The 922,746-nt window shown below is 43.9% G+C and carries 791 protein-coding genes, 14 tRNA genes, 6 rRNA genes, 2 other RNA genes, 37 pseudogenes and 3 riboswitches (1 of these 853 cut by a window edge); of the genes and pseudogenes, 476 read left to right on the forward strand and 374 right to left on the reverse strand.

Annotated elements, in window-relative coordinates:
• Nucleotides 1–2, reverse strand: partial view of a molybdenum cofactor guanylyltransferase MobA gene (gene mobA / locus AC5JQI_RS01505; protein WP_493913481.1) — a 2-nt sliver only. It extends 601 nt beyond the left edge of the window; a 2-nt sliver of its 603-nt coding sequence is all that appears in the window; the start codon is cut by the window's left edge — 2 of its three bases fall inside, at nt 1–2; the stop codon falls past the left edge of the window.
• Between the two features lie 174 nt (nt 3–176).
• Here mobA and AC5JQI_RS01510 point away from each other — a divergent pair, with 174 nt between their 5' ends.
• The 5 genes from AC5JQI_RS01510 (at nt 177) to spfP (ending at nt 5,794) form a co-directional block, all read left to right on the forward strand.
• Nucleotides 177–446, forward strand: a complete 270-nt coding sequence (locus tag AC5JQI_RS01510; RefSeq protein ID WP_493913482.1) for a YihD family protein — start codon at nt 177–179, stop codon at nt 444–446.
• Between the two features lie 48 nt (nt 447–494).
• Nucleotides 495–1,490, forward strand: coding sequence for a serine/threonine protein kinase (locus AC5JQI_RS01515; RefSeq protein ID WP_493914584.1), 996 nt, complete (start codon nt 495–497; stop codon nt 1,488–1,490).
• A 16-nt stretch (nt 1,491–1,506) separates the two neighbouring features.
• A complete protein-coding gene (gene dsbA / locus AC5JQI_RS01520; RefSeq protein ID WP_237387558.1) occupies nt 1,507–2,127 on the forward strand; it encodes a thiol:disulfide interchange protein DsbA in 621 nt (206 codons plus the stop codon).
• Nucleotides 2,128–2,567: 440 nt separating this feature from the next.
• Nucleotides 2,568–5,360: a DNA polymerase I gene (gene polA / locus AC5JQI_RS01525; protein WP_493913483.1), complete on the forward strand. Its 2,793-nt coding sequence runs from the start codon at nt 2,568–2,570 to the stop codon at nt 5,358–5,360.
• A 386-nt stretch (nt 5,361–5,746) separates the two neighbouring features.
• Entirely contained in the window at nt 5,747–5,794 is a 48-nt protein-coding gene (spfP, locus tag AC5JQI_RS01530; protein ID WP_438361642.1) for a small protein SpfP, read from the forward strand.
• Between the two features lie 144 nt (nt 5,795–5,938).
• On the opposite strand, the gene yihA is transcribed toward spfP, so the two are convergent.
• Complete coding sequence (gene yihA, locus AC5JQI_RS01535; RefSeq protein WP_493913484.1) at nt 5,939–6,568, reverse strand: ribosome biogenesis GTP-binding protein YihA/YsxC; 630 nt, start codon at nt 6,566–6,568, stop codon at nt 5,939–5,941.
• A 587-nt stretch (nt 6,569–7,155) separates the two neighbouring features.
• On the opposite strand from yihA, the gene ppiA reads away from it, so the two are divergent.
• The 3 genes from ppiA (at nt 7,156) to AC5JQI_RS01550 (ending at nt 9,198) form a co-directional block, all read left to right on the forward strand.
• Nucleotides 7,156–7,722 (forward strand): peptidylprolyl isomerase A, encoded by a 567-nt coding sequence (gene ppiA / locus AC5JQI_RS01540; protein WP_493913485.1) that lies wholly within the window; start codon nt 7,156–7,158, stop codon nt 7,720–7,722.
• A gap of 434 nt (nt 7,723–8,156) precedes the next feature.
• On the forward strand, nt 8,157–8,732 hold the full coding sequence (locus tag AC5JQI_RS01545; protein WP_092553477.1) for an aminodeoxychorismate synthase component II: 576 nt from the start codon (nt 8,157–8,159) through the stop codon (nt 8,730–8,732).
• Nucleotides 8,733–8,853: 121 nt separating this feature from the next.
• Nucleotides 8,854–9,198, forward strand: a complete 345-nt coding sequence (locus AC5JQI_RS01550) for an aminotransferase class III-fold pyridoxal phosphate-dependent enzyme (protein WP_493913486.1) — start codon at nt 8,854–8,856, stop codon at nt 9,196–9,198.
• Between the two features lie 107 nt (nt 9,199–9,305).
• Here AC5JQI_RS01550 and crp read toward each other — a convergent pair whose 3' ends face one another.
• The 3 genes from crp to AC5JQI_RS01565 form a co-directional block, all read right to left on the reverse strand.
• A complete protein-coding gene (gene crp / locus AC5JQI_RS01555) occupies nt 9,306–9,938 on the reverse strand; it encodes a cAMP-activated global transcriptional regulator CRP (protein WP_004240730.1) in 633 nt (210 codons plus the stop codon).
• Between the two features lie 514 nt (nt 9,939–10,452).
• Nucleotides 10,453–11,322, reverse strand: coding sequence for a phosphoribulokinase (locus tag AC5JQI_RS01560; RefSeq protein WP_493913487.1), 870 nt, complete (start codon nt 11,320–11,322; stop codon nt 10,453–10,455).
• A gap of 76 nt (nt 11,323–11,398) precedes the next feature.
• The gene (locus AC5JQI_RS01565; protein ID WP_323855014.1) at nt 11,399–11,617 is read right to left on the reverse strand and encodes a YheU family protein; all 219 of its coding nucleotides are present in this window, start codon (nt 11,615–11,617) and stop codon (nt 11,399–11,401) included.
• A 228-nt stretch (nt 11,618–11,845) separates the two neighbouring features.
• Here AC5JQI_RS01565 and AC5JQI_RS01570 point away from each other — a divergent pair, with 228 nt between their 5' ends.
• On the forward strand, nt 11,846–12,451 hold the full coding sequence (locus tag AC5JQI_RS01570) for a LysE family translocator (RefSeq protein WP_493913488.1): 606 nt from the start codon (nt 11,846–11,848) through the stop codon (nt 12,449–12,451).
• A gap of 15 nt (nt 12,452–12,466) precedes the next feature.
• Here AC5JQI_RS01570 and murP read toward each other — a convergent pair whose 3' ends face one another.
• Both murP and murQ read right to left on the reverse strand, forming a co-directional pair.
• Nucleotides 12,467–13,933 (reverse strand): PTS N-acetylmuramic acid transporter subunit IIBC, encoded by a 1,467-nt coding sequence (gene murP / locus AC5JQI_RS01575; protein WP_493913489.1) that lies wholly within the window; start codon nt 13,931–13,933, stop codon nt 12,467–12,469.
• Nucleotides 13,934–13,959: 26 nt separating this feature from the next.
• Nucleotides 13,960–14,868, reverse strand: coding sequence for an N-acetylmuramic acid 6-phosphate etherase (murQ, locus tag AC5JQI_RS01580; protein WP_493913490.1), 909 nt, complete (start codon nt 14,866–14,868; stop codon nt 13,960–13,962).
• A gap of 736 nt (nt 14,869–15,604) precedes the next feature.
• Between murQ and AC5JQI_RS01585 the strand changes: the two genes are divergently transcribed.
• The gene (locus AC5JQI_RS01585) at nt 15,605–18,958 is read left to right on the forward strand and encodes an inverse autotransporter beta domain-containing protein (protein WP_493913491.1); all 3,354 of its coding nucleotides are present in this window, start codon (nt 15,605–15,607) and stop codon (nt 18,956–18,958) included.
• Between the two features lie 1,292 nt (nt 18,959–20,250).
• A complete protein-coding gene (locus AC5JQI_RS01590) occupies nt 20,251–21,141 on the forward strand; it encodes a LysR family transcriptional regulator (protein ID WP_493913492.1) in 891 nt (296 codons plus the stop codon).
• A 333-nt stretch (nt 21,142–21,474) separates the two neighbouring features.
• On the opposite strand, the gene AC5JQI_RS01595 is transcribed toward AC5JQI_RS01590, so the two are convergent.
• The gene (locus tag AC5JQI_RS01595) at nt 21,475–23,430 is read right to left on the reverse strand and encodes an ABC transporter ATP-binding protein (RefSeq protein WP_493913493.1); all 1,956 of its coding nucleotides are present in this window, start codon (nt 23,428–23,430) and stop codon (nt 21,475–21,477) included.
• Nucleotides 23,431–23,676: 246 nt separating this feature from the next.
• On the opposite strand from AC5JQI_RS01595, the gene kefG reads away from it, so the two are divergent.
• The 4 genes from kefG (at nt 23,677) to slyD (ending at nt 27,062) form a co-directional block, all read left to right on the forward strand.
• Nucleotides 23,677–24,240, forward strand: coding sequence for a glutathione-regulated potassium-efflux system ancillary protein KefG (kefG, locus tag AC5JQI_RS01600; RefSeq protein WP_493913494.1), 564 nt, complete (start codon nt 23,677–23,679; stop codon nt 24,238–24,240).
• Nucleotides 24,241–24,242: 2 nt separating this feature from the next.
• Entirely contained in the window at nt 24,243–26,048 is a 1,806-nt protein-coding gene (gene kefB, locus AC5JQI_RS01605; protein WP_493913495.1) for a glutathione-regulated potassium-efflux system protein KefB, read from the forward strand.
• 14 nt (nt 26,049–26,062) lie between these two features.
• Entirely contained in the window at nt 26,063–26,266 is a 204-nt protein-coding gene (locus AC5JQI_RS01610) for a YheV family putative zinc ribbon protein (RefSeq protein WP_092554302.1), read from the forward strand.
• A 268-nt stretch (nt 26,267–26,534) separates the two neighbouring features.
• Nucleotides 26,535–27,062, forward strand: coding sequence for a peptidylprolyl isomerase (gene slyD / locus AC5JQI_RS01615; protein ID WP_493913496.1), 528 nt, complete (start codon nt 26,535–26,537; stop codon nt 27,060–27,062).
• Nucleotides 27,063–27,194: 132 nt separating this feature from the next.
• Here slyD and AC5JQI_RS01620 read toward each other — a convergent pair whose 3' ends face one another.
• Nucleotides 27,195–27,413, reverse strand: a complete 219-nt coding sequence (locus tag AC5JQI_RS01620; protein WP_237388293.1) for a SlyX family protein — start codon at nt 27,411–27,413, stop codon at nt 27,195–27,197.
• A 246-nt stretch (nt 27,414–27,659) separates the two neighbouring features.
• On the opposite strand from AC5JQI_RS01620, the gene fkpA reads away from it, so the two are divergent.
• From fkpA to AC5JQI_RS01710, 18 genes are all read left to right on the forward strand, one after another.
• Nucleotides 27,660–28,424 carry an FKBP-type peptidyl-prolyl cis-trans isomerase gene (fkpA, locus tag AC5JQI_RS01625; RefSeq protein WP_493913497.1) on the forward strand — a complete coding sequence of 255 codons (765 nt, stop codon included), beginning with the start codon at nt 27,660–27,662 and terminating at the stop codon, nt 28,422–28,424.
• A gap of 467 nt (nt 28,425–28,891) precedes the next feature.
• A complete protein-coding gene (locus AC5JQI_RS01630; RefSeq protein ID WP_237388295.1) occupies nt 28,892–29,614 on the forward strand; it encodes a helix-turn-helix transcriptional regulator in 723 nt (240 codons plus the stop codon).
• Nucleotides 29,614–30,009 (forward strand): sulfurtransferase complex subunit TusD, encoded by a 396-nt coding sequence (gene tusD, locus AC5JQI_RS01635; RefSeq protein WP_237388296.1) that lies wholly within the window; start codon nt 29,614–29,616, stop codon nt 30,007–30,009. The genes AC5JQI_RS01630 and tusD overlap by 1 nt, the downstream gene beginning before the upstream one ends.
• Before the next feature lie 73 nt (nt 30,010–30,082).
• A complete protein-coding gene (gene tusC / locus AC5JQI_RS01640; RefSeq protein WP_493913498.1) occupies nt 30,083–30,442 on the forward strand; it encodes a sulfurtransferase complex subunit TusC in 360 nt (119 codons plus the stop codon).
• Between the two features lie 19 nt (nt 30,443–30,461).
• A complete protein-coding gene (gene tusB / locus AC5JQI_RS01645; RefSeq protein ID WP_493913499.1) occupies nt 30,462–30,749 on the forward strand; it encodes a sulfurtransferase complex subunit TusB in 288 nt (95 codons plus the stop codon).
• A 166-nt stretch (nt 30,750–30,915) separates the two neighbouring features.
• On the forward strand, nt 30,916–31,290 hold the full coding sequence (rpsL, locus tag AC5JQI_RS01650) for a 30S ribosomal protein S12 (RefSeq protein ID WP_010848548.1): 375 nt from the start codon (nt 30,916–30,918) through the stop codon (nt 31,288–31,290).
• A 97-nt stretch (nt 31,291–31,387) separates the two neighbouring features.
• Entirely contained in the window at nt 31,388–31,858 is a 471-nt protein-coding gene (gene rpsG / locus AC5JQI_RS01655) for a 30S ribosomal protein S7 (RefSeq protein WP_092513454.1), read from the forward strand.
• A 93-nt stretch (nt 31,859–31,951) separates the two neighbouring features.
• Nucleotides 31,952–34,060 carry an elongation factor G gene (fusA, locus tag AC5JQI_RS01660; RefSeq protein ID WP_237388299.1) on the forward strand — a complete coding sequence of 703 codons (2,109 nt, stop codon included), beginning with the start codon at nt 31,952–31,954 and terminating at the stop codon, nt 34,058–34,060.
• 70 nt (nt 34,061–34,130) lie between these two features.
• Nucleotides 34,131–35,315, forward strand: a complete 1,185-nt coding sequence (gene tuf, locus AC5JQI_RS01665; protein ID WP_493913500.1) for an elongation factor Tu — start codon at nt 34,131–34,133, stop codon at nt 35,313–35,315.
• Nucleotides 35,316–35,713: 398 nt separating this feature from the next.
• Nucleotides 35,714–36,097, forward strand: a complete 384-nt coding sequence (gene secE / locus AC5JQI_RS01670) for a preprotein translocase subunit SecE (protein ID WP_092552024.1) — start codon at nt 35,714–35,716, stop codon at nt 36,095–36,097.
• Nucleotides 36,098–36,099: 2 nt separating this feature from the next.
• Nucleotides 36,100–36,645 (forward strand): transcription termination/antitermination protein NusG, encoded by a 546-nt coding sequence (gene nusG, locus AC5JQI_RS01675; protein WP_092552027.1) that lies wholly within the window; start codon nt 36,100–36,102, stop codon nt 36,643–36,645.
• Between the two features lie 210 nt (nt 36,646–36,855).
• A complete protein-coding gene (gene rplK / locus AC5JQI_RS01680) occupies nt 36,856–37,284 on the forward strand; it encodes a 50S ribosomal protein L11 (protein ID WP_038237931.1) in 429 nt (142 codons plus the stop codon).
• Between the two features lie 3 nt (nt 37,285–37,287).
• Entirely contained in the window at nt 37,288–37,992 is a 705-nt protein-coding gene (gene rplA / locus AC5JQI_RS01685; RefSeq protein WP_237386772.1) for a 50S ribosomal protein L1, read from the forward strand.
• Nucleotides 37,993–38,340: 348 nt separating this feature from the next.
• Nucleotides 38,341–38,838, forward strand: a complete 498-nt coding sequence (gene rplJ, locus AC5JQI_RS01690) for a 50S ribosomal protein L10 (protein WP_237386773.1) — start codon at nt 38,341–38,343, stop codon at nt 38,836–38,838.
• A 63-nt stretch (nt 38,839–38,901) separates the two neighbouring features.
• Nucleotides 38,902–39,267 carry a 50S ribosomal protein L7/L12 gene (gene rplL / locus AC5JQI_RS01695; protein ID WP_493913501.1) on the forward strand — a complete coding sequence of 122 codons (366 nt, stop codon included), beginning with the start codon at nt 38,902–38,904 and terminating at the stop codon, nt 39,265–39,267.
• A gap of 461 nt (nt 39,268–39,728) precedes the next feature.
• Nucleotides 39,729–43,757 (forward strand): DNA-directed RNA polymerase subunit beta, encoded by a 4,029-nt coding sequence (gene rpoB, locus AC5JQI_RS01700; RefSeq protein WP_493913502.1) that lies wholly within the window; start codon nt 39,729–39,731, stop codon nt 43,755–43,757.
• Between the two features lie 285 nt (nt 43,758–44,042).
• Nucleotides 44,043–48,266 (forward strand): DNA-directed RNA polymerase subunit beta', encoded by a 4,224-nt coding sequence (gene rpoC, locus AC5JQI_RS01705; protein ID WP_237386776.1) that lies wholly within the window; start codon nt 44,043–44,045, stop codon nt 48,264–48,266.
• A gap of 89 nt (nt 48,267–48,355) precedes the next feature.
• Nucleotides 48,356–49,651: a polysaccharide deacetylase family protein gene (locus AC5JQI_RS01710; protein ID WP_493913503.1), complete on the forward strand. Its 1,296-nt coding sequence runs from the start codon at nt 48,356–48,358 to the stop codon at nt 49,649–49,651.
• 494 nt (nt 49,652–50,145) lie between these two features.
• On the opposite strand, the gene malM is transcribed toward AC5JQI_RS01710, so the two are convergent.
• The 3 genes from malM to malK are packed head-to-tail and all read right to left on the reverse strand — an operon-like array spanning nt 50,146 to nt 53,520.
• Nucleotides 50,146–51,120, reverse strand: coding sequence for a maltose operon protein MalM (gene malM, locus AC5JQI_RS01715; RefSeq protein WP_493913504.1), 975 nt, complete (start codon nt 51,118–51,120; stop codon nt 50,146–50,148).
• Complete coding sequence (locus AC5JQI_RS01720; RefSeq protein ID WP_493913505.1) at nt 51,120–52,376, reverse strand: maltoporin; 1,257 nt, start codon at nt 52,374–52,376, stop codon at nt 51,120–51,122. The genes malM and AC5JQI_RS01720 overlap by 1 nt, the downstream gene beginning before the upstream one ends.
• Nucleotides 52,377–52,410: 34 nt before the next feature.
• Nucleotides 52,411–53,520: a maltose/maltodextrin ABC transporter ATP-binding protein MalK gene (gene malK / locus AC5JQI_RS01725; RefSeq protein ID WP_237386779.1), complete on the reverse strand. Its 1,110-nt coding sequence runs from the start codon at nt 53,518–53,520 to the stop codon at nt 52,411–52,413.
• Nucleotides 53,521–53,975: 455 nt separating this feature from the next.
• Here malK and malE point away from each other — a divergent pair, with 455 nt between their 5' ends.
• The 3 genes from malE to malG all read left to right on the forward strand — a co-directional run bounded on the left by malE (nt 53,976) and on the right by malG (nt 57,727).
• A complete protein-coding gene (gene malE, locus AC5JQI_RS01730) occupies nt 53,976–55,175 on the forward strand; it encodes a maltose/maltodextrin ABC transporter substrate-binding protein MalE (protein ID WP_493913506.1) in 1,200 nt (399 codons plus the stop codon).
• A gap of 92 nt (nt 55,176–55,267) precedes the next feature.
• Nucleotides 55,268–56,824, forward strand: coding sequence for a maltose ABC transporter permease MalF (gene malF / locus AC5JQI_RS01735; protein ID WP_493913507.1), 1,557 nt, complete (start codon nt 55,268–55,270; stop codon nt 56,822–56,824).
• Nucleotides 56,825–56,836: 12 nt separating this feature from the next.
• Nucleotides 56,837–57,727 carry a maltose ABC transporter permease MalG gene (gene malG / locus AC5JQI_RS01740; RefSeq protein ID WP_237386782.1) on the forward strand — a complete coding sequence of 297 codons (891 nt, stop codon included), beginning with the start codon at nt 56,837–56,839 and terminating at the stop codon, nt 57,725–57,727.
• Between the two features lie 179 nt (nt 57,728–57,906).
• On the opposite strand, the gene malQ is transcribed toward malG, so the two are convergent.
• Both malQ and malP read right to left on the reverse strand, forming a co-directional pair.
• Nucleotides 57,907–60,057, reverse strand: a complete 2,151-nt coding sequence (malQ, locus tag AC5JQI_RS01745; RefSeq protein ID WP_493913508.1) for a 4-alpha-glucanotransferase — start codon at nt 60,055–60,057, stop codon at nt 57,907–57,909.
• A 25-nt stretch (nt 60,058–60,082) separates the two neighbouring features.
• Nucleotides 60,083–62,530, reverse strand: coding sequence for a maltodextrin phosphorylase (malP, locus tag AC5JQI_RS01750; protein WP_493913509.1), 2,448 nt, complete (start codon nt 62,528–62,530; stop codon nt 60,083–60,085).
• 411 nt (nt 62,531–62,941) lie between these two features.
• Here malP and malT point away from each other — a divergent pair, with 411 nt between their 5' ends.
• From malT to AC5JQI_RS01780, 6 genes are all read left to right on the forward strand, one after another.
• Complete coding sequence (gene malT, locus AC5JQI_RS01755) at nt 62,942–65,656, forward strand: HTH-type transcriptional regulator MalT (RefSeq protein ID WP_493913510.1); 2,715 nt, start codon at nt 62,942–62,944, stop codon at nt 65,654–65,656.
• Between the two features lie 223 nt (nt 65,657–65,879).
• Nucleotides 65,880–67,130, forward strand: a complete 1,251-nt coding sequence (locus AC5JQI_RS01760) for an aspartate aminotransferase family protein (protein ID WP_493913511.1) — start codon at nt 65,880–65,882, stop codon at nt 67,128–67,130.
• Nucleotides 67,130–68,191, forward strand: coding sequence for a zinc-dependent alcohol dehydrogenase (locus AC5JQI_RS01765; protein WP_493913512.1), 1,062 nt, complete (start codon nt 67,130–67,132; stop codon nt 68,189–68,191). The genes AC5JQI_RS01760 and AC5JQI_RS01765 overlap by 1 nt, the downstream gene beginning before the upstream one ends.
• A gap of 24 nt (nt 68,192–68,215) precedes the next feature.
• The gene (locus AC5JQI_RS01770; protein WP_493913513.1) at nt 68,216–68,866 is read left to right on the forward strand and encodes an HAD family hydrolase; all 651 of its coding nucleotides are present in this window, start codon (nt 68,216–68,218) and stop codon (nt 68,864–68,866) included.
• Between the two features lie 192 nt (nt 68,867–69,058).
• On the forward strand, nt 69,059–70,168 hold the full coding sequence (locus tag AC5JQI_RS01775) for an MFS transporter (RefSeq protein WP_493914585.1): 1,110 nt from the start codon (nt 69,059–69,061) through the stop codon (nt 70,166–70,168).
• Between the two features lie 14 nt (nt 70,169–70,182).
• A complete protein-coding gene (locus tag AC5JQI_RS01780) occupies nt 70,183–70,779 on the forward strand; it encodes a DUF1349 domain-containing protein (RefSeq protein WP_493913514.1) in 597 nt (198 codons plus the stop codon).
• A gap of 158 nt (nt 70,780–70,937) precedes the next feature.
• Here the strand turns inward: AC5JQI_RS01780 and thiH are convergent, their stop codons facing one another.
• From thiH to AC5JQI_RS01815, 7 genes are all read right to left on the reverse strand, one after another.
• Complete coding sequence (thiH, locus tag AC5JQI_RS01785) at nt 70,938–72,062, reverse strand: 2-iminoacetate synthase ThiH (protein WP_493913515.1); 1,125 nt, start codon at nt 72,060–72,062, stop codon at nt 70,938–70,940.
• The gene (locus AC5JQI_RS01790; RefSeq protein WP_092552097.1) at nt 72,059–72,826 is read right to left on the reverse strand and encodes a thiazole synthase; all 768 of its coding nucleotides are present in this window, start codon (nt 72,824–72,826) and stop codon (nt 72,059–72,061) included. The genes thiH and AC5JQI_RS01790 overlap by 4 nt, the downstream gene beginning before the upstream one ends.
• Nucleotides 72,827–72,853: 27 nt before the next feature.
• Entirely contained in the window at nt 72,854–73,054 is a 201-nt protein-coding gene (gene thiS / locus AC5JQI_RS01795) for a sulfur carrier protein ThiS (RefSeq protein ID WP_237386793.1), read from the reverse strand.
• Entirely contained in the window at nt 73,051–73,875 is an 825-nt protein-coding gene (locus tag AC5JQI_RS01800) for a HesA/MoeB/ThiF family protein (protein WP_493913516.1), read from the reverse strand. Before AC5JQI_RS01800 ends, thiS begins: the two co-directional genes overlap by 4 nt.
• Entirely contained in the window at nt 73,869–74,543 is a 675-nt protein-coding gene (thiE, locus tag AC5JQI_RS01805) for a thiamine phosphate synthase (RefSeq protein WP_493913517.1), read from the reverse strand. The genes AC5JQI_RS01800 and thiE overlap by 7 nt, the downstream gene beginning before the upstream one ends.
• A complete protein-coding gene (thiC, locus tag AC5JQI_RS01810; RefSeq protein WP_493913518.1) occupies nt 74,527–76,518 on the reverse strand; it encodes a phosphomethylpyrimidine synthase ThiC in 1,992 nt (663 codons plus the stop codon). The genes thiE and thiC overlap by 17 nt, the downstream gene beginning before the upstream one ends.
• 148 nt (nt 76,519–76,666) lie before the next feature.
• Nucleotides 76,667–76,791: riboswitch (TPP riboswitch) on the reverse strand.
• A gap of 53 nt (nt 76,792–76,844) precedes the next feature.
• Nucleotides 76,845–77,516, reverse strand: a complete 672-nt coding sequence (locus AC5JQI_RS01815) for an HAD family hydrolase (RefSeq protein WP_493913519.1) — start codon at nt 77,514–77,516, stop codon at nt 76,845–76,847.
• A 243-nt stretch (nt 77,517–77,759) separates the two neighbouring features.
• Here AC5JQI_RS01815 and nudC point away from each other — a divergent pair, with 243 nt between their 5' ends.
• Nucleotides 77,760–78,536 (forward strand): NAD(+) diphosphatase, encoded by a 777-nt coding sequence (gene nudC, locus AC5JQI_RS01820; protein WP_493913520.1) that lies wholly within the window; start codon nt 77,760–77,762, stop codon nt 78,534–78,536.
• A 130-nt stretch (nt 78,537–78,666) separates the two neighbouring features.
• Here nudC and dcp read toward each other — a convergent pair whose 3' ends face one another.
• A complete protein-coding gene (gene dcp, locus AC5JQI_RS01825; protein ID WP_493914586.1) occupies nt 78,667–80,871 on the reverse strand; it encodes a peptidyl-dipeptidase Dcp in 2,205 nt (734 codons plus the stop codon).
• Nucleotides 80,872–81,313: 442 nt separating this feature from the next.
• Between dcp and hemE the strand changes: the two genes are divergently transcribed.
• From hemE to AC5JQI_RS01850, 5 genes are all read left to right on the forward strand, one after another.
• Nucleotides 81,314–82,378: a uroporphyrinogen decarboxylase gene (gene hemE, locus AC5JQI_RS01830; RefSeq protein WP_493913521.1), complete on the forward strand. Its 1,065-nt coding sequence runs from the start codon at nt 81,314–81,316 to the stop codon at nt 82,376–82,378.
• A 4-nt stretch (nt 82,379–82,382) separates the two neighbouring features.
• Nucleotides 82,383–83,060, forward strand: coding sequence for a deoxyribonuclease V (gene nfi, locus AC5JQI_RS01835; RefSeq protein WP_493913522.1), 678 nt, complete (start codon nt 82,383–82,385; stop codon nt 83,058–83,060).
• Nucleotides 83,061–83,136: 76 nt separating this feature from the next.
• Complete coding sequence (locus tag AC5JQI_RS01840) at nt 83,137–83,727, forward strand: YjaG family protein (RefSeq protein ID WP_493913523.1); 591 nt, start codon at nt 83,137–83,139, stop codon at nt 83,725–83,727.
• Between the two features lie 186 nt (nt 83,728–83,913).
• Complete coding sequence (gene hupA, locus AC5JQI_RS01845) at nt 83,914–84,186, forward strand: nucleoid-associated protein HU-alpha (protein ID WP_010848914.1); 273 nt, start codon at nt 83,914–83,916, stop codon at nt 84,184–84,186.
• Between the two features lie 17 nt (nt 84,187–84,203).
• Nucleotides 84,204–84,905: a DUF1481 domain-containing protein gene (locus AC5JQI_RS01850; RefSeq protein ID WP_493913524.1), complete on the forward strand. Its 702-nt coding sequence runs from the start codon at nt 84,204–84,206 to the stop codon at nt 84,903–84,905.
• Between the two features lie 30 nt (nt 84,906–84,935).
• On the opposite strand, the gene purD is transcribed toward AC5JQI_RS01850, so the two are convergent.
• Both purD and purH read right to left on the reverse strand, forming a co-directional pair.
• Complete coding sequence (gene purD / locus AC5JQI_RS01855) at nt 84,936–86,219, reverse strand: phosphoribosylamine--glycine ligase (protein ID WP_493913525.1); 1,284 nt, start codon at nt 86,217–86,219, stop codon at nt 84,936–84,938.
• A 31-nt stretch (nt 86,220–86,250) separates the two neighbouring features.
• Nucleotides 86,251–87,840 (reverse strand): bifunctional phosphoribosylaminoimidazolecarboxamide formyltransferase/IMP cyclohydrolase, encoded by a 1,590-nt coding sequence (gene purH, locus AC5JQI_RS01860; protein ID WP_493913526.1) that lies wholly within the window; start codon nt 87,838–87,840, stop codon nt 86,251–86,253.
• Between the two features lie 591 nt (nt 87,841–88,431).
• Between purH and AC5JQI_RS01865 the strand changes: the two genes are divergently transcribed.
• The 5 genes from AC5JQI_RS01865 (at nt 88,432) to rrf (AC5JQI_RS01885) (ending at nt 93,589) form a co-directional block, all read left to right on the forward strand.
• Nucleotides 88,432–89,974: ribosomal RNA gene (locus AC5JQI_RS01865) — 16S ribosomal RNA — on the forward strand.
• Nucleotides 89,975–90,042: 68 nt separating this feature from the next.
• Nucleotides 90,043–90,119: transfer RNA gene (locus tag AC5JQI_RS01870), tRNA-Ile, on the forward strand.
• 104 nt (nt 90,120–90,223) lie between these two features.
• Nucleotides 90,224–90,299 (forward strand) — tRNA-Ala (locus tag AC5JQI_RS01875).
• Nucleotides 90,300–90,471: 172 nt separating this feature from the next.
• Nucleotides 90,472–93,381 (forward strand): 23S ribosomal RNA (locus AC5JQI_RS01880).
• 92 nt (nt 93,382–93,473) lie between these two features.
• A 5S ribosomal RNA gene (gene rrf / locus AC5JQI_RS01885) occupies nt 93,474–93,589 on the forward strand.
• The 16S, 23S and 5S rRNA genes sit together here with 2 tRNA genes alongside, the layout of an rRNA operon.
• A gap of 132 nt (nt 93,590–93,721) precedes the next feature.
• Here rrf (AC5JQI_RS01885) and AC5JQI_RS01890 read toward each other — a convergent pair.
• Nucleotides 93,722–94,387 carry a GntR family transcriptional regulator gene (locus AC5JQI_RS01890; protein ID WP_493913527.1) on the reverse strand — a complete coding sequence of 222 codons (666 nt, stop codon included), beginning with the start codon at nt 94,385–94,387 and terminating at the stop codon, nt 93,722–93,724.
• Nucleotides 94,388–94,918: 531 nt separating this feature from the next.
• On the opposite strand from AC5JQI_RS01890, the gene AC5JQI_RS01895 reads away from it, so the two are divergent.
• From AC5JQI_RS01895 to AC5JQI_RS01910, 4 genes are all read left to right on the forward strand, one after another.
• Nucleotides 94,919–95,686, forward strand: a complete 768-nt coding sequence (locus tag AC5JQI_RS01895; protein ID WP_493913528.1) for a LamB/YcsF family protein — start codon at nt 94,919–94,921, stop codon at nt 95,684–95,686.
• A gap of 43 nt (nt 95,687–95,729) precedes the next feature.
• Nucleotides 95,730–97,328: a 5-oxoprolinase subunit B/C family protein gene (locus AC5JQI_RS01900; RefSeq protein WP_493913529.1), complete on the forward strand. Its 1,599-nt coding sequence runs from the start codon at nt 95,730–95,732 to the stop codon at nt 97,326–97,328.
• Nucleotides 97,325–99,109, forward strand: a complete 1,785-nt coding sequence (locus tag AC5JQI_RS01905; RefSeq protein ID WP_493913530.1) for an ATP-binding protein — start codon at nt 97,325–97,327, stop codon at nt 99,107–99,109. Before AC5JQI_RS01900 ends, AC5JQI_RS01905 begins: the two co-directional genes overlap by 4 nt.
• A gap of 154 nt (nt 99,110–99,263) precedes the next feature.
• Complete coding sequence (locus AC5JQI_RS01910; protein ID WP_493913531.1) at nt 99,264–101,324, forward strand: TonB-dependent receptor domain-containing protein; 2,061 nt, start codon at nt 99,264–99,266, stop codon at nt 101,322–101,324.
• 80 nt (nt 101,325–101,404) lie between these two features.
• Here the strand turns inward: AC5JQI_RS01910 and frdD are convergent, their stop codons facing one another.
• From frdD to frdA, 4 genes are read right to left on the reverse strand one after another with little or no spacing between them, the layout of a single operon-like run.
• On the reverse strand, nt 101,405–101,758 hold the full coding sequence (gene frdD / locus AC5JQI_RS01915; RefSeq protein WP_493913532.1) for a fumarate reductase subunit FrdD: 354 nt from the start codon (nt 101,756–101,758) through the stop codon (nt 101,405–101,407).
• Nucleotides 101,759–101,774: 16 nt separating this feature from the next.
• Nucleotides 101,775–102,170 (reverse strand): fumarate reductase subunit FrdC, encoded by a 396-nt coding sequence (gene frdC, locus AC5JQI_RS01920; RefSeq protein ID WP_493913533.1) that lies wholly within the window; start codon nt 102,168–102,170, stop codon nt 101,775–101,777.
• Between the two features lie 14 nt (nt 102,171–102,184).
• Entirely contained in the window at nt 102,185–102,919 is a 735-nt protein-coding gene (locus AC5JQI_RS01925; protein WP_493913534.1) for a succinate dehydrogenase/fumarate reductase iron-sulfur subunit, read from the reverse strand.
• Nucleotides 102,912–104,708 (reverse strand): fumarate reductase (quinol) flavoprotein subunit, encoded by a 1,797-nt coding sequence (gene frdA / locus AC5JQI_RS01930; protein ID WP_493913535.1) that lies wholly within the window; start codon nt 104,706–104,708, stop codon nt 102,912–102,914. Before frdA ends, AC5JQI_RS01925 begins: the two co-directional genes overlap by 8 nt.
• A gap of 847 nt (nt 104,709–105,555) precedes the next feature.
• On the opposite strand from frdA, the gene AC5JQI_RS01935 reads away from it, so the two are divergent.
• The 3 genes from AC5JQI_RS01935 (at nt 105,556) to epmA (ending at nt 107,524) form a co-directional block, all read left to right on the forward strand.
• Nucleotides 105,556–105,873: a hypothetical protein gene (locus tag AC5JQI_RS01935; RefSeq protein ID WP_493913536.1), complete on the forward strand. Its 318-nt coding sequence runs from the start codon at nt 105,556–105,558 to the stop codon at nt 105,871–105,873.
• A gap of 62 nt (nt 105,874–105,935) precedes the next feature.
• Nucleotides 105,936–106,283, forward strand: coding sequence for a hypothetical protein (locus tag AC5JQI_RS01940; RefSeq protein WP_493913537.1), 348 nt, complete (start codon nt 105,936–105,938; stop codon nt 106,281–106,283).
• A gap of 263 nt (nt 106,284–106,546) precedes the next feature.
• Entirely contained in the window at nt 106,547–107,524 is a 978-nt protein-coding gene (epmA, locus tag AC5JQI_RS01945) for an elongation factor P--(R)-beta-lysine ligase (RefSeq protein ID WP_493913538.1), read from the forward strand.
• A gap of 47 nt (nt 107,525–107,571) precedes the next feature.
• Here the strand turns inward: epmA and glpQ are convergent, their stop codons facing one another.
• Together glpQ and glpT are read right to left on the reverse strand one after the other, a co-directional pair.
• The gene (gene glpQ, locus AC5JQI_RS01950) at nt 107,572–108,651 is read right to left on the reverse strand and encodes a glycerophosphodiester phosphodiesterase (RefSeq protein WP_323854741.1); all 1,080 of its coding nucleotides are present in this window, start codon (nt 108,649–108,651) and stop codon (nt 107,572–107,574) included.
• A 775-nt stretch (nt 108,652–109,426) separates the two neighbouring features.
• Nucleotides 109,427–110,779 (reverse strand): glycerol-3-phosphate transporter, encoded by a 1,353-nt coding sequence (glpT, locus tag AC5JQI_RS01955; protein ID WP_493913539.1) that lies wholly within the window; start codon nt 110,777–110,779, stop codon nt 109,427–109,429.
• 981 nt (nt 110,780–111,760) lie between these two features.
• On the opposite strand from glpT, the gene AC5JQI_RS01960 reads away from it, so the two are divergent.
• From AC5JQI_RS01960 to AC5JQI_RS01970, 3 genes are all read left to right on the forward strand, one after another.
• Nucleotides 111,761–114,937: a thioester reductase domain-containing protein gene (locus AC5JQI_RS01960; RefSeq protein ID WP_493913540.1), complete on the forward strand. Its 3,177-nt coding sequence runs from the start codon at nt 111,761–111,763 to the stop codon at nt 114,935–114,937.
• Nucleotides 114,934–115,116 (forward strand): MbtH family NRPS accessory protein, encoded by a 183-nt coding sequence (locus tag AC5JQI_RS01965; RefSeq protein WP_237386980.1) that lies wholly within the window; start codon nt 114,934–114,936, stop codon nt 115,114–115,116. The genes AC5JQI_RS01960 and AC5JQI_RS01965 overlap by 4 nt, the downstream gene beginning before the upstream one ends.
• 157 nt (nt 115,117–115,273) lie before the next feature.
• The gene (locus tag AC5JQI_RS01970) at nt 115,274–115,477 is read left to right on the forward strand and encodes a hypothetical protein (RefSeq protein WP_493913541.1); all 204 of its coding nucleotides are present in this window, start codon (nt 115,274–115,276) and stop codon (nt 115,475–115,477) included.
• 24 nt (nt 115,478–115,501) lie between these two features.
• On the opposite strand, the gene AC5JQI_RS01975 is transcribed toward AC5JQI_RS01970, so the two are convergent.
• The 3 genes from AC5JQI_RS01975 to AC5JQI_RS01985 all read right to left on the reverse strand — a co-directional run bounded on the left by AC5JQI_RS01975 (nt 115,502) and on the right by AC5JQI_RS01985 (nt 120,203).
• A complete protein-coding gene (locus AC5JQI_RS01975; RefSeq protein ID WP_493913542.1) occupies nt 115,502–116,602 on the reverse strand; it encodes a glycerol dehydrogenase in 1,101 nt (366 codons plus the stop codon).
• Nucleotides 116,603–117,009: 407 nt separating this feature from the next.
• Entirely contained in the window at nt 117,010–118,758 is a 1,749-nt protein-coding gene (locus AC5JQI_RS01980; RefSeq protein WP_493913543.1) for an acyl-CoA dehydrogenase family protein, read from the reverse strand.
• Between the two features lie 779 nt (nt 118,759–119,537).
• Nucleotides 119,538–120,203: a 7-cyano-7-deazaguanine/7-aminomethyl-7-deazaguanine transporter gene (locus tag AC5JQI_RS01985; RefSeq protein WP_493913544.1), complete on the reverse strand. Its 666-nt coding sequence runs from the start codon at nt 120,201–120,203 to the stop codon at nt 119,538–119,540.
• Between the two features lie 170 nt (nt 120,204–120,373).
• Between AC5JQI_RS01985 and tusA the strand changes: the two genes are divergently transcribed.
• Nucleotides 120,374–120,628 carry a sulfurtransferase TusA gene (tusA, locus tag AC5JQI_RS01990; protein WP_493913545.1) on the forward strand — a complete coding sequence of 85 codons (255 nt, stop codon included), beginning with the start codon at nt 120,374–120,376 and terminating at the stop codon, nt 120,626–120,628.
• Nucleotides 120,629–120,837: 209 nt separating this feature from the next.
• On the opposite strand, the gene AC5JQI_RS01995 is transcribed toward tusA, so the two are convergent.
• From AC5JQI_RS01995 to rsmD, 4 genes are all read right to left on the reverse strand, one after another.
• Nucleotides 120,838–123,078 carry a zinc/cadmium/mercury/lead-transporting ATPase gene (locus AC5JQI_RS01995; protein WP_493913546.1) on the reverse strand — a complete coding sequence of 747 codons (2,241 nt, stop codon included), beginning with the start codon at nt 123,076–123,078 and terminating at the stop codon, nt 120,838–120,840.
• A gap of 193 nt (nt 123,079–123,271) precedes the next feature.
• Nucleotides 123,272–123,898, reverse strand: coding sequence for a lysoplasmalogenase (locus tag AC5JQI_RS02000; RefSeq protein ID WP_493913547.1), 627 nt, complete (start codon nt 123,896–123,898; stop codon nt 123,272–123,274).
• A gap of 226 nt (nt 123,899–124,124) precedes the next feature.
• A complete protein-coding gene (locus AC5JQI_RS02005; RefSeq protein WP_092548321.1) occupies nt 124,125–124,394 on the reverse strand; it encodes a DUF1145 family protein in 270 nt (89 codons plus the stop codon).
• A 29-nt stretch (nt 124,395–124,423) separates the two neighbouring features.
• Complete coding sequence (rsmD, locus tag AC5JQI_RS02010; protein WP_493913548.1) at nt 124,424–125,014, reverse strand: 16S rRNA (guanine(966)-N(2))-methyltransferase; 591 nt, start codon at nt 125,012–125,014, stop codon at nt 124,424–124,426.
• A gap of 231 nt (nt 125,015–125,245) precedes the next feature.
• Between rsmD and ftsY the strand changes: the two genes are divergently transcribed.
• From ftsY to AC5JQI_RS02040, 6 genes are all read left to right on the forward strand, one after another.
• Complete coding sequence (gene ftsY / locus AC5JQI_RS02015) at nt 125,246–126,691, forward strand: signal recognition particle-docking protein FtsY (RefSeq protein ID WP_493913549.1); 1,446 nt, start codon at nt 125,246–125,248, stop codon at nt 126,689–126,691.
• 6 nt (nt 126,692–126,697) lie between these two features.
• Nucleotides 126,698–127,363, forward strand: coding sequence for a cell division ATP-binding protein FtsE (ftsE, locus tag AC5JQI_RS02020; protein WP_493913550.1), 666 nt, complete (start codon nt 126,698–126,700; stop codon nt 127,361–127,363).
• Entirely contained in the window at nt 127,356–128,336 is a 981-nt protein-coding gene (ftsX, locus tag AC5JQI_RS02025; protein WP_493913551.1) for a permease-like cell division protein FtsX, read from the forward strand. The genes ftsE and ftsX overlap by 8 nt, the downstream gene beginning before the upstream one ends.
• Nucleotides 128,337–128,549: 213 nt before the next feature.
• Complete coding sequence (gene rpoH, locus AC5JQI_RS02030) at nt 128,550–129,404, forward strand: RNA polymerase sigma factor RpoH (RefSeq protein ID WP_237386991.1); 855 nt, start codon at nt 128,550–128,552, stop codon at nt 129,402–129,404.
• Between the two features lie 55 nt (nt 129,405–129,459).
• Nucleotides 129,460–129,654 carry a hypothetical protein gene (locus AC5JQI_RS02035; RefSeq protein WP_493913552.1) on the forward strand — a complete coding sequence of 65 codons (195 nt, stop codon included), beginning with the start codon at nt 129,460–129,462 and terminating at the stop codon, nt 129,652–129,654.
• Nucleotides 129,654–130,787, forward strand: coding sequence for a glycerate kinase (locus tag AC5JQI_RS02040; RefSeq protein ID WP_493913553.1), 1,134 nt, complete (start codon nt 129,654–129,656; stop codon nt 130,785–130,787). Before AC5JQI_RS02035 ends, AC5JQI_RS02040 begins: the two co-directional genes overlap by 1 nt.
• A 246-nt stretch (nt 130,788–131,033) precedes the next feature.
• On the opposite strand, the gene AC5JQI_RS02045 is transcribed toward AC5JQI_RS02040, so the two are convergent.
• Nucleotides 131,034–132,209: an MFS transporter gene (locus AC5JQI_RS02045; protein ID WP_493913554.1), complete on the reverse strand. Its 1,176-nt coding sequence runs from the start codon at nt 132,207–132,209 to the stop codon at nt 131,034–131,036.
• A 32-nt stretch (nt 132,210–132,241) separates the two neighbouring features.
• Here AC5JQI_RS02045 and AC5JQI_RS02050 point away from each other — a divergent pair, with 32 nt between their 5' ends.
• Nucleotides 132,242–132,868, forward strand: a complete 627-nt coding sequence (locus AC5JQI_RS02050; protein ID WP_493913555.1) for a MarR family transcriptional regulator — start codon at nt 132,242–132,244, stop codon at nt 132,866–132,868.
• Nucleotides 132,869–132,974: 106 nt separating this feature from the next.
• Here the strand turns inward: AC5JQI_RS02050 and AC5JQI_RS02055 are convergent, their stop codons facing one another.
• On the reverse strand, nt 132,975–133,277 hold the full coding sequence (locus tag AC5JQI_RS02055; RefSeq protein WP_493913556.1) for a helix-turn-helix domain-containing protein: 303 nt from the start codon (nt 133,275–133,277) through the stop codon (nt 132,975–132,977).
• A 1,595-nt stretch (nt 133,278–134,872) separates the two neighbouring features.
• Here AC5JQI_RS02055 and AC5JQI_RS02060 point away from each other — a divergent pair.
• Nucleotides 134,873–135,460: pseudogene (locus tag AC5JQI_RS02060) on the forward strand (terminase TerL endonuclease subunit); the annotation flags it as partial.
• A 238-nt stretch (nt 135,461–135,698) separates the two neighbouring features.
• Here AC5JQI_RS02060 and AC5JQI_RS02065 read toward each other — a convergent pair.
• The 3 genes and pseudogenes from AC5JQI_RS02065 to AC5JQI_RS02075 form a co-directional block, all read right to left on the reverse strand.
• Nucleotides 135,699–135,950 (reverse strand): annotated as a pseudogene (locus tag AC5JQI_RS02065) (thiolase family protein); the annotation flags it as partial.
• A 387-nt stretch (nt 135,951–136,337) separates the two neighbouring features.
• Complete coding sequence (locus AC5JQI_RS02070) at nt 136,338–137,264, reverse strand: DMT family transporter (RefSeq protein WP_493913557.1); 927 nt, start codon at nt 137,262–137,264, stop codon at nt 136,338–136,340.
• A gap of 18 nt (nt 137,265–137,282) precedes the next feature.
• A complete protein-coding gene (locus AC5JQI_RS02075) occupies nt 137,283–138,002 on the reverse strand; it encodes an SDR family oxidoreductase (RefSeq protein ID WP_493913558.1) in 720 nt (239 codons plus the stop codon).
• Between the two features lie 272 nt (nt 138,003–138,274).
• On the opposite strand from AC5JQI_RS02075, the gene AC5JQI_RS02080 reads away from it, so the two are divergent.
• A complete protein-coding gene (locus AC5JQI_RS02080; protein WP_493913559.1) occupies nt 138,275–139,222 on the forward strand; it encodes a LysR family transcriptional regulator in 948 nt (315 codons plus the stop codon).
• A 351-nt stretch (nt 139,223–139,573) separates the two neighbouring features.
• On the opposite strand, the gene AC5JQI_RS02085 is transcribed toward AC5JQI_RS02080, so the two are convergent.
• The 10 genes from AC5JQI_RS02085 to AC5JQI_RS02130 form a co-directional block, all read right to left on the reverse strand.
• Nucleotides 139,574–140,140, reverse strand: a complete 567-nt coding sequence (locus tag AC5JQI_RS02085) for a LysR substrate-binding domain-containing protein (RefSeq protein WP_493913560.1) — start codon at nt 140,138–140,140, stop codon at nt 139,574–139,576.
• A 202-nt stretch (nt 140,141–140,342) separates the two neighbouring features.
• Nucleotides 140,343–140,639, reverse strand: coding sequence for a DNA-binding transcriptional regulator Fis (fis, locus tag AC5JQI_RS02090; RefSeq protein WP_010847912.1), 297 nt, complete (start codon nt 140,637–140,639; stop codon nt 140,343–140,345).
• Nucleotides 140,640–140,646: 7 nt separating this feature from the next.
• Complete coding sequence (gene dusB, locus AC5JQI_RS02095; protein ID WP_237386518.1) at nt 140,647–141,630, reverse strand: tRNA dihydrouridine synthase DusB; 984 nt, start codon at nt 141,628–141,630, stop codon at nt 140,647–140,649.
• Between the two features lie 283 nt (nt 141,631–141,913).
• Complete coding sequence (prmA, locus tag AC5JQI_RS02100) at nt 141,914–142,795, reverse strand: 50S ribosomal protein L11 methyltransferase (RefSeq protein WP_493913561.1); 882 nt, start codon at nt 142,793–142,795, stop codon at nt 141,914–141,916.
• 38 nt (nt 142,796–142,833) lie between these two features.
• Nucleotides 142,834–144,279: a sodium/pantothenate symporter gene (gene panF, locus AC5JQI_RS02105; protein WP_493913562.1), complete on the reverse strand. Its 1,446-nt coding sequence runs from the start codon at nt 144,277–144,279 to the stop codon at nt 142,834–142,836.
• Nucleotides 144,269–144,511, reverse strand: a complete 243-nt coding sequence (locus AC5JQI_RS02110; RefSeq protein WP_237386521.1) for a YhdT family protein — start codon at nt 144,509–144,511, stop codon at nt 144,269–144,271. Before AC5JQI_RS02110 ends, panF begins: the two co-directional genes overlap by 11 nt.
• 335 nt (nt 144,512–144,846) lie before the next feature.
• The gene (accC, locus tag AC5JQI_RS02115; protein ID WP_493913563.1) at nt 144,847–146,196 is read right to left on the reverse strand and encodes an acetyl-CoA carboxylase biotin carboxylase subunit; all 1,350 of its coding nucleotides are present in this window, start codon (nt 146,194–146,196) and stop codon (nt 144,847–144,849) included.
• A gap of 12 nt (nt 146,197–146,208) precedes the next feature.
• Nucleotides 146,209–146,655, reverse strand: coding sequence for an acetyl-CoA carboxylase biotin carboxyl carrier protein (accB, locus tag AC5JQI_RS02120; protein ID WP_237386523.1), 447 nt, complete (start codon nt 146,653–146,655; stop codon nt 146,209–146,211).
• Between the two features lie 27 nt (nt 146,656–146,682).
• Nucleotides 146,683–147,135 carry a type II 3-dehydroquinate dehydratase gene (gene aroQ / locus AC5JQI_RS02125; protein WP_493913564.1) on the reverse strand — a complete coding sequence of 151 codons (453 nt, stop codon included), beginning with the start codon at nt 147,133–147,135 and terminating at the stop codon, nt 146,683–146,685.
• Nucleotides 147,136–147,290: 155 nt separating this feature from the next.
• Nucleotides 147,291–148,265, reverse strand: a complete 975-nt coding sequence (locus tag AC5JQI_RS02130; RefSeq protein ID WP_493913565.1) for an MDR family oxidoreductase — start codon at nt 148,263–148,265, stop codon at nt 147,291–147,293.
• Between the two features lie 764 nt (nt 148,266–149,029).
• Between AC5JQI_RS02130 and mreB the strand changes: the two genes are divergently transcribed.
• From mreB to tldD, 8 genes are all read left to right on the forward strand, one after another.
• Nucleotides 149,030–150,073, forward strand: coding sequence for a rod shape-determining protein MreB (gene mreB, locus AC5JQI_RS02135; RefSeq protein WP_237386526.1), 1,044 nt, complete (start codon nt 149,030–149,032; stop codon nt 150,071–150,073).
• A 109-nt stretch (nt 150,074–150,182) separates the two neighbouring features.
• Nucleotides 150,183–151,232 (forward strand): rod shape-determining protein MreC, encoded by a 1,050-nt coding sequence (gene mreC, locus AC5JQI_RS02140; protein WP_493913566.1) that lies wholly within the window; start codon nt 150,183–150,185, stop codon nt 151,230–151,232.
• Nucleotides 151,232–151,720: a rod shape-determining protein MreD gene (gene mreD / locus AC5JQI_RS02145; RefSeq protein WP_092549227.1), complete on the forward strand. Its 489-nt coding sequence runs from the start codon at nt 151,232–151,234 to the stop codon at nt 151,718–151,720. Before mreC ends, mreD begins: the two co-directional genes overlap by 1 nt.
• Nucleotides 151,721–151,807: 87 nt before the next feature.
• A complete protein-coding gene (locus tag AC5JQI_RS02150; protein WP_493913567.1) occupies nt 151,808–152,395 on the forward strand; it encodes a Maf family protein in 588 nt (195 codons plus the stop codon).
• On the forward strand, nt 152,392–153,861 hold the full coding sequence (gene rng, locus AC5JQI_RS02155; RefSeq protein WP_493913568.1) for a ribonuclease G: 1,470 nt from the start codon (nt 152,392–152,394) through the stop codon (nt 153,859–153,861). Before AC5JQI_RS02150 ends, rng begins: the two co-directional genes overlap by 4 nt.
• A 90-nt stretch (nt 153,862–153,951) precedes the next feature.
• Entirely contained in the window at nt 153,952–157,770 is a 3,819-nt protein-coding gene (gene yhdP, locus AC5JQI_RS02160) for an AsmA2 domain-containing protein YhdP (RefSeq protein ID WP_493913569.1), read from the forward strand.
• Nucleotides 157,767–158,615 (forward strand): deaminated glutathione amidase, encoded by an 849-nt coding sequence (gene nit1 / locus AC5JQI_RS02165; RefSeq protein ID WP_493913570.1) that lies wholly within the window; start codon nt 157,767–157,769, stop codon nt 158,613–158,615. Before yhdP ends, nit1 begins: the two co-directional genes overlap by 4 nt.
• Before the next feature lie 17 nt (nt 158,616–158,632).
• Nucleotides 158,633–160,078 carry a metalloprotease TldD gene (gene tldD / locus AC5JQI_RS02170; RefSeq protein WP_493913571.1) on the forward strand — a complete coding sequence of 482 codons (1,446 nt, stop codon included), beginning with the start codon at nt 158,633–158,635 and terminating at the stop codon, nt 160,076–160,078.
• A 308-nt stretch (nt 160,079–160,386) separates the two neighbouring features.
• Here tldD and AC5JQI_RS02175 read toward each other — a convergent pair whose 3' ends face one another.
• Both AC5JQI_RS02175 and yjgA read right to left on the reverse strand, forming a co-directional pair.
• Entirely contained in the window at nt 160,387–161,292 is a 906-nt protein-coding gene (locus tag AC5JQI_RS02175; RefSeq protein WP_493914587.1) for a D-2-hydroxyacid dehydrogenase family protein, read from the reverse strand.
• Between the two features lie 255 nt (nt 161,293–161,547).
• The gene (gene yjgA, locus AC5JQI_RS02180) at nt 161,548–162,084 is read right to left on the reverse strand and encodes a ribosome biogenesis factor YjgA (RefSeq protein ID WP_092549209.1); all 537 of its coding nucleotides are present in this window, start codon (nt 162,082–162,084) and stop codon (nt 161,548–161,550) included.
• A gap of 198 nt (nt 162,085–162,282) precedes the next feature.
• Between yjgA and pmbA the strand changes: the two genes are divergently transcribed.
• The gene (pmbA, locus tag AC5JQI_RS02185) at nt 162,283–163,626 is read left to right on the forward strand and encodes a metalloprotease PmbA (protein ID WP_493913572.1); all 1,344 of its coding nucleotides are present in this window, start codon (nt 162,283–162,285) and stop codon (nt 163,624–163,626) included.
• A gap of 50 nt (nt 163,627–163,676) precedes the next feature.
• On the opposite strand, the gene rnk is transcribed toward pmbA, so the two are convergent.
• The 3 genes from rnk to cynR all read right to left on the reverse strand — a co-directional run bounded on the left by rnk (nt 163,677) and on the right by cynR (nt 166,823).
• Nucleotides 163,677–164,087, reverse strand: coding sequence for a nucleoside diphosphate kinase regulator (gene rnk / locus AC5JQI_RS02190; RefSeq protein WP_237386535.1), 411 nt, complete (start codon nt 164,085–164,087; stop codon nt 163,677–163,679).
• A 205-nt stretch (nt 164,088–164,292) separates the two neighbouring features.
• Nucleotides 164,293–165,525: an alanine racemase gene (alr, locus tag AC5JQI_RS02195; RefSeq protein WP_493913573.1), complete on the reverse strand. Its 1,233-nt coding sequence runs from the start codon at nt 165,523–165,525 to the stop codon at nt 164,293–164,295.
• Nucleotides 165,526–165,935: 410 nt separating this feature from the next.
• The gene (cynR, locus tag AC5JQI_RS02200) at nt 165,936–166,823 is read right to left on the reverse strand and encodes a transcriptional regulator CynR (RefSeq protein ID WP_493913574.1); all 888 of its coding nucleotides are present in this window, start codon (nt 166,821–166,823) and stop codon (nt 165,936–165,938) included.
• Between the two features lie 130 nt (nt 166,824–166,953).
• On the opposite strand from cynR, the gene cynS reads away from it, so the two are divergent.
• Nucleotides 166,954–167,424: a cyanase gene (gene cynS, locus AC5JQI_RS02205; protein WP_493913575.1), complete on the forward strand. Its 471-nt coding sequence runs from the start codon at nt 166,954–166,956 to the stop codon at nt 167,422–167,424.
• A 118-nt stretch (nt 167,425–167,542) separates the two neighbouring features.
• Here the strand turns inward: cynS and npr are convergent, their stop codons facing one another.
• The 11 genes from npr to AC5JQI_RS02260 form a co-directional block, all read right to left on the reverse strand.
• Nucleotides 167,543–167,815, reverse strand: a complete 273-nt coding sequence (npr, locus tag AC5JQI_RS02210; RefSeq protein WP_237386539.1) for a PTS phosphocarrier protein NPr — start codon at nt 167,813–167,815, stop codon at nt 167,543–167,545.
• A gap of 23 nt (nt 167,816–167,838) precedes the next feature.
• On the reverse strand, nt 167,839–168,690 hold the full coding sequence (rapZ, locus tag AC5JQI_RS02215; protein WP_493913576.1) for an RNase adapter RapZ: 852 nt from the start codon (nt 168,688–168,690) through the stop codon (nt 167,839–167,841).
• Nucleotides 168,691–168,729: 39 nt separating this feature from the next.
• Entirely contained in the window at nt 168,730–169,197 is a 468-nt protein-coding gene (gene ptsN / locus AC5JQI_RS02220; RefSeq protein ID WP_493913577.1) for a PTS IIA-like nitrogen regulatory protein PtsN, read from the reverse strand.
• A 114-nt stretch (nt 169,198–169,311) separates the two neighbouring features.
• Complete coding sequence (gene hpf / locus AC5JQI_RS02225) at nt 169,312–169,599, reverse strand: ribosome hibernation promoting factor (protein ID WP_237386542.1); 288 nt, start codon at nt 169,597–169,599, stop codon at nt 169,312–169,314.
• A 23-nt stretch (nt 169,600–169,622) separates the two neighbouring features.
• Entirely contained in the window at nt 169,623–171,062 is a 1,440-nt protein-coding gene (rpoN, locus tag AC5JQI_RS02230) for an RNA polymerase factor sigma-54 (protein ID WP_493913578.1), read from the reverse strand.
• Nucleotides 171,063–171,131: 69 nt separating this feature from the next.
• The gene (gene lptB, locus AC5JQI_RS02235; RefSeq protein WP_237386544.1) at nt 171,132–171,857 is read right to left on the reverse strand and encodes an LPS export ABC transporter ATP-binding protein; all 726 of its coding nucleotides are present in this window, start codon (nt 171,855–171,857) and stop codon (nt 171,132–171,134) included.
• 6 nt (nt 171,858–171,863) lie between these two features.
• Entirely contained in the window at nt 171,864–172,412 is a 549-nt protein-coding gene (gene lptA, locus AC5JQI_RS02240) for a lipopolysaccharide ABC transporter substrate-binding protein LptA (RefSeq protein ID WP_493913579.1), read from the reverse strand.
• Nucleotides 172,393–172,986 carry an LPS export ABC transporter periplasmic protein LptC gene (gene lptC, locus AC5JQI_RS02245; RefSeq protein ID WP_237386546.1) on the reverse strand — a complete coding sequence of 198 codons (594 nt, stop codon included), beginning with the start codon at nt 172,984–172,986 and terminating at the stop codon, nt 172,393–172,395. The genes lptA and lptC overlap by 20 nt, the downstream gene beginning before the upstream one ends.
• 17 nt (nt 172,987–173,003) lie before the next feature.
• Complete coding sequence (kdsC, locus tag AC5JQI_RS02250) at nt 173,004–173,567, reverse strand: 3-deoxy-manno-octulosonate-8-phosphatase KdsC (RefSeq protein ID WP_237386547.1); 564 nt, start codon at nt 173,565–173,567, stop codon at nt 173,004–173,006.
• Nucleotides 173,568–173,718: 151 nt separating this feature from the next.
• Nucleotides 173,719–174,687: an arabinose-5-phosphate isomerase KdsD gene (gene kdsD, locus AC5JQI_RS02255; RefSeq protein ID WP_493913580.1), complete on the reverse strand. Its 969-nt coding sequence runs from the start codon at nt 174,685–174,687 to the stop codon at nt 173,719–173,721.
• Between the two features lie 28 nt (nt 174,688–174,715).
• Complete coding sequence (locus AC5JQI_RS02260) at nt 174,716–175,702, reverse strand: calcium/sodium antiporter (RefSeq protein WP_493913581.1); 987 nt, start codon at nt 175,700–175,702, stop codon at nt 174,716–174,718.
• A 231-nt stretch (nt 175,703–175,933) separates the two neighbouring features.
• On the opposite strand from AC5JQI_RS02260, the gene mlaF reads away from it, so the two are divergent.
• The 7 genes from mlaF (at nt 175,934) to murA (ending at nt 180,753) form a co-directional block, all read left to right on the forward strand.
• Nucleotides 175,934–176,737 carry a phospholipid ABC transporter ATP-binding protein MlaF gene (gene mlaF / locus AC5JQI_RS02265; RefSeq protein ID WP_493913582.1) on the forward strand — a complete coding sequence of 268 codons (804 nt, stop codon included), beginning with the start codon at nt 175,934–175,936 and terminating at the stop codon, nt 176,735–176,737.
• A 10-nt stretch (nt 176,738–176,747) separates the two neighbouring features.
• Complete coding sequence (gene mlaE, locus AC5JQI_RS02270; protein WP_237386573.1) at nt 176,748–177,530, forward strand: lipid asymmetry maintenance ABC transporter permease subunit MlaE; 783 nt, start codon at nt 176,748–176,750, stop codon at nt 177,528–177,530.
• Between the two features lie 4 nt (nt 177,531–177,534).
• Nucleotides 177,535–178,047, forward strand: coding sequence for an outer membrane lipid asymmetry maintenance protein MlaD (gene mlaD, locus AC5JQI_RS02275; protein ID WP_323853875.1), 513 nt, complete (start codon nt 177,535–177,537; stop codon nt 178,045–178,047).
• A gap of 33 nt (nt 178,048–178,080) precedes the next feature.
• Nucleotides 178,081–178,710: a phospholipid-binding protein MlaC gene (gene mlaC / locus AC5JQI_RS02280; protein WP_493913583.1), complete on the forward strand. Its 630-nt coding sequence runs from the start codon at nt 178,081–178,083 to the stop codon at nt 178,708–178,710.
• A gap of 1 nt (nt 178,711) precedes the next feature.
• Nucleotides 178,712–179,047: a lipid asymmetry maintenance protein MlaB gene (gene mlaB, locus AC5JQI_RS02285; RefSeq protein WP_493913584.1), complete on the forward strand. Its 336-nt coding sequence runs from the start codon at nt 178,712–178,714 to the stop codon at nt 179,045–179,047.
• Nucleotides 179,048–179,178: 131 nt separating this feature from the next.
• Nucleotides 179,179–179,433: a BolA family iron metabolism protein IbaG gene (gene ibaG, locus AC5JQI_RS02290; RefSeq protein WP_493913585.1), complete on the forward strand. Its 255-nt coding sequence runs from the start codon at nt 179,179–179,181 to the stop codon at nt 179,431–179,433.
• A 57-nt stretch (nt 179,434–179,490) separates the two neighbouring features.
• Nucleotides 179,491–180,753 (forward strand): UDP-N-acetylglucosamine 1-carboxyvinyltransferase, encoded by a 1,263-nt coding sequence (gene murA, locus AC5JQI_RS02295; protein ID WP_493913586.1) that lies wholly within the window; start codon nt 179,491–179,493, stop codon nt 180,751–180,753.
• Nucleotides 180,754–180,892: 139 nt separating this feature from the next.
• On the opposite strand, the gene degS is transcribed toward murA, so the two are convergent.
• The 3 genes from degS to zapG form a co-directional block, all read right to left on the reverse strand.
• Nucleotides 180,893–181,954, reverse strand: a complete 1,062-nt coding sequence (gene degS / locus AC5JQI_RS02300) for an outer membrane-stress sensor serine endopeptidase DegS (protein ID WP_323853872.1) — start codon at nt 181,952–181,954, stop codon at nt 180,893–180,895.
• A gap of 155 nt (nt 181,955–182,109) precedes the next feature.
• Complete coding sequence (gene degQ / locus AC5JQI_RS02305) at nt 182,110–183,489, reverse strand: serine endoprotease DegQ (RefSeq protein WP_493913587.1); 1,380 nt, start codon at nt 183,487–183,489, stop codon at nt 182,110–182,112.
• Between the two features lie 296 nt (nt 183,490–183,785).
• Entirely contained in the window at nt 183,786–184,187 is a 402-nt protein-coding gene (zapG, locus tag AC5JQI_RS02310; RefSeq protein WP_493913588.1) for a Z-ring associated protein ZapG, read from the reverse strand.
• A 235-nt stretch (nt 184,188–184,422) separates the two neighbouring features.
• Between zapG and zapE the strand changes: the two genes are divergently transcribed.
• The 5 genes from zapE to sspB all read left to right on the forward strand — a co-directional run bounded on the left by zapE (nt 184,423) and on the right by sspB (nt 188,219).
• A complete protein-coding gene (gene zapE, locus AC5JQI_RS02315) occupies nt 184,423–185,550 on the forward strand; it encodes a cell division protein ZapE (protein ID WP_493913589.1) in 1,128 nt (375 codons plus the stop codon).
• Between the two features lie 273 nt (nt 185,551–185,823).
• A complete protein-coding gene (rplM, locus tag AC5JQI_RS02320) occupies nt 185,824–186,252 on the forward strand; it encodes a 50S ribosomal protein L13 (RefSeq protein ID WP_012990147.1) in 429 nt (142 codons plus the stop codon).
• 15 nt (nt 186,253–186,267) lie between these two features.
• Nucleotides 186,268–186,660: a 30S ribosomal protein S9 gene (rpsI, locus tag AC5JQI_RS02325; protein ID WP_010847761.1), complete on the forward strand. Its 393-nt coding sequence runs from the start codon at nt 186,268–186,270 to the stop codon at nt 186,658–186,660.
• Between the two features lie 425 nt (nt 186,661–187,085).
• Nucleotides 187,086–187,727, forward strand: coding sequence for a stringent starvation protein SspA (gene sspA, locus AC5JQI_RS02330; RefSeq protein WP_237386559.1), 642 nt, complete (start codon nt 187,086–187,088; stop codon nt 187,725–187,727).
• A gap of 3 nt (nt 187,728–187,730) precedes the next feature.
• Nucleotides 187,731–188,219: a ClpXP protease specificity-enhancing factor gene (gene sspB, locus AC5JQI_RS02335; protein WP_493913590.1), complete on the forward strand. Its 489-nt coding sequence runs from the start codon at nt 187,731–187,733 to the stop codon at nt 188,217–188,219.
• A 143-nt stretch (nt 188,220–188,362) separates the two neighbouring features.
• Here the strand turns inward: sspB and AC5JQI_RS02340 are convergent, their stop codons facing one another.
• The 3 genes from AC5JQI_RS02340 to gltB all read right to left on the reverse strand — a co-directional run bounded on the left by AC5JQI_RS02340 (nt 188,363) and on the right by gltB (nt 195,081).
• A complete protein-coding gene (locus AC5JQI_RS02340; RefSeq protein ID WP_493913591.1) occupies nt 188,363–188,872 on the reverse strand; it encodes a hypothetical protein in 510 nt (169 codons plus the stop codon).
• Between the two features lie 322 nt (nt 188,873–189,194).
• Entirely contained in the window at nt 189,195–190,613 is a 1,419-nt protein-coding gene (locus tag AC5JQI_RS02345) for an FAD-dependent oxidoreductase (protein ID WP_493913592.1), read from the reverse strand.
• 10 nt (nt 190,614–190,623) lie between these two features.
• Entirely contained in the window at nt 190,624–195,081 is a 4,458-nt protein-coding gene (gene gltB / locus AC5JQI_RS02350) for a glutamate synthase large subunit (protein ID WP_493913593.1), read from the reverse strand.
• Between the two features lie 679 nt (nt 195,082–195,760).
• Here gltB and arcB point away from each other — a divergent pair.
• The 3 genes and pseudogenes from arcB (at nt 195,761) to mtgA (ending at nt 199,723) form a co-directional block, all read left to right on the forward strand.
• Nucleotides 195,761–198,191 (forward strand): annotated as a pseudogene (arcB, locus tag AC5JQI_RS02355) (aerobic respiration two-component sensor histidine kinase ArcB).
• A 145-nt stretch (nt 198,192–198,336) separates the two neighbouring features.
• Nucleotides 198,337–198,990: an isoprenoid biosynthesis glyoxalase ElbB gene (gene elbB / locus AC5JQI_RS02360; protein ID WP_237386565.1), complete on the forward strand. Its 654-nt coding sequence runs from the start codon at nt 198,337–198,339 to the stop codon at nt 198,988–198,990.
• A gap of 4 nt (nt 198,991–198,994) precedes the next feature.
• A complete protein-coding gene (mtgA, locus tag AC5JQI_RS02365; protein ID WP_493913594.1) occupies nt 198,995–199,723 on the forward strand; it encodes a monofunctional biosynthetic peptidoglycan transglycosylase in 729 nt (242 codons plus the stop codon).
• An 82-nt stretch (nt 199,724–199,805) separates the two neighbouring features.
• Here the strand turns inward: mtgA and AC5JQI_RS02370 are convergent, their stop codons facing one another.
• The 7 genes from AC5JQI_RS02370 to AC5JQI_RS02400 all read right to left on the reverse strand — a co-directional run bounded on the left by AC5JQI_RS02370 (nt 199,806) and on the right by AC5JQI_RS02400 (nt 206,516).
• A complete protein-coding gene (locus AC5JQI_RS02370; RefSeq protein WP_493913595.1) occupies nt 199,806–200,018 on the reverse strand; it encodes a PAAR domain-containing protein in 213 nt (70 codons plus the stop codon).
• The gene (locus AC5JQI_RS02375; protein ID WP_493913596.1) at nt 200,012–200,716 is read right to left on the reverse strand and encodes a DUF2931 family protein; all 705 of its coding nucleotides are present in this window, start codon (nt 200,714–200,716) and stop codon (nt 200,012–200,014) included. Before AC5JQI_RS02375 ends, AC5JQI_RS02370 begins: the two co-directional genes overlap by 7 nt.
• Entirely contained in the window at nt 200,713–202,674 is a 1,962-nt protein-coding gene (locus AC5JQI_RS02380; RefSeq protein ID WP_493913597.1) for a T6SS phospholipase effector Tle1-like catalytic domain-containing protein, read from the reverse strand. The genes AC5JQI_RS02375 and AC5JQI_RS02380 overlap by 4 nt, the downstream gene beginning before the upstream one ends.
• A 329-nt stretch (nt 202,675–203,003) precedes the next feature.
• Nucleotides 203,004–203,579, reverse strand: coding sequence for a division/outer membrane stress-associated lipid-binding lipoprotein (dolP, locus tag AC5JQI_RS02385; protein WP_493913598.1), 576 nt, complete (start codon nt 203,577–203,579; stop codon nt 203,004–203,006).
• Nucleotides 203,580–203,590: 11 nt separating this feature from the next.
• Nucleotides 203,591–204,181: a DnaA initiator-associating protein DiaA gene (gene diaA, locus AC5JQI_RS02390; RefSeq protein WP_493913599.1), complete on the reverse strand. Its 591-nt coding sequence runs from the start codon at nt 204,179–204,181 to the stop codon at nt 203,591–203,593.
• Between the two features lie 51 nt (nt 204,182–204,232).
• Entirely contained in the window at nt 204,233–204,625 is a 393-nt protein-coding gene (locus AC5JQI_RS02395) for a YraN family protein (RefSeq protein ID WP_323853910.1), read from the reverse strand.
• Nucleotides 204,612–206,516 (reverse strand): penicillin-binding protein activator, encoded by a 1,905-nt coding sequence (locus AC5JQI_RS02400; protein ID WP_493913600.1) that lies wholly within the window; start codon nt 206,514–206,516, stop codon nt 204,612–204,614. The genes AC5JQI_RS02395 and AC5JQI_RS02400 overlap by 14 nt, the downstream gene beginning before the upstream one ends.
• A gap of 63 nt (nt 206,517–206,579) precedes the next feature.
• Between AC5JQI_RS02400 and rsmI the strand changes: the two genes are divergently transcribed.
• Both rsmI and rnpB read left to right on the forward strand, forming a co-directional pair.
• Complete coding sequence (rsmI, locus tag AC5JQI_RS02405) at nt 206,580–207,443, forward strand: 16S rRNA (cytidine(1402)-2'-O)-methyltransferase (RefSeq protein ID WP_323853859.1); 864 nt, start codon at nt 206,580–206,582, stop codon at nt 207,441–207,443.
• A gap of 82 nt (nt 207,444–207,525) precedes the next feature.
• Nucleotides 207,526–207,913, forward strand: an RNA gene (rnpB, locus tag AC5JQI_RS02410) — RNase P RNA component class A.
• Between the two features lie 93 nt (nt 207,914–208,006).
• Here rnpB and AC5JQI_RS02415 read toward each other — a convergent pair.
• Nucleotides 208,007–208,705 carry a pirin family protein gene (locus AC5JQI_RS02415; RefSeq protein WP_493913601.1) on the reverse strand — a complete coding sequence of 233 codons (699 nt, stop codon included), beginning with the start codon at nt 208,703–208,705 and terminating at the stop codon, nt 208,007–208,009.
• A 155-nt stretch (nt 208,706–208,860) separates the two neighbouring features.
• Here AC5JQI_RS02415 and AC5JQI_RS02420 point away from each other — a divergent pair, with 155 nt between their 5' ends.
• Nucleotides 208,861–209,757, forward strand: coding sequence for a LysR family transcriptional regulator (locus AC5JQI_RS02420; RefSeq protein WP_493913602.1), 897 nt, complete (start codon nt 208,861–208,863; stop codon nt 209,755–209,757).
• A gap of 87 nt (nt 209,758–209,844) precedes the next feature.
• On the opposite strand, the gene AC5JQI_RS02425 is transcribed toward AC5JQI_RS02420, so the two are convergent.
• The 5 genes from AC5JQI_RS02425 to AC5JQI_RS02445 form a co-directional block, all read right to left on the reverse strand.
• On the reverse strand, nt 209,845–210,240 hold the full coding sequence (locus AC5JQI_RS02425) for a DoxX family protein (protein ID WP_237387935.1): 396 nt from the start codon (nt 210,238–210,240) through the stop codon (nt 209,845–209,847).
• 299 nt (nt 210,241–210,539) lie between these two features.
• Entirely contained in the window at nt 210,540–210,809 is a 270-nt protein-coding gene (locus AC5JQI_RS02430; RefSeq protein ID WP_493913603.1) for a YqjK-like family protein, read from the reverse strand.
• Nucleotides 210,802–211,203, reverse strand: coding sequence for a phage holin family protein (locus AC5JQI_RS02435; protein WP_493913604.1), 402 nt, complete (start codon nt 211,201–211,203; stop codon nt 210,802–210,804). The genes AC5JQI_RS02430 and AC5JQI_RS02435 overlap by 8 nt, the downstream gene beginning before the upstream one ends.
• Before the next feature lies 1 nt (nt 211,204).
• Complete coding sequence (locus tag AC5JQI_RS02440; RefSeq protein WP_092554438.1) at nt 211,205–211,510, reverse strand: ElaB/YgaM/YqjD family protein; 306 nt, start codon at nt 211,508–211,510, stop codon at nt 211,205–211,207.
• A 222-nt stretch (nt 211,511–211,732) separates the two neighbouring features.
• Complete coding sequence (locus AC5JQI_RS02445) at nt 211,733–212,401, reverse strand: DedA family protein (RefSeq protein ID WP_237387931.1); 669 nt, start codon at nt 212,399–212,401, stop codon at nt 211,733–211,735.
• Nucleotides 212,402–213,092: 691 nt separating this feature from the next.
• Here AC5JQI_RS02445 and sstT point away from each other — a divergent pair.
• Nucleotides 213,093–214,334: a serine/threonine transporter SstT gene (gene sstT, locus AC5JQI_RS02450; protein WP_493913605.1), complete on the forward strand. Its 1,242-nt coding sequence runs from the start codon at nt 213,093–213,095 to the stop codon at nt 214,332–214,334.
• Between the two features lie 89 nt (nt 214,335–214,423).
• On the opposite strand, the gene AC5JQI_RS02455 is transcribed toward sstT, so the two are convergent.
• Complete coding sequence (locus AC5JQI_RS02455; protein ID WP_493913606.1) at nt 214,424–216,445, reverse strand: oxidoreductase; 2,022 nt, start codon at nt 216,443–216,445, stop codon at nt 214,424–214,426.
• Nucleotides 216,446–216,707: 262 nt separating this feature from the next.
• Here AC5JQI_RS02455 and AC5JQI_RS02460 point away from each other — a divergent pair, with 262 nt between their 5' ends.
• The gene (locus AC5JQI_RS02460) at nt 216,708–217,304 is read left to right on the forward strand and encodes a GNAT family N-acetyltransferase (protein WP_493913607.1); all 597 of its coding nucleotides are present in this window, start codon (nt 216,708–216,710) and stop codon (nt 217,302–217,304) included.
• A gap of 33 nt (nt 217,305–217,337) precedes the next feature.
• Here the strand turns inward: AC5JQI_RS02460 and AC5JQI_RS02465 are convergent, their stop codons facing one another.
• The 3 genes from AC5JQI_RS02465 to AC5JQI_RS02475 all read right to left on the reverse strand — a co-directional run bounded on the left by AC5JQI_RS02465 (nt 217,338) and on the right by AC5JQI_RS02475 (nt 220,308).
• Entirely contained in the window at nt 217,338–218,273 is a 936-nt protein-coding gene (locus tag AC5JQI_RS02465; RefSeq protein ID WP_493913608.1) for a VirK/YbjX family protein, read from the reverse strand.
• Between the two features lie 351 nt (nt 218,274–218,624).
• Nucleotides 218,625–219,059, reverse strand: coding sequence for a GNAT family N-acetyltransferase (locus AC5JQI_RS02470; protein WP_493913609.1), 435 nt, complete (start codon nt 219,057–219,059; stop codon nt 218,625–218,627).
• Nucleotides 219,060–219,138: 79 nt separating this feature from the next.
• Complete coding sequence (locus tag AC5JQI_RS02475) at nt 219,139–220,308, reverse strand: MFS transporter (RefSeq protein ID WP_493913610.1); 1,170 nt, start codon at nt 220,306–220,308, stop codon at nt 219,139–219,141.
• Between the two features lie 402 nt (nt 220,309–220,710).
• On the opposite strand from AC5JQI_RS02475, the gene AC5JQI_RS02480 reads away from it, so the two are divergent.
• The 18 genes from AC5JQI_RS02480 (at nt 220,711) to AC5JQI_RS02565 (ending at nt 235,596) form a co-directional block, all read left to right on the forward strand.
• Nucleotides 220,711–220,980: an Ogr/Delta-like zinc finger protein gene (locus tag AC5JQI_RS02480; protein WP_493913611.1), complete on the forward strand. Its 270-nt coding sequence runs from the start codon at nt 220,711–220,713 to the stop codon at nt 220,978–220,980.
• A gap of 171 nt (nt 220,981–221,151) precedes the next feature.
• Nucleotides 221,152–221,736, forward strand: coding sequence for a hypothetical protein (locus AC5JQI_RS02485; RefSeq protein WP_493913612.1), 585 nt, complete (start codon nt 221,152–221,154; stop codon nt 221,734–221,736).
• Nucleotides 221,737–222,097: 361 nt separating this feature from the next.
• Complete coding sequence (locus AC5JQI_RS02490) at nt 222,098–222,592, forward strand: phage tail protein (RefSeq protein WP_493913613.1); 495 nt, start codon at nt 222,098–222,100, stop codon at nt 222,590–222,592.
• 61 nt (nt 222,593–222,653) lie between these two features.
• A complete protein-coding gene (locus AC5JQI_RS02495; protein ID WP_493914588.1) occupies nt 222,654–223,769 on the forward strand; it encodes a DUF2586 domain-containing protein in 1,116 nt (371 codons plus the stop codon).
• Entirely contained in the window at nt 223,770–224,225 is a 456-nt protein-coding gene (locus AC5JQI_RS02500) for a DUF2597 family protein (protein ID WP_237387922.1), read from the forward strand. It abuts the gene before it with no gap.
• A gap of 131 nt (nt 224,226–224,356) precedes the next feature.
• Entirely contained in the window at nt 224,357–224,626 is a 270-nt protein-coding gene (locus AC5JQI_RS02505; protein WP_275375204.1) for a putative phage tail assembly chaperone, read from the forward strand.
• A 2-nt stretch (nt 224,627–224,628) separates the two neighbouring features.
• Nucleotides 224,629–224,817, forward strand: a complete 189-nt coding sequence (locus tag AC5JQI_RS02510; protein WP_493913614.1) for a DUF6890 family protein — start codon at nt 224,629–224,631, stop codon at nt 224,815–224,817.
• Nucleotides 224,814–227,138: a phage tail tape measure protein gene (locus AC5JQI_RS02515; RefSeq protein WP_493913615.1), complete on the forward strand. Its 2,325-nt coding sequence runs from the start codon at nt 224,814–224,816 to the stop codon at nt 227,136–227,138. Before AC5JQI_RS02510 ends, AC5JQI_RS02515 begins: the two co-directional genes overlap by 4 nt.
• Nucleotides 227,131–227,466: a DUF2590 family protein gene (locus tag AC5JQI_RS02520; protein WP_493913616.1), complete on the forward strand. Its 336-nt coding sequence runs from the start codon at nt 227,131–227,133 to the stop codon at nt 227,464–227,466. The genes AC5JQI_RS02515 and AC5JQI_RS02520 overlap by 8 nt, the downstream gene beginning before the upstream one ends.
• On the forward strand, nt 227,456–228,640 hold the full coding sequence (locus tag AC5JQI_RS02525) for a baseplate J/gp47 family protein (RefSeq protein ID WP_493913617.1): 1,185 nt from the start codon (nt 227,456–227,458) through the stop codon (nt 228,638–228,640). Before AC5JQI_RS02520 ends, AC5JQI_RS02525 begins: the two co-directional genes overlap by 11 nt.
• On the forward strand, nt 228,633–229,289 hold the full coding sequence (locus AC5JQI_RS02530) for a phage tail protein (RefSeq protein ID WP_493913618.1): 657 nt from the start codon (nt 228,633–228,635) through the stop codon (nt 229,287–229,289). The genes AC5JQI_RS02525 and AC5JQI_RS02530 overlap by 8 nt, the downstream gene beginning before the upstream one ends.
• 12 nt (nt 229,290–229,301) lie before the next feature.
• Complete coding sequence (locus AC5JQI_RS02535) at nt 229,302–231,146, forward strand: phage tail-collar fiber domain-containing protein (RefSeq protein ID WP_493913619.1); 1,845 nt, start codon at nt 229,302–229,304, stop codon at nt 231,144–231,146.
• Nucleotides 231,146–231,772: a tail fiber assembly protein gene (locus tag AC5JQI_RS02540; RefSeq protein ID WP_493913620.1), complete on the forward strand. Its 627-nt coding sequence runs from the start codon at nt 231,146–231,148 to the stop codon at nt 231,770–231,772. Before AC5JQI_RS02535 ends, AC5JQI_RS02540 begins: the two co-directional genes overlap by 1 nt.
• Nucleotides 231,772–232,500 (forward strand): hypothetical protein, encoded by a 729-nt coding sequence (locus AC5JQI_RS02545; RefSeq protein ID WP_493913621.1) that lies wholly within the window; start codon nt 231,772–231,774, stop codon nt 232,498–232,500. Before AC5JQI_RS02540 ends, AC5JQI_RS02545 begins: the two co-directional genes overlap by 1 nt.
• The gene (locus AC5JQI_RS02550; RefSeq protein WP_038186363.1) at nt 232,472–233,017 is read left to right on the forward strand and encodes a baseplate complex protein; all 546 of its coding nucleotides are present in this window, start codon (nt 232,472–232,474) and stop codon (nt 233,015–233,017) included. Before AC5JQI_RS02545 ends, AC5JQI_RS02550 begins: the two co-directional genes overlap by 29 nt.
• Nucleotides 233,004–234,653, forward strand: a complete 1,650-nt coding sequence (locus tag AC5JQI_RS02555; protein ID WP_493913622.1) for a type VI secretion system Vgr family protein — start codon at nt 233,004–233,006, stop codon at nt 234,651–234,653. The genes AC5JQI_RS02550 and AC5JQI_RS02555 overlap by 14 nt, the downstream gene beginning before the upstream one ends.
• 298 nt (nt 234,654–234,951) lie before the next feature.
• A complete protein-coding gene (locus AC5JQI_RS02560) occupies nt 234,952–235,125 on the forward strand; it encodes a type II toxin-antitoxin system HicA family toxin (protein ID WP_493913623.1) in 174 nt (57 codons plus the stop codon).
• A gap of 54 nt (nt 235,126–235,179) precedes the next feature.
• Nucleotides 235,180–235,596, forward strand: a complete 417-nt coding sequence (locus tag AC5JQI_RS02565) for a type II toxin-antitoxin system HicB family antitoxin (protein ID WP_493914589.1) — start codon at nt 235,180–235,182, stop codon at nt 235,594–235,596.
• Between the two features lie 706 nt (nt 235,597–236,302).
• On the opposite strand, the gene AC5JQI_RS02570 is transcribed toward AC5JQI_RS02565, so the two are convergent.
• Nucleotides 236,303–236,378: transfer RNA gene (locus tag AC5JQI_RS02570), tRNA-Ile, on the reverse strand.
• A 287-nt stretch (nt 236,379–236,665) separates the two neighbouring features.
• On the opposite strand from AC5JQI_RS02570, the gene AC5JQI_RS02575 reads away from it, so the two are divergent.
• Nucleotides 236,666–237,445: a GNAT family N-acetyltransferase gene (locus tag AC5JQI_RS02575; RefSeq protein ID WP_493913624.1), complete on the forward strand. Its 780-nt coding sequence runs from the start codon at nt 236,666–236,668 to the stop codon at nt 237,443–237,445.
• A gap of 70 nt (nt 237,446–237,515) precedes the next feature.
• On the opposite strand, the gene rpoD is transcribed toward AC5JQI_RS02575, so the two are convergent.
• The 3 genes from rpoD to rpsU form a co-directional block, all read right to left on the reverse strand.
• The gene (gene rpoD / locus AC5JQI_RS02580; protein WP_493913625.1) at nt 237,516–239,366 is read right to left on the reverse strand and encodes an RNA polymerase sigma factor RpoD; all 1,851 of its coding nucleotides are present in this window, start codon (nt 239,364–239,366) and stop codon (nt 237,516–237,518) included.
• A gap of 299 nt (nt 239,367–239,665) precedes the next feature.
• Nucleotides 239,666–241,414, reverse strand: coding sequence for a DNA primase (dnaG, locus tag AC5JQI_RS02585; RefSeq protein ID WP_493913626.1), 1,749 nt, complete (start codon nt 241,412–241,414; stop codon nt 239,666–239,668).
• Nucleotides 241,415–241,528: 114 nt separating this feature from the next.
• On the reverse strand, nt 241,529–241,744 hold the full coding sequence (gene rpsU / locus AC5JQI_RS02590) for a 30S ribosomal protein S21 (protein WP_001144069.1): 216 nt from the start codon (nt 241,742–241,744) through the stop codon (nt 241,529–241,531).
• Between the two features lie 431 nt (nt 241,745–242,175).
• Between rpsU and tsaD the strand changes: the two genes are divergently transcribed.
• Nucleotides 242,176–243,213, forward strand: a complete 1,038-nt coding sequence (gene tsaD, locus AC5JQI_RS02595; protein WP_493913627.1) for a tRNA (adenosine(37)-N6)-threonylcarbamoyltransferase complex transferase subunit TsaD — start codon at nt 242,176–242,178, stop codon at nt 243,211–243,213.
• 121 nt (nt 243,214–243,334) lie between these two features.
• On the opposite strand, the gene AC5JQI_RS02600 is transcribed toward tsaD, so the two are convergent.
• Nucleotides 243,335–244,375 (reverse strand): zinc-dependent alcohol dehydrogenase family protein, encoded by a 1,041-nt coding sequence (locus tag AC5JQI_RS02600; RefSeq protein WP_493913628.1) that lies wholly within the window; start codon nt 244,373–244,375, stop codon nt 243,335–243,337.
• A gap of 332 nt (nt 244,376–244,707) precedes the next feature.
• Nucleotides 244,708–245,361 carry a glycerol-3-phosphate 1-O-acyltransferase PlsY gene (plsY, locus tag AC5JQI_RS02605; RefSeq protein WP_493913629.1) on the reverse strand — a complete coding sequence of 218 codons (654 nt, stop codon included), beginning with the start codon at nt 245,359–245,361 and terminating at the stop codon, nt 244,708–244,710.
• A gap of 109 nt (nt 245,362–245,470) precedes the next feature.
• On the opposite strand from plsY, the gene folB reads away from it, so the two are divergent.
• Nucleotides 245,471–245,824, forward strand: a complete 354-nt coding sequence (gene folB, locus AC5JQI_RS02610; RefSeq protein ID WP_237386515.1) for a bifunctional dihydroneopterin aldolase/7,8-dihydroneopterin epimerase — start codon at nt 245,471–245,473, stop codon at nt 245,822–245,824.
• 82 nt (nt 245,825–245,906) lie between these two features.
• Here the strand turns inward: folB and AC5JQI_RS02615 are convergent, their stop codons facing one another.
• On the reverse strand, nt 245,907–247,085 hold the full coding sequence (locus AC5JQI_RS02615; protein WP_493913630.1) for a multifunctional CCA addition/repair protein: 1,179 nt from the start codon (nt 247,083–247,085) through the stop codon (nt 245,907–245,909).
• A gap of 27 nt (nt 247,086–247,112) precedes the next feature.
• The gene (locus AC5JQI_RS02620) at nt 247,113–247,733 is read right to left on the reverse strand and encodes a TIGR04211 family SH3 domain-containing protein (protein ID WP_493913631.1); all 621 of its coding nucleotides are present in this window, start codon (nt 247,731–247,733) and stop codon (nt 247,113–247,115) included.
• A gap of 303 nt (nt 247,734–248,036) precedes the next feature.
• Here AC5JQI_RS02620 and AC5JQI_RS02625 point away from each other — a divergent pair, with 303 nt between their 5' ends.
• From AC5JQI_RS02625 to hldE, 3 genes are all read left to right on the forward strand, one after another.
• A complete protein-coding gene (locus AC5JQI_RS02625; protein ID WP_493913632.1) occupies nt 248,037–249,011 on the forward strand; it encodes a CYTH domain-containing protein in 975 nt (324 codons plus the stop codon).
• 56 nt (nt 249,012–249,067) lie between these two features.
• Nucleotides 249,068–251,917, forward strand: coding sequence for a bifunctional [glutamate--ammonia ligase]-adenylyl-L-tyrosine phosphorylase/[glutamate--ammonia-ligase] adenylyltransferase (glnE, locus tag AC5JQI_RS02630; RefSeq protein ID WP_493913633.1), 2,850 nt, complete (start codon nt 249,068–249,070; stop codon nt 251,915–251,917).
• A gap of 99 nt (nt 251,918–252,016) precedes the next feature.
• On the forward strand, nt 252,017–253,444 hold the full coding sequence (gene hldE, locus AC5JQI_RS02635; RefSeq protein WP_493913634.1) for a bifunctional D-glycero-beta-D-manno-heptose-7-phosphate kinase/D-glycero-beta-D-manno-heptose 1-phosphate adenylyltransferase HldE: 1,428 nt from the start codon (nt 252,017–252,019) through the stop codon (nt 253,442–253,444).
• A 219-nt stretch (nt 253,445–253,663) separates the two neighbouring features.
• On the opposite strand, the gene ubiK is transcribed toward hldE, so the two are convergent.
• Nucleotides 253,664–253,939 carry a ubiquinone biosynthesis accessory factor UbiK gene (gene ubiK, locus AC5JQI_RS02640; RefSeq protein WP_493913635.1) on the reverse strand — a complete coding sequence of 92 codons (276 nt, stop codon included), beginning with the start codon at nt 253,937–253,939 and terminating at the stop codon, nt 253,664–253,666.
• A 153-nt stretch (nt 253,940–254,092) separates the two neighbouring features.
• Nucleotides 254,093–254,293: riboswitch (FMN riboswitch) on the forward strand.
• Between the two features lie 119 nt (nt 254,294–254,412).
• Here ubiK and ribB point away from each other — a divergent pair.
• Both ribB and ygiD read left to right on the forward strand, forming a co-directional pair.
• On the forward strand, nt 254,413–255,066 hold the full coding sequence (ribB, locus tag AC5JQI_RS02645; RefSeq protein ID WP_493913636.1) for a 3,4-dihydroxy-2-butanone-4-phosphate synthase: 654 nt from the start codon (nt 254,413–254,415) through the stop codon (nt 255,064–255,066).
• A 409-nt stretch (nt 255,067–255,475) separates the two neighbouring features.
• Nucleotides 255,476–256,252, forward strand: a complete 777-nt coding sequence (ygiD, locus tag AC5JQI_RS02650; RefSeq protein WP_493913637.1) for a 4,5-DOPA-extradiol-dioxygenase — start codon at nt 255,476–255,478, stop codon at nt 256,250–256,252.
• 5 nt (nt 256,253–256,257) lie between these two features.
• Here the strand turns inward: ygiD and AC5JQI_RS02655 are convergent, their stop codons facing one another.
• From AC5JQI_RS02655 to tolC, 3 genes are all read right to left on the reverse strand, one after another.
• The gene (locus AC5JQI_RS02655) at nt 256,258–257,418 is read right to left on the reverse strand and encodes a glutathionylspermidine synthase family protein (RefSeq protein WP_493913638.1); all 1,161 of its coding nucleotides are present in this window, start codon (nt 257,416–257,418) and stop codon (nt 256,258–256,260) included.
• Between the two features lie 6 nt (nt 257,419–257,424).
• A complete protein-coding gene (locus AC5JQI_RS02660; RefSeq protein ID WP_237386491.1) occupies nt 257,425–258,123 on the reverse strand; it encodes a DUF1190 family protein in 699 nt (232 codons plus the stop codon).
• Between the two features lie 182 nt (nt 258,124–258,305).
• Entirely contained in the window at nt 258,306–259,670 is a 1,365-nt protein-coding gene (tolC, locus tag AC5JQI_RS02665) for an outer membrane channel protein TolC (protein WP_493913639.1), read from the reverse strand.
• A 216-nt stretch (nt 259,671–259,886) separates the two neighbouring features.
• Here tolC and nudF point away from each other — a divergent pair, with 216 nt between their 5' ends.
• From nudF to folA, 8 genes are all read left to right on the forward strand, one after another.
• The gene (gene nudF, locus AC5JQI_RS02670) at nt 259,887–260,528 is read left to right on the forward strand and encodes an ADP-ribose diphosphatase (protein ID WP_493913640.1); all 642 of its coding nucleotides are present in this window, start codon (nt 259,887–259,889) and stop codon (nt 260,526–260,528) included.
• 97 nt (nt 260,529–260,625) lie between these two features.
• On the forward strand, nt 260,626–261,465 hold the full coding sequence (gene cpdA / locus AC5JQI_RS02675; protein ID WP_323854397.1) for a 3',5'-cyclic-AMP phosphodiesterase: 840 nt from the start codon (nt 260,626–260,628) through the stop codon (nt 261,463–261,465).
• On the forward strand, nt 261,465–262,073 hold the full coding sequence (gene yqiA, locus AC5JQI_RS02680) for an esterase YqiA (protein WP_493913641.1): 609 nt from the start codon (nt 261,465–261,467) through the stop codon (nt 262,071–262,073). Before cpdA ends, yqiA begins: the two co-directional genes overlap by 1 nt.
• 73 nt (nt 262,074–262,146) lie before the next feature.
• On the forward strand, nt 262,147–264,042 hold the full coding sequence (parE, locus tag AC5JQI_RS02685; RefSeq protein ID WP_237386487.1) for a DNA topoisomerase IV subunit B: 1,896 nt from the start codon (nt 262,147–262,149) through the stop codon (nt 264,040–264,042).
• A gap of 36 nt (nt 264,043–264,078) precedes the next feature.
• On the forward strand, nt 264,079–266,328 hold the full coding sequence (gene parC, locus AC5JQI_RS02690) for a DNA topoisomerase IV subunit A (protein ID WP_493913642.1): 2,250 nt from the start codon (nt 264,079–264,081) through the stop codon (nt 266,326–266,328).
• A gap of 137 nt (nt 266,329–266,465) precedes the next feature.
• A complete protein-coding gene (locus AC5JQI_RS02695; RefSeq protein WP_493913643.1) occupies nt 266,466–267,197 on the forward strand; it encodes a 1-acylglycerol-3-phosphate O-acyltransferase in 732 nt (243 codons plus the stop codon).
• Nucleotides 267,198–267,519: 322 nt separating this feature from the next.
• Nucleotides 267,520–268,941, forward strand: a complete 1,422-nt coding sequence (gene ftsP, locus AC5JQI_RS02700; RefSeq protein WP_493913644.1) for a cell division protein FtsP — start codon at nt 267,520–267,522, stop codon at nt 268,939–268,941.
• A 186-nt stretch (nt 268,942–269,127) separates the two neighbouring features.
• Entirely contained in the window at nt 269,128–269,613 is a 486-nt protein-coding gene (gene folA, locus AC5JQI_RS02705; protein ID WP_323854391.1) for a type 3 dihydrofolate reductase, read from the forward strand.
• 51 nt (nt 269,614–269,664) lie between these two features.
• Here the strand turns inward: folA and apaH are convergent, their stop codons facing one another.
• From apaH to lptD, 6 genes are all read right to left on the reverse strand, one after another.
• Nucleotides 269,665–270,492: a bis(5'-nucleosyl)-tetraphosphatase (symmetrical) ApaH gene (gene apaH / locus AC5JQI_RS02710; protein ID WP_237386482.1), complete on the reverse strand. Its 828-nt coding sequence runs from the start codon at nt 270,490–270,492 to the stop codon at nt 269,665–269,667.
• 3 nt (nt 270,493–270,495) lie between these two features.
• Nucleotides 270,496–270,873 (reverse strand): Co2+/Mg2+ efflux facilitator ApaG/CorD, encoded by a 378-nt coding sequence (gene apaG / locus AC5JQI_RS02715; protein WP_237386481.1) that lies wholly within the window; start codon nt 270,871–270,873, stop codon nt 270,496–270,498.
• A 28-nt stretch (nt 270,874–270,901) separates the two neighbouring features.
• A complete protein-coding gene (rsmA, locus tag AC5JQI_RS02720; protein ID WP_237386480.1) occupies nt 270,902–271,729 on the reverse strand; it encodes a 16S rRNA (adenine(1518)-N(6)/adenine(1519)-N(6))-dimethyltransferase RsmA in 828 nt (275 codons plus the stop codon).
• Nucleotides 271,722–272,723, reverse strand: a complete 1,002-nt coding sequence (gene pdxA, locus AC5JQI_RS02725) for a 4-hydroxythreonine-4-phosphate dehydrogenase PdxA (RefSeq protein ID WP_493913645.1) — start codon at nt 272,721–272,723, stop codon at nt 271,722–271,724. Before pdxA ends, rsmA begins: the two co-directional genes overlap by 8 nt.
• A complete protein-coding gene (surA, locus tag AC5JQI_RS02730) occupies nt 272,701–274,005 on the reverse strand; it encodes a peptidylprolyl isomerase SurA (protein WP_493913646.1) in 1,305 nt (434 codons plus the stop codon). The genes pdxA and surA overlap by 23 nt, the downstream gene beginning before the upstream one ends.
• Nucleotides 274,006–274,209: 204 nt before the next feature.
• Nucleotides 274,210–276,561, reverse strand: a complete 2,352-nt coding sequence (gene lptD, locus AC5JQI_RS02735) for an LPS assembly protein LptD (RefSeq protein WP_493913647.1) — start codon at nt 276,559–276,561, stop codon at nt 274,210–274,212.
• A 182-nt stretch (nt 276,562–276,743) separates the two neighbouring features.
• Between lptD and djlA the strand changes: the two genes are divergently transcribed.
• Entirely contained in the window at nt 276,744–277,568 is an 825-nt protein-coding gene (gene djlA / locus AC5JQI_RS02740) for a co-chaperone DjlA (protein WP_493913648.1), read from the forward strand.
• Nucleotides 277,569–277,642: 74 nt separating this feature from the next.
• On the opposite strand, the gene rluA is transcribed toward djlA, so the two are convergent.
• The 3 genes from rluA to AC5JQI_RS02755 all read right to left on the reverse strand — a co-directional run bounded on the left by rluA (nt 277,643) and on the right by AC5JQI_RS02755 (nt 283,936).
• Entirely contained in the window at nt 277,643–278,296 is a 654-nt protein-coding gene (gene rluA, locus AC5JQI_RS02745; RefSeq protein WP_237386475.1) for a bifunctional tRNA pseudouridine(32) synthase/23S rRNA pseudouridine(746) synthase RluA, read from the reverse strand.
• 149 nt (nt 278,297–278,445) lie between these two features.
• Nucleotides 278,446–281,355 (reverse strand): RNA polymerase-associated protein RapA, encoded by a 2,910-nt coding sequence (rapA, locus tag AC5JQI_RS02750; RefSeq protein ID WP_493913649.1) that lies wholly within the window; start codon nt 281,353–281,355, stop codon nt 278,446–278,448.
• Nucleotides 281,356–281,587: 232 nt separating this feature from the next.
• Nucleotides 281,588–283,936: a DNA polymerase II gene (locus tag AC5JQI_RS02755; RefSeq protein WP_493913650.1), complete on the reverse strand. Its 2,349-nt coding sequence runs from the start codon at nt 283,934–283,936 to the stop codon at nt 281,588–281,590.
• Nucleotides 283,937–284,172: 236 nt separating this feature from the next.
• Here AC5JQI_RS02755 and AC5JQI_RS02760 point away from each other — a divergent pair, with 236 nt between their 5' ends.
• Nucleotides 284,173–285,876, forward strand: coding sequence for an ArnT family glycosyltransferase (locus tag AC5JQI_RS02760; protein WP_493913651.1), 1,704 nt, complete (start codon nt 284,173–284,175; stop codon nt 285,874–285,876).
• 608 nt (nt 285,877–286,484) lie between these two features.
• Here AC5JQI_RS02760 and AC5JQI_RS02765 read toward each other — a convergent pair.
• The 5 genes from AC5JQI_RS02765 to thiB form a co-directional block, all read right to left on the reverse strand.
• Nucleotides 286,485–287,642: an SEL1-like repeat protein gene (locus AC5JQI_RS02765; RefSeq protein WP_493913652.1), complete on the reverse strand. Its 1,158-nt coding sequence runs from the start codon at nt 287,640–287,642 to the stop codon at nt 286,485–286,487.
• Between the two features lie 33 nt (nt 287,643–287,675).
• Entirely contained in the window at nt 287,676–289,124 is a 1,449-nt protein-coding gene (locus AC5JQI_RS02770; protein ID WP_493913653.1) for a tetratricopeptide repeat protein, read from the reverse strand.
• 184 nt (nt 289,125–289,308) lie between these two features.
• Entirely contained in the window at nt 289,309–290,010 is a 702-nt protein-coding gene (thiQ, locus tag AC5JQI_RS02775; protein ID WP_493913654.1) for a thiamine ABC transporter ATP-binding protein ThiQ, read from the reverse strand.
• Entirely contained in the window at nt 290,003–291,607 is a 1,605-nt protein-coding gene (thiP, locus tag AC5JQI_RS02780; protein WP_493913655.1) for a thiamine/thiamine pyrophosphate ABC transporter permease ThiP, read from the reverse strand. Before thiP ends, thiQ begins: the two co-directional genes overlap by 8 nt.
• Entirely contained in the window at nt 291,583–292,596 is a 1,014-nt protein-coding gene (gene thiB, locus AC5JQI_RS02785) for a thiamine ABC transporter substrate binding subunit (RefSeq protein WP_493913656.1), read from the reverse strand. The genes thiP and thiB overlap by 25 nt, the downstream gene beginning before the upstream one ends.
• Nucleotides 292,597–292,684: 88 nt before the next feature.
• Nucleotides 292,685–292,789: riboswitch (TPP riboswitch) on the reverse strand.
• 116 nt (nt 292,790–292,905) lie between these two features.
• Here thiB and rppH point away from each other — a divergent pair.
• The 9 genes and pseudogenes from rppH to AC5JQI_RS02830 form a co-directional block, all read left to right on the forward strand.
• Nucleotides 292,906–293,436: an RNA pyrophosphohydrolase gene (gene rppH, locus AC5JQI_RS02790; protein ID WP_237386468.1), complete on the forward strand. Its 531-nt coding sequence runs from the start codon at nt 292,906–292,908 to the stop codon at nt 293,434–293,436.
• A gap of 10 nt (nt 293,437–293,446) precedes the next feature.
• Nucleotides 293,447–295,693: a phosphoenolpyruvate--protein phosphotransferase gene (gene ptsP, locus AC5JQI_RS02795; protein WP_493913657.1), complete on the forward strand. Its 2,247-nt coding sequence runs from the start codon at nt 293,447–293,449 to the stop codon at nt 295,691–295,693.
• Nucleotides 295,694–295,901: 208 nt separating this feature from the next.
• Nucleotides 295,902–296,792: a prolipoprotein diacylglyceryl transferase gene (gene lgt, locus AC5JQI_RS02800; RefSeq protein ID WP_493913658.1), complete on the forward strand. Its 891-nt coding sequence runs from the start codon at nt 295,902–295,904 to the stop codon at nt 296,790–296,792.
• Nucleotides 296,789–297,583 carry a thymidylate synthase gene (gene thyA / locus AC5JQI_RS02805; RefSeq protein WP_493913659.1) on the forward strand — a complete coding sequence of 265 codons (795 nt, stop codon included), beginning with the start codon at nt 296,789–296,791 and terminating at the stop codon, nt 297,581–297,583. The genes lgt and thyA overlap by 4 nt, the downstream gene beginning before the upstream one ends.
• 136 nt (nt 297,584–297,719) lie before the next feature.
• Complete coding sequence (locus tag AC5JQI_RS02810; RefSeq protein ID WP_493913660.1) at nt 297,720–298,397, forward strand: prepilin peptidase-dependent protein; 678 nt, start codon at nt 297,720–297,722, stop codon at nt 298,395–298,397.
• Complete coding sequence (locus AC5JQI_RS02815; protein ID WP_493913661.1) at nt 298,394–299,005, forward strand: prepilin peptidase-dependent protein; 612 nt, start codon at nt 298,394–298,396, stop codon at nt 299,003–299,005. Before AC5JQI_RS02810 ends, AC5JQI_RS02815 begins: the two co-directional genes overlap by 4 nt.
• 5 nt (nt 299,006–299,010) lie before the next feature.
• Nucleotides 299,011–299,496, forward strand: coding sequence for a YgdB family protein (locus AC5JQI_RS02820; RefSeq protein ID WP_237386462.1), 486 nt, complete (start codon nt 299,011–299,013; stop codon nt 299,494–299,496).
• Nucleotides 299,493–299,909 carry a prepilin-type N-terminal cleavage/methylation domain-containing protein gene (locus tag AC5JQI_RS02825; RefSeq protein WP_493913662.1) on the forward strand — a complete coding sequence of 139 codons (417 nt, stop codon included), beginning with the start codon at nt 299,493–299,495 and terminating at the stop codon, nt 299,907–299,909. Before AC5JQI_RS02820 ends, AC5JQI_RS02825 begins: the two co-directional genes overlap by 4 nt.
• 125 nt (nt 299,910–300,034) lie before the next feature.
• Nucleotides 300,035–300,724, forward strand: a pseudogene (locus tag AC5JQI_RS02830) (tyrosine-type recombinase/integrase); the annotation flags it as partial.
• A 277-nt stretch (nt 300,725–301,001) separates the two neighbouring features.
• Here the strand turns inward: AC5JQI_RS02830 and AC5JQI_RS02835 are convergent.
• The 7 genes from AC5JQI_RS02835 to tssF all read right to left on the reverse strand — a co-directional run bounded on the left by AC5JQI_RS02835 (nt 301,002) and on the right by tssF (nt 308,516).
• Complete coding sequence (locus AC5JQI_RS02835) at nt 301,002–301,706, reverse strand: DUF2931 family protein (protein ID WP_493913663.1); 705 nt, start codon at nt 301,704–301,706, stop codon at nt 301,002–301,004.
• Complete coding sequence (locus tag AC5JQI_RS02840) at nt 301,703–301,873, reverse strand: hypothetical protein (RefSeq protein ID WP_493913664.1); 171 nt, start codon at nt 301,871–301,873, stop codon at nt 301,703–301,705. The genes AC5JQI_RS02835 and AC5JQI_RS02840 overlap by 4 nt, the downstream gene beginning before the upstream one ends.
• A 196-nt stretch (nt 301,874–302,069) precedes the next feature.
• Nucleotides 302,070–302,495, reverse strand: a complete 426-nt coding sequence (locus AC5JQI_RS02845) for a hypothetical protein (RefSeq protein ID WP_493913665.1) — start codon at nt 302,493–302,495, stop codon at nt 302,070–302,072.
• A gap of 1 nt (nt 302,496) precedes the next feature.
• A complete protein-coding gene (locus AC5JQI_RS02850) occupies nt 302,497–303,852 on the reverse strand; it encodes a glycoside hydrolase family 19 protein (protein ID WP_493913666.1) in 1,356 nt (451 codons plus the stop codon).
• 36 nt (nt 303,853–303,888) lie between these two features.
• Complete coding sequence (locus tag AC5JQI_RS02855; RefSeq protein WP_493913667.1) at nt 303,889–304,671, reverse strand: DUF4123 domain-containing protein; 783 nt, start codon at nt 304,669–304,671, stop codon at nt 303,889–303,891.
• A complete protein-coding gene (tssI, locus tag AC5JQI_RS02860) occupies nt 304,668–306,731 on the reverse strand; it encodes a type VI secretion system tip protein TssI/VgrG (protein WP_493913668.1) in 2,064 nt (687 codons plus the stop codon). The genes AC5JQI_RS02855 and tssI (AC5JQI_RS02860) overlap by 4 nt, the downstream gene beginning before the upstream one ends.
• Nucleotides 306,732–306,764: 33 nt before the next feature.
• The gene (gene tssF, locus AC5JQI_RS02865) at nt 306,765–308,516 is read right to left on the reverse strand and encodes a type VI secretion system baseplate subunit TssF (RefSeq protein ID WP_493913669.1); all 1,752 of its coding nucleotides are present in this window, start codon (nt 308,514–308,516) and stop codon (nt 306,765–306,767) included.
• 560 nt (nt 308,517–309,076) lie between these two features.
• Here tssF and AC5JQI_RS02870 point away from each other — a divergent pair.
• The 5 genes from AC5JQI_RS02870 (at nt 309,077) to AC5JQI_RS02890 (ending at nt 311,911) form a co-directional block, all read left to right on the forward strand.
• On the forward strand, nt 309,077–309,304 hold the full coding sequence (locus AC5JQI_RS02870; RefSeq protein ID WP_493913670.1) for a hypothetical protein: 228 nt from the start codon (nt 309,077–309,079) through the stop codon (nt 309,302–309,304).
• 207 nt (nt 309,305–309,511) lie between these two features.
• Nucleotides 309,512–310,387, forward strand: a complete 876-nt coding sequence (locus AC5JQI_RS02875) for an integrase domain-containing protein (RefSeq protein ID WP_493913671.1) — start codon at nt 309,512–309,514, stop codon at nt 310,385–310,387.
• 250 nt (nt 310,388–310,637) lie between these two features.
• A complete protein-coding gene (locus tag AC5JQI_RS02880) occupies nt 310,638–310,904 on the forward strand; it encodes a helix-turn-helix domain-containing protein (RefSeq protein WP_493913672.1) in 267 nt (88 codons plus the stop codon).
• A gap of 120 nt (nt 310,905–311,024) precedes the next feature.
• Entirely contained in the window at nt 311,025–311,306 is a 282-nt protein-coding gene (locus tag AC5JQI_RS02885) for a hypothetical protein (RefSeq protein WP_493913673.1), read from the forward strand.
• A gap of 275 nt (nt 311,307–311,581) precedes the next feature.
• Nucleotides 311,582–311,911 carry a hypothetical protein gene (locus tag AC5JQI_RS02890; protein WP_493913674.1) on the forward strand — a complete coding sequence of 110 codons (330 nt, stop codon included), beginning with the start codon at nt 311,582–311,584 and terminating at the stop codon, nt 311,909–311,911.
• Nucleotides 311,912–312,204: 293 nt separating this feature from the next.
• Here AC5JQI_RS02890 and AC5JQI_RS02895 read toward each other — a convergent pair.
• Nucleotides 312,205–313,194 (reverse strand): annotated as a pseudogene (locus tag AC5JQI_RS02895) (tyrosine-type recombinase/integrase); the annotation flags it as partial.
• A gap of 16 nt (nt 313,195–313,210) precedes the next feature.
• Entirely contained in the window at nt 313,211–314,041 is an 831-nt protein-coding gene (locus AC5JQI_RS02900) for an IS630 family transposase (protein WP_493913675.1), read from the reverse strand.
• An 84-nt stretch (nt 314,042–314,125) separates the two neighbouring features.
• Here AC5JQI_RS02900 and AC5JQI_RS02905 point away from each other — a divergent pair, with 84 nt between their 5' ends.
• The 9 genes and pseudogenes from AC5JQI_RS02905 to recD all read left to right on the forward strand — a co-directional run bounded on the left by AC5JQI_RS02905 (nt 314,126) and on the right by recD (nt 329,644).
• Nucleotides 314,126–314,545 (forward strand): thiamine pyrophosphate-dependent enzyme, encoded by a 420-nt coding sequence (locus tag AC5JQI_RS02905; RefSeq protein WP_493913676.1) that lies wholly within the window; start codon nt 314,126–314,128, stop codon nt 314,543–314,545.
• Nucleotides 314,546–314,558: 13 nt separating this feature from the next.
• Complete coding sequence (locus AC5JQI_RS02910) at nt 314,559–315,749, forward strand: Bcr/CflA family efflux MFS transporter (protein WP_493913677.1); 1,191 nt, start codon at nt 314,559–314,561, stop codon at nt 315,747–315,749.
• 51 nt (nt 315,750–315,800) lie between these two features.
• On the forward strand, nt 315,801–316,160 hold the full coding sequence (locus AC5JQI_RS02915) for an SDR family NAD(P)-dependent oxidoreductase (RefSeq protein WP_493913678.1): 360 nt from the start codon (nt 315,801–315,803) through the stop codon (nt 316,158–316,160).
• Nucleotides 316,112–316,588: an SDR family oxidoreductase gene (locus AC5JQI_RS02920; RefSeq protein WP_493914590.1), complete on the forward strand. Its 477-nt coding sequence runs from the start codon at nt 316,112–316,114 to the stop codon at nt 316,586–316,588. The genes AC5JQI_RS02915 and AC5JQI_RS02920 overlap by 49 nt, the downstream gene beginning before the upstream one ends.
• Before the next feature lie 379 nt (nt 316,589–316,967).
• A pseudogene (locus tag AC5JQI_RS02925) lies at nt 316,968–317,231 on the forward strand (helix-turn-helix domain-containing protein).
• A gap of 501 nt (nt 317,232–317,732) precedes the next feature.
• Nucleotides 317,733–321,140: an exodeoxyribonuclease V subunit gamma gene (gene recC / locus AC5JQI_RS02930; protein ID WP_493913679.1), complete on the forward strand. Its 3,408-nt coding sequence runs from the start codon at nt 317,733–317,735 to the stop codon at nt 321,138–321,140.
• Nucleotides 321,141–321,159: 19 nt separating this feature from the next.
• Complete coding sequence (ptrA, locus tag AC5JQI_RS02935) at nt 321,160–324,063, forward strand: pitrilysin (RefSeq protein ID WP_493913680.1); 2,904 nt, start codon at nt 321,160–321,162, stop codon at nt 324,061–324,063.
• Nucleotides 324,060–327,761 (forward strand): exodeoxyribonuclease V subunit beta, encoded by a 3,702-nt coding sequence (recB, locus tag AC5JQI_RS02940; protein WP_493913681.1) that lies wholly within the window; start codon nt 324,060–324,062, stop codon nt 327,759–327,761. Before ptrA ends, recB begins: the two co-directional genes overlap by 4 nt.
• Nucleotides 327,758–329,644, forward strand: a complete 1,887-nt coding sequence (recD, locus tag AC5JQI_RS02945) for an exodeoxyribonuclease V subunit alpha (protein ID WP_493913682.1) — start codon at nt 327,758–327,760, stop codon at nt 329,642–329,644. The genes recB and recD overlap by 4 nt, the downstream gene beginning before the upstream one ends.
• A gap of 6 nt (nt 329,645–329,650) precedes the next feature.
• On the opposite strand, the gene argA is transcribed toward recD, so the two are convergent.
• A complete protein-coding gene (gene argA / locus AC5JQI_RS02950) occupies nt 329,651–330,985 on the reverse strand; it encodes an amino-acid N-acetyltransferase (RefSeq protein ID WP_493913683.1) in 1,335 nt (444 codons plus the stop codon).
• A 239-nt stretch (nt 330,986–331,224) separates the two neighbouring features.
• On the opposite strand from argA, the gene amiC reads away from it, so the two are divergent.
• The gene (gene amiC / locus AC5JQI_RS02955; RefSeq protein WP_493913684.1) at nt 331,225–332,472 is read left to right on the forward strand and encodes an N-acetylmuramoyl-L-alanine amidase AmiC; all 1,248 of its coding nucleotides are present in this window, start codon (nt 331,225–331,227) and stop codon (nt 332,470–332,472) included.
• 161 nt (nt 332,473–332,633) lie between these two features.
• Here amiC and AC5JQI_RS02960 read toward each other — a convergent pair.
• The 3 genes from AC5JQI_RS02960 to AC5JQI_RS02970 all read right to left on the reverse strand — a co-directional run bounded on the left by AC5JQI_RS02960 (nt 332,634) and on the right by AC5JQI_RS02970 (nt 333,087).
• Nucleotides 332,634–332,710: transfer RNA gene (locus AC5JQI_RS02960), tRNA-Met, on the reverse strand.
• An 83-nt stretch (nt 332,711–332,793) separates the two neighbouring features.
• Nucleotides 332,794–332,870, reverse strand: a tRNA-Met gene (locus tag AC5JQI_RS02965).
• Nucleotides 332,871–333,010: 140 nt separating this feature from the next.
• A tRNA-Met gene (locus AC5JQI_RS02970) sits at nt 333,011–333,087 on the reverse strand.
• 226 nt (nt 333,088–333,313) lie between these two features.
• Here AC5JQI_RS02970 and mltA point away from each other — a divergent pair.
• Both mltA and tcdA read left to right on the forward strand, forming a co-directional pair.
• Complete coding sequence (gene mltA / locus AC5JQI_RS02975) at nt 333,314–334,408, forward strand: murein transglycosylase A (protein ID WP_493913685.1); 1,095 nt, start codon at nt 333,314–333,316, stop codon at nt 334,406–334,408.
• A 152-nt stretch (nt 334,409–334,560) separates the two neighbouring features.
• Nucleotides 334,561–335,373, forward strand: a complete 813-nt coding sequence (gene tcdA, locus AC5JQI_RS02980; RefSeq protein ID WP_493913686.1) for a tRNA cyclic N6-threonylcarbamoyladenosine(37) synthase TcdA — start codon at nt 334,561–334,563, stop codon at nt 335,371–335,373.
• Between the two features lie 148 nt (nt 335,374–335,521).
• Here the strand turns inward: tcdA and csdE are convergent, their stop codons facing one another.
• Nucleotides 335,522–335,980, reverse strand: coding sequence for a cysteine desulfurase sulfur acceptor subunit CsdE (gene csdE, locus AC5JQI_RS02985; RefSeq protein ID WP_493913687.1), 459 nt, complete (start codon nt 335,978–335,980; stop codon nt 335,522–335,524).
• Between the two features lie 61 nt (nt 335,981–336,041).
• Entirely contained in the window at nt 336,042–337,250 is a 1,209-nt protein-coding gene (gene csdA / locus AC5JQI_RS02990; RefSeq protein ID WP_493913688.1) for a cysteine desulfurase CsdA, read from the reverse strand.
• Between the two features lie 403 nt (nt 337,251–337,653).
• On the opposite strand from csdA, the gene AC5JQI_RS02995 reads away from it, so the two are divergent.
• The 8 genes from AC5JQI_RS02995 to AC5JQI_RS03030 all read left to right on the forward strand — a co-directional run bounded on the left by AC5JQI_RS02995 (nt 337,654) and on the right by AC5JQI_RS03030 (nt 347,007).
• Entirely contained in the window at nt 337,654–338,580 is a 927-nt protein-coding gene (locus tag AC5JQI_RS02995; RefSeq protein ID WP_237385910.1) for a transcriptional regulator GcvA, read from the forward strand.
• A gap of 21 nt (nt 338,581–338,601) precedes the next feature.
• Nucleotides 338,602–339,003: a DUF423 domain-containing protein gene (locus AC5JQI_RS03000; protein ID WP_493913689.1), complete on the forward strand. Its 402-nt coding sequence runs from the start codon at nt 338,602–338,604 to the stop codon at nt 339,001–339,003.
• Nucleotides 338,996–340,093, forward strand: a complete 1,098-nt coding sequence (gene rlmM / locus AC5JQI_RS03005; RefSeq protein WP_237385908.1) for a 23S rRNA (cytidine(2498)-2'-O)-methyltransferase RlmM — start codon at nt 338,996–338,998, stop codon at nt 340,091–340,093. Before AC5JQI_RS03000 ends, rlmM begins: the two co-directional genes overlap by 8 nt.
• A gap of 372 nt (nt 340,094–340,465) precedes the next feature.
• Nucleotides 340,466–341,905: a serralysin family metalloprotease gene (locus AC5JQI_RS03010; protein ID WP_493913690.1), complete on the forward strand. Its 1,440-nt coding sequence runs from the start codon at nt 340,466–340,468 to the stop codon at nt 341,903–341,905.
• A 184-nt stretch (nt 341,906–342,089) separates the two neighbouring features.
• Entirely contained in the window at nt 342,090–342,422 is a 333-nt protein-coding gene (locus tag AC5JQI_RS03015; RefSeq protein ID WP_237385906.1) for an AprI/Inh family metalloprotease inhibitor, read from the forward strand.
• A 20-nt stretch (nt 342,423–342,442) separates the two neighbouring features.
• On the forward strand, nt 342,443–344,215 hold the full coding sequence (locus AC5JQI_RS03020) for a type I secretion system permease/ATPase (RefSeq protein ID WP_493913691.1): 1,773 nt from the start codon (nt 342,443–342,445) through the stop codon (nt 344,213–344,215).
• 51 nt (nt 344,216–344,266) lie between these two features.
• Nucleotides 344,267–345,604: an HlyD family type I secretion periplasmic adaptor subunit gene (locus AC5JQI_RS03025; RefSeq protein ID WP_493913692.1), complete on the forward strand. Its 1,338-nt coding sequence runs from the start codon at nt 344,267–344,269 to the stop codon at nt 345,602–345,604.
• 5 nt (nt 345,605–345,609) lie between these two features.
• The gene (locus tag AC5JQI_RS03030) at nt 345,610–347,007 is read left to right on the forward strand and encodes a TolC family outer membrane protein (RefSeq protein ID WP_493913693.1); all 1,398 of its coding nucleotides are present in this window, start codon (nt 345,610–345,612) and stop codon (nt 347,005–347,007) included.
• Nucleotides 347,008–347,147: 140 nt separating this feature from the next.
• Here AC5JQI_RS03030 and AC5JQI_RS03035 read toward each other — a convergent pair.
• Together AC5JQI_RS03035 and AC5JQI_RS03040 are read right to left on the reverse strand one after the other, a co-directional pair.
• Nucleotides 347,148–347,294 (reverse strand): annotated as a pseudogene (locus AC5JQI_RS03035) (transposase domain-containing protein); the annotation flags it as partial.
• Nucleotides 347,285–347,413 (reverse strand): annotated as a pseudogene (locus AC5JQI_RS03040) (DUF4277 domain-containing protein); the annotation flags it as partial. The pseudogenes AC5JQI_RS03035 and AC5JQI_RS03040, both read right to left, overlap by 10 nt.
• Nucleotides 347,414–347,539: 126 nt before the next feature.
• Between AC5JQI_RS03040 and AC5JQI_RS03045 the strand changes: the two are divergent.
• The gene (locus AC5JQI_RS03045) at nt 347,540–348,292 is read left to right on the forward strand and encodes a methionyl-tRNA formyltransferase (RefSeq protein WP_493913694.1); all 753 of its coding nucleotides are present in this window, start codon (nt 347,540–347,542) and stop codon (nt 348,290–348,292) included.
• A gap of 150 nt (nt 348,293–348,442) precedes the next feature.
• Here the strand turns inward: AC5JQI_RS03045 and AC5JQI_RS03050 are convergent.
• Nucleotides 348,443–348,941 (reverse strand): annotated as a pseudogene (locus AC5JQI_RS03050) (transposase); the annotation flags it as partial.
• A 732-nt stretch (nt 348,942–349,673) separates the two neighbouring features.
• Between AC5JQI_RS03050 and rtxA the strand changes: the two are divergent.
• Nucleotides 349,674–360,257: an MARTX multifunctional-autoprocessing repeats-in-toxin holotoxin RtxA gene (gene rtxA, locus AC5JQI_RS03055; RefSeq protein WP_493913695.1), complete on the forward strand. Its 10,584-nt coding sequence runs from the start codon at nt 349,674–349,676 to the stop codon at nt 360,255–360,257.
• A gap of 233 nt (nt 360,258–360,490) precedes the next feature.
• Here the strand turns inward: rtxA and xni are convergent, their stop codons facing one another.
• The 3 genes from xni to AC5JQI_RS03070 all read right to left on the reverse strand — a co-directional run bounded on the left by xni (nt 360,491) and on the right by AC5JQI_RS03070 (nt 364,096).
• Nucleotides 360,491–361,249: a flap endonuclease Xni gene (xni, locus tag AC5JQI_RS03060; protein WP_493913696.1), complete on the reverse strand. Its 759-nt coding sequence runs from the start codon at nt 361,247–361,249 to the stop codon at nt 360,491–360,493.
• A gap of 73 nt (nt 361,250–361,322) precedes the next feature.
• A complete protein-coding gene (queF, locus tag AC5JQI_RS03065; RefSeq protein WP_493913697.1) occupies nt 361,323–362,168 on the reverse strand; it encodes an NADPH-dependent 7-cyano-7-deazaguanine reductase QueF in 846 nt (281 codons plus the stop codon).
• 236 nt (nt 362,169–362,404) lie between these two features.
• Complete coding sequence (locus AC5JQI_RS03070; protein WP_493913698.1) at nt 362,405–364,096, reverse strand: cholesterol oxidase substrate-binding domain-containing protein; 1,692 nt, start codon at nt 364,094–364,096, stop codon at nt 362,405–362,407.
• A 137-nt stretch (nt 364,097–364,233) separates the two neighbouring features.
• Here AC5JQI_RS03070 and AC5JQI_RS03075 point away from each other — a divergent pair.
• From AC5JQI_RS03075 to AC5JQI_RS03095, 5 genes and pseudogenes are all read left to right on the forward strand, one after another.
• A pseudogene (locus AC5JQI_RS03075) lies at nt 364,234–364,341 on the forward strand (IS1 family transposase); the annotation flags it as partial.
• A 104-nt stretch (nt 364,342–364,445) separates the two neighbouring features.
• A complete protein-coding gene (gene syd / locus AC5JQI_RS03080; protein ID WP_237385897.1) occupies nt 364,446–364,997 on the forward strand; it encodes a SecY-interacting protein in 552 nt (183 codons plus the stop codon).
• A gap of 604 nt (nt 364,998–365,601) precedes the next feature.
• Complete coding sequence (locus AC5JQI_RS03085) at nt 365,602–365,928, forward strand: YqcC family protein (protein WP_493913699.1); 327 nt, start codon at nt 365,602–365,604, stop codon at nt 365,926–365,928.
• 1 nt (nt 365,929) lies between these two features.
• Nucleotides 365,930–366,682: a tRNA pseudouridine(65) synthase TruC gene (gene truC / locus AC5JQI_RS03090; RefSeq protein ID WP_493913700.1), complete on the forward strand. Its 753-nt coding sequence runs from the start codon at nt 365,930–365,932 to the stop codon at nt 366,680–366,682.
• A 35-nt stretch (nt 366,683–366,717) separates the two neighbouring features.
• A complete protein-coding gene (locus AC5JQI_RS03095) occupies nt 366,718–367,164 on the forward strand; it encodes a flavodoxin (protein ID WP_337167775.1) in 447 nt (148 codons plus the stop codon).
• A gap of 82 nt (nt 367,165–367,246) precedes the next feature.
• Here the strand turns inward: AC5JQI_RS03095 and AC5JQI_RS03100 are convergent, their stop codons facing one another.
• The 4 genes from AC5JQI_RS03100 to map form a co-directional block, all read right to left on the reverse strand.
• Nucleotides 367,247–367,633: a DUF3461 family protein gene (locus tag AC5JQI_RS03100; RefSeq protein WP_237385893.1), complete on the reverse strand. Its 387-nt coding sequence runs from the start codon at nt 367,631–367,633 to the stop codon at nt 367,247–367,249.
• Between the two features lie 214 nt (nt 367,634–367,847).
• Complete coding sequence (gene dapD, locus AC5JQI_RS03105) at nt 367,848–368,672, reverse strand: 2,3,4,5-tetrahydropyridine-2,6-dicarboxylate N-succinyltransferase (protein ID WP_493913701.1); 825 nt, start codon at nt 368,670–368,672, stop codon at nt 367,848–367,850.
• Nucleotides 368,673–368,712: 40 nt separating this feature from the next.
• Nucleotides 368,713–371,367, reverse strand: a complete 2,655-nt coding sequence (gene glnD, locus AC5JQI_RS03110) for a bifunctional uridylyltransferase/uridylyl-removing protein GlnD (protein WP_493913702.1) — start codon at nt 371,365–371,367, stop codon at nt 368,713–368,715.
• A gap of 179 nt (nt 371,368–371,546) precedes the next feature.
• A complete protein-coding gene (map, locus tag AC5JQI_RS03115) occupies nt 371,547–372,344 on the reverse strand; it encodes a type I methionyl aminopeptidase (protein ID WP_237385890.1) in 798 nt (265 codons plus the stop codon).
• Between the two features lie 377 nt (nt 372,345–372,721).
• On the opposite strand from map, the gene rpsB reads away from it, so the two are divergent.
• From rpsB to tilS, 19 genes are all read left to right on the forward strand, one after another.
• Nucleotides 372,722–373,447: a 30S ribosomal protein S2 gene (gene rpsB, locus AC5JQI_RS03120; protein WP_237385889.1), complete on the forward strand. Its 726-nt coding sequence runs from the start codon at nt 372,722–372,724 to the stop codon at nt 373,445–373,447.
• Nucleotides 373,448–373,611: 164 nt separating this feature from the next.
• On the forward strand, nt 373,612–374,469 hold the full coding sequence (tsf, locus tag AC5JQI_RS03125; protein WP_237385888.1) for a translation elongation factor Ts: 858 nt from the start codon (nt 373,612–373,614) through the stop codon (nt 374,467–374,469).
• Between the two features lie 133 nt (nt 374,470–374,602).
• Nucleotides 374,603–375,331: a UMP kinase gene (pyrH, locus tag AC5JQI_RS03130; protein ID WP_237385887.1), complete on the forward strand. Its 729-nt coding sequence runs from the start codon at nt 374,603–374,605 to the stop codon at nt 375,329–375,331.
• A gap of 171 nt (nt 375,332–375,502) precedes the next feature.
• Entirely contained in the window at nt 375,503–376,060 is a 558-nt protein-coding gene (frr, locus tag AC5JQI_RS03135) for a ribosome recycling factor (protein WP_092548588.1), read from the forward strand.
• Nucleotides 376,061–376,217: 157 nt separating this feature from the next.
• The gene (gene ispC / locus AC5JQI_RS03140) at nt 376,218–377,414 is read left to right on the forward strand and encodes a 1-deoxy-D-xylulose-5-phosphate reductoisomerase (RefSeq protein WP_493913703.1); all 1,197 of its coding nucleotides are present in this window, start codon (nt 376,218–376,220) and stop codon (nt 377,412–377,414) included.
• A 324-nt stretch (nt 377,415–377,738) separates the two neighbouring features.
• Nucleotides 377,739–378,434 carry a polyprenyl diphosphate synthase gene (gene uppS / locus AC5JQI_RS03145; RefSeq protein ID WP_493914591.1) on the forward strand — a complete coding sequence of 232 codons (696 nt, stop codon included), beginning with the start codon at nt 377,739–377,741 and terminating at the stop codon, nt 378,432–378,434.
• 9 nt (nt 378,435–378,443) lie between these two features.
• Nucleotides 378,444–379,307, forward strand: a complete 864-nt coding sequence (cdsA, locus tag AC5JQI_RS03150; protein ID WP_493913704.1) for a phosphatidate cytidylyltransferase — start codon at nt 378,444–378,446, stop codon at nt 379,305–379,307.
• Nucleotides 379,308–379,313: 6 nt separating this feature from the next.
• Entirely contained in the window at nt 379,314–380,669 is a 1,356-nt protein-coding gene (gene rseP / locus AC5JQI_RS03155; RefSeq protein ID WP_493914592.1) for a sigma E protease regulator RseP, read from the forward strand.
• 34 nt (nt 380,670–380,703) lie between these two features.
• Nucleotides 380,704–383,085: an outer membrane protein assembly factor BamA gene (bamA, locus tag AC5JQI_RS03160; protein WP_493913705.1), complete on the forward strand. Its 2,382-nt coding sequence runs from the start codon at nt 380,704–380,706 to the stop codon at nt 383,083–383,085.
• A 105-nt stretch (nt 383,086–383,190) separates the two neighbouring features.
• Complete coding sequence (skp, locus tag AC5JQI_RS03165) at nt 383,191–383,688, forward strand: molecular chaperone Skp (RefSeq protein WP_493913706.1); 498 nt, start codon at nt 383,191–383,193, stop codon at nt 383,686–383,688.
• 4 nt (nt 383,689–383,692) lie between these two features.
• Entirely contained in the window at nt 383,693–384,721 is a 1,029-nt protein-coding gene (lpxD, locus tag AC5JQI_RS03170) for a UDP-3-O-(3-hydroxymyristoyl)glucosamine N-acyltransferase (RefSeq protein WP_493913707.1), read from the forward strand.
• Between the two features lie 137 nt (nt 384,722–384,858).
• Nucleotides 384,859–385,311, forward strand: coding sequence for a 3-hydroxyacyl-ACP dehydratase FabZ (gene fabZ / locus AC5JQI_RS03175; protein WP_237385881.1), 453 nt, complete (start codon nt 384,859–384,861; stop codon nt 385,309–385,311).
• 3 nt (nt 385,312–385,314) lie between these two features.
• Nucleotides 385,315–386,112, forward strand: a complete 798-nt coding sequence (gene lpxA, locus AC5JQI_RS03180; protein WP_237385880.1) for an acyl-ACP--UDP-N-acetylglucosamine O-acyltransferase — start codon at nt 385,315–385,317, stop codon at nt 386,110–386,112.
• A gap of 4 nt (nt 386,113–386,116) precedes the next feature.
• Nucleotides 386,117–387,301 (forward strand): lipid-A-disaccharide synthase, encoded by a 1,185-nt coding sequence (gene lpxB, locus AC5JQI_RS03185; RefSeq protein ID WP_493913708.1) that lies wholly within the window; start codon nt 386,117–386,119, stop codon nt 387,299–387,301.
• Complete coding sequence (rnhB, locus tag AC5JQI_RS03190; RefSeq protein WP_237385878.1) at nt 387,301–387,891, forward strand: ribonuclease HII; 591 nt, start codon at nt 387,301–387,303, stop codon at nt 387,889–387,891. Before lpxB ends, rnhB begins: the two co-directional genes overlap by 1 nt.
• 15 nt (nt 387,892–387,906) lie before the next feature.
• The gene (gene dnaE / locus AC5JQI_RS03195) at nt 387,907–391,389 is read left to right on the forward strand and encodes a DNA polymerase III subunit alpha (RefSeq protein ID WP_493913709.1); all 3,483 of its coding nucleotides are present in this window, start codon (nt 387,907–387,909) and stop codon (nt 391,387–391,389) included.
• A 12-nt stretch (nt 391,390–391,401) separates the two neighbouring features.
• Nucleotides 391,402–392,361 (forward strand): acetyl-CoA carboxylase carboxyl transferase subunit alpha, encoded by a 960-nt coding sequence (gene accA / locus AC5JQI_RS03200; RefSeq protein WP_237385876.1) that lies wholly within the window; start codon nt 391,402–391,404, stop codon nt 392,359–392,361.
• A gap of 333 nt (nt 392,362–392,694) precedes the next feature.
• The gene (locus AC5JQI_RS03205) at nt 392,695–393,612 is read left to right on the forward strand and encodes a DMT family transporter (protein WP_493913710.1); all 918 of its coding nucleotides are present in this window, start codon (nt 392,695–392,697) and stop codon (nt 393,610–393,612) included.
• A 33-nt stretch (nt 393,613–393,645) separates the two neighbouring features.
• A complete protein-coding gene (gene tilS, locus AC5JQI_RS03210; RefSeq protein WP_493913711.1) occupies nt 393,646–394,995 on the forward strand; it encodes a tRNA lysidine(34) synthetase TilS in 1,350 nt (449 codons plus the stop codon).
• Nucleotides 394,996–395,133: 138 nt separating this feature from the next.
• Here the strand turns inward: tilS and rof are convergent, their stop codons facing one another.
• Complete coding sequence (gene rof, locus AC5JQI_RS03215; RefSeq protein WP_237385873.1) at nt 395,134–395,403, reverse strand: Rho-binding antiterminator; 270 nt, start codon at nt 395,401–395,403, stop codon at nt 395,134–395,136.
• A 321-nt stretch (nt 395,404–395,724) separates the two neighbouring features.
• Here rof and nlpE point away from each other — a divergent pair, with 321 nt between their 5' ends.
• The gene (nlpE, locus tag AC5JQI_RS03220; protein ID WP_493913712.1) at nt 395,725–396,429 is read left to right on the forward strand and encodes an envelope stress response activation lipoprotein NlpE; all 705 of its coding nucleotides are present in this window, start codon (nt 395,725–395,727) and stop codon (nt 396,427–396,429) included.
• Nucleotides 396,430–396,518: 89 nt separating this feature from the next.
• Here the strand turns inward: nlpE and proS are convergent, their stop codons facing one another.
• From proS to metN, 6 genes are all read right to left on the reverse strand, one after another.
• Nucleotides 396,519–398,240: a proline--tRNA ligase gene (gene proS / locus AC5JQI_RS03225; RefSeq protein WP_493913713.1), complete on the reverse strand. Its 1,722-nt coding sequence runs from the start codon at nt 398,238–398,240 to the stop codon at nt 396,519–396,521.
• 113 nt (nt 398,241–398,353) lie between these two features.
• Nucleotides 398,354–399,061, reverse strand: coding sequence for a tRNA (N6-threonylcarbamoyladenosine(37)-N6)-methyltransferase TrmO (gene tsaA, locus AC5JQI_RS03230; RefSeq protein WP_493913714.1), 708 nt, complete (start codon nt 399,059–399,061; stop codon nt 398,354–398,356).
• 32 nt (nt 399,062–399,093) lie between these two features.
• Nucleotides 399,094–399,489 carry an Rcs stress response system protein RcsF gene (rcsF, locus tag AC5JQI_RS03235; protein WP_493913715.1) on the reverse strand — a complete coding sequence of 132 codons (396 nt, stop codon included), beginning with the start codon at nt 399,487–399,489 and terminating at the stop codon, nt 399,094–399,096.
• Between the two features lie 152 nt (nt 399,490–399,641).
• Nucleotides 399,642–400,457 carry a MetQ/NlpA family lipoprotein gene (locus tag AC5JQI_RS03240; protein ID WP_237385868.1) on the reverse strand — a complete coding sequence of 272 codons (816 nt, stop codon included), beginning with the start codon at nt 400,455–400,457 and terminating at the stop codon, nt 399,642–399,644.
• A gap of 133 nt (nt 400,458–400,590) precedes the next feature.
• On the reverse strand, nt 400,591–401,244 hold the full coding sequence (locus AC5JQI_RS03245) for a methionine ABC transporter permease MetI (RefSeq protein ID WP_237385867.1): 654 nt from the start codon (nt 401,242–401,244) through the stop codon (nt 400,591–400,593).
• The gene (gene metN, locus AC5JQI_RS03250; RefSeq protein ID WP_092554248.1) at nt 401,237–402,268 is read right to left on the reverse strand and encodes a methionine ABC transporter ATP-binding protein MetN; all 1,032 of its coding nucleotides are present in this window, start codon (nt 402,266–402,268) and stop codon (nt 401,237–401,239) included. Before metN ends, AC5JQI_RS03245 begins: the two co-directional genes overlap by 8 nt.
• A 188-nt stretch (nt 402,269–402,456) precedes the next feature.
• Between metN and gmhB the strand changes: the two genes are divergently transcribed.
• The 5 genes from gmhB to rrf (AC5JQI_RS03275) all read left to right on the forward strand — a co-directional run bounded on the left by gmhB (nt 402,457) and on the right by rrf (AC5JQI_RS03275) (nt 408,398).
• Nucleotides 402,457–403,023: a D-glycero-beta-D-manno-heptose 1,7-bisphosphate 7-phosphatase gene (gene gmhB / locus AC5JQI_RS03255; protein ID WP_493913716.1), complete on the forward strand. Its 567-nt coding sequence runs from the start codon at nt 402,457–402,459 to the stop codon at nt 403,021–403,023.
• Nucleotides 403,024–403,390: 367 nt separating this feature from the next.
• A 16S ribosomal RNA gene (locus AC5JQI_RS03260) occupies nt 403,391–404,933 on the forward strand.
• 84 nt (nt 404,934–405,017) lie between these two features.
• Nucleotides 405,018–405,093, forward strand: a tRNA-Glu gene (locus tag AC5JQI_RS03265).
• Between the two features lie 187 nt (nt 405,094–405,280).
• Nucleotides 405,281–408,190, forward strand: a 23S ribosomal RNA gene (locus AC5JQI_RS03270).
• 92 nt (nt 408,191–408,282) lie between these two features.
• Nucleotides 408,283–408,398 (forward strand): 5S ribosomal RNA (gene rrf, locus AC5JQI_RS03275).
• A gap of 87 nt (nt 408,399–408,485) precedes the next feature.
• On the opposite strand, the gene tnpC (AC5JQI_RS03280) is transcribed toward rrf (AC5JQI_RS03275), so the two are convergent.
• From tnpC (AC5JQI_RS03280) to tnpA (AC5JQI_RS03290), 3 genes are all read right to left on the reverse strand, one after another.
• Nucleotides 408,486–409,988: an IS66 family transposase gene (gene tnpC / locus AC5JQI_RS03280; RefSeq protein WP_493913462.1), complete on the reverse strand. Its 1,503-nt coding sequence runs from the start codon at nt 409,986–409,988 to the stop codon at nt 408,486–408,488.
• A gap of 70 nt (nt 409,989–410,058) precedes the next feature.
• Entirely contained in the window at nt 410,059–410,412 is a 354-nt protein-coding gene (gene tnpB, locus AC5JQI_RS03285) for an IS66 family insertion sequence element accessory protein TnpB (protein ID WP_275358884.1), read from the reverse strand.
• Nucleotides 410,409–410,738 carry an IS66 family insertion sequence element accessory protein TnpA gene (gene tnpA / locus AC5JQI_RS03290; RefSeq protein ID WP_493912782.1) on the reverse strand — a complete coding sequence of 110 codons (330 nt, stop codon included), beginning with the start codon at nt 410,736–410,738 and terminating at the stop codon, nt 410,409–410,411. Before tnpA (AC5JQI_RS03290) ends, tnpB (AC5JQI_RS03285) begins: the two co-directional genes overlap by 4 nt.
• A 252-nt stretch (nt 410,739–410,990) precedes the next feature.
• Between tnpA (AC5JQI_RS03290) and metA the strand changes: the two genes are divergently transcribed.
• Nucleotides 410,991–411,932 (forward strand): homoserine O-succinyltransferase MetA, encoded by a 942-nt coding sequence (gene metA / locus AC5JQI_RS03295; protein ID WP_493913717.1) that lies wholly within the window; start codon nt 410,991–410,993, stop codon nt 411,930–411,932.
• A 340-nt stretch (nt 411,933–412,272) separates the two neighbouring features.
• Here metA and AC5JQI_RS03300 read toward each other — a convergent pair whose 3' ends face one another.
• The 13 genes and pseudogenes from AC5JQI_RS03300 to AC5JQI_RS03360 form a co-directional block, all read right to left on the reverse strand.
• Nucleotides 412,273–412,530: a helix-turn-helix domain-containing protein gene (locus AC5JQI_RS03300; protein ID WP_041982358.1), complete on the reverse strand. Its 258-nt coding sequence runs from the start codon at nt 412,528–412,530 to the stop codon at nt 412,273–412,275.
• A gap of 278 nt (nt 412,531–412,808) precedes the next feature.
• Nucleotides 412,809–414,311 (reverse strand): annotated as a pseudogene (locus AC5JQI_RS03305) (terminase large subunit); the annotation flags it as partial.
• 18 nt (nt 414,312–414,329) lie between these two features.
• Nucleotides 414,330–414,686, reverse strand: a pseudogene (locus AC5JQI_RS03310) (HK97 family phage prohead protease); the annotation flags it as partial.
• A gap of 44 nt (nt 414,687–414,730) precedes the next feature.
• Nucleotides 414,731–415,885, reverse strand: coding sequence for a phage major capsid protein (locus AC5JQI_RS03315; protein WP_493913718.1), 1,155 nt, complete (start codon nt 415,883–415,885; stop codon nt 414,731–414,733).
• Nucleotides 415,886–416,112: 227 nt separating this feature from the next.
• Nucleotides 416,113–416,508, reverse strand: coding sequence for a DUF1240 domain-containing protein (locus tag AC5JQI_RS03320; RefSeq protein ID WP_493913719.1), 396 nt, complete (start codon nt 416,506–416,508; stop codon nt 416,113–416,115).
• Nucleotides 416,505–417,470 (reverse strand): hypothetical protein, encoded by a 966-nt coding sequence (locus tag AC5JQI_RS03325; RefSeq protein ID WP_493913720.1) that lies wholly within the window; start codon nt 417,468–417,470, stop codon nt 416,505–416,507. Before AC5JQI_RS03325 ends, AC5JQI_RS03320 begins: the two co-directional genes overlap by 4 nt.
• 504 nt (nt 417,471–417,974) lie before the next feature.
• A complete protein-coding gene (locus tag AC5JQI_RS03330; RefSeq protein WP_493914593.1) occupies nt 417,975–420,290 on the reverse strand; it encodes a primase-like DNA-binding domain-containing protein in 2,316 nt (771 codons plus the stop codon).
• A 96-nt stretch (nt 420,291–420,386) separates the two neighbouring features.
• The gene (locus tag AC5JQI_RS03335; protein WP_493913721.1) at nt 420,387–420,746 is read right to left on the reverse strand and encodes a hypothetical protein; all 360 of its coding nucleotides are present in this window, start codon (nt 420,744–420,746) and stop codon (nt 420,387–420,389) included.
• Nucleotides 420,739–421,647, reverse strand: coding sequence for a hypothetical protein (locus AC5JQI_RS03340; protein WP_493913722.1), 909 nt, complete (start codon nt 421,645–421,647; stop codon nt 420,739–420,741). The genes AC5JQI_RS03335 and AC5JQI_RS03340 overlap by 8 nt, the downstream gene beginning before the upstream one ends.
• 50 nt (nt 421,648–421,697) lie before the next feature.
• A complete protein-coding gene (locus tag AC5JQI_RS03345; protein WP_493913723.1) occupies nt 421,698–422,492 on the reverse strand; it encodes an antA/AntB antirepressor family protein in 795 nt (264 codons plus the stop codon).
• 18 nt (nt 422,493–422,510) lie between these two features.
• The gene (locus tag AC5JQI_RS03350; RefSeq protein WP_493913724.1) at nt 422,511–422,792 is read right to left on the reverse strand and encodes a helix-turn-helix transcriptional regulator; all 282 of its coding nucleotides are present in this window, start codon (nt 422,790–422,792) and stop codon (nt 422,511–422,513) included.
• 151 nt (nt 422,793–422,943) lie between these two features.
• Nucleotides 422,944–423,879 carry a hypothetical protein gene (locus tag AC5JQI_RS03355; protein ID WP_493913725.1) on the reverse strand — a complete coding sequence of 312 codons (936 nt, stop codon included), beginning with the start codon at nt 423,877–423,879 and terminating at the stop codon, nt 422,944–422,946.
• 90 nt (nt 423,880–423,969) lie between these two features.
• Nucleotides 423,970–425,190: a tyrosine-type recombinase/integrase gene (locus AC5JQI_RS03360; RefSeq protein WP_493913726.1), complete on the reverse strand. Its 1,221-nt coding sequence runs from the start codon at nt 425,188–425,190 to the stop codon at nt 423,970–423,972.
• A gap of 509 nt (nt 425,191–425,699) precedes the next feature.
• Between AC5JQI_RS03360 and aceB the strand changes: the two genes are divergently transcribed.
• The 3 genes from aceB to aceK all read left to right on the forward strand — a co-directional run bounded on the left by aceB (nt 425,700) and on the right by aceK (nt 430,470).
• Nucleotides 425,700–427,295 carry a malate synthase A gene (aceB, locus tag AC5JQI_RS03365; RefSeq protein ID WP_493913727.1) on the forward strand — a complete coding sequence of 532 codons (1,596 nt, stop codon included), beginning with the start codon at nt 425,700–425,702 and terminating at the stop codon, nt 427,293–427,295.
• A gap of 57 nt (nt 427,296–427,352) precedes the next feature.
• Nucleotides 427,353–428,660, forward strand: a complete 1,308-nt coding sequence (gene aceA / locus AC5JQI_RS03370; RefSeq protein WP_493913728.1) for an isocitrate lyase — start codon at nt 427,353–427,355, stop codon at nt 428,658–428,660.
• 85 nt (nt 428,661–428,745) lie between these two features.
• Nucleotides 428,746–430,470 (forward strand): bifunctional isocitrate dehydrogenase kinase/phosphatase, encoded by a 1,725-nt coding sequence (gene aceK, locus AC5JQI_RS03375; RefSeq protein WP_493913729.1) that lies wholly within the window; start codon nt 428,746–428,748, stop codon nt 430,468–430,470.
• 176 nt (nt 430,471–430,646) lie between these two features.
• Here aceK and AC5JQI_RS03380 read toward each other — a convergent pair whose 3' ends face one another.
• From AC5JQI_RS03380 to lysC, 5 genes are all read right to left on the reverse strand, one after another.
• A complete protein-coding gene (locus AC5JQI_RS03380) occupies nt 430,647–431,288 on the reverse strand; it encodes a bifunctional 4-hydroxy-2-oxoglutarate aldolase/2-dehydro-3-deoxy-phosphogluconate aldolase (protein ID WP_493913730.1) in 642 nt (213 codons plus the stop codon).
• A 190-nt stretch (nt 431,289–431,478) separates the two neighbouring features.
• Nucleotides 431,479–432,309 (reverse strand): glyoxylate bypass operon transcriptional repressor IclR, encoded by an 831-nt coding sequence (iclR, locus tag AC5JQI_RS03385; RefSeq protein ID WP_493913731.1) that lies wholly within the window; start codon nt 432,307–432,309, stop codon nt 431,479–431,481.
• Between the two features lie 152 nt (nt 432,310–432,461).
• On the reverse strand, nt 432,462–432,788 hold the full coding sequence (locus AC5JQI_RS03390) for a type II toxin-antitoxin system RelE/ParE family toxin (protein WP_493913732.1): 327 nt from the start codon (nt 432,786–432,788) through the stop codon (nt 432,462–432,464).
• Complete coding sequence (locus AC5JQI_RS03395; protein ID WP_493913733.1) at nt 432,766–432,993, reverse strand: TA system antitoxin ParD family protein; 228 nt, start codon at nt 432,991–432,993, stop codon at nt 432,766–432,768. Before AC5JQI_RS03395 ends, AC5JQI_RS03390 begins: the two co-directional genes overlap by 23 nt.
• 166 nt (nt 432,994–433,159) lie before the next feature.
• On the reverse strand, nt 433,160–434,533 hold the full coding sequence (gene lysC / locus AC5JQI_RS03400) for a lysine-sensitive aspartokinase 3 (RefSeq protein ID WP_493913734.1): 1,374 nt from the start codon (nt 434,531–434,533) through the stop codon (nt 433,160–433,162).
• Nucleotides 434,534–434,815: 282 nt separating this feature from the next.
• Here lysC and pgi point away from each other — a divergent pair, with 282 nt between their 5' ends.
• The 3 genes from pgi to ubiA all read left to right on the forward strand — a co-directional run bounded on the left by pgi (nt 434,816) and on the right by ubiA (nt 438,056).
• Nucleotides 434,816–436,462: a glucose-6-phosphate isomerase gene (pgi, locus tag AC5JQI_RS03405; RefSeq protein ID WP_493913735.1), complete on the forward strand. Its 1,647-nt coding sequence runs from the start codon at nt 434,816–434,818 to the stop codon at nt 436,460–436,462.
• A gap of 198 nt (nt 436,463–436,660) precedes the next feature.
• Complete coding sequence (gene ubiC, locus AC5JQI_RS03410; protein ID WP_493913736.1) at nt 436,661–437,188, forward strand: chorismate lyase; 528 nt, start codon at nt 436,661–436,663, stop codon at nt 437,186–437,188.
• A 13-nt stretch (nt 437,189–437,201) separates the two neighbouring features.
• Complete coding sequence (gene ubiA, locus AC5JQI_RS03415) at nt 437,202–438,056, forward strand: 4-hydroxybenzoate octaprenyltransferase (protein ID WP_237387725.1); 855 nt, start codon at nt 437,202–437,204, stop codon at nt 438,054–438,056.
• 69 nt (nt 438,057–438,125) lie between these two features.
• On the opposite strand, the gene plsB is transcribed toward ubiA, so the two are convergent.
• Nucleotides 438,126–440,591: a glycerol-3-phosphate 1-O-acyltransferase PlsB gene (plsB, locus tag AC5JQI_RS03420; protein WP_493913737.1), complete on the reverse strand. Its 2,466-nt coding sequence runs from the start codon at nt 440,589–440,591 to the stop codon at nt 438,126–438,128.
• Between the two features lie 136 nt (nt 440,592–440,727).
• On the opposite strand from plsB, the gene AC5JQI_RS03425 reads away from it, so the two are divergent.
• On the forward strand, nt 440,728–441,099 hold the full coding sequence (locus tag AC5JQI_RS03425) for a diacylglycerol kinase (RefSeq protein WP_092551853.1): 372 nt from the start codon (nt 440,728–440,730) through the stop codon (nt 441,097–441,099).
• A gap of 118 nt (nt 441,100–441,217) precedes the next feature.
• Nucleotides 441,218–441,835 carry a transcriptional repressor LexA gene (gene lexA, locus AC5JQI_RS03430; protein ID WP_493913738.1) on the forward strand — a complete coding sequence of 206 codons (618 nt, stop codon included), beginning with the start codon at nt 441,218–441,220 and terminating at the stop codon, nt 441,833–441,835.
• Between the two features lie 140 nt (nt 441,836–441,975).
• On the opposite strand, the gene zur is transcribed toward lexA, so the two are convergent.
• The 5 genes from zur to AC5JQI_RS03455 form a co-directional block, all read right to left on the reverse strand.
• Nucleotides 441,976–442,488 (reverse strand): zinc uptake transcriptional repressor Zur, encoded by a 513-nt coding sequence (zur, locus tag AC5JQI_RS03435; protein ID WP_237387721.1) that lies wholly within the window; start codon nt 442,486–442,488, stop codon nt 441,976–441,978.
• A gap of 278 nt (nt 442,489–442,766) precedes the next feature.
• Complete coding sequence (locus AC5JQI_RS03440; RefSeq protein WP_493913739.1) at nt 442,767–443,660, reverse strand: DMT family transporter; 894 nt, start codon at nt 443,658–443,660, stop codon at nt 442,767–442,769.
• Entirely contained in the window at nt 443,657–444,535 is an 879-nt protein-coding gene (locus AC5JQI_RS03445) for a DUF6024 family protein (protein ID WP_493913740.1), read from the reverse strand. Before AC5JQI_RS03445 ends, AC5JQI_RS03440 begins: the two co-directional genes overlap by 4 nt.
• Nucleotides 444,535–444,924, reverse strand: coding sequence for an NUDIX hydrolase (locus AC5JQI_RS03450; protein WP_493913741.1), 390 nt, complete (start codon nt 444,922–444,924; stop codon nt 444,535–444,537). Before AC5JQI_RS03450 ends, AC5JQI_RS03445 begins: the two co-directional genes overlap by 1 nt.
• A gap of 26 nt (nt 444,925–444,950) precedes the next feature.
• Nucleotides 444,951–445,634, reverse strand: a complete 684-nt coding sequence (locus AC5JQI_RS03455; RefSeq protein ID WP_237387717.1) for a hypothetical protein — start codon at nt 445,632–445,634, stop codon at nt 444,951–444,953.
• Nucleotides 445,635–446,138: 504 nt separating this feature from the next.
• Between AC5JQI_RS03455 and AC5JQI_RS03460 the strand changes: the two genes are divergently transcribed.
• The 4 genes from AC5JQI_RS03460 (at nt 446,139) to AC5JQI_RS03475 (ending at nt 454,575) form a co-directional block, all read left to right on the forward strand.
• Nucleotides 446,139–447,005, forward strand: coding sequence for a LysR family transcriptional regulator (locus AC5JQI_RS03460; RefSeq protein ID WP_493913742.1), 867 nt, complete (start codon nt 446,139–446,141; stop codon nt 447,003–447,005).
• A 508-nt stretch (nt 447,006–447,513) separates the two neighbouring features.
• Nucleotides 447,514–449,796: a type I restriction-modification system subunit M gene (locus AC5JQI_RS03465; protein WP_493913743.1), complete on the forward strand. Its 2,283-nt coding sequence runs from the start codon at nt 447,514–447,516 to the stop codon at nt 449,794–449,796.
• The gene (locus AC5JQI_RS03470) at nt 449,796–451,205 is read left to right on the forward strand and encodes a restriction endonuclease subunit S (protein ID WP_493913744.1); all 1,410 of its coding nucleotides are present in this window, start codon (nt 449,796–449,798) and stop codon (nt 451,203–451,205) included. The genes AC5JQI_RS03465 and AC5JQI_RS03470 overlap by 1 nt, the downstream gene beginning before the upstream one ends.
• Nucleotides 451,206–451,329: 124 nt before the next feature.
• Nucleotides 451,330–454,575, forward strand: a complete 3,246-nt coding sequence (locus tag AC5JQI_RS03475; RefSeq protein WP_493913745.1) for a type I restriction endonuclease subunit R — start codon at nt 451,330–451,332, stop codon at nt 454,573–454,575.
• Between the two features lie 81 nt (nt 454,576–454,656).
• Here the strand turns inward: AC5JQI_RS03475 and AC5JQI_RS03480 are convergent.
• The 3 genes and pseudogenes from AC5JQI_RS03480 to AC5JQI_RS03490 all read right to left on the reverse strand — a co-directional run.
• Nucleotides 454,657–454,913, reverse strand: a pseudogene (locus AC5JQI_RS03480) (transposase); the annotation flags it as partial.
• Nucleotides 454,914–455,141: 228 nt separating this feature from the next.
• On the reverse strand, nt 455,142–455,300 hold the full coding sequence (locus tag AC5JQI_RS03485) for a hypothetical protein (RefSeq protein WP_493914738.1): 159 nt from the start codon (nt 455,298–455,300) through the stop codon (nt 455,142–455,144).
• A 399-nt stretch (nt 455,301–455,699) separates the two neighbouring features.
• Entirely contained in the window at nt 455,700–456,893 is a 1,194-nt protein-coding gene (locus AC5JQI_RS03490) for an MFS transporter (protein WP_493913746.1), read from the reverse strand.
• A 132-nt stretch (nt 456,894–457,025) separates the two neighbouring features.
• Here AC5JQI_RS03490 and AC5JQI_RS03495 point away from each other — a divergent pair, with 132 nt between their 5' ends.
• Nucleotides 457,026–457,934, forward strand: coding sequence for a LysR family transcriptional regulator (locus AC5JQI_RS03495; protein WP_493913747.1), 909 nt, complete (start codon nt 457,026–457,028; stop codon nt 457,932–457,934).
• A gap of 48 nt (nt 457,935–457,982) precedes the next feature.
• Here AC5JQI_RS03495 and AC5JQI_RS03500 read toward each other — a convergent pair whose 3' ends face one another.
• Nucleotides 457,983–458,738 (reverse strand): SDR family NAD(P)-dependent oxidoreductase, encoded by a 756-nt coding sequence (locus tag AC5JQI_RS03500; RefSeq protein WP_493913748.1) that lies wholly within the window; start codon nt 458,736–458,738, stop codon nt 457,983–457,985.
• 14 nt (nt 458,739–458,752) lie between these two features.
• A protein-coding gene (locus tag AC5JQI_RS03505; protein ID WP_493913749.1) for an IS1 family transposase occupies nt 458,753–459,447 on the reverse strand; the annotation gives its coding sequence in 2 pieces (ribosomal slippage) (nt 458,753–459,198 and nt 459,198–459,447; 696 coding nt in all).
• A 204-nt stretch (nt 459,448–459,651) separates the two neighbouring features.
• Between AC5JQI_RS03505 and AC5JQI_RS03510 the strand changes: the two genes are divergently transcribed.
• The 5 genes from AC5JQI_RS03510 to AC5JQI_RS03530 all read left to right on the forward strand — a co-directional run bounded on the left by AC5JQI_RS03510 (nt 459,652) and on the right by AC5JQI_RS03530 (nt 461,797).
• On the forward strand, nt 459,652–460,185 hold the full coding sequence (locus tag AC5JQI_RS03510; protein WP_493913750.1) for a hypothetical protein: 534 nt from the start codon (nt 459,652–459,654) through the stop codon (nt 460,183–460,185).
• A gap of 148 nt (nt 460,186–460,333) precedes the next feature.
• Nucleotides 460,334–460,504: a hypothetical protein gene (locus AC5JQI_RS03515; protein ID WP_493913751.1), complete on the forward strand. Its 171-nt coding sequence runs from the start codon at nt 460,334–460,336 to the stop codon at nt 460,502–460,504.
• A 138-nt stretch (nt 460,505–460,642) separates the two neighbouring features.
• Nucleotides 460,643–460,801, forward strand: coding sequence for a hypothetical protein (locus tag AC5JQI_RS03520; RefSeq protein ID WP_493913752.1), 159 nt, complete (start codon nt 460,643–460,645; stop codon nt 460,799–460,801).
• Nucleotides 460,798–461,313 (forward strand): baseplate wedge 1 family protein, encoded by a 516-nt coding sequence (locus AC5JQI_RS03525; RefSeq protein WP_493914594.1) that lies wholly within the window; start codon nt 460,798–460,800, stop codon nt 461,311–461,313. The genes AC5JQI_RS03520 and AC5JQI_RS03525 overlap by 4 nt, the downstream gene beginning before the upstream one ends.
• A 37-nt stretch (nt 461,314–461,350) precedes the next feature.
• Entirely contained in the window at nt 461,351–461,797 is a 447-nt protein-coding gene (locus AC5JQI_RS03530) for a hypothetical protein (RefSeq protein ID WP_493913753.1), read from the forward strand.
• 13 nt (nt 461,798–461,810) lie between these two features.
• Here the strand turns inward: AC5JQI_RS03530 and AC5JQI_RS03535 are convergent, their stop codons facing one another.
• Nucleotides 461,811–462,848 (reverse strand): IS630 family transposase, encoded by a 1,038-nt coding sequence (locus AC5JQI_RS03535; RefSeq protein WP_337167755.1) that lies wholly within the window; start codon nt 462,846–462,848, stop codon nt 461,811–461,813.
• Between AC5JQI_RS03535 and AC5JQI_RS03540 the strand changes: the two genes are divergently transcribed.
• Nucleotides 462,837–463,094 (forward strand): hypothetical protein, encoded by a 258-nt coding sequence (locus AC5JQI_RS03540; protein ID WP_493913754.1) that lies wholly within the window; start codon nt 462,837–462,839, stop codon nt 463,092–463,094. The genes AC5JQI_RS03535 and AC5JQI_RS03540 overlap by 12 nt on opposite strands.
• A gap of 187 nt (nt 463,095–463,281) precedes the next feature.
• Here the strand turns inward: AC5JQI_RS03540 and ampG are convergent, their stop codons facing one another.
• Both ampG and AC5JQI_RS03550 read right to left on the reverse strand, forming a co-directional pair.
• Complete coding sequence (gene ampG / locus AC5JQI_RS03545) at nt 463,282–464,811, reverse strand: muropeptide MFS transporter AmpG (RefSeq protein WP_493913755.1); 1,530 nt, start codon at nt 464,809–464,811, stop codon at nt 463,282–463,284.
• A gap of 72 nt (nt 464,812–464,883) precedes the next feature.
• Nucleotides 464,884–465,471, reverse strand: coding sequence for a lipoprotein (locus AC5JQI_RS03550; RefSeq protein ID WP_493913756.1), 588 nt, complete (start codon nt 465,469–465,471; stop codon nt 464,884–464,886).
• Nucleotides 465,472–465,725: 254 nt separating this feature from the next.
• Between AC5JQI_RS03550 and bolA the strand changes: the two genes are divergently transcribed.
• The 9 genes from bolA (at nt 465,726) to AC5JQI_RS03595 (ending at nt 476,618) form a co-directional block, all read left to right on the forward strand.
• Nucleotides 465,726–466,049 (forward strand): transcriptional regulator BolA, encoded by a 324-nt coding sequence (bolA, locus tag AC5JQI_RS03555; protein WP_493913757.1) that lies wholly within the window; start codon nt 465,726–465,728, stop codon nt 466,047–466,049.
• Nucleotides 466,050–466,655: 606 nt separating this feature from the next.
• Nucleotides 466,656–467,960: a trigger factor gene (gene tig / locus AC5JQI_RS03560; RefSeq protein ID WP_493913758.1), complete on the forward strand. Its 1,305-nt coding sequence runs from the start codon at nt 466,656–466,658 to the stop codon at nt 467,958–467,960.
• 261 nt (nt 467,961–468,221) lie between these two features.
• A complete protein-coding gene (gene clpP / locus AC5JQI_RS03565; RefSeq protein WP_323854492.1) occupies nt 468,222–468,845 on the forward strand; it encodes an ATP-dependent Clp endopeptidase proteolytic subunit ClpP in 624 nt (207 codons plus the stop codon).
• 146 nt (nt 468,846–468,991) lie between these two features.
• Nucleotides 468,992–470,263, forward strand: a complete 1,272-nt coding sequence (gene clpX, locus AC5JQI_RS03570; RefSeq protein WP_493913759.1) for an ATP-dependent protease ATP-binding subunit ClpX — start codon at nt 468,992–468,994, stop codon at nt 470,261–470,263.
• A gap of 342 nt (nt 470,264–470,605) precedes the next feature.
• Entirely contained in the window at nt 470,606–472,960 is a 2,355-nt protein-coding gene (gene lon, locus AC5JQI_RS03575) for an endopeptidase La (RefSeq protein WP_237385535.1), read from the forward strand.
• A gap of 240 nt (nt 472,961–473,200) precedes the next feature.
• Nucleotides 473,201–473,476, forward strand: coding sequence for a nucleoid-associated protein HU-beta (hupB, locus tag AC5JQI_RS03580; RefSeq protein WP_493913760.1), 276 nt, complete (start codon nt 473,201–473,203; stop codon nt 473,474–473,476).
• Nucleotides 473,477–473,650: 174 nt separating this feature from the next.
• A complete protein-coding gene (gene ppiD / locus AC5JQI_RS03585) occupies nt 473,651–475,531 on the forward strand; it encodes a peptidylprolyl isomerase (protein ID WP_493913761.1) in 1,881 nt (626 codons plus the stop codon).
• A gap of 148 nt (nt 475,532–475,679) precedes the next feature.
• Entirely contained in the window at nt 475,680–476,072 is a 393-nt protein-coding gene (locus AC5JQI_RS03590) for a ComEA family DNA-binding protein (protein WP_493913762.1), read from the forward strand.
• Between the two features lie 147 nt (nt 476,073–476,219).
• Nucleotides 476,220–476,618, forward strand: coding sequence for an acyl-CoA thioesterase (locus tag AC5JQI_RS03595; protein WP_493913763.1), 399 nt, complete (start codon nt 476,220–476,222; stop codon nt 476,616–476,618).
• Between the two features lie 215 nt (nt 476,619–476,833).
• On the opposite strand, the gene queC is transcribed toward AC5JQI_RS03595, so the two are convergent.
• Together queC and AC5JQI_RS03605 are read right to left on the reverse strand one after the other, a co-directional pair.
• On the reverse strand, nt 476,834–477,532 hold the full coding sequence (gene queC / locus AC5JQI_RS03600) for a 7-cyano-7-deazaguanine synthase QueC (RefSeq protein ID WP_493913764.1): 699 nt from the start codon (nt 477,530–477,532) through the stop codon (nt 476,834–476,836).
• 32 nt (nt 477,533–477,564) lie between these two features.
• Entirely contained in the window at nt 477,565–478,617 is a 1,053-nt protein-coding gene (locus tag AC5JQI_RS03605) for a PLP-dependent cysteine synthase family protein (protein WP_237385529.1), read from the reverse strand.
• A 122-nt stretch (nt 478,618–478,739) separates the two neighbouring features.
• Here AC5JQI_RS03605 and AC5JQI_RS03610 point away from each other — a divergent pair, with 122 nt between their 5' ends.
• The 5 genes from AC5JQI_RS03610 to amtB all read left to right on the forward strand — a co-directional run bounded on the left by AC5JQI_RS03610 (nt 478,740) and on the right by amtB (nt 484,565).
• Nucleotides 478,740–479,210: an Lrp/AsnC family transcriptional regulator gene (locus AC5JQI_RS03610; protein ID WP_237385528.1), complete on the forward strand. Its 471-nt coding sequence runs from the start codon at nt 478,740–478,742 to the stop codon at nt 479,208–479,210.
• 56 nt (nt 479,211–479,266) lie between these two features.
• Complete coding sequence (locus AC5JQI_RS03615; protein ID WP_493913765.1) at nt 479,267–481,015, forward strand: SmdA family multidrug ABC transporter permease/ATP-binding protein; 1,749 nt, start codon at nt 479,267–479,269, stop codon at nt 481,013–481,015.
• Nucleotides 480,999–482,777 carry a SmdB family multidrug efflux ABC transporter permease/ATP-binding protein gene (locus tag AC5JQI_RS03620; protein WP_493913766.1) on the forward strand — a complete coding sequence of 593 codons (1,779 nt, stop codon included), beginning with the start codon at nt 480,999–481,001 and terminating at the stop codon, nt 482,775–482,777. The genes AC5JQI_RS03615 and AC5JQI_RS03620 overlap by 17 nt, the downstream gene beginning before the upstream one ends.
• Before the next feature lie 157 nt (nt 482,778–482,934).
• Nucleotides 482,935–483,273, forward strand: a complete 339-nt coding sequence (gene glnK, locus AC5JQI_RS03625; protein ID WP_237385525.1) for a P-II family nitrogen regulator — start codon at nt 482,935–482,937, stop codon at nt 483,271–483,273.
• Between the two features lie 11 nt (nt 483,274–483,284).
• Entirely contained in the window at nt 483,285–484,565 is a 1,281-nt protein-coding gene (gene amtB / locus AC5JQI_RS03630; protein WP_493913767.1) for an ammonium transporter AmtB, read from the forward strand.
• A 367-nt stretch (nt 484,566–484,932) separates the two neighbouring features.
• On the opposite strand, the gene tesB is transcribed toward amtB, so the two are convergent.
• Complete coding sequence (gene tesB / locus AC5JQI_RS03635) at nt 484,933–485,787, reverse strand: acyl-CoA thioesterase II (RefSeq protein WP_493913768.1); 855 nt, start codon at nt 485,785–485,787, stop codon at nt 484,933–484,935.
• A gap of 657 nt (nt 485,788–486,444) precedes the next feature.
• Here tesB and ffs point away from each other — a divergent pair.
• Nucleotides 486,445–486,541, forward strand: an RNA gene (gene ffs, locus AC5JQI_RS03640) — signal recognition particle sRNA small type.
• 88 nt (nt 486,542–486,629) lie between these two features.
• Here the strand turns inward: ffs and hha are convergent.
• The 4 genes from hha to AC5JQI_RS03660 all read right to left on the reverse strand — a co-directional run bounded on the left by hha (nt 486,630) and on the right by AC5JQI_RS03660 (nt 492,262).
• Nucleotides 486,630–486,833: a hemolysin expression-modulating protein Hha gene (hha, locus tag AC5JQI_RS03645; RefSeq protein ID WP_493913769.1), complete on the reverse strand. Its 204-nt coding sequence runs from the start codon at nt 486,831–486,833 to the stop codon at nt 486,630–486,632.
• 47 nt (nt 486,834–486,880) lie between these two features.
• On the reverse strand, nt 486,881–487,249 hold the full coding sequence (tomB, locus tag AC5JQI_RS03650; protein ID WP_237385522.1) for an Hha toxicity modulator TomB: 369 nt from the start codon (nt 487,247–487,249) through the stop codon (nt 486,881–486,883).
• 640 nt (nt 487,250–487,889) lie between these two features.
• On the reverse strand, nt 487,890–491,039 hold the full coding sequence (locus tag AC5JQI_RS03655) for an efflux RND transporter permease subunit (protein WP_493913770.1): 3,150 nt from the start codon (nt 491,037–491,039) through the stop codon (nt 487,890–487,892).
• A 14-nt stretch (nt 491,040–491,053) separates the two neighbouring features.
• Entirely contained in the window at nt 491,054–492,262 is a 1,209-nt protein-coding gene (locus tag AC5JQI_RS03660) for an efflux RND transporter periplasmic adaptor subunit (RefSeq protein WP_493913771.1), read from the reverse strand.
• Nucleotides 492,263–492,403: 141 nt separating this feature from the next.
• On the opposite strand from AC5JQI_RS03660, the gene acrR reads away from it, so the two are divergent.
• The 3 genes and pseudogenes from acrR to mscK all read left to right on the forward strand — a co-directional run bounded on the left by acrR (nt 492,404) and on the right by mscK (nt 496,735).
• Nucleotides 492,404–493,060 (forward strand): multidrug efflux transporter transcriptional repressor AcrR, encoded by a 657-nt coding sequence (gene acrR, locus AC5JQI_RS03665; RefSeq protein WP_493913772.1) that lies wholly within the window; start codon nt 492,404–492,406, stop codon nt 493,058–493,060.
• Nucleotides 493,057–493,269: pseudogene (locus AC5JQI_RS03670) on the forward strand (DsrE family protein); the annotation flags it as partial. The gene acrR and the pseudogene AC5JQI_RS03670, both read left to right, overlap by 4 nt.
• 34 nt (nt 493,270–493,303) lie before the next feature.
• Nucleotides 493,304–496,735 carry a mechanosensitive channel MscK gene (mscK, locus tag AC5JQI_RS03675; RefSeq protein ID WP_493913773.1) on the forward strand — a complete coding sequence of 1,144 codons (3,432 nt, stop codon included), beginning with the start codon at nt 493,304–493,306 and terminating at the stop codon, nt 496,733–496,735.
• Nucleotides 496,736–496,770: 35 nt separating this feature from the next.
• Here the strand turns inward: mscK and rsmS are convergent, their stop codons facing one another.
• Together rsmS and priC are read right to left on the reverse strand one after the other, a co-directional pair.
• Nucleotides 496,771–496,935, reverse strand: a complete 165-nt coding sequence (gene rsmS, locus AC5JQI_RS03680; protein ID WP_237385516.1) for a pleiotropic regulatory protein RsmS — start codon at nt 496,933–496,935, stop codon at nt 496,771–496,773.
• Nucleotides 496,936–496,957: 22 nt separating this feature from the next.
• On the reverse strand, nt 496,958–497,500 hold the full coding sequence (gene priC / locus AC5JQI_RS03685) for a primosomal replication protein PriC (RefSeq protein ID WP_493913774.1): 543 nt from the start codon (nt 497,498–497,500) through the stop codon (nt 496,958–496,960).
• A 209-nt stretch (nt 497,501–497,709) separates the two neighbouring features.
• Between priC and apt the strand changes: the two genes are divergently transcribed.
• From apt to AC5JQI_RS03730, 9 genes are all read left to right on the forward strand, one after another.
• Entirely contained in the window at nt 497,710–498,261 is a 552-nt protein-coding gene (gene apt / locus AC5JQI_RS03690) for an adenine phosphoribosyltransferase (protein ID WP_493913775.1), read from the forward strand.
• Between the two features lie 97 nt (nt 498,262–498,358).
• Nucleotides 498,359–500,317 (forward strand): DNA polymerase III subunit gamma/tau, encoded by a 1,959-nt coding sequence (gene dnaX / locus AC5JQI_RS03695; protein ID WP_493913776.1) that lies wholly within the window; start codon nt 498,359–498,361, stop codon nt 500,315–500,317.
• 48 nt (nt 500,318–500,365) lie between these two features.
• Nucleotides 500,366–500,695 carry a YbaB/EbfC family nucleoid-associated protein gene (locus AC5JQI_RS03700; RefSeq protein ID WP_237385513.1) on the forward strand — a complete coding sequence of 110 codons (330 nt, stop codon included), beginning with the start codon at nt 500,366–500,368 and terminating at the stop codon, nt 500,693–500,695.
• A complete protein-coding gene (gene recR / locus AC5JQI_RS03705) occupies nt 500,695–501,303 on the forward strand; it encodes a recombination mediator RecR (RefSeq protein WP_237385512.1) in 609 nt (202 codons plus the stop codon). The genes AC5JQI_RS03700 and recR overlap by 1 nt, the downstream gene beginning before the upstream one ends.
• Nucleotides 501,304–501,509: 206 nt before the next feature.
• A complete protein-coding gene (gene htpG, locus AC5JQI_RS03710) occupies nt 501,510–503,399 on the forward strand; it encodes a molecular chaperone HtpG (protein ID WP_493914595.1) in 1,890 nt (629 codons plus the stop codon).
• A gap of 172 nt (nt 503,400–503,571) precedes the next feature.
• Nucleotides 503,572–504,219 (forward strand): adenylate kinase, encoded by a 648-nt coding sequence (adk, locus tag AC5JQI_RS03715; protein WP_493913777.1) that lies wholly within the window; start codon nt 503,572–503,574, stop codon nt 504,217–504,219.
• Between the two features lie 159 nt (nt 504,220–504,378).
• The gene (gene hemH / locus AC5JQI_RS03720) at nt 504,379–505,344 is read left to right on the forward strand and encodes a ferrochelatase (RefSeq protein WP_493913778.1); all 966 of its coding nucleotides are present in this window, start codon (nt 504,379–504,381) and stop codon (nt 505,342–505,344) included.
• A gap of 162 nt (nt 505,345–505,506) precedes the next feature.
• Entirely contained in the window at nt 505,507–506,610 is a 1,104-nt protein-coding gene (gene wzz(fepE), locus AC5JQI_RS03725; RefSeq protein WP_493913779.1) for an LPS O-antigen length regulator Wzz(fepE), read from the forward strand.
• Nucleotides 506,611–506,781: 171 nt separating this feature from the next.
• The gene (locus tag AC5JQI_RS03730; RefSeq protein ID WP_493913780.1) at nt 506,782–508,092 is read left to right on the forward strand and encodes an inosine/guanosine kinase; all 1,311 of its coding nucleotides are present in this window, start codon (nt 506,782–506,784) and stop codon (nt 508,090–508,092) included.
• A gap of 80 nt (nt 508,093–508,172) precedes the next feature.
• On the opposite strand, the gene ybaL is transcribed toward AC5JQI_RS03730, so the two are convergent.
• Complete coding sequence (gene ybaL, locus AC5JQI_RS03735; protein WP_493913781.1) at nt 508,173–509,891, reverse strand: YbaL family putative K(+) efflux transporter; 1,719 nt, start codon at nt 509,889–509,891, stop codon at nt 508,173–508,175.
• 239 nt (nt 509,892–510,130) lie between these two features.
• Complete coding sequence (locus tag AC5JQI_RS03740; protein ID WP_493913782.1) at nt 510,131–511,348, reverse strand: MFS transporter; 1,218 nt, start codon at nt 511,346–511,348, stop codon at nt 510,131–510,133.
• Nucleotides 511,349–511,647: 299 nt separating this feature from the next.
• On the opposite strand from AC5JQI_RS03740, the gene ushA reads away from it, so the two are divergent.
• Nucleotides 511,648–513,306: a bifunctional UDP-sugar hydrolase/5'-nucleotidase UshA gene (ushA, locus tag AC5JQI_RS03745; RefSeq protein WP_493913783.1), complete on the forward strand. Its 1,659-nt coding sequence runs from the start codon at nt 511,648–511,650 to the stop codon at nt 513,304–513,306.
• 481 nt (nt 513,307–513,787) lie between these two features.
• Here the strand turns inward: ushA and ybaK are convergent, their stop codons facing one another.
• From ybaK to copA, 3 genes are read right to left on the reverse strand one after another with little or no spacing between them, the layout of a single operon-like run.
• Nucleotides 513,788–514,264 (reverse strand): Cys-tRNA(Pro)/Cys-tRNA(Cys) deacylase YbaK, encoded by a 477-nt coding sequence (gene ybaK / locus AC5JQI_RS03750; protein WP_237385505.1) that lies wholly within the window; start codon nt 514,262–514,264, stop codon nt 513,788–513,790.
• Nucleotides 514,265–514,309: 45 nt separating this feature from the next.
• Nucleotides 514,310–515,122, reverse strand: a complete 813-nt coding sequence (locus AC5JQI_RS03755) for a TraB/GumN family protein (RefSeq protein ID WP_493914596.1) — start codon at nt 515,120–515,122, stop codon at nt 514,310–514,312.
• A gap of 55 nt (nt 515,123–515,177) precedes the next feature.
• On the reverse strand, nt 515,178–517,982 hold the full coding sequence (copA, locus tag AC5JQI_RS03760) for a copper-exporting P-type ATPase CopA (RefSeq protein WP_493913784.1): 2,805 nt from the start codon (nt 517,980–517,982) through the stop codon (nt 515,178–515,180).
• 79 nt (nt 517,983–518,061) lie between these two features.
• Between copA and cueR the strand changes: the two genes are divergently transcribed.
• On the forward strand, nt 518,062–518,466 hold the full coding sequence (gene cueR / locus AC5JQI_RS03765; protein ID WP_493913785.1) for a Cu(I)-responsive transcriptional regulator: 405 nt from the start codon (nt 518,062–518,064) through the stop codon (nt 518,464–518,466).
• Here cueR and AC5JQI_RS03770 read toward each other — a convergent pair.
• The 5 genes from AC5JQI_RS03770 to tesA form a co-directional block, all read right to left on the reverse strand.
• Nucleotides 518,463–518,918 (reverse strand): NfeD family protein, encoded by a 456-nt coding sequence (locus AC5JQI_RS03770; RefSeq protein WP_493913786.1) that lies wholly within the window; start codon nt 518,916–518,918, stop codon nt 518,463–518,465. The genes cueR and AC5JQI_RS03770 overlap by 4 nt on opposite strands.
• 2 nt (nt 518,919–518,920) lie before the next feature.
• Nucleotides 518,921–519,850 (reverse strand): SPFH domain-containing protein, encoded by a 930-nt coding sequence (locus AC5JQI_RS03775; protein ID WP_237385501.1) that lies wholly within the window; start codon nt 519,848–519,850, stop codon nt 518,921–518,923.
• A 46-nt stretch (nt 519,851–519,896) separates the two neighbouring features.
• Complete coding sequence (locus tag AC5JQI_RS03780) at nt 519,897–520,817, reverse strand: co-chaperone YbbN (RefSeq protein WP_493914597.1); 921 nt, start codon at nt 520,815–520,817, stop codon at nt 519,897–519,899.
• 34 nt (nt 520,818–520,851) lie between these two features.
• Nucleotides 520,852–521,628: an SDR family oxidoreductase gene (locus AC5JQI_RS03785; RefSeq protein ID WP_493913787.1), complete on the reverse strand. Its 777-nt coding sequence runs from the start codon at nt 521,626–521,628 to the stop codon at nt 520,852–520,854.
• Between the two features lie 65 nt (nt 521,629–521,693).
• Nucleotides 521,694–522,326, reverse strand: a complete 633-nt coding sequence (gene tesA / locus AC5JQI_RS03790; protein ID WP_493913788.1) for a multifunctional acyl-CoA thioesterase I/protease I/lysophospholipase L1 — start codon at nt 522,324–522,326, stop codon at nt 521,694–521,696.
• Between tesA and ybbA the strand changes: the two genes are divergently transcribed.
• Nucleotides 522,297–522,983 carry a putative ABC transporter ATP-binding protein YbbA gene (gene ybbA / locus AC5JQI_RS03795; protein ID WP_493913789.1) on the forward strand — a complete coding sequence of 229 codons (687 nt, stop codon included), beginning with the start codon at nt 522,297–522,299 and terminating at the stop codon, nt 522,981–522,983. The genes tesA and ybbA overlap by 30 nt on opposite strands.
• Nucleotides 522,980–525,412, forward strand: coding sequence for a putative ABC transporter permease subunit YbbP (ybbP, locus tag AC5JQI_RS03800; RefSeq protein WP_493914598.1), 2,433 nt, complete (start codon nt 522,980–522,982; stop codon nt 525,410–525,412). The genes ybbA and ybbP overlap by 4 nt, the downstream gene beginning before the upstream one ends.
• 63 nt (nt 525,413–525,475) lie before the next feature.
• On the opposite strand, the gene AC5JQI_RS03805 is transcribed toward ybbP, so the two are convergent.
• From AC5JQI_RS03805 to ppiB, 7 genes are all read right to left on the reverse strand, one after another.
• A complete protein-coding gene (locus AC5JQI_RS03805; protein WP_493913790.1) occupies nt 525,476–526,531 on the reverse strand; it encodes an LLM class flavin-dependent oxidoreductase in 1,056 nt (351 codons plus the stop codon).
• A gap of 46 nt (nt 526,532–526,577) precedes the next feature.
• Nucleotides 526,578–527,855, reverse strand: a complete 1,278-nt coding sequence (locus tag AC5JQI_RS03810; RefSeq protein WP_493913791.1) for an MFS transporter — start codon at nt 527,853–527,855, stop codon at nt 526,578–526,580.
• A gap of 54 nt (nt 527,856–527,909) precedes the next feature.
• The gene (locus tag AC5JQI_RS03815) at nt 527,910–528,722 is read right to left on the reverse strand and encodes an outer membrane protein OmpK (protein ID WP_493913792.1); all 813 of its coding nucleotides are present in this window, start codon (nt 528,720–528,722) and stop codon (nt 527,910–527,912) included.
• A gap of 510 nt (nt 528,723–529,232) precedes the next feature.
• Nucleotides 529,233–530,300, reverse strand: coding sequence for a 5-(carboxyamino)imidazole ribonucleotide synthase (purK, locus tag AC5JQI_RS03820; protein WP_493913793.1), 1,068 nt, complete (start codon nt 530,298–530,300; stop codon nt 529,233–529,235).
• The gene (purE, locus tag AC5JQI_RS03825; RefSeq protein WP_493914599.1) at nt 530,297–530,836 is read right to left on the reverse strand and encodes a 5-(carboxyamino)imidazole ribonucleotide mutase; all 540 of its coding nucleotides are present in this window, start codon (nt 530,834–530,836) and stop codon (nt 530,297–530,299) included. The genes purK and purE overlap by 4 nt, the downstream gene beginning before the upstream one ends.
• Nucleotides 530,837–530,999: 163 nt before the next feature.
• On the reverse strand, nt 531,000–531,722 hold the full coding sequence (gene lpxH / locus AC5JQI_RS03830; RefSeq protein ID WP_493913794.1) for a UDP-2,3-diacylglucosamine diphosphatase: 723 nt from the start codon (nt 531,720–531,722) through the stop codon (nt 531,000–531,002).
• 18 nt (nt 531,723–531,740) lie between these two features.
• Nucleotides 531,741–532,235: a peptidylprolyl isomerase B gene (gene ppiB / locus AC5JQI_RS03835; protein ID WP_323853242.1), complete on the reverse strand. Its 495-nt coding sequence runs from the start codon at nt 532,233–532,235 to the stop codon at nt 531,741–531,743.
• A gap of 330 nt (nt 532,236–532,565) precedes the next feature.
• Between ppiB and cysS the strand changes: the two genes are divergently transcribed.
• A complete protein-coding gene (gene cysS, locus AC5JQI_RS03840) occupies nt 532,566–533,948 on the forward strand; it encodes a cysteine--tRNA ligase (RefSeq protein ID WP_493913795.1) in 1,383 nt (460 codons plus the stop codon).
• Between the two features lie 135 nt (nt 533,949–534,083).
• Here the strand turns inward: cysS and sra are convergent, their stop codons facing one another.
• Entirely contained in the window at nt 534,084–534,320 is a 237-nt protein-coding gene (sra, locus tag AC5JQI_RS03845; RefSeq protein ID WP_493913796.1) for a stationary-phase-induced ribosome-associated protein, read from the reverse strand.
• A gap of 147 nt (nt 534,321–534,467) precedes the next feature.
• Here sra and AC5JQI_RS03850 point away from each other — a divergent pair.
• Nucleotides 534,468–534,587 (forward strand): annotated as a pseudogene (locus tag AC5JQI_RS03850) (transposase); the annotation flags it as partial.
• A gap of 160 nt (nt 534,588–534,747) precedes the next feature.
• Here the strand turns inward: AC5JQI_RS03850 and AC5JQI_RS03855 are convergent.
• The 6 genes and pseudogenes from AC5JQI_RS03855 to xseB all read right to left on the reverse strand — a co-directional run bounded on the left by AC5JQI_RS03855 (nt 534,748) and on the right by xseB (nt 541,037).
• Nucleotides 534,748–535,974, reverse strand: coding sequence for an MFS transporter (locus AC5JQI_RS03855; protein WP_493913797.1), 1,227 nt, complete (start codon nt 535,972–535,974; stop codon nt 534,748–534,750).
• A gap of 5 nt (nt 535,975–535,979) precedes the next feature.
• Nucleotides 535,980–536,705 (reverse strand): annotated as a pseudogene (locus AC5JQI_RS03860) (2OG-Fe dioxygenase family protein).
• Between the two features lie 12 nt (nt 536,706–536,717).
• Nucleotides 536,718–537,521: a KamA family radical SAM protein gene (locus AC5JQI_RS03865; protein WP_493913798.1), complete on the reverse strand. Its 804-nt coding sequence runs from the start codon at nt 537,519–537,521 to the stop codon at nt 536,718–536,720.
• Nucleotides 537,522–537,749: 228 nt separating this feature from the next.
• The gene (dxs, locus tag AC5JQI_RS03870; RefSeq protein ID WP_493913799.1) at nt 537,750–539,615 is read right to left on the reverse strand and encodes a 1-deoxy-D-xylulose-5-phosphate synthase; all 1,866 of its coding nucleotides are present in this window, start codon (nt 539,613–539,615) and stop codon (nt 537,750–537,752) included.
• Nucleotides 539,616–539,857: 242 nt separating this feature from the next.
• Nucleotides 539,858–540,775 carry a (2E,6E)-farnesyl diphosphate synthase gene (ispA, locus tag AC5JQI_RS03875; RefSeq protein ID WP_493913800.1) on the reverse strand — a complete coding sequence of 306 codons (918 nt, stop codon included), beginning with the start codon at nt 540,773–540,775 and terminating at the stop codon, nt 539,858–539,860.
• Nucleotides 540,776–540,779: 4 nt separating this feature from the next.
• Nucleotides 540,780–541,037 carry an exodeoxyribonuclease VII small subunit gene (xseB, locus tag AC5JQI_RS03880; RefSeq protein WP_493913801.1) on the reverse strand — a complete coding sequence of 86 codons (258 nt, stop codon included), beginning with the start codon at nt 541,035–541,037 and terminating at the stop codon, nt 540,780–540,782.
• 242 nt (nt 541,038–541,279) lie between these two features.
• Here xseB and thiI point away from each other — a divergent pair, with 242 nt between their 5' ends.
• Nucleotides 541,280–542,728, forward strand: a complete 1,449-nt coding sequence (thiI, locus tag AC5JQI_RS03885; RefSeq protein WP_493913802.1) for a tRNA uracil 4-sulfurtransferase ThiI — start codon at nt 541,280–541,282, stop codon at nt 542,726–542,728.
• A gap of 54 nt (nt 542,729–542,782) precedes the next feature.
• On the opposite strand, the gene yajL is transcribed toward thiI, so the two are convergent.
• Together yajL and panE are read right to left on the reverse strand one after the other, a co-directional pair.
• Nucleotides 542,783–543,379 carry a protein deglycase YajL gene (yajL, locus tag AC5JQI_RS03890; RefSeq protein ID WP_493913803.1) on the reverse strand — a complete coding sequence of 199 codons (597 nt, stop codon included), beginning with the start codon at nt 543,377–543,379 and terminating at the stop codon, nt 542,783–542,785.
• Entirely contained in the window at nt 543,342–544,253 is a 912-nt protein-coding gene (panE, locus tag AC5JQI_RS03895) for a 2-dehydropantoate 2-reductase (protein WP_493913804.1), read from the reverse strand. Before panE ends, yajL begins: the two co-directional genes overlap by 38 nt.
• Before the next feature lie 172 nt (nt 544,254–544,425).
• Between panE and AC5JQI_RS03900 the strand changes: the two genes are divergently transcribed.
• Nucleotides 544,426–544,917: a YajQ family cyclic di-GMP-binding protein gene (locus AC5JQI_RS03900; RefSeq protein ID WP_323853254.1), complete on the forward strand. Its 492-nt coding sequence runs from the start codon at nt 544,426–544,428 to the stop codon at nt 544,915–544,917.
• Nucleotides 544,918–545,139: 222 nt separating this feature from the next.
• On the opposite strand, the gene AC5JQI_RS03905 is transcribed toward AC5JQI_RS03900, so the two are convergent.
• From AC5JQI_RS03905 to AC5JQI_RS03935, 7 genes are all read right to left on the reverse strand, one after another.
• A complete protein-coding gene (locus tag AC5JQI_RS03905) occupies nt 545,140–546,507 on the reverse strand; it encodes an MFS transporter (protein ID WP_493913805.1) in 1,368 nt (455 codons plus the stop codon).
• A 137-nt stretch (nt 546,508–546,644) separates the two neighbouring features.
• Nucleotides 546,645–547,529, reverse strand: a complete 885-nt coding sequence (gene cyoE / locus AC5JQI_RS03910) for a heme o synthase (protein ID WP_493913806.1) — start codon at nt 547,527–547,529, stop codon at nt 546,645–546,647.
• 12 nt (nt 547,530–547,541) lie between these two features.
• Nucleotides 547,542–547,874 (reverse strand): cytochrome o ubiquinol oxidase subunit IV, encoded by a 333-nt coding sequence (locus AC5JQI_RS03915; protein WP_092548292.1) that lies wholly within the window; start codon nt 547,872–547,874, stop codon nt 547,542–547,544.
• Nucleotides 547,874–548,485 (reverse strand): cytochrome o ubiquinol oxidase subunit III, encoded by a 612-nt coding sequence (locus tag AC5JQI_RS03920; protein WP_493913807.1) that lies wholly within the window; start codon nt 548,483–548,485, stop codon nt 547,874–547,876. The genes AC5JQI_RS03915 and AC5JQI_RS03920 overlap by 1 nt, the downstream gene beginning before the upstream one ends.
• Nucleotides 548,485–550,467 (reverse strand): cytochrome o ubiquinol oxidase subunit I, encoded by a 1,983-nt coding sequence (cyoB, locus tag AC5JQI_RS03925; protein ID WP_237385472.1) that lies wholly within the window; start codon nt 550,465–550,467, stop codon nt 548,485–548,487. The genes AC5JQI_RS03920 and cyoB overlap by 1 nt, the downstream gene beginning before the upstream one ends.
• 4 nt (nt 550,468–550,471) lie before the next feature.
• A complete protein-coding gene (gene cyoA / locus AC5JQI_RS03930; protein WP_237385471.1) occupies nt 550,472–551,452 on the reverse strand; it encodes a cytochrome o ubiquinol oxidase subunit II in 981 nt (326 codons plus the stop codon).
• 350 nt (nt 551,453–551,802) lie between these two features.
• Nucleotides 551,803–552,570, reverse strand: coding sequence for a nucleoside-specific channel-forming Tsx family protein (locus AC5JQI_RS03935; RefSeq protein ID WP_493913808.1), 768 nt, complete (start codon nt 552,568–552,570; stop codon nt 551,803–551,805).
• 417 nt (nt 552,571–552,987) lie between these two features.
• Here AC5JQI_RS03935 and AC5JQI_RS03940 point away from each other — a divergent pair.
• Nucleotides 552,988–553,185: pseudogene (locus tag AC5JQI_RS03940) on the forward strand (transposase); the annotation flags it as partial.
• 278 nt (nt 553,186–553,463) lie between these two features.
• On the opposite strand, the gene AC5JQI_RS03945 reads toward AC5JQI_RS03940, so the two are convergent.
• Nucleotides 553,464–554,456 (reverse strand): linear amide C-N hydrolase, encoded by a 993-nt coding sequence (locus AC5JQI_RS03945; protein ID WP_493913809.1) that lies wholly within the window; start codon nt 554,454–554,456, stop codon nt 553,464–553,466.
• Nucleotides 554,457–555,818: 1,362 nt separating this feature from the next.
• Here AC5JQI_RS03945 and AC5JQI_RS03950 point away from each other — a divergent pair.
• Genes AC5JQI_RS03950 through AC5JQI_RS03970 form a run of 5 tightly spaced genes read left to right on the forward strand, consistent with a single transcriptional unit; the run spans nt 555,819 to nt 564,652 of the window.
• Nucleotides 555,819–557,999 carry a type VI secretion system Vgr family protein gene (locus AC5JQI_RS03950; RefSeq protein ID WP_493913810.1) on the forward strand — a complete coding sequence of 727 codons (2,181 nt, stop codon included), beginning with the start codon at nt 555,819–555,821 and terminating at the stop codon, nt 557,997–557,999.
• Between the two features lie 15 nt (nt 558,000–558,014).
• Nucleotides 558,015–559,232 (forward strand): DUF2169 family type VI secretion system accessory protein, encoded by a 1,218-nt coding sequence (locus AC5JQI_RS03955; RefSeq protein ID WP_493913811.1) that lies wholly within the window; start codon nt 558,015–558,017, stop codon nt 559,230–559,232.
• A complete protein-coding gene (locus tag AC5JQI_RS03960) occupies nt 559,225–559,581 on the forward strand; it encodes a DUF4150 domain-containing protein (RefSeq protein WP_493913812.1) in 357 nt (118 codons plus the stop codon). Before AC5JQI_RS03955 ends, AC5JQI_RS03960 begins: the two co-directional genes overlap by 8 nt.
• 12 nt (nt 559,582–559,593) lie before the next feature.
• Nucleotides 559,594–564,297: an RHS repeat-associated core domain-containing protein gene (locus tag AC5JQI_RS03965; protein WP_493913813.1), complete on the forward strand. Its 4,704-nt coding sequence runs from the start codon at nt 559,594–559,596 to the stop codon at nt 564,295–564,297.
• 1 nt (nt 564,298) lies between these two features.
• Nucleotides 564,299–564,652, forward strand: coding sequence for a hypothetical protein (locus AC5JQI_RS03970; protein WP_493913814.1), 354 nt, complete (start codon nt 564,299–564,301; stop codon nt 564,650–564,652).
• A gap of 80 nt (nt 564,653–564,732) precedes the next feature.
• Here the strand turns inward: AC5JQI_RS03970 and AC5JQI_RS03975 are convergent, their stop codons facing one another.
• Both AC5JQI_RS03975 and AC5JQI_RS03980 read right to left on the reverse strand, forming a co-directional pair.
• The gene (locus AC5JQI_RS03975) at nt 564,733–565,053 is read right to left on the reverse strand and encodes a SymE family type I addiction module toxin (RefSeq protein ID WP_493913815.1); all 321 of its coding nucleotides are present in this window, start codon (nt 565,051–565,053) and stop codon (nt 564,733–564,735) included.
• A gap of 78 nt (nt 565,054–565,131) precedes the next feature.
• Entirely contained in the window at nt 565,132–565,533 is a 402-nt protein-coding gene (locus tag AC5JQI_RS03980) for a helix-turn-helix domain-containing protein (RefSeq protein ID WP_493913816.1), read from the reverse strand.
• A 103-nt stretch (nt 565,534–565,636) separates the two neighbouring features.
• Here AC5JQI_RS03980 and AC5JQI_RS03985 point away from each other — a divergent pair, with 103 nt between their 5' ends.
• A complete protein-coding gene (locus AC5JQI_RS03985) occupies nt 565,637–568,351 on the forward strand; it encodes a CHC2 zinc finger domain-containing protein (protein WP_493913817.1) in 2,715 nt (904 codons plus the stop codon).
• Nucleotides 568,352–568,437: 86 nt separating this feature from the next.
• The gene (xerC, locus tag AC5JQI_RS03990; protein ID WP_493913818.1) at nt 568,438–569,604 is read left to right on the forward strand and encodes a site-specific tyrosine recombinase XerC; all 1,167 of its coding nucleotides are present in this window, start codon (nt 568,438–568,440) and stop codon (nt 569,602–569,604) included.
• A 570-nt stretch (nt 569,605–570,174) separates the two neighbouring features.
• Here the strand turns inward: xerC (AC5JQI_RS03990) and AC5JQI_RS03995 are convergent.
• Nucleotides 570,175–570,453 carry a hypothetical protein gene (locus AC5JQI_RS03995; RefSeq protein WP_493913819.1) on the reverse strand — a complete coding sequence of 93 codons (279 nt, stop codon included), beginning with the start codon at nt 570,451–570,453 and terminating at the stop codon, nt 570,175–570,177.
• Between AC5JQI_RS03995 and AC5JQI_RS04000 the strand changes: the two are divergent.
• A pseudogene (locus AC5JQI_RS04000) lies at nt 570,452–571,714 on the forward strand (RHS repeat domain-containing protein); the annotation flags it as partial. The gene AC5JQI_RS03995 and the pseudogene AC5JQI_RS04000 sit on opposite strands and share 2 nt — an antisense overlap.
• Before the next feature lie 3 nt (nt 571,715–571,717).
• Nucleotides 571,718–572,245 (forward strand): SMI1/KNR4 family protein, encoded by a 528-nt coding sequence (locus tag AC5JQI_RS04005; protein ID WP_493913820.1) that lies wholly within the window; start codon nt 571,718–571,720, stop codon nt 572,243–572,245.
• A 45-nt stretch (nt 572,246–572,290) separates the two neighbouring features.
• Here AC5JQI_RS04005 and AC5JQI_RS04010 read toward each other — a convergent pair whose 3' ends face one another.
• Together AC5JQI_RS04010 and AC5JQI_RS04015 are read right to left on the reverse strand one after the other, a co-directional pair.
• Nucleotides 572,291–572,611 carry a SymE family type I addiction module toxin gene (locus AC5JQI_RS04010; protein ID WP_493913821.1) on the reverse strand — a complete coding sequence of 107 codons (321 nt, stop codon included), beginning with the start codon at nt 572,609–572,611 and terminating at the stop codon, nt 572,291–572,293.
• 78 nt (nt 572,612–572,689) lie between these two features.
• Nucleotides 572,690–573,091 carry a helix-turn-helix domain-containing protein gene (locus AC5JQI_RS04015; RefSeq protein WP_493913822.1) on the reverse strand — a complete coding sequence of 134 codons (402 nt, stop codon included), beginning with the start codon at nt 573,089–573,091 and terminating at the stop codon, nt 572,690–572,692.
• 103 nt (nt 573,092–573,194) lie between these two features.
• On the opposite strand from AC5JQI_RS04015, the gene AC5JQI_RS04020 reads away from it, so the two are divergent.
• Both AC5JQI_RS04020 and xerC (AC5JQI_RS04025) read left to right on the forward strand, forming a co-directional pair.
• Nucleotides 573,195–575,909 carry a CHC2 zinc finger domain-containing protein gene (locus tag AC5JQI_RS04020; RefSeq protein ID WP_493913823.1) on the forward strand — a complete coding sequence of 905 codons (2,715 nt, stop codon included), beginning with the start codon at nt 573,195–573,197 and terminating at the stop codon, nt 575,907–575,909.
• Between the two features lie 86 nt (nt 575,910–575,995).
• Nucleotides 575,996–577,162 (forward strand): site-specific tyrosine recombinase XerC, encoded by a 1,167-nt coding sequence (gene xerC, locus AC5JQI_RS04025; RefSeq protein ID WP_493913824.1) that lies wholly within the window; start codon nt 575,996–575,998, stop codon nt 577,160–577,162.
• 569 nt (nt 577,163–577,731) lie between these two features.
• Here xerC (AC5JQI_RS04025) and AC5JQI_RS04030 read toward each other — a convergent pair.
• Nucleotides 577,732–578,286, reverse strand: coding sequence for a YdaS family helix-turn-helix protein (locus AC5JQI_RS04030; protein WP_493913825.1), 555 nt, complete (start codon nt 578,284–578,286; stop codon nt 577,732–577,734).
• Between the two features lie 181 nt (nt 578,287–578,467).
• Here AC5JQI_RS04030 and AC5JQI_RS04035 point away from each other — a divergent pair, with 181 nt between their 5' ends.
• The 4 genes and pseudogenes from AC5JQI_RS04035 to AC5JQI_RS04050 form a co-directional block, all read left to right on the forward strand.
• Nucleotides 578,468–579,079, forward strand: coding sequence for a helix-turn-helix domain-containing protein (locus tag AC5JQI_RS04035; RefSeq protein WP_493913826.1), 612 nt, complete (start codon nt 578,468–578,470; stop codon nt 579,077–579,079).
• A 275-nt stretch (nt 579,080–579,354) separates the two neighbouring features.
• Entirely contained in the window at nt 579,355–579,753 is a 399-nt protein-coding gene (locus AC5JQI_RS04040) for a hypothetical protein (protein ID WP_275370493.1), read from the forward strand.
• 328 nt (nt 579,754–580,081) lie between these two features.
• Nucleotides 580,082–580,261, forward strand: coding sequence for a helix-turn-helix transcriptional regulator (locus AC5JQI_RS04045; RefSeq protein WP_046335935.1), 180 nt, complete (start codon nt 580,082–580,084; stop codon nt 580,259–580,261).
• A 301-nt stretch (nt 580,262–580,562) separates the two neighbouring features.
• A pseudogene (locus AC5JQI_RS04050) lies at nt 580,563–580,802 on the forward strand (IS5 family transposase); the annotation flags it as partial.
• Here the strand turns inward: AC5JQI_RS04050 and AC5JQI_RS04055 are convergent.
• Entirely contained in the window at nt 580,799–580,924 is a 126-nt protein-coding gene (locus AC5JQI_RS04055) for a hypothetical protein (RefSeq protein ID WP_493913827.1), read from the reverse strand. The pseudogene AC5JQI_RS04050 and the gene AC5JQI_RS04055 overlap by 4 nt on opposite strands.
• A 247-nt stretch (nt 580,925–581,171) precedes the next feature.
• Between AC5JQI_RS04055 and AC5JQI_RS04060 the strand changes: the two genes are divergently transcribed.
• Both AC5JQI_RS04060 and AC5JQI_RS04065 read left to right on the forward strand, forming a co-directional pair.
• Nucleotides 581,172–583,661: a DUF8727 domain-containing protein gene (locus AC5JQI_RS04060; protein ID WP_493913828.1), complete on the forward strand. Its 2,490-nt coding sequence runs from the start codon at nt 581,172–581,174 to the stop codon at nt 583,659–583,661.
• A gap of 15 nt (nt 583,662–583,676) precedes the next feature.
• The gene (locus AC5JQI_RS04065; RefSeq protein ID WP_493913829.1) at nt 583,677–585,515 is read left to right on the forward strand and encodes a hypothetical protein; all 1,839 of its coding nucleotides are present in this window, start codon (nt 583,677–583,679) and stop codon (nt 585,513–585,515) included.
• Between the two features lie 413 nt (nt 585,516–585,928).
• Here the strand turns inward: AC5JQI_RS04065 and AC5JQI_RS04070 are convergent.
• A protein-coding gene (locus tag AC5JQI_RS04070; protein WP_275387421.1) for an IS5 family transposase occupies nt 585,929–586,770 on the reverse strand; the annotation gives its coding sequence in 2 pieces (ribosomal slippage) (nt 585,929–586,428 and nt 586,428–586,770; 843 coding nt in all).
• 258 nt (nt 586,771–587,028) lie between these two features.
• On the opposite strand from AC5JQI_RS04070, the gene AC5JQI_RS04075 reads away from it, so the two are divergent.
• Nucleotides 587,029–587,658 carry a hypothetical protein gene (locus tag AC5JQI_RS04075; protein WP_275381937.1) on the forward strand — a complete coding sequence of 210 codons (630 nt, stop codon included), beginning with the start codon at nt 587,029–587,031 and terminating at the stop codon, nt 587,656–587,658.
• Between the two features lie 289 nt (nt 587,659–587,947).
• On the opposite strand, the gene AC5JQI_RS04080 is transcribed toward AC5JQI_RS04075, so the two are convergent.
• From AC5JQI_RS04080 to mblB, 3 genes are read right to left on the reverse strand one after another with little or no spacing between them, the layout of a single operon-like run.
• A complete protein-coding gene (locus AC5JQI_RS04080; protein WP_275381936.1) occupies nt 587,948–588,424 on the reverse strand; it encodes a Mov34/MPN/PAD-1 family protein in 477 nt (158 codons plus the stop codon).
• Nucleotides 588,414–590,288 carry a ThiF family adenylyltransferase gene (locus AC5JQI_RS04085; protein WP_275381935.1) on the reverse strand — a complete coding sequence of 625 codons (1,875 nt, stop codon included), beginning with the start codon at nt 590,286–590,288 and terminating at the stop codon, nt 588,414–588,416. Before AC5JQI_RS04085 ends, AC5JQI_RS04080 begins: the two co-directional genes overlap by 11 nt.
• Nucleotides 590,281–591,435, reverse strand: a complete 1,155-nt coding sequence (gene mblB / locus AC5JQI_RS04090; protein ID WP_275381934.1) for an anti-phage 6A-MBL system MBL-fold protein — start codon at nt 591,433–591,435, stop codon at nt 590,281–590,283. Before mblB ends, AC5JQI_RS04085 begins: the two co-directional genes overlap by 8 nt.
• 342 nt (nt 591,436–591,777) lie before the next feature.
• Between mblB and AC5JQI_RS04095 the strand changes: the two are divergent.
• Nucleotides 591,778–591,873 (forward strand): annotated as a pseudogene (locus AC5JQI_RS04095) (IS110 family transposase); the annotation flags it as partial.
• A 30-nt stretch (nt 591,874–591,903) separates the two neighbouring features.
• On the opposite strand, the pseudogene AC5JQI_RS04100 reads toward AC5JQI_RS04095, so the two are convergent.
• From AC5JQI_RS04100 to AC5JQI_RS04110, 3 genes and pseudogenes are all read right to left on the reverse strand, one after another.
• Nucleotides 591,904–593,000 (reverse strand): annotated as a pseudogene (locus AC5JQI_RS04100) (ISAs1 family transposase).
• Between the two features lie 511 nt (nt 593,001–593,511).
• On the reverse strand, nt 593,512–593,778 hold the full coding sequence (locus tag AC5JQI_RS04105; RefSeq protein ID WP_275382218.1) for a helix-turn-helix domain-containing protein: 267 nt from the start codon (nt 593,776–593,778) through the stop codon (nt 593,512–593,514).
• Between the two features lie 256 nt (nt 593,779–594,034).
• Complete coding sequence (locus AC5JQI_RS04110) at nt 594,035–594,904, reverse strand: integrase domain-containing protein (protein WP_493913830.1); 870 nt, start codon at nt 594,902–594,904, stop codon at nt 594,035–594,037.
• A 1,069-nt stretch (nt 594,905–595,973) separates the two neighbouring features.
• On the opposite strand from AC5JQI_RS04110, the gene AC5JQI_RS04115 reads away from it, so the two are divergent.
• From AC5JQI_RS04115 to AC5JQI_RS04155, 9 genes are all read left to right on the forward strand, one after another.
• The gene (locus tag AC5JQI_RS04115) at nt 595,974–596,294 is read left to right on the forward strand and encodes a type VI secretion system baseplate subunit TssF (protein WP_493913831.1); all 321 of its coding nucleotides are present in this window, start codon (nt 595,974–595,976) and stop codon (nt 596,292–596,294) included.
• A gap of 82 nt (nt 596,295–596,376) precedes the next feature.
• Entirely contained in the window at nt 596,377–597,219 is an 843-nt protein-coding gene (locus AC5JQI_RS04120; protein WP_493914600.1) for a type VI secretion system baseplate subunit TssF, read from the forward strand.
• A 75-nt stretch (nt 597,220–597,294) separates the two neighbouring features.
• Nucleotides 597,295–599,256, forward strand: a complete 1,962-nt coding sequence (locus tag AC5JQI_RS04125) for a type VI secretion system Vgr family protein (protein WP_493914601.1) — start codon at nt 597,295–597,297, stop codon at nt 599,254–599,256.
• A gap of 5 nt (nt 599,257–599,261) precedes the next feature.
• Entirely contained in the window at nt 599,262–600,068 is an 807-nt protein-coding gene (locus tag AC5JQI_RS04130) for a DUF4123 domain-containing protein (RefSeq protein WP_275374252.1), read from the forward strand.
• Nucleotides 600,058–601,527 (forward strand): DUF2515 family protein, encoded by a 1,470-nt coding sequence (locus tag AC5JQI_RS04135; RefSeq protein ID WP_493913832.1) that lies wholly within the window; start codon nt 600,058–600,060, stop codon nt 601,525–601,527. The genes AC5JQI_RS04130 and AC5JQI_RS04135 overlap by 11 nt, the downstream gene beginning before the upstream one ends.
• Nucleotides 601,524–602,147, forward strand: a complete 624-nt coding sequence (locus AC5JQI_RS04140) for a hypothetical protein (protein ID WP_275374254.1) — start codon at nt 601,524–601,526, stop codon at nt 602,145–602,147. The genes AC5JQI_RS04135 and AC5JQI_RS04140 overlap by 4 nt, the downstream gene beginning before the upstream one ends.
• Nucleotides 602,148–602,224: 77 nt before the next feature.
• On the forward strand, nt 602,225–602,866 hold the full coding sequence (locus AC5JQI_RS04145; RefSeq protein WP_493913833.1) for a hypothetical protein: 642 nt from the start codon (nt 602,225–602,227) through the stop codon (nt 602,864–602,866).
• 161 nt (nt 602,867–603,027) lie between these two features.
• Complete coding sequence (locus AC5JQI_RS04150) at nt 603,028–603,663, forward strand: hypothetical protein (protein WP_493913834.1); 636 nt, start codon at nt 603,028–603,030, stop codon at nt 603,661–603,663.
• Between the two features lie 157 nt (nt 603,664–603,820).
• Nucleotides 603,821–604,438 (forward strand): hypothetical protein, encoded by a 618-nt coding sequence (locus AC5JQI_RS04155; RefSeq protein WP_493913835.1) that lies wholly within the window; start codon nt 603,821–603,823, stop codon nt 604,436–604,438.
• A gap of 490 nt (nt 604,439–604,928) precedes the next feature.
• Here the strand turns inward: AC5JQI_RS04155 and AC5JQI_RS04160 are convergent, their stop codons facing one another.
• The 4 genes from AC5JQI_RS04160 to AC5JQI_RS04175 all read right to left on the reverse strand — a co-directional run bounded on the left by AC5JQI_RS04160 (nt 604,929) and on the right by AC5JQI_RS04175 (nt 609,825).
• The gene (locus tag AC5JQI_RS04160; protein WP_275387912.1) at nt 604,929–607,706 is read right to left on the reverse strand and encodes a DUF927 domain-containing protein; all 2,778 of its coding nucleotides are present in this window, start codon (nt 607,704–607,706) and stop codon (nt 604,929–604,931) included.
• Between the two features lie 105 nt (nt 607,707–607,811).
• Nucleotides 607,812–608,018 (reverse strand): helix-turn-helix transcriptional regulator, encoded by a 207-nt coding sequence (locus tag AC5JQI_RS04165; RefSeq protein WP_012987855.1) that lies wholly within the window; start codon nt 608,016–608,018, stop codon nt 607,812–607,814.
• A 350-nt stretch (nt 608,019–608,368) separates the two neighbouring features.
• The gene (locus AC5JQI_RS04170; RefSeq protein WP_275387911.1) at nt 608,369–609,583 is read right to left on the reverse strand and encodes a tyrosine-type recombinase/integrase; all 1,215 of its coding nucleotides are present in this window, start codon (nt 609,581–609,583) and stop codon (nt 608,369–608,371) included.
• A 165-nt stretch (nt 609,584–609,748) separates the two neighbouring features.
• Nucleotides 609,749–609,825: transfer RNA gene (locus AC5JQI_RS04175), tRNA-Arg, on the reverse strand.
• 189 nt (nt 609,826–610,014) lie between these two features.
• Between AC5JQI_RS04175 and folD the strand changes: the two genes are divergently transcribed.
• On the forward strand, nt 610,015–610,890 hold the full coding sequence (gene folD, locus AC5JQI_RS04180; RefSeq protein WP_493913836.1) for a bifunctional methylenetetrahydrofolate dehydrogenase/methenyltetrahydrofolate cyclohydrolase FolD: 876 nt from the start codon (nt 610,015–610,017) through the stop codon (nt 610,888–610,890).
• A complete protein-coding gene (gene ybcJ, locus AC5JQI_RS04185) occupies nt 610,890–611,102 on the forward strand; it encodes a ribosome-associated protein YbcJ (RefSeq protein ID WP_237388208.1) in 213 nt (70 codons plus the stop codon). Before folD ends, ybcJ begins: the two co-directional genes overlap by 1 nt.
• A gap of 182 nt (nt 611,103–611,284) precedes the next feature.
• Here ybcJ and AC5JQI_RS04190 read toward each other — a convergent pair whose 3' ends face one another.
• From AC5JQI_RS04190 to cobA, 6 genes are all read right to left on the reverse strand, one after another.
• The gene (locus tag AC5JQI_RS04190; RefSeq protein ID WP_493913837.1) at nt 611,285–612,379 is read right to left on the reverse strand and encodes a PfkB family carbohydrate kinase; all 1,095 of its coding nucleotides are present in this window, start codon (nt 612,377–612,379) and stop codon (nt 611,285–611,287) included.
• A 445-nt stretch (nt 612,380–612,824) separates the two neighbouring features.
• Nucleotides 612,825–614,111, reverse strand: coding sequence for a jacalin family lectin (locus AC5JQI_RS04195; RefSeq protein WP_493913838.1), 1,287 nt, complete (start codon nt 614,109–614,111; stop codon nt 612,825–612,827).
• A gap of 124 nt (nt 614,112–614,235) precedes the next feature.
• Entirely contained in the window at nt 614,236–614,643 is a 408-nt protein-coding gene (locus tag AC5JQI_RS04200; RefSeq protein WP_237387797.1) for a JHE-like toxin PirA, read from the reverse strand.
• A 575-nt stretch (nt 614,644–615,218) separates the two neighbouring features.
• Complete coding sequence (locus AC5JQI_RS04205) at nt 615,219–616,088, reverse strand: GHMP family kinase ATP-binding protein (protein ID WP_493913839.1); 870 nt, start codon at nt 616,086–616,088, stop codon at nt 615,219–615,221.
• Complete coding sequence (gene cobD, locus AC5JQI_RS04210; RefSeq protein ID WP_493913840.1) at nt 616,081–617,154, reverse strand: threonine-phosphate decarboxylase CobD; 1,074 nt, start codon at nt 617,152–617,154, stop codon at nt 616,081–616,083. Before cobD ends, AC5JQI_RS04205 begins: the two co-directional genes overlap by 8 nt.
• Nucleotides 617,155–617,169: 15 nt before the next feature.
• Nucleotides 617,170–617,955: a uroporphyrinogen-III C-methyltransferase gene (gene cobA, locus AC5JQI_RS04215; protein WP_493913841.1), complete on the reverse strand. Its 786-nt coding sequence runs from the start codon at nt 617,953–617,955 to the stop codon at nt 617,170–617,172.
• Between the two features lie 845 nt (nt 617,956–618,800).
• On the opposite strand from cobA, the gene AC5JQI_RS04220 reads away from it, so the two are divergent.
• The 17 genes from AC5JQI_RS04220 to cobT all read left to right on the forward strand — a co-directional run bounded on the left by AC5JQI_RS04220 (nt 618,801) and on the right by cobT (nt 633,841).
• On the forward strand, nt 618,801–620,201 hold the full coding sequence (locus AC5JQI_RS04220; protein WP_493913842.1) for a cobyrinic acid a,c-diamide synthase CobB: 1,401 nt from the start codon (nt 618,801–618,803) through the stop codon (nt 620,199–620,201).
• Nucleotides 620,198–621,175, forward strand: coding sequence for an adenosylcobinamide-phosphate synthase CbiB (cbiB, locus tag AC5JQI_RS04225; protein WP_493913843.1), 978 nt, complete (start codon nt 620,198–620,200; stop codon nt 621,173–621,175). The genes AC5JQI_RS04220 and cbiB overlap by 4 nt, the downstream gene beginning before the upstream one ends.
• A 14-nt stretch (nt 621,176–621,189) precedes the next feature.
• A complete protein-coding gene (locus AC5JQI_RS04230) occupies nt 621,190–621,831 on the forward strand; it encodes a cobalt-precorrin-8 methylmutase (protein ID WP_493913844.1) in 642 nt (213 codons plus the stop codon).
• A complete protein-coding gene (gene cbiD / locus AC5JQI_RS04235) occupies nt 621,824–622,975 on the forward strand; it encodes a cobalt-precorrin-5B (C(1))-methyltransferase CbiD (RefSeq protein WP_493913845.1) in 1,152 nt (383 codons plus the stop codon). The genes AC5JQI_RS04230 and cbiD overlap by 8 nt, the downstream gene beginning before the upstream one ends.
• Complete coding sequence (locus AC5JQI_RS04240) at nt 622,972–623,601, forward strand: cobalt-precorrin-7 (C(5))-methyltransferase (protein ID WP_237387789.1); 630 nt, start codon at nt 622,972–622,974, stop codon at nt 623,599–623,601. Before cbiD ends, AC5JQI_RS04240 begins: the two co-directional genes overlap by 4 nt.
• Nucleotides 623,591–624,190, forward strand: a complete 600-nt coding sequence (locus AC5JQI_RS04245; protein ID WP_493913846.1) for a decarboxylating cobalt-precorrin-6B (C(15))-methyltransferase — start codon at nt 623,591–623,593, stop codon at nt 624,188–624,190. Before AC5JQI_RS04240 ends, AC5JQI_RS04245 begins: the two co-directional genes overlap by 11 nt.
• Nucleotides 624,183–624,971, forward strand: a complete 789-nt coding sequence (locus AC5JQI_RS04250; protein ID WP_493914602.1) for a cobalt-precorrin-4 methyltransferase — start codon at nt 624,183–624,185, stop codon at nt 624,969–624,971. The genes AC5JQI_RS04245 and AC5JQI_RS04250 overlap by 8 nt, the downstream gene beginning before the upstream one ends.
• Nucleotides 624,952–626,031 (forward strand): cobalt-precorrin 5A hydrolase, encoded by a 1,080-nt coding sequence (cbiG, locus tag AC5JQI_RS04255; protein ID WP_493913847.1) that lies wholly within the window; start codon nt 624,952–624,954, stop codon nt 626,029–626,031. Before AC5JQI_RS04250 ends, cbiG begins: the two co-directional genes overlap by 20 nt.
• Complete coding sequence (locus AC5JQI_RS04260; RefSeq protein WP_493913848.1) at nt 626,025–626,750, forward strand: precorrin-3B C(17)-methyltransferase; 726 nt, start codon at nt 626,025–626,027, stop codon at nt 626,748–626,750. The genes cbiG and AC5JQI_RS04260 overlap by 7 nt, the downstream gene beginning before the upstream one ends.
• Entirely contained in the window at nt 626,747–627,538 is a 792-nt protein-coding gene (locus AC5JQI_RS04265) for a cobalt-precorrin-6A reductase (RefSeq protein ID WP_493913849.1), read from the forward strand. The genes AC5JQI_RS04260 and AC5JQI_RS04265 overlap by 4 nt, the downstream gene beginning before the upstream one ends.
• Before the next feature lie 44 nt (nt 627,539–627,582).
• Nucleotides 627,583–628,371, forward strand: coding sequence for a sirohydrochlorin cobaltochelatase (cbiK, locus tag AC5JQI_RS04270; protein ID WP_493913850.1), 789 nt, complete (start codon nt 627,583–627,585; stop codon nt 628,369–628,371).
• Nucleotides 628,371–629,108, forward strand: a complete 738-nt coding sequence (locus AC5JQI_RS04275) for a cobalt-factor II C(20)-methyltransferase (protein WP_493913851.1) — start codon at nt 628,371–628,373, stop codon at nt 629,106–629,108. Before cbiK ends, AC5JQI_RS04275 begins: the two co-directional genes overlap by 1 nt.
• Nucleotides 629,109–629,230: 122 nt before the next feature.
• Nucleotides 629,231–630,820: a cobyric acid synthase gene (locus AC5JQI_RS04280; protein WP_493913852.1), complete on the forward strand. Its 1,590-nt coding sequence runs from the start codon at nt 629,231–629,233 to the stop codon at nt 630,818–630,820.
• Nucleotides 630,817–631,362, forward strand: coding sequence for a bifunctional adenosylcobinamide kinase/adenosylcobinamide-phosphate guanylyltransferase (cobU, locus tag AC5JQI_RS04285; RefSeq protein ID WP_237387780.1), 546 nt, complete (start codon nt 630,817–630,819; stop codon nt 631,360–631,362). Before AC5JQI_RS04280 ends, cobU begins: the two co-directional genes overlap by 4 nt.
• Complete coding sequence (gene cobS, locus AC5JQI_RS04290; RefSeq protein ID WP_237387779.1) at nt 631,359–632,117, forward strand: adenosylcobinamide-GDP ribazoletransferase; 759 nt, start codon at nt 631,359–631,361, stop codon at nt 632,115–632,117. Before cobU ends, cobS begins: the two co-directional genes overlap by 4 nt.
• Before the next feature lie 19 nt (nt 632,118–632,136).
• Nucleotides 632,137–632,781 (forward strand): adenosylcobalamin/alpha-ribazole phosphatase, encoded by a 645-nt coding sequence (locus AC5JQI_RS04295; RefSeq protein ID WP_493913853.1) that lies wholly within the window; start codon nt 632,137–632,139, stop codon nt 632,779–632,781.
• A complete protein-coding gene (gene cobT / locus AC5JQI_RS04300; RefSeq protein WP_493913854.1) occupies nt 632,759–633,841 on the forward strand; it encodes a nicotinate-nucleotide--dimethylbenzimidazole phosphoribosyltransferase in 1,083 nt (360 codons plus the stop codon). The genes AC5JQI_RS04295 and cobT overlap by 23 nt, the downstream gene beginning before the upstream one ends.
• Nucleotides 633,842–633,869: 28 nt before the next feature.
• Here the strand turns inward: cobT and AC5JQI_RS04305 are convergent, their stop codons facing one another.
• Together AC5JQI_RS04305 and AC5JQI_RS04310 are read right to left on the reverse strand one after the other, a co-directional pair.
• Complete coding sequence (locus tag AC5JQI_RS04305; RefSeq protein ID WP_493913855.1) at nt 633,870–634,430, reverse strand: AidA/PixA family protein; 561 nt, start codon at nt 634,428–634,430, stop codon at nt 633,870–633,872.
• Between the two features lie 661 nt (nt 634,431–635,091).
• A complete protein-coding gene (locus tag AC5JQI_RS04310; RefSeq protein ID WP_493913856.1) occupies nt 635,092–636,699 on the reverse strand; it encodes an AMP-binding protein in 1,608 nt (535 codons plus the stop codon).
• 403 nt (nt 636,700–637,102) lie between these two features.
• On the opposite strand from AC5JQI_RS04310, the gene AC5JQI_RS04315 reads away from it, so the two are divergent.
• Nucleotides 637,103–637,852, forward strand: coding sequence for an SDR family oxidoreductase (locus tag AC5JQI_RS04315; RefSeq protein ID WP_493913857.1), 750 nt, complete (start codon nt 637,103–637,105; stop codon nt 637,850–637,852).
• A 122-nt stretch (nt 637,853–637,974) separates the two neighbouring features.
• On the forward strand, nt 637,975–638,655 hold the full coding sequence (locus tag AC5JQI_RS04320) for an epoxyqueuosine reductase QueH (RefSeq protein WP_237386207.1): 681 nt from the start codon (nt 637,975–637,977) through the stop codon (nt 638,653–638,655).
• 220 nt (nt 638,656–638,875) lie between these two features.
• Here AC5JQI_RS04320 and AC5JQI_RS04325 read toward each other — a convergent pair whose 3' ends face one another.
• Complete coding sequence (locus AC5JQI_RS04325; protein WP_323854034.1) at nt 638,876–639,691, reverse strand: helix-turn-helix transcriptional regulator; 816 nt, start codon at nt 639,689–639,691, stop codon at nt 638,876–638,878.
• A 1,365-nt stretch (nt 639,692–641,056) separates the two neighbouring features.
• Here AC5JQI_RS04325 and AC5JQI_RS04330 point away from each other — a divergent pair.
• Together AC5JQI_RS04330 and AC5JQI_RS04335 are read left to right on the forward strand one after the other, a co-directional pair.
• On the forward strand, nt 641,057–641,722 hold the full coding sequence (locus AC5JQI_RS04330) for a bactofilin family protein (RefSeq protein ID WP_493913858.1): 666 nt from the start codon (nt 641,057–641,059) through the stop codon (nt 641,720–641,722).
• Nucleotides 641,723–641,834: 112 nt separating this feature from the next.
• Nucleotides 641,835–642,374, forward strand: a complete 540-nt coding sequence (locus AC5JQI_RS04335; RefSeq protein WP_493913859.1) for a GNAT family N-acetyltransferase — start codon at nt 641,835–641,837, stop codon at nt 642,372–642,374.
• A gap of 137 nt (nt 642,375–642,511) precedes the next feature.
• Here AC5JQI_RS04335 and AC5JQI_RS04340 read toward each other — a convergent pair whose 3' ends face one another.
• On the reverse strand, nt 642,512–643,129 hold the full coding sequence (locus AC5JQI_RS04340) for a phage repressor protein CI (RefSeq protein ID WP_493913860.1): 618 nt from the start codon (nt 643,127–643,129) through the stop codon (nt 642,512–642,514).
• A 344-nt stretch (nt 643,130–643,473) separates the two neighbouring features.
• Between AC5JQI_RS04340 and AC5JQI_RS04345 the strand changes: the two are divergent.
• Nucleotides 643,474–643,926 (forward strand): annotated as a pseudogene (locus AC5JQI_RS04345) (transposase); the annotation flags it as partial.
• A 236-nt stretch (nt 643,927–644,162) separates the two neighbouring features.
• Nucleotides 644,163–645,191: an IS110 family RNA-guided transposase gene (locus AC5JQI_RS04350; RefSeq protein WP_493913861.1), complete on the forward strand. Its 1,029-nt coding sequence runs from the start codon at nt 644,163–644,165 to the stop codon at nt 645,189–645,191.
• A gap of 13 nt (nt 645,192–645,204) precedes the next feature.
• Here AC5JQI_RS04350 and tnpC (AC5JQI_RS04355) read toward each other — a convergent pair whose 3' ends face one another.
• The 4 genes from tnpC (AC5JQI_RS04355) to AC5JQI_RS04370 form a co-directional block, all read right to left on the reverse strand.
• Entirely contained in the window at nt 645,205–646,707 is a 1,503-nt protein-coding gene (gene tnpC / locus AC5JQI_RS04355) for an IS66 family transposase (RefSeq protein WP_493913862.1), read from the reverse strand.
• 70 nt (nt 646,708–646,777) lie between these two features.
• A complete protein-coding gene (tnpB, locus tag AC5JQI_RS04360) occupies nt 646,778–647,131 on the reverse strand; it encodes an IS66 family insertion sequence element accessory protein TnpB (protein WP_275358884.1) in 354 nt (117 codons plus the stop codon).
• Nucleotides 647,128–647,457, reverse strand: a complete 330-nt coding sequence (gene tnpA, locus AC5JQI_RS04365) for an IS66 family insertion sequence element accessory protein TnpA (RefSeq protein ID WP_493912782.1) — start codon at nt 647,455–647,457, stop codon at nt 647,128–647,130. The genes tnpB (AC5JQI_RS04360) and tnpA (AC5JQI_RS04365) overlap by 4 nt, the downstream gene beginning before the upstream one ends.
• 257 nt (nt 647,458–647,714) lie before the next feature.
• A complete protein-coding gene (locus AC5JQI_RS04370; RefSeq protein ID WP_038255197.1) occupies nt 647,715–647,999 on the reverse strand; it encodes a helix-turn-helix domain-containing protein in 285 nt (94 codons plus the stop codon).
• Between the two features lie 514 nt (nt 648,000–648,513).
• On the opposite strand from AC5JQI_RS04370, the gene AC5JQI_RS04375 reads away from it, so the two are divergent.
• Nucleotides 648,514–651,003, forward strand: a complete 2,490-nt coding sequence (locus AC5JQI_RS04375) for a BsuBI/PstI family type II restriction endonuclease (protein ID WP_493913863.1) — start codon at nt 648,514–648,516, stop codon at nt 651,001–651,003.
• 121 nt (nt 651,004–651,124) lie between these two features.
• Here AC5JQI_RS04375 and ssb read toward each other — a convergent pair whose 3' ends face one another.
• Entirely contained in the window at nt 651,125–651,637 is a 513-nt protein-coding gene (gene ssb, locus AC5JQI_RS04380) for a single-stranded DNA-binding protein (protein WP_038255199.1), read from the reverse strand.
• 17 nt (nt 651,638–651,654) lie between these two features.
• Nucleotides 651,655–651,861 (reverse strand): hypothetical protein, encoded by a 207-nt coding sequence (locus AC5JQI_RS04385; RefSeq protein ID WP_493913864.1) that lies wholly within the window; start codon nt 651,859–651,861, stop codon nt 651,655–651,657.
• 44 nt (nt 651,862–651,905) lie between these two features.
• Here AC5JQI_RS04385 and tnpA (AC5JQI_RS04390) point away from each other — a divergent pair, with 44 nt between their 5' ends.
• The 3 genes from tnpA (AC5JQI_RS04390) (at nt 651,906) to tnpC (AC5JQI_RS04400) (ending at nt 654,158) form a co-directional block, all read left to right on the forward strand.
• The gene (gene tnpA, locus AC5JQI_RS04390) at nt 651,906–652,235 is read left to right on the forward strand and encodes an IS66 family insertion sequence element accessory protein TnpA (RefSeq protein ID WP_493912782.1); all 330 of its coding nucleotides are present in this window, start codon (nt 651,906–651,908) and stop codon (nt 652,233–652,235) included.
• Entirely contained in the window at nt 652,232–652,585 is a 354-nt protein-coding gene (gene tnpB, locus AC5JQI_RS04395) for an IS66 family insertion sequence element accessory protein TnpB (RefSeq protein WP_275358884.1), read from the forward strand. The genes tnpA (AC5JQI_RS04390) and tnpB (AC5JQI_RS04395) overlap by 4 nt, the downstream gene beginning before the upstream one ends.
• Nucleotides 652,586–652,655: 70 nt before the next feature.
• Nucleotides 652,656–654,158, forward strand: coding sequence for an IS66 family transposase (tnpC, locus tag AC5JQI_RS04400; RefSeq protein WP_493913865.1), 1,503 nt, complete (start codon nt 652,656–652,658; stop codon nt 654,156–654,158).
• A 183-nt stretch (nt 654,159–654,341) separates the two neighbouring features.
• On the opposite strand, the gene AC5JQI_RS04405 is transcribed toward tnpC (AC5JQI_RS04400), so the two are convergent.
• Nucleotides 654,342–654,611 carry a helix-turn-helix domain-containing protein gene (locus AC5JQI_RS04405; protein ID WP_013185108.1) on the reverse strand — a complete coding sequence of 90 codons (270 nt, stop codon included), beginning with the start codon at nt 654,609–654,611 and terminating at the stop codon, nt 654,342–654,344.
• A gap of 317 nt (nt 654,612–654,928) precedes the next feature.
• Between AC5JQI_RS04405 and AC5JQI_RS04410 the strand changes: the two genes are divergently transcribed.
• The 8 genes from AC5JQI_RS04410 (at nt 654,929) to AC5JQI_RS04445 (ending at nt 663,479) form a co-directional block, all read left to right on the forward strand.
• Complete coding sequence (locus AC5JQI_RS04410) at nt 654,929–655,171, forward strand: hypothetical protein (RefSeq protein ID WP_013185109.1); 243 nt, start codon at nt 654,929–654,931, stop codon at nt 655,169–655,171.
• A gap of 123 nt (nt 655,172–655,294) precedes the next feature.
• Entirely contained in the window at nt 655,295–655,480 is a 186-nt protein-coding gene (locus tag AC5JQI_RS04415; RefSeq protein WP_162781333.1) for a hypothetical protein, read from the forward strand.
• A 186-nt stretch (nt 655,481–655,666) separates the two neighbouring features.
• A complete protein-coding gene (locus AC5JQI_RS04420; protein WP_493913866.1) occupies nt 655,667–655,927 on the forward strand; it encodes a hypothetical protein in 261 nt (86 codons plus the stop codon).
• Between the two features lie 107 nt (nt 655,928–656,034).
• A complete protein-coding gene (locus tag AC5JQI_RS04425; RefSeq protein WP_493913867.1) occupies nt 656,035–657,786 on the forward strand; it encodes a type VI secretion system baseplate subunit TssF in 1,752 nt (583 codons plus the stop codon).
• A 33-nt stretch (nt 657,787–657,819) separates the two neighbouring features.
• Nucleotides 657,820–659,883 carry a type VI secretion system tip protein TssI/VgrG gene (tssI, locus tag AC5JQI_RS04430; protein ID WP_493913868.1) on the forward strand — a complete coding sequence of 688 codons (2,064 nt, stop codon included), beginning with the start codon at nt 657,820–657,822 and terminating at the stop codon, nt 659,881–659,883.
• Nucleotides 659,883–660,662, forward strand: coding sequence for a DUF4123 domain-containing protein (locus tag AC5JQI_RS04435; RefSeq protein ID WP_275381555.1), 780 nt, complete (start codon nt 659,883–659,885; stop codon nt 660,660–660,662). Before tssI (AC5JQI_RS04430) ends, AC5JQI_RS04435 begins: the two co-directional genes overlap by 1 nt.
• 42 nt (nt 660,663–660,704) lie before the next feature.
• Nucleotides 660,705–662,561: a lipase family protein gene (locus AC5JQI_RS04440; RefSeq protein WP_275381556.1), complete on the forward strand. Its 1,857-nt coding sequence runs from the start codon at nt 660,705–660,707 to the stop codon at nt 662,559–662,561.
• 135 nt (nt 662,562–662,696) lie between these two features.
• Complete coding sequence (locus AC5JQI_RS04445; RefSeq protein ID WP_275381557.1) at nt 662,697–663,479, forward strand: hypothetical protein; 783 nt, start codon at nt 662,697–662,699, stop codon at nt 663,477–663,479.
• Nucleotides 663,480–663,999: 520 nt separating this feature from the next.
• Here AC5JQI_RS04445 and AC5JQI_RS04450 read toward each other — a convergent pair.
• The 3 genes from AC5JQI_RS04450 to AC5JQI_RS04460 form a co-directional block, all read right to left on the reverse strand.
• Entirely contained in the window at nt 664,000–665,994 is a 1,995-nt protein-coding gene (locus AC5JQI_RS04450; RefSeq protein ID WP_493914603.1) for an AAA family ATPase, read from the reverse strand.
• Nucleotides 665,995–666,064: 70 nt separating this feature from the next.
• On the reverse strand, nt 666,065–666,505 hold the full coding sequence (locus tag AC5JQI_RS04455) for a helix-turn-helix domain-containing protein (RefSeq protein WP_493913869.1): 441 nt from the start codon (nt 666,503–666,505) through the stop codon (nt 666,065–666,067).
• Between the two features lie 409 nt (nt 666,506–666,914).
• Nucleotides 666,915–667,379, reverse strand: coding sequence for a type II toxin-antitoxin system PemK/MazF family toxin (locus AC5JQI_RS04460; RefSeq protein WP_041982764.1), 465 nt, complete (start codon nt 667,377–667,379; stop codon nt 666,915–666,917).
• Between the two features lie 385 nt (nt 667,380–667,764).
• Here AC5JQI_RS04460 and AC5JQI_RS04465 point away from each other — a divergent pair, with 385 nt between their 5' ends.
• From AC5JQI_RS04465 to AC5JQI_RS04510, 10 genes are all read left to right on the forward strand, one after another.
• Nucleotides 667,765–668,025 (forward strand): hypothetical protein, encoded by a 261-nt coding sequence (locus AC5JQI_RS04465; RefSeq protein ID WP_493913870.1) that lies wholly within the window; start codon nt 667,765–667,767, stop codon nt 668,023–668,025.
• Nucleotides 668,026–668,250: 225 nt separating this feature from the next.
• Nucleotides 668,251–668,880, forward strand: coding sequence for a PFGI-1 class ICE element type IV pilus protein PilL2 (gene pilL2 / locus AC5JQI_RS04470; RefSeq protein ID WP_493914604.1), 630 nt, complete (start codon nt 668,251–668,253; stop codon nt 668,878–668,880).
• Nucleotides 668,877–669,581, forward strand: coding sequence for a hypothetical protein (locus tag AC5JQI_RS04475; RefSeq protein WP_493913871.1), 705 nt, complete (start codon nt 668,877–668,879; stop codon nt 669,579–669,581). Before pilL2 ends, AC5JQI_RS04475 begins: the two co-directional genes overlap by 4 nt.
• A gap of 69 nt (nt 669,582–669,650) precedes the next feature.
• Nucleotides 669,651–670,334, forward strand: a complete 684-nt coding sequence (locus tag AC5JQI_RS04480; protein ID WP_493914605.1) for a TIGR03759 family integrating conjugative element protein — start codon at nt 669,651–669,653, stop codon at nt 670,332–670,334.
• A gap of 143 nt (nt 670,335–670,477) precedes the next feature.
• Nucleotides 670,478–671,497, forward strand: coding sequence for an IS110 family RNA-guided transposase (locus AC5JQI_RS04485; protein WP_010848889.1), 1,020 nt, complete (start codon nt 670,478–670,480; stop codon nt 671,495–671,497).
• Between the two features lie 281 nt (nt 671,498–671,778).
• A complete protein-coding gene (locus tag AC5JQI_RS04490) occupies nt 671,779–672,351 on the forward strand; it encodes a transglycosylase SLT domain-containing protein (protein WP_493914606.1) in 573 nt (190 codons plus the stop codon).
• The gene (locus AC5JQI_RS04495; RefSeq protein WP_493913872.1) at nt 672,351–672,872 is read left to right on the forward strand and encodes an integrating conjugative element protein; all 522 of its coding nucleotides are present in this window, start codon (nt 672,351–672,353) and stop codon (nt 672,870–672,872) included. The genes AC5JQI_RS04490 and AC5JQI_RS04495 overlap by 1 nt, the downstream gene beginning before the upstream one ends.
• Nucleotides 672,872–673,102 (forward strand): hypothetical protein, encoded by a 231-nt coding sequence (locus AC5JQI_RS04500; RefSeq protein ID WP_493913873.1) that lies wholly within the window; start codon nt 672,872–672,874, stop codon nt 673,100–673,102. Before AC5JQI_RS04495 ends, AC5JQI_RS04500 begins: the two co-directional genes overlap by 1 nt.
• Nucleotides 673,095–675,233 (forward strand): type IV conjugative transfer system coupling protein TraD, encoded by a 2,139-nt coding sequence (traD, locus tag AC5JQI_RS04505; protein WP_041982770.1) that lies wholly within the window; start codon nt 673,095–673,097, stop codon nt 675,231–675,233. The genes AC5JQI_RS04500 and traD overlap by 8 nt, the downstream gene beginning before the upstream one ends.
• Entirely contained in the window at nt 675,214–675,972 is a 759-nt protein-coding gene (locus AC5JQI_RS04510; RefSeq protein ID WP_041982771.1) for a TIGR03747 family integrating conjugative element membrane protein, read from the forward strand. The genes traD and AC5JQI_RS04510 overlap by 20 nt, the downstream gene beginning before the upstream one ends.
• A 138-nt stretch (nt 675,973–676,110) precedes the next feature.
• Here AC5JQI_RS04510 and AC5JQI_RS04515 read toward each other — a convergent pair whose 3' ends face one another.
• The 6 genes from AC5JQI_RS04515 to AC5JQI_RS04540 form a co-directional block, all read right to left on the reverse strand.
• Nucleotides 676,111–676,413, reverse strand: coding sequence for a hypothetical protein (locus AC5JQI_RS04515; RefSeq protein WP_493913874.1), 303 nt, complete (start codon nt 676,411–676,413; stop codon nt 676,111–676,113).
• A 40-nt stretch (nt 676,414–676,453) separates the two neighbouring features.
• Entirely contained in the window at nt 676,454–676,711 is a 258-nt protein-coding gene (locus AC5JQI_RS04520) for a hypothetical protein (RefSeq protein ID WP_041981949.1), read from the reverse strand.
• Between the two features lie 68 nt (nt 676,712–676,779).
• Nucleotides 676,780–677,013, reverse strand: a complete 234-nt coding sequence (locus tag AC5JQI_RS04525; RefSeq protein WP_493913875.1) for a hypothetical protein — start codon at nt 677,011–677,013, stop codon at nt 676,780–676,782.
• Nucleotides 677,014–677,085: 72 nt separating this feature from the next.
• On the reverse strand, nt 677,086–677,403 hold the full coding sequence (locus tag AC5JQI_RS04530; protein WP_493913876.1) for a YmdA family protein: 318 nt from the start codon (nt 677,401–677,403) through the stop codon (nt 677,086–677,088).
• Between the two features lie 140 nt (nt 677,404–677,543).
• On the reverse strand, nt 677,544–677,714 hold the full coding sequence (locus tag AC5JQI_RS04535) for a hypothetical protein (protein WP_493913877.1): 171 nt from the start codon (nt 677,712–677,714) through the stop codon (nt 677,544–677,546).
• Between the two features lie 79 nt (nt 677,715–677,793).
• Nucleotides 677,794–677,982 carry a hypothetical protein gene (locus AC5JQI_RS04540; RefSeq protein WP_493913878.1) on the reverse strand — a complete coding sequence of 63 codons (189 nt, stop codon included), beginning with the start codon at nt 677,980–677,982 and terminating at the stop codon, nt 677,794–677,796.
• Between the two features lie 291 nt (nt 677,983–678,273).
• On the opposite strand from AC5JQI_RS04540, the pseudogene AC5JQI_RS04545 reads away from it, so the two are divergent.
• The 13 genes and pseudogenes from AC5JQI_RS04545 to AC5JQI_RS04605 all read left to right on the forward strand — a co-directional run.
• Nucleotides 678,274–678,632, forward strand: a pseudogene (locus AC5JQI_RS04545) (recombinase family protein); the annotation flags it as partial.
• Between the two features lie 78 nt (nt 678,633–678,710).
• Entirely contained in the window at nt 678,711–678,842 is a 132-nt protein-coding gene (locus AC5JQI_RS04550; protein ID WP_493914607.1) for a helix-turn-helix domain-containing protein, read from the forward strand.
• A gap of 306 nt (nt 678,843–679,148) precedes the next feature.
• Nucleotides 679,149–679,478: an integrative conjugative element protein, RAQPRD family gene (locus AC5JQI_RS04555; protein WP_041981953.1), complete on the forward strand. Its 330-nt coding sequence runs from the start codon at nt 679,149–679,151 to the stop codon at nt 679,476–679,478.
• Nucleotides 679,478–679,723 carry a TIGR03758 family integrating conjugative element protein gene (locus AC5JQI_RS04560; protein WP_041981954.1) on the forward strand — a complete coding sequence of 82 codons (246 nt, stop codon included), beginning with the start codon at nt 679,478–679,480 and terminating at the stop codon, nt 679,721–679,723. Before AC5JQI_RS04555 ends, AC5JQI_RS04560 begins: the two co-directional genes overlap by 1 nt.
• An 84-nt stretch (nt 679,724–679,807) precedes the next feature.
• Nucleotides 679,808–680,128, forward strand: coding sequence for a TIGR03745 family integrating conjugative element membrane protein (locus AC5JQI_RS04565; RefSeq protein WP_113967483.1), 321 nt, complete (start codon nt 679,808–679,810; stop codon nt 680,126–680,128).
• Nucleotides 680,129–680,140: 12 nt separating this feature from the next.
• On the forward strand, nt 680,141–680,506 hold the full coding sequence (locus tag AC5JQI_RS04570) for a TIGR03750 family conjugal transfer protein (protein WP_493913879.1): 366 nt from the start codon (nt 680,141–680,143) through the stop codon (nt 680,504–680,506).
• Entirely contained in the window at nt 680,503–681,153 is a 651-nt protein-coding gene (locus AC5JQI_RS04575; protein WP_493913880.1) for a PFL_4703 family integrating conjugative element protein, read from the forward strand. Before AC5JQI_RS04570 ends, AC5JQI_RS04575 begins: the two co-directional genes overlap by 4 nt.
• Nucleotides 681,154–682,068, forward strand: coding sequence for a TIGR03749 family integrating conjugative element protein (locus AC5JQI_RS04580; protein WP_493913881.1), 915 nt, complete (start codon nt 681,154–681,156; stop codon nt 682,066–682,068).
• The gene (locus tag AC5JQI_RS04585) at nt 682,065–683,570 is read left to right on the forward strand and encodes a TIGR03752 family integrating conjugative element protein (RefSeq protein WP_493913882.1); all 1,506 of its coding nucleotides are present in this window, start codon (nt 682,065–682,067) and stop codon (nt 683,568–683,570) included. The genes AC5JQI_RS04580 and AC5JQI_RS04585 overlap by 4 nt, the downstream gene beginning before the upstream one ends.
• 10 nt (nt 683,571–683,580) lie before the next feature.
• Nucleotides 683,581–683,994 (forward strand): TIGR03751 family conjugal transfer lipoprotein, encoded by a 414-nt coding sequence (locus AC5JQI_RS04590; RefSeq protein ID WP_092553217.1) that lies wholly within the window; start codon nt 683,581–683,583, stop codon nt 683,992–683,994.
• Nucleotides 683,994–686,810 carry a conjugative transfer ATPase gene (locus AC5JQI_RS04595; protein WP_493914608.1) on the forward strand — a complete coding sequence of 939 codons (2,817 nt, stop codon included), beginning with the start codon at nt 683,994–683,996 and terminating at the stop codon, nt 686,808–686,810. The genes AC5JQI_RS04590 and AC5JQI_RS04595 overlap by 1 nt, the downstream gene beginning before the upstream one ends.
• Before the next feature lies 1 nt (nt 686,811).
• Nucleotides 686,812–687,216, forward strand: a complete 405-nt coding sequence (locus AC5JQI_RS04600) for an acetyltransferase (protein WP_162781407.1) — start codon at nt 686,812–686,814, stop codon at nt 687,214–687,216.
• A 292-nt stretch (nt 687,217–687,508) separates the two neighbouring features.
• Nucleotides 687,509–689,443 carry a hypothetical protein gene (locus tag AC5JQI_RS04605; RefSeq protein WP_493913883.1) on the forward strand — a complete coding sequence of 645 codons (1,935 nt, stop codon included), beginning with the start codon at nt 687,509–687,511 and terminating at the stop codon, nt 689,441–689,443.
• Here the strand turns inward: AC5JQI_RS04605 and AC5JQI_RS04610 are convergent.
• The gene (locus AC5JQI_RS04610) at nt 689,400–690,437 is read right to left on the reverse strand and encodes an IS630 family transposase (protein ID WP_493913884.1); all 1,038 of its coding nucleotides are present in this window, start codon (nt 690,435–690,437) and stop codon (nt 689,400–689,402) included. The two genes, AC5JQI_RS04605 and AC5JQI_RS04610, sit on opposite strands and share 44 nt — an antisense overlap.
• On the opposite strand from AC5JQI_RS04610, the gene AC5JQI_RS04615 reads away from it, so the two are divergent.
• The 6 genes from AC5JQI_RS04615 to AC5JQI_RS04640 all read left to right on the forward strand — a co-directional run bounded on the left by AC5JQI_RS04615 (nt 690,426) and on the right by AC5JQI_RS04640 (nt 695,992).
• The gene (locus AC5JQI_RS04615; protein ID WP_493913885.1) at nt 690,426–691,190 is read left to right on the forward strand and encodes an autotransporter outer membrane beta-barrel domain-containing protein; all 765 of its coding nucleotides are present in this window, start codon (nt 690,426–690,428) and stop codon (nt 691,188–691,190) included. The two genes, AC5JQI_RS04610 and AC5JQI_RS04615, sit on opposite strands and share 12 nt — an antisense overlap.
• Nucleotides 691,191–691,334: 144 nt before the next feature.
• Entirely contained in the window at nt 691,335–691,760 is a 426-nt protein-coding gene (locus AC5JQI_RS04620) for a TIGR03757 family integrating conjugative element protein (protein WP_041982440.1), read from the forward strand.
• Nucleotides 691,754–692,725 (forward strand): TIGR03756 family integrating conjugative element protein, encoded by a 972-nt coding sequence (locus AC5JQI_RS04625; RefSeq protein WP_493913886.1) that lies wholly within the window; start codon nt 691,754–691,756, stop codon nt 692,723–692,725. The genes AC5JQI_RS04620 and AC5JQI_RS04625 overlap by 7 nt, the downstream gene beginning before the upstream one ends.
• 44 nt (nt 692,726–692,769) lie before the next feature.
• Complete coding sequence (locus AC5JQI_RS04630) at nt 692,770–694,170, forward strand: integrating conjugative element protein (protein WP_493914609.1); 1,401 nt, start codon at nt 692,770–692,772, stop codon at nt 694,168–694,170.
• Nucleotides 694,167–694,487, forward strand: coding sequence for a hypothetical protein (locus tag AC5JQI_RS04635; RefSeq protein ID WP_041982446.1), 321 nt, complete (start codon nt 694,167–694,169; stop codon nt 694,485–694,487). Before AC5JQI_RS04630 ends, AC5JQI_RS04635 begins: the two co-directional genes overlap by 4 nt.
• A complete protein-coding gene (locus AC5JQI_RS04640) occupies nt 694,484–695,992 on the forward strand; it encodes a conjugal transfer protein TraG N-terminal domain-containing protein (RefSeq protein ID WP_493913887.1) in 1,509 nt (502 codons plus the stop codon). The genes AC5JQI_RS04635 and AC5JQI_RS04640 overlap by 4 nt, the downstream gene beginning before the upstream one ends.
• Nucleotides 695,993–696,067: 75 nt before the next feature.
• Here AC5JQI_RS04640 and AC5JQI_RS04645 read toward each other — a convergent pair whose 3' ends face one another.
• A complete protein-coding gene (locus AC5JQI_RS04645) occupies nt 696,068–696,424 on the reverse strand; it encodes a hypothetical protein (protein WP_052453785.1) in 357 nt (118 codons plus the stop codon).
• A 231-nt stretch (nt 696,425–696,655) separates the two neighbouring features.
• Between AC5JQI_RS04645 and AC5JQI_RS04650 the strand changes: the two genes are divergently transcribed.
• Nucleotides 696,656–696,796 carry a hypothetical protein gene (locus tag AC5JQI_RS04650; RefSeq protein ID WP_493913888.1) on the forward strand — a complete coding sequence of 47 codons (141 nt, stop codon included), beginning with the start codon at nt 696,656–696,658 and terminating at the stop codon, nt 696,794–696,796.
• Between the two features lie 124 nt (nt 696,797–696,920).
• Entirely contained in the window at nt 696,921–702,770 is a 5,850-nt protein-coding gene (locus AC5JQI_RS04655) for an autotransporter outer membrane beta-barrel domain-containing protein (RefSeq protein ID WP_493913889.1), read from the forward strand.
• 92 nt (nt 702,771–702,862) lie between these two features.
• Here the strand turns inward: AC5JQI_RS04655 and AC5JQI_RS04660 are convergent, their stop codons facing one another.
• The 5 genes and pseudogenes from AC5JQI_RS04660 to AC5JQI_RS04680 all read right to left on the reverse strand — a co-directional run.
• Nucleotides 702,863–703,261, reverse strand: a complete 399-nt coding sequence (locus AC5JQI_RS04660) for a hypothetical protein (protein WP_041982127.1) — start codon at nt 703,259–703,261, stop codon at nt 702,863–702,865.
• 20 nt (nt 703,262–703,281) lie between these two features.
• Complete coding sequence (locus AC5JQI_RS04665; RefSeq protein ID WP_493913890.1) at nt 703,282–704,229, reverse strand: Ig-like domain-containing protein; 948 nt, start codon at nt 704,227–704,229, stop codon at nt 703,282–703,284.
• Between the two features lie 89 nt (nt 704,230–704,318).
• Nucleotides 704,319–705,815 (reverse strand): hypothetical protein, encoded by a 1,497-nt coding sequence (locus tag AC5JQI_RS04670; RefSeq protein WP_493913891.1) that lies wholly within the window; start codon nt 705,813–705,815, stop codon nt 704,319–704,321.
• A gap of 116 nt (nt 705,816–705,931) precedes the next feature.
• Nucleotides 705,932–707,431, reverse strand: a complete 1,500-nt coding sequence (locus tag AC5JQI_RS04675) for a hypothetical protein (RefSeq protein ID WP_493913892.1) — start codon at nt 707,429–707,431, stop codon at nt 705,932–705,934.
• A gap of 393 nt (nt 707,432–707,824) precedes the next feature.
• Nucleotides 707,825–707,953 (reverse strand): annotated as a pseudogene (locus AC5JQI_RS04680) (IS200/IS605 family transposase); the annotation flags it as partial.
• Nucleotides 707,954–708,774: 821 nt separating this feature from the next.
• On the opposite strand from AC5JQI_RS04680, the gene tnpA (AC5JQI_RS04685) reads away from it, so the two are divergent.
• The 4 genes from tnpA (AC5JQI_RS04685) to AC5JQI_RS04700 all read left to right on the forward strand — a co-directional run bounded on the left by tnpA (AC5JQI_RS04685) (nt 708,775) and on the right by AC5JQI_RS04700 (nt 711,367).
• On the forward strand, nt 708,775–709,104 hold the full coding sequence (tnpA, locus tag AC5JQI_RS04685) for an IS66 family insertion sequence element accessory protein TnpA (protein ID WP_493913893.1): 330 nt from the start codon (nt 708,775–708,777) through the stop codon (nt 709,102–709,104).
• Nucleotides 709,101–709,454 carry an IS66 family insertion sequence element accessory protein TnpB gene (gene tnpB, locus AC5JQI_RS04690; protein WP_493913894.1) on the forward strand — a complete coding sequence of 118 codons (354 nt, stop codon included), beginning with the start codon at nt 709,101–709,103 and terminating at the stop codon, nt 709,452–709,454. The genes tnpA (AC5JQI_RS04685) and tnpB (AC5JQI_RS04690) overlap by 4 nt, the downstream gene beginning before the upstream one ends.
• A gap of 70 nt (nt 709,455–709,524) precedes the next feature.
• A complete protein-coding gene (gene tnpC, locus AC5JQI_RS04695; RefSeq protein WP_493913895.1) occupies nt 709,525–711,027 on the forward strand; it encodes an IS66 family transposase in 1,503 nt (500 codons plus the stop codon).
• A gap of 19 nt (nt 711,028–711,046) precedes the next feature.
• On the forward strand, nt 711,047–711,367 hold the full coding sequence (locus AC5JQI_RS04700; protein WP_493914610.1) for a SymE family type I addiction module toxin: 321 nt from the start codon (nt 711,047–711,049) through the stop codon (nt 711,365–711,367).
• Nucleotides 711,368–711,447: 80 nt separating this feature from the next.
• Here AC5JQI_RS04700 and AC5JQI_RS04705 read toward each other — a convergent pair whose 3' ends face one another.
• The 3 genes and pseudogenes from AC5JQI_RS04705 to AC5JQI_RS04715 form a co-directional block, all read right to left on the reverse strand.
• Entirely contained in the window at nt 711,448–711,903 is a 456-nt protein-coding gene (locus AC5JQI_RS04705; RefSeq protein WP_493913896.1) for a hypothetical protein, read from the reverse strand.
• Nucleotides 711,903–712,121, reverse strand: coding sequence for a toxin C-terminal domain-containing protein (locus AC5JQI_RS04710; RefSeq protein ID WP_493914611.1), 219 nt, complete (start codon nt 712,119–712,121; stop codon nt 711,903–711,905). Before AC5JQI_RS04710 ends, AC5JQI_RS04705 begins: the two co-directional genes overlap by 1 nt.
• A pseudogene (locus AC5JQI_RS04715) lies at nt 712,119–712,574 on the reverse strand (RHS repeat domain-containing protein); the annotation flags it as partial. The gene AC5JQI_RS04710 and the pseudogene AC5JQI_RS04715, both read right to left, overlap by 3 nt.
• Before the next feature lie 522 nt (nt 712,575–713,096).
• Between AC5JQI_RS04715 and AC5JQI_RS04720 the strand changes: the two are divergent.
• Nucleotides 713,097–713,384 (forward strand): hypothetical protein, encoded by a 288-nt coding sequence (locus tag AC5JQI_RS04720; protein WP_493913897.1) that lies wholly within the window; start codon nt 713,097–713,099, stop codon nt 713,382–713,384.
• Between the two features lie 35 nt (nt 713,385–713,419).
• Nucleotides 713,420–713,554, forward strand: a complete 135-nt coding sequence (locus AC5JQI_RS04725) for a hypothetical protein (RefSeq protein ID WP_275389876.1) — start codon at nt 713,420–713,422, stop codon at nt 713,552–713,554.
• Between the two features lie 226 nt (nt 713,555–713,780).
• Here AC5JQI_RS04725 and xerC (AC5JQI_RS04730) read toward each other — a convergent pair whose 3' ends face one another.
• The 3 genes from xerC (AC5JQI_RS04730) to AC5JQI_RS04740 all read right to left on the reverse strand — a co-directional run bounded on the left by xerC (AC5JQI_RS04730) (nt 713,781) and on the right by AC5JQI_RS04740 (nt 718,143).
• Nucleotides 713,781–714,947 carry a site-specific tyrosine recombinase XerC gene (gene xerC, locus AC5JQI_RS04730; RefSeq protein ID WP_493913898.1) on the reverse strand — a complete coding sequence of 389 codons (1,167 nt, stop codon included), beginning with the start codon at nt 714,945–714,947 and terminating at the stop codon, nt 713,781–713,783.
• An 86-nt stretch (nt 714,948–715,033) separates the two neighbouring features.
• Complete coding sequence (locus AC5JQI_RS04735; RefSeq protein WP_493913899.1) at nt 715,034–715,342, reverse strand: hypothetical protein; 309 nt, start codon at nt 715,340–715,342, stop codon at nt 715,034–715,036.
• Nucleotides 715,343–715,428: 86 nt separating this feature from the next.
• Nucleotides 715,429–718,143: a CHC2 zinc finger domain-containing protein gene (locus AC5JQI_RS04740; protein ID WP_493913900.1), complete on the reverse strand. Its 2,715-nt coding sequence runs from the start codon at nt 718,141–718,143 to the stop codon at nt 715,429–715,431.
• Between the two features lie 131 nt (nt 718,144–718,274).
• Between AC5JQI_RS04740 and AC5JQI_RS04745 the strand changes: the two genes are divergently transcribed.
• A complete protein-coding gene (locus tag AC5JQI_RS04745; RefSeq protein ID WP_493914612.1) occupies nt 718,275–718,610 on the forward strand; it encodes a helix-turn-helix domain-containing protein in 336 nt (111 codons plus the stop codon).
• Nucleotides 718,611–718,694: 84 nt separating this feature from the next.
• Complete coding sequence (locus tag AC5JQI_RS04750) at nt 718,695–719,015, forward strand: SymE family type I addiction module toxin (protein ID WP_493914613.1); 321 nt, start codon at nt 718,695–718,697, stop codon at nt 719,013–719,015.
• A gap of 72 nt (nt 719,016–719,087) precedes the next feature.
• On the opposite strand, the gene AC5JQI_RS04755 is transcribed toward AC5JQI_RS04750, so the two are convergent.
• The 3 genes and pseudogenes from AC5JQI_RS04755 to AC5JQI_RS04765 form a co-directional block, all read right to left on the reverse strand.
• On the reverse strand, nt 719,088–719,468 hold the full coding sequence (locus tag AC5JQI_RS04755) for a hypothetical protein (protein ID WP_493913901.1): 381 nt from the start codon (nt 719,466–719,468) through the stop codon (nt 719,088–719,090).
• The gene (locus tag AC5JQI_RS04760; protein WP_493914614.1) at nt 719,428–719,838 is read right to left on the reverse strand and encodes an EndoU domain-containing protein; all 411 of its coding nucleotides are present in this window, start codon (nt 719,836–719,838) and stop codon (nt 719,428–719,430) included. Before AC5JQI_RS04760 ends, AC5JQI_RS04755 begins: the two co-directional genes overlap by 41 nt.
• Nucleotides 719,839–719,856: 18 nt before the next feature.
• Nucleotides 719,857–720,648, reverse strand: a pseudogene (locus tag AC5JQI_RS04765) (RHS repeat domain-containing protein); the annotation flags it as partial.
• Between the two features lie 37 nt (nt 720,649–720,685).
• Here AC5JQI_RS04765 and AC5JQI_RS04770 point away from each other — a divergent pair.
• Nucleotides 720,686–720,964, forward strand: a complete 279-nt coding sequence (locus tag AC5JQI_RS04770) for a hypothetical protein (protein ID WP_493913819.1) — start codon at nt 720,686–720,688, stop codon at nt 720,962–720,964.
• 570 nt (nt 720,965–721,534) lie between these two features.
• On the opposite strand, the gene xerC (AC5JQI_RS04775) is transcribed toward AC5JQI_RS04770, so the two are convergent.
• The 4 genes from xerC (AC5JQI_RS04775) to AC5JQI_RS04790 all read right to left on the reverse strand — a co-directional run bounded on the left by xerC (AC5JQI_RS04775) (nt 721,535) and on the right by AC5JQI_RS04790 (nt 726,292).
• Complete coding sequence (xerC, locus tag AC5JQI_RS04775) at nt 721,535–722,701, reverse strand: site-specific tyrosine recombinase XerC (protein ID WP_493913824.1); 1,167 nt, start codon at nt 722,699–722,701, stop codon at nt 721,535–721,537.
• Between the two features lie 86 nt (nt 722,702–722,787).
• On the reverse strand, nt 722,788–723,096 hold the full coding sequence (locus AC5JQI_RS04780) for a hypothetical protein (protein ID WP_493913899.1): 309 nt from the start codon (nt 723,094–723,096) through the stop codon (nt 722,788–722,790).
• An 86-nt stretch (nt 723,097–723,182) separates the two neighbouring features.
• Complete coding sequence (locus AC5JQI_RS04785) at nt 723,183–723,491, reverse strand: hypothetical protein (protein ID WP_493913899.1); 309 nt, start codon at nt 723,489–723,491, stop codon at nt 723,183–723,185.
• A gap of 86 nt (nt 723,492–723,577) precedes the next feature.
• Nucleotides 723,578–726,292, reverse strand: a complete 2,715-nt coding sequence (locus tag AC5JQI_RS04790; protein ID WP_493913900.1) for a CHC2 zinc finger domain-containing protein — start codon at nt 726,290–726,292, stop codon at nt 723,578–723,580.
• A gap of 131 nt (nt 726,293–726,423) precedes the next feature.
• Here AC5JQI_RS04790 and AC5JQI_RS04795 point away from each other — a divergent pair, with 131 nt between their 5' ends.
• Both AC5JQI_RS04795 and AC5JQI_RS04800 read left to right on the forward strand, forming a co-directional pair.
• Nucleotides 726,424–726,759: a helix-turn-helix domain-containing protein gene (locus AC5JQI_RS04795; RefSeq protein WP_493914612.1), complete on the forward strand. Its 336-nt coding sequence runs from the start codon at nt 726,424–726,426 to the stop codon at nt 726,757–726,759.
• Nucleotides 726,760–726,843: 84 nt separating this feature from the next.
• Complete coding sequence (locus tag AC5JQI_RS04800; protein WP_493914615.1) at nt 726,844–727,164, forward strand: SymE family type I addiction module toxin; 321 nt, start codon at nt 726,844–726,846, stop codon at nt 727,162–727,164.
• Between the two features lie 103 nt (nt 727,165–727,267).
• On the opposite strand, the gene AC5JQI_RS04805 is transcribed toward AC5JQI_RS04800, so the two are convergent.
• Together AC5JQI_RS04805 and AC5JQI_RS04810 are read right to left on the reverse strand one after the other, a co-directional pair.
• Nucleotides 727,268–727,708, reverse strand: a complete 441-nt coding sequence (locus AC5JQI_RS04805) for a hypothetical protein (protein ID WP_493913902.1) — start codon at nt 727,706–727,708, stop codon at nt 727,268–727,270.
• Nucleotides 727,709–728,217: 509 nt separating this feature from the next.
• A pseudogene (locus AC5JQI_RS04810) lies at nt 728,218–729,009 on the reverse strand (RHS repeat domain-containing protein); the annotation flags it as partial.
• A 34-nt stretch (nt 729,010–729,043) separates the two neighbouring features.
• Here AC5JQI_RS04810 and AC5JQI_RS04815 point away from each other — a divergent pair.
• The 4 genes and pseudogenes from AC5JQI_RS04815 to AC5JQI_RS04830 all read left to right on the forward strand — a co-directional run.
• Nucleotides 729,044–729,769, forward strand: a pseudogene (locus tag AC5JQI_RS04815) (DnaB-like helicase C-terminal domain-containing protein); the annotation flags it as partial.
• 18 nt (nt 729,770–729,787) lie between these two features.
• Entirely contained in the window at nt 729,788–730,192 is a 405-nt protein-coding gene (locus tag AC5JQI_RS04820) for an antiterminator Q family protein (RefSeq protein WP_275373914.1), read from the forward strand.
• Nucleotides 730,193–730,396: 204 nt separating this feature from the next.
• Nucleotides 730,397–730,597: a hypothetical protein gene (locus AC5JQI_RS04825; RefSeq protein WP_493913903.1), complete on the forward strand. Its 201-nt coding sequence runs from the start codon at nt 730,397–730,399 to the stop codon at nt 730,595–730,597.
• A gap of 100 nt (nt 730,598–730,697) precedes the next feature.
• On the forward strand, nt 730,698–731,735 hold the full coding sequence (locus tag AC5JQI_RS04830; RefSeq protein ID WP_493913904.1) for a DNA-methyltransferase: 1,038 nt from the start codon (nt 730,698–730,700) through the stop codon (nt 731,733–731,735).
• Nucleotides 731,736–731,805: 70 nt separating this feature from the next.
• On the opposite strand, the gene AC5JQI_RS04835 is transcribed toward AC5JQI_RS04830, so the two are convergent.
• Entirely contained in the window at nt 731,806–732,087 is a 282-nt protein-coding gene (locus AC5JQI_RS04835) for a HigA family addiction module antitoxin (protein WP_275385197.1), read from the reverse strand.
• Nucleotides 732,088–732,098: 11 nt separating this feature from the next.
• A complete protein-coding gene (locus AC5JQI_RS04840; RefSeq protein ID WP_493907979.1) occupies nt 732,099–732,380 on the reverse strand; it encodes a type II toxin-antitoxin system RelE/ParE family toxin in 282 nt (93 codons plus the stop codon).
• 161 nt (nt 732,381–732,541) lie between these two features.
• On the opposite strand from AC5JQI_RS04840, the gene AC5JQI_RS04845 reads away from it, so the two are divergent.
• The 24 genes from AC5JQI_RS04845 (at nt 732,542) to AC5JQI_RS04960 (ending at nt 754,184) form a co-directional block, all read left to right on the forward strand.
• Nucleotides 732,542–732,874 carry a phage holin, lambda family gene (locus AC5JQI_RS04845; protein WP_493914616.1) on the forward strand — a complete coding sequence of 111 codons (333 nt, stop codon included), beginning with the start codon at nt 732,542–732,544 and terminating at the stop codon, nt 732,872–732,874.
• Entirely contained in the window at nt 732,858–733,292 is a 435-nt protein-coding gene (locus AC5JQI_RS04850) for a lysozyme (protein WP_493913905.1), read from the forward strand. Before AC5JQI_RS04845 ends, AC5JQI_RS04850 begins: the two co-directional genes overlap by 17 nt.
• The gene (locus tag AC5JQI_RS04855) at nt 733,289–733,741 is read left to right on the forward strand and encodes a lysis protein (RefSeq protein WP_493913906.1); all 453 of its coding nucleotides are present in this window, start codon (nt 733,289–733,291) and stop codon (nt 733,739–733,741) included. The genes AC5JQI_RS04850 and AC5JQI_RS04855 overlap by 4 nt, the downstream gene beginning before the upstream one ends.
• Nucleotides 733,742–734,003: 262 nt before the next feature.
• Nucleotides 734,004–734,444, forward strand: a complete 441-nt coding sequence (locus AC5JQI_RS04860) for a hypothetical protein (protein ID WP_493913907.1) — start codon at nt 734,004–734,006, stop codon at nt 734,442–734,444.
• A 42-nt stretch (nt 734,445–734,486) separates the two neighbouring features.
• The gene (locus tag AC5JQI_RS04865) at nt 734,487–734,837 is read left to right on the forward strand and encodes an HNH endonuclease (protein ID WP_493913908.1); all 351 of its coding nucleotides are present in this window, start codon (nt 734,487–734,489) and stop codon (nt 734,835–734,837) included.
• Between the two features lie 197 nt (nt 734,838–735,034).
• Entirely contained in the window at nt 735,035–735,529 is a 495-nt protein-coding gene (locus tag AC5JQI_RS04870; protein ID WP_038255952.1) for a phage terminase small subunit P27 family, read from the forward strand.
• Nucleotides 735,526–737,256 carry a terminase large subunit gene (locus AC5JQI_RS04875; RefSeq protein WP_493913909.1) on the forward strand — a complete coding sequence of 577 codons (1,731 nt, stop codon included), beginning with the start codon at nt 735,526–735,528 and terminating at the stop codon, nt 737,254–737,256. The genes AC5JQI_RS04870 and AC5JQI_RS04875 overlap by 4 nt, the downstream gene beginning before the upstream one ends.
• Nucleotides 737,257–737,265: 9 nt before the next feature.
• Nucleotides 737,266–737,442: a hypothetical protein gene (locus AC5JQI_RS04880; protein WP_275362077.1), complete on the forward strand. Its 177-nt coding sequence runs from the start codon at nt 737,266–737,268 to the stop codon at nt 737,440–737,442.
• Nucleotides 737,442–738,680, forward strand: coding sequence for a phage portal protein (locus AC5JQI_RS04885; RefSeq protein ID WP_493913910.1), 1,239 nt, complete (start codon nt 737,442–737,444; stop codon nt 738,678–738,680). Before AC5JQI_RS04880 ends, AC5JQI_RS04885 begins: the two co-directional genes overlap by 1 nt.
• The gene (locus AC5JQI_RS04890; protein WP_275362100.1) at nt 738,658–739,308 is read left to right on the forward strand and encodes an HK97 family phage prohead protease; all 651 of its coding nucleotides are present in this window, start codon (nt 738,658–738,660) and stop codon (nt 739,306–739,308) included. Before AC5JQI_RS04885 ends, AC5JQI_RS04890 begins: the two co-directional genes overlap by 23 nt.
• Nucleotides 739,309–739,320: 12 nt before the next feature.
• Nucleotides 739,321–740,532: a phage major capsid protein gene (locus tag AC5JQI_RS04895; protein WP_275362079.1), complete on the forward strand. Its 1,212-nt coding sequence runs from the start codon at nt 739,321–739,323 to the stop codon at nt 740,530–740,532.
• A 23-nt stretch (nt 740,533–740,555) separates the two neighbouring features.
• Complete coding sequence (locus tag AC5JQI_RS04900; RefSeq protein WP_275362080.1) at nt 740,556–740,858, forward strand: head-tail connector protein; 303 nt, start codon at nt 740,556–740,558, stop codon at nt 740,856–740,858.
• Nucleotides 740,859–740,868: 10 nt separating this feature from the next.
• Nucleotides 740,869–741,195, forward strand: coding sequence for a phage head closure protein (locus AC5JQI_RS04905; RefSeq protein ID WP_275362081.1), 327 nt, complete (start codon nt 740,869–740,871; stop codon nt 741,193–741,195).
• Nucleotides 741,182–741,568: a hypothetical protein gene (locus tag AC5JQI_RS04910; protein ID WP_275362082.1), complete on the forward strand. Its 387-nt coding sequence runs from the start codon at nt 741,182–741,184 to the stop codon at nt 741,566–741,568. The genes AC5JQI_RS04905 and AC5JQI_RS04910 overlap by 14 nt, the downstream gene beginning before the upstream one ends.
• Complete coding sequence (locus AC5JQI_RS04915; RefSeq protein WP_275362083.1) at nt 741,565–741,969, forward strand: HK97-gp10 family putative phage morphogenesis protein; 405 nt, start codon at nt 741,565–741,567, stop codon at nt 741,967–741,969. The genes AC5JQI_RS04910 and AC5JQI_RS04915 overlap by 4 nt, the downstream gene beginning before the upstream one ends.
• Before the next feature lie 11 nt (nt 741,970–741,980).
• On the forward strand, nt 741,981–742,442 hold the full coding sequence (locus AC5JQI_RS04920) for a phage tail protein (protein WP_275362084.1): 462 nt from the start codon (nt 741,981–741,983) through the stop codon (nt 742,440–742,442).
• A gap of 47 nt (nt 742,443–742,489) precedes the next feature.
• Nucleotides 742,490–742,786: a phage tail protein gene (locus AC5JQI_RS04925; RefSeq protein ID WP_493913911.1), complete on the forward strand. Its 297-nt coding sequence runs from the start codon at nt 742,490–742,492 to the stop codon at nt 742,784–742,786.
• A gap of 227 nt (nt 742,787–743,013) precedes the next feature.
• Nucleotides 743,014–746,340, forward strand: a complete 3,327-nt coding sequence (locus AC5JQI_RS04930) for a phage tail tape measure protein (protein WP_493913912.1) — start codon at nt 743,014–743,016, stop codon at nt 746,338–746,340.
• Nucleotides 746,337–746,684 carry a phage tail protein gene (locus tag AC5JQI_RS04935; protein ID WP_493913913.1) on the forward strand — a complete coding sequence of 116 codons (348 nt, stop codon included), beginning with the start codon at nt 746,337–746,339 and terminating at the stop codon, nt 746,682–746,684. The genes AC5JQI_RS04930 and AC5JQI_RS04935 overlap by 4 nt, the downstream gene beginning before the upstream one ends.
• Nucleotides 746,684–747,421: a phage minor tail protein L gene (locus AC5JQI_RS04940; protein ID WP_493914617.1), complete on the forward strand. Its 738-nt coding sequence runs from the start codon at nt 746,684–746,686 to the stop codon at nt 747,419–747,421. The genes AC5JQI_RS04935 and AC5JQI_RS04940 overlap by 1 nt, the downstream gene beginning before the upstream one ends.
• A 2-nt stretch (nt 747,422–747,423) precedes the next feature.
• Nucleotides 747,424–748,155, forward strand: coding sequence for a C40 family peptidase (locus AC5JQI_RS04945; protein ID WP_493913914.1), 732 nt, complete (start codon nt 747,424–747,426; stop codon nt 748,153–748,155).
• 1 nt (nt 748,156) lies between these two features.
• Nucleotides 748,157–748,732 carry a tail assembly protein gene (locus tag AC5JQI_RS04950; RefSeq protein ID WP_493913915.1) on the forward strand — a complete coding sequence of 192 codons (576 nt, stop codon included), beginning with the start codon at nt 748,157–748,159 and terminating at the stop codon, nt 748,730–748,732.
• A 22-nt stretch (nt 748,733–748,754) separates the two neighbouring features.
• Nucleotides 748,755–751,394, forward strand: coding sequence for a TipJ family phage tail tip protein (locus AC5JQI_RS04955; protein WP_493913916.1), 2,640 nt, complete (start codon nt 748,755–748,757; stop codon nt 751,392–751,394).
• A 396-nt stretch (nt 751,395–751,790) separates the two neighbouring features.
• A complete protein-coding gene (locus AC5JQI_RS04960; RefSeq protein WP_493913917.1) occupies nt 751,791–754,184 on the forward strand; it encodes an AAA family ATPase in 2,394 nt (797 codons plus the stop codon).
• A gap of 192 nt (nt 754,185–754,376) precedes the next feature.
• Here the strand turns inward: AC5JQI_RS04960 and AC5JQI_RS04965 are convergent, their stop codons facing one another.
• On the reverse strand, nt 754,377–754,802 hold the full coding sequence (locus tag AC5JQI_RS04965; RefSeq protein ID WP_493913918.1) for a type II toxin-antitoxin system VapC family toxin: 426 nt from the start codon (nt 754,800–754,802) through the stop codon (nt 754,377–754,379).
• The gene (locus AC5JQI_RS04970) at nt 754,802–755,056 is read right to left on the reverse strand and encodes a type II toxin-antitoxin system Phd/YefM family antitoxin (RefSeq protein ID WP_493913919.1); all 255 of its coding nucleotides are present in this window, start codon (nt 755,054–755,056) and stop codon (nt 754,802–754,804) included. The genes AC5JQI_RS04965 and AC5JQI_RS04970 overlap by 1 nt, the downstream gene beginning before the upstream one ends.
• A 240-nt stretch (nt 755,057–755,296) precedes the next feature.
• Between AC5JQI_RS04970 and AC5JQI_RS04975 the strand changes: the two genes are divergently transcribed.
• From AC5JQI_RS04975 to AC5JQI_RS04990, 4 genes are all read left to right on the forward strand, one after another.
• Nucleotides 755,297–755,626, forward strand: a complete 330-nt coding sequence (locus AC5JQI_RS04975) for a SymE family type I addiction module toxin (protein ID WP_086955633.1) — start codon at nt 755,297–755,299, stop codon at nt 755,624–755,626.
• A 140-nt stretch (nt 755,627–755,766) separates the two neighbouring features.
• On the forward strand, nt 755,767–756,105 hold the full coding sequence (locus tag AC5JQI_RS04980; RefSeq protein WP_010846806.1) for a SymE family type I addiction module toxin: 339 nt from the start codon (nt 755,767–755,769) through the stop codon (nt 756,103–756,105).
• Nucleotides 756,106–756,207: 102 nt separating this feature from the next.
• Nucleotides 756,208–756,504, forward strand: coding sequence for a type II toxin-antitoxin system RelE/ParE family toxin (locus AC5JQI_RS04985; RefSeq protein WP_010846807.1), 297 nt, complete (start codon nt 756,208–756,210; stop codon nt 756,502–756,504).
• A 1-nt stretch (nt 756,505) separates the two neighbouring features.
• Nucleotides 756,506–756,790 carry an addiction module antidote protein gene (locus tag AC5JQI_RS04990; protein ID WP_010846808.1) on the forward strand — a complete coding sequence of 95 codons (285 nt, stop codon included), beginning with the start codon at nt 756,506–756,508 and terminating at the stop codon, nt 756,788–756,790.
• Nucleotides 756,791–756,872: 82 nt separating this feature from the next.
• Here the strand turns inward: AC5JQI_RS04990 and AC5JQI_RS04995 are convergent, their stop codons facing one another.
• From AC5JQI_RS04995 to AC5JQI_RS05030, 8 genes are all read right to left on the reverse strand, one after another.
• Entirely contained in the window at nt 756,873–757,202 is a 330-nt protein-coding gene (locus tag AC5JQI_RS04995; RefSeq protein WP_493913920.1) for a transposase, read from the reverse strand.
• Nucleotides 757,203–757,385: 183 nt separating this feature from the next.
• On the reverse strand, nt 757,386–757,802 hold the full coding sequence (locus tag AC5JQI_RS05000; protein WP_493913921.1) for a hypothetical protein: 417 nt from the start codon (nt 757,800–757,802) through the stop codon (nt 757,386–757,388).
• Nucleotides 757,803–758,119: 317 nt separating this feature from the next.
• Entirely contained in the window at nt 758,120–758,572 is a 453-nt protein-coding gene (locus tag AC5JQI_RS05005) for a hypothetical protein (protein WP_275374551.1), read from the reverse strand.
• The gene (locus AC5JQI_RS05010; RefSeq protein ID WP_493913922.1) at nt 758,569–763,197 is read right to left on the reverse strand and encodes an RHS repeat-associated core domain-containing protein; all 4,629 of its coding nucleotides are present in this window, start codon (nt 763,195–763,197) and stop codon (nt 758,569–758,571) included. Before AC5JQI_RS05010 ends, AC5JQI_RS05005 begins: the two co-directional genes overlap by 4 nt.
• Nucleotides 763,198–763,209: 12 nt before the next feature.
• Nucleotides 763,210–763,566 (reverse strand): DUF4150 domain-containing protein, encoded by a 357-nt coding sequence (locus AC5JQI_RS05015; protein WP_038253014.1) that lies wholly within the window; start codon nt 763,564–763,566, stop codon nt 763,210–763,212.
• Nucleotides 763,556–764,782: a DUF2169 family type VI secretion system accessory protein gene (locus AC5JQI_RS05020; RefSeq protein WP_493913923.1), complete on the reverse strand. Its 1,227-nt coding sequence runs from the start codon at nt 764,780–764,782 to the stop codon at nt 763,556–763,558. The genes AC5JQI_RS05015 and AC5JQI_RS05020 overlap by 11 nt, the downstream gene beginning before the upstream one ends.
• Nucleotides 764,783–764,795: 13 nt before the next feature.
• Complete coding sequence (locus AC5JQI_RS05025; RefSeq protein WP_493913924.1) at nt 764,796–766,982, reverse strand: type VI secretion system Vgr family protein; 2,187 nt, start codon at nt 766,980–766,982, stop codon at nt 764,796–764,798.
• 735 nt (nt 766,983–767,717) lie between these two features.
• Complete coding sequence (locus tag AC5JQI_RS05030; protein ID WP_493913925.1) at nt 767,718–768,935, reverse strand: tyrosine-type recombinase/integrase; 1,218 nt, start codon at nt 768,933–768,935, stop codon at nt 767,718–767,720.
• Nucleotides 768,936–769,301: 366 nt separating this feature from the next.
• Here AC5JQI_RS05030 and AC5JQI_RS05035 point away from each other — a divergent pair.
• Nucleotides 769,302–769,472 (forward strand): annotated as a pseudogene (locus tag AC5JQI_RS05035) (Arm DNA-binding domain-containing protein); the annotation flags it as partial.
• Nucleotides 769,473–769,484: 12 nt separating this feature from the next.
• On the opposite strand, the gene AC5JQI_RS05040 reads toward AC5JQI_RS05035, so the two are convergent.
• Nucleotides 769,485–770,606 carry an ISAs1 family transposase gene (locus tag AC5JQI_RS05040; protein ID WP_493913926.1) on the reverse strand — a complete coding sequence of 374 codons (1,122 nt, stop codon included), beginning with the start codon at nt 770,604–770,606 and terminating at the stop codon, nt 769,485–769,487.
• Between the two features lie 65 nt (nt 770,607–770,671).
• Here AC5JQI_RS05040 and AC5JQI_RS05045 point away from each other — a divergent pair.
• The 3 genes and pseudogenes from AC5JQI_RS05045 to AC5JQI_RS05055 form a co-directional block, all read left to right on the forward strand.
• Nucleotides 770,672–771,736: pseudogene (locus tag AC5JQI_RS05045) on the forward strand (tyrosine-type recombinase/integrase); the annotation flags it as partial.
• A gap of 266 nt (nt 771,737–772,002) precedes the next feature.
• Nucleotides 772,003–772,209, forward strand: a complete 207-nt coding sequence (locus AC5JQI_RS05050; RefSeq protein WP_012987855.1) for a helix-turn-helix transcriptional regulator — start codon at nt 772,003–772,005, stop codon at nt 772,207–772,209.
• Between the two features lie 100 nt (nt 772,210–772,309).
• Complete coding sequence (locus AC5JQI_RS05055; protein ID WP_493913927.1) at nt 772,310–772,555, forward strand: hypothetical protein; 246 nt, start codon at nt 772,310–772,312, stop codon at nt 772,553–772,555.
• A gap of 342 nt (nt 772,556–772,897) precedes the next feature.
• Here AC5JQI_RS05055 and AC5JQI_RS05060 read toward each other — a convergent pair whose 3' ends face one another.
• The 10 genes from AC5JQI_RS05060 to AC5JQI_RS05105 form a co-directional block, all read right to left on the reverse strand.
• Nucleotides 772,898–773,305 (reverse strand): transposase, encoded by a 408-nt coding sequence (locus AC5JQI_RS05060; RefSeq protein WP_493914618.1) that lies wholly within the window; start codon nt 773,303–773,305, stop codon nt 772,898–772,900.
• Between the two features lie 22 nt (nt 773,306–773,327).
• A complete protein-coding gene (locus AC5JQI_RS05065; RefSeq protein ID WP_493913928.1) occupies nt 773,328–773,651 on the reverse strand; it encodes an IS630 transposase-related protein in 324 nt (107 codons plus the stop codon).
• Nucleotides 773,652–773,828: 177 nt separating this feature from the next.
• Nucleotides 773,829–774,851 (reverse strand): HlyD family secretion protein, encoded by a 1,023-nt coding sequence (locus tag AC5JQI_RS05070; RefSeq protein WP_493913929.1) that lies wholly within the window; start codon nt 774,849–774,851, stop codon nt 773,829–773,831.
• Between the two features lie 66 nt (nt 774,852–774,917).
• On the reverse strand, nt 774,918–775,937 hold the full coding sequence (locus AC5JQI_RS05075; RefSeq protein ID WP_493913930.1) for an NADP-dependent oxidoreductase: 1,020 nt from the start codon (nt 775,935–775,937) through the stop codon (nt 774,918–774,920).
• A gap of 58 nt (nt 775,938–775,995) precedes the next feature.
• Entirely contained in the window at nt 775,996–776,619 is a 624-nt protein-coding gene (locus tag AC5JQI_RS05080) for a DUF3159 domain-containing protein (RefSeq protein ID WP_493913931.1), read from the reverse strand.
• A 1-nt stretch (nt 776,620) separates the two neighbouring features.
• Nucleotides 776,621–778,231, reverse strand: a complete 1,611-nt coding sequence (locus AC5JQI_RS05085; protein ID WP_493913932.1) for a DHA2 family efflux MFS transporter permease subunit — start codon at nt 778,229–778,231, stop codon at nt 776,621–776,623.
• A complete protein-coding gene (locus AC5JQI_RS05090; RefSeq protein WP_493913933.1) occupies nt 778,228–782,292 on the reverse strand; it encodes a non-ribosomal peptide synthetase in 4,065 nt (1,354 codons plus the stop codon). Before AC5JQI_RS05090 ends, AC5JQI_RS05085 begins: the two co-directional genes overlap by 4 nt.
• 65 nt (nt 782,293–782,357) lie before the next feature.
• Nucleotides 782,358–787,793, reverse strand: a complete 5,436-nt coding sequence (locus tag AC5JQI_RS05095; protein WP_493913934.1) for a type I polyketide synthase — start codon at nt 787,791–787,793, stop codon at nt 782,358–782,360.
• 20 nt (nt 787,794–787,813) lie between these two features.
• Nucleotides 787,814–789,190 carry a non-ribosomal peptide synthetase gene (locus AC5JQI_RS05100; protein WP_493913935.1) on the reverse strand — a complete coding sequence of 459 codons (1,377 nt, stop codon included), beginning with the start codon at nt 789,188–789,190 and terminating at the stop codon, nt 787,814–787,816.
• 3 nt (nt 789,191–789,193) lie between these two features.
• On the reverse strand, nt 789,194–789,640 hold the full coding sequence (locus tag AC5JQI_RS05105) for an AMP-binding protein (RefSeq protein WP_493913936.1): 447 nt from the start codon (nt 789,638–789,640) through the stop codon (nt 789,194–789,196).
• Nucleotides 789,641–789,853: 213 nt separating this feature from the next.
• On the opposite strand from AC5JQI_RS05105, the pseudogene AC5JQI_RS05110 reads away from it, so the two are divergent.
• The 3 genes and pseudogenes from AC5JQI_RS05110 to AC5JQI_RS05120 form a co-directional block, all read left to right on the forward strand.
• Nucleotides 789,854–790,178 (forward strand): annotated as a pseudogene (locus AC5JQI_RS05110) (DDE-type integrase/transposase/recombinase); the annotation flags it as partial.
• Nucleotides 790,179–790,467: 289 nt separating this feature from the next.
• A pseudogene (locus tag AC5JQI_RS05115) lies at nt 790,468–791,426 on the forward strand (AMP-binding protein); the annotation flags it as partial.
• A complete protein-coding gene (locus tag AC5JQI_RS05120; RefSeq protein WP_493914619.1) occupies nt 791,427–793,493 on the forward strand; it encodes a condensation domain-containing protein in 2,067 nt (688 codons plus the stop codon).
• 27 nt (nt 793,494–793,520) lie between these two features.
• On the opposite strand, the gene AC5JQI_RS05125 is transcribed toward AC5JQI_RS05120, so the two are convergent.
• The 4 genes and pseudogenes from AC5JQI_RS05125 to AC5JQI_RS05140 all read right to left on the reverse strand — a co-directional run bounded on the left by AC5JQI_RS05125 (nt 793,521) and on the right by AC5JQI_RS05140 (nt 796,128).
• A complete protein-coding gene (locus AC5JQI_RS05125) occupies nt 793,521–793,655 on the reverse strand; it encodes a transposase (protein WP_493913937.1) in 135 nt (44 codons plus the stop codon).
• A gap of 5 nt (nt 793,656–793,660) precedes the next feature.
• On the reverse strand, nt 793,661–793,936 hold the full coding sequence (locus AC5JQI_RS05130) for a hypothetical protein (RefSeq protein WP_493913938.1): 276 nt from the start codon (nt 793,934–793,936) through the stop codon (nt 793,661–793,663).
• A 305-nt stretch (nt 793,937–794,241) separates the two neighbouring features.
• Entirely contained in the window at nt 794,242–794,538 is a 297-nt protein-coding gene (locus AC5JQI_RS05135) for a type VI secretion system baseplate subunit TssF (RefSeq protein ID WP_493914620.1), read from the reverse strand.
• 585 nt (nt 794,539–795,123) lie between these two features.
• A pseudogene (locus AC5JQI_RS05140) lies at nt 795,124–796,128 on the reverse strand (IS110 family RNA-guided transposase).
• 178 nt (nt 796,129–796,306) lie between these two features.
• Between AC5JQI_RS05140 and AC5JQI_RS05145 the strand changes: the two are divergent.
• From AC5JQI_RS05145 to AC5JQI_RS05155, 3 genes are all read left to right on the forward strand, one after another.
• A complete protein-coding gene (locus AC5JQI_RS05145; RefSeq protein WP_493913939.1) occupies nt 796,307–796,573 on the forward strand; it encodes a hypothetical protein in 267 nt (88 codons plus the stop codon).
• 318 nt (nt 796,574–796,891) lie between these two features.
• Nucleotides 796,892–797,812 carry an integrase domain-containing protein gene (locus AC5JQI_RS05150; protein ID WP_493913940.1) on the forward strand — a complete coding sequence of 307 codons (921 nt, stop codon included), beginning with the start codon at nt 796,892–796,894 and terminating at the stop codon, nt 797,810–797,812.
• Nucleotides 797,813–798,300: 488 nt separating this feature from the next.
• Nucleotides 798,301–799,539 carry a multidrug effflux MFS transporter gene (locus AC5JQI_RS05155; RefSeq protein WP_493913941.1) on the forward strand — a complete coding sequence of 413 codons (1,239 nt, stop codon included), beginning with the start codon at nt 798,301–798,303 and terminating at the stop codon, nt 799,537–799,539.
• Nucleotides 799,540–799,706: 167 nt separating this feature from the next.
• Here AC5JQI_RS05155 and AC5JQI_RS05160 read toward each other — a convergent pair whose 3' ends face one another.
• The 4 genes from AC5JQI_RS05160 to AC5JQI_RS05175 form a co-directional block, all read right to left on the reverse strand.
• On the reverse strand, nt 799,707–801,722 hold the full coding sequence (locus tag AC5JQI_RS05160) for a chorismate-binding protein (RefSeq protein WP_493913942.1): 2,016 nt from the start codon (nt 801,720–801,722) through the stop codon (nt 799,707–799,709).
• A 125-nt stretch (nt 801,723–801,847) separates the two neighbouring features.
• A complete protein-coding gene (locus AC5JQI_RS05165; RefSeq protein WP_493913943.1) occupies nt 801,848–802,480 on the reverse strand; it encodes an isochorismatase family protein in 633 nt (210 codons plus the stop codon).
• A 29-nt stretch (nt 802,481–802,509) separates the two neighbouring features.
• Entirely contained in the window at nt 802,510–803,295 is a 786-nt protein-coding gene (locus AC5JQI_RS05170; RefSeq protein ID WP_493913944.1) for a 2,3-dihydro-2,3-dihydroxybenzoate dehydrogenase, read from the reverse strand.
• Entirely contained in the window at nt 803,292–804,461 is a 1,170-nt protein-coding gene (locus tag AC5JQI_RS05175; protein WP_493913945.1) for a 3-deoxy-7-phosphoheptulonate synthase, read from the reverse strand. Before AC5JQI_RS05175 ends, AC5JQI_RS05170 begins: the two co-directional genes overlap by 4 nt.
• Nucleotides 804,462–805,030: 569 nt before the next feature.
• Here AC5JQI_RS05175 and AC5JQI_RS05180 point away from each other — a divergent pair.
• The 3 genes from AC5JQI_RS05180 to AC5JQI_RS05190 are packed head-to-tail and all read left to right on the forward strand — an operon-like array spanning nt 805,031 to nt 811,722.
• On the forward strand, nt 805,031–806,884 hold the full coding sequence (locus tag AC5JQI_RS05180; protein ID WP_493913946.1) for an AMP-binding protein: 1,854 nt from the start codon (nt 805,031–805,033) through the stop codon (nt 806,882–806,884).
• Complete coding sequence (locus AC5JQI_RS05185; RefSeq protein WP_493913947.1) at nt 806,877–811,277, forward strand: non-ribosomal peptide synthetase family protein; 4,401 nt, start codon at nt 806,877–806,879, stop codon at nt 811,275–811,277. The genes AC5JQI_RS05180 and AC5JQI_RS05185 overlap by 8 nt, the downstream gene beginning before the upstream one ends.
• Nucleotides 811,278–811,323: 46 nt before the next feature.
• Nucleotides 811,324–811,722, forward strand: coding sequence for a nuclear transport factor 2 family protein (locus tag AC5JQI_RS05190; RefSeq protein ID WP_493913948.1), 399 nt, complete (start codon nt 811,324–811,326; stop codon nt 811,720–811,722).
• Between the two features lie 18 nt (nt 811,723–811,740).
• Here AC5JQI_RS05190 and AC5JQI_RS05195 read toward each other — a convergent pair.
• Nucleotides 811,741–812,064, reverse strand: a pseudogene (locus tag AC5JQI_RS05195) (transposase); the annotation flags it as partial.
• 87 nt (nt 812,065–812,151) lie between these two features.
• Between AC5JQI_RS05195 and tnpA (AC5JQI_RS05200) the strand changes: the two are divergent.
• The 3 genes from tnpA (AC5JQI_RS05200) to tnpC (AC5JQI_RS05210) all read left to right on the forward strand — a co-directional run bounded on the left by tnpA (AC5JQI_RS05200) (nt 812,152) and on the right by tnpC (AC5JQI_RS05210) (nt 814,404).
• Nucleotides 812,152–812,481 carry an IS66 family insertion sequence element accessory protein TnpA gene (gene tnpA, locus AC5JQI_RS05200; RefSeq protein ID WP_493912782.1) on the forward strand — a complete coding sequence of 110 codons (330 nt, stop codon included), beginning with the start codon at nt 812,152–812,154 and terminating at the stop codon, nt 812,479–812,481.
• Nucleotides 812,478–812,831, forward strand: coding sequence for an IS66 family insertion sequence element accessory protein TnpB (tnpB, locus tag AC5JQI_RS05205; protein WP_275358884.1), 354 nt, complete (start codon nt 812,478–812,480; stop codon nt 812,829–812,831). Before tnpA (AC5JQI_RS05200) ends, tnpB (AC5JQI_RS05205) begins: the two co-directional genes overlap by 4 nt.
• Before the next feature lie 70 nt (nt 812,832–812,901).
• Nucleotides 812,902–814,404 carry an IS66 family transposase gene (gene tnpC / locus AC5JQI_RS05210; protein WP_493913949.1) on the forward strand — a complete coding sequence of 501 codons (1,503 nt, stop codon included), beginning with the start codon at nt 812,902–812,904 and terminating at the stop codon, nt 814,402–814,404.
• 183 nt (nt 814,405–814,587) lie between these two features.
• Here the strand turns inward: tnpC (AC5JQI_RS05210) and AC5JQI_RS05215 are convergent, their stop codons facing one another.
• Complete coding sequence (locus tag AC5JQI_RS05215) at nt 814,588–814,857, reverse strand: helix-turn-helix domain-containing protein (RefSeq protein WP_493913950.1); 270 nt, start codon at nt 814,855–814,857, stop codon at nt 814,588–814,590.
• A 317-nt stretch (nt 814,858–815,174) separates the two neighbouring features.
• On the opposite strand from AC5JQI_RS05215, the gene AC5JQI_RS05220 reads away from it, so the two are divergent.
• The 7 genes from AC5JQI_RS05220 to AC5JQI_RS05250 all read left to right on the forward strand — a co-directional run bounded on the left by AC5JQI_RS05220 (nt 815,175) and on the right by AC5JQI_RS05250 (nt 821,208).
• Complete coding sequence (locus AC5JQI_RS05220; RefSeq protein ID WP_013185109.1) at nt 815,175–815,417, forward strand: hypothetical protein; 243 nt, start codon at nt 815,175–815,177, stop codon at nt 815,415–815,417.
• A 123-nt stretch (nt 815,418–815,540) separates the two neighbouring features.
• Nucleotides 815,541–815,726 carry a hypothetical protein gene (locus AC5JQI_RS05225; RefSeq protein WP_162781333.1) on the forward strand — a complete coding sequence of 62 codons (186 nt, stop codon included), beginning with the start codon at nt 815,541–815,543 and terminating at the stop codon, nt 815,724–815,726.
• Between the two features lie 186 nt (nt 815,727–815,912).
• Nucleotides 815,913–817,289 (forward strand): ISAs1 family transposase, encoded by a 1,377-nt coding sequence (locus tag AC5JQI_RS05230; RefSeq protein ID WP_493913951.1) that lies wholly within the window; start codon nt 815,913–815,915, stop codon nt 817,287–817,289.
• 211 nt (nt 817,290–817,500) lie between these two features.
• Nucleotides 817,501–817,719, forward strand: a complete 219-nt coding sequence (locus AC5JQI_RS05235; protein WP_493913952.1) for a type VI secretion system baseplate subunit TssF — start codon at nt 817,501–817,503, stop codon at nt 817,717–817,719.
• Nucleotides 817,720–817,785: 66 nt separating this feature from the next.
• Nucleotides 817,786–818,541, forward strand: a complete 756-nt coding sequence (locus AC5JQI_RS05240) for a DUF4123 domain-containing protein (protein WP_493913953.1) — start codon at nt 817,786–817,788, stop codon at nt 818,539–818,541.
• 10 nt (nt 818,542–818,551) lie between these two features.
• Nucleotides 818,552–820,504, forward strand: coding sequence for a phospholipase effector Tle1 domain-containing protein (locus AC5JQI_RS05245; protein ID WP_493913954.1), 1,953 nt, complete (start codon nt 818,552–818,554; stop codon nt 820,502–820,504).
• Entirely contained in the window at nt 820,501–821,208 is a 708-nt protein-coding gene (locus tag AC5JQI_RS05250) for a DUF2931 family protein (protein ID WP_493913955.1), read from the forward strand. Before AC5JQI_RS05245 ends, AC5JQI_RS05250 begins: the two co-directional genes overlap by 4 nt.
• Nucleotides 821,209–821,561: 353 nt before the next feature.
• Here AC5JQI_RS05250 and AC5JQI_RS05255 read toward each other — a convergent pair whose 3' ends face one another.
• The 7 genes from AC5JQI_RS05255 to mutY form a co-directional block, all read right to left on the reverse strand.
• The gene (locus tag AC5JQI_RS05255) at nt 821,562–823,667 is read right to left on the reverse strand and encodes an AAA family ATPase (protein ID WP_493913956.1); all 2,106 of its coding nucleotides are present in this window, start codon (nt 823,665–823,667) and stop codon (nt 821,562–821,564) included.
• A 233-nt stretch (nt 823,668–823,900) separates the two neighbouring features.
• The gene (locus AC5JQI_RS05260; protein WP_275381560.1) at nt 823,901–824,107 is read right to left on the reverse strand and encodes a helix-turn-helix transcriptional regulator; all 207 of its coding nucleotides are present in this window, start codon (nt 824,105–824,107) and stop codon (nt 823,901–823,903) included.
• A 142-nt stretch (nt 824,108–824,249) separates the two neighbouring features.
• On the reverse strand, nt 824,250–825,518 hold the full coding sequence (locus AC5JQI_RS05265) for a tyrosine-type recombinase/integrase (RefSeq protein WP_275381561.1): 1,269 nt from the start codon (nt 825,516–825,518) through the stop codon (nt 824,250–824,252).
• A 165-nt stretch (nt 825,519–825,683) separates the two neighbouring features.
• Nucleotides 825,684–825,759 (reverse strand) — tRNA-Phe (locus AC5JQI_RS05270).
• 168 nt (nt 825,760–825,927) lie between these two features.
• A complete protein-coding gene (mltC, locus tag AC5JQI_RS05275; protein ID WP_493913957.1) occupies nt 825,928–827,001 on the reverse strand; it encodes a membrane-bound lytic murein transglycosylase MltC in 1,074 nt (357 codons plus the stop codon).
• Between the two features lie 84 nt (nt 827,002–827,085).
• Nucleotides 827,086–827,358 (reverse strand): oxidative damage protection protein, encoded by a 273-nt coding sequence (locus AC5JQI_RS05280; RefSeq protein WP_493913958.1) that lies wholly within the window; start codon nt 827,356–827,358, stop codon nt 827,086–827,088.
• A 38-nt stretch (nt 827,359–827,396) separates the two neighbouring features.
• Complete coding sequence (gene mutY / locus AC5JQI_RS05285; protein WP_493914621.1) at nt 827,397–828,434, reverse strand: A/G-specific adenine glycosylase; 1,038 nt, start codon at nt 828,432–828,434, stop codon at nt 827,397–827,399.
• Between the two features lie 245 nt (nt 828,435–828,679).
• Between mutY and trmB the strand changes: the two genes are divergently transcribed.
• The 5 genes from trmB to AC5JQI_RS05310 all read left to right on the forward strand — a co-directional run bounded on the left by trmB (nt 828,680) and on the right by AC5JQI_RS05310 (nt 832,675).
• The gene (gene trmB / locus AC5JQI_RS05290) at nt 828,680–829,399 is read left to right on the forward strand and encodes a tRNA (guanosine(46)-N7)-methyltransferase TrmB (RefSeq protein WP_493913959.1); all 720 of its coding nucleotides are present in this window, start codon (nt 828,680–828,682) and stop codon (nt 829,397–829,399) included.
• Nucleotides 829,399–829,725 carry a YggL family protein gene (locus AC5JQI_RS05295; RefSeq protein ID WP_493913960.1) on the forward strand — a complete coding sequence of 109 codons (327 nt, stop codon included), beginning with the start codon at nt 829,399–829,401 and terminating at the stop codon, nt 829,723–829,725. Before trmB ends, AC5JQI_RS05295 begins: the two co-directional genes overlap by 1 nt.
• Before the next feature lie 153 nt (nt 829,726–829,878).
• Entirely contained in the window at nt 829,879–830,805 is a 927-nt protein-coding gene (gene glsB, locus AC5JQI_RS05300; protein WP_443089565.1) for a glutaminase B, read from the forward strand.
• Nucleotides 830,756–831,607 (forward strand): DUF2884 family protein, encoded by an 852-nt coding sequence (locus AC5JQI_RS05305; RefSeq protein WP_493913961.1) that lies wholly within the window; start codon nt 830,756–830,758, stop codon nt 831,605–831,607. Before glsB ends, AC5JQI_RS05305 begins: the two co-directional genes overlap by 50 nt.
• 123 nt (nt 831,608–831,730) lie before the next feature.
• Nucleotides 831,731–832,675, forward strand: coding sequence for a siderophore ABC transporter substrate-binding protein (locus tag AC5JQI_RS05310; protein ID WP_493913962.1), 945 nt, complete (start codon nt 831,731–831,733; stop codon nt 832,673–832,675).
• Between the two features lie 106 nt (nt 832,676–832,781).
• Here AC5JQI_RS05310 and AC5JQI_RS05315 read toward each other — a convergent pair whose 3' ends face one another.
• Nucleotides 832,782–832,916 (reverse strand): hypothetical protein, encoded by a 135-nt coding sequence (locus AC5JQI_RS05315; protein ID WP_493914622.1) that lies wholly within the window; start codon nt 832,914–832,916, stop codon nt 832,782–832,784.
• Nucleotides 832,917–833,403: 487 nt separating this feature from the next.
• On the opposite strand from AC5JQI_RS05315, the gene AC5JQI_RS05320 reads away from it, so the two are divergent.
• From AC5JQI_RS05320 to AC5JQI_RS05330, 3 genes are all read left to right on the forward strand, one after another.
• Nucleotides 833,404–834,222 (forward strand): IS5 family transposase, encoded by an 819-nt coding sequence (locus tag AC5JQI_RS05320; RefSeq protein WP_493913963.1) that lies wholly within the window; start codon nt 833,404–833,406, stop codon nt 834,220–834,222.
• Nucleotides 834,223–834,411: 189 nt separating this feature from the next.
• Nucleotides 834,412–834,900 (forward strand): YbhB/YbcL family Raf kinase inhibitor-like protein, encoded by a 489-nt coding sequence (locus tag AC5JQI_RS05325; RefSeq protein WP_493913964.1) that lies wholly within the window; start codon nt 834,412–834,414, stop codon nt 834,898–834,900.
• Between the two features lie 40 nt (nt 834,901–834,940).
• Nucleotides 834,941–835,720, forward strand: coding sequence for an L-threonylcarbamoyladenylate synthase (locus AC5JQI_RS05330; protein ID WP_237386199.1), 780 nt, complete (start codon nt 834,941–834,943; stop codon nt 835,718–835,720).
• Nucleotides 835,721–835,799: 79 nt separating this feature from the next.
• On the opposite strand, the gene AC5JQI_RS05335 is transcribed toward AC5JQI_RS05330, so the two are convergent.
• Nucleotides 835,800–836,717 (reverse strand): LysR family transcriptional regulator, encoded by a 918-nt coding sequence (locus tag AC5JQI_RS05335; RefSeq protein WP_493913965.1) that lies wholly within the window; start codon nt 836,715–836,717, stop codon nt 835,800–835,802.
• A 253-nt stretch (nt 836,718–836,970) separates the two neighbouring features.
• Here AC5JQI_RS05335 and AC5JQI_RS05340 point away from each other — a divergent pair, with 253 nt between their 5' ends.
• Nucleotides 836,971–838,269 carry a 3-isopropylmalate dehydratase large subunit gene (locus tag AC5JQI_RS05340; RefSeq protein WP_493913966.1) on the forward strand — a complete coding sequence of 433 codons (1,299 nt, stop codon included), beginning with the start codon at nt 836,971–836,973 and terminating at the stop codon, nt 838,267–838,269.
• Entirely contained in the window at nt 838,266–838,817 is a 552-nt protein-coding gene (locus AC5JQI_RS05345) for a LeuD/DmdB family oxidoreductase small subunit (RefSeq protein ID WP_493913967.1), read from the forward strand. The genes AC5JQI_RS05340 and AC5JQI_RS05345 overlap by 4 nt, the downstream gene beginning before the upstream one ends.
• A 73-nt stretch (nt 838,818–838,890) precedes the next feature.
• On the opposite strand, the gene hemW is transcribed toward AC5JQI_RS05345, so the two are convergent.
• From hemW to AC5JQI_RS05370, 5 genes are all read right to left on the reverse strand, one after another.
• The gene (gene hemW, locus AC5JQI_RS05350; protein WP_493913968.1) at nt 838,891–840,021 is read right to left on the reverse strand and encodes a radical SAM family heme chaperone HemW; all 1,131 of its coding nucleotides are present in this window, start codon (nt 840,019–840,021) and stop codon (nt 838,891–838,893) included.
• Nucleotides 840,014–840,607 (reverse strand): XTP/dITP diphosphatase, encoded by a 594-nt coding sequence (locus AC5JQI_RS05355; RefSeq protein WP_493914623.1) that lies wholly within the window; start codon nt 840,605–840,607, stop codon nt 840,014–840,016. The genes hemW and AC5JQI_RS05355 overlap by 8 nt, the downstream gene beginning before the upstream one ends.
• Before the next feature lie 44 nt (nt 840,608–840,651).
• Nucleotides 840,652–841,215: a YggT family protein gene (locus AC5JQI_RS05360; RefSeq protein ID WP_237386194.1), complete on the reverse strand. Its 564-nt coding sequence runs from the start codon at nt 841,213–841,215 to the stop codon at nt 840,652–840,654.
• A gap of 27 nt (nt 841,216–841,242) precedes the next feature.
• Nucleotides 841,243–842,064: a pyrroline-5-carboxylate reductase gene (proC, locus tag AC5JQI_RS05365; protein ID WP_493913969.1), complete on the reverse strand. Its 822-nt coding sequence runs from the start codon at nt 842,062–842,064 to the stop codon at nt 841,243–841,245.
• Between the two features lie 82 nt (nt 842,065–842,146).
• Entirely contained in the window at nt 842,147–842,842 is a 696-nt protein-coding gene (locus AC5JQI_RS05370) for a YggS family pyridoxal phosphate-dependent enzyme (RefSeq protein ID WP_493913970.1), read from the reverse strand.
• Between the two features lie 21 nt (nt 842,843–842,863).
• Here AC5JQI_RS05370 and AC5JQI_RS05375 point away from each other — a divergent pair, with 21 nt between their 5' ends.
• Entirely contained in the window at nt 842,864–843,865 is a 1,002-nt protein-coding gene (locus AC5JQI_RS05375; protein ID WP_493913971.1) for a type IV pilus twitching motility protein PilT, read from the forward strand.
• 115 nt (nt 843,866–843,980) lie between these two features.
• On the opposite strand, the gene ruvX is transcribed toward AC5JQI_RS05375, so the two are convergent.
• The 4 genes from ruvX to rsmE all read right to left on the reverse strand — a co-directional run bounded on the left by ruvX (nt 843,981) and on the right by rsmE (nt 846,776).
• The gene (gene ruvX, locus AC5JQI_RS05380) at nt 843,981–844,403 is read right to left on the reverse strand and encodes a Holliday junction resolvase RuvX (protein WP_237386190.1); all 423 of its coding nucleotides are present in this window, start codon (nt 844,401–844,403) and stop codon (nt 843,981–843,983) included.
• On the reverse strand, nt 844,403–844,966 hold the full coding sequence (locus AC5JQI_RS05385; protein ID WP_237386189.1) for a YqgE/AlgH family protein: 564 nt from the start codon (nt 844,964–844,966) through the stop codon (nt 844,403–844,405). Before AC5JQI_RS05385 ends, ruvX begins: the two co-directional genes overlap by 1 nt.
• 109 nt (nt 844,967–845,075) lie before the next feature.
• Nucleotides 845,076–846,035: a glutathione synthase gene (gene gshB, locus AC5JQI_RS05390; protein WP_493913972.1), complete on the reverse strand. Its 960-nt coding sequence runs from the start codon at nt 846,033–846,035 to the stop codon at nt 845,076–845,078.
• 9 nt (nt 846,036–846,044) lie between these two features.
• Entirely contained in the window at nt 846,045–846,776 is a 732-nt protein-coding gene (gene rsmE / locus AC5JQI_RS05395; RefSeq protein ID WP_237386144.1) for a 16S rRNA (uracil(1498)-N(3))-methyltransferase, read from the reverse strand.
• 361 nt (nt 846,777–847,137) lie between these two features.
• On the opposite strand from rsmE, the gene AC5JQI_RS05400 reads away from it, so the two are divergent.
• Nucleotides 847,138–847,593: a prepilin peptidase gene (locus AC5JQI_RS05400; protein ID WP_493913973.1), complete on the forward strand. Its 456-nt coding sequence runs from the start codon at nt 847,138–847,140 to the stop codon at nt 847,591–847,593.
• Between the two features lie 226 nt (nt 847,594–847,819).
• Here the strand turns inward: AC5JQI_RS05400 and AC5JQI_RS05405 are convergent, their stop codons facing one another.
• Nucleotides 847,820–848,704, reverse strand: a complete 885-nt coding sequence (locus AC5JQI_RS05405; RefSeq protein ID WP_493914624.1) for an MBL fold metallo-hydrolase — start codon at nt 848,702–848,704, stop codon at nt 847,820–847,822.
• A 140-nt stretch (nt 848,705–848,844) separates the two neighbouring features.
• Here AC5JQI_RS05405 and AC5JQI_RS05410 point away from each other — a divergent pair, with 140 nt between their 5' ends.
• Complete coding sequence (locus AC5JQI_RS05410) at nt 848,845–849,765, forward strand: LysR family transcriptional regulator (RefSeq protein WP_493913974.1); 921 nt, start codon at nt 848,845–848,847, stop codon at nt 849,763–849,765.
• Here AC5JQI_RS05410 and AC5JQI_RS05415 read toward each other — a convergent pair.
• Entirely contained in the window at nt 849,748–850,677 is a 930-nt protein-coding gene (locus AC5JQI_RS05415; protein WP_237386140.1) for a LysR family transcriptional regulator, read from the reverse strand. The two genes, AC5JQI_RS05410 and AC5JQI_RS05415, sit on opposite strands and share 18 nt — an antisense overlap.
• Before the next feature lie 206 nt (nt 850,678–850,883).
• On the opposite strand from AC5JQI_RS05415, the gene lysA reads away from it, so the two are divergent.
• A complete protein-coding gene (gene lysA / locus AC5JQI_RS05420) occupies nt 850,884–852,164 on the forward strand; it encodes a diaminopimelate decarboxylase (protein WP_493913975.1) in 1,281 nt (426 codons plus the stop codon).
• Between the two features lie 189 nt (nt 852,165–852,353).
• On the opposite strand, the gene fadE is transcribed toward lysA, so the two are convergent.
• Nucleotides 852,354–854,801 (reverse strand): acyl-CoA dehydrogenase FadE, encoded by a 2,448-nt coding sequence (gene fadE / locus AC5JQI_RS05425; protein WP_493913976.1) that lies wholly within the window; start codon nt 854,799–854,801, stop codon nt 852,354–852,356.
• A 251-nt stretch (nt 854,802–855,052) separates the two neighbouring features.
• On the opposite strand from fadE, the gene lpcA reads away from it, so the two are divergent.
• The gene (gene lpcA / locus AC5JQI_RS05430) at nt 855,053–855,634 is read left to right on the forward strand and encodes a D-sedoheptulose 7-phosphate isomerase (RefSeq protein ID WP_493913977.1); all 582 of its coding nucleotides are present in this window, start codon (nt 855,053–855,055) and stop codon (nt 855,632–855,634) included.
• 36 nt (nt 855,635–855,670) lie between these two features.
• The gene (locus tag AC5JQI_RS05435; protein ID WP_493913978.1) at nt 855,671–856,438 is read left to right on the forward strand and encodes a class II glutamine amidotransferase; all 768 of its coding nucleotides are present in this window, start codon (nt 855,671–855,673) and stop codon (nt 856,436–856,438) included.
• An 18-nt stretch (nt 856,439–856,456) separates the two neighbouring features.
• On the opposite strand, the gene AC5JQI_RS05440 is transcribed toward AC5JQI_RS05435, so the two are convergent.
• A complete protein-coding gene (locus AC5JQI_RS05440) occupies nt 856,457–857,173 on the reverse strand; it encodes a L,D-transpeptidase family protein (protein WP_493913979.1) in 717 nt (238 codons plus the stop codon).
• A gap of 457 nt (nt 857,174–857,630) precedes the next feature.
• Here AC5JQI_RS05440 and AC5JQI_RS05445 point away from each other — a divergent pair, with 457 nt between their 5' ends.
• From AC5JQI_RS05445 to nqrM, 8 genes are all read left to right on the forward strand, one after another.
• Nucleotides 857,631–858,974, forward strand: a complete 1,344-nt coding sequence (locus tag AC5JQI_RS05445; protein WP_493913980.1) for a Na(+)-translocating NADH-quinone reductase subunit A — start codon at nt 857,631–857,633, stop codon at nt 858,972–858,974.
• Between the two features lie 3 nt (nt 858,975–858,977).
• A complete protein-coding gene (locus AC5JQI_RS05450) occupies nt 858,978–860,216 on the forward strand; it encodes an NADH:ubiquinone reductase (Na(+)-transporting) subunit B (protein ID WP_237386133.1) in 1,239 nt (412 codons plus the stop codon).
• Nucleotides 860,209–861,003 (forward strand): Na(+)-translocating NADH-quinone reductase subunit C, encoded by a 795-nt coding sequence (locus tag AC5JQI_RS05455; protein ID WP_493913981.1) that lies wholly within the window; start codon nt 860,209–860,211, stop codon nt 861,001–861,003. Before AC5JQI_RS05450 ends, AC5JQI_RS05455 begins: the two co-directional genes overlap by 8 nt.
• Complete coding sequence (locus AC5JQI_RS05460) at nt 860,996–861,625, forward strand: NADH:ubiquinone reductase (Na(+)-transporting) subunit D (protein WP_493913982.1); 630 nt, start codon at nt 860,996–860,998, stop codon at nt 861,623–861,625. The genes AC5JQI_RS05455 and AC5JQI_RS05460 overlap by 8 nt, the downstream gene beginning before the upstream one ends.
• Before the next feature lie 8 nt (nt 861,626–861,633).
• Complete coding sequence (gene nqrE / locus AC5JQI_RS05465; protein WP_010846626.1) at nt 861,634–862,230, forward strand: NADH:ubiquinone reductase (Na(+)-transporting) subunit E; 597 nt, start codon at nt 861,634–861,636, stop codon at nt 862,228–862,230.
• A gap of 15 nt (nt 862,231–862,245) precedes the next feature.
• Complete coding sequence (gene nqrF / locus AC5JQI_RS05470) at nt 862,246–863,472, forward strand: NADH:ubiquinone reductase (Na(+)-transporting) subunit F (protein ID WP_493913983.1); 1,227 nt, start codon at nt 862,246–862,248, stop codon at nt 863,470–863,472.
• A gap of 114 nt (nt 863,473–863,586) precedes the next feature.
• Nucleotides 863,587–864,615: an FAD:protein FMN transferase gene (locus AC5JQI_RS05475; RefSeq protein ID WP_493913984.1), complete on the forward strand. Its 1,029-nt coding sequence runs from the start codon at nt 863,587–863,589 to the stop codon at nt 864,613–864,615.
• Between the two features lie 14 nt (nt 864,616–864,629).
• Nucleotides 864,630–864,854, forward strand: a complete 225-nt coding sequence (gene nqrM / locus AC5JQI_RS05480; RefSeq protein ID WP_237386128.1) for a (Na+)-NQR maturation NqrM — start codon at nt 864,630–864,632, stop codon at nt 864,852–864,854.
• A 46-nt stretch (nt 864,855–864,900) separates the two neighbouring features.
• On the opposite strand, the pseudogene AC5JQI_RS05485 reads toward nqrM, so the two are convergent.
• The 3 genes and pseudogenes from AC5JQI_RS05485 to AC5JQI_RS05495 form a co-directional block, all read right to left on the reverse strand.
• Nucleotides 864,901–865,026 (reverse strand): annotated as a pseudogene (locus AC5JQI_RS05485) (IS982 family transposase); the annotation flags it as partial.
• A gap of 137 nt (nt 865,027–865,163) precedes the next feature.
• Nucleotides 865,164–868,259, reverse strand: a complete 3,096-nt coding sequence (locus tag AC5JQI_RS05490; RefSeq protein ID WP_493913985.1) for a MexW/MexI family multidrug efflux RND transporter permease subunit — start codon at nt 868,257–868,259, stop codon at nt 865,164–865,166.
• Between the two features lie 13 nt (nt 868,260–868,272).
• Nucleotides 868,273–869,409: an efflux RND transporter periplasmic adaptor subunit gene (locus AC5JQI_RS05495; RefSeq protein ID WP_493914625.1), complete on the reverse strand. Its 1,137-nt coding sequence runs from the start codon at nt 869,407–869,409 to the stop codon at nt 868,273–868,275.
• 203 nt (nt 869,410–869,612) lie between these two features.
• Here AC5JQI_RS05495 and soxR point away from each other — a divergent pair, with 203 nt between their 5' ends.
• On the forward strand, nt 869,613–870,074 hold the full coding sequence (gene soxR / locus AC5JQI_RS05500; RefSeq protein ID WP_493913986.1) for a redox-sensitive transcriptional activator SoxR: 462 nt from the start codon (nt 869,613–869,615) through the stop codon (nt 870,072–870,074).
• A gap of 382 nt (nt 870,075–870,456) precedes the next feature.
• Here the strand turns inward: soxR and AC5JQI_RS05505 are convergent, their stop codons facing one another.
• Genes AC5JQI_RS05505 through sigJ form a run of 3 tightly spaced genes read right to left on the reverse strand, consistent with a single transcriptional unit; the run spans nt 870,457 to nt 874,225 of the window.
• Entirely contained in the window at nt 870,457–872,064 is a 1,608-nt protein-coding gene (locus tag AC5JQI_RS05505; protein ID WP_493913987.1) for a flavin-containing monooxygenase, read from the reverse strand.
• 57 nt (nt 872,065–872,121) lie between these two features.
• A complete protein-coding gene (locus AC5JQI_RS05510) occupies nt 872,122–873,288 on the reverse strand; it encodes an FAD-dependent monooxygenase (protein WP_493913988.1) in 1,167 nt (388 codons plus the stop codon).
• Nucleotides 873,289–873,316: 28 nt separating this feature from the next.
• On the reverse strand, nt 873,317–874,225 hold the full coding sequence (sigJ, locus tag AC5JQI_RS05515) for an RNA polymerase sigma factor SigJ (RefSeq protein WP_493913989.1): 909 nt from the start codon (nt 874,223–874,225) through the stop codon (nt 873,317–873,319).
• A gap of 525 nt (nt 874,226–874,750) precedes the next feature.
• On the opposite strand from sigJ, the gene AC5JQI_RS05520 reads away from it, so the two are divergent.
• Complete coding sequence (locus AC5JQI_RS05520) at nt 874,751–875,050, forward strand: antibiotic biosynthesis monooxygenase family protein (RefSeq protein ID WP_237386121.1); 300 nt, start codon at nt 874,751–874,753, stop codon at nt 875,048–875,050.
• A gap of 224 nt (nt 875,051–875,274) precedes the next feature.
• Here the strand turns inward: AC5JQI_RS05520 and AC5JQI_RS05525 are convergent.
• The 12 genes and pseudogenes from AC5JQI_RS05525 to AC5JQI_RS05580 all read right to left on the reverse strand — a co-directional run.
• Nucleotides 875,275–875,551 (reverse strand): annotated as a pseudogene (locus tag AC5JQI_RS05525) (transposase); the annotation flags it as partial.
• A gap of 3 nt (nt 875,552–875,554) precedes the next feature.
• Nucleotides 875,555–876,640: a 3-deoxy-7-phosphoheptulonate synthase gene (locus AC5JQI_RS05530; RefSeq protein WP_493913990.1), complete on the reverse strand. Its 1,086-nt coding sequence runs from the start codon at nt 876,638–876,640 to the stop codon at nt 875,555–875,557.
• A 669-nt stretch (nt 876,641–877,309) separates the two neighbouring features.
• The gene (locus AC5JQI_RS05535; protein ID WP_493913991.1) at nt 877,310–878,410 is read right to left on the reverse strand and encodes a phenazine antibiotic biosynthesis protein; all 1,101 of its coding nucleotides are present in this window, start codon (nt 878,408–878,410) and stop codon (nt 877,310–877,312) included.
• Nucleotides 878,364–878,993, reverse strand: coding sequence for a pyridoxine 5'-phosphate oxidase C-terminal domain-containing protein (locus tag AC5JQI_RS05540; protein WP_493913992.1), 630 nt, complete (start codon nt 878,991–878,993; stop codon nt 878,364–878,366). Before AC5JQI_RS05540 ends, AC5JQI_RS05535 begins: the two co-directional genes overlap by 47 nt.
• Nucleotides 878,994–879,037: 44 nt before the next feature.
• Entirely contained in the window at nt 879,038–879,889 is an 852-nt protein-coding gene (locus AC5JQI_RS05545) for a PhzF family phenazine biosynthesis protein (protein WP_493913993.1), read from the reverse strand.
• A complete protein-coding gene (locus AC5JQI_RS05550; RefSeq protein ID WP_493913994.1) occupies nt 879,882–881,789 on the reverse strand; it encodes an anthranilate synthase family protein in 1,908 nt (635 codons plus the stop codon). Before AC5JQI_RS05550 ends, AC5JQI_RS05545 begins: the two co-directional genes overlap by 8 nt.
• Nucleotides 881,782–882,411, reverse strand: a complete 630-nt coding sequence (locus tag AC5JQI_RS05555; protein ID WP_493913995.1) for an isochorismatase family protein — start codon at nt 882,409–882,411, stop codon at nt 881,782–881,784. The genes AC5JQI_RS05550 and AC5JQI_RS05555 overlap by 8 nt, the downstream gene beginning before the upstream one ends.
• A 140-nt stretch (nt 882,412–882,551) precedes the next feature.
• Nucleotides 882,552–883,028, reverse strand: a complete 477-nt coding sequence (locus tag AC5JQI_RS05560; RefSeq protein ID WP_323854643.1) for a PhzA/PhzB family protein — start codon at nt 883,026–883,028, stop codon at nt 882,552–882,554.
• A gap of 1,003 nt (nt 883,029–884,031) precedes the next feature.
• A pseudogene (locus AC5JQI_RS05565) lies at nt 884,032–884,160 on the reverse strand (IS5/IS1182 family transposase); the annotation flags it as partial.
• A gap of 45 nt (nt 884,161–884,205) precedes the next feature.
• Nucleotides 884,206–885,072 (reverse strand): DUF817 domain-containing protein, encoded by an 867-nt coding sequence (locus tag AC5JQI_RS05570; protein ID WP_493913996.1) that lies wholly within the window; start codon nt 885,070–885,072, stop codon nt 884,206–884,208.
• Nucleotides 885,073–885,197: 125 nt separating this feature from the next.
• Nucleotides 885,198–885,713: a sigma-70 family RNA polymerase sigma factor gene (locus AC5JQI_RS05575; RefSeq protein WP_493913997.1), complete on the reverse strand. Its 516-nt coding sequence runs from the start codon at nt 885,711–885,713 to the stop codon at nt 885,198–885,200.
• A 135-nt stretch (nt 885,714–885,848) separates the two neighbouring features.
• A complete protein-coding gene (locus AC5JQI_RS05580; protein WP_493913998.1) occupies nt 885,849–888,158 on the reverse strand; it encodes a TonB-dependent hemoglobin/transferrin/lactoferrin family receptor in 2,310 nt (769 codons plus the stop codon).
• Nucleotides 888,159–888,480: 322 nt separating this feature from the next.
• Between AC5JQI_RS05580 and AC5JQI_RS05585 the strand changes: the two genes are divergently transcribed.
• Both AC5JQI_RS05585 and AC5JQI_RS05590 read left to right on the forward strand, forming a co-directional pair.
• Nucleotides 888,481–889,002: a YtxH domain-containing protein gene (locus AC5JQI_RS05585; RefSeq protein ID WP_493913999.1), complete on the forward strand. Its 522-nt coding sequence runs from the start codon at nt 888,481–888,483 to the stop codon at nt 889,000–889,002.
• A gap of 184 nt (nt 889,003–889,186) precedes the next feature.
• Nucleotides 889,187–889,624: a GNAT family N-acetyltransferase gene (locus tag AC5JQI_RS05590; RefSeq protein ID WP_493914000.1), complete on the forward strand. Its 438-nt coding sequence runs from the start codon at nt 889,187–889,189 to the stop codon at nt 889,622–889,624.
• Between the two features lie 104 nt (nt 889,625–889,728).
• On the opposite strand, the gene betA is transcribed toward AC5JQI_RS05590, so the two are convergent.
• From betA to betI, 3 genes are read right to left on the reverse strand one after another with little or no spacing between them, the layout of a single operon-like run.
• Complete coding sequence (gene betA, locus AC5JQI_RS05595) at nt 889,729–891,414, reverse strand: choline dehydrogenase (RefSeq protein WP_493914001.1); 1,686 nt, start codon at nt 891,412–891,414, stop codon at nt 889,729–889,731.
• A gap of 27 nt (nt 891,415–891,441) precedes the next feature.
• A complete protein-coding gene (gene betB / locus AC5JQI_RS05600; protein WP_493914002.1) occupies nt 891,442–892,920 on the reverse strand; it encodes a betaine-aldehyde dehydrogenase in 1,479 nt (492 codons plus the stop codon).
• Between the two features lie 36 nt (nt 892,921–892,956).
• Nucleotides 892,957–893,553, reverse strand: coding sequence for a transcriptional regulator BetI (betI, locus tag AC5JQI_RS05605; protein WP_493914003.1), 597 nt, complete (start codon nt 893,551–893,553; stop codon nt 892,957–892,959).
• A 210-nt stretch (nt 893,554–893,763) separates the two neighbouring features.
• On the opposite strand from betI, the gene AC5JQI_RS05610 reads away from it, so the two are divergent.
• Nucleotides 893,764–895,800 carry a choline transporter gene (locus AC5JQI_RS05610; protein ID WP_493914004.1) on the forward strand — a complete coding sequence of 679 codons (2,037 nt, stop codon included), beginning with the start codon at nt 893,764–893,766 and terminating at the stop codon, nt 895,798–895,800.
• Nucleotides 895,801–895,878: 78 nt separating this feature from the next.
• Here AC5JQI_RS05610 and AC5JQI_RS05615 read toward each other — a convergent pair whose 3' ends face one another.
• Entirely contained in the window at nt 895,879–897,138 is a 1,260-nt protein-coding gene (locus tag AC5JQI_RS05615; RefSeq protein ID WP_493914005.1) for an MFS transporter, read from the reverse strand.
• Between the two features lie 342 nt (nt 897,139–897,480).
• The gene (pepD, locus tag AC5JQI_RS05620) at nt 897,481–898,941 is read right to left on the reverse strand and encodes a beta-Ala-His dipeptidase (protein ID WP_493914006.1); all 1,461 of its coding nucleotides are present in this window, start codon (nt 898,939–898,941) and stop codon (nt 897,481–897,483) included.
• A 260-nt stretch (nt 898,942–899,201) separates the two neighbouring features.
• Between pepD and gpt the strand changes: the two genes are divergently transcribed.
• The 19 genes from gpt (at nt 899,202) to luxS (ending at nt 916,761) form a co-directional block, all read left to right on the forward strand.
• Entirely contained in the window at nt 899,202–899,663 is a 462-nt protein-coding gene (gpt, locus tag AC5JQI_RS05625; protein WP_493914007.1) for a xanthine phosphoribosyltransferase, read from the forward strand.
• A 15-nt stretch (nt 899,664–899,678) separates the two neighbouring features.
• Entirely contained in the window at nt 899,679–900,926 is a 1,248-nt protein-coding gene (frsA, locus tag AC5JQI_RS05630) for an esterase FrsA (protein WP_493914008.1), read from the forward strand.
• Nucleotides 900,927–900,998: 72 nt separating this feature from the next.
• Nucleotides 900,999–901,400 carry a sigma factor-binding protein Crl gene (crl, locus tag AC5JQI_RS05635; protein WP_493914009.1) on the forward strand — a complete coding sequence of 134 codons (402 nt, stop codon included), beginning with the start codon at nt 900,999–901,001 and terminating at the stop codon, nt 901,398–901,400.
• Nucleotides 901,401–901,563: 163 nt separating this feature from the next.
• The gene (gene proB, locus AC5JQI_RS05640; protein WP_237386674.1) at nt 901,564–902,667 is read left to right on the forward strand and encodes a glutamate 5-kinase; all 1,104 of its coding nucleotides are present in this window, start codon (nt 901,564–901,566) and stop codon (nt 902,665–902,667) included.
• A gap of 29 nt (nt 902,668–902,696) precedes the next feature.
• Complete coding sequence (gene proA / locus AC5JQI_RS05645) at nt 902,697–903,950, forward strand: glutamate-5-semialdehyde dehydrogenase (protein ID WP_493914010.1); 1,254 nt, start codon at nt 902,697–902,699, stop codon at nt 903,948–903,950.
• 172 nt (nt 903,951–904,122) lie between these two features.
• The gene (gene aroL / locus AC5JQI_RS05650) at nt 904,123–904,653 is read left to right on the forward strand and encodes a shikimate kinase AroL (protein WP_237386649.1); all 531 of its coding nucleotides are present in this window, start codon (nt 904,123–904,125) and stop codon (nt 904,651–904,653) included.
• Between the two features lie 125 nt (nt 904,654–904,778).
• Complete coding sequence (gene aas / locus AC5JQI_RS05655; RefSeq protein WP_493914011.1) at nt 904,779–906,926, forward strand: bifunctional acyl-ACP--phospholipid O-acyltransferase/long-chain-fatty-acid--ACP ligase; 2,148 nt, start codon at nt 904,779–904,781, stop codon at nt 906,924–906,926.
• Nucleotides 906,927–906,930: 4 nt separating this feature from the next.
• Nucleotides 906,931–908,127 carry a lysophospholipid transporter LplT gene (gene lplT / locus AC5JQI_RS05660; RefSeq protein WP_493914012.1) on the forward strand — a complete coding sequence of 399 codons (1,197 nt, stop codon included), beginning with the start codon at nt 906,931–906,933 and terminating at the stop codon, nt 908,125–908,127.
• A 25-nt stretch (nt 908,128–908,152) separates the two neighbouring features.
• A complete protein-coding gene (pncC, locus tag AC5JQI_RS05665; RefSeq protein WP_493914013.1) occupies nt 908,153–908,656 on the forward strand; it encodes a nicotinamide-nucleotide amidase in 504 nt (167 codons plus the stop codon).
• A 103-nt stretch (nt 908,657–908,759) separates the two neighbouring features.
• Entirely contained in the window at nt 908,760–909,836 is a 1,077-nt protein-coding gene (gene recA, locus AC5JQI_RS05670) for a recombinase RecA (protein ID WP_237386645.1), read from the forward strand.
• Nucleotides 909,837–910,140: 304 nt separating this feature from the next.
• Nucleotides 910,141–912,768 (forward strand): alanine--tRNA ligase, encoded by a 2,628-nt coding sequence (alaS, locus tag AC5JQI_RS05675; RefSeq protein WP_493914014.1) that lies wholly within the window; start codon nt 910,141–910,143, stop codon nt 912,766–912,768.
• A gap of 246 nt (nt 912,769–913,014) precedes the next feature.
• Nucleotides 913,015–913,200, forward strand: a complete 186-nt coding sequence (csrA, locus tag AC5JQI_RS05680; protein WP_010845367.1) for a carbon storage regulator CsrA — start codon at nt 913,015–913,017, stop codon at nt 913,198–913,200.
• Nucleotides 913,201–913,655: 455 nt separating this feature from the next.
• Nucleotides 913,656–913,748 (forward strand) — tRNA-Ser (locus AC5JQI_RS05685).
• Between the two features lie 14 nt (nt 913,749–913,762).
• Nucleotides 913,763–913,839 (forward strand) — tRNA-Arg (locus tag AC5JQI_RS05690).
• 85 nt (nt 913,840–913,924) lie between these two features.
• Nucleotides 913,925–914,001 (forward strand) — tRNA-Arg (locus AC5JQI_RS05695).
• 85 nt (nt 914,002–914,086) lie between these two features.
• Nucleotides 914,087–914,163, forward strand: a tRNA-Arg gene (locus AC5JQI_RS05700).
• A gap of 85 nt (nt 914,164–914,248) precedes the next feature.
• Nucleotides 914,249–914,325, forward strand: a tRNA-Arg gene (locus AC5JQI_RS05705).
• Nucleotides 914,326–914,523: 198 nt separating this feature from the next.
• Complete coding sequence (gene gshA, locus AC5JQI_RS05710) at nt 914,524–916,083, forward strand: glutamate--cysteine ligase (RefSeq protein ID WP_493914015.1); 1,560 nt, start codon at nt 914,524–914,526, stop codon at nt 916,081–916,083.
• A 162-nt stretch (nt 916,084–916,245) separates the two neighbouring features.
• The gene (luxS, locus tag AC5JQI_RS05715; RefSeq protein ID WP_237386642.1) at nt 916,246–916,761 is read left to right on the forward strand and encodes an S-ribosylhomocysteine lyase; all 516 of its coding nucleotides are present in this window, start codon (nt 916,246–916,248) and stop codon (nt 916,759–916,761) included.
• Nucleotides 916,762–916,849: 88 nt separating this feature from the next.
• On the opposite strand, the gene AC5JQI_RS05720 is transcribed toward luxS, so the two are convergent.
• Together AC5JQI_RS05720 and AC5JQI_RS05725 are read right to left on the reverse strand one after the other, a co-directional pair.
• Entirely contained in the window at nt 916,850–918,124 is a 1,275-nt protein-coding gene (locus tag AC5JQI_RS05720) for an HlyC/CorC family transporter (protein WP_493914016.1), read from the reverse strand.
• Nucleotides 918,125–918,179: 55 nt separating this feature from the next.
• Nucleotides 918,180–918,971, reverse strand: a complete 792-nt coding sequence (locus tag AC5JQI_RS05725; RefSeq protein ID WP_493914017.1) for a cytochrome C assembly family protein — start codon at nt 918,969–918,971, stop codon at nt 918,180–918,182.
• 237 nt (nt 918,972–919,208) lie between these two features.
• On the opposite strand from AC5JQI_RS05725, the gene ffh reads away from it, so the two are divergent.
• From ffh to rplS, 5 genes are all read left to right on the forward strand, one after another.
• Nucleotides 919,209–920,570, forward strand: a complete 1,362-nt coding sequence (gene ffh, locus AC5JQI_RS05730) for a signal recognition particle protein (RefSeq protein WP_493914018.1) — start codon at nt 919,209–919,211, stop codon at nt 920,568–920,570.
• Between the two features lie 137 nt (nt 920,571–920,707).
• Complete coding sequence (gene rpsP, locus AC5JQI_RS05735) at nt 920,708–920,956, forward strand: 30S ribosomal protein S16 (protein WP_092551758.1); 249 nt, start codon at nt 920,708–920,710, stop codon at nt 920,954–920,956.
• A gap of 18 nt (nt 920,957–920,974) precedes the next feature.
• Complete coding sequence (gene rimM, locus AC5JQI_RS05740) at nt 920,975–921,523, forward strand: ribosome maturation factor RimM (RefSeq protein ID WP_237386638.1); 549 nt, start codon at nt 920,975–920,977, stop codon at nt 921,521–921,523.
• Nucleotides 921,524–921,560: 37 nt separating this feature from the next.
• On the forward strand, nt 921,561–922,301 hold the full coding sequence (gene trmD / locus AC5JQI_RS05745) for a tRNA (guanosine(37)-N1)-methyltransferase TrmD (RefSeq protein WP_237386637.1): 741 nt from the start codon (nt 921,561–921,563) through the stop codon (nt 922,299–922,301).
• Between the two features lie 76 nt (nt 922,302–922,377).
• The gene (rplS, locus tag AC5JQI_RS05750; protein WP_010845356.1) at nt 922,378–922,731 is read left to right on the forward strand and encodes a 50S ribosomal protein L19; all 354 of its coding nucleotides are present in this window, start codon (nt 922,378–922,380) and stop codon (nt 922,729–922,731) included.
• Nucleotides 922,732–922,746 lie beyond the last annotated feature (15 nt).

Raw genomic sequence — 922,746 nt, forward strand, 5'->3', positions numbered from 1 at the left:
ATGTTAAATTACCTGATATTGGGCAATGAAAGGTTAGGATATATATAGCCATTGTGAATCAATATCTAACGATGCTGCTTTGAGGTGGAGTATAACTTTACGCTGATTGACAGACCAATTCTTTCTCAGAAGCATTAACCCTGCTAATTTGTATAGTTATTTATAAGGAATTAGAAATGAGATGTCATCGCCTCAATGAAATTATCGAACTTTTGCACCCAGTATGGAAGAATGAGCCGGATTTAAATTTGATCGAACTTTTGCAAAAACTGGCTGGTGAAGCGGGTTTTACAGGGTCATTGACTGAACTTACAGATGATATTCTGATTTATCACTTGAAAATGCGCGGTACGGACAATCATGCTGAAATTCCGGGGTTAAAAAAAGATTATGAAGAAGATTTTAAGACTGCCCTGTTACGTGCCAGAGGCATTATTAAAGATTGATAAAGAGAGAATTGTGTTGTGACAAATTGTGTTGTGACAAATAGTGTTGTGACGGAAGCGAAAGCTTTTAATTTCCAGAATATTACGCCAGATTTAATCATGGATGCGTTGGTGCAGTCTGGCCTGTATATCGATTCCGGTTTGACTGAACTGAATAGTTACGAGAATCGTGTTTATCAGTTCATGGATGAAGATCGTAAGCGCTATGTCGTGAAATTCTATCGCCCCTTGCGTTGGAGTCAGCAGCAGATCCAAGAGGAGCATGATTTTACGCATGAATTACAGCAGGCAGACTTGCCCGTTGCGGCACCGCTGGTGTTTGATGGGCAAACGGTACTGAATTATGGCGGATTCCTTTTTGCCATTTTCCCAAGCGTCGGGGGACGTCAGTACGAATCAGACAATTTTGATCAATTGGAAGATGTTGGAAAATTACTGGGCAGAATGCATCAAATTGGCTGCAAAAAAACATTTTCTCACCGTCCGACGCTTAATATTGACGAATATTTGTATCAATCGCATCAATGTTTGTCTGAATGTGAACTAATTCCTGCTAGATATAAGAAAGGTTTTTTGGCCGCACTGGATGAATTGAACAAAGTGGTAGCTGAGCAATGGTGCGGGCATGGGAACTGGCAATCCCTGCGGCTGCACGGTGATTGCCATGCTGGTAATATTTTGTGGCGTGATGAAGCATGGTTTGTCGATCTTGATGATGCCCGCAATGGCCCCGCCGTGCAGGATTTGTGGATGTTACTTAATGGTTCACGGCAGGAACGTTTGGTTCAACTGGATATCCTGCTTGAATCATATGGTCAGTTTATGGACTTTGATCCAAAAACATTAGCGTTGGTCGAACCTCTGCGTGCGATGCGAATGGTCTATTATTTGGCTTGGGTCGCTCGTCGTTGGCAAGATCCTGCTTTCCCTAAAGCATTTCCGTGGATGGCTGACAGCGATTTTTGGTTTAAACAAATAAGTCTTTTTTCTGAACAAGTTAGGCTGTTACAGGAACCACCTTTACAACTCAATCCTATATATTAATTTTCTGGAGACCATTATGAAAAAGTTTTGGCTAGTATTGGTAGGAGCGTTGATGGCATTTAATGCGTTCGCCACTGGATTTTCTGAAGGAAAGCAGTATGTTGAATTAGAAAAGCCGGTTGCGAATCAGCCGCAGGTTTTAGATTTTTTCTCTTTTTATTGTCCCCATTGTTATCAGTTTGAAAATGTTTACCACGTTATTTCTACTGTTGAGAAAAATCTGCCGGCAGGGGTCACTCATGAGCGTTATCATGTTGATTTTCTAGGACCGTTGGGACAAGCTCTGACGGATGCCTGGGCTGTTGCCATCGTTATGAAAATTGAAGATAAAGTCACTCCAATTTTGTTTGATGGTATTCAGAAAAGCCACACTATCAATACTAAGGATGATATTCGTAATGCCTTTATCAAAGCGGGTGTCTCTGGTGAAGATTACGATGCCGCATTGAATAGCTTTATTGTACAATCTGTAGCAGCCAAAGAACGTCAGGCAGCCAAGGATTTGGGATTACGTAGTGTTCCGTCTGTTTTTGTTAATGGAAAATATCAGATTAATAATGGTGGAATTGAGGCTACCGCTCTGGATTATGCCCGAAAATACTCCGATGTTGTGAACTATCTGGTAACCAAAAAATAAGTCACATGATTATACTCATGCCATGGTTGTAATGCAAACGATGGCTGTAATGAAATAAGAACATTAAGTATTAATATAAAATAACATAGGTATTGGGCCAGCCATGATAAAGCTGGCACAATACTTGCTGAAAAGCCCCTTTCATAACATAAACTCCGGTAATATCCACAAGTCAGTGATTTTTAAGTAGTTGCAAGATTTCTTTAATATTCTCTGTAATTCATTGATTTTTACCTTCTGTTACGCACACTTTACAGTGATAAACATAAATCTGTTTTATATGCCATTTTTTTGTGCACAAAGTTATCCACAGAACATTGTTCAGGGTATTTGTCATAAAATGCACGTTATCACGAGAAAATTATCGCAAAATTCGTCTATAACGGCACAGTATGGCATTCTATTCTTTATTTATCCCACAGAATGACGAAGAAAATTTTATGGCACAGATAGCAGACAATCCCCTGATTTTGGTTGACGGTTCTTCATACCTTTACCGTGCATACCATGCGTTTCCTCCACTGACAAACAGTGCGGGAGAACCAACGGGCGCCATGTATGGCGTGCTGAACATGCTGCGCAGTTTAATCATGCAGTATAAACCGAGCCATGTGGCGGTCGTGTTTGATGCCAAGGGCAAAACGTTCCGTGATGAGCTATTTGCTGAATATAAATCTCATCGCCCTCCTATGCCGGATGATTTGCGTGCTCAGATCGAGCCGTTGCATAAAATGGTCAAAGCCATGGGACTGCCAATTTTGGTTGTACCGGGTGTCGAAGCTGATGATGTTATTGGCACATTGGCATTGCAGGCTGACCAAGAAGGCCGCTCTGTTCTGATAAGCACCGGCGATAAAGATATGGCTCAGTTGGTGACACCGAACATTACCCTGATTAATACTATGACCAATACTATTCTGGGGCCGGAAGAGGTCACGGAAAAATATGGTGTTCCTCCTGAACTGATTATCGATTTTCTTGCCCTGATGGGAGACTCTTCCGATAACATCCCGGGCGTTCCAGGCGTTGGTGAGAAAACCGCGTTGGGGCTATTGCAGGGTATTGGCGGTCTGGATGACATTTATTCCAGACTTGATGAGATTGCCACACTGAGCTTCCGTGGTGCTAAAACACTGGGCGGAAAAATGGAACTGCATAAAGAGGTGGCCTACCTCTCTTATCAATTGGCGACAATTAAAACTGACGTTGAATTGGATAGGGTTTGTATCGATCTTGCTGTTGTGCCACCAGATGTGGATGAATTGCTGGCTCTGTTCAATCATTATGAATTTAAGCGCTGGATAAATGACGTGCAGAATGGCAATTGGCTGGAAGGTAAAGGTCAGAAACCTGCCTCTGGCAGTACTAAATCAGACTCGATAGCGGCAGCGTCAACCTCCGTCAAAATTTCACCGGAAAGCTATCAAACCATCCTTGAGCGCCAATCTCTTGATGAGTGGATTGAGAAATTGAAACAGTCCCCGGCATTCTCTTTTGATACCGAAACTGATGGCCTTGATACCCTGACAGCCAATTTGGTGGGAATGTCCTTTGCCATTGTGGCGGGAGAATCAGAAATTGAAGCGGCTTATTTGCCATTGGGACATGATTATCTGGATGCACCACAGCAACTGGATCTGCATGAGGTTCTTGCAGCATTAAAACCACTGCTGGAAGATGCCAACCTGCCCAAAATTGGTCAGAACCTGAAATTTGATCGTGGCGTTCTGGCGCGTTATGACGTTGCTCTGGATGGTATTGTTTTTGATACCATGCTGGAGTCATATGTACTGAATAGCGTGGGAGGGCGACATGATATGGATAGTCTGGCAGAACGCTATCTGGGCTATAAAACCACGACATTTGAAGAAATTGCGGGCAAAGGCAAGAAACAGCTTACTTTCAATCAAATTCCGTTGGAGGAAGCCTCAAAATACGCAGCGGAAGATGCAGATGTGACTTTGCGACTGCATCTGGCAATGTATCCTCAGTTAGAGAGCGCTGAGACACTGAAAAAAGTGTTCCAAGGAATTGAAATGCCGTTGGTACAGGTGCTTTCCCGTATAGAAAGAACAGGTGTATTGATCAATTCCCAAACGTTGGCAGAACATTCACGGGAAATTACTGCGCGTTTAGATGAGCTGGAAAAATCCGCTTATGTGTTGGCGGATGAAGAGTTCAATCTGGCTTCGCCAAAGCAGCTGCAAGTCATTCTGTTTGAGAAAATGAACTTGCCTGTACTGAAAAAGACCCCAAATGGCGCGCCATCGACAAACGAAGAAGTGCTGGAAGAGCTGGCTGAACATCATGAGTTACCACGGGTTATTTTGGAGCATCGTGGTCTGGCCAAACTGAAATCTACCTATACCGATAAGCTGCCCCAGATGGTTAACCCGCTGACAAACCGCGTTCATACTTCCTATCATCAGGCTGTGACCGCAACCGGGCGCCTTTCTTCTCGTGATCCGAACCTACAAAACATTCCTGTCCGTAATGATGAGGGAAGACGTATTCGTCAGGCATTTATTGCGCCTGAAGGTTACCGCATTATGGCAGCAGATTATTCGCAGATAGAATTGCGTATTATGGCGCATTTATCACAGGACAAAGGATTGCTGGAGGCGTTCGCACAGGGCAAAGATATCCATCGGGCGACTGCCGCAGAAGTGTTCGGTGTGCCACTGGAACAAGTCACCAGTGAACAGCGCCGTAGTGCGAAAGCGATTAATTTTGGCTTGATTTATGGAATGAGTTCTTTTGGTTTATCCCGCCAGTTAGGTATTCCGCGTGGTGAATCACAACGCTACATGGATCTCTATTTTGAGCGCTATCCAGGGGTGCTGGCTTACATGGAGCGTACACGTCAACAAGCAGCTGAGCATGGGTTTGTTGAAACGTTGGAAGGTCGTCGGTTGTACTTGCCGGACATCAAATCACGTAATGCCATGCGTCGTAAGGCTTCAGAACGTGAAGCCATCAATGCACCAATGCAGGGCACGGCTGCGGACATCATCAAGTTGGCAATGATTACGGTAGATGATTGGATAGTCAGCGAAAAACCCGGTGTACGTATGATCATGCAGGTTCACGATGAATTGGTGTTTGAAGTACATGAATCTGAGTTGGAGATGGCAGAGCAGAAAATCAGAGAATTGATGGAAAAAAGTATGCAGCTTGATGTGCCATTAAAAGTTGATGTTGGGATTGGTGATGACTGGGATCAGGCACACTGATGAATCAATAAGGCAGATATTTTGCCAATCAAAAATCTGCTGAAGAAATCAAAGAACCGAATTTTTGCGGTTCTTTTTTTAGGCTTTTATCTTTGTGCAGAAATATTTTTTTATTGAATGATTTTTATGGAATCACAGTTTATTTAATCGACGAAGATTACCCCTATTACGCAGCGAAGAGGCTTGTAACAACAATTTCAGTTAGGTTTTATATTAGATCTGGATCTCACAAATATGTAATTAAACTACATTAAAGATAGTGTAAAACCTAATTTGATTAAAGAACAATGGCTGAATCGAGGCATTTGATGAAAATTAATTACAAAAAAATCTTTTTTTGATTGAAAGAATAGGGTAAAGTTGTCTGCGTAGGGTACAGAGGTAAGATGTTCTATCTTTCAGACCTTTTACTTCACGTAATCGGATTTAGCTGAATATTAGCTGCCCCAGTCATCTCTTTTGACTGGGGCGTTTTTTTATGTCCGATTTATACTCGTCATGTTTCAATTTGCAGCTAGCAAAGCAGCAAATTGAAATCGATTGGATTGAGTAGATGGGATGCGGTGAACGCAGGCGGATTACTCCACCTCAGTTTCAATGGCAGTCTGGTTGAACCAAATATCCAGCTTCTGTTCGAGTTTATCAACGCCGATTTTTTTCAGGGAAGAAAAGTATTCGATCTGAACATCGCCATCCAGATCCGCCAATGTCTGACGGACTTTCGCCAACTGGCTCTTACGGGCACCGGATGCCAGTTTGTCGGCTTTAGTCAGCAATATCATGACAGGGATTTGCATCACAACAGCCCATTCAATCATCTGCATATCCAGATCTTTCAGCGGATGACGAATATCCATCAAAACCACCAAACCCAGCAGGCATTCGCGTTTCTGGAGATATTCTCCCAAGGCTTTTTGCCACTTGCGCTTCATTTCTTCTGGCACTTCAGCGTAACCATAGCCCGGCAGATCCACCAGACGAATCCCTTCTTCTACTTCGAATAGGTTAATTAACTGAGTTCGGCCAGGAGTTTTACTAGTACGTGCAAGACTCTTTTGGCGGGTCAGTGCATTCAGGGCACTGGATTTACCCGCATTTGACCTACCGGCAAACGCGACCTCAATGCCCGTATCTTGAGGCAGGTGGCGAATGTCAGGTGCACTCGTGACAAAGTGGGTCATTTGATAGTTGTAGTGTTTGATGGTCAAAATGGTTATCTCCCAGAGGAATACGCAAAAAATAGCGCGGTGATTATACCGAGAGCGGCGGCTTGTGGACAGGCATAACTTAATGTCGATATTGTTGTCGCATTTTTCTGTAACAAGAGCCAATCGATCACTTGAATATCATGACTTAGGTTGTTTAATTAACTCTTCTCTATAATATTTTATTTTTCTCGGAATAACATACGATATCAACGAAATTCGCCACCGGGTAACGGGATGATTAGTCCTTTTTGATGTTACGGGAAACGGGTTGAATATTGATATTCGGAAACACCTCATACCATCCTATATTCAAATTTTTAATTAGCATCACTATATTGCCGAATCTTTATCCTCTGATAAATTATGTTCTTTGGTGCGGAAAGGGCATTAATATGGAGTTTATTCCCAAAATAGCTCTTCCAAAAATATGCGAATATAAAAATTACATAGATAGATTTTCTTCTAATCACCTAAAAATACTCGTAAATGTAGGTAAATATTTGGAACTTATCCCTATAGGGAATTACACTTAATGAGTTTTGTTGTTATGAGTTTTATTGTTGACCTCAAAAATAAAGGAACCATCAATGTTTAAACGTATTTTTGTGTCGCTTATGGCTGCATGTGCTATCGGTGTGATAGCTACTCCAGTATTGGCAGCTGAAACTCACGTGAAGCTGATGACATCAGCCGGAGAAATTGAACTTGAGTTGGATAGTAATAAAGCACCAATTACCACCAAGAATTTCGTTGAGTATGTCAATGAAGGGTTTTATAACAACACTATTTTTCATCGTGTGATTCCTGGCTTTATGATTCAGGGCGGCGGTTTTACAAAAGATATGAAGCAAAAAGCCACTAGGGAGCCAATCAAGAATGAGGCGGATAATGGCTTACGTAATCTTCGTGGCACAATCGCGATGGCGCGTACCGCAGATAAAGACAGTGCAACCAGCCAGTTTTTTATTAACGTTACCGATAATGCTTTCCTTGACCATGGTCAGCGTGATTTTGGTTATGCAGTCTTTGGCAAAGTGGTAAAAGGCATGGATGTGGTTGATAAAATTTCTCAGGTCAAGACAGAAAATGTTGGTCCTTATCAAAATGTACCAGCAAAGCCTATCGTGATCTTGTCAGCCAAGATCGAGCCTTAATCTGATATAAGCCTTCATCTTTCAAGTTGCTGTTTTGTAGGCTGCTCTCACTCACCCCAGTCACATAGCCGTCTATGTTTCTGGGGATTAATGAGAGGTTCCTGCCTCTCACCAAGGGACAGTCTTTGGCTGGACAAATTCGTTCCCGACGAACTTGTCGGTTCCTTTGCTGTCGCGCTGTCTCTTGAAATCCATTGGTTATAAGCCATAAGTAGATACTCGGATAATCGCCCTTAATTGTTTGGGTTGCACTTTCTTCTCTGAGTTTCCCTTCTCTGTCGCTACTATTCTAACAGTGCTTCTGTGGTATGATGAGTACTTCGTTGCCGTTAATAGTGTTTACCTGATTTTATTTTACCGTGATACATAATGCATAATACCCTAATGTGGGTAGGGTAACTTATAAAACTATAAAATCAGTAGGATATACTCCTATGTTATTAATAATAGATAATTACGACTCTTTTACATTCAATTTATATCAGTATTTTTGTGAGTTAGGGACAGAGGTTTTAGTTAAACGCAATGATGAGTTGCAGCTTGAAGATATCGAAAAGCTGGCACCCACGCATTTAGTGATTTCACCTGGGCCTTGTACGCCAAATGAAGCAGGGATCTCGCTGGAAGCGATTTCGCATTTTGCCGGAAAGTTACCTATTCTCGGTGTGTGTTTGGGGCATCAGGCGATAGGGCAAGCTTTTGGTGCGAGCATAGTCAAAGCCCGTGAAGTGATGCATGGAAAAACCAGTTTGCTTCATCATTGTCAGCAGGGGGTATTCAAGGGATTGGATCATCCATTGACCGTCACTCGTTATCACTCTTTGGTTATTGCTGCGGAAACCCTTCCGGCATCATTTGAAGTAACGGCATGGAGCCAACGCAATGGTGATGTGGATGAAATCATGGGGATACGCCACCGTACTTTGCCACTGGAAGGGGTGCAATTTCACCCAGAAAGTATTCTTAGTGAGCAAGGACATGAGTTGTTGAATAATTTTCTTAAATATTAATCTGGTAACACCAAACCCCTCACTCCACTGTTTTTTTATTTGCTATAATGTGGTTTTTTATTCATATTTAATGACTATTATTTCACTTAGATGTGGCAAACATAAAAACAAGGTGAGGGAAATGGTAGGAAATCCTCTGGCTTGTTCTGTTGGTTGTGCCGCTCTGGATATTATCAATACGCCAGAAGTATTGGCCGGAGTGGAAGAACGTCATGATATGATCATTTGCGCATTGGAGAATCTGAACCAAAAATATGGCATTTTTCAGAAAATTCGTGGAAAAGGGCTGCTTATCGGCGCTGTATTGAAAAAAGAGTATCAGAGTAAATCCAGAAATATATTGCAGAAAGCGGTTGAACAGGGGTTGATGTTATTGAGTGCAGGAGACGGTATTCTGCGTTTTACGCCGTCATTGGTGATTCCTGAGGATGATATAGCAGAAAAGGCATGGCACGGCTGGATATAGCGATAGCGCGGTGGTTAGATAAATAAGCTGGCAGCCAGATAAAGCAATAACAGAACAAAGAAGCCAGTGGGAATCTCGTAGATTACACTGGCCCGGTTTTTCAGGAACTAACGGGTCCCATAAACGACAATAGTTTTACCATGTGCAGAGATCAGGTTTTGATCTTCCAGCATTTTCAGAATGCGGCCAACTGTTTCACGTGAACAACCTACAATTTGTCCAATCTCCTGACGTGTGATTTTAATCTGCATACCATCAGGGTGAGTCATCGCATCAGGCTGCTTAGCCAGATTGAGTAATGTTTGGGCGATACGGCCTGTAACGTCCAGAAAGGCTAAGTTACCCACTTTTTCGGAAGTTGTTTGCAGGCGACTTGCCATCTGAGCAGATAAACGCATTAGAATGTCAGGATTAACCTGAATTAACTGACGGAATTTCTTGTAAGAAATTTCAGCCACTTCACAGGCGCTTTTAGCGCGCACCCATGCTGTACGTTCTTGCCCCTCTTCAAACAATCCAAGTTCACCAATGAAGTCTCCCTGATTTAAATAAGAGAGAATCATCTCTTTACCTTCTTCATCTTTTATTAGAACAGCAACTGAACCTTTAACAATGTAGTAAAGCGTTTCTGCTTTCTCGCCTTGATGAATAAGCGTGCTCTTGGATGGATATTTGTGAATATGGCAGTGTGACAAAAACCATTCAAGAGTAGGGTCTGTTTGTGGCTTGCCGAGAACCATTCGCTTTATCCTCTGTTGTTATTTCTGCCTTTATGAAGTGAGAAACAGGCCGTTTCTCTTAAGGCTAGTTTTATAAAGTCAATAGATTAACATATTAACTTGCTGAAAAACTGACAAACGAGAATTTTATATGGATTATAAAAATTTCAATATACAAGTGTATTGATCTTAACCCATATACCTTGCCAGTCTCGCATGTAGACTTGTTTGTAACACAGGAAAACGTTTCTGTCTTCTCTTGTATCGCTTCAGCATATTAAACTGGTTATCAGATTACCAGAAATTGGTCTAGAGACGTGGTCTTATTGATTTTATATTTATAATAACGAAAGATAATGCTGAATACTGTCCTTTTAGTGAAGTATTTCACGTTGTTTTTGCATGTATTAGCTTCTTCATGGTTATGATTTTTATCAGGCTGATTTATAGCCACATAAATCACTTATTTATTTTAATAAAACAGGCGGCATTATTTTTTGTTACCTGTTTTATTAAAAATAAAATGAAGCCTAGATCATGAGATCTTTTTACCTTCCAGTAATTGTTTGACGAGCGGTGCCATAATTAACTCCATAGCCAACCCCATTTTTCCACCCGGCACGACGATAGTATTTATACTGGAAATAAATGAACCCTGAAGCATTGCCAGTAAATAGGGAAAATCAATTTGGGTTAGACCTCGAAAACGAATCACGATAAAACTTTCGTCTAACGAAGGAATGGCCTTGGCAGAAAAAGGATTAGAGGTATCAACAGTGGGAACGCGCTGGAAGTTGATGTGTGTGCGTGAAAATTGAGGAGTGATATAGCGAATATAATCGTCCATTGAGCGAACAACAGAATCCATGACAGCTTCTTGAGAGTGTCCACGCTCGCTGGTATCACGGATCAGTTTTTGTATCCATTCCAGATTGACTATAGGTACAACACCAATCAGAAAGTCAACATAGCTGGCAACATTATGTTGTGGCGTGACAACACCGCCGTGCAGCCCTTCGTAAAACAGAATGTCGGTGTTTGACGGCAATGGTTCCCATGGTGTGAAAGTGCCTGGTACTTGGTTATAAGGAACAGCTTCATCATAGGTATGGAGGTATTTGCGGCAGCGACCACTGCCTGTTTCCCCGTAATCATAAAACGTCTTTTCCAGCATGCTGAAATCATTGGCTTCTGGCCCAAAGTAACTGATATGCCTGCCCTGCTCTTTCGCTTTTCGGATCTCAGCATCCATTTCTGGGCGAGTATAACGATGAAAACTATCTCCTTCAATGAGTGCAGCAGTTACATCAAGTTGTTGGAAAATCTTACGAAAAGCTACACTGGTAGTTGTCGTTCCTGCTCCACTGGAGCCAGTGATTGCAATAACAGGATACTTGGCAGACATGAACAGACTCCTTATCAATAAAAATTGGGATTATCTTTTTAATCAGTCTCTTATGATGAATAAAATGGGCCAAACCTTATGGGCGGAACATCTCTTTAGGCATGATATTGACAGTTTCATGTAATTCAGACCATACCAGCAGAACCTCACCTCGTTCAAGCTGACGTTTGACATCCTGTACTTTTTGTTCAAGTGTTTTTTCTTGATCACCGTAATCTGTGCCTTCACGTAAGACAAAACTTTCAATTAAGTTGAGTAGAGTATCGGTTTCAAGTTGTTGCCACGGTATCATCATTGTAATTGCTCCTGATGATGTTTTGATTGTTCTGAAATTAAGTGTTTTTCGGATAATTGTTTTAAATGAGATAGCCTTAAATAAGGCGCCAGCCAGTGTGGTTTATGGGGACAAAAATTCTCACTCATAATGAATTGATTTCATGATTAGTTATCTTGTGTGTGGAATAACATACTGCTATTTTTCTTGAAAGGAAATGTTGACCATTTGGGTGAGGGGAATCTACCCATGACTGTAAGTTTGTTATTCTCGCTTAGTACATTTATGTTTATTTCTGCTGTCACTCCGGGCCCAAACAACTTGCTGCTAACATCAGCGGGCGCTACTTTTGGTATCCGTCGCTCTGTACCACTTTGTTTGGGTATTGTATTGGGAATGCAGACAATTTTATTGCTGTCTGCCTTTGGTGTTGCTGCATTGCTGCTGATCTACCCTGCGATGCATACTGGTCTGAAAATACTCGGTAGCCTGTATTTGTTGTGGTTGGCTTGGAAAACGGCGACTTCACACTATAAGCAACTACGTACAGCGCAGGTGACAGGGACACCCATCAAGATTCATCAAGGCTGGTTACTGCAATTCCTGAACCCCAAAACATGGTTGATGGGATTGGGGGCAGTCAGCAGTTACAGTCTGCCCGGATCACTATATAACAATTCGATATTGGCTATCAGCGCAGTAATGTTAATCTCCAGTGCAATAGCTGGTGCAATCTGGCTTATGCTCGGCTCATTGATTGGCTGTTTATTAAGAAATCGCCATGCGTGGTTCATATTTAATATTGCGATGGGGCTGCTGACCGCCGCTTGCGTCCCTTTAATCTGGGTTAGCTAAAATTAGGGACTGGAGTCAATTCATGTCAATATTTTTACTGCCAAAGAATAATGTCAGTATAAAGCCTGATAGGTAAGCGACGAGCAATCCGGCACCATATACTGCCATGCCCGTGAAGATACCATTGTTGGAGGTCATCAGGGGCAGCGCGACCAAACCGGAAGGGCCGAAAACACTATTTAATCCGACTGGTAATCCCCACCAGGCAATCAGACCGATAAAAAAGCCGCCAACTGCACCACCGAGACAGGCGGTGACAAAGGGTTTTACGCGAGGCAGTGTTACGCCATAAATCAAGGGTTCCCCAATTCCCAGAAACCCCGGAATGATGGCACCTTTGATTTGAGTGCGCAACAAGGAACCCTTTTGAGCTTTCAGATATAACGCCAGCGCAGCACCCACCTGACCTGCTCCGCCCATTGCGAGAACAGGAAACAGGGAGTTGAAACCCTGTGCATCCATCAAGGCAAAATAGACGGGGACGAAGCCTTGATGCACACCAAACATTACAGCGATTAAGAACAAACCTGCCAGAATTGCTGTGCCGAATGGGTTGCCATTCAAGTTCATGAACAGCCATGACATCGTGGTAAATAAATAACTCCCGATGGGCATAATGATGATAAAAGCAACAGCACCCATGATAAGCAGAGTAATAGCAGAAGTCAGGATCATATCGAGGTCAGATGGCATGACTTTGCGGATTTGCTTTTCTACCCATGCCCCGAGAATACAGGCAATCAGTACACCGATGATGTTACCTCGAGGATCGATGGCGAATCCAAAGAAATTATTTATGCCGGAATAGAACCCGCTGTTGGCTTCGGCGTTATAACCCAATACGAATAAAGATGCGATAATTGCACCATTAACCCCTGATCCGCCAAAAGCTTTTTGCGCATTGTAGCCAATCAGGATGCTCAGAAAGCTGAACATGCCTTTGCTAAAGATTTTCATATAACCGATCATCTCGACCAAAGTCGCGTCGGGATGCACAGCGTCTTTGACAAAAATCTGCTCCAGCAGGGTAGCAAACCCCAATAACAGACCAACAGCAATAAATCCGGGGATTAAAGGCGTGAAGATGGTGGCAAATTTAGCCAGAAATTTATGGATTGGGCTGGTTTGTTTTTCTTTGAGATATTTTTTGTTTGAGGTGGCGATATCTTTTAGGTTTTCAGAATAGTGCTCAGTGACATGAAGTTTTGGTTCATTGGAGTTATATGATTCACTGAGCAGTGTATTCATGATATCTGCGGCTGTTTGAGCTTTACCGGGGCCAAGGACAATCTGAAGTTGGTCATCACTTTTTATGACGCCTAAGACGCCCGCGATTTTCTGCAATCTGATTTTATCGGCAAGTGAATCATTGCGTAAAGTCAGCCGCAATCGGGTCATACAATTACTACTGTGTGTAATATTACCTGTCCCGCCAATGGCGTTGAGTATTTCGAACAGCATTTCCCGACTAATTTTAGCCATTTATGCCCCCTTCCAAGAGGTAATGATTATCGGTCTTTTGAGATGCTTGGCCGGATAAGCCCTTGATGCTTTTTCAATAATTTTTTGGCTTTTTCGGCACTTATATCCGATAAAATCATCACAATTGCAGTTTTACAGTGACCACCACAGGCATTCAGGGTTTTTTCGGCGGTTTCCCTGCTGCACTCGGTGGCAGCCATAACAATATTTTTCTGACGTTCGATTAACTTGGCATTTGTGGCTTCCACATCTACCATCAAATTGCCATATATCTTGCCAATGCGGATCATGGCACCTGTCGTGATCATATTCAGCACCAGTTTTTGTGCTGTTCCGGCTTTCATGCGAGAAGAACCTGTCACAACTTCCGGCCCTACTACGGGCGTGATAGCAATGTCAGCCAATTGCGTCATCGGGCTAACAGGATTACAACTGATACAGGCTACGGTAGCGCCAACGGATTTAGCATATTCCATTGCACCTAATACATAGGGTGTCCTGCCACTGGCTGCGATCCCCACGAGGATATCCCGCTGATTAAAATGTAGTTCCTTAAGATCGCCTGTGCCTAACTTCCGGTTATCTTCCGCATTTTCGACCGCTTTCAGAATTGCCTGATGCCCACCCGCAATTAAACCGATCACCTGTTCTGGCTTTGTACCATAAGTTGGCGGACATTCACTGGCATCTAAAATACCCAAACGTCCAGAAGTTCCGGCTCCACTGTAAATTAAACGCCCTCCCTGACGAAACGCCTCTGCGACCTTATCAACTACTTTGGCAATTTGCGGGAGTGTTTTTTCAACGGCGATAGCTACTTTTTTATCTTCATCATTGATAACTCGCAGCATATCGAGTGTTGATAGTTGATCAATGTCGGAACTGGCGGGATTGCGACTTTCTGTCACCATATTGCTTAAGTCTATTTTCGTCATTTTTTGCCGTATGTTTATGGGGGATTAATGAGGTTAAATTACCGTATTGAGTGCTTGGTATAAAATATATCAATAGATTCAACTTTTGTGTAAGTTTAAATGAGAATCAATATATTAATCGAGAAGGTTTGTCAATATATAGGAAACTCTATATTTATATCGGCATAACTGGATATATTCGTGCAACTAAAAAAGGGGGGGTGGAAAGGATTTTTAATTTTAAAAATTAAGTTTTAATTAAAAAAAGAGGTGAAGGTAAAATAGTTTTTTGTGAAAGAGATATTTTACAACCAAATGATTATATTATCAATAAAGAAGTTCAATGAAGTTATCTTAAAGTAATAAGATAACTTTTTATTATCAGGTGATAATAATTTTTCATTATGCCCGATGATAAGAAAATTTTAAAATGGTAGGGGGTTTTTATTCTTTATCTTGATTAAATACACAGTTATTAAATTATAGTAATGGCTTATATTTTATAAGGCATCCATAAAATGAAAAAATATTTCTATTTTAATAAAATTAAAAATGAGAGTGATTCTGAATAGGTTTAGGGATAAGAGTGAGATTTTTATTTTTCTCTGGGTGGCTCTATTTAACGGGATTTGTCTTCCAGCTTTATGTCATCAAAGCAGGATGAAAATTTATAAGGTGTCGGTATATGAACTCATATTATTGTAAATATACTCGTTTTTTAGTTTTTTCAGTTATAACACTTGTTTTTTCCTCTTTGATGACAAACATATATGCAGAAGGAGTACTCTCAAAGGAAGAAATATATATTAAAAAAGAAAACAAAATTGGTTCAATAAATAGGCAGCCTGATAAAGATAATGAAAGACTTTCAGATATCAAAAATAATAAAGTTGATATAGTAGAGGGAAACAATAACTCTTCTGAATTGAATGCTCAGTATATCATTGCAAAAAATATTCAGGCAGCAGGGATTGTATTATCCTCCTCCCCATCTCAATTGACTGAACAAGCAGCATCCTACGCTTTGGGAAAATTAAATAGTACAGTATCCAGTGAAGTTCAAAAATGGTTATCTCAATTTGGTACAGCCCGAATTAATTTCTCCCTTGATAAAAAAGGCAAGTTAGATAATGGCTCTTTGGATTTATTGCTTCCGCTTTATGACAACAAAACAGATTGGTTGATTTTCTCCCAACTGGGTTATCGGAATAAAGATAGCCGACATACTCTTAACATCGGTTTAGGAGGACGTTATTTCACATCTAATTGGATGTATGGTTTAAATACTTTTTTCGATCATGATGTCACCGGACGGAATAAACGTCTGGGTATCGGGGGAGAAGCCTGGAGTGATTACGTTAAACTCTCGGCAAATACATATTGGCGTCTGAGCCAATGGCATCAATCTCCAAAAGAGATAGATTACGAAGAGCGCCCAGCTAATGGTTTTGATCTCACCGGGGAGTTTTTCCTACCCGCTTACCCACATTTCGGTGGCAAGTTGAATTATGAGCGGTACTTTGGTGCTCAGGTTTCTCTGTTCAATCGTGATACTAAACAGAAAAATCCCAGTCTTGCCAGATTTGGTCTGAATTATACACCTATTCCGCTGGTTACTATGGCGTTGGATTATAAACACGGAAGCGGTGGACGCAGCGAGGCCTTGTTCCAAACCAGTCTGAATTACCGATTTGGTGTACCTTTTAGTACCCAAATCTCACCTGGAAATGTGGCTTCCATGCGTACATTGGCTGGGAGCCGTTATGACTTGGTTGCAAGAAACAATAACATTGTTTTGGATTATAGAAAAAAACAGGAACTGCAAATCACTTTGCCTCACTCTATCAGTGGATATAGTACTCAGCCAAAATCAGTCGAAGTTCAAGTAACTTCCGATAAACCCGTCAAGCAGATTACATGGCGGGCAGATGAGGGGTTTATCCAAAATGGGGGAGCACTCCCGCATATAAGTAAAAATAACGCTATTGAAATTGTGCTACCAAAATATATCCGCCACGGCATAAATCGCTATCTGGTTTATGCCGTGGCGGAAGAAGAGGATGGCAGGCAATCCAAAACGGCGGAGATGTTCGTCATCGTTGAACCTTTTATCATTAAAGGCAAGCCTCAAAATATTATTGTAGATGGAAAAGCTGTTCATATATTGGCTGCGACTATCACGTACGGTCAGCAAAATAACGCCGCTCTTTCCAATGTTGTAATCCCAAGTGTTAAATGGACGGTTGAGCTTCCTGAGGGCAGTTCATCAGGAGAAAAAAATCCTATTGAATTTCAGGCTATATCCGATATAACCAATGATAAAGGGCAGTTAACGGCGACATTAAGTAGCACTGAGATTGTCAGGAATGCGTTGGTTTATCTCGAAATAGACGGAATGCCCAAGATAAAGATAGCGACCATCAGTTTCAATCATATTCAGCCTGAGTACTCAATTGACTCAATGACAGTTTCACCGGAAAGCCCTATTGCGCTAGGCAATGAGAATGACATTTATACCTTTGTGGCAACCATTTTGGGCACTGATGGTCAGCCATTGAAGAATAAAACCGTAAATGCGGGTTGGCGTGTAGATCCAGCGAATAACAATGTGAAATTGAAAGAGAGTGACACGACAGATGATGAAGGGCGTTTGATTGCGACGTTGAGTAATACATCCCAGAAACCTGCGGAAGTGAAGGTCGGACTTAAAATTGGACAGGGTAAAGAGAAGTTCTCGGAGCCAGTCGCTTTTGTGGCTGATGATAAGCAAACCATAAAAATTCAATCTTTGGTTATTGATTCTAATCAGGAATTAGAGGCAACGGGAGAAAATAAATTCACCTTCACGGCAATGCTGGCTGATGAGACGGGAAAGCCAATTAAAGACAGCACGCCCATTTTCCCTACATGGCAAATAGAGAAAGGAGTCTCCGGTATGAAATTAACCGTAGGATCGCTGAAGCCAAACAGCAAAGGAGAACTAGTGACAACGGTGACCAGCACACAAGAGATTAAAGACGCCCAAATCTCTTTATCAATTCAGGATGATATAAAAACATTATCGCCACTTTTTACCTTTATTCCGGCAAAATCCGTCAATATTCAATTAAGAGATGAAATAGAAGTTTCCCCAAGCGAGCCTATTTGGGGTAATGGACAAGATGCATATACCTATAAGGTTTTAGTTGTCGATCCGACAAATGGACAACCTATGCGTCACTGGAGTTTCGCGGAAGTAGAATGGAGTATTAAAAATAACAAATTGCCGGATGATTTAATTTTCAAGGATATTCAGAAAACGACGGATGCTGAAGGCTATTTAACGGTCTCATTAGTGAGCAAAGTGGGCGTGAATAAGATCACAGTCAAAATAGAGGTTAATAAAAAGCACACAAAGCGCGCGAAAACAAAGGTAAATTTCAAGGCAGTACCACAATTCGCAGGGCTTGAGCTTTCCGCTCAAAGCCACCATATAAATATACCGGCAACAGAGCAGGATAAACCTTATAATGTTCATAGCGATTTAGCTGTTAAATTGATAAAAGGATCATCTGCTTCTTCTGGATATATCGTTGGTGATAATGTCAAATATCACTCGTCAAGTGAGGTTGTAAAAGTATTTTCATCCGGAGATATTATTTTCCCTGCTGAACACTTCACCACATCCAAAGGACCAACCATCGTCACGGCAACAGTAACAGATCCTGATACAGAAGCTATATATGTCTATGAATATCGTTTTAACCCACAGAGATATGTTTTCAGCCCTGAGGTTGGTAATGATGGTCTGGTAAAACTGGGGGAAAATTCAGGAAACAGTATATGTGAAACCCTTGATTCCAAATACTCATGGGGACATCGTGCAAGTTCAATGACTGATCAAGATATTGGGATATCTGCATCAACAGAGACTAACCGTTCATTGCGGTATGAGTATCATCAATTCCCGGGTTACGGTCTGTTACCTTATCCATATGAACAAAACACGAATATAAAAGTTGCTGATAGTAATAATCCTTCATACTTCTTCTTATATGATTATGATAAAGGGAATAAAATAGACGCCGATCCTGATGATGAGGGTAGATTATTGTGTAAGCTATCGGATTAAAATAAAGGGAATAAAATTCAGGCTGGATTAATTCAATCCTGTGTTTTTTCTTTTTTTAAGAAGAATAAGTTATCATCTGATAACTATTGTTCATTATACATTTTTTTGACAACACTTACTGTTTGTTATATTTTTATTAAATAAATAGCATTCCAAAATTGTAGAAAACCGCCTTACTTCTCGCGCGGTCAGGAGTAAGAATGAGTGTGTTTATACTTCAGTATCAGTATATGATTATTGAGTACATGCTTATGAAACTGACAACCATAAAATACATCTGCTACAATACCAGCAATCTACAAATATGTTCTAAAAATCAATAGACTACAATGGATTATTATTCTTGGGGATAAATCAGAGTAACTGCTTTCCAGTACACACAAAAACCAACAGATGAACTCTATAAAAAAACATACTAATACAGAATGTTCCGATATAAAAAAGATCAAAAAATTGAAATAAGAATAGGTGTATTTTATCGATAAGGACACACTGCAAGATTTCCCATTCTCTATACCATTATTTATTGATGTGATATTTTATAGAATTATTTTACTCGTTTTATGATGATGAATATCATTATAGTTGTATTTAATGTAATGCTTTAAATTAAAATTCACCTTTATTAACACGTAATAAGCGTAAAAATCAGAATAGCCAAAAAAGTGAAGCATGGTTTATCTGGCAATAATATAATTCGTATGAATTATCTGTGGTTTGTTACATTATACGAGTAAGTCAGATATATATACTTTTCTTTATATTTAACAATTAAATTATTTATACAATAGTTTAGTAGTATGATATTTTAATTTTCATGGTTTTTGGTATTTCCTGAATGGGTTACCAATAAATGATAGTTATCAGCTGATAACTTGATGTTCATTATTTGATTCTTGGTGGTAATCCTAATTGTATGACATGTAAAATAATCATAATCAGATTGTTTATATGATGTATATCTAATCTATTTCAAGTTTTAGTTAAATCAATAAAGCTGTAATTTGAAAAATGAAAGAGGTGTTTAATCGTATGGATAACAGGGTTTCATCTTGTTTTGTATCGGTAACGCGTGAGTTCTTGTTAGTTTCTATTGAAATTATTTATTAATGTTATTAAGTCACAGTAATAATCAATCTTTTGCTTATTGTACCCTTATTAACTAACATTTTATTAGTTAACATTTTGACGGGTAGACCTGACAAAAGCTTTGGCAAAACACTAAGTTAAAATGCTATCACCATGAATCTGTAATGTTTTGTAGTTATTTAACAATCATTGGGCGAAAGAACATGGATATACGCAATCTTGAAGCTTTTATCGTTTTGGCTGAGACTCTGAATTATCATAAGGCTTCGGAGAGGCTTTATCTTTCTCAGCCTGCTTTGACGAAGAAAATACACGGGTTGGAAGACATTCTTGGTGCTTCACTATTTACAAGGGGGCCAAATGGAACAAGATTGACAGATTTTGGACATAAGACATTGGAAAATGCCAGAAATTTTTTAACTCATTATGAACGTTTTAAAAGTCAGGTTCATTTTGATTCAAAAGAAGATATGGTTAGGCATTTATATGTCGGCTCCTGTTTCCCCATTCATAACTATTCTCAAATAGAGAGACAGATTGCGGAGAAGAAAGGGGATATTGTACTGGCGTTGGTGACTGGACTGTCCGTTGAGCAGCAGATAAATTTATTGAATGCTGGGATGCTGCATGTCGCTGTGATGCCTTTGGCATCTATTGCACAGTTAGAACCCAAAAAGGTGTTTACGGAAAGACTGGTTTATATCTTTAAAAAAAGGAGTAATCTGATATCTAAATTTAGAACTGCTTTAAGTAAGTTCGGGAATGGGGTTTTTCCAAAAAATTCAGATGGAAAGAAAGAAGTAGCTGAATTAACTGATTGCCTTAATGTTTTCCCTATTTATACCGGTGACAATATGCATTTGTTATTAAAGACAAATGATATTATGTTAATTGTTGAAATGATTACGAAAAATAGCGCTTATACATGTGTTCCAAAACGAATTTTAGGTTCTATTCCTGAGTATTATATGGATTTTTTGGAAGTTGTTGAAACCGATAAAAAAATTGATCTTGGGGTGGTTTGGGCAAAATCAATAGATAATCATCTGATTGAAGATGTTGAAAACTTTTCTACATTGGTTGCTAATGTATAAGTCTATGAGTAATTATTGTTTTGATGGCGTATCTGTCATTTAATTTCTTATTAAAATAAGATTCGGGATATATTGTAATGATTCTCTTAATAAGGAGTGCAAAATGAGAATGAACACCTTAGATATTTTCCAATCATAGATAACCTGTCTACATAAATGAGTTGTCATTTTTTACGGTGAGTCACTTAGCTATTTTCATGCAGGTTTTTATTTTTGCCATGTAAACAGAGAACAATATTTTCAATGTTTGAGCAAGTGATGGGATAAGAAGATAAAAAGTAATCGGGCATTGAATAGCAATGCCCAATTTTATGCTAGATAATACCGGAAAGGTTAATTGGTTCCTTGACTTGCATGAAATGCTTCTGTCATTTGCTCAAGCTGTTCCTGAATATCCATCCATTCCATCTCGATGTTTTCCAGTCTAGACTTTGTTTGTGTTTGTTTATGCAGGCATTCCGTTAATTCAGCTTTGCGATCATTTTCGTAGAGCGTATTGTCTGATAATTTTTCTTCTAAATTTACCAATTCCGTACCCAGTTTTTCCATTTGGTTTTCAAGGGTTGTAAGTTGTTTGCGTAATGGTTGAGTCTGATTGCGGAATTCAGCTTCACGCCTTTTTTGGTCTTTACGCTCTTGGGCACTGTAATTTTGCGTGCTGTTCGCTATCGTTTCAGTTTCCGCTTTCTCTTTTTCCTGATGATCGCGCATCTGCTGTCGTTGCAGCTCAGACAGCCATTGTTGGTAATCGTCTAAATCACCCTTGAAAGATTCGACTTCACCATCATGCACCAGATAAAGTTCATCTGTAGTGGAACGCAGTAAGTGTCTATCATGCGATACCACAACCAGAGCACCTTCGAAATCGATGAGCGCTTCGGTTAATGCCTGTCTCATGTCAAGGTCAAGGTGGTTGGTCGGTTCATCAAGCAGCAGAAGATTAGGACGTTGCCAGACAATCAGAGCCAATACTAATCGGGCTTTTTCACCACCGGAAAAACGTCCGCTCGGATCTGTTACCTGATCGCCTTTAAAGCCAAACCCTCCCAAATAATCCCGAAGTTGTTGTTCCATCTCTTGTGGCGCTATTCGGGCTAAATGCTGTAACGGGGATTCATCTGCCCGCAGGTATTCCAGTTGGTGCTGTGCAAAGTATCCCAATCGGATGCCTTTTGATAGGGCGATCTCTCCTTGCTGCGGCGCAAGTTCTCCAGCCAACAGTTTGATCAGGGTAGATTTACCCGCGCCATTTCGACCTAATAACCCTATGCGTGAACCGGGCACCAAATTTAATTTGATCGAATTCAGAACAGTTTTTTCTCCATAGCCAGCGCTGATTTTTTCCATATTCAAAAGTGGATTTGGCAGGCTATCTGGTTGGCGAAAGCTGAATTGAAAGGGGTTATCAACATGGGCTGGAGCGATAAGTTCCATACGTTCCAACATTTTGATGCGGCTTTGTGCTTGTTTTGCTTTGGAGGCTTTGGCACGAAAACGATCAATGTAGCTTTGCAAATGCGTCACTTTTTCCTGCTGGCTTTGGTACAGCGCTTGCTGCTGAGCAAGTTTGGCGGCGCGTTGCCGTTCGAAGGAGGAATAGTTGCCGGTATATTCGTACAGACTCTGCTGTTCAATGTGCAGTACTTTATCAATGATTGGATCGAGGAAATCCCGATCGTGGGAAATCAGAATCAAAGTACCTGTATAATTTCGTAACCACTTTTCGAGCCAGATAACTGCGTCTAAATCAAGGTGGTTGGTTGGTTCATCGAGTAACAGTAAGTCAGAACGACAGATTAGCGCTTGTGCCAGATTGAGGCGCATGCGCCAACCGCCTGAAAATGAACGTACGGGTTGCTCCAACTGTACTTGGGAGAATCCTAAACCGTGCAGTAGGCTGGAAGCTCTGGAACGGATTGTCCATGCCTGAATTGTATCAAGCAGACCATGAAGATGGGCGATAGCGTGACCGTCATTTTGTTCGTTGGCGACTTTTAGCTTCTGTTCCAATTGTCGGAACTCGCGGTCGCCATCGATCACATATTCCAGAGCAGATGTTTCCAGAGCGGGTGTTTCCTGATTTACCCAAGCTAGTGCCCAGTTGCTGGGAAATGTGGCGGAACCCCCCTCTGCCTGAAGTTCATCTTTCAGTAATGCTAATAAGGTAGACTTACCACAGCCATTCTTGCCAACTAATCCTACTTTTTGGCCGGGATTGATGGTTGCGTTAGCATTGTCCAATAGGACACGAATGCCGCGGCGGATTTGCAGTGAAGAGAAAACAATCATAGATGTTGTCTGTATAAAATGTGTTAAGTTAATAAGTAGGTTATATCCTTTATCATTCAAATTGCTACTTTACTGGCGGTACTCATTCACTCCGGCCATGATAGTCTGGCCATATAGTTAGTTAGGTTCCTGAGATTTGTTCCCCCGCCGCAATTTGAAATCTATTGGGTATATCTCTATTCAGTTTGATAGCTTGGCGTGCATGGTAGCGGAAAATATGTGTCCTGACACGTCTTAGGGGGATTGATGTTGTCATTACCTAAAGAATTGCCGCCAAAAGTGTTGCTGTTGTATACCCATCCCGAACCTTTGAATTCAGTTGCGAATAAAGTGCTATTGCAGCGTGTGCAGGAATTGGATCATGTGACGGTTCACGATCTCTATAGTTGTTATCCCGATTTCTTCATTGATATTCCTTTCGAGCAGCAGTTGCTGCGTGAGCACAAGGTGATTGTTTTCCAGCACCCTTTGTATATTTATAGTTGTCCTGCTTTATTGAAAGAGTGGATGGATCGTGTGTTGAGCCGTGATTTCGTCAATGGCTCAGAGCAAGCCCTGAGAGGAAAATATTGGCGCTCGGTCATTACTACAGGCGAGCCGGAAGGTGCTTATCGGAGAGGTGGATATAACCGTTATCCGATGGAGGAAATTCTCCGACCTTTCGAATTGACGGCATTAATGTGCCAGATGCATTGGTTATCACCAATGATCATTTATTGGGCAAGGCGCCAAAAGCCAGAAGTACTTGCGAGCCATGCGGTAGCTTATCGGGAATGGCTGAAGGTACCTTTGTCTTTGGGAGGGTTGTGATCATGGAGACTTCAGCGCTGTTAAGCGCCGGAACATTGTTCTTGTTTGCTGCTGTTGTGGCTGTTCCTCTTGCCCAGAAATTCAATATCGGGGCTGTACTGGGTTATCTCATTGCAGGAATTGCACTTGGCCCGTGGGGCATGGGATTTATCAAAGATGTTGATGAAATCCTGCATTTCTCTGAACTTGGCGTTGTTTTCCTGATGTTCATCATCGGCCTTGAGTTGAATCCAACAAAACTTTGGCAACTCAGGCGTTCTATCTTTGGTACGGGTACGGCGCAGGTGATATTAACTGCGTCAGTTCTGACTTTATTTCTCTATTTAACTCATTTTTCATGGCCGGCCGCAGTTATTGGGGGAATTGGGCTGGCAATGTCATCTACCGCAATGGCGCTGCAACTGATGAAAGAGAAAGGGATGACGAGTAATGAAGGTGGGCAACTTGGTTTCTCTATCCTGTTGTTTCAGGATATGGCCGTCATTCCCGCTTTGGCTGTGATCCCGTTGCTGGCTGGCGGGACGGCATCCAGTGACTGGTATCGTATTGGGCTGAAAATTGTTGCCTTTGCCGGCATGTTGCTGGGAGGGCGATATCTGCTGCGTCCATTGTTTCGGTTGGTGGTGAAATCTGGTGTCAGAGAGGTATTTACAGCCGCTTCACTGTTGATTGTTCTGGGGGCTGCTATTTTCATGGAGAAGCTGGGCTTTTCAATGGCTCTCGGCACTTTCATTGCAGGTGTTTTGCTGGCTGACAGTGAATACCGTCATGAGTTAGAGATCTCTATTGAGCCATTCAAGGGGTTATTGCTGGGGTTATTTTTTATTTCTGTTGGTATGTCCCTAAATATGGGGGTATTGCTGGTTCATCTATTGAGTGTTTTGATAAGTGTCTTGGGGCTGGTGCTGATAAAAGGCGGCATACTTTATGCTATTGGTAGAATATCGGGTTTGCGAAAAGCGTCATGCTCGCAGTTTTCTGGAGTGTTAAGTCAGGGAGGAGAATTTGCATTTGTCTTATTTTCTGCCGCACTTGGGCAGAGGGTATTGGTACAGGAGCAGATGTCGCTTTTGTTGGTCGTAGTGACATTATCAATGATGACAACACCTGTGGTGATGCAATTAATTGAAAGTATGTTATCGCGTCGATATAACACACAAGAAGAACATGAAGAACAGCCGTTTGTAGAAGATAATGAGCCACAGGTAATTTTGGTAGGGTTTGGTCGTTTTGGGCAAGTGGTCGGGCGTTTGCTGATGGCAAATAAGATCAGCATCACGGTATTGGAACAAGATGTGAGTGCGATCAGCACCATGCGCCGTTATGGTTATAAGGTGTATTATGGTGATGCGAGTGAACTGGAATTGCTGCGCTCTGCGGGTGCGTCGAAAGCGAAGGCGATTGTTATTGCCAGTGATGATCCAGAGGATACGATGGCGATTGTGCACTTGTGCCAGAAACATTTTCCTCACTTAAATATTCTTGCCCGTGCCAGAGGGCGTCTGGAAGCCCACGAACTGTTGCAAAATGGTGTAAGGGATTTTAATCGAGAAACATTCTCCAGTGCATTGGAACTGGGACGTAAGGTATTAATCAGGTTAGGCATGCATCCACACCAAGCACATCGCGCGCAGCAACACTTCCGGCGCTTGGATATGCGAATGTTACGTGAACTCGTGCCTCAGTTGCATGGCGATATGGCGCAAATATCCCGTGTGAAAGAAGCTCGCCGGGAATTAGAAGAACTGTTTGAACGGGAAATGATTAATGAGCGTCGCCAACCGGAAGGATGGGATGAATATGAATAACATTGGGGTGAATTATGTCAGTCAGTCGTAAGCGTTTTATTGCGGGAGCTGTTTGTCCAAAATGTCAGTCACAGGATACGCTGGCAATGTGGCAGGAAAATAAAGTTGATATCGTTGAATGCGCTCATTGTGGTCACATACAGAGGCAGACTGATGAAGCTGTTACTTCTCATGTCAGGGAACAGGAACAGGTTATTGGTATTTTTACACCTCAATAAATATACCTTTCATCTTTGTTCGACCTGCCATTTTGTTGGCTGCTTTTATTGACTCCGGTCGGGTCGTTATCATTAACCATACTTTCCGGGAAAAGTTCTCTGCTGTAGCTTGAAATCGATTGGATATAAATGAACTAACAATAAATTGTGGATAAATTTTGCCGTCGCTGTACCTGGCGACGTAGAATTCCGTTACAATTGGCAGCATTTTTTTGAGCTGTAAAAATTTTTCCTTACGGGTTTTTCCCTCGGGTATGTAGGAGTAGTCATGAAAGTAGCAAAAGACTTGGTGGTCAGCCTGGCTTATCAAGTAAGAACAGAAGATGGTGTTTTAGTTGATGAGTCCTCGGTGAGCGCGCCGTTAGACTATCTGCATGGCCGTGGTTCTCTGATCAGCGGATTGGAAAAAGCACTGGAAGGCCGTGAGGCAGGTGAACGTTTTGATGTTAGCGTAGAAGCGAATGATGCATACGGTCAGTATGATGACAATCTGGTTCAGCGTGCGCCAAAAGATGTGTTTGTTGGTGTTGACGATCTTCAGGTTGGCATGCGTTTTCTGGCTGACACGGATCAAGGCCCTATCCCAGTTGAAATTACTGAGATTGAAGGTGATGAAGTTGTTGTTGATGCTAACCACATGCTGGCTGGTCAAAACCTGAAGTTCAATGTTGAAATTGTAGCAATCCGTGAAGCAACTGAAGAAGAACTGGCTCACGGTCATGTTCATGGTCAGGGTGGTTGCGATGATCACCATGAGCACGATGAACATGGGTGCTGCGGTGGTAGCTGCCACTAATCTGAGATCATTGACTAACTAAAAATTGTTAGTAATATGAAAAATCAGTCAGCAGAAGAAGGGAAGCACATAGTGCGCTTCCTTTTTTTATGTTTCTGCCTTCCTTGGCAGACATATTCCAAATAAGCGGTATCAGTAATGAGGGGGAGGTGTTTCTTCTGAAAGTGGTGCTATAATGGATGCCTGGTGAGTTTTTAGGCGATCAGCCATTAATCGCAGTTGTTCTTTCAGCTGTTCTGCCTCTATCTGCTGCTTTCTTACTTCTTGATTTAGCTCTTCAATGGTGGCTTCCTGATAGGCCAGTTTAGTTTCCAATTGTTCAAATCTTTGTTCAATGTCGGATAATTCCATTATCTTTCTCCTGCCTCTGGTCAGTTAATGACATGATGGAACGATTACTCTAACCAAGTGGCACTATAATATTCAAAACGTTCAATAGAAGAGGGGATAACGAAACCTCTTCACGTTAATGCTGTCTCAATGGTTTTTAGATCAAGGTATAGCAAATATTGTCATTGGTTTCCGCAGACGGTTATAGTACATGTTACGCGTAGCTTGAGCTGACGGTAAAACCGCCCAAATTTATTGGAGAATAGGATGAAATCATTGTTTAAAACAACCATACTGGCAACAACTCTGGCAGTAGTATTCAGTGTACCTCAGGTTTTGGCTGCTAATACAGAAGCTAAAGGTGAAGTAAAGCTGAATAGTGCATTTAAAACGGTAGAACAGCAAAATTCTTATGCTCTGGGTGCCTCTTTGGGTAGCTACATGGAAAATTCCTTGAAAGAGCAGAAAACACTCGGTATCAACTTAGAAAAAACACAGTTGTTGGTTGGTGTTGAAGATGCTTTAAATAATAAAAGCAAATTGACTGATCAAGAAATTCAGGACACTTTGTTGGCTTTTGAAAAAAAAGTGAAAGAGATGGCTCAGGCTAAGGCAGAGAAAGATGCTGGTGAAAATGGCGCAAAAGGTGATGAATACCGTAAAAAGTTCGCTAAGCAGGCTGGCGTAGTGGAAACCAAATCAGGTCTTCTTTACAAAATTGAAAAAGAAGGTACTGGCAAGACCCCTAAAGAAACTGACACTGTAGTTGTTAACTACAAAGGTTCTTTGATTGACGGGCAAGTTTTCGACAGTTCTTATGAACGTAAAGAACCTCTGTCAATTCGTCTGGACAGCGTGATTCCAGGTTGGAAAGAAGGCTTACAGAATGTGAAGAAAGGCGGAAAAATTACATTGGTTATTCCACCGAAGTTGGCTTATGACCAAGCAAGCCTGCCTAAAATTCCAGCTAATTCTACTTTAGTTTTTGATGTTGAATTACTGGATATTAAACCTGCTGCCAAGGCAAAATAATTCCGGTAATAATTGCGGGACAATACAGACAGGAGTTTAATCGCTCCTGTTTTATTATTTGTACCTTTCATTTTTTCATTTTCATCTTTCTTTCATCTTTCGGTTTGTTGATGATATTTACTTCATCTTTGATGAATAATAAGCATGAATAAAGAAAAATTGCATGTCTGCTTATTATTTCCTTCGGTATTAAATGAAATATCGTTTTCATATTTTAAGCGTATTAGGCATAAAGCTGTGATAAAACCCTGTGGTATCTTCAGCAAGGGCTTGACGTAAATTCAATGTAGTTTTAACGTCAACAGTGGTTTTAACGTCATTATTCCGAATAGAATATAGAACATTCTGCCTATAACAGTAGATGTTTACTGAGGTAGACTCTTGGTTGTAGTAATGTGATTTTATAATAAATCTCGCCTTAATATTTTGGTGAGGCAAAGTCTGAGCTTGAAGGATGGTGTATTAACATGTCTACCCCGCTATTAACTGGTGATAACAGTGATATTGATTTACTGGAAAACCAACCGTTTAATGAAACAGATCATGAAATTTTAAAATCTTACGAAGCTGCTGTTGATGGCCTGGCTATGTTGATAGGTGGGCATTGTGAAATAGTTCTTCATTCACTGGAAGATCTTAAATGTTCAGCTGTCAGAATAGCTAATGGGGAACATACTGGTCGTAAGATCGGTTCCCCGATTACAGATTTGGCGTTGCGGATGCTCCACGATATTACGGATGAAGACAGCAGTGTTTCTAAAGCGTATTTTACGCGGGCAAAAAGCGGTTCGTTGATGAAATCTATCACAATTGCTATTCGCAATCGCCAGCGTCGGGTTATTGGGCTGTTATGTATTAATATGAACCTTGATGTGCCTTTCTCTGAAATTATTCAGACCTTTATCCCAGAAAAAACCCACGAAGTTTCTTCGAACGTTAACTTTGCATCTTCTGTGGATGACCTGGTTGCACAAACTCTGGAATTTACTATTGAAGAAGTGAATGCCGACCGCAATGTTTCCAACAATGCGAAAAATAGGCAGGTAGTGTTAAATCTTTATGAGAAAGGCATTTTTGATATTAAGGATGCTATTAATCAGGTTGCTGACCGTTTGAATATTTCCAAGCATACGGTATACCTCTATATTCGCCAGTTTAAAAACGGCGAATGTGCCAGCCCGGAGAAGTAATGTCGTCACTGTCTTATTGTCTGCTGGTCACCGGGCCAGCTTATGGTACTCAACAAGCCAGCAGTGCCTATCAATTTGCTCAGGCGTTGATCGCCGCAGGACATACATTACATAGTATGTTCTTTTATCGTGAGGGTGTCCTAAACGGTAATCAACTGGTTGCTCCCGCCAATGATGAATTTGATCTGGTCAGGGCATGGCAGGCATTGGCAGTCCAGCATCGGTTCAATCTGTATATTTGCGTTGCCGCAGCATTGCGTCGCGGTGTAGTGGATGAGCAACAAGCCCAAGAATTAAATTTGCCTGTTGCTAATCTGGCAAATGGGTTTGAACTTAGCGGGTTGGGGGCGCTGGCAGAAGCTATGATGCTATGTGATCGTGTTATACAATTTTAAGCCTCGCAGTAAGCATTGATGAAATGTCAGTTTTGAGGAAATTATGTGGGCCTTAATGAAATAGTGGTTATCGATGAAAAAAATCGCCTTTGTTTTTACTGAAGCCCCTCATGGCTCTTCTGTAGGCCGGGAAGGGCTGGATGCCCTGCTTGCGACATCAGCCTTAACCGATCAAATTGGCATATTCTTTATTTCTGATGGAGTATTCCAATTACTGGCCAACCAACAGCCAGATAAAATTCTGACCCGTGACTATATTTCAACCTTTAAGATCTTGCCTCTTTATGACATTGATAAATGTTACGTTTGTCTTGATGATCTGCTCATTCGCGGAGGTAGTCCGGCAAGCAATTTTGTACTTAAGGCAGAATTTCTTTCTGCTGTGGCAATACGAAAACAGTTGGCAGATTATGATGTTGTGTTGAAATTTTAATCTATTACAGGTAAGTAACATGTTATATACTGTTAGGCGCTCACCTTACCATGATGACGTCAATGCAATGCTTGCTCTTGTATCTGAGACCGATGACGTTCTGTTAATTCAGAATGGCGTATTGTTCGGGATCAATGATAATCGCTACTTAGCTGAATTGATGCGTACAGGAGCTGGTATTTATGCCTTGCAGGAAGATCTGGATGCACGGGGGCTGACTGAACAGATTTCAGACCGTGTTAAGGTGATTGATTACGACGGTTTTGTGAGCTTAACGGTAAAACATCAGCAAAATTTTGCCTGGTAAATGAGAATTGTATATTTCCGCTATTTTACCAGTATAGAAAAACTGTATATTTCTTGACACCTCGTCAAGTCAGCAATAAAATTCCGCGTCCTCTCGTTTTGTCATCATGACTGCCAGAGGGTAAAATCCGTGTTTACGAAGCAAAAAACCAGGAGCTTTTTTAATAATGGCAACTATCAACCAGCTGGTGCGCAAATCTCGTAGCTCGAAAGTTGTGAAAAGCAACGTTCCTGCTCTGGAAGCTTGCCCGCAAAAACGTGGCGTATGTACTCGTGTATATACTACCACTCCTAAAAAACCAAACTCCGCACTGCGTAAAGTATGTCGTGTGCGTTTGACTAATGGTTACGAAGTTTCTTCCTACATCGGTGGTGAAGGCCACAACTTGCAGGAACACTCCGTTATTCTGATCCGTGGCGGTCGTGTTAAAGACTTGCCAGGTGTGCGTTACCACACTGTTCGCGGTGCACTGGACTGTGCCGGTGTTAAAGACCGTAAGCAAGGTCGTTCTAAGTACGGTGTGAAGAAGCCAAAGGCTTAATGGTTCTCCGTTAAGTAAGGCCAAACATTTTTCACTTTAATGTCAAAATAAACTCGTAGAGTTTTGGACAACCCTGAATTCGAAACGGAGTATTTCCATGCCACGTCGTCGTGTAATTGGTCAACGTAAAATTCTGCCAGATCCAAAGTTCGGATCTGAACTACTGGCAAAATTTGTTAATATCCTGATGGTAGATGGTAAGAAATCTACCGCAGAAGCAATTGTATATAGCGCGCTTGAGACCCTGGCTCAGCGTTCTAGTAAAGATCATCTGGAAGCATTCGAGCTGGCACTGGATAACGTGCGCCCGACTGTGGAAGTTAAGTCCCGCCGTGTTGGTGGTTCTACTTATCAGGTTCCAGTTGAAGTTCGTCCGGTTCGTCGCAATGCACTGGCAATGCGTTGGATCGTTGATGCTGCTCGTAAACGCGGTGATAAGTCGATGGCTCTGCGCCTGGCGAATGAATTATCTGATGCGGCTGAAAACAAAGGCGCTGCTGTGAAGAAACGTGAAGACGTTCATCGTATGGCAGAAGCTAACAAGGCGTTCGCACACTACCGTTGGTAATCCATTCGTTGGTAACCCATCGGCAGTGAATATGTTCTGGGTAGCTGTTCGGCTACCCGTTCTCTAAATTGAACGCCCACGAGAGAGGAAAAAATGGCTCGTAAAACACCTATAGCACGTTACCGTAATATCGGTATCAGTGCCCACATCGACGCCGGTAAAACCACGACAACTGAACGTATTCTGTTTTACACAGGTGTAAACCATAAAATTGGTGAAACTCACGAAGGTTCAGCAACAATGGACTGGATGGAGCAGGAGCAGGAACGTGGTATCACCATTACCTCTGCTGCGACTACTGCATTCTGGTCTGGTATGGCTAAACAGTTTGAACCACACCGCATCAACATCATCGACACCCCAGGACACGTTGATTTCACCATCGAAGTAGAACGTTCCATGCGTGTTCTTGACGGTGCAGTAATGGTTTACTGTGCAGTTGGTGGTGTTCAGCCTCAGTCTGAAACTGTATGGCGTCAGGCTAACAAATATAATGTTCCACGCATCGCGTTCGTTAACAAAATGGACCGTATGGGTGCGAACTTCCTGCGCGTTGTTGAGCAGATTAAAACTCGTCTGGCTGCTAACCCAGTTCCACTTCAACTGGCAATCGGTGCTGAAGATACCTTCACCGGTATTGTTGACCTGTTGAAAATGAAAGCAATCAACTGGAATGAAGCTGATCAGGGTACTACCTTCACTTATGAAGATATCCCAGCAGACATGGTTGAACTGGCTCAAGAATGGCATCAGAATCTGATTGAATCCGCAGCAGAAGCATCAGAAGAACTGATGGACAAATATCTGGGCGGTGAAGAGCTGACTGAAGAAGAAATCAAGGTAGCTCTGCGTAAGCGTGTTCTGACTGGCGAAATTATCCTGGTTACCTGTGGTTCTGCATTTAAGAACAAGGGTGTTCAGGCAATGTTGGATGCAGTTATTGAATATCTGCCGGCACCAACTGACGTTGAATCCATCAAAGGTATGCTGCCAGACGGTAAAGATACTCCAGCAGAACGTCATTCCAGCGATGACGAGCCATTCTCTGCGCTGGCGTTCAAAATCGCTACTGACCCATTCGTGGGTAACTTGACTTTCTTCCGCGTTTACTCTGGTGTTGTTAACTCTGGTGACACAGTACTGAACCCGATTAAAGACAAGAAAGAACGTTTTGGTCGTATCGTACAGATGCACGCCAACAAACGTGAAGAAATCAAAGAAGTCCGTGCAGGCGATATCGCTGCTGCAATCGGTCTTAAAGATGTAACTACAGGTGATACTCTGTGTGACATGGGCGCACCAATCATCCTGGAGCGCATGGAATTCCCAGAGCCAGTTATCTCTGTTGCTATCGAGCCAAAAACTAAAGCTGACCAAGAAAAAATGGGTATCGCTTTAGGCCGTCTGGCTCAGGAAGATCCATCATTCCGCGTAAGCAGTGATGAAGAGACTGGTCAGACCATCATCGCAGGTATGGGTGAGCTGCACCTCGACGTTCTGGTTGACCGTATGCGTCGTGAGTTCAACGTTGAAGCTAACGTAGGTAAACCTCAGGTTGCTTATCGTGAAACCATCCGTGCTTCTGTTGAGCAGGAAGGTAAACACGCTAAACAGTCCGGTGGTCGTGGTCAGTACGGTCACGTATGGCTACGTATTGAGCCTCTTGAAGCTGGCGGCGCTGGTTACGAATTCGCTAACGAAATCGTTGGTGGTGTTGTTCCTAAAGAATACATCCCGGGCGTTGATAAAGGCGTTCAGGAACAGCTGAAGAGCGGTGTTCTGGCTGGTTATCCAATCGTTGACGTTAAAGTTGCTCTGTTTGATGGTTCTTACCATGACGTTGACTCTTCAGAAATCGCCTTTAAAATTGCTGCATCCATGGCATTTAAAGAAGGCTTCATGAAAGCTAAACCAGTTCTCCTGGAGCCTATCATGAAAGTTGAAGTGGAAACACCAGAAGACTACATGGGTGACGTCATCGGTGACTTGAACCGTCGCCGTGGTATGATCGATGGTATGGATGATGTAGCTACGGGCAAAGTTGTTCGTGCACAGGTACCATTGTCTGAAATGTTTGGTTATGCTACTGACCTGCGTTCTCAGACCCAAGGTCGTGCTTCTTACTCCATGGAGTTCTTGAAGTACAACGAAGCGCCTAGCAACGTCGCTCAGGCTATTATCGAAGCTCGTAAATCTAGATAATTTTTCGAGTTTACTATCTTTTTAGCTCCCTCATTTTTGTGACGGGGGAGCGGTATTAAGGAATAGAGTCGTGTCTAAAGAAAAGTTTGAACGTTCAAAACCGCACGTTAACGTTGGTACTATCGGCCACGTTGACCACGGTAAAACTACCCTGACTGCTGCAATCACCACCGTTTTGGCAAAAACCTACGGCGGTAGCGCTCGTGCATTCGACCAGATCGATAACGCACCCGAAGAAAAAGCGCGTGGTATCACCATCTCTACTTCTCACGTAGAATACGATACCCCTACTCGCCACTACGCACACGTTGACTGCCCAGGCCACGCCGACTATGTGAAAAACATGATCACCGGTGCTGCGCAGATGGACGGCGCGATCCTGGTCGTTGCTGCAACTGATGGCCCAATGCCACAGACTCGTGAGCACATCCTGCTGGGTCGTCAGGTAGGCGTTCCTTACATCATCGTGTTCTTGAACAAGTGTGACATGGTTGATGACGAAGAGCTGCTGGAACTGGTAGAAATGGAAGTCCGTGAGCTGCTGTCTCAGTACGATTTCCCAGGCGACGACACACCAATCATCCGTGGTTCTGCTCTGAAAGCGCTGGAAGGCGAAGCCGAGTGGGAAGCGAAAATCATTGAACTGGCAGAAGCCCTGGATTCTTATATCCCAGAGCCAGAGCGTGACATTGACAAGCCATTCCTGCTGCCAATCGAAGACGTCTTCTCCATCTCCGGCCGCGGTACAGTAGTTACCGGCCGTGTTGAGCGTGGTATCGTTAAAGTGGGTGACGAAGTTGAAATCGTTGGTATCAAAGATACCACTAAAACAACGTGTACCGGCGTTGAAATGTTCCGTAAACTGCTGGACGAAGGCCGTGCAGGTGAGAACGTAGGTGTTCTGCTGCGTGGGACTAAGCGTGACGAAATCGAACGTGGTCAAGTATTGGCTAAACCAGGTTCAATCAAGCCACACACAACTTTCGAATCAGAAGTTTATATCCTGAGCAAAGATGAAGGTGGCCGTCATACTCCATTCTTCAAAGGTTACCGTCCACAGTTCTACTTCCGTACAACTGACGTAACCGGTACTATCGAACTGCCAGAAGGCGTAGAGATGGTCATGCCAGGTGACAACATCAACATGATCGTGACCCTGATTGCACCAATCGCAATGGACGAAGGTCTGCGTTTTGCAATCCGTGAAGGTGGTCGTACTGTAGGTGCTGGTGTTGTTGCTAAAGTGATCGCATAATTTTTTTTAATGTGTTCATTTTGGAAGGGCATCGATAGATGCCCTTTTTATACGTTGTCTTAAGAAGAACCTATCTCATCAATAGTTGTTCATTAAATCACTCTCCGATGGCAGACAAATCGCCGTTTGACAGTTATCCTTAATTGTTGGTGAGATAGGCTCTTGATACAACGGATAGGATTTGATATCGCTGAGATATATACTCAAGGGATTTCAAGAGGCAGCCGACAAAGCTGCAACTGAAAAGACGAAGAGTATAAAAGTCCTGCTGAATTATGGCGCCGAGTCAGATACAATTACAATTATCTTTGGGTTCGGTCTGATTTGTTTTGCTCTTGCGAGGCAAGCTGGCTATCTATTTACATCATAGTTACTTACATATAGTTACAGGTTGGTTTATGAGTGCGAATAGCGATGCTCAAGAAAGCGGGCGTGGTCTTGATATAGCAAAATGGCTATTGGTAGCTGTGCTGCTGGTAGCTGCTATAGTGGGTAATTATTATTACCGAGAGTATAACCTGCCTCTGCGTGCGATAGCCGTTGTGGCTATTGCTGCCTTTGCAGGAGCAGTTGCATTGTGGACAGTGAAAGGTAAAGCTGCATTAGCATTTGCCCGTGAAGCCCGCATTGAAATGCGTAAAGTCATTTGGCCAACTCGCCAGGAAGCTCTGCATACGACTTTGATTGTTGCAGCTGTAACCGCTGTCATGTCTCTGATCTTATGGGGACTGGACGGTATTCTGGTGCGTTTAGTTTCATTTATTACAGGCCTGAGGTTTTAAAAATGTCTGAATCCCCAAAAAAGCGTTGGTATGTCATACAGGCATTTTCTGGGTTTGAAGGTCGTGTTGCGCAATCTCTGCGTGAGCATATCAAATTACAAGATATGGAAGATTCTTTCGGCGAAGTAATGGTGCCGACAGAAGAAGTAGTTGAGATCCGCAGTGGCCAACGCCGTAAAAGCGAGCGTAAATTCTTCCCTGGTTATGTTTTGGTACAAATGGTAATGAACGATGCAACTTGGCATCTGGTTCGTAGTGTACCTCGCGTAATGGGTTTTATCGGTGGCACGTCTGACCGCCCGGCACCAATTAGCGATAAAGAAGTTGATGCGATTATGGATCGTCTTCAGCAAGTTGGTGATAAACCACGGCCAAAAACTCTGTTCGAGCCAGGCGAAATGGTTCGAGTCAGCGATGGTCCATTTGCAGACTTCAATGGTGTGGTAGAAGAAGTCGATTACGAGAAGAGCCGTTTGAAAGTATCGGTTTCTATCTTTGGTCGTGCTACTCCTGTTGAGCTGGACTTTAGTCAGGTGGAGAAAGTTTAATCTGACGATAAATCAAACAAGCTCACTTGCAAAGGGTGTGAAATTAGCATACAATTTCGCGCCTTTTGTTTTTATCTAGGCATTATTTTTTAATCATGTTTTCTAGATAACTTAGGTAAAAGTTTTAAGTGGTCTGGTCTTTATAGACGGGGCCTAAATTGTCAGGGGAGCCTCGCTTTGAGGCGATAAGACCCATATAGAGGAAATAAGATGGCTAAGAAAGTACAAGCCTACGTTAAGCTGCAAGTTGCGGCTGGTATGGCTAACCCAAGCCCACCAGTTGGCCCAGCACTGGGTCAGCAGGGTGTTAACATCATGGAATTCTGTAAAGCGTTCAATGCTAAAACTGAAAGCATTGAAAAAGGCCTGCCAATTCCAGTTGTTATTACTGTTTATGCGGACCGTTCTTTCACTTTCGTTACCAAAACCCCACCAGCGGCAGTTCTGCTGAAAAAAGCAGCGGGTGTCAAGTCTGGTTCCGGCAAGCCGAACAAAGACAAAGTTGGTAAAGTAACCAGCGCTCAGATTCGTGAGATTGCTGAAACTAAAGCTGCGGATATGACTGGTGCTGATGTTGACGCGATGATGCGTTCAATCGAAGGTACTGCTCGTTCCATGGGTCTGGTAGTGGAGGGTTAATCAATGGCTAAACTGACTAAGCGCATGCGCACTATCCGTGAAAAAGTTGATGCAACTAAACAATATGACATCAACGAAGCTGTTGCTCTGCTGAAAGAACTTGCTACCGCTAAATTTGTAGAAAGCGTTGACGTAGCTGTTAATCTTGGCATCGATGCTCGTAAATCTGACCAAAACGTTCGTGGTGCAACTGTGTTGCCACACGGTACCGGTCGTTCAGTACGTGTTGCTGTATTTACTCAGGGTGCAAATGCTGAAGCGGCTAAAGCTGCTGGCGCAGAACTGGTAGGTATGGAAGATCTGGCTGAACAGATTAAGAAAGGCGAGATGAACTTCGACGTAGTTATCGCATCTCCAGATGCAATGCGTGTTGTTGGTCAGCTGGGCCAAATCCTGGGTCCACGTGGCCTGATGCCAAACCCTAAAGTTGGTACTGTAACTCCTAACGTTGCTGAAGCGGTACAAAACGCTAAAGCTGGTCAGGTTCGTTACCGTAACGACAAGAACGGTATCATCCACACCACCATCGGTAAAGTTGACTTCGACGCTGACAAACTGCAAGAAAACCTGGAAGCTCTGTTGGTTGCGCTGAAAAAAGCCAAGCCATCTTCTGCTAAAGGCGTTTACATTAAGAAAGTTAGCCTGTCCACTACCATGGGTGCAGGTGTTGCGATCGACCAGTCTGGTCTGAACGCATCAGCAGCTTAATCATTATAAGCTGAGATAACGCTTTACCTTAGCGTCAGATTTGTCTAAAATCTGACGCTTAAAATTTGCCTGATTGTGTGTTTAATGACACATCACCTTTGAAAAATAAGGGGCTATCGGCAAATAACAAGTTTTCGGTTGGAGCTTGGCCTTAATCCAAGCCCCGTCCAAGACCGCAGGCGTAAGTACGTAGAAATTACTTACTTAATATCCTGCGTAGACGGTGACAGAGCCAAATGAAATTTATTTTCTGGATTCTGCTCACCGTGTTTTAGCGCTCAGGCACATCCTGTGCTTTGAGTGAAGTGAGTTCCGGGTTTTCCCGGTTAATCCAGGAGCAAGAAGCTAATGGCACTAAATCTTCAAGACAAACAAGCGATTGTTGCTGAAGTCAGCGAAGTAGCCAAAGGCGCGCTGTCTGCGGTTGTTGCGGATTCTCGCGGCGTTACCGTAGATAAAATGACTGAACTGCGTAAAGCATGCCGTGAAGCTGGTGTTAGCGTACGTGTTGTACGTAATACCCTGCTGCGTCGTGCTGTTGAAGGTACTGAATATGAGTGCCTGAAAGAAGCGTTTGTTGGTCCAACCTTGATTGCTTTCTCTTCTGAACATCCGGGCGCAGCTGCTCGTCTGTTCAAAGATTTCGCGAAAGCGAATCCAGCATTCGAGATTAAAGCGGCAGCCTTTGAAGGTGAGTTTATCCCAGGATCAAATATCGATCGTCTGGCGACACTCCCAACTTACGATGAAGCAATTGCACGCCTGATGGCAACCATGAAAGAAGCCTCCGCAGGCAAACTGGTTCGCACTCTGGCTGCGCTACGCGATCAGAAAGAAGCAGCTTAATTGGCTATTTCCTTCGTTGCTTTTTAACGTATAAACTTTTTCTGAATTTTAGGAACACTTGTTATGTCTATCACTAAAGAACAAATTCTGGACGCAGTTGCAGAAATGTCTGTAATGGACGTTGTTGAACTGATCAGCATGATGGAAGAAAAATTCGGCGTTTCTGCTGCTGCAGCTGTTGCTGTAGTTGGTGGTGCTGCTGAAGCAGTTGAAGAAAAAACTGAATTCGACGTAATCCTGACTGGCATTGGTGCTAACAAAGTTGCTGTAATCAAAGCAGTACGCGGCGCAACTGGCCTGGGTCTGAAAGAAGCTAAAGACCTGGTTGAAAGCGCACCAGCAGCACTGAAAGAAGGCATCAGCAAAGATGACGCTGAAGCTCTGAAAAAATCTCTGGAAGAAGCAGGTGCTTCTGTTGAGATCAAGTAAGATCAGTTTGAAGTTCGCAGCCTGATTTGTTAAGGCTGGCGGCTGGCGATTTTTTAATCGCCAGCCTTTTTGCGCTGTAAGGACATTGTTTGTAAGGTTTGTGGTTAATGGCCTTGTTTTAACAGCATTGTCTGAAAGCCAAATCATATTGCCTGCAAGATATATTGCCTGAAAGCAATATAACCTGAAAGGCGTTATGTAGGGAGTTAACAGCATTTCACACTGTTTAGCTGTTAATGAACCCAGAATACTTCTTTCTATTGACGACTTAATATACTGCGTTCTCAGCTACGATCCACTCGGGTAGCTCGGTAGTCAGGTAACGCAATGAAATGATTTAAGAGTAATGGCAATGAGTGTTACGGAAAATATTCTATTTTCTGTTCGAAAAAATAGTGTTGCAGAGAGCTGTCCTTAAGGGCGGGCAGAGTGGGTCACTTATCAGCGAGCTGAGGAACCCTATGGTTTACTCCTATACCGAGAAAAAACGTATTCGTAAGGATTTTGGTAAACGTCCACAAGTTTTGGATGTTCCATACCTTCTTTCTATCCAACTTGACTCGTTCCAGAAGTTTATCGAGCAAGATCCTGAAGGCCAGAATGGACTTGAAGCGGCCTTCCGTTCTGTGTTCCCAATTCAGAGCTATAGCGGCAATTCTGAGCTGCAATATGTAAGCTACCGTCTTGGCGAGCCTGTTTTTGATGTTCAAGAGTGTCAGATCCGTGGTGTTACTTATTCCGCACCGCTGCGCGTTAAACTGCGTCTGGTGATCTATGAGCGCGAAGCGCCAGAAGGCACAGTCAAAGACATCAAAGAGCAAGAAGTCTACATGGGTGAAATTCCACTCATGACTGATAACGGGACTTTCGTTATCAACGGTACTGAGCGCGTTATCGTATCTCAGTTGCATCGTAGCCCAGGCGTTTTCTTTGACAGTGATAAGGGTAAAACCCATTCATCCGGTAAGGTACTGTATAACGCACGTATCATCCCTTACCGTGGTTCATGGTTAGATTTCGAATTTGATCCAAAAGATAACTTGTTTGTACGTATCGACCGCCGTCGTAAATTACCGGCTTCGATTATTTTGCGCGCGATGAGTTACTCTACTGAAGAAATCCTGAACCTGTTCTTCAACAAAACCGTTTTCGAAATTCGCGACAACAAATTGCAGATGACTCTGGTTCCAGAACGTCTGCGTGGCGAGACCGCTTCATTTGATATCGAAGCGAATGGCAAGGTCTATGTTGAAAAAGGCCGCCGTATTACCGCTCGCCATATCCGCCAGTTAGAAAAAGATCAGGTAAACTGCATTGAGGTACCTGTTGAATATATCGCTGGTAAGGTTGTAGCAAAAGATTACATCGACCAGAACACAGGTGAAATCATCTGTGCTGCTAACATGGAACTCTCTTTGGATCTGCTGGCGCATCTTAGTCAGTCTGGTCACAAATCTATCGAGACCCTGTTTACCAACGATCTGGATCATGGTGCATACATTTCCGAAACTCTGCGTATTGACTCAACCAATGATCGCCTGAGCGCACTGGTTGAAATCTATCGTATGATGCGTCCGGGTGAACCACCGACACGTGAAGCTGCAGAGAATCTGTTTGAGAACCTGTTCTTCTCTGAAGATCGTTACGATCTGTCTGCGGTTGGCCGCATGAAATTCAACCGTTCACTGGATCGTGAAGAGGTTGAAGGTTCCGGTATCCTGAGCAAAGAAGACATCATTGACGTGATGAAGAAGCTCATCGATATCCGTAACGGTAAAGGTGAAGTCGACGATATCGACCATTTGGGCAACCGTCGTATCCGTTCCGTTGGCGAAATGGCTGAAAACCAGTTCCGTGTTGGTCTGGTACGTGTTGAGCGTGCAGTGAAAGAGCGTCTGTCTCTGGGCGATCTGGATACTTTGATGCCACAAGACATGATCAACGCGAAACCGATTTCTGCGGCGGTGAAAGAGTTCTTTGGTTCCAGCCAGTTGTCCCAGTTCATGGATCAGAACAACCCACTGTCTGAAATTACTCATAAACGCCGTATTTCTGCGTTGGGTCCAGGCGGTCTGACCCGTGAGCGTGCAGGCTTTGAAGTTCGAGACGTACACCCAACCCACTATGGTCGTGTATGTCCAATCGAAACGCCTGAAGGTCCGAACATCGGTCTGATTAACTCATTGTCCGTTTATGCGCGTACCAATGAGTACGGTTTCCTTGAAACCCCTTACCGTTTAGTTCGTGATGGTGTAGTGACCGATGAAATTCACTACCTGTCTGCGATCGAAGAAGGTAACTATGTTATTGCACAGGCTAACTCCGTATTGGATGAAGAAGGCCACTTCGTAGAAGAATTGGTCACTTGCCGTCATTACGATGAATCCAGCTTGTTCAACCGTGATCAAGTCCAGTACATGGACGTTTCGACACAACAGATCGTGTCCGTCGGTGCTTCCTTGATCCCATTCCTTGAACATGATGACGCCAACCGTGCCTTGATGGGTGCGAACATGCAACGTCAGGCAGTCCCGACTCTGCGCGCTGACAAGCCGTTGGTTGGTACAGGCATGGAACGTGCAGTAGCGGTTGACTCCGGTGTAACCTCTGTTGCTAAACGTGGTGGTGTGGTTCAGTACGTTGACGCATCCCGTATTGTAATCAAAGTTAACGAAGATGAAATGTACGCGGGTGAAGCGGGCATTGATATCTACAACCTGACCAAATATACCCGTTCTAACCAGAACACCTGCATCAATCAGATGCCATGTGTTTCTCTGGGCGAATTGGTAGAGCGTGGTGACGTACTGGCTGATGGTCCATCTACCGATTTAGGTGAGCTGGCACTGGGTCAGAACATGCGCGTGGCATTCATGCCATGGAATGGTTATAACTTCGAAGACTCCATCCTCGTATCTGAACGTGTTGTTCAGGAAGACCGTTTCACCACTATTCACATTCAGGAACTGGCTTGTGTGTCTCGTGACACCAAACTGGGACCAGAAGAGATCACAGCCGACATCCCTAACGTGGGTGAAGCTGCACTGTCTAAGCTGGACGAGTCCGGTATCGTTTATATCGGTGCGGAAGTGAAAGGCGGCGACATTCTGGTTGGTAAAGTGACACCGAAAGGCGAAACTCAGCTGACACCAGAAGAAAAACTGCTGCGTGCGATCTTCGGTGAGAAAGCATCTGATGTGAAAGATTCTTCACTGCGCGTACCAAACGGTGTTTCCGGTACGGTTATTGACGTACAGGTCTTTACTCGTGATGGCGTAGAGAAAGATAAGCGTGCGTTGGAAATCGAAGAGATGCAGCTGCGTCAGGCGAAAAAAGACCTGACGGAAGAACTGCAAATTTTCGAAGCTGGCCTGTTTGCCCGTATTAACTCCGTGCTGGTTTCCGGTGGGGTTGAAGCGGAAAAACTCAGTAAGCTGCCTCGTGGACGCTGGTTGGAGCTGGGCCTGGCTGATGAAGAAAAACAAAATCAGCTGGAGCAGCTGGCAGAACAGTATGACGAACTGAAAGCAGAGTTCGAGAAAAAACTGGATGCTAAACGCCGTAAGATCACACAAGGCGATGATTTGGCACCAGGCGTACTGAAAATTGTCAAAGTGTATCTGGCTGTGAAACGTCAGATACAGCCTGGTGACAAGATGGCTGGTCGTCACGGTAACAAGGGTGTTATCTCCAAAATTAACCCGATCGAAGACATGCCTTACGATGAAAACGGAACAGCGGTAGACATCGTATTGAACCCGCTGGGCGTACCATCACGTATGAACATCGGTCAGATTCTGGAAACTCACTTGGGTATGGCGGCAAAAGGCATTGGTGACAAGATCAATGCGATGCTGAAACAGCAGCAAGAAGTTGCCAAACTGCGTGAATTCATCCAGAAAGCTTATGATTTGGGTGACGATACTCGTCAGAAAGTTGATTTGAGCACTTTCACCGACGAAGAAGTGATGCGTTTGGCAGAAAACCTGAAAAAAGGTATGCCAATTGCAACGCCAGTCTTTGACGGTGCGAAAGAAACCGAAATTAAAGAGCTGTTGAAATTGGGTGGCTTGCCGACTTCTGGTCAGATCACACTGTTTGATGGTCGCACCGGTGAACAATTTGAGCGTCAAGTAACTGTTGGTTACATGTACATGCTGAAATTGAACCACTTGGTTGATGACAAGATGCACGCCCGTTCTACCGGTTCTTACAGTTTGGTTACTCAGCAGCCGCTGGGTGGTAAGGCACAGTTCGGTGGTCAGCGCTTCGGTGAGATGGAAGTGTGGGCATTGGAAGCATACGGTGCTGCGTACACCCTGCAAGAAATGCTCACAGTTAAATCCGACGATGTTAACGGTCGTACCAAGATGTATAAAAACATCGTGGATGGTAACCACCAGATGGAACCAGGCATGCCGGAATCTTTCAACGTATTGCTGAAAGAAATCCGTTCGTTGGGTATCAACATCGAGCTGGAAGACGAATAAACCGTTTTCCCGCCAGTGATTATATACCCAATGGATTTCAAGATGCAGCGCGACGGCAAGGGAATGACAAATTCGTCGGGAACGAATTTGCCCAGCCAAAGGCTGGCCTCCGGTGAAAGGCAGGAGCCTTTCATTAATCCCCTGGGAGCATAGATAACTATGTGACAGGGGTGAGTGAGCGCAGCCAACAAAGCTGCAACTTGAAAGACGAAGGGTATGCTGGTTATAGAGGTGAGTGGCATGGGCCGCTCACCTAACAGGTCTAACTCCGACAGGAGCTATTTCGTGAAAGACTTATTGAAGTTTCTGAAAGCGCAAACTAAGACCGAAGAGTTTGATGCGATCAAAATTGCTCTGGCCTCTCCAGATATGATCCGTTCATGGTCATTCGGGGAAGTAAAAAAGCCGGAAACTATTAACTACCGTACGTTCAAGCCTGAGCGTGACGGTCTTTTCTGCGCACGTATTTTCGGGCCAGTAAAAGATTATGAATGCTTGTGTGGTAAATATAAGCGTTTAAAACACCGTGGTGTGATTTGTGAGAAATGTGGCGTTGAAGTCACCCAGACTAAAGTTCGTCGTGAACGTATGGGTCACATCGAGCTGGCATCTCCAACCGCTCACATTTGGTTCCTGAAATCTCTGCCATCCCGCATCGGTTTATTGCTGGACATGCCTCTGCGCGATATTGAACGCGTATTGTACTTCGAATCCTATGTGGTTGTTGAAGGCGGCATGACCAATCTTGAGCGTAGACAGATCCTGACTGAAGAACAGTATCTGGATGCGTTGGAAGAGTTCGGTGATGAATTTGACGCAAAAATGGGCGCAGAAGCGATCCAGTCTTTGCTGAAAAACATGGATCTGGAAAACGAGTGTGAAACCCTGCGTGAAGAGTTGAACGAAACCAACTCTGAAACCAAGCGCAAGAAGCTGACCAAGCGTATTAAACTGCTGGAAGCTTTCATTCAGTCTGGTAACAAGCCAGAGTGGATGGTTCTGACCGTTCTGCCAGTTCTGCCACCGGATCTGCGTCCACTGGTTCCACTGGATGGCGGTCGTTTCGCAACTTCAGACCTGAACGATCTGTATCGCCGAGTTATTAACCGTAATAACCGTCTGAAACGCCTGCTGGATCTGGCTGCGCCAGACATCATCGTACGTAACGAAAAACGTATGTTGCAGGAAGCGGTTGATGCGCTGCTGGACAACGGCCGTCGCGGTCGTGCAATTACCGGTTCCAACAAACGTCCTCTGAAATCCTTGGCTGACATGATCAAGGGTAAACAAGGTCGTTTCCGTCAGAACCTTCTAGGTAAACGTGTTGACTACTCAGGTCGTTCTGTAATTACCGTAGGTCCATACCTGCGTCTGCATCAGTGTGGTCTTCCTAAGAAGATGGCTCTGGAGCTGTTCAAACCATTCATTTACGGCAAGCTGGAATTGCGTGGTCTGGCGACTACCATCAAAGCAGCCAAGAAAATGGTTGAGCGTGAAGAAGCCGTCGTATGGGATATCCTGGATGAAGTGATCCGTGAGCACCCGGTTCTGCTGAACCGTGCACCTACCCTTCACCGTTTGGGTATTCAGGCATTTGAACCTGTTCTGATCGAAGGTAAGGCTATCCAGTTGCACCCATTGGTGTGTGCGGCGTATAACGCCGACTTCGATGGTGACCAGATGGCTGTTCACGTACCGTTGACACTGGAAGCCCAGTTGGAAGCGCGTGCGTTGATGATGTCTACCAACAACATCCTGTCTCCAGCGAGCGGTGAACCAATCATCGTTCCATCTCAGGACGTTGTATTGGGTTTGTACTACATGACCCGTGACTGTGTTAACGCGAAAGGCGAAGGCATGGTTCTGAGTGGGCCTAAAGAAGCAGAGCGTGTTTACCGCGCAGGTCTGGCTTCTCTGCACGCTCGCGTTAAAGTTCGTATCACTGAAGAAGTGAGAGATGGCGAAGGCAATGTTACTGTTAATACAGGTTTGGTTGATACCACTATCGGTCGTGCCATCCTGTGGATGATCGTACCGAGAGGTCTGCCATATTCACTGATTAACCAAGCGCTGGGTAAAAAAGCAATTTCCAGAATGCTGAATACCTGTTACCGCATACTGGGCCTGAAACCAACAGTTATCTTAGCTGACCAGACCATGTATACCGGTTTTGCTTACGCTGCCCGTTCAGGGGTGTCTGTAGGTATCGATGACATGGTTATTCCTGAGAAGAAAGAAGGCATCATCGCTGAAGCGGAAGCTGAAGTGGCCGAAATTCAGGAACAGTTCCAGTCTGGTTTGGTAACTGCTGGCGAACGTTATAACAAGGTTATCGATATCTGGGCTGCGGCGAACGAACGTGTTGCTAAAGCGATGATGGAAAATCTGTCTACTGAAACTGTTATTAACCGTAACGGTGAAGAAGAACAGCAGGTTTCTTTCAACAACATCTTTATGATGGCCGATTCCGGTGCGCGTGGTTCTGCTGCTCAGATTCGTCAGTTGGCGGGTATGCGTGGCTTGATGGCAACTCCAGATGGTTCGATTATCGAAACACCAATCACCGCGAACTTCCGTGAAGGTCTGAACGTACTCCAGTACTTCATCTCAACCCACGGTGCTCGTAAAGGTCTTGCGGATACGGCATTGAAAACCGCGAACTCCGGTTACCTGACCCGTCGTCTGGTTGATGTTGCCCAAGATTTGGTCGTGACTGAAGATGATTGTGGCACTCACAACGGTATCCTGATGACTCCGGTTATCGAAGGTGGTGATGTTAAAGAACCACTGCGTGAGCGCGTATTGGGTCGTGTAACGGCTGAAGATGTTCTGAAACCAGGCACTGCGGACATTCTGGTAGAGCGTAATACTCTGCTGAACGAAAAATGGTGTGATCTGTTAGAAGAAAACTCCGTTGACAGTGTGAAAGTACGTTCCGTAGTAAGCTGTGAAACTGACTTCGGTGTTTGTGCGAACTGTTACGGTCGTGACCTTGCTCGTGGTCACCGTATCAACAAAGGTGAAGCTGTTGGTGTTATCGCGGCACAGTCAATCGGTGAGCCGGGTACACAGCTGACGATGCGTACGTTCCACATCGGTGGTGCGGCATCTCGTGCGGCAGCAGAATCCAGCATTCAGGTACGCAACAAAGGTCATCTGAAACTGAGCAACGCGAAATTCGTGACGAACTCAGCAGGCAAACTGGTTATTACTTCCCGTAATACCGAATTGCGCCTGATCGATGATTTCGGTCGTACGAAAGAAAGCTATAAAGTGCCTTACGGCTCGGTATTGGCGAAAGGTGATGGTGAGGCAGTAACCGGCGGTGAAACCGTTGCAAACTGGGATCCACATACCATGCCAGTCGTGAGTGAAGTGTCCGGTATCATCCAGTTCTACGACATGGTTGATGGCCAGACCATCACCCGTCAGACGGACGAATTGACCGGCCTGTCTTCACTGGTGGTTCTGGATAGTGCAGAGCGTACCGGTAGTGGTAAAGACCTGCGTCCGGCACTGAAAATCGTAGATGCTCAAGGTAACGACGTTCTGATCTCAGGTACAGATATGCCAGCTCAGTACTTCCTGCCGGGTAAAGCGATTGTTCAGCTGGAAGATGGCATCTCTATCTCTGCGGGTGATACGCTGGCACGTATTCCTCAGGAATCTGGCGGTACTAAAGATATCACCGGTGGTCTGCCACGCGTTGCAGATTTGTTCGAAGCTCGTCGCCCGAAAGAACCTGCTATTCTGGCAGAAATCAGCGGTATCGTTTCCTTCGGTAAAGAAACCAAAGGTAAACGTCGTCTGGTGATCAGCCCGCTGGATGGTAGTGACGCATATGAAGAGATGATCCCTAAATGGCGTCAGCTCAACGTGTTCGAAGGTGAGGTTGTTGAACGCGGTGATGTTATCTCCGATGGCCCAGAGTCTCCACATGACATTCTGCGCCTGCGTGGTGTTCATGCGGTTGCTCGTTACATCACCAATGAAGTGCAGGAAGTTTACCGTCTGCAAGGCGTTAAGATTAACGATAAACACATCGAAGTTATCGTTCGTCAGATGTTGCGTAAAGCAACTATCGCAAATGCGGGTAGCTCTGAATTCCTTGAAGGTGAGCAGGTTGAATACGCGCGAGTTAAAGTCGCGAACCGTAAGCTGGAGCAGGATGGTAAAGTACCTGCGACTTTCCAACGTGATCTGTTGGGTATCACCAAAGCATCACTGGCAACAGAATCCTTCATCTCTGCGGCTTCGTTCCAGGAAACAACCCGCGTACTGACTGAAGCTGCTGTTGCAGGTAAACGTGATGAGCTGCGTGGCCTGAAAGAGAACGTCATCGTTGGTCGTTTGATCCCTGCCGGTACAGGTTATGCCTACCATCAGGATCGTATCCGCCGCCGTCACGAAAATGAAGTGACCGAAGCGCCACAAGTTAGCGTTGATGAAGCAACCGCAAACCTTGCTGAATTGTTGAATGCAGGTTTCGGTAGCAGCAATAACGAGTAATATCGTGATGAGTAGCATACTCTATATGTATAGCTAATCGTGAAATGCCCTCTCTTAGTAGAGGGCATTTTTTTGGATGAAAAATAAAAATGAGACGAATCGTTCATGTGATTGCAATAGTTTCCTTACCGTTTTTGATGTGTTTTTCCAATCCGGTTTTAGCGCAACATCATAGCCAGCCAAGCTACCGTTATATGGAGATGATAAGAGATAGTGAAATCTATGCTTGGGTAGGTGAGCATGTTATTGAGGTTGGAGTAATCAAAAAAGGACAAATTTTACAAGCTATTAAAGAAACAGGAGAAGAAAGTGATTATTATGAATTCCATTTTGGTAATGGTAGTGGCTATGTTGCCAAAGGAAATTTAAAGGAAATAAAGAAATCTGCATTTCCCAGAGATTCCTTCGATATTCTTCACAAGAAAGCCTCTCAAAATTTGGTGATTTTTAAAGCAGCTCAAGTCCATAGCACACCTGAAACTGATAGCAAACCAATTGCAGTTTTGACGGGAAATCTCCGCTACCCGATTTTAGACAAATTACGTGATCATTCATACCATACTTGGTATGAAATTAATTTCGGGGATCGACTGGGTTACATTAGTGATCGGGATGCTGAACTGGACAATGGTATTCCTCTGTTAACTTATCACCATATTCTTCGTGATAAAGAGAATAAACGTTTTCGCCACACCTCAACAACGACGTCTCTGACGGCTTTTCGTGAGCAGATGGATTACTTGAAACAGGCAGGTTACACGACTATTTCATTGTATGAACTGGAGGGCTATTTAAATAGTACGATTAATTTACCAGCAAAAGTGGTTGGTTTGACTTTCGATGATGGGTTAAAATCCGTTTACCGTTATGCTTACCCCATTTTGAAAAAGAATAACCAGAAAGCGACATTCTTTATTATTTCATCCCGAATTAAACGCTATCCACAAAAATGGAATCCTGATAGTTTACAATTTACTGGCCTTTCTGAATTATATGCTATGCAGGATGTGTTTGATTTCCAATCTCATACTCATTTTCTGCATCGTTTAGGAAAAGAGAAACAGCCCATATTATTTAGTCGGTCAAGTAATACTATTTTATATGATTTTGAACGTTCGAGACGTGCCTTGTCGCAATTTAATCCACATGTGCTTTATCTCTCTTACCCTTTTGGTGGATACAATCTAAAAGCAATGAAATCTGCTGAAAAAGCTGGGTTTCATTTAGCTGTCACTACGATACAAGGCAAAGTAAAACTGGGAGATAACCCATTTTCTTTGAAACGGTTATATATATTACGGACAGATCCCATTGAAAAAATGGCAAGAATGATTGTTAATAATCCAGATCCAATGTCTTTGCAACCGATTGATAATAGAATGTAAGATATAAAATCATTTAGTCGATAAATAATAGTTGGTCACTCTTAATGTGATAATTTTTTCTGAGGATGGAAATTATGGATTTCTTGGCATTAATATTGGAAATTTTTTATGACTTCATAAAGTGTATTATCAAGTTTTTTGCCTGGATATTTGAGATTACCATGAAGGATATTGTTATTTCATTGCTTTCTATAGGTGTTTTATGCTGTATTATATTTTTATTCATAATGCCTAAGTTTATTTTCAATATCTTGTTATTGTTGATTTTTATTTGTTTGGTTTTTAAATTCCGTGGAAAAATAAGAAGATATTTGAATAAGAAAGTCTTTTAATAGCCTATTTCGCTGGGATCTTAAGTTAAATATTTCTTTATACCCTATAAACTTCAAGTTGCGGCTCGTAAGACGAAAACTGCTTATTATCTCCCCTCAGCGCGGGGAGATAATGAATGTGTATTGAAGTACAACGAGAATATAATTATTTGGTAACTCAATCTATTTTTTGTTTTTTATCATCTTGATAAAAGTTTCCCGTGCAGTTGGGGAACCCAGGCGTTCTGCTTCATCCAAAAATTTTAATGCCTTATCAATATCACCATTGCTAATTGCCTTCTTAATGGCGTCATTAAAATACTGTTCGGTATCGTTCAGTACAGGCTTAATTGTGGTAGTAGCAGGTTGCAACGTAACTGTAGCCGGTGTTATCACAGGTGCAGATAATGTTTGTGTAGAGCCGACAGTGAGCGGTTTTGGTGCTGGTGTAGAAAATATTTGACCAATCAATATATTGCCCGCATCACGTTCTGATTTAACTTGTAGAGCTAAAGTCCCGGTTTCTGTATGGCGGGCGATGGGGTCAGGAATATTGGGGACTACGTTTCCGACTCCTTGAGCATAGGCTTTAGCAGGGTCGGTCATTTGTGTCGAGGTCTTTAAATCAGCAAGCGTAGTATAAACCAGCAGATAAATTCTCTGTTGTCCCAATGCAGGTGTTAGTTTTAATGTGCCTTCCAGTCTATCGACGGACATAATACCCGGCTGTTGATAGCGAAAATAATGGCTTGGGTAAAAAGCAGCAGGGCGTAGTTGTTCATCAAATATTAAAACATTTGGCGAATATACTTGTTTATCCTTAACCAAACTATTTAGTGTGACTTCCAATGAACCTTGATTAGCCGGTAGAGCAAATGTAGCTATTGCCCCACGAATATTTCCATCATTAAGTTGTTGTGATGAACTATCAAGACTAATAGTCTGTGTGGCATAAGTATTAATTGGCTGCCATTGTAATCTTTGTAAGGTTGGCAGGGGTAGAACCGATGCAATATCTTTGATTGTTTCTACGCCAGATCCTGTTCTATGAGTTATTGCTGTATCAGATTTTACAGTATCTGATGCAGCATAACTTACAGTAGGAATTAGGTTACAAAGCAAAGCGCCGTAACAAAATGAAAGTAATTTCTTTTTCATTACCACCAAGCCTCAAATTGGGCACCAAACGTAAACTCGTCATTTTTACCACGGCTGAATTGATGTGCTGTCGTATCACGGTAAGCCACTCCGTTGGTATAACCCCATTTTTCATTCCATTTGGCGTAAGTGGCAAATACACGAATTGCTGGGCGTGACCAGATACTGTCGCCGGCTTGCCATTGTTGAGCCAGAGTAATTTTGTACTGATCATTGTTGGCTTTGGTACGTTGAGATTTCACATTGTCATAGCCAACTTCCATCAAGGTACTCATTATTGGTGTCCACTTATACATTGGGCGGACACCAACGGTGTACCATGTGCTGCCGTTGTTATTGTCACGGTCAATATTCTGGTACATGGCAACATACATGAGATCCCATTTATTTGTGAGACTGATGGCGCCATGATTCAGAATGCGCAACATATGTCCGTCATTATTGACACTGGCTCCTTCGGAGCGGCCATTGTTGCTGGAGGTCATCGCATCAGTTGCGTATTGTAAGACAAATTTATTGAAGCCACCGAACATGCTTTGGGTATGTTCTGCAGTCAGCATCACACCATTTTTGGATGCCTTGTTATCAAGCTGGTATCCCTTGCGTGCATTAGCACGTCCATAATCAATACCAAATTCCAGTGTACCACCAGCATTGACAGGTAAGTTGGCTAACCGTATATCGAAAACATCATTTGAGGTTGGAGTCTGCTTACGTCCGCTTGCAATCCAACCATACGAACCGCCTTCTTCTGTATTACGGGTGACAGCGAAGGACAGCTTACCAAAACCGAGATCGACATTTTCTAAACCTGCGCCAGGACCGGAAATATCCCAGTAATAGAAATCGATCATATGTACATCGTGTCGCTGGTAGAAACGTTTACCAGCCCACATTGTTGCGCCAGGCAACCATTCAATGATATTGGTTGCTTGCACGTTAGCTTCACGAAATGCAGGGTTAGTGGTTTCCCAATCTTTTTCCTGAGCGACCGAGTAAGCTAAGTTGGTATCAAAGTAGAAACGTTTGTCACCATCTTTCCATAATTCTTGTCCTAACTTAAGTTCTGCGTAGGTCTCGCATTCGTTGCCGAGGCGGTACTTACTTTGGGCACCCGTGGTCGGGGTACATTTCTGTTCACCACCACGGCTTGCCCAGCCAATGCCTGAACGGGCATAGCCGTGGAAATCTACAGCAGCAGCCTGTATGGATAATAAACCAGTGAACATAGCCAATGAGAGAGGCAGTATACGCATAATAATTCTCCTGTTATTTTTGGTAGCCGCAGATTTAGACTCCGGGTTCTTTATGTAAACGCTGGCATGCGCTTCCATCTTCACGGAAAAGATGACAGCGGTGGGGAGCTAACCCGATAGTAAAGTTCACTCCTTCTTCCACGAGAACAATATCAGGCTGGCGATAAACCAAATTTTGATGAATGGCAGGTATGCGGATGTGGATCTGAGTTTCATTGCCCAGTTGTTCTACGATCTGCACTGTCCCCTCTAACGTAACATCGGCTACATCATTAGGCAAAAGATGTTCAGGGCGGATACCCAGAGATACATTGTTTCCAACTGTGAGTCCCTTACTTTCGACAGGTAACCAGACAGGCTGACCATTAGGCAAAATTATTTGTACCTGATCGACGGCAATAGCGGAGACTTTTACTGGCAGGAAATTCATTTTCGGCGAACCAATAAAACCTGCAACAAAGCGATTGGCAGGGTAGTGATAGATTTCAAGAGGTTTGCCGACTTGAGCAATATTTCCCCCCTCCAGCACAACAATCTTATCTGCCAGAGTCATCGCTTCGGTTTGATCATGGGTTACATAGATCATCGTACGTTGCAGACGTTTATGCAGGCGCGAAATCTCAATTCTCATCTGCACACGTAAAGCAGCATCCAGATTGGAAAGAGGCTCATCCAACAAAAAAATATTTGGTTCGGCAACGAGTGTTCGGCCAATAGCAACCCGCTGACGCTGCCCACCAGACAATGCTTTGGGACGACGATCCAGCAGATGGGCTAGCTGGAGGGTTTCTGCGACCTGTTGTACTCGCTTTTGAATATCGTTTTTTTTGGCCCCTGCCAGCTTCATGCCAAATGACATGTTGTCTGCAACGGATAAATGAGGATATAGCGCATAAGACTGAAAAACCATGCCAATGCTGCGTTTGGCTGGTGGGATATCATTCATTCGCTTCCCTGCGATGAGCAAATCACCGGATGTGATGTCTTCTAATCCCGCGATCATCCTGAGTAGCGTCGATTTTCCACACCCAGATGGGCCAACAAATACGACAAATTCTCCCTCCTGAATATCAAGATTGAGATCTCTAGAGATGACTGTTTCACCATATGATTTAGATACATTGCGGAATGTGACGCTGGACATGTGCTCCCTCCCTCGGATTTGCCACCTCAGTTTTCTATTTGTTTCCTATCCACCGTATAAGGCATCCAGTAAAAATTGATAGCAGAATTGTGTACAAAATAATAGGCATGAGAATCCTCCATCCCAGAGTTTTTTGTGGGGGGAGGAATCAGGATGACGAGATTAAGGCGATTAGGTATTGGAAGAATAAATTATTAAATAAGATGTGATTTGAGTCGCATAAAATGATGCCATATTAGTATTAACGTTCTGATTTTAATTATTTTTGTAAGCTGGCTCACACTCATTTTGTTTAAGGCGTAGAACAAGGGAGGATGAGTATTTTCCTCGTTGACAGCACACTGGGAACCATTTTCTAGTCATGTAGTGAAGCAACTAGTAATGAAACAGTTAGTAATACAGTTAGTAATAAAGTAGGTCATCCTGAACTGACAATTGATAAAAAGGACGGAATAATGACAAAAAAAATATTGAGAGTGGGTACCCGCACTCTGATGTTTTCCGTTTTGACGACTTGGATGCTGTCTGCTCCTGCTGTTGCAAAGCTTGAAGAAGGCAAGCTGGTGATTTGGATTAATGGTGATAAAGGCTATAACGGACTGGCACAGGTCGGTGAAAAATTTGCAAAAGAAACGGGAATTTCTGTCGTTGTTGAGCATCCCGATAAACTGGAAGAAAAATATACCCAGATTGCAGCGACCGGAGATGGGCCGGATATTATTTTCTGGGCTCATGACCGTTTTGGTGGTTATGCTCAATCAGGTTTGGTCACTGAAATTACACCTGATAATTCTTTTATCAATAAGCTATTCCCTTTTACATGGGATGCCGTTCGTTATGACGGAAAATTGATGGGGTATCCTGTCGCAGTTGAAGCACTCTCCCTTATCTACAATAAAGATTTGATCAAATCCCCTCCAAAAACATGGGAAGAAATTCCTGCCCTAGATAATGAACTGAAAAAGCAAAATAAAAGTGCAATTATGTTTAATTTGCAGGAGCCTTATTTCACCTGGCCGTTAATTGCAGCTGATGGTGGATATGCATTTAAGGCAGAAAATGGCACCTATAACGTTAAAGATAGTGGTGTTAATAATTCAGGTTCTAAGGCAGGGATGCAGTTTCTGGCTGATTTAATCAAAAATAAACATCTCAATGCTGATATTGATTATTCTATTGCTGAAGCCACCTTCAATAAAGGCAAAACAGCGATGACTATCAATGGGCCGTGGGCATGGGCAAATATAGATAAAAGCAAGATTAATTACGGAGTTACTTTATTGCCAACTTTCAAAGGAAATCCTTCTAAACCCTTTGTTGGCATCTTAACCGCAGGAATAAATGCAGCCAGTCCAAATAAAGAACTGGCGAAAGAGTTTTTGGAAAACTATCTGCTCACAAACGAAGGTTTGGCAATGATGGATAAAGATAAGCCGTTGGGAGCCGTGGCGTTGAAATCTTATCAGGCAATCCTGGAAAAAGATCCTCGTATTGCTGCCACGATGGGAAATGCTCAAAGGGGCGAAATTATGCCGAACATTTCACAAATGAGTAGCTTCTGGTACGCAATGCGTAGCGCGGTTCTTAATGTGGCTAGCGGCCGTCAAAAGGTTGATGCTGCCCTCAATGATGCCGAAGCGAGAATAACAAAATAAACGAATGACAGGCTCCTTTCAAATCAGGAGCCTTAGCGCCTATCTGAATAGGGGCTTAATTACCGGAAAGAAATAGTAACAGGAAGTGCAATATGTCAGCGACATTAGAAAAAACAGTATGGTGGCAGAGCCCTGTCCTGAAATGGTCTGCTATTGGTTTGTGTCTGCTTTGTACTGGTTATCTGGTTGTACTGATGTATGCGAAGGGAGAATATCTGTTCGCCATGCTGACATTGGTATTGCTGGGAAGTGGTATTTATATTTTTTCCAATCGTAAGGCTTATGCTTGGCGTTATACCTATCCAGGAATTGCTGGGATAGGGTTGTTTATACTATTTCCGCTTATCTGCACGATTGCCATTGCCTTTACAAATTACAGCAGCACTAATCAATTAACTTTTGAACGGGCTGAAACTCTGCTAATGAGTCGTCAATATCAGGCAGGGCAGCCATTTAATTTCAAACTTTATTCTGTATCTGAACAGTGGGTTTTAGTGCTGAACGTCTCTGATAGTTCTCAATGGCTGGTATCTTCTCCTTTTTCATTCTCTGGGACGGAAGAAATTACTTTACCTTTACATGAACAGGATACAAATTTTGAAGGTGATGCTGCGACGCTTCGTACCATTACCCAGCATCGGCAGGTATTAGGTCAACTGGTGGCTGTTCTTCCCGATGGCAGTAAGTTGAGAATGAGTTCCCTGCGTCAGTTTTCAGCTATACACCCCCTTTATTCCCTTAGCGAAGATGGAACGACACTGACGAATAAAAAAACGGGCATACAATATCGACCGAATATGGAGACAGGGTTCTATCAATCCATTAACGCTAAGGGAGGATGGGATAAAGAAACATTGAGTCCTGGATTCACAGTTCCTATTGGTTGGAAAAACTTTTTACGGGTGATGCAGGATGAAGGTATTCAAAAACCTTTTTTGTCTATTTTTGTCTGGACGATGCTTTTTTCTTTGCTGACAGTTAGCTTAACGGCTGCGCTAGGCATGATCCTCGCTTGTATTATGCAGTGGGAAGCCCTTAAGGGACGAGCAATTTACCGTGTACTACTTATTTTGCCTTATGCGGTTCCTTCATTTATCTCAATTTTGATTTTCAAGGGTTTGTTTAATCAGAGTTTTGGTGAAATAAATCTGGTATTGAATGGGTTGTTTGGCCTTAAACCGGACTGGTTTGCAGATCCGATATTGGCTCGAACGATGTTGATTGTCGTAAATACATGGTTGGGCTATCCCTATATGATGATCCTCTGTATGGGGTTGCTAAAGGCGATCCCGAATGATCTCTATGAAGCATCGGCGCTTGATGGAGCAGGGCCATGGCAAAACTTCACCAAAATTACCTTTCCATTATTGATTAAGCCTTTGACGCCGTTGCTGATTGCCAGCTTTGCTTTTAATTTCAATAATTTTGTCCTGATTCAGTTATTAACCAATGGTAGGCCAGATCATATTGGCACAACCACTCCAGCGGGTTATACCGACCTTTTGGTGAGTTATACCTACCGTATTGCGTTTGAAGGTGGTGGCGGGCAGGATTTTGGCCTGGCAGCAGCAATTGCGACATTAATATTCTTGTTAGTGGGTGCGTTAGCCATCATCAATTTGAAAACCACTCGCATTAAATTTGACTAAGGAGAGAAAAGTATGGCGATGGTGCAACCCAAATCGCAACGCTGGCGGGTATGGATAACACATCTATTTATGCTGGCTTTTATCGCTTTGATTTTATTTCCTCTGTTGATGGTGATTGCTATTTCTTTGCGTCCGGGAAATTTTGCGACAGGTAGTCTCATCCCAGACGCTATTTCATGGGAACATTGGAAGCTCGCACTTGGCTATAGCGTAGAATCTTCTGATGGGCATATGATACCCCCGCCATTTCCCGTTATGCAGTGGCTGTGGAATTCGGTGAAAGTTGCATTTATTACTGCGACTGGAATTGTTGCATTATCAACTACCTGTGCGTATGCGTTTGCCAGAATGCGTTTTCGCGGTAAGAGTGTTTTACTTAAAAGTATGTTGATTTTTCAGATGTTCCCCGCAGTACTTTCGTTGGTAGCACTATATGCCCTGTTTGATCGGTTGGGAGAATATATTCCTTTTCTCGGACTCAATACCCATGGTGGAGTGATTTTTGCCTATATGGGAGGGATAGCTCTGCATGTATGGACGATCAAAGGTTATTTTGAAACGATAGATCGCTCGCTGGAAGAAGCCGCTATGTTGGATGGGGCATCATCGTGGCAAGTTTTCCGTTTGATATTGCTGCCGCTTTCTGTGCCGATATTGGCTGTCGTGTTTATCTTGTCTTTTATTGGTGTAATTACTGAAGTCCCCGTTGCATCGTTGTTACTACAGGACGTAGACAATTACACGTTAGCTGTCGGTATGCAGCAATATCTTCACCCTCAAAACTATCTATGGGGCGATTTTGCCGCCGCCGCAGTGCTTTCTGCCATTCCTATTACTATGGTTTTTTTACTTGCCCAACGTTGGTTAGTCGGAGGATTGACTTCGGGGGGCGTGAAGGGTTGATGGTTGGTTAAAGTTAAAAATCCCCAGAAGCATAGATAACTATGTGACTGGGGTGAGTAAGCGTCGTCAACAAAGCTACAATCTGAAAGACGAAGAGTATATAAGTGATATTTCTGGTCTTGATTATAGCCATGGTGTTAACTGAAAACTGTTTTTTCCCTTCTACACAATTTAACAAGTTATAAACTTTGCTTTCTGGCTTCTCCTACTGCTTGCAGCAGTTGGTTAATATGCGTATCTGCAAACATTGTTTCCAATGTGGTGGTGAGTTTTCGCCGCCAGTTGGGATATTCCATCGTAGTGCCGGGGATATTGACGGGATTTGCCATATCCAGCCAGTCTTCAGGCTGTAATCCTAATAGGGCGCAATTGCTATGGGCAATATAGCGATGTATAGCTTGATTGATAGAGACTGACATGGGCAGCTCAGCTTGCTTCGATAATGTAGTTTGCTGCGATGCATTTTGAGCATTCTCTGTAGGTCGTGTTTCAGGTTTTGGCAGATAACCGTGGCGGATTAAATTGGCTAATAATTCCTGCTTACAGCGTTTACGATCAGTATGTAACTCAGCGAGAAGTGTTTTATCAGGATATAAACCGATGGACTCACCTAGGCTCAGATCTCTGGCTTGCCAGAAACCACCTAGAGTAGGTAAGTCATGAGTGGTAATGGTTGCCATGGCTTGCTGAGGATATTCTTCTGGAGAACGGTATTCACCTTGTTCGTTGCGCTCAAAATAAAATACTTTATAAGAGTAAACGGCTCGTTCCCGTAATTTATTAACAATTTCTTCCGGTACAATTCCTAAATCTTCGCCAATTACCATGCAATGATTACGTTGACTTTCCAGAGCAAGTATTGCCAGCAGATCATCAACTGGATAATGGACATAAACACCTTTATCTGCTGTTTCGCCTTGTGGTATCCACCAGAGCCTGAGTAGAGACATGACATGATCAATGCGCAATGCACCACAATGGCTCATATTACTGCGTAGCAATTCAATGAAAGGCTGATAGGATTGAGCTTTTAATTCATGGGGATTCATTGGTGGAAGCCCCCAATTTTGTCCCCGTGGCCCTAAAATATCGGGTGGTGCACCTATTGATGCTTTAGTGCAGTAGATGTTTCGGTTACACCATGTTTCTGAACCGCCTTGTGCTACACCCACAGCAAGATCACGATAAATACCGATTGGCATATTATTGTTCTGGCTTGTCGTAAAACACTTGGCAAGCTGTGTGTCAGCCAGCCACTGTAACCAAAGGAAAAACGCGACTTCCTGTGGATGTGAATGGCAAAATGCTTTAACCGCTTCACTGTCTGGCTCACGGTATTTTTCCGGCCATACAGGCCAGCCCCAGTAAGCATTATTTTCTTCGTATAGTTGATGGTGAAGTGCATCGTAAGTTGCTTGAGAGTAAAGACTTTTACCACCCTTAAGCACAAATGTCTGAAAATCGATTTGTTGAATATCATCGTCGGGCCGACTCTTAAATTGTGGATAAGCCAGACGAAGTGCGTCCATTTTCAGTGCCATCACGGTAGTATAATCGACCCACTCAGCTTGACGGGCTTGCTGGAGTTTGCTTTGTGTTTCCGGCGAGTGCCACCATATTTGGGCTTCGGCATTCTGCCTAAAGTCTTCTACCTGATTCACTGCAATATAAATAATATTGAGCCAGTGGCGGGAAGACGGGCTGTAAGGGCTGGCACTTTCGGGCATTGCGGGATATATGGCATGCAGGGGATTTAAGCCAACAAAATCGCCACCACGTTGCGCTAGTTCTTGCAGCATGTATTTGAGGTCATCAAAATCACCAATTCCCCAGTTATTCTCTGAACGTAGGGTATAAAGCTGAACGCAGGCACCCCAAAGTTTTTCATCTTGTATTAGTGCCTTTGGCTCGTAGCAACGTTCGGGAGCGATAATAAGTTGCACGGATTGTTTTTGGGAAAGAGTTTCTTGTTCCACTTCTGTTATCAGCGTGAGTGTGTGGTATCCCAAAGGAAGCTCGATTGGCAATGTGAATTGCTGTTGGCAATGACCATGAAATATTTCGCCTTGTTCAGTATATATCTGCCATTGGTAATTTTCTGCCTCATTCAGAGGCAGGGTGGCTGTTTGTCCTTGAGTAATCACTTTTACGTTAGGTAAAGAAGGCATATGAGAAGAAACCGGTCTATTGACCGGTGTATCTGCACTCATGGCTTCCAATATGCGGTGCCTGATTTCAGTGGGAATGGCCTGTTGTTTTCCATAGGCATTAGTATATTCGCTGGCAATGCCAGCCTCAGTTGCCAAATCATTGAGGCTTTTATTTTTCATATTCAATCCCTCAATCTTTCAACCCCTATTGGGTCTGCCAGATGCGCTGTTGATAATCCTGAATAGTGCGGTCAGAACTAAATTTCCCCATTCGGGCTGTATTAAGCACGGTACTGTGTGTCCAGGACTGAGTATCTCGGTACAGAGTGTCAATTTGTTGATGAGTCTGGCAGTATGAGGCAAAGTCAGCCAGTACTAAATAAGGATCACCTCCGTCAGTCAGGCTATGCAGCATAAGGTCAAATGCGTGCGTATTTCCATGGCTGAATTCACCCTTGGAAAGGGTATCCAGTATGCCTTTCAGGTGGTGATCCTGCCGCAGAATATCTTGCGGGTCATAGCCATTATTTAGTAAGGCCTTGGCTTCTTCTACCGTCTTTCCGAAGATGAAAATATTGTCATTTCCAACTTGTTCAGCAATTTCGACATTTGCTCCATCCAATGTTCCGACAGTCAGGGCACCGTTTAAGGCCAGTTTCATGTTACCTGTACCAGAGGCTTCTTTGCCTGCCGTAGATATTTGCTCAGACACATCTGCTGCTGGGATCATTAATTCTGCTACAGAAACATTGTAATCGGGGATAAAAGCGATTTTGATGCGATCACGGACGATCGGATCATGATTGATCTTCTCGGCGGCGTGATTTATCGCAGAAATAATATTTTTTGCCAGATAGTAACCAGGGGCAGCTTTAGCGCCAAATAGGAATACACGAGGATGGATATCCAGCTCCGGATTTTCCTGAATCTGTCGGTAAAGCGACAGAATATGGAGTAAGTTCAGATGCTGGCGTTTGTATTCATGCAGGCGTTTTATCTGCACATCAAAAATGGCATGGGGATCAAGTTTGAGTCCTATTACTTTATTTACATAGTTGGATAGACGGGCTTTGTTTTCTTGCTTGATGGTTCGATAGGCTGAACAGAATGCGCTGTCATCAGCATAAGGTTCAAGTTGTTTGACAATACTAAGGTCATTAACCCATTCGCAATTTAATGTCTGGCTAATCAGTGAAGAAAGCGCCGGATTACACTGTTTTAACCAACGGCGAGGGGTAACTCCATTGGTCACATTGTGGAATTTTGTCGGCCACAATTGATGATATTCGGGGAATAGATCTGTCACGATCAAGGATGAATGTAGTGCTGCGACTCCGTTAATAGCAAAGCAGGCGACAACGCAGAGATTAGCCATTCTGACTTGATTATCATGGATAACTGCCAGTTTTTCCCAGACTTGTTGGTTATTAGGCCAAGTCTGCTCCACGGTTTTTTTAAAATGTCGGTTAATTTCGTGAATGATGCGATGATGGCGTGGCAAAAGTTCGCGGATCAGGGATTCATCCCAACGCTCCAAACCTTCTGGTAGCAAAGTATGGTTGGTATAGGCAAAAGTTCTCCCTGTAATTTCCCATGCGGTTTCCCAGCTTAATTGGTGTTCATCAAGCAAAAGCCGCATCATTTCAGGAATGGCGATTGTGGGATGGGTATCGTTAAGCTGGATGACTTCGTATTGCGGCAGTGTTTCTATTTTACGTTCCGCTTGCTGGTGGCGACGCAGAATATCTGCTACTGCGCAGGCACATTGAAAATACTGTTGCATCAGACGAAGGCGTTTACCCGTTTGGTGATTATCATTTGGGTAGAGCACCTTGGTTAGGCTGTCTGCTTCAATGCCTTGCTGTTCGGCATGCAGGAACTGCCCATCATTGAAAAGCGAGAGATCAAAGGGATTATCATATGTCGCTTGCCATAGGCGTAGTGGCTGAGTAACACCATTACCATACCCAATTACCGGTAAATCCCAGACCTCACCGATGAGAGTAAATGCGGGAACCCATTTTTCATGTCCATCGGCGGTTTTTATGATTTCGCCACTAAAACTGACATTAACTTTTAATTGTGTGTTGTGACGAAACCACGGATAACTGCTTCTTCCCCAATCATCGGGTGCTTCAATTTGCTGCCCGTGTTCAAAAGACTGGCGGAATAGTCCATATTGATAATTTAGGCCATATCCCGTAGCCGGTTGATTGAGAGTCGCCATTGAATCGAGAAAACAAGCTGCCAGCCGTCCCAATCCGCCATTACCTAATGCGGGATCGGCTTCTTCTTCCAATACCTCACTTAAAATGATGCCATATTCCGCTAAATAAGTTTGTATATCATCGTACCAACCAAGATTCAGTAAGTTATTAGCTGTCAGGCGCCCTATCAAAAACTCCATTGAGATATAGTTCACGTGACGCTGATCGTCAGGGGATGGTATGGCGTGCTTTTGCTGAGAAGAAAAAGGGAGTAACTCAGAAAGGGCGGAACTGACAGCCTGCCATTGCTGATGCAGGGTCATTTCCTGAGCTGAATCAAGGCCAAAACGTTGCCATTGGCGTATGAATGCAGACTGAAACGCAGCTTTATCTAATTTGGGATTTTTATCTGCTGCGGATCTTTTATCGAATTCGGATAGTTGCATCGCGTTGTTATCCTGTCACTGAATAAGGGAAATGTGGGGGATTATTTAACGGGATATGCTGAGGGCTAGAGAGAAGTGAAACATCATCCCGTGAAAATATTCACGGGGAGGAGTGGAAGGGCGTAGCTATTTCTTTCGAATCTTTTCGCAATTCCATTGAGAAATGGAAAGGTTACAATCCCAGAATGTGACAGGGTGCAATTTAACACGATGTAATCAATCAACTTGTTTGCAAAAGATGGGCGTTTCTCTAAATTTGGTTGGGCATTTGATAAATGCTAATGATGTAAGTGATCAAATAGCCTCGGTCAAAATTTTCATACTCAATGAATTTCGGGTTTAAGCCAACAAAGCTATAGCTTGAAATACCAAGGGTATATTGATTTCGTTGCTTGTGAAGGGAGGAAATTAATGCTTATCCCATCGAAACTCAGTCGCCCCCTTCGCCTGAGTAATATGGTCATGCGGGAGCGCTTGCTAGACAAGCTCAATTCAGCACAGGATCATCGGCTTGTATTGATAACCAGTCCTGCCGGATATGGTAAAACCACCCTGATGTCACAGTGGGCTGCCAGACAGCATAATTTGGGGTGGTATTCACTGGATGACAGCGATAATCAGCCAGAACGTTTTGCCAGTTATTTGATTGCGGCCATTCAGCAGGCAACACAGGGGCACTGTGTGAAAAGTGAGATTCTGGCCCAGAAACATCAATATGCCAACTTATCCGCATTGTTTGCTCAACTGTTTATTGAACTCAGTGAATGGCGGCAATCAGTTTTTCTGGTAATTGACGATTATCATCTGATAGTTAATGGCCTGATCCATGAAGCGATGCGTTTTTTTCTCCGCCACCAGCCAGAAAATTTAACGTTGATGATTTTATCACGCCACCTGCCATCGTTAGGCGTTGCCAACCTGCGGGTACGAGAACAGTTATTGGAGATTGATAGCCAGCAATTGGCATTTGATTATCAGGAAACCCATCAGTTTTTTGCCAACCGTTTGGCAAATCCGTTGGACGCTGATAATTGCAGGCAACTATGCAACGATGTTGCGGGATGGGCAACGGCTTTGCAGCTTATTGCTCTTTCAGCCCGCCAATCGGGCAATGTGGCTGAAATATCAGCCAAGCGTCTTTCAGGGATTAATACAACTCATCTGGCTGATTACCTTGTCGATGAGGTTTTAAATCGAGTGGATCAGGCGACACGAGATTTTTTGCTGCATAGTTCTATTCTGCGTTCCATGAATGATGGGTTGATTGTTTGTCTGACAGGGGAGGAAAACGGTCAGCAACGTCTTGAAGATATTGAACGGCAGGGGTTGTTTATCCAGCGAATGGATGATTCTGGGGAATGGTTCTGTTTTCATCCTCTATTTGCTTCATTTTTGCGGCAGCGTTGCCAATGGGAAATGGCAACGAAATTGCCTGAATTACACAGGGCGGCAGTAAAAGGATGGTTGATGCAGGGGTATCCGGGAGAAGCTATTCATCATGCCCTTGCTGCCGGAGATACTGTGTTGCTACGGGATATTTTGCTGCAACATGCTTGGGAGCTATTCAATCACAGCAAACTTTCCTTGCTGGAGGAGTGCATGAATGCACTGCCATATGAACAGTTATTGGAAAGTCCTCGTTTGGTATTGTTACAAGCATGGTTGGCGCAGAGTCAGCATCGCCATTATGAGGTAAATGCACTATTGAATCAGGCTGAACAATCGTTGAAGCTGAAACAGATAGCCATTGAGCCGGAGTTGTTGGGGGAATTTGATGCTCTGCGAGCCCAAGTAAACATTAACGATGGGCGACCAGATGACGCAGATGCTTTGGCTGAGAAGGCATTGGCGACCCTGCTGCCTGATAATCAATATGGCCGTATTGTGGCAATGTCGGTGAAAGGGGAAGTCTTACATTGCAATGGGCAACTGAACAGCGCATTGGCCCTGATGAAGCAGACGGAGCAACTTGCCCGACTCTGCCATGTTTATCACTATGCGTTATGGGCTTTGTTACAGCAAAGTGAGATTTTGTTGGCGCAAGGTTATTTGCAGGCTGCCTATGATACCCAGACCCATGCATTTGATTTAATACGTGAACAGCATATGGAACAGCTGCCAATGCATGAATTTCTGCTGAGGATCCGTTCGCAGCTTCTGTGGTGTTGGGCCCGCATTGATGAATCTGAAGAGGCGGCACGCCGGGGGCTGGAAGTGCTGTCCAATTTCCAGCCACAACAGCAATTGCAATGTTTGACCCAATTAGCGAAATGTTCTTTGATCCGTGGGGATATTGATAATGCCCGTCGTTATTTATCCCGTTGTGAGAATCTGCTGAACAATGGGCATTATCATCGTGATTGGCGAACAAATACTGACAAACTGCGTGTCATCATCTGGCAGAGTTTGGAAGATAGCAACGCGGTGACTCAATGGTTGCTACAGGCAGAACGGCCAGAAAGCTTCTGTAACCATTTCAACCAAAATCAATGGCGCAATATTGCCCGGGCAAAAATCCTGCTGGGGCAGTATGAAGAAGCTGAATCTATATTGAAGAAGTTGAATGAATATGCGAGAAAATTGTCTCTGATTAGTGACTTGAACCGTAACCTTCTGCTGTGCAATCTGCTGTACTGGCAGCTTGGACGTAAAGCTGAGGCTCAGGATGCTTTGATGGAAGCATTGAGTTTAGCTAATCGCACAGGGTTCATTAGCCATTTTGTTATTGAAGGGGAATTAATGGCTTTGCAATTTCGCCAGCTCATTCAGCTCAACATATTGCCTGAAATGGAACAGCATCGTGCGCAGCGTATCCTGCGCAAAATCAACCGCCAGCATCGACATAAGTTTGCCCATTTTGATGAGGCGTTTGTTGAACAATTACTCACGCATCCTGATGTGCCGGAACTTATCCGCAATAGTCCGCTAACCCAGCGTGAATGGCAGGTATTGGGTTTGATTTATTCTGGTTATAGCAATGATCAAATAGCCACAGAGTTGGATGTGGCGGCGACCACGATTAAAACCCATATACGAAATTTGTACCAAAAGATGGGGATTACGCACCGGCAGGAAGCTATTCAGCAGGCCCAGAGTTTAATGCAGATGATAGGGTTGGGAGTTTAATTATTTTATCTAATACTATTTCTTAATGTGATTTGTTTATTTTTAATATTATTAATAAATATTAATCAAGGAGGATATGCCGTTAAAATATAAATTAAATTTTAAAAATATTTAATATTTTTTGTGGTCTTTTTGTGATCGTAATCCGATTTAAATGCGCTTAATCTCATCACGGTAGGGTATTTTTTTTATTGTTTAAAATAACTAATAGTGGTGAGTCATTATGGAAATTAAGAACCATCTTGAAGATATGCTTTCCCGTTTTGTTGGCCAAGGCCCTTACTTGGTTATTGACGGTGAAAAATATATTGATGCAGCATCAGGAACGTTTAATTTGCCGCTTGGATATACAAATCACAGGATTGCAGAAAAGCTCAAACAGCAAATTGATAGATGTACGCATTTGAGTTCGGCTTATACGCATGAAATGTCGCAGTATATTTTGAGTAAACTCGTGAAACATACGCCGGAAGGAATAGATCGTATTTGGTTTAGGGATGTTTCCGGTTCTGGGGCGGTTGAGTGTGCCATCCGTATAGCGCAAAAAGCCACTGGGCGTTCAGGCATTATTTCGTTCTTTCTTGCACATCATGGTCAATCTTTGGCGACAGCGCAGATCTCTGGTAATGCATTCAGAATAAAAGATTTCCATATCAATATTGATGGCTCGATAAAAATTCCGGCACCCGACAGTGTTTTGGCAGAATCACAATCACAGTCGGAAAAAGTGCCGTTTGTCGATTTGGAACAGTTCATTCAATTAGGCTCTAGCGACAATATCGCATGTCTGATTATTGAACCAATTCAGGGGAATGGCGGCAATACTGTTTTCCCTGTTGAGTTCTTCCGTAAGATTAGAGATATCTGTCATCAGCATGGCATCATCATTATTGCAGATGAAGTGCAAACAGGTTTTGGGCGCACAGGAACGTTCTTTGCATCGACGGGTTATGCCAAGGATCTGGAGCCGGATATCATCGTATTTGCTAAAGGTGCAGGTGCTATCGGTATTCCGGCTGGCGGTGTGTTGATGCGTCATTCACTGGATGTATTGGAATCGTTTGAACATTCGAGTACTTCTGGTGCTAATCCTCTTTCTTTGGTTGCCCTCAATGAAATTATCGACATTATTGAAGATGATCACATTTTGGAAAATGTACAACAAAATGAAAGCTATTTGCGCAATGGATTACTGGGGTTACAGCATAAATACCCGGAAATCATGAAGGTCAGGGGGGTAGGTTATATGTATGGATTCGATACACCATCTCCCGATTTTGCGGCTCAAGTGATTGCAACTGCCAGTCGGCACCATTTGATCTTGCGCGGTTCCCGTTATGGTAAAGGGAAAGCAATTAAAGTCCGTCCACCACTGGTTTGTACACAGGCACATTTGAATGAAATCCTGCATAAGCTGGATCTGACATTCTCAGAATTAACTGCCTCTGCACCTGTATATAGGGAGATTGCATAATGCTAGCGCTTAAATACCATCAGGCATGGAATGTCCGGATCCAACAAGTTAATCCGTTGTTTTGTGTCGAAGCTGATGACGTTGTTGTTGATATCGCGGTGTGTGGGATCTGTGGCACAGATGTGGGGATTATTACTGATTCTTATCCTGTTGCTGTATCAGGAACCACGCTGGGCCATGAAACCGCTGGCATAGTTGCTCAAGTCGGCAAAGGTGTGACCCGGTTTCAAGTGGGAGATCGTGTTGTGATCAACCCGACTTATTCTTGCGGGCATTGTCGGATGTGCCAAATAGGAAACCCTAATCATTGTGAGAAAAAAATGGGGACGGAAGCCGGAGTTTCCTATGATGGTGCATTTGCGGGCCAATATCTGGCAAAAGAAAATCTGCTAATCAAGCTGGATGAACATGTCAGCATGGAAGACGCGTCGTTGACAGAGCCATTGAGTTGCACACTGGCGGGAGTGGATAAACTTGGGATCACCCACACGAATATTCGCGCGGCAGTAGCGGGTGCCGGCCCTATGGGAATGCTGTATATCTGGGCATTGCATGAGCGGGGCGTCAAGGCATTTATGGTTGAGAAAAATGAGAGCCGGAGGCAGTTTGCCAAAAATAATTTGCCGCCGGAATGTCAGTTATATTCCGATTTTGATGAAGGGCTGATTCAGGAGTATGGCGATAAGACAATGTTGCTTGATTTATGCGTCGATACGACAGGGCAATTGACCGAGTATATTTTTGACCATCTGGCTCCCGGTGGAAAGTTACTGAATGTAGCCCTGAAAGATAAACATTCCAGTTTAGATATTATGAAAATTGCCGATAAAAGCCTCTCTGTCATCGGCTCCATTGATTCTTTGAACAACAGCTTTGAACGCGCTTATGCCATGATCCGTGATGGTATCATTCCCGTAGGACGCTTGATTAGCCATGTATTTGATTTCAAAGATTATCAACAAGCTTTCCTCACAGTTGGCTGTGATATCTCGGCAAAAACTCAAATACCGCTCAGTACCCCAAACTGCAAGGTATTGATACGCATATCCGACTTAAAATAATGAATTTTTTGAAGGCTATTTTTGATGGATAAATGGAATGTCATTTTTGATATCGACGGCGTTATTGTTGATAGTGAACAACTGCACTTTGACGTATTACTTGATGTACTGTCTGATGCATTAGGCGAACAAGCACCAGACCAAATAGCGGATATTCAACCACAGCAATTGATAGGGCTCAGTCTGGCGGAAACTTTGGATAAGGTTGGATGTCCATCATCAATGCAACAAGACATTACCCAAAAAATTATTTCGCGTTATAAAGTAAAATTGTCAGGGCATTATCTGCGTCCGGGAATTACTAATCTGATTGCTGCCCTGCAACAAAATGGTACTAATTTTGGATTTGTTTCCACGGCACCGCGTGATGTGTGTTTAACCAATCTTGCTCTGCTGGATCTGCATGAACTGCCCGCCTTGATTTCGGGTGATGATGTAGAAAGAACCAAACCTTTTCCTGATCCCTATTTGGCTATGCTGAAGCTGAAAGAGATGGATGTTCATCAAACATTAGTGATTGAAGATACTGATTTGGGGATTGCGGCGGCAAAACAGGCTGGTATTCCGTGGATATATGCCTGGCCTCACGCTTTGTCTCTGACAGAGCAATATGAGCAGGCTACCGGCATTATTGTGAAGTTAGCGGATATTCCCCAGTTTGAAGGTATTGTTTGAAAGTATTGCTTGAAGGTATTAGTCCCAAGTTAATGTGATGCTTTGATGATAAACATTGGATGTCTTTTTTGATGCCCTTCGATAAATTTAGGGGAGGGCATGATTTTAAAAAAGAATAGCTTTAAAAGAATATAATTTGGAGGAATTAAGTTGTCTGAAGAATATTTAGCCTCTTCGATAAAGCAGCCGATCATGGCAACGCGGCTCTCGTTTTTTATTGCAGGATTCAGCATTGCGAGTTGGGCACCACTGATCCCGCTGGTAAAGGAACGATTGGGGTTGAGTGATGGCTCAATGGGGTTGCTGATATTGATATTTGGTATCGGCTCTTTCATTATGATGCCGATTGCAGGAATGCTGGCGACTCGTTTTGGTTGCCGGAAGGTTTTTACCGTCTTTGCCTTGCTAGCAATTTTAATATTACCGGGGCTTAGTGTGTTCTCTACACCATTGACACTCGCTTGTACCTTATTTTTATTCGGAGCAGGAATTGGGGCGACCGATGTAGTGATCAATATTCATGCGGTTAATATTGAGAAACAGGTGCATCAACCGGTTATGTCGGGTTTCCATGCGTTGTTCAGCTTGGGGGGGATTGCCGGTGCAGGTCTTGTCAGCTTATTGTTGTTTATGGGCATTCCTCCATTTCAGGTCACCGTTGCTGTGGCGTTATTCATTATCCTGTTGTTGCTGCCGACGTGGAATGGGTTACTGGATCACGCTGAAACGGAGGAAACGCCATTTTTTGCCTTACCCCGGGGTACTGTTATTCTGATTGGCTCTCTCTGTTTTGTCGTTTATTTAATGGAAGGTTCCATGCTGGATTGGAGCGGGATCTTGCTAAGTAGCGTGCATGACATGAGTCTCCATCAGGCTGGTTTTGGCTACACACTCTTCGCCATTACGATGACATGTGGCCGATTGTTGGGCGATAGAATTATTGCGGCTTTTGGATACCGGCGTGTATTTTTGGGCAGCGCAATTTTAGCAACATCCGGTTTTGTTCTTATCTATCTGGCTACTGGTATGGTTCAGCTGGGAATTTCTTTCCTGATGATAGGTGCAGGATTGTCTAACTTGGCACCGATGTTTTTCACCGCATCCGGGCAGCAAAAAGTAATGCATGATGCGTTAGCAGTTTCTGCCGTTTCGACAATGGGATATTCGGGGATACTGCTTGGCCCGGCAATTATCGGAGGTTTAGCCCATCAAATAACGCTACATGGCGCTTTTGGCTGTATTGCTTTGCTGTCTCTTTCATTATTAGCGGGATATGGTTTGATTAATCCCACCAAAAAATAACAGGATAAATATTGATGAATTTGCAGGAATGTCAGTGGTTGAATGAACCTGCTTCATGGTGGCATCAGGAAGATGAACTTCATGTCACGACGGATCATAAAACCGATTTCTGGCGTGATACATGGTATGGTTTTCAGCGTCACAGTGGTCATGTATTTGGTGGCTATATTGATGATTTTGAGCTTGAAGACGGTTTTACCGTTCAGTTTTGCATTGAAGGCCAGTTTGAGCAGTTATACGATCAGGCTGGCATTATGTTGCTGGTGGATGAGCAACATTGGCTGAAAGCCGGAATCGAACATTCTGACGGGCAGGCAACCATTGGTAGTGTGCTGACAAATGGAGGCTCAGACTGGGCGATGGGAATTTTTCCGGGTAATCCCGATAAGTTTTGGCTGCGGCTTACTTATGGAGAGGATGCTATCCGGTTACAGTATTCCACTGATGGTGTGACATGGCCGTTACTGAGATTGTCTCCTTTTAAGGTGAGTAATCGGCGCATTTTTGTTGGCGCAATGTGTTGCTCGCCGGAGCGTGAAGGATTACAGGTGAAATTTTCTGATTTCAGGTTGACGCCATCAATGAAAAAACACCTGCATGATTTGAGTTAGTGGCTTCACTAAATATCCAGGAGAAGGTTTGATTCAACTCTTCTATTAGTGTGTTATGACGTACTAATGGTTTTTTATCCAATTATGATCTTATTTTGGTGCATTAAAAGATAAGGTGCTGTGGTTGCAGCACCTCAAAGAACGATTCTTTAAGATAATTACCGACCCAAATAATTATCCCAATCTTTCCAGACGGGTTGTAAACCGGATCTGGCTAAGGTTTCAGCGATCTGAAAAACGGGACGATTGTCGTGGGGAGCGAATTGTTCCAGCTCGTGATGCCCATCGGCATAGCCGCCCGGTTGGGTTTTGGAACCTGCACTGATGTTATTGATCGCGAGTGGCACAACGTGATCGCGGAAGAAAGGTGACTCGCGGGTGGAAAGTGAAAGTTCTACATCTGGTGCCAGCAGGCGAAATGCGCAAATCAATTGCACCAATTCGGCTTCATTCATGATGGAAGCTGGTTCAATGCCGCCTGCACAGGGGCGTAGCCGTGGGAAGGAGATGGAGTAACGACTTTTCCAGAATTGTTTTTGCAGGAAAAGCAGATGCTCCGCTACCATATAGCAATCGGTTTTCCAATTGTGGGATAACCCGATCAAAGCACCCAATCCAATCTTGTCGATACCTGCCCGTCCAAGGCGTTCTGGTGTTTCCAGCCGCCAGTGGAAATCCTGTTTTTTGCCTTTTAAATGGTGCAACTGATAGCTGGGTTGGTGATAAGTTTCTTGGTAGACCATCACGCCAACTAGCCCCAGAGTTTTCAGTTCGGCGTACTCTTCTTGTGCCAATGGTTGGACTTCCATTGAGACTGAACTGAAATGGCGATGTATCAAGGGAAGATAGCGGCGAAAATAATTCATGCCAACTTTGTTTTGATGCTCTCCTGTTACCAGCAAGATGTGCTCAAATCCCAGTTTCTTCAGTGCCAAGCATTCCGCCTCAATTTCCTGTTCATCCAGCGTCTTGCGTTTAATGTGATTACTCATGGAGAAACCACAATAGGTACAGTCGTTGGCACACAGGTTGGAAAGGTAGAGTGGGATAAAAAATCCCACGGTATTACCAAAACGCTGGCGGGTGAGTTGCTGCGCACGCTGGGCGAGCGGCTCAAGATACGGCAGAGCAGCAGGGGAAAGCAGTGACATAAAATCATCCAGAGTCAGACGGTCGCTATTTAGTGCGCGTTCAACATTCTGTGATGTTTTACTGTTGATGCTCAGGGTGATGTCATCCCAATCCAATTGTTCCCAGCGCTGGCGAAAAGTGGCGGATTTCATAATGCCCCCAGAAAATCAGTCAGCGGGCTGGAAGCTTCAGCGTGAGATTTCTGGCTTGCTACGCCCGCCTGATGTGACAGTTCGCCGGCTTCAATGGCGGTTTTGAACGCCAATGCCATTTTTACCGGATTGCGGGCAACCGCAATCGCGGTATTGACCAGCACCGCATCCGCGCCCATTTCGATGGCGGCCAGCGCATGGCTCGGCGCCCCGATCCCTGCATCAACAACGACGGGAACGTTAGCCTGTTCAATGATGATTTGCAGAAAGTCGCGGGTCAGCAAGCCCTTATTTGAGCCGATAGGTGCCCCCAATGGCATGACAGCCGCACAGCCAACCTCTTCCAGCCGACGGCACAGGACGGGATCCGCACCACAATAAGGCAGGACGATAAACCCTTCTTTCACTAATTGTTCAGCCGCTTTCAGCGTTTCAATCGGATCGGGCAGCAGGTATTTGACATCGGGATGGATCTCCAGTTTTACCCAGTTGGTTCCCAATGCTTCCCGCGCAAGATGAGCGGCGAATATCGCCTCTTCTGCGGTTTTTGCGCCAGAAGTATTGGGGAGCAGCTTAACACCCAACTGTTGCAGCGGCGCGAGAATGCCATCTTCATTGCCATGAAGATCGATTCGTTTCATCGCCATTGTTACTAATTGACTGCCAGAAGCGCGGATTGATTCGATCATTAATCCTGCATTCGAGAATTTGCCGGTTCCGGTAAACAGGCGGGAGTGAAAGTGAGAATCAGCAATCTTTAACATAATTAGCCTCCAACAATATTCGCTACATTAACCACCGGCAATGGCCTGAAACAGCAGGATACTGTCCCCGTCATTAACCTGATGGGTATGCCATTCTGAACGCGGGATAATGGCCTGGTTGATGGCTAAGGCGATACCTGATTGAGTGCGTTGTATATGTTCAAGCAACTGTCTGATTGTGACGGGCGCACTGAGTGTGATCGGTTGATCGTTGACGATAATATTCATGCGACTTCTTTTCCTGTTTCATTTTTGCCGCTATTCGCGTTTTCAGGCTCATTTTTTGCGATAGTGGCTTGTTGGGCAACCGCTCGGCAAATCGGGCACTGTGATGACCGGGTAAGCTGTAACGTACTCCAGCTCTGTTGTTTGCCATCAAATAACCGGAGTTTTCCGTTTAAGGGAGAGGGAAGGCCAGCCAGCATCTTGATGGCTTCTAATGCTTGCAATGCGCCGATCACACCAACGATGGGACCTAATACTCCGGCTGTCCGACAATTGCGTTGCGGTTCTTCCTGATCGGGATAAAGGCAGGTATAGCAGCCGTACTGATAAGGAGGGGAGAGAACCAACAGTTGCCCGCTGAAACCGATGGCACTGCCGCTGATAAGTGGTTTGTTTTCTGCAACGCAAGCGGTATTGATGGCATGGCGGGTTGCCATGTTGTCGCAACAATCCAGTACTAAATCTGCTTTCCTGACTGCGTTCAACAAAGATTCATTATCTTGCCTTTTGGTCAGTTCTGTTACTGTGATCAGTGGGTTCAGGCCTGTCAGTTGTTTTACTGCCAACTTTGCTTTATTTGCGGGAATATCACCTGTGCGATAGAGGATCTGGCGTTGCAGATTGGAGATATGCAATTGGTCATCATCCGCAAGATAAAGAGTTCCGACTCCCGCTGCTGCGAGATAGAGTGCCGCAGGTGAGCCTAATCCACCGAGGCCAACAATCAGTACCTTGCTGATTTTTAGTTTTTCCTGACCTTCAGGGCCAATGTCTTCCAGTAATAATTGGCGACTGTAACGCATAAATTCTTGATCGTTTAACATAAAAGCCCCCGATCCTGACCTTCAACTAAATGAAGTAAACTGGCTGTTACCTGCCGCCAGTCTTTCGCTTTTGTAATGGCACTGACCAGTGCCACGCCACCGACACCGGTTGCAACAACATCCGGTACGCGTTCCAGTGAGATGCCGCCAATGGCAACGGTAGGATATTCCGGTGTTATTTCCACTTGATGTTTGAGTGTGTCAAGTCCCTGTGGTGATGAAAGCATCTCTTTCGTGGTGGTAGGGAAAATATGCCCCAGTGCAATATAAGAAGGACGCAGGGCTTTTGCCCGCGCCAGTTCCTGTTGGCCATGGGTGGAAATACCCAGACGCAATCCCGCTTGCCGGATGGCATTGAGATCAGCGATATCCAGATCTTCTTGTCCCAAATGAACGCCATAGGCTTGGTGTTTAATAGCTAAGCGCCAGTAATCGTTAATGAACAAACGGGCGTTGTAGTGGCGGCCAAGTATTATGGCAGTTTGAATATCTTTCTCTACCTGCTTTTCTGGTTGATCCTTGATACGCAGTTGCAGGGTTCTGACGCCTGCTTTCAGTAAGCGCTCAATCCATATCAGGGAATCCACGACAGGATAAAGCCCCAAGCGTTGTGCTGTCGGAGCAAAAGGAGCTGATAGATGTGTTGATGTGTCAGGCTGACTTTTCATGGGGTACCTCCTCTGCGCTGTGATAAAGTTCACTGCCACGGGTGCGAAATTCTTCCGACATATGTTCCATTCCTGCTTCCTGTTCTAGTTTTGCTGCATAATCGCGTACATCTTGCGTAATTTTCATGGAGCAGAATTTTGGCCCGCACATAGAACAGAAATGGGCGACTTTGCCGGATTCTTGCGGCAGGGTTTCATCGTGATAGGCGCGGGCGGTATCAGGGTCAAGTGCCAGATTGAATTGATCTTCCCAGCGGAATTCAAAACGTGCTTTTGACATGGCATTGTCACGGATTTGAGCACCGGGATGGCCTTTAGCAAGATCAGCGGCATGGGCCGCGATTTTGTAAGTGATCAACCCCTGCTTCACATCTTCTTTATTGGGTAAGCCGAGATGTTCTTTGGGGGTGACGTAACACAGCATGGCACAGCCAAACCAACCGATCATGGCAGCCCCGATGCCGGAAGTGAAATGGTCATAACCGGGGGCGATATCGGTTGTCAGTGGCCCTAAGGTATAGAATGGCGCTTCGTGGCAATGCTCCAGCTCTTCCATCATATTACGGCGGATTAACTGCATCGGGATATGCCCTGGTCCTTCGATCATGACTTGAACATCGTATTCCCATGCGATTTTGGTCAGCTCGCCGAGCGTATGCAGTTCTGAAAATTGTGCTTCGTCGTTGGCATCTTGAATTGAACCAGGGCGCAGTCCATCCCCCAAAGAAAGGGAAACGTCATAGGCGGCGCAGAGTTCACAGATTTCCCGAAAGTGGGTATAGAGGAAGTTTTCCTGATGATGGGAAAGACACCATTTCGCCATGATGGAACCACCACGGGAAACAATGCCTGTCAGCCGTTTGGCAGTCATTGGAACATAGCGCAGCAATACCCCGGCATGAATGGTGAAATAATCAACTCCTTGCTCGGCTTGCTCCAATAAAGTGTCGCGGAACATTTCCCATGTCAGGTTTTCCGCTATTCCGTTAACTTTTTCCAGTGCCTGATAAATCGGGACAGTGCCAATAGGAACCGGACTGTTGCGCAGTATCCATTCGCGGGTTTCGTGGATATAGCGTCCGGTGGAGAGATCCATCACGGTATCTGCGCCCCAGCGGGTAGACCAAATCAGTTTTTCCACCTCTTCTTCGATGGACGAAGTCACGGAGGAGTTACCGATGTTGGCATTTACTTTAACCAGGAAATTGCGGCCGATAATCATTGGCTCGGATTCCGGGTGGTTAATATTGGCGGGGATAATCGCGCGACCAGCCGCCACTTCCTGACGAACAAATTCTGGTGTGATGTTTTCCGGTAAATTGGCGCCGAAATTTTGTCCCGGATGTTGTTGGCGGAGCACTTCACTGTGAATGCGTTCACGCCCCATATTTTCGCGCAGTGCGATAAATTCCATTTCTGGTGTGATGATGCCTTGGCGCGCATAGTGCAATTGGGTGACGCGCTTTCCTTGCTTGGCTTTCAGCGGATGCGGGCGATGGCGAAAACGCAGGTGATCAAGCCCTGCGTCTGCGAGGCGTTGTTGGGTAAAGTCGGAGCTAAGAGTGGAAACGGGTTCAATATCATTGCGTTCGTCGATCCACGATTGGCGGATTTTGTGCAATCCCGTTTGTATATCCAGTACGGAAGTAGGATCGCCATAAGGGCCTGAGGTGTCATAAACCGGAACTGGTTCGTTTTCCTCAAATTGGGGATTCTCTTTGGTGCCGCCGGTGAGTGTAGAGGAAAGTTGGATCTCACGCATCGGAACTTGGATATCAGGGCGTAAGCCTTCAAGATAAATACGTTTTGAATTGGGAAAAGCCACCCCTTGAACGGTGTTGATAAACGTCTGTGCGGCATCTCGTTGAGCCTTGCGCGGCCTTGCCTGATGGGGTTTTGGAGAAATATCAGCTGTTGGGATAATGGTATTTGGAATAGCGGTATTTGAGATAACGGTATTATTGGACTTAGACATAGCAAATTCCTGACTGTGTTATCACCTGTCTCATTGCTGGTCAGGCTTAAGTTGAGAAAATTGCTTGTCTGGAGCTCGCAGGGAGTAATGGTTTGTAGCTGAACATGGTTTGTACACGATGCTGTCATAGGTGTACGTAATAATCAGCGAGGTGATTACTCTTGTTCCCTTCGCGGGTATTAGCCCGATCAGGTTCTGCGGATCCCGAATAAACGGTCTCAGCCTGTGTCCATCGTGGTATACGCTGAACGCTAGGCACTCCGACAAGAAAAACACCCCAGAGTATAAAGGGGATTATAAAAACTACAACCTTTAACTGTAACCTTTTAGTGTGACCCTAAAGTCCAGTTCAATTGCGTCCATCCGTGAATTTCGGCTTCCGATTGCAAACGAGGGTCTGCATTGATGGTAAAAACTTCGTCAGCAAATAAACACATTGGTAAATCATTTATAGAGTCTGTGTAGAATGAAATATGCTGCGGAGATAAATTCTGTTCTGATAGCCATTGCTGCAAGCGGGTGACTTTTCCTTCGCGGAAAGTGAGGGTTCCCAGAACATTACCGGTATAGCAACCCTCTTCCATTACCATGTCGATCCCCATTACGGTTTGGACACCGAATGCAGCCGCAATTTTCTTCACCACGAAAGAGACGGTGGCGGAAATAATAATGATGGGAATGTCTTGCTGCCGGTAAGTATCCAGTTGTTTTTGGGCTGCGGGATAGATGAGTGGTTTGATTTTTGTTTCTACAAAATCAGTTAGCCAGATATCAACTTGTTCTTGGGAGATTTTGTGCAGTGACTGCATGCTGAATGCCAGATATTTGTGCATATCCAGCTTACCTGCACAGTAGTCAGCTATCATTTTCTGGTCTGCCTCAAGAAAACGGGGATCAGTAATGATATTTTTCTCCCATAGATATTGTGTCCATAACCGGCCGGAATCTTTGCAAATTAATGTTTCATCTAAATCAAATACGGCAATTCGCTGTGACATGGTTGCTATTCCTCAATTTAATTTAATGTATTTTTATTTATTTAATTCGGATCGTATACCTGCAAATTTTCAATTTGTAGAGTAGTCAACAAAGATGACACTTGAAAGACGAAGAGTATAAATGAGTATTAATTAGGGTGGCTAATAGAGCAGATTGCAGACGGAAGATAATGAAAAGAGTATGCTGAATTTGGACAAAATGCCATGAAGACAATCGTACAACTCATGATGGAATAGATATAGATGATACAGCAAAAATTGACAGGTACAGAACAGGGCTGGTGGATTGTCAGTCTTGAGAATCAAGTCTGGCTACCACAGGGGGAATTACCAACAGGGACTGCCCGCGAATGGTCATTGCAGAACCACATGGCGCAGCCCATCGGAGAATGGTTGGGGGATACAGTGTGGCTGATCCGCCATAAAATGGCTTCAGATATGTCTTCTCACCGCTTATTTGTTGATCGGGAAACCAAATTATTTCAATTGGTAGGGCGTGCTGTGCAATTGGCTGAGTTTTATCGTTCACATCATTATTGTGGTTACTGTGGTCATGAAATGAAGCATAGTCAACATGAATGGGCCTGTTTGTGCAATCACTGTCAGGAATGTTATTACCCACAAATTGCTCCCAGTATTATTGTTGGCATTCGTCGTGATGACCATATTTTGTTGGCACAGCACCAGCGTAGCCGAAATGGTATTCATACTGTGCTTGCTGGGTTTGTGGAAGTCGGTGAAACGTTGGAAGAAGCGGTGCATCGCGAAGTGATGGAAGAGAGTGGAATTAAAATCCGTAACTTGCGATATGTCGCTTCTCAACCATGGCCTTTCCCGAACTCATTGATGGTAGGATTTTTGGCCGATTATGATAGCGGTGAAATTACAATTGATCCCGTTGAACTTATCAGCGCAGACTGGTATCGCTACGATAACCTTCCTTTGATCCCTCCTTCTGATACGATTTCCCGTCGTTTAATTGAAGATACGGTTGTGTTATGTCGCCAGCAGTCATGTTAATTGCTCAATGAGTTGAGAAAGGCCTTTTAAAAACATGTTCGGATCTGCAAGGGGATAACCGGCAACGGCTAATACAACTGTGACTGTATATCCCCTTCATTTTAAAACCCATAAGGTATGGCAATATACCTTATTCTTTTTGTTCCTTTAGGCCCCGGTTTTCTAGCATAGGCTCAATACTTGGTGGCTTACCGCGGAAGTCGATATACAGCTTTTCCAGGTCTTCACTATTGCCATGTGACAGCACCTTATCGCGGAAACGTTGTCCATTTTCTGGCGTCAATCCTCCGTGTTCGGTAAACCAGGCAAAGGCATCGTCTGCCAGCATTTCTGTCCACAGATAAGCGTAATAGCCGGCAGCATAGCCGCCACCCCAAATGTGTTTGAAATAGCTGGAACGATAGCGCGGGGGCACGTAGCTGAGAGCGATATTGTCTTGTTGCAGAGACGCCTCTTCAAATTTATCTACATCCTTCTGTGGCTGATCAGCGGCCAGCATATGCCAGTGCATATCTAACAATGCGGCTGACAGCAGCTCAGTCATGAGGTAACCTTTGTTGAATTTGTCAGCCTTATTGATCTTATCCACCAACGCCTGTGGCATGGTTTCACCGGTTTGGTAATGCTTGGCGTAATGGGCAAATACCTTTGGATCACGCGCCCAGTATTCATTAAGTTGTGAAGGAAATTCCACAAAATCACGGGCGGTATTGGTTCCGGACAGGCTCGGATATTTCTGATCGGCAAACATGCCGTGCAAGGTATGCCCAAATTCATGGAACAGGGTAATCACTTCATCATACGACAATAGTGCGGGCTGGCCCGGCGCAGGTTTGGTAAAGTTGGTTACGTTGTAAATCACCGGTTTGGTTCCAATGAGCTTTGACTGACCGACAAAATTACTCATCCAAGCTCCACCCCCTTTGTTGTCGCGTTTGAAGTTATCGGTATAAAACAACGCCAACGGCTTCCCGTCTTTATCGAAAACTTCATACACGCGGACATCGGGTTGATAAACCGGAATATCTTTACGTTCTTTAAAAGTGATGCCATACAGCAGATTAGCAGCATAGAATACGCCATTGTTCAGAACGTTATTCAGCTCGAAATACGGCTTAATCTGTGACTCATCCAAATCATATTTTGCTTGGCGTACCTGTTCAGCATAAAACGACCAATCCCAAGCCTCCAGCTTGAAGTCTCCTTTTTGCTGGTCAATCACTGCCTGAATGTCTTTGGCCTCGCGCTCAGCGCGTGCTGTTGCCGCTGGTACAATATCGCGTAAAAATTTCAGCGCGGCTTTAGGCGTTTTTGCCATCTGATTTTGCAGTTTCCACGATGCATAATCCGGGAAGCCCAGCAGCTTAGCCTGCTCAGCACGGAGCTTCGCTAATCGGCTCAGGGTTTGACGCGTGTCATTATCGTCACCTTTTTCGGCTCGGCTCCACGAGGCTTCAAATAACGCCTTACGTGTATTGCGATCTTTCAGGTCTTGCAAACGTGGTTGCTGAGTGGTGTTTTGCAATACCAACAGCCATTGGTTGTCTAGCTTACGCTCATTGGCAGCCTGAGCAGCCGCAGCAATTTCGCCATCGGATAGCCCACCCAGCCAGGCTTTATCTTGAACCACCAGCGCGCCATTCTTGGTTGCTGCCAGCAATTTATTGGTGAACTGGGTACTGAGTATTGCTGCTTCCTGATTCAACGCTTTTAACTTTACTTTATCCGGATCAGACAAGTTAGCCCCTGCTAACTCGAAGCGTTGATAAGTCACTTCCACCAATCGGCGCGATTCCGGGTCCAGATTCAACGTTTCGCGCTGCTGATAAACAGCTTTGATACGGTTGAACAGTTTACTGTTCAACATAATTTCATCCTTCATCGCCGCCAGCTTTGGTGAAACATCCTCATCCAGTTTTTGTAGTTTGTCAGTGCTGTTAGCCGATGTCATCGTTCCAAATACGCTAATTACCCGTGTCAACATTGCGCCTGATTTCTCCAGTGCGACAAATGTATTTTCAAAGTCAGGCGTGGCGGGATTATTGGCTATCTTCCCGATCTCTTCCAGTTTCTGTTTAATACCGGCAGTAATTGCGGGTGCATAGTCTGTTTCTTTTATTTTATCGAACGGAGGAGCCTGAAATGGTAGTTCGCTTGTGGAGAAGAAAGGGTTTTTGCTCTTGTACTGCTGTTGATTAGCTTCACCGCTCACACTCACCTCCTTTACCTGATCACTTGATGCGTTCGTGTGGTCAGAACCCGGTTTATTTTCTTCGGCCTGCGCCTGAGTGCCTAGTGCCAAGCCAATAGCCAGTACTAAAGTGGATAAACGTATCAATCGAAACTCCTCCATGTAGGTCTAATAGGTTATTTATCAATGAAAATAACTTCATAAGTACTTTGATGCAGTCAATTAACTAACGTAAATCAATTCATTTAACGATTTACTGAAGAGCGCGAACAATGAAGGATGATGGCAACGTGAGAAGTCCTTCCTTTGTATAACACATTGGTAACACAAATGTAACATAATGGAGGCAATGAGCTGGTAGGCATAGTCCTTGTTCCGGGTTTTGTGACTCCGCCCATAAATTTTTTCAGCCGGTGTCGTTCGTTATATACCCAATGGATTTCGAGTTACAGCCAATAAAGCCGTAGTTTGAAAGACGACGGGTGTTGCTGCTTGAACGTTTATTTATTGGAGGTCAAGACGGAAGTTCGGTTTCCGACGTGTTATCATGCGCACGCTTTTTGTCGATAATCAAAGGGAGCCTGTCATGAATGAGTTGAAAAACGACCGCTATCTGCGTGCCTTATTACGTCAGCCTGTTGATATCACACCTGTGTGGATGATGCGTCAGGCCGGTCGATATTTACCAGAATATAAAGCGACACGTCAGGAGGCGGGAGATTTCATCTCGTTATGTAAAAATACTGAGCTGGCTTGCGAAGTCACGCTTCAGCCCCTGCGCCGTTTTCCTCTGGATGCTGCGATCCTGTTTTCTGATATCTTGACTATTCCTGATGCGATGGGGTTGGGGCTTTATTTTGAAGCAGGAGAAGGGCCACGTTTTCAATCTCCGGTTCTTAATCATGCCGATGTGGAAAAATTGCCTGTCCCTGATCCAGAAATGGCGCTGGGCTATGTGATGGATGCTGTTCGTGCGATCCGCAAGGCGTTGGCAGGTCAGGTTCCTCTGATCGGTTTTTCCGGTAGCCCGTGGACACTGGCAACCTATATGGTTGAAGGAGGAAGCAGCAAGGCATTTACCAAAATTAAAGCCATGATGTATGCTGAACCTGCGACATTGCATATGTTACTGGATAAATTGGCAAACAGCGTTATTCTATATCTGAACGCGCAAATTAAAGCGGGCGCTCAATCTGTCATGATTTTCGATACTTGGGGTGGAGTCTTATCTCATCGCGCTTATCTGGAGTTTTCCCTGCAATATATGCATAAAATTGTAGATGGATTGATCCGTGAACACGAAGGCCGTCGTGTGCCTGTTACCCTGTTTACCAAAGGGGGAGGTCAATGGCTTGAGGCGATGGCGGCAACGGGGTGTGATGCACTTGGGTTGGATTGGACGACGAATATTGCTGATGCCCGCCGTCGTGTTGGAGATAAGGTTGCTTTACAGGGTAATATGGACCCATCCACGCTGTATGCTGCACCGGCGCGAATTGAAGAAGAAGTTTCGAGAATTTTACAAGATTTTGGTGTAGGCAACGGGCATGTTTTCAATTTGGGACATGGCATTCATCAGGATGTTCCACCAGAGCATGCCGGCGCCTTTGTCGAAGCAGTACACAGACTTTCAGCAAAATATCATCAATGACTTTATGATTGACACAAAGGCACTACGTCAGGAACAGATAGAGACATCATGGCAGGTTATCCGCCATGATGTGTTTTCTACATCTTTTACGCCAAAGTTGATTGCGGGTGCTGATGTTGGGTTTGAAGATGGCGGTGCGGTGACGCGTGCCGCTATTGCGGTTTTGCACTATCCCTCATTAGAATTGCTCGAATACCAAATCGCCAGAATTGACACAGTACTTCCCTATATCCCCGGCTTACTCTCATTTCGTGAATATCCTGCATTGATGGCTGCATGGCAAAAATTAAGACTGCGGCCTGATTTGCTTATGGTGGATGGTCAGGGGATTGCCCATCCCCGACGTTTTGGAATAGCCAGCCATTTTGGATTGCTGGTGGATGTTCCAACAATCGGTGTAGCAAAAAGCCGCCTGTGTGGTGAACATGCATCTGTAGGAGATGCTCCGGGAAGTCGTCAGCCGTTGGTGGATCGTGGTGAACAGATCGGTGTCGTATTCCGCAGCAAAAAAAGATGTAATCCGCTCTATATTTCCATCGGTCATCAGATCAGTATTAACAGCGCGGTATTCTGGGTTGAACAGTGTATGAAAGGTTATAGACTCCCTGAACCGACTCGTTGGGCGGATGGGATCGCCTCAAATAGGCCGTTTTTTAAGCAAACAATGCAGAAAAATCTATAATTTTGGCGTAAATGTGTGGATATTCTTGATTTTCAGGTAAACTTCGGCGCAAATTAAGCATTATGAGTAACGACCAATGTTAAGAAACCCGATCCACCTGAGGTTGGAGAAGCTTGAAAGTTGGCAACATTTGACTTTTATGGCTAGTCTATGTGAGCGGATGTATCCAAACTATCAGGTGTTTTGTCTCCAGAGTGGGTTTGCAGACCCCTTACAGTATCGCCGTATTTTGGATCTTGTGTGGGAAGTATTGGTCGTTAAAGATGCAAAAGTGAATTTTGATAGTCAGCTGGAAAAGTTAGAGGCCATTATCCCATCATCAGAGAGTTATGATATTTATGGTGTGTATCCAGCGATTGATGCGTGCATTGCATTGAGTGAAGCAATTCATTCTCGTTTGAGTGGCTCGACGTTAGAACATGCAATAGCTGTCAGTGAAATGTCCGTCCGTACTGTTGCTATGCTGGAAATGACGCAGGCTGGTAGGGAAATGACTGAGGATGAATTAAAAGTATTACCTACCATTGAAGAAGAGTGGGACATTCAATGGGAAATTTACCGTTTATTGGCTAATTGCGAAGAACGGGACATCGAACTAATTAAAGGATTAAAAGCTGATCTCCGTGAATCGGAGGTTAGCAATATCGGCATAAATTTGGAGCAATAACTCATAAAAACGTGACTTAATGCTTGATTTGCCGTATTTAAAGGCTTCACATTTGCCCTCACTCTGTTCTACATTGGGGGGCGAAAAGAAGTGGCTATCGGTGCGTGTATGCAGGGGTGCTGTCAAATCGGCATATCCGTCGCACTCGATGCTTTGCAAACGATAAACACACTGTAAGGATAATCTATGAATAAGACCGAATTAGTTGATGCAATTGCAGCAGGCGCAGATCTGACTAAAACTCAGGCTAAAGCTGCTCTGGAGTCAACTTTGAATGCAATCACTGAATCCCTGAAAAATGGTGATGCAGTGCAGCTGGTAGGCTTTGGTACTTTCAAAGTTAACCACCGTGCAGAACGTACAGGCCGTAACCCACAGACTGGTAAAGAAATTAAAATTGCAGCAGCAAACGTACCTGCTTTCTCCGCTGGTAAAGCACTGAAAGACGCAGTTAAGTAATCTCATTGCGAAAAAAAATGAGAGGGGGATATTTAAAACCCCTTTTGTTGATTCTACAGGGGCTGTTAGCATTAGGGTTCATCTCTTTGCTCAGCGCCTGTTCGATTCAACCCAAAACACCACTTTTCAACGCCAGTGGTTTTGTAACTGATAACGGCGTTATCCGTTTATGGCGACTGAATGATCAAAATAGTAAGCCTCAGGTCATTATGAGCGTTTACAGCCCCTACCATAATCAAAGTACTACTGTTACTTTCTACGAATATCGTCATGGCAGTTTGTGGCAAATCCGTCGCAATGTGCTTGGTAATTCCTTAAGTGATAAAACGCCAATTGAGGAAACATTGCGTATCGATCAAAACAACGCAGTCATTTTTAAACTGAGGCAATTAAAAGAACGTAATGAAATACTTTCCGATAATGATGTGAAACGTCTACAGCTTGATGCCAGACAGGTACTGGACGTCAGCAACTCCTTAATTGCAAAAGGAAGTAAGCTATTACAGGGGCACTGGCAGCACGGTCAGGTTACTGCTTGTTCGGGGAAACAATTATCCATTGAGTTTGAACCTGATGATCAGAAATGGCTTAAGGAAAGGCAAAGTAATAGCTCTGGCTCATTGACTATTGCTTGGCTGGATTCGTCAGCGGGAAAACAGTTATTGTTGGTCGCCAATGATGATTTTTGTCGTTGGGAACCGACGAAAGATAAGCTGTAAAGCTGTTACTTTCGTCGGTGTAGAATTGACTTATTTCAAGCGGGCAATCGCTCGATAGCCGATATCTTTGCGGTAAAAACACCCTTCCCAGTTAATGTGTCCCACTCTCTGGTAGGCTTTTTTCTGTGCTTCGGCAATATCATTGCCCAAAGCGGCGACACACAAAACACGCCCGCCCGCAGTGACAACGTTTTCATCCCTAAAATCTGTCCCTGCGTGAAAGATCTTTTCATCGGTTTCTGTATCTTGCGCTAACCCGCTGATAACATCACCTTTAGCGTAATTGGCGGGGTATCCTCCTGCCGCCAGTACAACACCTAATGCCGGACGGGGATCCCATAAGGATATTTTCCCGTTTAATTGGCCTTGTGCCCCTGCAAGACAAAGTTCGACTAAATCAGAGTGCAAACGCATCATAATGGGTTGAGTTTCAGGATCACCAAAACGGCAGTTAAATTCGATGACTTTGGGTTCACCTTGTTTATCAATCATCAGGCCAGCATAGAGAAAGCCGACATAAGTATGCCCCTCGGCTGCCATTCCCTCGACAGTAGGGTAAATGATTTTTTCCATGACACATTGGTGAATATCATTCGTGACGACAGGGGCTGGTGAGTAAGCGCCCATACCGCCGGTATTTGGCCCGGTATCGCCGTCACCCACACGTTTGTGATCCTGACTGGTAGCCATAGGAACCACGTTTTTACCATCAACCATGACAATAAAACTGGCTTCTTCGCCATCCAAAAATTCTTCAATGACGATACGATGCCCTGCATCACCAAACGCATTACCTGCCAGCATGTCTTTAACGGCATTCTGCGCTTCTTCTATGGTCATGGCGACAACGACACCTTTACCAGCAGCCAGGCCATCCGCTTTAATGACAATCGGGATTCCCGCTTTTTCCAAATAGGCCAGTGCTGGCTCAATTTCCGTGAAATTCTGGTAGGCTGCGGTGGGAATATGATGACGGGCGAGGAAATCTTTGGTGAAGGCTTTGGAACCTTCGAGTTGAGCCGCAGCTTTTGTCGGGCCGAAAATAGTTAGCCCTGCTTGCCGGAAAGCATCAACTACACCGATAACCAGTGGAGCCTCAGGCCCCACGATGGTCAAACCGATATTATGGCTTTGGGCAAACTTCAGTAATCCATCAATATCGGTCGCGGTAATGTTCACATTTTCTAAATTCGCTTCCAGCGCAGTGCCTGCATTACCCGGTGCGACATAAACCTTATCTGCCAAAGGTGATTGTGCCGCTTTCCATGCTAACGCATGCTCTCTTCCACCATTGCCGATAATCAATACATTCATTTAAGGCTCCTATTATTCAGGCGAAAGATTGTTAATGGCGGAAATGACGCATGCCAGTGAAGATCATTGCGATACCGTGTTCATCAGCAGCAGCAATAACTTCATCATCCCGAATGGAACCACCCGGTTGGATGACACAGCTCACACCTACTGCGGCTGCGGCATCAATGCCATCCCGAAACGGGAAAAAGGCATCTGAAGCCATGGCACAGCCTCTAACCTCTAATCTTTCATCTTCCGCTTTAATACCCGCTATTTTAGCTGAGTAAACACGGCTCATTTGCCCTGCGCCAATACCAATTGTCATATTGTTCTTGGCATAAACAATGGCATTGGATTTGACAAATTTTGCCACTTTCCAGCAGAACAGCGCATCCTGCATTTCTTGTTTCGTTGGCTGGCGTTTGGAGACAACCCGCAGATCATCCTCGTCTACCATACCTAAATCGCGATCCTGTACCAGTAATCCACCGTTAACACGTTTGAAATCGAGTTCTGCAACTGGTGAGTGCCATTCTCCGCATGCCAGAACACGGACATTTTGTTTGGTCGCCAGAATTGGCAAGGCTGCTTCATTAATAGAAGGAGCAATAATGACTTCAACAAATTGGCGTTCGATAATAGTTTTCGCGGTATCAGCATCCAATTCTCGGTTAAACGCAATGATGCCACCGAATGCGGAAGTAGGATCAGTTTTGAAAGCATGGTCATAAGCGGTATGAATATCAGTACTCACTGCAACACCACAAGGATTGGCGTGTTTGACAATCACACAGGCAGGTTCGGAAAATACTTTTACACACTCTAACGCAGCGTCGGTATCCGCAATATTATTATAAGAAAGCGCTTTACCCTGTAATTGGGTTGCTGTAGCAATCGAAGCTTCAGTAATTTCTTCTTCTATATAGAAAGCCGCATCTTGATGGCTGTTCTCACCATAACGCATATCTTGCTTTTTAATGTAGTTCAGATTCAGAGTGCGGGGAAAACGCCCTGATGGTTGGCTTGTCTCACCATGATAAGGGGGAACCAGTGTGCCAAAGTAGTTAGCAATCATGCTGTCATAAGCGGCTGTATGCTCGAATGCCTTGATGGCTAAATTAAAGCGGGTAGGTTGCGTCAGCGAGTTTTGGTTGCTATCCATTTCCTCAATAATATTGTTGTAATCCTGGCTATTGACAACAATCACAACATCCTTGTGATTTTTAGCCGCAGAGCGAACCATTGTCGGGCCACCGATATCAATATTTTCTATGGCATCTTCCAGGGAGCAGTCTGGTTTTTCGACGGTTTGAGCGAAGGGATAAAGATTAACGACCACCATATCAATCGGGGCAATCTGATGTTTTGCCATTACATCATCATCCTGCCCACGTCGGCCTAGAATGCCGCCATGAACTTTAGGGTGAAGAGTTTTAACCCGCCCATCCATCATTTCGGGGAAACCCGTGTAGTCGGAAACCTCAGTGACATTTAGCTCGGCTTCGGCCAGTAGACGAGCAGTGCCCCCTGTTGAAAGCAGTTCGACACCGCGTTTAGATAAGGCTTTGGCGAATTCAACAACCCCCACTTTGTCAGAAACACTCAGCAGGGCGCGATGGATAGGACGAAGCTGTTGCATTGGTGTGATCCCTTGAATTTCATAAAACAAGAATGTGTTATTGAGAAAATCCACTGATTGAGAGAAAAAAATGGCTTAAGCAATAACATTTCAAAACAACCTAAAAAAATCATGTGGCGATTTTTCCTTCTCAGATTGTAACGAAAACGTTTGCGTGATGCTCGACAAATTTTAGCAAAATATCAAATTGTGGATAACTTTGTGTGTAATATGGTATAAACTGGCGTTTTGCTGTGTAATGCAGCGAGCAGTAATTTTTTTGAAAAAAAACTCTTGTCAGCGGCGGAAAACACCCTATAATGCGCCACCACTGACCGACGATGCGCTGAGACAGGCCGCGGCGGGAAGTCGGAAAAGAGCGAAAATAAACGCTTGACTCCGGAGGCAAAAAGCGTAAGATACGCAGCCTCGCAACCCGGAAGCCACTTCCCGGTTGCCCCGCTCTTTAACAAGTTAATCAGACAATCTGTGTGGGCACTCGCAGGACTGTATCTCACGCCGCAAGGCGAAAAAGATTACCAAGTCTTGAAGAGTGAACAACAGTTAATTCATTACGAACTAACAGGATAATTCTTTGAGCATCAAACACTTTAATTGAAGAGTTTGATCATGGCTCAGATTGAACGCTGGCGGCAGGCCTAACACATGCAAGTCGAGCGGCAGCGGGAAGAAGCGTGCTTCTTTGCCGGCGAGCGGCGGACGGGTGAGTAATGTCTGGGGATCTGCCCGATGGAGGGGGATAACCACTGGAAACGGTGGCTAATACCGCATGACCTCTTTTGAGCAAAGTGGGGGACCTTCGGGCCTCACGCCATCGGATGAACCCAGATGGGATTAGCTAGTAGGCGGGGTAATGGCCCACCTAGGCGACGATCCCTAGCTGGTCTGAGAGGATGACCAGCCACACTGGGACTGAGACACGGCCCAGACTCCTACGGGAGGCAGCAGTGGGGAATATTGCACAATGGGCGCAAGCCTGATGCAGCCATGCCGCGTGTATGAAGAAGGCCTTCGGGTTGTAAAGTACTTTCAGCGGGGAGGAAGGCGTAAGCGTTAATACGGCTTACGATTGACGTTACCCGCAGAAGAAGCACCGGCTAACTCCGTGCCAGCAGCCGCGGTAATACGGAGGGTGCAAGCGTTAATCGGAATTACTGGGCGTAAAGCGCACGCAGGCGGTCAATTAAGTTAGATGTGAAATCCCCGGGCTTAACCCGGGAACGGCATCTAAGACTGGTTGGCTAGAGTCTCGTAGAGGGGGGTAGAATTCCACGTGTAGCGGTGAAATGCGTAGAGATGTGGAGGAATACCGGTGGCGAAGGCGGCCCCCTGGACGAAGACTGACGCTCAGGTGCGAAAGCGTGGGGAGCAAACAGGATTAGATACCCTGGTAGTCCACGCTGTAAACGATGTCGATTTGGAGGTTGTGCCCTTGAGGCGTGGCTTCCGGAGCTAACGCGTTAAATCGACCGCCTGGGGAGTACGGCCGCAAGGTTAAAACTCAAATGAATTGACGGGGGCCCGCACAAGCGGTGGAGCATGTGGTTTAATTCGATGCAACGCGAAGAACCTTACCTACTCTTGACATCCAGCGAATCCTTTAGAGATAGAGGAGTGCCTTCGGGAACGCTGAGACAGGTGCTGCATGGCTGTCGTCAGCTCGTGTTGTGAAATGTTGGGTTAAGTCCCGCAACGAGCGCAACCCTTATCCTTTGTTGCCAGCACGTGATGGTGGGAACTCAAGGGAGACTGCCGGTGATAAACCGGAGGAAGGTGGGGATGACGTCAAGTCATCATGGCCCTTACGAGTAGGGCTACACACGTGCTACAATGGCAGATACAAAGAGAAGCGACCTCGCGAGAGCAAGCGGAACTCATAAAGTCTGTCGTAGTCCGGATTGGAGTCTGCAACTCGACTCCATGAAGTCGGAATCGCTAGTAATCGTAGATCAGAATGCTACGGTGAATACGTTCCCGGGCCTTGTACACACCGCCCGTCACACCATGGGAGTGGGTTGCAAAAGAAGTCGGTAGCTTAACCTTCGGGAGGGCGCTGACCACTTTGTGATTCATGACTGGGGTGAAGTCGTAACAAGGTAACCGTAGGGGAACCTGCGGTTGGATCACCTCCTTACCAAACGAGTGCAGTATTGTGAAGTGCTCACACAGATTGTCTGATGAAAGAAGAGACGGTATCGGCATAGGCTTGTAGCTCAGGTGGTTAGAGCGCACCCCTGATAAGGGTGAGGTCGGTGGTTCAAGTCCACTCAGGCCTACCAAAATCTTGCTTATCCCGCATTATAACCAGACTCGCTTATTGCAATAAGCTTCGCCTGTTTATGCCTTGGCTACGCAAGATGACTGTGCATCACGATATCCAAATGGGGCTATAGCTCAGCTGGGAGAGCGCCTGCCTTGCACGCAGGAGGTCAGCGGTTCGATCCCGCTTAGCTCCACCATATCTCTTCGCACGAATTGTCTGATTTCAGAACACATTGTTTGAGTGTGTTGTGAAATCTTTGCTCTTTAACAATCTGGAACAAGCTGAAAATTTGAAACGGCCCGTGATTTTACATGAAATCACGGGTGAATCTCTCAAAAACTCCATCCGAAGACACCTTCGGGTTGTGAGGTTAAGCGAATAAGCGTACACGGTGGATGCCTAGGCAGTCAGAGGCGATGAAGGACGTGCTAATCTGCGAAAAGCGCCGGTAAGGGGATATGACCCGTTATAGCCGGCGATGTCCGAATGGGGAAACCCAGTGCAATCCGTTGCACTATCCTGCCCTGAATTCATAGGGGCAGGAAGCGAACCGGGGGAACTGAAACATCTCAGTACCCCGAGGAAAAGAAATCAACCGAGATTCCCCCAGTAGCGGCGAGCGAACGGGGAACAGCCCAGAACCAGCATCGGCCCGTGCATCAGTGGAAGCGCCTGGAAAGGCGCGCAGTAAAGGGTGATAGCCCCGTACACGAAGATGCCCAGGCCGTGAGTTCGATGAGTAGGGCGGGACACGTGGTATCCTGTCTGAACATGGGGGGACCATCCTCCAAGGCTAAATACTCCTGACTGACCGATAGTGAACCAGTACCGTGAGGGAAAGGCGAAAAGAACCCCGGCGAGGGGAGTGAAACAGAACCTGAAACCGTGTACGTACAAGCAGTGGGAGCCTTGATTTATCAGGGTGACTGCGTACCTTTTGTATAATGGGTCAGCGACTTATATTCTGTAGCAAGGTTAACCGTTTAGGGGAGCCGCAGGGAAACCGAGTCTTAACTGGGCGTTAAGTTGCAGGGTATAGACCCGAAACCCGGTGAGCTAGCCATGGGCAGGTTGAAGGTTGGGTAACACTAACTGGAGGACCGAACCGACTAATGTTGAAAAATTAGCGGATGACTTGTGGCTGGGGGTGAAAGGCCAATCAAACCGGGAGATAGCTGGTTCTCCCCGAAAGCTATTTAGGTAGCGCCTCGTGAACTCATCTTCGGGGGTAGAGCACTGTTTCGGCTAGGGGGTCATCCCGACTTACCAACCCGATGCAAACTGCGAATACCGAAGAATGTTATCACGGGAGACACACGGCGGGTGCTAACGTCCGTCGTGAAGAGGGAAACAACCCAGACCGCCAGCTAAGGTCCCCAAGTCATGGTTAAGTGGGAAACGAAGTGGGAAGGCTCAGACAGCCAGGATGTTGGCTTAGAAGCAGCCACCATTTAAAGAAAGCGTAATAGCTCACTGGTCGAGTCGGCCTGCGCGGAAGATGTAACGGGGCTAAACCATGCACCGAAGCTGCGGCAGCAACATGTCAATGTTGTTGGGTAGGGGAGCGTTCTGTAAGCCGTCGAAGGTGAACCGTGAGGTTTGCTGGAGGTATCAGAAGTGCGAATGCTGACATAAGTAACGATAAAGCGGGTGAAAAACCCGCTCGCCGGAAGACCAAGGGTTCCTGTCCAACGTTAATCGGGGCAGGGTGAGTCGACCCCTAAGGCGAGGCCGACAGGCGTAGTCGATGGGAAACAGGTTAATATTCCTGTACTCGGTGTGACTGCGAAGGGGGGACGGAGAAGGCTAGGCCAGCCGGGCGACGGTCGTCCCGGTGAAAGCGTGTAGGTGGGCGGTTTTGGTAAATCCGGACCGCTGATAACACTGAGGCGTGATAACGAGGCACTACGGTGCCGAAGTGGTTGATGCCCTGCTTCCAGGAAAAGCCTCTAAGCATCAGGTCACACAGAATCGTACCCCAAACCGACACAGGTGGTCAGGTAGAGAATACTCAGGCGCTTGAGAGAACTCGGGTGAAGGAACTAGGCAAAATGGTGCCGTAACTTCGGGAGAAGGCACGCTGGCGGTAGGTGAAGGGACACGCGCCCGGAGCCGAGGCCAGTCGCAGATACCAGCTGGCTGCAACTGTTTAATAAAAACACAGCACTGTGCAAACACGAAAGTGGACGTATACGGTGTGACGCCTGCCCGGTGCTGGAAGGTTAATTGATGGGGTTATCCTCCGGGAGACGCTCTTGATCGAAGCCCCAGTAAACGGCGGCCGTAACTATAACGGTCCTAAGGTAGCGAAATTCCTTGTCGGGTAAGTTCCGACCTGCACGAATGGCGTAATGATGGCCAGGCTGTCTCCACCCGAGACTCAGTGAAATTGAACTCGCTGTGAAGATGCAGTGTACCCGCGGCAAGACGGAAAGACCCCGTGAACCTTTACTATAGCTTGACACTGAACCTTGAGCCTTGATGTGTAGGATAGGTGGGAGGCTGTGAAGTGCAGACGCCAGTCTGCACGGAGCCATCCTTGAAATACCACCCTTGAATGTTTGATGTTCTAACGCCGGCCCGTTATCCGGGTCGCGGACAGTGTCTGGTGGGTAGTTTGACTGGGGCGGTCTCCTCCCAAAGCGTAACGGAGGAGCACGAAGGTTAGCTAATCACGGTCGGACATCGTGAGGTTAGTGCAAAGGCATAAGCTAGCTTGACTGCGAGAGTGACAGCTCGAGCAGGTACGAAAGTAGGTCTTAGTGATCCGGTGGTTCTGTATGGAAGGGCCATCGCTCAACGGATAAAAGGTACTCCGGGGATAACAGGCTGATACCGCCCAAGAGTTCATATCGACGGCGGTGTTTGGCACCTCGATGTCGGCTCATCACATCCTGGGGCTGAAGTAGGTCCCAAGGGTACGGCTGTTCGCCGTTTAAAGTGGTACGCGAGCTGGGTTTAGAACGTCGTGAGACAGTTCGGTCCCTATCTGCCGTGGGCGTTGGAAGATTGAAAGGGGCTGCTCCTAGTACGAGAGGACCGGAGTGGACGCACCACTGGTGTTCGGGTTGTCATGCCAATGGCATTGCCCGGTAGCTACGTGCGGAAAAGATAACCGCTGAAAGCATCTAAGCGGGAAACTTGCCTTGAGATGAGTCTTCCCTTGTCCCTTGAGGACACTGAAGGAACGTTCGAGACGAGGACGTGGATAGGCCGGGTGTGTAAGCGTAGCGATACGTTGAGCTAACCGGTACTAATGAACCGTGCGGCTTAACCTGACAACACCGAAGGTGTTTTGGCGGGTTGTTGAGAGAGAAGACGGGGTTCAGATGACAAGAAGCAGCTTGTTCGGGATTGAAAACAGGATTTGTCTGGCGGCAAGAGCGCGGTGGTCCCACCTGATCCCATGCCGAACTCAGCAGTGAAACGCCGTTGCGCCGATGGTAGTGTGGGGTCTCCCCATGCGAGAGTAGGGCACTGCCAGACAATTATTTGCCAGAGAAGCCATCCTTTACCGGATGGCTTTTTTGCGTTTTAGAACTTAGTAGCCAACTAAACTACCACATTTTGCGAAAAAAACGCATGTTAAAATATATAATTCGTTGATTTAAATTGGCCTTATGATTTTTGATTATTTTTACGTGCATAAGCTGCTAATATGGTTCTTTCTGATAACTCCAGATAGTTTTTCATTTTTTTAGCAGCAAGTTCATTTTGCCCAGAATTAAGAAGTTCCAGAATATGGGTGTTTTTATCGATATAGGGTGCATATAAAAGTTCTGGATCGTTCAAAATACCAAAAGCCAGTCGAAGTTCCGCAGAGATATTGCGATAGAACGCAATCAACCTTTCACTATCAGTTAATTCCACAATTGCGGCATGAAAACGCATATTGGCCGTTCCGGCACCAATCCAGTTTTTTTTATTACGGCATTGTTCGGCTGTTTCGACGGCTTTTGTCATCTTGGCAACACTGGGATGTATTGAATAAGCTTGAGCAAGTGCCTGACACTCAACCAGTTGTCGAACCCGATAGATATCAATAATTGATGTAATATCGGGAGTCGCAACAAATACACCACGATTAGGCTCATGTTTGAGCAGGCCCTCTTGAGTGAGAAGCCGGAATACTTCACGCAATGTATTCCGTGAAATTTCAAGCTGTTCGCTCAGAGTGGCTTCTGATAATCGCTGCCCCGGCAATAACTCCCCAGTAACCAACTTATTTCTTATAGTTTCGGCGATTCTGTTGCTCAAAATCTGGGGGAAATGGTCTTTTTTCATAGTCATCCATTAGGTTAGTTGCTGATAACGAACACTTTCGAAGCTTCATAAACAAAAATCTTCACATATTCCCTGAAATCCAGCGAGTTATCGCCATTGAACCAATATAGGGCGATTTCACTGTATGCCTTGGACTAGATTGTGCATCTTGGCAATAAATTCAACAGCAAATGTTAATAAAGTGATCTCCATTGGACTTTTGCAATTGATAGCATAATTTTGTTTGCTTATTTACTCATCAGGTATTATTTATTGTTCAACAATATGTTTTCTTTGATTAAACAATTTTTAATTTGGTTACATAATGGTACGAATATTGCGTAGAACATAATAAGTATAATAACGATGACAGGGGAGAATGGGCAATCTTTGTTTATGTTGGCTGGAAACGCGCTGATTTGATGGAAGGGTGTGTTTACCCACGCTGGCTTCTGTGGTCAAGTGCGATGACTTGTATGCTGACATAGTACATGGGCGTGATATCTATCGATTCTATCTTTGAGTTTTTGAAATCAGCTTAAGGGAATCATCATGATAAAAACAATCGATTTAAATAGTGATCTCGGTGAAAGTTTCGGTCAATGGTGTATGGGAAATGATGAAGCAATATTGGAGATTGTCAGTAGTGCTAACGTTGCCTGTGGTTTTCATGCGGGAGATCCGGTAGGAATTTTGCGTACCCTAAAATTTGCCCAAAAAAATAATGTGGTGATTGGTGCTCATGTTTCTTACCCTGATTTGGTTGGTTTTGGACGGCGTAAAATGGATATCGTTGCACATGAACTTACAGCAGACGTTATTTACCAGATTGCTGCCTTGCAAGGATTGGCTAAAGTGGCAGATACAAGGGTGAGCTATGTCAAACCTCATGGTGCGCTTTATAACACAATTGGAAATGATGAATATCAGGCGATTGCTGTTATTGAAGGTATTTTAGCGATTGATCCTAACCTTATTTTGGTTGGTTTGGCGGGATCAAACATCTTAAGATTAGCTCGAGAAAGAGGGTTGAAAACCATCGCAGAAGCATTTGCTGATCGTGCTTATACTTCTAAAGGGGAATTAGTCTCCCGTCGTGAAACGGGTTCTGTTCTGCATGATGCAGATCTTGTTGCTCGACGTATGTTGCAATTGGTGACAGAGGGAGGTGTTGAATCGATTGATGGAAAATTCACATCCATTCAGGCGGATTCTATTTGCGTACATGGTGATAGCCCTGATGCGGTAGAGATGGCAAAACAGGTCAAAACCGTTTTGCAACAGGCCGGAGTTACCATCCGATCATTTGTTCATCCATAAATATGGTTTGAACTGACACGGTTGATAATTTAGGGAGATAGCCTTGCGTTTTTTACCTGTTAATTTTAATGCCATCATGGTTGAGCTAAGTGGGTTGGCAGAAACACTGGCACTGTTAGATTCACTGAGTGTGTCTCCTATTTTTGGGATTGAAGAAATTATTCCGGCCGCGAGAACTTTGATGATTCGTTTTCGGTCGGCAAAAATATCAGCCCAGCAACTAGCGACAGAAATCAGTTGTCGTGATTTGCAGGCACGTGGTCATGCAATAGGAAAACATATTGAAATCCCGGTGCACTATAACGGTGATGATCTTACAACAGTTGCAGAAATATTGGGGATAACTGTTCAGGAAGTTATTCGTCAACATACGGAAAATGAATATACCGTAGCCTTTACTGGGTTCGTTCCCGGCTTTGCTTATATGGCATCGGATGCCTCGCAGTGGAATATTCCCCGCCGAAAAACACCAAGAACACGTATTCCGGCAGGTGCCGTTGCCTTGGCGGGAGAATTCAGCAGTGTTTACCCACAAGCAAGTCCTGGAGGGTGGCAAATTATCGGTATTACAACCGAACGGATGTGGGATCTTTCCCGTTCATCCCCCGCCTTATTGCAACCGGGTTATCGTGTTAACTTTCGGGATACCGGGCATCTTCCTACAACAATAAGTTTGCCAGAAGTGCCTATCAAGCATGCAGTTTCATTACCAGAGTCCTCTTGTTATTTGGAAGTTTTGTCTGTGGGATTACAAACCCTGTTCCAGGATTTGGGGCGCGTTGGTCAGTCAGGGTTAGGGATCTCAGAATCTGGGGCGATGGATAAAAGTGCCTTGCGTAGTGCAAACCGTATTGTTGGTAATTCTTCCGATCAAACCTGTCTGGAGATAGTACAGGGAGGCTTTAAGGCAATCGCACATGGGAAGATGTTAGTTGCAATTACGGGGGCACCATGTCCAATGAAGATAAAAACGCCATTGGGAGAAACGTTATATGTGAATACTCACCAACCTATTGATCTCAACGATGGTGATGAAATTTCGTTAGGTATACCGAATGCTGGAATGCGCTCTTATGTGGCAGTACGCGGGGGTTTTGCTATTCCTGCCGTCTTATCCAGTCACTCATTTGATACTTTGTCGAATATCGGGCCTGCACCATTAAAAGTAAGTGATAACTTGGCCGTCAGAAAAGTCTCTCACTGCGCAGCGGTATCTTTCTCTGAAACACCGGCTTTTGACATGCCAAGTAGAGATGACGTCGTAGTATTAGATATCATTCTTGGTCCTCGTACAGATTGGTTTACCCAAGAAGCCATCGATTTATTGAGCAACCAAATTTGGCAGGTAACTCCTCAATCCAACCGTATTGGCTTGCGATTAAGCGGTAAGCGTTCACTATCACGCCTTAAGCAACAAGAACTACCCAGTGAAGGAACTTGTGCGGGAGCAGTTCAAATTCCTGCCAGTGGGCAGCCTGTCTTATTTCTAGCTGACCATCCACTCACGGGCGGATATCCGGTTATTGCCTCAGTAGCCGATTATCATCTTGATCTTGCTGGTCAGGTTCCTGTCAACGCCAAAATTCGCTTTAACCCCATCAGCCAATTCCAAGAAATTCAAGGGAGCAAAAGTTCTCTATGAGCACAGCAAATAATCAATTTAAGAACAATCAATCTAAGAAAGTACTGATCGCCAACCGTGGTGAGATTGCTGTTCGTATTATCCGTGCTTGCCGTGATTATGGAATACAGACAATCGCCGTCTATGCGGATGTAGATATCAATGCACAGCACGTACAACTGGCAGATGAGGCTTATGGTCTGGGAGGGAATAGCCCCACAGAAACCTATCTCAATATTCCTCGTTTACTGTCGGTGGCAAAGCAATCTGGGGCAACAATGGTGCATCCGGGGTATGGCTTTTTGTCTGAACGGGCTGAATTTGCGCGTGCCGTGATTGACGCAGGATTGATTTGGATTGGTCCTGACCCTGAAACCATTGATGAGTTGGGCGATAAAATCAAGGCGCGTAAAATTGCCCAGAAAGTAGGGGCACCACTGGTGGTTGGAACAGCAGAGCCAGTTAAAGAAGTACAGGAAGTTGTCGCTTTTGCGGAACAGCATAGCTTGCCGATTGCCATTAAAGCCGCATTTGGTGGTGGTGGCCGTGGCTTGAAAGTAGCTTGGCGATTGGATGAAGTGGCAGAACTTTATCATTCGGCAGTGCGTGAGGCGACAGCTGCATTTGGGCGGGGCGAGTGTTTTATTGAGCAATTTTTGGATAAACCTCGTCATATAGAGGCGCAAGTGATTGCGGATAGGCAGGGTAACGTTGTGGTGCTGGGAACCCGAGATTGTTCCTTGCAGCGTCGAAATCAAAAACTGGTGGAAGAAGCTCCGGCTCCATTTTTAACGCAGTCACAAAGAGAACGTATTCATCAGTCAGCAAAAGCAATTTGTGCGGAAGCCAATTATGTGGGAGCTGGCACAGTAGAATTCTTGTTGAGTGCAGATGGAACGCTTTCTTTCTTAGAAGTAAATACTCGCTTACAGGTTGAGCATCCGGTGACGGAAGAAACAACAGGTATCGATCTGGTTATCGAACAGTTGCGAGTGGCGGAGGGTTATCCGTTGAGCATTCGGGAAACACCAGTACCAAGAGGACATTCGTTTGAATTTCGCATTAATGCGGAAGACGCAGGTAAAGGTTTCTTGCCGACATCTGGCATAATCAGCGAATTTATCCCGCCTTCTGGTCCCGGTATTCGTCTGGATTCAGGAGTGATAACGGGTTCCACCATTCCGGCTACTTTTGACTCATTGATGGCTAAATTAATCGTCACGGGGGAGACTCGTGAACAGGCCATTTTCCGTGCCCGCCGGGCATTACGGGAATTCAAAATCCGAGGGGTAGCATCGGTATTGCCTTTCCATCAAGCGGTGATGGAACATCTTGATTTTATTTCCAGTGATGCGTTTCATGTCCATACCCGCTGGATAGAAACAGATTTTGCCAATGAACTGGAAAGCTCACCACGCCAGGTTGTAACAGAAAATAAAAGCATCACCCGCACATTTATCGAGATTGATGGCCGCAGGCACGAGTTGGGATTACCGTCGAATTTATTGACTGGATTGGCGCAGTTAGCCCCTACGAGTGAGCAATCATTTTTTCATTCCCAATCTTCCACAAAGGAAAAAACACCGGCAGATCCCCATCAGGTGAAAGCCCCCATATCCGGTATCTTGCATTCATGGCTGGTCACAGAGGGCGAGCAAGTCAGTGAGGGTGATGTGATTGCCGTGATGGAAGCGATGAAGATGGAAGTACAAATCAGTGCTCATCGTTCGGGAAAAATCACATTTTGCGTTCGGGCAGGGGGTTATCAGGATGCAGAGTGTGTTCTGGCTCACATATACTAGTCATATAGAGTAACCATCTTGGTTAAAACAGCAGGATCTGTTGATCTTGCCCTTCATCCCCAGATATGTCCTATGTTCGCTTTTAAAGTTATTTACATTTTCTATATAAATGTAAATAATAACGATTCTCAATAGTATTTTTGATTGAAAATAAATGTCTAAAATTACCCAAATTTACGCTAGCCTGGCTAAAAGTGGCCTGTGTGTTCCTTTGATGTCCGCATCTATGCTGACAGTTGCTATCTCTACCAATGCATTTGCAACCACGGGAGAATCAATCAAGAAATCAACGGTAACTGGCGATACACTCGTCGTTATTGCAGATAACAATGCAGAACAAGATAATGGAAAAGTCAACCGTAACGAAATCAAAGTCAGACAGGCACAAAGTGTCGGTGAGATTTTAAAGAATGTACCGGGCGTCCAAGCGGGTCACCCCAGCGCTTTAGGGCAGCGTTTTAAAATCCGTGGCATGGATGATCAATTCATCAACGTAACGGTTGATGGTGCACGACAAGAGGGATATCACTTCCATCATTCGGGTAGCTACGGCATCGATCCTGAAATGCTGAAGCAAATTGATGTCAGTGTCGGTACTAACAGTATTACTTATGATACGGGAGCCCTTGCTGGCGCCTTAAAATTTGAAACCGTTGATGCTGGTGATTTATTAGAGCCGGGCCAATTATTTGGTGCAAAAGGTAAATTAAGCTATGTCAGTAATGGTTCTGAGTTCCAGCAATCTTTAGCAACTTATGGAAGAGTGGGAGCAGTTGATTTATTAGGCTATTTTAATCACCGTGATATAAATGATGCTGATTCGGGCAGAGATAGCCGCGGAAGAAGCTCAATTCCTACCGATGGGAAACTGGTTAATTATTTATTAAAAGCGAAATTCAACCTGACTGATGAGCAGTACATCAATGTATCAAAAGAACATTATCAAAATGATGCGGAGACTAATTTCAGATTGAATTTTGGCCATGGTGTGAATAAAGGGAAAAGAGCGAAGTACGCTTCAGAGCGTGATGCTTATAATCTCACTTACAGATATGTACCAGTCGATAATGATCTCATTGATTTAAAAATATCCGCTTATCATACGGAACAAACCTCTACCCATATGAAACCTGCAAACGGAAATGGGAAAGGATTTGACAGTATTGTTGAAACACAGGGTATCAGAGCACGCAATGTTTCTAGTTTTGACACTCAGAAACTATCCCATGCTTTAACTTACGGGTATGAATATTTTGATACCAGAATGGCGTACACTGATGTATCAGAAAATGTACACAAAAAAGCAGTAGAAACAGGAAAATCATCATCTGTTTATTTGGAGGATGACATTCAATTTTCTGATTTTCATGTTATTCCGGGTGTCAGATGGGATCACTACCAATACAATACCATTAATAAGAATGATAAGCCTTTTGAGAGAACTTATGCCCATTTCTCAAAAGCACTGGGTTTGAAATACGAACTTGGCGCGTCAACAACATTATTTGCCAATTATACCGAACTTTTCAGAGGCCCATTGGGTAAAGAGATTGGTATGGGGCAAAGCAATCACAACGCCAACTTAAAAGCGACGACGGGTTACAACTTAGAAACGGGTGCAGCGGGAACATATTCTGATGTTTTTGCTGAAAATGACTCATTCACTGTCATTGGTAAGGTCTTCCAAACCAATTTCAAAAATCTGGCTACCACTTTAGCTAAGAGTGAGCTGAACAATATCCCTAAATCCAGATTGGAAGGGTTTGAATTATCGACCAAATATCAGTTGGATAACCTATCTTTAAGAGCGACTTACGCGAAAGCGAATAACAAAATTCTGACAGGCAGTGCGCTATTTGACACAAGACGAGAGTTTACCCCAACTATAGGTGATGCTTTCACTATTGGAGGAAGCTACTTATTTGATAAAACTGATATTGAACTTGGTTGGAACTCTCGATTTGTCCGTGCCACAGATGCAAACGGGACTGATGATGGTAAGATTGTAAATATACATAAGCCTGGCTATGGTGTCAGTGATGTGTATATTTCCTGGGCACCGAAAGCCGGTTCATTTAAAAACACAGAAATTCAGCTTGGTATCGATAATGTCTTCGATAAACGTTACAACGAACAGTCTTACTATCTGAATACTTATAAAGGGCAGGAAGAGAAAGGTCGTTCTTATAAAGCGACTGTTTCTTATAAGTTCTAAAGACAATGCCTCAATTTGTAGTACAAAGTCTGCGGGTAAGCCGCAGACTTTTTTCAAGATCATTCTTCCGATTATCACAATTACAGTGTAAACGTCCCAATCAAAGCGACAACACTCAAAATAGCTGCTGCACCATAGAACACCCATTTACTGGCTGGAATATGAATTTGCAGATCGTGCATTCCGTGATGGATACGGTGCAATCCGCACCATAGTGGCAGGCTGATCATGAGCAGCAAAAAGAGACGACCAATAAAGCTTTGGCAGAATGTCAGAATACGTTCATAAGAAAGCGCTTCTGGCGCCAGACCGAGTGGCAGCAAAATACCCAGCAACAAAATAATTGCAGGGCCAACAATGGCACTCCACATCCCGCCGGCACCAAACAGCCCCCAGAAAATCGGTTCATCGGAACGTTTAGGTACTTGATTCATTGGATCCTCCTTGGGGTCAGAAAAATAGCGCAATGCCGAGAATCGCGGCAGTGGCAATAATCATGGTTGCCCATAACAGCTTGATTATGGGACTCGGGGCCATTTTTTCATTTTTTACGATGATATTGAGCGCTTTTGGTGCCAGTTCAAACCACGTCTTCGTATGCAGTAAAGCCGCCAGTAGCGTGATGATATTAATCAGCAGCACAATGGGGTTTTGCAAGAAAGCGACAAATCCCGCCCAGCTTTCAGGGCCATTTTTCAGGGCAAACAAACCGTAAAGCACGAGTAGACTGAACCAAACGGTAGGAACGGATGTCCCTTCGCGCAGCATATAAAAGCGATAAAATCCCAGCTTATGCCACCAATTAGGCTTCATGCCACGCACATAAGGTTTACGTTTTGTCGTCATTATTTTTTCCTCCCCTATTGTGGTTTCAGCATAGAGATAAGAAAATCTTTGGCACTTTCTGCCTTGCTTTGCTGAATGGCACCAGCCGGATCGACATGTTTCGGGCAGACTTCAGAGCAATAACCAACGAAAGTACAAGACCAGACTCCATTGTTACTATTGATTTGCGGCATGCGTTCTTTCTTGCCGTGATCCCGGTTATCAAGGTTATAGCGATGTGCCAGTGTGACTGCGGCAGGCCCGATGAACTCAGGATTCAGGCCAAATTGAGGGCAGGCAGCATAACACAGGCCACAGTTAATACAGCCTGAAAACTGGTGATACTTTGCCATCTGTGCCGGAGTTTGCATATTCGGGCCATCAGCGGGCTTGCGTTCATTGCCGATGATATAAGGCTTGATGGCTTCGAGGCTCTCAATAAAGTGTGTCATGTCCACAACCAAGTCCCGTTCAATCGGGAAATTACCCAGTGCTTCGACTTTCATTCCTTGTTCATAATCACGCAGGAAAGTTTTACATGCCAGTTTTGGTACACGGTTTACCATCATGCCGCAGGAACCACAAATTGCCATGCGGCAAGACCAGCGATAGGAAAGATCAGGTGCCAGATTATCCTTAATGTAGCCCAACGCATCCAGCAGTGAGATTTGATCATCGTAAGGCACTTCATAGGTAACAAAATGAGGTTCATTGTCAGTTTCTGGGTTATAGCGCATGACTTCCATTTTCAGGTTTTTTAGCTCAGCCATTCGCCTGCTCCTTCTGTTTTTTCTCTTGTGCTGCCGCTTCGCCGCCATATACTCGCTTCGCTGGCTGAGATTTGGTGATTTTCACATCACTGTATTCCAGACGGGGAGAACCTTCAGGGTTATAGAAAGCCAGCGTGTGCTTCAAGAAATTTTCATCGTCACGTTCGGTACAGCCTTCATCAAGGCGCTGGTGGGCACCACGTGATTCTTTGCGATTCATCGCTGAATGCGCCATACATTCAGCAACATCAAGGCCGAATCCCAATTCGATGGTATAGAGCAGATCGGTATTGAATACGCTGGAACGATCGCTAATTTCGATATGCTTGAAACGCTCTTTGAGTTCGGCAATTTTGTCGATGGTTTTCTGCATCAACTCTGGTGTACGGTAAATACCGCACCCTTCTTCCATTGAAGTCCCCAGTTCATCGCGGATTTTCGCCCAATTTTCACCACCTTTCTGATTCAGCAGTTTATTGAGCTTATCTTCGATATCACGGACTTGGGCAGCCAGTGCGCTGTCATTAGCTGGTTTCACATACTGAATATACTTGACCGCTTCTTCCGCTGCCAGACGCCCAAAAACAACCAATTCTGCCAGAGAATTAGAACCAAGGCGGTTTGCACCGTGGAGGCCGACAGATGAACATTCACCAATCGCGAATAGCCCTTTGATGCGGGTTTCACAACGCTGATCAGTTTCGATTCCACCCATAGTGTAATGCGCGGTTGGGCGAACGGGGATTGGTTCTTTGACAGGATCAACGCCGACATAGGCTTTTGCCAGTTCACAGATAAACGGCAGACGTTCGAGCAGTTTTTTCTCACCCAAGTGGCGTAAATCCAGGTAAACCACATCACCGCGTAGCGTGGTGATAGTACGGCCCGCTTGCCATTCATGCCAAAAAGCCTGAGATACCTTATCGCGCGGGCCTAGTTCCATATATTTGTTTTCAGGCTGCCCGAGTGGAGTTTCTGGTCCCAAACCATAATCTTGCAGATAACGATAGCCATCTTTGTTCACAAGAATCCCGCCTTCACCACGGCAGCCTTCGGTCATTAAAATACCAGAACCCGGTAATCCCGTCGGGTGATATTGCACAAATTCCATATCACGCAATGGTACACCGTGGCGGAATGCCATACCCATACCATCACCGGTTACAATACCGCCATTGGTATTGTAACGATAGACACGCCCTGCACCACCTGTCGCCATAATGACCGCATTGGCACGGATCTGAACTTTTGTGCCTTCCATCATATTCAGTGCAACCAAGCCGCAAGCCTGTCCTTCATCTACCAGAATATCGAGTACAAAATACTCATCAAAACGCTGGATCTGAGGATATTTGAGGGATGTCTGGAACAGCGTATGGAGCATATGAAAGCCAGTTTTATCGGCGGCAAACCACGTGCGTTCAATTTTCATGCCACCAAAACGACGTACGTTCACGGAGCCATCTTCTTTACGGCTCCAAGGACAGCCCCATTGTTCCAGTTGGATCATTTCTGTCGGGCAATGTTTGACAAAATACTCAACAACATCCTGTTCACACAGCCAGTCACCACCGGATACGGTGTCATTGAAGTGAAAGTCATAGGAATCGTGTGATTGAGTGACTGCGGCTGAACCACCTTCTGCGGCCACAGTGTGACTGCGCATGGGATACACTTTTGAGATCAGGGCGATCTTGAGCTGGGGATTGGCTTCAGCAGCAGCAATGGCTGCTCGCAGTCCTGCGCCACCAGCTCCGATAATCGCGAGGTCGACATTGACGGTTTGCACTGCGCTTCTCCATTGTTCAAGTGGGAGCAAACAAAGTAAATAAAAATAACGATTTAGTTTTACTATCTGTTACTTTTTGTATGGTTTAATTATAGCGAATAGTGTTGGGGGTAAATTTGATATGAATGCGTATTTTGTGTGATTTTCTGTGTGATTTTCCCTATAAAATGTGATCTGAGACAAGTTTTTACTTATTGGCATGATGTGTGTGATGATAAAAAATAAAGTATCAAATTTTTTGATAAAAGTAATATATAAACATACTGCTATAATTAATGACAAATTTATTTTTTTAAAAGTTATCAGTCAGAATATTAATTGAATAAAAATACTTATTAAATAAGGGGCTTAATAATAAGGCATGTCCGTGTTATATTTTCAGGGTAAAGATTTATATATTATTTTTTTAATGTAAGAATGGAGTTAAATATAAATATTGTTTTATTTTGATAATGGGAATTGTGTGATTTTTTATTACTGGTGGTTTCAATTGTTTTCTTTGACATATCAAGAATCATCATCTAACTTTTATATATAACTTTTTATTAGAATCTATCTTCTTTGGGTTCATTTAATAAGTTCTCAGTTTTATACTTATCCTAGGTTTAGGCTGGTAGAAATGTAATATATTCTACTGAATGGGGGTGAGAAAATCATTTCATAATCATAAATCAATATTTTTATCTCTATTCTATATAGGGATTTAGCGCCAATTAAAAATAGGGGGTGCTTCCACTTAATTGATGGTTATATTTTGATGATATTGTGATTTTCAATTCAGAACTAGATCTCTACTGAATTTTATTTGTATTTTTTTATATAAATTATTATCTAAAGGAATAATCATATGAATATCAAAGACAAATCAACATCAGCCAATAAATTAACAGCTGGTGAGGTATATTACGACGTAAAAATTCTTAGGTTGCAGATTTTCGGTATGGAAAACAGAGGTAGTGGTGTTAGGATCACAGTCCATCATGAGGAATATGGTGTTCTTTTTTATGAACTTTCAGCTCCTAATCAGGAGATAGGCGGAGTTACAGTATATATGGGGTTATTGGAGGCTTTACTCAAAAAATCTGTAGTGAGAATAAAAGCTACCGGATATCATGGTGAGTCAGTAGTTGGTTTTATTTCAGGTGCTACATTTAGTAAAGTGTAAAAATAATCTTGACTAATCTATTTTTAAAAAAATTATTAAAAATTATTTAAAGGGGTAATTACATGATCAGCAATGATAAATCAGTATCAAATAAGATACTAGAAGATAATGCTACAACTATTTACAATGTAAAAATTGTTGGAGTAGAGGCGGATGTTTTTTTTAGTAATGTTGAAATAAAGTTTGTGGATTCACACGGGCTTAATTTTGACGAATTTTATTTAGCATATCCTGAACACCGTATAAGTGGTGAAGGCATATATTTCACATTACTGTTAGCTTTAAACGGTTCATTTCTTGTATCATTAAAACTCACCAAGTCTACTTATCCAGCAATGTCTCGTTATATCTCAGGTGTTAGAGTTGAAGTTCCTGATGTAATACCTGATCCTCATGATCCTTGGCATTAAGATGATAGACATTTTTCTATTTTCTATTTTCTTTGATTTCAATAGAATCTTCTGGCATTTGGACACGGATGTCCATATTATTCAATAGAATCACAATAAAAATTTAAAATTTATGCTTTATTATTCTCTATACAGAGATGAAAGAGATTCTGACCACTTGTATTGCCGAAAATAATTGCTCACCAATTTCATATTGAAAATTTGTCTGACAAGCGGGATGAGGGTAAACTGCGCGTTTTGTTTGATCTTGGAGTCATTGGAACATGAACGAAATCGCGGATTGGCAGCCAACTGCCCCTATCGCCAACCTATTGAAAAGGGCAGAGATTCTGGCAGAAATACGGCGCTTTTTCGCAGATCGCGGGGTGTTGGAGGTTGAAACACCTGCCATGAGTCAAGCGACCGTCACTGATGTCCATTTTGTTCCTTTCCAGACACGATTTGTCGGGCCTGGTGCGGCGGATGGCTTGCCCCTGTACCTGATGACCAGCCCTGAATATCACATGAAACGTCTGTTGGCAGCAGGCAGTGGCTCCATTTATCAGATGGGAAAAAGTTTCCGTAATGAGGAAGCAGGTCGCCATCATAATCCGGAATTCACCATGCTGGAGTGGTATCGTCCACATTACGACATGTATCGCTTAATGAATGAGGTGGATGATCTGCTGCAACAGATTTTGGATTGTGAAAGTGCTGAATCACTTTCCTATCAACAGGCATTTATTCGCTATCTGAATATTGACCCACTAACTGCCAGTAAAGATAAACTGCGTGAAATTGCAGCGAAACTTGATCTCAGCAATATCGCTGCTCAGGAAGAAGATCGGGATACTTTGCTGCAATTACTTTTCATGATGGGAGTGGAAACTCAGATAGGTATTGAAAAACCGACGTTTATCTATCACTTTCCTGCATCTCAAGCGTCACTGGCAAAAATCAGCAAAGAAGATCACCGGGTTGCGGAACGTTTTGAAGTCTATTTTAAGGGTATGGAACTGGCGAATGGTTTTCATGAACTGACTGATAGTGATGAACAGCGCCTACGTTTTGATCAGGATAACCGTAAACGTGAAGCAATGGGGCTGACAGTTCAGCCGATAGATGAATACCTGCTTGCAGCTCTTACACATGGTATGCCGGATTGTTCTGGTGTGGCATTAGGCGTGGATCGTCTGATTATGCTGGTGCTGGGTGCCGAGCGGATTAGTGAGGTGATTGCCTTTCCGGTGGGAATTTCTTAATCACGATTGGGGCAGTTTTAGGCTGCCCCTTTGATGATTTATTCTGATTATTTGTGCTCGTGGTGTTTTTCCAGAAATTTCACAGCTAAATCAGGGAAATCAGTGAACGCACCATCGACATTGGCTTTGTCGAAAATGATATCAAACAATTGGTTACCGTTGGTTGCATATTTTGGCAATTGATCGATACGAATGGTATACGGATGTACAGCCAGATGGCTTGCGTGAGCCTCTTTCACCATTCCGGTTAATTTAATGTTAGTTGGTGTAGAATCACTGGCGATCAGCATATGGTAATCAGGGCCAATACCGTCAGCGTATTTTGCCACTTCTTTCATTGCACCTGGTTTAAACATCCAGTCATAACTGTAATTTTGCCATGTACCATCTGCTTTTTGTTCGTAGGTTTCATTCCAGTCAGTGTAAGCAATAAGCTGAACCAGTTTCAGATCCATGCCCAGTTTCGGCTCCAGTTCATTTTTGATGCGTTTCAGTTCATTGGCATCAAAACATTGTAAATAAGCTTTATCACTCTTTTTGGTATAGCCATATTGTTTCAGAACTTCCAGCACCTTGGCGGTAATATCCTTACCCTCTTGGCGATGGAACCACGGTGCTTTAATTTCAGGGTAAATACCAATATCCTTGCCAGTGGATTTATTCAGGCCCTGAATAAACTCCAGCTCTTCCTGAAAAGTATGAATATGGAAATCCGATTCTCCCATTGGAAAACGCCCGGGATAGCTCTGTACTTTCTTGCCATCTTTGATATCAAAGCCTTCAGTAAATTTTAGTGACTTAATTTCTGGCAGAGTAAAGTCGATGGCGTAATAGCGACCGTCAGCACGGGCACGGTTTGGAAAACGTTCTGCGACATCCGTTACGCGATCGAGATAATGATCATGCAGTACAATGAGCTGGTCATCTTTAGTCATGACTAGATCTTGTTCGAGATAATCAGCACCTTGTGCATAAGCCATGGCTTTGGCGGGTAATGTGTGTTCAGGTAAATAACCGCTCGCACCACGATGGGCAATAACAATCTTATCTGCTGCTGCATGTACAATGCCTGACATTGATGATGCTAACAAAATACCTGCCATGATTGCCTTGATAGGGGTCTGCATTGGGATTCTCCATTTATTCTAATAAAAATCTTAAACAAAAAATGATGTTACTTATTGTTTCACTGAATTTCAGTCAGCAGCCAGAAGAATAGGTTGTTCATTCAAGTCGCTTTTTATATAAAATCATGGCATAACACAATCCTGAAATGTGATTTTATCAGCAGTATGTCACAGTTTTATGACATAAAAATTTCTCTTTGGATTATGTTTATATTTAGTCTATTTATTACTGTTATTAAATGAACAATATTATAGGGTGGAAAGGTTTTTTTATATTGAAATAAGAATTAAATGGCCACTATAAATCCTATGAATAGGCGATGATAAAGGAAGAAATGTTTAATAATATCTAATGTAGGTGTAAATCTGAAACTTACGTTATCACTATCCTGGACTAAACTGAACCGTGAGATCTACTAATAAATAGATTTTCATAATAGGGGTATATTCAAATTATGAAGTTTACTTACACCTCGCCATGCAGGGTAAGTAAGCGATCGATAATTTTAGAATGCTACTTATACCAATGAGTTATACGAATGATTTTTCTGAGTTAACGTTAAAAATTCTGAACATTCTATTGTTTGTTGGGCGAAATGTTAATTCTATATTTGCTTCAGTTAATATATGTCCTTATGAGAACAACAGCTATAATCAAGAACAGATTAATGTGGTCAGGAGATATTCCAGAAAATCAGCGTTAAATCTATTTAATGAAATCGCAGTACAATAAACTGTACTGCGATTGATATTAATCAGTATTTTTGTCCTAAAGTTACTGACTCAATTGAGACATTTCCTGTTTATGTTTGTTTTCACTTAACATAACAAACAGCAACAAAACAACAGACAATGCACTACCACCGATCATGATCATAAAACCACCATTCCAGCCAAAGTAGTCAACGGTGTAACCAACGATGGCGCTGGCAGCCACTGAGCCACCCAGATAGCCAAACAGACCGGTAAAGCCCGCCGCTGTTCCGGCCGCTTTTTTCGGTGCCAGTTCAAGGGCATGCAAGCCAATCAGCATGACAGGGCCGTAAATCAGGAAACCGATAACCAGCATACAAAGCGTATCGATAGTCGGGTTACCTGCCGGGTTCATCCAGAATATGATAGTGGCAATAGTCACCAATATCATAAAGAATACGCCGGTTGCCCCACGGTTGCCCTTAAACACTTTGTCAGACATCCAGCCGCACAACAGCGTACCCGGAATACCCGCATACTCATACAGGAAGTAGGCCCAGGAAGATTTATCCAGCGTAAAGTGTTTCACTTCTCTTAAGTAAGTTGGTGACCAGTCTAGGATGCCGTAACGCAGAAGGTATACAAATACGTTGGCAATCGCGATCATCCACAGCAACTTGTTGGGTAGAACATACTGCATGAAAATTTCTTTTGCAGTCAGTTCTTTTTCATCTTTTTCAGTGTAATCAGGTGGGTAATCATTTTTGTACTCTTCGACTGGTGGCAGACCACAAGATTGTGGTGTATCACGCATCAAGGCGAAACTAATGATAGCCACGAGGATAGCTGCAAATGCAGGCATATACAGAGCAGCTTTCCAATCATTAAACCAAGCCATACCTAACAGGAACAATAATGGCGGTAAACCACCACCAACGTTATGGGCACAATTCCATATAGAAACAATCCCGCCCCGTTCTTTTTGTGACCACCAGTGAACCATTGTGCGTCCACAAGGAGGCCAACCCATGCCTTGGAACCAACCACAGAAGAACAGCAATATAAACATAATAGCAATGCTGGATGTTGCCCATGGTACAAAGCCCATAAACAGCATGACGGCCGCAGCCATTATCAGACCAGCAGGTAAGAAAACACGTGGGTTCGAACGATCGGAAATAGAACCCATGATGAATTTTGAGAATCCGTATGCAATTGAAATTCCCGAGAGAGCGAAGCCAAGATCTCCTTTGGAAAAGCCTTGTTCTACTAAATAAGGCATCGCCAGAGTAAAGTTTTTTCTTACCAGGTAGTAGGCAGCATAACCAAAGAAGATCCCTATAAAAATTTGCCAGCGTAGGCGACGATAGAGTGGATCTATCTCTTGCACAGGCAATTGGGCTTTATGGGGAGCCGGTTTAAAAATACTTAACATGTCTGTCTCCACGTGACTTCTGTATGAGCGAATCACCACTATTGAGCAATTGAGTAGTGATGGCATTAAACGAAAAAACTTAACAAAATATTTTCTATATCGAAGGAAATATTAGCCAAAATAACCTAATATGACAGTGAGGTATCGCTAGCATATAGATATAATTTCGCAAAGTTGATGATTTTGAGTGATTTAGAGGGTTTTTAAAATAGAATTTATTCATATTATCGTGATGTCCGTCACAATAAAATGCTTTTCTTATTGTTTTTGTACGTTTCAGGTTCGTTTAAAGTTCGTTTATGTTCTTTATCCTACAAAAACTCATTATTGTTAAGGATATTTTTCTCACTAATCATAAATCTATATCAAAATAGTCCACATAAATACAAATATTATAAGTTTAATTTAATAATGAATGGTGGCATTCTTTTGTCTGTAGGTGAGTGAAATATACTGTTTATCTAACAGTATTATTTAAATTATGTTTTGATTTATTCATCGGTATTTATTTTTTTATTTACATGTTTTGCGTTTTTTATAATGGGATTACAAATAAAATTATTGAAATTAAAATTCAAAATAATAGATATTACCACAAATGGTTATTCGTACTCGTGATCGCAACGTTTATGCAGTATAGAATAGCTGTTTAATATTAAAATTATAATTATATCAGTATGTTATATGAGTTTGGCGGCAGATTGTATAGGCGTAATACACTCTGTTTCCGATAAACAAATAGCTTTATATAAGTTGATTATTTGATTAGCTAAGTATCACAAAATAATACTAATTAATATGTTTATTAAATTCATACTAAACTTTTGCAGTTTATTTTATTTGATTCAGTTAAAGTCAACATAAGGTATTTAAAAATGCCGAATGTAGACCAAGGCTGAAAGATAACGACTACCAGCATTGATGTCTCCATTCATCATGAAAAATGATGAGAACAATGGAGCTAAAAATGAGAGCATTATTATGAATACTTACACACACAAGGCAATATTACACACAGCATTTACTGGGCAAAAATTCTCTCCTGCTATTGATATTGATATTGATATTGAAATTAATAGTGATATCAGTCAAATGTCAGAAGAGCTGGAACCGTGGTTTAAAAATGTCCCCTCTCGCTTGGCTGAGCTGGCAAATGTGATACCGAATGACATCGCCGTTTCTGATCCACATGAAACGTTGACATTTGGTGAATTGCACCAACGAATTGAAAATGCCGCATATGTCTTGCTCCATCAGGGTGTAAAAGTGGGCAGCAATGTTGCCATTGCTGCCCAGCGGGGAATTGCATGGTTTGTTACCATGCAGGCAATTTGGCGGCTTGGGGCGGTGTATATCCCCCTGAACACCATGATGCCTGAAAAACGTCTGAATGATATTCTCGCCAGCCTGCCGGAAAGTATTCTGGTATCTGATGATACGGTGTCGTCGGGACTCAAGGCAGCAACCTTAATCCCGATGAATATGGTATTAAATAATGTTAATGAGATGACAGAAGCAGAAATTGTAGGAAATATTGATATCCCTGTGCTGGGGAATCACCCTGCTTATGTGATGTTTACCTCTGGCTCCACTGGGTTACCAAAGTCAGTGCAAGTACAGCATGAAAATCTGGCTGCCTGCTTATGCGGGTTCGGCAAACTGCTGTCAATCAGTCAACATGACCATATGTTGGCACTGTCCACATTCTCTTTTGATATCTCAGTTTTAGAATTGCTGCTGACCGTGGTGCATGGTGGCAGTATCTATATCGCTTCAATTGATACCCAAAGGGACGCGATATCGTTGTCTGAAACGTTGTCAAATCCACAATTTACCTTTGCTCAAGCGACACCTGTGACTTGGTCAATGGCTCTGAATGCAGGTTGGAAACCCCGCCCTGAAATGGTCATGCTTTGCGGTGGAGAGGCGCTGTCGCAAGATCTGGCAGATCAACTAATGGCCACCTATGGTACGTTATGGAACGTTTATGGCCCGACGGAAACAACTATCTGGTCAACGGCATTCCGCATGAAAAAAGGAGATAAAGTTCAATTGGGTGGTCCCATTCCCGGCACGAGTATTACGATTGTAGATCAGTACCTGCGTCCTGTTCCGAAAGGAACCGTGGGGGAAATTCTCATCGGAGGGATGGGTGTGACTGCGGGGTATCGCAATAACCCGACTGAAACCGCGAAAAGATATGTTCCCGATATGACCCAAAAAGGAAAAAGAGCATATCTGACGGGCGATATGGCGCGTATGCTGGAAGATGGTTCTTTTATTTATATGGGTAGACAGGATGATCAGGTAAAAGTGCGTGGATATCGGATCGAATTGGGTGAGATAGAAATTGCATTAAGAAAACAAGACAGTGTACAGGATGCGATTATCCGGGTAGCAGGCAATGGAGATCTCGCCAAGATCCAAGCGTTTATCCTGTTTAATCCGAATATGGTTGTGCCAGAAGAGTGGGTACGCGAAACACAATTAGCGCTCAGGGAAATGCTGCATGAAGCCTGGATACCGACTGAATATTACCGTATTCCTTATATTCCGCTGACAAGCAGTGGCAAAAGGGATAAAAAGCGGTTGGACGAAGTTGCGGAACGACTGAACGCCAGTTATGACGTGGTACAGCCACAGACAGAAACTGAAAAACGCGTTTATGCCATTTGGCGTGATTTACTGGCAACAGATGTATTTGGGATCACTGATGATTTCTTCCAGATAGGGGGGCACTCCATCCTGGTCGCCCGCATGGTAGAGAACATTGAAAAGGCATTTTTATTGAGGATACCGATTTCTGGTATCTATGTGGAGCCGACAGTTGCCAGAATCTCAGCCATTTTGGATGAAATGACAGTCGCACGTCAGAAGAATCCCGCTCGGATTGTGGGAACTTATCATAGTGAAGCGTTGATTCGCCAACATGCTGAGACCCTCAGGAATGATGTTTATCTGAAAGAGGGAGTTCGCCCTGATGGATTGCCTCATGCCAACTGGTATCAGCCAGATGCAGTTTTGCTGACCGGTGCTACCGGATATCTCGGGCTACATTTGCTGGAGCAACTGTTAAAACAGACCTCAGCCAAAGTTATCTGTCTGTGCCGTGCATCCGATGAAGAACATGCCCTCGATAGAATCAAGGCAGGATTCACCAATTACCAGATTAATGTTGGTGATGGGCTAGACCGTGTGGAATTCGTGATCGGTGATTTGGGGCAGCCACGTTTTGGCCTGTTGTCGGAAACATGGGAGCAACTTGCAGAAACTATTGATGTTATTTATCACAACGGAGCACTGGTTAATTTTATCTACCCTTATAGTGCACTGAAGAGTATCAATGTTGATGGAACCAGAACAGCGCTGGAGCTGGCTTGTACTGCACGCCTGAAACATTTCCACTATGTTTCTTCCGTGAATGCACTATTTGCTACCGAATCACCTCGTCCTTATATGGAAGATGATCGTGCCATGAGTGAATCAGTACGTGATCCTTCCGGTTATTCTGGCAGTAAGTGGGTATCAGAAGGGATCATAAATATTGCCCGCAATAGAAATGTTCCCGTAAGTATTTATCGTCCGGGCCTGATTCTGGGGCACACCCGTACAGGGGCTGCACAGGGTAATGATTATCTGGTTGCGTCTTTGAAAGGTTATTTGTCAATGGGCTTCTATCCAAATCATGCTTTACTGCTTGATATCGTACCCGTTGATTATGTGGCTGCATCGCTGGTCCATATCTCCAGAAAACCGGAATCAAATGGGAAATTTTTCAATTTGTTCAATCCAAAACAAGTTTCCATCCGGCAATTTTTCAATTGGGTACAGGATTTTGGCTATATCCTCAACCCGGTGCCATTTGATGAGGGGAAAGAGAAGATCCTTGCATTAGATGATACTCACCCTTTGTACCCATTAATTCCCCTGATCAGGGATATGACAGAAAGACCTTATCGGGCATTGGATCCTGCTTATATCGACGAAATACATCCCAAATTGGAGCTGAAAAATACGTTGTCAGGGCTAACTGGAAGTGATATTCGTTGTCCAACAATTACGGCTGGATATGTCCATCAGGTATTGCGTTATTTGATTGGTACTGGGTTCTTGCCAGCTCTTCTGACGAAGAATTTCAAACAGGAGATTGTAGCATGAAACAGTTAAACGGAAGAAATACCATGAGTTGGATGGTGGTCATCAATGTCAAAAAACAGTATTCGGTCTGGCCGACGGAGTATGAAATTCCGATGGGCTGGATAGCAACGGGAAGAATGGGATCTAAAGAAGAGTGCTTGGATCACATTGCCAATATTTGGCCTGAGCCGACAAAATAGACCAAAGGTAGATATTCACAGATTGTAATAGATAATTATTAATCATCATTTAACCATAATCATGGGTATGTTCCTGCGGGGCATACCCATTTTTTTATGCTTATTTTCTATTTTTATCCACTTCATTATCACGTTATGTACTTTAAAATCTTATTTGATGCGCTTTTCTCGCTCGTTTTTATTCCTTATCAGACAAGAGATACGTGAGCTATTAACAAAAAATAATGTCATTATTATCGAAAGGATGCAGCAGGAGCAGGAATTGCGGGAAATTGTGCCTGCCGTCGTTTATGCCGCATTTTATTGGAACGACATGTATCGACTACGGGAACGACGGGTCGTGAGTTCAGAGCGGGATTAGCCGCTCTGAAACCGCCATAATCACTTAATACAGCCAATCCTGCCCTATTCGGTCTGCGGCCAGAATTGCGGCATAAACTTGATCGGGTGTCACAGCAAAAGGCATATTGTGGATGGTTTCTTCTTCGGAACAGCTTGCTATAGCGACTTGCATGATTTTTTGATGCAGTTTTTCACTATCACGTAAACCGAGTTGCTCCAGTGTTACTGGCAGACCAACTTGTACACAGAAATCGAGTACGGCTTCCAGCTCTTCACTTGAGCTGTTTTCCAATATTAATTGCGTCAAAGTGCCGAATGCCACTTTTTCACCATGATAGAGATGGTGACATTCTTCCAGCACCGTAAAACCATTATGGATTGCGTGAGCTGCGGCCAGGCCCGCACTTTCAAAACCGATGCCGCTGAGATAGGTATTTGCCTCAACAATATTTTCAACCGCGAGTGTACTGACTCCCGCTTCCACGGCTAATTTTGCTTTATAGCCTTCTGCTATCAAGGTTTCATAACAGAGTTTAGCCAATGCCAGAGCTGTAGTAGATGTGGCTCCTCCGGCCATAGTTGGTTTATGGGCTGAACTATTGGCTCGTGCTTCAAAATAGGTGGCAAGGGCGTCCCCCATTCCTGCCACAAATAAGCGAACAGGTGCTTTGGCAACGATACTGGTATCCATCAGCACAATATCCGGATTTTGTGGATAGCGCAGATAGCGGTCGAATTTTCCAAGTTCAGTATACAGGACAGAGAGAGCACTGGTCGGCGCATCGGTTGAAGCAAGAGTAGGTGAAATAATTACGGGGATCTTAGATTCATATGCTATAGCTTTGGCAGTATCAAGCGTTTTTCCGCCCCCGAGTCCAATGACGGCCTGACATTGGTTGCTGACCAGAATGGTGGACAAGCGTTCTATTTCACTGCTGCTGCATTCACCATTGAAGATTTCGAAATGGCTGGTAACTTCGTGTTCTTCTAGACTATTGCTGACGGTATCCCCAATGAGGCTCATCACGAAATTATCGGCAATCACGAAGACATGGTCAGCAATCATTTTGGTGTATCGGCCAATGTGAGATAACGCACCCGGCCCTTGGATATATTTGGATGGAGACTGGATCACTTTCAGCATAAGAAATATTCCTTCTTCACTGGAAACGAGTTCACTGAGAACTGAGTATGGAGTGTCACCATACAGGGGTATCGCAGGCTACGAATTGCATCATATATACCTGTCGTCTTTCAAGTTGCAGCTTTGTTGGCTGGGCAAATTCGTTCCCGACGAATTTGTCATTCCCTTGCCGTCGCGCTGCATCTTGAAATCCAATGGGTATAGAAGTGTGTGTTTACCTGCTCACCAAACACTATACGGCAAAATATCCAGAGAAGTTATGAGTAAAAGCAGGAATTGACTCTTTTCCCACCTGGACAGTGATCATGGCTCTCATTGTGTCTGGTTCCTGCTATAACTGAATCCAGGCTATTTAGCCCGGAAAAGTACCTCAAGAATAGGGAGTGTTTTTCTTCTTATGCAGGTAACTAATTTTTTAACTGATCGTGATTTCCGGCATACCAACCTATATAGTCATTGCTTGATATGGGGGTTTCAATTCCTGACTTGTCCATTTCAAAATCGTAAATATAGTCGTTTATTATTTCCGCATGATCGCGAATATATGTTATGTGTCTTTCATTTAACTTTTTAGATTCTTGTATGTTAATGATTTCACTTATCAGAAGATCACGCATAGAACGGTGGATCCAGTTGAGAAGATAACCTTCAAGAATCATCCCGATATCGTCGGTGTTATATGAATCAGTGATTGTGGTTACAACGGCTAAAATGGCATATGTTTGGCTGAGAGTCAGAAAATCGTTGCTGTTTTTATTGATAATATCGAGAGTTATTTTTTTATTATCGTGTCCAGTTAATTTTTTAAGTTTATCTAATAGATGATTGGCATAATCAGTAAGAATAGAAAGCAAATCATGCTCAATGTTTGTGCCGCTATTTTTCAGTCCATTAGTCAGGAGCATCTCCCCTGCCTTCAGGGAGAGAACAAGATTATCACCTTCCGCAGTAATCGTGCCAAAATTGGAGATTAAATACTGGGGTATTTTATTGATGGAGAATAATCCATGGGCACCACAGCGTTCACGGCAATTAATCAGTATCTCTTGTGTACGCCAGGTAAACAATGATTTTATCGAGATTATCTCAACGAGTAACTCATCGGAGATTTTAAAGTTGTTAGTCGATTCTGACAGTAGGATTGAAATTTTTTTTGTCAGTTTTCTTAAATATAGAGTGTGAGCTATGGTAGTCAATGTATCCCATGCGATACTTTCTTTAAAGTGACAGTAGTTGAGGGCTGGCATTGCACCAGAGTAACCGAAAGTCTGCCGTTTACTTCCATAGGTACTGGTAATATAAAGTGCTGATTTAGCTGCCCCGACTGAACAGATGGACATGCAGATTTTCCCGGTATGTATCCGATTGGTAAATAATGCAAATCGCTCTTTTAATTTCTTAACATGCAATGATATCTGACCATTTCGATCTAATGTCATTAGATTGCCTGCAAGCAGCCCTTCAAATGGAATTTCAACGTTATCAAAAGAAGTGATAGCGTTATCAAGATAGAATCCGGGTTTATCGCTTAGTGGCGTTATTTTAACCCCTTTAGTTAACTTGCCATTGATTGACAGAGGTAATACAAATGGGAAAATACCATATTTTCTGTTGGCTACATTAAGTTGGGCATACACCACTGCGATTTTGGGTAATTCACACGATACCGTATTAGGCATAAATTTATAGGCATTCGGATTAGGTGAATTAAGGATAAAAATGCCTTTTTCCGGGAGATAAGTAGCTTGCGTTTTCAGGTTTATCAGGTTATTGCCATATGCTAATTCAGTTGCCAGATAGACCCCGATTGCATTCCCTGAACAAAGTTTCTGGTAAAGTTCTTTTATATATGGCGTTCGCTTATTTAAATTGGCAATAGTACCGATAGTCAGATTAAAATGGATTGATAACATAGAAGCTACAGCACTATCATGGATAGCGACAAATTCATGAAGCTCAGCCAGTTTATCAAATGAAGTTATATCAATATTATTATTTTTGATATAGCAAAGTAGTTTTATAAATTTCTTTACTGATGCCTGATATGTGTTACTGTTGGTTTTAAGTATCTTTGTAATTTCATCAGATAGTTTTATATTGCTTATTCCTAAATAATTACTTATTTTCAGTGGAGAACTAGGTGCAGGCCGATTCATTTGATTGAAACCTCATTTTTTAACGGAAAAGACAGATGTGCTTTTTCTTTTTAAGACTGCGTTTTTCAAGATTTTTTTATATCATCCTTAGTTTTATTTGGTACAAGAATATATACCGAATAGATTTTAAAATGCCCATTAGTGGAAATAAAATCAATTGCATACCGTGACCTGAGTGAATTGGTCCAGATAATTAAAGAGACAATTTGAAAGACTAAAGGTATAGATTCTCTATCTGAGATTATACTCTAAACTTCAATTTACCGGTCATGAGATGCAAGCAGCTTATTAGCTTTCCGCACCACGGGAAAATAATAAATGCATCTTGAAGTATGGCGAGTATATTGGAAAAATATTTTTAACGATATATTTAAAATATCATGGGATGACTCAATAAATATTATTGTGGCAATCTATTTCATAGGTTTTTTTATCATTGAGGAAGAAAATAACCATATATACACTTTATAAACTTTAAGTTGCAGCTTGTAAGATGAAAGCAGACTATTATTCCCTCGCGTTGTCTGCTCTTAGTCTCTGAAATGTGGCCAATAGGATAGTCTCGTTGCGGAGAGATAATAAATGCATCCTGAAGTACGGCAGGTAGAATGTCAATATAATAATTGGCTAAATTTCATCCAGAATGCTTTTAAGGTCTTACATCGTAAGGTAAAGCAAAACAGAGCAAAACATGGACTGTAATATGAATTCTGATTTGAAGTGTGCGTTTGAAATATCGGAATTTTTCCCCCTCTCGATTTAGAGAGGGAAAGGCTATATCAGGCTTGAGGCAGAATATTCTTTTCTGTTCCAGAGAAAAAATATTTTATTATTAAATTCAACATAAATCCGTAAGCAGGCAGGAAAAAAAGCATACAGATAAATAGCTTGAACGCATAATCCACCAAGGCAATTTCTACCCAATGTGTTGCCATGAACGTATCGGTACTGCGGTAAAAGGCAATAAAGAAAAAGGCCAGTGTATCGAGCATATTACCGAAAAACATGGCGGTAGCCGGCGCTATCCACCAGCGGTGTTGTTGGCGCAGTCGGTTGAAGACACTAACATCCAATATTTGTCCAAGGACATAGGCCATAAAGCTGGCTGCTGCAATACGGGCGACAAACAGGTTGAACGTTCCCAATGCTTCGAATCCCTGCCATGTTCCCTGAAAAAATAGCGCTGAAATCAGGTAAGAGATCAGTAATGCGGGAAGCATCACGGAGATAATGATCCGTCGAGCCAATGGCGCACCATAAATCCGCACAGTCAGATCAGTTGCCAAGAAGATAAAGGGAAATGTAAATGCTCCCCAAGTGGTGTGAAAACCAAAAATGGAAATGGGTAATTGCACCAGATAATTACTGGAAGTAATGATCAAAACGTGGAAGAGCGAAAGCCAGATCAATGCAGTGATCCGCTGTTGTGGGGTCAATTGGAACATATTGTACCTTTTTGCTGAATGGGGTGAGGGAACCCAAAAAAATAAACGTGCCTGAAAGATCAGGGAGATAAATCATACTCGTCTTGCGAAACAAAAGTAAAGTACGGTAGTTGACGATATTTTGTAATATAATCCACCGCCATAGATTGTTTGAACTTACAGAGATTTTTATGTCAGATATTTTTGCCAATCCTGACAAAACGCTTGATACGTCAGGATTACGTTGCCCAGAGCCTGTAATGATGGTGCGTAAGACCGTCCGCCATATGACTGCGGGTCAGACGTTATTGATCATCGCGGATGATCCGGCGACAACCCGTGATATTCCAGGGTTTTGTCATTTTATGGATCATGCATTGGTGGCGCAGGAAATAGCGCAAACACCTTATCGGTATCTGCTCAGAAAAAACGAAAATATTGGATAATTGAGAAAATACAAAGCGATTTTCTGGCAGAAAAAAGCAAGCATGCTATGCTTTAAATATGGCAGTTAGTTTCGACTTATTTGTTTACTGAATGCCATATTTCCTTTTTCCTTAATAGCAATTTTTAGTAATTGTAATTTTGAAAAGGTGCAAGGTATGCACCTTTTCGATTTGTTCTTTTTTCTATCAGCAGTTCCACCTGTTATTTATCACTTCTGCGACTTTATTCTCAACAGCCGGATAGCGTTGGCGGTGACCAGCGCGGTAGCACCGGAATCAGCCAGAACTGCCATCCATAGCCCAGTGATACCCAATAGACTCGTGATAAGGAATATTGCCTTTAAACCCAGCGCAATGGTGATATTCTGGCGGATATTGTAATGGGTTGTCCGGGACAGAGCGATAATTTCAGGTAATCCGGTCAGACGGTTATGTGTCAGAGCGGCATCGGCAGTTTCCAGAGCAACGTCAGTACCGCTGCCCATGGCGACACCGATACTGGCCGCTTTCATGGCTGGGGCATCGTTGATACCATCTCCGACCATCATAGTACGGTGTTTCTGGTTCAACTCAGTAACCGCTTGCACTTTATCTTCAGGCAATAACCCTGCACGATAATTTATTTCTAACTGACTGGCGATGGCCGCCGCCGCCCTGGGATTGTCACCCGTTAACATAACCGCGTTTATACCTTGTTTTTTCAGAGTTTGGATGGCATCTATGGCATCCTGACGCAGAGTATCCTGCATGGCAATCAAGCCCATAAATTGCTCATCCTGCATGACTGCAACCGCAGTTTTGCCACTGCTTTCCAGTTCGGTAACCCTTTGTTTCCATTCAGAAGGCAAGGTATTTTCGGGTAATCGTGCAGGAGCGGTGACTAAAACTCTCTTCCCCGACAATTGCCCTTCAACCCCAATCCCTGCAAGCGCTTTGCGGTGTTCGGCCTCAATAATTGTCACTCCTTTGCTTTCAGCCGCGTTAAGGATAGCTTTGGCCAATGGGTGGTGAGAACCGCTTTCTACGGCACCAGCCAGCGCCAGTAGGCTTTCCGTATTGATGCTTGCTACTGGCTCAATCTCAGTAACCTGTGGTTTACCTTCGGTCAGTGTGCCGGTTTTATCCAGTGCGATTGTAGTTATTGCCCCAAGTTGCTCCAATGCTGCTCCACCCTTGATGAGGGAACCTCGGCGGGTTGCCGCTGCCAGAGCGGAAGTAATTGCTGCGGGAGTAGAGATAACCAAAGCACAAGGACAGCCAATCAGTAGCAGGGTCAGACCACGGTAGATCCACGTTTCCCACGATCCGGCAAAGAACAGAGGCGGAATTAGCACGACTAATGCTGAGAATAAGATAATCAGTGGAGTATAGATACGGCTGAATCGGTCGATAAAGCGTTCGATAGGTGCACGACGTTCTTCTGCCTCTTCAATCAATTGGAGAATACGATCAATTGCGTTGTGTCCTGGTTCAGAGACTACCTTCATCTGTACGGCACTATCGACAGAAAGACAGCCAGCAGCGACTTTTTCTCCTTGATGCCGTTCAACGGGAATAGATTCACCAGTTAGGGCACTTTCGTCAAAACTGGCAAATGGACTGAGTAATTCCGCATCGGTGGGTAAACGGGCACCAGGCGCAATCTCAATAATGTCGCCGGGACGCAGATCGGCAGCCGATACGGTTTTTTTCTTGCCATCCTTAACCAATAAGGCTTGATCAGGGACTAAGGCCATCAAAGTACTGACACCGCGACGAGCCCGCCCGGCAGCATAAGATTCCAGAACCTCCCCTAATTTAAACAGTAAGATGACCATTGCGGCTTCGGCGGTGGCATCAATGAACAAGGCACCAATGGCAGCAACACTCATTAACGTTTCAATGGCAAAAGGTGTACCTGAACGAATAAGTTTGACGGCTTTAATCGCAACCGGATATAACCCAATTAGCGTGGTAATGATGAAAGCAATTTGCCCTGCGGGGGTATTGACTGTTGATATCCCCCAGCTGATGAGCATCAAGGCAGTGAGGATCAGGATCGGAGAGAATGTTTTCCAATGATTGGCGGCTGGAGGTAGCTTGGATATTGCATCCGTTGCCTTAATTTCAAAGCCGGCCTGTTTTACGGCTTGTTCAACGGCAGCACGAATATCAACATCAGAATCGACCACCAGTTTTTCTGTTGTAAACAGTACCTTAACCTGTTTAGCCTCCGGAAGTTTGTTTACGGCATTCTCGATTTTTCCTGCGCAACTCGGGCAATCCATACCTTGGATAATCCAGTTAAAGCGTTGATTGGCTGTTAATTCGAGTGGAGTCGTATCCTGTATGGCATGAGCATGATCGTGTGAACAATGCGCACCATCATGGGTGTGGTGATGCTCTTCTTCTTTCTGAGAAGGCAAAGAATTGTGTTCTGATTGCTTATGTTTTCGGGCTGTGGGGGACATAGGCGACCTCTCAAATAGAGTTAATTCTGACTAGTTGAGATTAACTCTACACTCTAGAGTTCACTCTAGAGTCAAACCCGATAAGAGGAATTTTTTTGATAATTTGTGCGATTTCATGATGGAATTTCATTATCAACGTCCTTCCTCTTGGTGCCGTTTGCTCCTTAAGACTTTACGTAATGAGATGAAAAAATTACAAGAACAGCGAACGAATAATCAAAAAGTGCCCTATAAAACCACAGGCAGCCACAATCGCTTTTGATAAATTAAAGGGGAAACGATATCGATCAATAATATTGATGCAATGCGCAAGGAGTAATAGGCCTGCCCCCGCCATAATAGAAAAGCGGTTTTCATTGCCGAGTGCAAAATATTGTTCTCCGGCGACCCAAACCATCAATAATGCCATAATAAAGCTATCTATTATCCGCCAGCGCATATTATCAAGGCGAGTCCAGACAACGAGAATAACTGCGATGCCAACAGCCAGTAAGATGAGTGGAAGCAGGAAGAAGAAACTGAAGCCCATGTGTAAGGCAAAGCTGATGGTATATAACAAGTAACTCAGGAACAGCGTGATAAATGAGAACAGTAGATATTTACTTGGGAGCATTCGGATCGCATCAGAAAGCAAAGCTGTGAGAAGACCTGCAATAATGAGATAACCTGAAGCTTCAAGATTAGGAGCCTGACATGCCCACAATAACAAAAGCAGCATCGTGACAGGGCGGAAAACCCATTGCTGCCAGTTGGTGCCACGATAGGCAGCATCAATATATAACCATCCAGAGAAAAACACAGCAAGAAATGGCCAACTCATATTTTTCCTTTCCTTAATTTTCAATACCCGTTTTATCAGGCAGTTACTATTTATGATGGGATTGGTGTGGAGAGTATACCGATTATCAATATTAATTCGCTATTAACGAATAGATAACGTTTTATTATCAAAAGCAAAGAACGTCAATGAGTAATTATAGAACTACTGATTGACGTTCTTTGTTATTGTTTCCAATAGAAGGTTAAAAATGAACCACTGGTGGGGGTTATTTTTTTTCTCGCTGCTGCTTTTTCTGCCAAGCCAATAATTCAAAAACACCGAAAAAGAAAATTTTGGTTTGAAGAATAGTAGACAGTTTTTGCTCTTTAGGCTGAGAATGCTTTAGCAGTAATAACTGAAAAGAATGCATTACTGCTGTGAATATCATGGCGATATCCATAAAATATCTCAATGGCTTAGGGAACGGGTGAAATAAATTGAAGATCATGATCCCCCAAACAAAAACCATGAGAACTCTTCCTAATTGAATAAACATCATTGACTCCAAAGTAGTGTTTAATCGGGTCAGACACCAGATTGGTAGTGGCGAATATACAATCGGTAAGCAACTTGCCCAGCGATTTTTTCCTTGTGCAGTTGCCAGGTCGCGGGAACTTCTGTCGCAGCAGATTCAGATTCTGCCTCAACATAAATCCAGCTTTCTGCCGCCAGCCAGCCATTACTTTCCAATAAACGGATTGTCTCAGTAAGCATTCCCTTACGAAATGGGGGATCAAGAAAAACCACATCAAATGGTGCTCCTGCCTTACTAAGATATTGTAGAGCATTATCCTGCACAACTTCGGCATTTTCAGCATTCAGCAAGGCTAAATTAGACGATAGTTGTGTGGCCACATGGCGATCATATTCGATTAAAGTTGCGTGTTTTGCGTAACGAGACAAAGCCTCGAATCCGAGTGCTCCGCTGCCTGAAAAACAATCTAGACAACGAGCTTCCTGAATAATAGGCATAAGCCAATTAAAGAGCGTTTCACGGACTCGATCAGTCGTTGGACGTAGACCGTCACTATCAGGAACCGGCAATTTTCTCCCGCGCCATTTACCGCCAATAATACGGATTTGTCCCAATGACGCACGTTGTGGTTTTTTAGCCATAATTTACATAATTTAAATATTTGTCATCCAACGCGATTAAATAATATTTGGCGGAGACAAAGAGTGAATGAGAATGAAGAAACCGATTGATTAATTTACCACGAAATCCGTGATAGATATGTGTTGTGGTGTGATGAAAATGTTAGACTGAATTTTATCACCGTTAGAACCTATCTCAGTGGGCATATTTATTGATAACGCCATAATTAACCGCGAGGAGTGTAGTGGCCGATGGCAAAAGAGAAAAAAAAAGGTTTCTTCTCTTGGTTTGGACTTGGTCGTCAAGAGAAGAAACAAGAAGAAGAACAAGCTGAACAAGAACGATTAGCTGCGGAAGAAGCCGAACAGCAACGTTTAACGGAAGAAACTGCCCGCCGGGCAGCCGAAGAAGCCGAACAGCAACGTTTAACGGAAGAAAATGCCCGCCTGGCAGCTGAAGAAGCCGAACAGCAGCGTTTGACGGAAGAAGCCGCCCGCCGGGCAGCTGAAGAAGCCGAACAGCAGCGTTTAACGGAAGAAACTGCCCGCCGGGCAGCTGAAGAAGCCGAACAGCAGCGTTTGACGGAAGAAGCCGCCCGCCGGGCAGCCGAAGAAGCCGAACAGCAGCGTTTGACGGAAGAAGCCGAACAGCAGCGTTTGACGGAAGAAGCCGCCCGCCGGGCAGCCGAAGAAGCCGAACAGCAGCGTTTAGCGGAAGAAGCCGCCCGTCAGGCCGGGGAGCAAACTGCATTACCTAAAGAACAGGAACGCCCAACCAAAGAAAGCTTCTTTGCTCGTTTGAAGCGCAGTCTGGTTAAAACCCGCCAGAATTTTGGCTCCGGTTTTTTAGGATTATTCCGTGGCAAGAAAATTGACGATGATTTGTTTGAAGAGTTGGAAGAACAGCTACTGATTGCGGATGTGGGTGTCGAAACCACCCGCAAGATCATCACAAGTCTGACAGCTCACGCCAGCCGTAAAGAATTGAAAGATGCAGAAGCGCTTTACTCTAAACTGAAAGAAGAGATGTCAGACATTCTGACGAAAGTTGATAAGCCTTTGGAGATTGAAGGTAAATCACCTTACGTCATTCTGATGGTGGGAGTAAATGGTGTCGGCAAAACAACTACCATTGGTAAATTAGCGCGCCAATACCAATCTCAGGGCAAGTCCGTCATGCTGGCAGCGGGGGATACTTTCCGTGCAGCGGCAGTAGAGCAGTTGCAGGTTTGGGGTGAGCGCAACAAAATCCCTGTTATTTCTCAGCATACGGGAGCAGATCCTGCTTCAGTGATTTTTGATGCCATCCAATCAGCCAAGGCCAAAGGTGTAGATATCTTGATCGCTGATACCGCAGGGCGCTTGCAGAACAAATCTCACTTGATGGAAGAGCTGAAAAAAATCGTTCGTGTGATGAAAAAACTGGACGAAGAGGCTCCACATGAAATTATGCTGACACTGGATGCCAGCACAGGTCAGAACGCAGTAAGTCAGGCTAAACTATTCCATGAAGCGGTGGGATTAACGGGTATTTCACTGACCAAACTGGATGGGACTGCGAAAGGTGGTGTTATCTTCGCCATTGCCAACCAATTTGAGATCCCAATCCGCTACATTGGTGTAGGGGAAGGTATTGAAGATCTCCGTCCATTTAAGGCAGACGATTTTATTGAGGCTCTTTTTGCCAGAGAGGATTAATTATAAATGATTCGCTTTGAACAGGTCAGTAAAGCCTATCTGGGAGGCCGGCAAGCGCTTCAAGGGGTGGATTTTCACCTGCTTCCAGGGGAAATGGCATTTTTAACCGGTCATTCAGGGGCCGGTAAAAGTACGCTTTTAAAACTTATCTGTGGTATCGAACGTCCCAGCGCAGGCCATATTTGGTTTGCTGGTCATGACATCAGTCGATTGAAGTCGCGTGAACTCCCTTTTTTGCGTCGCCAGATCGGTATGATTTTTCAGGATCATCATCTACTGCTGGATCGTACAGTATACGAGAATGTAGCCATGCCTCTGATTATATCAGGGGCAAGTGCTGAGGATATTCGCCGGCGGGTATCTGCAGCACTGGATAAAGTCGGCTTACTGGACAAAGCGAAAAATTTTCCCATCCAGCTTTCCGGGGGTGAACAGCAGCGAGTTGGTATTGCCCGTGCTGTTGTGAACAAACCCACTGTTTTGCTGGCGGATGAGCCGACAGGAAATCTGGATGGTGAATTATCTGAGGGGATCATGCGCCTGTTTGAAGAATTTAACCGCGTTGGCGTGACGGTGTTCATGGCTACTCATGACACCGTCCTTATTGAACGAAGAAACTGCCGTATCCTGACTTTGAATCAGGGGCGTATGCAAGGAGGGCAACATGGTTAAACATGTCCGTCATTCAGCGAAAAAAACGCAGCCCCCCAAACCTAAGTCCAGGTCATTGAAAGGTGGATGGCGTGTGCAGTGGCGCTATGCGTGGAAAAGTACTCTGTCAGATATGTTGCGCCAGCCGTTGGCAACTTTGTTGATTATCATGGTGATTGCCATTTCGTTGACTTTGCCAAGCGTATTTTACATCGTTTGGAAAAATGTGAATCAGGCGGTGGTACAGTGGTATCCTATCCCACAACTGACGGTCTATCTGGATAAGTCCCTGAATGACAATAGCGCCAAAAAAGTTATTGAGCAGCTGAAAGGCACGGATGGCGTCAAATCGGTGAATTATCTTTCCCGTGAAGAAGCAGTAAATGAATTCCGTGCGTGGTCGGGATTTGCTAATGCTCTGGATCTGTTGGAAGAAAACCCTTTGCCGGCAGTTGCCATTATCTCTCCTAAACTGAATTTTCAAGACCCGCAGGTATTGACGGTTTTGCGTGATCAGGTTGCCCAGATTAAAGGCATTGAAGAAGTCAGGATGGATGACAGTTGGTTTGACCGCCTGACCTCGTTGACTGCGCTGATTGGTCAGATTGCTGCCGTAATCGGCATCTTGATGGTGGTTGCGCTGCTTTTGGTTATTGGTAATAGTGTTCGGCTGAGTATTTTCAGCCGTCGTGAAACAATTAACGTGATGAAACTGATTGGTGCGACGGATGGCTTTATTCTGCGCCCTTTCCTCAACGGCGGTGCTTTGCTGGGGATTATGGGAGCTATTTTTTCCCTGATCCTTTCATCCTTATTAGTGTGGAAACTTTCCAATGTTGTCATGGAAGTGGCTGGAGTGTTTGGGACGAGTTTTAAATTGTATGGATTGGGATGGGATGAAGCACTATTGTTAGTCCTTGTTTCAGGAATGATAGGTTGGATTGCTGCATGGTTTGCAACAATTCAGCACTTACGTCGTTTTAGGCCGGAATAAGAATATTTGTTGGTTTTCAGGTGAACTTTTAGGCTTAATCGCTGTCAAAATGACAGTGACAATTTTGTATCGATACCTACACAAATTTGACGATTTGAATATGATCTCTACGATGGTAAAATAGACGTATCTTTGTGCTTGAATAAACCTTATGGGTTGATTCAGACAAATTTGAAAGACCATCAATTTGGATCTGATTTTGAGAGAATTTGAATGACAAAAGAAATGCAAACTTTGGCATTAGTTCCACAAGGTAGTTTGGAAGGGTACATACGTGCTTCCAATGCTTATCCTATGCTCACCGCAGAGGAAGAGAAGGAACTGGCAGAAAGACTGCATTACCAGGGAGATCTGGATGCAGCGAAAAAGCTGATTCTTTCTCACCTGCGCTTCGTTGTTCATGTTGCTCGCAGTTATGCCGGTTATGGTCTGCCACAGGCGGATTTAATTCAGGAAGGTAATATTGGCCTGATGAAAGCTGTTCGCCGATTTAATCCAGAAGTGGGCGTGCGCCTGGTTTCTTTTGCTGTTCACTGGATTAAGGCAGAAATCCATGAATATGTATTGCGTAATTGGCGTATTGTGAAAGTTGCAACGACAAAAGCTCAGCGCAAGCTGTTCTTTAATTTGCGCAAGGCTAAACAACGTTTGGGATGGTTCAATCGGGATGAAGTCGAGCTGGTGGCCAAAGAATTGGGCGTAACCAGCAAAGATGTCCGAGAAATGGAATCCCGTATGTCAGCGCAGGATATGGCATTTGATATGTCTTCTGATGATGACAATGATAGCCAACCTGTAGCACCAGTGCTGTATTTGCAAGATAAGGCTTCTGACTTTGCCGATGGCATTGAAGAAGATAACTGGGAAAACCATGCTGCGGATAAACTTTCTGTAGCAATGGAAGGACTGGATGAACGTAGCCAAGACATCATTCGTGCTCGTTGGCTGGATGATGACAACAAAACCACCTTGCAGGAATTAGCAGATAAATATGGCGTGTCTGCTGAGCGTGTTCGACAGCTGGAAAAAAATGCAATGAAGAAATTGCGATTGGCTATTGAAGCGTAAGCACCCATACTCTTAATGATTAAAAGCGATAATTTTTTATCGCTTTTTTTATTTTATGGCAGCTATTTTCGCTCTGGTTATTACAATTTTGCTGCTGGCATTGCGTCCGGTTGCCAACGAAACATTGGTGGGTTTTGCCATTGCCATCGCCTTCGTCTCAACCTTACTCTTTGAGGTATTAGTTTTCTTGCTGGCAAGAGCTGTCAGGGAATATACGTCAAAGTACCGGGAAAATAGAGAAAATTTGTGATGAAAATTGTGATAGCGCCTGATTCATTTAAGGAAAGTCTGAGTGCCTTACAGGTGTCACTGGCGATCGAGCAGGGATTCCGGCAAATTTTTCCGCAAGCGGATTATATCAAGTTGCCTATGGCGGATGGCGGAGAAGGCACGGTGGACTCACTAGTCGCTGCGACAGGGGGAAAACGTATCTTATGTACAGTCACTGATCCCCTGGGGCAGCCCGTTGAAGCATTTTTTGGTTTACTGGGAGACAGGAAAACCGCAGTGATTGAAATGGCTGCTGCTTCAGGCCTGCATTTGGTGCCAATAGAACAACGCAATCCTCTTATAACGACAAGCTATGGCACGGGGGAACTCATTCTGGCTGCGCTGGAACACGGCGTACAGAAACTGATTTTAGGTATTGGCGGCAGTGCGACCAATGATGGTGGCGCGGGAATGATGCAGGCACTTGGCGCAAATTTAATGGATGGGGACTGTCGTATACTGCCATTTGGTGGGGCAGCCTTAACTCGATTGGAGAGTATAGATTTAACGGGGCTTGATCCTCGCCTCAAACAACTTGAACTCATTGTCGCTTGTGACGTGAATAACCCCCTGTGTGGAGAATTAGGCGCATCAGCGGTGTTTGGTCCACAAAAAGGAGCAACGCCAGAAATGGTTAAAGCTTTGGATTCTGCGTTACACCATTATGGAATGAAGATTGAATCCCTGACCGGCAAAAATGTGATTGATGAAGCAGGTGCGGGAGCGGCAGGAGGGATGGGCGCTTCTTTATTGGGATGTTTGGAAGGAAGGTTGCGTTCAGGTATTGAGATTGTTATCGATACCTTGAAGCTGGAAGAAGCCATTCAGGGAGCGGATTTGGTCATCACGGGAGAAGGCCGCATGGATAGCCAGACCATACACGGAAAAACGCCCATCGGTGTTGCCCGTGTTGCTAAAAAGTTTGGTATTCCTACAATCGCTTTGGTTGGAGGAATGAGCAGGGATTATGATGTTGTCCATCAACATGGGCTGGATGCGGTATTTTCCATTGTAACAGAGGCATGTTCTCTTTCTGATGCCCTTGCCAATGGTGCCGAGAATCTACGGGTAACGGCACGTAATGTTGCTGTGCTTTGGTCTATTTCCCATTGAATGATATGCTATTTTTTAATCTCTTCACACAAGCGACAATTCATTTTGATATTATCAAAAACGACAAATTTCTTAATGAGTTTAACGTTATGAAATAGTTAAAAAACACAACAAAATCAATCGCAAAGCAGGGATAACCAAATAAATAGATTAAAGACCAAAGTAGTATTGGTAGATTTTATTACGATGGTAATGTTGGCACTGACTTGGTTTATCCGTTATTTGTGTATTAGGTGCCCTTACGCTTTATCTCTGAGTCATGATACGGGTAAAAGTAATAGATAAGGCAAGTAACGCAGCCCCGACTAAAAATATCCATTCATAGTGATTATTGAACAACAAAAAACTCCCCACTATTGGGCCGGTCGCCATGCCCATATATCTGATGAAATTATAAAGCCCAATCACGGTAGCGCGCTCTTTTACAAACTTTGCGAGTAGTAATGTAGCGTGCGTAGGAGTTGATAGACCTAAAGTGAAACCGTACAAGGCCGTGACAATAATGAGCGTAGGAATACCAAATTGATATGTCATGGAAAATAGGAAAATTATGGATAAATTCAGCAGGCTACTGATAATCAATGCATTAATATGAGAAAGCCGATGATGGATTAGACGATAGCTATAACTGCCAGCAATCATAGCTAATGACATCGGAATATACATCCAACCAATGTCAGCAGGGCTGAAATGGTATTCACTATTCAGGATAATGGGTAAAAAAGTCAGAAAGCAAAAATAACAATAGAACAGCATAAAGCTAACGAAAAAAACGGATTGCGCAATACGATCTGACAAAATAAGACGAAAATGAAAGGATCCCCTTTGAACATTTTCGGGTTGTCTGGGATGAGTTTCTGGCAACCAAAGCAAGTTACCGATGAATAATAGCCCGCCAATCACCGCGATAAACTGGAAAATAGCAACATATCCATTTAATTCAGCCAAGTAGCCGCCAAGTAATGGCCCAGAAGCTGGGGCAAGTGTAAGTAACATTTGATAGGAACTAATGGCCTTTGCACGATCCTGCCCTTTATACAGATCACCAATAATTGTTGCAGCAATAACAGGGATGGCGGCAATCCCGAGAGCCTGTATTACTCGAAAGAAAATCAGCCAATAGATATCGTGAGTCATAGCACAACCGATGGAGCCGATAACAGAAACAGCAATGGCCGGGAGCAGAACAGCTTTACGCCCTTTACTGTCAGCGAGTGGGCCGTACACGATTTGCATAACAGCTAAAACAAATGTGAATGCTGACACAGTGAGATTAACTAAAGGCAGGGATGTACCAAATAACTCTTTGATGGTGGGTATCAAAGGAGTATAGATATTCTGTGCAAGAGAACCTAATAGGGCACTAAAACACACCAGATAGAAAACCATTTTTATATTGCGAATTGAAGGATGCTGATTCATCTTTTTCTCCATATTGTTTCCAAGGAAACAATATGGAGATTAATAAATTGGTAGATTTTGTAAAGATCTTTTTTCGTCTTCTTTGCTATGATGTCGAAAATCGTTTCTTTAGAAAGTGTGCTCTTTGGGAAAAGAGTTCTTTGGAAAAATCGTTCTTTGGGAAATACAGTTCTTTGGGAATAGTAGTAATGATTAACAGCACTGCTTGTCAACGTGAAATCCTTGCAGCCATTCACCACTTGATACATTTAAGAAATGATGTGAAGCAAGGGCATGATAAAGAGAAACTCCGGGAATATGGAATCAGTGATTATTCACTATCTGAATTGCATGTTATTCAGTGCATTGGAGAGTCGGGGTTATTAAACATCACGGCTATCAGTCAAGCGATGAAAATGACCAAGGGTGCTATCTCGAAAATTTGTGCAAAACTTATTCAACGTGTAATTCTTGAGAAACTGAAAATGGTGGATAACCAGAAAGAGAGCTATTTCAGTTTAACTATTGAAGGTAAGAAAGTATTCGTTGCCCATGAAAAATTACACCGACAGGCGGAAGCGAAATGGCTGCAAATATTGGAAAATTACTCAGTGGAAGAACAGCTGATCATCAAGCAATTTGTTCTGGATGTAGTTGAGACGGTAGATCACTCCCGATAATAAAATGCGCTATGCAGCAATATTAACTGACAAGAGTCAGAAGCCTGAAAAATTTAGAATTAAATCAGCCTCATAACAGGCTTCTGACAAATTGATCTTGAGACATTTAGCGGCCATTTTTTCCTATAATTGTCTCTGCAATGGGAATGTATTGATCCGTGAGTTTATTGACAGTACTGTCCTGTTTGCCACTCTTGCTACAAAAGTCAAAAAACCAACTAATCGGGGTATCCAATATTTCTGCAATATCAATAAGATGAACTATGTTAATTCGGTTCGTTCCCCTTTCATAACGTGAAAGCTGTTGCTGACTAATACCAATTTGCTTTGCTAATGCTGTTGCCGTGATACCCAACTCTTTCCTTTTGGTCTGAATACGTTCTCCGACTAATAGGTTTGCGTCTTCCATATCTTATCCTTTATTTTTAATCAGTAAGTTATGGCGTTATCAAGGAGGATAATCCGGGGCTTGAAAATAGTTAGATTTTCACCCCGCTAGTTATTTGTAAAATAGAGCCTGCCTTGACGGGTTCACTACCGTTCATGGTATGCCTATTGTTACCACCTGATTCGCCGCTTCGTTTTCTGACATGCGTCTTGTTTTTTTAATGACATGACCTTTTTTATTAACGTGTTGTAAAAAAACATCCCCTCACCGAGGTAAGGTGTGTTCTTCCATGATACGAGTCACGTTTCTCTGTTTTGTCGTTGTCTCTGCTGCGTCTTCTGGCTGATTTCCTGTTGCAGAATACACAACATTTTTGTTCTCCTTACATAAGAGATAACCAATATGCTCCTAATTTTTATCTCATGGGATTTGTATGTAATTTAATTATTTTAATTTGTTGATTTTTAATGATTAAAATTCATTTAAATAAGATAAATATGCAAATTACAGTAAATTTATATCTAATCCTTTATTAATTTGCATTTTCTATTCTTATTGATATCTTTTTTGGGGTTATAAACTGGACAAAATATATCAAACTGTAAACATAATCCTACATAATATAACCTAAGTCAAATTTCATTACATACTACAAATCATTCTATTTAAGCAGTTATAATATATGAATTTTTTTTGTTATTCACATATTTTATTACATTGAAATAGTATTGGTGTTTAAAAGTTGTTACTTGATACCAATCAGGTTACACAGGTCTAACCAGAATTAATATCCTTAAAGAGTTACATATCTAAAATTAAATTCCATCTCGTAATTATCATTCGGATTATAAATCTAAACTAGACAGTTTGATATAAAATGTTTTGTTTTTTAAAAAAATTTCATTGATTTTTCTTATATAAGTAGATTTTAATATTTTGGCGAATTATTAGCGGTAAATTACTAACTTTTCATCATAAATATCATTTATTATTATTTTTTCCACTTAATAGGTTTTTAATTAGCCAGTAATCTGATTCTACTCGCACTTTTGAGTTTTACTAAAACAAAGGGGTTTTCACTGCCTGATATAGGGTATTGGTTTTATTTTTTTAAATAAAACCAATACGATAGTTATGATTGTATGATGGGAGTGTTTTGCATCAAGCTGAATGTTTTTTCATTGATAATTCATCCATAGAAATCATCGTATTGAATAGAGTTTTTACACTATATCTCAATTAGAAGGGAAAATACTGACTATTGTTACCGAGTTTCCAAAAACGCTATCCCCGTTAGGGTCGGCTTTTGAGTGGAATTGCAGACTACGAAAAGTGTTTATGTAATAAAGTGGGAATTGAACCCGAATTTTATCTAATAAGGCGCTATTTTGTGGAAAAGGGCATATATACCCTTCTCTTTCAAGTTGTAGCTTTGCTGCCTCGCTTACTCATATAAACATATGGTCAGCTATGCTTCTTGGGATTAATGAGAGGCTCCTGACTTTCACCAGAGGCCAGCCCCTTTGGTTGGGCAAATTCGCTCCTTACGAATTTGTCGTCCCCTTGTTGCATGAACGCATGGGAGCAGCACGCATTTGATATTGAAAACGGAAAAATCCGGTCTGGATTTGTCTTCAACGAGCGGTATTACCAGTATCTATTACACCTTCCCCGTGGACAATGAACTGCTATTATTGACTTGTCATTACCTGCCCGAAGCGCAGTTACAAAACCCCGCCAATAAGAATCGGCCATCTGTCGCCAGGGGGCACAAGTGGGCTGGATACGCACCACATAAGGTGATTACATGGTTATGACCGTATTGGTGATAATATTCTCAGAGACAATCAGTACTTTGATATCAAGCTGGCGGGTTTCGACACATTGAACACCCCGCATCTAAGAACATAATTACAGGGTTCAGGTCTGGACATTGAACCCTTCCCGCAAACCTATATGCGCTTTAGCCCCGTCGCCGAATTTGCCGACGTGTTCGTTAACCGTAAGATTATTCTTTTTAACGGCGATCCGGTGCTTGCGTGGGCGATATCTAATATCGTAATGGAGACGGACGCTAATACTAATATCAAATCAAACAAGAAGAAATCGGTAAACAAGATAGACTCCCGATTGCGTTTCTGATGAGTTTTGGTACATGGCAGATTGAACATGAAGAGTTTACGTTTATTTTGAGTGATGAGTAAAAGCAGCGATTAGCTAACTTTGACGGTATTTAGTTAATTTATTGATTTTGCATATTTCAGTCACAGAAACAGAGAGTAATGAAATAAAAGAGTTAAAAGGTGAGAGATCTCACCTTTATCACATTAATGTCAATGATCCCTGCATGAATAGATTTTGAGTATTTTTATAATAGCACTTTGAATATAAATACCCTCATTTACTTAGATGTTGAATTATTTCTGTTTTTCTGTTGGCTCAACGGCAACCTGAGGCACCGATGGCATGCCCCAAAGCTATAGCACCACCATAGGGATTAATACGTTCAGGCGAAATACCACATGATGAAATTACAGCCAAAGATTGTGCAGCAAATGCTTCGTTTGATTCGAGTATATCAACATCTTCTGCTTCACCATTTTGAATTGCTTGCATACCAAGATGAACAGCTTTCAGATCTGAACCGCAGACTTTATTAATTGTCGTAGCTTGAATAGTTACAGGTAATTTTTGTTAGGAACAGGAAAAAATGAATGATTTACTATCAATTTCAACTTGCTGGATATTCATATGGGGCTAGCGAGAAATTATTTGTATTTTTTGGATATGTCAGCGTTCGTGATTCTAATAGCCATTGTTTATTTGATGGTGACTAATTAGTTATTGTTGGTTTAAAAATTAATCACTTTAGATTTGTTTTAAACTCTTTATTATCAATGTAACCCTGAACTAAAATATCATGTTGTACTGAATGACGGATAGCTTATTGATGTTGTTGGGTAGATTTTGCAGAGAGAAATGGGAATGGTTTTGAGCTGCAACTATAATATTTAGTCTTGATGAGATAGGGACTATGAAATTCCATTTTTCAAGTCCCTTAATGAGTAAGTAGTTAAGTATTTATTCTTTGATTAATAATCTTTTGGGTCTAAATTGTGCAGAGAAAAATCCTTGTCCCAATAGTACTCCGGCAATAGTTATTGTGATCCCAGTAACTTGTGCTAAACTTGGAGCATCACCTAAAGTTATTTGTATGCCAAGAGCGAAAATTGGCACAAAATTGAAAAATATTGCTGTTTTTCCTGGACCTCTAGTTGCAATACCTATGTTCCAAAATAAATAGGCAAAAACAGAACCTGCTATTCCCATATAAATACCAGCCAGATGACTTTCAGGTTTTCCTGACAATAGAGAAGGAAGTGGTGATTCAATACAAATGGCAGCAATAGTTAATACTACTGTACCAAAAAGCATAGTCCAGCTGGTTGTTTCTAATGGTGTAGCATCTGTAATAAAAATACGAGTCCCCACAGTGTAAATTGCCCAACCAAGGCTACCCGCAAAAATAATTAAATCACTAGATGTAGTATGAATTGAACCTTCATAGAATAATTGGCCATTAGTAATAACTAATGCTACCCCAAATAGACTAATTATCATCCCAAATACACGGCTTGAATTTGGGAAGCGACGATTCATTATAGCTTCTAATATATTTGCGGAAATTGGGGTTGTTGCCATAATTAACGCTGCAGTGATGGGGCTTGAACTTTGTAAGCCAACAAACAGAGCACCATTAAATCCTGCGACACCAATTGTTCCAAGGATAACGAATGCTGGAAGGTTTTGCCTTAGTACCTTACTACGTATTCCCCCTTTAAGAGACAAGAAAATAAAAATAGCTAAGATAGCACAAGCAAAACGTTCAACAGAAGCAGTCCATGGGGATAAGCTCTCAAGTGCTATCTTTGTGGCTTGGAAGTTGGAACCCCAAAAAAAAGTTGCGAATAGAGTAAAAATAACAGCTAGTGGTGATGTAACTCTCATAATAAAGTTACCTTATTTTTATGATTGATACCATAATGGAGCGTCTAAGCGCATATATGGTATATGTGCTGTTGAATTTGTACTGAGGACAAATTCAACAGCCTGAAAAATATCCTGAGGAGTAAGCATTTTCTTCAGTTTTTCATTAGGAAATTTCCCAGCATTGCCTAAATTACGGCGAAAATTTGTATCGACTTTATCTACTTGCAATGATGTAACCCGTATATTTCTAGGAAGCCCCCACTCACGCAAACCACCTGTATACCCTTCTACTGCGAATTTTGATGCAGAATATGAGAGTAGACTTGGATTGTAATCAACTCCCCATACGGAAGATATATTTACAATATCAGAGCGCTCTTTTTTCTGTAAGTGAGGCAAAGCTGCTTGAGTGATTTGAAACATACCTTTTACATTAATATCAAATGTGTCTTCCCATTCACTAGGAGAAGACGTAAGTGGATCTCCTCCATAGCAAATACCTGCCACATTAATTAGAGTATCTATTGAACCGAAGTTCTCTACTGCAGCTTGAATAGCTTGGTTGCAGTTATTTACATCCCGTATATCGAATTGTAGAGGTAATAAACGCTCTGGTACTTTGTCATTATCATGAGAATTAATTGATGTAATGTCACCGGCAGCTACAAAATGGCCTGCTTGCAGCAGCTCTTGAACTAATGAGGAACCAATACCTCCTGCTGCACTAGTGATGAATATTTTTCTTTGTTTAATCATAATGAACTCTCATGCTGTATTAAAAAATTGTTTAAGATGTGTATTGAATTCATAGCGACTTATTGCCAATTAACTATTCAATACTGATTTTAAAGTAAGCAGAAAATGTTTTTGACTGTAGACTTCTATTGAATGACAATAACGGCTTAACCATGAGAAATTTTACATTCAATATAGTGAAGGTGGCCGTTGACATACTGAATATTCCGAAATAATTGCTCATTAATTGGACTCTGTTGCTTTTATTAAAATCATTGTGGCATATATCAAATATGAAAGATGTAGATAATATCGGAATTCGGTTTTCCAAAAATGGAAATCGCATTAAACAATCTCTTATTTGGGATGATATACGTGTATTTTTGGCTGTTTGTCGGGCTGGCACTATAACCGGAGCTGCGGAGTTTCTTGGTGTAGGGATTGCGACGATATCCAGGAAAATTGAAAGAATTGAAGCCTTTTTGGGGATGCCATTGTTTCTACGTCATCAAGCTGGTTATCGACTGACAGAAGATGGTGCTGAACTTCTAGAAAAAGCAAAATGTATGGAGGATGCAGCAAATTCCTTATTGGTTGAAGCTGATATGCATTCAGAAATTTCGGGCAAGGTTCGTATTGCTACTACTGAGATTCTTGCAAATAACTTAATAATTCCAAACTTGACAAACTTTCATAGAAATTATCCAGACTTAGCATTAGAATTAATTTCTGATATCCATACTGTCAATTTACATCGCCATGACGCTGATTTGGCTCTTCGCATAATAAGGCCAGAGAGAGGGCATGTAATTATTCGGCAATTAGGAATATTAGGATTTGGCCTTTATGGAAGTGCTGATTATTTAGCAACTACTTCATTTGGAGGGGACAGAGATAAATATGAAAATTATTTCTTTATTGGTTGGACCGATGAACAATCTCAACTCTCAGCATTCAAATGGGTTGAACAAAAATTGAAAGGTCGTCCATTGTCTATCGCAACAACTTCTCTTTCAGCACAAATTTCTGCTGTAAAAGCTGGTTTAGGATTAGCAGTACTCCCACACTTTGTAGCTAATGAGGAAGGTTTCATTAGTGTTTCAAGTGAATTAGGTATAGATCAACCTATATGGCTTGTAATGCAAGCAGATTTAGCACATTCTCCAAGAATACGAAAAGTTGCTGATTTTTTGTCTGATATAGTATTTTTAAATAGGGATAATCTTTTAGGAGTCAGATAATATGGTCTGGCATTTTACATATTGCTTTTTTTATAAAATGTCTACTTTTATAGAAAATAGGGGACTGAAATATGGTTTTTTATATTAAGTATAAGTGATAGGTAAATATGGTAAAGAATTAGGTGATTATTTATATGTGCGGTCCAATCCTCGGGATCTAAAATAACGAATTTTATGCAATAGAGAGCTCCACCATTATGAGTTTTATCAATTAAATAGCATGTTTTTTTCTAGTGTCAGATGAATTTCATGACAGCAATAATTAACTGAATGGATAAGAAATAAAGCATCTTCAATGAATGCTGGTATATAATTATAGTTGTTTTTATTAATATATTAATCTAAGAATAGTTAATTTTTTTCAGAAATGAATAATAGATTTTTGTTAATATTTAACACATTACTCCTAATTTCATCTTTGCGCGTTACTAAATAGATATCAATATTTAGGTATTCATTATCTGTTTCTTCTAATTTACGATAGCATAAGCCTTCTCTCGTTGCTATACACATTGATTTTGGAATCAGAGCCATTCCTTTACCTTTAGCTATATTAGATAACATTATCAAAGAATCTTCGGGTTTTGAAATTTTTTCTAAATTAAATGGTAATTGTTGGAAATAAATTTCACATTTATGACAGAAAGAAGAATGGGTACTACATGAAAACCAATACAAGGGTAAATCAGTAATATATTTTAGTGATACTTTTTCTTTAAGACTAGCTGAATGGGAAGAAGGCAATGCTAACATCAGAGGCTCACGATAAAGCCAGTGAAAATTAAATTCTTGTAAGTAATTGAGAGGTTTTTCATCCACTAAAGCAATATCTAATTTTCCATACTCTAGCATTTTTAGTAACTTTTTTGAGGCTAATTGATGAGAGGATGTTATATCTTTATTATCTAATAATTCCAAGGACATATGAATGGAAGGAATAAGACTAAACTCTATTGCTCTGAATACGCCTCGATTTTAAACATCTTTATTTTTCTTTCTGGTACTTATGCTTTGCAACGTGTCTTTATGTTGAGGAATTTTCTGTGGGGTAATCATAAACAAAAAAAGCACTTCCCCAAAAGGGAAAGTGCTTCTTTAACAACATGATCTAAGACTAGGATCAGTTCATGCCGTATTTTTTCAATTTCTTACGCAGAGTACCACGGTTGATTCCCATCATCAGTGCTGCACGGGTTTGGTTACCACGGGTGTACTGCATAACCATGTCCAACAGTGGTTGTTCTACTTCAGCCAGTACCAGCTCATACAGGTCATTAACGTCTTGACCGTTCAGTTGTGCAAAATAGTTCTTCAGTGCTTGTTTAACTGAGTCACGCAGGGGTTTTTGAGTTACCTGATCTTGTGAATTTACAGTAGCAACGGTTAGTACATCAGAATTTACGCGTTGTTCGAACATAGTTCTGTCAGCTCTTTTCTTTATTTACGCAAAAATTTTCGAAGTATGCTTCCAACGCCTCCAGCTGTTCGCTGGCATCCTCAATGGCGTTGAATGAGCGCCGAAACTGGTCAGCAGGAGCATGTTCCTTGAGATACCAAGATACATGCTTGCGTGCAATACGAACTCCTTTGCCTTGACCGTAAAAGTCGTGCAGTTCTCGTATATGCTCGCCCATTAAATGCTGTACGTCGCCAAGGGGCATCGGTGGCAGCAATTTTCCTGTTTCCAGATAGTGCTGGATTTCCCGAAAGATCCAGGGTCTTCCCTGAGCAGCGCGGCCTATCATCAGGGCATCAGCCCCGGTGTATTCAAGCACTGCTCTGGCTTTTAGCGGGTCAGTAATGTCACCATTAGCAATAATTGGAATGGCAACAGTCTGCTTAACTGTCCGGATATTGTCGTATTCGGCCTCACCATTAAACAGGCAAGTTCGTGTCCTGCCATGTATCGTAAGAGCCTGAATACCACAACGTTCGGCCAATTGGGCAATTTCCACACAGTTACGTTCTTCTGGTGACCAACCTGTGCGAATTTTCAGCGTGACCGGAACATCTACCGCATTGACCACCGCAGAAAGGATTTTTTCAACCAATTCTGGATAACGCAGTAATGCAGAACCTGCCAGCTTTCGATTCACCTTTTTGGCTGGGCACCCCATATTGATATCGATGATTTGAGCGCCATTGTCGACATTAATTTTCGCCGCCGCCGCCATTTCATCGGGATCACTTCCGGCAATTTGTACAGAACGAACTCCTGGTTCGTCGCTATGAACCATACGCAGCCGGGATTTATCCGTCTTCCAAACCTGAGGATTGGAAGAAAGCATTTCTGAGACTGCCATTCCTGCACCCATGTGATAGCAAAGAGATCGAAATGGGCGATCTGTTATGCCAGCCATAGGAGCTGCAATAAGACAGTTTTTCAACTGGTATTGTCCGATACGCATAGCGAAGAAAGAGTGGTCAACTGTGACTAAGGGCGCGTATATTACGCATTTTTCACGAGATATGAAAGGCCAAACTTTGAGCGAATCGATATTTATAACGGATTTTTTCCAGTTGACTTTCCTAAATCAGGTTTATTTTTTTTAAATAACATATAGTTACATGTTATTTGTGAAATTTATTAATACTTACATTTCTAATCACAAAGAGAGCGGATTACCACCAATAGACCTCCTGGATAATTATTTTAGTGGATAATCTCGCTTTTCAATAGGTATTAATTGATTATTTTTTAATCCCTGTGATACGACACCATTCTTCTTGTTCGGCTATCGGATCGATAACAAATTCATTGTCATAGGCTTGGGCAACTCCTTCAGCCTGACTAGCCAGAACACCAGACAAGCCTAAGAATCCACCAGATTTAGGCAGTGAGCCGATGATTGGTGCCAATTCACGCAGTGGACCCGCCAAGATGTTGGCAATCACGATGTCACATTCGAGATCTTTGGGCTGATCTTTGGACAGGTAGAGAGTTAACTGGTCAGATACGCCGTTACGTTCAGCGTTATCACGACTCGCTTGAATCGCTTGTGGGTCGATATCAATGCCGATAGCTTGCTTTGCCCCTAATTTCAGCGCCGCGATAGCCAAGATACCTGAGCCACAGCCAAAATCGATAACAGTTTTACCTTCCAGCTCAAGGCCATCAAGCCATTGCAGGCAAAGAGAGGTTGTTGGGTGAGTACCGGTTCCGAATGCCAGCCCCGGATCAAGCATGACATTAACTGCATCTGGCTCTGGAACTTCGCGCCAGCTAGGACATATCCACAGACGCTTGCCGAAAAGCATCGGGTGGAAGTTATCCATCCATTCGCGTTCCCAGTCCTTATCTTCCAGTTGTTCGATTTTGTGGGTAAAACCCTTACCCAGCAGTGGAACCTGCTCCAGTTGGCTTACAACCTCTTTCATGTCCGTTTCAGCATCGTACAGGCCGATGATATCTGTATCGCCCCATAAGCGGGTTTCTCCCGGCAGAGGCTCAAAAATCGGGGTATCGTGGCTATCCTGAAAAGTGACTGAGACTGCGCCACTTTCTACCAGCTCATCGCCTAATGCTTCAGCTTGTTGTCCCGTGGTGTTTAATCTTAATTGTATCCAAGGCATAAAAATTCTCTTGTTGTGAAAATAAAGTCACACTGCGATTATTGAGGCACAGTGGTTTGTTGTATTTGTTTATTACCCACCATATTCCCGACCCCGAATGCCAGTAAACTTAGCAATAGTGATGGTACGATGGGGTGGAAACCGAGAAGATGAATATTGAACGTTGCCAGCAGCGTATAGCTCGCTGCACCTACCAACATTGAACTTATCGCTCCGTAAGCATTGGCTTTTTCCCAGTATAACCCCAGAACCAGAGGCCAGAGGAAAACGGCTTGCAGGCCGCCAAATGCCAGCAGATTTAGCCAAATGATCATCTCTGGTGGATGCCATGCAGCCAGCAGCAGTAATGCGCCGAGAAATAGGGTGGAATAACTGGAGATACGAGACAACTTTTTCTCTTGTTTGATCTGTTCTGGAAACAAATTTAAATAGAGATCTTTAACGATAGTGGCAGAAGATTGCAGCAATTGGGCATTAATGGTGGACATAATGGCTGCCATAGGGGCTGCAAGGAAAATCCCCGCAGCAACAGGAGGCAGTACGGTTATCATCAACGTCGGGATCACTTGGTCGGGGATGGTCAGATCAGGAATGATTGCCCGCCCCAGCGCACCCGCAAGATGCATACCGAACATCAGGATTGCCATGACGATTGTACCAAGAACAATTCCACGATGAACCGCTTTGCTGTCTTTGTAGGAAATACAGCGCACGGCAGTATGTGGCAGCCCAATCACGCCAAAGCAGACCAAGACCCAGAAAGACGCCATAAATGGCCCTGTGAGGATATTATCGGCACCGTGGGGTGAAACCAGATTTGGATCAATTGTGCGCAGAGTCGTGACCGCAGCGGATAATCCACCGGCTTTGTAGATAATGCCTGCCAGCAATAGGACAGTTCCCAGTAGCATCACCAGCCCTTGTAAGGCATCATTGAGAACACTGGCCCTGAATCCGCCGAATGCGGTGTAAAGGGCAATGGAAATACCGAAAATAAGCAATCCTGTGCCGTAAGGTATCCCCGCAGCCGTTTCGAGCAAGCGAGCCCCTCCGATGAATTGCACTGTCATTGCACCGACAAAGGCAACCAACAGACTTAGGCTGGCAATCCAGACCAAAAAACGGCTCTTGTAACGTGCATAAAGCATGTCATTGAGAGTAACCGCGTTGTAGCGGCGGGCAAGGATGGCAAATTTTTTCCCCAAGACGCTCAGGGAAAGCCAGATCGCAGGCAGCTGGATCAGTGACAATAAAACCCAGCCGATACCATATTTATACGCGGCGCCCGGTCCTCCGATAAATGAGCTGGCACTGATATAGGTTGCAGTAATTGTCATTGCCAGGACAAATCCACCCATTGAACGATTGCCGAGAAAGTATTCATTCAGGAAATCGCCCGTTTGACGGCGGCGATAAGCATAGATTGATAGCAGAAAAACCAACGCCAAATATCCCAGCAGAGGCAAAATTACTTCACTTTGCATCAGAATCCTCCAGCGGAATATCCTTGAATATAAATTTGATCATCAACCAGCAAAGGATGATAAATAAGGCTGGCAGCAACAGGCAAGCCAGTTCAAACCAGTGGGGTAATCCAGTTATGCCGATGGCATCACTGGGTAGATAGGCACTCAGCAGCCAACCAACAAGATAAGCTAACGTCAGGAATACTGCCCAACGCGCTTCTTTATGGGATTGAACAAATCGTCTGTCCATCCGTTCTCCGGGTAACTTACATGAAACAATATGGGGGGAATTGTACGGCAACATGCAGATTTATTCAGGGAAAAATGTGTCTTGGAAATCAGTATAAAATCAAAATACTACCTCAAATTGTGAAAGAAGAATATCTGATAAACGTGCAGTTATCTGTGCTCTGGAATGCGTTCTCCTGCTTTCGGGCTACAACCCGAAATTCATTGGGTATAAAAGGTAATTTTTATGTGCGAATGTCCTTGTCCGTCCCTGCCCCTGAAGAGATAAAAAATCCCATCGGCAAAAGATGGGATTTTTTGTTTAATACAATGATGTCTGAGCCTTAGAAAGAAACTTTATTTCTCTTGCAAGCCCAGTTTCTTCTCCAGATAGTGGATATTGGTTCCGCCTTTCTGGAAGTTTTCGTCATTCATGATTGCCAGTTGCAGGTCGATGTTGGTCTTGATGCCATCGATGATCAACTCAGCCAGTGCGTTCTTCATACGCGCAATCGCCACTTCACGGGTTTCACCGTAAGTAATCAGCTTGCCGATCATGGAGTCATAGTAAGGTGGAACGGTATATCCCGCATAGATATGGGATTCCCAGCGTACACCAAACCCACCCGGTGAGTGGAAATGGGTGATCTTGCCCGGGCTTGGCAGGAAGGTTTTCGGATCTTCCGCGTTGATACGGCATTCGATCGCATGTCCTTCGATCTCGATATCTTCCTGTTTGATTGACAGCGGCATACCTGAGGCAATGCGCAGCTGCTCTTTGATCAGGTCAATGCCCGTGATCATTTCAGTCACCGGATGCTCAACCTGAATGCGGGTATTCATCTCAATGAAGTAGAATTCACCGTTTTCATACAGGAATTCAAATGTACCCGCTCCGCGATAGCCGATTTCGATACAGGCATTGGAACAGCGTTCACCGATGCTGCGGCGCAGCTCTGGTGAAATGCCCGGTGCAGGTGCTTCTTCCACGACTTTCTGGTGACGACGCTGCATGGAGCAGTCACGTTCAGCCAGATAGAGTGCATTGCCCTGACCATCAGCCAATACCTGAATTTCAACGTGACGTGGGTTCTCAAGGAATTTTTCCATGTACACCATATCGTTGTTGAAAGCTGCTTTGGCTTCTGCGCGGGTCATAGCGATGGATTGTTCCAGATCTTTGTCGCTGCGTACAACACGCATACCACGACCGCCGCCACCGCCTGATGCCTTGATGATCACCGGATAACCGATGCGGTTTGCAATCGTTTTGTTCTTCTCGGCATCATCACCCAATGGGCCATCAGAGCCGGGAACACAAGGAACACCCGCTTTTTTCATCGCACTGATAGCGGAAACTTTATCCCCCATCAAACGGATGGTGTCCGCTTTCGGGCCGATGAAAACAAAACCGGAACGTTCGACCTGTTCAGCAAAGTCAGCGTTTTCAGACAGGAAACCATAACCCGGATGAATTGCCTGTGCGCAGGTAATTTCCGCTGCTGAGATAATGGCGGGAATGTTCAGGTAACTTTTTGCTGATGCCGCAGGGCCGATGCAGACTGTTTCGTCTGCCAGCAGGACGTGCTTCAGGTCACGATCTGCCGAAGAGTGCACAGCAACGGTTTTGATCCCAAGTTCCTTACAGGCTCTCAGGATACGCAGTGCAATTTCACCACGGTTAGCAATGACTATTTTTTCAAGCATGGGGACGCCTCGTTATTCGATGATGACCAGTGGCTCGTCGAATTCAACAGGTTGGCCGTCTTGAACCAGAATGGCTTTTACTACGCCGGTTTTATCAGCGTCGATCTGGTTCATCATTTTCATCGCTTCAACGATGCACAGGGTTTCACCCTGATTAACATGCTGGCCGACTTCAATGAAAGGTTTCGCATCAGGGCTTGGTGAACGATAGAAAGTACCGACCATCGGGGAACGAACTATGTGACCGCTAATTTCCGCAGGCTTGTCAGCGGCGGCTGGAGCAGCGGTTTGTACTGGCTGCTGAACAGGCGCAGAGATATATTGCTGAGTTACTGGCATTGCTGGAGCAACGGTTGTGCGGCTGATGCGCACTGATTCTTCACCTTCAGAAATTTCCAGTTCAGAAATACCAGATTCTTCGACCAGCTCAATCAGTTTTTTTATCTTACGAATATCCATGAGTGTGATTCCGTACTCTTATATAAATTAGTTGGATGTTGACAAGCGGTTGACCGCTGCCTGTAATGCGAAACTATAACCATCTGCACCTAACCCGCAGATTACGCCCACTGCAATATCAGAAAGATATGAGTGATGGCGGAATGGTTCACGGGCATGCACGTTGGAGAGGTGAATTTCAATAAATGGGATATTCACCGCCAGAAGAGCATCGCGTAGTGCCACGCTGGTATGCGTGTATGCTGCGGGGTTAATCAAAATAAAATCAGTATGTCCCCGCGCTGAATGAATTCTCCCAATCAGTTCAGATTCTGCATTGGATTGCAGATGGGATAATTCAACCCCCGATTGGTGAGCTTCTTTTGACAGTTTGTTAACGATATCATCAAGCGTTAACTTGCCGTAGGTCTCTGGCTCTCGTGTTCCCAACAGGTTCAGGTTGGGGCCATTCAAGAGTAAAATGCGAAACTTGTATGCCATTGTGCTGGTATCTCCGGCAATCTGTCAACAATCGACCAAGATAACTCGATGTTGACGGTTTGTCATCTCTTTCTGATAGATAGATTTGTAAATCTGACGATGAAGTCCGACATTATAAACATATCGAGGCATTTAGCAGCTAAATACTGGTCTTATCAGCGCATTTTCACGATGGTTCTGCCAGTAGACTGATTGTTTATCAATTTATTAGCGTGCTCGAACACTTGTTCTAATGTGATTTCATTGGCAGTTTGCTGATAAAAGGAATCGGGAAGTAGTTTTTGCAACCGTTGCCAAATGGCAGGGCGTTTTGAGGCGGCAACGGTGACCGATTCAACGCCCTGTAAACGAATATTGCGCAAAATAAAGGGCATCACGGTGGCAGAAAGCTGGCTGTCACTCGCCAGACCGCAGGCCGCGACCACCCCGTTGTAGTTTACTTGTGCTAATAAAGTCGCTAATACCGTGCCACCAAGGGTATCAATGACACCCGCCCAACGTTGTTTCTCCAACGGACGAGATGGTCGGTTGAAATCACTGGTGGGTAAAACTTCTTTTGCACCCAGTGAGAGAAGGTAATCATGACTATCAGGTTTACTGCTGATTGCGACAACGGAATAACCCAATTGTGACAACAGGGTAATCGCTGTACTACCCACACCACCGCTGGCACCTGTGACGGCAATGTCTCCATTTTCAGGTGTCACTTCCCCTTGTTCCAGTGCCATAACACATAGCATAGCGGTAAAGCCTGCGGTGCCGATGATCATGGCTTGTCTGGTATTTAATCCTTGTGGTAATGGTGTCAGCCAGTCTCCAGACACTTTCGCTTGTTCTGCCAACCCACCCCAATGGGTTTCTCCTACACCCCATCCAGTCAGCAAAACATGCTGGCCGACATGAAAACGGGGATCTTCTGAGTGATGAACGGCACCGGAAAAATCTATTCCTGGAACCATCGGAAATTGACGGACGATTTTCCCTGTACCGGTAATGGCCCGGGCATCTTTGTAATTAAGCGTTGACCAATGAATATCAACGGTCACATCACCTGATGGCAACTGAGATGCATCAATATCTTGGATGGATGCTGACAATGTTTCTTGTTGGTCAAGTAATAAGGCTTTCATGTGCATTCTCCGGATGGATATCTATCTGACACCATTACCTGTTTGGCATCACCATAATTTTTGTTTCACCACAATGTTTCACCACGATATTTCACCACAATCACGCTATTTCACCACAATATAGATAAAATCTGATGAGCTGAAACGGGCAGGCAACAATATTGTGATAGAGAGTGGTAAAACTGTGGTTACTTATTTTTGTTCAGGATGGCACCGTAAAAGATAATAATATACAGGATAACAATAAGGAGAGTGTCTTAGATAATGGGTTCAGAATAATCCTTATTTTTTTCGATTGCCGCTGAAAGTGACGATATTTGGGTAAAGATTACCGTAATTATCACCAAATTCATCTATTACTTTTATACTTAAAACAGACTTTATTACTTTCATGGGGAAGAACAAAATTTTTGAGAGAATATGAATTTTGGTTGAACTTGCTGAAATGATGATAGGGCAATATAGAAACCTGAAAAGCGGGGTAGCTGCATTTCAATATGCACTATAATGTTGTTTTTTTGATTCATTAGGTCATTTTGGGATGTTGTGATGAGGTTATTGGTGAAATTAGCCTATTTTTATGCAGTTTTTTTCTGCTCCGTTAGAGAAAAGTAACGTAGAATATCGTATTTCTGATGTGAATAACGTAGCCACTTTTATTGAAGTAGTAAAAGTAGTTAACCATGCGCCTTGTCGCTGCTTCATGTGGTTGGTAGAGTAGACGGACAATCTCCGTCCCCAGCTTGCAGGATTATCCTTTCGTTATGTTAAAGAAATTTCGTGGCATGTTTTCCAACGACTTGTCCATTGACTTGGGTACTGCCAATACCCTTATTTATGTCAAAGGTCAGGGAATAGTATTGGATCAACCTTCTGTTGTGGCTATCCGGCAGGACAGAGCGGGTTCACCAAAAAGCGTTGCAGCAGTAGGACTTGAAGCAAAGCAGATGCTGGGACGAACTCCGGGTAATATCGCAGCTATCCGTCCAATGAAAGATGGGGTGATTGCTGATTTTTATGTCACGGAAAAGATGTTGCAGCATTTTATTAAACAGGTTCACAACAATAGTTTTATGCGCCCAAGTCCGCGCGTACTGGTTTGTGTACCTGTAGGAGCGACTCAGGTTGAGCGCCGTGCCATTCGTGAATCTGCCCAAAGCGCAGGTGCCCGCGAGGTATTTTTGATTGAAGAGCCAATGGCGGCCGCCATCGGTGCAGGTCTGCCAGTTTCTGAGGCAACAGGCTCAATGGTAGTAGATATTGGTGGGGGTACCACTGAAGTTGCCGTTATCTCCCTCAATGGGGTAGTTTATTCTTCTTCTGTCCGTATCGGTGGCGACCGTTTTGATGAAGCTATCATCAACTACGTTCGTCGTAACTATGGCTCCCTGATTGGGGAAGCAACAGCAGAACGTATTAAACACGAAATCGGTTCTGCCTACCCAACGGATGAAGTACATGAAATTGAAGTGCGTGGCCGGAATCTGGCAGAAGGTGTGCCTCGCAGCTTTACTCTGAATTCCAATGAAATTCTTGAAGCCCTGCAAGAACCATTGACTGGTATTGTCAGTGCGGTCATGGTGGCTCTGGAACAGTGTCCGCCAGAATTGGCTTCCGATATCTCTGAACGGGGTATGGTATTGACCGGTGGTGGGGCGTTGTTGCGTAATCTTGATAGATTGCTGATGGAAGAAACAGGCATTCCTGTCATTGTAGCTGAAGACCCACTTACCTGTGTTGCCCGTGGTGGTGGCAAGGCGCTGGAAATGATCGACATGCATGGTGGCGATCTGTTCAGCGAAGACTGAAAATAACTCTGCAAGCTGGGGGGCTTGGTGTGTTTTACGAATGCCTCCTTGCTGACTGTTTGGGAGTTTTACCTCGTATGAGACAATACAGCTCAACAATGCGCAATTTATGAAGCCGATTTTCAGCAGGGGACCTTCTCTGCAATTACGACTCTTTTTTGCTGTTATTATTGCCATTATTTTGGTTGTGGTAGACAGCCGCCTTGGTGTTTTCAATAAAGTCCGTAGCTATATGGATACGGCTGTGAGTCCTTTCTATTTTCTTGCTAATGGGCCGCGCCAATTTTTGGACGGTATCTCTGAATCGTTGACCAGCCACAATCACCTTGAGCTGGAGAATCGTACCCTGCGTAATGAATTGCGGTTGCAGAGCAGTAAGCTGTTACTGTTGGATCAACTGAAGCATGAAAATGCCCGTCTGCGTGAATTACTGGGATCGCCGCTGCGCCGTGATGAACATATGATGGTATCTCAGGTGCTTTCAGGGGGTATGGATCCTTATCGTGATCAAGTTGTCATCGATAAAGGTGCCAAAGATGGGGTATATGAAGGGCAACCCGCCATCAGTGATCGGGGAGTTGTGGGGCAAGTTATTTCGGTGAGTCAGTTGAGCAGCCGGATATTACTAATTTGCGATCCAACTCATGCACTGCCTGTGCAGGTGCTGCGCAATGATGTTCGTGTGATTGCCGGTGGCACGGGCTGTTCGGACGACCTTCAGTTAGAACCCCTGCCAAGTGATACGGACATTCGTGTCGGTGATGTTTTAGTGACGTCCGGTCTCGGGGGACGTTTCCCGGAAGGTTATCCCGTAGCAGTAGTTTCTTCTGTCAAAATAGACAATCAGCGGGCTCATGCTGTTATCCATGCGCGCCCATTGGCTGAATTGCGACGCTTACGTTATCTGCTGCTATTGTGGGGGGCTGATAATAACCCATCTGAACCCATGCCACCTTCGGAAGTCTACCGTGCAGCCAATGAGCGTTTGATGCAGATGTTGCCACAAGTACTGCCTAATCCATCAGCAGAACAACCACAATTGCTGACGCCGAAGGCGGGTACGGATAAAGCGAAAGGGGAAAATCAAGCGCCATCAGCAACAACATCGGCAGAAAAGCCATCATCAAAACCGCCATCAACAGCTACAGGAAATCGCTAATGAGCCAGTACCATAGCAAAGGACGTTGGGTCATTTGGTTATCTTTCCTGATAGCAATAGTGTTACAAATTATGCCGTGGCCGGAACAGTTTTTTATGTTCCGGCCCACGTTATTAATGTTGTGCTTAGTTTACTGGCTGCTTGCACTTCCCCATCGTGTCAGTGTCGGCACCGGATTTGTGTTGGGGCTCATCATTGACTTATTGCATGGAAGTATTCTGGGAGCACATGCTCTGGCGTTTAGCCTGATCAGTTTTTTGATGGCCTTCAAATTTCAGCTTATTCGGAATATGGCTCTTTGGCAGCAAGCTTTGGTTGTCATGGGGCTTTCAACATTGATGAACATTTGTGTTTTCTTAGCCCATGCTTTATTACCGAAGACAACCTTCCATCCTGAAGTGTTCTGGAATGGTTTGGTCAATGGTATTCTCTGGCCCTGGCTATTCTTATTAATGCGGAAAATCCGCCGTCAATTTTCAGTTCGCTAAAGGCGGTTTCTGTATTAAATGAACTGATATTAAGAGCCTACTGCAAATAAAATAGTTTACTGGGATAGGCTCTAAGGATGACTCACAATGAAAACCATTTATTTAGCTTCTGGCTCACCAAGACGGCGTGAGTTGGTGGGATTGTTAGATTTTAATTTTGAGATCCTGACACCTCAGGTCGAAGAAAAATGGCGTGAAGGAGAGTCTCCGCAGCAATATGTTACTCGACTGGCCAGAGAAAAATCTCAGGCCGGGGTTGCACTGGCACCGCATGATTACCCTGTTTTGGGGGCTGATACTATTGTCGTATTAGATAACCGTATTTTGGAAAAACCTCGCGATCAGCTACACGCCACAAAAATGCTCAGTGCTTTATCAGGCCAGAGCCACCAAGTCATAACCGCTGTTGCTTTATCGAACAGTCAATGCGTCCTCAGCGAAACAGTCATTACAGATGTGACATTCCGCCAGTTATCCCAACGGGAAATACAGGAATATATCGCAACTGGGGAGCCGATGGATAAAGCCGGAGCTTATGGCATTCAAGGTAAGGGCGGTTGTTTTGTCAGAAAAATAAATGGCAGTTACCATGCTGTTGTTGGCTTGCCACTGGTGGAAACGTATGAATTAATCACACGATTTTTAGCGTTAGCTGACGGGAAAAATTATTCATGACAGCAGAGTTATTAGTCAATGTAACGCCATCCGAAACGCGGGTTGCTTATATTGATGGTGGTGTATTGCAAGAAATCCATATTGAACGGGAAGCCAGAAGGGGCATTGTCGGGAATATTTATAAAGGTCGCGTGAGTCGGGTTTTACCCGGAATGCAGGCGGCTTTTGTGGATATCGGACTGGAAAAGGCCGCTTTTTTGCATGCTTCAGATATTATGCCTCATACTGAATGTATTGCAGGTGAGGAACGGAAAAATTTCCATGTCAGGGATATTTCCAAGTTGGTACACCAAGGACAGGATTTAATTGTTCAGGTAGTGAAAGATCCCCTTGGTACAAAAGGTGCCCGTTTGACTACGGATATCACTTTACCATCACGTTATCTGGTATTTATGCCGGGAGCATCGCATGTGGGTGTTTCACAGCGAATCGAGAGTGAACAAGAACGTGAACGTCTGAAAAGCATTGTCATAGATTACTGTGATGAACATGGTGGGTTTATTATCCGTACTGCTGCCGAAGGTGTGGGAGCAGAAGAAATTGCGCAGGATGCGGCATTTTTAAAGCGCTTGTGGAGTAAGGTCATTGAGCGCAAGAAACGTAATATCACCAAAAATAAAGTATACGGTGAACTGGCTCTGGCTCAGCGTATTTTGCGTGATTTTGTCGGTGCTTCCCTTGATCGCATTCGGGTTGATTCGCGCCAGACATTTATTCAATTGCAAGAGTTCATTGATGAATATATTCCTGAGATGAACGCCAAGCTGGAATATTTTCAGGGGGAGCAACCAATATTCGATCTCTATGGCGTGGAAAATGAAATTCAGCGGGCGCTAGAGCGTAAAGTGGAATTAAAGTCGGGTGGTTATCTGATTATTGATCAGACAGAAGCCATGACCACAATCGATATTAATACAGGGGCTTTTGTCGGGCACCGTAATTTGGAAGAAACTATCTTTAGTACCAATATTGAAGCAACACAAACCATCGCCCGACAATTAAGGCTGCGCAACTTGGGTGGTATCATTATCATTGATTTTATTGATATGGATAATGAAGAGCATCGTCGTCGTGTATTGGCTTCCTTGGATCTGGCATTAAGTAAAGATCGTGTGAAAACAACCATCAATGGCTTCTCTCAACTGGGGCTGGTGGAGATGACGCGCAAGCGTACAAGGGAGAGCCTCGAACATATATTGTGTGATAGCTGTCCGACTTGTCAGGGACGCGGCACAGTGAAATCGGTTGAAACCGTATGTTATGAAATATTGCGTGAAATAGTGCGTGTTAATCGTGCCATTAATGCAGATCGTTTTCTGGTTTACGCCTCTCCTGCCGTTAGTGAAGTCCTGAAAGGAGATGAATCTCACGCATTGGCAGAAGTAGAAATTTTTGTGGGTAAACAGGTCAAAGTACAGACAGAGCAGCTTTACAGTCAGGAACAATTTGATGTGATTATGATGTAGTCATGAAATAGTTACGATGTAAATATGAGCTTGCAGACATCTGTTTGCATATTGATATAACGCTACAACGCTGACACCAAGGAGACATGTGTGAGGCGACTGCCGGGCATATTATTAGCGATAGCCGCAATAGTCATTATCATTGTGGCTTTGCTTGTCAGTGGATTGCGTTTCTTCCTGCCACATATTAATGAATATCGTCAGCAATTATCTGAGAAAATTACTGCGGTGACAGATATACCTGTCAATATTGGTTACATCAGTGGTCACTGGGAGTCATTTGGCCCCAGTCTGGAAATTCGTGATATCAGCGCGAAAGCTGAAAATGCCGATATCCATGCCAAAAAGATAGAACTTTCTCTGGATGTCTGGCGCTCTCTTTTGCAACGACGTTGGTATTTTCGTGATCTGTCCTTTTACCAGCTTCAGGTTAACTATAACAAGGCTCTGTTTGGGCAAGATGGCGATAGTATGCTTTCAGAATCAGACAGCGTCTCTTCTTTATTTCTTGAACAATTTAACCATTTTGATCTGAACGATAGTCGATTCAGCTTTTTGACGCCATCCGGTGAAAAAGCTGATTTACTGTTGCCACAGCTTACGTGGCTGAATAAAGACAACCGCCATCGGGCACAAGGCAGTGTAAGCCTTTCTTCGATTAATGGTCAGGAAGGTATTGTTCAGGTAAAGCTAGACCTGACAGATACTGATGGATTTATCAAGAGTGGCAGGATTTATTTGCAGGCCGATGATATTGACATGCGGCTATGGCTAAGCCGTTGGTTGAAGGATAACACGGGGCTGGAAAATGCCCATTTCAGCTTGGAGAGCTGGATTAATTTGCAAGATGGGCGCATTGATAGCGCGCACCTGCAACTCAAACAAGGGACGGCTGACTGGCATGTTGGGAATGAAAAACACCAGCTTGCAGTTAATGATTTACTCTTGAAAATGCGTCGTCAGGGGGAAGGCTGGTTATTCAATATTCCCAATTTATCAAACCTGAAAACCGATAACCAGCAATGGACTGAGGGGTATATCAAAGCGCTTTATCTTAATCAGTCCCGTCAATACCAGAGTAAAGATCACTGGCGCATTCGTGCCGAAAACATTCAGCTTGAACGTTTAAATGGCATATTGCCGACGCTCTCTTTTTTAACACCTGATGTTGTCAAAGATTGGCAATACCGGCAGCCGAAAGGAATGCTCAATAATTTTGCCCTCGATATTACGCCAGAACTTCCCGAAGAGATGGGAATAAGTATGGAATGGCAGGATATAAGCTGGTTACTCTGGAAAGAATTGCCTTCCGTCAGCCACTTCAGCGGCATGTTAGATGGTAATAAGCAGCGGGGAACTTTCAAATTCAAATTGCAAAACAGTACCATTGATTATGGGAACATGTTTCAGGCTCCGCTCAATATCGTCGACAGCAAAGGGCGCATTGAGTGGAAAAATGATCGTCATGGCCTGGATTTATGGGGGAAGGGGCTGGATCTACAGGCCACATCACTGTGGTTCAACGGGGATTTCCGCTATCAGCAACCGCAAGCCGCCCCGCCTGTGCTGGAAATGCTCGCAGGGATCCGACTTAATGATTTAGGTGAGGCATGGCGTTATTTTCCTAAAACACTGATGGGGGAAGCGCTGACGGATTATCTGACAGAATCTTTGATTAAGGGAAAGGTCGATAAGGCGACTTTGATTTTTCATGGCAATCCCCATGATTTTCCATTTAAACAAAACAACGGCCAATTTCAGGTCTTTGTTCCTTTGCACAATGCAACCTTTCAGTATCAACCTGACTGGCCAGCCCTGCTGGATCTGGATATTGACCTGAATTTCCAGAATAACGGATTGTGGATGCAGGCCCAGAAAGCGAGATTAGGCCGGGTGGACGTCCACCAAGTTTCGGCGGCGATCCCTGATTATGGTCAGGATAAACTGTTCATTGATGCTGAATTATCCGGCGATGGGAAAAACATCCACGATTATTTTAATCACAGCCCATTGGCGGGATCGATTGGCAGTGCATTGGATAGCTTGCAGCTTGAGGGAAAAGTGGATGGCAGACTCCATCTGGGCATTCCCTTGGAGCAGGGTGACGTTAATGCGAGTGGTGAGGTGATACTCAAAGACACCCAACTGTTCATCAAGCCATTGGATAGCAAAATGGAACACCTCAGCGGTAAGTTCCGTTTTGACAATGGTAATTTAACCAGTGACTCACTGTCTGCCCATTGGTTTGAAAATCCGTTGTCCCTGCATTTTTCTACCAAAGATTTACCTAAACATTATCAGGTAGATGTGAACTTGGGTGCACATTGGGCGGCACAGACATTGCCGGGACTGCCTGCCGAGATCCGCAGTAAGCTATCTGGAACACTGAATTGGCTGGGTAAGGTAAATATTACAATACCTTCAAGTGATCTATCCTCAGAGGATAAGGTGAAATACCGTGTTGCAATAGATGCCGATTTGTCACATATCAACAGTAAATTACCGGTATTGGATACACCATCCCTGCGGAAATGGAATAACGTCAATATCCTTGCTGCCGGCGATCTGGATCAACTCCAGATGAAAGGCTCAATCGGTGAACGATACGCGTTCAACACCCAATGGATGTTGGAGAAAAAACATACCCGCTTGCAACGGGGTATTCTGACAACGGATGGCGAAGGATACCCGGCGTTGCCGAAAAAATCGTTGTTGGCGTTAGAATTACCTGCAATTGATGGCGAAAAACTGTTGGCGTTAATTGAGCCTTTGAGCCGGCATTCATCGGCAGATAATGGTTTGCTGTGGACAAACGTATTTGAAATTTCTTTACCTTCACTGGATCTTGCTGGACAGCGCTGGAATCAGCTGGCATTCAATGTCGTCCGACAAGCGGATAGCATGAATGTCAGCGCGGTCGGTGAAGAGATTGACGGCAGTCTGTTTATTCAAAAAAATAAACCAATGCAGGCATCAATCAATTATCTTTATTACGATCCACGGTTTGTGGCAGATCCACTAGTTGATGCCGACAAGTTAACGTTAAATAAAGCATCATCACCTCATTATTCTCTGGATAATTGGCCGTCACTGAATATTACATGCGCAGAATGCTGGATTGCTGGACTAAAACTCGGCAAAGTAACTGCGTCGATTAAGCCGGAAGGTGATTCCTTGATTCTGACCAATGGACAAGTGGAGAACAGTGCCGGGAAGCTGACCTTATCCGGTCGGTGGTATGAGAGTGACACCGGAAGCCATACCCAAGCCAAAGGGCAATTATCGGGAGAAAAATTCGATGACATGGCCGCTTATCTGGGGTTCATCGTTCCGATTATTGATGCACCTTTCAACTTTGATTTTAACATGAGGTGGCAAGATGTTCCGTGGCAGCCGGATCTCAAGACACTGAACGGGACGTTGACTGGAAATATGAAAAAAGGGGCTATCGCCAAACTGGGTGGTGGCAGGGCAGGGCAATTACTGAGACTTATCAGCTTTGACGCCTTGTTGCGTAAATTACAATTGGATTTCAGTGATACATTCGGTAATGATTTCAACTTTGATGCTATTCGTGGTGACGCAACGATAAAAAATGGCGTTATGCATACCGATAATTTCCTCATTGATGGATTAGCAGCAGATATTAATGCCACAGGATGGACAGACTTAGTTCATCGTCAGACCAATATGGATCTGGTGATTACACCAGAAATTTCGACAACGGTGGGAGTAGCGACAGCCTTTGCCGTCAATCCGGTGGCTGGTGCAGCAGTTTTTGCGGCAACAAAAGTGCTGGGGCCGCTATGGAATAAGGTATCAGTGATTCGCTATCGGTTAACGGGTAGTCTCGAACAGCCTAAAATTGATGAAGTTTTACGTCAGCTTAAGGAGAATAAAGGGTCATGAGAAACGTTAATGTTGCACTTTTACAATTATGTAGTGGAACGAATGTTAAATATAATTTAGCGCAAATCGAACAACAGATTAAGCAACTGCCAGACACAGTAAAATTAATTCTGACCCCGGAAAATGCGTTGCTGTTCGCCGATGCTGAAACCTACCGCCAATATGCAGAAGTGCAGGGAAATGGGCCATTGCAACAAGCGGTCAGTGAGATGGCACAGCGTTACGGCATTTGGTTGCTGATTGGTTCCATGCCAATGATCAGTCGGGAAGATCCCTCCCGCATCACGAGCAGTAGCCTGTTGTTTGATGATCAGGGTAAAATCCGTGCCCGCTACGATAAAATCCACATGTTCGATGTCAATATCAACGATGAACATGGTGCTTATAACGAATCCACCATTTACCAGCGTGGAGAACACATTACCGTTGTTGATACACCCGTTGGTCGTTTGGGCATGACTATCTGTTATGATTTGCGTTTTCCCGGGTTATTTCAGGCATTGCGTGAGCAGGGGGCTGAACTTATCTCTGTTCCGGCTGCTTTCACTCGCCTGACGGGCAAGGCACATTGGGAACCACTGCTGAGAGCACGTGCTATTGAGAATCAATGTATTATTTTGGCACCAGCACAGGTTGGCGTACACGGCACCCGCAGAACATGGGGCCACTCAATGGCAGTGAGTGGTTGGGGAGAAATTATCAGGAAAAACCCGCTGACCGTCAGCGCATTACAGCTTAATATCCGGCGGGATAGTCTGACTCACATGCGTGAACAGATAAAAGTGGTCAAACATAATCGATTCCGCCCACAACTGACTTCTTTGATAAAAAAGAATACAAATTAAGGTAAAGAGTAATCACTATGAGTTTAACTTATGTCAGTGAACACTTACTGGCTGCTAATAATCTAAATCATCAAGACTTATTTTCTGTTTTGGGTCAATTGGCAGAACGTCGTCTGGACTATGCCGATCTCTACTTCCAATCTAGTTACCATGAAACATGGGTATTGGAAGACCGCATTATTAAAGATGGTTCTTATAATATTGATCAAGGTGTAGGTGTTCGCGCGATCAGTGGAGAAAAAACCGGTTTTGCTTATGCTGATCAAATTACACTGGTCGCATTACAGCAAAGTGCGCAGGCAGCCCGAAGTATTGTGCGGGAGGTCGGCAATGGCATTGCACATACGTTAGGTGCCGTTACGCATAAAGCACTTTATACCGCTGTTGACCCATTGCAGAGCATGAGTCGGGAAGAAAAAATTGCTTTATTGCATCGGGTTGATCAAATCGCCCGTGCAGAAGACTCCCGCGTACAAGAGGTCAATGCCAGTCTGAGCGGCGTTTATGAGCAGATGTTGGTAGCAGCAACAGATGGCACATTAGCCGCAGATATTCGTCCATTGGTACGTCTTTCCGTCAGCGTGTTGGTGGAAGAAGATGGCAAACGTGAACGTGGCGGCAGTGGTGGTGGTGCTCGTTACGGCTACGAATATTTTCTGCAAACTGAAGACGGTCAAGTATTGGCAGATCAATTTGCCCGTGAAGCGGTTCGCATGGCACTGATTAATCTGTCAGCAGTTGCGGCACCGGCGGGTACGATGCCGGTCGTATTGGGCGCTGGCTGGCCGGGAGTTTTGCTGCATGAAGCGGTAGGGCATGGTCTGGAAGGTGATTTCAACCGCCGTGGTACATCAGTTTTCTCTGGTCAGATTGGTCAAAAGGTAGCTTCTGAACTTTGCACCGTGGTAGATGACGGAACCATTGAAGGACGTCGTGGCTCATTGTCTATTGATGACGAAGGCGTACCGGGGCAGTACAACGTTCTGATTGAAAATGGCATCCTGAAAGGCTATATGCAGGATAAACTTAATGCCCGCCTGATGGGTGTAGCTCCGACAGGCAACGGTCGCCGTGAATCTTATGCGCATCTACCAATGCCACGCATGACCAATACGTATATGCTGGCAGGGAGTTCCACACCAGAAGAAATTATCGCCAGTGTTGACCGTGGGCTGTATGCTCCGAATTTTGGTGGTGGCCAGGTGGATATCACGTCCGGTAAGTTTGTTTTCTCAACCTCAGAAGCCTACTTAATCGAAAATGGTAAAATTACGAAACCTGTGAAAGGAGCAACACTGATTGGCTCCGGCATTGAAGCCATGCAGCAAATTTCTATGGTTGGCAATGACCTTGCCCTAGACAAAGGTGTCGGTGTATGTGGCAAAGAAGGCCAGAGTGTCCCGGTCGGTGTTGGTCAGCCAACCCTTAAACTGGATAACCTGACCGTAGGCGGAACAGCCTGATAATTCTTGAGCACAGACTGAATAGCTTATTGTTGTTTGAAGAAGCGGAAGAAGAGCTGGAAGGAAAACTGCGGTTTAATGTGATGGATTGAACTTTTTCTGCTTTTTTATAAAGATACGGTTATCTATGCTTCTGGGGATTAATGAGAGGCTCTTGCCTCTCACCAGAGGCCAGCCTTTGGCTGGGCAAATTCGTTCCCGACGAATTTGTTGTTCCCTCGCCGTCGCGCTGCATTTTTAAATCTATTGGGTATAGTGACAAGATATCCCCCTTCTGAAAAAGGAGGATAAAGTTAAAAAATAAATTATTATTTATTAATTACATGACTTTCATCACCAGAAAAATATTTTTCAATATTTTTAAATGCGTTTTCGAAGTAAATGTCATAGCCGCTTTTTGTGACATAGCCGATATGTGGGCTACAAAGAACATTATCCCGTTGTAATAAAGAGTGGCTGGTATCCCAAATTGGCTCAATATCAAAAACATCCAATGCAGCAAAGCCGGGAGTGCCTAAGTCGAGTGCTTTTTCTAATGCTCCTGCTTCTATCAACCCAGAGCGTGCGGTATTTACCAATACTGCGGTAGGTTTCATGTGAGTCAGATCGGAAAGTGTGATGCTGCCGATAGTTTCTGTCACTAATCGTTGATGCAGGGTAACAGCATCTGAAGTTTGGAAAAATTCCTCACGACAGCTTGGAACGATTAGCCCCTCCTGTTGTGCTTGTTCTTGTGCACGTGTTGATCCCCAAACTTGCACTTTCATATCAAATGCTTGTGCATATTTGGCCACAAGCTGGCCTATCTTGCCATAACCGACGATTCCCAGTGTCTTACCTGCTACGGTATCACCAAATTCCGTCTGCCAATGACCTGTTTTCATTGCTTCTACAGAAGGAGTAAATTTGCGTATGGTACTTTGAATTAATAACCAAGTTAATTCGGCTGCGGCAATAGGTGAACCCGTGCCCTCAACAACAGCTATTCCGCGCTGTCTGCATAACTCCAGATCAATATTGTAAGCTACTTTTCCCGTCTGGCTGATTAATTTTAAATTGGGTGTTTTAGACAACAGTTTCTCATCAATGAGGGTTCTTTCACGAATGAGTATCAGGACATCTGCTTTGGATAATAGCTCTTCTGCTTTAGGATCACGGTCAAGGGCACCGAGGCAAACGACTTCAAAGTCACTGTTTTGGTATAAAGCCTGAATTTTTTTGTAGCTTCTTGATAATCATCAGGAATAATAACTAACGGCATTTGAGATGTCCTTTGTATGGTTTTCAGTCACTTTAGGGAACGGAGTGGAGATGATTTAAAGTAAAAAAGCCACCCCATTAAATATTACATTTCTGCATCATTTATCTCAAAGTGTTAACTTAAACCGATTTAATACAATGGTAATGGAGAAGGGGGATGACAGAGGGAAATACCGCCAATTCTTAACGAAATGGCGGTGGAGGGCTGATTAAGCTGATTCCGATAACTCTTTCAGATATTGGAAAATCTGACGGTAAGATTTTGGTGGCTTGTTAGCCGCTTTCTCTTTTTTAGCATTGCGAACCAGTGTGCGAAGCTGTTGACGATCTGTATGCGGATACAGCGCAATAACTTCCTCAAAAGCATCATCATCTTCGAGCAATTTATCACGCAGCTCTTCCAGCTTGTGTAAAATAACGATTTGCTGGTTGTGACGATTTTTCAGTTTATCCAGCGCAATGGTGATGGGTTCAGGATCACGGGCACGCAATAATTTTCCGATTAATTGTAATTGGCGGCGACGACCTTCACGTTTGATTTTCTGTGCCAGTTCAATGGCAGCCAGCAAATCTTCATCCAGTGGTATCCGCGCCAGTTGGTTTTTGCTGAGTTCAACCAGTTCCGTTCCCAACTTTTTCAGTATTTCAGCGTCTCGTTTGATTTCGCTTTTACTGACCCAGATTATCTCTTCTTCTTCCTCTTCAGCAGGATAATTGTCGAGCCAATCTTCAGGCTGCTTTGCCATAATTGTTTTCCTTCTAAAAAGGTCGGATAAGGTGTGTTTTGGAGCATGACCTATCGTCCGGTGGGTGTTAACATCCTAATATTGTGTATTGTAACTGGGAAAATTGCCTGATTACCACTCGGCATTCATGCCATGACGTGGGCGGAGGCATTTTTTCTGACGAGTTTTCTTTTTAATTCATTGGATTATGGTTAATTAATGATAGTCACCAATCAACAAATCGCAGAGCAGCGTCAGCAACTGGAAGATGCAGTTGCCCATGCTCTGGAATTAGCGCAAGCCGGTTGTGATGCTGCGGAAGTCGCGGTCAATAAAACCACGGGAATTAGTGTCAGCACCCGTTTCAGTGAAGTCGAAAATGTTGAGTTTAACAGTGATGGCGCTCTGGGGATAACGGTTTACCATCAGCAACGCAAAGGCAGTGCTTCCTCTACGGACTTAAGCCCTGAGGCAATTGCCCGTACTGTTCAGGCTGCTATTGATATCGCTCGCTACACATCCCCTGATCCTTATGCCGGCCCTGCCGATAAGCAATTATTGTCATTTGATGCACCGGAATTGGATCTTTTCCACCCTGCTGATATGGATGCTGATACGGCCATTGAATTAGCAGCCCGTGCTGAACAAGCCTCATTACAGGCAGATGAACGCATTACTAATACCGAAGGCGGTAGTTTCAATAGTCATTATGGCATTCGGGTATTCGGTAATAGCCATGGTATGCTGCAAAGCTACTGTTCAAGTCGTCACTCTATGTCTAGCTGTGTGATCGCAGAGCAGAATGGCAATATGGAGCGCGATTATGCCTATACTGTAAGTCGCCATTTCGATGATCTGAAATCCCCTGAATGGGTTGGGCAGGAGTGTGCTCGTCGTACACTTTCCCGTCTGGGCGCGCGCAAGTTACCAACGATGAAAGCACCGGTTATCTTTTCTGCGGAAGTGGCAACAGGTTTGTTTGGTCACTTGGTTGGCGCGATCAGCGGTAGCAGCATTTATCGTAAATCTTCTTTCTTGCTGGATAGTCTGGGCAAGCAGATTCTGCCTTCATGGTTAACAATTCAAGAACAGCCGCATTTGCTGCGTGGACTGGCTTCAACACCTTTTGATAGTGAAGGTGTGCGTACAACGCCATGTGACATTATTAAAGAGGGTGTTTTGCAAACTTGGCTGCTGACTTCTTATTCTGCCCGCAAGTTGGGAATGGTGAACACAGGCCATGCCGGTGGCATTCATAACTGGCACATAGCGGGTCAGGGACTGGATTTTGCTGGTCTGTTGCGTGAAATGGGAACGGGACTGATTGTCACTGAATTGATGGGACAGGGTGTCAGTGCGGTTACAGGTGATTACTCCCGTGGCGCATCCGGTTTTTGGGTTGAAAACGGCGAAATTCAATATCCGGTCAGTGAGATTACCATTGCTGGTAACTTGAAGGATATGTGGGCGAATATGGTAACAATTGGTGATGATATCGAAACACGCAGCAATATTCAGTGTGGTTCGGTATTGCTGCCGGAAATGAGTATCGCCGGTCAATAGGGATACTCAATCAACAGCAGCCAGTTCGGTCTAACTGAGCTGGCTGGAAATTAGCGGTGATATTCTCCTGTGGCTTCGGGTTGGTAAAGTATCTCTAATACCTTTATTCGGGTTTTTTCACCGTTCGGTAATGCCCAGTTTATTTCATCATTTACCCTAAGCCCTAAAAGAGCTGCGCCCATAGGAGCCATGACTGACAGTTGTTTGGTGCTGTCCTGCAGGGAAGCAGGGTAGACCAGCGTGCGAACACGTTCTTCATTGTTACTCAAATCAATAAAGCGAATTTCACTGTTCATTGTGACAACATCCGCCGGGATTTCTACCGGAGGAAGAATTTCTGCCCGATCCAGTTCTTCATTCAAAGCATCAGCAATGCTGGTATTGGCAAATGCGGGTTGTTCCAACAGAGAATCTAAACGTTCAGCATCCAGTTCATTAATGATAATTTTAGGTTTTTTCATACCACACTCCAAATTAGGCTCAATACAAAATAACACCCCGCATCGCAAGGAGGGGGTGTTATTTTCAAAAGTGATTAAAGTGATATTAGGCTGTTCTGTCATGAAAATAAAGAGATCATGATCACGAACTGTTTTGTGTTGTTAATGAAATAAGGTTCATTCACCCCAAAAAAGAGGGATCACCCGCTATCATCTTAAGCGCAGGTTAAGCATCTGTGGTAACAACACGTGGGTTGGTTTCTCCCCAGATAGAAGAAAATTCAACAATGTGCATTCTACCCCATTTCTGAATATCAGACTGGGTGATTTCGTCATTACCTTGTTTACCGAAAATGACCACTTCATCACCACTCTTCACGTCTGGCAGATCGGTAACATCGACCATCACAGTATTCATGGAAACGCTGCCGACAACAGGCACACGGTGACCGTTGATCAGGACGTAGGCTTTGTTTGACATGGCAGAACTAAAGCCATCAGAGAAACCCACTGGCAAGTTAGCGAGCATGGAATCACGTTTCAGAATGTGAGTATTGTCGTAGCCGACACCATTACCTTTAGGATAAGGTTTAACAGAAGCGACACGGGTTTTCACTTGAATCAATGGTTTGAACTCCGGGTGGCTGGTGGTCAGAATGCCGTACAGCGCACTACCCACGCGAGCCATATCGAATTGGGCTTCAGGAATGCTGAGTGATGCAAAGGAGCTTGATGCGTGCAGCGTAATCTCATCTCTTTTCAGGTTTGCTGTTTTGATCAACCAAGAAGTTTGTTCTTTGAAATTTTTAATGCTGTCACGGATTGCATCTATATTGGTGAATGCGTGGTGGCTCATCATGCCGACCAGTTTCAGGTTAGGCAACTGAGTGATTTTCAGCGCTTCTTGTTTGCCCTGCTCAGTTTTCATTTCCAATCCATTGCGGCTCATGAGACCAGTGTTCAGCATCAGATGGACGTGAATTTCTTTACCGTGCTTTTTGGCCAGCGCATCAATGGCCTTAGCCTGTTCCAGATCGCCGATTATCTCTTCCATGTCATAGCTCAGAGTGCTTTCAATTTCAGACACATCAGCCGTGCGGACACGGATCAGTTGTCCTTTAAAGCCACTTTCACGCACGATGCGAGCTTCTTCATTACTGGTGATCCCCACACAAGGCACGTCGGTTTTAATGATGGATGGCATCAACAGGCCGATACCATGACCATAAGCATCACCTTTCAGAACCGCACACATTTTGGTGTCTTTGTTCAGTTTTTTTTGCAATGTGTGGATATTATTTTCGAAAGTGGTGGTATTGATTTCAACCCAAGCGTTATTGGTTGTTGCGATGCTTTCTGCGTGGGTGTTATCTAAAGAGAGCACAGGTGCAGCTTGAACAGCGCCTTGGCATAGACTCAGACCAAGAAGAATTGCCAGTGTAGTTTTATTAAAACTCATGAAATGAATCTCCAGTTGAGGATTTGTGAGTGAAATGCACTGTGTAAATACCCCTTAATAATAAGTTTTTTCTTAGGTTATTTCACACTGTTAACTCATTGAGAAGTAACATTTATTATGTATTTAATGCTATTTATAAATAATCGGAATTATTAACTAATATTATTATTTTATGTGGTTATTTTTATTGTGGTTAAAGTATTCGTAAGCAAAATATATGAATGTTTTTTTATCTTTTGTCGGTTTTAATCGCTATTTTTTCGAGGAAAGCTGTCGAGCAGATTTGGTGTATCGCCATCATTCAGAGAGGTAGAGGCGCTATATCAGTCACATTCCAGCCCGACATTTTAAAATGGTACGGATCTAGGCAGCTTGTACTGTGAGCTTGAATCGTACTAGTGGTGTAACGCTCATAAATGTATTTTTGCAGAAAACTCTTGCGCCATAGCAATAAATGCCCGTGCTGCTGCTGTTTGCCATGCCCCATAACGTTGCATTAATACCGCTGTTCTTCTTGGCTCATCAGCCACTAATGGAATAGTAACCAATCCATTATCCCGACGAGGAATATCCACGGGAAGCAGTGTTACAAGTGATGTCCGGCGAATAACTTCCAAAATAGCACTAATCGAACTCATCTCCATTTGTACTTTTGGTTTGATATCCCGCTGACAAAACAGGTGATCAATTTGCGCCCGGGTGACAAATTCAGGACGCAGCAGAATAAGTTTTTCATGATGAAGTTCGTTAAAAGTAATCGATGCTTGATGCGCTAATGGATGCTGATCAGCAACCACAACTGCTAATGTTTCTGTCATCAACTTTATTGTAGTGATGTCTGATGAATGGCTTTCTTCAAAGGCAATGCCGATATCAATATCATCATTAAGTAACATCCCCTTTATTTTTTTCTGGGATATTTCTTGTAGTTGTAACGTAATGTCCGGATATCGTGAATAAAAATCAGCGACTAATGGCCCTATAAAATAATTGGTAAACGTTGGTGTAACGGCTATTCGCAGGGTTCCCCGGCTAAGATCTTCAACATCATGAATAGCGCGTTTTCCTTCTTCCAGACACTGAAAAGCGCGACGTACATATTGTACATAGACCTCTCCTGTATCCGTCAGGCGCGTATTTCGTCCTGTGCGATCAAATAACTGAATGCCAAGATTCTTCTCTAATATTTTGATTTGTTGTGACAATGCGGGTTGTGATATGTGCAAAACGTCTGCGGCACGGGTAAAACTTTGTTGCTCAGCAACCGCTAAAAAATACCAGATATGACGTAAATTCATTTTGTTGACTCATTATTTTTTTGAATGATCGTCATTATGAATGAGACTTTTTATTTATAAAATAATGCGCGTAATCTCCCCTGCACGTAAATAATCACAGCTTAATTCATTTTCTTAACGAGGCATTGCTATGATCCAGTCACAAATCAGTCGTGAAGTCCGTTTAACATTAGCTGACAAAATCTTAGCTATCAAAGCGAAGAAAGATCTGTCATTTGCAGAAATTGCAGATGATACCGGTTTGACCGAAGCGTTCGTTACCGCAGCAATCTTAGGCCAGCATCCGCTGCCTAAAGAGATTGCGGTTATGGTCGGTCAAAAACTGGATCTGGACAGTGATGATGTGCTGTTACTACAGACTATTCCTGTTCGTGGCAGCATTGATGATCGTATCCCGACTGACCCGACCATGTATCGTTTCTATGAAATGTTGCAGGTTTACGGTACAACATTAAAAGCACTGGTTCATGAAAAATTCGGGGATGGCATTATCAGCGCTATCAATTTCAGATTAGACGTGAAAAAAGTGGTCGATCCTGAGGGTGGTGAACGTGCAGTCATTACACTGGATGGCAAGTATTTACCAACAAAACCATTTTGATCATCATTCCGTTTATTATCGTCTGCACTAATCCGGGTAGGGATAAAACAGAGACCCAAAGCTGAAAGTTGCGTTTTCTCAGCTTTGAGAATGAGGGGATGGAGTTAAAAAAGGGTAATTATTCCTCATCAAATCCTGCATTGAAAAGTGCTATGATGGCAGTCAGCGCTTGCTGTTCATCCTTCCCGCTTGCTTCTACTTCAATGTAACTGCCCTGCTCAGAATCCAGCATCAGCATGGCAATGACGCTACTGGCTTCAGCCTGAATATTGCTGCTGTTGCGCAAAATGACCTGCGATTGAAACTGTTGCACAAGATCATGTAGTTTCATGGCAGGCCGTGCATGCATTCCGAGCCGATTTTTGATCTCAAGTCTTTGTTTGACTGTCACTATTATGGCCTGCATTATTGATATTATTTGCGTTTTTCCAGTGTGCGGTGACGTGATTGCACATTTTTACCACGGGAACGGAAATAATCTGCTAACTGTTCAGCAACATAGACAGAACGATGTTTACCGCCCGTACAGCCGACGGCTACAGTCAGGTAGCTGCGGTTGTTGGTTTCCAGCATGGGCAACCAAAGTTCAAGGTAACTGCGGGTTTGGTAAATAAAGTTATGAACCTCGGTATGGCGATCCAGGAATGCGGCAACAGGGCGATCCAGACCGGTCATTGGACGCAGTTTTGGGTCCCAGTGAGGGTTTGGCAGGAAACGCACATCGAAAACATAGTCTGCATCAATTGGGATACCATGTTTAAAACCAAATGATTCAAATACCATAGTCAGTTCACGTTCACGTTTACCCAGTAAACGTGTCCTGAGCATTTCTGCCAGTTCGTGAACGGACATTTCAGATGTGTCGATGATTAAGTCGGCGCGTGAACGCAGGGGCTCCAGCAGGTCGCTTTCTTGGTCAATCGCACTTTCCAGTGACAGGTTTTTGCTGGAAAGTGGGTGCAAACGGCGGGTGTCACTGTAACGGCGGATCAGTGTATTGCGATCAGCGTCAAGAAACAGAAGCTGTGGTGAAAAACTGTCAGGTAATTGTGTCAAAGCTTCTTCGAAAATTTCCGGCGACTCCGGCATGTTTCTGACATCAATGCTAACCGCAGCGGAAATGTTGCGTTCAGCCAGTGTGCTTGCCAGTTCTGGCAACAACACGACCGGCAGGTTATCTACGCAATAGAAACCCATATCTTCCAGCGCCCGCAGAGCAACGGACTTACCAGAACCTGAACGACCACTGACTATCATCAGCACCATGAGGTGACTCTCCTAAATGTTTATAATTGTATTAGTTATTTATTCAGTAATAATTTTATATAGCTCTTCGTCACTCTGTGCTGAACGCAGGCGACGGCAAAGGTTTTTATCTGCAAGGCGCTTTGCTATTAATGATAGCGAGTGTAAATGGGTTTGACACTGGTCTGATGGCACCAATAAAGCGAACAGTAAGTCAACAGGCTGATTATCAATGGCATCAAAAGTAATAGGGTGCTCCAGATGCAAAAACACGCCAACGGCATTGTGTGAGCATTCCTTGTCTAATTTGCCGTGTGGGATCGCAACCCCGTTGCCGATGCCTGTTGTGCCTACTTTTTCGCGGGAAAGAATGGCTTCGAACACGGTATTTTCCGGTAATTCAAGCTGTTTTGATGCTAGCTCACTGATAATCTCTAAGGCTCGCTTCTTACTCGAACAAGGTACGTTATTGCGTGTACATTCGGGTGAAAGCACTGAGCTTAGCGGTAAATCTGTTTCGTTGTTCATTTCTTTATTCACTTAGAGCCTTGTGATACCAGATGCCTCAAGGCATCTGGTATTAATGCACTGCTTCCAGACAGAACAGTGTAATTTTATGACGGCCCCGTTGTCTGGAAACTGTTAATGTTGTCTCAATTTACTTTTGTGTTTGGTCAATTGACGAGCGAGTTTATCTGCCAATGCATCAATTGCCGCATACATGTCTTCATGCTCTGAGGTGGCATGCAACTCACCTCCGTTGATGTGCACTGTGGCTTCCGCGATTTTTTGCACTTTTTCCACTCGGAGGGTGACCTGAATGAGGTTAATCTTATCGAAATATTGATCCAGTTTGCCGCATTTGGTGTTCACAATGTTGCGCAGTGCATCTGTGATTTCAATATTGTGGCCTGTGACATTGAGTTGCATAGTGTTTTCCTTCTCTGTGTTGTTCAAACCAGCTTTTTACGTTGGTTTGAAGGCGGGATGGATAACGACTCTCTATATTTTGCGACAGTTCGGCGTGCCACCTGAATGCCTTGGTCGGCCAGCATGCTGGTCAATTTATTGTCACTCAGGGGCTTGGCCGGATTTTCTGCCGCGACCAGTTTTTTCACCAGGGCACGTATTGCGGTAGAAGAGGCTTCGCCTCCGCTATCGGTATTGACATGGCTGGAGAAAAAATATTTAAGCTCAAAAATACCTCGCGGACTATACAGATACTTCTGGGTCGTCACACGTGAAATGGTGGATTCATGCATATCAACCTGATAGGCAATATCGGCCAAGACCAGCGGTTTCATATGCTCCTCACCATATTCAAAAAAATCTTGCTGCCGCCCAACAATGCAGCGGGAGACTTTCAATAAAGTCTCATTGCGGCTTTCGAGACTTTTGATAAGCCATTTAGCCTCTTGCAAGTTATTGCGAATGAAGAGGCTGTCACTTTCATTATGGGCTAACTGTCCCAGTGCTGCATAGTGTTGGTTGATACGCAGGCGGGGGATGCTATCGGTATTCAGCCTGACTTGCCAGCTGTCATTTTCTTTTTGCGCCAATACATCTGGAATAACATACTCGGACTCACCGGTATTGACTACTAACCCCGGTTTCGGCTCCAGTGATTGAATAATATCAATTGCCTCTTTCAGAACATTTTCTTTTAATTTGCTCTGACGTAATAAATTACGGAAGTCTCGATTACCCAGTAGTTCAAGATACTTACTAACGACGAGTTTAGCTTCATTCAAGTAAGGTGTTTCGGGTGGCAGCATGGAAAGTTGGATAAACAGGCATTCACGTAAATCACGGGCGGCAACCCCAATCGGATCAAAATGTTGTATGCGCTTGAGAACAGCTTCGACTTCTTCCGGTGTTAGTTCATCATCGCCCATGCAGGCAAGGATCTCTTCGGTAGAAACAGTCAGATAGCCGCTGTCATCAATCGCATCAATGATCGATGTGGCAATGGCAGCGTCCGTCTCAGTAAAGGGGGTTAATCCTGCCTGCCACATAAGGTAGTCTTGGAGTGTCTGGGTTGTTTCCCCTTGATAAACGGGAAAGTCATCATCACCGTGATCACTGTGGCTTCCTGAAGGCGTACCAGCGGTATAAATTTCATCCCAACTGGTATCCAGTGGCAGCTCTTTGGGCATATCTTTCTGTTCAAGCGCTTCGCGGGTATCCATTACTTCCATTTCAGTTTCTGGAAGATCTCGATTCTCCACTTCCTGATGCAGCTCATCTTGTTCAAGCAGTGGATTAGTTTCAAGTGCCTGTTGGATTTCTTGCTGAAGCTCAAGCGTAGAAAGTTGCAACAAACGGATAGCTTGCTGGAGCTGGGGCGTCATCGTCAGTTGTTGACTGAGCCTGAGTTGCAAACTTTGCTTCATAGCGTTACTACTTTCTCCTTAATCTAGCTTGAATGATCCCTTAAATTACGCCTGACAGAAAAATCAGAATCAAAGGCGGAAGCCTTCACCCAGATAGACGCGTTTTACTTGCTCGTTATTAAGGATGTCATCAGGGCTGCCGTGGGCAATCAAGTGACCTTGACTGACGATATAAGCACGTTCACAGACATCCAGTGTTTCACGGACATTGTGGTCAGTAATCAGGACACCCAATCCGCAGTCTCGCAGGTGTTGAATGATCTTTTTGATATCCAATACGGATATCGGGTCAACACCGGCAAAAGGCTCATCCAGCAAGATGAATTTGGGATTGGCGGCCAGCGCGCGGGCAATCTCCACGCGGCGGCGTTCACCACCAGAAAGTGATTGCCCAAGGCTATCACGCAGATGGGAGATATGAAACTCTTCCATCAACTCTTCTGCGCGCGTTTTTCGTTGTTCTTTGTTAAGGTCTTTGCGGATCTCAAGGACGGCCATCAAGTTGTCGAAGACGCTCAGGCGGCGGAAGATTGAAGCTTCTTGCGGTAAATACCCTATTCCACGTCGGGCGCGTTCATGTAGCGGCAATAAGCTGATGTCTTCTTCATCAATGGAGATAGAGCCTGCATCACGTGGAACAATGCCAACCACCATGTAGAAAGTGGTTGTCTTGCCTGCACCGTTGGGACCAAGTAAGCCAACAATTTCTCCTGACCTTACTTTCAGGCTGACGTTCTCAACGACCTTCCGGCCCTTATATGCCTTTGCCAAATTTGCTGCGTTTAGTATTGCCATAAGTCGTTATTTACTCTTTTTGTGAACTTCAGCGCCTTGGGTACCCGGGCCTTTGTCTTGTAATTGGGCAGGCAACAGGACGGTTGTGACATGTTTACCTTTATCACTAAAGGCTTCCATTTGCTGTGTCGGCACGAGGTAGGTGATTTTGTCACCCTTAATATTACTGTCTAGCTGTTCAAGATAGGCATTACCTGTCAATGTGATCAGCTCTTTATCCATTTCATAGCGCATCTTTGCTGCATGCCCTTTGAGGGGTTTGCCATCATCCTGCAATTGGTAGAAAGTAGCAGGATTACCGTAGGCTTCAATGACCGTTTTATTCGAATCCCCATCTGGACGAGTGACAACGACTTTATCAGCATGAATGTCAATTGAACCTTGCTTTACTATGACACTGTCCGTAAATGTGGCAACGTTCCCTGTTAAATCCAGTGACTGTCTTGCAGAGTCGATGGTAATGGGTTGTTTCGTATCATCTTTCAAGGCCAGTACGGGCAAGCTGACAGCAAAAAAGGTACTGGCAATAACGGTATTACGGATTAGGTTGTTCATGTGGAATCTCATATCGGGTAGTCACCTTTTCAATCAGTTCAGCGGTTTTGTTTCGCAGATTGCCGCGCATTTTCATGCCAACAGATTTCAGACCAACCCCAGTGAGAGTGACTTGATCATCGGACGCTACATCTTGTGTTGTAAGATTAACGGTCGCATTATCTGTTGTGATTTTCTGCAATTGTGATGCATCGTTCAGGCTATTCACTAGGACATTCCCATACAGATAGAGCATATTGTCATTAGTTAGTCTGGCTTTATCGGCACTGACTGTCCATGTGGCTTTCCGGGAGTCTGAGGGATTGTTGGAGTCATATGTTGTTAATACGGGCTTGGTAAACCAAGTCAGCTTCGTATCAGCGAAATTTTTGACATCATCGGCCACTAATTTGTAAAGCAGTTTGCCCTCCGGATCATGGACAAAGGTAACCGCTTCCTGTGTTTGATAAGTGGGATAACCGTCATCTACGATGGATGATGAAGAGTCGTCATTTACATTCGATAAATTCCAGCCAATTAGCGCAAGTGCGATAAGTCCGAGTATTGCGATCAACCAGGATTGAATTTTGCTCATTCTTTTTCAGTTTTAGTTTATATGGATAACCCTTTGGCACCTTCCAGCTTATTCTGAGCGAAGAGTACCAAATCACAAAGTTCCCTGACTGCACCACGACCGCCTGCAATCCGAGTCACATAATCTGCCTTTGGCAACAGCAGTGGATGGGCATCAGCAACCGCAACAGATAATCCAACTTGTGCCATGACAGGCCAGTCAATAAGGTCATCACCAATATAGGCAATTTGATCTGACTGTAACACTAGTTTATCCAACAGTTCTTTATACGCCAAAATCTTATCGCTCTGACCTTGGTAAAGATGTGTAATACCCAGTGTTTCAGCTCGATTTTCTAGCAGTTTTGCTTTGCGGCCGGTAATAATGGCAACTTCAATACCAGAAGTGATTAAACAACGGATACCATAACCATCACGAACATTAAAGGCTTTCAGTTCTTCTCCCTCATTGCCCATATAGATCAACCCATCAGACATTACACCATCCACATCACAGATTAGAAGACGGATTTTACGGGCTTTTTCGATAATATCTTTGCTGACTGGGCCATAGCAGGTGTCCAGATAATCTCTTTGATTCATTAAGGAATTCTCTTAAGGTTTATATCCTTCATCTTTCAAGTTGCTGCTTTACTGGCTGTGCGGCAACTTGAAAGCGACTGGGTATACTATACCTGTTTGCATCAAACTTGTTTTATGTGATTATTTTATGCGATTGTTTTATACAATTCGTTTATACAACCCCGGCCTGTAAAAGATCATGCATATGCAGTACACCAAGCAATTTGTCTCCTTCTGTGACCAGCAAAGACGTGATGTGGCGTGATTGCATCAGATTTAAGGCATCAACAGCCAGTGAATTGGATTTGATGCGGATACCGCCAGTAGTCATGACATCAGCAATTTTTGCGTTGTTTAAATCGATACCCATATCGAAAACACGGCGCAAATCACCATCGGTAAAAATACCCTGGATTTGCATGTCATCATCGCAGATAACCGTCATCCCCAGTTTCTTTCGGGTAATTTCCACCAGACCTTCGCGTAAAGTCGCATTACGGGAAACATGGGGAATATCATCACCGACAGTCATTAAATCACTGACCAGCAACAAGAGTTTGCGTCCGAGCGTGCCACCGGGATGGGAGAGGGCGAAGTCTTCAGCAGTAAAACCACGGGCTTGCAAAAGCGCAATGGCCAAAGCATCTCCCATGACAAGTGTTGCTGTTGTACTGGTCGTCGGCGCCAGCCCCAATGGACAGGCTTCCTGAGAGGTCTTAATACATAAATGGATATCTGCGGCTTTTCCCATACTACTGCTACGATTGTTGGTCATGCAGATGAGTGGAACTTTTTGTCTCTTAAGCACAGAAATCAAAGCCAGAATTTCATTTGACTCACCAGAATTTGAGATTGCCAGCACAATATCTTTTTGTGTCACCATGCCGAGATCGCCATGGCTGGCTTCGCCGGGATGGACAAAAAATGAAGGAGTACCGGTACTGGCAAATGTCGCTGCGATCTTTCGCCCAATGTGACCGGATTTTCCCATTCCCATGACAATGACTTTTCCTTCACAACCAAACATTAATTCACAGGCCTGGCTGAAATCGTCATTAATGTATTGTTCCAGATCGGCTAGTCCATCAAGTTCGATGTGTAATACTTTTTTACCTGCTTGTTGAAAATCGATTTTAGGCATTTCTACTTCCCACTCAATCAGCAATAAATTAATACCGTAATTCAGTACAGTAATAATTAGAAATAAAAAGTACGATAAAATAAACGATAAAACAGCCCAATAACAGAATACCATTCAATCGGTTCAATCGATGCTTTCTTCCCAGACAGAATACCGTGAATAGTACACTGGCTGCCATCATGACCCAAAAATCCCGGGAAAAAGCATCGGGTGAAATGACACTGGGAGAAAGTATGGCGGGAATACCCAACACGAGGGTAACATTGAATATATTTGAGCCAATGATGTTGCCCATCGCCATATCATTCTCACCTTTTATGGCGGCTGCAATGGCGGTGGCAAGCTCCGGCAGGCTGGTGCCCACGGCAAGGATTGTCAGACCAATAATCAATTCACTGATGCCATAAATCCGCGCAATGACGATGGCATTGTCAATCACCATTCGGGTAGAGATGGGCAGGATAATTAACCCCAGCAGAACCCATAGAAGAGCAATGCCTTTGTTGCCTTCGACAGGCAATTCTGAATCTCGTTCTTGGGTATAGCTATCAACCCCGTCATATTGGGATAAGGCCGTCATTTTAATCATCAGCGCGATGAAGAAAAAGGCAGAAAGTGACAGAAGAATACCATCCATGCGGCTCAAATAGCTGTTGGAGATTAGATATCCAGCAAAGGCGGTGATTAGCAGCATCAGGGGCAGTTCCCGCCGGAGGATATCCGATTTTACCGTGATTGGCCTGATGAACGCCGCTGCTCCTGTAATCAGCAGCAGGTTCGTAATATTGGAACCAATTGCATTGCCCACCGCCATGTCCGGCATCCCGTCTAAAATTGCTGTGACAGAAACCATCAGTTCTGGCAGTGATGTTCCGATCCCCATAATGACCAGACCAATAATGAAGGGGGGAATTTTCAGGGAGCGGGAAAAAACCGCAGCACCATAAACTAATCTATCAGAACCATACACCAGTAAAATCAACCCGGTAATGAGCAATACAATAGTCAGAAACATGGTGTGTCCCTTAAATAAGATTTATTCCGAGCATAATGCTAATGATGGTTGATTTTTAAACATAAAATGTTTATTCAGCTAAACTTATACATTCTGACGGTCAAGAGATAAAAAGTAAAATTTGTCGCAACTTTGCTAACGCAAATTGGGCAATTTTTTTGTAGTATGCATGATTGACTATTTAAATACAGTAAATAAGACAGTTCTACTAACGGTTAGGGGCTATTAATAATGAATCAACAAACAGCAAATCTTATTGAGATCTGTGGAATGCATTTTACCCGAGGTCAACGCCCGATTTTTGCTGATATTAATATGACCATCCCGAAAGGAAAAGTGACTGCCATCATGGGGCCTTCCGGCATAGGAAAAACAACCCTATTACGTCTGATTGGGGGACAAATTCGCCCTGAACGCGGTGAAATTTGGTTTGATGGTGATAATATTCCCGCATTGTCCCGCTCGCGTCTTTATGCGGCGCGCAAGAAAATGAGCATGTTATTCCAGTCAGGGGCATTGTTTACTGATCTAAATGTTTTTGACAATGTCGCTTTTCCTCTGCGTGAGCATACCCAACTGCCAGAAGAATTGATTCATACTACTGTGATGATGAAATTGGAAGCGGTGGGTTTACGTGGCGCGGCTTATTTGATGCCATCGGAACTGTCAGGCGGCATGGCCAGACGAGCGGCATTGGCGAGGGCGATCGCGCTCGATCCAGACTTAATCATGTTTGATGAGCCATTCGTTGGTCAAGACCCAATCACAATGGGGGTTTTGGTGAAACTGATTGACGAGCTTAATCATGCGCTTGGGGTTACGTGTGTTGTTGTTTCGCATGATGTGCCTGAAGTGCTGAGTATTGCTGATTATGCTTATATCGTGGCTGAACAGAAAGTGATAGCAGAAGGCACTCCTGAACAGTTGAGAGCGAATCAGGAGCAACGGGTACGGCAATTTCTTGATGGTGTTGCTGATGGGCCAGTACCTTTCCGTTTCCCTGCCGGGGATTATAAAACTGAGTTATTAGGATAATGGAATGTTGATGTTAACACGGGCATTGGCAGCGTTGGGCAGACGTGCAATTGAAATTACAGCTTCATTTGGTCGTGCGGGCTTCATGCTGTTTGGCGCAATTTTTGGTAAACCAGAGCCTGCCAAGCAATGGACACTATTGCGTCAGCAACTTTATAGCGTAGGTGTTCAATCTCTGCTGATCATTGTGGTTTCAGGATTATTTATCGGCATGGTTTTGGCTTTGCAGGGTTATCTGGTTTTGACCACATTTAGTGCTGAAGGCAGCCTTGGCATGATGGTGGCGTTATCACTGTTGCGTGAATTGGGACCTGTAGTGACAGCACTGTTGTTTGCAGGCAGGGCAGGTTCAGCGCTGACCGCAGAAATTGGTTTGATGAAAGCCACGGAACAGCTCTCCAGTTTGGAAATGATGGCTGTTGATCCGTTGCGTCGTGTCATTGCCCCTCGTTTTTGGGCGGGTTTTATTAGTATGCCTTTGCTGTCACTGATCTTTGTTGCCGTTGGGATCATAGGGGGCGCGATAGTCGGTGTAGACTGGAAAGGCATTGATGGCGGCTTTTTTTGGTCATCCATGCAATCAGCGGTGGAATGGGAAAAAGACCTGGTTAACTGTTTTCTTAAGAGTGTCGTTTTTGCCATCACGATAACGTGGATTGCGCTGTTCAATGGTTATGATGCTATCCCAACATCGGAAGGGATCAGCAGGGCAACAACACGCACGGTAGTTCATGCGTCGTTGGCGGTATTGGGTTTGGATTTTGTGCTGACAGCACTGATGTTTGGGAACTAATTCGATGCAAAGCAAGAAAAATGAAATTTGGGTTGGTGCTTTTGTTTTGATTGCGTTGGCGGCAATCATTTTCTTATGTCTGAAAGTGGCGGATATCCGATCTTTCGGCAGTCAGACAACTTATCGCGTATATGCCGCATTTGACAATATTGGTGGGCTGAAGATACGTTCGCCAGTGAAAGTTGGCGGAGTGGTGATTGGTCGTGTAGAAAAAATTTGGTTGGATCATAAAACTTATACGCCGCAGGTTGCATTGGATATTTTCACTCAATACGACAATATTCCGAATACAAGCTCTTTGTCTATCCGAACCTCAGGGTTGCTGGGTGAACAATACATCTCACTCAATGTCGGGTTTGATGATCAGGATTTGGGGACTTTCATGTTGAAAGATGGTGGTCGTATTGAAGACACCAAGCCTGCTATGGTACTTGAAGATTTGATTGGTCAGTTCTTGTATAAGAGCGGTGGCGGAAATCAGGAAAAATCCGCTTCTACACCTGAACAGACACACTAACCAACAATCTACTGTTTAGGAGAAATAACATTTATGTTTAAGCGATTGCTCATGGTTGCATTGCTGATGGCTGCGCCACTGGTCAGTGCAGCGGATCAGACAAATCCCTACGCCTTGATGAAAGACGCGGCGGAAAAAACCTTTACCCGTTTGAAGAATGAACAACCCCGGATACAGTCAAATCCAGAAGTTTTGCGTCAGATTGTGCGTGAAGAGTTGTTGCCTTACGTACAGGTAAAGTATGCGGGGGCACTGGTTTTGGGACCTTACTACAAACAAGCGACCCCAGAACAGCGCGATGCTTATTTCAAGGCGTTTGAAACTTATTTGGAACAGGCATATGGTCAGGCTCTGGCGATGTATCATGGTCAAAATTATGAAATTGCCCCAGAACAGCCATTGGGTGATAAAACTATCGTGGCTATCCGTGTCACTATTAGCGATCCTAATGGGCAACCGCCGGTTCGTCTGGATTTCCAATGGCGTAAAAACAGTAAAACAGGAAATTGGCAGGCTTACGATATGATTGCAGAGGGCGTGAGCATGATCACGACCAAGCAGAATGAATGGATGGATATCTTGCGTCAGAAAGGCATTGACGGTTTGACTGAACAACTGTCCATCAGTGCAAAAGTTCCGATCACTTTAGAAAAGAAAAAGTGATATGGAAAAAGGCACTTCTGATATCACCCTGGCCAGTGAAATGGTGAGTTGGGAAAAAGCGGGCAATACGCTATTTCTGAAAGGCATGCTGGATCGCGACAGTTTACTTCCTCTCTGGCAGAAAAAAGAAAGTGTGCTGGAAGGAATCGATAATATTGACGTTTCCCTGCTCAGCCATGTGGACTCGACGGGGCTGGCACTGTTTGTCCGTTTAAGAGGAGAGTATCAGCAAGGTGGTAGGATACTGTCATTTTCAGGTGTAGGGGAACGCCTTAACACGTTGATCGCGTTATATGGCCTGCAAAGCCTTCTTGAGGAAAATCAGCCCAAGGCGTAGCTTAATTTTTGATAAACAGCGCCCCTGTAAGCCATCATCTTGCAGGGGCGTTTTTCATGGTTTAAGAGTCGTCTGGATTCTATTAGGATAGGCGTCTACTATTAATTTCTAACGACGAATGTGAGCAATTTATGGATACTAATGAAATTAAAAAAGTGCTGATGGACAGTCTGGCACTTGATGAAGTTATCGTTAGCGGTGATGGCAGCCATTTTCAGGTTATTGTTGTTGGTGCAATTTTTGATGGCCTGAGCCGTGTCAAACAACAGCAGACTATTTATGCTCCTCTGATGGAATACATTTCTGATAATCGCATTCATGCGTTGTCAATCAAGGCTTATACTCCTGTGCAGTGGCAGCGTGATCGTAAGCTTCAAGGATTTTGAGGCTGTTTGCCTCGTCGCGAACAGCACACTTTGAATTAAATAAGAGAATCATGACAGATGGATAAATTTCGTGTGAAAGGGCCTGCCTGCCTGTCGGGAGAGGTTACTATTTCCGGGGCAAAAAATGCCGCACTACCAATTATGTTTGCAGCGCTGTTGGCAGAAGAACCCGTTGAGTTACAAAATGTTCCTGCATTGAGAGATATTGATACCACAATCAAACTGCTTAATCGCTTGGGAACGAAAGTGGAACGCAATGGCTCTGTTTTTGTTGATGCCAGCGGAGTCAATGAATACTGCGCACCTTATGAACTGGTTAAAACGATGCGGGCTTCCATCTGGGCATTGGGACCGTTGGTGGCGCGCTTCGGCCAGGGGCAGGTTTCTTTGCCGGGTGGCTGTGCCATAGGTGCCCGCCCCGTTGATCTCCATATCTCCGGATTAGAGCAGCTTGGCGCGCAAATCGTGCTGAATGAAGGTTATGTCAAAGCCACCGTAGATGGTCGCCTGAAAGGTGCCAATATTGTCATGGATAAAGTCAGTGTTGGTGCAACAGTGACCATCATGACTGCGGCAACATTGGCGGAAGGCACAACGATCATTGAAAATGCGGCGCGTGAACCTGAAATTGAAGATACGGCGAACTTCCTCAATATATTGGGGGCAAAAATCAGCGGTGCAGGTACTGATCGTATTGTGATTGAAGGTGTTGAGCGTCTGGGTGGCGGCGTTTATCGCATACTGCCTGACCGTATCGAAACGGGCACCTTCTTGGTGGCGGCTGCGATTTCTCGCGGCAAAGTGGTTTGCCATAATGCTAAGTCCGATACACTCGATGCTGTTTTAGCCAAATTGCGTGAAGCGGGGGCGGATATCAAGGTCGGAGAGGATTGGATAAGCCTTGATATGCACGGCCAGCGCCCTAAGGCCGTGACATTCCGTACGGCTCCGCATCCGGGCTTCCCAACCGATATGCAGGCTCAATTCAGTTTATTGAACATGGTTGCGGATGGTGCGGGTATGATTACCGAAACTATTTTTGAAAATCGTTTCATGCATATCCCTGAGTTAATCCGTATGGGCGCTCGTGCTGAAATTGAAAGCAACACAGTACTGTGCCACGGAGTTGAAAAACTATCTAGTGCTCAGGTGATGGCGACCGATTTGCGAGCTTCGGCAAGTTTGGTTCTGGCAGGCTGTATTGCTGAGGGAACCACTATTGTCGATCGTATTTATCATATCGACCGAGGCTATGAGCATATTGAAGATAAGCTGCGGGGTCTAGGTGCAAATATTGAACGTATTAAGTCGGCTGACTAAGCAGGATTAATATTTTCCCTCGCCTGATGTAGGCGGGGGAAAATAAGAGTGGGAATTAAGAGTATGAAACCTCAAATCCTTTATTTCCACAGCTTATGGCTGGGTTGATGCTCAGAATGCCAATGTGAGCAAATCAGTTTTAATAACCATCAAATTCATCGATTGTAACTTTAAGGGTGAGAGATGTGCCGTCACGCAAAACGGTGACCGGTACAACGCTGCCCGGGCGGATCTCTGCAACTTGATCCATTGTTTCAGTAGGGGAAATAGCAGGTTGGTGATTGACACTGATAATAATATCCCCAACTTTGAGACCCGCTTTTTCAGCAGGCCCTTCCGGTGCGACTTGAAAAACACGCAGGCCTTGGATTTGATTGATATTACTGCCTGATGAACGGATATAGGGTAATTCTTTGGCGGTGATGCCTATATATCCCCTAATGACTCGCCCGTCACGAATCAACTTCCGCATGATTGTTGTAGCTAGTTTTGCCGGAATGGCAAATCCCAATCCTTCAGGAGTTGTACCAAATTCTGACTTATCGAATGTCAGAGTATTAATACCGACCAATTCTCCCAGTGTATTGACCAGCGCTCCGCCGGAGTTGCCCTGATTAATTGACGCATCTGTTTGCAGGAAATTCTGGCGACGTGTTGGACTCAGGCCAACGCGCCCTGTGGCACTGATAATGCCTTGCGTGATGGTTTGTCCCAAATTGTATGGATTGCCGATTGCCAGGACGATATCTCCGACATGGGGCACTCGTTTCGGATTGATCGGGATTACGGGAATATTTATTGCACTAATCTTTAAAACTGCCAGATCTGTCGGGCCATCTGAGCCGACTAACAGGGCTTCATAAAAACGCCCATCTTGCAGAGCGACAATGATAGAACCCGCCTTATTGATAACATGCTTATTTGTAAGAATATAGCCTTGTTCACTCATAATGACGCCGGAACCGAGAGGTTGAAGTTCGCGGCTTTCATGGGAGAAACTACCCATGCTGCTACTGTAAATATTAACAACAGCAGGTGCTGCACGTCGAACGCCTTGGCTAAAGCTATAAACTTCATCGCTGTAGTTGTTGTCGCTCAGGAGATTTTTCAAACCATTGGGGCGCAGGGAAGGGATGACGACCAGCAAAATGGCTGCAATTAATAACCCTATTATTATAGAGCGCAATAACTTGATCAGCATGACATTATTCAGTAAGTAAATAGGTGAAAAAAGAGTAGCATGAAAATGAACAAACACAGCATAATACTGTGTCTGTTCCTTTCATCATTTCAGGTTGCAACTTGAAATCTATTGTGCCTAATGGGTGTTAGATTGCATTTTCAATATTAAACGGATTAATTACGCAGTAATAGATAAACGTTATTGTCACCTCGCAAGATGTTCAGCGCGATAACAGACGGCTTGTTTTCAATAACCTTACGCAATTCGTTAATACTTCTGATACGGGTATTATTGGCAGCAACAATTAAGTCATTTTTCTGTAAACCGGACAACGCAGCAGGTGAATTCTGAATAATAGTGTCCACTTTGATGCCTTGAGTGTCTTTTACTGTGGCATTGCTCAGGGTAGCACCCTGCAGAGCGTTACTCAGTTTTTCTGCTTTGGTTGAACTATCTTCATTGTTATCCAATGTTACTGTGACTTCAAGGGGTCTCCCTTTACGCAGTAAACCAATTTTGACTTCTTTACCCGGAGCTGTTGTGCCAATCTTCGCTCGCAATTCTGCAAAACTGTTAATTTTTTTGCCGTCAAAGGAAACCAGTACATCTCCTGATTTGATACCCGCTTTCGCTGCTGCTGATTTAGGTATAACTTCGCTGACAAAGGCACCTTGCTGCGCATCAATCTTGAGCGCTTGGGCAATGTCTGCGGTCATTTCTATGCCCTTAATGCCGAGTATGCCGCGTTTGACTTCTCCGTTGGAAATGAGCTGTGCGGCAAGGTTTTTGGCCATATTACTGGGGATGGCAAAACCGATACCAACATTACCGCCATTCGGTGCTATGATGGCGGTGTTAATACCGATTAACTCGCCTTTCAGGTTAATTAATGCTCCGCCGGAATTGCCACGGTTAATGGAGGCATCGGTCTGGATGAAATTTTCCAAACCCTCCAGATTCAACCCACTGCGACCAAGGGCGGAAATGATCCCCGATGTCACAGTTTGTCCTAACCCAAATGGGTTGCCGATTGCAACAGCATAATCCCCAACGCGCAGTTGATCGGAGTCAGCAAACTTGATAGTCGTTAAGTTTTTGGCATCTTTCAACTGCAAAAGTGCAATATCAGTTTGTGGGTCTCGCCCGATGAGTTTGGCTGAATACTCACGGCCATCGTTTAATTGAACGCGCATTTTATTTGCATTCTCAATGACATGGCTATTGGTCAGCACATAACCTTTCTCTGCGTCAATAATAACGCCAGATCCTAATCCTTTAAATGGACGGCTTCTTTGTTCTTGTGAAGGAAAACCTGGCCCAAAGAAGAATTGAAAATCTTCCGGTAACTGGAGCTGCTGATTTTGCATTTCAGTGCCTGAAACATGTACAGTCACAACAGAAGGAAGCACTTTTTCCAGCATGGGAGCGAGGCTGGGTAATTCTTGAGAGGCCATTGCAGCAGGTAAAGCTGCATTGCTTACCATTGGAACTGAAGCTAAAGATAATCCAATACTGATTGCGAGTGCGCTAAGCAATGTATTTTTTCTTTTCATTGAATACGTTCTCTTAATACCTAAGTCAGAAAGGGAAATCGTACTTAAGAAGCCTATCCTGTCAGGAGATTCAGCTTCCCCCGGCAATTACGCTCGGTGGGATAGGCTCTAAGCATAATTGTTTCGATGTTTTTATGACTACTGATTATTCAGCAAAGTTCACTAATAATGTAGTTTCTCTGGGCTTCTTTACAGGTATTTACGTGAATTAAAATTAAAGTACAAAACTTTTTTCATCAGATAAAATAGATATTGATGGGCCGTGGCACTTACTGTTGCCACGGCAGGTGTGATTATTATTTTTTATCTTGAATGGGGCGGAAGAGTCCTGATGCACCCTCAGAGTAGTCCCGTGGAGGCTTGTCTGCCGCTATTTTATTTTTCTCGGCTTCGGATTCGCCGAGACGATAATTAAAGGGATTGTCTTGTACTGGTATATTGGGCATGAGATCGTTGGAACTTTTAGCCATATGCTGATATAGCTGACGATAATCGCGAGCCATATTGTCCAGTAACTCAGCACTGCGGGCGAAATGGCTGACCAGCTCTTTGCGGTATTCTTCTAATTCAGCCCGGTTTTTTTCTAATTCTGCCTGTAGTGCATTTTGCTGACGTAGCTTTGAGCTACCAAAGCGGACAGCCAGTGCGCCGCCGATAAAACCAATGATTAACCCGATCAGTGCATATTCCCAAGTCATGGCAACTCCTTTAGTAACATCATTGTTCTGAAATATCATTACTACCACTATAACCGCTAATTTAGTTAGAGTGGAATATTGATTATTATTTAATTAATTTATGTACTGCCTAATGTGTTAATTTTATACAAATTTGTCCGGGCGTGCAGCGAATTATTTGCAAAATTGGTGCGGCTCTTCTCCGTAAGATGTCATACGTGTTGAGAATAAAAAACTTTTAAGGATTGTTACTTTCATGTCACCGATTACACCTTCATTCCTCTATCAATCTGCACTGTCTAATGGTCAGTATCAACCTGACGATGTACAGCGCGATACCGTTGCATATTTGGATATTATTCATCGTGACCTTGTCAACTTCCGTCCTTGCCATTCTCCACCGTCCAATCGGTTGAAAGGAATATTGGGTCGGTTGTTTGGCCGGAAAGCTCCTGTGCAGTGTCGTCCGGTTCAGGGACTTTATATGTGGGGAGGTGTCGGACGTGGCAAAACATGGTTGATGGATATGTTTTATAAAAGCTTGCCCACTGAGCGTAAGCTGCGTCTCCATTTTCATCGTTTCATGTTACGAGTACATGAAGAATTAACCGCTTTACAAGGGCATGAAAATCCTTTGGAGGTAGTGGCTGATGGTTTCAAAGCACAAACAGATATTCTCTGTTTTGATGAATTTTTCGTTTCAGATATAACGGATGCGATGATCCTCGGTACGTTACTGGAAGCCCTCTTTGCGCGGGGAATTGGATTGGTGGCAACCTCTAATATTCCGCCTGATGAGCTATATCGAAATGGATTGCAGCGAGCACGTTTCCTACCTGCCATTGAACAAATCAAAGAGTATTGTAGTGTAATGAATGTGGATGCAGGGATTGATTATCGATTGCGGACACTCACACAAGCGCATCTCTATCTGACGCCATTGTCGGAGGAAAATCGACAGGAAATGCGTCGCATGTTTCTGCGTCTGGCGGGACAGGAAGGTGAACCTAATCCGGTATTGGAGATTAATCATCGCAGTATGCCCACAATCAGTAGCGTTGATGGGGTATTGGCAATTAATTTCAAAACACTGTGTGAAGATCCTCGTAGTCAGGTGGATTACATTGCGTTATCGAAGCTGTATCACACCGTTTTGCTGCATGACACGCCAATCATGAGGACACTGAATGAAAATGCGGCTCGGCGTTTCATTGCTCTGGTGGATGAATTCTATGAACGCCAGGTGAAACTCATCATCAGTGCTGAGGTATCTATGGAGCAAATTTATCAGGGAGAACTGCTTGAGTTTGAGTTCCGCCGTTGCCTGTCACGATTACAGGAAATGCAAAGTGAGGAATATCTTAAATTACCTCATTTGCCCTGAATCTACTCTGATGTATTTATCGCTGAAATAAAGGCAATATCACCCAATGGGATAATTATTGAATTTGGGGTCGATTTTTTACGATGACTTCTCTATAATCTTGCGACCCCACGTTACAGCAAGATTTTTTATTTCCCGAAAAACTTGCATTAGTGCCGGCATAGGCTATTCGAAGGGGTAGGTTTGCTGGACATGATTCGTGTGAACCTCAAAAAAACAGTTTCTGAACATCGAGTGTTCACCAACGTGTAACTTATAATTGGGTAAGCTTTAATGAAAACTTTTACAGCTAAACCAGAAACCGTAAAACGCGACTGGTATGTTGTTGACGCAGATGGCAAAACCTTAGGCCGTCTTGCAACTGAAATAGCTAGCCGTCTGCGCGGCAAGCACAAAGCGGAATATACTCCGCACGTTGATACTGGTGACTACATCATTATTGTTAACGCAGAGAAAGTTGCTGTAACCGGCAACAAACGTGCTGACAAAATCTATTATCACCACACTGGCCACATCGGTGGTATCAAGCAAGCGACCTTTGAAGAGATGATTGCCCGCCGTCCTGAGCGTGTCATTGAAATCGCGGTTAAAGGCATGCTGCCAAAAGGGCCACTGGGTCGTGCAATGTACCGTAAACTGAAAGTTTACGCGGGCAGCGAGCACAACCACGCGGCACAGCAACCACAAGTTCTGGACATTTAATCGGGATTATAGGCAATGGCTGAAAATCAATACTACGGCACTGGTCGCCGCAAAAGCTCTTCCGCTCGAGTCTTTATTAAGCCAGGTAGCGGTAACATCGTAATCAACCAACGCAGCCTCGAAGTTTACTTCGGTCGTGAAACTGCGCGCATGGTTGTTCGTCAACCACTGGAGCTGGTTGAAATGCTGGGCAAACTGGATCTGTACATCACTGTTAAAGGTGGTGGTATTTCTGGTCAGGCAGGCGCAATCCGTCACGGTATCACCCGTGCACTGATGGCTTATGACGAGACTCTGCGTTCTGATCTTCGCAAAGCTGGCTTCGTTACTCGCGATGCTCGTGAAGTTGAACGTAAAAAAGTGGGTCTGCGCAAAGCACGTCGTCGTCCACAGTTCTCCAAACGTTAATTTGTTGCCACACTTGTGGCTGTGGATTAAAGTTGAAAACCCGTCATTTTTATGGCGGGTTTTTTATCCCTTCGAATTTTTTACTTTGATAATTCCTTTTTTTCGAAAAAAAATAGCATATTAAAGAGATAAAATTCTAGACACCAACATTTCATCATTAATTCTCAATGTACTTCCCCACAAAATGTGCAGAATCTGGTAAACTAGTAACAATTTTTTGCCTTATCCATGAGTTTGCCTGATTTGGCAGAGGTAAAAGACATCTCCGATAGCTTTCTCGTTACAGTGAACAAGGCTGTTATTTGAAAGATTGAAAGGGATGGCCTCGGATAATAAGTGCGAAACAGGATGAGAATATGAGCGAGAATAGCCGCTGTTAATTAAAGGGCTGTTCGTTCCTTTTTTAGATAAACTTGGAGGTTTTCATGGCTGTCGCTGCCAACAAACGTTCGGTAATGACTCTGTTTTCCGGCCCGACCGACATTTTTAGCCATCAAGTGCGGATTGTACTGGCGGAAAAGGGGGTCAGCGTTGAAATCGAACACGTTGAAGCAGGTAATTTACCGCAGGATTTGATCGATTTGAATCCGTACCAATCTGTTCCTACTCTCGTTGATCGTGAGCTGACTCTGTATGATTCTCGTATCATTATGGAATATCTGGATGAGCGTTTCCCGCATCCACCACTCATGCCTGTGTATCCTGTCGCTCGTGGCTCCAGCCGCCTGATGATGCATAGAATTGAAAAAGATTGGTATTCCCTGATGTACAAAATTCAGAAAGGAAATGTCCAGGAAGCTAATGCTGCGAGAAAACAGCTTGCTGAGGAATTGTTGGCTATCGGGCCTATTTTCAGAGAAATGCCATTCTTCATGAGTGAAGAATTTAGTCTGGTGGATTGTTACCTGTGTCCACTGCTATGGCGTTTGCCTGTTTTGGGAGTAGAACTGTCTGGCCCAGGTGCGAAAGACCTTCAAGTCTATATGCAACGTGTATTTGAGCGTGACGCATTCTTGGCTTCATTAACAGAAGCAGAACGTGAAATGCGTTTACAATCACGGAGTTAATTTATGGAGATGACTCAAATGTCTCCACGTCGCCCTTATCTATTGCGGGCACATTATGAGTGGCTGTTGGATAATGACATGACTCCGCATCTGATTGTGGACGTTAGCTTTTATGGAGTTAACGTCCCGATGGAGTATGCACAAAATGGGCAAATCATCCTGAATATCTCGCCAAGGGCGGTTGGCAATCTGGAATTGACTAACGATGAAGTTAGATTCAATGCCCGTTTTGGCGGTGTTGCCCGTCAAGTTTCAGTCCCGATGGAGGCTGTTGTTGCGGTTTATGCCCGTGAAAATGGCGCTGGAATGATGTTTGAGCCAGAATTCGCTTATGAAGCGAATGGCGAATTTGAAGAGAAATATTCGGATTTGCCAGTCGCAGATAATCTGGTACTACTCCACAGTAAAAAAACTCCTCATGATGAGGACTCACCAGATGATGATCCTCCTCAACCACCAAAAGGGCGTCCGACTTTGCGTGTGATAAAATAATTACGCAATGTTCTATATCTAACTAACCGATTTCAAGTTGTCTCTGTTCTGCAACTTGAAATATGACGGGTATAAAAATAAAGGAGACATCGTTCTCCTTGATTTTTATAGAAATTAATTTTGGGTAAAAGTCAGCTTTGATGTTAAAAGTAATCACCATAAATTCTCTCCAATTCCCACAGACACATTTCTATATTGTCCCGATTTTTTCCAGAACCTGAATTTTTTACCTTATTTAAGCTACTGACCATATTATTAATAAATGATTTTTGTTGTGCTGGACTGACTATTGATGGGGGAATATTACAGATATCCGAAAATGCGGGAGTACGATATTTTTCTGTTAGTGATAATACCTCTTCGGTATTATTAATCAAAGCAGACGATAAGGACTCAAGAATTTGTTTTGAAAATTTTGGATGGATATTCGGGAATAATACAAAGGCAACCTGTAGCCATTCGCTATCACCAGCAGCAATACTATCCACAATCTTTTCCGACTCATAGCTTTCACCTAATTCTGCTACAACAGAGTTCACCCCTCTCTCCTGCACTTGCTGCATAATTTCAGCAGAGGTAGAGAGTCCGGCAATTGAGGGTACACTAATCCAGAATATGCAAGATAAGAAGAATGTCTGGGTGAATAAGCGCATAAATTTCTTCCTGTAATTATCACTTTTACGGTCTTTTAATTTATTTCTATTAAATCATTTAAGATAAGAAACTTTCTTTATGAAAAAAATGAACCTTATTGCTGTATTACGGTATTGCACTATTGTTGTGTTGTTGTAATGAATGCGATATTAAATTTAAATATTTGATTTTAGGATATAAGAATAATCGCATAAAGCAAAAAAATACAACCTGTATGGTAGTAAGAAGAAAATAAAAAATAGTAATTTTTTATTTTACTGGAGTTTTCTCCGGTCTTTTGACCGGAGAAATAATAGAAGGAAAGAAGAGGGGTATGGCGTTTTATATTTCAAGATAGTCAAGGATGCCTGATGCGGCTTTTCTGCCTTCTGCAATTGCAGTGACGACTAGATCAGAGCCACGTACTGCGTCTCCCCCAGCGAATATTTTGGCGTTACTGGTTTGGAAGGGGAGATCGCTGGATTCCGGGGCAATGATGCGCCCTTTTTGATCAAGATTAATCTGATGTTCATCCAGCCAGTTCATTGTGTGAGGTTTGAAGCCAAATGCCATGATCACAGCATCAGTTTCTATCAGGAATTCTGAGTCCTGAATGAGTTCCGCTTGGCGGCGGCCTTTTTCATCCATGGTACCCAGTTGTGTTTTCACCACTTTGACGCCGCAAACATGCCCTGCATCGTTAATCTCAATGCTGACGGGCTGGAGATTGAAGCGAAATTCTACACCTTCTTCTTTGGCATTTTTTACTTCACGGCGGGAACCCGGCATATTTTCTTCATCCCGCCGATAGGCACAAATAACATGGGTTGCACCTTGACGAATCGAAGTACGAACGCAATCCATCGCAGTATCACCGCCTCCCAGAACCAAGACGCGCTTGCCTTTCATATCAACAAAGGGCTGTTCCGGCAGGGAAGGATAGCTCATTAACTGACGAGTATTAGCGATTAAAAAAGGCAGGGCATCATAAACACCATCCGTATCTTCATTTTCCAGTCCGCCGTGGATGGATTGATAGGTACCAATACCAAGAAATACAGCATCAAATTCTGCGGTGAGTTCAGCCAGCGTGATGTCTTTACCTATCTCCGTATTCAAGCAGAATTCGATACCCATTTCGGAGAACATTTCATGGCGACGGATCATCACTTCTTTTTCCAGTTTAAAAGCGGGAATGCCGAATGTGAGTAAGCCACCAATTTCGGGATGACGATCGTAAACAACGACTTGCACACCGTTGCGCGTCAGAACATCAGCACACGATAATCCCGCAGGGCCGGCACCAATCACAGCCACGCGTTTGCCTGTTGGGGTTACATGTGACATATCAGGCTTCCAGCCCATTGCGATAGCTTTGTCGTTGATATAGCGCTCAATGTTGCCAATGGTGACAGCACCAAAGTCATCATTGAGTGTACAGGCACCTTCACACAAGCGATCTTGGGGGCAAACCCGCCCGCAGACTTCTGGCAGGCTATTTGTCTGGTGTGACAACTCAGCCGCTTCGATTATGCGACCTTCATCGACCAGTTTCAGCCAGTTTGGAATATAATTGTGTACAGGACATTTCCATTCACAATAAGGGTTACCACAGGCAAGGCAGCGATCTGCCTGTGCTTGTGCCTGACTCTCTGAAAAAGGTTCATAAATTTCCACAAATTCTATTTTGCGGATTTTCAACGATTTCTTAGGCGGATCGACACGCTGTAAGTCGATAAATTGATAAACATTCTGGCTCATTATTGACTCCTTACTGCGCCTGAACCCGCAATTCCGCAGAGGAGCGGCTACGGTGTCCCAACAACGCGCTGACATCACTGGATTTAGGTTTAACCAGCGCAAATTTATCGACCCATTGTGACCAGTTTTCCAGTATGCTTTCGCCATGTGGAGAACCCGTCAGGTGCACGTGTTCAGTAATTAACCCACGCAGATGTTCTTTGTGAATAGCAAGGGTATCCATTGAGAGTACCTCCACCAGCTCTGGATTGACGCGTTTGCGAAAACCATCAAATTCATCAAGTACATAAGCGAAACCACCTGTCATGCCAGCACCGAAATTTACGCCAGTGCCGCCGAGAACACAGACAATACCGCCGGTCATATATTCACAGCCATTATCGCCAATCCCTTCAATAACGGTGATGGCACCTGAATTACGGACTGCGAAACGTTCACCGGCACGTCCGGCAGCAAACAGTTTTCCGCCTGTTGCACCATAAAGGCAGGTATTACCGATAATAGTAGTCTCATTACTTTTGAATGCTGAACCGACCGGAGGGCGGATGGCAATACGACCTCCTGCCATACCTTTGCCGACATAATCGTTGGCATCGCCAGTTAAAGTCAGTTCGACACCGCCGGCATTCCAGACACCAAAACTCTGTCCTGCTGTTCCGGTGAAATTCAGTTTGATCGGATCAGCTGCCCGTCCTTGATCGCCATATCGAGTCGCAATTTCACCAGAGAGAGCAGCACCAATAGAGCGGTCGGTATTTTGAATATCAAAATAGAACGTTTTACTCTGTGAATTTTCCACATAAGGCATAGCGTGGGCGACGATGGACTTATTTAGTTCACCTTGATCAAAAGGTGGATTGCCTTCTGTGCAATGCAACGCTTTGCCAGCATGAGGTTCAGCTGTTTCCAGCAACGGCTCAAGACAGAGTTTATTTTGTTTGGCGGAGATACCCTCCAGTATCGTCAGCAAATCTGTTCGGCCAATTAAGCCAGTGAGTGTTTTCACACCCAATTGTGCCATTAGCTCGCGTGTCTCCTGCGCAATAAAGCGGAAGTAATTAATCACTCTTTCCGGCAGACCGTGATAATGAGATTGACGCAATTTTTCATCTTGTGTTGCCACACCCGTCGCACAGTTATTTAAGTGGCAGATCCGCAAATATTTACAGCCGAGGGCAACCATGGGACCTGTGCCGAAACCAAAACTTTCCGCACCCAAAATCGCTGCTTTGATGATATCAACCCCGGTTTTCAAACCGCCGTCAACCTGAAGGCGGATTTTATGGCGCAGCCCATTGGCAACCAGCGCCTGCTGAGTTTCCACAAGCCCCAATTCCCACGGGCAACCGGCGTATTTTACAGAGGACAGGGGGCTTGCTCCGGTTCCTCCGTCATAACCAGCAATAGTAATCAGGTCGGCATAAGCTTTGGCTACGCCTGTGGCGATGGTTCCCACACCCGGCTCTGAAACCAGTTTGACTGAAATCAGGGCCTTTGGATTGACTTGTTTAAGATCGAAAATCAGTTGGGCCAGATCTTCGATAGAGTAAATATCGTGATGAGGTGGTGGCGAAATCAGTGTGACACCGGGTACGGAGTAACGCAATCTGGCAATATAAGGTGTGACTTTATCTCCCGGCAACTGACCACCTTCACCCGGTTTCGCACCTTGTGCAACTTTGATCTGAATGACATCGGCATTGACCAGATACGCTGGTGTAACGCCAAACCGACCGGAGGCAACCTGCTTAATGCGGGAAACTTTTTTTGTGCCGTAACGAGCCGGATCTTCCCCACCTTCACCGGAATTGGAAAACCCTCCCAAGGCATTCATCGCTTCTGCCAATGCCTCATGAGCTTCAGGGCTTAGTGCACCAATCGACATGGCAGCGGTATCAAAACGCTTAAACAAAGCTTCTGAGGGTTCAACATCCTCAATGGAGATGGGTTCACTCTGGGGAGAAATTGCCAACAGATCCCGCAATGTTGCAACGGGACGCCTGTTCACCAATTCAGAGTATTTCTGGTAATCACTGTATTTGCCACTATGAACTGCAGCTTGCAATGTGCTGACAACATCGGGGTTATAAGCGTGGTATTCTCCATTGTGAACATACTTAAGCAAACCACCCTGATCGATGGTGTGACGTTGCAGCCATGCCCGCTTGGAAAGATTAAGCAGATCTTGTTCAAAGTCGCTGAAATCTGCCCCTTCAATGCGGCTGACGACACCATTGAAGCAAATGTTTGTTACATCAGAATGTAAGCCTACAACCTCGAATAATTTAGAACAGCGATAAGAGGAGATCGTAGAGATGCCCATTTTGGACATAATCTTATACAACCCTTTATTAATGCCGTTGCGATAATTCAGCATAACGCGGGGATAGGGGGTATTGATTGTGCCATCATCTACCATCTTTCCCAGAGACTCATAGGCCAGATAAGGGTAGACAGCGGTAGCACCAAAACCCAGCAATACGGCAAAATGGTGCGGATCACGCGCACTGGCGGTCTCCACAATCAAGTTGGCATCACAGCGCAGGTTTTTTTCAACCAGACAATGCTGAATAGCACCGACGGCCATTGGCGCAGGGATTGGCAATCTTTCTGATGAAATATTGCGATCAGATAATACCAGCAATACCGAACCGTTACGGACAAGTTTCTCTGCTTCCTTGCACAAGGTGTAAACCGCATTTTTAAGACTGGTTTCCTGCGGATTGAAAGTCAAATCCAGTGTGTCAGCACGGTAATATGGCTCTTTCTGTGTCGTGAGCTGCACGAAGTCTGGGTAGAGCAGAACAGGTGATTCAAAGCTCAATCGATGCGCTTGCCCTTCTGCTTCACAAAAGACATTCATCTCCCGCCCAATGCGGGTAGACAGCGACATGACATGAGCTTCACGCAGTGGATCAATGGGAGGGTTGGTCACTTGGGCAAACTGTTGGCGGAAGTAATCATAGATGATGCGCGGGCGGCGGGAAAGAACGGCGAACGGTGTATCATCTCCCATAGAGCCTGTCGCTTCTTGTGCATTTTCGCCAAGGGTACGAATAACTTGATCCAGCTCTTCATTACTGTAGGCAAATTGCTTGTGATAAGTTGCCAACAGCCGATCATCCAAATCTCTTTGCCCGACCTGATCTTCCGGTAGTTCTTCAAATGGAGTCAAACGCCTGACGTTTTTCTCTAACCACTCTTTATAAGGATGACGGATTTTCAAATCATTGTCAGTTTCAGCGGAATGCAGAATACGGCCTTCATAGGTATCAATGACCATCAATTCGCCCGGCCCTACACGCCCCTTTTCCACGACTTCATCGGGCTTGTAATCCCAAATGCCCACTTCAGACGCACAAGTGATCAGTTTATCCGTAGTAATCACATAACGGGCTGGGCGTAAGCCGTTTCTGTCCAGATTACAGGCTGCATAGCGCCCATCAGAAATCACGATGCCGGCAGGCCCGTCCCAGGGTTCCATATGCATGGAATTGAAATCGAAGAATGCGCGCAGGTCATCATCCATATCGGGATTATTCTGCCATGCAGGTGGGACCAGCAGGCGCATTGCGCGAATTAAATCCATGCCACCATTGAGAAACAGCTCCAGCATATTGTCTAACGAACTGGAATCGGAACCGGTTTCATTAACGAAAGGCGCGGCGGTATATAAATCAGGAATGAGTGGCGTACGGAATTTATAGGCTCTGGCTTTGGCCCATTCGCGGTTTCCTGTAATGGTGTTGATCTCTCCGTTGTGGGCCAGATAACGGAAAGGTTGTGCCAGTGGCCAGCGAGGAACCGTATTGGTTGAAAAACGCTGGTGGAACAGGCAGATAGAAGACTCCATCCGTAAATCGGCCAAATCTGGATAGAAACGGGGTAGATCAGCCGCCATGCACAGCCCTTTGTAAATCGTGACCAGATTGGACAGGCTGCAAACATAAAAATCGTTGTCGGTAATGTGTTTTTCTATACGGCGCCGGGCAACGAACAATCGGCGCTCCATATCTTGTGTCCGCCATCCGGCAGGCGCATTGATAAAAATCTGCTCAATACGAGGAAGGCTTGACAGGGCAATCTCACCCAAAATATCTCGGTTGATGGGGACTTCCCGCCAGCCAACAATAGAAAGGGTTTCGTTTTGTAATTCTTGTTCTACGATGTCACGGCATGATTGGGCAATTTTGGCATCCTGACTTAGAAACAGCATACCGACGGCGTAGTTTTTGGCGAGTCGCCACGACTGCTCGCTGGCAATCATCTGAAAAAAACGATCTGGCTTTTGCATTAATAAACCACAGCCATCACCGGTTTTGCCATCTGACAAAATCGCGCCCCGATGCTGCATCCGAGCCAGCGCATGTATGGCTGTGCGCACCACCTTGTGGCTTGGCTCACCTTCAATATGTGCAATTAATCCAAAGCCACAGTTATCTTTTTCCTGCAATTTATTATACAACATTGTAAAGCTCCCCAAGTTCTGTCCGGTTCTCACATCACTCGCGAGATGGTATAGATATATTATTTCTATAGGCGTCTGATTTGCGCCCTCAGCAAACGCCACTTGTTTTATTTGCAATTTTTATTTGCAACAACAAGCGGTAAATCAAAATGATGTTATGTTTCATGTCATATCACTGCATAAATATGAATCGGACGATTGTTCGATATGGAATTTTCAGTGAATTCCCAACTTATAGAGAAAAATAGGGCAGGTCAAATCGTGGAAAATCAGGTTTATTATTATTGATATTTATCCATAGTATTAAATTAAAAGAAGAAATTATGTGATTTTGTATTTTGTGAACTAGATCATGAGTGTTACATGATGTGAGCTATATCACTAAATCAACGGAATTATTTGTTTCATATATGCTATTAAATTAAGTTTTTTTAGATATTTAATCTTAATTTTGTAAATATATCGAAATTATCAAGTGTGTTTTGTGTGAGATAAGAATAAATTATCGATTGCTTTTTGCTCTAAAAAATAAATTGAGAAATTTTATGATTAAATATTCTATTTTTGTGAGTTTTTATGTCTCTGGTGTCAGGTGATATCCCTCAACGAAGTTGAGTCTTTTTTACGTTATGATTCAATCTGATGACTTTACTGGAAATAGTTTTGACTTGGAGTGGTTATGAAGCTGATTCGGGAACTTGCCCAATATTATGTAGATTTGATGATGAAGCTAGGGTTAGTGCGTTTTTCAATATTGCTCGCATCTGCTCTGGTTATTCTTGCAATGGCTATGCAAATGGCGGTGACATTCGTATTGCACGGGGAGGTGCAGGGCATTGATTTAATCCGCTCGATCTTTTTTGGTTTGTTAATCACTCCTTGGGCGGTTTATTTTCTTTCTATTGTGGTAGAACAACTGGAAGAATCCCGTCAGCGTTTATCCAGTCTGGTCGCAAAACTTGAGGAAATGCGCCAGCGTGATGCGGAATTGAATCTGCAACTCAAAGAAAATATTGCCCAATTGAATCAAGAAATTTCCGAAAGAGAGAAAGCGGAAAAAGCGCATCTGGTGTTATTGAATAAACTCAAATTAGAAATGGAATATCGTGAAAAAACTCAGATTGAACTTGAGCAGCAATCCATTTTGCTCCGTTCATTTCTGGATGCATCTCCTGATCTGGTTTATTACCGCAATGAAGACGACGAATTTTCTGGCTGTAATAGGGCGGTGGAACTGCTGACAGGCAAAAGTGAGAAGCAGCTTATCGGCCTGACTCCGAAGGATGTTTACGATAAAGAAATTGCCAAGAAGGTAATGGAAACCGATGAAAAAGTATTTCGTCACAATGTATCCCTGACTTACGAGCAATGGCTGGTTTATCCTGACGGGCGCAAGGCTTGTTTTGAACTCCGGAAAGTCCCTTTTTATGATCGTGTCGGGAAACGACATGGGCTAATGGGGTTTGGACGCGATATTACGGAGCGTAAGCGCTATCAGGACGCGTTGGAGAATGCCAGCAGGGATAAGACGACTTTTATCTCTACGATTAGCCATGAGCTTCGTACGCCTTTAAATGGCATCATTGGCCTGAGCCGGATTCTGATGGATACCGATGTAACACCAGAACAGTGCAAATATCTGAAAACTATTCATGTCAGCGCAATTACATTGGGTAATATATTCAATGATATCATTGAGTTAGATAAAATTGAGCGCCGCAAAGTCCAGCTTGATAACCAGCCAATTGATTTCACCGGTTTTATGGCTGACCTGGAGAACATTGCAGGGCTGCTGGTACAACCGAAAGGTATTAAATTCGTGATGGAGCCGGAACAACCGTTGCCTGCCAAGGTAGTGACTGACGGAACCCGTTTGCGGCAAATCCTGTGGAACATGATCAGTAATGCCGTGAAATTTACACCAGAAGGGGAAATCCGGGTTCGTATCTGGCGTGAAGAGGGAGAGTGGCTGTTTTTTGAAGTTACAGATTCTGGTATTGGCATTCCTGCCAATGAGCTGGAAAAAATCTTTGCCATGTACTACCAAGTGACAGACAGTGCTGGTGGGCGCCCTGCGACAGGAACAGGCATTGGTCTTGCAGTCTCGAAGCGCCTTGCTCAGGCTATGGGTGGTGACATTACGGTAACAAGTTCGCTGGGACACGGCTCCTGCTTTACTTTGTCTGTTGTTACCCCTGTCATTGATGAACACCTTAAAGGGAAAGAAGCGCAGGATACCCTGCCATTACCGGCACTGAACATCCTGTTGGTGGAAGATATTGAACTGAACGTCATTGTTGCCCGTTCCGTACTGGAAAAGCTGGGGAACAGTGTGGATGTTGCCATGAATGGTCATGATGCACTGGCAATGTTCGATCCTGAAGAATATGACTTGGTGTTGTTGGATATCCAATTGCCGGATATGACAGGGCTTGATATTGCCCGCAAATTACACCAGCGTTACTCCAGCCAATCTTTACCCCCATTGATTGCCCTGACAGCTAATGTATTGAAAGATAAAAAAGAATATCTTGATGCTGGCATGGATGATGTCCTCAATAAGCCGCTCTCCGTTAAAGAGTTAACGGCCGTGATGGAAAAATATTGGGGTAAGGCATTTGAACCTGAAAATACACCACAAAAGGCTAATATTGTGACACAGGATGAAGAACTGCTCGATATGGAGATGCTTAACCAATATATCGAATTGGTTGGGCCTAAAATGATTGCTGATAATCTGGTAATTTTTGAAACCATGATGCCCAGTTACCTTGCCTTGCTGGACTTAAACATGACTGCCAGAGATCAGAAAGGAATTACGGAAGAAGCCCACAAAATCAAGGGAGCGGCAGGTTCTGTCGGATTACGCCACTTGCAGCAGCTGGCTCAGCAAATTCAATCTCCGGATCTACCGGCATGGTGGGATAACGTTCAGGAATGGGTGGATGAGTTAAAGTTAGAATGGAAGAATGATATAGAAACATTGAGAAACTGGTTGTCGGATGCTACAAAAAAATAACCCCAACCGAAGTTGGGGTGCGCGAATACTGCGCCAACACCAGGGAAACTTGTTTACCCGCTTATCTAAGATTTGTTTTCGGTGCGAGTAGTTAAAAAATTCTTCCACACAGAACACAGGTACCAACATAGCAAAGATAAGATTTTTTGTTACAAGATTCATTAAAATCTGTGATGAAGATTGGTGTTTAACCCTCTAAGGGGTTAAGCATTAATCTACTACAAATGGAGAGAAATATGAAATCTGTTGCCATTATATTGAGTGGTTGTGGAGTGTACGATGGAAGTGAAATTCACGAATCAGTCCTGACTATGCTCTCTTTAAGCCGTCTTGGCGCTGAAGTGTCCTTTTTTGCACCTGATGATGCACAACATCATGTAATTAATCATGTTAATGGAGAGGTGAAACAAGAAAGCAGACGCATAATGGAGGAATCTGCCCGTATAACACGTGGAAATATACAATCTTTATCTAAAGTTGATATTAATGCATTGGATGCATTGATTATTCCAGGCGGCTTTGGAGTAGCCAAGAATTTATGTAATTTCGCATTTAAAGGATCAGATTGTGATATAAATAAAGAATTATTAAGTATTGTGCGGGCAATGCATCAACAAGGCAAACCAATGGGCTTTATGTGTATTTCTCCTGTGATGGTGCCTAAAATATTAGGTAAATCGATAAAAGTTACCATCGGCAATGATCCTGAAACTGCGGCTAAAATAGAAGAAATGGGAGGTATACACGTAGAATGTCCAGTTGATGATATTGTTGTTGATTTTGCAAATAAAATTGTAACAACACCAGCCTATATGCTGGCTGAATCCTTATCTCAGGCAGAAAAAGGGATTGATAAGCTGGTTAAGAAAATATTGGAAATGATTGAGTAACTGGATGATAAATCCTTTTTTAATATTATGGCGTTGGCTGAAAAGAATTGTCTTGTCGATCACAGTTCTATGGTTTGTTGCTGTAATCGCGTTTTCGTTTCTGCCGGTGCCATTTTCTATGATGATGGTAGAGCGGCAAGTGAACGCCTTATTGTCAATTAATTTATCTTATGTTTCTCGCTCCACATGGATAGCTCAGAATCAAATCTCACCTTATATGGCATTAGCCGTTATTGCCGCCGAAGATCAAAAGTTTCCACAACATTGGGGATTTGATTTCGATGCTATCGAAACTGCTATAGCTCATAATAAAAAATATCAGAGACGTATACGGGGTGCATCGACAATTTCTCAGCAAACAGCTAAGAATTTATTTCTATGGGAAGGACGTAGTTGGGTGAGAAAAGGATTGGAAGCGGGATTAACTTCCATACTGGAATTATTCTGGTCAAAGAAACGTATTTTGACGGTCTATCTTAATATTGTTGAATTTGGCAATGGCATTTTTGGTGTGGAAGCAGCAGCTCAGCATTACTTTGGCAAACCTGCCAGACGATTGACCGCTTCTGAAGCCGCATTGCTTGCCGCAGTATTGCCGAATCCTCATCGTTATAAAGTGAATGCGCCTTCTGCTTATGTGTTACAACGCCAGAAATGGATTTTGCGACAAATGCAGTTGCTGGGAGGGGAGAATTATTTAAAGCAAAATGATTTGCGATGGGAGGGGCGATAAGCCCTTTCTTCTCCCTACGATACTGCCACACTCAATTTGCGTTTCTCCACCTTATAGAAAATAAGGCGGATATTCGTCCTGTTTAAGCCAGAAAATCTTTCTGGCTGGCAATCAGCTGAGCGCCACAGGCTATTTGCATACCTTCCAACGCAATAGGCGTACCCTGCGACTTCAACGATTCACTCCCTTCGATAATCGGATACGTTCCCTCGCATTTTGGGCAAATAACTAAATCACCCTCACTGGCAACAGGCACGCCCTGATAGGTATAGCCACCAATAGCGGTGATCACCATTCACCATAGGGATAGGTTTTTCCTTTGATAAAGTTCCTGATGTATTCAGGATACTCACCATAGCCATTAAGTACGTTGGTTTTTCCCTGACACACAGTCATCTTATCGCCGGAAACCGATTCACCCGTAGAGATCAGGATATTATCGCCGTTGTTTTTATCGATGCCGCGTAACCAAGCACGGGCAGCCCCCCCCGGAGCCAGACCAATGAATATCGTATCTCGGTAATCAGGTGGCTGTTTTTCATAACCCGGATAGAAAGCAGGCTCACGCATCAGTTGCCGAACCTCAGGTGTGAAGTTAAACAGGGTCTGGAAGGATTTTTTATCAATCACAGAATCCCAACAAACCATCAGCCGCTTGGGAAGCGCTTCGCCATGGTTTCTGATGCCCTCCCCACTCACCCCCAATTTTTTACTCCACGTCGTTACGCTACGATAATTTGAATTGGCACCATCTGGCATAAATTTTTGAATAATATAATTATCCTCATCCTGAAACTGGACAAAGCTGATACTGATGGGAAAATATTCTGGTGTATAAAATTTAAACCACCATTTATCATAAGGCAGCGGCTCACTTTTACGTACAATAGGTTTGTAGGTCACCACCCGCTTTCCGGGTGGGTAAGACTGGCAGGCCGCTAAGCCCCATACCAGCCCAAAACCCAGCAGTGATATTAAGATTTTTCTTTTCATGATGAGATTTCCTTACGGGTGATATCAAAAACAGCTCGGTGCCATTTTTCACAAGGACGATTGACAAAACTGAATAATTCGACGGAGTAAACACCGCCCTGAATTTTCTCCTTTTTGAGTTTAACGGTATTCCAGTGAGAGGAGCAGTGAACATATTTGGCCTGAATAAAGGCAAGTTCTTCTTCCGTAAAAGGGACTGGTTGTTGACCTTGCCGGATGGCACGACCCTGCGCAATGGCTTTTTCTGCCAATGGCTGGAGTTTCGGCGTAAGCTGGTGGTACTTAACACTTTCATTTGGTTTATCAAAGATTATACCCGCCTCTTGAGCGGCATCCTGCATTACCTGCATCACGACTTTTGACCAGTCATTGGTTATCTTACGGGAAAGTACCGCTGCCGCTGAAACCTGCCTTTTAAACATCTCTTTCTCATTGCGGGGCTGAAAATAGGGATTTTGCCAGACTTCAACCTTGACATGATTGCCAATCAGCAAGGGCGCAATGGTGGGATATGTTTTAAGCTGACCAAGCTCTTCCTGCGCTTTTTTATAAACTGAGGTGGCATTATCGGGGATACTTTCATCCACCGTGGCGATCCGCGGTCGGGTGATAAACCAGTTCTCCGTTTCTTCCGAGTTATACCCCCCACCAATATCGGAATGTGCACCAGGTAAGACCAGTTCTGGGTAATCCGGTTTGATGCTATTTAAAGAAAAGTTATAACGACACTCATTCATGGCCGTAATGTGGAAAATATGCTTTGCAATACCTGCGGGTAAGCGGATATCAATATCGCCGGTATCTGCATTGTGGGGGTTAAGTCCATTACCGGGTATCCCAATGGCAGCAACAGTATCAAAGATGCCCAAAAAACGGGTTGTTCCCGTCGGGTAACGGGCGTTATCCAGATAGCGTTGCTGTTCAGTAAAACATGCTGCCAGCATCTGCGCTAAGGCAGGGTCTTTGTGGTAGATACGGTTAGCAAAATGACGTGCCGCCGCCGCACCCCGGCTAAAACCGATGATATCGAATTGCAGGGATTTTACACAGCGCTTTGTTTCTTTTAAAAAGATCGAAATTTCGGCTTTTATTTTCTGGATAGCCATATCGGTTTTTGCTGCCACGCCGGTTTCACCGACCCCCAGACCATATCCGATAATATTGTCCGATTCTCCTGCCTGAGTGCCGATACCCTCGATATAGACCTTGCGTTGATGGTTGTTTTCACTAATTTGCTCTTCCTTATATATTTGATGCAAAAAATGCACATTAGTGTAGTAACCATCATAACTGATCCGTGAGGTATTGCCGCGTTTACCAAACTGGTCAAATGAACAGGTAAAATCGTTAACCTGTTTTTGTGTTAAGCCAATCTGTTCGGGAGAACATGCAAAGCGTTCGTCAATATTGTCAGTATTATTCCCCGTCCCATCAAAAAAGACGCCAATAATCAAATTGATACCACTTTCTATTGCCTGAATTTCCAGTACATACCGCCGGTTAAGGGGGTGGGCGGTGAATCCGGTTAATGTCGAGTCTTTAAAATGTTCAGAGGCTTTTAGCTCTTCTTCTTTCCAGCCGGTGACTTTGGGATAAGCATCACTGACACCACCCAGCGGAATATAATGATAGGCATGTCCGCCATAATAGCTATTTTCCCTGACCTGAAGATTGCCGGCTTGCCCGGTATCTGGCCGCGCCGGGCACTGTGCCACTTTATCAGCCAAAGGCTGTGCGGCAACCGTTAATGTGACCGGCATAGGTGGAAGATCTTCTTCGCGTAATAAGCCATTCCCATCCGTGGTCCCCGTTCGCACAATACTTTTATTCCCCCGGCTTTTCAGTTTATAAGGTATCCCTGCCAGCGGTTCTCCCTGTTCATCCACCAGCTGAAATTCAACCCAGTGTTTCAGTATCTTCTGGCAATCAATGCAATCCGTCGGTTCCAGTTTGCTCATTTCTCGTATCCCTCATTATTTATGCAAAATCATGGTGTTCCGTATCAGTGTCAGCCGCGCCAGTTGCCGCAGGTAGGCCAGTTCTTGCAGGTACAGCGATTCATTATTGTTTTCATTTAACTTTTTATATCCCTAATGTAATGATTAATAATTAATCGGCACATTAGGGATAAAGTTTATATAAAATCAATTACCTGTAGTTAAAGGTGATTTATTGATTGAAGATATTGATTAAATTCAATTTTTTATGATTTAGGGGAAGTCTTAAGAGCAGCAAATAAAAAAGCGGCATGGAGTCGTGCCGCCTTGATGATTTTCAGTTGAGATAGTCAGTTGAGATAGGTAAATGCGGTGGTGACCCGTTTAACGCCACTGGTTTCGCTGGCAATTTTTGCCGCGGCGGCGCCTTCTTCTTTAGTCACGATACCAAATAAAAATACCTCACCATCTTCTGTTACCACTTTGATGCTGGATGATTTAACGGCATCACTGCCTAAAATCTTGGAGCGAACTTTGGTGGTCAGCCAAGTGTCTGAGGAAGCTGTTCCCAGTGAAACAGGATTGCCTTGGCGGATCTCATTATAGACCACCTCAGTCCCTTCAACCTTTGACGCAATTTGCTTTGCTTTATCAGCCAGCGCCATATTGGGGCTTTGTCCGGTTAAAAGAACCTTGCCTTGGTATACTGTTGCTACCACGCGGGCTTGTGCCTTAATTTGTGGATCTTTGCTGATGGCATTGCTGATTCGGGCTTCCAGAGTAGTATCATCAACTTGTTGCCCAACTGTCCGTGGATCTGAACCGGCTTTTGTCGCAATCGCAGCTGAACCCACGACAGCGGCACCAATGCATCCTTGCAATAACATTGCACTAAAACATAGCAATAATAGAGAAAATAACCGCATTATTGGGCTCCTTATTCATCCTGATGAGGAAATAACGTATTGTCGATTAAGTCGCACAGGCAATTGATTGTCAACATATGAACTTCTTGAACCCTGATGCTGTGATGTGAGGGGATACGGACTTCAACATCTTGCGGGCCAAGCAACCCTGCCACTTCACCTCCATCGTAGCCTGTCAGTGCGACAATCGTCATATCGCGTGTGACAGCTGCTTCCACGGCTTTGATGATATCCCGGCTGTTACCATGGGTAGAAATGGCGAGCAGGACATCTCCAGCATGCCCCAACGCCCTGACTTGCTTGGCGTAGATTTCGTCAGGCTGTTTACTGTTGGCAATGGCCGTGATCACCACATTATCAGTATTCAGAGACAGCGCCGGCAGACTTGGCCTCTCTGTTTCAAAGCGGTTTATCATGCTGGCGGCAAAACGCTGTGCGGTTGCGGCTGAGGCGCCGTTACCACAACAAAGAATTTTATTGCCGTTCAGCAGTGATTGAACCATCAGCATTGCCGCGCGCGATATTGCGTCGGGTAATGCTTCTGCTGCTGCGATCTGAGTTTGAATACTTTCCGTAAAGCAGACTTTAATTCTATCCAGCACGTTATGACCTATGTATATTGGAATCTGTTTAGAGAGTAAATTAAGAACCTACTAAAATAGGCTCTCATTCAGGGTAAAAGCATTTTTCAGCCATTCAAATTTCTGGCCTGTTATCGCACAAACATCAAAGCGGCAAGGTGCAGTTTCCAGACATTCATTACGCTGGTTCAGCCAAACTGCCGCAGTATGCAATAGCTTTCTGCGCTTGCTTTGGGTAATTGTAGCAATAGCATCACCATATTGAGCGTTCTGGCGAAAGCGGACTTCGACAAATACCCACGTATGTTTATCACGCATGATGAGATCGATTTCTCCACCACGAATTTTCACATTTTCTGCAACAAAGGTAAGCCCCTGTTGTTGCAGAAATTGCTTGGCTTGATGTTCGTAATGTTGCCCTAGCGCATAGCTACCCGTTGTTTTGTGATGTTTATTGTAACGCATTACTTTGATCAACATTATTGACATCGTCTGATTCATTCGAGTTATTAGTAATCCCGGTATGTTCAGCATTGTCAGCACGATTTTCGAGAATGATACGACCATTACTGAACTGCATCCAAGGGAGTTGGCGCATGATGATGCAATTATCCGAAACTAAAAGCTCCCCTGATGCACCATTCAGACGGAATCCCGTTTCTTGCTGCATTTGTGTAAACTGATTAGCCAGTGACCAAGCGTCGATTCCCATTGCATAAAGGCGCATCAGGGAGTAGTCATTGGAAAATTTTTTGGCAGCTTGCTGCATCAATGGCACATTCATGCCTGTCAACAGTGGAATGTCACTAAACTGTATTCCATCCATTTCTAAACGGAAATCAGGGCCCAAGCCTGATTTATTACTACGTGAGGTGGTATACAGAGCGGGTTTTTTGCGAGAGCTGATTGCCATATCGATCATTGGTTTGATAGTTGTCAGCTCATCCGCTGTCGCAACTATATAAACGGCATCCACCGAGCCATTGGCTGAACTTGTGGAAACAACGGGCACATTTATATTGGCCTGATTAGCGGTATCCGGTGCAGGGGTGCTGACTGTAATTGGCGTACCAGACATGCGAATGCCAACACCACGGTTCATGGATTGTCTCATTTCATCCGGTGTCCCGAAAGTTTGCTGCAATACGGTTTGCCCCCCTAATTCTTGCCACTCTTTTGCAAAGGCTTTTGCAATTCGTGTACCGAATTCAGTTCGCGGTATTAAAAGCAGTGGATTGCGTTTCTGCTGCTGCCAGATATGCATGGCGGCGTTTTTTGCCTCATCTTCTGGGGACAGCGAAAAATAACAGATATTAGGTTGTACCTGCGGAACATCCAATTCATTGAGAGCCAGAATATTGAGCGACGTTTCAATCTGTGCAAGCTTTTCCACGTTGGGTTTCAGTAAAGGCCCAACGACCAGTGTAATACCATCTTGTTCAGCTTGTACCAGCAGGTTAGTCAGTGGCTGGCTGTTAGTGTCATAGACTTTTACTGCCTGAACATTTACGGGAGTATCACTTATTGTGAATGGCGTGGTATCAGGGATTGTGGCTATTTCAGGTATCGATGCCGCGCCAACATCAGTGTTTTCTGAATTTGACGTATTGGCATCCACCGAATGAGATAGATCGGTGTTATCAGATAATCCATTATCCGTCGTAGAAGCAATAGCCGCAGCAATAGTTGAGTCAGTCACGTTTACAGGCGATACCGGTTTTGGCAACCCTTTTTGCGCATCAAGGAAACCTTGGCGAATAGCTTCACCGAACATTTTTGCCTGACCACTTAAGGGCAGGAATAATCCGATTGTGGCATGACCATCATTTGATTTTTCCAACATTTGTTGCAGGGAAGTAGGTAAACTACGTGCAGCAGGGTTGCCAGAATAGCGAATTTTCCAATCGCTGATGGCAGGGCGGAGTTTATCGAGATTTTGCTTATTGTTCTGATAAGCATTGAGCAAGTCGAGCCAGCCTTGCAACGTATATTCGTTGGCATTGATCACCAACTCGCTGAGTTGCTGCGAGGAAAGATGTGTCAGAGTCTCCCAGGTTTCATCAATGTTTTTCTGATGCTCAGCTTCATATGTTGCTTGGTTTTCTGTGACATCGTGTGTCTTTGATAAATAATGTTCCAGCGCAATGTAAGCACGGATAACACCCAGTGATGGTTGATTATGCGCTGTATCAATAATGGCTTGATAGTGGTTAATCTCTGCGCTGATATTGTCCTGAGGCTGAGAAGTTGGTTGCCCTTGCTGTGTGGGCATGGTACACCCTGCAATAATCATAGTCGATAGCAGTGCTGTATAGACTAAACCAGTTTTGAAACGCACAAAAATTGAGGGAAGCATACTGTATCCAGTGATGTTTTTTTCAAAGATGCTCAATTTTAAATCGGTCATTCGGAAGAAACAATGAATCAAACCAATCGAGCAGTGGTTACGACATCCACGCTGTATGTTGTGCCAACCCCTATTGGAAATCTCGGGGATATTACCCAGCGTGCTCTTGAAGTTCTTAAACATGTCGATCTGATTGCAGCTGAAGATACGCGACACACTGGCTTGTTGCTTCAACATTTTGCCATTAATGCGCGTATGTTCGCACTTCATGATCATAATGAACAGCAGAAAGCAGATCAATTGATTGCAAAATTGGAACAAGGAATAAGCATCGCGTTAGTGTCTGATGCCGGTACACCTTTGATCAATGATCCGGGTTACCACCTTGTCCGTCGTTGTCGGGAAGCAGGAATTAAAGTCGTTCCACTGCCCGGCCCTTGTGCAGCGATTACGGCTTTGTCTGCGGCTGGCCTGCCTTCCGATCGTTTTTGCTATGAAGGTTTTCTGCCAGCAAAAAGTAAAGGGCGTCAGGATACCCTGCGTGAATTAGCACAGGAACCAAGGACGCTGATATTCTACGAATCGACACATCGTTTATTGGACAGTTTAGAAGATATTGTAGAAGTATGGGGAGCAGATCGGTATGTTGTGTTGGCCCGGGAACTGACCAAGACGTGGGAGTCCATTCAAGGAATGCCTGCGGGAGAACTTCTGGCATGGATCAGGGAAGATGAAACCCGTCGCCGTGGTGAAATGGTGCTGATTGTGGAAGGCTACCGTAAACCAGCGGAAGATAGTTTGCCACCGGAAGCCTTGCGGACATTGACATTGCTGCAAAAAGAGCTGCCATTGAAAAAGGCAGCGGCATTGGCGGCTGAGATACACGGTGTGAAGAAAAATGCATTGTACCGTTACGCTCTTGATCAAGACAGTTAATTGAAACCTGTCATTGAGCAAATTAAAGACGACGTGTGAAAATTCCTATACATCGGATAGTAAACCCCTTATAATCCGCGCCGGAGTTGACCAGACAGCCGCCGCTTTACCGCTCTCCTCCGGGAGAAGTAAAGGGGAGGAAAGTCCGGGCTCCATAGGGCAGGGTGCCAGATAACGTCTGGGAGGTGAAAGCCTACGACCAGTGCAACAGAGAGCAAACCGCCGATGGCCCGGCTTATTTGCAAAAATAAGTTTGGGATCAGGTAAGGGTGAAAGGGTGCGGTAAGAGCGCACCGCGCGGCTGGCAACAGTCCGTGGCACGGTAAACTCCACCCGGAGCAAGACCAAATAGGGGTTCATATGGTACGGCCCGTACCGAACCCGGGTAGGTTGCTTGAGCCAGTGCGCAAGTGCTGGCCTAGATGAATGGCTGTCCAAGACAGAACCCGGCTTATCGGTCAACTTCATAAATTTAGCCCCACAGAGTAAATACTCTGTGGGGCTTATTCATTTCATCTGACCAAGAAATGAATACTAAGTCAGAAAAAACTGAACCAGAAAAATCACTCTGCCAAATCAATTAACAGTCCCCGAAACAGCGTGTCTGCTTGCAATGTGATTGCTTGTTCTTCCTGAATAAATACACCATCTCCACACTGAATCACAACTTCATCTGTCCTGCTGCCAATCCTTGCATTGCCATTGATGGATTGCAGGTAGGCATATTTGTTCCATAAAGACAAAGTTTGGTGTTCTCGGGGTTTTATCACAAAATAGCTTATCCACACTTGTTGGCGCAGGTACATGCTGCTGTTTTCTGATGTGGGGGAGGCCAGCAATGTTAACGGCCTATCTGGCAAAATTTTACGTTGTAATGGCAGGGGTTCTTGCTGAGGACAGGCATTGAGCCAGAGTTGCAGCCGCGTCATGGGTATTTTGTCACTGGGATTGAGTTCACTATAACTAATGCCCTGACGAGCAGAAAACAGCAAGCAATCACCTTGTTTGGCATGGATATAATTTCCCTCACTGTCACGATATTGAGCTTCTCCTTGCAGGATAATATTCAAAATATCGACGTGAGGATAAGATTTAGGCTGAAATTCGGCTTTTGGTGCCAGAACTTCCTGATTAAGAACACGTAACGATTGGTAGTTCAAAAATTTTGGGTCAAAATAGTGACCGAATGAAAAAGTATATCGAGCCTGTAACCAACCATAATCGGCTTTTCCACATTGCGTTGCTGACCTCGTTATCATCATCGTTGTCATCTCTTTAACTAATAAACGATACCCTTTGTCTTTCAAATTAACTCCAAGCCCATAGAGTATACAAATTTCGATCTTAATTATCTGGACGTTGAAATGTTAGCCAGTTAATCTGGTGGCTATATTCAAAATTCCTGATTGAGAAAGATATGGGCAAAGAGCGTGCGCTAACATTGGAATCCCTGAGAGTTATGGATGCGATAGACCGACGGGGAAGTTTTGCTGCGGCGGCGGATGAATTGGGGAGAGTTCCTTCTGCATTGAGTTATACTATGCAGAAATTGGAAGAAGAGCTGGATGTTGTACTGTTTGACCGCTCTGGTCATCGCACAAAATTTACTAATGTTGGCCGTCTGTTACTGGAAAGAGGGCGCTTGTTGCTTGAAGCTGCGGATAAATTGACGGCTGATGCAGAAGCGCTTGCCCGTGGTTGGGAAACCCATCTGATAATTGTGTGTGAAGCCCTGTTTCCGACAGCCTCCCTTTTTCCTCTCGTGGATAGACTGGCAAAAAAATCGAATACACAACTTTCGTTGATAACTGAAGTTTTGGCGGGTGCCTGGGAGCGATTGGCAACCGGACATGCTGATATAGTGATTGCACCGGATCTACATTTCAGAGCCTCTGCTGAGGTGAATTCCCGCCCACTTTATTCAATTAACAATGTCTATGTTGCCAGTGCGGATCATCCTATCCATTCTGAACCAGAACCGCTGTCTGATGCCACGCGGGTGAAATATCGCGGGATAGCAGTTGCTGACACGGCAAGAGAGCGCCCTGTTCTGACGGTTCAGCTGTTGGATAAACAGCCCCGCCTGACGGTAAGTTCACTGGAGGATAAACGCCGTGCGCTTTTGGCAGGACTGGGAGTGGCGACTATGCCGTATCCGATGGTAGAACGAGATATTTCTGAAGGCCGTTTACGGGTTCTCGGCTCGGAATACAGCCATGAAACCAACATCATCATTGCTTGGCGGCGCGATAGCATGGGAGAGGCTAAGGCTTGGTGCTTGCGTGAGATCCCAAAATTATTTGCCAACCGATAAGACGGACGTAGCAGTAAATGATTAGAAATAAAAGCCCTATATTGTTTGTTCACAGTATGGGGCTTTTATTTTAGGAAAGAGGGGGAATTACCAATTTTTCTTCAATACACCATCAATACTGAACTTACCCGGACCCATTATCGCCAGCATTAAGTAGCCTGCACTGATGGCAAGATTTTTCAGGAACATAGTCTGGTTCATATTATCTGCAAAATCATGATGGAACAGAATCGACGTCAGGATGCAGAAAATAAATGTAAATACCGCTGTGGTACGGGTCAGCAGACCAAACATAACGGCAAGGCCACCACCGAGTTCAAGTAAGATAGTCAGAGGTAATAAAATGCCTGGTACCTTCATGGCTTCCATAAATTCTTGTGTTCCCGCATAAGCATCACCTAATTTTCCATATCCTGCGATGATAAAAAGAACGGATATTAAAATACGTGCGACCAACAGGCCACTATCTTCAAATTTTTTCATGGTTATATCCCTAATGACTGCGGGTAATAATAAATAAGATATTTTTCAGGCCTTAATTGAATAAAAAACAGACATAATGGCTGTTTGTTAATCATTCTCTGATGGATTCTATTGTAAGAATAGCTGTTATTCATTGATAGTAAGGAATATTAACAATTTAATGCAATTTTTTTGAATAAAATACCTCGGATACAGAAAGAGATTTGAATAAAAGCCAGAATTGAGATGAAAGCTGAGATGAGGGGTTATTATTAGTACCATGGTTAACCCTTATTTAGAGAGTAAATATTTATGAAAGGCTACTTATAAAGTGTATTCCGTACGATTTTCATGATCCCAAAAATACTGATTATATGACGTGACCAGCGATAAACCTTGTTGGGGTGGCGCAGACCATAGAACAGGGCAATAGCAGAACAAACGGCAACATGTGACTTGAAAGTGAGTAGAGTTTGCCAGCCCTTATCATAAGATTGTGTGATTTCAAGCCAATGTCGGCTGCAATTGGAAAGTGATTGCCGCTGTTGCCGGATCTCATTTAATAACAATTGCTTCCGTGACTTATTCATGCTGATCCGTCTCCAGCATTTTGCGATCAATATTCAGTTGCTCGCGAGTTGCATTAAGAAATGTCAATCTTTGAGCTTTTTTTATTGTCCATATGGCACCGAACACGGCGAGAAGCAGCAGGATCCCGGCAGTAATTACCATGGCAATCATCCGGTAAGCCGGGTCGATAGTCAGGAATATTAGCACCAGCAGACACATCAAACCGAAGCCTGCGAATAAAAGAGTAAGTCCTACCATCAGCAGCAGCTTTACCAGAGTTGCTGCACCTTCTTCCAACTCAACAGCAGCGAGTTGGATACGGGTTTCAACCATGCGAACAACGATAGCTGCGACTCGCCGTAAAGTATCAAGGAGCCCTTTTCCAGGGCCTTTTGAGTGAGGGGATTGGGTCATTTCAGCGCCTTGACAACAGAACACCTAATACAACGCCAACTGCCGCGCCGATACCGACACCTGTCCACGGATTTTCACGGACATAATTATCAGCATGGCCTGCAATTTCTTTAGTTTGATCAACCAGCCTATCGCTGGCATCGCTGAGTGTTACGCGAGCCTCTTTTAGCGTTTTTTCTGCTTTGCTACGCAATTTTTCCAATTCAGCTTTTGACTTGTCGCCGGAATTATTGAGAACTTCTTCCAGAGTATCTGCAATGGATTGTAGTTCAGCACGTAAATCGTCAGAGTTTCTCTTCTGTGCCATTACTCATCTCCTTAAATATACGATGGATGAATTTCTAACATAGACGCTTTTATAAGGAGTTGAAAGTATGAATAGATGAAAATTTGTCACATTATATTGCGAATTAATCTTAAACACCGTCTGAAGTAGGTGAATAAACTGGCTTTTGAACAGTGCTCAGCGGGTTGGAAGATGAATTTCCTGTGGTATGTTTTTCCGCAATACCACAGGAAGAACGGAAGATTACAATAGGGTATTATTGGAGCGTTTTTTGCGCCAAATAACAGTCAGGCTGCCAATTAAGCCGGCGAGTAACAGACCCACAGGTAACAACACTAAAAAATTCATCAAATATTCTTCATACTGGCGAAAAAGGGGGCTTTTACCCAATGCATAGCCCAAGGTTGTCAGGATAATTACCCACAGAAACCCACTGAGCCAATTGAATATTTGAAAACGACTATTATTCAGACCCGCAAGACCAGCCAGTGTTGGCAGCAAAGTTCTGACAAAAGCGATGAAACGGCCTATCAGCAAGGCAGATAAGCCATGACGATGGAATAAGTTGCGTGCGCGCTGATGATAATGTGCAGGAAGATGTGACAGCCAGCCCTGCACTAACTTTGTATTACCAAGCCATCGCCCCTGAAGATACCCGATCCAGCAACCGAGGCTGGCACCGACAGTGAGAATGAGCAGTGTCACCGGGAAACTCATGGTCTCTTTTGCAATTAAGACACCAACTAATATCAATAGGCTATCACCGGGTAAAAACGCTGCGGGCAGTACCCCATTTTCCAAAAACAGGATGGTAAACAGCAAAATATAGATTGCCCATACTAAAGACGGATTAGCTAGTGTTTCGTAATCTTGGTGCCAAAGTGCATAAATAAGGTCTGTTACAATTTCCATCAAATGTTCCTAAAACGCGGGTTAAAGATTGCATCTTACTTTTATGGTGCATTTATGGTGAATTTCTATTGAATATTTTGGGTGACAAAATATTCAATTCTAATTGTCATAAAATGCTCTCGAAATCCCTTCAAGGTGGCATAAAGATTGACATGGCCCACTTTAACAAAATCAGCAGTAACGAGATAGAAAATTTTGGTGATCAATTGAACATTGGTACAAATGTAAAAATAAGCTCATCCATATATATCAATTGATTAATGGTCTGATAAAGTTTCCTGAAATAGCGTAAATGGCCAATTTATCCCGTGGAAGGGTTGAATTTGTGCATTTTACCAATTAATGCCATATCTGTGGTTTGATTAATGACGAAAAGTAATCTATTTCTGATATTGATGACTGAAATCAATCCGCCCCTATTCCTGAAAGAGTTTAATTTATTTAATATAATGAATTTAAACAGTATTTTTTGTTTTTTTACTGTATGGGTCGTTGGGGGATGAGATTAATGCGATGCGAAAATTGATGTTCCGATCACACAAATGTAAATGATTTGTTATCAAATGCGGTGTTGTCTGTATATTGCAATTAATTATTCTTTGTCGTTCTCTTAATTTCCCTATACAGGGAAAGCAAACACAAAAACATCAGGCTTATAAAGCCAAAAATATAAAATATAAATGGATAAGCTATGGAAAAACAACAAAAAGGCTTTGTGCAATACCTTGTACAAGGAAGCTTAGTAAAACAAATCTTAATCGGATTGATATTAGGTATATTATTGGCATGGCTGGCACCTGAAACAGCCAAATCAGTTGAATTGCTAGGAGCACTCTTTGTAGGAGCATTGAAAGCAGTAGCTCCTGTTTTAGTGTGGGTCTTGGTCATGTCCTCAATTGCAAATCACAAGGCAGGACAGAAAAGCAATATGCGGCCCATTATATTTCTGTATCTGATGGGGACATTTCTTGCCGCAGTTGTGGCTGTGATTGGCAGTATGTTATTTCCATCAACACTGACGTTGGTGACAAATGATGCCCAAATGTCGCCCCCGGAAAATATCGTTGAAGTGCTGAGGGGGTTGCTGATCAATGTAGTTGCTAACCCAATTGATGCGATATTGAAAGGGAATTACGTTGGGATTCTGGCGTGGTCAATCGGTTTGGGTATCGCTTTACGCCATGCCAATGAATCGACTAAATCGCTGATCCAAGATCTGTCAGGAGCGGTGACTCAACTTGTACGAGTTGTTATCCGTTTAGCACCTATTGGTATTTTCGGGTTGGTTTCTTCGACGATTGCCACAACAGGATTTGAGGCCTTGCTCGGTTATGTTCAACTATTAACCGTATTGCTTAGCTGCATGATTATTGTTGCTTTGGTCGTCAATCCATTGATTGTTTATTGGAAAATTCGTCGTAACCCTTACCCACTGGTTTTTGAATGCTTGCGTGAAAGTGGCGTAACGGCATTCTTTACCCGTAGTTCAGCAGCTAATATTCCCGTGAATATGGCAATGTGCCGTCGTATGAATCTGGATGAAGATACTTATTCCGTTTCCATCCCTCTGGGGGCAACCATTAATATGGCTGGTGCGGCAATAACTATTACCGTATTGACATTGGCGGCAGTGAATACTTTGGGCATGACTGTAGACATTCCTACGGCAATATTGCTGAGTGTTGTTTCGGCGATTGCGGCGTGTGGATCTTCGGGAATTGCAGGTGGCTCGTTATTGTTGATTCCGCTGGCATGCAGCATGTTTGGTATTTCCAATGAAATCGCCATGCAGGTTGTTGCTGTTGGCTTGATCATCGGTGTCCTGCAAGACTCTACTGAAACAGGGTTGAATTCCTCTACTGATGTATTGTTTACCGCAGCAGTTTGTCAGGCTGAAGATGTTCGAATTGAAGAACAATTAGCAGAGCGTTAAGCATTCGCTGGAACCGGAACGGCGATAACGGGTATTAAATCCGCTATAGCCGTTCTGCATTTAAATTCTATTAATTAAACGTCCATTCATTATATCTTGAGCGCCAACCGAGTCCCCTGATCGATAGCCCGACGGGCGTCCAGCTCGGTTGCGACATCCGCCCCGCCAATGATATGTACGTTTTTTCCCATCGCCTGTAACGGTTGGCAAAGCTCTTTCAATGGCAACTGTCCTGCGCAAATAATGACGTTATCCACTTCAAGACATTGCTGTTCATCACCACGACGTATATGTAACCCTTGATCATCAATTTTTACATATTGAACGCTGTTTAGCATGGTGATACCGCGCATAGACAGGCTGGCTCTATGCACCCATCCCGTGGTTTTCCCCAAGCCGTCACCGACTTTGGAATCCTTGCGTTGCAGCAGGTAAATTTTTCGTGGGGAACGTTCGACCTGAGTTCCTTCCGGGCGTAATCCACCCCGATGCATAATGGTCTGATCAATGCCCCATTCATGGCTGAACGCATGACTGCTCAAACTGGTACTTTGCCCACTTTGGCTCAGGTACTCTGCGGTATCGAATCCAATGCCCCCGGCACCGATGATAGCGACTCGTTTTCCGATTTGTCGTTTATGTTTCAAAACATCAAGGTATGTCAGCACTTTTTCATGATTAATGCCGTCAATATCAGGCGTACGTGGTGTAATGCCTGTTGCGAGGATGATTTCATCAAATGATGAAAGCTGCTCGGCAGTTGCTGTGTGATTGAGACGTACTTCAACACCATTGAGGGCCAATTGCCGATCAAAATAACGCAGCGTTTCGTGGAACTCTTCTTTACCCGGAATTTGTTTGGCAATGTTAAATTGCCCGCCAATCTGGTTGTCACGTTCAAACAGCGTGACATGATGTCCTCGGCTGGCTGCCGTGATGGCAAAGGATAATCCCGCAGGGCCGGCACCAATAACGGCAATGGTTTTAGGCGAGGTGGCTGGTTCGGCAATCAATTCAGTTTCATGGCAGGCGCGTGGATTGACCAGACACGAAGTCAGCTTGCCGACAAAGATTCTGTCCAGACAAGCTTGGTTACAACCGATGCAGGTATTTATTTCGTCAGCCCGGTTTTGCTCAGCTTTCAGGACAAATTCGGCATCAGCGAGGAAAGGGCGTGCCATAGACACCATATCCGCGCAACCTTCACTGAGGATTTGTTCGGCAACTTGTGGATCGTTGATGCGGTTGGTCGTAATTAAAGGAATGCTGACTTTTCCCATCAGTTTTTGAGTCACCCAACTGAACCCGGCTCTGGGAACCATAGTTGCAATCGTTGGGATCCGTGCTTCATGCCAGCCAATACCCGTATTGATGATAGATGCGCCAGCCTTCTCTATTTTCAACGCCAGTTGTTCGATCTCTTGCCAGTTAGAGCCGTCTTCGACCAGATCCAGCATGGAGAGACGATAAATAATGATAAAACGTTCTCCCGTGATGGCGCGGACGGCTTTGACAATTTCCAGCGCAAAACGCATACGATTTTCGAAGGCGCCGCCCCATTTATCTTGTCGGTGATTTGTACGCGCAACCAAAAACTGATTGATGAGATAACCTTCTGAACCCATGATTTCGACGCCGTCATAACCTGCAAGTTGGGCAAGTTGGGCACATCGGGCGAAATCTTTGATTGTCTGCTGGATATCTTCTTCAGACATTTCTCGGGGCATAAAGGGATTGATAGGAGCTTGAATAGCAGAAGGAGCAACAAGGTTTTTCTGATAGCTGTAGCGCCCTGTATGCAGAATTTGCAGGGCAATTTTCCCCCCCGCCTGATGTACAGCATCCGTAACGAATTTATGGTGAGGCAGGGAGTCCTCGCTATTGAGGACACTTGCACCTGCGGCAACAACGCCCTGTGGGTTTGGTGCAATACCGCCAGTCACAATCAATGCAACGCCACCAGCAGCCCGTTCTGCATAGAACTGAGCCAACCGTCGGGCGCCGTCGGGGTGTTCCTCAAGTCCGGTATGCATTGATCCCATCAATACACGATTTTTCAATGTGGTAAAGCCCAAATCCAGCGGTGCAAGCAGGTGAGGGTAATTGCTCATTGCGTTCTCCATCAAATATTTGGTAGCTCAAGAAATATAATTTTTCTGTGTGACTTAAGTTTTCACTTGGCTATGGTTAAGTGGTCGGATGAGATGGTTATCAAATCTAGACGGTTCCGGCTTGATTGGAATAACTTTGTTAAGTGATTGTGACAGGTATCATGAAATCCATTGGGAATAAATACCCCCGATTTATGATTGTTGTGCATCTCTTAACTATGCATACTGCCAGCGGCTTCTTCAACCATGGTAAAAAATGAGCATGAAAAAAATAACTGATTGGATTACGTTGACAGGAAAAAATGTCACTTTAGTGCCTCTTTCCCATGATCGGCATGATGAATTTGTATGTGCTATTGAGGATGGGCAATTACATAAATTGTGGTATACCAGTGTTCCTGAACCTGACAATGTCCATAAGGAAATTGAGCGTCGTATCTCATTAAATATAAAAGGAACAATGCTGCCTTTTACTGTTATCGATAATGCAACAGGCAATGCTGTTGGGATGACAACCTATATGAATATTGATGAAAATATTCCCAGACTGGAAATTGGTTCGACATGGTATGCGCGTTCTGTTCAACGAACCTCCATCAATACGGAAGCAAAATTGTTATTGCTGCAATATGCCTTTGAAGAGCAGGGATGTTTGGCGGTGGAATTCCGAACCCATTTTTTGAATCACCAGAGTCGCAGGGCGATTGAGCGGTTAGGCGCAAAGCTGGATGGGATCTTACGCAATCACATGCAAGCTAAAGATGGTTCGATACGGGATACTTGTGTCTATAGTATTCTGCTCAGTGAGTGGATCGCCATTAAGACACATCTTGAATGGTTAATGGCGAAACCCCGCTAATATTTAGACTTGGTATTTCTTCCAGAGGAGAAATTAAGCAGTAAGGGATGCTTTGATACTGTTTTCTAACTCATCCAATAATTGATAACGACGGCGATATTCGGCGCGTTTCTTACTGGGGATATCATCCAGTGATTTTCTTTCTATGATTGATGGCAAATGGAAATCATTATTTTCCTTCCTGACCCCATTCAGGGATTCCCAGAAAGAATTATAATCAGCCACCATCTGGTTTTTCTTCTTATGCCAATAACGGATACTACGGTAGATATGAGTTTCATTACTTACCGCCAGGATTTGTTCACAATCGACATACTCGGCGAAACGGCAGATAGCCTCAATCAACAGACGCTTAGGAAACAGCCCGTGGCACTCTTTGGTTGCATGGCGGATAATCTCCAGAGAATTATCCCCTTTAGTTGGCCCTTGTAATACTCCGATAAATAAAGTTTGTTTACTATCCACGGTTAATAAAGTGAATGCACACTTGGCCAGAATGATATTCTCTGTGGTAGTGATATATAAAGAAAGTTCACCTTCTTTATTCAGATTATCCAGTGAATCAATATAAATCATAAATGATTCATTTTTTCCCTGAATGGTTGCTAATAAATAAGAATGGTTATCAAGTATTCTGCTAATAATAGCGGATTCTAATTGTTTGAATAATAATTGGTAATGCTCATTCAGAGCACAGGCAATTTGCTTGCGTTTAAAGTTAATGCTCAGGTATGGGCGATGTAATTTACAAGGCAGGCTAGGCTGCTTCTTTAAAATATCCAAGTAGCGCGGCGTCCTGGCAAGACCGTCCAAGAATTTCAATGTAGAAACCGGTGTCAGGATACTGCGAAATGCAAATTTGGTACGATTGCTGGAAGAGTGCCAGTGCTCCCCGGGGGTAACACGCTTTCCAACAAGATCGGTAAAGAGCTTCATTCCTGATGAAGAAGGTTGTTGTAGATGATTCATTTGTAACAAACTCAATATAGAAACATTTATGACTAAGTGATTATATCATTAATTTATTAATTCCACTCTAATTGTTTACAAACCACCCCATTACTTTAATTTTCTTTATTTTAAACTTCATATAAATAGCTTTGTTTGATTTATTATTATTTTTTTCGAAGGATAAAATGAAAAGCAATTCTATTTAACGATGGGTTTCATTTTCATTGAAAATGAATACATTTATCTTATTTATGGAACGTTTTTACACTCGGAACATTAAGAAATATATCTGTCGTTTTTCAAGTTGCAGCGTAATCAACAGAGCAGCAACTTGAAGGATAAAGGGCACAAGAAACTACAGAGATAATTTTAAACCAATTTCATGTGTAATAATGGGAACGGATTTCCTTGCCCATCCAATTCTGAACGGGAAAAAACCTGAAATCCCATATGAATATAGAAACCAACACCTTGCCCATTTTGTTCATTAACATTCAATTCACTGACCTGTAATTCATCAATGGCAAATTTCAGCAACTTTTTACCGATCCCCGCTCCTCTAACCTGTGGTGATACAAACAGCATTTCCACACGATGTTGAGCCGTACTGATAAATCCTACGATATTTTGGTTTTCATCTACTGCCTTATAAACAGTGAGATGAGGCAGGTAATCGTTAAGGATCTGTGGACGCAGAATCTCAATCATCTCCGCAGGCAGGAAATCATGAGTAGCAATTACAGAGTCTTCCCAAATTTGAATCAATATTGTGAAATCAGTTACAGTGGCTGGTTGTATTTGCATTTAATAACTCCATATTTTTACTGTGTTATACCTTTCATCTTTCAAGTTGCCGCTTTATTGGCGGCGTATCAGAGATTCCTTAGCTTGCCAATACCCTGTCTTTACGGCGCAAACTCGCTAACAGCATATAAATGGCCGTCGCCAGCAAGACAATAAAGAAGAAACTCATTAATCCTGTGTGCTGGGCACTAAAATAGTGTTGCAGCATAATATGCCCTGCTCCCAGTGGGCCAATAGCCGAACCAATACTGTAACTTAATAGCATCACTTGGCTTGCTGCCACAATATAGGATGAGTCCAGTTTGTCACACGCGAGAGTGATAGCGATTGGATACAGCGCAAAAGAGGACATACCCAAAAGCGCCAAGGCCACAATCGTCACAATGTAATGGTCAAACAGATATGTTATTCCCACGGCGAAGACACCCAATAATGACACCATTGCCAATAGGAAAGTCTTGTTTATGATAACAGACAACCTGCTGATAATCGGTTGTATAACCATTCCACCCAAAACAATTGCTGCCATCAACACACCAACCTGATCGGCGCTGAAATGGCTCTGACTGAGCGATAAAGGCATCAGACCATAGATAGTGCCCATAACAATCCCGGAAGTCATGCAGCCAACAATGGCGGGCTTACTAAACCGGGAGATTTTTTTCAGCGACAAGCTCTGGTGATGCAGCGAAGGTGGTTGCCCGTGACGTACAAGTAATGGTGGCAAAATGGCTAATAGAAGCAGGGCTGAAACAGCCATGAAAGGGAGCATTCCCTGAGTACCGATGGAGCCTATCAACAATTGACCCAAAGTGGTTCCGCCATAGAGGGATGTCATGTAAAAACTTAAGCGTTTGGCACGCTCTTTGGGATTATCACCAATCAACAGCCAAGACTCTACGACGACAAAGATCCCGGCAACAGCGATGCCGGCTATACAGCGAATAATCAGCCAGATCTCTTTATTCGGAAAAAAAGGCAACACAATGACTGTTGCTGTTAACTGTACCAGAAAAGCAATAAATGAAAGACGGTGGCCGATTTTTGCAATCACAGGTTCAATCATCATTGATCCTATTAATAAACCGACGTAATAAGCGCTGGCCAACCAACTGGCATAAACCGTGTCAATGCTGAAACTTGCCATCGACAAAGGAATTAAACTCATTAAGTAACCAGAAGCAATTGCAAAAACAGTCAAGCCTGCGACAGGTACAAATGCACTGTCATTCTTGCGCAGCAGTTTCACTACTGTCGTCTCCACATAAAAAAATCAGCTAGCAATGTTCTGCTTTTCATCAAGATTTTGCCGAAGAGCGGCCATGATATATGCCAGGGACTGGTATATATCCCGGTGATTAAGCAGTGTAGGTAAATGACTCAGTAACCCTGAGTGGCGCGGACTATAGCTTTTTCTAACAGAGAGATACAACGAGAAAAACTGATACTCATGAATGAAAAGATTTATGGAAAATGCCTGCTGAAACCATATCCAAAATAAGCACCATACTCCGGGTGCATTGACTATTCGGGATACGTTGCTGTATCAGGAATGCAACATATCAGTACCCACTCAGATTGGGCCTGATTGGGAGTAAAATGCGCCAAAATTCAAACCCTCCGAAAATAGATCCTTTAGGAAGTCAGTCAAATGCGCGTATTAAAAATCATTTGCCCCGAATGTGGTGCTAAAGCAACCGTGAATAAAACAAACCGGAAACATCCTGAAATCTCAGATCTTTATTGTGTATGTGCTGATATTGAATGTGGTTATCGATTCGTCATGAATTTGACTTTTTCCCATACACTGAGTCCCAGCGCCAAAACGGGTGACAAATTGTTGCGGACCGTCATTAATAACCTTAATCTCCAGCAACGTCAGGAGGCATTGGCATTATTGAAAGCTGATTCTGCTGCTTAGTGTCAAGCTATTTTTGACCAATAACTTACAAACTCCAGATCCAGACACTTTACAACTATTTTATCTGACTATCGCTATAGGGTTCTTATAACCTTCACTAAACCTTTCGGATGAATCTTAAACAAAGTATTCTGCTTGTGAAGATATCATTTTACACAGAGGGGTTCACAAATGCAGGTGGATAACCTGGAGATAGTGATGACGACTGTGTTCGTTTCTGGTTCGATAACAATCAAGAAGTTAGATCCTCTGATCGTTGAACGGTTGCAAAAAATTGTCGATCAGAAATTTAGAGTTATTGTCGGAGATGCTAACGGAGTAGACTCATCTGTACAGCAGGAATTGTTGCATATAGGCTGTAAGACAACCACAGTATTCTGTAGTTCTTCTAAGCTGCGCAACAACTTAGGTTCCTGGCCCGTTCACGTTGTAAAAACCGAATATGCTCGCGGAACACGCGCATTTTTTACAGCCAAAGACATTAAGATGGCAGACGAAGCTGATTGCGGGTTGATGGTGTGGGATGCTAAAAGTACAGGAACGCTCAGTAATGTTATCGAACTACTGATGAGAAAAAAAAACTCAGTAGTATTCATTAACAAGCTGAAGGAGTTTTTTGTCATTAAGTCGCCTGAACAACTTAATGAACTCGTTCAAGTTATCTCTGTTGCCGATTTGGCTAAAGCTGATGAGAAAATAAAGCTCAGCCAGAGAATAAGTCAGCTTAAAAATCAGCAGATAGATATGTTTGTATAATAGAAAAAGAGGCTTCGGCCTCTTTTTTTGATCATTAACAATATTACGGATACTTTACCCTTCTTAATAACTAATTATTTAGATGAACTTGTTATCACTATCAATACAGTAAAATTATTTTAATTTCGGTCTTATTCGGTTATTGCGTTATATCCGAATTCATCAGAACTAAACTATTCGCAGCATTTTATTGAATTCGCAATAATACATTTGATTCGAACGGAAAGGGTTAAATATCTCAATTTAATCTTTAATCAAATGTGAAAACACAGCGGCAAGGGATTGCCACCCGTTGATAAATGTAAACGGCTTATTTAACCCGTAATGATGAAAAAATTGAAACCTGAGCGGTAAGCAAAATATGAACAGATTACAGCAATTAACTACATTCTTACGGGAAAATTTGCCAGAGAACATAGGTAAAACGGAATTCACCAGTGAAACGGGGAAAATTCGCTTCATCCAGGCTCAACGGGATTTAGGGTGGGGGCAATACCAGATGTTTATCCAGAAATATGAAGCGGTGATGATATGGGGAAGATTTCCATACAAGGATTATGATCCCCGATACATCCCGCTGTTAATTGATGTCTGGCTCACAGAGCAAAGCGATGAATCAGGGAATCCCAATCTGGGACAGGAACGTCCAACGATGACGATGAAAGTGAATGAAGAAACAGCCATTGTTGTCGTGTCATTGCCATTGTCGGAATCTGTGGTCATGCGTGAGGATAAAAACGGTATTGTTCCTTTTGATGGTAAGCACTGGCTGCTGGCAAGCCCTGAAATCTGGGTTGCTGAAAATAGTGTTGTGCATGTCATGGACGAATCAGGCACACCTATTGGACAAATCTAAGAACGATGAATGGGAAGTTAAGCAGCAGTGCAAAAGGCAAAGGGTATAAATAAAGGAATAAATTATGTGGCCACATGTGCAGGTTAACCAAGTTAACCAACTACAGGGCGAAACGAAGGAAATTGAGCGGGTATTACTTTTTGTCGGAACGGGAAAAACCAACGTAGGCAAAACCCTCTCCGTGAATACTCAGACAGATTTTGATTCTGTGCTGGGAGCGGAAGATACCACTCTGAAACGTACCGTACTGGCGGCAATGGCAAACGCGGGACAAAACTGGTCCGGGTATGTCCATGTTTTACCAGAGTCGGCAGATGAGTTGGCTTTTGTCGACGCGGTGACAGCAGCACAGCATATTGCCAGTGTTGAAGGTTATGTGCTCACAGTCGGTGCAACTAAAGCTGTTATCAAGGCAGCACAGACTCTGCGGGCAAATACCATTGCTAAGTTCGGACGTTGGCAGTGGGCAATTTTATCCGTTGAGGGAACACAGCCGAAGGAAACTTGGGCAGATTATGTTACCCGTCTGGCCGAATTGCAAAAAGGTGAGGCAGTTGCATCAATTCAATTAGTGCCTTCACTGTGGAGTAATGAAGCGGGCGTATTGGCGGGTCGTCTGTGTAATCGTTCTGTCACTGTGGCAGACAGTCCGGCACGTGTCCAGACAGGGCCATTGACGGACTTGGGCAGAGCGGATTTTCCGCTTGATGGTACAGGGAAGCCAATTGATTTGGCAACATTGCAGGCATTGGAAAAACTGCGTTTCAGTGTGCCGATGTGGTATCCCGATTATGACGGTATGTACTGGTCAGATGGCCGCACATTAGATGTGGAAGGTGGGGATTACCAGAGCATCGAAAACTTGCGTGTCGTGGATAAAGTTGCGCGTCGTGTACGTTTGCAGGCTATCGCCAAAATCGCTAACCGTATGCTGAACAGCACCCCTGTGAGTATTGCGACGCATCAGGCATATTTTGCCCGCACTCTGCGTGAAATGTCCCGCAGTACCGAAATTAACGGCGTGACATTCCCGGGTGAAGTGAAATCGCCTGAAGATGGTGACATTGTCATCACATGGCGCAATAAAAACACGGTAGAAATTTATATCACCATTCGCACTTATGAATGCCCGAAAGGGATTACCGCAAGTTTGTTGCTGGATTTGGGAGGGAACTAAATGAGCCAGCGTATTTCCGGCCAATCGGTCGATTTTAATATGGATGGTGATCTGGTTCATGCTGAAAAGGTCAACCTGTCCATTACTGACAACACTGCCGTAGCCCAAACACAGGGGGTGCCGGATGGCTATATTTCCGGTGATGTGGCGGCTGAAGGGGAAATTGAACTCAGTACTAAATATCTGGATATCGTTACGGCTAAAGCGCGTGCAGCAGGTTCATGGCGGGGTATTCAGCCTGTGGATCTGATGTGGTATGCCAAAGCAGGCAACGAAGAGATGAAAGTCGAGGCCTATGGCTGCAAACTGATCCTCAGCGATATTCTGGATGTTGATCCCAAAGGGGGCAGTGTGATGACCCATAAAGTTAAATTTGTGGTCACTTCACCTGATTTTGTCCGTATCAATGGTATTCCTTATTTGGAAGCAGAGTTAACTCGTAATCTGATTGGTTAAAGATTATGGGCATGGAAGAACATAAGAAGTCATTTATTGCATTAATGTAATAGAGCTACTTATTGCATCAGGGATGATGTTTACCGAAAACAATATAATAAATGGATTAAATAAAACAAAGGAATTAAATTGTGAACAAAGAAAATAAAATTGTTACTTTGGTTGTTGGTGGTGATGAAATTAAATTTGAACCGAATATTGTTGCTTATAATAATATGATTAACGATATGACCATGGATAATAAAATTGTACCAATTGTAACTTATTTGCGTCGTATTGTTCAGCCTGCTTCCAAATCTGCATTGGATGAATTATTGCAGGTTCCAGGTGCAGCAATGCAATTGGTTGAAAAAATCAATTCCGATTATGCACCAAAACTGGAAATTGAAATAAAAAACTAAATTTGCGGGTTAAGGCTATCGAAAATAGCTTATTTGAACAGGCCTTAACTTTGCGTCGTCATTATTTACCCAATGAAAATGATGAAGCGGAAAACTTAGCCCGTGCAATTTGGTTAGACAATCGATATTGGGAATATACACGCATTGCAACTGCAAATGGAATTGCATTGGCATTAAAGGGTGAGCCATGATTCTGGGTTATATACACAGTTTAATTAGTAGTATTACACGACCTATTGCCGGTATAAAAACGGAACTTAGTGATCTTGGTAAGGAATCACAGAAGGCATTTGGAATGGTTGCTGCGGGTGGACAAACCATCGCTGATTCATTCTGGTCAACGCATAGCTTCCTTGAGTCAGCCATTCAAATGGATGACGCCCTGAAATCAGCTTCATTGCAGGGAATTGATGGTGGCGTCATGGCAAAAATTGCCAAAGATTCTGTGACCTTTAGCTCACAGTATGGCAAATCAGCCATCGAATTTGTGAATTCTGCAGCGGAAATAAACAAGGCAGTGCAAGGGCTGGAGCAAACGGAATTGCCCCAGATGACCAAGATTGCCAACACCACTGCTGTGGCCCTGAAAGCCAGCTCAACAGATGCTGCAACTTATATGGGGAAAATGTTTGCTCTGTTTTCTGGCCACGCTGAGTCTGTCGGGCATCTTCAATTTGCGGAAGAACTATCCGGCAAAGCCGTGTTTATGGCGCAGACATTCGGCACCAGTATGCCGGAAATGACACAACTGTTGGAAGGCGCTCGTAAAGCGGGAATGAATTTCGGCGTGGGGATTGATGAACAGCTGGCTGTATTGGGCCAGTTACAAAGCTCATTGGGGGATGAATCCAGCCGGGCTTATGAATCCTTCCTGTCAGTTGTGGTTAATGGGGGGAAAAGCCTGGGGTTAAGTTTCGTTAATGCGTCCGGGCAGATGCTTTCCATGCCGGAAATACTGGAGAAACTACAGGCCAAATATGGCAAGAGCATTGAGGGTAACCTTAAAGCCCAAGCAGAAATTGAGGCAGCATTTGGCGACTCAGCTGTCGTTGTTAAAACACTTTTCAACGATGTTGATGTGTTAAATAAGAGTATAGCGTTACTGGGGGCGAATGATGGAATGGATCGTACCCGTGAAATGGCCGCGCGGATGGCTGATCCGTGGGAACGGCTACAGCAAATTTGGGAAAACCTGCATATCTTGATTGGTTCAGCATTGTTGCCGGTTATAACACCCTTGGTCAATCGGCTTGCTGATACTACTCAAGTGTTGGTGCGTTGGATGAAGCTGTTCCCCAATATCGCACGTTGGGTGGGTTATATCACACTGGCGATCATGAACTTTGCTGTTGCGGGGGCTGTGGCCAATATTGTGATGGGAATATCCAAATTTATCCTGATTGGCCTGAGAGGGATTTTTGTTGTTTTTACCTTGATCACAAAATTGGGCGCGGCGGCAATATGGCTTTACCACGCGGCTATTATTGCATGGAATACTGGCCTGACAATATTACGTGGCACATTGCTGGCTATCCGGGTCGCGGCGATTTTAACGGGTATTGCATTCAGTTTTATGAGCTGGCCAATATTATTGATTATTGCCGTTATTGCGGGATTGGCCATTGCAGTTATTAAGTTCTGGCAACCTATCAAGGCATTTATTACAGGGTTTATTCAGGGCTTCAGTGAAGCCAGTGACTCACTTTCGCCTTTCTCATTTTTATTTGGTGCGGTTGGTGGGGCAATAAGTTCCGTCTGGAATGTCGTTAAGGCCTTATTTGGTGTCCTTGGTAAAGGAATTGACCTGTTTGGGAGTTTAATAAGTACCTTATTCGGCGGATTTTCTGACCTATTATCACCTATCCAATATACCGATGAAGAACTTAAAAATGTAACAGGGGCGGGAAGTACTTTTGGCAGTATTGTTGCTGGTGCAATTGGTTTGATCATGTTGCCTATCAATTTAATTAGCTATGCCATTGGCGGTTTAGCTGAGATATTTAGCCTCGTATGTAAAGTCATCACGGGTGACTGGGATAATTTAGGTAACTCTTTCAGAGAACTTACTTTAGTAAAGTTTTTTTCTGAAATGGTAGATGGCATAGCCAATATTTTCAGTAGTCTATTTGGTTGGATTAAAGATTCTTTTGCTGAGGAAATCAATTGGGTTATCGATAAATTAAATTATCTTCCCGGTGTAAATATTGAAACTATTCCTATTGAAAAAGATTTGGTGAAATCAATAAGCACAATTCCTAATATGGGAATGGGAAATGATACGCAAAAACTAATAGCCCGGCCTTCTCTCTCTACCAATTTAACGGCAACACAAGAGATATTAACTGGCGGAAATAAACTGGGTATTAATAAAAATGGTCTGATTAATGAAGTGGCGGGTAATTCACAGACTGTCAATGATAACAGCCGCCGTATTGAAAGTGTGACACTTAATATTTCCAGTGCCGTAACGCCGGATCAATTAATGGAATGGGAGCACGTAGCTTATGGATAAACCCAAATATATTGATTTATTAATTAGCGAGCGTGATTTTACGCTTAATTCAGGAAATGAACCGCAATTGTGCAATAACCGTGTCTCTATTGCTCAGGACTGTGTTCATGCAATTATCGAAAGTGGATTGGCAACAAACTTAATTGCTGAACGCAGCCCGGCATTACGGGCTGATATTCACACACAGATGGTGATTCTGGTTGAAAACGATGAGCGGATTATTCCTGGGACAGTCAGCATTAATGAGGCATCGCTGACTAAATTATGGATCATGGCTGAAACTTACGATTTTGGTCGTATTAATGTGAGTGTAGGCAATGGAAACTAAACCGACGATTGATTACGAGAAAGTGCTGCGTGATAGCGGGATGCCGACCACGGAAACTGAAATCAGCGCCGCGTTCGCCAAGATCGTGGATGGAGCCGGACTGATTACCAACACGTCGCGGATGTCCCCCTTTTGGCGGCTGATTAACACGGTTGTGACGCGGCCTGTGTTATGGCTGAAAGAAGCGCTAATCAACGTGACGTTAAAAAATATGTATCTGGCGACCGCAGCGGGGGCATGGCTGGATATGTTCGCATGGGGCGTGAACCTGAAACGCAAGCCTGCAACAGCGGCACAGGGGGTTATTCGCTTCTATAAAGCCGCAGGTGCATCGGCGGTGACGGTGCCTGCCGGAACGGTTATCCAGACTGAGCGTATCAATGGCGAAATCTACCGGGTCAGCACCACGGAAAGTGTGGTGATGGCTGACAGTGTCACCCGTGCCTTACTGCCCGTGACTGCTGAAGCCGCAGGCGGTGCCTTTAATCTGGCTCCGGGCTATTTTCGCCTCCTGCCTGTGGCCGTGTCCGGTATTGAGCGGGTACAGAATGAGGAAGGCTGGTTATTGACGCCCGGCGCAGATGCTGAATCAGATGATGATTTGCGCGACCGTTGCCGCAACCAATATAACTTGGTGGGGCATTATCACACGGACGCGGTTTATCGGGGGATGATTGCCACTGTTGCAGGCTTGAGCATTGACCGTATTTTCTTCCTGCATGACGCGCCCCGTGGTGCGGGAACCGCCAACGCGTATTTGTTGCTGGATTCGGGCGTCATCAGCCAGCCGTTTATTGAGGCGGTGAACGATTACATCACCAATCAGGGGCATCATGGGCACGGGGATGATATGCAGTGTTTGCCGATGCCGGAAACCCATCATGCGCTGACCGTGACACTCTTTGTCGGGCACTTGGCGAACTACAGTCAGGAACAGATAGCCAGACTGAAAACAGACGTGGGCAACCTTATTCGCTGCGCTTTTCGGGAAAATACAGAATATGACGTGAAAAAGACCTGGCCGTACTCCCGATTTTCTTTTTCGAATCTGGGGCGTGAGATCCATCGTGAGTTTGCGGCCATTGGATCACTGACCTTTTCATTGGGTGATCTTCTCAGTGAGTTGAGTGTACCCCGGCTGCAATCTCTGTCGGTGGAGGTGAAGGATGTCTGAATTCAGGGAACGCCTAAAACGGCTGGCGCTGCCCTCATGGATGGATAAGGGGGAGCCTGCCAAGTTGCTCCGTGCGGCGCGGGCATTCTGGTCGATGGTCTACGGCTGGCTGACATGGCCGTTGGCGCAACTGGATGCAGAAACCTGCTCAGCGGCGCTCTTGTCGGTGCTGGCGTACCAGCGGGATATCCAGCGCTTTAACGGCGAACCGCTGTCCCTGTTTCGCAAGCGGGTGAAGTACGCCTTTATCAACGCCAGAGACGCAGGCAGCATCGCAGGTTTCATTGCCATCTTTGACCGTCTTGGGGTCGGCTATGTGGAGTTGCTGGAGCGTCAGCCGGAAATTGATTGGGATGTGATTATCCTGCGCGTCAGTGACGGCCAGATAGCCGAAAATCCCGATTTGCTGATGAACATCATCCGCCAGTATGGCTGCACCTGCCGCCGCTACCGTTTTGAAGTGATCGCAAAAAATCAGTTGCTAATGCGTGTGGGGAGCGTGGGCGCAGATTATTGCTGTTATCACGCAGCCCTGCCGACACAGCCACTTTTGTTAAGGGTCGGTCATATCTCGGGGGAAGCCGTGTGTGACAATGCCCGCTTACAGGAAAATAGCGCACCGAATGTGATCTACGGTGCTTCATTATAAGGAAATAGAAAGATGTCCTCCGTCATTACCTTGGACTTTGAAAAATGGAAAGCGCAGCAGACCGCAGCGGGAAACCCTGTGGTGCTGGATGAATTTGTCTTTGCTTATGTGCCGGACTTAGATCCGTCTCAGGCTATTAACCGCGATGAAAAATTGCCTGCCGACAATCACATTGTGCACCGTCAGACGGTCAACAAAACCGGACTGGCCAGCGAGAACGCCGTCGCCTACAGTGTCACGCTGGGAACGGAAGTGGGTCACTTTGATTTTAACTGGATTGGCCTGATAAATAAGACATCGGGTGTGATTGGCATGATCACCCATGCGCCAACCCAGAAGAAAATCAAAACCGCTAACGGCTTGCAGGGCAATGTCCTGACCCGCTCTTTCTTGCTCGAATTCGCGGGAGCCGCCAAAGAAACGGCCATCACGACCACGGCGGAAACGTGGCAGATTGATTTTACTGCGCGGTTGTCGGGCATGGATGAGATGCAGCGCCTGATGAATACCGACAGCTACGGCGAAGCGGCTTTCTTTGAAGATGGCTTTGCGGTGATCCGCAGTGGTGACCAGTACACGGTAAAAAAAGGGCTGGCCTATGTGGGCGGGCTGCGTGGCAAGCTGGAGTTTGACCAGACCCTGAATTCTATGCGCAATACCCATGTGTATGCGGATCTTAGCTATCAGGGCAATCTGATGAGCCAGTGGAAAACGGCCGTTAAAATTACCGTCGTAAATGACCTGAAAAACTATATTGATGTGGCAGGGTATCCACATTATGTCTTTGCGATGGCTCGTGTTGATGGTGATGGGAATGTTATTGATTTGCGCCCTAAAGGCACATTGAGTGATCGTGATATTGCTGACTTGCAAAAAACACTTGGCAAAGTTCAGCAAGACTATGCGACGAATTCAGCACTAAATTCTGTTAATAACAATACCAATAATCGGCTCGAAAAAGCGCAGAACGGGGCGGATATCCCAAATAAAGCAGCGTTTGTGGACAATATCGGTGCCTACCCCAAAACAGGGGGCGTAGTGAGCGGCCATGTGGATGCTGAAGGCTATGTCAAATCAGGTGATGGATATGATGTGGTATCGGGTCGTGATATTTGGGCGCGGGGCAATATCTGGGAAAATGGCCAACGAGTTTACAGTCCGAATAATAAACCAACGGCGGTGGATATCGGTGCCTACCCCAAAACAGGGGGCGTAGTGAGCGGCCATGTGGATGCTGAAGGCTATGTCAAATCAGGTGATGGATATGATGTGGTATCGGGTCATGATATTTGGGCGCGGGGCAATATCTGGGAAAATGGCCAACGAGTTTACAGTCCGAATAATAAACCAACGGCGGCGGATATCGGGGTATATACAAGAGCAGAGGCAGATAGCTTGATCGTGCCTGTTGGCGTTCCGCTTCCATACCCGCATCGACACACCCCAGCGGGTTATCTCTCATGTACTGGTAGAGAATTTGATAAATCTTTATATCCAAGATTAGCTGAAGTTTATCCCAATGGTAGGACGCCTGATTTAAGAGGCGAGTTTATCCGGGGGTGGGATGATAGTAGAGGTATCGATCCGGGGCGAGAATGCGGAACGTGGCAAGGAGATGCCATCAGAAATATTATGGGTGACGTGTCATTTGGCGGCGACTACGGGTTTGATGCAGTAACAAGGCCAACCGGCGCTTTTGAGGGCAGATATGTAGCGTCATGGAGAGCACTCACCCACCAAAGTAATACTGAAGCCGCTAATACAAATTTAGTGTTTAACGCATCACGTGTAGTCCCAACAGCTAACGAAAATAGACCCCGCAATATCGCATTTAACTACATAGTGAGAGCAATATAATGACAGAGCAAAAATATTCCTTAGAACATGAAACAGCCGTATTGGGTAAAGATGGTTTAGCAACCCAAGCAGGTTGGATAAAGGTTTATCACTCGAATCAAATCACACGAGAATTCACAAACTCTGATATTGAGTATGTCATGCTCGGAGTTGGCTTGTCAGCGGGGGCTTATTCTGATGCGCCAACGCTGCCCGGTTCTCCTGATAAAGCCGTTTGTCGTCGTGAGGATGGTAAATGTTGGGAAATGCGTCCTGACTATCGTGGAAAAATCGCTTACGACACGTTAACACGAGCGCCGACTGAACTGACTGAAATCGGTAAATTGCCGGATACGCTGACATTCAAAAAACCTGATACTGATTACGACAAATGGGATGGTAAAGAGTGGGTAATTGATAAAGACCTCTTGAGAGCATATCAAATGACTGAAGCAAAGCAGAAGCAAGCAGAACTGTTGCAACATGCAAATGAGACACTCTCATTGCTACAAGACTCTGTTGACTTAGAAATCGCTACCAAAGCCGAGAAAGCCGCACTGCTCCTCTGGCGTAAATACCGGGTGCTACTCAATCGTGTGGATTGCTCAACTGCCCCAGATATCCACTGGCCGGAGCAACCCGAATAATGCACTGGCAGCGTAAAGTGATACAACTGTCCCCGGAATTATCGGGGATATCGGCCGCTATCGTGCCCGTACACCCGTTTATCTATGGTGTCGGGCAGCAGGCAGACAGTGGCAGTTACTTAAGTCCGGCCAACGCCCTTCATTACCTGTCAAATAAGCTGATGGGGGCTGAGAACCTGAACGCCGTTGTGCTGATGATCTGCGCCAAAACACACGATGAATTTATGCAGAGCCTCACGCAATTTTCATCGGTGTTGCCGCTGCCGGTCTTTTCTCAGGTCACGCGTATGGCAAAAACCGCCGAAAGTCTGGTCATCACCAAAATGCAATTGCCGGGCAAACAAGGCGGCGGTTTACCGCTGCCTCAGCCGCTATCAACATCGACCAGCCGCTTGGCCGTCAATGCACAACGGATAGAGCAGGCCAAAGCCCAAGCCAGCGCGGGCAGTAGTCTGGCGGGATTAAAATCACAATTAAGCGGGTTTACCACGGCAAGACAAAACGCCTTGCAGCAAGTCAGCGATACCCTGAACGGGATCAAGGATAAATCAGCCAGCGTCTGGACGTTCTCCGGGAAAGGTAACGGCGCATTGTTGGCCGAAAAGATGCGCAAGGACATCCCCGAACCGGATGCCGTTTACACGCTGGCGACACTGTTTGTCGGGGACGACATCAGCCCATTAGAAAGGATGCTATCGCATGAGCCAGATTATCACCCTCGCCCTTGATGGCGAGGCCATCCCGTTAAAAAGTCTGACCGTCACGCCTTCCATGATGTTTCAGGATGCTGACCAAAGCGGCCAGTCATCCAGCACCGCTGTAGCGGAGCAGGGCATTAAGCCCAAAGAATTGCGCATCACGGGCATTATTCCCTTTACCGAACAGAAAACCTTTGCCCGGCTGTTTGCACTGGCGGAAGCCAAAGAGAACGGCAACCTGAAACGTTACCGTGTCGCCAACCTGACCGCACAGGCCATTAACTTTCGCATCGGGACGTTCACCAGTACCCTTGATGCCAGTAAGGTAGACGGTAAACAGGCCTGGCAGGTCACATTTACCTTGCGGGAACATTTGTCGGTGTCGGAAAAACGCGATGCCCGCGCAGTCGGCACCATTCAGGCCAAGAAACAGACAAGGCAGGGAGCCGGAGCCGCCAAGGAAGAACCCGAACAGTTAAGCTGGTTTGAGCGTGAGGTCTTAAAGCCGATTAATGACAAAATAGGGGCAGCCGATGAAACCCCTTAACCGATTGTCGTTATCCGGTGATGAGGTTCATCTGGTCGATGCCAATCTCATGCTGGAACTGTCATCCTGTGGCCGGGGGTTTATCACGGCAGAGACGGGCACCGATTACACCGGAAAACTGGTGCGGCTGGATGTAGGTTACACCGATTTAATATTACGCTGGTTTACGGGCTATGTGGAGCGCTCGCAGCCTGCCCAGAATGGCTATCAACGCCTGTTTGTGCGTGAGCTGGTCGGCGTGTTTGACCGATTGTGGCCATGTTCTTTTCAGCATCCGACCTTGCGCCAGATGACGGACTGGTTGCAGTCGCATAGCGGGCTGACGTTCACCTTACCGGATGCGCCTTATACGGATAAGCCTGTCCCGCATTACACGCATAATGGCACGGGTTATCAGCTATTGGCGAGTCTGGGACAGATCTTTTCCATTGAGGACTATATCTGGCATCAGTTGCCGGATGGGTCGGTTTATCTGGGGAGCTGGGCGCATTCGATGTTTGCCGGAAATTCCGTCGAGATCCCGAATGAATTCAGCCAACATCAGTCCGCAGGCAATGCCATGACCCTGCCTATGATCCAATCCCTGCGCCCCGGCGTGGTGGTCAATCAGCAGCGGCTGAACAAGGTCAATCTGAACAATGAAAACATGGTGATCACATGGGAAGCCATCAACAAACTGACAGGCCAGCCGGAAAGCAAAACGCCGATGCAGCGCCAGATTGACGCCGCTTACCCCGAATTATCGGCCGGGCTACATTTGCCCCAATTCGCCCGTATTGAAGCACACACCGAAAACACGGCCAGCGGCGATATCTCCGATCCCTTCAGGCCGCGCTATGCCGTTGATGTGCAGTTGCTGGATGATGACGGCAAAGACGCCGCCGCGCCTGTTTACCGTGCCGTTCCGCTGCCCCTGCCCATGGCGGGCGGTGAATCAGGGATGTTCCAGTATCCGCCCATCGGCACGCGGGTTGAGATCGCTTTCGAGGGCGGCCGTCCGGATAAGCCGTTTATCCGCCAGACCCTGAGCCAGGGCAATACCCTGCCGGATATCAAGCCGGGTGAGCAATTGCAGCAGCAGCGCGCGGAAGTCTCGCAGCGCGTGACACAGGAAGGCAGTTGGGTACGGCAGACAGACCAGACCATTAACGAATCGTCCATGCACCGTGAAGTTAAGGCCGATACCGAAACGCGCACGGTCGTGGCACGGGAAACCACCATACAGGCCACGGATAAAGCTATTGTCTTGGGAACGTCTACCTTACTGGCGGGTGCTATTCAGCACATCGCTGATGGTGATTACAGTCTGGCGACTGCCTCAAATCTGGTCGTCAGCGTGGGAAAAGAAGCCAATATCGACGTCGGCCAGAAGCTGATAGAAAAAATCGGCCTGCTTCGCCAGAGCATCGCCGGAGTCAAACAAGAAATCGTTGCGCCCGTAGTCTGGGTGGGCAGCCAGCAACTCAACGTCATGACCCTGATGTTAGACACGCTGGATGTGGTCAAAGAACTAGCCGAACTGACCGCCGCGCATACCCATCACAACACAGGCACCCCAGAGAATGCCAGCGCGATACGCAACACAGCGCATAAATCGGATGGGCTGAAACAGAAGTATTCGCCAGTGATTGGGTGAGGTTTTTACGCTATACCAAGATTGATATTTTATGCAGAGGCATTAGACTGATGATGTTGGCTTAGAGGTGTCGCGCTATCGTCGAGGCTACCAATCTCGTAAATAGCACAGCGAAAGACGAACTCATCAAAAGTAAAAACAAAAAACCAGCCTCACCAGTTGATTTTTTTGTCGTAGTCAAAGTAACCCTGCTCCGGCGGGGTTTATTTTTATCTTCCCCCTTTTTTGTAAACAAAAATGTTGACAAGGTAAGCATAAATGTTTACTGTGATCGCATGTTCAACAGAATGGAGGAGTGGTGAAGCAAAGCGAGTTTAGGCGATGGCTGGAAGCTCAGGGCGTCGAAGTTTCAAACGGAACAAACCATCTGAAACTGAGATACAAGGGGAAGTGCAGTGTCATGCCAAGGCACCCCAGCCATGAAATAAAAGAGCCACTAAGGAAAGCAATCATTAAGCAATTAGGATTGTAATAAAAACCCGCCTCTTCAGGGGCGGGTTCTCGCGCAGCTTCACCATAAAAAATGATGAGATATTCAGTAATACTAGAGCCAGTCGAAGAGGGCGGTTATTTCGTCTCGTTCCCGGATATCCCCGAAGCCTTAACCCAAGGGGATACGCGGGAAGAAGCGCTGGAAATGGCACTTGATGCGCTAATAACATCATTCGAATTTTACTTCGAAGATAACGAAAAAATTCCGCTTCCTAGTTCTATAGGGCATGATGATGATTATGTTGATGTGCCCCTAAGCGTGGCCTCTAAGGTGCTTATGCTTAACGCGTTCGTTGATTCCAAATTAACGCAAACTGAGCTAGCTAACCGTATGGGGGTCAAAAAGCAGGAAGTGACACGCATCTTTGACTTACGGCATTCAACCAAGATTGATACGGTTGGTAAGGTCGCGACGGCTATCGGGCATCAGTTAACTTTGTCCATCGAATAATGAAGATCACCCATTGAGAGGCTACGTTAAATCGTGGCCTTTTTTATTCCCTACGAAATGCAGCTAGACGCACATAGCGCCATTCGCTCATTAACCTACAGACCACTGCGGTTAATTTGGATCGCGTCCCCTGAGTTGCGCCCACGCTGCACAATCCCCACGAAATAAAAGTAAACCTGACGTAAAACGCACTACACCGCACCCGCCTGCACGTTTTGGATCAAAAAATTATTTCAGTTTTAAAATCCGACAAAGGGAACTGCCAGAGCGCGCCAGCACAGGCGGCGTGAGAGAAATCGCAAATTGAAAAGTGTGAAAAGATTTTCAGGAAATTTCAGTTTTTGGATCAAAAGAGGATCACGGAGAAAATCATAATGCAATGATAATAAAAGGAAAATTATATTTTACGTGAGAAGTGGGATCACGAAGAAAGGATAAAGGAAATTTTAAAATACAGGAGCGATGCGGCTTTGTGGTAGAAGAAAAACTGAAATCAAGTGAATCAGAGTTAATATATTTTTAGTGGCAGCAAAAATTTTTTCTATTTAGTTCATTCGGTTAAAAAACGTTCTCCATTATGTGTAAATCGGAATGCTGAGGGGACACTAAATTTTTCTCAGGGGACAAAAAGGGGACACTAGCCTACAAAAACAAAAAAGCCACTCGTCTAATAGTGGCTTAATGTACTGATTTAACATCTAAAATCTGGTGGCCCCTGCTGGACTTGAACCAGCGACCAAGCGATTATGAGTCGCCTGCTCTAACCACTGAGCTAAGGGGCCAGCGAAGTAGGAGGATTATACGGTACAGTTTGGTATTAGGTCTAGTCCCCAAAATTCATATGCGCATTTTATATACAACAATCAGTATCTTTTAACGTATTTCAATCAATTAGTAGTAATCTGATCTCACTTTTAGTGATGCTGGTCATTTTTTCAATAAAAGTTTCTGATTGTTTAATGTACTTTGGTCATGCTTTCGTCAACAAAAGCTTATTGATGAGACTTTATTTTCTAGATTGATTTTCAGTACTTTTATTACTTTCTATAAAAATACCTTTGGAGTTAATATGAACAAATATCATTTGTCGGTGGCTACTTTTGCTCATCATCAAATTGAAGATCATTTTTACTCATCTATCAGCAAAATGAATCAGCATATCAGCGATGATGTCCGTGCCTATATAACAGGTGTTGAAGCTCACGTATTAAACTTTTTATTGGTTATAGATAACCATGCCAAAATCGCAGAGGATTTACAAAAAGGTATTCGGTTTCTTGATGAGAAAACTATCGTTCCGTTTGCGATTTATACTGTAGAGCCGAATCATCAAACTTTAGAGGTTATCCAGCAGGCTGGGTTTGTATTCGATGTTGATGGTATAACCACTGGTATGCAGCTCGATTTGCTGAGTTGGCAGCCAAACGATTTATCGGCTGCGGAATATGACGTTCGGTGTGTTGATCGTTGTTTGAATGATTGGGCTACGCCAGTAGGGAGTGCGTTTGAAACGGGTAATATACTCTCAGGACAGTACCAGAAATGCCATCAGGCGGCGTTGGATGCGGGGAAATCTCTGCAACATTATGCCTTGTATGTCGATGGTCAGCCTGTTTGTGCCTTAACTTTATCATGGCTGGGTAATATTGTTCGTTTTGATGATATTGGTACGCTGGTGGAGCAGCAGAGAAAAGGATATGCTTCTGCTCTGATCAATTATGTGTTGAATGAAGTCTGGCGGGATGGTGCGATTGCCTGTTATTTAGATGCCTCTCGTGATGGTAATGAGTTATATCGGCGTGTCGGGTTTAAGACATTATTTGAGTATCAGGGATTTATCCGCGAGTAATAGTAATAAAGAATAAGCAGAAAGCGTCTGTTGAAACAGACGCTTTCTGATTTATCAGCAAATTCGTTGATTAGTCGTCAAGGAAGCTGCGCAGTACTTCAGAACGGCTTGGGTGACGCAGTTTACGCAGGGCTTTCGCTTCGATCTGACGAATACGTTCGCGGGTTACATCAAATTGTTTACCTACTTCTTCCAGTGTATGGTCAGTGTTCATATCGATGCCAAAACGCATACGCAGAACTTTAGCTTCACGCGCGGTCAGGCCAGCCAGGACGTCATGAGTTGCAGAACGCAGGCTTTCTGAAGTTGCAGAATCCAGCGGAAGTTCGAGAGTCGTATCCTCAATGAAATCGCCCAGATGTGAGTCTTCATCATCACCGACTGGTGTTTCCATTGAGATTGGTTCTTTGGCGATTTTCAGTACCTTGCGGATCTTATCTTCTGGCATCATCATACGTTCTGCCAGTTCTTCCGGTGAAGGCTCACGACCCATTTCCTGCAACATCTGACGGGAAATACGATTGAGTTTGTTGATGGTTTCAATCATATGTACCGGGATACGGATGGTACGCGCCTGATCAGCGATAGAACGGGTAATTGCCTGACGGATCCACCATGTTGCGTAAGTTGAGAATTTGTAACCACGACGGTATTCAAATTTATCAACTGCTTTCATCAGACCAATATTACCTTCTTGGATCAAATCAAGGAATTGCAGGCCACGGTTGGTATATTTCTTCGCAATCGAAATAACCAGACGCAAGTTGGCCTCAACCATCTCTTTCTTCGCTCGGCGGGCTTTCGCTTCACCGATTGACATACGACGGTTGATATCTTTGACCTGTTCAATAGTCAGGCCAGTTTCTTCTTCGATCTGGTGTAACTTCTGCAAGCTACGCAGTACTTCTTCTTCAATTTCCTGCAACTTATCAGACCATGGCTTGTTCATTGCTTTTGCAGCGGTGAACCATGTGTCAGAAGTTTCATTGCCAGAGAACAGAGTAATGAAGTTTTTCTTCGGCATCTTGCACTGCTCAACACACATCTTCATGATTTGGCGCTCTTGAAGACGTACGCGATCCATCATGGAACGCATATTGTTGACCAGATAATCAAATTGTTTTGGCACCAAACGGAACTGTTTGAATACCTCAGACAGGGTTAATATTTCTGCTGCGGTATTTGGATTGTCACGCCCGTAATTTTTGATTACCTGACGAGTAATTTCATACTGTGTGCGCAATTCCTGAAATTTCTGGCGAGCCAATTCTGGGTCGATGCTGTTATCATCTTCAGTATCAGAATCATCTTCACGCTCTTCATCATCTTCTTCATCATCGTCGTTAAGCTCTTCCTGAGGAAGTTCTGAGCCGACATGAGTGGCTGTTGGTGCGAGATCTTCTTCTGCATTCGGATCAACGAAACCCGTGATCAAATCGGACAGACGGCTCTCGCCAGCTTCGACGCGGTCGTACTGTTCCAACAGGTAGGTGATCGCTTCTGGGTATTCAGCAACGGAGCACTGTACTTGGTTGATGCCATCTTCAATGCGCTTTGCAATGTCAATCTCACCTTCACGAGTCAGTAGCTCCACCGTGCCCATTTCACGCATGTACATACGAACTGGATCGGTGGTACGGCCGATTTCTGACTCGACACTGGATAACACTTGCGCAGCCGCTTCCGCCGCGTCTTCATCGGTGTCGTTTGTGTTTTCTGCCAACATGAGATCATCAGCATCAGGTGCTTCTTCCATTACCTGGATGCCCATGTCATTGATCATTTGGATGATATCTTCTATCTGATCAGAATCGACGATATCTTCCGGCAGATGGTCATTGACCTCAGCATAGGTCAGATAGCCTTGCTCCTTACCTCGGGTGACAAGTAGCTTTAGCTGTGACTGCGGGTTTTGCTCCATAAGACGGTATCCACACTTCAGAGTATTGGTTGGTGTTCGGTCGGCGAAACAAATATGCCAACAATAACATTTAGGGGCGTTTTCATTGTATTGCCGCAGCCCACAATAGCGACAATTGTAGAGCTATCTCCCTACCTAATGCGGCACTTAAGCCGTGAATTCTGTATCAGTGTTCTTAATCTTGATTTAGAATTTGTTTCATCAAGCTATATTTTTATCAAAGCGTATTTGCATCAAAAATATTACACATGCAAACGTATTGAGTGAGTTAATTAATATAGTCTTGTTGAAGCAAATTATTATTTCCTCGCACCAGACTCCGTAATTAAGCGGACTTCTTCGCGTTCTTCTGATGTCAAGCCTTCAGTTCTGCCTTTGGCAATCAGAAAATTAAAACGTTCATCAAGTGCTGATGCGAAAAGATGGTTCAACGCATCGCTGAAAGTTTTTTCAGCAATCTCTTCTACTTGTATATCGTTCCATGCAGCGAGTTTTTCAAGCTGTTTTGCGTATTTATTATCGCGATACTGCTCCAAAAGCTGTCCGGTTGTTAAACCCGGTTGGGCAAGGCACGTGTCGACAAGCTCAATGAATAACGGTAACCCCGCTATCTGAGCAGAAAACATTCCCTGTAATGAAGGAACTAATGTCGCTAAATGCGGATTTTGCACCAACAATGCGATAAGGATTCGCATTGTTGTTGGCTTCAGTTTTAGCGCCTGATATGCATTGGTATCTTTTTTGACAAGTTTTGCCAAAGATCGTTCCAATTGTGTTGTATCAGGTATGCCTAGTAACCTTCCAATCTCTTGGAGTAAATAGAGCCGCAACGCTTCCCCGGGAACCTGACTAATCAGCGGCATGGCAAGCGAACTGAGTTTAGTCGCACCTTCTGGGGTACTCAAATCTACTTGTGGCAATAGAGACTCGAACAAAAATTCAGATAAGGTCAATGCTTTTCCCATTCGCTGTTCGAAAATCTCTCTGCCTTCTTTGCGAACCAGTGAATCTGGATCTTCGCCATCAGGCAAGAACATAAAACGTAATTGCCGTCCATCATTCAGATAGGGCAGTGCGGTTTCCAATGCCCTCCATGCGGCATCACGGCCAGCCCGGTCGCCATCGTAACAGCAGATAACACTATCCGTTGTCCGAAAAAGGAGTTGAATGTGTTCGGCTGTCGTGGACGTTCCCAGCGAAGCCACAGCATAGTCAATGTCAAACTGTGCCAGCGCAACAACATCCATATAACCTTCAACCACCAATAGCCTTGAAAGCGTATTGTGGTTTTGTTGAGCTTCATAGAGTCCGTATAATTGCCGGCCTTTATGGAAAATTTCTGTTTCCGGTGAGTTCAAGTACTTGGGAAGTGCATCTCCCAGAACTCTTCCCCCGAATGCAACTACTCGACCACGGCGATCTCGAATTGGGAACATAACACGTTCACGGAAACGGTCATAAGTCCGACCATTCTCATTCGTGACCAGCATTCCTGCATCGTTTAGCTGTTTGCGATCTTCAACGTTATGGGCAAAGCGTTTCAGGGCGTTATCCCATCCCGCTGGTGCGAAACCAATGGCAAAACGCTGAATGACTTCTTCACTAAGCCCACGTTGAGCCAGATATTGCCGGGCTGACTGAGCATTGGGTGTATTCAGTGAATGCTGATAGAAACTGTTTAGTTTCTCCATCAACTGATAAAGATTTTGCCTTTGGTGGCGTTCTATTTGACCGCCGCCGGAGCCTGCTTCGTAAGGCACTTCCAGCCCGTGCATTGCTGCCAGTTCTTCAATGGATTCGACAAAGTCCAGCCTGTCATAATTCATCAGAAAATCAATAGCATTGCCATGCGCGCCACAGCCGAAGCAATGGTAAAACTGTTTATCGCCATTAACAGTAAATGAAGGGGTTTTTTCGTTATGAAAAGGACAGCACGCTTGATGGTTTTTGCCTTTCTTTTTGAGAGGCACTTTGACATCGATCAAATCAATGATATCGGTTCTTGCTAATAAATCATTGATAAATGCGCGTGGAATTCGTCCAGCCATAAGCCCTTTTACGCCTGTTGATGAACGAGAATAAGCCGCGCTTTCTCTGGGAAAGCACGGCCTTTAATTGCAGTAGTTTGTTAATACAACCACTATGCGGATTGACCGCAAGGATTAGTACAAACGAGTGCGGCGTGCGTTTTCACGAGCTAGCTTTTTAGCATGACGCTTAACAGCAGAAGCTTTAGCGCGTTTGCGTTCAGTCGTTGGTTTTTCATAGAATTCACGACGACGAACTTCTGCTAATACGCCTGCTTTTTCGCAAGAACGCTTAAAGCGACGCAGTGCTACGTCAAATGGCTCGTTTTCACGTACTTTAATTACTGGCATGTGCCTCTCACCTCAATAGAAATCGGGTTTGTCGCTGGCGGGATAGTGCCAGCCGTCTTTAAAATGGTGCGGAATTTTACTTCAATGAACACGGCTTTGTAAAGTGCCGAGGAAAATTGAAACCTATAGCGCAACGGGCTATAACATGCTTTTTGTATACAAAACAAGCAGCCTTGCGCCAGCGCTATTAACATTAACCACACAGGAGATTCAAGTAGGGTACTGATTATAGACTAAACAGGAAAAATAGCCAGCCTATAAATAGTCCGGTTAAGCCATCATTCAGTGAGGCGAATACAGGTTGTGAATAGTGGTTATAAACGGATAGTGGTACACTTATGCCCGATTTAGGGGAATACGATATACGAATTCATGTGCACCAAGAAATATGAATAGTATGGTGACGATAGAGTGACGAGACGAAAAGTACAATGCGAGTTTTAGGTATAGAAACGTCCTGCGATGAAACCGGAATCGCAATTTATGATGACAGATCCGGTCTGCTAGCCAATCAACTTTACAGTCAGGTAAAACTGCATGCTGATTATGGCGGTGTTGTGCCGGAACTGGCATCGCGAGACCACATTCGTAAAACGGTTCCCTTGATTCAGGCGGCTTTGAAAGAAGCGGGGCTGACAAATAAAGATATCGATGCCGTTGCTTACACTGCGGGGCCTGGTTTGGTTGGTGCATTATTGGTCGGGGCAACTATTGGGCGTTCACTGGCGTTCGCGTGGAATGTACCGGCTATTCCCGTACATCATATGGAAGGTCATTTACTGGCACCGATGCTGGAAGCAAATAGCCCTGAGTTCCCTTTTGTTGCCTTGTTGGTTTCTGGCGGTCATACCCAGCTTATTAGTGTAACGGGAATTGGTGAATACCAATTGTTGGGGGAATCCATTGACGATGCTGCGGGTGAGGCTTTCGATAAGACCGCAAAATTGCTTGGGTTGGATTACCCCGGAGGCCCGGTACTTTCCCGTATGGCACAGCAGGGTAAAGCCGGACGTTTTATTTTCCCACGTCCAATGACAGATCGCCCCGGGCTGGATTTCAGTTTTTCTGGTCTGAAAACATTTGCTGCCAATACCATCCGTAATAACATTCATGGCCATGATAGTGTTGAGGATGGGCAAACCAAAGCGGATATTGCCCGTGCCTTTGAAGATGCAGTTGTCGATACGCTGGCGATTAAATGCAAACGGGCGTTGGAACAGACAGGTTTTAAACGTCTGGTGATGGCTGGGGGTGTGAGTGCCAACGGGACATTGCGGACAAAAATGCAGGAATTAATGGTAAAACTGGGTGGTGAAGCCTTCTATGCCCGTCCTGAATTCTGTACTGATAATGGTGCGATGATCGCTCTGGCTGGCATGATCCGTTTACAAGGCGGAACCACCGGTGAATTGGGTGTTACAGTAAAAGCGCGCTGGCCGCTGTCGGATCTTCCTGCATTGCAGAAATGATAAGAAATGTACTGAATGACTTGGGTTGACTACCGCTTGGTGCTCAGCCTTGTTCAGTAACAGTTGTTATTTTAGCAGGAAGAAGTAATTAGACTTCCCCTTCCTGCTTTGAGTTATAGGCTTATTCTGATGTTAAAACAATTTTCAGTGCTTTTTCCTGAGCGGCGTTATTAAAGACTTCATAAGCTGTTTCAATTTCACTCAATAGATAACGATGCGTCACGAGTTTTTCAGGTGAAATTTTGCCGGATTGAACACTTTTAAGCAGCATAGGTGTGCTGCTTGTGTTCACCAATCCGGTAGTAATGGTGATGTTTTTGATCCAAAGTTCTTCTAGATGCAATTCAACGGATTTTCCGTGAACACCAACGTTAGCAATATACCCACCAGCAGTGATGATATCCTGACAGATTTTGAATGTTGCAGGTATCCCGACACATTCAATCGCGACATCGACCCCAATGCCATCAGTGATTTTTTGAATCTCTGCCACGACATTTTGGCGTGCTGGGTTGATAATTGTGTTAGCCCCAAACTGTTGGGCGACATGAAGACGATTGTCATCAGTATCAATCATAATGATGTGTGCTGGAGAGTAGAATTGTGATGCCAGAAGTGCAGAAAGGCCAACTGGACCAGCACCAATCAAGGCAATAGTGTGACCTGGCTGAACTCTGCCGTTGATGACACCGATTTCAAGCCCTGTCGGTAAGATATCACTAAGCATCAATGCAGCGTCTTCATTTATCCCTTCTGGTAAACGATGTAAGCTGTTATCAGCATGAGGAATGCGTACTTGCTCAGCTTGAGTACCATCAATTTTATGTCCAAGGATCCAACCACCATTTTCACAGTGTGAATAAAGCTGACGCTTGCAATAACTACAACTGCCACAAACTGTAATACAGGAAATAATGACTTTATCGCCCACTTTGATATTACGGACAGACTTCCCAATATTTTCAACAATCCCTATACCTTCATGGCCTAAAATCCGGCCCTTATCTACCGTAGGAACATCCCCTTTGAGGATATGTAAATCTGTTCCGCAGATGGTAGTTTTAATAATACGGACAATGGCATCAGTTGACTCAATAATTTGAGGCAATGCTTTTTCTTCCCAATGTTTTTGACCTGCTCCATGATAAACAAGTGCTTTCATAAAACCCCCTTTCACAGATAGTTTGTATTTTGCACTAGAAATCTAGCGTATTATTAAGGTTAAAAATAATGAGTGGTTCAAGAAATACAATCATTTTCACAAAACAATAATGGTTTTCAACGGTAAGTTTATGTCATATTTATGGTTATAAATATAGATTTTACAGGTTAATTTGATGCTATCTTCTATTTTATCATGATAACGATAGAAGCAATCGTGACGTTAGTCGGGGATGTGATCGGGGTGAGTGAGCGCAGCCAACAAAGCTGCAACTTGAAAGACGACAGGTATATATTAGCCAAGAAAGCCCCTACAATAAGGGGCTTTTGGATTCAGTCGTCTTGTTGTTCTGTTGTGGATTGAATTTTTTCTTTATCCGTCATTTCCTGTTTCTTTTTTAATTTCTGCCAGATACGGCTTTCTTGCCCACGCCAGAGACGCTGGATATTATCGTGGTGACGTACTAAAACCAAGCACGACAACATTGCTACAGGGAAAGTGAATTCAGGTTTGAACCACCAGACGTAGAAAGGAGCGACCAGTGCGCTGACAATGGCACCTAGTGAGGAATAACCGCTTAACAGCACAGTCAGCAGCCATGTACCAGAGACTAATCCCATTAGATCCCAGCCAATGGCAGCAATGGCACCAAAAGCGGTTGCTACGCCTTTTCCCCCCTTGAAATGGAAGAAGATGGGATAAATATGCCCCAAACAGGCAGCAATGGCGATAATACCTAAGTAAAATGGCGGAATACTGAGTTTGTATGCCAGCCAAACCGGAATAAGCCCTTTGAGGACATCACAAATCAGTACTGCCAATGCAGCCCATTTACCACCGATGCGCAGTACATTTGTTGCTCCAGGGTTACCGGAACCATGTTGACGGGGATCGGGAAGCCTTGCCAAACGGCATATCAATATCGCGCTGGATATAGAGCCACATAAGTACGCGAAGATGATCATGCCAAGCGCGATTGCACTCATAAGATATCTCCAATGAATAAGAGTCGTTTTATTAAGTCTAACAAGGGATAATACGCACATTTCGCCGGAAGTGGTATCTGGCGGACAGAAAAACGGGGAAAAGGTAGTGATGGATATCGTATTTATTGACGAATTAACGGTGATTACCACTATTGGTGTTTATGATTGGGAACAAACGATTAAACAGAAATTAGTGTTCGATATCGAAATGGGATGGGATAACAAACGCGCTTCTTCCAGCGATAATGTCGAACACTGTCTGGATTATGCCAGGGTCAGCAAAGCCATAATTCATCATGTGGAAAGCCAGCGTTTTGCGTTGGTCGAACGGGTAGCTGAAGAAGTGGCAAATATCTTGCTGAATCAATTTCATTCACCTTGGGTAAAGATCAAAGTGAGTAAACCGGGTGCTGTCGCACAGGCAAAAAGTGTTGGTGTGGTGATTGAGCGGAGTGCAGGTTAACTGATAAATCCTTCCGATGATGATATCAAAAAGCGTCCCAACGTTATGGCTGTTTTGGGACGCATTTATTTGGTACCAGAAATTAATTTACCGACCTCTGTTTCCAGTTTGTGATGGCAATATGTCGCTGACGTTCTAACTCTGTGCGTATTTCCGCGCCCTGAAACCCACGGGCAATGACTTCTTGAACGTTTACCTGACTGGCAATCGTAAACACTTCGCGTAAATAATTTCCTTGCAGATAAGCCGAGGTTTCTGGAGCTGTGTATCCACGGCTGTCTGCTTCACTGCAAATAATTAATTGCTCGATTCGTTGTGGTTTACGCCAAGCATCAATGGCATTAAACAAGATCAGTAGCTCTTCCGGCAAAAGTTGTTCTGCGGTATGAACACAATGGTGATATTGGGTCACAATCACGGCTAAGTCGCGTGCTGAGTTAGGAATGCGCAGTCGTTCGCACATTTGTTTTACCTGAGTGATTCCAATATGGCTACATAGTGCGGCGAAACGAATGTCGATCTCTTTGCTCAAGTAAGTGGACATTTGTAAGACGTGCAATGAGTGTAGCCCAGCATCAGGTTGATCTTTATCGTGCGTTTTTTCCCGTACAGGAACGGTAAACAAATTATCGATTTCTGGAAAAAGCACTGTCAGCGCACCACAATCACGCAGAACTTGAAAATAGACTTGTGGTGATTGTGATGTGAGGGCTTTTTCTGTTTCCCGCCAAACTCGTTCAGGGGTCAATGCTGACAATTCACCACTCGCTACCATTTCTGTGATGAGCGATTGCGTTTCCGGTGCGATTGAAAATCTTAAATGGGCAAAGCGGGCGGTAAAACGAGCCAAACGCAGAACACGCAGGGGATCTTCTGAAAATGCGGCTGAGACATGGCGCAAGGTACGATTTTTGAGATCATTGATGCCATGATAGGGATCGATGATTTCGCCTTCTGGCGTTTGTGCAATGGCGTTAATCGTTAGATCACGACGCAGCAGATCTTCTTCCAGCGTCACATCGGGAGCCGCGTAACAGGTAAAGCCGGTATATCCCTGCCCTGATTTTCTTTCTGTGCGTGCAAGGGCGTATTCTTCATGGGTTTTAGGGTGCAGGAAAACGGGGAAATCTTTCCCGACTTGTTGATATCCTTGTGACAGGAGTTTCTCTGGATTGCCACCAACAACAACCCAGTCCCTTTCAGTCACGGGCAGCCCCAATAATTGATCGCGAACTGCACCGCCAACCAAATAGATTTTCACTCTTCTTTCCTTAAAATCAGCCTTAAATCAGCTCATCCAGCGATCTTTATTTTTACGGCGTGGGATCATATGTGGCAGGATAAGTCCCAGGAGTAGGCCAATTCCCGCAACACCACCGCCATACATAAACCACTGTAAAATAATTTCTCTTTGCTTATCATCCAGTTGCAAGTTAGCAACTTCTACCTTTTTCTCAGCTACTGTCAATTTGCTCTGGAGTTGAGCATTCTCTTTTTTCAGGTCATTGATGATCTTATCGCTGGTAGCCACTTTGTTTTGCAACTCTGCGGTACGTTTATTCCACGTATCATCAATATTCTCCAGATTGTCAGTCAGCGTTCTGATCTTCTGTTCCATGGCAGGAATGCGTTCACGCAGGCTTGGAATATTGCTGAGTTCATTTGATAGTATCCAACTTGTGCGTCCTTTACGGTCTTTTATCTGTATGAATCCACCCTCTGATTTTGGGCTGATCAAGGTGACTTCCTCACCCGCATCCAGTGAGCCGATAATACGGTTCTGAATGCTTGGCCCGCTACGAATATAAGCTGACAGCTCATCAGAAACATAACGTTTTTCTTCAGCGTGTATGGATAATGGGAGCGTAAAACCCAGTAACAGGATAAATAATCGATGTAGTTTTTGCATTCTGTGTTCAACTGTTTTTGTGTATGGGCTAATTGTGATTCAAACTACTCAAAGGATAGTAAAGAGTTAAGTTTGTGGGTGCAATCAGTAAACCAGAATGAGAACTTTCTCAACTGGCCGAATACAGACCTTGTTAGGGTTTTTTTGGCGAAGTAAGTATGATGATTGTTGAGATAGCGCTCTATTGTGGTTTATTTGCACTTTTTATAAAACAAAATATGTTACGAAATAAAGTATGTTACGAAACAATGTGTGAACAGGGTTAAGAAAAAATTCTGTTATGTGACCTGAGGAATAAAAAATATGAGTTCTAGTTCTGTAGAAATAGAGTTGAAACTGTCTTCTAAGCCTGATGTGATAGCCGCAGTTCGCCAGCAGTTATTTCAGTTTCCTCATCACTATACTTCACCACAGCACCTGACTAATATTTATTTTGAGACGCCGGATAACCAATTGCGGCGTTGGGATATGGGACTGCGCATCCGTGGTTTTGACGGGCAATATGAGATGACGATTAAAACCGCAGGTAAAGTGATTGGTGGATTGCATCGGCGCCCTGAATTTAATATCCCATTGCACCACCCTGAATTAGACTTAGCTCAATTTCCTGCCCATATCTGGCCTGAAAACATCAATCTTACGCACCTACAGGCGCAATTGGCTGCATTATTCAGTACCGATTTTACTCGTGAAAAATGGCTTGTAACCTACGGACAAAGTGAAATTGAAGTGGTGCTGGATCAGGGAGCTATCTTCTGTGGAAATCAGCCTACAGGAACGCAGACGTTACCCATTTGTGAGTTTGAGCTGGAGCTAATAAGCGGGAATGTCACCGATATTTTGTCATTGGCAGATAAATTAGCATCCCAGAATGGCTTGCGTTTGGCGGATAAAAGTAAAGCGGCCCGGGGTTATGCGCTTGTGCATGGCCTGTCGCATAAAGCATTGCCAAGTGTGCCTGATGAACCGGAATGGCAGCAACCATTGTCTGCGATCCTCTCTGAAATTCTGGTGCAATGGCAAGAGCAGGAAGAAGGATGGCTGGCGGGTCTGGCAGGAGGTAAAGTGGGACTGGAACAGGTTTTTCAATGGGTGCAGCTGTTGACTGAAAAGCGGCCTGAGAGTTTACCCGAACTTGGCCTGTTACCTGAGTTATTATCTGAATTAAAACAGGCGTTGGCGGCGGCCAGCGCAGATGCTGAAACAGTATGTTACAACACTTCATGGCTGCAATGTAAGCTGGCATTAACGCAGTGTTTGATGGCTCAACCTCAGTAAGTTCTTTCTGTTACGCTACTAAATGGTAATATGCGGTAATTAAGGAAAACCCAGTTATGTTGCCTCTCTCACCACCTTTAGCTCAACAATTGCAGCATATTGTTGCAAATATCCAACCACTGGAAGGAACGGCAATATCCTTTACGCTGGATGAAAAGGCCTTACTGTCATTGAGTGATTTTGTAGCAGAAAATTTACTGTCACATCCTGAATGGTTGGATGATATCCGTCAAAATCCTCCCCAGCCGGAGGAGTGGCAGCATTATTCTCCTTGGCTGGCTCAAACGTTATGTACGGTAAATGATGAAAATGGTTTGATGCGAGTTTTGCGTCTGTTTCGTCACCGAATGTTGGTGAGGATCACATGGTTGCAGGTATTGCGACACAGTACGACAGAACAGACATTGCAGCAGTTGAGTATGCTGGCTGAAACCTTGATCCTGGCGGCTCGCGACTGGCTTTACCCGCGTTGCTGCCAAGATTGGGGAACGCCCACCAATAATGAAGGTATGGCCCAATCTTTGTTGATTCTGGGGATGGGAAAATTGGGAGGAGGGGAACTCAATTTTTCCTCTGATATCGATCTTATTTTTGCTTATCCAGAAAATGGCGTAACACAAGGCGGACGTCGGGAAATGGATAATGCCCAGTTTTTTACCCGCTTGGGGCAAAAGTTGATCAAAGTACTGGATCAACAAACTGTAGATGGATTTGTCTACCGTGTTGATATGAGATTGCGCCCGTTCGGCGATAGCGGGCCGTTAGTCTTCAGTTTTTCAGCATTGGAAGACTACTATCAGGAACAGGGGCGGGATTGGGAGCGCTATGCACTGGTGAAAGCGCGCATACTGGGGCATGACGAGCAGGAATATTGTCAAGAACTACGCCAGATGTTGCGACCGTTTGTTTTCCGCCGCTATATCGATTTCAGTGTGATTCAATCCCTGCGCAATATGAAAGGCATGATTGAGCGGGAAGTCCGTCGTCGTGGGTTAAAAGATAATATTAAACTGGGTGCAGGTGGGATACGTGAAATTGAGTTTATCACGCAAGTCTTTCAGCTTATTCGTGGGGGAAGAGAGCCAAGCCTGCAATCCTGCTCATTGCTGCTGACATTAAAAGCGATTGAAGATTTGTCTTTATTGCCGCCGGAACAGGTGAAGCAGCTTGAAGAGAGTTACTTATTCTTGCGCCGGCTTGAAAACCTATTGCAATCGATTCATGACCAACAAACGCAAACTTTACCGAAGAGTGAATTAGATCGTGCTCGCTTATCTTGGGGGATGGATTTTGCCGATTGGAGTGAATTGATGGCCGAAACCGAATGCAAGATGAAGGCGGTGCGGAAGATTTTCCAGCAACTGATTGGCGATGAAACTGATGAAAATGGTGAGGAAGCCAGCTATGTGCCCTTTAAGAGCTTATGGCAGGAAGTCCTGAATATAGATGAACTCATGTCATTGGTTTCCCATCTTTCTGAGACAGAAGCCCAGAAGATGCTTGATGTAATTTCGATTTTCCGCCGGGACTTCAGTAAACGCACTATTGGCCCACGAGGGAGGGATGTGCTTGACCAATTGATGCCGCGCCTGTTGGCTAAAATTGGGGAGCGGAAAGATGCCAACACAGTTTTGGAAAGGGTTATCCCCTTATTGCTCAGTATTGTCAGTCGAACAACTTATCTGGAACTGATGCTGGAATCAGAGCAGGTCATGATTCATGTTATCCGCTTATGTGCTGCTTCCCCGATGATTGCCAGTCAGCTTACTCATCATCCGCTTTTATTGGATGAACTACTCGATCCAAAATCACTGTATCAACCATTACCGATGGAAGCTTATCGTGATGAGCTTTATCAATATCTGCTGCGTATTCCTGAGGATGATGAGGAACAATTGCTGGAGGCGTTGCGTCAATTCAAACAATCTCAATTATTGCGGATTGCAGCAGAAGACATTGTAGGGGCTCTGCCAGTGATGAAAGTGAGTGATCACCTGACTTATCTGGCTGAATCCATTATTGGTGCTGTTGTGCAGCAAGCGTGGAATCAGATGGTAAAACGCTACGGTGCCCCAGTTCACTTGTCGCAACGTCAGGGGTTGGGTTTTGCCATTATCGGGTATGGAAAATTGGGGGGTTGGGAACTGGGTTATAGTTCTGATTTAGACCTCGTGTTTTTGCTGGATTGTCCAATGGGCGTGGTGACGGATGGCGCTCGTTCCATTGATGCCCGCCAATTTTATTTACGCCTTGCCCAACGCATCATTCACTTATTCAGTACCCGAACGGCGTCGGGGATATTGTATGACGTTGATGCCCGCCTGCGGCCATCCGGTGAGTCTGGGATGCTGGTCAGTACTCTTGAAGCCTTTGACGATTACCAGAAAAATGAAGCATGGACTTGGGAACACCAAGCGTTGATTCGGGCACGTATGGTGTTTGGTGATGAGAAGATGCGTAATGATTTTGAACGCATTCGCCGGGAAACATTATGTCTTCCTCGCGATCCTGATCTTCTGCGACAGCAAGTACGTGAGATGCGAGAGAAAATGCACCGACATTTGGGCAGCCATCAATCTGATCAGTTTGACATTAAAGCTGATCCGGGAGGGATAACGGATATTGAATTTATTGCTCAGTATCAGGTTCTGCGCTATGCCGCCGAAAATGCCAGTCTGACACGCTGGTCTGATAATGTGCGCATATTCGAATTGATGGCGAACCATAATATTATGGAGGATCAGGAAGCGATGGCTTTGATGCAGGCTTATATTACCATGCGTGATGAACTGCATCATCTTGCTTTGCAGGTGCTACCCAGCCGCGTTTCAGACGTTCATTTCAGCCAACAGCAGGCATTGGTCTGCAATAGCTGGCAAAAATGGCTTGGGAATGATCTTGGTTGATCATCGCCGAAATCAGCTCTTTTCCTGACGGGTATTGCTGGCATGTAGTCTGGTTATGGTAATATCCGCAACAGTTTATTTTGATATTTGGAGCATGGGATGAAAGTAACACTCCCTGATTTTTATCGTGCAGGTGTTTTGGTTGTTGGCGATGTTATGTTAGACCGTTATTGGTATGGCCCAACTAGCCGTATTTCACCGGAAGCTCCCGTTCCCGTGGTTAAGGTAGAAAATATTGAAGAACGCCCGGGTGGAGCGGCTAACGTTGCCATGAATATTGCATCATTGGGCGCGAATTCGAGTTTGATCGGTTTAACGGGCATTGATGATGCAGCACGTGCATTGAATGAAAAACTCAGCAGTGTGAAAGTCCAATGTGATTTTGTTCCTGTTCCAACTCATCCAACCATCACCAAACTACGTGTATTATCGCGCAATCAGCAATTGCTCCGTCTGGATTTTGAAGAAGGTTTCCAGAATGTGGATGCACAGCCGATGCTGGAGAAAATTCAGCAATCCTTGCCGCATATTGGGGCGTTGGTGCTGTCAGATTATGCCAAAGGCGCACTGAATCAGGTTCAGGCAATGATTAAGCTGGCCAATGAAGCTAATGTTCCTGTCCTGATCGATCCAAAAGGCAGCGATTTTGAACGCTATCGTGGCGCAACGCTGCTCACGCCAAATATGTCAGAATTTGAAGCAGTTGTAGGACACTGCAAAGGTGATGATGATGATGTTGTGCAAAAGGGTACGCAATTGGTACAGGATTTGGAGCTGAAAGCGCTGTTGATCACACGTTCTGAACGCGGCATGAGTTTACTGCGTATCGGGCAGCCTCCTTTGCATTTACCGACTCAGGCACAGGAAGTGTTTGACGTTACTGGGGCGGGAGATACTGTCATTGGTGTATTAGCCACGGCCCTGGCTGCCGGAAAACCACTGAACGAAGCTTGTTATCTTGCAAATGCCGCTGCGGGGGTGGTGGTTGGCAAACTGGGAACTTCTACTGTTTCGCCTGTGGAACTGGAAAATGCAGTGCGTGGGCGTGCAGAAACCGGATTTGGCATGATGAGTGAATCCCAGCTGAAAGAAGCTGTCGGACAGGCTCGTCAGCGTGGTGAACATATCGTCATGACCAATGGCTGTTTTGACATCCTTCATGCCGGACATGTTTCTTATCTCTTGAATGCGCGTAAATTGGGCGATCGCCTGATCGTTGCTGTCAATAGTGATGCTTCCACCAAACGGCTGAAAGGAGAAACCCGGCCTGTAAATCCATTGGAACAGCGTATGATCGTGTTATCAGCATTGGAGTCTGTGGATTGGGTGGTGGAGTTTGAAGAAGATACACCCCAGCGCTTAATTGCAGGCATTCTGCCGGATATTTTAGTCAAAGGCGGAGATTACAAGGCAGAAGAGATTGCCGGTAGTGAAGAGGTTTGGGCCTCTGGTGGAGAAGTGAAGGTATTGAACTTCGAGGATGGTATTTCAACGACCAATATCATCAAAACGATTAAGAGCCAGTAAGTTTATCGTTGTGATGCCGTTATGTTTTTTTAGGCATAACGGCATATCCCTTTCGCCTTTCAAGGTTCCTTTTTGTTGGTGATTTAGCCAATTTTCATCTCTATTCATCCAACTTCGGTAACCCTATTTAAAACAAAGGGGCTTAAGCGCTTAATAAAATGAGCCGCTTAAGCCCCTTTTGGCGGGGAGCTGATATTTCCCCTCATACAATTATTCCAATTATTCAGCCTGCTCAGTTTTTTTCTCTGTCCCTTCAAGACGGGCTTCCAACTCATTCAAACGCTGTTCCATTGCGGCCAATTTCTCACGGGTGCGCAGCAGGACTTGAGTCTGGACATCAAATTCTTCCCGATTGACGAGATCCAATTTGCTTAACTGAGATTGCAGAACGGTACGCAATTTTTTTTCTACGTCATCACCAAATTCTTTAATGCCTTTCGGCATAGAATTATGGATCTGGCGGGCAACTTGTTCAATTTTCTTTGGGTCGAGCATGATGGGCATCCTTTTACGAAATACTTGTGCTTATGAAATACTAGTGTTGGCGTATTTTAGTACCTGATGGCGAAAGCATAAATGATTGCGAGTCAGGTTTCATATTTGATTTTTGTAGATTGCTCCCCCAAGTCATTAGCGCTATAGTAAAAACGTTTATCTCAGGGCAGGGTGAAAGTCCCTACCGGCGGTAACATAAAATGATCGAATGATTATTTTATGAAGCCCGCGAGCGCTCTGTTTGTTGTTATCTTTTTTGAATATTGTGATATTCAACAGAAGATAGGACAGAGGTCAGCAGATCCAGTGAGATTCTGGAGCCGACGGTGATAGTCCGGATGGGAGAGAATAACAGCATCAATCGAGTGCCTGCGCTCGTCTGTTGTTTTTATTGCTGTAGTATTGAGCAATACGAACTCCTCAAAATTGCCCTGATTCTGGTAATCCATACATTTAAAAGAGGTTTCTTTACCATGAATCAGACGCTACTTTCCTCATATGGTACGCCATTTGAACGTGTTGAACGCGCACTTATTGCTTTACGTGTGGGTCAAGGCGTGATGGTGCTGGACGATGAAAATCGTGAAAATGAAGGTGACATGGTTTTTGCCGCCGAAACGATGACGGTGGAGCAAATGGCACTCACCATTCGTCATGGCAGTGGAATTGTCTGTCTTTGCTTGACTGAAGAACGTCGCCAGCAGTTGGAATTGCCTATGATGGTGAAAAACAACTCCAGCCAGTATCAAACTGCTTTTACCGTGACTATTGAAGCTGCACAAGGCGTAACAACCGGCGTGTCGGCAGCAGATCGTATCACGACAATTCAAGCTGCTATTGCAGAGGATGCTCAGCCAAGCGATTTGAACCGCCCCGGGCACGTTTTTCCTTTGCGCGCGCAATCTGGAGGGGTTCTGACCCGCCGTGGTCATACTGAAGCAACCATTGATTTAGTGACAATGGCTGGCTTTAAGCCTGCGGGAGTGCTGTGTGAACTGACAAAGGATGATGGCTCAATGGCTCGTGCACCTGAAGTGATTGAATTCGCCAAACAGCATAATATGCCGATAGTCACCATTGAAGATTTGGTGAGTTACCGTCTAAAAATAGCAAAGGCAGCTAGCTGATAACTTACTCAGTTAAGTTATCTAAAAGTAACTATTGAAATTATTTCTAAATGGTACTGTTTTCTTGGCATTGGACAGAAAACAGATTGAGGAAGAATATATCGGTTATACTCATCAGGCATCAGGCTATTGTATCGCTATATTGGCACGATAACCCGGAAGGTGAGGGAAATATATCGCATGTACGTATGAGAGGCTACAGCCCACACCCTGTGGCCTTTCAGTATTTTTGAAACACTCCATCATTTTTGATTGGCTATATTCAGGGAAGAAAAGTCTTAATCTTGTCATAGCGTTTTTATCACAATTCACAATTCACTATCCTATACCCAATAGATTTCAAGATGCCGCCAACAGAGCCGTAACTTGAAAGACGGGTTAACTGTTTAATTTGCTGTAAGGGGCGAAAATGAGTCTCCTGAGAATGCCTGCTTTATTTGTTGGTCATGGCAGTCCAATGAACGCCATTGAAGATAACTGTTACTCACGTGCCTGGTTTGAACTGGGGAATAAATTGCCCAGACCAAGGGCAATTCTTGTGATTTCTGCGCACTGGTACACACAGGGTACTGCTGTGACTGCGATGGCTCAGCCCAGAACTATCCACGATTTTGGTAACTTTCCCAGAGAATTGCATGAAAAACAGTATCCGGCCAAAGGATACCCTGAGCTGGCGGTATTGGTGCAGGATATCCTTGAACCAATTAAGGTCGAGACTGATTTCGAACATTGGGGACTGGATCATGGATCTTGGGGTATTTTGGTGAAAATGTATCCCGATGCAGATATTCCGGTTATCCAGCTGAGTATAGATCGCAATCAACCAGCTTCTTTTCACTATGAAATTGGCAAGAAATTGACTTTACTGCGGGATGAAGGCGTTTTAATCCTGGGGAGTGGGAATGTCGTACATAACCTGCCAGCCGAAGAAATCGGAGCAAAACCGTTTCCATGGGCGCTTTCTTTTGAGCAGTTTGTGCGTGAAAGCTTGACCAGCCGTGAAGAGCCTCATCCGCTGTTTACGGCGTTGGATAGGGAAGATGGCCTATTGTCCAATCCAACACCGGAGCATTTCCTGCCGTTGCTGTATGTGATGGGAACATGGGACAAAAAAGAGCCAGTTTCAACTCCGGTGGAGGGCATTGAAGACGGCTCTTTGAGTATGCTGTCGATTCAGATTGGGTAACGGTATCAATCCAGAATAATATGCGGGTAGAAACGTGACAGATCTTGAGTAATTAACTCACGATCTTCACGGATACAGATACCCGCTGATTGATCATCCACCAGCCAGCTACCGATCAACGCATAGTTATCACCAAATTTTGGTAATGTGTGGAACTGTTGCACGATCATGCCTTCTTCCCCGTAAGGGCCATCGGCACTGGCGACTTCTTTGCCATTTTCAATGATGCGAATGTTGGCACCTTCGCGGGAGAATAGCGGTTTAATAACATAGCTATCCATATCAGAAGGGCGTTCATCCGCAAAATACGCTGGCAGCAGGTTCGGGTGATTCGGAAACATTTTCCACAGCATTGGCAGTAGTGCTTTGTTGGAGATAATGCTCTTCCATGCTGGCTCCAGCCAGCGGACACCTGCATCGGCCAGCTTGGTAGAGAACATCTCGCGCAGCATAAATTCCCATGGATACAGTTTAAACAGGTTGCCGATCACTTGATCCTGCAAGTCAGTAAACTGCCCTTTTTCACCCAGCCCGATATCCTCAATAAACAGGAATTCGGTTGGAATACCCGCTTCCGCTGCGCAATCCTGCAAATATTGGATTGTGCCACGATCTTCTTCAGTATCCTGACAACAGGCCATGTGTAGCAGACCAAAGCCATGTTTTTCACGTAACTGAATAAAACGGTCAATCAGCTTTTCTTGCAGGCTGTTGAACTGATCGGCATTTGACGGCAGATTGCCCGCATTTATTTGGTCTTCCAGCCAGATCCACTGAAAGAAGGCCGATTCATACAATGATGTTGGTGTATCGGCGTTGTTTTCCAGCAACTTGGGTGGATTTTTGCCATCATAGGCCAGATCCAGACGGGAATAGAGCGAAGGCTGGCTGGTTACCCATGAAGAGCGGACAAACTCCCAGCAGTGTTTCGGGATCTGGAATTTTGTCAGCAGCTCTTCACTATCGACCACTTTTTCCACGACCTGCAAACACATTTGGTGCAGCTCTGCCGTTGCGTCTTCAATTTCTTCAATCTGGTTCAGCGTGAACTGGTAATAAGCCTCTTCACTCCAGTATGGCTGATCATACATAGTGTGGAAATTGAAGCCATATTCTGCCGCTTTTTCGCGCCAATCCGGGCGCTCGGTAATTCCAGTGCGTTTCATACTTAATTAACCACCCATAGAACGGGAAGAACTGGAACTTGAGTTCGCAGACGAACGCTGCATAGTCGATTGCTTCGCTACCGATTCACCGAACCCGCCGCGGGTAATGGTGGAGGTGGTGGCTGGTTTCGGTGCCATTGCGGTTTTCGGCACAGTCATGCTGCGACCACCGGCAGTGGCAGGGCCATAGCTTTTACCCGTTGCATCAACAAACTTACCATTGGCTGGGCTGGCGGCTGATTTTGATGTGAACAGTGGCTGAGATGGCGCAGAGCTGCCGCCCATCAAACGTCCCATCATATAGCCTGCCATCAAGGGCATCCAGAAACTGCCGCTGCTGTTCTGTTGTGCCTGAGCCTCACCGACTCCAGCCTGAGCGGGTGCTTGGGTACATTGCTGTTCACCGAATTCAGCCACACACTCTTCGCGGGTTGCATATTTCGGTGCGGTTTTTTCTGCTTCTTTCAGAGCATTGTTGTAAGCGAGTGTGCATTGTTCACTTTGAGAAGGATTCGCCTGAGAACACTCATCGGCATTGGTATAGAGCGAGACCGTTTCATCGTTCTGTTCACAGGCAGACAGCATAAAAACAGCACCGACAGCCAGTGCAACTGGTGTCAGGCGATAGCTTCGCCACGTTTTGCGGAAAGAATCCCGATTTATCTCTTTTGTCCGTTTCCTGGGTATGAAAGAAATAATAGTCATAGGGGGCATCCATCTTGAGGGTAACGAATTAAGAGCATATCCCATTTATGGTGCCCAATGGGAGTGGCTCTCAGGGATAGGCTTAAAAAACAGCCCACACAATCGGATTGGCGGGCTGCTTTCTTTATTAGTATAGCGTTTTTAATATAACTTTTTTTAATCGTAAACGATAGTACATTAAATCAGCGAACTGATGGTGTTTCCATCTCTTTGATAATACTGCTGGCAGCAGTTGAGATTTGCGCGCCCAGCATTTTGTTCAATGTGACCAAATCGTTTTCATTCAAGGCGCCACGAGCCAGTTGGATACTTAATTGTGAAATCAGATAGTCGTAGCGAGCTTTAGATAAGTTTTGCTTAGCTTGAAACAGCTTGGTTGTCGCTTCCAGCACATCAACGATAGTGCGGGTTCCTACCTGATAGCCTGCTTCCATTGAATCCAGTGAGCTTTGTGCAGAAAGTACGGCCTGCTTGTTGGCCTTAACACTACTGATGGCAGCAGAGATATTATTAGAAGAAGAATGCACTTCCTGTATCACCTTGCGGTAGGTGTTTTCTAAATCCTGACTGGCACCGACGAAATTATATTTTGCTTGCTCCACTTGAGAATAGGTGGCGCCGCCGTTGAACAAAGGTAAACTCAAGGATAAATCGACTGAATTGCTTCCAGAGTATGTATTTGAGTACTCATTTCCACGGTCATGACTATTCTTGACACTTCTGCTTGCCGTTAAATTAAGGGTCGGCATATAGCCAGTTTGTGACTCTTTGATTTGTTCGCGTTTTAAATCTTGAGTTAAACGTGCTGATAACAGGTTTAGATTGCGAGTTTCTGCTTCTTTCAGGACAACATTAGCGGGTTCAGCTTGCTTGGTTTTGAACTGATCAATATTTAAGGCTGCCAATTGTGGATAGTAAATTCCTGTAATCATGCGCAGTTTTTCCAACGCATTTTCCAGATTGTTACGGTCAGAAACTTCTTGCGCCAGAATAGAGTCATATTGAGCACGAGCATTTTGCACGTCAGTAATGGCAACCAGTCCCACATTGAAGCGTTGGGTTGTTTGATCCAACTGGCGGTACAGTGAAGCTTTCTGGGCTTCGCTATAGGTCAGGGCATCAATTTTACTCAGAACGTCGAAATAGGCTTGGGCGGTGTCCAGAATCAATTTTTGTTGTGCTGCCTGATAGCTGATATCTGCAATACCGGCATTTTTCTCCGATTGGCTCAGCTTATTCCATTTTGCCATATCGAAGATGGTCTGGGTGAGTTGCAGACTAGCATTTGTGCCGTGAGATTCTGAATTTCTGCTGCTGCGAAAGCCTTTGCTATAACTAACACCCGCACTCAGACCCAATTGAGGCAGCAACGAACTGCGGGCTTCATTAATTCTTTCAACCACCGAATTGCGGTCAGCTTGTGCCTTAAGCAGTTCGGGATTTGTTTCTTTCGCTTGCTGATAAATCTGTAGCAGATCCGCTGCATGGCTTGAAGTACTAAAACCTACCAGATTCATAGCAATAAAAAGAGAGAGCAATTTTTTCATTTGCGTTCCTTGTTGTGCAGCTATTTTGCTTAAGTTGCCTCTGCATAAAACCAATAGCACAGATTCTAGCAGAGAATGCCAGCAGGGTAGGGTGGCTGTTTGTGCCATATTGCCTCATTTTTCATCTTGTTTGTATCATTGAAATGAATTTATTTAGATCAATCGAGCAAAATACATTTTAATAATAGGAAATTTTAAAAATAATCAGGGGGTTTTATGAACGAAAATTTTTCCTCTATATACAATTTTACGAAACAAGATGTAGAAGTGATTTCCCGAAAAACACTTTATCGTGGCTTTTTCAAAATGACGGAGTATCAGTTCAGGCATCGCCTGTTTCGGGGCGGCTGGAGTGAAACAGTCCGGCGCGAGGTTTTTGAGCGGGGTCATGCCGCTGTTCTGCTGCCTTATGATCCGGTGCGCGATGAAGTAGTCTTGATTGAACAAATCCGCATTCCCGCGATTGAAACCAGTGATACACCATGGTTGTTGGAAGTCATTGCCGGCATGATTGAAGAGGGTGAAAGCGCTGAACAGGTAGTTCGCCGTGAAGCAGGGGAAGAGGCAGGCATTGAAGTTAAGCGCTGCCAGACGGCATTGAGTTATCTTTCCAGCCCCGGCGGTACAACAGAACGCATGAATATTTTTGTCGGCGAAGTTGATGCTTCCACCGCATCAGGAGTTCATGGTCTGGAAGGTGAACATGAAGATATCCGCGTTCTTGTGGTCAGCCGTGAACAGGCTTATCAATGGGTGGAAGAGGGAATTATCGATAATGCGGCTTCGGTTATTGCAATACAGTGGCTGGCATTGCACCATGAAAAACTTAGGAAAGCGTGGCTGGGTAATGATTCTTAATTTACTCTGGAAAACGGGAAGTGTGCCCCAGTCAGCAGATCTTTTGCATGAAGACACGTTAAAATAATCCTTATGATCGACAGGAAAAGGAAACCTTTTGGAAAGCCTGCTTGAAGTACCTGTGGCAAAAGGCGCCACAACCAGAATACTGCAAATCACTGATACGCACCTTTTCGCCAATAAAGGTGACTCACTGTTGGGTGTCAATACCTACAACAGTTATCATGCTGTACTGGATATGATCCTTGAGCAGAATCTCGATATTGATTTGATTGTTGCCACGGGAGATTTGGTACAAGATCAAACCATCAGTGCCTATCAGCATTTTGCTGAGGGAATTGCCCGTTTGTCTGCTCCTTGTGTGTGGTTACCCGGTAATCACGATTATCAACCCGCAATGGTCGATACGTTGGCAGCCGCAGGGATTTCTCCTTCCAAGCAGATATTTATCGGGCAGCACTGGCAGTTAATTATGCTGGACAGTCAGGTACAGGGTGTTCCTCATGGTGAATTGACAGATTATCAGCTAGAGTGGATGAAAAAATGTCTGGATGAGCACAGTGATCGCCATGCGGTTGTTATGCTTCATCATCATCCTGTACCGTCTGGATGCACATGGTTAGATCAGCACAGCTTGCGCAATGCCCCCGAATTATCTGAATTATTGAAAGGCCAGACACAGGTAAAAGCCATCTTGTGTGGGCACATTCATCAAGAAATTGATGATATGTGGAATGGCATTCGTGTTTTGGCAACACCATCAACCTGTGTGCAATTTAAGCCGCATTGTACTAATTTTATGCTTGATACAGTGGCTCCGGGATGGCGTTATCTCGAATTGTCTGTGAATGGCAACCAAGACGTGGGGCTGCAAACACAGGTTCACAGGCTTAAGAGTAACGAGTTTTGCCCGGATTTAGATTCGGACGGGTATTAATGTCAACGTTACTTTATTTACATGGTTTCAATAGTTCGCCCAAATCAGCGAAAGCGAATGCGCTGAGAGCTTGGTTGCATCAGCATCATCCTGAAATTGACATGCTGGTGCCGCAATTGCCCCCTTATCCTGAAGATGCGGCTATTTTGCTGGAAGAACTGGTAATGGGGCGTGCTGGTGAGAACATCGGGCTGGTTGGTTCCTCCCTTGGCGGTTATCTGTCTATTTGGCTTTCCCAGTGCTTTGGTCTGCCTGCTGTGATCGTCAACCCAGCAGTACGTCCATTTGACTTGCTTCAGAATTATCTTGGGGAAAACGTGAATCCCTATACCGAAGAGCGGTATACTCTTGAACAAAGCCACATACATGACCTCAAAGTGATGCACATCGATCCGCTGGTATCCCCTGATCTCATCTGGTTATTGCAGCAAACAGGGGATGAAGTACTTGATTACCGTCAAGCCGTTGCTTACCTGACGCAATGCCGGCAGACGATTGAATCCGGTGGGAATCATTCTTTTGTGGGCTTCGAATGTTATTTCCCTCAAATCATCAACTTCTTGGGGCTGACCAGTGGCAATAGTAAAAAAATTGCCAAAAATAGGTAAGCGACTGGTATTATCAACAGTATATCAATACTGATTGGCCCTCTAATAACGAAGCAACCGACAGAATTACAACATGACTCAATCTAGTTACAACGCAGAGGCCATTGAAGTCCTCAGTGGCCTGGAGCCAGTTCGCCGTCGTCCCGGAATGTATACTGATACAGCCCGTCCGAACCATTTGGCACAGGAAGTGATCGATAATAGTGTGGACGAAGCTCTGGCTGGTCACGCGAAGCATATTGAAGTGATCCTTCACAGCGATCAGTCTCTGGAAGTGATAGATGATGGCCGTGGTATGCCGGTTGATATCCATCCTGAAGAAAAAGTTTCTGCTGTTGAATTGATCCTGACCCGCCTGCATGCGGGAGGAAAATTCTCCAATAAAAATTACCAATTTTCTGGTGGTTTGCATGGTGTTGGGATCTCTGTGGTCAACGCCCTGTCCAAACGTGTGGAAGTCACTGTTCGTCGTAACAGTCAGGTTCATCAAATTGCCTTTGAAAATGGCGAAAAAGTTCAAGAACTGGATGTCATTGGCAGCTGTGGCAAACGCAATACCGGAACAAGTGTCCATTTCTGGCCTGATGAAAGTTATTTCGATATTCCCCGTTTTTCTGTCACTCGCCTGACGCATTTGTTGAAAGCTAAGGCGGTATTGTGCCCGGGCGTTGAAATTGTCTTTAAGGACAAACTGAACGATACCGAGCAGAAATGGTGTTATGCCGATGGGCTGACAGATTATCTGCTGGAAGCCGTCAACGGGTTAGTAACGCTGCCACAATCCCCATTTGTCGGCACATTAAGCGGGGATACCGAAGCGGTTGACTGGGCATTGCTCTGGTTGCCTGAAGGTGGCGAATTACTGGCGGAAAGTTACGTTAACTTGATTCCGACAGTACAAGGCGGAACCCACGTCAATGGCTTGCGTCAGGGTTTGCTGGATGCCATGCGTGAATTCTGTGAATTCCGTAATTTGTTGCCGCGTGGTGTCAAACTTTCTGCCGATGATATCTGGGATCGCTGTGCTTACGTGTTATCCCTCAAAATGCAGGACCCGCAATTTGCCGGACAGACTAAAGAGCGTCTCTCTTCACGCCAGTCAGCAGCCTTTGTTTCCGGCGTGGTGAAAGATGCATTCAGCCTGTGGCTGAACCAGCACACTCAGGATGCGGAACAACTTGCTGAGATGGCGATTGCCAGTGCCCAGCGCAGAATGCGTGCCGCGAAGAAAGTGGTACGTAAGAAGCTGACCAACGGCCCAGCATTGCCGGGTAAATTGGCAGACTGCACTGCGCAAGATCTCAATATCACTGAACTGTTTCTGGTGGAAGGGGATTCAGCGGGCGGTTCTGCAAAGCAAGCCCGCGACCGTGAATTTCAGGCGATCATGCCGCTGCGAGGGAAGATCCTGAATACATGGGAAGTCTCTTCCGATGAAGTTCTGGCTTCGCAGGAAGTGCATGATATTTCTGTTGCGATTGGTATCGATCCAGACAGTGACGATCTCAGCCAGCTTCGCTACGGTAAAGTCTGCATATTGGCGGATGCTGATTCCGATGGCTTGCATATTGCAACGTTGCTGTGTGCCCTGTTTGTCCGCCATTTTCCGACACTGGTAAAACGCGGGCATGTCTATATGGCAATGCCGCCACTGTATCGCATTGACCTCGGAAAAGAAGTGCATTATGCACTGGATGAAGGGGAAAAGAGCGCCATACTGGATCGCCTGAGCCGCAAGCGGGGTAAACCGAATGTCCAGCGCTTTAAAGGATTGGGTGAAATGAACCCGATACAGTTGCGCGAAACCACATTAGATCCCAACACTCGCCGTCTGGTGCAATTGACTATCGACGATGAGAATTATCAGGAAACCCTCTCAGTTATGGATATGCTTCTGGCGAAGAAACGCTCAGAAGATCGCCGTAATTGGCTGCAAGAGAAGGGTGATTCCATCGACATTGAAGTATAAGCACGGTAGTCAAGACAGATTCTGAGGAAATAATACATGAGTGAGATAACTCACGATGGTGTGGAGCGTCAACCGCTTCACACGTTCACTGAAAACGCCTATTTAAATTACTCCATGTACGTCATCATGGACAGGGCGCTGCCTTTTATCGGTGATGGTTTAAAACCGGTTCAGCGCCGTATTGTCTATGCGATGTCAGAATTGGGGCTTAGCAGTAGCGCCAAATTTAAAAAATCTGCCCGTACTGTGGGTGATGTACTGGGTAAATACCATCCGCACGGAGACGGGGCTTGTTATGAAGCCATGGTTTTGATGGCACAGCCTTTCTCATACCGTTATCCATTGGTGGATGGTCAGGGTAACTGGGGGGCACCGGATGATCCGAAATCTTTTGCGGCAATGCGTTATACCGAATCCCGCCTGTCCAAATATTCCGAATTGCTGTTGAGCGAATTGGGACAAGGCACAGTGGACTGGGTACCTAATTTTGATGGTACATTGCAGGAGCCAAAAATGCTGCCTGCGCGCCTGCCCAATATTCTGCTGAATGGGACAACCGGCATTGCTGTTGGTATGGCGACTGATATTCCTCCGCATAACGCCCGCGAAGTGGCGAATGCGTTGATTGCCATGCTGGAGAAGCCTGATCTATCGCTTGATGAAGCGATGGAGTACGTCAAAGGGCCGGATTATCCGACCGAAGCTGAGATCATCACGTCAAAAGAAGATATCCGCAAGATCTATAAAAATGGTCGCGGTTCTGTGCGTATGCGTGCGATATGGTCCAAAGAAGAGGGTAATGTTGTTATTACCGCTCTGCCCCACCAAGTCTCCGGTGCCAAGATCCTGGAGCAAATCGCCAGCCAGATGCGGGCGAAAAAGCTGCCGATGGTGGATGATCTGCGTGATGAATCCGATCACGAAAACCCAACACGTTTGGTGATTGTACCGCGTACCAACCGTGTGGATGTTGAACAAGTGATGAACCACCTGTTTGTGACCACAGATCTGGAAAAAAGCTATCGCGTTAACCTCAATATGATCGGGCTGGATAACCGCCCGGCGGTTAAAGGTCTGGTTGAGATCTTGAGTGAGTGGCTGGTTTACCGTCGTGAAACAGTGCGTAATCGCCTGAATTACCGTCTGGAAAAAGTGCTTAAACGCCTGCATATTTTGGACGGTTTGCTGGTGGCATATCTTAATATTGACGAAGTGATCCATATCATTCGCAATGAAGATGAGCCGAAGCAAGTGTTGACGCTGCGTTTTGGTTTAACCGAAACGCAGGCTGAAGCTGTACTGGAACTGAAATTGCGTCACTTGGCGAAACTGGAAGAAGTCAAAATTCGCGGTGAGCAGGGAGAACTGGCGAAAGAGCGTGACAAACTTCAGGCTATTCTGGGTTCTGAACGTAAGTTAAATACTTTGCTGAAAAAAGAGATTATCGCTGATGCGGAAAGTTATGGTGATGTTCGCCGCTCTCCATTGAAGGAGCGCACAGAGGCGAAGGCCATGAGCGATCATGATATCTTGCCGTCTGAACCGATTACGGTTGTTATGTCCGAAATGGGCTGGGTGCGCAGTGCAAAAGGACATGAGATTGATCCGGCTGGCCTGAATTACAAATCCGGTGACAATTTCCGCAGTGCGGCGCGTGGCAAGAGCAACCAGCCTGTCGTCTTCATTGATACAACAGGGCGGAGTTACTCCATCGATCCATTGGATTTACCCTCTGCCAGAGGGCAGGGTGAACCATTGACTGGCAAACTGGCATTGCCAGTCGGAGCATCGGTCGAGCATCTTTTGACAGCGACAGACGATCAGAAATTCTTGATGGCTTCAGATGCGGGTTATGGTTTTATTTGTACTTTCAGTGATCTGATAGCCAAAAACCGTGCGGGTAAGGCTTTGATTACTTTGCCTGAAAATGCCAAGGTGATGCAGCCTTTGCAGATCAACAGTGAGCAGGATGACATGCTGCTGGCGATTACCAAAATGGGTCGTATGTTGATGTTCCCAGTGGCTGATCTGCCTCAGCTTTCGAAGGGCAAGGGTAACAAAATTGTTTCCGTTCCGGCTGCGCAGGCTGCATCAGGGGAAGATATGTTGAGTTGGTTGCTGGTATTGTCTCCACAATCGTCAATTACCCTCTACTTCGGTAAGCGCAAGTTACAACTTCGTCCGGAAGATTTACAGAAATTCAGGGCTGAGAGAGGGCGTAAGGGAACCTCGCTGCCTCGTGGATTACAGCGTGTTGAACGTATCGTTGTGGAAATGCCTAAATAATAAGTTGAGCCAATAAATAACATACCCATAGGTTTCATGTTGCAGAGCAATCAATAAAGCCACAACTTGAAAAATGAAGGGATCAAATTATAACTGCGGGTCAGTGTAATCACTGGCCTGCTCTGCAAGAGGCAGCTATGCTAGCAATCATTCGTGGAATTATTGTTATTCTGTTTACTCTCTTTATCTGTATCTTCGGCAGTATTTACTGTTTATTCAGCCCGCGTAATCCCCGCCATGTTATGACCTTTGGTCATGCCTTTGGCAAATTTCACAAAATATTTGGTATCAAATTATTGAAGCGTATTCCGGCAGAAGTTCAGCAATACGGGCCTAGTATCTACATCGGCAATCATCAAAACAATTGCGACATGATTACTATGTCGAATACAGTGCAGCCACGCACTGTCACCGTGGGCAAGAAAAGTCTCGTATTTATTCCCTTTTTTGGTCAGCTTTATTGGCTGACAGGCAATATTTTGATCAACAGAGAAAACAGGACAAAAGCACACGGTACTATTTCACAGGTTGTTAATCAGATAAAAAAACATCAAATTTCGGTCTGGATGTTCCCGGAAGGAACGCGCAGCCGTGGTCGCGGTTTGCTGCCATTTAAAACCGGAGCCTTTCATGCCGCCATTGCAGCAGGGGTACCTATCGTTCCTGTTTGTGTTTCTTCAACACACGGTAAAATAAAATTTAACCGTTGGAATAATGGCACTGTTATTGTCGAAATATTGCCTGCAGTTGATACCACAAAATACACTAAAGAGCAGGTTCGTGAACTGGCAGAACATTGTCGGCAAATGATGCAGGCGAAAATTGCTGAATTGGATAAAGAAGTCGAGGCACTTAATAAGCAAAGATAATTTAATGGCGATAAAATGACCTGAATCATCAAATATATCTTCCCTCATTTTGGGCGAATTCTAGCTATAAATTTAAGATAGTTTTAGAATTTCTTTCCTATTCGAGATATGATTGCGTTTAATAAATTACCGTTTTTATTAAACGCAATCGATAGAATAATAAATCCTGATAGCCACAATATCGGGGCATTCATCCCAGAAATTATTTGAATTATGCAGTAATTGCGTCGCGTTTGCGTTCGCATAAGCAATTATTGTTGATTGCTATTTTTGTCGTGGAGACTATTCCTGTCATGGAAACGATTCCTGCCGTGGAGAAAGTATGTCACTGAGTCGGCGCCAGTTTATTCAGGCATCTGGTTTGGCTATGTGTTTAGGGACACTCCCTTTTGCGGTTCGGGCCAACAAAAATCAACAAACGAAATTACCACTTCCTCCCTTACTGGAATCCCGGGGCGGACAACCTCTATTTTTAGCCATGCAAAAAGCCAGATGGTCGTTCAATGGTCAGAATAAAGTTCAGGTCTGGGGTATCAATGGACATTATTTAGGGCCAACTATTCGGGTTCGTCGGGGCGATAATATTAAACTGATATATAGCAATCGCCTGTCTGAAGATGTGTCAATGACAGTAGGCGGATTGCTGGTGCCCGGAACTTTGATGGGAGGCTCAACACGTGTGATGTCACCAGGGGAAAGCTGGTCTCCGGTTATCCCAATCGATCAGCCGGCAGCGACCTGCTGGTATCACGCCAACACGCCGAATCGCATGGCACAACATGTTTATGCAGGGTTGGCAGGTATGTGGCTGGTGGAAGATGAAGACAGTCGCAAGTTGTCTTTGCCTACACATTATGGTGTCGATGATTTTCCGGTTATTTTGCAGGATAAACAATTAGATAATTTTGGTGTACCTCAATATAACCCTCCCGCCAACAAAGATTTTCTCGGTGATACTCTGGTTGTTAATGGTGTCGAAAATCCTTTTGTTGAAGTTGCCAGAGGTTGGGTCAGACTACGCTTACTGAATGCTTCTAATGCCCGACGCTATCAGTTGCAGCTCAGTGATGGGCGTCCATTCTATATGATTGGTACTGACCAAGGATTGCTGCCTGCGCCTGTAGCTGTGCAGGAGTTGCCACTCGCGCCGGGAGAACGTCGTGAGGTTCTGGTGGATATGTCGAAAGTCGAGAATGTGACCATTACAGCCGGAGAATCCGCAAGTGTAATCGATCGTCTGAAAGGGTTGTTTGAGGCTTCGACTAAACTAGTGTCAACCACAGTTTTGACACTAAAAGCGAGCGGGCTGCTCCCTTTAGTGGTGGATCAATTACCAACTCAACTCGTGGTTGATAATCCACACATCAGCTCTTCTATCCGCAATCGTCAACTCACGCTGGGAGATTATTCTCAGGGAATTAATGGTGTGTTGCTGAGTGATAACCGCATCGATATAACCAGCCAGCAAGGGGCATGGGAACGTTGGGTAATTACAACAACCGTCCCTCAGCCTTTCCATATTGAAGGGGTAAGGTTTAAAGTCATTAGCCTGAATGGCAATCGCCCAGAACCACAGGATTATGGCTGGAAAGATACGGTTTGGATTGATGAGCGAGCTGAATTACTGGTGAATATGATGAAGCCGTCTTATGAGCATTTCCCTTTTATGTACTACAGTCAGAGATTGGAAATGGCGGATCATGGGGTTGCGGGACAGTTGGTTGTCAATCCTCCTGACTTCTAATCGATAATTTCCTAGCTGTTTTGAATACTATTTGCGTCAGAATGACGGGTTAAACAATGGACTATTTAACAATTCGTGTGCAAACAAACTATTTACTCTGAATAAATTGCTAATCTTATCGACGGAGACTGACCCTTTCCGTATAGTGTCCCAAATTTTCATACTACTTGCCTGTAAGGTGATTTAATGAATATCAGCTTGATTGCTGCGATGGCTATGGATCGAGTTATTGGTATGGAAAACGCCATGCCATGGACTCTTCCGGGTGATTTAGCCTGGTTTAAACGCAATACGCTCGGAAAGCCAGTTGTGATGGGGCGGGTTACATATGAATCGATCGGCCGTCCTTTACCGGGACGCCTGAATATCGTGATCAGCAGTCAACCTGCGAGTGATGATCGGGTCACTTGGGTCAACTCTATCGAAGCTGCGTTGGCCGCCGCCGGTGATGTTGAAGAAATTATGGTGATGGGGGGAGGAAAAGTGTATGAACAGTTCATTCCTCTTGCCTCCCGTATGTATCTGACTCATATTGATGCAGAAGTAATTGGTGATACTCATTTCCCTGATTATGAGCCTGATGAGTGGAATTCAGTTTTCACCGAATATCATGATGAGGATGAAAACAACTCTCATGGATATTGTTTTGAAATCCTGGAACGCCGAGAGTAATCGAACCTTACGTGCGTGCGGAGTGCCGACAGGCACTCCTGTGTCACTGATTCAGACTGGTGATTTGTTACCCAATGAATCTTGTCTGAAATATTGTTTGTCTTCCCAACGCAGCATTGTCAATTTACCTCCCCAGCAACAGCCCGTATCCAGTGCATAAATATTGGCAGGCGTTCCCCGGCCTTCCAGTGCTGCCCAATGACCAAATGCAATGGAATAGTCTTCAGGGATATTACGTGGTAATTCGAACCAAGGCTTCAGTGGTGCAGAGGCATTTTCGGGTTTAGACTTGCAGATCATATCCAGCTGACCATTCGGAAAACAATAACGCATCCGTGTCAGTGCATTGGTACTGAAACGTAACCGAGCAAGGCCGCTTAATTCTGGTGCCCAGTTATTCGGCATATCTCCGTACATCTCATTGAGGAACAGAGGATAACTGTCACTGCAAAGAATAGCCTCCACTTCACGGGCACACATTCTGGCTGTCTCCAGATCCCATTGTGGCGTGAGTCCTGCATGTGTCATGACCAGTTTTAATTTGTCATCAATCTGTAACATGGGCTGTTTTCTCAGCCAGTTTATCAGCTCATCAATATCTGGCGCCGAAAGTAATTCATCTAGCAAGTCTTTTGGTTTATTGCGGCTGATCTTGGCGTAAACAGCCAGCAGATGCAGATCGTGATTACCCAATACCAATTTAGCCGCCGAGCCGAGTTGTTTTATATAACGAAGCACTGCCAGCGAATCAGGGCCACGGGAGACCAGATCACCCGTCAGCCATAGGGTATCGTTATTGGAATGAAAATCGACTTGTTCTAATAAGGCGATCAATTCACGGTAACAGCCGTGAATATCGCCGATAAGATATGTAGCCATACGTTAATTTATCAGTGTAGGAATAGCCAGCCTAAACACGGGAATAGCGGTACGAAATGGGCGACCATCATGATCAATCATTTCATAATGGCCTTCCATAGTACCCAGGGGGGTTTCCAGAATGGCTCCGCTGCTGTAACGGTATTCTGTTCCTGGTAGGATCAAAGGCTGCTTTCCCACAACCCCTTCACCCTGAACTTCTGTTTGGTGACCATCACTATTGGTTATACGCCAGTAACGGCTAATTAGCTGCACGGGAGAATGCCCAAGATTGCGAATTGATATTGTATAAGCAAACACAAAACGTTGTTGTTCCGGTTGTGATTGGCTTTCTACGTAAGTACTTTGTACTTGAATATGAATTCTTGGTTCGTTGAGCATAAGTGCCTCCTGTTACTGTGACGGCTGTTTATTGGTTTCCGACAATTTCTTTAGGCTGGGACGATAACCAATTCGCCATCTTACAGTATTGCTCGACAGAAATATTTTCAGCCCGCGTACTTGGATCAATGCCCAATTCAGATAACTGCTCAACGGAAAAGATATTGCCAAGGCTGTTGCGGATTGTTTTTCGGCGTTGGTTAAATGCCTGAGTTGTAATCCGGGATAACACACGAAGGTCATGAGCCGGATTGGGTATTGCCTTATGCGGAATCAAACGCACAATGGCGGAATCTACTTTTGGTGCTGGCGTAAATGCTGTAGGTGGTACTTCAAGAACTGGAATAACCTGACAGTAGTATTGTGCCATCACACTTAAACGTCCATAGGCTTTGCTGCCAGGCCCTGCGACCAGACGATTGACCACTTCTTTTTGCAACATAAAACTCATATCAGCAATGGCATCAGTATAGCTGAAAAGATGGAACATCAATGGCGTAGAAATGTTATAAGGCAAATTACCGAATACGCGCAAAGGCTGCCCGCGCTCTTTGGCAATCTGACCAAAATCAACGGTCATTGCATCTTGCTGGATAATTGTCAGCTTGTCTTTCAATTTTGGATGAACGTGCAGGCGGGCAGCAAGATCGCGGTCAAGTTCGACAACCGTCATTTTATCCATGCGCTCACCAACGGGTTCAGTCAATGCTCCCAGACCAGGGCCAATTTCCACTACAGCTTGACCCACTTGTGGATTCATCGCATCGACAATGCTATCAATAATAAACTGATCGGTTAAAAAGTTTTGCCCGAAACGTTTACGGGCATGATGCCCTTGATGGACTTTATTATTCATTACTGTTTTGTATCATTTTAATTGCTAGATTTAATGCGGTGATAAAACTACCCACATCAGCTTGACCTGTCCCCGCCAGCTCGAGTGCTGTGCCATGATCGACAGACGTTCGGATAAATGGCAGACCGAGCGTAATATTCACTGCTCTGCCAAAACCTTGGTATTTTAACACGGGTAGCCCCTGATCGTGATACATCGAAAGCACAGCATCGGCATGATCCAAATATTTAGGTTGGAACAGTGTATCAGCAGGTAATGGGCCTTCCAGCCATATCCCTTCTGCCCTCAGTCTCTCTAATGCTGGAATGATCACGTCTATTTCTTCACGTCCCATATGTCCTCCTTCACCGGCATGAGGATTCAGGCCGCAGACATAAATATGGGGGCGATGGATACCGAACTTGGTTTTGAGGTCATGGTTGAGAATGGTGACTACTTCCCGCAGGGAATCAAACGTAATTGCCTTGGGCACATCCAGAATCGGCAAGTGTGTTGTCGCCAATGCTACCCGAAGCTCTTCCGTTGCCAGCATCATGACTACCCTTGAGCATTTACTGTGGTCAGCAAAAAATTCAGTATGTCCGGTAAAAGAGACTCCGGCATCATTGATAACCCCTTTATGAACAGGGCCGGTTACCAATGCGGAGAATTCGCCATTCAGACAACCATCGCAGGCTTTTGCCAACGTTTCCGTGACATAAGTTCCGTTTTTTCGGTTTAACTCACCCACGATGGTCGGGGATTGGAGATAAACAGGCAGAATAGTCAACGTTCCAGCGGCTTGTGATAAAGAAGTGTGCTCAGGGGAATAAGTTTGTAGTTGCAAAGGCAAATTGAGTTGTCTGGCTCGGGAGAGCATCATTTCCGGATCAGCGCAGACTACCAATTGAATAGGCCATTCTCGTTGGGCGAGGGCAATGACTAAATCTGGACCAACCCCGGCCGGTTCGCCGGGGGTGATAATGACGGGTTTATTGTTTTGCATCGCTACCATCTAAAATTTTCACATAAGCGGAAGCGCGTAATTCCTGCATCCAGCTTTGTTCTTCTTCATTGAATTTACGGTTGAACAGCAGGCGATAAGCACGATCTTTCTGCGCGGCATCCGTTCTATCAACTTTGCGGCTATCAAGCAGTTGGATTAAGTGCCAGCCGAAAGAAGAGTGAACAGGTTGACTGATCTCGCCTTTTTGCAATTTTGTCAATGCATCACGGAAGGCTGGATCATAGGTACTTGGCAAGTTCCATCCCAGCTCTCCACCACGCATAGCTGAACCTGAATCTTCAGAATACTCTTTCGCGGCTTCTTCAAATGTAGTTTTGCCGCTTAAGATCTCTTCTCTGAGTTTCATCAAATCATTGCGGGCTTTCTCATCATTCATAACAGGTGAAGTTTTCAACAGAATATGACGGGCATTGACTTCGGTGACTGCGATTGGCATATGATCGCCACGGATATCATTCACTTTAAGAATGTGAAAACCAACACCAGAACGGAGTGGGCCAATAATCTGCCCTTTATGTGCGGACTTGAGTTGTTCAGCAAACAGAGATGGTAGCTCATGTAGTTTGCTCCAACCCATATTGCCCCCTTTCAGGGCTTGAGAGTCACCAGAATAGGTGATGGCCAGTTTACCGAAATCGACACCGTTCTTGAGTTCAGACAAAATATTTTTGACAATCGTCCCGGCTTTTTCAACCTGAGCCTGATCCGGATTTTCTGGCAACGGAATCAAGATGTGGCTGATGTTCAGTTCCGTATTCTGACTATTTTGGCCTTCAAGCTGATTAGCCAGTGAGTCAACTTCTTGTGGCAAGATCGTGATGCGGCGACGTACCTCATTATTACGTACTTCTGCGATAGTCATTTCCTTGCGGATTTGATTACGATAGGTATCAAAGTTAATTCCATCTGTAACCAAATTTTGTTTCAACTGGGCAAGGCTCAAATGGTTTTGAGCCGCGATATTTGTGATCGCAGAATCCAAAGCTTGATCAGGAATAGTAATCTGCATCCGTTCAGCCATTTGCAGAACGATATCATCCATAATCAGGCGTTCAATGATCTGATGACGCAAAGCTTTCTCATCCGGTATCTGCTGACCCGCCTGTTTTGCATTGCGTTTAACGGTTTGTAAGAGGCTGTTGACGTCACTTTCCAGTACGACATCATTGTTAACAACGGCAGCGACCTTATTGATTTCTTGTGGTGCTGCCATTGCGACAGAATTTACTGAAAACATCAATCCGAGAACGAGGGATCTCCAGTTCTTCATACATTTCCCATTATATTAATCCCGCCTTGGCGGGGTTATTGTGTTTAACCCGTCATCTTTCAAGTTGCTGCTTTGCTGACTGCGCTCACTCATCTCAGTCATCGTTTTTTATCAACAAACGATTGGCTATGTTTTTGGAGATGTGTTCTCTTGCCGCCGCGCTGCAACTTGAAGTCTATTCGGTATACATTGTGTTTATCGGTATCAGAATGCACGCTGGTATGGAAGAATACCTTGCTGCAACATTTTCTGACTACCCAGACTATGATTGTTACTTAAGCCACGAAGTTCAACATTGAATGACCATTTGTTGTCATATTGGCTGCTGCCGAATCTCCAGTTGACGATCTTGCGTTCATAACCCACATTGACTGCCCAGCAGCAAGTATTATATTGCAGACCCACCATTTGACTCGCAGGCTGTTTTTCTTTGGTATCGTAGTAATACGCTCCCACAAACGCCCAGCGATCTGACAATGGCCAGCTTGCTGCCAGACCCACCTGTGAAATGCCTTGCTGGTAAGCGGGTAATGTCCCAAGCGTAGCCTGAATATAATCGCGATCGACAAAGCGATAGTTTAATTGCAGCAGGCGGTCGGCATCCCGGCGGTATTCGACAACCGCATTGCCCATGGTTACACTGCCCAGTCGGTTATCGTATTGTAGCCCACCTTTGAAACCCCAAGAATCGCTGATTTTCCAGTGTACATCTCCGGCCCATGTAGTCGGCCCTGTACCTTGTTTATTCCTGATAATACCTTTGCCGCTTGAGTTGGGATCTGTATCAGTAGTACGTGGACGTTCAAAGTAGTAGATTTGACCCACGGACAGGCTAAAACGTTCAACTAAATCTTCATCATAAATACGTGAGGTTATACCCGTGGTAAATTGATTAGCCGATGAAATGCGGTCTAACCCGCTGTAGAAGCGGTCACGGAACAATCCGGTATAGTCTGTTTGCAGCAGGGATGAATCAAAGTTATTAATGTTATTTTGATTCTTATAAGGCACATAGAGATATTGAACGCGGGGTTCCAGAGTCTGGGTGTAACCCTGATTAAAGTACATGGAGCGTTCAAACACTATTTTCGCGTCTGATTTAAACACAGGCAGAACACGGTCAACTGATTTTTCCAATGAGGGGTTTATTTTTTGTATCTCAGGGGAAATATCCTGCTCGTAATGGGTAGCCATCATTTTAAATTCATTATTGATGCTGGCCCAGCCATTGGAGAGCGGCAGATTAAGGGATGGCTCCAGATGCCAGCGAGTTGCATCTGGATTGTTTTTTCCTACGCTGGTTAGCTTAGCTACTTGGGCGTAGGTACGAAAATCAAATGGTCCCAGATCATTCTTATAGTAGTTTAGATCCAATTGAGGTTCAGTTCGGTAAGCTTTTCTACTATCACTTGCGGTAAAGATCTGGAACTGTTTGGTTGACAGTGTGGCATCCCAGTTTTGCTGAGCATAACCAATACTGAATTTTTGAGTGGCATAGCCATCGGTGCTGGAGCCGTACTGTGAAGAATAATCACCAAAATAGCTAGGGTCGCTGACTTTGGTATAATCGACGTTGAAACGCCAAACCTGATTCATGACACCACTGTGATTCCAGTAGAATAACCAACGGTTGCTGCTGTCCCGCTCAGGTTTGATGCCGAGTTTTTTGTCTTCCTCATACAGGCGGTCATGACCAATCCAATCCAGCGCAACCGTACCCGTACCTGCTTTGGTTAAATAACGGAATTCATTATCCAGTTTAAAGCCACGCATAGTAATGAGATGCGGAGTGATCGTAGCATCATAGTTCGGAGCGATATTCCAGTAATATGGCAGCAGGAACTGGAAGCCGTCTTTATTGGAAAAACTGGCATTGGGGATCAAGAAACCAGAGCGGCGTTTGTCACCAATCGGCAACTGCAAGTATGGGCTGTAAAACACGGGTACATTGGCAATCCGAAAACGAGCGTTCCAGATTTCAGCTACTTCTTCTTCACGGTCGAGGATCACTTCTGAACCGACAACACTCCAGCTATCATTGCCCGGCAAACAGGAGGTAAATATCCCATTATTCAAAATAGTATAGCGGTTTTCATCACGCAGCATCATCTTATCTGCGCTACCACGTCCCTGACGGCCGACCATCTGGTACTTGCCCTGCTCTACGTCAGTGTCTTTATTATTCAAATTAGCCCAAGCCCGTGGCCCTTTTAAAATGATCTGGGGGTCATCATAGCTGAAGTTACCGATTGCAGTAATAGTACGGATTGGCTCTTTATCCTGTGTCTGTTCAAGCCGTACCTTATCGGCTGTCAGTGTTTTGTTTCCCTGTTGGATATCAACATTACCAATGAACTCAGCTGAGTAGGGATATTCACCGTGAGTATCATCAGACTTAATGTTAACAGGCATTTTATTGGGATCGCCTGTGATAATCGGCTTATCGTAGACAGGTACGCCCAGCATACATTGTGCTGCGAGATCAGCATGAGCTTGCTGACTATAGAGTGCTGCCCATACCATTGTGGCCAGCAGAGTTGGATAACATTTATTCATAGATGTTTATGCGGTTCCGTCATCAGTGGCATCGTGCCGGCGAATGTTCAGAGACTAACTTAGTTAATAAATAGGCGCCAGAGTAAAGTTTAACTTTGCTAATCTTGCTGTTAGGCACAGAGCTTAATGAATAGTATGATAATGCAAAATTGCGCTCAGGGCATTGGGGAATTGAAGACTATATGCAGTATTGGGGAAAATTATTTGGATTAATATTCGGTATAGCGTCCGGTGCAGGTTTCTGGGGCATTGTGATTGGCCTGTTACTCGGTCACATCCTTGATAAGGTCAGGCTGCGGAATCAACGTATTGATACCAAAGGCCAGACCCGACAAACCCTGTTTTTCCTCAGTACATTCCAAGTACTGGGGCACTTAACCAAAGCAAAAGGCCGGGTAACCGAAACGGATATCCAGCTTGCCACTCAACTGATGGACAGAATGCAGCTGCATGGTGAGGCCAGGACTTCTGCCCAGCAATCGTTTCGTGAGGGTAAACAGCCTGAATTCCCCCTGCGAACGACATTACGGCAATTGCGGCGCGCTTGCTTTGGTCGTTTCGATCTCATTCGCATGTTTTTGGAAATACAATTGCAGGCCGCGTTTGCTGATGGTGAACTGCATCCCAATGAAAGAAAAGTCCTGTTTGTCATTGCTGAAGAACTGGGGATTTCCCGCATGCAATTTGAACAATTTCTTGCCATGATGGAAGGTGGTCGTCATTTCGAAGGGCATCATTATAGTGGGCAGTATCAGCAACATGGGCACTATCAGGGGGCTGGGCAGCAGCGTGCAACACTGGCGGATGCCTGTAAGGTATTGGGTGTCAATGAGCATGATGATGCCACAACCATTAAGCGGGCTTATCGGAAACTGATGAGTGAACATCACCCCGATAAGCTGGTGGCAAAAGGTTTACCACCAGAAATGATGGAGCTTGCAAAGCAGAAAGCGCAGTCTATCCAATCCGCGTATGATTTGATCAAAAAAGAGAAAGGCTTTAAATAGCACTGATCCTAACGTATTTCACAACAACCTAAAGTACTTCACAAAAACCTAAAGTACTGCAAAAAACGCATCCGTCAAAAATCGGCTTTGCATTCAAAATGCATTGGCGTGCCATAAGCCGGATGCGTAATGGATAGTTCTTGGGCGTGTAATTGCAGGCGAGGTGTAAGCTCCCTTGCCTGCGGATGGGCATAAAAGCGATCCCCCAGAATAGGATTGCCAAGAGCCAGCATATGCACACGAAGCTGATGAGAACGGCCGGTGATTGGAGCCAGTCTGACACGTGTTGCCTGTTCTTCATATTTCAGCACTTGATATTCAGTTTGTGCCGATTTTCCGGTTTCAAAGCAGACTTTCTGCTTCGGACGATTTGGCCAGTCGCAGATCAACGGCAAATCCACCAATCCCTTTTCCGGCTCCAGTTTTCCCCAGACCCGGGCGATATAGACTTTTTTCGGCTCACGTTCACGGAACTGACGTTTCAACTCACGTTCGGCGGCTTTGGTGAGTGCCACAACCATAATGCCGCTGGTAGCCATATCCAATCGATGTACCGATTCTGCGGTAGGAAATTCAGCCTGAACCCGTGTCATAATACTGTCTTTGTGCTCTTCTGCTTTACCCGGCACAGAAAGTAATCCACTGGGTTTATTAACAACCATAATGTGCTCATCTTGGTACAGCACATATAACCAAGGATCTGTCGGGGGATTGTAAGACTCCAGCATGAGTGGCTCCAATTGGGTCGGGAAAATAAATCAGGTCAGAAAAATGACGGGGCGCATTCTATCAGATATGACCCGGGGTGCGGGATTAATATAGAGTGAGACTGAACTCAGGGGCACCTTGCGGAGAATACCCCTGAATTTACGCGCATTTATTGATGAGAAACAACAACCAGACGAATGGCATCCAGACGCCAGTTGGCCTGATCAAGGTTCAGCAACAGATGCTTATGCTCAGATTCGATAGCTTCCAGCTCATCGTCACGAATATTCGGGTTAACCGCTTTCAGGGCTTCCAGACGTGACAATTCCGCTGACAGCACTTCATCCGCTTCTTTCTTTGCTTTCTCAATCAATTCACGTGATTGTTTTTCAATCAGAGGTTCTGATTGTTGTAAAATCGCATGAACTTCTTGCTGTACCGCATTGACCAGCTTGCTGGCGTTATGGCGGTTGATGGCATTGAGCTGACGGTTGAAACTTTCAAACTCTACCTGAGGAGCTAGATCAGTGCCTTTTAGATCCAATAAGAGACGTACTGGCGTTGGTGGCAGAAAACGGGTCAATTGCAAATGTTTAGGCGCTTGCGCTTCAACAACGTAAATCAACTCAACCAACAGAGTACCTACCGGCAGTGCTTTATTTTTCAGAATAGAAACGGCGCAACTTCCTGTATCCCCTGACAGGATTAAATCCAGGCCATTGCGAATGATAGGATGTTCCCAGCTCAGAAATTGAGTATCTTCGCGGGACAGTGCTTTCTCACGGTCAAACGTAATGGAGCAGCCGTCCTTCGGCAATCCGGGAAAATCCGGCACCAGCATATGATCAGATGGATTCAGGACGATAATACCGTCACTGTGATCTTCCTGATTGATGCCGACGATATCGAATAAATTCAGGGCAAAATTCACCAGATCGGTATCATTATCCTGCGCCGCAATTTTTTCTGCCAGTTTCTGACCTTGTTCACCACCGTTGGAGTTCATTTCCAGCAGACGGTCACGGCCTTGCTCCAATTGTTGTTTGAGTTGTTCATGATGCGTGCGGCATTCAGTAATAAACTCATTGAAGTCAGTTTGCTCATTAGGTTTGGCAAGGAAATTCAACAGTGTTTCGTAATACTTGTCGTAGATAGGACGACCGGTCGGGCAGGTATGTTCAAACGCATCCAGTCCTTCGTTATACCAGCGCAGGAGAATGGATTGCGCCGTGTTTTCCAGATAAGGCACGCTGATTTTAATATCGCGGTTTTGACCGATACGATCCAGACGACCGATTCGTTGCTCCAGCAAATCAGGGTTGAATGGTAGATCAAACATAACAAGCTGATTGGCAAACTGGAAGTTACGTCCTTCAGAGCCAATTTCAGAACAGAGCAGCACTTGTGCTCCGTCTTCTTCAGAAGCGAAGTAAGCGGCGGCACGGTCACGTTCCAGCAAGGACAAACCTTCATGGAAGACGGCACCGCGGATACCTTCGCGTTCACGCAGAACTTGTTCCAGTTGCAGCGCAGTTTCTGCTTTTGCACAGATTACCAGCACTTTTTCATCACGGTTTGCCATCAGGAAACCTAACAGCCATTCTACGCGTGGATCGAAGTTCCACCATGTGGCGTTTTCACCTTCAAATTCCTGATAGATCCGCTCAGGATAGAGCATATCTTTGGCACGCGCTTCCACGGTCTTTTTGGCACCCATGATTTCAGAAACCTTGATTGCCGTCTGATATTGGGTTGGCAATGGTAATTTGATTTCATGCAGTTCACGGTGTGGGAAACCTTTCACGCCACCACGGGTATTACGGAACAGTAGTCGGCTGGTTCCATGGCGATCCATCAGCATAGAGACCAGTTCGTGGCGAGCATTGCTGCTCTCCTCATCCTGCTGGCTGTTTACCGCTTTCAACAAAGGCTCAATATCTTGTTCGTTAATCAGTTCAACAATTGCATTTTGCTGGTCATTGTTTAAAAGATCATCGGACAGCAGCAAAGTCACGGCATCCGCAACAGGACGATAATTCTGTTGTTCATCAATGAATACCTGATAATCATGGAAACGATTTGGATCAAGCAGGCGCAGACGGGCAAAGTGACTCTCTTGGCCCAACTGTTCTGGTGTGGCTGTCAGCAGCAGAACGGAAGGTATTTGCTCTGACAACTGTTCAATAACGAGATATTCGCGGCTCGGGGATTTTTCGTTCCACTCCAGATGGTGAGCTTCATCCACTACCATCAAATCCCAGCTCGCTTCCAGCAAATGTTCAAAACGTTGCTTATTGCGGCGAACAAAATCCAGAGAACAGATAACTAATTGCTCTGTCTCAAACGGATTATCGCTGTCATGAAGCGCTTCTGTGTACCGACCATCATCGAACAGTGAGAAACGCAGGTTAAATCGACGCAGCATTTCTACCAGCCATTGATGTTGCAGGCTGTCTGGTACGATGATCAATACACGTTCCGCACGTCCTGCCATCAATTGCTGATGAATGATCATGCCGGCTTCAATGGTTTTACCCAGCCCCACTTCATCCGCCAGTAATACGCGGGGAGCATGGCGTTTGCCTACTTCATTGGCAATATGTAGCTGATGTGGGATCAAACTGGCACGAATGCCACGTAATCCACTTTCTGCCAGACGAAATTGTTCGCTTTGGTGTTTACGGGCGCGAAAACGCAGAGCAAAGCGATCCATACGGTCAATTTGACCAGCAAACAGACGATCTTGCGGCTTATTAAACGTCAGCTTGCTATCCAGAAAAACTTCCCGCAGGCAGGTATTTTCTTCTTCAGTGTCCAGGCGAGTACCGATGTAGATCAGCAGGCCATTATCTTGCTGAACATCATCGATCTTGAGTTTCCAACCTTCGTGACTGGTCACGGTATCGTCCACATTAAACATAACGCGGGTAATAGGGGAGTCATTGCGTGCGTAAAGGCGGTTTTCTCCGCTGGCAGGAAAAAGTAACGTCACCATGCGCGTATCAAGCGCTACGACTGTTCCTAATCCAAGTTCGCTTTCTGTATCGCTTATCCAGCGTTGACCAAGAGTAAATGGCATAAATTTCGGCTCAGTTTTCTGTTAGACAATATCATTTATAGGTGCAGGATGGCTGCTTTTGTTGGATATCGATCATCATTGATTATCGATAGGGATAGTTTTCAATAGCACTTTTCCAATAGCACTTTACATCCCGCGTTTTTTGGTAACGAGGTCACAAAAGTACCATTGCCCATTAGAGGAGCGATATGTTAATTGAAGCTGAGCAAGCCGTCACCTGCAAAAATATCCATTACTCAAAAGAGATGCTCATTTGCCCTGTTTGCAGGGCCATAAAGTCATCCTGAATAAACGGCAAAATAGCATCGGCAATGGGCATTAACTGCTTATTGATATAGTGCTCATAGTCTGGTGCAGTAGTTTGATTTTCCATGGGTTCTGGCCCGGACAGCGTGATAATGTAGCTGATCCAACCACCGTTTTGGTACTGTAGTGGACGATTGTGCTGCTGGTTATATTCATCCGCTAAACGTGCAGCCCGAACATGCGGGGGAACATTGCGCTGGTAATCCGATAAATTGCGGCGCAATCGCTTACGATAAACAAGGCGTCCATCAAACTCCCCCGCCAGCGTCTTGGCAATATACTCTCGAATATAATCTTGATAGGGTTGCTGGTGAAAAATCAGCGTATACAGTTCTTTTTGGAAGATTTGAGCCAGTGGTGTCCAGTCCGTTCTCACCGTTTCCAACCCTTTGAAAATGACCTTATCGCTACTCAGTCCGGCATAGCGTTTTTTGCTGCCTTGCTCTGCTCCACGCACTGTCGGCATCAAGAAGCGACGATAGTGTGTCTCAAATTCTAACTCCAATGTATTTTCAAGATTGAATTCGGATTTCAGGTGTTCTTTCCACCATTGGTTGACAAATTGTGTCAATGAATGCCCAATTTGGCTGGCTTCGTCCTCTGAATGAGGGCGTTTGAGCCAGACAAATGTTGAATCTGTATCACCATAAATGACCTGATAACCCTGTGATTCAATTAACTCACGGGTTTGATGCATGATTTTATGCCCACGCATCGTAATTGATGATGTCAGGCGGGGATCAAAAAAATGGCATCCGGATGCACCGAGTACGCCATAAAACGCGTTCATAATAATTTTCAAGGCTTGGGAAAGCGGCGCGTTACCCAGTCTTTTGGCTTTGTCGCGTTCATACCAGATTTGCGTGACAATATCGGGTAAACAATGTTGGGTGCGGGAGAAAAAAGCCTGCCGGAAACCGGGTACGGAATGTTCACTGTCGGGTTGAGCAAGGCCTTCGACCATACCTACAGGATCAATCAGGAATGTGCGGATAATCGAAGGGTAGAGGCTTTTATAGTCCAGTACGAGTACTGAATCATACAGACCCGGAAACGAATCCATCACAAAACCACCGGGACTGGTATCATCGAAATAAGTGGGCTGAACGGGAGCAACATAGCCAATGCGGTGCATTCTTGGCAGATAAAGGTGGGTAAATGCGGCTACTGAACCACCGCTGCGATCTACTGCCAATCCTGTAACAGTGGCCCGCTCCAAGAGGAACGCCATCAAATCCACTTTCTCAAAAATACGATTGACCAGAGTGCAGTCTTGCAAATTATAGCGGGCGAGGGCGGGCTTATCTTCCTGAAAAAGGCGGTTGATTTCATCCATTCGGTCATAAGGATTATCAATGGCTTTCCCTTCCCCTAATAGCGTTTGAGCAACATATTCAAGACTGAATGAGGGAAAATTCCACGTCGCTGTTTTCAGGGCATCAATGCCGTCAATAATGAGACGACCTTCTGCTGATGCAAAAAAGTGCCCCGGTTTGAAACCGTGTTCCCGCCATTCGAGCAAACTCTGATTACGACCGAACTTTAGCGGCACGTTGTAGCGTTCGGCATGTTTCTGTAACATCCGTAAATCGAACTGAATCAAACTCCAGCCAATAATGGCATCCGGATCGTAATGAGCCAGCCATTGATTGAGTTTCTCCAGCATCATCGGGCGGCTGGCAACATATTCCAGCCTGAAACCGAGTTCCTGCGGATTACCATTTTCCGACCCTAACATAAACACAGTTTTCTCACCACATCCAGCCAGACCAATGGAATATAGCTCACCATGTTGACTGGTTTCAATATCCAGAGATACCCATTTCAGAGTGGGGCGATAAGTGGGATTGGGCTTCATTTGATACATTCCATCTGGTTTCTGGCTGAACCAGACGGGCGCTGTGATAAAACGCTCCATCATAAACCGATCGGGTGGGCGGATATCGGTTTCGTAGAGTGGGATATCTTGTTCTTTGAGGATTTTTTCCAGATATTGCAACTGACGATATTGCTGGCAATACAGCGCAGCGACAGGCTGGCGATTGAAATCTTTTAATGGCAATGCCTTAAGTTCGCAGTGTTGTTCCTGCACGAGTAATTGTTTGACTTTAGGCAAATCACGCTGAGGCAGGAATGCAACCGCTTTTTCATGAGGGATTGTAATGCGGCGAGCACCAAGATCTGTCGCCAGCCAATACACCAACTCAATGCCAGATGGTGTATCTTTCCAATGGCGAGTTAAAATAAAGCCTTGTTCGACGTGATTTATCTGCATGATCTTTCTGTTTAAGCGTTATCAGCCAGAACCCGTATTACCAAAGAAGGTTTCAACTATAGCATTTCCAATGGTTATTTATACAGTATTTTTTGAAGGGCCGACAGGTAAAAATTGATCATTAAGAAGCACTTTAGCATCGCACCTCAGTATCTTTTGTAATTATTCTTAATTGGCTACTATGATTAATGATTTTTTATGGAGAAATAAATATTAATTTCACTTGGTAAATATTGATGAATAACTCTAATAGACTGAGTCAAACAGATATTAAAGCCTTACTGTTATTTATAGTTTTTATGCTGCTTTATTTGTTACCCGGTATTTATGGACATAATCCGTGGAAACAAGATGAAAATTATAGTTTTGGTATTATTCAAACGATGTCTGAAACCGGAAATTGGTTGGTAACAATCAATGCTGGACAACCTTTTATGGAAAAGCCTCCACTATATTATTGGACGGCAACGACATTTATACATCTATTATCGCCCTGGCTTCCAATGCATGATGCTGCCAGAACTGCTTCTTTATTATTTTCTATAATCAATTTTTCCTTTTTCATTCTTCTTGCCCGTCGTGTATTTGATGTCAAAAACTTTACCGATAGTCGGATATGGATTGCTTTTGCCCTGTATGCCAGTGCGCCCGGACTGGTTCGCCATAGCCACGATATGTTTACTGATATCTCATTGGTAGCGGGAACAGTTATCGGTTTATATGGTTTGCTGGGATTAATTAAAAAGGAAAAAATAGTCTATTCCTGTTTATGGTTGATTATTGGTACAGTGACGACCCTATTATCAAAAGGGATTTTCATTCCAGGACTATTATGGATATGCCTTATTCTGGCTCCTGTTTTTCTTAAATTTTGCAGAACTAAACAATATTGGCTGAATGCTATATCGTCAGGGATTATTGCACTGGTTTTAATCTTACCGTGGCCAGTCATGTTATTTCTTGAATATCCTGATTTATTTAAAGTCTGGTTTTGGGATAACAACATTGGTCGTTTCTTAGGTTTCTCTGTTGAAGATCTTGGCGCCAGAGGTAATTTGACGACTATCCCCGAAGCAGTGCTGTTTTTTGCTCTCCCGTCAGGCATATTGGCTTTGATTTTTATATTAAAAAATCCAATTAACGCTTTGTTAGACGAACATTATTTCCTTTGTACGGCATTTTCTGTATTAGGTGTTGTTTTATTACAAATATCAGCTTCCGGGCGCGCTTTATATTTATTGCCCTTTATTGCACCAATGGCGATTTTAGCCACAGAGATTTTCCTTAAACTACCGGAAAGAATCTATAAATATTTCAGTGTATTTTCTACTACTCTCTGGTCTTTTCTCATCGTATTCTTATGGTTCAGCTATTTCTTATCGCTTTCCAGCGATGATAAACATGGGTTGGAGCCATTAGGCAGATGGTTACCCATGAGCTATCAGATGCACTTTTCAGGATTAATATTTGGCATAGCGTTTTTGATAACCATCGTATGGATGGCTAAGAATAAGTTACTTTCTCAATTTCCTGCCTTACGTGCCGCTCAAAATTGGCTATTGGGCATTACCGTCGTTTGGGGATTGGTATTTACATTATTTGTTGGCTGGATTGATTATGCCAAAAGTTATCAAGATGTATTTATTGACCTAAAGCAGAATATTTCCGGGATATATCAAGAGAATCACTGTATGGCATCATATAACATTGGAGAGTCCGAAGCCCCAATGCTTTATTATTATGCTCATATATTGCTCCAGAAACAGAAAGCATTTGATACTCCTGAAAAATGTGAATGGTTGATGGTTTTATCCGAAGAGGTTGATCCCGCTCCGGAGGGAATGGAATTATTTTGGCATGGTCATAGACCAGATGAAGATCGTGAGAATTTAGTTGTTTATAAGAAAGTGGAGTTAAACGATATAAAATCGAATCAGTAGAGGTAAGTTATTTAACGGGTTGGATGGTGGCTTTTTGTACCACTATCTCGCCTAGTAAGTTTTAAATATTCCGTAACTATGTGATATTACTTCCTGAGTTTATTCATCTTCTGGCCAATACCTTACAAGGGAGAAAATGCAAAGGAGCAATATCTTGGGTAAGTATAAATAGTGATGAATTAATAAGAGATACACATATTCATTTGATACTTGATGGCATCAATATAGAAGAGATAATTAATAAGTATCTTGGATATTAATTTAAATGAAGATGCTAATAATAGTAATAATGAGTTTGTGTTCGTGGATTTAAATAATAATAGATATAAAAATATAAAAAGTACAACTGGAAAAATGGTTGTCCCACGATCCCTCCTTGGATGGGGAATAAATGCCTTATATGGGATAAGTATGCTCTACACCTAGAGACAAAAGAAAGAGAAGATGAAGATAGATATGATGGTCTATCCCGATTATTCCATATCTTTTGATACTCTCAGGATGGTGGAGGGATATTACATAAATTAAAGATAATTGAGTTAATGGTTTTTTAAATAAAGCGTCATTAAGTGACGCTTTATTTAGATTCTGTAAGCTAAATAGAGTTTTTATGAACGATTCAGTTTTTCTTTTAATTCCTGAATTTTTGTTTCTAAATTACTAAGACCTTTATCTGACGCTTTTTGATAGAGTTCAAGTGCTTTTTTATAATCTCCAGGCACTACATGACCAAGTTCATAAATCATTGCCAGATTTCTCTGGGCATAAGCATCGCCTTGATCTGCCGCTTTAATAAACCATATCATAGCTTCGAAACTATCTTTTTTTACACCATTTCCATACCAATAAAGTTGACCAATATTATTTTGTGCGGTGGAATCACCTTGAGCTGCGGCTTTCAAAAACCATTTCATCGCAACGGAACCATCTTTTGGTACACCCAACCCTTTCATATAAAAGAATCCTAAGATATTCTGGCCATCCGGACTCCCTTGTTTGGCTGCTTTTGTACCCCATACGATCGCTTTTTGATAATCTTGCTCTACACCTAACCCTTTGGCATAAAAAAGACTCAGCGTAAACTGCGCCCTTTTATCCCCTTGCTCAGCAGCTTTGGTATACCATTTGGCGGCTTCGGAGTAGTTTTGAGGGACCCTTAATCCCTCACTATAAATATCGCCAAGTCTATTTTGTGAACGGACATATCCCTGCGTAGCGGATTTGGTATACCATTTGATGGATTCACTATAGATTTGCTCTACACCTAATCCATTAAAATACATGTATCCCATATTAGCTTGTGCAGAAGCTTCATTTCTTTTAGCGGCTTTGGGACACCATTTCAATGCTTCTTGATAGTCTCGTGCTACGCCTAATCCTTCTATATAAAAATAACATAAAGATGCTTGTGAATAGACATTTCCTTGAGTAGCGGCCGAGGTATGCCATTTAACGGCTTTTTGAGAATTTTGTTGTACACCTAATCCACTATTATAGAGAGAGGCAAGATAATATTGAGCTTCTGTATTTCCCTGATTTGCGGCTTGTTGATACCACTTGTAGGCTTCTTTGTAGTCTTGCTGTATACCTGATCCTTTTTCGTACAACCTCCCTGTTTTATATTGTGCGGTTGCATTACCTTCTGTCGCTAATTTTAAGCAAACAGAAAATGATTGTTCATTTATTTTGCAGGGATCATTGAGTGTAAATGCAGAAATTAATGGGCTGAAACTGAGAAAAAAGCAAAGTAACAATAGGCGTTTCATATATTTATTCCTTATTTTTATAGGAGTTTTCCATTATTTATTAAGTTTGTTGGTCAGTTCTTTCACTTTTAATTCAACATCAGTTGCACCGTTATCAGCGGCTTTTTGATACCATTCGAGTGCTTTTTCATAATCCTGTGGTACAACTTTTCCTTGCTCATAAATCATGCCCAGATTTCGTTGGGCTAACTCTTCACCCAACTCTGCTGATTTAGTAAACCATTCTATCGCTTTTTTAGAGTCTTTTTTTACACCTTCTCCATTGAGATAATGTGAGCCAATATTATTTGCCGCTGTCGGAGAACCCTGATCAGCCGCTTTCATAAACCATTCGATTGCTTTTGTACTATTTTTGAGTACGCCTAATCCTTCACTATAGATATAGCCAAGATTAGATTGTGCATCCACGTCTCCTTGATTAGCGGCGAGGGTATGCCATTTGATGGCTTCTTTATAATTTTGTTTTACACCTTTTCCAACTTGATAGAAATGTCCCAGCATAGACTGCGCATCAGTATCCCCCTGTTCAGCAGCTTTGGTATACCATTTGGCAGATTCTGTGTAGTTTTCTATCCCATCTGTACCATTATAATAGAAAGCACCGAGTTCAAGTTGTGCATCCACATCTCCTTGGTTAGCGGCGAGGGTATACCATTTGATGGCTTCTTTATTGTCCTGAATGACGCCTAAGCCATTCAAGGAGAAATAGCCCATATTATATTGGGCTGAAGCATAGCCTTGCTCAGCGGCCAAGAGTGTCCATTTGACTGCTTCTTGATTATCTGGTGAAACACCTAAACCCTTTCTATAGAGATTACTAAGATTAAATTGTGAGTACATATCTCCTTGTTCAGCGGCTTTGGTATACCATTTTGCAGCTTCTTGATAATTCTGTGGAACACCCTGCCCTTGATTATAGAGATAACCCAGTTTAGTTTGTGACTCACTATTTCCCTGTTCAGCCGCTAAGGTATACCACTTTACGGCCTCTTTATAATCTTGTGTTACACCTAATCCGAAGTGGTAGAGATAACCAATATAGCTTTGCGCATAAGTATTTCCTTGATTGGCTAATTGGAGATGTTTTTCAGCTTCTGCTGTGTACAATTCATTAAGTTTAGATTGGACGTCGGCATTACCTTGCTCAACTGCTTTTTCATACCATTCGATGGCTTCTTGGTAGTCTTGTTCTACGCCTAACCCTTTCTTATAGAATTCACCAAGACTGGTTTGTCCATTGACATTATTTTGGTTGGCGGCATGGGTATACCATTTGAATGCCTCTTGATAGTTTTGTTCTATACCTAATCCTGTTTCATACAATTTCCCTGTTTTATATTGCGCTTCGGCATTTCCTTGATTGGCTAATTTTAGGCAAGTAGAAAAGGAGGTTTTATCTATCTGGCAGGGATCGTTTGGAGTACATGCAGTTGTCAAAAGACAGAAGCTAAGAAGAAAACAGAGTGGCGTTAATCGTTCCATGTTGTTATTCCCTATTTTTATGGGTGCAATCGGGGGAAAAGAATAACGCCAAACATTAGCAAAAATTATATGGTTTGAAAATTATATATAGATCTCTCAGTACTGTAATCAGCGAAAGTTTTATCTATTTATTATGTCTATCAAATGAGGCGTATTATTGATAGACATCATATGATTTTCTGTTTTAAATATTGGTGATACCCAAAATCACCGCCTCTTTTGCCTCACCACTTACCAACCTCTCAGTCTTCCCATCATAATGAATTTTTCCGTCCACAATCAGCAAAGAACGCGGAGCGATTTTCGCTGCGTCATCAAGATTATGGGACACCATAAGTAAAGTAATTTGGCGTTCACAGCATATTTGATCCAGCAATTCCAGCATCTCATTGCGCAAAGCAGGATCGAGCGCTGAAAATGGTTCATCCAGTAATAAAATCGGTTGATGGCGGACTAAACAACGAGCCAGTGCCGCCCGTTGGCGCTGTCCGCCAGAAAGCTGGGACGGCAGGCGAGGTAAATACGCCTCCAGCGATACCTGAGAGGCAATTTGCTGGAGTGTTTTCTTTTGCTCTGCATTCAATCGCAACCCGGGATGCAATCCTAAACCAATATTTTGCTCAATGGTCAAATGGGAAAACAGGTTATTTTCCTGAAACAGCATGGAAACAGGCCGCTTGGAAGGCGGTGTATTTGTGTGATTTTTGCTATCCATCCAGATATTGCCTTGCTCTGGAAATTGGAAACCCGCAATTAAACTTAACAATGTGCTTTTGCCCGCTCCACTTGGGCCGAGGATCGCAATGCGCTCTCCAGCTTTAATGCCTACATCAAAATGCATAGCAAGATGTTTATAGGTGTAAGTGACATTTTCGAGTTTAATCATGGCGTCGGCCCGGTAAGCGTTCAATTACAGTGAACAAAATAAAACAGAGAAGCAGCAACAGGAATGCGGTCACGGCACCATCCTGATTGCGATAGGCTCCAATTTGTTGATACAGGTAATAAGGCAAAGTACGGAAATCTTCGCTTGCAAATAACGCGACAATACCGAAATCTCCAATTGATAGAACATAGGCAAAAGCCAACGCTTGTGCTAATGGAATTTTCAGCGCCTTGAACTCAATCCAGCGTAGGCGCTGAATACCTTGAATATTGAGTGAACGGCACAGGGGATTGTAGCGTTCTGCCAGATCACGCATCGGATTTTCCAATACTTTCAGGGCATAAGGGACGGCCATCAGCGCGTTGGTCAAAATAACCAATCCATAAGGTGATTGAGGTAATCCAACAGTTGTATTCAGCAGAAGAAAAAAACCCGTGGCAAGAACAATTCCCGGCATGGCAAGGATCAACAAGCCGCTGGTTTCTATCGCTTGTCCCCAACGGGGAAAGTGGCGTAAGCGTAATTCCCGGCTGCTCCATAGCAACATCATGGTCAGTATTACACACAGCAGCCCCGCTCCCAGTGCGATAATGACCGAAGTTGTAAAGGCTTGCCATAAAGCAGGCTGGCGTAAAACATCAAAAATACTGCTGTTTAAACCATCCACAATAACTGCCAGCAAGGGGGGGAGTAGAAGCAACAAGGCCAGACTAATCAGCAGGCCATCAAATAATTTCCGCAACCATGAATCCTGTGGATTGCGCCATTGTTGTTGATGACCATAACCCACTGATAGAGCGCCTTTGAGTTTTTGGCTGATCAGTACCAAGCCAACGCAGCAAAATAGTTGAATCATCGCAAGCAAAGCCGCATGTGCAAGATCGTAGTCATAGCTAAGAGCTTGGTAAATCGCTAGTTCAATAGTTGTTGCCGCAGGGCCTCCCCCTAAAGCGAGAACGGTAGCAAAGCTGGCAAAACACAGCATGAAAATCAGTGCGCCTGTTGGTAAAAGTTGGCGGCGCAGATAAGGCCATTCAATAAAACGAAAATGTTGCCATTCATTCATACCAAGCTGGGCTGAAAGTTGCCGCTGTTCGATTGCGATACTTTCCAGCGATTGCAGCAGCAGGCGTGTTGCCATCGGCATATTGAAGAAAATATGAGCCAGCAAGATCCCTTGTAATCCATAAGGTGTAAAACGATATTCAATACCTAACCATTGGAAAATATTTGCCAACCAGCCTGTTTGACCATAAACGGTAAGGATACCAAACAAAGCGACCAAAACCGGCAGGATCAATGTCATTGCGCATAAGCGCAGAAAGAGAGCCTTACCGGGAAAATGGCGGCGGTAAAGTGATCTTGCAAGGAAAATGGCGGGCGTCACCGATAATACGGCGGATAAAAATGCTTGCCAGAAAGTGAATCGAATGACATGCCAGAGATAACTGTCATTCAAGAATTCCTGCCAATTACTTTCAGGCGCATTGAACCACAGCGCCCCAAATGCAGACAAGGCAACGATAATCAATAAACCGGAGGCAATGACCCCCGGTAATAACCAGCCTGCTATTAGCGGCTTACAGCGCTTTGCCATGTACGTATCCATTTTGTACGGTATTTTGCCACTTCATCTGCGTTGAATTGCAGAGAGTTCTCAGGAACAGGAAGTTGTTTGAAAACGTCAGGCAACGGAATATCAATCACAGGATACATCCATTGAGTTGTTGGAATGACTTGCTGAAATGCTGGAGAAATCATGAAATTCATGAATCTCTGTGCTAATTCAGGTTGCTTACTTGAGGCTAACTGGGCTGCTACTTCAATTTGTAAATAGTGGCCTTCCTTGAAGATAGCCGCTGCATAATTATCTTTTTTCTCTGAAATGATGTGATAACCCGGAGATGTGGTATAGCTCAGTACCATATCGCCCTCACCTTTCAGAAACAGGCCATAGGCTTCACTCCAGCCTTTCGTGACGGTGAGTGTCTTTTTGGCAACTTTTTGCCATTCCTGTGCTGCTTTGTCGCCATAGAGATCTTGCATCCAGAGCAGGAACCCCAAGCCCGGAGTACTGGTGCGAGGGTCTTGGTAAATAATCTTCCAATTCTGGTGGTCATTGATTAATTCATCCATACTTTTGGGTGGATGAGGTAAGGTATTCTTGTTGTAAATAAAGGCGAAATAACCGTAATCATAAGGAATGAACGTATTATTATTCCATGAAATGGGTAATTTCAGTTTTGAAGTATCGATATGGCTTGGTGTGAACAATCCGGTTTGTTGAGCCGCTTGAATCAGATTGTTATCCAATCCCAGAACGATATCCGCTGATGTTTTTTTGCCTTCCATCCGCAAACGGTTCAGTAAGGAGACCCCATCTTCCAGAGCGACGAGTTTCAGTTCACAATTGCACCCTGTTTCAAAAGCTTTTTTAATGGCAGGCCCCGGTCCCCATTCAGAGGCAAATGAGTCATAAGTATAAACTGTCAGCGTAGGCTTTACTTGAGCCGTCTGAGCAAAAACACTGGCAGAAATCGAGAGAGTACTAATGGCAATAAAGCGGGAAAATAATTTCTTAAACACTTTGCTCTCCTATCGTTATTAACAATGGTTATTAGAAGATTGGCAAAGGATCTGAGAAGGAGCTAAATGAAAATTACTTATTTTAATCAATTATTAGCATCCCAAATCCCTACTCCGGTACTAACCGGTTCAGGTCCGACGGGTTTGTTCTCAGCAGCAATATTTTGCAACAACTGCACCCCGTTGAGATGGTCGTATTGTAGAGACTTCGGCCGGGTCTGCAAAGTCCAATCATAGAGGTTTACCGCTTGAGATGAGTGTGAAACAATTAGTTATCTTTTCAAATTCGTTTTATCGAGAGGTAGTCTGGTGATCGATGATGATGGCTACCGCCCGAATGTAGGAATTGTAATTTGTAATCGCCAAGGTCAGGTTCTATGGGCTCGCCGCTATGGACAGCATTCTTGGCAGTTTCCTCAGGGGGGGATAAATCCAGGGGAATCACCAGAGCAAGCAATGTATCGCGAGTTGTTTGAAGAAGTTGGTTTAAATCGCAGAGATGTCCGGGTTCTTGCCTCGACCCGGAGCTGGTTGCGTTACAAATTACCCAAGCGTTTGGTGCGTTGGGATACAAAGCCCGTCTGTATTGGGCAAAAGCAACGTTGGTTTTTATTACAGTTGTTGTGTAATGAAGCTGATATTAATGTGCAGCGCAGTAATACGCCGGAGTTTGATGGCTGGCGTTGGGTTAGTTACTGGTATCCTGTCCGGCAAGTGGTTTCTTTTAAACGGGATGTATATCGCCGCGTGATGAAAGAATTCTCTTCCATTGTGATGCCAATGCAGGAACCTGCTTCACAGCTCTATTCGCCTTATTTATATCGTCGCAGAAGAAATTAGGTAACAGTTTATGCTCATGCGCTTACGAGAAATTGTTGAAAAGGTTGCGATGGCAGCCAATTTATCTGAAGCGCTTGAGCTACTGGTCAATGAAACCTGTCTGGCAATGAATACGGATGTTTGCTCTATCTATCTGGCAGATCATCAACGTCAGTGTTATTACCTGATGGCAACCAGAGGGCTGAGAAAACCAAAAGGGCGTTCGGTCAGTTTAGCTTTCAATGAAGGTGTTGTGGGTGAAGTCGGGCGTTTGTCTGAATTAATTAATCTTTCTGATGTTCGTGACCATCCCAGTTTTAAATATATCCCCCAAGTGAAAGAAGAAAGTCTGCGGGCTTTTTTAGGTGTCCCGATTATTTATCGCCGCCAGTTGCAGGGGATATTGGTTGTTCAGCAACATGAACGGCGCCTGTTTGATGAAAGTGAAGAATCTTTCATGGTAACACTGGCAATGCAGCTTGCTGTTATTCTTGCTCAGGTGCAGACAAAAGGGATATTTGGTCAGTACCGCCAGAGTCGTATTAAAGCACTGGCCATTTCCAATGGCATCGTCATGTCCCAAGGGTGGCAAGACCGTTCACAACCTTTGCTGGAGCAGGTATCTGAGGCATCAACCTTGGATTATCAATCTGAACGTCTGAGATTAATTCGTGCTCTGGAAGAAACAACTGCGGAGTGCCGTCGAATCAGCAAGCGTTTCACCTCTAGCTCGCAGAAAGAAAGTGCTGCCATTTTCGATCTCTATTCTCATTTATTAAATGATCCCCAACTCAAGCAAGATCTGTTTTATTCAGTTGATAATGGTTTTGTCGCTGAATGGGCAGTCAAAACTGTGATTGAAAAATACGCCGGGCAATTTGCCAGCCTGCAAGATCCTTACATGCGGGAGAGGGCATCTGATCTGCGTGCTCTTGGACAACGGGTATTGTTTCATCTGGATGATTCTTTCACTGATGCCACTCAGTGGCCGGAGCATTTTATCCTGGTTGCCGATGAACTCAGTGCCAATTTGTTGGCTGAGATGCCACAGGAACAATTGACCGGAGTGATTGTGCGTGATGGCGCAACGCATTCCCATTCCGCTATTCTGGTTCGTGCGATGGGGCTTCCTGCTATCATGGGGGCAGATATACAACCTGAGTTGTTGCACAATCGGACGCTAATCCTTGATGGTTATCGCGGTGAGATTTTTATTGAGCCAGAGCCGTTGATTGTCCAGGAGTATCAGCAAATAATTGAAGAAGAACAGGTTCTCAGTAAATTAGCTGAATGTGAGCAGCAACAGCAGGCACAGCTTAAAAGCGGAGAACAAGTGCTTGTGCAACTCAACGCAGGGCTTAGTTTAAAATATGAGCAGCAGATAGCGGACAGTATTGATGGCGTTGGACTGTATCGTACAGAGATCCCTTTTATGCTGCATAGTGGTTTTCCATCAGAAGATGAGCAGAAGAACCGTTATCAAGAAATATTGGAACTTTTCCCTGATAAGCCGGTGGTGCTGCGAACGCTGGATGTTGGTGCAGATAAACAACTTCCTTATATGCCGATTAATGAAGACAACCCTTGCCTTGGTTGGCGTGGAATTCGTATCACGCTGGATCAGCCTGAAATATTCCTGATTCAGCTCAGAGCGATGCTAAAAGCCAATGCTTCCACTGGCAATCTAAAGATACTTTTGCCGATGGTGACAAGCATTGAGGAAATTGATGAGGCACGAAAACTGCTTGAGAGGGCGAAATCTGAGGTTGAACAAGCCATCGCCAGAACGATTACCATGCCACAGATTGGCATTATGCTTGAAGTCCCTTCCACTATTTTTTTGTTGCCGCAATTAAAGAAACGGATTGATTTTGTCTCTATTGGCACAAATGACCTGACCCAATATTTGCTTGCGGTAGATCGCAATAATACACATGTAGCTTCACTATATGATAATTTGCATCCGGCGGTAATTAGAGCTCTGAAACTGGCTTTTGACGAATGCCAACGCCTTGCTCTCCCTATTAGCATATGTGGTGAAATGGCAGGTTTACCGATCGGGGCATTAATATTGCTTGGTTTAGGTTATCGTAGTCTGAGCATGAGTGGCCGGAGTGTTCCTCGTATCAAATACTTGCTGCGCCATTTGGATGCTAATGATCTAGAACGTCTTATCAGCGTCATATTGAAAGCTGAAACTAGTGGGCAGATCAAAGGGTTGGCAGCCGAATTTATGGAGGCGAATAGTCTGGGTGGCCTGATTCGGGGTGGTATTTAGTGTTATCCATAGCACTTAATCAGCTTACGCCCGACGGGTTTCAAGATGTAATGCCGCCAACAACGCAGTAGTTTGAAAGATGAAGGGAATAGTTGCCTATGCTATTATTTGCAATTATTTGTCTTAAGTTATTCAAGCAATATAATTCATTTGCAACAGATGATTTATTCACAATAGCATTCACACAACATATTTTTAGTGGGGAACGATGAGCACTAGCTATCTGGCATTTCCTAACATTGACCCTGTCATGTTTTCAATCGGGCCCGTATCTCTCCACTGGTACGGTTTTATGTATCTGGTTGGTTTTGTTTTTGCCATGTGGTTGGCAAATCGCCGTGCGGCACAACCGAACAGTGGCTGGAACAAAGTCGAAGTCGAGAACTTATTATATTCAGGGTTTGTCGGGGTTTTCGTTGGCGGACGTCTTGGCTATGTCCTGTTCTATAATCTCCCAATGTTCCTTGATAATCCCCTTTATCTGTTCAAGATTTGGGACGGAGGCATGTCTTTCCACGGTGGGTTGGTAGGGGTTATCTGTGCCATGTGGTGGTTTTCGCGCCGTACGAAGCGCCACTTTTTACAGACTGCTGATTTTGTCGCTCCGTTGGTTCCCTTTGGCTTGGGGATGGGGCGTATCGGTAACTTTATCAATGGGGAGTTGTGGGGTCGTGTTACGCTTGATACACCTTGGGCGATGTTGTTCCCGAGTTCCCGCAGCGAAGATATTGCATTGGCTACAACCAACCCTTCTTTATGGCCGATTCTGGAGAAATATGGTGTCTTGCCCCGCCACCCGTCCCAGCTATATGAGATGATACTTGAAGGCATCGTGTTGTTTATCATTCTTAACTTATTTATCCGTAAATCGCGCCCGATGGGGAGCGTTTCGGGGTTATTCCTGATCGGATACGGTGCATTCCGCATAATAGTAGAATTTTTCCGTCAGCCTGATGCTCAGCTCGGGCTGTTTGAAGGAATTAGTATGGGGCAACTCCTTTCCATTCCTATGATTTTAGTGGGAATATTTATGATGGTATGGGCATATAAATGCCCCCGCAACAAAACTCGAAATGACAAGATACAAGAGGCAAAATGAAACAGTATCTGGATTTAATGAAAAAAGTGCTGGAAGAAGGCACTGCAAAAGATGACCGTACGGGGACGGGAACGCTTTCTATCTTTGGTCATCAGATGCGTTTCAATTTGCAAGAAGGTTTCCCATTGGTAACAACTAAGCGTTGCCATCTGCGCTCTATCATTCATGAGCTGCTTTGGTTTTTGAATGGTGATACCAATATCAAGTATTTGCATGATAATGGCGTGAGCATCTGGAATGAATGGGCCGATGAAAATGGAGATTTGGGACCTGTTTATGGTAAACAATGGCGCGCCTGGGGTTCTGCGGATGGTCGCCAAATCGATCAATTGACCCAAGTCCTTGAGCAGTTAAAAAGTGATCCTGATTCACGCCGGATTATTGTTTCTGCGTGGAATGTTGGGGAATTGGATAAAATGGCGTTGGCACCGTGCCATGCGTTTTTCCAGTTCTATGTAGCAGATGGCAAACTTTCCTGCCAGCTTTATCAACGTTCCTGCGATGTGTTTTTAGGATTGCCCTTCAATATTGCAAGTTATGCTTTGTTGGTACATATGATGGCTCAGCAGTGTGATCTTGAAGTGGGTGATTTTGTCTGGACAGGGGGTGACACCCATCTTTACAGCAATCACTTGGAACAGACTCATCTTCAGTTGGGCCGTGAGCCGCGTGCATTGCCTAAACTGGTTATTAAACGCAAGCCAGATTCACTGTTTGATTATCGTTTCGAAGACTTTGAGATTGTGGATTATGATCCGCATCCGGGCATCAAAGCCCCAGTTGCGATCTAAGAACCATAATAGTTCAAAATTCAATATCAAATTGTTAAAGAGCGGGTTTGACCTGCTCTTTTTACATTTGTCGCTAATGGAGCTCAATATTAAAAATTAGCTTCCTGTCATTTTTGCGTGCCGCTGCGCAAATAAAATGAAAAAGTCATTTCATCATTATTTTTTTCTGAAAACGCTTCGCATAATTCAATTAGTTGTCTTTTCATTTTTCTATGAATTGAAGATATTTGCTGCAAGAAAAAGTGAGTCTGAACCAGAAAAAAATAAAATTGATATGGAAATAATGTGTTATCACAATAAAGCGCTCAGCAATGCTGTATTTAGAAATGAAGCATCAGGATTTACATTATTGGAGTTATTGATAGCGATGTTTATCATTTCCATTAGCCTGTCTTGGGGAGTGTATCATTGGGAGAAATATCAGAACCGATTACATTTGCAATCAGCGGTGAATAACGTGCTGTCTTTTATGGAAAGGCAACAGGCTCAGGCAAACTATCTGAATCAGGATCGCACATTATGGTTAATGAACGGGCAGTCTTGGTGTTTGGTATCTTCTATCACTCAGATATCTGACTGTGATGAAGGTGATGGCGCACGAGTTTATTCTCCTTATGATGATGTGCTTTTAGTATCATCTACGACGAATCGCATTGATTTTTATGGCGTCAGGAACACTGCCATGCCAGCCAGTTTTATATTGGCAAACTCTGCCGGAGAAATTAGCGTGATAATTTCAGGGCGGGGGAGGATCAGGACATGCAGCGATACTATTAGCCAGCTTCCTCATTGTGAAGGAATAAAAAAACCATGATGCCGGCCATTTTCTGTTTTAAGCAAAAACAGACAGGGTTTTCTTTATTGGAAGTTTTGGTGGCAATGCTAATCGGTAGTGTGATTTTGGTCGCCATGACAAAAACTTATCCAGTTTTATCAGGGCAAATTCTCGACCTCTATGGAAAGTATAGGTTGCATTATTTGGTAACTAGAACTGCCTATTTGATGGAAAAGGATATCAGGCGAGCAGGTTATTGCCGGGATAGAAAACAGTGTGAAGGAGAACCACTGATAATTAAAAATAAAAATACAGAATCCGTTAATTCCTGCATTATTGTTGCTTTTGATCTTAATTTAAATGATCGATGGGAAAAACCCGAACATATTGAATCTGAGTTTTTTGGTTATCGGTTAAATAACCGTGCTCTTGAATGGAAAAGAGGTGCGGGTGATTGTCAGGAAAATGGTTGGGAAAGGTTGTTTGATCCCAGAGAAATTGGGATTGATACCTTTTATCTTGAAAAGTTACAGGTAAAAAGAGGGCTGGTTTTCATTAGCTTGTCCATTAACGCTCATTGGCTTAAATCTCCATCCATTGTGCATCGCTATCAAACGACAATCCGGCTGCGCAATATCAGGGAGTGAAGAAAATGGCAGGAACTGATAATAAAAAACAGATAGTAAATAAGCAGCAGGGAAATATCTTGTTAGTCTCGATAATTATGCTGTTGGCATTGAGTTTAATGATGTTGAAATCACTCCATTATCAACAAGAAAATGCGATGTTTATGATGATGGATGAACAAAACTATTTGAATGCCTTTTGGCGGGCTGAATCATCATTAACATGGGGAAAAGTGCAATCATGGCGGATCAATCAACAAGGCATTGATGGTTGGTTTTGTTTGCAACAGATTGAATTTAATCTGAAAAGTTGTATCAGGCGTTATTCGGACACACTCTTTCTGCTAAAAGGCATAGCTCAATTTGCAGCAGAGGAAAATCTTGAACTTTATCAATGGATGAAACAGATGAAACACTCAAGTCAAGATACACTTACTCCTATAGAACTGGTTCCTGTTGAAAGTGGTTGGTTGGATTTTTGTCCTGTTCTTCAGGCCGAATTTTGCTTATGAAAATGCGCCATCAACCCGGCCGACAAGAAGGCATGAGTTTGCCAGAAGTCATGGTGGCATCTGTTGTATTTGCCATCTCTTTGCTGGGATTAATGCGTTATCACCAAGCATTGTCAGCAAATTTTCAGCAATATTGGGGGCAGCTTAAGGCCGTGCGATATGCCCATGATCAGTTGGAACAATATGAACGTTTGGAAGGGCAGGGAGAATTAGGGGAAACAGGAGGAAAAACGGCATCAGAGCAGAAATGGAAGATGGAATTTCAACGAGAGTTTCGCTCTTTTGGCTGCTATCAGGTAACAGTTAAGTTGACAGTACATTACAATAAACTAAGTAAATTAGAGCGCTGGTTTTGTGCAAGTGGGAAGAATATAACTAACATCCATTATAGCCCACCTCTATCAATTAATTAAGGTAAAATCAAATAATTGATTTTACTTTATTCTTTTGAAGTCCATTGCCATCTTCCTAAATATCTACAATTTATTGTATAGAGTTTCCCTCGTGTGATTTTTCTATACAATATTATTGGTGATTTATGAAGCTGACAGATTTGGCAATCAAACGAGCCAAACCAAAGGAAAAAGCCTATACATTGGCGGATTGCAACGGGCTATCTTTATTGATTGATACCAATGGTTCCAAAGGCTGGCGCTATCGTTATCAATTTGCGGGTAAAACTAAAATGATCTCATTAGGTACTTATCCGGTAATCACACTCACTGAAGCCAGAACCAAACGTGACGAAGCCAGAAAGTTAGTTGCTAATGGGATCAATCCCAGTGAAGTCAGAAAAGCTGAAAAAATATCTGCCGTAAACCTGATAGAAAATACCTTCAAAAATATAGCATGTGAGTGGTATGAAAAACGAAAAGACAGATGGACAGCTTCCTACGCAATAGAAATGATGGAAACATTTGAAAAAGATGTTTTTCCCTACATAGGCAACAGACCGATTGTTGAGATTAAGCCAATGGAATTGATGGCTGTTTTATCAAAGTTGAATGATCGGGGAGCGGCAGTAAAACTCCAAAAAATTCGCCAACGCTGTGGAGAAGTGTGGCGATATGCAATAGCTACAGGGAGAGCTGAATATAACCCCGCGCCTGATTTAGTCTCTGCTTTTACTGCACATAAAAAAGCACATTACCCATTTTTAAATGTTGATGAGATACATGAATTCTATAAAGCTTTAAATGCGTATACAGGTAGTTTTATTGTAAAGATGGGAACTCACCATTGTTAACCAGAACAATGAAGATTAAAAAGTGAGTCAGAAAGTGAGGAGCCGTGAGGAAAGGGATTTTGTCCCTCACTTTTCTCGCCTATATACGGAAAAAGTGAGGAACACAAAAGGCATTGATTTTTAATGATAAATAAACCTCGATTCCTCACCTGTTTTTGCAGTGAGGAAAATAAAAAGTGAGGAGAAGACAAGCGCAGCGCATCAGTGATACCCTAAAAATTAGCGTCTAACTATCAAGCGAAAAACTCAAAGTAGCCGTTTACCACTCTCCGTAAGAGTACTTTTTCCCTTTGATAAAGTTTTTGATACGTTCAGAATATTCACCATAACTATCAGGATGGTTTGTTTTGTCCCGGCAAATCGTCATGTTATCACCGGAAACCGATTCACACGTGGCCACTAAGATATTATCACCATTGTTTTTATCATAGCCCCGTAACCAAGCCTTGGCAGTTCCACCGGGAGCTAATCCGATAAATATTGTATCTCGATAAAATACACGATTTTTAACTAAGTGCCCGGCAGAAGGTTCTCTCATCAATTTCCGAATACCTGGTGTAAAAATAAATTTTGTTTGATAGTTTTTTTTGTCAATCACAGAATCCCAACAAACCAATAATTCCTTAGGTAATGCTTCACCATGGTTATTAATCCCACTAGTTCTTCCTCCCAACTTTTTACTCCATGAATTCACACTGTCATAATCTGAACCAGCTCCATCATTCATAAATTTTTGCACAATATAATTATCTTCATCCAAAAATTGGACAAAACTAATGCTGCTATAAAAATATTCTGGGGTAATAATTTGAAATTTCCATTTATTATAAGGCAACGGTTCACTGTTGCGTACAATGGGTTTATAGGTTATTACCCGCTTTCCTGACGAATATGACTGACAGGCAGCTAACCCAAATATCATGCCCATGATAAGTAACAAAGCTAATGTTTTTTTGTTTCTCATTCTGAAATATCCTTGCCATTATTATCAAAAATAGTTCTACGCCAATTACTATTAGGACGATTCGCATAAGCAATTTCCGCCGGTAAAATATCCCCCTGCATTTTATTATCTTTTGTTTTTGTATTTTTCCAGTTTGCTGAAAAGTGAGTATATTTATCCCCTATCAATGTCAGTTCTTCCTGAGTAAAAGGTTCAGGTTTCTGCCCCTACCAGAGTACAGTTTATATTTTTATTTTAAATAAGGAGAAAAATAAAAGTGGGCTAATTTTCCATGATAATCAAATCCGCCAACAAAATTGGCGGATTGTAATTAATTATCTGCCCATAAAAAACAAGCTCTCTTTGGCGGTCAGTTCATATCAACTATTTCCAAATACAATCATCTAATTTTTCATCATACACATCTTCAATTTCTACAAAGTCAACTCGTCTACCTTTTTTATTTTTATATATTAAACCAGAGTAGAATGTTCCTTGTGAAAGAACCGTATAAGTTCCATTGGCTTCCCCTTTAATCATCTCATTCCATACCGTTGTATCAATAGATGGCCTAGTTTCGCTTAATATTATATCATCTTTAACAAAAACAATCGGTATAGCACTATCAGATTTCTCATACTTAACATAACCAAGATAGGCCTTATCTTTTTTTGAATATAGAGTAACATATTTTATATTTATCGGCTTTTTGCCTTTATCCGTATAACAAGTAACTGAAATAGATAATTCGGACGCAAAAACATTGGAAGACAATATGATAAATATCAAAAAAATAATTTTTTTAACCATTTTAATTTCCTCTTCTTTCTCTGTTTTCCCTTTCTACGTTTTCTCTTATTCTATCTTCTCTACCTTCCTCTCGCCTCAGTGCTGCGATTCGCCTGTTTATATAATTGGGAACATCACGTTTTCTTATTCCGTATATGTTCTTATCCAACTGGTTAGTTGGAAAAGGATTTGCAGTGAGTAATTCCAATGCTCTTTCATAGCCACTCAAAGCCTTATCTCTGTTTTTGACAGGTCCCCTTTGTGCTGTATCAGGATCATGCCAGAGTCCCCATGCAAAAGAATTAATTTTGTTATCATAGATAGAACTGCTAGTAAATTCGAATATTTCATCTTCTAACAATTGATTAAGATGGTCAGCTTTCAATACCCTGATTGCTGTTCTTAGTTTATTTAACCTATCAGTATAACCTGTGAATCCCCCATTGATAATAGCAGTCACTTTGTTAAAATCGTCACGCCTAGCAGAGTTAAAAGCTCTGGCATGTATTTTATAAAACCAAAATGCTGATTTCACACTATGTGGTGAAGACAATAACTTATTCCGATCTTCAGCAGAGGAAGTTACGTCTTCATTAATGTAATTGCCGTACTCTACATAGTTAGTTCTGAATGTTAGTTGTATGAATCCTCGACCATACCAAGGGTTATATGCTTTTCTTTCTCCTCCATCTTCTTTCAAGGTTCGTAACCCTCCACTTTCATGGCATACCTGTGCAAAAAAATGAGCCTTACCTCTGCATGTAGTAATACCAAAATCCTTAAATCCATCATTAAATGCATTTAAATTGGCTTCAAGTACTGATTGTTGTGCTAGGGGTGCTATCTCTTGTAGTTCAGCTAAAGTAATGTCTCTATCACATGCACATCCTTGAATCACCTTTATTTCCAGCACATGCCGTCGCTTGAGTTGGTGGGTTGACAATCCCTGTAAGGTTGAGCCATTGAAATGTTCTGAATTTTGTAATTCCACTTCTTGCCACCCATTAATTGTAGGATATCCATCACTAAGCATACCCAATGTAATGTATTGGTATTCATGACCGTCTAATATAGCCGTTGACTTAACATGGGAATTGGCTTCGCCAGTTTGCTGACGAGGTGGCCGTTTGACAATTTCATTCGCCAGTGGTTGTGCTGGTATGGATAGAATAACTGGCATAGGTGGAAGATCTTCTTCGCGCAATAAACCTTTTCCATCCGTCGTCCCTGTTCGCTCAAGATTTGGATTCAGTCGGCTTTTCAATTTATAAGGCATTCCAACCAGTGGCTTGCCTTCTTCATCCACAAGCTGAAATTCAATCCAGTGTTTCAGTATCTTTTGGCAATCAATGCAATCCGACTGTTCTAACTGACTCATTTTTCTTCCTTAATGATAGAGAATTACGGGTTGGCCTTAAATTTCGTTGCTAAGCATAACCCGTTGGTTATTGGTCAAAAAGTGTTCAATGGTTAGTTTGTTCAGGTTTTGTTTTTCATCTCTCGCCTGCTTAAGCCACGCCACAAGACTGTTTTGCAATTGTCCTTCCGGTTCATCCAGTTTCAGCGCCAATTCGGGGTTTTCCTCCCAAAGCTGACAACTTAAGGAGTAGGCCAGATTCTTGAGGGCTGTATCGGTTGAGTAACGGGCTTTAATCAGATGGTCACCCAGCACAAATAAATTCTCTGTGAATACCTGAGGGCAATTTTCCGGTCGGTAATAGCAAACCGGTTCGGGCGTATCGATCATCAATTCATTGACCGGGGTTAAGAGTTCACTCCAGTCACCGGGCTGTAGCGCTGGCAGCAGGGGCGCGAAAATACGGTTATCCATCAACCGCAGCACCACCACCTGACCACGCAGCAACACCTGTTGATGTGACCGCCAGTGTGCTAACTGAAATGACCACGGTAATGTACTGCGATACCCCCATCCCCAGCTGTTATCACTGAATGCGTGCTTATCCAGCAGTAACGCCAGTTCCGGCAGGCATTTTGCTTTGGGTTGGATCAGCCACGGGCTTTGTTCCAACATGGCATTCATCGGCGTACCGCTGTAGAGCGGAAATGCCTGTTCTGTCCAGTCATTAAGGTAAAAGAGCTGAACAGGGTTCGGTTCCGCCAGACTATTGACCAGAAAATAACACTCCCCTCTGTCCTGATGTGACAGCCAGCTTTTCCAATTGCTCGATTCCATCATGCTTCTTCTGCTCCCGTGATAACCCAGTTTTCTTCTTGTTGTGCGAGGATGGCACAAGGTGGTTTAGCCGAAAATTCGGTTACAGGAAGTGCTTCTGCCATCGGAAGTTGCCCTACTTGTGCGAGCGGTTCTACCCCCTCCGGAAGTTGCAGTGAAACTCCACGCCCGCTGCCTGCGGAACCCTGCCCGACATTAATCATGGAAGATAAAATGCCCGCCGGGGTGACTTTGAGAAAACTGCCGCCCACTTTCAGCGTGATTTCTGACGCTGCTTCCAGTACCACTTTGCCACCGCTTTTCAGGTGGATTTCCTGCCCACTGTCAATCACGGTCGCATCACCGGTCTGGATATGCTGGCTGCCGGCAATCCGGTGGGACACATCGCCTTCGGTGGTGATCTTGCGGGAACCGACAACTTGATGGTGGTCATCGGCGCGTATCTCGTGATAACGGTTGTTATCGATACGCTGTTTCTGGTCATGTTTGATGTGCCAGAGTGCATCGTTTTCAATATGGGCGGTGAAATCTTTCTGACCGTGGAAATAAATTTCTTCTCTGTCTTTCGCATCCTCAAAACGCAGCTCGTTAAAACCCTTGCCCTTGTGAGTTTTGGTCTTGAAAGTCGTGCGGGTTTTCTGGGCCGGTAAATCCAGCGGCGGGCGGTTCAGGCCGTTGTAAACACAGCCGGTGACGATTGGCCGATCAATATCACCATTGAGATAGGAGATAATCACTTCCTGACCGATACGCGGGATCGCCATAAAACCGAAGCCGTTGCCGTTCCAGCCCTGTGCGACGCGAACCCAGCAGGATGCGCCATCATCGGGCGGGTCATAGCGATTCCAGTGAAAATGCACTTTAATCGCGCCGTCTTTATTGACGAAAATCTCTTCCCCTTCCGGCCCGACCACCATCGCGGTTTCATCGCCATCGGCGAGCGGTTTGTAGTGGAACGGCGGACGCCAGTCGGCAAGGCCATCGATAAAACTAAAGTGATTACTGAGTGTGGTACCTTCTCCGCCGTTATCGCCCAGTGCCTGCGGACAGCGTCCGTGATGGCTGATACCGACCACCTGCCAGCGGGCATTCAGTGGCTTATGTGGATGGCTTTTTATCTCAAAAATCTTGCCCGGCATCAGTTTGATGCAGTTACTGTTGCCGCTGCCGGTTTTTTTCTGGTTATCCAGCGCTTCATGGCGGTATTTGAGAAACGGTTTAGCGGCGTCATCTTTCTGAAAACGCCCATAACTTTCAAACACGGTATGGGGGGTTTTACTGCCAAAATCGCGAAAACCTTCACTGCTCTGCATATGGGAAAGGTGATAACGCGGGTTTTCCGGGTTGAAATCTTTATGGAAACTGCGTTGTGGACTCATTCCCACGCCCAGTCTCACCTGATAAATCGTATCTGCCCCGTGTGCGGTTTCCGGCTGGGGCTGGTAAAGCAGCGGCAATCCGGCAGTCATCCCCAGATGGCTGTCACTGAAAAACAGGGTTTCATCCTCAAACCAGAAACTGATCCCTTCTTCCGCTGCCAGACGGCTGAAAAACCCATAGTCAGATTCCCGCTTCTGGGTCACATATTCCCTGTCCTGATGCGGATCGTAGAGCTTCGAATCGGCCCGGACTTTATGCTTTTTCAACAGGCTATTCAGGATGGCAGGGACATTTTGCTGATGGAAAATCCGGCTGTCCTGATTGAGGGTCAGACGCCAGAGCACAGGCCGAACCGTCACGGTATACAGGGTTTTATTACCATCGGTACCCGCCCAGTCAGCATGGGAAACGATGCCGGTGATTTTGCGTTGCAGTGTTGCACCGTTAAACACCTGTAACACCGTTTCCTGCATCAATAGTGTGGTTAAATCGATCTCCGGCTTCGGCCGGAAGGGATTATCGGGCAGGGACTGAACCAGTGTCAGATTGAGGGTAAACAGTTCAGATAACCCTTCCTGAAGGGAAAACTCACCCACAGCAAAGGTGGATTCAGGCAGCCCCGCTATCTGAAATGTAAAGCGTAATCCGCTTTTGGCCGCCGTCAGCCCGTTCATGATATTCATCCTATTTTGCTCCTTGTCATGATGGTTTAACAATTACATCTCCATACGTACCCCGTAGACTTCTTTGAATTCCCACAGATTTTTTTGGTACGGGGTAGATACACCCAGTTTGACGAAGGTGGACTGGCTGACAAAGCAGGCCATCGCTTCATGGATTAAGCGGCAGAAGCGGTACATTTCCCCCGGATTGGCGTAACAATCAGGGTTCAGGGTCAGTGACAACAAATGTCCCCGAATGGGATTGCCCAGCTTCATCCGGTCAATCAGGCTTTCCTCCACCTGCATAATGCCGTCGATATGCCGCTGAATATGGCGGCTCAGGGGACGGTTAAATTCGGCATAATAGTTAAACAAACGGAGGAAGTGCTGCATTCCTTCCGTGGTAAACAACAAAACCGGCGGGCTGGCGAGGCAGGAAAGCAGCGGCCAGCCGGAGTTATCCTGCAACATCGGCGGGGAATCGGGGGTCACTGGCGTAATATTGTGCACGCTGAGATGAGAAGGCGAACCTTCCTGCATCACCGTGATGCTACCTTGCACTAGTGCCATTGCGGGTTCATGGTAGCCGGTGAAATCGCAGGCGACCGCGAGTTCAGGCAGGTTGCGAGCCGGTTTGCCGGTCAGGTCAAAAAAATGCAACCGGTGCTGAATGCGATCCAGTAAATCACGCTCGGTGCGAAGCTGGTAGTAGAAATAATCCGGCTCTTCCCCAGCCAACAATTCCGCTGCGGGCGTAAACTGCGCTATCGGCAGATAGCGGTAAGGCGTGCCCCGTTGGGCGTCATCATCGGGTTGTTGAACCACCTGAATGTCATGCAACCGGAACAATTTTACGGAATCCCCCAGCGGCAAGGGATAACAGTGATTTTCGGCACTCAGCAGGACAGGCGGGCTGAGCCGTTTTTCCAGATGAATGGCCGGCACACAGCCCAGCATAAAAGCATCTTCGACATCATCCAGCGGCAGTTCGCCTTCAAAACGAAAAATCAGTTCAAAAGTCCCGTCTGCATTGAGCGAAATTTCCTTGCAATCACGGCTGATATCCAGCGTGACAAAATTATACAGGTGCGGCAGTGCATAATATTCAATCAGCGCTTGCAGGCCGGTATAAGTGCCCTTTTTCATTGGCAGGATGGGCTTATCCAGCAGGTCATGCCAGCCATAAGGAAAACAGTTCAGTTTACGTTGCTCGCCCTGTGCGCTGACACTCATCTCACAGATATGCTGGTCAAGCCACAGGCTGAGCTGTGCTGCTTGTTCAGTATCCGTGCCAAGGAAAAAAGAGAGCGATCCGCAGTTCCAGACCGAAGAAGTACTTCCCGTCTGGCACAGGGTCAGGATAATTTCACTGTGCGTGCCGGTTTTTTTCACCGTGCGATCCCGCACCACTAAAGGCTCAATATGCAGCGGGCGGCAGGTTTTGAACGTGAGTAATTGCTCCTCCGCCTGCGCAGAAACAGCGGTGTTTCTGGGAATATCCGCCGTGCCCTGATGTTCGCCATCAGTGGGAAAAAATTGCATGACTGTGGCCGGCGGAACAGGGCACAGCACTAACGGCCAGATACGGGATAAAATACCGTGGGTAATTTCGGGGAAATCATCTTCCAGCTTATCCCGTAAGCGGGAAATCAGCAGAGAAAATGCTTCGAAAAGGCGTTGAATATCGGGATCATGAGCCGTTGCCAGAAAGTCCGTTAAATGGGGTGATTCTTTTGCCACGCGCTGAGCCAGCTCCCGCAGATAAGCACGCTCTTGTAGATACAGCGATTCCTTGTTGTTTATCATTCTTTTTACTTTTTTATGTTAGATTTTTTTATCTGCCAGGTTAACTTATTGTACACATACATCAATAAAATTAATTAACTAATTAGATGGAATTTTCACCTGATTTTGGCGGAATATGGAGAAATTAGCAGAGTATGAGCGAGAATTCAGGCAAAAATAAGGATGGTAGGCTCGGTCAACGGTTTGACTCCTCTATGCCTAACCGTTAATATCTTTTTCTACAACAATGATCCATCGCCTGTCAGGATCGCCTTAGGGTGGCGAAATAAAACTTCCGTAGCCTGAAAGGGAGAGCAAGTATTGCGGTACGTCTGCGCACCTTTGGAAGCAGATATTGTCAGACATAAACCCCTTGTCTAACGATGAAGGTTTTTTAAACTAAAAATACTCCAGAAGGGTGTTTTTATGCTGTCAACTAAGCGCATTGAACATTGAATCATGCACTTCATGTCAGACCACAAAATTATTCTTACACACTACATTCATACTTCTACGATCTCTGTTTGAAATATTCAGCAGATAACTTTTCTGCATCCAAATAATTAACCCATGACTGCTGTTTGACACTTCACTTTGCGGCGTTTGCTGTGCCTGTTGGCATTTCAATGTTCGCACGACTTTTGCTGACTGTTTGCGGAGTTAAGGCGTCACTTTTTGCCGGTTTACCGCTGAAAGTGACGCCGCAGCAAAAGGACATCCTGACAATAACAGGCTCACGCCTGCTTAACCACACAGTGCATCTGACACTGCATTCTATAGATTGGAAAATCATCAAAAGGAGAACCTGACGATATCGAGGCTGGCTTTTAGCCGGTGGGGATGACCTGTTCATACAGGCGGCAGTACCGTGTACTCAACCGATACCCCGCAATACCTCAACAAGCGTTCACTCTGGCGCACAGATATCCGTCAGGGGCAAAGCAGGTATTTCCTGCTTTGTCCGTACTGTCGCGCGCCAGAGATCGCATGTTGAAAGGTTAAGTAAGGAGAAGCCGATGAGTCGATTGATTAAGGAATTAAAGTTTTTTGCTCGTCAAGGTGGTGGCAGCCATAAAACCTGCCATGACCGCATTCGGATTGCGGGTCGTTTAGGCGCGTTGTTATTGAGTCTGAATATTCAGGTTAAAAGCCTCAGCCATTTAAAAACCAAGCACGTAGAGCACTACGTTGATGTCCGTTTATCGCAGGGTGTTGCCAAGCGAACTATGCAAAATGAAATGTCCGCGCTGCGCAATATTTTCCGCATGGCAGGTAGGGAGAAACTGGAAACTTCTTCACGTTTGAGTAATCAGGCATTGGGATTAAGTGGAGCCAGTCGTGAGGGAACAAAGCAGGCGATCCCTGATGCCACGTTTCAGGTTGTTTATCAGAAAGCCCTTGAACGGGACGCCGGATTTGCAGCCACACTGAAACTTGCCCGTTTGATGGGGCTGCGTTCTCAGGAAGCGGTGCAATGTAGTGCTTCATTGAAAAGCTGGCGAAAACAATTAGAACAACCAGAACCAAAATTGCATGTTGTTTTCGGTACAAAAGGCGGCCGACCAAGGCAAACCCGTGTATTGGATGTTGTGGCGGTGAAAGAAGCTATAGAACAGGCTATTGCTGTGGCTGAGCAGAGAGGAGGCAGATTGATTGATAAGCCGGATCTCAGACAGGCCATGAACTACTGGCGTACACATACTACAAAGATTGGGTTAAAGGGCTACCACTCTCCTCATAGTTTGCGGTATGCATGGGCGCAGGATGCGCTGGCGCTTTATCAACAAAATGGCTTTAGTCATCAAGAGTCAAGGGCATTGGTTTCAATGGATTTGGGGCACGGTGACGGACGTGGGCGTTATGTTGAGCGGGTTTATAGTCGTTCAACTTAGCAGTTCAGTTATTGAGTTAGATAAAACAATCAGTTAAAGTGACTCCGCCATTGGCACAATCCAATGGTCAAGGCGTCGCGGCCTTGCGTTCACGGGCACTGGTAAATAATCTTTTTGCCAGTGTGCCTGCTATCGTCCTTCAATGGCGGTTCAGGCGGGGAAGGCTTTGCCTTGCCGGAAGTGAACGCCGGTCCGCGAACCCTGTCTGAATCGCCACCATCAATATTAATTAATGGAAGGGGTAGCAGGAATGATTGATATTAAAAAAGACTGGCATCAAGCTGATATTATTGCTGCATTACGTAAGCGCGGTACAACCTTAGCGGCAGTATCTCGTGAAGCGGGGCTTAGTTCATCTACACTAGCAAATACTCTCAGTAGGCCATGGCCTAAAGGTGAGTGGATAATTGCGAATTATCTCGGAATACATCCTTCAGAAATCTGGCCTAGTCGGTATTTTGATTCATATGATGGTCAGCCTATTGAGCGTAAGGCTCGCAAAAATCTTACTGAATAGTTTAGTTTTAATGAAATAAGCCATGAGGATAAATAATATTTATAGTTGTTAATTTTATACTCATGGCAATATATTTTTACTGAGTTATTTTCCTATAAATAAATTATAACGGAGTATATTTTGAAACGTTGCTGTCATTGTCAAAGATCACTGGAATTTTCAAAAATAAAGCGAGATATAACAAATTACGCTAGAAATATGAATCAATGGTGGAAAAAATTACAACATTATTCTATTGCTGAATGGTCATTGCTAGTTGGTATAGGATGTTGGGGAATACCCAATCAAACAGCTCAAATGATTGCTTTCTTACTTAGTTTGATGTTCTTCTTTGATAAACTTGTTTCCATAAATCATAAAGCTAGTTTTACGAAAATGGAAAAACGTATAATAAAAAAATAACAATTTCAAATCTATCGTATCATGAAAGAACAGTTTTATTTGGAAAGTTAGATAATATAAGGCGATTTAGAAGCATTTGGAATTCTTGGTATATATTTAAGAAAAACTGGAAGTTTATGGCGGGGTATACTTTTCTTTTTGCTTCATTTCTTTTTCAACTTCGGGCTAGTTATTTTGGTTAACATATTATTTATATCTTGGATTTGATTAATAAGTACAATTAATTTTATTTCACTGGATTATTATATTTACTCTGGAGTATATGAGGTTATAAAATGAATAACTATTTTTATCTAAATCTTGAGTTTTTATCTAAAGAATTAGATGATATCTATGTTAAAGAGCACTTACACGAAAATAATTATTACTTTAAAAGTAAAGAAATTAAAACTAAAATTGTACATTTGATTGTGGATGCTAAAGATTCTGGAGAAATTGAATTTATCGATAAAGCATTGCTATTTATTTTTGAAAATACTGGTTGCCACGAGGATCTTGAGATTTTAAATGAGATAAATAAACCATTGTTTGAGGCAAAAGTCCTTAATGGTGAATCTTTCGATAAATATTTGGCTGAGTATTCACCGTTATCTCGGTGGCTGTAATTTGGTCATAATGAAATTTGGTTGAGCTACTATTTTAATAAAATAACAGATAGACCGCCTTGAAACTATTATTTCATTTTTGACAACTTTGATTTTATTGATGATATTTTTGCAATGAAAACCCTACTCTCCACAGTGCCAACCAGATAGAAATCAGGCAAACAGAGACAAAATAATGCGGGGGTATTATAGGGGGTATGGTAGATAATTGAACCAAATAAAATCATTTAAAAACAAAAGATTAATTATTATTGTCGAATCCTGTAGGGCCATTTAAAATCAATAAGTTACCCCTATTTTGCAACTGTGATTTTTCCTGACTGGGACGTATTTGGGACGCAACCACTAAAAAGCGCATCAATTTGCCGAGCGTGTTCGGTTAAATGGCTAGGTGCTAAATGAGCATAACGCCTCACCATTTCGATTGACTCCCAACCGCCCATTTCCTGCAAAATTGATAATGGGACGCCTGACTGAACCAGCCAGCTAGCCCAAGTATGTCTCAGATCGTGAAATCTGAAATCTTCTATACCCGCTCGCTTTAATGCTGCGTTCCATGCTGTGTTCTCATCAACACGCATCTTCCTGACTGTAGGCATTGCTTTTCCATCGGGATTAGTTGAAGATTTGTTATGGACAAAAACCCATTTATGATGGCTGCCTATCTGATCACGCAGTGCTCTGCAAGCCGTTTCATTTAGGGCTACCCCTATAGCCCTAGCTGATTTGCTTTGGTCTGGGTGTATCCATGCAACTTGGCGTTGCATATCAACTTGAGACCACTCCAGATTAATAATGTTTGACCGCCTCAGCCCCGTAGCCAAAGCAAATTTAACAACTGACTTTAATGGCTCTGGGCATTCATCAACTAATCTTTGGGCCTCGTGAGGTTCCAACCATCTAACACGTTTCTCTCTGACAGTTGGAACTTTAATCACTGGCGCTTTTTCTAACCACTTCCAATCCCGTTCTGCAGCTCTCAGCAATGATTTTATCAATGACAAGTGTTTCGCTTTGGTTGCTATCGAGACAGGAACTTCCTTATATGCGGGGATCTCTTTTCCTGTTTTCTGGGCTGCCTTAACTTTACTTTCCCAGCGTTCCTTGGCCTTACGGTTTTTCATCTTGCTGGCTGCCGTATAAATTCTGGCTTCGGTTATATCCTTTAACTTCACTCCGCCGAAGTATTCCAGCCAAAATCCCATTCGACCTTTATCATCGTCCAGTGATTTTTTATCAGCCTTTTCTTCGATCCATCGCAGACAGGCTTCATCAAACGTTATAGAAGAATCAATATAATCAGACATAAGTCACATGCTCTGTAAACAGCTCATCAATAGAGCATCTTTCTCGTCTTCTTGTTGCTTTTGTTTCAGCCCATTTGTTTTCGATAGGATTTAAATCTGGGCTGTAAGGCGGAATCCATTCTAACTGGCATCCGTGATCGGTTATCGCTTGTCGCGTGTCACCGCGTTTATGGAAAGGGGCATTATCCATCACAATCACTGTCCCCTTAGGGAGCTTCGGCAACAAATCTTGTGTCAGCCAGGCATGAAACACATTCGCATTAAGGGTTCCGGCAAACAAACTTAAGGTCACAAAGGTATTTTTAATGATAGCACCAATGGCATTAAGGCGGCCTTTGTGCTGCCAGTCATGTAAACCAAAACAGCGGGACTCTTTTAACGAATAGCCATGCGTACGTGGCATGGACTGCTCAACGCCGCTTTCATCCAGATAAACAATCTGTTTGCCCGCCTGCTCATGATGGCGGATACGCTCGCCAAATACCTGACGCGCGTGTTCGTCAGCGGCGGGGTGTTTGTGCGTTTTTTTGACGGTTATTTTGAGTCGTTTCAGGGCGTAATGGATAGCCGATTGTGAGACACCCAGACGTTTTGCTCTTTCCCATTGATAATCATCGGGATAATTTTTGACATCGGCGATAAGTGTCTCATCACTGATTTTCGTGGGCGGCTTATCACGTGTCATACAGGGTTCTATTTTATTGCACCACCGGAACAGAGTGCGGATAGAGACCTCAAAGTGGTCGCAGGTTTGCTCGAATGTCAATGCATGCTTGTCTTTGTATGCCAGTACTCTTCTTCGAAAATCTAGACTGTAACCCATCTCAATTCTACCTTGTCATTGGGATTTAGGTATTATGACACAGTATTATGATTCTGCTATATATCGGCAACCACACTTGGTCCTATGGGCTGGAGTATCCCTGCCGGGATAGGAGCCAGCTTTGCTGCTCCAGGCAGAAAATGTATGGTTATAACGGGTGACGGTTGTATGTTAATGCAGGGAATGGAGTTAGCCACAGCATCAAAATACCATTGCAATATACTTTTCATTATCTTTAATAATGCATCCTATGCGGCAAGTTACTTTAATAATAAGGATAACAAAACAGATCTGACAAAAATTCCTGATTATGATTGGTGTCAATTGGCGAGAGGATTAGGGGTAAACTGTTTATGTGTAAATTCACCGGATCAATTACAGGAATGTATTGCCGAGATTATGCAACAGAACAGTCCATTCTTGATCGAAATTAAATGTGATAACCAGCACACAACGCCAAATAAGGAATATAACCAACGTATAAAAGCGTTCCCGCTCGTATGAAAGGTAAAAAGGCATGAAGTCAAAACTCATTATCATCAATTCGTGCGTTATACTGGTATTAGGACTATTTTCTATAGATCTCTATAATCCGGCGCTGCCTGTAATAAAAACCGCACTCGCAATGACTGACAATCAGGCACAAAGTCTTGTTGTTTATTATCTCGTTGGTTTTGCGGTATCCCAGCTTGTTTATGGGCCTCTCTCCGATAAACACGGACGCATTCCTGTCATTATTTTTTCCTTATTATTTTCCGCTATTGGTAATTATCTGACTTCTGCGGCTGAATCATTTCACACACTATCTCTATTCCGGCTTCTGACCGGTATTGGTGCCGGTGGATGCCCGGTTATTAGCAGAGCTATACTCAGTGATACTTTCCGGGATAAAACGGAATTATCTAAATCTCTGGCTATTTTTTCGATGGCATCACAAGTTTCGCCTGCTTTTGCGCCTGTCATTGGGGGATATATCACAGAATATCTGCCGTGGAAGTTTAATTTTATCGCTCTCACCATCATGATGCTGACAGGGGCATTTTTTGTAAAAATGACGTTGCCGGAAACATCACCGATGAAATCAACAAACCCTGGCCGGATAACAGGTTTTCGCATTCTGTTATCTGACGTTAATTTTGTTGTATACAGTGTTGTCTCTGCCGTTTTGTTTGCCATTACAATTGGTTATTTTACTGCCAGTCCTTTCATATTCCAGGCACAATTTGAACTATCCTCATCACAGAATGGATATCTATTTATGATTTATTCTGCCGGGATCGTCATAGGTTCGTTGCTGACAAAAAAAGGGTTGTCACATACCACACCTGAAAGAATGCTTAAAGTTTCATTGCCGTTATTAGTGTTGTTTACCGCGATGGCGCTTATTTTTATTTATTTCACTCAGATATTATCGATTGAATTTATCATTATTTACAGTTTTGCGGTAGGGCTAGGGTGTGGACTGTCTTCTCCGTTATTACTTGGGATAAGTTTACATGGGCATCCAGAACTGTCCGGAACGGGCAGTGCCTTACAAGGTGCACTAAAAATGGCAGGAGCAGCCGTTGTATTATGTTTTTTTTCCAGCGGCCATACAACAACAACAGCAGGTTTAATGTGGGGTCTTTTCGTCCTTGCCCTGATTTGTTTTGCTTTCATCACCTTTATTCAGTACAGGGCATCCAAAACAAAAAATCGGCACTTATAGAGCAGCCAACATTGATAGTGTTATCTTCACCGTCATACTAACGGAGAGAATATGGATCTGAAAATAGCGGGTCGCTGGGCTGTCATATGTGCAGCCAGCGAAGGTTTAGGATTTGCTTGCGCGGCAGCCCTGATGGCAGAAGGTGTAAATGTTGTTATTAATGCACGAAGACCTGAACAATTGAAAGTGGCGGCACGGCAGCTTCAAAATATAAATGCTGCTGTATCCATAAAATGGGTATCCGGTGATATAACCCAATCAGACATTCAGGATGTTGTGCTGAATACACCACCTGTGGTGGAATCCTTGTTACAAATGCGGGTGGCCCACCAACAGGTATTTATTCCGGCTGGACCCGTGAAATATGGTATCAGGCCATTAATACAAATATGCTTACCCCAATCAGCCTGATTCAGGCAGTCATTGATAAAATGGTTAATCGTTGTTTTGGACGTATTATCAATATTACTTCTGGAGCAGTTAAAGCGCCTCAAAGTGAGCTGGGATTATCAAATGGAGCACGAGGGGGACTCACCACTTTCATCAGTGGTCTGGCAAAATCGCACGCACTGGTAAGTAATAATGTCACTATCAATAATCTATTACCTGGTGCTTTCGATACTCATCGCCTGAGGCAAATATTTGTACAAAAAGCGTCGAGATGCGCAGATTCACCGGAAAGTATCGCAATACAACGGAGCCAGAAAATCCCCGCCGGTCGGTTTGGCGCTCCCGAAGAATTTGGTGCATATTGTGCTTTCTTGTGCAGTACTTATGCAAGTTATATAACGGGGCAAAATATCCTTATTGATGGTGGTGCCTATCCCGGCGTGTTTTAAGGAAGATAAAAAACTGAATATTACAATCCTTATTGACAATGTTGGGGTATTGAATCCGAATACTCAAAAACCTCATCATCTTATTAAGTGATGATGAGGTACGGTGATGACATTGAAACCGTCGTGGCGTAATCGTTCGGGACATCTCACAAAGCCTATTAAGGGTATGAACAGAGGAGAAATTGTTTTCATCAAGAAAAGAATGGTACGTTCTTTCTCACCTTAATATCGAACAAAAATTTGACCTCGCTCAGCCCGACCGATAAGGTATATAGTGGTTCAGGCTGGGGAGGCTATGCCTCGCCGGAATAAGTGCCGGTCTGCAAACCCTGTCTGAATCACCACCATCAATGGATAATTAATGGAAGGGGTAGCAGGAATGATTGATATTAAAAAAGATTGGCATCAGGCCGATATTATTGCTGCATTATGTAAGCGTGGTACAACTCTAGCGGCTGTTTCCCGCGAAGCTGGACTAAGTTCTTCTACATTAGCAAATGTGTTATCACGCCCTTGACCGAAAGGTGAATGGATTATTGCGAATTTCCTCGGCATTCACCCTGCAGAAATTTGGCCTAGCCGTTATGTAGATATGTACGGTCATTTTGTTGAGCGCAAGCCGCGAGAAGAATCAAATCAATAATTATTCTAATATCGCAATATCAGGGAAATAGTCACTTCATTGAATCACTGTATGTATTATCATTTGATGAGGTGACACCATAGTCTAACGGTCCTCTTAACAACTTTCGACGAAAACCCTTTCACCATCCGCAAAGTGCTCTCCCCTTTAGAAGGCTGCCTGTCAGATGAAAAATATCTTTCGGTTGCTATTATTACGTTTGCAGTGAGCTGATTAACCACTGTTGATATTTCAAATCGCAGTAGTGAAAAATCACGATGTTGTTTGAAACGGAGGCGTGACAAAATAACGGATAGTTTATAGAGAGGGTTATTCTTGGATGATATTTCACTATATATAATGATTTACAAGAGTGATGTTTTCTTAGGGAAGTATATAAGATAAAAATCCCCCAGCGATGATTTAATTTGTATATAAATTTGTATAGATTTGATGGGGTAATTATAAATTCCATTTAATATCAATATGTTGATTGGGTTGTTCTATTCAGTGGGAGCATTGATGTTTAGAGTTTATCATTCAAATCAACTTGATGTACTTAAAGAGTTGACGGTGAGCCTGATCGGGGGTGAGCCTCTTTCTAACCCATTTGACAAAGAAGTAATTTTAGTTCAAAGCCCGGGCATGTCTCAGTGGTTACAGATTCAACTGGCGGAGAAGCTGGGTATTGCTGCGAACATAGAATTCCCACTTCCTGCAACTTTTATCTGGCAGATGTTCACGCGAGTATTGATTGATGTTCCCAAAGATGGTGCTTTCAGTAAGGACGCCATGAAATGGAAATTAATGACGCTGTTGCCTGCTTTATTAACTGAGCCGGAGTTTGTTGCGCTTAGCCATTATCTTGATCAGGACATCGATAAACGCAAGATTCATCAATTGGCTGGTCGGGTTGCGGATTTGTTCGACCAATATTTGGTTTATCGTCCGCAATGGTTAGAAAGTTGGGGTAATGGCCAATTAATTGATGGCTTGAACAGCAATCAATTGTGGCAGAAAAGATTGTGGTCTGAACTGACAGAATATACTCGCCAGCTACAGCAACCCCTGTGGCATCGTGCTAATTTATACCAGCGATTTATCACAACTTTGGAGAAAGGCAACTTTCCATTGGAAAATTTGCCGCCGCGTATTTTTATCTGCGGAATTTCTACCCTGCCTCCCGCTTACCTGCAAGTATTTAAGACGTTAGGAAAATATATTGATATTCATCTTATGTTTACTAATCCGTGCCAATATTATTGGGGAGATATTCAAAGTTATACATTTCTCGCCAGATTAAACAGCCGTAAGCCAAAACATTATAAAAGCAGCAAATTGCTGGAGAGATTCAAAGAACCAGAAAATGCGCCATCGCTCTTTAATGAAGACGGTGAGCAGAGCCTAAACAACCCATTATTGGCATCCTGGGGAAAGTTGGGGAGAGATAATCTCTATCTGCTGTCACAATTAGAGCCAGATTCTGATATTCATGCTTTTGTTGAGTTGGAATCTGAATGCGTTTTGCATCAAATCCAGCGGGATATTCTCAATCTTGAAGATCATGCCCAGATAGGAACGACGGAAAATACGTTCAAAAATAGTCTGAAAAAACGCTCGTTTGATAGTGCGGATCGTTCGTTGACTTTTCATTCATGCCATAGCCCGCAAAGAGAGATAGAAGTATTGCAGGATCAGCTCCTGCGTTTTTTGGATGATGATCCCTCTCTGATGCCGCGGGACATTATTGTAATGATGGCGGATATTGATAACTATGCGCCTTATATTCAGGCTGTTTTTGGCAATGCACCTGAGGAGCGCTATATCCCCTTTGCTATTTCTGACCGTAAAGTTCGTCAGGCGCATCCTGTTTTACAAGCATTCATTACTTTGCTCGATTTGCCACAGAGCCGATTTACGGCTGAACAAGTTCTGGCATTGTTGGAAGTGCCTGCTTTAGCCGGCAAATTTTCTATTCACGAAGAGGGATTGCGTTTACTGCGGCGCTGGGTGAAAGAATCAGGTATTTGTTGGGGGCTGGATGATAGCAACATTGAAGCATTGTCTCTGCCCGCCACGGGACAAAATACTTGGCATTTTGGACTGACACGCATGTTACTGGGTTATGCAATGGACAGTCAGGCAGGGCCGTGGAATGACGTATTGCCTTATGATGAATCCAGTGGTCTTGCTGCCGAATTAGCCGGTCAATTGGCTGAATTTTTAATGGAATTGAACCAATGGCGCAAAATTCTGGGTGAAAAGCAGAAATTGGCGGATTGGCTGGCAGTGTGCCCACAATTGCTGGAAACTTTTTTCGCGTTGGATGATGAAACTGAACTGGTATTGGCACTCATTACCCAACAATGGCAAAAAGTGATTGATAATGGCTTGAATGCACATTACGAAGAAAATGTTCCTTTGGTATTGTTGCGCGATGAATTGGCGTTTCGTTTTGATGATGAGAAGATAAGTCAGCGTTTTCTCGCGGGTTCTCTGAATTTTTGTACTCTGATGCCGATGCGCTCTATTCCTTTTAAGGTTGTTTGCCTGTTGGGAATGAATGACGGAGTTTATCCACGCACTATTCCCCCGCTTGGGTTTGATCTTATGGTGGAAAAAACGCAACGGGGAGATCGCAAACGACGCGATGATGACCGTTATCTTTTTTTGGAGGCGTTGGTTTCGGCGGAGCAATTCCTTTATATCAGCTATATCGGTAAATCGATTCGAGATGATACTGAGTGCAATCCATCTGTATTAGTTAATGAACTACTGGATTATGTTTGCCAGAGTTTTTGCCACGCAGGTGATGAAATGCTGAATGTTGATGATAGTGCCAGAAATGTCAGACAACATTTGCTTTCACAGCATACTCGTGTTCCTTTTGCGACAGAAAATTTCCTGCCTGACCATTACTCACAAAGTTATGCGGCAGAGTGGTTGCCTGCGGCAACTCAGCAAGGCATTTCTGTAACTGATTTTTGCCAGCCGGTGGCATTTGATCGCAGCGAAATAAAAGAGATTTCTCTAGATGAATTAGTCCGCTTTTATCGCCATCCTGTCAGGGCATTTTTCCAGCAACGTCTAAAGGTACATTTTGTCATCGAAGAGACGGAGTTACCTGAAGAAGAACCTTTTGTACTGGATAACCTGAAACGTTATCAATTCAACCAACTGCTGCTGAGTATTTTGATAGAAAAAGAGCATCCTGAATCTTTGTTTCATCATCTTCGCGCATCGGGTGGTTTACCACATGGCGCGTTTGCTCAAGTTTACTGGAAGGCTCAACTGGAAACCATGCAGCCATTGGCAGACAAGGTTCGCGGGGAGCTAACTGCATCTTCTTCCATTGATTTATATGCGGAATTAGACAGTGTGATATTGACCGGAAAAATTCATCAGGTGCAGCCTGATGGAATTTTATGTTGGCGTCCGGCGAACTTAACAGCCAATGATGGTATCCAATTATGGATTGAACATCTTGCTTATTGTCTCTCAGGTGGTACCAGCGAAAGTCGCATGTATGGGACGGGGGGAAAAGAGGGTAAAAAAGGTACAGAGTGTCGTTTTCCACCGCTAAGGCAGGATGAAGCGAAAAAATACCTGAATCAGATAATAGAAGGATATTTCCAGGGAATGTCTGAACCTCTTCCCTTGTTTTGCCGAAGTGGCTGGGCATGGCTGGAAGGTTGCTTCAATAAGGAAAGTCAGCAAATCGATTTCAGCGAGGAAATCCAACAAAATGCTGAAAATAAATTGATGGAGCAATGGCTGGGAACAAATGACAGGAAAGGGGAAAGCAGCGATCACTATATACAGCGGGCTTTCCGGCAAGTTGATCAATTACTGTTAGAGCGTATGAAACGCGAAATTCAGAGCTATTTGTTACCGATGGCCCGTTATTCAAATGGCTCGTTATTCAAATAAATAGGGAGAATATTAGGTTATGCCTAAATATATTATTCGCATCATGACGATGTTTTTTTTGTTATTTTTTGGGATAACGGCGTATGCACAGTCACCGTATTCAAAATCGTCATGGCAAGTGCTGCCGGATATTATTCATAAGAGTGATCGCGATCCTCGCCAATATAAAGCTATCCAATTGCACAATGGTATGACAGTTCTGCTGGTTTCTGATGAAAAGGCCATTAAATCATTAGCTGCGGTTTCCATTCCGGTCGGTCACATGGAAAACCCGGATAACCAACTGGGTCTGGCCCACTATTTAGAGCACATGGTATTAATGGGTTCCAATCGTTACCCTGACGCCGGCGGATTTACTGAGTTTCTGCAAAAACACGGGGGAAGTCATAACGCCAGCACGAATGCCAACCGTACGGCATTCTATCTGGAAGTTGAAAACGACTCTCTGGCAGAAGCGACTGATCGTCTGGCTGATGCACTTGCTGAACCTTTGCTGGACCCTGTGAATGCCGATCGTGAACGTCATGCTGTTGATAATGAAATGACCATTGCCCGTGCTGGTGAAGGTCATCGCATATGGCAAATTCGCTCTGAAACTCTCAATCCGGCTCACCCTAATGCCCGTTTTGCCGGAGGAAATCTAGAGACACTAAAAGATAAGCCTGACAGCAAGCTCCAGATGGCACTTGTTGATTTTTACCAGCGTTATTACTCTGCCAATTTGATGAAAGGGGTAATGTACGGCAATCAATCAATGGACAAACTGGCTCAGGTTGCAGCAGAAACGTTTGGTCGCATCCCGAACCGACAGGCTTCAGTGCCTGCCATTACGGTTCCCGCAGTGACGGATAAAGAAAAAGGTGTCATTATCCATTATGTGCCAGCACAACCCCATAAAACATTGCGGCTGGAATTTAGCATTGCTGACAACAGTGCCGATTTTCGCAGTAAAACAGACGCATATGTCGGGTATTTGATTGGTAATAATAATAGTCAAAATACCTTATCTGGTTGGTTACTGAAGCAAGGGTTAATTGAAAGTATCGACGCTGGGGCAAACCCCAAAACTGATGGTAACTCCGGTACATTTAATATTCATGTTTCGCTAACTGATAAGGGGCTTGAACAGCGCGATCAAGTCATCGCCGCCATTTTTTCTTACATTAACCTGCTAAAAAAACAGGGCATCAATAAAAGTTATTTCGATGAAATGACAAACGTCTTTAATTTGTCGTTCCAGTATGCGTCAATCGTGCGGAATATGAACTATATTGAAGGGGTATCCGATGCCATGTTGCAATTGCCCATTTCCCATGTGCTGGATGCAGGTTATGTTGCAGATACCTTCAATCCAAAAGCGATAGCTAGCCGTTTGGATGAATTAACGCCTGAAAATGCGCGCATCTGGTTTATCAGCCCAACAGAGCCACATAATAAAGAAGCCTACTTTGTGCAGGCTCCGTATCAAGTCAATAAAATTACGCCAACACAATTGGCTGAATGGAAAAAACTTGCACAAGGGGATTTATTCTCTTTGCCAGAGTTGAATCCCTATATTCCTGATGATTTATCCTTGGTGAAAACATCGGGTAGCCAAAAAAAACCTAAAATGATTTTGGAAAAGCCAAATGTTCGCTTGCTGTATATGCCAAGCCAATATTTTTCAGATGAACCGAAGGGAAGTATCATATTGGAGATGCGTAATCCTGATGGCATGAAGAACATTAAGGATCAGCTTGCAGATACGTTGTTTGTCTATTTATCTACGGCCGCCCTTGATCGGCTGAATTATCGGGCGTCTGTAGCGGGAATGGCGGTCTCAACAGATTATGCTGAAGGTTTGAGAATCCAGGCAGGTGGTTTTACGCAACATTTACCAGAATTGTTAACTTCCGCCATAGAGCAGTACATCTCATTTATACCAACTCAGGAGAAACTGGAGCAGGCGAAATCATGGTATCGGGAACAAATTGAAGTTGCCAATAACAGCAAAGCCTTCCAAATGGCCGTGCAACCCATTTCTCAACTTGCGAATGTGCCTTACTTCGAACAGTCTGAAAAACTGAAAATGCTGGATACCATTACTCTTGACGATATTGTGAAATATCGTCAGAAAATGATCCAACATGCAGCTTTACAGGCTATGGTCTTCGGTAATTTCACTGAGCAGCAGAGTATTAACATCATTGAAGCCGCACAGAAGCAGCTCGCCAATCAAGGGACCGTGTGGTGGACTGGCGAACACATTGTTATTGACCGTAATTATGCGGTTAATTTCAAAAAAATGGCGAGCAGCACGGATAACGCTCTGGCAGAAGTCTATATTCCAACGGGGTATGACCGTATCACGGGATATGTTTACTCCAATGTGTTGAGTAGCATTTTGTCACCGTGGTTCTTTGATCAATTGAGGACGACAGAACAGCTTGGTTATGTGGTTTCGGCCTCTAATTCAGGGATCGGTGAACAACTTGGACTGGGTTTTCTTGTGCAAAGTAACAGCAAACAACCGGATTACCTGCATCAACGTTATCAGGGCTTCTATCAACAGGCTGATAAAAAGCTTAAAGCGATGTCTGATGCTGAGTTTGAACAATATAAAAAATCGCTGTTAACAGAAATGCGTGAACCACCGCAAACCTTCTATTCAGAAGTGGCGCGCTATGAGGGAGACTTTGGACGCAATAACTTCAAATTTGATAAACGTGAGAAAATCATAGCAGCGATGGAGAAAGCCACCAAAGCGCAGGTTATTGCGTTTTATGAAAAAGCAGTGATTAAACGTCAGGGATTGGCGCTGATTTCCCAAATTACCGGGAAAAAAGGTTCGGCTCATCAATATGCGGAACTGAAAGGCTGGAAAACTTACAAATATGTGTCAGATTTCCAAAAACAATTACCGGTTAAGGTGAATGCTCAGTGAGCAAAGAAATACTAGGCCATGAAATATCAGGCCAGCAAGTACAGTCTTATAAACTTAACCCGTTAACACTGCCGCTGTACGGTCAGCGGCTTATCGAGGCTTCTGCCGGTACGGGCAAGACCTACACGATAGGTTTGCTTTATCTTCGTCTTTTACTGGGATTGGGCGGCTCTGCTGCCTTTTCCCGACCGCTGAATGTTGAAGAGATTCTGGTTGTTACTTTTACGAAAGCGGCAACAGATGAATTGCGCGGACGTATCCGTGAAAATATCCATCAGCTTCGTTTGGCCTGCATACGGGAAGAAATTGCGGTTAGCGATCCCACTTATCGGCAATTGCTGGATGAAATTCCAGACAGAGAAAGTGCGGCTAATTGGTTGTTGATTGCTGAACGTCAGATGGATGAAGCTGCGATTTATACCATCCATGGTTTTTGTCAGAGAATGCTGGTGAATAATGCATTTGAGTCCGGAGTACTGTTCGAGCAAACGTTGATTCAGGATGAAAGCCAGCTATGCAAACAAGGCTGTGCCGATTTCTGGCGGCGACACTGTTATCCTCTGCCATTGCCGATAGCAGGGGAGATAAGCAAAATATGGAGTGGGCCGGAAGCATTGCTGAAAGATATCTCCGATTATTTGTACGGAGATATGCCGTATATCGTCAACGCGCCTGACAGCAATGAAACGCTGTTTGGCCGCCATCAAAAAATCATTGAGAAAATTGATTCAGTAAAGTGTCAGTGGAATGAAGTGGCATCGGATTTACATGATTTGATAGCAAACTCTGATGTTGATAAACGTAGTTATACCAAAAAAAATCTACCTAATTGGCTAAATAAAGTTTCTGAATGGGCTAAATTACTCACTGAAGACTATCAGCTTCCTAAAGAATTGGATAAATTTTGCCAGTCACGCTTAATAGAAAAAACTAAAAAAGGTGAAGCCCCACAGCATCTGCTGTTTGAGGCTATAGATGATTTATACCAGCATCCGCTGACATTGAAAGATATCATCATTGCTAAAGCGATTATTGAAGTTCGACAGTCTGTTCAGCAAGAAAAGTTGATGCGTGGCCATATGGGGTTTGATGATCTATTGACGCGTCTGGATAGCGCCCTGCGGCATGAAAGTGGTGAGCAGCTTGCACAAGCCATCCGGCAACATTATCCCGTCGCAATGATTGATGAATTTCAGGATACTGACCCTCAGCAATATCGCATTTTTCAGGCCATATATCGTTGTGAGCTAGAAAGACCGTTATCAAAAGACCAGATATCAGAAAACCAGCCATCAGAAAATGGACTCTTGTTCATTGGTGATCCTAAGCAAGCTATTTATGCATTCCGTGGTGCGGATATTTTTACCTATATTCGCGCGCGTTCCAATGTGAGTGCCCATTACACATTGGAAACTAACTGGCGTTCTTCTGTGTCCATGGTACAGGCTGTCAATAAATTGTTTGCCCGCACAGAACATCCATTTTTGTTTGAACAGATCCCATTTGTTAATGTGAAGGCCGCAGAGAAAAATCATGGTCTGAAATTCACTTTACATGATGAAGAACAGGTTGCATTGCGATTTTGGTTACAACCCGGTGAGGGTGTTTCCAAAAGAGAATATGAACAAAGCATGGCCCGGTTGTGTGCTGCCCAAATTCGGGATTGGTTACAGGCTGGGCAAGATGGTAAGGCATTTCTGCATCGGGCTGAAAAAAGCCGCCCGGTTGTGGCGGCGGATATTACAGTGTTGGTTCGTGATCGTCGGGAAGCATCGTTGATCCGTCAAGAATTGAACACACTTAAAATACCGTCAGTCTTCCTTTCTAATCGGGAAAGTGTGTTTGATACGCCCGAAGCTAAAGATTTGCTTTGGTTATTGCAGGCGGTATTGGCACCGGAAAAGGCCCGAGAACTCAGAAGCGCGTTAGCCAGTAGTTTATTTGGTATGAGTGCGCAGCAAATCGATCAACTCAATCATGATGAAATTACATGGGATCGTTTGGTTGATGAATTTGATGGTTATGCCCGCATCTGGCGTTCCCGTGGTGTATTGCCGATGCTGCGGGCTGTCATGGTGAAATATCAGATAGCGGAAAACTTGCTGGCCGGGGATGATGGGAAGCGTCGTCTTACTGATATTATGCACATTGGTGAGTTATTGCAGGAAGCATCGCAGCAACTGGACAGTGAGCATGCCGCCGCCCGCTGGCTGGCACAACAGATTTCACGTCCTAACCCACAATCAGAAAACCAGCAACTACGACTGGAGAGTGATCGGCATCTGGTGCAAATCTGTACCATTCATAAGTCTAAAGGGCTGGAATATCCATTGGTTTGTTTACCTTTTATTTGTGGTTACAGGAAGCAGAAGCAGGCTGTTTATCATGATCGCCATAATTTTGAGGCCCACCTCAATATTTCCCATGACGATGAAACGTTGAAAGAAGCCCTGGAACTGGCTGATGAAGAACGCTTGGCGGAGGATTTACGTTTGCTCTATGTTGCATTAACGCGGTCGGTTTATCATTGTAGCGTTGGTGTGGCTCCGCTTATCAAAGGGAGCAGGGGGAAAGCGGGGGATACTGATTTGCACCTGTCTGCCCTTGGATATGTGTTGCAAAAGGGCAAGAAAGGCAATGTGGAACTTCTGGCAGGCAGTTTAGATGAACTGTCTGATAATAATATAGAGATTAAGCGGGTAGAGGAGACTGCGGATGCACAGTGGTGTTCACAAAGTGAAAATCATTTGTCTCTGGAGGCCAGAAGATTTCAACGTTCCATTCGGGATGATTGGCGGGTAACGAGTTATTCGGGTTTACAATATTCAGCTTCTCGCGCTGTTTCTCCGGTTACTTTTGATAATCGTGCCGGTGCACTTGGCGAGTCTGTGGATGTGATTGTGCAATCCATTTCGCCGAAACTGGATATTGATGCCTGTGGTGAGAAACAGGAAGAACAATCTTTGCAAATGACGCCGCACACTTTTCCGCGTGGGGCATCAGCGGGAACGTTTCTGCATAGTATTTTGGAAGATGTGGATTTTGGTAATCCCCCAGATCAGGCATCGTTGGCAGAAAAGCTGACGGCATCAGGTTTTGATGAAGATTGGGCTTCGGTATTGGAACAGTGGATAGACGATATTTTTAGAGCAAAGTTGAATGAGCAAGGAATGCAACTGGCTGATATTCCCCGTCAGCAACAGCAAAGTGAAATGCAGTTTTATTTACCCGTGGATAAGTTATTGCATTCAAAGGAGATGGATGCGCTGACACGCCGTTATGATCCCTTGTCAGCACAGTGTGCGCCGTTGGCCTTTCATCAGGTGAAAGGAATGTTAAAGGGGTTTATTGATTTGGTTTTTTGCTGGCAGGGTAAATTTTATGTGGTGGACTATAAATCAAATTGGTTGGGAGAAAGTAGCCAGTCATATACGCAGGAAGCGATGGCGAAAGCCATGATAGAACATCGCTATGATTTACAGTATCAGCTTTATACGTTGGCCTTGCATCGTTATTTGCGTCATCGGTTAGCCAGTTATGATTATCGGAATCATTTTGGTGGAGTCATATATTTGTTTTTGCGTGGTATTGATAAAGATAACCCCGGGCATGGTATTTATCACTACTTGCCGCCTTTTGAATTTATTGACGAATTGGATACCCTTTTCAGCGCTGCGGATGAGGAACAAAGCGTATGAATTCAATGAAGTCACTATTGCAACAAGCCGTAAGTCAAAAATTATTGCGTCCACTGGATGTGCAGTTTGCTTATGCGATGATTGAAGATGAAAATCCGCTGTTGTTGCTGATTACAGCTTTGTTGAGTACTGAATCGGGGGCAGGGCATGTCTGTTTGCCTCTGGAACGTATTGCACCAAAATATTTATTTGAGGGCCGGCAACCTGAGTTAGCGGCTTCACTTTGGTCTTTGGCAGGTGAGCCGGATCAGGCACAAATTGTTGCAGCTTTGCAGATATGTCAGGCAGTAAGTCGGGGCGATTCTCCGACACCGATGGTTCTTTCTCATCAAGGAAATGCGGATTACAGCTTGTATTTACAACGCATGTGGCAAAGTGAACGGCGTGTGGCGGATTTCTTTGCGTCTGTTGAGTTGGCTGATGCACTTGATGAAATTCAAACCCGCCGTATTTTGGATGAGCTTTTTGGTGTCACAGCCGAAGGGGAAATAGATTGGCAAAAAGTTGCAGCCGCGGTTGCTGTGACGAGCCGTATTTCAGTTATTTCCGGTGGTCCGGGAACCGGAAAAACCACTACCGTGGCTAAGTTGCTGGTCACCCTGATAAAGCTGCATGAAGGACAGCAATTAAGCATTCAACTGGCTGCACCAACCGGCAAGGCAGCGGCCAGGTTGACTGAATCGCTCAGGGATGCGGTAAAGAAACTTGCGTTGACGCCGGAACAGTGGCGCAGCATTCCTGAGCAGGCGCAAACTATTCACCGTTTACTGGGTGCACAACCAGATAGCCAAAAACTGCGTTATGGCCGCGATAATCCTCTTTCCCTTGATATTTTGATCATTGATGAAGCTTCAATGGTGGATTTACCGATGATGGCACATTTGATTGATGCTTTGCCGCCACGGGTGAAAGTGATTTTTTTGGGGGATAAAGACCAGTTGGCGTCGGTTGAAGCTGGCGCTGTATTGGGTGATATCTGCCGTTTTGCAGAACAGGGGTACAGCGCTAAACGTGCAGAACAGTTGGGGCAATTAACCGGATGTCAGTTAACGTCTTATTCTGTACCTGATTCAGACAACAAAGTTTCCGCAGTGCGGGATTGTTTATGTCTGCTGCGCAAAAGTTATCGCTTCAATTCGGCTTCTGGCATTGGGCAGCTGGCATCGGCTGTTAATCAGGGAGATCGTAAAGGGGTCTCCGCGGTGCTGAATCACGCTTTTCCTGATGTTTATTTCAATCCGCTTTCAGTGGATGAAGATTATCAGCGTTTGCTGACTGAAACAGCTTCTGGCTACTATCAATATCTGACAATGGTGAATGAAGGGGCATCAGAGAAAGCAATTTTGGCGGAGTTTAATCGTTTTCGGTTATTGTGTGGATTAAGAGAAGGGCCATTTGGCGTTGTTGGGCTGAATCATCGACTGGAGCAATTATTGCACAGAAAAGGTGTTATCACTTTATCTAATAATGTGGAAAACCGTGGCTATGCCGGGCGCCCGGTCATGATATTGCGTAATGACAGTACGCTTGGGCTGTTTAACGGAGATATCGGGATTATGCTCAGAAATCAGGATAATGAACTGAAGGCTTACTTTCAGTTATCTGACGGACAGATTAAAGGGTTTCAGCCAAGTCGCCTGCCTCAGCATGAAACTGCGTATGTGATGACTGTACATAAATCTCAGGGATCAGAATTTGAACATACCGCATTGGTATTACCGACTCAATACTCGCCGATAGTCAGTCGGGAATTGGTGTATACCGCGCTGACCCGGGCGCGGGAAAAGTTGACCATTTATGCTCACCGGCCTGTTTTGGATAAGGCAGTTGCCACAACAACCCAGCGCCGGAGCGGATTAGCAGCATGGTTCAACCCGCAGTGAATAAGATTAATGATTCTGTAAATCTAACATTAAGATTTTGGAACGGCGCTGATAGTTATACAGCGCTTGTTTCTCTACGGGTAGCATATCGATCTCTGCGGGTTCAAAACCTTTTTCCTGAAACCAATGAATACTGCGGGTTGTGAGTACGAAAAGTTTTTCCAGCCCTATTTGCTTGGCTTGGGCGGAAATAGCATTTAGCAGGATTTCACCTCGGGAAGAGTTCCGGTAGTCTGGATGCACGGCAACGCAGGCCATTTCCCCGATTTTTTCATCAGAGTAAGAATATAGTGCAGCACAGGCGATAGTGACGTTATCGTGTTCTATCAAAGTGAATTTGTCTATTTCCATTTCCAATTGTTCCCGCGAGCGGCGAACCAAAATACCATGCTGTTCCAATGGACGAATAAGCTCAAGAATGCCCCCGATATCATTAATATTGGCACGGCGGATTTGTTCGGAGCGTTCCATTACAATTTGGGTTCCGATACCTTTGCGGGAAAATAGCTCCTGAACCAGCGAACCATTTTCCTGATAGCTGATCAAATGACTGCGGCGCACTCCACGGCGGCAGGCTTTGATAGCCCCCCTTAAGAAGCGAACAGTTCCTGAATAGTGTTCGTCAGCTTTTTCCAATTCATGCAGACGGAATTCCCCTTCGCTGGGAAAAAGTTCTGATAAGGTGTTGTTTTCAGCATCAAGTACGCCCTGTGACGAGCAAAAGCCGATTAATTTTTCTGCTTTTAATTTGATTGCCAACTGTGTTGCGACTTCTTCGGATGTCAGGTTAAAACTTTCTCCCGTGACGGAAACGGCAACTGGCCCAATCAGCACAATCGCGTTATTGTCTAATTGCTGGTTGATGGCTTCTTCATCAATGCGGCGGATCTTGCCACTGTGGTAATAATCAATGCCATCATCGATCCCTAAAGGCTGGGCGATAATAAAATTACCACTAACCACTTTAATATGGGCGCCCTGCAATGGTGTATTACTCAGGCTCATGGAAAGACGTGCAGTAATATCCAATTGTAACAACCCCGCGACTTGCTTAACGAGATCCAATGTTTTGGTATCAGTCACTCTGGTATGTTTGTGATAGACCGACAGGCAGTTATGCTCCGCAATATTTTGTTCGATCTGTGGGCGAGCGCCGTACACGACGATTAAACGAATACCTAGATTATGCAGCAATCCAATATCGTTAATGATGTTGGAGAAATTTTCATGGGCGATAGCTTCACCTCCCAACATAATGACAAAAGTCTTTCCCCGGTGTGCATTGATATACGGAACCGATTGCCGGACGATTTCAACCAATTCGGTACTGTTTTCTTTCATCAAACCCTCTCAGAATGAATTTTTATGCGTATTTTATGTATTTTTATTCCTTTTGATAGAAAATGGCAAGAGGAAAAATGGATAAAAATAACGTTATTATTTATATTGATATAAATAGATTGAGAGAGCATAAAATGCTTTTTTTGATGACAGCGATTCTCTAATTAATTAGAGTCTCCGCCTAACGATTATTTTTAGCAAAAATTACTGAGTTTGGCTGTTTTTAAATGGAATAAACGATGAGTCATTCAGACTATAATTCTTCACGTCGCCGTCTGCTGAAAGGCGCAGCAGCTGTATGGTTATTAAGCGTTAGTCCAATAGGTTATGCAGCAAACTCAAAAGTAATTGCTGTCCGTATTTGGCCGGCATCAAGTTATACCAGAGTGACGTTGGAGTCTAGTATTCCACTTAAATATCGCCAATTCTCACTTTCAAATCCCAACCGTATTGTCATTGATTTACAGGGTATCCAGATCAATAGTGTCCTGAGCCGTATGGGAGCACAGGTTCAGCAGCGTGATCCCTACCTGAAATTGGTGCGGGCAGGGCAATTTGATCCCAAAACGGTGCGCTTGGTATTTGAGATTAAACAGCCTGTTGCTCCACACATTTTTACGCTGCCGCCGATTGCGAAATTTAAGCATCGCTTGGTATTAGATCTTTATCCTAAAAAGGCAGCAAATGTGGATGATGATCCTTTACTGGCTTTGCTTGAAGAGTACAACAGCGGGGATTTGGAAAAGCATTTGCCTGCGAAGGCGCGTAAACCCGGTAAGGCAGGAAAAGATCGGCCGATTGTGATTATGCTCGATCCCGGTCACGGTGGCGAAGATTCGGGAGCCATTGGGAAATACAAAACCCGTGAAAAAGATATTGTGTTGCAAATTGCTCGTCGTTTACAGGCTCTCATTAAACGTGAACCCGGCATGAAAGTTTATATGACCCGTAATGAAGATGTATTTATTCCTTTGAAAGTGAGGGTAGCAAAAGCCCGCAAGATGCGCGCTGATCTATTTGTTTCTATTCATGCAGATGCCTTTACAAATCGATCTGCGCGGGGTTCATCGGTATTTGCGCTTTCCACTAAGGGAGCGACCAGCAATACCGCCCGATTTTTAGCTCAGACTCAGAATGAGGCTGACTCGATTGGGGGAGTCAGTAAAAGTGGTGATAAATATTTAGATCATACTATGCTGGATTTGGTTCAAACCGCGACGATTAACGATAGCCTGAAATTTGGTGATGAAGTGCTCAAGCGGATGGGGAAAATTAATAAATTGCATAAAAATAGCGTCGATCAGGCGGGGTTTGCGGTATTAAAAGCGCCAGATATTCCTTCTGTTTTAGTGGAAACTGCATTTATTAGTAATCTGGAAGAAGAACGTAAACTGAAAACAGCAAGATTCCAGCAACAAATAGCAGAATCTATTTTTGCTAGTATTAAGGCTTATTTTAAAAATGGTGCCGAATTAGCTCGGCGGTGAAATATCCGCCTTGAATAAATTCTATGAAAAGCTATTGCTAAAAGTAACAACCTGCAATCAGTTTTAACTATTTTTATTGGGAAATCTAGAGAGTTTGTATAAGTAATAAACAAAATTCTAAGGGATTCGGATACAACGGGAATAGATGTATTAAGAAAAGTTGGTTGCGGGGGCCGGATTTGAACCGACGACCTTCGGGTTATGAGCCCGACGAGCTACCAGGCTGCTCCACCCCGCGTCCGTCTATTTGCAAACTTGATTATCAATAGTGTTCGTTACTAATGATCAGTGCAAATACTAAATAATGACATCGTAAAAAATTGGTTGCGGGGGCCGGATTTGAACCGACGACCTTCGGGTTATGAGCCCGACGAGCTACCAGGCTGCTCCACCCCGCGTCCGTCTATTTGCAAACTTTGATTATCAATAGTGGGCAAATACTGAATGATGACATTCTTTATTATCAGATTTTTACTTTCTATACATATATGCTGACTATATCAGTAATAACACTATCAGCAATAACACTGTATAAAATTGGTTGCGGGGGCCGGATTTGAACCGACGACCTTCGGGTTATGAGCCCGACGAGCTACCAGGCTGCTCCACCCCGCGTCTGATGTCGGCACACTATACTCTTGAACGACGCCGTTGCAAGCTTTTTTGTTGATATTTACTGAATTTATTTGCTTTTTGATGAAATATTGGTCTTGTTGTTTTGTTTTTGCTCGTTATGGCCTAATAAAGCAGGGGTCTATTTTTTTCTAACTACATTTCATTATTTATTAGCGTTTGATATTGTTCATCGCCGAATAATGATGGTTGGAGATAGGGCGTAAATATGAAACTCTGGGGCAAATATCTTTTATGTGGGTTTGTCATTTTATTATTATCGGGATGTCATCGACCGACCGAGCAAGGACAACAGTATAAAGATGGTCACATCACCCAAGATCTTCAACTGGTTAATACTCCCAATGCTCAAGGGTGGCCTGTGAATGCCAAGGATTTTGCCACTCAAGTTAATTTCATCAGTAAATCTTCTCCTCGCCTTTATAACAATAACCGCGAAACATTTGATGCTATCAAGAATTGGATGTTGTCTGGTGGTGATACCCGTTATTTAAATGAATTTGGGTTATCAGCTTACCAAATGGAAGGTCAAGATAATTATGGTAACGTGAAATTTACCGGTTACTACACCCCCGTTTTGCAAGCGAGGCATATTAAGCAGGGGAAATTTAAATATCCGTTGTACAGTATGCCACCTAAATCGCGTTTCGGGTTGCCAAACCGTGCAGCAATATACCATGGAGCGTTGAATAAAAAATTTATCATCGGGTACAGCAATTCCCTGATGGATAATTTTATGATGGAAGTGCAAGGAAGTGGCTATGTCGATTTTGGTGATGGTCAGCCATTGACCTTTTTTGGTTACGGGGGGAAAAATGGACATCCATACCGCAGTATTGGCAAGGTACTGATCGACCGTGGAGAAGTACCCAGCCAAAATATGTCAATGAAAATGATTCGCCAGTGGGGAGAAAGGAATAGTGAAACCGAAGTAAGAGAGTTATTGGAGAAAAATCCTTCATTTGTGTTCTTTAAACCTGAACCCTATACCTTTGTGCGAGGAGCCAGTGCGGTGCCTCTTGTGGCAAAAGCGTCTGTGGCATCCGATAGATCGTTGATCCCTCCGGGAACTGCGCTGTTGGCGGAAATACCTGTGCTGGATAATATGGGTAAATTTACCGGACAGTATCGAATGCGCCTGATGGTGGCACTGGATGTTGGTGGCGCCATCAAAGGGCATCATTTTGATATCTACCATGGTGTTGGTGATAAAGCCGGAGAAATGGCCGGTTTTTATAATCACTATGGCCGTGTTTGGGTATTGAAGAAAGCCTCATCTGGTTTTTTGGCGGCAAACCAGTAATATCCCCTGATTCAAACAATTAATCGATAACCTATCTCGACAGAGATATCCCGATGGATTTCGAGTTACAGCATGGCGGTAAGGGAGCAAATCCAACAAAGCTGTAGCTTGAAAGACTAAGGGTATAGGTGTTATTCAGGATCTATTTAGTGATGCAAATTTCTCTCTCTGATGCTTATCTCCAGCGTTTTGCGGGCACCGCTCGACTATATGGCCAGAAAGCGCTTTCATTATTTGCCCGTTCACATGTCTGTGTGGTGGGTATTGGCGGTGTCGGTTCATGGGCTGCGGAGGCTCTGGCTCGAACAGGCATTGGTGCCATCACATTGATTGACATGGATGATGTCTGTGTTACCAATACCAATCGCCAGCTTCATACTCTGGTACAAAATGTCGGGTTGCCAAAAACGGAGGTCATTGCTGAACGGATACGGGCGATCAATCCAGAATGTCAGGTGACTTGCATTGATGATTTTGTGACGCCTGATAATGTAGCCGAATTGATGTCCACAGGATTCAGTTATGTGATTGATGCAATTGATAGCATACGGCCAAAAGCGGCGTTATTGGCCTATTGTCGCCGTCATAAGATACCCGTTGTGACAACTGGCGGAGCTGGTGGGCAACTTGACCCTACCCAGATTCAGGTCGTGGATTTGGCAAAAACGGTACAAGATCCGCTTGCAGCTAAATTGAAAGAACGTTTGAAGTCGGATTACCGCGTTGTGAAAAATGGTAAGGGCAAATTAGGCATTGATTGCGTTTTTTCAACAGAACAACTGGTTTACCCTCAATCTGACGGGACGGTTTGTGCGGTGAAGAGTACTGCGGATGGTTCGAAACGGATGGACTGCGCTTCTGGTTTTGGTGCCGCAACGATGGTTACGGCAACCTTTGGTTTTGTGGCAGTCTCCCACGCCCTGAAAAAGATGGTGGCAAAAGCCGGGCGGGAAAATACGTTGTAATATACCCAATGGATTTCAAGATGCAGCACGACGGCAAGGGAATGAACCCCCAGGAGCATAGCTAACTATATGACTGGGGTGAGTGAGCGCAGCCAACAAAGCTGCAACTTGAAAGACGACGGGTATACGATATCTACAAATGCAGTCTCTACTGTATATAGGTACGGGCAATATCCTCAATGGTATTAATCAAGGATTTCACGCCATTGAGCCGTGAGCCACTTAATTGCTGTGTGAGACCGAGTTGCTGGAATAATTCCATTAAAGGCGTTTGTAAAATCTGTGCTGGTGTTTTGTTTTCTACGACGGTCAATATAACGGCTAATAATCCTTTGACAATGCGGCCTTCGCTATCAGCGTAAAAATGCAGATGGCCGTCAGAGAGTAATTGATGCCCCAGCCAGACCCGATTTTCGCAGCCGGACATTTCAATGTTTTGTTGTTTTAATTCATCCGCTAAAGTCGACATTTTTCTGGCTAACAGAATCAGCTGCCGATAGCGATCTTCCCACAATTTGCATTGCTGGAAGTTTTCAATAAGGTGCTGTTCCGTGATTTCCGTTCCGAACGGGTGCGGTGCAAGGATAGTATCTGAAAGTTGTGTCATCGGTTATGTATCTTGCTGTGAGTTTATTGGGGTTTTTAATCCGTTCATCATTCATCATTCATCATTCATCATTCAGCAGCGACAGGGCAAATTTCACAGCGCTGACCAGCTTATCTGCATCTTGTTGATTATTATAAGGCATGAATGAGGCTCGCAGACAACCATTGACGCAGAGGGCATCCAGCAGAGGCTGAGCACAATGCTGGCCTGAACGCAGTGAAATATTTTGTTCAGCAATTAAGGTTGCTAAATCACTGTGGTGTATTCCTGCAATATTGAAAGCCAGAAGGCTGGAATTCGCCGTACGGTAACTGATAAATCCCGGTAAAGTGCTGAGTTGTTGCTCGGCATAATCCGTCAGGGCGATTGCATGGGATTCGGCAAGCTGGATATCAACGGTTTTCAACCATTCCAAGGTTGCTGCAAAGCCGATTACACCAGCGACGTTCGGGGTGCCTGCTTCAAAGCGATAAGGTACGGCTTCCGGTGTGAAACCCTCGAATGAAACTCGGGTCAGCATTTTTCCGCCCCCATGCCACGGTGACATCATATTCAGTAACTCACTTTTGCCGTACAGCACGCCTAATCCGTTCGGGCCATACAGTTTATGGGCAGAAAAAGCGTAAAAATCGATATCCAATTGTTGCACATCAACGGGAGAATGCACGATACCCTGAGCGCCATCAACCAGTACCCGGCAATTATATTGATGTGCGAGTGTTGTGACCCGGGTGAGATCCACTGTGGCACCAGTCACGTTCGACATCTGGCTGATGGCAATCAGTCGGCTTTTTTCATTCAACAGTTCTGCGAGCGTTGCTATTTCTGGCTGACGGTGGTTGCTTATCGGCCATTTAACGATTTTGGCTCCGGTCTGTTCTGCCAGAATCAGCCACGGAAGCAGGTTGGAATGATGTTCCTGTTCGCTGACTATGATTTCATCGCCAGCACTCAGGCGAGGGCGAAAGTAACTTTGTGCGACTAAGTTAATGGATTCAGTCGTGCCTTTCGTCCAGATGATATCTTCAGGTAATGGCGCGTTAATTAATTCCGATACCAGTGATCGAGCCTGTTCATAACGAGCGGTCATGGCTTGTGCAGTGGCGTGTTGGCTGCGATGAACCGTTGCACTGTGGTTTTGGTAATAGTGCTCGGTTGCTTCAATCATGCATATTGGTTTTAATGCCGTAGCGGCGCTGTCCAGAAATATGGTTGATTGTTGCAGGGCAGGAAATCGCTGGCGGAATTTTTCTGAGTCAAAGGCTTTCATAAATGATGTTAATTTAATCGTTGTGTGATAAAGAATAAGTTTTTCTTTAATCAGGTTAGGAAGGATTCTACAGGAAAGTTGAGAAAAAAAGCACCGCAATTGCGGTGCATTAAAAAATCACTATGGACAGACAGGGTAAATGTACAGGAAGTGAAAAAATAGTAGCCTAAGCTACGAGGTCTGGTAATCCCAGACAACTTGCAAACACAACATCACAACCACAAAGCCAAAAGTATCAATGTATTGCTACAAAGAGGCTTTTCGTTCCGGCTTAGGAAGTGCGCACACTATAGGGATTTGCTGGTATATCATCAACGGAAAAATTATAATGATTCGGATTATAAAAACTAATACCTGAACGAAAAGAGTTACCGGTATCGTCACCACCATATAAGAAACGAATATGTCCAAACGTTTGCCTCCACTCAATGCGTTACGAGTTTTTGATGCTGCTGCCCGTCATTTAAGTTTTACTAAAGCGGCAGAAGAATTATTTGTGACTCAGGCTGCTGTTAGTCATCAGATGAAAAGCCTGGAAGATTTTCTGGGATTGAAGCTTTTTCGTCGTCGTAACCGTTCGCTACTGCTAACCGAAGATGGTCAGAGTTATTATCTCGATATTAAGGAGATTTTTATCGCGATTAATGATGCAACTCGTAAGCTTCAGGCACGCATCGCTAAAGGTGCATTAACGGTCAGTTTATCTCCCAGCTTTGCCATTCAATGGCTGGTTCCCCGGCTTTCTGGCTTTAATCAGAGTTTTCCGGGCATTGATGTCAGAATTCAGGCGATAGATAGGGAAGAGGATAAACTGGCTGATGATGTTGATGTGGCGATTTTTTATGGACGAGGCAACTGGCCGGGTTTGAGGACAGATCGCCTCTATCCGGAATATCTGCTGCCTGTTTGTTCCCCTTCGTTGATGATGGGAGATCGCCCATTAAAAACGCCCGCAGATCTTGCCAAACATACTTTGTTGCATGACTCATCCCGGAGGGATTGGCAGGCCTATATTCGTCAGCTTGATATGCAACAGCATATCAGTGTCCAGCAGGGGCCAATATTCAGTCATAGCTCCATGGTAATTCAGGCTGCTGTTCATGGTCAGGGGGTTGCTCTTGCCAATAATGTCATGGCGCAAAATGAAATTGATGCGGGTCGCCTTGTCTGCCCATTCAATGATGTTTTGGTCAGCAAGAACGCATTTTATTTGGTTTGCCACGATAATCAGGCAGAATTGGGTAAAATTGCGGCTTTCCGGAAATGGATACTGACGCAAGCTGCGATTGAGCAGGAAAGATTAGGATTTATCACTCAATATATCCAATAGCGGAGAATCAGGAGCTGTGTGATGAGTAGCAGAGCCATGCTTATTTTTGTTGGTATCAGTGGTTTTTTCTATGTGGCATTGGGCGCAATGGGGGCACATATGCTGGCTCCAGTCCTGACACCACGTCAGATGGAATGGATTCATACCGGCCTGCAATATCAGGGATTGCATACACTTGCAATGATGGCCTTGGCAGTCTTGTTAATGCGCCAGCCAGTGGCACAATTTGGCTGGAGTGGCATTTTTTTCTCAGTGGGAATTGTGCTGTTTAGTGGCAGTCTTTATTGTCTGGCTTTTTTATCTTTACCGCTAAAATTTTTAGTGTATTTAACACCAATTGGTGGGTTCAGTTTTCTCATTGGTTGGTTATGTGTATTAATTGGCGCTCTGCGTCTAAGGAAATCGGCGCTTAGCCATGAATAAAGTTGCTTTATATTGCCGCCCTGGTTTTGAAAAAGAGTGTGCGGCAGAAATTACCGATAAGGCGGGTAAGAAAGAAATTTACGGTTTTGCCCGCGTGAAAGAAAACAGTGGTTATGTACTGTTTGAGTGTTATCAGCTTGATGATGCCGACCGTTTGATCCGTGAAATTCCGTTTAAGGAGTTGATTTTTGCCCGCCAAATGTTGGTTGTCGGTGAATTGCTGAAAGATTTACCGCAAGAAGATCGCATTACTCCGATTATGGGTATGCTGATGGGAGTGATTGAACGGGCGGGTGAGCTGCGTGTAGAAGTACCGGATACCAATGAAAGCAAAGAGCTGATGAAATTCTGCCGTAAGTTTACGGTGCCGCTGCGTAACGCGATGCGTCAGGAAAAACTCTTGCTGACAAAGGAAAATCCCAACCGTCCCGTGATCCATGTCTTTTTCATTGCACCGGGTTGCTGTTACGTAGGGTATTCCTACAGTAATAACAATTCCCGTTTTTATATGGGTATCCCTCGCCTGAAATTCCCGTCAGATGCGCCAAGTCGTTCAACACTGAAACTTGAAGAAGCCTTTCATGTGTTTATTCCTTATGACGAATGGGAAGAGCGTTTGAGCAGCGGCCTTCATGCCGTGGATCTCGGTGCTTGTCCCGGAGGTTGGACTTACCAGCTTGTGAAACGCAGTATGCTGGTTCATGCGGTAGATAATGGCCAGATGGCTGATAGTCTGATGGAAACGGGTCAAGTGAAGCATCATCGTGTGGATGGCTTCAAATTTGAACCAACAGTGAAAAATATTTACTGGCTGGTTTGTGACATGGTTGAGAAACCTGCCAAGGTTGCACAGTTAATAACGGATTGGGTGGCAAAAAGCTGGTGCCGCGAGGCGATCTTCAACCTTAAGTTGCCGATGAAAAAGCGTAACGAAGAAGTGGCTCATATTTTGCTGAAAATGGAACAGCAATTAAAAGAAAATGGTGTGAATGTTCAAATTCAGGCTAAACACTTGTATCACGATCGTGAAGAGATCACGGTACACGTTCGCCGTATTTGGTCTGTATATGCACATGAACGAGATTTTTGATGATTTTGGTGTTTAATAAATTTCAAGTTGCATAAAAAAAGCGCAATTTGAAAAAGGGAAGGGTTAAAATATAATTCTTTCTTAAGATCAATTCTCAGTAGATAAAAACAGTATTATTTAATAAAAAATAATACTGTTTTTTTGTTATCAAAAAAAATCATTTAAGATCTAATAATTAAATATATAAACTAAATTTGTTTAATATGTATTCTAAAAAGATATATTAATTATTTTTACACGGACAAGAACTAACGCTATTTTATTCTGGAGTTTTATTTCTATAGAATTTCAAAAAGAATTTAAAACGTTAGCGCCCGTTATTACTAATATTTCGGGTTTTAGGATATTCGTCTTTTTTTACAGGAGATTTATATGACCTCAACGAAAAAATATACCTATGTGGGGTTATCTGATTCCAATTACGTTCAGAATGTTAACTCACTTCTCACAGCCTATGTTCCAAATTCTGATCCTGAAGTTCGTGTTGCACATAAGGTATTGGCAGATGAAGCACCGGATGAGCTTGTGCGTGATCACTATAAATGGGCTAATAAATACGTTAATTCTTCTGGGTCATTAGAATTATCGTATAACTTTCTGGAATCAACGCCACCTATTATGCCATTATTTAAGATTTCCGATTTCAGTGCTTTTAATGAAGAGCAAAAAGAAGCCGCGAAACTTTCTTTACAATCTTGGTCTGATATTGCCAATATTAAATTTACCGAAGTGAGCAGCCCTAGCCCTAATAAGGCCAATATCAATTTCGGTTTCTTTGATAAGAGTCTCAACAAGGATTATGCATTTGCAAATCTGCCACAGGGACAGAAAACGGTTTATACTTGGTATAATGCGAAAAGCCATACTTTTGTAGACAATGACATTGATGTGAATGGCTACATCCGCCACACTTTCACTCACGAAATTGGACATACATTAGGTCTGGATCATCCTGCCGATTATGACGATTCTGATGAAATCCGTCCGAATTATACTAATACAGCGGAATATTTCGAAGATTCCCGTGCCTATACCGTCATGAGTTACTTCAGTGAAAAATTCACGGGTCAAAATTTCAAATATGGGTATTCATCTGCACCTTTGCTGAATGATATTTCCGCCATTCAGGAGTTGTATGGTGCGAATATGGAAACTCGCAAGGGTGATACCGTGTACGGTTTCAATTCCAATACCGAGCGCGATTTCATGACGGCTACCGATGCCAATAGCAAACTCATTTTCAGTGTCTGGGATGCTGGCGGTGAAGATACCTTTGATTTCTCCGGCTTTACTCAAAATCAGCGTATTAACCTGAATGAAGGCGCTTTCTCTGATGTTGGCGGCTTGAAAGGCAATGTTTCCATCGCCCGTGGCGTTGTGATTGAAAACGCGATCGGTGGCAGTGGGGATGACATTCTGGTGGGTAACAGCGCTGATAACATCCTGAAAGGCGGCGCAGGTGATGACATCATTTATGGTGGCCTTGGCGGTGATCATTTGTGGGGTGGCGAAGGCAACGATACATTTGTTTATCTGAATGGAAACGAATCCTTGAAAGATAACCCAGATTGGATTCATGACTTTATCTCTGGTGAAGACAAGATTGATCTGTCTGATTTCAATTTCGGCGGCACTGGCGATATCAAATTCGTGGATTCGTTCTCAGGTAAGGCGGGCGAAGTACTGTTCACTTATGATGAAGAGAATGATGTAACCGATTTGGAGATCAGCCTCGGTGGTGATCTGTCTGGCAATGATTTTCTGGTGAAAGTGATCGGGCAACCGTTAACTGAGGCAGATTTCATCGTCTGATGAGTTCATCACAATAACGAAATACTGCCGTATGCCTCCAAGTGTGCGGCAGTATTATGGAAAGGAGGTAACCATGTTATATAAATATCGAAGTTTATTGCCTGTTTTCTTTAATTCCCTTTTATCACTTTTTCCGAAATTGAGTTTATCGATAATTTTGTCTCTCTTTTTTGTAGGAGGATGTATGGCTAGTAGTTTGAGACTTCCAGCAGCCGATGAGTTGAAAGGATTATGGCAACTCTCCGATGGGAATAAGCTGTGCAGTATTGAATTGACTGATAGCCGTCTGCCTGAAGGTTCAATTTGGGCTGTGAAAGGTGATTCTTGTGTGACTGAATTGATTGGACAGCCTGTTGAAGGATGGTATCCGTCTCCTGATGGCATCGCATTAACCGATGATGATGGTAATAGTCTGGCCTTTTTTAGCCATGAATCGGAACAGTGGATCGCTTACTTTGTTGATGGCAAGGAACTGGTCATGACATTTAGTGGTACTGCGAAGGCAGTAACGAAGTAAAACATGATGAAGGGATGGCTGTGAAACTACATTTTCCGAAGGATGAAATCACGAATGTTATCCGTGCCCGCAGCAGGGTTTTCTGGACTCTTGGATTATTTACGGCATTCATTAATATGCTGATGTTGGTTCCTTCTGTTTATATGTTGCAGGTATATGATCGGGTGTTGCCATCCAGCAATGAAATGACCCTGTTGATGCTCACGCTTATCACTCTGGGAATGCTTGCCATCATGGGCGGGCTGGAATATATCCGGAGTCAGGTCGTGATCCGCATTGGCAGTCAGTTTGATATGTGCCTGAACCAGCGGGTTTATACTGCTTCGTATGAATCCAACTTAAAAAGCGGTTCAACAGATGCCGGGCAGATGCTCAATGATTTGGCGACTATCCGTCAGTTTCTGACAGGCAATGCCCTGTTTGCCTTTTTTGATGCCCCTTGGTTCCCTGTCTATCTCTGTGTCATTTTCCTGTTCAGCCCGTATCTGGGTTTATTGGCGCTGACAGGGGCAATCATTTTGATCACGCTGGCGGTATTGAATCAGTGGTTATCTCAAGCGCCCTTGGCAGAAGCCAGTAACCTTTCTTTACGTTCCACTCATTTGGCCAGCACTAATTTGCGCAATGCGGAAGTGATTGAAGCGCTTGGCATGTTACCGACATTGCGTCGTCGTTGGTTTGATTTACATAAACGCTTTCTTCATTTTCAGCGTATCGCCAGTGAGCGATCTGCATCGATCACTGCCATAACTAAAACTGTCCGCATGGCTCTGCAATCGTTGATTCTGGGATTGGGGGGATGGCTGGCGATTGCGGGAAATATCACACCAGGCATGATGATTGCCGGCTCTATTTTGATGGGGAGAGCATTATCCCCGATTGAGCAGTTGATACAGGCCTGGAAGAGCCTGAGCGCGGCCCGTTTATCATGGCAGCGGTTAAGCACGTTACTGGAAGCACAGCCAGAGCGCAGAAGTGGAATGTCATTGCCAGCGCCAAAAGGGGAATTGCGGTTGGAGAAAGTGTCAGCAATCCCACCGCGTAAGACTCGGGTCTTACAAGCCCCACAAAACGGAGTGGCACAAAATCCCCAGTATGTTTTACAGGATATCAGCATTGCCTTGAATTCTGGTGATGTTCTGGGCGTGATTGGTCCCAGTGCGTCGGGTAAATCCACTCTGGCACGTTTGCTGGTAGGCATTTGGCCTGCGCAGGAAGGTGTGGTACGGCTTGATGATGCTGATATTTACCAGTGGAACAAAGATGAATTGGGGGCATTTATCGGCTATCTGCCGCAGGACATTGAGCTGTTTGGTGGCACAATTGCAGAGAACATCGCCCGTTTTAGTGATGTTGATCCTGAGAAAGTCATTGAGGCAGCGCAAAAAGCGGGTGTCCATGAATTAGTGCTCAATCTTGAGCAGGGTTATGACACGCTGATTGGAGCGGGGGGAATGGGGCTATCGGGCGGACAAAAGCAGCGAATCGGTCTGGCCCGCGCTTTGTACGGCAACCCGTCGCTGGTGGTATTGGATGAACCTAACTCGAATCTGGATGATATGGGTGAAAAAGCACTCAGTCATGCGATTACGCAATTGCGGGAGCAAGGTAAAACCATCATCGTCGTTACTCATCGGCCGGCATTGCTGTCGCAGACGAACAAAATTTTGCTGCTGGTTCAGGGAAAAATGAAGCTGTTTGGTCCTTCCCAGCAAGTCATGGCGGCGCTGTCTCAATCTCAGGTTTCGTCACAACCACAGTCACCGCTAAAAGTGACCGAACGTGCGTCGTAACATGATTCAACCCTATTGTAATTCTTGGGATATGGCTATCCGGGAGTAAATATGTCTTATCAGAACAACGCAGAAGATGCCCAACAAGAGGCATCGGGATTATTGCCGCTGGATGCGAATCGTTACCTGCGAACCGGCTGGCTGATTATTGGCATTGGCATTTTGGGATTTCTCATTTGGGCGGCGTTGGCACCACTGGATAAAGGCGTGGCTTCTTCGGGGATGGTCGTCGTGGATGGTAACCGTAAAACAGTTCAGTCTCCTGTTAATGGGATTATCCGGCAAATTCAGGTAAAAGAGGGGCAACAGGTCAAGGCTGGTCAGGTTTTGGTTCAGCTGAGTCAGGTGCAGGTCAATGCACAGATTGATTCCCTCAAACAGCAACTGTACACCACACGTGCGACGGAAGCGCGATTGCTGGCAGAACAACAGGGACTGGAGGTGATCGTTTTTCCTTCCACATTGCTGACTGAACAATCAGAACCCCGTATTCACGATATTTTGGCGTTGCAGAAACAGCTCTTTTTATCACGTCGTGAAATGTTGCGCAGTGATCTGGCTGGAATGCATCAGGCTGAAGAGGGGCTGAATTTCCAGATCAAAGGACTACGGGCAGCGCTGGTGAGCAAACAGCAGCAACAGGATTCGCTCAAAGAGCAGATGACGAATTTGCGTCCCCTGACGGAAGAGGGCTATTTTCCCCGTAACCGTTATCTGGAGTTGCTGCGCAGCCAAAGTGAATTAAGTGGCGGCATGGCTGAAATGGCGGGGCGAATGGGGCAGCTTGAAAAGCAGCGACAGGAAACACAACAGCGGGTGATCCAGCGTCAGGCAGATTATCAGCGTGAAGTGCGCAGCCGACTGTCGGATGTGCAGGTACTGGCGAATGAATTGAAAAATAAGCTGGAAACAGCGCAATTCGATCTGTCGCACACTGCCATTATTGCCCCGGTAGAGGGGGTGGTAGTCGGGTTAACCGTGTTTACCCAAGGTGGGGTGGTCGCTTCCGGTGAAAAGCTAATGGAAATTCTGCCAGCCCAAAGTGCGCTTGAAGTGGAGACACGACTGATGGTGAGTCTGATTGACAAGGTTGCCGTGGGGCAGGAGGTAGATTTGATGTTTACGGCTTTCAATCAGAGCCGGACGCCGAAAGTCACGGGAAAAGTGGCGGTGGTTTCCGCCGACCGTTTGGTGGATGGCATCACAAGGGAGCCTTATTACCAGATGCGATTAAGAGTTACGCAGGAAGGCATGGAAAAACTGGCGGGATTGAATATTAAACCAGGCATGCCCGTTGAGGTATTCGTCAAAACCGGTTCACGCTCTCTGCTGAGTTATCTGTTCAAGCCGTTGGTGGACAGGGCATCCACGTCACTGATTGAGGAGTAAGGGCGATGTTGAGGTATCACGGAATTACCCATGGGCGCACTTTGTTACTGCCTCTATGTTTGACTCTGTTATTAATGGGGACATCCATCTTTGCTGGTTTTGCCAGGGCGCTCTCCTTGACAGAGGCTTATGCGTTGGCTTTACAGCACGATCCCACCTTTCAGGCTGCCATTAAAGCGCAGGAAGCGGGGCAGGAGGAGAAAAATCTTGGGTTGGCGGAGTTATTGCCCAGATTATCATTCAGTTATCAGAATGCGCCGAAGAATGGGCAGAAGATGGTATCTCATGCTGTCGATCCACGGGGCAGGAACACCAAAGAGAGCCGCAACCGGCAATATCGCAGTTACAACAGTACGGTGCTTCTGACCCAGCCATTAATCGATTTCGAGGCTTGGGCACGTTACCGTACCCGTCAGGCCTATGCATTGATGAGTGATGCCCGTTTTCGCTCAGATAGTCAGCAATTGGCGGGCAGGGTTGTCAACAGCTATGTGGCGGTGGCTTATGCGCAAGACAGGTTGGAGCAAGTTACCCAGCAGCGGGTTGTTTATGAAGAACAATTGGCGCTCAATCAGAAATTGTTTGTTTCTGGGGAAGGTACTCGCACGGATGTAGCCGAAACTCAGGCCCGTTATAGCCAAGTGTTGGCAGATGAGTTAATCGTACAGGATGAACTGGATGCCGCCATCCGCGGCTTACAATTATTAGTTGGCATATCATTGCCGGCAGACTTACCGATTAATCGCCTGTCCAACGTCCCCAAGTTCAAAATCATCAAACTGGATGCAGAACAGTATGCGGATTGGGAACAACGGGCGTTGCGGCATAACCCCCAGCTGGCGGCTGCACGGCAGAAAGTGGATGTGGCGTATCAGGATATTGAGAGCAACCGAGCGGGATTTCTGCCTAAACTGGAACTATACGCTTCCCATAGCAAAAATAAATCCGGCAGTGATAACAGTATCGATCAAGAATACCGGACAGATTCTGTTGGCTTACGTGTCTCAATGAACCTTTACAATGGCGGCGGAACCTCGGCTGCCCTGCGTCAGTCAACAGCGAATTATGGCAAGACTAAATATGAGATGGATGCCCAGACGGGCGAGATATTAAATATGCTTCGCCGTCATTATAACGCCTGCATGAATGGTGAGAAGCGGATACGGGCCTATGAAAACGCTCTGGAAGCTGCTGAATTACAAGTGGAGGCAACCCAGAAAAGTGTCGCGTTGGGGCAGCGGGTGAATGTTGATATTTTGAATGCAGAACAGCAACTCTATACCGTCCGCCGTGAACTGTCTCAGGCGAAATATGACTATATGAAAGCATGGATAGGCTTGTTGAGTGAGTCAGGCCAATTAAATAGTGAACATATTAATTTGATTACTGGCTATTTTGGCTGAAATGATTAACGTGTGACACTATTTATCATTCTTCGTTACGTTTTCTCGCAAGATTCATCTGGAAATGGGTATCACGTGTTATACATTTTCAACGCGTTATTTGAAACAGATTTCAAGATGCAGCCAATAAAACGTAAGCGTCAACTAAACGACACCTTGCTTATCACCTTTTTCCATGGCAGCAGTTTTTCCAGATCCGGCACGGGTTGGCATAACTCATCCAGGCAAGTCATGACATAATCGAAGGGGATCAGTCCATTGGCTTTGGCCGTTTCAATGACGCTATATGCGCTGAATATTTTGGGATAATAGCATCAATCATGCGGGGCAAACCGATTTCATGACAAAAAGCGGCGATAAGACCAAGATGATCAAGACGTTTAATGGTGGGTTCTGGTGTGGACATATTCGTTTTCCGGCAAATAAAAGTAATAGATCAAAATTGGCGGCCACCGTCAATCCAGCCCAATGTATTAAAGACCCCAAATAGGGGCAAGATCACACTATTTTTAAATCAGGAATGCGGTGCGGAATGGCGGCTATATCATTGGGAGTGCCAATTAAACGACCAGAAAAAGTAAATTCACAAGAAATTATAATATCAATAAAAGAAGTTAATCCAGATTATTTTATTGTTGCTAATTTCCAACAGCTATTAACTAGAGAGTTATTAGATGTTCCTAATGTTATGCCTATTAATTTTCATCCAAGTCCTTTACCTCGTTATGCAGGGTTGGCACCATTCCATTGGATGATAAAAAATGGTGAAACTAAAACATCTATTAGTGCTATTAGAATAGATGAAGGTCTTGATACTGGGGAGATAATTATGCAGAGACCTATTCATTTTTCAGAAAAAGAAACTTGTATTGGTTTGAGAATTCTTCAGGAAGAACAAAATATTTTAATGTTGTTAGATTTGATACCTCTTATGGTAAATAATAACTTTTCTTATAAACCTCAAAATATGCAAAACCGTAGTTACTTTGGTCGTCCAAAACCTTCTGATTATCATCTGGATTTCCGGCTTGAGGCTCAGGTATTAGAAAGGTATATAAGAGCAGCATATCGTCACCCAGGAGCATATTTTTTAACAAAAAATTATCTGAAGATTGTCGTGCTTTCAGCTAGTGTTACCAATATCCCGTCAAACTTCGAAGAACCTGGCGAAATTAGATATTCTAAAGGAAAAACTTTTGTTGCAACAAAAGATTTTTGGCTTCAGCTACTAACTATTGATATGGATGGCGTAGAGGTGCCAGCATTGTTATTAAGTGATAAATAAAAAGTAAATAACCATAACTATGTTCTTGATAATAGCCGAATTAATACAAATGCAACAGGTGGATTTTTAGAGATCGAGTAAATTGTAGTATGTTTTGCAGCCGACTAAAATAATAGCCTAATAAATAAGGTTTCATAATAGTGCTACACCCATTATTTTGATAAATAAATAATAATTATTTTTTATCCTGTTAACATAGGTGACTTGTTCTGTTTGCGCATTGAGGCAGCTAGCAAGATAATGTTTTTCATTTTTTTCCGGGGTAACAACCCGTTTTTGCTGGCTTTTGAAACACCAATCCGCTCCGATTTTCGGATTCAAATCAATACCCACTTCATCTTCATAAAAAACAGGATGGTGCTTGAGATATTCGCTTTGGCTGTCATTATCCTTGCCATTTTTTCATTATATTCAGGGTCAGGCTGTTGCACGGTAGATAACGTGCTAAATGCCACTGAATATGCCGCCCGGCAGGTAAGCTCTGCAAGCCTGTCCATCCTTATTCTCTAAACTTTTTCAGCCAACGCCAGACAGAAGATTTAGCGCAACAAAGTATCCCGGCGAACTGAGGAAGAGAATGTGTTTTACACAGTAGAAGTATCCCCATGATCCGGCGCGCATAATTTTTATCAGATGTCTTTTGAACGATTTTTTCATCTGCCGCCGTTCATTTCGGGAAGTGAGTGGTATGATAAGCATGACTCGATCCTTTTTTCTGTGATTTTGCGTTTTGGGAACAAAAATTTCGCAAATTTAGGGTCGAGTTTCTTTGATAGTCTTACCATTTTGACAAGCTATTTAGATAAGTAAGCTAAATTTCCCTGTATTCTTGATGTAAAAATGTTAATGGTTTTTACTGTCTTATTGCATTTTGAGCATCAATGTGGGGATATGGGGCAATATATGGGGGGTAAACAGACTTTCTGGTGTGTAAATATTGATTTTAAGTTTTTGCCCTATATTATTTTATTCCACTTATTCATTTAACCACATTTATAGATATATAAGCTCATTATGCCTCTGAGCTTAATGTTTTTGTTTCCTTGTATATTTTTTTGTCTTTGTGAATAAATTTATTTTTGGGGATGAAATATGTTTAAAAAATTTGAACAAATCATCTCTGATATCAGTTATAACGAAGGGGACTCTTTATTTCATTATTTAGAAAAATAATAGCCCGAAAAATGACTGAAAACAGCAATCAGCCTGAATTAGAACAGATTATATAAAAGAATATCTGATTGATTGCTGTCATTGTTTTTTTCCGTGGAAAGTCAGAGGGTTTGTATCGTTCACGGGATATTAGATTCTCAAGACAACTGCTATATCCGCCAGATGTAGTGGTTTTCTATTTAAGCTAAACTAAATTAAGGGCTTGTTTATGGGGAAATCATCAAACCGCAGTACAGAATATTTCTTTACCGGGAAATATCAAGATGATGATGATAGTAATAATATTGTCGCTGTTGGGGTAGGGGGAGTTATTTATGCTGAAGGAGGAAATGATCATATTACTGTTGGTTCGCTAGGGGCAACAATCTATGCCAGTTCTGGCGATAAGGCTGTAAATGGTGGTGCCGGATATTTAAAAATAGTGAGTATTGACGGTGATCTGAATGTACATGGCGCCGCAGGTTACGCAAGTATTGATAAAAACGGTAATGGCAATATTTCATTTGCTGGCGTGGCGGGCGGTGTTTCTATGGATCACCGAGGAAGCCGCGGTCATTTAAATTTCTCTGGAGCCGCTGCTTATAACAACCTGAATCGTAAAGGACAATCCGGTGATGTGACGTTTAAAGGTGTCGGCGGTTATAACGAGTTATGGCATGAAACTCATCAGGGTGATTTAAACTTTACCGGAGCCGGTGCTGGCAACAAAATTGACCGTGACTGGCATGAGCACTATGAGAAAAGCCACGGGGATGTGAAATTTGTTGGCGGGGGTGCCGCGAATAGCATCAGCTCACGGGTCGAAAGCGGTAATATTGATTTCACAGGTGCAGGGATTGATAACCACATTATCCGTAAAGGGAGAGAAGGAAATATTATCTTACATGGTGCAGGAGCATCAAACCGCATTGAACGTTTGCGAGAAAGTAAAGATAAATATGAACAGACTCGCGGTAATATCGAATTTGAAGGCGCAGGTGGTTATAACAAAATTTATTCTGATATAGCTCATGGTAATATCAGTTTCTCCGGTGCCGGTGGTTACAATGAAATATCAAGAATAGGTGAAGAAAGCGATTCGTATGATAAAGCTTTGGAATACGCTAAAGCTAAAGAAATTGTATTAACAACGGCGAAGATGGGAGTCAGTAAGCCCCAGCAAGTGACAGGCATTAAATCAACTACTGAGCCTAATACTTATCTCTTTGCATTTGCTGATGAAATGTATACTAAGATCAGTAAAGTTCAGCTGAGAAATGATCCTGAAACCAATAAACTTAGTTATTACGCCACTTCATGGCGTAAAAATGGTAATCAACTCAAAAATCTTGCTACGAAAAATATCTCTTTAGAGAATGGATTTGATTATATAAGCAATGATAATGATTATCGTCTTTCTAATTTAATCTTTGAGCATTATCAACCCGTTACTATTCAACATACTGTTGAAGAAGATTTGCAGGAAAATCAATGGGTGACTTATGCCAGCGGAACCACCGCTAAAGCAGAAGATATCACATTGATTGATGCAAAAATGCATGGGCGTTCAATTCATTCTGGTAATTTGGTATTGGATGTTTCAGCGGTGAAATCGAATCGTCGATCAAATGCTTATGTCTATGCTAAATATGTCGAATCATATACCAAAGTGGTCATGGTAGAGTTGAAAAATGATCCTAAAACCGGAGAGCTGAAATATTATGCCAGTGCGTGGTACAAAGCAGGCGACCATACCGGTGATTTGGTCAATGAAGATTTTTCAATCGCAAATGGTTATAGCTCGATGGAAGTGGGGGGATATTCACTAACTAACTTTAAATATCAAGCCGATACTGTACGCCGTGTCTCTGAGCATTTAGAACATATTGAAGAAGATAGTCATCAAGAATTGGTGAAATCATCTTCGAATATCGGTGATAGTACCGGTGATGTTAATTTTAGCGGTATGGGTGGTGGAAACGTTATTAAATCCAGTGTGATACATGGCAATGTTAATTTTGAAGGTGATGGGATTGCTAATGTCATTCTTCATAGCTCGAGATTCGGTAATACGCATTTTGAAGGCGCAGGTGCTGCCAACGTTATCGAGAAAAGTGGTCAAAAGGGCAACCTGTGGTTCCGGGGTATCGGTCTGGCAAATGTTCTCGTTCATAAAAACCAGAGTGGCGAAATGGATGTTAACGCTGGCGGTGCGGCAAATGTGCTGGTTCGAATCGGTGACGGGCGGTATCTGGCTCATCTTCTGGCGGTGGGCAATATCTCGATCCATAAAGGTCATGGTGACAGCCGGGTTATCATGTTGGGGGGATACAACACTCACACCCAAATAGGTGATGGCAGCGCGGACTGGTTAGGGGCGGGCGGTTTTAACGTCATGACCCAGAAAGGTAAAGGAGAAGTCTCTTCGGTATTGGTGGGAGGGGCCAATGTACTGACCAAGCTTGCAGCAGGTCATCTGGTTTCCGGTATGCTCGGTGGGGCCAACATTATCACGCATATTTCGGGTGATAATGAAATATCAGACACCACAGCAATTGCGTTGGGCGGTGCCAATATCCTGACCAAAAAAGGGAGAGGTGATGCTGTTGCGGTGATGGGCGGTGGTGCGAATGTTCTTACTCACATTGGTAACGGTAGTACGCAGGGTGTGATGTTGGGTGGTGCCAATATCCTGACCAAAGTAGGCGATGGTGACACTACGGGCATTATGCTTGGAATTGGTAATGTGCTGACCCATATCGGTGACGGTCAGACACTGGGGGTCATGGGGGCAGCAGGTAACATCTTTACTAAAGTGGGAGATGGAACCGCAATTGCGGCCATGATTGGTGCTGGCAATATCTTTACCCATGTTGGTAACGGTGATGCATGGGCGTTGATGGGCGGTCTGGGTAATATCTTTACCAAAGTAGGGGATGGTAAAGCGCTGGCTTTGATGGTAGCCGAAGGCAATGGGTTTACCCACGTTGGGGATGGAATGAGTGTTGCCCTGATGCTGGCGGAGGGTAATGTTGCAACCAAAGTGGGTAATGGTACGACCCTGGCAGCAATGATAGGCGAAACCAATGTGATGAACCATGTCGGTAATGGTCAAACATTTGCCGCTATGATCGGGGAAGCCAATATCCTGACGAAAGTGGGTAATGATTTGACTGTCGGCTTAATGGTGGGGAATGCCAATATCTATACTCACGATGGTGATGGGACAAGTATTGGTTTGTTTGCCGGTGAGTTGAACGTGATGACCAGAGTCGGTGATGGTACAACGCTGGCGGCAATGTTTGGTCAAGCTAATATCATGACGCATTCCGGTGAAGGCTTAACAGGCGTACTGGCACTGGGTAAGGCGAATATCGTCACCAAAGTGGGTGATGGTTTTATGGGGGTTGTGGCAGCGGCTGAGGCTAATGTTGTCACTCATGTGGGATCATCAACGACGGCTACCGTGCTATTAGGTCAAGGCAATATTCTGACCAAAGTGGGTAGAGGCACGACGGTCGGCCTGCTTATTTCTGATGTGGGTAACATCATGACACACGTTGGTGATGGTACAACTATTGGTTTCGCTACAGGTAAAGCTAATATCATTACCAAGGTGGGGAATGGCACTGGTATTAACGCCGTCTGGGGTGAGGCTAATGTCCTGACTCATGTTGGTCAGGGCGACCGTTACAATTTCGCGAAAGGTAAAGCCAATATCATTACCAAAGTGGGAGGAATGCGAGAAGTTACGGTAGTCCAGGGAGATGCCAACATTATCACCCATGTTGGTAACGGTGATGATTACACGGGAGCCTGGGGCAATGCTAATGTCATTACTAAGGTAGGCGACGGGAATAATGTGGTACTCGCCAAAGCTGATGCCAACGTTGTGACTCAAATTGGTAACGGTGACAGCTTTAACGCCTTGTGGAGTAAAGGCAATATTGTCACCAAAGTCGGTGATGGTATGCAGGTTACTGCGGCAAAGGGTAAAGCTAATATCACCACCACGGTGGGGAATGGTTTAAGCGTGACTGCGACGCATGGCGACTTTAATGTGAATACCAAAGTAGGTGACGGAGTTTCAGTCAACGCGGTGTGGGGTGAATATAACGTTAATACTAAAGTCGGCAATGGTCTTAATGTTGCGATCATGAAAGGCAAAGGCAATGCCAATATTCATATTGGTGATGGTCTGGGGATCAATGCCGCCTATGCACGCAATAATGTGGCGATTAAGATTGGTAATGGTGATTTCTACAGTCTTTCTATTGCAGAGAGCAACACACAAAGTAGTAATCTCTCTTCTCTGTTTAAGAATATTAAACAAACTGTGTTAAATGTAGAAGGTAGCCAGGCGATTAATTATCTGATCCATGGTAATGAGGCTAGCACTTCCGGAACCAATAAAGGTAGAAGCGCGATTAACTTAACCGAAGTTTCTGCCATTGATGGCTTCCAGATGGATAAAATTGATGAAGTTAATGCGGATCTGGTTAACAACTTGAGCGGCACAATAACCCCGGTAGAGGTGCCTAATACTGAGGTTATTCAGAATGTCTTGCAGATTGGAGATAATGTTGGTTCAGCTAAGGATCAGGCATCACCACAAGCTGATGCGGTTATCAGGTATGCGAAGCAGGATAAAGCCGCGCAAAATGCGTTAAACAATAAAGAAAAAGCTGAGATGAATCGTCAGCTCCTGGAACAAGAGCAAGATAAACAGCTTAAAACAATTTCAAAATCACAATCCCAATTAGAATCAACCAATCAAGATGCGCTGAATAAGAATGGGCAAGTACAGCGTGATGCAATAAGTGAAGAGTCCAGGATGGTCACAAAAGAACTATTCTCCATGACTCGAGGTATGGATGCGCTTAAAAACTATGGAAATTATGATGGCAAATCAGGTGATGAGTGGCGTAATCGGTTTGCTGTTGGATATCTGGATAACACCCAGAACAAATTCAATGATGCCAAACTTACGGCACAGAAAAAATTAACTGATGCACAGCAGAACTTTATTGATAAACGAGAAACAGTAAAAACAGCAATTAAGAAATCATATGCAGGTCTTGAGAAAAGTTTTGAAAATATAGAAGGTGCAGACAAAGATATTGCAGACGCTAAGCAAAAAGCAGAGTTAAGAAAAGAAGAGGCGCTATTACAGAAGCAACGGGCCAAAAAAGCAGAGGGTGACGCCAATACCGCGTATAAAAAGGCGGAACAGCGTGGTAAAAATGATAGTACAGCGGCGAAAGATAAAGCTGCACAGGCGCAGGATAATGCAAAAGGTGCGAAACAGGCTGATGATGCTAAACCAGAACGTATCGGGGCAACTGGCAGTGGTTTGTCTGGAAAAGCTTATACATCGGTTGAGGTGGCGAAATCGAAGAGTCATATCAATCCTGCATCGAAAACGGAATCTGACGGTTGGATCAGTGAAGATCTTGCACTAACACAAGAAGATTTGGCCGCCTTGAATAACGCGCAACAGGCAGTCAATCGGCTACAGTTCAACAAGGGTATCCGTTCAGAAAATACGGGTGCTTCGATTATTTCAATGTTTGCCGAGAAATCATCCGATAGCATTGTGGTGCCAGCCTCAAATAAACCCAGAGAGTTAATCAGAAAAGCGCCAACAATTTCGGGTATTGATCTGCGAGGGTTAGGGGAAGATAACCATAAATCTCATTCTTCTGTACTTAAAGAATTAGAGCTTGTCTTACTGAATAAGGGAGACAAACAGTTTATTGATTCTACCAAAAGACGTTTTGGTTCGATAAATACCGATCTGCCTAGTAAGGCGCTGGTGGCCGTACGTGAGGTTTTTAACCGTACCGTCGAACGGCCCGATGAACAGCATGTATTGCAGCTTGAGAACGCGCTAGCTCATTGGCAACAGCATGATCCCAAAGAATTTGCTCAGCGTAGTAAGCTGGTGAAAAGCTTGCGTTTTGAGATGGGGGAGCTGGTTGCTCATGTTCAGGCTCGGAGAGCTGAGTCAGCCGGGATTTTGGGTATCACTGTACCACCTGAGCAGGTTACGCAGTTTGAACAGCAAGTATCGTTCGATGGGTTTGGCTGCGTGGTAGGTCTGAAAGGTGATATCCCACAAGACGAGATTGATCTCATTACTCATTTGCAAATTAAGCCATTAACCCAGATTAACTCTGTAGCAGAGCGGGATGCACCTAAGACCGAAAGTGATAGCCTTATCGTTTTCGTCAGCCGGTTGGAACAGGCGGCTATCCCAGAAGGTAGTCCCCTGATTGAACGCGCCAGAGAACTTTGGCTTACCGGGCAAGTAACAAATGAAAAAACCAAAGAATTATTTAAGGATGCTGTTACCCAGTTGCGAATGCATCCTGAGTTGCACACGCTGACTCAACAGCTGTTGGCTGATGCCAACAAAGAGAAGGCCACCGGACAATATATTGATAACCTATTTGGCCGTCATTTTGATTCTGAACTGGCTTATGAACTGGTGAATACGGCATCACCGGAGGCGAAAGATACCGCTAAACAAACAGGTAACTTCCTGGTACAGGACTTTGATAAGTGGATAAGTGGTTTTTATCCCGAAGGTGCTGAACGTGACCAGAAAATTGCCAGCAAGATGCAATCTTTTGCCAAGTCGATTGATAAGGATTTTCGCCCTTGGTTCAGCAGGGTGCCTGAGATAATGACATTCCTGGACGATCCGACTTTTTCCAATTTCAAGACCATGATGACTAAGGTTGATGATGGTTTTTCTGTGATTAAGGTGCCGTTTCTGGCGGTAAAAATGGCGACTACACCGGGAATGGGGATGGATAGTGCTGACTGGAAGAGAAAAGGAGATATTTTCTATCAGGATGTGATCACTAAAGCCCGTTCAACCAGTACTGATCTGACTACTGGGACTGATGTTACGCACAAAGTCGTTATCACGGAAAAGCAGACCAATGATTATGGCACGGCGTTGCCCTACCAGTCGGCGAATAACAAACATGACGACTTTTTGTATGGCAGGAAGGTTGCAGCAGGTCGGATCTTGACCCCGGGACAGGAAACTGCTTTTGAGCGTAATGCGTTAGCGCAAGGTCAATCTGTAGTGACCGGTGCATCTGGCTCAACCAATATCATGGTTCACCTCAATAACTATATTGCTAGTCAGCAGCCTACCTTCCCAACTGGGCAGAGCTATCTCAATACGCTGGCATTCTTGGTATTTGATGGTGGTCATTCTGTCAACGAAAGTCTGGCGGTTTACAAGGCATTACAGGCAACGGGTGATGAGCGTCAGCAGGTACTGAACAGCTATACTGCTAATTATCAGGATCTGGCAGATATTGCTGGGGAATCGGGTAAGGTGTGGGTAAATCAGGCGCTGGATAATGCCTTTAAAGAAACTCAGGCGTTTTCTCAAAAGTATACGGTGGTAAAACCGCAAAACCGCCCTGCGCTGGAAGACTTAGACGGGTTATCTGACAAAAATAAAGGGGTAGAGCCGACTATTATCGACGATAGTCATCTGAATAAGGCTGTTGATGGCTGGCAAATGGTGGAGGTGACTCCACAGATTGATGGTCGCGAAACGCGTTTTGAGGGTCAGATCATTCTTCAGATGGAAGATGACCCGATAGCTGCCAGAGCAGCAGCTAATCTGGCGGGCAAACACCCGGATTCCAGCGTGGTTATTCAACTCGACGCTAACGGTAAATATCATGTTGTTTATGGCGATCTGTCTAAATTATCAAACAAATTACGCTGGCAGGTTGTCGGTCATGGCCGTGATACATCAGAACAGAATAACATTCGTCTGAGTGGTTACAGTGCCGATGAATTGGCGACGAAATTAACGCAGTTTTATCAGAATGCTAAGCTGGGCGAAAAGGCCATCAGCAAACCCGATCACATCAGTCTGGTGGGTTGTTCACTGATTAGTGATGATAAGCGGGATGGTTTTGCTCGTCACTTTATGACTGAGTTAGATAAACAAGGTATTCGCAGTAATGTTTCAGCCCGTAGTAGCGAAGTTGCGGTTGATGCAACAGGCCGTAAATTTACCCGTGACGAAAATAACCAATGGGTTAACAACTTGCCTGATAACAAAATCGTATTGAGCTGGAATGCAGAGAATAAACTGATAACTCATACAGAACAGGTTCGTCGTGGTATTGCTGAAAGCGATATCAACTTCTCTAAAGTCGGCTACACAGAGGTTGATTCAGTTACCAAAGGGGCAATTGCCGATAACACTGAAGTTTTCATTAAGCCACAGAAGCGTGAAAAGGTTAACACCAGCGATAACTCGCATCGTCAGCTCAGTTACTCCGGTAATATCCAGGTGAATGTTGGTGACGGAGAGTTTACCGCACTTAATTGGGGAACATCGAACGTCGGCATTAAAGCGGGAACCGGTGGTTTTAAATCACTGGCTTTCGGTGACAACAATGTGATGGTTCACATCGGTCATGGTGATAGCAAGCATAGCTTCGACATTGGCGGCTATCAGGCGCTTGAAGGGGCGCAGATGTTTATCGGGAATCGTAACATTAGTTTCAACCAGGGTCGCAGTAATGACCTGATTGTGATGATGGATAAATCCATCCCAACTCCACCGTTGGTCAATCCATTTGATGATGCTTACCGTATTGCTGACGTATTGAAAGGTATTGCCCGTTCCGGTGAAAAGCAAGATTGGTTAGCGGCACAAGATCAGCAATGGACAATCGCCGGTGCGAAGAAGTTTGTGCGTGATATATCTGGTTTAGACCAAACCAGCAGTGTGGATTACAAAACATTGCTTAATTTGGACTCACAACATGAACGTAGCAGTCGTGGCTTGCAGTATGACGCCGAATTAGCACTGAATAAGAAACTTAATCAGTGGCTAGATAAAAATGACAATAGTATTGAAGTGGGCAAAATAAGCCGTGCAGACAAATTCCGTCAGGCCAATCAGAAGCTGGCTTTCAACTTTGCTGTTGGCGGGCGTGGAGCTGATATTCAGGTTACGACTGGTAACTGGAACTTTACGTTCGGTGATAATATCCAGTCAATTTTGGATACCAACCTGGGTTCACTGTTTGGTTTGATGACCCAGCAGTACTCAGTAACGGGTATGGCGAAGACCACCTTCATCTATAACCCGCAGGATTTGCCGCGTCAGCTTAAAAACAAGCTGCTTGGTCGATTGGCGGAAGTGGGGGCAGATACTACCTTAGCGGATATCTTTGATGTGGACTACACCACAAATGGACATATTGTTTCCCGTACAGGTAAGCCTGTTGATGGCGAGGCTATTCTGAAAGAAATGCTGGAAGTAATAAAGAAATTTAGCGGTGATCAATTGGAAGCTTTCACCAACCCAGATAAATTGTTGGATAGTTTGGAAGCCGGCATCAATATGGGAGAAGATGGAGTCAGGATATTTGCGGAAAGTCATGGTTTGAAAGAGAAAGCGCCTGATGAAAATCAGGGACAAGGCGCTGTGATTAGCATCAACGAAAATAGCGTTCAAGCTAATAGTAAAGCAGAAAGTGCATTTGGTTTTAATTCGCTGAATTTACCTAACCTGTTTGCAATGATGTTTAGCAAAGATAAACAAGCAGAGATGCAATCGTTAGTGACCAATTTGAAAAGAAATCTAACAGCAGATTTGCTCAATATGAGGCAAAAAACCTTTGATTTCCTGCGTAACAGTGGTCATCTGCAAGGAGATGGCGATATTCATGTGTCGTTGGGTAATTATAACTTCAACTGGGGTGGTGACGGTAAAGATCTCGGTGCCTATCTGGGCGATAACAATAACTTCTGGGGTGGTCGTGGTGATGATGCTTATTACTCATTAGGGACATCCAACAGCTTTACCGGTGGTGAAGGGAATGACCTGGGTGTTCTGATAGGACGTGAAAACTGGATGTTTGGCGGTAAGGGTGATGATACCGCAGTAGTGGCCGGACGCATTAACCAGGTCTTTATGGGTGAAGGTAATGATCAAGCGTTTGTCTTTGGTGAAGGTGGCTTTATTGATGCGGGTAACGGTCAGGATTATGTTGTCACCTCCGGTAACTACAACCGGGTGGATACCGGAGCAGGTCAGGACTATGCTGTTACCATCGGCAATAACAACAGGGTTGATTTAGGTGAAGGCAATGACTTTGCCAGAGTATTTGGTAATGACAACCGGATCGACGGTTATTCCGGCAATGATACAGTTAAACTGATGGGCTACCATGCGGTGATTAACGGTGGAGAAGGTGATGATCACCTGATAGCGGCGGCTATTTCGAAGTTCAGTCAGTTTGACGGCGGAGAGGGGCAGGATCTGCTGGTACTGGGCGGCTATCAGAACAGCTTCCAGGGTGGCGCGGGTGCAGACAGTTTTGTGGTCAGCACCGAGGTGATTGATAACCGGATTAGCGATATTAACGCAGAAGATATGATCCGCTTTAATGGTGTTGACTGGCAAAATCTGTGGTTCCAGCGCAGTGGATACGATTTGGTGTTGTCAGTGAATCGTCCTGCTCGGGATAAAACTGCTCAGAGTATATTTGCATCAATGGGTTCAGTGACTTTTCATGATTACTTTAATGGTAATCGTGCCAAATTAGTGGCTCAAATGGGTAATAAAGATGCATCAGGAGAGCGAGAATTTACTGCATTATCAGATAATGCGGTTGATTCTTTGATTCAGGCTATGAGCAGTTTTGCCCCGACAGCGGGGGATAATGGTTTCATTGCGAATCTGGATAGTAAGGCGAAAGTCGCTATTGCAATGGCGTGGGCAGATACCACCATCGGCAAGGGGAAGTTTGCCTGATTAACGCTTTATAATAAAAATAAAAAATAAGAAAAAGTTGTAATAAGAATAAAAGTGGCTCACAGAACAGGTGGGCCATTTTTTGTATCAACTGACAGGGAATAGAAAAGGACATATAGTTATGCCTGATGATGTGCTTCATCAGGCGTTATACATTTTCAACGTGTTATTTGAAACAGGTTTCAAGATGCAGCCAATAAAACTGCATCTTGAAAGGCTATGGCAATGAGTTTTTATCTATTATTGATGAGCCGTAATTGCTGCAAATTCCCCTGAAGCGATAAATCGGTTCTTAAGGATGCCACTTCACGGCAGATATAAGCCATTTCTTTGTGGGATTCTAATTTTTTCCGCCATTTATCGGGCTGAGTTTCTAAATGCTGGAATAAATTATCCAGCGAACCTGCTTGTTGCAGCAGTCTGGTCGCGGTTTTGGAACCAATACCCTGAATTCCCGGTATTTTACTGCTACTAATACCTGCCAGCCCCCAATAATCAGGAAGTTGGACAGGTGAAACACCAAACTCTTGCTGAACAAAAGGCAAATCTAGCCAGCGTTTTTGAAAGTAATCACGGATCTGGATATTAGGAGAAAGAAGCTGACAGTAGCCTTTATCCGTTGAAACAATCGTAACCTGATGCCCGCTGCTGGCGACTTTAGTTGCCAATGTTGCAGCCAAATCATCTGCTTCATGTCCTTCCGCATGCCAGCACGCTATGCCCAGTGTATTGAATGCCTGCTTGATCAGGGGCATTTCCTGCTGCAAGCTATCCGGCATGGCAGAACGGCCCGCTTTGTAGTCGGGGAGAAGCTGATGTCGCCAGCTATGGCTGCGATCATTTTCATCAAATACCGTAACCGCGTGAGTCGGTGAGGTGTGGGTGATTAATTGCTTCAGGGCATGTTCACAAGCAGAAATGCAAGGGCTTCCCTGTACAGCATGGATGCGCCGAATCAGGTTCAGGGCATCTACAATCAAAAGGTGTATCATGGTTGTTGTGTTCCGTCCGTGGGTGTATTCCTTGGCACCAGCCCCATCAGAAAATGTCGCCAATCAGATTCGATTATTGGCGGGCTAATCTTCCTGTCGCCGGAATAAATTCTTCGTTACTGCGCCATGGATTAATATCCAATCCTCCCCGACGGGTATAACGGGCATAAACACTGAGTTTTTCAGGGGCGCACAATGCCATTAAGTCATTGAAAATACGCTCAACACATTGTTCATGAAATTCATTGTGATGACGGAAAGAGACTAAATAACGCAATAATTTTTCTTGATCGATTTGAGGGCCTTTATAGCGAATCATAACGGAACCCCAGTCTGGCTGATGGGTGATCAGACAATTCGATTTTAACAAATGACTCACCAAGGTCTCTTCAACGATAGAACCCGTCGCTGCATTATTAAGATAATCTCGGCTGAACTGATAATCATCAATTTCAATATCCTGATTATCAATGCATTCTCCTGCAAAATCGGCAATTGGCTGTTGACTGAAATGATGAACAGGATATAGAACAACCTCAATATCACCGTTGGCACAAGCAGATAGATCTTGTTGCAGGGTTTTTTGTACCGTTTCCCAATCAGAAAAACGGGTTTGGTTAAAACTGTTCAAATAAAGCTTAAAGCTTTTTGATTCGATAAGATTTTCACTGGCTGAATTAAGACTGACATGCCCGACGGCAACTTGAGGGACGCCGCGTGCGTTGAGCCAGGAAAGTTCGTACATTGTCCAGATATCTGCACCGTGAAAAGGGAGTTTGTCAGGATACAGCCCAAGAGGTTCACGGTTCAGGCTGCGGGGAACGGCTTGGAGTATAGTGGGGTCATAACTGTCTTTGTAGGGAGTTGGTTTACCTAACGTAAGCTGGGAGAGTGCTTCATTATCCTGATATAGAGACATTAGGATTCCTTAAAATTGGAAAATTCTTAGATTTTTAGACTGTGAGGTAAGTCCGTAGTGTATCAGTGAATCTTAAAAGTTCGTATTTTTATTGTGCATTACTGCCATTTTCCTCAAGCCTGTTTCTGAGAGGCCGAGTCTCTTTTCTTCAATGGAATAGCTATATGTCCGTTTTATTTCTCCACTATTTGGTAATAGCAGATATGTTTTTATACCTGCTATTTATTAGACTACGATTAGTCAGAAAGTAATTTATCCAATAACGGGGATCTAAATATATTATGCGGATCGTGTTTCTGTAATGCGGAAACGGCTAAATCCCAATTGTTATCTGTAGGTAAGCCATCAGTAAATGAGACGGGAATTATTTTAGTCAGCACTTCTTCATCTTCCCATGCGGCATTTTCACTGTATGCCCAACCTTTACTCCATTCGACACGGGCTGAAGCATAAGTGCCATTAAATTCCTGAAATAACCACTTCTCGAATTGACGCATAAATTCAATGGCATGTGGTGTTTTGGGAAAGGTTAAGATATCCAGCCAAATTGCAACATCCCACTCAGGATGATCCGAACGTGGGCGGATGGCAGATAAGCTGGGAACAACGGCTTTTTCATGTACTACATCAGCAGGATCATCTAATCCAGTGACTCTGACTTCGAGAGGACCGTTGACAGGATATTTTCCTGTCACGGTGAATTCCTTCATCAGAGTTTGCCACTGGGTATAGAATACGTTCAGCACACGTTGTATATCGGCTCGGCGTGTTAAGATGGCATAACCATTTGCTGTCACGCGCAATGTTGTCGGTTTTACATATAACAGCAGGTTTTTACTCCAGCCCCAGATATCTTTTTCACGGCCTTGTAAGGCACCCTTTACAAGCTGATATTGCATTTCACCTATAAGGGGCGTTAGTGCAGGAGTATTGATAAGTATATTTTCTGTAATATCGGATATGGATAATGAAATATTATCGGAAAATGGATAGTTATAGGGGGTTTTAACTTCAGTGCTCGATGCGGGTTTATTTGGTGACACACTCCAGACTTTTAGCCATGGTTTATCTGTAAAGGGGAACAAAATTATTTCAGCTCGACCGCTTTTATCTAAGAATTGGCTGAAAGTTCGATTTTCTTTTGTATTTCCTGAGAAAGCAAATAACTCTGTCGCCGGAATATCAGTGAAGCTTTGGCAGCGTAAACGTTGGTTTTTACCAGCCTGAAACTGAACTTCCAGAATGAGGGCACTGCCGATATGGGTCAATAAAGGAGCACAATCTGGATGATTTCGTTCAAAACGTTTGATGGTATATTGCTGACTTTCTGTATCCCAAACGACAGCAGATAAAGACAATATTGTGTTACTCAGAGAACCGTATGTATGCCCGGTAAGCGGCTCTTCTCCGAAAGCTTTAATGGCACTACCATGCCCGTTTATTGCGAGAACCGCCCCGAGGGTTAAATCACCGGGAGCCGGGGTTGCAGTAAAGCCAAGATCCTGCTCTTCCATTTGTGTCAGCAGCGTTTCCATTAATATAGCCGTTTGTGCTGTTACGATGGAAAACTGGGGATGATGCTCGATATTAACATGAGTAAAGGATTGAGAAAGATCCATCAGCATAATGCGGGCTGTCGGATTTTCCCCTATTCCCATTATCAGTGGTGACCAATTATGGGATTGACCGATCGGTCTGAGCTTATAATTTTCTTTCCATGCCCAATTGACGATTGAAATAACATCTTCTGTGCTGCGTGGTATGCAATATGGAATATTATAAGCCTGAATTTCTCCTGACCAATTTCTAAATGATCTATTTACGTATTTTATATTTGAAGGGAAATTAAGTAGGGGGTATTTTGGTTCAGTAATGAAATTCTGTTGTGAATAATTATTTTCTTGTTCGATTGAATCTGATGAGATCATTATTTTTATTTCCTTTATGTTTTATTTTATTTGTAGGTTGTTTTTTAATATTAATTTTAAAATAAATCTATCATGCCTAATGGGTTCTGAGTTTCAGACAATAAAACGGATGCTTGCAAAAGAGGTGAAAAAATCGTTTGCGTAACCGAATTAAACGCTTAATTCGGAAGACATTGTATTATTCAAAGTCACCTGAAATGCATAACAAAATCATCGGTACTTTCATCGAAAGGGAATGTTATATTAAGATGCTTATCAATGCATTGAGTATAGACCTTATTTTGTCAAGAACGTATCGAAATAAGTGGGATAACATTGCATACCTGAAAATGATGGATGATATAACTCTATGACCTTTTATGTGACAAAAGCACTTTCTGACTTTACCCAGCGTTATATTGAATTGTGGCAAGAAAATACAGGGTTTCCACCAGCCAGTAGCGATCTGTATGGTATCCCTTCTCCGTGTATTGATCGTACAGGAGATGAAGTGGTGTACTGGCTTCCTCAGCCGTTTTCGATTCAAGGAAAACTGAGTAAGGTTGAAACAGCGCTGGATATCTGTTTACAGGATTCTATCCACGATTACTATGTAACGCAGTTTGCCGGGGATATGGCAGCCAGTTTTGAAGGCCAAAACCTGAGTCTGATTCAGGTATGGAGTGAAGATGATTTTATCCGGTTGCAGGAAAATCTTATTGGTCATTTGGTCACTCAGAAGCGGTTAAAGCTCTCTCCTACTCTATTTATTGGAACGACAGATTCTGAAATGGGGCTGATTTCTGTCTGTAATTTGACAGGACAAGTGATACTTGAGCAATTTGGCAGCCATGAGCGAACGACATTATCCCCGGATCTAGCCACTTTCCTTTCTGTTATCAAGCCTGTCATAGTGAGTTAGTTGCAGATATTGGTTCAATTTTTTGTAAGAGATGTCTCACACGGTATGTGAGATATCTCTCTTAATCATAGCGTGAATATTACTGGTGGATATTATTTTTATGATATATCAATGATATGAAGTTTATGGTTGTACCATCCTTTTGTCATGCAACTTATTATGCTAATTCAGTGGCTTGTTTCAGCAGCTTGAATATTAGATCATTTCACTGTTCCGAAAGGAATCACAGCAAAACAATAACCAGGGAATAATTCCATCGGGAAGATGGTTCAAGGATGGTCAGGTACAGGCAGGAGCGCCAGAATCTATCAGTATAATGATTAAGTAAAGGATAACAGGCAGGGACGTTTTTTGTCAGGGAACGAGCAGGATGCACCCCATTTAGCAGGATTGCTATGACAACCTCTGAGAGGAGGGATATTTTATCTCTCCTCTTTTTTATACCCAGTGGATTTCAAGCCAAAACTCAAAATATATTGGGTATATTTCATCTTATCTCCTCACAAGTTTTCCGCTGAAATCACATCAATGATACTCTTATGCTCCAATGAAATGGTGGCAGTTTCTGCCATCTGAGCAATAGACAGACATCAGACGAAACATCATGAGTATCGAGAAAAAAATTTTACTTAAATTACAGTCAATTGAAGCCACCATGAAAATGGTAGGTATATGGCAAAATTATCCACCTAAACCAGAATCTTTTGAAAGTACCGAGCCTTTTTCTATTGATACTATGTCAGCGGATGAATGGCTTCAATGGGTATTAATCCCAAGAATGCGGGCTTTAATAGAACAAAAGGCTAATTTACCGACTGCATTTGCTATCGCACCGTATTTTGAAGAAGTTTATAAAGAAGAAGTAGAGCGTTATTTACCTTTGCTGGAGAATTTAAGGGAATTGGATACTCTATTTGCGCAGGGGGCTTGATATGCTGGATATTATTTATCAGGATGAGCATATTGTCGCAGTCAATAAACCTGCGGGCTGGTTGGTTCATCGTAGCTGGTTGGCGCGCCATGAAACCGTTTTTGTGATGCAGACACTGCGTGATCAAATTGGGCAGCATGTTTTCCCTGTTCATCGTCTGGACAGGCCAACATCCGGCGTTTTATTGATGGCTCTTTCAAGTGAAGTAGCGAGGACGCTTTCACAACAATTTGAATTCCACGATATACAAAAAACGTATCATGCGGTTGTGCGGGGTTATGTAGAAGGTGATGATATTATCGACTATGCCCTTATGGAACAGTTGGACAAAATCGCAGATAAGTTTGCTGATACTGACCGAGAAGCGCAATCAGCAGTTACACATTATCGTTCATTGGCAACTGTTGAGTGTCCGGTTGAGATAGGGCGGTACCCGACATCACGTTTCAGCCTGTTGGAACTGATGCCAAAAACGGGTCGTAAGCATCAACTGCGGCGGCATATGGCACATATCCGGCATCCTATCATTGGGGATACCACGCATGGCGATTTGCGACAAAACCGAGGAGTTGTTAAATATTATCAGACTGGTAGGTTAATGCTGCATGCCAGCCATCTTCAACTCAAACATCCTGTAACAGGAGAAAAACTTCTTCTGACTGCTCGGTGGGATGCATCCTGGCAGCATTTGCTTGAACAATTTGGGTGGCAGTGTATTGTGCCTGATCTGGAATGTTTAACCGCTCATGAATGAACGCAGTATCAAACTGATTAAAGAGATCAATATCTATGGCAAAGATTGGTGTTTTCGTTGGTACAGTTTATGGCAATGCTCTGGCAGTTGCAGAAGAGGCACAGCAGATCCTTGGACGGCAAGGGCATGAAGTTAAAACCTTTGAAGATGCAACTTTAGCGCAATGGCAAGAATACCGGCAACAGGTTGTGTTAGTGATTACTTCGACGACAGGGCAGGGTGAGCTGCCTGATAATATCCGACCACTCTATGCAGAACTGAATGATAAGTTGGGGCATCAGTCTGACTTACGCTATGGCATGATTGTGTTGGGCGATCGTAGTTACGACACATTTTGCGGTGGTGGCCGTATATTTGATGAACTGTTACAAGAACAGGGAGCCAAGCGAATCGGGGATATACTGTTGATTGATGCTATTGAAGTAGTTGAACCCGAAGCCTTTGCCCAAGACTGGATAGAGCACTGGGGGGCTTTGCTGTAGGAAAGTTTCCTGTTACACCGCTTAGGCCTTTACTTTAATGTAACGTTGGGAAGATAAGCGGTGTAATGGTGTAGCTAACAGATTACTTGCGGGTCAGTTTTTCTAGATCTGCTTCGATTTCCGCAATTTTATTGGCAACAACATGTTCAAGATGACGTAAATCGTCAAGGATCTTGTGTTTTAAATCCATTTCTATCTGGTCGTGTTTGCAAATCTGATCCAGCTCCTCAATTACATAACGCAGATTGGTGTTTATCTCTTTGACTTCTTTGTAACCTTGCCCTGAGTTATCATCAGAGATGGTTTTTAACTGACGTGGATACTTAAACTTAACGCTTTTGGCGAAGAATTCGCCTTTGTCCTTGCGGAAATAAATCTTCAGAATGTCGTTATTCGCTTCCTGACGGAGGCTATAGCGATCAATATCTTCAGGATGTGTGATCCCCAAACTTTTCAAGTTATCGTACATAGCGCGTCACCTAGTCACCTAAATGAAATGGAAAGGCAAAAAAATAGTGGATTTATTATCCATTTCATCCTTGTTAAAAGTCAATTGGTTAGTGATCAGTAGAAAAATGAGACAATAAAGTAACAGGTTTTCTTAATCCAAGACTAAGCGGCTACATATTTATGTAGCCGTAAGCAATTGCATGAACTCATTTGTGAAGTGGGAAGTCGTGCTGTTAATCAATATTTCTCAGCAGTTCGTTAATACCAACCTTGCCACGGGTCTTGGCATCTACTTTTTTCACGATAACTGCACAGTACAGGCTGTAGCTGCCATCTTTCGACGGAAGGTTACCGGATACGACAACTGAACCTGCTGGCACACGGCCATAATGAATTTCACCGGTTTCACGATCATAGATTTTGGTGCTTTGACCAATATAAACACCCATTGAGATCACGGAGCCTTCTTCCACGATGACGCCTTCTACGATCTCAGAACGGGCGCCGATAAAACAATTGTCTTCAATAATGGTTGGGTTAGCCTGCAAGGGTTCCAGAACACCCCCAATACCAACGCCGCCAGATAAGTGAACATTTTTACCGATTTGTGCACAGGAACCCACAGTAGCCCAAGTATCTACCATTGAACCTTCATCCACATAGGCTCCTAAGTTGACGTAAGATGGCATCAGTACGGTGTTACGGGCGATAAAAGCGCCTTGGCGCACTGCCGCCGGCGGCACTACACGGAACCCTTCTTTCTCGAAACGAGCCTGATCATAATCAGCAAATTTCATGGGTACTTTGTCGAAATAGCGGCTTTCAGAGCCTTCCATAACTTGATTGTCATTAATGCGGAAGGAAAGCAATACAGCCTTTTTCAACCATTGATGCGTTACCCATTCTCCATCAATCTTTTCAGCGACGCGAAGTTTGCCGCTGTCCAGCATTTGGATGACCTGATTAATGGTGTCGCGGGTGGCTCCATCAACGGTGGATGGTGCAATGTTTGCACGGTTTTCAAACGCATTTTCGATTGTAGCTTGTAATTGCTGCATAAGTACACGGTTCCTAATTTCTGTTAAGTCAAGAGTATTGCTATAGTTTATCCCGTGTGTTGAGGGCTTCTGTCAACCTTTCTGATAATTCATCCCTTATTTTTTTATGTAATGCATTTTGATCTTTATCTGCCAGTACAAAAAAATCTTCAACACGTTCCCCTATGGTGGTGATTCTAGCTCCATGCAAGGAAATTCCCAATTCAGTGAAAATATTGCCTACCCGAGCCAGTAATCCGGGTTGATCCAATGCAACCAATTCCATATAAGTGCGGCGGATATTTTTCGTCGGTAAAAAGCTGACTTTGGTCGGGACATTAAAATGGCGTAATTTAGTTGGTAGATGACGTGCTTTCGGCACCTTGGGATGAGGATCGTTCACCACTTTCAGTAAAGCACGGCGGATGGATTCGTGACGATCAAGCGCCAGTGGATGGCCGTTAGGCTCCAGTACCACAAATGTATCCATTGCCATTTCATCAAGACTCGTAAAGATTTGGGCATCGTGGACGCTTAAGTTACGTCTGTCCAACTCCCCAACAACTGCGGCAAACAATGAAGGCCGGTCTTGGCACCAAATAAAAATCTCTGTACCGCCGTGGGAAAATGCAGTGCTGATCAACACCATCGGTTCTGAAGAAGTATGGTGGATCAAGTGGCTGGCATGCCATACCAATTGATCCGGAGTATGACGCAGGAAATAATCAGCATGGAAACGGCTCCATATGCTGTGCAATTGTTGTTCGTCGATATTGGCTTGTCGCAATAGAGCCAGTGATTGTGTGCGATTATTGCGAATACGTTCTCGTAAGTCAGGGGGATTTTGGAGACCTTGGCGCAATTGTGTTTCTGTGGCGAAAAAGAGTTCGCGTATCAGGCTTTGTTTCCAACTGTTCCATAGCTTAGCATTGGTGGCGCAAATATCTGCAACAGTCAGACAAACTAAATAGTTCAATCGGGTTTGGTTTTTGACTATTCTAGCAAATTGTTGAATAACATCAGGGTCTTGAATATCCCGTCGCTGGGCGGTGACTGACATTAATAAATGATCACGAACCAGCCATTCTATTAATTCTGCTTCGTGATTTGTCAGGCCATGTACTTTTGCGAACGTGAATGCATCTTTAGCACCAAGCTCAGAATGATCACCATTGCGCCCCTTGGCGATATCATGGAAAAACGCCGCCAACCGCAGCAGTTCCGGTTGCGGGAGACGGGGATAAAGCTCAACACACAAAGGATGGATCACGCGGTTATTTTCATTAGCGAAACTTTCCAGCTTTTGTAGTACCCGTATGGTGTGTTCGTCAACGGTATAAGCATGAAAAAGATCAAATTGCATCTGGCCGACGATATTGCTCCACATCGGCATATACGCTCCTAATACACTATGGTGGTGCATTGGGAGTAGCGCACCCCTGACTGCGTAGGGATGGCGCAGAATATCCATGAAAACTTTTCGTGCTTCGGGCAATTCACATAAAGGATTATGCAGATTTCTACGGGCATAGCGAAGTTGGCGCAATGTTCTGGAGTAGATCCCCTGAATTTCGTGATGTTCCGCCATGTGATAAAACATTTTCAATATTGAGGTAGGATCACGACTAAACAGCGTTTCATCAATTAAATCGATGAGATTACCCCGTAATTGAAACTCTGTATTCAAGGGACGAGGTTTCTCATTAGGCTGCAATGCCAGAATCGCTTCATCAAATAGCTGCAACAGCATGCTATTGAGTTCACTGATACGACGGGTCATGCGATAGAAATCTTTCATCATCCGTTCGACGGGTTGATTACGCTTGCCTTCATAGCCGAGCAGTCGGGCAACACTGAACTGACTTTCAAACAGCAGCCGATTATCATAACGGGTAACGACCAGATGAAGGGCAAAACGGATGCGCCAGAGAAAATTCTGGCATTCGTTTAATTCGTTACGTTCTTCGCGGGTCAGGAAGCCAAAATCGACCATCTCATCCAAGGATGTTGCGCCAAAATGGCGGTGAGCAACCCAAAGTAAGGTGTGAATGTCGCGTAATCCACCGGGGCTGCTTTTGATATCAGGCTCCAGATTGTAGCTTGTACTGTGATAACGTTGATGACGTTCTTGCTGTTCAACGAGTTTAGCCGCGAAAAATTGGGCAGATGGCCAGAAATCATCACTGAAAATATATTTCTGCAAGCGTAGAAATAAGGGCAGATCTCCACAAATTAAGCGTGCTTCAATAAGGTTTGTGGCGATAGTGAGATCGGAAAGCCCTTTTTGCTGGCACTCTTCGAATGTCCTGACACTATGACCTACTTCCAGACGGATATCCCAGAGCAGAGCGATGAACTTTCCGATTTGTACTGATTGTTCTTCAGTGAGCGGAGATTCATTTAGGATCAATAGATCAATATCAGATAGAGGATGTAATTCACGGCGACCATAGCCACCGACTGCAATCAGAGAAAGAGAGACTATTTGGTCAAATTCCCGTTCCTGCCATAAGCGCTTCAACAGTTGATCAATATAATCACTGCGAGCGTAAATCAGTGCATCCGGTGTGATTCCTGCCTTGAAGGCTTGCTCCAGCCATAGCTGAAATTCATCAATATGCTGTTTAAGGACAGGGTATTGAAGGTCATTGTGGGAAAATTCCACAGGAGAAAGGGGAGGAACGGGTGCTTGCGCTAAGAAGATATCGACTGGCATATGCAGAGACCTATTATGAGAAAGCTTATGGGGAAGCGAGCCATAATGTCCAGATTACTGAGAAAATCGTGAGATGAACAGGGATTATTGGTCATGGGAATGAAACAGAATGAAGCGTCAGCCCAGTGAGTTGACAGACGCTTCATTGATTAGAAATGGTAAATTGCGTCAGTCAGCAATTATTCGTTGACTAAGACTGCTGAAATATACGGCTCTTCTTCTTTGCGCCATGTCATGATTTCACAACCATTGTCGGTTACGACAATAGTGTGTTCATACTGCGCAGACCAACCGCGATCTTTGGTTTTGACTGTCCAGCCGTCTTTCATGGTACGGATGCGGAAATCACCTGCATTAACCATGGGTTCAATAGTGAATGCCATTCCTTTTTGCAGAACAACACCGCCATCATCCGCATCATAATGCAAAACATGTGGCTCTTCGTGGAAGACCCTGCCGATACCGTGACCGCAATATTCGCGAACAACAGAATAATCCTGAGCTTCCACAAACTGCTGAATTGCTTTGCCAAGGGTACGCAAGCGAATGCCCGGCTTAACCACTTTCAGGGCAAGATACAGGCTCTCTTGTGTCACGCGGCAAAGGCGCTCACCTTGGATAGTTGGCTTACCGACGATGAACATTTTGGATGTATCACCGTGGAACTCATCTTTGATGACAGTAACGTCAATATTGACGATATCACCGTCTTTCAGCACCTTGTCATCACTCGGAATACCGTGACAAATTACGTCATTGACTGAGATGCACACAGATTTAGGGAAACCGTGGTAACCCAGACAAGCAGAAATGGCCTGTTGTTTCTCGGTGATGTGCTTGTGACAGATGCGATCCAGTTCACCTGTGGTGACACCCGCCTTGACGTAAGGCTCAATCATTTCCAGAACTTCGGCTGCCAGACGTCCGGCAACACGCATTTTCTGAATGTCTTCTTCTGTTTTGATAGAAATAGCCATGAAATGGGTCCATTTAAGTCGGAAAATGACCGACTATTTGATATTAACTAAGGAAAATTGTTGTCGGTAATGGTACCAGCCCACCGAATGTCTGCCAATAACCGTTGGTTGACAGACTATCAGAAAGCTGTAACAAATGTTGGAGTATAGTGGTGGTTTGTGGTATAAAGCGCGCCGGTATTCTGTGTAATTGTTTCTGCCTTAATGCAATGCGCAGGGATACTAAATAAACTCATTATGTGTAAATAACACACACGGGTCGGCACATACACCGGGGTGCTCTCATGCGGCTAATCATATGGGTAGCTTGCAGCTAAAGAGTCGGTGTCATGGGACCTGTGGAGGCATAACCCCAATTAACTTTATAGAGGTCTAAAATGGCAACTGTTTCCATGCGCGATATGCTGCAAGCGGGCGTTCACTTCGGTCACCAGACTCGTTACTGGAACCCAAAAATGAAACCTTTCATCTTTGGTGCTCGTAACAAAGTTCATATCATCAACCTGGAAAAAACTGTTCCAATGTTCAACGGTGCACTGGCAGAGCTGAACAAAATTGCTTCCCGTAAAGGTAAAATCCTGTTTGTTGGTACTAAGCGTGCTGCTAGCGAAGCAGTAAAAGAATCAGCACTGAGCTGTGACCAATACTTCGTTAATCACCGTTGGTTAGGTGGTATGCTGACTAACTGGAAAACTGTTCGTCAGTCAATCAAGCGTCTGAAAGATCTGGAAGTGCAGTCTCAGGATGGTACTTTTGACAAGCTGACCAAAAAAGAAGCGCTGATGCGTACTCGTGAGCTTGGTAAACTGGAAAACAGCCTGGGCGGTATCAAAGACATGGGCGGCCTGCCTGATGCTCTGTTTGTTATCGATGCTGAACACGAACATATTGCTATCAAAGAAGCAAATAACTTGGGTATTCCAGTATTCGCTATCGTTGATACTAACTCTGATCCAGATGGCGTTGATTTCATCATCCCTGGTAACGACGACGCAATCCGTGCAGTAAAACTGTACCTGACCGCTGCAGCTACCGCTGTTCGTGAAGGTCGTTCTCAAGATCTGGCTGTTCAGGCGGAAGAAGGTCTCGTAGACGCTGAATAATAAGGTATGCTCATTTTGAGCCCTTATTGACCAGGTATTGAAATATATTGGTTAGGGGGCCTATTACGGCCCCCTTTACATATCTGATATAGAACTATTATCTGATATAGAACTTTCCACGCGGAATATTATCTTCCCGCGAGACACATCGAGGAATAAAACAAATGGCTGACATTACCGCTGCTCTGGTAAAAGAACTGCGTGAGCGTACTGGCGCAGGCATGATGGAATGTAAAAAAGCACTGGTTGAAGCAAATGGTGATATCGAGCTTGCTATCGATAACATGCGTAAATCAGGTCAGGCAAAAGCTGCTAAGAAAGCAGGCCGTGTTGCCGCTGAAGGTGTTATCCTGGTTGAAGTTGCGGCTGATGCTACATTCGCGGGTATTGTTGAACTGAACTGTGAAACTGACTTCGTTGCTAAAGATGCAGGCTTCCTGGCATTCGGTAAAGAAGTGATCGCAGCAGTAATGGCTGACAAAAACGCTGATATCGATGCTCTGAAAGCTAAGTTCGAAGAACAGCGTACTGAACTGGTTGCGAAAATCGGTGAAAACATCAACATCCGTCGTGTTGAAATCCTGGAAGGCGAAGCTGTAGGTTCTTACCTGCACGGTGCTCGCATCGGCGTTCTGGTTTCGGCTGAAGGCGCAAGCGAAGAATTGATCAAACACGTTGCAATGCACGTTGCTGCAAGCAAGCCAGAATACGTGAACCCAACTGACGTTCCTGCTGACGTGGTTGAGCGTGAGCATCAGATCCAGATGGAAATCGCAATGCAGTCTGGTAAGCCTCGCGAAATCGCAGAGAAAATGGTTTCTGGCCGTATGAACAAATTCACCGGCGAAATCTCTCTGACTGGTCAGAATTTCGTAATGGATCCAAGCAAATCTGTTGGCGATCTGCTGAAAGAGAACAATGCTAAAGTGATCAATTTCATCCGCTTCGAAGTTGGTGAAGGCATCGAGAAAGTTGAAGCTGATTTCGCAGCAGAAGTTGCTGCAATGAGCAAACAGTCTTAATTTTCTTAAACGGAGCCGCCGATTGGCGGTTCTGTTTTATCTCATGATGAGTTTTTACATCTGGGCTGCGTAGCGTGGATGTGTAGTAATTGAATAAATCCCCAATATCCTTATCTGCTTAGGACTGAACACCATGGCAACCAATGCAAAACCCGTATATCAGAGAATCCTTCTTAAGCTCAGTGGAGAAGCCCTGCAAGGCGCAGAAGGTTTTGGTATCGACGCCAGCGTCTTAGACCGCATGGCTCAGGAAATTAAAGAACTGGTTGAGCTGGGTATTCAGGTCGGCGTCGTTATTGGAGGAGGTAACCTGTTTCGTGGTGCTGGTTTGGCAGAAGCAGGAATGAACCGTGTAGTAGGCGATCACATGGGCATGTTAGCGACTGTGATGAACGGTCTGGCGATGCGTGATGCTTTACACCGCGCCTATGTGAACGTTCGTTTGATGTCAGCCATCCCACTGAATGGGGTGTGTGACAATTACAGCTGGGCTGAGGCTATCAGCTTACTGCGTCACGGTCGTGTTGTTATTTTCTCTGCGGGTACTGGTAACCCGTTCTTTACAACAGATTCTGCTGCATGTCTGCGTGGCATTGAAATTGAAGCAGATGTTGTGTTAAAAGCGACTAAAGTTGATGGCGTCTATTCTGCTGATCCTACGAAAGCTCCTGAAGCCGTTCTCTACGATAAACTCACTTATCAGGACGTATTGGAACGTGAATTAAAAGTGATGGATCTCGCTGCGTTTACGTTGGCCCGTGATCATAATCTGCCTATTCGTGTTTTTAATATGAATAAACCAGGCGCACTCCGTCGTGTTGTGATGGGTGAAAATGAAGGCACGCTGATTTCTCACGACTGATTTTTCATAATTCGTGCTCAGAGAGACATTGGTGAAATTTGACGGTATGATCAGCGTCCTGATGCGCCAAATTTAATGACACAGGGCCACCTAGTTATCAGCTTGATTAGTGTATTTGCTAGTTACGCATATATGGCCTAAAAAAATAACCATCTCCCAAGGGTTTGTAACGTGATTAATGAAATTAAAAAAGACGCACAAGACCGCATGGAAAAAAGCGTCGAAGCACTGAAAAACCAAATCAGCAAGGTTCGTACTGGCCGTGCTTCTCCTAGCCTGTTGGATGGCATCAGCGTTGAATATTATGGCGCTGCGACTCCACTGCGTCAGATTGCAAACGTCGTTGCAGAAGATGTCCGTACTTTAGCAATTACGGTATTTGACCGCTCCATGACTCCGGCAATTGAGAAAGCGATTATGGCTTCTGATCTGGGTCTGAATCCATCTTCTGCTGGAACCATTATCCGCGTTCCATTGCCTGCACTGACAGAAGAACGCCGTAAAGATCTTATCAAGGTTGTTCGTGGTGAAGCGGAGCAGGGTCGTGTATCTATCCGTAACATTCGCCGTGATGCTAACGATAAGGTTAAGGCACTGCTGAAAGAAAAAGAAATCAGTGAAGACGAAGAACGTCGTTCACAGGATGAAATCCAAAAATTGACCGACAGCTTTATTAAAAAGATTGATGAAGCGTTGGCAAATAAAGAAACCGAGTTAATGGATTTCTAATCTCTATTTCTTAAATACAGCGCCGTATCCCTGCGGCGTTGTTCTTATTCTTGATATACACTTCGTATCACATTTCTTTCTCAAACGATGGACATAGCGATCTGTACAGCTCAAACTAACGCGATATTTATATCAGTAGCATATTCAGAGTATTAAAATGAAACGGTTAACTATTCTTGGCTCAACGGGTTCGATTGGGAAAAGTACGCTTTCTGTTGTCCGAAATAATCCAGAGAAATTCAGTGTTGTCGCACTTATTGCTGGGAAAAATATTGAAGTTATGGCACAGCAGTGCCTGGAGTTTCGCCCGCTATACGCAGCGATGGAGGATGAGCAATCTGCGAATGCGTTACGTCAATTACTGCAAGAACGAGGAAACCAAACCGAAGTTTTATTCGGCAAAGAGGCTATTTGTGATTTAGCGGCACTGGAAGACGTCGATCAAGTCATGTCTGCCATTGTTGGTGTAGCAGGGCTATTACCAACACTGGCGGCTATTCGTCGGGGTAAGCAAGTTCTGTTGGCGAATAAAGAATCGCTGATTACCAGTGGACGCCTGTTTATGGATGCAGTTGCTCAATACAAAGCGCAACTGTTACCCATTGATAGTGAACATAATGCTATTTTTCAAAGTTTGCCTGCCGAGGTTCAACATAATCTTGGCAATATAAATTTGAAGGATCATGGTATTTCCAACATTATACTGACAGGTTCGGGTGGCCCATTCCGTAAAACATCTCTGGATAAGCTGCCTGATGTTACACCGGATGAAGCGTGTGCACACCCAATCTGGTCAATGGGACGTAAAATTTCAGTTGATTCAGCGACCATGATGAATAAAGGGCTGGAGTACATTGAAGCACGTTACTTGTTCAGTGCGTCCGCTGATGAAATGGAAGTATTATTGCATCCTCAATCAGTCATCCATTCTATGGTCCGTTATCAAGATGGCAGTATTATTGCCCAGTTGGGAACACAGGACATGTGTACTCCCATAGCTTATGCGATGGCTTACCCCAACCGTATTCAATCTGGTGCGAAACCACTGGACTTTACCGAGCTGAGCATGCTCACCTTTGAAACACTGGATTATCAGCGTTATCCTTGCCTGAAGTTGGCTATTGAGGCTTGTCATGAAGGGCAGGCAGCAACAACTGTTTTGAATGCAGCGAATGAAGAGACAGTTGATGTTTTTTTGAAAGATGGAATCCGTTTCACAGATATTGCGAGAATCAATCGGTTAGTGGTAGAAAAATTAAATTTATCTGAACCTCAAAGTATAGAAGAGGTCTTAGAAATCGATAAAATAGCCAGAATTGCAGCGAGAAAAACCATCAGAATTTTTGCTAAGTAGCGAATTATTGTTAATAAGTATATGTTTGTTTGCGTTTTGGCAAATGATATAGTTCGCGGGTAAATTATAGTTGTTATAATCGCCAATTCAATTACTTTGCACCCGTGTTCTGATAGTAAAACCAGAGTAGAGGCTTTCATTCAGGTCGTGCCAGAAATAGCCGTGGTAGCCGTGATAATAATTAACACGTGACACGGCTTTTTCATGTTTGGAAGCGATTGAATTTATTGCAAGTCCAGCCTAGTTATTTAAGGATTATTTTGAGTGATATCTCCCAGTGATAGTGACTCATTGCCAACGGTACCCAGACATGTTGCCATCATTATGGATGGTAATGGTCGCTGGGCAAAAAAGCGTGGTAAATTAAGAATTTTTGGCCACCGTGCAGGAATTAAAGCTGTGCGGAGTGCTGTAAGTTTTTCAGTTAAACATAATATTGAATCACTGACGTTATATGCTTTCAGTAGTGAAAACTGGAATCGCCCACAGCAAGAAGTCAGCTCATTAATGGAATTGTTTGTTTTTGCTCTTGATAATGAAGTAAAGAGTCTGCATAAGCACAATGTGAAATTGTCTGTCATTGGTGATATCAGTCGTTTTAGCTCACGGTTGCAGGAACGTATTCGCCGTTCAGTTGAATTGACCATGGGCAATACCGGATTGCAGCTTAATATTGCCGCTAATTATGGCGGACGTTGGGATTTACTTCAGGGTATTAAGCAAATTGCTGACAAAGTTAAGGCAAATGAACTGGCACCTGAAGAGATTACTGAGTCTACAATTGGCAGTTTCATCAATTTAAATCAGCAGCCTGAAGTTGATCTTGTAATCAGAACGGGAGGCGAGCATCGTATCAGTAATTTCCTGATATGGCAGATCGCTTATGCAGAATTGTATTTTACCGATATACTTTGGCCTGATTTTGATGAAATTGCTTTTGAAGGTGCTATTAATGCCTTTTCCAAACGAGAACGCCGATTCGGCGGAACAATACCAGACGATGCCGAAGTGGGATCATAGGAGGAGAACTTGCTGAAGTACCGTCTTTTAACTACGTTGATATTAATTCCGCTTGTTATAGCAGCACTGTTTTTCCTGCCCCCATCGGGATTTGGGCTGGTTATCATTACTGTTTCTGCACTGGCCGCATGGGAATGGGGGCAATTTGCAGGTCTCTTTACTCAAGCTAAACGCATTACATTGGCAGTGTTATTTGCTGTAGGTTTATTGGCTTTGCAGTATTCTTTGTCGGATTTTCATCATCTTACTGAAAAACCTCAAATTATATATCTATTGTGGGCAGGGATGATTTGGTGGGTAGTCGCTATTTTATTAGTGGTTACTTATCCAGCCTCTGCTTCTATCTGGAAATCATCGGTTATATTGCGCCTGCTGTTTGGTGTTCTGACTATCGTGCCCTTTTATTGTGGGATGATGGTATTGCGTACCCAGGGTTATGAAAGCAATACCTACGATGGCGCATGGTGGTTGCTGTATGTAATGCTGTTGGTATGGGCTGCCGACTCAGGAGCCTATATTTTCGGCCGAACCATGGGTAAGCACAAAATGGCACCGAAGGTTTCGCCAGGTAAAACACTTGAAGGACTCGTTGGGGGATTACTGACCGCAGCACTGATTTCGTGGCTGTTCGGTAAGTTTGCACCTGTACCCACAATGCAGGAGCACTTGCTGTTGATTTCCACGGTTGTGGTTATTGCCTCGGTCTTTGGTGATTTAACTGAGAGTATGTTTAAGCGGGAATCAGGGATCAAAGACAGTAGTCAATTGATTCCGGGGCATGGTGGCGTTCTGGACAGGGTAGATAGCTTAACGGCGGCAATTCCTGTGTTCGCAGGGTTGGTAATGTTGATTTCTTCTGGATTTACTCTCTAAAGGTAAATAATGGATATTCTCTGGAATCTGGCTGCATTTATTGTTGCATTGGGCGTTCTTGTCACTGTACATGAGTTTGGTCATTTTTGGGTTGCCAGACGGTGTGGTATTTATGTTGAACGCTTTTCCATTGGTTTTGGTAAAGCGCTTTGGCGCCGTACAGATAAACAGGGAACAGAATACGTCATTGCCCTTATCCCTCTTGGTGGATATGTCAAAATGCTCGATGAACGGGTAGAAGAAGTTTCTCCTGAGCGTCGCCATATGGCTTTCAACAATAAAACTATTGGCCAGCGTGCAGCAGTAATCAGCGCTGGGCCAATTGCAAACTTCATTCTGGCTGTTATAGCTTATTGGCTGGTTTTTGTCATTGGCGTGCCGTCTGTGCGCCCGGTAGTGTTAGATGTTAAACCAGATTCCATTGCCGCTCAGGCAAATATTTTGCCTGGAATGGAACTAAAAGCTGTTGATGGTATCGAAACTCCTGATTGGAATGCGGTACGTCTTGTTATGGTAAGTAAAGTGGGTGAAGCATCTGTATCCGTAGATGTCACTCCTTTGGATACCAGTGAAAGCATCCAAAAGACATTGGATTTACGCGACTGGGCATTCGATGCGTCTAAGCAGGATGTTCTATTGTCTTTGGGGATGATGCCTGTTGTTCCTCGGATTAGTGCGCAAGTAGAAAAAGTTTATCCTGCTTCACCCGCTGAAAAAGCGGGTTTACAAAGTGGGGACAGGATCGTTAAAGTCAACGGTCAAGATGTAGATGTCTGGCACACTTTTTCATCTTTTGTCAGGAAGAATCCCAATATTCCTCTAAAATTGGACGTTGCGAGGGCGGGAGAAATAATTCCCCTGTCTCTGATTCCTGAAGTCAAAAAGTTGTCCAATGACCGTGAAGAAGGTTTTGCCGGCGTTGAACTTAAATTTATTCCACTGTCGGATGAATATAAGATTATTCAGCAATACGGGCCTTTCTCTGCCATTTACGAGGCAGGAAACAAAACTTGGCAATTAATGAAACTGACCGTCAATATGATCGGCAAATTAATTGTGGGGGATGTGAAGCTCGATAACTTGAGCGGCCCGATTTCTATAGCCAAAGGTGCTGGAGTATCAGCTGATTTTGGCTTGGTGTATTATTTAATGTTTTTGGCGCTGATTAGCGTCAATCTTGGGATCATTAATTTGTTCCCATTACCTGTACTAGATGGTGGACACTTGCTTTTCCTTGCTATCGAGAAGATTAAGGGAGGGCCAGTCTCCGAGCGTGTACAAGACTTCAGTTATCGCATTGGTGCTATATTGCTGGTGTTATTAATGGGGCTTGCACTTTTCAATGATTTCTCCCGCTTTTAAAGTGGGGGACCGGTTAGGAAAACGCATAACAACGATGGCGATGAAAAAGTTGCTCATAGCGTCGCTGCTGTTCGGCAGCGCCACTGCATACGGTTCAGACGGATTCGTGGTTCAGGACATTCATTTCGAGGGGCTTCAACGTGTCACCGTTGGTGCAGCATTACTGAACATGCCAATTCGCATAGGTGACTCAGTCAGCGATGAAGATGTTAGTCGCACGATCCACGCACTATTTGCGACTGGAAATTTCGAAGATGTTCGTGTCCTGCGTGATGGCAATTCACTTGTTGTCCAGGTAAAAGAACGGCCAACCATCGCCAGCATCACTTTCTCCGGTAACAAATCGGTGAAAGATGACATGCTCAAGCAGAACCTTGAAGCCTCTCGTGTTCGTGTTGGTGAAGCCCTTGACCGCACCATGCTGTCGAATATTGAAAAAGGGCTGGAAGATTTTTACTACAGCGTTGGTAAATACAACGCGACAGTGAAAGCTGTTGTTACTCCACTACCTCGCAACCGTGTTGACTTAAGGCTTGTTTTTTCAGAAGGGGTTTCTGCCAAGATCCAGCAAATTAATATTGTTGGCAATAAAGCCTTTCCTACCAATGGGCTACTTAATCATTTCCAACTCAGGGACGACGTTCCTTGGTGGAACATGACGGCTGACCAGAAATACCAGAAACAAAAATTGGCAGGTGATCTTGAAACCCTGCGCAGCTTCTATCTTGATCGAGGCTATGCCCGTTTCAATATAGATTCGACTCAAGTCAATCTGACACCGGACAAAAAAGGCATCTATATCACCGTTAATATCACCGAAGGCGATCAATATAAAATTGCAGGTGTTGATTTGAACGGTAACTTGGCAGGCTATCAGTCACAAATAGAAGAACTGACCAAAATTGAGCCGGGTTCACTCTATAACGGTGCTGAAGTGACAAGGATGGAAGCCGCCATCAAAAATCTGCTCGGTCGTTATGCTTATGCTTATCCCCGAGTGATGACACAACCTGAAATTGATGATGCCGATAAAATGGTTAAGCTGCATGTAAATGTTGATGCAGGCAACCGTTTCTATGTGCGTAAAATTCGTTTTTCAGGAAACGATGTCAGCAAGGATATGGTACTACGCCGTGAAATGCGCCAGATGGAAGGGGCGTGGCTGGGTAGTGATCTGGTTGAACAGGGTAAAGAACGTTTAAATCGGCTCGGTTATTTTGAATCTGTTGATGTGGATACCGAACGTGTCTCGGGTAGCCCAGACCAAGTTGATGTGGTCTATAAAGTTAAAGAGCGCAATACCGGCTCTATGAACTTTAGCGTTGGTTTTGGTACAGAAAGTGGCATGAGCTTTCAGGTTGGTGTCCAGCAGGACAACTGGTTGGGGACTGGTAATTCCGTGGCTATCAGTGCTACTAAGAATGACTATTCAAAGTCGGCTGATTTATCCTTAACCAACCCTTACTTTACTGTTAATGGTGTAAGTCTGGGTGGTCGGATGTTCTATAATGATTTCCGTGCCAATGATGCTGATCTTTCAAACTATACCAACAAAGGATATGGTGCTGAGGGATTGTTTGGTTTCCCACTGAATGAAAATAATGCCTTGAATTTGAGACTGGGCTATGCGCATAACTCCCTGTCTAACATGCGCCCACAGGTCGCAATGTGGCGTTATTTATATAAAATGGGCAAAAATCCGGGACTTGATGATAAAGCCAAATTTGATTCCAACGATTTCACGATGACGGTGGGATGGAATTACAACAATCTCGATCGTGGTTTCTTCCCGACTTCTGGCTTAAGATCATCGCTGGATACGAAAGTGACAATTCCTGGTTCAAATAACCAATTCTATAAAGTCACCTGGAACTCTGCAGGTTACTATCCTCTGGATGACGATCGTTCATGGGTGCTGGCGGGGCGTACTCGTCTGGGCTATGGTGGTGGTTTAGGTGGCAAAGAAATGCCATTCTATGAAAACTTCTACGCTGGTGGTTCCAGCAGCGTTCGTGGCTTCCGTTCGAATAATATCGGGCCTAAGGCTATTTATTTGAACAAGGAAGGAAAACCAGAGAAAAACAGCCCATCTCGTGATGCCGTGGGCGGGAACGCGGTAGCGGTTGCCAGTTTTGAACTGATTACACCAACTCCGTTCCTTGATGCGAAATATTCTAATTCCGTTCGGACTTCTGTGTTTGTAGATGCGGGAACGGTATGGGATACCAATTGGACTAAGACTTACGCTGGGATGCCTGACTACAGCAAGCCAAATAATATCCGTGTTTCGGCCGGTATTGCTCTGCAATGGTTGTCACCGTTAGGGCCATTGAGCTTCTCTTATGCGAGGCCAATCAAGGAGTATGCGGGTGATAGATCGGAGCAATTCCAGTTTAATATTGGCGGAACGTGGTAATTATTAACCGTTCTTGGTAAAAAAAGCGTCCTATTATCTATCATTAGGTAGGGCGATATTAAGTCTTCTAATCTGTAAAAATAGCGTGGGTCAAAGGAGTTTATAGTGAAAAAAGTATTGTGTGCAGCAAGCCTAGGTATGGCATTAGCGTTCTCTGCGGGTGCTCAGGCGGCAGATAAAATAGCTTTAGTGAACGTTGCTGAAATTTTCCAACAGTTACCAGCTCGTGAAGCAGTGGCAAAACAGTTGGATAACGAATTTAAAGGCCGTGCATCTGAATTGCAGCGCATGGAATCTGATTTGCAAACCAAGATTCAGAAATTGCAGCGCGATGGTTCAACTATGAAAGCCAGCGAGCGCGAAAAATCAGAAAAAGAAGTTGTAGCAAAACGTGATGAATTTGCTCAGAAAGCACAGGCTTTTGAGAACGATAATCGTCGTCGTCAGATGGAAGAACGCAATAAAATCCTGAACCGCATTCAGGATGCTGTTAAAGTGGTTGCAGGTAAAGAAGGTTACGATCTTGTTCTTGATGCGAATGCCGCTGTGTATTCTGCATCTGGTAAAGATATCACCGCAGAAGTATTGAAGCAGGTTAAATAAGTAAATGTTTTCAATTCGATTGGCTGACCTTGCTCAGCAGTTGAATGCGCAGTTGCAAGGTGATGGCGATATTGTCATCACCGGCATTGCGCCAATGCATTCAGCAAATAGTGAGCAAATTACATTTTTATCCGATAGTCGTTATAATGACAGGCTTGCTGAGTGTCAGGCTGCGGCTATTGTATTGCGTGAAGCAGACCTTCCTCACTGTAAGGTTGCAGCGTTGATTGTTGATAATCCTTATCTTACGTATGCACACATGGCGCAAATCATGGATGCAACACCACAACCCGCACAAGATATCCATTTATCAGCAGTCATTTCTCCCGATGTGGTTCTGGGCAAGAATGTGGCGATTGGCGCAAATGCTGTTATCGAATCTGGTGTTATTCTTGGTGATAATGTCATCATTGGTGTCGGTTGCTTTATTGGCAAAAATGCACGGATTGGTGCAGATACTCGTCTCTGGGCCAACATATCGGTATACCATAATGTTGAAATCGGTAAATCGTGCTTAATCCAATCAGGAAGTGTTATAGGTTCTGATGGTTTTGGATATGCTAATGATCGCGGAAATTGGGTTAAAATCCCACAGTTGGGTACTGTAATCATCGGGGATCGAGTTGAAATAGGTGCTTGCACAACCATTGACCGTGGCGCGTTGGATAACACAGTTATTGGTAATGGTGTTATCATAGACAACCAATGCCAGATCGCCCATAACGTAACGATTGGTGACCATACAGCAATAGCTGGTGGTGTGATTATGGCGGGTAGCCTGAAAGTTGGTCGTTATTGTATGATCGGCGGGGCGAGTGTCATTAATGGGCACATGGAAATCTGTGATAAAGTGACCGTGACTGGTATGACCATGGTGGTGCGTTCAATTACGGAACCCGGTATATACTCTTCAGGTATCCCATCACAACCGAACAAAATCTGGCGTAAGACTGCGGCTTTAGTCAAGAATATCAATGAAATGAATAAGCGATTGAAGTCACTGGAACGTCAATTGGGAAGTGAGGATAAGTAATTTCATTAACAATTTTGCTTAAGCGTTTTTGGTTGTGTTTTTAATTTTTGCGGCCTGCCTGATAACTCTGAATTCGGAGTTAACGCAGGCCGTGTCGTTAATACTATGATTCTTATATAGACAGGAAGAGTATTTAGATGAGTAATAATCATACTCTACAAATTGAAGAAATTTTGAATTTACTTCCTCACCGCTACCCATTTTTATTGGTAGACCGTGTTCTGGATTTTGAAGAAGGTAAATTTTTGCGCGCAGTTAAGAACGTAACATTTAATGAACCGTTCTTTCAGGGGCATTTTCCAGGTAAGCCGATTTTCCCGGGTGTACTTATCCTTGAAGCAATGGCTCAGGCTACTGGTATTCTGGCATTTAAAAGCGTTGGGTCACTAGAGCCGGGTGAATTGTATTATTTTGCAGCAATCGATGGGGCTCGCTTTAAACGTCCAGTATTACCTGGTGATCAAATGATCATGGAAGTTGAATTTATTAAAGAACGTCGAGGAGTTGCACGTTTCAGGGGTGTGGCTAAAGTCGATGGAGAATTAGCTTGTGAAGCTGAAATGATGTGTGCTCGCCGTCGTGAGGCTTAATTCATGATTGATCAGACCGCAGTTATCCATCCTTCTTCTATTGTTGAAGAAGGTGCAGTTATTGGTGCCAATGTGAACATTGGCCCATTTTGCTATATCGGTTCTCAAGTTGAAATTGGTGAGGGGACTGAACTGAAATCCCATGTTGTGGTTAATGGCATCACCAAAATTGGCCGCGATAACCAGATCTACCAGTTTGCTTCCATCGGTGAAGTCAATCAGGATCTCAAATATCAGGGTGAACCGACCCGTGTTGAAATTGGTGATCGTAACCGCATCCGTGAAAGTGTTTCTATCCATCGTGGTACAGTTCAGGGTGGTGGTTTGACCAAAATTGGCAGTGACAATTTGTTGATGATCAATGTTCATATTGCGCATGACTGTATTGTCGGTGATCGTTGTATCATTGCGAATAATGGCACATTGGGTGGGCATGTGGTTCTGGGTGATTATGTCATTATCGGTGGCATGACAGCTGTCCATCAATTCTGCCAGATTGGTTCCCATGTTATGATCGGCGGTTGTTCTGGTGTTGCTCAAGATGTGCCACCATATGTCATTGCACAGGGAAATCACGCCACTCCTTTTGGTTTGAACATTGAAGGCTTGAAGCGCCGTGGATTTAATAAAGAGTCTCTGCATGCAATCCGCAATGCTTATAAAATGCTTTATCGCAGTGGCAAATCATTAGAAGAAGCCAGAAAAGAGATCGATATCTTGGCGGAAGATAACTTGCATGTGAAATTATTCAGTGATTTTCTGGTGAATTCCGCAAAATCCAGCCGTGGCATTATTCGTTAAGTAGATGAAGGATGCTCCTTTGGCTACCATTTCTTCTATTAACAATCAGCGTCCGCTTACAATTGGTTTGGTTGCTGGAGAAACATCCGGCGATATTCTTGGGGCAGGGCTGATTCGCGCATTAAAAGCAAAAATTCCGGATGCCCGTTTTGTGGGTGTCGCCGGTCCTCTTATGCAGGCGGAAGGTTGTGAAGCCTGGTATGAAATGGAAGAGCTGGCTGTTATGGGAATTGTTGAAGTGCTTGGGCGCTTGCCCCATCTGTTGAAAATACGCAAAGATTTAACAGCACGCTTTACCGAGTTGAAGCCGGATGTATTTATTGGCATTGATGCGCCTGATTTTAACATTACTTTAGAAGGTCGGCTTAAACGCCAAGGGATCAAAACGATCCATTATGTCAGTCCATCGGTATGGGCGTGGCGTCAGAAACGGGTATTTAAAATCGGTCGGGCTACAGATTTGGTATTAGCATTTTTACCATTTGAAAAAGCATTTTACGATCAGTTTAACGTACCATGTCGGTTCATTGGCCATACTATGGCAGATGCGATGCCTCTGCGGACGGATAAAGCAGCCGCCAGAGAGGTTCTGGGAGTGCCGTTGGATAGTCATTGTCTGGCGATACTGCCCGGTAGCCGTCATGCTGAAGTAGAGATGCTGAGTGCTGATTTCTTAAAAACAGCACAATTATTGCGAGATGAATTACCAGACTTGCACGTATTGGTTCCTCTGGTAAATGCTAAACGACATGAACAGTTTCAGAAAATCAAAGATGAAATTGCGCCGAATTTACCCATTCACTTACTGGATGGTAAAGCCCGTGAGGCTATGATTGCCAGTGATGCTACTTTATTGGCATCCGGTACAGCAGCATTGGAGTGTATGTTAGCCAAAAGCCCAATGGTGGTGGGCTATAGAATGAAACCTTTTACATTCTGGCTGGCAAAACGTTTAGTGAAAACACCGTATGTTTCTCTACCTAACTTGCTGGCAGGGAAAGAATTAGTCAAAGAGTTATTACAGGATGAATGTGAACCTCAGGCATTGTCGGAGGCATTGTTACCTCTTCTGCAAGGTGGCAATGATGTGGAGGCGTTGAAAAAAACGTTTATGCATTTGCATGAAAGCATTCGCTGTGATGCCGATGAACAGGCTGCTCAAGCCGTTCTGGAATTAGCGAGAAGATAATGAATTTTGTTTATCCTCAGGCGAATTTGATTGCCGGTGTTGATGAAGTCGGGCGTGGCCCATTAGTAGGAGCCGTCGTTACGGCGGCGGTAATTCTTGATCCTGCTAAACCAATCACAGGCTTGATGGATTCGAAAAAACTCACGGAGAAACGCCGTGAAGCGTTGTACTTGGAAATTAAAGAAAAAGCACTGTGTTGGAGTCTTGGTCGGGCAGAGCCGGAAGAAATCGATCATCTCAATATTCTTCACGCTACGATGCTTGCCATGCAGCGGGCAGTGGCTGGTTTAGTCATCACGCCTGATTATGTGTTGATTGATGGCAACCGTTGTCCGGCATTAGCGATGCCAACGCAAGCGGTGGTTAAAGGTGATAGTCTGGTTGCCGAAATAAGTGCAGCTTCCATCCTTGCCAAAGTCACGCGTGACAGAGAAATGACAGAACTGGATAAACAGTTCCCTGATTACGGTTTTGCGAAACATAAAGGTTATCCGACGGCCTTACATCTCGAAAAGCTAGCTTTGCTTGGCGCCACGGAACATTACCGTAAAAGTTTTGCGCCGGTTAAACGAGCGTTAGGTCTTGGATAAAAATCTGGGCAGACTATGACAGAACCACGTTTTGTGCACTTACGTGTTCACAGCGACTATTCAATGATTGATGGCTTGGCTAAAACTGGTCCACTGGTGAAAAAGGTTGCCAGATTGGGTATGCCAGCTTTTGCGATTACAGATTTTACCAACCTGTGCGGGTTGGTGAAATTTTATGGCAGTGCCCACGGCGCTGGCATCAAGCCGATTGTTGGGGCTGATTTTTATGTGGAAAGCGATTTGTTGGGGGATGAGTATGCCCATCTGACGGTTCTTGCACGTAATAATGAAGGTTATCAAAATCTGGCCTTGTTGATCTCAGAGGCCTACCAAAAAGGCTATGGTGCAGTCGGGCCGACCATCAAACGGGAATGGCTGGAGAAATACAAAGTTGGCTTAATCCTGTTATCCGGTGGGCGCATGGGGGATGTAGGGAAATTCCTGCTGCGTGGTAATCGTGCGATGGTGGAGCAGTGCCTCAATTTTTACCAAGAACATTTCCCGGATAGCTATTACCTTGAACTAATCCGTACGGGTCGTCAGGATGAAGAAAACTATCTTCATGCGGCGGTGGAGCTAGCGGCAGAAAAAAACCTGCCCGTTGTGGCAACTAATGATGTCTGTTTTCTGGAAAGCGAAGACTTTGACGCGCATGAGATTAGAGTTGCCATCCATGACGGTTATACACTGGTTGATCCGAAACGTCCTAAAAATTACAGTTCTCAGCAATATCTGCGCAGTGAACAGGAGATGTGTGAGCTTTTCTCCGATATTCCTGAAGCACTGCAAAATAGCGTAGAAATTGCTAAACGCTGTAATATCACGATCCGTCTCGGTGAATATTTTCTTCCGCAGTTTCCAACGGGAGATATGAGCACGGAAGATTTTCTGGTTGAAAAATCCCAACAAGGTTTGGAAGAACGTCTGCAATTTCTTTATCCCGATCCGGAAATTCGGGCGCAAAAGCGGGCGGAATATGATGATCGTCTGGATATTGAGCTGAAAGTTATCAATCAGATGGGGTTCCCCGGTTACTTCCTGATCGTGATGGAGTTTATTAAATGGTCGAAAGATAACGGTGTTCCCGTAGGACCAGGGCGTGGCTCAGGTGCAGGCTCCTTAGTTGCTTACGCTTTAAAAATCACTGATCTCGATCCTCTGGAATTCGACCTGCTGTTCGAACGTTTCCTTAACCCTGAACGTGTATCCATGCCTGATTTTGACGTCGACTTCTGCATGGAGAAACGTGATCAGGTGATTGATCATGTAGCAGATATGTACGGGCGAGATGCGGTATCGCAGATCATTACCTTCGGTACAATGGCAGCAAAAGCGGTTATCCGTGATGTTGGGCGTGTATTGGGTCACCCGTACGGGTTTGTTGACCGGATATCAAAGCTGGTGCCGCCTGATCCCGGTATGACGCTGGAAAAAGCTTTTGCAGTGGAGCCGCAACTGCCTGAAATTTACGAAGCGGATGAAGAAGTCAAGGCGCTGATTGACATGGCGCGCAAGCTGGAAGGTGTTACCCGTAACGCCGGTAAACACGCCGGTGGTGTTGTTATTGCACCTACTAAAATCACTGACTTTGCGCCCATCTATTGCGATCCTGAAGGGCAAAATCCAGTTACCCAGTTTGATAAGAACGACGTGGAATACGCGGGCCTGGTTAAATTTGACTTCCTTGGCCTGAGAACCTTAACCATCATCAACTGGGCACTTGAGATGGCTAATGCGCGTCGTACCACGAAAGATCTGGAGCCTATCGATATTGCGGCCATTCCGCTGGATGATCAGCGAAGTTTCGATATGCTGCAACGCTCTGAAACCACAGCCGTATTTCAGCTCGAATCGCGTGGAATGAAAGATCTGATCAAGCGTCTGCGTCCTGACTGCTTTGAAGATATGATCGCATTGGTGGCATTGTTCCGCCCCGGGCCGTTGCAATCAGGCATGGTAGATAACTTTATTGACCGTAAACACGGACGGGAAGAGATTTCTTACCCTGATGTTGAATGGCAGCATGAGTCTCTGAAACCTGTATTGGAACCGACGTACGGCATCATTTTGTATCAGGAACAGGTGATGCAGATTGCGCAGGTCTTGGCTGGCTATACTCTCGGCGGCGCAGATATGCTTCGTCGTGCAATGGGTAAAAAAAAGCCCGAGGAGATGGCCAAGCAGCGTTCAGTATTTGAAGAGGGTTCGATAAAACAAGGGGTTGATGGCGAACTCTCGATGAAAATCTTCGATTTGGTGGAGAAATTCGCGGGTTATGGCTTCAACAAATCGCACTCCGCAGCATACGCGCTGGTTTCGTATCAGACTTTATGGCTGAAAGCCCACTATCCAGCAGAATTCATGGCAGCCGTAATGACGGCGGATATGGATAACACGGAAAAAGTCGTTGGTCTGGTGGATGAATGCTGGCGTATGGGGCTTAAAGTATTGCCGCCAGATATCAACAGTGGCTTGTATCATTTCCACGTCAATGACGAAGGTGAAATAGTTTACGGCATTGGTGCTATCAAGGGCGTGGGCGAAGGGCCAATTGAAGTCATGATTGAAGCGCGCAAGAAAGGAGGGCATTTCAAGGAACTCTTCGACTTGTGCGCACGGGTTGATATCAAAAAGATAAACCGCCGTGTGATGGAAAAGCTGATTATGTCTGGTGCTTTCGACAGACTGGGTCCACATCGTGCAGCGCTGATGTCTTCTCTGGAAGATGCATTAAAAGCAGCAGACCAACATGCCAAGGCTGAAGCCATTGGTCAAACAGACATGTTTGGTGTGTTAGCTGAAAAACCAGAACAGGTTGAACTTTCATATGCCAGCACACCGAAATGGCCTGATCAGGTTGTTCTGGATGGTGAACGGGAAACGCTGGGGCTGTATTTAACCGGTCACCCGATTACCGGCTATTTAAAAGAGATTGAACGATATACAAATGGGATGCGTCTAAAAGATGTGAACCCGACACCTCGTGGTCAGACAACGACTGTGGTAGGTTTGGTATTGGTTTCCAAGATACTGACGACCAAGCGCGGCAACCGGATTGGTATCAGTACGCTTGATGATCGCTCAGGACGGCTGGAAATCATGCTGTTTTCTGATGCATTGGAAAGATACCAGCATTTACTGGAACAGGACAAAATTTTGATTGCTACCGGGCAAGTCAGCTTTGATGACTTCAGCGGTGGGCTTAAAATGACGGTCCGCGAATTGATGGATATCAGTGAGGCACGTGAAAAATTTGCACGTGGTCTTGCTATATCTTTGTCAGACAGGCAAATTGATGAACAATTATTGAACCGTCTTCGTGGTGCATTGGAGCCACATCGTTCAGGGACGATACCGGTTCATCTTTATTACCAGCGGGTAGATGCCCGTGCCCGTTTACGATTCGGTGCAACATGGCGGGTAACACCAACGGATACCCTTTTGACAGATCTGCGAACTCTGCTGGGTAACGAGCAGGTAGAATTAGAATTTGACTAAAATAGGAACGTTATGAGTCTGAATTTTCTGAATTTTGAACAGCCGATTGCCGAGTTGGAAGCGAAAATTGATTCGCTCACCGCAGTTAGCCGTCAAGATGAAAAGCTAGATATAAATCTGGATGAAGAAGTCCAGCGTTTGCGGGAGAAAAGCGTCGAACTGACCCGCAAGATTTTTGCTGATTTGGGGGCATGGCAAATATCCCAGCTATCCCGTCATCCTCTTCGTCCCTATACGCTGGATTATATTAAGCTCATTTTTACTGACTTTGAAGAATTGTCTGGTGATCGTGCCTATGCTGATGACAAGGCGATAGTGGGTGGGTTGGCTCGCATTGATGGTCGTCCAGTCATGATTATTGGCCACCAGAAAGGGCGTGAAACAAAAGAGAAGATCCGTCGTAATTTTGGGATGCCATCACCAGAAGGTTATCGCAAAGCTTTGAGATTAATGGAAATGGCAGAGCGTTTCAAATTGCCAATCATTACTTTCATTGATACTCCTGGTGCGTACCCTGGCGTGGGCGCTGAGGAGCGTGGCCAGTCAGAGGCGATTGCCCGTAACCTGCGTGAAATGTCCCGTCTTTCTGTACCGATTATTTGTACTGTTATCGGTGAAGGTGGTTCCGGTGGTGCGTTGGCACTCAGTGTTGGTGATAAAATAAATATGCTGCAATACAGCACGTTTTCTACTATTTCCCCAGAGGGCTGCGCTTCTATCTTATGGAAGAGTGCTGATAAAGCACCATTGGCTGCTGAAGCGATGGGAAATACAGCTCCCCGACTGCTAGAATTGAAGCTGATTGATATGGTTATCCCAGAACCTTTAGGTGGGGCACACCGTAACTATGAGAAAGTGGCGGAATCATTGAAAACTCAATTGTTGGCTGATCTTGCAGAATTGAGTGAACTGAATGATGAAGAATTAGTGAATCGTCGTTATGAGCGCTTAATGCAATACGGTTACTGCTAATTTTTGAAAGTAAATTCTAAAGGCTGTTTTATTGATAACCATTTTTTATATACCCAATGGATTAATGGATTTCGAGATGCAGCTAACAAAGCTGTAAGTTGAAAGGCGACGGGTATAAATGCAATGCCATTTTCAATGGTGTTAATAACAGGTGGAAAGCGCTGAGGAGGCATAATTCTTCAGTATTTCCGCCTGTTTTATTATTTATGGGGGATGAAATTGTCACGCTTTATCCATCGGGTATTATTATTCCTGTTGATAGTAGGATGATGACAGTGGGATGATATAGGGTGCCTCATCGGCTAGACTTTAAAATAATAAATTGAGTTTTCTATGGCCAAATATAAATATATTATTTATGCATTTTCTTGTGTGTTTATCTGGAGTTTTATTCCTTCTATAGCGCGCTTTGGGCAGAAAGAGATGGATAACTTCCAGTATTTATTCTGGTCAAATGTCCTGTCAGTTTTAGCGGTATTTGTAGTTGCTCTTATCATAGGCAGAAGCTGGAAACAACTATTATATATCCCTTTCCCGGTTATGATTAAGGTGTCGATTTTAGGTGCTTTAGACTGCTTCTTCTATCTATTGCTGTACTATGGCTACTCCATTGAGAATGGTGTTGCTGTTTTGGTGATTCAATATAGTTGGCCGTTAATGATTATTGGATTATCGTTCTTTATATTCAAAGAAAGATTGTCAATCAGACAAATGATTGGTATTGCAATAGGATTCATGGCTGTCGTGATTACCTTCACAAAAGGTAATATTACGGAGATTGCAGTAGAGCACCCCCAAGCATTGCTGCTGGTATTTAGTGGGGCCTTCTGTTTTGCTCTGATGTCTGTATTATCGAGACAATTCGCTATTGATCCCTATATCAGTACGTTCTGGATGTTTGCTTTTTCCACATTAGTTTCTGCCGTGTTTGTATTAGCGTTCAGCAGCATCAACCTATCTGTTGGTGATTCACTGATACCAACGTTGCTTAACGGAATCATACTCAATGGAGTCTCTTACATCATTTGGTTCAAAGCGATGAGTAGCCCGGATTCCCATAAAATCGCATCAATACTATTTTTATCACCTATCTTATCCATGATGTGGATTATTCTGTTTTTTGGTGATGCATTTGTTCCTGCTTATATTATTGGTTTGGGTCTGGTTATCATCTCTGGAATGCTTTGTCTCAGAGTTAAGAAGAACAGTTCTGAGCTGAATGAGCTGCAAGATGATTTGGTTGAGGATTGATTTGGTAAACATGAAGAAAGGTTCAATTCCATAATGGCAAATACTTATGAGCCACTTCTGACGACACTGACAGAACAAATCGGGCAGCATAAAAAGATTTTGGTTGGTTTTAGCGGTGGGTTGGATTCCACCGTATTGCTGCATTTGCTGGTTCGCTTACGTGACGAATACCCGCAAACAGATCGTGATCTGATAGTGTTGAGGGCAATGCATATTCATCATGGTTTAAACGTCAAGGCGGATTTTTGGGTTGATCATTGCAGTCAGGTATGTGCTGATTGGAAAGTTGATTTTTGTACTGAAAAAGTGAATCTGGATATTCGCCAGAATGGTATTGAAGCCGCTGCTCGAGAGGCTCGATATCAATCTTTCCAGCAAGCATTACAGCAGGATGAGATTTTAATAACGGCACAACATCTTGATGATCAGGCTGAAACGTTTTTATTGGCATTGAAACGTGGGAGTGGCCCTGCGGGATTATCTTCTATGCCTTCTTGTATGCCATTTGCCAGAACGACATTAATCCGGCCATTGCTGAATGCCAGTCGTGCGGAGTTAGAAGAGTACGCACAGGAACAGGGATTGAAATGGGTTGAAGATGATAGCAACCAAGATGATCGCTATGATCGCAATTTTTTGCGCTTGCATATTATGCCGTTGCTTAATCAGCGTTGGTCTTATTTCCCACAAGCAGTTTCCCGCAGCGCCAGCTTGTGTGGGGAACAAGAGCAATTGCTGGATGAATTACTGAGCGAGTCATTAAGTTCATTGACCACATTGGAAGGTACGATATCTATCCCTCCTTTAGAAAGTTATTCAGAAGCTAAAAGAAATGCGTTGTTACGTCGCTGGTTCAATCAACGCGGTGTAAAAATGCCTGAGCGAGCCCAGCTTCAACGAATTTGGTCGGAAGTGGCGCTCGCTCGGCAAGATGCAGAGCCTCGCTTTAGATTAGGGCGATATGATATTCGCCGCTATCGGCAGCAACTTTGGCTGGTTCCCCAGCATCAGCTTTTGGCGGGTACTGTTCTTGAATGGGATATAGAACGGAAACTGGTATTGCCAGATGGTTTGGGAGCGTTAATATTTTCTGAAGAGAACGGCATTATAGTCAGGATGCCAGATAAAAATGAGAAAGTGACTATTCGTTTTGGTGTTCAAGGCAATATTAGCATTGTGGGGCGACAGCATTCCCGTCACAGTAAAAAATTGTGGCAGGAATTGGGCGTTGCACCTTGGCTCAGAGAGAGAACACCACTGCTCTATTATGATGAGAAACTGATTGCAGCATTGGGCGTTTTTGTCACGAAAGAAGGCCAGAGTCTGGCTGATGATATGGGACTTTCAGTGCAATGGAAGAAAATCTCGCCTCATGGTGAATGATGGGATTAACCGCTCATTAATATAAATCTGGATTACGGAAGCGTTTGATTTATAGTCAAAAATAAACTGTTTTTAGGGAAAAACCCTTATAATAAAAGGGTTTTTCCTGCGTCGGCGCGTTCTAGCCGTTATTTGTTATCATAATGAAGAGTGCTCAATAACAATCGTTCCAATTTCTGGATTGCTGAAACTGATAATGTGATCCAACCTTAATTCACGGGTTCCTTCATTTGACTCGACGAGAAGATATTCAACCTTTTTTCGTAAAATCAAGCTATTAGCTTTTCCTTCAAATACTTCATCACCTCGCAATTGAACATGTAAATACAGTTGACGTTGGCAAGCTAGCTCAAGGTTATCGTAATCGTCACAGTTAATTGGTTGATATTCTTTGTTATCTATAGACATATTTGCTCACCACTATGTTAGTGGCGGTGATTGTGCCGCCCGTGATTGACCAAATTCAAACACAAAAAATGCTATCTACGACTATAGCACAGTAAACTTTCTGTGATTACTGAATAAATCTGTGAAAATTTCCTCAATATTGGGATGCAGGTTAATCCTATGATTTTTATTGTGTAATGAAATGAAGCCATAATATTTGATTTTTCTCTCCGTGTATTTTGGAATACGGTAAAGTAACGTCAATCTTGTTACTTAACGCTCATGTTTTATAGATAGTGGACGTTATAAAAGTGGGTTATTTGTTGAATTTACTGGATCAAAATGATGATGAATAAAAAAATATTGCTTGCATTGCTAACTGTAGGGGTATTCACAGCGGTTGGTTGCCAGAACTATCCTGTGTTACAGGATAGTTCTGGCACACAAAACAACACTGCCTCTCTTGGTACGATTTTGCCAACTGAGAAAGTGTTTAACGGAGTTGTACCTTGCGCAGATTGCTCAGGTATTGAGACCACCTTACAACTTGGTAAAGATGGGGCATATATATTAGGGCAGACTTATCTGGAAGCCAAAAGTGAGGAAAATACTTTCTTTGATACCGGAAATTGGGTAATACAGGGGAAAAAGGTCGTTTTGACTAATCAAGATGGTAAAAAATCTTATTATCAGATAAAGGACGATAATCTGGTCATGCTGGATATCAATGGCCAGCCAATCCAATCACAATTTAATTATGAATTAGAAAAGGTCATTCCAAAAAAACTCGTTGGAGAATATAGCTATTTTGCTGATTCTGCAATTTTTACCGAATGTCGTACTGGCAAACTCTATGATGCTTCTGAAAATATCGACTTGGAGCGTGGCTACAGTAAGACAAGAATAGAAGCAGGGATTCCGGCTTATGTGGAAATAGAAGGCTACTATACACTTCGTCCTTCAATGGAAGACGGATTATTTGATAATGCTGTGATCCAAACAGGTAAAATCCGCTTTGATAAGAAAGCTTCTTGTACTAAGAATTAGTAAACAATAAGTTATAACCTTACGTATAAAAAACCTGCGCCATGAGTACGCAGGTTTTTGTCAATCTGAGTTAATATTCTCAAACAAGATTAAGCTTGCTGAATTTGCCCTTTCAGGAATTCAACAATGTTTTCCAGTTTCAGCATCTGCTTATCACCAGTACGGCGGGATTTATATTCAATTTCATCGTTGTCCAGATTGCGATCACCGATGACCAGAGTATGTGGTACGCCGATCAGCTCCATATCAGCAAACATAACTCCCGGGCGTTCTTTACGATCATCAAAAATCACATCAATACCGTTGGTACGTAAGTCAGCATACAGTTTCTCAGTAACTTCTTTCACCCGGTAAGATTTGTGCATGTTCATTGGCAGAATTGCTACTTGGAACGGAGCAATAGCACTTGGCCAGATAATGCCACGATCGTCGTGGTTCTGTTCGATGGCAGCAGCAACGATACGGGTTACACCGATACCATAACACCCCATAGTGACAACTTGATTATGGCCATCCTCGTTTTGTACGGTTGCTTTCAGCGCTTCGGAGTATTTAGTACCTAGCTGGAAGATATGCCCCACTTCAATACCACGTTTGATTAACAGTGTTCCTTTACCGTCTGGGCTGGTATCACCTTCAATGACATTACGGATATCTGCAATTTCTGGCAGAGCTAAGTCACGCTCCCAGTTAATACCGAAGTAATGTTTGTCATCGATATTGGCACCGGCACCGAAATCACTCATGACGGATACACTACGGTCAATAATAACAGGCATAGGCAGGTTTACTGGGCCTAAAGAGCCTGGGCCAGCTTTCACAATGGCACGAATTTCTTCTTCAGTAGCGAAATTCAGCGGGCTGGCTACCAAAGGCAATTTTTCTGCTTTTATTTCGTTCAGTTCATGGTCACCACGTACCAACAGAGCAACCAATTTGTGTCCGCTTTCTTCTGTGGCGTGAACGATCAAAGTCTTGACGGTTTTCTCAATCGGCAAGTTGAATTGTTCAACCAGTTCAGCAATAGTTTTTGCGTTTGGTGTATCGACCAGACGCATTTCTTCCGATGGAGCCGCACGCTCATGAGATGGCATGATAGCTTCTGCCAATTCGATATTAGCTGCGTAGTTAGATTCGGTAGAGAACACGATATCATCTTCACCGCTGGCTGCCAGAACTTGGAATTCGTGGGAAGCACTTCCACCGATTGAACCGGTATCTGCCAGAACCGCGCGGAAATCCAGCCCGATACGGGTAAAGATTTTGCTGTAGGCATCGTACATTTTGTCGTAAGTCTCTTGCAGAGACTCTTGGCTAGTATGGAAAGAGTAAGCATCTTTCATAATGAATTCACGTGAACGCATAACGCCAAAGCGTGGACGAACTTCGTCACGGAATTTGGTCTGGATCTGGAACAAATTCAATGGAAGCTGTTTGTATGAAGTGATTTCGTTGCGAACCAAATCAGTGATAACTTCTTCATGAGTTGGTCCCAAAACAAAAGGACGCTCACCACGATCAACAAAACGAAGTAATTCAGCACCATATTGTTCCCAACGACCGCTTTCCTGCCACAAATCTGCTGGCTGAACTACCGGCATGGAAACCTCAACCGCTCCCGCATTATTCATCTCTTCACGAACAATGTTTTCAACTTTTTTCAATACGCGGACACCTGTCGGCATCCAGTTGTAAAGACCTGAAGCGAGTTTACGGATCATTCCGGCACGAAGCATCAGTTTATGACTGACTACTTCTGCATCAGCAGGCGTCTCTTTTAAAGTAGAGAGCAGATATTGGCTAGTACGCATAGTAAGTTTCCATTGGATAGCAAATTGCTTCTGGGCGGCAAGATATGCCGCCCAACCCAGAAAATAAAATAAACCGCTAGTTTACCAGTGAGGTTACGATGTCCAAAGGGGTTTTAACGGAGTTCGATAGAAATCACTTCTGTCATGGTGCCATGAACTAGCCAACGAACATTGAAATCCAAGAGATGAACTGCGTATATTCTGTTCTCTTTTTCTTTCTTGCGATAGGCAGGACGAGGGTCCTGAGCCAATACTTGGCTGATAAAACGTTTCAAATGAGGATGAGCGGCCTGATGGGATAAAAGCTGGCATTCTGCTTCCGGAGAGAAGTAAATGTCCATGTTTGCATCTGGTGCATCTTGAGCAAAACCAGCCTTGGCTTCTGAGCGTGATTCAGCGAAAGGCAGGTAGGGTTTGATATCGATCACTGGGGTGCCATCTACCAAATCTAAGCTACCAAGCTCAAGAATGACACTATTGTTCTTGCATTGAATACCTTTCAATTCCACCAATGACATACCAATTGGATTGGGGCGGAAGGTTGAACGGGTAGCAAATACACCCATTTTAGTATTTCCTCCCAAACGGGGTGGGCGTACTAATGAATTCCAACCTCCATTCATGGTTTGGTGAAAAACGAAAATAATCCATAAATGACTGAACTGTTCCAGCCCGCGTACAGCATCAACCTGATTATAGGGAGTAAGTAGTTCTAGCTGCCCCGTTCCATCTTCCACCAAACCCGGTTGACGGGGAATGGCAAACTTCTCTTTATAGGGAGAATGAATGGTGCCTATTTGTGTAAAATGGAAATCTGCCATGGGTGTTTTGGATAATAATGATTCGGTAATAATTATTTATTGTTTATCGACAGTGCTGAACCTTCACAAATGGCCATTTGGTAGCAGCCCTGACCAGATAAAAGTGCACATTGATGAAGTAAGACGGCATTAGCGTTCAGACTGGCTGCTTTTGCCAGCATATTTTGTCGTGCAGTTGCGATACTGGCTGGACGATCTTGCAGTGTATTTCGGCAGGACTCACCGGACACAACACCTAAATCTTTAAATGGTGAACCTAAAAGCTCATCTGTTTTGGTGTACAGGCGAACGTAAGAGGACGCCTTATTTTGCTTGTCTGACTGATGTTTCAACTTCGAATCCGGCATGTCAGCCTTATTGGTTTTAGTTGGTAATGAAGTACACCCAACTATAAAGAGAGCCATGAAACAGATAGATAACACACGCATCAAGTTGAATCCTTATATTGATAGAGCCAGTAATTGAGTGGGTGCTGGAGTCTGAAACTACGATGAAAGCGCTTGCTGTCCCCCAATAAAAATAGGCGGATATAAAAATACCCGCCTGATAATTTTAATCTCAATTAACTGAATATGAAAGATTACCAGCCTTTTATTGCTCCGCCTTTGAAGACTTTATGTGCTTCTTGCTCTACTTCTGGTGATTGGAATGCTTTCACGAATTTTTGCACATTTTCAGCATCTTTGTTGTCTTCACGGCTAACGATGATATTCACGTAAGGTGAATCTTTATCCTCAACGAAGATACCATCTTGTTCTGGCGTTAAACCAATCTGCCCTGCATAGGTATTATTGATGAGAGCCAGAGCAATCTTCTGATCATCCAAAGAGCGAGGCAGCTGCGGTGCTTCCAGTTGAACGATATCTAATTGCTTAGGATTGCTGGTAATGTCCAGAATCGTAGGCAGCAAACCAACGCCATCTTTCAACGTGATTAGACCATGTTTTTGCAGTAACAGTAGTGAGCGGCCCTGATTGGTCGGATCGTTTGGTATGGCAATTTGGGAGCCATCTTTCAGCTCATCCAGTGATTTAATTTTCTTAGAATAAGCAGCCATTGGGTAGATAAAAGAGTTACCAACGATAGCCAATTTGTAGTTACGTTCTTTTACTTGCTGATCTAAGTACGGTTTATGCTGGAAGATATTTACATCAATATCTCCCTTGCTCAGTGATTCATTTGGCAGAACATAGTCATTGAATGTCGTCAGCTCAACATCAAGGCCATATTTATCTTTAGCTATTTGTTTGGCAACTTCAGCAACTTTTAATTCTGGTCCAACAATAACACCAACTTTAATGTGATTTGGGTCTCTTTGCTCTTGACCACAGCCTGCAAGAACCAATGTGCCTAATAATGCGCCTATTACAGCAATGGATTTCAATTTCACTGACATATTTTTACCCCTATTGAATACTGATTTATAACCTGTCTTATCAAGTTACTACGTACTGCTATAGTGAGGCTTTAGAATATAAGCCCTGTTTTTAATAGGTGCTGTTACCAGCACCTTTATTGTTGAAATAACTTTATTTGCGATTAACCGCTTTGACTAAATGGTCACCGCCTAACTGGATCAAGAACACTAAAATAACCAGTAAAGCTAACACTGTATTCATCACAGTCGCATCATAACCGATGTAACCATACTGATAACCAATCTGACCCAGACCTCCGGCACCAACAGCCCCACCCATTGCGGAATAGCCAACTAAGGTGATTAAAGTAATTGTTGCTGCATTGATCAAACTTGGCAATGCTTCCGGTAATAAGATCTTTTTGACAATTTGGAACGGTGTTGCACCCATTGCACGCGCTGCTTCGATTAATCCAGATGGAATTTCCAATAAAGCATTCTCTACCATGCGGGCAATAAAAGGTGCCGCTCCAACCGTTAGAGGAACAATCGCAGCCTGTAAGCCGATTGACGTTCCGACAATCAGCCGGGTGAATGGAATCATCCATACCAGCAAAATAATGAATGGAACCGAGCGAGTGATATTTACCAATGCAGAAAGTATGCGATAAAGCGCTCCATTCTCAATAACTTGTCCTGGACGAGTAACATATAAAAGCACACCAGCCGGCAATCCAATAACAAAGCCAAAGAAACCAGAGACAAAAGTCATTACGAGGGTTTCCCAGACTCCTTTAGCTAATAATAAAATCATTCCTTCAGACATAACCGAGAACCTCTACTTTCACATGATGCTCTTCTAAAAACGCGATTGTTGATTTGATACTGTCGTTTTCCCCATCTAGCTCAGCCAACATGACTCCAAATTTAACACCACCTGCGTAATCCATTTGAGAACTCAAGATACTGATGTCGATATTAAAGCGGCGAACTGCCATTGAAATTAAAGGCGCATCAACTGATTTACCTGTAAATTCCAGTTTCAATAATGGACTACGATCAGGTGCAGATTCTGGTTGTAATTTCTGTAGATAATCTTCAGGAATATCCAGATGCAGCGTAGATTTAATAAATTCTTGGGCAACCGGCGTTTTGGGATGAGAAAATATTGCGCTTACAATATCTTGCTCGATCAATTGCCCACCACTGATTACTGCAACTTGATCACAGATGCGTTTAACGACATCCATTTCATGGGTAATCAGAAGAATGGTCAGACCCAAACGACGGTTAATATCTTTTAATAGCTCCAGAATAGAACGTGTTGTTGCTGGATCCAGTGCGCTGGTGGCTTCGTCACACAGAAGTACCTTTGGAGAACTTGCCAGAGCACGGGCAATCGCAACACGTTGTTTCTGACCACCAGACAAATTGGCAGGATAAGCATCATGCTTATCAGAAAGACCAACCAATTCCAGCAATTCGTTAACTCTGCTCTTTATTTCGGATTTTGATGTGTTATCCAACTCTAAAGGTAATGCAACATTATCAAATACAGTTCTGGATGACAGCAAATTAAAGTGTTGGAAAATCATGCCAATATGACGACGTGCACGAGTTAATTCACGCTCTGAAAGAGAGGTAAGATCCTGTCCATCAACTAATACTTGGCCTGAAGTTGGACGTTCAAGCATGTTTACGCAGCGAATCAAAGTACTTTTCCCAGCACCAGAAGAACCTATGACACCATAGATTTGCCCTTGCGGAACATGCAAATTGATATCTGAAAGCGCTTTGATTGAACGCGTTCCTTGTTGAAATATCTTATCTATCTGAGTCAGTCTTATCATTTTTTTCTTATTAGATGTATTAGATGCAAAAGATGAATGACTTGAGAACATTTCGACAAGTCATGAATTAAAGTGGATGTTAAGGCGTCTAGACGTCTAAGTCAACTGGGAATAAATTAAATGCTACATTCTCATTCAGTAATAAATCATGCGATACTGTTTACTTGGTACATTCTTGGAGCAATCAGGTGACTCAAGGTATTCCCGCCGTATTTTTAGATCGTGACGGCACGATTAACATCGATCATGGTTACGTACATGAAATAGATAATTTTCAATTTATTGATGGCGTGATTGAATCCATGCTCGAATTGAAAAAAATGGGCTATGCACTGGTCTTGGTAACAAATCAGTCGGGTATTGCTCGTAAAATCTTTACAGAAGATCAATTTATGCAGTTAACAGAATGGATGGATTGGTCACTGGCAGACCGGGGTGTTGACCTCGATGGTATCTATTATTGTCCTCATCACCCGGAAGCAAGTGATGAAACATATAAGAAGAAGTGTAATTGCCGTAAACCACAAGCGGGTATGTTGCTTGACGCACAGAAAGAATTACATATTGATATGTCTGCCTCTTATATGATCGGAGACAAATTAGAAGATATGTTGGCAGCAAATGCAGCTGATGTAGGTACCAAGATTCTTGTTCGTACAGGAAAATCTGTAACAGAAGAAGCAGAACATGTCGCAGATTTGGTTATTAATAGCCTGGCAGACCTGCCAAATGTGATAAAAAATAGGCAAAAATAGCCTTTTCGTTTGGTTTGTGAACATTCAGATAAAAAAATCACAAAAAGGCTTGCGTAAATCAGATAGCTCCCTATAATGCGCATCCGTTGTCACGACAAACACACAAATCTGTCGGGATGACAAAGTGAAAAGCCTTGAAAAATAAGGCTTGACACTGACAGAGGAAAGCGTAAGATACGCAGCCTCGCAACCCGGAAGCCACTTCCCGGTTGCCCCGCTCTTTAACAAGTTAATCAGACAATCTGTGTGGGCACTCGCAGGACTGTATCTCACGCCGCAAGGCGAAAAAGATTACCAAGTCTTGAAGAGTGAACAACAGTTAATTCATTACGAACTAACAGGATAATTCTTTGAGCATCAAACACTTTAATTGAAGAGTTTGATCATGGCTCAGATTGAACGCTGGCGGCAGGCCTAACACATGCAAGTCGAGCGGCAGCGGGAAGAAGCGTGCTTCTTTGCCGGCGAGCGGCGGACGGGTGAGTAATGTCTGGGGATCTGCCCGATGGAGGGGGATAACCACTGGAAACGGTGGCTAATACCGCATGACCTCTTTTGAGCAAAGTGGGGGACCTTCGGGCCTCACGCCATCGGATGAACCCAGATGGGATTAGCTAGTAGGCGGGGTAATGGCCCACCTAGGCGACGATCCCTAGCTGGTCTGAGAGGATGACCAGCCACACTGGGACTGAGACACGGCCCAGACTCCTACGGGAGGCAGCAGTGGGGAATATTGCACAATGGGCGCAAGCCTGATGCAGCCATGCCGCGTGTATGAAGAAGGCCTTCGGGTTGTAAAGTACTTTCAGCGGGGAGGAAGGCGTAAGCGTTAATACGGCTTACGATTGACGTTACCCGCAGAAGAAGCACCGGCTAACTCCGTGCCAGCAGCCGCGGTAATACGGAGGGTGCAAGCGTTAATCGGAATTACTGGGCGTAAAGCGCACGCAGGCGGTCAATTAAGTTAGATGTGAAATCCCCGGGCTTAACCCGGGAACGGCATCTAAGACTGGTTGGCTAGAGTCTCGTAGAGGGGGGTAGAATTCCACGTGTAGCGGTGAAATGCGTAGAGATGTGGAGGAATACCGGTGGCGAAGGCGGCCCCCTGGACGAAGACTGACGCTCAGGTGCGAAAGCGTGGGGAGCAAACAGGATTAGATACCCTGGTAGTCCACGCTGTAAACGATGTCGATTTGGAGGTTGTGCCCTTGAGGCGTGGCTTCCGGAGCTAACGCGTTAAATCGACCGCCTGGGGAGTACGGCCGCAAGGTTAAAACTCAAATGAATTGACGGGGGCCCGCACAAGCGGTGGAGCATGTGGTTTAATTCGATGCAACGCGAAGAACCTTACCTACTCTTGACATCCAGCGAATCCTTTAGAGATAGAGGAGTGCCTTCGGGAACGCTGAGACAGGTGCTGCATGGCTGTCGTCAGCTCGTGTTGTGAAATGTTGGGTTAAGTCCCGCAACGAGCGCAACCCTTATCCTTTGTTGCCAGCACGTGATGGTGGGAACTCAAGGGAGACTGCCGGTGATAAACCGGAGGAAGGTGGGGATGACGTCAAGTCATCATGGCCCTTACGAGTAGGGCTACACACGTGCTACAATGGCAGATACAAAGAGAAGCGACCTCGCGAGAGCAAGCGGAACTCATAAAGTCTGTCGTAGTCCGGATTGGAGTCTGCAACTCGACTCCATGAAGTCGGAATCGCTAGTAATCGTAGATCAGAATGCTACGGTGAATACGTTCCCGGGCCTTGTACACACCGCCCGTCACACCATGGGAGTGGGTTGCAAAAGAAGTCGGTAGCTTAACCTTCGGGAGGGCGCTGACCACTTTGTGATTCATGACTGGGGTGAAGTCGTAACAAGGTAACCGTAGGGGAACCTGCGGTTGGATCACCTCCTTACCAAACGAGCGCAGTATTGTGAAGTGCTCACACAGATTGTCTGATGAAATGAAGAATGAGCAGCGTCTGCGAAGAAGACTTGATGTCCCCTTCGTCTAGAGGCCTAGGACACCGCCCTTTCACGGCGGTAACAGGGGTTCGAATCCCCTAGGGGACGCCACATTGCTCAGGCCCTGGGTGAAAGGCGGTGCCAACGGTATTGTTAAGCGCGGCTTGCGAGCCGGTTTAGCAATATTTGCTCTTTAACAATCTGGAACAAGCTGAAAATTTGAAACGGCCCGTGATTTTACATGAAATCACGGGTGAATCTCTCAAAAACTCCATCCGAAGACACCTTCGGGTTGTGAGGTTAAGCGAATAAGCGTACACGGTGGATGCCTAGGCAGTCAGAGGCGATGAAGGACGTGCTAATCTGCGAAAAGCGCCGGTAAGGGGATATGACCCGTTATAGCCGGCGATGTCCGAATGGGGAAACCCAGTGCAATCCGTTGCACTATCCTGCCCTGAATTCATAGGGGCAGGAAGCGAACCGGGGGAACTGAAACATCTCAGTACCCCGAGGAAAAGAAATCAACCGAGATTCCCCCAGTAGCGGCGAGCGAACGGGGAACAGCCCAGAACCAGCATCGGCCCGTGCATCAGTGGAAGCGCCTGGAAAGGCGCGCAGTAAAGGGTGATAGCCCCGTACACGAAGATGCCCAGGCCGTGAGTTCGATGAGTAGGGCGGGACACGTGGTATCCTGTCTGAACATGGGGGGACCATCCTCCAAGGCTAAATACTCCTGACTGACCGATAGTGAACCAGTACCGTGAGGGAAAGGCGAAAAGAACCCCGGCGAGGGGAGTGAAACAGAACCTGAAACCGTGTACGTACAAGCAGTGGGAGCCTTGATTTATCAGGGTGACTGCGTACCTTTTGTATAATGGGTCAGCGACTTATATTCTGTAGCAAGGTTAACCGTTTAGGGGAGCCGCAGGGAAACCGAGTCTTAACTGGGCGTTAAGTTGCAGGGTATAGACCCGAAACCCGGTGAGCTAGCCATGGGCAGGTTGAAGGTTGGGTAACACTAACTGGAGGACCGAACCGACTAATGTTGAAAAATTAGCGGATGACTTGTGGCTGGGGGTGAAAGGCCAATCAAACCGGGAGATAGCTGGTTCTCCCCGAAAGCTATTTAGGTAGCGCCTCGTGAACTCATCTTCGGGGGTAGAGCACTGTTTCGGCTAGGGGGTCATCCCGACTTACCAACCCGATGCAAACTGCGAATACCGAAGAATGTTATCACGGGAGACACACGGCGGGTGCTAACGTCCGTCGTGAAGAGGGAAACAACCCAGACCGCCAGCTAAGGTCCCCAAGTCATGGTTAAGTGGGAAACGAAGTGGGAAGGCTCAGACAGCCAGGATGTTGGCTTAGAAGCAGCCACCATTTAAAGAAAGCGTAATAGCTCACTGGTCGAGTCGGCCTGCGCGGAAGATGTAACGGGGCTAAACCATGCACCGAAGCTGCGGCAGCAACATGTCAATGTTGTTGGGTAGGGGAGCGTTCTGTAAGCCGTCGAAGGTGAACCGTGAGGTTTGCTGGAGGTATCAGAAGTGCGAATGCTGACATAAGTAACGATAAAGCGGGTGAAAAACCCGCTCGCCGGAAGACCAAGGGTTCCTGTCCAACGTTAATCGGGGCAGGGTGAGTCGACCCCTAAGGCGAGGCCGACAGGCGTAGTCGATGGGAAACAGGTTAATATTCCTGTACTCGGTGTGACTGCGAAGGGGGGACGGAGAAGGCTAGGCCAGCCGGGCGACGGTCGTCCCGGTGAAAGCGTGTAGGTGGGCGGTTTTGGTAAATCCGGACCGCTGATAACACTGAGGCGTGATAACGAGGCACTACGGTGCCGAAGTGGTTGATGCCCTGCTTCCAGGAAAAGCCTCTAAGCATCAGGTCACACAGAATCGTACCCCAAACCGACACAGGTGGTCAGGTAGAGAATACTCAGGCGCTTGAGAGAACTCGGGTGAAGGAACTAGGCAAAATGGTGCCGTAACTTCGGGAGAAGGCACGCTGGCGGTAGGTGAAGGGACACGCGCCCGGAGCCGAGGCCAGTCGCAGATACCAGCTGGCTGCAACTGTTTAATAAAAACACAGCACTGTGCAAACACGAAAGTGGACGTATACGGTGTGACGCCTGCCCGGTGCTGGAAGGTTAATTGATGGGGTTATCCTCCGGGAGACGCTCTTGATCGAAGCCCCAGTAAACGGCGGCCGTAACTATAACGGTCCTAAGGTAGCGAAATTCCTTGTCGGGTAAGTTCCGACCTGCACGAATGGCGTAATGATGGCCAGGCTGTCTCCACCCGAGACTCAGTGAAATTGAACTCGCTGTGAAGATGCAGTGTACCCGCGGCAAGACGGAAAGACCCCGTGAACCTTTACTATAGCTTGACACTGAACCTTGAGCCTTGATGTGTAGGATAGGTGGGAGGCTGTGAAGTGCAGACGCCAGTCTGCACGGAGCCATCCTTGAAATACCACCCTTGAATGTTTGATGTTCTAACGCCGGCCCGTTATCCGGGTCGCGGACAGTGTCTGGTGGGTAGTTTGACTGGGGCGGTCTCCTCCCAAAGCGTAACGGAGGAGCACGAAGGTTAGCTAATCACGGTCGGACATCGTGAGGTTAGTGCAAAGGCATAAGCTAGCTTGACTGCGAGAGTGACAGCTCGAGCAGGTACGAAAGTAGGTCTTAGTGATCCGGTGGTTCTGTATGGAAGGGCCATCGCTCAACGGATAAAAGGTACTCCGGGGATAACAGGCTGATACCGCCCAAGAGTTCATATCGACGGCGGTGTTTGGCACCTCGATGTCGGCTCATCACATCCTGGGGCTGAAGTAGGTCCCAAGGGTACGGCTGTTCGCCGTTTAAAGTGGTACGCGAGCTGGGTTTAGAACGTCGTGAGACAGTTCGGTCCCTATCTGCCGTGGGCGTTGGAAGATTGAAAGGGGCTGCTCCTAGTACGAGAGGACCGGAGTGGACGCACCACTGGTGTTCGGGTTGTCATGCCAATGGCATTGCCCGGTAGCTACGTGCGGAAAAGATAACCGCTGAAAGCATCTAAGCGGGAAACTTGCCTTGAGATGAGTCTTCCCTTGTCCCTTGAGGACACTGAAGGAACGTTCGAGACGAGGACGTGGATAGGCCGGGTGTGTAAGCGTAGTGATACGTTGAGCTAACCGGTACTAATGAACCGTGCGGCTTAACCTGACAACACCGAAGGTGTTTTGGCGGGTTGTTGAGAGAGAAGACGGGGTTCAGATGACAAGAAGCAGCTTGTTCGGGATTGAAAACAGGATTTGTCTGGCGGCAAGAGCGCGGTGGTCCCACCTGATCCCATGCCGAACTCAGCAGTGAAACGCCGTTGCGCCGATGGTAGTGTGGGGTCTCCCCATGTGAGAGTAGGGCACTGCCAGACAATTATTTGCCAGAGAAGCCATCCCTTACCGGATGGCTTTTTTGCATTTGTAATTTACCTACATCTTAATTTAAATGTAAGCGTCAACTAAACCCCACCTTGCTTTTTCCATGGCAGCAGTTTTTCCAGATCCGGGGCGGGCTGGCATAACTCATCCAAACAGGTCATGACATAATCGAAGGGGATCAGGCCATTGGCTTTGGCCGTTTCAATGACACTGTAGAGGATCGCACTCGCCTGCGCACCGCGCGGGGTATGGCTGAACAGCCACGCCTTTCGCCCGATGACAAACGGTTTGATCGCCCTTTCTGCCCGGTTATTGTCGATCGACAAACGACCATCCTCCCGATAGCGGATCAGTTTGGGCCATTGATTACTCAGGTAAGTCACGGCCTCACCCAGCTTGCTTTTGGGGATCACCTGAGATTGGGTTTTAACCAGCCAGGCCGATAACTTATCCCAGATAGGAAGCGCTTTTTCCTGGCGGATCCGGTATTTTTCGGCCGGGCTTAACCCCTTGATCTGATGCTCAACCCGGTACAGTGACTGGATCAGGCTCAGCGCGATATCGGCTTTGCCCGTTTTGTTTTTTCCCTGCGCCTGCTTCGCTTCCATAAATTTACGACGGGCATGGGCCATGCAACCGACCAGCCGGGCACCGGTCTGCTCATAGCCTTGATAGCCATCCACCTGCAGATAACCTTGAAAACCGGCGAGATAGTCAGCAGCGCAGGTGCCTGAACGGCTGGCCTGGTGGTCATACAGCACAATATTCGGTGTGAGCGCCGCCGGTTCGGGGGTATCAGTGCCCACACAATAGACCCACATGTAATGGGTCGTTTTTTCAGACGTCACCCCCTTCACCGGGGTTTCATCCGCATGGAGAACCGGTTGTTGCAACAGCGTTTCCCTGAACCTGGTCACCAAAGGCGCAAACAACTGCGCGGATTTTACTATCCAGTCACTCTGGGTCTGGCGGCTGAGGTCAATGCCATACTGTTTGAACACACTTTCCTGACGGTACAGCGGTAACCCATACTGATATTTACTGGTGATAAGCTGGCTGAGCAGGCTGCTGGTCGCCATGCCTTTCTTGATGGGCATCGCTGGCAGGGAGGCTTGTTTGACAGGCGTCTGAATGCCGGATTTTTCACATTCACGGCAGGCGTATTTGGGGCGGACATGCTCAACCACCCTGATTTGAGCGGGAATGAACAACAGTTTTTCACTGTGATCTGCCCCCATCTGATGCAACCTGCCGCCACAGCACGCACACTGTTTTTCTTCCTCGGCGATATCATGGAACACGGTTTCGCGCGGTAAATCTTTGGGCAGGGGGTTGCGTGTCGGCTTACGGCGGGGAGGTGTGAGGATTTCCTGTGCGGCGGCCGTTTCAGCCGGCAGCGCAATTTCTTCCGCTTCGTTAAACAACTCCCCCTGGCCGGGGAACGCTTCCGAGGAAGCCCCAAACCGTTTTTGTTGGGCTAAACGGAACTGCTCTTCCAAAAAGGCCAGCCGCTGCGACTGCTTAATCAGCAGCCGTTTCAGTTCAGCGGGGTCATTGGGCAGGGCATCAATATCAATTTTCATGGGGACATTTTATGCCATCCCCGGCGAAAAAGCGTAATTAATGCCCGTTGGTTTGATGATCATCAAGGGATCAGGCGACATGGCAATCCTGGACGGAGAAGGGCTGGTGCCCGATGACCTCATAACCCGATAACAACCCGTGCAGTTGCTGCTCTGTCAGGGTCAGGGAGGCACTGTTGACGGCGGTGGGCCATTTGAATTTCGCGTTCTCCAGCCGTTTGTACCAGAGCGCAAACCCGGTTTTATCCCAGTAGAGGATTTTGAGTTTATCCCGCTTCTTGTTGCAAAAGAGGAATAACGCGGTTTGCGTCGGCGACAGTTGCATTTCCAGCTCTACCCAGACCGCCAGCCCGTTGATGGATTTTCGGAAGTCGATAAATGAGCGGCACAAATACACCTCCGGCACATCCACAAACATTTTCATGCGGCGAGCCCCCGAATAATCGCAATGATAACATGCTTATCCGTGCCGGCAGGAAAACGCAGTGTGCCCTGTGGTGTCTCAAATAAGATGGGGAGTGGGCTGGATGAGGCGGATTTTTTCTGAGCGGTGCTGACGTTAATAAAAGCAGACGGTGAAGCCAGCCCAGACGGCTTTTCCGGTGGATGGGAGGTGCGTTGGCGGTGGTGATAGAACCGGGTGGTCGACACACCGATTTTTTGGCAAAACTGCGGGACCGTCAGTTCGGATTTTTTCTGCTGTTCAAACAGGTCCCGCCACTCGGCTTGAGTAAACCTGGATTGGCTCATGTGAGTTTTTTCCATCATCAGAATAGGTGAAACTATTTTAATCAATGGATTTATCCTGGCTAGGTGGGGTTCCCCGTACGCTTACATTTAAATGCCTTTTGTTATATTCTTTATTCCTCTCCCTTATTACATAGAATTAAATGAAATAATTTCAATTTGAGTACAATAACTCGACATTACTCTCACCTTCTGGTTAAATTTAGCTATCTAGAAGTCTAAATTTGCAAATTCGAATAGTCGAGGTATCCAGCAATGCCAATTCGTGTACCAGATGAATTACCTGCGGTAAACATTCTCCGCAATGAAAACATCTTTGTCATGACATCAACAAGGGCGAATATTCAGAATATTCGTCCCTTGAAAGTATTGCTGCTTAACCTGATGCCAAAAAAGATAGAAACAGAAAACCAATTCATTCGGTTATTATCTAATTCACCATTACAGATTGATATTCAGTTACTACGTATTGATAGCCGGCAGTGTAAAAATACCCCTTCTGAACATTTGGATAATTTTTATTGTGATTTTGACTCAATAAAAGATCAAAATTTTGATGGACTGATTGTCACAGGGGCACCTTTAGGGCTTGTTGAATTTGAGGATGTGACCTATTGGGAGGAAATTGAAAAAATTGTTACTTGGGCAAAAAATCATGTTACTTCAACACTTTTTGTCTGTTGGGCTGTTCAAGCAGCCTTAAACGTTCTTTATCATCTTCCAAAATATACACGAGAAATTAAACTATCAGGTGTTTATTCCCACTCAATCCTAGATCCTTTGGCATTATTAACACGAGGATTTGATGAAACCTTTTTTGCTCCCCATTCGCGCTTTGCTGACTTTCCTGAATCAATGATCCGTGAGCATACAGACCTAGATATTTTAGCCAGTTCAGAAGACGCAGGTGCTTATTTATTTGCTAGCAAGGATAAAAGACTAGTGTTTGTGACAGGCCATCCTGAATATGATATAGACACATTATCCGCAGAATATTGGCGTGATCAAACTGCAGGTTTGAAACCCATATTGCCAGTCAACTACTTCCCAAATAGTGATCCTCAAAATAAACCTATTGCATCTTGGCGTAGTCATGGTCATTTACTTTTTTCAAACTGGCTAAATTACTATGTTTATCAAATCACGCCATATGATCTTACAATTAATGATATAATTTTAACTAATTCAGACGGTTAGTTTTATTTTTATTTTATGTAATATGGTAATATTTATACAAACGTTTATACATGGTTCACTGAACGAATTTATAAACAGGGCACAAGATGAGGACAGGGTGGAAGAAAAGGAGGGTCAGTACGTTTAATGTTCCGACCTGTGGAGGTCTCGACGCATTTCGTCGCAACCTGCTAAGCAATCGATAGCCCTGCCAGTAAGAAGATCTCCCCGTTATCGTGATCTCTTGACCTTTCCGCAATAATATCACTGACAGCGCCACCTCATCAAAACCAATAATACAGCGAGTAATTAGATGAGGTGACTATTTACCTGATGTTTTTCGGTATTAGAATAATTATTTTTATGATTTATCGCGAACTTTACGTTCTATAAGATTACCGTTCATATCAAAATAACGGCTAGGCCAGATTTCAGATGGGTGAATGTTGAGATAATTAGCAACGATCCATTCCCCTTTAGGCCAGGGGCGGGATAACACATTTGCTAATGTAGAAGAACTTAATCCAGCTTCGCGGGAGACTGCGGCAAGAGTTGTACCACGCTTACGTAATGCAGCAATAATATCGGCTTGATGCCAGTCATTTCTGATGTTATTCATTCCTGCTACCCCTTCCATTAATTGATCATTGATGGTGGCGATCCAGACAGGGTTTGCACTACCGGAAAATACCCAACCGGCGAGGCCGAAGCCTCCCCAGTCTGAACCGCCATTGAAAGGGCGTAAGCAAACACGCTGGTAGGAACTTTCTACCAGCGGGGCATTTTCTCAGGGGTGCAAATCCCTGACCATTGGATTTTGCCAATGGCGGGGCTACTTTAACGAATTGTTTTATTGGGTTCAATAAGCGAATCAGTAAAACCACTTAACTTTTTGCGTTATATCCCATTAAACATTTTAAGGCGCTGCTGCTGTTCTGCATTTAAGATAAACGCAAACTCTTCATGCTCTATCTGCCAAGTACCAAAACTCATCAGGAACGCAATTGCAGGGTCTATCTTGTTCGCCGATTTCTTTTTGTTCGGTTTGATATTGGCGTTCGCATCGGTTTCCATCACCACATTGGACATTGCCCACGCCAGCACCGGATCGCCGTTGTGACGAATGACCTTGCGGTTAACGAACACCTCGGCAGATTTCGCCACGGGGCTAAAACGCATATAAGTTTGCGGGAACGGCTCAACATCCAGCCCTGCGCCCTGTAATTGTGTTCGTAAATGCGTTGCGTTCCATGTGTCAAAGCCCACCAGTTTGATATCAAACTGCTGACTGTCGTTGAGAATATCATCACGGATACGATCATAATCAATGCAGTCGCCTGCGGTGGTGCGTATCCAGCCAGCTTGCACCCACTGCCGATAAACCGCCCGATTCTTGTTGGCTGGGTTTTGTAGCTGGGCTTCGGGCAGGTAATGACGGGTCAGTAGTAACAGTTCGTTATCCACAGGGAACGTGTAACAAATACTGGTGATATCGCCTGTTGACGATAAATCCAGCCCAGCGTAGCACTCCAACCCCTTGAGGTCATTTTCATTATAATCACTTTGGCAGGTTTTCCATGCGCCTTCACCCATCCACGGTGTTTCACCCTGACACCAGATATTAAAGCGTTTGGTTAACATCTCTGTCCATTGTGAGGGAATGCCACGGGCTTTCTGTATCGTGTCATGCAATGCGTCACTGTCTACCGAGACATTGAGATTGGGGTTAGCCTTGATCCAACGTGATTCATCATCAATCTCGTTCTCGTCGTCCAGTTCGTAGATCAAGGCAAACAGCGATGCGTTGTGTTCTTCGCCATTCAGTATCTGACAGCAATAATCATAGTGCTGCTTACAGGCCGATATCACGTTACTGCCCGCCGTGGTAATGGCAAACAGGATGCCTTCGGGACGTGCCCCCATCCCCAATTCAAGGGCAGAGTACACGGCGTTATCAGGGTGTAGGTGATATTCATCGACAATGGCAAGGCTGGGGTTGGTGCCTTCAATCGTGGCAGCTTTCGCCGCTAGCGGCTTTAACAGGCTGTTGCTCTTTGGATAGGTCACTTTGTGCTGCTGAATAGTTACCCGTTTTTTCAGTGGCTTTGATAACAGGCTCATCTGGCGGGCATCATCAAACACAATACGCGCCTGATCCCGACTCACGGCGGCGGTGTAGATATCCTGTTGTCCCTGTTCCATCACCAAGAACCAGTTCGCCAGTATCGCGGCAACCGTGGATTTGGCATTTTTGCGCGGCACCTGAATGTAAGCACTGCGGTATTTTCGGCGTCCGGTGGCCTTGACCTTGAAGCCGAACAGATTGGCAAAGGCAAGCTGCTGCCACGGCTCAAGGATTATCGGCTTACCCCGCAAATGGCCTTTGACGTGGGGACAGAGACCCACATCCCATTGATCTCTGATAGTGCGGAATCCAAAGCTAACGCCTTCAATATCGCCTCGGTCAATCATGGTGAGTGCATCACGCCCTAGCTGGGTATCAGGTAACAGCAATTCAAAGCGTAAACCCGTATCATCTTCACTCACGGTCAGGGTTTTGGATGCTGTTCTACCCAATAAGGAAGAATGTTCGTGCTCCCACAAGAAACGAATATCAGCGTTATTTTTTAAACAGGTTGCAAAGGCGTTTTTATCGAAACGTTCAATAAATTCACCAAACAGTAATTGTGAATTATCCATCCAGCGCACAGCGTAACCGGTAATCTTTTTCTCATTAAGTGAAAAATCAGCCGTTCTTAATTCAATATCATTCATTCTATGGACTCCAAGACAGTAAAGGGGCTTTTCGCCCCTCTCGCTTATTTCGTGGCGCTTTTCACTTCCAGCACCTTGATAGCGTTGGAGTCCACCAAACCGCCGCCCAGATATTTGTCACTACACACCTTATAAAATCCCGGCTCGGTGATATTATCAGGACGGGTACGGGTGCCGGTCTCATGGTCAACAATGAAATAACCGCGTTTGAAGTCACCCAGACCGATCACGCCATCGGGCATAAATTCAAGGTAGTGAACAGGCAAGCCCAGCAACATATCGGGATCACCCGCCTGTAAACGTTCGCGCCAGATATAATCCCCGTTACCGTTTTTCAGCTTTTGCACCTTGGCGGCAGTATTGGAGTTTATCACCCAGACCGCATTCTTGCGGTATTTGTTCCTGAGCAGGAATTTCAGGTCAATCAGGCTGTCAGCCTCAAGCGTGGTGGCTTCCAGTTTTTGCAGCGTGCCAAAATCACGCACCCTGTCGCCTTGGGTGTCACGGGGATAAGACAGAAAGCCTTTGGCTTTTTTACTGCCGTCACCGCTGACGAGATCCGTTTCTTCGGTATCGACAAACGTGTCGGCAATTTCTGAGGTCAGCCAGCCCAAGATATCCACATCGCTAAAATCGATGATTTCTTGGGTAGTCTTGGGATAGGCATAGATAGGAAACAGCTTAATGCTGACTTCTTCCATCTTCGGCGTACCCGTCTCACCGCGAGCTTTGCCTTCTTCCCCGTGTACCACGGCTGCGCCACCGACTGAAACAAGCTGTTTATACTCGTTGCTGCGCGTGGTTTTGAGCGTACAGATTTGGCGCATGACCGATTCATCAGCCAGTTGCTGCATGATCTGTTTGTTCAGTTCGGGGATAACGGTATAGCCGCCCTCTGAGGGAACGCCCGTAGACAAGGCGTGGGTTTCTCCGGTCAGAATATAGTGGCGCAGTTCGTCATTACTGAGGTTCTTGCTGGTCGGTTGGGGTTTGCTTGCCTGATTGCGTTCTTCATCAGACAGTACCTCATAACGGGCGATGTCTGCATTCAGAGCATCGGACTGACTGCGCAGTTCGTCGAACTGTTTCGCTTCATCCGCATTGAGTGATCGCTTTTCGTCTTCGGCTTTGGTGAGCAGGGTGCGCATTTGTTCGGTAAGGGTGGCCTTTTGCTGGCGTAATTCGAGTAATTTCTTCATGGTGCCTCTGCATGTAGGTTAAAGGTTCGCTGTCATGCAGGTTCAGGGGAAAGCGGTAGCTATCTGAGAACTACCGCTTTGAGGAGAGACTACGGAGTTATTGAAGTCAGAACGTACCTACATGGTTCAGCAATCACTATTTAACACCATGAAAAATAATAAAAAAGACCTCTAAATAAGAGGTCTAAACTTGCGGAAACATGAGGACGGAATATTTACAAAACTTTTCAATTACATAACTTAATATCTTTAACATAAGTAGTAGGTGACATCCACGATATTTTATCACATGTTAAATAACCATCATTTTTTAACTTATAACTAACATAAAAAGAGACAGGTAAACTAATGATAAATGATGCAATCATCAATTTACTTAAGTAATTAACAATCAACTTATTAAATTTAGGTAACCTATCAAAGATAAAGAAAAAAATAGAGGCCGATAAAGAATAAAATAATAGAGGGGAAGACATAACACCCATGACAACAGTGCCAGAAAATGTTATTTCATCTTTCATTAATATTAATGAAATAGCAGAATCAATAACGAAGCTCATCATAAATGCCATAAATAATAATAGTAGTAGTACACCTAACACCTTAAAGTATTTACTATTCACCTCAACCTACCTAAACCATTAAAAAAGTATTGTAAGTCCGCTTCCGGTGTTCTTGGCTTTCTTTTCATTTCTTCTTTTAAAAATGCTATTATTTTTTCACTTAGCCCATATTTTTTATCAACAAAATCTAGACCATAAGCTACTACAAAACCAGTAAGCAAAACTATTCCAGCAACGGCAATAATACTACCACCTAAAGCGGCTGTAGAAATTAAAACTGACCCTATAGCCCAAGAGGCTGTAGCGATAATAGCTGTTTTAGCCATATCTATTGTTATGTTGCCGATAAAGTCAGCTAGCGTATATTCATCCTTAAAAATACTTTCTATCACTCGATATGCAATAGAAAAGATGATGGAAAATCTAATACCTTTAACAACGCTTGCATTAAGTCCCTGTTGCCCTATTCCCATAGCTAACATTTGGGGATTTTTGGCACGATAGCGTGTCCCCATGATACGACTCCTAAGACCTGCATGCCCTGATAGGTGAATATACTTTTCCCCATTTTTTCCTACATGTTCTGTAGCTTTAATGCCCAAGCTCTTAAACTCTCTGCAAACTTCAGAAAACCCATGCGCATCATAGATATTTCCCGCATAAGTGGAAATAGGATCAGTGACAGAAAATACATGTGCCATAGGATTTTTTATCTTGTTGCCTGCGTCCGTACCTCTTGCAAATGCTTCTTCATAACTTAGATGTTTTTCGTCCATACCTCTTGCAAATGCATATCCATAACTTGGACTTTGTGGACGGCGGTGGCTGATATCCTCAATAATACTTTTGGCTTCCGCCAATGTGAGGACAAAGTGATATTGGGTATTATCCCTCAATACTTTTTCTAGCCCAATAGCATCAAAAAATTCATGTTGAGGCGTTAACTGGTTAATGCCCACTTTCCCATTTAAGTAATCGCCAAGATAGCCATCCCAAGTAGGATTATATTTCTTATGTGTCATTCCTCAATTCTCCGTAACATCCCATATCAATTAGGTAGAATATAACAATAATACTTATCAATTCCAGTGTATATAAAAGTACACCAGTAAATTTGTGATGAACTTTCATTCTTAAGTGAAATCAGATAATTACCCAATCTAAATTTCAGGTAATGCCACAATAAAAAACGCATTGATGTACTCAATTTATCTTTCCAGATTCACCCGCCTTTTATTTACCTGCCAGAGGAGCCCCCCTGAAAATTTTTTTGAACCTCTCAACTATGCACCCTGTGCACTTTCCATATAACATGTTGATAATATGTAATTTTTAACGGTGAATACGGTGTGCACCAACTGTTCACACTGTGCACCCCTAAATTATTCAGGAAAAGGTGAAGAGGGTGCATAGTTGGTGCACAGTTAAATAACAACTGTACACCTTATTTTTTCATTTTAATTCAATGTATTATATTGATTGGTGCATAGGGTGCACAGTTAACACCAAAACTTTATATAAGGGGGCTACTTATTCAGTTGTTCAGGAACAGCCGGAAGCCATTCGTTAGCATCATCCGTTAAATTCACATTGTAGTAATAACCCTTTTTAGTTTTAAATTTGCGATAGTCCTTTTTATATTCCTGCATCACTTTAGGCAAGGAATCCCCGAATTTAGTCAATGTCAGCGGTCTTTCAAACCCATACGCTTCCATAAAGGACAAATAGGCGTGATACAAATAGATTCTCGGTGCCCTGGGGTAAATATTCTTGGTTCCCATTTTCATGCCTAATTCTTCCCCCAGCGAGACTAAGTAAGCACAGAAATTATATAGGGGATCGGAATGGCATTTTACCGATAATGCTTCGCCGGAATCGCGTTGTGCCTGTAGTCGTTTCTTAGCCTTGTTCTGGTCGGCAAATTCGTTTAATAAATACCGGATAATCACCGGCAGTTCCCGGCTGATTTTCTCCGGTAATTGGGGATCTTTCTCGGATTCTTTCACCGGAATATTAAACGGAAATATCACCCGTCGCCGTGCTATCCCGCCATTGCGTTCTGTAAAGCTCATGGGTTCGTTATTAGTGGCTAATACCACGGCTTTGATGATGGTAGAGAATTGCTTCTCATATTTTCCGTCAACTTCAATCAGGTCACCGCCGGTAATGGCTTTAATGCCCGCACCTTCACCCACATATTTAACCTGATCAGGCAAGGTAATCAGGTTTTTCCCGACAAACTGGTAACGACCTCTCGCTTCGTCCAAGGCTCTCATATTACCGCTGGCCGTATTGTGTTCTCCTGCTAATAACGTCGCAATATAGGTAAACACACTTTTACCGCTGCCGCCTTCGCCGGTGACTTCAATAAAAAGCTGCCAGTCATAACGGTTTGCCAGAATCATAAACAGGGCAGCGTTAATACGAGCCATTTTTTCACTATCATTTCCAGCGGCATGAGACAACCAGCGATAAAAATTAGGTGCGTGAGCCTGTAAGCTCTCACCAACGGCGGGCTGGGTAAATTCAATGCCGTTATGGTTCAATAACCAATGTTCAGGATCATGCGATTTGAACTCGCCTTTTGATAAATCATAAACGCCGTTACTAAATCCAATGATTTCTCGTTTCTGTTCACTAATGACCGGAACTTGCAATTTCATTGCTCCAATAGCATTTTTAATCCCTGTTGGGCCATAAGGTGTTTCATGTTTATCAAAGATAGCGACCATCGCCCTTTGTAAATCGCTGTCAGAGACTTTTTGCCAAACACCTTTATCAAAGTGGTAGACCATTTCACTTTCAGGGTTTACCGCGACCTCTCCGTAATAACCCGCCAATAATGCCCCGCGTTGACTGGCTGCCATTTGAGCCAGATTAGTATTGCTGCCTTTCTTATCAGCATGAATCACGGTTACTGTCGCTTTCATTGGTTTTCTCTCTCCCACCTGATATAACCCCTCACTGAATGCTTTCTTTGCTGCCTCGATACCATGCTGTTGACGGTAGTCGTCCCAGTCGGCTTTATCTTCTGTAGGCGGTAACGTTACCCAGCCGTTAATTGCTTTCGCGGTCTTTTCTGCTGCCATCTTGCCCTTATTGGGTTCATCCGGCTTAATGTCGTTATCAGCGGCAATGATGATTTTTGCTTTTGGGTAGTACTCCCTGACCCATTGCGAGACAGGCAATAAATTACCTGCATCAAACGCCGCCAGAGTAAGCCCCTCATGTAATTGACTGACCGTTAAAGTCGTTGCGTAACCCTCAGCAATCAGTACCGTATCTGGCGAGCCACTCAGTGCTGATAAGGGGGTAAAGCTCCCCTTTTTCTTGGTACCCGTAATAAACCGTTTTTTACCGTCCGGCTTAATCGTTTGGCCTCCCGTCAATTCATCCCCACGCTGCACAGGCAGAATAATAGTGCCATCGGATAACAGCCTGACAGGGTGATGAAGTCCTTTGCGTTTCAGGTAGTCCGATTCGCCAAAGACAGAATGGTGTATAAGCCTTGTGGTTTCCTCAATGGCTGACTGTACAGGAGCCTCCGATTTGGGAGCCTCCTTTCTGGCAGGCTTGGGTTCTGGTTCTGACAAAGGTAACGCCAGTGCATCAGCAACGATTTTAGCCGCCGCAATCAGAGTGATCCCCTTCGCCCTCATCAATAAATCCAGCCCATCCCCGTAATTCGGGTTATCACACTGGCGACAATGCCAATCGCCATGATGGTTATCATCTATAAAGTGAAAACGGTCAGTGCCGCCGCATATCGGGCAAGCGCCATGCTTTCCCTTTGTCGGAACATCCACGCCACAGGCGGGCAACAGGCTTTGCCAGTGATTCATGGCGGATTGTTTCACTGTTCGAATAACGTCTATCGGGCTGATTTTTGCGCTGTTTTTATGGTTTTTATATCCATATGAAGATGATTGACTCATGCTTTATTCCTCATAAACCGCCGCTTGAAGCGCATGATAGACTTCCTGATTGATATCACAGGCCAGCGCAATAAGATTATTTAAATCGATAGAACATTCGTCTTTGGCCTTTTCGAGAATGACGCCAAATAAAGAAGTTGCCAGCCCCGTATTGTGCATGGCCTGAGCGAGTGAAATAGGTGATCGGCGTTCGTATACTCTGACTATTTCAACGTCGATAGATTTATCATCTGGTATGCAAGAATGGCGAATACGCATGGCGGCTTTCTCCGCACCGCGCAATATCTTGTATTTGTAACGGATTGTTTCTTTTTTTACTTCACCAGTATGTTGATTTGTGGTGGTGATAATGATCTTAAACATGGCTTACCCCCTGAACGAGGATAAAAGATGATGAATAAATATCTGTCAGCCGTTGAGTGCCCGATGCAATTAGGAATGTAAATTTAAGGTGAGTTTGGTTATGCTGTGTGTCAGCCATAGCGTTAATCTCCGTAACGTTGTTGGTTAGACGCCTCGATAGTGTTCCAAGCACTTCGGGGCTTTGTTGTTTTTTTTGCCTTAACTTAATCAAGGTGAACACCACTAACATATCCATAGGTGAACACCACGTCAACACTTGAAATAAATAATTTTTAGTGCATACTGAACACCACCTAACAAAAGGAGATTCAGTAATGGCAACGGGTAGGCGCAATAATAAGTCTCTACAGGTTTCTGTAAGGCTTCCGCTTGAAGACTTAGAATTAATTGAGCAAGTTAAAGAGAAAGACGAAAGCACAGCCGGATTTCTGATTACAGCAGCTAAAACTGAAATCAAACGCCGCCAGCGCAAAGCTAAAGCATCATCTGAGCAGTAACTAACCGAGTGAACATTATTCACATGGTTATCTGAGCAATAACTAACCAACCCGATGTTATCGGGGAGCCTAACCAAACCTCTTAAAGAGGTGAGCTTCTTAAACTTTTGTAATTCTTCGTAACTCAAATCTGAGTCACGCCAAAGGGTAGCATTCGCCGTGCTATCCTTTTCTTTTTGCACTCCATTCAGTGAGGATCGCAAATTAACCGCGTCGCTAAAAGATACGTACAAAGTTTGCGAGTAACTATCAGTTACGCCCAAAGTCCGATTATCGGATATTGAATTTTGCATACCGATATCTTCGGCGCTCAAGTTATAAGCAGACTGCAAATTTGCAGCTTGATTAAATATCAATGGGTTACTGTCTAAGCCCGAATTCGGGCTTTGGTTAGTAGTCTTCATTGAAGGACTCCTTAAGCTCAAGGAGTCATCAGAAATAATTCTCTGCATCATTACTTGAACTCCATGCGCTGTGCTAGCCAGCGCTGAGCCAGTTCCGTTAATTGTGCTTTTCGCTTCTCTGTCGGAGTATCCAAATCAAGCAATGTGCAGTTACGTGATTCCAGATAAGCCAGTAGCTGTAACTGCTCTGTCGTCATGTTGTCCCTGACTTCTTTGGACTTAATACCCTTATTCTTAGCCCATCTGATAGGGTCTGTTCCCAATACCAGCTTATTGATGAACCGGGATTCATTGCTGTAAGCAAAACCCTTTTGATTATCTCCAGTGCGTCCGATATAGCCTTTCATCGCATCCGCCATGCTTTTATGATCTTCACATGCCGTTATGCGATTTTTACGCCAGTTCATTAGTGCGGCTTTGTGTTCTTCTGGTGCGACTCGATAAAGACGCTTCTCGCAGTCGATAAAATACTGTCTCGCTAATTTGCCCTGATCGTTACGTTCGACCATAGACAGCTCTTTTCCCATGTCTAGGCTAATAATGTAATCATGTTCGACTTGCTGGCGAGATTTTGCGCTCCCCCGTTTTGGGGAGGTCAAATCTTCAACAATGATATAGTCGATACCTTCTTCAAAATTGTATTGTTTAATTCGCGCTTTAATCCAAGTGGTGAAATCACGCCCGACTTTGAGAAAAGTATGTAATTTACGTCCGCTGACAGATTGAATTTCTTTGCTGCCAATATCGCTAATAGCAACCGGAATACGTTCATCAAAATTGAGGCTACTCTGTTTTTTGGCGTGAGCGAGTTCCTGACCAGTTAAGGCCATATTTTTAGATGTCATATTTTTACCCTGTCTTAATTAATTTGATTTTCGGCTGTATGGGTTATTTACATTGTCTACTGTTGGCGGGTTACGTACCCAATGCAGTAAGTCACTCAGCAACCAAGCACAGGAATTGCGGCCTAATGGCTTGCGGGCGGGGAACCGACCTTTATTTTCCAGTTTCCATGCTGACGTTCTGGAAATAGAGGTAATGTGATGGCGTTCCTTTTCGCGGACAAGGCGATCATAAGGTTCGCCATACTCGGACAGGATAGAGCGGCGTTCTTCTGGTGTAGGAGAATTATACTGAATGGTCATGTTACCCTCACTGTTTCTTTGTTTTTGTGAGGTAATGGTATTAAGAAAAAATATTAATTTATACGGCTTATAACTACTAGAGAGGTTATTATAATACATTAGAAAGGGTACGTTAATATTAAAATACCCTTTCTAATAGTTAGAATGGGTATTAAGAGTGAGGTGGCTTTAATGCTTTGCTTATATATTCAGCCATCTTTTCATCTGATACTGGAGCTTTGCAATCTGGAAATAATCGATTTTCCCTTTTCTTTATTTGCCTTGCCCATTCTGAAAAATTATATCTACCATCTTTATGTCTGCATTTCTCATTAAATAATTCAATGTCTTCTTCCTTGAAAATAATAGCCGCCCTAAATACATCAAGTTTGTTTTTTGAATGCCTTTCTATTGCCTTTTCAGAGCGAATATTAATTTTATCAATCATTTTTTTCTCAATAATATTAATTGAGTCGACTTCATTTATAGAGTCACAATCACAATCATTTTCTAATATTCTTCGTATATCATAAGATGTGATCCATAAATCTTCATGAGAAAGATTAAATGTAGATGATGTAATATCAACTCTGTTTTCTTTTTCAAATGATAGAAAAGGGTGGGCATGAAACAATCCCTGTATAGGGCTTTTACCTCCCATTAAGCAAGGTGAAAAAACTGGGAATACATCATGTTCACTGCCTTTGAATTCAAGTCGATTAACAAATGAAACTCGCCATAATCCGTAAGCATAAGCATAGCCAACTATATTATTGTCTCCAGATTTTTCCGTAAAAATATCGACACCTGTTTTATTTTCACCAAGATAATCTTTATTATCAAACTCCAGATAAGAATAATCAGTTATCTTTCTTGTTTGCATTGATAAAATTGAAACTTTATTAGGATAACTTAAGGTTTTATACCACTTTTTTGCATCTTCAATATTTCCAATAAAGTTCACTCTCGCATGAAATCCGTCTAGCATGATAAGTGCTTCAATCTTATTCATTGCAGCCATATTTATTAAATCTGAAACTTCACACTTTAAGAAATTAGCTGCTCTAGATAGTTTACAGTATGAAAATGGTATTTTTATATCAGTCATACGTCACCCTTTAGCCCCTAAAAGTTTAGCGAGACAGGCAAATAGGGTTTCCTGCTTTTCACCCCGTCGGGCTAGTCTCACTGTGTCAGTTTAAGCTCTTTTACTATCAATTAGAACCACCTTCTCATAATTACCCGCCAATACACCCAGCCGCTCACACCATTTGTTTAAAGCGTCTAACTTCTCTGGTAGGTATTGGCTCTTGTTGTATATTGCCATTATGCCCGGCAAGGCATGGCCTAACAGTTGCTCAACTACATGAGGTGCTATGCCCATATCATTTAACTTAGTTGCTAAGGTGCGCCTTAAATCATGTAATGTCCATTTTTCCGTATGTCCTAATTTTTTCCATATGTTTACCCCATATTTCGCCACTGTTGAGCCATTTTTTAATTCACCAAGCAAATAACCACTTTTATGGTTTTGGTAGATAAGTTTTTCTAAAAATTGCTTCATATATACTGGTATTGGGCGAATGATTTTACCACCAGACTTGCTGTGTTCCTTTGGAACAGTCCACAGCATGGAATTAAAATCCCATTCCGAATATTTCGATAACCTAGCCTCTTGAGTTCTACAGCCAAACACAATCAAGATTGTTAATAAGTTATTGTAATAAGGCATGTGGGTATTTGTACTTATAGATCTCCATAATTGACCTAACTCATTATCGGTTAAAAACCTATCGATTTTATTTTGTACTTTACCTACATCTGGAATGGTTAAATCATCCAAAGCATTACTGATAGCAAATTTCCTTACACGGCAGAATTTTAAGGCTTGCTTGCATAATTGGAATACGTTTCCAGAAGAAACAGGCGATTTATTTTTTATATCATCAAAGCATTGAATCCAATAGTGAGTTTCGCAGTCAGATAGTGCCATATTGCCAATATTTGGATAAATATATTTATTGAGCTGGGCTATATGCTTATCAATGCCTACGCGGTTATCTCTTCCATAGTTTTTTATCCAATACTCAATGGCATCTTTTACTGTGACTGGTTTTAATGATTCTTGCATGTCTAAGCCAAACTGTAGCTTTGGATCTTTACCAGAAGCCAACCAGTTACGGCATTTATCCCGCGTTTCACGAGCCTGTTTGAGGCTCATATCAGGATAGCGCCCAATGCTAAGGCGGTTTAACTTTTTGCCATCAAGTCGGTAGGTAAAAACCCAGCTAATCCCACCCGCTTTAGATGCTTTTGCACTCAATCCAGCACCATCGGCAAAAAACTCAATATTATCCCTTTCTTTCCCGTGTAGACTTTTAAGCTTTTTGTCACTGAGCTTGTTTAGTTCTGTTGTCATGATCACTCAAAATGTTTATACAAATGTTTATACACAGTGTGCTGTAAAAGCGAATAAACGTCAATAAACACTGGAACAATACACAGTATGGTTTTTATGTATATATTTGATTTATATTGAAATTATAAAAACTTATGCAAGCATGAAAACATTAAGTAATACAACGCCATATGATCTCGCTTTTATGAATCCTTCCTTAGATTGATCCTATTTAAAATAGAGAAATGAGAATTTGCTGAAGCGAGTCATTTCTCATTTTATTAATTTTCTTTTCTCCACTATTATTAATCAGTTGTTATTTATTCTCCATATATAACAAAAGGTTAACATTATATTATTTGATTTTTTGAAATTTATTTCCCTCTTTTTTCTGTCTTTAAAGTAACTTAATCATTTGATTTTATTTGTTTAATTATCTTTATTTAAAATAATGGAAACGGTTTTTGATTTATTTTTAGGATGGATTAATCTTAATCGAGTAGTCTTTAAAAGATGAGGAGAGGGAGATTATGCAATCGGTGTTAACAACCCAATTAACTTTTACAAAGCCTTTTAATGAGGCAGAAAATCAGGTGTTATCACCTGAATCTATTGATTTTTTGGAAGATTTGGTTGTCGAGTTTTCTGACAGACGTAAAAAGTTATTGGAAGAACGTGTAGATTGGCAGAAAAAAATAGACGACGGAGCATTACCTGATTTTATTTCAGAAACGATTTCCATTAGAAATGGAGATTGGAAAATTCAGGGAATACCAGATGATCTCAACGATCGCCGTGTTGAAATAACGGGACCCGTAGAACGCAAAATGGTCATCAATGCCTTAAATGCAAATGTGAAAGTATTTATGGCGGATTTTGAGGATTCATTAGCTCCTGCTTGGGAAAAAGTCATCAGTGGGCAAATTAACTTGAGGGATGCTGTCAACGGTACTATTTCATATACCAGCGAGCAGGGTAAACATTATGAATTGAGGCCGGAACCAGCAGTACTGATTGCTCGGGTCAGAGGCCTTCATTTGTCTGAGAAACATGTTCTCTATAAGAATGAACCGATTTCTGGTGGCTTATTTGATTTCGCTCTTTATTTCTACCTTAATCATAAGAAATTGTTGGAAAAAGGCAGCGGTCCTTATTTTTACCTGCCTAAAATACAGAGTTATCAGGAGGCTCAGTGGTGGAGTGATATCTTCAGTTTTGCAGAATCGCATTTCAATTTACCTGAAGGCACTATTAAGGCTACGGTCTTAATTGAAACATTACCCGCTGTATTTCAGATGGATGAAATCCTCTATCACTTACGTCACCACATTGTAGGGCTTAATTGTGGTCGTTGGGATTACATTTTCAGCTACATTAAGACACTAAAAAATCACGCAGATCGTGTTTTACCCGATCGTCAGTCTGTGACAATGACACAACCTTTCTTGAGTGCATATTCTCGCTTGCTGATTAAAACCTGCCATAAACGTGGTGCGTTTGCGATGGGAGGTATGTCGGCATTTATTCCGAGTAAAGATCCTGTCCAAAACCAGCTAGTTTTGGACAAAGTCAGAGCAGATAAAGAGCTGGAAGCTAATAACGGCCATGATGGAACGTGGATTGCTCATCCTGGGCTTGCCGATATTGCCATGACGGTTTTTGACACAAAACTGGGTGAGCAACCAAATCAATTGGCAATGTTGCGTGAAGAAGATGAAACGATTACAGCCGCACAATTGCTTGCTTCTTGCTCAGGAGAAAGAACAGAACAAGGCATGCGCGCTAATATTCGTGTCGCTGTCCAATACATAGAAGCATGGATTTCAGGTAATGGATGTGTGCCGATTTATGGATTGATGGAAGATGCTGCGACGGCAGAAATTTCCCGTACTTCTATTTGGCAATGGATTCGCCATGAAAAATCACTTTCCAATGGTAAGAAAGTGACTAAAGAACTATTCAGAGAAATGTTAAAAGAAGAATTAGACGTTATTAAACAAGAGATTGGTGAAAATTTCTTTAATCAAGGGCGCTTTATGGAAGCCTCTGACTTGATGGAAAGGATTACCACACAGGACGATTTAATTGATTTCTTAACCTTGCCGGGTTATCAACTAATCGATTAATTTAAAAACAAAAATGACGAAAATATCCGATTAATTAAGTATAGGAAGTAGAACATCATGACCATTTCTCGAACACAACAAATAGCGCAATTAGAACAAGAATGGAAACAACCACGCTGGCAAGGTATTACTCGCCCATATAATGCAGAAGATGTCGTCAAACTACGCGGTTCTATTAATCCTGAACACACTTTAGCGCAAATGGGAGCGAGAAAGTTGTGGGAATTGTTGCATGGAAAATCGAAGAAAGGCTATGTAAACGCACTTGGCGCGCTGACGGGTGGGCAGGCACTACAGCAAGCAAAAGCAGGTATTGAGGCAGTTTACCTTTCTGGCTGGCAAGTTGCCGCAGATGCAAATACAGCTTCTGGCATGTACCCCGATCAATCATTGTATCCTGTTGATTCTGTTCCTAATGTAATCAAACGTATCAACAACAGTTTCCGTCGGGCAGATCAAATCCAGTGGTCAAATGGTATCGATCCTGACAGTCAGGAATATATTGATTATTTCCTGCCGATTGTGGCTGATGCAGAGGCGGGGTTCGGTGGAGTACTGAATGCATTTGAATTGATGAAAGCGATGATTGAGGCAGGGGCAGCGGCGGTTCATTTCGAAGATCAATTGGCCGCAGTGAAAAAATGTGGGCATATGGGGGGTAAAGTTTTAGTTCCGACTCAGGAAGCCATTCAGAAACTGGTAGCTGCACGATTGGCGGCTGATGTATCTGGAGTACCAACGCTATTAATTGCGCGTACTGACGCAGATGCAGCGGATTTGCTGACCTCTGATTGCGATCCTTACGATAGCGAATTCATTACAGGTGAGCGGACTTATGAAGGTTTCTACTGTACCCATGCGGGTATTGAGCAGGCTATTAGCCGTGGGTTGGCATATGCACCTTACGCTGATGTTGTCTGGTGTGAAACCTCTACACCGGATATTGAAGCGGCTCGTCGCTTCGCTGAAGCTATTCATACAAAATATCCTGGAAAGTTAATGGCATATAACTGCTCTCCATCTTTCAACTGGAAAAAGAATCTGGATGATAAAACTATCGCGAGCTTCCAGGAACAGTTGTCTTCCATGGGATATAAATTCCAATTCATCACTCTGGCAGGCATACACAGCATGTGGTTTAACATGTTTGATTTGGCTTATGACTACGCGCGTGGTGAAGGTATGAAACACTATGTTGAAAAAGTTCAGGAGCAAGAATTTGCAGCTCTTGAACGTGGTTATACTTTCTCATCACATCAGCAGGAGGTGGGAACGGGGTATTTTGATAAAGTGACCACCATTATTCAGGGAGGAGCTTCTTCTGTTACCGCATTGACCGGGTCTACAGAAGAACAGCAATTCTAAATTTACTCTATCCATAAATATATACCCATAGATATGATTGGGGGCATAAGGAATACCCCCTTTACGTATCGATAAGGGGGCTAATGTGGCAATAGATCTTGCTCATTTGATTGCACAAACTATTTTGCAGGGATTTGATGCACAGTATGGTCGGTTTCTTGAGGTGACTTCTGGCGCACAGAAACGCTTTGAACAGGCGGACTGGCACGCAGTGCAAAGTGCTATGAAAAAGAGAATCAACCTCTATGATAATCATGTCGGATTGGTAGTAGAACAATTACAGTGCATTCATGGTTCATTGCAACAGAATGAAGATTACATAGCTGAAGTTAAAGCTGTGTATACCCGTTTACTGCCTGATTATCCACGTTTTGAAATTGCAGAAAGCTTTTTCAATTCGGTTTACTGTCGTTTGTTTCAGCACCGTAATTTGAAGCCAGAAAACCTATTTATCCTATCTTCTCAGCCGTCTTACCGCTTTAGTGATATTTCTCGCCCATTATCGCGGGATTTTTTTCCTAATAGTAATCTTAAATTGATGTTGCGGACAATTTTAAGTGATTTGCCTTTGCGTCTTAAATGGGAGGATTTGGAACGGGATATTGATTATATCACCCAATACTTGCACAACACTTTTTGCTTGCATGATTTATTACATGCCACATTTCAAATTTCCAATGAATTGTTTTACCGCAATAAAGCGGCGTGGTTAGTAGGCAAAATCAGAATGGGAGCTGTTGTTTATCCGTTTTTATTACCGATTCATCACGACGAATCGGGAGATATTTTTATTGATACCTGTCTTACCAATCATGATGATACCAGCATTGTTTTTGGTTTCGCCCGTTCCTATTTTATGGTGTATGCACCCCTGCCGGCAGCTTTAGTAGAATGGTTACGTGAAATTTTGCCGACAAAATCCACGGCAGAGTTATATATGGCGATCGGTTGCCAGAAGCATGGCAAGACAGAATATTACCGCGAATATCTTACATTCATCAATTCTGCCCAAGAGCAGTTTACGATTGCCCCAGGTGTGAAAGGTATGGTGATGCTGGTTTTTGCATCTTCTTCTTTTGATCGTGTCTTTAAAGTTATTAAAGACACATTTGCGCCACAGAAAGAAGTGTCTCCGGAACGGGTTCAGGAATGTTACCGTTTGGTAAAAGAGCATGATCGTGTGGGACGAATGGCTGATACACAGGAGTTTGAAAATTTTGTTATTGATAAACGTCATATCAGTTCTGAATTAATGGAGGAGTTGCAAAAAGAGATATCAGAAAAACTTGAAGATCTCGGCGATAAGATATTAATAAAACATCTTTATATGGAACGTAAAATGATACCTCTGAATATTTATATGGAAAAAATCAGCGAAGTGCAGTTAAAAGATGTGATAGAAGAGTATGGAAATGCCATTAAACAATTAGCGGCAGCAAATATCTTTCCCGGAGATATGTTGTTTAAGAATTTTGGTGTTACACGTCATGGCCGAGTGATTTTCTACGATTATGATGAAATTTGTTATATGACAGAAGTCAATTTTCGGAATATTCCTCCTCCGCGCTATCCTGAAGATGAGCTGGCGAGCGAGCCTTGGTACAGTGTTGCCAGTAATGATGTCTTCCCAGAAGAATTTCGGCATTTTTTATGTACTGATAAACGTACCCTAAGCTATTTTGAAGAAAGCCACAGCGAACTATTCAAGGCAGACTATTGGCGAGCATTGCAGGAGCGTATTAAAAATGGGTACGTGGAAGATGTTTTTGCTTATCGCCGCAGGCAACGATTCAGCCAACGTAATGAATAAAGTAATAAATAAAAATCGCAAGTATTCATTAATTAGGGGTGGTATTTTATTATTATATAAATTGTGATTGCATACCCAATTGTTACAATTATATTTAAAATAGAATTGATTGATTTTTACAATGCAGAAATTATTAAATAGTCAATTTCTGTATTGTAAATATTTAAATAAGAAAATTAGGCTTTTGCTCCAGTAATTGCAGTACATGCTAATTCTGTAATCTGAGCATAATCCCCTTTTTTTAATGCATCGCTCGGTACTAGCCATGAACCACCAATGCAAAGAACGTTATTCAATGCCAGATAATCGCGATAGTTTTCAGGAGAAATACCGCCAGTTGGACAAAAACGTACTTTCGGGAATGGGCCAGCAATTGCTTTCAGGGCTTTAACCCCGCCGTTAGCTTCTGCTGGGAAAAATTTGTAATGTTGCAGGCCATAACTCATTCCCAACATCAACTCAGACACAGTGGTAATACCCGGAATAAGAGGAATTGAACCTTCAATAGCGGCTTCTAACAGCTTATCTGTCAATCCTGGGCTAATGGCAAATTGAGCACCAGCCTCAGTAACAGCAGCCAGCTGTTCAGGATTAATGACTGTACCCGCGCCGATAATTGCCTCGGGAACTTCTTGGGCTATCAGATGAATGGACTCTAATGCACACTCAGTTCTTAATGTCACTTCTAAGACGCAGATCCCACCAGCAATCAACGCTTTTGCTAATGGAACGGCATGTTCAATTTCATTGACGACAATAACAGGAACGACTGGACCAGCAGCCAGGATATGTTCTGCGGTTGTTTTCCAATTATTCATCAGCAGTTTCTCTCATTAAATCAGTACACAAGGGAATTTAATCCCCTCATCTTAAAATGTATGTAACATGCCCCTTGTCGTCCTGCACCCGAAAGTTGGGTTCTCAGCGTGCCAAACCGTTCAATCACCACTTTAAAACAAGGTTTGTGGATGAAAAGCATATCGTTGTAAAAAGTGATAATGGTGGAGATTACTTAATTCCACCATATTCCCGGCTGACTGCTTTTGCTGCGCGTATAACCAAAGCACCAAGTTCAGTTACACGATCGTCAGAAATTCGTGATACAGGGCCAGAAATGGAGATAGCGGCAAAAGCTTCATGGTGTTCATCGTAGATACAAGCTGCAATACAGCGTAACCCTAACGCATGTTCTTCATCATCAAATGAAAAGCCTTGTTTGCAAATTTGTTCAAGATTTTTTGCCAAAGCAGCGGCTGTAGTACAGGTATGCTGGGTATAGGCATGCATGCCTTTTTTGTGCAGCAGTTGGAGCCGCTTCTGTTCAGACAGTGTAGAAAGCAGCGCTTTCCCGGCACCAGATGCATGCATTGGTAATTTGCCGCCAATGGGTGCGGACATTCTCATCAGTGCATTGCATTGCACTTGATCGACAATCACTGCTTCATATTCATCAAGATTAAGGATAGCAAGGTTAACAGTTTCACCGGAATCTTCCATCAACTGGCGCAATATCGGATGAACCAACACCATCAAATTGCGGCTTTGCAAAAAGCTGCTGCCAACGACAAAAGCATGGGAAGCGATCACCCATAATCCTAAGTCGCCGACTTGGCGAATAAAGCCATGCTGTTGCAAAGTAGTCAAAAGACGATGAGTAGTGGAATTAGGCAAACCAGCCTGAATTGCCAGATCAGTCAAAGCAACACCGACAAGAGAATCAGAAATATATTCCAAAAGCGTCAGCCCTCGGCTTAAAGATTGCACCTGACCGCCGGCAGCGGCACTGTTTGTTGTCATTTTAGCTTTTTTTGTACGTTTGCTGGCAATGGCTGTGCTCATAAAGTATACCCTCTGAATCATCGTCTGTTTACAGCAATAATCGCTGTGGTAAAAAATGGAACTTGTTTTCGTTTTCTTATTATGGACGATAAAGAGGGTAAAAACACATCCGATGTGTGTGAAATGAAAAGTGGGATCACGTTCCCACTCATTTATCTTATGAGTTTTAAATCCATTTTCCTGTGTCGTTTTTGTTCTTGATAAAAATTTTCATGAGGTTCGATATCAAGGAGATACAATTCAATTTTTTCTTCTTTCCAACAGTATCCCAGAAGTGTTAATCGACTATTTAATAAGAACTTATGTACTCGAAGAAAAGCAAAATCTCCTTTTTTCAGTTCTCCTATTTCAGGATTATCAATAATTTTTTCAATTTCGTCTTCTACGACTGAGAGCAAATTTTCAGGTAATTTGGATAATGTCTTAGCAAATCTTCTAGTCTCATAGACTTGAAGATCATTTTTTTGTTCTTCTGACATATCTACTTACCTTGTCATGTTCAACTTCGCTTTTTGCCAGCAAAACTTCATGTATAAATGAGTAGGGGAGATCAGGATTTTCTTCTGCAATACGACCAATTTTAGCCCAGTGTTCAATCTGTTTCGGAACATTTCTACTTGATGCATCAGCATGAATTTTTACATGATTAACAAATTCATCATTTAGTCGAATACTCGTAGCCATACTAAGTAACCTCTCTGATTTTACTAAAAAATCATGTACTAGGAGGGATATAAGACAAAATGCAATTTTCTTGCGTCATCCTTTTAAAGGATGTGATGATGATATTGGTGTTATGCGCCAGAAAATTAATCCCACCAAAGATGGGAATTAATTATATAAACAAAGATTAAGACTCAAACAAACCCCGATGCAGCGTCTGGATAACCTGTTCTGCATCTTTACCGGGAACCAGCAAACAGACGTTATGGCTGCTCGCACCATAGCTGATCATACGAATATTGAACGATTCCAGTGTTCCAAAAATCTCTTTGCCCAATCCTTTGGCCTGTGAAAGTTCATTACCGATAATTGCCACCAGTGCCATATCTTCTTCCACTTCAACGCGACATAATGTGGAAAGCTCAGTCAGCAAAGCATTAGTTAGTAGGCTGCCATTAGTGCTGGTGGAGCCGGTTGTATCCAGTGTCAGGGCAATACTGACTTCTGAGGTGGTAATCAAGTCCACAGAAATATTATGGCGTGACAGCAGGGTAAAAACTTCAGCAAGAAAACCCCTTGCATGCAGCATTTTCAGACTGTGAAGCGTCAGTAAAGTTTGCTTGCGGCGTAGCGTCAGTGCACGGTACAGAGGTGGGTTCTTGGTTTTGTCACAAACGACGGTTCCCCCTGCTTTTGGTTCTTTGCTGGAGCCAACAAATACCGGAATACCACAACGTATCGCTGGCAATAATGTAGCTGGATGAAGAATTTTGGCTCCAAATGTTGCCATTTCTGCCGCTTCATCAAAAGCAATTTTATCGATACGTTTGGCAGCAGGTGCAACACGTGGATCGGTCGTATAAATACCAGGAACATCTGTCCAGATATCAACGCGCTGTAATCCAAGTGCTTCCCCCAATAAGGCGGCAGTATAATCACTGCCACCTCGTCCCAACGTAGTTGTGCGACCTTTTTCTTCTCGGCCGATAAAACCCTGCGTGATGATGATTGTATTTTTCAGGCGAGGGTGAAGATGTTCCATTGCCGAGATATGAAGCTGAAGAGTGTCTGGTTCTGCCTGCCCAAAAATACCGTCGGTTCGCATAATACGACGGATATCAAACCACTCCGCATCTGTCTTGCGTTGGCGAAGCAGTTCCACAAACAGCAAAGTTGACATGACTTCACCGTGGCTAACCAATTCATCAGTCAATGCATCTGAAGTAGCGAGTGATGCTGCTTCTGACAGCATCTCAATATTTTCCAGCAGACGCTCGATTTCTTCTCGGATCACATTCGTTGTCTTCAATCGTTCAATAATTGCATATTGAATGTCACGAATCTGTTTCAGACAGTTCTCCCGTTTATCACTGTCACAGCCTGCCGCCAATGCAACCAGCAAATTGGTCACGCCAGCAGAAGCTGACAGAACAACTATGCGGACGTTGGCATTTGTCAAAATAATATCGGCACAGTTATTCATGGCATCGAAGTCTGCCACACTAGTACCGCCGAATTTTGCTACAACATACTGCGAATTAGGAGATGAAACAGCACACATGGGAGATAACCTTTTGTTCGAAGAATAGGCTTTTAGAAATATCGGGTTAGACGCAGTGAGTCAATGTTTGGCAATTAAGCATAAATAATTTTCATGATGGAAATAAAATTATCGTTTTTGCCTATCTCAACTTTTTGTTTATCTCAACAATTAGAGCTGGAAATCACAGGCTATTTTGACCAATATCAGTAATTAGAAGGAAAGGGAGATTAATCACAGTATTAACCCGTTACAATCTGTGCATTCCTATTGTTTATCGACAGTTGATAGAGAGCATCATCCATGAAAAACATCAACCCCAGCCAGACTGAAGCCTGGAAAGCATTACAGCAGCATTTTGAACAGATGAAGAATGTGCATTTGCGAGACCTGTTTGAACAGAATAAAGCGCGGTTTACGGCATTTTCTGCGACATTCGATCAGCAGATTCTTGTGGATTATTCCAAAAACCGCATTACTGCTGAAACACTGGATAAATTACAGGCGCTGGCGAAAGAAACCGATTTGACTAATGCAATTCACAGTATGTTCTCCGGTGAGAAAATCAATCGTACTGAAGATCGTGCAGTGCTCCACATTGCTTTGCGTAATCGCAGCAATTCCCCGATTATGGTGGATGGGGAAGATGTGATGCCGCAAGTCAATGCGGTGCTGGCAAAAATGAAATCCTTCAGCGAGCGTATTATCGGCGGAGATTGGAAAGGTTATACCGGTAAAGCAATTACTGATGTGGTGAATATTGGTATTGGTGGCTCCGACCTTGGTCCTTATATGGTGACTGAGGCATTGAAAGCGTATAAAAATCATCTGAATATGTATTTTGTTTCCAACGTTGATGGCACCCACATCGCCGAAACGTTAAAAAGCCTCGATCCAGAAACCACGTTGTTCCTGATAGCATCCAAGACTTTTACCACGCAAGAAACCATGACCAATGCACATTCAGCGCGTGATTGGTTCCTGAAAAGTGCCGTTGATGAAGGTTATGTTGCAAAACATTTTGCTGCATTATCGACTAATGAACAGGAAGTCAGTAAATTCGGCATCGATCCACAAAATATGTTTGAATTCTGGGATTGGGTCGGTGGGCGTTATTCACTCTGGTCTGCAATAGGCTTATCCATTGCGCTTTCCATTGGCTATGACAATTTTGAACAATTGTTGAGTGGTGCTCATGCCATGGATAAACATTTTGAGCAGACTGCTTTTGAACAAAACATTCCTGTTTTGTTGGCGTTGATCGGCATCTGGTACAACAATTTCTTTGGCGCACAAACTGAAGCGATTCTGCCTTATGATCAATACATGCATCGTTTCGCCGCTTACTTCCAGCAAGGGAACATGGAATCAAACGGCAAATACATTGACCGCAACGGCAATCCAGTAAATTATCAGACTGGGCCGATTATTTGGGGTGAGCCGGGTACCAATGGTCAACATGCTTTTTACCAGCTTATTCATCAGGGAACCAAACTCATTCCTTGTGATTTTATTGCACCGGCAATTAGCCATAATCCGGTGAGTGATCATCACAGCAAATTGTTATCCAACTTCTTTGCACAAACTGAAGCATTGGCGTTTGGTAAAACTCAGGCGCAAGTGGAAGCAGAATTTGCAGCGACTGGAAAAAATGCTCAGGACGTAGCAAATGTTGTGCCGTTCAAAGTCTTTGACGGGAACCGTCCGACCAACTCCATTTTATTACGCGAAATCACCCCATTCAGTTTGGGTGCATTAATTGCCATGTATGAACATAAAATCTTTGTTCAAGGCGCAATTCTGAACATTTTCTCATTTGATCAGTGGGGCGTAGAATTAGGTAAGCAATTGGCAAATCGTATCCTGCCTGAATTACACGATTCCGACGCTGTGAATAGTCATGATAGTTCAACAAATGGCCTGATTAACCGATTCAAAGAATGGCGTTAACCTGACTTTTTATCTTATTTAATTCCACCTTACCTTAATAAAGATGATTATTAGGGTAAGGTTTTTTACAATTTCTATAATTTGTTATCAACTTTTTATTTTATTGGCCTGCAACATGATATCCTCACTCCCTATCATTGTTTTGTCGGGGAAATTGTGCTGTCGGGGAAATTGAAGGTCCCGCAATGGGAAAATGACATGGCAGATAACACAATATTAACTTCAACACCTATTCGTTGGTTTTTGACTGATGAGTTTGATCTTCCTGAATCTATTTCAGACTGGCTGATGGAAGTTGGCTCAATGACCCGCCGCTTTGAACAGCATTGTCAGCAGGTATCGGTTGCCCCTTTTCGGGAGTGTTTTATCACAGCAAAAGAGCTTGGAGATGAAAGTGAGCACTTACCTGTAAGTGAAAAATACTGGTTGCGTGAAATCGTTTTATATGGGGATAACATCCCGTGGTTGTTAGGACGTACCGTTATTCCAGAGGAAACACTAACCGGCCCGGATAGAAAATTGGTGGATGTAGGTACTATTCCACTCGGACGTTATCTTTTTAGTGGTAATAATCTGACGCGGGATTATATTCAAATAGGTCAGCAGGGTCATTGCTGGGGACGTCGTTCTTTATTGAGATTATCAGGTAAGCCACTTCTACTCACAGAGATTTTTCTGCCGGAATCACCTGTATATAAAATTAACATAACAGAAGGGGAGAAATAGATTGGAGGTCAGCATGACGCAGAGTAAATGGCGTGCTTATTGCCGTTTAATGCGTGTCGATAAACCCATTGGCACATTCTTACTATTATGGCCAACATATTGGGCATTATGGATCGCTGCAAAGGGGATACCGGATTTGTACGTATTGTTAGTATTTACTATCGGTGTATTCTCGATGCGTGCAGCGGGATGTTGCATTAATGATTTCGCAGATAGAAAATTTGATGGGTATGTAGAGCGGACAAAATCTCGTCCTCTCCCTAGTGGTGACATTACCGAAAAAGAAAGCAAAATCTTGTTTGCCACACTGGTACTCATTTCCTTTGCGCTGGTTCTGACATTAAATAAAATGACAATTGCATTGTCGGTTGTGGGTTTAGCGCTGGCGTGGACTTATCCTTTCGTCAAACGAGTCAGTCATTTGCCACAAGTTGTATTGGGGGCGGCTTACGGTTGGTCGATTCCGATGGCATTTGCCGCTGTTAGTGAGTCTTTACCTTTAGAATGTTGGTTGTTATTTTTGGCTAACGTCATTTGGTCAGTGATTTATGATACACAATACGCAATGATTGATCGCGATGATGACCTGAAAATCGGTGTTAAATCGACAGCCGTACTTTTTGGGCGCTTTGACAAATTGATTATCGGTATTTTGCAGTTCGCCATGCTGGCTATTTTGGTGTCAGTAGGCAATATGATGAATCTGGCCGGAATATATTACTGGACAATATTATTAGTTGCTGCACTGTTTATTTATCAGCAGAAACTGATTGCAGGCCGGGAGAGAGAGTTTTGTTTTCAGGCATTCATGAATAATAATTACGTTGGTATTACTTTATTCCTCGGTATCTTTTTCAGCTATGTTTAATGTAGTGTATGCTTAGTGTGAAGCATATTCAGTATAACGGGCGGGATACCGCCCGTTTATATCTCAGTCTTACATCGCTTTCTCTAATTGTTCAGGTTCATTTTGCTCTGGTGGCATACTGACACTTTCAATAGTCAACCGAATCTCAGGTGACATCAATTCGCTCAACACATGATAGAGTTCCTGAGCACTGGTAGAAATCATATCACCGCTGTCCTGAATATAACCTTCTTCGCGCAGTGTATTAACCGAGCAAGCGAAAACTGCCTTGTCAAAGAACTCCGGTGCATTGATACCGTGTAACACTGACAGGCGCTGTGCCAGCATTCGGCTCTCTTTTTCCAGTACACCACGGCTGATTTCAGGAGTAGCATTCAATAAAGAAAGTGTAATGGCATAACGTTGCAGTGTTTCTCTGATACCTGCTGCCAGCAATTGTAGCGGGCGGATACGTGCAGGATTCAGCACCAGCATTTCTTGCTCTTTGTTACAGATAAGGCGTTGGCTCGCCAGTTCATCGACCAGAGTATTAACGACGTCGGAGAGCGTTTCCTTGCTGTAACGCATGAAAAGCTCTTTCTTGATTAGCGGATAAATCAACGCGACCTGCCGGAGCAATTCACCACGGCTAATACGACGGTGATGCATGACAATACTGGCTATCAGGGATGGCAGGATCAGCAAGTGTTGGATATTGTTGCGATAATAGGTCATCAATACCGCGCTTTCACGTGGCAGGATGATGATATCACCCAGACTGTCTTTTTCGACCTCAAACTTATTCATCAATAAAGCATGATCCAACAACTCTTCCGCTGTTTTGTTTGGCACGGTGATATCGTCAGTGTAAGGCACATTACGCAGTAATTGCAGATAGCAATCCAGTTGCTCAATCAATTGCTCGCGGGTAAGTGCCCGCTGACGTGATGACAATAATGCCGTGGTGCATAAATTGATAGCATTGGCCGCTGCGGCATTATTGATATTGACCATGATATTGCCAGCCAGTTTACTGACTGTTGGAGCCAACCAGGTTGGACGCTGAGATTCTATCGGATCAATGGAATCACGCCACTCAGGAACATGGTGGTTAAGGTACTGTATCAATGGAATTGGTTCACCAAAGTTCACGTAACCCTGCCCCAAATTACGTAGCTTGCGCAACCCGCGTACCATCTGGAAAAAGCCCTCTTTTTCCTTAACTGCACCGCGAAGTTCTTTGGCGTAAGTCGCGACTTCCATCACATGCTCATAACCGATATAGATGGGCACAATCGTAATTGGACGGGATTCACCCCGCAGCATCGCTTGTAATGTCATAGAAAGTGTGCCGGTTTTCGGATCAAGCAAACGACCTGTACGAGAACGACCACCTTCGACAAAATATTCAACCGAATAACCACGGACAAACAGCTCACCGAGATATTCACGGAATATCGTTGAATAGAGTTTATTGCCTTTAAATGTCCGGCGGATAAAGAACGCACCAAGACGACGGAATACCGGGCCGGCAGGCCAGAAATTCAGGTTAATTCCCGCTGCAATGTGTGGTGGAACCAATCCTTGGTGATAAATCACATACGAAAGCAATAAGTAGTCCATATGACTGCGATGGCATGGAACATAAACCAGTTCATGACCATCCTGCGCCAACTGACGAATTCGTTCAGCATTATGAACATTAATGCCCTGATATAAACGGTTCCATGTCCAACTCAAAACACGGTCGGTCAGACGAACTGTTTCATAGGAGAAGTTCGCGGCAATTTCTTCCAACATGTTGATGGCGTTTTGCTTCGCCTTTTCGGGAGAAATTTTCTTGCTGCGTGTTTCATCAGCAATGGCTTTTTCTATTGCCTTTGATGTGAGTAATTTGTTGAACAGTTCCTGTCTGGCAGGGAGACGAGGGCCAACAGCCGCAAGACGCTGACGGGAATAATGTATCCGGGCAACACGGGCGAGTTTATTAGCAATGATATCATCCGTACCATGCTCATCTGCCATCTTACGCAGAGAAACAGGCGTGGAGAAACGCACAAAACTATCTCGTCCCAGCCACAGGATCGCAAAAAACTTTTGCACACCATTTAGCAGACGTAATTGCGGTGCTGTATTAGCTTCTTGCCCTTCACGCCCCGGAGAGCGGCCGAACATCACGGAAACTGGCACCATCTGGATATTCAAATCAGGATTATTGTGATGCAAGTCCAGATAGGAATGAAAAATCTTCACAGATTCATGCTTTGGTGCATAACAACTGAACACACGTGGGCCGTTATCGATAAACACACAACTAGGAAGCTGAGCATCACCAATTTCCAAAGGATTCAACGGATCCGGCAGATCTTGTGCCAGACATTGTTGACGCAAGGTCAATAAGTCTGTTTTTGAGTGGTACGGGAGTACGTACAAAATAGGCCGTGTCGTATCAAGACGCAGCTCTGCAATGGGATCTGTAGGGATAAGTTTACTTTTTACTAATAATTTTAATGGTAAATTCAATAACTTATAATATATTTTACGCCAACCTGACATAACGACTTTAAGCCTCTTGTTAGCAATGCCTCGCAAGGATACCAGAAACAGATTTTGAGATCTGTGGAAATAAGACAATAATAGAGACTAAAAATTATATAACCATATAAATACCAAGTGATTGAGTATAATTCTTATGGCAAATCAATCAACAGGTTTGACCCGCATCATTAAAGCGGCAGGGTATTCGGCGAAAGGAATCAAAGCGGCATGGCAAAATGAAGCGGCATTTCGACAGGAGGCAATTGCTGCCATATTTGCAATTATCATTGCATTTTCTTTAGACCTCAGCATAGTCGAAAGAATCCTGCTTATCAGCGCTGTTATGCTCGTTGTGATTGTCGAAATTCTCAATAGTGCAATAGAAGCTGTAGTGGATCGTATCGGTAGTGAATACCATGAGTTATCAGGCCGTGCGAAAGATATGGGTTCAGCGGCTGTATTGCTTACCATACTTCTGGCCTTGTTTATCTGGGGAATAATCCTTTGGTCGCATTTTATGTGCTGATTCGACGTGTTTTTCATTAAAATACGTTATTTAGCTGCTTTTACGTGCTGACAGGTTCCCAATTCGAATTTACCTGTATATACTCACAGCCGGACTGTATAAACAAACAGGGGGCGAAATGAAAGCATTAACTGCCAGACAGCAACAAGTCTATAACTTAGTGCGTGACCATATTTCGCAAACGGGTATGCCACCGACACGTGCTGAAATTGCAGCGCGTCTTGGTTTTCGTTCACCTAACGCGGCGGAAGAGCATTTAAAAGCGCTGGCGCGTAAAGGGGTGATAGAGATTATTTCTGGTGCATCCAGAGGTATCCGTTTGCTTCTCGAAGAACCGGGTGGCGGAATGAGATTACCGTTGATTGGTCGTGTTGCTGCTGGCGAGCCACTGCTAGCTCAGGAACATATCGAAAGTCACTATAAGGTTGATCCTGAATTATTTAAACCAAGTGCTGATTTTCTATTGCGTGTCAGTGGAATGTCTATGAAAGACATCGGTATTATGGACGGAGATTTACTTGCTGTGCATAAAACACAGGATGTTCATAATGGACAAGTCATTGTGGCGCGTATTGAAGATGAAGTCACAGTGAAGCGTTTCAGACAAACAGGAAACAAAATTGAACTGATCGCTGAAAATCCAGAATTTTCACCGATTGTAGTTGATTTGAGCGAACAGAGTTTCACTATTGAAGGATTGGCAGTAGGCGTTATTCGTAACGGAGACTGGTTCTGATTGTAAAAACGGATAATTACACTTTGCCATTCCGGGGCGGTCATTTTTCCAGTACCCGTTACATTTGAATTCAGCGGGAACTTGAGAATACATGAAAATATCAGCTATGACCGCCTCACCGTCCAAGCAGGTTCTTATCTTTATTTCTTTTTCTTCTCTTCAACAGCATGATTGTGCTGACATGTATCGCGTTCCGTACAGGAATCTATTTCATGGCAGGAAGCACATAATCCGTGGACTTCTATCACACTATTTCTCAAATGGAACCCTGTACCTTGCGCTAACTGCTGAATTGCGGATTCAATATCTTTCGCATCCTTTTCAGTTACGGAGCCGCAATATTCACAGATAAACATAGCTGAAGTATGGCTGGGTTCTTCAAAGTGATGGCAAAGAACATAGCTGTTTGTAGACTCTATTTTGTGAATAAAACCTTGCTCCAGCAAAAATTCTAACCCACGGTAAACTGTTGGCGGCTTAGCCTGAGGTTCGACTTCGCGTAATAAATCCAGCAAATCATAAGCGCTTATCGCACTGGGTTGCTCCGTAATTAAACGAAGAATTTCAAGGCGTTGGGGTGTCAAGCGAACTCCTCTTGAAAGACAGATTGTTTCAGCTTGTGCCAGTAATTTTTGTTGATTGATAATTTCCATTACACCTCTCACACCTACACGATGCTAATAGCTTTGATATTAACACGTTTTAGGCTTAAGAGTGGAATTCACGCGATACCTCACTGTCTTTGGGTTATAAATATAAGTATCAAAAGATGTCGATTATCTTGCTACTGTGTGACTCGTTATTTACTGATACATACCAATTAAAGATAAAAATAATAACTTCCCTTGGATTCACATATTAAGCGCAACATCGTAATGAACGAAGTAAATGAGTGGGGATACCTTTAAATAATCTATCTTCTAGGGATAATTTATCTTTTTGCTGTTTCTGACTGTAATAATCGGATAGAATGTAGACTATTCGCAATTAAAGCAGTCAGAATAATACCACCACCTATAAGTGTATAATTATTTGGGCTGTCTCCAAAAACAAGCCATATCCAAATTGGGCCAAATACTGCTTCTAGAAGAAGGAAAAAACCCAGGTGAGAAGAAGGTATTAGTTTTGAAGATTTAGCAATTAAAGTTAGAGCTAAGAATACAATGACAGAACCTTCTATTAAGATTAGAAAAAAATTGAACAATGAAATATCAAGATTGATATCAAAGTAAGAATATAACAGTATAAAAGAAAATATTGCGCCAATGGAAGGTGTTAAAGATAAATCTTGCTTACTAATGCGTCCAGTAACGAAAGCAGCTGCCATAGATATTGCTGTTAATAAAGCGGTAATATCACCGAATGATACTGAAAGATTAGCGTTAGATCCATACATTACAACAATTACTCCAGCTATTGAAATAATGAACGCTACTATTGTCATACGGCTGACAATTTCTTTAATGACAAACCATGAAAGTATCGCAGCCCAAAGTGGAGCGGTACTGATTATAAACAGCATATTTGCGATAGACGTTGTCATTGCTGAAACCGGGAATAATATTGCCGATAAACCATAAAAAAAGGAGGCCAGAAAAAAATATTTACTGTATGTTTGATTTTTTTTAATTTTATTTTCTCTTCTGAATAAAGAAAAAAATATAATGATTATCATTGGGAGTGACATGGAAAAAGAGCGCCAGAATGCAATTTGTTCTGGGGTAAAATTTATGGCTCGTATGAATACGGTATCGAAACTTAGAATGGTTCCGCCTAAAAGAGCGAATAGATAGCCTACTTTGGTTGGATGATTTACATTATTCATAATAACTCTTTGATATAATTAATTAATTTAAAATTACAATTTACTGCTGTTGAATTTATTGCTCCGCTCTTATAGCAACTAAATCTGTAAATCATTGTTCCTATTTTTTTCATGGTTATAACGGATTTTTTATTGCAAGGTAATCTATCTAAATAAAAATCAGACTGTAAAACAACAAATGGAGTTTTAGATTGTAAAGGTGTAATACATTTAAATCCTATTTTCTCTAATTCATTTGCTTCTTTATCTGTTAAATCAAAATAAGCAACATTAAAAAAATCAGGGCTTTCTATGCATCTATTCAAAGCATCGTTATATGATCTGAGATTAACAGTGCCGGATTCAGATATTTTGGCAATGTTAGATATTTCAGGATAATGATCTTTATTTTGAATGCAGAGAACGCCTATTCCTGACTGAATAGCCAGATGCTTATGTAATGGAAAAAATACTATTTTAGAGGAAATAGCTGTTTTGTGATGCCATATAGTACCTATTGACTGGGCAGCGTCTAAAACGAAGTCAGCATTTTTTAGTGAACAAATTATCCCTGTCTGAGGGTCAATATGGGTTAATAGAGGTATGGAATTTGGAAAAGATCCAGTAGTGATATTATTATATGGCGTATAGCTACCTTCTCTAATGGATATAGAAACCGAATGCATGTTTAATCCATAGATGACATTCAATAAACAGTGAGTGCTATTATTCAGCAAAAATATTTCTTCATGTTCTAAACAAAGGTTTTTTCTAAGGTTTTGTTTTATTTCTTTTTTAATTTTACTTACCTGTTTATAGTAGTTGGTATCACTGTTATTTTCAAATCTAAACCCTGAAATTTTTGAGTTTATAGCTGAGTCATCTAGGTAATTCATTATTCTATTAAACCAATGTTTTTGAGTTTGGGAATAATACTATCTTTAAAAATGCTTCCTATTTGTATTTTTTCTGCTTCTTTTGATGTAATCCATTTTAAATCAATTATTTCTGAACATGGAAAAGGATCTCCGATTATATCGATAAACCATGAATTAATTTCTATTAACTCTCCCTCAAAAATTGATTTTGAATAGTCGATACTAAAATGAATTGGATTGATAAATGTGACCCCAATTTCTTCCTGAATCTCACGGTTCAAACATTCAATTTGAGTTTCATTTCCTTCAATTTTACCACCAGGTGATATGTATATGGAGGTTTTATGTTTCCTGACTACAAGTAATTTTTTATTGTTAATAATTATTGCCGCACATTTTCTGATCATAAAACCTCTGTTCGTTCTAATCTATTTTATAGATAATCTTTGGTTGTATTGATTACAATACCACCAGTAAGAAATTCAATGATATCTCTGCATTTGGCTTCTTTTCTCTTTAGATAATTGAGAATTGTTTCATCAGGAGGTGTAGTGAAGCTATCTGCAAAAATGGAAATACCCTCCAGAGATTTAGTGGAGATACCTGCTTGCAATAAACGGTATTTGACATCCTCTTGCGATGTAGCAAATTCATATATAGGGCTATTGTATTCAATCCCGTATTCTTTCATGAATTCCACGAAATACTCTTTCGCTATTAGTCGTTGCTCAGGAAAATCTTTTTGATAATGAGTAATACCATCATTAATAATTTTTATTCCATTTCTCATACAGTAATCAATGACGTGTGCATGAATTGCGATTTTTTCACCAAGAAGAACCAAATTTTTTTTATCTTGCAATATGTCTTCTTCTAAATTTTCAATTGCCAGAGTTCGGAAAGAGCCACTTATATCTTCAATATTATGCTTGATTACGAGTTCACCGAATCTATCTTGCAGCTCTTGTACTCGATGTTTAATAATTCCTCTGTGTAGTGAACAGCCGCTGCTTGCGGTGAATAAATGAACAGGTATATTTTGTAGCATGAGATGCACTGCGACCAAAGTGCTATCTCGTCCACCTGTAAACATGACCAGCTGAGCTTGTTTATTCATTTTTTATTCCTTTTTTTTCATCGTGTTATGTTTTTATGGATAGAAGCTGCTAATGAATTTGTTTTAATCATCTGGAGCATTAAATTTATTAACTGGTGGATAATAAAAAATGTTTTAGTAATATTTTTCTATGTTTATGGAAGAGTTAAAGTTATAGCTATTATATTTTTTATTGTTACAGTGAGTGTTTTAAACGTTTTTTCTAGTGACTCTTAGCCTTCTAAGCATAAGAATGAATGTTTCTGAATGTGTTGTAAATTAATAGCTTATACCTGTGAAATATTAAAAATTGTTTTTTTTATTATTGGGGTCATGACTCTATCCTTGAATAGTTATTTGATTTTGTATTTACAAAAATGCTAACACCATTATTAATATTCTTTTGAGTTTATATTTCTATTTTAATAATGTGCTTATAGCAATCAAGAATAATCTTATTTCATTTGATTATAGGTATCAATCTTATTATACTAAACTTATCGTTTAGATAATCTAGACTACATTATGAGAAAAATCCCTCCACTAAATGCTCTTAAGATTTTTGATATTGCGGCCAGATACAAAAGTTTCTCTAGCGCAGCTTCAGAAAACCATATGACAAAAGGTGCTATTAGCCAGCAAATAAAAATATTGGAAAACTGGTTCGGATTTGAGTTATTCAATAGGACTGCCAACGGCATTGAACTGACAGATAGCGGCTCTAAGTTAATGAAAACCTGCAATCTGGCTTTTTCTGTTATTGAAAAGCAATGCGAAGACTTGAGAAAAAAAAGTCACACTCATAACGAAATAATTATTGGTTGTTCTAGTAGCTTACTAAGTTACTGGTTTTTACCCAAGCTATATAGTTTCTTTAGTACTGATAAACAATTCGTACTAAATTATAACTCTCAGGCATCATTTCAAAGTATTATAAATGGAGAGGTTGATTTTTTTATATCAGGAGAAAAAATATCTAATTATAATTTTGTTGACTGCGAATTACTGTATAAGGATGAAATTGGTTTAGTTTGCTCTGTGGAATACAGAACAAAAATATTTAATAATGACATCAGGGATATAACATTACTTCGTTCCCAAAGTAGATATTCAGCTTGGGATGAATGGAGTTATTTATCTAATATTATACTTAATGTGTCAGATGAAATAATATTTGATAAATTATCTTTAGCTTTGGATGCGGTCAAATTAAATTTGGGTGTAACTATTGCGCCTAAATTTGTAGTCGAAAATGATATTAATAAAGGTTTGTTGTATGCTCCATTTGGTTTTTTAAATTGTAGTTCAGGAACTTACTTATATACCAGAAATAATCTCTCTAATGATAAAAAAATAATTATTGATAAAATAATTAATAAAGTAAAAAGCTAGCAATTTTTTAAATAAATCAAGTTTGGATTCGCCTAATAAGAGCCATTTTTTTTCAAAGAATTCGAAATGTTCTTGCCATTTTTCGGAATATTTAGATGAATCCATTTCTTTTCCTTATTTATGTTTATCATATATACTATATTGAAGTAATTCTATTTACTATAGCGATAATCAATCTCTGCTCTTTTTTGATTCCTATGGGTAATTTTTTAAATTGAAATATTTTTAATTAGCTTACACTTTTTTATTGTTGCATCAATAAAGTATTTTATCCGTTATTGATACTCATAGGCAGAACTATGCAACAAAACAAACATAAATTCATAACACTGTAAAAATTTCTTTATCGGTAACTAACACTTTTTCTATTGCCTGCCATAATTAAATCAAAAAGGGAAATTATGTTCGCTTGCATTAATTTTTCTTTGAGTTTAGTGACACTTTCATCATGCTGATTGGTACCACTTGTGAATCAGCTTAATTAATTTTCTCAAATTTATGTGCTGTTATGACGAACTCAAATTTTTCTCAAACCGCTGCTTTTATCTGGTCAGTTGCTGATCTGCTTCGTGGTGACTTTAAACAAGCTCAATATGGGCGAGTGATCTTACCATTTACGTTGCTCCGCCGTTTGGAATGCGTGCTAGAAGAAAGTAAAGAGGCGGTTGTTGCCGAATATGAACGCATTAAACCCATGAAATTACTGGAAGAGGCGCAGGCGAAATTCTTATTTCGTGCAGCCAACGGCTTAGCTATCTTCAATACCTCACCAATGAATCTTGGCAAGATAGGACAAAGTGACATCAAAGATAATTTAGAGAATTACGTACAGTCGTTTTCCAAGGATGCACGTGAAATTTTCGAATATTTTAATTTTTATGAATTTATTGGCTTATTGGATGAGGCTAACTTGCTTTACAAGGTAGTGAAAAAATTTGCTACAACTTCTCTAAGTCCCGATGTGGTTTCTAATCATGAGATGGGCTTGATATTTGAAGAGTTAATCCGCCGCTTTGCAGAAAGTTCCAATGAAACGGCAGGAGAACACTTTACTCCGCGTGATATTGTAGATTTAACAACATCGCTTGTTTTTACTGGAGATGAAGACAGTTATACACCAGGTTCAATTAGAACAATTTACGATCCTACCGCGGGGACGGGCGGGTTCTTGTCTGCTGGTATGGAATATGTTTTGAAGGGCAGCCCGTTAACGCGGATGGTCGCTTTTGGTCAGGAATTAAATCCTGAATCCTATGCGATTTGTAAAGGGGATATGCTGATTAAAGGTCAGGATGTCAGCCGTATTAAACTGGGCAATACCTTATCTAATGACCAACTGCCAGCCGATAAATTCGACTATATGCTGTCAAATCCGCCATTTGGTGTGGATTGGAAAAAGATAGAAGAAGACATCAAAAGTGAACATGTTGTAAAAGGTTTTGATGGTCGTTTTGGTGCGGGATTGCCACGTGTTTCTGATGGTTCTTTGCTATTTCTGATGCACCTGATAAGTAAAATGCGTGATCTCCGCTTTATTGGCGGTAGCGCGACTGAGGGTAGCCGTATTGGTATCATCCTGAATGGCTCTCCGTTATTTACCGGTAATGCGGGAAGCGGTGAGAGCGAAATTCGTCGCTATATTCTGGAAGCCGATTTACTTGAAGCGATTGTCGCCTTGCCGACCGATATGTTCTACAACACGGGCATTGCAACCTATGTGTGGATACTGAGCAATAAAAAAGTACCAGAACGAAAAGGTAAAGTACAACTGATTAATGCTACAAATCTGGGTAGCAAAATGCGTAAATCTTTGGGTTCAAAACGTAATTACCTTACCGATGAAGCTATCCGTACGATCACATGTAACTATGGTCAGTTTGAAGAAATTGATACCCAGATTCAAGATGGTGCCACTGATAGCAAAAAGCCTTTTGCGAGCAAGATCTTTGAAACCCACACATTTGGTTACCGCCGTTTAACCATTGAGCGCCCCTTACGTTTATCTGCGCAAATTACCGATCAAGCGGTGGAATTACTGCGTTTTGCACCAAAACCGTTTAATGCTGTGATGACTGCTATTTATGAAGCATTTGGCTCGGAATGGACTGAAGAGACTTATGGTTCTTTGGATAAAGTGGAAGATACAGTCCGCACAATGATCAAAAGGAATTTTCCAGAACTTAAAGAGAAACAGATTAAAGATCTACTGGACAGCAATATGTGGTTATTCCAGAAGTTTTTACTGGAAAAGGCGCAAAAACTGCAAAGTATTATTGGATCAAAGCAGTTTAATGATTTTAAACAGTTTGAGCAGATTCTTAAGGATGCACTTAAAACAGCAGGTATCAAACTTGATGCCAAAGAAAAAAAGCAATTCATTGATGCGATTACGTGGAAAAATCCGGATGCGGAACCTGTGATTGCCAGGGTATTAAAAGAAAAAGCCCAGCCACTTTATGGTGCATTTAACTATCAAGGTGAAGTTGTTGAATTCCAACAGGATGGTGATTTGCGTGATAACGAAAATGTGCCGCTTGATCCAACAACGACTACAACCCAGTTAATTGAAAATTACTTTAAACGTGAAGTACAACCGCATATTTCTGATGCCTGGATCAATGCAGATAAGCGAGATGGAAAAGAGGGTGAAATCGGCGTTGTTGGATATGAAATACCCTTTAACCGTCATTTTTATGTTTATCAGCCTCCGCGCGACCTTGCAGCTATTGATGCCGATTTGGATAAAGTCAGTGCTGAGATTATGAAACTGCTGCAAGAGGTTCATTCGTAATGAGTAAGTATCAAGCGTATCCGGAATATAAGGATTCTGGGGTTGAGTGGTTGGGAGATATTCCAACGCATTGGACTATGAGTAAATTGCGTTATATGTTTTATTTCGGTAAAGGACTTAGCATCACTAAGGAAAATTTAAGGGATGAAGGTATACCATGCGTTAATTATGGAGAAATTCATTCTAAGTATGGTTTTGAACTCGATCCAACTAGGCATCTACTTAAGTGTGTGGATAAATATTATTTGAACTATTTTTCTAATGCTTTGCTTAATATGGGAGATTTTGTATTCGCAGATACTTCTGAGGATATAGACGGTTCAGGAAATTTTACACATTTAATCAGTGATCACACTGTATTTGCTGGATATCACACGATTATAGCTCGCCCTAAAGAACGACAGAACAGTAGATTCTATGCCTACTTATGTGATTCACAGGAATTCCGAACTCAAATTCGGTATTCAGTTAAAGGGGTAAAAGTATTTAGTATTACTCAGGAGATTCTTAGAGGGGTAAATGTTTGGTTACCTACAATGAAAGAGTGCCAGAAAATAGCCACTTTCCTCGATCACGAAACAACAAAAATCGACGTTCTAATCGAAAAACAACAACAATTAATTAAGTTACTCAAAGAAAAACGCCAAGCAGTGATTAGCTATGCAGTGACTAAAGGGATGAACCTTGATGTGCCGATGAAAGATTCTGGTGTGGAGTGGTTGGGATATGTCCCCAGTCACTGGAAGCTAACTCAAGTAAAATATGGCTATAATATTACATTAGGCAAGATGTTGCAGAAATCACCTAAATCCAGTGTTGATATACTCAAGCCATACCTTAAAGCTCAAAATATACAGCCAAATGGTATTAATCTATCAAAAGTAGATCAAATGTGGTTTTCTCCTGAAGAGTGCAAGAGCCTATTACTTCTTCCTGATGATGTATTAGTGAGTGAAGGTGGAGATGTTGGGAGATCTGTTCTCTGGAATAATGAAATTGCAGAATGTTACATCCAGAATGCGATTAATCGAGTAAGAACTATTAATGATAATAGTACAAAATTCTTTAATTATTGGATAACTTATCTAAAGGCCTCAGATTATATTAATATTCTCTGTAATAAAGCTACAATCGCTCATTATACAGCAGAAAAGCTCAAAGCATCGCTATTGCTGTTACCAATGGTGAATGAACAAGAACAAATAGCCGATTTCCTCGATCATGAAACTTACAAAATAGAAATTTTGATCAAAAAGCAAAAACAAATAATTAAATTACTACAAGAACGCCGCACCTCCCTAATCTCCGCCGCAGTTACCGGCAAAATTGATGTTCGCAACTGGCAAGCACCAATTACCCACCAAGAAACATTTATAGAGGACAATTACCGCCGCATCATAGATATGTAGCCTTCTTAGGTTGATAAAGACTTAACGGATGTATTGAAACTTCTCAGTGATCAACAAAGTAAAAAGTAATCAGTGACGAACGTTTATAAATTGGCGACAGGACTGAAAGAGTAAATACAAAACAATGAAAGACGCAACGCAAGAAAGGGTTTTTCAAGACGATATTATTTCCCAAATGGTGAACAATGGCTGGGTACAAGGTAAGCCGGAAGGTTATAACCGTGAATCAGCACTGTATGAGCAAGATGTCCTGATTTTTGTACAGCAAACTCAACCTAAAGAGTGGGAAAAGTTCTGCAAAGTTTTTCCTGTCGATTCTGAATGTCACTTTTTAGCCGCCTTGGTTGCTCAGCTTAAGAAGGCGGATATTAATGCCACCGATAGAGCTTCACGTACCTATGGTACTTTGGGGGCATTGCGCCACGGCTTAAAAATCCGAAATGCCCGTTTTTCCCTGTGCCAGTTTAAACCTGAACATGACCTTAATCCTGATACATTGGCGCGTTACCAGCAGAATATCTGCCGTATTGTGCCTGAGTTGGTTTATAGCCCTTACGCAACGAAAGAACATTTAGAGGCTACCGGAAAACAAGCCAAAAAGTGGCGCCTTGATCTGGTTTTGTTTATCAATGGATTGCCTGTTTCGACATTGGAACTGAAATCAGAGTTTAAACAGGCGGTAGACAGCGCAATTGCACAGTATAAGAACACCCGGCGACCGAGAGATCCGACTACCAAAAAATTAGAGCCATTGTTGGCTTTTAAACGGGGTGCATTGGTGCATTTTGCTGTTAGCCAGTATGAAATCTATATGACAACGAGACTGGCAGGCGAAGAGACTTTTTTCTTACCCTTTAATAAAGGTACGCACGATGGTGGTGCGGGTAATGATATTTCTGATGATCCAAATCGTTATGCAACTGATTATCTGTGGAATGAAGTTTTAACTCCGGATAATTTATTGAATATCCTTGGGTACTTTATCCATCTGCAAATTGAAGAAAAAGAAGATGGACAAGGGTATAAATCTAAAAAAGAGACACTGATTTTTCCGCGTTATCACCAGTGGGATGTGGTGACAAAGTTAATTAATGCGGCCGTTAAAGAGGGGACGGGCAATAAATACCTGATTCAGCACAGCGCGGGATCAGGTAAATCCAATTCTATTGCCTGGACTGCACATCAACTATCAACTCTGCATGATGAGCAAGGTAACAAACAGTTTAATTCGGTGATTGTGGTTACAGACCGTACTGTTTTAGATGATCAGCTACAAGAAACTATCTATCAATTTGAACACAAGGATGGTGTTGTTGTCCGTATTAATCATAAAGAGGGAAATGGTTCAAAATCAGAGAAATTGGCGGCTGCGCTGAAAACTTCACAGCCAATAATTATTGTCACTATTCAAACTTTCCCATTTGTGATTAAAGCCATTGAGAGTAGCACAAGCTTGAAAGAGCGTCGTTATGCAGTCATCGCTGATGAAGCACACTCATCACAAACCGGCACGACGGCAGGTAAGTTGAAAGAAGTATTGATGAAGGAAGAAGCGGGTGAAATAGAGCCTTCTTCCGAAGATACAATTAACGCAATGGTCGTGGCTCGTTCCGGTAATTCTAATCTCAGTTATTATGCGTTTACCGCAACACCAAAACCAAAAACTATCGAATTATTTGGTCGTCTCCCCAATCCAGACTTGCCTGCTTCAAAACAGAATAAACCTGAGGCTTATCATATTTACTCAATGCGCCAAGCCATTGAAGAAGGATTTATTCTTGATGTCCTAAAGAATTACACTAATTACAAGGTCATTTATCAATTGGCTCAGAAGGCTGAAGAGAAGGACAAAGAAGTGGATGTTAGCAAAGCCAAAATCAAGCTCAGCCATTGGGTAAGGCTGCATGATTACAATATTTCACAAAAAGTGAAAATAATTGTAGAACACTTTAAAAAAAATGTGATGCACCTATTGATTGGCCAAGCAAAAGCGATGGTTGTTACCAGTTCTCGTAAGGAAGCCGTACGCTATAAGTTGGCATTTGATAAATACGTGGCTGAAAGTGGCTATACATCAATTAAGGCAATGGTCGCCTTTTCTGGCGAAATAGAGTTTGATGCGAATGATCCTGATAGTGCTATGTTGCTTGATCAAAAATTTACGGAACGGGGGATGAATCCAAATCTAAAAGGCCGAGATATGCGTAAAGCCTTTGATAGTGATGATTATCAAGTGCTGTTGGTCGCGAATAAATTCCAAACGGGTTTTGATCAGCCAAAACTATGCGCCATGTATGTAGATAAAAAGTTGGCTGGTGTGGAATGCGTTCAGACTCTTTCACGTTTAAACCGGACTTACCCGGGGAAAGCCGAATCAGGTACATTTGTTTTGGATTTCTTTAATGAACCGCAGGATATTTTGGATGCTTTCCAACCCTACTACCAAGTGGCAGAGTTGGAAGATGTCTCTGATCCTGACAAGATATTTGATTTATTTGAAAAACTGCGTAGCAGCGGTATTTTCCTGTGGTCTGAGGTGGAGCAATTTATTGGGGCTTTCTTCACTAAAAATAAATCTCCTGCGGCGATAAGTAATATTTATAAACCAGCAGTTGAACGTTGGCAGAAGCGTTACAGTTCCGCGATGCAGGCTTATGTGAAAGCCAAAGAAATGTTTGAGCGCACCAAGGAAACTGATGACTCAGTATTAATTGCTAATGCCGAAAATAGCTTGAAAGACTGTAAGAAAGAAAAAGATCGTCTTGAAATCTTCAAAAAGGATTTAGGTAGTTTTACCCGTTTTTATGAGTTTATGTCACAAATTGTCGATTACGATGATAAGGAATTAGAAAAACTCAGTCTTTATGCCCGTTATCTACGTCCGTTACTGCGTGAAAAAGTGATAGCTGAGGATGAAATCGATCTCAACAATGTGCTAATGAGCCACTATCGTATATCTAAAATACGCCAACAAGATCTTCAATTACAAGAAAACAGCGGTGAATACAAACTCCAACCTAGCAATGATATTGGAACGGCTAAGCCAAAAGATAAAAAAGAAGAGTTTTTATCTCATATTATCGAGCGGTTAAATGAAGTGTTCATTACGGATAATCTAACCGACAAGGACATGATTAACTATGCTTTCACCGTACGGGATAAACTGACCGAAAACGAAATTGTGATGAGTCAAATTGCGAATAATACGCGTGAACAGGCGATGTTAGGTGACTTTCCTCAAGCGATTGATGATGCAATTTTAAGCAGTAATACCGCGCATCAAGATCAGATGATGCAGCTTCTTGCTAATCCAGAAAAAACGCGTCAATTTGCACGGGTTATATTCGATATGTTGAGTATAGGTAAATAACCTCAACAGCATTTTCTTGAATCTAATATAGAGCGGCTAATTAAGTGGGAATGTTTTTCTGTGCAATAGTAGACCGCATTTTATACTCTCCCACTCCGCTTGTGTCTGTGCTTTCATGTTACGGTGCCTTTTCGTGATGAAAGTGATACCATTCTGGGCTAAATCGTCGGCCAGTGCCTGACAGAGGTATTCTTACTGTCACCGTAAAGAGAACCTGTCAATTCTTGTGATAATTCACGAACCGGTTTCCGGTCGTCCACATTACCGGGCGTCACTTTAAGCGCTAAAATTTCACCCAGATGATTCACAATCAAGTGTAATTTGAAACCGTAAAACCATATATGGACGCCCCCCGGTTGTGCAAGCATTGAGTCGAAACGGTTTGCTACCATATCCGGCGTCATAAAGGGCTTATTTGCCCGCGCTATGATGTCATCCGCACCCTGTTTCCTTCTCAGCCGTCATCAGTATGTGACTACCTAGGTTTTACTCAGGTTATTGCAGGGCCGATAGCCGTTTTTTCATCAGTGTTTGCAAACTCGGTTAAAGCGTCTGTTTCAATTCACTTAATGGATAGCAAAAGCTTTTTTCATATCATAATCAACCTCATCTGTCAGAATACGCCAGATAATTCGGGTCAGCTTGTTAGCTAAAGCCACTATGGCTTTCGTCAGCAAGTGCCCATACCCTGCTTGCTGACGGAAATCTGCGAGGATCCACACCACCTATCAATCCCCGCTGTAATGAAAGGTTGGGATGTGTTCATTACATTTTCCTCCCCCGGAGCTGTTTCGGCGTGCACCAAAACATTGCTCTTGGAACAGGCTTCTCGTCAATTCCTTATCCAGAATTCAGGTTACATTACGACAGGTTGAGCCGTTGGCAGAGATAGAACCGGGGTCAAACGGATAGTATTTAGTGATGATTTTGTACCGAAAAATCAGTTGTGAAACTGCGCATACTGCTCGCAGGCTTCAAATTTGCACTCATTTGGCAGAACGGCACGGTCGTTTGAAATAGGCCATACCGTAATATTTTCGTCTGAGGCGGGAATGCAGAGAATCGAACTATACGATTACATTGCAGTCCATACCTCTTCAAGTATCGCAGTATGATACACTGAATTATAGTGAGTTAGAGGTTGAGCGTTGCTCACGCATGGATGGAATAATCATTTGCCATACAAGGGATACTATAGCCAGCACTCCAATGCCTGCACCAACCCATGTTAGTGTATCTAATCCCCACTCTCGTACTGTAGTGCCACCAATCACTGATCCCAAAACAACCCCGGCATTAAAAGCAGCAATATTCATGCCAGAAGCTATATCCATTGCGTATGGTGTGTGCCGTTCCGCTAGCATGAGTATCCTTGATTGCAACGGTGGAATTGCTCCATAAGTTGTCAATCCCAGTAAAGCCGTCAAACCAGCCATCAGTACAGAATTGGTAAGGCTAAAACTCATCGCAGCCAGCGCAATCACAATGCCAACGAGAAAAATAAGTGAGGCAAGATCCATTCCTTGTCGATCTGTTAGTTTCCCTCCCCAAATCGTGCCAACAGCAGCCCCAATACCGTAAGCAAGCAATACTCCGCTGACTGTTTCAACACTTACTCCTGTAATCGTCAATAGTATAGGGGTAATAAAAGTGTACAGGGTGAATGAAGCAGTATAAGAGAGCATTGGAACGCTTGCTCCTGCTAATAAACGTCGATCAAAAAGAATAATAAGATGGTGCCAGCCAGTAGTTGCCTTCATAGATTGCTTACCAGAATTTTTTGGCATTTTGAACCCGATACCAATCGTTCCAACTAACCCACAAACAGCGATAATTAAAAATATGACACGCCAATTTAGTATACTGCCCAGCCACGTTCCCACAGGAACGCCTAAGGACATGGCAATAGTAACACCACCGAATACCCAAGCAAGGGCAGCTCCGGCACGTTCAGTTGGAACCAGCCGAGTTGCAACGCCAGAAGCCACAGCAAAAAAAACGCCATGTGCCAGGCCAGATAACAAACGAGCCATTAAAAGAAGGGTCAGGTTTGCTGATGCAGCGGCTATCACGTTTCCTAGCGTAAATACCAACATTGCAGTAAGAAGTAAGCGTTTTCTCGACCAACTAGATGCCAGTGCTGTCAAAATGGGTGCTCCAATCACAACGCCTAAAGCATAAGCTGTAACAGTTAACCCAATACTGGTTACATCTACGCTAAGATCTACAGACATCACGGATATCAGCCCAATAGTAATGAACTCTGTAAACCCTATCGCAAATGCACAAAGCGAGAATATATATATCACTAATGGCATTGAAGATTCTCCTTATACTTATACACAAAAAAATTGCACCAATCTGACTTCGGAATGAGTAATAAGTATCATGCTTCCATTTAGTTCAATAAATATCCATAATGGAGAAAAACTTATGATAGAGAGTCACTAATGGTTTTGCGTAACCTTGAAGATTTAAGCGTGTTTATTAGAATCATCGACACAGGTAGCTTTACCGCTGCTGCTCGAACTTTGGGATTATCACCGACCACTGTCAGTAAACAAATTGCACGCTTGGAGAAAAACCTTGGAATCGTTCTTTTTGTACGAAGTACCCGCTCATTACGTATCACACCTGAAGGCAAATTAATCGCTGAAAAAGTGAGGGCTGCATTAACACTAGTGGAAGAAGTGGCAGAAATTGCCAAGGATGGAAATGAATCTCTCACAGGTTTGATTAGACTTACCGCGCCAGTACCGCTTGGTCGGACTTATTTAACAGAATCAATTGCAAAGTTTAGAAATAAGTATCCATCTGTAGGATTCATCTTACATTTGACAGACAACATTGTTGATCTTTATAAGGCTGAAATGGATTTAGCCATCAGAGTGGCAAATTTAACTGATTCACGTTTAATTGCCAGACGATTAGCAGAAAACAAACGAATTTTAGTAGCTTCACCTAATTACCTCAAACTACATGGTGAACCTCAGGCTCCAGAAGAGCTGATTAACCATAATTGCCTGCTTTTTTCCGCTTCTGGAAATAAGAGGACAATATGGTCACTTCACAACAGAAACAACACGAAAGTCATTTCACTCTCAAGTGATTTAATCGCCAATAATGGTGATGTCTTACGAGCGTGGTGTACATCTGGTCTAGGTATAGCACTGCGAGAAACTTGGGATATAGCAAGTTTAATTCGCTCAAACAAGCTCATTCAGATATTGCCGGAATGGCAGGAAGAATCGTCACCAATTAATGTAGTGAGGGCAGGGAAACGACCAGTTCCACAACGTATCAAAAGTTTTATTGAGTTTCTCACTGAAGAATGGAGAATTCCCCCTTGGGAACGTTAACTGAACAAGCCAGTAAAATTATCATCAACCCGACTTGTTCCTCTCATCTTATAAAATACTTTGAATGACTCCACCATCAACACGTAAAGCAGTACCAGTTATTGCAGAAGCTAATGGTGAAGCTAAAAAGAGAACAGCATTAGCAACTTCTCCAGCAGTTGCCAACCGCCCCAGTAACGATGCAGGACGTGCTGTCTCAATAAAACGTTTGCCCGCCTCCTCAATTGAAAGTGTAGGGTCTGTGATAAGCTCTCTAACAAATCGTTCAACCCCTTCACTCTCGGTTGGTCCAGGTAAAACACTATTGACGGTGACTCCTGTTCCGGTAGCGGCTTGTGCGAATCCTCTTGCTGCCGCGACTTGGGCTGTTTTGGTTAGGTCATAATGTGGCATTTCTGCTGGAATCTGTAAGGCTGATTCACTGGAAATAAATACCACACGCCCCCATTTTTTCTCTATCATGAGTGGAATATATGAACGTGCCAGACGAATTCCACTTAGTACATTGATATTAAAGTAGTTAAGCCATTCCTCATCCCTGATTTCAAAAATTGGTTTAGGGGAAAAAATTCCAGCATTATTAATAAGAATATAAATATCCGAAAATTTCTTATTAATTAATTCGCATCCTTCTCTGGTTCCAACATCAGCGGCTACAGTAAAAACGCGATCCGAACCATTAAATTTATTAACTGCCTGAATTAAACGCTCTTCACCTCTTCCATTCAAAATAACGGAGGCGCCAGCTTTATACAGACTGTGCGCAATAGCCAATCCAATACCTGCTGTCGATCCTGTATCCAATACGTTGATTGACTCTAAATATAATATTCTCTTTCAATAAAAGTACCGATGACTTTATCATGCATTTCCGGCGATTTTGAATAGCCCAATGTTTTACGGTTTAATCGCTTAATTCGATTACGAAGGGTGAGATTTTCACGTTCTATCCGTTGCGTGAAACTTTTTCCGATGAGGTGTTTATTTGTTGGTAACATATTGTAAGCGTTGAAATTATCTGTACACCAGAAAGCCACATTGAATCGAGCGAGCTTTTTCAATAGCTTCTTTAGCGTTTTCTTACTCCGTCTTCCGAAGGTATGAGCAATGATACGCTTCAGGTGGGGTTCCCAAGCATACCATAACCAACGTTGTTGTTTTTTATTGCCGACAAAAGACCCCATCTCGTCAACTTCACAGATAAGCTGAATTTCCAAATTATCCAGTGGCAGTGTTGTTACCGATCTTGGGCGGAGTTTTTTAAGGTGCGAACAACAGCATTAATGCTGATATGTAATGCCCGTGCGGTATCACGAATACCTGAGTTATTCATGGCAAGATCAACGACTTGTTCTTTTATCCCGGCGTGACAGGCGCGATAAGAATAATCCAGTTGGAAAGTGCGATTACAGGACAAACAACGATAACGCTGATGACCACCTTTCCCTTTACCATGCTTTTTCACCTCTTTTATCTGGTCACAAAATCGGCATTTTACTTCAACTGTTGCCACTAAAGTTCTCCCCATAAAGAATGGCTAGTATACCTGATGAACAACGCCTTGAATACACAACCCTTTATTACTGGTCAAAAAATCAGTAATTAGATTTCTATCATTACATGAAGCAACTCGTCCTTAACGGTAAGATAATTAGTATATAAAACAAGCGAAAAAAGATGTAAAATATCTTAACCAATTAAAAACGAGAAATAGTGAATGTTTAATCTTGAACATATTGGATTTGTAGTAAGAAACAACATTCAGACTATTGTTGATGTTCTTGGCTTTAACCTTGCTGTAGGAGATATTTCAGATGATGATTATTTCATCTTGTCTCGCGGCTATGGTGAACTTTGCTGGGATGATAGTTTGTCTAGGGTGGGAAACAGAGAGGATAAGTTTGAGTTTTGTATCAAACTAGTAGAATGCGGGCATGTGCAAGGGCCACCGTCAGGTTTAGCTTTATGTACATATTTTGTAGATGAGCGAATCTTCGATATCCATATGATAGAGAACTTCTGTCGAGATAAGCCAGATCATCCGTTAAATGGAAAAATGTTTCAGCTTACTCTAATGGCGGCGTATTTGTTTTGTGAAGCTACAGAAGGGAAACTTGTTCGGGTCATTGAACCAGTGAAAGAAGTAATACCTTATTACGAGTCTTATGGATTCAGCATGCTTAAGTGCGGATACATTATGGAGGTTAATGTAACTGATATCAAAACAGTGTTTAAAAACCTTGCAACTTGATAAAAAAAAGACTAGACACTAAAGTGTAGAGTGATAGGATACGGCGACCAATTAAACATTAGTTAATTTTTGAATAGAAAAACTTTCTAATGTTAGTATCCCATGTGGTTAATAAACCATTGGAGAGAAGAATCTCTTAGGAGTAATTATGTCAAAGCAGAAAGCAACCATGAAAGACGTCAAGTTTGATACGCAGAAGGTGTATACTGCTATGGGTGCAGCTGTTGACCTGTTGATTAAAGCTGCTCCAGCAATGTTTGCAACCAAACCAGAAGTGGAGCTTCAAGGAAAGAGAAAGCATCACCAAAAAGCCGCATAAATTTGTGAGTAGCAATCAACAAGCCCGCCTTTGAGCGGGTTTTTTTATACCCAACTCCTAGCCGCCCGTGCGGGTTTTTCACATCTGCCGCCTCGTGCGGTTTTTTTACGTCCAAAAAACGAGGTTTCTATGTTTGGAATGCCAGATATACCAAACTGGAAGGGAATTCCTGACGCAGCCAAAGGCGCAGGAATTAGCTTAGGTGGTGCTGCATTGATAAACACGCTATTTGGTAATTACTGGGGAATAACAGCTCCACCATTTGTACTATCCTTAACTCCATTAACGAATCTATAGACCCCAGAGCCAATGCTGATGAGTTCCATCGGTTGGCGGTCAATGTACTCACGGCAAGAGGATTTGGGTTGGATATCTGGGGGCGGATAGTTGGTATTGGCAGAGACCTATCAATCCCCGACCCGAATATTAACTATTTCGGATTTGAAGAAGCAAAGAAATACACGCCATTTGATAATGCGCCATTTTATTCTGGCGGAACTGATACATCGTATATGATGGATGATTTAACATTTAAAGATGTCATTTTAATGAAAGCGTTTTCGAATATATTGAATGCAACAGCTCACCATATTAATCGGTTCTTACTATCCTGCTTCACTCGTGGCAGGGCATATTATTTAATAACGGGACATATGACCGCACGATATGTTTTTGAATATCGATTATCTGAATTAGAAAAGAATTTAATTTACAACAGAAAAATATTACCGCATCCATCGGGTGTACAAATAAGTATTATTGAATTACCGCTTGGTGAATTTTTCGGATTTTACGGCACTGGATTCTAGCCATTCGATCAGGCAGCATTTGCATAACAGGTGAATAATGAAAAACCCAAATTTAATACCAAAGCCTTTTGCTCAGAACGGACAAAAGGACGAGATACCTACGGGCTACAAATCAGACCTGCCCAACCAAAAAGCCACGTGGGATACTGGATTTCCTCAAATTACCATGATGCCAGTAACAGCAGGAGGGTTGCCGCCAAGCGGACGAGATTTTAATGGTGTATTTAATCAGATATCTGACAGGTTATTCCGGCTTAGTAAATTGACGTGGGGTCAATTAAAGCAACAGCCTAGACACGCACTTGGATTTGAAAAGATAGCAAGAAACGCAATTAAAGCGGGCATACCTAACCACATTACAGAAGATGTTGATTTTATTGATTTTAGATTTAATGGTCTGAAACCTATGGTTGGTTACAGGCGTGATTCTACTTTTTTCATTGTATGGTTAGATAGAAGATTTAACCTATATAGTCATGGATAATAACTATACCAATCTAACTTGAAGATGCAGGTTTTAAAATCTGAAAGTTGTCAGTAAGTCGAGTCGTGAGTTCTTTCGCTTTTTCTGGCAACGTGACATGAAAAAAGTGACGAAGGGTTTCACGGAATGTCTTCGCATCCGGAAAATAAACATTGTTACGTACTTGCTCATTCATATACTTCCACAATCGCTCTATCGGATTGAGATTCGGGCTGTAAGGCGGTAGGTAATGCAATTCAATATTAAGGACATACGCCATCTCTTTCACTAATTCTGCTCGGTGGTAACCCGCCCCATCCAGAATAATATGGATTTTTTGCGAAAGCGGGTAAGTTTCCCGGAGCGCCCCGAAGAAATACGCGATGTTTTCAGCATTGATACTTGGATATTCACGGATCACGGTGTCTTCAATTCGTTGTAAATTGAGGGCTCCCAGAATATTGAGACGGGTACGGCTGCCGGTGGTTTCGACCACTTTTACCTGATTTTTCCCTGCTTTCATCCAACCATAGCTGAGCTTTGCGGACTGTGAAGGATGCACCGCATCAATAAATAGGATAGGTTCATTTTGACCCGCCCGGTCTTTAAGAGACTGGTAGTCATCAATAAATTGTTGCTGTTGATCCGCATCGAATTTATGAGGCACTCCCTTTGGCTTTTTGTAGCTGAAACCCTGGCGGTGAAGCCATTTCGTCATTCCGCCCACGCTGAAAGACACCTGCCAACGTGCTCGGACGTAAGCCACAATTTGGGCGGTGGTATGCATCAAATTTGTCGTCAAATAATCAATCAAGTCGGCGGTTTGTTCGGCAGAGAGATGGCTTTCAGAACCGCCATTTTCCGGGGTGAGCTTTTCCTGAGCGATAAAATCTTTTAGGTGACGGCTTACCGTACTTTCATGAATACGCAAGGCCTGTGCAATCATCTGAGCAGTCCAGCCCTCGGACGCCAAAAGCACCGCCTTGATGCGATCACAAACTCGACTGTCGCGCGTTGTATCATGCATCAATTCGAGGGCATGTTTTTGTTCTGGTGTCAGATGAATTTTCATGGTTGCAAGCATGATCGGGTTTGGATAAGAAATCAAGCATCTTCAAAGGAGATTGGTATATATCGCCAAGTGCAGCAGCGGGTAAATACTTACGATACGGCAGCATCGCGCGGCAAATTAAACGTGATTTATGGACAACATGAAGTGAATGAGAATGAAGTCAGGATCGATATCAACGGCATTACGATCCCAGGCTTTAAGCAACCAATTCAATATTCAAAAACTAAAAAATATATCGATTTTTAATTATGCAGTCAGTTTTATATTTCTATATTTGTGTATTTAAAACCTGCATCTTCAAGTTAATTTCATATAGTTGTGTTTTTTTATTTTTCATGTGAAGTCTGTCACTAAAAAAATCAACATAAGACTGAACTTTATCAGTCTTATGTTGGAGATGAATATCAAAGATGTCTTGAATCAGGAGGATAGACTAAGCTAATTTGCTTTTCTTTAAAGCTAAATAGTCCAGAATTCCACCCAAGAAAAGGCTTACGGCTCCAATAAGTACACCCCAGGTTAATAGCGGGGATATATAGTCACCTATGTTGTTAAGATATAGAATATATTCTGGAGATATATCATATATCAGGGGCACAAAATAAATTATGATGAACAGTATACTGCTAATAATTAACCAGATTACAAACATCAAGGCAGCAAGCACCATGATAATAAAAGTGGACTTATAATATTTTTTGAACAGAGTACGAGGAATAAATGAGTCAGTTTCTTGGGTATATGTCAGTGTCTTACGGCAGATAAATAACAGCATAAGCCCCGGTAATCCGACAATAACAGAAAACAAATAAAACATAGGCCAGCTATATGCTTCTGCAAACCAACCTGCCACCGGGCCAACATAAACCCGGCCAACGGCCGACAGTGCAGAAAGTAACGCGAACTGAGTTGCTGAGAATGATTTATTGCACAGGGTCATCAGTAAGGCAACAAAAGCTGCGGTACCCATACCACCACAGATATTTTCCAGAAAAATAGCGGCCCCCATGACATAAATATCTTTAGGAGTAACCGCAAGTATCCAGTAACCGAAATTTGAAACGGTTTGAAGGATACCGAATATCATCAGAGCACGGAATAGGCTCAGCTTCTGCATCAAATAACCACCGTACAATGCACCAATAATGGTTGCCCCGAGTCCGAGGGTTTTATTGACCATGCCTACTTCAGCAGGAGTGAAGCCGACACCACGAATAAGGAATGGTGTACTGAGTGAAATAGCAAAGGCATCTGCCAGTTTATACAGTATGATTAATAGAAGGATAAGCCAGGCATTGTTTCGACTGAAAAAATTATACAAAGGCTCTAATACCGCTTGATGCAACGTTTTTGGGGGTGCTGTATTTATTTCTGGTTCTTTGGCTGTCAGAGTAGCATAAACACCAATCAGCATCATGCCTGCCATAACCCAGTACATGCTTTGCCAGCCGATATAGGTAGCTATCAATAACGCTAATCCACCGGAAACCAGCATAGCCAGCCGATATCCCAGAACAGAAATAGCGGCACCTGTTCCCCTTTCTTCTTGTGGCAGCAAGTCGGTTTTATAGGCATCGAAAATAATATCCTGAGAGGCGGAGAAGAAAGCCACTGAAACGGCTAATGCAGCGAGCCACCATAAATGTTGGGAAGGTTGGAGAAAACCCATTGCTGCGATACTGACGATCAATAAAAGCTGAGTAACAAGCATCCATCCTCGTCTTCGCCCTAATAATGAGGGTGAATATCGATCCATTACGGGTGCCCAGAGGAATTTAAAAACATAGGCTTGACCAACTAATGTGAAAAACCCGATAGTTCGGATATCAACGTTTTCAACAGTCATCCATGCTTGTAACGTTCCAGCAGTGAGCGCAAGAGGTAGGCCAGAAGCAAAGCCCAATAATAGAAGGGTACGATAATTGCGTAATGCAGATAGGTTTAAATAACGATGGCTAGTCATGAGTCTCCTAAAAACTTTCTGCCTGTTGCCTAGTTCAGTCAGAGCCAGGCAAAAAGTTTATTCATTATCCTGTTATTGCACGTTTTGTTTGATGAAGGTACTGATTGATGTATCTTGAGCCATGTCCGCGATCGCGTCAGATAAAACCGTATTTACAGCATCAGCAATTTTGGCATTTGTTGCACTTAATGGTGCTTGGGCATTGTAACTGGTACGATAGTTTTTAGTTTGCTTATTGCCATTTTGAGCATAAACAATGATAGATATCTCTGCCTTGGCCGAGATATCATGGCGCAGACTCCCTTCTTTCACATTGGCATAGAGCTGATTTACAGTGACTTGCAAATTTGCATTAGCAGGAGAACCAATCATATAGCCGCGAGCCACCATTTGTTTTTCCAGTACTTCTTGCAGTAAAAAACGTAAATCACGGGAAGGGAGGAGAGTGACTAAGCGAGCATCACGATTAATTTGAGCAAGAGCTTGAGATTGACGATGATCGACCCCACTAATACTGATTGTGATCGCCTTCATTGTTGGGTCTGCCTGTGGCAGAGTGATTTTAGGTTGAATAATCAATGTATTGCCTGAGTCTGCGCAGCCGGATAAGCCAATTAAAAAGAAAAGTGTGATCACTGAAATAAATATTTTCTTTAGCATTTGAGTTTTCTCAATTCAAGATTTGAATACCCGATATATTAAAACAGGTAGTATAAATCGTAGGTAGTATAAACTGTCGTAATCATAGCATCGCCATTGATAACGGCATATCCCTTATGATTGATATATAGGGAGAAGTACTTAAGCAAATGCTGTTAAAGAGGTTTGGTTGCCCTGATGTTATAAATCACGGGAAATAAACTAAAATTAATTATGTGATTAATAAATAACCTTAGGTGATTAAGGAGAATGAGATGGTTCGTCAGGAAATAGAAACAAAGTTACAGGCGGCATTTAAGCCTTCTCATCTGGAAGTTGTCGATGAAAGTTATCGTCATAATGTGCCTGCTGGTTCCGAAAGCCATTTTAAAGTCATTGTAATAAGCAATGACTTTATTGAACAACGAATGATCAGCCGACATCGCTCAGTATACAGTGTCTTGGCTAAAGAGTTGGAAGAAGGGGTGCATGCTTTGGCGCTCCATACTTATACAGAGAAAGAGTGGGCAGAATTAGGAGATAGTGTTTTGGCTTCCCCTGCATGCCGTGGTGGAAGCACAACGACATCAACTTTGTGATTTTTTAGCCTAATTCAATAGCCTATTCCGCTTTATTTTATTAATCTAAATAGCAACTAAAAATTGTAGATCACTCCCTTACTTCTCGCAACGCGAGGAGTAAGGGAACCTCATAATTTGTGTGTATCACTATTATGAATAGCCTATTTAGGTCTTAATTTTAGATAGCAGCTTTCGGGCTGTATTTTTATTTATATACATAGGACATATACCCAATGGATTTCAAGATGTGGAGTGACGGCAAAAGTACTAATCTCTGGAAGCATAGATAGTTATGTGACTGGGGTGAGTGAACACAGCCAACAAAGCTGCAATTTGAAAGACGAAGGGGATAAACAATATAGTGATGTGGCTAGTGAGTAACATTTATCACATAAGTCAACGAATCATGCATGCTTTTATCTGCAATTCTCGACTCATACTGTCTGCATCGCTATAATGTTGCGTCTAAATTTTTAGAATGGTTTCGGGACGCTTCTGATCACAGGGATTCTCGGTTTTAAATACGACCGCCCCGGTTCTTAAAGAGTGCTGTGATCTACTTATTTTAAGTATTGCAGTCATTCTGAAGTTGACCGAGCACTATGATTTTTTTGAGGTAACAAGATGCAAGTTTCTGTTGAAACCACTCAAGGCCTTGGGCGTCGTGTGTCAATCACCGTTCCTGCTGCCGATATCGAAAAAGCAGTTAGCAGTGAATTGGTTAATGTAGCAAAGAAAGTCCGTATTGACGGTTTTCGTAAAGGCAAAGTGCCAATGAAGATCGTCCAGCAACGTTACGGCGCTTCTGTTCTTCAGGATGTTCTGGGTGATTTGATGCAACGCAATTTTGTCGATGCGATTATTGAGCAGAAAATCAATCCAGCGGGCGCACCAAGCTACAAACCAGAGCAGTTCAAAGAAGGTGAAGACTTTATTTATTCAGTTGAGTTTGAAGTTTATCCAGAAATTGAACTGAAAGGCCTGGAAGAAATTGAAGTTGAAAAACCTGTTGTTGAAGTGAAAGATGCAGACGTTGACACTATGCTGGACACTCTGCGTAAACAGCAGGCAAATTGGAAAGAAACAGATGAAGCAGTCGTTGCAGAAGATCGTGTAACTGTTGACTTTACTGGTTCTATCGATGGTGAAGAGTTCGAGGGCGGTAAATCAACTGACTTCGTTCTGGCAATGGGTCAGGGCCGTATGATCCCTGGCTTTGAAGACGGTATCGTTGGTCACAAAGCAGGTGAAGAGTTTACTATTGATGTAACTTTCCCAGAAGATTACCATGCAGAAAATCTGAAAGGTAAAGAAGCTAATTTTTTGATCAACCTGAAGAAAGTTGAACAGCGTGAACTGCCAGAACTGACTGAAGAATTCATCCAGCGTTTTGGTATTGCTGATGGTACTGTTGAAGGTCTGCGTGCTGAAGTTCGTAAGAACATGGAACGTGAACTGAAAAATGCTGTTCGTAATCGTATCAAAACTCAGGTTCTTGATGGTCTGGTTGAGGCTAACGAAATTGAAGTTCCTGCTGCAGTTATTGATGGTGAAATCGATGTACTGCGTCGTCAGGCGGCTCAGCGTTTTGGTGGCAATGAGAAACAAGCTCTGGAACTGCCACGTGAACTGTTCGAAGAGCAGGCGAAACGTCGCGTTGTTGTTGGTTTGCTGTTAGGTGAAGTTATCAGCAGCAATGAGCTGAAAGTAGACGAAGATCGCGTTAATGCACTGATCGAAGAGATGGCTGCAGCTTATGAAGATCCGAAAGAAGTTGTTGAATACTACAGCAAAAACAAAGAAATGATGAACAATGTTCGTAACATCGCCCTAGAAGAACAGGCTGTTGAACTTGTTCTGAGTAAAGCTAAAGTTTCTGAAAAAGAAACTGGCTTCAATGATCTTATGAACCAAAATCAACTGGCATAAGTTTCATTTATTGATTGCCTGGGATGATGAAATCTCACTCTCAATGAAGGAAACCCGCAGGCAATGCTTGCGGGTTTTTTTATTTTTCTTGAAAAAAACAGATTTAACCTCATATCCTTTCTTACTATTATGTAAGGGCTTACTACTTTTTAGAGGGAAGAAAACCCCTTATGAGTTAACTTTGGATCATGGTCATCATCGCTTATCTCAAGTAGAATCAGTTATGAATGGCACCAGCGTGAGTTCTATTAGGAGACGGAAATGTCATACAGTGGCAAGCAAGATCAATATGCACCTAACATGTCTTTGGTGCCGATGGTGGTTGAACAAACAGCACGTGGGGAGCGTGCATTTGATATTTACTCCCGTTTATTAAAAGATCGTATTATTTTTCTGACAGGCCAAGTTGAAGATCATATGGCGAATTTGATTACCGCCCAAATGTTATTCTTGGAAGCAGAAAACCCAGAAAAAGATATTCATCTATATATCAACTCGCCGGGTGGTGTTATTACGGCTGGTATGTCTATTTATGACACGATGCAGTTTATCAAACCAGATGTGAGTACTATTTGTATGGGGCAGGCCTGTTCAATGGGGGCGTTCCTGCTGACAGCTGGAGCAAAAGGTAAGCGTTTCTGTCTACCAAATTCCAGGGTTATGATTCATCAGCCATTAGGTGGTTTCCAAGGGCAGGCGACAGACATTGAAATCCATGCGCAGGAAATACTCAAGGTTAGAGCTCGTATGAATGAGTTGATGGCAAAACATACTGGGCAACCGCTTGATAAGATTGCAGAGGACACTGAACGTGATCGTTTCTTATCAGCGTCGGAGGCCGTAGAATACGGGTTGGTTGATAGTATATTCACCCAGCGAAACTAATTTATTGACAATTATTTTATTACTCCGGTGCTGGTTTTTTCTGAACGCTTTTTGTCTTAGTGTCAGACTAAGCGGAGTAATAAAACAGCGTTTTTTCTGTTATGCCAGATAAACTGGGATAACAGCTCATAAAGTGAGGTTGACTGATGACAGATAAGCGCAAAGACGGTTCAGGAAAGCTGCTGTATTGCTCTTTCTGCGGGAAAAGCCAACATGAAGTGCGGAAATTAATAGCTGGCCCGTCAGTGTATATCTGCGATGAATGTGTCGATTTATGTAATGATATCATTCGCGAAGAAATTAAAGAGTTAGTACCACATCGTGAGCGTAGTACATTGCCTACCCCTCATGAAATTCGTCAACATCTGGATGATTATGTCATTGGTCAGGAACCGGCGAAAAAGGTATTGGCAGTGGCCGTCTATAACCATTACAAGAGATTGCGTAATGGTGACACCAGTAATGGTGTGGAATTAGGCAAGAGTAATATTTTGCTGATTGGCCCGACGGGTAGCGGTAAGACTTTGTTAGCTGAGACACTTGCCCGCTATTTAGATGTTCCGTTTACTATGGCTGATGCCACAACATTGACTGAAGCGGGTTATGTTGGGGAAGATGTCGAGAATATTATCCAGAAACTTCTGCAAAAATGTGACTACGATGTACAGAAAGCACAACGTGGTATCGTGTATATTGATGAAATAGATAAGATTTCTCGTAAGTCTGATAACCCTTCAATTACCCGTGACGTATCGGGTGAAGGGGTTCAGCAGGCACTGTTGAAACTGATTGAAGGTACTGTGGCAGCGGTTCCACCTCAAGGTGGTCGTAAGCATCCACAGCAGGAATTCTTGCAGGTTGATACATCCAAAATCTTATTTATCTGTGGTGGTGCGTTTGCCGGTTTGGACAAAGTTGTCAGCCAGCGCTTGAATGTCAGTTCAGGCATTGGTTTTAGTGCTACAGTTAAAGGCGAATCGGAGAAAGCAACAGAGGGTGAATTACTGGCTCAGATTGAACCAGAAGACTTGATCAAATTTGGGTTAATTCCTGAATTCATTGGTCGTCTACCTGTTGTGGCAACGCTGACTGAGCTTAATGAAGAAGCATTGATTCAGATCCTTCAGGTACCGAAGAATGCACTGACCAAACAGTATCAGGCCCTATTTAATCTTGAGGGCGTTGAACTGGAGTTCAGAAAAGAAGCACTTACTGCTATTGCGAAAAAAGCAATGGCACGTAAAACAGGTGCCCGTGGTCTTCGTTCAATTGTTGAAGGTGTTTTGCTAGATACAATGTATGACCTGCCATCAATGGAACACATAGAAAAAGTTGTCGTTGATGAAACGGTTGTTGAAGAGAAATCCGCACCATTATTAATATACAGCAAGCCGGATGCCCAAGTTTCTGGTGAGTGAAGAAAATAGGGTAGGAAATACCGATTATCAATATCCATTGAAAAAATAAATGAGGGATTCTCCCTCATTTTGTTTTTTGCCGTTATAGGCTATTGAATGTCAGATTCTTGTCCCCATATATTTTATATTCTTTGAAGTGAAACTCGTGAAAACCGTGTTTCACGAGATTCCTAAAAACTGGCGAAAGCTGTACCCGATAAATTTCGAGTTACATCGCGACGGCAAGTTAATCGATTCACAGGAGCATAGCTACTATATAGCGACTATGTGATTGGAGTGAATGAGCGCAGCCAACAGAGAGACAACTTGAAAGATGAAGGGTATAAACGAAGAGAGAGCTCTATGAATCCTGAGCGTTCCGAACGCATAGAAATCCCTGTATTGCCTTTGCGCGATGTAGTGGTTTACCCACATATGGTGATCCCTCTGTTTGTTGGGCGTGAGAAGTCAATTCATTGCCTGGAAGCAGCAATGGATCATGACAAACAGGTCATGTTGGTCGCGCAAAAAGAAGCATCCACTGATGAGCCAGGAGTCAATGATCTTTTCTCCGTAGGTACAGTGGCTTCTGTTTTACAGATGTTAAAATTGCCAGATGGTACAGTAAAAGTTCTGGTTGAGGGTTTGCAGCGTGCTCGCATTACCACATTAACGGATAATGGTGAGTATTTTTATGCACAGGTTGAATGCCTTGAATCTCCTGAAGTAGATGAACGTGAACAAGAAGTTCTGGTAAGAACTGCTATTAATCAGTTTGAAGGTTACGTCAAACTGAATAAAAAGATCCCGCCGGAAGTATTGACATCGTTGCATAGTATTGATGATTTGGCAAAATTGGCAGATACCATTGCCGCTCATATGCCTTTGAAAATCAATGATAAGCAGGCAGTTTTAGAAATGTCTGATGTTGTTGAACGCATTGAATACCTGATAGCCATGATGGAATCAGAAATCGATCTGTTACAGGTAGAAAAACGTATCCGTAATCGCGTTAAAAAACAGATGGAAAAAAGCCAGCGCGAGTACTACCTGAATGAACAAATGAAAGCGATTCAGAAAGAGTTGGGCGAGATGGATGATGCGCCTGATGAGTATGAAACGCTTAAACGCAAGATCGAAGATGCGAAAATGCCGAAAGAGGCTCGCGAAAAAGCAGAAGCTGAGTTGCAGAAATTAAAAATGATGTCTCCGATGTCAGCAGAAGCGACGGTCGTTCGTAGTTACATTGACTGGATGGTACAAGTTCCTTGGGTTACGCGTAGCAAGGTTAAGAAAGATTTAGTTAAAGCTCAGGAAGTGCTGGATATAGATCATTATGGTCTGGAGCGTGTTAAAGAGCGTATTCTTGAATATCTCGCAGTACAAAGCCGTGTTAGCAAGCTCAAAGGGCCAATACTCTGTCTGGTAGGACCTCCGGGAGTGGGTAAAACCTCATTGGGTCGTTCCATTGCATGTGCGACAGGACGGAAATATGTGCGTATGGCATTGGGAGGCGTGCATGATGAAGCTGAAATCCGTGGGCATCGCCGTACCTATATCGGCTCTATGCCAGGTAAATTGATTCAGAAGATGTCCAAGATTGGGGTTAAAAACCCACTGTTTCTGTTGGATGAGATTGATAAAATGTCATCCGATATGCGGGGTGATCCAGCCTCAGCTTTATTGGAAGTACTTGATCCTGAACAGAATGTGGCATTTAACGATCACTACCTTGAAGTAGATTACGATCTGTCTGATGTGATGTTTGTGGCAACATCCAACTCCATGAATATTCCAGCACCGTTGCTGGATCGTATGGAAGTTATTCGTTTGTCAGGTTATACCGAAGATGAAAAACTGAATATTGCCAAACGCCACTTAGTGCCAAAACAGATCGAACGCAATGCGTTGAAGAAAGGTGAACTGTCCATTGATGATGGTGCGATTATTGGCATAATTCGTTATTACACTCGTGAGGCTGGCGTTCGCAGTCTGGAGCGTGAAATCTCTAAATTGTGTCGTAAAGCTGTTAAAGCACTACTGATGGATAAAAAGATTAAGCACATTGAAATCAATGCGGATAATCTGAAAGACTATCTGGGTGTACAGCGTGTGGATTATGGTCGCGCCGATACAGAAAACCTTGTTGGTCAGGTAACGGGCCTTGCGTGGACAGAGGTGGGCGGTGATCTGCTGACGATTGAAACAGCCAGTGTGCCGGGTAAAGGTAAATTGACTTATACCGGTTCATTGGGTGAAGTGATGCAGGAATCCATCCAGGCCGCATTGACAGTCGTTCGGGCTCGTGCAAATAAATTGGGTATCAGTTCTGATTTCCATGAAAAACGTGATATTCACGTTCACGTACCAGAAGGAGCTACCCCAAAAGATGGGCCGAGTGCAGGTATTGCAATGTGCACAGCACTGGTTTCTTGCCTGACTGGTAATCCAGTTAACGCTGATGTCGCTATGACGGGGGAAATTACCTTGCGTGGTTTAGTTTTGCCAATTGGTGGCTTGAAAGAGAAACTACTGGCAGCGCATCGTGGGGGAATTAAAACAGTTGTGATTCCATATGAGAATAAACGGGATCTGGAAGAGATCCCTCAGAATGTGATCAAAGATTTAGAGATCCATCCTGTTAAGCGCATAGAGGATGTTTTGTCTATTGCTTTGCAGGAACCGGCATTTGGAACAGAAGTAGTATCACTAAAATAGTACAAAAATAGTGAGCTAATTCAAGAAATGTGTATAAAATTTAAGTTGGCGAGTAAATTCAGACTTGCCAGCTTTTTTTGTATCATTAAGTTAGTTTAGTCTAATTATCCGATTAAATATTTTGCTGTTCCATGATTTCTTGCTAATACTGGAAAGGATTGATATGACAGCGTGACTGTTGTGTTATCTGTTATGAATCGGATTTTGTTACAATAGTAAAACTAAATGGGGATGATAAGAGTGAATAAGTCACAACTGATCGACAAAATTGCTGCTGATGTGAACATTTCCAAGGCAGCAGCTGGACGTGTAGTAGATGCATTCATTTCTTCAGTATCTGATGCATTAAAAGACGGTGATGATGTCGCTTTGGTAGGGTTTGGTTCATTTATTGTGCGTGAGCGTGCTGCACGTACAGGACGCAACCCCCAGACAGGCAAAGAAATTAAAATTGCGGCAGCAAAGGTACCTGCTTTCCGTGCAGGAAAGAGCCTTAAAGACGCTGTTAATGCCTAAGAATAGAAAACAGGCCTCTCATTTTTGCCATCGCAGTAAACTTCAACTGACTAGGCAGGGTTGATGGGTTAGAATATAAGCGCATCAATTGATTGGTGCGCTTTTTTTCTCTTAGCGTTTGAATTAGCGTAATATGACAGTTTCTTTTTCACTAAAGCGGAGTTTTACGTCTTTATGATGGACAACCTACGCACGGCGGCAAACGGTCCTGTGCTTAAAATTGTGTTGGCTCTAATTATCCTGACTTTTGTGTTGACTGGTGTAACGGGCTACCTGTCAAGCGAAAGTGGTAGTTATGCTGCCAAAGTGAATGGTCAAACCATTAGTCGTGCTCAACTGGAGCAGGTATTTCTGCAAGAAAAAAGTATGTTGCAGGAGAAGCTGGGAGATCAATTCTCAACGCTGTTAAGCAATGAACAACAAGTACGTCAGATTCGTCGTCAGTCATTGGATCGTCTTATCAATTCTGTACTGATTGAGCAGTATGCCTACAAATTAGGCTTGTCTGCAAGCGATGATCAGGTTGCACAGGAGATACGTAACTTACCTTTTCTCCAGACCGACAGTAAATTTGATAGCAATAAATATCAGGATTATTTGAACTTACTTGCCCGTTCAAACATAAGCCCTGATAACTTTGCGGAGCAGGTTCGTAACGAGATTATCAATCGTCAATTGATGCAAATATTGATGGGATCGGAAATTGCCTTACCGACAGAAATCAAACAAGAAGTCATGCTTGCTCTTCAAGAAAGAACGGTGCGTCTTGCAACTCTTGAATTGAAATCAATTGAAGCACAGCAAAAAGTTACCGAAGACGAGTTGAAAAACTACTATGGTGAGAATAGCAAGCATTTCACCGTGCCAGAAAAAGTTAAAATCAGCTATATCAAGATGGATGCTACAGATGAACTCAAAAATATCACTGTATCTGAAGCCGATATCGAAAAATATTATAAAGATAATTTGTCAAAATATACGACTTCTGAACAGAAGAAGTATAGCTTTATTCAACTGTCTTCAGATTTAGTCGCCAAATCTGTTTTGGATGAGTTAAATAAAGGGGCTGATTTCAGTCAATTGGCAACCGAAAAATCGACTGATAAGTTTTCTGCCCAAAAGGGAGGAGATCTCGGTTGGATGGAAGAGAGTTCTCTGCCTAATGAGCTTAAATCAGCTAATTTAACAAAAAAAGGGCAACTTTCTGATATTGTCAAATTATCCAATGGGTACGCCATCTTCCGTTTAGATGATATCAAGCCTCAGGTAATCAAATCATTAGCTGATATGCATTCGGAAATAGAGAAAATCGTTAAGCAGGAAAAAGCTGTTGATGCGTTTTATGCATTGCAACGGAAAGTGAGCGAGGCAGCAGCTGATGATAACGAATCCTTGGCAGCAGCAGAAAAAGCAGCTGGTCATGCAGCTGTGACCACTGACTGGTTTGACCGCGATCAAATTCCCGCTGACATTAATTTCACTCAAGTTGTTCAGGCTATTTTTTCCGGTAATTTGATTGATGATAAAGGAGCAACAGGAACTAACTCTGATGTCATTTCTGTTGAAGGTGACAGAGCCTTTATTGTTCGTGTTGATGCTGTCAAACCTGAAACTGTTCAACCGTTCGAACAAGTTAAATCTGAAGTGACTGAATTGTTGAAACGTCAGAAAGCGGAAAAACAGCTTCAAATTGAAAGCGAAAAGCTGCTGGCGGCTCTAAAAGAAGATAAAGGCGAGCAAGCGCTGAAAACCGCTAATATCCAATTTGGTCAACCTACAGTAATAAAACGCTTCTCACAAACTAATCAGGTGACTGATGTTGCATTTACTCTGCCTCGTCCTAAAGAAGGTAAAGTTGAATATGGTTTAGCTCAAGATGAGCTTGGGAACTCGGTATTTATCCAGTTGGATAAAGTTGCTCCTGGCTCTATCAACGAAGAGCAGATTAAAGAATACCTGGAAGGATATCAGTATCAGACTGGTAATATTATGCTGGAATCATTGATGATTAATTTACGTGATGAAGCTGATATTAAGTTCGGCCAAACCGAGTAAAATTGCGACGTTACCCGCAACTATTTTTGTAAAATAGTAATTTGAAAAGGCCACTTTCGTGGCCTTTCGCATATTTTAATCTTGCCTGTTGTCCAAAAATATTGTTATGGCAATCTCTCTTCCGTCAACAATACATGGAGAAATTTACATGAAGTATTTAAGGATATTATTCAACTCATTCATCGTGGCTTTGTGTATCAATATGCCGTTATCGTATGCGATCACGTCAAATGAGCCTGCTGATAAAACGGTAAAACAGCTTGGTAGTCAACATAAAGCTATTATTGAAGACAGTGCTTCAAAAGAAGGAAAGGAGCAAGTCACCGCTCAGCAAATATCAGGGAAAGGATCACTTAATATTAATATTGCAAATGCGGAAGAATTAGCGAAAGAACTTAATGGCATTGGTGTTAAAAAAGCACAGGCAATTATTGAATATCGTGAGAAGTATGGCCCTTTTACGGCAATAGAACAACTACAGGAAGTTCAAGGTATTGGACCTATCTTTATAGAAAAAAATCGGAATAAGTTAACTTACTAAGTATTAAGCCCTCTTGAGGCACAGTTATACTTCTGCCAAGAGGGCTGTGATACCGATCAAAAATAATTCATTAAACACTATTGTAATTAAATTGTTTTGCTATTGTTAATGTTCGTCTGGTCGGATGAGTTTAAGGAAAAAATAGCAATGAGCACGATTATCAAAGTTAGGGGTTACCATATCGATCTTTTCCAGCATGTGAATAACGCTCGTTATTTAGAATTTATGGAGGCAGCTCGCTGGGATTTACTAACAGAAGGTGACTCTATGGAATGGTTAAACAGTAATAATATTGGTTTTGTCGTGGTGAATATCAATATTAATTATCGCCATCCGGCAGTGATAGCCGATGAATTGGAAGTGAAATCTTCTTTACAGGAATTACGCAATAAAAGTGGCACATTCTTTCAGGAAATTATACGCAGGAGAGATAATCAAATTATTGCTGATGCTTTAACCACATTTGCCTGTATTGATTTAAAAACCCAGAAATCTCTAATATTCGAAGGTGAACTACGGAAAAGAATGGAAGCCTATAACCAATGAGTTTCGGATTGCAGCGTGACAATAAAGAAGCAGATCCTGAGCAATATAGGAGCATAGATAACTCCTGCATGTGTATAAAAACGGTAGCTGGGATGAGCAAGCTAAACCAACAAAGCTGCAACTTGAAAGATGACGGGTAATAAGACCTAATAGAATAAAGTGAGAGGTCTGTTGAACCTCTCACAAACAGATATGAATTAAATAAAACGATGTGATTATCTTAAATGTGTTTTAGATTTCATATCCGCCATTATGGATTGAATATTGGTTAAATAGTTAGTTAATCCTTTGGTGCGGAGATGGCATGCAGCGCATTCACCGCATCCATCACCTTGAATACCGTTATAACAAGTGAGAGTTTGGTTACGGACAAAATCTAGTTTTTGATAATAATCGGCCAGTGCCCAAGTTTCCGCTTTGTTTAACCACATTAAGGGAGTTTCAAAACGGATATCACGAGCGATACCAAGGCTGACAGCATTATTTAGCGCTTTGACAAATTCGTCACGACAATCTGGATAGCCCGAAAAATCAGTTTCACAAACACCAGTAATCACTGCTTCAGCCTCAATCTGGTAAGCATAAATAGCTGCCAGAGTTAAAAACAGAATGTTACGACCGGGCACAAAAGTATTTGGGAGGTCACTTTTTTCACTTGCATTGAAATCTGGCACAGGAATGTTGTCTCTTGTCAGGCTGCTGATTGCAAGCTCATTTAACACAGTAACATCAAGTACCTTGTGGGCAGCGGCTCCTAATTCTTTGCTGATACGGCAAGCGACATCAATTTCAGTGCGATGACGCTGCCCATAATCAAAAGTAACACAGTGAACTTCGTCATATTGACGGAGTGCCTGAATTAAACAAGTGGTGGAGTCCTGTCCACCACTGAATACAACAACGGCTCGTTTCATGATACCTGCCTCTGTAAATTGAAGGAGGTATGTTACTCATAACTGTTTAGCTTGGGTAGTTGTGTTAGATACTGAGTGACATCACCGATATTATTGCGAACCCATTCCGGATTGTAATAAGTATCAAGATAGCGTTCTCCGCTATCACAAATTAACGTCACGATAGCACCTTGTTGGTTGTTATCGTGCATTTGTTTGGCGAGTTGCAAAGCGCCCCAGACGTTAGTTCCTGTTGATGCACCCGTTTTTCTGCCAATTAATTTTTCAAGCCAATAAATAGTAGCGATAGAGGCAGGATCAGGAACTTGGATCATGTCATCGACAACAGTAGGGATAAAGGAGGGTTCTACACGTGGACGACCAATACCTTCGATTTTGCTGCCAGCATCTCCGCGAATTTCACGGCAATTCTGACGATAGCAATCGTAGAAAACGGAGTTTTCAGGATCAACAACAACCAGTTTGGTGTCATATCCCTGATAACGGATATAGCGGCCAAGTGTTGCCGATGTACCTCCAGTTCCTGCACTCATAACAATATAAGTTGGTTCAGGAAATGGCTCTAGTTTCATATGGCGAAAAATACTTTCTGCAATATTGTTGTTTCCTCGCCAGTCGGTTGCTCGTTCGGCATAAGTAAATTGATCCATGTAGTGGCCGTTCAGTTCTTTTGCCAGACGTTCTGATTCTTGGTAAATCAGGGCCGAATGTTCTACAAAATGACATTTACCGCCATGGAACTTAATCTCCTGAACCTTACGTTTAGCCGTACAGGAAGGCATTACTGCAATAAAAGGTAAGCCAAGCAAACGGGCAAAATAAGCTTCCGAAACAGCGGTACTGCCGGATGAAGCTTCAATAATTGGAGTTCCTTCCTTAATCCAGCCATTAGTAAGCGCATAAAGGAATAGGGAACGCGCAAGCCGGTGTTTCAGGCTACCTGTAGGATGAGTGCTTTCATCTTTGAGATAGAGATGAATATTTGGAAACATGGGAAGATTGAGGCGAATCAGATGCGTATCAGCACTGCGTTGATAATCAGCTTGGATAGCTCTTATGGCATTTTTAGCCCATGAAGACGACATAAATTGATCCTGAATAATAATACCGTAGTGGTATATAGATTACCCTTACATTTAGAGAAATAGGTTGTTATTTTTCTGTTTTTATCCGTTATATTTGGGAAATATTTCTATAGGATTGAGATATGCTAGACAAAATAGACCGTAAGCTACTGGAACTACTCCAAAAGGATTGTAGTTTATCCCTGAATGCGTTGTCTGAAGCTGTTAATTTGACGTCTACACCTTGCTGGAAACGTCTTAAGCGACTTGAAGTTGAGGGATATATTGTTGGAAAAGTGGCATTGCTCAATGGTGAGAAACTCGGTCTTGGTCTGACAGTGATAGTGATGATCAAAACTCAGCAACACAGCAGTGAATGGTATGGGCAGTTTGTTACCTTTATTAAAGAGATGCCAGAAGTCTTAACATTTTATCGCATGGCTGGTGAATATGATTACCTCATGCATGTAGAAGTTGTTGATATGAAAAGTTATGATCGGTTCTACAAACGCATGGTAAATGGGATTTCTGGTTTGATTGATGTCACCTCCAATTTTGCAATGGAGAAAATAAAATATACAACGGCGTTACCAATATCAGATCCAGTAATATGAAGTTCCCTTTGGTATGTGGACGCTAACTTTTTCATTTTTACCTCAGGAATAGGTACGTGAGATTATTTTCACAATTAGGTTGGTATTTTATTAGTGAATGGCGGCGTTATTTGGGTGCTATTATTTTTCTTATTATGATTGCAGTGCTGCAACTCATTCCACCTCGCTTGGTGGGGATTATTGTTGATGGTATTAGCGCAAACACTATGTCATCTGATCAGCTATTGATGTGGCTGGGAGTGTTACTTGTTATCGCATTGGCTATTTATGGGCTGCGATATGTTTGGCGTGTATGGCTGTTTGGAGCCTCTTATCGATTGGCTGTTAAATTGCGCAGTGATTTTTACCTGCGGCTGAGTAGCCAGAATCCTGAATTTTATTTACGGCATCGAACCGGTGATCTCATGGCTCGCGCAACAAACGATGTTGACAGAGTTGTTTTTGCTGCGGGTGAGGGAGTACTTACTTTAGTTGATGCCTTAGTGATGGGGTGTGCTGTTCTTATCGTAATGAGTGTGGAAATTAGTTGGGAATTAACGTTGTTATCACTATTGCCGATGCCGATTATGGCGTTGGCAATAAAACATTATGGTGCTCAGCTCCATCATCGTTTTAAATCAGCGCAAGGCGCTTTCTCAAGCCTGAATAACCACGCTCAGGAAAGTTTGACCAGCATCCGTATGATAAAAGCGTTTGGTTTGGAAGAATTACAATCCAGTCAGTTTGAAGAAGTTGCCATTGATGCAGGGCGTAAAAATATGCATGTTGCACGTGTGGATGCATGTTTTGATCCTACAATTTTTATCACTATTGCCATTTCAAATCTTTTGGCTATTGGTGGTGGGAGTTGGATGGTTGTGCATGGCTCCATGACGTTGGGTGAACTTACCAGCTTTGTTATGTATTTGGGATTGATGATCTGGCCAATGCTGGCATTGGCTTGGATGTTCAACATTGTTGAGAGGGGTAGCGCCGCATATACACGTATTCAGAGTTTATTGCAGGAACCTCTAGTGATCAATGATGGTACACAGTCCTTATCTTCAGATCATGGCATTTTGCAGGCAAATATTAATACGTTTACTTATCCAACAAATGATAAGCCTGTCTTGAATGGCATCCGTTTCCAGTTAGAGCCTGGTCAGTTATTAGGGCTATGTGGCCCAACAGGTTCAGGCAAAAGTACTTTGTTGGCTTTATTACAGCGACAATTTGATGTCATTGATGGAGATATTCGTTTTCAGTCACAAAATATCTCTGCCTTCAGAATAGAGGAGTGGCGTTCACGGTTGGCTATTGTTAATCAAACACCTTTCCTGTTTTCGGATACAGTAGCTGGCAATATTGCGTTAGGACGGCCTAATGCAACCCAAGAGCAAATAGAAGAGGTCGCTCGCTTGGCGAATGTGCATGATGATATTTTGCGGTTGCCACAAGGTTATCAAACCGAAGTAGGTGAACGTGGAGTGATGCTTTCCGGGGGACAAAAGCAGCGTATTTCCATTGCCAGGGCCTTGTTATTGGATGCAGAGATTTTAATTCTTGATGATGCCTTATCAGCTGTTGATGGTCATACAGAACATCGCATCATGAAAAATCTCAACCAGTGGAGACAGCGACGCACCATTATTATTAGTGCACACCGACTATCTGCATTAACGGAGGCAGATAATATATTGATTATGCAGCATGGCACAATTGCACAGCAAGGTCTACATAAGCAACTTATCGTTCAACCCGGCTGGTATTCTGACATGTATCATTACCAACAATTAGAAGCCGCATTGGATGGGGAAGATGACTAATATTCATGTGCGCAAGCTATGGCCATCATTAAAGCGCCTGCTTTCTTACAGTAAAAACCATCGCAAGCCCATTATAATTGCTGTGTTAATGTTATGGATTGCGGCGCTGGCAGAAGTGAGCGGGCCGTTGCTTGTGAGTTATTTTATCGACAATATAGTTGCAAAGGGACATTTACCGCTTGATGTTGTCAGTGGGCTTGCGGCTGCCTTTTTGGTCCTACAGATTATTTCTGCTGCTTTACATTATTACCAGACCTTGTTTTTTAATCAGGCGTCTGTAGGTGTGGTACAGCAGATACGTACTGATGTTATGAACTCAGCATTGCGTCAGCCATTAAGCGCTTTTGATAATCAGCCTGTTGGTCAACTGATCTCTCGTGTAACTAATGATACTGAAGCCATTAAGGATCTGTTCGTAAATGTGATCCCTGCTGTGTTCCGTAGTATTGCATTGATTGGTGCGATGTTGATAGCCATGTTTGTACTGGATTGGCGCATGGCATCTGTTGCGATAGCAATATTCCCAATGGTCTTGTTGGTAATGTTTATTTATCAGCGTTTAAGTACCCCAATTATTAGGCGGGTTCGTGGCTATCTGGCCGACATAAATGATGGTTTTAACGAAGTTATTAATGGAATGGCTGTAATTCAGCAATTCCGTCAGCAGGCTCGTTTTGGTGAAAGAATGCTGGCTACTAACCGGGCGCATTATAAGGCTCGTATGCAGGCTTTACGGTTAGATGGGATTTTGTTGAGGCCATTACTGAGTTTTTTTTCTACTGCAATATTGTGTGGCTTGCTTCTGCTATTTGGACTCAAAGGAACTGACGTCATTGGCGTTGGGGTATTGTATGCTTTTATTAACTACCTCGGTCGATTGAACGAACCGCTAATTGAACTCACGGCACAGCAATCGTTATTGCAGCAAGCTGTTATTTCGGGAGAACGGGTTTTTGAACTGATGGATAGTCCGCAGCAGCTGTATGGCAATGACTCACAGGCATTGGCGGGTGGTCGAATTGATGTTGAAAATTTAAGTTTTTCCTATCGAAGTGACAAAAATGTCTTGAATGATATTAACCTGCATGTTCTTCCTCATGGTTTTGTAGCGTTGGTTGGACATACAGGAAGTGGGAAAAGTACCTTGGCCAATTTGATTATGGGCTATTATCCGTGGCAAGACGGTGAAATTTATCTTGATGGACGCCCCGTATCTTCGCTTTCCCATGCAGTGCTGCGTAATGGCATCGCAATGGTACAGCAAGATCCTGTCGTTTTGGCCGCTTCATTTCTCGACAATATCACGTTAGGACGGGATATCAGTGAAGAAAAAATATGGGAAGTGCTGGAGCTGGTTCAGTTAGCCGAATTTATCCGTAACTTGCCAGATAGTTTGAATTCTTTATTGGGAGAACAAGGGAACACCCTTTCAGCAGGACAAAAACAGCTTTTAGCGATGGCTCGGGTTTTAGTACAAACGCCACAGATTCTTATTTTGGATGAAGCAACGGCGAATATTGATTCTGGAACAGAACAATCAGTCCAAAAAGCATTGAGAATGATCCGTAAGCAGACAACGTTGGTAGTTATCGCCCACCGTCTTTCGACCATCATTGAAGCCGATTCCATCTTAGTGCTGCATCGTGGTGCAATTGTAGAACAGGGACGGCATCAGCAGTTACTGGCAAAACGTGGACGTTATTACCAAATGTACCAACTTCAACAGGTTGGTGAAATTTTGAATGAGCCTGTGCACGTTTAGTGTGCACATATAGGGAGCAGTTGCTGTTTGCTGCTCCTTTTTTATCCCTTCTTTAGCAATATTCTTCGGTAATAAATTGATTCCATACTATTTTTTATTTTTGGCATATCCCTTGCCTATCTCCTTTATTCAAATACAGCAAAATGCGGGGGAAGGTATGAAATTAATCACTATCATCATCAAACCATTTAAGCTGGAAGAAGTACGCGAGGCTCTTGCTGACATAGGTATACAAGGCATGACTATCTCAGAAGTAAAGGGCTTTGGGCGTCAAAAAGGTCATTCTGAGCTTTACCGGGGAGCTGAATACAACGTTAATTTTTTACCCAAAGTTAAGATTGATATTGCAACCAATAATGAGCGAGTTGAAGAGATTATACATATTATTCAACAGACTGCATTCACAGGCAAAATGGGTGATGGGAAGATTTTTGTTTTTGAGTTACAGCATGCCGTTCGGATCAGGACGGGTGAAACGAATGATTTAGCACTGTAAATGGGGGAAAAATGAAAAAACAATTTTTATCCATAGTTGGCGCTATAGCCAGTTTACCTTCATTCGCTTTCGCTGCGGAAAATACTCTTGATAAGGCTGATACAGTATTTATGTTGATAAATACTATACTGGTGATTTTTATGACGATCCCGGGAATTGCTTTATTTTATGGAGGATTATTGCGCCGTAAAAACATTTTATCATTGATGTCACAAGTAATTGTCAGCTTTTCATTGGTGTGTGCGCTTTGGATTGTTTACGGGTATAGCATGACGTTTACTACAGGTAATCGTTTTTGGGGTGGATTAGATCAGGTTATGCTGAAAAATATTTCCATTACTGATTTGAGCGGCAGTTTCTACCAATTTATTTATGTTGTTTTCCAAGGGGCGTTTGCTTGTATCACTGTTGCTTTGGTTGTGGGTGCCTTGTGCGAAAGAGTTCGTTTTTCAGCATTATTGATTTTTTGTGTGTTATGGATGACAGTAGCCTACATTCCTATAGCACATATGGTATGGGGAGGAGGTTTGCTTGCGAAAGATGGCGCTTTGGATTTTGCAGGGGGAACGGTTGTCCATATTAATGCGGCAGCAGCAGGATTGGTTGGTGCTTACTTACTTGGAAAACGGTCAGGGTTTGGGAGGGAAGCTTTTAAACCTCATAACTTACCAATGACTTTTATTGGTACAGCAATCCTTTACATCGGTTGGTTTGGTTTTAATGTAGGCTCCGCTGGTGCAGTGAATGCTATTGCTGCTTTGGCTTTTTTAAATACGGTAATAGCAACGGCAGGAGCAGTATTGTCATGGGTTTTTTCTGAATGGTTATTCCGCCAAAAGCCATCGCTTTTAGGTGCGTGTTCTGGGTGTATTTCGGGTTTGGTGGTAATTACACCCGCAGCAGCAACGGTTGGCATCGGCGGTGCTCTGGTTATGGGGATAATTGCAGGCTTAGCCGGTTTATGGGGAGTGGTCATACTAAAACGGTGGTTACGTGTTGATGATGTCTGTGATGTTTTTGGAGTGCATGGCGTGTGTGGAATTGTTGGTTGTTTACTGACAAGTGTTTTTACCGATCCAATTTTAGGCGGAATGGGATTTGCTGATGGTATGACCATGTTAAGACAGCTTGGAGTGCAGTTTATCAGTATATTGATCTGTATTGTTTGGTCATCAGTAGCTGCTTATATTTCATTTAAGATAGCCGATAAACTGGTGGGATTACGCATTAGCGTTGAATCAGAAAGAGAGGGGCTGGATATTACTTCACATGGTGAAAGTGCTTATAACTAATACCGTTAATTAGTGATGTTGCTAAGAGCTGACTCTCTTATTGCTGGGTTGTAACTCGAAATCTATGAGATATACCTGTTGTCTTTCAAGTTGTAGCTTTGTTGACTGCGCTCATCCACCCCGGTCACATAGTTATTTATGCTCCAGGGGATTAATGAAAGGCTCCTGCCTTTCACCGGAAGCCAGCCTTTGGCTGGGCAAATTCGTTCCCGACGAATTTGTCATTCCCTTGCCGTCGCGCTGCATCTTGAAATCCAATGGGTATATAAACTTTTAAGTTTTGAAAAACTGATTACCGTAATAATAGGGTAACAATGAATAACTGTTATGTGTTATCCAGATTATTACGGCATACAGTGCTTATTTTTTACAGTTTGCGGATAACCCCTTCCTGAACTGCAGAAGCAATAAGTATTCCTTCACGATTATAGATGTGCCCACGAACGAAACCACGTGCTCCTGATGCTGATGGGCTCTCGATTGCATAGAGTAACCAATCATTCATATTGAAAGGACGGTGATACCACATTGAATGGTCAATTGTGGCTACCTGCATATTGTGTTCCATAAATCCCACTCCATGGGGCAGCAAAGATGTCGGCAGAAAATCGAAATCTGAAGCATATCCTAACAAACAATGATGTATGAATGGATCTTCTGGCATTTTTCCATTACTGCGAAACCAAACATAACGCACAGGCTCTTTTGATGAATGATTAGGCAGACTGTGGGATTTAACCAGTTTCATCTCCAGAGGTGGTGCGGAAAAAGCTTTGTACAATTTGTCAGGGAGTGAGGGAGTCATTTTTTTTATCATTTCCTCTTGAGACTCTAACTCTTCTGGAGGAGGAACTATTGGCATGGTATTTTGATGCTCAAAGCTTTCTTCATGGCCTTGAAAGGATGCTGTCATGTAGAAAATGGGTTGACCATGTTGTATTGCACTAACACGACGAGCGCTGAAACTTCTCCCATCCCGTAATATTTCAACATCATAAACAATAGGTTTATGACTATTGCCTGGTCGTAGAAAATAGCTGTGAAAGGAGTGAACCATTCTATCATTTGCAACCGTTTGTTTTGCTGCATACAGAGCCTGACCTATCACTTGGCCGCCAAAAATTTGGGGAAATCCTAAGTCTTCACTTTGCCCACGATAAATCCCTTCTTCTATTTTTTCCAGATGTATCAAGTTAATTAAATTTTGCAATGCCTGGCTCATAATGTGCCTTTGCTTTTTATAAGAGCTGTTGAAAACGTATAATCAAACGATTACAGATATAAAAATTCATTTATCCAAAAAAATAAAGATATTAAGTTGTAAATCAAATTTATCTTTATGTTTTTATTTTCGGTGTTAAATTATCACTGTTAATTTAACCAATACTTATTCAAATAATGTATATAACATTACTTTAATGTTTATTTATTGATTTATATGATTATTTTTACTTGGGCGAAAAGATAATGTTAATATTTTATTTAAGTTGATATTGTAAAATCTATCAGATTTTTATATCAATTTAAAATGATTCATGTTTGTTATCGTATGTGCTTTTTTTATTATTTTATCTGTTTATTGTTTGCATGTTAAATGTTCATTCTATCCCGAAAAACGATTCTTGTACTGAAGAAATTGAAGCTAATTTAATATCTATAGAACATAAAAAGAGCATTATGTTAAGCGGAAATGTTGAATTATGGAAAGGTTAATTCCTTTAGGTAGCAGAAAAATTTGTTTTCTTGGTGTTATTTTTGATTTTTTTTCATCGCCGCGAGCAAGAAAGCAGCATTCAAATGAAGGTGTCTTGCTATTTTATTATATATGAATGATAATGACCACCGCTTCAAGATTTGAAGCTAATGTCAATGGGGGCTCTGTTGGTTCTCCCGCAACGCTAACTTGTTAACTTGGTCAGGTCTGGAAAGAAGCAGCCATAGCAAGGGATGTGTGTGCCGGGATGTCGCTGGCAGAGCCCTCGCCAATTTCAGGTTTATAATTAGCTCCTCAGTTAGCCGATAATATCTACCGGCTTTAGTCACTTACTATCTGATCACTACAGCTTAGCGGACAAATTTCCAGACAGATGATGGGATCTTATCATAGAGCTTATTCATAGTAAGTTCGGCTAAACGGTGGTCAGCAGCGGAGTAGAACAATTCAAGTTCATCATCCGAAAGTTCGTATTTATTTTTTTCAATTATACGTTCCAGTGTTTCAATAGAAGTGCATTTTCTCAAACGCATCAGATAGTCAGTTTTAGTCATAATTGCCTTATCTTATTTGGTATAAAAAATAGTTAGAAATATATTTATCAGGTTTTGCTTAAAGAAGCGTTCAAATCGTGTAGCAGAATGTTAGTTAAGTGTTTGTTTGTTCTTTGCCATTTTGTAAGTTCAAGAAAGCTTATCTTATCACTTCCAAACAAATTATATGTTTCATCCAGATATTCATCAATTAAGGTGCTGAGATCGTAGTTATCTGTGTATTTAATTTTAAAGCTCCAGACAAAAGCTGTAATGTGTTCGATCAATTCGTTTAGTTTTAAGCTTCTCTCGGAAGTTAGATCGTGAATCCAATGATTCTCAGTGCGATTCAGGACTAAAAGTGCTTCATGAATTAATTCTTCACATAAGTATTTTAATTCAGCAATATCATGTCTTCTTGGTGAATATTCATCCATAATCACCTCCGTAAAAAGCGCACTGCTTATTTGAACTAAGGCTTATACATACTATTTATTATAGTCATTATTTTAGAATAGAGCCTATCAAAACATGATTATTATTTATTAATATTAAAAGCTCTATTTTGTTCATCTGCTAACTGAATTTTTAACAATGACTAATTTATGTTTAGTTTTACTAAAACACTTAGTTCTGGTACAGCTTAGTTTCAGACAACAGCCTGACATTCTACTATAAAAGATAGTCATATCTACATATACCGTTAAATATATAGAATTATTCTAATTACAGTAGAGACTGTAGCAATAGCACTGGGGTCATTATAGGCGATTGTATTGCGACTTTCAAAATCAATATATCGATATTATTACATATGTCACCATCGGGATGGAACACTTTTTACCATTAAAGGTGTAATCAGAAGAAAAATCAGGGCAGTTGCCAATTTATCTTCTATTTATTATAAAAAACAGAATGATATCGCCCTTAAATGTAGTTTTTTGCATAAGTATTTATTTTAACTAGATTATAGATAGGGTTTAAGGTAGATATTGTAATCAGGGTAATTTGCCGTTTGAAGTGATTTTTGTCCATTAAAAAAGGTCACTTATGTGACCTTTTTTAACATAATTAAATTCAGTGGTGGGTTGAGGTGTGCTCAACCGCTTCACTTTTCTTTGTGAATCGACGCTTGATAACAACAAAGAACACTGGGACGAAATAAATTGCCAATGATGTAGCAGCAATCATACCACCCAATACTCCTGTTCCTACGGCGTTTTGTGCGCCTGAGCCAGCCCCGTTGCTTAATACTAAAGGCATAACCCCAAGCATAAAGGCCAAAGATGTCATCAGTATTGGACGTAGACGCATTTTGGCAGCATCCAAAGTGGCTTCTATTAACCCTTTGCCTTCTTTCTCCATCAGATCTTTAGCGAACTCTACGATAAGAATAGCGTTTTTCGCTGACAAACCAATGGTCGTCAACAAGCCAACTTTAAAGTAAACGTCATTACCTAACTCCCGCATTGATGTTGCCAACAATGCACCGATAACCCCCAGGGGGACGACCAACATGACTGAGAACGGAATGGACCAGCTTTCATATAACGCCGCCAGACAGAGGAATACGACAATCAATGACAGCGCATAGAGAGCTGGGGCCTGATTACCTGACAGACGTTCCTGATAAGACATTCCAGTCCAGTCATAGCCAATTCCAGCAGGGAGTTGTGCAGCTAGCTGTTCCATCAGCGCCATTGCATCACCGGTACTTTTATCAGGAGCTGCTTCACCTACGATTTCCATAGAAGGAAGCCCGTTATAGCGTTCCAGACGGGGTGAACCATAAACCCACGGTTCTTTTGATACGTCTATGAATGCGGAAAACGGCACCATTTGGCCATGGTAATTGCGGATATATAATTTGCTAATATCGCTAGGTAACATACGGTAAGCTGCGTCAGCTTGGATATAAACTTTTTTGACTCGACCACGGTCAATAAAGTCATTGATATAAGCACCACCAAACATAGTGCCCAGTGTTGTGTTGATATTTGAAGTAGATATCCCTAACGCTTCTGCTTTTTCTTTATCGATATGGAGACGGTATTGCTGTGTGTCATTTTGTCCATTAGGGCGAACACTTCTGAGCATATCAGGATGCTGAGCAACCATACCAAGCAACTGATTACGTGCATTCGTTAATGCTTCATGCCCAAGGTTTCCTTTGTCAATCAATTGGAAATCAAAGCCACTGGCAGAACCCAACTCTACAATCGAAGGAATATTAAACGCAAAGACAACGGCTTCCTTGATTTGAGAAAAGTCAGCATTTGCTCGATCAACAATAGCAGAAACTTTATCTTTCTCATTCTTACGTTGATCCCAGTCTTTTAAACTGATAAATGCCAGACCGGTATTTTGCCCCTGACCAGCAAAACCAAAGCCGTTAACGGTAAACACAGATTTAACAACATCTTTCTCTTTGGTATAGAAGTAGTCATTGACTTGATTCAATACCTTTTGTGTCTGCTCCTGAGTGGAGCCTGACGGTAATTGAATCATTGCCAATAAAACACCCTGATCTTCGTCAGGCAGGAAGGATGATGGCAGACGGGTAAACATCAAAGCCATACCTGCAATCAATGCAACATAGATCAGCAAGTAACGCCCTGTACCACGCAACATCCGGCCGACGCTATCGGTATAATGGAGGGTGCTCTTTTCAAACAGACGGTTAAACCAACCAAAGAGTCCTCTTTGAGTGTTATGGCTACCTTTGACAACGGGTTTGAGCATGGTTGCACACAAAGCTGGCGTCAGGATTAAGGCTACCAGAACAGATAATATCATTGCAGAAACGATAGTGATTGAGAACTGGCGGTAAATTGCCCCTGTAGCTCCTCCGAAGAATGCCATTGGTACAAATACAGCAGAAAGTACCAGTGCGATACCGACTAGAGCGCCTTGAATCTGTCCCATTGATTTTTTGGTAGCTTCCTTTGGCGATAGACCTTCTTCCTGCATGACACGCTCGACGTTTTCCACCACAACAATAGCATCATCGACCAGCAAGCCGATGGCAAGCACCATGGCAAACATCGTCAATGTATTGATGGAATAACCAAAGGCCGCAAGAATGGCGAATGTGCCAAGCAATACAATCGGAACCGCAATCGTTGGAATCAGAGTAGCCCGGAAGTTTTGCAGGAACAGGTACATAACAACAAACACCAGCAGGATAGCTTCTGCCAATGTTTTCACCACTTCGAAAATAGATATTTTAACAAATGGTGTTGTGTCATACGGATAGACAACAGTCAGCCCATGCGGGAAGAATGGCGACATCTCAGACAATGCTTTTTTGACGGCTTTGGATGTATCCAGTGCGTTGGCACCTGTAGCTAGTTTGATACCGATACCAGCCGCAGGTTTGCCATTGAATCGGCCAATGATATTGTAACCTTCAGCACCTAGTTCAACGACAGCAACATCACTCAAATTAATTTTTGATCCGTCAGGATTCACGCGTAGCAGAATTTTGCTGAATTCTTCCGCAGAACTGAGGCGAGTTTGTGCAATGATCGACGCATTTAATCGTTGCCCCGGAACTGGTGGTGTTCCCCCTAACTGCCCACCTGCAACCTGATTGTTTTGTGCTTTAATTGCATTAACCACATCCAAGGGGGTCATTTTATAGTTAAGCAGCTTTTCAGTATTGAGCCAGATACGCATCGCATACTGTGTACCGAACAGCGTTGTTTCACCCACTCCTGTAACGCGGCTCAAGGAGTCTTTGACATTGGCTCCGACGTAGTCGGAAATATCATCTTGACTCATGGAACCATCTTGGGAGTTGAAACCAGCCACCATCAAAAATGAATTAGTTGTTTTCTCAACATTGATCCCTTGTTGCTGAACTTCTTGAGGTAACAGAGGCATCGCCAATTGCAGTTTATTCTGTACCTGCACTTGAGCAATATCCGGGTTCGTGTTCGCCTCAAAAGTCAGCGTGATATTCATGTGACCGGCAGAATCACTATTGGAGGACATGTACACTAGATTATCGATGCCATTCATATTCTGTTCGATAATCTGTGTCACAGTATTTTGTACTGTAGACGCATCAGCTCCAAGATAAACTGCCGAAATAGAAATAGCGGGTGGCGCAATAGCAGGGTATTGCTCCACGGGTAATTTCATGATTGCCAGCAGACCAGATAGCATGGTGATAATTGCAATTACCCATGCAAAGATTGGTCGCTCGATAAAAAACTTAGGCATGAATCACCGACTCCTTATTGAGGCTTTTTTTCAGGCTCAGCTTGATTAGTCGCAGGCTTGGCATTTAGATCAGTTTCTACTGGATTAACCGTTATTCCCGGCGCTATTTTCTGTAATCCAGTGACGATAACTTTATCTCCAGATTTCAAGCCTTCCGTCACCAGCCATTTGTTACCGAGTGCCTGAGTAGCACTGATATTACGTACTTCTACTTTGTTATCTTTATCGACAACCATAGTAGTCGCTTGGCCGCGAGGTGTCCGGGTAACAGCTTGCTGAGGAATCAAAATTGCATTCGGACGGACACCCTCTTCCAGTTTGGTACGGACAAACATGCCAGGAAGTATTTCTTCATTTGGGTTCGGGAAAACAGCACGCATAGTGATAGAGCTTGTAGTTTCATCAACCGTCACGTCTGAAAACTCAAGATAACCTTCCTGACTGTACTCTTGTCCAGAGTCAGTAATTAGGCGAATTTTGGTTTTTGGGGTTTCTTTTTGAACGACTCCTTTTGCAATTTCATTTTTAAGTCGCAGATAGTCATCACTTGATTGGGTGATATCAACATAAATAGGATCTAACTGTTGAACAGTTGTTAAGGCTGAACCTTGGTTAGCAGAAACCAGAGCACCTTCTGTGACGGTGGATTTACCCGAGCGGCCGGAAATAGGAGACGTGACTTTGGTATAGGCCAGATTGATTCTGGCACTTTCCAATGCAGCCTGAGCGGACTGAACATCTGCGTTTGCTTGTGCATAATCAGAAGTTGCTTTATCAAATTCCTGCTTACTTACATACTGTGTGCCCAGCAATGATTTATAACGTTCAACGGTTAAATGAGAGACATTCTCATTAGCCTGCGCTCTGGCTAAATTTGCCTTAGCCTTGCTGTAATCTGTTTGATAGGTTGCCGGATCTATCTGGTATAACGATTCTCCAGCAACAATATCACTTCCTTCTTTATAGTTACGTTTCAGAATAATACCACTGACTTGAGGCCGAACCTCCGCAACACGATAAGCCGTTGTACGGCCTGGCAATTCCGTGATCACTGTCAGAGGTTCTGCTTTCAGCGTTACGATCCCGACCTCAGGAACATGCTGGCCGGCAGCTCCAGCTCCTTTCTGTGCGTCTTTATTGTCATTACATCCAGAAAGAATAAAACCGCCTGAAAGCACCAGTAGTAATGTAGCCAGAGGTAAAACGCCCCTGTTTTTTCGCATAAGTAAACCTCAATTTTTCAATGTTGATTCTCTGAACAAACAAGTGAAATCATTACTTCATTGATTAAGGGTGCTATAGTACAAACATACATGAATGTATGTAAATCAGCCTCAGTCAAAAACAAAGTTTATGGCACGAAAATGGCACGAAAAACTAAACAACAAGCAAAAAAAACTCGTCAACAAATCATAGACGCTGCGATAAAGACTTTTTCTGAGCGGGGTGTTTCTGCTACTTCATTGGCAGATATCGCAACAGCAGCTGGTGTAACGCGTGGAGCAATTTATTGGCATTTTAAAAATAAAACGGATTTACTTTCCATTGTTTGTAAAATTCCAGAAGATAAAATAGACGCGTTAGAGAAAGAGTATCAAGCAAAATACCCTAATAATCCACTCCTGGCGTTGAGATCTTTATTAATTTTTATGTTAGGAATGATGATGGATGATCCTCAAAGTCACCTGTTGATGGAAATTTTTTTCCATAAATGTGAGTTCGTAGGAGAAATGTCTTCATTAGCGGAGGAGCTTCGGGAGACATGTATTTCCGATTACGAAAGAATTGAAAAAGCGTTGGAAGCGTGCATTCAATCTGGAGAATTACCTTATAACCTAGATCTCAGACGTTCTGCGATAATGCTGAAAGCATTGATGACGGGATTATTGGAAAACTGGTCATTCGCACCGGACAGTTTTAATATTCAAGAGCAGTCAGCGTATCTGGTGGACAGCTTTATCGACACACTTAAATATAGTTTCCATGTGCGGAATCGCGAAGAAAATTTTTTAACGCCTTGAGATTATCCATTGCACTCAAAGAGCAGAAGCCTCAAAACGAATTAAAATTGTTCTTAATGTCTGATGCTGTGATTGCTGGTCTAGTCGGGCAAATTCCCAAAGAAGGTTATAATTTAAAACAGATGTTAGAAATTTTGACGGCCCAGAATGTCGAAGTGAAATTGTGCAAAACCTGCACGGATGCCAGAGGAATTAGCGGGCTGGCATTATTCCATTATCTGCAAATGATGAGTAGATGAATTCATGGTTCCAGCTAACCGATATTTGGGTATTTTGCTTAATAAGGGGAGTTCGTGTAGCAAACTCTCCGATAGATTATTTTTTCGCTTTGCGTTGATGATAAGTCTGTTTTTTCTCCTGTCATCTCTATTTTCTCCTGCAAGTGCGGCATTCAGTAGCGATGTCCCAACCCGTAACGATATTCAAAACCAGCTTAAGAGCCTGACAGAGCGTAAGGAACATACGGTTGAAGAAAGAGTATCCATATCTGATTTGGAAAAAACACTTTCTTTCTTTGACAGGATAGAACAAGTGAAGTTGGATACCGAGATACTTCACAAAAATTGGCAAGAAGCGCCACAAAAAGCACGTCAGGTTATGACTAAATTAGAAAACCTGAAAAGTAGCACTCAGCAAGATAAAAATGAATACATAGAGGCGCTGGAAAGATTATCTCTTAAACAGCTTGAAGCGAAGCTAAATACTACATGGAATAGTTTGCAGCAGGCACAGGAAAACCTTGGAAGCTACAATAGTCAGTTGATTGGGTTGCAAACACAGCCAGAACGAGCACAAAACGTGTTGTTTCAAAACATGCAGAGATTACAGCAAATTCGTAATCAACTTAATAATGCATTGACTGAACAACCAGAATACAGTCGTACCCAAATGGAGTTGTTGCAGGTAGAACAATCTTTCTTGATGTATCAAAATGCGTTTCAAAAAACATCCTTGCAAGCGAATATTCAGTTGCAGGTGCTCCTGCGACAGCAAAGGGATTATACGACGTATCAGATTAGACAACTGGAGAATTACGTCGAATTTATTCAAAATGTGTTGAGTGGAAAACGCCTGAGCATATCTGAAGAAACAGCTAAAGAAGCCCAAAATCAGGACGGAAAAAATTCACATATTCAGGATAATCCACTGATTCAGAAGGAAATTGAAAATAACCATGAACTCAGTGAACGATTGATTGCGGCAACACGAGACAACAATCAGTTGTTCCAGAAAAATATTAGTGTTAAAAATTATCTGGAAAGAATCATTCAATCCGAGCGGAATTTAAAAGAGCAGGTCAAGGTATTACGTGGCAGCTTATTATTATCGCGTATTTTATTTCAAGAACAGTTGAAAGTCCCTCAGGATATTCTGACAAAAGATTTGCCGACAAAAATTGCTGACTTGCGTCTGGAGCAGTTTGAAATTACTCAGGAACGGGATCTTATTTATCAGAATGATGACTATATCGTCGATTTATTGAAAGATAGTCACAATAAAATAAAGAACGAATCCGCTGAGATGATGGAAGAAATTCACAATGCCCTCAATAAGGTTGTGGATGTTCGCCGTGGGCTTCTGGATCAGCTAAATGATCAGTTAGGAAACCAAATTACTCATGCCATCAACTTACAGATGGATCAACAGGAGTTGTTGGATGTTACTCATTCGTTGGAACAAACGCTTGTTCAGCAGATTTTTTGGGTGAACAGTAACAAACCGATGAACTTAGTTTGGCTGAAATCCCTGCCCGGACTGATTCAGGGAGAATTGAGCCACTTAAATGTTCGATTTAACTTCAGTGGGCTTATTACTGGGCTAAAAGATTCCATCCATTTCGTTATCCCTCTCATACTGGTTGGCTTATTTTTACGTTGGCAGACCAAAGGCATTAATGAACAGTTGAAGAAAATTGCAGATGAAGTGGGGCAATTTCATCGTGATAGCCAATTACACACGCCACTGGCATTGATTCTGACACTGATAAAAACATTACCACTGGCTTTTATCGTTCTGGCAATAGGTTATTGGTATTCGAAATCAGGTGATAACCTGGATGATTTGATTTGGGGTTTTTCCCGTCAATTGGCATTATTTTGGATTATATATAGTTGTAGTTACCAAATTCTTACCAAAGATGGAATTGGAGAGAGTCATTTTTTTCTGGACAGAGCGGTTTGCACTTTATTTCGCAAAAATCTTGTACGTTTATCGATAGCGTTACTGCCTATTTTATTCTGGATAACATTGGGTGCAAAACATCCCCTGAGATTGTCTGATGATGTCATTGGTCAGTGTATTGTATTTATTTGTCTATTCTTGCTTTTCTTTTTTATTTTTCCATTCTGTCGGTATATATGGCGTGAAAAGAATTCACACATGATTCGCACTATCGTGGTGACAGCATTGACGTTTGCACCATTGGTACTGATGGTATTGATGGTATCAGGCTATTTCTACACGACTTTGCGCTTGGCAGAACGTTGGCTTTACAGCCTGTATTTACTGTTTTTCTGGCATATCAGTTATCAGGCTTGCTTACGGGGATTGAGTATTGCCGCTCGCCGCATTGCCTATCAGCGGGCTGTTGCCCGTCGTCAGTCCCTGGCGAAAGAAGGGGCAGAAGGTGAAGTTGTGGAAGAACCCCCAATGGCTTTGGATCAGATTAACCAGCAGTCATTGCGTTTGACGACGATGGTACTGTTTTTGGTCTTCCTGGGAGCGTTTTATTGGATTTGGTCTGATTTGGTGACGGTGTTTTCTTACCTCGACAGGATCAATCTGTGGCAATACAGCACAACAACAGAACTGGGCAATGTTCTGAAATACGTTACCCTGAAAGACTTGATGCTATCGATAGCAATGCTTGTGATTGCATGGGTCATGATGAGAAATCTGCCGGGATTATTGGAAGTCTTGGTGCTCTCTCGTCTGCAATTACAGCAAGGTTCCTCATATGCCATTAAGACAACGTTGACTTACTTAATCATGGGTGTCGGAGGAATTACTGCTCTGGGAACTCTGGGTGTTTCATGGAATAAATTACAGTGGCTGGCGGCAGCTCTTTCAGTTGGGTTAGGTTTTGGTTTGCAGGAAATCTTTGCTAACTTTGTTTCAGGCCTGATTATTTTGTTTGAGCGCCCAGTTCGTATTGGAGATACAGTAACAATAGGAACTTACTCTGGTTCGGTCAGTAAAATCCGTATTCGTGCGACAACAATCACAGATTTTGATCGCAAGGAAGTGATTATCCCTAATCGTGCATTTGTAACGGAACGGTTAATCAACTGGACACTTTCCGATACTGTCACGCGAATTATCATTAAGGTTGGTGTCGCATATGGCTCTGATCTTGATAAGGTAAAAGAGATTTTGTTAAAAGCAGCAAACGATAATTCCCGAGTAATGAGCGAACCGGGGCCACAAGTCTATTTTATGAGTTTCGGTTCCAGTACATTGGATCATGAATTAAGGCTCTATGTTCGAGAGTTGGGCGATCGCAGTCGCACAGTGGATGAAATAAACCGCAGTATCGATAAATTATGTCGGGAAAATGGTATCAACATCGCATTTAACCAGTTAGAAGTTTACTTGCACAATGGGCAAGGTGATAGCTTGCAAGAGGTGCAGAAACCATTAAATGGTGATAACCACCACCCAGATAGTCGTTTTTAAAAAATGAAGCCTGATGAAATAGGAATTAGTTTTACTTATTTCTCAGGTTGTTGAGACTGTTTTTTCAGTTTCCCCTGAAAATCGTGTTTGGCTATCTCTAATGCAGCTAGTGCGATGGCAGGGGAAATTTCATTGCATTCGAGCAGGTAAATAAGATCTACTGCCAGTTGTACTTCAGGTGATGCTTGTTCAAGAGTCATAACGGTTTTTTTATCCTTCTGGTTAATCTGAATGTTCTTGTTTTTCTATTGATTTTTCGATACGCATCAGTGCCTGACGACAGCGGGCAAGCCTTCCTGCCAGAGCTGCGATTTCTCTTTGCAATTTAGATCTGTTGGCTAATATAACTTGCTTATTTAATTGCAATTCTCTGTCATCGATCATTGCAATTAAACGGCGTTCATAATCTTGGTGCTCTGCCAGACGTTGATAAAGATCGCGTTGTTGTGATCGGTGTTCAAATTTATCTTCCTGTTTTCGCAGCGTTTGGGTTGCTATTTCACGTTTCAATGCCTCAATTTGTGTTACCAAGCGTTCAGAAAGGAATTTAACCTGCTCAATACGATAGTCGTTTACACAAGCTTTTAACTGCTCCATATTTTGTTTAATTTCTTGCATGTATCCACTGAGTTTGTTGCTATGATGGTGGAATAGTGTCCGATCAAAACGTGCGATGGAAAAAGGCGTATCGTGTAATAAAGTGAGGTCTTTTTCCAGAATACTGATTTGTTTTTCAAGTGCATTTAATAAATTTTGTATGCTCATCAGTATCTCGTTATCGTTAATAATCTGTTCGTTAAAGGCGATTTCGTTGGCCTATCTTATTTTGGCCACGATGTCATCCTATTTGATAGATGCGAAGCTTAACCTAGATCAACAAAATATAGGCTGTAATTTGCATTACAGTTGCTTTTTTTCAATAGTTTGAATAAATTTTACCGTTTTCGTTTTTTATAAACTGGCTGGCATTGATTATGACCGCTAACGCACAACAACTGCAATTAATTAAAGATAGTATTGAAACAATTCCTGATTATCCAAAAGAGGGAATACTTTTTCGTGACATTACCACATTACTGGATAATCCTGCTGCGTACCAAGCTACAATAGATCTATTAGTTGCGCATTATCAAGGAAAAGGCATCACGAAAATTGTTGGTACTGAAGCTCGTGGTTTTTTATTCGGTGCTCCTGTTGCGCTGCGGCTGGGTGTTGGTTTTGTTCCTGTCCGTAAAAAAGGTAAGTTACCGCGTGAGACGTTAAGTGAAACTTACGATTTGGAATATGGTACTGATACGTTGGAAATCCATAAGGACAGTATCAATGAGGGTGAAAAAGTCCTGGTCATTGATGATCTACTTGCAACGGGTGGTACGATTGAAGCTACGGTACGCCTGATCCGCCGTTTACGGGGGGAAGTTTCAGAAGCAGCGTTCATTATTGGGTTACCGGATTTGGGTGGCACCGAACGCTTGAAAAAACAAGGCATTGATAGCTATACAATCATTGAGTTTCCCGGTCACTGATTGTTCTCATTTTCGCATTATTGATACATCAGCCTCGCCGTTCATGGTGAGGCTGTGCTAGCATGATAGTCAGTCATGTTCAATTTCCTCGGTATTCATGAGCTATCAGGTACTTGCCCGTAAGTGGCGCCCACAAATATTTTCTGACGTGATCGGTCAGCAACATGTGTTGACTGCATTGGCGAATGGTCTTGAACACCAGCGTCTCCATCACGCTTATCTTTTTTCCGGCACTCGAGGTGTAGGTAAAACCACAATCGCACGTCTGTTGGCAAAAGGACTGAATTGCGAAAAGGGTATTACAAGGACTCCGTGTGGTCAGTGTGTAAACTGTCTCGAAATTGAACAGGGGCGATTTGTCGATCTGATTGAAATCGATGCAGCTTCCCGAACAAAAGTAGAGGATACCCGTGAACTACTGGACAATGTTCAGTATGCTCCGGCCCGAGGCCGTTTCAAAGTTTATCTTATTGACGAAGTTCATATGCTCTCTCGCCATAGCTTCAATGCTTTGTTGAAGACATTGGAAGAACCGCCTGAGCATGTGAAATTCCTTTTGGCAACGACAGATCCACAGAAACTGCCCGTAACTATTCTTTCGCGTTGTTTGCAATTCCATTTGAAGGCGCTTGATGTGAATCAAATCAGCAATCAATTGGAGCATGTTCTGAATGCGGAACAAATAGAAAGTGATGTTCGTGCCCGACAGCTTCTTGCCCGTGCTGCGGATGGCAGTATGCGTGATGCCTTGAGTTTAACCGATCAGGCCATTGCTCTTGGCGGAGGCAAACTGACATCTGATATTGTCAGCCAGATGCTGGGAACATTGGATGATGCCCAACCATTGGAGATTATCGAAGCGTTGGTTCGTGCTGATGGCCAACAAGTGATGGCTTTGGTTGAGCAAGTTGCATCCCGAGGTATGGATTGGGAAAACTTGTTAGTCGAAACACTGTCGTTGTTGCATCGCATTGCGATGCTTCAATTATTACCTCAGCAACCTGAGAATGATCCTTCTTCGGTAGAAGGGCGTTTGCGCTTGCTGGCAAGATCGATTTCCCCTACTGATTTGCAGGTTTATTATCAGGCATTATTGGTTGGGCGCAAAGAACTCCCTTATGCCCCAGAGCGTCGAATGGGGGTTGAGATGGCGTTATTGCGAGCTTTGGCATTTCACCCCAAAACGGTCATTGATGAAACACCACCACCTACAGTGGAAAGGCCCTTGGTGCCAATAGTATCAGCACCTGTATCTCCGGTTCAGCAAATCCCAAATAACCAGGCAAATGAGAACCCTGAACAGAGAACACTTCAATCAACGGACAGCGAGTCTATGGCAAGCAGTCCAACAGCAAAATTATTGCAAGCGAGGAGTTCACTTACTCGTCAAGGACAAACTCCACCAAAAAAGCCTGAGCCGGCAGAGTCTGCGAAGGCTAAGCCGGCAAGTTCGGCTCTGGAGAGATTGGTGGCGGTGGCTGAGCAGCGCCCTCAATCATATATTCCTAAAACACAAGAGCCTAAACCGATAAAGAAAGAGGCGTATCGCTGGCGAGCCACAAATGCGTATGTTGAAGAAAAACAATCACCGGTAACAACGCCAAAAGCGATAAAAGCGGCGCTTGAGCATGAAAAAACAGCAGAATTAGCCGTAAAACTGGTTGTCGAATCGATACAAAGGGATTCATGGGCAGCAGAAATTGATAAACTGAATATTCCAAAATTAGTTCAGCAGGTCGCGTTAAATGCATTTAGAGAACAGATGGATGAAACTCGGTTCTGTCTGCATTTGCGTTCAAAGCAGCGTCATCTTAATTCGGCATCGGCACAGGAATCATTGGCTGAAGCATTAAGTGCATTGCATGGAAAACCTATTGAACTCAGTATCATTGAAGATGATAATCCTGCGGTAAAAACGCCTCTGGAATGGCGACAAGCCATTTATGAAGAAAAATTGGCACAAGCGCGCCAATCCATTATTTCGGATAGAACGATTCAAACACTTCAGCAGCTATTTGATGCAGAATTAGATGAAGAAAGTATCCGGCCTGTTTAACCGCCGCAGTGTATCTTTATGCTGTGGCTATAGCGAAGAGAGAGAATTATGTTTGGTAAAGGTGGTTTGGGTAATTTGATGAAACAGGCCCAGCAGATGCAAGAAAAAATGCAAAAAATGCAGGAAGAAATTGCAAGTCTGGAAGTGACGGGGGAATCCGGTGCGGGTCTGGTGAAAATCACTATTAATGGCGCACATAACTGCCGTCGTGTAGAAATCGATCCAAGTCTGATGGACGATGACAAAGACATGTTAGAAGATCTGATCGCAGCTGCGTTCAATGATGCGGCTCGCCGTATTGAAGAAACCCAGAAAGAGAAAATGGCCGGTGTTTCCAATGGAATGCAATTGCCACCAGGCTTTAAGATGCCATTCTGATGCAAACCAGCCCTCTTCTTGAATCATTGATGGAAGCACTACGCTGTTTGCCCGGCGTAGGTCCTAAATCTGCTCAGCGGATGGCATTTCACCTATTGCAGCGGAATCGTAGTGGAGGAATGCGGTTAGCACAGTCACTGACGAGAGCGATGTCTGAAATTGGCCATTGTCAAGATTGCCGGACATTCACTGAACAGGAACAGTGTACGATTTGCGCTAATCCCCGTCGTCAGCAAAATGGACAGATCTGTGTGGTAGAAAGCCCTGCTGACATTCATGCCATTGAGCAGACAGGTCAATTTGCGGGACGCTACTTTGTCCTGATGGGGCACTTATCGCCTTTGGATGGTATCGGGCCAATGGATATTGGTTTGGATCGTTTAGAAGAACGATTATTTGCTGAAACGTTGTCAGAAGTCATTCTGGCAACGAACCCAACCGTCGAAGGAGAGGCAACGGCAAACTATATTGCAGAAATTTGCTCTCAGTATGGTGTGACAGCCAGCCGAATTGCTCACGGGGTTCCTGTGGGTGGTGAGCTTGAAATGGTGGATGGCACGACCTTGTCTCATTCACTGGCTGGCCGTCAAAAAATCACTGATTTGTGATTTATTCCCCTGATTCAAATGGGAAAATTCAATGGATGGCGCTGCGGTTAATGCCGTCATCCATAACAGATTTACGCACTCATCAAACTAAATTTTTCATTCTTCTTGTTTTTCTAACTTGAAACTCTCCAGATCTATCCCCATTTGATTACCATCATCCGATTTTACATATCTGAACTGGATTTAGATTGAGGTAATAAATGAACATGAAAGGTCAGGAAACCCGTGGATTTCAGTCTGAAGTCAAACAACTGTTGCAGTTGATGATCCACTCTCTCTACTCCAACAAAGAAATTTTTCTTCGTGAACTGATTTCGAATGCCTCTGATGCGGCTGACAAATTGCGTTTCCGTGCATTGTCTACACCTGAGCTGTATGAAAATAATGGTGAATTACGCGTTCGTCTAGCTTGTGATAAAGAGCAAAAAACCATTACCATCAGTGATAATGGTATCGGTATGTCCCGTGATGAAGTAATCGATAATCTGGGAACGATTGCAAAATCCGGCACTAAAGCATTTCTTGAATCCATCGGTTCTGATCAGGCAAAAGACAGCCAATTGATTGGCCAATTCGGTGTAGGTTTCTACTCTGCATTCATCGTTGCGGATAAAGTTACCGTACGCACCCGTGTTGCTGGTGCTGCGGCTGATCAAGGCGTATTCTGGGAATCAACGGGGGAAGGTGATTACACTATTGCTGATATTGAAAAAGCAGAGCGAGGTACAGAAATCACCTTGCATCTGCGTGACAGCGAAAGCGAATTCCTCAATGACTGGCGTCTTCGTTCTATCATCGGCAAATATTCTGATCACATTGCTTTACCTGTTGAGATTGAAACTCAAACTAAAAATGAAGAAGACGACTCGGTCACAATCACATGGGAAAAAATCAATAAAGCCCAAGCTTTGTGGACTCGCAGTAAAGCAGAAATCAGTGATGAAGAATACCAAGAGTTTTATAAGCATATCTCTCATGACTTTGCTGACTCTCTGATCTGGAGCCATAACCGTGTTGAAGGTAAACAGGAATATACCAGCCTGTTGTATATCCCTTCTCAAGCGCCATGGGATATGTGGAACCGTGAACATAAACATGGTTTGAAATTATATGTTCAGCGCGTATTCATCATGGATGAAGCTGAACAATTCATGCCGAATTATTTGCGTTTTGTCCGTGGCCTGATCGATTCCAACGATCTGCCGTTAAACGTTTCCCGTGAAATTCTGCAAGACAGCACAATTACTCGTAACTTGCGCAGTGCACTGACTAAACGTGTATTGCAGATGCTGGATAAACTGGCAAAAGATGATGCAGAAAAATACCAGACTTTCTGGCAGCAATTCGGTTTAGCGCTGAAAGAAGGGCCGGCTGAAGATGGTTCAAATAAAGAAACCATTGCTAAACTTTTGCGCTTTGCCACAACTCACAATGATTCTTCAGAACAAACCGTTTCTCTGGAAGATTATATTGGTCGCATGGCAGAAGGGCAGGAGAAGATTTATTACATCACTGCAGATAGCTATGCTGCGGCTAAAAATAGCCCACATTTGGAATTGTTCCGCAAGAAAGGCATTGAAGTACTGCTGCTGTCTGACCGTATCGACGAATGGATGATGAGCCATCTGACAGAATTTGATGGTAAATCATTCCAGTCTGTTAGCAAAGCTGATGAATCTCTCGATAAACTGGCGGATGAAAATAAAGCAGAGCAGGAAGAAGCAGATAAAAAATTGGAGCCGTTCGTTGAGCGTGTGAAGACCCTGTTGGGTGAGCGCGTGAAAGAAGTAAAACTGACTCACCGTTTGACTGATACGCCGGCAATTGTAACAACTGACGCCAATGGAATGAGTACTCAAATGGCAAAGTTATTTGCAGCAGCAGGCCAGTCTGTGCCGGAAGTGAGCTATAACTTTGAACTTAACCCAGAGCACGATTTGGTTAAAAAAGCATCAGATGTTCATGATGATGCTCAATTTGCTGATTGGATAGAATTGTTGCTGGATCAAGCTCTGTTTGCAGAACGTGGCACACTGGATGATCCAAACCAATTCATTCGTCGAATGAATCAATTGTTATTAACTGAAAAAGCATAATTTCATTGAGATCGCGATAAATAACCACGCTTCCATGGAAAAATGGAGCGTGGTTTATTTTTGTATAACGCGAAAACGTTTACCTGTTTTCTTGAGCCACTCCCCATTCAAGTGGTATGGTGGTTCGTTTTCTTTAAAAATACGAAAAGCAAATAGCAAGGGGATTTACGCGATGCGTATTATTCTGCTGGGCGCACCAGGCGCCGGTAAGGGGACTCAGGCCCAATTTATAATGGAGAAATATGGGATCCCTCAGATTTCGACAGGTGACATGCTGCGTGCCGCAGTAAAAGCGGGTACAGAGCTGGGTTTGCAGGCAAAGGAGTTGATGGATAATGGCAAGCTGGTGACTGATGAATTAGTCATTGCCTTGGTTAAAGAGCGCATCAAACAAGATGATTGCCGTAATGGCTTCTTGTTGGATGGATTCCCGCGTACTATTCCACAAGCTGATGCGATGAAAGAAGCGGGTATCAAAGTTGATTCGGTTCTGGAATTTGATGTTCCCGATGAAATCATCGTTGAACGTATTATCGGTCGTCGAGTGCATACACCATCAGGCCGTGTTTACCATATCAAATTCAATCCACCAAAAGTGGAAAACAAAGATGACGCAACTGGTGAAGAACTGACTATCCGGAAAGATGATCAGGAAGATACCGTCCGCAAACGCTTAGTTGAATACCACGCACAAACTGCGCCTTTGGTCTCTTATTACCAAAAAGAAGCACAGGAAGGTAACACAAAATACTTTAAACTTGATGGTACCCGTCAGGTATCCGAAGTGAGCGCAGAATTAGCCAGCATTCTGGGTGAATGATTTAGCATATTTCTAAATAGTTATATCTTGAATTGCCAGAATAGTCAGGTGGTATTTGTACCGCCTGACTTTTTTGTATACCATTCCATGAAATGTTACATATGGCTATTAATCATGCCTTATACTGGGCTGTCAGGTATTTTAATGGAGCACCTAGGAATGAGTAGTAAGAAGTATGGTGTCCTATTGGTAAATCTTGGGACGCCAGATGCACCAACACCAGCAGCAGTAAGACGTTATCTGGCGAAGTTTCTGAGTGATAGAAGAGTCGTTGATATCCCACCATTAATTTGGAAACCTATACTGTACGGCCTTATTCTTCCTTTTCGTTCTTCTCGTGTTGCCAAACTTTACCAAGAAATTTGGACGGAAGAGGGATCTCCTCTACTGGTTTATGGTCGCCGTCAGCAAAAGTTATTGGATGAAAAATTAGCGGGTATCCCTGTTGTTTTGGGCATGACTTATGGTTCGTCTTCTTTGTCTCAGGCCATTGATAATTTGTTGCAACAAAGCATTGATAATTTGATTATATTGCCACTTTATCCCCAATATTCCAGTACTACTTCTGCGGCGGTATTTGATAGTATCAGTAAAATATTGCAGGGGTATCACACGTTCCCTAATCTGCATTTCATCCGTAGTTATGCCACGGAACCTACTTATATTGCGGCATTAAAAGAAACCATTGAACAGAGTTTTGAAAAACATGGTCGGCCGGATCGTCTGCTCCTTTCCTACCATGGGATTCCTGAACGTCTGGCCGCGATGGGGGATATTTATCCGCAGGATTGCGAAGCAACGACCAAATTGTTGATTGAAGCATTGGACTATCCGGCTGATAGAATTATGATGACATATCAATCTCGTTTTGGTCGCTTACCATGGCTATCACCTTATACAGATAAAACAATGGCATCTTTGCCAGATCAGGGAGTGGAGCATATTCAAGTAGTATGCCCAGGATTTTCAGCGGATTGTTTGGAAACATTGGAAGAAATCAAGCAACAGAATAAAACTATCTTTTTGAGTGCGGGTGGGAAAAAGTTTGAATATATCCCCGCACTTAATGATAATGAAGCGCACATTTTGCTACTCGAAAAGTTGATAAATACTATTATTAAATAATTTTTAACTGTTTGTTATGCAGTTTTATCTGGCAAAATGAGTGAAAAATATCAGTAATTGTTTTATTTTTAAGGATATTTTTCTTTAATCGATAATGATCGTAAGCGAAAAAAGCTTGCATATCAATGAAAAACAAAATTATTTGGATTGGACATATAGATAATGAGTGATAAACCTATTAAGCATCCCGATTTTTATGCGGGACATTCAGACTATCATCATCTGGCACAGGAAGATGAAATTGATTTGTTTGAATTATTCTCCGTAATTTTCCAATCAAAATATTTGATCATTGCGGTATCTTTTATTTTTGCAGTTATTGGCTTCGGCGTTGCATCATCTTTGCCACAAAAATGGACTAGTACAGCCGCTGTGGTTAAACCGAGTCTGGAAGAGTTTCAGCCATTGAAAAATGCGTTAACGGGTTTGCACGTTCTAAGTCTTGAACCGAAAGTGACCGAAGAAATGTTGTATGACCGTTTTATTGAGAACTTTAATTCACGTGTATTGAGTGAAGACTATTTGGTCAATACTAATTATTTCAAGGAATTGCTTGCTAAGAGTGATGATCATTCTGAACAGGAAAAAAGAAGACTTATCGAGCAAGTTGTCAATAAAAGTATCAATTCTTCTTCGCCTAAGAAAGATGATGAATTTAAGGAAACCAGGCTTTCTTTCAGTGCTGATACAGCGCAAGACGCTTACAATTTGTTGAGTGGTTATATTAAATTTGTCTCTTCAATTGTTCGTGATCAAGTGAAAGATGAGTTGAATGATATGGTTCATCAAAAACTGGCTTATTCGCAGAAAATGTATGAACTTGATTTATCACGTATCGCTAATATGCGCAGTGTAGATATTGAACGATTGAAGTATGCGATTTCCATTGCTAACTCTGCCGGTATCAAAAAGCCAGCATCGAGTGGCGGAGCGGTGATCAAGGATGATCCGGATTATTCGATTGCGCTAGGTGCGGATGCATTGCAACGTAAGTTGCAGATTACTGAAGAAATTACTGATCCAACTAAAATTGATGCAGATTTACTTAACCGTCAGTTATATATCAAAAGTCTGGAGAAAGTGAATATTGATAAGGTTAATTTCGAACCTTTCAAATATATGCAGGAACCTTATGAACCAACGTCAAAAGACTCACCCAAGCGTTTGTTGATTCTGATAGGTGCTGGCTTTATCGGATTTATTATGTCTGTCATGTTTGTTTTGCTGCGCCATATGGTGAATAGCCGCCGGAAACAAGAAGCTTAATGTTATTAATGGTGATTTCTTGCCATAACTAATGCTTTTGACAGCCAATGTTAAGATAACATTGGCTGTTTTTATTTATGCCACTCTGTTTTTTTGATTTTCCTCCAGTATTGTGACACATTATATTGTGCTAAAATGTCGCATATTTTGGCTCCGTAGTAGCAATTAATTATGAAATTCCCTGGTAAACGTAAATCTAAACACTATTTTCCTGTCAGTTTAAGAGATCCTCTCCTCCAACCCATTAAAGAGATGATGGACACTGAAAATAACCGAGCTTACATCGTCGGTATTGACCAAACACTGGTAGATATTGAAGCTAAAGTCGATGAGAGTTTTATTCAGCGTTATAACTTGAGCCAGGGACATTCGTTAGTTATTGAAGATGATGTAGCTGAGACGCTTTATAAAGAACTCACAGATAATAAGCTGATCAGCCATGAATTTGCAGGAGGGACTATTGGTAATACTTTGCATAATTATTCCGTTTTGGCTGATGACAAATCCGTATTGCTTGGTGCCATGTGCAATAATATCCAAATAGGGAGTTATGCCTATTGTTATCTGTGTAATACTTCCAGCCGTATGGATTTGAATCATCTTCAAGGAGTTAACGGCCCAATTGGTCGTTGTTTTACGTTAGTGGCGGAAAATGGTGAAAGAACATTTGCTATTAGCCCGGGTTTAATGAATCAGCTCCATCCAGAGAATATCCCAGAGCATATTATTGCGGAAGCGTCAGCATTAGTGATTACGGCGTATTTGGTGCGTTGCAAGCCTGGTGAACCAATGCCGGAAGCGACGATGAAAGCCATCGAATATGCGAAGAAATATAATGTGCCTGTTGTACTGACATTAGGTACAAAATACGTTATTGCTGATGATCCTCAGTGGTGGCGTGACTTTCTGGCTGAAAATGTTTCTGTTGTGGCAATGAATGAAGATGAAGCTCAGGAACTGACCGGCTTCAGCGATCCTCTGCTGGCAGCAGATATGGTGCTTAATTGGGTTGATCTGGTGTTGTGTACAGCCGGGCCTGCTGGATTATACATGGCAGGTTATACAGAAGAAGAATATAAACGACAGACATTGCATCCTCTGCTACCTGGTGCAATTGCGGAATTTAATCGTTATGAATTCAGCCGAGCGATGCGTAAGGTTGATTGCCAGAATCCAGTGCGAGTCTACTCCCACATTGAACCTTATATGGGGGGACCTGAAAAAATCATGAATACTAATGGTGCAGGAGACGGGGCATTATCTGCATTGCTGCATGATATAACTGCCAACAGTTATCATCGTATGAATGTGCCGAACTCCAGCAAACATACTCGTTCTTATTTAACTTACTCCTCGTTAGCTCAGGTCTGTAAGTATGCGAACAGAGTAAGTTATCAGGTATTGAGTCAACATTCTCCACGTTTAACCCGAGGGTTACCGGAGAAAGAAGATAGTTTGGAAGAGTCTTACTGGGAACGTTAATATCGGTACAGTGTATCAATATAATATCTTAATCTTTCATTGGAATATCCCCAGATACGGGGATATTCCTGCGTAATAAATTATGCTGTTGAAGATGGAGCGATTGGGGAAACTAATTGTGGGGGATCTATCGGGCAACTGGCTTCATAATTTCCAGGCATTGCATCAGCCATCGCCCTTGCTATCTCATGTTCGCCAATAACGATCTGATTAGTGCCACGTTCTGTAATATAAGTGACTTCATCGTCGTAATGGGCACGTACGATGATATTGATATCAGGCCGTATTTCTCTGGCATTAGCGACAATTTCACCTGCTTCATAACCATTAGGGATTGTCAGAAATAACGTACAGGCACAGTCGAGCCGCGCCAGAGCCATAGTATCTTTATTGGCTGCATTACCCATCACTGTACTGATCCCCATTTCTCCCAGTTCTTCAAATCGGGCACGTGTATCTTCAATCACGACGACTGGGAAGTTTCTATCTTGCAAACGTTGGCACAGCAGATGCCCCACCCGACCGTAACCGACTACGATAGCATGACCGCAGATATTGACAGGGATCTGAGTTTCTTCTTCCAGTGTTTCCTCAAGTAACTGCTCTTCAATAGTTTCTGTCTTTTCCAAATAGCGATCTAACAAACTGAACAGGATAGGATTCAACATAATGGAAATCATGGCTCCGGCCAGTACAAGGTTACGGGCTTCTCCATCCAACAATCCTAGCGCAACGCCAAGTCCGGCCAGAATAAAAGCGAACTCACCGATTTGAGCAAGGCTCACAGAGATGGTTAAGGCTGTACGCCGTGAATGACTAAACATTCTGACCAGTGCCATAGCTGCCAGTGATTTGCCAATAATAATGATGACAAGGGTTCCTAAAATAGCCAGAGGTTGTTGGAACAGAACCATTGGATCAAACAGCATGCCGACAGAGACGAAGAAAAGCACTGCGAAGGCGTCACGTAGTGGTAAGGTATCTTGTGCTGCCCGATGGCTTAGTTCTGACTCATTCAGTACCATACCAGCGAAAAATGCCCCGAGAGCGAATGAAGCATCAAATAGTGTTACTGCACCATAAGCGACACCCAGTGCAATTGCCAGTACGGCGAGTGTAAAGAGTTCTCGAGAGCCTGTGCTGGCGGTTTTCGCCAATATCCAGGGGATTAATCTCCGACCGACGAAAATCATCAATAAAATAAAGGCAATCACTTTGCCGACTGTGATGGACAACCCAAGCAATAACTGACCAATATTCGCATTCTGGCTCTCCAGAATACCGGCTGCTGCGGGGAGTAACACCAACGCCAGAACCATTGCCAGATCTTCGACAATCAACCAACCAATGGCTATTTGTCCTCTTTGACTATCAATGAGCTGGCGTTCTTCTAATGCCCTGAGTAATACCACCGTACTGGCGGTGGATAGACAAAGGCCAAAAACAATGCCACTGAATAGTCCCCAACCGAGCAGTGCTGATAACCCTGCTCCTAATAAAGTTGCTACAGCAATCTGAGCGATGGCACCTGGTATGGCGATTGATTTGACAGCTAACAGATCTTTAAGTGAAAAATGCAGACCGACACCAAACATCAGTAGAATCACGCCAATTTCTGAAAGTTCTGGGGCCAGAGAGGTATCGGCAACAAAACCGGGTGTAAAAGGCCCCGCGAGTACACCTGCGACAAGGTATCCTACTAGAGGCGAGATTTTAAGACGTTGTGCAAGCATGCCAAGTAGATAGGCGAGAACAAAACCGCCAACAATGGTCGTGATAAGAGGTGTCGAATGCTCCATCAAGGCTCCTTCTGGGGTAGAGAGTTAATAAATTATATAGTTAAATCATGTAATAATATTTTTTATAATTATTTCAAGATGAACTTGATAAAAAACATGCTGAATGGTGAAAACAAGAGTGATCTACATAAATGCTATTTTAATGTAAATTTATGTAGATTTTGTCATTATTTACGCTTGTTTACAAAGGGGGATGACATAGGAATTATAATACCTATCTAATTATTTTATTGAACATTTTAAGTTTTCTTTTCTATATTTGGCAGGAATAGTGTAAAAATTCCAATAAGTGGTAGGAAAGCACAAATTTTATAAACTAATTCGATACTGGTTTTATCTGCAATATAGCCAAGTACCGCTGCACCAATGCCCCCCATACCAAATGCCAGACCGAAGAACAAGCCTGCGATCATACCTGTTTTACCGGGAACGAGTTCTTGCGCGTAAACTAAAATAGCAGAAAACGCAGACGCCAATATAACGCCAATCACTACAGTCAGTATGCCTGTCCAGAATAAAGAGACATAAGGTAACAAGAGGGTAAAAGGAGCTACCCCGAGAATAGATCCCCATATGACATATTTTCGGCCTATTCTATCTCCAACCGGTCCCCCGATGAGGGTGCCTGCAGCCACAGAAAATAAAAAGATGAATAAGTAGATTTGGGCACTTTGCACTGACAAACAGAATTTCTGTATCAAATAAAAAGTGTAGTAGCTGCTGATGCTGGCGAGATAAAAATATTTTGAGAAAATCAGTACCAATAGAATGAAAAAAGAGCATATAACGGTTTTTCTCGGTAGGGCTGGCAGAGAAATGTGGCGAGAGGATTGGTGAATATTGGTTCGATGCTGCATTTTATACCATTGGCTAACTTGCAATAGGATCACGATCGCAAGTAATGCCGCCAGAGAAAACCAACCTATATTTCCCCTGCCATAAGGAGCGATGAAAATAGCTGCCAGTAGTGGACCAAGTGAGCTTCCCAAATTCCCCCCGACTTGAAACAATGATTGTGCTAGTCCAAGACGTCCACCGGATGCCATTCGTGCAACTCGTGATGATTCTGGATGGAAAACAGATGAACCAGTTCCAACTAAGGCGGCAGCCACTAATATAACGGAAAAATTTTCGGCGTAAGCCAGCAGAAGCAGTCCCGATAAAGTAAATCCCATACCGATAGGTAGTGAATAGGGCTGAGGATACTTATCTGTATACAGACCTATAAGAGGCTGTAATAGTGAAGCCGTGATTTGATAAGTCAGTGTTATCATCCCAATCTGAATAAAACTCAGGGTAAATTCAGATTGTAATAGTGGATAAATCGCCAAAATCAACGATTGAATCATATCATTCAGCAGATGAGATAAGCTGATAGCACCAAGTATTGAGAAAACTGTCCGGTGTTTTTTTGTTGATGAGGCTGACAGAGATTTTGCATTGCTTTGTTCACTCATATTTATTCGCTTATCAATGTGACTTGTAGGGAGATGGCTAGTGTTAAATAGTTGTTTAATTTTTACACCTTAATACATATTAGCCTGCTAATGAAATTTTATAGCATGGACATAATTTGATAGTTATCCCAAAAAGGTGAAAGAAGACATTATTTAATGACATAATTATGTAATCCGTATCAAAAAAACTCGATACATGATCATAGATACCCAATAGATTTCAAGTTGTCGTTAACAACGTTGCAATTTGAAAGATGGTGAGTGTCACTAATAAAAATTTAAAATACATGGAGATACCCATGAAATTTTCGTTTAAAGCACCAGTATGTGTCCTTGCTGTTTCTCTGTCATTGATACCGTTAGTAACTATTGCGTGGGAAAAAGATAAAACTTACGATATCACTATCTTGCATACTAACGATCATCACGGACATTTTTGGCAGAACGATTATGGTGAGTATGGTTTATCAGCTCAAAAAACCGTGGTAGACGCTGTTCGTCAGGAAGTTGCCAAGAAAGGTGGCAGCGTATTGTTATTGTCAGGTGGTGACATTAACACTGGCGTACCGGAATCAGACATGCAAGATGCAGAGCCAGATTTTAAGGGTATGAATCTTGTAGGCTATGATGCAATGACGCTGGGAAATCATGAATTCGATAAGCCTTTAAATGTGCTGTACCAACAACAAAAATGGGCAAACTTCCCATTTTTATCTGCCAATATTTACCAAACCAGCACGGGCAAGCGTTTGTTTAAACCTTATACCATATTTGATAAGCAGGGTGTGAAAATTGCTGTTCTTGGTTTGACGACTGATGATACGGCGAAAATAGGTAATCCAGCTAATTTTACCGATGTTGAATTTCGTATCCCTGCTGAAGAAGCCAAAAAAGTTATTGATGAGCTGAAAAAGAACGAAAAACCAGATGTGATTATTGCTGCAACTCATATGGGGCACTATGACGATGGACATCATGGCACCAATGCGCCAGGAGATATTGAAATGGCGCGTAGTTTTCCTGTGGGTTATTTAGATATGATCGTGGGTGGTCACTCACAAGATCCGGTTTGTATGTCCGCAGAAAAGAAAAATTATAAACAGATGGATTATATCCCAGGAACACCTTGTTCCCCAGATCGTCAGAATGGGACATGGATCGTTCAAGCTCATGAATGGGGCAAATATGTTGGTCGAGCCGATTTTCAATTCCGTAATGGTGAATTTAAATTGGTGAGTTACCAATTGATTCCTATCAACTTGAAGAAAAAAGTAACTAAAGAAGATGGTAGTACAGATCGTGTTTATTATACACAAGAAATTCAGCAAGACCCTGAGATGCTCAATTTATTGACACCTTATCAGGATAAAGGCAGTCAAAGACTTAATGTTAAAGTAGGCTCAGTAGATAACAAACTAGAAGGTGACCGTAGTAAGGTTCGTTTTATTCAAACCAATATGGCACACCTTGTACTGGCAGCTCAGATGGAACGAACAAACGCTGATTTTGCTGTGATGAGTGGTGGTGGTATTCGTGATTCTATTGAACCGGGAAATATTACTTACAAAGATGTTATGAAAGTGCATCCATTCGCTAATCAGTTGGTTTATTTGGATTTTAAAGGTAGCGAAGTCTTACCATATTTGACGGCTGTTGCAAATATGGAAAAGGATTCAGGTGCTTATGGGCAATTCTATAATGTGGGTTTTGTGGTTGATGGTAAGAATATCAGCGATGTAAAAATTGGCGGTAAGACATTAGATCCAAATAAAACTTATCGAATGGCTACCCTGAATTTCAACGCAATTGGAGGAGATGGTTATCCAAAGATTGATCATTTACCGGGTTACGTTGACACCGGTTTCGTCGATGCTGAAGTACTGAAAGGATATATTGAAAAACATTCACCATTGAATACCGCTGACTATGAACCAAAAGGCGAAATAGTGCATAAATGATAGCAACAGATTAAAAGATTATTGTTAGTTATCTGTATAAAAAGACCATCTATAAAATAGATGGTCTTTTGCTTACTATTATCTATCTATCTATCTATCTATCTATTTATTTATTTTTCTTACAGTTATTTAGAAGTGATTATGCATAATTTAAACCCTCCGGATTTCAGGCTGTCACTAGAAATCCATTGGATATAAAATAGAGGTGGTTGAAATTAAACGTATCTAATTGTTATTGTAATTAATTGTTTTCTTCTTTTATCAGCATATTAATTGACTTAAGATTGTTAATAACAATCTGATTGAAAAGTGATGAGGTCTCTATTGTACTCTTTATATTTAAATGGATTATGTTAATTAAAATAGTCATTGGTTTTTTTGCTATAGGAGAAGCATATCGATATTCTGATTTAGCACAAGGCTCTGTTTTAGCAAAAACAGAGCCAGCTCGAAAAAATTTAATGAAAGTTGCAATTTATTTTCAAATTTTAGCAATATCAGCAAATGGACAATTAAGTAATTGGCATAAATCAGCAGGAGATAATTCAATATCTAATCCGCGTTTGCCACCAGAAATAAATAGCGTTGACAATGTTTGTGCATGGCTATCTATAACCGTAGGGAGACGTTTTTTCTGTCCCAACGGGCTGATGCCACCGACTAAATATCCGGTAGCCTTTTGTGCCAACTGGGGATCGGCCATATCTGCTTTTTTGGCCTTGAAGACTTTAGCAATTTTTTTTAAATCAAGCTGCCCGGAAACAGGTGTGACAGCAACAGCAAGGTTTTTGGGATCGCCGTTCAAGGAGACTAGAAGTGTCTTAAATACTTGTTGGGCATCTAAACCAAGTTTTTTGACAACTTCGTCACCGAAGTTATATTCATTGGTATCGTGTTCATAAGGATGGAGTTTGAAATTAATTTTTTGCTTTTCCAATAAAACGATAGCGGGGGTCATATTTTTTCCTGTCATTCCTGTAAATAGAGTATTTGTCACAGGCAGTTATTCCTGCGATTTTACCAGTATCTGCCGTAAATTGTGATCACCGTGAAGGTGTAAGGCTCCCACGGCAACCAAATATTTTCCAACTGGTAAGTCTTGCAACTGCTTACTCCATTGATGATTACGTTCAGCCATTAAGATTTGAGAAGTCTCTTCACAAAATGTCATCGGCAATACCTGATCTTGTTGCTCACAGTTATAATTCATCCACCAATTGATCATCGTCTGCAAAGCACGGGCATTGGTATGCCAATGGTTAAGTGTATCTTCCAATAGAGAAAGCCCACCGTTTGGCAAATTGGTAAGTAAAGCAACCTGCGTATCGGTGCCTTCTAATTCAATGATGGGTTTATTCAGTGTTTTTGCACTATTCAACAATTGATAGTCAATGCCATATTGAGGACGTAACCCCAAATTTTGAGCTTGAGAAGTCTGTAATATTAATGCGACTTGCCATGACGGTAATGGATCGAGTAGCGAAACAGGATACTGTATTTCCTGGCTGTAATGCTGCAAGCAGTTAAAATATTCGGGAGATAAACGTTGTGATAAAGCAATCTGTTCTGGAAATCCTTCTTTGAAGGGGGGAGCTGCTTGTGTGATATCCGCTTCGACAATAAGAGCATCAGCTTGCTCCAATTGCTCCAATAGTACTTCAGAAAGTGGGAACATGTTCTTTGTTCCCATATGAATACTGCCGACAATATGTAATTTTTTATTTTGTCGCAGATTAATATCAAACGCAGGATAGGGATAATGTTGTTGAGTATTAAACCCTAATATATCGCTGAAATATGTCATCAATTTCCCCATATCCCATACTCCGAAAGTTGACATTAATCTTTTCTAACATAATTTTTTGAATACGTTAGGATTTAGGTTTGAAACGCAATAACCGATTGGCATTACTGACGACAGTAATGGAAGATAATGCCATTGCTGCGCCTGCAACGACAGGATTCAGTAACGCTCCGGTGAAAGGATATAAGATACCTGCCGCAATCGGAATGCCTAGCGTATTATAGACAAATGCGCCAAATAGATTTTGTTTCATATTGCGCAATGTGCCTTTGGATAATTCAACTGCATCAGCAACCCCGTGCAAACTATAGCGCATAAGAGTAATTGATGCAGTTTCAATAGCAATATCACTTCCACTTCCCATAGCGATGCCTACATCTGCTTGTGCCAATGCGGGAGCATCATTAATGCCATCGCCTATCATCGCCACTTTCAGCCCTTTTGATTGGAGTGATTGGATTGCAGTTGCTTTGCCATCAGGTAAAACACCGGCGATTACCTGATCAATCCCTGCTTCCCTAGCGATGGCGTTTGCAGTTACTGGGTTATCACCTGTCAGCATGACTAAACGATAGCCTTGATGATGCAAACGTTGTAGGGCAGAAACAGTATCTTGGCGCAGAGGATCGCGGATAGAAAACAGAGCTGCGATCTTTCCGTTTACCGCAAGCGTAACGGGTGTTATACCTTTTTCTGCTTGTGCTGCAACTAATGATTTTAATTCTGTGGTCTCAACCTGATTTTGCTCAAGCAGGTTTTGATTGCCCAGCAGCAGAGCAGTATTCCCGATCTCACCTCGAATGCCGAGTCCTGCCAGTGTCCGGAACTGTTGTATTTCTGGTAATTTTTGCCCTTCAACTTTCATCAAAATGGCTTTTGCCAGAGGGTGGTTTGAACCATTTTCCAGTACGCCAGCCCACACTAAGACTTGTTCTTCAGTGAAGCCATTAAAGGTTTTTATCTCAGTGAGTTGCGGCATACCTTCGGTCAACGTACCTGTTTTGTCAAAAACAATGGTATCCAGTTGACTGGCTTGTTGCAGGGCATCAGCATCACGAACCAATATACCCAATTCTGCCGCCCGCCCAACGCCAGAAATAATAGACATGGGCGTTGCCAGCCCAAGTGCGCAAGGGCAAGCGATAATCAGTACGGTGGTTATGATTACCAGTGCATACATGACTTGTGGGGCAGGGCCGATAAAGTACCAGATTGCACCAGAAATGACGGCAATGGCAACGACAACAGGCACAAATATTGATGATATTTTGTCTGCCAGCTGGCCAATTTCGGGTTTGCTGCTTTGTGCCTGACGTACCAATTTGATAATGCGTGCCAGAGTTGTTTGGCTGCCGACTGCATTAGCTTTAAACAACACGGTTCCATCCTGAACGACAGTACCGGCATGAACAGCATCAGCGATTGATTTTTGTTGGGGAATGGCTTCCCCTGTCAGCATGGCTTCATCCAGCCAGACTGTACCCTGAATAATTTCACCATCAACCGGAACACGATCTCCCGTTGTCAGGCGCAATGTCATATTGGGAATAACATCATTCAATGGCAGTATTTTTTCGCCTTCTTCAGTAATCACCCGTGCAGTCGGTGGTGTTAAATCCAATAGTCTCTCAAGGGCCTTAGAAGAGCGCTGACGGGCGCGTTGTTCCAGTGCATGACCGAGGTTGATTAAGCCAATGATCATCGCACTGGCTTCGTAATAAAGGTGACGGGCTTGAGATGGGAAAATATCTGGCCATAGATTGACGCTAATGGAATAGAGCCATGCCACACCCGTCCCCAGAGCTACGAGTGTGTCCATCGTTGCACTGCCATTTTTCAGGCTTTGCCATGCATTGCGGTAAAAATGCCCGCCAGCAAATATCATCACGACCAGTGTAATCAGGCCAATAGTGAGCCAAATCGTGTGGTTTGCAAGTGTGAGTATCATATTATCGCCGATCATGCCCCAAACCATGACTGGCACACCAACCATTAAGGCAAAGGCAGACTTCCAGCGAAAACGTTGCATATTCGCTTGTGCAACCTGTTGCTGGCGCTCACGGCGTTCTGTTTCATCCTGAATGATTTCCGCACCATAACCTGCCTTAATAACTGCCTCAACCAAAGTATTTGGTGATGCTCTACCTGTAACCAAAGCGCTTCTTTCGGCAAGGTTTACTCTGGCATATTCCACGCCATCAACGGATTGCAGCGCTTTTTGTACTTTGCTGACACAACTGGCACAAGTCATTCCATCCAATAAGAGCTGAACACTATCATCACCAATAGCGTCATTTTGGTTATTCACAACCTGAATTGATTCGATTAAATGAGTTTTTGTCTGAGTTGTTGTTACCGGAGATGCTTTTATTGAATAAGTATTTACTGAAGAGGAAAAGGTTGCCGCTGCCAAAGACGCCGGTGTTTGTGGGGTAGATATTGCCAGCGGCTCAGTTTTTGGGAAATCATCTCCGGCAGCTAACTCGGCGTGGTATCCTGCTTGTTTAACAGCATCAATTAAAGAACGGCTTTCGGCTATACCGTAGATTTTTGCGCTTTGGGTATTTACCTCGGCAGCGATGACACCTTCCACCGCTTCTAAGGCTTTTTGTGTTTTACCTGCACACTTCATGCAGTTTAGACCTGAGAGTTGCAATTCAATATCAGGCCTTGTAGCAACAGTGGCTTGATAATCAGTGGCAACAATAGCAGCAATTAACACATCGGGTGAAACATCACCGATAACTTTGGCATAATACAGACCTACATTTGCCTGTTCAACACCGGATATATTTTCAAGTGCTTTTTTAACTCTGCCAACACAGTGCATACAAGTTAAGTCTTGAAGTGCGAGAATGGTGGTTGTGGACATAGCAATATCTCCTGATACAGAGTGGTATACTTATCATTAAGGCTAAACCTTCCTGCAAGGGGAAGGTCAAGGGGGAAAGGTGAACATCAGTGAGATTGCACAGAAAACAGGTTTAACCAGCAAAGCGATTCGATTTTATGAGGAGAAAGATCTGATCACTGCTCCGATTCGGGGAGATAACAGTTATCGTTATTACCAACAAAAGCATGTTGATGAACTGATACTTCTGCGTCAGGCGAAAGAGGTGGGGTTCACTCTGGAAGAGTGCCGTGAGTTGTTGCGCTTATTTCGTAACCCTGGCCGCCACAGTGCGGATGTAAAAACGGCGACCCTGCAAAAAGTTGCAGAAATAGAAAAAACAATCACGGAATTACAAAAAATAAAGGAAACATTGCTGGCACTGGCAGCTGAATGTCCGGGAGATGATGGGGCTGATTGCCCCATCATTGAGCACCTATCGGGTTGTTGTATACATCATAGCTAGCGGTTTATGGGCCTTACCTTTAATGTAATTCCGTCAACGGCGATGACCTCAATTTCGGTATTGGCAGGAAGTTCTTGGTTACAATGAATGCGCCAACTGCCATCCGCCAGTTTGACTCGGCCATAACCGTTTTCAGTATCCGTGATTAAACGGGTGCGAAGCCCGATTAATTGGTGATTTTTCTGATTGAGGGTCTTATCGCTGATTTGGCGTGGACGATGGCGCAACCAGCTACGCCATGCAATAACAGAAACCAGTGTTAAAACAGCGAACAGAACACCTTGCAGTTCCCAGCCCATATTAGGGAAAATCCATGTGATCAGGGCAACAACAACGGCTGCTGTTCCTGTCCACAAAAGGTATCCTCCCGTTCCCAGCAATTCAGCAATCAAAAGCAGGCCACCAAAACAGAGCCAGAACAAAGCTGGCTGAGCGGCGATCTGTTCAATCATGGCTATTTATCCTGTTTGCTCTTCTTACTTTCACCAATTAACTCAGCAATACCACCTATTGCCCCCATTAAATTACTGGCTTCCAGTGGCATCATAATAACTTTGCTGTTATTTGCTGCACCAATGTTGGTAAGGGCATCAGTATATTTTTGGGCGACGAAGTAGTTAATTGCCTGCATATCGCCATCAGCGATGGCATCTGAAACCATTTTAGTTGCACGGGCTTCTGCTTCCGCGGCACGCTCACGCGCTTCTGCTTGAAGGAAAGCTGACTGACGTTCACCTTCTGCTTTCAGAATTTGTGATTGCTTTTCTCCCTCCGCTTTCAGAATGGCAGCCTGACGAATGCCTTCTGCTTCAAGAATATCAGCACGCTTAGTACGTTCTGCTTTCATCTGGGCATTCATCGCAGAGATCAACTCCTTGGGTGGACGCACATCACGGATCTCAATACGCGTGATCTTGACACCCCACGGGTTGGTGGCTTCATCAACAATTGTCAGCAGACGGCTATTGATGGAATCACGCTGGGAAAGCATTTCATCCAGTTCCATTGAACCCAGCACAGTACGGAAGTTGGTCATGGTCAGGTTAATGATGGACAATTCCAGATTACTGACTTCATAGGCTGCACGTACCGGATCGACAACCTGAATAAAGCAGACGGCATCAATGGTCACGTTAGCGTTATCGCGGGAAATGACTTCCTGCGATGGAATATCCAGAACCTGCTCCATCATATTGATTTTACGTCCAATCTTATCAATAAATGGCACAATGATGTGCAGGCCAGGCGTCAATGTGCGGGTATAGCGCCCAAAGCGTTCAACAGTCCACTGATAACCTTGTGAAACGGTTTTTACACAGGTAAAGACGATAACGACAGCAATAATGATAAAGATTGGTACAGCACCAAAAGAGAGTAAATCCATAACAATTCCCTTATTCACTAATTATGGAATAGATAAGTTTTTTTACTTAATAGAGTAAAGAGTATACATGACGACGGTATTTAGATGCTAGTGCATTGCTGCTTCCCAGAGCCGATAGAATATCCATCATCGTCTTTTTCACCGCGCCATCAGCAGCAGCAAGATCTTTTTTCAGAAAACCAAGCAGTAACTCTAGCGCTTCTTCATTACGACCAACTTCGTGTAACTTTGCAGCAAATTGAATGGCCAACTCTGCATTTTCTGGTTGAGCAGCCAGTTCTTGCTGAAGTTGTCGAATTTCAGGTGAATCAGCCGCTTCTTTCTGAGATTTAATGTGCTCAAGTAACTCATGATAATGCTCGTCCTGCTCTTCTAATGGGACGATATCCAATATTTTTTGAGCTTCTTCAAGGTGATTAAGTGAAATGTTAACTTGAGCCAACAGTAATGTAATGTCTGTATCTTTTGGATTTTGCTGATGAATCTCTTTCAGCAAAGGCAGTGCTTCCTGATTGTTGCCTTCTGTAAGCAGAGCATTCACTTTTTCTAACGGTGATTTTTCTTCCTCAATAATAAGTTGGGAAAAAATGTTTCTGATGGCTTCATCAGTTTGGATACCTTCAAAGCCTTGGACAGGGCGCGCCTCTTTTACAAATAATACAGTAGGCAAACTACGTACACCAAATTGTGCTGCGAGATGAGGAAGTTGGTCACAATTGACTTTAGCCAGAGTAAATTGTCCGGCATATTCATGGGCTATTTTATCAAGCGTTGATTCTAATTCATGGCAATGCAGATCCTGTGGAGACCAGAAGTAGAATACGACAAGCTGAGTAAGTGAGTGCTGAACGACTTGAGCAATATTCAACTCATCAATATTGGTGATATAGGCGGTATTATTGTTGGTATTCACTGTAGGTTCCATGGGCATTTCTCTCTGGTTTGTTAATAAGGGATCATATTGAATAAATAAGACTCGTTGGTGCCTTTTTCAATGTTCATTAACTTAGTCTGCGAACAATTTTGTCGAGCCATTTTTCCGGGAGTATACGACGCGCTATTTTTACTGTATGAGTCAATAATGTAACAGAATAACGTAATTTGGGATTGGGGCTTTCCAGAGCATGAATCAGTTTAGTCACGACATCTTCAGGCATTAATGTAAGACAGCGTGCCAGGCTTGTATTTTCGACAGGATTATCTTGCTGGGTTTGATTCACATTTTCCGTAAAACGCGTATTGATTGGACCCGGTTCTATCAGGCTTACTTTAATGTCCGTATTTGCCAGTTCTCCACGTAAAGCATCAGACCATGCTTCAAGGGCATGCTTACTGGCTGCATATGCTCCACGGTTTGGTGAAGAGATTAACCCCATAATAGAACTGGTTTGAACAATTCGGCCTGCGCCATAGGCACGGATGGCTGGCAATAACAGACATGTCAGTTGATGGGTGCCAAAGAAATTGGTGGAAAATTGCTTTTCCATTTGCTCGCGGGTAATGCTTTCCAGTGAACCGTATAGGCCAAATCCCCCATTATTGAATAATCCGAACAAATGGCCGTTGGTTAATTCGATCACCTTCTTTGCCGCGTGTTCAATACTGTCTTTATCATCTAAATTCAACTCAATGGGTTCAAATCCCAGTTCACTCATGTGCTCTAAATCTGCGGACTTGCGGCAAGCTGCGAGTACACGGTAACCACGTTGATGAAGTGTTTTGGCCGCAGCTAATCCAATGCCGCTGGAACATCCAGTAATAAGAATCGATTTTTGCATAACTTTACCTGCTTATTTGCATTAATTATGGAAATAAATGATTTATTATTAAGCAATATCTTTACTTAAAAATGGTTGATATATGCCGACAGTTGATTGGACATCCAATCAGCAATAAAGGGCTGTGCTGATTGATTCGGGTGCAACCCGTCATCCTGCATCCATTCTGGTTTTATAGCAACATGCTCCATGAAAAATGGCAGTAGCGGAATTTGGTTGAGTTCAGACAGTGCAGGATAAATTTTTGCAAAGGCTTCGGTATAACGCTTGCCATAATTGGGTGAAACTCGAATTTGCATTAATAAAGGTTGAGCATTGGCCTGTTTAACCAAGGTAATGCTCTGTTGCAAATGTTGTTCTATGTTTTGAATGGGAAAACCACGTAGCCCATCATTTGCGCCAAGCTCTATCAGAACCCATTTTGGATTGTGTTGTTTCAATAACTCAGGCAAACGTTCAAGGCCTTGCAATGCAGTATTACCACTGATACTGGCGTTTACGATAACTGTTTTTTTGCCAGTTTGTTGCCATTGCTTTGCCATCAGCGAAGGCCATGATTGCTCAACAGGCAGACGATATCCTGCACTGAGGCTATCACCCAATATAAGCAGAGTATCCGCTGCTGTTGCTCTGGTACTGCATAGCACTAACAACAAAAGGAAAAATACATGGCTGTAGAAAGTATTCTTGAAGTTCATAATCTCACTAAACATGTCGGTCAAGGGGAACAGATAATTAATATATTGCAAGGTGTTGGGTTGGTTGTCGAGTCAGCACAGACAATTGCATTGGTTGGTGAATCGGGATCAGGGAAGTCAACGCTTCTTGGCATTATTGCAGGTTTGGACGATGGCAGCAGTGGAGATGTTCATTTATTGGGGCAGAATCTCAGCCATATGAATGAGGAACAGAGGGCGCAGTTACGGGCAGAAAATGTGGGGTTTGTTTTCCAGTCGTTTATGTTGATTCCAACCTTGAACGCATTGGAAAATGTCCAGCTTCCGGCGTTATTGCGTGGCGAATCGGAAAACCAAAGCCGCCAGCAGGCCATTGAATTACTTGAACAGCTAGGGTTGGGAAAACGTTTGAAACATATGCCAGCTCAACTTTCTGGTGGGGAACAACAGCGAGTTGCTCTGGCCCGGGCGTTTTGTACCCGCCCAAAAATCTTGTTTGCAGATGAACCTACAGGCAATCTTGATCGCCAAACAGGTGATCGCATTGCTGATTTGCTGTTTTCCCTCAATCACGATTACGCCACCACCTTAATTTTAGTCACTCATGACAGCCAGTTGGCTTCCCGATGCCAACGTCGTTTACGTCTGGTCGATGGAAAATTGCGGGAGGAAGCATGATCTGGCGCTGGTTTTGGCGTGAATGGCGTACACCATCCCTCCTGATTGTCTGGTTATCCTTGACATTGGCAGTTGCTTGCGTCTTGGCATTAGGGCGTATTAGTGATCGCATTGATAAAAGTGTGCATTATCAAAGCCGCGATTTTCTGGCTGGCGATCTGGTCTTAAGGGCCTCGTATCCCGTTGATGAAGCTTGGTTAAAACAGGCTCAGAAGCAAGGGTTGACATTGAGCCGCCAGATCTCATTTTCGACCATGACTTATGCGGGTGATATTCCGCATTTAGCCCAAGTGAAAGCGGCAGATGATCGTTATCCGCTGTACGGAGAGCTGGAAACTAAACCGAGGGGATTAAAACCAGAAAAAGGGTCTGTGTTGGTGGCGCCTCGGTTGCTGGCATTATTGGGCGTTAAGATTGGGGATAATCTCGAGATTGGCGATACGAGGTTGAAAATTCGTGGGGAATTGCTGCAAGAACCTGATGGCGGCTTTAATCCATTCCAGATTTCCCCCCGGATTTTAATCAATCTTGATGATGCTGAAGCGACAGGAGCTATTCAACCGGGCAGCCGTTTGACTTATCGTTATATGTTCTCTGGCTCTCCAACAGCACTCCAGTCTTTTCAGCAGCTGATTGATCCGCAACTAAAAGCTGACCAGCGTTGGCTCACACTGAAACAGGATAACGGTGTACTGGCACAATCCATTGAACGCGCACAACAATTTTTACTGTTATCAGCTTTGTTGACACTGTTACTTGCTGTCGCTGCGATGGCGGTTTCCATGTCGCATTATTGTCGCAGCCGGCATAATCTGATTGCCATTCTGAAAACATTGGGGGCGGGGCGTTGGGCTTTGCTTCAGTGGATAATTGGGCAGTGGTTAGTCATATTGCTTGCCGCGATTGTGGTGGGTTCTGTTTTAGGTTTAGTTTTTGAAACTGCATTGATTCGGATCCTGGCAGAAATGCTGCCTAAAATGCTACCTGCGGCGGGTATATGGCCGTGGATATGGTCGATTGGTACTTTATTGGGTATTGCTGTGCTGGTGGGCATTCGTCCTTATCGCCAATTAATGGCGACCCAGCCTTCACGGGTATTAAGAAATGATATGACTGCGGCTATCTGGCCATTACGTTATTATTTGCCGACAGTCGCATTGATTATCACGGGAGGATTGGTCTTGCTGGCAGGCACCAAACCGTTGTTATGGTCGTTGCTGGCAGGAGTACCGATGGTTGCGCTGCTGTTGGCGCTATTGGGATGGAGTGGTTTATGGCTGTTGCGCCGAGTGACATTTCGTCAGTTGAGCCTGCGTCTGGCTGTCAACCGTCTACTGTGTCGCCCATTCCAGACCATGACACAATTGGCTGCATTTTCTCTGTCATTCATGTTGTTGGCTCTGTTGATCATGGCAAGGGGCGATTTATTAAATCAGTGGCAACAGCAATTGCCACCTGATAGTCCGAATTATTTCCTGCTCAATATGACTCAGCCGCAGCTTGCTCAAGTTAACGGACTATTAGATAAATATCAGGTAAAGCCGACTGATTTTTATCCTGTGATACTGGCACGCTTGACAGAAATCAATGGGCAATCGGCGGTTGAATGGGCAGATGAAAAACACCCCAATAGCACAACGGTACGCCGTGAATTGAATTTAACGTGGAAATCAGAATTGCCCACTTTTAATACCCTTGTAGAGGGAACATGGCCGCCGAAAACGAATGAAGTATCCATGGAACAAGGCGTTGCTGAGCGATTACAAATTCATTTAGGTGATCAACTTACATTCACGGGTGATACACGAACATTTCATGCCACCGTAAGCAGTATTCGTCAGGTGGATTGGGAAAGTGTCAATCCAAATTTCTTTTTTATCTTTGCTAAAGAAACGTTAGAAAATCAGCCTAAAATGTGGCTGACCAGCTTCCATTATGAAGGCGATGGACGGTTGCTGACGGAAATAAACCGGCGTTTCCCGACTATCAGCATGTTGGATATCGGCTCGATACTTAAACAGTTACAAGGTATCTTGCAGCAAGTCAGTAAAGCACTGGAAATTATGGTTGTTCTGGTGATGATTTGCGGCGCCTTGCTTTTACTGGCACAAATTCAGGTCGGTATGAGCCAGCGTCAGCTTGAATTGGTGGTATACCGTACATTGGGCGCGAGCAAGAAATTACTGCGTCGCACATTGTGGAGTGAGTTTGCATTACTGGGATTTATGGCGGGATTAGCCGCCGCATTTGGTGCAGAAATTGCGCTGTGGTTATTGCAGACCCAGGTCTTTCATTTCCCGTGGCAACCACAATGGCTGATGTGGTTTTTACTTCCCATTATCAGCAGCTTACTGCTTTCATTATGTGGCAGTTGGCTGGGGATTAGATTATTGCGTGGCAAAGGGCATCATCGACGCTTGCCAGAGTAGAATAAAACAGGGGGAGGTTTTGAAAAAAACGCTCCCCATTTTAAAAGTGATTATCTGATCTTATCAGGAAAATTCCTCTCTTAATCTGGGCAGGACCTGATCCCCAAAAACCTTTAACCCCTTTATATAATCGGGGAAGATTAACATCACGCCATCCAATTCACAGGTGCGCATTAAATCTGCCAGTTGCTTGTAGCAGGTATCTGGCGCACCGATGGCGGTATGGGTCATAAAGGCATTTTGGGAGCGTTCAACCATCGCATTACTTTTTCCATCCATATCGACGCCGAAACTACGCATCATATTTTTGACGGCTTCCACATCCAAACCTTGGCGGTAGAACTGGGCAAGGGTTTCAGCATAGGCATCTGTTTCAGCGCATATGACGGTACACATGCAGAATGTTTTCGTTGTTGTATTGTATTCAGCCGCAATACGTTTGGCGGTTAAACTGATGTTGCGGGTTTCAGCCTCATCCTTGCCACCGATAAAACAAACATCGGTATGACGTACACTGAAACGCAGCCCTTGCTCGGACTGACCGGCACAAACCAGATAAGGGCGCGGCAGTGAAAGAGGTTTAGGCTCAGAAACACACTGTTTTAGATGAAAGTAAGTGCCTTCATAATCAACCTGTTTTTCACGCCAAAGTCGTTTGATCAACTGAGTCCACTCTTCGGTCATGGCATAGCGCTGATCATGGTCTAAACTACCATCCCATTCACCCATTTGTTCAAACTCATCCCGGAATGAACCGGAAACAATATTCAGGCCAGCACGCCCCTGACTAATATGATCCAGAGTAGCGATCATTTTAGCCGTGACAGCCGGATTATGTAGCCCCGCGTGAACAGTAGCGATTAATTTTGCGCGGTGGGTAACTTCAGCAATACCAGCCATCATCGTGACGGATTCGAGCGAGCAGCCCCAATGATCTGTTTCGCCACCAAACCCGCGCCATTTACCCATGGACATAATGAAATCAAGGCCAATCTGGTCAGCCAGAATAGCAGCCTCACGGTTTTGTTTATAAGACGCATCCAGTGGTGGCGTGTTTTTGGAGATGATCCACCCACCTTTGGCAATGGGTAGAAATACACCAAACTCTTTCTTTGACATCACTCTTTCCTTGTTTGTATGTATGTTATTTCAGCTCATTCTTGCCCTATTCAGTAAATTGAGTGTTTTCTGCCGAATGCTTTCTCATTTTCTGAGCAGGCGGTTTCATCATTAATGTTATGACAAGAACAATGAATACGGGGATAGCAATAATCAGGAACGCTAAAGTAAAACTACCTGAGTAATCTTTAATGGCACCAGCAAAAAAAGGAGCCAGAGAAGCCAATGTTGAAATCAGGTTCATGATTGAAAACAGCTCAAGATAAGGTTTGCGGCCAAAATAGTTAGCCAACAACACACTGGATGCGAGGAAAGTCATTCCGTATCCCATGCCGACAAATAGTGAGAACGCAATCAAGAATGGCCATGAAGAAGCGATACTCAGCGCGATTAGGCCAAGAATGATAATAGTCAGGCTGCCAATCAGTAATTTTTTCGGATCAACCCATTCCCCGGCTGCGCCTCCGGCCAATCTGGAAAATGCATTGATAAAGGCCATCGTGCTCAATAGCCCTACTGCGATAGCTTCGCTGAAACCATTTTCGATAATATGAGCAACCGCAAAACTATTGACTGTAATACCACACCATAAAAATGCGGTGTAAGTTGCTGCAATCGCATAGAATTGCCATGTTCGAAGTGCCTGGTGCGCAGTCCAGCGTTGCTTGGTGCGATAAATGCTGAATGTATCCTGATTGTTATGTTGTTGGTTCACGGCCTTTGCATGGGCAATTTCCCGTTTTCCTTCCTGAAGGGTAATAAGGGTCAGAATAACGAAAATGGTGAGCACAATAGCGGAGATCATCCAGTGCATCCGCCAGGTTCCCCAGACACGGGTTGCCAAAAAATAGATCCATGGGCCAATCACGCCCCCTAATCCACCGATCGTGAAATAGACGCCAAAAGCAAGGGACTGTTTTTCATACAAGCGTGAAATGACATAAGTGCCCGGAACCGTCGCCAAAAAGGTAAAACCGACACCAATTAAAGCCGTGCCGATAAAATATGATGAAATAGCGTATGTGTGGTAAAGATTGTAGAAACCGGCCAGAAAAATCAGCAATCCAATGGACAGAGTGAAACGAACACCAACCTTACGAATGAACACAGTTGGCAGAAAACTGGATAGCCCGCAAGTCAGGCCAAGCAGCGTGAATCCCAAACCGGCATTAGTCCAGCTCCACCCCAGTTCATTAATCATGCTGGGTAGGACAACACCCAATGACGTAAAGGTTGTTGCTGTGGATAAAAAATAGACCATGCCTAAAAGTATCAGCAAAAACCACTGATAAGTACGTCCGAATTTGTCGTATTGAATGGACATTTTGACCCCATCAAGGATATAAACCATTAAAAACGGCACTATTTTATGTGCTTATTAGAAAAAGCTGTATCGAATAAACACCCCATAGCTAAATTGATTCGTGCGAAAGCTTGGCGTATCTTTTATTTTGTACTTATTTTTGACCGGATTTACGACAACCCCAGTCCACAGATGACCAGCTTGATATCCCAGTTGTTTCCCTAAGTCATAATGTAATTCAGGCTTGAAATCTATCATTTCAGGGTTATCGTGTAGCCCCAATGTATAGTCGAAAGTCCCTACGATGCGGAAATCCCCTAACCGATTAGTGAAAGGAATGCCATAATCAATGTGGATACGTTGATCGTTCCAGCTTCCTTTTGAATTATTTTCAAAATAAAAAATGGTACGTAACCAACTGAATCCATTCACTTGCCAATCAAGGCTGATGCCGGGGAAATAGTCATATTTTACGTTTTTGGTTTTGGCAATCCACTGGGAAAACAGCACATCTTTTAATGGGCCATAAGAAAAATCATACCCCGTGATTTTGCTGGCACTGAGTCTTGGCACAAATTTATAGTAATAAGTGCTTTTATCGCCTTGATAATCATGTTTCAGAGAATTTTGCCAAATACTGTAGACATACATATCGCCGATTTTATAATCACCAAAGGCTTCGACAATAGGGGAGAGCGTTTTCTCAGGATCGACTTTATTTCCGGATTGGAAGTAAAGGCTGGTATCAATTGATTGAAAATTAACGAAATCATCGGCTTGTACCGGTGACGAAAAAAGAAAACATAATGAAATGACAGGTAACATTGCACTTATTGTTGTCATTGATGTGAATAGATTGTTTATTCCTTGCTTCCTTCGAAATGACACTGAGTTTCTCCTCGTTATTTTATAGGGACTTAGGTAAATCCCTCTTTTATCCCATAAACTAACTTTATACTTAGTAAAGTACCAGTATTAAAACCAGCACTTGGTTGTCCGGAGTTTTGCAATCTTCTTCAACGATTTTATACCATAGATTCTTATTATTTAAAAAATAATATAATAAGATGCTGATATTAATATAAGAGTCTTATTAAAAATAAAATGAATAATTTTTAGAAGATGAGATTATATATTTTACCTTTAGCATGATGTTACATATCAATTATCTATGGACATGTAGCAGGTATTAATGAAGTGGTGAATTTCACCACAACAGGTGAAGCTTATTCAGTAAAATCACGATAGGTGATTTCCTTAATTATGAAATAGATCAAACAACAAGAACAATTGTGGATACTCTTTCCAGAGCATTATCAAAAAATAAAAACTATTGATATACCCAGTGTTGTAAGCGGTAAGCTATTTCAATGCGTTACCGCTTCCTTACGGTTTTCTTCAACTTAATTTATTTTGTACCCATTTCAGCCCACTTTGATACTCTTCGGGTAATAATGGGATCAAACTTTCCAAAGTCGTTTTCAATACATCCCTGTCGGAATGAACCAGATTCAGATGCCCAACCTTACGTACAGGACGAACTTCCTTTTCATACCAATGTAAATGAACCAGCGGCAAATTCAGCCATGCTGGATTTATCTCTGTACCGATCAGATTAACCATAATGGATGGCAAAAAGATTTCTGGCTGAGGCATAGGCAGATCTAAAATAGCCCGTAAATGAAGTTCAAATTGACTAATTGAAGCTCCGTTCTGTGTCCAGTGGCCGCTATTGTGAACCCGCGGTGCCAGCTCGTTGATCAACAAGTCATCGCCAACAATAAAACACTCCATCGCCATAACGCCGACATAATTCAAATGATCCATGATAGCGGATAGCATTTTTTCTGCCCGCCGCTGTAATTTTTGATCTGTGTTGGGTAAGGCAACACTGGTACGCAGAATTCCTTCCTGATGCAGATTGTGGGTTAATGTATAAAATACAGATTTACCTTGGGCATTACGGGCTCCAACCAGCGACACCTCCCCAGAAAACGGAATCCCTTGTTCTGCGATACATTCACCGTAAATTTCAGGGGATAATTCCGATTCATCACCCGGTCGAATACGCCATTGACCACGCCCATCATAACCGCCCGTCCGACGTTTAACGATGATAAAGTCACCTAATTCAGCAAACAGTTGTGGCCATTGGCTTGGGTCGGAAAGAAGTTTCCACGGCGCTGTCGCCAAGCCCAGAGTATCCATAATCTGTTTTTGTGGCAGGCGATCTGCCAGCTGTGGAAAAATATCGCGATTGATAAAAGCCTTGTGGTGCGCTAATTCACGAGTTAGCGGCGTTTCCGGCCAATGTTCAATTTCTGCGGTGATGACGCTGCTCTGATAAGGTACGGCTTCCGGTTCTGCGTCCAAGCCAACGGGATACACAGTAATCCCCAATGGTTCACCTGCCTGGCGTAACATTCGGCCTAACTGACCACTTCCCAATACACAAACAGGTTTCATGCGTTCTCCCGTGGATAGGGGTTATCCAAAACATCCTGTGTTTGTGCCTGACGCCAATCTGACAACCGTTTAAACACCATATCATCATGTAAAGCCAACACTTGTGCTGCAAGCAGTGCTGCATTTGCCGCGCCGGCCTTGCCGATAGCCAGCGTACCAACCGGAATGCCCTTTGGCATTTGCACAATCGAATATAGGCTATCAATCCCACTCAGTGCGGCACTCTGCACTGGAACACCAAACACAGGCACTAAAGTTTTGGCAGCCAGCATGCCCGGTAAATGTGCTGCGCCACCTGCACCTGCGATAATCACCTCAAAACCATTTTCTTTAGCTTGTTCAGCAAAATGAAAAAGTTTATCAGGTGTCCGGTGTGCTGAAACAATTTCAACATGAAAAGGGATCGTCAGGGCGGTCAAAATATCGGCTGCGTGTTGCATTGTCGCCCAGTCACTTTTTGAACCCATGACAATGGCGATTTTGGCGTGTGGCTGCGTTGGTATTGTTGTAAAAGAGATCACTGCCGTAGAAGTCATTTTTGCGGGATCAGAGCCGGTCGTCATAAATCAGATGCTCCTGTATTGGGTGTCTACCAGAACAAAGATGGTGGTTAAGAAGGGGGATCATATCACGCTGACTTCATAAGGAAAACGTTTGCGTTGTTTACTTTATCGATTTTTTCCAAAAAATTAAGAGGGATTAAAAAGGAAAATATATCAATTCAATGGAAGTTTCTGTCACCTTGAACATTGAACCTTGGTCATGCCATGCGCCTAATACACCGCGATGTACGGTTTTGTCACCCATTTTAATATCATGGATTGCCGCGCGATGGGTATGACCGTGAATCATCCAATCTGTTTGATATTGTTTGAAGTATTCGATAACCGCTTGTTGATTGACATCCATAATGGCTTCGGATTTCCGGGTATTGGCGTATTGGCTACCCACACGCATTTTGGCAGCGATTTTTAATCGGATAAATAAAGGCAGAAGTAAAAATAACCGTTGAATCCACGGAGTATGTACCCGTTTACGATACTGTTGATAACCGATATCATCTGTGCATAGTGTATCGCCATGCAGGATCAGAACCCGTTTGCCATACAATTTGAGCACTTTTTCCTGTGGCAGCAAGATCAAACCACTTTCTCTGGCAAAGCGGGACCCAAGCAGGAAGTCTCGATTACCATGAATAAAATAACAGGAGATACCTTTTAGCTTCAATTCATGGAGTGCTTGCGCGATTTTGGTGTGTAGTGGGTTGGGATCATCATCACCAATCCAGTAATCGAAAAAATCACCGAGAATATAAAGACTTTCAGCCTGAATCGCATCTTCACGTAAAAAACGCAGAAAACCGGCAGTAATTGCCGGCTCTTGCTCACTGAGATGCAAATCTGCAATAAACAGTGTACTCATCTAACGATTAACTCTCAGTTATTCACTGACAGTCACACGTTCAATGATCACATCTTCATGTGGGACATCTTGGTGCATACCGCTGCGACCAGTAGAAACAGCTTTGATTTTATCAACCACATCCATGCCTTCAACGACTTCAGCAAATACGCAGTAACCCCAGCCGTCTGGACGCTCTGAACGGAAGTTCAGAAAATCGTTATCTACGACGTTGATGAAGAATTGGGCAGTTGCAGAGTGTGGATCATTAGTACGAGCCATTGCGAGAGTGCCGCGGCTGTTTTTCAGACCATTATTAGCTTCGTTCTTGATAGGAGCGTTAGTTGTTTTCTGTTTCATGCCCGGCTCAAAGCCGCCGCCTTGAATCATGAATCCATTGATAATACGGTGGAAAATTGTGTTGTCATAAAAACCTTCGGAACAATAACTCAAGAAATTTTCAACAGTTACAGGTGCTTGTTCTTCGAATGTTTTGATTGCAATATCGCCAAAATTGGTGTGGAAAATCACCATAATAGAAATCCTGATAATAGTTTTGGTTGACCCTGTATTTTAGGGGTTCGGAGAAACGTTGTTATATCATATCTGAGATAGTGAGTCAGTATTCGAAACAGTATCAGGTAAGGGCTGGCTTACGGTACTTGCAATGTATTGCATATCAAGGTGAAATACCTTATCTGATTTTAATATCTTAGTTTATCTCCCATGGGGTTCAAATTGCGGTCAACAAAGCTGCAACTCGAAGACGACGGGTATAATTTATATCGCTGATAAAGAAGCCCATAATCAGCAAATTCATTTGATTTTATTACACGTACATCAATTTTTACGGAAAACCCACTGATGCTAAAAATTTTCAATACTCTCAGCCGCCAAAAAGAAGAATTTAAGCCGATCCATGAAGGAAAAGTGGGCATGTACGTGTGTGGCATCACCATTTATGACTTGTGTCATATTGGTCACGGTAGAACGTTTGTTGCATTTGACGTGATTACCCGTTATCTGCGTTACTTGGGGTACGATCTGACCTATGTTCGTAACGTTACTGACGTAGATGACAAAATTATCAAGCGTGCAATTGAAAACAATGAAAGCTGCGACGATTTGACCACACGCATGTTGGCAGAAATGCACAATGACTTTGATGCGCTGAATATCTTGCGTCCAGATTCAGAACCTCGTGCGACACATCATATATCCGAAATTATTGAGATCACCGAAGAGCTGGTTAAGCGCAGACATGCTTATATTGCCACTAATGGCGATGTGATGTTTTCCATTGATACCAATCCTGTTTACGGCCTGCTTTCCCGTCAGGATTTAGAACAATTACAAGCTGGGGCACGTGTTGAAATCGCAGATGTAAAACGTAACCCAATGGATTTCGTATTGTGGAAAATGTCCAAGCCGGGTGAACCTAGCTGGGAATCTCCGTGGGGTGCAGGCCGCCCGGGTTGGCATATTGAATGTTCTGCCATGAACGGTAAGGCGCTTGGTCACCATTTTGATATCCACGGTGGTGGTTCTGATTTGATGTTCCCGCATCATGAAAATGAAATAGCGCAGTCTACTTGTGCTCATGACGGCCCTTACGTCAATTACTGGATGCATTCTGGCATGGTCATGGTGGATAGAGAGAAAATGTCCAAATCATTGAATAACTTTTTTACTATCCGTGACGTGCTGAAATATTACGATGCTGAAACGGTGCGTTACTTCTTACTGTCCGGCCACTATCGCAGCCAGTTGAACTACACGGAAGAGAACCTGAAACAGGCACGTACTGCCCTTGAGCGTCTCTATACCTCCCTGCGTGGTACAGATATAACGGTTCAGCCTGCTGGTGGAAAAACGTTTGAAGCGCGTTTCATTGAAGCAATGAATGATGATTTCAACACGCCGGAAGCATATTCAGTCCTGTTTGATATGGCTCGTGAAATCAACCGATTGAAGACAGAAAGTATGGCTGCGGCAAATGGTCTGGCGGCTGAACTGCGTAAGCTGTCGGGAGTTCTTGGCCTTTTGGAACAAAAGCCAGAACACTTCTTGCAGGGTGGGGCACAAGCGGACGATGATATTGCTCAAATTGAAGCGCTGATCAAACAGCGTAATGATGCTCGTAAAAATAAAGAGTGGGCATTGGCAGATGTGGCGCGTGACCAGTTAAATGAAATGGGAATAGAACTGGAAGACGGCCCACAGGGAACAACATGGCGTCGCAAATGACTGATTGTTTATTAGCTGAAATTTGAAATACCCCTTGAACCGCCCTTGATATGGGCGGTTCAGCTTTTATCGCGTTTACGTTTTTACAGTGATATTTTTAGTTGTAATACGTGGACGGAATAAAAATAGGCAGATTTATCGATGAGCATTCAGATATGCAGGATAAAAAGCACTTCCAGTGTGATACGTAGTTTTCCCTGACGTTTTATCTCGTTTCATGGCAACAAAAGAAGAATTGATTAAATGTTCAGGTAGTTGATCTGTGCTATCACTGGAAGCAGGATTAAGAAGAGAAATTTTTACTCTGCGTTTAGAGTTACTGACTTTATAAGACAAACCCAACAACCTTCTTGCAGCTCTATTACTTAACATAATTAACTCCGTTTCAGTTGTACGTAATCTTCTGAGTATAGCAATTTATTAGAAAACCAAAACATTTCAGCCATGCTTATTTATTAATATATCGTCAGTGTCACATATCCTGAGGATGAAACCAGATAAATTGATTTTCTGAAATCGAGAAAAAAGAAATTATGGAGAAATCACTTTTGGTCGAGAGGGTACGGTGTGGATACCGTAGGTATAAATGAAGAGATAATAAGAAAGTCTGTGAAATATAAATATAAATATAAACAATAACATGATGACAACCAATTATTGCTGAAAGGGATGTGAAAGTCTGAACCCATAGCGTCCCTTTGGGGAGAGATCAATGACCCCTTCTATGAAGGGGGATTTTTATTAGGCATACCAGATATGCTAAAGAAGGTTTCGGTGCTGATTATTCAACTTTCAACCTTTAAACTTTGTTTGCAGTAACTCGTCGCATCCACAATAAAGTCAGTACCAATACTGTCAGTGGCAAGCCGTGGAATATCAGGATTACTATGGAAGGTGGCAGCCAGACGTAGAATGGTGCGACCAGTAGCATTCCTATTCCAAAGCCAGTCATTTGTAATAATGTCAGCAAGCTGAAAATCGGCAGGCGTAAACTTTCCGGTTCGCTTTGCGCTCGGGATATCAGGCTGACCTCTGCAATTCCATCTCCAATTCCTGCCCAGATGGCAAATAGTAGCAACCAGAATATGCTGCTTTGCTGGAAGGTAAGGATAAATCCTGTCGACATCAGGGCAACGCCGATAAAGAAAAGTTTCTCCATTTTTAGTAGATCGCGGCTACGCAGTAAATAGCTCGCTAATCGCGCGCCACTGAATTTCCCTATCGCCCATGTCGCCAGTAATAATCCCATTGTGGTACTGGCGTTATCGGGGGTAAGGAGTTTTGAGATAATGGGGAAACCCACGTTATGGGCGGCGCTGCCCAGTGTATCAGCCAGACTGAGGAACAGCATTCCTGCCAGCATTGGCACACTACGTAAACCTTGGCGTAAATTTCTCCATTCATTACCAAGTTCTCTTGAGTTTTTCCTCTCCGGTAAGGAAAGGAAACGCAGGGGCATAATCAGGATCGCAGCCAGCAGGTAAGTGATAATATTGACGATAAATACTATTTCATAACCGCTGCTTGCGACCAGTAACCCTGAAACCAGACTGCCAAATACGGCCTCCGTTGCAGCAACGGAGGTTAGCCAGGAGTTTGTTGAAATACGTTGGGAAGCATGTACCCAGTAGGGTAGTTGGCTGTTTAGTCCGATAGCGAACATGGAGTTGCCTAAGCCAATCCCGAAGGCGATCACTGGTAAGATCGGTAATTGTTGCGAAACAGGGATCACCAATAACAGGGATAGTAAAATGACGCGCACGAGATCAAAAAAGACCAGCGGCCATCTTCCCGCAAATCGTCTGAAAAATGGGGTTCCGATCAAACTGGCAATAATGCCGCCCGCAACACGACAGGCAAGAAAAATACTGACGTGCATGACGCTGTTACTGAGCAGATATACATAGGTGGAGAGCGCCACCATATTCAGGAATGCGCCAAAATCGGAGACGAATCGGGCACTGACGATAAATAAGGCATTAAGACCAGACCAACGCAAATTCAAACTATTTTCCTGGCTTGACATTATTATTAGCTCTCTTGTTGTTCAGGAAGCTGCCGGAAGGTCACCAGCAATAGATCCCGAAAAGCCGCGTTTGTAGGAGATATTTGCCGAACATTGCTTGCTTGATGATAAAGTTGTTTATCGTTTATTGCGAGTGTTTCAAGAAAGTGTCCCATAGCGCAGTGTAACAAGGGCGGAGCTTCATATTCTGTTGCGTGAACTTCGGAAATCACCGGTTCGGTATTGTGGCTTTGGATAAAGTGCATAAAGATCCAATCCTGACCGTCTTGGTGAATACCGGAGGTTGTCGGACTTTCGTTACCGGCCTATGCTTTTACGCGAAATTGGTGAATATCAATTGCGTAGAGGTTTTCCCTCGTTAATTGATCACCTAAAATCGTAATGTCTGTTGCAAGTATGTGCTGCATGATGGGATCAGTGATGAATTCCTCTTCAGCATAACTGAGTTGATTAACTCCTTGTTTATATTCAATATCATAGGTGATGGATGAGCGATATTCAGTGTCCCGATTGAGTTGAAGCGGATTTTTTTGAGCAGGATGATAATAATAGCGCAGGATACGCCTTTCCCTATGAGTATAGTCTTTAAAGTTTTGGTCTAAGGCCAGATTATTCCAATGATCTTTGAACGTTTTCATCGCCTTTGGAGCAAAGGAAATCAATTCGCTGAAATGAGGAATGTGGCAATAATGCTCATTCATCAAACGTGCCGATATATCTGCAATTTGCATATTCTGGTTACCTTATGGAATAGGGACGATATGGAGAGTCTCTTCACTATCATTGATACCGCGCAGGAAGGGCATATTGGAAAATACGATTGGTACAACACTTTGGATACGGCGCACGGCAGCTTGAAATTCTTCACTTAGCTCAAGTGGATGACAGATATGGACGCCAAAGGCATTGATGTGATGCTTTTTTAATGTCTCTATGAGGGCATCGGTAATACGGTATGGATTAAATGTCAGTGCTCGGGAATGAACGCGGATTAGCAAGTCTTCTCTTATTTCCCTGATAGCGGCTAACGATTCATCTAATTTGTTATCTGTCAGCATCAAGGGATCGCCGCCGCTTAAGATCACTTCTTCCACCGAAGGTGTATTTTTGATGTAGTCGAGAGATTGTTGAAAGGAACTACGACCTGCATTTGATTTACCTGAATCGACCTTTAATGTCCGTAATGCTTCAAAGCAGAATTGACAGTAAGAGTTACAGGCATTCACCATCCGCAAAATTACGCGATTGTCATATTTATGCTGGCAGATGGGGGTTTTCATCTCTTCATTGAGTTCCCAGTTCTCGGATTCACCATCATAGCCATTGAGTTTTTCTTCATTCCAGAATGGAACCACTTGCCGCCAGAGTGGATTTATCGTGATATCGTCAGATTGGCTGGTGGCTAGAATTCTGCTGAGATAGTAGGGCGTGATTTGCATTTTCTGACCCTGCAAATTTTTCTGAATACGTTGAGTTACTTCATCATTCCATCCACCACAGGCGGTACGTAAATAAACCAATAACCATTTAAATACTATGGTTATCATCGTATTTGTTTTTAATCAAATTAATGTTTTTAGTTTGATAGGTTGGAGGGTATTTACGAAATTGATATATCAAATGTTGATATTAATGACTGTTTTTTTGAAAGTATCCAGTGTGATACATATGGCAAATAAGATATTTGGAATAGAAAAATTTGGCAGGGATAAATGTTGAAATGGGGGAGAAAGACGGATGAATATTTAATAGAAACATTCATCCGATATTAGAGATTATTTAGCCAAATACTTCTTGATGCTATTTTGAATGCCCGCTGCATCCAATCCTAAATCAGCGTGCAGCTCTTGTTGTGTTCCTTGTGGGATAAAATAATCTGGTAAACCAAGATTTAATACCGGAACTGACTGTTTCTCCTGCATCAAAAGCTCGTTAACACCACTACCCGCGCCGCCCATAATGGCGTTTTCTTCCAGGGTCACCAGTAAATTGTGGCTGGCTGCCATCTCAAGCGTCAGTTCTTTATCCAGCGGTTTAACAAAACGCATATCGACAACAGTTGCATTCAGATTTTCGGCTGCTTGCAGTGCATAGGGTAGCAATGTACCAAAGTTCAGGATTGCAATGCGCTCTCCCTGACGGCGGGTTATGCCTTTGCCAATGGGTAATGCCTCCAACGGCTGGAATTCAGCGCCTGTTCCTGTGCCGCGAGGATAACGAACGGCAGCCGGGCCTTCTTGATAGTGATGCCCTGTATGCAGCATTTGGCGACATTCATTTTCATCGCTGGGAGCCATGACCACCATATTCGGGATACAACGCAGGAATGAGAGATCAAATGCGCCTTGGTGGGTCTGCCCATCTGCACCAACAATGCCGCCACGGTCAATGGCAAACAATACAGGCAGGTTTTGGATGGCGATATCGTGGATCACCTGATCATAAGCACGTTGCAGGAAGGTGGAATAGATGGCGACAATCGGCTTGTAGCCACCGATAGCCAAACCTGCAGCAAAGGTAACAGCATGTTGTTCAGCAATTGCAACATCAAAATATTGTTCAGGATATTCGCGGGAGAAACGCACCATGCCGGAACCTTCTCGCATGGCTGGGGTGATTGCCATCAGTTTTTTATCCTGATCTGCTTCTTCACACAGCCAGTCACCGAAGATCTTGGAAAATGTCGGGCGAGTATCTGCGCTTTTAGGCAGGGAGCCAGTAGCAGGATCGAATTTTGGTACTGCATGCCAACTAATGGGATCTTTTTCCGCAGGCGCATAACCACGGCCTTTTTTGGTCATTATATGCAGGAATTGCGGTCCTTTCAGATCACGCATATTTTTCAGGGTCTGGGTCAGGGCGAGTACATCATGACCATCAACAGGCCCGATATAGTTAAAGCCAAGTTCTTCAAACAGAGTTCCCGGTACAACCATGCCTTTGAGATGTTCTTCGGTTTTCTTCAGCAATTCTTTGATAGGAGGCAGATTGGAAAAGACTTTTTTGCCACTTTCACGCAGGGTTGTATACAGTTTTCCTGACAGCAGTTGTGCCAGATGGTTGTTCAATGCCCCGACATTTTCAGAAATGGACATTTCATTGTCATTGAGAATAACCAGCATATCAGGATCGATATCTCCCGCATGGTTCATGGCTTCAAACGCCATTCCAGCTGTGATGGCACCATCCCCAATAACACAAACTGTTTTGCGTCCTTTGTCTTCGTGTTTTGCCGCGATTGCCATACCCAGACCTGCGCTGATTGAGGTGGATGAATGACCGACACATAAAGTGTCATATTCGCTTTCCTCGCGCCACGGAAAAGGATGCAGACCATTTTTTTGGCGAATGGTATCAATGCGATCACGGCGCCCTGTCAAAATTTTATGTGGATAGGCCTGATGACCAACATCCCAAACTAAATTGTCAAAGGGTGTTTTATAAACATAGTGGAGTGCGACGGTTAATTCTATAGAGCCAAGGCCGGAAGCAAAGTGGCCACTGGAACGACTGACACTATTTAGCAAAAATTGACGCAGTTCATCGCATAACTTTGGCAAAGTGTCTTTGGGTAGCAGGCGAAGCTCTTCTGGAGTTTCAGCCAAAGCCAATGTTGGATATTTCGCTATATCAATGCTCATGCTATGCCTGTATAAAATGCTATATACCCTTCAACTTGGAATCTATTGGGTATACCCGTTAGAAGTTTAATATTAAGAACCCTGTTACACCCGTCATCTTCAAATTACAGCTTTCTTGAAATCCATTGGGTATGTTATCCGTGTGTAATTGCTGGGTTCACCCCGTAAGGCGTTTTTGTGATTATTATGTTTATGTATAATTTGTGGGTCATATTAAATGAGTAATTAATATGACCCATATCTTAGTTATTTCTTTCAATGATAAAGTTAGCCAGTTTCTTTAAGCTTGTGGTGTTATATGACTGTTTTTCCAGCTCAGCAAGTGCGGCTATGGCTTCTTCATACAGATCTCGGGTTTTTTGCTGGGCTTGTTCCAGACCCAACAAGGCAGGATAGGTGCTTTTACCGAGTTGCTGGTCATTACCCTGACGCTTGCCAATCACCTCTGTATTACCAATGACATCCAAAATATCATCGTGTACCTGAAATGCCAGGCCAATAGCTTGGGCATATTGATCCAGCAAAGGCAGTACTTCACGACCACGGTGTCCTGCGCTATAAGCTCCCAGCCGGACAGCAGCACGTATTAATGCGCCCGTTTTATGTCTGTGAATTTGTTCCAGTGAGGATAAGTCGATTTGTTTACCTTCAGCTTCCAGATCCAGTGATTGCCCCCCGCACATGCCGGCAAAACCGCTGGCGTTTGCCAGTTCTGCGATCATTTCCAGACGATCAGATAAGGCAACATCTGGCATCTCTTGCTTGGACAGAATTTCAAAGGCCAATGACTGTAATGCATCGCCCGCCAAAATAGCCTGGCTTTCACCAAATTTGATATGACAGGCAGGCTGACCACGACGTAAGTCATCATTATCCATAGCGGGTAAATCATCATGGATAAGAGAATAAGCATGGATACATTCTATCGCGAGGGCAGCGGCATCAAGACTCTTTTTGCCGTATCCGAACATCTCGCCCACGCTGTAAACCAAGAATGGACGCAGCCGTTTTCCACCCAATACAGCACCATATTGCATAGCGATGCCTAATGGGCTGTTCAAAAAAGGTAATGAAGAAAAGATTGCCAGCAACTTGTCATTGACGTGTTGCTGGCAATCTTTTAATTGTTCTTCAAAAGGGATCTGATATTGTACGGACATAAATTTACTCAGTATCGGAAGAAAATTCATCAAGTGGCAATTGTGCATCATGATTCAATAAAATTTGCACCCGTTGCTCAGCCTGCTGGAGAGTTTTCTGCCCTTGTCTTACAAGTTGAATACCGCGTTCAAATTCATTTAACGCATTTTCTAATGGAAGCTCCCCGGATTCCAGCCGAATAACAATTTCTTCCAGCTCTTTCAGAGCGGTTTCAAATGTTGGAATCTGTTCGGTTTCTGATGTTTGATTTGCTTTAGACATAATGACTTAACTTATGGTTATTTAACGAATTACAGCAAAGCAAGTTCGTTACAGAATTGTAGAGTACCCTACTACACCAAGAAAAATAAATCATGCGTTACCGCTGTTTTTTTACAGCTATATTTCTTAAGGTTATGTAGTGAGATAATGTTATACTCTGCGCCCAATCTAACTGAACACTTAAGAACAATCATTGATATTGTTTGTGATAGTTCAACATTGAATGACTACTATATCTTACTATGAAGTTTATCATTAAATTATTCCCAGAAATTACGATCAAAAGCCAAACTGTCCGGTTACGCTTTATTAAAATTCTTGCCAGCAATATCCGTAATGTGCTGAAAACATTTGGAGAGGGCATTGCTGTTGTTCGCCATTGGGATAATATCGAAGTTCGGGTTAAAAATGATAACCTCGGTGCGGAAATTTGTGACGCACTGACACGTATTCCAGGTATTCACCATATCCTGCAAGTGGAAGAACGAAATTTTCGTGACTTGCATCATATCTTTGAACAAGCTTATGAAACATATGGCCATTTATTGCACGGCAAAACGTTTTGTGTCCGCGCAAAGCGTCGTGGCAAACACAGTTTTACCTCTAATGAAGTCGAACGTTATGTCGGCGGCGGGCTGAATCAACATATTGAATCTGCTAAGGTGAAACTGACTCACCCTGATGTGACTGTGAATCTGGAGATTGATCAGGACACATTGATTCTGGTTAAAGCTCGCCATGAAGGGATCGGCGGTTTCCCAATTGGTACACAGGAAGATGTACTGTCTCTGATCTCTGGTGGCTTTGACTCCGGCGTTTCCAGCTATATGCTGATGCGCCGTGGTTGCCGGGTGCACTATTGTTTCTTCAATCTTGGTGGCTCAGCCCATGAGATTGGTGTGAAACAGGTTGCCCATTATTTGTGGAACCGCTTTGGTAGTTCACATAAAGTCCGCTTTGTTGCCGTCAATTTTGAGCCGGTTGTGGCCGAAATTCTGGAAAAAGTGGATGACGGCCAAATGGGGGTCGTGCTGAAAAGAATGATGGTCAGAGCGGCATCTAAAATTGCAGAGCGCTACGGTGTGCAGGCAATTGTCACTGGTGAGGCATTAGGGCAGGTTTCCAGCCAGACTTTGACGAATTTAAGGCTGATTGATAATGCCTCAGATACGTTGATTCTTCGTCCTCTGATTTCTCATGATAAAGAGCACATTATTAAATTGGCTCGTGAGATTGGCACGGAAGATTTCGCTCGTACCATGCCGGAGTTTTGTGGTGTGATCTCAAAAAGTCCGACAGTGAAAGCCGTTAAGGCTAAAATTGAAGCGGAAGAAGATAATTTTGATTTAGAAATCTTAGAGCGGGTGATAAGTGAAGCTCAGAATCTGGATATTCGTCAGATAGCGGAACAGAGCAGCGAGCAGGTTGTTGAAGTAGAAATGGTAACGGAATTTTCTACTGATGATGTGCTACTGGATATTCGTTCTCCTGATGAACAGGATGAACGCCCGTTAAGTATGGGAGGGGTTGAAGTCCAATCATTGCCTTTCTATAAACTGAGCACTCAGTTTGGTGATCTGCCAAAAGAGAAAACGTATTTGCTTTATTGCGAGCGAGGTATGATGAGCCGTTTACAGGCACTATACCTGCGTGAACAAGGTTTTGAAAATGTGAAGGTATATCGGCCTTAATTTGTCGTTAAAGATATCGGGTTGCTTATTGGGTATATAAGTAACCCGATATGATTACTGAAGGTTTTGGTAATTATTAACACCAAGCGGCAATATGAGTTGAGCTGCAACTTCCGCAGCTTTCTCTTTTCCTTTCAATAATTCAATCAGCTTCAAGGCAAAGTCAAAAGCAGTTGCAGGCCCTTGGCTGGTCAGCAAATTAACTCTTTCATCGAAGTAAACCCGTTTATCAATCCACTTTTCGGGCGCAATTTTATCCTTCATACCGGGATAGCCAGTCATGTTCCCGACGGGGAAAAGTTGATGATGTTCTAGCACAATGGCTGGAGATGCACAGATTGCGGCAATGATTTTTCCCTGACTTTGTGCGATTCGAATTTTTTCTACTACTAATAAGCTGTCACGAAAACATTCTGCACCTTTTATCCCTCCGGGAAGGATAATGGCATCGAAATCTTCGTCAACCACGTTAACCAAAGGTACATCAGCCATGATTTTGACACCGCGTGAGCAGGTTAATATGAGGGAACCATCTGTTTCGGTACTGGCGACAGTGACATTAATTCCGGCTCGAACAAGTAAATCAATAGTCGTGACTGCTTCAGTTTCTTCACTACCGTGTGCCAGACAAATGAGTGATGATACGCTCATATTCTTCCTCCTTACGCTTAATGTAATGATAAATAGCTGTATTTTCTGCAATTTGAAGGCCGTGTATACGTGCTCGACGCAGTAAAAAACCGGTAATGTAGTCTATTTCTGTGTGCCGCTGTGATCGTATATCTTGCAGCATGGATGAGTAGTTTTCTGATGTTTGTTCAATCACATTCATGACGTGATCGATGAGTGTCTGTTTAGTCGTATGGATATCATCGTGCTCCATAACTTGTTGGATTTCATAACACAATAACTGAATTTGTGCTCGGTGATACTGTAACTCACCATTTTTGCAATCATACATGACTGTGAGTGGATTAATGACACAGTTGACGGCAAGTTTCATCCAACAGATGGTGTATATTTCATTATGCCAGGCCACATCGGGTAGAGAGTGATGCATGATATTAGCCAACTCACTGAGTTTATTTGAACTATTGGTCATTGAACCAATGTGAGTGATACCTTGTGATTTGTGATAAACAATGCCATTTTTCTGATAGGCCCCATGAGTAGTCACGCCCAGTAAAATGGGATTGGGTAAAGGCAAAAGTTCTTCTTGTGAACCCATTCCATTATGTAATAACAAGATTGGGCAATGAGGAGAAAGCTTGCTGGCAAGGTTATTAATAGCGTCAGAAACTCGCCATGATTTTAAACAAACCAAGAGTAACTCACTTTCAGCAAGATGTCGTTCGTTATTGGCCGGAAATTTCTCATGAAAAATCTCCCCGTTGGCGTTTTCGATCTGAATGGAAATAAATGGTTGTGGAACTCTTAGCCATGCTTGTACGTCGTGTTTTTGCTTAGATAAAGCGGCAAGCCACAGTTTGCCTATAGAGCCACAACCAAGAACAGTTATTTTCATATTTCTTCCTCGAGGAGCACTTTTATGGAAGCCTCGAATCGTAATTTCATGCTAAATGACCCCAAAACAGAATAAATTCTAAAAGATCGCAAGCCTCCCGAGTATAGAGCTTTTGCCGATAATGGAAAGCGGTTATCATGCCGATTTGTTGATTAGCAGGAGGTGACGGGCAATGCCATCATTTGATATTGTTTCAGAAGTTGATATGCAGGAAGTGCGTAACGCGGTAGAGAACGCACAAAGGGAATTAACCAATCGTTGGGATTTCCGCAATGTCAATGCGAGTTTTGAATTAAACGAAAAGAGCGAATCAGTCAAAATTGCAAGTGAATCTGATTTTCAGGTGAATCAATTAATTGATATTCTGCGTGAAAAATTTTCTAAGCGCGGAATTGATGGTTCTGTGCTCAACATTCCTGAAAATATGGTTCACAGCGGCAAAACATACAGTGTAGAAGCCTCCTTGTTGCAAGGCATTGATACACCGCTGGCGAAGAAGATTGTGAAGCTGATTAAAGACAGTAAGCTGAAAGTGCAGGCTCAGATTCAGGGCGAGCAAGTTCGGGTAACAGGTAAAGCTCGCGATGATCTGCAAGGTGTCATCGCATTGGTTCGTGGTGCTGAATTAGGCCAACCTTTCCAATTCACTAACTTCCGCGACTAACTTGCCGTCATAGGCAGATTTTTTTGGTTGGTTGATTGAGACAATTTTTGTGCTTATTTATTGAAGAGCAATAAGAAATTGTGAATTTATTCAGTGGGGGAGGTTTTTTAAACCCCTCTCTCGCGGCACCGCACGAGTGCTGGAAGAGTACGGTGTTTAATACTGATTATTCTACACCGTACCTTTTCAGTGAAAATTTTGCTTCGTTACAAACACAGCTAATTATTTATGGGACAAAACAAGCTGTTCTAATTGCTCTCGATTAGTCAGTTTTGTATCGACTTTGATATAAGCACTAAGCTCTTCTGGAACGATGACAATATCTTTTACACCAGCCTGTGCCAATATATTGTGTTCTAAGATATCAGGGTTGCTGAGTTTATTGGGTAAAATAAGTCTGATGCTGCTGACATACGGAGGCTGTCGCAATGTGAGACTGATAATGAACCAAAATGCGGTCAGTGCAATGCCTCCCATAAATACCAGTGACGCTCCTTGCAGTTCATACAACATTCCACCAAGAGTGCCGCCCAAAGCGACACCAAGGAATTGGCTAGTGGAATAAACCCCCATTGCTGTACCTTTATAGCCGGCAGGTGCTTCTTTGCTGATAAGTGAAGGTAATATGGCTTCCATAATATTAAACGCAAGGAAGAAAATTTGAATGCCCACAAAAATCCCCCAAAGATGTGATCTCTGCGACCATAAAACAACTTCAGCAATAAACAACATACCAATGCAAAGTACAAATACCTGCTTCATTCGACGTTTTACTTCTGCATAGATAATGAAAGGTAAAACAGCAACGAAGGAGATAAGCGTGGTGACCAAATACACTTTCCAGTGTTGTTCTGCTGGAAAACCTGCTTTTCCCATGATGAGGGGCAGAGCAACAAAGCTGGACATCAATAAGGTATGTAAGCTAAGGATACCAAAATTAAGTTTTAACAGTTGAGGATCAGAGAGTACTCGTTTAAAACTACCTCGGGCAATCCCTGATTCGCGATTTAGCGAGTGCTCATGTGTATTTGGAACGGCAAATAGTGTGATAAATATTCCACAGCCAGCAAGCACGGCGATTGCACTAAACAGCCCATTTAAGCCGATTTGATGAGTGATAATCGGGCCGACAACGATAGCAAAAGCAAATGTTATGCCAAAGCTAATGCCGATAAATGCCATGGCTTTTGTTCGGTTTTGTTCCCGGGTTAGGTCAGAAAGCAATGCCATGATTGCAGCAGATATTGCCCCTGTGCCCTGTAGGGCGCGTCCGATGATAATACCCCAGATAGAGTCACTTAATGCGGCAATAATACTGCCTAATACAAAAATGAACAGCCCACCGATGATTAAAGGCTTACGGCCAATTTTGTCTGAAAGAAGTCCAAATGGAATTTGAAAAATTGCCTGTGTCAGGCCGTAGATACCAATGGCAATGCCTATCAGTGCTTCAGTTGCCCCATGTAATTCTAAGCCATAGGTCGTCAAAACAGGTAAGACCATGAACATGCCTAACATGCGCAGAGAGAAAACAGAACCTAATCCCCATGTCGCTCGAAGTTCAAGCGGAGTCATTTTATTATCGTTCATGGATACCTCAAAAAATCTGATATGACATTTAACTTAGATGGCAACAAACAAAAAAATATGTATGTAACTGTCAGTTGTCATTGAATAGAGATAAAGGAAAGGAAAAGATGGCAGGTTTCAGCCTGCCATCTTTGATATTACCAGACGTAAGTCAGTAGGTTTTCTGGAGATGCTGATGAGTCTACAGACATCATGACACTTAATGACATGATAGCAATAATAGAAAACATAAATAACCTACGGGCCCAAAGACGGTCATTAGAGGTTTTATAACCAGATAATGCCATCCCCAGCCACCAGATGCTCACCGCAGTAGCAACGATGAGGTATTTATAACCTGCATAGCCACTAATGGTCAGCATCAATGTAGCAATGGTAAAGGCCAGAATATACAGTGTGATGTGGTTTTTCGCGACGGAAATACCTTTAATCACAGGTAATACTGGAATGTTAGCCGCTTGATAATCTTTGAACCTGAAAATAGCAATCGCATAAGAATGGGGCATCTGCCACAAGCTGAAGATCAACAACAGGATCAGCGCGCCTGTATCAAAATGACCCGCTACTGCACAGTAACCGATCACTGGTGGTGCTGCGCCTGACAAGCTACCAACCAGCGTGCCATAAACAGATTTCCGTTTCATGTAGAGGCTGTAAACCCCGACATAAATGACAAATCCGATAAAAGCTAACCACATTGCTAATGCATTGGCTGCTACATAGAGCAGCACCATGCCAGCAATACCTAACACTGAGGCGTAAATCAGGCTGATTTTCGGATCGATAAGCCCTTTCACAAGGACCCTTTCTTTCGTTCTTTCCATTATACGGTCGATATCGCGGTCGATATAGTTGTTGAATACACAACCTGATGCAACTACCAGCGATACCCCGACCATCGTTGCAAAGAATAAGAGGTAATCTATGACGCCCCTGGAAGCGAGTAGAAAACCACCAATCACAGAAATTAGATTCCCGAAAATAATTCCTGGTTTGGTCACTTGCAGGTATTGCTTAATCATTCAAATCAACCCTTAATCAACCATCATATTGATGTTCAGGTTGTACATAATCCACAGGGAGCCAACAACAACGATAGCGATGACCAATAATGTGAATAATAAAGCAACGAGGTTCCAACGCTCTTCAGACGATGTATTCATATGCAGGAAGCAGATAAAATGAACAAAAATCTGAATGACAGCCATCGCAACTACTGTCACGAGGATTGAGCTGTGGGAAGCTGTGCCTTCCATCACCATCCAAAATGGGATCACGGTCAGTATGACTGACAGTACAAAACCAATCATATAGGTTTTGAAACTACCGTGGCTGGCGCCGGAATGAGAAGTATTTGGATGACTCATTACATAGCTCCCATCAGATAAACGACAGTAAATACACAGATCCATACAACGTCAAGGAAGTGCCAGAACAGGCTCAGGCAGTTCAGGCGCATACGGTTCACATCAGTCAGGCCACGGCGTGAAACTTGAATCATCAGGATGATAATCCAGATCAGGCCGAAAGTGACGTGCAGACCGTGAGTAGCAACCAGTGCAAAGAATGCGGATAAGAATGCACTTGTTTGAGGACCAGCACCTTCCGTAATCAATTTATGGAATTCATACACTTCCATTGAAACGAAGCCAAGGCCAAGCAGGAAGGTAACAAATAGCCACAAGTTAACTTGAGCGACTTTACCTTTGTTCATGCTCAGCATGGCGAAACCATAGGTGATACTACTGAACAGCAGTAAGAAGGTTTCGACCAGTACAAATGGCAGTTCGAAAATATCTTTACCAGATGGGCCACCAGCAGTGCCATTAACCAGCACTGCATAGGTAGCGAACAGACTTGCAAACAGAACCAAGTCACTCATCAGGTAGACCCAGAAACCAAATATTTTGTTGGCTCCTGTATCGTGGTGCCCATGAGCGTCATGGGCGGCTGTGTTATTAAGGGTTTGAGTCGACATTATTTCACACCTGCCTTTCTCAGTTCTTCGTAACGCTGATTTTCAACTTTCTCGACTTCAGCTACAGGGACGTAATAATCAACGTCTTCGTCAAAGCTTTTCACGATGCAACTGATGATGATACCAGCGAAACTTGCGATAGCCATCCACCAGATATGCCAGATCAAAGCAAAGCCTAATACCAAACAGAATCCACTGATAATCACACCTGCGCCTGTATTTTTAGGCATATGAATTTCTTCATATTTAGCAGGGCGCTTATATTCAGTGCCTTTTTCTTTCATATCCCACCATGCATCACGAGTCTGGATATGTGGAACTTCAGCAAAGTTATAGAACGGAGGTGGAGATGAAGTTGACCATTCCAGAGTACGGGCACCCCATGGGTCACCAGTCAGATCTCGGTTTTGATCACGGTCACGGATACTGACGTAGAACTGGATAATCTGACACAGGATACCCAAGGCGATTAAGACTACACCGCCAGCTGCAACAACCAGCATAGAGTGGAATTCTGGATTGATATCTTGGCTCAGACGACGGGTCATACCCATGAAGCCCAGTGCGTATAGAGGCATGAAGGCAACGAAGAAGCCAGAGATCCAGAACCAGAATGCACGGACGCCCCATTTCTCATTCAGTGTGAAACCAAACGCTTTCGGGAACCAGTAAGTAGTACCTGCGAAGCAACCGAATACAACACCACCGATGATTACGTTATGGAAGTGAGCAATCAGGAACAAACTGTTGTGCAGAACGAAGTTTGCACCAGGTACCGCCAGCAGAACGCCGGTCATACCACCAATGGAGAAAGTGACCAAGAAGCCGACAGTCCACAGCATTGGGGTTTTGAATTCGATACGACCACGGTACATGGTGAACAGCCAGTTGAAGATCTTAACCCCGGTTGGGATCGAGATAATCATTGTGGCGATACCAAAGAAGGCGTTAACGTTCGCGCCAGAACCCATGGTAAAGAAGTGGTGCAACCATACAATGAACGACAGGATGGTAATAACAATTGTCGCCCATACCAGTGAGGTGTAACCAAACAGGCGTTTTTTCGAGAAGGTTGCAGTAACTTCAGAGAAGATACCAAATACTGGCAGAACCAGAATGTAAACTTCAGGATGACCCCAAGCCCAAATCAGGTTGATGTACATCATCATGTTGCCACCCATATCATTGGTAAAGAAATGGGTGCCCAGATAACGATCCAGAGTTAACAACGCAATAGTGACTGTCAGGATTGGGAACGCAGCAATGATCAGTACGTTGGTGCACAATGAAGCCCAGGTAAATACAGGGAGTTTCATCATGGACATACCTGGGGCACGCATGCGCAGGATGGTCACGAAGAAGTTAACACCTGTCAGCAATGTACCCACACCGGAAAGCTGAAGACTCCATATCCAGTAATCAACCCCAACTCCAGGATTATATTCCAGACCGGATAGAGGCGGGTATGCCAGCCAACCAGTTTGTGCAAACTCACCTATCCCCAGAGAGATGTTGATGAGTGCGACACCAACAACAAACAACCAGAAGCTCAAAGAGTTCAAGAATGGGAATGCAACGTCACGTGCGCCGATTTGCAGAGGAACAACAATGTTCATCAGACCGACAACGAAAGGCATTGCCATAAAGAAGATCATGATAACGCCGTGAGCGGTAAAGATCTGGTCATAATGGTGCGGGGGCAGGAAACCTGCTTCGCCTGCGGAAGCAAGGGCTTGCTGTCCGCGCATCATGATGGCGTCAGCGAAACCACGAACCATCATTACCATGGCAACGACGATGTACATGACACCAATTTTTTTATGGTCAACGCTGGTTAACCATTCGCTCCAGAGCCATTTCCATTTACGGAAATAAGTTAAGGTACCAACAACTGCCAGTCCCCCAAGCAAGATCCCAAGCAATGTCACCACAATAATGGGTTCATGTAATGGGATCGCATCCAGTGTTAATTTTCCCCACATGTCTTTATTCCTCAACACCTGCATGAGCCGGCTGACTCATATTCATATTATGACCCGCAGCTTCACCATGTTCTGTTTTTTCGTGACCAGATTTACCATGGTCAGACATACCAAACATACCAGTATGACCCATATCACCCATAAATTTGGCGATAGTTTCTTGGAACAGTTTTGGTTTCACGTTTGAGAAGTATTCAACTGGATTGTTTTGGCTAGGTTTAGCTAACTCATTGAATGCTTGCACGGTATCCAGGGTTTTAGGTGAGGCTTTAACTTTTTGCACCCACTCTTCAAAACCTGCACGATCCTCAGCTGCCGTTGCAGTGAATTTCATGCCGGAGAAACCATGACCACTGTAACTGGCTGAGAAACCATCGTATTTACCTGCAGAGTTAGCAATTAAGTGCAGTTTGGTCTGCATACCTGCCATTGCATAAATCTGCCCACCTAACTGTGGGATGAAAAAAGAGTTCATCACAGAGTCAGAAGTGATTTTGAAGTTAATTGGCACGTCTTTAGGGAATACAATTTCATTTACAGTTGCAATACCCTGCTCCGGATAGATAAACAGCCATTTCCAGTCAAGCGAAATAACTTCAATCGTTACCGGTTTCACATCACTGTCCAATGGCTTATATGGATCGAGCTCATGAGTCGTTTTCCATGTAATCGTTGCCAAAGTGATGATAATCAGAATAGGCACAGTCCAGACAACCAACTCAATTTTATTTGAGTGTGCCCAGTTTGGACGATAAGTGGCAGATTTGTTGGCTTCCCGGTAACGTAGGGCAAAAATGATTGCCATTACAATTGCCGGAATAACAACGATCAGCATCAGGCCAAACGCTGTTAGTATCAGCGTTTTTTGCTCAACGCCGATCGCCCCCTTGGGATTCATCAATACCATATCGCAACCACTTAGCATTAAAATGGCTGCGAATAGTGACGATAACCCAATAGTTTTTTTGTATTTCATAAGTCTCATTGAGCGACCCCAGATAACAAAAGCTTTATTGTCGTTTCATCAGTGGGGGCATTCTACGGTAAGGTTACCGGAGTGTAAACAATTGTAATGGAAGCAGGTTAGCTTGTAGGCTTTTTATGCTAGGGGGATCACATGTAATACTAACTTTAATAAAAGGTTAATTTTGAGTGGTTATCTAATCCAAAAAATCAAAATAGACATTTTTTAATGTCTAACTATCTATTTTTTAAGGTATAATTTTTATTAAAATAAAAGAAAAAATAACTTTCATACGCGTCGTAAACGATAAGATAACTATTATTTCTTGGGAACAATGAGCAGCCAGAAGCTGCCCAGTGAAAAATTAGTTATTAGAAATTATATTTCACACTGTAAACAATGCCATCTTGCCAGAAGTCTTCTCCCAATTTATTATCTGCATAGCGGTATTGAATGCCGGTTGTGAAAGAGGAATGTGGAGTCCACCATAATGCAATAGCACCATTCACGCCTTCGCGTCCGCCGTTACCGTAACGTTTATTGCGGTTCAACTCAATTTCATTCCAGTTTGTGACACTGAATTTTTGTTCCCACAGGTTGAAATCGTATCCTGCTACCCAACCTACGACATACCCGTTATTTCCTGAGTAGAAAGTTTGGTCAACATAGTGCAGGGCGACAAACGGTTTGAGCCATAAACCTGCAAGCGTTGTATTATAGCCCAATCCATAGAGTGTATTGACTTCATGGAAGTTTCCGCCGTTTGCTTTGCCTGGTAATGAATAGGTTCCATAGACATGACCATAGAGGTTGAAACCAGTATCACCCAGATAGAAACGGCTTGTTGTTTTAAAGGTGTAACGTTGGTTATCACCCGGTTGTGCAGTTTTACTGTTAAATGGATTTTCTAAATCAGCGAAACCATATAGCTCTCCCCAGCTGAAATCAGCACCGCCTTCCAGTTCCAAATAGGCAAAGTCATCTTTATGGGAGGTTTGCCCAGTTTTTTGTGTAGTGTGGTTGTTCCAATCAAGGTAGTTCATGCTGGCATTGGCAAACCCCCTTTGGTATTCCGCGCTAGCTGAAGCAGAAACCAAGGCAGCGGCAACTGTAGTGAGTGTTAAAATATGTCTTTTCATAAATTCCCTTTATATGGTTTTAAAGTGATTAAAAATATTTCGAATAGTTAGAAATAAAATACTAAATAGCTGTTCCAAATAATAGATCACGGGCAGGGAACTCAATCCGAATTGAGCAATCTGATTAATCGCCAAACCAAAAAAATCCCCCATAGGACTGAGTTATGCCCATAATAGCATCGATACCGCACAATGAGCACCGCTTAATGAAAAAACCCTACGGAATTTGAACCTGTGACCTACGGTTTAGAAGGGTAATTTTAGGTGATTTCTATCGATTTCATTACATTTCATCTTTTTGATTTTAAATAAATTTTACATATTAAATGGTTTCATTCTCTATCATACTACTTCACCACTAAGACACCCATTAGATCACCCGTAATTACGGCTGGATTACTCCTTACCGATAGCAAGATAAAAGGTAGAACAGCTATTCGGCTATTTAATAAATTTCCCTATTTGAGAAAGAAAAAGCTGTGGGGAAATCATTTTTGGGCAAGGGATTACTGCGTAGATACCGTGGGTATAAATGAAAAAATGATAAGGAAGTATGTGAAGTACCAAGAGAAGCAAGAACATGAGGACAATCAATTATTGCTGGAAGGGATGTGAAGTGAAGGCACTCAAAATCTGAACTCATAGCGCCTCTTTGGGGCGAAATCAATGCCCCCTTCTATGAAAGGGGACTTTTACGAATAAACATTAAGTGGTTCTGTACACTAATAATATATATTATCTCAGAATATTATTCTGCAACAGCAATCATTTTGACTTTTTACGCTGCCACTGTCGGATGCCGTTTTTTATTTCACTTGATTTAATTTAGCCTTTACTCCGAGAGCATAAAAGACCGTGGGGCATTTATACTCTCCTACAGGTACCCATAAAATTTAATGGTCGAGTTGCTTATCAGATAGCCCTTGAAACTCAAAAGGTTCGCTATCAACATAATCTTTAGTGGCATCACCTGAGAAAATATTGCTTTGTTCTTTACCTAATTCCAGTTTTTTCACTTTACCGGTTTCGGCTGAGAAATCGATTTTCTTTAGATCTGTCCAGAAAATATTCGGTGTTAGTACAGACTCAAAGAAATAGAGTTGGCGTTTATGATCAGCCAATGTCCGCCAACGTGTTGATGAAATTTCTGGAGACTCGCTTAAATTTAACCCGTAAGGAACCGAAACGTTACGAATTACACTGAACACACCAGCAACGGCTTTATTGGGTGTCGTTTTTTGTGGGATAGCATTAATATAGAATTGAGCGCGAGCAGATCTGTCCTCAGAACTATTGGAGCCTGGAAGATCCTCAGGGTTCGAAATTTTGTCCCATTCCAATTGTTCTTCATATATTGGTGAATTCGTCATCACCTGATATTCACGGCTATGATGAATCACTTGTTCACCGTCAATATATTCAATAATTGCACTATCACCACTCGCATCTGATAATGATAAATGCAATGTCGCTAAACGGTCTTGGTGCGGCACGTTATCCGTCATCACTACGAAAGGTGTCTTTTTCAGTGATTCGACGGCTTCAGCTACTGTCGCGTAATTATCTAGCATATATTGCGCCCACAATGAAATTGATAATGCAGGCCGCTTATCATTTTGTTGTGGATATTTAGATTCAGCTAACCATAATAAGTTAGCCATAAGACCTTTTTCGTTAATACCATCTGTGGTTGAAATATCGTAGCCAGATGCAATCACGCTACCATATTTAGATTTCCATTTAATAGAATTAGGGCCTGCAATACCATCCCTGTTTATGCCTCGTGGAAATATCCATAAATTTGTTTCGATTTCTAATTTCCAATCCATCGTTCTTGTTGTGATGGTTTGTTCATCTTTACCTAAATAAACTATACGAGTACACATGTCATCTCCTAAGATAAAAAGTGAAAATAGATAGATTTCTTCACCTTATAGAAATTATTTTCCTACACTTTATGCCTAAATTTAATGATAGATATATAGATGATTCTCTCACGAATTTAAGAAGAATGACATAAAATGACTGAATGGAAATTAATAAAATCTCTTCCTCCTATAAATAATTTCGATGCCATGCCGCATGAAAGGATTATTCTGAACTACAAATTAATTTCATTGAATCACATAACAGCTGAAGTATCAGCTTATGGTATATGGTAAAATCGCAATTATTCAGAAAATTAAAAAGGTTGTTTATGGGCTTGATTAAAACCCTGTAACTGTCGTTCCGCGTCAAGAGGGTGTAGATAACGCACTGGACCAATTCCTGTCGTGGGGTGAAATCAATTCTAAAGCTGTTTCGTATTTCGTCGGGAGTATTTCCAATCCATTCAGATTACACTCGATTACGATTACTCTGTATCTTCACGGGTGGTCAGCGTCCTTGGGAAATAATGACCAATACAAGAGATAACTGAGATAAAAAGAATAACACACAGACAGAGCCATCTCATATTTCAAAAAATAGTGACTATCACGTGATCCCGTTATGTAAGTCCGCCACCGAAATCTTAGAGCACCAAGCCAAACAATATCCCACCTCAGAATTCCTGTTTCCCGGAAATACTAAAAGAAGGTCATTTACTCACTGTTGAATATGCCAAATATTAATTTGTCTGTTTCCATTTAGAGTTTAGAACATCGCAATATTTATTTTCATTTGAAGGAATAACGGGCATTTATATACTAAATGCGAATATACCATTCATTGTTACGCTTTTTTATTAAACAAAAAGACAGAAAATAAAAAACCTCATTGCTGAAAATAGTCTTTTTTGTGATCGAACGCATAAAATCAAAATGATCATGATTTTGCCAAAGCCGTTACCCATTTTTTTATTTTTATTTCATGATATTACGAAAAAACACCTTTTATGGATAAACATTAATCGGTTTTATGCACTAATTATATGTTCTATCTAAGAATATTATTCTGAAACGGCAATCATTTTAATTTTTTACGCTGCCATTGTCGAATGCCGTTTTTTATTTCACTTGATTTAATTTGGCCTTTACTGCTGTGTTATTTATTATTGCCCCCATTTTATTTATCACGAATCCGCCGATATATTCGGACACAGAGTCCCATCAAATTATCGAAAAACAACGTATTGCGTTCTGAATTAACCAATTTGTCGGAGACAATGTGAGTTAGATTTAAATCTTGTACCCGAATGTTATGGCCTGTGTTGTTATCAGGCGGGAAAGCCTATGACATAACGTTCCATCCTCTCAGGGAGACACACCATGTCAATAAAGAAGAACATCACTAAATTGAAGCAAGGGAAAGAGACTGTTCAGAAAGTAAAACAGATTGCAGGTAAATTAAACGGCGGCATTTCAGGTGGCAGTATTGCAGGAACGGCAGGCTTAATTCCGGGCGGGGGTTTTGCCGGCGGAATAGGCGGCAATTCAGGCAGCGGCATGTCAGGCACAACAGGCTTAATCCACGGTGGCGGTTTTACCGGTGGAAAGGGGCTGGCAGAACGCTCAGCCGGGGGGCAGAATGCCGCCGCCAAAGCGCTGGAAAAAGTCGGGCAGATGCTGATGGGCGGGCGTGACCCGAGTGGCCTGCAATTTACCCTGACCGCAGGTGGCTTACTGCCGCAGACGTTTGTCGTGACCGATTTCACCCTGAACGAAAGTTTTTCCCAGCCGTTCAGTCTGAGTGTGGGACTGGCGAGTGCCGATCCGGCTATCGACTTTCCGGCCGTACTGGATCGCACCGCCACACTGACCATTCTGCAAAACGGTCTCGAACAACGCAGCATCACGGGGATCGTTTCCCGCTTTGAGCAGGGTAACACCGGGTTGCACCAGACCACTTACCAGATGACTATCCGGCCTGACCTGTGGCGCACGACCCTGCGGCAGAACTCGCGCATTTTCCAGCAGCAGGATATCGCCACCATCATCACGACTATCCTGAAAGAACACAACATCCGCGATGTGATCTTCAGCCTGCGCCACCCTCATCCGGCGCGCGAATTCTGTGTGCAGTATCAGGAAAGTGACTTTGCCTTCCTGCAACGGTTAACGGCGGAAGAAGGCATTTTCTACTTCTTCGAATGCAGTAACGGGCGCAACACGCTGGTCTTTGCCGACGACTGCGGTTCCGTGCCGCCGGGCATGATGATCCCTTATCAGACCGGTGAAGCCAGCGCATTGGGTGAACCTGCCATCAGCAGTCTGACCTACAGCGCACAGATACGACCGGCTCAGGTACAGCTTAAGGATTACACCTTCAAGAACCCGGCGTGGCCGGCGGAATTTCACCAGCAGATGCGGGATGAAAATCTGCAACAACTGTACTACGAGCACTACGACTACCCCGGCCGCTTCAAGGACGAGGTGCATGGCAAGGATTTTACCCGCTACCGGCTGGAGGCGCTGCGCAGCGACGCCGTAACCGGACAGGGCAGCGGCAATGCGATAGCCCTGCAACCGGGCAAACTGTTCATCCTTAATAACCATCCACGGGCAGACCTGAATCAGTCATGGCAGACCGTTTCCACCAGCCACAGCGGCAGCCAGCCGGGTGCCCTTGAGACGACAACCGGCGACAGCGGCACCACGTTGCACAGCCACTTCTACTTTATCCGCCAGAATCAGAACTGGCGTCCGGCACCACTGCCCAAACCGGTGATGGATGGCCCACAAATCGCTAAGGTGGTCGGCCCGGCCGGCGAAGAAATCTTCTGTGACCAGTACGGGCGCGTGCGTCTGCAATTCCCGTGGGATCGCTACGGTAAATCCAACGACCAGAGTTCCTGCTGGATACGGGTCAGCCAGCCGTGGGCCGGTCAGGGCTGGGGGATGCTCGCCATCCCGCGCATCGGACAGGAAGTGGTGGTGGATTTCCTGCACGGAGATCCCGACCAGCCGATCGTGACCGGGCGGACTTACCATGCCAGCAACATCCCGCCGGGGGCTTTGCCGGGCAGCAAAACCCAGATGGCGTTCCGCTCCAAAACCCATAAGGGACAAGGCTACAACGAACTGCTGTTTGAGGATGCCAAGGGCAGCGAACTGCTGTCACTGCACGCGCAGAAAGACATGTACACCAAGGTGCTCAATAACCGGGATACCCATGTGCTTGCCAACCACAGCGAGACCGTGGAGAAAAACCAGACTATCACGGTCAATGAGAACAAAGAGGAAACGGTCACGCTCAACAGCACGGAAACGGTGAAGGAGGTGCGCAAACTGATCACCGGCAAGGACTACCTCATTGAGGTTGGTGCGCACAAGGCAGAAACCATCACCAATACCCTTTCCATCAACGTCGGGGATGTGATTGAGCTGCGCTGCGGCCAGAGTGTGTTACGCATGGACAGTGCCGGACGTATCACCCTTCAGGGCAGTGAGTTCAAATTTGAGGCCAGTGGTCCGGTGCAAATCACCGGTAAAGATATCGACCTGAACTAGAAAGGACGGATTGAGATGGAATTTCGTAACCTGACCCCCTTTGCAGTGATGAACTACTCCATGCTGGATGTGGAGGATGTGGAGCACCACGTGGCCGTGATGAAAATCGGCTACCAGCTGCTGCCTGCCGGACAGGGGGAATACAGTGCTGAACTCCTGCCCGCCCCACCCTTGTGTTTACAAGATGAGTACCGGGGGCTGATGAATGCCTCGCCGGTGTTGCAGGAGAGTGACCTTGCGCCGTTTAAACCGCGCTGTGACGTGATTGTCAACGGCACGGCTTATGCGCCGGATAACCGGCCCTGCACTGAGTTTCCTATTCAGTTGCAGGTTAAGAGCAAGCAGGGTCAGCCCCTGCTCGACAAAACCCTGACCGTCACCGGTGAACGGGAATTTATCCGTGATGCTGGCGGTCACTGGCAACTGACTGACCCGAAACCTTTTGCAACATTACCGCTGGATTATCGCTACGCCTTTGGCGGCGAATGCAAAATTCAGACCGACGACAAAGCGAGCGAACACCTGAAAGAAAGTGACCGATTGATCCCGGAACAGCGTCAGCAGCATCCGGACGGGGAAAATGCCCCGGTTGCTCACGCCGTCTGTGAAAGCAATCCGCTGGGTATGGGATTTATCACACCGTGGTATGCACAGGCCAAACAACTCACCCACTACCCGGCACCGCGTATTACCCGGCCGGATGCCCCGTTTACCGTTGAGCATTTTGTCGCTCAACTGGGGGGAACGTTGCCTCCTGATACATCCGCCTGCCAACCGCAGAGCATGGGCTTTATCGGCCGACCGTGGCTGCCCCGCCGCCAGCTTGCCGGCACGTACGATGATGACTGGCTCACCCACCGTCACCCTTACCTGCCCAAAGACTTTGATTTCAGGTATTGGAACGGTGCCCCCGCTGACCAACAGATAGACTGGCCTGATCCCGACATTTCGCTGACCCTGCAGGGAATGACGCCCAGTGGTCACCTGCATGTCACCCTGCCGGGGCACCGCCCGTTTATCCTGCTGCGGATGGAGGAAGGGGCGTTGCTCCCCGTGCCGATGCGCCTCGATACGCTGATCCTTGATAGCGAGGCCATGACGCTGCATATCACCTGCCGACTGAATTTTAAAACCGACTTGCCTGTACGAGTTGCCGAAGCGAGGTTTGAAACCGACCCCGATGCCCCGTTGCTCAAACTGGCTCCACTGGAAGAGGAGAAAAAGGATGGCTGATAACTACATTGCCCGCACCGCAGGCGAATGGCTGATAATCGGCATGCTGCCGGACGTGTGCAAAACCCCGATGGGTCCGTCAACCCCGCCGATCCCGTATCCGGTTATTGCGAAACTGGCCAGCAGTGATGCCCCCATTCCTTCCGTACGTGCCAATGGTCAGCCGGTGGTCGTCTTCGCCCAGAGTTTTGTGCCGCAAACCCTCGGGGATGAACCCGGCGTGGCCAACGGGGTGAAAAGTGGCACCGTGGGTGCGAAGTGCCATCCCAAAGCCCATACAAAAACTGTCCGGGCCGGTAACAAGCTGGTGCTGCGCCACGGGGATGAATTCTGGATGAACGGAGCATAAGGAGGGATACGGATGTCAAACAAGATGATCGTCACCCCGGATAACACGGATGTGAGAGCCGAAAAATATTGTAAGGAATTTAACCTCCGCACACAGGCTGAGGCGGAGAAAGCACTCAACAATGTGGATACGTTATACCGGCAAAGCTCGCGTTTTTACGGGGATTACGGTGCCGACCCCGAATTAGACGTTTACTACAATCAATTGGATGCGGACTTCGCCGCGCAGGAGTTTAAGCAAACAGCTCAAAATACCGTTGAAAAATTCAAAAGCGGTGAGTTTCCCAAGAAAGAGTGGGACGAGGAAAAAGAAGAAGATACGCATCCCAAACACAATGACGCGCTGCCAACCAAAGCGCGCGATGACAGTCCGAGCGGGACGGGCAACACGTTCGGTAAAATCGTCGGACAGGCACCACAGGGGGTGACACCGCCACATGAAGCGAATGCTGCCGTCACACCAGAAACTGAGCAGGAAAAAGGATTTTTGGACAAAGCCGGAGACTGGTGGGATGAAACCAAAAAGGACGTGACAAAATGGGGGGAAGAAGCCGGCGAAAAACTGAGTGCCGCCTGGGATAATCCGGGAAAGGCCGCCATTGGTGCCGCAAAAGGCATGTGGAATACGGTGCCTGATCTGGGGGAATTCGCCTTTCGGGCGGTAACCGGGGGACCGGCTACCGTGATGTCCGCATCGGGTACGGTATTGAAATACGCAGGAGCCGATACAATAGGCGATACTGCCCTTGCCGCGGCGGATAAATTAAACAAAGTTGTCGATAAGGCTGTGGAGCTGAGCCATGTGGATGCCATCCGGTTCGACATTAAGGATAAGGCGGAACAAGGTGGGGCATTGTTCGCTGATGGTGTTAATTGGGTAACTGGAATAGGAGGAGTAATCAAACAAGGCGCGAAATTGGTGGTTAAAAACGTCAAACCCCCAGTTGGCGGTAAAATCAAAACCCAACCGAAAGATACCCCGGAAGTAAAACTCCAAAAAGAGCAACCGAAGGATGATGCCACCCCATCCAATAACAAAGACGGCAATTGCAATGGAACCTGTACCAAGAAAAGTGAGCCAGTTGATGTAGCGACCGGTGATTTTTTGCAGGAATGGCCAGTTATCGCCATTCCCGGACTGTTGCCCATTACCCTAACCCGTTCCTATCGCTCCACCGCTAAACACAACGGTCTGTTTGGATCGAAATGGGCCGATGATTGGTCGAGACAACTGGTCATCGGTAACCATGAAGTCCTGTTTACTGATGTCGATGGAGTAGTTTACGATTTCGCCACCCCTGACAATCCGGTGCAGGCCCGCAATAAACACATTCCTCATTACATACTAACAGGTGAACTCAACGGAGAACTGCACCTGACCGACCGCCAATCCCAGTTAACCTACCATTTCAATCAAACAATGGAGACCTGCCGTAAGTTATCTGCCATCATAGATCGCCACCAGAACCGGATTGATTTTATTTACGACAAACACGCTCGATTGGTTGAGGTCAGCCGCAATGATGGCGTACGGCTGGCACTCAGTTATCAGAATAACCAACTGCGGACGGTGGATTTGCTGGAAGGGCAGACGACCCAGCGGCTGGTGTCGTGCCACTATGACGCGCACGGCTACCTGAACGAATGTGAGGTTTTCCAACATAACCATTTGTGGCATGAGTACGATCCCCTGGGGCGGATGACCCGCTGGCATGATACTGACCAGACGGATTTTCACCTCACTTATGATGAACGAGGGCGTGTCATCAGCACTTATTCCCCTAGTGGTTACTGGCATGACCGCTTCCGCTATGATGACAACGCCCGCATCACCACCTATCTGGACGGTGAAGGCAGTGAAAGCCACTACCATTATGACTCGAACGGGCTGGTGATACGGGAAGTGGACCCACTGGGCCGCATTACCCGCCGCCAGTGGCATCACAGCCAAATAGTCTGGGAAAGCGATCCCGCGAGCCAGATGACCACCTTCGATTACAACCCTGACGGTGCGCTGACCGAAGTGAAACTGCCGACGGGCGATACCTTTTCTTACGATTATGACGAGCATGGTCAGCTTATCGAAAGTATCTTGCCGACCGGCGAACGCTGGCAATGGCATTATGACGAACAGGGCAATCTGATCGCACTGACGAATCCGTTGGGGCACAAAGAAGAATACCAGTACGGTCTCCACGGTGAATTACGCAAGCGTCTGCTGCCGGACGGCAGAACATGGCATTATGCCTATGACGAGCACCAGCGCCTTGCCGCCGTAATGACACCGGACGGCGAAACCAACGGGTTGGAGCTGGATGCGCTGGGTCGCTTGATCCGCCTGACCGACGCGTTGAAACAGGAAACCCGTTATCAGTACAGCCCCGACCATGCCAGCCTCAATAATGGTAGCCTGAGTGAAATCACCCTCGCTGATGGCGTCACCCAAAAGCTGGAATATGACAGCGAGCACCGCGTGTCGGCAGTCACAGATGGAGAAGGTCGCACTACCCGTTACACCTATGGCGCGTTTGACCTGCTGACCCAAATGACCCGCCCGGATGGCACCACCCTGCATTTTGGCTATGACCGTCTGACCAGGCTGAATTCGGTCACCGCCTCCACGGGAGAAACTTACCGCTATGAGCGGGATGCCGCGGGTCAGATTATCCGGGAAACCGATTTTACCGGGCGAACACTGGCATATCAGTACGATAAGCTGGGGCGCCGTACACTGATCCAATATCCCGACGGCCAGCAACTTCGCTGGCATTATTCCGCTGCGGGCCTGCTGGTCCGACAGGAAAGCTGGCAGCCGGAAGAAAACCAACTGGTGCTGAAAGATACCACCACTTACGAATACAACAAACGGTATCAATTAGTGAAAGCCACTAATGCCGATGCCATCGTTGAGTATGAGTATGACAAAACCACTGGTCTGCCCATCTGTGAGCGCATTAACGGACGGGAAATCACGCGCAAATGGGATGACCTGACCGGACGGCCGGTCAGTGAGAGTGTGGAGGGCAATACCCTGCACTTCGGTTATAACCTGTCGGGGGGGTTGAATCACTTTCAGCTTAACGAGCATTCACCACTGACCTTCCGGCATGATGTTTTGGGACGAGAAACGGTGCGGGAAAGCGCCAACGGCTTTATTCTTGCCAGCCGCTATACTGCAACCGGACTGCTGGCACATCAATCTGCCGGGCAGGCCACCCCATTTTTCAGAGAAACGCTGGCACAAAATGACCCACATTTTCCGCCGCAAGCCTCTGCGGTCAACCGGAGCTGGCAATATGACCGTGCTCACAATGTGCGGGTGATTGACGACAGCCGCTGGGGGCAAACCCGCTACCGTTACAATACCAACGACCAGATCCTGCATACCCTGTTCGAGGGTACGCGTCCGCATGAAGAGCAATTCAGCTATGATGCCAACGGCAATCTGAGCCAACATTTACCGCCCGATGCACGGGGCGCGGTGGATCATATTGCCCAACGTCAGCAAGCCGGACGGGTCGTACAACGGGGCCATGTCCGCTATATTTACGATGATAACGGCCGGTTGGTCGAAAAAACCGAACAGCGGGACGGGTTCCGCCCGCAAATCTGGCGTTACCGCTGGGATACGCAAAACCAGCTGACCCACTGTGAAACCCCGGACGGCTCACGCTGGCATTATCGCTACGATGCGTTCGGGCGACGGATCCGTAAACTGAAAGTGCACGATGGTAAACTGGCAGCGGCTAATTTACAGTTGTGGCTGGCCGGGAAACCGGATTTAGCGCCCAGAGCCGAGGCTATTACCGGGCAGGAATATCTGTGGAGCGGCGACCAGCTGATTGAGGAAACCCCGGTTTACGCCGATGGCACGCCGGCGGAAGGTCAGCGTATCCGCTGGTTATATGAACCCGGTGCATTAACACCGTCAGCCCGCGTTGAAAAAGGCAAGCTGCACTATATTGTCAGTGACCATCAGGGTACGCCGCGGGAAATGTTGTCCGAGGAAGGGGTTCTGGTCTGGGCGCAGCGGCTGACAACATGGGGGAAAGCGGAGAAATCGCAGGTGATTGCCTCCAATAACCCGGATTATCATGTTAACTGTAACCAGCGGTTCATGGGGCAATTCGAGGACGAAGAGAGCGGGTTATATTATAATCGTTTTCGATATTACTCGCCGGAGACTGGGCAGTATATCTCTCCAGACCCGATTGGGTTGTTGGGCGGGGTGAATCCGTATGGGTATGTGCATAACCCAGCGAAATGGGTAGATCCTTACGGTCTGGCAGGTGGGATTGGGAATAAAGGGGATGCTGGAGCACCCAAACCGCGTACCCTACCAGAGGTAGTTGAGCTAGATCCAAGGACTATCAGGTTTAGCCAGAATTCTGTTAATGGTGCTGCTGAAATAACTCAAAGCATGAAAGCTAAAGGTTGGGCAGGTGATCCGATTGATGTAGTTAGAATGAAAGATGGCGGACTGACGACAATAGATAACACTAGGGTTTTAGCTGCATCAAGGGCTGATGTTAATGTTAAAGCCCGAATTCATGGTGGTTCATCACCACTACCAACAGAATTTGTCGAACGTTTTACAACGAAGAAAGGCACACCATCTACATGGGAAGAAGCTATTAATCTTCGCATAGGAAAACAAAGTGCAGGATATAGAAATAGATATCCTGATGGTTCAAATGTTATAGGATCTCTTGATTAATATGGAACAACTATTAACAAAAACAGAACTTCCAGAATGGTTTTCTTATCCACGTGAATTTACAAGGATAATTGAACAAAATTTACTTGATTTTGATCCTTGGATCATTTTGGAGGGAGAACGGCTCAGAGTTCGCTATGATGGCTTGAAAAAGAGATATCCAAATAGAGATATTGTTCCTTTCGCTCGGCGAGAAGATAATGATGATGTCGCTTGTTGGGATAAGGATAATCCCGATCAGGTTGTTATCATTCATGATTTTTCAAGTGAAGGATATGAAAATGTAAGTAAATTCGAATCATTTTGGGACTGGCTTAGAGCTGCCTTAGAAGCAACTATCGAATATGATGAGTAGAGATTAATATCCAACACAGCCGGAAAGATCCCTGTGATCTTCCGACTTTGTCTTTTTTAAGAGCCGCTCACTCTCTGCTCTTAGTTGCTTTTGTAGTCGCCAATCAGTTCCCGCATTCGCAGCTTAATTTCACTGATTTGCTCGCGCTGACGCCGGTATTGCTGTTTAAGGCTGTTTGTCTCGGAACTCGCGGGGATCAGCACTAAACAGCCGTCCATGATCTTCACTGTGATCGAGCCGCCAATCTCAAAGCCGGCTGCCTTAAGCCACTGCCCTTTCAGGTGGATTGCGGGCGGGGCATTGGCCTTGTCATTTTGCGGGACGTATCCCACAGTGTAATAACGTTCTGTTTTCGCGGCTTTATTTACTGCACGGTTTTGCTTAGAATGCGCTTTAGCCATGTTCAACTCCTCTTTAGTTGCTTATGGTTAGCGGCGGAAATGAGGTGCGAACTCATGTTCTGCCGCGTCCTTTCAACTTCAACGCCTGATATTGCTTAATCCCATCACCTGTTCAACCATCGCTTTCTTAACAAAACTGTCAAGTATCACGATCAATGCCTGTTGATCGGTATCGGACAACGAATCCGCTTTTTGCCACAGCGTATGTAAGGTATGGTTGCGGATCTTCACTTCATCCGAGACCGCTTTGCGGCCAACCAATTCATCCAGCGTCACCTGAAGGACATCGGCGATCTTAATCACGGTCTCCAGATGAGGCGCACTTGCACCTTTTTCCCAGCGGTTATACGCCCGCGGATCAACACCAAGCAGTTCAGCTAAACGAACCTGACTTAAATTACGAGCTTCACGCAACAAGCGAAGACGTTCTGCAAATGCTGTCATATCCAACCCTGCACACAATGAATCAATGACGCTCATTGTACGGTCTCCTTTTTAGTTGCCTATTGCAAATCTCATAATGTATAGATATTATACTCTACATTAATGTCTATTGACAAGGCTTTAAAGAAGGAACTTTGTAATGGCTCGCATCCCGGAAGCAGAGTTGCAACACCTGAAATCCGCCGTCTCCTTAGTCGCGGTCATAGAGCAGCAGGGGCGGCAGGTCTTTAAGCGCGGCAAGGACATGACCGTGCTGTGCCCGTTCCATGAAGAGAAAACGCCCTCAATGGTGATCACCCCGGCGAAGAACCTCTATCACTGCTTTGGCTGCAATGCGGGCGGGTCGGTGCTGGACTGGGTGATGAAAACCGAAGGCTTAAGCCTGCGCCATGCGGTTGAGCGGCTGCGCGGGGAGCTGGGCGGCAGTCCGGCCGTTGCACCGCTGGTTGCCCCCACCGAGCCGGAAGTGCTGGCTGAGAACGAGGCGGGCAGGCAGGCGCTGCTGGCACGGGTGGTTGAGTTCTATCACCATACCCTGCTCCATGCGCCGGAAGCACAGGACTATCTGGCCAAGCGGCGGCTTAACCATCCTGAGTTAGTGGCGCAGTTCAGGCTGGGCTTTGCCAACCGCACATTGGGGTACCGCCTGCCGCCGAAAAAGCTGAAAGCGGGGGCGGAGATCCGCCGCCGGTTGCAGGCGGCCGGGGTACTGCGGGAAAACGGGGGGGAACATCTGCGCGGGTCGCTGGTTGTGCCGGTGCTGGATGGTCACGGGCAGGTACAGGCCCTGTATGGCCGCAAAATCACGGACCGCCTGCGGGCAGGGACGCCGCGCCATCTCTACCTGCCGGGCGCGCATGGCGGGGTCTGGAATGCCGCGGCGCTGGGGGCATCCAAATCGCTTATCCTGTGCGAATCGCTCATTGATGCGATGTCGTTCTGGGTGTCCGGTCATCGCAATGTCACGGCGGCCTATGGGGTGAACGGGGTCACCGCGGATCACTGGCAGGCCTTTGAACAGCACGGTATCAGGCAGATCCTGATTGCCTTCGACAATGACCCCGCCGGCAATGACGCGGCGGTGAAACTGGCCGCCGCACTGGTGGCCAAAGGCATCACCCCGCTGCGTGTGGTGTTCCCGCCGGAGCGGGATGCGAACAGTTATCTGTGCCAGCTGGCCGAACCGGAAACCGCCTTCTCGTTGCTGATTGAAGGCGCCGTGCCGATGCAGGCGGCCCGCGAGGTTGACGTGGCAGAAGTGACTGAAAGCCTGTCATTGGCTGCTGTCCCGCTTTCTGCCTTAGCCACTGAGGTGGCCGCACTGCCGTCTGCGCCGCCGCCCGTGCCCGGTGTGGTATGGGAAACCCGCGCTGCCGGGGAGCTGCTTATCTCGCTGGGCAGCCTGCGCTGGAGTGTGCGGGGATTAAGTTCGGTCAAGGCGGGGGCGGTGGCCCTGAAACTCAATGCGCAGGTCGTTGATACTCAAAGCGGCGTGATGTTTGTTGACAGTCTGGACTTGCTGAGCGCCCGCAGCCGTCAGGGGTATGCGCGGCTGGCCGCCGCTGAACTGGGGCGGGCGGAGGGCGACATTCGCCGTGCACTGGGGCAGGTATTACTGGCGGTCGAGCAGTGGCAGCAACAAAACGAAATGCCCGACACCGTGCCGCCCGAACTGAGTGCCGATGAACGGGCGGCCGCACTGGCCTTGCTGCAAGCTGAAAATCTGATTGAACGTATCACGGCTGACTTAGCCGCCTGTGGCGTGGTCGGTGAATCAACCAACCTGTTGGCGGGCTATCTGGCCGCCGTGAGCCGCAAACTGCCCAAACCGTTAGCCGTCCTGATCCAAAGCAGCAGTGCTGCGGGAAAATCCTCATTAATGGACGCCGTGCTCAATCTCATTCCCGAAGAAGAACGCATCCAGTACAGCGCCATGACCGGGCAGAGCCTGTTCTACCTCGGTGAAACCAACCTGCAACACAAGATACTGGCGATAGCGGAAGAAGAAGGGGTGCGGCAGGCGGCCTATGCGCTCAAGCTGTTGCAGAGTGACGGCGAGCTGACGATGGCGAGCACGGGCAAGGACGAAACCACGGGGAATCTGGTGACCAAAAGCTACACGGTGAAAGGCCCGGTGATGCTGATGCTGACCACGACCGCCATTGATGTGGATGAAGAGCTGCTCAACCGCTGTCTGGTGCTGACGGTCAATGAATCCCGCGAACAGACCGAAGCCATCCATGCGGTGCAGCGCCATAAGCAAACCCTCGAAGGCTTGCTGGCTGAGAACGAGCGGGAGTATCTCACCGCGCTTCACCAGAACGCCCAGCGGTTGCTTAAACCGCTGAATGTGGTCAATCCGTATGCCAGCCAGCTGACCTTTATGTCAGACAAAACCCGTACCCGCCGCGACCACATGAAGTATCTCACGCTGATTCAGAGCATTGCCCTGCTGCATCAGCATCAGCGGGCAGTGAAGGTGGTTGAGCATCGCGGACAGGCGCTTGAATACATTGAAGTGACGCAAGACGATATCCGGCTGGCAAACCGGCTCGCCCACGAGATTTTAGGCCGGACGCTTGACGAGATGCCGCCGCAGACCCGCAGGCTGTTGATGCTGATACAGGCGTGGGTCAGGGACAGCGGCCAGCCGCGCCATGAAATGATGTTTACCCGCAAGCAGTTACGGGATGCGGTGCAATGGGGCGATACCCAGCTGAAGGTACACCTGTCCCGGCTGGTTGAAATGGAATACCTGCTGCTGCACCGCCGTGGGCTGACGTTCGCCTATGAACTGCTGTTTGAGGGCGAAGACGGTGACACGGCGCACTTGTGCGGTCTCATTGTGCCATAACAAGGTTGATATGACGTGTGCCGGTCGGGGTAAAAGGTTAAGCGGTCGGCTGTTGGTCGGCCTCGGGTCGGCAGGCGGTCGGGTGCATGAAATCATCGCAAGGGCAGAGACAGCAAGGCGTGACGGAAACGCGGTCGGGTTCCGTGAAAAAACAGGGTTCCGCTCACACAACAAAAAATCATCCTCGTACTGACGACTCACACAGGAAAACCGCCATGAAAACTCATGAGATGTGCCCCCCGGATACCTTACGCCAGCATCTGGCCGGTTATCTGGATACGCTGCGGGCGCGGGGATACACCCTGCGCACCCTCAGCAATACCCGCGGCCAGTTGCGGCCGTTTATTGACTGGTGCGAACAGCGGGGCGTGACCCATGCCCCGCAGGTCTCGCTGGCGTTGCTGGAAAGCTGGCAACGTGACCTGCGTACCGGCCACCGGGCGGATGGCCAGCCTTACAGCCACAACGGGCAAATCCAGCGGCTGGGCAGCCTGAAACGCTGGTTTATCTGGTTATTGAACCGCCATCATATTCTCGCCAATCCGGCGGAAGCCCTGATACTGCCCCGGACAGCAAAGCGCCTGCCCGTGCAGCTCCTTAATGAACATGACGTCGCGCAGGTGCTGGGCAGCCTGGACAGCGGCACACCGACCGACTTCCGCAACCGGGTGATGCTGGAAGTGCTGTGGAGTACGGGTATCCGGCGCAGTGAGCTGCGCCACCTGCGTCCCGGTGATATTGACCGGGAGCGCGGCACGCTGGCTGTCCGGCAGGGCAAGGGACGCAAGGACCGGGTGGTGCCCATCGGTGAGCGGGCGCTGGACTGGCTGGCACGCTACCAACAGACGGTGCGCCCCCAGCTGCTGCGCCGGCATGACAGCGGTTACCTGTTTGTCACGCAACAGGGGCAGCCCCTGAGTCTGGCACGGCTCACCGAGATAGCGGGCCGCACCCTCCGCGAACGGGCGGGGCTGGATAAACCGGGGGCCTGCCATGTGTTCCGGCACTCCATGGCGACGGCGATGCTGGATAACGGGGCCGATATCCGGCATATCCAGTCGATGCTGGGGCACGAGCAACTGAGTACCACGCAAATTTACACGCAGGTGGCTATCGGGCACTTAAAGAAAGTGCACCAGCAGACCCATCCGGCCGAGCGTGACGGTAAGACAGAAAGCGGCCCGGCACAGGCGGAGACGGCCGCGCAAGGCAGTGACGGCGACCGCACGGGACAGCCCGATCATCCCGGTTAAGTTCGCCGGGTGCGGTGCGGGGGCAGACCGTGGCCGGACTGCCCGTCGGCGTCGGTGATCGCGGGGGTAAATAGGCAATGGGCGGCCTGAACCAGGGTGTCCCCGTTAAGCCGGTGCCCGCCGCCCAAAGCCTATTCAACATAATGCGGGGAATTATACGCACGGCGCCGCTAACCGCCGATGCTGAAGTGAGCCACTGTTGGCGGCTTCATGCGTATAATTAACATTATGTCTGGCGCCCCCGCTTATCAGTATCGCAGGGTGTGGTGCACAAGGCTGCGCCTTCTGCTCTAATCTTCTGAGCCCGTCCTCAGCCAACACCGCGCCTAACCCGAACACCGGGCTTGCGTTCAACCCATCCGGCTTCTGCTTTAGCTGCCTTGCGGCGTCCAGCCAATCACCCTGAAGGCAGGTCGGCCTGCGGCCTCCGTTAATTAACCTCCCCCGCCCCAACCCTGCTGCATTGTCTGCGCGCGGCTCGCAGTCGCTTCGCTCCTTGCTCGTTGCCGTGCTCGCCATCGCCGCCCCGTGCAGCCCCCTGAGGGGGCTTCCCTGAACCGGACCGCGTGGTCATGCAAAACCGTGCCCCATCCGAAACTCCAGTGCCCCAGAGCGTCGCAGGGGCGCCGCTGGCAGGCTCTGTGCCGCCCGCACCCGCAGAACGGCCGCCCGCCGTCCGGCCAGCCGGACGACATTCGCCCGTTGCCGAAGGTGAAAACATCCTGAAAGTGCACGTCGGCGATGTGGGGTTGCCGGGGTTAACAGAACCGGTAAAACACGCTCTGTAACAGAATGATATAAAAGAATAAAATCCCTGAAAAAAGGATGACTGCACCCGGCCCCGTGCATTCCGCCCGATGCACGGGGCGCGGTGGATCATATTGCCCAACGTCAGCAAGCCGGACGGGTCGTACAACGGGGCCATGTCCGCTATATTTACGATGATAACGGCCGGTTGGTCGAAAAAACCGAACAGCGGGACGGGTTCCGTCCGCAAATCTGGCGCTACCGCTGGGATACCCAAAACCAGCTGACCCACTGTGAAACCCCGGACGGCTCACGCTGGCATTATCGCTACGATGCGTTCGGGCGACGGATCCGTAAACTGAAAGTGCACGATGGTAAACTGGCATCAGCTAATTTACAGTTGTGGCTGGCCGGGAAACCGGATTTGGCGCCCAGAGCCGAGGCTATTACCGGGCAGGAATATCTGTGGAGCGGCGACCAGCTGATTGAGGAAACCCCGGTTTATGCTGATGGCACGCCGGCGGAAGGTCAACGTATCCGCTGGTTATATGAACCCGGTGCATTAACACCGTCAGCCCGCGTTGAAAAAGGCAAGCTGCACTATATTGTCAGTGACCATCAGGGTACACCACGCGAAATGTTGTCCGAAGAAGGGGTACTGGTCTGGGCACAGCGGCTGACAACATGGGGGAAAGCGGAGAAATCGCAGGTTATCGCCTCCAATAATCCGGATTATCATGTTAACTGTAACCTGCGGTTTATGGGGCAATATGAGGATGAAGAGAGCGGATTGTATTATAACCGTTTTCGTTACTATCATCCGCAAACGGGGCAGTATCTCTCGCCGGATCCGATAGGGTTGCTGGGCGGGGTGAATCCGTATGGGTATGTGCATAATCCGACAGGATGGATTGACCCATTTGGGTTGGCGGGTGAAGATTGTGGAAATATTAAATATGGTGAATTAGATGGGCTAGGTCGACCAACCGGAGTTCATGCAACTTTGGATAAAAGCCATATTAATACTGGTACACATGCCAATCCAAACATACAGCCTCCGGGATTTATTACAGGGAAAGGCTCTAATAGAGCTAGAGGTCATTTACTTGGACGACAATTAGGTGGTTCTGGTGATGATGTAAGGAACCTAGTCACTCTTCAACAGAGACCTGCTAATACTCCTTTCATGAGTGGAGTAGAAGGTAGAATAAGAAAGGCTATAGAGCAGGGACAAGTGGTTGAAATGGACTCTATTCCTATTTATAAGGGGCCATCTAGAATTCCGGCTGGTATTACAATGAAAGCTGAAGGCTCAGGCGGATTCTATGAATATGTAACTGTTCTTAACCCTCCGGGAATGTAAATAATGAGTATCAAGAGTTTAAATAATATATTGCCTTTACCAGACCATCCAAATGAGAATGGCCAGGGCGAAAAATGGCCGTTGATAGATGATTGGCGCCCTTTCCCTAAAGATTATATTGAATTTATCACTCAATATGGTGTGGGCAGAATTGCTGATTTTATCACTATATTTAACCCATTTAGCGAAGATGATGACCTGAATTTTTTTAGGCAGAAAGAATGGATTATTGAGGATTTTAATTCTCTTGTTGAATCTGATCCGGATTACTATCCGTTTATTCTTTATCCTAAAAAAGATGGATTGCTTCCTATAGGCGTTACTGATAACGGTGATTATATTTTTTGGGTTGCATCATCAGATGACTGTGAATTATGGAAGATAGCCATTATTGCGGCAAGGGCGCCAGAAGTTGAATATCGACAAGAAAACTTTACTGATTTTTTAGCAGATGTTTTATCTAGAAAGATCAAATGCATGTCATTTCCTGATGGTTTTCCACCTAATAGTATAGAATTTAACAGCATTTAAAAAAACAAGCCGGAAAGATCCCCATGATCTTCCGGCTTTTAACTATCATCCTGCCTTGTAATCCGCAATCAGCTCGCGCATTCTCAGCTTAATTTCACTGATTTGCTCGCGCTGACGCTGGTATTGCTGTTTGAGACTGTTTGTCTCGTCACTGTCGGGGATCAGCACCAGACAGCCGTCCATGATCTTCACCGTGACCGAGCCGCCAATCTCAAACCCAGCTTGTTTAAGCCATTGGCCCTTAAGGCGGATCATCGGGGGCGGGTTCGTATTGCCGTTTTGCGGGACGTATCCCACGGTGTAATAACGTTCTGTTTTGGCAGCTTTATTTACCGCGCGGTTTTGCTTAGAATGCGCCTTAGCCATGTTCAACTCCTCTTTAGTTGCTTATGGTTAGCGGCGGAAATGAGGTGCGAACTCATGTTCTGCCGCGTCCTTTCAACTTCAACGCTTGATGTTGTTTAATCCCATCACCTGTTCAACCATCGCTTTCTTAACAAAACTGTCAAGTATCACGATCAAGGCCTGTTGATCGGTATCGGACAACGAATCCGCTTTTTGCCACAGCGTATGTAAGGTATGGTTGCGGATCTTCACTTCATCCGAGACCGCTTTGCGGCCAACCAATTCATCCAGCGTCACCTGAAGGACATCCGCGATCTTAATTACTGTCTCCAGATGAGGCGCACTTGCACCTTTTTCCCAGCGGTTATACGCCCGCGGATCAACACCAAGCAGTTCAGCTAAACGAACCTGACTTAAATTACGAGCTTCACGCAACAAGCGAAGACGTTCTGCAAATGCTGTCATATCCAACCCTGCACACAATGAATCAATGACGCTCATTGTACGGTCTCCTTTTTAGTTGCCTATTGCAAATCTCATAATATATAGATATTATAATCTACATTAATGTCTATTGACAAGGCTTTAAAGAAGGAACTTTGTAATGGCTCGCATTCCCGACGCAGAGTTACAACACCTGAAAGCCGCCGTCTCCTTAGTCGCGGTCATAGAGCAGCAGGGGCGGCAGTTGTTTAAGCGCGGTAAAGACATGATCGTGCTGTGCCCGTTCCATCAGGAGAAAACCCCCTCGATGGTGATCACCCCGTCGAAAAACCTCTATCACTGCTTTGGCTGCAATGCGGGCGGGTCGGTGCTGGACTGGGTGATGAACACCGAGAACTTGAGCCTGCGCCATGCGGTTGAGCGGCTGCGCGGGGAGCTGGGCGGCAGTCCGGCCGTTGCACCGCTGGTTGCCCCCACCGAGCCGGAAGTGCTGGCTGAGAACGAAGCGGGCAGGCAGGCGCTGCTGGCACGGGTGGTTGAGTTCTATCACCATACCCTGCTCCATGCGCCGGAAGCACAGGACTATCTGGCCAAGCGGCGGCTTAACCATCCTGAGTTAGTGGCGCAGTTCAGGCTGGGCTTTGCCAACCGCACATTGGGGTACCGCCTGCCGCCGAAAAAGCTGAAAGCGGGGGCGGAGATCCGCCGCCGGTTGCAGGCGGCCGGGGTACTGCGGGAAAACGGGGGGGAACATCTGCGCGGGTCGCTGGTTGTGCCGGTGCTGGATGGTCACGGGCAGGTACAGGCCCTGTATGGCCGCAAAATCACGGACCGCCTGCGGGCAGGGACGCCGCGCCATCTCTACCTGCCGGGCGCGCATGGCGGGGTCTGGAATGCCGCGGCGCTGGGGGCATCCAAATCGCTTATCCTGTGCGAATCGCTCATTGATGCGATGTCGTTCTGGGTGTCCGGTCATCGCAATGTCACGGCGGCCTATGGGGTGAACGGGGTCACCGCGGATCACTGGCAGGCCTTTGAACAGCACGGTATCAGGCAGATCCTGCTTGCCTTCGACAATGACCCCGCCGGCAATGACGCGGCGGTGAAACTGGCCGCCGCACTGGTGGCCAAAGGCATCACCCCGCTGCGTGTGGTGTTCCCGCCGGAGCGGGATGCGAACAGTTATCTGTGCCAGCTGGCCGAACCGGAAACCGCCTTCTCGTTGCTGATTGAAGGCGCCGTGCCGATGCAGGCGGCCCGCGAGGTTGACGTGGCAGAAGTGACTGAAAGCCTGTCATTGGCTGCTGTCCCGCTTTCTGCCTTAGCCGCTGAGGTGGCCGCACTGCCGTCTGCGCCGCCGCCCGTGCCCGGTGTGGTATGGGAAACCCGCGCTGCCGGGGAGCTGCTTATCTCGCTGGGCAGCCTGCGCTGGAGTGTGCGGGGATTAAGTTCGGTCAAGGCGGGGGCGGTGGCCCTGAAACTCAATGCGCAGGTCGTTGATACTCAAAGCGGCGTGATGTTTGTTGACAGTCTGGACTTGCTGAGCGCCCGCAGCCGTCAGGGGTATGCGCGGCTGGCCGCCGCTGAACTGGGGCGGGCGGAGGGCGACATTCGCCGTGCACTGGGGCAGGTATTACTGGCGGTCGAGCAGTGGCAGCAACAAAACGAAATGCCCGACACCGTGCCGCCCGAACTGAGTGCCGATGAACGGGCGGCCGCACTGGCCTTGCTGCAAGACCCCAACCTGACCGCGCGTATCACGGCTGATTTAGCCGCCTGTGGCGTGGTCGGTGAATCGACCAACCTGTTGGCGGGCTATCTGGCGGCGGTGAGCCGCAAACTGCCCAAACCCTTAGCTGTCCTGATACAAAGCAGCAGCGCGGCCGGGAAATCCTCGCTGATGGAGGCGGTGCTGAACCTGATACCGGAAGAAGAACGCATCCAGTACAGCGCCATGACCGGGCAGAGCCTGTTCTACCTCGGTGAAACCAACCTGCAACACAAGATACTGGCGATAGCGGAAGAAGAAGGGGTGCGGCAGGCGGCCTATGCGCTCAAGCTGTTGCAGAGTGACGGCGAGCTGACGATGGCGAGCACGGGCAAGGACGAAACCACGGGGAATCTGGTGACCAAAAGCTACACGGTGAAAGGCCCGGTGATGCTGATGCTGACCACGACCGCCATTGATGTGGATGAAGAGCTGCTCAACCGCTGTCTGGTGCTGACGGTCAATGAATCCCGCGAACAGACCGAAGCCATCCATGCGGTGCAGCGCCATAAGCAAACCCTCGAAGGCCTGCTGGCTGAGAACGAGCGGGAGTATCTCACCGCGCTGCACCAGAACGCCCAGCGGTTGCTTAAACCGCTGAATGTGGTCAATCCGTATGCCAGCCAGCTGACCTTTATGTCAGACAAAACCCGCACCCGCCGCGACCACATGAAGTATCTCACGCTGATTCAGAGCATTGCCCTGCTGCATCAGCATCAGCGGGCAGTGAAGGTGGTTGAGCATCGCGGACAGGCGCTTGAATACATTGAAGTGACGCAAGACGATATCCGGCTGGCAAACCGGCTCGCCCACGAGATTTTAGGCCGGACGCTCGACGAGATGCCGCCGCAGACCCGCAGGCTGTTGATGCTGATACAGGCGTGGGTCAGGGACAGCGGCCAGCCGCGCCATGAAATGATGTTTACCCGCAAGCAGTTACGGGATGCGGTGCAATGGGGCGATACCCAGCTGAAGGTACACCTGTCCCGGCTGGTTGAAATGGAATACCTGCTGCTGCACCGCCGTGGGCTGACGTTCGCCTATGAACTGCTGTTTGAGGGCGAAGACGGTGACACGGCGCACTTGTGCGGTCTCATTGTGCCATAACAAGGTTGATATGACGTGTGCCGGTCGGGGTAAAAGGTTAAGCGGTCGGCTGTTGGTCGGCCTCGGGTCGGCAGGCGGTCGGGTGCATGAAATCATCGCAAGGGCAGAGACAGCAAGGCGTGACGGAAACGCGGTCGGGTTCCGTGAAAAAACAGGGTTCCGCTCACACAACAAAAAATCATCCTCGTACTGACGACTCACACAGGAAAACCGCCATGAAAACTCATGAGATGTGCCCCCCGGATACCTTACGCCAGCATCTGGCCGGTTATCTGGATACGCTGCGGGCGCGGGGATACACCCTGCGCACCCTCAGCAATACCCGCGGCCAGTTGCGGCCGTTTATTGACTGGTGCGAACAGCGGGGCGTGACCCATGCCCCGCAGGTCTCGCTGGCGTTGCTGGAAAGCTGGCAACGTGACCTGCGTACCGGCCACCGGGCGGATGGCCAGCCTTACAGCCACAACGGGCAAATCCAGCGGCTGGGCAGCCTGAAACGCTGGTTTATCTGGTTATTGAACCGCCATCATATTCTCGCCAATCCGGCGGAAGCCCTGATACTGCCCCAGACAGCAAAGCGCCTGCCCGTGCAGCTCCTTAATGAACATGACGTCGCGCAGGTGCTGGGCAGCCTGGACAGCGGCACACCGACCGACTTCCGCAACCGGGTGATGCTGGAAGTGCTGTGGAGTACGGGTATCCGGCGCAGTGAGCTGCGCCACCTGCGTCCCGGTGATATTGACCGGGAACGCGGCACGCTGGCTGTCCGGCAGGGCAAGGGACGCAAGGACCGGGTGGTGCCCATCGGTGAGCGGGCGCTGGACTGGCTGGCACGCTACCAACAGACGGTGCGCCCCCAGCTGCTGCGCCGGCATGACAGCGGTTACCTGTTTGTCACGCAACAGGGGCAGCCCCTGAGTCTGGCACGGCTCACCGAGATAGCGGGCCGCACCCTCCGCGAACGGGCGGGGCTGGATAAACCGGGGGCCTGCCATGTGTTCCGGCACTCCATGGCGACGGCGATGCTGGATAACGGGGCCGATATCCGGCATATCCAGTCGATGCTGGGGCACGAGCAACTGAGTACCACGCAAATTTACACGCAGGTGGCTATCGGGCACTTAAAGAAAGTGCACCAGCAGACCCATCCGGCCGAGCGTGACGGTAAGACAGAAAGCGGCCCGGCGCAGGCGGAAACGGCCGCGCAAGGCAGTGACGGCGACCGCACGGGACAGCCCGATCATCCCGGTTAAGTTCGCCGGGTGCGGTGCGGGGGCAGACCGTGGCCGGACTGCCCGTCGGCGTCGGTGATCGCGGGGGTAAATAGGCAATGGGCGGCCTGAACCAGGGTGTCCCCGTTAAGCCGGTGCCCGCCGCCCAAAGCCTATTCAACATAATGCGGGGAATTATACGCACGGCGCCGCTAACCGCCGATGCTGAAGTGAGCCACTGTTGGCGGCTTCATGCGTATAATTAACATTATGTCTGGCGCCCCCGCTTATCAGTATCGCAGGGTGTGGTGCACAAGGCTGCGCCTTCTGCTCTAATCTTCTGAGCCCGTCCTCAGCCAACACCGCGCCTAACCCGAACACCGGGCTTGCGTTCAACCCATCCGGCTTCTGCTTTAGCTGCCTTGCGGCGTCCAGCCAATCACCCTGAAGGCAGGTCGGCCTGCGGCCTCCGTTAATTAACCTCCCCCGCCCCAACCCTGCTGCATTGTCTGCGCGCGGCTCGCAGTCGCTTCGCTCCTTGCTCGTTGCCGTGCTCGCCATCGCCGCCCCGTGCAGCCCCTGAGGGGGCTTCCCTGAACCGGACCGCGTGGTCATGCAAAACCGTGCCCCATCCGAAACTCCAGTGCCCCAGAGCGTCGCAGGGGCGCCGCTGGCAGGCTCTGTGCCGCCCGCACCCGCAGAACGGCCGCCCGCCGTCCGGCCAGCCGGACGACATTCGCCCGTTGCCGAAGGTGAAAACATCCTGAAAGTGCACGTCGGCGATGTGGGGTTGCCGGGGTTAACAGAACCGGTAAAACACGCTCTGTAACAGAATGATATAAAAGAATAAAATCCCTGAAAAAAGGATGACTGCACCCGGCCCCGTGCATTCCGTCAATCATGCACAAAGCCAGTTCCGTTTTTCCCATGCCCGGACGTCCGCCCAGTAAAATCAGATCAGTCGGGTTAAATCCGCCGGTCAGTTCGTCTAGCGGCTCAACCGCACCGTTTGAAAAAACCACAATATCGGGGACCCGTGATACCGAAACCCGTTTTTTTCCGTACAACCATGCACTGATGAGCGATTGCGCACACCCCAGCACCTGAGCCAATTTGGCCTGACTGCCTGCGATATCTATCACTTTTTTTATCACACTGTTTTTCATTAGTTCCTTTCTCCAACACCACGGCGATAACAATATCACCAAAGGTCAATATAAATCACTATTGGAGTGTTTGTAAAGATATCACTCTAGAGATAGAATAAGAAAAAATGTTCCAAGACAGCGGTTCTTGGGTTTATTCCCTGTATTCCACGTCAATGCGGGAACCACTCATGAGGCACTTATGACTCTTGCTGATAGATTAAAAGAAGCCATGGCAGATAAGGGACTGACCCAATCTGCTCTGGCAAAAAAAGCCGGTATGGCACAATCCATGATATGGAAATTACTTTCCGGGAACGCGACCAAAACAGGCCGACTCGTTGATTTGGCCATGGCGCTTGACGTGCGCCCGGAATGGCTGAGTGATGGCAGTGGTCATAAATCCCAGTCCGGTGATACTGATTTTGCTGTCAGGCATGATAACCGTTATGCACCGGTAAAAATTTATGAAGCAGAACAAGAAACCCCGGAGTTCTTCATGGTGCCGACTTTTTCTGAACAGCAAACCACGTTTGAATCCTGCCGGGCTTATCGCATCACCCAAAATACCGGTTGCGCTGAAGCACCGGAAGGGACGGTGATCGTGGTGGATACACAGGAAGATATCGCCAATGATGATTTAGTCTATGCACGGATAGGAGAACACTATTCCGTTTATCGTTATAAACAAGGGGGAGCGGTCAGCTTTTTATCTGTTGATGACTCACGTATCCCCTTGATAACCCTCTCTCCTGACATGGAAATCGTCGGTGTGATTGTTTATTTATTTCGTAACATGAAGCGAAAACGATAACATTCCCCTCCTACTCTAAACACCACCAAATCCTGTCTCTATTTGCAACAAGATACTGTTTTTAATGCAGTATCTTCAATTTCATTGAAACTATTATCACCCTCAAAATCTAAAGTTATTCAAATAATATCAAATTAAAACTATTTGATATCAATAAGATAATTAAAAAATTTGATATATATCACTTTAGGTATGGATTTAGTGGAATTTAAGTGATAATGTTAGCCACATCAAAGTGATAGGAATAATCACTACTATAGTCAGCGAGAGGATTTATGCGTACCTTCATTTCTGCCATCATCAAGAAACCAGCAACAAAACAAAAAAATGCTATCACCATTAATGGTATTGTTGCCAATATCGCACAAACAAACAGCCTGCATACAGGAACAACACCTATCATCTTTTTGGCAGATCAATATCATCAGGGCAAAACCCTGAATTACGGCATGGATATAAAAAATAACGATGAATTTAAACATCATATATTAACGACGTATCGGGTCAGCCCAAAACATACCGAGCCTGTTCCTTGCTATAATTTAGAACTGATTGTCGATTACGGTTATGCACTCTATAAGCGGAGAGGACGATACATGCATTTAATTGATATCATTCCTCTGATTAAAGCAGACAAGAAAACATGGTCAGTCATAAAAATAGCCACACAATAAACGACTATAAATACAATCTATCAATTTCAATCAATAATAAAACTTAATGACAGCGCCTGCGCTGGGGAATGTTTCAATCTAAATTCAGAACAATTACACACAAGAAGAGAACACGAAAGCAGTCTGTTATATGGAGACTGCAAATAAAGTGACTCAAATGGAGCCAGAAAAAATATCATCTTACATCTTTATATTGGGAACAAACAAAACACTGAGCAATGCCTATCAGTAATCAAAACAACAAGAGATACACCCTGCTGGTACTACCGATAGCCCGATCACAAGCAAGGGAATTTTGAAAAATGGCTATCAGAGAGGGAGGCAAGCCATGGCGATAAGATACATTAAGCGTGAAGAGATGCAACGACTCACAGGAAAAAGCAAAACAACCCTTTGGAGAATGTACGCAAAAAGAAATGAGTTTCCTAAACCAGATAAGACTGCTGGTGGAACATTTCTAGGGTGGCCTGAAGAGGTCTATGAGGCTTGGGTGAGAGAGAAGAAGTAGCGATAACTTGACCCGTTACCTGACCCGTTATTATAGCGGGTTTTCCATTTTTTATCGTAACTCTTTGATTTTATGGTGCCCTACATGATTCGATAATGTAATTTAACTAATTATTTTTAATAAATTTTATTTTGTTCAATTATCTACAATACCCCCAACTATACCCCCATATTACTTTGCCTCTGTCTACCAGATTGCTTTCTGATCAGCATTAATTGAGAGTAGGCTTTGCGTTTAATATTGCAAAAATATCATCAAAAACATAAATGTTGCTAAAAATGCAATGATAACTTCAAGATATCTGCGTAAATTGAGGATCAAGAGCATTATTCCGTATAAAATCAATAAAAAAGGCAGTACTGATAGTCGCACGCAATTTGATGAACAGGCTTATCATGACCGCAATGTTGTCGAACGCTGTTTCGGTTTTCTGAAAGGAAATCGGCGTATTGCAACCTGTTACGAAAAAACCGCCCGAAACTATTTGTCCATGGTGAAATTAGGCTGTATTCGACTCTTTTACAAGCGGTTATATAATTAAGGGACGCAGCCTAGTTGCACAGTATACTGCTTCAGTATGGCATCCTGTACAGACGGCTTGTTCATGTGCAACAAAAGAATGGTAATACCTACAAATCCAACGGTTGTTCGATCTTTAGCCATATGATTCCAGGAGTTGATTGGGTATTTATCTTCGGGAGCATATTGGATACCTCTAGGATATGTGGCCCAATCAAGTAGCCTGCAACAGGTACAATGCAATTAATGGACTTCTTATTGAATAATATACAGGCTTTACCTTTTAACGTTTTGAAAACATGGGTCAAATTATTAATGAATACTTGCGAATCTCCTCGTACATCAGCTAATGTATAAAATTGGTATTTTATGTAATTTAATGAGGCTACCTATGGGACATCAAGATCCGTTGCCAAAACTTATCGTAAAAAAATCAACGGCGTTAAACGAGAATCAGGGGTTTGTAATCCCACTTCTGGTAGAAATTGAATCAGATGTTTTTAGACCTGTAAGTAGGCAGGATTATCCAAGTGATATACTGATTACAAAGGGTTTCCCCAGTGTTGACGAGCGTTTTGGAGTAACTGATTTATTCGTATTAGCTACCCACTCTTACGATGAGACGAAAAGTATAAAGGATGGAAAATCACGATACTGGGCTATGGGCTCTGATGCAGAAAATCTTGCTCAAAATACGCTATTACCAATATTAGTAACTAGCCTGCCGGATAAACAAGATGGAATGCTACCGCAGGAGGTTATTCCGTTAAAACAGCCATTTTTTATTCTTGATGGTAATGATTTATATGGTCCGCTAACGAGTACTCAAAATGACGACAAACGTTATATAATTGAACCTCATGTCCATTCATTACTAAGTTATGGAAAAGGTTTTTTAGGGTGCTTCGATGTTGATGATTTAGATAAAGCACTTGTTACAGTTATTGAAAATAATGTTGAAACATTATATGTATCGTCTTTCAAAGCTATCTCAAAATATAAATCAAAAAGTATTGATTATCTTTCTGACGATCAATTAATTAAAGTTGTTAATGCTCAAGGTTTTGGCAAGAAAGCTCAAGCTTTAGGAAAAAAAGAAGCCCAGCGTCTCCAACAAATAATTGCTGAAAGTGAAAAAACCAATCAAATTTTTAAACAATATGAAAGAATTGAGCGCTTAAAAAATTTACTAGATCGGTACTTATCAGAGTCTGATATTGGTTATTCATTGATAAAAGAGTATTTAAATACAAATGCTGGAGTGCGTTTTTTAGAAACGTATATTGAGGATAATAAGTCTTCACTCTTGCAAGAACATTTGGAAAAAGTAAGAGATGATGTTGAACAAGAGGAAAGTCGAATTCGTTCCAGCCTGAGTCGTCTTGAGGAAGCATTAATTAGTAAAGAAACTCAGTTACATGAATATGAACAAAAAGTTGAAAGCAAGAAGCGTGAAGTTGAGAATAAGATCGCTGAATTTGAAGCTGAAAAAGAAGATGCTATAAAGAAGAAACTAGAAGAAAAACAATTAAAACTTTCAACTGAAATTGACAAGGCTAAAGAAAAGCTAGCCCAGATAAACATAGATATCGAAAAAAGAAAAAATATACTTAATGTCGCTGATGAGGCTGTACAATTAAATAAAAGAAAAGACTATCTTGAAGAACATAATATGGTTCTCAAGTCTACTGCCGATGGATATCAAGATATTTTAAGGGCTACAAACAACCAAGATCTTGCTAAAAAAATTGGTGAAATGGAAGCTATTAATAAAGTGTTAAATGGCCAGTCATATCTAGATACTACAATGTTTGATGCTAAGCCTGTTGTATTTACTAGTAATGAACCTGAGCGAGTCGAAGACCTGATTGATTGCTTATGCTCTAAATTTTCCGAGGATGGTGGTAGAAATTTCTCTCAAGAGGAAATGACCAATCTTATAGTTTCAGTTAATCAGTCTTTCCTTACAGTTCTAAGTGGCCCTCCTGGAACGGGGAAAACATCTACTGCTACGAGGCTTGCTGAGTCACTGCATTTAGGGAACCCTGCGGGCGATAAAAACTTTTTGTTTGTACCTGTAGGGCGCGGTTGGGTATCAAGCCGAGATATTTTGGGCTTTTATAATTCTCTTAAAGGTGTCTACCAAGAATCGCGTACAGGACTATACGGTTTTTTACAGCATAAGAGTAATGGTGCTCAGAAGTTAATACTTCTAGATGAAGCAAATTTATCGTCAATGGAGCATTATTGGTCTGATTTTATTGGACTATGTGATGCCGAATATTGCTCAAGAGCAATAGATACAGGTATACCAAAAGATGATCTAAGATTTATAAATATTGATAATTCCGTTAGGTTTATTGCAACTATAAATAATGATTCAACAACTGAAAGATTATCACCTAGATTGATTGATAGGGCTCCTATTATAAATTTAGACATTTCGAATAAGATGGCACACAATTTCTCAGGAAAAATATTGGAAGGAACAATAAGAACCGAGACTTTAAATAAATTATTCTCTCCTAGAGAAGAAGTTGAATTATCAAAAGCAAATGACTTAATATTGAATCGCATTATTGAACATTTATCAAAAAGAGACTCAAAACTAGGCAATTTAGTTCATATTAGTAAGCGAAAAGTTAATGCTATTACGAATTACTGTTCCGTTGTTAGTCCTATTTTAGATAATGAGATTGCGATGGACTTCTCAATTGAACAACATATATTACCTCATATAGAGGGATATGGTCAGGGCTTCAAGAAACGTTTAGAAGAACTCTCGGATATTCTTGGGCGTTCTTACCCTAGGTCATCCGCACAACTAGAAAGAATTATTACTAGTGGAAATGAGTTTACGAGCTCTTTCTCATACTTTTAAATGCGGGACGTGAATATGCAACTTGAGATTGTAGTAATTTCAGGTAGTCGTAGTGGGTTAGTAATACAATTGGGTGAGCTAAGCTCACACAGCTCCATTACTTCGTGGGTAAAGGAAAATGAAGCATTAGAGTTGCGTCTAGAAGTTATAGGTTCGTATTCAGAAGCTGAGATTGTGTTGTATGATCATCAGATCATAGCAACGGAAATCCTCGAAGAAAAAGGGCGTACGGTTTTTGTTTGGAAGCCTAAACGTAGGTGGGGAGAACAGTATGAGTACTTATTCTTTAATTATTTTGGTATTGCAGAATTTACGGTAAAACTTTTTAGTCATTCTTACAATGACCCTGATTTCATAAACTTTCAGCCTATAGAAGTACTTGCATCTAAAGCTAATTCTCAAAATGTAGAATATATGTTATCTTATCTGGCAAAATTAAATGATGATGAACTCCATTCTATTTTCCAAACTACGAAATATAATTCTGGCTTTAAAGACGGAGTAAACTCTCCTCGAAGTAACTTGGAACGATTGGAATATACATTCCAACTTGTTTGTGCTTTATTACCGGAGATTTTGAAAAAACCTATAACTAAACTTTTACCTGTTCAGAAGATAATTAGTCCTAATGACTATAATATTTTTGATGATTCATCATTAGGTTGGCTAATGTCAAATCTCTCTGTATTGGATGAGTGCGATGATATAAATCAATCCCATTTAATATATGGCACAAGAATGTATAGAGCATCTTCGCTTCAAGTGTCAGAACTCGAAGAAAATCCTGATGTTTATGAAAACTGGGTCGTTCATGGTTTTTTAGACCTTCTGATTGTTGAAATTTCCAATCAAATTTCCTCATACAATAATATTTTTCCTCAATCATCTAAATTATCAACCCCAAAACCAGAAGGATACTCTTCATTTTTTGATCAAATTAACAAATTTAGAAAGAATCTATTAAGTAGTCAAATAACAAGGTGTGAGAAGTTAGCTAGTTTTGCTACAAAGCTAAAATTTCATTTAGATAATTATCTTCCAGTTAGTCAGGTATTGAAACAAAGGCCTATCCTTACACCAAAGGCTGCGGCAAATACCTCCTATCGTTCTATTTTTATTAATTTTATCAATTGGTTTGAAAAAAGCTCTCCTGATTGGTCAGTTTATGAGAATTTATTTGCTATCAAAAGTATTCCTATTTTATTTGAGTCATACTCTTTTTATAGAGTAGCTGAAACGTTATCTGGTATTTTTGATGGTAAACATAAAATAGGTAATTACTGGGAGGATAGTATTGGAAATGAGATAACATTATTTCGTGAGCCTATTTATTGGATGAATAAAAGTCGCAATGTAGCCGATTCAAACTTTATTAATACTGAAGGTCTTATTTCTACAAAAACAGGCATTCGAAAGCGAGAGCATTCACAGAGATACTCTCATAGAAGTCCAGATATAGTTATTGAAATTAAATTACCAAATGGTTCACGTAAGCTACTTGTTTTAGATGCTAAATATACTAGTGATAAATTGGCTGTGGAAAAATATTTGCCTGAGTGTACAATGAAATATGTTCACGGAATACACTTGAAAGGGAGTGGTGCAACGGTTGTTGATGCATTTACAATATTATACCCAGATTCGCAGGGTAATCTCTATAGCTTCCATTCTTTTGAGCATGATGTGTTAAGCGCTGATCCAGTTACCCCATCGTTACAATGCGTTGGATTGGAACTAAGTGAGTTAGATCATAAGGATAGTTTGTTTAAAGTTATAAACGCTACTCTGCTAAATGCTCTAAGTCGTAGTTATAATAGTGAAGATATAAATAAATTAGAACATAAATTAAATTAAAAATAATGGAGGAGCATGCTTATTTCTGTGAGCCTGGTAAATAAGGTAGTCTGTCAAGACTGTTGAAATAATGAGGGCAGAGAGTGCGGATTTTCATCATGGCTCTTTGAAGCCGAATATATGTTTGCGACTACGTTGTCAGAAAATTTTATCCATCAACTTGAATTGAGTCGGTGTCCATATATCTTATTTAGCATACTTAGAATGTTGAGAATGAATACAATAATTATCTTGTAAAGGTTAAAATTACGATTTTGATTGGTGCTTTTAGCTAGTACTACAGCCGTAAAGATTGCAGAATCAATGTATTATCAGATACGTGATAAACTGAGAACTTATATGACTTCAATCTGTTGTATGAAATAGATTTTTTATTAAAATGCCAGTACGGCTGTAGTACTAGGCTGCGTCCCTTAATTATGTAATCGCCTGTAAAAGAGTCGAATACAGCCTAATTTCACCATGGATAAATAGTTTCGGGCGGTTTTGTCGTAGCGTGTTGCGATACGCCGATTTCCTTTGAGAAAACCGAAACAGCGTTCGACAACATTGCGATCACGATAAGCCTGTTCATCAAATTGCGTGCGGCCATCAGTACTGTCTTTTTCATTGATTTTATACGGAATAATGCTCTTGATCCTCAATTTACGCAGATAACCGCGGAGCTTTCTGCCTGGGTAGCCTTTATCTGCCAGTACAACTTTGCCGCGCCGTTTCATGAAACCATTTTTGCGCTGTATGCCAATGCCGTCGAGTAAAGGGATGGCAGATTGACTTTCGTGGGCTTGCCCCGCCGTCAAAATCAGGTTGAGGAGAAAACCCTTTCCACCGGTTGCCAGGTGGATTTTGGTGCCATAACCACCACGTGAGCGACCCAGCGCATGATCGTCAGCGATATCGGGATGTTTTTTTTCGCCCCAGCGGCATCTTTACTGGCGCGAATATTGCTGCCATCCAAGCAAATTTCAGCCCAGTCAATCAAGCCTTTTTCATCCAGTATGGACAGTAACCGATTAAATATCTTGATGATAATGCCCGATTTTGACCAACGATTAAATCGGTTATAGACTGTTTTCCAAGGCCCGTAGCGGTCAGGTAAATCACACCATGGTGCCCCAGAGCACAATACCCAGAACATCCCATTTATCACACGGCGGTGTTCAACATGTGGACCTCCTGCCCGCTCTGAATGGACCTGGGGCAGGCAAGGTTCTATCAATATCCATGCGTCATCAGGCATGTCGTAACGTGCCACCATCTTTTTCCCGTATTGAAAACAGTTTAGATGATAATACTATCAATTTACATTAAGGGACACAGCCTAATATAAGGTTGATTGTTGTATGTTGTTTATTATAAATAAGTTTTATTGGGTTGCCTTAAAAAAATCACAACAAAGTCCATACAAATAACAAACGAAATTATAATGTGTTTATAGTCATCCACTCTGTTTTTAGCTATGATGTTTCTAGTGAAAAAATGACTGCAGGTGTCTCAAGGAGAAGGTGATTACATGAGTGAAACCAAAAATCTCAAAGAATCAAATAAAGCATCGATATATTTATCCATAAGTATAATGTGTGTGATTGTTTTTCTAATTCAATTAGGCGCGGAAGGATATGTAAATATAAAAAATGTTTACGCAGGGATTGGGGTTTCTGGCGGTGCATCAGTTATATCTTTATTACTGGTAAACATAATACCTCTAAATTTAAAACATATTATTGTTTTTTGGAGGATTAAACATGTACTGCCTGGAAATAGGGTAGTAGAACTTTGCCAAAAAGATGAACGCCTTAATATGGAGGATTTGCAAAGAGAATGGCCGGATCTTTTTCTGCATAATATGCCTGAGCAAGATAGAAATCCATTTTGGTATAAAAAGATCTATAAAAAATCCGAGCCTTCATTCCAAGTTATTGATGCACATAAAAATTTTTTATTGTTTAGGGATCTATGTAGTGCAGCTTTAGTTATGTTTTTCTGTGCAGGCTTTTTAAAAATAATCGAAATAAATGGGCTATATATAAAATGGAGTGTCTTGGTTTTTCTGTTTGGAATGTCATTTTTGTTCTCAATAATTTCAAGATATTATGGGAATAGGATGGTTACCAGTGCTGTTGCGGTAGGCGTTGGTAATTAATAAAAAATATTTATTATGTGAAGAGTAATAGCTAGTTAATCTCATTATACTCTTCACGAAATCTTGAAGATTAAAATAAACTTTTTTATTATAAGTTTCGAAAGCTATAATGTATACTTTGTTTCAACTGCAAGGGGCCGATGTAGTGTCCAAGAATTTCATCATGAGCATATTCGTTTACAAGAACATCTTTTCCGTATTCTTTATTTCACCTGTACCAACGGAAAAGCTTTTTATTAAAGACATAAAATATCTATTTCGAATGTAAATTAGTTAACGTATTTTTATGTTAAATATCATATTTAAAATGATATAGGTTTTTATTATTAGCAGCAGCGAGATAACAGTTAGATATGTTGATATTATTAGAAATGATCAACATTAAAAAAAATGGTCTACTGTGCTCAGATTTTGTAAACAATTCGTGAATGCTTCTTATATCTGTACCTGATGGATTTGCTATAGCCTCATTATGTGTATGCCAATCACCTAAGTAGTGAAAACCATTAGCAAATTGCGATATTATTTCTTGCTTCGCTTTTTTCTCATCTAATTTGAAGAAATTCCTTCTTCGTAAATCAGAAGAGCAGGGGGTAGTGATTATTTTAATTTCTATTTCAGCATCATTGAGTTCGTCTGTAAATAACATTCCTCCAGATTCTTTACTTAACCAATCTCTTTGTCTATATGAAAATAATTCATCTGCAACATTTTGGCTGATGCATATAAAAAAATTTAATTCACTACAAAAGAATTTATGCATCATTTTTCTTCCAACTTGAATTTTCATAAATCAAAGAAATAATACAGTCTCCCTCTCCAAGATGTCCGAATTGTGCAATCCATCGATTATCCCAATTACCTCCAAGCTCTAAAAGTTCCTTTTTTCTTCCCAGATAACTATATGCTAAAGAATGGCCTGGATATCGGTTTAAAATTAAATCTATCACAGTTCTTGCTGTAAGTGCATGTAAATTTGTTAGTGGTATAGCCCCATATGGTTGGAACTCACCAGCACAAGCAGCAATTCTTTTTTTAGTTTTTTCTTTCCAGTAAGTAGCAGGATATCTTAAAGCACCTATATTATTACCATGTGTAAAATGCCAAGCGTTAAAAGCACCTGAGTCAATCTGGTTGACTATCACATGACCAGCCATTGCATGTGCTTCTACGAAAGCAAAAACAATAACCCCCAGTACATTCTCTGATTGCTTTTTAAGAAGTTGTTGCTCTGTATTCCAATGAGCTGTGCAGCTCAAAATAATATCAGCATCAGATATTCTTTGACTTAATTTTGAATCGTTAGACCACTCTTCATTAAAAGCCTCTATATATGAATTTGGAAATTCTAACCTAAGCTTTGAAGCGAGAGCTAATGCCTTATTATGATTAACAGCGTCGAATCCAAGAAGATGGCGTGAAGAATTTTCACTTTTCATCGTATCACCATCCCAGAGCATCATGTTTCTAATGCCCGATTGTAATAAAAGTCTCGATATAGATGATCCTACTGAACCACAACCTATTATCGCAATTTTATGTTCAGAGATTTGTTTATACGTTGGATTATGATCTCGTCCTAATATCCACGCATTATCAGAACGATCTACAATTAGGTTTTGTGTCTTAGACTCGCCAATTCTATTTTTTAAAATCCTACCATCTATATAGTGTCTATAACCATCTAAAAATGCCGTTCTTCTAAATCGCCCTCGACCCATAACTCTTTTATCAAATCGATCTGTTGCAAGATCACTTACTCCTTTGGATAAGCGAATTGCAATTATATTCACTCCTGTTGGAGTAGGAAATGCTATTAAAATGGTCGGTATTGTATTCAAAATATTAGCAATAGACTTCAAAATTAATTCATAGGTGCTTTTAGGGTTTTCATGATATTCATTAATTAAATGAAATAAATCTCTCGGATTTTTTGGATATTGATTTGGATACCATGCATTCTTGAAAAATATTAAAGGAATAGAGACTATTTTAGATAACTGTCTCTGGCGTATACGTTTATCTTTCGAGTCAGCATTCTCCATACAGGACGCTAATATCTTCTGATTATCTAACCAGTTAATCAGTTCCTTATCTGTATCTGCACATACAAACCCCAATTTTCGGGTTATATAGCCATACACTAATCTTGTGTCTTTTACTGTCAAATTACAAAGGCTAGTAATGCGATCTATCTTATTACAATGATATATCCAGTAGCTCTGGAACTCATCTATAAAATCCTCATTCAAATCTCCACCAATACCTTTTTTTAACATAAAAAAAGCATCATGCAATAAATTAACTACATATGATTGATTGTTGGTATCGATAATATAACTATTGGACCATACACATAGTTGACCATTTTTTTCTATATGTGGTAGTTGGCAAACATTAATTATTGGTGATGAAACAAATACATCTGGAATATAAAATAGGTTTAGGGATTTATACCTTAGTTGCAATATGATTGTTTCGCTATTAAATGTTAATTCCGTGGGTACTTCCCATATGCAAATATACTTGTTATCGAAAGCTAATAATTCACTTGTTGAAAGCTTCCTTGCACCATAAGGTGCAAGGATTTTATTCAACTGATCTATCTTTTTTTTAAGATAATCAGGCATAACCACCACCACCTTGTCTGTTTACTGCAACGCTTGATGATTCAGCCATACCTAACGTAGATGCTGGAATCTTTTTTATATTATCGCCTGAAATTTCTATTTCTAAGGGAATGTTCTCTCCATTTTTTTTATGATCAGCCACACAAAGAAACTGCCCATTTTGAATATCTGTAATCTTCTCATATTCTTCTTTAGCGCGATATGCTGGAGGATCATTCTCGTCATCTTCAATAGTTTTTGAACTTGAAATGATAAAAGCATTTTGTTTTGCCCTATTAAACACCTCCATCGCCTTTTCAGAGGGGCTTGCATCATCGCCTTTTTCACTCAAACTATCATGTGATAAAGTATGCCACGAACAATGATGTGGTGCTTGTAATATATCGTAATCCAACCAAAACATCGCATATTTATCCGTTAAACGATCACGAAGGCCTTCCCAACAGACAACTTCTGCATCTCCTCCGCTTAGAAAATACACAGTTTTATTACCGCCTTTCAATTCAAAATTGATAATTACGCTGGAGTGATTTTTCCCTAATTGATCTTCTAACTCATCTAAATCTTTTTTCGGAGAAGGTCCAAGTAAACGAGCTTCAAAGAAGGATGAGTACGAGCCATTTATACAACGAGTAGTCTTATCAAGTTCTAAGAGGATTCCTGTGATATCGTCAGTTTTACCATTTTCATCTTTACCTAGAACTAAAACTTGATTGCCGACACCATCTAAATATCCTTTTTCTCTAAAAAGGTTAACTCGGCGTTTCACTTCTGTATTTAAAGCTCTTGCATCAGGACACAAAGGGTGGTTTTGTGCATGATGTCGTCTGAATACTATAGGGCTAGACCAGATTTCATTAATAAAAATTTTATCGGTGCTTTTACTCCAATTTTCAGGTTTTCCTAAATGAAAGTGTTCAGATATTCCATCGCAATGATCAGAGTCTGGATGTGTCCAAATAAAAAGATGAACAACTAAACGATCTTCGCTATCACGGGATAACTTTTTTCTCAATTGAGAGAGAACATCAGGATATTCTTTGCCATCTCTTATGCGGCAATCGATTAATATGTTCTTTCCATCTTCTGTTTGAATCAACGTCATATCCCCATTTCCTACGGGGAAGAAAAATAATTTTGATGACATATTATTTCCCTTTTTAATTATCTCTTGATTTTATTTTTCCAAATGAAAGGTTAAAGCCACCGTCTTTAGACGGTGACCTTGCACTTAAATATTTTGACGTATGCGCGTTTAGACAGGACGGTTTGACGATTTTTAGTCGTCAGTCCTAGCTACGCTAACCTACCGACATTAGTCGGTGGTAGTTTAATATTGTAAAATTTTGCTATGCGTGATTTTTCAATCACAAAAATAGCTATTTACATTCCCAATTTTGCCAACAAATTTGTCCATATTCAATTCAACAAAGAAAGCAAAAGTGATGTATCCATAATTCCCACCACTACTATTTTGTGATATGTCTAACAACACATCAAAGTTTATCATCGTTCCAAACTCGATTTATTATCTATAGTAAAAAGCGTTGCTCCTGTCACAAAAATCACTTTTCTCACCGATGTATTCAGGGCGGAATTCCACTTTGTATTTAATTTAATCAAAGATAAGCTGGCGGCGGAATTCGCCTGACCAGGTGGCTCTTCGGCGCTTAGCCGCCTGACTGTCCTTTATACTGGTATTTTGTTTAATCACATTTAACGCCATTCGGTTAAACAGCGCCATTTGTGCCGCGCCATCAGGATCTTTTAGTGAGATGGCATCTTCCCGAAAGGTGACATCCAATACCCAATGCAGCTCGTTTTCTATTGCCCAGTGCCGCCTTATGGCCTTGGCCGCCATTTCTGCATCCAAAGGTAGTGAACTGACATACCAGCGTGAATCACGGTGGGGAGGTCTACCTCTTACGCTTCGTTCACTGACCACTTCGATCACCGTCTGTATTGAAGGCCATTGCGACTGAAGTGCCTCCGGCAAGGCCGCACGGATTTGCATGACATGACGGGATTCCGTCCGGCCATGACCTTTGCTTTTTTCCGTAAATTCAACGAGTTCATCCTGTTCGTAATGCGAGGCAAACTGCGATTTGACAAACTCACTGAGGTTTTTTTTATTGCCTTTGAGACCCACAATAAAATCGCCGCCTCGCTGGGTAATTAATTCAAGAGTTTCTTTCTGACAATGCAAGGCATCCATCGTGACAATTGCCCCATCAAGTGCCAGTAATTCAATTAATTGTCGGGCAACCGGGCCTTCTTTACCTTTACTTTCGGCGGCCCGATGGTACAGGGCCACCCCCGATTCGACATCGCAAGCACTGACCACATGCAGGGCTTCAAACAAGGTTCCTTTACCGGTTCCCCGCAGGGTTTTTCCATCAATGGCGATAAGGCTTTTTCCTGCCTTAACCCGGCGCTGGTTGATCCAGCATAAAAGGCTTCGATCAGGATATCTTGCTCTATCATTTTGATAATATTAGCAATGCAGTGACGTCTGGGGATGCCGTGGGTAAAATTTGTGTATTGTTTAAGCCACTCGATTTGTAGCTCACCAAATTCCTGAATCGATTTCCAGCCAGAAGCCCCGCTTAATACCGCAGAAAAGGCCAAAAAAATGACATCAATTAATTCATGTTTTTTATTGATGTCAGAACGTGGGTCATCTATCTTGCTGATAAAATTAAAAATACTTATTATTAAGATCACATTTTGATGGAATAGCGAGATTTTAACGTTTTAATGAGAGAAATGCCGATAAAAAGTTATTTTATGATTTTTATTTGACCTCAATAACCCTATTAAAAATATGATATCCAGTCCTGGTTATGAGATACTATTAGATATTGGTTTGTTGGTTTGTTGGTTTTATTGAGGTTTTTTATTTTTGGGTACGATAATAGACGACTACAGAAGTGTATATGGTGAAAGCCGGACTCGAAAAGCATTATAACTTATTGAATTTATAAAGTCTATTTCCTTCCATTCAGTTTATGCCCCTTTTAATGCCCCCAGATTTTTTTGCTTACTTTTTCTTTTCTATCCGACTGGTTTTAATTATTTATATCATTCATTGCGTGCTTTTTGATTATCTTAAAGCAAAAAAGCCGTGAGGGTTAAAAATGGTCAAATTGGGTTGCTATTTTAATCTCAGGGCTTGATATAAAAAATGTTCATTTTTACGAAGTCGATCACAAATTCAAGCGGGTTATTCCTGCGGTTTATTGCGAACCTTACGCTCAATCAGTTGACCATTAATATCAAAATAACGACTCGGCCAGATTTCTGAGGGATGGACGCCGAGATAATTCGCAATTATCCATTCACCTTTAGGCCACTGCCTGCTGAGTGCATTTGCTAATGTTGATGAACTGAGTCCCGCTTCACGAGAGACTGCCGCTAAGGTTGTGCCCTGTTTACGTAATGCAGCAATAATATCGGCTTGATGCCAGTCATTTTTAACGTTGTTATTCATTCTTGCTACCCCTTCCATTAATTAATATTGATGGCGGTGATTCAAGGCAGGGTTAGCAGACCGGGTCAAGATTCCGGCGAGGCCGAAGCCTCCCCCACCTGAACCACCATTGAAAGGGTGAGCGCAGGCGCACTGGTAGAAACATCCTACCAGTGTTCTTGACTCAAGGCTGCTAAACCTTGACCATTGGATTTTGCCAATGGTAGGGTTACTTTAACTGATTGTTTTATCTAACTCAATAACCGAAAGACTAAGGTTAACGACTATAAACCCGTTCCATATACCGCCCGCGACCGTCACCATGCCCCAAATCCATTGAAACCAGCGCCCGCGCTTCCTGACGGCTAAAACCATGTTGTTGGTAAAAATTTAGTGCATCCTGCGCCCACGCATAGCGCAAACTGTGGGGAGAGTGGCAGCCTGTTAAACCAATCCTTGTAGTATGTGTACGCCAGTAGTTCATGGCCTGCTTGAGATCCGGCTTATCAATTAATCTGCCGCCGCGTTGTTCTGCAACAGCAATGGCTTGCTCGACAGCTTCTTTTACTGCTGCAACATCCAATACACGGGTTTGCCTTGGTCGGCCGCCTTTTGTACCGAAGACAACATGCAATTTTGGCTCTATTTGTTCTAATTGTTTTCGCCAGCTTTTCAATGAAGCACTACACTGTACTGCTTCCTGAGAACGCAGCCCCATCAATCGGGCAAGTTTCAGTGTGGCCGCAAATCCGGCATCACGTTCCAGTGCCTTCTGATAAACAACCTGAAACATGGCATCAGGGATCGCCTGCTTTGCTCCCGCGCGACTGACTCCACTTAATCCCAATGCCTGATTACTCAAACGCGGAGAAGTTTCCAGTTTCTCCCTGCCTGCCATACGAAAGATATTGCGTAGCGCCGCCATTTCATTTTGTACTGTTCGCTTGGCGATTCCCTGAGATAAACGGGCATCAACATACTGTTCTACGTGCTTAGTCTTCAAATGACCGAGACTTTTAACCTGAATATTCAGTCTCAGTAACAACGCACCTAAACGCCCCGCAATCCGAATGCGGTCATGGCAGGTTTTATGGCTGCCACCACCCTGACGGGCAAAAAATTTTAGTTCCTTAATCAATCGGCTCATCCGTTTCTCCTTACTTAACCTTTCAACATGCGATCTCTGGCGCGCGACAGTGCGGACAAAACAAAAAATGCTAGCTTTGTCCCTGACGAATATCTGTGCGCCAGAGTGAACGCGTGTTGAGGTATTGCGGGGTATCGGTTGAGTACGCGGTACTGCCGCCTGTATTAACAGGTCATCCCCACCGGCAAAGTGCCAGCCTCGATATCGTCAGGTTCTCCTTTTGATGATTTTCCAATCTATAGAATGCAGTGTCAGATGCACTGTGTGATTAAGTAGGCGTGAGCCTATCATTGTCAGGTTATCCTTTTGCTGCGGCGTCACTTTCAGCGGTAAACCTGCAAAAAGTGACGCCTTAAATTCCACAAACAGTCAGCAAAAATCGTGCAATCGTTGAAATGCCAGTAAGCATCGCAAAACGTCGCAAGGTTCAGGGTTAAACGGTAGTGATGAGTTAATTATTTGTGTGTAGAAAACCTGTCCGCTGAATATTTCAAACAGAAATAGTTAAGGCATTGAATCAGGTGTGTGAAAATTATCCGGCACGTATGGCGTGAAATGCGTTCAGGACGTCACTCAATCTCACTATGCAAAAGTTAAGACAGGATCTGATGTTGATATGAAAGAAGGGCATGATCCAACGTTCAATGCACTTGGGGGACAATATAAAAACACCTTTTTGAGGTATTTTTTCGTTTAAAAAACCTTCATCACCAGACAAGGGGTTTATGTCTGACAATATCTGCTTCCAAAGGTGCGCAGATGTACCGCAATTTTGCTCTCCCTTTCAGGCTACAGGAGTTTTATTTCGCCACCCGTAGGTGATCCTGACAGGCGATGGATCATTTTTGTAGAAAAAGATATTAACGGTTAGGTATAGGAGAGTCAAACCGTTAACTGTTCTTGTCAGCCTTATTTTTGCCTGAATTCTCGTGCCTATTCCGCTGGTTCCCCCATATTTCGCCAAAATCAGGCGAAAACTCCATCTAATGGGTTAATTAATTTTACTGATGAGTGTGTACAATAGATTAACCTGTCAGATAAAAAAATATAACATTAAAAAGTACAAATAATGATAAACAACAAGGAATCGCTGTACCTGCAAGAGCGTGCCTACTTGCGGGAGCTGGCACAGTGCATAGCGAAAGAGTCACCGCATCTGGCCGATTTTCTGGTTTCATCCCATGATCCCGAGATTGCGCGTGTTTTTGAGGCTTTTGCCCTGCTGATATCCCATGTACGGGATAAACTGGAAGATGAATTTCCCGAAATCACCCACGGTATTCTCGCGCGCATCTGGCCGTTAGCCCTGTGTCCAATCCCGCCCATGACCGTCGTGCAGTTTACACCTGCCGAAGACGGGCATCAGGGCAGCGCCGATACCGCTGAATGAAGACAGCATGTTTGAACTGATTTTTCGTTTCAAGGGCGAATTGCCGCTGGATGATGTCGACGAGGCGTTTTTGTTGGGCTGTGTGCCTGCCATTCATCTGGAAAACCAAAGCAGTCCGTCCATTTTGCTGAAGACCGGGGATCACAGCTATCTGTTGCCATTGGGGGGATCGATGCGGTTGTTCCGGCTGCGGGAGATTCAGGTGGTGCAACAGCCCGATGACGATGAGCAACGCGGCACACCTTATCGCTGGCTGCCGATTGAACAGTTTGTTCCGGCCGGGCATTTTCTCGATGACGACCAGCAATCTGATGACTTTTACTATCAGCTTCAGACCACACAGGATTTCCTGGGCAGAACCGAGCACCGACTGAACTTTTTTGATTTGACCGGCAAACCCGCAAAAAACTTACCCGATATTGCCATCTCGTGCCATTTCATCGGCTACCACGAACAAGCGCTGACACTGGCACAAGGGGCGATCACGGTGACACAGGAAAGTTCACCGTCTCATCTTAGTGCGCAGAATATTATCCCGGTCATAACCGATTACCCGCCGGTGATGTTATTTGCTACTGACAGCCTGAAACAATTCCTCCGCCTGTTTGACTCGCATACTGATACGAATCGCCCGCTGAGCCGCCAGTTCCGCCAACATATTGACGGTATTGTACAGGTGGAAGAACGCCTGACCGACCGATTGCGGATGGGGCGGCCGGTTCGCGGGTATGTGCTGTCACTGACACTGAATCCAGATTGTTACCGCACTCCCGGCGAAATGTACCGCTTCTGCCGCTTAATCAATCAGGCAATGGCCTGTTTTATCAGCCAGTCTACCTTTGTCATGCTGGAAATTTTTATCCCGGACAGTAACAACGTGCTGTGGCAGTTCGGGCATGTCGATGGATTACGTCCGGCCATGTAATTAGGGAACCCATGCAATAAACGAGAAGGAATAAAAATGAAAAGTGGATTACGTTTTGTCTGCACTATCGCCGGTATGCCGGAAGACACCTTTGCCGTGGGGGAGTTTTCCCTGCAAGAAGGCTTATCGGAACTGTTTACCCTGAACCTGACGTTAGTCAGAACCGGTAACGCGAACCCGTTTAAACCGCTGGCGGAGATTGATTTGGCCTCGCTGCTGATGCAGGAAGCGGTATTGCAGGTTTTTAACGGCGAAACTGAGCAGCGCAAAATCACCGGTATCATTTCCCATGCGGACTGGATTGGCACCGATGGCAACAAGACGCTTTATACCCTGACTGTTCGTCCAGCCCTCTGGCGTCTGACGCTTAATCAGGACAGCCGGATTTATCATCAGCAAAACGTGCCAGCGATTTTAAACAGTCTGCTGAAAAAACACCGGGTGAAAGCCGATTCGAAGCTCTACGATACCCATCAGGACAGGGAATATGTCACCCAGAAACGCGAATCGGATTATGCGTTTTTCAGCCGGTTAGCGGCGGAAGAGGGATGCAGTTTCTGGTTTGAAGATGAAACGGCGTTTTTCAGTGACAGTCATTTAGGAATGACGGCGGGTCTGCCATTGCAATACCAGCCCCAGCCGGAAACGGCATACGGCGTCGATACGATTTATCAGGTGCGGCTAGGCGTTGGTATGAGTCCGCAACGCAGTCTGCATAAAGATTACAACCCGGAGAACCCGCGCTATCACCTCTCCCATATGCAAAGCAGCGAAGGCTTCCGTGATTTTGGCAGCCAGACGCCGTATACCGTGTTTGAAAGTTATGGACGCTTTCAAAAAGATGCCGCCGCCAAACCGTTTTTAAAATACCGGCAGGAAGCGCTGGATAACCAGAAACAAACCGGCAGCGGCAACAGTAACTGCATCAAACTGATGCCGGGCAAAATCTTCGAGATAAAAAATCACCCACACAAACCGCTCAATGTTCGCTGGCAGGTGGTGGGTATCAGTCACCACGGGCGCTGCCCGCAGGCACTGGGCAGTGATGCCGGAGAAGGCACCACACTCAGCAACACATTCAGTTTCATTTCCGGTCTGGATGATTATCGTCCGCCTTTCCACTACAAACCCTTAGCCGAGGGTGATGAAACGGCGAGGGTGGTCGGGCCGGAAGGGGAGGAAATCTTCGTCAATAAAGACGGCGCGATTAAAGTGCATTTTCACTGGAACCGCTATGACGATCCGGATGACGGAGCTTCCTGCTGGGTACGGGTTGCGCAAGGCTGGAACGGCAACGGCTATGGCTTTATGGCCATCCCCCGCATCGGGCAGGAAGTGATTATTTCCTACCTGAACGGGGATATTGACCGCCCCATCGTCACCGGGTGTGTTTATAACGGCCTGAATCGCCCGCCACTGGATTTACCGGCGCAAAAGACCCGCACAACCTTTAAAACCAAAACCCACAAGGGCAAAGGTTTTAACGAACTGCGCTTTGAGGATGCGAAAGGCAGCGAAGAAATTTATTTTCACGGTCAGAAAGATTTTACCGCCCATATCGAAAATGATGCTTACTGGCATATCAAGCACAACCAGAAGAGCCGCATCGACAGTAACCGCTACCACGATATCCGCGCCGATGACCATCATCAGGTGGCCGGTTCCCGCAAAATCACCACCGAAGGAGATGTGTCACACCGGATTGCGGGCAGCCAGCATACCCAGACCGGGGATGCCACCGTGATTGACAGCGGGCAGGAAATTCACCTGAAAAGTGGCGGCAAAGTGGTGCTGGAAGCGGCATCTGAAATCACGCTGAAAGTGGGTGGCACGTTTCTCAAAGTCACGCCGGGCGGCATTCTGTGTTCACCGATTAATGTCGGGCAGGGTTCGGGTGGCAGCGGGCGCGGGCTGGCACTGCAATTACCGGAAGGTGTAGCACCGTTGCCGATGGTGGAATTCCCGGCTCATCCATACTGCCCGTTACTGGCCCAGCAGGATGTCAGTCCGGTGATTAAACCCGCCAAAAAGGAATAATCATAATGACGGAAGAAATGATGACAGAAACAGCAACAAGCTGGCAGGCATGGCTGAATAAATCCAATGATGCATCGGTATTCTTTATCCTCAATTCGCTGGCGCAACCCAATCCGGTCGATCAGTTTTACCATAACGACTGGGTAGAGCAGGCATTTCCGCTCTACAGCGGTACGCCAATGCACAAGATGCTGAAACAAAGCCCATGGCTGGTACAGGCGAAAAGCAGCCGGCTATACCAGATAGGGGAGATGTTGGAGCGCCACGCACTCAGTGATAACAGTTGGGGCTGGGCATACCGCAGTCATATACCTTGGCAGGAGCAGCTTACCCACTGGCAACACCGGCAACTGGTCATGATGAATGGCGAACAGGTGCTGTTCCGCATTATGGATGCCCGTGTTTTTGGCGCGATGATACCTGCCTTCACGCCTGGCGACTGGTCACTGATGCTATCGCCTGTCACAGAACTGATGATCGGCACACCACAGCCGATGCCGTTTTGCCGCCCCAAAGATTGCGGAGAAGGAAACCCTGAAATTCCGTTTACGCTGGGTGAGCATCTGCAAGCGGTCTGGCTTCGCTCCCCGTATGGTTTGAAAGTATTAACCAGCTCAATTTCCTGCGATTTATGGGAAAACCATGGAGAGATCGCAAAACAACTGGATCAACCAGAAGGCAGACTGGAGCAACATATTGAACAGTGGTTAAGACAAAAACTCGACACCGGGCAGCGTATTGAAAAAATATCCGGTCAGGATTATCTGCTGGTAATGGAACAAGAAAAAAAACAGGAAAAGTATGATGAGTAATAATAATTCAGTTTTTTGTCCTGATTGCGATAAGTTAGCTAAACGGGCAGCTCGTATTCGGCTTGTGGCGGATTACACGGGTAAACCGATACCTAACAAGCCATTCACGCTGCTAAAAGGTGAAGCAACTATTATTCAGGGAACGTCCGATGGGAATGGCGTTAGCAGTGAAGAAGTTTTAACGACTGCACCTCTTTTTATTGAAATATCTCCCCGCTTTCCTGTCAGAAAGGAAGAAGTCGAATTTTTTAAACAACATAGATACGATAGCTTAACCTTGCACAGAAGCACCAAATCTCTTGCAGAATGTAAGTCCTATCTTCATGAGAGATATGGAAAAGTGGTGGATGTACCTATACTCACCGCTGAATGTCTCTGGCACCGATATCAAAAAGAGGCTGAAGAGATTGTGGGTCAGGGCGGTGAACTGATTGCCGACCCGATAGCGCGTAATAAACGCATCAATCAGACTTACGCTAAGATATGGTTAAAGGATGACCGTTTTCAATGGGCTGGTCTTGCTGCTTTTGCTTCGAAGCAAGTGGGATGTGGGTTGGTAAATTTTTCTGATACGATCGAAAATATGGAGGAGGATAAAGCGGCCAAAAAACGTGTGATAATGAGCGCAGCAAAGGTGGGAGTAGATGTTGCTTTTCCTCAGTTTTCAACATTCATGTCCGCTTTTTCAGGTACAATCTTTATTCAGGATATAGACAAAGCTATACAAGATGGAAAAGCAAGTGTAGAAGCCAGAAAAAAAAATAAAGTAACTGAAGTATCAAAATACATAGAAATCGCCACTGTATCCGGTGCAGTTGCTGTCGAGGGCGCTACATACGAGACATTCAAGTTTTCGTTTAACATGATGGGGATTGGAAATGCAACGTTATTTCTGGATGTATATCCACTTCATGCCTTCTACCACCAACGCGGATTGAAAGAACTCGAAGCGTGCCTGCCTGAACGCAAAAATATCTACGGTAATAGTCAGTTCCCAATATTGTGGCCGATAGGTCAAGATAAGTTGGAGTTTGGTCTTCCGTTTAAAGAGATTCTACCTGCCTTTAAAGCTATAGACGAAGGAAGGCTTGCCGATGGCGTTAGGCACCTCGCCGACCACGAGCAAAAGAATATCTTAGAAACCATCATGTACAGTGATTGGTGGTTAGTAGGAGCATTGTGGGGTAATCAGGTGTTCCATACTCTTGGTAACACTTCTATAACACAGCCTGTTGAACTACCGCTCGCGGCTCAGTGCAAGTCTACTGATGATGGCAGAACAATCGAATTTACCAATGGTATACTGGATGGTCTCACGTCCAGACTCTCTAATGTAGAAAATCGTATGGAATTTGTATACAAAGCAGCAACGCGTTTTGATGAGATGCTACGGGGTGATGAACGAAGTGTGGTCACCGAATCTCTGAAAGAAATTGCTTCAAATGGAGGTGTCAAATGAATCTGCTACAACGCATGGGGCAACAACGTGGGCGTTTAATATTGGCATTATTAATCATTCTGAGTTTAATCGCCGCTTATCTCTACCATGCCTTTAATTCCCGTGAACCCGCCGAGATAGCCTTGGTGATTGGCGAACCTTACGAGGCGATGCGGCAACGCTCCAGTGCTAAAATTAGCCCACCCTATGATAATAGCATCGGGTTCAGAATCCCAAAAACGGATGCACGCTTACGCTTTACCGATCCGAAATACGGATTTATTACCCCCCCTGCACGATTTTTTACTGTTTCCTATAATAAAGGAATCATCGAGAACGTGCGCATGTCCCCACAAATCGAACCACTACTCTATGACGATGCGATCAAGATTGTGCTGGATTTACAAGATCAGTGGCGTAAAACGGGGTGGGTGCTGACTAGGGAATACCAACCTTTAGTAAATACACCAGAATTGCATGATAGCCTTCGCCGAATGAAAGGCACTGGAATGACCTTTTGGCAAGCAGGCGATCTATATCAGGCTATGCTGAATATGGCGCGTTTCAAAGATGATCGGCATCCTAGCGAAGAACGATATTTGATTACATTGCAGATTGCCGAGCCGTGGGTAAAGCCATAACGTAATCTCAGGTAGGTGTGAGAATATTATCTTCTCACACCCACAATTCAGGATATTACTTCAGGATGAGATATAAAATGAGTCTGTTACAACGAATAGGCCAACGACGGAGTGGTTTAACCTTCTCTTTATTAATCATTCTGAGTTTAATCGCCGCTTATCTCTACCATGCCTTTTATTCCCGCGAACCCGCCGAAATAGCTTTGATGATCGGTGAGCCTTATGAGGAAATGCGACAACGTTCTAGTGCTGTTATTGATCCTCATATTCCTGGCCACGCTTGGTATAACACTCCAAAAACGGATGCACGTTTGCGTTTTACTGACCCCAAATATGGGTTTGTGACCCCTCCAGCCCGATTTTTTACTGTTATGTTTGATGATGGAATAATCAATAGCGTACGCATGTCACCACAAATCGAGCCATTACTTTACGATGATGCGATCAAAATTGTGTTGGATTTACAAGATCAGTGGCACAAAGCGGGTTGGGTACTTACCAAAGCTCAAGAACGCCCAGCTTTAGCCAACACTCCAGAATTGCGTGCTCAACTGCGTAGTATGAAAGGGGGGGCTGGAACAACTTTTTGGCAAGTAGGTGAACAGTATCAGATAATGTTAAATATAGCGCTTTTCCAAGATGATGATCATCCTGATGAAGAGCGCTATTTGATCACATTGCAGATTGCCGAGCCGTGGATAAAGAATTATTCAGACTGACACAGACGCGTTGCGCTTGTCTTCTCCGTATTACAGGACTAATACATTAATCCGATAATACGGAGAGCGGCACAACATTTTAATGAGTTATCATACAGTGATAGTAAACGGAATTCGGTCGAAAAATCGATACGAGCAATTGCTTCAGGTGGAGGTGTAAAATGAATCTATTACGACGCTTAGGCCTACGACGTGGTAGTTTAATCATACTACTATCCATTGTTTTTGGTCTGACGATTATCTACCTCTATCATGCCTTTTATTCACGTGACCCGGAGATAGCTCTGGTGATTGGCGAACCTTACGAGGCGATGCGGCAACGCTCCAGTGCTAAAATTAGCCCACCCTATGATAATAGCATCGGATTCAGAATCCCAAAAACGGATGCACGCTTACGCTTTACCGATCCGAAATACGGATTTATTACCCCCCCTGCACGATTTTTTACTGTTTCCTATAATAAAGGAATCATTGAGAACGTGCGCATGTCTCCACAAATCGAACCACTACTCTATGACGATGCAATCAAAATTGTACTGGATTTACAAGATCAGTGGCGCAAAGCAGGATGGGTATTGACTCGCGCTGGCGAATTTCCAGCCTTGGCGAATACCCCCGAATGGCATGACACTCTTAGTAACATGAAAGGCCCTGGAAAAACCTACTGGCAAGCTGAGGATCGGTACCAGGTCAAGCTGAATTTGGGGCGTTTCAAAGATGACCGACACCCTGACGAAGAACGATATTTAATCACATTAGCGATTGCCAAACCGTGGGTAAAGAATTATTCAGACTGACACTGACGCACTTCCTTGTCTTCTCCGCTTGACCGGGCTAATACATTACCCCGGTCAAGCGGAGCGCTGCACAACGTTTTGATGAATTGCTACATAACAATAAACGGAATGTGATCGAAAAAACGATACAAGCTATTGCTTCAGGACGAGGTATAAAATGAGTCTTTTACAACGCATAGGTCGGCGACGTTCTGGATTAATCTTCGCATTATTAATCGTTCTTGGTCTGGCTAGCGTTTATCTTTACCATTCCTTTTCCGATAAACCAGAGATAGCGCTGGTGATTGGTGAACCCTACGAGGCAATGTGGCAGCGATCCAGTGCAGATATTGCTCCCAAATACCCTAATAACATCGGGTTCAACACACCTAAAACTGATGCGCGTTTACGTTTTACTGATCCGAAATATGGGTTTGTTACCCTTCCCGCACGATTTTTTGTTGTGCGGTATACTGATGGAATAATCAACAGTGTACGTATGTCGCCACAAATTGAGCCGTTACTCTACAACGATGCGATCAAGATTGTATTAGATTTACAAGATCAGTGGCGCAAAGCGGGCTGGAAGCTTACTAAAGGATACCATTCCTTGGTTAATACACCAGAATTGCATGACAGTCTTCGTAAGATGAAAGGAACCGGAATGACCTTTTGGCAAGCAGGTGACAAATATCAGATCATGCTGAATATAGCGCGTTTCAAAGATGATCGGCATCCTGATGAAGAGCGATATTTGATCACGTTAGCAATAGCCACACCGTGGGTAAATCAGTAAAGTAAACTCAGATGGGTGTGAGAACATTATTTCTCACACTCGCTATTTAGAACGATACTGACGCGCTGCGCTTGTCTTCTCCGAGTTACCGGGCTAATGAATTCACCCGGTAACTCGGAGAATCGAAGAAACATAATCGTTACGATTGGTTATCTCTATACCACTACACATATTTTCACGGGATAACGGGGTAAATGGCATATTTATTATATATTTCATTTAGTTACTCTATCCCATATTATCCCAGCATATCCCGTAATAGTGTGTCACTACTTTAAATTCAAGATATTAATACCTACCAGAGAGAAATTTTTTTTCGGAATAACCTCCATTGTTATAATATTTATTTTTGTAATAACACTACGTTACGGGATATACTGGGATAACACGGGATAATTAAAATATTTATAACTTATTGATATAGTTTAAAATAAATCTCTCTTATCCCAATATCCCGTTATCCCAACGTTTTTTTAACCCTAAGTGAGAGTCAATCTTCATCCCTGAAAATCAGCACCACAAATCGCCCCTGAGTGCCGTTTACTGAAATGGTTTTGCTGATAAAGCGATCTTTTTCCGTTTTAACCAGCATTCCGGCCTCTTCTAAGGCCTCAAAACCGGATTTCTTCTGTAATCCCTGCAATATCTCTGCTTCAAATACACTGGGAATAATGTGGTATTCCGCTTGCCCATCATTACGACGGTTATGCACCAGATACCCGGCAAGATCGCTAATTCTCATGGCGTGTGATGTATCAATATCACCATTTGGCCTGCCGTAGGTATAAGGTTGGAAGCGTGAAAGCCCGTATTTTTGGATAAAGTCACGAGTACGGGTGATAACCTGATATTTTTCCCGATTTCCGATGCCAAAATCAGCTAACCAATCATCGAAACTTTGCTTTATCGCCGCATGACTCGCTTCTTTACTCCAGCCGGTAATATGGATTGCCAGCTCTCCGGCAGCATCCAGTAACGCGAAACGAACAGCAACGCGCTTGACTTGGGCTGAGGCTTCTTCTGGCAGGCCATCAAGCCACTCTTTTTCTTTACGGGCGGTTACTTCGATTACCTGCTCCTGATTTACAGACAACCATTGAACCCATGCCCGACCCGCTGCACCACAATAGCGTTTGGATTCACGTTTGATGGCTCTTGCATGAGAATCACCATCCTCATAGCCATTGAAACATTCCGTATCAATAAAGGGCACACTGAGCAACCTGACAAGCTGTCCGGCTTTTGGGGTGATCCCACCTTTTATCAGGAACGTTTCTAAATCTTCCTCGCCTGTTGAAAGGGCGGCAATTTTCCAGCGGATCACCGCACGGTTCCCACCTTCCCGTTTCCCCTGAATTTTTCCGACACCGTTAAACAGGCTATAGGCACTGTTAGCGATTTCTTTCGGATTCGAACTTTGTCCGATTTCGTCAATGGGCATGAAACCATCATTACGAGCAGCGGCTTCATTATTTAAACCGTGATTAGTACCGTGCCACGATAATTTAAGTTCTTCGGGATCACCGTATAAGCTGCTGGCAGCCTCAACGGTGGTGGTTTTCCCTGCAGAGGATTGGGCGAATAAATGCACACCAAAGCAGCTACCACCTGTCAGTGAGTTAAGTGGTGCAGACAATCCCACCAGTACGCCCAGCATCATTGACCGGTTGCCTTTCAGTAATGACGCAACGTGCATTTTCCAATCTTCGGCTGTTCCTCTGACCACATAACCTGCAATTGCGGATGTGCCGCCACTGAACGCGACAGGCATATAAGGCTGACCGATGATTTCACCGTCCGGCATCACATAAGCCCCGCAGTGCCAGCCTGCTTTCTGTGTCACAATCCATTCACGGCGATCACCGCTGCGTTGCAGGTGCTCAGCTAAAACAGGCAATAGGCTATTTTTTACGGTGATGTTCATTCCCCGTGAACGCAATCTTGCCCAGCCTACCGGCATTCCGATTTCACGGCGGGGAAGCGCTTCAATGATACATTTTCCCGTTCCTTCCTGACGCAGCTTAATAATGAGATAGCCTTCGCTACCATCATTGCCAATGCCGACTATCTCCATGTAATCACTCAACCATTTTTCAACTTCGACGATTTCGCCACCTTGCTCTTTAGGTTCAACCCAGTAAATTCCGTTCTTGCGAATATCGATATGGGGTTTTAGCGGGTCGTATTCTTTCTCTTGGTATTCATCTGAATTAGCGGTCACAGATTTTGACACCGCTACGTTCTCTACCACCTGATACAACCCATTACTGAATGTCTGTTTTGCTGACTCAATGCCATGCTGCTGACGATAATCATCCCAGTCAGCTTTGTATTCCGTGGAGGGCAACGTAACCCAACCATTAACCGCAAGGGCAACTTTTTCTGCTGAAATCTTGCCGATATTTACCTTTGGGTTGCCGTTTTTATCCAGTTCGTCGGGATGATGCCAGTCGTTATCTGCTGCAATAATAATTTTTGTCTCTGGCCAGCGTTCCCTGACTGATTGAGCAACGGAGAGCAGATTGCCTGCGTCCAGTGCTGCCAGAACAGCGCCGTTACAGAGTTGGTTAACCGTGAGTGCCGTGGCGTAACCTTCGGTAATGATGACGGTATCAGGGTTATCTTCCAGCGTTGATAAAGGAATAAACGCACCTTTCTTCTGGCTACCGGTGAGTAATTTTTTCTCGCCATCCGGTTTGATGATCTGCGCACCTGTTACTTTTTTGTCCAGTGTTGCGAGTCGCAACACTGCTGAATTATCGGGCAACAACCTCTGATTAGGGCAATGCAGCCCTTTGGCGGCCAGATAGGGAGATTGTCCGGCAACAGTTTGCGCCATCAGAGCTGCCACTCTGTCGGCAATCGGCTGTGTTGTTTGAATGATTTTTCTGGCTGGTTTAGGTTCGGGCAAAGGTAATGCCAGTACATCCGCAACGATTTTCGCCGCCTCAGTAATAGAAATTCCTTTGGTTTTTGCTACCAAATCCAGCCCATCGCCATAGTTCGGAATGTCACACTGGCGGCAATGCCAGTTGCCGTAATGGTGATCATCAATAAAATGAAAACGGTCGGTGCCACCGCAGATCGGGCAAGCGCCATGTTTACCCTTGGCCGGAATATCAATGCCACATGCAGGCAGCAGATTTTCCCAATGATACATGGCGGACTTTTTCACGGTCTGAATCAGATCGAGCGCTTTTTGACGAGCGGTCTTATCTGAAAGTGTAAATTTAGGGTGAGTTTGGGTATGCTGTATATCAGCCATCATCGTTACTCCATATAACGGTTGTTGGTCAGACGCCTCAGATGTGTACCAGCACACTGGGGCGTTGTTTTTTTATATTCTGTTTATTATGTTATGTTCTTTTCTGTGCTATGCCGCTCGTGATCCTGCGATCCGCTGCGCAATCCAGTTATCAATCTCTGATTCAATAAACGCGATGGAACGAGAGCCGAGTTTGATTTGTTTCGGGAATTCTCCATCACTAATCAGTTTGTAGATCCACGCCTTGCTATAACCCGTTCTGCGCTGAACTTCGGGCAAACGAATAAGATTTTCTTTCGGTGCTGTCATTGTCATATTATTTATCTCCTGTTACCGAGTCCTTGAGAGCTCATCGTGGACGTTGTTTGATGACAGGCGGATTATTTAAAAAGCAAGATTAAATGAACAGCGTTAATTGTTTACTCCATTTGTGAAATTTATCGGTTTACAGGGAGTATCAGCTCCCGAATTGTATGCTGTATGAAAATTAGTCACTGTTGGAGCCTCCAACACAGTCTAAAAAACATCCATCATCCATGTTCTGTATAAAAAAATAACTGTGTTGGCACTGCCAACACAGAATAAAAAATCACCACACATCTTAAATTGTATGAAAAACAGGCTATTGTACCCCGGGCACAGGTGTGTGAAAAATCACCGCATCTTTACGCCCTTTTGCCAAATTTTCCGATCAAGACATTTTCACCGCGTTCCAGCATCTCCATATGGTCTGCATACCATTGCAGCATTTCCCTGCGCCCCTCCAGATATTGGGCGTGATTGTAGGTTCCCCGGATGCTGTTCTTATCCACATGGGCAAGCTGGGTTTCAATCCAAGCCGTGTTATAGCCTTGTTCATGCAGGATAGTACTCATGGTATGGCGGAAGCCGTGGCCGGTTGCTCTGCCATCATAACCAATGCGTTTAATCACCTGATTAATAGCGGCCTCGCTCATCGGTTTACCCGCATCATTACGGCCGGGGAAAACGTATTTCCCACGCCCTGTAATAGAGTGCAGTTTGATAAGAATGGCTTTAACCTGATTGGATAGCGGAACGATGTGAGGACGGCGCATTTTCATTCGCTCAGCAGGTATCTGCCAGATATCCTTATCGAAATCGAATTCAGTCCATTCTGATTCTCTCAATTCGATGGTACGCACACCAGTAAGCATCAGTAAACGTGTCGCGGATTGGGTCACTTCGCTTCCGCTATAACCCGCCAAGGCGACGAGGAATTCATTCATTTGATCAGCTAAAAGGTGTGGGAAGTGTTTTTGCTTCGGTGCTTTAAGTGCGCTGGCAAGATCAGTAACGGGATTGAACTCAGCTCTCCCTGTAATCACGGCATAGGTGAAAATTTGCCGACAGGCCTGTCTGGTTTTTTTCAATTTATCCAAAACACCGCGTTGCTCCATTTTTCGGAGCACGGCCAGCATTTCGGCGGGTTTAATCTCGGTAACAGCCCGTTTACCAATATACGGGAAGATATCTTTTTTCAGATATTCCAGAATGTCTTCGGCATACCCTTTTGACCAATTGGGGCGTTTATGCTCGTGCCATTCAATGGCGATGGATTCAAAACTATTGCTGACTGCAAACGCTTTGGCTGCTTTTTCAGCTTTCTTTTCTTCTATCGGATCATTGCCATCCGATAGCGTCCGCCGTGCTTCGTTTCTCTTGGTTCTTGCGTCTGCGAGGGAGATATCAGGATATACCCCTAATGCGAGTAATTTTTCTTTGCCTGCGATCCGGTACTTCAACCGCCAATAGCGAGCGCCATTAGGGTTAACCAATAGATATAGTCCGCCACCATCTGCAAGTTTATAAGATTTTTCTTTCGGCTTTGCAGTGTCCACCTGTCGGGCTGTTAGCTTCATCTGGGGGTATCTCACTTCATTGAACCTGAACGTACCCCTAAATATACCCCCATAAGATCGTGGATTTCAACCTACCTGACTGGACTATAGAAGAACGGAAAAAGGCTAACAATGCGTATTTACTGGGGTTTTGTAGACTTTGGAAGACGTTAAGATATGAATAGATGGTACGCCCTACAGGATTCGAACCTGTGACCTACGGCTTAGAAGGCCGTTGCTCTATCCAACTGAGCTAAGGGCGCATTATGGTATGCAAAATAATCAACATCACTAATACGTTGATGTGGGACGGGATTATACGGGCATAATGAAATGAGTCAATGGTCTTTTGCTCATATGTTCATTTTATTATTATCAATAAAACTGACAGGCGCTTCATGTTCTGACAAAATAGCCCCTATTCCTATACTTGATGATGGAATCTTAAATACATGTCAGCAAAAATTATTGATGGGAAAACGATTGCGCAGACAATCAGAAGCGAAGTTGCAGAAAAAGTCAGACAACGTGTTACCGTCGGGAAAAGAGCGCCGGGTCTTGCCGTCGTTTTAGTGGGAGAAAACCCCGCTTCTCAGATTTATGTCGCAAGTAAACGTCGTGCTTGCGAGGAAGTCGGTTTTATGTCCCGCTCTTATGACCTACCTGATACCACCAGTGAAGCCGAATTACTCTCCCTGATAGATAACCTGAACGCCGATACGGAAATCGACGGTATTTTAGTTCAACTTCCCTTACCTGCTGGCATTGATAATGTCAAAGTACTGGAACGTATTCATCCCGATAAGGATGTGGATGGTTTCCATCCTTATAATATTGGTCGTCTGTGCCAGCGTTCGCCAAAACTACGCCCTTGTACTCCCCGTGGAATTGTAACGCTGCTTGAGCGCTGCAATATCAATACTTATGGGCTAAATGCAGTTATCATCGGTGCCTCCAATATTGTCGGGCGTCCAATGAGTCTTGAATTACTGTTGGCTGGCTGTACAACTACGGTAACGCATCGTTTTACCAAAAATCTGCGTCAGCATGTTGAACAGGCTGATTTACTGGTCGTTGCTGTCGGAAAGCCGAATTTTATTCCCGGTGAGTGGATTAAACCGGATGCGATTGTGATTGATGTTGGTATTAATCGTCTGGAAAATGGCAAAGTCATCGGTGATGTGGATTTCGATAATGCATCCGAACGCGCCAGTTGGATTTCTCCTGTGCCAGGAGGTGTCGGCCCAATGACTGTTGCGACATTGATTCAAAATACCTTGCAAGCTTGCGAGGAATATCATGATGTAGATACAACTGAAGGTTATTGATGGAAATTTTTTATTTAGATAGTCACCCTTATGTCGAATTGTGTGATTTGCTGAAGTTACAAGGGTGGAGTGAAAGTGGTGCTGCGGCGAAAGTTGTGATTGCAGAAGGTTTAGTTCAAGTTGATGGACAAGTTGAGACTCGCAAACGCTGCAAGATTACTGCTGGTAAAGCTGTTGCCTTTAATGGTGAATGTGTTCGCGTTGAGGCGTAACCGTAACTTGATGGTTAAACACTAACTCTGATGTCTTCCAAAAAATCAGTACAGTATGTATTTAATGTGCTGATTTTTTATTTTATAAATTAAATTTAATCTCTTAGGGTCGAATCCCCCGTTGCTTGCGGCGTAAACTAACATAATGAACGAATACATCCACAAAAGTTTAACCTTATGAATCATTTTATTCCTGAAAGTGGTGCGGAATGTCGGATGAATGGTTTTGTGGGGGAGATATCAATATTCTCTGAGGATAGAGTCAGTGCTGAGCATTGTTGCGCAAAAATAACGCTTTCTTGCAGTTCCATACCTTCTAACCAACAATGAACAAGCCCTGCCATCATAGCGTCTCCAGCACCATTGGCATTAATAATATTAGTGTGGATTGCAGGTGAACATCCCGATATGCTATCCAGTTCACTGTAATACACACCTTCTGCATCCATGCTTAAAATTAGGCGTTGAACACCGTGTCGGTGGAACCACTGAGCTGCATTAGCGGCGTCTTTTTGAGTTTTAATTTTTATCCCACTGAGCGTTTCTGCTTCTGTACGATTCGGTTTTAGTGTATGGATATGGGATAACCAATGGCGGATCTTGGGGGCTTTGGAACTTGAAACTGTATCGACAAAAATGGGTACATTTCTGGCATGTTGAAATAACCATTTCAATGCCTCTTCTGTTAAGTTGCAGTCAACGACTAACACACTTGCATGCTGGATTAACGATCTGGATTGAGATAATAAATTTGGGGTTAATTTTTCCAAAATGCACATATCGTTAACAGCAACTATACATTGACCATTCTCATTGATAATAGAATTGCAAATTGATGTTTTTTCACCTTCTATTTTATATAAATGACTAACATTAACACCGGTTAATTTTGTTTTTTCAAACAACGTATTTCCATTCGTGTCATCACCAATAACAGAAATTAAGTAGCTTTTATTTTTTAATAAAGCGATATTTTGTGCAATATTTCTACCTACCCCCCCTGACGTTAAAATTATTTTCCCTGGGTTAGAATCTTCATAAATTAATTTGGCAGAGGTATAACTTGTTAAATCGATATTGGCAGCACCAATTGTAACAGTATAGATATCATTAGATAAAATATATCCTTTGCCTTTAATATAGCCTTTTTTACTTAGGTTCATAATATGTCCTGCAACACACGAGCGGCTAATCCCGAGGATATCAGCAATTTCTTGCTGTTGTATGAAAGGATCGGCCTTCAGTAATTGCAATATCTGATTTTCCCTTTTCGACATATCATGCTCTTAGCTATTTTTTATACTAATGTTGTATTGCATGTCTGATAAACAGTAAAGATTATTTTGATATTTGATTCCAATTATGAGAATACGATCGTAAGTTATATAAAGTGAACATTTTGCATAAAAATGTGACTTTAATCTTGAATTTTATACTAAAAAAATAGATAAAATAAGAATATCGTATACGTATATTAAACTAACTATATTTTATCCTGCTATAAAACTTTATTAAACAAATGGTTACGTTTTTCTAGAAAAACAACAAACAAATGTTTGGTTTTCATTGTGTATTTTTTATCGTTGGATAAATTAATGGAGGATGTAATGAATTTAGTTAAAAGCGAGGAAAAGATAACTCTTCAGTCATATAGCACGCTATATGACTGAAGATCCGTTTACTTGCTTAGTTTGAAATTAGAAGCTTGCTAATTATCATATATTATTTCTTATCAACCAATATATGATATGAAACTGCAATACCTGCGGCTTGACCAGCAAGTGAAGGCTCATCACTGGCTAAGTACAATCCTGAAATATAGTGGCCATCAACAGCATATTTTCTGTAGTTACTGGCATAGCGTTGACCAAGCCTAAATTGACGACCGTCACTTAATGTAAAGAATGCCTCATCAACAGCACCATTTCCCCATACTTCCACACTGGTTATAACACTATCATTTAGTTCAATTGAGTTTGATTCTGAGGTCACTGTACCCAGAGTATGAGATGATCCATTAGTAAATGTAATTTTTATACCTCCAACTCTAGGGGCGTTTCCAATTCTCTGTACATATCCAATCAGTGATTTTATTTTATTATATTCCCCATTAATAAAAGAGGGTTTGAGTGGTTCTTCCATTTGCTCGTCTTCGGTAAGAGCCTGGAGTCTTGTTTTGTTTGTTGAGCGATCAAATACAGTAGAATAACTGATAGTTTTCGGATAGAAGCTCTGATCAAGATTATTATTTTGTATATGATCAAGGACTTCAAGGCACTCTAATCCATGTAATAAACAATACCCTCTTACAGACAATAAATTATTGGTAATCGTTGTTGCTGTTGAGGTATTTACCGCATTATCGTATTCACGGGTATACACTTTATGAATATAGCTATTGGCCTTGGCATATAGATTTTCGATAAGCTGTTTTAATTCATTAACTTCTATATCTGTTAGCAAAATATCATTTTTCTTCTCTATACCCATTTTCCAGTAAGGTGCCTGTAACATAAGCGTATTGGTGTACATTGGAAGAATTTGATAATTTGTTTTATTATCAAAAGATTTGAATTTTTCATCTATACTTACCAGATATCTCGCTAAGAACATATATGCGTCATGGCTTTCTTGAGTGCCTGGTGAGGTTTCTAGCATATATTCCACATGTTCCATCTTTCCTTTTATTTCTTGTATATCTCCGTTCAGTATTCCTTGAATAGTTTTTAAATTCGCTTCCTCTATCATCTGTTCTACTTTTTGGAGAATTTGCTCCCAGGTATTGTCTGTTTGTTGCGGCCAAAATAGCCCTAGCAAAAACGATATTGCTGAACCCGGCCCGGGAATAAATCCTATACCTCCAATAATGGCATCTTTTATTATTGATGACATATCCCATTCATAATTAGGGGTAGAAACGGCATAAGGTGCTGTTAATATAGATTCATTAATTAAAGATAATGTCTCTGAAGGTTGTGATTCATTTGTGTTCATAAGTTCGTTATTCATGATTTTATTTCTTACCTTAAAAATATAATTTGAAATTTATTTATTATACCGGTTGTCTTTCAAGTTGCAGATTTGTTGGCTGCAACTTGATATTCATAGGGTAGATAAATGATATTTTATCTCATTATTTGTCATAACCTGTGACAAAGGCCCGTTTATCCGTATCGTTGTAAATGACAACCTTACTGTAATATACAGAATTGCTAGGTGAGTTCAATATTCCATCTTCTCCTGCTTTTACAATGATAGATGAATGTTCGAACCATTCTGATGTAAAAGAATGAGACCAATAAAAAACAGCTCTCACTGATGCGGCAGGGCCGGAATTAGCTACATAATAATTTGGTCGTGTTTCAGGAATAATTGGTGTATCAGTTCTTGTTGCTTGGATAGACGAATGTGGCTCTATTGTCATATCCTTATAATTACTAATTGAAAGAGGTTCTGAAAAAGGTGTATTTTTGATATCAGTTTCTGATCCTATGTTGTTACTAATTTTTATACTACCACCACTTATATTTATTGTAATCATAAGGAATTCTCCTGTTAAATTTAATGTTGAATAAAATATATTATATATTTATTAGTGTATAAGGTACTTTTTTGCTGTGTTTTATCTTTTGCCTATCATTAAAACATAGACTTGTTTATATCGTTGTAATGCCTTTTACTTCTGGATATTGTTCTGTGTTATTATTGAATGTGTTTAATCTAAGCACTATTTCAACAGGTATTCTAATCTGGCTTTTGAGATTATGTGAAAACTAAAAAATAGTTATTTGTTTTAATATTTATATACTTTTAAGGAATAGTATTTTCAGTGATTAGATAAGATTAATATGTGTGATGGTGCATGTGTTTTCATGCTATCCCTAAACATAATTTATGTTTGACCTTATATTTAAGTGTTATGGGGCTAAGTTTTCGTTTCATATTATATAAAGTAAATAACAAAAATACGTTGGATATAGCCCAATATAATTGGGCTAATGGCTATACCCGTTGTCTTTCAATTTTTGCAGCTGCATCTTAAAATACATTAGGTACATATTTTAAATTATATTATTTAGCATAAGGAAAATGTAAAAGAATGGCCAGAGTAAAATGTCAGGGTAAAGTAATATCCCCTCCCGCAATCAGTTTGACATGATGAATTTGCGGGTAATGTTCAGTCATCTTTTTTTGGCGCAGCCACCAGTGCAGATAATCCGCATCATGGTAATGTGAATTAAATAATAAGCCGACTACACTGCCGCTATGGGCGACGTTCAAGCCATAAATGCCGGCTTGTTCGACTAAATCCCGTAATTGTTCAAAACAGGGTTTAGGCAGGATTGATTGATTGGCGATGGCACTCAGTGTACAGGCTTCACCAAGACGATAATTATCATGCTGTTGGTTTGCAGCGAGGAATTTTTCCCATGCTTGTTGGAGCAGGGAAGCATTATCCAGCAGCTGTGAACGGTGATCTTGCTGATGGAATTTTTCCGTTAAAATGATTTGTGGGCTTTCCAGAAGCAAAATATCGACATCAGGCTGCCAGTCGAAAGGAATTTGAGTTTGGGCTGTAAGATGATCAAACAACGTTAATTTCTCAAATATAGTACTGTCGGTGGGTTCTAGCTTTACACAGAGTTGCGCAAGCGTTTCACTGTTTAGTGATTTACCTAATAATTTTGCAGTTGCATGTGCGGTTGCAGCGATATCTGCTGTGCTGCTGGCCATGCCTTTGGCAAGCGGGATTGCTGATTGATATTCAATGCGTAGGGCCGCAGAAAATTTCAGAGGAATCTGCCAGTAATCCAGCAATAAATTTACCATCTGGCGCATACGCTGTCGTTCATGTCGTATGGGAGTGCCTTCACTGACTGATACACAACTGAACCAATTAATCGGGCAGGAGATTAATTTTTCCCCCCCAAGTAACCATCCTTGTAAAAGCTCGCCACAAGAAGCAGGGCAGCAGGCTTCAGCCATGTGAAAGCACTTGTTGCATGGCAGCAATCAGGCGTTGATTCTCCCGTTCACTGCGTATAGCGATTCGATAGTAACGTTCATCTAACCCTGCATAATTTTGGCAATGACGGATAAGAATCCGATATTTAAGCAAGGAATGCCATAAATCAATATTGAGTTTATTGCAGCGGAAGAACAGGAAATTGGCTGACGGAGGCCAGATGGTCAGTTCAGGAAAGAAAGTAAGATGTGTCCACAGATAATGTTGCTGTGATTTTAGCCATTGATGTGTGGCAGCAATATAAGAGTGATCATCAAGTAAAGTCTCACCAACCAGAGCCGCAAAAGCGTTGATTGACCACGGCTCTCTCTGTTTTTTCATCTCTGCGATCCCGGCTATATCACCACTGAGCAGATAGCCCAATCGCAGCCCGGGAATGGCGAAAAATTTTGTCAGTGAACGCAATATATAAAGATGTTTATTGGTCGGAAATTGAGGGAACATTCCCCGGTTATCAGGCATAAAATCAATAAAGGCTTCATCAATAATTAATGAGATTGCCTGTATTTCGCAATATTCCACCAGTGATTGCAGGAACTGGTTGTCAGGCATTAAACCCGTCGGATTATTGGGTGTGGCTATAAAAACACAATCGGGTTGAATATTAGCAAGAGCATCCAATAGGCGTAGATCGGGCTGAAATCCAGCGTCTTCTGTTAGTGGGTACTCAATAATCTCCGCCTCAATATGTTGTAAGGCGCGATGATACTCAGTAAAACTGGGGATGAGGAGCAAGGCTCGTTTCGGGGAGAGGTAACGAACGACGGCGTAGATCAGTTCTGTAGCACCATTACCCGCTATCACCGAGGTATAATCACATTGATGAGCGGTTGCGATTGCCTGATGTAAATGGCGATATTCCACATCGGGATATTTTTCGATACAAGCGAGCTGATTTTTAATCAACGTCTTGACCCGTTCAGGTGCGCCCAGAGGATTGATATTGGCGCTGAAATCAATCAGTTGACTGGCTGATAGGCCATATTTCTCAGCAACTTCAATGATATTGCCACCATGTTCACTCATGTGCCTGCTTTCCCATTAAAAATTTTTAGTTTTTGAAGAGAGTTCACTGAGCGTGGGGAAAGTCGAATCAAAAGAGAGTGCTGTACTCAAATTAACGACATCACCAATCACAATCAGCGCTGGGGCATGTAGATTTTTCTCTTCTACTTTTGCGGCCAAGGTTTCCAGTGTGCTTATAACCTTATTTTGCTTGGGATGACAAGCATACATGAGTACCGCTGCGGGCGTTGAGGGAGATTTGCCATGCAGCATTAATTGTTGGCAGATTTCTGTCAGACGACTCATCCCCATCAGAATAACCAAGGTTCCTTCCAACTGGGCGAGTACATTCCAATTCTGCTGTTCGTTGCCTTGGGAGGTATGACCGGTCACGATATGAAAGCCTGATGCGTAATCGCGGTGTGTAACCGGAATACCCGCATAGGCTAATCCGCCGATTGAGGAACTGATACCCGGAATAATTTCAAACTGAATGCAATTCTGTACCAACACCTCGACTTCTTCCCCCCCTCGGCCAAATACATAAGGATCGCCTCCTTTCAGGCGAACAACCTGCTTTCCTGCCTGCGCGTACCTCACCAGAATTTGATTAATCTCTTCCTGCGGGATGGGGTGGAAATCGTGCTCTTTCCCCACATTAATGATTTCGCACTGTTCTGGTGCCTGAGCAATAAGTTCAGGATTGACGAGACGGTCATGAACAATGACCTCGGCAGAGTGAATACAGTTCAGCCCTTTGACGGTAATTAAACCTGCTTCCCCGGGGCCTGCACCAACTAACCATACTTTGCCTTTATTCATGGAATTACCTCTATTGGGTATATTTTTGCCGTCTTCCAGACGGCAAAACGAAATCCATTTAAGGATAGATAATTAAAAGAAAAATATATTTTTATATATGATTAAATATCAATCTTCATTCTTCATAGGAGCAAATGATTATTTTCATGCTTTTATTTTATTGGGTTTATTATTATTGTGTTTTCGTTGTGGTGGTTTCATTATCACGTTAATTCGATGAAATTAAATTTGATTTACATCAATATAAATATCAATTTTTTAAAATATTAATTATTTTCAATATAATCATCGTTAACTATTAGTGATATTTTCCGTGATTAATAACTTGTCATTTTATTAGCGCATTGCGTTGCTTGATTTTATGGTAAAAGATTATATCTTTCAATGCCTTGAGTTTGTTTTTATTGGTTTTTTAAATGGGTTTCTTTGTGTTAATTTTTATTTGCCATAATATAAAAACCTTTTCTTAATATAATAATCATGAGCAAGATCACAAAAGGAATAAAGGATGTTTTTATAAAATTAAAAACTGTGTATTTTGAAAATTAAGCAGTCTCTCTTATTTGTGTTTATTTTAAAGTGAAAATGTAGTGATAATGTTAACACCTATGCTTCCATTTTGTTATTAACATAAAATTAAAATTTTAATTCTGTCCTATTTGGATGAGACTGATTTTATTGTCATGAATTAACTAAATGACGTTTGTTTGATAAATATCAATGAATGGAAATGGGATATTGAAATTCTAATATCAATACATAATTTTATATTCAATGTATTTCGAGATGCAGACAATCCAATTGCAATTTGAAAGACGAAGGATATACATGTTTGGAGAAAGCAGATGCAACAGAGATATGCTTTTGTCATAGCAGGTACAGGTAGTGGTTGCGGAAAAACGACAATTGCGCTGGGCATCATGCGGGCATTGATGAATCGTCACCTGAGAGTGCAGCCGTTCAAAATCGGGCCTGATTATCTGGATGGTGGCTGGCATCGTGTTGCAACTGGCATCGCTTCGCACAATCTTGATGCGTTTATGTTACCTGTTCCCATTTTGAATGGCCTGTTTAATCAGGCCATGGTTGATAAAGATGTTGCTGTCATTGAGGGCGTTATGGGGCTATATGATGGCTATGGCGCTGATCCCAATTATTGCAGTAGCGGAGCGATGGCAAAACAGCTTGGTTGCCCGGTGATTTTACTGTTGGATGGCAAGGCGGTTTCCACTTCCATTGCGGCGACCGTGATGGGGTTCCGGCAATTTGATCCTATGCTCAATATCGCTGGCGTGCTGATAAATCGCGTGAATCATGACAGCCATTTTCAGTTGTTGAAGCAGGCTATTGAGCATTATTGTGACATTCCCGTTTTGGGAAGAATTCCTGTAATGGCAGATGTTGCGCTTCCTTCCCGCCATCTTGGCCTGATTTCGGCACAAGAACGAGGTGAACAACAGGATGAATGTTGGTCGCATTTGGCCCGGCAAATCGAAGTATCGGTAGATTTGGATAAGTTATTGGCCCTGACGCAATTGTCTGATTTCCCGGAAGGAGATATTGATGCCCTCGTCGATCCCGCTATGGGGCAGGGTTTGACGCTTGCTCTGGCGGAAGACGAAGCGTTTCATTTCTATTACCCCAATAACCTGTTGCTGCTGGAAAAAGCAGGTGTTGCTATCAAACGTTTTAGCCCGTTACATGATCATCAATTGCCAGCGTGTCAGATGATTTATCTGGGGGGAGGGTATCCCGAGCTTTATGCGCAGGAGCTATCCGCCAATCACACTATGCACTCAGCATTACGGCAGGCACATCAAAAAGGTATTCCTATTTATGCGGAGTGCGGTGGCTTGATGTATCTCGGGGAAGCCCTGACTGACGCACAAGGTGCGCGGCATAACATGGTGGGGTTGATTGCAGGTGAAAGCCAGATGAGAGATCGCCTGCAACGTTTTGGTTATTGTGAAGCTACGGCAATGCAGGATACGCCCTTGGTGGCGAGAGGGGAAACACTGCGTGGGCATGAGTTTCATTACTCAGATTTTATCACTGGGCAATCACCCATTTTTGACTGTGTGAAATGGCGTGATGGTTCTGCTCAGTCCACACACAAAAAAGTACAGAAACACTGGCAGGGAGGCTACCAGAATGGCAATACGCTGGCGGGATATCTACATATCCATTTTGCCCAACGCCCTGGTTTGCTTCATCGCTGGCTGACGGCAGCACGGAGGCTGTTATGACGGTATTACTGTGGTTTGCTGCTTTTCTTTTGGACATGAAACTGGGCGATCCCCCTCATTGGCCGCATCCCGTACGCTGGATTGGTCGGTTTATCACTCAGGCAGAACAAATTATCCGCCGAATTTGCCAAACTGAAATCAGCCTGAAATGGGGTGGAGTGCTGTTATGGCTGGTGGTTGTGGGCAGTGTCTGGCTGGCGAGTTATTGGATTCTGCAATTCGCCTATGGCATGACATTCTGGTTGGGCTGTTTGATTGAAATCTGGCTGATTTATACCGTTCTGGCAGGACGTAGCCTTAGTGATGCGGCGGATGCAGTTTATCAGGCATTGCGACAAGATAATTTGGTTGCCAGCCGTGAACAGCTAGCCAGAATTGTCGGGCGGGAAACCACTCAACTGCAAGCACCACAAATCAGCCGTGCTGCCATTGAAACTGTGGCGGAAAACAGTGTGGACGGGGTAATTGCCCCGCTGTTTTTCCTGATGCTTGGTGGTGCTCCACTTGCCATGACCTATAAGGCAATCAATACCCTCGATTCTATGGTTGGTTATAAAACCCCCCGATACCGGGCGCTGGGGATGTTTTCGGCACGGATGGATGATGTGGCGAATTGGTTACCGGCACGTTCGGGATGGTTACTTCTGGCGCTGGCGGCGAAATGGCAGGGGTTGGATTTCCGGCAGGCACTGCGTATCGGTTGGCGTGATCGCTATCAACACAGTAGCCCCAATTCTGGCTGGTCGGAGGCGACGGTGGCAGGAGCATTGGGTATCTGTCTTGGCGGGCCTGGCATCTATTTTAATCAGCTTGTTGAAAAACCGTGGATCGGAGAGGCAAAACGCGAAGTCATTCCTGATGATATCCCACTTTCTGTGCAAATGATGATGATGGCATCAATGATGGCACTCCTGCTGTTTGCGTTGCTGCATAGTTTGTTTAGCGTGATGTTATCGCCGTCAGAGATGGCTTGAGGAGGAAAAATAAAATGAATAACTATACCCAACAACCACAACAGATTGAACGTAATAGTTTTGAGATTATCACTCGCCTTATTTGCGAGTTACGCCCTGATTATCGGTTTGTGGATGAAGATCAGGAAGCGATAATCAAACGGGTGATCCATACCACTGCCGATTTTGATTGGCTCGATATCCTCTATTTCTCCCCTGAAGTTTTGCATTTTATCCGAGACGGTATTTTGCGGGGCTGTACGTTATATACCGATACCACCATGGTGTTGTCCGGTATCAATAAAACGCGCTTGGCCCAATATGGCAGTAAATGTTGCTGTTATATCAGCGATCCCCGAGCCATTCAGGTGGCAAAAAGTCAGCAAATCACACGTTCAATGGCAGCAGTAGATCTTGCCCTGCAAGAGTCAGGGGAAAAGATTTTTGTCTTTGGTAATGCCCCGACCGCGCTATTCCGTCTGATGGAGCATAAATTTTCCCCGATTGCGGTGATCGGTGTCCCCGTTGGGTTTGTTGGTGCGGAAGAATCCAAAAATACCCTTATTGACAGCGGGCTGAGTTGTATTGCCGCGAGAGGGCGAAAAGGGGGAAGTAATATTGCAGCCGCCATTATCAACGCCATTCTTTATCGGATGCCTGAGGTGCGGGATGAATGAGATCAACGGCCTTGAAACAGATGGTCTCGGTACGGTCTGGCACAGGGGAAAACAATACCGCAAGGGCTATACCACGGGATCTTGCGCAACAGCCGCAGCACGGGTGGCTGCGTTGATGATCTTGCGCCAGCAGATTATTCATCAAGTTTCGATTGTTACGCCTTCTGGTGTCACATTGGCCTTGAATGTCGAACAGCCGTTGATCGAAGGGCAACAAGCGATAGCCGCTATCCGCAAAGATGGTGGAGATGATGTGGATGCAACTCATGGCATGTTGATTTTCGCTCGCGTTGTCCTGAATGACAGCGGCGTAATTACGTTGGATGGCAGGGAGGGTATTGGCAGGGTGACGCGGGTGGGAGTTGGTTTGCCCATTGGTTGGGCTGCCATCAATAAAACGCCACGGCATACTATTGAAGAAGCAGTACGGGAGGTGATTGGCCCACTTCGGGGAGCGGATATTGTGATCTTTGCGCCAGAAGGGGAAGAACGGGCGAAGAAGACTTATAACGACCGACTGGGGATTAAGGGAGGGATCTCGATTATTGGTACGACAGGCATCGTGACACCAATGTCGGAAGAGAGCTGGAAACGTTCTCTGGCACTTGAATTGGAGGCTAAGCGAGCCGACGGGATGGAGCGCATTATTTTCGTACCGGGAAATCATGGTGAACGTTTTGTCAGCCAGCAATTGGGTATTGATGGGAATTGTGTCGTCACGATGAGCAATTTCGTCGGATATATGTTGCAAGAAGCGGTACGTTTGGAATTCCGCCATGTGGTGTTGGTGGGGCATGTCGGCAAGCTGGTGAAAATCGCTTCAGGTATTTTTCATACCCATAGTCACATTGCCGATGCACGCATGGAAACGCTGATCGCAAATCTGGCTTTGATGGGTGCCCCTTTTGAATTGATTCAGGCGGTGGATCAATGTGATACCACTGAAGCCGCCATTGAATTAATTACCGAACAAGGCTGGCAGGCGGTATTCCAACAAATTGCCCGGAAAATCTGCTGGCGTATCGATCAAATGCTGCGTTTCGCCAGTAGTAAGCCTCAGTGTGATGCCATTCTGTTTTCTTTTGATAATCAAGTGTTGGGCTGTAATCGGTCAGTAAATGAAATCGTGGAGGACTTCCGATGATTACCGTCGTTGGCATTGGTCCCGGAGATACAGCAAACCAAACACTGGCCGCACTGGATGCGATAGAGCAGGCGGAAGTATTGGTGGGTGGGGCACGTCATCTTGCCGAGTTTCCTCATTTCAGCGGTGAAACCCGCCGGGTGAATGCTGATATGGATGGATTGATGCTGTGGCTTGAACAGCATCAACACCGGCAAATTGTAGTGCTGGCTTCGGGCGACCCCCTCTTTTATGGCATTGGCAAACGGATTGCGGCGCATTTTTCTGCCCGGAACGTCGGAGGGGAAAATGTCCGCATCATTTCTGGCATCAGCTCAATCCAATATTTATGCGCCCGTATTCTGCTGGACATGAACGACATCTATCTCACCAGCAGTCACGGGCGTAAGCCGGATTTTGACTGGCTGCTCCAACATGAAAAAGTTGCGATGGTGACGGATGAGGTGGTTGGCCCTTACCGGATCGCACAAGAAATTCTGGCACATGGGCAGCAGCGTCACATGGTGATTGGTGAAAATTTATCGCAGGAAAATGAGCGGATTGTTTGTTTAAACGCGGAGCAGGTCGCCCAGCGTGGCGATATTCATTATGGCTTGAATGTAGTGGTGATCCTGAATGAAAGATGAACTGTTTTTGCGCGGTCATCGCATCCCCATGACCAAAGAAGCGATTAGGGCGTTGGTATTGGAGCGTCTGGAACTGGAGAAAGCCAGATACTTTATTGATGTCGGAGCGGGTACAGGCAGCGTCAGTATTGAAGCTGCACTGCGTTATCCCGCGTTGGATATCCTTGCCATTGAACGCAAAGAGGAAGCCTTGTCGCTGATTGCTGAGAATATCCGGCATTTTGGTTGCCATGCGGTGCGTATTCAGTCTGGCACGGCTCCTGTGCCATTAGCTCATTCCACTGATGCCATTTTCATTGGCGGGACTGGCGGACATCTTATTGAAATGATTGATTGGGCGCTCGCGCACCTGAATCAGGACGGTCGTTTAGTGATGACCTTTATCCTGCTGGAAAACTTCACGCAGGCATGGTCACACCTGAAAACCTGTCAGGTGACATCGCTGGACGGACGTGAAATTCAAGTGGGGGAACTGACTGCATTGGGGCAAGGACATTATTTCAAACCCAACAATCCGACTTATTTGATTGCCTGCCGGAAAGGTTCCGAACAAGAAGTGTACTGGCAAGAGGAACAGGATGATGTCTGAACATATTGGTCATATCGATTTTGATACTGAAAAAGTCTGGTTTGTCGGCGCAGGGCCGGGGGATAAGAGCCTGATTACCTTAAAAGGCTATCAATTGTTACAGCAGGCTCAACTGGTGATTTATGCAGGATCGCTGATTAATCGGGAGTTGCTGGAATATTGTCGGGCGGATGCTGAATGCCATGACAGTGCGGGGATGACGTTAGCGGAAATCACCGACTCGATGGTGAAGGGTGTAAACGCAGGTAAGTTGGTCATTCGCCTGCAAACGGGAGATTTGTCGTTGTTCGGATCTATTCGTGAACAGGCTGAAGAACTGGCAAAGAGAGGCATTGGTTTTGTTTCTGTGCCGGGGGTGAGTTCATTTCTTGGCGCTGCTGCACAATTGGGGGTGGAATATACTGTCCCCGAAGTCGCGCAAAGCCTGATTATTACCCGTATCGAAGGCCGAACCCCCATGCCGCCACGGGAAACGCTGGAAGCCTTTGCCGCCCATCAGACTTCAATGGCGATCTTCCTTTCGGTGCAGGATATCACGGGTGTCGTTGCCCGATTGATTGAAGGCGGTTATCCACAGGAAACACCGGTTGCCGTGGTTTATAAGGCGACATGGCCGGACTGCCAGATAGTGCGTGGTACATTGGAGACCATTACAGAACAGGTACGCTGTGCCGGTATCCGCAAAACAGCCCTGATTTTGGTAGGTGCTTTTCTTGGAGAAGAATTTCACTATTCAAAACTGTATGACGCGAGGTTCAGCCATGAATACCGCCGCGCCTGAAAAATCAGTACCTAAAAAAGCCTGCGCCTTATTCTGCCTGACCGCAGGCGGTATTGCGTTGGCACACCGCTTGCGCTCTTATCTGGAGATGGATTGTTTTACTTCTCCTGAATTGGTGGAAACCGGATTCATTGCTTTTGATAACACTTTTTCCAATACGGTACGCAAAGCATTTATTCAATATGACTCGTTAGTCATGATTGGAGCGACGGGGATCGCCATTCGGGTTATTGCGCCGTTGCTCAAGGATAAAATGACCGATCCTGCGGTTGTGGTGCTGGATGAAAAAGGGCAGTTTGCCATTAGTTTGCTGTCCGGGCACCTAGGGGGAGCCAATGAACTTGCACAGCAGATCGCGGATGTTCTTGATAGTCAGGCGGTTATTACTACTGCAACAGATGTTAACCAACTCGCGGCACTGGATATGTTATCTCAACAACTTGACGGGGAAATGGAAAATTTCCGCGCCAATATCAAAACTGTCAATCAAATGCTGGTCAATGGTCGGCGGGTAGGTATTTGGTGGCATCCCGCATTGCGTGGTGAAAAAGATCACTACGATACGCGTGGATTTATTCCGGTTGACGATTTTAATTGCCTGCCTGAACTGGATGCCTTGGTGTACGTCAGCTATGAGCAGGAAAGGCTGGTGCTGGCGATCCCAACGTTTAAACTGGTTCCTCGCCGCATTGTCGCAGGAATCGGCTGTCGGCGTGGCATCGAAACTGAACGGGTAGCACAATTGTTGGAACGCCATCTGGTTGAGCACAGTTTTGATCCGCTGGCATTGAAAGCCATTGGCAGTGTGGAGTTAAAGAAATCAGAACCTGCATTAATTCAATTGGCAGAAGAGCGTCAGATTCCGTTCCAAATCTTCTCCGTAAATCAGCTTGCCCAGTGTGAACAGGCATTTCCTGCTTCTGATTTTGTCCGAAAAACTGTGGGCATAGGCTGTGTCTCCCAACCTGTAGCCTGGCTGATGAGCCAAGGACACCTGGTTGGTCATACCCTGCGTGAGCAGGGAGTCACCATCACATTAGGAGTATTGCATCCATGTTAACTGTCATTGGAATTGGGCCGGGCTGCGAAGCCATGATGACGCAGGAAGCGATTGCCGCGTTGAAAGCTGCCGATATCGTGGTGGGTTACAAAACCTATACCCATTTGGTGAAACCATTGGTAGGCGATAAAGAAATTATCAAAACCGGTATGTGCAAAGAGATTGAACGCTGTCAGACGGCTATTGATCTGGCAGAACAGGGTAAAAATGTTGCGGTGGTTTGCAGCGGTGATGCGGGCATTTATGGCATGGCGGGGTTGATTCTGGAATTGGTCAGTCAACAAAAGCGCAATGTGGAAGTCAGGCTGGTGGCTGGTGTGACAGCAAGTACGGCTTGTGCGGCTTTGCTTGGCGCACCCTTGATGCATGATTCTTGCCATATCAGCCTGAGCGATCTGCTTACACCGTGGGAGGTGATTGAAAAGAGAGTGCGAGCGGCGGCTGAAGCGGATTTTGTGGTCTGTTTCTACAATCCGCGCAGCCGGGGGCGCGAAGAACATTTGGCGCGGGCATTTTCCCTGATGGCTCCGTGGAAATCGGCAGAAACACCTGTTGGGGTGGTGAAAGCCGCAGGGCGCAAGCATGAGGATAAATGGCTGACGACCTTCGGTGAAATGGATTTTTCCCGCGTTGACATGCGCAGTCTGGTGATTGTGGGCAATCAATCAACCTACATACGCGATGGGTTAATGATAACCCCGAGAGGGTACAAACTATGAAACGGTCATTGATCCATATTTTTGGCGGCACAAGTGATGCCCGCCAAATTTGCGAGATGATGGATATTGCAGGCATGGATTATTGTTTGTCGGTGGCAACATCAACGGGAGCACAGCAGGCGGAAGGAATTCGCGGTGAAATTGTCATTGGCCGGATGGAGTCAGAAGGCATGGTCAAAGACCTGCAACAGCGGGGTACGGGTATGGTGATTGATGCTTCTCACCCTTATGCAGAACGATTGAGCCAAAACGTTGCCAGCGCGAGCCAAAAATTGGGGGTTCCTCTCATTCGTTATATCCGCCCCAGCGATATTGATGCCGTTGAGCATGATCTCATCCATAAGGTGACAACTATTGAACAGGCATGTGAAGTGGCATCTCGCTTAGGTTCACGTATTTTGCTGACCACGGGCAGTAAGCAATTAGCCGATTACTTAACTTACTTGAAGGGAAAAACGGTGCTGGCTCGTGTATTGCCGACAGCAGAAGTGCTGGTGATGTGTGAATCCTTGGGTTTATCCGTCGATCAGATTTTTGCCCTGAAAGGCCCGTTCAGCGCTGATTTCAATCGGGCGTTTTACCAATTTTGTCAGGCAGAAGTGGTTATCACCAAGGAATCAGGTGAACAGGGGGGATTTAAAGAAAAAATTGAGCCGTGCCTTTCCCTTGGGTTGCCTTGCATCGTGATTTGTCGTCCAGATTATCCTTTTGTTGGTGAAGGGATAACACAGGTCAATGGGTTGGAAGAAATGGAACATTTGTTAGCCCGAAACACTTGGCAAAAATAGGTTGGCGAATTTTTCAATATAGATAACCAATAAGGAAAAGCAAAATGAAAAAAGCATTATTGGTGATAAGTTTCGGAACCAGTTATCCAGAAACACGGCAAAATAATATTGAAGCCTGTGAGCAGCAATTGGCATCTGTTTTTCCCGACAGAGATCTATTTCGGGCATTTACTTCCGGCATGATCATCCGCAAATTACGCCAGCGCGATGGCATCCGCATCGATACTCCCCATGACGCACTCACCCGACTGCATCACGCTGGCTATAGCGATGTTGCTATTCAATGCCTGCATATCATCAAGGGTGATGAATATGAAAAGGTACTTTATGAAGCCGAGAAGTTCCGACCCCATTTTAAACGATTGGTTTTGGGTGAGCCGCTGCTCAGTCATTTCAACGATTACGTGCAATTGATGCGGGCACTGCGCCACCAGCTTCCCCGAATGGCGGAGAATGAATGTGTCGTATTTATGGGGCACGGAACAACGCATCATGCTTTTTCTGCTTATGCCTGCCTGGATCATCTGATGAGCCATTACTCTTTCCCTGCGCGGGTGGGAGCGGTAGAGAGTTACCCGGAACTTCCCTTACTCATCAAGGGATTAAAAGATAAAGGAATCCGCAAAGTCCACCTGATGCCACTGATGCTGGTGGCAGGGGATCATGCTATCAATGACATGGCTTCAGATGAAAAAGACTCTTGGAAATCTCAGTTGGAGAATGCTGGCATTACCGCTATTTCTTGGTTGCAGGGATTGGGTGAAAATCCAATGATCCGGCAGATGTTTGTGGATCACCTTGCTCACGTGATCAATGACGGGGAGAAAGCCTGATGGATGGAAAAATGAATGCCGGAAAATTGTATGTCATGGGCGTAGGTCCCGGTGCCAGTGACCTGATTACCGTGAGGGCTGCGCGTATTCTTTCTGAGCTTGACGTGATTTATACCCCAACCGGTAAAAAAGGGACTCAAAGCCTCGCTCACTCCATCATTGCAGAATATCTTTCGCCGACAACTGAAATCTGTACTTACCATTTTTTAATGAAAGCCGACAGGGCTGCGAAAGAAGCGGTTTGGGATGAAGTAGCCCAAACATTGAAAGAGGATGTTGCCAATGGCAGAAAAGTCGGATTTGTCACTTTGGGTGATCCCATGTTGTTCAGTACGTGGGTCTTTCTTTTAGAGCGAACGGTATCGGAACAGATAAAAATCCCCCCGTGGTTGGAAATTGTACCGGGGATCACATCGTTTTCTGCTATTGCCGCAGCCAGTGGTATACCATTGGCGATGGAAAGCCAAACTTTGGCCGTTGTCTCCTGTACGGCTCCTGAAACGGTTTTGGAACAGGCATTGGTTAATCATGACTGTATTGTTCTGATGAAAGTCTATTCACGCTTTACCCGGATACGTGACATTTTGCGTCGTCACAATCTACTGAAACATGCCCTGATGATGGCGGATGCTACTTTGCCAACAGAACAGTGCTGGCGCGATCTTGCTACGCTGTCTCCCGATGAACAGGCACTATCGTATTTCTCAACGATTTTGATTAATAAAAACTGGCAGTGATTGGCCCAGCAATGGCTGCTAAAAGTACATGGTGAAACCTGTTTACCCCTGTATAAGACCGGGCAAGAACTTTTCGCCATCCTCAGTGAAACTAGCCTGTATGCAACAAGGGAGAATATACAATGACACTATCGCTGATGATTCAAGGAACTGCGTCTGATGTAGGAAAAAGTGTGCTGGTAGCGGGATTTTGCCGGATATTCTCGCAGGATGGTCATCACTGCACTCCTTTCAAATCACAGAATATGGCGCTTAATTCGGGTATTACCCCAGATGGAAAAGAGATGGGGCGAGCGCAAATATTTCAGTCAGAAGCGGCAGGTATTGCGCCGGATGTGCGTATGAATCCCGTGTTGTTAAAACCCACCAGTGATCGCAAGGCGCAAGTGGTTTTTATGGGGAAAGTGATGTGCAGTATGAATGCGGTGGAGTATCACGAGTATAAACCCCGATTGCTTCAGCAGATCTTGGCAGCTTATAACGGCCTTGCGGCGGAAACGGACATTATGGTGTTGGAAGGAGCGGGCAGTCCGGCAGAAATTAATCTTCGTGACCGTGATATTGTTAATATGGGAATGGCTGAATTAGCGGATGCACCTGTCATTCTGGTGGCAGATATTGATCGTGGCGGTGTATTTGCATCTATTTACGGTACGCTGGCTTTAATTAGCCCGGAGGAAAAAGCACGGGTCAAGGGCGTGATCATCAATAAATTTCGCGGTGATCTGGCGTTGTTGCAATCTGGCATTGATCAGATCGAAGCGCTGACGCAAGTGCCTATCTTGGGTGTCTTGCCGTGGCTGGATCTTGATCTGGAGGATGAAGACAGTGTCGCTTTGCAGGTGGGTAAATACGATCAGCAGGAACATAAGTCAGGTGATTATCTGCATATTGCCGTCATTAAATATCCTCATATTGCCAATTTTACCGATTTTAACGCGCTGGCGTCACAACCGGATGTGCATCTGCGTTATGTTTCCGAGCCTTCTGAGCTTCATGGCGTGGATCTGATCATCCTGCCCGGCAGTAAAAATACCTTGGGTGATTTGGCATGGCTAAAAATTCAGGGGCTTGATCAGGCGATTATCAGCGCTCATCAGCAAGAAATCGCAATTATCGGGATCTGCGGTGGTTACCAAATGTTGGGAAAACAGATTGTGGATGAGGTGGAATCAGGCTTAACCCAGATGGCAGGTTTGGGGTTATTGGATACTGAAACTCAATTTGCCCATCAAAAGCAGACGGCGCAGGTCAGGGGGGTTGTGATGCCTGCTTTATCAGGCATATTGAATTTATGTAGCGAGCAGCCGATCGCAGGCTATGAAATTCATATGGGGATAACTCGGCTTGGTGAGCAAGCAATGCCTTTCGCCAAAATGCATCTGTACAATGGTGAAGAAAAAATCTGGTTTGATGGTGCTGTTACTCAAAATGGTTCGGTAATGGGAAGTTATCTGCATGGTCTGTTTGATCAAAATTCTTTCACGCGCCCGCTATTGAATCAGCTTCGTATACGTAAGGGCGGCGTTCCATTGGAAAATGCCGCTTTCAATTATGCCCGGCATAAAGAAAAACAGTTCAACATTTTGGCAGCCAGTATGCGTGAACATCTGGATATTGAACGGATCTATCAATTGATGCGTGAGTACGAATTGTTGAGAGGAAGGAGCGTATTGTGTGATGAGGTCTTACAGGGGGTGATCACCTCATGATCTTGGTAACAGGCGGTGCGCGCAGTGGAAAGAGTTCCCACGCTGAACGCCTGATTGCTGAACAATGCGAACAGGTATTGTATATTGCCACTGCGCAAATTACAGATGAAGAGATGGCCATCCGCATTGAACGGCATAAACAGGAACGCCCGGCACACTGGCGGACTTGGGAAGGTCATCGAAATTTAGCGGCTGTGATCCGCCAGCACCGCCAACCTCAAGAAGGGGTTATACTAGAATGTATCACAACATTTATTGCTAACTTATTGTTTGATCTGTCAGATGGTGCTTCACCTGATGAGATTGATTTTGTCTCATTAGAAGTATTTATTCATCGTCAGATAGATAACCTGATTAATGCCAGCTTGTTATGCCCGATGCCGGTATATATAGTGACCAATGAATTGGGAATGGGTATCACACCTGAAAATCGATTGGCACGCCATTTTATTGATATCGCCGGGCGAGCCAACCAAAAATTGGCAAAGGAAGCAAAAGAAGTCTGGCTGATGGTTTCAGGCATTGGAGTAAAGATTAAATGAAATTGAATCTCTTTTGGGCCACAGTACAGTTTATGACACGTATCCCTGTTCCGGAAAAATGGGCTGAAGGTGTTGATTTATCGCAATATTGGCGTGGTATTCCGACTTTTCCGCTGATTGGCCTGATTATTGGGGGAGTGTCTGGTTTGCTCTTCCTCACCATCACTTACTCTGGCGGGGGAGTATATATCGGTGCGATTAGTTATGTACTGGCATTAGCTCTGTTTACGGGAGGGTTACATTTAGATGGATTGGCGGATACTTGTGATGGCATTTTTTCTGCCCGCCAGAGAGAAAAAATGTTGGAGATTATGCGTGATAGCCGGCTTGGAACTTATGGCGGTATTGGGTTAATTTTCTGTCTTTTAACCAAAACATTGGTTGTCATAGATCTTTCTTACTATTCTCCCCTTCACCTACTGGCCTTACTGACGTGCGCACCAATTGTCGGGCGTACAGTCGTAGTGCTTTTTATGTATCAGCAACGTTATGCCCGCGAACATGGAGGCATGGGAAGCAGCTATATTGGTCGAGTCACTGCTTCTTCTACTATGCTGACCTTATTGATCGGTTCGATATTAGTGATGGCTCTGGGAAATTGGCAGGGATTAACGGCAATGGCAGTAACACTGCTCATTGTTTATGGAATGGCTCTCTATTTCAATAATCGTCTTGGTGGACAAACTGGCGATACGCTGGGTGCCGCAATTGAAGTGGGAGAAGTCATTTTTTTGGTCGCGATGATTTGGCAATGAATATGGAGAGAATAATCAGATGCGGTTTTTTCTCGTTCGGCATGGGCAGACACAAGCCAATATTGATAGTATTTTTTGTGGTAAAACCGATTTATCCTTAACAAAAACGGGCATAAATCAAGCACAGCAAATCGCAGACTCGTTGAAGAACATTACCTTCCAGTCCATTCACTGTAGTGAAATGAAACGGGCAATACAAACTGCACAAATCATTTCTCCGTCAAGCATACCCTCTCTACCAAAGATAAATAGCGATTATCGTCTCAATGAGTTGGATTTTGGGGCATGGGAACTATGTCATCATGCAGACATTGCGAAAGACGATCCACTAGCCTGGTCACACTGGTTGGCGGATTGGCAGAATGGTTGTCCGACTGGAGGCGAATCGTTCAAACATTTCTCAGAACGGGTAGAGGAGTACACCAAAGTATTGCGCTCTTCTATAGCCACGGAAAATCACTTGATTGTTGCACATCAGGGAGTTTTGGGATTACTTCTTGTTAAATTACTGCAATTACCTACAGAAGCCATGTGGTCTTTCCCCTTTCAGCAGGGGACTTACAGTATTGTTGATAATCATGCCGGGGTTATTACCTTGAATGCATTTAATTCTCAGATGGAATATTGTTCGAAGGATGAATATGACTCTCAACTCATTGATTAATGCAATTCAGCCCCTGAATCAGGTGAAGATGAACAAAGCGTCGCAACACATTGATCGTTTGCTTAAACCATTGGGAAGTTTGGGTCGGCTTGAAACGTTGGCAATACAATTATCCGGCATGTCAGGCATCAGTGAACTGCGAAACCTGCAAAAAGAGATCATTGTGATGTGTGCCGATCATGGTGTTTATGACGAAGAGGTCGCTATTTCACCTAAAAACGTCACTGCGATACAAGCCCGCAATATGCTGAAAGGATTGACGGGTGTGTGTGTACTGGCGAAAAACAGCGGTACTCGCGTTTTGCCTGTAGATATTGGCATTGACTGTGAACCGATTGAACATTTGTTATCTCTGAAAATTGCGCGGGGATGCGGCAATATCGCTCAGGAAGCTGCAATGAATTATGAACAAGCTGAAATGTTATTGCTTGCAAGTGCACAGTTAGTGCAGCAGCGCGTTGCAGCAGGAGTGGAAGTGTTTGGCGTGGGGGAAATGGGGATCGCTAATACCACCGCAGCGGCGGCAGTGATCAGTGTTCTGACAGAATGTGATCCATGTGATGTAGTTGGATTTGGCGCTAATTTACCCCTTGAACGTTTGAGACATAAGCAATCCATAGTTCGGCAAGCCATCGCAGTCAATCAGCCGGATCGTAACAACGCCCTTGATGTATTGGCAAAAGTGGGAGGGTTTGATCTGGTCGGAATGACGGGAGTTATTCTGGGTGCGGCCGCTTCTGGTGTACCCATTGTACTTGATGGTTTTTTGTCTTATGCATCGGCCCTGGCGGCTTGTCAGTTATCACCCATTGTGTGGAATTATTGTATTCCTTCTCATATGTCGGCAGAAAAAGGCGCAGCGCTGGCGTTGCAGCATTTGAACTTGCAACCTTATTTGCATTTAGATTTGCGTCTTGGCGAAGGTAGCGGTGCCGCTATTGCCATGTCTTTGATTGATGCCGCTTGTGCGATGTATTGCCATATGGGGCAATTGGTAAATAGTGGTATTAATTTACCAACGACGAAAAAGGCCGCGCTTTGCGCGACCTTTAAACTATAAATCAATTTAAACATTTTATTGCCAAGGCTTACAATACTAGCCTGTTGTCCAGAACCAGGTTTGGTTCTATAGAGATATAACCTTCCAGGGAGTCTTTTTGATAGATTGCGAGAACACAGAGATGAGGAATTGAATTCTGTTTACCTACACTCGGCAAATCATTAACTTTAGTGACCCAGTGATAATCTTTTAGTTTCTGAAAATCGATACCGCCTAGTGTATTTCTTAAGTCGACAGTAGGAACCAGTCTCGTCACTTCTTCTATAGTCGGAACACTCAATATCGGAACAACATCGTCACGGACTACTTGTAATGGCTCAAATCTGACTAAAGCTGCGGTATACTCTGTTTCAACATTTAATGTTCTTACTAGATAGCGAATTGAATCGCCTATATCAGCTTTAATCACGAGATCAACGCTATTTTCAATAGAAACAATACCGTCATCTTCAGGTAAAACACGTATATAATTTCTGACGAGTTTTTCTGGGTGGATTAAAATAGGTTTATCTACATTGGTGCTGAGTCTACCATAGTCATGCATGATTTCTTCAGCTTTTACCGCTAACAGTATATCGATGTTTCTCATTATAGTACCCTTATTAGTTAACGTTATGAGCATATATTTATATGCGACCAACATAACACTGGGCCCATACTTCTCTTATAAGCTGCTTACGGACTATATAATAGTAGATAAATATAAAATCAAAACCATAAAAATAATCTTTCAGAAAAATAAATTTATCATGTTAAAGTGATTTTAAATTATATTTAAAACGTATTCATTACCAATAATATTTATTTTAATTGTTTCAGTGTACGGCCTATTCATTATATTATTATAGTAAATATAACATATAACCTTTATTAAAAACAATTATACTGGTTGTCTTTAAAGTTGCTAATTTGTTAATTATTATTGCTAAGGCAGCTTCTTTGTTGTGTTTCGATAAGTTAATTTTTTGTTATTTTTTATTTTTGAAATTATATTTATAGTGTTTTTTATTTTATAGATAAAAATCCACGTAATAAAGAACTTGGTTACATTTTTTAAAGCATGGTTATTTTTATAAATGTTATTTTAAGTTGCGTGTTGAAACAATCCAACTGAATATATAATTATTTTTTATAATTTTATCTACTAAATTACCCAAAGAAAGTCAAAAGTATGCTTTTAACAGTGAATTAATGAAAATATAAGGACTTTATGCCTATTGAAATCCATCGGGTATATTTGTCTTATAAGATTAGTTTTTAACTTGTATTCTCAACTGTTCTTTTATTATTTTACCATTGATATTACGGGGCAACGTTAAAAAGGTATATCCTTTTGGTCGTTTAAAGCGGGCAACTATCGTACAAATATAGTCGTCCAGCTCTCGCTCCGTTACAGATACATTTTCATTAAGCTCAATAAAAGCGTGAGGGACTTCTCCCCAGTACGGATCAGGTTTCGCGACGATAGCTGCGGCTAAAACCCCCGGATAACTGGATAGTACATTTTCCAATTCAAGGCTGGAAATATTTTCACCTCCGGAAATAATGATATCTTTTTTCCTATCAATGATTTTTATGTAACCATCAGGATCAATGACCGCTAAATCCCCGGTGTAAAACCATTGGCTGGTGGTCTCCGGTGTAACATGACGCACAGGATCGTAAGAAGCGACAATATTTCCACGGATAGCAATCTCTCCAATGGTTTTACCATCAAAAGGAACTTCTAGTCTGCTCTCTTCATCAATAACGCTAACTTGCCCCTGTAAATTGGAGACAATTCCTTGGCGCATTTTCTTTAATATCATTTCTGATTTTGGCAGATTTTTCCACTCATGCTTATTTTCACAAACCACAACAGGCCCATAAGTTTCAGTGAGACCATAAACATGTGTCCCTGTGATGCCAACGTCATCCAATAGGGAGAACATCATTTCCGTTGGCGGGGCACCGGCAATCAGGCCAGAAATGAGACCATTAAAATGTTTTCCATTCTTTTGAGCCATTTTTCCTAAAGAATAATGCACAATCGGGGCACCGCAATAGTGAGTTACGTTATGCTCCTGTATAAGCTCGATGGCTTCTTCTGCATCAAATTTTCTCATACAGATATGTGTTCCGGCTCGCGCGGCAATCGTCCATGGAAAACACCATCCATTACAGTGAAACATGGGGAGTGTCCATAAATAAATAGGGTTTTTGGGCATATCCCAATCCAAAATGTTTGAAATGGCATTGAGAAAGGCCCCTCGGTGAGAATAGACCACCAGCTTGGGTTGCCCGTTGGTACCCGAAGTTGAATTAATGCTGATAGCTTCCTGTTCGTTAATTTGAATAAATGATAAGCTCTTTGATGTGTATTCAGTTATTAGTGATTCATAATGAATAAGTTCGTGTTCAGGTAAAAATATTGGAGTGATTGAACTATTATCATCAATAATAATGATCTTAATTGGATTATTGAAATAAATATCGTTTAAGAGTGAAATAAATTTCTTATCAAGAATTAATACCTTGGGACTTAGTTTTTCAAAGACAAAATTTAATGTTGCTGAATCTGTCCGAGTGCTCAGAGCATTGAGAATGCCACCAGCTAAAGGGACAGCAAAATGCAATTCAAGTAATTCGTGGATATTAGGTAAAATGGCTGTTACTACGTTTCCTTTTTCAACTCCCATTTGTTGTAATGAGACCGCGATTCTTTCACATCGTCTGGCATATTGGTGCCAAGTCCAACGATATTTTCCATCAATGATGGCAATGCCATCACCATTGCTTAAAACAGCTCTTTTGAGAAATAAAATAGGGGATAATGCTGTGCCATCATACTCATTTAAGAATGAATTATCACGATTCATATTTTTTTACCTTATTTTGTTATGTTGTTGAAAATAATAGGTAGCAATGAGATAAGCAATGTCATATTAATTTAAGTTCATTGGATGTAGAATTATTTTATAATAATACATGGTGAATTTTTTTATCAATGTATTTTATATCCAAACTTAAGGCTTTCATTCAAATATTCCTCCATGTTTTATATTTTTTAATATGCTAGTTTTATTTATTGAGATTGATAGTTTAACTATTTAAAAATAGACTGAAAAATTACATTTAATCTGATAGAAAACTCTACCATCTAATAAATAGCATTCAATAATTGTAGAACGTTTCCTTACTCTTTGCGCGTAGAGGAGTAAGGAAGCCTCATAACTTGAACATCTCACTATTATGAAAACCTATTTATAAAAGGAAACCATCATGTTTAATTTAACGGGAAAAATTGCTTTTGTTTCAGGAGGAACTAAAGGAATTGGTAAAGGTATTGCTAAAGTGTTAAAGCAAGCCGGTGCCGTAGCTATTATTGCAGGCACGGATAAAATCAAGGGAGAGTCAGTTGCCAAAGAATTGGGTGTTGATTTTATTCTTCTTGATGTTAAAGATCAGGTTGCATGTAAAAGCGTGATTAATAGAATTGTTGAAAAATATGGCAGGCTAGATATTCTTTGTTCCAATGCGGGTATTTTTCCACAACATTATATTAAAGATATGACCGCTGAAGATTGGGATTTAGTGCATACAGTTAATCTTAAGGGAACGTTTTTATTAGTACAGGCCGCCTTGAATGTGATGGAAAAACAGCGCTACGGGCGTGTTGTTATCACTTCATCAATAACTGGTGAGATAACAGGGCTCTCGGGTTATAGTCATTATGGTGCCAGTAAAGCAGGGCAATTGGGATTCATGCGCAGCGCTGCGTTGGAATATGCGAGTCAGGGCATTACGATTAATGCTGTTATGCCGGGCATGATTATGACCGAAGGGTTACAGGCATTCGGCGATGATTTACTCAACTATGCTGAAACCATAACCCCAATGCGAACGCTGGGGGCACCGGAAGATATTGGTTATGCAGCTTGTTTTTTAGCTTCCGATGAAGCGAAGTACATTACAGGGCAAACAATTGTAATTGATGGTGGGCAAATCCTGCCAGAAGTACAGGAAGCCTGATTGTCTTTACAAAGATTGTCGTAAGGCGGAAGAAAAGGGTAATATTGCTATCCAATAAACACAGGGAGGGGAGTTATGTTCTCTTCCTGATTTTTTATTGTTTAAACTAGGTAAAGGATATTATGTCACTGAACTATGAACGTAATTCGCTTCCACTGCCAAACGGACACAATAAGGTTTTGTTGCACTCATGTTGTGCGCCATGTTCTGGGGAAGTGATGGAAGCTATGTTGGCTTCAGGAATAGATTTCACTATATTTTTCTATAATCCGAATATTCATCCCCTAAAAGAATATGAACTGCGCAAAGATGAAAATATTCGTTTTGCCCAGCAGATGGGCATCCCTTTTATTGATGCTGATTATGACCGTGATAATTGGTTTGAACGCGCTAAAGGAATGGAAAACGAGCCTGAACGCGGTATTCGTTGCACAATGTGTTTTGATATGCGTTTTGAAAGAACGGCGCTCTATGCCCATGAACATGGTTTTCCTGTAATTACTAGTTCGCTCGGTATTTCCCGCTGGAAAAATATGCAGCAGATTAATGAATGCGGTGTTCGGGCTGCATCTCATTATCCTGATTTAACGTATTGGGAATATAACTGGCGCAAAGGTGGTGGTTCCTCCCGCATGATAGAAATCAGCAAACGTGAAGAGTTCTATCAGCAGGAATATTGCGGCTGTATTTATTCCCTTCGGGATACTAATCGGCATCGCCTGTCTACTGGCCGTGAAAGAATCAAATTGGGTACGATATTCTACAATGCAGATAGCGAGAAAAAAGATCGCGAATCACATTGAATTGGTTTACCTTCCATTTTAAATTTCGTGCCTGCCAGCGATTTTAATATGGCTTGCAGGCAGCAATTGTCTGATTATTGACCCTAAATAATAATGCTATTTCATCCTGTTTAGATACTTAAAACTCATTCCAATACACAATTAACATAAATAGCTACATAAAACTGAATAGCATTGATTCATCAGAGTTCATATTAAAATCCATCAGTAATATGAATCACTAATCTTTGCCATATCTGGCACGATTCGGTGTACAACCAAAACGTCGGCGATAGTTCTGAGTAAAGTAGGACTGACTGGAAAAACCTGATTCCATTGAAATATCGGCAATAGTCATGTCGCTATTTAATAATAATTGATGAGCATACAAAATGCGCTGTTCGCTGATCCACGCTTTAGGCGAGATGCCATAAACACTGTTAAACAATTCTTTAAAAGAAGTCAGCCCCATGCCGAACTCCCGTGCAAAATCATTCAACTTCCACTCCTTGAGATAATGAGTCTCCATAAATGTTTGCAGACGTTCTACTTGGCGATTGCTTAGTTTCCTGAGGATAAACATTAATAATGTTCCCTGTTTACTTAAGGAAAGCAACAGCAATAATTCTTCAACTCTTAATTGAATTAACGATGGGGGAGAATCATGAGCCAGTAGGTTGGCAAGTCCACGAATGCTTTCCGTCAATAGGGGAGATTGATTAAAAGGGATCAACCTATAAGCAGGAAAATCCTGCCGCTCTATTTTACTCAGTAATGACCCAAAACGTTTTAAGAAACTACGCAGAAACTCCATATGCAATGGTATCCATAATGCCTGACAACTTTCCGTATTAGTTTTGGCCGCATAGTTTCCCGGATGGGTAAAAAGAATCTGATTCGATGTGATATGATATGTATTGATGCAATCTTTCCACTCCATTTCACCATCAAGTAAAATATACAGCCCTCTTTGTTTATGTTCCAGAATATTGAAATCTGGTATGGTTAATTGGAGAGTACAAATACTCTTTTGATTTGATCCTGTCGTCCTTTTCATTTTATACTCCTAATGTTCCGTATCATGAGTAATCATTTTTTTTGATGAGTGCATGGTATATTTATTTTATTAGTTAATGGATATTGAAAAAACTTCTCTAAGCCTTCAGGTTATGTTGATAAAATCGAACGCTGATTTAAACATTATTGAAAAATCTTGAAAGTTAATGCATAACATCAATTAAATCACATTGGGTATTATATATCTAAATAAATATTTGTGTTAGGTTTAAGTGCAAAAATTTTTGATATAAATTTACCCTCCATATCTTTATATGATTGAAAAAAACTTGTTTGCGGTTTGTTTGTTTTTTGTCTTTTCTTGTTTAATCTTTATGTAATTATTTTTAATGGTTTATGGTAATCATTACCATTCAGGAATATTTATGTTTTTTAGTCTGTTGAGTTACTTAATTTACTCATTTTCAGACAGATTAATATCGTTTATAGCTCTTTGTTTTTTGTCTTATTTAGATTTTTTAATGTTTTTATGGCAGGTTTTTTTCAATTGATTCTCATTGGGATACTAATAAATATTGGTAACGTATGATGAATAGGTAATGTTAAGTCCTAATCTAATTCATTGTTACTAAATTAATATTGGTATTGTGTGGTAAGTTAACAAAAAGGTGTCTTTGAGACTGTAATATTTAAAGATTTTTAGCTGTTTTTTATCTTTAATTACTTAAGAAAGTTAACATTAAGACTCTGTTGATATATTTTAAAAGTCAGTAATACCTTTCAAAGACAAAATGGTATCTATGTTTAGTTACCATTTCTTTTTCTTTATACCAAAAGGTCTCTATACCAAAAGTGTAATTCTGATAGTTTATCTACTTTTTTTAATTCTGATTTACACAAAGTTAATGTTAGTCTTGCTAATTTAATAGGGTCTTGTCAGAAAAAGAGTAAAACTATTTTACGGTTCATTTAACGTTGGCATGATACCATCACGATGATTTTATAATCTGTCACCAAATTTGTCTTTCTTATTAGCTACTCCCTGTCATTTCTGCCACGTAGTTATATATGATACTGGTTTGTTAATGATGTGTTGTATTTGATGTTAACTCATCAGGTTATTTAGTTTCATCAGTACAAATAGAAAAATAAATTTATCATGCTAGATTTTCTTATTTTGTAAGTGTGAGATAATCTCATGATAATTCAGAGTGTTAAACTAAAATAACAGCGTTATCCGTGTAATAACGCTATAAATACCTCTGTTATAGATTAGTAGTTTGTTTTTTATACTAGTAAAGTAGTAGGATGTGTTTTCACTGGCTTTTTTCCATGATCCGCTGAGGAAAACTCAGAGATATATTTTTAATGAAATACAAGAAAAAACCCAAAAAACGAGAAAGATATGAAAGAGTATCGTTTTTCAGATAACACTATTTTATGTAGTGTATGGCTTCTTTGGAGTGTTGCTTTAGGGTTATACCTTTATGATCATCATCTTAGTTGTGCCATAACAGCAATTCTATCTTTTTTAGCTTTAGTGTTTTACTTCACAAAAATGAAATTGAGAATAAAAGCTATGTTTGGAAAAAAAACTGAGGCACCTGTTGCCAGCTCTACTACACTAATCACGCCAATACAGACAGAAGAGAAAAAAGCACCTATTGCAGATGCTCGCCCCAATACCATTATCGCTAAAAACTCTGTATTTAAGGGGGATATTGATATGGAAGGGGATATTCAGGTCTGGGGTAAAGTCATCGGCAATATCCGAGTGAAGGGGGGAGCCATTCGTATTATGCATGCCGGTAAAATTGAAGGTGAACTTAACGCACCTGAGATCTTTATTGATGGTCATGTCGAAGGGACATGTTGTGCGGAAACTTTGGATATTCTTGAACATGGGGAATTACGGGGAATCAGCCGCAGTGGAAACATGTCAATTCGGCGTGGTGGGCTATTTGTTGGACAGTCTGAGCAAGTTGAGAATAAGAAAAAGCCTGAGATAGAGCGGGTTGTTTCGATCAAGGATAATCAAGGGGATAAATCAAAAGCTAAAAATAGCGCTTGATCACTGTTCGTAAAATCAAATTCCATGTTTTACTGCCAGAAAATGGGTATGATTTTCCGGCAGTTTTTATTGTTATTGCCGATTAATTTTCCCTGAATTTCAAGGAGGCATTGTGATTGTTGAATTGGAAACAGAAAGATTGTTCCTTCGTGCTTGGAAGGAAGAAGACAGAGAACCTTTCTTTCGCTTAAATAGCAATCCTGAAGTAATGGAGTTTTTCCCCGATACATTGACTAAAGAACAAAGTAACGTATTCGTTGATAACATTATCCGGAAGTTTGAAACACAGGATGGTTGGGGATTATGGGCGATCGAATTAAAACAGGGCGGTGAATTTATTGGTTTTGTAGGTTTGAATATTCCCAATATTGAATTTCCATTTTCCCCCTTTGTTGAAATAGGCTGGCGGCTGGATAAACCATTTTGGGGTAAGGGCTATGCTTATGAAGCTGCCCGCAGAATTTTAGATTTTGCTTTTACGGAAACCGAACTGGAAGAAATTGTCGCTTTTACTACTGTCTCTAATTACCGTTCAGAAATTGTCATGAAAAAACTGGGTATGGTAAGGGACGAAAAAACATTTATGCATCCGGGGTTGGCAGAAGGCCATCCATTGAGAGAACATGTTTTGTATCGGCTTCGACGCTCATAGTAAAGCTGTATGCCATCAAGGTCATTCCGATAGAAAGAGATAACCTTGATGGAAACCGTTTTATATCCGTAGTCTTTCAAACTATTGCTTTGCTGGTTGAATCCCAATTTGAAAGTTATCGGGAATATGTCAGATCGTTACTGTTTGGAAATAACCAGAGCAACGCGGCCGATGAATTGAATATCGCTGATTGCACAATCAAAAGTAACATCATTATCACTGACCCGAATCTTACTGATCGGAATTTTGGCAATCTTTTTGATGCTGTGCATGCCCTCAATATCCACCAGCCATAAACCGTCCTGAATACTATCTTCCTGAGTATCCAGCAAATACCATGCAGTACCATCATCAACAACCAGTGGATTTCCAAGTTCCTTGGAAATTAATTCGCTATCCAGAATGACAGGAGTGGCTTCATTCAATTTACCTCCCGATAGCTTTACACGAGAAATCGACGGAGCAATTATATCTTCCAGCCGTTCTGTTTTGCCACTTTCTCCATCTGGAAACATTTCTCCCTGACCCGTGCTCAACCACAGCAGTGAAGCACCAGTTTCGAGATTACACTGGATGATCCAATCCGCAGGAAAACTATCACGCAGATAGCGGTTTGCCATCGTACTTTTGGAAACGCCTAAATGGTCACTCAGGGCCTGACGTGATTTAAATCCATACGCGCGGACAAGACGTTCAATAGCGGGTCTTCCCCCACTATCGGCCCCCATTTTGATCTCAACATTGTTATTTTTCATTGATAGCACAGATAGTAGGTGTTAGCATCCCATTCTTTCTCTCATATTGAGATCTTTTGTGGGCCCAGACTGGTTACGCCGATAACCATTGAGAGATATTGCATCATGAACGTCCAGATTTCAATCTTTAAACATACCTTGTATCGAAGTGATTCAAGAATGGTATTAAGGATAGTTGAGAATAGACGGAAATAGGTTGAAAAAGAAACATTGAGTGAAAATATGGTGAATACTGAGAAAGAAAAATTTGCACAGATTAACCTCGGCCAACAGCTGGAATGATTGAATCATTTGTCGAAGATAAGGGCAATATATTGGGGAGGTGACGAAATGCGCCCAGAGGAAAAACGCCCGTTGTTGATATTTGTGCAACGCGCTTTTCTCTCAATATGATATCGGCGATTAATAATCGGGGCAGTGTGCGATTTATGCTGTATCACGACACGATGACGGCCCGAAGGCTGCTGCATTTTTTTCAACGCTTGATAAAAGAGGCCGATCGTAAGGTCTATGTGATACTGGATAATTTGCGTGTCCACCATGCCCGGCTTGTCAAAAAGTGGTTGGAGAAACACAAAAACCGAATTGAAGTGTTTTATTTGCCTGCCTATTCACCCGAATTAAACCCGGATGAGTACCTTAATGGTGATTTGAAAAATGCTATCCGAGCCTCTTCACCGGCAAGAAGTCCGCAAGAATTAGTCAAAAAGACTCGAAGTCATATGATGAGGCTCCAGAAAAGATCTGAACATGTTGCTCGTTATTTCCAGCATCGCTGTATCCGATATGCTGCATAACAAATAATATATATTTGTACACCGGGTTAATAAATCGTTTTTTTACGAATATGCGTGACAAAAAGGACTGTCATTACGAAGAAAATATGGTGCCGTTGCAGCAGCCAGCGGAACCACAACCGCAGTGTGCTCAGGCGTTCACGCTGTAGTGATGTGATGGACGTCCCCCTCTTCAGTTGCAAACAGTGTCATCGTTAACTTGATACTGAATACATTGCATTTCGGGAGTATTTCTCATGAACATAATCAAAGTGGTGGGTATTGATCTCGCTAAACATGTTTTCCAGGTCTGTGTCTGGTTAACGGATAACTCTATCGCCTGGAACAAAAAAGTCTCACGGCAAAAATTGCTGGATACACTCCGGGCGTTTCCGCCCAATACCCTTATTGCGATGGAGGCTTGCCAGGGAGCTCATTATTGGGGAAGAACGCTCCAGGCTATGGGCTATGCCGTCCGGCTTATTCCGACCCAGTATGCCAAGGCACTCTGTAAAAATCAGAAAAACAATGCCAATGATGCGCTGGCTATCTGTGAAACCGCCTGCCGTCCCGGGATTCATTTTGTTCCGGTCAAAACGGTTGAGCAGCAGGATATCAAAGCTCTGCGCAGTGCCCGGCAACTCGTGGTAGAACAGCGTACCGCCCTGGTTAATCAAATCCGGGCATTGCTTGTCGAACAGGGGAGCGTTATCCCAGCAGGCATTCAGCCACTCCGGCACGCCCTGCCTGATATTCTGGAAGAGGGAAACAATGCCTTATCCTTTGTTCTGCGCCGCCTTCTCCATGCGTTGCAGGAAGATATGCAGCGATTTGATGTCCGTATTTACAACATGGATAAAGACATTCAGGCCGTTTCAAGCCAGCAATCGGGTTACGCCCATTTACTGACCATTCCCGGTGTGGGGCCACTGATTGCCGCCGCTTTTGTCAGTGAAGTCAATGCAGAACAATTCCAAAATGGTCGTCAGCTTTCAGCCTGGTGTGGACTGGTTCCACGCCAATACAGTTCCGGGGGAAAAAACCGTCTGTCTGGCATGACCAAACAGGGCAACCGTCACTTGCGAACGTTAATCATTCACGGTGCCCGTGCGGTGATGCGCTGTTGTCAAAAACGTGAGGATGTTCTGGACGGATGGTTAAGAAAATTAATTGCCCGCTGTGGCTTCATGAAGGCAACCGTCGCCTTGGCCAACAAACGGGTGCGTATTATCTGGCGAATTTTAAAGGATGATGTTGATTTTATGATGAAGAAAGCCGTGAATTAACCGTAAGCGTCAACTAAACCCCACCTTGCTTTTTCCATGGCAGCAGTTTTTCCAGATCCGGGGCGGGCTGGCATAACTCATCCAAACAGGTCATGACATAATCGAAGGGGATCAGGCCATTGGCTTTGGCCGTTTCAATGACACTGTAGAGGATCGCACTCGCCTGCGCACCGCGCGGGGTATGGCTGAACAGCCACGCCTTTCGCCCGATGACAAACGGTTTGATCGCCCTTTCTGCCCGGTTATTGTCGATCGACAAACGACCATCCTCCCGATAGCGGATCAGTTTGGGCCATTGATTACTCAGGTAAGTCACGGCCTCACCCAGCTTGCTTTTGGGGATCACCTGAGATTGGGTTTTAACCAGCCAGGCCGATAACTTATCCCAGATAGGAAGCGCTTTTTCCTGGCGGATCCGGTATTTTTCGGCCGGGCTTAACCCCTTGATCTGATGCTCAACCCGGTACAGTGACTGGATCAGGCTCAGCGCGATATCGGCTTTGCCCGTTTTGTTTTTTCCCTGCGCCTGCTTCGCTTCCATAAATTTACGACGGGCATGGGCCATGCAACCGACCAGCCGGGCACCGGTCTGCTCATAGCCTTGATAGCCATCCACCTGCAGATAACCTTGAAAACCGGCGAGATAGTCAGCAGCGCAGGTGCCTGAACGGCTGGCCTGGTGGTCATACAGCACGATATTCGGCGTGAGCGCCCGTGGTTCGGGGGCATCGGTGCCCACACAATAGACCCACATGTAATGGGTCGTTTTTTCAGACGTCACCCCCTTCACCGGGGTTTCATCCGCATGGAGAACCGGTTGTTGCAACAGCGTTTCCCTGAACCTGGTCACCAAAGGCGCAAACAACTGCGCGGATTTTACTATCCAGTCACTCTGGGTCTGGCGGCTGAGGTCAATGCCATACTGTTTGAACACACTTTCCTGACGGTACAGCGGTAACCCATACTGATATTTACTGGTGATAAGCTGGCTGAGCAGGCTGCTGGTCGCCATGCCTTTCTTGATGGGCATCGCTGGCAGGGAGGCTTGTTTGACAGGCGTCTGAATGCCGGATTTTTCACATTCACGGCAGGCGTATTTGGGGCGGACATGCTCAACCACCCTGATTTGAGCGGGAATGAACAACAGTTTTTCACTGCGATCTGCCCCCATCTGATGCAACCTGCCGCCACAGCACGCACACTGTTTTTCTTCCTCGGCGATATCATGGAACACGGTTTCGCGCGGTAAATCTTTGGGCAGGGGGTTGCGTGTCGGCTTACGGCGGGGAGGTGTGAGGGTTTCCTGTGCGGCGGCCGTTTCAGCCGGCAGCGCAATTTCTTCCGCTTCGTTAAACAACTCCCCCTGGCCGGGGAACGCTTCCGAGGAAGCCCCAAACCGTTTTTGTTGGGCTAAACGGAACTGCTCTTCCAAAAAGGCCAGCCGCTGCGACTGCTTAATCAGCAGCCGTTTCAGTTCAGCGGGGTCATTGGGCAGGGCATCAATATCAATTTTCATGGGGACATTTTATGCCATCCCCGGCGAAAAAGCGTAATTAATGCCCGTTGGTTTGATGATCATCAAGGGATCAGGCGACATGGCAATCCTGGACGGAGAAGGGCTGGTGCCCGATGACCTCATAACCCGATAACAACCCGTGCAGTTGCTGCTCTGTCAGGGTCAGGGAGGCACTGTTGACGGCGGTGGGCCATTTGAATTTCGCGTTCTCCAGCCGTTTGTACCAGAGCGCAAACCCGGTTTTATCCCAGTAGAGGATTTTGAGTTTATCCCGCTTCTTGTTGCAAAAGAGGAATAACGCGGTTTGCGTCGGCGACAGTTGCATTTCCAGCTCTACCCAGACCGCCAGCCCGTTGATGGATTTTCGGAAGTCGATAAATGAGCGGCACAAATACACCTCCGGCACATCCACAAACATTTTCATGCGGCGAGCCCCCGAATAATCGCAATGATAACATGCTTATCCGTGCCGGCAGGAAAACGCAGTGTGCCCTGTGGTGTCTCAAATAAGATGGGGAGTGGGCTGGATGAGGCGGATTTTTTCTGAGCGGTGCTGACGTTAATAAAAGCAGACGGTGAAGCCAGCCCAGACGGCTTTTCCGGTGGATGGGAGGTGCGTTGGCGGTGGTGATAGAACCGGGTGGTCGACACACCGATTTTTTGGCAAAACTGCGGGACCGTCAGTTCGGATTTTTTCTGCTGTTCAAACAGGTCCCGCCACTCGGCTTGAGTAAACCTGGATTGGCTCATGTGAGTTTTTTCCATCATCAGAATAGGTGAAACTATTTTAATCAATGGATTTATCCTGGCTAGGTGGGGTTCCCCGTACGCTTACGTTTAAACGGGGAATGACACCCCGTCAGGATAGTGGCCAATATGCCCATTAATAGGGTTATTCTCATTCCTGTTATTCCTGCCCGGCAATAAAAGCCTCAATGTGCAGGAAATAACAGGATTTATTCAATCAACAACTGAAACTGACTTTTAGGAAATAAAAATCTTATCGCTTATTGTTCTGCGATTTTTACTGAAGCCGCCTTGCGTGTTGTACGTTCAATCAATTTCCCTTCCTGATCAAAATAGCGACTTGGCCAAATTTCAGATGGATGGATCTCAAGGGTATTCGCAATGATCCATTCCCCTTTTGGCCAGGCGCGTGACAGGGTATTGGCAAGGGTTGAAGAGCTTAATCCGGCTTCGCGGGAGACGGCGGCGAGGGTTGTACCACGTTTGCGTAATGCACAAATAATTTCGGCTGGGTGCCAGTCTTTCTGAGTGTGAGTCATCGTCATACCTGCTTCCCCTTCTTTTGATTATTAAGTGGTGGCGATTCAAGACAGGGATTCTCAGGTACCGGAGATCAACCAATCCGGCGAGACGTTAGTCTCCCCTGCCTGAACCGCCATTGAAGAGGCGAGTGCAGACACACTGGCAGAAACATCCTACCAGTGGGTTGATCTTACGAGGCCTGAGATTCCTCACTATCGGATTTTGCCGATAGCTTTTTTACTTTAACGAATTACGTTATTTAATTCAATAATCGAACGAGTAAGTTTTACAAGTAAATTGAATTATTTGAATGACTGGTGCTGTTTAAATAAAACACTTAATTTGCATGAGCCAATTGAACTCACAACCAAAAGAGGACATTACTAATTAAGCGTTGTGTCTAATCTTGGATCAGATCAATCTTCTTCTATTATCTATTTGTAGTAACATTGCCATCCAGTGAAGCGTGTTGACTCTCGGGATCATCTCTGGGAAAGAACAATTTGTAGTTTTGAACTTTTGTAACTAGGTAAGAATATGATGCGCCTGTTGAAATTGGCTGAACAAAACAGAAAAGAAGCGAATAAGCTGCTCAATCCTAAGACCAAATCAGCGTTCGGTCAATTTATGACCCCTGCACCAATTTGTTTGTTCTTGGCAAGTCTATTCGACAACATCAAGAGTAACGTAAAGCTACTTGACCCCGGCTGTGGCGTGGGGTCGCTTTCTGCTGCATTTATCGATCGAGCGTTGAGCCTGGGAGTCGAAAGAGTAGAGCTTGATGTCTACGACATCGAAGATGTGATGTTACCGTTCCTAGATAAAACACTGGAAGCCTGTAGTAAGGAGTTTGGGAAAAATTTTTCATATAAGGTTAACAAAACAGACTACATTATTGATACAAGTCTACTCGTGAAAAACCTTTCCAATAGTGAAGAGATTGAAACGTATAGTCATGTAATTATGAACCCGCCATACAAAAAAATTCTATCTTCCAGCGCTCATCGAATTTCGCTGAGCAATGCAGGCATAGAAACGGTTAATTTATACTCAGGATTCGTTGCCTTAGCTTTAAAACAGTTGAGGCAGGGGGGCGAGTTGGTGGCAATCATTCCACGGTCTTTCTGTAATGGCCCGTATTATCAACCTTTCCGTGAACAACTACTTTCAGAAACGTCCATCAAGCACATCCATATTTTTGACTCTCGTAATACTGCTTTTGCAGAAGATAAAGTTCTTCAAGAAAATATTATCATTCACTGTATCAAAGGTGTTTCACAGGGTGAAGTAACAATCACTTCAAGCCCAACATCCGATTTTCATCTTGATGAAGAGACTGGGCAAATAACAGCAACGGATATGACTCAACGTAAGGTTTCCATCGACAAGATAGTAAATCCTGCGGATAAACAAAAATTCATTCATATCGCAGCAAGCCCAAGAGAACAACATATTATTGAAAGATTGTCACCTTTCACATCAACTTTAGATGATCTAAAAATTCAGGTTAGCACAGGGCCGGTAGTCAACTTCCGACTTCGAGACGACCTCCGCGAAAATTTGGACTCTGAATCAGTGCCGCTTATTTTCCCCCAGCATTTAAATGGGAAAGTTCATTGGCCTCTCGACGGGAAAAAACCAAATGCTATAAGGGTCTCCGATTCATCGCGGCCATGGCTTTGGAAGAATGAAGGTTACTTCTTGATTATAAAAAGGTTTAGTAGCAAGGATGAAAAAAAGCGAATCATGGCTACATTGTATGATTCATCCCTTCCGGGTGATTTGATCGGTTTTGAAAATAAAACCAACGTTTTCCATATTAAAAAAACTGGTATGGATGCAGATCTTGCACGTGGGCTTTATGCCTATTTGAATTGCACTTTACTGGACAAATACTACCGCCAATTTGGGGGGCATACCCAAGTAAATGCCACAGATTTGAGATCAATTCACTATCCTTCACTAAAAGTTTTACGGAAAATGGGCCGTGAGGTGGGCGATGAAATTCTTAATAGTAACCACATTGATGAAATCATTAATAGGGAGTTAGACTTGATGACAGAAGGAAAAACTACTGATCCACTTAAAGCGCAAGAAAAAATCGAGCAATCTCTTGAAATATTGCGCTTACTGGGAATGCCTCGTGCTCAAATAAATGAACGTTCAGCTCTGACCTTACTCGCGCTACTTGACCTTCATCCTGATGGCAGTTGGGAAAAAATACGAAGGCCTATGTTAGGCGTGACTCCGATCATGGATTGGTGTAGAGATGTATACGGCAAAGAATATGCGCCGAACACACGTGAAACTTTCCGCCGACAAACACTTCACCAATTCTGTGATGGCGGAATCGCTTTATACAATCCTGATGAACCTGATCGGGCTGTTAACTCACCGAAATCCTGTTATCAATTAGCATCTGAATTACACGCTGTACTGTTAACTTACGGTACTCCTGAATGGGATATATCAATCAAGGAGCATATGGACAATATTTCCACCTTGGTTGAACAATATGCTATGGCGAGAAAAATGGAAATGATCCCTCTAAAGCTGAATGATGGTACAGATTTAATCTTAAGCCCTGGAGCCCATAGCCAGCTGATCAAGGATATCATTGTTGAGTTTGGACCTCGCTTCGCCCCAGAAGCCGAAGTTATATATATCGGAGATACCGGCGCGAAAGAAGCTCATTTCCGTAAGGAGCGACTTGCTGAGTTGGGCGTCATTGTTGACCATAAAGGAAAATTGCCTGATGTTGTTCTTTATTGGAAAGAACGTAATTGGTTACTGTTAATCGAGTCTGTCACATCTCATGGTCCAGTTGATGGAAAACGCCACGGCGAATTAGCAAAATTATTTGCAAATTCTAAACCCGGATTGGTATATGTCACCGCATTCCCTGACCGTAAAACGATGGCAAAGTATCTTATGGATCTATCGTGGGAAACGGAGGTTTGGGTCGCTGATGCTCCGACTCACATGATACATTTGAATGGCGATCGATTCCTTGGCCCACACACTTAAGCAAACGGACTAATCATACAATGATTAATGAACCCTGAACATCGGCTCCATTTTTTATAGCTTTAGCCAGTTTAAGAAGCCCTGTGATAACAGGGCAATACGTTAATGAAGAAAACACCGTTCAGAACGGGATCTCCGAATCCCAGTCGGTGTCATCCTCTTCCGGTAACACTGAGACCTGTACTGGCTGTATTTTTTTTCTTTCCTGATTAACAGGTTGAGATGGTGGCTGCTTCTGTGCCGGCTTATGTCCAGCCTGCTGAGATGCCGCGTTCTTCAAATCCCCACGACTCCCCAACATCTGCATCGCCCCATTCACATTCACCACCACTTCGGTTGAGTAGCGATCCTGCCTCTGGTTGTCCTGCCATTTGCGCGTTTTCAGCTGGCCTTCAATATAAACCTGGGACCCTCTCTGCAAATACTCCGCCGCAATGTCGGCTAATTTGCCGAAAATGGCGACCCGGTGCCACTCCGTTTTTTCTCGCAATTCACCAGTTTGTTTATCCCGCCAGTTCTCTGAAGTGGCCAGTGAAATCGTGGCCACCGTACCGCCGGTCGGCAGGTAACGGATTTCCGGATCCTGCCCCAGATAACCCACTAAAATCACCTTGTTGATTCCGCGTGAAGCCATATCCCTTTCCTTATCGGTTAAACTGATTGACGTTGTGTCCATTGCCCCTGTTTCAGGGCAAACTCCGCTTGTTCGCGGTAGGCAAAATACTCCACGGATTCACGCGAGCACGGTTCTCCCGCATCCATCGTGCCGATATAAAAACCTGCACGGCTTCGCAACACGGTTAACGGTAATTGTTTAGTAAGCGTACGGGGAACCCCACCTAGCCAGGATAAATCCATTGATTAAAATAGTTTCACCTATTCTGATGATGGAAAAAACTCACATGAGCCAATCCAGGTTTACTCAAGCCGAGTGGCGGGACCTGTTTGAACAGCAGAAAAAATCCGAACTGACTGTCCCGCAGTTTTGCCAAAAAATCGGTGTGTCGACAACCCGGTTCTATCACCACCGCCAACGCACCTCCCATCCACCGGAAAAGCCGTCTGGGCTGGCTTCACCGTCTGCTTTTATTAACGTCAGCACCGCTCAGAAAAAATCCGCCTCATCCAGCCCACTCCCCATCTTATTTGAGACACCACAGGGCACACTGCGTTTTCCTGCCGGCACGGATAAGCATGTTATCATTGCGATTATTCGGGGGCTCGCCGCATGAAAATGTTTGTGGATGTGCCGGAGGTGTATTTGTGCCGCTCATTTATCGACTTCCGAAAATCCATCAACGGGCTGGCGGTCTGGGTAGAGCTGGAAATGCAACTGTCGCCGACGCAAACCGCGTTATTCCTCTTTTGCAACAAGAAGCGGGATAAACTCAAAATCCTCTACTGGGATAAAACCGGGTTTGCGCTCTGGTACAAACGGCTGGAGAACGCGAAATTCAAATGGCCCACCGCCGTCAACAGTGCCTCCCTGACCCTGACAGAGCAGCAACTGCACGGGTTGTTATCGGGTTATGAGGTCATCGGGCACCAGCCCTTCTCCGTCCAGGATTGCCATGTCGCCTGATCCCTTGATGATCATCAAACCAACGGGCATTAATTACGCTTTTTCGCCGGGGATGGCATAAAATGTCCCCATGAAAATTGATATTGATGCCCTGCCCAATGACCCCGCTGAACTGAAACGGCTGCTGATTAAGCAGTCGCAGCGGCTGGCCTTTTTGGAAGAGCCGTTCCGTTTAGCCCAACAAAAACGGTTTGGGGCTTCCTCGGAAGCGTTCCCCGGCCAGGGGGAGTTGTTTAACGAAGCGGAAGAAATTGCGCTGCCGGCTGAAACGGCCGCCGCACAGGAAACCCTCACACCTCCCCGCCGTAAGCCGACACGCAACCCCCTGCCCAAAGATTTACCGCGCGAAACCGTGTTCCATGATATCGCCGAGGAAGAAAAACAGTGTGCGTGCTGTGGCGGCAGGTTGCATCAGATGGGGGCAGATCGCAGTGAAAAACTGTTGTTCATTCCCGCTCAAATCAGGGTGGTTGAGCATGTCCGCCCCAAATACGCCTGCCGTGAATGTGAAAAATCCGGCATTCAGACGCCTGTCAAACAAGCCTCCCTGCCAGCGATGCCCATCAAGAAAGGCATGGCGACCAGCAGCCTGCTCAGCCAGCTTATCACCAGTAAATATCAGTATGGGTTACCGCTGTACCGTCAGGAAAGTGTGTTCAAACAGTATGGCATTGACCTCAGCCGCCAGACCCAGAGTGACTGGATAGTAAAATCCGCGCAGTTGTTTGCGCCTTTGGTGACCAGGTTCAGGGAAACGCTGTTGCAACAACCGGTTCTCCATGCGGATGAAACCCCGGTGAAGGGGGTGACGTCTGAAAAAACGACCCATTACATGTGGGTCTATTGTGTGGGCACTGATACCCCCGAACCGGCGGCGCTCACACCGAATATTGTGCTGTATGACCACCAGGCCAGCCGTTCAGGCACCTGCGCTGCTGACTATCTCGCCGGTTTTCAAGGTTATCTGCAGGTGGATGGCTATCAAGGCTATGAGCAGACCGGTGCCCGGCTGGTCGGCTGCATGGCCCATGCCCGTCGTAAATTTATGGAAGCGAAGCAGGCGCAGGGAAAAAACAAAACGGGCAAAGCCGATATCGCGCTGAGCCTGATCCAGTCACTGTACCGGGTTGAGCATCAGATCAAGGGGTTAAGCCCGGCCGAAAAATACCGGATCCGCCAGGAAAAAGCGCTTCCTATCTGGGATAAGTTATCGGCCTGGCTGGTTAAAACCCAATCTCAGGTGATCCCCAAAAGCAAGCTGGGTGAGGCCGTGACTTACCTGAGTAATCAATGGCCCAAACTGATCCGCTATCGGGAGGATGGTCGTTTGTCGATCGACAATAACCGGGCTGAAAGGGCGATTAAACCGTTTGTCATCGGGCGAAAGGCGTGGCTGTTCAGCCATACCCCGCGCGGTGCGCAGGCGAGTGCGATCCTCTACAGTGTCATTGAAACGGCCAAAGCCAATGGCCTGATCCCCTTCGATTATGTCATGACCTGTTTGGATGAGTTATGCCAGCCCGCCCCGGATCTGGAAAAACTGCTGCCATGGAAAAAGCAAGGTGGGGTTTAGTTGACGCTTACGTTCTATCTGACTGATTTTACTTATTTATATTGCTTATTGTGTGCTTTTTCATCATGTTAAAGCAAAAAAGCCGTGAGGGTTAAAAATGGTCAAGTTGGGCGGCCATTTCACGCTCAGGGCTTTATATTAAAATTTATCATTTTTACGAAGTCGATCACAAATTAAAGCGGGTTATTCCTGTGTCTTATCGCGGACTTTCCTTTCTAATAATTCTCCGCTATGAGGATCGAAATAACGGCTGGGCCAGATCTCTGAGGGATGGATACCAAGATAATCCGCAACGATCCATTCGCCTTTCGGCCACGGACGACTTAATACGTTTGCCAGTGTAGAAGAACTCAGTCCCGCTTCACGGGAGACAGCCGCTAAGGTAGTCCCGCGTTTGCGTAATGCGGCGATAATGTCGGCTTGATGCCAGTCATTTCTAACGTTGTTATTCATTCCTGCTACCCCTTCCATTAATTCATCATTGATGGTGGTGATTCAAGGCAGGGTTAGCAGACTGGGTTCACACCAGCGAGGCCGAAGCCTCCCCTGCCTGAACCACCATTGAAAAGGTAAGCGCAGGCGCACTGGCAGAAACATCCTACCAGTGTCAGTGAACACAAGGCTGCTAAACCTTGACCATTAGATTTTGCTAATGGCGGGAATACTTTAACGGATTGTTTTATCTAACTCAATAACCGAACTGCTAAGTTGAACGGGTATAAACCCGTTTAGCATAATACCGGTGTATTTCAAGCTCAGTTGCCCCCTGCGTGACCAAACTGATAGTTAAACCATTTGGTTGGTCAAGGCGCGGTGAATCCTGTCCTCAGTCATCGGACAAACTCAGGGGAGAATACGGACGGCTAAATCAATCTTTGTTGTTTATTATCGTTCGTGATCGCTTTTCTATCCGTATTTCCCCTGTATTTTCAGATCATTTTTTATTTATTTCGAAACATTCCCTGCGTGTCGGTTCAGGTTCACCATTCCGTGGTACGTCAGATAATGTGTAGCAGGGTGAGGTTGCGTTGAGTTTTTGCAGGAGTTCGCTACGTGCTGAACACGGCGATGGAGTACTCCCCGTTCAGAAGCCTGATAGCTCAGGCTGAACGCCTCATTAATCGTGACGTGGTGTGATGTCTCCTTTTTTACTGCATCGGCCTGTTGCAAGGCAGTGGGTGAAAAATAAACGGAATAAGTCGGTAAGAGGTGAAAAAGTGCCTGTGAAAGCGCTGTCACCCAGTAATACAGGGTTCAAATCGGTCGAAAAGCCAGTCTGGTTGTGCTCTGGACGTTTGCCGCCCGGCGGCGTCACTTGGTAATCGCGCAGCTCTTACGCAAGTGACGCCGCGCAGTGTTCGGAACGTTTATCGTGTGTTAATCAAAACGTGGATGAAGATCGTGCAGGGGTAAATTTAACGGTGAACGTCGCAGGAATACTGCTCTGCGTGAGTGATAAGCCAGTTAATCAAGAAACCGGGTAACTTTCATCGCTGGACGGAGGGTTGTTGTCCAGCGATATCTGCTTCCAAAAGTGCGCAGATGTACCGCAATATTTGCTCTCCCTTGCAGGCTACGAGAGTTTCATTTCGCCACCCGAAGGCGATCCTGACAGGCGATGGATCATTGTTGTAGAAAAAGATATTAACGGTCAGGCCGGATGGAGTCAAACTGTGGCTATCCTGTCACCCTTATTTTTTCCTGAATTCCCGTGCAAATTCGGCCAACAGGCCGATATTCCACCAAAACCAGACAAAAATTGGATTTAATCGGTTAATTAATTTCACTGATGAATGTGTACAATTATAGACCTGACATCTTCTATTCATTCAGCACTATTCCGATCCCTGACGGGTAAAAATGTAAGTGAAATTCAATGAAGAACAACAAGGAATCACTGTACCTGCAAGAACGCGCCTACCTGCGGGAGCTGGCTCAGCGCGTGGCAAAAGAATCCCCCCATTTAACCGATTTTCTGGCAACGGCCCATGATCCCGATATACAACGCCTTTTCGAAGCGTTTTCTCTGCTGATTGCCCGCTCACGGGATAAGCTGGAGGATGATTTCCCCGAAATTACCCACGGTATTCTGGCCCGTATCTGGCCGTTAGTACTGTGCCCCGTCCCACCCACCACAATCATGCAATTTTTCCCCACCGCTGGCGAACATCAGGGCGCTGCGGATATTCCCAGAAATACGGCTGTTTCTGCGCAGGCGGAGGAGCAATTACTCACGTTCAAGACCTGTCGCCCGCTGCATATTGAGCCTTTAGTAGTGCGGGATCGCCGGGTGAAAAAAACCGGCACGCACAGTGAAATTATCCTGACCCTGTGTCAGACGGGAAGCACTTCATCGGTCTGGAAATGCGGAGCGCTCTCTTTTTTCCTTGGCACGGATACTGAGCAGGCAGCACAGCTCAGCCTGTGGCTTGACCAGCATATCTGTGAGATGAGCGTCAGCGCACAGGGCGAACAACGCAAGCTGAGCTGTTTTCCTTATGGCTGGCATGACCTGCTGGATAAGCCCATCCTGCCGATGAAAAAGGGCACCTATACCGGCCTGCAAACGCTGGTTGAATACTATGCCCTGCCGCATCTGTATAATTTTGTCACGCTGGATATCAGCCGTGACCGCACGGAAATTCCACTCAATGCGGACGGTACGTTTGAACTGATTTTTCGTTTTGAAGGCGAACTGCCGCTGGATGATGTCGGTGATGCCTTTATGCTGGGCTGTGTGCCGGCCATTCATCTGGAAAAACGAATCAGCCCACCTATTCTGCTGAGTGCCGAAAATCACTGTTATCCCCTGTCACTGGGCGATTCCATGAAATTGTTCCGGTTGCATGATGTTCAGGTGGTTCAACAGCCTGATGACAATGCGCAACGGGGCACGCCTTACCGTTATCTGCCGATAGAGCAGTTTACGCCCGCAGCAGAGCTGCTGGCCGGGGAGGAGCCGGATTATTTCTACTACCAGCTTTGTACCGAGCGTGATTTGCTGGATCGCATTCAACACCGGTTGCATTTTTTTGACCTGACAGGCAAACAGGCTCGCAACTTGCCTGAACTCGCGGTCGCCTGCGATTTTACGGGCTACCATGAACCCGCAATGGCACTGGAGCAAGGCAGCATCAGTGTGATGCAGGAGGGTTCTCCTTCTCATCTCAGCGTGCACAATATTACTCCAGTAACTACCGATTCCCCGCCGATGTTACAGGATAATTCCGGCTGGCCGCTGCTTTCCTGCCTCGCCAGCCCACCCATTTTGTTGTTTACCACAGAAGGGATGCGGCATTTTCTTCGTCTGTTTAACCATTATGCCGAATTTAACCGCCCCCTGAGTCGCCATATCCAGCGGCATATCGACAGCATTATGCAGGCAGAAGAGAGCCTGATTGACCGGATGAAGCTGGGTTGTCCTGTCCGTGGGCGTCTGCTGATACTGACCCTGAACCCCGATTGTTACGCCAATCTGGGAGAGATGTACCGCTTCTGTCGGTTAATCCATGAGGCGATGGCCTGTTTTGTCAGCCAGTCCACCTTCGTCAAGCTGGATGTATCTACCCCGAACCAAAAAATTCTGTGGGAATTCAAAGAAGTCTATGGGGCACGCATGGAGATGTAATTGTTAAACCATCATGACAAGGAGCAAAATAGGATGAATATAATGAACGGGCTGACTGCTGCCAAAAGCGGACTGCGCTTTACATTTCAGATAGCGGGTCTGCCTGAATCCACCTTTGCCGTGGGCGAGTTTTCCCTTCAGGAAGGGTTATCTGAACTGTTTACCCTCAACCTGACACTGGTTCAGTCCCTGCCTGATAATCCCTTTCGGCCGAAGTCGGAAATCGATTTGACCGCGCTGCTGATGCAGGAAGCGGTGTTGCAGGTATTTAACGGCGCAACGCTGCAACGCAAAATCACCGGTATCGTTTCCCATGTTGACTGGGCGGGCACCGATGGTAATAAAACCCTTTATACCGTGACGGTTCGGCCTGCACTCTGGCGTCTGACACTCAATCAGGACAGCCGGATTTTCCATCAGCAAAATGTGCCTGCCATCCTGAATAGTCTGTTGAAAAAGCATAAAGTCCGTGCTGATTCGAAGCTCTACGATCCGCATCAGGACAGGGAATACGTGACCCAGAAACGGGAGTCTGACTATGGGTTTTTCAGCCGTCTGGCAGCGGAAGAAGGCATCAGTTTCTGGTTCGAGGATGAAACCCTGTTTTTCAGTGACAGCCATCTGGGAATGACGGCGGGGCTTCCGCTGCTTTACCAGCCCCAGCCGGAAACTGCTCACGGGACAGATGTCATTTATCAGGTACGGCTGGGTGTGGGAATGAGTCCGCAGCGCAGTTTCCATAAAGATTTCAACCCGGAGAACCCGCGTTATCACCTTTCCCATATGCAGAGCAGCGAAGGTTTTCGCGATTTTGTCAGTAAAACCCTCTATACCGTATTTGAAAGTTACGGGCGTTTTCAGAAAGATGCGGTAGCCAAACCGTTTCTCAAATACCGCCATGAAATGCTGGATAACCAGAAAAAAACCGGCAGCGGTAACAGTAATTGCATCAAACTGATGCCGGGTAAAATTTTTGAGATAAAAAGTCATCCGCATGCCCCGCTGAATTCCCGCTGGCAGGTGGTCGGTATCAGTCACCACGGACGCTGCCCGCAGGCACTCGGCGATAACGGCGGAGAAGGCACCACGCTCAGCAATCATTTCAGTTTTATTGATGGCCTTGCCGACTGGCGTCCGCCATTCCACTACAAACCGCTGGCCGATGGCGATGAAACCGCGATGGTGGTCGGGCCGGAAGGGGAAGAGATTTTCGTTAATAAAGAGGGGGCGATTAAAGTCCATTTTCACTGGAACCGCTATGACCAACCGGATGATGGTGCATCCTGCTGGGTTCGCGTCGCACAGGGCTGGAACGGCAACGGCTTCGGTTTTATGGCGATCCCGCGTATCGGTCAGGAAGTGATTATCTCTTACCTCAATGGTGATATTGACCGACCCATCGTCACCGGCTGTGTTTACAACGGTTTGAACCGCCCGCCGCTGGATTTACCCGCCCAGAAAACCCGCACGACCTTTAAAACCAAAACCCATAAGGGCAAGGGCTTTAACGAACTGCGCTTTGAGGATGCCAAAGACAGCGAAGAAATTTATTTTCACGGGCAGAAAGATTTTACCGCCCATATCGAAAACGATGCTCTCTGGCATATCAAACATGACCAGAAACAGCGTATCGATAATAACCGTTATCACGAGATCCTTGCTGATGATCATCATCAGGTGGCCGGTTCGCGCAAAATCACGACCGAAGGCGATGTGTCGCACCGGATTGCAGGTAGCCAGCATACCCAGACCGGTGATGCGACCGTGATTGACAGCGGGCAGGAAATCCACCTGAAAAGTGGCGGCAAAGTGGTGCTGGAAGCGGCGGCAGAAATCACCCTGAAAGTAGGCGGCAGTTTTCTGAAAGTCACCCCGGCGGGCATTTTATCTTCCATGATTAACGTCGGGCAGGGTTCCGCAGGCAGCGGGCGCGGCGTTTCACTGCAACTTCCGGAAGGAGTTGCTCCACTCTCACAAGTCGGACAACTCCCGATGGCGGAAGTACTTCCTGTAACCGAATTTTCGGCTAAACCACCTTGTGCCATCCTCGCACAGCAAGAGGAAAACTGGGTTATCACCGGAGCAGAGGAAGCATAATGGAATCGACTAATTGGAAAAGCTGGTTGTCACATCAGGACAGAGGGGAGTGTTATTTTCTGGTCAATAGTCTGGCGGAACCGAACCCGGTTCAGCTCTTTTACCTTAATGGCTGGACAGAACAGGCATTTCCGCTCTACAGCGGTACGCCGATGAATGCCATGTTGGAACAAAGCCCGTGGTTGATTCAACCCAAAACCAATTGCCTGCCGGAACTGGCTTTACTGCTGGATAAACACGAATTCAGCGATGCTAGTTGGGGTTGGGGCTATCGCAGTACGTTACCGTGGTCATTTCAGTTAGAGCACTGGCGGTTGCATCAGCAGGTTTTACTGCGCGGGCAGGTGGTGGTTTTACGTCTGATGGATAACCGTATTTTCACCCCCCTGCTGCCCGCCCTACAGTCCGGCGATTGGCGTGAACTCTTAACTCCGGTCAATGAGCTGATGATCGATACGCCCGAACCGTATTGCTATTACCGGCCAGAAAACTGCTCTCAGTTATTAACAAAGAATTTATTTGTGCTGGGTGATCACCTGATTGAAGCCCGTTACTCAACCGATACCGCCCTCAATAATATGGCTTATGCCCTAAGTTGTCAGCTTTGGGAAGAAAATGCTGAATTGGCGCTGAAACTGGATGAACCGGAAGGGCAATTGCAAAACAGCCTTGTGGCATGGCTTAAGCAGGCGAGAGATGAAAAACAAAACCTGAACAAGCTCACTGTTGAACGTTTTATTACCGATAGCCCACAGGCTGCGCTTAGTAAAGAACTTTAAGACTAATCCGTCACTACTCTATGAATAATTAAGGAAGAAAAAATGAGTCAGTTAGAACTGAAGGATTGCATTAACTGCCAGGAGATACTGAACCACTGGATTGAATTTCAGCTTGTGGATGAAGAGGGTAAGCCACTGGTTGGAATGCCTTATAAATTAGTTAGCATAAGCAATAAAAAGGATATCCGTACAGGTGTTACCAATGGTGAAGGGCTATTGCGGGAGGAAGGTCTACCACCAACACCGGTGAGGTTGTGGGTTGATTCTCAAAAACTCGCGGATGAAATGGAACTCAGGCCATTAAGAACTGTGCGTGAGCCATTGGGTTCGAAAGTGCGATATAATGCCAACACACAAAGACATTATTATCGCTATATTAAAATTGGTAACCTTTGTGATAAAGCCCCAAAAATTGATAAATGGAATAAAAAAGAACTTCCCAAACACCACTTTCCGGATAATAAATTCCTTGGGTTTAAAGCCGCGTTTGTTGATGCTCGTTGGGTATTGGAAATTTGTCCTTTCCGAGCTTGGGTACTATTATTGCATCATCAAAAAGAATACTCACTGGTGAATGCCTATAATCAGGGGTTAATGTCAGTGTTGCCTTATGCTGATGCTGAAAAATCTAACGACAACTATGAAGGTTCTGTATTTCATTTTTTTAAAGAACAACTCCTTGATTTGTCGAAATTACCCAATCAGGTTGATCAGCAAAAATTTTATCCTATTGTTTATGATGTTCCTTTTAAAGATCGTTACACTGAAATAAACGCTATCGATACAGGGGGGGATTTAGATACGCAAATGTTTTATGCATCTAATAATAAAGAGTTGATTGTTGGTTGGAGGGGAACAGCAAGTGCAACTGATGTGTTGACTGATGCAGCATTTAAGCCTATTAATTTACCAGAAATTTATCTTAAAACGAAAGGTAAAGTGCATGAAGGGTTTTATCGGTCTTTTTTGGCAGCAGGAACAACACTTATTAGTGAAAATGCACTTGATGAACTGGTTAATGAAAACACTCTTAATCAAGATACAGGTAAAATTAAATTAATGCATCATATAAATAATTTAGCGGAAGGAAAAAAATTATTTATTTGTGGTCATAGTTTAGGAGGGGCGTTGGCTTTAATTCATAGTGTTCACTTAAGAAAGAGTAATCCATGTTTATATACTTACGGAATGCCAAGAGTTTTTACATATAATGCAATAGTAGATATAAACGATATTGTTCATTATAGACATATTAATAAAAACGATCCTGTTCCAACACTTCCTTTCGAAAAAAATATGGACAATGCTTTATTTAAAAAAGGTTGGGATTCTTTAGGGTACCTTTTAGAAGGTATACTTACAGTTGGTAGTAATTTTTCAGTTGCAATAGAAATGACTGGACATCTACATAATGAAATGAAATCGGATGAAATATATTTACATCAAGGGGAAGTAGTACATTTTTATGAAGGTGATATTTTACCTCTAGATTTATATGTTGGCTCCAAAAATGTTATAACCGATTTATATCTTCTTCCTACTTTAATACCTGAAGATTTAAAAAACGCTCAGTTCTTTCCTCAAAATAAATTACCCAAAACTGTAAATTCAACTAATGCACTTGGTGGAAGATATCATCCAAGTGGAAAGTATATGGAGTTTATGCAAAAAAGACTCCTTGAATTATGTGTTCCTAAGTTTAATGAACTTTATAAAAAAGATATACAACGATTTAAAATTGCATTAGAAGCGCGAAAAGGAACATTGAAAAATGAATATTTTATGTATGAATATTTTTTACGGTTAGATGAAAAATTAGAACCTTGCTTATCATTAAGTAAAGAAAATGAAAAAGGAAAACGAGCACTTGATTATTTTATTTATCAGCACTCAAGATAAATAAAAAGTATATTTATGAAAATCATTCAGGTCAGTATCTCATATAATTTATGTATCTATTTCTGATTATTGTCCTGAATGAAGGTTTATAGTAAAATAATATATAATTTTACTTTTTAATAAGAGGCTTGTAAAATGAATAAAATAAAAAAGTCATATATTTTATCATTCATAATAATTTTTATTATTATATGGTATTGGGGGTTGTTTGATAAAAAACTTAATGGGTATTTTCCAATTAATCCACAAAAAGGAAAATCTGTCATTATTTCAAGCAATGTTCCTGCTAATAGTAAACCCATAATTCTTGCTAATTATATATCTAAAAAATGCTCAACATTAAGATTTAACTCTAATTTTATGCCTGCTGGGATAAATTATTGGACGAGTGTGGTTGAATGGAATGTTAATGAAGATAAAAATAAATCCGAAACAGAAATTCCTGTAGATGGGGGCGGGTGGTGTGATTGGAAGTTAGACTATATCAATATAAATTTGGTTTACACTGAAAAAACAGAAACAAATAAATTAACAGATAAGTATAAAATTCTTAATAACTCTATAAGCTTGGATGCAAGTAAAGGTCTCACTGTTACTATAAAAGATCAAAAAAAATCTTCTGTAAAATTAAAAAATGAAATAAAATATAATAAAAAATTCTACCTTGTTCAGAAGGAATTTATTTCTACTGGTTTGGTAAGCTTTTTTTTGATTTCACCATCTAATGAGGATGAATTCGAAATTTCATTAGAAAAAGATACGAATGGTTATATTTACTACACACCAAAGTTAAATGAGTCTAATATAACGAAACTATTCGTTTCAAAAGATAAATACTGGTTTGAATATCCAGATGGACAGTTGGAACATAATATACATAGAATTGATTATGATAAAATAGATCAATTTAAAAAGTAGGAAGGTATTTGTAATGTACTTTGGTATGAAAATAATTTAATTTATCTGGGTTTTATTTAAAAAGTATAAATATGACTAACAAGAAAATTATTTTATTGAACGACATAACTTTCACTGTGAGGATCTGATTGGGGCTGTGGAGGGTATGCGCACAGCCTGTGAGGTAAAAAGTCAGAAAGGCCTTCTTATCATGGAATGATAAATATTTTCTCCTATAGCGTTTTACTGACGCGCTACGCTTGTCTTCTCCGTATTACTGGGCTAATTCATTAACCCAGTAATACGGAGATCTAAAAAACTCCTGCCAGAAAAAAGAGTAATTCCTCACCAGTTCCTCATTTTTCTCCTCACTTTTTATTTTCCTCACTGCAAAAACAGGTGAGGAATTGAGATTTATTTATCCTTAAAAATCAATATCTTTTGTATTCCTCACTTTTTCCGCATATATACGAGAAAAGTGAGGAATACGGCGAGGTGCAAATTCCACTTCCTCACAGCACCTCACTTTCTGACTCACTTTTTAATCGTCATTATTCTGGTTAACGATGGTGAGTTCCTGCCCGTTACGAATAATCAACCTGCCTTGCTCTAACTTGGTTAACCAACGGCTGAAATTCTTCACATTCACCCCCATCGCTTTTAAATCATCACGCACAAGGGCAATGGAACAGGGTTCTTTCAGGGCAGTGCGCGACCGTATGCACTGCCACAATGCCGTGTGGTTATCTGTCTTATTGGCGATGAGTCCGATTTCTTCCTCTTCAACCGGATCGCGTGGCCTGTCAATCAGGGCTAATGACGTAATATCCTCACCGTCTTTATCGGTAAAGAGTTCAACCACGCGCAGGTCATAGGCTTGGGTTTCCGGCTCTTCGGCGTCTTTCATTTTGGTGCAGGTGATAACCAGTGCGCCGCCTTTTTTTTCCTCCCGGTTGATCCGGTATTCAACATCCAGCGCAGCCCGAAACGCACTGGAACCCCTTGCGCCTTTGCTTTCATCTTTGCCGGAATGGTGCACAACCAGAATGCTGGCTCCTGTTTTGGCTTTCAGTTCGTCACAGCCCCGGACGAATGCGCCCATGTCTTTGGAATCATTCTCATCAGCTCCGCCAAAACAGCGGGCAAGGGTATCCAGAATTATCAGACGCACAGGCTGACCCGTTTCAGATTCAACCTGCTGGGCAGCAATCACCAGTTCATGCACTTCGGCGGGCGAGGCCGGAAATACCGGTGTATTGATCAGATACATATTTTCAACGGTCTGACCATTGACGATTTCCCATGCCCTGATGCGCCGTGGTACACCAATCCCGCCTTCACCGACGATGTACATCACTGAACCCTGAGCAACTGATTTCCCTGCCCATGCCTTACCCGTGGCAATATGACATCCCCATGCTCCCGCCAGAAAACTCTTGTATGACCCGCTCACCCCGTAAATGCTGCACAGGGAGTGAGCCGGAATAATGCCTTTAACGACGTAGTCCAACTGAGCGTCAAAGCCTTGAGAACCGACTGAAAGAGGTAGCTTTGTCTTGCGATTTGGGTAGAGGGTTTCTACATTGCTGCGATTCTCTGTTGCTTTACTGTTCATATATTCTCCCACCTGATGCAATCCCTTACTGAATGCCTGCTTTGCTGCCTCAATGCCGTGTTGTTGGCGATAATCGTCCCAGTCAGCTTTGATATTACCCGGTGGCAATGTAAGCCAGCCATTCACTGCGTGGGCGGCTTTTTCTGCCGAGATCTTGCCAACATTCTTTTTGGGTTTGCCGTCTTTATCCAGCTCGCCTGATGCGTGCCAGTCATTATCTGCTGCAATAATGATTTTTGCGTCCGGCCAACGTTCCCGAACGGTTTTTGCAACAGAAAATAAATTTCCCTCATCCAGTGCGGCCAGAACCAGACCGTTATACAACTGATGGACCGTCAGTGCGGTGGCGTAACCCTCTGTAATCAAGACCGTGTCGGGGTGTTTTTCCCATACAGACAGAGCGATAAGCGACCCTTTCTTTTTGCTGCCAAACAGGTGTTTTCTTTTTCCATCCGGCCAGATGAGCAGCGCACCAGTGACTTTTTTATCCAGTGTTGTCAGTGGCAACAACAAAGAGCCGTCTTTCAGCAGTCGCTGATTAGGGCAATGCAGCCCCTTTACGATCAGATAGGGAGATTGTCCCGCAACAGTTTGCGCCATCAGTGCCGCGATTCTGTCGGCAATCGGCTGTGTTGGATAGAGGTTTTCTTTGGCTGGTTTGGGTTCTGGCAAAGGCAATGCCAGTGAATCGGCAACGATTTTTGCTGCCTCAGTAATCGAGATCCTTTTGGTTTTTGCCACCAAATCCAGTCCATCTCCATAATTTGGGGCGTCACACTGGCGGCAATGCCAGTTGCCGTGATGGTGATCATCAATAAAGTGGAAACGGTCAGTACCGCCGCAAATAGGGCAAGCGCCATGCTTTCCCTTGGCCGGAATATCAATGCCACAGGCAGGTAGCAGATTTCCCCATGAATACATGGCCGATGTTTTCACGGTCCGGATCAGGTCGAGCGGTTTTTGACTGTCCGATTTTTTTTGAACTGTAAATTTAGGGCGAGTTTGGGTAAGCTAATTCTTCTTTAAGTTCCTCAACTGTCATTTCGTCATCAGACTTCGGCGGAATTTTAGGTCGTGATTTCATTGGGGGTCTTCCTCGCTGAGGACTTTCAAGCCCTTTGATACCTGTTTCATTATACTTATCAAGCCAGACTGATAAAGTACCCGGGGTCGTTAAATTGAGAACTGCGCTAGTGTGAGTGAGAGACCAATCATTTGTCCACATTAATTTCAAAGCATGGAGTTTTGTTGTAGCACAAAGAGAGTGAGGCGTTGGCAAAAAAGCGTTATCACCATGAATGGCAACAACTTGAGACCAGTATCGAATTTGTCGAGAAGAGATTGAATATTCCGCTGATAGCTTATCCGATGCGTTACCTGCTAGACATCGTTTAGCAATCATGATTTTTAGTTCACGACTATATTTAGACATAAAAAACCCCCAGTCATTGGTTGTCCAACTATTGGGGGTCACTTCAAATTACGGGGCTTTTCTTTTTTTAGAATTGTAAATCTCTGCTTGCGAATTTTTTCTTTGTAAATCAAGTGATTATGTAAGTTTGTTGAGATAATCATAGGCTGTTGGAGTGCCTATTGCAAGCCTGACTTATCCTCACCCAGTAATGGGTTTGAATCTCGAAAGAGAGAGGGGAGTGTAGCATGTCAGGAAAAGGCTGGTTGCGGGGAAATAACCTACTTTGCGCCAGTCATTGCAAAACCCAAGTGCTAAAAAGGCAGAAGCCTAGTGGTTAAACTAGGCTTCGCAGGTTCCTCAAGGGAAGAATAAATTCTAAGGGCCTCAATGGGCAACGGCTATATTATCAGCGATCTTGTCGGAAAGATCAAGAGTCAGACTTTGATAGTAATTGATTGGCATTTATGGATTTGATTATCGCTAGCTGGATTTTTGTGACAATTTCTCTGGGTAAAATTTGATTTAAATAGCCCCTATTAGCAGTTCTCGGCCTTTGAAGCCGTTCTCTGCTGACTTGTTGTACAAGATCTGCTTTTGCCCAACGTGTTATTTGTTCAAAATACTTCATATCTTCAATAACATTTTGGCTGATTTCAACGTGCATTCCACGTTGTAATTTATTTTGATCACATTTACTTGATAAAGGAACAACTATACAAGCATTACCATCTATTTTTCCATTTATAATAACAACAAGCCGATTTTTGACCATTTCAGGAGGGATATGACCATCATAGAAATTGATGATTATTTTACCCTCTTTATCTACTGGATAATTTCCATAATCACATTCCAATATTTCGCCTACTTTGGGGCTGAAATTTATAGGCATCTGGTATTCCTCTATGCAAGGCGCAAGATGATAAATCGAAAAATTTTACTATGACTTAATAAATTTTACTAAGTATTTTTAAACTAAGAAAATAATATGTAATTATATTTATAATTGTGATGCACGTCATATTTTAATTATAGATATAATTTACTGTATTCGTTAAAATCGGAATTCCAATCAATTTTGACTATTGTTTGGACGAGTAATTGCAGACTCGTGATTTTTGTCTACGAAAAGTACACTGGTAAAGTTATGTGGTATTTACCAGTGGCCTATATATATACCACAACTGCTCTCTATGGCGGTTTGGCGGGATAGATCTATTCGTAGACAGATCGACTGCAAAAATCTCGTCAGATCGCCACCATCAGGGAGTTTGTTCATGACAATACCACCAGATGTATTTAATCAAGTAGTTGATGCAGATATTAACCATAATATGGCTCGAGTTAGGGCATTGGTATTAGATAAATCGGCATCTGAAATATGTCGCTTGGTCATTGAGTCGATTTCATTACCTGAATTATTGTCTGCATTAGATGATTTCAAATTAATGAATAAGATCGAAACCCCACATCATGATTATTCAGATATTATTAACAATATTTGTAAAGCAATTTCTATATTAAAACCTGGCGTGTAATAAATAATATCATCCTATAATTAAAAATCCCGTATTAATTACGGGATTTTTAATTAATATACTATAAATATCATCTTCTTCCATATGACTCACCAGAGCTAGAGCATGAAAGGTTTATTTTTGGTTTTTTTGGTTTTTTTCCAATAAGAGTTGTTTGTTGAAACTAGTCAGCTTTCTAAGCAAAGTAGAGTTAATGACATTCATATAAGGAAAAAGATCATGAAAATGAATAAATTGGCTCTTATTTTATTAGGTTCATTCTCATTAATTGCTTGCGTGAAGCAACAAACATCGCTGCCTATTGAAGATACTGCGCTGGCGCCATCTATCACGTCATTATCCAATGTATCTACAGTAACACCTGATGTTTACCAAGCTCCTCCCTCTGTAGTTCGCTATGACCGTTATTTATTGATTGATACTTCCCCTGAAGTAGCTCAACGTTATCCATTAGAACAAGTGATCAACTTAAAGATACCGGCTTCACTCAAGCCAACGATAGGTGAGGCAATAAATTATGCTTTACGCCAATCAGGATATTTTTTATGTAGTGCATCCAGACAAGCTAACACGCTCTATCAGAAACCACTTCCCGTCGTTCAGTATCAATTGGGTCCTACTAAGTTAAATACAGCTTTGCAAGTTCTAGCTGGTCCAGCATGGCAATTGGAAGTGGATGAGGTTCAGCGTGTCGTTTGTCATAGCTTGAGAGCTGGGTATCAGTTGCCTTCAGCTAAGAAGCAAACACAAATTGCCTCTTCAGGCCAATCAACCGTAAAACCACAATCTATCTCTACGCCTTTATCTGATATCAAGCCTGTCATCTTGAGTAATAAAGGATGGTTAGTAAAATGATGCCAGCTAAAAACAACACAAAACGTTTTCTTCCTTGGGTTATTTTTTTGTTGCTATTTTTAGTGATTATTTTCCTTACTCTATTCTTCATTAAAAAACAGAGTCATATATCCGAATATGAAAATAACATTAATGCCAGATTGAAGTATTTGGAAAGTGTGCAACAGAAAAATGTCAAGGAAAATGAGTTTTCTAAGTTAAAGAACAAATTTATTGCTTTGGAAAATAACTTTTCTGAACAACTTTTAACAATATCATCTTTAAATAAAGAAGTTCAAACAGTTGTGAGCCAATTACAGGGAGAAAATATCCGTTTAAAAGCATTAGAGAATTTATTGCCTGTATTGAAAGAGAATCAACAACAATATGAAACACAGTTGGATATTTTACGTTCTCAAATTACGACTATTTCTGAAATGAAGAAACAGGAAAAACCTGTTGTTAAACCTGCTCAAACTAAAGTAGTTCAAAGTGCTCCTCAAAAAGTTCCCCAATCTAAAGCGTCATTTGCTTTTATTGGAACAGAATATCGTGGAGGGGAAATATTTGCGGCAGTTTTACCTAAGAACGCCTTATCTTTGTCACAAATTGAATTGATTGGAGTAGGGGGCGGTATTCACGGATGGACTTTATCTAAGGTTTCTAATAACAATGCGCAATTTACTGCAAAAGGGCGCACTTTGACGCTACGTGCTGAATAAGGTGACGGTATGAGAGTTACTAATAATTTATTTACATCTGTAATCGTGTTTTTTAGTACGTTGAGTTTTATGCCTTGTGCATTAGCAATTAATAGTGGTTCTGAAATTCAATCAACTGAAGTGGGTCAAGTTCAGAAAAATACGGTACATCAATTACAAGTACAAAAAGATGCCAAAGAATGGGGATTAAGTATTGATGAATACGCACATTATCAAGACTTGATGAAAGGACAACGTGGGATTCAATCACCAGGACTTGATCCGATAACGACATTGGGTATTGAAGCTAAAAGTGACCCAGAACGGCGTCGATATGCCGAATTGTGGGTGAAAGCTGAATTTGTCCGTACTGAAAAAGAATTGGTGTTTCAACGTGAGGTTGATGAGGCGTGGAAGCGATTATACCCTGAAATTTTACCTGTTAATTTAGGGAATGCAGCGAGCATTGCTCATGATACACAGGGGAGATTGGCTCTATTTGTACGGATAGATGATTGTGTGCAGTGTGATGCTAGATTGGCATCTATCCTAACAGTGAAACGTTCTGTAGATATCTATGTGGTTGATAGTAAAGGTGATGATAATAGGATCAGAACATGGGCAAAAGATAAAAAAATTCCAATTGAACGAGTAAAAACGAAAGAAATCACATTGAACCATGATGAAGGGCGTTGGATTAAATATGGTGAAATGAGAATGCCAGTAGTGTTACAGCAAAATTCAGATGGTAGTTGGCGTGTTGCTGCCTTTTAACGGAGGAAATGTAATGAACGCGCCCCATTCATTTAATCTGGAGCACGACGATGAAGGGGGAGGTGTGAAGCCTCACAGATTTCCGGCATCATTGTGCTCAATACGGGATGCGTAGTGCTCCCAGTGACTGGAGACTCCACGACATGAAATATACACCGATTGGCGTTGATATCGCAAAACATCTGATTCAGCTCCACTTCATCAATGAGCACACTGGCGAAGTGATTGATAAGCAGGTACGTAGCCAGGATTTTCTGACTTTCTTCAGTAACCGGGAACCTTGCCTGATTGGTATGGAGGCCTGTGGTGGCTCTCAGCACTGGGCACGAGAACTGACAAAACAGGGGCATAAGGTACGACTGATGCAGGCCCGGTTTGTTAAGGCGTTCCTGATGGGCAACAAAAATGACGTGATGGATGCCCGCGCTATCTGGATGGCGGTACAACAGCCCGGTAAGGCGATAGCCGTCAAAACAGAAGAACAACAGTCAGTACTGGTTCTGCATCGTTCACGCAGGCAACTGGTCAAGTTCAGAACCGCACAAATTAATGCCCTGCACGGTACGCTCCTGGAATTTGGTGAAACCCTCCACAAAGGCCGGGCAGCGTTGGACAAAGAGTTACCGGCAGCACTGGAACGACTGAAGATACGTCTTCCTCCGTACCTTATCACCGTGCTGGAGGACCAGTACAACAGGCTGGGTGAGTTGGATTCACAGATAAATAGCATCGAAAAACAGCTTGTCAGCGTGGCCAGGCAGAATGAAACCTGTCAGCGGCTGCTGAAAATACCCGGCGTGGGGCCGCTAATTGCCACGGCTGCGGTGGCCACAATGGGAGAAGCCTCCGCGTTTAAATCGGGACGAGAGTTTTCTGCTTATATCGGACTTGTTCCGAAACAGACAGGTTCAGGCGGAAAAATCCGCCTGCTGGGGATAAGTAAACGCGGAGATACCTATATGAGGACCCTGTTTATCCATGGTGCTCGTGCGGCTGCATTACTGACAAAAGAACCTTTGCCCTGGATCACGGAACTCAAAAAACGATGCCCGACCAGTGTGGCCATCGTGGCGATGGCGAACAAACTGGCCCGGACAGTCTGGGCGATAGCGGCTCACCAGTGTGAATACGACAAGGCGCACGTCAGTGTCAGGCCAGACTAAAAGCGGCCACTGACAAACATTAACTTTTAACAAAAGGATGAATGCAGAAAGGTTACTCTGGCAACCAGCGTGATGACAAAAACAGGTAAGACCGGGACTCACTAAACCTGAATGGTTTTATGAGCTTAAAGCTCGCGGAGGAAATGAGGTGTGAGTCGGCGAATGACATAGGGGCTCGCAGCTTTAAAGGCTGCAAAAAAGCCGGATATAAAGCTGCAACCTATCTGTCAGAGTTAGAACAATGGAAGCCGTTGCAAACGGGACGCGTTCATATAAATACCATGAAACATCTATCAATTGGATTTTTGTTTAGTGGTGCATTACTTGTCTCTCTAAATTGTACAGCAAGCCAACAAGTTCCCCAAGGCTATCATCAGGTAGCCCACGCTGAAAACGTACCCGCTGAGGCTTTATATTCATTGGCATTAACAGAGTCTTCATACAAATTACCTCAAGGGGTTAGGCCGTGGCCTTGGACGGTTAATGTCGCTGGTAAGGGATATCGCTATGGCACAAGATTAGAGGCGTGGCGGTCGCTGCAAGTATTTATGAAAACGCATCCGACAAAGCGTATTGATGTTGGAATAGCTCAGGTAAATTGGGGTTGGAACGGGCATCATTTTAATTCTACTTGGGAAGCATTTGATCCCTATATAAATCTTCATGTAGCGGCTCGAATATTACGTTCTTGTTATGATTCTAATCCTGGAAGTTGGGTGGTAGCGGCAGGATGCTATCACCATCCTAAAGGCGGCCTTTCTGCATCTAAATATATGTCTATTGTGAAACAAAAATTATCTACGTTAACACCATCAATTGAAATATCAGAATGGATTGAACCAGAGGTGAGATAATGAAATTACAGTTATTGTCAGCTTTTTCATTATATGTAATAAGTTTTTCTGCATTAGCTGAATTAAAAGTAGTTGCAGATTTAGGAGGTGAAAATACCTCTTATTATTTTGATGCAATAAATAATCAACAAAATGAATGGGGTGAAATATCTGGTTCTGAAAAAATCCCGTTAGTGCAGCCATCATTTGAGATGGTGTTGCCAATTAAAACTCCTGAAATGTCTCCTGGTATAGTAGTAGACCGTCCTCTTAATTTACAGGGAATTGGTGCGTTATTTCTTGTCGGTGATGATGAATTATCAAGGAGTTGGCTGAGCCAAAACGCTGATAAGTTGAAAATGTTAAATGCTGTAGGAACAGTAATTCAAGTTGATACAGCCGAAGTTTTTTCTGAATTGAAACAGCTTGCTAACGGGATATTGCTTTCTCCCGTATCTGGTAGTGATTTAGCTAAGCGTCTGCAATTAACACATTATCCAGTATTAATAACTGAAACGGGATTGACACAGCAGGTTCCATAATGCGACCAATTTCTCCTTTTATACAAAAAGTCATGGCTGGTAATCCACTGTATCTTTCTTTCATTGTCGTAGGAATAGTTTTTCTTCTTCTTATTTTTATTTTAGCTATCAGAAGCCACTCTTCAATTATAGCAATTAGGCATCGTCGTTATCATCAGACAGCCAAAAGAATACTGAAAAAATTACCATCTATTAGTAAAAACGAATCTCAAGGAGCAGAAAATGAGTGATCGTTATGTTATTGAGGCGCTGTTACGCCCCGCCGTTGAGTTTAATTCAGCGGTTGCGGCTGGGGCTGCTGCATATGTTTGTGTAGTAGCTCCGTGGGCTGTGGCTCTGGCTCCGTCAGTTAGCTATGTAACTGCTGGGGCTTTCGCTTGCTTTTCTGCCGTTCGTACTCGCCAAGGACTACGAGTTTTACGATATAGACGTAATTTACGTAAGTTGCCGTTATATAAAATGTCTTCACATCAAGTACCAGTCAGTAATCAACGCCTGTTCTTGGGTAAAGGATTTTTATGGCAACAAAAGCACACACAGAGATTACTGGAAGCATTGCGTCCAGAAGTTGAACACTATGTGCAGCCGTCTCGCTATTATCAATTAGCCAGAAATTTTGAGCAGCGCTTTGAATTTCGTTTTCCTAGGATATGTGAATTATTACAGACAGATAGTGTATTAAATCCTGTTCGCCCACTGCCTCCAGTTGGAGGAAACCCGATTTTGCATGGAATTGAACCAGATGAAGTGAATGTTTCAATGGATTTGCGTGAACGTGTAGGGCATATGTTGGTATTGGGTACAACACGTGTTGGCAAAACCCGTTTGGCAGAATTGTTAATTACACAAGATATCCGGCGTGGAAATGTTACCATTGTTTTTGATCCTAAGGGCGATGCGGACTTATTAAAACGCATGTGGGCAGAAGCGCAAAGAGCGGGACGCGGCGATGAGTTTTATGTTTTTCACTTAGGTTGGCCTGATATTAGCGCCCGTTATAATGCCGTAGGGCGCTTTGGGCGAGTTTCTGAAGTCGCCAGTCGTGTTGCTGGGCAATTATCAGGAGAAGGGAACAGCGCGGCTTTCCGTGAGTTTGCTTGGCGGTTTGTCAATATAATAGCTCGTGCATTAGTTGCGTTGGGGCAGCGCCCCGATTACGCTCTAATCCTACGTTATGTCACTAACATTGGTGAACTCTATCAAACGTACTCATTAAAAATTATCGAAGAACTGTTACCTAACCTTTTTGCACAAATTCAGAACGCGCAAGATATATTAACCGAAAAGGATGTTCCTCGTCACTTGCAAAGCGATCCTAACGCTACTTCTATTTGGGCCATCGAAATGGCGCTGAGCAGTAATGAAGGAAAGAAAATCTATGACCCTATCTTGGATGGTTTACGTAGTGCGATACGTTATGACCGAACATATTTTGACAAAATAGTTGCATCCCTTCTTCCTTTGTTAGAAAAGCTAACTACAGGAAAAACGGCGGCGTTACTTTCTCCTGATTATGATGATATGAGTGATCCACGCCCGATATTCGACTGGCAACAAGTTATCAGGAAACAAGGAATTGTGTATGTGGGATTGGATGCGTTGTCAGATCCAGAGGTGGCGGCTGCGGTAGGTAATTCTATGTTTGCCGATTTAGTCTCTTTTGCGGGGCATATCTACAAATTTGGTGCGCATGATGGTTTACCTGAAGAGGATAAAATTAAAAAGAAGCCTATCAGCTTACATTGTGATGAATTTAATGAACTGATGGGGGATGAATTTATTCCATTGCTGAATAAAAGCGGGGGAGCTGGTATTGAGGTAACTGCATACACGCAAACTTGGTCAGATATTGAAGCACGGCTTGGTAATGCCGCAAAATCGGCTCAGGTAACAGGAAACTTTAATACATTAATAATGTTGAGAGTCAGGGAATTGGCAACGGCTAAATTGCTGACAGAACAGTTACCAGAAGTCGATATATACACTAAGACCTTAGTATCAGGTATCACTGATATTTCAAATCCAGGACAGGGGAGTGATTTCACTTCTAATACTCAAGACAGGGTAAGTTTGGTTAGTAAGCCTTTGTTATCTCCTGCTGATATCATTCAATTACCAAAAGGCCAAGCATTCGGATTATTGGAAGGAGGAAAATTATGGAAGATGCGTATGCCTCTACCTGATAGTAAGGATGATGTATTAATGCCTGAAAGTTTGAAAAAGATCGAAGAATACATGAGAAAGAATTATCGTACAGGTGAATCTTGGTGGTCAGCTAGCCAGTTACCAAATGATATTCAAGAAATACCAACACAATTAGCAGAAGATAAAGGGGAAGGTGATGGCGCAGGCACAAACTGAGGCTGATTCGCGTTCTCGTCCGGTAAAAGAGCCTGGTTTATTGGCAAAGTTACTTTGGCACTGGCCTTTAACATTGATAGGTATGTTATTAGCATCATTACTCTTCAGTTTATTCATTGAATGGGCTGGAATTGCGTTATTTTGGACTGATCAAGGTTCGGAACATAGCCGCCAAGTTATGCTAACAGAAAGTGGATATTTATCATCAGAATTTACCCGTAGCCTTTTTATGTCATCACCTTCTCAGACTCTGAGCCAAGGGGTTAACTCTGCTTATAATTGGTTATTTGTCGATAGTGGAATTCTTAATTGGTTGCAATCAACCTATGAGGCACAGATGAAAATTGATAATGAATTGACTAGAGAGTTGAATAATTGGAGTGAGTTTTTATTAATAGAACTGAGAGAATATATGGTAGCTTCAGTTTTTGTTGCCGTAACTTTCATTATCAGAATCACTATTCTGGTGTTATCAATTCCGTTGTTTGTTCTTGTTTTGTTAGTTGCTATGGTCGAAGGCTTAGGGAGACGAGATTTGAGGCGTTATGGTGCCGCTTATGAATCAAGTTTTGTCTACCATCATGCTAAACGTTTTGTAAAACCTGCTTTTGTTGTTCCTTGTATGGTCTATTTATCATGGCCTTCTGCGGTGTACCCTAATTTATTGTTATTACCTGCGGCAGTTTTATTGGGAATTGCTATTACGGTTACAATGGCATCGTTTAAAAAATATCTATAATCAAGCTGGACTCTGGCGGATAAAACTTGCTTTTATCCGCCAGAGTCAGCAGACAAGCCGTTAGGCGCGTCAGTTTTCAGGAAAGATGATGGAGATAAATATAGTTTATACTCCTGTTTCCCCCCGAAACATACATGATTAACTTTCTCTTAACTCATAAAATTTTATTAAACTTTTAATAAAATCTCGTCCTAAATATTCCTGAGACTCTATTCCTTGCATAGCCAGATCTAACATTAAATCAAATGCCTTTTTTAATCTATCATCACTTTCTCCTCGTATGTATCTAGCACATGCAAAAATATTACATTTGAAAGTATCGTTATATAAATTAACAACGAACTCTGCATAAAATTTCTTACGCATGGCAACATCTTTTAGATACTCCAGATCGTTCTCTTGTTCGTCTGTTAACATGATAGTATTTCTAATTATTATCATTATCTTTTCCTTACTTAATTAAATGTTAAAATGACTTGTCTTATAGGATGTTTCCCCCCGAAACATGATTTAGTTCATTCCCTTTATTGCAATCAAGATCTTTTGGTAGACCAATATTAATATCACGACTAGAATTCCATGCCTGTTGCCAAAGTTCCCACTTAGACTGAGTGATTATATTGTAATAATTACCTTCTTTATTTTGTGCTAAAGTCGGATAGTTATCATCATCGAATGGATAAGTTTTTTTTATTTCTTTCTCAAAGGCTTCTTTGCACATAATAATATTTGAATTCATATTAATTTTTGCTCTCATTAATTAATTAATTGACTTGCATGTAACGTTTAACTTTACATTATTGTTCATTATTTTTTTGTCTTATTTATTGAAATTATATGATTTATTTTTGTTGAGTATTTCTTTTGGGCCATAACCAAACTTAGCATATTGGCTATGCCATCAATTAGTTTGGGATGTTTTTGTAGAATGTTCTCATATTGTTCAATATTTAAAAAAGGTAAGTCAAATAATCTTGGGTTGGATGTATTAATAGATTGCTGGTAATGAATTTTTTTATTGATATAATCTATATGTGACATTTGAAAACCTCATATGATATAAGTTTTTTCTGTCGCGTTGGCGGGGGGCATCCCGCCACATTTAAATAGATCTTAAATGTGTTCGACTACCAATATAGCTATATCTTTAGAAACCTGCTTTATAGTAAACGCTGCCAGTCCTTCTAACTTCCCACTTATTTCCTTTGTATGTTTTAAATTTATTGTTTTTGATGATTTTTTATTATCAGTGAAACACTGGATTTTGGCACTACTTTCATTATTCAAGTCCACTGAACAAGGCGGGGAAACAATTGCACCTGAAAATCTAATAACACCTGAACTAATGTCTTGAGCAACAGAATTAACTGATATTAAATTTGTAGTAAGTAAAGATGTAAAAAAAATTGATTTAAATAGTGTGGTTTTCATAGTTTAGATGCCTTACTGTTAATATAATTAGGCTATATAATGAGCCGCATAGGAGACGGCTCATTACTTACTACTTTACTAACTTCATGGCTTTTTTGTTATATATTATGGAGTTATTCTAGCAACCTTCCTTAATCTAATTACTGCTCAAAAACTTCTACAGTAATTTCTGCTGTTGGAAAGTTACATAAATCAAGACTGATTACAACGTTATCTTGAATTAAATCTTGTAACTTTTCGATATCGTTGCTGTCAGATTGTGTGTACTCCTGAGCTGATTTTTTGCTCATTTTAATGTGCATTTCTATCATAATTAAGTTGCCTTACTGTTTAATGATTATGAAGCTACACGGTGAATCGTATGGGGGTACAACTCACCACTATTTTTAACTATGCCTCGTTATCTAATGGTTTTACTAAATTCCTACGCCACGAATATAAATTATGATCTATTACTACAAAATCATTTTTAATCCACTGGCTAACCAGTTGTGGCGATACACCTTGTCGGCGCGCAAATTCTGCTTTTACTCCTTTATAATAAACATCTATATAATCGCTTAAACTGTAAACTTCCATAATATACTCTTGCCATGAAAAATAAGTTGGTTCAGTAAACTGATACAGTCTATAGGATATCAAAATATGACTGTACTTTTCCCCTCCTATCGTATGAATGTTATCATGTAAAACACATGATAATGCAAAACACATGATAATGCAAAATGCTTTATACTCTATTGTCAAAAAAACGATCGTTTTTTTGACACAGTTCAAACTTTCTCTGTATGGAGTATCTTTCCTAGAAAAAATGTCAAAAAACTTGTAAAACTATCTATGTAAAATAAAAGTGTATAAAAAGGGGATGGGATGCGTATCGGATATGCCAGAAAATCAACAATAGAGCAGGACATAACACATCAAATAGATGCACTACGTGATGCAGGGTGTGAACAATATACCAAGAGCAAGTTTCACGAGGAGGAGAACGAAGACGGAAAGCAGGAACTCCCGAGCTAGATAATTGCCTGAAAGCATTACGTTCTGGTGATACGTTAGTAGTATGGGCGTTAGATCGGTTAGGGGGAAGTTTACGTGATTTGGTTAATTTAATGGAAGATTTACAGATACGTGGTATTAATTTTGAAAGTTTAAAAGAGAGTATTGATACCAATTCATTCGCTGGTGAGTTGTATCTACAGTTGATAGCTATTTTTTCTAATTTTGAACATAATTGTAATAAAGAGCGAACTCGTTCTGGTTTAGCAGCAACCAGAGCTAGAGGTCGAATAGGTGGACGCCCACCTGTGTTGTCATTGGATCAGATCAAAGAAATTGATGTATTAGTTGAGTCAGAAAAATTTACTATAAGTGATATTGCTAAACGATATAATGTGACTCGACAGACTATATATAATCGTCATAAGAGTAAATATTAATTTACTAGATGCATGAGTTTTATAGAGCGTTTCTCTGTTTCTACGGTTATCTTGAAAAATTATTAAATGAACAACTTGTTAATTAACATATTTAAATTAAATAGCTTTATATTAACCCTTCAAAGTGTTATTTAAGGGTTTCTAGTGAAAAATTCATTTTTGACGGGTTTTTTGCATAGATTATTTCATGTGGATCAATTTAAAATCTGACAATTTTTTTGCAAATTTTGCAATAAGAGTTTATTGCTGAATTTTTTTTTCAAAGATTTATCCTAAACGCAAAGTTAACTCATCAAGAGGTAATATATGCGTTTACGTTCTTCAGTTCCTGCTACGTTGATGTTAACGCTAGGCACTTTTTTTACAAATCCTGTATGGGCAGCAGAAAAAGATGAATTGGCGTTAATGATAAAACAACTCGAGCACGTTCAAGCAGCTCTCGAACGTGCTCGGGTTTTGGCAAATCAGGATAATAACCGAAATCGATTTTATTTTGATTATTTAAAAGCCTCGAAAGATATTGAAATTATTCGTCAGGGTGTTAACCGCTATCTAGAGCCGTCACGAGCACAGCCCACTGCCCCTATTCAGTCTCAAGAAAATATTAGTGGAGTTTATCGCAAGGAACAACGCTGATGGCAATGGATAGTATTCAGGAACAAGCATTTAAGGCTGCGTCTGGTAATGATGTTCCTCTTGCAGCTTTAGAGCTAATTTGTATTGGTACTTTTATAGCTGTTTTATTTTTATGGGCAGCATGGGGAATACTGGATGTTTATAAAGGCTGGGCGAATGAGAAAGTCAGAGAGGCAGCTTCTGTACAATTTGTCATTCGCACAATTATTTTGATTTTGGTCTGCATTTGGATATTTGCAAGTTAATTAATTATCACAAATTTTAATTGGAAATTAAAAAATATGAATATACTGAAAATATTGAAATTTTCTAAAAAACGTATTTTGTCTATGGTGTCATTTTTATATTTACTCGGTGTTAGTACACCGTCTTTAGCTGCATTGCCCAAAGTTGAACCCCCTTCATCCGGTGGCGGTGGCGGTTTGATGGATACGTTGAAAGGACATGTGCAGGATGGACTTGTTATTGGTGGTTTAATTCTAGCAGCCATTGCATTTATTGTTGTAGCTCAATCTGCTATTACAACATTTGCAGAGGTGAGAGCAGGGAAAGCCGAATGGAGTAAATTTGCCACGATTATTGTAGTTGGAATCGTATTGCTTGTAGCTGTAATTTGGTTGGTAGGAAAATCGGCAGGCATTCTTTTTTAATTGGAGTATCAAATGCAGACCATACAATTCATGCCTGATCGATTAAATGCTGAGCCTACTGTTTTTCGCGGGTTTACTACACCTGAATTAGGGCTAGCTATGTTATTTGGTTCAGCAATAGGGCTGATAATTAGTCTGTTTTTCATTCCTTTTATAGGTTGGGTGGTTATCCCAACCTTCATACTTGTTACGCCACTATTAATAGTGTTTTTGGGTGGTAAACACTTGTTGAAAATTAAACGAGGAAAGCCTGGTAATTATATTTATTGTAGTTTGGCATTGAATAAAAGGAAATGGGGGATGGGTGATTCTACTTTAATTATTCATGATCAAGCATGGTCACTGCGCAGAGCAAGAATAAGGGGAATTTTAAAATGAGCCGATTTCGTCATGCTTTATTAAATCGTGACCAACATATTTTAACATTACGTATTATTTGTATTGTATTGGTTACTCTTCTTTTAGTCACTTTGGGAGGTTGGATGAATGCACCGCGTAATTTGACTATCCATAATCCCTCCGATTTACGCTCAGGCAGTACTAGAGCTTGGTGGGAAGTGCCTGATTCAACAGTCTACGCTTTCACTTTTTATATTTTTCAACAACTAAATTCGTGGCCTAAAGATGGAGAGGCAGATTTTCCCCAAAAAATTGGAATGTTATCACCTTATTTAACTCCGTCTTGTAAAGCATTTTTTGAAAATGAATCACGACATCGTGCTAATACTGGTGAATTAAAAGATCGTGTTCGAGTTATTTATGAAGTACCAGGTCGTGGATATAGTGCAAGTAAAGTTCGAATTATTGATAGAGATAATTGGATTGTTGATTTAGATGTTGTTGCTGATGAATATTATCACGCTGAACCCGTTAAACGTACGGTAGTTCGTTATCCAATAAAGGTTATGCGTTGGGATGGAGATCCTGAATTAAATCAATTTGGGTTAGCTTTAGATTGTTATGAGGGGGTTCCACAGCGTTTAGAAGCTACTCCTAAAACTCAAGATGCTAAGGAGGGAATTTAAATGAAACGTCACTCTTCATCGGCACTTTTGGTTTTATCATTACTTTTTCCTGTAGTTTCATCGACAATGCCGTTTACTGCTCATGCAGTTGAGCTTGTAAAGTGGGAACGTATCCCGTTACCGGTTCAACTGAATGTTGGGGAAGAGCGAATTATTTTTGTCGAAAAAAATGTCCGAGTTGGTTTTCCTCCTACATTAAATGGTAAATTGCGAATTCAAAGCACTGGGGGCACAGTTTATCTGAAAGCTGAAGAAGCATTTTCTCCAACACGTTTGCAATTGCAGAATGTACAAAATGGAGAAATTATTTTATTGGATGTAAAGGCTCATGAGAAAAAAGGAGTATTGGAGCCAATGCGTCTTATTTATTCTGGAGAAGTAACACAACAACGTTCTTCAAACGATAAAAATCAGAGTTCAGATAATGCAAATAGTTATTTGAATTCTGAATCTCAAAACAATAATAAGCAGCAGAAAAAAACAGGTTATAATGCTCCACTTCCTGTTTTATTAACTCGTTATGCTGCTCAGAGCTTGTATGCCCCGTTAAGAACTGTTGAAGCTGTTTCTGGTATTCAATCTATTCCGTTAGCGTTTCCTAAACGTATAACAACATTATACCCAAACGCTCCTGTCCAAATTATGCCACTGGCAGGATGGCGCTCTAATGGTGTGTCTGTTATAGCATTGAAATTTACTAATTCTTCTTCAAAAAATTTGGTGCTTGATCCTCGTGTATTACAAGGTCAATTTATAACAGCTACATTTCAACATAAATGGTTAGGAGCAACCGGAACTCCTGAAGATACGACGACATTGTATTTGGTAATGAAAGGGAAACCTGAAGATTCTTTTATTACGGAACCTATTTTATTAAAAAAAGATTTTAATAAAAATGGGAGAAATTCCAAATGAAGATCAAATCTAATACTTTAGTCAAAGTATTTGTTCCAACTATTCTAGCAATTGCTGTTGTTATCGGAATAAAAAGCTGCGGTCAGCCTGATAAATCAGCACTATCTAATACCAATATGGATCATTCTTTGCAAAATCTGGATGCAGATGAATTAAAAGCATTAGGAATTGAAGGTGATACGCCGGAAGATACATTACGCACATTAGTTGGTACGTTGAAAGATGTACGCGAACGTCAAAGTATTCTGGATGAGCAAAATCAGAAGTTAATTTCGGAAAATGAACGTTTGCGGACAAATAGTCAGAATATATCGGGACAAATTAACGCTGCTGTTAATGTAGTACGAGAAGAAGCGGACCAAAAACAACAAGCATTGAAAGAAGAGCAACAAACTCTGATGAAGCGATTAGAGAATTTAGGTGATTCATTTTCGGCAAATAAACCAGTTAATTCTAATTCAGTTAACTCTAATTCATCTGGTGATATTCCAATAGGCTTAGGGCTTGATCAGCAAAGAGAGTCATCTGTGTCTTATAAGGATGGGTTTGTGTGGATAAACCCACAAGATGCTCAGTCTGCGGACCCGAGTAAAAGCATTGGGGGACAGTCAGCGAAACCAACGTTTCCGATATCTTTTTTAGAAGATAACGAGATTACTCGCCAGAAAGCAGAATTAGATCGTGTTGCGAAAAATCAGAGGGCTATTGATGGTAGAAATGGGCAACAGGAAAAAGATGATATCGAACCAGCTTACACATTACCAGAAAACTCTACATTAGTGGGAAGTCAGGCAATGACAGCATTGCTTGGAAGGGTTCCCATTGATGGAAAAGTAACTGATCCATATCCGTTTAAAGTAGTAGTAGGTAAAGACAACTTAACGACTAATGGAATTGATTTACCGGATATAGAAGGAGCCGTAATAAGTGGTACGGCTACTGGTGATTGGACTCTTTCGTGTGTTCGTGGAGACGTAACTTCGATTACGTTTGTTTTTGCTGATGGTAGGGTTCGTACAGTGCCTCAATCGAGTAACAGGACTGATGGAAATAATAATGGTTCGAATGGGCGTTCCAATGGCGGTGCAATTGGTTGGATCTCTGACGAAAGCGGGATTCCGTGTATCAGTGGAGAAAGAAAAACTAATGCAGGTACATATTTACCAACATTATTTGCATTGACTGCTGCTGCATCCTCTGGAGATACTTTTTCTCAGAATCAATATACAACGCAAACAAATTCAAATGGCGGAATAACTTCAGCTTTTACTGGAGACGCAGGACAAGCAGCGTTAGGAAGAGCGATTGGTGGCGGATTTAAAGATGTTGCTGATTGGGTGAAGTCTCGTTATGGGCAAACATTTGATGCTGTTTATGTTCCTCCCGGTAAGACCGTTGCTGTGCATATTACGCGCCAAATTCCAATTGATTATGAAGGAAGCGGACGCAAGGTTAACTACGGATTTAGTTTATCTGGTGACTTGGAAAATGGATTGGATTAAGGAGAAAAAAATGAAAATGAAAATTATAGTTCTCTTTCTTGCTTCAGCATTTTTAACTGGATGTACTACTAATAAAGAAGAGTTAATGCCTTCAGGTGAATATAACATGATGGAGATTTGGCAGGGTAAAACAGGTGAGAGAGTATCTACGAAACATGTCACACAACAAGCCAGAAATGATTTATCTCGTTCTTTGACAGATAAAGAACAAGCTCAGCAAATTTCTTTATCTGAAAGTTATTCTCGTACTCAGGAAACTGAACTTAGCCAGCAATTTCCACGTTTACCAAATCCAGATATGGTGATGTACGTTTTCCCGCACTTGTCGCAGGGAAATTTACCTGTGCCAGGATACAGCACCGTGTTTCCTTTTTATTATCAAGTTCAGTATGCAATGCCAGGAGAAAGGACGGAAGCATTATGATGGGATTTTCTCTATTTAATAAAAAACACCAACCTAATGTTGAACCAATAACTCAGGAAGGTAGTACATTTAATATTGAAATGCGTGATTCATTAAAGCGACCAGGGCAAATGACATTGGCAGATGAAGAAAAACTTTATCACGCTAACCCTTCTATCATTGACTATTTGCCGTGGGCTGAATATTTAGACGATGAAAAATGCTTGTTGTTGGATGATGGTATCTCTGTAGGTGCTGTTTACTCAATTGATCCAGTACCCACAGAAGGCCGTACTGATAATCGTCTGGAAGAGATACGGGATGTGATTGAAGATGCTCTTCAAGATAGCTTGGAAGAATATGATGAAAATCCTTGGGTTGTGCAGTTTTTTTGTCAGGACGAAAATAATGTAACAGCGTATTTGAATATGTTACGTAATTATATTCGCCCTGCGGCAGAAGGAACAGAATTAACAGAGGCGTGGTTGCAGGAGACTGAACGCCATTTGAAAGGAATAGCTCGCCCTGAAGGTCTTTTCAAAGATAGTTTGGTAACAGGGCAAGCATGGCGTGGGCAACAGCGACGTACTCGTATGGTAGTTTATCGCTGGTTAGGTAAAAATAATCGTGATCCTATGCCTCCGGTAGAGATGCTGAATCAGGTATGTAATCGTTTAAGCAGTGCGCTGAGTAATGCGGGTGTTGTTTGTATACGTCAGAATGGCTATCAGGTTCATGATTGGTTATTACGTCATTTTAATCCTGAGCCTGATTGGGTTGAGAAAGATACTCTTTATCGCGAAGCTGCGTATTGGAGTAAGCAGGATGAAAAAGAAAATAATTTATCAGTGCATAATGATTTTGCCGAAACATTATGGTTTGTACCTCCACGTTCTGACACTAAGCATGGTGTTTGGTGGTTTGATAATAAAGCTCATGGAGTAGTTAACGTTGAACGTTTGCGGAAAGCACCAAATCCAGATCATTTAACGGGAGAACAACGCCGTGGAGATAAAAATATAAATACCCTAATGGATTTATTTCCAGAAGGGACAATAGTTTCAATAACTATAGTTGCTCAACCACAAGATACCTTAGAACAGGACTTTGATAATTTATATAAAAATGCTGTTGGTGAGAATACTGAATCTATTCGTGTCCGAGAAGATGTAAAAACAGTTAAAGAGTATTTGGGCAACCGTCATAAATTATATAGAGCTTCTTTATCATTTTTATTACGTGCTAATGATGTTGAGGAGTTAAATAGGAAGCGTGTCGAAATAACATCTACATTGCTAACTGCTGGGTTAGAGCCTGTTAAATCTGAATACGATGTAGCGCCGCTTAATGGTTATTTAAGAGCATTACCAATGTGTTTTAACCCTCAAGTCGATAAGAAACATTGGTATACCCGTTTGACGTGGGTGCAGCATTTAGCCGGATTATTACCTGTTACAGGACGCTCGATAGGAACGGGAAATCCGGGTTTTTCCTTCTTTAATCGTGGCGGTGATGTATTAACTTTCGATCCGCAAAATAAGAATGATCGTTCTCAAAATGCCCACTTATTATTATTTGGCCCAACAGGTGCCGGTAAGTCTGCAACGTTATGCTCTATGTTATCGCAATTAATGGCTGTCCATCGTCCTAGATTATTTATTGCTGAAGCTGGTAATAGTTTTGGTTTGTTGGCTGATTATTATGAAAGTTGTGGGCTAACGGTCAATAAAATTAGTGTTAAACCTGGTGCGAAAGTGAGTTTACCGCCGTTTGCAGATGCTCATAAATTGCTACAAACGAATGTTACTGATTTGAAACTTAATACTGATGATTTACCTGATATTAACGATGACGAAGAAAATGAAAACGAAGAACGTGACATATTAGGCGAGATGGAAATTGCAGCCCGTTTGATGATAACTGGTGGTGAGCCAGACGAAGAAAAACGATTAACGAGAGCTGATAGAGGGATGATTCGTGAAGCCATATTAATGGCAGCAAGAAGTACATTTGCTCAGAAAAAGCAAATGTTAGCTGAAGATTTACAAAAGGCTCTCTATGAAATTTCCGGTGATACTCATAGCCGAGACGAACGCCGTTGTGCCCGTGCTGCTGAAATGGCAGAAGCGATGAGCCTTTTTACCCAAGGGTTCGAGGGTGAGCTTTTTAATCAACCCGGTGTCTCTTGGCCTGAAGCTGATGTTACTTTGATTGATCTTGGTCATTTAGCCCGTGAAGGCTATGAGGCGGCGATGGCACTAACAATGGTATCTCTAATTAATACTATTAATAACATTGCTGAGCGAGATCAGTATCTAGAACGTGATATTAATTTTGTTGTCGATGAGGCCCATATTCTTACTACTAACCCACTGCTATCTCCGTACATGACTAAGGTTGTAAAAATGTGGAGAAAACTGGGAGCGTGGTTATGGTTAGCAACTCAAAACTTAGAAGACTACCCCGATATTGCGGCTAAGATGCTAAATATGGCGGAATGGTGGATCTGTCTGACTATGCCACAGAAAGAAGTAGAAGATATTGCGCGATTTAAGACATTAAGTGAGGAACAAAAAGCAGTACTACGTTCTGCCAGTAAACTCCCCCGTTGTTATACCGAAGGTGTTGTGTTGTCAAAGAAAATTGAAGCGTTGTTTAGAGCTGTGCCACCAAGCTTGTATTTGGCATTGGGGATGACGGAAAAAGAAGAAAAAGCAGAACGCAGAGAACTCATGAAAACACACAATTGTAATGAATTAGAAGCAGCGTATTTAGTTGCTGCAAAGTTAGATCATGCACGTGGATTACCATCAAGAGATGGAGAGGTTAGAGTTTAATATGTTATCTCTAAAATATCTCGCTCCTATAACACGGCTTGAATCTTCTGATATTGGAATGCTTTCTATTTTTGATTGTCATCCTCAGGGGTGTCCTTCCATATCTGAAGACAGCGCTCGTGCGTTAGGACGCTTATTAACTGAAATAAGACGTAGATTGAAAAAAGTTAGTGTAATTACTTGTAACCCTCATCGCATTGGTAGTCGCAATTGTATTTCAATGAGTCTTGGGGATGGCAATGGACATGATGTGAACTTATTGATCACGGTATCTGGTGAATGTCACTGGCCTAAACCAGAATCCTATAAACATCCTAGATGGTTTATCCATGTTACAGATGCAACAGACGCAATTTATTTGATTTTATTTATTTATCAAAGAGTTTATCAAAGAGAGAGAGAGTAGTGAGATGGTGAGTCGCACCCCCATGCGACTCACCGTGTAGCTTCATAATAATTGAACAGTAAGGCAACTTAACTATGAAAACTACGTATTCAAATTAGCAGTTTTTTGGACTTCGATCATCTTTTCTTTAATATCCAACTTTATTTTTATTAAAAAGGAGGTATGTTAATTAATTATAAAATATTCTTATTATAATTGTTGATTCCATTTAATCTAATGTGTCGTGCTATATCCCCCATATATCGCGATAGATTTTAATGTTTTTAAATAAACAGTAAGGCAACTTAACTATATGAAAAGTAGAATTAAGATTATTTCTGCATTTGTTTTTTATGCAATTTATAGTGGCGAGTTATTAGCGGAAGAATGCCGTCAAACAATGAGTTCTTATAATGATAATCATTGTGTTGTTACAGATGTTTTAGGTGGAAAGTTTGTCGCAGGGTATAGTATTGGTATTAAAGATAATACTGGGGTCAAAAATAACACCTTGGTAATGGAAAACATCTTATCAAATAAGGATTTTGAATTATATGGTGGGAATACTCCAGCATCTCATGGTTATAATTTAATTGAAAAAAATAATGTAATCATATCTGATAGTAAATTAGGTGGGTTAAATTCTTCAGGAGCTTATATTTATGCAGGTAGTATGGTTAGAGCTAACGAAAATTTGGTTTCGCTTAAAAATGTTATAGTCAAAGGAAAGTCAGATATTACTGGAACATTTACTTTTGGAACTACTGATAGTCAGGTATCTAATTCTTCTGTAACTGTTCATGATTCACATTTTATGGACGAGGCTATTATATATGGAGCGCAAGGAGGTGAAAGTAAGTGGGATAACTCAGTATTAAGGAATAATAGTGTTAAAATAGATGGCTCTAAATTTGAAAAGTATACGCTTTTAGTTGGTGGCATGGCTGGGAATATTTCAAATGCAACACTAGTTGACAATAGTGTTAATATTAGTGGTTCTATTTTTGAGGACTATGTTAGAATTTATGGTGCGATGAATTTAGCCAGTAAAAGTAATAATGTGAATAATTCATTAAGTGTTGAAAAATCCACTTTTAATCATCTGGTTAATATTACTGGATTACTTTCAAGTATAACATCAACTTATACCCCAGTTTTTGTGTACCTAAAAGATGTAATATTTAATTCTAAGGTAGATATAGTTGGTATCCAAACATCTCATTCTCAAAATTTAAGTGGTGTAAATTTAACTCTTGATGGTCATATTGAGTTTAATAAACCAGAAGATTCAACGATTTTATCTGGTCGTAACTTCGGTGATAAAGATAGATTAACAGGAAATACCTTTAATTTTAGAGCGGACCCATTAAAGCTAAAGTCTGTATCAGGATTTGAATTTTATAATTTTTTTCTAAATGAAAACATTAAAGACGGAGATATTTTACTCAATACAATTGATGCTATTGATATGGGTAAATCAATGGTAACAGTTGATGGTATTCATAAAAATTCAAGTTTAGTGAGTAGTGGAAAAGCCACGTTAATGAGTAATTTTATCGGAGATGCAAAGCTTATTAATTCAGAAACAACATTAGGTACAGCCACTTTATTATCTTTTGTATTAGAAAAACAAAAAACAAAAAATGGTGAGGAATCTATTATTGTCAATGTGATTCCATTTGAACTAAAACCAGAACCAAAACCAGAACCGAAGCCAGAACCAAAGCCTGAACCAAAGCCTGAACCAAAGCCTGAACCGAAGCCAGAACCAAAGCCAGAACCGAAGCCAGAACCGAAGCCAGAACCAAAGCCTGAGCCGAAGCCAGAACCAAAGCCTGAACCAAAGCCAGAACCGAAGCCAGAACCAAAACCAGAACCAAAGCCTGAGCCGAAGCCAGAACCAAAGCCTGAACCGAAGCCAGAACCAAAGCCAGAACCGAAGCCAGAACCAAAGCCTGAGCCGAAGCCAGAACCAAAGCCTGAGCCAAACCCGCAAACACAGGCTTACTTGAGTGGAAGAAATGCTGGAATGTTATCTGTCAATAATGGATTAGTTTCAAAAATTACTTTGAAAGGTGAGCAGATTGAACCTTTTGTATTAGTAGAATCAGGCAAAAATAGATTTAATATGGGTAAGAAACTAGATTTAATAACTAGTCATTTTTTAGTAGGAAATGCTATTTATTCAGAGAAACTATACCAATCTAACTTGAAGATGCAGGTTTTAAAATCTGAAAGTTGTCAGTAAGTCGAGTCGTGAGTTCTTTCGCTTTTTCTGGCAACGTGACATGAAAAAAGTGACGAAGGGTTTCACGAAATGTCTTCGCATCCGGAAAATAAACATTGTTACGTACTTGCTCATTCATATACTTCCACAATCGCTCTATCGGATTGAGATTCGGGCTGTAAGGCGGTAGGTAATGCAATTCAATATTAAGGACATACGCCATCTCTTTCACTAATTCTGCTCGGTGGTAACCCGCCCCATCCAGAATAATATGGATTTTTTGCGAAAGCGGGTAAGTTTCCCGGAGCGCCCCGAAGAAATACGCGATGTTTTCAGCATTGATACTTGGATATTCACGGATCACGGTGTCTTCAATTCGTTGTAAATTGAGGGCACCCAGAATATTGAGACGGGTACGGCTGCCGGTGGTTTCGACCACTTTTACCTGATTTTTCCCTGCTTTCATCCAACCATAGCTGAGCTTTGCGGACTGTGAAGGATGCACCGCCTCAATAAATAGGATAGGTTCATTTTGACCCGCCCGGTCTTTAAGAGACTGGTAGTCATCAATAAATTGTTGCTGTTGATCCGCATCGAATTTATGAGGCACTCCCTTTGGCTTTTTGTAGCTGAAACCCTGGCGGTGAAGCCATTTCGTCATTCCGCCCACGCTGAAAGACACCTGCCAACGTGCTCGGACGTAAGCCACAATTTGGGCGGTGGTATGCATCAAATTTGTCGTCAAATAATCAATCAAGTCGGCGGTTTGTTCGGCAGAGAGATGGCTTTCAGAACCGCCATTTTCCGGGGTGAGCTTTTCCTGAGCGATAAAATCTTTTAGGTGACGGCTTACCGTACTTTCATGAATACGTAAGGCCTGTGCAATCATCTGAGCAGTCCAGTCCTCTGACGCCAAAAGCACCGCCTTGATGCGATCACAAACTCGACTGTCGCGCGTTGTATCATGCATCAATTCGAGGGCATGTTTTTGTTCTGGTGTCAGATGAATTTTCATGGCTGCAAGCATGATCGGGTTTGGATAAGAAATCAAGCATCTTCAATGGCGATTGGTATAGACTCTTCGGTTGGAGTGTTTTTTGAAGCAGGAAACTCATCTTACACCTCATATAATGAAAGCCGCTTGCCGACAGTAAAAGGGAAGGGAAACGTTAATTACAGAGGGGGAGGGATCTTATTCCAGAAAAAAGGTAATGGAAATACTAGGGTTACAACGTCACTAAGGGGGGGTAAATTAAATTACGGCTTTAAAACAAATGATTTTGGTGTTAACCAAAATATTACCAGTCACTATAATAGTGACTCAATATATTGGGGGGCACATATTGGAATCGATAAAAAAATAAAAATTGATAATGAAAATTCTGTAACTGTTCGTGGTATTTATCAGTATACATATATGGATAAAGATGAAATTAATGCTAAATCACACCTGGGTGAAGAGATTATTAAGTTTAATTCTATTAATTCTCATCAAACTAAAATAGATGCAATATTAAAAAACCACATCAATGAAAACGTGGCCTTGAATACAGGATTAGGCTATCAGTATGAATTTGATGGAAAAACAAAAGGCACCATTGAGGGAATTTCTATGAAGGAAACTTCCTCTAAAGGAGGCAGTGGCTTTGCTTCAGTTGGTATTGAATTTGGAGATAAATCCAATTTCAGTGGTGAAATAAAATTAATTGGCTATGTAGGAGATAAAAAAGGTGTGGAAGGGTTATTAAATATCAAATATCGTTTCTAATTTTTCAGCTAAATAATAACAGGCGGTAAACCCGCCTGATTTGCTTTTTGGAAAAATTATATTTTTTGGATTATGAATTGTTTGCTGATTTTCTCAGTCAATTTTTGCATTCTTATTTAAAGGTTACGGTTAAGGACAGAACTAATGAAAAATCGATATATATTAGCAAGTTTTTTTTTGATGGCATTGACTTCAGTTGCTCAGGCCGCGACTGTTATTTATACCGACCATCAAAAACCGCCAGATAAAATTGAATTACATGAAGATGTTCAAGTTGTTTGGCTTGACGCTCCTGATGTGCTGCAAGCTGAATGGATGCACTCCATGAATATTCCTGTTAATGAAGATAATGCGTCTTTACTTTCTGAATTACTTCAATCTTCTGAGTGGCACGAAAAAGAACGAGAAATGATTACTGCTTATCAAGGAGTTATTCATGCTTGGGAATTAGGAATAAAAAAATATCCGGCTATCGTCATTGATGATCGTTATGTTGTCTATGGCAGTACTGATATTGCTCAAGCTAAATCTTTAGTAGAGGAATACCGTGGAGAAAAAAACGAATGGTGACAATAAAACTTAAATTATTAGTTTCAGCCATTTTGATGGGGGCGATGAATGCTCCATATGCTGTTGCTAGTATCAATAGTGCCAATATTATTGCCAGCGCCGTTTCGCCATCCTGTATTAGCTGGCGAGTTAAGGGGATTTGTTATTGGCTATTTTGTACCCCTTGGGGTTGCAAAGTTCGAACATCGGTGAAAGTAGAACATTACATTCCTGAAGCAGTCGTTTCGACATATAACACACTTGATGGAAATCCGTGGCGAGAAATATCTATGGTAAATAAAACGTCTGGAAGCTTGGAAAGTCAAGTTATCGGAATGCTATCAGGTATGACAGCAGGAGGTGGGAATAATGAGCAAAAGATACCAGGGAAGCGGAAATCGAATCTCCATTTTAAATATGCTGATGCTATTGGGCATCCTGCAACATCTTTGATTGGTGACAGTATACCAGGGTATTCCTGTAGTAGTGCTGCAACGCCGTTGTATCCCTATTTCTTAAGTACATTAGATAGCATTTCTTGGCGTTCGGGTATGCCTGAAGCACTTTATCCTGAAGCTCTAGTTCCTGGTATGAGGGAGATAGGAACGCAATACACAGGAAATATGTGGGGGAATGTTTATCCTCGTAGTGGATTTGTTACGCAACAAGATGATGATAAAGCTGCGGCGGTTGTGGCTCAGCGTGTTGCAGACATTATCACTCGTACAGGCCAACCTCATGTATATGTTCCTCTTACTGGTAATAAGAAAGCTGGTTATTGGCCACCTTCTCCAGTACAGGAAAATACCGGGACTAAAAATCATAAATGGCAGCGGCTCTCTCCTCAACTTAATAAAAGTTGTGCTGTTTTTCCTGATGAAAGCGGCACTGTTGCAGAAAACGGTAATTACTCTTGGGCACTTTGGCAACCATATAGTTGTTGCAAGCGTCGTGGGCAAACATTTTTGAGTAGTACAGATTTTTAAGGGTGAACAAAATGAAAAAAAATATCTTACAACATCGAATTACTATGACTGTGACTGCATTAGTATCGATGATTATTTTGTCTGGCCCGGCTTATGCTTGGGAAGATAATAAAATTGGTTATGGTAAAAATCATTCAGGTGCTGTGTCCGATAGGCTTTTTTATACGATTGGTGGAGGAACAGTACTATCCCAGCCCCCAAGTCGTAGTAATTTAGCGCGCCTTGGTAGTATTAATGTAGGTTTGAATAGTGATTTAATGTGTGGGAATTTTGATTTAAAAACTACCGTTAGCAACCAGCTAAATGGTGTTACCAATGGGTTTAAAAATTTAATGGGAGAGGTAATACAAGGGGCTACAGCGGCTGTAGCTAGCCTTCCCGCTCTGGTGCTTCAGAGAGCTAATCCTGGGTTATATGAATTATTAACTAATGGTGTTCTACAGGCGAATGTAGCGTTTGATAAAGCGCAATTTACATGCCAAGCCCTATCTAAGCGGATGATGGACTTTTCTGATAACAATAAATGGACACAAGCTGCGGTTATGGAAGAGTCAAAAAATTTAGTTAATTCTGGTAGTGGTGATGCAGTGCAGGTTAATCAAAGACTAAATGGAGTAACTGGAGAAGAAGGCGTTCCTTGGATTGGAGGTGCTAAACGAGGGGGGAAAGGACAAGCAGCGATCAAACCAACACATGATTTGGCAAAAGCCGGTTTCAATATAATGAATAGTTTGCCAGTAACAAGTAGCCAGACAGTATCAGAAAATCAGTGTACAGGTGCTGCGTGCCAGAGATTTAAAAATAGTGAAGAGGCTGCAAAAACGGTAGTTAAAATCTTAGGAGATCAGTCTATTCGTACTTGTAAGGATGCAAGTCAATGCACAGATGGAACAGAAGAAAATCAGCCAGGAAGTAGTGTAGCGGGAACTGGATTTGCGCCTGTACTGGAAAAAACAGCTAAAGAAAATCAAGAACAGTTAGTCAAGTTGGTTAATGGTCAGTTATCACCTACTACTGAAAATTTATCCAGACTTAAGACGGGTAGTCTGGTAGTAACTCGTGGCGTTATTCAGTCATTAAAACGAGATCCTGATAATGGCGCGTTGGTTCAGAGATTAGCAGGTGAGCTAGCAATGTCTGATACTGTCGAAATGGCATTAACAATGCGTAGGATGTTGATGACAGGGCAATCAGAACCAAATGCTGCTAATCAATCTCAAGCAATAAAAGAAGGTGATCGACGTATTGATATGCTCGACCGTGAAATTAATGCTTTGAAAAATGAAATGGAATTACGCCGCGAAATTTCTAATAACACAGTTTTAACTATTATTGAACGTGATCACCAGAGAACTATAGCCAATCCTCAAATACAGTCTCAGGATAATACAGATAAGCGTATACATTCATTAAGTATCCCTGCTACTGGAGGAGTTAATAAATGAAACTGAAGGTGATTTTGAAATGGTGTTTCTCTATTATTTTTACCATGATAGGGCTGCTTTATATTGCTCATTTTAGCTTAAATTATCCTGAATTTTCCGAGGGCTTAGGGGAGGAAATGTATAAGTGGCGTTATTTTTGGTTCTTATGGCGTATATTATTATATGTTTTCATTGGAAGATTTCTTTGGAAATTATGGTACTCACCGAAGATTTCGTTAGAATCAAGAAACGCTTTAAAGCGTATAATGATTACTGGAACAGTATTTATTTTAGTTAGTGAAATAGTAGTTTGGATGAATGAAGGAGTACATCCATGACTACTAATAACTATCTTGAGTACTTTTTAACATTATTGGGCTGGGTAATTAATAATGGAATTTGGAATGTATTACTCAGTACAGGAATTTTTGTTTCACCTCTTTTAATTAAAATAGTTGGTATTTGGTTAAAAGTGAGAGAAGAAGGAGAAGATGAAGGTAATAAAGCCACTTTATCTATAGCCAGAATTGAAAACTCAGTTTATGGCGCATTTGTAGTAATGGTTTTTTGTTGTGTTCCGCTTTTTAATGTCAGTGTTAGCACTATTAAATTTGATGATAGCCGGGCTAAATACTGTGGAACGTGGACGCCAGCTAAACCAGCAGATTCTGGATATAACGAAGTTATCTCTTCATTGGGTGATAAAACAGCAAAAGTGCCAATATGGTGGATGCTTACTCATAAACTATCTAAAGGTATTACTCAAGCTGCGATAGCATCAATTCCATGTCGTCCAGATTTACGTCAAGTGCGCTTTGAAGTTCAGCATAGTTATGTAAAAAACAGTGCATTAGCCGCAGCATTGCAAGATTTCACTTACGACTGCTATTCACTTGCGTTATACGACTGGAAGAGCAAAGATCAAGGAAAGGAATCAAACGAAAATACCTTGCGAGATATTGAGTGGTTAGGTTCTCAGACATTCTTAAACGGAGCGTATCAGACTCTTCAATCTCGTACACCTAGAGAGGGATTCCCTTGGGTTCCTAAACGAGATGATGGATATCCTAATACAGGTGTAGGAGGTTACCCAACGTGTGCGCAATGGTGGTCGGATGGGAAAGTTGGCCTAAGAAAGTTAGTGATGGAACAAGCTGATCCTGATATGTGGTTACGTGCAAAATCAGCAATTAAGATCATCAATAAAAATTCCAAAGAATTTGAAGAAGCTGTTATTCGTCGGTTAGTAAGTCCTGAAAGCCTGAAGGTTTCTCAAGGTGGTTCTGTGTATATGGGATATGGGGGTAATGCAGACTTCACTGCGACCAATACAGCAACACGTGCGGGGGCTATGGTCGGGCAAGCTTTAGGATCAATCGCTATATTCCCAGCATTAGATGCTATGAGGCAATCATTACCAATGGTTCAAGCACTGTTGCTGATGGCAATATATGTAATGTTGCCCATGATATTGATGTTTGCAGCCTACGAATTCAAAACAGCTATTACGTTAACATTTGTGATTTTCGCCCTGAATTTTTTGACGTTTTGGTGGGAATTGGCTCGTTGGCTGGATAGTTGGTTAATCAGTGCGTTGTACGATTCAGATACGCATAGCCGCTGGAATGTGATAGGAATGCAAAATACTTCGGACGATATCATTATAAATTTTGTCATGGGAACGATGTTCATCATATTGCCAACGGTGTGGATGGGGGCGTTATCTTGGGCTGGAGTTAAGATTGGCGGTGCGTTAGAAAATGGTATGCAAAGAGGAACTGCTGAATCTAAGCAGGCAGGTGGTAAAGGTGGTGAGGTGGTTGTTAATAAGGTAAGAAAATAATGTTCAGTAATTGGGCTTTATAAGCCCAATTACTGGGTATCGTATTAGACGGGATTTTGGTTTATACATGTAAAGCTAATATCGATCACTGTGATCAACACTTCCATCAGGATAATGATAACCATCTAGATCATAATGCCCATGTTTTAAACGCGCTGTATCAGGTGCATTAGATAGTAACCATATTATGATAAAAAGAAATACTACGATGATCGCCGTGACGATAGCGCTTAGTATAAGTGTAGTTACAACCGAAATACCTAACATCAATATTGGAATATGACCAATCCATGCAGGGATATTCTTCTCTTTTGCTTTGTTAACACATCTCTTATCTAAATTCCTCAGTTTGCTCAAAAGACATTTACAGCCATATGCTGCTTTTGCTCCCCAAAGTTCTCCTTGGGATTTTGTTTTTATGTTTTTTTGCATGTAATCCCCCCCCCTTTTTTTGATTTATAGCGAAATGTTAGGTCAATAATTATCCGCTGTCTATAAAAAAGCCTAAAGAAAGCAAGACGAGAATTAGACATGGTTTCCGAAAATTCCGAAAAATAGGCTTAAATATAACCTTAATGATTTAAAAACACGATTTGAGCACTGGTATCCGGGGATCAAATTAAGCGAAGAAACAGATCACTATTTGGCAGAGGCTATTGCGGCATGAGTGCCCCCTTCTCTGTCAGCATAGCAGCGGAGACAGCCTCTTCACATCGTCGTCAGGAACCGGATATTCTTCTCGCCTCAATTGTTGCGCGAAAACTATTGTTAGTCATCCCCGCAATACAGCATAAATTCAAGTAGAAATTTTTCAGGAAGAATTGCAGGGGAATATCGACGCGGTGGTAAATGTATCCTACAGTAATATTATTCCTAATAGGCTCCACTTAATTAGTGAAATAAAAATTAGGTTATTTAGGGGCATCTTATGAAGATATACAGACACGCTGTATTCCCAATAACTCTTAGGGTGACTTTACTGTTCTCGGGGATAAGTATTGATGCAATAGCGGAATCGTCATCATGTGGCTCTTCGAATACAGAAACCACCATTTCCAGAAATGAGACAGCCCCCTGTAATCTCTCACAGGGCGAAAATCTTACTATTAAAAAGAATGCATCCATTGATGCCCCTATAGGGCTGCCAAATAGGTATGACCCATACGGTCGGAAATACAATGCGGTCAATATCGGCGCTGACTATAATCAGGCACAAGTAATTTCCGTTGATAGCATTAAGAATAACGGAGTGTTGCAGGGAAACAATGGAGTCTCAGTAACTTACAGTGGTTCTGTTGGACAGTTACGTAATCACGGAACCATCAGCGGAACGAACGGAGCCGTATGGGTTTCTGGTCAAATGAATATGCTAGATAATTATGGCTCAATTAATTCCGGTAATGACACTGACTCATTGAATGCAATACAGATACAACCTGCGAGTGGCACACATGATAATAGCCAATATGGACGAATAGGCACCATCCTAAATCAGAAGGAAGGATCGATTGATGGGATATCTGTTGTCACTTCAACACTTAAGCTTCTTCATAATTTTGGAACACTGAAATCTCAGCAGAATAATTCTCTCTCTACTTTAGCCGCGTTTGCTATTGATATGGGCAGTAATGTCGGCATTTTCAATAATGATGGAACAGTGATTGGTCCTAACCACGGTGTTCTGGTTCAGAATGGAGGATACCTCGAAAATCTCTATAATCACTCCGGGAGTAAAGGGGTCACAGCTGAGCAGGATGCCATTCAGGTCACCGGGCAAGGCATGGCTCTATTGGATGTTAATCCTCACATCAGGTCGTCCAAAATTAAACAGATTACTAATGCTTCCTTGCTATATGGAAAGCGCAATGGCATTTCTATTGATGATAAAGGCGTTGTTGACACCATAACGAATTTAGATGGCGGGGTGATACAAGGGGATAAATTTTCTATAAATAATCAGGGAACCTTAATCAACGGCATTGATAATGCGGGCACGATTGACGGCGATGTTGAGCTTGGAAGCGCCAGCCTTTATATGTCTGGCCCGAATGCAATCCTGAAAGGCAATGTCTCCGGGACGAAAGATTCAGTTGTCACCATAGGGTCAAAAGATGGCCTGACCAAAAATCTGAACCTTTCATTTACTCACAACATGAATGCCGGAGTGGTCAGGATATTATCAGGAAATGCGTTAAGTCTGGGTGACGGACACACAACCGGAAACATCTCCAGTGATATCAATAATGAAGGCCGCCTTCATTTCAACCAAAATGATAAAACGACTTATAGCCATATCATAAGCGGAACTGGCTCCGTTCACCAAGTGGGTAGCGGCACAACCCTCTTGACGGGGGCAAACACCTATATTGGCGAGACAAAAATCGACTCGGGAACGCTGCAACTCGGTGATAACGGGACGACGGGAAGCATTGATAAGACTTCCAGCGTGACAATCGGACAGTCTGGCGTGCTGGCTTTTGATCATAACAACAATATTACCTTTTCCAATAATATCTCTGGTACTGGCGGTGTGGAACATGTTGGCAAAGGAACGACCATTCTGAGTGGTCAGAATACGTATGTTGGAAAAACTAATATCAAATCTGGCACGTTACAGTTTAACACCCGAAACAATGGGCCGGACACTCACTTAGTCGCCATCGGGTCTGAAAGTACTCTGGCGCTCAATCTGAATGGAACAAGCCGTTTTGACGGTGTGATTTCCGGCAAGGGTCATCTCGGGAAGGTTGGCACTGGCACCACAACACTCAGCTCGGATTCCTCTGCCTTTACAGGGTCAACGGGTGTTGAGGAAGGAACCCTTATCATTGACGGGAAACTGGGCACAACTGCTTCGGCCTTTAATGTGAAAAAGGGAGGCACGGTTAATGGCTCCGGCACAATAGGTGGCACGGCAACGATTGAAAACGGCGGGCACCTTTCTGGCAAGCAGGGTGATACCCTGACATTTGGTCATGATCTTATTCTTGGCCACGGTGCAAATGTCGGTGTTTCACTGGGGGCGGCGGAGACTTCTGCGTCTGCGTTATTTGATGTGCGTGGCAACCTGACACTGGCAGGAACGCTTAACGTCACTGATCTTGGCGGTTTTTCCGCAGGTGAATACGATATCTTTAATTATGGCGGCACCTTAACAAACAATGGAATAGCGCTCACTGGCGGAGAACCCGGTGCGCTTTCTCTCGATACGGGCAGGGGCAAGAAAGTCTATCTTACCAATACGGGCGGTATGCTCCTGAACTATTGGGATGGCGGGGACGCCAGCAAACATAACAATGGGGCTGTTGACGGGGGAAACGGCGTCTGGCAGGTCGGCGGAGGGAATAACTGGACGTCAAAAGCAGGGCGGCCAAATGCCAGTTGGAACAATGCCGATCAGTTTGCCATCTTTTCCGGCATCGCAGGAAAGGTGCAGGTCGATAATGGCGGTGATCAGGTCACCGTCAATGGCATGCAGTTTGGCACCGAGGGTTATACCCTCACCGGTGCCTCGCTGGTTTTAAAAAATGACAAGACAGGCAGTGCCAAAATCCGTGTCGGCACAGGCAATAAATCCACGGCGGGCAGTGCGGCTACGATTGAATCAGACCTGACGGGTTCGGCGACCCTTGAAGCCACTGATTACGGTACGCTGGTTTTGAAAGGGAAGAATGATTATACGGGCGGCACGAAAGTGACACGGGGTATCCTTCAGCTCGGTGACGGCGGCACTACAGGCAGTATCTCCGGTGATGTTGTAACAGGTGATAAAGGTACGCTTGCCTTTAACCGCTCAGATGCAGTGAGGTTTAACGGCCATATTACGGGCAAGGGAAATCTGGTTCAAAAAGGTGACGGCATCACTATTCTGGGCGGCCATAATGCGTACACAGGAAAAACAGAAGTCAAAGCGGGCACATTGCAGTTCAATACCTGGAATACGGTGCCCGATACACGTCTCGTAGATATCGGATCTAAAGGTACTCTGGCGCTCAATCTGAATGGAACAAGCCGTTTTGACGGTGTGATTTCCGGCAAGGGCCATCTCGGGAAGATTGGCACTGGCTCCATAACACTCAGCTCGGATTCCTCTGCCTTTACGGGGGCAATAAGTGTTGATGAGGGAACCCTTATCGTTGACGGTAAACTGGGCACAACTGCTTCGGCCTTTAATGTGAAAAAGGGAGGCACGGTTAATGGCTCCGGCACAATAGGTGGCACGGCAACGATTGAAAACGGCGGGCACCTTTCTGGCAAACAGGGTGATACCCTGACATTTGGTCATGATCTTATTCTTGGCCACGGTGCAAATGTCGGTGTTTCACTGGGGGCGGCGGAGACTTCTGCGTCTGCGTTATTTGATGTGCGTGGCAATCTGACACTGGCGGGAACGCTTAACGTCACCGACCTTGGGGGTTTCTCCGCGGGTGAATACGATATCTTCCATTATGGCGGCACCTTAATAAACAATGGAATGATGCTTACTGGCGGAAAGCCTGGCGTTCTCTCTCTCGATACGGGCAGGGACAAGAAAGTCTATCTTACCAATACGGGCGGCATGCTCCTGAACTATTGGGATGGCGGGGACGCCAGCAAGCATAACAATGGGGCTGTTGACGGGGGAAGCGGCGTCTGGCAGGTCGGCGGAGGGAATAACTGGACGTCAAAAGCAGGGCGGCCAAATGCCAGTTGGAGCAATGCCGATCAGTTTGCCATCTTCTCCGGCACCGCAGGAAAGGTGCAGGTTGATAATGACGGTGGTCAGGTCACCGTCAATGGCATGCAGTTTGGCACCGAGGGTTATACCCTCATCGGTGCCCCGCTGGTTTTAAAAAATGACAATACAGGCAGTGCCAAAGTCCGTGTCGGAACTGGCAATAAGTCAGCGGCGGGCAGTGCGGCCACGATTGAGTCAGACCTGACGGGTTCAGCGACACTTGAAGCCACTGATTACGGTACGCTGGTTTTGAAAGGGAAGAATGATTACACAGGTGGCACGAAAGTGACACAGGGTATCCTTCAGCTCGGTGACGGCGGCACTACGGGCAGTATCTCCGGGGATGTTGTCACAGGAGATAAAGGCACGCTTGTCTTTAACCGTTCAGATGCAGTGAGGTTCAGCGGCCATATTACGGGCAAGGGAAATCTGGTTCAAAAAGGGGGCGGTACAACTCTTCTGACGGGCGGGAATAACTACACAGGCACGACAGCAATACAAAGAGGAACCCTTCGCCAAGGCGCAAAGGCGGTTTTCAGCACGGCTTCGTCCTATACAATAGGACAGTATGGTACGTTTGATATGGGGGGATTTAATACAAAAATTTCCGCGTTAAGTAACAACGGCAGAGTGCTGGTTGGCGGAGATAATCAATCTGTAGGACGTATACTGACAGTGGCGGGTGATTACAGTGGCAATAACGGTACAGTGAGTTTATCAACTGCATTGGCGGGTGATAACTCAAAGACTGACAGGCTTGTGGTGAATGGCAGTACATCGGGTACAACGCAGCTCGCGATCAAAAATGTCGGCGGAACGGGCGCAAAAACGCAGGAAGGGATCAAGGTGATTGATGTGCAGGGTTCATCGGACGGAATTTTCAATTTAGTGGGTGACTATCATTATCAGGGAGATCCGGCCATTGTCGCGGGTGCCTATGCCTACCGTCTCTATAAGAATGGCACTGATAATTCGGATGGAAACTGGTATTTGCGATCGTCGTTGACCCGTGCAAAACCCAATCCAGAACCGGCACAACATTATCAGGCAGGGGTTAGCGTTTACGAAACTTATGGCCGGATTTTGCAGACACTGAATGCGCCTGAATCCTTGCGTGACCGGATTGGAGGACGTCAGTACCCGTTGTCTGGTATAAATGAGTTCAAAAACGCCGAGGGTAAAGACAGCACAGGCGAGAGTACAAACCCGATGCCCAATGGGGTATGGGGACGTCTGACCGCTTCTCACGGTAAATTGTCGCCACGTGTAACGACATCGGGTGCTGATGCGACTACCTATAACCTGTTCCGTGCTCAGATAGGTATGGACAAACGTTTTTATGAAAATGACCAAGGCGCAGTGAATGGCGGCGTTTTCCTGCAATATTCGAATATTGATGCCAAAGTCGGCTCTGTACATGGTGAAGGTGACATTCGTGCAAAGGGTTACACGGTCGGTGTGACAAGTACGTGGTACGGCAAGAATCAGTTCTATTTGGATGGGTTGGCTCAGGTGACCTACTTTAATAATGACCTGAATTCAAAAACGGCCAGTCAGCCTTTGGGAAATAATAAATCCGCCCTGGGGTATGCCTTGAGTCTGGAAGCAGGACAAAAGTTTGATTTGAGTCCGAAATGGTCACTGACTCCACAAGCACAGCTCATGTTCTCTTCTGTCGATATGAACGGATTCCATGATCCGTTTGGCACCAGAATCCACTTTAACCAAAGTGAAAGCATGAAACTTCGCGTTGGTACGACGATAGATTATCGTCAAAAGTGGCACGACGCTCTGAGCAAAGATGAAAAATCCACCCATTTATACGGTTTTTTCAATATTAATCAGGAAGTTTTGGGGCGCAGTGACTTGACTGACGTTGCCAATGTTGGCTTTATCAGTGGCAATGACCGCACCTGGGGAGGCGTGGGTGCAGGAGGTTCTTACCATTGGGGTGATGGCAAGTATTTCATCTATGGTGAAACTTCAGCCAACACCAGCCTGAATAATTTTGCCGATAGCTACGATATGAAGGCTAAAATTGGTATCAAGAGGACATGGTGATTAAGTCAGTGCCACTGTAACTAACAAAAATCGTGGGGATAATTCCCCACGATGGAAATCTCAGCGGTTTTCACTGATGGTAAGACAGGCATTCATCCTTCATGGGTCCATCCCACCAGACAGACAAAAAAATCATTGTAATCAATCGAGCCACCAAAATCTTCAAAGGCCGCACAATAGGTATATCCCAGTGTTGGAGATCCCGCGCTTGGCGTTATCAGATTTGCGCTAAAGGAATTATCAAGTTTCTGACTTTCTGGACAATCAACAACGCAAGTAAGCTCTCCGTCCGGTCCTGTGTATTCAAATGAGCTGGAGTATTTATAGATTGAAGCATCGCCATCCTCATTTTTTGTCCATGTACCGTAAATAGTTCCTGTGCTTTTATCGGTTAGTGTTATTGTATAATCATAACCCGCTTCGGTCATAAAGTAATATGAGACATACCAGCCACTTTTTATGGCGGCAAATGAAAGGGTTTTCGTTGCCATGATTAATATCTCCCTAATTTTTATTTGGTGTATTTTACGCTGCCGATATAATTATTGGCCGTAGCTAATATAACACAATACCCGCCTATTTTACCTTTCAGGTTTATTTTGAATTGTCCGTATTCATCTGTAGATATGGATTGTATCGTATCGGGGTTAGAGCCAATGTTCAGTACGGCATGGATATTATGGGCCAGGTCTATTTTATAATAGACGGTCGCATTTTTAATTTGTTTAAGCGTCTGTTTATCGTGAACCTGAATTGTAATTATTTCATATTCTTCGCTAATTTGTTCTTTTCCGGTTATTTCTAATATTGCTTCATTCGTAGGTGAAAAATACAGCTCAGCCGTATTGGATGCAGCGCCTGATGATACTTGGATTGCGAAAAGACCATCCGCACGTGAAGTTGAACAGAAAACAACTTTTCCATCCTGATCTGTGGTACAGGAAGATGGCGCAATACTCATATTATCTTTGGTGATAATGTGTATTGGCACACCGGATACCGACTGCGTTTTTTCATCTAAGGCCGTGATGAGTATAACATTCGGTGTGTAATCATTGGCGGGCATCCCATTCGTCAAAACCTCCGTTTTCAGGGAGGCAATGGCCGGAAATGGTGAGGGATCTGACTTTATAATTGTGACGCTGTTGGTTGCCGAATCCGATGGGTTCCCGGCAAAGTCGGTGACGGTATAGAAAACATTGTAGCTCCCAAGAGGAATAGTGGAAAAAGGGATGGTTATTTCATAAGCAGGATAATGTTGATTTTCATTGGTAATATAATAGGGAATTGACGATAGATACTGATTCAGATAAACAATGATAACATCACCAATATGGACAGCCTCATAGTGATTTATTTTTATCACCAGTATGGATTGATCCAGTTTTGATAAGTCAATGGTTCCATCGTAACTTTGTGGTAAAAAAGGCGCAACAAGGCTGTTTTTCTTTATAGGCATACAATGACCTCTTTACAAAACAAACCATTTTATTGATAAGGGGGACATGCCAATAACAGTGGCTATCAGCATGTCAGATATTTGAATTATTAAGGTGCAACCGTGTCGAATCCGCGGGTGAGAAGTTGCGATTTCTGGTTCTGGGCAAAACGGCTATAGTCTATTGAAATCGAACCTTCAAAATCCCCCTGTACTGTGTCATAACCGAGAAGTTTATCGGCAGCGATGAGGTGCTTGTAATAACCATTATCAATTTCTCCTGGTTGTACAATGTGATTTTCAACTACCACGAGCGGTAGAGGACGTACTGGTGATTGTGTATCGATGCAGTATGAAATATAGGCTTTAATTGTAATCGAGTCACCTGCTGTGATCTTATTAGGAACACTCGGATCAGCGGGTAGCCAGATCTCAATTCCTTTGTTACCGATGCTGTGGATATTTATTGACTGGTATATGCCAATAGTCATGCCGAACTGGTCATATACCTCTGGCGCATCTAAAGTCCGATTTTTGGCATTGGAGTCAGGACTGTTATTGCCACCGCTATCATAGTTTATATAATTAAACTTGGATCTTACTGGCATACCTGTTTGGTCAAGCGCAACAAAGCAGAGATGATTATCCCCCGAATATAAATCGCTGTAGGCGGCTTTAAATTTATAATATCCGTCTTCTTCAACTGTTATCTGTCCCGCGAATAGTTCTGTTTTAAAAACGTCTTCTTTATCGTCTGTCGTAAACCCGATGATAAAACTGCCGATTCTGGCTCCCTCGTAACTCGAAATTAGGACCGTAAACTCATCCGATTGATCCGGCCTTGTTAAAGTGGAAGACGAAAGTGTTTCTTCAATGCTTGGGGGTTCCAAGCTGTTGGATACATTAGTCGGAACGGTCGTCATAAATAGGGTTTGTTTTTGATTGTATTCCTCATCATTAAATATCGTATCAATCTCAACAATTCCACGGACATGCTGAGTGGCGTATATTTTTAGGTTCACCGCAGAGTTTGATGTTTTCTGTATCAGGTAATAATAATACGAGTTTTCCTGATCAATCTTATAAAGAGGAAGTTCAGCCATGTCCACTGTGAATATTCGTAGTGGGGCTGTTGTACGAAGCGGAATATCATAGTTTGAGATTGATCCTCCCTTTTTTAACATCGGGTTGATTGACGCTAAAATAAATGGGTTGGTTGTTGGAGATTGCCCCGTTAATGTAACAGGATTAGGGTCATACAAATAAGCTGCTGCTCCTTTCAGTGCACAAGTCTCTGGGTTCAGTTCTGGGTTATCGACCGCGTGATAAGTTACCTCCTTACTAGGGTTTCCTGTCGTATTTGCGGTAAACTTGATTTTGTGATCGTCGCCGCTTTCGGCGGCTTGGAATATCAATTGCTGGGAAAATACTTGCTGATAAACTTTGCCGGGAAATGTCTTTATTAATGTTATACCCGGTGGGAAAATAGCACTGACCTGCACAGTGTTTTGAATATTATCTTCACCCGATATCGAAACAACCACACTGAAGGGTTGTCCTTTGATAATATTTTTATTATCAGCAGGAACTGTTGTCATGATAGTCATTATATTATCCTGTAAAAGTATAAAGTCTATTCTTAACTGAAATTACAGAAAGTAACATCTTGATGAAAGGTGACAGCCAATAGCAGTCACTATTAGCTGTCACACATTCCGATTAATTAAGGGGCGACTGTCCCAAAACCTCTAGTGAAAATTTTCGATTTCTGCTTCTGGGCAAGACGACTGTAATCTATTGTGAGCACGCCTACATCATAGCCATCTGCGACCTCATACCCCTTCAGTTTATCGGCCGTGATGGTAGCCTTATAATAACTATTATCAATTTCTCCCGGTTGTACAATGTGATTTTCAGCTACCACAATTGGCAGAGGACGGGCTGGTGTTTCTGTATCGTCGCAGTGTGAGATATAGGCTTTAATCGTGATCTTGTCACCTGCGGCAATGGTATGATTTGGATTCTGAGCGTCGGATAGTAGTCGAACCTCAAGTCCTTTTGTACCAATACTGTAGATATTAATTGGATCGTGTTTGCTAATAAATTGACCGTATTGATCATATACTTCTGGTGCAACCAGCGTCCGGTATTTATCAAAGGGACTTGGACCGTTAATACCGCCGTTATCATAATTTATGTAATTAAGCTTGGACCTTACTGGCATACCTGTTTGGTCAAGCGCAACAAAGCAGAGATGATTATCCCCCGAATATAAATCGCTGTAGGCGGCTTTAAATTTATAATATCCGTCTTCTTCAACCGTTATCTGTCCCGCGAATAGTTCTGTTTTAAAAACGTCTTCTTTATCGTCCGTCGTAAACCCGATGATAAAATTGCCGATTCTGGCTCCCTCGTAACTCGAAATTAGGACCGTAAACTCATCCGATTGATCCGGCCTTGTTAAAGTGGAAGACGAAAGTGTTTCTTCAATGCTTGGGGGTTCCAAGCTGTTGGATACATTAGTCGGAACGGTCATTATAAATATGGCTTGTTTTTGATTGTATTCCTCATCATTGAATATCGTATCAATCTCAACAATCCCACGGACATGCTGAGTGGCGTATATTTTTAGGTTCACCGCAGAGTTTGATGTTTTTTGTATCAGGTAATAATAATACGAGTTTTCCTGATCAATCTTATAAGGAGGAAGTTCAGCCATATCCTCTGTGAATATCCGCAGTGGAGCTGTTGTACGAAGCGGAATATCATAGTTTGAGATTGCCCCTCCCCTTTTTAACATCGGGTTGATTGATGCTGAAACAAATGGGTTGGTTGTTGGAGGTTGACCCGTTAATGTAACAGGATTAGGGTCATACAAATAAGCCGCTGCTCCTCTCAGTGCGCAAGTATCAGGGTTCAATTCTGGGTTGTTTATAGGTTTATAGGTTACATCCGTATGTGCTTTGCTCGGTGAGGTTGAGGTAAACGTGATTTTGTGAGCGTTGTTGCTTTCGTCGGCTTGGAATATCAATTGCTGGGAAAATACTTTCTCATAAACTTCGCCGGGAAATGTCTTTATTAGTGTAATACCGGGTGGGAGGGTAGCACTGACCTCCACAGTATTCTGAATATTAGTTTCACCCGAAATCGAAACAACCACACTGAAGGGTTGCCCTTTGATAATATTTTTATTATCAGCAGGAACTGTTGTCATGATAGCCATTATATTATCCTTTCAAAGTATAAATTTTATTTTTAACCGAAAACCACATTCTGCGTGATCAACAGAAAATTTGCCTCTGCTTCGAAAATAATAGGAATGACAATATTTATATTTAGAACTTATTTTACAGAAAGAAATGACACTGATTTTTTGGATGGATATTTTACTGAGATTGAAAATTATACTACATTTAAATAAATGTCAATACAGGTGAAATAAAAAATATCATGATATTTAATCCAATTAAATATTATCTATAAAAAAGATATCTCTCTTAGTGATAATTACAACCAATTTAAATAACATATTTACTTAATTTAAAATTATAAACTAAACGACCACCAACTGAAGTAGGTGGGTTAGTGATTAACGGCCTGAAAGTCCGGATACGCGTCAATTATCCATTCTGAAATTATCATTCGGATTCGATTCAAAATAATACTCTAAATAATTCTTTATTATTTCTTCTGTTAACTGTCCTACGGTTGCACAAAAATAGCCCCAACCTCAAAAGTGTTGGCCCCTTCAAATAACGCCCTTTAATCTCTCCGGGTCTAATTCCCCGCCGCTTGCGGCGTATTTCTCTAGGCTGGTTTTGAATCATTGACGAAAATAGATTGCCAGTGTAAGATTTTTACCGCTGTAATGTTACCTTATGGTAGCCAATTAATGTTCCGGCAATCTGAGAGGAACGCCTTTGGGTGATTGCAATATCAATGTTCCAATAGTCTGAGAGGAACGCTTTCGGGTGACTACATCATCTGCCGTACCTGAAAAGGCAGACAGTAAATACGCTGGGTAAACCCGTTTATTCTTTGAAAACGGGGATCGCTAAAGCGATTAAGAAGCCTTCCGCTAAATTCATTTAATTGCTTGATATTAATGAATTTACCAACCTTCAGTTTGATGAAAACATCAAACGTCTTTATCAGTGCGCTTTTTATCACGTCGAGAGCTTTAGCTTTGTGCGACCTTTGCCAGCTTCGATATGACGGTATGCCATTTGGAACATTTGGCATCTTCGGCATCTTCGAATAGCGGCATTGAGAGCAGAAAGATGAACGGCGTCACTTGTGTAAAAGCGTAGCGATTACCAAGTGACGCCGTTAGGCGTAAAACTTCCAGATCGCATTACAACTGACGTTAGAACATTTTTTTAAACGGTTTTACCAAATGAAGACAGCATTTTGACGTATTTCGGAATGTTGTCGAAGGAATGTTTTAACGATTAACAAAGCGTCCTGCGCGCCCGTTTACTGTAAGCGTACGGGGAACCCCACCTAGCCAGGATAAATCCATTGATTAAAATAGTTTCACCTATTCTGATGATGGAAAAAACTCACATGAGCCAATCCAGGTTTACTCAAGCCGAGTGGCGGGACCTGTTTGAACAGCAGAAAAAATCGGAACTGACTGTCCCGCAGTTTTGCCAAAAAATCGGTGTGTCGACCACCCGGTTCTATCACCACCGCCAACGCACCTCCCATCCACCGGAAAAGCTGTCTGGGCTGGCTTCACCGTCTGCTTTTATTAAAGTCAGCACCGCTCAGAAAAAATCCGCCTCATCCAGCCCACTCCCCATCTTATTTGAGACACCACAGGGCACACTGCGTTTTCCTGCCGGCACGGATAAGCATGATATCATTGCGATTATTCGGGGGCTCGCCGCATGAAAATGTTTGTGGATGTGCCGGAGGTGTATTCGTGCCGCTCATTTATCGACTTCCGAAAATCCATCAACGGGCTGGCGGTCTGGGTAGAGCTGGAAATGCAACTGTCGCCGACGCAAACCGCGTTATTCCTCTTTTGCAACAAGAAGCGGGATAAACTCAAAATCCTCTACTGGGATAAAACCGGGTTTGCGCTCTGGTACAAACGGCTGGAGAACGCGAAATTCAAATGGCCCACCGCCGTCAACAGTGCCTCCCTGACCCTGACAGAGCAGCAACTGCACGGATTGTTATCGGGTTATGAGGTCATCGGGCACCAGCCCTTCTCCGTCCAGGATTGCCATGTCGCCTGATCCCTTGATGATCATCAAACCAACGGGCATTAATTACGCTTTTTCGCCGGGGATGGCATAAAATGTCCCCATGAAAATTGATATTGATGCCCTGCCCAATGACCCCGCTGAACTGAAACGGCTGCTGATTAAGCAGTCGCAGCGGCTGGCCTTTTTGGAAGAGCAGTTCCGTTTAGCCCAACAAAAACGGTTTGGGGCTTCCTCGGAAGCGTTCCCCGGCCAGGGGGAGTTGTTTAACGAAGCGGAAGAAATTGCGCTGCCGGCTGAAACGGCCGCCGCACAGGAAACCCTCACACCTCCCCGCCGTAAGCCGACACGCAACCCCCTGCCCAAAGATTTACCGCGCGAAACCGTGTTCCATGATATCGCCGAGGAAGAAAAACAGTGTGCGTGCTGTGGCGGCAGGTTGCATCAGATGGGGGCAGATCGCAGTGAAAAACTGTTGTTCATTCCCGCTCAAATCAGGGTGGTTGAGCATGTCCGCCCCAAATACGCCTGCCGTGAATGTGAAAAATCCGGCATTCAGACGCCTGTCAAACAAGCCTCCCTGCCAGCGATGCCCATCAAGAAAGGCATGGCGACCAGCAGCCTGCTCAGCCAGCTTATCACCAGTAAATATCAGTATGGGTTACCGCTGTACCGTCAGGAAAGTGTGTTCAAACAGTATGGCATTGACCTCAGCCGCCAGACCCAGAGTGACTGGATAGTAAAATCCGCGCAGTTGTTTGCGCCTTTGGTGACCAGGTTCAGGGAAACGCTGTTGCAACAACCGGTTCTCCATGCGGATGAAACCCCGGTGAAGGGGGTCACGTCTGAAAAAACGACCCATTACATGTGGGTCTATTGTGTGGGCACTGATACCCCCGAACCGGCGGCGCTCACACCGAATATTGTGCTGTATGACCACCAGGCCAGCCGTTCAGGCACCTGCGCTGCTGACTATCTCGCCGGTTTTCAAGGTTATCTGCAGGTGGATGGCTATCAAGGCTATGAGCAGACCGGTGCCCGGCTGGTCGGTTGCATGGCCCATGCCCGTCGTAAATTTATGGAAGCGAAGCAGGCGCAGGGAAAAAACAAAACGGGCAAAGCCGATATCGCGCTGAGCCTGATCCAGTCACTGTACCGGGTTGAGCATCAGATCAAGGGGTTAAGCCCGGCCGAAAAATACCGGATCCGCCAGGAAAAAGCGCTTCCTATCTGGGATAAGTTATCGGCCTGGCTGGTTAAAACCCAATCTCAGGTGATCCCCAAAAGCAAGCTGGGTGAGGCCGTGACTTACCTGAGTAATCAATGGCCCAAACTGATCCGCTATCGGGAGGATGGTCGTTTGTCGATCGACAATAACCGGGCTGAAAGGGCGATCAAACCGTTTGTCATCGGGCGAAAGGCGTGGCTGTTCAGCCATACCCCGCGCGGTGCGCAGGCGAGTGCGATCCTCTATAGCGTCATTGAAACGGCCAAAGCCAATGGACTGATCCCCTTCGATTATGTCATGACTTGCCTGGATGAGTTATGCCAACCCGTGCCGGATCTGGAAAAACTGCTGCCATGGAAAAAGCAAGGTGGGGTTTAGTTGACGCTTACGTTGAATGATGGCTAAGGCGCATTCTAAGCAAAACCGTGCAGTAAATAAAGCCGCGAAAACAGAACGTTATTACACTGTGGGATACGTCCCGCAAAATGACAAGGCCAATGCCCCGCCCGCAATCCACCTGAAAGGGCAGTGGCTTAAGGCGGCGGGCTTTGAGATTGGCGGCTCTGTTACGGTGAAAATTATGGATGGCTGTCTGGTGCTGATCCCCGACAGTGACGAGACGAACAGTCTCAAACAGCAATACCAGCGCCAGCGCGATCAAATCAGTGAAATTAAGCTGCGGATGCGGGAACTGATTGGCGACTACAAAAGCCGCTAAGGACAGGGAGTGAGCCGCTCTTAACAGAACAAAGCCGGAAGATCACGGGGATCTTTCCGGCCTGTGTATTATATTAGATATTATTCATCTAAGTATGGAGACCTATATTTTTGCACTGTAAGTAAAGTATTTATTTTCTCTATATATTCTTGGGGGTCTATTTTTGATACAAAATACATATAGAAATCATATCCAAAATGGAATTCACATTTATCTGATATGAGCTTGCACCATATATCTTCTCTCAAGATTGATCGAATTACCTTTCTTAATTGGTTGATATCTATAGACTCACCATCAATATAAGAAGTTTCATCAATATTTACTTCTAGCTCTTTGATTCTAAGTAATTTAACATTTAAGCAGTGACATAAGTTAACAGCATAATCTATATATTGATTTTCAACCTTCTCATATTCATCTTTTTCTACTTTTTGACCAATATCAAAAAAGCTAGTCCATTCATCAGACCCAGAAAAAACATCACCATTTTCATTGATATTAGTATATTTTGTTACTCTGTACGAATATTTCATTAATCACCTATTCTATTCAGATCAGCATCATACGTTCCCGATCTTGTTCGTCTACTGCCTAGATTTTTTACACTATCGGCAGCTTTCCAGACACCACCATTATGTTGATCAACATCAGGTGTAATATATTTCATTTTGTTCGGGGCTTTTTTATTCATATAAATAGGCTGCCCATGAGAACGCTCGTTAATTTTTGTATATCCGAGCTTTTTAGCCATCTCTGCAAAGTTACACTTTGCCAGCCCAAAAGGATCAATAAAATTGACCGGATTATCGACATATCCATAAGGATTAAAACCGCCTTCCAAGTTCAGAGGATCGGGCGAGATGTACTGTGCCGTGTCCGGCGAATAATACCGAAAACGGTTATAGTATAGTCCGCTCTCTTCATCCTCATATTGCCCGCAGAACCGCAGGTTACAGTTAACATGATAATCCGGGTTATTGGAGGCGATAACCTGCGATTTCTCCGCTTTCCCCCATGTTGTCAGCCGCTGCGCCCAGACCAGAACCCCTTCCTCGGACAACATCTCGCGCACGGTACCCTGATGGTCACTGACAATATAGTGCAGCTTGCCTTTTTCAACGCGGGCTGACGGTGTTAATGCACCGGGTTCATATAACCAGCGGATACGTTGACCTTCCGCCGGCGTGCCATCGGCGTAAACCGGCGTTTCCTCAATCAGCTGATCGCCGCTCCACAGGTAATCCTGCCCCATGATGGCATCGGCTCTTGGCGCTAAATCCGGTTTCCCGGCCAGCCACAACTGTAAATTAGCTGATGCCAGTTTACCATCGTGCACTTTCAGTTTACGGATCCGTCGCCCGAACGCATCGTAGCGATAATGCCAGCGTGAGCCGTCCGGGGTTTCACAGTGGGTCAGCTGGTTTTGGGTATCCCAGCGGTAGCGCCAGATTTGCGGGCGGAACCCGTCCCGCTGTTCGGTTTTTTCGACCAACCGGCCGTTATCATCGTAAATATAGCGGACATGGCCCCGTTGTACGACCCGTCCGGCTTGCTGACGTTGGGCAATATGATCCACCGCGCCCCGTGCATCGGGCGGAATGCACGGGGCCGGGTGCAGTCATCCTTTTTTCAGGGATTTTATTCTTTTATATCATTCTGTTACAGAGCGTGTTTTACCGGTTCTGTTAACCCCGGCAACCCCACATCGCCGACGTGCACTTTCAGGATGTTTTCACCTTCGGCAACGGGCGAATGTCGTCCGGCTGGCCGGACGGCGGGCGGCCGTTCTGCGGGTGCGGGCGGCACAGAGCCTGCCAGCGGCGCCCTGCGACGCTCTGGAGCACGGAACGTTCAGGCACAACTCCGTGTTTGCATGACAGCGGGTTTTGTTCAAGGGAAGCCCCCTGCGGGGGCTGCACGGGGCGGCGATGGCGAGCACGGCAACGAGCAACGGAGCGCAGCGCAGTGCGAGCCGCGCGCAGCCAGTGCAGCGGGGTTGGGGCGGGGGAGGTAAATTAACGGAGGCCGCAGGCCGACCTGCCGACAGGGGTGTGGGCCGGACGCAGCAAGGCAGCTAAAGAAGAATGTGGTTTTTGCCAAGGACTGGCTGAGAAGATGGAAGCAGAAGGCGCAGCCTTGTGCGCCACACCCTGCGATACTGATAAGCGGGGGCGCCAGACATAATGTTAATTATACGCATGAAGCCGCCAACAGTGGCTCACTTCAGCATCGGCGGTTAGCGGCGCCGTGCGTATAATTCCCCGCATTATGTTGAATAGGCTTTGGGCGGCGGGCACCGGCTTAACGGGGACACCCTGGTTCAGGCCGCCCATTGCCTATTTACCCCCGCGATCACCGACGCCGACGGGCAGTCCGGCCACGGTCTGCCCCCGCACCGCACCCGGCGAACTTAACCGGAATGATCGGGCTGTCCCGTGCGGTCACCGTCACTGCCTTGCGCGGCCGTTTCCGCCTGCGCCGGGCCGCTTTCTGTCTTACCGTCACGCTCGGCCGGATGGGTCTGCTGGTGCACTTTCTTTAAGTGCCCGATAGCCACCTGCGTGTAAATTTGCGTGGTACTCAGTTGCTCGTGCCCCAGCATCGACTGGATATGCCGGATATCGGCCCCGTTATCCAGCATCGCCGTCGCCATGGAGTGCCGGAACACATGGCAGGCCCCCGGTTTATCCAGCCCCGCCCGTTCGCGGAGGGTGCGGCCCGCTATCTCGGTGAGCCGTGCCAGACTCAGGGGCTGCCCCTGTTGCGTGACAAACAGGTAACCGCTGTCATGCCGGCGCAGCAGCTGGGGGCGCACCGTCTGTTGGTAGCGTGCCAGCCAGTCCAGCGCCCGCTCACCGATGGGCACCACCCGGTCCTTGCGTCCCTTGCCCTGCCGGACAGCCAGCGTGCCGCGTTCCCGGTCAATATCACCGGGACGCAGGTGGCGCAGCTCACTGCGCCGGATACCCGTACTCCACAGCACTTCCAGCATCACCCGGTTGCGGAAGTCGGTCGGTGTGCCGCTGTCCAGGCTGCCCAGCACCTGCGCGACGTCATGTTCATTAAGGAGCTGCACGGGCAGGCGCTTTGCTGTCTGGGGCAGTATCAGGGCTTCCGCCGGATTGGCGAGAATATGATGGCGGTTCAATAACCAGATAAACCAGCGTTTCAGGCTGCCCAGCCGCTGGATTTGCCCGTTGTGGCTGTAAGGCTGGCCATCCGCCCGGTGGCCGGTACGCAGGTCACGTTGCCAGCTTTCCAGCAACGCCAGCGAGACCTGCGGGGCATGGGTCACGCCCCGCTGTTCGCACCAGTCAATAAACGGCCGCAACTGGCCGCGGGTATTGCTGAGGGTGCGCAGGGTGTATCCCCGCGCCCGCAGCGTATCCAGATAACCGGCCAGATGCTGGCGTAAGGTATCCGGGGGGCACATCTCATGAGTTTTCATGGCGGTTTTCCTGTGTGAGTCGTCAGTACGAGGATGATTTTTTGTTGTGTGAGCGGAACCCTGTTTTTTCACGGAACCCGACCGCGTTTCCGTCACGCCTTGCTGTCTCTGCCCTTGCGATGATTTCATGCACCCGACCGCCTGCCGACCCGAGGCCGACCAACAGCCGACCGCTTAACCTTTTACCCCGACCGGCACACGTCATATCAACCTTGTTATGAGACCTGCGGGGCATGGGTCACGCCCCGCTGTTCGCACCAGTCAATAAACGGCCGCAACTGGCCGCGGGTATTGCTGAGGGTGCGCAGGGTGTATCCCCGCGCCCGCAGCGTATCCAGATAACCGGCCAGATGCTGGCGTAAGGTATCCGGGGGGCACATCTCATGAGTTTTCATGGCGGTTTTCCTGTGTGAGTCGTCAGTACGAGGATGATTTTTTGTTGTGTGAGCGGAACCCTGTTTTTTCACGGAACCCGACCGCGTTTCCGTCACGCCTTGCTGTCTCTGCCCTTGCGATGATTTCATGCACCCGACCGCCTGCCGACCCGAGGCCGACCAACAGCCGACCGCTTAACCTTTTACCCCGACCGGCACACGTCATATCAACCTTGTTATGGCACAATGAGACCGCACAAGTGCGCCGTGTCACCGTCTTCGCCCTCAAACAGCAGTTCATAGGCGAACGTCAGCCCACGGCGGTGCAGCAGCAGGTATTCCATTTCAACCAGCCGGGACAGGTGTACCTTCAGCTGGGTATCGCCCCATTGCACCGCATCCCGTAACTGCTTGCGGGTAAACATCATTTCATGGCGCGGCTGGCCGCTGTCCCTGACCCACGCCTGTATCAGCATCAACAGCCTGCGGGTCTGCGGCGGCATCTCGTCGAGCGTCCGGCCTAAAATCTCGTGGGCGAGCCGGTTTGCCAGCCGGATATCGTCTTGCGTCACTTCAATGTATTCAAGCGCCTGTCCGCGATGCTCAACCACCTTCACTGCCCGCTGATGCTGATGCAGCAGGGCAATGCTCTGAATCAGCGTGAGATACTTCATGTGGTCGCGGCGGGTGCGGGTTTTGTCTGACATAAAGGTCAGCTGGCTGGCATACGGATTGACCACATTCAGCGGTTTAAGCAACCGCTGGGCGTTCTGGTGCAGCGCGGTGAGATACTCCCGCTCGTTCTCAGCCAGCAGGCCTTCGAGGGTTTGCTTATGGCGCTGCACCGCATGGATGGCTTCGGTCTGTTCGCGGGATTCATTGACCGTCAGCACCAGACAGCGGTTGAGCAGCTCTTCATCCACATCAATGGCGGTCGTGGTCAGCATCAGCATCACCGGGCCTTTCACCGTGTAGCTTTTGGTCACCAGATTCCCCGTGGTTTCGTCCTTGCCCGTGCTCGCCATCGTCAGCTCGCCGTCACTCTGCAACAGCTTGAGCGCATAGGCCGCCTGCCGCACCCCTTCTTCTTCCGCTATCGCCAGTATCTTGTGTTGCAGGTTGGTTTCACCGAGGTAGAACAGGCTCTGCCCGGTCATGGCGCTGTACTGGATGCGTTCTTCTTCGGGAATGAGATTGAGCACGGCGTCCATTAATGAGGATTTTCCCGCAGCACTGCTGCTTTGGATCAGGACGGCTAACGGTTTGGGCAGTTTGCGGCTCACCGCCGCCAGATAGCCCGCCAACAGGTTGGTCGATTCACCGACCACGCCACAGGCGGCTAAGTCAGCCGTGATACGTTCAATCAGATTTTCAGCTTGCAGCAAGGCCAGTGCGGCCGCCCGTTCATCGGCACTCAGTTCGGGCGGCACGGTGTCGGGCATTTCGTTTTGTTGCTGCCACTGCTCGACCGCCAGTAATACCTGCCCCAGTGCACGGCGAATGTCGCCCTCCGCCCGCCCCAGTTCAGCGGCGGCCAGCCGCGCATACCCCTGACGGCTGCGGGCGCTCAGCAAGTCCAGACTGTCAACAAACATCACGCCGCTTTGAGTATCAACGACCTGCGCATTGAGTTTCAGGGCCACCGCCCCCGCCTTGACCGAACTTAATCCCCGCACACTCCAGCGCAGGCTGCCCAGCGAGATAAGCAGCTCCCCGGCAGCGCGGGTTTCCCATACCACACCGGGCACGGGCGGCGGCGCAGACGGCAGTGCAGCCACCTCAGCGGCTAAGGCAGAAAGCGGGACAGCAGCCAATGACAGGCTTTCAGTCACTTCTGCCACGTCAACCTCGCGGGCCGCCTGCATCGGCACGGCGCCTTCAATCAATAATGAGAAAGCGGTTTCCGGTTCGGCCAGCTGGCACAGATAACTGTTCGCATCCCGCTCCGGCGGGAACACCACACGCAGCGGGGTGATGCCTTTGGCCACCAGTGCGGCGGCCAGTTTCACCGCCGCGTCATTGCCGGCGGGGTCATTGTCGAAGGCAATCAGGATCTGCCTGATACCGTGCTGTTCAAAGGCCTGCCAGTGATCCGCGGTGACCCCGTTCACCCCATAGGCCGCCGTGACATTGCGATGACCGGACACCCAGAACGACATCGCATCAATGAGCGATTCGCACAGGATAAGCGATTTGGATGCCCCCAGCGCCGCGGCATTCCAGACCCCGCCATGCGCGCCCGGCAGGTAGAGATGGCGCGGCGTCCCTGCCCGCAGGCGGTCCGTGATTTTGCGGCCATACAGGGCCTGTACCTGCCCGTGACCATCCAGCACCGGCACAACCAGCGACCCGCGCAGATGTTCCCCCCCGTTTTCCCGCAGTACCCCGGCCGCCTGCAACCGGCGGCGGATCTCCGCCCCCGCTTTCAGCTTTTTCGGCGGCAGGCGGTACCCCAGCGTGCGGTTGGCAAAGCCCAGCCTGAACTGCGCGACTAATTCAGGGTGGTTGAGCCGCCGCTTCGCCAGATAGTCCTGCGCTTCCGGCGCATGGAGCAGGGTATGGTGATAGAACTCAACCACCCGTGCCAGCAGCGCCTGCCTGCCCGCCTCGTTCTCAGCCAGCACTTCCGGCTCGGTGGGGGCAACCAGCGGTGCAACGGCCGGACTGCCGCCCAGCTCCCCGCGCAGCCGCTCAACCGCATGGCGCAGGCTCAAGTTCTCGGTGTTCATCACCCAGTCCAGCACCGACCCGCCCGCATTGCAGCCAAAGCAGTGATAGAGGTTCTTCGCCGGGGTGATCACCATCGAGGGGGTTTTCTCCTGATGGAACGGGCACAGCACGGTCATGTCCTTGCCGCGCTTAAAGACCTGCCGCCCCTGCTGCTCGATAACGGCCACTAAGGAGACGGCGGATTTCAGGTGTTGTAACTCTGCGTCGGGAATGCGTGCCATATCATTATTCCTTTAAAAACCCGTCAAGATTCTTTACATGTATTATATTAGTACCTATAATGTAACTATTGTCAAGGGCGCATTACCGGAGGACTTACATTATGGATTCTGTTTTATCATGGAGTTCTGATATGAGTTTCTCTGCCCGTTTAATTCAACTACGAAAGCAAAAAGGATTAACCCAACAAGGGTTAGCTGATGCTGCCAACATTCATGTCCAGCAGGTTAAACGCTACGAGGCCGGAACTTCTGAACCTTCCGCAGAAGCCTTGCGCAAGTTAGCTAAAACGTTTTCTATTTCTGCTGACTGGTTACTTTTTGAAGAAGGGGAAAGGACACCTTCTAATGAGTTTCTTTTCTTGTTCGAAGCGATTAATGAGTTTCCTGATGAAGAAAAAAACGTCATTAAAGAGATGCTGGAAGGGATGGTTATTAAGTATCAGGCGCGTAAGTGGTTGAAGAGTTAAGGTAATAGAATGATTTAGCGCGATAACAACAGGCGGCTACCTGCTGCTATCGCTCACCATAAACAACTATCAAGGAGTTGAATGATGGCTAAGGCGCATTCTAAGCAAAACCGTGCAGTAAATAAAGCCGCAAAAACAGAACGTTATTACACTGTGGGATACGTCCCGCAAAATGATAAAAGCAATGCCCCGCCCGCAATCCACCTGAAAGGGCAGTGGCTTAAGGCGGCAGGCTTTGAGATTGGCGGCTCTGTTACGGTGAAGATCATGGACGGCTGTCTGGTGCTGATCCCTGACAGTGATGAGACGAACAGCTTTAAACAGCAATACCAGCGCCAGCGCGAGCAAATCAGTGAAATTAAGCTGAGAATGCGCGAGCTGATTGGGGATTATAAAAGCCGCTAAGGGCAGGGACTGAGCGGCTCTTAAAAAAGACAAAGCCGGAAGATCACGGGGATCTTTCCGGCTGTTTGAGGTTTATTCTCTACTCAAAAGTAATTCTTTCCACTTTTCAAGATAACCTTTGAACTCTTCAATAGTGGCGATCTTTAGGCTCTCTTCTGTGTACTCATTAAAGATCTCGACTCCATCTGGCTTGATAGTAACAGTATGGGCATTGCCTGTACCTTCCCATTGTGGTAATTCACCATTACTGACTTTGTTACATAATGAGATTAATTCATCGGTATAATCTATATCAGCTTGTACATCACCTATTAAAAAGTCAGCTAATACACGGCGTTCATCATCAATCTCTACAGTAGGATATCCATCTTCAGCGATTAAAAATTTCATTTTATCAGTTCCATTTGTTTTTTTAATATAATGGGTAAGCTGTATTGATCTTGCCTGAAGCATCCAGCCACCCTTCTATTTTCACACCACTTGGAGATACACCAGTCCATTTTCCATTTGATTCGACAGCACCATTTTGGAAAGCACCTTTAATTTCTGATGTGACTTGCTGAGGAGTCCAAGATTTAGGATAAAACGTCGATTTGGCTACCTTAGGCTGCCACTCATTTGTTTTGGCGTTAAATATTTCCACCCTACCGCGGTAAACTCCTTGAGCATTTGGAGGGTTTGTAATCTCAATAATTCGCGCCTTTCCATCGTGAAGGCCTTCATAATGGAAACCAACGGCTTTACCTTTTTTATTAATTTCTCCGTGGAAAACATGCTCGTCATTTATCGGAGGAACAGTTTTCTTGGGAGCTTGCTTAAGCAACTTATCACAGTCACCTCCCGCTAATCCAAGTGGGTCAATCCAGCTAGTGGGATTATGCACATACCCATACGGATTCACCCCGCCCAGCAACCCTATCGGATCCGGCGAGAGATACTGCCCCGTTTGCGGATGATAGTAACGAAAACGATTATAATATAATCCGCTCTCTTCATCCTCATATTGCCCGCAGAACCGCAGGTTACAGTTAACATGATAATCCGGGTTATTGGAGGCAATCACCTGCGATTTCTCCGCTTTCCCCCATGTTGTCAGCCGCTGCGCCCAGACCAGAACCCCTTCCTCGGACAACATTTCCCGCGGCGTACCCTGATGGTCACTGACAATATAGTGCAGCTTGCCTTTTTCAACGCGGGCTGACGGTGTTAATGCACCGGGTTCATATAACCAGCGGATACGCTGACCTTCCGCCGGCGTGCCATCGGCGTAAACCGGGGTTTCCTCAATCAGCTGGTCGCCGCTCCACAGATATTCCTGCCCGGTAATAGCCTCGGCTCTGGGCGCTAAATCCGGTTTCCCGGCCAGCCACAACTGTAAATTAGCCGCTGCCAGTTTACCATCGTGCACTTTCAGTTTACGGATCCGTCGCCCGAACGCATCGTAGCGATAATGCCAGCGTGAGCCGTCCGGGGTTTCACAGTGGGTCAGCTGGTTTTGCGTATCCCAGCGGTAACGCCAGATTTGCGGGCGGAACCCGTCCCGCTGTTCGGTTTTTTCGACCAACCGGCCGTTATCATCGTAAATATAGCGGACATGGCCCCGTTGTACGACCCGTCCGGCTTGCTGACGTTGGGCAATATGATCCACCGCGCCCCGTGCATCGGGCGGAATGCACGGGGCCGGGTGCAGTCATCCTTTTTTCAGGGATTTTATTCTTTTATATCATTCTGTTACAGAGCGTGTTTTACCGGTTCTGTTAACCCCGGCAACCCCACATCGCCGACGTGCACTTTCAGGATGTTTTCACCTTCGGCAACGGGCGAATGTCGTCCGGCTGGCCGGACGGCGGGCGGCCGTTCTGCGGGTGCGGGCGGCACAGAGCCTGCCAGCGGCGCCCCTGCGACGCTCTGGGGCACTGGAGTTTCGGATGGGGCACGGTTTTGCATGACCACGCGGTCCGGTTCAGGGAAGCCCCCTCAGGGGGCTGCACGGGGCGGCGATGGCGAGCACGGCAACGAGCAAGGAGCGAAGCGACTGCGAGCCGCGCGCAGACAATGCAGCAGGGTTGGGGCGGGGGAGGTTAATTAACGGAGGCCGCAGGCCGACCTGCCTTCAGGGTGATTGGCTGGACGCCGCAAGGCAGCTAAAGCAGAAGCCGGATGGGTTGAACGCAAGCCCGGTGTTCGGGTTAGGCGCGGTGTTGGCTGAGGACGGGCTCAGAAGATTAGAGCAGAAGGCGCAGCCTTGTGCACCACACCCTGCGATACTGATAAGCGGGGGCGCCAGACATAATGTTAATTATACGCATGAAGCCGCCAACAGTGGCTCACTTCAGCATCGGCGGTTAGCGGCGCCGTGCGTATAATTCCCCGCATTATGTTGAATAGGCTTTGGGCGGCGGGCACCGGCTTAACGGGGACACCCTGGTTCAGGCCGCCCATTGCCTATTTACCCCCGCGATCACCGACGCCGACGGGCAGTCCGGCCACGGTCTGCCCCCGCACCGCACCCGGCGAACTTAACCGGGATGATCGGGCTGTCCCGTGCGGTCGCCGTCACTGCCTTGCGCGGCCGTCTCCGCCTGTGCCGGGCCGCTTTCTGTCTTACCGTCACGCTCGGCCGGATGGGTCTGCTGGTGCACTTTCTTTAAGTGCCCGATAGCCACCTGCGTGTAAATTTGCGTGGTACTCAGTTGCTCGTGCCCCAGCATCGACTGGATATGCCGGATATCGGCCCCGTTATCCAGCATCGCCGTCGCCATGGAGTGCCGGAACACATGGCAGGCCCCCGGTTTATCCAGCCCCGCCCGTTCGCGGAGGGTGCGGCCCGCTATCTCGGTGAGCCGTGCCAGACTCAGGGGCTGCCCCTGTTGCGTGACAAACAGGTAACCGCTGTCATGCCGGCGCAGCAGCTGGGGGCGCACCGTCTGTTGGTAGCGTGCCAGCCAGTCCAGCGCCCGCTCACCGATGGGCACCACCCGGTCCTTGCGTCCCTTGCCCTGCCGGACAGCCAGCGTGCCGCGTTCCCGGTCAATATCACCGGGACGCAGGTGGCGCAGCTCACTGCGCCGGATACCCGTACTCCACAGCACTTCCAGCATCACCCGGTTGCGGAAGTCGGTCGGTGTGCCGCTGTCCAGGCTGCCCAGCACCTGCGCGACGTCATGTTCATTAAGGAGCTGCACGGGCAGGCGCTTTGCTGTCTGGGGCAGTATCAGGGCTTCCGCCGGATTGGCGAGAATATGATGGCGGTTCAATAACCAGATAAACCAGCGTTTCAGGCTGCCCAGCCGCTGGATTTGCCCGTTGTGGCTGTAAGGCTGGCCATCCGCCCGGTGGCCGGTACGCAGGTCACGTTGCCAGCTTTCCAGCAACGCCAGCGAGACCTGCGGGGCATGGGTCACGCCCCGCTGTTCGCACCAGTCAATAAACGGCCGCAACTGGCCGCGGGTATTGCTGAGGGTGCGCAGGGTGTATCCCCGCGCCCGCAGCGTATCCAGATAACCGGCCAGATGCTGGCGTAAGGTATCCGGGGGGCACATCTCATGAGTTTTCATGGCGGTTTTCCTGTGTGAGTCGTCAGTACGAGGATGATTTTTTGTTGTGTGAGCGGAACCCTGTTTTTTCACGGAACCCGACCGCGTTTCCGTCACGCCTTGCTGTCTCTGCCCTTGCGATGATTTCATGCACCCGACCGCCTGCCGACCCGAGGCCGACCAACAGCCGACCGCTTAACCTTTTACCCCGACCGGCACACGTCATATCAACCTTGTTATGAGACCTGCGGGGCATGGGTCACGCCCCGCTGTTCGCACCAGTCAATAAACGGCCGCAACTGGCCGCGGGTATTGCTGAGGGTGCGCAGGGTGTATCCCCGCGCCCGCAGCGTATCCAGATAACCGGCCAGATGCTGGCGTAAGGTATCCGGGGGGCACATCTCATGAGTTTTCATGGCGGTTTTCCTGTGTGAGTCGTCAGTACGAGGATGATTTTTTGTTGTGTGAGCGGAACCCTGTTTTTTCACGGAACCCGACCGCGTTTCCGTCACGCCTTGCTGTCTCTGCCCTTGCGATGATTTCATGCACCCGACCGCCTGCCGACCCGAGGCCGACCAACAGCCGACCGCTTAACCTTTTACCCCGACCGGCACACGTCATATCAACCTTGTTATGAGACCTGCGGGGCATGGGTCACGCCCCGCTGTTCGCACCAGTCAATAAACGGCCGCAACTGGCCGCGGGTATTGCTGAGGGTGCGCAGGGTGTATCCCCGCGCCCGCAGCGTATCCAGATAACCGGCCAGATGCTGGCGTAAGGTATCCGGGGGGCACATCTCATGAGTTTTCATGGCGGTTTTCCTGTGTGAGTCGTCAGTACGAGGATGATTTTTTGTTGTGTGAGCGGAACCCTGTTTTTTCACGGAACCCGACCGCGTTTCCGTCACGCCTTGCTGTCTCTGCCCTTGCGATGATTTCATGCACCCGACCGCCTGCCGACCCGAGGCCGACCAACAGCCGACCGCTTAACCTTTTACCCCGACCGGCACACGTCATATCAACCTTGTTATGGCACAATGAGACCGCACAAGTGCGCCGTGTCACCGTCTTCGCCCTCAAACAGCAGTTCATAGGCGAACGTCAGCCCACGGCGGTGCAGCAGCAGGTATTCCATTTCAACCAGCCGGGACAGGTGTACCTTCAGCTGGGTATCGCCCCATTGCACCGCATCCCGTAACTGCTTGCGGGTAAACATCATTTCATGGCGCGGCTGGCCGCTGTCCCTGACCCACGCCTGTATCAGCATCAACAGCCTGCGGGTCTGCGGCGGCATCTCGTCGAGCGTCCGGCCTAAAATCTCGTGGGCGAGCCGGTTTGCCAGCCGGATATCGTCTTGCGTCACTTCAATGTATTCAAGCGCCTGTCCGCGATGCTCAACCACCTTCACTGCCCGCTGATGCTGATGCAGCAGGGCAATGCTCTGAATCAGCGTGAGATACTTCATGTGGTCGCGGCGGGTGCGGGTTTTGTCTGACATAAAGGTCAGCTGGCTGGCATACGGATTGACCACATTCAGCGGTTTAAGCAACCGCTGGGCGTTCTGGTGCAGCGCGGTGAGATACTCCCGCTCGTTCTCAGCCAGCAGGCCTTCGAGGGTTTGCTTATGGCGCTGCACCGCATGGATGGCTTCGGTCTGTTCGCGGGATTCATTGACCGTCAGCACCAGACAGCGGTTGAGCAGCTCTTCATCCACATCAATGGCGGTCGTGGTCAGCATCAGCATCACCGGGCCTTTCACCGTGTAGCTTTTGGTCACCAGATTCCCCGTGGTTTCGTCCTTGCCCGTGCTCGCCATCGTCAGCTCGCCGTCACTCTGCAACAGCTTGAGCGCATAGGCCGCCTGCCGCACCCCTTCTTCTTCCGCTATCGCCAGTATCTTGTGTTGCAGGTTGGTTTCACCGAGGTAGAACAGGCTCTGCCCGGTCATGGCGCTGTACTGGATGCGTTCTTCTTCGGGAATGAGATTGAGCACGGCGTCCATTAATGAGGATTTTCCCGCAGCACTGCTGCTTTGGATCAGGACGGCTAACGGTTTGGGCAGTTTGCGGCTCACCGCCGCCAGATAGCCCGCCAACAGGTTGGTCGATTCACCGACCACGCCACAGGCGGCTAAGTCAGCCGTGATACGTTCAATCAGATTTTCAGCTTGCAGCAAGGCCAGTGCGGCCGCCCGTTCATCGGCACTCAGTTCGGGCGGCACGGTGTCGGGCATTTCGTTTTGTTGCTGCCACTGCTCGACCGCCAGTAATACCTGCCCCAGTGCACGGCGAATGTCGCCCTCCGCCCGCCCCAGTTCAGCGGCGGCCAGCCGCGCATACCCCTGACGGCTGCGGGCGCTCAGCAAGTCCAGACTGTCAACAAACATCACGCCGCTTTGAGTATCAACGACCTGCGCATTGAGTTTCAGGGCCACCGCCCCCGCCTTGACCGAACTTAATCCCCGCACACTCCAGCGCAGGCTGCCCAGCGAGATAAGCAGCTCCCCGGCAGCGCGGGTTTCCCATACCACACCGGGCACGGGCGGCGGCGCAGACGGCAGTGCAGCCACCTCAGCGGCTAAGGCAGAAAGCGGGACAGCAGCCAATGACAGGCTTTCAGTCACTTCTGCCACGTCAACCTCGCGGGCCGCCTGCATCGGCACGGCGCCTTCAATCAATAATGAGAAAGCGGTTTCCGGTTCGGCCAGCTGGCACAGATAACTGTTCGCATCCCGCTCCGGCGGGAACACCACACGCAGCGGGGTGATGCCTTTGGCCACCAGTGCGGCGGCCAGTTTCACCGCCGCGTCATTGCCGGCGGGGTCATTGTCGAAGGCAATCAGGATCTGCCTGATACCGTGCTGTTCAAAGGCCTGCCAGTGATCCGCGGTGACCCCGTTCACCCCATAGGCCGCCGTGACATTGCGATGACCGGACACCCAGAACGACATCGCATCAATGAGCGATTCGCACAGGATAAGCGATTTGGATGCCCCCAGCGCCGCGGCATTCCAGACCCCGCCATGCGCGCCCGGCAGGTAGAGATGGCGCGGCGTCCCTGCCCGCAGGCGGTCCGTGATTTTGCGGCCATACAGGGCCTGTACCTGCCCGTGACCATCCAGCACCGGCACAACCAGCGACCCGCGCAGATGTTCCCCCCCGTTTTCCCGCAGTACCCCGGCCGCCTGCAACCGGCGGCGGATCTCCGCCCCCGCTTTCAGCTTTTTCGGCGGCAGGCGGTACCCCAGCGTGCGGTTGGCAAAGCCCAGCCTGAACTGCGCGACTAATTCAGGGTGGTTGAGCCGCCGCTTCGCCAGATAGTCCTGCGCTTCCGGCGCATGGAGCAGGGTATGGTGATAGAACTCAACCACCCGTGCCAGCAGCGCCTGCCTGCCCGCCTCGTTCTCAGCCAGCACTTCCGGCTCGGTGGGGGCAACCAGCGGTGCAACGGCCGGACTGCCGCCCAGCTCCCCGCGCAGCCGCTCAACCGCATGGCGCAGGCTCAAGTTCTCGGTGTTCATCACCCAGTCCAGCACCGACCCGCCCGCATTGCAGCCAAAGCAGTGATAGAGGTTCTTCGCCGGGGTGATCACCATCGAGGGGGTTTTCTCCTGATGGAACGGGCACAGCACGGTCATGTCCTTGCCGCGCTTAAAGACCTGCCGCCCCTGCTGCTCGATAACGGCCACTAAGGAGACGGCGGATTTCAGGTGTTGTAACTCTGCGTCGGGAATGCGTGCCATATCATTATTCCTTTAAAAACCCGTCAAGATTCTTTACATGTATTATATTAGTACCTATAATGTAACTATTGTCAAGGGCGCATTACCGGAGGACTTACATTATGGATTCTGTTTTATCATGGAGTTCTGATATGAGTTTCTCTGCCCGTTTAATTCAACTACGAAAGCAAAAAGGATTAACCCAACAAGGGTTAGCTGATGCTGCCAACATTCATGTCCAGCAGGTTAAACGCTACGAGGCCGGAACTTCTGAACCTTCCGCAGAAGCCTTGCGCAAGTTAGCTAAAACGTTTTCTATTTCTGCTGACTGGTTACTTTTTGAAGAAGGGGAAAGGACACCTTCTAATGAGTTTCTTTTCTTGTTCGAAGCGATTAATGAGTTTCCTGATGAAGAAAAAAACGTCATTAAAGAGATGCTGGAAGGGATGGTTATTAAGTATCAGGCGCGTAAGTGGTTGAAGAGTTAAGGTAATAGAATGATTTAGCGCGATAACAACAGGCGGCTACCTGCTGCTATCGCTCACCATAAACAACTATCAAGGAGTTGAATGATGGCTAAGGCGCATTCTAAGCAAAACCGTGCAGTAAATAAAGCCGCAAAAACAGAACGTTATTACACTGTGGGATACGTCCCGCAAAATGATAAAAGCAATGCCCCGCCCGCAATCCACCTGAAAGGGCAGTGGCTTAAGGCGGCAGGCTTTGAGATTGGCGGCTCTGTTACGGTGAAGATCATGGACGGCTGTCTGGTGCTGATCCCTGACAGTGATGAGACGAACAGCTTTAAACAGCAATACCAGCGCCAGCGCGAGCAAATCAGTGAAATTAAGCTGCGGATGCGGGAACTGATTGATGATTACAAAAGCCGCTAAGGGCAGGGACTGAGCCGCTCTTAAAAAAGAAGAAAACCGGAAGATCACGTGGATCTTTCCGGTTAATTTCAAACATTTTTGATCACCAGATTAAAATAATATTTTATACCTGATCTCTATCAAAATAAGCTTTAGATATAAATGATTCAAAATCACTATTTTTATTTAATTTGCCAGCCTCTAATGCTGGAGATATATTGTTAGAAAAAATAAACATATATCTTGACGCTATTCTCGCAGCATCAAACCTGTTGTTTGCCACTTTCCCTTCATAATAAACTTCTTCATTCTTTTTCTTTCCAAGAAAGATAGAGAGTTCAACGTCATAAAAACAAGAATAATTACCTTCATAGTCACTAGAATTAAATAATCTACTATGTATAGATACTACCCCTCTTATTTCATTATTCGTAGATAATGGATAATCAGTCCTAGCAATAAAGATATCATTACGAAAGAAAGCGTCTTCTACTAAAAAACGTTCCTCCTCGCAAGATATATCATTTAAAACACTAGGAGGCACATCATACATGTTGTTTTTCATAGCAAACCAGCCTGACGGAATATGAAAACATTCTAACGGCCTATATTTCTGGAATATATTAATCATCACTTAACCTTTTTCATATAACCATGGTAATCCTGAGCAGAAATAGGATGCCCATGAAATTCATTTGTACTTTTTGTTACTTCAACTCGCATATATTGAGTTGATTTACCATTGTTATATCCAATATTTCTACCAGAATCATAAATATAATAATCTGAGCCACCTGTTTGAGGAGAATGTGTACCTCTTTGCAAAGCTTCTTTTTCTATTTTGTTTCTAAATTTAGTTACCTGATCACTTGTTGTTTTCCCACGTCCAATACTCTCATCCCAATATTGGGCTGGCCCCCCTCTGCTAGAAAGTCCCATTGCCTCTTCTTGAGTTCTCGCACGTGTATGTTTGACATATTCCGCTGAACTAGAAGTATGCCTTCTCATACGGTCTTCTTTTGCCAGTCTGCTTTCTTTCTCTAACGCATTCTCGAATTTATCGCAGTCTTTACCCGCCAACCCAAACGGATCGACCCAACCCGTCGGATTATGCACATACCCGTACGGATTAAATCCCCCCAATAACCCAATTGGGTCTGCCGAAATGTACTGCGCCGTCTCCGGCGAGTAATAACGAAAACGATTATAATATAATCCGCTCTCTTCATCCTCATATTGCCCGCAGAACCGCAGGTTACAGTTAACATGATAATCCGGGTTATTGGAGGCGATAACCTGCGATTTCTCCGCTTTCCCCCATGTTGTCAGCCGCTGCGCCCAGACCAGAACCCCTTCCTCGGACAACATCTCGCGCACGGTACCCTGATGGTCACTGACAATATAGTGCAGCTTGCCTTTTTCAACGCGGGCTGACGGTGTTAATGCACCGGGTTCATATAACCAGCGGATACGTTGACCTTCCGCCGGCGTGCCATCGGCGTAAACCGGCGTTTCCTCAATCAGCTGATCGCCGCTCCACAGGTAATCCTGCCCCATGATGGCATCGGCTCTGGGTGCTAAATCCGGTTTCCCGGCCAGCCACAACTGTAAATTAGCTGATGCCAGTTTACCATCGTGCACTTTCAGTTTACGGATCCGTCGCCCGAACGCATCGTAGCGATAATGCCAGCGTGAACCGTCCGGGGTTTCACAGTGGGTCAGCTGGTTTTGCGTATCCCAGCGGTAACGCCAGATTTGCGGGCGGAACCCGTCCCGCTGTTCGGTTTTTTCGACCAACCGGCCGTTATCATCGTAAATATAGCGGACATGGCCCCGTTGTACGACCCGTCCGGCTTGCTGACGTTGGGCAATATGATCCACCGCGCCCCGTGCATCGGGCGGCATGACCCGCGACGGTGGCGGGGCTTTGCTGTTTTCCATGGAAATGGCAGCGCAACAAATTGCCGAGCGAATGGTAGCGAATTCGGCTGCGATGCCGGTGTCTAAACTCAGAAACTGTGAACTGTATGACGAAGACTGGGGGCGCATTGGCAATGCACTCGGTTCACTCATTGATCGGGATATTCATGTGCTGGATGCCAGTGATCTGAGTATCGAACAAATTTGCGCCATCAGTGAAACCCATAAACGTCGCCACCCGAACTTAAAGGGCATTTTCGTAGACTACCTTGGGTTGATTAGAAAACCCCGGGCTGACCGTCACGACTTAGCCGTGGCAGAAATATCGAAGGCACTGAAAGGATTGGCGAAACGGCTGCATACCCCGGTCACGGCCTTGAGCCAGCTCTCAAGGGAAGTGGATAAGCGCCCTTTGTATCAGCGTCGCCCGGTGGCGGCTGACTTACGTGATTCCGGCTCGCTGGAGCAGGATGCGGATCGCATTCTCTTTACTTACCGGGATGGGGTGTATAACCCACTCAGCCCCGCCAGCCAGTACGCGGAAATTATTCTGGCGAAGAACCGTCACGGACAAACCGGAACGGTTTATCAGGCGTTCAGGCACGGTCATTACCTGCCGACCGATCAGATATCGGCTGCTGAAATTTGCCGGATGCAACGACAAACCAAACAAAAAGAACGCCGCTATGCTGACAGGGCACTTTAATCACAGGGGAATGTACGAATGCGTGATATTCAATTAGTCATGGAACGCTGGGGCGCATGGGTGGCTGATAATCGCGACGGGGTTTACTGGTCCTCCATTGCGGCAGGTTTCAAAGGATTAATCCCGAACAGAGTGAAGTCTCGGGTACAATGTTGTGATGATGATGCTATGGTTATCTCAAGTTGCATGGCAAAACTGAATCAGCAGTCTAGTGATGCCCATGACCTGCTGTTTGATTATTACGTCTTTGGTAAAACGTTTATGCAATTGGCCCATGATCACCACTGTTCTGATACGCATATCGGAAAACGGTTACAAAAGGCCGAAGGCGTGATTGAAGGGATGTTAATGATGCTGGATATCCCACTGGACATGGATAAAGATATCCCGTTAGCACAACACCTATTATGTAGCGATTTTTAAAAATAAATCTTTACGATCGTAAAAGCGCTGCTATTGTGATAAACGTGATGACAAAGTCACCAGGCTTATTAATATCAGACAGCTTAAACCTTGCCCCATGCAAGGTTTTTTTACGCCTGAAATAAACATAAGACTTGCTGTTGTCATGGGTCAGAGTTACATGTGTGTTTATGCACAAAAACTCACCAAAAGGTTACATTTATCATGCTAAAACATGAAGATATGACAACATCTGCTGCCTGCGTTTTAGAAACTATTCCCCCGCATGATTGGGTCTCGGTTTCCGACGTTTCTACCCTGACGGGGCTACCTGAACCCCGTTGCCAATTACTGTTAACACAATTTCGTCTGGCAGGTTTAATGGAAAGCCGGGACAATGACACGTTTTTCAAACGTTCTCCCTGATAGAGCTATTTCCCGGTACGTGAAAGTGCAGGCCAGTTAACGCTGGCTTTTTATGTTGTGGCTTTCCTGAAAGCCGCCAGCGTCGAGAGGAGAAAAGCGAATGGATTTACGCCCTGTCACCTTAGTCAACGATGACTCGCTGAAATTTATCAAAACCCTGCCGGATAACTGCATTGACTTAATCGCCACTGACCCGCCGTACTTTCGCGTGAAAGACTGTAGTTGGGATAACCAGTGGGCAGATGTCACGGCGTACCTTGCGTGGCTGGATGAGCTGCTTGCTGAGTTTTGGCGGGTACTGAAACCGAATGGCAGCCTGTATATGTTTTGTGGTTCGCGTTTGGCTTCTGATACGGAACTGCTGGTACGGGAACGGTTTAACGTGCTAAACCATATTATCTGGGCAAAACCTTCCGGTCCGTGGCGTAGGCAGAATAAAGAAAGCCTGCGCATGTATTTCCCTGCAACGGAACGCATCATTTTTGCCGAACATTATCAGGGACCTTATCACCCGAAAGGTGATGGCTATTTCAAACAATGTCAGGACCTGAAACAGTCAGTATTTAAATCGCTGGTCGATTATTTTCGTGATGCCCGAAAAACGTTAGGTGTCACGGCAAAAGACATTCACGCCGCCACTGGGAAGCAGATGGCCAGTCACTGGTTCAGCGACAGTCAGTGGCAGTTACCCAATGAAACTGATTACCAAAAGTTGCAGGTGCTGTTTGACCGTATCGCCAAAGAAAAGCACCAGCGTGGTGAACTGAGCACCCCGTATTCTGAGCTGGTGGATTCTCATTTAACCCTGTCGCGTCAGTATGATGAATTACGGCAGGAATATGGTTTGATGCGCCGTTCGTTCTCGGTGACAGCTGCCGTGCCTTATACTGATGTCTGGCATTTTGCTCCCGTGCAATATTATCCGGGCAAACATCCGTGCGAAAAACCGGCTGACCTGATGGCGCATATTATCCAGTCCAGCAGCCGGGAAGGGGATCTGGTGGCGGATTTCTTTATGGGTTCCGGGGCGACGTTAAAAGCGGCGTTGAAACTCAATCGCCGTGTGTTGGGTGTAGAGCTGGAAGAGGCACGGTTTAAGCAGGCTGAACAGGAGATCAGCGATCAGTTGTCAACTTAACGTTTACAACTCAACTCACCGGAATGACCAGATAGTTGAAGTAGTTCGGCAATACCGAACCACTTAATCATTACAGATGCGCAAATATCGGCCTGATTTCGGGGCGCTGTTGTTGAGAAGCCTGCCACAACTCATACTGGGACTGCATACTTGTCCACATTTCGGCACTGGTTCCCAATGCGGCTTCTAAACGAAGTGCCATATCTGCGGATATGCCTGCGCTGCCATTTAAAATACGGGATAAAGCCACACGGGTTACGCCCAGCGCTTTTGCAGCTTCTGTAACAGAAATGTCGCCTAAATATTCGCGTAAGACAATGCCGGGATGTGCGGGATTATACATTCTGCTCATTGTGTTATTCCTCAGTGATAATCTTGATAATTAACCAAAATGGCATCTTCGCCTTCAAAGCGAAATGTCAGCCGCCAGTTCCCGTTGACAGAAACAGCCCAGTGGCCTTTTAAATCAGCGCCTTTTAACGGGTGTAATTCCCAGCCGGGCGCGTTCATGTCATCGGGTTTTCTAGCGGTGTTTAACGCGGTTAATTGAATATTCAGTTTTACAGCATGGTTGGCCTGAATGCCTGCTGTAGAGCCTGTTTTAAAGAATTTTTCTAATCCTTTATGTTTAAAACTCTTAATCATTGTGCGCCACCGTATACTGTATAGTATCAGTATACGAAAAGTATGTGCAGTGTCAACCGACTTTGCCACCGCAATCACTCTCATCACATTCGTATACACGCACAGGGGCTAACATTACTCACCCTACAGACACCCATTGCTTTAACAGGGGAAATATGAAAATGAAAGAAAATCCTGATATATGGGTACACCTTGGTAACTGGCTTGTTTCAATAAAAGAGCAAGGCGTTGGGTCAGTACTCGCCGGGACAATGGCCTTTCTTCGCGGCCGTTATACCGGTGGAGGTTGGTTAAAGGTGTCAATTGATGCCTTTATGTGTGCCATGTTCGCGTGGTTTATTCGTGATGTCTTAAATCTGTTTGGTTTGAATCCTGATTTAGCCTATATCGGTAGTGTAATGATGGGTTATTTGGGGACGGACTTTATCGGTCAATTGTTACGTAAGGCCGCAGAGAAAAAAACGGGAGCATCTTCTGATGGAAATCAGCGATAAAGGGCTTGAGTGCATCAAACAATATGAAGGCCTGAAACTGAAAGCCTATCCCGATCCCGCAACCGGTGGTATTCCGTGGACAATTGGTTATGGCCATACCAAAGGAGTTAAAAAAGGTGATGGGATTACAGAACCACAGGCTGAAGCATTCTTACAGGATGATCTGCAACCTATTTACACCACATTAAGACAATGGGTTAAAGTCCCTTTGAATCAAGGCCAGTTCGATGCCTTGTGCTCGTTTATCTTCAATTGTGGCAGCGGTAACTTTTTGGGTTCCACGCTATTGAAGAAGCTCAATCAAGGTGACTACACCGGCGCAGCGGCAGAGTTTTCCCGATGGAATAAAGTAGTAGGCAGGGTTATACGTGGACTGGATAATCGCAGGGCATCTGAACGCCAGATGTTTTTATCATGAAGCTCAATGTCACCAAGGGTACGGTTATTGCGTTGATGATTGCCTCAGCCGCCGCCTTCCTATACCGCTCTGGATATAAGAAACAGCTTGGCATCAATAACGACCAGATAACAGAGATCCAGCAACTGACCGATACCATTAATTATCAGAATACGCATATTGAAATGCTGCATGAATTGGATACCAAACACATTCAGGATCTCGCCAATGCTAAGACTGAAATCGATATTCTTCGGGCTGATGTTGCCGCTGGTCGTCGCAAGTTGCGCATCAAAGCCAGTTGTTCCGTGCCTGAAACCACTACCTCCGGCAGCTTGGGTAATGCAGGAGACACACGACTTACAGAAGCAGCTAGACAAGACTATTTCCGTCTCAGAGAAATGATTGCTGAGAATGAATGGAAAACGAAGTATTTGCAGGATTACATTAGAACTGAGTGTTTGTACTAATGTCTATTCCACCATATCAAAATGCGGATATTGAATTCACGGGTGTGTTTCCAATTCCTACCGTGCAACTGAACAGACACTCCGGTATTTAGGGAGGATTACCATGCCATCTTCAAAGACGAGATAGAAATTCAGATAAGGCTTTGTTATGAACAACTGAAGCAGTTGAATATGTTGAAAGCGGAAATATGATAAGCAATGTAATGAACTTCAGGAAATTATTAAGTATTCTGTTCATGATGATTTAACATTGAGGAATAAAATGGGTTCATGGATGCAAGCGATAAATGTAATTTCTGGTGGAGTTATCACTCTAATCACTGTTTATTTCACTAATAAATGGAATACAGAGCGGTTTGATAAACAAATTCAACATGAAAGAGAAAAAGAAAATAAGAAGTTTTTAATTGAAAAAGGCGAAAAACTCTTTGTTCTACTTTGTTCTTTAGCCGATTGGGGAAGCAAAATATTAGACTGTGATTTTAAAGGTACAGTACCAACTAAGCATGAGTTTGATTACATAGAACTTGAACTTATAGTTAAAGCATATTTTCCTGAGTTTGAAGAGGATGTTGGTAATTTATTAGAATTTCTTCCAGGAAGGGATAATAAAAGATCACCAAATGCATTTGATAATTTTCTAGATGCTTCTGGTGTCTTGAAAGAAAAAATACTCTTTAAATTAAATGAACTAGCGAAATAACAACCACCTTCGGGTGGTTTTTTGCTATATGGAGACCAGAGCATGCCTCCCCGCATCCCCAGAGCTTGTCGAAAACAAGGTTGTCCCAAAACCACCACGGATCGCTCTGGCTACTGCACTGATCACCAGCACATGGGTTGGCAACACCACCAGCAGGGAAAGAGCCGGCATGAACGCGGCTATGGCAGTCAATGGGATAAGTTGAAAGTTCGTGTCAAACAACGGGATAACCATCTGTGCCAGCATTGCTTACGGCAGGGACGAGCGGTCACAGGTACGACGGTAGATCACATCACACCCAAAGCCCATGGCGGCACCGATGCGTTAAGTAATTTACAGCTACTGTGTGAAACGTGCCATAAACAAAAGACCGCCACGGAACGATTATGCTGAAGGCTGAGTGAATAATCATTTTCAGCGTAATCATTTCGAATTCCATCGTTACAAAGGGAGGGGCGGGTCAAATCCCTGCCACTCTCGCCCCAAGGGACCGCCACCTTGGGTCTTTTTTTATCCCCGCGAAAAATGAAATTTAAATCGGGTGCTTTTCACTCATCTTTCACTGTTTTTAAGCCCGGGAGGTGCTGCGTATGGCGGGAACGACGGGTAAGTCAGGTCGTCGCCCTAAACCGACGGCACGAAAGGAACTGGCGGGCAATCCGGGGAAGCGCAAACTGAATCGGGAGGAACCGAGCTTTACACCATTGACGAGTGTTTCACCCCCAGATTGGTTTGCCGACAGTGACATGTCGCTGGCCGTGGTGATGTGGGAGCTGACCAGTCAAGAGTTATGTGCCCAAGGGTTACTCTGCGTCACGGATCTTGCGGTACTTGAACGCTGGTGTGTGGCTTACCAGTTCTGGCGCAATGCCGTGATAAATATCGCCCGGCAGGGTAATACGGTAACCGGCGCAACCGGCGGGCCGATTAAAAACCCGGAGCTGACCGCCAAAAAAGAGCAACAATCTGAAATGGATACCACCGGCGCCATGTTGGGCTTAGATCCGAGCAGCCGACAGCGCCTAATTGGGGCGGCAGGTCAGGCCAAAACGGACAATCCGTTTATAAGGATGATTTCATCATGAGCCGTAAATCCTATCCGAATGTCAATGCGGCGAACCAGTATGCCCGTGATGTCGTGCGCGGCAAAATTGAAGTCGGTCGCTATGTCAGGGAAGCCAGTCAGCGGCATCTGGATAATATGCATCAGGAAAAGAGCAGCCAGTTCAAATATCGGTTCGATAAAGAATTGGCAGAACGTGCCGCGAAATTTATCCAGCTACTGCCACATACCAAAGGTGAATGGGCATTTAAGCGGATGCCGATCACGCTGGAGCCGTGGCAACTGTTTATTGTCTGTTCGGTCTTTGGCTGGGTGCATAAAGGCAGCCGATTACGTCGCTTTCGGGAGGTGTATACCGAAATTCCCCGTAAAAATGGCAAGTCCGCGATTTCAGCGGGTGTGGCGCTGTATTGTTTTACCTGTGATGACGAATTCGGCGCGGAAGTCTATTCCGGGGCCACGACCGAGAAACAAGCGTGGGAAGTGTTCCGACCTGCGCGATTGATGTGCAAGCGCACCCCGATGCTGATTGAGGCGTTCGGGATTGAAGTGAATGCCGCTAACATGAACCGCCCGGCGGATGGGGCACGTTTTGAGCCGCTGATTGGCAATCCCGGTGACGGGCAGTCCCCCAGTTGCGCCATTGTCGATGAATACCATGAACATGATACCGACGACCTGTACACCACCATGTTGACAGGGATGGGGGCACGGCGTCAGCCGCTGATGTGGGCTATCACCACCGCAGGCTATAACATTGAAGGTCCCTGTTATGACAAGCGGCGCGAAGTATTGGAAATGCTGTCCGGCAATGTGCCCAACGAGGAGCTGTTCGGGGTAATTTATACCGTGGATGACGGTGATGACTGGACTTCACCGGCGGTGTTACGCAAAGCCAATCCCAATATGGGGGTATCGGTTTATGCTGACTTTTTGCTGAGTCAGCAACAACGCGCTCTGAATAACCCGCGTTTAGCCAGTGTCTTTAAAACCAAACACCTGAATATCTGGGTGTCTGCGCGGGAGGCTTACTTCAATATGGTGAATTGGAAACAGTGCGAAGATACTTCACTGACGCTGGAACAATTCGAGGGTCAGCCTTGTTTTCTAGCTTTTGATCTTGCCCGCAAGCTGGATATGAACAGTATGGCGCGGCTTTTTTCGCGTGAAATTAACGGCAAACGTCATTTTTACAGTATCGCCCCACGTTTCTGGGTGCCGTATGACACCGTCTACAGCGTGGAGCAGAATGAGAACCGCCGCAGTGCCGAACGTTTTCAGAAATGGGTGGAAATGGATTTGCTGACCGTCACGGAAGGTGCCGAAGTGGATTACCGCTATATCCTTGAAGAAGCCAAACTCGCCTGTCATCTGAATCCGGTCAATGAAGCCCCGATTGATCCCTTTGGGGCAACTGGCTTATCTCATTCCCTGGCGGATGAGGGAATTAATCCCATCATCATTACTCAGAACTTCACGCATATGAGCGATCCGATGAAAGAGTTAGAGGCAGCTATCCAATCTGGGCGTTTCCATCATGACGGCCATCCGATTATGTCTTGGTGTATCAGCAATGTCGTCGGGAAAACGATGGGTGGCAATGATGACATTGTGCGCCCCATCAAAGAGCATAAAGACAGCAAAATTGATGGTGCGGTTGCGCTGATTATGGCAATGGGGCGGGCTATTTTGCACGAAGAACCCAGTCTTTCAGATCATTTGCTTTCCTACGGTGTTCGCTCACTCTAAGGTCTTTTCATGAAAATATTCATTGTGGCTGCCCTGTTAATCGGGCTGGCGGGCGGCGCTTTGCTGTCTTACGGTGCATGGCTGCTGTTACCGGCCGCCGGATTTATGGTGCTGGGTGTGTTGTGCCTCGGCTGGTCGTATCTGGTCTCACGCATGTTGAGCCAGAAACCCGATAAGGAGGTTTGATGTTTTTTCCCGGATTATTTCGTAAATCCGCCGAACCTTTGACCTCCCGTGATTTAAGTGAACTGATTGGCCTGTCTTATGACACCTACAGCGGACGGCGGGTCAGTCCGCAGTTAGCCATGCAGCTCACCGCTGTATTCAGTTGCGTACGGGTACTGGCGGAATCGGTTGGCATGCTGCCCTGTTCTCTGTATGAGCAATTAGAACGAGGCAACCGACACGCTGTTAAAGAGCGGTTGCATAAGCTGTTGTCGGTCAAACCCAATAATTACATGACTCCGCAGGAATTCTGGGAGTTGCTGATTGCCTGCCTGTGCCTGCGGGGCAACTTCTACGCTTACAAAGTCAAAGCACTGGGGGAAGTGGTGGAATTACTGCCACTCGATCCGGGTGCCGTCGTTCCCAAACTGAACCGTGACTGGCAGCCAGAATATCAGGTGACCTTCCCGAGCGGAGAAAGTCGGACACTAACACAGGATGAACTCTGGCATGTGCGCATCTTCACGTTGGATGGCCTGACAGGATTAAGCCCCATCACCTACGCTCGGCAAGCGATCGGGCTGGGGCTGGCCACTGAAGAACATGGATCACGGCTGTTTGGTAACGGCGCAGTCACCAGTGGCGTACTGCAAACAGATCAAGCACTGAAAGATGAAGCATATAAACGGTTGAAGGCGGATTTTGAGGCCCGTCATCAGGGGCTGGTCAACGCCCATAAGCCGATGATCCTGGAAATGGGATTGAAATGGCATCAAATCAGCCTGTCTGCTGAAGATGCGCAGTTTCTGGAAACCCGCAAGTTTCAGCTTGAGGAAATCTGCCGCATCTTCCGGGTGCCACTGCATATGGTGCAGAACACTGACCGCGCCACTTTTAACAATATCGAAAATTTGGGGATCGGGTTTATCAATTATTCCCTCGTGCCGTACCTCACCCGGATTGAACAGCGCATCAATGCCGGATTGGTCAAAAACAGTAAACAGGGGCAGTTTTATGCCAAATTCAACACGGGTGCTTTGTTGCGTGGGGATATGAAGTCCCGTTTTGAAGCCTACGCTACTGGCATCAACTGGGGCATTTACGCGCCGAACGAATGCCGGGAGCTGGAAGAACTCAACCCCCGCGAGGGCGGTGATATTTATCTCACACCGATGAATATGACCACTACTCCAGAAAACACCAACCCAACACAGACGGAGGATAAACCTCATGCCGGTGATGACCAAACAACGGCTTGATATGCCTTTGAACATTAAATCTGTCAGTGATTCCGGCGAGTTTGAAGGGTATGGCTCGGTATTCGGGCTGAAAGACAGCACCGACGATATCGTTTTACCCGGCGCGTTTGCCAATACGCTGAAACAATGGGGAGAAAAAGGCAGCTTACCTGCCTTGCTCTGGCAGCACCGAATGGATGAGCCTATCGGTATCTATACCGAAATGAAAGAAGACGAGACAGGTCTTTATCTCAAAGGGCGGTTGCTGATTGAGGATGATCCGCTGGCAAGACGGGCACACGCCCATATGAAAGCCGGTTCACTCTCCGGACTGTCTATCGGCTATGTGCTGAAAGACGGAGAGTATGACCGGACAAAATCGGCTTTTTTACTGAAAGACCTCGATTTGTGGGAAGTGAGTCTGGTGACCTTTCCTGCCAACGATGATGCCCGGGTGAGCAACGTAAAATCGGCTTTTGCCCGGGGCGATATTCCCAATCCCAGTCATATTGAACGCGTCCTGCGCGACGTTGGACTCTCCCGCTCTCAGGCCAAGGCCTTTATGGCTGAGGGCTACGGGGCCTTGTCTTTGCATGACGCGGAGACAACCTCGGCATTAAGTGCACTGAAATCATTACATTTTAACTAACCGGAGTTTTTTATGGCTATTGAAGTCAAAGACATACAACAGGTCGCGCAGGAAATTCAGCAGCGTTTCGACGAGTTCCGGCAGAAGAACGACCAGCGCATTGAGGCGATAGAGGCGGAAAAAGGCAAATTAGCCGGACAGGTGGAAACCTTGAACGGCAAACTCAGCGAGCTGGATACCCTGAAATCAGCGCTGGAAGAAGAGCTTGCTGGGCTGAAACGCCCGGTTGGTGGTGGCAATATCCCGGCTGTCAGCGAACACAAAGCGGCGTTTGCCCAGTTTATCCGCAAAGGTCGAGAAGACGGACTGGCAGAACTGGAGCAAAAAGCGATGCAGACCACGACCGATCCTGAAGGGGGTTATGCCGTGCCGGAAGAGCTGGATCGCAATATCATCAGCGCCCTGAAAGAGGAAGTGGTGATGCGCACGGAGTGTAACGTGGTGTCGGTTGGCAATCCCAGTTTTAAGCGGTTGATCAATCAGGGCGGCACCAATAGCGGCTGGGTCGGCGAAACTGATGAACGGCCGGAAACTAAAACACCAAAGCTGGCACCCATCGAACCCATCTGGGGTGAAATCTACGGTAATCCGGCCGCCACCCAGACCATGCTGGATGATGCCTTTTTCGATGTGGAAGCCTTTATCTCGTCTGAGCTGACACAGGAATTTGCCGAACAGGAGGAAAACGCCTTTACCCATGGTGACGGCAAAAATAAACCGAAAGGCTTGCTGGCCTATGGCAGTGATGTGCAGGAAGACAAGGATCGCAAATGGGGGTCATTGCAGCACCTATTGCTGAAGAAGCCGACCGAGGTCACGGCAGACGAAATTCTGAAACTGATCTACACCCTGCGCAAGCCGTACCGCAACGGGGCGAAATTCATGATGAACAACAAAATGCTATTTCAGGTACGCACCTTGAAAGACAGTCAGGGCAACTACCTGTGGCAGCCGGGCCTGCAACTGGGGCAGCCCTCTGCGCTGCTGGGCTACGGTATCGCGGAAAACGAACAGTTTGCCGATTTGAGCGCAGGTGCCGTGCCAGTGGTGTTCGGTAACTTCAAACGCTGCTATACCATTCTGGATCGGCTGGGCGTTCGTATGCTGCGTGATCCGTACACCCACAAACCGTTTATCCACTTCTACACCACCAAACGGGTCGGTTCCCTGCTAGTGGACAGCAACGCCGTGAAACTGCTGAAAGTGGCAGAAGATAAGGCGTAGTCACCTTATTATCAGGAGATGACATGTTTTTTCCCTCGATTGACTTGCTCCGGCAGCAATGTCGTATCGACAGTGATAATAATACCGAAGATGATTTATTAGACATTTATACTCGCGCGGCCATTAAACGGGCCGAAAGTTATCTCAACCGCCACCTGTATGAGAACGCGGTGCCGAAGGATGATCCGGACGGCCTGTTAGCGACCGACGATGTGAAACTAGCAATTATGCTGACAGTTGGCTACTGGTATGAAAATCGGGAAGCACAGACTTTACCCACCGGATTCAAGGCATTGCTGGAACCCTACCGTTTTATTCCGTTATAGGAGAATGCCAATGAAAGCTGGCTTACTTCGCTATCGTATTAAACTGTTTCGCCCTATAAAAAACCGTGATGATCTTGGTGCTGAAATCATTGGGCGGGAATATGTCACTGAAACATGGGCACGGGCGGAAGTCATGTCCAACCGTAAAATCCGCACTGCTGATCAGCAACACGTGATCGAAGTGCAACAATTTACGGTCAGGCCAAGAAAGGACGTTGAACCCAACTGGCTGGTTGAACATCAAGGCCGGCTGTTTACCGTTCGCACTGTAGACCGCAACCGCGCCGACCGTGCCGTTATCACCACGGAGGCAGATGTGCGCCATGATAGAACCTGAACTTCAAGCCGATTTAGTACGATTAACTGGGCTGCCTGTCTACCCGTTGATACTGCCGTCCAGCGTGTTAGAGGGTGTTACCTACCAACGTATCAGTGACGCGAAATTCAATTCTGGACTGGCGGCCACACAACTCATCAAGGCGCGCTTTCAAATCAGCCTCATCCTGCATGACTATAAAAAAGCACTTAAGCTGGAGGCTAAAATCCGTTCAACATGGGAGTCGGTGCAACACGGGTTTATCGGTCACTATCCGGTGCAGACCGTGACGCGCGGTGCACTGTATCAGGACTCGGAAGAGCTGACGGAAAATCGCAAGCGCTACCGTATCACACGGGACTTTATCATTATTTATGCGGAGAACTCGGCATGATCACCGCACAAACGACCGGATGGGCGGAACTGGGGCGTAAATTGCAGGCACTAGACAGTGATCTCCAGACCCAAATCCTGCGCAAAGCCGGGAAAGCCGCAATGGAAATCGTCAAAAAAGATATGGAAATTCATGCCGGATATGACAAGAAAAGTGAGGGTTCCCATATGCGGGACAATATCAACATTCGATCCACAAAAGCCAAGAAATACAAGGGCGGGATGATGATCACCGTTGGCCCGACCAAACCCCATCGTATGAAAGCGCTCGCACAGGAAATGGGCACCATCAAACAGGTACCAAATCCCTTTATCCGTCCGGCGCTGGATTACAACAAAACGGCAGTCGTTAAGGTGCTCGCGCAGGAAATTCGCGATGCCTTATCGGGTTACAGTCAATAGGAGAACACACGATGGCAACATCCCCCGAATACGCCGTATTGCCTGCCGGTACGGTGGTGAAGTTCGGCAAGCCCGGCGACCCAGTAGAAAACATGCGTCCATTGATTAACTGTAAGGCATTGGGAGCCACGGGGCTGACCGGCAGTTTTGTCGACTGCACCACCCTGCTGGATACCAACAAGCAGTTTATTTCCGATATGCCTGAAGGTCCGGAAAAGTCCCTTGGCTTTATCGATGATCCGGAGAACCCCGATTTTGTCTCCTTCCTGAACGCGGCGGAAAAGCGTGAAACCGTGCAGTTTTACATTGCTCTGCCGAATAAGCGTACCGCCACGATGGTGCTGGCACTTTCCGGCTGGGAAATGAACGACATTAACGCCCCGGCGAGTGAAGTGATCCAAATCACGGTCAAAGGTAAACAAAACAACCTCGTCTGGGGTATTGCTGACCAGAAAACAGGAGTCACCCAATGAAAGCGCTGAAAGCGGCCTTACTCACTCCGCGCCCGCAGATTAAAGCAGTGGAACTGTTCGGTACGCAAATAAACTTGCGCCGGCTGACGGCACTGGAATTACTGGAACTGGAAGAAAAAGCGGAAAAGCTAAGTGATGCCGGGGACGGGCGCGAAGCTTCCCGCCTGAATATCCAGATGGTGTTGGATTGTCTGGTGGATGATAAGGGGCACCCCATTCCCCCTGATGACCTGCCCACCGCAGAAGAATTGATGACCATCCACGATAACGCCACCCTGATTGACGCGATTCAGACCGTGAAGCGCCATGCCATCGGTACACTGGAGGACGCCGAAAAAAACTAACCCACTCGCCGTGGCTGCATTTTGCTTTCACGTTAGCTGAGCAGCTCGGCGAAATTGATCCCTATCGCATCTTGTCTTTGCCTGCATCCACGCTCAACGAGTGGCAGGTCTATTACCGACTGAAAAACCGCAAACAGCCAGACAGTCCGCCTTCTGCATCTGTATCGTCACCCCGTGATACGGTCCAGGCACAGTGTGATGCTGTCATGAAATTATTAGGTTAAGTTATGGCTAATTTATCGACATTGACGGTCGGCTTGCTGGTTAATGCCACTTCGTTTAAATCCCAGATCATGGATGCTTATCGTTATGCCGGGCAGGGATCACAACGCTTTAGCGATAAATCAGTGGCAGATGCCAATAAGGTGAAAAAGAGCTACAGCTCGCTGGCCTCGCAAATCAAATCCGTCTCCGGTCAGTTAATGATGCTGGCAGGTACGGGCTTTTCACTTAGCACCATCATTTCCCATACCCGTCAATACGGGCAGGCGTTGTCTGACTTATCCGCCATTATCGGTGCAACGGGCGAGCAGTTAAAGAAACTGGATGAAAACGCCCAGCGGATTGGGCGTACCACGGAATTCGGCGCAACCCGAATTGCCGAGGCATTTAAATTGATGGCCTCAGCAAAGCCAGAACTGCTGAAAAGTACTGAGGCACTGACGCTGGCAACCGAGAAAGCAGTGATATTGGCGCAGGCGTCCGGTATTGATTTACCAGATGCGACCCGTGCCTTGGCGTTATCACTTAATCAATTCGGTGCCAGTGCAGAGCAGGCTGACCGCTTTATTAACGTACTGGCGGCGGGGGCGAAATATGGTTCTTCCGAAATTAACGAAACAGCGCAGGCCATCAAAAATGGGGGTACAGCAGCGGCCCAGGCAGGGATCAGCTTTGAAGAGTTAGGCGCAGCTATCCAGATACTGGCGGAGCGTGGCATTAAAGGCGGCGAGGCAGGAACTGCCATGCGTAACGTGATACTGGCGTTGGAGCGTTCCACCGATAAAAATCTGAAACCTTCGGTCGTTGGTCTGTCGTCAGCACTGGAAACGCTGACAGGCAAAAACCTCTCGACCACCCAGGCGGTGAAATTATTCGGGCGAGCAAATGTCAGTGCAGCGTCTAACTTAGTCACTGGAAGGGCGAAATTGGAAGAGCTGACGCAAGCTCTGACCGGAACGCAGGTCGCTTATGAACAGGCAGCTGCTCGTGCCAATAACCTTGGTGCGGATCTGGATGTGTTGACCCGTGCGTTTGAAGGTATGGCGGTTAAAATTGGACAGAGCGCCGATGGCCCATTGCGAACCGGAGTACAAAATGCCACCAGTGCGATTAATGAGTTGTCCGAAAACTTTAATCTGGTTGCCAGTGTGGCATTGCATACATTAATTCCTGTAATGGCAACGAAGCTGACAGCGGGACTGCGTGAAAATATAACTGCATGGAGAGCGACCGAAAAAGCGGCTCGTGATGTTGCCAGACAGCAGGCAGAAACGGCAAAACGAACGATTGAACAGGCCAATGCCACGCTCCGATCAACGGAAGCACAGGGTAGGCACATTCAATATCTGGAAAGAACGAATCGTTTGCACGGTCTTTCCGTCAATTACTCGAAAGAAAAAAGAACCCTGATCAGGCAAGAAACCGAAGCGCTCAAATTGCAAACACAGGCAACCAGTCAACTTGAAGCGGCGAATCGTCGGTTTTCTTATTCCTATCGGGCATTATCTGCCGCCGGGGGATTTGCCCGTGGCGCACTTGCCATGATTGGCGGGCCATTTGGTGCCGCGATGTTGGCAGGCTCTGCTCTCTATTATTTCCATCAACGGGCACAAGAAGCTCGCGCAAGTGCAACTAATTTAAAGGATGCTGTGCTCGAGACAAAAAATGCGTTGATGCAGCTTTCAAAGATTGAACTGTCCTCTAGGGTGCTGAAATACCGGGATGCACTGAATGAGCAAAAAAAGGAAACCGCCAAAATATGGCTTGATTTGCAGGGTAAGAAAAATATTGTTTCCGGTGTTGGATTTGGCGGTCTGTGGGCAAACAAAAAGAAAGCGCAAGAAGAAGTGATACACGCAGAGGCGGAATACGAAAAAGCGCTCAAAAAAATGGAATTTCATAAGAAGCAGCTTGAAGAATCTCAGGCTGCATTGAAAGCGCTAGAAGCCGGTGAAAAACCCAAACCCATATCTAATAATCAAGGTAGCGGCGGTACGGGTAATCCGTGGACAGGGAACGATGATGATAAGAAAGGAAAAATCACTCAAATTTTGAACCAGTATCGTCAGTTGCGTCTTGATCTTGAAACGGTGCACACGACAAGTTTGGGGCGCATCATCCTGAGTGAACAGGAAGTCCAGCGAAAGCTGGATGAAGTGGGTCAATCCGGTTTAGTTTCTCAACAGGAAATTCAACGTTTAACAGCCTTTAATGCCGAGAATCACCAGAAACAACGGGTGGAACTGGCAGAAAAATATGCGCCGGCGAAGGCGCTGATCCGGCAGGAAAAAGCAGCCAGTGAAGAGCTGAAAGCCCTGTACATCGAGCGGTTGCTCAGTGAGCAGGAATATTTATCTGCCAGCAGAACGTTATATCAAACCTCGGTAAAGGATAAATTAGCTGAACAGGCGAAGCAAATTTCCGCCCCGCGTCTGGATATGATGGGCGAGGTCGATCCCGTTGTGCAACTGCAAAATCAGCTTACAGAACAAACAGCACTTTATGACACCTACTACCGGAACGGACTTCTCAGCAAAGAACGTCACGAGCAGTTAATAACAGCAGCGGTTCATCGCTCCAAAGATGCGCAATTTGCTGCCGCAAAGGATTTATACGCATCACAAGGCGATTTCCAGAAAATGCAGATGGATCTGCTGGATGTGGTCGAGCAACGCACGGGTAACACCTTAACCGGCATGTTGACGGGCACAAAATCATTTTCAGAATCCATGCGGGAACTGTCGGCATCACTGGCGCAATCCATCATTCAGGATCTGGTACGTATTGCGATCCAGGCACTGATAACCAAAGCTATCTCTGGTTTCTTTGGTGGTGCGATGGGAAGCTCGGGTGCCAGCGCATTGTCTTCGGCGGGAGGCGGGCTGTCTTCGATCGGTTCTGGCACAACCATCACCCCGGATGTCTGGAAGAGTCCTATCATGAATGCGAAAGGCGGTGTTTATCAATCTGCGGATTTAAGTCAGTACAGCGGGCAGATTGTCAGCAGCCCAACCTTGTTTAAGTTTGCCAAAGGGGGCGGGGTGATGGGAGAAGCTGGACCAGAAGCGATCTTACCCTTAAAACGCGGTGCTGGCGGTAAGCTGGGTGTTCAGACTACTGGCAGTACGGGCAACCAGACCTTCAATACGGTTCATAACACCGTCCATATTGTGATCCATTCCGATGGTACTCACGACACGAAAACATCCCGTGGCGCAGAGTCGGCGGGACAGGATATTGCGAAGTTCGTCGATCAGCGATTCAAATTTTTGCTGCATAAAAGTTTAAATCAAGGTGGTGAACTCAGTGTGGCGATTAAAGGAGGCAGATGAAGATAAAAACCTTTGATTTCCCTGCTAGGGTGGGTGCGGTCGGGGAGTTTGAATCGATTGTGCGTGCCGTCCAGTTTGGCGATGGTTATAAACAAACGTCAGGAGATGGGATCAACGCGCAGCGCGAAAGTTGGCCTTTGTCTTTTGTCGGGACGCTATCTGACATACAACCTATCATGGCTTTTCTGCGTGAGCATCAGGGCTGGCGTTCATTTAAATGGCGTAATCCATTATCTGAACTTGGGCTGTATCAGGCGGGAAAATTCACTATTCAGGCCAATGGCGCTTACTTTACTCTTTCTGTGACCTTCGCCCGCTCCTATCATCCACAAGAGATTTCATGATGACTATTAATGCGACACTTCAGCGGCTTGAGCCGGGAAGTAAAATCTTATTATTTGCTGTCGATGGCTCGGCATTTGGCGGGCCTGTATTGTATTTTCATAATCACCCGATCCTTTATACCGGAGCAGAACTGGAAAATACCGGAAATTTACCAGTGAAATCCCTATGGTGGCAGGGAATCGAATACAAACCGTGGCCTGTCAGTATTGAAGGATTGGAAGTCACCGGCGATGGGCGGGCGGTGACACCTACCCTCAATGTGGCCAATTTGGACGGCACGCTCAGTGCGCTGTGTCTGGCTTATCAAAATATGGTGCAGGCGCGAGTCACGATCCGCATGACTTTTGCCCATTATCTGGATGCCCGTAATTTTCCCGATGGAAACCTGCAAGCCGATCCCAAACAGGAAAAAATCGACGTTTTCTACATCGACAGCAAAACGCAGGAAGATAATGAAAGCATCCAGTTTTCTCTCTCTTCCCCTGCTGATTTACAGGGGATTAAAATCCCGACCCGGCAAATTCACAGTCTGTGTACATGGTGCATTCGCGGACAGTACCGCCAGTCACCGTGTGGCTATACCGGCACCCGATATTTTACTGAAAGAGGTAAGCCGACTGATGATCCGGCGGCGGATGCCTGCGGGGGGCTCATGAGCGATTGTAAAAAACGCTTTGGTGACACGGAACAACTGCCCTTTGGCGGGTTCCCCGGCTCGGCGCTACTGAGGCGATAACCATGACAATACTGCGAAAATCCACAACCCCTGCCATCATGGCACATGCCCAAGCTGCCTACCCGAATGAATGCTGTGGGTTGGTTATTCAACAGCGCCGCCGGCAGCACTATCTTCCCTGTCGTAACACTGCACCATCACCCACTGAACAGTTCAGTATTCACCCTGAAGATTATTCTGCTGCCGAAGACAAAGGCACCCTTGTTGCCATTGTCCACAGCCATCCCGACGCGACAACACAACCGAGCCAGTTGGATATCGCCCAGTGTGATTTGTCACAAATTCCTTGGGTGATTGTTTCATGGCCGGAAGGGGATATCCGTACCCTGATGCCACTCGAAGGCATTAAGCCATTAATTGGCCGCCCGTTCGTGCACGGTATTTGGGATTGTTATGCCATCGTGCGTGATTGGTACAAACTGGAACGGACTGTTGAACTCCCTGATTTTGAACGCACCGATAGCTGGTGGGATCGGGGCGAAAATCTGTATATGAAACACTATGCCGCAGCCGGATTTGTCGCGTGTCACGGTGAATTACAGGCAGGGGATGTGATCATTATGCAGGTACAGGCCAATGAACCCAATCATGCCGGTGTTTATCTGGGTGACGGTCTGATGCTGCACCATCTGTACGGGCAGCTCAGTAAGCGAGAACCCTATCATGGCTATTGGCAGGAACGCACCATTATCACGCTGCGTTATTCTCTTTCACCTGCTTTATTGAGGTCATAGCATGAATACACTCCGAACTATCCGGTTATACGGCGTACTTGGTGCCCGTTTCGGGCGGGTACATCAACTGGCTGTTTCTACTCCGCAGGAAGCAATCCGGGCGCTGTCTGTCCTGATTGACGGTTTTGAACGCTTTCTGTTAACGGCTAAAGAGCAGGGACTTACCTTTGCTGTGTTCAATGGTAAGCGTAATCTCCAGCGTGACGAACTGACCTTTTCCGGCGAAGACGATATCCGCATTGCCCCGATGATTATCGGCAGCAAAAATGCCGGTGTTTTTCAGACCATTCTGGGCGCGGTGCTGGTGGTTGCTGGCGCGTTTTTATGGGCTACCCCGTTTGGTGCACCGATGATTATGTCCGGGGTTGGCATGATGCTGGGCGGCGTGGTGCAGATGCTCTCCCCGATGCCGGGCGGACTGGCACGACGCGAAGATCCCGACAACAAACCGTCCTATGCCTTCGGTGGTCCGGTGAATACCGTGGCACAGGGTAATCCTGTCCCCATCGGCTATGGCAGACGCCGTATTGGCGGCGCCATCATTTCAGCGGGTATCTACGCGGAAGACCAGCAATAACGTTCTGAGGATGAAATAAAAGATGGAAAAACAGTCCATTCAGGGTCATAAAGGCGGACGCCAGCAGCCGCGCGCCCCCGTGGAAGCCCCCGACTCCTTGCAATCCACTTCCTATACCAAAATCATTCTTGCTCTCGGTGAAGGGGAGTTTGCGGGAGAGTTGGATGGTAGTCGTATTTTTCTGGATAACACGCCGCTTACTGGTTCAGACGGCAGACCCAATTTTGAAGGGATTAAATGGGAATTCCGCCCCGGCACTCCCCATCAGGCGTATATTCCCGGTATGCCGGCGGTCGAAAATGCCCGCACCGTCAGCGCTGAACTGGTCAGCTCATGGATGACGACAGTGACCGATACTCAACTGTCAGCGGTTCGCCTACGATTATCGTGGCCCCAGTTACAGAGGCAAAAAGAAAACGGGGACACCGTGGGCTATCGCATTGAATATGCCATTGACCTTGCCACCGATGGCGGCGCTTTTAAGGAAATCCTGAAAACCGCCGTGGATGGCAAAAGTACCACCAAATACGAACGATCCCATCGGGTGGATTTACCTCAAGCTCATTCAGGCTGGCAGGTGCGTCTTCGGCGGTTAACGCCAAAACAGAACAGCAACCGAATCGCGGATGCCATGGTGGTGGAGGCTATCACCGAGGTCATCGACGCCAAATTAAGCTATCCAGAAACGGCTCTGTTATTTGTTCAGTTTGATGCCAAACAGTTCCGTAATATCCCGCAAATTACTTGCGAACCCAAGATGCGCATCATCCGAGTACCGAGTAATTATTATCTGGAATCCCGCCGTCGTTTTTATCATGGCAGCTGGGATGGCACCTTCAAATGGGCATGGAGTGACAATCCGGCGTGGGTGCTGTATGACCTGATGATAAATGATCGGTTCAGCATTGGCACCCGGGTGAAAGCGGAAAATCTGGCTTTGGCAAAATGGGATCTGTATAGCATCGCGCAATATTGTGATCAGACTGTGTTGGATGGCGAAGGCCATGGAGAGCCGCGTTTCACCTGCAATGTTTATATCCAGTCACAGGAAGATGCCTGGGCTGTGTTGCGTGACATTGCGGGGATCTTCCGGGGCATGACTTTTTGGTCTAATAACAACATGAACGTGTTGGCGGACATGCCCCGTGACATGGATTATCTCTTTACCTGTGCCAATGTGCGTGACGGTAAATTCACCTATTCCAGTGCCAGCGAGAAAACCCATTACTCTACGGCCATGGTAAGCTGGTCCGATCCGCAGAATGGTTATCAGGATGCTATCGAACCGGTGTTTGAACCTCGCCTGATACGCCGCTATGGTATCCGGCAGGCCGATATCACTGCCATCGGTTGTACCCGCCAGAGTGAAGCCATCCGGCGTGGTAAATGGGTGTTACACACCAACGAACATGACCGGACAGTCACTTTCACCGTCGGACTGGAAGGAAGTATTCCCTTGCCCGGTTACCTTATCGGCGTGTCGGATAACTTGCTGTCAGGATCAGGAAGGAGCGGGCGTATCCAGGCTATGCCGAGGCGATACATTATTACCTTGGATCGGGTGCCGTCGGCAAAGGTGGGGGATTGGCTTGTCATCAACCTGCCGTCAGGTAAGGCAGAAAGGGATCTCATTTCAGCGATCAACGGACAGGAGGTTTCCGTGTGGGATCGTGGTTATGCCTATTCAGATGAACCTGAAGTGGGCTCAGTCTGGGCAATCGAATCCCGCTATATAGCGGAGAAACCCTTTCGGGTTATTGGTATCAAAGCGGGAGAGGACGGCGTATCATTTGACATCACGGCGGTTGAGCACAACCCCGACAAGTATGCTCTTATCGACAAGGATACCCGTATTGACGAACGCTCTGTTACCATCATTCCGCCCAGCGTTCAGCCTGCACCGAAGAATATCCTTATCGACAGTTATTATTCGCTTAATCAGGGCATCATCTCCACCACATTGCGGATCACATGGGATGCAGCCGACAGTGCCGTGGCTTATGAAGTTGAATGGCGCAAAGACAATGGCAACTGGACAACGGCTCCCCAGACTACCGCACGGAGTCTTGAGGTGCCGAACGTCGATGACGGACGCTATCAGGCGCGGGTCAGGGCGACTAATGCAGCGGCAATATCCAGTATCTGGATGAACACGCAGGATACCCTGCTAGGAAGCCGAAAAGAGGTTCCGTCGGCCCCGCAGTCCCTCCGAACCACGCCGCTACTTTTTGGTATCCGGCTTGACTGGGATTTTGCCAACCCGACGGATGTTCTGCTGAAAACGGAAATTTGCTACAACAAAAACGGAGAGGATGATGACACGCTGCAGTTCGCCGATATTTCCTATCCGCAACGAACCCACACTTTGCAGGGGCTGGCGGCTGGGGAGAAGCTCTATTTCCGGGCACGATTGGTAGATAAATCGGGTAACGCCTCAGAGTGGACATCATGGGTCAGCGGCATCGCGTCCAAGGATACTGGCTGGATAGTAGAGGCTAGTCGGGATCATTTTTTGGACGCAGAAACCGGACGGCGCTTACAGGCTCAATTCAATGAGCGGGCCAAAGCCGATGCGCGTCACAAACAGGCCATTGCGGAAAATGCGCAGGCCATTGAGAGGCTGAATGACATTCTGAAGGATATTCAGCGGCGTATGCGGTAATTTGTATTATCTATCACTCGATCTGACACCGCTGTTGATCTGAGAAAAACTTAATGAGAGGCCGAGAAAAACGCTAGACTATGAATCACCCGCAGAGAGATTTAACCAGTGTGTTGCATCCATCGATTGAACTCACAGCCAGAAACGGACTTTGTTTTTGCTAATAAAATTTAAACAAGATCTAATGTGAGATCTGTTCGATTGTTTCGAGCAAATATTCGGGTTATAAGGCTTATTTGTCGTTCCAGCGATCGTTAATAATAGGTAGTTTATTAAAAACTAGTCAATACACAGTATTGGATTGAAAGCTGCATTCAGGTTAGAGGGATCAGCGCACGGTTTGTAATGTGATGCATCGTATTTTTGATTAACAACATGTTGCATAGGGGACTGTGGATGAGCATCCGTAAGGTAGATATTGCTAACTTCGGTAGTTTTAAAGATTTCATTTGGAAGAGCGCCGTCAGAGGCCATGGCGGTGATGTTCTGGACTTCAAGCGTCTGAACATTATCTATGGTCGCAACTATTCAGGTAAGACAACACTCTCATGCATCTTCCGTGCTCTACAGACTGGCCTCATCCCTGTCAGTTACAGTACCCCATCCTTCATCATTTACGGTGACAAAGGTGAAGTCAATCAATCGGGCGTCTCAGCGCATAATTACGATGTAAGAGTCTATAATCGTGATTTTGTGAATGACAACCTCAGTTTCCTTGTCAACCAAGATGGTGGTGAAATCAAGACATTCGCTATTGTTGGTGGGGAGAACAATAAAGTTGAAGATACTATCGCCGCGATTGAAGCCCAACTTGGTAGCGTAGAAGAAAAATCAGGGCTTAAGCATGAGTTAGAGATAAAATGCCTTGAACGAGATCGCGCAAAAGAAAGTTATAAAAAAGGCGATGATACTCTGACTGATAAGCTAAGAACTAAAGCAAAGTCTCTAAAAGAAAATAAGGACTACGTCCCTGCGGTATATACAATTCGAGATATTAAATCTGATATCGAAAAGACCAATAAGCCTAATTTCAAAAAACTATCACAAGAAGAATCCAAAGCGAAAGCAGACTTATTAAAACAAGAGGTACTTCCCGAAATTACCGACAAGGTTTCTATCAAACTAAAATTAAACTCTCTTATTAATACTGTTGAAGAGCTTCTACAGCGAACGATTAAACCTACTCAGGCAATTCAAGAACTACTAGATGACAGTATTCTTCAATTATGGGTTAAAGAGGGGATGCCCCTTCACAGAGACAAGCGCGATACATGTGCATTCTGCCGCCAAAAACTTCCACATGATATTTGGCAAATTCTAGATTCGCACTTCAGCAAAGAATCAATTGAACTCGAATCAAAGATTGATTTGTCTATTGCTTCTGTTGATTCTGAAATTAGACGAATTCCAACATTCCTAAGCCTAACAAGCGACAAGTTTTATTCTGAAGAAAAGTCAGCATTTGATATCAGCAAAAAAACTTTGGATGATTGTTTGGAGGTGTACAAGCAAGATTTGGAATCACTCAAATTAGCACTTCAAGAGAGAAAGAATAGTCTCTTTCAGCTCGTAGTTCTCCCGATAGTCAATCATGATGCCGCACTTATTGAGCAGCAAGTTGAACGCATCAACGAACTAATTGTGCAGAGCAACCATCGTTCCAAGACATTGGATAAAGATAAGATTAATGCTCGTGAGACACTCCGTTTATCAGATGTAGCATCTTTTGTTTCTACGATTGGCTACGATGCAGAAAAGATTCGCATTACTGAATTGAAGACTACTTATGACATATCAAATACAGCTTTTATTGATGCTGAAAATGAGATCATTAGGTTAGAGAGTAAAGTCACTGCCCTGCGCGGGAAACAGAAAGATGAGCGAAAAGGTGCTGATCATGTCAATGCACTTTTAAATCACTTCTTTGGTCATGATGGTATCAAGCTTGAAGCTCAAGATAATCACGATAAAACTGCTGTTAAGTTTCAGATCATGCGGGATGGCAAGCCTGCATATAACCTAAGTGAAGGTGAGCGCAGCTTGATTGCATTTTGCTACTTCATTGCCAAGTTGGAAGAACCTGAAAGCAAAGATAGAGAACTCATCATCTACATTGATGATCCAATCTCAAGCTTAGATGGCAATCACATCTTCTTTATATTCAGCTTGATCGAGAGTTTAATTGCCAAACCAATCAAGAATAACGACGGCTCAAACCGCTATCGGTATAAACAGCTTTTCATCTCAACTCATAATCTTGATTTCTTGAAGTATCTTAAGAAAATTTCACTTCCAAATGAGAAAAATCATGGTGGTCATCAACACTTCATGATTGAAAGGAATGGAGCCTCGAGTAATATTGCGTTGATGCCCACTTACCTTAAAGATTACATCACAGAGTTCAATTATCTTTTTCATCAAATCTACAAATGTCGTGATCAAGAACTTGTAAATACTAATCACGAACCATTTTACTCATTTGGAAACAATTTAAGGAAATTCCTTGAAGCATTTCTTTTTTACAAATACCCCTATCATGATAATAAGAATGATGCCTTTGAAAGGATCAAAAAGTTCTTTGGGGATGACGACACTGCAATAGCTCTTGCTAATCGCCTGAACAATGAGCTATCTCACTTGGAATCAATTTTTGATCGAAGCATCAAGCCAATAGAAATTCCTGAAATTCCAAAGCTCGCGAACTATGTATTAGACAAGATTTACACATCGGACCCTGACCAATACAATTCATTGCTAAAGAGTATAGGTGAGCCCGAGCGCACTACTTAAAATAGAGCTTCTAAGCTATTACTCATCAATACTATGCCAATTTTGGCGCTCAAGTTTCGTTGAGATTCTTAGCCGCCTTCATTGTGGCTCGTTATCGTAGGTGCTAAGTCCGCTCCTCGCTCTTAACCGACAGTCAGATGTATCTGTGCCCTGCCATAGGACACGATCAGGTTAAGTCACAGCTAATACACATTATGAGTTCGGCTCCCACGGATTGAGGATTGTAACCCCTGTGGGCTGAAAATCGGCTACGTTACGCGTGACTACCGTCATACCATGCACAAGCGCTGTCGCTGCAATCAGGGCATCACGCTCGCTGGACCGGTCAGGGACGTGCAACCGGGCGCAGCGTTGCGCCACGGCGGTATCAACGGGTAATGTGCGTTCGGCGAATTCCGGCAGGACATGTTGTTCCAGCCACGCCCGCAGCATGGTTCCTTGCGTGGCATCCTTACGCTCAATCAACAGAATGCCAAGCTCTAACTCCATGATGGTAATGGCGGAGACAAAGAGATCGGCCGCATCGACACTTTCAGCCCATTTCGCCCCGTTTGGATCGGCCTTCCCGGCTCGAATTTTTCGCAGTTCGGACACGACGTTGGTATCGAGTACGTACATTATGAAAAATCCGCCGGGCGGGTTTCGATAGTCACGCGCTGTGGCTCAAACTCAATGTCCGCAACGCCCGGCATTGCCAGTGAATCAGCGATGTTGCGATGCTGTTTGGTCAGCAGTCGGTATTCCTCAATGCTCAACAGCACATGGGCTGGCTTGCCGCGATCGGTGATAAAGACGGGACCGTTCCTGGTGGCTTTCTTTGCACGGGTCACATCCTGATTCAGTTCCCGGCTGGAGAGGGTCGTGATGGTCATGGCGGTATCTCCTGTTTGAACTCACAATATAGGAACATTACTACAATATAATTGATAGTGCAAATAACGTACACAATTTCATTCCGGTCGCTATTTTGCGAGCCACTTTGCAAAGGTGATTTTTGCCAGTGGTATGTTATTTGAGCGGGGGATAGAGTGGGCGGTGACATTTCGACGCGGCTTTACCGTGGTGACACACGATAAAACCGCTAACCACAACAACTAATTAAGGTAGTTATTATGGCTGACACGCATTCTACTGCAGGCCTCTGCATTTACAAAATTTCCCAACCTGAACGTTATCAGAAAGTGGTTTACCGTCCCAAGGGACTTAACCGCACGACGCCGGCCATCAACTTAAGCGGAAAATGGCTGCTGGAAGCGGGGTTTTCCATTAACGATCCGTTAAAAATCAGAGTGATGCCGGGATGTCTGATCATCACCAGCCAAAATTTCCATGAACTGTGGCACTGCTTAAAAAGCCTGAATGAAGGCGAATGGGATGATATCGCTGTGGCACACTGGTTGCGGCAATTTCCCGGAAAATTAACGAAAAAATTGCCGAAATAAACGCGTAATACCCTGTTTTATCAATTAAAACAGTATATTGAATGTGCCTGCGTGAACGGTGCTTTGCACTTAAATGGCAAAATTTTTCTTTTGTGAAGCGACTCACATTTTATTTGACTGATTAAACAAAGAAGGAACCGATGAAACTTCATTTTTCTACTGATAATGCCGCATTGCCGGAATGTGTCTTAAGCGGTGAAGATATGCAACAGATGGGGTTTACGCCGAATACCTTGTTTCATATCCAGCAATATAACAACGGGTTGATGCTAACACTGGTTGAGCCTGATCAGATTCCTCTGCCTCAGACGGCGGAAAATGATCCCTATCAGGGCATTGATTGGGTGCGTGATAACGGTGAACTCTATCTGGCGGGCGACTGGTTAACGGAAACCGGTTTGTTGGATAAACCCGTTCAAATTGCTTTTGGCTACGGCAAAATTATGTTGTTGACTGAAGCTGATTTTAGACCCGTCTGAGCTGTGTAATACGTTTTTATTGCTAATCGCGTTGGTGTGTTGACTGTAGTTGACACACCGTGTGATTTACATACAATAATGATATTCTCTTCAGGAGGGAGCATGATAACCATTGAAAGGACACAAAATTTTGAAAAATGGTTAAAATCCTTAAAAGACCGAATAGCAAAAGCCAAAATCTTAATCAGAGTTGAAAGAATGGGAGAGGGCAATTTTGGTGATGTTGAATCGGTGGGAGGTGGAGTTTCGGAACTCAGAATACATTACGGGCAAGGCTATCGTGTCTACTTTACTAACAAAAATAATGAAATCATATTATTACTCTGTGGCGGGGATAAAAGCAGCCAGCAGGCAGATATAAAGAAAGCCAAACAACTCGCGAAAGAATGGGGATTTTAAAATGAAATCAGCACCAAAAAAATTTGATGTTGTGGAGTTTTTAGAAACAGAAGAAGATATTCAGGCATACTTAAATGCCGCTATCGAAGAAAACGATACAAAATATTTATTTAAAGCATTAGGTAATATCGCCAGAAGAAAAAATATCAGCCAACTCTCGAAAGAATCAGGAATAAGCCGAGAAGGGATATATAAGGCGTTATCCGGTGAAGGCAATCCATCGTTTAATACGGTATACAAAATATCGAAAGCACTGGGTTTGAAACTGCATTTTACGGGGGCTTAAATTCGTTTTTCAACATAAATCCGTTCGTTATTGATAAATTACATCATGAAGATGTAATTTATCTTTATTTTAACAAGGTCATTCAATAAACAAATCGTGAAGTATGGTTGTTGTTTTCCTCCGCCATCAACTCTTTCATAATTGAGCAGAAACTGAGGTTTTCGGGAACATAGACAATGCTATTGTATTCATTCGGTTTTAACTCCATTGAAAACATGTCCTGACCATTTTCCAATAACCGTAGTTTATCCATTTTTTCAAGTTGAAAAAGAAGAAGGTCATCGGCTGTTTTGATGATCATCTTCTCCACACAGGATTTTCCTTTGGCTGACCCCGTATAATAAAGTTCACGTATCGGTTTATATTTTTCGGGGAAATCATCACTCAACGGACCCAGTAAATAGCTGCGCATCTCTTCTCTTTTTTTGATCATCTTGTCATAAATATATTAATATACCGTTATCATGCTATTCCTTTTTTGATTGTTGAAGTGAGGATGTTTTCTTTATGGCTATAACATTAAGCGCTGTGCCCGGTGCATAACAATAAGCCGGAAAATCATGCGGATCTTTCCGGCTTAATCTACACTAATGAATCAGTTTTTGTGTCGGAATGATTCAATCCATTGATAGTGAAACTCTCTTTGTTCTTCTGGAGTAACATCAACATCTTTATCGTCGAAATCAAATATATGAACTGTATCTTCAGATTTGGCTCGCTGGCCTAATGTATTTTCATAGGCTACTCTACCTAAGCCCATATCTATCATCATGCCAGATGGGTATACATTTATTTTTGCACCCTTGCAAAGAAAGATTATATTTTTTAATTGGTTTCTTAAATCAGCAAAACATGAAAAATAATCAGAATTATTTGACTCTGCCAATTGATTATTATTATGAAATATTCTTAAGCAACAATGCCTATCAGGAGAAGTGATCAAATGCAATTCAGCTTCTTCCGTTTTCCCATTTATTATTATCGTGACTTTTCTTTTATCGATGTCCATCATTTCTCCATTGTCTCACTAGTGTTATGCCTAATCTGTTTTCAAATTTAATCCCCTCCCAGTCGGTTGGCAAATCTGACGGACAGTCAATGACGAGGTTTTCTGCTGTTCAAACAGGTCCAGCCACTCGGCTTATGTAAATCGAGATAGGCTCATGTGGGCTTCTTTCATCATTAGAATAGGTGAAACTAGTTTAATGAGTTAATTCCCCTTAGCTAGGTGTGATTCCACAGATGCTTACGGTAAAGGCAGGGATTGAGCAGCTCTTAAAAGAAAAAATCCGGCAGATCACAGAATCTGCCGACTATTTTATATGTAAATCAAAAAGTAATTTTTTTTAAATATTGCATAGCTGCTCTATACGCCCCTATTGAGCTAGGATTTAAGTCTTCCATCCGTTCAAAGAACCTTTTTGCATGTTCACTCATAGCAATTAAAAATTCTTCTTTTTCAATAGAAGTCTTAACTTCTGAATGACAATTTACACTAACTAGTACTCTATTTCCCTTTGATGGAGTAAATTTAACCTCTATCGGTTGATCTGGAAAATAGCACTTAAACTCTTGATTATCATTTAGTACCGATAATCCTTCTGCTAAATAACACCAAAGATCATCAATATAGTCATACATTGACTTATCAATAAGTCTAATGCCATTTATGGTTAACTCTAAGGCACCATCAATGTAATCAGAATCTTTAAACTTTCCATGATATTGAAAAATATCAATATATTCATCTTTGATTTTAATGTACGTATTTATACTTATCATAGTTTACCTGGATAAAATTGTCCTATTCTTCCATTTTTAAAACCAACTACATAATCTTGGCCTTTATACTGACCGGAAATTTGGAATTTACCAACACTTCCTTTACTTATTACGGTATCTCTATTCTGCTTCATCACATTCCCGATAGCATCGGTAATATCATTTGTTGACATTTTAGGAGAGAGAAAACTTTGCTTAGCCTTTATTGAACCATCCCAATAATTAGGGTGATGCCGTTCAAGAATATGCTTCATACCTGCTTTGTCCAATTTGAAGGTTTGATTTCCAAAACGGTAATCTTTACCTTCAAATTTTTTCAGCTCATTAATGACCTTATGAGGAAGCTGCTTTTTAGGCATGACCTGCGAAGTGCCACACAACCCAAAGGGATCGACCCATCCAGCAGGATTATGCACATACCCATACGGATTCACCCCGCCCAACAACCCAATCGGGTCTGGAGAGATATACTGCCCAGTCTCCGGCGAGTAATATCGAAAACGATTATAATATAACCCGCTCTCTTCGTCCTCGAATTGCCCCATGAACCGCTGGTTACAGTTAACATGATAATCCGGGTTATTGGAGGCGATGACCTGAAAACGTTCCGCTTTGCCCCATGTTGTCAACCGCTGTGCCCAGACCAGTACCCCTTCCTCGGACAACATCTCGCGCACCGTGCCCTGATGGTCACTGACGATATAGTGTAGCTTACCCCGCTCAAAACGTGCTGAAGGTATGAGAGTGCCTGGTTCATATAACCAACGGATACGTTGACCTTCCACTGGCGTACCATCGGCGTAAACCGGCGTCTCCTCGATAAGCTGGTCGCCGCTCCACAGGTAATCCTGCCCCATGATGGCATCGGCTCTGGGTGTTAAATCCGGTTTGCCAGCCAGCCATCTTTGCAGGTTCGCCGCCGTCAGTTTTCCGTCGTGCACCTTGAGCTTGCGGATCCGCCGGCCAAATGCATCGTATTGATAATGCCAGCGTGAGCCATCCGGGGTTTCGCAGTGAGTCAGCTGGTTTTGAGTGTCCCAGCGGTAGCGCCAGATTTGCGGACGGAAGCCGTCACGGTGTTCGGTTTTTTCTACCAGACGGCCATTGTCATCGTAAGCGTAGCGGATATCCCCTTGCTGTACCACTCGTCCGGCTTTCTGGTGCTGGGTAATTTGCTCCATCGCGCCATAGGCATCAACCGGCAGATGCTGGCTCAGGTTGCCGTTGGCATCATAGTTAAACTGCTCTTCATGCGGTCGCGCACCCTCGAACAGGGTATGCAGTATTTGGTCGTTGGTATTGTAACGGTAACGGGTTTGCCCCCAGCGGCTGTCGTCAATCACCCGCACATTATGGGCGCGGTCATATTGCCAGCTCCGGTTGACCGCAGAGGCTTGTGGCGGAAAATGCGGGTCACTTTGTGCCAGAGTTTCCCTGAAGAATTGGGTAGCCTGCCCTGCTGACTGATGCGATAGCAATCCGGTCGCGGTATAGCGGCTGGCAAGAATAAATCCGTGGGCACTTTCCCGCACCGTTTCCCGCCCCAGAACATCATGCTGGAAGGTCAGTGGTGCATGTTGGTTGAGCTGAAAGTGGTTCAGTGCACCCATCTGGTTGTAACCAAAATGTAGGGTATTGCCCTCCACACTTTCACTGACGGGACGCCCGGTCAGCTCATCCCATTTGCGTGTAATTTCCCGTCCGTTGATACGTTCGCAGACAGGCAGGCCAGTAGTTTTGTCGTACTCATACTCGACGGTAGCATCGGCATTGGTGGCTGTCACCAATTGATACCGTTGGTTGTATTCGTAAGTGGTGGTGGCTTTTAGTACCAGCTGGTTATCTTCCGGCTGCCAGCTTTCCTGCTTGACCAGTAAACCCGCAGCGGAATAGTGTCCGCGAAGTTGTTGGCCATCGGGATAGTGAGTCTGTATGCGGCGTCCCAGTTTATCGTACTGATATTCGAGGGTACGCCCGGTGAAATCGGTTTCGCGGATAATCTGGCCAGCCGCATCCCGCTCATAGCGATAAATTTCGCCGGTAGAGGCAGTGACTGTGCTGAGACGAGTCAGACGGTCATAGCCAAAGCGCAGGGTGGTGCCATCCGGGCGAATGACCTGATTAAGCAAATCAAATGCGCCATATCGATAACGGGTGGTTCGGCCTTCGCCATCGGTGACCGCGACCACCCGTCGTTCACTGTCATATTCCAGTTGCTGCGTGGTGCCATCCGGTAGTTCAATATCGGTCAGGCTGCCGTTAAGGCTGGCATGGTCATTGCTGTAACGATAGTGAGTCTGCTGTTTAAGGGCATCGGTGAGTTGGCGCAGACGCCCTAAAGCATCCAGCTCCAGCCCCGTGGTTTCGCCATTTGGCATCATTACGGCGGCCAGCCGCTGGTGCTCATCATAGGCGTAGTGCCACTGGCGTCCATCCGGCAGCAGGCGCTGGCGCAGCTCGCCGTGGAGACCGTACTGGTATTCTTCTTTGTGCCCCAACGGATTCGTCAGCGCGGTCAGGTTGCCCTGTTCGTCATAATGAAATTGCCAGCGTTCGCCAGTTGGCAGGATACTTTCGCTAAGCTGCCCGTGCTCATCATAATCATACGCAAGGGTGTCGCCCGTCGGCAGTTTCACTTCGGTCAGGGCACCGTCTGCATTGTAATCAAAAGCCGTCATCTGCCCCAGCGGGTTGCTTTCCCACATCAGCAGGCTGCCCCGCCACTGGCGACGAGTGATGCGCCCCAGCGGGTCAACTTCCCGTATCACCAACCCGTTCGGGTCGTAATGGTAGCGGGTTTCTCCCCCTTCACCGTCCAGATAAGTGGTAATACGGGCGTTATCATCGTAATGGAAGCGGTCATGCCAGTAGCCGCTGGGGGAGGTGGTACTGAGTACCCGGCCGCGCTCATCATAGCTAATGGTCAGGTCAGTCTGGTCGGTATCGTGCCAGCGAGTCATCCGCCCTTGTGTGTCATATTCATGCCACAGGTGGTTGTGCTGGAAGGCATCACACTCGTTCAGGTAGCCCTGCGTGTCATACTGGCAGGTCAGCAGACGTTGTTGGATAGGCTGCCCATCGCGAGTTTCATGTAGTTCGAGCGTGTGGAGCTGCCCGTTCAGATAGTGCAGACTTAACCGCAGGCCGTCATTGCGGGTGACTTCAATCAGCCGGGCGTGTTTATCGTAGATAAACGCAATCCGGTTCTGGCGGCGATCAGTGATGGAAGATAGTTTCTGTGTACCGCCTGAACTCGGGCTGAAATGGTAGGTGAGCTGAGTTTGGCGATCGGTCAGGCATAACTCGCCGGTCAGTTCCCCTGTCAGCAAACCGTGGGGAAGATGGCGGTTACGGGACAAGACCCGGTTGTCTGGAGTGGCGAAATCATAGACGACACCGTCTGTGTGGGTATAGTGCACTTCTTCGTGACCCATCACCAATTGCCGTGACCAGTCATCCGCCCATTTGGAGCCGAACAGGCCGTGTAAATTGGCGGTGGAGCGGTAAGTCCGGTTGAGGGTTATCGGCAACAATCCCGGTATGGCCAGCACCGGCCAGACTTGCAGGAAATCGCCAGTGGCCATGTCAACTGGATCGCCCTCTTTGGAGCAGAGTCCATTGTCATTGCCTTCTTTTTTGTTGGAGGGCGTGGCGTCATCTTTGACCGGCTCTTTTTGAGGTTTAGCGTCCGGTGTGTCATGGGGTTTTTCTTTGATTTTGGCACCGGTTACGTCGGCGACGTTGGCTTCTTTACTCAACACTGTGCTTTCAGCTTTAGCTGTTGTTTTTACGGCACCTTTTGCCAAACCTTTAAATACTCCTGCTCCTCCCAGAGCTATACTACCGATATCGAAAGCGAGGCCGCCCCCTTTTTCTGCATCACTTTTCATTTCCATCTTAATTGCGTCAGCATTGACCATCGCCATAGCTTTTTGCTGAAGTTCAGACGCTCCAATTCCTTTAGGTACAATACCCGTATATTCCAATACTTTTTCAGCTGTAACAGCAGGCGCTGTCGCAACAATCACTACGCCTTTTCCAGCCAGCTCGGCTATTTCAGGAACAGTATTCCAGAGCGCTTTTCCTGCCCCGATAGCCGCTTCTCCTGGATTATTCCAGGCTGCCTTCAGATTGTGTTTACTCTCATCAGCCCATTTGCTGAGGTCATCGCCGGTTTCCTTAAACCAGTCAACGGTTTTATCCCACATATCTTTTTCCGCAGGTGTTTCTGCGCTTACAACCTTATTGGCTTCTGTCGCGGGCACTTGTGCGGCAGCTGCTTGCGCGGTGATCTTTCCTAATGTATTTCCCGTCCCACTCGGACTGTCATCGCGGTTTTTTGTCGGCAAAGGCTCATTCGGTTTAGGGGGAGTATACTTCCATTCCTCTAACGGAAATTCCCCGCTTTTGAATTTATCAATGACCTTGACGGCCAGCCGGCCCTCAGCTTCTGTAATATATTCAATATCCTCGGCGGTGAGCCGACGATTACCCATCGTCTCTTGTTGTATGAGGGCGGGGATGTGTTTTTGGATCGCTTCCGCCTCAGCCAAGGTCCGGATATTGTAAGCGTCACAAAAGACTTTTTCATCACGGCCACCAGTAATGCCAATCGTTTCTCCCATTGCGGTTCTTCCTTATGCTCCATTCATCCAGAATTCATCCCCATGGCGCAGCACTAGCTTGTTACCGGCCCGGACGGTGTTGGTATGCGCTTTGGGATGGCATTTTGCACCCACCGTGCCGCTCTTTACGCCGTTAGCTACGCCGGGCTGGTCGCCGAGGGTTTGCGGCACAAAGCTCTGGGCGAAGACCACCACCGGTTGACCATTGGCCCGCACAGATTGAACGGGGACATCACTGCCCGCCAGTTTGGCGATGACCGGATAGGGGATTGGCGGGGTTGATGGCCCCATCGGGGTTTTGCACACGTCCGGCAACATGCCGACTATCAGCCATTCGCCTGCGGTGCGGGCAATGTAGTTATCCGCCATGATCAGTCTCCTTTTGAGGTTCAGGGGAGGTGAGTTTGAGTAACGGGGCATCGGGATCGATTTCAAACCGGGCTTCTGCCACTCGAACCGGCAGGCTGGTTTTAAAATTCAGCCGACAAGTGATGTGCACCGTCAGAGCTTCGCTGTCGAGGATTAGCGTATCGAGGCGCATGGGTATGGGGAGCAGCGCGCCGTCTTCCATGCGCAGCAGAATAAACGGGCGATGCCCCGGCAGGGTGACGAGCAGGTTGCCACTGAGGGTCATGCCCTGCAGGCTCAGGGCGATGTCGGTGTCAGGCCAGTCAATTTGCTGGTCAGTGGGGGCGCCGTTCCAATATCGAAAGTCAAAATCTTTCGGCAGGTAAGGGTGACGGTGGGTGAGCCAGTCAGCATCGTAAGTCCCGGCCAGCTGGCGGCGGGGGAGCCACGGACGGCCGATAAAGCCCATCCCTTGGGGCTGGCACGCCAGCGTCTCAGACGATAATGTGCCAGCCAGTTGAGCAGCAAAATGTTGTGCCATGAACGGCGAATTGGGTCGGATAACTCGCGGTACTGGGTAGCGGATCAGTTGTTTGGCCTGTGCATACCACGGCGTGATAAATCCCATTCCCAGCGGGTTGCTTTCACACACGGCATGAGCAACAGGAGCGTTTTCCCCGTCTGGATGTTGCCGGCGCTGTTCCGGTGTCAGCCGGTCACGTTCTTTCAGGTGTTCGCTCGCTTTATCATTTGCTTGGATTTTGCATTCACCGCCAAAGGTATAGCGATAATCCAGCGGCAGTGTTGAAAACGGTTTCGGGTCGGTCAGTTGCCACTGACCGCCAGCATCACGAATAAATTCCCGTTCACCGGTTACGGTCAGTGTTTTGTCGAGCAGGGTCTGGCCCTGTTTGCTCTTTACCCGCAGCCGTACAGGAAACTCAGTACAGGGTCGGTTATCCGGCGCATACGCCGTGCCGTTGACAATCACGTCACAGCGTGGTTTAAACGGGGCAAGATCACTCTCCTGCAACACCTGTGAGGTATTCATCTGCCCACGGTATTCATCCTGTAAACACAGGCGCGGCGCGGGCAGTAATTCAGCACTGTATTCCCCTTGTCCGACAGGCAATAGCTGGTAGCCGATTTTCATGACCGCCACGTGGTGCTCCACATCCTCAACATCCAGCATTGAATAGTTCATCACCGCAAAGGGGGTCAGGTTATGAAATTCCATGTATTGGCGCTCCTCAGTTCAGGTCAATGTCTTTGCCGGTGATTTGCACCGGGCCGCTGGCCTCAAACTTAAACTCACTGCCCTGAAGGGTGATACGTCCTGCACTGTCCATACGTAACACACTTGCTCCGCAGCGTAGCTCGATCACATCGCCAGTCGTGATGGAAAGGGTATTGTTGATGGTTTCTATCTTGTGGGTACCGACTTCGATAATGTAGTTATTACCAGTGACCAGCTTGCGCACTTCTTTCACGGTTTCTGTACTGTTGAGGGCGACCGTTTCCTCTTTGTTCTCATTGATCTTGATGGTCTGGTTTTTCTCCACGGTTTCGCTGTGATTGGCGATCACATGGGTATCGCGGTTGTTGAGCACTTTGGTGTGCATGTCTTTCTGCGCGTGCAGTGACAGCAATTCACTGCCTTTCGCATCCTCAAACAGCAGTTCGTTATACCCTTGCCCTTTGTGGGTCTTGGAGCGGAACGCCATCTGGGTTTTGCTGCCCGGCAAGGTTCCCGGCGGGATGTTGCTGGCATGGTAGGTGCGGCCAATGACAATCGGTTGATCCGGATCGCCGTGCAGGAAATCCACCACCACTTCTTGGCCGATGCGCGGAATAGCCAGCATCCCCCAGCCTTGGCCCGCCCACGGCTGGCTGACCCGTATCCAGCACGAACTCTGGTCATCGCTCTTACCGTATCTGTCCCACGGAAATTGCAGACGCACACGCCCATATTGGTCACAGAAGATTTCTTCGCCGGCCGGGCCGACCACCTTAGCGATTTGTGGGCCATCAACCACCGGTTTGGACAGCGGTGCCGGGCGCCAGTTCTGATTCTGGCGGATGAAATAGAAGTGGCTGTGCAGCGTGGTGCCGCTGTCGCCGGTTGTCGTTTCAAGGGCACCCGGCTGGCTGCCGCTGTGGCTGGTGGAGATAGTCTGCCATGACTGGTTCAGGTCTATCCGTGGATGATTATTCAGGATAAACAGTTTACCCGGCTGTAGCGCTATCGCATTGCCGCTGCCCTGTCCAGTCACCGCGTCGCTGCGCAGCGCCTCCAGCCGGTAGCGGGTAAAATCCTTGCCATGCGCCTCGTCTTTGAAGCGGCCGGGATAGTCGTAGTGCTCGTAGTACAGTTGTTGCAGATTTTCATCCCGCATCTGCTGGTGAAATTCCGCCGGCCATGCCGGGTTCTTGAAAGTGTAATCCTTAAGCTGTACCTGAGCCGGCCGTACTTGTGCGCTGCATGTCAGGCTGCTGATGGCAGGTTCACCCACGGTGTTGACTTCACCGGGCTGATAAGGGATGACTATGCCCGGCGGCACAGAACCACAGTCATCGGCAAAGACCAGCGTGTTGCGCCCGTTACTGCATTCGAAGAAGTAGAAAATACCCTCTTCCGCGGTTAACCGTTGCAGGAAGGCAAAGTCACTTTCCTGATACTGCACGCAGAATTCGCGCGCGGGATGAGGATGGCGCAGGCTGAAGATCACATCGCGGATGCTGTGTTCTTTCAGGAGGGCGGTGATGATGGTGGCGATATCCTGCTGCTGGAAAATACGTGAGTTCTGTCTCAGGGTCGTGCGCCACAGATCCGGCCGGATAGTCATCTGGTAGGTGGTCTGGTGCAACCCGGTATTACCCTGCTCAAAGCGGGAAACGATCCCCGTGATGCTGCGTTGTTCGATACCGTTTTGCAGAATGGTCAGCGTGGCGGTGCGATCCAGTACGGCCGGAAAGTCAATAGCCGGGTCGGCACTCGCCAGTCCCACACTCAGGCTGAACGGCTGGGAAAAACTTTCGTTCAGCGTGAAATCGGTCACCACAAATGTTTGTGGCGGTAAGCTGCCTGCGGTCAGGGTAAATTGCAGGCCACTCGGGTCACGCCCGCCCATCAGCATCTGGCCGACTTTTTCCAGTGCTTTGGTGGCGGCATTCTGTCCCCCGGCTGAGCGTTCTGCCAGCCCCTGCCCACCGGTAAAACCGCCACCCGGGATTAAGCCCGCTGTGCCTGTCATGCCGCTGCCTGAACGGCCGCCTATTCCGCCGGCAAAACCACCACCCGGGATTAAACCTGCTGTTCCTGACATGCCGCTGCCCAATTTGCCTGCAACTTGTTTCGCTTTCTGAACAGCCTCTTGCCCCTGCTGAACAAGGGCTTGCCCTTTCTTCAATTTATCGATGTTCTTCTTTATTGACATGGTGTGTCTCCCTAAGATGATGGAACGTTATGAAATAGGCATCCCGCCTGATAACAACGCAGGCCATAACATTCGGGCACAAGATTTAAATCTCACTCACATTGTCTCCGACAAATTGGTTAATTAAGGACGCAATAGGTTGTTTTTCGATAATTTGAAGGGACTCTGTTGTCCGAATATATCGACTGATTCGTGATAAATAAAATGAAGGAAATAATAAATAAAGAAGGAGTAAAGGCCAAGTTAAATCAAGTGAAATAAAAAATGGCATCCGACAATAACAGCGTAAAAAGTTAAAATGATTGCGGTTGAAAAATAATATTCTTAGATAGCGTATGTGATTAGTGTATCGAACCACTTAATGTTTATCCATAAAAGGTATTTTTTTCGTAACATCATGAGATAAAAATAAAAAAATAGGTAACAGCTTTGACAAAATCATGATTGTGTTTATTTTATGCGCTCGATCACAAAAAAGACTATTTTTAGCAAGGCGGTTTTTTATTTTCTGTCTTTTTTATTTAATAAAAACAATAATAATAAATGATATATTTGCATTGAATATATAAACATAAGCTATTAATTAAAATGAAAGTAAATATTGCGATGAGCTAAATCCTAAATGGAAACAGACAAATTAATATTTGGCATATTTAGCAATATAAGGATTAAGTCAATCCAAATAACTCAACTTTGTTAGATAACTGCCCGGATTGCAAAGGGCAGCTTTCTGCCCTATAGTGATAGTAATTTACTTTCCCATTGCGCTATAATTTCCCGTTTTTCTTTCAGATAGTCGTAGCGATCGTAGTGTTTGGTTGAGACACCGGGTTTTTTATGGTTCTGCAACCTATCTCTCATCTCAGAACTGATCCCCATCTCTCCTGCAAGCGTCTTAAAGGTTCGTCTGATATCCCTTGGTGTAAATTTTTCAAAATCATAGCGAGCACAAAATTTGCGGATCTGCTTGGCATATTCAGCAGTGAGTAAATGACCTTCTTTAGTGTCTCCGGGAAACAAGAACTCTGAATCTGGATATTGTTTGGCTTGGCATTCTAATATTTCAGTTGCAGACTCGCACAAGGGAATGACGTGGTAATCACTGTTTTTTGAAATATGAGGGGGTACTGTCAACGTGTTATTCTTTTTATCCCAGTTATCTTTTGTATTGGTCATTATTTCCCAAGGGCGTTGTCCAGCGGTGAAAATGCAAAGCAATATTAGCCGGCCATAATCAGGGTGGATTGGGAATACTGTCGACGAAATACGAAACAGTTTCAGAATCTCTTTCATTTCATCCCATGATAAAAATCTATCCAATGCTTTATCCACCCCTTCTTGACGTGGAACGATGGTCACGGGGTTTCGGTCAAGACCATAAGTAATTTTCTCGTTCAGTTTGGCTGGATCATTATCTGCGAATAATCCGAAGTTAAATACAGCATGGAGATTGGCACGTACCTTGTTTGAGCCGGCAACAGCACCGCGAGAGATAAATTCAGCCAAGACTCTTTTAATATGGTCTGGGGTAATATCTTTTGCTGGCGTATTTCTATCAATGTGTTGGCTATCTAATACCTGATTCAGCCTGTACTGAGTTTTATCATAAGATCTCTTGCCACGGCGTTTCTGGTCGGCAATATAGTCATTGAATAGCTGTTCAATTGTGGCGTGATTTATGATGACTTTTTCTGGGGCTGAAACATTAACGGCAGCGTCTCGTGATTTAGATAATGCTTCTGCCAAAGTAAGAGTAGGAAAGTCACCTAAGTTAATGAACTTCTCTTTCTTATCCTTAAAATAACGGTAAACAAAAACCTTTCTTCCTGATGGGTATGTTTTGACTCCTAACCTGCCAGTACCTCGTGTTGCTGATGCTTGCCATGTATAATAGGCTGAATTTTTGGGTTTCAGGCCTCGGATTTTACTGTCAGTCAATAAGGTACTAGCCATTGGAAATATCCTTCATTGCAGGTCAAGTAATGGGTCAAGTTATGATGAAATGATATGCAACTATATGAAACTGTGCAACCTGTAAAATCCATTTAAATCAACGTGATGAAACCTTGTGGAATCATAAGAAATCGTATGAAATCATAATTTTTTGCCCTTCTAAGCCGTAGGTCACAGGTTCGAATCCTGTAGGGCGTACCATTCCAAAGTATCCAAACATCTTCTAAAGTCCATAAAACCCCAATAAATACGCAATATTAGCCTTTTTACGTTCTTCTGTAGTCCAGTCAGGTAGGTTGAAGTCCACGATCTTATGGGGGTATATTTAGGGGTACGTTCAGGTTCAACGAAGTGAGATACCCCCATATGAAGCTAACAGCCCGACAGGTGGACACTGCAAAGCCGAAAGAAAAACCCTATAAACTTGCAGATGGTGGCGGACTATACTTATTGGTTAACCCTAATGGCGCTCGCTATTGGCGGTTGAAGTACCGGATCGCAGGCAAAGAAAAATTACTCGCATTAGGGGTATATCCAAGGCAATCGCATCTAAATTTGATGCGCTTTGCCCAATACTGTAAGTAGATATTCACCATCCCAACCAGCCCGTTTACGGCGTGCTTTAATTCCCGCTTTGGTGGGAGCTAAGCGCAGTAAATTCAACGCGATTTTATTGAGTAATGCCATATTGGCGGCTGCATTGCCTTCCCGCATCCGCTGCTGATCTTCATTAAAAGCAATATCCAGACACCAATGGAGTTGCGTTTCTATTTGCCAGTGACTGCGGATCGCTGTCGCTGCCCGTTGAGCCTCTGTCGGACGTAAAGTGCTGATAAAATAACAGCTCTCCCGGCTCACTTCATTTCCTACATAGCGTTCGCGGATCACCCGTATTATGCTGTGTAAACCACACCAGCACGCCTTTTCCGGCAACCAATCAACATGGGTCATTTGTACTGTGCGTCGCTCAATGCGGCCATGTCCGGCATCCACGTCTTCATATTCGCTCAGGCGCTCCGGTTGGGATGAGACATAATCGAAATAATGGCTGACATCATTATACAGGCCGGGATGATTTTCTTTCAGGCTCAGTACGTAATCCGCGCCCGCTTCATGTAATTGATGAGCAATCGCTTTCTGGCATCCCATGGCATCGATAGTCACCAGACTTCCAGACAAAACCAATCGTCGAAGTAACTCAGGAATAGCGGTGATTTCATTGGATTTACTCTCCACTTTCACTTGTCCCAGAACTAAGCGATTGGTACAGGCAAAGGCGCTGACCAGATGGATTGCCGCCTTGCCGTTGGCTTTATCGAGTGACCGGCGCATGGTTTTGCCATCAATAGCGATGATATCCTGATCAACTCCTTGTGGCAGCGTAGATATCCAGGAGGTGAAACAGTCGGCAAAAGCCTGCGCATCAAGTGCAGCAAAGACACGACCAAAGGTATCGTGAGAGGGAATGCCATTAGTGAGATCAAGCAGTTGGGTAAAGAAATCCTGTTTAGATTCGCCAAACTCTTCAATTTCGACCCAACCTTCAGCGCCACAAATCACAGCGCAGATGGCGATAGTCAGGATATTTTCCAAACTATGCAACTGAGTTCGTTGAACTCGGGGATCTTCAAGTGAGGCAAAATGCTGTAACAAAGGGCTGACAGAGGACATAAGGATGGATTTAAAAGCTGCATAACGACATGAAATTAAACCATTGTCAATGAATTTTAGATGCGATTGCCCTGGGGGTATATCCTGATATCTCCCTCGCAGACGCAAGAACCAAGAGAAACGAAGCCCGGCGGACGCTATCGGATGGCAATGATCCGATAGAAGAAAAGAAAGCTGAAAAAGCAGCCAAAGCGTTTGCGGTCAGCAATAGTTTTGAATCCATCGCCATTGAGTGGCACGAACATAAACGCCCCAACTGGTCAAAAGGGTATGCCGAAGACATTTTGGAATATCTGAAAAAAGATATCTTCCCGTATATTGGTAAACGTGCCGTTACCGAGATTAAACCCGCCGAAATGTTGGCTGTGCTCCGAAAAATGGAGCAACGCGGTGTTTTGGATAAATTGAAAAAAACCAGACAGGCCTGTCGGCAAATTTTCACCTATGCCGTGATTACCGGGCGGGCAGAGTTCAATCCCGTTACCGATCTTGCCAGCGCACTTAAGGCTCCGAAGCAAAAACATTTCCCACACCTTTTAGCCGACCAAATGAATGCATTCCTCATCGCCTTGGCGGGTTATAGCGGAAGCGAAGTGACTCAATCCGCGACACGTTTGCTGATGCTTACCGGCGTGCGTACTATCGAATTAAGAGAATCAGAATGGGCTGAATTCGATTTTGATAAGGATATCTGGCAGATACCTGCTGAGCGAATGAAAATGCGTCGCCCTCACATCGTCCCGCTATCCAATCAGGTTAAAGCCATTCTCATCAAACTGCACTCTATTACAGGGCGTGGGAAATACGTTTTCCCCGGCCGTAATGATGCGGGGAAACCGATGAGTGAAGCCGCTATTAATCAGGTTATTAAACGCATTGGTTATGATGGCAGGGCAACTGGCCACGGCTTCCGCCACACCATGAGTACTATCCTGCATGAACAAGGCTATAACACGGCTTGGATTGAAACTCAGCTTGCCCATGTTGATAAGAACAGCATCCGGGGAACTTACAATCACGCCCAATATCTGGAGGGGCGCAGAGAAATGCTGCAATGGTATGCAGACCATATAGAGATGCTGGAACGGGGAGAAAATGTCTTGATTGGAAAATTTGGCAAAAGGGCGTAAAGATGCGGTGATTTTTTACACATCTGTGCCCGGGGCACAAGCGCCTGTTTTTCATACAAATCAAGATGTGTGGTGTTTTTTTATTCTGTGTTGGCAGTGCCAACAAAGTTATTTTTTTATACAGAACATGGATTGTGGGATTTTATTTCACAAATGGAGTAAACAATTAACGCTGTTCATTTAATCTTGCTTTTTAAATAATCCGCCTGTCATCAAACAACGTCCACGATGAGCGCTCAAGGACTCGGTAACAGGAGATAAATAATATGACAATGACAGCACCGAAAGAAAACCTTATTCGTTTGCCCGAAGTTCAGCGCAGAACGGGTTATAGCAAGGCGTGGATCTACAAACTGATTAGCGATGGAGAATTCCCGAAACAAATCAAACTCGGCTCCCGTTCCATCGCGTTTATTGAATCAGAAATTGATAACTGGATTGCGCAACGGATCGCAGGATCACGAGCGGCATAACATAGAAAAGAACATAAGAAATGTAATATAAAAAACAACGCCCCGTAGTGCTCACAACACATACAGGGCGTCTGACCAACAACCGTTATACGAGGTAACGATGATGGCTGATATACAGCATACCCAAACTCACCCTAAATTTACACTTTCAGATAAAACCCGCAGCCAAAAACCGCGCGATCTGATCCAGTCCGTGAAAAAATCCGCCATGTATCATTGGGAAAATCTGCTGCCTGCGTGTGGCGTCGATATTCCCGCCAAGGGTATCCGTGAAAATTGTTGTATTTATATAAAGACAGTCAATAGTAACGGTTACTTTTTTCAGCTCTCCGTATTACTGGGTTAATGTATTAGCCCGGTAATACGGAGAAGGCAAGCGCAGCGCGTCAGTGTCACCTGGAACAAGTTAAATTGATAGTTTTTGATTACGCGAAAAACTCTTTCTGGCTGGCAATCAGTTTTGCCCCACATACTGTGTGCATACCCAGGGAAAACTGGTCTAAAAAACCAAGCGGAGATGAAAAAAGATGTGCTGGATTATCTGCATTACTACAATTTAACGCGATTACACACAGCTAATAATAAATAACTTATAGCAGAATCAACATAACCTGACATATTCAATATGCTCCGTAAACAACTCATCAACTGAACATCTTTTTTGCCTCCTTATCGCTTTTGCTCCGCCCTATTTGTGTTCTATAGGGTTTAAATCCGGACTATAAGCGGGAAGCCATTCCAGTTGACATCTGCTGTCTGCTATCGCTTGTGTCGTGTCATTCCGTTTATGGAAAGGCGCATTATCCATCACTATCACTGCTCCGTGTGGAAGCTTTGGCAGCAAATCTTGCGTCATCCACGCATAAAAAACATCGGCATTAATATTCCCGGTAAATAAGCTTAAGGTGACGAAGGTATTTTCGAGAATGGCGCCAATGACGTTGAGACGGCCTTTTGCGTGCCAGTCATGCGTACCAAAACAGCGTAACCATTTTTCCGAATATCCCTGTTTATGTGGCATCGATTGAGCAAAACCACTTTCATCCAAATAAACAAGGGGTCTGCCAGTCTGTTCATCATCGCTGATGCGCTCGATAAATGCCTGACGAGCTTGAGGATCAGCGCGAGGGTGTTGGAGCGTTTTTTTTCGGGGTGATCCGAAGCCGTTTCAAGGCGTAATGAATAGCCGATTGTGAGACACCTAAACGTTTTGCTCTTTCCCATTGATAGTCATCAGAAAAATTTTGGACATCCGCAATGAGTACCTCATCAGGGATTTTCGTGGCGGGTTTATCGCGGGTCATGCAAGGTTCTATTTTATTGCACCACCGGAACAAGGTACGCATGGAGATCTCAAAATGGGCACTCGTTTGTTCGAAAGTCAACGAATGCTTGTCTTTGTATGCCAGTACTCGCTTTCGAAAATCTAAGCTGTAGCCCATCTCATTTTATGCCTTGTTATCTTAGAGTTAGATATTATGTCATATTAATATGATTTAGCTATAACTCCCGTGGAATATGTAAATGGCCTTCATAAAAATGTCCGATTTTTCTTGAGCAGAACAAGATCAGTGCAGCTTTGCCCAGCGCACCGTTCATTACATTCTCCTGATCTCCGCTTAATACGACAGAACCATATGACGTGTATCTACCGTGACCTCGCAATACAACCCGCTTGCCATTGTTATTGGTTTATTGAAAACAATTTTAACCGGAAAACGTTGCACAATTTTTGTAAAGTTCCCAGTGGCGTTATCGGCGGGCAAAAGCGCGAACACAGAACCAGTCGCCGGCGCTAGGCTTTCAATATGGCCTTTAAACACTTCACCAGGATAGCTATCGATAGTGATATCAACAGCTTGTCCTGGACTTATCCCATCTCGCTGCGTTTCCTTAAAATTAGCTACAATCCATGGCTGCTGTTCGGGGACGATACTGGCGATGGTTTGCCCAGCTTGGGTAAACATACCAACCTGAAGATTACGGTTTCCTATCACGCCGGAAACAGGCGCAATAATGCGCGTATAGGTTAACTGTAGTTGCGCATCCGCCAAGCTGGCCTGCGCATGTTTTAGTTGCGCCTGAGCCTGTTCAATGGTGGTTTTCAGCACCGCCAGTTTAGTCTGCTGAGTCTCTAGGCTTGCCTGTGCTTCCGCTACGCCGGCAACGGCGACTTTGTGTGTGCTGTCAGCTTTGTCCATATCGCCTTGAGCGGTATAATGGCTTGCATTAAGCTGGTTGACACGGCTTAACTCTTGAGTGGCATATTTTTCGCTGGCTTTGGCTGAAATAAGACTACAGCTGTACTGGTTGATGATGCTTTCTTGCATCTTTGCATTAGCCTGCGCATTACTCAGCGCAGCCAGCGTTTTTGCGACATCAGCTTCTGCTTTCAGAATTGCTACCTTATAAGCGCGATCGTCGAGAACAGCTAAAAGCTGTCCTTGTTTTACTTTATGATTATCGGTGATATAAGACATCATTACCTGGGAGCTAATACGGGCGCTGATATTGGTGATATCGCTTTGGGTATAGGCATTATCGGTAGTCTGGATATAGCGCCAGTATAATAACCAGTATAGGAAACCACCTATAAGCGAAACCACAATGAGTGGAATAAAGATTTTTTTAACGTATTTCATTGGCAATTACGCATAAGATGTGCGACTGTCAGAAAAGCAGGAGATAAAATTTCCTGGCGATTCGGATCAGTTAATCTTGACAATTTGTTTTCCAAAATGTCTGGCGTTTAAGAGATCGATAAAAGCTTTCGGAGCTTTTTCCAATCCATCAATTAACGTTTCCCGATATTTAAGTTTTCCTTCATGAAGCGCATTCAATAGCCACGCATCCGATTCTGGGTAATCCTTAAACCATTCCGTTACCAGAAAGAAACGGTTGATAGGCGGATCTGGCAAAGAGGAGAAAAAGTCAGCAGGCCAGGAAGCCGCAATGCTGGATGGTTGATCGTAATTAGCCGCATTGCCACAAACCGGTACGCGGGCGCCGTCATTTAATAATTGTGCGACCAGCACCGAAATTCGGCCGCCGACATTTTCGAAGTAAATATCGATGCCATTCGGGCAAGCCTGACGCAGTTGGTGTTTGAAATCGCTGTCTCGATAGTTAGCGCAGACGTCAAAACCAAGCTCCTGAACGACATACCGGCATTTCTCTTCACTACCCGCGATACCCACTACCCGGCAACCCGCTATTTTGCCAATCTGCCCTACGATTGATCCCACAGCGCCAGAGGCCGCTGATACCACCAACGTTTCCCCTGCACACGGTTTAGCGATACGCATCATGCCGAAATAGGCAGTGCGTCCTGGTGTCCCCACAGTGTTCAGAAAAACTGTGTCGGGTAGCTCGACCTGCGGCAAGGTGTGAACAATAAAATCGCGCCCGTTGCTGATGTGGTACTGCTGCCAGCCTGAATATGCGAAGACTTTGTCGCCCTCGATAAAGTTCGGATTGCGAGACGCCACCACAACGCCAACGGTTTCTCCGGCGACAACGTCACCGCAATGGACGGAGCTGACATAATCTGTACTGAAGTTCAGACGCGAACGGATATAGGGATCCAGCGATAGCCACTGATTGGCAATAAGGAATTCGCCCGACTCCAGATCTCTGACAGGCGTTGTCTCTATGCGGAAATCACTAAGTTGTAAGGGGCCTCTAGGGTGTCTGGCCAGTACGATGGCTTTGTTTTCGTAATGTGTCATGATCTGCTCATCTTTAAATAAGTAGGTTATGGGTATTCGTTCAGTACAAGGTAAAAGTTCAGGATTGCTTCGCTTTTGCCTGCCAGCGATAACGTGGCCAGCGAACACTAAAAAATATCATCGCCAGCGTTAACGGCCAGCCAACCACTAGCAGGGATGTATTCAATAATGGGCTGTGTAAGTGATACAGCAGGTAAACCAGGATCGCTTTGCACAGATAAACAGCTATCCACGTCAATGATATTTCTTGCCAGACGCGAAAATAAGCCGGAGAGCCGTATATATCCAGCATCCTAAGTTGTGGTCTCGCCTGTTCGGCTAAGGTCTGGATAACGGGCTTGCCGTGTAGAGAATAAAAAAGGAAAACCATCGCAACCGTTAATGCGCCACTTAGCGATAGAAAAACATCCTCCCGTTGAACGGGCAGCCACGCGGGATGACGCAGGAATAAATAGTGACATAGACCGGAAAGTAGGATCATCAACACGACAGCCAGCGTTGCCTGACGATTTTTGCTTTGCAGCGCGAGAAATACAGCCCAAACAGCGCTGATCAGCAACGCTGCACCAATGCCAAAGAAGTACAGCGCACCATAGTAAAGTACTAACGGAATGATGATGTTCAGCAGCGCTGCACGAGAACGCAGGTAATGCAGAAAAGTATAGGGGGTATTCTGGTACATTTTATTGTTTCTCCTGTGAGGACTGGAACAACCGGAAATTCTTCGTTGCGAGCAATGCCATGATCGCTGTGGCTAGCATCATCACGCCCATTACATAAAAAATGTCATTAAAGGCAATGATCTGTGCCTGCAACTTAATGTCGTTGGTTAATATTGCATAGGCAATCTGTTGAACGTAGAGGTTATTTAGCGGGTCGCCGTGATGGGTCAAAAGAGTTTTGACGCTATCCACATAGCGATTAAACGCATCGCTACCGGAAGTTATCGTCGATTGGATCTGTTTGGCATGCATCCAGGTATGATTAACGTAGAGGGTGGAAAGTATAGCCGTACCCATTGAGCCGCCAACACTGCGGGTAATGTTAATCAGAATGGCGGATGATGCGCTGTCTTTGGACAGAATATTACGGGTAGCAATTATGGAAAGCGGCACCATGATAAAGGGTTGCCCCAGCGCCCGAATCAGTAACGAGAGTTTCATCTGCTGCTCGGCGAAATTGCTATTCATATGTCCATTCATGAATGAACTGATGGCTATCCCGGCGAAGCCGATGAAAATCATATATTTCAGATTGAAAATCTTAAGCAACTTCGGGATAAATGGAAGGATTGCCAGTTGCGGCAATCCCATCCAAACCAACACATTGCCAATCTGTAGGGCGTCATAGTTATGCACGGTGGTAAGATAAAACGGTACCATAAACAATATGCCATAAATAGCGATGCCCAGCATAAAGAACAGAACACAGGCATGCGAGAACGCTGCATCCTTGAACATGCGGATGTTAATTAATGGAGAAGGGTGCACAAGTTGATCGTAAACGAACCCTAAAAATGCCACTACCGAGATCGCGATAAGCGTGCAGATAAGGTTAGAATCCAGCCAGTACAGACTGCGCCCTTCTTCCAGAACGACTTCCAATGAGCCTAGCCACAACATTGCGGTGAGGATGCCGATAAAATCACCATCGAGGATCACCTGCCAACGAATGGGCGGGCGTTTCATTCCATAGTTAATCAGGCCACAAGCGAAAACAGCAGGCACGGCATTGATGTAAAAAATAGCGTGCCAGGAGAACGTATCTGTCAGCCACCCACCCAGAGAAGGGCCAATTGCCGGAGCAAAAGTGCCTACGATACTGAATAAAGACATCCCGAAGGGGCGTTTTTCCCTCGGTAAGACCTCAATAATCAGGCGAAAAGAGAGAGGGATCAGCGCGCCGCCGCCGAATCCCTGTAACGCCCGAAAGACAATCATGGAATTAAGATTCCATGAAAACGAACACAGTATTGACGCAGCGAGAAAACTGCCGATACACCACAACGCATAACGGCTGGTACCAAGCGCCTGAGCCAGCCAGCCGCATAGAGGAATGGCGATGATCTCAGCGGTAAAGTAAGAGGTCATTAGCCACGAACTGTCATCCAGCGTGGCTGATAACGCGCCCTGAATAACCTTCATCGACGAGTTGGTTATTTGGATATCCAGAATGGCCATAAAGCCGCCGAGCAAGCCGCCAATAACGGCGCACCAGCTATGGAGGGATACCCCTGAATTTTCTTTGTGGTTTCCCTCAATTCTCAAGGTATTTTCCTGCCCGGTTACACTCATAGCAGCACCTGTTTTACACGCTGAATAAGTTCTGTGATGAAAGGTTCGTTTATCATGGTAATGTGATTGCCTTGCGCTGGCAGGAGGGTGACAGGTTTATCCGTCAGGCTCTGCCAGCCAAGCCCTGGTGTAAGCAACCGTATCCTGCCAGGCAAATCCTCCTGCGCTTCGGCTACTACAATATTTCCGGCATAAGGCTCACCGACATAGTAATCGCTGGCATTGATGTGCGCCCATAAAATCACCAGAAAATGACGGAAATTCTCGAAGCTCAGTGAAGCGGGGATCAGCCCTGCGTGTCGAAATTCACTCAAAAACAGATGGGTGCGTTCGTCATCGCTCATCGTAGCCAATTTCTCTTCCGAGATATTGAAATGCGTGCCGGTAAACATCGCGACTTTGTGGGCATAATAAGCCAGACGATCGCTGTCGCTCATATTTTCAGCGTTATCGATGCGCACTTGCGGCGCAGGCTGATCAAACACCAGAAGCGTTGGTGCTCGGCCTGTGATGCTGGCGATCTGTTGGCCCATTTCGAAAGCGATAGTCGCGCCCAGCGACCAGCCACCAATAATCAGTTTTTGGCGATGGATCAGATCCCCTGTCTGTCGCAGGTAGAATGCGGCCAGCGAGGAAATTTCACGGTCATAGTCGTGAATTTGGCTAAAATCAGCGACCTGAAGAGCGTAGACCGGGTAGAGTGACCCCAGAGGTTGCAACATAGGGTAATAGCAGAGTACGTTGCCGCCTGCTGGATGGACCAACAGGAAGGTAGGTAGGCTCTCATCACCTTTGTTCAGCGTCACCAGAGAAGTCAACGCCTGCGAAGTGCTGACCATCTCCACAAACTGCGCCAATTGCGAAATACTGCTATGTTCAAGCAACTGTCCTAGAGACAAAGCGGTGCCGAATTGCTGGTTAACCTGCATCACCAGTTTTAGCGCATTGATCGAATTGCCGCCCAGTTGGAAAAAGCTGTCATCAATATCGACGTTGCTAAGATTGAGCACGCCGCAATAAAGCTGATGCAGCTGGTGCTCCGTTTCACTTTGCGGACGTCGACACATAATATCGTGCGGCAATGTCATTGTGTTCAGCTTGGTATAGTTGATCTTACCAGTGGCGGTGAGTGGCATCGACTCAAGCCATAACCATCTGTCCGGTAACATAAAGTGGGGTAGCCGGGCACGAGCATAATCTTTAATCTCATTTTGTTGCCGCCCTGGTACTGTCGCGAAAAAGACCAGTAATTGTTGCTCATTGTTGCTGACCGGTTTTACTAACGCAGCGGCCTGGGTTACGCCGGGGTACTGCTGAAGAACGTGTTCAATTTCGGCAAGTTCAACCCGGAAACCTCGGATTTTCACTTGGCGATCGATACGCCCTAAGTACTCAATATTGCTATCCGGCAGGCGGCGTCCTTTGTCGCCAGTACGGTAAAGGAGTTCATCTTTAAGTAGTGGATGGGGAATAAAGGCACTGGCGTTTTTGTGCGAATGATTGCCGATGTATCCAGCGCTGAGGTGCGCGCCGCCAATGCAAATTTCACCAGGCAAACCGTCAGCCACTGGCTGGAACTGATTATCTAAAATCAGTAATTGCACACCGGGGAAAGGTTTACCGATGGGCAGATAGCTGCCTTCCGGCATATGTGTGTCCGGCATCGCTTCCCATGTTGTGACCCCTACGGTGCTCTCGGTTGGTCCATAGTGGTTTAAAATGCGGCAGCGTGCATTCAGCGATCGCAAACGTTCAACCAGTGACCAGGGCACAGGCTCTCCCCCCAACATGAGCAGGGAGGATGGAAGCAGAGCGGCCTCGTTTTTACCATTTAATAACGCACTAAGATGGGATGGCGTGATTTTTATACAATCTAGCGGTTGATGCGTGAGTAGTGCTGTCAGACGGGACGGATCCTGTAATGCGCTATTGCTGATAATGTTTAAACAGCCGCCGCTGGTCAGGGCAGGGAAAAGCATGGTATGAGCCAGATCGGTCGTGAAGCTAGAGAACATGCCATAATGCGCCCCTGCGGGTTGTTGTAAGACTTGGCGAGCGTTATCGCAATAGCAAGCAAGTTGGGCGTGATTGACCTGTACGCCTTTTGGTGTTCCCGTACTGCCTGAGGTATAAATGATATAGGCGGGGGTGTCTGGGACGACGTTCGGCAGAGTCTGCCGGATAAGAGATTGGGGCGTCACATGAATATTTAGGCAAGTTGTTCCTTCAAATGTGTCATTATCGCTCTCGGTGAGAATCCAGCATGCCGCAGCATCGTCGATCATATACACTAACCGTTCGCGCGGCAGGGTGATATCCAACGGGAGGTAACATCCGCCTGCGCGCAAAACAGCCATAATGGCTACCACACAGTCGTTGCCCTTCGTCATATGAATACCGACTACATTACCAGGTTGTAAGCCCTCTGCCAGCAGCCATTGAGCCAGATTTTCTGATTGCTCTTCTACCTGTTGATAATTCAGCGCCCGATTATCGCAACACACCGCTATCTGGTGCGGGGCATTATTGGCGACCTGAACTAATTGTTGGTGTACCGATACGAAATCGACTTGCGGTTGAGGGATCCAAGTCTGGTATTGGCTTCGTTCTTCGTCACTCAGCAACGAGATCTGCATGAGGGTGATATGCGGATTGCTCACGAACTGGCGCAGTATCAGTTGGAAATGTTTCAGCATCTGTCTGGCCGTGCTTTTACGGTAAAGGGTCGAGTTATAGTAGAGTGTCAATAACAACTTATCGCTGTCTTCTTCGACCCAGAGGTTAAGATCGGTTTTTGAAACGCCATAATCCACCTTTAAAGGTTTGATCGATGTCTGGCTATCTTCATAAAAATGCGGGAAAATCTGATAGCTTAGCATGGACTGGAACAGGGGATTAGCCTGAGGCAAGCGAGCGAAACTGATGTTGTCGAGGATCATGTTGAAAGGAACGTCCTGATAAAGCATCGCCTCAGCACAGTTCTCGCACACCTGCGCTAACATTTCGTCAAACCGAGATTCAGCGCGGACATCCCCACGCAGCGGCAGGGCGTTCATAAAAAGCCCCATCAAATCCCGGCTCGCCGCATGATTTCGGTTTGCGAAAGGAATACCGACGATGATCTCGTTCTGGCCGCTATAGAAGTACAGCAAGGCCTGCCAGGCGGTTAACATAGCATGAAACAACGTGGTGTTATGTTGACTGCACAGCAGGCTTAACGCTTTTTGCAAATCATTATCCAGTGTCTGGCTAACGATGCTACCAGCCGAACTCATTCGTGCAGGACGTGGCGCGTCGGTGGGAATATTCAGGATACCCTGTACGCCATCCAGTTGTTTTTTCCAGTACGCCAAGCCTTGGTCATAATGACCGCTAATTTGCCACTGATTTTCTGCTAGCGCGTAGTCAGAGAATTGTAAAAAATCATCAATTGCTGGCGTAATGCCATTTTCCAGTTGGAAATAGATCCCCATTAACTCCCTGAAAAAGAGATTTATGGTCCAGCCGTCAGAAATAATATGATGAAGCGTCAGCATCATCACATATTCATTATGTTGGGTTTTAATCACCCGCCAATAGAAAAGTGGCCCACGGGATAGATCAAAACTCCGGCATCCTTCTTTGAGTGCTTGCTTATCAATACGACTTTTTTTCTCCTCTTCCTGCATGGTTATGATATCTTCATAAACGAAATCAAAAATAATATTGTCCGAGATACATTGCATCACTTCGCCATTAACCATCTGAAATGTTGTGCGTAAAATAGTGTGCTTACGGATTAATAACTTTAACGCCTGACTTGCTTGCTTCTGATTGAATTCGAGATCCATATGACAAACAAAAGCATAGGGATTGTTATAGGCTCTTTTATCTTCAATGTATTGATCAAGCAACCAAATGCTTTTTTGCGCACTAGTCAGCGGAAATTGTTTGCGTTCAACATCGGTGCAGCGTTGAATTCTGTCTTGTGTTTTGCCTACGGTTTGTGTTTTTTTTTGATGGGCCAGTTTTTTTATTTCATCCAAGCTTAATGAACGAATAGCATCGTTTTTGTTTGTCATGTTCTTTCTTCCTAGGCTGGATGTCGCGTTATAGCGTGCACTGGCAGCTATCATGCGATATTTATTTACTCGATTAGTTCGCTAACTAACAGATTAGTCATACCTCTGATAGTTTGATCCTGATAGAACAGATCCACGCGAATATCAATTTCAAAAATACCCGATACGATAGACACAACTTGTACAGCCAGCAGAGAGTTGCCCCCCAGTTCCGTAAAATTGTCTAGGGCGCCAATACCGGATATCCCAAGAATGGATTGCCATACTTTTGTAATTTCTTTTTCAATATCGTTTTCTGGTGCAACATATTCCACCGACAAGGCTGGACGGACATGTGAATCTGAAACACTGGCTTCGATTTGTAATCTATCTTTCTCTTCTTTTTCCGGAATCGCTTCAAAAATGAATTGCTCCAAATCGGATGTGACCACCACTAGCTGTGGGAACTCTAGGTGATTAAGAATACGTTTTATAGCTTCTTGTCCTTCAAAATAGAGGATGTCTTTATTCTGTAAATTAACTTTTACCTCAGTCATTTTATTCATGTTGTCAGTACTTATCTGATTATTATCCGCGATTTTAATCAACGTATAATTCTCAAGAGTCATCAACCGTTTACCCTGCGCCGAGAAAAATACAATGTTCATAACAATTGTATTATCTTGGGATTGATAGGGCTGATTTAATTTCACATGAACAAAACACTCTTTTTCTAATGGATCATGGAAATAAATCTGTCCATAACTGATCGGCAGAAAATGATTTTCCGTCAAGCCCGACAAGCACGCTATAGTGACCGAGTCAATCATTGCTGGATGGAAGGCGTAACGTTGTAGATCGCTCGCGAACTCTTTTGCCAGTGCCTGACGAATAAACCATTCGGTCTCATTTTTGCGCAATTCAGCGATAGTATTCCAACGATGACTCAGCGCTAGGAAATCTTCTCTTGTACTCAGTGCATAATCGCTGATAATGGTAGGACAGTGCTGGCGAATCGCGTCCGGCTGCTCATAGTCGTGATCCACTTCTTTAGCTTCGCTAATCTGACCAAATGCGTGTTCTTGCCAGTTAAAGTTCAGAATTCCGCGGCTTTTAAGGCTGAATCTGTAGCCTTTATCCTGTTGGGTAACAACCAGATTCATTTCGCGCGGCCAGGCGTTATGGTAAAGCACTGGTGTACTCAGCATCAGATTCTTAACTTGCAACTTTTCGCCTTGTTTAAACACGGTCAGATATTCATTCAGCAGGGACAGAATTGTGGTCCCGACTAACGTCGGTGTTTTTAATAAGTGATGCTCGTTAATCACCCAGTCTTGATTGACTGAAATATTTACGCGAAACACATCTTCACTGGCTTTACTTTCAATTTGCGTAAGAAGATCGCCGGTAATTTCCTCAAATGTCGTGTTTCTTCCTTTTTCATTGAGCTGCTTATTCCATCGCGCCGCCATCCCAATATCACCCCACTGACCCCAGTTAATGGACATACTACAGCCTGGGCGATATTGATTACGATAATGGGCGAAAACGTCCATAAAGGCGTTGCCTGCACAGTAATCAATACGTGCTGGATCGCCCACAATGGAGGTAATGGATGAGAACAAGAGGAAGAAATCCGGCGCTCTGTCAGTCAGTAGTTCATCCAGAATTAATGTACCGCGAACTTTTGGATCAAGCACTTTAGTACAGTTAGATCTGTTTTTGAGAGGAATAATCCCGCAGCCCACTACACCCGCCGTGTGGAATACGCCATCAATATGTGAAAATTCAGACAGACCCACTTTCATGCCGGCGTAATCGCAAACGTCCACATTCAACAGATGCACGCGATTACCTTGTTCTTCCAGACGCAAGATGCAGGCGAGTTTTTCGCTGGTAGCATCATCCACTGCGTGTTCTTGAAGCCAATGTTGCCACTCTTCACGTGCCGGCAATGGCGAGCGGTACGTCAGGATCAATGTCGCATTGCTGCTCTGCGCCAGTTGCTCGGCAACCAGCATGCCGATCCCACCTAAACCGCCGGTGATTAGATAGGTGCCATCATCGCGAATAGCAACGGTTTTATTGTTTTCTTCAGAAGAGAGCGGCAACTGTTGATATGCCTCTTCCCAGCGATGACGCTGACGGTAGGTGACCAAGTTGCCATCGGTATCGATATTGCTTTCATCGATCAGCAGACTGGCGATGTCCGCAACAGGGACATCAAGATCAATATCTACCAGGTGGCAACGCACTTCATGATATTCATGGTAGAAAACCCTGGCAGGTCCAATAAGCAGGGCTTTATAAGGCGAACCGATAGACTCACCCGCAACGCTGAAGATATTGTTAGTGACAAGTAATAAGCGCAGGCCATCTAACAGGTTTTCGCTAATCAGCGCCTGTTGCAGGTATATTGGGCTGTAAAATGCGTCGCGCTGTAAAATCTCACAGGAATCAATCAACCGGGTATTGTCATCTTCCTTGGAGAGACTCCATAAGTGAAGGATACGGGTTGGCGTTAACTCTCTTTTCTTAATGTTGCTGAACAGGCTAACGTAATGTGTGCTGTTATCAGGATCGATAACGAAGGCATTGTCGTTCTCCTGATACGCTTTGCCCTGCACAACGGTAATAACAGTAAAACCATCCTCTCTAAGCTGTGAGAGTAGCGCTTCAGTTACTCTGTATCTATCTGAAAAAATAACCCAACAGTCTGTCGTTACGGCAGCGACCTTGCCACTCATGTACTTCCCTGGGATCGTCTGACGCCATGCTGGCATATAAAACCAGTTACTTATATTTGATTGTTTTCTCTTACGCGTATTAATGGAACTATTATCCAGCCCGTTTAACGTTTCCATGTTCAACACAGGAAGACGAAACTCTTTACGTTCAAAAGGGTAGCCTGGTAGCGGCAGGCGCAAACGGCGTTGACCGTCATAATAACCAGACCAATCAATATCTACGCCGCTACACCATAGGTTACCTAAAGCTGCCAGAAATTGTTCGCCAGTCAGCGCGACATCTTTAGCCGTAGGTAGAGATGAGAAAATCGACGGATTTTCCGCTGTATTGATATGCTGTTTTGCGGCTGACTCCAGCGATCGGCCTGGGCCCACTTCCAGGAAAACAAATTGGTTATGCTCCTGGGCAATTAACGTTTTGAAAGCATGTGTGAACAGAACCGGCTGACGAACATGGCTGACCCAGTAATCATGGCTTTGCGCTTGGCTATCGGTGATCCAGTCGCCGGTCACGGTAGACATAAAGGGAATAGCAGGGGAATTAAAGGTGATTTTTTCGATCACCTTCTGGAAATCATCAAGTATCGGTTCCATCATGTAAGAATGGAATGCATGAGAGGTGTCGAGGTGTTTGCAAAAAATACCTTCGTCTTCCAGTTTGTTCTGGAAAGCTTCAATCTCAACCAGTCCACCAGCGACCACACATAATCCAGGATAGTTTGCGGCCGCAATCTCAAGATGGCTTTCAGATAAACGTTCGTGCAGAGCATTTTCTTCTATCAACACTGCAAGCATAGCGCCCGCAGGAAGCTGCTGTACCAGTTTGCCGCGCATTGCAACTGTCGTCAGCGCATCTTCCAGAGACAACACTCCAGAGAGACAGGCAGCGACATATTCGCCCACGCTGTGTCCAATCATAATGTCGGGTTTCACACCCCATGACAGCCATAACTGCGCCAGCGCGTATTCCACGACAAAGAGCGCTGGTTGCGTGTATTGGGTTTCGTTGATGAGATCTTTATTCGTGCTTTCGGTATCTTGGAAAATGATATCGCACAGATTATGTTCGAGGATGCTTTCAAGGTGAGCGCAACATCTATCCATATGTTCGCGAAAAGTAGGATAACTGCCGTATAATTCACGCGCCATGTTGACATACTGGTTTCCCTGGCCTGGAAACATAAACACGACAGATTTGTGATTTTTTCCTGATTGTGGTGCGATCACTGTGGGTTGCGCGAGTTTACTGAGCAATGCTTCACGGTCACGCGCAACAACAAAGCCGCTGTGTGCCATACGTTGGCGTCCGACCTGCAAGGTATAAGCTACATCCGCCAAGTTGACTTCTACATTTTGCAGTAGATACTGCCTGAGGTTTTCACTCATCTTTTTAAGCACGGAGGGGGTTTTTGCTGAGTACGGGAATAGCAGATAACCTTCCGTTGAGCTGCTGGCAGGTACTTCAGGTGCTTCTTCCATAATAACGCAGGCATTAGTGCCGCCCACACCAAAAGAATTCACCAGAGCCCGTAGCGGCGCGCCGTTAGCGTCCAGCGGGTGCATTTCTGTGTTCATGATGAACGGGCTGTTTTCAAAATCTATGTTAGGGTTTGGCGTTTTGTAGTGCAGCGAAGCAGGCAAAACGCGGTTTTTCAGCGATAGCGAGGCTTTGATTAAACTGGCAATGCCTGATGCGGCATCGGTATGTCCGATATTGGTTTTGACCGATCCTAGACGACAAAACTGATTTTCAGAAGTGAATTCCTGAAACGTTTGGCTCAGAGATCTGAACTCGATGGGATCGCCCAGCGTCGTAGCGGTTCCGTGTGCTTCCACAAAGTTAATTGTAACGGGATCGACGTCGGCGCGATTTAATGCCTCTTTGGCAACGGCAATCTGACCGACGATACCTGGCGCAGTAAAGCCCGCTTTATTATTGCCGTCGTTGTTAATGGCGCCGCCTTTGATCACCGCATAGATATGATCGCCATCGCGCACAGCATCGCTCAGGCGCTTCAGAAGCACGATGCCGACGCCACGGCTAAATACGGTGCCGTTCGCCCGGGCATCGAAGGCGTAACAATGACCGTCCGCCGATTCCATTCCCCCCTGCATATACAAGTATCCACGGCGTTCCGGTGTATCAATTGAAACCCCGCCTGCGACTACCATGTCGCTTTCACCGTTCAGCAGGCTATTGACGCCCATAACAATCGCGACCATCGCCGTGGAGCAGGCAGTCTGTACGTCAATACTTGGGCCTTTAAGGTTCAGCTTGTAGGAAACCCGCGTCGTCACATAATCTTTGTCGTTGTTGGTGACCAGTGAGGCGCCGCTTGCATACTTCTGAACTTCCTGGTTGGCGCGGGCCTGTTGCAGGTACCAGGCTGTGCCGGTACCGCCAAACACACTGACTTTTCCAGGATATATCGAGGGCACGTAGCCAGCATTTTCAAAAGCCAGCCAACTGCACTCAAGGAAGTTTCGGTGTTGTGGATCCATAATTTCCGCATCGCGGGGCGTAATATCAAAGAAGCTAGCATCGAAATGCTGGGCATCACCTAGGATCCCGCGGCGGCGAATATAGTTCGGCGCTGCGATAAGTTCTTCATCCACACCGGAGGCGCGTAAATCTGCTTCAGTAAAGGTAGTAATTGTTTCCAGACCGTCAAGCAGGTTGCGCCAGTAAGTGGTAATATCTTCCGCGCCAGGGAAGCGGCCCGCCATGCCGATGATGGCGATGTCTTTATTGCGTACGTTAGCGAAATTATTCATGAGCGGTGACCCCATCTGATTTAAGATTTATTGCCTGCTTTATCACTTTTATTATTACTGGAAGCGGATTTAAGACCTTTTTCATCCAGATAAGCGCTCAATGCCTTAACGGTGGGATACTGAAACAGGTCCATAATGGATACCGAAATGTCAAGATTATTTTTGATTTCTCTGTGTACCTTTGACATTAATAATGAGTTACCACCCGAGTCGAAAAAGTTTTCATGGACAGATAAGTTTTTATTGTTAAGCACCTGCTCCCATATTTTGGTGATTTCAGTTTCAAGATTTGATGAGGGAAGTACGATATTTTTTGTCTTGTGTTTTAGACCTTTCTTGAAATTCTGATGCAGAGAAGTATTATTCACTTTGCCGTTGGGTAGCGTAGGTATAAAAGCCAGTTCGATAAAATATGAAGGGATCATATAAAACGGCAGGATTTTGTAGAGATATTCTTTTAATTCTAGTTCTTGGACGATTTCGTTTTCTTTCACAACATAAAATACAACGATCTCCGGCAGTTTGGACTCCTCATTATTTTCCAGAATCGCAGCCGCATTAGATAATTTGCTGTAATTGCGAAGAATGGATTCTGTTTCATTTAATTCCACCCGATGGCCACGCAATTTAACTTGACTGTCCACGCGCCCGAGAAATTCAAGTACGCCATCTTCCCGCACCCGAACAATATCGCCGGTTTTATACATCAGGCCTGGCACATCCACATCCGTTGCGAACAGTTCGGGCATGAAACTGTTACGCGTCTGTTCTGGCTCATTGATATAGCCCTGCGCCAGAATATCGCCCGCCAGATACAGTTCACCTGCTTTACCAGATGAAAGCACATTACATTGTTCATCCAGAACATACGCTCTGGCATGAGGTATAGGGGTGCCGATAGGAACAATTGTTACATCCGCACCGGGTTGGCACAACCAATGGTAGGCATAAATAGTAGCCTCCGTCGGACCGTAAAGGTTGTGAATTTGACCAGTAAATTGCGTGGACAGATCATCTACCAACTTCTGATCCAGCGCTTCGCCGCCAGAAAAAATATGCTGGAGTTCACTACAGGATTGCAGTTTTTGCGCCGCAACAATGGCGCGCAGCGCCGTCGGAACGAACTGAACCACAGTGACGCGGTGTTGCTGCATAAAATTGATTATCTGATGGGGATCATACTTGATCTCATCGGAAATTAGTGCGCAGCTCGCACCGGTAATCAGTGGCCAGAAAATTTCCCACACTGATACATCAAAGCTGAAGGTGGATTGGTTAAGCACTACATCACGCTGCGCTATTCCGAAAGCGTCCTGCATCCACCAAAGGTAATTCACCACGGTGCGATGCCGGATCATGACGCCTTTTGGCTGGCCTGTAGACCCTGAGGTATACATAACCTAACACAGGGCATTATCATCAACTACGGGTAGCGGGAAATAACAGGACGCATTCAAATTCAGCGCGGTAATATCTATTTTTTTATCATCATCAATTGGTATTCTGGGCGCTAATGTCAGGTTAGTCATAATAAAGCGAACGCTCGCATGGTGCGCAATATATAACAGACGTTCCTGAGGATAGGAAGGATCAAGTGGGACATAGCAAGCGCCCGCCTTTAATATTCCTAATAGACTAACAATTAGTGAAACACCTTTATGAAGATATACGCCAATTTTATCGCCCGGCTTGACACCTTGTTTAATTAAATAACCAGCCAGCGCTGTTGAGCGATTATCCAACCCCTCATAATTTATTGATGAATTATCACTTCTCAACGCTACGGCATGAGGGGTTTTCATTTTCTGTGCCATAAATTGCGCATGAATTGTCTTTTCCGATTTCATAACCGGCTTCCTGCATTCTAAGAGAATATACAGCAACGCACAGAATAATCCGAGGCGAGCGCTCTTTCTGCTGAGGAGCAACAAAAGTTAAATCTCCTGAAATACTTCTTGACTGATCTCACTTACGTAAGTTTTTCTCATTCCAGATGGTTACTCATGTATCATGTAATTTGCTCTTATTTTGATCTTGATGGACAGAATACAGGAAAAAATCAGACTGTGGACTCAGATAGCAACATCGTTTGCTTTTTGTTTATCTCGAATCGGGATAAGACGGCTACCCTACATTTCTTCAAAAAAGCGATGGAGCAACATGGATAATCGGATATCGTCACGATGGATAAAAGTGGGACCAATAAAGCGGCAGTGGGCGAGTTAAATCAAAAGGAAATCAAAGAACTAAGCGATTGCTATCCGGCAGAATAAATATCTCAATAATCTGATTGGACAGGATCACCGCAATGTTAAACGTCGGACGGTTTCCATACTGGGACTGAAAAATTTCCGCCGAGTTCAGGCTCGGTTAGCTGGCCATGAGTAAACCTCAAAAACGAGCATTATACATCAAATTTAACTAATTAGAGGTGTTACTAATTATTACGATGTTATTGATGGGGAGTTTAGAAATCATTCAAAGTATTCAATTACAATCATTCCACAGAGGCATTGATGAATATGCTTATAACGAATTTATTATCCTATCAACAGTAGCTTGTCTAATATATTTCTTACAGTGCGAGAGAAGTCGGGAAATGAATAATTCATTACTCCCTATCTTTAATAAGATAGATAGAATTGCAGAGGATACATTTGGCTCAATCGCCGTTATGTTTGAGGAAAAATCTCAGACTTACTTCCAACTTAAACAAACTTCGACGCGTATCGCACATTATTTATTTAATGAATTTGGACAAAAAAATCGAAGCGGCGTAATAGCAGTATATTTGGATCCCTGCCTTTATTTACCCGCGATTTTGCTGGCAGTCATGAAAGCTGGTTTTACCTATGTTCCACTTTCAGACTTTCATCCACTGGAGAGAATAACGGCTATTGTTAACGACTCATCATCCTTCTTGGTAATCACTTCCAGGGAAATAAATCAGCATAATGATCTGACAATCCTGAGTAAAACCGTTCTGTTTATAGAAGATCTAATGGCGTTGCCGGAAAGCTTGCCTGCTTGCACATTGCCTGACGTTACGGCCGATGATCTCGCCTATATCCTCTATACCTCTGGCTCAACAGGTATCCCGAAAGGCGTGATGATTGAACATGCCAATATGGATTACTATTTGAATTGGTTTAATGAAGATTTATGGCCAGTGGCTCGCGCCAGGCTACCATTAACTGCATCGCTTAGCTTTGCGGCCGCAGTCACGCAACTTTATGCTCCTCTGTTACGAGGCGACACGCTGCATATTCTGCCCAAAAACATTCTTCAACAGTATCCGGTATTGTTGAACTGGTATCGACAATATCCGGACGGAGCACTTTATTATTGTGTTCCGACTATTTGGGAAGAGTTACTGAATTATGTTCGGCAGCAATGTGACGCCGATGCCCAATCGCTGCCGAAAACCGTATTTTTATCAGGCGAGGCGGTATCAAACGATCTCAAAAATCGCACTTTCCGCGAGGTACCGGATATTTTTTATTTAATTTATACGGTCCAACAGAAGCAACAGCGAACGGTTCTTTCAGTCGATTATGGCCAGAAAATCCTGTCACTATTGGTAATGCGTTACGCGGCAGCGAATTACTGATCGTCGACGAGAAATGCCTAGAAGTGGCACCGGGCGAAGTGGGTGAAATTTGTATTATGGGCGATGGTGTCTCCAGGGGGTATATCAATCGCGAAGATCTGACACGTCAACGTTTTTATAGAGTTGAGCGTCAGAACCGTGCTTGGCGGGTGCATCGTACGGGGGATTTAGGCAAAACGTTTAATAATAATGAAGTGCTTTACCTAGGCCGTCGCGATCAGCAATTTAAAATCAATGGGGTGCGCATCGCTGCTGAAGAAATTGAACATGCATTGATCTCCCACACGGGGATCGCGAAAGCCATAGTACGCTTCGATGAGAATTTGACTATGCCCAGAATCATTGCTTATCTTGTCGCTATACAAGCGCGTATCGCCGAAACAGAATTACGCCGTTTTGTGTCGGCAAAACTGCCGACGGTCATGATTCCAGCTTACTTTATCTATCTGGATACGATCCCTAAATTGCCGAATGGCAAATTGGACACTCACCGTTTACCGAAACCGTTGCCATTACGTCCTTCCCTTGCGATACCCTTTGTCAGTGCGGCGAGTGAACTGGAACAGGAACTCATTGATATCTGGCAGGACGTGCTGGGCATCGTTAACCTGGGTGCAAACGACAATTTCTTTGAGCTGAGTGGTAATTCATTGCAAATAATGCAGGTTCGCCATCGCATCCGTCATCAGTTGTATGCTGATATTGATTTCGACTGTTTCTTTGCGAATCCGACGCCACGGATGTTGGCGAGCGTTGTGCCTTATTACAGCAACAACGATATTGTCCGCAATGACGATGACGATGACGATAAGGCTCAGGGGATTTTATCTTCCCAGCAACGCTATTTCCTTACCTTGGAATTGATGAATGAAAATCCGGGATTGTACCAAATCTACTGCGCCATTGATATTCATGGCAGCATTAGTAAAAGCGCTGTTAACCATAGTGTGTCACGTATCCTTGAGCAAAATGCAGTGTTACGCACCCAGTTTGATCTTGATAGCGACCCGGTTTGTAGCCGAATCGTACCCGCATCAGCGGTGAATATTCCTCTTCTGAATGTGGTGTTGCCTGAAGAGCGCCCTTTACGTGATAGTGTATTGCTTGGGATTGCGTGCCGTGAGTTAGTAGGCTTTGAACAATCGCCATTAGCATATTTCTGGCTGCTTGAGAACGCGCCGGATCACCATATTCTCTTGTGCAGAGTGCATCATACCCTTTTCGATCATGATGCTATCACGCCTTTCTTTCGGCAGTTTGTCAGCTATTATCAGGCGTTCTTGGCTGGTGATGTCATGTATCGCATCAAAGCGGACTGGCAATATGCCGATTATTGTCGTGAGCAACGCAAAGTTAATACCCCTGAGCAACGCGTTAAGGAAACGGAATTCTGGCGTCAGACATTAGCGGGATATCGCCGTCAAGGGGCATTACCATCACTTGCCCTACAATCTTCCCAAACGGAGAGCCGCAACTATCTGGTGACACTGAATACTGAACAGAGCGCTCAGTTACGCCATTTTTCTCAACAAAATAATGTCACGCCATTTATTACATTGTTGACATTATTCAGTCTGGCTTTACAGAAAACAGCTTACTGTAATCAACCGATTGGTATTCCGACTACAGATCGCGTCTCACAAGAGGATGCAAATACTCTTGGCTGTTTCGTTAATATGACCAGTTTCTTTATCGATATTAATAGTGAAGAGTCTTTTAATCATTTATTAGCTCGCTGCAAAAAGCATGTGTTTTCATTGCTGGAAAACCAACATTTGTCTTATCAGGACATAGTTAATGCATTGCGGCATTCGCCTGAGGAGTCTCTGTTGTATTTTTCGACAGGGTTTAATTACTTAACGACGCTTCCCGAAACAAGAAACATCAATAACTGTCAGTTGAGCATCAGTGAGATATACAGCCATTATTTTAAGTTGGATTTAACTTTACTTATCCAGGACGCCAAAAGTTTTACACTGTGTTTTAATTATAATCCGCAGGTATTCTCTGAAGATAATCTCAAAGCATTATCCAAAGAATATCTTGCGTTGCTGTTAAGGATTGGGATTTCGGAAGAAATGGAACAGTGAACGCCATTAATAATTCAATTTAAATAGCTATTTAATTATAAAGTATTTGTGTTCTATCGGATTCAAATCAGGGCTATAAGCAGGAAGCCATTCCAGTTGATATTCGTAATCAGCTATCGCTTGTATCGTGTCATTTCTTTTGTGGAAAGACGCATTATCCATGACTATCACTGCACCGTGCGGAACCTATTTTCGAGAATGGCACCAATCACATTAATACGGCCTTTCGCATGCCAGTCGTGTGTACCAAAACAGCGTTGACCTTTTTCAGAATACTCATGTGTACGTGGCATGGATTGAGCAAAACCACTTTCATCTAAGTAAACAGTCGGTTTATTTTCCTGTTCATAGCCATTGATTCGCTCGACAAACGCTTGACGAGCCTGAGGATCAGCGCGAGGGTGTTCTAGCGTTTTTTTATGCGTGAGCCGAAGTCGTTTCAAAGCGTAATGAATAGCCGACTGCGAGACACCTAAATGTTTTGCTCTTTCACATTGATAATAATTGGGAAGATATTCGCGATAAGCACCTCATCATGAATTTTCATGGGAGACTTATCACGCGTCATGTAAGGTTCTATTTTATGACTCCACCGGAACAGGGTATGAATAGAAATCTCAAAATGGGTACTCGTTTGTTCAAAAATAAACAAATGTTTATCTTTGTATGCCAGGACTCTTTTCGAAAACCTAAACTGTAACCCATTTCACTTTATATCTTGTCATGTTGGATCTGGATATTATCCATATTAGTATGATTCAGCTATATCAGTTGGCGTAAATTGCATCATCGTTGTGGGCGAGATCGGACACAAAGCTAACGGCCAGATACGTGAGAGAATACCGAGGATAGCTTCGGGAAAATCATCTTTGTCCTGTAGATTGGCAATCAGGAACGCAAAGGTTTCAAAAACCCGTTGAATATCGGGATCATAGCATTCAGTCAGAAAATTGGATAAATGCGGCGAGTCTTTCGCTATGCACTGTGCCAGCTCCTGCAGGTAGGTACGCTCTTGTAGGTACAGAGATTCCTTGTTGTTTTTAATTAAATTTAACTTATATTTAGTCTATCAGTGTTCGGTATTATGCTGAATAATAGTGAGATAAAATGGGCCTCCATTAGAAAAGAACGTTTATTGTACATTTCAATCAAGTTAATTAACGAATTAAATCCAGTTATTATATGATTTTGGCGGAATATAGGGAAAATAGCGGAATGTGTTTGAATATCTGTGCAAAAATAAGGCTAATATAAACAGTCATGGTTTGACGACATTCTGCCTAAACGTTAATATCCTTTTACTATAAAAATGATCCACTGCCTGAAAGGATCAGCGTAAAGCGGCAAAATAAATCTATGGTCTTCCCCGTTTTTGCAACACTCATTTTGATGTATGGTTGGCTTGCTTAAATCTATCCGGCGTCTCTATGAGTATGGGTACCCGCGCCACGATGAGTTCTGCGCCTGATGAACCTTAAAAACTCCCCGGCTTCAATGAACCCTTTTATTTCTCAGGTTATTCATCAGGCCTATTGGCCGTTCATGTCATCAATAATCAGTCTTCGCAAAACCAGATAGGTAACGTGTATTTCACCGTTTAATCATCAAGTTATTGAGTCAGCCAGCCTCATTAGGCCTGATACTCATTTTGCCGAGTGGTGATTGCCCAGGCTATTCGTGCCAGCTTATTAGCCAGTGCACAGGCCACCACATTCGAATGTTTCTTGCTCAGTTGTGCCTGAACCCACTCGGCAAGTCTCCCATGCTGATGCTCAAGCCGCATCATAAACGCCCGGGCGCATTGAACCAGCAATCGGCGCAAATTTTTGTTGCCGCGTTTGCTGATACCCAGCAGAGTAGGTTTTCCCCCTGTACTGTATTGCCGGGGAACAAGCCCCATCGAAGCAGCAAAATCCCGGCTGCATGAAAATTGTTTTCCGTCACCCAGCTGGGATGAAAGTAGGCTGGCGGTAATGGGTCCCACCCCCGGTATTGTCATCATGCGTTGAGTCGCATCGTCCGCTTTGATGGACTGTTTTAATTCTCATTCCAACGCGGTTATTTGCTCGACAAGATAAAGGTAGTGGGCATGTAATTTCATCAGCAAACGGCTCAGATAATCGGGCACGTCGTGTTCTGCCAGAACCAGAGATAACCGTTTAATGACCGCCTCGCCTTTTGGCAAACTGATACCAAACTCCAGCGAAAAGGCGTGCATTTGGTTAGTGGTCTTTACCTTATCTCTGATGAGTGATTCTCTGACACGATGCAGTGCTCTCATCGCCTGTTGCGTCTCCGTTCTCGGCTGGACAAAACGCATTGAGGGGCGTGATGCCGCTTCACATATCGCCTCTGCATCAACGAAATCATTTTTGTTACTTTTGACAAAAGGACGAACAAACTGCGGAGATATCAGCTTCGCATTATGGCCTAAATCAGCGATCCGGCGAGCCATAAAATGTGCACCCGCACAAGCTTCCATCACGACGGTAGTGGATGAACATCCAGCTAAAAATTCCATTAATTTTGTGCGGGTAAATTTTTTACGCAGCATAGTCTTGCCGCATTTGTCCTGACAATGGATATGGAAAGAATGCTTGCCGAGATCGATACCAATAAGTGTGACGTTTTGCATGATGGACTCTCCAGAAAAAATACTCTATAAAGAGTATGGTTCACAAGGTGGGGAAGACCATCTCATTAACTCTCGTAGCCTGCAAGGGAGTGCATTACAATGCGGTACATCTGCGCACTTTTGGAAGCAGATATCATTGGACACCTAACCCTCCGTCTGGCGATGAAAGTCTCCCGGTGTGACTCACACCGGCTGCTCATCTGGCAGGGCAGAACATTCTCTGCCTGATGCGGAACGAAACCGTTCTCACCCTTCACTGATCGTTTCAATGCATCACAATAAACGTCCCGAAAACTGCGCGGCGTCACTTGTGTTGAAGCGCAGCGATTACCAAGTGACACCGCTAAGCGGCCAACGTCCAGAGCACGTCCGGCCTGCCTTTACGACCCGTTTGATCCCCGTATTACTCAAAGTCACCCGCTGTTACGGGTCTTTTTCTGTCTGAATCGACTTGTTTCGTTTGTTTTTTAACCGACTACCTGACAACAGGCTGATACCGAAAAAAGGAGAGATTACCTACGTCAAGATAATGAGGCGTTCATCCTGATTGAATCAGGCACTGAACGGGGAGTATGTCATCGCTGTGCTGAGCACGTCGCGAGCTCCTGCAAAAACTCAACACAATCTTCGCTCTGCTACACATTATCTGACGCACCATGGAACGGTGAACCTGAACCGACACGCAGGGACTGGTTTTTAAAATGAATAAAAAAACGAATGAAAAATGAATAAAAACAGATGAAAACTGACGAGAGAAGAGCGGATGGCGCAGAAATCAGCACGTTCAAAAGTTGAGCGGTTCAGGAAAGAATTTATCACTCATGCCCGAAAAGCTGGCGGGAGTTTTGCCACGGTCGCTGACCGGGAGCGCATTGCCCGGCAGTTCCTCGACTATTTGAAAAACAACGGCATTCAACTCAGGCAAATGGATAGCCTCAAGGCGAAATATATTGAGCGCTATATTGCTCAGCGTAAGACTGACCATATCAGTCACAGGACATTGCAAAATGAGATGTCAGCACTGAGAGCGATTTTAGCGCAGGCCGGAAAACTTAAGTTGGCCGCACCGGATAATCCGCGTCTGAGCAACCGGGCACTCGGTATTGCGGATATGAGCCGCAAGGGCACGAAGGCCGCGCTGACACCGACAGCATTCAGAGAAATTTTTCAGCAGGTCGAGCAAAAAGATCGGGGCGTGGCCGCCGTGATGCAGCTGGCGTATGAACTGGGACTGCGGACCAAAGAAGCGGTGGAAGCCTACAAATCTTTAGCCACCTGGAAAAAAGCGCTGGAAAACGGTCATACCTCCGTGCGGGTGGTGTTTGGCACCAAAGGCGGGCGGCCGAGGCAGACGGTTATACTGGATCGGGAGGCGCTGCAACAGGCTATTGACTATGCGGAGCGAGCAAAGGCAGAACGCAGTGGAAAGTTGATTAATAAGCCCACGCTTCATCAGGCGATAGACCGTTACCGTTACGTGGTCAGACGCGCCGGACTGGTGGGTAAGCTGGCGCCACACAGCATGCGTTACCATTTTGCCCGGCAATCTGGCGCGTATTATAAAGCTCAGGGTTTCAGTGAGCGGGAAGTGCTGGCACTGGTGTCAATGGATTTAGGGCATGGCGATGGGCGGGGACGTTATATCCGGCAGGTGTATTACCCGAATATTGAGGATGAAAAATAAATTGTATTGGCACATACGAGACCACATGATTTGCTAATGAGAATATGAACAAACCAACCTTGACACTTAGCCAATTATTCACAAATTATCTCTATACGAAATAAACTTGAAGATAAATGAATATAACTCACTTCTGACATAAATTAGTTAGGGAAATTATGCTTTGAACCTTTTAATAATTAAGGAGCTATGGGTAACGTTTTACCATTTGCTGCAATCGATTGTGAGACCAAACGGTGTATGGTGGACAGTTCGCTTTAGTATCACTATAGTGACAAACTGTTTATATTAATAAAATCAATTCATTATGTTAATAGTGAGAAACTGAAGGTTTGCATAATTTCAATCTATTGTATGAAAAATGTTCTCATTAGAATGAGTAGTACGATTGTAATATAGACACCCCAGGACAATGATTTCCATTTGGAAATCATTGTCCTGGGGTGTTATAGTCTTCACGACATGTTAACTATATGAGATGAATAACAGTGAAAAAATCAGAAAATATACTAACTGATAATTATCTAGATCAGCGTGTTTCACCTGACCAAAAAGGTGAACTAGGATTTAAGCTTGTTCTAGTATTGGGAATGTTGAGTGCCATAGGGGCACTTTCAACCGACATGTATCTTCCTTTGTTTCCCGCAATGTCACACGCACTAATGACGACTCAGACTGGTGTTCAATTAAGTCTAACCTCATTTATGGCTGGTCTGGCAATAGGGCAGTTAGTTATTGGTCCATGGTCAGATATTATTGGTAGGAGAAACCTTTTATTAGGTGGTATGGTTTTGCTGACTTTAGCATCAATTGCTTGTTCATTATCGTCAGATATTGAGATGTTAATTATTAGTCGTTTTTTTCAAGGAGCTGGTGGCGCATCAGGTATTGTTCTGACACGAGCCATTGTCTCTGATCTCAGCTTTGGTAACAAAGCTGCCTATTATTTCAATTTAATGTTAGCAATTCAAGGTGTTGCGCCTATAATTGCGCCATTAATGGGAGGAGTTGCGGCTTATTTTCCGTGGCAGATTCTATTTGTAACTATGGCGGTTATTTCACTGATACTTACCATTCTAACATTCGTTTATGTGCCGGAAAGCTTACCACATAAATTAATATCCGATGGGAATAAAAATAGCCTAGTTAAGCAGTTTCTAAAATTGTTCAGAAACAGAGTCTATATGGGATATACGTTAGTATTCTCTTCTGCTTTTGGATCTCTGTTTGCCTACATTTCAGCATCACCTTTTATATACCAGTCCATGTTTAAATTCACTCCTGTATTTTTTTCTCTTGTGTTTGCGATTAATGCTGGAATTATGTTGATCAGCAGTATATTGTGCGCCCGCTGGGTTGAACGATTTGGTGCCAAAATGCTTGTTATAAGTGGTGTAGTAACGACTTTTTTCTTGGCTTGTTTGCTACTGATTGTAAATTATCTCAGTGTCTATCAACTTGAGTTAACAACAGCAATTTTCATGATGCTAATGTTTACAATGGCGCTAATTTTTGGTAATGCAGCTAGTTTGGCATTAACAGCAGTTCCCGATATCAGAGGGGCTGGGTCTGCGGTTCTTGGTGCTCTTCAGTTTGGAGCAGCTTCTTTAACGGCATTTTTAACTGGTCTTGGCAAGTCTGTGTCGCTGTTTCCTGTATCTATTGTGTTAATCGGATGTGGAATTATTGCACTCTTTTCCCTAAGGTTAGTAAGAGTAAGGAGATAAGTGAAATAAGAATCATGAACAATACACTATTAAAATTAGTGGTGTGAGGAAAAGTTCGCAACGTTACCCTTTAATTTAAATTGTTTAATTGCCTGCCCCTTTTTAGAGTGGTTTTTGATTAGTCTAAAACTCTGATCTTGGAACAGGCTTTTAGTTCAATTTATTGTTTAATTACTAAGTTTCTGTATATGAGTGCCTATAGCATTATCAATCATCCAGTCGTAAATAGAAAATGCATCTGTGGTTAAAAAAGATTCATTATGAAACTGTATTGATGCCACATTATTAGATTTCAATGCAATAATTTCACTTTCACCTAATCGTTCAAGATAAACCAATCGATTATATTTTGGTGTGAACCAATGAGGTAATTTGTGCATCGCAGAAAAACTATTATAAAATCCTACGTGAGAGTCTAAATTGTCAATGGCTATTTTATACTGAGTTCCTTGCCGTGTGTTTGAAAGTTGTTTGATAGGTAAACCAAATTCAGTACAAATAAGTTGATGTCCCAGACAAGTGCCAATTAGTGGTAAATTCTGTTTTAAACGTTCTGCGATAAGTGTTCGCCCTGTTACCATCTTACTACTACTAGTAGTATTCGGATCTCCCGGTCCTGGCCCAATAAATAAAATATCTGTTTTACCTGAATTCATTAATTGTGGTAAATTAGTATCAGATTCGAACCATGGAACGATTGTTACATCATGACCGATAAAACGTAGTTGATAGGCAAGCATTTCAGTAAATGAATCTTCCATATCTATGATTGTAATGGAAGGAAGGTTATAGGTTTCCAATGCTATTTTTTTCTGGTTTCCTAACCAGAAAGAAGATACTTTATTATTCCTTTGTTGTAATATTTCGGTTACATTATTCAACATATATTCAGATAATTGGACCTTACTAGTAGAGTTAATACTTTTTGTTTCAGCAAAAAAAGAATGCATTAAACCACTTAATTTTGCTTTAGTTTCTTCAGCTTCATTTTTTGGGTTTGAGTCACGAACAATCGTTGCTCCTGATGTTAAGCGGAAATGTCCATTTTTTGTTATATCAGCAGCTCGGATTAAGATTGAAGAATCCAAGTAGCGTTGATTATTATTAACACCAATCATTCCAATAATACCACTATAATATCCACGGCCACGACTTTCTCTGCGCTTAATGACTTGAGAAGCATTCTCTACTGGACTTCCTGTTACAGTTGGCGCGAAAAAAGATTCTTTCAGGATAGATTTAATTGCTTGTGATGTTGAGCCTCGGATAAAATATTCCGTATGTGCAACTCTAGACATCATCTTTAATTGAGGGCCAGTAACTGTAATATCACCATCACATATGCGGCTCATCATTTTCAACTCTTCATCAACGACCATGAACAGTTCATTTTGTTCTTTTTTGTTGTTAACGAAGTCATATAAAGCTTTTTCCACCTCTTTTTCTGGATATTTTAACGTCCCGCTTATAGGATTCATTGCTACACTTTTACCATCCACTAAAATATGTTGTTCTGGGCTGCTACCGATAATATAACGGTCTCCAGTATAAATAATCCATGTCCAGTAAGATCCAGATTCATTTATTAGTAATTTATTAAATAATGAGAGTGCATCTTTTAATGAAAAATTATCAATATTACCTTCTAAATTTCTCGATATAACAAAATTACTACCTTCCCCAGCACTAATCTCATCGTTGATTACACTTTCTACTATCCTACTGTAATTTTTATCATCGATATCAAAGTATATATCATTTGCTTTTATTGGTTTGCTACTTTCGACAAAACCCCAGTCATTTACTTGATAATTCTCTTGTTTTTCTATTTTCATGATAATGACTGGTTCATTATCGTCGTGGCATGAAAAACCTTTTTCGGAAATTTGATTGAATGGAATAATAATTAATTGAGAAACACTCAGATTTTCAGAAGAGCCAGTACCTATTGGAAAAAAATCATCTGTTTTCAATGAACTAGTTGGTTCCAATGAAATTGGGTCTAATGAAGAAAATGAATGACTGTATCTTATTTCACCTTCTAGAAATAAAAAAGTATCTTTAGAATCAGATAATGGACGATAAATACATGCAAAGGGTTTGTTCTTTTCTATTAATCGATGAAAGAGATTTTTTGCATTATCTGATTGTAATTCTCCCTGCGATAATTCTTTCAGTAACATTATTTCCCCTTATAATTATCCTTGTCAGGTTTTTTATTTTATACGCAATAAACTGAAATTGATTTTTAGTTATTAATTTAAAAATCAAACCAGCACCTTGAAGTTAAATGAGTATATCTAACGTATTATTTTCTTAGATTTGCAATTATTTGTTCCGTCGATGTCACTACAGAGCATATTTCTGCAGCTATCTTCAATGCTAGATGATGTTTTTCTTCTGAAAAATCTGCTACAGAATCTGATACAAAGAAAGTTTCGATATCATATGAATAAGCATCAATAGCGGTAGTCAGACACCCTATATGGGCATACACTCCACAAATGATTAGCTGGCTGCGGTTCAAATCCCTTAAATGACATAATAGATTAGATTTAAAGAACGCGCTGTAACGCCATTTAGTCAATATGATTTCATCTTTAATGGGAGCCAGAAGGGGAATAATTTCTCGATGCTCATCTATTGCTTTCATACCTTCACCCCATATACTTTTTAATAATCCTCGTTGTTCTGGAGTCATACTGCCAGGTTGAGCGGTATAAAATACAGGAATATTAAGGATTCTGGCAGTATTTAGCAGTATATAAATATTACTGATAACACCATTTATTGGGCTTACTTCGGCTTCAAAAAAATCCACAAAGTATTTTTGCATGTCATGGATTAATAAAGCTGCTCTATTTTTATTTGGAAGCCAATTTGCTGTTGATCTAGGTAAATCAGTATATTTAGGTAATGGATACGATAATATATTTTTCATGTTGTGTCTCTATCTCTATTTACAGTCTATTAACAGTTACCCAATGCAGCTCCACCATCCACTAATAAAGTCGACAATGTAGTTTGGCTGGATTCTTCACTAAGATAGAAACAAACAGCTGCAGCAATTTCGTCTGATGTGGCAATCTTGCGTAGCGGTATACCAATGCGAAATTGCTCTTGATTGCCATGCAATGTATGGTTTTTATCGTTTTCATTTTTCCACATATTGCGTAGCATCGGTGTATCTGTTGAGCCGGGAGCTACGACATTGCATCGGATTCCAGATGAAGCAACCTCTAACCCAAGAGCATATGTAAAGGCTTGGGCTGCGGCTTTTGAGGCGCAGTATGCTGCCATCATTGTCCGAGGTACTCGTGCAGCATTTGAAGCAATCGTCACAATGCTACCTTTTTTCTGTTCCATCATATAACTGACTGCGGTTTTGCTGACATTGAACACACCTGTCGCATTAACATCAAAGATACGATTCCATACATCAATATCGGTATTTTCAACAGAACCATGGTGTAATAAGCCAGCACCATTCACTAAATAACCTATTGGCCCAAGTTGTTTTTTGATTGCAAGGAATGCACTGCTAATTTGTTTAGGTTTAGTAATGTCAATAGGAAAACCGAGAATAGATTGATGATATTCATGGTTAAGTTTATTGACTAGAGATTGCAACTTGTCTGCTTGGTTATCAATGAGTGCTAAAGTTACTCCTTCTATCGCCAATTTTTTGGCGAGAGCTTCTCCGATGCCACCGCAAGCGCCGGTAATTACAGCAACATATTTTTTGTCAAATATCATAATGATTCCTGATTAGCTACCCATTGTTTGATAAGTTCGATTGCCTGTATTTTATTCAATCTAGGATCGCATACTATGTTTGATAATTCGGATTCTTTAGGATTGAAACCGCAACCGAAACATTCACCGATATCTTCAGCCGTTGTTTCTAAATGAATACCTGCACAGCAAGCATGGTGCTTAGCTAACTGGTTTTGAAAACTTCTGATTTCTTGCATCATCTCCTCAAAAATTCGTTGTTTATTTCCATTCTTTGTTTTTGTTGTATTTCCATGCATGGGATCACACATCCAAAGCACAGGAATATTAGTCTTTAATACAGCATCAATGAGAGGGCTGAGTTTATGAATATGTTTGTGTCCAAAGCGAGTGATGAATGTGAGTCGTCCAGGGATTTTGTGAGGATTGAGTTTTTTGCATAATCCAGTTATTAAATCAGGAGAAACTTTATCGCTAATTTTACATGCAACTGGATTATTTATGTTTGCTAACATCTCAACATGGGGACTATTTAAATCAAGGGTACGGATGCCAACCCAAGGCCAATGGGTACTTCCAAGATATTGCTGTCCACTAGGAGTAACTCTTAACTGAGAATATTCGTAGTCCAATAATAGCGCTTCATGGCTTGTCCAAACTTGCAAATTCATATCTACTCTACTGCGAATGTAATCATTAATAGTAGACAAAGTTTGTGAAGCTGCGTGATAACCAATTAACATTCGTTGGGGGTCATTTATTCTGGCATCAGGAATAGGTTCTGGGCTATTTACACAATCGCCACGCCATACTGGTAACGTTGTATTTTGATATCGTTCAATTGCATTAGAACGAGGTTTTGCATATTGACCCGCAATACGGCCGACTGTAATTACTGGTTTATTAAGCAAGGTAGAAAGAATGTCTGATAAAGTATGTAAAAAATCTATTTTTGGAGCAACGGACTGTTGATTGCATTCTACAACCCGTTCAGCGCAATCACCTATTTGGATTATTATAGCTTTGCCTAGCCAAACTTTTTCCAATTGATTATAAAAATGTGGTAAATCTTTATGTTCAATTAATGGTGGTAATTTCAGTAATTCTTCTTTTATGGAAGATAATGTTTCTAACTTGTTCCAAGTTGGTTGTTGCCATAGAGAACTAGTAGTTTCTAATGTGTTCATTCGACTAAAGCTCACTTATAATGAGTGGTAAATGAATAATTCATGACTTATAACCTGTTATCTATTAATAAATAGAAAATTCATATAATACCTATCAAGTAAATTAAATAACAATAAATAAACCATTGATTGAATTAAAATCAAAGTGGTGATTGTGTATTAATTGTTTTTTAGAATGGGAGTTATTCACTCATTTGTATTATTTCCTCGCACTAGTAATTGCGATTATTTATATCTATAGTCATCAATTAGATGTTGTTAATCATCCATAAATTACCTATATTTTGTCAACTGAAAAATAAGGATTTTATATTAAATTATATAACTTATTGTTTTTGTTTGATTAAACGTCTAGCTAGCTATAGAATTTGAAATTTTATTTTATTTTTAAAATCATTTGACTGGTTTTAGGATGACATTGTAGACTTTTCTGCGCTAATATTTTGGGTGATAAAGATAGATTCAAACTAATGCATATTTTTAATAACGAATTTTAAATATATATCAAAGAGTTATTTAATGTAATGTTATTTTCTTGGGTTTATAGTTAATATAAGGAATTTTCTTGCATGATTGAAAAAAAAACAGAGCAATTTCGGACTATACGTACTATACCAAGTGTTTTAAATGAAATAGTAAATAAATATTCTAATAAAGTAGCGTTAATATTTAAATCGGAAAAACTGACATACCGTGATCTTTGGGAGCGGTCAGCGAAAATAGCATTTATTTTACAAAAAAAAGGAATAAAAAAGGGAGATAAAGTAGTAATTAATATAGAGCGGAGTGTTGAATTATATATAGTTTTGTTATCGATAATTAGATTGGGAGCTATTATTGTTCCATTAAATACTATTTTTAATAGTAATGGATATAAACAATACATAGAAAGTTGTATCAAAAATGTTGATGCTAGCTTACTGATTTCAAATATTGATTTTTTTGAACTATCCGAATGTAAAAAAAATAACTCTCAATTAGTTACCTCAAAAGTAAACTGTGCATCTATCTCTGTAGACGGCCTTTTTTCTCAAGCGTGTGATTTAGATTACATACCAAAAGAAATTGAAACCTTATCCGAAACATTAGTTGCCACAGATCCGGTGATGATATTGTTAACATCAGGTTCAACAGGTAATCCTAAAAGTGTGGTTATCCGTCATTGTGGGTTAACTCGTCTTGCAATTCCTATAAGTCAGTTGGACAATACGGACAATGATCGTTATTTACAACTTGCAGATCCATCATTTGCTGCAAGTGCAAATGAAATTTGGATAAGTCTTCTGACCGGAGCTACACTTGTTGTCTATCCAAAAGTTATTCCTGATTTAGAAAAAATAGATGAGATAATTAATGATCAGAGTATTTCTATTCTTTTCTTGTCAGGTGGATTATTCCGGCTATTTGTAGAAATATCTCCTGATACTTTATATAAACCTAATTGTGTTATTGTTTCAGGTGATTTTGTTAATCCAAGATTATTTTCAATAGTAGCTAAAGTAGGTAAGAGCCGCATATTCAATGGGATGGGATGTACTGAAAATTCAGCACTTACTTCTGTTTATCAAGTGTTACCAAATGAAAATCTTGATGCTGATTCTCCTGTTCCTGTAGGTTACCCATTGCCTCTCGTCAATATGGTAGTGCTGGATGATAATTTAGAAGTTTGTGATCCAGATATCTCTGGAGAGCTTTATATTAGTGGGGCAGGGCTTGCGGAAGGGTATTCAGATTCTGAGTTAACCAATGAGCATTTTGTTTGGCTAGACATTAATGGTAATTACGATCGTTATTATTGTACTAATGACAGAGCTAAAAGAGATAAATTCGGTAATATCACACTATTGGGGCGAAGTAACCATATGTGTAAAATTCGTGGTTTCAGAGTCGAAATAACAGGAGTAGAACATGTACTGCGTTCACATCCTCATATAGAAGATGTAATTGTGACTATAGAGCAGACAAATAATGAACCTTTGCTACATGCTTGCTATCTCAGCAAGTCAGGTTCGTTATCCTACACTGATCTTCATGGATTTCTTAATTCAAGAATGCCATCATACATGATTCCAGAACGGTTTACACATGTTAGTTCTTTACCAACGAATAAAAATGGTAAACGAGATCGAATTCAAATGGCTCAGTCTATTGTTGATGGAATGAAACAACAGCCAATAGAAATAGATAACACAATATCAAAAATTCTTTCAATATGGGAGGAAATTACGGGTCATAAAAACCTTAATCCAGCCTCTTCTTTTTGGAAACAGGGAGCAAATTCCCTTCACTTAATAAAATTAGCATCTCTTGTAAGTAAAACGCTTGATATTCACATTTCATCCTCCGATGTATTTTCAGTAGATAGTATTGAAGAACTCGTGGCTCAGTTTGAAAAAAATGATTTTGGGAGAAAAAATGGATAATGAATCATTGAATCAAGCAGTAAAAAATACATTGGATAATTGCTTGGTTGATAATTTAGGTAATCATACTTCTGAGTTGATTAATAGTAAATATGCACTAAGCACACAAGGGCAAAAAGGATTATGGCTACTTAATCAGGTTATTAGCCACCCCGAAAGTTACAACGTACCATTATTAATTGAGATAGGGACTCAATTAGATTTAAATTTAGTGGAAAAAGCAGTTAACCAATTTGTTGAAGTTACTCCCATTTTACGTACTCATTTTATATTTTATCAAGATCTACTTTATCAAGTAATAAAACAGCCTTATTATATTAATATTGTTCATGAAATTATTTCCGATGAAAATACTCCGGAGGGAATTATTCAACGAATGGCATCAAAGAAATATGATTTGGGAAATGGGCCGTTATTCGATATTTGTTTGATAACAGGTGAATCAAAACGATGTTGGTTGGCATGTTGTTTTCACCATATTATTATTGATGCATCTTCGGTAACTATTTTTATAAAGAATATTCTCGAACGTTATGAATGTTTAGTTAAACAAAGACAATTTCATTATATTAAAACTAGTTGTGATTATCTAGAATTCACACAATGGCAAAAAAAACAATTAGCTAAACCTGAAACTTCCATCATGAAAGACTATTGGAGAGAAGTCCTTACTCCATCTCCACCAATGGTAGACCTTCCAACTGATTATCCCAGAAAAGAGTGTAATGGAGCAAAAGCAGCTTATTGTCAATTGAAACTTAGTCATGAAGATATATTGAAAATATCTGAGCTAGCAGGAAATATTGCAATGACTCCTTTCATGTATATGACTATGTGCTGGCAGTTTCTGTTGTATCGTTTGTCTGGTCAAAAAGATATTACAATTGGCATTCCTTTTGCGTTGCGGGATAACAGTGAATTTGAGGGAACTGTAGGATATTTGGTTAATACACTGCCATTCAGATCTCATATAGATTCAGATAGCACGGTAAATAAATTAGCAATGTCAGTTCGTAACCAGTTTATACAGGCGCATTTTAATAAGCAATTACCATTTGCTGATATTGTAGCAGAGACAGGACAAAGTTTTGGCCTAAATAATCCTATTTTTCAGACATTACTTGTAAATCTTACTAGTATTAATGATGCATTTCGGGATTTCTCTTATCCTGTAAATGTTACTGAACAGTATATGCAATCTGCTAAATATGATTTAACTCTGTTTGTCGAAACGGGAACGTCTTACCATTTTATTATGGAGTTTAATGCTGAGCTATTTGCAGACAGTACAATTCAATATTGGCTCGAACTATATAGACAAACAGCCTTATGTATGGGGGAATGGAGCGACAAAGCTTTAGGTGAAGTTGAAATACTTACTCAAGATGAACAGTTATCGATAGTTAATCGTTCCAGTAATCCGCACATTAGCATTAATAATAAATGTGTTGTTGATGAGATAGAAAGATATGTCAGAATTCATCCTAACAATATTGCACTAATAACACGTTACGGTCATTGGTCGTATAGATGGTTAGATCACCGGGCCAACCAACTAGCTGAATTCATGTATATAAATTACTCCATCAGTGTTGGTTCACGAGTAGGTTTATTACTAAACCGAAATGAAGATTCTATTGCAGCTTTGCTGGCTGTTTTGAAAACGGGAGCGTCTTATGTTCCAATTGATCCAGGTTACCCTCAAGAACGTATTGAGTATATGCTTAGGGATGCAGCAGTAGATTGTATTATTACCATAAGTGAGTTTGTTACCACTTTATCTGCGACGACCAATAAAATGGTGTTAGATGAAATTTTATTTACATGCAACACTAGCTGGCAATCAGCAAAACGGAAACCAGAAGATGAATTATATATTATATACACTTCCGGCTCAACAGGACAACCTAAAGGAGTGCGCTTACTGAACAAGACATTGTCTAATCTTCTTGAATGGCAGAAAGGGATTACCATTTGTGGTGAAGGTGACTGTACACTGCATTATATGTCTTTGTCTTTCGATGTTTCTGTACAAGAAATATTCGGAACATTATGTACTGGAGGAAAATTATATATTGCAGATGAAGAGGAACGTAAGGATTTACATTATTTACAAAATGTCATTGAGTTAAATGACATTCGCCGAGCATATTTCCCATATGTGGCACTTCAACAGTTGGCACAATTAATATTCACGAGTAAAGTTTTACTACCGATGCTTGATGAAGTCTATTCAACGGGTGAACAGCTTGTTCTTACCTCTGATATTAAATATATGTTTAATGCCAACCGAAGGTTGATTAATCTCTATGGCCCTTCAGAGAGTCATGTCTGTTCTGCTTATGTTATGCCGGAAGATAAATCTTTATGGGGAGATAGTGCGTCAATAGGGTATCCATTACCCGGGTTTACAATGCTTGTATTAGATGAACATAGACGCATGGTTCCAGCTGGTGTTGCCGGAGAACTTTGGATTATCAGTAATTTTCTCTCTCCTGGCTATCATAATAAAGATTATGAAACTCAAGCTCGATTTTTAATTGAAAACAAGCCAGGTGCACTTAGCTCACATGCTTATAAATCTGGAGATTTAATAAAGCTAAATCCTAATGATTTATTTATATATCTTGGTCGTCTAGATAATCAATTAAAAATTCGGGGATTCAGAATTGAACCATCAGAAATAGAAGCAGTTATAAATTCATTAGATGGAGTAAAAGTATCCGCTGTTATTGGAAAGGATGTTTCCGCAGGCAACAAAATGTTAGTGGCTTTCATTATCGCCACTATCCCACTAGAGCGAGTTGAAATACTAACTAAATTACGTAACTATCTACCGGATTATATGATTCCAAGTGAGTTTGTATTTCTGTCTTATCTTCCAACTACTCCTAGCGGTAAAATTGATCGGAAATCTCTCTATGAAATTGAAATAAATAAGATTTCTAATAACATTAGAGAAGATAAAATTGAAGAAACTCTAACTTCAACTGAAAAGACAGTTAAATTACTTTGGAAAAAATTTTTTCCAAATGTAACTATTAAACAGGAAGATAATTTCTTCGATATTGGGGGACATTCACTATTAGCAACACAGCTAGTGTATTTGCTACGTAAACAATTTAATGTTGATTTTCCTCTCAAATTGTTATTCAGCACTCCTACATTGCGCGATATGGCAACCTCAGTTGATATTTATCTGAACAATAATGAAAAAAAATTAGATAATGAAGGAGAAGGTGCATTTATTTCCGATGCCTTCATACAGCATGATTGGATGCATACGAGACAATTAAATTCATCAAAAAATATTAATGTATTACTCACTGGAGCTACTGGTTTTTTAGGTATCTACTTACTTCGTGCTTTACTGCAACAATTCACCTGTAAAATAATTTGTTTAGTCAGAGCTACAGATAGTAGTACAGGCCTGAACCGAATAATAAAGAATGCACATATTTATGGTATCGGTCATGACATCGATTTTTCACGTATTGAAGTTGTGGTTGGGGATGTTGCTAAGGAAAGGTTTGATTTAACTGAGCAAGAGTATCAGTCATTATCAGAAAGAGTATCTAAAATATATCATGCTGCTGCCCATATTAATTTTATTCTTCCGTACAGTTCTGTTAAAGAAGTTAATGTTGATGGTATATTAGAAATCATTAATTTTTGTTCTCATTATGAGCGGAAGAAGCTTGAATATATATCTACGATTGCCGTATTTCCTCCGGACTATCCTAAACAGCCAATAACAGAAGAAAGTCTTCCAAATCACCCGAATTCACTATCTATCGGTTATACCCAAAGTAAGTGGGTAGCAGAGCAATATGTACAGCAGGCTAGATGTCAAGGTGTTGATATCAATATTTATCGGATAGGGCGTATATCAGGCGATAGTGTCACTGGTGCATGTCAAGAAGAAGATTTTTTATGGCGTCAAATTAAAAGCTTTATTCAAATGGGAATCGCACCATACCCTGAATTACTAAGGACTGATCTATTGCCTGTTGATTTCGTCAGCAAAGCTATTGTGGCATTATCAGTATCTAATAAGATACATGGTCATCAAAATTTCCATTTATTTCACCCAAAAGGTACTGATTTTACACCTATATACCTAGCTATTAGACAGAAAGGGCATGATATAAAAACTACTTCTGAATCAGATTGGTTAGAAAAGCTCGAAAAAATGGTACTCGAGGGCGATGACGTAGCTTTAGGTTCACTAATCCATCTTTTTAAAGAGAATGCATTAAATATTGGTAATAATATTTATAACAATCAAAGTACCCATGAAGCTATTAAATCATTAGGACTTGATTTTCCAGAGATTAATGTGAAAACTTTCGAAAAATTACTTTCTTATTTTATGGATAAAAAAATTATATAGCTATATAAATTTTAGTGTACATTAACATGTTAAATACTAAGGAGAAATGATGTTTGAAGTTGTATTCGATGAATATATAAAAGCAGTTTTGGATAAATCACCAGAAAAGCTTACTTCTCTATTTTCTGATGATGGTATTCTTAAATTACCATTTCGTACCAGTCGAGACATAATTGAGGGGCAGTCACAGATACTTGAGCATTATTCAACAAGTTTTGGTCAGGCGCCTCTGATCTTTACATCTGTTCAGGATATAGAACTATATTCTACACAGAATTCCGATACTTTTATTGTTGAATACCAATTGAATGGTAAAACATTACCGCATAGAAAAGATTTTTATTGTTTATATATTAATGTATTTAAATTAAATAATGGTAAAATTAAAGAATTACATGATTATGAGGATGTTCTTAACCGAGATGCTATTTTCATTGATTCTTAATAATAACTCTAATTCTGCTTAAGCCGCTGCGGGGAAATCGTCATCTGAGTAGAAAATCTTTGGTGACGGTTTCTTTTCTTTAAGGCAGTCAGCAATCAATCCACATAAAACGGTCAACTGAAATCCTTCTATACTTCGGTGACGAGAATGCTCTATTTGAGAAATGAGTTTCAATTGACCATTAATGGTTTCGATGATAAACCTCTTTAATAACATAATCCTATTCCACTCTGCCTGCACTTGTGCTTTCATGTTCCGGAGCTTCCTTGTGATGAAAGTGATCCCGTTTTGGGCTAAATCATCCGCCAGTGTTTTGCTGAGATAACCTTTGTCACCGTAAAGAGGTAAGCGTACGGGGAACCCCACCTAGCCAGGATAAATCCATTGATTAAAATAGTTTCACCTATTCTGATGATGGAAAAAACTCACATGAGCCAATCCAGGTTTACTCAAGCCGAGTGGCGGGACCTGTTTGAACAGCAGAAAAAATCCGAACTGACGGTCCCGCAGTTTTGCCAAAAAATCGGTGTGTCGACCACCCGGTTCTATCACCACCGCCAACGCACCTCCCATCCACCGGAAAAGCCGTCTGGGCTGGCTTCACCGTCTGCTTTTATTAACGTCAGCACCGCTCAGAAAAAATCCGCCTCATCCAGCCCACTCCCCATCTTATTTGAGACACCACAGGGCACACTGCGTTTTCCTGCCGGCACGGATAAGCATGTTATCATTGCGATTATTCGGGGGCTCGCCGCATGAAAATGTTTGTGGATGTGCCGGAGGTGTATTTGTGCCGCTCATTTATCGACTTCCGAAAATCCATCAACGGGCTGGCGGTCTGGGTAGAGCTGGAAATGCAACTGTCGCCGACGCAAACCGCGTTATTCCTCTTTTGCAACAAGAAGCGGGATAAACTCAAAATCCTCTACTGGGATAAAACCGGGTTTGCGCTCTGGTACAAACGGCTGGAGAACGCGAAATTCAAATGGCCCACCGCCGTCAACAGTGCCTCCCTGACCCTGACAGAGCAGCAACTGCACGGGTTGTTATCGGGTTATGAGGTCATCGGGCACCAGCCCTTCTCCGTCCAGGATTGCCATGTCGCCTGATCCCTTGATGATCATCAAACCAACGGGCATTAATTACGCTTTTTCGCCGGGGATGGCATAAAATGTCCCCATGAAAATTGATATTGATGCCCTGCCCAATGACCCCGCTGAACTGAAACGGCTGCTGATTAAGCAGTCGCAGCGGCTGGCCTTTTTGGAAGAGCAGTTCCGTTTAGCCCAACAAAAACGGTTTGGGGCTTCCTCGGAAGCGTTCCCCGGCCAGGGGGAGTTGTTTAACGAAGCGGAAGAAATTGCGCTGCCGGCTGAAACGGCCGCCGCACAGGAAACCCTCACACTTCCCCGCCGTAAGCCGACACGCAACCCCCTGCCCAAAGATTTACCGCGCGAAACCGTGTTCCATGATATCGCCGAGGAAGAAAAACAGTGTGCGTGCTGTGGCGGCAGGTTGCATCAGATGGGGGCAGATCGCAGTGAAAAACTGTTGTTCATTCCCGCTCAAATCAGGGTGGTTGAGCATGTCCGCCCCAAATACGCCTGCCGTGAATGTGAAAAATCCGGCATTCAGACGCCTGTCAAACAAGCCTCCCTGCCAGCGATGCCCATCAAGAAAGGCATGGCGACCAGCAGCCTGCTCAGCCAGCTTATCACCAGTAAATATCAGTATGGGTTACCGCTGTACCGTCAGGAAAGTGTGTTCAAACAGTATGGCATTGACCTCAGCCGCCAGACCCAGAGTGACTGGATAGTAAAATCCGCGCAGTTGTTTGCGCCTTTGGTGACCAGGTTCAGGGAAACGCTGTTGCAACAACCGGTTCTCCATGCGGATGAAACCCCGGTGAAGGGGGTGACGTCTGAAAAAACGACAAATTACATGTGGGTCTATTGTGTGGGCACTGATACCCCCGAACCGGCGGCGCTCACACCGAATATTGTGCTGTATGACCACCAGGCCAGCCGTTCAGGCACCTGCGCTGCTGACTATCTCGCCGGTTTTCAAGGTTATCTGCAGGTGGATGGCTATCAAGGCTATGAGCAGACCGGTGCCCGGCTGGTCGGTTGCATGGCCCATGCCCGTCGTAAATTTATGGAAGCGAAGCAGGCGCAGGGAAAAAACAAAACGGGCAAAGCCGATATCACGCTGAGCCTGATCCAGTCACTGTACCGGGTTGAGCATCAGATCAAGGGGTTAAGCCCGGCCGAAAAATACCGGATCCGCCAGGAAAAAGCGCTTCCTATCTGGGATAAGTTATCGGCCTGGCTGGTTAAAACCCAATCTCAGGTGATCCCCAAAAGCAAGCTGGGTGAGGCCGTGACTTACCTGAGTAATCAATGGCCCAAACTGATCCGCTATCGGGAGGATGGTCGTTTGTCGATCGACAATAACCGGGCAGAAAGGGCGATCAAACCGTTTGTCATCGGGCGAAAGGCGTGGCTGTTCAGCCATACCCCGCGCGGTGCGCAGGCGAGTGCGATCCTCTACAGTGTCATTGAAACGGCCAAAGCCAATGGCCTGATCCCCTTCGATTATGTCATGACCTGTTTGGATGAGTTATGCCAGCCCGCCCCGGATCTGGAAAAACTGCTGCCATGGAAAAAGCAAGGTGGGGTTTAGTTGACGCTTACGTTCTATCTGACTGATTTTACTTATTTATATTGCTTATTGTGTGCTTTTTCATCATGTTAAAGCAAAAAAGCCGTGAGGGTTAAAAATGGTCAAGTTGGGCGGCCATTTCACGCTCAGGGCTTTATATTAAAATTTATCATTTTTACGAAGTCGATCACAAATTAAAGCGGGTTATTCCTGTGTCTTATCGCGGACTTTCCTTTCTAATAATTCTCCGCTATGAGGATCGAAATAACGGCTGGGCCAGATCTCTGAGGGATGGATACCAAGATAATCCGCAACGATCCATTCGCCTTTCGGCCACGGACGACTTAATACGTTTGCCAGTGTAGAAGAACTCAGTCCCGCTTCACGGGAGACAGTCGCTAAGGTAGTACCGCGTTTGCGTAGTGCGGCGATAATGTCGGCTTGATGCCAGTCATTTCTAACGTTGTTATTCATTCCTGCTACCCCTTCCATTAATTCATCATTGATGGTGGTGATTCAAGGCAGGGTTAGCAGACTGGGTTCACACCAGCGAGGCCGAAGCCTCCCCTGCCTGAACCACCATTGAAAAGGTAAGCGCAGGCGCACTGGCAGAAACATCCTACCAGTGTCAGTGAACACAAGGCTGCTAAACCTTGACCATTAGATTTTGCTAATGGCGGGAATACTTTAACGGATTGTTTTATCTAACTCAATAACCGAACTGCTAAGTTGAACGGGTATAAACCCGTTTAGCATAATACCGGTGTATTTCAAGCTCAGTTGCCCCCTGCGTGACCAAACTGATAGTTAAACCATTTGGTTGGTCAAGGCGCGGTGAATCCTGTCCTCAGTCATCGGACAAACTCAGGGGAGAATACGGACGGCTAAATCAATCTTTGTTGTTTATTATCGTTCGTGATCGCTTTTCTATCCGTATTTCCCCTGTATTTTCAGATCATTTTTTATTTATTTCGAAACATTCCCTGCGTGTCGGTTCAGGTTCACCATTCCGTGGTACGTCAGATAATGTGTAGCAGGGTGAGGTTGCGTTGAGTTTTTGCAGGAGTTCGCTACGTGCTGAACACGGCGATGGAGTACTCCCCGTTCAGAAGCCTGATAGCTCAGGCTGAACGCCTCATTAATCGTGACGTGGTGTGATGTCTCCTTTTTTACTGCATCGGCCTGTTGCAAGGCAGTGGGTGAAAAATAAACGGAATAAGTCGGTAAGAGGTGAAAAAGTGCCTGTGAAAGCGCTGTCACCCAGTAATACAGGGTTCAAATCGGTCGAAAAGCCAGTCTGGTTGTGCTCTGGACGTTTGCCGCCCGGCGGCGTCACTTGGTAATCGCGCAGCTCTTACGCAAGTGACGCCGCGCAGTGTTCGGAACGTTTATCGTGTGTTAATCAAAACGTGGATGAAGATCGTGCAGGGGTAAATTTAACGGTGAACGTCGCAGGAATACTGCTCTGCGTGAGTGATAAGCCAGTTAATCAAGAAACCGGGTAACTTTCATCGCTGGACGGAGGGTTGTTGTCCAGCGATATCTGCTTCCAAAAGTGCGCAGATGTACCGCAATATTTGCTCTCCCTTGCAGGCTACGAGAGTTTCATTTCGCCACCCGAAGGCGATCCTGACAGGCGATGGATCATTGTTGTAGAAAAAGATATTAACGGTCAGGCCGGATGGAGTCAAACTGTGGCTATCCTGTCACCAGGGCAATCGCATCTAAAATTCATTGACAATGGTTTAATTTCATGTCGTTATGCAGCTTTTAAATCCATCCTTATGTCCTCTGTCAGCCCTTTGTTACAGCATTTTGCCTCACTTGAAGATCCCCGAGTTCAACGAACTCAGTTGCATAGTTTGGAAAATATCCTGACTATCGCCATCTGCGCTGTGATTTGTGGCGCTGAAGGTTGGGTCGAAATTGAAGAGTTTGGCGAATCTAAACAGGATTTCTTTACCCAACTGCTTGATCTCACTAATGGCATTCCCTCTCACGATACCTTTGGTCGTGTCTTTGCTGCACTTGATGCGCAGGCTTTTGCCGACTGTTTCACCTCCTGGATATCTACGCTGCCACAAGGAGTTGATCAGGATATCATCGCTATTGATGGCAAAACCATGCGCCGGTCACTCGATAAAGCCAACGGCAAGGCGGCAATCCATCTGGTCAGCGCCTTTGCCTGTACCAATCGCTTAGTTCTGGGACAAGTGAAAGTGGAGAGTAAATCCAATGAAATCACCGCTATTCCTGAGTTACTTCGACGATTGGTTTTGTCTGGAAGTCTGGTGACTATCGATGCCATGGGATGCCAGAAAGCGATTGCTCATCAATTACATGAAGCGGGCGCGGATTACGTACTGAGCCTGAAAGAAAATCATCCCGGCCTGTATAATGATGTCAGCCATTATTTCGATTATGTCTCATCCCAACCGGAGCGCCTGAGCGAATATGAAGACGTGGATGCCGGACATGGCCGCATTGAGCGACGCACAGTACAAATGACCCATGTTGATTGGTTGCCGGAAAAGGCGTGCTGGTGTGGTTTACACAGCATAATACGGGTGATCCGCGAACGCTATGTAGGAAATGAAGTGAGCCGGGAGAGCTGTTATTTTATCAGCACTTTACGTCCGACAGAGGCTCAACGGGCAGCGACAGCGATCCGCAGTCACTGGCAAATAGAAACGCAACTCCATTGGTGTCTGGATATTGCTTTTAATGAAGATCAGCAGCGGATGCGGGAAGGCAATGCAGCCGCCAATATGGCATTACTCAATAAAATCGCGTTGAATTTACTGCGCTTAGCTCCCACCAAAGCGGGAATTAAAGCACGCCGTAAACGGGCTGGTTGGGATGGTGAATATCTACTTACAGTACTGGGCAAAGCGCATCAAATTTAGATGCGATTGCCTTGATCCTGTCACCCTTATTTTTTCCTGAATTCCCGTGCAAATTCGGCCAACAGGCCGATATTCCACCAAAACCAGACAAAAATTGGATTTAATCGGTTAATTAATTTCACTGATGAATGTGTACAATTATAGACCTGACATCTTCTATTCATTCAGCACTATTCCGATCCCTGACGGGTAAAAATGTAAGTGAAATTCAATGAAGAACAACAAGGAATCACTGTACCTGCAAGAACGCGCCTACCTGCGGGAGCTGGCTCAGCGCGTGGCAAAAGAATCCCCCCATTTAACCGATTTTCTGGCAACGGCCCATGATCCCGATATACAACGCCTTTTCGAAGCGTTTTCTCTGCTGATTGCCCGCTTACGGGATAAGCTGGAGGATGATTTCCCCGAAATTAACCGAATTTTCGGCTAAACCACCTTGTGCCATCCTCGCACAGCAAGAGGAAAACTGGGTTATCACCGGAGCAGAGGAAGCATAATGGAATCGACTAATTGGAAAAGCTGGTTGTCACATCAGGACAGAGGGGAGTGTTATTTTCTGGTCAATAGTCTGGCGGAACCGAACCCGGTTCAGACCTTTTACCTTAATGGCTGGACAGAGCAGGCATTTCCGCTCTACAGCGGTACGCCGATGAATGCCATGTTGGAACAAAGCCCGTGGTTGATTCAACCCAAAACCAAGTGCCTGCCGGAACTGGCTTTACTGCTGGATAAACACGCATTCAGTGATACCAGTTGGGGGTGGGGCTATCGCAGTACGTTACCGTGGTCATTTCAGTTAGAGCACTGGCGGTTGCATCAGCAGGTTTTGCTGCGCGGGCAGGTGATGGTGTTACGTCTGATGGATAACCGTATTTTCACCCCCCTGTTGCCAGCGTTACAGTCCGGCGATTGGCGTGAACTTTTAACCCCGGTCAATGAGCTGATGATCGATACGCCCGAACCGGTTTGCTATTACCGGCCGGAAAACTGCTCTCAGGTATTAACAAAGAATTTATTTGTGCTGGGTGATCACCTGATTGAAGCCCGTTACTCAACCGATACCGCCCTCAAAAATATGGCCTACTCCTTAAGTTGTCAGCTTTGGGAGGAAAACTCCGAATTGGCGCTGACACTGGATGAACCGGAAGGGCAATTGCAAAAAAACCTTGAGGCGTGGCTGAAGCAGGCGAGAGATGAAAGACAGAACCTGAATAAGCTCACTGTTGAACACTTTATTACCGAAATCAATTAAGGAAGAAAAAATGAGTCGGTTAGAACAGCAGGATTGCATTGATTGCCAAAAGATACTGAAACACTGGGTTGAATTTCAATTAGTTGATGAAGAAGGTAAGCCACTATCAGGAATGCCTTATACATTGAAAAGCCGGGGGAATAAAAGCATTGTGCGAACGGGTACCACGGATGGAAACGGTCTATTACGTGAAGAAGATCTTCCCCCCATGCCAGTGATATTTACTGTTTCAGCACAGCCTCTTGCCGATGAAATCGTTAAACGAACACCTCGCCAGCAAACGGGAGAAGCACATTCCCCGGTTAAGCCAACGGCTATATTGGACGGGCATGAATACCAATATATTACATTGGGTATGGTGAGTGATGGATACCCTAAGATTAGAGGCTGGCAGGAAGAGGAATTGAAATCATCCGAACACTTTAAAAATTCGACATTAAAAGGTTTCAGCACCTCGCAACTTAAACGACGGCATGTGTTGGAAATTCAGGTGATTGAAAGTGGGATTAATTTGACGATTGGCGTCTTTTTTGATGGCACTGGGAACAATGTGGATAATACCAATGAGCGTCTTTGTACCACAACAAGGAATGGGGTTGCTCCAGAACAACCTAATGATTCCGACTGCTCATTCAACAAATATGGAGCGCCCGGTGATGTGTGGCGGCTAAGTTACGATAACTATTATACCAATGTGGTTTTCTTATATGAAATATATAGTAAAAATGAAATTAATGAAGGGAATCATCAGATTAAAGTGTATATTGACGGTGTTGGTACCAAGGCAGGTGAATCTGACAGTGTCGTTGGATATGGAACAGGAAGAGGCGATACGGGAGTTGTCACTAAAACGGATATTGGAATACAAAAAATAAAAAGTGAACTTGCGGAATTTTTGAAAGAAACAAAGGATAATATCCGATCACTCCAGTTCGATATTATTGGTTTTAGTCGAGGGGCTGCATCATCCCGTCATTTTGCTAACCGTGTTTTGAAACAAGATGGTGATTTATTAAATGTATTTAATGAGTGCTTTGCTAATCATCGTTATCTGGCGAAGTCACGTTATCCTACCGGTAAAACCCGCTTTTTAGGTATTTATGATACAGTTACTGCAATTGCTGAAATGAATAATCTGCTCAATCCCCATAATTCTTCTGTGACGGGATCCGCGAATATATTTTTATCTCCTGATATTGCAAAAAGTGTTTTCCATATTACTGCACAGAATGAATGCCGTTATAATTTCTCTTTAAACAGTGTAAAACCTCACTGGCCTGAACTTGAACTACCCGGTGCACATGCGGATGTTGGTGGCGGATATGAGCCTGTGGGTGATGAAAATATATGTATCACTCGACCGAAGATGATGCAAGTATCAGGGATTGGAGTACCGCCAGATAGTCATCTTCATGTTTATAAAAATGCTCAAAAAGAGTTGGCTCAGTTAAAAAAATCCCCGACCATTGGCTCCTTAGTCACAGATGAAAATGTTAAGCTCATCACATGGCGCGATGACAGTTCAGAATATTCCAGACGATCGGATTCAACCAATGTGGTGGCAGCGGCAGTGCTTACTCGTACTATCAAAAATGATTGGTCTAAAGTGGGTATGCGGGTAATGCAAGATGCCGCCCAAGAAGCGGGGCTGGTTTTTGATGAACCAAGAGATAGTGATGGTGATTATCAACTTCCGGCGGAGCTTCAGGCTATAACAGAAAAAGCGATTGCTCAGGGGCGGGCTATCAGGCAGGGACAGAAACCTGAGCCTTTTACTCAGGAAGAACTGACGTTAATATGGTCTAAATACACTCACTTTTCAGCCAACTGGAACAATACAAAAACAAAAGATAATACAACGCAAGGGGATATTTTACCGGCGGAAATTGCTTATGCGAATCGTCCTAATAGTAATTGGCTTAGAACTATTTTTGATAATAATGGCAAGGATATTTCAGAATGAGAAATAAAAAAACATTAGCTTTGTTACTTTGCTCAGGAATGATATTGGGATTAACTGCTTGTCACTCTTATCCGTCAGGAAAGCGGGTAGTGACTTATAAACCCATTGTGCGCAATAGCGAACCGCTGCCTTATGAGAAGTGGAGATTCCAATTTATTACCCCAAAATATTCTCCTGTCAGTATTAGTTTTGTCCAGTTTTTGGATGAAGATAATTATATTGTGCAAAAATTTATGCCTGATGGCGCTAATTCAGATTATAGAAGTGTGAATTCGTGGAGTAAGAAATTAGGAGGGGGGGCTAGTGGGATTAAAAACCATGGTGAAGCCTTGCCTCTCTCGTTGACAGTCTGCTGGGATTCAGTGATTGATAAAAAATCTTATCAGACGCTATTTAAATTCACACCAGCTGTAAGACAGCTGATGCGCGAACCTGCTTTCTATCCCGGCTATGAGAAACAACCACCAGACTATCGAGAGCGAATTTTTATTGGTCTGGCTCCCGCTGGAACTGCACGCGCTTGGTTGCGGGGTATTGATAAAAACAACGGCGATAATATCTTAGTGGCCACGGGTGAATCGGTTTCCGGTGATAACATGACGATTTGCCGGGATAAAACAAAGCATCCTAATGGCTATGGCGAATATTCCGAAAATATCAAAAACTTTATCAAAGGGAAAAAATACCCTTACGGAGAGTGGTAAAAGACCACTTTGAATTTTTGCTTCGCTTGATAGTGAGACGCTAATTTTTGGGGCATCACTGACGCGCTCCGCTTGTCTTCTCCGTGTAACCGGGCTAATACATTAACCCAATTACACGGAGATCTAAAAAACTCCTGCCAGAAAAAAGAGTAATTCCTCACCAGTTCCTCATTTTTCTCCTCACTTTTTATTTTCCTCACTGCAAAAACAGGTGAGGAATTGAGATTTTTTTATCCTTAAAAATCAATATCTTTTGTATTCCTCACTTTTTCCGTATATATACGAGAAAAGTGAGGAATATGGCGAGGTGAAAAATTCCGTTCCTCACCGCTCCTCACTTTCTGACTCACTTTTTAATCTTCATTGTTCTGGTTAACAAGGGCGAGTTCCTGCCCATTCCGGGTAATCAGTCCGTCATGCTCTAACTTGGTTAACCAACGGCTGAAATTTTTCACATTCACTCCCATCGCCTTTAAATCATCACGCACAAGGGCAATGGAACAGGGTTCTTTCAGGACAGTGCGTGAACGTATACACTGCCATAATGCCATGTGGTTATCGGTTTTATTGGCGATGAGTCCGATCTCTTCTTCTTCAACCGGATCGCGCGGCCTGTCAATCAGAGCCAGTGATGTAATATCTTCACCGTCTTTATCGGTAAAGAGTTCAACCACGCGCAGGTCATAGGCTTGGGTTTCCGGCTCTTCGGCGTCTTTCATTTTGGTGCAGGTGATAACCAGTGCGCCGCCTTTTTTTTCCTCCCGGTTGATCCGGTATTCAACATCCAGCGCAGCCCGAAACGCACTGGAACCCCTTGCGCCTTTGCTTTCATCTTTGCCGGAATGGTGCACAACCAGAATGCTGGCTCCTGTTTTGGCTTTCAGTTCGTCACAGCCCCGGACGAATGCGCCCATGTCTTTGGAATCATTCTCATCAGCTCCGCCAAAACAGCGGGCAAGGGTATCCAGAATTATCAGACGCACAGGCTGACCCGTTTCAGATTCAACCTGCTGGGCAGCAATCACCAGTTCATGCACTTCGGCGGGCGAGGCCGGAAAGACGGGCGTATTGATCAGGTACATATTTTCAACAGCCTGACCATTAACGATTTCCCATGCTTTGATGCGCCGTGGCACGCCGATCCCGCCTTCACCAACAACATACAGCACGGAACCCTGAGCAACCTGTTTACCTGCCCATGCCTTGCCTGTGGCAATATGACAGCCCCAGGCTCCCGCCAGAAAACTTTTATATGAACCGCTCGCCCCGTAAATGCTGCACAGGGAATGTGCCGGGATAATGCCTTTAACCACGTAGTCTAACTGAGCATCAAATCCTGCCGAACCCACTGACAACGGTAATTTTGTTTTGCGCTTTGGATAAATGCTTTCGACATTATCATAATGACAATTTTCTATTGTATGGCGATTCATGGGTTCTCCTGCCCGATATAACCCGTTACTGAATACCTGCTTTGCTGCTTCAAGGCCGTATTGCTGGCGATAATCATCCCAGTCGGCTTTATGTTCTGTCGGCGGTAATGTGAGCCAGCCATTCACTGCAATAGCCACTTTTTCTGCCGAGATTTTGCCGGTATTCACTTTCGGTTTGCCGTTTTTATCCAGTTCGCCGGGGTGATGCCAGTCGTTATCAGCGGCAAGAATGATTTTTGTGTCCGGCCAGCGTTCCCTGACTGATTGGGCAACGGAGAGCAAATTGCCCGCATCCAGTGCGGCCAGAACAGCACCGTTACAGAGTTGGTTCACCGTGAGTGCCGTGGCGTAACCTTCGGTAATGATGACGGTATCAGGGTTCTTTTCCAGCGTTGATAAAGGAATAAACGCGCCTTTCTTCTGGCTGCCGGTGAGTAATTTTTTCTCACCATTCGGTTTGATGATCTGTGCCCCTGTGACTTTTCCGTCCAGTGTTGTGAGTTGCAACACAGCTGAATTATCAGGCAATAACCGCTGGTTAGGATAATGCAGCCCCTTTGCAGTCAGATAGGGCGATTGCCCGGCAACAGTTTGTGCCATCAGTGCTGCCACTCTGTCGGCAATGGGTTGTATTGGGTGCAGGTTTTCTTTGGCGGGCTTGGGTTCGGGCAGAGGCAATGCCAACGATCCAGCAATGATTTTCGCCGCCTCAGTAATCGAAATCTTTTGGGTTCTTGCTACTAAATCCAGTCCATCTCCATAGTTCGGCGTGTCACACTGGCGGCAATGCCAGTTACCGTGATGGTGATCATCAAGAAAGTGGAAACGGTCAGTACCACCGCAAATAGGGCAGGCGCCATGTTTACCTTTTGCCGGAACGTCAATACCACAGGCAGGCAGCAGATTTGCCCATGAATACATAGCCGATGTTTTCACGGTCTGGATCAGGTCGCGCGGTTTTTGACTGCCGGATTTTTTTTGAACTGTAAATTCAGGGCGAGTTTGGGTATGCTGTGTATCAGCCATCGTTTTTACCTCAATTAACGGTTGTTGGTCAGACGCCTCAGATGTGTTCGCGCACACTGGGGCGTTGTGTTTTTATACACTTCGTCTTTCAAGCTGCCTCTTTGTTGGCTGCGCTCATTCACCCCGGTCACATAGTGATCTATGTTCCCGGATTCATTCCCTTGCCGCCGCGATGCAACTCGAAATCCATTGTGTATATGTCAGGTTTCTTATGTCATATTCTTTTGTGTACCTTATGCCGCGCGTGATCCCGCGATGCGTTGGGCAATCCAGTGATCTATTTCTGATTCAATAAACGCGATGGAACGAGGGCCGATTTTGACCTGCTTCGGGAATTCCCCGTCACCAATCAGTTTATAAATCCACGCTTTGCTGTAACCCGTTCGGCGCTGAACTTCCGGCAACCGGATAAGATTTTCCTTCAATGCTGTCACTGCCATATTCATTCTCCTGTTACCGAGTCCCTGAGCGCTCGTCGTGGACGTTATTGGATGACAGGCGAATTATTGAAAAAGCCCCCTTAAATGAACAGCGTTAATTTTTTATCTTACAATGAGAATTAATAGGTTAAATAATGCACTATCAGTTTTTGCTGTCGCGCAACGGTTTGGCGAAGTCATACGGTGTAATGGGTTTTTCCCGGTTGGCATCCAGATAATCCGCCCACCACTGCACCATCAGTCGTCGTTCGTCCAGATGTTTGGAGGTGTGAATATACGCCGCTCTAACGTTGTTCCGTTCGATATGGCTTAACTGGCGTTCGATCGCATCATCACTCCACAGACCGGACTCCCCCATTGCACCGCGTGCCATTGTGCGGAAACCGTGCCCGCAGACATCGGTCTGGGTATCGTAGCCCATTGCCCGTAATGCCTTATTAACGGTATTTTCACTCATGACTTTCGCGGAGTTATGATCGCTGGGGAACATCACGTCACAATTGCCACTGAGTGTGTGCAGGGCTTTGAACAGTGAAACCGCCTGACGACTTAACGGTACAAGGTGATCGGTTTTCATTTTCATACCGCGTTCAGAAAAGCGAACGCCCTTGATGGGTTGCCTTGTGGCGGGAATTTTCCACACGGCGTTTTCAAGGTCGATTTCCTGCCAGCGGGCAAACCGCAGTTCACTGGAACGAACAAATGTCAGCAATGCCAGCTCGACCGCGATTTTGGTCAGCAAGCGCCCGCGATAAACCGATAAGCGGTTCAGAAAATCAGGTAAGGCTTCATGGGGCAGGGCGGGATGATGACGGGATTTTGTGGTGGTGAGTGCTCCGGCCATATCGTTAGCCGGGTTGGATGCCAGAATATCGTTCTGGACAGCATAACGCATGATAGCGGTGATACGCTGGCGCAGCCGCTGTGCGATATCGTGTTTGCCCTGCTCATCAATGGCTTTAGCCGGTGCTAAAAGCTGGCTGGTACGTAATGTAGTGATATCACGGGCACCAATAGGGGGGAAAATATACTGTTCAAGGCTGCGCAATACTTTCTGGCGGTGGCTGTCGCTCCAGCGTTTGTTGCTGGCGTGCCATGCACGGGCGACCTGTTCAAAGGTGTTCACTTTGGCAGGCGAAGGAGCCCCTCTTTTTTCAGCCTTGGGATCGAGACCCTGCGCCATCAGCTTTTTGGCTTCATCGCGTTTAGCCCGTGCATCAGCTAAAGACACGGCCGGATAAACACCAAACGCCAGGCGGTCTTCTTTTTTATCGGCCGGGCGGTAATACTTCATTCGCCAGTATTTCGAGCCGCGTGACGAGACTTCTAAATAGAGACCGCCGCCATCGGCGAGTTTGTAGGTTTTTTCTTTGGGTTTTGCAGTTTCGATTTGTCGTGCATTAAGTTTCATTGTTAAGGGCATTCTCATAATCGAACGGTAAGTGCCCCGAATTATGCCCTTCGCTGCCTCTTGATTGCAACAGACGAAACTAGACGTAAAAATAAGAATGGGTATTGATTTTACTGGATTTAGTATGAATTGTTTGACTGGGCTGGACTTCACTGGAAGTTGAAGTGGTGCCCGGACTCGGAATCGAACCAAGGACACGGGGATTTTCAATCCCCTGCTCTACCGACTGAGCTATCCGGGCTAACGGGGCGCATTAAACCGTATTCATGCTAATCCGTCAAACATTTTCTGCATAATTTTATCTGCATGCTTTTAAATTGCCCAATGCGCTATAAATCTAAACAAAATGGAGAGAGGGTTGCTTCTCTACTCTCCATCGGTTCTTTGTTAGCAATGAATTTACTATAAATTATCGACGATAATTTTTCTGTGCTTTGTTCACTTTTATCAGATAACGGCGTGACTCAGCGGAAGGGTGTTTATTTGTCAATGTTTCATAAACATCACCAGGTTCCATTGAATTGATCTTCTGAGCAGCCTTCTTTTTGTCATTCGAGAATACACGCAATACGCTGCCAGCACCGCCATTATAGGCTGTGATGACGGCATACCGACGTGAAGTGATATTCTTGATTTCGCCTAAATAAGTATTTTGTAATATCGAGAGATAGGCCGTGCCAGCATCAATGTTGTTTTCAGGATCGAAAAGGTAACTGCGGCTGGGATGACCTGGTTTTCCTTGCATTCTGAAAACATCTTTTCCGGCAGTGTGTTGCATAACTTGCATAAGACCCAACGCATCAGAGTGGCTGACGGCATAAGGGTTGAAGCTGGATTCAGTCTGCATGATGGCAAGGATCAGCGATTCATCAATTCCGTATTTTATGGATGCTTTTCGAACAATAGGGAGGTATTTATGGGCACGTTTGTCCAAATGGTTGGGAACCAATTGAATGGTGACCGACCAAATGACATGCAATCCTGATTGACGTTTTTGTAATTTATTCTGAATCAGGTAATCAGCAAAATGACGTGCGCGCCACTCCCAGCGAATAGACTCACCACTATTATCCAGGACTTGTCCAAAAAGGAATGGTTCTTTGCTAATCTGAATATCGTTGGAATCAGAATAAAGATTGATTGAGCCGGGATCATCTCCCATCAATAAAGTGCCAACAATCGCTTTGTGCAACCTTTCAGTCGGTTCGACTGGTGATATTGTTTCAATCGTAATACTTCCCGCATCAAAATTGATATGGCTGCGGGTTTGATATTGATCTGTGTATTTCACGTAATCTTTCGGGCCTGCAATTAATACTTCTCGTAAACCCCAGATATTTTCAATATTGTGGGCGAATTGTCCCACTAAAATATCGAAACCATTCGTATCTTTTACATATTCTTCTTTGTATTCAAAGTCTTTTTTGCTAGAACAGGAAATCAGGAGCGGAGTAAGAAGAATCAGAGGCAGCAGTTTTTTCATCTTAAAGAGCCGTTGGATATTGATATGCCATCAGTAGTTAGAGCCATGAAAAATGGCTCTTATTTATGCCAGTTGAGTAGCAAATTATTGTTCTGGTGGTATGTAACCATCAATTTGGATGTCATGCCCTTCAAACAGGAATTTCACCATCTCTTGCTCAAGCAATTTGCGGTCGTCTGGGTTCATAGTATTTAATTTTTTTTCATTAATCAGCATGGTTTGTTTGCTCATCCATTGTTGCCATGCTTCTTTAGAAATTTCATTGAAAATGCGCTTGCCCAGCTCCCCCGGATAGAGCTGAAAATCCTGGCCTTCGGCTTCTTGCTGCAAAAAAGTACAAAAAATAGTTCTGCTCATAATTAATCCTCACTAATCCTCAAAATAAAATGGGCAAATTAACCCAATTGTTGCAAAAGGTACTCAACGGGAGCTGCCAATCCTACAGTTGCTGGCTGGCGTAAGTTATACCAAAGTCCCTTGTTTTCATCCATGCAGGAATCAAAAGATAATATGTCGATTCTAATGGGAATGATATCTAAATGAAAATGACTGAATGTGTGACGAAATGATGTCAATTGTTCAGGTTTACTGTGAGAAATGCCCGCATCTTGCAGCCATTTTTCCAGAGAAGCCTGATCCGTAAATTGTGGAAAGGCAAACAGGCCTCCCCAAATGCCAGAAAGTGGTCGCTGCTCCAGCCAGACCGTATCACCATGCTGCATTAATAAAAAGTAGGCTGTTCTTTCAGGAATGCTTTGTTTCGGTTTTTTGCCCGGATAATCTGCCCAGTTGTGATTGGAGTAAGCAATACAGCCTGTATTGAGCGGGCAAATTTCGCACTTTGGTTTACTGCGGGTACAGACCATTGCGCCCAAATCCATCATTGCCTGATTAAAGTATTCGACGTTTTGTGCGGGAGTTACGCGAGTACTGATATCCCACAGTTGGTTCTCAACTTCTTTTTTTCCCGGCCAGCCTCCAACGGCACAGCAGCGGGCCAGAACCCGCTTCACGTTACCATCAAGAATCGGAAAATGTTTGCCTTGAGATAGAGAGAGAATAGCACCAGCGGTTGAACGTCCGACTCCCGGCAGGGCAACAACATCATCGAATGTCGTCGGGAATTTGCCATTGTGTAACGTCACTATCTGTTGCGCTGCTTTATGTAAATTACGGGCGCGCGCGTAATATCCCAAACCTGTCCACAAATGGAGAATTTCATCCAGTGGTGCAGCAGCCAAAGACGCAACATCATGAAAACGTGAAATAAATTTCTGAAAATAGGGAATAACGGTCGCGACTTGTGTTTGTTGCAACATCACTTCTGAAAGCCAGACGTGATAGGAAGTTTTTTCCAGTTGCCACGGCAGAGTTTTACGACCATAACGGTGATACCATTCAAGTACCATCTGTGAAAATTGCTCAGCTTCCATCATTAGAATAATTGTCTTTATATCAGATATTGTTTTGTGAACAGGATTGCAACATAGTGTAACCTCAGTGTAAACCCGAACTTTATTTCGAAACGCTACGCAATTTAGTATTAAAGTTGTGCTTATGGGCATTGAACTTGATAAACTCAGCCATCTTTGCATAATTGCGCTCTCTTTGGGCAACCCTGCGGTACATTAAGCCCCAGACGCCTGAGCAAATGCCTTTAAAACTGATAGAAAGCACCATGATAAATAACGTAATTTCACCGGAATATGATGAAGATGGCAGGGCTTTGCGCCGTGTCCGCAGTTTTGTTCGTCGGCAGGGACGGTTAACGAGTCGTCAGCAGCAAGCACTTGATAATATGTGGCCGAAAATGGGTTTGAATTATCAGCCAGAACTGTCCGATATGGGAGCTCTTTTTGGTCGTGAGGCCCCTGTAGTATTGGAGATTGGCTTCGGCATGGGGGCATCATTGGTTACGATGGCGAGCCAGAACCTAGAAAAAAACTTTTTTGGGATCGAGGTTCATGTGCCGGGAGTAGGCGCTTGTCTGGCTTCCGCAGAAGAGGAAAACCTGAGTAATCTACGTGTTATGTGCCATGATGCTATTGAAGTGCTGAATAATATGATCCCAAATCAGAGTTTGGATATGGTTCAGCTTTTCTTCCCTGATCCGTGGCATAAAGTCCGCCATAACAAGCGTCGGATTGTACAGCCTGAATTTGCTCAACTAATCAGAAATAAGCTGAAAATCGGTGGCGTCTTCCATATGGCGACTGACTGGCAGCCATATGCTGAACATATGCTGGAAGTGATGAACGAAGCCAAAGGATATAGCAATTTATCAGAAAACGATGATTATGTACCACGTCCTGATTCACGTCCGGTCACGAAATTCGAAATGCGCGGTCAGCGGTTAGGGCATGGCGTATGGGATCTAATGTTTGAGAGGGTAGAATAATGGCTAAAAATCGTAGTCGCCGTCTGCGTAAAAAAATGCGTATTGATGAATTTCAAGAGTTAGGATTTTCCATAAGGTGGGGTTTTCCGGCCAATACATCTGTTGATGTTGTTGACAGCACGGTTGATGCCTTAATTGAAGAGTTGATAGAGCCAAATGGCTTGGCTTTGGATGCCAGTGGTTACTTACAGTGGGAAGGTCTGATCTGCCTGCAAAAAATTGGTAAATGTACCGAAGAGCACCGCCAGTTAATTGAAAAATGGCTGAAAGATCGCAACATGGAAGATGTTGTTATATCAGAACTATTTGACGTGTGGTGGGATTGATTTGCTGTTATATAAACATGTAGCGTTTTAATATCTAATGGATTTAAGTTGTTGCTAACAAGCGTTAACTTGAAAACATGAAGGGTAAATATACAGAAATAACGCTGTATGCAGGGACTCCTTTGGAGTCCCTGTCTATCTGGAGAAGAAGTGGTGAAGGTAAGGTTCTCTAATTCGTTATTGGCAGATATCCTAGATGAAGTACGCCCTTTGATTGGTCAAGGGAAAGTGGCAGATTATATTCCCGCTTTGGCGGAAGTTCAGGTAAATAATCTGGCAATAGCCATTTGTACAGTTGATGGACAGATTTTCCAAGCCGGAGATGCTGAAAAGCGCTTTTCTATACAGTCCATTTCTAAGGTGTTGAGCCTGACATTGGCGATGACACGCTATAAAGAGCATGACATTTGGCAGAGAGTTGGTACGGAGCCTTCCGGGCAGCCCTTTAATTCATTGGTTCAATTAGAACTGGAAAAGGGAATACCCCGGAATCCTTTTATCAATGCGGGAGCACTGATAATCTGTGACATGCTGCAATCACGCTTGAGCGCGCCTAAGCATAGAATGCTGGAATTTGTTCGCAGCCTCACAGGGCAAAAAGATATTTGTTATGATGATATCGTTGCCCGTTCAGAGATGGATCATTCAAGCCGTAACGCGGCGATTGCCTATCTGATGAAATCATTCGGCAATTTTGAAAATGATGTCTTGACAGTTCTGCAAACCTATTTTCATTACTGCGCCCTGAAAATGAATTGTGTCGAACTGGCTCAGTGTTTTATTTATTTAGCCAACCAAGGGCGTATGATTGGTTCCGGTCAGCAAATTCTGAGCCTTCGACAAACAAGGCAGATTAATGCGTTGATGTTGACTTGTGGTATGTATGATGGTTCTGGAGAATTTGCTTTCAGAATCGGTATGCCGGGGAAATCAGGTGTTGGCGGGGGAATTGTCTGTGTTGTTCCGGGTGAATTCACCGTTGCGGTGTGGTCTCCTGAACTGGATAAATCCGGTAACTCATTGGCGGGTTGTGCAGTACTGGAAAAACTGGCTGGGCGTATTGGCCGCTCTATTTTTTAATCTCGTCCGTGTTGATGGCATCCGTGCAGATAGAAAGTCATCAAGCAAAGGAAATTCAGGAGAACGTATGTTACGCAGAATCACGATTGCTACATTATTATTTGCAACTCAGATGATCGTAGCTCAAGCCCAGGCGGGTTCTGGCTGTCAGGTGACACTTAATGATGACATTATTGTCACGCCGAAATCTGTCCAAGTTGTTGGAGCCGGTGGAAACCTGAAAATCTTGCCTGATGGCTCCGTAACTCGTGATGGAAAGGCGTTGTCATTAAATGCAGAACAACGCAGCAAAGCTGTTCAGTATCAACAGACGATCCGTCAAGATTTACCGTGGGTTAAGCAAGAAGCCTTGAGCCATTTGGCAAGTGCACGTCAATCACTGGATAAGGTGATTGTTGATACGATGGGGAAAGAAAGTAATGTCCGTAACCGTCTGTCCCAATTGGAATCTGGTCTTAATAAGCAAATAGATAGAGTGATTGAAACTCGCGCTAATGGTTTTGCATTCAACTCTCAGGCAGTCAAGCAGGTAGAATCTGAAGGCAAGAAACTCGTCGAACAGAGTCTCGGTGGTATCTTGCAGGATAGCATTAACGAAATGAGCAGTAAAAAGAGCGATCAAAATGGTGGCGGCAAACAGATGTTAATGTCTCTTCTCGGAGGATTGGGGGGAGTGCAAAATGGTTTTGATGCTGAATGGGAAAAGCAGAAAAAAGAGTTGAAGCGCTTGAAAGAAGACGTTTGTAGTAAAGCCAACGGCTTAGAACAACAGCATATTGCTCTTATGAATTTGATTAAGTAAATCACAATGCATATCTTCTAAATAAGAATCAATATGAAATTGATTCTTATTTAGTTGACATATTAATGTTGCCACCTAGAATGCGGGTTACTTCTTACCAATATTCTTAATTCAGGTGTAACAATGAAAAAAATCCTACCAATTGTTATCGCATCACTATTTTCTGTCACCAGCTACTCTGCATTTAGTCAATCATCCACATTATTTACACCAAATACAGTAACGGAGAAGTCTGGTGATTATGTCACAGTAAAACATCTTTCTGGTGAAACTAAGGTTAAAAAAAATCCACAGCGGGTTGTTCTGTTTGATTTCGGTACTTATGATTCGATGGCAAAACTAGGTTTATCCGAGCGAGTTATTGCGTTACCTATTGGTAGTTTGCCTGAATATGTACGTAGTAATCTGTCTGAGAGTATGAATAATGCAGGTGGAATGAAAGAACCGGATTTGGAAAAGTTAGCAGAAATAAAACCGGATCTGATTGTGATAACAGGGCGTCAGGGTTCTTTCTATGATCGTTTATCACAAATAGCACCAACGGTTGATTTAGGCACTGACAATAAAAATTACCTACCATCTGTTGATAGTAATCTTAAGTTATTAGGCGAGTTATTTAATAAGCAGGATATTGTTAAAACACAGATTGCTGATTTAGAGAAAACTATTGCATCTGCACAGGAAAAAGCACAGGCAGCAAACAGCAAGGTACTGGTATTGTTGCACAATGCTGGTGAGCTATATCCCAATAATCAAGCCATTGTTTATAATGTGGTTCAGGCTTCACGTGCAGAATTACCCACCAAATCAGATAAAAGTAAAAGTCGAGCTGTAACTGCGGATATGATTGCACAGGCAAATCCTGATGTGATTTTTATTATTGATCGTAGTGAAGCGATTGGTGCCGGAAAACTGACAAAAGCTCAGTTCGAAAACGATCAAGTCAAATCAACCAATGCGTATAAAAATGGCAAAATAGTGTATCTGCAATCTGATCTTTGGTATTTATCTGGTGGTGGTTTGGACAGTATGACACGACAAGTTAATGCAATTGCTGATGCGTTATAGCCCCTGTTTATGGCTTTGATAAATAGCCATTGTACTTAAAGGTGGCCGTCAAGCGGTCACCTTAATTTTTTAACGCTTTCATGTCGATTACAGTAATCACTATCTGTCAAACCACATCGTAATATACTGTTAGATTACCTTTCTTCATTTTTACTTCCTGTATTTTTATATCTCCTAATTGCTTAAGAGATATCACATGGGTACCGCCACAAAGATAAGGCTTAAAACGACCAAAACCAATTTCCCGGAGTCCATCATCTCGTAGTTACCTTCAATTCAAGTGGTAAATATATATGTTTTATATTTATAAATAAAAATTAATAATATCATTTAAATATTATTTTTATAGATATAATTATCATTGACTTTAAATATAAAATGAATTAGACATAATCTTAGATCTCAGATTTTCAGTTTAAAGAATCTTCTTTTTTCATTGCATTTTGTTGAACAATAATTAAAGCAAAGTAGCAACAATAAGTCGGGAATGGAAGAAGAATCAAAGGAATTTGCCCTAAACAGGCTTAGTACTACAGCCGTATTCACTCTTCTCGATAGGGAATAACCCCATAGAATAGCTTGAATTGATGTTATTTCTTCGTTTTTTTGAGTATCAGATAATGCATTGATTTTACTATTGTTATGGCTGTAGTATTAGAGCCTATCCCAAAAGGTATTTTGTAGTATAGTGATTTAGTCTTTTTATTAACCTCCATTTGGTGATGATGATGAGTAAGAAAACGACATCACAATGGCTCATTTCTGATGAGCTTTGGCAAAAAATGGAACCGTTACTGCCTGAACATAAAACCCATCATCCTTTAGGGTGCCATCGTCATCGTGTCGATAACCGTGCCGCCATGAATGCTATCTTTTTTGTCCTGAAAACCGGATGTCAGTGGAATGCCCTCAATGCCACCGGAATTTGTTCTTCAAGCAGTGCTCACCGCCGTTTTCAGGAATGGCAGGTGGCGGGTGTGTTTGAACGATTTTGGCAAAGTGGCTTACTGGCCAGTGAAAAAGTGGGCACCATTGATTGGAGCCAGTTATCGTTGGATGGTTGCCCGACGAAAGCCCCGCTTGCCGGGACAAAAAAAACAGGCCGCAACCCAACAGACAGGGGAAAACAAGGTATCAAAAGAAGCCTTCTGACTGATGGTCACGGTTTGCCTTTAGCGGTGATAGTCGCGCCTGCAAATACGCATGACATCAAGCTGGTCATAGAAACACTGGAACATCTTGAAACGGGAAGGCCGGGGCAGGCGTTGCCGCTTCATTTGGATAAAGCCTATGAGGCTGGATGGTTAAAAGAAGCGCTGATAAAGCAGCGATATATTCCCTGTATTCAATCGAGGAAAGAAGAACATGATGCGATGATAAAGGACGTTTATTTTAAAACGAGCCGTTGGGTTGTAGAAAGAACGCATAGTTGGATGAATCGTTATCGGCGGATATTAATCCGTTGGGAAAAGAAAATAAGCAATTATGAAGGCATGCTGTATTTTTGTTGTGGATGGCTCGTGTGGAATACAATCCTTTTGGGATAGGCTCTTATATTCATATGTCCAATTATCGTTCTTCCGCGAAGAAAGCTTAGAAAATCACGCCATACAAAAATATCCAGTAATTCACTTATTGTTCCCAAATTGAAACAATCAAGCAAAACGATAACCTGATCTTGCAGCATAGAAAAACTGCGTTAGGATATTTCAAAAGGCACTTGATGGGGGAACATAATGATGATTATCAGTTCAACTGAATTTAAGAATAATGACTTCTTGCTGAAAGAGCATGAATTTAATGAATTTGGTGGCAATGGTGATAATCGTTCACCTGAACTGGTCTGGACAGATGCACCAGCCGGAACAAAAAGTTTTGCGATTACTGTCTATGATCCTGATGCACCAACAGGCAGCGGTTTCTGGCACTGGGTTGCTTTTGATATTCCCGTTGATACTCAGCTCTTGCCAGCAAATGCAGGGAAAAGCGATAGCAGCAAATTGCCAATCGGTACGATTCAAAGCAGGAATGATTATGGTTTGTTTGGTTTCGGTGGCCCTTGTCCACCCTTAGGTGATAAAGCGCATCGCTATATTTTCACTGTACATGCCTTATCGGTGGAAAAACTGGGAGTTGGTGCTGAAACGACAAACGCCGTTGCGCGTTTTATGATTCAAGCCAATACCTTGGCAACAGCTGTCATCACCAGTTACTACCATCGTTAACTGATTAATAATTCTTCCGTTTCCAGTAAAGGGTATCAATATGAGCAACAAAAAAATTCAATGGAACTATGGGGTACAGCAGGAAGCGGTAGAGATCCTTGCTAGTGACGGTGGAATGATCGTTTGCCCGACCAAAGTGGGCTATATCATTATGACATCAGATGCAAAAGGCTTAGAGCGTAAATTTGAAGCGAAACAGCGTAATCGCAATAAACCCGGCGTTGTTTTATGTGGATCACTGGAACAGCTGAAAGAGTTGGCTCAACTTAACTCGGAAATTGAAGAGCTTTATCAAAAACATTGGGATGAAGATATATTGCTGGGCTGCATCTTGCCTTGGAAAGAAGAAGCGTTAGCCCGTATTCCAGATGATGGTTCTAAAGAGTTGATGATGGATCAACGTGGCACAAGTTGCTTCGTAATTAAATTTGGTAAACCAGGCGAAATTCTGGCAAAAGAGCTTTGGGAAAATCACGGCAAGTTTTCTTTTGCCAGCTCAGCTAACCCATCAGGTAAAGGTAACCGTGGATTGGTTGAATGTATCGGTGAGCGGATTGAAAGTCAGGCTGATCTGATTATTGATGCCAATGACTATGTTAAATCTATCCAGCCAAATGAAACTGAGCAGACTCGTTATGAACAGGGTGTTATGATTTCAATGGTGGATGAAAACGGTAAATTAGTGCCGCTGCAAAATAACCAGCGTGATATTACACCGTGTCCAATATTGATCCGTAAGGGATTGGATGTGCATAAAATCATGGCGATAATGTCTAATATCTTTACGACTTGGGATTACCGCCACGGTAACTATTATTAAGTACGGCTATTAACAAGCAAGGATGCTTGATAGGCAATAATATTGATAGCGCTTGCGGGTACTGTTGTACCCGCATTAATTATGTCTTTTTTCCGTTCTCTAAATTTTGTTTCAGTTTATTTTGCAAAGTACTTGCAAAGTGTTGCACGCGTGAAGAGAGTGTACTTTCTGATTTAAATAGCATCCAGGCTTGATAGATATCCATTTTCCATTCAGGGAGAAGTCTTACCAATTTTCCTTCCGCAACGGCTTCATGAGTTACGTAATCTGGCAGGTAGGCAATGCCAGCGCCCACTAATGCAGAATTCATTAATGCGACGCTGTTATTGATGCGAAACCGGCTGCGAACTTCAATATCCAGCTTATGCCTCTCTTTACGAAACGGTAGTGAGATAGTATGGGCAGGGCCTCGAAATAGTAGGTAATCATAACGGGGAAGATCTTCTGGTTTATCTATTTTTGAAAATTGACGCAGATAATCAGGTGTGGCGTAAAGTCCCCAAGTAATATCAATCAGAGGCATAACAAGCGGATGATGTGGAGCTTCACGCCCTATAATAATTGCAATATCGCATTGATCTTCATTCATATTAATCGTTCTGTCTGTCAGTTCTAGATCAACGCTGATATGAATATTTCCGGCAATAAAGTTATTCAGGGCGGGGACAATACATTGACTGCCAAAGGATACTGGCGCAATCAGGCGTAAACTTCCCATCGGTTCTTCATGGAAATTACGTATAAAATGCTCAGCATTTTGAGCTTCAGTAAGAATTCGGTGACAGTATTGGTAATAACTCATCCCAACCTCAGTCACCTGGATTTTACGTGTAGTACGGTTAAGTAACTGGGTTCCCAATCTGATTTCCAACTGCGCAATTTCGCGACTGACCGAAGACTTCGATAGCCTTAACGATTTTGCGGCTTCGGTAAAACTCAGTGTTTCTACTACGCGGGCAAAGACCACCATAGAGGTGAGATTATCAATATTATTCATGAATTAACCTGATGATTTACTTGGGAGAACCGCGGTATAACATACCACATATCCTGTAGAGAGAGGCCAATATTCCTTGTTTGTACGGTGAGATAGGTATCAGGTTAAAAGAGCGGGAGTTTTCCATTTTACGAACGACTGTCCCATAATAGAAACAGTGAACTAATCATGGTATTTCCTTATGTTAAAGAGCCGTAATCTTGCTAGGATAACAATCTAACTGGTCTGTTTTAATCTTCAGGGGTAATGTGAGATGAGCCAAACTATTACACAAAAAATTCTTGCACGAGCAAGTGGGCGTAAACACGTCACTCCGGGTGAAGTGGTTTGGGCGAAAGTAGATATTCTAATGTCTCACGATCCCTGCACTCCGGGTGTAGCCAGCGTATTTAAAAAAGAGTTCGGGCAAGATGCAAAAATATGGGATCCCGAACGCTTTATCCTGATCCCTGACCATTTTGTCTATTCGGCAGATCCGCAAGCTAATCAAAATATTCGGGTAATGCGTGAATTTGCTGCTGAACAGAATATAAAATACTTTTACGATGTCGGAACCCCAAACTATAAAGGTGTTTGCCATATAGGGCTTGCAGAAGGTGGACATACCCGTCCTGGCGAAGTTCTGTTGGGGACGGATTCTCACACAGTAACTGCTGGTGCTTTCGGTGCTTTCGCTATTGGGTTAGGTATTACCGATGCAGCTTATGCTTTAGGTACGGGTGAAATTCCCCTCAAAGTACCAACGACAATTCGGGTTAACTTTACCGGAACCAAACCCGCTTATGTTTTAGCGAAGGACATGATTTTGTCTGTATTGGCAGAATTAACTGTCGATGGTGCAACATATCAAGCCATCGAGTTTGGCGGTAATGTCATTGACGAGTTATCGGTAGAAGAGCGCATGACGATTTGTAATATGGTCGTTGAATGCGGTGCAAAAAATGGCGTTATGGTTCCCAATCAGGCTACTTTGGATTATTTGGCAGAACGAAATAATCTCCCTTTTAACATTGTTTATCCTGATGAAGATGCGCAGTACAGCCGTGTATTGAATATAGACGTTACTGATATGCAGCCGAAGATTGCTAAACCACATTCTCCGGATAATGTGGTTTCTATCGAACAAGTGGCTAGTGTTGCTATTTCTCAGGCATATATTGGCTCCTGTACTGGTGGAAAGCTGGAGGATTTTGTCGCGGCTGCCCGTGTTATAAAAGGACATAAAGTTAAAATTCCGACTTACGCAGTGCCGGCAACAAAAGAGGTTTTCCATAAAACCATAACAACCCAGATTGAAGGTGTTTCTGTCTATCAAATTCTGAGTGATGCTGGAGTGAAACTTTCCTCTGAATCAGGGTGTTCCGCCTGCTGTGGTGGGCCACCTGATACGTTCGGACGAGTCAACGATCCAATCTCCGTTATATCGACAACAAATCGTAATTTCGTCGGCAGAATGGGACATAAACGCGCCAATATTTACCTGGCTTCCCCTTATTCTGTTGCTGCAGCTGCGATTACTGGCCAGATTACCAATCCTGAGGAGTTTTTATGAGTGAGTTAAAGGAAAATATCATTCGGGGTGAGGTCTATGTATTGACCGATAATATTGATACTGACCAGATTCTCTCAGCCGAATACCTCAAGGTAAACCCTTCAACGCCTGAAGGATATGCACAACTGGCTTCACTGGCGATGTGTGGATTACCGGAAGGATCACTGCCTTTCATTGATGAAAGCAAGGGAAAAGCGAAATATCCGATTATTGTGGCAGGGCAGAATTTTGGTTGCGGCTCTTCGCGTGAACATGCTGTCGCTGCCTTAGGTGCTTCAGGGGTGAAGGTAGTTCTTGCTCAATCTTATGCCCGTATATTTTTCCGCAATTGTGTATCGACTGGCGAATTATTGCCGATTGCCGCACAGGAGCGTTTATGTGACAAATTAGTCACTGGTGATAGCATTGAAATTGATGTTGAAAACCAAACCGTAATTTTACTGGAGAATGGCGAAAAATATCAAACTGATCCTATTGGCGAACTTGCCAATATTGTTTCTGCTGGTGGCTTATTTTCTTACGCACGGGAAACGGGAAGAATTAAATAATTCTTTAACGCTATTGGTTATAAATGTTTGGTTATAAACTGCACCTGTGAATTTCCGGGTGCAGTTTTTGTTTTTAGAGAAACAGTTCCAATAACGAGTTCAGGAAGAGTTTTCCGTGTTTGGTAATTTGCCAGTGTATATCGCTTTCAGTGATATAACCTTTAGCCAGTGCTTCATCAAGTTGTAGACGAATGGCACTTTCTGGCAACCCGGTAAAATCACTGAAATCCTGACGAGGCATGGATTCCAGTAGCCGAAAGCGGTTCATGAAAAATTCAAATGGCCGATCTTCATAATCAACCTGATTTTTTTGATCCAAATAGCGTCCCTGCATATAACCGCGTGGGTGCTTGGTTTTCACAGTACGGAAAATACAGCCATCTTCAAATGAAATTTTCCCATGTGCCCCGCAGCCAATGCCTAAGTAATCGCCAAAACGCCAGTAATTGAGATTATGCTGACACTGAAAACCCGGTTTGGCATATGCAGAAGTTTCATACTGCTGGTAACCCGCTTCTGTCAGTAATTGATGACCCCGGGAAAAAATATCCCATAGCGCGTCATCATCCGGTAAAACGGGTGGACGGGAGCCAAAGCTCGTATTGGGTTCAATAGTCAGTTGATACCAAGACAAGTGTGGCGGAGACAGCTCAATCGCCTGACGTAAATCATTCAACGCTTCGTTAAGTGTTTGGTTAGGCAACCCATGCATCAAATCCAGATTGAAACTGCGTAAACCAAGCCCGTCCGCCAATTTTGCCGCGCGTTTGGCTTCTTCCGGGCCGTGGATGCGCCCTAAACGGATCAATTTATCTGAGCCGAAACTTTGTACTCCGATGGAAATGCGATTAATACCGGCTTGCTGATAGGCACTGAAACGATCAGCTTCAACCGTTCCGGGATTGGCTTCCATTGTAATCTCTGCCTGTGGAGAAAGCCGGAGTGAAGATCTCACTCCGTCAAGCAATCGCTGCATTCCTTCAGCACTCAACAGGCTTGGAGTTCCTCCTCCGATAAAAATCGTTGATACCTCGCGATCACCAATCATCGGCAAGTCAGCACGAAGATCTGCCAGTAGATGATCAACATATTCCTGATGTGGTACATCTCCCTTTAGGGCATGTGAATTGAAATCACAGTAAGGGCACTTTTGTACACACCAAGGAATATGAATATAAAGACTCAGAGGTGGCAACTTAAGCATTGCGCATGGCTTCCAACAACATTTCTAATGCCTTTCCGCGGTGAGATACCGCATTTTTTTGTTCGCGGCTCAGTTGTGCTGCTGTACAGTCAAATTCCGAAGCATAAAAAATTGGGTCATAACCAAAACCGCCTTCTCCGGCCGGTTCACGTGTGATCATTCCTGACCAACGGCCATGAAATACCAAAGGAGTCGGATCTTCGGCATGGCGTAAAAAGACCAGAACGCAGTTGAACTGCGCCTGACGTTGTTCGTCAGGGATATCACGCATGTCTTCCAGTAGTTTTTCCAGATTTTCCTGATCGGAAGCATTACTGCCTGCATAGCGGGCGGAGTAAATGCCCGGAGCGCCGCCCAGCGCATCAACAGATAACCCTGAATCATCTGCAATAGCAGGCAATCCGGTGATTGCTGCGGCATGGCGGGCTTTGATGATTGCATTTTCAATGAAAGTGAGGCCGGTTTCGTCGGCTGAATCAACACCTAACTCGGTTTGAGCTACTATATCCAAGTCAAAATCAGCCAATAAATCAGCCAATTCACGTACTTTGCCAGCATTTCCTGTGGCGAGAACAACTTTTTGCATTGCCATTTATCTAATTAACCTATGTATTCAACTAATTATGTAGCTCATGAACCGAACATTGAAACTAACCATCCCATCACGTCATAACGCAGGGCATTCAGTGCATAGAGAATTAGCATCACAATCATGGCAGAGAAATCAAGGCCACCCATAGTAGGGATAATACGGCGGATAGGTGCCATTAATGGCTCGGTCAATTGGATCAGAACATAATCAACAGGATTTTTTCCCTGACTTATCCAACTGAGTAGCGCGCGGGCAATCACCAGCCAAAATACCAGTTTCCCTACAGCGGTCAGTAATTCAATTATCCCAATCAAGAATATGATGGCAGAGGGCATTATAAATTGCCCTGTTGTTAGCCATACAGGCAGCATTATCTTGATAAGAACGAGTGGATAGACAAGAACAACGGACGCTGTATCAATGGGACCAACAGCAGGTATAAACCTGCGCAACGGCCGCACTACAGGTTGAGTGATCTTAACAATAAATTGCGCAAATGGATTATAGAAATCACAACGAACCCACTGCATCCAGACACGCAGTAGTAAGATGGCAATATATAAATCCAAAGCTGTAAGAAGGACGAAATTTAAGAATTGCATGTAGCAGCCCTGATTGAATTAACTCAATTAAAATAATTTTTCCATTTCCTGCGCTCGGAGGATTACTCCTTGCATGGCACGGGACACGACTTCAGGAAGGTTACCTTCATAAAAAATGCGCAGTGCTTCAGCCGTTGTACCGCCTTTAGATGTTACCTGCTCACGCAGGATAGCAAAAGGAAGATCTTTTTGCGTTTCAGCAAGTTTAGCTGAACCTATCGCGGCTTGCAGGACAAGCTCTCTGGCAGTTTCACTGTCAAATCCCAGACGTTCAGCTTCTTGTTGAATAGACTCCATGAACAGGAAAAAGTAGGCCGGAGCGCTGCCTGCGACAGCGGTAATAGCATTAATGCCGTTTTCATCGTCTACCCAGCAGACTTTACCGACACTGCTCATCAATGATGCTGCAAATTTGCGATCAAGCTGAGAAACGTGCTCAGGCGCAAACAGTCCGCTGATCCCTTGTCCGACAAGTGAAGGTGTATTTGGCATGATGCGAATGATATTGATATCAGCCTGTAAAAGTGCGTAAAAACGGCTGACTGGAACACCAGCAGCAATAGAAAGAACCAGTTTTTGGCTGAAATCGACCTGTGAATGCAGAGAATCACAAACTTCTGTCATCATCTGTGGTTTAACTGCCAGCACAATGACATCGGCTTCCTGTGCGTAGCGAATATTATCGCTTTGGCTGTTAATGCCATACTCTTTTGCCAATACATCACGGCGAGTTGTGTTTGGGGAACAGACCGTGATGAGTCCAGCTGGGTAACCTTTTCTGACTAATCCCGCGATAATGGCATGAGCCATGTTTCCTGCGCCAATAAAGGTAATTTTACGATTTTCCATTAAACAATCCCGCATATTAATCAGTTAATTTTGAATATCGAGTCAGATACTTTTTAATTTAAGATTTAAATTCAGACCTAAATTAAGAACGGTATTGACGGGCACCGAATATCGCGGTTCCAATCCGAACCAATGTAGAGCCACAGGTAATGGCGGCCTCCATATCATCTGTCATGCCCATTGAAAGTGTATCAATTTGTGAATATTGTGCTTTCAATTGGGTAAATGCGTGTTCCATTTTGCGAAAAATGACGATTTGGTGACCAACATTATTTTCTGGAGCCGGGATTGCCATCAATCCGCGTAATGCCAGATGAGGCAGAGAATCAATCCTTGCTGCCAAATCGTCTAATTCCGCCAGTAAAATACCTGATTTGCTCTCTTCATCACTGATATTAATCTGGATCAAGACATTGAGCGGAGGCATGTTTTCAGGTCGTTGCTCACTTAATCGCTGGGCAATTTTCAATCTATCGATGGTATGACACCAATCGAAATTCTCTGCAACCAGACGACTTTTATTGGACTGCAATGGGCCAATAAAGTGCCAAACCAAATCATCTCGGTTGTCAAAGTATTGAATTTTCTCAATGCCTTCCTGAACGTAATTTTCCCCAAATTCCCGCTGACCAGCGGCTATAGCTTTTGCGATGGCATCCACAGGTTTGGTTTTACTGACTGCAAGTAACGTAATTTCTTCTGGAATACGCCCGCATTTTTGAGCAGCAAGGGTAATGTGGTTCCTGACATCGTAAAGATTTTGTTCAATATTGTTCATAAGTGACTCAGGAGATAAAAAATGAATATGGAAAAATTGGTGTCCCTTAGTGTAAAGCATAATGCTTCCGATCTGCATCTTTGTGTCGGGCAAGTTCCTGTTTTGCGCATTAATGGTGTGTTATATCCTCAGATACAACTGGAAGCAATTCAATCGGATACTCTGATTGCATGGAGCAGGGAAATATTATCGGATACACAGAAAAAACAGTTACAGGAGCATGGCCATATTGATTTTGTAGTGGAGATGCAAAATCAACAACGACTCAGAGGAAATCTCTTTTATCAACAATCCCATTTGTCATTGGTATTGCGATTAATTACGGATAAATGTCCGACTCTGGAGCAATTATATGCACCTGATATCATCCAACACCTTATCTTGAAGGAAGTGAGTGGGCTGATATTAGTGACAGGTGCGACAGGAAGCGGGAAATCCACTACTTTGTCAGCTATGATTGATGCTTTTAATAGCCGCGGCAGTAAACATATCATTACCCTGGAAGACCCAATAGAATTCGTGCATCAAAGCCGGAATTGCCTGATACAGCAGAGGCAGATTGGTAAAGATGTGCCGGATTACCAAACAGCCCTGAAAGGTGCATTACGGCAAGATCCTAATGTGATTTTACTGGGGGAGCTACGTGATAAAGAGACAATCCGGTTGGCTTTGACAGCGGCTGAAACAGGGCATTTAGTTTTATCAACATTACATACCCGTGGTGCGATCCAGGCAATAGATCGCTTAGTTGATGTCTTTCCCGCGGAAGAGAAAGGCTGGATTTGCAGCCAATTGGCGGGAAGTTTAAAAGCGGTTATTTCTCAACAGCTGATCCCAGCCAAAGACGGCGGCAGGGTGGCTATTCATGAAGTTTTAGTCGTTAATCAGGCCATCAGCCATTTGATCAGGGAAGGTAAAAACCATCAGATAGCAACATTAATGCAGACTGGTGCTGCTTGCGGTATGCAAACTTACGAACAAAGCCGACAACAGCGTAAGGCATCGGGATTACTGGCAGAATAGGGGTTAACAATTGTTTTTGCAGTAACAGCCATTTTTCATAATGAATATGGCTATTACAAACATGAAACAAACATGAAAATAGTATCGTTATCGATGTTGTTTCTACAGGAGTTAGTCAGGAATACTGTTGCTCAAACCAGCTTTCCAGAATAATGACAGCAGAAGCAGCATCGACTTTACCTTTATTGAGCGCCTTGTAGCCACCGTGATCAAATAGGTGGGAACGAGCTTCCACAGTAGTCAACCGTTCATCATGGAGTTCAACCTGAACACCAAAACGCCCGTGCAGGCGATTGGCGAATTTACGGGCTTGTGCGGTGACGGGTTGCTCAGTGCCATCCATATTGAGTGGCAGGCCAACAATAACCAGATCGGGCAGCCACTCTTTGAGCAGTTTCTCAATCAGTTGCCAATTTGGGGAGCCTTCGTTGGCTTTAAAAGCAGATAGTGCTCTGGCTGTGCCTGTAACTTCTTGCCCAATGGCGGCACCAATACTGCTAGTACCAAAATCGAAGGCAATGATAGTGCGGTTTTTCATCAGGCATGTCCTGCTTGTGATGCGAGATTATTAATATTGAACCCTAGCAGAGAAGCAGCTTCACGCCATCGTTCGACAACAGGTGTATTGAAAATGATAGATGGTTCTGCGCTGACGGTAAGCCAGCTATTTTCCATAATCTCTTTTTCCAGCTGCCCCTTTTCCCAGCTTGAATATCCGAGAGTCATCAAAACATCTTTCGGTTGGCGAGGTGTTCCCAGTGCTTCCAGCATATCTTTGGATGTCGTGATCATGGTTTGATCAGAGATTTGAATACTGGAGCTAAAACCTGATTGTGGTGTGTGCAAAATGAAACCGTGTTCTTCAGACAACGGCCCACCTGCCATCACAGGTTTATTGAGATTGATAGTATCGTCTCTGTCTTCAGGGGAAATATCTAACTTCTGTAAGATACTTTCGATAGAAACTTGAGCTATCGGTTTATTAATAACTAATCCCATTGCCCCATTTTGATCGTGTTCGCAGATATAAACTACAGAACGATTGAAATAAGGATCAGAGAGCGAAGGCATGGCAATGAGGAAATGGTGCTGTAGATTCATGTGTTTTCTGATAATTATTTTGGCAATGTAAAAGTAAGTTAGCCCAGCAGTATGTGGGCTATTATTATAAATGGCAAATGTTGCCAGAAAAGGAAAGTTGTTTGGGCTATTACGCTACCTGTTTTTCCAATCGCTTTTCGATAGCATCCATTAACATACCCGTTACTGAAACTTCCGGGAATGCCGCTTCTATTTCACGTACACAAGTTGGGCTGGTGACATTGATTTCAGTTAAACGATCACCAATGATGTCGAGTCCGACAAAGATTAATCCTTTCTCTTTTAATACCGGAGCAACTGCACGGGCCATTGCCCAATCACTTTCTGATAATGGGCGGGCTTCTCCACGTCCACCTGCTGCAAGGTTGCCACGAGTTTCTCCCTGAGCCGGAATACGGGCGAGGCAATAAGGTACAGGTTCGCCATCAACAACCAACACACGTTTATCCCCATCCTTAATTGCTGGCAGGAAATTTTGTGCCATGCAATAACGGCTGCCATGTTCCGTCAAGGTTTCAATAATAACGCCTACATTGGCGTCATCTTGCTTCAGGCGAAAGATGGAAGCGCCTCCCATTCCATCCAATGGCTTAAAGATAACATCACCATGTTTTTGATGGAATTCGCGTAAATTTTTTGCATTGCGAGTGACTAATGTATCGGGTGTTAATTCCGGGAACCAGGCTGTAAATAATTTTTCGTTACAGTCACGCAGGCTCTGGGGCTTGTTGACTATCAGGCTACCTTTGATTTCTGCTCTTTCCAGAATATAAGTCGCATAAATATATTCAGTATCAAAAGGTGGATCTTTGCGCATCAGAATAACGTGCAAAGTATCAAGGGCTATCTCTTGTTCATTGCCAAATTGGTACCATTGTTGTGGATTTTGTTCCACTGTGAGCAAACGAGTACGGGCACGGGCTTCGCCTTGATGCAGGTAGAGATCATTCATCTCCATATAATGGATTTCCCATCCGCGTTTTTGTGCTTCCAGCAGCATGGCAAAACTAGTGTCTTTTTTAATGTTGATGGATGAAATCGGGTCCATCACTATACCGAGCTTGATCATTTTTTCTCCTTAACCCAGATCACCAAAACGGACTTGCAGGGCAGTAATTGCGGTAAGTGCCGTAGTTTCCGTCCTCAGAACACGAGGCCCTAACAGAATATCAGTAAATTGATATTTTGCTGTCATTTCTATTTCTTCAGCGGATAATCCCCCTTCCGGCCCAATCAGCAGTCGTACTTTTTCCACAGGTAGTGGAAGGGTATTGATGCTTTGGCTGGCGCGGGGATGCAGGTTTAATTTTAGGCTGCCATCATTTTCCTTGCACCATGCTTCAAGTGACATAACAGGGCGGATTTCAGGAATACGGTTACGCCCGCACTGTTCACAGGCAGAAATAGCAATTTTTTTCCATTGCTGTAATTTCTTTTCTAATCTTTCCGCATCTAGTTTTACCCCGCAGCGCTCAGAAAGTAATGGTGTGATTGTACTGACACCTAATTCCACGGATTTTTGGATTGTGAATTCCATTTTTTCACCGCGGGACATAACTTGCCCTAAATGCAGATTCAATGGTGATTCATGATCAGACAATTTGCCATTAAGAATGCGTACTTTGACCGCTTTTTTACTGGCTTCAGTAATCTCTGCATTAAAAATCTGATTGCTGCCATCAAAAAGTTGTAATTCCTGCCCATGACTCATTCTGAGTACGCGCCCGACGTGATTGGCAGCATCATCACTCAGATAGGTTTCAATTCCTACTGAAAGCGGTTCAGGGTGATAAATGCGGGGAGTTCGCATATTTCTTCTTTCCTTCTTTTTTCCGGAAGTATCCGGTATGGCGTAAATTGCCATATGACAAAGTTGATTCACCGCCATGATAAATGAGCGCTGTTTGCATGATCAAGTTATCTCTCGGTCTCTGGGATACAAGATAGCCCCTTGCGAGCCGGCTCGCATATTTATTTTGTACTGGCTGTTTTAACTAAATTTTTATTGTCAAAGTTTGAATGAATAGATTAATATTATTCCTGTTCTGATTGAGGTCAGAAAATAAGGGAAAAATATCATGACATGGATGTCATTTAAAAATTATAGGTTCTTAAATTAAATATAAATATAAATAAAAGGATGGTTTATTATTTTAATAGATGTTGATTATATGGTAATTATGTTTTTCTGTAGTACCTTGCTCTTATTATCTGTTATTGATATTAAAACATATCTCTTGCCAGATATTATCACATTACCTTTATTATGGCTTGGGCTTTTATTTAATATCGAAAGTAATTGGATTCCGATCAAGAGTGCAATATACGGCGCCATATCAGGGTATTTATTTCTGTGGTTTTTGTATTGGTTATGTTGGTCTTTTTTAAAGAAAGAGGGGATTGGTTATGGCGATCTTAAACTAACAGCAGCGATTGGGGCATGGCTGGGGGTAGAAATGATACCAATACTGATGCTGATGGCTTCATTATCTGGATTATTTGGTTTTATTATTATCAGATTGAAAAGAAAATCCTACCCTGATTTTATGGCGTTTGGGCCTTATTTATGTTTATCCGCAATAGTTCTAGTAGGGCTTTACTTAAATAATACCATTGATATTCAATAGATTTTTTGTGCCACAGTTTTTTGTGTCACAGATAGTGAACCAAATGCAAACAATCTTTCTACAGGGAAATCTATTAAATTTGTTTAATGTTATTTGATGTGAGCGTTATCTGAAAATTAAATGAGAGCTATGCCCAATGGATTTCAAGTTGCAGTTAATAAAGCAACAAGCTGCAAGGTATTACAGGCGGACGCTGCTCTCCGCAACGTCCGTTGTGATTTTCAACTTACTGAGGCCATTTCATTTCGCCTTTCAATACCTTGGCGCTCAGCTCAAGGCTGGATTCATCGGCAAGGTCAGGATAGTGCTTTTTCATAGCGGCAATCAGCGCATCGGAATCTTTTGTTTTCGGTAATTCTTTTTCCAATGTTGTCAGATAGTTTTGTGTGAAAGTCACAGAATCCAACTTCATGGATGAATTTCCTAAATAGTGGCTTGGCACAACAGTATCAGGTTTCAATTTCTTGATACGTTCCAGTGTTTGCACCCAGTGTTGACGTGATTCTTTAGTTTGAGTATCCGCAGTCCATACGTGGATATTGTCAGAAACAGCGATACCACCAACAACGGCTTTCAGTTTAGGTACCCAAACAAAAGTGCGATCTGGGGTTGCGCCGTCTAAGCCTTCAACAATCAGCTTTTCTCCATCGATAGTGAAAGCGTTTCCTTTCAATGGCTCAGGAATGATGATCTTTTTGGGGGCCTGATCGGCCAGAACGCCGCCCCAATAGGCTAGTTTGCCATCTTTGGTGTTGTTGATTGCTTTAATGGTTTCCGGAGATGCGATGACTTTAGCTTTAGGGAAAGCTTCTGTGATCACATCAAGCCCAAAGTAGAAATCAGGATCAGAGTGACTGATGTAGATCGTTGTTAATTCTTTGCCAGTTTGCTGAATCATTTTTACCAGTTCTTGAGCATCGTTTTTCCTGAATTGAGCATCGATCAGAACAACTTCATGATCGCCACTGATAATTTCAGAAGATACAGGGAAAATGCCTGCTTCACCTGGATTGTAGATATCTAATTTGAGATTGGCAGCCTGAGACAGTGATGCCATTCCCAGAGAAAGGGTCGCCGCAAGAGCGATATTTAATGTTGTTTTGCGAGCCATCATTGAATTCCTATATCAAAATGCTTATCTGCTTGAGTGATATGTATGATAGGTTGCATTTTTCGATTTAAAAACCACAAAATCAGCAATTATTCGTTGCACATATCGAGCTAATTAGAGCGAAAAGTAGGTCGGATAAAATGGATAGGGTCATAGCAGCACAGGTTTTTGTTACGATTGTTGAGCGGGGAAGTTTAATTGCAGCGGCAGAGAATTTGGATATGTCGAGGGCAATGGTATCGCGCTATTTGGCAGAAATGGAAAAGTGGGCAGGAGTTCGTTTATTGCATCGCACAACACGTAAGATCAGTTTAACTTCGGTAGGTGAGAGTGCTTATCAGCGTAGCCTTAAACTGGTGAAATTAGCGGAAGCAATGCCTGTACAACAATCTTCGGAAACACAAACCTTAAGGGGGCTGTTGCGTGTGAGTTGTTCTCAATCGTTGGGTATTAGTGCATTATCAGTTGCCATTCCTGAATTTATGCGGATATATCCGCAAATTGCTGTCAATCTGCAAATTAACAATAAGGCTATTAACTTAATTGAGGAGCGTATTGATCTCGCGATTCGTATTACCAATAACTTGGAACCAAATCTGATTGCCCGACCATTATCAACCTGTCACTCGGTTGTTTGTGCCGCACCTTCTTATTTGGCAGGAAAATCTATTCCTCAAAATCCGACGGATTTAATATCGCATAATTGCCTGACTTATAACTTTTTTGGCAAAAGTTTATGGTTATTTGAAAAACAGCATGGGCAATATTCCGTTCCGGTCAGTGGAACATTAAGTGCCAATGAATCTACTGTGTTAATGGAAGCTGCTTTGCAGGGCGCAGGAATAGCAATGCAGCCTTACTATTCTGTTTCTCCCTATTTAATATCCGGGCAATTGGTTGAGTTATTGCCTGAGTATCAACCTCAGTCCATGGGTATTTATGGTATTTATACCAGCCGCCAGAATATGCCTGTGACTCTGCGGGCATTGTTGGATTTTCTGGTAGATTGGTTTGCCACATCACCTCACTGGCAGCAGTTGCAGTTAATGCTGAAAAGCTGAAACCAATTTTTCGTGAAATAGGGCGGTCTGTTGTTTTAAGTGCTGAATAAAACTTTCTACTGGTTCTGAAGATGGTCGATGTATAGGTTTAATTAAACTCACTGTAAATGGAATTTCGATACTGAATGGCCGGATGCAGATCCCTGAATTTTTATCTAAATAATCAAGGGCAGTGAGCGGGTTTACAATCGATACACCAATTCCTTCGTTGATCATGGCACAAATTGAGGCTGCGCTGTGAGTTTCCATTACCATCTTGCGATTGACATGGTGTTCAGTAAATATCGTATCAATGAGCTGTCTATAACTGTCAGTGATCGACAGGCTGATAAAATTTTGTCCGTGAAAATCTTCAGGTGTCAGTTCTGATTTTTGGCTTAGTGTATGATTGTGGGGTAAGACACACACTTCATTTAAGGTTATCAATGTTTCTTGCTCAGTACCTGCGGGAGTTTGTAAGTGTTCGGTTAAGCCAATATCGTGACGTTGTGCCGAAAGCCATTCTTCTAATAGGGGGGATTCCTGAGGAGTAATGGTTAATTTTGCTTCAGGATAGCATTGAATAAAGCTACTGCATGCTTTGGGCAACAGAGATTGTGAGAACATAGGCAAACAGGCGATGGACAATTGTGCATGTTCGAATTGACGAATGCTACCAGCCGCATTGATTATCCTTTCTAGCCCATAATAAGAGCGCTGTACTTCTTCAAATAATCGTAACCCCTGCGCCGTGGGAGATAAGCGTCCTTTGATGCGATCAAACAACTTAAACTTCAATAATTTTTCAAGGCGCGCAAGTTCGCGGCTCACCGTTGGTTGGGACGTTTTCAATAATATCGCTGCATCAGTCAGGTTATTAGTGGTCATCACTGCGTGGAAAATTTCAATATGTCGCCATGAACAGGAATGCATATGTTTTCCTCTTTAATATATACCGCGCTGTCAAATACGTCTCCCGTAATAGCTAAACACAATATTGTCAGGATTTAAAAACGTAATAGTAGTAAAAATAGGCAAGCCGATATCATAAATGAATAGACTATAGCTAAATGGATATTTTTATTCCTGTCTTATTATTGACAATAATGATGTATTCGCTGATTTTGTGAGGCACTCCAATGGCAACAACAACTTCCACTCATGATTTAGGGGAGAATTTTACCCCTGAAAATTTACTTCGATTACCAATTCAATATGGAACGCCGCTATGGATTTATGATGGCGATAATATAATTAAACAAATCAGTAAATTAAAGCAGTTTGATGTTATTCGCTTTGCACAAAAAGCGTGTTCCAATACCCATATCCTGCGTTTGATGAAAGAGCAGGGAGTGAAAGTAGATGCCGTGTCATTGGGAGAAATTGAGAGAGCACTTTATGCCGGTTTTCAGCCGGGGCGTAATAAATCTGAAATTGTATTCACTGCGGATGTCATTGATGTGGCAACTCTTAATCGTGTTATTGAGTTGGATATTCCGGTCAATGTTGGCTCTATAGATATGTTGGGGCAGATTGGGAAACGCCAGTCCGGTCATCCGGTCTGGTTACGCATCAATCCCGGATTTGGTCACGGACATAGCCAAAAGACGAATACTGGCGGTGAAAATAGCAAACATGGGATTTGGTATCAGGATCTTCCTTTGGCGATTGAGAAAATTCACGAGTATGGGTTGAAATTAGTGGGTTTGCATATGCATATCGGTTCGGGTGTGGATTATCAGCATCTTGCCAATGTATGTAATGCGATGCTGGAGCAGGTCAAACTGTGCGGTGAGGATATTCAGGCCATTTCGGCAGGAGGCGGGTTATCAATCCCCTATGAAATCGGTGAGGAAGCCGTAGATACTGAACACTATTACAGTCTGTGGCATGAGATTCGTCAGCGTATTAAACAGCATTTGGGGCATCATGTTGAACTTGAGATTGAGCCTGGCCGTTTTTTGGTTGCTGAGTCGGGTATTCTGATGGCGGAAGTGCGGGCGGTAAAATCCATGGGAAGCCGCAATTATGTGCTGGTGGATGCGGGTTTTAATGATTTGATGCGTCCTGCGATGTATGGCAGTTATCACCATATTTCAGTGTTATCTGTAGAATACGATGATAATAATGCAAATTTACAGGAAACAAATCTACAGGAAACATTGGTAGCAGGGCCATTATGTGAGTCTGGTGATGTTTTTACTCAACTGGAAGGAGGAGAAGTTATGCCAAGAATGTTGCCTCAGGTTAATATCGGGGATTATCTGATTTTCCACGATACTGGCGCTTACGGTGCATCAATGTCTTCGAATTATAATAGCCGTCCCTTACTCCCAGAGGTTCTGTTTTCTGAAGGGAAAACTCGCTTGATTCGGCGTCGACAAACAATAGAAGAATTGTTATCGCTGGAGTCTTTTTGAAAAAATACGGGACATTTTATTGCCCCGTATTTTATTCAGGTTATATGTCTTTCTTCTTTCAAGTTGCCGCTTTGCTGGTTGCGCTCACTTACCCCAGTTACCGTTTTTATAAAAATACGGTTCCCTGAGAACTCGCTTTTTACCATCGTACTGCATCTTGAAATCTATCGGGCATTATTTTTGTCAGCATCAGGCTACTTTAGTTTCATGCTGATTTTCAGGCTTTTTTGCTGAATTCGGTACAGCAAATGCATCCGGCTCAAATTCATCAACATTAATTGAACGCAAGCGGCTGTTTTCAGCACGTTTCAGGATATCTGCCTCTTCCTGAGAAATTTTGTGCTCTGCTAATGCTTGTTCGGCTAATTTATCTAGACGGGTAAAACTCAGCTTTTTACCTGCTTCGCGGCTCAAGCGTGCATGGATTGGCTCCGCAGCAATGATATCGAGCAGTGCTTCTTCCAGTAACCCATGGGGATTGTATTCGCTTGGAGTCAGATACTGCCCACGCCCGATCCGGCTACGCGTTGCGGAAGGAGTTTGTAATATCTGAGCCAGTTTATGATCCAGTTTATCGGATGGAGCGGTATGTGAACGACCCAATGGGAAGATAATCACTCGCATTAAACCAGCCACCAAGCGGTTAGGGAAATTGCGCAATAAGTCGCTCATGGCCTGTTCTGCCTGATGTAGACTATCTTCAACTGCCCATTGTACTAATGGCAGATCTTCTGTCGGGCGGCCTTCGTCTTCATAGCGTTTCAGTGTAGCGGAAGCTAAGAAGATTTGACTCAGAATATCTCCCAGACGAGCTGAAATACGTTCACGACGTTTCAGGCTGCCACCCAATACGCCCATTGAAACATCAGAAAGCAGGGCAAGGTTGGCACTTAAGCGATTAATATGCTGGTAATAACGGCGTGTTGCATCATTTACTGGAGAACCACTGGTTCTGCCTTTGGTGATACCAAGCCACAGGCTGCGCAGAGTATTGCTGGCGACATGCCCCAAATGACCAAACAGTGCCTTATCAAAGGCTTTCACATCATTACTTTCTGCCGCCGCAATTTCAGCCAATACATAAGGATGGCAACGGATTGCACCTTGACCGAAGATAATCATACTACGGGTCAGGATATTCGCACCTTCGACGGTGATAGCAATAGGTGCGCCTTGGTAGCTTCGGGCAAGAAAGTTAGATGGCCCAAGACAGATACCTTTACCGCCAGCGATATCCATTGCATCAATGATGGAACGTTGTCCTCTGTGGGTACAGTGGTATTTCACAATAGCAGACAGAACGGCAGGTTTTTCGCCGAGCATGATACCGCTGGTAATCATGGTTGCAGCCGCATCCATCAGGTAAGAGTTACCTGCAATACGTGCCAACGGTTCTTCGATGCCTTCCATTTTTCCGATCGGCAGTTTGAACTGACGACGAATGTAAGAATAAGCACCAATTGCCATAGCAGCACTTTTCAATCCACCTGTTGAGTTTGATGGCAGGGTAATACCACGGCCAACAGACAGACATTCAACCAGCATGCGCCAGCCTTGGCCAGCCATTTTAGGTCCGCCGATGATGTAATCAATAGGAACAAAGATATCCTTACCACGGGTTGGGCCATTCTGGAACGGGATATTCAGCGGGAAATGGCGATGACCAATTTCAACCCCGGGAGTATCAGTTGGAATCAGGGCACAGGTAATACCCAATGATTCGATATCACCCAGCAGATGCTCAGGATCGTACAGCTTAAATGCCAAGCCCAATACGGTAGCGATAGGGGCAAGAGTAATGTAACGCTTATTCCAGTTCAGACGCATACCCAGAACTTGCTCACCTTGCCATTCACCCATACAGACAACGCCTGTATCTGGAATCGCACCAGCATCTGAACCGGCTTCAGGGCTGGTCAGGGCAAAGCAAGGGATTTCTTCGCCGCGGGCAAGACCCGGCAGATAATGTTTTTTCTGCTCATCAGTACCATAGTGTTGCAGCAATTCACCGGGTCCCAAAGAGTTGGGTACACCGACAGTAATTGCCAGAATACCCGAAACACCGGCCAATTTTTGTAGTACCAGAGATTGTGCGTAAGCGGAAAATTCCAGACCACCATATTCTTTTTTGATGATCATGGCGAAGAAGCGCTGTTCTTTCAGATAAGTCCAAAGTTCCGGAGGTAAGTCGGCCAATTCGTGGCTAATTTGAAAATCATTTGCCATGCGGCAGGCTTCTTCTACCGGGCCATCAATAAATGCTTGTTCTTCAGCGGTTAACTGTGGTTTTGGGTAATTATGTAATTTTTGCCAATCAGGATTACCACGAAACAGTTCGCCTTCCCACCAAGTTGTTCCTGCATCAATGGCTTCTTTTTCTGTTGTGGACATGCTTGGCATGACTTTACGGAAAGCTTTTAAGCCGGGTGCAGAGAATAGAGAGATACGTGTTGGTGTAAAGACAAGAGGGAATAGGACAATGGCAAGTGGTAACAGCAACCAGTAACTCCAAAGGCCGGTGATGCCCAGCACTAATGTGTAGGCAGCAAGCAGGAAGCTACTGGTAGTCAGGCTGACTTTGCGGTAACAAAGCCCGCCAATCAAGACTAAAAACAAAATAATGCTGAGGGCGGTCATAGTAAAACTCCTGTAAATCTCAGGTTGACTTGTCAGAGGTCTGACCTGTTGTGATGTCCTTCTGTTTTAGATGAGGAAAATGTATTTATCAATGTTTTTACATCTTAATTACAATCTAGCTCACAAAGTCATTTCAGTTTTGCACGAGATAATTTCACAGAGATGTGATGGTCTTCTTTCAAGGGGGGGAATCCGTTACACTGAGTGACTGATGTTATTAATCCCGAAGACCTTTCAGGAGTATAAGTTTCATGTATCAAGATCTGATCCGTAGTGAGTTATCTGAAGCCGCAGAAACGCTGGCTAAATTCCTTAACGATGATACAAATATTGACGCCATTCAAAAAGCCGCTGTTTTGTTGGCGGATTCGTTCAAAGACGGAGGAAAAGTGCTTTCCTGTGGCAATGGTGGTTCGCATTGTGATGCTATGCATTTTGCAGAAGAACTGACAGGCCGTTACCGAGAAAATCGTCCGGGATACCCTGGTATCGCAATTTCCGATCCCAGCCACTTATCCTGTGTGAGTAATGACTTTGGCTATGATTACGTTTTTTCTCGCTATGTTGAGGCTGTTGGTCAGAAAGGTGATGTGTTATTGGGCATTTCGACATCCGGAAATTCGGGCAATATTATCAAAGCAATAGAAGCCGCTCGTGCCAAAGGCATGAAAGTTATTACTCTGACGGGTAAAAATGGCGGAAAAATGGCAGGAACAGCAGATGTTGAAATTAGAGTACCACATTTTGGGTATGCGGATCGTATTCAGGAAATTCACATTAAAGTGATTCATATTTTGATTCAGTTGATTGAAAAAGAAATGGTAAGAGCCTGATTGTTGTTTGCTAGGAGCAGGTGTTAGGGGTAGGCAATGTGTGAATTACTTGGTATGAGTGCCAATGTACCAACAGATATCGTTTTTAGTCTGAGTGGGCTTATCCAGCGTGGTGGGTATACCGGCCCTCACAAGGATGGTTGGGGAGTTACTTTCTATGAGGGATTGGGATACAGAACTTTTAAAGACCACCAATCTAGTTGTGACTCACCGGTGGCTCAATTTGTGCAGGGCTGCCCGATCAAATCAGAAGTTATTGTGGCGCACATCCGTCAGGCAAATCGAGGCAATGTTTCGCTGGTAAATACACATCCATTTACCCGTGAATTATGGGGAAAATATTGGACTTATGCCCATAATGGGCAATTGAAGGGATATCGTGGTCTGAAAACCGGAAATCTCCGTCCTGTTGGTGAGACAGACAGTGAATGGGCATTTTGCTGGATATTACATCAATTGTCTCTGAAATATCCCAAGCGCCCTTCCAATTGGTCAGCTGTATTTAAGTTTATTGCTTCTCTGGCTGACAAATTGAGGAAAAAAGGTGTTTTCAATATGCTGTTGTCAGATGGGCAGTTTGTCATGGCTTATTGCTCGACTCATTTGCATTGGATCACTCGTCGGGCGCCTTTTGGTTGTGCCAAATTGCTTGATCAGGATGTTGAAATCGATTTTCAGCAGCACACCCAACCGGGGGATGTAGTATCAGTGATTGCTACCCAACCTTTAACCGGAAATGAGACTTGGCATCGTATTGAGCCAGGTAGCTACGCGCTATTTTATCTTGGTGAGCGGGTAGTTTAATACAATCAATTAAAAAGATTATGGATTTTTAGGTTTAGCATTAACAATATATTGCCCGTCTATTACTCTGACACCGGCAGGTATGCCATTCTTGGCAAAGTACTCATAGGCGGGCTGTAATTGTTTCCAAAACGGATAATTGTCGTTATTTTTATACCGCCTCATATTTTGTGGTGTCATTCGGAAAGGATAAATATTGATCTTGATTTCATGCTGTCCATGATAAAATGCATTTTTTGCATATTGATATATTTCATCCATATAACGGTTGGTCATGGCATAGCAACCAATGGATTTACATTCACCATGAATCATTAAGCTATTGCCGGAATATCCTTTGAATTTATCAAATTCATTGGGAAAGCCCAGATTAATAGCTCGGTAATAGCGGCTATTCGGCTTTAACTGTTTAAGGCTAACATGATAAAACCCTTCGGGGCTTTTGAAATCACCAGTCAGTGTTTTGGGACCAAGCCCACCAGAGTAATTACAGATCGGGTAACTTTGAACCAATTGATAACGACCTGCGTTGTTTTTTGTATAAAGTTCAAGAAGTTTCTCTTCTTTGAGTATTTGAATGAAAATCTCGGCACTTATTTGTCTCAATGGTGGTTTATCGGGCGATAACTTAAGCCACGATGAAGGGTTTTGTATTATGATTGTTTGTACTGTGGCAGAAAGTGGAATATGGAATAGTGACAGGATTAATGAAAGAGAAAAAATTATTTTTTTCATAATGTAACCATGTAAAAGAGTAAGGATTGATGAAATATCTGGTTTTAGGAATGTCCTATTTTTACGAAATTTTTTGGTGAAATTTTGAGTAAAAGATAGCAGTGATACCCTACCTCTGTGAAGTTAATTTTTGGTGAAAAATTGCTCTGCTGTAGAAAAAAATGAGGATTCATTTCGTCTTTCTCGAATAGTTAACGATTTAGCAGAGAAATTATTCCTATTTGCTTGAGCTATGTCACTTGATTAATCAGACAGCCTGTGGGGGAGATGTTAGAATTACCGCCGGCGAAAATTAAGAGAAAATTGTAACGATTATCGGAGTGAATAACTTGAGGCATATGTCGCTCAAGAAGTTTTTAATTACTGAAGTCGCTATGCATTACCTGAGGAAATACCCAAGGGATACCGCAGGGTAATCTGTAGCATATGATTTAACTGATAAATTTGTGCAAATCTTATGATTAAAATTAAAAAAGGACTCAACCTCCCGATAGCAGGATCTCCTGCGCAAGTTATAGAAGACGGTCCGACGATTCGCCATGTCGCTTTGCTGGGCGAAGAATATGTTGGAATGCGTCCTTCTATGCTGGTTAAGGAAGGTGAGCATGTCAAAAAAGGTCAAACTCTTTTTGAAGATAAGAAGAATCCAGGGGTTGTTTTCACTAGTCCCGCAAGCGGGAAAGTAGTAACCATCGGGCGTGGTGAACGCCGTGTTCTACAATCTGTAGTGATTGAAATGAATGGTGATGAGAAAGTGATGTTTGATCGTTATGATCGTGCGGAACTTGCTGATCTGAGCCGTGAACAGGTAGAAAAAAATCTGCTTGTATCAGGATTATGGACAGCATTGCGTACACGTCCTTTCAGTCGTTCCCCTGTTCCCGGTTCCACACCAAAGGCAATCTTCGTTACGGCAATGGATACTCAGCCTTTGTCTGCTGATCCATTGGTCGTTATTGCAACTCAGGAAGAGGCTTTTGTTGATGGCCTGAATATTCTGTCAAAATTGACAGAAGGAAAAGTCCACGTCTGCCATGGCGCTGGAAATATTCCAAGCTCAGGAAACAACGCTCAAATCACATATAACCAATTTGTTGGGCCACATCCGGCAGGGCTGGTTGGTACCCATATCCATTTCATTGAACCTGTCAGTGCACATAAAACGGTATGGCATTTGGGCTATCAGGATGTCATTGCTATCGGTAAGTTGTTTACAACAGGTGAGCTTTATACTGATCGCGTAATATCTCTGGCGGGGCCTCAAGTTAAAACACCGCGTTTGATGCGTACTCAATTGGGTGCTGATTTGCTTGAGTTAACGCAAGATCAGCTGAAAGAGGGTGAAAACCGTATTGTTTCTGGTTCTGTGCTCTGCGGTACAAAATCAGATGACATTTGTCATTATCTTGGTCGTTTCCATACTCTGGTTTCAGTGCTTGCTGAAGGCCGTGAAAAAGAGTTATTCGGTTGGATTGCACCAGGGGCTAATAAGTTCTCCATTACTCGTACCACAATTGGTCATTTCCTGAAAAAGAAACGTTTTGCTTTCTCAACCACGACAAATGGCGGGGAACGTTCCATGGTGCCAATTGGCAACTATGAGCGGGTAATGCCACTGGACATTATGGCAACTCACCTATTGCGTGACTTGCTTGCAGGCGATACTGATGGTTCTCAGGCGCTGGGTTGTCTGGAGTTGGATGAGGAAGATTTGGCATTGTGTACCTATGTTTGCCCCGGCAAATATGAGTACGGTCCGGTATTGCGTGACGTACTGACTAAGATTGAGCTGGAAGGGTAATTCATGGGCCTGAAAAATTTATTTGAAAAAGTAGAACCCCACTTTGAGGCCGGTGGCAAGCTGGAGAAATATTATCCTCTCTATGAGGCAGTGAGCACCGTTTTCTATACGCCGGGAACAGTGACAAAAGGGAATTCCCACGTTCGTGATGCTATTGATCTCAAACGTATGATGATTCTGGTATGGCTATCTGTTTTCCCTGTAATGTTTTGGGGGATGTATAACGTTGGGAATCAGGCCATACCTGCCCTGACTCACTTATACAACGGAGATGCTTTACAGCAGATCCTGGCTTCTGATTGGCACTATGTGCTTGCTCAGTATCTTGGTGCATCATTAACACCAGATGCAGGGTGGAGCAGTAAAATGTTGCTGGGCGCAACTTACTTTCTGCCAATTTATGCTGTTGTTTTTGTGGTGGGTGGTTTCTGGGAAGTCCTGTTCGCCATTATCCGCAAACATGAAATCAACGAAGGTTTCTTTGTCAGTTCCATCCTGTTTGCACTGATTGTTCCGCCAACACTGCCATTATGGCAGGCTGCTTTGGGAATTACTTTCGGTGTTGTGGTTGCGAAGGAAATCTTCGGCGGTACTGGTCGAAACTTCCTTAACCCTGCACTGGCTGGTCGTGCTTTCCTGTTCTTTGCTTATCCAGCTCAGATTTCAGGTGATTTGGTTTGGACTGCGGCTGACGGCTTCTCTGGTGCAACTCCTTTGTCCCAATGGGCAACTGCGGGCAGCCACGGTCTGGTAAATACCATCACTGGTCAGCCTGTGACATGGATGGATGCTTTCCTTGGTAACATTCCCGGCTCAATTGGTGAAGTCTCAACACTGATGATCTTCATCGGTGGTGCCATTATTCTGTTTGCCCGTGTCGCTTCATGGCGCATCGTTGCTGGTGTGATGCTCGGTATGATTGCAACGTCTTATCTGTTCAACGTGATTGGTTCTGACACTAACCCAATGTTTGCTATGCCGTGGGAGTGGCATCTGGTTCTGGGTGGTTTCGCTTTCGGTATGATCTTTATGGCGACTGACCCGGTATCCGCTGCATTTACAGATAAAGGAAAATGGGCATACGGTATTCTGATTGGTGTTATGTGTGTTTTGATCAGGGTAGTCAACCCAGCTTATCCAGAAGGGATGATGTTGGCGATTCTGTTCGCTAACCTGTTCGCGCCACTGTTCGATTATCTGGTCGTACAGGCCAATATTAAGCGGAGAAAAGCCCGTGGCTAATGATAAACCAAAAAATAATGACAGCATTGGCAGAACGTTTATCGTTGTTTTTGTACTGTGCCTTGTATGTTCGATTATAGTTGCAGGGTCAGCCGTAGGTTTGAAAGCGCAGCAGCAGGAACAGAAGCTGCTGGATAAGCAGCGCAATATTCTGGATGTGGCAGGTTTGCTGAAACCCGGCATGACGGGTACGGAAATCAAAGCAACCTATGACAACCGTATCCAGCCTGAATTGCTTGATTTAAAAACAGCAACGCTGGAAAAAGGTGATGGTAATTTTGATTTGAGTAATGCTCTGCGTAGTGATGAAACCAGTATCGCTTTATCATCAGAGCAGGATCTGGCAAAAATTCGTCGCCGCGCCAATATGGCAGAGATCTACCTGGTCAAAAGTGAAAATGGCAAAACAACAGAACTGGTTCTGCCAATATACGGTTCAGGTCTATGGTCAATGATGTATGCCTTCATTTCCATTGATGTAGACGGTGTTACATCCCACGGTATTACTTACTACTCTCATGGTGAAACCCCGGGTTTGGGTGGCGAAGTTGATAACCCGCAATGGCGCAAGCAGTGGGTAGGTAAAAAACTCTATAACCCGCAAGGTGCGCCGGCACTGAAAATCGTTCGTGGCGGAGCAGGTGATAACCCTTACGGTGTAGATGGTCTGTCCGGCGCGACCCTGACTTCTAACGGTGTTCAGCATATGTTTGATTTCTGGCTGGGTGATAACGGTTTTGGCCCGTTCCTGAAAAAAGTACGTGAGGGAGCCTTGAAAGATGGCTGATAGTAAAGAGATAAAACGCGTTCTTCTTGGGCCGCTGTTTGATAATAACCCAATTGCATTGCAGGTTTTGGGCGTGTGTTCAGCATTGGCTGTAACGACCAAACTGGAAACTGCATTGGTTATGACCATCGCTGTAACCTTGGTTACTGCATTTTCTAACTTTTTCATTTCATTGATTCGTAACTATATTCCCGGCAGTGTGCGAATCATTGTACAGATGGCGATCATTGCATCACTGGTTATCGTGGTCGACCAGATTTTGCAGGCCTATGCCTATGAAATTTCTAAACAGCTATCAGTGTTTGTTGGTCTTATCATCACGAACTGTATCGTAATGGGACGTGCTGAAGCTTATGCCATGAAGTCACCTCCTGTTGAAAGTTTCATGGATGGCATCGGCAACGGCTTAGGCTACGGCGTTATTCTGGTTCTGGTTGGTTTCCTGCGTGAACTGTTTGGTTCAGGCAAGTTGTTCGGCGTTACCGTACTGGAATCTGTCAAAAATGGCGGCTGGTATCAGCCAAATGGTCTGTTTCTGTTGGCACCGAGTGCATTCTTCATTATTGGTATGCTGATTTGGGGTCTGCGGACTCTGAAACCTGCGCAGGTTGAGAAGGAGTAACAAACAAAATGGAACATTATATTAGTTTGTTTGTCCGCGCAGTCTTTATCGAGAATATGGCGTTATCTTTTTTTCTCGGTATGTGTACGTTTCTGGCGGTATCAAAGAACGTTAAAACAGCATTTGGCCTGGGTGTTGCTGTAACCGTTGTATTGGGAATTTCCGTTCCTGCCAATAATCTTGTCTACAATCTGGTACTCCGTGATGGGGCACTGATGGATGGGGTGGATTTAAGCTTCCTTAACTTCATCACTTTTATCGGAGTAATTGCTGCACTGGTACAGATCCTGGAAATGATCTTAGACCGTTATGTTCCGGCACTTTACAACGCGTTGGGAATTTTCCTGCCGTTGATTACAGTGAACTGTGCAATCTTCGGTGGCGTTTCTTTCATGGCGCAGCGTGACTATAACTTCAGTGAATCCATCGTATATGGTTTCGGTTCAGGCATGGGCTGGATGCTGGCGATTGTTCTGATGGCTGCTATCCGTGAAAAACTGAAATATGCGGATGTTCCGGCAGGTCTGAAAGGGTTGGGGATTACCTTTGTCACCACCGGTTTGATGGCATTGGGCTTTATGTCCTTCTCCGGTGTGCAGCTCTAAAGGTGAGAAGAATTCATGGATATAATTATTCTAGGCGTAGTAATGTTTACCCTGATAGTGTTGGTACTGACGGCATTGATTTTGTTCGCAAAATCTAAGTTAGTGAACACCGGGGATATTAAAGTTGAAGTCAACGGCGATGAGGATAAGAGTTTCTCTGCCCCCGCCGGCGACAAATTATTGAACATGCTTTCCAATCAGGGAATTTTCGTTTCCTCTGCGTGTGGCGGCGGTGGTTCTTGTGGTCAGTGCCGTGTGAAAATTAAGGAAGGTGGTGGTGATATCCTGCCAACTGAACTTTCCCACATCAATAAGCGTGAAGCAAAAGAAGGTTGCCGTTTGGCATGCCAGGTCAACGTTAAGCAAGATCTGAAAATCGAATTGCCAGAAGATATTTTCGGTGTCAAGAAATGGGAATGTGAAGTTATCTCCAACGATAACAAAGCGACTTTCATTAAAGAACTGAAGCTGAAAGTGCCTGATGGGGAAGTGGTTCCATTCCGAGCAGGTGGTTACATTCAGATTGAATGTCCGCCACACGTTGCCCGTTATTCTGACTATGACGTACCAGAGGAATACCGTGAAGATTGGGATAAATTCAATCTGTTCCGTTATGTCTCTGAAGTCAAGGAGCCAACAGTTCGTGCATATTCAATGGCGAACTATCCGGAAGAGCACGGTATTATCATGCTGAACGTGCGTATTGCAACTCCACCACCAAGAAACCCAGATGTTACACCGGGCATTATGTCCTCTTATATTTGGTCACTGAAAGCGGGTGATAAGGTAACGATTTCCGGCCCATTCGGTGAATTCTTTGCGAAAGACACTGATGCAGAAATGATCTTCATCGGTGGTGGTGCAGGTATGGCACCAATGCGTTCCCACATTTTTGACCAGCTAAATCGTTTAAGCTCCAAGCGTAAGATCTCTTTCTGGTATGGTGCACGTTCTAAGCGTGAGATGTTCTATACCGAAGATTTCGACCAACTGGCAGCAGAAAACGAGAACTTCACATGGAATGTGGCATTGTCTGATGCTTTGCCGGAAGATAATTGGGATGGTTACACAGGCTTCATTCATAACGTCCTGTATGAGAATTACCTGAAAGATCATCCGGCACCAGAAGACTGTGAATTCTACATGTGTGGGCCTCCGGTCATGAATGCTGCGGTAATCAAAATGTTGAAAGACCTCGGTGTAGAAGATGAAAACATCATGCTGGATGATTTCGGCGGCTGATGGTTGTATACCCAATGGATTCCAAGCTGCAACTTAAAAGACGGCGGGTATATACATTGATTTAACGACAAGCGCCCACATTTGTGGGCGCTGACGATTCAGAAAGAGTAAGTTATGTTGAGTAAAAAAATGATCAACTGGGGAGCATTGTTGTTTGCGGTTATGCTGCTGGCAGCATGTGGTGGCCCTGAACAACAAAATCTTAATGGGCAGACGATGGGGACTTATTATTCCGTTAAATATGTCGCTGATTCATCTGTCCCTGCTCCGGAAAACCTGCAAAAAGAGATTGATCGGCTACTGGAAGAAGTAAATGACCAGATGTCTACATACCGGCCAAATTCTGAATTGAGTCGTTTTAATCAAAGCCGCGAAGTGAATAAACCTTTTCCTGTGTCTTCCGCTACGGCGAAAGTCGTTAAAGAAGCTATTCGAATCAATAAACTGACAGAAGGTGCGTTGGATGTCACTGTTGGCCCATTGGTCAATCTGTGGGGATTCGGGCCGGAAGGACGAATAACCAAAGCACCAACAGATGAGGAATTAGCAACTCGCCGTGTATGGACGGGTATCGGGAACTTGTCTGTTGAAGGTAATAATCTGATTAAAGCTATTCCTGAACTTTACGTCGATCTTTCTTCTATTGCCAAAGGTTATGGTGTTGATGCTATAGCGGAGTATCTGGAATCCCAGAACATCAGAAATTACATGGTTGATATTGGTGGAGAAGTTCGTACATTGGGTAACAATGGTAAAGGAAATCCGTGGCGGATAGCGATTGAAAAACCATCGGATACAGGCATGGCACAGAGCGCTCAGGAAATTATTGAGCCAGGCAATATGTCTGTTGCAACATCAGGTGATTACCGGAATTATTTTGAACAGAATGGAGTGCGTTATTCTCACACCATTAATCCTAAAACGAGCAGACCAATCACACATAATCTGGTTTCAATTACCGTGATTGCACCGACATGCATGAGCGCAGATGGCTTCTCGACGGGCTTGGATGTATTAGGGCCGGAAAAAGGAATGGAATTGGCTGAGAAGTTGAACATTCCTGTTTTTATGATTGTGAAAACCAAAGATGGTTTTGAAGAGCGCTATAGTGCTGCTTTTAAGTCATACTTACAGAAAAAATGAGATAGGGGAAAGTTATGGAAGTCTTTATCGCCACTTTTATCTTTTTCCTGCTGGCTTTTGCAGGAATGGCGCTGGGCTATATCTTTAAACGTAAGAGCATTCAAGGAAGCTGTGGTGGTCTGGGAAGCATTGGTGTAGAAAAAGTTTGTGATTGCCCTGAACCCTGTGATGCCCGTAAAAAGCGTGAGGCAAGGGAAGCTGCGCGTAATGCTCAGTTGGAAAGGAACCGCATTCTTTGATCAGATTTTGTGTTAAAAATCTTGTAGTAACTCATCATCGCGAACCTCAGCTTTGTTTAAGAAGAGACAGTTCAGGGCACCGTAAATTTAAACTCGGCTTTTTCGGTTGGAAAGTGTAAGCAATTAATCCTGACACCACCTTTAATAAAAAGCCGGGCACACTACAGTGTCTATCAAAATATAAGGTTACTTAGAAGCCAATTGGCTCTGAGTAGGAGGCGTTTTACAATTATTGCAGACCACATGGGTTGCTTAAAAGGTAAAACGCCTGAAGTATTTGTCGAGAAAACGAGAATTTAAAAGCCAAAATCAGAGATCTCGTATATTCAGCATCTTGTCAGCTTCGATCAATTGTTGTTTTCTCGGTGTCATTGCAGAGGCAGAGTGGTTTTTTGCCAAGAATGTATAGACTGTCGGCAATACAAATAAGGTAAAAAATGTTCCCACCAACATACCAGATACAATCACTAACCCAATACCAAAACGGCTATTTGCACCAGCACCACTAGCAAACAACAGTGGAATTAAGCCGATCACCATTGCTGCCGTCGTCATCAATACTGGACGAAGACGGATTTTTGCCGCCTTTAAGATCGCTGAATGCTTATCTATTCCTTCAATTTCCTGTAACTTATTGGCAAATTCCACCATTAAGATACCATGCTTACTAATAAGCCCTATTAACGTTACCAACCCAATTTGAGTATAAATATTAAGCGTAATATATCCCATAGCTAATGGTATCAGAGCACCACAAATAGACAGTGGTACAGTGATCAAGATAATCAAGGGATCAATAAGGCTTTCATATTGAGCAGCCAGTACTAAATAAATGATAATTAAGGCAGCTAAAAAAGCAAAAACCAGTGCATGACCTTCCTGTTTATATTGACGGGAGTCAGATTGCCAATCATAGCTAAATCCTGCTGGTAAATTATTCAGTGTTCCCTCAAGGAAAGTCACAGCTTGCCCTAAGGTTACGCCTGGTGCTGGAATAGCTTGAAAAATTGCCGCATTCTGCTGATTGAACTGAGTCAATTTATTTGGCTCAACTTTCGTTGAAATTGTGACCACTGTAGAAAGTGGGATCATCTCTTGTTTTTCGGTCCTTACAAAATGATTTGCTAAGGCTTCTGGTGCTAATCGTTGACTACGTATACTTTGTGGAATCACGTCATATGAACGGCCGTTCATCCCGAATCTGTTAATATAGTTTTCTCCAACCAACAAGGCTAATGATTCACCGATATCTTGCATTCTAATTCCCAAGCTATTGGCTTTAGCACGATCAACCCGTATTTGCACGACTGGGTTGTTATAATTCAGATCGCTGTCTACAACGACAAATAACCCGCTTTCACGCGCTTGCTGTTTAATTTCTTCCATTGTTTGGTATAGGATGGGATAATTCTGCAAACTACGCAGTACCATCTGGATGGGTAGCCCTCCAGTGGAGCCTGGTAATGGTGGAAGCTGGAATATAAAAATACTACTTCCTTCTACATCGTTCACTGCCATTTGCAATTGTGCTTGAATATCCGAGGCCGAACGATTACGTTGACTCCATTCTGTCAAGTTCACTCCACTAAAACTTGAAGAAACCCCATCAGTTCCATTAATAATCCATGTACCGACCATCTCTGGAACTTCATTAAATACTTGGTCAAGTTTATGAGCAAATCGCTCTACATAATCCAAATTAGCATGTTGTGGTGACTTAATTGCGGCCAGCACACCAGCCTGATCTTCCACTGGTGCTAATTCCTGACGCGCTTGCTTATAAAGTAAAGGCAAACTTATAACGACTAATAAAGCAAATATGCCTGTTACCCAGCGATGACGCAAAGAAATATTAAGTAAACGAAAATAATAGTGAGCTAATTTATCAAAAAATGCCTCAGCAGCCTGTGCCATTTTTCCTTCTTGCTGTTTCGGCTGTAATAAAAAAGAACTCATGACTGGTGATAAAGTCAGAGCCACTATACCTGATACGATAACAGCACCTGCCAGTGTTAAAGCAAATTCTTTAAATAAAGCTCCTGTCAATCCTGACATTAAACCAATCGGTGCATAAACTGCAGCAAGAGTGATTGTCATTGCAATCACAGGACCTGCTACTTCTCTTGCTCCAGTTAAGGCTGCTGCAACAGGCGACATTCCTCCTTCAATATGACGATGTACGTTTTCAACGACTACAATCGCATCATCGACCACAAGTCCAATTGCCAGAACCATCGCCAATAGCGTCAATAAATTAATACTGAAACCAAATAGCAGCATTAACCCTGCTGCTCCTAACATTGACAAAGGAATAGCAACAATCGGAATAAGTACACTGCGCAATGACCCGAGGCAGAGGTAGATCACTGTCATAACAATAATTAATGCTTCTAACAGAGTATTAGTAACTTCATCAATCGAAGCTTTAATAAAGTGAGAGGTTTCAAATGCTAAGTCAACCTTAACTCCCGGAGGAAGCGTTTTTTGGATATCAGGCAACAAACGTTTAATACCATCAACAATAATAAGTGGGTTACCCGTTGGTGTTGAAAATAACCCTAAATGTACAGCAGCTTTACCATTCAACATTGCGCTGGTTTCAGTTGCTGCCGAACCCAGTTCTACTGTGCCAACATTCTTGAGGCGAACTAACCCATTGCCATCATTGCGGATAACTAGATCACGGAACTCCTCAACATTAGTGAGATCGGTATTAACATGTACATTTGAAACAACATATTCTCCTTTCACTTTACCAGGCGCGGCTTGATAATTATTTTGCCTCACCGCTGCTGCAACATCCGCTGCAGTCAATCCACGCCCAGCAAGGCGATCCGCATCCAGCCATAGGCGCATAGAAAGTTGTTGTCCACCCATTACTTGCACTTTTGAGACACCTTCAATGGAAGAAAACATAGGTTCAACCACTCTTGAAAGGTAATCCGTCACAGCCGATACCGGTAAGGTATCACTGGAAAATGCAACATAAGCGACAGCCGTTGATTCCCCTGATGACAATTCAATAACAGGGTCATAAGCCTGTTTTGGCAACTTATATCTGACCTGATTCACTTTTGCCATCACCTGTGTCAAGGCTTGGGTCGAATCGCGATTAAGTTCCATACGTATGGTCACGATACTTCTACCTTGTACCGAAGAAGAAGATAGATAATCTACTCCTTCTACAGAAGAAACTGCCTGTGAAATAGGTTGAGTTACAAATCCTTGCATTAAGTCGGATGAAGCTCCCGGATATTCCGTTGTGACAGTAATTGTTGAACTTTCTAATTGTGGGTATTGCCGAATGGAAAGTTTACTCAGAGCAAACAGCCCCAATAACAGGATCAATGTACTAACTACCAGAGCAAGCACTGGTCGGCGAACAAAAAGATCGGTAAATGTCATTTTTCCGCCTCCATTAAGAGTCCGTTACAGATGATTTCGCGATATTTAATGTGTCATCAGCAACTGCGACCACTTGTGCGCCATCATTTAATTTCAATTGGCCTGATGTCACAACGAGCTCTCTCTGGGCCAACCCCTTTTTGATTTCTACCATACCATTCCAGCGTTGTCCGACTTCAACAGAAACCCGCTTTACTATCATTGGTTGTTGTTCTGCCGTTTTTACAGATTTTTCCGCGTCTTGTTTTGTACTTTGAACCACAAAAACAGTATCCCCATAAGCAGTATAGGTCACAGCCGTTTCCGGTATTGTCAAAACTGGAATATTATTTTGACGCATAACTTGTATATTGGCGTACATTCCTGCTTTAAGTTTTCCATCAAGATTATTCAGAATTGCTTGTACTTGTACAGTACGGGATTTACCAATCAAGGGATCAATGGCACTTATCTTACCGGGGAAATTTTCGTTTGGATAAGCATCTGCCTGTACATTCACTATCTGCCCAATCAGTAGTTCAGGGCTTGCCTGTTCATCTAACGAAAAGTTCAGTTTAAGATGTTTTGCATCCACTAAATTGGCAATAGAATTACCCGCATGCAGAAACTCTCCTATATGAACCTGTCGAATTCCCATGACTCCCGAAAAGGGTGCCCGAATTGCTTTCTGGGCAATGAGTGCTTCAGTCTGACGAATAGCAGCCAAGGCCATATCGCGCTCTGCCAGAGCATTATCCAATTCAGCAGCAGCAGCAACCTTGTTGGTAAATAACTTGCTGGTACGTTGATATAACCTGTCAGCATTTTTCCACTGAGCCTGTAAACGGACAAGTTCAGCCTGCTCAACCGAATCGTTAATTTGCACCAATAACTGATCTTTCTGCACATATTGACCAGACTGGAACTCAATACTAATGACTCTGCCACTGGTTTCTGACGCCAAGTGTACTTGCCTATCAGCTTCAAGCTCGCCGACACCATATAATGTTCTAGGGAGATTCGTTTCTTTTACTTCAGCCAAAGCTACCTTTACAGGTGGGTAGGTCATATATCCTGATTCATTATTAGCAGAACTATTTAGTCTATAAACGAAAACTCCAACTACAAGCAATAAAGAAATTCCTAGGCTAACAACGATTTTTTTTCCTATCATTTATATCAACCTTTTCATTATGTGAAATATTTTCTTACGTTTTGAGGTTTTCTCAAATAATTCGTAATTTCTGTATTTCTATTGCCAACAATCTCCAATAATAGTGATATGTTTAAGTACGAAGTAGAATGCTTTTTTCCGATTGACATACATAACAAATATACATTATAAAACCTTAAGTTAACTTGAGGTCAAGAGAGATGAGTAAAAATAAAGACATTGGTTGTAATAGGATGTTGACGATTGGAGAAGTGTCAAAACGTAGCGGAATTGCGATATCAGCAATCCATTTTTATGAATCGAAAGGGTTAATCAGAAGTTCACGTAATCAAGGTAATCAACGCCGTTTCCCTTCAATTGTGTTACGTTATATTGCAATTATCAAGGCTGCGCAATGTACTGGCATCCAATTGAAAGATATACATAAAATATTTAATCAGTTCCCACCTAATAATAAATTGACATCAGAGCAATGGTTAATGTTTTCTTCACAGTTACAGCATATATTAGATCAGCGTATTAAGAAATTAATCCGAATGCGTGATAATTTAGGTAGTTGTATCGGATGTGGATGTCTTTCACTGACAGATTGTCCTTTGCATAATCCTAATGATATTTTGGGAAAAGCAGGAGCTGGAGCAAGAATTTTAGAAGATGATTAAAAATAATTTCCATCTTATTTATCATCATTTTGTTACTTTTGTTACTTTTGTTACTTTTGTTACTTTTGTTACTTTTGTTACTTTTGTTACTTTTGTTAGCCATATATATCTAAGCATTTTTCAATGCTTTTAATATGTTATAATAACTAAACTAACGTAATTTACATTTAATAAAAAACAATTAAGCTGTGGGTATAATTATCCGCGCAGCTTAATTTGTCATTAAGTTTATTAGTACAATATACTGCGATTATTATATTAATTCATAAGACAGTGTCTGCTCTCTACGTATATAACGTATAATTTCTCAGTTATATCCTCTCATACTTGTAAATTTCTATTTGTTCCTTAAAGCTGAGATATAAGCTTTTTTAGCTGTACTTTAATGACTGTTATTAAAGCCAGAGAAATTATTACTGCGTTCATGATCAAAAACTGCAATATATTCCTTAAGGCCACCGAAATAAAAGAGAACACGGGGTGGGGTACCATGTCGATTTGTTCCGAATATCCAGGATTTCACCTGAGAAAAGACGGTATGATTTGCCAATTGTTCGCAATGTTTTGACCACTCTGAAAGTGTTTTAGGTGTCACTTCAATAACTGTCTTTTGATGACTTTCAGACCACGAAATAATATCACCGATAAAATTTACCTGTACTTCAATGCCTACTGCAAGATTAGAAAATATTCCCTGAGGGCCAAGGAGAGTGAAGAAATTTGGAAAGCCCGGAGTAAAAACACCTAAATAAGCCGCAGGATTTTCTCCCCATGTATCAAGGAGAGTACCTTTATTACGTCCAGCTACTTTAAAATTCCGGTAAGCACCTTCAACTGCTTCAAATCCTGTAGCAAAAATAAGAATATCAATTTCATGTTCAACGCCATCAGCGGTAAGAAGACCTTTTTCTGTTGCCTGAACTATTTGTGTATCTAACAAGCTGACTAATTCCACATTAGGTTGATTATAAACTTCATAGTATCCATCCACCGATACAGGTCGTTTAGCGTAGTATTCTGTTGGTGTAAGACGGCGTGCCGTATCAGGATCTTTAACAATATCTTTGAGCTTTTTGGCTATAAACTCACAGGCTGCGCGGTTGGAATCCAGATTGACAGCAAGATCATTGAAAGTCCCAAACATAAAACCGAATCCCCCACCTTCATTCCAGGCACGTTCAAAGACAGTCTTCTGCTCGTCTAAGGAGACATCAACCGCCCCTACATTGGGTTCGTCGAAACCACATGCCAGACGGGTTTCCCGCCATTCTTTCCATATTTCTTCAAAATTTGAGAAATATTTTTCCACTTCATTTTTTGTCAAGCGACGTTGTCCCGCCGGGACAATATATTGGGCTGACCGCTGAAACACAGTCAGATGGGATGCAACCTGACTGGCTGCAACGATAAGCTGTGCTCCCGTTGAGCCGGTCCCTAATACCCCGACACGGAGCCCATCCATTTTCAGGTTATCTGGCCAACGTGCAGTATGTACAATCTGCCCTTTAAATTTATCAAGATCTTTGATTTTTGGAAGAACGGGTTCAGATAATACACCAACAGCACTTACCAGATATCGACTTGTAACAATATCTCCATCGGTAGTTTTAATCTGCCAGATATTTTTGGCCTCATCATAGATAGCTTCGCTGACACCTGTTTCAAAACGGAACAGGTGAAAGATATTGTTCCGGCTTGCAACATTCTCCAAATAATCCCGCATCTGTTCACCAGTTTGATATCGAGCATATATATCCCAATTTGGCGAAACCTCTCTATCAAAGGAGTAGCGATAAGCAAAGCCATCGGTATCTGCCTGAACACCAGGATAACGATTCCAATACCAAGTACCGCCGACATTTTTACCTTTTTCAAGACCAAGTACTTTTAATCCCAACTCGTTATGAATTTTGTGGGCTGCAAAAAGACCAGAAAGACCTGCACCGATGACAATAGCATCGAATTGGGGAAGAGAAGATTGTTCACTCATTTCAGAACTCCAGTTCTATAGATTCATTTATGGGTTATTATTATTGAAATAACAGAGTCAATCCGAATACATCTTTTTTGTTTCAGCTTTGTAATGGGTTGTTGTGGTGATAAGTTCTTGAACACGCTCTTGTTGATTCAGAGCCTGACTAGCAAGTTCACGCAAGTTCATTTCCCGGTTTGCCATTACAATTCTGGATATCGCAGGTATGCGTATATGCTCATATTTCGTTATTGCAGATTTGAAGTCAGGGGTTTCATATATAGCAGAGGCAAGGACCTCGGCATCGATGATAGATTGAGTTGCCCCATTTGCACCGATTGGGAACATGGGATGGGCAGCATCACCTATTAGAACACACTGGTTGTGGCTCCATTTATCCAGTGGGTTTCTGTCTACCATCGCGGTTCGCATCAGTGTTTTACTTGTGGTTATTAATGTTTGGAGATTTAACCAGTCAAAATGCCACTCTTTAATGAGGTCAAGCAGGAAATCTGTCGCCTGGAAGCAATTGACTGTTATATCAAATGGCTTATCAAGTGACATAGGAACAAGGATAACCCAATTAATAAGGCTCTCCCCACGTAGATCATGAGATTTGGAAACAGGATATGCAATGAGACGAACCCCTTCTTCACTATTCGCGATAATCATTGTTCGGCCATCCAGAAACTTTGGCATGGGAGTAATTCCCCGCCATAACATCATATTACCGGAATTGAGTTGCATAGAATCTGTAAATAAGTTTTGTCGAACTACCGAATGTATGCCATCAGCGCCCACGATAAGGTTTTTTTCCCACTCTGTTTTATGTAAAACATCAGTAAAAAACTTCGTGCCAAAGTTAAAGGTTGCTCTTGTTTTAGCTATAGAAAATATTAGGTTAAGCAGTTTGGAACGAGATATAGACATCTGAGGAGTATCAAAACCCGCTTCTATCCCCCTTGCTTCTTCGAAAAGAAGATTTCCTAAATGGTCAACATAGCGGTGTGCTCTGGTTTGTATCCCACAAGAATCCAACTTTTCAGCAAGTCCCAAACGATATAAGACTGATATTGCTTCAGGTTGAATATTCAAGCCAAACCCATCTTCAGAAAACCTCATCCGCTGTTCATAAATGTCACATTCTATGCCAGATAAAGAAAGCAGGGCAGCAAGAGTTACCCCTCCGATTCCAGCACCAACAATGACGACTTTACCCTCACAATCAGTTATCGCTGCCATAGTAACTAACCTCTTTTGAATCAATTGGCTAATGCCAAACAGTCAATTTTTCTGGATTACGCATAACCCAGATATTTTTAATCCGTCCTTCTTGTATATAGGTAGAGATCACAGTAACAGTATGACCCGCCACTTTGCCGACAAGCCCTGGCTCACCATTAACATACTCTTCTTCGATCTGAAGGTTATGTTGGCGTTCGAATGCTGAGAGGAAAAAATTGATAATTGTATCCCGGCCAAACAGTGGTTCGGTAGCTGCGCTGGTAAGGCCTCCACTATCAGTAATGGCACAGGCTCTTTCATCTAAAACTGCGACCAGCTCCCTAATATTGCCTGTGAGCCATGCAGAGCGGAAAGCACTATTAACACGCCGATGCTCCTCTGAAGAGTACGCAAAATGACATTCCTGATTGACTCGCTTTCGTCCAGATGAAGCCAATTGACGACATGCTTGTGGTGTTCTATTAACAATCTCACTGATTTCGCCAAAAGAATATTGGAAGACATCATGGAGAATAAAACTGACACGTTCAGCAGGAGTCATTTTGTCCAAGACTATCATCAACGCCATAGAAACCGAATCTTCCAAAATAAGATCATCAACAGGATCGGTTGTTTCAGATGATTCAACAGCAGATACCCAACACTCGTATTGTGAGACAGGTTCAGGCAACCAATCACCGATATAGATTTCACGTTTTGACTTGGCCGACTTAAGTTGATCAAAACAAATCCGTGTGAGTGTTGTTCGTTGCCAGGCTATAGGGGATACAATTTGTTCGCGTTCTGTTTGAGTAAGTCTGTGCCACCGTAGATAGGTCTCCTGTACAGCATCTTCAGCATCTGGAATAGTGCCCAAAAATCTATATGCCAGCGATTCAAGTTTGGAGCGATTGGAATAAACTTGAGCCGGATTTTCTTCCTTAAATTTATTCATTTGTTTCTTCTTACTCATTCTATTTTTCTTAACTCAATACTGAGGAAAATAATTTAAACTTAAATAAGTTTCCATAATAGTGATATTTTACAGCCCAGTACATCGCTTAGGACTGTAAACTACCATTTTGAAACGCTATCTAGATATCGCTATCTTTTGATCTTATAACAAAAGTAAATAATATTGATGTTAAATTACTTTTCTTAGGAACAAGGAAAGAGTTTTGTAAATAATACAGAAACTAATAAGTCATTAATTATTCCCACAGTGTATACAATAAAATATCCTGTATGTATATATGAAGTACTAACAATTTATTAGCCTCTTTCAAAAAGTGTTCTAAACTTTAATGACGATAATTAGTGTAAAAATGTCAGTTTCCAAACTTAAAAATAAATATTTTTTCGAATGGCCTGACATATTGTACTACTGAATCGTCTTTGTACTAGATCTAACAAGGTACAAGTTAGTAAATCTCTGCCTGCAAAAAGCTGGCATAATTATTACGCATTAAGGAGAACTATAATGTCTGAAGTTACATTCATCAATATCATTGAAGTCGATCCAAGTAAGCAAGCTGAAGTCATCAAGCTGTTGCAAGAGGGAACAGATAAGGTTATTAGTAAGCGGCCAGGCTTCATTTCAGTTACCTTGTTAGCAAGCAAGGATGGTAGCCGAATTGTAAATATTGCGAAATGGAAAAGCATTGCAGATGTTCAGGCAACTCAGGCTGACCCGGCATCAGCAGAATACGCAAAACGTACCATGGCGCTTGCTAAGGCTAATCCGGGGATTTATGACATTGTTGGGCATTATTCTGATTGAATCTGGGTTGTATTCCCTGACTCTAATGCCTAATACCTGTCAATTCATCGGGCAGATAAATAATAGGCTAATTCACTGAGAATAAATAGAAAAGATATGAAAAACACACTGGGATCTGGTTTTAATCAGATCCCAGCGTTTGAATACACTTTATTTATTATAGAGTAATGAAAATAAATAATTGTCGGTGAGTTCACATAATAAGTGCAACACTGTAATGAACGAAGTAAATGAGTGGCTATTCCTTTAAATAGCTCATTCGGTGTTTTGTAATCTCGTGTTTTACGAGGGCGATTATTTAATCGGTTTAAAACAAAATTGATTTCTGGCTCAGTTAATTTTCTAATATTAATTACTTTTATAAAATAAGTCACCTTTGTAAAATATTGTCTGATTAACCCATTAGTATTCTTATTAATACCTCTTTCCCAAGGGAAGTAAGGGAACAAAGTAAGTATTTGTTTTTAAAATTTTTCTGGTAATTTTATGTTCTGCGGATTCTTTCTAGCTGCCCATTGCTATAGTTTGTGTTTCGTTTTCCTTTTTCTTAATCCACTTGCATGTCAGCGTATCGTTCAGTGTTTGGTGAATTTGATGCAATAATCTCTCCGTTACCTCCCAACTAATACAACCATCAGTAACAGAAACGCCATACTCCATCTCACTGAGAAGTTGGTTTGGTGGCTGATTCCCTTCATTAAGATTACTTTCAATCATTAAACCAATGATGGCACTATTTCCATTGCATACTTGTGAGACAACAGATTCTACTACGATAGGTTGATAACAGTAATTTTTATGTGAGTTACCATGACTACAGTCCACGATAATTGCAGGTTTAAGCCCGGCATTCATCATCTCACTTTCACACTTAGCAATATCAGCCGGACTATAATTAGGTATTACGCCACCGCGTAGAACAATATGTCCGTTTGGGTTCCCTTTTGTTTGTAATAAGCAAGCTAATCCTGTTTGACTAATACTGATAAAATGATGGGGCATTGCAGCTGCACGTATCGCATTAATTGCAGATGATAAACATCCATTGGTGCTGTTTTTAAAACCAACAGGCATAGATAGACTTGACGCGACTTCACGGTGGGTTTGAGATTCCGATGTACGAGCCCCAATCGCTGACCAACTAAATATATCTTCTAAGTACGGAGGATTATTCGGATCAAGTACTTCCGTCGCCAACGGTAAACCCAATTTTGCCAATTCAACTGATAGAGAACGTGCAACTTTTAGACCTTTTTCAATGTTAAATGAGTTATTCATATCAGGATCATTAATTAACCCTTTCCACCCAACAGTTGTGCGCGGTTTCTCAAAATAGACCCGCATGACAAGATAGAGCCTATCACTCACTTGATCTGATAGTGCTTTGAGATGACGGGCATACTCAATAGCTGCTTTTGGATCATGTATTGAGCAAGGCCCACATATTACTAATAAGCGAGGATCGCGGCCTGTAATAATATCTATAATCGTTTTTCTAAAATGATCTATCTCAGCTTTTTGTTGGACAGGAAGGGGGAATTCCGCTTTAAGTTGCTCTGGTGTTATTATGATATGTTCATTATTATTCATTTTATCTTCACCTTTTTGTATTATCGTGATCCTGTTTTAATGTGATTTAATCATTATCCTATTGTATTTTTTAAATAAAGAGATTGATTTTATTATTTACAAATAAGTTATTTCCTGATGTAGAACTGATACTATTCATTCTGATTTAAATCAAGGGGATGTCATTCATTTATTTTATATCGTATTTTTTATTGCGTATGATAATTAAATAAATTTTCCTAATATTTAGTGTTTATAACCTTGTCCGGTGTCACGCAAGAAAAGGTTTATTCTATTGTTTTGAGATGCTATTTAACAATGTAATCATCAACAAAATCTTTTATAATATCTTTCCAAGAAATTTAATTAACTCACCTTAAAATTAATAATAGCGATTATTATGTGAATCCAAGAAATCACTATATTTAAGGTAAATCCCATGCCAATAAACAGGTAAATGCTGTAACTTACACAATAAGAATCTATTTTTTCAGGTGTTTTTCACTATAACTCTCTAGAGAAAACAATAGATGGAAATAAATAGCAATAATAATGAAAATAAATTAAACGTAATCAATACCATAGTACCAATTCAAGGGAACTATCCATTAGCAATGTGACGGTTCAATATTTTGTTGGAATAACAAATTATTACTCAAATGATTTCATATTCATGCTTAGCCTCCGATTCTAATAAATTCCAGTTGCCTTAGTAACAATATCTGCCAGTCTGTCCCCAATTTGCCCGTCCCCGGGTAAGCGAATTGCTGTGTCTCTTTCTAAGATCCGAGGGTAAAAGGCATAATGGCTGAGATGAGAAACAACAACAGTTCCCCTCTGACCATATTCAACCGTTTCCAGCGTACTGTGATCAACCACATCATAGGTAATAAATGGCGTAAAACTATTATATTCCACCCGAACACTGTCTGCTTTAATCAGCAACGACCGTGATACCCCTAATGCAGAAGTACTACCGTAGCTCGCACTAAATTCACATTCAGGTAATATCTCACTAGCAATAAATTTCACTTCATCAAGATTGATTTCTGTTCCGTCTAACGTAATCTGTGCTAGCGAACGTCTCATATAAGTAACCAACTCAGTTCTTTTCACTAGCTCACACAATACAGACGGTGTTGTCACAAGAAAACGGATATCCTGATTAAGCAGCGTATTTTCAATTTGATCGACCAGATGGGAAGAATAGCGGTAAACACAAGCCATATCGCCTGCATTGATGGATCGCTTAACCCAGTAAGGGTCAACATCAATCATAAAACAAAGACCGCCCAACTTTTGTGCACGCACTTTATTGATAGCGCCTACGATATGTGGTCCAGAAGGGACGGCTGCCAGTGTATTGCCAACAGGCCTGCCTGGACGATCTTTATACGATGACATCCGCCAATCAATAAGTGTTTGAATCCACGCATCATAAGCTACAACATATTTTGGCTTCCCTGTTGTACCAGCACTTTCATACACAGAAACTTGTTGATCATGTTTCAATCCATGTGGCAGAAGATGCTGAATTGGAACAGTGTGAAGACGCTCCGAAATATCCGGGAATTTCCGTAAGTCATTAAACGTGTTAACGTCACGAATAGGATTAAACGGTAATTCCTGACGCATCGCCAACCAAAAATCTGTTCCCGTTTCTTCAGAAAAATGCCATTTCATAATCTCCTGAACAAAACGGTTGGGATCCTGATTGGCTTGCACAGCAGTAAGCATCTTAATTTTATGGCTGTAATCGTTCGTTTTTCCACCCATTTTCGGTGCGTTCATAAACCAGTCTCTTATGTATACGGGACGCATCAACTGCCCAGAATTCACAACGCTCTATCATGAATTGATAAACAACAAAGCGCTTAGGTCGCGGTAGTTTATTTTTTCCATCATATTTAGCGACTTCATTGAACAAGGCAGCGATATCCGTGAGAGGATCACTTTGATAAGACACCGTTGATACAGGGTCATAGGCCGGATCCCGCGCATTCCACACCGCATCAGCCACCTCATCGGGAACCAATATTGCTGACCCTGAAAGACTTAACTGGCGCCCTAACTCACGCCAATAGATATGGCAGCCAGCAGAGCCTGTTGAGTCAATATCCTGCCCTTTATGGCTGGAGCTATGCGTCGCAAATAACAGCACATCACCATCAAAACGGACGGGAAACATCGTGCGCATCGAAATATCACCCTCAGCACTGCGTGTCGCAAGAGTATAGGCATCGGGTTCACATACATCACCACTACGTGCACGTGCCAGCCACTCCTTCATCACTATTTCTGGTGAGAGAGGAGGGTTATCATAATGCGGAAAAGGGACATCTAGCTGTCCAGTTAATGACTCGAGTCTCTTCATTTTTCGATTCCTTTAATACCTTTTAATCCGAGCCAACACTTTCATCAAAAACGCGCACTGCATTCTGAGAAATAGCAAACTTGCCCCGATAATTCAGTATGGGAAGCGAGGCCATTTTTGGATTTCACTTCGCCATACATCACACAACGACGATTAAGTAATATACCTTGTTCAATAACCACCTTTTCGTTCATCTGTAACTGCCTATATTTAATTAAGTGCTGTACTATCGGACCCACAACAGAGCCGGTTCCGGCATCTTCTGTCACACCATAAGCCGGAGAGAACATCCGGTTTTCGACTTGTGTTCCTTGCCAGGAAAAGCAATTTACCGCTAAATCATCAAAATCGGCTAAAGCACGCTGATCGGGTTGAAGCCCATGCAATGTTGAAATATTGTCTACTGCGACTAATACATGCCGTGCTCCCGCATCATAGATTTCAACAGGCAGTTCTGCTTTTTCCAGACCTAGCGCGGTCAATAATTTTTTTTCTTCAACAAAAGGTTTATAACTCGCTAAGGGCACAGTAATTTTTACTTCACTCAGTACCTCGCTGTGATGTTCCACTGAAACAGGTACGGCTCCAAAATGCGTGTGGAAAACGAAGTGATTTAGGCCATGGCGACGGGAAAATGCACTTGCTGTTCCCATCAGAGGATGTCCTGCAAACGGTAGCTCATTGACAGGTGTGAAAATTCTCACCCGTGCATGACCATCTTCAGTTCGTTCACTGATAAATGTGGTTTCTGAGAGCTGTAGTTGACGGGCAATCGCTTGCATTACCGGTGCAGACAACACCTCACTATCGTGAAATACAGCAACAGGGTTCCCTTCCAGCGGTATATGGGTAAATGCATTCATTACGTTATAATTAATTACTATATTGTTAGGCATTTTCTCTGCTTCCTGAACATTGCGTTTGCAAAAGAGGTTTAACAAAACGGTCTAAAATCTCCGGCCCATCAATGGTCAGAAAAGACTCCAGATGGAATTGAACAGATGAGAACTGAGCATTGCTAATGGCATGTACTTGTTTATCATCATCAAAGTACAGCGTGATCCCTGCTTTATGCAGTTTGTTAATAGTTTGCCCATCCGCCTTGGCGCAAAACGTGTTGTAAAAACCAACACGTTCTTGTCGGTCACCAAGCCAAATCGTTTTCTGAATACCTTGATTGGGCGGTGATAAGCGAACAATCGGCAATCCCAATAATGCCGAGAGAATTTGGTGGCTAAGACACACCGCAAAAAAAGGGTATTCAGCTGTAATCATGCGCTGGATGATACTGCGCATGTCTGTAACACGCCTGTCGTGCTCATCAAGCGGGTTGCCTGGCCCGGGACCGGCGACAACAAGGTCATAAGGTTTAAAATCGACATCGTTGTGGACTTTCTCAACGAATGCGGTTGCACCAAGGGATACGAACAACGTTTTAAACATTGATGTGAACGTATCATTACCATCCAGAATCAATACCCGCTTTCCTCCGAAATGAGGTAAACAACGCATACGTTCGTCAGGTGCTGTTAGCCAGAAACGAGATACTCTTGCATTCCGGTTTATCAATGCATCAGATATGGCCGGAATATCGCTTAAGTTTTTCATCTTATTTTTATGCACATTCATGTTCAGGAGCCGATTTGTCTCTGGTAACATGGCGCTGTATAACGACTGTGCTTTACTACGGGTTTCATTTGCTTCATCAACGGGATTAGAATCTCGCACTATCGTTGCCCCCACGCTGATTTCAACATGTCCCTGAGGGGTAATTTCTGCAGTGCGGATCGCAATCGCCGAATCAAGCGATATCTGATCAGAGGAATGACTGACTAACGCAATAACACCACTGTAATAACGGCGTCCTTCTGGCTCATAACGCATAACGACATCACATGCGCTTTGTACCGGGCTGCCTATCACTGTCGGCGCAGGTAAGGTCTCACGCAGAATATCAGCAATCCCGGCATGACTTTCCCCGCATAAAACGTATTCCGTGTGTGCGACATGGCTCAGTTGCTTCAATTTCAGTTCACTAACTTGTGCCCCTTTTTCACACAACTGGGACATCACTTTTAGCTCTTCATCTACAACCATGAAAAGTTCGTTGGTCTCTTTTTGACAGGAAAGAAAAGTTAATAATGACTCAACCGTTGGCCCATCAACGGGATACGGGTATGTGCCACTGATAGGGTTCATACTCACTTCACCCTCATTCAATGACGCATGTAATTCCGGGGAGACCCCAATAAATGCCTGCTCACCCGTATTGATTAAAAAGACCCAGTAAGCAGAAAATTCCATTTTCAATAAGCGTCGATAAAGGCTTAATAAATGTGCAGGCTTATACTCTGAAATCGTTGCGCGTAGCTTACGGTGCAGAACAAAGTTAGAACCGGCACCTTGGCCAATTTCATTTTCAATCAGGCGTGTTACTCTTTGACCAAACTGCTTATCATTCAGATTGAAATGGACATTATCTACAGCAAAAGAAGCTTCAGGTAATTGTTCTACCAATGACGAAACTGAAATTTGCTGACGTGCAATGATAGGTAAACTTAGAATCGGCATCCCATCATCAACGGCTGAATAACCACGTTCAATCACTTGTCGAAAAGGCAGTAATAGCAACTTTTCTTTATAAAGAGGATCACGACTGACAGCATGTTCAATGGTGTCAGTTTTTTCTAAATGTAATTGAAAAATCTCAACCTCGCCTGAATTGACTGTTGGGCGATACAACAATGCAAAAGGTTGTTCAGGAGAAGAAATAATAGAAGATAAGAGATTACTCATAATCCACCACGTCCGCAGAGGTCAGTGTTTGTGCACAATTGTCCGACATATAATTGACCGCATTTTGATGCCCTGCCTGAGTGAAATCAGCAAGGGCGTCGGCCACAATAAAAGGACGAATACCATGACTAAAGGCATCAATACTCGTGGCTTGAATACCAATGGAGGCATAGATACCCGTAATAATGAGTGAATCACACTGACGTTCACGTAACTTGTCAGCAAATTCAGATTGATAAAAAGCGCTATAACGCCACTTTGTCAGTATGACATCCCCTGGACTCGGAAAAAGCTCATCAATAATTCGCTGATCATCTTCCGTTGTACGCATACCCGGTCCCCATAAATCAACAAGTAACCCTCGCTGCTCCACTGTCATTCGCCCAGGCTGTGCACTATAAAAAACAGGGATACGGTTATCTCTGGCCCAACGTAATACTTTTGTTGTGGAATTAATCAAATTGATTGCTAGTTTATTAGGTAAAGCATTCACAAAATAACTCTGCATATCATGAATCAATAAAGCACACGTTTCTTTCTTTATTTTCCAATTTAAAGGTTGATGAGAGGGAATATGAATGCTGTCTATGTTATAGGACTCAGATTTTAATGTTCTGCTCATTTTATTAACTTGCCTTTTAATTATTAACTAAGAGCATGACTCAGAAAAAGAACTGAATTGATTTTAATTAACTACTATATAAATAATAGTAGTTAATTATTTTAAATATTTTACTCAGAGAATAATTAATTAATGAAAATTTAAGTGGGGATTCCTTGGCGATTTATTTTTGGCACAATAATATCAAGTGCTTTGAGCTGATTAATCGGGTTCATAAATTCCCGGTTACGTATGATAAGCCCATCACGTAATTCAAAAGAATGAATAAAATGATTTTCATAGTAACGTTCAGGATAATTAGGGAAACGAATAACACCATGGCCATCACACTCAACCCAAATATGATCAGGGTTGTCAGTAGTGAAAATTTTGATATTGTACCATTCCCAGTCGGGAAAACATTGAAGCGACCAGTGGGCATGGCGTTCTAATTTCTCAATACCCCGTATAATAATTGGTTCACCCGTTTCTGTGGTCCAGAGTCCACCTTCTGCATCTTCTGCAAAAAGTTCATGTCTTTTTAAGCGTGCTTCACCCTTGGTTAATTCCAAATACTTCTCTACAATCTTACGATTTTTTTCGCGAATCTGATCAAACTCATCATTATACTTTATCATAAATAACCTATTGAAATAGTAAGTTGAAAATAGCCATAATCTTTATTAACCAGATGGTAATTTCGATCTGACCTAGATCTAGTAATAATACGGCTTTTGGAACATATGAAATAGATGTAAACTACCATCTAATTAATATTATTGAACAATAAGTAGGCTCAAAATGCAATATTATTGTAGATGGTTAAATAATAAATAATAAATAATAAAAGACAAATATATTATGAAAAAATTGTCTATCACTCCCTGTTTTACAATTTTATAAGTAATTATAATCTCGTCATTTTTTACCCAATCATTAGATTTATTATCTTGATTGTTATGAAAATTTATCACATGAAATATATTTTATTTAGAAAGTAAAGTGTATTTATGATATTGGTAATTAATTAAAATTCTGTTATTCCTATTAAGGATGCTACATATTTTTATTATGGAAGTAATATTGGTTTCTTTAATGATATGAATAATTCTTTGTCATAAAGATAAACAAAAAATAATAAACTTTTGTAAATTGCATAGACATTTACGACTGAATAAAATTTAAAAATCATCATGAAATATAGGGTAACCGCCTAATTAATTTCGTATTTTTTAATCTAATGGGAAAATACGAATAATATAACCAAGCGTAGGTTAGTAAAGACAGGGTCTGTTTTGAATAAAAATTTGTAGAAAACGGTTGCACGTTCAATATCAGAAAAATAGCCAGTTGCAAATTGGCAGTCATTGGAACAAAAGTCGTACCACACATAAAAAACCTCAAATTTAACAAAGTATCGATGTCAGAATTATCGGTATAATTAGTAATGCAAACACAACTAAGGCAATAAATACTGATAAAACAATGTGTTATAAAAGATCTTACTGCTATTACAACTACAACCTTATTTTAACAAAACATTAAACTTATTAAAACAAAAATGCAAGGGGTTTTTTATTATAGATAAGTTCGGGGTTGTTGATGTTTTATGTTCATAAATCAATCAACCCACATAGGTAATCAGATAATGATAAATGCCAGTGCTGACATGCTAGCATAATTTCGTTCTAATTTATCGTATCTAGTTGATATATAACTAAAATATTTGATTCTGGCAAACGCATTCTCCACTAAATGTCGGTGATGATATCGCTTCATACTGTTATGCATGAATGAGAAAGAGACATTACTAAATTAACGGGAAATGGCTACATTCGCTTTGATATGTTTAAGGTGAACTACAATCGTAAAGGTAACCACCACCAATAATGACCATGCTCCCCATTTTCCCGCATGAACAACAGACCAAGCGCCTAATTGATGTGGGTATTGCCAGATCCCAAAGAAAGTCCCGAAGTTTTCCGCTAGCCAAATAAAAAAACCAATTAGTATAAAAGCAAGTAATAGTGGCATTTTGCGTTTTTTATCCAACGGCGTATAAAAAACAGTACCACGTACATACAAACCGAAAATAAAAGCAGTTAAGTACCCGCGATAATCATCAATATAATGATGACTAAAGAAGTTGATATAAATGGCCAGTGCCACCAGTGTTGCCATCCAATACGGTGGGTAATGCTCAATACGTACCTTAAAAAAGCGCCATGATTGTATAATGTAGCTCCCCACAGCTGCATACATAAAACCTGTAAATAGCGGGACTCCCCAAAGTTTAGTAAACGCAGCGTCAGGATATTGCCATGAACTGATAGATGCTGATGTTTTAAATAGCTCCATTATGAAGCCGACTAAGTGGAAGACACAGATCGCTTTCAATTCATCCCATGTTTCGAGTTTTGACCATATTAGTAATGCTTGAAAGGCCACTGCAAATACGAATAGTACATCATAACGTGGTATGCCTATGATGCCTTTTGCCGGAACCAAAAATAAAGCCAAAAAAAAGAAACCAGCAAATAAGCACGAGCGTGCATTAATCAATCCAAAGAAAAGAAACTCTAAGATAAATCGCTTAATACCCTTGCTGCTATTGGGTTTGTGAGCCATTAATAAGTTATCAACTTTACGCAGAATATTCAGTTTTTGGCTCATACTTTCCATTTAATTAACCTGTTGGTATTATTTTCCGTCAACTCACTACGATAATGTTTATTTCACGCCGCGAATTCTAACAGGATTTTAATAACCATTCACTAGCACCTATTCTGCTGCCGGAGCATTGATTATTACAGGAGATAAAGAGGGGAGCACTTCTTATGGGCTTGCTGTAAGTAGGTTTTTACCGAACTTATTGAAACACCGAGGTCTTCCGCTACATCTTTATAACGCATCCCTTGAAGTTGGGTCAGCAAAAATGCCTGCCGAACTTTTGTCGGAAGTTCATCAAGAGTTTTATCTATACTGTCTAACTGTTCTAACAGTAAAAACTGATACTCAGAAGAAATTGATGAGATTTTCGGGACTGTACTGACATATTCCAGATAATTGTCTTCAAGTTTTTTCCTGCGGTAATGATTAGAGATGGTTCTGCGGGTTATCGTCATTAAAAAGGCTTTTGGCTGGCAGAGATTGGTGAGATCTGATGACTGCATCAGTTTGATGAAAATTTCATGAGCGAGGTCTTCGGCATGATTTGAATAAGCACTGTTTTTTCTGATCCAGCAGCATAACCAAGAGTAATAATCGGAATAGAGTTGTCGGGCAATTTCATTATGCCCAAGTGTGTGTTTTTGCACCGTCATGATTATATTGCCTAGTAGGAGGGGTAAGGATGATAATAATAATTATTTGTATTTAATGGAGGGAAGTCAACGCCACATTTCAGATCTAACCCCCTTAATTTTTAAGAGGGTTAGGGATTAAGTAGTTAAATGCAGTTAGAATTGCTGCGAAATACTGAGCTTGTAATTACGGCCAATACCGGAAACTGCTTCTCCTAAGTAAGGATAATAATCACGATTGAACAAGTTATCGACGGTGATACGTGCTTCAAAACCATTCATGAAAGTAGGACGCCAGCTCGCAAACAGGCCGTGCAAGGCATAACCTTTACTTTTAGGTAATGCCCAATATCCAGCCATTGGATCATCATCCACAGGTGAGCGATCTTGTTTGCGGACAAATTCTCCTTTCCATCCCATCTCCATCTGCAATTGTGGGATTTTGAAACCTAGCATGGCATGGACAGAGGTCGGCGGAATTTCCGTAAACCAGGTTTTATGGCCTATCCATGGGTCTCTCATAGAAGTATCACGCTGACCGCGGATAGTAGAGAAAGATAATTTCCCGAATAGTTTGCTGCTGTTGTAGAAGGTTTCAATTTCCAGACCTTCGATGGTATATCCCGGCAAATTGCGGTAGTTTGACAGGTTTTTTTCACATGAACTGCTGGAGCCACTTTTAGTTTGAACTTTACAGTAAATCCCTCGTCTTTTGAAGATTTCATCCTTACCACGGTTACGGAATAAAGTGGTACGAATTTGCAGGCTGTCATCCTCAAACATCAGATTATCGAAATCAAGAATTGCGCCGAATCGTACTCCTGTCATCCTTTCAACATCAAGGTTACGGCTGGAGCCAGTGAGGCTGGTGAAAACTGATTGAACCTCATATTGTTCATCAATCAATGGTGCCCGCCATGTACGGCTGATATCTGCAAACAGGGAAATATTTTTGCTGGCTTGCCACATTACACCCAAATGAGGCGACCAGCCAGTATAAGTTACACTGCGGTAGTCATGGTTTGCTTCAGGTGATTTGTTGTTAAATCTCGGTGCCTTATTCTCTTCACCAGTATTTTTGATATGGTCGTAGCGGACACCCGGAATTACAGTTACACTCCCCAGTTTCAAAGAATCCTTAATATATAAGCTGTAAGCTTGCTGACTACCGGCTGGCATATAGCTAGGTTGATAATAGCCATAATTGTACTCTGCTTCATTTTTCTTCCCCCTGTCAAACATTAAAATATCGCTATCCTTTTTATGCCAACGTGTTCCCAGCAATAATTCATGCTCGATTATGCCTGTTGAGAATACACTCTTATTCTGGATTTCCGCGCTATTATCGATGTAATTAACCCAGCTTTTATTGCCCATTAATCCGCTGAAAGTATTAGCAGCATTTTCCGGACGGCTATCGTCTTGTTTGGTTTTGGAATACCCATAAGTCATCGTCAGATTTAGCCATCGATTGTCCTCTGGCGCGATATTCCACTTAGCTGTGTAGTTTTGATCAACTTGTTCACGGAAGACCAGTTTCCTTTTCCATGCATCATCCCAGCCATATTTTTTTACCTCGGCAGCCGATGGAACTACCATTCCATCTCGTTTAGCTGCCCATGGTTGCCAACCATCCGATTCGGAACGCATAGCAGACAGGCTTATGGTATGGGTATCATTGAGGTAGAAGTTGGTTTTTAATAAATAAGATGTTTGGTCGTTGTGTGAAAACTCAAAACGAGTACCATCAGGGCGTTTAATATTATGACCATCGCGCTTACTCACATAGAGTAACCCATCTGCAAAACCATCAGGATCTCTGCCAAACAGGGCACCACTGCTGATCCATTGTCTGTCATTGGTGTGATAGCTTTGTTTGATCAAGCCTCCCCAGTTTTCATCAGGCCTCAGCAAATCATTGGCATCCTTGGTGACAATTTTAACAGATCCACCAAATCCACCATTACCATTCAGTAAATTGTGCGGCCCTTTATCAATATCTATGCGTTTAACTAACTCTGGCTCAATAAAGATAGAACCCTGACGATATTTCTGGAAACCTTTTGGGGCATCATCCAGCGTGACTTTTACATCTTCATTTGCCCCCATCCCCCAAATGTTTAATGTTTGCCCGCCAGGACGCGGAGATCCTGACATCGAAACACCCGGCAGTTGATCGAGCAATTGAGCAATGTTATCAGCTTGTGTCCGGTCAATATCTGCCTTTTTAAGTACTGAACTGCCCGCATCATTGCTATTGTATAAACTTTCTACAACAGAAAGTGTGGATAGTTTCATCACTTCACTTTTCTTCTCAGGTTCTTGCTCAGTTGAATTTGCAGTAGCATAAACAGAGCCGGAAAATACAGCACCCAGCACTAATGTTCCTGAGACTGTGCTGGTTAAAATTTTCTGAATCATGGTCACGAGTGGGCGTTTTTCCAATTTTTGACTATTATTTGCCATAAATTTCCTGAAATATGATCAAGTAAAGTATTTTCATTGTTATAAGTCATCTGAGAAACTAAATCGGGCAAACAAAAATGAGAATTATTTTTATTTGTGGATTTTGTTAAGCAGTACGGTGATAGCTTTTATACCCAACCAACAAAGCTAGCAGCTTGGAAGACGACGGGTATATTTTATAAATTGTGTGATCTTTATTCATTGCAGTTGATTGAAATAATTGTTTATTTCGTTTCACCTTCTCAATCGCTGACTATGTCAGCAATGAGATCAAAGTGCTTATTACTTAAGTTAAATTTCTGTAAGTACAAGGGGTTAGTCAATGAAGAAGAAAATTTTTGGTTCTTTGATAGTGGCTGGTTTCGTAACACTGATTGTGGGTTGTGATGATGCGTCGAAAAAAGCCGAAGATGTTGCTCAGCAAGCTGAAGAAAGTGCAGTACAAATGAAAAAGGATGATGAACAAAAAGCGACGAGTGTGATGGATAGAACAAAAGAAAAATCACATGATATTAAGGAAAATACTCAGCATGAAAGCCACGGCATGGTTGATAAGTCTAAGGATGCGCATGGCGGAATCAGTAATTCTGTCAGCGACATTGCCGATCAGGCGAAGTCAAAAATGGCTGATATGCAAAATGAAGCCACTAAGACAGCGAACGATTTGATGGACAGTATGAAAACCAAAACGGGAGAGCTAAAAAATCAGACCGCTGACAAGCTTAATCAGCTTTCAGATGGAATAAAATCGAAGACGGAAGATATGAAGTCTGAGGCCGATAAAAAAACGGATGATTTGACCAATAGTCTGAAAAGTAAGGATGATAAAAAAGATGAAGATTAATTTATCAATGTGATTTCCTGTCAGTATGAAAAATGATTTAATATTGGAAGGGTGATCTGAAAAGATCACCCTTATCCTTACATAAATTAAGCTAAATATTCTTTCTATTACCCTAACTTGACTTAATCTATCTATTTAAACATAGGTCAGAGTTTACTCTGAGAACCACATTCAGGACATAATAATGAAAATAAAACACAGCTTAGGAAGACAGAATTCTGAAGTAATTCAGCAAGCATTCGACATCCGCAAACAGGTATTTACGGATGAACAGGGATTTGCGGCTGAGATTGATATTGATGAGTATGATGATATTGCTCTGCATGTAGTGATATATGATGATGAAAAGCCGATTGGTGTATTACGGGCAATTCTGATGGACAATAATATGCTTAAAGTCGGTCGTGTTGCGATATTAAAGGGTTATCGTGGTCGGGGAATTGGTCGTAACATCGTGGAGTTTATTGAAGATTATGGGCGCAAAAATAGCATTACGACTATTAGTTTATCCTCACAATGTCATGCTCAACCATTTTATGAAAGCCTGGGTTATCAAGCCCATGGTGAAATTTATTTAGAAGAGGGCGCGGAACATATCTTTATGACATTGGATTTGGTCTAAGTTAGTTGAATATCAATACGGGAAAAAATGACGATGTAAAAAATATTACAATATATTTCAATTTTCCCGTATTGATGGTTTATCACATTTTTATGTGAATAAATTTATTGGTGATTATTTTTCGTCAATTGACGAACTGGCGTGTCATTGGCAACATAATATTTCGCCTGACTACGTGGCAGGGGGGCAATTCCCCGAATTCTATCGGCGATTTTTTCTGCCATCATAATTGTTGTGGCGTTCAAATTTCCGGTAATGATGCTTGGCATAATAGAAGCATCAATAACACGTAAATTCTTAACGCCGTGTACACGCCCTTGACCATCCACAACAGCCATTTCGTCTGTTCCCATTTTGCAGCTGCATGATGGATGAAATGCCGTTTCGGCATGTTCGCGAATAAACGCATCCAACTGTTCATCTGTCTGAATTTCAGCGCCTGGACTGATTTCTCGTCCACAGTAGGGAGAGAGCGCGGGTTGTGCCATGATTTCCCGTGTTATGCGAATAGCATCGCGGAATTCCTGCCAATCTTGCTCCGCCGACATATAATTGAACAAAATACTGGGATGCTGACGTGGACACCGTGACTTAATTTTCACTCGGCCACGGCTTGGGGAACGCATAGAACCGACGTGAGCCTGAAAGCTATGCTGATTGACGGCATTGCTGCCATTGTAATTAACAGCAACAGGCAGGAAGTGAAATTGAATATTCGGCCAGGCAAATTTTTCACTGGTACGAATAAAACCACCCGCTTCAAATTGATTGCTGGCACCAATACCCGTGCCTTTGAATAACCACTCAGCCCCAATTTGAGGTTGGTTATACCATTTTAAGGCAGGGTAAAGAGAGATGGGTTTGATGCATTCATACTGTAAATACATTTCAAGGTGATCTTGCAGGTTTTGACCGACTCCCGGTAATACTTGTACAACCGGAATGCCAAGTTCGTTCAAGATTTTTTCAGAACCAATACCTGAGCGTTGCAAAATCTGTGGGGAAGCGATGGCTCCGGCACAAAGTAAAACTTCTTTACGAGCTTTGGCTTTCATCACAGTCGCGCTATTACCCCGATAAAAATTAACGCCAACTGCTGTTTTCCCTTCAAATTTGAGGATATCAGTTAAGGCATGGGTAATGATTGTGAGATTAGCCCGAGATCGTGCTTGATCCAGATAGCCACGAGCGGTGCTGGCCCGACGCCCATTAAGGGTTACAGTGCGATCCATTGGACCAAAACCTTCTTGCTGATAACCATTGAGATCATCAGTACGTGGGTAACCTGCTTGGATACCCGCTTCGACCATAGCGTGAAAAAGTTCATTATTTCCCGACTTGGGCGTTGTGACACTGACAGGCCCTTCACCACCGTGATAGTCATTTGCGCCGATATCCCGTGATTCAGCTTTGCAAAAATAGGGGAGGCAATCAAGATAAGTCCAGTCTTCCAGCCCTGGCTGCATCGCCCAATTGTCAAAGTCCAGTGCATTGCCACGGATATAGCACATACCGTTAATCAGTGAAGAACCACCAAGCCCTTTTCCGCGACCGCATTCCATGCGTCGATTATTCATATGAGGTTCAGGATCGGTTTCATAAGCCCAGTTATAACGGGTTCCCTGCAAGGGATATGCCAGTGCTGCCGGCATTTGAGTGCGGAAGTCGAATCGGTAATCCGGCCCGCCAGCTTCCAACAACAGGACAGTCACATTGGGATCTTCCGTCAGACGAGTTGCAAGCACATTACCCGCTGAACCAGCACCGATAATAATGTAGTCAAATACCATTGTTATCTCCTCTGTTTCAGTTATGGATTAAAATAGGGATTCAAAATCGCCCAGTTCCACCTGTATTGATTTAGTCTGTGTGTAATGTTGCAGTGTCATCAGCCCATTTTCACGACCAACACCAGAATGTTTATAACCGCCCACAGGCACGGTAGCCGGAGATTCACCCCACGTATTGATCCAACAAATTCCGGCTTCCAGTTGATGGATGACCCGGTGTGCACGAGAAAGATCTTTTGTCACTAATCCGGCACCTAAGCCGTAATTGGTGTTATTGGCTCGCACGATAACTTCATCTTCCGTTTCATAAGTCAGGATACACATGACAGGGCCAAAGATTTCTTCCCGTACAATCAGCATATCATCAGTACAATCACTGAATACCGTTGGTGCAACAAATGCGCCTTTTGCCAGTTCGCCTTCCTGTATGCGTTCACCACCACAGAGCAAGCGGGCATCAGTGTTTTTGCCACTATTGATATAGCGTAAAACAGATTCCATATGCGGGAAGCTGACCAGAGGGCCAAAATTGGTGTTGAAATCAAGAGGTGAACCAATGCGAATACGTTTAACACGCTCAAGAATTTTGGCTTCAAATTGTGAGAGCATGGCTTTGGGAATAAAAACGCGTGTTCCGTTAGTACAAACCTGACCTGAACTGAAAAAGTTTGCCATCATCGCAATATCAGCTGCGCGATCCAGATCTGCATCATCAAAGATAATCAGAGGGGACTTGCCACCCAGCTCCATTGTGACTTCTTTTAAGGTGGAACTGGACGCATTTGCCATGACTTTTTTGCCGGTGACTGTGCCGCCGGTAAAAGATATCTTGGCAATTTTCGGATGGATTGCCAGATAATGCCCTGCTTCATGACCTGCGCCAGTCAGGACGTTAAACACGCCATCAGGCAAACCGGCTGCGGTATAAATTTCAGCTAATTTTAGAGCAGTGAGAGAAGTGAATTCACTGGGTTTGAAAATCATTGCATTACCGGCAGCCAGTGCGGGTGCAGATTTCCAAAGAGCGATTTGAATAGGGTAGTTCCATGCACCAATGCCTGCCACAACACCCAGTGGCTCTCGACGTGTATATACAAAAGATGATTCACGCAATGGAATTTGCTGCCCTTCAAGGGCAGGGATTAAACCTGCATAATATTCCAATACATCAGCACCAGAAGCAATATCAAGTTGCCGGGTTTCAGAAAGTGGTTTCCCTGTATCCAGTGTTTCCAGTTCAGCCAGTTCATCATTGCGCTCACGCAAAATATTCACTGCCTTGAGTAAGATCCGGGAACGTTCCACTGCTGTCATGGCTGCCCAAATTTTCTGTCCTTGAAGAGCACTCTGGACAGCCAGATCAACATCCTGCTCTGTTGCGGACTGAAATTGAGCAATAATCCCGCCATTAGCGGGATTGATTGCATCAAAGGTCTTGATGTCAGGGGTGATGCTATCAACATAAGCACCATGGATATAAAGTTTCTGTAATCCAAAATGGGTCATAGATTCTCCTTAAGAGCCTATCCATAAGGTTTGAACTCAGGTCATACCAGATGTACTGAGTTTCTGTTTGATGTAATCGATAGTGATTTTAAATGCCCCGTCAATGTCAAAGGGCTTGCTGTTTAATGCACTTCTTAACCAAATACCATCAATCAATGCTGCAAGTCCCTGAGCCGCCAGCCGTGCTTCTGCTTTGGGAAGAGCGCGCCTAAATTCAACACAGATATTAGAATACAAGCGGCGTTCATTAACTTGTTGTAAACGATACAGTTTGGGCTGGTGAATGCTGCTTGCCCAAAATGCCAACCAGGTTTTCATTGCCGCATTGCTGATTTGGCTGGGATCAAAGTTCCCTTCGACAATCGCTTTTAGCCGCTGCGCGGGAGTTGCGTTGTCAAGCAGACGTAATCGACGTGCTACTGCCATGCCCAGTTGATTCAGCAGATAACGCATGGTGGCTTCCAGTAGCCCATTTTTATCTTTGAAGTAGTGGCTGATAATTCCGTTGGAAACGCCTGCTTTTCGGGCTATTTGCGCAATACTGGCTTCCTGCATTCCAACTTCATTGACAACGGTTAATGTCGCATCAATGAGTTGCTGTTTTCTTATCGACTGCATTCCAATTTTGGGCATTATCTTAGGCTCAGAAAATCAATCATTCGGCGGGTATTAAACTTTTTTTTAATTGAATATTCAATCAAAATTAAATATGTTTTATTACAATATTTTTACAATGTGAAATCTAAATTATTAAATGTAATTTAAAATTTAATTTTAATTCATATGGTTATATCAATTATTCTTTTTCTGTTTTTCTACACTCATTAATTTCAGGAACTGCCTATGAACACACAAGACAGTCCAAAAAACACTCAGAAGGACACACTAAATTCTGTCGTTTTTTTCTTCTCGGCTGGACTAATTATTATTTTTTCGCTATTCACGATTTTCTTTACTGATGCGACAAGTATCTGGATAAAAAATACACTGAATTGGGTTTCTAAAACCTTTGGTTGGTACTATTTGCTTGCTGCGACGCTTTACATCGTATTTGTTGTTTTTGTCGCTGCTTCCCGTTTTGGCTCCATCAAATTGGGGCCAGAGCAATCCAAGCCGGAATTTAGCCTGCTTAGTTGGGCCGCCATGCTGTTTGCTGCCGGGATAGGTATTGATTTGATGTTTTTCTCGGTGGCAGAACCTGTGACGCAATATATGCGACCACCAACGGGTCAAGGAGAAACGATAGAAGCAGCCCGTCAGGCGATGGTGTGGACGCTGTTCCACTATGGCCTGACGGGCTGGTCTATGTATGCCTTGATGGGCATTGCGTTGGGGTATTTTAGTTATCGTTACAATTTGCCCCTGACCATTCGTTCAGCACTTTATCCCATTTTTGGTGATCGCATAAAAGGTCCCATTGGTCATGCCGTGGATATTGCGGCAGTGATAGGAACTATTTTTGGGATTGCAACCACGTTGGGAATTGGGGTGGTGCAGTTGAATTACGGCCTGAAAGTGCTTTTCGGATTACCGCAAGGCTTGGGCGTTCAGGGCGGTTTGATATTGTTGTCCGTGGTGATGGCAATTATTTCTGTGACTTCTGGTGTGCATAAAGGGATTCGTTTTCTGTCCGAATTGAATATACTGCTGGCTCTGGGGCTTGTCTTGTTTATCTTGTTTGTGGGCGATACCGAGTTCCTGCTCAACGGATTGGTGCAGAATGTTGGAGATTATATTAGCCGATTCATGGGAATGACGCTGAATAGCTTTGCATTTGAACGCCCGACTGAGTGGATGAATAGTTGGACGCTATTTTTCTGGGCATGGTGGGTGGCTTGGTCGCCGTTTGTTGGATTGTTCCTGGCACGTATTTCCCGTGGCAGAACCATTCGTCAATTTGTTATGGGAACATTGGTTATTCCATTTGTTTTTACCCTGTTGTGGCTTTCGATTTTTGGTAACAGTGTGTTGTATGAAATCCTTCACGGTAATCGTCAGTTGGCTGAAACTGTACTGCAACATCCAGAACAAGGTTTTTATGGTTTGTTGGCACTTTATCCTGCCTTCACGTTCAGTGCATCGGTTGCCACAATCACGGGATTGCTGTTTTATGTGACATCAGCAGATTCGGGTTCATTGGTTTTGGGTAATTTCACGTCCAATCTCAGTGATATCAATAATGATGCCCCTAATTGGTTAAGAGTCTTCTGGTCTATAGCTATTGGGGTATTAACATTAGGTATATTAATGACTGATGGCATTTCTGCTTTACAAAATATGACAGTTATAATGGGGTTGCCTTTTAGTTTTGTTATCTTCTTTGTGATGGCAGGGTTATATAAATCTTTGCGGGTAGAAGATTTCCGCAAAGCCAGTTCATTGCAAAATACGTCACCTACTCTCGTACATGACAATGGTTCTTTGAATTGGAAGCAGCGTTTAAGCCGCATGATGCATTTTCCGGGGACAAAAAACACACAACGAATGTTAGATATGGTGTGTCGCCCAGCCATGTTGGAAGTCGCGAAAGAATTAGTGGTGAGTGGTGCAAGGGTTCAGTTTAATGCTTTGCCCCCGAAAGAAGACAAGCGATTGAATCCACTTGAGTTGATTGTTGATTTGGGAGATGAACAGAATTTTGTTTATCAAATCTGGCCGCAACGTTACTCAGTACCCGGGTTTACCTATCGGGCAAGGTCGGGTAAATCCTATTATTATCGATTAGAAACATTTCTGATGGAAGGAACTCAGGGAAATGATTTAATGGATTACACAAAAGAGCAGATTATCAGTGACATTCTTGACCATTATGAAAAACACCTGAACTTTATTCATCTGAATAGGGAATCTCCGGGACAGACATTGATATTTCCGAGCTAAAAGTTAATACAGAATAATAAGAAACTGCCTGTAATTTTATATAAAACAGGCGGTTTTTACCGAAACAGAAAATTAATGTTATTTATGATTTTTTATTCCCTCGGAATAGTAAGCTTCAGGGTAAATCTTACCGTAATAACCCTCTAATTGAGATTCTGACATTTTTGATATCTCTACGTATTTGGGTGAGAATAAAACAAAAAATGACATTAATCCCATTAAAGCTGAAAATCCAAGTAACAAAATTCTTATATCATAGCTTTCCACAATATATGTTGCAGATATCATGCCTAACGGAATTGATACAATGCAAATGGCAAGGAATTTAGATTCCATTGTATTGCGATATGACTCTGGTGTAGCAAGGCATCTAATTGAAGTTGTATTTATATTATAAATAACTAAACCTACTCCACTAATTAACATATAACAACATAATTGAAATAATGATGTTGCAGTTGATATTCCAGCTATGCAAAGAGCCAGAGTTAATGCAGAAATAAAGGCAGTATGAGCTTTACAAAATATCTTATTTATATATTTAATGACAATGGTACTGCCAATCATCATGCCTATGCCAAATGTTGCTTCGGCCATTCCTACCTGTAGGGCACTTAGTTTAAACTCATTTATAATGATAATGGGAATAATATAGGCGACTAATGGAACAATAGTGAAATTAAAAAACGAAGAAACAATCACTAAAGTTGCTTCTGTCGGATTTTTGGTGATGATTTTAAGGCTCCCGACATTACTTTTATGAGATTGTGATGGTTTTTCTTTTTGTTGATTTTTTATGAAATAAAAACCAATAATTGATGAAATGGACATTAAAGAAATAAAAGCTAACGCCCCATTCATATTTAAATAATGTATTACGATCCCGGATATTGCAGGGCCAAGTATGATATTAACAGAGTTAACAATACCTCTATATTTAAATGCGGATTCTAGCTTATTGGTATCGCTTATTTCTGGAAGAATGCTGGTGCCGATGGGTTGAATGAGTATGGCTGAAACTGAGGCAAAAATGTATATAATTCCTAATGGTAGATATAGATTACTATCTATAAAATTAGAAATTATGAAAAGTAAGGAGGTTGGGGTAATGCAAAATAAGATTATATTTTTTTTATTGAACCTATCACCGAGATTACTCATGAATACCAAGAATAAGACTTGCAAAAGCCAAGATGAAAAAATAAACCATCCAAGTTGAAAATCCAGATTTAATATTTCAATCATCCACCATGAGAATAGCATGCCAAACGCTCTTGTAGAGGACGTGAATAAAATATCAGATATTTGATATAAGAAAAATGAAATATTATTTTTCATTACTACCCTTATTTTTATTAATAACCATGTTTATTTATAAATCACATTAATGATACATATTAAATTCACTTATGTCACTTTTATATTGGGTCAGAGTGAAAGGTTTGATTTGTTATTTATTGAATATTTATGTTGTAATAAATTTTCAAGATATAAGGAGTCAGTTTAGTCGGGATACATGTTACATTGCAAAGCCCACAGTTGGAACGGCAGCTTTTATTAGAGTGGTAATCCCAAAATGGCAAAACCGATGCGGTATGTGATGTAAAAAAGGGATCTCTCCCACACTGCCTGCCGTGGGAGAGATAGTGTAGTTTTATTGCTTTCTACGGTTGTTAAGTATCACTCTTTAACCGGAATAGATTTCAGAATAGCGGTGAGAAATTGCCAGTATTGACCAACACTCTTAATGTGGACTTTTTCATCAGGGGAGTGAGCGCCACGAATGGTCGGGCCAATGGAAACCATGTCCATATCAGGGTAAGGTTTTTTGAACAGGCCACATTCCAGACCCGCGTGAACCACCATGATATTTGGAGTTTTGTCAAAGAGTTGGTGATAAGTTTCACGAACTAAATGCATGACCGGAGAATTGGCATCAGGCTGCCAGCCCGGATAGCTACCACTTACCACTGTTTCTGCACCAGACAATTTCGCGAGAGAATGCAGCATGTCAACGACATAAATCTTACCGCTTTCAATCAGTGAACGAATCAGGCAGATAACTTCGGTTTTCTCTTCATCCATTGTCACAACTCCAACATTCAGAGAGGTTTCTACAACCCCTTTAACAACGTCACTCATACGAATAACGCCATTAGGCATAGCATTGAGCATGGATAAGAAACGAGTTTGGCAATCTTTCGTTAACGCCTGTGATGAGGTTTCGATTTCATCCAGTAAGAGAGTAAGATTAGTTTCAATTACCGAATATTCGTTTTTCAGTGTTTCCAGATAATTATCTTTCAACTGGTACAATTTTTCGAGTTTATCGGCAGGAACTGCAATGACAGTATAACCTTCACGAGGAATGGCGTTACGCAGAGTTCCACCTTGCAAATGGATTAATTTCAGATCTAGATCATCGTCATGGGCTGAGAGGAAACGAGCCAATAATTTATTGGCATTACCGAGTCCCTGATGAATATTCCCACCAGAGTGACCGCCTTTTAATCCCTTAATTGTTAGTTTCAGGGTTTTGTAACCCTCCGGCAATGCTTTACGGGAAAGCACCAGAGTGGTGATAAAATCAATGCCACCGGCACAACCCATGTAGATTTCGCCTTCTTCTTCTGAATCGGTATTGATCAGAATGTCGGCCTGTAACCAGCCAGATTTAAGGCCAAATGCGCCATCCATGCCCGCTTCTTCAGTCATGGTCAATAAAACTTCCAATGGACCATGTTTGACTGATTCGTCTGCCAATACCGCCAGAGCAGAAGCCATACCAATACCGTTATCAGCTCCCAGCGTTGTACCGTCTGCCATGAGCCAATCTCCGTCAATATAAGGACGGATAGGATCTTTTGTAAAATCATGCTGGGTATCATTGTTTTTCTGTGGAACCATATCAAGGTGTGCTTGAAGTACGACCGCCTTGCGGTTTTCCATCCCTTTTGAAGCGGGTTTTCTGATCAGAATATTACCGACTTCATCCCTCTCTACATGGAATCCTTTGTTTCTGGCCCACTCAATGATATGGGATGCCAGTGCTTCTTCATGATAGGACGGATGAGGGATAGAACAAATTTCGGCAAAAATATCCCATAGGGGTTGAGGGGTTAATGTTGATAATTCGGACACGGCGAATCTCCTGTAATGACATCTGGTGAGATGAAAATGGTAATTTTTGACACATTGGGGAGCTTTTGTCATTTAGCGTTAGCCCAATGCCCATGCCATGCCTGAGGATACCATTTTATTGCCTGCAATGCTTAGTCAGAATGAGGATTTACCTTGTTTTTACTGGTTTTTGTCTACTCAAATCACTATAATCTTGCGCAACCTTTTTTCCGCAAAAAAACGCTTTTTTGAAATATTCTTAGTTTCCAGGATCAAATTTTATGAGTGAAAAATATGTTGTAACGTGGGATATGTTGCAAATACATGCACGTAAATTGGCGCAACGTTTACTTCCCGTAGAACAGTGGAAGGGTATCATCGCAGTTAGCCGTGGTGGCCTTGTGCCGGGAGCATTATTGGCTCGTGAATTAGGGATTCGCCATGTCGATACTGTTTGTATTTCCAGTTATGATCATAGTAATCAGCGTGAATTGACCGTATTGAAAAAAGCGGAAGGTGACTGTGAAGGCTTCATCGTTGTTGATGATTTGGTTGATACCGGTGGTACTGCGAAGGCAATTCGCGATATGTATCCTAAAGCCCATTTTGTAACTATTTTTGCGAAACCCGCTGGTCGCCCTCTTGTGGATGATTATGTTGTTGATATTCCACAAAACACATGGATTGAGCAGCCATGGGATATGGGCGTAATGTTCATTCCACCTATTTGTGATGAGCAGTAAGATTTTTCTTTTGACATGACTAAAAAAAACCTTTCAGAATCGTTGTTTAAGCCGGGTTTTAAACATCGGGAAACCTCTACACTGGTAAAATTCACTCGCCCACAGTCTGCAACTACCAGTGAGAATATGCTTGGTGGGAAGCGCCGCGAGCATTGGTATCGAATGATCAATTGGCTCGCTTGGATCTGGAGGGGAATAGATCCGCTGGAGATCCAAGAAGTTCTCAGCCGGATTGCTGTAACGGATGCCGAGCGCAGTACTGACCATCTGTTGGATACTGTGATCGGTTATCGCAAAGGAAACTGGGCATTTGAGTGGTCGCAACTTGCAATGTACTGGCAGCAAGAAGCATTGTGTGCCGAAGAGGCAGAACAAGCCGGAGCATGTTGGTTAAAGGCTTCGACTTTATATAGTATCGCGGCTTACCCTCATTTACACGGTGATGGGTTGGCAGCTCAAGCTATTGTGCTTGCCAATAAAGCGTATGAAAATGCAGCGCGATTTTCTGATTATGAATTGAAAAAGTTGGAATTTCAGTTAGAAGATGGCAAAAGTGTCACAGGTCTACTGCATATTCCTTCCCATGTTAAAGGGCCTTGCCCGACAATATTAGTCTGTGCCAGCCTTGATAATGTACAGAGTGATTGTTGGCGTCTATTCCGTGAACATTTTTCCCCCCTCGGCTTTGCTATGCTGACGCTGGATGTGCCTTCTGTAGGTTATTCTGCCAAATTTACATTAACGCAGGATACCTGTGCGCTTCATCAGAAAGTTTTGCAGCAATTGAATAGCGTACCGTGGATTGATCATACCTGTGTAGGCGTATTTGGTTTCCGTTTTGGGGCAAATATTGCTGTTCGCCTCGCCTATCTGGAACCAAAGTTGATTAAAGGGGTATCTGTAGTCGGGCCGATTGTGCATGAATTACTGCATGATGAAAAACTACAGCAGAAAATCCCGTCAATGTATATTGATGTACTGGCTAATCGTTTGGGTATCTACCATGTTGATGAAGAACGATTGCGTTCAGAGCTGAGTTGTTATTCGCTAAAAAATCAAGGTTTGCTTGGGCGTCGCTGTAGTGTCCCTATGTTGTCGGTATATTGGGAAGATGACATTTTCAGTCCAAGAAAAGACTCAAAATTGATTGCAATGTCATCAATAGATGGTTCGTTGAAGGCAATTCCTGCTAAGTCAATTTATGGTGGTTTCAATAAGGCGTTACACGAAATAAGTGTATGGCTGAAAGATAAAGTTTTATAAAATAAAATTTATTACTTGATATTTTTTAATCATTTGATACAAAGGTGATTCTGTATATAAGGAGACCTTTGTATGACTTTACCCGCAAGTTATTCTAAAAATAAGTTGTTAAAGCGTTTTTCTGCATTAGGGCCGTATGTACGTGAATTAAAATGCCAAAATGGTTATTTTTTCTTTGACTGTTTAGCTGTTTGTGTCAGTGCAAAAGTGGTGCCGGAAAAACGTGAATTTTGGGGATGGTGGTTAGAATTAGAAGAACAGGGACAGGGCTTTGTTTATAATTATCAGATAGGCTTATTTGATAAAAAAGGTGAATGGAATTCAATGAATATCAGAAAAAAGGCTGATCTTGTACACCTTGAATCAACTTTACAGGCATTCCATAAACGTTTGGCCGATTCTTTCGATACTCTCAAACTTACTTTGGTTCCATCTGAAAACACCATCACCCTCCAAACTCAAACCATGGTATGAGTCTTCTTTCTTTAAATTTTGCGTTATGCCAGTTGGCATAACGCTTCTCTCCTGTTAAAACTGAATATTGTTTTTTAACGGTTCGTCTTTTTAAGCGAATTGTTTTTTAAACATATTGTTTTTCTCAAATTTTTTTTCAAATAACTGTAATGGCAGAAATATGATGAATGGCAGCCAAACGTTGGTTGTGAAACTGGGGACGAGTGTATTGACCGGCGGCTCTCGTCGTTTGAATCGTGCCCACATTGTGGAATTGGTTCGCCAATGTGCTAAACAGCATGAAAAAGGCCACCGCATTATTATTGTAACTTCTGGCGCAATTGCGGCTGGACGTGAGCATTTAGGATATCCGGATCTTCCTGCAACAATTGCTTCGAAACAGTTGTTGGCAGCGGTTGGACAAAGTCGCTTGATTCAATTATGGGAACAGCTTTTCTCAATTTATGGTATTCATGTCGGACAAATGTTGCTGACTCGTGCAGATTTGGAAGATCGTGAACGTTTTCTGAATGCGAGAGATACACTGCAAGCGTTGCTTGATAATCATATTGTTCCCATTATTAATGAAAATGATGCCGTTGCTACGGCAGAAATTAAAGTTGGTGACAATGATAATCTTTCTGCGTTGGCCGCCATTTTGGGCTGTGCGGATAAATTATTGCTCCTGACTGATATTGAAGGTCTTTATACTGCTGATCCCCGTAGTAACCCTGATGCAGAATTGATCGCAGAAGTGCATGACATCAGCGATGAGTTGAAAATGATGGCCGGAGACAGCGTTTCCGGTTTAGGTACGGGAGGAATGGCCACAAAGCTCCAGGCGGCAGGTGTGGCCGGGCGTGCGGGAATTGATGTTATTATCGCTGCTGGTGACAAGCCGGATGTAATTTCCGACGTTATTGAAGGAAAACCAGTTGGAACACGTTTTCATGGCTTGTCTAGCCCGATGGAAAACCGTAAGCGCTGGATTTTTGGAGCGCCTCCGGCTGGAGAAATCATTATTGACCATGGCGCAGAAACGGCCATTCTTCAGAAAGGCAGTTCTTTATTACCAAAGGGGATCAAAAACGTCAAAGGTAATTTTTCCCGTGGTGAAGTTATTCGCATCCTCAGCTTATCCGGCAAGGATTTGGCTCATGGAGTTTGCCGTTATAATAGTGACGCTTTACGTTTGATAGCTGGGTATCATTCACAACAAATTAGCCAGATACTAGGTTATGAGTATGGCGCCGTTGCGGTTCACCGTGACGATTTGATCGTAAGTTAATTAATTGATCATAAGTTAAGGATTCCACCATGCTAGAACAGATGGGAAAAGCAGCCAAAGCAGCATCGTGGCAGTTGGCACAATTAAGTACAAGCCAGAAAAATCAGGCGTTGAATCACATTGCTGATTTGCTTGAAACAGAAAATGAAGTAATCCTTGCAGCCAATCAACAAGATATGGATTATGCTCGTGGGCAAAGCATGAGCGAAGCCCTGCTTGATCGGTTACTGCTGACAGCAGAACGGTTGAATGCCATTGCAAATGATGTACGTCAGGTCTGTCATTTGGCTGATCCGGTAGGGCAGGTTATTGATGGGCAATTACTGAATAATGGATTGCAATTGAGCCGTCATCGGGTTCCTTTGGGTGTCATTGGCGTGATTTACGAAGCCCGTCCTAATGTGACCATTGATGTGGCATCACTGTGCCTGAAAACGGGTAATGCAGTAATATTGCGCGGTGGAAAAGAGACCCACCATACCAATCAGGCTATGGTTAAAGTTATTCAGCAAGCGTTGGAACAAAGTGGTTTACCTGCTGCGGCAGTTCAGTCTATCAATAGACCAGATCGCGAGCTGGTGGCTGAATTACTGAAAATGGATCGTTATGTAGATATGTTGATCCCGCGTGGTGGTGCTGGATTACATAAACTGTGTCGTGAACAATCTACGATCCCAGTGATTACTGGAGGCATTGGTGTTTGCCACACTTATGTAGATGAGAATATCAATACTGAAAAAGCATTAGAAATAATCACTAATGCGAAAGTTCAACGACCAAGTGCCTGTAATTCATTGGAAACCCTGTTGGTGAATGAGAAAATTGCAGCTGGTTTCCTGCCAATTCTGAGCACCAAAATGAAGGAACAGGGAGTGACACTACATGCGAGTGCATCAGCAATGGTATTGTTGAAAGATGGCCCAGCGACTGTCATCGAAGTAGTGGAAGGGGATTACTGTGATGAATGGTTATCGCTGGATATGAATGTGGAGATTGTCAGCGATATCGATCAGGCTATCGAGCATATCCGTACTTATGGTACTGCTCATTCTGATGCAATTTTGACTGAGTCTTTGCGGCAGGCTGATTATTTTGTGCGTCATGTGGATTCTGCTGCTGTCTATGTGAATGCAAGCACTCGCTTTACTGATGGCGGTCAGTTTGGTTTAGGGGCTGAAGTGGCTGTCAGTACCCAGAAATTGCACTCCAGAGGTCCGATGGGGCTTGATGCTCTGACAACATATAAATGGATTGGCTATGGCGATTATTTACCCCGCCGCTAATCAAATTCTATTTTAATTAGAATTCATTCAACTATGTTGAGTCACACTTAATTTAGGTGTGACTTTTTGTTTGATGAAAAAATCATTTACATTATTTACATTAGTGTAAACTTTTAGTTACTATACTTTATATTTAAGCTTAATTTTATATCACCTTCAGGAAAACAACGAAATGAAACAGACTCTATTTATCGTAGGCGCACGAGGTGCAGGGAAGACGACAATAGGTAAGTTGTTGGCTGAAGCATTGTCGTACAAATTTATTGACACTGATGACAGTATTCAAACCTCCAGTAAAATGACTATCTCCGATCTTGTTGAAGAACATGGCTGGGAATATTTCAGAAGAGTGGAAAGCCAGATATTGAAAACGGTTAGCCAAAATGAATGTACTATTTCAACGGGAGGGGGAATGGTATTGTCATCGGAAAATCGCCATTATATGCAACAAAATGGTATCGTGATTTATTTACAAGCATCCGCAGAAGTTTTAATCAAACGATTATCCCTCAACCCAGAAAACTCACAGCGCCCCAGCCTGACAGGGAAATCTATCATTGAAGAAATCGAGGGCATATTGGTTGAAAGAGAGCCATTATACCGTGAGTGTGCTGATTTCATTGTAGATGCCAGTTTAGCGACAGAAAATATCGTATCCAATATTAAGGATTATATTTTAACGCGAGAAAATAAACTAATTTGATATATTAAGGTATTTAAAGTTTATTTTTTATAGTGCGGGGAAATCTTATATATCAGGCTGCTTATACAAATTATAGTATTATCCTACTCACTTTAATTTTATTTAATTATATTTGAGATATGGATATGCTCTTAAATTTTATTCGGTTACTTGTTCGTGTACTTTTTAGGGTCACGGTAGAAGGTGATGATAAGCAGCTTAAACACTCTAAATGTATTATTACACCCAATCATATTTCGTTTCTGGATGGTCTTCTCATTGGCTTATTTCTTCCGGTAAAGCCTGTATTTGCTATCTACTCTAATATTACGGCCAGTCACTTTCTCAAATTCATCAAACTTTATGCGGATGTTGTCCCTTTAGATCCGACTAATCCGATGGCAGTGAGGACTCTGGTTAAAGAAGTAGAGAAAGGACGTCCCATCGTGATTTTTCCAGAAGGGCGGATCACTGTAACCGGCTCTCTAATGAAAATCTATGATGGTGCCGCTTTCATCGCGGCGAAATCAGGCGCAAAGGTGGTTCCTATCCGTATTGATGGTGCTGAACAAACCATTTTTGGTCGATTGAAAGGAATTATGAAACTGCACTGGTTCCCGAAAATCTCTATCAAAATCTTACCGGCCGTTGATTTGCCAATGCCTGATGCTCTTGATGCAACAACACGTCGTCGTTTAGCCGGAGAACGTCTCCATGCCATTATGATGGATGTGAGAATGCAAACGCGCCCAAAGGAAACATTGTTTAGTGCTTATTTGGCCTCGCAGAAACGTTTTGGTCGTTTTAAACCATGTATCGAAGATGTGAATTTCAAAGAAGATAGCTATCATTCATTGCTGAAAAAAATATTGGGTGTCAGCCGAATTTTAGAACGCTTTACGAAAGAAGGTGAGCGAGTTGGTTTGCTATTGCCGAATGCGACTGTAATGGCAGCAGCCATATATGGTGCCTCCTTGAAAAAACGTGTGCCTGCACTGCTGAACTATACGGCAGGAAGTAATGGAATTAAAAATGCCATGCAGGCAGCAACCATAAAAACTATTGTGACATCTCGTCAGTTTCTGGCGAAAGGACAATTAACCCATTTGCCAGAACAGGTGGCAGAAGCTAATTGGGTATACCTCGAGGATTTGAAAGATACAATTACTCGGGAAGATAAGCGTTGGATATTGTGGCACTTGATTTTCCCTTCCAAGGCTATCATGGTTTCGCAGAAACCGGACGATGATGCCCTGATCCTGTTTACATCAGGTTCAGAAGGAACGCCTAAGGGGGTTGTTCACAGCCATACCAGTTTATTGGCAAATGTTGAACAGATAAAAACGATTGCTGATTTTACTCCACAAGATCGTTTCATGTCTTCCTTACCATTGTTCCATGCTTTTGGTTTGACGGTAGGTTTACTTACTCCATTAATGACGGGAAGCCGTGTATTTCTTTACCCAAACCCACTGCATTATCGTGTAGTGCCTGAGCTGGTTTATGATCGCAACTGTACTGTGCTGTTCGGTACTTCGACTTTCTTGGGAAATTATGCCCACTTTGCGCATCCTTATGATTTTGCACGTTTACGCTATGTAGTCGCTGGCGCAGAAAAATTATCAGAAAACACTAAACGCGTTTGGCAGGATAAATTTGGTATCCGTATTCTGGAAGGTTATGGTGTGACTGAATGTGCGCCTGTTGTAGCAATCAATGTCCCGATGGCGGCAAAAACGGGAACAGTCGGACGGATTTTACCGGGTATGGAAGCTCGTTTACTGCCTGTTCAGGGGATTGAAGAAGGTGGACGCTTGCAGCTGCGCGGGCCGAACGTCATGAAAGGTTATTTACGTGTCGAAGCGCCTGAACGTCTGGAACCGCCCTCAGCGGAAGATGCGGAAGGAAATATCCAAACGGGCTGGTATGACACTGGAGATATTATCTCTATTGATGACGAGGGTTTTTGTACGATAAAAGGACGTGTGAAGCGTTTTGCCAAACTGGCGGGGGAAATGGTTTCTCTCGAAGCAGTGGAACATATTGCATCATGCATTTCCACTGATGCGTTGCATGCAGCAACGGCCAAAAGTGATAAAAGTAAAGGAGAAGCACTGGTATTGTTCACGACCGATGCGAATTTGCATAGAAATGCAATGCTGGAAGTTGCCCGTAAAATAGGTATGCCAGAATTGGCGGTTCCACGCGATATTCGTTATGTGAAGCAATTGCCTTTGCTTGGCAGCGGTAAGCCGGATTTTCTCACTCTAAGAAAGATGGCTGAACAGGAGTAAGGAAATGAATGGCACTATAGAAGCACAATCGCTGTTGAATCGGGGAATGAAAGCTGTATTGTTGTCGCAATTTTTTTCTGCTTTTGCCGACAATGCACTGTTTTTTACTATCTTGGCTCAATTGAAGGCTGAGGCTTATCCTGGCTGGAGTTTACCGGCCTTACAAATTGTCTTTGTACTCACTTATATAATGCTAGCACCTTTTGTGGGGCAAATTGCTGATCGGTTTTCAAAAGGGCGCGTTATGCTCTTCTCCAATGGTATCAAATTGCTTGGTGCCATTAGTATCTGTATCGATATGAATCCGTTCCTAGGGTATACCTTAGTGGGTATTGGTGCCGCAGCTTATTCTCCTGCTAAATATGGGAGCTTGGGAGAACTGACAGACGGGGGGCGTTTGGTAAAAGCCAATGGCATGATGGAAGCGTCAACCATAGCAGCTATCTTAATTGGCGCGGTCGCTGGTGGTTTCCTTTCTGACTTTAGTCTGATAATGGCATTGGGGCTTTGCGCTCTGCTGTATAGTGCGGCAGTTGTAGCCAATTTCTATATTCCTCGTTTGGCGGCTGCGCGTCAGGGAAAAGGCTGGAATCCTAAAAAGATGCTGGTGGACTTTATGGAGGTCTGTGTCTCGCTTTGGCGTAATCAAGAAACACGGTTTTCACTGGTCGGAACCAGCTTATTTTGGGGAGCAGGTGTCACACTGCGACTGCTTCTGATTGCTTGGGTTCCTGTTGTACTGGGAGTTGAAGGAAATACAACACCTACATTGATGAATGCGGTGGTTGCGATTGGTATCATTCTCGGTGCGGGAGCCGCTGCGCGGCTGATTACGTTGAAGACTGTCCGCCGCTGTATGCCTGCGGGTATTTTAATTGGCTTCATGATCATGCTTTTTGTCACACAGCAATCAATATGGCTTTCTTATCTAATTTTGGTTGTCCTCGGTGTATTTGGTGGACTTTTTGTCGTTCCACTAAATGCGTTATTGCAGGAACATGGAAAACATACCATGGGCGCGGGTAAAGCTGTTGCTGTGCAAAATCTTGGTGAAAATAGTGCCATGTTGGTTATGCTGGGGTTGTATCTGGTTTCCATGTGGTTTGGGGCATCGGCCGTTGCTGTTGGCATTGGCTTCGGTATCTCGCTCTCTTTGGCAATAGGCGGATTATGGATTTGGGATATGCTTCGGAAAAATTAATTTCTTATAGAGTTGAAGGCTTGTTATGGGTGAAAAAATCCTGAATCAGCTTAGTATTGAACTGAGTGATAAATTAAAACAGAAGAAACTATCTATAACCTGTGCAGAATCCTGCACAGGAGGCTGGATTGCCAAAGTGATCACAGATATTGCGGGAAGTTCAGCCTATTTTAATCGTGGATTCGTGACATACAGTAATGATGCCAAGTATGAAATGTTAGGGGTTTCACTGGATTCATTGGCACAATTTGGGGCAGTAAGTGAACAAGTTGTAAAAGAGATGGCTACGGGGGCGTTAAAAGTTGCCAAAGCGGATTTTGCTATTGCTGTCAGTGGCATTGCCGGACCAGACGGAGGTAGTGAAGAAAAACCGACTGGCACGGTTTGGTTTGGGTTTGCCTTCTATGTTAATGAGAATATACAGGTTTTGACATATCGTCAGCATTTTGTGGGTGATCGCAAAGCCGTGCGTTTGCAGGCTGTTATTTTTTCTTTAAAAAAATTGCTGACAGAAATCACAAAAAATTAGCTTGATGCTGTATGATTATACAGTATAATCATACAGCACTTTGGTATCAGAAACAGTTTATCAGCAGTGGGGCAGCCCCTTCATTGCTTGCGAAGGAGTAAACATGGCTAACGATGAAAACAAACAAAAAGCACTAGCAGCAGCATTGGGTCAGATTGAGAAACAATTTGGTAAAGGTTCCATTATGCGTTTGGGTGAAAATCGCTCAATGGATGTTGAAACCATCTCTACCGGTTCTCTGTCACTGGATATTGCGTTAGGCGCAGGTGGCCTGCCAATGGGTCGTATCGTTGAGATATACGGGCCTGAGTCTTCCGGGAAGACGACACTGACATTGCAAGTGATTGCAGCTGCTCAGCGTGAAGGCCGGACGTGTGCTTTTATTGATGCCGAACATGCCCTTGATCCAGTTTATGCCAAAAAGCTGGGTGTAGATATTGATAATCTGTTGTGTTCTCAGCCTGATACAGGTGAGCAGGCATTGGAAATTTGTGATGCTTTATCACGTTCCGGTGCGGTTGATGTCATCATTGTTGACTCTGTTGCGGCATTGACACCAAAAGCAGAGATTGAAGGTGAAATCGGTGATTCTCATATGGGACTGGCAGCACGTATGATGAGTCAGGCTATGCGTAAGCTGGCGGGTAATTTGAAAAACTCGAATACCTTGTTGATTTTTATCAATCAGATCCGTATGAAAATAGGTGTGATGTTTGGTAACCCTGAAACTACGACTGGTGGTAATGCACTGAAATTCTACGCATCTGTTCGCTTGGATATTCGTCGTACTGGCTCCGTGAAAAATGGCGATGAGGTTGTTGGTAGCGAAACCCGTGTGAAAGTGGTCAAAAACAAAGTTGCAGCACCATTTAAACAGGCTGAATTCCAAATCCTTTATGGCGAAGGTATCAACACTCTCGGCGAGTTGATCGACCTCGGTGTTAAACACAAGATGGTGGAAAAAGCGGGTGCATGGTATAGCTATAACGGTGACAAAATAGGGCAAGGTAAAGCTAATGCCACTATTTATCTGAAAGAGCATCCAGAAGCTGCGGCTGAGTTGAACAAAAAACTTCGTGATCTGTTGTTGCATAATACAGGAGATTTCAGCAGTGCAGCTTCAGACTATGTGACAGATTACGAAGATAATGCTGAAGAAGTGAAAAACGAAGAATTCTAATTTCTTCTCAATCGTAATTTTGTTTTTTAAAACCACATCTATATCGGGTGTGGTTTTTGTTTTTAATAAGGAAATAAACATTCTTGAAATAGGCGTATCGAAACTGGCTTAACGAACAGACTTTCAGAAAATGCCCAGACGAATTACAATGCTGAAAAGCGAATGGATTTATATGGGATTTTACTTCTTACGGAAGACACTCTATCTTAACCCTATTTTAATTTATTCGTGAGTTGAAATGGTAATGCGTTATACCATCTCAATCATTCACACATCTGTTTTTCAGCTTGATTTCGGGACAATTATGAGCAAAAGCACCGCTGAGATCCGTCAAGCGTTTCTTGACTTTTTTCATACTAAAGGCCACCAAGTAGTACCGAGTAGTTCGCTGGTGCCAAACAATGATCCAACATTGTTGTTCACCAATGCAGGGATGAACCAGTTCAAAGATGTATTTCTAGGATTGGATAAAAGGCCTTATTCTAGAGCAACAACGTCTCAGCGCTGTGTTCGTGCTGGCGGTAAGCATAACGATTTAGAGAATGTGGGTTATACAGCCCGTCATCACACTTTCTTCGAAATGTTGGGTAACTTCAGTTTCGGTGACTATTTTAAACAAGATGCAATCAAATACGCATGGGAACTGTTGACCAGCGAAAAATGGTTTAATCTGCCAAAAGAAAAACTGTGGGTTACTGTCTATGAGACAGACGATGAAGCCTATGATATTTGGCATAAAGAAGTCGGTGTTCCAGCAGAAAGAATTATTCGTATTGGCGATAATAAAGGTGCCTCTTATGCGTCAGATAATTTTTGGCAAATGGGTGATACCGGTCCTTGTGGACCTTGCACCGAAATTTTTTATGATCACGGTGAACATATTTGGGGTGGCCCTCCAGGAAGTCCAGAAGAAGACGGTGACAGATATATTGAAATTTGGAACATCGTTTTCATGCAATTCAACCATCATGCTGATGGCACGATGGAACCGCTGCCAAAACCTTCAGTTGATACCGGAATGGGACTGGAGCGTATCGCAGCAGTTTTGCAACACGTCAACTCCAACTACGAGATTGACCTATTTCAACGTTTAATTGCTTCGGTTGCAGAAGTCACAGAATCGACAGATTTTACCAATAAATCTCTGCGTGTTGTTGCAGACCATATCCGTGCATGTGCATTCTTAATTTGTGATGGTGTCATTCCATCCAATGAAAACCGTGGATATGTACTTCGCCGTATCATTCGCCGTGCAGTTCGCCATGGTAACATGCTGGGAGCAAAAGAAGCTTTCTTCTATAAACTCGTTGCACCATTAATCAATATCATGGACGCAGCTGGTGAGGAGCTAAAACAACAGCAGGCTTTGGTTGAGCAGGTATTGAAAACAGAAGAAGAACAATTCGCCCGTACTTTAGAACGAGGTTTGCAGCTTCTGGATGACGAGTTGTCTAAATTATCTGGTGATATTCTCGACGGTGAAGCCGCTTTCCGTTTGTATGACACTTATGGCTTCCCTGTTGACCTTACTGCGGATGTTTGCCGTGAGCGTAACATCAAAGTGGATGAGGCTGGTTTTGATTTGGCTATGGAAAACCAGCGCCGCCGTGCTCGTGAATCCAGCGGTTTTGGTACAGATTACAATGGATTAATCAAAGTCGACGGCCAAAGTGATTTTTGTGGTTATGAACATAATTCTCAGCAGGCTGTTGTTATCGCTATCTTCCGTAATGGTGAGTCTGTTGAACAAATTCATGCAGGTGAAGAAGCGATCGTTATACTTGATAAAACGGCTTTCTATGCTGAATCTGGTGGACAGATTGGTGATACGGGTAATTTATTGAATGGCAATGGTGTATTTGAAGTCCTCGATACACAGAAATATGCTCAGGCAATTGGTCATGTTGGTAAATTGATAAGTGGCACTTTAAGCGTTCATCATACTGTTAATGCTGAAATTGATGTGGTACGTAGAGGTGCGATCCGTTTGAACCACTCTGCGACTCATTTATTGCATTCAGCATTACGGCAAATTTTGGGAGAGCATGTTGCCCAGAAAGGTTCTTTGGTTAATGATAAGTACTTGCGTTTTGACTTCTCTCATTTTGAAGCAATGCAACCAGAACAGATCCGTCAGGTAGAAAACTTAGTGAATGAAGAAATTCGCAAAAACTCACCAATTGTTACAGAACTAATGGAACTGGAAGAAGCAAAGTCTAAAGGTGCCATGGCGCTGTTTGGTGAGAAGTATGATGAGAAAGTACGAGTACTGAGCATGGGCAGTTTTTCTACCGAGCTATGTGGTGGTACTCATGCGAGTTGTACTGGTGATATTGGGTTATTCCGTATATCCAGTGAGTCAGGTACAGCTGCAGGAATTCGGCGCATCGAAGCTACTACAGGGCAAACCGCGTTGAATGCAATCTATCAGCAAACTGATTTACTGCAAGATATTGCTCATTTAGTGAAAAGTGATATCAGCAGCCTGAATGATAAAGTGAAAACGACACTAGACAGAACGAAACAGTTGGAAAAAGAGTTGCAACAATTGAAATCTCAGCAGGCAGCTCAGGAAAGTTCTTCTCTAGCAAATCAGGCTAAAGAAATTCAAGGTGTTCGTTTGTTGGTAACGCAGTTAGGTGATGTTGAGCCGAAAATGCTCCGGACGATGGTTGATGATCTGAAAAACCAATTAGGATCAGCAATTATTGTGCTTTCTACAGTGACTGGTGATAAAGTCAGCCTAATTGTTGGTATAACAAAGGATTTGACTGCTAGAATAAAAGCAGGTGATTTAATCTCTTTTGTTGCTCAACAAATTGGGGGTAAAGGAGGAGGGCGTCCTGATCTGGCACAGGCTGGTGGAACGGATGTAGTTGCTCTACCTTCAGCATTGGCTAGTGTAGAAGAGTGGGTAGCACTGCGGTTATAGTTGGTATTGCCGTGACAGCAGCGGCATTGTGAAAGAATTTTTTATGATGCCGGATGTTTTTTGTTGTGAAATTGTTGAAATGTTGGGCACATACTTATATTTTAGCTATCCTATAGATATAGGAAATGTGTTCAAAACTGCTTATACTTTAAGTAGATATCATTGCTTTACGTTTTCACGGTGTTTGATGGATAATAGCGGGGAAACCTAGAGACCCGACTCTTTTAAATTTTCAAGGAGCAAAGAATGCTTATTCTGACTCGTCGAGTTGGTGAAACACTCATGATAGGCGATGAGGTAACAGTCACAGTACTGGGAGTTAAAGGCAACCAAGTTCGCATTGGTGTAAATGCACCCAAGGAAGTTTCTGTTCACCGTGAAGAAATTTATCAACGGATCCAGGCAGAGAAATCTCAGCCTACAACTTTTTAATTCAAGAATGGCGTCCATGCTTTTTTAAGACTTGGGCGCTACTCTACTTTTATTTCTCTTCCTTTCTTATGAACCTAGCTGTTATATCCTTCTTGTTAGTCTAATTCTATTCTCTCACGCCTTTTTATTTTCTATCTGTCGAAAAGACATTGTTCATGAGGCTATAGCGATGAATAATTATCTTCATAAATTTTAACGGCGATTAGATGATTTCACTGTTGATAAAACAGCCCCTTAGATGTTAATCCAAGCATTTTGCGTGCTAAGTGTTCAAACGGAAAAAAGTTGCGAAAAATTGTTTGACTTATCAGGCAGGGAAAGTAATATGTGCGCCATCGCAGCGACGAAGAGCTTAGAGAAAAGCTTCTGAGTAAGATTCAGAAGTAAAGCTTCAAAAGCTAAGAAGTTAAAACTTCCGAGTTGTAATTTTTTAAAGCGAATGTTTTTAGGAATATGGTGAGGTGGCCGAGAGGCTGAAGGCGCTCCCCTGCTAAGGGAGTATGTGGTTAAGAGCTGCATCGAGGGTTCGAATCCCTCCCTCACCGCCATATTTATAAGCAATGCATCCGTAGCTCAGCTGGATAGAGTACTCGGCTACGAACCGAGCGGTCGGAGGTTCGAATCCTCCCGGATGCACCACTTTAAATACCGCGATTTTTAGGTGTCTTAATTCTGTCAAGTCAGGCAATTACCAGCGTCTGAACAGAAATAGTAAACCGATAATGCATCCGTAGCTCAGCTGGATAGAGTACTCGGCTACGAACCGAGCGGTCGGAGGTTCGAATCCTCCCGGATGCACCATTTTAATCACCTTGAATTTTAGGTGTCTTAATTCTGTCAAGTCAGGCAATTATCAACGTCTGAACAGAAATAGTAAACCGACAATGCATCCGTAGCTCAGCTGGATAGAGTACTCGGCTACGAACCGAGCGGTCGGAGGTTCGAATCCTCCCGGATGCACCATATTCAATATTGTGATTTTATCACGATATTTACATTTTGAAGAAAGACAGCAATAGTGTCTGAACAGAAATAGAAAATTGATAATGCATCCGTAGCTCAGCTGGATAGAGTACTCGGCTACGAACCGAGCGGTCGGAGGTTCGAATCCTCCCGGATGCACCATTTTAAACCCTTGCCTTATTAAGGCAGGGGTTTTTTGTTTTTACTCTCTTTCCAACCATAATATTTTCTCATTATTTCTCTTGTTTGAAATTTAATCGGTGGTATGGCGCTACCTATATGTAATCAGCGACAATTTGGTTTGTTTAATATAAAGTAAACTCTTAGTAATAATCTTTTAAAACTCCACGGGAGGTCAAATTGATCCCGGACGTATCAAAAGCATTGTCATGGTTAGAGGCAAACCCTACCGTATTAGATGGGATTTGTCGCGGTATTGAACGTGAAACATTGCGTGTTACTCCAGATGGTCATTTAGCTAGCACGAAGCATCCAGAATCACTTGGCGCTTCTTTAACGCATAAATGGATTACAACTGATTTTGCTGAATCTCTATTGGAGTTTATTACCCCTGTTGATAACAATATAGATAGAACCATTGATTTTCTTAAAGATTTGCATCGTTATACTGCGCGGAATCTGGATAATGAAAAAATGTGGCCTCTGAGTATGCCATGTTTTATTGACAGAGAAGAGAATATCACTCTAGCACAATATGGTACGTCTAATATAGGCCGTTTTAAGACCTTGTATCGTGAGGGATTAAAGAATCGTTACGGCGCATTAATGCAGACGATTTCTGGTGTACATTATAACTTTTCTCTGCCGATAAGTTTTTGGCAGGCTCGGTTAGGTGTTAAAGACGTAGAAACTGGAAAAGAACAGATTTCGGATGGTTATCTTCGCTTGATCCGAAATTATTACCGCTTTGGATGGGTAATTCCTTATTTATTTGGTGCATCACCAGCGATTTGCCCCTCTTTCCTGCGCGGACGAAACACCGCATTATCCTTTGAAGAAACGGAAAAAGGAACTTGTTATCTACCTTACGCGACTTCATTAAGGATGAGTGACTTAGGATATACTAACAAATCACAAAGTGATCTGAATATTACCTTTAATCATCTCCATACATATGTAGAGGGCCTGAAGAAAGCGATTCATAAACCGTCAGCAGAATTTGCGGCAATTGGTATCAAAAAAGAGGGTAACTATTTACAGCTCAATACTAATGTCCTCCAGATTGAAAATGAATTATATGCACCTATACGGCCCAAACGTGTTACTAAAGAGGGAGAGTCGCCTTCAGATGCCTTGCTGAGAGGTGGTATAGAGTACATTGAAGTTCGTTCTCTGGATATCAACCCGTTCAGTGCAATTGGTGTGAATGAAACTCAGATTCGTTTTCTTGACTTGTTTTTGATATGGTGTGCTTTAGCTGATGCTCCTGAAATGGGAAATAAGGAGCTTGATTGCTGCCGTCAAAACTGGAGTAAGGTTATTTTGGAAGGGCGTAAACCAGGGCTGAGTATTGGCATTGGTTACGATATTGAACAACAGCCCCTTAAAATTGTGGGACAGAAGTTATTCAGGGACTTAGAAAGAGTTGCTGAAGTTCTGGATACCTGCTCAGGAACGCAGTATCAATCAGTCTGCAAAGAGCTGGTGACTATGCTCGAAGATCCATCACTGACATTTTCAGGTCGTGTACTGGATAAAATGAAAGCTCAAGGAATCGTAGGTTTTGGGTTGGAGTTAGCAAACGGGTATCATCAGGAATTGATTGAAGAACCTTATTCAATTTTGAATGAAGACAGTTTCTCCATTCAGCGTGATGCTTCTGTATCGCTTCAACACCGTATTGAACAGCAAGACAGTATGAGTTTCGAAGACTATCTAAAACTTCATGCTGGGTGTTAAAAAAAGAAAATGGCCACCACTGGTGGCCGAATAAAGTATCTTAGAGAATAGGGATGATAACAATTTGCGCGTCTTCATATATTACGACCAGCCGCAAATGAAAAGGTTTCATTTATCTGGAAAAACTTTCGTAAAAAATCTGATGCCTAAGGAGGTAGAGTAATGCCTTTATTGGATAGTTTTACAGTTGACCATACTCGCATGTCTGCACCTGCTGTTAGGGTTGCCAAGACAATGCAAACACCTAATGGTGATATCATCACGGTATTTGATTTACGTTTTTGTGTTCCCAATGAAGCAGTGATGCCAGAAAAAGGTATTCACACACTTGAGCACTTGTTTGCGGGTTTTATGCGCAATCATTTGAATGGTGATGGTGTTGATATTATCGATATTTCTCCAATGGGATGCCGTACTGGTTTTTATATGAGTTTGATAGGTGCCCCAGATGAACAGAGAGTCGCTGAAGCTTGGAAAGCTGCAATGGCTGATGTACTGAAAGTTCAAGATCAGAGCAAGATACCTGAATTGAACATTTATCAGTGTGGCACTTATGAAATGCACTCATTAAAAGAAGCTCAAGATATTGCTCAGAATATTCTTGATGCTGGTGTTCGTGTCAATCATAACGATGAATTAGCATTACCTGAAGAAAAGCTCGTGGAGTTACAGGTATAGGCTATTTGTAAAGGGAAAACCTAGCTTATATTGTCCACTGGCCTATATTTTCCAGAGGGCTTGTTTTGCTGGCCCTCTATTATTCACTTTATTTTATGTTTTTATTTATCGGTATGACACGAACCTGCTTGATAACATTGTCATGTACCGCAAGAACCTCAAAGTTATATTCATTAATCTGCACCTGAACGTGCAATTCGGGAATTTCACCTAATTCTTCCAGAATCATTCCATTCATTGTTCTTGGGCCATCCTCAGGAAGTGCCCAGCTAAATGCTTTATTTAATTCGCGAATATTGGCTGTGCCATCAACCAGAACGGTTCCGTCACTTTGAGGAAGAACTTCTTCTGCCAGAGTGGGAGACATGGATGTAGTAAAGTCACCGACAATTTCTTCCAAAATATCTTCGACAGTCACTAGCCCTTGAATATCGCCATATTCGTCAACAATCAAGCCAACTTTTTGCTTGTTGCGCTGGAAGTTGACTAGTTGAATATTTAACAGGGTGCTGACAGGGATAAAGTAGATTTTATCTGCTGCTTTGATCAAATTTCTTTTCGTGAACTCTTTTTTCTCCGTCATCATTCGATAGGCTTCTCGAACTCGCAGCATACCAATCGCATCGTCCAGAGAGTCACGGTAAAGTACAATTCGTCCATGTGGAGAATGCGTTAACTGCCGGATAACGGATTTCCAATCAGAGTTGATATCAATGCCGACAATTTCATTACGAGGTACCATAATATCGCCAATAGTCACTTTCTCAAGATCCAATATTGAGATCAGCATATCCTGATTACGGCGTGATAGATTGGTATTTGATTCATTTACTATTGTGCGTAATTCATCTTTACTAACAGCATCATTGCGAATATTTGACGTCTTGATGCCCAGGCACCTCATCAGCAGTAAACTGATTCTGTTAAATGCCCATACAAGAGGCAACATGATTTTTTCTAGTGGACGGAGCAGAAAACTACTGGGAAATGCCACTCTTTCTGGATAAAGTGCTGCAATAGTTTTTGGCATTACCTCAGAGAAAATGAGAATCACGAAAGTGAGTATACCTGTTGCAATAGCAACACCTACATCCCCATAAAGGCGCATACCGACAATAGTAGCGAGAGAAGAGGCCAAAATATTGATGAGATTGTTGCCAATAAGGATAAGACTGATAAGCCGATCTGGATGACGGAGCAAAGACTCTACTCTTCGTGCAGGGGTGCTTCCTTGTTTAGCTAAATGACGTAAACGATAGCGATTGATTGTCATCATGCTAGTTTCTGAAGCAGAGAAATAAGCCGAAACGATAACCATGACAACAAGAATGATAATTAGTGTGCCTGTTGAGACGTGCTCCAAAACAGAATTCCTTCCTAATATTTATACGAACTGGATACAGAGATCTTTTAACTGCTTAATAAACCAATATTTCCTGCAATAGTCGGCTACCAAAAAACGCGAGTGTTAAAATAAACGCACCAATCAGATTAAACCAAATAACTCGCTTACCGCGCCATCCTTCATGATAGTGTCCCCAAAGTAAAATAACGTAGACGAACCATGCAATGATAGACAAAATGGATTTATGGATATTTTCTTTATTAAAGATATCATCCATATACATGATTCCGGTGCATAACGTCAATGTTAGTAAAATTACACCAACTTGGGTAATGTGGAACATTTTGCGTTCAATAACCATTAGCGGAGGCATGCCAGAAGTAAAGGTAAGCTTTTTCTTTTTAAGCCGATAATCTAACCAGCCAAGTTGTAACGCATAAAGGGCTGCAATGAGCAAGGTGGCGTATCCAAGCAATGCCAGCCCGATGTGAATAAATAATTCGATACTGCCTTCAAGGTGCGTAATAAATTCTCCCGGCATCAGACTAGTCAGTATCAAATTTATCATGGCAAAGCTGTAAACTATTGGCAATAAAAACCATGCTCGGCCGCAGAATGCTACTATTGTCATAATAATGGACATCAGCAAACTAACAATTGAACCTAAATTCAATAGGGTAAGATTCTGACCACTGCTGACATAAAACACTTGGTATTTCAATGCAATCGAATGATTAAATAATGCTAGCATTGCGAAAAAAAGAGCCAGTTTTTGATAACTGTTTTGTTGGCGCAATAAACCTGGCACGATGAGCGTCAGGCTAATGAGATAGGTAAGTAAAGCAATAATTGAAAATACCAGCATAACGTTTATCGTTTTCGCAATAATAATATTTACCCTCCATCTTTCAAACCGTAGCTTTTTGAAATCTATTGGGTGTGGATTGGACTTAAAATTTAAGTATACCGCTAGCTGGGGTAGCCTCCAACCGTTGTTAATGATACTTGGGAATCTCTTTGCAGTGATCACGTGATCATCGTGTTATAATTCGTAAAATTTGCCTTACAGGTAGACCCACTTGTAGATATCTGAGCTGAGACAATGTTTGATAATTTAACTGACAGACTATCGCGCACACTGCGCAATATCAGCGGCCGAGGAAGGCTGACTGAAGATAATATTAAAGATACGCTGCGCGAAGTTCGTATGGCTTTGCTCGAAGCGGATGTTGCATTGCCTGTCGTGCGTGATTTCATTTCACGAATCAAAGAGAGTGCAGTAGGGCATGAAGTTAACAAAAGTCTGACGCCTGGACAGGAATTCGTCAAAATAGTTCAGAATGAACTGGTGACGGCGATGGGGGAAGTTAACAGTGAGTTAAACCTTTCTGCACAGCCTCCTGCTGTTGTTCTGATGGCCGGTTTACAAGGTGCCGGTAAAACAACCAGTGTTGCCAAATTAGGTAAGCTTCTAAAAGAAAAAAATAAGAAAAAAGTATTGGTCGTCTCTGCTGATGTTTACCGTCCTGCGGCAATCAAACAACTTGAAACACTGTCTGAAACGGTTGGAATTGATTTCTTTCCTTCAGATCTGCAAGAGAAGCCAGTTGATATTGTCAACAAGGCAATTCAGCACGCCAAACTGAAATTCTATGATGTGTTGTTAGTCGATACCGCAGGTCGTCTGCATGTCGATGAAGCCATGATGGATGAAATTAAAGCGGTTCATGCAGCTATCAATCCTGTTGAAACCCTGTTTGTTGTTGATGCAATGACAGGTCAAGATGCTGCAAATACGGCAAAAGCATTTAATGAAGCATTGCCATTAACTGGGGTTGTCCTAACTAAAGTTGATGGAGATGCGCGTGGCGGTGCTGCGCTTTCCATCCGCCATATTACTGGCAAGCCAATTAAATTCCTCGGTGTTGGTGAAAAAACAGATGCGTTGGAACCTTTTTATCCTGATCGCATCGCATCCCGCATTCTCGGTATGGGAGACATGCTTTCACTAATTGAGGAAATTGAAAGTAAGGTTGACCGCACTCAAGCGGAAAAATTGGCATCAAAACTGAAAAAAGGCGATGGCTTTGATTTAAGTGATTTTCTGGAACAGCTCAAACAAATGCGTAACATGGGTGGAATGACCAGCATGTTGAGCAAAATGCCTGGAATGTCACAGGTTCCTGATGCCGTCAAATCTCAAATGGATGATAAAGTCCTAGTTAAAATGGAAGCAATTATTAATTCCATGACTCGCAAAGAGCGAGAAAAGCCAGAAATTATCAAAGGTTCCCGTAAGCGTCGTATTGCTACGGGGTCTGGTACGCAAGTGCAGGATGTTAACCGTTTATTGAAACAGTTTGATGAAATGCAGCGCATGATGAAAAAAATGAAGAAAGGTGGCTTGGCGAAAATGATGCGGGGCATGAAAGGCATGCTGCCACCCGGATTTATGGGTCGATAATCGATAAAGTTGCGAAAGAAAATGTTCTTTGGATTGCTTTTTGCGCCAAAGTGAGTAAAATTTTCGGGCTTTTAAATGGACAGCCGGACTCCATTCCCCGATGAAGTCTGGTTGTTTTGCTAACTAATGAGGATGTTATGGTAACAATTCGTTTAGCTCGTGGCGGCGCAAAAAAGCGTCCGTTTTATCAAGTAGTAGTGACCGATAGCCGCAGTGCGCGTGACGGTCGTTTTATTGAGCGTGTTGGTTTCTTCAACCCAATCGCTTCAGGAAATGCAGAAGCCCTGCGTTTAGATCTAGACCGTATCGAACATTGGGTTGGTCTGGGTGCATCTATGTCTGATCGTGTTGCTGCACTGATCAAAGACGCTAAGAAAGCAGCTTAATCTGTCACGGTGGTAACAATGAGCAAACAATCTGGCCTAAAGCACCCTGTTGAGCCAATTGTATTGGGGAAATTAGGATCGGCGTATGGCATTCGTGGTTGGCTCAGAGTTTTTTCTTCCACCGAACACACCGAAGACATTTTTGAATATCAGCCGTGGTTTATTCAACGTTCTGGCCAGTGGCAGCATGTTGAGCTAGAGGCGTGGAAATATCACAACCAAGATATTATCGTCAAAATCAAAGATATTGACGATCGGGATGCGGCAAATTTATTCACTAATTGTGAGATTATTGTGAATTCTAGCCAATTGCCAGAGCTGGAAGCAGGAGATTATTACTGGAAAGACCTTATTGGTTGCCAAGTGATAAATACTGCGGGTTATGACCTTGGAACCATCAGTGACATGATGGAAACAGGTTCTAACGATGTGATGGTAATAAAAGCAAATCTGAAAGATGCATTCGGTATCAAGGAGCGGTTAGTTCCGTTTCTTGATGGGCAGGTTATCAAGAAAGTCGATCTCGCTACCAAATCTATTGAGGTAGATTGGGATCCTGGTTTCTAATCTCCGGTAAAAACGGTTTAAATGAGTGGGACGCAGTATGTGGATTGGGGTTATTAGCCTGTTTCCTGAAATGTTCCGCGCAATAACCGATTACGGGGTAACTGGTCGGGCAGTCAAGAATGGCCTGTTGAGTATCGAGTGCTGGAGTCCAAGGGATTTTACCTACGACCGGCATCGTACTGTTGATGATCGTCCTTACGGCGGTGGTCCAGGCATGCTGATGATGGTGCAACCGTTAAGGGAAGCCATTCATGCAGCCAAAGTTTCGGCAGGTACCGGCGCAAAGGTGATTTATCTTTCACCTCAGGGACGCAAACTCGATCAACAAGGAGTTTGTGAACTGGCAACAAATGAGAAATTAATTCTGGTTTGCGGCCGTTATGAAGGTATTGATGAGCGTGTAATCCAAACCGAAATTGACGAAGAATGGTCTATTGGTGATTATGTTCTTAGCGGGGGAGAACTTCCTGCAATGACAATGATTGACTCGATTTCTCGGTTTATTCCAGGAGTATTGGGGCGTCAGGCGTCGGCAGAAGAAGACTCATTTGCTGATGGATTATTGGATTGTCCGCACTATACTCGCCCTGAAGTATTGGATGGAATGGAAGTTCCCCCTGTGTTGTTATCGGGAAACCACGCCGAAATAAATCGCTGGCGGATGAAACAATCACTTGGCCGAACTTGGTTACGAAGGCCCGAACTTCTAGAAAGCCTAGCTCTGACTGACGAGCAAAGGATGTTGCTATTTGAATTCCAACAGGAATATCAAGAGTAAGCAACAAATTAATCCAGATATGTCCTGTAAAGGAATGTCTTTGATATATCAGTTTACCTAGGGTAAGAGAGTTATTATGAGCAACATTATTAAACAACTTGAACAAGAGCAGATGAAGCAAGACGTACCATCATTCCGTCCGGGTGACACTGTGGAAGTTAAGGTATGGGTCGTTGAAGGTTCTAAAAAGCGTCTGCAGACATTCGAGGGCGTGGTTATTGCGATTCGTAACCGCGGTCTGCACTCTGCATTCACTGTTCGTAAGATTTCTAACGGCGAAGGTGTTGAGCGTGTATTCCAGACTCACTCCCCAGTCGTAGACAGCATCAACGTTAAACGTCGTGGTGCTGTTCGCAGAGCTAAACTGTACTACCTGCGTGAGCGTTCTGGTAAGGCAGCTCGTATTAAAGAGCGTCTGAACGCGAAATAATACGCTTTCGCTACA

This window comes from Xenorhabdus sp. XBWT, from assembly GCF_059072735.1.

Coding starts and splice junctions, on each gene's coding strand:
- AC5JQI_RS01510 (WP_493913482.1), top strand. CDS start 177: ATGAGATGTCATCGCCTCAATGAAATTATCGAACTTTTGCACCCAGTA.
- dsbA (WP_237387558.1), top strand. CDS start 1,507: ATGAAAAAGTTTTGGCTAGTATTGGTAGGAGCGTTGATGGCATTTAAT.
- polA (WP_493913483.1), top strand. CDS start 2,568: ATGGCACAGATAGCAGACAATCCCCTGATTTTGGTTGACGGTTCTTCA.
- ppiA (WP_493913485.1), top strand. CDS start 7,156: ATGTTTAAACGTATTTTTGTGTCGCTTATGGCTGCATGTGCTATCGGT.
- AC5JQI_RS01545 (WP_092553477.1), top strand. CDS start 8,157: ATGTTATTAATAATAGATAATTACGACTCTTTTACATTCAATTTATAT.
- AC5JQI_RS01550 (WP_493913486.1), top strand. CDS start 8,854: ATGGTAGGAAATCCTCTGGCTTGTTCTGTTGGTTGTGCCGCTCTGGAT.
- crp (WP_004240730.1), bottom strand. CDS start 9,938: ATGGTTCTCGGCAAGCCACAAACAGACCCTACTCTTGAATGGTTTTTG.
- AC5JQI_RS01560 (WP_493913487.1), bottom strand. CDS start 11,322: ATGTCTGCCAAGTATCCTGTTATTGCAATCACTGGCTCCAGTGGAGCA.
- AC5JQI_RS01565 (WP_323855014.1), bottom strand. CDS start 11,617: ATGATGATACCGTGGCAACAACTTGAAACCGATACTCTACTCAACTTA.
- AC5JQI_RS01570 (WP_493913488.1), top strand. CDS start 11,846: ATGACTGTAAGTTTGTTATTCTCGCTTAGTACATTTATGTTTATTTCT.
- murP (WP_493913489.1), bottom strand. CDS start 13,933: ATGGCTAAAATTAGTCGGGAAATGCTGTTCGAAATACTCAACGCCATT.
- murQ (WP_493913490.1), bottom strand. CDS start 14,868: ATGACGAAAATAGACTTAAGCAATATGGTGACAGAAAGTCGCAATCCC.
- AC5JQI_RS01585 (WP_493913491.1), top strand. CDS start 15,605: ATGACAAACATATATGCAGAAGGAGTACTCTCAAAGGAAGAAATATAT.
- AC5JQI_RS01590 (WP_493913492.1), top strand. CDS start 20,251: ATGGATATACGCAATCTTGAAGCTTTTATCGTTTTGGCTGAGACTCTG.
- AC5JQI_RS01595 (WP_493913493.1), bottom strand. CDS start 23,430: ATGATTGTTTTCTCTTCACTGCAAATCCGCCGCGGCATTCGTGTCCTA.
- kefG (WP_493913494.1), top strand. CDS start 23,677: ATGTTGTCATTACCTAAAGAATTGCCGCCAAAAGTGTTGCTGTTGTAT.
- kefB (WP_493913495.1), top strand. CDS start 24,243: ATGGAGACTTCAGCGCTGTTAAGCGCCGGAACATTGTTCTTGTTTGCT.
- AC5JQI_RS01610 (WP_092554302.1), top strand. CDS start 26,063: ATGTCAGTCAGTCGTAAGCGTTTTATTGCGGGAGCTGTTTGTCCAAAA.
- slyD (WP_493913496.1), top strand. CDS start 26,535: ATGAAAGTAGCAAAAGACTTGGTGGTCAGCCTGGCTTATCAAGTAAGA.
- AC5JQI_RS01620 (WP_237388293.1), bottom strand. CDS start 27,413: ATGGAATTATCCGACATTGAACAAAGATTTGAACAATTGGAAACTAAA.
- fkpA (WP_493913497.1), top strand. CDS start 27,660: ATGAAATCATTGTTTAAAACAACCATACTGGCAACAACTCTGGCAGTA.
- AC5JQI_RS01630 (WP_237388295.1), top strand. CDS start 28,892: ATGTCTACCCCGCTATTAACTGGTGATAACAGTGATATTGATTTACTG.
- tusD (WP_237388296.1), top strand. CDS start 29,614: ATGTCGTCACTGTCTTATTGTCTGCTGGTCACCGGGCCAGCTTATGGT.
- tusC (WP_493913498.1), top strand. CDS start 30,083: ATGAAAAAAATCGCCTTTGTTTTTACTGAAGCCCCTCATGGCTCTTCT.
- tusB (WP_493913499.1), top strand. CDS start 30,462: ATGTTATATACTGTTAGGCGCTCACCTTACCATGATGACGTCAATGCA.
- rpsL (WP_010848548.1), top strand. CDS start 30,916: ATGGCAACTATCAACCAGCTGGTGCGCAAATCTCGTAGCTCGAAAGTT.
- rpsG (WP_092513454.1), top strand. CDS start 31,388: ATGCCACGTCGTCGTGTAATTGGTCAACGTAAAATTCTGCCAGATCCA.
- fusA (WP_237388299.1), top strand. CDS start 31,952: ATGGCTCGTAAAACACCTATAGCACGTTACCGTAATATCGGTATCAGT.
- secE (WP_092552024.1), top strand. CDS start 35,714: ATGAGTGCGAATAGCGATGCTCAAGAAAGCGGGCGTGGTCTTGATATA.
- nusG (WP_092552027.1), top strand. CDS start 36,100: ATGTCTGAATCCCCAAAAAAGCGTTGGTATGTCATACAGGCATTTTCT.
- rplK (WP_038237931.1), top strand. CDS start 36,856: ATGGCTAAGAAAGTACAAGCCTACGTTAAGCTGCAAGTTGCGGCTGGT.
- rplA (WP_237386772.1), top strand. CDS start 37,288: ATGGCTAAACTGACTAAGCGCATGCGCACTATCCGTGAAAAAGTTGAT.
- rplJ (WP_237386773.1), top strand. CDS start 38,341: ATGGCACTAAATCTTCAAGACAAACAAGCGATTGTTGCTGAAGTCAGC.
- rplL (WP_493913501.1), top strand. CDS start 38,902: ATGTCTATCACTAAAGAACAAATTCTGGACGCAGTTGCAGAAATGTCT.
- rpoB (WP_493913502.1), top strand. CDS start 39,729: ATGGTTTACTCCTATACCGAGAAAAAACGTATTCGTAAGGATTTTGGT.
- AC5JQI_RS01710 (WP_493913503.1), top strand. CDS start 48,356: ATGAGACGAATCGTTCATGTGATTGCAATAGTTTCCTTACCGTTTTTG.
- malM (WP_493913504.1), bottom strand. CDS start 51,120: ATGAAAAAGAAATTACTTTCATTTTGTTACGGCGCTTTGCTTTGTAAC.
- AC5JQI_RS01720 (WP_493913505.1), bottom strand. CDS start 52,376: ATGCGTATACTGCCTCTCTCATTGGCTATGTTCACTGGTTTATTATCC.
- malK (WP_237386779.1), bottom strand. CDS start 53,520: ATGTCCAGCGTCACATTCCGCAATGTATCTAAATCATATGGTGAAACA.
- malE (WP_493913506.1), top strand. CDS start 53,976: ATGACAAAAAAAATATTGAGAGTGGGTACCCGCACTCTGATGTTTTCC.
- malF (WP_493913507.1), top strand. CDS start 55,268: ATGTCAGCGACATTAGAAAAAACAGTATGGTGGCAGAGCCCTGTCCTG.
- malG (WP_237386782.1), top strand. CDS start 56,837: ATGGCGATGGTGCAACCCAAATCGCAACGCTGGCGGGTATGGATAACA.
- malQ (WP_493913508.1), bottom strand. CDS start 60,057: ATGAAAAATAAAAGCCTCAATGATTTGGCAACTGAGGCTGGCATTGCC.
- malP (WP_493913509.1), bottom strand. CDS start 62,530: ATGCAACTATCCGAATTCGATAAAAGATCCGCAGCAGATAAAAATCCC.
- malT (WP_493913510.1), top strand. CDS start 62,942: ATGCTTATCCCATCGAAACTCAGTCGCCCCCTTCGCCTGAGTAATATG.
- AC5JQI_RS01760 (WP_493913511.1), top strand. CDS start 65,880: ATGGAAATTAAGAACCATCTTGAAGATATGCTTTCCCGTTTTGTTGGC.
- AC5JQI_RS01765 (WP_493913512.1), top strand. CDS start 67,130: ATGCTAGCGCTTAAATACCATCAGGCATGGAATGTCCGGATCCAACAA.
- AC5JQI_RS01770 (WP_493913513.1), top strand. CDS start 68,216: ATGGATAAATGGAATGTCATTTTTGATATCGACGGCGTTATTGTTGAT.
- AC5JQI_RS01775 (WP_493914585.1), top strand. CDS start 69,059: ATGGCAACGCGGCTCTCGTTTTTTATTGCAGGATTCAGCATTGCGAGT.
- AC5JQI_RS01780 (WP_493913514.1), top strand. CDS start 70,183: ATGAATTTGCAGGAATGTCAGTGGTTGAATGAACCTGCTTCATGGTGG.
- thiH (WP_493913515.1), bottom strand. CDS start 72,062: ATGAAATCCGCCACTTTTCGCCAGCGCTGGGAACAATTGGATTGGGAT.
- AC5JQI_RS01790 (WP_092552097.1), bottom strand. CDS start 72,826: ATGTTAAAGATTGCTGATTCTCACTTTCACTCCCGCCTGTTTACCGGA.
- thiS (WP_237386793.1), bottom strand. CDS start 73,054: ATGAATATTATCGTCAACGATCAACCGATCACACTCAGTGCGCCCGTC.
- AC5JQI_RS01800 (WP_493913516.1), bottom strand. CDS start 73,875: ATGTTAAACGATCAAGAATTTATGCGTTACAGTCGCCAATTATTACTG.
- thiE (WP_493913517.1), bottom strand. CDS start 74,543: ATGAAAAGTCAGCCTGACACATCAACACATCTATCAGCTCCTTTTGCT.
- thiC (WP_493913518.1), bottom strand. CDS start 76,518: ATGTCTAAGTCCAATAATACCGTTATCTCAAATACCGCTATTCCAAAT.
- AC5JQI_RS01815 (WP_493913519.1), bottom strand. CDS start 77,516: ATGTCACAGCGAATTGCCGTATTTGATTTAGATGAAACATTAATTTGC.
- nudC (WP_493913520.1), top strand. CDS start 77,760: ATGATACAGCAAAAATTGACAGGTACAGAACAGGGCTGGTGGATTGTC.
- hemE (WP_493913521.1), top strand. CDS start 81,314: ATGAATGAGTTGAAAAACGACCGCTATCTGCGTGCCTTATTACGTCAG.
- nfi (WP_493913522.1), top strand. CDS start 82,383: ATGATTGACACAAAGGCACTACGTCAGGAACAGATAGAGACATCATGG.
- AC5JQI_RS01840 (WP_493913523.1), top strand. CDS start 83,137: ATGTTAAGAAACCCGATCCACCTGAGGTTGGAGAAGCTTGAAAGTTGG.
- hupA (WP_010848914.1), top strand. CDS start 83,914: ATGAATAAGACCGAATTAGTTGATGCAATTGCAGCAGGCGCAGATCTG.
- AC5JQI_RS01850 (WP_493913524.1), top strand. CDS start 84,204: ATGAGAGGGGGATATTTAAAACCCCTTTTGTTGATTCTACAGGGGCTG.
- purD (WP_493913525.1), bottom strand. CDS start 86,219: ATGAATGTATTGATTATCGGCAATGGTGGAAGAGAGCATGCGTTAGCA.
- purH (WP_493913526.1), bottom strand. CDS start 87,840: ATGCAACAGCTTCGTCCTATCCATCGCGCCCTGCTGAGTGTTTCTGAC.
- AC5JQI_RS01890 (WP_493913527.1), bottom strand. CDS start 94,387: ATGAAAAAAGACCATTTCCCCCAGATTTTGAGCAACAGAATCGCCGAA.
- AC5JQI_RS01895 (WP_493913528.1), top strand. CDS start 94,919: ATGATAAAAACAATCGATTTAAATAGTGATCTCGGTGAAAGTTTCGGT.
- AC5JQI_RS01905 (WP_493913530.1), top strand. CDS start 97,325: ATGAGCACAGCAAATAATCAATTTAAGAACAATCAATCTAAGAAAGTA.
- AC5JQI_RS01910 (WP_493913531.1), top strand. CDS start 99,264: ATGTCTAAAATTACCCAAATTTACGCTAGCCTGGCTAAAAGTGGCCTG.
- frdD (WP_493913532.1), bottom strand. CDS start 101,758: ATGAATCAAGTACCTAAACGTTCCGATGAACCGATTTTCTGGGGGCTG.
- frdC (WP_493913533.1), bottom strand. CDS start 102,170: ATGACGACAAAACGTAAACCTTATGTGCGTGGCATGAAGCCTAATTGG.
- AC5JQI_RS01925 (WP_493913534.1), bottom strand. CDS start 102,919: ATGGCTGAGCTAAAAAACCTGAAAATGGAAGTCATGCGCTATAACCCA.
- AC5JQI_RS01935 (WP_493913536.1), top strand. CDS start 105,556: ATGAATATCAAAGACAAATCAACATCAGCCAATAAATTAACAGCTGGT.
- AC5JQI_RS01940 (WP_493913537.1), top strand. CDS start 105,936: ATGATCAGCAATGATAAATCAGTATCAAATAAGATACTAGAAGATAAT.
- epmA (WP_493913538.1), top strand. CDS start 106,547: ATGAACGAAATCGCGGATTGGCAGCCAACTGCCCCTATCGCCAACCTA.
- glpQ (WP_323854741.1), bottom strand. CDS start 108,651: ATGCAGACCCCTATCAAGGCAATCATGGCAGGTATTTTGTTAGCATCA.
- glpT (WP_493913539.1), bottom strand. CDS start 110,779: ATGTTAAGTATTTTTAAACCGGCTCCCCATAAAGCCCAATTGCCTGTG.
- AC5JQI_RS01960 (WP_493913540.1), top strand. CDS start 111,761: ATGAATACTTACACACACAAGGCAATATTACACACAGCATTTACTGGG.
- AC5JQI_RS01965 (WP_237386980.1), top strand. CDS start 114,934: ATGAAACAGTTAAACGGAAGAAATACCATGAGTTGGATGGTGGTCATC.
- AC5JQI_RS01970 (WP_493913541.1), top strand. CDS start 115,274: ATGCGCTTTTCTCGCTCGTTTTTATTCCTTATCAGACAAGAGATACGT.
- AC5JQI_RS01975 (WP_493913542.1), bottom strand. CDS start 116,602: ATGCTGAAAGTGATCCAGTCTCCATCCAAATATATCCAAGGGCCGGGT.
- AC5JQI_RS01980 (WP_493913543.1), bottom strand. CDS start 118,758: ATGAATCGGCCTGCACCTAGTTCTCCACTGAAAATAAGTAATTATTTA.
- AC5JQI_RS01985 (WP_493913544.1), bottom strand. CDS start 120,203: ATGTTCCAATTGACCCCACAACAGCGGATCACTGCATTGATCTGGCTT.
- tusA (WP_493913545.1), top strand. CDS start 120,374: ATGTCAGATATTTTTGCCAATCCTGACAAAACGCTTGATACGTCAGGA.
- AC5JQI_RS01995 (WP_493913546.1), bottom strand. CDS start 123,078: ATGTCCCCCACAGCCCGAAAACATAAGCAATCAGAACACAATTCTTTG.
- AC5JQI_RS02000 (WP_493913547.1), bottom strand. CDS start 123,898: ATGAGTTGGCCATTTCTTGCTGTGTTTTTCTCTGGATGGTTATATATT.
- AC5JQI_RS02005 (WP_092548321.1), bottom strand. CDS start 124,394: ATGTTTATTCAATTAGGAAGAGTTCTCATGGTTTTTGTTTGGGGGATC.
- rsmD (WP_493913548.1), bottom strand. CDS start 125,014: ATGGCTAAAAAACCACAACGTGCGTCATTGGGACAAATCCGTATTATT.
- ftsY (WP_493913549.1), top strand. CDS start 125,246: ATGGCAAAAGAGAAAAAAAAAGGTTTCTTCTCTTGGTTTGGACTTGGT.
- ftsE (WP_493913550.1), top strand. CDS start 126,698: ATGATTCGCTTTGAACAGGTCAGTAAAGCCTATCTGGGAGGCCGGCAA.
- ftsX (WP_493913551.1), top strand. CDS start 127,356: ATGGTTAAACATGTCCGTCATTCAGCGAAAAAAACGCAGCCCCCCAAA.
- rpoH (WP_237386991.1), top strand. CDS start 128,550: ATGACAAAAGAAATGCAAACTTTGGCATTAGTTCCACAAGGTAGTTTG.
- AC5JQI_RS02035 (WP_493913552.1), top strand. CDS start 129,460: ATGGCAGCTATTTTCGCTCTGGTTATTACAATTTTGCTGCTGGCATTG.
- AC5JQI_RS02040 (WP_493913553.1), top strand. CDS start 129,654: ATGAAAATTGTGATAGCGCCTGATTCATTTAAGGAAAGTCTGAGTGCC.
- AC5JQI_RS02045 (WP_493913554.1), bottom strand. CDS start 132,209: ATGAATCAGCATCCTTCAATTCGCAATATAAAAATGGTTTTCTATCTG.
- AC5JQI_RS02050 (WP_493913555.1), top strand. CDS start 132,242: ATGGAGATTAATAAATTGGTAGATTTTGTAAAGATCTTTTTTCGTCTT.
- AC5JQI_RS02055 (WP_493913556.1), bottom strand. CDS start 133,277: ATGGAAGACGCAAACCTATTAGTCGGAGAACGTATTCAGACCAAAAGG.
- AC5JQI_RS02070 (WP_493913557.1), bottom strand. CDS start 137,264: ATGAGAGTTACATCACCACTAGCTGTTATTTTTACTCTATTCGCAACT.
- AC5JQI_RS02075 (WP_493913558.1), bottom strand. CDS start 138,002: ATGATTAAACAAAGAAAAATATTCATCACTAGTGCAGCAGGAGGTATT.
- AC5JQI_RS02080 (WP_493913559.1), top strand. CDS start 138,275: ATGAAAGATGTAGATAATATCGGAATTCGGTTTTCCAAAAATGGAAAT.
- fis (WP_010847912.1), bottom strand. CDS start 140,639: ATGTTCGAACAACGCGTAAATTCTGATGTACTAACCGTTGCTACTGTA.
- dusB (WP_237386518.1), bottom strand. CDS start 141,630: ATGCGTATCGGACAATACCAGTTGAAAAACTGTCTTATTGCAGCTCCT.
- prmA (WP_493913561.1), bottom strand. CDS start 142,795: ATGCCTTGGATACAATTAAGATTAAACACCACGGGACAACAAGCTGAA.
- panF (WP_493913562.1), bottom strand. CDS start 144,279: ATGCAAAGTGAAGTAATTTTGCCTCTGCTGGGATATTTGGCGTTGGTT.
- AC5JQI_RS02110 (WP_237386521.1), bottom strand. CDS start 144,511: ATGGACAGACGATTTGTTCAATCCCATAAAGAAGCGCGTTGGGCAGTA.
- accC (WP_493913563.1), bottom strand. CDS start 146,196: ATGCTTGAAAAAATAGTCATTGCTAACCGTGGTGAAATTGCACTGCGT.
- accB (WP_237386523.1), bottom strand. CDS start 146,655: ATGGATATTCGTAAGATAAAAAAACTGATTGAGCTGGTCGAAGAATCT.
- aroQ (WP_493913564.1), bottom strand. CDS start 147,135: ATGGCATACAAGTTTCGCATTTTACTCTTGAATGGCCCCAACCTGAAC.
- AC5JQI_RS02130 (WP_493913565.1), bottom strand. CDS start 148,265: ATGAAAGCCTTATTACTTGACCAACAAGAAACATTGTCAGCATCCATC.
- mreB (WP_237386526.1), top strand. CDS start 149,030: ATGTTAAAGAAATTTCGTGGCATGTTTTCCAACGACTTGTCCATTGAC.
- mreC (WP_493913566.1), top strand. CDS start 150,183: ATGAAGCCGATTTTCAGCAGGGGACCTTCTCTGCAATTACGACTCTTT.
- mreD (WP_092549227.1), top strand. CDS start 151,232: ATGAGCCAGTACCATAGCAAAGGACGTTGGGTCATTTGGTTATCTTTC.
- AC5JQI_RS02150 (WP_493913567.1), top strand. CDS start 151,808: ATGAAAACCATTTATTTAGCTTCTGGCTCACCAAGACGGCGTGAGTTG.
- rng (WP_493913568.1), top strand. CDS start 152,392: ATGACAGCAGAGTTATTAGTCAATGTAACGCCATCCGAAACGCGGGTT.
- nit1 (WP_493913570.1), top strand. CDS start 157,767: ATGAGAAACGTTAATGTTGCACTTTTACAATTATGTAGTGGAACGAAT.
- tldD (WP_493913571.1), top strand. CDS start 158,633: ATGAGTTTAACTTATGTCAGTGAACACTTACTGGCTGCTAATAATCTA.
- yjgA (WP_092549209.1), bottom strand. CDS start 162,084: ATGGCAAAGCAGCCTGAAGATTGGCTCGACAATTATCCTGCTGAAGAG.
- pmbA (WP_493913572.1), top strand. CDS start 162,283: ATGATAGTCACCAATCAACAAATCGCAGAGCAGCGTCAGCAACTGGAA.
- rnk (WP_237386535.1), bottom strand. CDS start 164,087: ATGAAAAAACCTAAAATTATCATTAATGAACTGGATGCTGAACGTTTA.
- alr (WP_493913573.1), bottom strand. CDS start 165,525: ATGAGTTTTAATAAAACTACACTGGCAATTCTTCTTGGTCTGAGTCTA.
- cynR (WP_493913574.1), bottom strand. CDS start 166,823: ATGAATTTACGTCATATCTGGTATTTTTTAGCGGTTGCTGAGCAACAA.
- cynS (WP_493913575.1), top strand. CDS start 166,954: ATGATCCAGTCACAAATCAGTCGTGAAGTCCGTTTAACATTAGCTGAC.
- rapZ (WP_493913576.1), bottom strand. CDS start 168,690: ATGGTGCTGATGATAGTCAGTGGTCGTTCAGGTTCTGGTAAGTCCGTT.
- ptsN (WP_493913577.1), bottom strand. CDS start 169,197: ATGAACAACGAAACAGATTTACCGCTAAGCTCAGTGCTTTCACCCGAA.
- hpf (WP_237386542.1), bottom strand. CDS start 169,599: ATGCAACTCAATGTCACAGGCCACAATATTGAAATCACAGATGCACTG.
- rpoN (WP_493913578.1), bottom strand. CDS start 171,062: ATGAAGCAAAGTTTGCAACTCAGGCTCAGTCAACAACTGACGATGACG.
- lptB (WP_237386544.1), bottom strand. CDS start 171,857: ATGGCAATACTAAACGCAGCAAATTTGGCAAAGGCATATAAGGGCCGG.
- lptA (WP_493913579.1), bottom strand. CDS start 172,412: ATGAACAACCTAATCCGTAATACCGTTATTGCCAGTACCTTTTTTGCT.
- lptC (WP_237386546.1), bottom strand. CDS start 172,986: ATGAGCAAAATTCAATCCTGGTTGATCGCAATACTCGGACTTATCGCA.
- kdsC (WP_237386547.1), bottom strand. CDS start 173,567: ATGAATCAAAGAGATTATCTGGACACCTGCTATGGCCCAGTCAGCAAA.
- kdsD (WP_493913580.1), bottom strand. CDS start 174,687: ATGCCTAAAATCGATTTTCAACAAGCAGGTAAAAAAGTATTACACATC.
- AC5JQI_RS02260 (WP_493913581.1), bottom strand. CDS start 175,702: ATGTTTCTGACTATTGTATTGCTCATTACCGGGTTGATTTTACTGGTG.
- mlaF (WP_493913582.1), top strand. CDS start 175,934: ATGAATCAACAAACAGCAAATCTTATTGAGATCTGTGGAATGCATTTT.
- mlaE (WP_237386573.1), top strand. CDS start 176,748: ATGTTAACACGGGCATTGGCAGCGTTGGGCAGACGTGCAATTGAAATT.
- mlaD (WP_323853875.1), top strand. CDS start 177,535: ATGCAAAGCAAGAAAAATGAAATTTGGGTTGGTGCTTTTGTTTTGATT.
- mlaC (WP_493913583.1), top strand. CDS start 178,081: ATGTTTAAGCGATTGCTCATGGTTGCATTGCTGATGGCTGCGCCACTG.
- mlaB (WP_493913584.1), top strand. CDS start 178,712: ATGGAAAAAGGCACTTCTGATATCACCCTGGCCAGTGAAATGGTGAGT.
- ibaG (WP_493913585.1), top strand. CDS start 179,179: ATGGATACTAATGAAATTAAAAAAGTGCTGATGGACAGTCTGGCACTT.
- murA (WP_493913586.1), top strand. CDS start 179,491: ATGGATAAATTTCGTGTGAAAGGGCCTGCCTGCCTGTCGGGAGAGGTT.
- degS (WP_323853872.1), bottom strand. CDS start 181,954: ATGCTGATCAAGTTATTGCGCTCTATAATAATAGGGTTATTAATTGCA.
- degQ (WP_493913587.1), bottom strand. CDS start 183,489: ATGAAAAGAAAAAATACATTGCTTAGCGCACTCGCAATCAGTATTGGA.
- zapG (WP_493913588.1), bottom strand. CDS start 184,187: ATGACTTGGGAATATGCACTGATCGGGTTAATCATTGGTTTTATCGGC.
- zapE (WP_493913589.1), top strand. CDS start 184,423: ATGTCACCGATTACACCTTCATTCCTCTATCAATCTGCACTGTCTAAT.
- rplM (WP_012990147.1), top strand. CDS start 185,824: ATGAAAACTTTTACAGCTAAACCAGAAACCGTAAAACGCGACTGGTAT.
- rpsI (WP_010847761.1), top strand. CDS start 186,268: ATGGCTGAAAATCAATACTACGGCACTGGTCGCCGCAAAAGCTCTTCC.
- sspA (WP_237386559.1), top strand. CDS start 187,086: ATGGCTGTCGCTGCCAACAAACGTTCGGTAATGACTCTGTTTTCCGGC.
- sspB (WP_493913590.1), top strand. CDS start 187,731: ATGGAGATGACTCAAATGTCTCCACGTCGCCCTTATCTATTGCGGGCA.
- AC5JQI_RS02340 (WP_493913591.1), bottom strand. CDS start 188,872: ATGCGCTTATTCACCCAGACATTCTTCTTATCTTGCATATTCTGGATT.
- AC5JQI_RS02345 (WP_493913592.1), bottom strand. CDS start 190,613: ATGAGCCAGAATGTTTATCAATTTATCGACTTACAGCGTGTCGATCCG.
- gltB (WP_493913593.1), bottom strand. CDS start 195,081: ATGTTGTATAATAAATTGCAGGAAAAAGATAACTGTGGCTTTGGATTA.
- elbB (WP_237386565.1), top strand. CDS start 198,337: ATGAAATCTGTTGCCATTATATTGAGTGGTTGTGGAGTGTACGATGGA.
- mtgA (WP_493913594.1), top strand. CDS start 198,995: ATGATAAATCCTTTTTTAATATTATGGCGTTGGCTGAAAAGAATTGTC.
- AC5JQI_RS02370 (WP_493913595.1), bottom strand. CDS start 200,018: ATGGTGATCACCGCTATTGGTGGCTATACCTATCAGGGCGTGCCTGTT.
- AC5JQI_RS02375 (WP_493913596.1), bottom strand. CDS start 200,716: ATGAAAAGAAAAATCTTAATATCACTGCTGGGTTTTGGGCTGGTATGG.
- AC5JQI_RS02380 (WP_493913597.1), bottom strand. CDS start 202,674: ATGAGCAAACTGGAACCGACGGATTGCATTGATTGCCAGAAGATACTG.
- dolP (WP_493913598.1), bottom strand. CDS start 203,579: ATGCGGTTATTTTCTCTATTATTGCTATGTTTTAGTGCAATGTTATTG.
- AC5JQI_RS02395 (WP_323853910.1), bottom strand. CDS start 204,625: ATGCGTTACAATAAACATCACAAAACAACGGGTAGCTATGCGCTAGGG.
- AC5JQI_RS02400 (WP_493913600.1), bottom strand. CDS start 206,516: ATGCTTCCCTCAATTTTTGTGCGTTTCAAAACTGGTTTAGTCTATACA.
- rsmI (WP_323853859.1), top strand. CDS start 206,580: ATGAATCAAACCAATCGAGCAGTGGTTACGACATCCACGCTGTATGTT.
- AC5JQI_RS02415 (WP_493913601.1), bottom strand. CDS start 208,705: ATGATGATAACGAGGTCAGCAACGCAATGTGGAAAAGCCGATTATGGT.
- AC5JQI_RS02420 (WP_493913602.1), top strand. CDS start 208,861: ATGGGCAAAGAGCGTGCGCTAACATTGGAATCCCTGAGAGTTATGGAT.
- AC5JQI_RS02425 (WP_237387935.1), bottom strand. CDS start 210,240: ATGAAAAAATTTGAAGATAGTGGCCTGTTGGTCGCACGTATTTTAATA.
- AC5JQI_RS02430 (WP_493913603.1), bottom strand. CDS start 210,809: ATGAATAAGTCACGGAAGCAATTGTTATTAAATGAGATCCGGCAACAG.
- AC5JQI_RS02435 (WP_493913604.1), bottom strand. CDS start 211,203: ATGACCCAATCCCCTCACTCAAAAGGCCCTGGAAAAGGGCTCCTTGAT.
- AC5JQI_RS02440 (WP_092554438.1), bottom strand. CDS start 211,510: ATGGCACAGAAGAGAAACTCTGACGATTTACGTGCTGAACTACAATCC.
- AC5JQI_RS02445 (WP_237387931.1), bottom strand. CDS start 212,401: ATGGAAATTGTAACAGACCTTATTTATGCACTTTGGCACCAAGATTAC.
- sstT (WP_493913605.1), top strand. CDS start 213,093: ATGGAAAAACAACAAAAAGGCTTTGTGCAATACCTTGTACAAGGAAGC.
- AC5JQI_RS02455 (WP_493913606.1), bottom strand. CDS start 216,445: ATGAGCAATTACCCTCACCTGCTTGCACCGCTGGATTTGGGCTTTACC.
- AC5JQI_RS02460 (WP_493913607.1), top strand. CDS start 216,708: ATGAAAAAAATAACTGATTGGATTACGTTGACAGGAAAAAATGTCACT.
- AC5JQI_RS02465 (WP_493913608.1), bottom strand. CDS start 218,273: ATGAATCATCTACAACAACCTTCTTCATCAGGAATGAAGCTCTTTACC.
- AC5JQI_RS02470 (WP_493913609.1), bottom strand. CDS start 219,059: ATGCAAATACAACCAGCCACTGTAACTGATTTCACAATATTGATTCAA.
- AC5JQI_RS02480 (WP_493913611.1), top strand. CDS start 220,711: ATGCGCGTATTAAAAATCATTTGCCCCGAATGTGGTGCTAAAGCAACC.
- AC5JQI_RS02485 (WP_493913612.1), top strand. CDS start 221,152: ATGCAGGTGGATAACCTGGAGATAGTGATGACGACTGTGTTCGTTTCT.
- AC5JQI_RS02490 (WP_493913613.1), top strand. CDS start 222,098: ATGAACAGATTACAGCAATTAACTACATTCTTACGGGAAAATTTGCCA.
- AC5JQI_RS02500 (WP_237387922.1), top strand. CDS start 223,770: ATGAGCCAGCGTATTTCCGGCCAATCGGTCGATTTTAATATGGATGGT.
- AC5JQI_RS02515 (WP_493913615.1), top strand. CDS start 224,814: ATGATTCTGGGTTATATACACAGTTTAATTAGTAGTATTACACGACCT.
- AC5JQI_RS02520 (WP_493913616.1), top strand. CDS start 227,131: ATGGATAAACCCAAATATATTGATTTATTAATTAGCGAGCGTGATTTT.
- AC5JQI_RS02525 (WP_493913617.1), top strand. CDS start 227,456: ATGGAAACTAAACCGACGATTGATTACGAGAAAGTGCTGCGTGATAGC.
- AC5JQI_RS02530 (WP_493913618.1), top strand. CDS start 228,633: ATGTCTGAATTCAGGGAACGCCTAAAACGGCTGGCGCTGCCCTCATGG.
- AC5JQI_RS02535 (WP_493913619.1), top strand. CDS start 229,302: ATGTCCTCCGTCATTACCTTGGACTTTGAAAAATGGAAAGCGCAGCAG.
- AC5JQI_RS02540 (WP_493913620.1), top strand. CDS start 231,146: ATGACAGAGCAAAAATATTCCTTAGAACATGAAACAGCCGTATTGGGT.
- AC5JQI_RS02545 (WP_493913621.1), top strand. CDS start 231,772: ATGCACTGGCAGCGTAAAGTGATACAACTGTCCCCGGAATTATCGGGG.
- AC5JQI_RS02550 (WP_038186363.1), top strand. CDS start 232,472: ATGAGCCAGATTATCACCCTCGCCCTTGATGGCGAGGCCATCCCGTTA.
- AC5JQI_RS02555 (WP_493913622.1), top strand. CDS start 233,004: ATGAAACCCCTTAACCGATTGTCGTTATCCGGTGATGAGGTTCATCTG.
- AC5JQI_RS02565 (WP_493914589.1), top strand. CDS start 235,180: ATGAGATATTCAGTAATACTAGAGCCAGTCGAAGAGGGCGGTTATTTC.
- AC5JQI_RS02575 (WP_493913624.1), top strand. CDS start 236,666: ATGAACAAATATCATTTGTCGGTGGCTACTTTTGCTCATCATCAAATT.
- rpoD (WP_493913625.1), bottom strand. CDS start 239,366: ATGGAGCAAAACCCGCAGTCACAGCTAAAGCTACTTGTCACCCGAGGT.
- dnaG (WP_493913626.1), bottom strand. CDS start 241,414: ATGGCTGGACGAATTCCACGCGCATTTATCAATGATTTATTAGCAAGA.
- rpsU (WP_001144069.1), bottom strand. CDS start 241,744: ATGCCAGTAATTAAAGTACGTGAAAACGAGCCATTTGACGTAGCACTG.
- tsaD (WP_493913627.1), top strand. CDS start 242,176: ATGCGAGTTTTAGGTATAGAAACGTCCTGCGATGAAACCGGAATCGCA.
- AC5JQI_RS02600 (WP_493913628.1), bottom strand. CDS start 244,375: ATGAAAGCACTTGTTTATCATGGAGCAGGTCAAAAACATTGGGAAGAA.
- plsY (WP_493913629.1), bottom strand. CDS start 245,361: ATGAGTGCAATCGCGCTTGGCATGATCATCTTCGCGTACTTATGTGGC.
- folB (WP_237386515.1), top strand. CDS start 245,471: ATGGATATCGTATTTATTGACGAATTAACGGTGATTACCACTATTGGT.
- AC5JQI_RS02620 (WP_493913631.1), bottom strand. CDS start 247,733: ATGCAAAAACTACATCGATTATTTATCCTGTTACTGGGTTTTACGCTC.
- AC5JQI_RS02625 (WP_493913632.1), top strand. CDS start 248,037: ATGAGTTCTAGTTCTGTAGAAATAGAGTTGAAACTGTCTTCTAAGCCT.
- glnE (WP_493913633.1), top strand. CDS start 249,068: ATGTTGCCTCTCTCACCACCTTTAGCTCAACAATTGCAGCATATTGTT.
- hldE (WP_493913634.1), top strand. CDS start 252,017: ATGAAAGTAACACTCCCTGATTTTTATCGTGCAGGTGTTTTGGTTGTT.
- ubiK (WP_493913635.1), bottom strand. CDS start 253,939: ATGCTCGACCCAAAGAAAATTGAACAAGTTGCCCGCCAGATCCATAAT.
- ribB (WP_493913636.1), top strand. CDS start 254,413: ATGAATCAGACGCTACTTTCCTCATATGGTACGCCATTTGAACGTGTT.
- ygiD (WP_493913637.1), top strand. CDS start 255,476: ATGAGTCTCCTGAGAATGCCTGCTTTATTTGTTGGTCATGGCAGTCCA.
- AC5JQI_RS02655 (WP_493913638.1), bottom strand. CDS start 257,418: ATGAAACGCACTGGAATTACCGAGCGCCCGGATTGGCGCGAAAAAGCG.
- AC5JQI_RS02660 (WP_237386491.1), bottom strand. CDS start 258,123: ATGACTATTATTTCTTTCATACCCAGGAAACGGACAAAAGAGATAAAT.
- tolC (WP_493913639.1), bottom strand. CDS start 259,670: ATGAAAAAATTGCTCTCTCTTTTTATTGCTATGAATCTGGTAGGTTTT.
- nudF (WP_493913640.1), top strand. CDS start 259,887: ATGAACGAAAATTTTTCCTCTATATACAATTTTACGAAACAAGATGTA.
- yqiA (WP_493913641.1), top strand. CDS start 261,465: ATGTCAACGTTACTTTATTTACATGGTTTCAATAGTTCGCCCAAATCA.
- parE (WP_237386487.1), top strand. CDS start 262,147: ATGACTCAATCTAGTTACAACGCAGAGGCCATTGAAGTCCTCAGTGGC.
- parC (WP_493913642.1), top strand. CDS start 264,079: ATGAGTGAGATAACTCACGATGGTGTGGAGCGTCAACCGCTTCACACG.
- AC5JQI_RS02695 (WP_493913643.1), top strand. CDS start 266,466: ATGCTAGCAATCATTCGTGGAATTATTGTTATTCTGTTTACTCTCTTT.
- ftsP (WP_493913644.1), top strand. CDS start 267,520: ATGTCACTGAGTCGGCGCCAGTTTATTCAGGCATCTGGTTTGGCTATG.
- folA (WP_323854391.1), top strand. CDS start 269,128: ATGAATATCAGCTTGATTGCTGCGATGGCTATGGATCGAGTTATTGGT.
- apaH (WP_237386482.1), bottom strand. CDS start 270,492: ATGGCTACATATCTTATCGGCGATATTCACGGCTGTTACCGTGAATTG.
- apaG (WP_237386481.1), bottom strand. CDS start 270,873: ATGCTCAACGAACCAAGAATTCATATTCAAGTACAAAGTACTTACGTA.
- rsmA (WP_237386480.1), bottom strand. CDS start 271,729: ATGAATAATAAAGTCCATCAAGGGCATCATGCCCGTAAACGTTTCGGG.
- pdxA (WP_493913645.1), bottom strand. CDS start 272,723: ATGGTAGCGATGCAAAACAATAAACCCGTCATTATCACCCCCGGCGAA.
- surA (WP_493913646.1), bottom strand. CDS start 274,005: ATGAAGAACTGGAGATCCCTCGTTCTCGGATTGATGTTTTCAGTAAAT.
- lptD (WP_493913647.1), bottom strand. CDS start 276,561: ATGAATAAATGTTATCCAACTCTGCTGGCCACAATGGTATGGGCAGCA.
- djlA (WP_493913648.1), top strand. CDS start 276,744: ATGCAGTATTGGGGAAAATTATTTGGATTAATATTCGGTATAGCGTCC.
- rluA (WP_237386475.1), bottom strand. CDS start 278,296: ATGCTGGAGTCTTACAATCCCCCGACAGATCCTTGGTTATATGTGCTG.
- rapA (WP_493913649.1), bottom strand. CDS start 281,355: ATGCCATTTACTCTTGGTCAACGCTGGATAAGCGATACAGAAAGCGAA.
- AC5JQI_RS02755 (WP_493913650.1), bottom strand. CDS start 283,936: ATGCAGATAAATCACGTCGAACAAGGCTTTATTTTAACTCGCCATTGG.
- AC5JQI_RS02760 (WP_493913651.1), top strand. CDS start 284,173: ATGAATAACTCTAATAGACTGAGTCAAACAGATATTAAAGCCTTACTG.
- AC5JQI_RS02765 (WP_493913652.1), bottom strand. CDS start 287,642: ATGAAACGCCTATTGTTACTTTGCTTTTTTCTCAGTTTCAGCCCATTA.
- AC5JQI_RS02770 (WP_493913653.1), bottom strand. CDS start 289,124: ATGGAACGATTAACGCCACTCTGTTTTCTTCTTAGCTTCTGTCTTTTG.
- thiQ (WP_493913654.1), bottom strand. CDS start 290,010: ATGATTAAACTCGAAAATGTCACTTACACCTATAAACATCTTGCTATG.
- thiP (WP_493913655.1), bottom strand. CDS start 291,607: ATGGCAAAGCGCTGTAAGCCGCTAATAGCAGGCTGGTTATTACCGGGG.
- ptsP (WP_493913657.1), top strand. CDS start 293,447: ATGCTCATGCGCTTACGAGAAATTGTTGAAAAGGTTGCGATGGCAGCC.
- lgt (WP_493913658.1), top strand. CDS start 295,902: ATGAGCACTAGCTATCTGGCATTTCCTAACATTGACCCTGTCATGTTT.
- thyA (WP_493913659.1), top strand. CDS start 296,789: ATGAAACAGTATCTGGATTTAATGAAAAAAGTGCTGGAAGAAGGCACT.
- AC5JQI_RS02810 (WP_493913660.1), top strand. CDS start 297,720: ATGAAAAAGTCATTTCATCATTATTTTTTTCTGAAAACGCTTCGCATA.
- AC5JQI_RS02815 (WP_493913661.1), top strand. CDS start 298,394: ATGATGCCGGCCATTTTCTGTTTTAAGCAAAAACAGACAGGGTTTTCT.
- AC5JQI_RS02820 (WP_237386462.1), top strand. CDS start 299,011: ATGGCAGGAACTGATAATAAAAAACAGATAGTAAATAAGCAGCAGGGA.
- AC5JQI_RS02825 (WP_493913662.1), top strand. CDS start 299,493: ATGAAAATGCGCCATCAACCCGGCCGACAAGAAGGCATGAGTTTGCCA.
- AC5JQI_RS02835 (WP_493913663.1), bottom strand. CDS start 301,706: ATGAGAAACAAAAAAACATTAGCTTTGTTACTTATCATGGGCATGATA.
- AC5JQI_RS02845 (WP_493913665.1), bottom strand. CDS start 302,495: ATGGTTAAAAAAATTATTTTTTTGATATTTATCATATTGTCTTCCAAT.
- AC5JQI_RS02850 (WP_493913666.1), bottom strand. CDS start 303,852: ATGAGTCAGTTAGAACAGTCGGATTGCATTGATTGCCAAAAGATACTG.
- AC5JQI_RS02855 (WP_493913667.1), bottom strand. CDS start 304,671: ATGATGGAATCGAGCAATTGGAAAAGCTGGCTGTCACATCAGGACAGA.
- tssI (WP_493913668.1), bottom strand. CDS start 306,731: ATGAATATCATGAACGGGCTGACGGCGGCCAAAAGCGGATTACGCTTT.
- tssF (WP_493913669.1), bottom strand. CDS start 308,516: ATGATAAACAACAAGGAATCGCTGTATCTACAAGAGCGTGCTTATCTG.
- AC5JQI_RS02875 (WP_493913671.1), top strand. CDS start 309,512: ATGAGTCGATTGATTAAGGAATTAAAGTTTTTTGCTCGTCAAGGTGGT.
- AC5JQI_RS02880 (WP_493913672.1), top strand. CDS start 310,638: ATGATTGATATTAAAAAAGACTGGCATCAAGCTGATATTATTGCTGCA.
- AC5JQI_RS02890 (WP_493913674.1), top strand. CDS start 311,582: ATGAATAACTATTTTTATCTAAATCTTGAGTTTTTATCTAAAGAATTA.
- AC5JQI_RS02900 (WP_493913675.1), bottom strand. CDS start 314,041: ATGGGTTACAGTCTAGATTTTCGAAGAAGAGTACTGGCATACAAAGAC.
- AC5JQI_RS02905 (WP_493913676.1), top strand. CDS start 314,126: ATGGGCTGGAGTATCCCTGCCGGGATAGGAGCCAGCTTTGCTGCTCCA.
- AC5JQI_RS02910 (WP_493913677.1), top strand. CDS start 314,559: ATGAAGTCAAAACTCATTATCATCAATTCGTGCGTTATACTGGTATTA.
- AC5JQI_RS02915 (WP_493913678.1), top strand. CDS start 315,801: ATGGATCTGAAAATAGCGGGTCGCTGGGCTGTCATATGTGCAGCCAGC.
- recC (WP_493913679.1), top strand. CDS start 317,733: ATGTTTAGAGTTTATCATTCAAATCAACTTGATGTACTTAAAGAGTTG.
- ptrA (WP_493913680.1), top strand. CDS start 321,160: ATGCCTAAATATATTATTCGCATCATGACGATGTTTTTTTTGTTATTT.
- recD (WP_493913682.1), top strand. CDS start 327,758: ATGAATTCAATGAAGTCACTATTGCAACAAGCCGTAAGTCAAAAATTA.
- argA (WP_493913683.1), bottom strand. CDS start 330,985: ATGAAAGAAAACAGTACCGAATTGGTTGAAATCGTCCGGCAATCGGTT.
- amiC (WP_493913684.1), top strand. CDS start 331,225: ATGAGTCATTCAGACTATAATTCTTCACGTCGCCGTCTGCTGAAAGGC.
- mltA (WP_493913685.1), top strand. CDS start 333,314: ATGAAACTCTGGGGCAAATATCTTTTATGTGGGTTTGTCATTTTATTA.
- tcdA (WP_493913686.1), top strand. CDS start 334,561: ATGCAAATTTCTCTCTCTGATGCTTATCTCCAGCGTTTTGCGGGCACC.
- csdE (WP_493913687.1), bottom strand. CDS start 335,980: ATGACACAACTTTCAGATACTATCCTTGCACCGCACCCGTTCGGAACG.
- csdA (WP_493913688.1), bottom strand. CDS start 337,250: ATGAAAGCCTTTGACTCAGAAAAATTCCGCCAGCGATTTCCTGCCCTG.
- AC5JQI_RS02995 (WP_237385910.1), top strand. CDS start 337,654: ATGTCCAAACGTTTGCCTCCACTCAATGCGTTACGAGTTTTTGATGCT.
- AC5JQI_RS03000 (WP_493913689.1), top strand. CDS start 338,602: ATGAGTAGCAGAGCCATGCTTATTTTTGTTGGTATCAGTGGTTTTTTC.
- rlmM (WP_237385908.1), top strand. CDS start 338,996: ATGAATAAAGTTGCTTTATATTGCCGCCCTGGTTTTGAAAAAGAGTGT.
- AC5JQI_RS03010 (WP_493913690.1), top strand. CDS start 340,466: ATGACCTCAACGAAAAAATATACCTATGTGGGGTTATCTGATTCCAAT.
- AC5JQI_RS03015 (WP_237385906.1), top strand. CDS start 342,090: ATGGCTAGTAGTTTGAGACTTCCAGCAGCCGATGAGTTGAAAGGATTA.
- AC5JQI_RS03025 (WP_493913692.1), top strand. CDS start 344,267: ATGTCTTATCAGAACAACGCAGAAGATGCCCAACAAGAGGCATCGGGA.
- AC5JQI_RS03030 (WP_493913693.1), top strand. CDS start 345,610: ATGTTGAGGTATCACGGAATTACCCATGGGCGCACTTTGTTACTGCCT.
- AC5JQI_RS03045 (WP_493913694.1), top strand. CDS start 347,540: ATGGCGGCTATATCATTGGGAGTGCCAATTAAACGACCAGAAAAAGTA.
- rtxA (WP_493913695.1), top strand. CDS start 349,674: ATGGGGAAATCATCAAACCGCAGTACAGAATATTTCTTTACCGGGAAA.
- xni (WP_493913696.1), bottom strand. CDS start 361,249: ATGATACACCTTTTGATTGTAGATGCCCTGAACCTGATTCGGCGCATC.
- queF (WP_493913697.1), bottom strand. CDS start 362,168: ATGTCTCTATATCAGGATAATGAAGCACTCTCCCAGCTTACGTTAGGT.
- AC5JQI_RS03070 (WP_493913698.1), bottom strand. CDS start 364,096: ATGATCTCATCAGATTCAATCGAACAAGAAAATAATTATTCACAACAG.
- syd (WP_237385897.1), top strand. CDS start 364,446: ATGACCTTTTATGTGACAAAAGCACTTTCTGACTTTACCCAGCGTTAT.
- AC5JQI_RS03085 (WP_493913699.1), top strand. CDS start 365,602: ATGAGTATCGAGAAAAAAATTTTACTTAAATTACAGTCAATTGAAGCC.
- truC (WP_493913700.1), top strand. CDS start 365,930: ATGCTGGATATTATTTATCAGGATGAGCATATTGTCGCAGTCAATAAA.
- AC5JQI_RS03095 (WP_337167775.1), top strand. CDS start 366,718: ATGGCAAAGATTGGTGTTTTCGTTGGTACAGTTTATGGCAATGCTCTG.
- AC5JQI_RS03100 (WP_237385893.1), bottom strand. CDS start 367,633: ATGTACGATAACTTGAAAAGTTTGGGGATCACACATCCTGAAGATATT.
- dapD (WP_493913701.1), bottom strand. CDS start 368,672: ATGCAGCAATTACAAGCTACAATCGAAAATGCGTTTGAAAACCGTGCA.
- glnD (WP_493913702.1), bottom strand. CDS start 371,367: ATGCCAGTCGATATCTTCTTAGCGCAAGCACCCGTTCCTCCCCTTTCT.
- map (WP_237385890.1), bottom strand. CDS start 372,344: ATGGCTATTTCTATCAAAACAGAAGAAGACATTCAGAAAATGCGTGTT.
- rpsB (WP_237385889.1), top strand. CDS start 372,722: ATGGCAACTGTTTCCATGCGCGATATGCTGCAAGCGGGCGTTCACTTC.
- tsf (WP_237385888.1), top strand. CDS start 373,612: ATGGCTGACATTACCGCTGCTCTGGTAAAAGAACTGCGTGAGCGTACT.
- pyrH (WP_237385887.1), top strand. CDS start 374,603: ATGGCAACCAATGCAAAACCCGTATATCAGAGAATCCTTCTTAAGCTC.
- ispC (WP_493913703.1), top strand. CDS start 376,218: ATGAAACGGTTAACTATTCTTGGCTCAACGGGTTCGATTGGGAAAAGT.
- uppS (WP_493914591.1), top strand. CDS start 377,739: ATGGATGGTAATGGTCGCTGGGCAAAAAAGCGTGGTAAATTAAGAATT.
- bamA (WP_493913705.1), top strand. CDS start 380,704: ATGGCGATGAAAAAGTTGCTCATAGCGTCGCTGCTGTTCGGCAGCGCC.
- lpxD (WP_493913707.1), top strand. CDS start 383,693: ATGTTTTCAATTCGATTGGCTGACCTTGCTCAGCAGTTGAATGCGCAG.
- fabZ (WP_237385881.1), top strand. CDS start 384,859: ATGAGTAATAATCATACTCTACAAATTGAAGAAATTTTGAATTTACTT.
- lpxA (WP_237385880.1), top strand. CDS start 385,315: ATGATTGATCAGACCGCAGTTATCCATCCTTCTTCTATTGTTGAAGAA.
- lpxB (WP_493913708.1), top strand. CDS start 386,117: ATGAAGGATGCTCCTTTGGCTACCATTTCTTCTATTAACAATCAGCGT.
- rnhB (WP_237385878.1), top strand. CDS start 387,301: ATGAATTTTGTTTATCCTCAGGCGAATTTGATTGCCGGTGTTGATGAA.
- dnaE (WP_493913709.1), top strand. CDS start 387,907: ATGACAGAACCACGTTTTGTGCACTTACGTGTTCACAGCGACTATTCA.
- accA (WP_237385876.1), top strand. CDS start 391,402: ATGAGTCTGAATTTTCTGAATTTTGAACAGCCGATTGCCGAGTTGGAA.
- AC5JQI_RS03205 (WP_493913710.1), top strand. CDS start 392,695: ATGGCCAAATATAAATATATTATTTATGCATTTTCTTGTGTGTTTATC.
- tilS (WP_493913711.1), top strand. CDS start 393,646: ATGGCAAATACTTATGAGCCACTTCTGACGACACTGACAGAACAAATC.
- rof (WP_237385873.1), bottom strand. CDS start 395,403: ATGTCTATAGATAACAAAGAATATCAACCAATTAACTGTGACGATTAC.
- nlpE (WP_493913712.1), top strand. CDS start 395,725: ATGATGATGAATAAAAAAATATTGCTTGCATTGCTAACTGTAGGGGTA.
- proS (WP_493913713.1), bottom strand. CDS start 398,240: ATGCGTACTAGCCAATATCTGCTCTCTACTTTAAAAGAGACGCCTGCT.
- tsaA (WP_493913714.1), bottom strand. CDS start 399,061: ATGGCAGATTTCCATTTTACACAAATAGGCACCATTCATTCTCCCTAT.
- rcsF (WP_493913715.1), bottom strand. CDS start 399,489: ATGCGTGTGTTATCTATCTGTTTCATGGCTCTCTTTATAGTTGGGTGT.
- AC5JQI_RS03240 (WP_237385868.1), bottom strand. CDS start 400,457: ATGTCAGTGAAATTGAAATCCATTGCTGTAATAGGCGCATTATTAGGC.
- AC5JQI_RS03245 (WP_237385867.1), bottom strand. CDS start 401,244: ATGTCTGAAGGAATGATTTTATTATTAGCTAAAGGAGTCTGGGAAACC.
- metN (WP_092554248.1), bottom strand. CDS start 402,268: ATGATAAGACTGACTCAGATAGATAAGATATTTCAACAAGGAACGCGT.
- tnpC (WP_493913462.1), bottom strand. CDS start 409,988: ATGAAAATTGATATTGATGCCCTGCCCAATGACCCCGCTGAACTGAAA.
- tnpB (WP_275358884.1), bottom strand. CDS start 410,412: ATGAAAATGTTTGTGGATGTGCCGGAGGTGTATTTGTGCCGCTCATTT.
- tnpA (WP_493912782.1), bottom strand. CDS start 410,738: ATGAGCCAATCCAGGTTTACTCAAGCCGAGTGGCGGGACCTGTTTGAA.
- metA (WP_493913717.1), top strand. CDS start 410,991: ATGCCAATTCGTGTACCAGATGAATTACCTGCGGTAAACATTCTCCGC.
- AC5JQI_RS03300 (WP_041982358.1), bottom strand. CDS start 412,530: ATGAATAACATCAGAAATGACTGGCATCAAGCCGATATTATTGCTGCA.
- AC5JQI_RS03315 (WP_493913718.1), bottom strand. CDS start 415,885: ATGAAGAAATTACTCGAATTACGCCAGCAAAAGGCCACCCTTACCGAA.
- AC5JQI_RS03325 (WP_493913720.1), bottom strand. CDS start 417,470: ATGACACATAAGAAATATAATCCTACTTGGGATGGCTATCTTGGCGAT.
- AC5JQI_RS03330 (WP_493914593.1), bottom strand. CDS start 420,290: ATGAATCACTGGCAAAGCCTGTTGCCCGCCTGTGGCGTGGATGTTCCG.
- AC5JQI_RS03335 (WP_493913721.1), bottom strand. CDS start 420,746: ATGTTTAAGATCATTATCACCACCACAAATCAACATACTGGTGAAGTA.
- AC5JQI_RS03340 (WP_493913722.1), bottom strand. CDS start 421,647: ATGAAGACTACTAACCAAAGCCCGAATTCGGGCTTAGACAGTAACCCA.
- AC5JQI_RS03345 (WP_493913723.1), bottom strand. CDS start 422,492: ATGACATCTAAAAATATGGCCTTAACTGGTCAGGAACTCGCTCACGCC.
- AC5JQI_RS03350 (WP_493913724.1), bottom strand. CDS start 422,792: ATGACCATTCAGTATAATTCTCCTACACCAGAAGAACGCCGCTCTATC.
- AC5JQI_RS03355 (WP_493913725.1), bottom strand. CDS start 423,879: ATGACTGATATAAAAATACCATTTTCATACTGTAAACTATCTAGAGCA.
- AC5JQI_RS03360 (WP_493913726.1), bottom strand. CDS start 425,190: ATGACAACAGAACTAAACAAGCTCAGTGACAAAAAGCTTAAAAGTCTA.
- aceB (WP_493913727.1), top strand. CDS start 425,700: ATGCAATCGGTGTTAACAACCCAATTAACTTTTACAAAGCCTTTTAAT.
- aceA (WP_493913728.1), top strand. CDS start 427,353: ATGACCATTTCTCGAACACAACAAATAGCGCAATTAGAACAAGAATGG.
- AC5JQI_RS03380 (WP_493913730.1), bottom strand. CDS start 431,288: ATGAATAATTGGAAAACAACCGCAGAACATATCCTGGCTGCTGGTCCA.
- iclR (WP_493913731.1), bottom strand. CDS start 432,309: ATGAGCACAGCCATTGCCAGCAAACGTACAAAAAAAGCTAAAATGACA.
- AC5JQI_RS03390 (WP_493913732.1), bottom strand. CDS start 432,788: ATGTCAGAAGAACAAAAAAATGATCTTCAAGTCTATGAGACTAGAAGA.
- AC5JQI_RS03395 (WP_493913733.1), bottom strand. CDS start 432,993: ATGGCTACGAGTATTCGACTAAATGATGAATTTGTTAATCATGTAAAA.
- lysC (WP_493913734.1), bottom strand. CDS start 434,533: ATGTGTGCTGTTTCATCTCCTAATTCGCAGTATGTTGTAGCAAAATTC.
- pgi (WP_493913735.1), top strand. CDS start 434,816: ATGAAAAACATCAACCCCAGCCAGACTGAAGCCTGGAAAGCATTACAG.
- ubiC (WP_493913736.1), top strand. CDS start 436,661: ATGGCAGATAACACAATATTAACTTCAACACCTATTCGTTGGTTTTTG.
- ubiA (WP_237387725.1), top strand. CDS start 437,202: ATGACGCAGAGTAAATGGCGTGCTTATTGCCGTTTAATGCGTGTCGAT.
- plsB (WP_493913737.1), bottom strand. CDS start 440,591: ATGTCAGGTTGGCGTAAAATATATTATAAGTTATTGAATTTACCATTA.
- AC5JQI_RS03425 (WP_092551853.1), top strand. CDS start 440,728: ATGGCAAATCAATCAACAGGTTTGACCCGCATCATTAAAGCGGCAGGG.
- lexA (WP_493913738.1), top strand. CDS start 441,218: ATGAAAGCATTAACTGCCAGACAGCAACAAGTCTATAACTTAGTGCGT.
- zur (WP_237387721.1), bottom strand. CDS start 442,488: ATGGAAATTATCAATCAACAAAAATTACTGGCACAAGCTGAAACAATC.
- AC5JQI_RS03440 (WP_493913739.1), bottom strand. CDS start 443,660: ATGAATAATGTAAATCATCCAACCAAAGTAGGCTATCTATTCGCTCTT.
- AC5JQI_RS03445 (WP_493913740.1), bottom strand. CDS start 444,535: ATGAATTACCTAGATGACTCAGCTATAAACTCAAAAATTTCAGGGTTT.
- AC5JQI_RS03450 (WP_493913741.1), bottom strand. CDS start 444,924: ATGATCAGAAAATGTGCGGCAATAATTATTAACAATAAAAAATTACTT.
- AC5JQI_RS03455 (WP_237387717.1), bottom strand. CDS start 445,634: ATGAATAAACAAGCTCAGCTGGTCATGTTTACAGGTGGACGAGATAGC.
- AC5JQI_RS03460 (WP_493913742.1), top strand. CDS start 446,139: ATGAGAAAAATCCCTCCACTAAATGCTCTTAAGATTTTTGATATTGCG.
- AC5JQI_RS03465 (WP_493913743.1), top strand. CDS start 447,514: ATGACGAACTCAAATTTTTCTCAAACCGCTGCTTTTATCTGGTCAGTT.
- AC5JQI_RS03470 (WP_493913744.1), top strand. CDS start 449,796: ATGAGTAAGTATCAAGCGTATCCGGAATATAAGGATTCTGGGGTTGAG.
- AC5JQI_RS03475 (WP_493913745.1), top strand. CDS start 451,330: ATGAAAGACGCAACGCAAGAAAGGGTTTTTCAAGACGATATTATTTCC.
- AC5JQI_RS03490 (WP_493913746.1), bottom strand. CDS start 456,893: ATGCCATTAGTGATATATATATTCTCGCTTTGTGCATTTGCGATAGGG.
- AC5JQI_RS03495 (WP_493913747.1), top strand. CDS start 457,026: ATGGTTTTGCGTAACCTTGAAGATTTAAGCGTGTTTATTAGAATCATC.
- AC5JQI_RS03510 (WP_493913750.1), top strand. CDS start 459,652: ATGTTTAATCTTGAACATATTGGATTTGTAGTAAGAAACAACATTCAG.
- AC5JQI_RS03515 (WP_493913751.1), top strand. CDS start 460,334: ATGTCAAAGCAGAAAGCAACCATGAAAGACGTCAAGTTTGATACGCAG.
- AC5JQI_RS03520 (WP_493913752.1), top strand. CDS start 460,643: ATGCCAGATATACCAAACTGGAAGGGAATTCCTGACGCAGCCAAAGGC.
- AC5JQI_RS03530 (WP_493913753.1), top strand. CDS start 461,351: ATGAAAAACCCAAATTTAATACCAAAGCCTTTTGCTCAGAACGGACAA.
- AC5JQI_RS03540 (WP_493913754.1), top strand. CDS start 462,837: ATGAATTTTCATGGTTGCAAGCATGATCGGGTTTGGATAAGAAATCAA.
- AC5JQI_RS03535 (WP_337167755.1), bottom strand. CDS start 462,848: ATGAAAATTCATCTGACACCAGAACAAAAACATGCCCTCGAATTGATG.
- ampG (WP_493913755.1), bottom strand. CDS start 464,811: ATGACTAGCCATCGTTATTTAAACCTATCTGCATTACGCAATTATCGT.
- AC5JQI_RS03550 (WP_493913756.1), bottom strand. CDS start 465,471: ATGCTAAAGAAAATATTTATTTCAGTGATCACACTTTTCTTTTTAATT.
- bolA (WP_493913757.1), top strand. CDS start 465,726: ATGGTTCGTCAGGAAATAGAAACAAAGTTACAGGCGGCATTTAAGCCT.
- tig (WP_493913758.1), top strand. CDS start 466,656: ATGCAAGTTTCTGTTGAAACCACTCAAGGCCTTGGGCGTCGTGTGTCA.
- clpP (WP_323854492.1), top strand. CDS start 468,222: ATGTCATACAGTGGCAAGCAAGATCAATATGCACCTAACATGTCTTTG.
- clpX (WP_493913759.1), top strand. CDS start 468,992: ATGACAGATAAGCGCAAAGACGGTTCAGGAAAGCTGCTGTATTGCTCT.
- lon (WP_237385535.1), top strand. CDS start 470,606: ATGAATCCTGAGCGTTCCGAACGCATAGAAATCCCTGTATTGCCTTTG.
- ppiD (WP_493913761.1), top strand. CDS start 473,651: ATGATGGACAACCTACGCACGGCGGCAAACGGTCCTGTGCTTAAAATT.
- AC5JQI_RS03590 (WP_493913762.1), top strand. CDS start 475,680: ATGAAGTATTTAAGGATATTATTCAACTCATTCATCGTGGCTTTGTGT.
- AC5JQI_RS03595 (WP_493913763.1), top strand. CDS start 476,220: ATGAGCACGATTATCAAAGTTAGGGGTTACCATATCGATCTTTTCCAG.
- queC (WP_493913764.1), bottom strand. CDS start 477,532: ATGAAACGAGCCGTTGTTGTATTCAGTGGTGGACAGGACTCCACCACT.
- AC5JQI_RS03605 (WP_237385529.1), bottom strand. CDS start 478,617: ATGTCGTCTTCATGGGCTAAAAATGCCATAAGAGCTATCCAAGCTGAT.
- AC5JQI_RS03610 (WP_237385528.1), top strand. CDS start 478,740: ATGCTAGACAAAATAGACCGTAAGCTACTGGAACTACTCCAAAAGGAT.
- AC5JQI_RS03620 (WP_493913766.1), top strand. CDS start 480,999: ATGGGGAAGATGACTAATATTCATGTGCGCAAGCTATGGCCATCATTA.
- glnK (WP_237385525.1), top strand. CDS start 482,935: ATGAAATTAATCACTATCATCATCAAACCATTTAAGCTGGAAGAAGTA.
- amtB (WP_493913767.1), top strand. CDS start 483,285: ATGAAAAAACAATTTTTATCCATAGTTGGCGCTATAGCCAGTTTACCT.
- tesB (WP_493913768.1), bottom strand. CDS start 485,787: ATGAGCCAGGCATTGCAAAATTTAATTAACTTGATACATCTGGAAAAA.
- hha (WP_493913769.1), bottom strand. CDS start 486,833: ATGACTAAAACTGACTATCTGATGCGTTTGAGAAAATGCACTTCTATT.
- tomB (WP_237385522.1), bottom strand. CDS start 487,249: ATGGATGAATATTCACCAAGAAGACATGATATTGCTGAATTAAAATAC.
- AC5JQI_RS03655 (WP_493913770.1), bottom strand. CDS start 491,039: ATGCCTAAGTTTTTTATCGAGCGACCAATCTTTGCATGGGTAATTGCA.
- AC5JQI_RS03660 (WP_493913771.1), bottom strand. CDS start 492,262: ATGCGAAAAAACAGGGGCGTTTTACCTCTGGCTACATTACTACTGGTG.
- acrR (WP_493913772.1), top strand. CDS start 492,404: ATGGCACGAAAAACTAAACAACAAGCAAAAAAAACTCGTCAACAAATC.
- mscK (WP_493913773.1), top strand. CDS start 493,304: ATGGTTCCAGCTAACCGATATTTGGGTATTTTGCTTAATAAGGGGAGT.
- rsmS (WP_237385516.1), bottom strand. CDS start 496,935: ATGACTCTTGAACAAGCATCACCTGAAGTACAACTGGCAGTAGATCTT.
- priC (WP_493913774.1), bottom strand. CDS start 497,500: ATGAGCATACAAAATTTATTAAATGCACTTGAAAAACAAATCAGTATT.
- apt (WP_493913775.1), top strand. CDS start 497,710: ATGACCGCTAACGCACAACAACTGCAATTAATTAAAGATAGTATTGAA.
- dnaX (WP_493913776.1), top strand. CDS start 498,359: ATGAGCTATCAGGTACTTGCCCGTAAGTGGCGCCCACAAATATTTTCT.
- AC5JQI_RS03700 (WP_237385513.1), top strand. CDS start 500,366: ATGTTTGGTAAAGGTGGTTTGGGTAATTTGATGAAACAGGCCCAGCAG.
- recR (WP_237385512.1), top strand. CDS start 500,695: ATGCAAACCAGCCCTCTTCTTGAATCATTGATGGAAGCACTACGCTGT.
- htpG (WP_493914595.1), top strand. CDS start 501,510: ATGAAAGGTCAGGAAACCCGTGGATTTCAGTCTGAAGTCAAACAACTG.
- adk (WP_493913777.1), top strand. CDS start 503,572: ATGCGTATTATTCTGCTGGGCGCACCAGGCGCCGGTAAGGGGACTCAG.
- hemH (WP_493913778.1), top strand. CDS start 504,379: ATGAGTAGTAAGAAGTATGGTGTCCTATTGGTAAATCTTGGGACGCCA.
- AC5JQI_RS03730 (WP_493913780.1), top strand. CDS start 506,782: ATGAAATTCCCTGGTAAACGTAAATCTAAACACTATTTTCCTGTCAGT.
- ybaL (WP_493913781.1), bottom strand. CDS start 509,891: ATGGAGCATTCGACACCTCTTATCACGACCATTGTTGGCGGTTTTGTT.
- AC5JQI_RS03740 (WP_493913782.1), bottom strand. CDS start 511,348: ATGAGTGAACAAAGCAATGCAAAATCTCTGTCAGCCTCATCAACAAAA.
- ushA (WP_493913783.1), top strand. CDS start 511,648: ATGAAATTTTCGTTTAAAGCACCAGTATGTGTCCTTGCTGTTTCTCTG.
- ybaK (WP_237385505.1), bottom strand. CDS start 514,264: ATGACCCCCGCTATCGTTTTATTGGAAAAGCAAAAAATTAATTTCAAA.
- AC5JQI_RS03755 (WP_493914596.1), bottom strand. CDS start 515,122: ATGGGGAAATTGATGACATATTTCAGCGATATATTAGGGTTTAATACT.
- copA (WP_493913784.1), bottom strand. CDS start 517,982: ATGTCCACAACCACCATTCTCGCACTTCAAGACTTAACTTGTATGCAC.
- AC5JQI_RS03770 (WP_493913786.1), bottom strand. CDS start 518,918: ATGATTGAACAGATCGCCGCTCAGCCAGCTTTGTTCTGGCTCTGTTTT.
- AC5JQI_RS03775 (WP_237385501.1), bottom strand. CDS start 519,850: ATGGATTTACTCTCTTTTGGTGCTGTACCAATCTTTATCATTATTGCT.
- AC5JQI_RS03785 (WP_493913787.1), bottom strand. CDS start 521,628: ATGCAAAAATCGATTCTTATTACTGGATGTTCCAGCGGCATTGGATTA.
- ybbA (WP_493913789.1), top strand. CDS start 522,297: ATGGCTGTAGAAAGTATTCTTGAAGTTCATAATCTCACTAAACATGTC.
- tesA (WP_493913788.1), bottom strand. CDS start 522,326: ATGAACTTCAAGAATACTTTCTACAGCCATGTATTTTTCCTTTTGTTG.
- ybbP (WP_493914598.1), top strand. CDS start 522,980: ATGATCTGGCGCTGGTTTTGGCGTGAATGGCGTACACCATCCCTCCTG.
- AC5JQI_RS03805 (WP_493913790.1), bottom strand. CDS start 526,531: ATGTCAAAGAAAGAGTTTGGTGTATTTCTACCCATTGCCAAAGGTGGG.
- AC5JQI_RS03810 (WP_493913791.1), bottom strand. CDS start 527,855: ATGTCCATTCAATACGACAAATTCGGACGTACTTATCAGTGGTTTTTG.
- purK (WP_493913793.1), bottom strand. CDS start 530,300: ATGAAACCTGTTTGTGTATTGGGAAGTGGTCAGTTAGGCCGAATGTTA.
- purE (WP_493914599.1), bottom strand. CDS start 530,836: ATGACTTCTACGGCAGTGATCTCTTTTACAACAATACCAACGCAGCCA.
- lpxH (WP_493913794.1), bottom strand. CDS start 531,722: ATGAGTACACTGTTTATTGCAGATTTGCATCTCAGTGAGCAAGAGCCG.
- ppiB (WP_323853242.1), bottom strand. CDS start 532,235: ATGGTGATTTTCCACACCAATTTTGGCGATATTGCAATCAAAACATTC.
- cysS (WP_493913795.1), top strand. CDS start 532,566: ATGCTAAAAATTTTCAATACTCTCAGCCGCCAAAAAGAAGAATTTAAG.
- sra (WP_493913796.1), bottom strand. CDS start 534,320: ATGTTAAGTAATAGAGCTGCAAGAAGGTTGTTGGGTTTGTCTTATAAA.
- AC5JQI_RS03855 (WP_493913797.1), bottom strand. CDS start 535,974: ATGTCAAGCCAGGAAAATAGTTTGAATTTGCGTTGGTCTGGTCTTAAT.
- AC5JQI_RS03865 (WP_493913798.1), bottom strand. CDS start 537,521: ATGATAACCATAGTATTTAAATGGTTATTGGTTTATTTACGTACCGCC.
- dxs (WP_493913799.1), bottom strand. CDS start 539,615: ATGAGCATTGATATAGCGAAATATCCAACATTGGCTTTGGCTGAAACT.
- ispA (WP_493913800.1), bottom strand. CDS start 540,775: ATGTCCGTACAATATCAGATCCCTTTTGAAGAACAATTAAAAGATTGC.
- xseB (WP_493913801.1), bottom strand. CDS start 541,037: ATGTCTAAAGCAAATCAAACATCAGAAACCGAACAGATTCCAACATTT.
- thiI (WP_493913802.1), top strand. CDS start 541,280: ATGAAGTTTATCATTAAATTATTCCCAGAAATTACGATCAAAAGCCAA.
- yajL (WP_493913803.1), bottom strand. CDS start 543,379: ATGAGCGTATCATCACTCATTTGTCTGGCACACGGTAGTGAAGAAACT.
- panE (WP_493913804.1), bottom strand. CDS start 544,253: ATGAAAATAACTGTTCTTGGTTGTGGCTCTATAGGCAAACTGTGGCTT.
- AC5JQI_RS03900 (WP_323853254.1), top strand. CDS start 544,426: ATGCCATCATTTGATATTGTTTCAGAAGTTGATATGCAGGAAGTGCGT.
- AC5JQI_RS03905 (WP_493913805.1), bottom strand. CDS start 546,507: ATGAACGATAATAAAATGACTCCGCTTGAACTTCGAGCGACATGGGGA.
- cyoE (WP_493913806.1), bottom strand. CDS start 547,529: ATGATTAAGCAATACCTGCAAGTGACCAAACCAGGAATTATTTTCGGG.
- AC5JQI_RS03915 (WP_092548292.1), bottom strand. CDS start 547,874: ATGAGTCATCCAAATACTTCTCATTCCGGCGCCAGCCACGGTAGTTTC.
- AC5JQI_RS03920 (WP_493913807.1), bottom strand. CDS start 548,485: ATGTCGACTCAAACCCTTAATAACACAGCCGCCCATGACGCTCATGGG.
- cyoB (WP_237385472.1), bottom strand. CDS start 550,467: ATGTGGGGAAAATTAACACTGGATGCGATCCCATTACATGAACCCATT.
- cyoA (WP_237385471.1), bottom strand. CDS start 551,452: ATGAGACTTATGAAATACAAAAAAACTATTGGGTTATCGTCACTATTC.
- AC5JQI_RS03935 (WP_493913808.1), bottom strand. CDS start 552,570: ATGAAAAGACATATTTTAACACTCACTACAGTTGCCGCTGCCTTGGTT.
- AC5JQI_RS03945 (WP_493913809.1), bottom strand. CDS start 554,456: ATGTGTACTCGTATAGTTTATTTAGGTAAAGATGAACAAACCATCACA.
- AC5JQI_RS03950 (WP_493913810.1), top strand. CDS start 555,819: ATGTCAATAAAGAAGAACATCACTAAATTGAAGCAAGGGAAAGAGACT.
- AC5JQI_RS03955 (WP_493913811.1), top strand. CDS start 558,015: ATGGAATTTCGTAACCTGACCCCCTTTGCAGTGATGAACTACTCCATG.
- AC5JQI_RS03960 (WP_493913812.1), top strand. CDS start 559,225: ATGGCTGATAACTACATTGCCCGCACCGCAGGCGAATGGCTGATAATC.
- AC5JQI_RS03965 (WP_493913813.1), top strand. CDS start 559,594: ATGTCAAACAAGATGATCGTCACCCCGGATAACACGGATGTGAGAGCC.
- AC5JQI_RS03970 (WP_493913814.1), top strand. CDS start 564,299: ATGGAACAACTATTAACAAAAACAGAACTTCCAGAATGGTTTTCTTAT.
- AC5JQI_RS03975 (WP_493913815.1), bottom strand. CDS start 565,053: ATGGCTAAAGCGCATTCTAAGCAAAACCGTGCAGTAAATAAAGCCGCG.
- AC5JQI_RS03980 (WP_493913816.1), bottom strand. CDS start 565,533: ATGAGCGTCATTGATTCATTGTGTGCAGGGTTGGATATGACAGCATTT.
- AC5JQI_RS03985 (WP_493913817.1), top strand. CDS start 565,637: ATGGCTCGCATCCCGGAAGCAGAGTTGCAACACCTGAAATCCGCCGTC.
- xerC (WP_493913818.1), top strand. CDS start 568,438: ATGAAATCATCGCAAGGGCAGAGACAGCAAGGCGTGACGGAAACGCGG.
- AC5JQI_RS03995 (WP_493913819.1), bottom strand. CDS start 570,453: ATGCACGGGGCCGGGTGCAGTCATCCTTTTTTCAGGGATTTTATTCTT.
- AC5JQI_RS04005 (WP_493913820.1), top strand. CDS start 571,718: ATGAGTATCAAGAGTTTAAATAATATATTGCCTTTACCAGACCATCCA.
- AC5JQI_RS04010 (WP_493913821.1), bottom strand. CDS start 572,611: ATGGCTAAGGCGCATTCTAAGCAAAACCGCGCGGTAAATAAAGCTGCC.
- AC5JQI_RS04015 (WP_493913822.1), bottom strand. CDS start 573,091: ATGAGCGTCATTGATTCATTGTGTGCAGGGTTGGATATGACAGCATTT.
- AC5JQI_RS04020 (WP_493913823.1), top strand. CDS start 573,195: ATGGCTCGCATTCCCGACGCAGAGTTACAACACCTGAAAGCCGCCGTC.
- xerC (WP_493913824.1), top strand. CDS start 575,996: ATGAAATCATCGCAAGGGCAGAGACAGCAAGGCGTGACGGAAACGCGG.
- AC5JQI_RS04030 (WP_493913825.1), bottom strand. CDS start 578,286: ATGAAAAACAGTGTGATAAAAAAAGTGATAGATATCGCAGGCAGTCAG.
- AC5JQI_RS04035 (WP_493913826.1), top strand. CDS start 578,468: ATGACTCTTGCTGATAGATTAAAAGAAGCCATGGCAGATAAGGGACTG.
- AC5JQI_RS04040 (WP_275370493.1), top strand. CDS start 579,355: ATGCGTACCTTCATTTCTGCCATCATCAAGAAACCAGCAACAAAACAA.
- AC5JQI_RS04045 (WP_046335935.1), top strand. CDS start 580,082: ATGGCGATAAGATACATTAAGCGTGAAGAGATGCAACGACTCACAGGA.
- AC5JQI_RS04055 (WP_493913827.1), bottom strand. CDS start 580,924: ATGGCTAAAGATCGAACAACCGTTGGATTTGTAGGTATTACCATTCTT.
- AC5JQI_RS04060 (WP_493913828.1), top strand. CDS start 581,172: ATGGGACATCAAGATCCGTTGCCAAAACTTATCGTAAAAAAATCAACG.
- AC5JQI_RS04065 (WP_493913829.1), top strand. CDS start 583,677: ATGCAACTTGAGATTGTAGTAATTTCAGGTAGTCGTAGTGGGTTAGTA.
- AC5JQI_RS04075 (WP_275381937.1), top strand. CDS start 587,029: ATGAGTGAAACCAAAAATCTCAAAGAATCAAATAAAGCATCGATATAT.
- AC5JQI_RS04080 (WP_275381936.1), bottom strand. CDS start 588,424: ATGATGCATAAATTCTTTTGTAGTGAATTAAATTTTTTTATATGCATC.
- AC5JQI_RS04085 (WP_275381935.1), bottom strand. CDS start 590,288: ATGCCTGATTATCTTAAAAAAAAGATAGATCAGTTGAATAAAATCCTT.
- mblB (WP_275381934.1), bottom strand. CDS start 591,435: ATGTCATCAAAATTATTTTTCTTCCCCGTAGGAAATGGGGATATGACG.
- AC5JQI_RS04105 (WP_275382218.1), bottom strand. CDS start 593,778: ATGAATAACAACGTTAAAAATGACTGGCATCAAGCCGATATTATTGCT.
- AC5JQI_RS04110 (WP_493913830.1), bottom strand. CDS start 594,904: ATGAGCCGATTGATTAAGGAACTAAAATTTTTTGCCCGTCAGGGTGGT.
- AC5JQI_RS04115 (WP_493913831.1), top strand. CDS start 595,974: ATGATAAACAACAAGGAATCGCTGTACCTGCAAGAGCGTGCCTACTTG.
- AC5JQI_RS04125 (WP_493914601.1), top strand. CDS start 597,295: ATGCCGGAAGACACCTTTGCCGTGGGGGAGTTTTCCCTGCAAGAAGGC.
- AC5JQI_RS04130 (WP_275374252.1), top strand. CDS start 599,262: ATGACGGAAGAAATGATGACAGAAACAGCAACAAGCTGGCAGGCATGG.
- AC5JQI_RS04135 (WP_493913832.1), top strand. CDS start 600,058: ATGATGAGTAATAATAATTCAGTTTTTTGTCCTGATTGCGATAAGTTA.
- AC5JQI_RS04140 (WP_275374254.1), top strand. CDS start 601,524: ATGAATCTGCTACAACGCATGGGGCAACAACGTGGGCGTTTAATATTG.
- AC5JQI_RS04145 (WP_493913833.1), top strand. CDS start 602,225: ATGAGTCTGTTACAACGAATAGGCCAACGACGGAGTGGTTTAACCTTC.
- AC5JQI_RS04150 (WP_493913834.1), top strand. CDS start 603,028: ATGAATCTATTACGACGCTTAGGCCTACGACGTGGTAGTTTAATCATA.
- AC5JQI_RS04155 (WP_493913835.1), top strand. CDS start 603,821: ATGAGTCTTTTACAACGCATAGGTCGGCGACGTTCTGGATTAATCTTC.
- AC5JQI_RS04160 (WP_275387912.1), bottom strand. CDS start 607,706: ATGATGGCTGATATACAGCATACCCAAACTCACCCTAAATTTACACTT.
- AC5JQI_RS04165 (WP_012987855.1), bottom strand. CDS start 608,018: ATGACAATGACAGCACCGAAAGAAAATCTTATTCGTTTGCCCGAAGTT.
- AC5JQI_RS04170 (WP_275387911.1), bottom strand. CDS start 609,583: ATGAAGCTAACAGCCCGACAGGTGGACACTGCAAAGCCGAAAGAAAAA.
- folD (WP_493913836.1), top strand. CDS start 610,015: ATGTCAGCAAAAATTATTGATGGGAAAACGATTGCGCAGACAATCAGA.
- ybcJ (WP_237388208.1), top strand. CDS start 610,890: ATGGAAATTTTTTATTTAGATAGTCACCCTTATGTCGAATTGTGTGAT.
- AC5JQI_RS04190 (WP_493913837.1), bottom strand. CDS start 612,379: ATGTCGAAAAGGGAAAATCAGATATTGCAATTACTGAAGGCCGATCCT.
- AC5JQI_RS04195 (WP_493913838.1), bottom strand. CDS start 614,111: ATGAATAACGAACTTATGAACACAAATGAATCACAACCTTCAGAGACA.
- AC5JQI_RS04200 (WP_237387797.1), bottom strand. CDS start 614,643: ATGATTACAATAAATATAAGTGGTGGTAGTATAAAAATTAGTAACAAC.
- AC5JQI_RS04205 (WP_493913839.1), bottom strand. CDS start 616,088: ATGGCTGAAGCCTGCTGCCCTGCTTCTTGTGGCGAGCTTTTACAAGGA.
- cobD (WP_493913840.1), bottom strand. CDS start 617,154: ATGAGTGAACATGGTGGCAATATCATTGAAGTTGCTGAGAAATATGGC.
- cobA (WP_493913841.1), bottom strand. CDS start 617,955: ATGAATAAAGGCAAAGTATGGTTAGTTGGTGCAGGCCCCGGGGAAGCA.
- AC5JQI_RS04220 (WP_493913842.1), top strand. CDS start 618,801: ATGCAACAGAGATATGCTTTTGTCATAGCAGGTACAGGTAGTGGTTGC.
- cbiB (WP_493913843.1), top strand. CDS start 620,198: ATGACGGTATTACTGTGGTTTGCTGCTTTTCTTTTGGACATGAAACTG.
- AC5JQI_RS04230 (WP_493913844.1), top strand. CDS start 621,190: ATGAATAACTATACCCAACAACCACAACAGATTGAACGTAATAGTTTT.
- cbiD (WP_493913845.1), top strand. CDS start 621,824: ATGAATGAGATCAACGGCCTTGAAACAGATGGTCTCGGTACGGTCTGG.
- AC5JQI_RS04240 (WP_237387789.1), top strand. CDS start 622,972: ATGATTACCGTCGTTGGCATTGGTCCCGGAGATACAGCAAACCAAACA.
- AC5JQI_RS04245 (WP_493913846.1), top strand. CDS start 623,591: ATGAAAGATGAACTGTTTTTGCGCGGTCATCGCATCCCCATGACCAAA.
- AC5JQI_RS04250 (WP_493914602.1), top strand. CDS start 624,183: ATGTCTGAACATATTGGTCATATCGATTTTGATACTGAAAAAGTCTGG.
- cbiG (WP_493913847.1), top strand. CDS start 624,952: ATGAATACCGCCGCGCCTGAAAAATCAGTACCTAAAAAAGCCTGCGCC.
- AC5JQI_RS04260 (WP_493913848.1), top strand. CDS start 626,025: ATGTTAACTGTCATTGGAATTGGGCCGGGCTGCGAAGCCATGATGACG.
- AC5JQI_RS04265 (WP_493913849.1), top strand. CDS start 626,747: ATGAAACGGTCATTGATCCATATTTTTGGCGGCACAAGTGATGCCCGC.
- cbiK (WP_493913850.1), top strand. CDS start 627,583: ATGAAAAAAGCATTATTGGTGATAAGTTTCGGAACCAGTTATCCAGAA.
- AC5JQI_RS04275 (WP_493913851.1), top strand. CDS start 628,371: ATGGATGGAAAAATGAATGCCGGAAAATTGTATGTCATGGGCGTAGGT.
- AC5JQI_RS04280 (WP_493913852.1), top strand. CDS start 629,231: ATGACACTATCGCTGATGATTCAAGGAACTGCGTCTGATGTAGGAAAA.
- cobU (WP_237387780.1), top strand. CDS start 630,817: ATGATCTTGGTAACAGGCGGTGCGCGCAGTGGAAAGAGTTCCCACGCT.
- cobS (WP_237387779.1), top strand. CDS start 631,359: ATGAAATTGAATCTCTTTTGGGCCACAGTACAGTTTATGACACGTATC.
- AC5JQI_RS04295 (WP_493913853.1), top strand. CDS start 632,137: ATGCGGTTTTTTCTCGTTCGGCATGGGCAGACACAAGCCAATATTGAT.
- cobT (WP_493913854.1), top strand. CDS start 632,759: ATGACTCTCAACTCATTGATTAATGCAATTCAGCCCCTGAATCAGGTG.
- AC5JQI_RS04305 (WP_493913855.1), bottom strand. CDS start 634,430: ATGAGAAACATCGATATACTGTTAGCGGTAAAAGCTGAAGAAATCATG.
- AC5JQI_RS04310 (WP_493913856.1), bottom strand. CDS start 636,699: ATGAATCGTGATAATTCATTCTTAAATGAGTATGATGGCACAGCATTA.
- AC5JQI_RS04315 (WP_493913857.1), top strand. CDS start 637,103: ATGTTTAATTTAACGGGAAAAATTGCTTTTGTTTCAGGAGGAACTAAA.
- AC5JQI_RS04320 (WP_237386207.1), top strand. CDS start 637,975: ATGTCACTGAACTATGAACGTAATTCGCTTCCACTGCCAAACGGACAC.
- AC5JQI_RS04325 (WP_323854034.1), bottom strand. CDS start 639,691: ATGAAAAGGACGACAGGATCAAATCAAAAGAGTATTTGTACTCTCCAA.
- AC5JQI_RS04330 (WP_493913858.1), top strand. CDS start 641,057: ATGAAAGAGTATCGTTTTTCAGATAACACTATTTTATGTAGTGTATGG.
- AC5JQI_RS04340 (WP_493913860.1), bottom strand. CDS start 643,129: ATGAAAAATAACAATGTTGAGATCAAAATGGGGGCCGATAGTGGGGGA.
- AC5JQI_RS04350 (WP_493913861.1), top strand. CDS start 644,163: ATGAACATAATCAAAGTGGTGGGTATTGATCTCGCTAAACATGTTTTC.
- tnpC (WP_493913862.1), bottom strand. CDS start 646,707: ATGAAAATTGATATTGATGCCCTGCCCAATGACCCCGCTGAACTGAAA.
- tnpB (WP_275358884.1), bottom strand. CDS start 647,131: ATGAAAATGTTTGTGGATGTGCCGGAGGTGTATTTGTGCCGCTCATTT.
- tnpA (WP_493912782.1), bottom strand. CDS start 647,457: ATGAGCCAATCCAGGTTTACTCAAGCCGAGTGGCGGGACCTGTTTGAA.
- AC5JQI_RS04370 (WP_038255197.1), bottom strand. CDS start 647,999: ATGACGATGACTCACACTCAGAAAGACTGGCACCCAGCCGAAATTATT.
- AC5JQI_RS04375 (WP_493913863.1), top strand. CDS start 648,514: ATGATGCGCCTGTTGAAATTGGCTGAACAAAACAGAAAAGAAGCGAAT.
- ssb (WP_038255199.1), bottom strand. CDS start 651,637: ATGGCTTCACGCGGAATCAACAAGGTGATTTTAGTGGGTTATCTGGGG.
- AC5JQI_RS04385 (WP_493913864.1), bottom strand. CDS start 651,861: ATGGATTTATCCTGGCTAGGTGGGGTTCCCCGTACGCTTACTAAACAA.
- tnpA (WP_493912782.1), top strand. CDS start 651,906: ATGAGCCAATCCAGGTTTACTCAAGCCGAGTGGCGGGACCTGTTTGAA.
- tnpB (WP_275358884.1), top strand. CDS start 652,232: ATGAAAATGTTTGTGGATGTGCCGGAGGTGTATTTGTGCCGCTCATTT.
- tnpC (WP_493913865.1), top strand. CDS start 652,656: ATGAAAATTGATATTGATGCCCTGCCCAATGACCCCGCTGAACTGAAA.
- AC5JQI_RS04405 (WP_013185108.1), bottom strand. CDS start 654,611: ATGAATAACAACGTTAGAAATGACTGGCATCAAGCCGACATTATCGCC.
- AC5JQI_RS04415 (WP_162781333.1), top strand. CDS start 655,295: ATGTCTCCTTTTTTACTGCATCGGCCTGTTGCAAGGCAGTGGGTGAAA.
- AC5JQI_RS04425 (WP_493913867.1), top strand. CDS start 656,035: ATGAAGAACAACAAGGAATCACTGTACCTGCAAGAACGCGCCTACCTG.
- tssI (WP_493913868.1), top strand. CDS start 657,820: ATGAATATAATGAACGGGCTGACTGCTGCCAAAAGCGGACTGCGCTTT.
- AC5JQI_RS04435 (WP_275381555.1), top strand. CDS start 659,883: ATGGAATCGACTAATTGGAAAAGCTGGTTGTCACATCAGGACAGAGGG.
- AC5JQI_RS04440 (WP_275381556.1), top strand. CDS start 660,705: ATGAGTCAGTTAGAACTGAAGGATTGCATTAACTGCCAGGAGATACTG.
- AC5JQI_RS04445 (WP_275381557.1), top strand. CDS start 662,697: ATGAATAAAATAAAAAAGTCATATATTTTATCATTCATAATAATTTTT.
- AC5JQI_RS04450 (WP_493914603.1), bottom strand. CDS start 665,994: ATGTATTCATGGGGAAATCTGCTACCTGCCTGTGGCATTGATATTCCG.
- AC5JQI_RS04455 (WP_493913869.1), bottom strand. CDS start 666,505: ATGTCTAAATATAGTCGTGAACTAAAAATCATGATTGCTAAACGATGT.
- AC5JQI_RS04460 (WP_041982764.1), bottom strand. CDS start 667,379: ATGCCTATAAATTTCAGCCCCAAAGTAGGCGAAATATTGGAATGTGAT.
- AC5JQI_RS04465 (WP_493913870.1), top strand. CDS start 667,765: ATGACAATACCACCAGATGTATTTAATCAAGTAGTTGATGCAGATATT.
- pilL2 (WP_493914604.1), top strand. CDS start 668,251: ATGAATAAATTGGCTCTTATTTTATTAGGTTCATTCTCATTAATTGCT.
- AC5JQI_RS04475 (WP_493913871.1), top strand. CDS start 668,877: ATGATGCCAGCTAAAAACAACACAAAACGTTTTCTTCCTTGGGTTATT.
- AC5JQI_RS04480 (WP_493914605.1), top strand. CDS start 669,651: ATGCCTTGTGCATTAGCAATTAATAGTGGTTCTGAAATTCAATCAACT.
- AC5JQI_RS04485 (WP_010848889.1), top strand. CDS start 670,478: ATGAAATATACACCGATTGGCGTTGATATCGCAAAACATCTGATTCAG.
- AC5JQI_RS04490 (WP_493914606.1), top strand. CDS start 671,779: ATGAAACATCTATCAATTGGATTTTTGTTTAGTGGTGCATTACTTGTC.
- AC5JQI_RS04495 (WP_493913872.1), top strand. CDS start 672,351: ATGAAATTACAGTTATTGTCAGCTTTTTCATTATATGTAATAAGTTTT.
- AC5JQI_RS04500 (WP_493913873.1), top strand. CDS start 672,872: ATGCGACCAATTTCTCCTTTTATACAAAAAGTCATGGCTGGTAATCCA.
- traD (WP_041982770.1), top strand. CDS start 673,095: ATGAGTGATCGTTATGTTATTGAGGCGCTGTTACGCCCCGCCGTTGAG.
- AC5JQI_RS04510 (WP_041982771.1), top strand. CDS start 675,214: ATGGCGCAGGCACAAACTGAGGCTGATTCGCGTTCTCGTCCGGTAAAA.
- AC5JQI_RS04515 (WP_493913874.1), bottom strand. CDS start 676,413: ATGATAATAATTAGAAATACTATCATGTTAACAGACGAACAAGAGAAC.
- AC5JQI_RS04520 (WP_041981949.1), bottom strand. CDS start 676,711: ATGAATTCAAATATTATTATGTGCAAAGAAGCCTTTGAGAAAGAAATA.
- AC5JQI_RS04525 (WP_493913875.1), bottom strand. CDS start 677,013: ATGTCACATATAGATTATATCAATAAAAAAATTCATTACCAGCAATCT.
- AC5JQI_RS04530 (WP_493913876.1), bottom strand. CDS start 677,403: ATGAAAACCACACTATTTAAATCAATTTTTTTTACATCTTTACTTACT.
- AC5JQI_RS04535 (WP_493913877.1), bottom strand. CDS start 677,714: ATGATAGAAATGCACATTAAAATGAGCAAAAAATCAGCTCAGGAGTAC.
- AC5JQI_RS04540 (WP_493913878.1), bottom strand. CDS start 677,982: ATGGAAGTTTACAGTTTAAGCGATTATATAGATGTTTATTATAAAGGA.
- AC5JQI_RS04555 (WP_041981953.1), top strand. CDS start 679,149: ATGCGTTTACGTTCTTCAGTTCCTGCTACGTTGATGTTAACGCTAGGC.
- AC5JQI_RS04560 (WP_041981954.1), top strand. CDS start 679,478: ATGGCAATGGATAGTATTCAGGAACAAGCATTTAAGGCTGCGTCTGGT.
- AC5JQI_RS04565 (WP_113967483.1), top strand. CDS start 679,808: ATGGTGTCATTTTTATATTTACTCGGTGTTAGTACACCGTCTTTAGCT.
- AC5JQI_RS04570 (WP_493913879.1), top strand. CDS start 680,141: ATGCAGACCATACAATTCATGCCTGATCGATTAAATGCTGAGCCTACT.
- AC5JQI_RS04575 (WP_493913880.1), top strand. CDS start 680,503: ATGAGCCGATTTCGTCATGCTTTATTAAATCGTGACCAACATATTTTA.
- AC5JQI_RS04580 (WP_493913881.1), top strand. CDS start 681,154: ATGAAACGTCACTCTTCATCGGCACTTTTGGTTTTATCATTACTTTTT.
- AC5JQI_RS04585 (WP_493913882.1), top strand. CDS start 682,065: ATGAAGATCAAATCTAATACTTTAGTCAAAGTATTTGTTCCAACTATT.
- AC5JQI_RS04590 (WP_092553217.1), top strand. CDS start 683,581: ATGAAAATGAAAATTATAGTTCTCTTTCTTGCTTCAGCATTTTTAACT.
- AC5JQI_RS04595 (WP_493914608.1), top strand. CDS start 683,994: ATGGGATTTTCTCTATTTAATAAAAAACACCAACCTAATGTTGAACCA.
- AC5JQI_RS04600 (WP_162781407.1), top strand. CDS start 686,812: ATGTTATCTCTAAAATATCTCGCTCCTATAACACGGCTTGAATCTTCT.
- AC5JQI_RS04605 (WP_493913883.1), top strand. CDS start 687,509: ATGAAAAGTAGAATTAAGATTATTTCTGCATTTGTTTTTTATGCAATT.
- AC5JQI_RS04615 (WP_493913885.1), top strand. CDS start 690,426: ATGAATTTTCATGGCTGCAAGCATGATCGGGTTTGGATAAGAAATCAA.
- AC5JQI_RS04610 (WP_493913884.1), bottom strand. CDS start 690,437: ATGAAAATTCATCTGACACCAGAACAAAAACATGCCCTCGAATTGATG.
- AC5JQI_RS04620 (WP_041982440.1), top strand. CDS start 691,335: ATGAAAAATCGATATATATTAGCAAGTTTTTTTTTGATGGCATTGACT.
- AC5JQI_RS04625 (WP_493913886.1), top strand. CDS start 691,754: ATGGTGACAATAAAACTTAAATTATTAGTTTCAGCCATTTTGATGGGG.
- AC5JQI_RS04630 (WP_493914609.1), top strand. CDS start 692,770: ATGACTGTGACTGCATTAGTATCGATGATTATTTTGTCTGGCCCGGCT.
- AC5JQI_RS04635 (WP_041982446.1), top strand. CDS start 694,167: ATGAAACTGAAGGTGATTTTGAAATGGTGTTTCTCTATTATTTTTACC.
- AC5JQI_RS04640 (WP_493913887.1), top strand. CDS start 694,484: ATGACTACTAATAACTATCTTGAGTACTTTTTAACATTATTGGGCTGG.
- AC5JQI_RS04645 (WP_052453785.1), bottom strand. CDS start 696,424: ATGCAAAAAAACATAAAAACAAAATCCCAAGGAGAACTTTGGGGAGCA.
- AC5JQI_RS04650 (WP_493913888.1), top strand. CDS start 696,656: ATGAGTGCCCCCTTCTCTGTCAGCATAGCAGCGGAGACAGCCTCTTCA.
- AC5JQI_RS04655 (WP_493913889.1), top strand. CDS start 696,921: ATGAAGATATACAGACACGCTGTATTCCCAATAACTCTTAGGGTGACT.
- AC5JQI_RS04660 (WP_041982127.1), bottom strand. CDS start 703,261: ATGGCAACGAAAACCCTTTCATTTGCCGCCATAAAAAGTGGCTGGTAT.
- AC5JQI_RS04665 (WP_493913890.1), bottom strand. CDS start 704,229: ATGCCTATAAAGAAAAACAGCCTTGTTGCGCCTTTTTTACCACAAAGT.
- AC5JQI_RS04670 (WP_493913891.1), bottom strand. CDS start 705,815: ATGACTATCATGACAACAGTTCCTGCTGATAATAAAAATATTATCAAA.
- AC5JQI_RS04675 (WP_493913892.1), bottom strand. CDS start 707,431: ATGGCTATCATGACAACAGTTCCTGCTGATAATAAAAATATTATCAAA.
- tnpA (WP_493913893.1), top strand. CDS start 708,775: ATGAGCCAATCCAGGTTTACTCAAGCCGAGTGGCGGGACCTGTTTGAA.
- tnpB (WP_493913894.1), top strand. CDS start 709,101: ATGAAAATGTTTGTGGATGTGCCGGAGGTGTATTCGTGCCGCTCATTT.
- tnpC (WP_493913895.1), top strand. CDS start 709,525: ATGAAAATTGATATTGATGCCCTGCCCAATGACCCCGCTGAACTGAAA.
- AC5JQI_RS04700 (WP_493914610.1), top strand. CDS start 711,047: ATGGCTAAGGCGCATTCTAAGCAAAACCGTGCAGTAAATAAAGCCGCG.
- AC5JQI_RS04705 (WP_493913896.1), bottom strand. CDS start 711,903: ATGAAATATTCGTACAGAGTAACAAAATATACTAATATCAATGAAAAT.
- AC5JQI_RS04710 (WP_493914611.1), bottom strand. CDS start 712,121: ATGGCTAAAAAGCTCGGATATACAAAAATTAACGAGCGTTCTCATGGG.
- AC5JQI_RS04720 (WP_493913897.1), top strand. CDS start 713,097: ATGTTTTCACCTTCGGCAACGGGCGAATGTCGTCCGGCTGGCCGGACG.
- xerC (WP_493913898.1), bottom strand. CDS start 714,947: ATGAAATCATCGCAAGGGCAGAGACAGCAAGGCGTGACGGAAACGCGG.
- AC5JQI_RS04735 (WP_493913899.1), bottom strand. CDS start 715,342: ATGAAATCATCGCAAGGGCAGAGACAGCAAGGCGTGACGGAAACGCGG.
- AC5JQI_RS04740 (WP_493913900.1), bottom strand. CDS start 718,143: ATGGCACGCATTCCCGACGCAGAGTTACAACACCTGAAATCCGCCGTC.
- AC5JQI_RS04745 (WP_493914612.1), top strand. CDS start 718,275: ATGAGTTTCTCTGCCCGTTTAATTCAACTACGAAAGCAAAAAGGATTA.
- AC5JQI_RS04750 (WP_493914613.1), top strand. CDS start 718,695: ATGGCTAAGGCGCATTCTAAGCAAAACCGTGCAGTAAATAAAGCCGCA.
- AC5JQI_RS04755 (WP_493913901.1), bottom strand. CDS start 719,468: ATGCTTCAGGCAAGATCAATACAGCTTACCCATTATATTAAAAAAACA.
- AC5JQI_RS04770 (WP_493913819.1), top strand. CDS start 720,686: ATGCACGGGGCCGGGTGCAGTCATCCTTTTTTCAGGGATTTTATTCTT.
- xerC (WP_493913824.1), bottom strand. CDS start 722,701: ATGAAATCATCGCAAGGGCAGAGACAGCAAGGCGTGACGGAAACGCGG.
- AC5JQI_RS04780 (WP_493913899.1), bottom strand. CDS start 723,096: ATGAAATCATCGCAAGGGCAGAGACAGCAAGGCGTGACGGAAACGCGG.
- AC5JQI_RS04785 (WP_493913899.1), bottom strand. CDS start 723,491: ATGAAATCATCGCAAGGGCAGAGACAGCAAGGCGTGACGGAAACGCGG.
- AC5JQI_RS04790 (WP_493913900.1), bottom strand. CDS start 726,292: ATGGCACGCATTCCCGACGCAGAGTTACAACACCTGAAATCCGCCGTC.
- AC5JQI_RS04795 (WP_493914612.1), top strand. CDS start 726,424: ATGAGTTTCTCTGCCCGTTTAATTCAACTACGAAAGCAAAAAGGATTA.
- AC5JQI_RS04800 (WP_493914615.1), top strand. CDS start 726,844: ATGGCTAAGGCGCATTCTAAGCAAAACCGTGCAGTAAATAAAGCCGCA.
- AC5JQI_RS04805 (WP_493913902.1), bottom strand. CDS start 727,708: ATGAAAAACAACATGTATGATGTGCCTCCTAGTGTTTTAAATGATATA.
- AC5JQI_RS04820 (WP_275373914.1), top strand. CDS start 729,788: ATGCGTGATATTCAATTAGTCATGGAACGCTGGGGCGCATGGGTGGCT.
- AC5JQI_RS04825 (WP_493913903.1), top strand. CDS start 730,397: ATGCTAAAACATGAAGATATGACAACATCTGCTGCCTGCGTTTTAGAA.
- AC5JQI_RS04830 (WP_493913904.1), top strand. CDS start 730,698: ATGGATTTACGCCCTGTCACCTTAGTCAACGATGACTCGCTGAAATTT.
- AC5JQI_RS04835 (WP_275385197.1), bottom strand. CDS start 732,087: ATGAGCAGAATGTATAATCCCGCACATCCCGGCATTGTCTTACGCGAA.
- AC5JQI_RS04840 (WP_493907979.1), bottom strand. CDS start 732,380: ATGATTAAGAGTTTTAAACATAAAGGATTAGAAAAATTCTTTAAAACA.
- AC5JQI_RS04845 (WP_493914616.1), top strand. CDS start 732,542: ATGAAAGAAAATCCTGATATATGGGTACACCTTGGTAACTGGCTTGTT.
- AC5JQI_RS04850 (WP_493913905.1), top strand. CDS start 732,858: ATGGAAATCAGCGATAAAGGGCTTGAGTGCATCAAACAATATGAAGGC.
- AC5JQI_RS04855 (WP_493913906.1), top strand. CDS start 733,289: ATGAAGCTCAATGTCACCAAGGGTACGGTTATTGCGTTGATGATTGCC.
- AC5JQI_RS04860 (WP_493913907.1), top strand. CDS start 734,004: ATGGGTTCATGGATGCAAGCGATAAATGTAATTTCTGGTGGAGTTATC.
- AC5JQI_RS04865 (WP_493913908.1), top strand. CDS start 734,487: ATGCCTCCCCGCATCCCCAGAGCTTGTCGAAAACAAGGTTGTCCCAAA.
- AC5JQI_RS04870 (WP_038255952.1), top strand. CDS start 735,035: ATGGCGGGAACGACGGGTAAGTCAGGTCGTCGCCCTAAACCGACGGCA.
- AC5JQI_RS04875 (WP_493913909.1), top strand. CDS start 735,526: ATGAGCCGTAAATCCTATCCGAATGTCAATGCGGCGAACCAGTATGCC.
- AC5JQI_RS04880 (WP_275362077.1), top strand. CDS start 737,266: ATGAAAATATTCATTGTGGCTGCCCTGTTAATCGGGCTGGCGGGCGGC.
- AC5JQI_RS04885 (WP_493913910.1), top strand. CDS start 737,442: ATGTTTTTTCCCGGATTATTTCGTAAATCCGCCGAACCTTTGACCTCC.
- AC5JQI_RS04895 (WP_275362079.1), top strand. CDS start 739,321: ATGGCTATTGAAGTCAAAGACATACAACAGGTCGCGCAGGAAATTCAG.
- AC5JQI_RS04900 (WP_275362080.1), top strand. CDS start 740,556: ATGTTTTTTCCCTCGATTGACTTGCTCCGGCAGCAATGTCGTATCGAC.
- AC5JQI_RS04905 (WP_275362081.1), top strand. CDS start 740,869: ATGAAAGCTGGCTTACTTCGCTATCGTATTAAACTGTTTCGCCCTATA.
- AC5JQI_RS04910 (WP_275362082.1), top strand. CDS start 741,182: ATGATAGAACCTGAACTTCAAGCCGATTTAGTACGATTAACTGGGCTG.
- AC5JQI_RS04915 (WP_275362083.1), top strand. CDS start 741,565: ATGATCACCGCACAAACGACCGGATGGGCGGAACTGGGGCGTAAATTG.
- AC5JQI_RS04920 (WP_275362084.1), top strand. CDS start 741,981: ATGGCAACATCCCCCGAATACGCCGTATTGCCTGCCGGTACGGTGGTG.
- AC5JQI_RS04930 (WP_493913912.1), top strand. CDS start 743,014: ATGGCTAATTTATCGACATTGACGGTCGGCTTGCTGGTTAATGCCACT.
- AC5JQI_RS04935 (WP_493913913.1), top strand. CDS start 746,337: ATGAAGATAAAAACCTTTGATTTCCCTGCTAGGGTGGGTGCGGTCGGG.
- AC5JQI_RS04940 (WP_493914617.1), top strand. CDS start 746,684: ATGACTATTAATGCGACACTTCAGCGGCTTGAGCCGGGAAGTAAAATC.
- AC5JQI_RS04945 (WP_493913914.1), top strand. CDS start 747,424: ATGACAATACTGCGAAAATCCACAACCCCTGCCATCATGGCACATGCC.
- AC5JQI_RS04950 (WP_493913915.1), top strand. CDS start 748,157: ATGAATACACTCCGAACTATCCGGTTATACGGCGTACTTGGTGCCCGT.
- AC5JQI_RS04955 (WP_493913916.1), top strand. CDS start 748,755: ATGGAAAAACAGTCCATTCAGGGTCATAAAGGCGGACGCCAGCAGCCG.
- AC5JQI_RS04960 (WP_493913917.1), top strand. CDS start 751,791: ATGAGCATCCGTAAGGTAGATATTGCTAACTTCGGTAGTTTTAAAGAT.
- AC5JQI_RS04965 (WP_493913918.1), bottom strand. CDS start 754,802: ATGTACGTACTCGATACCAACGTCGTGTCCGAACTGCGAAAAATTCGA.
- AC5JQI_RS04970 (WP_493913919.1), bottom strand. CDS start 755,056: ATGACCATCACGACCCTCTCCAGCCGGGAACTGAATCAGGATGTGACC.
- AC5JQI_RS04975 (WP_086955633.1), top strand. CDS start 755,297: ATGGCTGACACGCATTCTACTGCAGGCCTCTGCATTTACAAAATTTCC.
- AC5JQI_RS04980 (WP_010846806.1), top strand. CDS start 755,767: ATGAAACTTCATTTTTCTACTGATAATGCCGCATTGCCGGAATGTGTC.
- AC5JQI_RS04985 (WP_010846807.1), top strand. CDS start 756,208: ATGATAACCATTGAAAGGACACAAAATTTTGAAAAATGGTTAAAATCC.
- AC5JQI_RS04990 (WP_010846808.1), top strand. CDS start 756,506: ATGAAATCAGCACCAAAAAAATTTGATGTTGTGGAGTTTTTAGAAACA.
- AC5JQI_RS04995 (WP_493913920.1), bottom strand. CDS start 757,202: ATGCGCAGCTATTTACTGGGTCCGTTGAGTGATGATTTCCCCGAAAAA.
- AC5JQI_RS05000 (WP_493913921.1), bottom strand. CDS start 757,802: ATGATGGACATCGATAAAAGAAAAGTCACGATAATAATAAATGGGAAA.
- AC5JQI_RS05005 (WP_275374551.1), bottom strand. CDS start 758,572: ATGATAAGTATAAATACGTACATTAAAATCAAAGATGAATATATTGAT.
- AC5JQI_RS05010 (WP_493913922.1), bottom strand. CDS start 763,197: ATGGGAGAAACGATTGGCATTACTGGTGGCCGTGATGAAAAAGTCTTT.
- AC5JQI_RS05015 (WP_038253014.1), bottom strand. CDS start 763,566: ATGGCGGATAACTACATTGCCCGCACCGCAGGCGAATGGCTGATAGTC.
- AC5JQI_RS05020 (WP_493913923.1), bottom strand. CDS start 764,782: ATGGAATTTCATAACCTGACCCCCTTTGCGGTGATGAACTATTCAATG.
- AC5JQI_RS05025 (WP_493913924.1), bottom strand. CDS start 766,982: ATGTCAATAAAGAAGAACATCGATAAATTGAAGAAAGGGCAAGCCCTT.
- AC5JQI_RS05030 (WP_493913925.1), bottom strand. CDS start 768,935: ATGGCTAGTACCTTATTGACTGACAGTAAAATCCGAGGCCTGAAACCC.
- AC5JQI_RS05040 (WP_493913926.1), bottom strand. CDS start 770,606: ATGTCCTCTGTCAGCCCTTTGTTACAGCATTTTGCCTCACTTGAAGAT.
- AC5JQI_RS05050 (WP_012987855.1), top strand. CDS start 772,003: ATGACAATGACAGCACCGAAAGAAAACCTTATTCGTTTGCCCGAAGTT.
- AC5JQI_RS05055 (WP_493913927.1), top strand. CDS start 772,310: ATGATGGCTGATATACAGCATACCCAAACTCACCCTAAATTTACACTT.
- AC5JQI_RS05065 (WP_493913928.1), bottom strand. CDS start 773,651: ATGGGCTACAGCTTAGATTTTCGAAAGCGAGTACTGGCATACAAAGAC.
- AC5JQI_RS05070 (WP_493913929.1), bottom strand. CDS start 774,851: ATGAAATACGTTAAAAAAATCTTTATTCCACTCATTGTGGTTTCGCTT.
- AC5JQI_RS05075 (WP_493913930.1), bottom strand. CDS start 775,937: ATGACACATTACGAAAACAAAGCCATCGTACTGGCCAGACACCCTAGA.
- AC5JQI_RS05080 (WP_493913931.1), bottom strand. CDS start 776,619: ATGTACCAGAATACCCCCTATACTTTTCTGCATTACCTGCGTTCTCGT.
- AC5JQI_RS05085 (WP_493913932.1), bottom strand. CDS start 778,231: ATGAGTGTAACCGGGCAGGAAAATACCTTGAGAATTGAGGGAAACCAC.
- AC5JQI_RS05090 (WP_493913933.1), bottom strand. CDS start 782,292: ATGACAAACAAAAACGATGCTATTCGTTCATTAAGCTTGGATGAAATA.
- AC5JQI_RS05095 (WP_493913934.1), bottom strand. CDS start 787,793: ATGAATAATTTCGCTAACGTACGCAATAAAGACATCGCCATCATCGGC.
- AC5JQI_RS05100 (WP_493913935.1), bottom strand. CDS start 789,190: ATGTATACCTCAGGGTCTACAGGCCAGCCAAAAGGCGTCATGATCCGG.
- AC5JQI_RS05105 (WP_493913936.1), bottom strand. CDS start 789,640: ATGAAATCGGAAAAGACAATTCATGCGCAATTTATGGCACAGAAAATG.
- AC5JQI_RS05125 (WP_493913937.1), bottom strand. CDS start 793,655: ATGGATAATGCGTCTTTCCACAAAAGAAATGACACGATACAAGCGATA.
- AC5JQI_RS05150 (WP_493913940.1), top strand. CDS start 796,892: ATGGCGCAGAAATCAGCACGTTCAAAAGTTGAGCGGTTCAGGAAAGAA.
- AC5JQI_RS05160 (WP_493913942.1), bottom strand. CDS start 801,722: ATGTTACTGAAAGAATTATCGCAGGGAGAATTACAATCAGATAATGCA.
- AC5JQI_RS05165 (WP_493913943.1), bottom strand. CDS start 802,480: ATGAAAAATATATTATCGTATCCATTACCTAAATATACTGATTTACCT.
- AC5JQI_RS05170 (WP_493913944.1), bottom strand. CDS start 803,295: ATGATATTTGACAAAAAATATGTTGCTGTAATTACCGGCGCTTGCGGT.
- AC5JQI_RS05175 (WP_493913945.1), bottom strand. CDS start 804,461: ATGAACACATTAGAAACTACTAGTTCTCTATGGCAACAACCAACTTGG.
- AC5JQI_RS05180 (WP_493913946.1), top strand. CDS start 805,031: ATGATTGAAAAAAAAACAGAGCAATTTCGGACTATACGTACTATACCA.
- AC5JQI_RS05185 (WP_493913947.1), top strand. CDS start 806,877: ATGGATAATGAATCATTGAATCAAGCAGTAAAAAATACATTGGATAAT.
- AC5JQI_RS05190 (WP_493913948.1), top strand. CDS start 811,324: ATGATGTTTGAAGTTGTATTCGATGAATATATAAAAGCAGTTTTGGAT.
- tnpA (WP_493912782.1), top strand. CDS start 812,152: ATGAGCCAATCCAGGTTTACTCAAGCCGAGTGGCGGGACCTGTTTGAA.
- tnpB (WP_275358884.1), top strand. CDS start 812,478: ATGAAAATGTTTGTGGATGTGCCGGAGGTGTATTTGTGCCGCTCATTT.
- tnpC (WP_493913949.1), top strand. CDS start 812,902: ATGAAAATTGATATTGATGCCCTGCCCAATGACCCCGCTGAACTGAAA.
- AC5JQI_RS05215 (WP_493913950.1), bottom strand. CDS start 814,857: ATGAATAACAACGTTAGAAATGACTGGCATCAAGCCGACATTATCGCC.
- AC5JQI_RS05225 (WP_162781333.1), top strand. CDS start 815,541: ATGTCTCCTTTTTTACTGCATCGGCCTGTTGCAAGGCAGTGGGTGAAA.
- AC5JQI_RS05235 (WP_493913952.1), top strand. CDS start 817,501: ATGAAGAACAACAAGGAATCACTGTACCTGCAAGAACGCGCCTACCTG.
- AC5JQI_RS05240 (WP_493913953.1), top strand. CDS start 817,786: ATGGAATCGACTAATTGGAAAAGCTGGTTGTCACATCAGGACAGAGGG.
- AC5JQI_RS05245 (WP_493913954.1), top strand. CDS start 818,552: ATGAGTCGGTTAGAACAGCAGGATTGCATTGATTGCCAAAAGATACTG.
- AC5JQI_RS05250 (WP_493913955.1), top strand. CDS start 820,501: ATGAGAAATAAAAAAACATTAGCTTTGTTACTTTGCTCAGGAATGATA.
- AC5JQI_RS05255 (WP_493913956.1), bottom strand. CDS start 823,667: ATGGCTGATACACAGCATACCCAAACTCGCCCTGAATTTACAGTTCAA.
- AC5JQI_RS05260 (WP_275381560.1), bottom strand. CDS start 824,107: ATGGCAGTGACAGCATTGAAGGAAAATCTTATCCGGTTGCCGGAAGTT.
- AC5JQI_RS05265 (WP_275381561.1), bottom strand. CDS start 825,518: ATGAAACTTAATGCACGACAAATCGAAACTGCAAAACCCAAAGAAAAA.
- mltC (WP_493913957.1), bottom strand. CDS start 827,001: ATGAAAAAACTGCTGCCTCTGATTCTTCTTACTCCGCTCCTGATTTCC.
- AC5JQI_RS05280 (WP_493913958.1), bottom strand. CDS start 827,358: ATGAGCAGAACTATTTTTTGTACTTTTTTGCAGCAAGAAGCCGAAGGC.
- mutY (WP_493914621.1), bottom strand. CDS start 828,434: ATGGAAGCTGAGCAATTTTCACAGATGGTACTTGAATGGTATCACCGT.
- trmB (WP_493913959.1), top strand. CDS start 828,680: ATGATAAATAACGTAATTTCACCGGAATATGATGAAGATGGCAGGGCT.
- AC5JQI_RS05295 (WP_493913960.1), top strand. CDS start 829,399: ATGGCTAAAAATCGTAGTCGCCGTCTGCGTAAAAAAATGCGTATTGAT.
- AC5JQI_RS05310 (WP_493913962.1), top strand. CDS start 831,731: ATGAAAAAAATCCTACCAATTGTTATCGCATCACTATTTTCTGTCACC.
- AC5JQI_RS05320 (WP_493913963.1), top strand. CDS start 833,404: ATGAGTAAGAAAACGACATCACAATGGCTCATTTCTGATGAGCTTTGG.
- AC5JQI_RS05325 (WP_493913964.1), top strand. CDS start 834,412: ATGATGATTATCAGTTCAACTGAATTTAAGAATAATGACTTCTTGCTG.
- AC5JQI_RS05330 (WP_237386199.1), top strand. CDS start 834,941: ATGAGCAACAAAAAAATTCAATGGAACTATGGGGTACAGCAGGAAGCG.
- AC5JQI_RS05335 (WP_493913965.1), bottom strand. CDS start 836,717: ATGAATAATATTGATAATCTCACCTCTATGGTGGTCTTTGCCCGCGTA.
- AC5JQI_RS05340 (WP_493913966.1), top strand. CDS start 836,971: ATGAGCCAAACTATTACACAAAAAATTCTTGCACGAGCAAGTGGGCGT.
- AC5JQI_RS05345 (WP_493913967.1), top strand. CDS start 838,266: ATGAGTGAGTTAAAGGAAAATATCATTCGGGGTGAGGTCTATGTATTG.
- hemW (WP_493913968.1), bottom strand. CDS start 840,021: ATGCTTAAGTTGCCACCTCTGAGTCTTTATATTCATATTCCTTGGTGT.
- AC5JQI_RS05355 (WP_493914623.1), bottom strand. CDS start 840,607: ATGCAAAAAGTTGTTCTCGCCACAGGAAATGCTGGCAAAGTACGTGAA.
- AC5JQI_RS05360 (WP_237386194.1), bottom strand. CDS start 841,215: ATGCAATTCTTAAATTTCGTCCTTCTTACAGCTTTGGATTTATATATT.
- proC (WP_493913969.1), bottom strand. CDS start 842,064: ATGGAAAATCGTAAAATTACCTTTATTGGCGCAGGAAACATGGCTCAT.
- AC5JQI_RS05370 (WP_493913970.1), bottom strand. CDS start 842,842: ATGAACAATATTGAACAAAATCTTTACGATGTCAGGAACCACATTACC.
- AC5JQI_RS05375 (WP_493913971.1), top strand. CDS start 842,864: ATGAATATGGAAAAATTGGTGTCCCTTAGTGTAAAGCATAATGCTTCC.
- ruvX (WP_237386190.1), bottom strand. CDS start 844,403: ATGAAAAACCGCACTATCATTGCCTTCGATTTTGGTACTAGCAGTATT.
- AC5JQI_RS05385 (WP_237386189.1), bottom strand. CDS start 844,966: ATGAATCTACAGCACCATTTCCTCATTGCCATGCCTTCGCTCTCTGAT.
- gshB (WP_493913972.1), bottom strand. CDS start 846,035: ATGATCAAGCTCGGTATAGTGATGGACCCGATTTCATCCATCAACATT.
- rsmE (WP_237386144.1), bottom strand. CDS start 846,776: ATGCGAACTCCCCGCATTTATCACCCTGAACCGCTTTCAGTAGGAATT.
- AC5JQI_RS05400 (WP_493913973.1), top strand. CDS start 847,138: ATGGTAATTATGTTTTTCTGTAGTACCTTGCTCTTATTATCTGTTATT.
- AC5JQI_RS05405 (WP_493914624.1), bottom strand. CDS start 848,704: ATGGCTCGCAAAACAACATTAAATATCGCTCTTGCGGCGACCCTTTCT.
- AC5JQI_RS05410 (WP_493913974.1), top strand. CDS start 848,845: ATGGATAGGGTCATAGCAGCACAGGTTTTTGTTACGATTGTTGAGCGG.
- AC5JQI_RS05415 (WP_237386140.1), bottom strand. CDS start 850,677: ATGCATTCCTGTTCATGGCGACATATTGAAATTTTCCACGCAGTGATG.
- lysA (WP_493913975.1), top strand. CDS start 850,884: ATGGCAACAACAACTTCCACTCATGATTTAGGGGAGAATTTTACCCCT.
- fadE (WP_493913976.1), bottom strand. CDS start 854,801: ATGACCGCCCTCAGCATTATTTTGTTTTTAGTCTTGATTGGCGGGCTT.
- lpcA (WP_493913977.1), top strand. CDS start 855,053: ATGTATCAAGATCTGATCCGTAGTGAGTTATCTGAAGCCGCAGAAACG.
- AC5JQI_RS05435 (WP_493913978.1), top strand. CDS start 855,671: ATGTGTGAATTACTTGGTATGAGTGCCAATGTACCAACAGATATCGTT.
- AC5JQI_RS05440 (WP_493913979.1), bottom strand. CDS start 857,173: ATGAAAAAAATAATTTTTTCTCTTTCATTAATCCTGTCACTATTCCAT.
- AC5JQI_RS05445 (WP_493913980.1), top strand. CDS start 857,631: ATGATTAAAATTAAAAAAGGACTCAACCTCCCGATAGCAGGATCTCCT.
- AC5JQI_RS05450 (WP_237386133.1), top strand. CDS start 858,978: ATGGGCCTGAAAAATTTATTTGAAAAAGTAGAACCCCACTTTGAGGCC.
- AC5JQI_RS05460 (WP_493913982.1), top strand. CDS start 860,996: ATGGCTGATAGTAAAGAGATAAAACGCGTTCTTCTTGGGCCGCTGTTT.
- nqrE (WP_010846626.1), top strand. CDS start 861,634: ATGGAACATTATATTAGTTTGTTTGTCCGCGCAGTCTTTATCGAGAAT.
- nqrF (WP_493913983.1), top strand. CDS start 862,246: ATGGATATAATTATTCTAGGCGTAGTAATGTTTACCCTGATAGTGTTG.
- AC5JQI_RS05475 (WP_493913984.1), top strand. CDS start 863,587: ATGTTGAGTAAAAAAATGATCAACTGGGGAGCATTGTTGTTTGCGGTT.
- nqrM (WP_237386128.1), top strand. CDS start 864,630: ATGGAAGTCTTTATCGCCACTTTTATCTTTTTCCTGCTGGCTTTTGCA.
- AC5JQI_RS05490 (WP_493913985.1), bottom strand. CDS start 868,259: ATGACATTTACCGATCTTTTTGTTCGCCGACCAGTGCTTGCTCTGGTA.
- soxR (WP_493913986.1), top strand. CDS start 869,613: ATGAGTAAAAATAAAGACATTGGTTGTAATAGGATGTTGACGATTGGA.
- AC5JQI_RS05505 (WP_493913987.1), bottom strand. CDS start 872,064: ATGAGTGAACAATCTTCTCTTCCCCAATTCGATGCTATTGTCATCGGT.
- AC5JQI_RS05510 (WP_493913988.1), bottom strand. CDS start 873,288: ATGGCAGCGATAACTGATTGTGAGGGTAAAGTCGTCATTGTTGGTGCT.
- sigJ (WP_493913989.1), bottom strand. CDS start 874,225: ATGAATAAATTTAAGGAAGAAAATCCGGCTCAAGTTTATTCCAATCGC.
- AC5JQI_RS05520 (WP_237386121.1), top strand. CDS start 874,751: ATGTCTGAAGTTACATTCATCAATATCATTGAAGTCGATCCAAGTAAG.
- AC5JQI_RS05530 (WP_493913990.1), bottom strand. CDS start 876,640: ATGAATAATAATGAACATATCATAATAACACCAGAGCAACTTAAAGCG.
- AC5JQI_RS05535 (WP_493913991.1), bottom strand. CDS start 878,410: ATGAACGCACCGAAAATGGGTGGAAAAACGAACGATTACAGCCATAAA.
- AC5JQI_RS05540 (WP_493913992.1), bottom strand. CDS start 878,993: ATGAAGAGACTCGAGTCATTAACTGGACAGCTAGATGTCCCTTTTCCG.
- AC5JQI_RS05545 (WP_493913993.1), bottom strand. CDS start 879,889: ATGCCTAACAATATAGTAATTAATTATAACGTAATGAATGCATTTACC.
- AC5JQI_RS05550 (WP_493913994.1), bottom strand. CDS start 881,789: ATGAGTAATCTCTTATCTTCTATTATTTCTTCTCCTGAACAACCTTTT.
- AC5JQI_RS05555 (WP_493913995.1), bottom strand. CDS start 882,411: ATGAGCAGAACATTAAAATCTGAGTCCTATAACATAGACAGCATTCAT.
- AC5JQI_RS05560 (WP_323854643.1), bottom strand. CDS start 883,028: ATGATAAAGTATAATGATGAGTTTGATCAGATTCGCGAAAAAAATCGT.
- AC5JQI_RS05570 (WP_493913996.1), bottom strand. CDS start 885,072: ATGGAAAGTATGAGCCAAAAACTGAATATTCTGCGTAAAGTTGATAAC.
- AC5JQI_RS05575 (WP_493913997.1), bottom strand. CDS start 885,713: ATGACGGTGCAAAAACACACACTTGGGCATAATGAAATTGCCCGACAA.
- AC5JQI_RS05580 (WP_493913998.1), bottom strand. CDS start 888,158: ATGGCAAATAATAGTCAAAAATTGGAAAAACGCCCACTCGTGACCATG.
- AC5JQI_RS05585 (WP_493913999.1), top strand. CDS start 888,481: ATGAAGAAGAAAATTTTTGGTTCTTTGATAGTGGCTGGTTTCGTAACA.
- AC5JQI_RS05590 (WP_493914000.1), top strand. CDS start 889,187: ATGAAAATAAAACACAGCTTAGGAAGACAGAATTCTGAAGTAATTCAG.
- betA (WP_493914001.1), bottom strand. CDS start 891,414: ATGGTATTTGACTACATTATTATCGGTGCTGGTTCAGCGGGTAATGTG.
- betB (WP_493914002.1), bottom strand. CDS start 892,920: ATGACCCATTTTGGATTACAGAAACTTTATATCCATGGTGCTTATGTT.
- betI (WP_493914003.1), bottom strand. CDS start 893,553: ATGCCCAAAATTGGAATGCAGTCGATAAGAAAACAGCAACTCATTGAT.
- AC5JQI_RS05610 (WP_493914004.1), top strand. CDS start 893,764: ATGAACACACAAGACAGTCCAAAAAACACTCAGAAGGACACACTAAAT.
- AC5JQI_RS05615 (WP_493914005.1), bottom strand. CDS start 897,138: ATGAAAAATAATATTTCATTTTTCTTATATCAAATATCTGATATTTTA.
- gpt (WP_493914007.1), top strand. CDS start 899,202: ATGAGTGAAAAATATGTTGTAACGTGGGATATGTTGCAAATACATGCA.
- frsA (WP_493914008.1), top strand. CDS start 899,679: ATGACTAAAAAAAACCTTTCAGAATCGTTGTTTAAGCCGGGTTTTAAA.
- crl (WP_493914009.1), top strand. CDS start 900,999: ATGACTTTACCCGCAAGTTATTCTAAAAATAAGTTGTTAAAGCGTTTT.
- proB (WP_237386674.1), top strand. CDS start 901,564: ATGAATGGCAGCCAAACGTTGGTTGTGAAACTGGGGACGAGTGTATTG.
- proA (WP_493914010.1), top strand. CDS start 902,697: ATGCTAGAACAGATGGGAAAAGCAGCCAAAGCAGCATCGTGGCAGTTG.
- aroL (WP_237386649.1), top strand. CDS start 904,123: ATGAAACAGACTCTATTTATCGTAGGCGCACGAGGTGCAGGGAAGACG.
- aas (WP_493914011.1), top strand. CDS start 904,779: ATGCTCTTAAATTTTATTCGGTTACTTGTTCGTGTACTTTTTAGGGTC.
- lplT (WP_493914012.1), top strand. CDS start 906,931: ATGAATGGCACTATAGAAGCACAATCGCTGTTGAATCGGGGAATGAAA.
- pncC (WP_493914013.1), top strand. CDS start 908,153: ATGGGTGAAAAAATCCTGAATCAGCTTAGTATTGAACTGAGTGATAAA.
- recA (WP_237386645.1), top strand. CDS start 908,760: ATGGCTAACGATGAAAACAAACAAAAAGCACTAGCAGCAGCATTGGGT.
- alaS (WP_493914014.1), top strand. CDS start 910,141: ATGAGCAAAAGCACCGCTGAGATCCGTCAAGCGTTTCTTGACTTTTTT.
- csrA (WP_010845367.1), top strand. CDS start 913,015: ATGCTTATTCTGACTCGTCGAGTTGGTGAAACACTCATGATAGGCGAT.
- luxS (WP_237386642.1), top strand. CDS start 916,246: ATGCCTTTATTGGATAGTTTTACAGTTGACCATACTCGCATGTCTGCA.
- AC5JQI_RS05725 (WP_493914017.1), bottom strand. CDS start 918,971: ATGCTGGTATTTTCAATTATTGCTTTACTTACCTATCTCATTAGCCTG.
- ffh (WP_493914018.1), top strand. CDS start 919,209: ATGTTTGATAATTTAACTGACAGACTATCGCGCACACTGCGCAATATC.
- rpsP (WP_092551758.1), top strand. CDS start 920,708: ATGGTAACAATTCGTTTAGCTCGTGGCGGCGCAAAAAAGCGTCCGTTT.
- rimM (WP_237386638.1), top strand. CDS start 920,975: ATGAGCAAACAATCTGGCCTAAAGCACCCTGTTGAGCCAATTGTATTG.
- trmD (WP_237386637.1), top strand. CDS start 921,561: ATGTGGATTGGGGTTATTAGCCTGTTTCCTGAAATGTTCCGCGCAATA.
- rplS (WP_010845356.1), top strand. CDS start 922,378: ATGAGCAACATTATTAAACAACTTGAACAAGAGCAGATGAAGCAAGAC.